Origin of the sequence: Pedobacter sp. Leaf170, assembly GCF_920984665.1 — a bacterium.
In the GTDB taxonomy this organism is placed as follows: domain Bacteria; phylum Bacteroidota; class Bacteroidia; order Sphingobacteriales; family Sphingobacteriaceae; genus Pedobacter.
In genome coordinates this window covers 325,871-1,125,702 of record NZ_CAKLBP010000001.1, presented here as the reverse complement: position 1 = coordinate 1,125,702, position 799,832 = coordinate 325,871, and the positions used below count along the sequence as shown (strand labels likewise).

Here is a 799,832-nt window from a genome sequence, read left to right as displayed (position 1 = left end):
TCCTGACGTAATTTATTTAATAGGCTTTCTCCTCGTCTAGATAACCTAAGGTCGTTAAAAAGTTTACTGTAATCTGTTCCAAACATGAAACAAAAATAAAAATAAAGATGTGGGTACACGGTAGGATTGTAGCGGCATCCTTTTTGGCTGCTACAGGCTAAACTTACGAAGTCTAGCACATAATCCAAATTATTAAACTTTGTGAGTTTGCTTAAAAGAACCCAAAAAGATATAGCGTAAAGCCCGGGCAACATTAATCTTTTTTGCTGCAATTGCTTTCCAAAACCTTTTGAAAAAGAAAACCCCTTGATAAATCAAGAGGTTTCTATTATGTTAATGCTTCGACAAGCTCAGCATGACAACCATAAATTTACAATCCTAGGTCTGCGTTTGCACAAACCAGAATATTAATCTTCTGCCAAAAACGGATAACGGTAATCGGTTGGCGATTCGAAAACTTCTTTAATGGTGCGTGGAGAAACCCAACGCAATAAATTAATCATCGAACCTGCTTTATCATTAGTACCAGAACCTCTGGCGCCGCCAAATGGTTGTTGGCCAACAACAGCACCGGTACATTTATCGTTGATGTAAAAGTTTCCGGCCGAGTTGCGTAATGCATGGCTTGTTTTATCAATCGCGTAACGATCTTGCGCAATTAACGCACCCGTTAAGGCGTAAGGAGATGTTGTGTCAATTACTTCCAAAATAGAATCGAAATCTGCATCAGCATAGATGTAAACTGTTAAAACCGGACCAAATAACTCTTCGCACATGGTTGTGTATTTTGGGTCTTTAACCACCAAAACGGTTGGCTCCACAAAATAACCTTTGCTCTTATCATAGTTACCGCCCGCAATAATTTCTACATCTTTATCTTTTTTAGCCTGGTCTATGTATTTCGCTAATTTATCGAAAGAACGTTCATCGATAACAGCATTTATGAAGTTGGTAAAATCTTCTGTTCCGCCCATTTTAAATGTTGCTAAATCGCGTAACATTTGTTTTTTAATTTCAGGCCAAAGGCTTTCTGCGATGTAAACACGACTAGCAGCAGAGCATTTCTGACCTTGATACTCGAAAGCACCACGAACAATTGCTGTATTGGCAATATCAACCTGTGCAGAAGGATGAACCAGGATAAAATCTTTACCGCCGGTTTCGCCCACTATACGCGGGTATGATTTGTATTTATGAATGTTTGTACCAATAGTTTTCCAGATTTCCTGAAACACTTTTGTAGAACCGGTAAAGTGGATACCTGCAAAATCAGGGTGGTTGAAAATCACTTCTCCGGTTTCTGGTCCATCAGCGTAAACTAAATTGATAACGCCATCCGGTAAACCCGCTTCGCGGAAAATTTCCATTAAAAGGTTTGCGGCATAAACCTGCGTATCTGCTGCCTTCCAAACCACAACATTACCCATCATTGCTGCCGATGCAGGTAAATTTGCTGCGATAGCTGTAAAGTTAAATGGTGTTAAAGCAAATACAAAACCTTCTAGCGGGCGTTGCTCTACTCTGTTCCAGTTTCCACGAGGAGAAACAGGAGGTTGTTGCTTGTAAATATCGCTCATGTAACTTACGTTAAAACGTAAGAAATCTATCAGTTCGCAAGCTGCATCAATTTCTGCCTGGTATGCATTTTTGCTTTGCCCTAACATGGTTGCTGCATTTAATTTATAACGATATTTGCCCGCAATTAAATCAGCTGCCTTTAAAAATATAGCTGCTCTGTGCTCCCAAGATAGGTTTTCCCAATCTGCTTTTGCCGCTAATGCAGCATCAATTGCCTGGGCAACATGGGTTTTATCGCCAATACTATATTGTGCTAAAATATGTTGATGATCGTGTGGTGGAACAACCTTACCTTTTTTAGTGGTATGTACTTGCTTACCACCAATGTACATCGGGATATCTTGTTGATGAGACCTCGCTTCAGCAAGTGCTTCTTTTAAAAGAACACGTTCTTTACTGCCTGGGCCATAATTTAATATAGGTTCGTTTACCGGAGTAGGTACGTTAAAAAATCCTTTAAGCATATTTTATTTTTTATGATTTGTCCAAAGATAAGGCTTTTTAAAGAAGGCTATTCTATTATTCTGTAAAGAAAATAGGAGTGGGCACCAGATGCAATATGACCTAATATTTTAGGCTAATTTTTTAATATACAAGCGCCAGATAACGCCCGTGATGACTTACGCAAGCCGCGCTGGTATTTTTATAATCAGCTAATAAATTTGGGGCTTTATAAATAGCTGTTTTAACATTAACGCAGTGGTTTTTTAAGCAACTAGCAACGGTATGAACATAATCATCATTAATATCACTTTCAGTGTAGTAGGTTTCTGCGTCAATGCAAACTGCTCCTTTTTTTAAATCTTCCTGCCGGATACTACACTCTAAACTTGTTGGCGCAAAGTTCCGTACACCTGTAATGCGGTTATGAATTTTGTAAGCGGCTTCTTTCATACTCCACAGCAGCCAAACCAACCGATCAGGATTTTCAGAAGAACGTATGTAAAATTGTTCTTGTTTAGTGAAAATTTTATTTAAAAAGCCACTTCTTTGCCAATTGCTTTGGGTTTTGGCAAGCTTTAAATCTACAATATCATTTCCCAGCATTGCTATTCATTTTCTCCTCAATAATAGCAATTGTTGCCTCTACAGTCAGCATTTTTGCCATTGATTCGTTGTCTATTTCAATACTAAATTTTTCTTCCACATCAAGTACCACATCAACCAAATTGGCAGAATTTATTTTTAAATCTTTGATAAAATCTGTGCTTTCATTTATGCTTTCTAGTGCAGCAACATCTTCCGTGTAGGGCTTTACAATAAGCTTTATTGCCTCAATAATTTCGTTTCTATTCATGGTTGTATTTTTTAAAAATAACACAAACGTTAACATCTCCAAAGCCAAAACTAGCTTTCGCAATAATGTTAACCGGTTTATTTATCAACTTTGTTGGAATGCGATCTTCAGCAATAGTAGCTGTTATTGCTGGATTTAAATCTTCGCAATTAATATTCGGGAATATAAAACCTTGCGCTAATTCGAGTATTGAGGCAACACTTTCAATACTTCCAGCTGCGCTGATGCAATGACCAATCATCCCTTTTAAAGAATTTATGTATGGAAAATCATCGGCGGTTGCACCTAAAGCTGCTTTCCAGTTTTCAATTTCTAGCGCATCTTTGGCGGTTGCGGTTAAGTGTCCATTAATTAAATCAATATCCTGCGGTTTGATGTTAGCATTTTTGATGGCGTTTATAATGCACCTTTGTACCGCCTGTGGATTTGGTGCGGTCATGGTGCCTAAACCTCTTTGGCCGCCAGAATTTAAGTCTCCACCTAAAACCTCGGCATAAATTTTAGCCTTTCTGGCTAAGGCATATTCGAGCGTTTCTAAAACCATCGCACCTGCGCCACTACCCGGAACAAAACCACTCGCAGTTAAACTCATTGGTCGGCTTCCTTTTTCGGGCTCATGGTTATGTTTGTAAGTGCACACTTTCATTGCGTCAAAACCACCCCAAATATATGGTCCACTATCGCTGGTGCTTCCGGCCAACATTCTTTTGGCTTTGCCTGCTTTTATCCTTTCGTAAGCAAGTAAAATACTTTCAGCACCGGTTGCACAGGCAGATGAATTGGTACTGACTTGATTGCCTAAACCGAGTTTTCCGCTAATAAAAGCGCTCACACCGCTTGCCATCGTTTGTATTACTACAGAACTTCCAAGCTTGCGTATTTCCAAATCATCAATTTTATTTATGGCCCATCTAAATTTATCAATCCCTGAAGTGCCTGTACCGAAAATAGTTCCGCTATCCCAATCGGGTTCATCAGATTCGTTAATGGTTAAACCAGCATCTTTCCAGGCATCTAAACCGGCCACAACGCCATAAACAATTCCTGTGCTATTTAAATTTCTAAGCTCAAGAGGAGAAAAATATTCTGCAATTCGTTCATCGCTTAAAAACGGTTTGCCAGCTATCTGGCAAGAAAAACCTAAAGCTTCTAAATCGCTTTGAAAAGTTATGCCCGAGATTCCATTTTTAATTGCATGCGTAAAAGCAGGTAGTGTTGTGCCGTTTGGTGCACAAACTCCCAAACCAGTAATTACTACGCGAATATTATCCATTATGTTTAGAAATTAGCATGCCAGATATTGTTCCTTTACAAACCAAATCTCCATTAGCATTTTCCATTTTTACTTTACAGCTTAGCTTGTTAAATCTAAAGTATATCTTTTCACTGCTTACCCAAACCTGTTCTCCGGGGTACACAGGTTTTAAAAAATCTATAACATTTGATGTCATAACAAAACCCATATCGTTTTTAGTTAAAGCATCTTTCAAAAGAAAAATCCCTAAACAAACCAGTCCAATTTGCGCCATGGTTTCAGTTAAAATTACCGCTGGTGTAACAGGATTATCTTTAAAATGGCTTTCAAAAAATGTTAAATCTTTACCAAATGTAAATGTTCCTTTGGCGCCATTTTGGTCTACTTGTAGCAGTTCATCAACAAATAAAAATGATTTCCCGTAAGGTAGTTTTTCTATAATTTGGCTGTTTGTCATGCTACCATTCCAATAATATTCTTTGTGCTGAAAATCCTGGTCCGAAGCTTAACATTAAACCTTTTTCTCCCTTTAGAGGTTTTTTATCCATATAGCTTTCCAAAACGTAAAGTACGGTGGCGCTACTCATATTTCCATACTGTCTGAGTATTTCTTTAGTTTCGTTTATGTTTTTGCCCAGTTTGCCAAATAATTCTTCTACAACCTGTATTATCTTTTTTCCTCCTGGATGAAATATCAGATGTCTAATATCAGCTATTGCTAAATTATTTTTTGCTAAAAAAGGATGTATAATTTGAGGAAAATGTGCTTCGATGGTATTTGGAACTTCAACATCTAAAACCATCTGCAAACCGGTATTTGTTAACTTAAAACCCATCATATCTTCAGCATCATAAAAGTGATACATTTCTTCTGCTAACATTTCCGGACCATCATCTTCATCGTTTGAACTTAGTAAAACACAGGCTGCTCCATCGCCAAAAATTGCAGCACTTACAATGTTTGCCATCGAAAAATCGTTGAGCTGAAAAGTTGCAGTTGGAGATTCGACTGCAATAACAGCTGCTCTTTTACCCGGATTTGCCTTCAAAAAATTTTTGGCATAAATCATTCCCGAAACTCCCGCGGCACAACCCATTTCTGTAACCGGCAAACGGACAATATCATTACGGAGTTTAAGTTTATTGATTAGATAGGCATCCAAAGATGGAATCATTATCCCGGTACAGCTTACCGTAATAATGTAATCCAAATCTTCGGGTTTCCAATTCGCTTTTGCTAAAGCGGTTTCTAAACATTGCGCACCTAATCTAATGCCTTCACGTATGTAAATGTCGTTGCGCTTTTCAAAACTCAGGTCGCTAAAAACCTCCTCGGGCGACATGAACGAGTAACGTTTATCTACTGCGGCGCCTTCAAAAATCTTTTTTACTTTTCTAATAAATCTTTCATCCTGGTCTTTAAGCCAAACATCTAGAAAGGGAATAATATCTTCAGTTGCCCTCCAAAATTGGGGTAATGCCTTACCAACGGCTTTTACAATTACACTCATGCTGTTTTAATTATCCATTGGTATCTAAAAGCCCATTTCCATTTAATCGAGCTGGTTTTTATATTTAATTTTTTCGCATACGCGATGAAATCTTCTCTTTTAAAGCCACGCAAAATTGAAATTAATCCATCGGTTTTCGACATGTGATTTAGGCGGAATACAAAACAAAGCACTTTAAAAAGTTGATAAGCTATTGCACTGCGTTCCAAATCGTTTATTACAATGCCAATGCTTGCAGTTTGCTTAAAATAGTTTAAAAGCTTTATTATTTCATCGTTTTTAAAATGATGAAGCGTTAAAGTGCAGAGGTAAATATCGCAAGCTTGCATTTTTACTGAATCATCAAAAATATCTAAACATTGATAACTAATATTTGCATAATCCTTTGATAAATTTCTGGCGTGTTCAATCGTAAATTGATTAGCATCAATGCCTACTAATTCAAAATTTAAATTGTTTTTTTTAGCATAATTTGATAATGTTCTAAGCATATCTCCATTGCCGCAACCTATATCAGTAATACGAATTATGTTATTGGTTGGATTATTTTCAAGCAATTTTTTAACCCCATCAACAGTAACCTTGTTGCCACCCAAAAGCTGATTGATACTTGCAATTTTATCTAATGCATCTTGTAAAATTGCCCCTTCCATTTCAAAATCGTCCATCATCTCGGGGGCTTCGCTACGAAACCTGGTATCTACTATCATATTTCTGATGCAATTATCGGTTTACCATGTGTGTATTTTATGGTTTTATTTAATATCGCCGGGAAAAGATTTACAGTTTTCATAGCTATGTTTTCCATCATATTATTTTTTAAAACTGAGGCTAAAATTTTTCCAAATTTTAATCTTTGGGCAAATAGAGCCTTCCATTGTTGCGTATATTGCTTTTCGAGTGCTTGCCTATCAGGAATGATTCCATTATGAAATTTATATAATAGCTCCGCAACAATTTTAGCGCTGTGAATGGCCATAGCCATACCATTTCCACAAAGTGGATGAATTAATCCGGCAGTATCGCCAATCATTAAAATATGGTTAAGTACCGGCTCTTTTTTTTCAAAAGAAATCTGACTGATGGTTAAAGGTGCTTCAAAAATCATCTCTGCTTCACTAAAAATACGCTCTAGATTTTTATTTTGATGCAACACATTTTTTTGAAAGGTATAAATATTTTTATGTTTTTTGAAGCTTTCATAATCTGCTAAATAGCAAATGTTTAAAATATCATTTTCTACTTTTGAAACGCCACAATAGCCACCTTTAAAATTGTTTAAGCTTACAATATGGTTTGCGAAATTTGATTTGTAATGTGCCTTTACTGCAAGGTACGGAGATTTTTTTCCAATAAATTTACGATCGAGTTTAGAATCTAATAGTGCCCTTTTACCATAAGCGCCAATTACATGTTGTGCCTTATAAACTGAACCATCAACAGTATCTACAACAAATTGATTATTAGTATAGGCTACATTTTGCACATTTCCATGAAAAATATTTATTCCCCGGGTTGTAGCAACCTGATAGAGGTAATTATCAATTGCATATCTGCTTAAGCCAATGCCTCCAAGTGGTAAATTAGTTTTAATGCTGTTGCCATCAACAGATGTAAATTGTAGTTGGTTGATTTGATTTGGCTTCAGAACTGATAAATCTAAGCCAAGCCAATTGTAATACGGTAGAATTTCGTTCGAAATATATTCTCCGCAAACTTTATGATGAGGATAGTTTTGCTTCTCGATAAGTGTAACCTCTAAGCCTAATTTTTTAAGATGCAAAGCCGCCGTTAAACCAGCTAAACCACCACCAATAATCAAGATTTCTGTTTCAATAGGCATTCATCAAGATAACACTTTAAACTCACCTTTGTTTAAAGCGTTACCTTATTAATGGATAAATTTTTAGAAAGGCAAAAATTGCCCTTTAGAATATTGTTAGTCCCGTTTTTCATGTATGCCTGCGGTAGGCAGGTGTTCCTTATATTGCAGATGCTTTATGCCTCAAGAATTAAACAAAGAGACGGCCCTTTTTTTATTCATAATTCTACATAAAATACTTAATGTTAGGTATTTATAATTGCTATTCTTTTCTTATATTGCATTACCAAACAAATTCTTAACGCTTTTTTATACCCAAATATTTCGCTCCATAAACTTATTTCTAGTTTGGCCGATAGGTGCTATTGGAATTTTTAACTCCGATGGCTGTGCAGACGATTAATCACTAAATTAATCTTCCATATCTATGCCTTATTTTGACTTTCACATTCATCCGACTTTAAAGTCGATGTTCACTACCGGCGCTGCTAAAACAAGCCCCTGGCAAAATATTGATACTAAAAAAATCAATTGGTTTATTCGAATGTGTAGCGATTTTAGCAGAATTTTGGGTTCCCAATCTAACTTTCAACAACTGCTTGATTCGAGATGTAACCTAGTTTGCATTGCTTTATTTGTGCCCGAGCGTGGCTTTATCGACAATAAGCTGCTTAAGAAACAAGCTGAAAAATCGCCATTGCGAGAATATCTTAATCCTTTAAGACTTGACGACATGATTTCGGGCAGATTAAAGCCATTTCCAGATTTAGTAGAGGAAGATTTAAAGCTTATATTAAGTCCGAAGGTAACAGATGATGGCAAAACTGTGGTGGCTTTATCTTATGAGGTAATTTATGATGAAGAAGATAAAGAGCGGATTTATGCAGTTTTTACCATTGAAGGATGCCATACGCTATCTTCAACACTCGACCCAAAGAAGATTAATAGGGTTGAAGTTTTAACAAATCTGGAAAGTTTACGAAAATCTTATCCCATTTTATCTATCAATATAACCCATCTCGAGCAATATCCCTTCTGCAACCATGCTTATGGGATACTTTTTGTAGAGTCGCTAAGTTTTATCCCCAGGGAGAAAGAAATATCTGCAGATGGCATAGAAATTATACGATTTTGCTATGAACGTAATATTTTGGTTGACCTTAAACACATGAGCCTGGGCGCCAGAACCAAATTTATTTATGATATACGTGAAAGAGCAGATTTTGCACCAATTAAGCAGCCTTTGGTTTGTACCCATGCAGGATTTACCGGGCTTTCTGTAGGTGAAATACCAAATTATATGCAAATCGATTCGCCATCGGTAAAAGGGTATTCTAAAATTACCTGGGGAAAACCTACTAAATATCAAACTTACGAATCGGTAGCCTTTAACCCGAGTAGCATTAACCTTTATGACGAGGAAATTATCGCGATTTTGGAATCTGACGGCATGATAGGACTTTCTCTGGATAAAAGAATTTTGGGTTATGGAGAAAGCAGCATCAAAGCCGAAGAACAGCAGGATTTACTTACGGAATCGGAATATATATCTAATAAAGAATTAGAATATTTCATTACTGGAGATGCCGTAGGCGAACATTTAACACCATTTTATTGTATAACACATGAAGTGGTAAACCGTGCTGTACAATCTTTAGTTGATGTTCCATTTTACCACCTTCATCACTTTATGGCACATGTTTTACACCTGATGAAAATTTCAGCTGAATATGGATTTCCGGTAAAAAATGCGCTTCAAAAGGTTTGTATCGGTTCGGATTTTGATGGCTTAATTAATCCTTTAACTTTTTGCGATTCGGTGCTCGAACTCCCGCAATTTGAAAAAGATTTTATAAAATATTTTCCCCGCTTTTTGGAGCAAAATAATTTAAGCAATCTAATGCCATCAGGTATTAGCATACAGCAACTCGCTCGCCAGTTATTCTTTAGCAATGGTCGAGATTTCGTTTTAAAACGATTACCGTTGATTCTGCCAACAACATAACAACCCCCTCAAAATTTTTATCTATAAATGCATGCTCATGAAAAAGGTATCTTTAGAAACAGTAATGCTATTATCCATAGCTTTCTTGTGTTCGCAAAATTCATTCGCTCAAATTCCACAGCAGAAACCGCAAATTACTACGTCTTCAGATAGCAGCTCGGTAGAAGATGACATCCGCAGGGCTGAAATAAGTAGTATTCCGTATAATAATCTGCAACAGATATTTGGGTATCACGACCCGATATTATATCTTTCTCCAGCACCGATGTTTAACAGTTTATCTACCCGCAAAATTGCTTTACAAGATGGTGAAGGCATGAATGGATATTGGCTGGAGGGTAACATTTCTCACAGAGTAACCATGTATCGTGGTAAATATTACAGTCGCCCGTTTTGGTCTCGTGCCAGAATTACCTTTGATGCCGCTTTTATGCTTCGCATGACGAAAGATAGCTCTAGTCCCTTATTGCCAACGAGTAATGATGTGGGTTTAGGATTAGATTATTTGTTAAGCGATGTAAACAAAATAGAATCGCCAAAGGCCACAACCGTTTACTTAAAGGCGCAAATACATCATTATTCAAACGGGCAGGCATTACCTTTTTTTAAATCAACAGCTCCAAATCGCAATAACTATAAAAATGGAGATTTTAGTACCAACTACATCAGGCTGATGGTTTATGGCATGAAGCAGACTAGTGATAATCATATTTATTCGGCTGGGCTTGGCTTGCAACGTGAAGTTGACCTCGGCGGACCATTAACTTTGAGCGATGAACTTGCATCTGCTTATGGCTTAAATAGGGTTTTGCTTAACCTTCAGTGGACAAGAAGATCGAGATTTGTTTTAACACAACTATCAGATACAGATAAAAAGAAATTCTCTAAAAACCCTACAGGAAAAACCGTGAGAAATGCAAGAACCCAATGGATATGGCGAAGTGAACTCGCATACATTATTGATAACGATTTATCTCTTTATCCACTATCTAGTAAATACAGGTTAGGTGTACACAACTACTTAACCTGGATGCCCTGGGTAACCAGTGATTTTGGTTTTGTGTTTCACAATTATTTTTGCAGGGATTACCTGAACATTCGTTATGATGACCCAATTCAAACTTATCAATTAGGTTTTGTTATGAATTTTAATAAAATGCGTTGAGCGAATAATTACATTAAAAGGCAAAATATTGTTATTTATTTAAAGTTTTCCAGATAAGTTCATAGATATCTGTAGGTTGTAAAGTTTCGCTAATTTTCGTGCCGGTAATTACCACCGGTTTAAAATCTGCAGAAACACCTATACGTCCGTGCGAGCCTTTTACCAAAGTTGCATCTAGCGGAATAACATCCATAACATACCTAAATCCTGCTTTTTTCCGCAGGAGTTTATAACCTGCTCTAAGTTTTGACGACATAAACATTTCAACCGGATCGTAACCTGGTTTTTTATGAATGTCTACGCATCTGGCGTAATCTGGCGCTTTTTGGTCATCAAGCCAAAAATAGTAGCTAAACCAACTGCCGGCTTTTGCAGTAACTACAAAATCTCCTGAGCGCTCATGGTTAATTTTATATTCAGCCTGCTGTGTTTTATCGAGTACCAAATCGACACCCGGAACGTTATTCAGCAAGGTTCTTACTTTTTCTGAAATGCTTTTATCCGTTAGGTAAATGTGTGCAATCTGATGATCTGCCACTGCAAAAGCTTTAGAAGCGCCCGCATCTAAAAGTTCAAGACCTCTTTCCTCACGGATTTGAATCAAACCTTCCTTGCGTAACATTCTGTTTAAATGGATTGGATTATTAACACCTTCAATACCATATTCAGAAAGTATGATTACTTCAGCTTCGCGGCTTTCATAAAATTTAACCAGTTCCTCTGCTAAAGCATCAATTTCATTTAATTCTTTACTTATCTTGGTTAAGTCTGGTCCGAATTTTTGTAAGCAATAATCTAAGTGTGGCAAATAAATTAAACTTAGCGTTGGGTTATGCAGGCGTTCGGTTTCCATCGAAGCATCAGCTATCCAACGGCTTGATTTTATATTTGCGCCTGGCCCCCAGAATTGAAATAAAGGGAATTGACCTAGTTTTTCTTGCAAATGGTCGCGTAGTGCTGCCGGTTGCGAATAGCAGTCTGGTAATTTTCGTCCATCAGCCAGGTAATTTGGCCTTGGTGTTACCGAAAAATCGGCAGTAGAATACATATTATACCACCAAAACATATTTGCACAGGTAAATTTTGGATCTGCTTTTTTAGCCCGATCCCAGATTTTTTCACCGTCAACTAATTTGTTAGATTGTTTCCAGAATTTAACTTCACTATCTGTGTCATCATACCAACCATTACCAACAATACCGGTTTGTGCCGGATATTGCCCCGTTAAGTAGCTTGATTGTACACTGGTGGTTACCGCAGGCAATAAAGGCTCTATATTACTTAAGTTTTTCTGCTCAATGTATGCTTTAAGAAAAGGCGTATGCTCGCCAATAACGGATGTTGATAAACCTACTATATTGATAACTACAGTTTTATTCATGAGGATGGTTTAAAATGTTTTTTACCCAATTTAATTCCCGAATGATAGATTCATTCAATGGTGCTTTAAGGTTCTCCGGCAAAACTTCCCAGGTGTAGGTTTCTACTTCAAGATGATTAGTGAAATGGTGTTTTTTGAATATGTTTAGCACCTCAATTATATCGTTTTGCGTAGATTGAATAAAGCCCATATCTGCTATAAAAATAGGCACATGAAAATGAGCACGCCATTCTTCGGCAAGGCAATTTTCATCATCATTTAGTGCTAAACTTAAATCCGGATAACGTTGTAAGCTGCCATCTGCTTTTTTAGCAATAACCTGATGCAGATAAGTTGGCTCATCAAACCTTGAAAGTTCAGCTTTAATTAAAGATCTGCTTTCATCAGTTGCCGGAAGTTTGGCCTTTAACGCTGCACTAATCTGAATTTTTCCAATTTGTATGCCTTTTTCTTTCAGCGTTTTGATAATTTCTTTATGAGGTTCATAACCAATGGCAAAATGACAAACATCATAACACAAAGTGATGTGTGTTTTTAAATCCTCAACCGATAAATTTTTATCTGCCGAAGGCAAAAGTACGTTTTCATACCATTGGATAAATTCTTCTCCTGATTCTAAAAAGCCATCTGGTTCCGGTTCAATATCCAGATGTAATATTTTTCCGGTTTGTTCTTTAATTGCTTTAAGGTTATGCGCAACTTCGATTATATTTTTAGTAGCGATATTAGTTGCTTCAATAGATTTTTCAGCTTCGTTAAACCAGGGTTTATAACTTAATGGAGAGGTTGAAATGCCGCCATCAATTCCATTAGGCAACAATTTGGCAAGTATTTTAAATAAACGGATGGTATAATTTAAGCGCTCTGGCCTTGTCCAATCGGGCGCATGAACCTGATCCTTTACCCGCGTATTATGAAAGCCGCCATAAGGGAAGCCATTCATCGTAAACACATAACCGCCTGCTTCATCCAGCCATGCTTTAAAAATGCTTAAATTATCATTTTCCAGAAGTTCTATGCTGGCCAGGTTTGATAAACGTAAACCAATTCCCATCGGTTCTGATGGTGAAAGTTGTTCTTTTAGTTTTGGAAAACTATCTTTTAAAACGGCAAAATGTGCCGCCCAATTTTCACCTACGTATATATTGGTACAAAAGGTTAGCTGTGCTGAATTTATCTTCATACCTAATTAATGGGTTCAAGATTTGATAGTTTATTTAGTTGTAATGCAGCCTGTTGTAAAAGTTTTGCATCCATTTCATGTACTTCTATACCAACGCCAAGCTTACTCAAAAGCGTTATGGTTAGTTCGCCACCTAAATGCTCACGAAATTCTTCCAGGCCTTTTAACAGCAAACTTTCATCACCATTAACTTGTAACAGGGGATGGGTAAGTTCGAAACCTAATGCAGTTAGCAAATTAAGTACACGATGTGTATCAGCTGTGCTGAGCATACCTGCTAAATTAGAATAAACGGTATCAAGCGCTATACCCATCGCTACTGCTTCGCCATGTCTAATTTCAAAGTTTGTTAAGTATTCTAATTTATGTGCGCTCCAATGTCCAAAATCTAAGGGACGGGCAGAACCGCGTTCAAAAGGATCGCCGCTTTTGATGTGATCCATGTGTAAAGCCGCACACTTCCAGATTTGATAATTCATCACCTCAAGGTTTCGGTCGGCCAGTTGTTTTGCATTGTTTTCCAGCCATTCAAAAAATGTCAAGTCTTTAATTAATGCTACTTTTACGGCTTCAGCAATCCCTGAACGCCAATCTCTATCGGATAATGTGCTTAGAAATTTTTCATCATTAAAAACGGCAACAGGTGGAGAAAACGTGCCAAGGAAGTTCTTTTTATTGAAGTAATTTATGCCGTTTTTTACGCCTATACCCGAATCATTCTGCGAAAGTACAGTTGTTGGAATTCGGATATGCTTAATGCCTCTATGTGCAACAGTTGCGGCATAACCAACCATATCTAGCAATGCCCCTCCACCAATTGCTGCGATGTAAGAATGCCGATCGATCCGGTAGCTGTTAACTGCATCTAAAACTGCATCAAAATGCTTGGTTTCGTTTTTTATAATTTCTCCTCCCGGGACGATTAGTATATTTTCTACTAGCTCAACCTGGTTATGCTTTTTAAAATAAGCTTTAATTTGCTGGCAAAGTTCAGGGTGTGCAGATGCTACACCACTATCCATCACAAAAAATATTTTTTTGGCTGCGCCTGAGGTATTCATTTCCTCCAGAAAATCGGCTATCAGCAAATTTTCTATAGAAAACAGGGAAGAGGTAAAAAAAACGTTAAAACGATATTCTACGGTAAAGGATTGTTTTAAATGCTCCATCTCAGGGAAATATTCTTATAAAATAAATTAGGTAACGGCAAAAAGTTTAGCCAGATACATAGATAAAGGCAATAAGGCTGCAATCACGATTGCAAGCAATAATGCATTGAAGGTTGCTGCCCATGCGGCGTCCATTAAAATCAAAGAGATAACGCCAGCTTTAACAGCGCCGCCAATATTTTTTCCAACGGGATTTTTTATTGCCTTGATTAAGGGATTAAAAATCATCACGGCAAACGGAATCAAAAATAGTAAAGCCCACAGTAATTGTCCGTTTGCGAAAGCAATATAAGTAATCGCCAAAATAACTAATGCATATAATACGGCTGCAATTTGCAGGTTTGTACGTTTTCCACCATGAACTTCGCCACGGCTGGTCATGGTTATGGAGAAAATATAAATTACCGGAATTATAGCCAGCCAGTAGTATTGAGGCAATGCTGCCGGAACAATGCTAATACCAAGCAATAAATTTAATCCTCTGCAGGTGCCCATATTTAAGGGGCCAAAGAAAGGATGATGCTTGCCGATTTTATTGTAAAGCAAGGCAAAAGCACTAATTGCTAAAGCAAAATAGCCAGAAATAGTATTGGTAAAAAATGCAAGCGTAACTCCGATTAGTAAGAGTACTGCACCTAAAATGCTGGCATTGGTAATGCTAACAATTCCGCTCGGAATGGCACGTTCTGGTCGCTCAATTTTATCAAGCTTTGCATCAAAAACGTCGTTGAAAACAATACCGCCTCCGTATAGGCAGGCAGTAGCCAGACAAAGGCTTAAGACTGGTATCCATAGCGTAGTGCCGTCATTAACTAATATTCCGGAAATGGCAATTCCCGCAAGGATATCTGCAACAGAGGTTACAATATTTGCAGGGCGCATCATACGCAGGTAAGCAACTAATTTCATCTGTTTAGCTGATTATGATAGAAGATTTATCAGTTCTTGGTTGCTGCCCGCCCCGCAAAATGGTATTGCCCTCAAACTTTCCAGATTGATCTATCGAAACTGAACCCGCAAAATCTGCTTCATCAATTTGTCCGCTTTGGGCGAAAGCATTTATCGCATTGCGATAAGTTACCAGTTCAATATCTTCATTGCTGATGCCTTTTAATTTCATTAAAGCTGCCGTTTTAGGCACAGCCAGTGGGTCGCTGATGCCCCAATCGGCAGCAGAGTTGACCATAATTTTGCTTGAACCGTACTGTTTAACGATGTCGACCATTCGCTCATTGCCCATTTTGGTAAAAGGATAAATTGTAAAAGCTGCATAAAAACCTCTCTCGAGCACTTCTTTTACAGTTTCCTCGTTATTGTGATCGATAATTATCTGCTCAGGGCTAAGGCCATGCTCCAAAGCGATATCCATACTACGCTGTGTACCTTTTTTCTTATCGCGGTGTGGTGTATGTACCTGAACGGGTAAGCCTGATTCTTTTGCGAGTTCTAACTGTAAACGGTAGTATTTTTCTTCCGCAGCAGTTTGATCATCAAAACCAATTTCCCCAATGCCAACAACACCTTCTTTGTAGATAAAAAGGGGTAAAATTTCCATCACCTGTTCGGCAAGGCGTTCGTTATTTGCCTCCCGAGAATTTAGTCCAATGGTACAATAATGTTTTATACCGAATTGAGAGGAGCGAAAGCGTTCCCAACCAACTAAACTGCTATAATAATCGCGAAAACTATCAATGCCTGTTCTTGGCTGGCCGAGCCAGAAAGCCGGCTCAACAAGGGCTACCACACCGGCATCAGCCATTGCCTGATAATCATCCGTTGTGCGGGATGTCATGTGTACGTGTGGGTCGAAAAATTTCATTCCCTTAACCACGCTAATATCGAAAGCTTCCGGTTCTCCCATCGTGGCCTTATCTCTTGCTATTGAACTGCTGCAACACATATCTTATGCTTTAATAATTTTAAAAATCAATTTATTTAGAAGATTCGGAAAAAGCTAAATCTTCCATATACCGCTTTGCCGGCTTATAATCTGATGATTTTATCGCTTCTGTTATTGCCATTTTATCAGCAGTATCCTGCTTTTGTAGCCCGATTTTCATCGCTTCAAAAATTTTTTCATCCAGAAATGGCGCAGTTAGTTGCCAAAGTGCAGGATTAACTTTGCGTCCGGCGGCGTAACGTTCTCGTGCATAATCACTAAGGGTTAGCGCTAAAGATGCATTTGCTCTTTCAGCAAGACCAATGATATTGTTTATGTTTTTCTCTGTGAAAAATGCTTTCAAAACCAATTGGTTCCAGGCAGCTTCAGATAAATATTTTGATGGGTAAGGATTATTTTCCATTATCGCCTCCAAAACAACACCGATATTGCTTCTAATTCCCTCGGTACATTGATTAATCCAGCTTTCAGGTTCTGATAAAAAAGGTATTGCCAAATAGAGTGCAACTGCTTCATTAACCTCTGCAGATAAAAATAAATTTTCTATTACCGCTTTAGCCTTGCCTGCTGGCTGATAACTTTGGCTGTGCAATAACCAAACCCGGGCCAGGCGGTCAACGGTCCATTCTTTTATCGTTGTTAACTCCAATTTTTCGAGGGTTTTCAGCTGGTTTGAAGAAATTTTGATTATAAGTTTGCCAGTCTTTCTGGGAAGCAAGACGAAAGATTGTCCCAATTTAGTTAGCTCAGAAGCTTTACCGGCATGTTGTAGCCAGGCAAAGCTTGCTTCATTCAGGTTATCCTGTAAAATATCAAAAAACAGGTTGCTTATTTCTTTATAATTATCCGTAGCCATTACAAATTCTTAACTAAAAGTGCCGGAAGAAACCAGGTAGTTTATTAACAAGGCACCTGCAATTATAAGCAATCCAAAAAATTCTCTTGTTTGCTCTATGTAAGGTTTATCGGCTTGCATGCTTTCTACCAAACTTGGTTTATTGTATTTGCCAATCCAATCTCTTACTCCATCTTTCGCAAAGAAAATTTTAACCGCGTAAATTAAGTAAAAGGTAATTAAGGCCAGATACACGTTTGGATAGAAATAGCCTGCTGCGGCTAAACCACAACATATAGCTGCAGCCATATAAATCGGTACCCAAAGCCATGAATCTTTATCATTAAGATTAACATAGGCAAACCCGGTAAAGGCTATAGCAAAAATAATATTGATGATGAGTAATAACATTGTTCTATTTGGTGCTTAATCGTTTTAGCTGGCTAAAATAAGTATTATATTAGTAAATAAACTTAAGGTAGGCGTGTAAATGTATGTCACAAGTTAGTGGTTAATAGCCTAAGATAAGGGGAATGGATTTTTGAATCAAATATGATGTGAATTTATTTTATTCAGGCTTAAGTATTAAAAAATTTTACAATGCAAAGCATTGCTATGTTGATAAACTCAAATTGTTTATATCTTATCTAAGAAAAGCAAAACAAATACTAGGGCAAAGGGTTGTCATTGAAATTATAACCTCTATGAATAAAGAATTACAACCAACCGCTGATTTAAAAAAGTTTATTGAAAAATTTGAACCATCTAAATTTAAAATGCTTTCCCGCGGGATAGAAATTAGGGGCATCAAAGATTTAAACAGAAATATAAATTTTGCCAAAGAATTAATTGAGAAGCTAAAACTTAAATTATCGGTTTCACATAGTGCTGAAATGGCTATTTACGGAAGTTTCGAAGTAGTTTACAGCTAAGGCAGATTTAAAAATAAAAGCCTGTAAAATTAAAATTTACAGGCTTTTTTAATTTAGTAGATATTTAGCGCAAATCTATTTCCATTATTCTACTTTAGAATTCCAGATAAAACCTCATCTCTTCCATCAATCTTTTCATGATAAATGAGATTCAGAATTCTGGTGAGTAAAGGGTAAACGTGAATGTTTTCAAATGATTGAATTTGTTTGTTTTCTTTAAATGAGGGTCCCCATGCTATAAAGGTTGCTTGCATATCTCTGACCAATATTGGATCAAAACCATGATGCCCGATGCCTGGTCTCCGATTGGAAAATACACGTGGCCAGTCTGGAAGTAAAAGTATATCTCCAATCCTGTTCATGTAATCATCCGTGCTTCTGTAATGAAGATAATCTGGCATTTCGTCTCTCAAATATACTTTATAGCCATCGTTTTTAATCTTTAATTTATTATATAGAATGCTAACGTCAGCTTTGTTTTTCGCATGCACAACCATCATGGTTCCCGACGATGCGATAGTATATTTCGCAGTATCAATCTCATTCGGCGTTTTAATTGGGTTTTCTCGGTCCACCTCAGTCATTCCGTGGTCTGAAACAAAAATATAATTTACAGGAAGACCCAGAGGCTTAATTGCTTCTGTAAGTTTATAGATAGCTGTGTCAACTTTTTTTAACGCTTCAATCGTTTCTGGCGCCTCAGGGCCATAAATATGGCCAGTGTGATCGGGTTCAGAAATGTAGAAAGTAATTAAGTGTGGCCGTTTAGCTTCTGGTAAACTTAACCAGTTTTTGATGATATCTATCCGGTTATTAACTGTAATATTCTCAGTGTAATCAAAATAATAAGTTGGACGGATTCCTTTAATCTCTGCTTCAGAACCAACCCAAAACATATTTGCAGTTAGCATTTTTTGTTGCTCTGCCAATACCCATATTGGCGTTCCGCCATACCATTTACCTTGACGCACTTTTGAAAATGCTCCCATAGAATATCTCTCTCCACTTTTTTCTTCCAAAAAGGAATTGTTTACCAAGCCATGATGGGATGGATACATCCCTGTTACAATACTATAATGGTTTGGAAAGGTCACGGATGGATATCCCGGAATCAATGATTTTGCTACCACACCACTTTTTCCAAAACTTAACAGATTTTTAGTTTGATATTTTGACGCATAGTCATACCGAAAACCATCTGCAGAAATAAGAATAACATAAGGCTTCTTTTGTTGCTTTAAAGCGTTTGCTCTATCTTTATTAATATGTTCTCTTCGCTCATTCTGTGCCCGAACCTGGCCAAGCAGCAGCGTTAAAATATTTAATATTAATGCAGTGCTGTAAGTCAGTTTGTTCATAATTATTGCAATTTCTTTTAACTTTTGTGTCTGTGGTATATACCTAGCTGACACAAATATCACGTTAAGAATTAATGTCTTATTAAAATTTTGTAAACAAAATTATTTAAAAGTATCATTATATGACTCTTCTGCTAAAACAATCAATAAAAACTTGTAGTAATTTCCCGATTTTAAAAAGGGTAAATTTACGGCATGATTGATTATGGTAAGTTGATAAATTTGTTAAAGCCTTACAAATCAAGTCATGACGAATCAAACTAAACTTGCAACATTACAATATCTGGTAATGAAAATTGAAATGATAAAAGTTTATGAGCCAGACAGTTTTAATGATATTTTAAGTATGTTAAGTAGTGTTCCACAACTACAATCTCCGGGTATTAAATTATTATTAAGAAAAACACCAACAGAGAAAAACTGGCTTTGCCTAAAATATAATATGTTAGAGGCTATGGTTGCTAAAGTAGGCGATTTTCTAAATAATTAACTGCCCTTCACATTCTCTTTTCTAAAATTTTGGAGTTAACTTCAGTGTTTATGTTCACTTTGCTAACACCATAACCATGGCTAATTCAGGTAATATTTTTAATACCGTTGTAAGTATAAATGGCCGTACTTGGTTGCTATCAAAAAATATTGATGAATGTCAATCAAATAATTTAAAAAGGGTGAAATTACTGTATTACTAGTTAGTAAAAACTTTAAATTTGTGGTATGGAAAATCTAAGTAGAAAATCAGCACTCAGTTCTTTTCTGTTAAAAGTTAAACAGCTAAGGGGTTATGGCGATATGAATTCTTACAGTTTGGCTACAGAATTTAAAAGTATCGCTAATGTTTCAGATTCAATGATTAATCATATTATAGAAGATATGTCATCTCCGCAAACCTGGAATAATGGCAAGTCATTTTTTATTGAGACGGTAATAGAAAACATGTCGGAAAATTAATTCAAACTACTATTATATAGAGCCTTCAGTTAAAAATTGAAGGCTTTTTTTATACAGTATAATTTAACCACAAAAAACCTTATCTTCAATTAAACTTAATGATAATGAAGAAATTAATAACATGTCTATTTTTTACGGCCATTTTTTTTGTGGCTGATGCACAAAAGTTTGTGCCAGAAATAAAAACCGGAACGGTAATTAACGCCACTGCTGTAGTGGGTGGACAAGAGTTTCCCTTAGCTTTAAAAATTCTTAGTGCGTCAGCACCTTACAGTATAGGTTGGGGTGTTGATGGTTATGGCGAAGGTTCTTTCGAAATGAGTGAGAAAGCCTTTAACAGCGCTACAGAATTCTTGCAGGTAACGCAGCCAGCTTTAGGAAGTACTAAATTAAGTGATAATCAAACCTTTTCTGTAATTTCTAAAGATGCTTTTAAAATGCTGATGGATAAAAAAGCCTTTACCTACGGCGATAATAATTTTAAAATTAAAACACCTGAAACAGCCGCTATAAAGGTAAATGGAAAAGATGTTGATGTTATCCACGTTGTAAATGAGAAAGGTTCGCAGGAGTTATGGATTTTAAATAACCCGGCATTCCCTTTAATTATACAAAGTACTGGCCAGGCTACGGATATCATAATAACAGAAATTAAGTAACGATTTTGAAACCTTAAAAAATATAAAGCCCGAAAGGGCTTTTTTAATTTCAAAGCACTATTTTTACGCCAATTATGGAAAACGACAAAAAAGAAATATTCGATAACGTAGCACAACGTTTAAAAATTGAAGGTTTTAATGTAGTAAACCGCGATGAAACTCGACCATGGGGAGGTTTTTTTGTTATTGATGAAGCACAAGCACAACAATTTGCTGATACTTATTTTGATGGTTTAGATGTTGAAAGCTTAAAAATTGGCGGTAAGCTAAGTCCGAAGATTTTAATTGTTGCACCCAATACCCGTTTATCTTGGCAATATCACCACCGCAGAGCTGAGATTTGGCAAGTAGTTACAGGAACTGTTGGTATTAAAACCAGTCAGACTGATGAAGAAGGCGAAGTTAAAAGTTACGGACCAAAAGATCAGATTAAATTACAACAAGGCGAACGCCATCGTTTAATTGGTTTAGATGATTGGGGCGTTGTTGCAGAAATTTGGCAGCATACTGATGCTTCAAATCCATCTGACGAAAGTGATATTGTAAGGGTTCAAGACGATTTCGGTAGATAATTTTTTTGCCCTGCTCTGAAATTTGAGCAGGATTTTTTTTATTTTAGAACACAAGATTAAACGTTGTAGAAACTAAATTCACTAAAATTTCGTTTGTATAGCATACACACAATAAATGATTATTCTAATATTTTTTCTTTGCCATTGGTTTTTATCTCTCTTTAGCCAAACATTTTTCCTTCATCGTTATTCATCGCATAAAATGTTTAAGATGGAGCCTTTCTGGGAAAAGTTTTTCTACTTGATTTTGTTAATTTCTCAGGGTTCATCTTTCTTAAATCCCAGAGCTTACGCAATTTTGCACCGTATGCATCATGCCTATAGCGATACGCAGAAAGATCCTCATTCACCACACTTTTTTAAAGATGTTTTCGGGATGATGATTGCAACTAAGAATATGTATATGAATTATTTGCATTTCAAAATACAGCCAGAACCTGCATTTCAAGGCAATTATCCTGAATGGCCTTTAATTGATAGAATTGGTGATTCGTGGTTTTGGAGAATTGGTTGCGTTTTATTTTACATTGGTTTTTACGTTATGTTTGCAAATTACTGGTGGATGTTTCTTTTACTACCTATCCATTTTTTAATGGGACCATTACATGGTGCAATTGTAAACTGGTGCGGACATAAATACGGCTATTCTAATCATGATAACGAAGATCATAGTAAAAATTCTTTACCATGGGATTTCCTTTTAATGGGCGAATTGTTTCAAAATAATCACCATAAAAAACCTAATAGTCCGAATTTTGCGACTAAATGGTGGGAGTTTGACCCAACTTACCCGGTTATGAAGGTTTTGCACTGGATGAAAATTATTAAGATTAGAAAGGTTTAGTTAGAATTATTTGTAGAATTTAGTTTCTGCAATTTGCATTCCCCTCTTTTAGTGGGGTGCCCGGAGGGCGGGGGGGGTTGCTTGTCTTGGCCAGACAGGCTTTTTTCTTTTGACAACAAAAGAAACAAAATTGCCGGCTGAAAATTTTTGTTTTGAAGTTTCTACTTCGGCTTTGACATTGCATCCCCAAAAATTTGTTAGGCCGGTTAAAAGTAGAACGGAGAAATATTGCTTTGGCTTAGTGAGGTAGAAATTCAAATTGCGAATAAAATGCTCATTGTTAGGTGTATACTCATAAATAATAATGATAGCTAATCGGATTTTGAATTGAACTTCATACATGATTTTAACTTTCCTTGCACAGTTTTTTGTAAATTAAACCCGACAGAAGCGAGCACGAGTATAACGAAGTAAAGCGGATGGCGGGACTTTCGTAACCGATAAAAACCGAACCTTGCTTTTCAACTCATTATAAATCGTTCCACTATGATAAACTTTCTTAAAATTATTTTTTCGGCACTTTTCCTTTTTATGTGCTACAAAGTTATTGCAACTTCTCTTGAAAGCAATTTGTTTGATGAATGGAATTTTCTGGGCAGCATACCGTGGATGCGAGCTACACTTTGGGACTTTTATGCCAATATTTTCATCATCACTTTGTGGATGTTTTATAAAGAAAAAAGCATTATTCTTAAAATCTCTGTCGTAATTTTATTCGTATGTTTAGGTAGTATTGGCACTTTAGGCTATATTTTAGTTAAATTATTTCAACTAAAAGATGGCGAAGGTGTAAATGAATTGCTTAGTAAGGCTTAGGGTTTGAGCTTAGTGGTATTGGGTATCTTGCTAGGGGTTTCAGTTATGCGAATTGGCTTTTTGCCTTAAACCTTTTACCTTAAACCTTATGCCTTTTCAAGTACGAGATCTACTTTTTATTGCGCTAATTTCATTAATTGCCTGTTGTACCATTATGTTTTTGGTTTGGCTTTGGGCAAAAAAAATAAAAAATGCGGGTGTGGTTGATGTTTTTTGGGCGCTCAATTTTCCCGTTATCACTATTATCACTTTCTTTTTATCTGAAGGATTTGAAACCAGAAAAATTTTAATTTGCGGCATGTTTCTTTTGGCCGAATTACGCCTGGGTTTACATTTATGGCAGCGCGTAATTGGTCATATTAGTGAAGAAGAAGGCCGATATCAACAGTTAAGAAAAGAATGGGGCGATAAAGCCGAAAGGAATTTCTTTGTGTTTTTTCAGTTTCAGGCCATTTCAAATGTGCTTTTAGCTATTCCGTTTTTTATAATTACAGCCAATCCTTCAAAACAGATTGCCGTTTGGGAATTTATTGGCCTAGGTATTTGGATTATCGCTTTTTTTGGAGAAATGATTGCAGATAAACAGCTTGCCGCATTTAAAAAAGATCCTAATAATAAAGGAAAAGTTTGCGATACCGGTTTGTGGAATTACAGCAGGCATCCAAATTATTTTTTTGAATGGCTAACCTGGATAGCGTATTTCGTTTTTGCAATCGCATCGCCATGGGGCTTTCTTGCAATAATAAGTCCGGCAATTATTTTTTATTTATTGATGTATGTTACCGGGGTTCCAAATAATGAAGAACAAAATTTGAGGAGCAAGCCTGCTGCCTATAAAAAATACCAACAAACAACAAGCGCCTTTTTTCCGTGGGGGAAAAGAAAGGATTAGGCCGCTGGCTAAATGGAAGATGGGCAATACCGCTCTTAAATCCTGTATCCAATTTACATCGTATATTAACATTTTCCACTATACATTAACCATCTTACATTTTCCATAACCATGTGGTACGATAAACTTTTAGAAAACGATAAACTTCCTGATACGGCTTTGCGTATGGGCATTAGAAAACTTTGCAAGCAACGTTTGGATGACGAAACTTTGGGTGATGAGGAGTTGCAGCAAGAAAAATTTATGGACCTGGTTGATGAATTAAAGCAATCGCCAATTGCCGTAAATACTAGCGAAGCTAACGAGCAACATTATGAATTGCCAACAGAATTTTTCCAATATTGCCTGGGTAAAAATCTTAAATACAGCAGCGGTTACTGGAAACCGGGTGTAAAAGATATTGATACATCTGAAGATGATATGTTGGCCTTAACCTGTAAACGGGCAGATTTACAAAACGGACAAAATGTGTTGGAATTGGGCTGTGGTTGGGGTTCGCTTTCTTTGTACATGGCGGCAAAATTTCCGAACAGTACATTTACAGTAGTATCAAATTCGGCTACGCAAAAAATTTTTATTGATAAAACGGCAGAAGAAAGAGGCATTCAAAACCTGACGGTTTTAACAGCCGATATGAATACGTTTACCATCGCCGATAAATTTGATAGAATAGTTTCTGTTGAGATGTTTGAGCACATGCGTAACTATAAATTTTTGATGAATAAGGTTGCAGGTTTCTTAAAAGCTGATGGAAAGTTATTTGTACATATTTTTACCCATAAAACTTTAGCCTACAAATTTGAAGTAATTGATGAAACCGACTGGATGAGTAAATATTTCTTTACCGGCGGAATTATGCCTTCAAACCATCTGTTTTTTTATTTTAACGATGATTTAAAAATTGATAAACACTGGGTTGTAAACGGTACTAACTATGGCAAAACATCTGAGGCCTGGTTAAGCAATATGGATAAACATAAAAAAGAAATTATGCCAATTTTCGAACAGACTTACGGTAAAGAGCAGTCTGTAAAATGGTGGGTTTACTGGCGTTTATTTTACATGAGTTGTGCCGAATTGTTTAATTATAATAAAGGCAACGAATGGATGGTTTGTCATTATTTATTTAGCCCCACCCAGCATCCCCGGATTGAAGGAGCATAAGCGCAAAAATTAATTTTTAAATAGCGAATCAAAATTTATATGGAATATACAAACTCCTCTCCTCTGGAGAAGTCTGGAGGTGCTAAGCTTGCCATAATTGGCTCCGGAATAGCAGGAATGGGTTGCGCTCATAAATTGCAACATAAATATGATATTACCATTTTTGAAGAAGCAGATTATATTGGTGGTCATACAAATACGATTACACTTGAAGAAGATGGAAAACCAATTTATTTGGATACCGGCTTTATGGTTTTTAATTATGAAACCTACCCAAATTTGACTGAAATGTTTGCGGAAATTAATGCGCCAGTTATTAAAACCGACATGTCTTTCAGTGTACAGTTTTTACCAGAAAAGTTAGAATATAGCGGTTCAAGTTTAAATCATTTATTCGCACAGCGGAAAAACATCTTTAATATTTCATATTTAAAAATGTTGATGCAGATTAATCGCTTTAACAAACAAAGTATAGAGATTTTAGATAAACCAGAATATCAGGATTATTCGATTGGCAAATTTTTTAAAGAATTTGGTTATAGTGATGATATGCTTTGGCAGTATCTTATCCCGATGAGTGCTGCGGTTTGGAGTGCACCTATGGAGCAGATTTTAGATTTTCCGGCGGTAACTTTGATTCGTTTCTTTAAAAATCATGGATTTTTAGGTTTAGATACTCAGCATCAATGGTATACGTTGCAAAATGGTAGTCAGGCCTACCGGGAGAAATTGATTGCTCCATTTCGCGACAGAATTAAAATCAGCAATAAAATTGTTGCTGTTAGGCGATTAGAAAACGGTATAGTGGAGGTAGAAAATTCAAGAAGTGAAAAATTTGAATTTGATAAAGTAATTATGGCTTGCCATGCCGACCAGACCTTTGAAATTGTAAAAGATAAAACTCCGTTAGAAGCTGAATTGCTTTCGAAATTTAAGTACCAGCTAAATAAGGCCGTTGTGCATACCGATGAGCAGCAAATGCCTGAAGCAAAATTAGCCTGGAGCAGTTGGAATTATCGTGTAGAAAAGCATGGTGATAAATTGTTGCCAAGTACAATTTATTGGATGAATAATTTACAAGGTGTTTCTAAAAAAATGAATTACTTTGTATCTATAAATCCATCTGCATCTTTAAATCCCGCAAAAATTGTAAAACAAATTGATTATCACCACCCTTTATTTGATGTACCTGCAATGCAAGCGCAAGCTGAGTTGCATAAACTTAACGAAAGCGGTCCGATTTACTATTGCGGCAGTTATTTCAAATATGGTTTTCATGAAGATGCTTATAAAAGTGCGGTTGATTTGACTAAGGAACTTTAGATGTCATAAATCGTCATTGCGAGGTACGAAGCAATCTTTTTATCTGATTAATATCAACTGTGAGATTGCTTCAATCGATGAAAAATCGATTTCGCAATGACGGAAAAAACATCATTATAGATGTGAAAAATATGTAACTGATAAAATGCTGCGAATAATACATACATATCAATTAGCTATGCTTGTTGGTATATACAGGTTAAAGATTCTTCGCTGCACTCAGAATGACAAACCACCTGGACAATGCCGGGTGCACTTGGCCAACGGTTAAATAAATTTTGTAAATTGTAATTAGAAATGTCTTTTAAATCATCTATATACACCGCAAAGGTTATGCACCATCGCTTTGCGCCAAAAAAGCACTCGTTTTGGTACAACGTATATATGTTCTATCTTGATTTAGATGAAATCGATACTTTATCAAAAAAGCTTAGGTGGTTTAGCAGAAATAAATTCAATTTATTTTCTTTTAAAGATGCCGAACACCTACAACTTCCTAAAGATAATCCTGATAAAACTAAAAGTAACCGGGAACATGTAGAGGATTACTTAATGGAAAATGGAATAGACGGGAAAAATTTAAAAATCAGGTTGCTAACAAACCTTAATGTTTTAGGCTATAATTTTAATCCGGTTTCTTTTTATTTTTGTTTCGATGAAGCAGAAAATCCAGTATGCTGTGTAGCTGAGATTAGTAATACCTATCGGGAAATGAAACTTTTTTTCTTTGGTAAAGAGGATTTGCAAGGTGATGTCTTTAAAAAAATTGCAACTAAATATTTTTATGTCTCGCCATTTATTGATCATGATGATACCTTTGATTTCAGTTTAAAAGTACCCAATGATAAGTTGGAAATTAAAATAGACGATATTGATAAAAACGGCAATCGTTTTTTTATAAGTACATTAATGGGCAAAAAGCAAGCATTATCTAATCGTAATTTGCTGAAAAGTTTTTTATCTATACCATTAATCCCTTTGCAAATAATGGGAATGATACACTGGCAGGCGTTTAAACTTTGGTTAAAAAAAATACCTTTTCATCCTAAAGCCGAAAACCCTGAGCTGCAACGTAACGTATATAAACCCTATAAGCCATAAAACAAACCTCTCTTTAATTATGAACACCTTTGCCGCAACCAAAACATCAAATGGATTTTTTGATAAAATAGTGCTTAATGCGCTATCAAAAATGACTTTGGGTAAGCTTGAACTTACTTTACCAAATGGCGAGGTTTTAGTTTATGGTGATGGCGTAAATAATATCGAAGCTAATATTCAGGTCAACCATCCCGATTTTTTTAAATCGATTGCACTTTATGGCGATATAGGTTTTGGCGAGGGTTACACGCTGGGCTTATGGGATACATCGAACATTACAAACGTAATTAAGTGGGTGCTTTTAAACATCGAAAATGCTCCATCGGTTACCGGAAGTAAAGTTAAATCATTAGCCTTAAATCTTTTTAGGGTTGTTAACAAGCTTACACATTTACGCAGAGCGAATACTTTAGCAGGTTCTCAAAAAAATATCTCAGCGCATTACGATTTGAATAATGATTTCTTTGCTACTTTTTTGGATAAAACCATGACTTACTCCAGCGGCTATTTTATGCCCGAAGATTTAAGTTTAGAAGCATCTCAATATGCAAAATATGATAGATTGGCCAAACAATTAAAGGTTAAAGCATCAGATCATGTTTTAGAAATTGGTAGCGGTTGGGGCGGCAATGCAATTTTTCTTGCAAAAAATTATGGTTGTAAAGTAACTTCTGTAACCATTTCCAAAGAGCAGCAAAAATTCGCTGTAGAAAGAGTTAAAGCCGAAGGTTTAGAGGAAAAAGTTTCAATCATTATTCAGGATTACAGGAACATTGAAGGAACATATGATAAAATTGTTTCTATAGAAATGTTAGAAGCAGTTGGACATCAATATTTAGAAACCTACTTCGAAAAATGTCAATCGCTGTTAAAACCCGATGGGATTTTCGCATTTCAGGTAATTACTTCTCCTGATAGTCGTTATAAGCAATTGCGTAATGGAGTCGATTGGATTCAAAAGCATATTTTCCCGGGTTCGTTGTTACCTTCAGTAGCTGCCATAAACAACGCAATTAATAACACCGGCGATTTAACCATGGTTGATTTGAAAGACATGGGCTTAGATTATGCTAAAACACTTCACCTTTGGTTTATAGAATTTAATAAAAGTGCAGATAAAGTTAGGGCGTTGGGTTTTGATGATACCTTTATTCGTAAGTGGAACTATTATTTAAATTATTGTGAAGCTGCTTTCGCCATGCGAAATATAAATGTAATGCAATTGGTTTACTCAAGACCAAACAATACCTCAAGGTAAGATGCGATAATGTAAAACGGAAGATGCTAGATGGATGAGGTCTTTGATCATCAGAAAAAATATAAAATGGATAATGAACAATTAGTTCGCTGTCCATTTTTTGCTTTTACGCTTTTATATAATCCATAAAACATTTTACATTATTCATTTTTTTTACCGAGAAAAACCCCACCTTTGCCGACTAATTTTTATTAGTCGCGTTAAAAGTATTTTAATGTATTGTAACAAAACGCAATTTGCGCAGACTAATTACCAAATACTATTATTATACATGAAACGAATTCTACTATTAACCTTCATCCTCGGTTTATTTTTTAATGCGAATGCCCAGTTTGGCATGGGTGGTCCGGCAAAACCATCAGTAACCGGCCGGGTATCTGTTACAGTTATCGATTCGCTAACTAAAAAGCCAATCGATTACGCTACTATCTCTTTAATATCTATAAAAACTTCAAAATCTGTTAATGGTGGTGTTACTGATGAAAAGGGGAAACTAACAATTCAAGGCATTGCACCAGATGCATATAAATTAATGATAGGCTTTATGGGCTACAAAACTAAATCTGTTTTGGTAACCACAACGCCATCAAAACCCGATGCTAATCTTGGTAATGTTGTCATTTCTTCAACGGAAAATAACTTAGCCGATGTGCAGGTTGTTGGCACCAAAGCGGTTATCGAAAATAAAATTGATAGAATGGTTTATAACGCAGAAGCGGATGGAACTAATGCCGGTGGCGATGCAACTGATGTAATGCGAAAAGTACCAATGCTTTCTGTTGATATGAATGGAAACGTTCAACTACGTGGTGGTGCAGTGCGTGTTTTAATTAACGGAAAACCATCAGGTACAATGGCAAGCAGCGTTGCTGATGCATTAAAAATGATTCCCGCTGAACAAATTAAAACTGTTGAGGTAATTACCAGTCCGTCAGCAAAATACGATGCAGAAGGTTCTGGTGGTATAATCAACATCATCACAAAAAAATCAAATGCTCAAGGTGTAAGTGGTTCGGTAAATGCATCTGTGGGTACTCGTCAAAATAACGGCTCATTTAATTTAACTGCTAAAACCGGTCGTTTAAGTGTTAATACAAACTTGGGTACTAACTTAGCCTATGCTCAAAAATCAAGAGTAGTTATTTTAAATCAAACCACATTAAACAACGGAAGCTTAAATAGTGTGTCTCAGGATGGTTTTTCTAAATGGAGTCGCCAGGGTTATAATGGTAGTTTTGGTTTAGATTACGATTTTAATGCTTACAATAATTTAAGTACTACTGTTAAAATGAATAGCTTTTCTAACGGTGGTCCAGGAGAATCGAACTACATCATTAATGGTTTGCCAGCTACAAATGTTAGCGATATGGACATGAGCTTCAGAAACTTAGATTGGAATGTTGATTATAGAAAAACCAGCAAAAAGGAAGGTGAGGAATTTTCGGTTTCAGCGCAGTTATCAAAAGGCAGAACGCCTACAAGTTTCAGTAATATTTTAACTTCTGCAACTTTCCCTAACGGATTTCAAACCGTCAGTAACAACACAGGAAAAAACAATGAATATACTTTCCAAACCGATTACACTTATCCGATAAGCAAAGCTACTATTTTAGAAATTGGCGCTAAAGCCATCTTACGTGATATTAAAAGTCAGTTTGATAACGCAGCACAAGATTTCGAATACAATCAGGATGTTGCATCATTATATGGTGTAATTAGTTTCGACCTTACAAAAAAATTAAAATTTAAAGGTGGTTTAAGAGGTGAATACACTCAAATCGATTTCAATACACAGAATAGTGGATTACAGAAAAACGATTACCTGAATTTATTTCCAAGTGCCATTATATCACAAACCTTAAAAGGCAGCACGACATTAAAATTAAGCTATAACCGTCGTTTACAAAGGCCAGGTCAGTCTTACTTAAACCCTTTCCGTAATGAAAGTGATCAGTTTAATATTATGCAGGGTAATCCTCAGTTAAACCCCGAGTTGAGCGATAATTTTGAATTGGGTTACAGCACTTACATTAAAGGCTCGATTATCAATGCATCAATTTTCTATCGTCGTACAGGTGGTGTAATCGAGAGTTCAATTTCACCAATCTCTGAAAACGGTGTAAATAAAACTTATACATCATACATTAACGTAGGTACTGCGCAAACTTACGGCGCTAACGTTTTTGCATCATACAATCCTAAACCAAAATGGACTTTAATGTCGAACGTTGGTTTAAATACATACGAAGTGAGCAACGCACTTACCAATGTGAGCACGGGTACTTTCTTAAATTATAACATATTTGCAAGGTCTGCTTATGGTTTTGGTAAAGGCTACAACTTCGAGTTATTCGGTGTGGTTAACTCGCCAAGAAGAACTTATCAAGGTAAAACTGCTTCAATGGTGTTTTATGGGGCTTCAATGAAAAAGGAAATCCTTAAGAAAAAAGGAAGCATTGGTATTAATACCTTAAATCCATTTACCCGCGATTTGCATATAGAAACGGTTAATAATTCAGTTACCGCAACTGGTACCGTTTTCCAAAGTCAAAATATATACTATCCGCTACGTTCTTTTGGTGTTAATTTTAGTTATTCTTTTGGTAAGCTTAAATTTACCGAAAAGAAAAAAATTAAAAATGATGATACCAAACAAGACCAGCAACAAGGTGGAATGGGTGGTGTGCAACAATAATTTAAACCCAAATTAATAATATCACAAGCCTTTCTAATTTTAGAAGGGCTTTTTTGGAAAATATAAAATCAAGTGTCGCCAAGTGTATTAATTACACCACCATAAAAATTACAAAGCAGCTGATTTTTTTGGATTAAGTTGTTTTTGCGTTGTTTTGTTGCTTTATGTGCATGCTGTTGCTGGTTTGGACTAAATTATTGAGTAAAACTTGCGAGAATTTGCAGTATTTATTAGATTTAATTGTGTGATTGTGTTTCTAAAAAACATATATTGCATGTAACTAAACAAAAATTAAACTAAACAACAGAGATATGAGAAAAATCTTTACCTCACTATTTTTTCTGTGTGTACTTTTTGCAGGCCTTTCTACAACGGCTCAGGTAAAAACCATTACCGGAAAAGTAACCTCATCAGAAGATGGTCAACCCTTACCCGGTGCGAGCGTAAAAGTTAAAGGAACTTCAACAGGAACTTCAACAGCAGGAAATGGAAGTTTTACTTTACAAGTGCCACAAACAAACGCAGTTCTTGTTATTAATGCGATTGGTTATACCACTCGCGAAATTAGCGTTGGAAATCGAACTTCAGTTGATGTTTCTTTAGTTGCTGATGCGCAAGAGCTACAAGAAGTTACTGTATCAACAGGTTTGGGTATTACCCGACAAGCAAAATCTTTAGGTTATGCGGCGCAAACCGTAAGATCAGAAGAATTAAACTTTAACCGTCAGCCTAATTTAATTAATGCTTTACAAGGTAAAGTTGCGGGTACAACCATTTCCAGTATGGGTGGTGGTCCTGGTCAGGGTGCAAATATTAGAATCAGGGGTGTAAATTCAATCGATCCAAATACACCAAGTGATCCGCTTTACGTAATTGATGGAGTTCAAATTGATAATACAACATCTACTTTAGGTGCAAATCCCGGAGGTACAGCTTATGGTGCCAGAGGTGTAAGTAATCGTGCTTCAGATATTAATCCAGATGATATCGAAACCATTAATATCTTAAAAGGTGGTGCTGCTACGGCTCTATATGGTTTAAGAGGGGCAAATGGTGTGGTTGTAATCACAACTAAAAAAGGAAAAGCGGGCGGTATAAGCATCAATCTAAACAGTAGCTATGGTTTTGATGAAGTGTTAAAGAAACCAGCGGTTCAAAAAGAATATACTCAAGGTGTTTTAGGTGTTTATGCAAATCCTCCAAGTGGTATTGGACCGGCATGGGGACCAACAATAGCTGAGGCAAAACTGATAGATCCAACACATCCTGATCAACTATATGATAACTATGATAGAGCATTTGGAACTGGTCAGCAAGTTAAAAACTCGGTATCAGTTGCAGGTGGTAGCGAAGCCGTTCGGTTTTTCTCTTCTGTTTCTCAGTTATATCAAAAAGGTATGATGCCAAACACCGATTATAAAAATCTATCTGGAAGATTAAATACAGATTTTACCATCAGCCCAAAATTTAAAGCTGCGGTAAATATGAACTTCAGCAACGCTGGCGGTTATACTTACAGTGCTGATAGGTTTGGTGAAGGTTTGGCTTATTGGTCGCCACGTTATGATGTTGCAGATTACATTAATGAAAATGGTACTCAAAAATACATAGGTACAAATAACCCAATCTGGGGTACAGCAACCAATCAGCTCAAAGGTGATGTAAACCGTTTTATTGCTGGTGCTTCATTAAGCTACGAGCCTGTAAAATGGTTAAACTTATCATATCGTTTTGGTTTAGATACCTATAATGATAACAGAGTTAGAACTGCACCGGGCCCGATGGGTATTGCTGGCGAGCAGGTTTATGATAACGACCAAGGTTTTTACGGTGAATACAATGCAAAATCCAGAACTTTGAACGGAACATTTATCGCAACGTTAACATCAAAATTAACTAGCGATATTACGGGTACCTTAAGGTTAGGACAGGAGATGTACGATTCTAAAATCAAGAACATCGGTACGTTGGGCAGTCAATTAAGTATTTATAATTTTTATAATCTTGCAAATGCAAAAATAATTAGCGTTTCTCAAGGCTTTGAACAAAAAAGATTGATAGGCTACTTTGGTGAGGCAACTTTCGATTATAAAAATTATTTGTTCTTAACCGTAACCGGAAGAAATGATATCACTTCAACCTTGTCAAAAGAGAATAGGTCATTTTTCTATCCTTCGGCGAGTTTAAGTTATGTATTTTCAGATCATTTTAAATTACCAGCTTCAATCAGTCAGGCAAAATTAAGATTGTCTTACGCGAAGTTAGGTAAAGATGCGCCAATTTATGCGGGTACATCATCAGGTTTTGCAACTTACACTGGTTTGCCAACAGGCTCAACAGGATTAACATTAGCATCCAATTTAGGAAACCCAAATCTTCGTCCGGAGTTTACCAATACTTATGAAGGTGGTTTAGAAATGTCGTTTTTTAAAGGTCGCTTAGGTTTTGATTTCAGTTACTATTATTCATTAAGTAAAGATCAAATCGTAAGAGCTCAAATCACATCAGCAACTGGTTACGTTACAACATCAATTAATGCAGGCAACATTCGTAATCGTGGTGTTGAGCTAGTAATAAACGGTAAGCCTGTTGATGGTCAGAACTTTAAGTGGGGTGTTAATTTAAACGTATCTGCAAACCGCAATAAAATTTTGTATTTACCTACTGAAATCATTTATGGTTCAGCAAGAGGATACGGAAATGCAGGTGTAACCATGAAACTTGTACAAGGCGAATCATTTGGTAATATCTACGGCTCTTATTTCAATAGATATTCTGGTGGCCAACCTCAGGATGGAAACTTCTTAGATAAAAATTTACCGCTCCTTATCGGTGCAGATGGTTTCCCAATCATTTCTGGGGGTACACAAAGAATACTTGGAAACTCTCAGCCAGACTATGTAATTGGTATGGGTAATAATTTCACTTATAAAAGATTTAGCTTAAATGTTTTGTTTGATGCTCGATTAGGGTTTGAAAAATACAACTGGCTTGAAGATTTTTATTCTGCTTTTGGTTTACCTGATTATACTGCCGACAGAAGAACAACAAGAATTTTTGAAGGTGTTTTAGCGAATGGACAACCAAATACTAAACCTGTTTATATGGGTCAGCGTTTTGGTCCTGATGGTGTAGATTATGGCGAGGGTTATTACCGCAGATTCTATAGAAACGTATCCGAACCATTCGTAACCGATGCATCTTGGGTTCGTCTTCGTTCTGCAAGTTTAACTTATGCATTGCCTACAAGCTGGTTGCCTAAAAAAGCAATCCGTAATGCATCCGTTTCGGTAACGGGTAATAACCTTTGGTTATGGACTAAATACTACGGTGTAGATCCAGAATCAAGTTCTTATGATGCAGGAAGTAATAATGATGGTTCTGCCGGATTCACTTATCCAACTGCCCGTACAGTTATGTTTTCACTAAACGTTGGTTTTTAATTTGATAACGATGAAAAAGATTTTAAAATATACGATGTTATCAACCTTGGTGGTTAGCGTTGCCTTTCAAGGTTGCAAAGACAGCTATTTTGATGATGTTACTAAAAACCCAAATCAGGTAACAACGCCAACATTGGCTTCTTTACTTGCAACATCAACAAGTAAGGCTGGTGTTAATAATTACAATGTAGCCAGTGCCATTGCGCCATACGTTCAATATACAGCCAACCCGGCTGCTGTTGGTGCAGGCGATACTTATCAGGCAATAGATTTCAGCGGAACCTGGGATGCGCTTTATTTCGCAATGGCTGATGCAACAGAAATGAAAAAAATGGCTATTGCTCAAGGCTCTAGCGAGTATAAAGGCGTAGCCAATGTGCTTATTGCATATAACCTGATAATGGTAAATGACATGTGGGGAGCTGCACCATTTTCTCAAGCTTTCGACATTACAAACTTTACCCCGAAATATGATACCGCCCAAGAGGTTTACAATCAAACCATGGCCTTAATTGATGAAGCAATTGTAGAATTGGCTAAAACCAATGCAACTGTTAAACTATCTGCAGCCAGCGATTTAATTTACGGTACTACAGGTGTAAATGAAAGAGCGAATTGGTTAAAATTTGCATACGCACTAAAAGCAAGGTTGTTAAATAAAGTTAGTAAAACAGCTACCTACAATCCAACTGCTGTATTGGCTGCAGTAAGTAATTCATTTACTTCAAATGCTGAAGATGCTCAAATGTCAACATTCAGCATTAGAAATTTCTGGGCAAGTGTTGCCATTAGTAATGCATCACAATCTCTTGGAGGATGGCTTTCAGAACAATTAGTTGATCATTTAAATGGAACAACTTATGGTTTGTTCGATCCAAGAATTGCAAAAATAACCGACCGAACAATTAATAATGTTTACATTGGAACTGTAAATGGTGCGGGAAACAGATTGCCAGGCGCAAACACACTAAAAGATGAGTGTTACATTTCAGTTAACTCACCATGGACCAGCCCAACTTCTCCAATCTTTATTGCCACTTACGCAGAGCTGAAATTTATTGAAGCTGAAGCTGCATTTACAACCGATAAAACCAAATCTTACAATGCGTATCTTGCTGCTATTGGTGCAAACATGGATAAATTTCAAGTGGCTTTAAGCGATAAAACTACGTATTTGGCCGATCCAAGAGTTGCAGTAGGTGTTGCAGCCTTTACTAAAGATTTAATCTTTAAGGAAAAATATGTTGCAACATACTTAAACCCTGAAGCCTGGAATGATGCCAGACGATTTGACTATAAATACAAGGATTTTACGCTTCCTGTAAACGTAACCTTGCCAGATTTTATACGCAGAAATGATTATCCTCAGGGAGAAAAAAGTAAAAACGGTGCGAACGTTCCAACTGAAGTTCCAAGAACAACAAAACTATGGTGGGATCAGTAACATTTTTATAAAAAATTACCTTCTAGGCCCTTTCCGTTTATCGGTTAGGGCTTTTTTATTTAATTTATTAGAAATTTTAGATAATGAAAAAAGTAATACTGTTTTCGGTAATAATTATATTTTCAATTCAGCTTTATGGACAAAAGTATAGCCTGCAATCTGTCTTAAGTTACCCGTTTCCAAGTCAGTTGGTTGCGGCGCCATCGGGTTCTAAAATAGCTTGGGCAGCTAATGAACAGGGTAAAAGAAATATTTACGTTGCAGAAGCACCAGATTACAAAGCAGTAAAAATTACTGATTATAAAGAAGATGACGGGCAAGAGTTAAGCAGCTTATCGATATCAGCTGATGGTAAGTGGGTTGTTTTTGTTCGCGGTGGCGACCATGGCGGTAGAGATGGCGGACCAGTGAATGCGCTAAGTATGCCTTTAATGCCTAAAGTTGAGGTTTACTCAGTTCCATTTACCGGAGGTAAAATAAATCTAATTGGCGAAGGCGATAATCCTGTAATTTCTCCCACAGAAAACAGAGTCGTATTCTCAAAATCTGGTCAGTTACTAATGGGTTCGCTGGATACGGCTATTCCTGCGAAAGCGATTATAAATATGAAAGGCATTCAGTCGGGCTATAAATGGTCGCCAGATGGTAAGATGCTAGCATTTGTTTCAAACCGGGTTGACCATTCCTTTATCGGTATATATACAAATACACAAACTCCAATTAAGTGGATTTTGCCTTCATTTTCGAAAGATGCTGCGCCAGTTTGGTCGCCAGATGGTACAAAACTAGCTTTCGTTCGCACACCTGGAAGTGGCGGTGCAACAGATTCTATCTTAACTAGAAAACACCAACCATGGGCAATTTGGGTAGCTGACGTAAATAATGGTAAAGGAAAGCAAATCTGGAAGGCACCAGAAACAATAAGAGGTTCTTATCCGTCAATTGATGGTGGCACAAATTTATTATGGGCTGATGGAAAAATTGTTTCCGCTTCTTATGAAGACGGCTGGCCACATCTATATTCAATGAATACTGATGGATCTGGCAGAATTCTTTTAACCCCGGGAAATTTTGTTGTCGAAAATGTGGAGTTAAGCAATGATATAAAAACCTTGATTTTTGCAACAAACACGGGCAAAAATGCCGATGATTTGGATCGCAGGCATATTTATAAAGTTTCGGTAGATAAAGCCGATATGGCCGCGTTAAGTTCTGGTTTGGGTATAGAATCTTATCCTGTAATTTCTGGTGATGATAAGGCTGTTTTCTGTTTAAGCTCCACCGCTCAAAGACCGCTATTGCCTGCTGTTTTAAACAATAAACAAATCGATTTAATAGGAGAAGAGTTAATTCCAAAAGATTTCCCGATTAAGGATATGGTTATTCCAAAGCATGTAAGTTTTAAAGCCGCAGATGGAAATACAGTTTACGGACAATTATTTTCGCCAAAAGATAACGCTAAAAAACATCCGGCGATTGTTTATGTACATGGTGGCCCGCAAAGACAAATGTTTTTAGGTTGGAACCCAATGGATTATTATTCTATTGATTATGCTTTAAACCAGTATTTGGCCGAATTAGGTTTTACTGTTCTTTCTGTAAATTATCGCTTGGGCTTAGGCTATGGTTACGATTTTCATAAACCTTTAAATGCTGGCGCACAAGGCGCTTCAGAATATCAGGATGTAAAAGCCGCCGGAGTGTGGTTAGCCACACAGCCAAATATTGATAAATCTAAAATTGGAATTTATGGCGGCTCTTATGGAGGTTATTTGGTTGCCTTAGCTTTAGGTAAAGATTCGAACCTTTTTGCTGCGGGTGTAGATATTCATGGCGTTAATAACCGCTTTAGCAGCAATAATGGTGATAATAGAGAACCAGCTCCGGATGCCGCATTAGCCGCAAAAATTGCTGCCGAATCTTCGCCAATTACTTACCTAAATACATGGACTTCGCCTACATTAATTATTCATGCTGATGATGATAGAAATGTTGCTTTTAGCCAAAGTGTTGATTTAGCTAAAAGGTTTGAGGATAAAAAATTTGAATTTGAATTTTTGTCTATTCCGGATGATACGCACCACTGGATGAAATTCTCTAACGGAGTTAAAGTTAGCGAAGCTACAGCAGAATTTTTAAAACGAAAACTGATGAATAAATAACGTTATGTCTTCTTTATGTATTTTAGAATCATCAAACTTAGCGGGTTTAGTTGATACCCGCTAATGTTATTCTGCAACATCACTACCGATTGATCGTAAAAAACCGGAACAACCGGCGAATAATCCATTACCATCTGATCCATTTTTCTATATAACTGAAAGCGTTTTTCGTTGTTTGTTTCGTAATAACTTTGCTCAAAAAGCTTGTCGAATTCTTTATTATAGAAGGCCGTATAATTCGGTCCGAAGGGAACCTTGTTTTTAGAATAAAACATCGACAGATAGTTTTCGCCGTCCGCATAATCTGCAATCCAGCTTCCGCGGAAAAAGTTAACATGGTTTTTAGAAATCAAATCTCTTAAACTTGTACTTGGGCTAACATCAATCTTCGTTCTAATACCGATAGCAGAAAGCTCACTTTGAATAAATTCTATTAAATCTTTATAAGTTGTTGTAGTGTTCAAGGTAATTTCGCCCATGCCTTTCCCTTCGGGATAACCAGCTTCTGCCAATAATTTCGCTGCTAATTTTGGGTCGTAATGATATCCATGAACTGCTGAACTATCAAAACCAGGCATCCCTTTGGGTATAAAACCAGATGTTGCAGCTATGCCAATACCATTTCTTAAATACTTGATGAGTTTATCTCTGTCGATGGAATAATTTATCGCCTGGCGGATTTTTTTGAGCTTTAATGGCGAATTTTTAACTATCGCCAAATTGGAATCAACCAGAATGCCTACATATTCAGTGCATAAATAAGGGCTTTTAGTTAATTGAAATTTACCCTTATATTTCGAAGTCATATTTCCACTTTTAGTCAAAATATCATCGCGGTAACTTCCATCAACGCTATAATAAAAATCTAAATCCTTTTTCAAAAAGCTCATAAATCCACTTTGTTTATCGCTGATGAATGAGGCTTTAAGTGCATCTATATAAGGTAATGGTTTTCCTTTTGTATCTTTTTCCCAGTAATGTTCGTTTTTCAAAAGCACCAAAATTTCGCCTTCCTTCCAATATTTAAATTTAAAAGGGCCGGTTCCAACCGGGTGACTTCTAAAATCTTTACCATAATGTTCTACAACCTCTTTTGGTACAACAGAACAATATTGTGAGGTAAGTAAACTCATAAAAGGTGGGAATGGTCGCACCAGTTTAATCTGGAAAGTAGTATCATTTACCGCAATGAAATTGGTTTGATCTTTTACTTTATCGCTAAAAATCCAGCCACCAGATGAGGCAACTTTGGGGTCAATTAAACGGTAAAAACTGTAGGCAAAATCTGCAGCAATAACTTTTCTGCCTTTTCCGTTTTTAAAAGCCTGGTCGTCATGAAAGTATACATCATCACGCAGGTTAAAAGTATAAGTTAAGGCATCATCAGAAATTTTCCAGCTTTTTGCAATACACGGAATGGTTTGTAATGTCGAATCGATTTGTACCAAACCATTAAAAACCTGATTGGTCATCCATATTGCATTTTGATTTCGGGCAAATGCAGGATCTAAAGATGTTAAGCCTTGATCCAAATTGATATTAAATACTTTTTTATTGTTTTCATCTAACTTTTTCTGACAAGAAAACAGCGTAACGGCGCAAAAAAAATAAAATATATACTTAAATGAGTCCTGCATGAATTAAGGATTGTTATTTTTGCACAAATTAATAAATTTAATGCAGATGTCTTTTTTAAACGATTTATTTATTGGTCTGGATGAGACCCAAAAAGAGGATTTACAAGAACGTTTAGAGATTGTAGCGCACAAAATTAAGTTTATGGATAAAATTCCTGTTGCTTGTTTGGATGCGGGCAACAATTCAAATTACTTATTGTCCGAAGAAATTTCGCAAGCTGGGGGAATGTTCGAAACAGATGTTTTTAGTGCTGCATTTATTATTTATTACCAACCCGGCAAAACACTTACCGATTTAATGCGTGAAGTTCCTTCAGCTTTAAATTCAGATTGGCAAGCGGTTAAAAATAACAGAATTATATTGTTAAATGATGATGTAAACAGATTAAGAACTGCAGAAAATGCAGTTTCTTTGATAGAAGATTTAGCAGAAATGATTCATCCGGGTTCATTTATTTTTGGCCACGAGGGCGATAAATGGATTAGGTTTGGAGCGTAAATTAGATGGAAGATGTGTGATGGAAGATAGATGATGTGTGATGGAATAATTAACAATAAAATTGTAAAATTCAATTAACCATGAGAAAATTTGCTTTTATCAGCTTACTTGTATTGTTTTCTTTCCTAACAAAGGCGCAAACTGTACCAACCTTAACTGCAGATGTAGCTGAAAAGCTTTCCATAATGCCTTTAAAATGTATTGGTCAAGAGTTTCCAAATAAAACTTCGCATGTTGCCAATACTGCACTTGATGGCAGATTATTACCAAGCGAATTGCACCCGGCTTTTTATGGTTGTTTAGATTGGCACAGTTCTGTTCATGGCCATTGGATGTTGGTGAGGCTTTTGAAAACAGTTTCTGGTTTAAAGAACAAAGCTGAAATTACAGCGCTTTTAAACAATACTTTCACGCCCGAAAAAATGAAGGCTGAAGCAGAATATTTTACAAAATATCAGGTAGCAAACACTTACGAGCGTACGTATGGTTGGGCATGGTTATTAAAATTAGATCAGGAATTATATACCTGGGATAATCCGGATGCAAAAAAATGGTATGCAGCACTACAGCCTTTAACCAAACAAATTTTAACGCTTTGGAAAGCTTATTTACCAAAGCAAACTTACCCAAATAGAACAGGTGTGCATCCAAATACTGCATTTGGTTTGGTGTTCGCTTTAGATTGGGCTAAGACATTTAAAGATGTTTCTTTTGAGGCGCAAATTAAATTAAAAGCTAAATCTTTCTATTTAGATAATGTTGCAACGCCAGCTTACCTGGAGCCCGATGGCTCAGATTTCTTTTCGCCAAGCTTAGAAATTGCCGATTTAATGCGTAGGGTTTTGCCAAAAGCAACTTTTGTTAATTGGCTTAATAAATTTTATGAGGAGCGCAGTTTAAAACGCATAAGCGATTTGCCTGTGATTAGCGATATTAACGATTATCAAGGTGTGCATTTGGTTGGGCTTTCTTTTACCCGAGCCTGGTGTATGAAAGGAATTGCCAGAGAATTGCCGAAAGGACATAAATTAAAACTTCGTTTTGAAAAAACTGCTGAAAAATTTCTTGCAAATGCTTTACCATTGGTTTTTGCGGGTAATTATGGCGGCGACCATTGGTTAGCATCTTTTGCGGTTTATGCCTTGGAATAGCCGACAATACTTGAGTCGTGTCTTCCTGAGCTTGTCGAAGGATTTGTTGGATATTATTAAAAAAAATCTGTTTTTAGATGGTGTTCGTTTAGCCGAGATTTTTTTTGAAAAGCAAGCTTCGGTGTGTATCGGTTTCGCAAGTCCCGTTATACGCTTTATCCCGAGAAATACGGGATGCTCGCTTCTACCGGGTTTATTTAACCTAAAACTGTGTTTCAAAAGCCAGATTCGACAGATTAGTATGGTATAAATCTAGTCCCTCGGTTTGTGTCTCCACAAAACGAAACATTAATAGGGTAAAAATAATTGTCTGTGGAGACACAGGCAATGGCAGAATGAATAATAAATTTGCAATAATTCCTCGGTTTGTGTCTACACCGACCGAAACCGTTGAGTTTTTCAGTTTTATGCAAAGAATTAAGTACTTAAACCCGGTTGCAGCGGTACCCTGCAGCGAGGAAGCATGACGAAGCGAGGCGTACAAGCGCAAAACGGGACTAACAATAAAATGAAATGCAGGTTTTGCTTTTCAAATTAATGATTGAATTTTGATTGATAGAAGGTTTGAATAAAGGTTAAAATTTGATGAACTTTTCTATTTGCTCATCAATAAAACTAAGTGTGTCTTCTTTTATCAATTTGCCTTCCAAATCGAGCTCGTTTTTAATGTTTGGGATATGTAAACGCAAGGGTAAAACATTAAGATGTACGTAATGGCAAACACCTGTAAAATGCTCAACACCACGAATGTTGCCATATTTTCCTGAAGAAATACCGACCAAGGCAGCTTTTTTATCGTAAAAACTATCAGGGAAATTACTGGCATCAATTAATACCTTCAGTACGCCAGGATAACTACCATTGTACTCAGGCATTACGAATATGAATTTCTCTGTATTGTAAATCAAATCTTGAATCTCTTGAAACGCTTTAGATCTTTTACCGTACATGTCGGTATTTAAAACATCGGCAGGCAAATGCTCCAAACTAAAAACTGTAGCCTGCAAGCCTTTTTTTAAAAGTTCAGACTGGTAATATTTGGCAACTTTTAGCGTATTGCTATTAGGTCTGTTGGTTGCCGCTATTATTGTTATCATGAAGTAAATTGTTAATAAGATGTTTAAAACGCAAATACTGTAATTGCTAAAATTGCCATATAGTTTGTATCTTAGCTGATTGACAAAAAGGGCTTAAACAAAGCAAAAATAGAACATTTTGCCGATTATAAGGCATTAAATAAAGAGCCCTAACGTAAGCGTAAAGTAAATTTCGGACATATAGATGAGCAAAATAATTGCATTAGCAAATCAGAAGGGTGGTGTTGGTAAAACAACTTCATCAATTAACCTGGCGGCAAGTTTAGCCGTATTAGAATATAAAACCTTGTTGGTTGATGCTGATCCTCAGGCAAATTCAACTTCAGGTATCGGCTTTGATCCCCGAAATATAAAAGACAGTATTTATGAGTGTATTATAAATGATATCGACCCTGCACAGGCAATTCAGAAAACAGATACGCCAAATTTAGATTTATTACCGGCACACATTGATTTAGTTGGTGCAGAAATTGAAATGATTAACCTTAACAACCGCGAGTACAAAATGAAAGCGGTTTTGGAGAAAATTAAAGATCAGTATGATTTTATTATTATTGATTGTTCACCATCGTTAGGTTTAATTACCATAAACGCTTTAACCGCTGCAGATTCTGTTATTATTCCGGTTCAATGCGAATATTTCGCATTAGAAGGTTTAGGCAAATTATTGAACACCATAAAAATTGTGCAAAACCGTTTAAATCCTGAATTGGAGATTGAAGGTATTTTGCTAACCATGTATGACGTTCGTTTGCGTTTATCAAACCAGGTGGTTGAAGAAGTAAGAACGCATTTTAACGAATTGGTTTTTGAAACCATTATTCAGCGTAATACTCGCTTAAGTGAAGCGCCTAGTTATGGTGTTTCGGTTATTATGCATGATGCAAATTGCAAAGGCGCAATAAATTACCTTAACCTTGCCCGCGAAATTGTAAAGAAAAACGGCTTGTTAAAGGAAGAGGAAAATATAGGAACGGAAAATTATAAATAATAGATGACATCTTTTCAGCGAAAAACAGGATTAGGCAGAGGATTAAGTGCGCTTTTAGATGATAGCGAATCGGCACATCCGCCTAAGCAGCAGGTAAATGCGGTTAGTGAAACGGAGCAGATTGGCAATATAAGCCATGTAAGTTTAAATGAGGTTGAAACCAACCCTTACCAGCCACGTACCGAATTTGACCAGGTTGCATTAAACGAACTTGCTGATTCGATTAAGGTGCAGGGATTAATACAGCCAATTACGGTTAGAAAAATCGGTGCAAATAAATACCAGCTAATTTCTGGTGAGCGAAGATTTAGAGCGTCTAAATTAGCAGGTTTAACGCAGGTTCCGGCTTATATTCGTAGCGCTAACGACCAACAAATGTTGGAAATGGCGCTTATCGAAAACATTCAAAGAGAGAATTTAAATTCTATAGAGGTTGCTTTAAGTTTCCAGAGAATGATTGATGAAGTGGGTTTAAAGCAAGAGCAACTAGGCGAACGTGTTGGGAAAAACCGTACAACGGTTACCAATTATTTACGTTTACTAAAATTACCGCCTGCAATACAAGCTTCCATTCGCGACCAACGCATTACAATGGGCCATGCAAGAGCATTAATTAATGTTGATGGCGTTGATAAACAATTGTTCATCCATCAGGAGATTTTAGACAAAGGTTTGTCGGTTCGTAAAGTTGAGGAGTTGGTTCGCAACCTTCAGCACGCACCGCTAAAAACTGCTGGAAAATCTAAAGAAAAAGGTAATTCTTTTCAATATCAAAAATTACAAGATGATTTAGCTTCAAAATTTGCTACTCGTGTAAAATTAAAGGTTACACAGAATGGAAAAGGGGCCATCGAGATTCCTTTTGTAAGTGATGAAGACCTTAACAGAATTTTAGAATTATTAGATTGGTAATGTTAAATAACAGGATTGTAATAACGTTATCTCTGGTATGTGTTTTCTTTTCAAATCTAGCTTCGGCTCAGGTACAGGATACTTTATTAAAACCAATTGACACTGTAAAGGCTACACCCATTAAAGCTGTACCCATGGATACCGTCCGCAAAAAAGCAGATACGGTTAAGTATGTAAATCCTGGAAAAGTTGCCGGGAGAAAAGCTGTTTTTAAATCGATGTTGATTCCCGGATGGGGACAGTTATATAACAACCAGCTTTTGAAAGATAAGTTAAATGCAAAAGGTGAAAAAACAGGTCATTTTTGGCAAAAAACTTACACTTTGGGTAAGGTTGGGTTGATATACGGTGGTTTTGGTGCATTAACTTTATCATATATTGAAAGTCGTAAAAATTATAAAATTTTCTTAACTGAGGCACAAAACAGAGCATTTAATAATGCTCAAACCGATCCGGCACTAAAGAGGGACCTTAATACGGAGTTATCAAGATATGATGATACCAACGTTTTAAATGCCCAGGCAATCTATAAAAGAAACGGACAAATTGTTATCTTTTCTTATTTTGCACTTTATGGTGCTCAAATTATTGATGCTTACGTTGCGGCCAGACTAAATTTTTTCGATGTAGATGATAAGCTTTCATTTAATGTGAGTCCAACTTTGATAAATAATCCAAATGCCATGTATGGTTTTAATAATGCGCCTGCTTTAAAACTTTCTATAAAATTTTAATATATAAATCACCTAAACTTATAAATAACCGATGAAAATTGCGCTTTTAGGATATGGCAAAATGGGACAAATTATCGAGAAATTTGCGCTTGAACGTGGTCATGAAATTGTTCTAAAAATTTCTATCGATAATCAGGAAGATTTAACCCGTCAAAACTTAAAATCGGCAGATGTTGCCATTGATTTTAGTACACCAGATTCTGTTCTGAAAAACATTGATGTTTGTTTTGATGCCAATGTTCCTGTTGTGGTAGGTACTACAGGTTGGTACGGTAAATTACAGGAAGTTAAAAATGAATGTAATAGCAGTAACAATACTTTACTTTATGGGTCTAATTTCAGCATTGGCGTTAACTTATTCTTCAAATTAAACCAAACTTTGGCTAAGTTGATGAATAATTATCCTGCCTACGAAGTTCAGGTTGAAGAAATTCATCATACTCAAAAGCTTGATGCACCAAGCGGAACAGCGATAACTTTAGCAGAAGGTATTGTAGATAACTTGGAGCGTAAATCTGAATGGTTGAACGAAGTAGTTGGAACAAATGTGGAGGTTTTTCCGAAAGGAGAACAGTTGCTAATTGAATCGCATAGAATTGAAAATATACCGGGTACGCATACGGTAATTTACAGCAGTGAGGTTGATGATATAGAAATTAAGCACACGGCACACAGTAGAGCAGGTTTTGCATTAGGTGCAGTGGTTGCGGCAGAATGGTTAAAGGACAAGAAAGGTTTTTTCAGCATTACTGATATTTTCGAGTAGGCTGATTTTAATAAACAGATAACGGTTAACTGATTTTAATTTTAAATCGTTAACAACTAAACAAGATATATGAATTACAAATTCTGGCAAAAAAAACAGGATGCCACCAAAAAGAAAAAAACTAAAACCCGCGAATGGGTTGATGCCATTGTTTTTGCCGTTGTTGCAGCAACAATAATCAGGGTTTTCTTTATTGAGGCTTATACCATTCCGTCTGGTTCCATGGAGCGCTCATTATTAATAGGCGATTTTCTTTTTGTAAGTAAAGTAAACTATGGCGCTCGTATCCCGATGACACCGGTTGCCTTTCCTTTTGCACATCATACCATGCCAATTACTGGTACAAAAGCCTACTGGGATGGCGTTCAGTGGAAATATCATCGCTTACCTGGTTTATCAGATATAAAAAGAAATGATGTTGTGGTATTTAACTTCCCGGAAGGTGATACGGTTGCTTTAGAAAACCAGGTGCCAAGTTATTACGATTTGGTTAGGCAAAGTGGACGCGAAGCGATTCATAGCCAATATACAATTGTTAGTCGCCCGGTAGATAAACGCGAAAATTTTATTAAACGCTGTATCGGTATTGCGGGTGATGTTATCAGCATGAAAAATGGTATTGCAAACATTAACGGTAAAGATGAGCCTTTAATAAACACCGGAATGATGCCTTACAAAATCGAATTTAAAACCATGGAATTTAATTATGGTGTGTTTGATGATTTAAAAGTAAAGCTCGGCGATATGCAACTGATTGGTGATAATACCTATGTTGGAGATTTATCGCCAGAATTAGCCGAAAAAATTAGAGCCTTTGATTTTGTAAAATCTGTTAATATGTTTGCCGCTACTGCATCTGATGTAGAGCCAGGAGGCACTTTCCCTCACGACCCAAAACGTGTTTGGAACAGAGATAACTTTGGTCCGATAAAAATTCCTGCTAAGGGTTGGACGGTTAATATAGACAGTAACACAATGCCTTTATATTACCGAGCAATTAGAACTTATGAAGGCAATAAAGTGGAGGAAAAAGCCGGAGTATGGTACATTAATGATAAACCTGCTACAAGCTATACTTTTAAAATGAATTATTACTGGATGATGGGCGATAACCGCCATAATTCTGCCGATTCTCGTTATTGGGGATTTGTGCCAGAAGACCATGTTGTTGGTAAAGCATTGTTTATTTGGATGAGTTGGGATAGTGAAGGCAGTTTCTTAAATAAAATCCGTTGGAATAGATTATTACGAGGTATTAAGTAAAATTAAACACACATATCCAAACAAAAAAAGGCTTAAAGAGATTTAAGCCTTTTTTTGTTTGGTAACTAACTTTTAAAAAAAATTAATAAGTTTTTAAATGTTTTAAATTTATTTATTAAGTTTGTTATAACTAAACCAAACTAATGTCTGTTATAATTGAGAAGAATCAGCGCTTACGTGCAGATATCATAAAATATCTTTATTATAAAAATGCATTGTCATTAACCGATTTGAGTAAGCTTACAAGTAAAAGTTTGCCATTGGTTACCTCTATTGTTAATGGTTTAATAAATGAAAATTTTATTATAGAACAAGGTTTAGCGCCTTCTACAGGTGGCCGCCGAGCTTCCATTTATCTGCTAAATCCCAATAATCAAAAATTTACAGTTGCTGTTGCTATGGATCAATTAGTTACCAGATTGGTGATTTATGATTTATCACGAAAAATGGTGATACCTATGCAATATCTTGATTTCAACATGTCTGATGAAAGCAGTGATGTTGATGTGCTTGTCAATTTTATTAATAAAAGTATTCAAAGCTCAAATATCAACAGAAAAGATATTATTGGAGTGGGCATAGGTATGCCGGGCTTCGTAAATGCAGAGCTTGGTGTGAATTCATCTTATTTGCCAATTAAGGGCGGTACAACAATTCGTGATTATTTAAGAAAGAAGATAAAGCTTCAGGTGGAAATAGATAACGACTCGAGTTTAATCGCGCTGGCTGAACTAAACTTTGGTGAAGCGGTAGGCCTGAAAAACGTAATGGTTGTTAATATTGGTTGGGGAACAGGTTTAGGAATGATTTTGAACGGGCAGCTTTATCGTGGAAGTAGCGGCTATGCAGGCGAATTTAGTCATATACCATTATCAGATAGTAAAAATTTATGCTCGTGTGGTAAAAAAGGCTGCCTGGAGGTCGATACATCTCTACTCGTTATGGCAGAAAAGGCCGAAAAAGCGTTAGCTGAAGGTACAGTTTCGAGCATGCGTGAGTTGTTTAAAGATAAAAGTAAACATCCACGGGAGCATTTTCTGGACGCAGTTAATGCGCAAGATCCTTTAGCAATTTCTATTCTCTCCAAAGCAGGTTTTCAATTGGGTAAAGGGTTGGCTACGCTCATCCATATCTTAAATCCAGAGTGCATAGTGCTAAGCGGTAGAGGTGCGAAAGCAGGAAAAATGTTAGTTCCGCCTATACAACAAGCTATAAATGAGTTCTGCATACCTCGTATTTCAGAACAAACAAAAATAAAAATATCGACACTAACAGATGAGGCAGAGCTTTTTGCTGCTGCAAGCTTAATAATAGAGAATTCTCAATTCGATTAACTTAAAACCAAGGCGTATGGATAAATCAAAAAACAACTAACCTTAAATTCCTAATTAAATAAACAAACTTAAACTAAACAATATGAACAGAATATACTACAAGTGCTTGAGTATATTGTTATTTACCATGCTGGCGATAACAACTTTTGCACAAAATAAAATTACCGGTACGGTAAAAGATGCATCTGGGCCTTTTCCCGGAGCAAGCGTTTCCGTTAAAGGAACAATGAGAGCAACACAAACCGATGCAAACGGAAATTTTACCATTGCAGCACAGCCAAACGAAACGTTAATTTTTACAGCTGTTGGTTACAAAAGAACAGAAGTTGCAATTAATAGTCAAACTACGCTAAGCGTAACCCTTACCGAAGATGCAAATTCACTTAATGATGTGGTTGTTACAGCCTTAGGAGTAAAGAGGGATGCAAAAGCCTTGGGTTACGCAGTTAGCACTATATCCTCAAAAGAGTTAACACAGGCAGGTGCAACAAACTTTGCAGGCGCAATGTATGGTAAAGCTCCGGGTGTGAGAATTTCATCAGCACCGGGTGGCGCAACAAGTGGTGTAAACATTAACATTCGCGGCGTAAATTCAATTACTAATAAAACCCAGCCACTAATTGTATTGGATGGTGTGCCTATTCGCGATGGTGAGTATGCAAACAGCGATTATTGGGGCGATCAGCGTATGCGTGGTAACGGATTACTGGATATCAACAATGAAGATATTGAAAGTATTTCCATTCTAAAAGGCGCCTCTGCAGCTGCACTTTACGGTTCAGAAGCAGTAAATGGTGTGGTTTTAATCACTACAAAGAGTGGTAAAGGTGCAAAAGGATTTAATGTAGATTTTAATGCAAATTATACCAATGATAAGGTGGCTTATTTGCCAAGATATCAGAACGTACGCGGGCCAGGTATCGATCCATTTTACTCAAACGCCGGACAAGCAGCTGATGGTTTTGTTTATCAGGATTTAGATGGTAACGGAACCAAAGAAACCAGAGGCGTTGGTGCATTTTCTATCAACTTTGGGCCAATCTTCGATGGTAAACCTACATTAGCATGGGATGGACAAATGAGGCCATACGATGCACAGATTGACAATTACGCTAAGTTTTTTCAAACAGCAAATAACTCAAATGTAAATGTTGCAATATCTAACACAACTGATAATTCTAATATACGTTTATCCCTAACCCGTCAGGATAATCAGGCGGTAAGTTATGGCACTAAAAACGAAAAAAATATAGTAAACCTAAACACTTCATTTAAATTAGGTAAGCGGTTTACAACTGATTTAATTGTAAACTATATTAATCAGTACACTCATAATCGTCCATTTCTGGTTGACCGTATGATTAACAATTTTACAGGTATGATCGGTAGATTCGATAATCCGGAGTGGTACAACGCAAGGTATAAAACCAGTAGAGGTTATAAGTTTGTAACCGGAACAAACCAAAGTTTAACTCCGGCAGAAAATATTATTTACCCAGGATTTAAAGCCGATGTTGCAGACTATATCTGGAATGTTAGAGAAAATAATGAAAACGAATTCAGCGACCGTGTTATCGGAAGTTTGACCAATACCTGGAGTATTACAGACGACTTAAAGTTAAGGGCTCGTGTATCATCTGATATTACTTCTCAAAAAACGGAAACATCAAAACCAAACGAAGTTCCAATCGCATTTAATCCTAATTCAGGCTTTTTTGGTTTGATGAACTACAATAGCAAAATTCTTTATGGTGATGCCTTGTTAACCTATACAAAAAAAATCACTAAAGATGTTGGCATTACCGCAATGGGAGGTTATACAGCTACCCGCGAAACTTACAACTCAGTTCAGCGTGAAACAAATGGTGGTTTAAGTGTAGAAAACTGGTTTGATTTAAGTGCTTCTAATAATATGGCTACGTTTAACAATGGTTTAAACTATCGCAGAACATTAGTTAAAGATGCCTTTTTAGGTACCTTGAATGCCAGTTTTAGAGATTACTTATTTGTTGAAGGAACTGTTCGTAGAGATAGAACATCTACCATGAATCCTAACGACAATAGTTTTGTTTATCCATCAGTTAACTCAGGTTTTGTTTTCTCAGAAGCGTTTAAAATGCCAGAAGCAATTAGTTATGGTAAAATAAGAGCATCCTGGGGTATTGTAGGTAACTATCCATCTATTTATTTAGCTAATGTTGCATATTCACAAAACACATTAGGTACTCAAGGCGGTTCTAGTTCAGTGCTTTACACAACTATTCCAACATCATATGGTAATGAACTTATAAAACCAGAGCGTAAAAAAGAGCTTGAGTTTGGTTTGGAAATGCGCTTTTTGAAAGACCGTTTACGTTTAGATGTATCGTACTATAATGCTCAAATCAACGATCAGATTTTACCTCTAACCATTCCTTCATCTTCAGGAGCAACATCAATTCTGGCAAACGTAGGTACCTTAAGAAATAAAGGTATTGAGGTTGCTTTAAGCGGAACGCCGGTTAGAACGGCTTCATTCAGCTGGAATTCTACAATTAATTTCTCGAACAATAAAAACGTTGTAGAGAAATTGGCAAATGGCGCTACAGAACTAATTCATGCAGATTATGATGGTAATGCAGCTCAATTAAAATCTATTGTTGGACAACCAATGGGCGATATTTATGTGCACCCAATTGCTAAAGACGCAAGAGGAAACGATATTGTTAACAGCGATGGTTTATACAAGCTTGATGCAAATAACATGGTTAAAGCCGGTAACTCTATGCCAAAAATGATTGGTGGTTTTATCAATAGCTTTGCATACAAAAACTTCTCTATGGATGTTGTAATGGATTTTCGCTATGGTGGTCACGTAATGCCTACTGGTATTAATTGGATGATTAGCAGGGGTTTATTGGAAGAAAGCTTAAACTTTATGGATGAGGCCAGCGGTGGTTTAAGATATTACAGAAATGCGGCAGGCATTGGTGTACAAACTACCGGTGCCCAGGGTCCGAATGGTGAAAAAGTTTTTACTGATGGTATGTTGATGGGTGGCGTTTTAGAAAACGGACAGCCAAATACAAACGTAATTTCTCAATCTTATTACTATTGGAATACTTACAACTGGGGTGGTCCTCAGTACAGTTCAGCTCGTTACGAATTGTATGTAATTAAAAACAATTACGTTAAAATGCGTGAAATTACATTAGGATATAAAATTCCGGTTAGTTTGGCTAAAAAAATAGGTGCTAAAAACTTACAAATCTCTGCATTTGGAAGAAACCTGTTTTACTTATACAGAACTATTAAGGACTTAGATCCGGAGCAATTGACATCAGGTTCAAGATGGACACAAACCATTACAAACGCAGGTTCTAATCCGGCAACTAGAACTTTTGGTTTTATGCTTAGAGCGGGCTTTTAATAAGTGCTAATTGTAAAGAAGATTAAAATGAAAAAGATATTATCAAATATAGCGATAACACTATGCTCTGCGTTGGTTATCACCTCATGTAAAAAATCAGAATTTAATGATGCTTACAGAGATCCCTCAAAAGTAACTACATCATCAGTAGCGAAACAATTTGCGGGCTTAATTTATACTAATAGGGAATATGTTGTACCAAGTTACTGGAATTATTTTGTGGTGCAGCGTACATCGGTTAACCAATATACACAAGCTGTAGGTTGGGCTAATGCTATTGGTCAGTATGTTCCACCATCGGGTGGTGTTAACGATAGATGGTCTAATTATTACAATTTTTTGGCTCAATACAGAGAGTTACAGAAAATTTATAATGCATCTAGCGCTACAGAACAAGCCGATAATCGCATTTTCATGATTACTGCGGCAATTTACTTTTATGATCATACTCAAAAAGTGGTTGATTTGCACGGAGATATTCCATGGATGGATGCCGGCAAACTTAGTTCTAATGGTGGCGATTACAGCGCTTCGTATGCAAAATATCAAGGTGCAGAAAGCATTTACACAACCATGTTAGATGATTTAAAGAAATTTTCTGATGATTTATCTACCATTACCGTTCCTGCTGCATCTTTAACTGCATTCAAAACTCAAGATCTAATTAACAAAGGTAACATCGTGATGTGGCAAAAATACTGTAACTCACTCCGCCTTCGTATATTATCACGTGTTTCAGCGGTAGGCAGCCTTTCTGCCAGATCTAATACTGAAATTGCTGGCATTTTAGCAAACCCGGCTAAGTATCCATTATCATTGGTAAATGATGACAATATACTTTTAAAAGTTACTGATGTAGGTAGTGATATCAATGCTAAAGGTTTTCAGACTGGTTTAGAAGACTGGAACGGAAACATCGCAGGTAAAAGAATGATCGATCACATGAAAACCAATGCTGATCCGCGTTTAAGAGCATTATTTGAACCGGGTGCAAATGCAGCAGGGGTATATAATGGCTTAGATCAGTCTTTAGATGCTACAACTCAAACCACCTTAATAAACGGAGGTATGATTTCAATTTATAATCGCTCAACGGTTAGTCGCAACCAGTTTTTTCCAGGTGTATTAATTACTGCTGCCGAGGTTAATTTTCTTTTGTCTGAATATTATCTAAAGGCAAATAATGATGCAATGGCAAAATCAACATACGAAGCCGGAATAAAACAATCTGTAAATTTTTATTATTGGGTTAGAACCGTAAGTAACGATAATACAGCCGGTGCTTTAACTGCTACAAACGATACTGAAATAGGTCAATATATTGCAAAACCTGCTATTGCATGGGCAGGAACAAATGCAGCAAAATTAGCTTTGTTAGCAAACCAAAAATGGTTACACTATAATGTTATCGAACCAATTGAAGGATGGGCAGAGTTAAGAAGATTGGATTTGCCAGCTTTAACTTATCAGGTAGATAATTCTAGTCAGCAGAAACAACCACCTTTTAGATGGGTGTATCCTGCACAGGAAATCTCGTTTAATGCTGCAAATTATGCTGCGGTTGCTTCAAAAGATAATTTAACCACCAAATTGTTTTGGGACGTTAATTAGTTGGATTAGTTGTTTTGTAGGGCAGGAAAATTCCTGCCCTTTTTTATTTTCTTTGTATGATGAAATCTCTTATATTTTCAATCTTATTCTTTTGTTCAGCAATTACTTTTGCTCAGCAAAACGACATTATGCCTCAATCTACCCATTACGAATGGCCTAAAGACCCATTGGTTAAAGAGAAATTAAATAACTGGCAGGATAAAAAGTTTGGTATGATTGTGCATTGGGGCTTGTACGCCGTTCCAGGTATAATCGAATCGTGGTCAATTTGCTCTGAAGATTGGATAGAAAGAGACTCTACAATTTCTTACGAGAATTATAAAAAATGGTATTGGGATTTTAGCAACAAATTTAACCCAACAAATTTTAACCCCGAGCAATGGGCTGCAGCAGGCAAAAATGCAGGAATGAAGTATCTTGTTTTTACCACCAAACATCATGATGGTTTTGCCATGTTTGATACGAAACAAAGCGATTTCAGCATTGCAAGAGGCCCATTTGCAAATAATCCAAAGGCTGATGTAGCAAAATATGTTTTCGATGCTTTTAGAAAAGAAGGTTTTATGATTGGTGCATACTTTTCTAAACCTGATTGGCATTCTCAATATTACTGGTGGCAAAAATATGCTACAGCCGATAGAAATAACAATTACGACATTCGGAAATATCCATGGAGATGGAATAAGTTTAAAGACTTTACCTACAATCAAATTGGGGAGCTGATGAACAATTATGGTAGTGTTGATATTTTATGGTTAGATGGAGGCTGGGTGCGTCCGTTAGAAACAGTTAACGAAGAAGTGCTTTCCTGGGGTGCAAACATCCCAAAATGGAGCCAGGATATCGATATGCCGAAAATTGCAACTATGGCCAGAAAGGCACAACCGGGTTTATTAATGGTAGACAGAACGGTGCACGGTCCTTATGAAAATTATCAAACACCAGAACAAAGAATTCCCGATAAACAATTGGATTATCCATGGGAAAGCTGCATGACTTTAGGTGGCGCATGGGGATTTGTACCAAATGATAATTACAAACCTGCAGCCGAAGTGGTGCATAAACTTGTAGAAATTGTAGCCAAAGGCGGAAGTTTGCTTTTAGGAATTGGTCCGAAACCTGATGGGACTTTGCCGGAAGATGTGCTGAAAAAATTAGCAGATATTGGAAAATGGACATCGGTAAACGGCAAAGCCATATACAATACCAGAACAGCTAAAAACTATCATAGTGATAAAACATGGTTTACGCAGAGTAAAGATGCTAAAACGCGTTATGCAATTTATTGTTTGTTAGCTGATGATAAACAAACTGAAATCTCGTGGAATGGGAATACGCCAAAAAAGGGGACAACAGTTAAACTAATTTCCACCGGGCAAAAAGTTACCTGGAAAAGCGTTGGGGATAAAACAACGATAAAATTGCCTGGTAATGTTAAGAACCAGCCGGCTTTAGCTTTTGAATTTGAAGCAGTTGATTAATCAGTCAGCGCTTCAATTTCTAATTTTGCTGCGAGTTCATTCAAATCGTTTACTACAACATCAATTAGCGGTATTCCGCTAATTTTTCTTTCTTGTTCAAACTCATGTTCCGGTTCTCCGGGTATAATTACTTTTTTAGATTCATCAACTGTCTTCGCACTTTTAAATCTCTCTATCCAATTGTCTAAATGATTCTTAAAATCTGCGGCAGGGCGGAAACCATCCACACGCATGGCGCCTAAAAAGTGACCTAAACCTTCGCCTACCGGATTTGCAGAAGGCTCTAAAAAAGCGACAAATGGCGGAACCCATGGGCCATAATTTGCGCCAGAAAGCACTGCTGATAAAATATCTACAGTTGCGCTTAAACCATAGCCTTTATGGCTTCCATGGTCTTTATCGCTTCCCAAAGGCAATAATGAACCACCATTTTTTAGCTCGTTCGGATTGATGGAGTTTTTACCATTTTTATCCTGAACCCATCCATCAGGTATATCTTTATTTCCCCTTTGAGCAATTTCTAATTTTCCATTTGCTGCGGCAGATGTAGCCATATCAACAATTAATGGTGGGTATTTTCCTGCCGGGAAAGCATAACACATCGGGTTTGTACCCAACAAGCGTTCATTTGCATAAGTTGGTGCTACCAGCGGACTAGCATTAGTCATGCTGATGCCAATCATATCTTTTTCTACAGCCATTAAAGCGTGGTAACCTGCAATACCAAAATGATTAGAGTTTTTAACCGAAACCCATCCACTACCATATTTTTCAGCTTTCTCCATCGCAACTTTCATGGCAAAAGGCGCAACAACTAAGCCTAATCCAGCATCTCCATCTACCGTTGCCGTTGTTGGCGTTTCGTGTACAATTTTAATATCTGGTGTTGCGTTAATTCTATTTTTCTCCCAAAGGCGAACATAACCACTTAATCTGGCTACGCCATGCGAATCAATTCCACGTAAATCTGAGCGGATTAAAACATCGGTAGCCAGCGTTGCATGCTCATCAGAACAACCGATTTTTTTAAATACGTTATGGGTAAAAGTCCTGAGCTTAGCTTCTGTAAAGGTTATGAAGTTCATTTAATACGATTTGTCGTCATTGCGAGGTACGAAGCAATCTCTAATTGGTGCAGATTGCTTCGTACCTTGCAATGACGGAGTTTTATTTAAGGCAACAATAAAGTGAAATCTCCGCCCAGCGGTTCGAAATTTTCTATGCAGGTAGACAGAAAATCTTCGCCATAATTAACGTACATGGGGGCAATATTCATTGTTCTTTCCTGCATGGTTCCGTTAGGGAAAAGCCTTTTCTTTACGTTTTCAATTTGAATTAAGGCTGTTTCATGCTTTCGCTTTTCGGCTCTGAATAGCTTTTTCTCCAGATTGGCTAATAAATGGTTTGTTTTCTGTTTGGCTGTATCTGTGGAAACTGAAAGCGTTTTGTCAATTTTATAAGCATTCAATTTAATCTGGTCGAAAATGCTGTTTATGGCTCTGGTTTCATCGGCAAGAATAAGTTGCGCCGTAGAATTCTTCCTAACCCAAATGTTTTTTAATTCTTCAACAGGTAAGAAGATATCTTCCAGCTTAAAACCCAGATTATATAAATTTTCGGCACTACGTTTATCAATCAATAAGGCCGAATTGCGAAGTAATAACACTGGGAAATCAACCTTGTAATAATCAAAATTAGTTTTTAATTGCATCCAGTAAGCAACTTCTGCACCTCCACCAATATAGGCGATGTTTGGCAATATCACTTCCTGGTACATTGGGCGCATTACAACATTCGGACTAAACCTTTCAGGATGCACGTCGATTTCCTCCTTTAATTCATCTTCAGTAAAACTGATGTCGGTATGGTTAACCAGATATCTACCATTTTCGAAAACCAAACGCTCACGTAAATCATTCTTTAAATAAAAGAAATTTATATCGCGTCCATTAACCTGCGTTTTATAACCAAGCTCTTCTAAGTTTTTTGAACTGTTATCGATATTTCTAGAACTATTGTGTTTAATAATATCGGCCTTGATGATGGATTTAAAAAGCGTTTTAAGTTTCTTATCATCGGCATTTACAATTACTAATCCATATTTTTCGAACAGATTATTAACTAAATATCGGGTTGCATCAGCCAGGTTATCGTGTTCCAAATAAGCTTTTTCTACCAGTTTGGCAATGTGCCTGCCATTTTCAGAAATACCTAAATATCCTTTATAGGCGGTAACTGCTGCGGTAACGGTTTTTGTACTCAATCTACCCGTTGCTCCGTTGGTTGTTTGTATCCAGCTAATGTTTTTCTCATCAACATTTACATGATTGATTTCATCAAAATCATGGTCTTCCGTTGCCATCCAGTAAACCGGAACAAAATTCTTATCGGGATGCGCAATTTTAAGTTCGATGGCAAGATTTATTGCTGTTACAATTTTATAGATAAAATACAGCGGGCCAGTAAATAGGTTTAATTGATGGCCTGTAGTTACCGTAAAAGTATTTTCTAAACCTAAAAGCTCAATGTTTTTGCTAACAGATTTATTGGGGTTAAGATGCTCATATTGAGTTTTTAGAACGTCAACTAAAATACTTCTGTCGCCTAAAAATTTTCTATTGCTAATGGCTTGGCTCAATCCATCCATATCCGGGCGATAACTGTAAAAAGCCTTGAGCGCTTCTTCGTTATTAATATAATCTAAAACCAGTTTTGAAAACGAACCGGTTTCCTGATAGGAAATATATTTTGCCTGCATAATTAGCGAAAGTAATGCAAATAAAGCACATTCATAAAGCTGAATAACTATTTTACAATTTTTAAATATTACTGGTTGTTCTCAATAGCACCAATCTTTTCTCTATATAATTTTATTGGTCCATCCAAAAGTACAGCAATAACGGTTAAATCTTTATCCAGCTTTTCTTTGGGTATATCAATATAAATTATGCCGGGAATTTTACTCCAATATAATTTGTTATAGATGTTATGATTAAGCATTGTACCTTCACCAACAACCCTAATTCTGCTGATATTATTATCTAAACCCTTTATAGAAATTGGTCCGGTGGGTTTGCCTTCTACAAAAAGATAAAGCGTTTGTTTATCTTCAGATAGTACTGTTTTACCTTGATAATGTCCTTCAGGAATACCAGCAGTGGTATTGTATAAAGCCTCTGCATTTTTAACTACCCAATTATTTACCGCGTTTTTTGAATTACTTATACCAGATTTAAAGCCTAAACCATCTGCTGAGAGGTTAGTGTTTTTAAAAATATTTATGCCATCGTTTAAGTTTTTGGCTAATGTCAGGTAATTCAGGTTTGTAAAATCCATTGCATGGCCAACTTCAAATAAGTTTTGCAATGAAATGGGTGCTTGTTTTTTATCAGATAATTTAACTTCATCATTAAACGTAACTTTTAGTACCGTTAAATCATTATCAAAATCACTTTCATCTATATCTAAAATATAATCTGTATCATTAAATTTTGTGTATTTAACCGGTTTGTTAAGGCCAACTAATTCCACTTTATTCACCTTTGATTCTATCCCAGATAATAAAATTCCATGCTCGGTTTTGAAGTCTACATAGATATAAAGTTGTTTTTTATCTTTTGATAAAGCTGTTTTGGCATTTATATGGCCTTCTGGTATTCCTGCCTGTGTAGCGTAAATTGCTTCTTTGTGTTTGCTTGTCCATCTACCTAAATCCTTTAATATTTTAACTTGATTTGCAGGAATTGTTCCGTCGGGCTTAGGTGCGATATCCAGTAACAAATTTCCACCCATGCTAATACAATCAATCAAATTTCTGATAATCATATTGGATGATTTGTAATGTGTGTCGAAAGGTTGATAGCCCCATGAATCGTTCATGGTGTAGCAAAGTTCCCAGTATCTGGCATTGGGTTTTACTACCGGAACACCTTGTTCTGGTGTTTCATAATCTCCATAAGCACCAAGTCGCGAGTTGAAAATTACGTTTGGATTATCTTTGCTGAGGATATTTTTTATTTTTGGTACCTGCCATTCTTCGGCACTGTGTTCCCAATCGCCATCAAACCAATATAAATCTGGGCGATAATTATTTAATTCTTTAAGCTGAGTTTGCTGGTAATTTATAAACTGATTCCATTTTGAAATGTCCTTTTTAGAATCGTACCTTTTACGGTCGCGGGTAAAAACATCATAGTAAGGATGGCTCCAATCGGGCAAAGAATAATATAAGCCGGTTTTTAAACCCGATTTTTTTAGCGCTGCTACAAATGGGCTCAGCAAATCCTTTTTTGCCCTACTGCTGTTAGCTGTGGTTATGGCTTTTTCTGCATTACTGTTCCATAATGAAATGCCATCGTGGTGTTTAGTGGTAATAACTGCATATTTTGCGCCGCTTTCTTTTATCAGATTTACCCATTCCTGCGGATTATATTTTTCGGCAGTAAATCCGTTAAGCTGCTTCATGTAATTATCATGATTGATATAATTATTATAAAAAGCCCAGGATTCTGAAATACCATTTACAGAATAAATTCCCCAGTGAATAAAAATTCCGAGTTTAGCATCTGCAAACCATTGCATTTTTTCCTTATTATCCGGGTTGTTTTGTGCTTTGGTTTGTAGGTTTAGCAGAAAAGCAAAGGTTATTAGCAGGCACTTAAAAATTCTCATATTATTTTTTGATGTGGCTTAAATATAGTGCTTTGATTCTAAAAAATTAAGGGTGATAATTTTTTATGATGGTTAATGATTTGGCAAGAAAAACGATTAATAGTAGTAATGACTTGAGTATTTAAACGGGATAGGAGTGATATCCTTTTTGGCTTTTAATAAAATTTAAGAAGTTTCCTGAGCACTGTCGTAAACAGGTTTTGTAAGTTTAAGTTTTGTGCCAAAAAGATTTAACGGATAGCCCGACTTTCGTGTATTTTAGCAGGATTTTGCTTTTCAAAATGGAAATTAACAGGCATTACTTTTTAATAATAAATGCTTCGCTATGGAGCAAAAAAAAGCCGCCCCGAAATTTCGGGACGGCTTATAGAATATTTGGTTTAGTGATTTACCATTTTTTGCGACGTTCGCCGCTTCCACCTTCACGATTTCCGCCTTCTCTGCGTCCACTTCCACCTTCTCTGCTTCCACCTTTTTCATCACGGCTACGGCCAGAGAAATCTCTGAAACCGCCACCACCTTCACGATTTCCACCTTCACGTCTGCCGCTACCGCCAGAACTTCTTCTGTCGCCACTGCCACTTCCACCACGGTAACCACCGCCACCGCCGCTTCTGCGTTCACCGCCGCCAAATCCACCGCTACGTCTTTCACCGCCACCGCGTCTTTCGCCTGCACCTTCACCACGTCCACCATCTCCGCTTTTTTCAATGCGAACCTGGCGACCATTAAATTCAACAGCTTTAAAGCCTTCAAAAACTTTATCAGCAACTGCATCTTCAACTTCAAAGAAAGAGAAAACACCTTTTAAATCGATTTTACCAACGCTTTTGCCACCAATCTTACCGTTGTTACAGATAAATGATAACATATCGCCACGGGTAAATTCATCTACCGAGCCTAGATTGATGAATAAACGAGTGTAACCTTCGCTACCACGTCCGCGTCTTTCTCCACGCTCACCTCTTTCGCCACGTTCATCGCCAACAGCTGCATTTAAATCAGGTGCTTTAGAATAGTAGTCTAAGAAACGGTTAAATTCTAATGAAGCAAAACGTTTGATTACATCCTCTTTAGATAAATCTTTAAATTCATCCATAATACGAGGAATGTATTGGTCAATTTGCTCTACATTAACTTCTACGTTATGTACTTTGTGTACTAAAGAGAATAGTTGTTTTTCGCAAACATCAAATCCGGTTGGTAACTCAGCTTTAGTAAATTGTTTACCAATAATACGCTCTAGTTGACGGATTTTACCTGTTTCTTTAGAGTTAATGATACAGATTGAAATACCAGTTTTACCTGCACGACCAGTACGGCCAGAACGGTGGGTATAACTTTCAATTTCATCAGGTAAAGAGTAGTTAATTACGTGAGTTACGCCACTTACATCAATACCACGAGCAGCAACATCAGTAGCAATTAACAATTGCATGTTACGCTCACGGAAACGTTGCATAACTTTATCACGTTGTTGTTGCGATAAATCGCCGTGTAAAGCATCAGCATTGTAACCATCTTTAATTAAATGCTCAGCAATATCCTGAGTATCTAATTTTGTTTTACAGAAAACAACACCGAAAATATCAGGGTTAAAATCTACAATACGTTTTAAGGCAGCATATTTATCACGTGCACGAACAATATAATATTCGTGTTCGATGTTTACGTTACCTGTATTTTTTGTGCCCATGGTTAATTCTACAGGGTTATCCATATAGTTTTTAGCTATACGGCGAACTTCTGCAGGCATTGTAGCCGAAAATAACCAGGTTTTTTTGTCATCAGGTGTAGTTGATAAAATGTCGTTAATGTCATCCTGGAAACCCATGTTTAACATTTCGTCAGCTTCATCAAGCACAACATATTTAACGCTCGAGAAATCAATTGCCTTACGGCCAATGATATCTAACATACGGCCGGGCGTGGCCACTACAATTTGAACGCCTTGGCGTATCTCGCGTAGTTGTTGCATAATGTTCGCGCCACCGTAAACGGCAACAACGTGGGCATTAGCAACGTTTTTAGAAAAGTTTTTAAGGTCGTTAGCGATTTGTAAACATAACTCACGCGTTGGGCATAAAATTAATGCCTGCGGTTTTGTTACTTTAAAATCGATTAGTTCTAACAGCGGCAAACCAAATGCGGCTGTTTTTCCTGTTCCTGTTTGGGCCAAACCAACAAAATCATTAGTGCCTTCTAACAGTACAGGAATACTTTGCTCCTGAATAGGCGTTGGAGTTTCAAATCCAAGGTCCTTTACGGCATTAACGACGTCATCACTTATCCCCAATAATTGAAATGGGTTTGTCATTCGTCTTTTTATTTATAATTAAGCCGCAAAGGTACGCTTAATAATCCGTATTTTATTGATAGTTAAGGAAATAGTTTTTTAAGCTAAATCTTTGAAAATAAGGAAGAAAGAAATGGTGTAAAATGGGATATGGAAAATGGATGATGGGAATGGAGTATTTTCTCAGCGTAATGTTTGTAAATGTCTGTTAAAATTAGAAAATCAAAACCTGCATTTATCGGTTAATGCAGCCCCGCTTTACACTACAATCTTTTTCAAACCTGTAAGGTTTTAAAAACCTTATAGGTTTGAGAAAAAGTATTTCCGCTACAATCGGGTTTAAAGGGCAAAAACAGCATAAATATTAACGCAACCTTTCGGCAGAGCGTATTAAACTTTCATCTTTATTAATACCGAAAATAGCTAATACAAGGAATAAAATTGCAACCGCAGGCATGTAAGCGCCAATGCCAAAACTTGCACCCTCTATACCGCCAGGAAGTTGTTTTATATAAATACCGCACCAAAAAGCAAAACCTATAATTGCGGCAATTGTAAAAATAATAACTCTTTTTTGTAAGCTTCTTTTTCTAAAATTAAAAATATTTATAAAGCAAATCACAATTAAAGCAATGTTCGTTGTTAACATTGGAATATTAGTCTTCACAAGCAAACCATCTCCACTAAACGATTGCTGCATACCTTTTATATAAATGGCTGTTTCATTACCTTCAACAGTCTTGGTTGCAATTGGTAAAAACAGCATCAAAATAAGCGTCAGCGTTGCTAAAAAAAGCCAGATAGATTGTATTCTTTGTATCATGTTAATTTAATAAATTGTACAAATATATATTTAATTCCATTTTACAAGCTTATCTAATAAAAGGAAAAAGTATTTTTGCATCGCTTTGAGTAAAAAAAGGTATTTCATACAAATCGCTTATGATGGCAGCTTATACCATGGCTGGCAAATTCAACCAAATGCAGTAACTGTACAAGAGCTATTGGATAAAGCTATGTCTATATTTTTTAGGCAACCAATAGAAACTTTAGGTTGCGGCAGAACCGATTCTGGCGTACACGCTACTGATTTTTACGCTCATTTCGATGTGGAAAATATTAGTGAGGAAAAAGTTTTAGCAGCAGTTGGAGGCATAAATGCAATGCTTCCTTATCAAATTGCTGCAAAAAGAATTATAACTGTGACTGATGATGCCCATGCCAGGTTTGATGCCACCGCCCGGGCTTATAAATATTACATTCATTTCGAGAAAGATCCTTTTAAATTTAACCGTTCGTGGCTGGTAAAGGATGGGCTCGATGTGGATTTAATGAATCAGGCGGCAAAAGAATTACTAAATTATACAGATTTCTCTTGTTTCAGTAAATCAAACACTCAAACCTTTACTAATAATTGTAAAATTGTAAAGGCTCAGTTTGAAGAAGAAAACGGTAGCCTGGTTTTTACCATAGAAGCCGATCGTTTTCTGCGGAACATGGTTAGGGCCATAGTTGGAACATTGGTAAGAATTGGTAAAAAAGAAATCAATTTGGAGGATTTTAAAAACATTATTGATAGTAAAAACAGAAGTAATGCAGGTCAATCGGTTCCGGCTTGCGGTTTGTATTTGGTAAAAGTGGAGTACCATTATTTAAAATAAATGGCGGAAGCTTTAAGGTATAAGGCACCGCCGTCGAATTAGCTGATGGCTTAAAGCAGGATTTAGTATAGACCTGGAAAAATAAGATCTGAAACTACTTTGATAAGAAACATATTATTATTTATATTTTAAGATGATGTAAGGCCTTAAACTCTAAGCCTTGCACCCAAAACCCCATAAATGGCAGTAACAGGCGACGTATATAACACAGGATTGCTTAAACGTATTTTTAAATATGTGAGGCCTTATCGTGCTGTTTTTGTTTGGTCGGTTATTTTAACCATTTTGCTTGCGGCTATTTCTCCCGTTCGTCCTTTTCTTATCAAATTTACACTCGATAATTATATTTTAGCAGGCAATTACGGTGGTTTGGTAAACATGACGATGCTCATGATTTTTATGCTGATGCTGCAATCTTTAATTCAGTATAGCCACACCTTACTCACCAATACTTTGGGTCAATCGGTTATACGCGATTTACGAATTAACGTTTTTAACCACATTACGCAGTTACGCTTAAAATATTTCGATAAAACGCCTATTGGTCAACTAATAACCCGAACTGTTTCAGATTTAGAAACCATTGCAGATATATTTTCAGAGGGTTTAATTTCGATGATTGGCGATTCCTTACAAATTGTTGTAATTGTTGCCGTAATGCTCTTTACCGATTGGGAACTCAGTCTTGTGGTGCTTTTGCCAATTCCCTTACTTATAATTGCCACAAGGAAGTTTCAAAAAGCAATAAAGGTTGCCTTTCAGGAAATCAGGAATGAGGTATCGAACCTGAATACCTTTTTGCAAGAACATATTACTGGCGTTTCTATTGTTCAATATTTTGCCCGTGAGCGCCAGGAGTATAAAAAATTCTATGCCATCAATAAACGCTATCGCGATGCAAATATTCGCTCAAACTGGTATTATTCAATCTTTTTTCCGGTTGTAGAGTTAATTTCGGCCATGTCTTTAGGTCTATTGATTTGGTACGGCTCAAAAAGTATTTTAGCTAAACCTTTGGATGTAACGCCCGGCACCATCACGCAGTTTATCATGTATTTGGGTATGGTTTTTACGCCAATTCGCCAACTGGCGGATAAATTTAATACCCTACAAATGGGTATGGTTGGTGCAGAGCGTGTTTTTAAAGTTTTAGATACCGATGAAAAAACACCAAATACAGGGAAACTGACACCCTCAAAACTCGATGGAAATATCGAATTTAAAAACGTTTGGTTTGCGTATAACGATGATAATTATGTTTTAAAAGATTTAACTTTTGATGTTAAAGCAGGCGAAACTGTTGCACTTGTGGGTGCCACTGGCGCAGGAAAATCATCAACCATAAACATTTTAAACCGTTTCTACGAAGTAAAAAAGGGCAAAATTACAGTGGATGGTATTGATATCCACGACTTAGAATTGAATTATTTAAGAAGTAATATTGCCACTGTTTTACAGGATGTATTTCTTTTTTCTGATACGATTTTAAATAATATTACTTTAAATAATGCCGGAATCAAGCTGGAAGATGTTGTAAATGCAGCTAAAAAAGTTGGTGCGCATGATTTTATCGAACGTTTACCGGGCGGATATCAATACAATGTAATGGAAAGAGGTTCTACGCTTTCTGCCGGACAGGCGCAATTGATTTCATTTATCCGGGCATTGGTTCATAATCCGGCAATTTTAGTTTTAGATGAAGCAACTTCATCCGTTGATACGGAAACCGAATTGCTCATTCAAAAAGCAATTGATAATTTAATGGAAGGCAGAACATCAATCGTTATTGCTCACCGTTTATCAACCATTCAAAAAGCAAATCAAATTATTGTTTTAGATAAAGGTGAAATTAAAGAAAAGGGTACGCATCAGCAATTATTAAGGCTAAATGGCTATTACAAAAAGCTATACGATTTGCAATTCTCATCAGAAGGTATTGCTAAAGGTACTTAAAATGACTATGTTTGGTTTCCTAATAGTCTGAATTTTTGGAATCCTGCAGAAAAAGTGAGAACGATTTACACCTCTTTGATTTATTAAAACAAGGAAACGAACAGGCTTTTAGCAAAATCTACAAACTTTACTGGGCCGAACTCTACAATGCTGCCTACAAGCGCTTGCCAGAAAAAGAAAAATGTCAGGATGTAATTCAGAACGTGTTTGCTGATTTGTGGAACAGAAAAGCAGAACTCGATTTACAAAAACCTTTAGCTTACTTACATACGGCGGTAAGGTTTCAAGTGTTAAAACACATTCAAAGAGGCAGTAAAAACAGTTTTTTATATCAAGCATTTGAAGAGAAATTAATCTCTCCACTACGGGCAGATGGCGAATTATTAGAGAAGGAAGCCAAAGATTTAATAGAACTGTTTATTAAAGCCCTACCAAAAAAGAGAAGGAAAATCTTCATTCTTCATTATTTTGAGGGTTTATCGACAGCAAAAATCTCTGTTGATTTAAATATTTCTCAAAAAACTGTTCAAAATCAGTTAACCACCGCAACACATGCTTTAAAATTTCGGCTAACGCATATTTTTCTCGTCATTGCCGTAGCTTATTCTATCTTTTTTAAATAATTTTTAAAATTTAATATTTTTTTGGGAGATTTTCTATCTGCTGGTACATAGATATAAAAACCAGATAAAATGAATTCATTTCCTAACCGAAAAGATTTAGATAAAATATTAAAACGCTATTTATCTGGCGAAGCCAATGCCGAAGAAATTAAGTTTGTTGAAGAATATTATAAGTTTCTTGGTAAATCAGGCGATAATTTAAATCCGGCCAAAGAAATTGAAGATTTTGAGGACTCAAATTATCAAGCAATTCAAAATAAAATAGCTTCAACTCAACAATCAAAGATAAAACCGCTTTATAAATATATTTCTGTTGCGGCTGTAATGGCTTTCGCATTCGGTGGGTTTTATTATGCTCAAAACGATAAAAGTTCAAATACAAAGGATTTAACTCAACATCAGAGTAAGACTTTTGATATTTTGCCCGGTGAAAATAAGGCTACTTTAACACTTGCTGATGGCTCTAAAATCATCTTGGATGAAAACACAGCTACAAATATTAGCGACCGCGATGGTATTAAAATTTCGAGAGAGCAAGATGGGCAGTTAGTATATACAATTGTGAATAAAGCTGTGATTAACGCTGGTAAAAATATTGCCTATAATACTATCGAAACGCCCAAAGGCGGTCAATATCAGGTTATATTACCCGATGGGAGCAAAGTTTGGCTAAATGCTGCATCATCTTTAAAATACCCCGAAGCATTTGTAGGAAAACAGCGTTTGGTAGAACTTAAAGGCGAGGCCTATTTCGAAGTCGCTAAAAATAAGCAAATGCCATTTCGTGTTCAAAGTCAAAATCAAAACGTAGAAGTATTAGGTACGCACTTTAACATCAATAGCTATTTAGACGATAAAACAGTTAAAACCACTTTACTGGAAGGAAGCATTAAGGTTAGCAATTTAAAAAGCTCTAAAATTTTAAAGCCGGGTGAACAATCGGTTAATGGTCTTGCTCAAAATGCTTTAATAAAAGTGGTAAATGATGTAGATACTGATGATGAAATTGCCTGGAAAAATGGTTTGTTTCAATTTAATGATTCTGAACTAAAAACCATTCTGAATCAATTAGAAAGATGGTACGACATCAAGATAGACTATGACAATGTTCCTGCTAAAAGATTTAATGGAATGGTGCCCCGAAAATCTAAGCTATCTGAAGTATTGAAAATGCTCGAAAAAACAGGAAACATAAAATTTGAGCTTTTGGAAGGGCCAAAACTCAAAGTTTTATCAGAAAAATAAACTAACCAGATAGATGGCAAAAAGCCAATATGTAACTAATCAATTTAACCTTTAAACCAAACTGAATGTATGAATTTTTACACTCGAAGTAGTAAATCCGCTGTGGATAAGCCAAAGGATTTTACTCCAAATTATTTTAACCATCAATTTCTTAGGGCTATGAAATTATTTATTTTCATAATGACGGTTTTATGCTTACAGGTAAGTGCAAATGCATTTTCTCAACGCATAAATATTAGTCAGAAAAATACGCCGTTGGTAAAAATTTTAAAAGAAATTAAACGCCAAACCGGTTATTTCTTTTTGTACGATACCGATCTAATTCAGCAGAAATCGAAACCTGTAACCATCGATTTAAAAAACGCTGAACTTAAAGATGTTTTAACTCAAGCATTAAAAGCTCAACCATTTGGATGGGAAATTAAAGAAAACACCATCTTAATTTTTCCGAAAGTTAATATTAATGAACAAGCTAAAGCTATTGATGTTACAGGAAAAGTGGTGGATGAAAGCGGAAACCCAATGCCGGGTGCTTCTGTTCGGGTTAAGGGGCAATCGGCAATTTATGTAACGGATAGTAACGGTAACTTCACCATCAGAAATGTTGATGAAAATGCGGTTTTGGTGGTTTCTTACATCGGCTATGCCGATAGAGAACTTGTAGCCAAAGCGCAAATGGGTTCTTTAAAGTTAACGCCTTCGGCGGGAACATTAAGCGATGTTGTGGTAACTGGCTACACCAACTATACTAAGTCACAATCTGCAGCAGCGAGTTCATTAGTAACTGCAGAAAAAATTAATACTGTGCCAGGCTTAACTGTAGACCAGATTCTGCAAGGTCGCGTACCGGGTATGAGTGTAATTTCATCATCAGGGCAACCAGGCCAAAGTGCAGCAGTTGTAATTCGTGGTATTGGAAGTGTAAATGGTTCTTCGGCACCTTTGTATGTTTTAGATGGCGTGCCAATAGAAGCAGGCTATTTTCAAACCATTAATCCTGAAGATATAGAATCGGCCACGGTTTTAAAAGATGCTTCAGCAAAAGCTTTATATGGCTCAAGAGGTTCGAATGGTGTTATCGTTTTAACAACTAAAAAAGGTAAAGCCGGTAAACTTGCTGTTAATTATACATCGCAATATGGTTTCTCTAATTTGAGTAGACCAAACTTTACCATGATGAATACTGAACAACGCTTGCAGTTTGAAGAAGAAATTGGCGCAAGTTTTGGTCGTAACATTGGTCCGGGCTGGACATATTCTCCTAAAAACCCAACTTATGCTGCAGGTACTGCAACAACAAGAGCCAGAGCAGATTATATTATTGATAGTTTGAAGAGTATTAACACCGATTGGAGAGATATTTTCTTCCAAAGAGGTAAATTTCAGGAGCAACAAGTGAGCATTAGCGGTGGTAATGAAAACTTACGTTTCTACAATTCATTAAACTATTACAGTCAGGAAGGTGTGGCTAAGCGTACTGGTTTAGATCGTTACTCATTAAGAAGTAATTTAGATTTTAAAGATGATAAATTCAGCGGTAGCGTAAACTTATCATTGGGTTATTCTCAATCTAGCTTTACCGAAGGTGAGGGTGGAACAGGCGCCGGAACAGCAATGGCATCTGTTTATTATGCTTTACCTTATGAAAACCCTTATGCTTTTGATGGAACTTTGGTGCATCCGGGAAACAGGTCTCAATATTTTATTTTAGATCAACGGGAAGGCAGTCAGGCTTTAGAGCGTTTGTTAAATTCTTCTGATAAAACAGATCAGTTAAAATCTATTATTAGTACTGCTTTTGCGTACCAGATTTTACCTGAATTAAAAATTAGTACCAGAGCTGGTATCGATTATCGCCAATCTACAGATCAGCAGTTTATCAATCCGGATTCTTATTACGGTTCTAGAAGTGTGGCAAATACTTTAGGCGGAAAAGGGCGTTTAACAGATGCAAGTCGCAGAAACTTTAATATCATTTCAACTACCGGATTAACCTTTGCTAAAAAGTTTAACGGCGTTCATGATTTAGAAGCTTCAGCATTTTACGAATACGTTTACAACAATTATAACTCTTTTGGCTTTAGTGCTTATGGTATTGATGGTCGTTTGCCAGAAACACCAGCAGGCGCTACCAACAGCGCAGTTTTCTTACCATCAACAACAGGTGGGAAAACAAAAAGTGCTTTAGCATCATTTATGGGCGTTGCCAGATATACGTACAACGATAAGTATACAGCAACGGCAAGTTACCGTTACGATGGTTCAACAAGAGTAGCACCAGAAAATAAATGGCATGGTTTCTACTCGTTCGGTGCTAACTGGAATGCCAAGTCTGAAGAGTTTTTAAAGAATAATGATTTTGTTAATGATTTGCGGGTTAGAGCAAGTTATGGTATTACTGCAAGTCCTTTTGGTGGCGATTTTACTTACTTGCCAACTTACACAGTCGGAACTTCTTATGGTGGTGTGGCAGCAATCAGACCATCGGCTGCGGGTAACGCAGATTACGATTGGGAATACGTTAAAGAATCTAACGCAGGTTTTGATTTAGCGATATTGAAAAACCGTTTGCGTATTTCTGCAGACTATTACTATCGTTTAACCACCAATATGTTTATCGATCAACCACCTTCGGCAACATCTGGTTTCTCTTTATTAAGCTTAAGTTCTGGAAAAATGAGAAACAGAGGTATCGAATTTGAGGTTAATGGAGATATTATCAAAACCGGAAATTTCTTATGGTCTGTAGGTGTTAACGCTGGTTATAATAAGAACAAAATTCTTCATGTTACTGATGTTACAGATTCTTATCCGGATGGAGATTCTCGTATTTTAAAAGTTGGTTTGCCTTACGGAACATATTTCGCACCAGATTGGGCAGGTGTTAATCCTCAAACCGGAGAAGCACAATATTATAATTTGGATGGAAGCATTACCACAACTTACAATGTAAATACTCAAAGCACAACAAATTCTGGTGGTTTATACCCAACCTTTACTGGCGGTTTTAATACCTCATTAAGCTACAAAGGAATTACGGCTTCAGCTTTATTCTCTTTTGTTTCTAATGTTATGCGTTGGAATAATGAAGATTTTTATAATGAAAATCAGCGTTATGCAACCAGTAACCAGAGCGTAAGAATGTTAGAAAACAGATGGCAGGTTCCGGGCGATTCTGGTAATGATGCAATTCTTCAAAGATTCGATATCCCTAGAAACTTTACTTCTAAAGATATTCAGGATGCATCTTTCTTAAGGTTAAGAAATGTTAATATCGGCTATTCTATTCCTAAATCAATTTTAGAAAAAACTAAAATTATTAAAGGCGTAAAAATCTTTGTCCAGGGTCAGAATTTATTTACATGGACAAAATGGAGAGGCTTAGATCCTGAAAACAATGCTGTGTATGGTCGTTTTCAATACCCGAATACTAGAACTTATACGGCTGGTTTAAATGTTAACTTTTAATAATTATAGCAATGATTAATAAAATATATAAAAAATACGTACTTATATTTTCGTTGTTAGTATTGGCATCATCATGTACAAAACTTGATTTAGCGCCAACGGATACAATATCGCCTGATAAGGCTTTTAGAAATATAAGTGATATAAACTTAGGTTTGTTGGGTGCTTACGCATTAGTAGATTATACGCCAATAAGTTTGGTTTCAACAGTTTCTGATGAAGCAACATTCCCAACAGAAAATACGGTTGGAAATAGCGATGCCTTCAGATGGCTTTATACTGCCGGAAGTGGTTCGGTAACCTCGCTTTATGCAAGTTATTACACCGCGATTGATAGAGTTAACAGAACAATTGCAGGTTTAGATGCCTTAACATTAAGTGGGGCAGATGCAACTACAGGTGCAAGATACCGCGGTGAACTTTTAGCCTTACGTGCATATTTTCATTTTGAATTGTTGAGAAACTATGCATCTGCTTATCAAACCGGAGCATTAGGCGTTCCATACATGAAAACATCAACAATTTCTTATCCTGCAAGAGATAATTTTGAAGTGGTTGTAGCAAATGCAAAAGCTGATTTAATCTCAGCCAAAGGCTTAATTCCGACAACTTTTACAGATAGAACCCGAATTACAAAAACTGCGGTTTCTGCTATTCAAGCCAGATTGGCATTGTATGAGAAAAATTGGAGCGACGCTATTTCTTACGCTAATGAAGTGATTGCGGTGAATCCTTTAGCAACAAAAGCACAGTTTCCGGGTATATGGACAGATGCTAATGAAAACGAAGTTATCTGGAAAGCAAAACGTGTTGGAACAACTGATTCTAGAGTTGGCGATTTTTACTTCCGCCAAACTGGTGGCATTGTTTTATATGCGCCTGCTTTTAAGTTGATTAATACTTTTGATAAGGTTAACGATTTGCGTTATACTTCGTACATCAGATTTGATGCAACAAGAACTGGAACAAGATCTCAATATCTGGTAAATAAATATATTGGTGGTACCTCAACAGCTCCAGGTTTAACCGATATTAAATTATTTCGCACGGGCGAGATGTATTTAATTAAAGCTGAAGCAGAAGCGGAATCAACTGGAGATGCAGCTGGCGATTTAAACGCATTGCGTAATGCTCGTGTCAATAATTATGTTAGCGCAACCTTTGCTGATAAAGCAACGCTTATCAATGCCATCATTGAAGAAAGATTTAAAGAACTTGCTTTTGAAGGTCATCGTTTTTACGATCTAAAAAGGAGAAATTTACCGGTAGTTAGATTGGCGGCTGACGCTGTAAACGCATCTGGAGCGGTAACACTACCCGTTACTCAGGCTCAATACTCGCTTCCTTTACCTGCTTTGGAAATTTCGGTAAATAAAAATACCGTTCAAAATCCGGGCTATTAATTATTTGGTGACTTTACAAGAGATGCCTTTGTCATGTTGAGCTTGTCGAAACGATAATACATATTTCTATTAACCTTCGACAAGCTCAGTCTGGCAAAATGAATTTTGATAGAGCCTCATTAATATTTTAAATATGAAACAAATATTCTTTATCCTGCTGATGGCTTATTGCGTTTCGGTTATGGCTTGCAGTAAAACTTCGGTTTCGCCTGCAACACCAACAACTGGAGGCGGAGGGACAACAACGCCAGTCGCGAAACGCAGACCTGCATCAATTGGTTTGGTTGGCGATAGTAGTAACGTAGTTAAAGCAACCAATGGCGGTATGGTTTTAATGGGTGGCGGAACGGATGTTGATGCCGCTTTTAAATGGATGATTGATAGAAGCGGAGGAGGAGATGTTGTGATTTTGCGTGCTTCAGGAACTGATGCCTATAACCCCTACATTAACGGTTTGGGTACGGTAAATTCTGTAGAAACCTTATTAATCAATACAAAAGAATTAGCAAATAATGATACAGTAGCTTACATAATCCGAAATGCTGAGATGGTTTTTATTGCCGGTGGCGACCAATCTGATTACATGAGGTATTGGAAAGGAACGAAAACCGAACAAGCTTTAAATTATCTTTTGAATGATAAAAAAGCTCCGGTTGGCGGTACCAGCGCTGGTTGCGCAATTTTAGGTGGCTTTTACTATAGTGGTGAAACCGGCGGTTTAACCTCGGTACAGGCTTTGGCAAATCCATACGATTCAAACGTAACCTTATACAATAACGATTTTTTAAAAGCACCTTATTTACAAAATGTAATTACCGACCAACATTATTTAACCAGAGATAGAGAAGGGCGCTCGGTTATTTTTTTAGGTAGGATAAAAAAGGATTGGAATATAGCCGCAAAAGCTATTGCTGCAGATGAAAGAACGGCCGTTTGTATTGATAAGGATGGAAAGGCGCAGGTTTTTGGAGACTATTCTGCAAGCCGACCTTACAGTTATGCATATTTTATAAGTTCTGATGAAGGCAAACAACCCGAACAACTGGAGGCAAATAAGAAAGTTATCTGGAGTAATAACGAAAAAGCCATCTCAGTTTATGAAATTCCTGCATCGGTAAATGGTGGTGGTAATTTTAATGTTGCTAACTTTAAGGCAAGTGAAGCCACGGGTGGCAAATGGTATTGGTGGTGGATAGATAATGGAGTTTTAAACAAAAAAGTTCAATAAAATAAGGATGAAAACATTAAAATTATTTTTGGTTTTTGCGTTTGCAATTTTTGCAGCAAACGTTTCTGCGCAGCAGAAAAAATATGTTATGGTTATTCACGGTGGTGCAGGTACAATATTGAAAAAGAATATGACACCGGAAAAAGAAGCTGAATATGTAAAGGTTTTAACCGAAGCTTTAAAAGCGGGTTATGCAAAAATTAAGGATGGAAAAACGAGTTTGGATGCAGTAGAAGCGACTATTCATGTTTTAGAAAACGACCCACATTTTAATGCCGGTAAAGGCGCTGTTTTTACTCACGATGGCAGAAACGAAATGGATGCCGCCATAATGGAGGGGGAAACTTTAATGGCGGGTGCAGTTGCGGGTGTTACAACCGTTAAAAATCCAATATCTGCAGCAAGAGCTGTGATGGAAAAATCAGAACATGTGATGATGGTTGGTGCAGGCGCCGATTTATTTGCAAAAGATGCTGGTTTGGAAATTGTAGACCCAAAATATTTCTGGACTAAAGAGCGTTGGGATGGTTTACAACAAGCCATTAAAGAAGATTCTACAAAAGCAGTTTTAGATCACGGCAGCAAAAAATCTGAACTTTTAGGCAGCAAAAACCACGATTATAAGTTTGGTACTGTTGGCTGCGTAGCTTTGGATAAAGCTGGTAATTTAGCTGCCGGAACATCTACAGGCGGTATGACGAATAAAAAATACGGTCGCGTTGGTGATGCACCTATTATTGGTTCGGGAACATATTGTAATAACGAAACTGCAGGTATTTCTTGTACGGGTTGGGGCGAGTTTTACATTCGTAATGTGGTGGCCAAAACCATTTCCGATTTAATGGAATATAAAGGTTTGTCGGTAGATGCTGCATCTAAAATTGCCATCGAAAAAGTTGGCAAAATGGGTGGCGATGGCGGTTTAATCGCTTTAGATAAAAAAGGAAATATGTCTATGCCGTTTAATACAGAAGGTATGTACCGAGGTGCAATTACCGCTGACGGTAAAATTGAAGTAAGCATTTATAAATAATGAAACCATCATGATTTTCAGGTCACACAGTGGAATGAAAATCTGATAGCTTTATCATCATTAAAACAATTACATACAGATGAAAAGAATCTTTTTATCGCTGATTTTTATAGCCAGTGCATTTATTTCAAATGCCCAAAATAAAGGTAGCCTGTTTATTATCGGTGGTGGAAATCGCTCAGATGCTTTGATGCAGAAAATGCTTCAAACGGCAAAGCTAAGTCCAACAGATTACATCATTGTATTGCCAATGTCGAGCGAAGCGCCAGATACCGGCTTTGATTTCTTTGCTAAGCAAATAATAAAGTTGGATAATCGGGTTATCAGAAACTTCAATTTTGCAAAGCATGATGTAAATGATAAAGCCTGGACGGATTCTTTAGCAAATGCAAAGCTGATTTACATACTAGGCGGCGACCAAAGTCGTTTCATGAATGTGGTTTTAAATACGCCTGTTTATGATGCAATCCACAAAGCCTATAAAGATGGCTCAACAATAGCCGGAACGAGTGCCGGAGCTGCCGTAATGAGCAAATATATGATTACCGGTAAACAGCTTTTAGATACTGTTTACAAAGAAACCTTTAATAAACTTTGGGATAAAAACATTGAATTTTCTAAAGGATTGGGCTTATTAGAAAATACAATTATTGATCAGCATTTTTTAAAACGTAACCGATATAACCGTTTAATTTCTGCTTTGGCAGCTAACCCAAGCATGGTTGGTATCGGTATTGATGAAAGTACAGCAATTATTGTAAATGGTAATAAAGCTATGGTTGCAGGCGAAAGCCAGGTGATTAGGATTGCTAATCCGCAAAATTTAAAATATACCGATAGTGGATTGCTCAAATTTTCAAAAGCCGAATTTGGCATTTTTACCGATGGCGATGTAATAGACATTAAACCGTAAATATTTTAGTTTTACTTTTCTAGGCTGTGCCTCGCAATGACGACCATTTCATGAAGGCTATTGGAAAGGGTCTCTCCTGCACAAACCTTTGTAACTAAACCCCTGCCTGCGGTAGGCAGGCGACATGAATGAGTAAAGTATTTGGCGAGGCCGAAAGTGCCATGAAATTAGTTCATTCATTTCCAAATATTTCGATTTCCAGTTTATATCTAGTTATTTGAATGAGTTGGTTCTCATTAAAAATTCCAACATCGGAAAAAAATAACCTATATTTCAGTCTTCAAAACATATAGATGAAATCAATCCTTTCCAATTTAACCTTTCAGGTAATTGTAGCTATTATTATTGGAATATTTGTAGGCACCTACTTTCCTGAATTTGCTTCAACTGCAAAACTGATAAGTCAGGGTTTTATTAACCTGATTAGCATGCTCATCGCACCTATCATTTTCTTTACCATTGTGTTGGGCATTGCACACATGGGCGATATGAAAAAGGTGGGAAGGGTAGGTGGAAAAGCACTATTGTATTTCGAAATTGTAAGTACAGTAGCCATAGCAGTTGGTTTATTGGTGGCAAATGTTTTAAAACCTGGTGTTGGCGTTGCGGCTAAAGTTAGCGATGCAGGTAAAATCTCTGATTATGCCGATAAAGCCAAGGATATGAATTGGGCAGAATTTTTCCTTCATATTATTCCGCACAACGTTATAGCTGCTTTTGCCGAAGGAAATATTCTACAAATTTTATTATTCGCCATTCTTTTTGGCTATGGTTTAAATAAATTAGGTGGCGAAGGAACCTCAGTTTTAAATGCTTTTGATAAAATATCGAAAGTGCTGTTTAAAATTATGAAAGTGATTATGCGCCTTGCTCCAATCGGTGCATTTGGTGGGATGGCATTCAGCATTGGTACTCACGGCTTGCAAAGTGTTGTGGGTATGGCAAAATTAATGGGTTCGGTATATTTAACCTGCTTTCTATTTATTTTTGTGATTTTGAATGGCATCTGCAGATACTATAACTTCAGCCTTTGGCAATATCTTAAATTCATTCGTCAGGAAATTTTAATTGTTTTAGGTACTTCATCTTCAGAATCGGCTTTGCCTAGTATGATGCAGAAAATGGAAGCCATTGGCTGCGATAAATCGGTTGTTGGTTTAGTTATCCCGACAGGTTATTCTTTTAATTTAGATGGAACAGCAATTTATTTGGCAATGGCCGTAATATTTCTTTGCCAGGTTTTTCATGTCGATTTAACCCTCGGACAGCAAATTACTGTTTTAGGTGTGTTGATGGTAACTTCTAAAGGTGCTGCGGGTGTTACAGGAAGTGGTTTTATTGTATTGGTTTCTACCTTAACGGCGCTTAAAATTATGCCAATTGAACATATTTCTATCTTAATTGGTGTAGATAGATTTATGAGTGAAGCCAGGGCAATAACCAACGTGATTGGCAATGGTGTTGCAACAATTGTAATCGCTAAAAGCGAAAACCAGTTTGATGAAGCGAAATATCTAAAGGCAATTCAGCCGGCAATGATTGAGAAAAACGAAGAAAGTTAGGTTTGACGAGTCGCCGGTTTCCTGTTTTCGGATGCCTTTATGGATTTTTAGTTAGTTGCGCTTAAAACTTTAGTGGATTATCTATAAAATTTGCTTGGTTGGCACCACGACTGGTAACGGAACAACTGACAACCGATAAGCCAATTAATTATCCTACCTTTGTGGCAGAAACAGGCAACACAGCATGTTTAGTTAACCCAAATTACATTGGCAGAACAAGAACAAAATAACCGCAAAGAAAAAAGCGAGTTACACCCACGCAACAAACACCGTTCGCGATACAATTTCAAACAACTTACAGCTTCTTCAAAAGAATTGAAACGTTTCGTTTTTAAGAACGAGCATAACGATGATTCTATCGATTTTGCAGACCAAAGCGCAGTTAAAGCACTGAACAGGGCTTTGCTTAAACAATATTATAATATCTCACAATGGGATATTCCTAAAGATTTTCTTTGTCCGCCGATTCCGGGTAGAGCAGATTATATTCACTACGTAGCCGATTTATTAGGCTCAAGTAATAAAGGTAAAAACCCGAAAGGCTCAAACGTAAATGTATTGGATATTGGTGTTGGCGCAAATTGCATCTATCCGATAATTGGTCACCAGGAATACGGCTGGAGCTTTGTAGGTTCTGAAATAGATCCATTATCTGTAGAATCGGCGAAGCGCATAATTGAAGCAAATAAACCATTGCAAGGTAAAATCGAAATTCGCCAACAAGGTTCAAAAATGGGTATTTTTAGAGGTATTGTTGGCCGAACTGAACGTTTTGATGCCATTGTTTGCAACCCACCATTTCACTCGTCGCTTAAAGAAGCCGAGCAAGGTACGCGTCAAAAATGGCGTAATTTGGGTGGTAACGAAAAAGAAGTAAAACACGTTTTAAACTTTGGTGGAAACAAGGCAGAGCTTTGGTGCCCGGGCGGCGAACGTGCTTTTGTAGAGCAAATGATTATTCAAAGCGAGCAAATTAAAAACCAGGTTTTGTGGTTTACCTCACTGGTTTCAAAAAGTGCTAACTTAAAAAGCATTTACAGCACATTAATAAAAGCTAATGCATTTGAAGTTCGTACTGTGCAAATGAGTCAGGGGCAAAAAATAAGCCGTTTTGTAGCCTGGACTTATAAAGATGATGCTGCACAAGCGGAGTGGGCAAAGGGATGGAAAAGTGAAAGTGCTAAGCCAGAAGTTAAAAGCGCTTAGTTTTAAAATAATTAGAAAAGCAAAGCCGGATGAACTGTTTAAGTTTGTCCGGCTTTTTGTTTGTATCTTTTTGCAGCGCAGTACCATTCCTACATTCGTCATTGCGAGGAGGAACGACGTGGCAATCTTTTAAGCTAATGCTTCAAAAAGGATATCACTTCAATCCGGTTTATTTAACACGGGTTGGTGCTACTATTTAAGGTTTTTAAAACCCACTGTTAAAATTTATGTAATAAATTAATTACTACTTTTTTTCGTAAACTATCATAATTACCAAATCATTATCAGCATTTGGAGCAATACCATGCGAACTTCCTGGCCTGGTTAAAATTGCATCTCCTGGCTTTACGTTAAAGGTTTTGCCGTTCATTTTCATTATTCCATAGCCGCTCAATACATAATAAATTTCATCTTCCTTTTGTAAATGATAACCAATAGAAGAGCCGGGTTTTAATACTCTTTTTCTGAAAGCAGTTTTAAGGTTTCTAGCATCGGCAAAGAAGTTATAGCCGATGGTTTCTCCGCCGCCTTTATGTGTGCCAGGTTCCTTTTTTGCTACCTCAATATCGTTTTGCAAAATATATTTGCTGGTATCCGTTTGCGCCTTAGTACCAAAAGCAGTTATTGATAAAAGAAATAATATTAGTAATGTTTTGTCTTTCATACCCTAAATTTTTAAATGCTCATGTTAATCACTAGGTTTTACCGATGCTAAATTTAAGCTTTTGGCTGTATGTATTCTTTGAAAATTTAAGTATTAAAGCCTGGTTTTCGGCTTCAACCGAAACAAACATTCAAAAAACCTTCTGCAATTGCTTTCCAAAGCAAAAATATATATCTTTCAAAATAAAATTTTAATATTTATCTATCTGATAATCAGCTATTAAAAATTGATTTTAACATTCATTTAACTTTTTTTCATCTCCTATGCAACCAATGTTTGTAATCTGCCATCTTCTATATACAAACACACAATGAAATTGACGCGAAGCTATACGATAAACGATTTGATGGAAGGCTGCAAAGCAGGCGACCGGAAGATGCAGGAGCTGCTTTACAAGCAAACTGCATCGAAAATGATGGCTGTTTGTATGCGCTATGCTAAAGATAGAATGGAGGCTGAAGATGTTTTGCAAATGGGCTACATCAAGGTTTTTCAGAAAATTAAAGAGTATAGAGGCGATGGTTCTTTTGAAGGATGGATTAGAAGGGTAATGGTTAATACTGCAATTGAGAGTTACCGAAAAAATTTACGCAGCTTAAATGTTGTTGAAATTGATGAGGCTTACGAGCAGCCATCAACAGGATTTGATTTTGGAACTTTAGGTATGCAGGATTTGATGAAGGTGATACAGAAATTGGCTGATGGTTACAGAATGGTTTTCAATATGTATGTGATTGAAGGCTATTCTCACAAAGAAATTGGAGAAACCTTAGGTATCTCAGAAGGCGCTAGTAAATCTCAATTATCGAGAGCACGAGCAATATTAAAAGAAGAAATTATAAAAATGGAGGGCTTTGGTTATGCAACCTATACAGGATAAAGATTTTGATAAGTTATTTAAAAATGCTTTCGAAGATGCTGAAATTGAGCCATCAAGAGATTTGTGGAGCAGCATAGAAAGCGAAATCGAACCAAAAAGGAAAAGGATTATTCCAATTTATTGGTTATCGGCAGCGGCAGTTTTACTAGTGGCAACTGTAGGATTTTTGATTTACAAACAACAAGATGTTAAACCAAAACAATACGCTAATAACGTTAAACCTAAGCTTGAAAATCCTGCGGTAGCAGAACAGCCAACTAAAGATTCGTCGGTTTTAGTAATTAGCCCGGTTGAAAAAGTAACACAAGTTTTGCCTGTAAGTGCTAAACCAGTTACGAGTTTGGCTAAAGTTAAAACTAAAGTAACTTTAAAACCTATAGAAACATATAAAGTGGTTACGGCTCCAGAAATGCAAAAACAGGAACAGGTTATTGTTAGAGTAGAAACTCCGCAGAAGGATATCAAAACCAAAATAGAAGAGGCAATTTTACAACCTAAAGAAGAAACGATTATTGCAGCCAATCCAAGTGCAATTAAAATGGATAATGTTGATAATGAGAACAGTCAGGCTGAAACTAAAGGCATTAGAAATGTTGGCGATGTTGTAAACTTAATTGTAAACAAAGTTGATAAAAGGAAAGATAAATTTATCCAGTTCCGTACAGATGATGATGATTCTTCACTTTCATCAATAAACATTGGTCCTTTTAAAATTGGAAAAAAAAGAAAATAGACAAGGATTTAACAAGATTTAAGGTTTGAGTTGTAAAGCATTAACTCATTCAAAAATCAATCATTCAAAATTTAGAAAATAAACACACACAAAATATGAAACGTTTAATTTTAACAGCACTTTTGGTAAGCGGACTTGCCGGTGCTATTGCTCCAAGTGTTTTTGCACAACAAGATACTGTCGCTAAAGACTCAGTTACCAGAAAGAAGGCAAAATATACCATCAGAATTGGCGGCGGTCCGATAGTAACAAAAGGAACCGACTCTACGGATAACGCAAAGAAAGGTCGCTTTGTTGGTGGCGTTACCTTTACCAGAGTAGATTTAGGTTTCTCGAGATTAATTGATAACGGAAGTTTTAATCTATCACCAAACAACGAGTTTTTAGATTATAAAGGCGGAAAAACAAGTACATTCTCATTCGATATCCTACAATTCGGTTATCGCTTTAACTCAAACTTTAAAGTTTATGTTGCCGGTGGTTTCGATTGGACTTTAATCAGATTGAGAAGAGATATAACAATCGCTAAAAACTCAAATGAGTTTGTGTACACGGAGCAACCTGTTCATTTCTCTAAAAACAGATTTTCGAGCAGCTACGTTCACATTCCTTTAAACTTTGAATTTCGTACAAGTGAAAATAATAAAGGCAAAAGGTTTTATTTAGTGCTTGGACCAGAAGTGAGCTTCTTACTGAATGGAAAGATTAAACAAATAAGCGATGAGCGAGGCAAAGAAAAACAATATGATAACTACCACTTCCAATCTGTTCGTTACGGTGGTACTGTTAGGTTTGGCTACGGTGGTTTAGGTTTGTTTACCAAATATTATTTCAACGATATGTTTACAACTGCACAACAGGCCGGTTTAAAAAACATGAGCTTTGGCGTAACCTTCGGTTTAAACTAAAATATTACAACACACAAATTGTAAATCCTGTTTCGGTTAGACGGAACAGGATTTTTTTTATCTCTATTATTTAGCCTAATCCTTTTACCTTAAAACCCTCAAGCTTTATTATCTTTACCATGTGAGCGATAAGATAATCAGTGTAAAAAATCTAACGAAACAATACCAGATAGAACAAGCTGGAGGTATTAAAAACATTAGTTTCGATATAAATAGAGGCGACGTAGTAGCCATCATCGGCGAAAGCGGTAGCGGTAAATCAACCTTGTTAAAATCTATTTATGGTTTGCTAAAAACCGATGAAGGCGATATTTTCTTTGAAGATAAACGTGTTTTAGGCCCTGATGAGCAACTGATACCTGGGCACAAGCAGATGAAAATGGTTACCCAGGATTTTTCATTGAATATATATGCAAAGGTTTATGATAACATCGCTTCTCAACTTTCTAATTCGGATTTAAAAACCAAGGCTGAAAAAACTTTGGCGATTATGGAGCATCTGCGAATTCTGCCGCTACAAAACAAAAAAATTATTGAATTAAGTGGTGGGGAGCAACAACGTGTGGCGATTGCTAAAGCAATGGTTGCTGATACTAAGGTTTTGTTATTAGATGAACCTTTTAGTCAGGTGGATGCCCTGCTCAAAAACCAACTTAGAGCCGATATTAAACGTGTTGCCGCTGAAACTGGTGTTACGGTGATTTTGGTTTCTCACGACCCAGCCGATGGATTATTTTTGGCCGACCAGCTTTTGATTTTAAGAAATGGCGAACTTTTGCAAACGGGTAAACCAGTAGAAATTTATCAAAAGCCGAAGCATATTTACACCGCACAAATTTTAGGCAATGCGGTAGTTTTATCTCGTGGTGATGCGGAGAAAATTGGTTTAAAAACTTTTGCTGCTCATGTGGTTTTTTATCCCGAATGGGCAGAAATAAATAACGGCTGGAGTAGTAGGCGTTTTGAAGTAAAAGATGTTTACTACAAGGGTTTTTATGATGAACTTTTACTGGAAAGAAACGGTGTAACCGTTCGGGCTCTACAATTGAATAGGGGCGAACACAAAAAAAACGACCACGTTCAATTGAACATTAGTCGTTTTTTAGAGTTTTACTAAGAAATTATAAATCGTTTCCGACCAATACTATTTTAATTCTAACTGTTGAGGTTGGCTTTCTTGTTTGAAGTTGAAAGTCAGCGCTTTGAACATCAATTGCAACACCACCTTTATAAACTTCGTAGCTAAAAGCATCAATATTATAAACAAAAGGTAGGGCAATGTAACTTGCTCCACTGTTATAAGAAATGTAAACTAAAGTTCCTTCGTTATCGATGTGATATTGGTCAATTTCAGGAACAGGAATTTCGGCTGTATAAGTTTTGCTGTCGCTACTAAGCGTCCAGGCATTTGTAGAAACATCTCTAACAACCGTTAAAATTGCATTTGGGCTTTGTACGATTGTTTCTTTTTTGCAGGATGCCAAACCTAGTGTGACAATGCAAAGCATTAGGATAGTAAGTTTTTTCATGTCGATATTGTTTAATTTGTGTGTGTGCTTTGTGTAATACAAAACAACTGCCAAAAAATCAGTAAAACACAATGTGGATTAATAATTGTTTGGTTGATGTAACACAACATTGAAAATTGAATTTATTTAAGTTGAAATGAGAGTAGTTTTTAGAGTTTTACCCTGGCTGATTTTATTGATTGCAGGATACTTTTTTATCTCAAAAAAGTTTAGCATTAACACCTCTGTTGAAAGTAAACATCAGCTTTTAGTAGAAAAAATTGAGGCTATTGGTAAACTGGAGTTGGTTCGTTACCAAATTAGTGATGTGCTGGAGCATAAAAACAAAACTGATTTTTTACCTGAAGCGAGTGTTTTGCTAATTGTAAAAGCAGAGGCTGTTGGTTGCATCGATTTAACAAAAGTTTCCAGAGATAATATTGAAATTGATGGAGATACTGCTGTAGTAAATTTACCACAGCCAGAAATTTGTTATGTAAAAATTGACCACAAAAACTCCAAAGTTTACGATACTAAAATGGCTTTCTTCCGCGAAGCGGGATTGGTTGATGAGGCTTATAAGGCTGCCGAAAAACATGTAGCTACCGAAGTGAAAAAATCAGATATTTTATCGCAAACTAAAAATAATGCTGCAAATGTTTTAAAGCCCTTAATTGAAGGTTTGGGTTATAAAAACGTGAGGCTGACTTTTGATTAGGAAATTTTATTTTAACATTTTCATAAATCTCAGTTTCAAAGCAAATGGTTTAGTTGTATTTGGTGGTGATAAATATTATAAAAAATCTTCGCGGTGCGGGTTAAAAATATCAATCAACAAACCATCTTCAAGGCAAACCACTCCGTGAAAAATCATGGTTGGGGCAAAAAATAGATCGCCTTCATTTAGTGTTTTCTTATTATCGCCCATAGTTACTTCAAAACTCCCTTTAGCCACGTAACTTAATTGTAAATGCGGATGGTTATGTAACGTTCCAACTGCATCTTTTTCAAAAGCAACTTTTACCAGCATTAAATTGTCATCAAAAGGCATTACTTTGCGCTTTACGCCAGCGCCTAAATCATCCCAATCCAAATCGCTATCGGTTATTAAGGTTTGGTTTTTTAGATCTTTAAAATTCATTTTTTTTACGAGATTTTGTCACGCTAAGTATATTAAACCCTGTTCTTCGGTATTTTCAGGACGACAAATTTAAAAATTGTCATTTCTTTTTCTGCAAAAAAACTTTCCGTTCTTTGCGGTTAATTAATCGAAACCTTATACCAAATACTCAAACAAAGTTTGGTCCTGGTTCAACTCAATAATTTCGAATTTAAAATCTTTCATACGCTGCAGCAAACTCGCATAATCGTCTTTATTGGTTAACTCAATTCCAACCAATGCCGGTCCGTTTTCTTTATTGGTTTTTTTAATAAACTCAAAACGGGTAATATCATCATGCGGGCCTAAAACCTCGTTTACAAATAATTTTAATGCACCTGGTCTTTGCGGAAAGCGAACAATGAAATAATGCTTTAAACCTTCAAAAAGTAACGACTTCTCTTTGATTTCTTGCATGCGTTCAATGTCGTTATTACCACCACTGATTACACAAACAATATTTTTACCTACAATTTGGTCTTTAACCTGTTCTAAGGCGGCTACAGATAATGCACCTGCTGGCTCTACAACAATTGCATCTTCATTATACAGCTTTAAAATAGTTGTGCAAATTTGCCCTTCAGGAATCAAATAGGTAGAACTTAAAAGCTCCTGACAATATTGATAAGTTATCCAGCCCATTCTTTTTACAGCGGCGCCGTCAACAAAACGTTCAATATTTTCAACCGTAACCGGACCACCGTTTTTTAAAGCTTCACTTAATGATGGCGCACCCATCGGTTCTACGCCAAATATTTTAACATCAGGTTTTACGGTTTGCAGATATGCACTCACGCCAGATGCTAAACCGCCACCACCAACTGGTACAATTATGGCATCCAAAGAAGGCAAATCCTGATAAATTTCCATCGCTACTGTTGCCTGCCCCTCAATCACTTTTTCATCATCAAAAGGAGGAATAAATGTCGAAGATTTTTCTTCGCAGTAAATCAAAGCTTCCTTTAAACAATCATCAAAAGTATCGCCAACTAAAATAATTTCAATATTGGCGCCGCCAAACATATTTACCTGCTTAATTTTTTGCTTTGGCGTTATCTCAGGCATAAAAATTACACCTTTGATATTCAACTTTTTGCAAGAATAAGCTACGCCCTGCGCATGGTTACCCGCACTTGCGCATACAATACCGTTTTTTAACGATTCTGGATTTAAAGCACTTATTTTATTGTATGCACCACGTAATTTGTAAGACCTTACAATTTGTAAATCTTCTCTTTTAAGGTAAATATTAGCATTATACTTAAGCGATAATCCTTCATTATACTCTAATGGTGTGCGTTTAACAACACCTTCTAAAGTTTTAAATGCACCGCCGAAATCAAAAGTATTGTTTATTGTATCATTCATTTTTTCAGTATCAAATACTAATATTTACTCAATTATTTTTTTGAAAAGCAGGTTTCTGTTCTTTTCGGTTAATTCTGCCCCGCCATTCCTACCCATCCGGCAGGCGGGCGTTGCAATCCTTTTTTAACTTCTGTTATTTCCTCCGTTTCGTCATTGCCTGCCTGCAGTAGGCAGGCGAAGAGGAACGACGTGGTAATCTTTTTCGCTAACCATCAAAATGTATTTCCACTGCTGTCGGGTTTATAAAAACTTGGTTTGTGCTGGTTAGTAAAAAAAACACCCCGCCTTTCAGGCAACCCTCTAAAAGAGGGGAATTCCCCTCAAAACGTTCAACTTAGCTGCAAATCTACATTCTGTCAGTCTGAGCTTGTCGAAGACCATTTGTAAAAAATTGTTGTCCTTCGACAAGCTCAGGATGACATTATGCCCTCTGTCCGTCATTGCGAGGCACAGCCTGCCCCGACAATTCGGGGAAGCAATCTTATTACTTTAGTTTCTTGCTTTAAGATACCTCGCAATGACGAAGCGGCTTTTCTTTTCGCTTTAACTTTTAGTCTTTAATCTTTAGTTTTTCAGCTCTAATCTTTCAGCTTTAAACTTTCTGCTATCAACCTTCCGCTTCCCTACAAAAACTTATTAATCGCATCTAAATATGCATTGGCAGATGCTTTCACAATATCCGTGCTGAAACCAAATCCTACAAAAGATTTGCCTTCATAATCTACTTTCATATTTACTTTGCTCACGTCATCACTTCCACCGTGCATCGCCTGTATGGTAAACTCTTTAAGTGTGATGTTTTTATCTATAATGCTCACAATAGCATTAATGGTTGCATCAACCGGGCCATTACCTTCTGCTTTTGCTTCTTTCTCTACACCTTCATATTGCAACTTAATATTGGCTGTTGGATTTGCCTGGTCGCCGCAAACTACTTGCAGTAAGTTTAATTTATAACCATTTTTGTATGATTCCGTTTCTCCATTACTCATCAAGAAAAGTAAATCATCATCTGTAATGTCTTTTTTCTCATCAGCCAATACTAAAAAACGCTCGTAAACATCATCAATATTGATTTTTTCTATATCATAATCCAAACGCTCTAAATGGTGTTTCAAAGCGTGGCGACCGCTACGAGCCGTCAAAATAATATCAGCGCTGTTTAAACCAACATCTTCAGGATTAATGATTTCGTAATTTTCCCTGTGTTTTAAAAATCCATCCTGATGAATTCCCGAGCTGTGTGCAAAAGCATTTTTACCAACAATTGCCTTGTTTGGCTGTACCGGCATGTGCATCATACGGCTAACCATTCCGCTAATTTCTGTGAAATGTTTGCTATTGATGCCGGTATGCAAGCCCAAACTATGCGTTTTTAAAATCATCGCAACTTCTTCCAAAGCCGTATTCCCAGCTCTCTCCCCGATACCGTTTATGGTACATTCAATTTGGCGGGCGCCATTAACTACACCGGCAATACTGTTTGCTGTTGCCAAACCTAAATCATTATGGCAATGAACCGATATAATTGCATTATCAATATTTTTAACGTTTTCCTTTAAATAAAGAATTTTAGAACCGTATTGGTCTGGCATGCAATAACCGTTTGTATCGGGAATGTTTACTACGGTTGCACCCGCTGCAATAACCGCTTCAATCATTTGGGCTAAAAATTCATTATCAGCTCTGCCGGCATCTTCTGCGTAAAACTCAACATCTTCCACAAACTTTTTAGCATATTTAACCGCTTCAACCGCTCTTTCTAAAATCTTTTCGCGGGTACTGTTAAATTTGTATTTAATGTGCATATCCGATGAGCCAATGCCGGTATGGATACGTGGATGCTTAGCATATTGTAATGATTCTGCAGCTACATCGATATCGCCTTTAATCGCTCTGGTTAATGCGCAAATGGTAGGGTTTTTAATCGCTTTTGATAACTCCACAACACTTTGAAAATCGCCAGGACTCGAAATCGGGAATCCGGCTTCAATCACATCAACACCTAATAATTCTAGTGCTTTGGCAATTTCAATTTTCTGATTGGTATCTAATTGGCAGCCTGGAACTTGTTCGCCATCTCGTAATGTAGTGTCGAAAATATATACTTTATTTGGGTCGTGTATCATTAGTTTTGTGTTGTAGTTAATTTTTGTGATAAGAATTTTAATACCAATTTGCCCATTTCGGCAGTGCCTAAAACTTTAAATCGGTTAGTGGTTTGGTCGGCAATGTCGTGTGTTCTAAAACCTTCTTTTAAAACGGCATCAACAGTATCAACCAGCAATTTTGCTTCTTCTTTCAATCCGAAGCCGATTTCGAGCATTAACGCCGCAGATAGGATAGAGGCTAGCGGATTCGCTAAATCTTTTCCGGTAATATCGTGAGCCGAACCATGTATTGGCTCAAAGAATCCGGTGCTTTCGCCAACAGAAGCTGATGCCAGCATTCCCATCGAGCCTGCAATTTGCGAAGCTTCATCGGTTAAAATATCTCCAAATAAATTCGCCGTTAAAACCACATCAAATTTCTTAGGATTTTTAATTAATTGCATCGCCGCGTTATCAATAAACATGTGCTCGGTTTCTACATCAGGGTATTGTTTTGCAATTTCCTGAACGGTTTCTCGCCATAGGCGAGAGCTTTCTAAAACGTTCGCTTTATCTACAGAACACAACCTTTTGCTACGTTGCTGGGCAGCTTGATAAGCCTTATGTGCAATGCGTTCAACTTCGTAGCGGTGGTAAATCATTAAATCTGAAGCAGTATTTCTATCTTCTGAACGAGTTTTTTCTCCGAAGTAAACATCGCCTGTTAATTCGCGAAAGAATAAAATATCTGTTCCTCTTAATATTTCGGGTTTAATGCTTGATGCCTGAAGAAGTTCATCAAATAGTAATATCGGGCGGAGGTTGGCGAACAAACCAAGTTCTTTGCGGATTTTTAATAAACCTTGCTCTGGCCTAACTTTTAAACTTGGGTCGTTGTCGTATTTGGCATGGCCGATGGCACCAAAAAGAATGGCATCACTTTTCCTCGCCTTTTCTAAAGTTTCATCAGGTAATGGTTCGCCAGTTACTTCAATTGCCACGTGACCCATCAAAGCTTCATCAAACTCAAATTCATGACCAAAAATTTCGGCAATTTTTTCGAGTGCTGCTTTTCCCCATGTAGTTACTTCGGGTCCGATACCATCTCCAGGTATTACTAAAATGTTCTTCTTCATTGTATTATATTTTGCCGTCATTGCGAGGTACGAAGCAATTTCATTTAGAAGGTACTGTGCAAAAATTGCTTGGTACCTCGCTATGACGAGTTTGGGTGTTTAAATTTTCGACGACTTTAACCTCGCCATTTTCTAATAATATTCTCTTCTCTAAGCAGGCGGGCAAAGCCGATTCAAAATGACCAACATATATCAAAGTCATGCCGTTGCTACACAATTCATCAACCATTTGGTTAAATTGTTTTGTTTGTTGTTGGTCTAATCCCTGGCATGGCTCATCCAAAATCAACAATTCTGGGTTTTTAATAATTGTTCTGGCTAATAAAACCAAACGCTGCTTTCCTAGTGGGAGTGATGTTAATAATTCTTTTTTGCTGGCTGATAAATTAAAATATTCAACCAGCTCATCAACCTGTAAACTTTTTGAATAAGGCAGTTGCTGGAATAATCCAACAGTATCATAAAAGCCGGATGCGATGCTTTGCCAAACGGTAGCTGAGGCATCAAAATACCAGTGAAATTCTGGTGAAATTAAACCGATGTGTTCTTTGATATCCCAAATACTTTCTCCACTTCCACGTCTGTTGCCAAATAGATAAAGCTCGTTGGCGTAAGATTGCGGATGGTCGCCATTTACTAAACTCAACAAAGTTGATTTGCCTGAGCCATTATGCCCTTGTAATAACCATTTTTCGCCTGCTTTTATTTCCCAATTGATGCTTTTTAATACATGCTTATCACCATAACTGATATTCACATCAACCATTTTAACTATATCTTTTGATGAATAAGCCGGCGATTCTTTAAGAAAATCTGGTATGTCTTTTAAATTTTTCTCAATAGAAAAGGCAGCAAGTTCTTTTGATTTTGAAACAGAAACTTGGCCGTCTTTTATTTCTGCGAAGCGATTAATTGATTCAGGTAACTCATCATCATTGCAAATTAAAATCAACTGAACACCTGCTTCTGTAACTTTATCTAATAGAATATTCAGATTTTTACGAGATGCAGCATCAAGGCCAGTGTATGGCTGATCGATGATTAACAATTGCGGTTGTAACCACAATGCTTTAACCAATTGAAGTTTTTTGTGTTCTCCGCTTGATAATTCTATTAACTGAGCGCTTGCGAATGTTGTAAAGTTAAATGCTTCTAAAATTGGTTCTACTTTATCAAAATGTAGTCCTTTTTCTTTGCCAAAACTTACTAACTCTGCATGAACAGTTAAGGTATCTTTGGCTTGCTGGCTGGTATAACGCTGTTGATAATAGAAATTAGCAACACCTTCTAAGTTTTTAAATTGGTACCAGCTTTCTACAAATAAAACTTCGGCAGGCAAATCAGTTTCTGTATTAAAATTGATTTTTACAGTGCCAGCAGCACTTTGTAAACCAGCGATAATTTTGCCTAAAGATGTTTTTCCGCTACCACTTTCGCCAAATAAAACGTAGTGTTCGCCAGTATGGATGGTCCAATTCAAATCCATTAACACCGATTTCTGCTGGTGTTTTAGGTTTAGGTTTTGAATACTGACGAAACTTTCTTTCACTGTTTTATTATTTTTACCATCTTAGAAATCTAAGCTGGGTATTGATGTTTTTTGAACTATGGTTTTTCAGCGGTCGTCATTGCGAGGCACGAAGCAATCTTAAGAAGCAGATTGCTTCGTGCCTCGCAATGACGATTGTGTTAGCTTAGCTTTTAATCTTTAGCTTCTAGCCCTTTTCAAATTCTTCAATCAAATCTTTCTGTGCTAAAATGAAATCGATATCATCATAGCCATTAATCAGGCAGGATTTCTTGTATGCATTTATTTCGAAGTTCTCAGCCCCACCTAAATCCTCCCCAGAAGGGAGGACTTTACCCTCGATTGCTACTGTTTGATTTTCTAAATCAACAGTTAAAGTAATTTCTGGGTTATTCTCCACAGCTGTGAAAATTTGTTTTAAAAAATCTTCACTCACTTGTATCGGCAACAAACCGTTGTTTAGGGCATTACCTTTAAAAATATCGGCAAAAAAACTACTAATCACAACATCAAAACCTGCATCTTGTATTGCCCATGCCGCATGCTCACGGCTACTACCGCAACCAAAATTTTTACCTGCGACTAAAATTTGTCCGCTGTAGGTTGGATTATTCATCACAAATTCTGGTTTTGGTGTATTATCACTATTATATCGCCAATCGCGAAATAAATTTTCGCCAAAGCCTTCACGCGTAGTTGCTTTTAAAAACCTTGCCGGAATTATCTGGTCGGTATCTATGTTCTCTATATTTAAAGGCACTACGGCCGATGTTAATTTTGTGAATTTTTTCATTTTATTAGTATCAAGTAGCGAGTATCAAGTATCAAGACCCGACTTTCGCATTTTTTATATCGCCTTTAGCTTTTTTTTTTCAGCTTTTTATTGCTTTAACTCTCAATCTTCTGTAATCCGCCATCCATTCTCCCTTCATGAAATAATTAGGTTTTAAGATTTCAACAGCCAAATTTTTAATGTCTTCAGCTTCTTTTTCTGTAAAGTTTTTTAATGCGTGCTGTGCAAATTGGTTAATCCATACGTACATCCCTTCCTCACCAATAAGCTTTGTTGGTCGGTCGAATAACCAGACCTGCTCCACTTCAAAACCTTTCGATTCTAACAAGTTACTGTATTCACTAACTGATGGAAAAAACCAAAAGTTAGTGAGCACTTTATCTGCAATGCCTAATTTTTCTGAAGCAGCTTTTATGGCATCTGTTATGCTTTTTACGTTTCCTTTTCCACCAAACTCTGCCACCAATCTGCCGCCAGTTTTCAAGCTTTTAAATAAGCCTTCAACTAAAGCATTTTGGTTTTCTATCCAATGGAAAGTAGCATTGCTAAAAATTGCATCGAACTTTTCCTGGTAAGGAAGTTTAGTTCCATCAACCACTTCAAAGTTTAAATTTGGATAGGAAGCTTTCGCTTTTAAAACCATCTCTTCCGAAGCATCGCTGCCTAAAACTACTGCACCACTCTCTGCAATTTGTGCAGCCAGCTGACCAGTTCCGCAACCAACATCTAAAATGTATTCTTCGGGCTGAGGCGCTAACCACTGCAAAACATCCGCACCGAAATCAGATACGAAGTGATGTTGCTTATCGTATAATGTTGCATCCCAAATTATTTCTGGCATATTCTCCCCCTAAGCCCCTGAAGGGGGAATAAAAAAGTGAATATTAAATTGATTTTTTCCATTTATGCTTATCAAAAGCCTCCATTTTGGGGTTATTCCATGGTTGGTGTCCTCACCAACCATTTATTTATCAATTGCTTTAAGATTGCTTTCCCGAAAAATCGGGACAGGCTGTTCCTCGCAATGATGAGTTTTTTAGGTATTTTGCTAAACCTTAAACCTTCTGCCTTTTAACCTTCTACCTTTTCCAACAATTCTCTCACATCTGTAATCACACCTGTAACAGCAGCTGCGGCGGCAGTTAACGGGCTGGCCAATAGTGTTCTGGCATTTTGCCCTTGTCTACCTTCAAAATTCCTGTTCGATGTAGAAACACAATATTTTCCTGCCGGGATTTTATCCTCATTCATGCCTAAACAAGCGCTGCAACCAGGTTCACGTAATTGGAAACCAGCGGCTTCGAAAATCTTATCTAAACCTTCATTTTTAGCTTGTTGCTCCACTTGTTTCGAACCCGGAACAATCCAAACCGTAACATTATCCGCTTTGCGTTTATCTTTAACAAAATCTGCAACCTCACGTAAATCTTCAATTCGAGAATTTGTACAGCTTCCAATAAAAACATAATCAACCGGTTTTCCAATTAACGATGCATCATCATCAAAACCCATGTAATCCAACGCTTTTTGGTAAGAAAGTTGTTCCTTCTCAGGCTGGGCGGTGGTTGCCGGAATATTTTCCTGAATGCCCATCCCCATTCCAGGGTTGGTTCCGTAGGTTATCATTGGTGCAATATCTGCAGCATCGAAAGTTAAAACACTATCGAATTTTGCATCAGCATCACTGTATAGCGTTTTCCAATAAACTAAAGCTTTATCCCAATCTTGGCCTGCCGGAGCAAATTTTCTACCTTTAATATAATCGAAAGTAATCTGGTCAGGCGCAATTAAGCCGCCTCTCGCACCCATTTCAATACTCATATTGCATATCGTCATTCGGGCTTCCATGCTTAAACTTTCGATTGCCGAGCCTGCATACTCAATAAAATATCCTGTACCACCAGCGGCAGAAATTTGCGCAATGATGTAAAGAATAATGTCTTTTGCGCAAACACCTTTTCCAAGTTCACCATTAACCTCAATCTTCATGGTTTTAGGCTTCGATTGCAATAAGCATTGCGTTGCAAAAACCTGCTCTACCTGCGATGTGCCAATACCGAAAGCGATTGCTCCGAAAGCACCATGGGTAGAAGTATGGCTATCGCCGCAAACCATCGTTTTTCCCGGTAGGGTAATACCCAATTCCGGACCGATTACGTGTACAATGCCCTGAAACGGGTGACCTAAGCCATAAAGTTCAATTCCAAATTCTGCACAATTTTTGGTGAGCATATCTACCTGGTAACGGGAGAGCTCTTCCTTAATCGGTAATAATTGGTTTAAAGTTGGTACGTTATGGTCGGCAGTTGCCACCGTTTGCTGCGGACGAAAAACCGGCAAACCACGTTTGCGCAAACCATCAAATGCCTGCGGCGAAGTTACCTCGTGTATTAAGTGTGTATCTATGTATAAAATATCAGGAAATCCTTCTTCGCTTTTTACAACGTGTGCATCCCAAATTTTTTCTACTAATGTTTTTGACATTTTAGCCCCTCCCAACCCTCCCAGGAGGGGAGGGCTTTGCATAGTTTATAAGTATTGTTTACCTCATTAGGGCAAACGTTTTAATATTAATTTTTTTTCTCTCAATTCTTATCTATGAATGAGATGTTTCGCTCCATGTCTCCTCCCCTCTGGGGAGGTAGGGTGGGGCTCTTTATGCAGTCTTAATCGCCTTCATGGCAGTCATCGCTTTGCGTAAAGTAGCACCAATTTGTTCTACTTCGTGCGAGCGGATGGCTTCGTTAACATCAATTAGTTTTCTGTTATCTACTGCGCCATCTTTGCCTTCGTTAAAGTTTTTACCTACTAAATCTGTATCCACTTTTTTCATGAAATCAGCTAATAATGGTTTACAAGCCTGATCAAATAAATAACAACCATATTCTGCTGTATCAGAAATTACTCGGTTCATTTCGAATAATTTTTTACGGGCAATGGTGTTCGCAATTAGTGGTGTTTCATGTAACGATTCGTAATAAGCACTTTCTGGTTTGATACCAGCTTGTACCATTGTTTCGAAAGCTAACTCTACACCAGCACGAACGAAAGCAACCATCAATAAATAGTTATCGAAATATTCTTGTTCGCCAATTTTAACATCGCCAGCCGGAGTTTTTTCAAAAGCAGTTTCGCCGGTTTCAGCTCTCCATTTCAATAAATTTTTATCGCCATTGGCCCAATCTTCCATCATGGTACGGCTAAATTCGCCACTCATAATATCATCCTGGTGTTTTTGGAACAACGGACGCATAATATCTTTTAACTCTTCAGAAATCTCGAAAGCCTTGATTTTTGCAACATTGCTCAAGCGGTCCATCATTGCCGTAATACCACCTTGCTTTAAAGCTTCGGTAATTACTTCAACGCCATATTGAACCAATTTAGAGGCATAACCTGCATCAATTCCTTTCTCCACCATTTTATCGAAAGATAGGATAGAGCCAGTTTGCAACAAACCACAAAGAATAGTTTGTTCGCCCATTAAATCAGATTTAACCTCAGCAACAAAAGATGATTTTAAAACACCAGCTCTGTGTCCGCCAGTGCCAACACAATAAGCTTTAGCTTGTGCTAAGCCTTTAGCTTGAGGGTCGTTTTCTGGGTGAACCGCAATTAAGGTTGGTACACCAAAACCACGAACATATTCTGCTCTAACTTCGCTTCCAGGACATTTAGGCGCAACCATAATTACGGTTAAATCTTTACGGATTTGCATACCTTCTTCAACAATATTAAAACCGTGAGAATACAATAAAGTAGCGCCATCTTTCATTAAAGGCATAATTGCATTCACAACCGCAGTATGTTGTTTATCAGGCGTAAGGTTAATTACCACATCAGCAGTAGGAATTAATTCTTCGTAAGTACCAACTTTGAAATTGTTTTCTGTTGCATTTTTCCACGAATCTCTTTTACCTTCAATTGCCTCTTTGCGCAACGTGTAGCTTACATCTAAACCACTATCCCTTAAATTTAAACCCTGATTTAAACCTTGAGCTCCACAGCCTACAATCACTAGTTTTTTGCCTTTTAGTGCGCTAACGCCATCTAAAAATTCGTTGCTATCCATGAAATCGCAAACACCAAGTTGGTTTAATTTTTCTCTAAGAGGTAATGTGTTAAAATAATTTGACATCGTTTTTATTGGTTAATTTCTATTTATTTATCGGTTCAATTATCAAGATTAAAGTTCATCTATCTTGATGGTTAATATTTTCTTTTATTTGAAAATCAGGTTTCTGTGCTTTTTGGTTACTTCAGCCCCGCTTTTCCTGCCCGTCCGGCAGGCGGGCGTTTCAATCTTTTTAACTTCTATCATTCCGTCTATTTGCGTCATTGCCTGCCTGCGGTAGGCAGGCGAGGTGGAATGACGTGGCAATCTTTTTAGTAAAGCCATTAAAAAAGTATTTCCTCTTCAATCGGGTTTAAAAAAACTTCTGTTCGGTGTTTCAAACCATCATCCGTTTTCCGCCTCACATCTTCCATTTTTAAACTAATTTTTTCAATGCTAAGGCATATCCAAAATGCAGGTTGTCATGTCCTATGGTTGTAATTAAAATTTCTTCAATACTATGTAGTTGCGCACCGAAAGTTGCAGTTGAATAGGGGATGGTGTTTGCAAACAGACCCTTCGCATAATCTTCCTTTATTTTTTCGACACTTTCTATTGCAATTGCCTTTAATTCGGCAACTTCTTCTTCGGTAACAGTATAGGTTGGTTTAGTATCCTTCCTGTAAAACTCGTTGTATTTCACTGAACTGGTATCGGCTAAAACTCCAGTGCGCACATAACAAAGCGTTTGCGTGCTAACCACAATATGCCCGAAATTCCAGATGATGTTATTATTAAATCCATCAGGAATTTTATTCAGTTGCTCAATGCTTAAGCCATCAATTAGTTTAATAAATGCCTTTCTCGAGTTGATTATAAATTCAAATACTTCGTTCATTGTTTTAATGTTTTAGGTTGTAAGTTATACGTTTTACGACCTTTACGTATAACTTACCACTTATCACGTATTACTGATTACATGGTAAATATCTTCTCGCCTTTATCTAAGAATTCATTTTCTACCAATTCTTCTCCAGGTTCAAAAGCTTCAAATTCTTTTAATTTTTCATGGAAACCAGCGCTGTCTTTAATAATCGCAACTCTGGCAGAACGTACAAATTCAATCAACTCATAAGGTTCTAAAGCTTTTACTAATGCATCGGTTTCTTCTCTGTGCCCGGTAACTGCAAAAACAGTATAATCTTTACGAATAACAACCGCACTTGCACCGTATTGTCTAAGCAAACGCTCAACGGTTACTTTTTCGGCAATTTCATCAGTAGAAACTTTATACAAAGCCAATTCCTGCCAAATTATTTCATCATTGGTGTTGAAATATACTTTTAAAACTTCAACCTGTTTCTCAATCTGGCGGGCAAGTTTACGCACCACATCATAGCTTTCCGTAATCACAATATTGAAACGATGTATGCCATCAATTTCAGATGGAGAAGTATTTAAACTTTCGATATTGATTTTTCTTTTCGAAAAGATAATAGCTATTCTGTTTAATAAACCAATACGATTTTCAGCATAAACCGTGATGGTATATTCCTGCTTACCTTCGTAATCGGCTTTTGCTATTTTATGTTCTAATGTATTTTCAGTAGTCATGATAATTTTTTTTGTTTTGCCCTCATTTCGACCTTGTGGAGAAATCTTTGTCAAATCCCGCTCTCCCGAAAGTTAGAGACTGTGCTCCAGTCTAGATGACGAATGGGTCAGGTTTTAATTATTAGCCCTTAATTACTTTAATCTAATTTCGCTTACGCTCATACCCTGCGGAACCATTGGAAATACGTTATTTTCTCTTCCAACCATTACTTCTAATAAGTAAGAACCTTCATGGTTAATCATCGTTTCTAAAGCAGTTCTTAGGTTAGTGCGTTCTTCAACCTTATCGGCTTCAATGTAATACGCTTTAGCCAAAGCCACAAAATCCGGACTAGTAATGTTTACCGAAGAGTAACGCTTATCGTTAAACAATTCCTGCCACTGGCGAACCATTCCTAAAAAGCGGTTATTTAAAATCAGGATTTTAACGGCCGCACCAAATTGCATAATCGTACCTAACTCTTGTGGCGTCATTTGAAAACCACCATCGCCAATAATAGCAATAACCGTTTTATTTGGCGCACCATACTTAGCACCTATTGCTGCCGGTAAACCGAAACCCATTGTGCCTAAACCACCGGAGGTAATGTTACTACGGGTGTTGTTAAATTTTGCATAACGGCAGGCTACCATTTGGTGCTGACCAACATCAGTAACAATTACGGCATCGCCACCGCATATTTCGTTGATGTTGCGCAATACTTCGCCCATTGTCATTTCATCGCCTTGCGGATAAAGCTCTGGCGTGATAACCTGGTCTATTTCTTTCTGATTATATTCTCTGAATTTTGCAACCCAGTCATTGTGTTGTTTCTCATCAACTAAATTGGTTAAAAGCGGTAAAGTTTCTTTGCAATCGCCCCAAACACCAACATCTGCTTTTACATTTTTGTCAATTTCGGCCGGATCTATATCAAAATGAATAACTTTTGCCTGTTTCGCATATTTATCCAAGCGACCTGTCACGCGGTCATCAAAACGCATTCCAATGGCAATTAAAACATCACATTCATTGGTTAAAACATTGGGTCCGTAATTTCCATGCATTCCTAACATACCAACATTTAATGGGTGCGAAGTTGGAATGGCACCTTCGCCCATAATTGTCCAGGCTGCAGGAATGCCGCTTTTTTCTATAAAGGCTTTAAATTCTTGTTCTGCAGTGCCTAAAACAACACCTTGTCCAAACAATATAAATGGTTTCTTCGCCTCGTTTATTAATTTAGCTGCTTGCTCGATATATTCTGCTCTAACTTTTGGTTTCGGGCGATAAGAACGGATATGATTGCACTTAACATATTCAGGAAATTCCTCAATTTGTATTTGAGCATTTTTAGTTATATCGATTAAAACTGGTCCTGGTCTACCGCTTTTTGCGATGTAAAAGGCCTTCGCTAAAACTTCCGGAATTTCTTTTGCATCGGTAACCTGATAATTCCACTTAGTAACCGGAGTAGTAATGTTAATTACATCCGTTTCCTGAAATGCATCAGTCCCTAATAAATGTGCAAAAACCTGACCTGTGATACAAACTAAAGGTGTGCTATCGATTTGAGCATCAGCTAATCCTGTTACCAGGTTGGTTGCACCAGGGCCACTTGTAGCGAAACAAACACCTACTTTACCGCTTGCTCTGGCAAAACCCTGAGCGGCATGGATACCACCTTGCTCGTGGCGTACCAAGATATGTTGCAATTTATCAGTGTAATCATAAAGTGCATCGTAAATTGGCATAATTGCCCCACCAGGATAACCAAAAATGGTTGTTACGCCTTCTTCAATTAATCCATTTAACAAAACCTGAGAGCCCGTTCCTTTAAAAGTGCGCTTTGTTTCAGCCTTTGCTTCGGTTTGTAATGTATCTTGTGCAGTTTCCATAATTACGTTTTTGCTGTTCTATTATTCTTTTATTTTAAATCCGATTCGCTCCCTATCTTTCCATTTCAACTGTGCAATTTTTTCATCTAAAAGATTATCCATTGCATCATAAAGCTCATTTAGTTGAACATCGTGTTCTCCAAGTCGCTCTTTAATTTCTAAGAGCTGCTCGTTTAAGTTATTTTGTTTGAGTATGATTTTTCTTACATCAACAAAAGCTCTCATTATGGCAATATTCATGTTAATTGCCTTTTCGCTTCTTAAAATTCCGCTTAACATTGCTACGCCTTGCTCTGTGAAAGCATAGGGCATTTTTCTAATCCCTCCATAACTTGATATCACAATTTGTGATATCAAGTTCGGATTCTATGTCATCACAGTTTGTGATGACATACCTTGATTGCTGTTCTCTAATTTCAAATTTTCAAACTCCAGCTTAGTAAGTTGAAACATAAAATCATCTGGAAAACGTTGAATATTACGCTTCACGGCTTGATTTAAAACCCTTGTTTCAACTTCATAAAGTACTACCAAATCGAAATCCAACATTACTCTTACACCCCGAATTTCATAAATTCTATTTTGAATACTTTTGATTATTTGCATAGTAATTCATTTTATTATTTAGTCGGGATGACTAATGGTCAAGGTTTACATCCGCAAACCTGAACTTATTTTAATATTCGTCAGTTACGCAACCACTTGCGGCATCTGAAACGGTTTTAGCATATTTATAAAGCACGCCTTTAGTTACTTTTAACTCTGGCTGCACATATTTCTTTCTTCGCTCTGCGATGACATCATCGCTTACCTGCAATTCTATGATGTTATTAACAGCATCAATTAGGATTGGATCTTCATCTTCTACCAAACCGATTAAACCACCTTTGTATGATTCGGGAGTGATGTGCCCAACCACAAAACCGTGGGTTCCGCCAGAGAAACGACCATCGGTAATTAAAGCCACCGATTTACCCAAACCAGCACCAATAATTGCTGAAGTTGGTTTTAACATTTCCGGCATGCCCGGTGCACCAACAGGGCCAGAGTTTTTAATTACAATTACATCACCTGGCTTTACGCGACCGCTAGAAATACCCGCAATTAAATCATGCTCGCCATCAAAAACTCTAGCCGGACCTTCAAATTTTTCGCCTTCTTTACCGCTTATTTTTGCTACAGAACCTTTCTCGGCTAAATTTCCATAAAGAATTTGCAAGTGACCAGTTGCTTTAATCGGCTCACTCAGTTTTTGAATGATTTTCTGGTCGTAATCCATAATAGATTTTACATCGGCCAAATTTTCTGCAACAGTTTTTCCGGTTACGGTTAAGCAGTCGCCATGTAATAAACCTTCGTTTAACAAAAACTTTAATACTGCAGGGATACCTCCATATTGATGCAAATCTTGCATTAAGTATTTTCCGCTTGGTTTAAAATCGGCTAACACAGGCGTTACATCACTCATGCGTTGAAAATCATCTTGAGTAATTTCTACACCAATAGCTTTACCCATGGCGATAAAATGTAATACTGCATTGGTACTTCCACCTAATATAATGATTGACCGAATTGCATTCTCAAACGCTTTTCTCGTCATGATATCAGATGGTTTAATATCTTTTTCTAATAGAATTTTGATGTATTTGCCGGCATCCAAACATTCTTGTTTTTTCTCCGGACTAACCGCAGGATTTGAAGAGGAATAGGGTAAACTCATTCCTAATGCCTCAATAGCAGAAGCCATGGTATTTGCTGTATACATGCCGCCACAAGCGCCAGCACCCGGACAAGTGTGTTTTATGATGCCCTGATAATCTTCATCAGATAAATTACCACAGATTTTTTGTCCCAATGCTTCAAAAGCCGAAACGATATTTAATTCTTTCCCTTTGTAATGACCTGGTGCAATTGTACCACCATAAACCATAATTGACGGACGATCTAAACGAGCCATTGCCATAATAGCACCTGGCATATTTTTATCGCAGCCTGGTATAGAAATAATTCCATCATAGTATTGACCACCACAAATCGTTTCGATACTATCAGCGATTACGTCGCGGCTAACCAATGAATAACGCATACCATCAGTACCGTTACTCATACCATCACTAACGCCAATTGTATTAAAAATCAAACCCACTAAATCATTTTTCCAAACGCCTGCTTTAACATCTTTTGCAAGATCGTTAAGGTGCATGTTGCAGGTGTTGCCATCATAACCCATGCTTGCAATACCAACTTGAGCTTTTGCCATATCTGCATCCGTTAAGCCGATTCCGTAAAGCATCGCCTGCGCCGCCGGTTGTGTTGGGTCTTGTGTAAATGTTTTACTGTATTTGTTTAATTCGCTCATTGATTAGTTTATTAGTTCAGTTGTTCATTAGTTTTAGAGGTTGGTACTTGAAAATTTTTTCTCAAATCTCAATCTCAAAACTCATATCTATATAATCACTTCGTAGTTCACTTTTTCTAGCACAAGGTTTTTATAAGCCCGTTGTATGGTATAACCGATAGATTCTCTCCATAATGAACGGAAAACGATATCATCAATTGAAGCAATACCAGCAATCTCTGTAGCTGTTCCACATAAGAAAGCGCTATCTGCATTTCTCAAATCTTCAACAGTCAATTTCTGCTCGATGCACTCGATATCTAGAACTGTACAAAGTTCTTTAACCGTTGCTCTGGTAATTCCAGGTAAAATATTTCCTAAAGATGGCGTGTAAAGTTTACCATCTTTTTCTATAAAGATGTTTGCACCTGATGCTTCGGCTACAAAGCCGTTCATATCCAAAAGCAAAGCTTCATCATAACCTTTAATATTGGCTGCGGTTGTAGCTAAAATTGAGTTTACATAGTTTCCGCTCAATTTAGCTTCCATTGGTGTAGATTTCGGATTTGGTCTTTCGTAATCTGAAATGGTTAATTTTAATAACTTATTGCCAGAATAAGCATCCCAATCCCATGCACAGATTAAAATTGAAACACCGGTTGGACCATTCAATTTCATGTTGGGGTGGCAAAAAACTAATGGACGGATGTATGCATCCTTTAGCTTATTTAGCGTAAGCAACTTATAAGTTTCTTTTATTAATTCCTGTTTATCCCAAGGGAAAGGAATATTTGCCAATTGGCAAGAACGCTCTAGGCGGTCGAAATGGGCAGCTGCTTTAAAGATGCGATTGCCGTTGTGTGTTTTGTATGCTCTAATACCCTCAAAAGCAGCGTAACCATAATGCAATGATTGGCCGTAAAGATCAGTGCTGCTATTTACAGCCTTTTCAAATTTTCCATCAAGGTATATAATCGTATTAGAATTATAGTATTTCATAATACTGTGTTTTATTATTTAAAAAAAAGCGCCCTGTTTTTGTCAGGACGCTTTAAGTATATTTTGTTTATATCTATTAAAAGCAGCCCATCTTCTTTCCTGGTAAAATATTTAGGAGTAGTAGATTGAGCATAATGACAGGTAAGAACACAACATTACCAGCTGCAATTGCAGTAGCCTGATTCGAAATTGTGTTACTTTGATAGATCATTATTTCCTGATTGTTTATAAATACCAATTTAGTTTTTGGTTCATTAATATCCAAAGGAAATTAAAAAAAAGTGAAATTAGAATTATATTCCTTTTTTAAGTCAAATTAACGAATATTGTTTCGTTTGCCGGAGCTTTTGGTGATTATATGCTGATGACCGCATACCAAATATCAAAACGGTATACGGTATGTTTGTTATGCTTGCATTGTAAATTCACCATTTTTCTTCTTAAAACTTCTGTATTTAATCAAAAAGTGAAAATTTTTGTAGTTTTTTTATAGAACTAATCTTTACAGAAATGTCCATAAAAACAAAATGCCAATGAATTTTGCATTGGCATTAGTATATTAATTTATGTGATACTATTCTTCTTCCTTCGAAAGAACTCTTGATGCTACTTTTCCAACTGTAAGTCCTTGAACGATAATAGAAAATACAACAACAAAATAGGTAGCCGCAATTAATGTAGGTTTATATGGTCCCTCATCCATTGATAAGGCTAAAGCAATAGAAACTCCTCCGCGTAAACCACCCCAAACCAAAACTTTAATTGTTCCGTTACTAAATTTATTTTTAAATGGAATGAGTAAAACCGGAATATATATGGATAAAAATCTCGAGAATAAAACAATAACGATACTTGCAGTTCCGATTATCCAATATGATGTGATGTTTTGAATAATCAATAATTCGAAACCGATAAAAAGAAACAAAACTGCATTGAGGATTTCGTCAATAAGCTCCCAGAATTTATTCAGGTAATCTTTTGTAGTGGCAGACATTGCTGTTCGCTTACCATAATTTCCAATCACAATACCAGCTGCAACCATGGTTAAGGGTCCTGATATGTGCATGGAATGTGCAATCAGGTATCCGCCCATTACTACCGAAAGTGTTATTAAAACTGAAACTTTATAATCGTCGATTTTCCGCATAGCGTTAGATGCACCTAAGCCTAAAAGCGCACCGAGGATAAATCCTCCGAAAGCTTCTTTAATCAATAACCAGGATATACTAAAAAATGAAATTTCTACTTCACTGGTTTGTGTAAGTTGAAGAATAACTGCAAATACCACAACGGCAACACCATCGTTAAAAAGTGATTCTCCGGCTACTTTTGTTTCTAATGATTTTTTAACTTTTGCCTCTTTTAAAACGCCCATCACGGCAATTGGGTCGGTAGGGGATATCAAAGAGCCAAAAAGTAAGCAGAAAATGAATGGAATATGAATGCCTAATATCGGCCCGAGAAAAAATAATATTCCTCCTACAGCAAATGTAGAAATGACAACACTAACCGTTGAGAAGATGATAACAGGTCCCCGTTGTTCTTTTAAATCTTTTAAATTAATATGGATGGCACCGGCAAACAGCAAAAAGTTTAGCATGGCGCCCATTAATACTTCGGTAAAATCTACATCAGTAAGTAATGTAGAAAAATGATTAAAGGCTTTTGGAAATAGACTTCCGGTGATAACCAATATAACTGAGGCGAGCATCGCGATAATCATGATGCCAATGGTTGAGGGTAATTTTAGATAACGTAAATTGAGATAAGCAAAGAATGACGCGATAACAATGAGTACTGAGAATGAGTAATATAATTCCATTTAAAAATTTATTGTAAAAAAAATATAATTTGGGTATTCTGGTAATATACTCAATTCAAATTTTTGACTGGAATATATACTCGGGCTTATTGTAAATTTTTACCCAAAAAGGAGTTTAAAATGAAACTTGTAATATTAACACAAAAAAGCCTTTCTGAAATTAATCAAAAAGGCTTTTTTAAGTTCCAAAGATAAATTTAGAACTATATAATAAATTGATTAAGCAATACCTTCTGCTAAGACAACAATTTTATTATTTAAGGCTTCAACAACTCCACCTTTAATAAAAAAACGTTGCTCGTCATTTTGGTTTGCTTTTATAATAACTTCTCCATCCTCTAAAGTAGAAATGATAGCAGCATGGTCTTTTAAAATCTGAAAAGAACCTGACGTTCCGGGAACGGTAACAGCTGTTACTTCGCCTTCGAAAACTTTTTTATCCGGAGTTAATATTTCTAAATTCATTTTTAAAGTTTTACGTTTTACGTTTTAAGTTTTAAGTCAGCCGACTTGCACTTAAACGTATAACTTATTACGTACAACGTATTAGTTCGCTTCTGCTAATAATTTTTTACCTTTTTCAATAGCATCTTCAATGCTACCAACTAAGTTAAATGCAGCTTCAGGATATTCATCAACTTCACCATCCATAATCATGTTGAAACCTTTGATGGTATCTTTAATATCTACCAACACACCTTTTAAGCCTGTAAATTGCTCAGCTACGTGGAATGGTTGTGATAAGAAACGTTGAACACGACGAGCTCTTGATACTACTAATTTATCTTCTTCAGATAATTCGTCCATACCTAAAATCGCGATGATATCTTGTAATTCTTTATAACGTTGTAAAGTTTCTTTAACGCGTTGTGCTGTGTTGTAATGCTCATCGCCTAAAACCGCAGGCGAAAGGATACGTGAAGTAGAATCTAATGGATCTACCGCTGGATAAATACCTAACTCAGCAATTTTACGAGAAAGTACTGTAGTTGCATCTAAGTGGGCGAAAGTTGTAGCCGGAGCCGGGTCAGTTAAATCATCTGCAGGTACATATACAGCTTGTACAGAAGTAATTGAACCGCGTTTTGTTGAAGTAATACGCTCCTGCATTAACCCCATTTCAGTTGCCAATGTTGGTTGGTAACCTACTGCAGATGGCATACGACCTAATAAAGCCGATACCTCAGAACCTGCCTGAGTAAAACGGAAGATGTTATCAACGAAGAAAAGGATATCTTTTCCAGCGCCTTCACCATCACCATCACGGAAATATTCTGCAACTGTTAATCCTGATAATGCTACACGAGCACGTGCACCAGGAGGCTCGTTCATTTGACCGAAAACCAATGTTGCTTTAGATTCTTTTAATTTTTCAGTATCAACTGACTTCAAATCCCATCCACCTTTTTCCATTGAGTGCAAGAAATCATCGCCGTAGTTGATTACGCCTGATTCGATAAACTCACGAAGTAAATCGTTACCTTCACGAGTACGCTCACCAACACCTGCGAATACTGATAAACCTGCATAAGCTTTAGCGATGTTGTTAACCAACTCCATAATTAATACCGTTTTACCTACACCAGCACCACCAAACAAACCAATTTTACCACCTTTTGCATAAGGCTCTAATAAATCGATTACTTTAATCCCTGTAAAAAGTACTTCAGTTTCTGTTGATAAATCTTCGAACTTAGGAGGAGTAGCGTGAATCGGGCGACCGTCAGCTTTATCTACTGCAGTGATTCCGTCAATTGCGTCACCTACTACATTAAATAAACGACCTTTAATTTGGTCGCCAACTGGCATTTTAATCGCTGAACCAGTATCAACTACTTTCATTCCACGAACTAAACCATCAGTAGAGTCCATAGAGATTGCACGTACACGGTCTTCACCTAAGTGCTGTTGAACTTCTAAAACAATTTTTTGTCCATTTTCTTTTGTTATCTCTAACGCATCGAAAATTTTAGGTAGATGGGCATCATCAGCAAAGCTAACGTCAACCACTGGGCCGATAATTTGTGCTATTTTTCCTAAGTTAGGCATATCTGTTGTGAGTAAATTTATTATAGTCAACGAATTAAAGCTGTTTGTAAGGGCTCCAATTCGGTTGGCAAAGTTAAGTTATTATTAGCGAATTTTAAATATATATTACAAATTTTTCTTAGACGATTTTAATAGGTAATTTAGGGGCATATAACCACATAATGAAAACCGTTTTAACTACAGGGAGTAATGGCCTTTTGGGGCAAAAAATAACCGAAAAAGTATTAGCCGAGGGTCGGGTAAGATTGGTTGCCACGTCAAAGGGCACAAATCGCTATCCTATTAGCGAAGGCTACGAATATGCCGAAATGGATATTCTGGATGCTGAGCAGGTTGGGGAAGTTATTCTAAAATATAAGCCTGACGCTATTATTCACACGGCCGCTATGACAAACGTTGATACCAGCGAAGCCAATAAAGAACTTTGCCATCTGCTAAATGTTGATGCAACTCAGCATCTGGTATCGCTTTGCGAAGAATTAAATGTTTATTTTATACACTTAAGTACTGATTTCATTTTTGATGGTGCTGATGGACCTTACAAAGAAGAAGATGTGCCGAATCCATTAAGCTATTACGGCGAAACAAAACTTCTGTCCGAACGTGCTGTTAAAGCATCAAAAGCAAATTGGGCAATTTTACGCACCATTTTAGTTTATGGCATCACCAATGATATGAGCCGCAGTAATATAGTGCTTTGGGCGAAAGGTGCTTTAGAAAAAGGTCAGCCTATTAATGTAGTAAACGACCAATGGCGTATGCCCACACTTGCTGAAGATTTAGCCGAAGCTTGCTTATTAGCAGTAGAGAAAAATGCGCAGGGTGTTTATCATGTTTCGGGTAAAGATTACATGAGTATTGCAGATTTAGTGAAAAAAGTTGCCGATTATTGGTCATTAAATAAATCAATTCTTTCAGAAATTAGCTCAGAAAGTTTAAATCAATCTGCAAAGCGCCCGGTTAAAACGGGTTTTGTGTTAGATAAAACAATAAAAGATTTAGATTATAAACCGCATAGCTTTGAAGAAGGGTTGAAGATTGTGGATGAGCAGATGAAAAGTAGAAAGTAGAAAGTAGAAAGTAGAAAGTGAAAAGTATCAAGTAGCTAGTATTAAGTATAAAGACTAGACGGATATTGAAAATGGACAAATAGGCTAATTCTTTCCTTTTGAAACTTTGCTATGAAATTAACCAATTAACCAATAACAACAATAATAATATGGCACTACAAATTGGCGATAACGCCCCGGATTTTAAATTATACAGTTCAGATTTAACTGAAGTTTCTTTAGAAGCATTTAAAGGCAAAAAGGTGATTATTCACTTTTTCCCGATGGCTTTTACCGGAACTTGTACAGAACAACTTTGTACAATGAGAGATAATTTTAGCTTTTACGAAGGCATCAATGCAGAAGTTTTAGGTATTTCTGTAGATTCTCCTTTCTCTTTGGCGAAGTTTAAAGAAGTTCAAAACTATCAGTTTCCGCTATTATCTGATTTTAATAAAGAAGTATCTGAAGCTTATGGTTCGCTTTATCCAGAATTTGTATTCGGATTAAAGGGTGTATCGAAAAGAGCAGCTTTTGTTATAGATGAAGAAGGAAAAATTATATATGCTGAAGTTTTAGAAGATGCAAAGGATTTGCCTGATTTTAAAGCAATTGATGATGCTGTAAAAGCTTAAAGAAAGCGAGAGCGAAGATTTTTGAATATTTTTTTCAAATAATATTTTGAATTTAATTATCAAATCTTACCTTTGCAGTCCGTTAACAAACGGAAATGCATTTGTAGCTCAATTGGATAGAGCATCTCACTACGGATGAGAAGGTTTGGGGTTCGAATCCCTACAAGTGCACAATGGAAAGGGGTAATTTCAACAAAGAAATTGCCCTTTTTTTTGTTTATATATCTATTATTCAGATTCTTACGGTTTCCTCAAATTTTTTGATTTTTAAAGTCTAAAATTTTAGTTTTTTTGGATCTTTTGAAATATTCTTTTGTTTAAACAGCTGATATATAGTTTTTTATTTTTTTTGTGGGATTGAAATTCTCAAAAGGGTTCGAATTACCGGAAGGGTTGGGTTAAAGGGAGTCGAACTAGCAACTTCAACAATGGTAGAGCAAGTAAAAATTTAATCAAAATAGCTAAAATTACTAATATAGATGGAGACAATGGAGAAGTTGAATTTAGCCTAATTTTGATATATTCCTGTGGAATAATACAGACATATTCAGGCAATATAATTCATTGATTAAGCTTTTTATAAGGTTTTTTTTATTTCAGTTCGGGGCGGAAATATAAATATGCATTCAACTAAGCTCAGATCCCCCGCCATCATGCATAGGAGATCTGGCTTTTATTTACATTTATTTAACGGCTAATAAGGTTACCTTTTCGATTACCGGCGGCGCAGCGAGCAGCTCATCTGCATGGGCCATCAAAGCCTTGGGGATTTCTCCGCCCAGATGTGCGTCGCGACCAGCTTCATCGGCAAAAGTATCGAATATTCCGAAATCAGACGGTCCGATCTGCAGTGCATACCAACGGATGGTTCCGGGCTCGGCTTCGGCCAATGGCAAGGCACTTTTGATAAAGTCGGCAACTTGTTGCTCTTTACCGGGTTTGGCCACCAGGCGGGCCAGCAATGCTAATTTTTCCATTTTGTTTATATTTAAGTGGGATTATTGGCGGCAAAAATTACCACCGTCATCAATGCTGCATGAATGGTGCCACGTTTTAATTTTAACTTCCAAATAATCAGACGATTAAGAATACAAACGATAAAGTGCCATAGGGGGACTGAAAGGGTTTAAATTTTTAATCTAAAGAAAATTTCATTTAAAACAACAGGCTATGGTGCGGATGGGATGATCCCAAAAGCGGCCACATGTTCAGCTCCAAACTAGACATTCCAGCAGAAAGCTTATCATGAATTTGATCTGCAGGAGTGCTTTTAATTTATAAGAAACAAAAATTTATGTTTTTGATGTGTGTACTTACAGATTTTTTAATCTTTTTTCTTCTTCCATGTCCGTTTTTATTTAAGCGTAAAGTCTTTGGGAAGAGGTTCCTGTGAAAACAGCTCACTTAGCCGAGTAATTTTCTTCAAATCTTCTATGAATTTTTTTGAGTTCAGTTCAAAAGGGGAGCACTAAAAGAGTTAAACTAAAAGGTTTAGCTCTTTTTTTTTGGATAATTTTTATTAGGAACCACTATGCTAATCCAATCGTAACGTTTATTATCTTCTAGAAAGTAAATTCTTTTTAATCCTACTCAATGTTTCAGGAGCGATTCCTAAATAAGAAGCTATTAGATTTTGTGGTATGCGTTCTATAATCTGTGGATTAGAAGCTGATAATTCGAGATAGCGTTCTTCGGCGCTTTGCGTAATGTTGCTCATTAACCTACGTTCTTTCGTTACCAAGCTATTCTGGTAAAGGATTCGAAAATAGCGATCCATAATAGGTACGGTTAAAGTTAAGGCTTCATAGTCCCTTTTTGAAAGCGTTAGTAGTTCAGAATGCTCAATGGCATCAATATTAAAAACAGAGGGTTCGCCATTCAAGAAACTATTAAAATCTGATAACCACCAGCCTTCCCATCCAAATATGTTCATGTGCTCAATACCTTTTTCATCAATATTATATGTTCTGAGCAAGCCTTTAGCAACAAAAACCATGTTCTTGCAAATTTCGCCCTCCTGCAATAAATATTGTTTTCTTCGTAATTTTCTGGCTGAAAAAAAACCTTCAATTAGTTGTTTATCATTGTCGGTAAGCGCAACTTTTTCTTCAATATGATTGAAAAGTACTTGAATCATCTGAAATAATTTTATATCAAAGATAGAGTTTTTAATGTGCTTGCTTTGATTTGCATCAAGTGTATTTGTTGATCCATATCAAGTCTGTTTCGTATTGCTAAAGGTAATTTTGTGTATTATAAAATTTAGGATTTATTTAAATATCATATGAGTAAAATAGCATTAGTAGTAGGCGCAAGTGGAATAGCAGGGAGTAACCTTGCCGAACAGTTGATAGCCGATGGTTGGAAAACTTATGGCTTAGCTCGAAGGCCGAATCTGGAAATTGAGCATTTGAATCCGATAGCAGCTGATCTTTTGAATATTGATAGTTTGAAATTAGGTTTAGCTGATATAAAACCCTCGCATGTTTACATCACTACCTGGATGCGCAATGATACTGAAGCAGAAAATATTAGGGTTAACAGCATGATGGTACGTAATCTTCTTAATGTTTTGTCTGTACAGAAATCAGTTGAACATGTAGCTCTGGTAACAGGTTTAAAACATTATTTGGGTCCGTTTGAGGCATACGCGAAAGAAGGTTTTTTACCAGAAACACCATTAAGAGAAGAACACCCAAGACTGAATATTGAAAATTTTTATTATGCTCAGGAAGATGAAGTTTACGCAGCAGCTGAGCGTGATGGCTTTACGTGGAGTATTCACAGGCCACATACGGTTATTGGAAAAGCGGTTGGTAATGCCATGAATTTAGGAACTACTTTAGCCGTTTATGCTACAATTTGCAAAGAAACAGGAAGGAAATTTAAATGGCCCGGCTCAGCAGCGCAATGGAATGGCCTATCTGATGTAACGGATGCGAAAGTATTAGCGAAACAACTAATTTGGGCATCAACCACTAAAGAAGCAAAAAATGAAGCTTTCAATGTGGTTAATGGTGATGTTTTTAGGTGGAGTAGATTATGGTTTCGCATTGCTGATTACTTTAAAATTGATGCAATAGGTTTTGAAGGTAATATTGAGCCGTTAGAAATAGCGATGAAAAATGATGCAGATATCTGGAAGAATATTTCGCAAAAGTTTGGTTTGAAAGAGGACGATATAAATCGTTTAGCTTCTGCATGGCATACGGATTTAGATCTTGGAAGGCCAATCGAAGTTATGACTGATATGTCGAAAAGCAGGGAAAAGGGTTTTCTCGTATATCATAATACCGAAAAGGCTTTTTATAACTTATTTGATACCTTAAAGAAAGACAAATTAATACCTTAATAAAGTTTCTAGCTTTAATGTTAAGCTAATTTATTACCAAGCCTTCAACTGAATAAATATAGAAACAGTTTTTTAGCTTGATTAATCAGCTCAATATTTAATGTTTTAAGAAATATTGACCAGAAGCAGCTGAATTTTAAGAAAATAATTTAGATAGTTTTTAAACTAGTATCAATTTCAAATTAATTATTGAATAATAAAAGTCATCTAAATTAATAATTATATATTTGCAGCCTTGAAAGGCAACACTTTGTGAGCTTTTTCAATTTTAGTGGAGCCAAAGGATTCGGCTCTTAATTTTAAAGACAACCTAAACCACGTTAATGCTTAATTTAGTTCTCTTTGGCCCTCCGGGGGCGGGTAAAGGCACCCAATCAGCAAAATTGATTGAAAAATATCAATTAGTACATGTTTCAACAGGCGACCTTTTTAGAGCGCACGTTAAAGGAGAGACAGAATTAGGAAAAAGAGTTAGCCAGTTATTAGCAGATGGAGAGTTGGTGCCAGATGCGATTACAATTGCAATGCTTGAAGAAGAAGTTGATAAAAACCCAGATGCAAAAGGATTTGTGTTTGATGGTTTTCCTCGTACCGTTCCTCAGGCAATTGAGCTCGATTTATTTTTAGAGCGTAAAGGCAGCAAAATTGCTGGTGTTATTGCTTTAGATGTAGATCAGGATGAATTAACCAAGCGCATTGCCGAACGCCATAAAATCAGTGGTCGTCCGGATGATGATGCAGAAAAGTTGAAAAAACGTATTTCTGAATACTTCGATAAAACCATCCACGTGTTACCATATTACCAGGAACAAGGAAAGTTAGAAAAAGTAAACGGAATAGGCGAGATAGATACAGTTTATAATAACCTTTGTTCGGTTATCGATAAATTTTAATAACACATTTTTTTAATACGAACATCCGCAGAAAAACAGGAGTTGTTTTTGCGGATGTTTGTTTTTTAACGATTTTTGTAAATCCAGAATCGTAAAAGTAAAACACAATATTTTATCGGCAATTTTGTAAATCCAAAACTGTCAATCCAAAATCGTAAATCTAAAATCGTCAATCAATATGTCACAGGGTTCAAATTTCGTAGATTATGTAAAAATTTGTTGCCGTTCTGGTAAAGGCGGAGCAGGTTCAGCGCATTTACATCGTGATATTTTAACATCAATGGGCGGACCTGATGGTGGTGATGGTGGTCGTGGTGGCCATATCATTGTTAAAGGAAGTATCCACATCTGGACATTATTGCACCTTAAATACCGTAAGCACATTATTGCTCAAGATGGTGGCGCTGGTGGCAGTTCTCACAAATTTGGTAAACAAGGGCAAGATGAGATTTTAGAAGTTCCGCTTGGAACAATTGCAAAAGATGCAGAAACCGGTGAAGTGCTTTTTGAGATTACCAAAGATGGCGAAACTAAAATTTTAACAGCTGGTGGTCGCGGTGGATTAGGTAATGCACATTTTAAAACATCTACACAGCAAACACCACGTTTTGCACAACCTGGTGAATCTGGTAAAGAAGTTTGGAACATTTTAGAATTGAAAGTTTTAGCTGATGTTGGTTTGGTTGGCTTTCCAAATGCCGGTAAATCTACCTTGCTTTCTGTCGTATCTGCTGCTAAACCAGAAATTGCCGACTATCCTTTTACCACAATTGTACCTAATTTGGGTATTGTAAGCTATCGTGGTGGCAAATCTTTCGTAATGGCCGATATTCCCGGGATTATTGAAGGGGCATCAAAAGGCAAAGGTTTAGGCTACCGTTTCCTTCGTCATATTGAGCGTAATTCTGTTTTACTTTTTATGGTTCCGGCAGATACAAGTCGTACCATTAAAGAGGAATACGAAATCCTTAAAAGAGAATTAGAATCTTACAATCCTGAATTAATGCAGAAGCCACACGTTTTAGCTATTACTAAATCAGATATGTTAGACGAGGAGTTAATGGCAGAAATGAAGCAGGATTTACCTAATATTCCGTCGATATTTATTTCATCAGTTGCACAAAAAAATCTTTTAGAATTAAAAGATTTGCTTTGGAAAGCGATTGAAGGATAACTTTTCAATTTTGATAATATAAATCTGAATTTGTTGGGAATCTTTTACGAGTTTTTTAAACCCATATTTCCAACATTCTCCATTAGCTTCTAATTTTATCTACTACCAGACCAACCCATTCCTTTAGTAGTATATTCCAGTTGTCGAATGCAGTGGAATTTGGTAGGAAATAGTCAGCAGGCTCATAGTCAGTTTCTCCTCTAAAATCCGTAGGGTAATAGTCTATTTGTTTTGTCGAATTTTTATTAAAAATGAGCTTAGCTCTTGGTATGTGCCATGCACTTGTGATAACCAAAACTGATGCTCCGGGCTTCAGTACCTCGATTTTGTTTAAACTAAATTTTGCATTTTCAACCGTATTTCTGCTCAAATTTTCAACTATAATAGCTGAATCCGGGATACCTATAAGTTTCAAATATTCAGTGGCTAAATCTGCTTCCTTAACTTTTGTATCAATCAAATTTGCATTTCCACTACTTAAAAGTATTTTGCCAATGCGGCCTTTTTTATATAGGGAAATGGCTTGGAGTAATCTATCACTCGCGCCTCCAAATTTAATTTCGTTGTTGCGTTTGTTAAGCCCGGAGAAGCCTCCAAGAACGACACCAACATCATAGTTTTTGTTTCCTTTAGGATAACTTGGCTCATATAGATTGAGGATTTCGCTAACGATAAAAATATTCGCAAAGAATAGTAAAATGCATATTGCAGAAACAAAAAACTGTTTCTTTCTCCTTTCACTATTTGCAATAAATGCAAGAAGCAAAAAAGCACAAAACCAGAAAAATGGTCTTAGAAGAAATAAAAGGATTTTGGAAAGAATAAAAAACATAATTGGCAAAATAATCTCATAAAACTAAGATTATTTTACCAATTCTATGTTATCCTTGCCCTTCTTGAACCTGGTGATTTTGATGAGCCTGATCTAAAATATCTTGAACATCAGATTTACGTTTTTTCTCCACTTTGTGTTTAAAATGTGGCACTTCATGCTCTACAATTTCTTCCTCAATCGCTTCAACGCCAAATACTTTTTCCTTTAACAAGTCGTATTTATCTTGAAAGCTGTAACGAAGATTTTTGGCGCCACCGGCAATTTTTCCTCGTGTACCTGCGCCACTGTCGGGTGCAAATAAAACACTAATTATTGCACCAGCGGCTAAACCAGCTACCACCGCAATTGCAATTTGAGCATTATTGTTAGATTTATGCTCTAAATATTTTCCAATTAATTTTCTGTATTTCATCTTTTTAATTTTTTTTATAATTACTTGAGATTCATAATAATGCCTGCTAATTGAACAATGAATGTGTTATAAAGTTTCAGGTTTTTAAAATAGTGAACAATAAAATTTTAGAGCGCTATACCTTTTTAAGAAACAAAATTTGCTCCCGCTTTTTCCTGCCTGTTCGGCAGGCAGGCGTTTCAATCTTTTTGCTAACTGTTGTCTGCATGGCCATTTATCAAGGTTGCTGCGAACAAAAAGTATTTCCGCTTCAATCGGGGCTAAAGAGCAAAAACAGTATTTCATTTTAACGGTTTGCAAGGCGCTTAACCATTTTTCTTAAACCTGATTTTAATGGAAAGCCCGAAAACGAGGAACGAGTGCGGACTTGGAATGGTAAGCAGGACTGAATTAGCCATATTAACAGAACCGTTCATTTTCAAAAAAAACAATTTGATTTTAACTAAGTTTATAATTCTTTAAATCGAATTTATAATGGTAAAAGCAACAATAAACAAAGAACATTACGCTTGCTCGGTAAATAACGGTTCGCACGAAATAATAGTAGATGAACCGGTAGAGTTAGGTGGAACACATAAGGGCATTGCGCCAAAAGGCCTGTTAATGGCCTCATTGGCATCATGTGTAGCCATAACTTTGCGCATGTATGTAGACAGAAAGGGCTGGGAGGTTGATAAAATTGAGGTTGAGGTGAACATGGGTATCGAGAATGCACAAAATATTTTCTTGGAAGAAATAACCTGCACCGGCAATTTGACAAATGAGCAAAAACAAAGACTGGAAGACATTGCCGCGAAATGCCCCGTAAGTAAAATATTAACAGCTGGTAACGAAGTACGTTCGAAAGTGCTTTAAATCAGTAAATTTAAATTTCTGGTTTTGCTAGGCGTTATTTTGAAGCCGATTTTTCCTCGGCTGAAGCAATCTCCTTTCAATATACTTTCTACAGAAATTGCTTCGTGCCTGGCAATAACGATATGCAACATTAAGTAAATTTTAGAAATTATTTAAAACTACGTGAAGCAATCGTAAAATTTACCAGTCGAGTTTAAGCACTTTCTTAATATCTTTGTCTCACTTCGGTTTTTTCTGAAGTATAATTATTTATGGCTACTGAAATTAAATGCCCAAGCTGTGCCCATGTTTTTCCGATGGAAGAAGCAATGGCCGAAGATTACAAGAAAGAACTGCGAGAGAAAATGGTTTCGTTTACGAAACAACGCGATAAGGAATTTCAGGAAAAAGTTGCATTATTAGAAAATGAGAAACTTCAGCAGCAGAAAATTTATGATGCCAAGTTGCTTGAAGAAAAAAATAAGTTAAAAAGCGATTTAGAAGAAAATTTGCGTAAAAGCATTGCATCTGATTTCGAAATGAAATTGCAAATGCTTGAAGGCAACGCAAAGGAGAATGAAGAAAAACTGAAACTTGCCCGCGAAAAGGAACTTGAATTTTTGCGACGTGAGCAAAGTTTAAAAGTGAAAGAAGAGGAGATGGAGCTTGCTTTTCAGCGTAAAATACAAGAGCAGCGTAACGAATTGGCAGAACAAATTCGCAAACAGGAAGCCGAAAAAAATAGTATTAAAGAAACTGAGCATCAGTTGCGAGTAAAGGAACTCGAAAAACAACTTGATGACCAGAAAAAGCTTGCCGAAGAAATGAAGCGCAAAGCTGAACAAGGTAGCATGCAGTTACAAGGCGAAGTGCAGGAATTAATTTTAGAGGAATTGCTACGCAGCAATTTTCCTTTCGATTTAATTGATGAAGTTGGTAAGGGCGTTCGTGGTGCCGATTGCGTACAGGTAGTGCGTAACCAATTCGGCCAGGAATGCGGCAAAATCATTTATGAAAGCAAGCGTACAAAAGATTTTGGTGGCGACTGGATTGAAAAACTGAAAAAAGACATGCGTAGCATGGGCGTTGATGTTGCGGTAATTGTAAGTCAGTGTTACCCAAAAGGTATGGATTGCTTTGGCCAGCGAGATGGCGTTTGGATATGCTCTTTTGAGGAAGTTAACGCAGTGGCATACGTTTTACGTGATGGAATTTTGCGTTTATCGAGCGCTATGAAATCGCAGGAAAACCGTGGCGAAAAAATGCACATGCTTTACGATTATTTGATGGGTGCAGAATTTTCTGAGCAGTGGAAAGCGATAAGAGAGGGTTTCATGAGCATGAAATTGTCTATCCAACGCGAACGTGATGCCATGGAACGTTTATGGAAAGCCCGTGAAAAACAACTCGAAAAAGTATTATTAAATGCTACACATATTCGTGGCTCAATTGAAGGCATTGCAGGTAGTGATAGCATTCAGTTAAGTTTAACTGATGATGAAGATGAAACCTTATTGTTGGAATAAGGACGAGTAACATTGATAAAAGAATTCGTCATTGCGAGGCACGAAGCAATCTTCTGGATAATTAATGAAAAGAGATTGCTTCGTGCCTCACGAAGACGACCTACACAAAACAGAATTACAAATAAAATTATAACAAAGTGAATAAAAACCTCAACAAATCCCTACAACTCTCTAAATTTTTGGTATTGATCTGCTTTTTCCTGTTTTCCGGGAACGTTTCCGGTCAGGAATTAAAATCGCCAGACGCCAATTTGGTGGTCAACTTTTCTTTAGCCGATGGTGGTGTGCCTACCTATAGTTTAAAGTATAAGGGCAAAGAAGTTATTAAAACCAGTAAGCTAGGTTTGGGGCTAAAAGAAGGTAAATCTTTACAAAATGGATTTACTATTTCTGATACCAAAATCACAACCTTTAACGAAACCTGGAAACCCGTTTGGGGCGAAGTGAAAGAGATTGTAAATCATTATAACGAGTTGGCAGTAACCTTAACACAAAAGGAAACCAATCGTTTTATTGTTGTTCGTTTGCGTTTATTTAATGATGGTTTGGGTTTCAGATATGAATTTCCTGAGCAAAAAAACTTAGATTATTTTGTTATTAAAGAAGAAAAAACGCAATTCGCTTTAGCCGGCGACCATAAAGCTTTTTGGTTACCGGGCGATTATGATACTCAGGAATACAGCACTGTTACTTCAAACTTATCAGAAGTGCGTGGTAAAATGAAAGCTGCGGTTACACCAAATGCATCGCAAACTACTTTTTCACCAACTGGTTTACAAACGCCTTTAATGATGAAGAGTAAAGATGGTTTGTACATCAATATTCACGAGGCTGCATTAATCAATTATTCTTTAATGTCGTTAAATCTTGATGATAAAAACATGGTTTTAGAATCGTGGTTAACACCAGATGCGGTAGGAGATAAGGGTTACATGCAGGCGCCATGCTTATCGCCCTGGAGAACGATTATTGTAAGCGATAAAGCCGGCGATATTTTAACGTCTAAGTTGACGTATAACTTAAATGAACCAACTAAATTTAAAGATGTATCGTGGATAAAACCTACAAAATATGTTGGCGTTTGGTGGGAAATGATTACAGGCAAAAGTACCTGGGCTTATAACGATTTAACCAGCGTTCAATTGGGTGTAACGGATTATTCTAAAACCAAACCTAACGGAAAACATGCTGCAAATACTGCTCATGTAAAAGAATATATAGATTTCGCAGCTGAGCATGGTTTGGATGGTGTTTTAGTTGAGGGATGGAATGAAGGTTGGGAAGATTGGTTCGGTAAAACGAAAGATTATGTTTTCGATTTCGTTACGCCATATCCTGATTTTGATGTTCAGGAACTTCATCGCTATGCAGCTAGTAAAAATGTTAAAATGATAATGCACCATGAAACATCTTCATCGGTACGTAATTATGAACGCCATTTAGATACGGCTTACAAATTTATGAAAGCCAATGGATACGATGCAGTTAAGAGTGGGTATGTTGGCAATATGATTCCTCGTGGCGAACACCATTATGGTCAGTGGTTAAACAACCATTATTTATACGCCATTCAAAAAGCTGCTGAATATAAAATTATGGTTAACGCACATGAGGCCGTTCGCCCTACGGGTTTGGCTCGTACTTATCCAAACTTAATTGGGAATGAATCTGCCCGTGGTACAGAATACGAAGCTTTTGGTGGTAACAATGCAGACCATACCACTATTCTACCTTTTACTCGCCTAATCGGCGGACCAATGGATTACACACCAGGTATCTTTGAAACCAAGGTTAGTGCTTACAATCCAGAAAATAATTCATTTGTACATACTACCATTGCCCGTCAGTTGGCTTTGTACGTAACCATGTACAGTCCGTTGCAAATGGCAGCAGATTTACCAGAAACTTACAATAAATATTTAGATGCTTTTCAATTTATTAAAGACGTTGCGGTAGATTGGGATGATACTAAAGTTTTGGAGGCTGAACCAGGTGACTACATCACATTTGCACGTAAAGCAAAAGGCAAAAATGATTGGTTTGTTGGAAGAACAAATGATGAAATTGCCCGCACATCGAAGATAGATTTCAGCTTTTTAGATGCCGGAAAAAAATACACGGCAACAATTTATGCAGATGCAAAGGACGCGCACTATGAAACAAATCCAAAAGCCTATACCATTCGCAAAATGGAAGTTACCAATAAAACAAAATTAACTTTGAATTGCGCACCTGGCGGAGGTTATGCAATTAGCATTATGGCTAAATAAAATTTTTTACCGCAAAGAAGGCAACGTTTTTTGAAAAGACTTTTTAAGGAGTCGTTCCATTTTGGAACGACTTTTTTGTGTGAAATGCTCCCATAGATTTAAATGCTCCCGCAGATTTGAATAATTTACGCAGATATAATTTTCTCTGCGTTTTATCATACACTTGCCGTCATTGCGAGGCACGAAACAATCCCAAAACATTAATTAAAGGAGATTGCTTCGTGCCTCGCAATGACGTGCATGGTTATTGGGTAGTGGTAGTATATCAGTAGTTTTTTATCTAAAAATCCAACTTCTCTTTCTTTGCGTTTTCACTTTGCGTACTTTGCGGTTACTAAAAACAAACTCAACCGAAATGGCCAGAACAAAAAACCACATCGAATTACAATTTTTAAGTGAGCCATCTGACGTAAATTATGGTGGTAAAGTACATGGCGGCATGATGATGAAATGGATTGATCAGGCTGCTTTTGCTTGTGCCTTGCAATGGAGCGATTCATATTGTGTTACGGTTTATGTTGGTGGCATCAGGTTTTTTCATCCTGTACATATTGGGCATTTGGTAAAAATGGAAGCCAGAATTATTTATACAGGCAAAACCAGTATGCACATTGCTGTCGATGCCTATTCGAAACCTGTCGGAAAATCAGATTTCGTAAAAAATACACATTGCATTATTGTTTTTGTAGCAGTTAATGATGAAGGGCAGCCAAAGCAAATCCCACCCTTTAGCCCAAAAACAGAAAAAGAAATCGCTATGCATGGCTATGCAGTCAAGTTAATGGAGCTACGAAAAAGCATTGATAAAGAAATGGAACCTTATATAGCATAGAAGTAAATAACGGAATAAAAATAAGGCTGTAGAGCACGTAGGAACTCTAAAATTTTTAACGATTTAAATTAGGTAGTTTCATCATTCCCGCGAAAGGTGGGAATCTTAAAGCGGAAGAAATTAAATATAATACGCATTAGGATGCCCAGTCAATCTGAGCATGACGACCCATTGAACATTATTCGTTATTAACCCATTAAAATCAATTTTAATACAGCCTCTTTCCTATTATTTGAACTTTCCTTTTTGATTCAGCAAGGAGAAATACCTGTCTAAATTTACACCTAACGATTTCTCAAATGAAGCCTTAAAATCGGCTGGTGTAGGATGTTTATTCTTCCACTCGCTAAAATAAGCTTGAAAGGCTTTATCGAATTTTTCTTGTCCGATTTCAGCCTCTAAAATGTAAAGCCAAAGTGCTGTTTTAGCATAAGAAATTAAACCATATTCTTCAGAAGTTTTAAAATCTGCAGCCGGTGTTTCAATAGCCGATTCCATCGGAACGTTTGCCAGTGCACCATAAATGCTGGCCTGAAACTTATCTGCTGGCAACTCTTTAACATTTGCAGGAATTACATCGCCAAAAATAGAATTTGAACGATACTTTTCCGCCTCATATCTAAACTGATAAAACGTATTAAAACCTTCATCTTGCCAGGTGTGCATTCTTTCGTTGCTGCCAAGCATACTCATAAACCAATTGTGGCCAACTTCATGCGTAATTACACCATCTAAAGTCTCTTTTTTAGCATCCGGACTTGTTATTAAAGTAATGGTTGGATATTCCATTCCGCCACTGGCATTGTTTTTTGGTCCTTCAATGGCTTGAACCGTAGGGTATTCGTACTCACCAACCCATTTACTATATTTTTTGGTTGCATCTTTTATGTAATCGATACTATTTACCCATAGTGTATTTTTCTTATTGTGGTAAAAACTAAAAGCATCTACAACTTTTCCCGATGCCAATTGAACTGTATCATATTGCACAACCAAATCTTTATCTGCAAACCAGGCAAAATCAGGAACATTTTTTATAGAATAGGTTAACTTTTTAGTTTCAGATTTTCCATCATTTTTATAAAGTTCGGGTTTGTTGCCTCTGTTAGCTGTGTTTTTTGCGCCGATAGTTTTATAAGCCTTTAGTTCATCAGCGTTTTCTAAAACACCCGTTGCGCCTACAACATAACTTGAAGATAAAGTGATATTTACTTTGTAATCGGCATATTCGCTGTAAAATTCGCCCATATCCAAATAAGGAAATTCATGCCAGCCATCTTTATCAAAAACGGCAGGTTTTGGGTACCATTGCGTAATTATAAATTGGGTATCTGCAAAGCCCGAGCGGGAAAAATAATTAGGCAGTTTTACATTAAAATCTGTCGAAATCGTAACAGAATCACCAGGTTTTAATGGTTCAGGAAGCAAAACTTTAATCACATCTATATACTGCGGGTTTGGGTGTGCTTCGGTTTTAGCCGTTTTACCGCCAACTTTAAAATTTAGCCCGTCAATACTTCCATAAGTAACATTTTTGAGTTTTTCTTTACGAGATGTATCCGTTTTTATTTGCTGAAAAAGTGCTGTAGATTCATTCTTGTACGCATTTGGCCAAATATGAAACCATATAAAATCCAAATTTGAAGGCGAATTATTTTTGTAAACAATGGTTTCAAAACCCTTTAAAGATTTCTCTTTATCGTTCAATGAAACATCAATGTTATAGGTTAAGTGCTGTTGGAAATAGTTCTGCTGAGCAAAAATTGAAAAAGTTAAAAAGGATACTATAATGGTTAGAAAGCTTTTACGCATAAGTTTTGTGTGAAATATTTAATCGGCTAATAAAGCAAATGAATTTTAAAAAGAACGAAATTATTTACAATAAATTTTTACAATTTTTCAGCTCTTTAAATTTTTGTTAGAAAATGAAATTTTCAATTCTTTGGCGGTTTGTAGTCCCGTTATTCGCTATATTTTTTTGTTAACGTTTGTGATAAATTATTAATTAGTGCTACAAAAAGGGTGCCGCTACTACCGTTTGCCTGTAGCAGGCATGGGATTATAAACGAATGGCGGTGCATTAAACGCTATCCATTTGCACAATATTGAGTTATTAGCCCCGATTGACGCGTAAAACGCCCGTTTTTTCGGGCTTTGAAGCAAAAGCGGGACTGGTGCAACCCAAAGATTACAAGACTTTGCGCTCCAAAAAATAAATCCTCAAGTATTTCGGTTTGTAATTTTTCAATACCTGCGCATTAAAATAAAAAGCATTTTAGCATCTTTGAAACAACACAAAGCAAATTCTATGTTTAAAGTTATAATTGCCGTACTCGGGTTGGGTTTCTTTTCCGCTATATGTTCGGCTCAACAAGTTCGCCCGGCTAAATCTGCTGAAATTTACAGGGATTTAAAAACGCTTAAACGAATGCCTAAAGTGCTTTATTTAGCAGCGCACCCAGATGATGAAAATACAGGCTTACTTTCCTGGCTAATTAATGAGCAAAATGTAGAAACAGGTTATTTATCGTTAACCAGAGGTGATGGTGGGCAAAATTTGCTTGGTACAGAACAGGGTGCAGCCTTGGGCCTAATTAGAACGCATGAACTTTTAGAGGCCAGAAGGCTTGATGGTGCGCAACAATTTTTTACCAGAGCTATTGATTTTGGTTTCTCAAAAAATACGGATGATACCTTTAAGCAATGGGATGCCGACAGCATTACAGCAGATGTAGTTTGGGTAATCAGAAAATTTCGTCCGGATGTGATTATTTGCCGTTTCCCTCCAACGGCGGCGGCAGGGCATGGGCAACATGCTGCATCGGCGGTTGTAGCCGAAAAGGCATTTAAACTGGCGGGAGATAAAAATGCATTCCCTGGTCAGTTAAAATATGTAAACGTTTGGCAGCCGAAAAGATTATTGTGGAATACATTTAGGTTTGGTGGTGTAAACACAACATCTGAAAACCAATTGAAAGCTGATGTTGGGCAATATGATGCGCAGTTGGGTATGGGCTACGGCGAACTTGCAGGTTTAAGCAGAAGTTTGCATAAAAGCCAGGGCGCCGGTACACAATCTGTTGCTGGTGTTAGAACTGAATATTTTAGCCATGTTTTAGGTGAACCAGCAAAAGCTACATTGTTTGATAAAATCCCTTTGAACTGGTCTGAAAAAGGGGTTGATGATGTAGATGATTTGATTGATGTGCTTTTACTTTCTTTTGATTACAATCATCCTGATAAAAGTTTACACGGCTTGTTAATGCTGCGTAAAAGGATTGTAGAACTGCAAGATGCAGATTTAAGAAAAGATAAACTTAAGGCAATTGATAAGATTATTTTAAGTTGTACGGGTTTTATGGGCGAGGTAGTGACCAACCAACCTGAGGCTATTGCCGGAAATAGTTACAATTTTAAATTAAATGTGATTTCAAGGTCAGCCAGTCCGGTTATTTTGGAGCAGGTAAACTGGATAAATCAAACCGATAATTTAAACCGAAGAATCTCTGGCGATTCGTTAGTCACCATCGAACGTAAAATACAAATACCTGCAGATGCAAAAATAACTGAACCCTATTGGTTAGAAAAGGCGGCAAAAAATGCAGCAACCTTTAGCGTTGCAAATGATACTTTAATTGGTTTAGCAGAAAATGAAGCAGCGCTTAATGTAAGTGTTGTATTAAAAATAGGCACTGATAAATTTGCGGTAAAGCTGCCGCTATCTTTTAAAAAGTTAGACCCGGTTAAAGGAGATGTTGTAGAGCAATTGCGGATTGTTTCGGCTTTAGATTTAGCCTTTACCGAACCGGTCTATTTTGCAAAGGATAAAGAAGGCTTAGCGATTACCTTAAAATTAAAAGCCAATAAAAATATTAATTACGGGAAGGTTAGTTTCAAAATTGGAAACACCATCGTAAAAACTTTTACAGGTGTAAACCTGGCAGAAAACACGGTTACCATTAAAGATTTTTTAATTCCTGCAGAAGATTTGGCAAAGATTAAAACTAGTCAGAATAAGCTCGAAGCTGTTTTTTCTTCAGAAACAAATGAATTTGCCAAAGGTCAGGTGCTTATTCAATATCCGCATTTGCCATCTTTGCAATACTTTGTACCGGCTACAACCTGGCTGTTGAAAGATGATGTTAAGGTATTGGCTAAAAAAGTAGGCTACATACAAGGCGCTGGCGATTTGATACCTGAATTTTTACGCCAGGCTGGTTTACAAGTTGATGTTTTAAACGAAGCAGATATTTTAAATGCTGTAAAATTGGCCAGTTATGATGCTGTTGTTACTGGCGTTAGGGTTATCAACACAGAAAAAAGGATTAAAAACTGGCAAGTTGCACTAAAAAGCTACATTGAAAATGGGGGTACAATTGTAATGCAATACAACACCACGCAAGATATGGCTTTGCAAAATTTTGGCGTTTATCCTTTCAATATCAGCGGCAAACGTGTTACTGAAGAAAACGCTGCGGTTAAGTTTCTAAATCCAAAACACAAGCTTTTAAATTACCCTAACAAAATTACGGCTGATGATTTTAATGGTTGGGTACAGGAGCGTGGCGCTTATTTTCCCGACCAATGGGATGTAAAATATGAACCGCTTTTTGAAATGAATGATACCGGCGAAGAACCTTTAAAAGGCTCTACACTTTATGCACAATTTGGCAAAGGAAACTTCATTTACACACCTTTAGCATTCTTTAGGCAGTTGCCGGCAGGGAATGTTGGGGCCGCAAGGTTGTTCTTTAACTTTATATCAGCAGGGAAGTAAAGGTTTTATTATTTTAATTCTTTTCTTTAAATTTGAGAATATGAATAGCATGAGAATCGATATATTAAATCCTAAAGCAACTAAGCTTTTGAAAGATTTGGCAGATCTAAATCTTATCGCTATTCAAAAAACCTCGAATAATGGTTTTGCTAGCGTACTAAAAAAAATTAGGTCTAAATCCAGTTCTATCCCAAACATTGATGAAATAAATAATGAGGTAGAAATGGTGAGAGCTAAACGTTATGCAAAGTCAGAAAAGTAGAATCATAATTGATACTAATCTTTGGATTAGCTTTTTAATTTCAAAAGACTTTTCTAAGCTCGATGAAATCATCTTTTCAGAAAAAGCAACTATACTTTTCAGTGAAGAATTATTGAGTGAATTTTTAGAAGTAATTCGCCGACCGAAACTTCGCAGATATTTTCAACAAGATGATTTAGAAAATTTGCTAGAAACATTGGATGAATATGCAGAATACGTAAATGTTAGTTCTGATGTACATTTTTGTAGAGATGAAAAGGATAATTTCTTGCTTTCTTTAGCTGTTGATGGCAATGCAGATTTTTTATTAACCGGTGATGCAGATTTACTTGTTTTAGATAAGATTGGAAAAACCAAAATCACCACAATTTCGGCATTCATGAATGATGATTTTAGTATAATTCTTAATAAACCCTAATTGAGGATGAAAAATAATTTTAAAAGTTGGAGAACCTGGTATATTCTCTTGGCGCTAGCCCTGGTGTTTCAGCTAGTATTTTATTATTTGTTTACAAAATTTTGGGCATGAGTAATATAGATTGGATTGTACTCATCATTACCTTGCTGGCTGTTGTGGTTTACGGCATTTTTATCGGCCGTGGGCAAAAAAGCAACGAATCATACCTAAAGGCCGATAACAAAATGCCCTGGTATATTGTGTTGCTTGGCATTATGGCTACACAAGCGAGTGCGATAACTTTTTTATCAGCGCCGGGTCAAGCTTATACCGATGGTATGCGTTTCGTACAGTATTATTTTGGTTTGCCATTGGCGATGATTGTAATCTGCATCACCTTTATTCCAATTTTTCAGCGATTAAATGTATACACGGCTTACGAATATTTAGAAAATCGATTTGATAAGAAAACGAGGGTGTTAACCTCTTTATTATTTCTTTTTTCGAGAGGTTTATCTACCGGAATCAGCATTTATGCACCAAGTATAATTTTATCAAGCGTTTTAAACTGGAATATTTATTTAACCAATATTTTAACCGGCGGAATACTTTTAATTTATACTTATGTTGGTGGCGCAAAAGCCATTGCGCATACTCAAAAGCTACAATTCTTAATTATTTTGGGAACAATGACCTTCGCAGGGTATTTGTTGGTGCAAAACATGCCAAACGGTATTGGTTTTAGTGATGCATTATACCTTGCAGGTAAATCCGGAAAGCTTAATGTAATTACTACTGATTTTGATTGGAAAGACAAATACAACATTTGGAGTGGCTTAATCGGTGGTTTTTTTCTGGCACTTTCCTATTTCGGTACAGACCAAAGTCAGGTAGGCCGATACATAACTGCAAAAGATAATACAAATGCTAAAATGGGTTTGCTTTTAAATGGCTTAGTCAAAATCCCCATGCAATTCGCAATTCTGTTAATTGGTGCTTTACTTTTTGCATTTTTCTCTTTAAAACCAGCGCCAATTTATTTTAATGAGCGTTCTTATCAGTTTTTGAAAGATAAACAACCTCAGCAGGCTCTGGCTTTTGAAAAGGAACATCAATTATTACAAGCTAAATTTAATGCTCAATCTGCAGCAATTTTAGCTCAAAAGGATAAAGAAGCTCCCGAACTAAGCAATACAATTGCAGGTTTTAAGGCTACGCAAAACCAAGTAAAGGATTTACACAGCAGGGTAGAAACCGCTATTAACAGTTCAAATTTCAATGCTGAAAAAACGGACACGAATTATATCTTTCTCTATTTTGTAAGGAATACACTTCCCGTTGGGATGGTTGGATTACTTTTTGCCGTAATCTTTCTGGCGAGCTGGGGCTCCATTTCTGCTGCATTAAATTCTCTTGCGGCTTGTTCTTTAAAAGATGTACACTTAATTTTTAGTAAAAGGCAAATTGATGATGCAACAGAACTAAAATATAGCCGGTTACATACGCTTGGTTGGGGTATTTTCTCAATCGCTGTCGCCATGTTTGCTACGCAAATGGGTTCGTTAATCGAAGCCGTGAATGTTTTAGGCTCACTGTTTTATGGTCCGATTTTGGGAATTTTTCTGGTCGCTTTCTATTTTAAAAAGATTGATGGTAAACTGGTTTTTATTTCAGCCATATTATCAGAAATCGCTGTTATTGCCGTTTATGAATTCGATGTCGTTTCCTTTTTATGGTTAAATGTAATTGGAGCGGCGGCGGTAATTGCATTTTCGACTTTAGGATTATTATTTTATCGACCTAAAGCATTAAATTCGTAAAATACAAAACAACAAAAACAGATAATTATATTACTATGAAAACCACAATTAAATCTATTGCGCTGCTTTTTGCAGCAATTACCATCTCGGCGAGTGCTATGGCTCAGGATGCTAAAAAACCAGCAAGTCCGGCGGCAACAGCTACGGGAAAAATTAAAGATGCAACTATTACGATTGCTTACAGTAGCCCATCAGTAAAAGGTCGTAAAATTTGGGGCGGCTTAGAGAAATACGACGTTGTTTGGCGTGCAGGAGCAAATGATGCAACTACTTTCGAAACCGATAAAAACATCACCGTACAAGGTAAAGCTTTACCAGCAGGAAAGTACAGTTTCTTTTTAATTCCAAGAGAAAGTGGTACATGGACAGCAATTTTTAATAAAGAACCAAAGCAATGGGGTGCTTACAAATACGAAGAAGCTAAAGATGCTTTACGTGTTGATGTTAAAGTTAAAGCATTAAAAGCTACACAAGAAACATTGGTTTACAAAGTTAATAAAGGTGGTTTTACTATGGAGTGGGATAAAATATCTGTGCCGGTATCCATTAAATAAATTTAGTATTTAAAATATTTAGGCCATTCTGTTTATTCAGAATGGCTTTTTTTTTGGTTTTTTAATCGCTTAAAGAGGATAAAATATAATAGAGGATTAACCTTAAAATCTATAATTTAGCTGGCACAAATCCTCCAAAAAATTATTGATAACACATGAGAAGAATTTTAACCTCCATTTGCTTTCTAATCTACTTAAACGTTTTAGCTCAAAGCAAATCAGCTAGTTTTTCAGTTTCTACCAATCGCCCGGTAGATTTAGTTAACGTGTTTTTAGGTTCTTCTGGCGATCATGGTCAAATGTCGCCGGCTGCCTCATACCCATTTAGCATGCTCAGTATTTGTCCGCAAACCTATCCCAAAACCCATCCCGGTTATGAATATTTAGCCAAAAAATTTGAAGGTTTCACTCACAATCGTTTTGAAGGTGTGGGTTGCCAGGGATCGGGTGGGAATATTTTTATCAAACCATTTTTGGGTACAGAGCCCATGAAATCAGTTTTGTTAAAATCGGCAGAAAAAGCTTCACCAGGCTATTATGCAGTAGAATTTGAAAATAAAATACAAGCAGAATTCACGGTTTTAGGAAATGCCGGCAAACATGCTTATCAATTTCCAACGGGAGAAAAAGGATTTTACCTTGATTTGGCTTATGCTTTTAACGGCGCTTTTGTTTCTGAAGAGCATGACGTTAAAGCTAATGTGGTTAGCGGAACACTAGTTTCAAAAACCACTTGTAACGTTGGTAAATATCGATTGTATTACTATTTGGAGCTTAATGAAAATGCAAAATGGCAAGAACAAGGCAACCATAAATTAATTGCCATGTTAAATAATGCTTCTACAACTGCAGGAATTAACATTGCCTTTTCTTCTGTAAGTGTAGAAGCTGCAAAGCAATCCATTAATAAAGGCTCTTTTGAGATGATGAAAACACAGAGCAGTAAGGATTGGAATACTAATTTGAGTAAGATAGCAGTTGAGGGAAACCTCGAAAATGCAAAGCTTTTTTACTCTTTGTTGTATCGTACCATGCAATCGCCTTATGTAATTTCTGAAACTGATGGACAATATCGAAACACCAAAGGCGAATTAAAGAAAGACACAGCAACCAGGTATAATGGTTGGGCCATTTGGGACAATTACCGTACGCAATTGCCTTTACTTTCTATAATCACACCAGAACGTTATCAGGGAATTGTAACCTCAATTGCCGATTTATATAATTCGGGAAAGAAGGATTATGCAGGCCAAACAGAGCCTTCAAATACTGTTAGGACCGAACACGCTATCGTGGTTTTACTGGATGCTTATCGCAAGGGTTACAAAGTTGATTTTAAAAGCATTAGCGATTCTTTGATTAAAGAAGTAGATGGTTTAGATTATAAATCTCCTGATAAAGCATTAGAATCAAGTTACGACAATTGGGCGCTTTCTGAAATTTTTAAAATCCAGAATAATAAAGAAAAAGCGCAGCATTATCTAAATAAAGCATTAGAGTATAAAACGTACTGGAATAAGGATTTTAAAGATTTAACAAAAAACGATGTGGATAGAATGCAGGCCAGAGGCTTGTATCAAGGTACAATCTGGCAATACCGATGGTTTGTACCATACGATTTTAAGGGTTTGATTGAACTGGATGGCGGTGAAGAAAATTACTTAAAAAACTTAGATCAATTCTTTGAACGCGATTTGTACAACCATGCCAATGAACCTGATTTGCAAGCACCATTAATGTATAACGTGACTAAAGCGGGTTATAAATCGCAGGATTGGATGCACCAGCTAGCCGCTGATACGGTAATTCAAAATTATTTTAACGATAACAGCAGAGGCATTGGTTCATTTATTGGTAAAATCTATCAGAATAAACCACAAGCTTACGTACGTACAATGGATGACGACGCTGGCGCAATGTCTGCCTGGTACGTGTTTACAGCAAGTGGTTTTTCGCCGCCTTGTGTGGGCTGGCCAGTCTATTATTTAAATGTTCCGCTGTTTAAATCTGTAACTTATAAAGTAAAGGCTAATAAAACTTTCAAAGTAGAGGTAGAGCATTTTAGCCTTAAAAATAAATACATCAAAGAGGTTTATCTCAACGGAAAAAAAATTACTAAGAATTACATCACACAAGATGAAATAAATGGTGGTGGCATTTTAAAAATCGTGGCTTCGGCTACACCAGTTATTACTTCGCAAACCGAAAATTGGATTTCAAGTCTGGAGAAATAATTTTGATTTGTTGATTTATAGTCAGTTTGCTTTTTATTTGTTTGAACACAAAACAAAAAGGATTTAAGGGGTGTTCTTCCTGTAAAACATATTACATCCCATGGCCCCTTTAAATATAGACGAGATTAAGAACGACACATTAACACGTACAAGTGTAGTAGAACAAAACAATCAAAATCAACAAGAAATGCATCCAGAGGCATATAAGGTAAAAGGACCGTCTCCAGAAAAAATGAAAACGGTTTCAGAGTCATTACGTACTTATGCTCACGGAATATACGGATTACTTTAATCGTTAAACGATTTGAAGCTTGAAAGCAATCTGAAAAAACCAGGTTGCTTTTTTGTTTAATTTAGAATTTTAGTTTTGAAACAAAGCGCAGGCATATTAGCTTTCAGGATGATTGGAAAAACGTTAGAATTTTTTCTGGTACATCCTGGCGGACCATTCTTCTCTAAAAAAGATTTAGGCGTGTGGACCATACCCAAGGGCGAATTGCAGGAAGATGAAGAAATGCTCAGTGCTGCAATACGCGAATTTGAAGAAGAAACATCCATCAAATTGAAAGGTCATTTTACACCATTAAAACAGATAACGCAAAAAGGTGGGAAGAAGGTTTCTTGTTGGGCAATTCAATCTGATTTTGATTCTTCAAACATTATAAGTAATACTTTTGAAATGGAATGGCCTCCGCGAAGCGGAAAAAAGCAACAGATACCCGAAATAGATAAAGGAGAATGGTTTAGCTACGCGGAGGCAAAATTAAAAATTAATGAAAGGCAAATTCCATTTCTTGATGAAGTTATGGAACAATTTAGTTAAGCATTAAGCCAGTTCGAAAGTGGAAACTTCTTTCTCTACACCATTAATAATAATGGAAATTTGATGTTTGCCTGGATAAAATTTCCTGGTGGTAATTAATACAAATTTTTGTTTCCTGTTTACCATTAAACTTGTTCCAGGCAAATATTCGCGTTCAGAAATTTTAAAAACTTTTTTGCTGAGTTGCCCATTTTGTTTCATATAATAAACGCCGTATTCCAATCTTATTTTTTGTGGAGTTTTGTTTGCATTAGCGATGTTAAAAGTAAATTCCAAATTACCACCAATATTTACCACCGGCGTTAGCACTTTAAAATCTGAAAGATTTATGCCCTTATCGCTCAAACCATAATGTTTTAAAATTTCGGTATGTCCTTGTTTTAACAATGTACGGCAACCATGTTTTATAATGGCATCAGTTTCTTTACTCAAACCAGTCCATCTTTTGGCAACTTCTAAAACAACATCAGGATTATCTTTTGCAATGTCGTTCAGGTTATTTGCAACACTTCGGCGAACGTATTCTGAAGCATCAGCTTTAAGATTTTCGAGGATGGGCAATACTTTTGAAACATCTTTTTTTAAGAACGGAATACCCATCGCCCAGGGTAAACGCGGTCTGCTGCCTTCGCTTGCCAATCGCCTAACCTTATGGTTATCGTGTTCAGACCATCTTAGCATTTCATCAAGCATCGCATCCCCATATTTCAAAATAAACGGACGAACGGCAAATTCGCAACTTGTAAATTGGGTGGTAAATTCCAGAGCTTTCACTGCATTTTCAAAATCTTCCAAACCATAGCTTTCAATGTAATCAGGCAAAAACATATAAGTTAATGAATCTTCTCCAATGCCTTCCATTCTCAACTGTTTAATGATGGCTTCTAAAAATAATCTGCTTTCGGCAAATCTTTCCGGCATAAAATGATGCAAAACCTTTGTTGTATGCTTCATCCGTTCCTTTAATTCTTTCGATTCAAAATCCGGACTATAGATTGCTTTTATAAACTTATTTTTATCAAAACCAGGCAATGTTTTGCTTAAAACATTTGATAACTTTTCGTAGAAATTAGGAGAATATAAATCTTTTAAAAGGTAGCTCATTGTTAAATAAATATGCCACAAAGTAACTTATAATTTTACTCAGGTTTAAAAAAGCTTTTGCACAATCAATGGAGTTTTTGTTGATATTTGTGAGATGGAAAAATTAAATATCGGATGGATTGGTTTAGGCAATATGGGTAAACCAATGTCGGCACAATTGATTAAGGCAGGTTATAAACTTACGGTGTTTAATCGTAATAAAGATAAAGCACAAAGCCTTTTAGATTTGGGTGTGGAAGTGTCTGCAAGTCCAGCTGATTTATTAAAACTAAACGATATTGTTTTTTTAATGGTTTCTGATGATGAAGCAATTAAACAAATTTTTACAGGAGCCGAGGGCTTATTGGAGCAGGATTTAAGCAATAAAATTATTGTAAATATGAGTACGGTTTCGCCTGGCATAAGCAAGGAAATGGCTTTGCTTTGTAAAGCAAAAAATGGCACTTATCTGGATGCGCCAGTATCTGGAAGTGTGAAGCAAGCTGAAACCGGTACTTTGGTTATTATGGTTGGCGGCGATGAAGCAGCATTTAATGAGGTAAAACCAATATTTGATAAACTAGGAAAACTAGCAATGTTGGTTGGGGAAACAAGCGCTGGGAATAATGCAAAACTTGCCATTAACGGTTTATTAGCACTACATGCTCAAGGTTTGGCGGAAGCAGTTTTGTTCGCTCAATCTAAAAATATAGATACTCAAAGCTTACTTACATTGATAGAAAATAGTGCAATAGGGAATATCTTTAGTAAAATAAAAGGTGAAGCAATTTTAAACGATAATTATAATGCCGCTTTTGCTTTAAAGCACATTGTTAAAGATTTAAATCTGGCTAAAAATGAAGGTTTAAATACACCTTTAGCAAAAACAGCTTTAAATACATTTGAAAAAGCAGCTCCGGAATATGAAAATGAGGATATTATCGCTGTTTTTAAAGCAATGAAATCATAACTTAAGTGCCTCAGAAATAATTAAATAAGTATTGAAAACTTTATAAAAATAATTAGCTTTATTCTGCATCCCGATATTACATAAAAATCGTTCGGGAAATGACCAGGCTAATTAAACAAATTAACAATACTACACGCATCGAATTTGATAAGGGAACTTTTGATGATTGGTGCGTGTACCTTTCTAAACCAATTGAACGTAGGTACGCACCTCTGGATACGGAGTATTTTGAGCGATTGCAGGTTTTGGGTAGGAAATACACAACTCAAAAAATCTACAGCGATTTTATAAAGTTTTACACGCTCACGGATAAAAATATTAGTCAGGTAATTTTAAGGTTAATTGATGCGATTGCAAAAGAATACCCAGCCGATGAGCTGGAAATAAATATTTGGTTTACCGTAATTTATGCAGGCATGATTGCTGAAGAAAACAAAGCCAACGCCATTCTAAAGAAGCGTGTTAAACGTTTGGGTATGCACCAGGTTTTAATTCAGAATCATACACCAGCTTATGCAGCAAACTTTTCGAAAGGCAAAAAATGGAGAGATTTGGACGTGATAATGGAAGCGCATGGATTTTAACTGCGATTAATAATTCACAATTAAAATTTCATTTATTGCACCACGTTTCGCGGCATTCGAATTAATCATTCTTTTGGCTTGTACCCTAACAATTGTATTTGATGGTCTGTCATAAAGCTGATCAAAAAAAACATCATCCAGATTAATGTTTTTAGGATCAGAGTTGCTCAACAACCAATATTTATTATCTGTAGTGAGCTTTTCTGTAAACTCTGCCAGTCTTATTTGTTCCGCATCATCAAAGCCGCCGTTAGCGTAGGCATTAAAAGAAGCTGTTTTACTGATGGGTTTATAGGGCGGGTCGAAATAGTAAAAGGCATTTTTGCCGGCAAAACTCAGCGTGTTTTCGTAATCGCCATTCAAAATGGTAACCTCCTGCAACAAACCGCTTATGGTCAAAATGTTTGCGCCATCACTTATTTTTGGCTTGGCATATCTACCGAAAGGCACGTTAAACTCATTCTTTTTATTAACTCTGTACAAGCCATTAAAACAAGTTCTATTTAGGAAAATAAATAAGGCGGCATGCTCAATATCTGTTGTGGCTCTCGAATTAAAAATTGCTCTTTTATCTAGGTAAAATGCTTTTTTTTCTGATTCATTAAAAAACGAATAGTATTGAGTTTGTATGTTTTCGAGTTGCTTAATAAGCTTTGCCGCTGTGTGCTTTATCACTTTGTAAACATTAATCAAATCGGTATTAACATCGTTAATGATGGCGTGTTTGATTTTAAATTTCTGAATAAACCAAAAAAATACTGCACCGCTGCCAATAAATGGCTCAACGTAGGTTAAATCCTGTAAAGTTTTTATATTTTCGGGTAACAGGCTTTCAATAGCAGGAATTAATTGCGTTTTTCCTCCTGCCCATTTTAAAAATGGTTTGGCTGTTATAGATTTAATTTCGTTTGGCAAAGCTGTAAATGCTGCTTAATTATCTCGCAAGTTATAAAAATAGATTGATCCGGGCTTTCCATAATAGAAGCTTTTTTACCACAATTAAATCTTTAAACCCTGTTCTAATGAAAACAAAGTTGATTCGTTTCTTAAACCTGATTTTATTTTGCCTGCTCACTGCGAAAATGGCATCGGCTCAAAATCCAAAATTTGAAGCCGAATTCAAAGATATTATGGATAAATATAAAGCTGTTGGTGTTTCCATCGCAATAGTGAAACATAATGAAATTGCTTTCAGTAAATCTTATGGGTTAAAAAATATTGAAAGAAACGAATTATTGAATGAGCAGAGCATATTTCGCATTGCATCCATTTCAAAATCATTTTCTGCAACCTCCATTATGCAATTGGTTGAGGCTGGCAAGGTAAAATTATCTGATGATTTTGGTGATTTGATGGGTATTAAAATTAGAAATCCTAAGTACCCGGATAAAGTAATTACGCTTAAAATGGTCATGTCGCATACATCAGGTATTAATGATAGTCAGGGATATTTGAGTTTAAATGTTATTAATCCGGATAAAAACCCTGATTGGGCTAAATGTTATAGCAATAACGAACCTGGAAGCACTTATGATTATTGCAATCTAAATTATAATATGATTGGTACGTTGATTGAAAAAATTTCAGGCGAACGTTTCGACCAATATGTTAAAAAGCATATTTCAAACCCACTGAAATTATATGGCGGTTACTGCGTAGATTCACTGGATAATACTCGCTTTGCAAGCTTGTACGAATACAATGCAGCAACAAATGTATTTACAGAAGCTACACAAGCTTATGCGCCGCGAAGAACCGAAATCAGCCAGTATGTTATGGGTTATTCAACGCCTATTTTTTCGCCAACTGGCGGAATGAAAATATCGGCCCTTGATTTAGCGAAATACATGAAAATGCACATGAATTTTGGAAAATCGGATGGGGTTACCATTATCTCCAGAAAGAGTTCAAAATTAATGCAAACCAAAGTTTCCGAACCAGAAGAATACGGATTAGCCCTAAGAAAAACCAGCACGCTGATTCCAGGTATAGAACTTACCGGTCATACAGGCTCTGCTTATGGCTTATACAGCACCATGTTTTTTTCGAAAAAGAATGATTTCGGTATTGTGATTATTACCAATGGCTGCAACCCACTTTACACCGATGGAATACCAGATTTTAGTAGGGAAGCAATAAACTGTGTATATAGTAATTTGGTTAAATAGCGCTCAACGACATATTGAAAGGTTTTATTCACCAACCTTAGTCGCTAAACCCGATGTAAGCGAACACGAATCCCCATACTTCATCGGGAGAAGTAAAGTGCCTGCCAGCTGTAGGCGGGTTTGGCGGGAATGATGGTCGCTATTAGAACGGCGCTTACATTTCCAAAAACTAAACGTAATACTTAAAAAGAGATTCTGAAGCAAGTTCAGAATAACGAAAGCAACTCTAACCTAATTAAAAAGGTAACCACTGTAGGCCAAACCTTTGGCAACGCTTTTAAAGTTATCGCCAGAGTTTAAATTAATATGCGGGAAACGAGTTTTAAATAAATTTTGTACCGCCGGAACGAGTGATGTTCCGCCCGTTAAAAACAAACTATTTATTTCGGTTGGATTAATGTTGTTTTTGCTTAAGAACTCGTCGAGGTATGTATTAATCCGGTTCAAATCTTTATCAATAATTGCATTATAATCTGATGAAGTAATCCAATCATCAATAGAAATCCCTAAGTTTTTATAGTTGAAATTGCTTTTGTCTTGCGAGGAAAGTTCAATCTTGGTACGTTCAATAGCTTGAAATACAGAATAGCCTAGATTGTTATCAACCAAGGTAATCAGATTTTTAAATTCCGGGTTATTGCCAGAATAGTAGTAATAATTTTCAATGTCTTTTTTTATTCTTAAACCATTAAAAAAGTTCATTTTATCCCAGGTACAAATATTGGCAAACAGCGATTTTGGAACCAGCAATTTTTTCCCCGGACTGGCCTCATACTGTGTATTCTTACCGAAGTGTGGTGTTCCTTGTTCCCACATAAATGCCGAATCAAAACTATCACCGCCGATATAAATACCGCCCGTAGCCATCATGTCGTTTTTTCTATCCTGGCTACCAACTTTTGCCGGGTCTAAAACCAGGTAAGTAAAATCTGTTGTTCCACCACCAATATCGGCTACCAAAACATTTTCTTTGTGTTGAATGGTTTTCTCATAGGCAAATGCAGCGCCAATCGGTTCAAACTGAAAACGAAGTTCTTCAAAACCAGCCTTTTCAGCAGCTTTATTTAGCCGGCTTTGGGCAAGCGTATCTTTTTGGGTGTTATCATCATCAAAAAATACAGGTCTGCCGATAACTGCCTTTTTACAATCTGTTGCTGTAATTTTATCGGCTCTGGATTTTAATTCAGTGAGGATAATAGCAACCAGGTCAGAAGCATTGTAACGCTTATTCTGAATTAGGGTTTCTGTAAAACTGCTTCTTGATAAAATCTGCTTTATGGATTTGATGAAACGACCCTTCATACCGTCCTCTAGATAGGTTTCTATGGCTTTTTCGCCTACAACATATTTTTGTTCTCCTGCCAATGCATGATTTTCCGGGAAGTAAATGAGCGAAGGAATTATTATGGTATCAATAATTTCTGCCTTTTGTTCATCGTAAATAGATAAAGCGGAATTCGTTGTTCCAAAGTCGATTCCATACAGGTATTTGCTCATTGTGTAGAAGGTTTGTTTTACAGATTTTTCGGCGGGGGTTGCGAAAGTATGAAAAATTGAGCGATTCTCAAACCTAATTTTGTTTTGTAGAAGCTTGTAAATAAAAACAGCCGCCCGGCATTGGACAGCTGTAAAAAATCCTTAAAAGAAAATTAAATAAACTTTATTGCTTATCAATTTTATATAATCTTCCGCCATCTGTTATGGCATAAAGCGCTTCATCTGTGCCTTGGGCAATATCCCTAAAACGCTGACCTTCGCTGCTCAATAACCTTTCTTCACTAATTACCCGATTATTTTCAATTACAAGTCTGGCAATGTGTGTACCACTTAAAGAGCCTATAAAAAGATTGTTTTGCCATTCAGGTACGCGGTTTCCTTTGTAAAAAGTCATTCCACTGGGCGAAATTACCGGGTCCCAATAATATGCAGGTTGTTGTAATCCATCTTGTTGTTGTATTGCAGAGCCAATTGCTGCTCCACTATATTCAATACCATAAGTAATGGTTGGCCAGCCATAATTGCTGCCTGGTACAATCCGGTTTAATTCGTCGCCTCCTCGTGGCCCATGTTCACTTTGCCACAAATCGCCGCTTGTAGGGTGTATAGCCAAGCCTTGCGGATTTCTATGACCAATACTATATAGTTCTGGTAATGCACCCGAGCCTGAAAATGTTGGGTTTCCTGCTGCAGCAGCGCCACTGGTAGTAATTCTAACAATTTTACCTAAGGCAGCCGAAACAGATTGCGCAAGCGGTCGGGTTGCCAAATCAGAACGTTCACCGGTGCTAACTAATAAATTTCCGTTTCTATCAAACAAAATGCGGCCGCCATAATGCAATGTTCCATTATAAGCCGGGTTTGCACGATAGATGATGGTAGCATTTTCTATGGTTTTTTCGTTATCGGCAAGCCGGCCTTTGGCTACCGCTGTTTGATTTCCGCCGGTTGAACTAAGCGAAAATACCCAATAAACCATTCTGTTGGTGCTAAACTGTGGGTCGATGCATAAGCCCAATAAACCGCCTTGCCCAGAAGCATTAACAGCCGGAAGCCCGGTGATGGCTGCACTGATTGTGCCGGTGGTAGTTGCAATGCGCATCGTTCCACCTTTTTCTGTAATCAATAATCTTCCATCAGGCAAAGCCGTAATACCCCATGGAGAAGATAGGGTAGTGGCTATTGCTGTACCCTTTATTGCTGTGGTGGTGGCAACTTTACCAACCCTTGTTTGTCCGCTAAATGCTGGTTTGTAGTTTGTGTTGGGTGCACTGGTTTCTACACCAGGTCCGGGAGCTGGCTCTGGCCCGGTTTCCTCAACGCCGCCATCGCTTACTTTAGAGCAAGAGCTAAAAATGAGCATAGCGCCTGCAACCAATGAGCTGTATAGTTTAAATTTCATCATGTTTTTCAAATTTAGGTTTAACATAAATGATGTTAATTATCTAACACACAGATTACTAAAAGGTTCTAAGTTTGAAATTATCTCGGTTTAATTAACTTTCATTCCTTAAAATCTGGAGTGGTGGCTTATTTAATATGCTTCTGCTGCTTAAATACCCTGTTATAACTACTAACGCAATTACGCTGATAAATAATATAACCGTAGGCAAAAACGGAGGAATGAAGTTCGCATCGAAGCTAAATTTAGCTAAGCCCCAACTTGCTGCTAAGGATAGCATTAATCCTGCTGATGCAGCCAATAAGCCCAGAAAAAAGTATTCAATTACATTTATGGCTAATATTTGTTTCCTGCTTGCTCCCATTGTTCTAAGTAAAATACTTTCTTTTATACGTTGGTTTTTGCTGGTTAGCACAGCTGATACAAGAACTATCCAGCCGGTAATCATACTAAAACCCGCCATAAATTGGATAACAAAACCAATTTTACTTAGTATCTCATCTAATAATTTTAGCACCAAACCTAAATCGATAACAGAAATATTCGGAAACTTGCGCACAACATTTCCCTGAAAGCGGGCAGAAGTTTCGCTATTTGGAACCCTCGTCATTAAAACATGAAACTGTGGCGCCTGTTCTAAAACGCCACCCGGAAAAACAACTCTGAAATTGGTCTGCAACCTTGTCCAGTTTACTTCCCTTAAGCTCCCAACAACGGTTGGTAATAGCATGCCCTGTACGTTGAACGTGATTTTATCGTTCACCTTTACTTTAATGCTTCGGGCAAAATTCTGATCTAAAGAAATATAAATTACATCATTTGCATTATTTACTTTTGGTATCCATTTCCCCTCAATAATTTTTTCCGCTGCGGTTAAAGTATCTTGATAAGTTGCACGGAGCTCATTTTTAAATGCTCTTGTATTTGTACTATCATCACCAGCTTTTTTTCCGTTTATTTCTTCTATGCGCATGGTAATCACCGGAACCTGATTCATCAATGGTAGTTTGAACGACTTTGTCAAATCTGTAACCGCTTGCTTTTGCGATGTCTGAATATCAAATAAAACCATATTAGGCTGGTTTGTTCCTGATGATAGTGTTACCCGATTGATTAATATTCCCTGAACAAAATAGAGCGTACAGATAAATGCCGTTGAAAGCCCAATCGAGACCGTTAGCATTAAGGTTTGATTGTTCGGGCGATATAAATTAGCAAAACCTTGTCGCCATAAATAACTTAAGGAGGTTGGTATTAGTTTCTTGACCAAAAACATTAACAGGCTGGAAAGTGCCATCAAGAGTAAAAAGGCAATCATGATCCCAACGGTGAAAACCAAAGTTTGTAACCAACTTCCCATCTGTAAATAAGTAAAGCCTGCAACAAAGGCAACCATTAACAGGTAAACAAAGCCTTTTAGATAATCTCTTTTTTTATTGGTATTTGATTCAAATGTTGCCCTAATTGCATTTAAAGGAGAAATCCGTCTTACAGAAAGTAGCGATGGTAAAGCAAAAAGAACAGATATAGCCAGGCCAAGTAATAATCCCTGGCCAATTGCCGACCATGAAATTTGCATACTGAGCTCAACCGGTAGAAAATCTTTTAAAACAATGGGTAACAGAAATTGAATTGCTGTGCCTAAAACGGCACCTATCAATGCTGCAATTATACCTATAAAGGAAACCTGAATCAGATAAATATAAAATGCATCCCAAGCCCTTAAACCCATGCAGCGTAGCGTTGCAATGGCAGAAAGTTTCTCCTGAATGTAAACATGAATAGCGCTTCCAACCCCTACACAACCAAGTAATAAGGCTATAAAGCCGGTTAAGGCTAAAAATCGGTTTAAATCTCTGAAAGAGCGCCCGGTTTGTTCTTTCCGCTCGGCAACGGTATCAATATCCAAACCTTCTTTTTCTGCTTTTGCCTGCAGACTTTTAACTACTTCATTTAGTTTATCATCGCTGTTAAACTTATAATAAAATTTATAATTAATCCGGCTTCCGGTTTTTACAAGCCCGGTTTTATCCAAATATTTTAATGGTATGTAAACAATTGGGGCTACGCTGGCTGCAATGCCCGTTTGTCCGGGTGCTTTATCAAGCGTGCCTGCAATTTTAAATTTTAAATCGCCAACAATTATCGAGTCTCCGGTTTTTGCGTTAAACTGAAGCATCAATGTTTTATCAACTAAGGCTTCCTGATCATTAAAAAAACTCTTGGCAGCACTAATTGGCGTAGTTTCAATGGTGCCATAAAACGGGTAATTGCCTTGCAAGGCTTTCATTTGTACCAAACGGCTACCACCGTCTTTGATAAAATATACCATCGAGGCGAATGTACTTTCGGTTGCCCGGTCATCGCCCATATTTTTAAGCCTGGCTTCCGTTTGCTTATTAATCGCCTTGCGGCTTTCGATAATTAAATCGGCACCGGTAAGTTCTTTAGCCTGCCTGTCTAAATCGCTTTGTAAATTATCCTTAAAAGAATAAACGGCAACAAGTGCCGCAATGCCCAAAACTATCGAGGAAATAAAAAGAAGTAAACGCGAACGGTTTTTGCGGCTATCCCGCCAGGCCATTTTAAAAATCCATGAAATGGGCACAAGGTTTTTTGATGGATTATGCATAAGTCGGATTTTCGTCGGCAATGATTAATCCACCTTTCATTTTTACAACCCTGCTGGTTCTCGATGCCAGATCTAAATCATGTGTTACAATAACCAGGGTTGTGCCTGCATCAGTATTTAAATCGAAAAGCAGTTTAATAATTTTCTCACTCGTTTCTGCATCAAGATTTCCGGTTGGCTCATCGGCAAATAAAATTGCTGGTTTATTCGAAAATGCCCTTGCCAGCGAAACCCTTTGCTGCTCGCCACCAGATAATTGAATTGGATAATGATGTGCCCGCTCTGCAAGCCCAACTTTGTCCAGTAATTCCATCGCCTGTGGCTTAATATTTTTTAAACCTCTTAATTCTAAAGGAACCATAACATTTTCTAAAGCGGTTAAAGTTGGCAGTAACTGAAAATTTTGAAAAATAAAGCCAACGTGCTGGTTACGCACTGCTGCACGCTCATCTTCAGAGAGCTTATCTAACAAAACGCCGGCAAGCTCAACATTACCAGATGATGCCCTATCTAAACCAGCACAAAGCCCAAGTAAGGTAGTTTTTCCACTTCCGGATGGACCCGTTATTGCAACCGTTGAGCCGGTTTTTATGCTAAGGTTAATGTTATGTAAAACGGTAAGTTCATGGCCTGCACTCTGATAAATTTTGCTTACATTTCGGATGTTCAGGATATTTTCCAATGGCTGAATATTTAAGTATGAGGACCAACACGAAACTAACATTAGTTACGTATATCCTGTTAAAGATATTGATTTTTGATAATTAGAGCTTGAAAATATAGATATGTTACGAAAACGCATAATGACTTTAATTGTTTTTGCAGGACTTTTTGCCGCTTGCTCAAACAACAGTAAATCAGATAAAATAGTAGATAATGATTCGGCTAAAAATGGCAAAGCCGAAGTAACGACACCAATTAAAACAATATTGTTTTTTGGAACAAGTTTAACAGCTGGTTATGGATTGGAGCCTACAGAGGCGTATCCTGCAGTTATTCAGCAAAAAATAGATGCCGAAAAATTACCTTACAAAGTAATTAATGGCGGTTTAAGTGGAGAAACATCTGCCGCAGGCAAAGCCCGTATAGATTGGTTATTAAAGCAAAAAATTGATGTTTTTGTATTGGAGCTAGGGTCTAATGATGGTTTGCGAGGCTTACCAGTTTTAGAAACAGCTAAAAATTTACAAAGCATTATTGATAAGGTAAAGGCTAAATATCCGGATGTAAAAATTGTGATTGCAGGCATGCAAATGCCGCCAAGTATGGGTGCAAAATATACATCCGACTTTAAAAACATATTTCCACAGCTTGCTGAAAAGAATAATGCGGCTTTAATTCCGTTTCTTTTGGATAAGGTTGGTGGTGTGGCAAAGCTTAATCAGGCCGATGGAATTCACCCAACAGCAGAAGGCGATAAGATTTTAGCAGATAATGTTTGGGTTGTTTTGAAACCTCTTTTATAAAAATTATCAATACCTTAATATCACTGGATTAACACTATTTTCTTTTTTTTACTGAAATATTTTTGAATAATAACAATATGTTATAATTTGGCTTGCGCTCGGAAATATAAAAAACTTGCATGAATCCCCCTTTTGAACACATCCGCCCGATACCAGAGAATGAAATTTCTAGGCTTTCTGAACTCACTGATTTCGATCCTGATTATACCAATTTAAAACAAGAGTTTGAACATTTAACTGCTTTGGCAGCTAAAATTGCAGAAACTGATATCTCATTAGTTAATTTAATAGATTCATTTACGCAATGGTCGGTTTCAAACTATGGGCTAGATATTGATCAGATGCCCAGAGAAGAATCTATTTGTCAATATACTATTTTGGAGAAAGATCATTTTGAGGTCAGGGATTTATCTTTGGATGACAGGATGAAGGATTTTTTCTATGTCAGAAATCCATTAAACTTAAGGTATTATTTCGGTATACCGCTAACAACCCCCAACGGGCATAATATTGGTGCCTTATGCGTTTTAGATAAAAAGACTAAAAAGCTATCGCCAGAAAAAATTGAACTACTCAAATTAATTGCAAACGAAGTTGTAGAGAAGCTTATCAATTTAAAAATATTACACAGTGTAAAATCAGAATTAGATGATTACAGGGTTGATCATTTAAAAACCGCTCATGATATCAGAGGTCCTTTATCAGGTATAACCGGCATTATTGATATTATCCGAAAAAAGGTTAATAAATCTAATCCTGAAGATGTGTTGGATTATATTGAGATGATTGATAAGACTACGAAGGCTGTATTATCTTTATCAGAAGAAATATTAAATCGGGAGAAATCTCCCAAAGAGGATAGCTTCGATTTGATATCATTTAAAGATAAGCTAGAAAAACTATATCTGCCACAGGCTAAAGCCAAAAATATCTTTTTTAAGGTAACTACTGGTAATGCCAACACCAGGGTGTTATTTACAAAAAACAAAATGCTGCATATTGCCGGCAACTTAATATCAAATGCGATTAAGTTTAGTTCTGATTATGGAACAGTAACCGTAAAACTCGAACTAGAAGTTAAGGAAGATGCTAAAACGCTAATCATTAATGTTTCTGATAATGGAAATGGATTGAGCGAACAATCAGTTGAAAAAATACTATCAGGCGAGATGGGTACCACAAAAGGCACTATGGGTGAGCGTGGTTACGGTTTGGGATTACCAATGGTTGTAGATAATATTAGAAGTTTAAAAGGTGATATAAAAATAGAATCGCAAATGGGTTGGGGAACAAATTTTGAAGTAACGATTCCGATGGTCTAAAAACCTTAAATAAAATTATTTATTATCAGAACACCAATTAAGCCGAGTACAGAAACGATAGTTTCCATTGCCGTCCAGGTTTTAAAGGTTTGTTTTAAGTTAAGATTGAAGTATTCTTTAAACATCCAGAATCCGGTATCGTTTACATGAGAAAACATTAAACTGCCTGCGCCAACAGCCAATACCATTAATTCTGGTGAAGCGCCAATGCCAATAAATGGCAGTACAATACCTGATGCAGTTAGGGCAGCAACGGTAGCAGAGCCTAACGTTACCCTTAATGAAGCCGTTATCAGCCATGCTAAAAATAAAGGCGATAAATTCAAGCCCATGGTAAACAGTTTAACTGTTTCGCCTACGCCACTATCTACAAGTATTTGTTTAAAAGCTCCGCCAGCGGCGATGATTAAAATAATCATGGCAATGCTCTTTACACCTTCAACACATGATTCCATTGCTTTCGCTATAGGATTATCTTGAATGAGTACCGTAATTAAAACTGCAATAAGCAATGCTGCAGTTGGGTCGGCTAAAAATATAAATACTGGTTTTGCTAAATATGGACTTTTAATGGCTGTGCCAACCGTGCCCGCTATAATTAAAAAAACAGGTAGCAAGGCGGTGAAAAAGCTTTTGGCGGTTGATGGTAAATGCTCATCTTCGGCAATTTTAAATTGCATAGTATCGTGGCCAAAAGGTTTTTTAATTATCAACCGGGGAAAATAAACACCGGCGATTATTGCAATCGGAATGCTTAACACCAGGCCATAAATTAAGGTTTTACCAACATCAGCATGAAAAATTGCTGCCAAAGATACCGGGCCCGGATGCGGGGGTAAAAAACCATGTGTAACAGATAATGCTGCAGCCATTGGTATTCCGATGTATAGCTTTGGTAATCCTGTTGCACTTGCAATGGCAAAAACTAAAGGAATAAGTACAACAAAACCAGCGTTGTAAAACAAAGGAATGCCGACAAGCAAACCAGTAATTAATACCGCCCACTGAATATTTTTTTGTCCGAAGGCCCTAATTAAAATGAAAACAATCTTTTTGGCAGCACCACTATCTTCAATTAATTTACCCATCATGGCGCCTAATGCCAATACCATTACCATGCTGCCGAGCGTACTGCCTATACCATTGCTCACCGCTGCCATCACTTTTGCTGCAGGCATCCCTAAAAACAACCCCGTAACAATAGCAACTAAAAGAAGCGCAATCATCGGATTTAACTTTTTAATTATCAGTACGAGAAGTAGCAATATGCCAAGTAATACGATGAGTAGAGACATAATTTGGTTTAAGAGTGGTTAAGTTCTTGCATACATTCTTTTAAATTAAGGTATGCTTTTTTATAGATGTTAAAGATTTTTTTATAGTAAATATGGTTCGATGGGTTTGGTAAAATTATTTCTAAAGTATCATTGGTTGTTGATGGATAGGATTCGCTTAAGCCGATAGATTTTGCCGCAAGATAAGCAGCCCCAATTGCCGAAGCGTCTTCTTCGCTAATGAGTAAAATTTGCTTACCGGTAATGTCTGCCAGAATTTGCATCCACGTTTTTGAATGTACAAAACCGCCACTGGCATGAATTTTTTGAATGTTTGCGCCATGGGCTTCCATTTCAACTAAAACATCAAACAAGGAAAAACAGATGCCCTCAATTACCGCTCTTGCAATATGTTTTTGTTCGTGTTGATTGGTTAAACCCAAAAAAGTTCCAGAAGCATGGCTATTCCAGATTGGCGCTCTTTCTCCGGTTAGGTAGGGTAAAAAAATCAATCCATTACTGCCCATGGCAGTCGTCTCTATTTCATTAAATAAATTGGCGTAATCCTCATCATTTAGGTCAGTTTTTCCAAACACATTTTTCAGAAGCCACTGCAAAGCTAAACCACCATTATTTATCGGACCGCCACAGATAAAGGTTTCGCTATCCAAAATATAATTGAAGGTCATGGCGTTTGTATTCACTATTGGTCGCCGGCTTGCAACACGCAAAGCTCCGGAAGTACCAATAGTGAGCGCTGCCGCACCTTCTAAAATTGCCTTACTGCCCAAGTTTGCTAAACATCCATCACTTGCGCCAATTGTAATGTTAGCTTTTTCTATTACATTTTGATGTTTAGATAAAATGCTTGTTTCGTTATAGGATGTGGGGACAGGCCTGGAGAGTTTTGAGCCGGTAATATTGCATAGGGCTAGTGCCTGCTCATCCCATTTTAAAGCATTAATATTAAATAAACCGGTGGCTGAAGCGATGGAATAATCTATAACATACTCGCCATACAATTTAAACCAGATGTATTCTTTTATCGAAATAAATTTTTCGGTTTTAGCAAATAATTCAGGTTCATTCTCTTTAAACCAGATGATTTTGCAAAGCGGAGACATTGTATGAATCGGCGTTCCGGTTGATACATAAAGCGGCAAACCCTCATCACCGGTTAATAATCTATCCGCAATCTCAGCGCTGCGGTTATCCGCCCAGGTGAGCATTGGTGCTAAAGGTAAGCTGGTTTTATCAACCAAAATTAAACTGTGCATAGCCGAACTTAAACCAATTGCTATTGGCTCTGCTTTAAGTTGTGACTTTAAATCACTTATACAATTTAAAAATGCATTCCAGATTAGCTCAGGGTTCTGCTCACTATAACCCGGTTTTGGAGATTGAGTAGGGTAGTGGTGCTGGCTTGCACAAATCGGTTGATAAGCTAAATCAAGTGCTACTGCTTTAGTGCTTCCGGTGCCAATATCGATGCCTAAAAGATATCTCATCTATAAATTTGGACTTAATTGCGTACAGTGTTTTTCTGAGTCGATTGCCTGATGCAAAGGCTGGCATCAATATTAAAGGTTTCGCGTTCCGTATCGTTTGTATCCGCTTTCAATCTTTTCAATAATTGCTTTACAACTTTTTCTCCCAATTCTTGTATAGGCTGCTGAATGGCCGTTATCGATGGCTTGATAAACTCCAGCAATTCAAAATCGTCAAAAGACACAATGGCTAAACCTGATAAAAGCTTTTCTTTACCAAAGCGAGATAACTTCAAGCCATCCATGGTTAAATAGTTCGATGCAAATATCACTGCATCGAGCTCCTTATGTGCCTCTAAAAATTTCTGTATTGCTAATGTTGCCTGTTCTGAATTCTGGTAGTTAATCTCTAATACCTGAGGTTTTTTGCCATTTTTCTGCAAAGCTTCGGTGTAACCGTTTAAACGTTCAAGCATTTGTTTCTGTACTGTCTTAATGGTAACAAAAGCTATATTTTCATAGCCATTTTCGATAAGATGAGTAGTGGCATCAAAGGTAGCGCCATGATTATTGGTGAGGATATAGTCTGACTTAATATTGGGTAGATATCTGTCAAACAAAACAACGGGCGTACCGCTATTCACCAATGCACCTATCTCTTCCTCTAATCCTTCGGCAGTGGCAATTATATATCCGTCAACTGAGCGTTCTTTAAACATGCTCAATATTTCTTTTATCCTCTTTTTATCACTCCCCGTACTGCTAAAAATAATTTTATAACCCTGAGCAGAGGCGGCCTGGTCAATTACCCCGGCAATGTTTGAAAAGAAGGGCTTGGATATATCATCAACAAGAAAACCTATTATTTTTGATTTTCCGGTGCGCAGGCTGCGGGCAATAGAGTTTGGCTGATAACCAAGCTCAGCAACTACGCTTAACACTTTTGCAGTAATATTTGCGCTGATGTGCTTTTCTTCTGCCTTACCATTAAGAACAAATGAAACAGTGGTTGTAGAGGTGCCAACACGGTTTGCTATATCTTTAATCGATATTTTTTCGTTCATAGGTGATTATTCTTAATAATTAAATAGAGGCCCAAAAATAATTTGGCGTTAAGCAAATATAAAATTAAAAATAACCTGGCCGCACGAAATCGTATTAAAAAAGAGAAAACTTCACTTCAATTATTTTTTAGCTTCGCCACTCTTTTTTAAGCTTTCATCATGTTGTCTGTCAACCGAGAAAATACCGTTTCCTTCAATTAAAAAACAGATTAGTGCGATGAGTACAATTAGCGACAACCAAAACTCATTATACGGCTTAAATATGCCATGCGATAAATTGATAAAAAAAGTTGCGCCAACAAGTATTGGGATGTTGAGCAGGCAAAATGTACGCGTGTATGTGCCAAGAGTAATGGCTAAACCACCAACAATATGCATTAATATGATTAAATGGGCAAAAATGCTGATTGACACTGCGGCACCCAAATGTGCTCCACGCATGAGCGAATTAAATGCATCAAGATTAATCCAAAAGGCAATTCCTTTCCAAATTAAAATCAGACCTAAAATAACACGGAAAACATCAATCCATGCAGGATGGTGGCTATCGCCCCAATTCTGAATTTTTTTTATTGCGCTCATAAGGAAAATATTTGATTACCTTAATTTACGAAGAAAAACTTAACATGCATCTATTACAGCAATTAAATTTAACTAGCCGTAGGCATCAATAATAATTTTGACCTGATTCTGCTTAATGTTTCTAATCGCATGCCTAAATAACTTGCCAAATACCGCAGTGGTATTTGATTGGTGTTAGGCTGCATACTTTCAAATTTGAGAAACCTTCCCATAGCAGAAGGAATCCTGGCTAAAATTGCCCTTTCAGCTGCCGCATAATGTTGTATCTCTAAAAGTTTTCTTCTTATTATATTGGTTTCTTCAAGGTGCGATAAAAAATCAACATTTTGATATGGGATAGAGATTAGCTCACTATCTTCTAATGCCTGTAGATACTCATAAGAGGGTCTTAATCCTTGATTTGGTTTTCTTATGGCTGATATCATTTCATTACCTGAAACAAACCATGTACTTATATCTTTCTGTCCATCTTTAACAAAACCCCTAACCAAACCTTTAATTAAAAAGTACATCGAATTATTGTCCTCAAGAGGGGAGAGGATAAACTTGTTTTTCTTCACTTTCAAAAAAGTGCAAGTTTTGATATGATAATTTATAAAACTTTCAGACAAAGGGTAGAACTGTTCAAAATAATTAAACAATGGTTGTATCAATAAAGGATATGTAGAATCTTTTATCATATTGCTTGGTAAATAATTTAGAGTTGGATGCCGGTTGTGGAAAAGATTAAATTTAATTTCCTTACTCAAAAATATCAGCAAATACCTCAAAGCAATTAAAAGTATTGGATTGAAAGCCCTAACCGTTGAATGGTTAGATGAATTTCTACTGCATTAGGGTTTATTGATGCGTTATTTATTGAAATAACTGCTTGGTAGTAAGCCTTTTTCTTTTTTGAAAGCATTATAGAAAGTGGCCGGACTTTTAAAGCCAGATTCTTGCGCTATCGCTTCGATGGTCATCCTCGAGCCTTTTACAGGATACTGTTTTAAGAAATATTCAACGCGGTAAGCGTTAATCCAGTCCCTAAAATTCTTTCCTATTTTTGTATTCAAAACATAAGAACAATGATGAACGGGAATGTTAATTTTAGTTGCTAAATCAATAATCTGAAGATCTGGTTTCAAATACATTTGCTCCTCTTCCATCATTTGTATCATAAGTTGAGAATAAGAGGAAAGCTTTGCTGTAGAGAGGTAACTCCGTTTCTTAACCACCGCTGCGGGCTGATCTGGTTCAATTTCTTCCTTTAGAACTTCTATTTCCGGTACCTCATCTGCCTTCACGAGATAAGATTTTCCATCCCACGTAGTGGCAACCAAAAGATAGCCGTAAAAAAGCTTTGGTTTGTGCAGTGCATAAGATAATGCTAGTAATAGAGCAACGCAGTTGAAGATAACAAAGTAGGTGTGATTAAGTGGAATATTTAGCGCAAGATAAATAATAGGAGAAATACCAATAATTTGAAACATTGTTGCCACACCGAGTATAAACAGCACCCAGTCTTTACCTGGATTTACCCTCGCATCAGATTTAATGATACCAGATTTATAAATTGCTTTCCAGCATAAAGCCAAATAGGTTAATGCCAATATAGTTCTGCCAAAGCTGTGGAAGTATCCAGGAAATAGCCCATTTCTGGCTTTGAGTGTTAGATATCCATTCTGTGCTAATTGATCAGAAATAAGCGGCCATTCTAATGGTGGCACACCCGGCCAGGGAATTACGTGTATGACAGCCAGCAGTGCAGGTAGGAAATGAAGCCATTGAACTTTAGATATTCGCTTTCTATCTGTTAAAAAGCCAGAAATATACAAGTAAAAACAAGCAGGAACGGTAAAGTATAGTGGTGTTAAACTTTGAAAAAGTATTGGCAAAAACCTTTCGTCACCAGCGGTAATGGTTATAGAATTTAAAATTTGACCAAATCTGGCAAAGAAAACAATAGACAGCAGAATGTTATTCGTTCGATTTCCTTTTTTAGAAAAAAAAAGATGCACCGAAAAAAGCAGAAGAAAAAAACAAGTTATACTGACTAAAAAATTGAGCGAATACATAATAGTTCCTACCAATATAGCGCATTACTGTGAATTTAACCTCTATTAATTATAATGTTTTGATAAAATCTAAATCAGCGATCTGAGCAAATAAATGGATGCGCCTTCTATTTCATAAATGAGCAAAAGCATTACCGGTTGCGCATCTCAAAAATAAAATCAATTCACCAAAAAGATCAAAAACAGTAAAGGCACCAAATGAATGGTGCCTTTACCAAACAATACATCAATTCTTAATCCAGCAGCTCAATCAGTGCCCTTGCCGTAAGTCCGGCCGAAAGCGGGTTTTGTCCCGTTACCAGCAGCCCACCCACTTCTACATGAGAGAGAAAAGGCACCAGTGCCGTTTTCACATCCGCGCCAAGTTTTCCCAACGTCTCCTCCAGTAGATAGAGCACATTGCCCGCTCTGCCCACCAGCTTTTCTTCCATATCACTAAAGGCGGCAACCCGTTTACCCGTAAAAATCCTGAACGCTTGCCTTCCGCACTGATTAGGGGCGCATGCCCGTGCCATACCATTCCAACTGGTTTGCCAGCATCCAGAAAATCAAATATCAATATCCCGCTGTCATTATCCCTGGCCAGATCCCAAATAGGTCCATGACCGCCCGGATAAAATACGACATCATATTCCGATGCAGAAAGCTGGTTCAGTGGCACCGTATGTGAAAAAGCATGTTTGGCTACCTCATCATCCAAATAGCGGAGGTTTGACCCAGTGATCCAGCCAAATCAACTCATTTTATATACGTTTTGGCTGAAGATATTTTTTTATCCATAGCCAAAACACTATATTTGAACCATGTTTTGGCTGCGGATAAAATTGTTTTAATCTTTTGGAAGAAGAAATATGGAATTGCTCATCGGAAGAATAGCGGAAAAGAAAATATTGTCAGAGGCGCTTGCTTCGTCCTCATCAGAGCTCTTAGCAGTGTTTGGCAGGAGAAGAGTTGGAAAAACTTTCTTGATCCGATCGGTCTTCCAGAAACAGCTCATTTTTGAACTGTCGGGAGTTCACGACGCGAAAGCTAGCGAGCAATTACTCAATTTCAGCAAGGCTATCGAAGATGCATTAGGCTCAGGATTAACTCCTGCAGCTCCTAGGAACTGGACGGAAGCTTTCTGGCAACTCAAGGAATTTGCAGCCCCTATATTAAAAAAAAGAAAAGCTGTAATTTTCTTTGATGAGTTCCCTTGGCTAAGTTCGCATAAATCTGGCTTTCTTTCTGCATTTGAATATTTTTGGAACCAATGGGCCTCTCAACAGCCAAACCTGATTGTTACTATTTGTGGATCTGCTGCTACTTGGATGATCAAAAAAGTTGTCAATAGCAAAGGAGGCCTGCACAATCGCTTAACGCGTAAAATCCGCCTGTTACCTTTCACATTGCACGAAACAGAACAGTACCTAAAAAGTAATAATATCCATATTGACCGTTACCAGGTGCTAACCATTTTTATGGCAATGGGCGGTGTCCCCCATTACCTGAAAGAACTGAAAAAAGGGGAAAGTGCTACACAGGTCATTGACAGGCTTTGCTTCACCAAGGATGGTCTCTTATCAACAGAATTCGCAAACCTATACCGTTCTCTTTTCGAAAACGCAGACAGGCACATTTCCGTAGTCAAAGCACTCGCCGACAAACCATCGGGATTAACAAGAAACGAAATCATTGCGGAATGCAACCTACAGAGTGGAGGAACCACCAGTCTTTTACTTGAGGAACTTGTGGAGTCTGGCTTCATTACTCCGCACCTGCCTTTCCAGAAGAATGCCAATCAGAGCATTTACAAGCTTAGCGATGAATACAGCCTTTTCTATCTTAAATTTATCGAACATTCCCGCGCCACCGGTGCAGGCACATGGCTAAAAAAATCATCGACGTCTTCCTGGAGGAGTTGGAGTGGTTATGCCTTTGAAGGGATCTGCATGAAGCATACGGACAATATTAAGAAAGCGCTGGGCATTTCTGGGGTGTTCACGGAAACATCAGCTTGGCGGCATTCTCCTAAAGATGGAAATGGTGCACAGATCGATCTTTTGCTGGACAGACAGGATAACGTGATAAGCATATGTGAAATGAAGTTCTCAAATGCTGAGTTTGCCATAGATAAAACCTATGCGACTGAGTTAAAGAACAAACTTGATATATTTCGTCGGGAGAGTAAAACTAAAAAAGCACTTTTCCTAGCCATGGTTACAACCTATGGCACCAAAGACAATATGTATTCTATTGGTCTGGTACAGAACGAAGTTACCATGGATGATTTGTTTGTGTCTTAGTACAAGGTAATTAAAAAGGGATTCAAAATGCTGTTTTTATTAGGTTGTTTTGTCCACTAAAAAAACAAAATTTTAGGTAAACACCTTGCATTTACCCTAATTCTATTACAGGAATTGCAAATATTTACCCTAATTCTGTTACAGGAATTTCAACATCTACCCTAATTCTATGTCAAATTATTAATCTATATAAGCTAATTTCGTGACGATATGTAGTGATTAATTTTTGCGGAGCCAAACATCATTAGGGCCTTTACACTAATTACAATCTTACTTATTTGATTTATGATGATATTGGTTCTTCAGATTTTATCGACGCACCTTTTCCTAGAGAATTGTAAGGCAAAATCTCGCTGTTGAAATAACTTATTTTCTGTTCTGATTTTTTTCTCCACCATTTAAACTTAGAAGACTTAACTGGCTGACGACTTTCTGCCCACATATTTCACGAATAAATTGGCCCATGTCCTATAAACCTTTTCTCTCTCCTTCACTATAAGCATTAGATTTTCTACCCCATATTTTAAAGCTGCTATTTGATATATCCTTTCTAATATCTCTTCAAGCTTAGCAGGATTATCCATGTTCAGCCTATTATCACGGTCACTATCAATTTTGGTAATAAGCCTTTTCATAAATGCTTCTGACGAATGTAGGACTAACTGCTTGGTGTAAAGGACGATACTGTCATAATCTGCAGTTTCATCCAGATATGCTAACAGCCCTTTAAAATCCCCCTCCAAATTTCTTAACGCTAAAGAAAAATCTGCAGCATTTTTTTGAAAACCTGCAAGCTGTCTTGCATTTGCCAAAACCTGATTTCTCCACTGTTTAAATTGGGCCTCAGGTTGAATATTGGCAAGAACAAAGGTATAGTTGTCAAAGTTAGGCTTGTACAGCAATTCCCTTGAAAGAACTCCGGCAAGTTTCTTATTATCTTTTGTTTGGGTATAAATCTGTTTCAATCTCACAATATAATCCAAATCATATTTTGAAGTGGTATTTTCGCCCATTTGCTGAGTACAGTAGGTCTCTGCAGTATTCAACTCTCCAAGCTCGATTAGCGCATCTATCAGCTTAATATTATACACAATAGCATGCCTGATGGGCCGGAATGTATCCTTATATTCTAGGAAATTTTTATTGACTACAACCATATGCAGCAACAACTGCAATAATTCTTTTGAATCCTCGGCTCTTTCATCCTTCCTGGACTGATATATTTTCTCTATAATCCCCGCTATCTTGAAACGCCTCTGGACTGAGGATGTATTAAATATATGCACAAACATATTCGTGTACTCGCGGCGAATCCCACCATACCCATCCAGAAAAAATTTGTTTGAAAAATAGGTCATGCACTTATTCCAGGCCTCATCATCTCTAATATTTGCTACAACTTCTTCTACCTGAATTAAGACTTGTTTGAAATAGGTCTCCAACCTTTTACTATTGGTTAGTATTCGATATTTGTATTCAACAATAGTGTCAATTACAGTATGAATCTGTATAAAATAATTTTCATTAGCAGGCTCAGCAAAGTATCGAACTAAAATTGGCTTATGCAGTTCGGTCCACAGATCGATAATCTTTTTAACTTCAACAACTTCGGCTTTTCGTCTTTTACCTATCACAGCCTTTACAGTATCATAAGTTAAAGCAATAATTTCTGCTGGTGTATAATTCTCAGATTTACTAGAGAATTCGTTCATAAAAGCAATACTCAGATCCTTGTTTTTTTTCAACGTCTTTAATACCCATTCTTTGATTTTTACGGGATCAGCTTGCTCTATGGCTTGGTTTACAGGGTCAATCTTTTTGCTGACAGTGAGCTTAGCGGCTGGCTTCATCCCTTTGGAAATAAAAGCTAAAAGTGCAATCTTATGCTGGCAGAATGAGAGATTACTTTTGCATTCACAAGTAGAGTTGATCACGGCACCTTTTTCTAACTGTAAGCTCACGTCATAACTTTTATCAAGTTCATCAACGTAGGCCTCGAAATTTCCAGCCTTAACCTCATCACACTCTCTTACTCTACATCGCTGTGATTTTTTGATAAGCTCACTATCCAATTTGGTTTTAAAATTCCTGCTGGTAATTTCGTCTTTCATTTTTCAAATAAAGATGTACTCAAAAATAGCTTTTTTAGCTGATAATCCCGGGGTTTCTCCAAACGGACAGACGGAAAGACTGGATGTTAGGGATAAAAAAGGTGTAAGAGAAACTATATAGTTTAAAGTAAATCATAAAGTATTGATCGATCTTTTCATCTTGGTTATATTCAAATTTTAGGATGAGGTAAACCAAAAGTATTCACATCTTCTTGAAACCAACCCCAAAAGCAAAAAAGCCACCCAATGGGTGGCTTCAACCAATTTGGTCTATATTTTTTATTTTGCTAAAACCATTGCATTTTGCTGCGCTTCCATGATCGCTTCAGAAGCATATGATTCTGATTTAAGACTGGCAAAGTCGGCTAATTTTACGTTTTTCAAGTTGCTCGCGATCATTGTACTTTGACTGGCAGTACCATTTAATTTTAATACCGCCTCATCCTTAACGATAGTATATAAAGTGCCTGCATTAGCTTTAATCCTCGCTGTAGCACTCTGGTTCAAGAATAACTGTAGGTATTTTACATCGAAATAATTGCTGGTGACCACAACTGATTGACCATAAGCTTCAATCCTTTCTAAATCTTTTACCGTGATATTAAGTATGACCTGACTGGTTGCTTCTGAATTGATAAATAAGGTTTTTCCGTCGGTTGATACAGAAGTTTTTGCGACGTCATAGTTGCGCTCACCTTCTATCTTTTGTTTGTCACCTTGGGTTAAGACGATTTTCACATTCCCGCTTACCCAGATTCTGTTAAATTTTGATAATGAAGCAGTTTTTGTTTCTGCTTTAACTGGCTCAGCGGCAAAAGTTGCCATTGCTAATGAAGTTAATACTAAGCTTGTTAATGCTGCTGCGAATATTGTTTTTGCTAAAGTTTTCATATCTTTTATATTTTAGGTTTTTGCTATTGTTTGTTATTGAGACGCAGCTGTCCATCAAACGTTTCAGGCAAAAAACTTATATTATACCAGCATGAGTAACTGCTAGACCAACGCCTGTAATTTCTAGACGAACTGTTACAGTTCTCTAAGCTGATTCGAGTAAATCCGGTATTTAAGTCTTTACTCATGTTTTCATCGGTTTCCCAAAGAATGTAGTAATGTTCATTTTATTAGTCTGATAAGGTATAGTAAAGAGCGTTCTAAAAAAAAAATAAGCGGATTGCTTTCAAAGTCAAGGATTATTTGTAAAAATTACCAAGCTTGCATTTGGGCAGGTATTGTTATTGATGATATCAGAACTTTTACTGGCATCAGTTCATTTTCACGTAGAGCCCTACCAACTTGAATTTAAAAATATAGTTATGGCGCATTATAAAAATTAATATCCCGCCATAAGTGGATTAAAAAACATAGTTATGGCGCACTTTCAAATCTTATACTGCGCCATAAGTTATATATAATGCTTTTCGTTGTCATACAAACAAAGAGAAGATGGAAACAATAATCGGGCGGTCAACAGAAAAAAAGTTATTGCTGGAGATAGCAAAATCCGGGGATGAAGAGCTGGTGGCAATCTACGGAAGGAGGCATGTAGGTAAAACATTCCTTTTCAGAAATGGAATTTAGAATTGATTCTCAAAAATTTTACCAATTTTTCAAGAGCCGATCAGGATTTCAACCCAATATGTTTACGTAAGAAGGAGTGGGAATTTATAAAGGAAGATTTCATAAAATCTGTAAGTCAAATTAAGAAGTCGATAGACAGAAACTTTCGACGGCTGATCGCTAGTTAAAATACAATCTAATCTACTAGCATATTATGAGTTTAACGAAAGTTGGTGATTACGGTGAACGAAGTGGAAATTATCCGATACCTTCGTTTTTTGAGACTGTTAAAATAATTAATATTATCTTAAAGTTTTATTGGATAAACCATACTTGATTGACCTATTAACCAACTATTGCCAACTTTAGCGATCATTTGAACTTGAACTAAAATTAATGGTGATGGGAATACTTTTGAACGTGCTGATGAGAAAATTAGTTGGCGGATGGTTGTGAAGGATACCGAGTTTAATATCAAAGGTAGGTATATTAGTTTATTTAGAAACTTGTGGTAACCATTAACTGCCAGATATTTCTATTAATAATGCCTGCTTGTTCCTTTTGTCTCCAATACATATAACCAAATTCGGTATCTATCTTTTTGTTCCAACGGTATCCTAATGAAACAAATAGCCTATTTTGGTCAAAAAAGCTTTCGTTTACGTTTTCTTTATTTTGCAAATTCATAAAAAATTCATCTTGTAAACCTGTGTAAATACCTCTACTGAAATCCTCAATCGCAAATATTGGTATTTGAGCACTTAAAAAAATTCTTCCTCTTAAAGAAAAATTAGTTTCACCGTCTTCTTGCATAAAACGCTGTTCTAACCGGAGCCTTAAATTTCCTTCTATTTTACCAAATGAATGTTGGTTCAGGTATTGTTCAAATATTCTTTGCTCCCCTGAACTGATTTTAATATTTTGCTCATATTCCCAACTTCCTAGATAAGCATAGCCAAGTGCAATAGAATTTTGCTTGTTTAGGTTATAACTCAACGCACCACGCAATAAAATTCCTGATAAAAAACTCAATTTATCTGCAGAACGCAACTGAAAGTCTGCCCGTATATCTAGCTTTTCACTTAATGATTGCTTATGGCTGATAAAAACCCATCCAGCATTCTCGGATTGAGCGAACAGTTGAGTTGTACAACATAAAATTAAAACTATATTCGCTAATCGCTTCACATCTGGTGTTTCAAAATTTTGCTTTGCTGTAGCTTATAAGCTTAGCGCTGCACTTATTAAAGATTCGTGTTTACCCTGAATATTTTTTTTTCCAATATTCAACCCTGTAAGGAGCAATCAGTATTAATGGCCCCTCAACACCACAATTCCATAGTAGAATTTTTTGTATTTAATATGTTGGTATTTATTGTTCAACATAATCCATCGTGTTAAGTTTTAACAAAAACACCAGCCACAAAAAACAGGTATTTGACCCAATTCATTAGTATATTTTGCAAGGCCTAGAAGGACTAATACTGACATACAAGTCAAATATTTACAAATTTATCTTTTTGAAGATATCTGTAAAAGTGTTTTGTTTGTGTGAGCGCGTTAAGGTGATGGAATTTTTTAGCATGAACAACAAATCAAACATTTAAACGGCAACTTTTTTTGCCACTGCAAACAAACCTTAGTGGGAGATAGTTATCCTTATTTGTTGATACAGTAACCTTCCCGTCAAAAAATGTTTTTTGACTGTGATTCACATTATTGTGAATGAATTAAAGCTTGAAACATGCAACAAAATCTATTATTTGCAGCATGGTAACAAACGGTCTATACCGAAGCCAAGGGAATCATAAAGTCGCCAGCCTTTGTAATCGCATCTTTTCCTTCAGGAAGAATAGCATGCCATAACGGAAAATTATGTATCATTTTTGGCCAAACTTCAAGTCGGATATGAACGCCAGCCATTGCAGCTTTATGTGTGAATGTTAGTGCTTCACTTAACATTTCTTCTGCCTCGCCAACGATTATGTATATAGGGGCCATTTGTAAAAGCACAACGTAAGCTCCTTAAGCGCTCATAGTAGCAATTGGCATTCAAAGCATAGGACCTCGTTCTCCCGGGAGTGGATCTCCCGACCTATGCCTTGAAATGGGCGTGCAGTATGCGTCGGAATATTCATTTGATTTCATGACTACAATGTTTATATTTTATGCAACCAAATGCTGTCTTAAAAAAAAATTGAACATAGATATTCAGGAAACAGTCGAGGTTCTGTCCTAATACATCATAAAATGTAAATCTAAATTAGAGCAAAGGTAACGGGTATGCCAAAATTTGAAAAATTGATTTTTATAATATTGTAGAAGGTTTAATAAATACACTCAACTAATTTAACTATTGTTTTAGTTAGCAAGGGGGTTTTTTGAAAAATAATTGTGTAGCTTAGTCATAAGCCAAATCGCGATATTATGAAATATGCCTTGCAATACCCAATCAAGCCTAAAAGCTTCAAAATTTTCTTAAAGGCAATAGGGCCTACCAATCTGCTCATCACAGCGTTTTGCCTATGGGTCATAAGCACTTCCGCCCAACAAAACGTTAACGACCGAATCACTCAGGTCGAAAACAACCTCACCGGCCAGACGCTCATCAGCGGTGAAAAACCAATGAACCTCTTAGAGCGAATGGAACATTACAACATTCGAGCCCTGAGCATCGCCGTCATCAGTGACTATAAAGTTGATTTTGCTAAAGCCTATGGAATGGCCGATGCCGCTACACAGACCAAAGCCACAACTAATACACTTTTTCAGGCGGCTTCTATCAGCAAATCTTTCAATGCCCTGGCCATTTTAAAACTCTTCCACGATGAAAAACTGGACCTTTATTCAGACATCAATACCTACCTGAAAAACTGGAAATTCCCATATGATTCCCTGTCCAAAGGCAAAAAAATTAATACCGCTAACCTGCTTAGTCATACCGCGGGCCTGAGTGTCCACGGGTTCGGCGGTTACGAGACCAGCGCCGCTTTACCCACCACCATCCAGATACTCAATGGTACAAAGCCTGCAAATTCTGAACCAGTACGGTCGCAGTTTGCGCCAGGATCGAAGATGCAGTATTCTGGTGGAGGCACTACCATTTCCCAGCAGCTCTTAACCGACCTTACTGGTAAAACTTACCAGGATTATCTGAACAATACTATTCTTAAAGCCCTGGGCATGAACGAAAGTACTTTTGCCCAACCGCCACTAGACAGAAAAAAACAAAACCTGGCCACCGGATACCTTGCAGATGGATCAGCGATTAAAGGAGACTTCCACATTTACCCCGAACAGGCAGCAGCTGGCCTTTGGACCAATCCAATTGATTTGTCTAAATACATTATCGAAACCCAGCTATCCTACCACGGCAAATCCAATAAAGTATTAAACCAATCAGACACCAAAATCCGTCTGACACCATATACGAACAGTAATGGATCTGCCCTTGGCGTTTTCATTGAATCGCCAGACAGTACCAAATATTTTGGTCACGGGGGCTCCAATTATGGATTTCAATCCGCATATTACGGTAGCCTGGAAGGGGGCAACGGCCTTGTCATCATGGTCAATTCAGATAACGGCGCGATCATACCTGAACTCATCAACAGCATTGCCAAAGTTTATGGCTTCAAAGGACTTTACCAAACTAAAACCGTAAACGTGACTGAGGTTCCTGAAGCACTACTGGAAAGTTATACCGGCCGATATCAGCTTATGCCCAATTTTATACTGACCATCAGCCGGGATGGCAAACGCCTTTTCGCCCAGGCCACCGGACAGCCGAAAATCGAAGCCCTTGCCCAAAGCCAGACCAAATTCTTTTCGAAGGAAATCAATGGAACCATAGAATTCGTTGCAGCTGAAGATGGAAAAATAATAGAGCTAATACTGACTCAGGGAAGGGTCGTTCATGCAAAAAAGCTTTAATAACCTATATAGAAGCTCGCATTTAATACTTCGAATTCAATGTTCGTATTTGGAGAAATTCCAGGAGACCCAATATTACCTTTGTTACTTTATCCGACCGCTTTCATTTTCGAGCGCAGAGGTTCTCGTTCTAGGTCCCTTTGAGTTTCCGGTAGAAAATTTATAATTAAAGCTTAACCTGAGTTGCCGGGATTCAAAATACCCATAATTCCAGATCCTGAACCCGCCAATACTTTGGAAAGAGTTTGACTGATTACCCTTAAAAATATCACTGTACACAATTCTTAAACTTGCGGTTTTATTCAGGAAGCTCCGCTGAAGTCCTAAGTCTATCTGGCTGTTGGGCTCAAAAAACTGATTGGCACCAACTAAACGTTTCGAATTGTAAACGCTGGAAATTTCCCCGACAAAACCTTCTGGTAATTTGAAGGTCTGCTGAAGACCGAGCCTGGCAGCAGTCTGGTTTAGGTCAAGTTTTCTTTCATTTCCAAAGTCAATTTTATTGTTAAGCCTGAAAAGGGTTGCGTTAAAGGTAAGTTCCCACCAAGCGAGAGGTTTTAAAGATTGTGTTAAGGTTAAAGCTAAATGCTTTTGATGGCCAAGATTCCGGGGAACCATCACAATCTTTGAAACGCCTATCGTATCGGTCACTTCAACGCTGAAGTCATCGGTATAGCTGTAACTCATGCCGATAATGGTGGAGCTGTCATAAACATATTGAATTAACCCGCGATGGCTAATCTGAGGTTTTAAGAATGGGTTTCCCTGCCAGAAAGAAAGCTCATCCAATAGGTATATGAATGGATTCAGATTTTGGTAAGCCGGTCGATCAATCCTTTTCGAATAGCTAAGCGAAAGGCTGTGCAAAGGTGAAGCTTTGAAATTAGCTGATAAAAAAGGGAAAAGGTTAGTATAGTTTCTATCAATGCGTTGCTGATTGCCCGAGACTTTTGAGATTTCCTCCAGTTGACCAATGGAAGCTGAATATTCTACCCTTAATCCACCTTGAAGTTGCCACTTGCTAATTTGTTTTTTATAATTGAAATAAGCGCTACTGATTCGTTCCTGAAACGAGAATTTATTTGATCGTGATGGGTCCAGGATTTCACTCGTTTGCTGAACTTCCAGAAACCGTGAATCGTTTGAAGAAGATACCATCGAGTATTTTAGCCCTGTTTCCAGTTTTCCTTTCCATAAGTTAGTCGTGTAATCGAGTTTGACAGCGGCTAAATTAATGTCGATTCCATTTAACGAGCGGTAAAGATTGTCGCTGGTTACCGTATTGTCAATCAGCGTATATCTGTTGGATTGGAGGTTTCCTGCACGCTTGGTAAAAGTTCCGTAGTCTGCATCTATATTGAGCGTTCTGCCCAGGGTATCTTCATATTTGTAATTCGCATTGATATTGAAGCGCTGGGTACCTTGCGCATAATAGTCGTTCACGGCGGTCAAGACCTGTTCTACTGTACTGGTGGATTCGGGTCCGATTTCTGTTCTGGTATCAGTAATGCCTCCGCCAAAAAGGAAGTTGCCATTCAATAGAACACCTATTGTATTTTTTTTATTAATCAGAAAATCAGCACCAACTCTCGATCCGATTTTATTTCTCTTATCCACATCGTCAGTTGAGCTATTAAAAAACCTGCCTTCCTGAACCCGGTCGCCACCATAGAGATAGGAATAATAGCCTATAAAATGGCTATAGGCGCCGTAGAGGTTAAGCCTGTTTTTTCGGTAATTAAACGATATATCCTGATTATTTCTCAGGTACACACCATAATTCAGTCCTGAGGTCAGGCTCACATTTAATCCGTCAACAGCAGACTTCAAAGTTTTTACGTTGATAATGCCAGCTGAACCTGCCGCATCATATTTTGCGCCCGGACTATTTATGATTTCTATCGACCTGATGTTAGATGAGGACATGGTCTTAAGTAACTCCGCCACTTCTGTATTTGACAGGTAGGTCATCTTCCCGTCTATCAGGACAGAGGCGCCAGCCTTGCCATTTAAGGAAATTGAATTATCACTCGCTACACTTACGCCAGGGGCGCGGGCCAATAATTCAAGGGCGTTACTGCCCTGAGCATTGATGCTTTTTGAAACATTGAAAACAATGTTACCTTCATTCATTTCAATTACTCTTTGATTCCCTTTAATTTGTACCGACTGCAACGTTTTGGATTCAGGGTTAAGCTTGATGTTACCAAAATCCAGAACTCCGGATGGCTGGGGTGGAAGAAATTCTAAAATCTTAGCCTGATAACCAAGAGACGTCAACTTAATTGTAGCATTATGAAGTTGTTTAAGGTCATGTCTGAATTTGAAATATCCTTGCTCATCTGTAATGTTTCCATTGATCAGCACGCCACGTTCGACAACTGAAATCGTTGCAAATGGAACACCATTGCCCTCCCCGTCTACAATTCTTCCTGATATCAATAGCTGATTATCTTTAGGTTTTTCTAAGGCTGAGATCCTGTTTCGAATCACAATCAGTGATGGAGAAAGGGTTTGGGAAAATAAATTCTTAGACGCTAAAATGCTATCGAGCACCTGAGTCACCGGTAGGTTACGCGCATTCACGGATATCATCATTGTGTCAGAAACCACCTCATCGCTGTACACTACCGAATAGCCGCTTTGAAGTTGTATTGCTTTAAATAATTCTATAATTGGTTTACGTTCCAACTTGAGCGTAATTTTAGTCTGTTGCGCGCTTGCTGATAAGTCAGAAAGGATAATTAGTATCAAAGTGATTACTATTCTAGCATATCTATTATTTCTCATATAAAATACCTCAAAACATAGTCAATTGCCAAATTCATGGATTTCTTATTCATTCCTGCTCCTTAATAAATACCATCCTTTTATTGATGGTAAAGATTAACGGATAGGATAATTTTAAAGAGGTAAGGGCCTGATCGAGGGTTTCGTTGATAAAAATGCCACTGAAGCGTTTTTCTTTTAACACGTCGCTTTGGATATTTATTTTTACATCGTACTTTTTTTCCAGTTTTGCGGCCAATTCCCTGAGTTTTTCTTTTCTGAAAACAAGCGTGTCTGCTATCCATCCTGTCTCTTTCAAAAGCGCGGACGGATTTATTGAACGGAGCTGAAGTTTATTTATTTCATTTTGCTGAGCTGAGCCATAAACGATTTTCTGATTAGGGTGTAGCAGTAGAGCATTTTGCTTTTGCTGCCTATCACTTACCTGGATTAAGCCCCTCACCAAAGCCACTTCGATATTTTTTTTATCGCCGGTGGCCCTGACATTAAAGGCGGTTCCCTTTACTTCAACATCAATATCACCCACATGTATGAAAAGTGGGACTTTGGCGTTTCTTGCCACATCGAAATATGCTTCTCCAGACAAAGTGATTTCTCTATTTGTCTTTCCAAATGCCTTATTGTAAACTAGGCTTGAATGTTTATTCAGCCAGATTCTGGTGCCATCATCCATCATTTTAAAAGTTTTTTCCTCGTTAGTGCTTAACCGAACCAGTTCCGATGAGGGTTGCTGGTTACCCAGTTTGTATGCTAAAAAACTAATGAAAGAAAGCACAATCAAAACTGCTGCTGCCCCTATCCAAATAGGCGTACGGCGTTGGCTTTTTGAAGGTAAAAAGTTGTATTTATCCTCAAAGTTTTCATTTTCAATACTATATATGCGCGTCCATACTTGATTGAGTTGATGACTGCTACTTACCTCATCAAGGGGATGCTTCTGATTATAATAAATGGTCAGTAGCTTAGCCAATCGTTTATATTCCTCGTTTTCACTATTGGCTTTATCTAGTAAAACCCTGTCTGCGGTTTCAATTTCGCCTGAAAGTTTTTTTGAAAATAAAAAAATGAATTTATCTCTTTTCATCATTCATGTATTTAAAGTAAAGACACGTCCTATACCCATACTACTTACTCATACTATAAAAAAAGTAAAGACATGAATACAGAATTACTTTTGTCCCGTTTTTTTTTGCTTGAGGATGGTATCCTAAATACCCGCTAAGGGTATCAGCTAGGGATTTTACCGCTTTGTAGAGCTGGTTTTCTACTGTGCGTACGGAGATATCCATAATTTCTGCGACTACTTTGCTTTTTAGCCCTTCCTCCTTAATCAACTTGAAGATTATCTTCCGCTGCTGGGGGAGTGCTGCCACAGCATTATTTAGCAATAAAAATAGTTCCCGGTCAGAAGGATTTGATACTGCTTGGTATAAAGCAATTTCTTCAGCTGTGGATGAGCTGAAAATCAATTTTCTCCTTTTTTCGGACCTGACAACATTTAAACTGGCGTTCTTTATCAAAATGAAGAGATATACTTCGGGATTGGAAACTTTAGAGAGATTACCACGCTTCAACCATAATTTCACAAACATTTCAGAAGTAATCTCTTCAGCATCCTCCTGACTAGTCACATAGTGTCTGGCCAGCGAAATTAGTTTCTGATGGTAAAGCAGGAATAATTCATCGAAGGCAGCTTTATCCCCCTGTTGAACGGCTTTAAATAATGATAAAATCTTTCCTTCGTTCTCTGACATTTACCGGCAATCTATTGTAGTTACTGTGCTTTTTAAATATAGAGGACACTTATACTTCAAGATATACTTATTCCGTTGAAAAATAAATTATCCCTTCATTATTTGATAAAATTTTGGAGTTGCTACATTTGACTATAGGGATTTAGTCGTCAGATTTGGAAAGAAACTTTTAATTATATGAGCAAACGGGTGTTTGACGAATCCTTTAAAAAGATGGCAGTAGAGCTTTCTTAAACTAAGGGATCTGTAAAAGGGGTAGCTGATGAGCTAGGTATCGACTATGCTCTTTTGAGTAAATGGAGACAACAGGAATCAGAGTGCGGGCAAGGAGTAGCAGAATTAACCGATGATCAAAAGCTGATTAAAAAACTACAGAAAGAGCTAAAAGATGCTCAACTGGAGCGTGACATCTTAAAAAAGGCGGTCGGCATCTTTTCCAAGGGAGACCGGAGATATTCGGATTTATAAGGGAGCACCGAATAATATTTCCAGTTGAAATGATGTGTAGGGTATGTCGGGTAAGCTAGCAGTGGTTTCTATTATTGGTTAAATCAAAGAGATCGGTGAGATACATAGCGATAGCAAAAAAGTTTGCGGGATTCCAAGGATTGCGGCCAAGCTCGCTGAAAAGGGTATCCAAGCATCCAGGCCGCGGGTAGCCAGGATAATGAGGAAAGCTGGTATCCACAGTGTTATACCCAAAGAAATGGGTAAAAACAACAGACTCAAATCATGTGCATCCTGTGGCAACAAATGTTCTCAACAGAGGTTTTTCGGCTACAGGGCTAGGAGAAAAATGGGTCTCGGACCTTACTTACATACTCACAGGTGCTGGATGGGTTTACCTGACAACGGTTATCGACCTTGCGGATAGAAAGGTAATTGGGTGGTCACTAATCAAAAACACAACTATTAGCGGATTCTAGACGGCAAAAGCAAACAGGAGAATCGGAGATACACTAATATTCCACTCTGATCAGGGCGTTCAGTATGCTTATTCAGAGTCTAAGAAACAGTTGTTGGGGTTATCACTAATCCAGAGTATGAGCAAAAAAGGAAATTGGTAGGATAACGCAGTTGCAGAGAGTTTCTTTAAAACAATGAAAACTGAAATGGTATATCAAACAACTTTTAGAACTAAGCTGGATAGACCAGAATTGATTGACCCCGTTCCACCAGAAATAAATTTTATGTAAAGTTTTGCTTATCTGTATTTTACAGAATTGACGAAAGGGGGTCAAATGAATTGGTTTATGGACAAGATAAGAGAACATTACCAAGAATTGTTGATTTACACGGATTCGAACGCTGCCAAGATTTTTGGAGAAATACTGAATTTACCTTATACTGAAATTAAGGTATGTTTTGATGATTTAGATTACTTAACTGATAAGTATTGAGCATTGCCTAAATTACTTACATACGGACTGCAGGAAAAACCTTTTATTCATATTGACGGGGATGTATTTATTTGGGAAAAGTTTAGTGGGGCTTAGGAGAATTCCGATCTGATTGTGCAAAATAAAGAATTAGGAACCGCTTACTATTCAGATATGTGTGCTTCCGAGTTTAGGCATCTTACTCATCTGCCAACTTGTGTGAAGAACATACAAAATCTTAATTCTATTCCTTCAGTCAATGCGGGTATCTTCGGAGGCAATTACCTGATGTTTTTAAAAGAATATGTGGACCTCGCAGCAACGTTCGCATTAAAGAATATATCAAGTGAAAATAAAACAACTGCAAGTTTCAATGTCATCTTTGAGCAAATATTATTTTCCTCATTATGTGACCAGCGGGGTTTAGATGTGTCTTGTTATTTTGAAAAGAGCTATAATGATAATGGCTATCAGACTAAAGAGTTTGCTGACTTTTACCTTTGCAAGGATAAGCTAGAATACCTGCGTCTTATCGGATTAAAGAAAAAGGAACCGAAAGTTTGTGATGAAATGGCTCTATTGAAGAAATGGTATATAACATATCATTTGCCTTAACATCTCTTTTATTACCTATTGTTTTAGGATAGCTTATCATACCATTCTTAGAGGCAACAACTGCAATCATTTTTTTGTTATAATTCTGAGTAAACAAAATGGTATCGCCGGTTTTTACCTGTCGGCCATTATATAAACTGTAAACCACTTGTTGATTTCGTCCGGAATATATGGTATCAACAGCGACAGATGATCTCAATTTTAGCCAATAAAAGCAAATCCTTTTCCTAGCTCCAGCAAGAATTTTGTAATATGAGAAATCAATTGTCGTTCTATATCTCTTTCTTGATATGGCTTAGTTAAGGTAAGAAAGTCGAATACATATGGATCTTTTAACGTTTGCTGAGCAAGTTCAGATAAAGGATCAGGAAGTGTATTCTTAAAGTTAGTGATAGCCTTTCCTTGCCTATTTAATTATTTAATTTTATCTAAAGAGCGAGCACATCTCTGCTCCAGCCATTTTCAATTGTTTCTTGTATATAAAAATATGCCTCGTTTACATCATTTGCTTTGCTAAATATTAATATATTGTGACCCCATGGAATTTGCATTACTGTGTGTTGTGTTATTTTATTATTCAGATCACTAGATATTTGTAATTGTCCAACAGCTTGTTGGACAATTGAAGACTCATACAATTTAAAGAATTGCTTTGCATAAGCAAGATTTGTTCTGGATAGTCCTTTCATGTTAGGAAATTCATGTTTTAAATCGTTTGAGACTTGTTCAAGAATCTTATCTCCCCAGTTGTCTATAACGCAAATCACTGGGCCACTCATTTCACTGCATAGCGGGCCACCCATTTCATTCGTCACTGGGCCAAAAAAAAGGCTTTATTTCGCTGGTCATTGGGCCAATCTTCGTATTCCTTTGTTATATTATTCATAATATAATGAAATCAATGTAATGGATCTTTATCGTATACTACGATTCCGATTCTTTTAATATGATCTAACAAATCTGGATTTTTGATGGTATTATAATTAGATAAATCAATAATATATGGCAAATTTAATTCGGAAAGTTGATTTTCGATTTTTTGCAAATCCATCAAGTTAGAAATCCCAAGTATTACTAAATCAATATCTGAATACTTTTTATAATTGCCTCTCTGCGTATCTGCACATAATCGTTCATTTTGGCTTGACAAATAATGCCAGACTCCACAGGATTTCCATATAAGGAAAAATCCGTCCACATAGTTGCACCGTGGAACCTTATGCCCTCAAACTCAACCATATTATTTTCAAGGACATTTACATTTGAGTTTTTGGATGCTTCAAGTATTTTGTTGAGTGTCTTCGGGTATGATCCCTTGTAATATTCGTGATTACCCAATAAATATATTACCGGTTTATCAGGGATGTTTCGCTTTACCCATTCTATTCCTTTTGTCCCCAGGTTTGTATCTCCAGCCAAGATAATGAGATCTGCATTGCTAAAATCCAAATCTGAGATTCCAAATTCTTGATGTAGGTCGCTAATTATCTTTATTTTCATTTCTTTAATTGATAAAACTATGCAAATGGGGGTATTTCTATATTTATCATAACATTTAGCTTCCGATTTGATTTATAAATCTGACTTTAATTTTTAGTTCTATGTACCAGGATATAACACAAGTCTTAAAGCTTCATAAGCTTTTGCATGCTTATCAACGGGCATTTTAGCCAAATTGATCAACTTCCATTTGACCGACGGGAGATTTGCAATCAGATCCGGATCTTCCAGCTCTAATAATGAGAAATCAGGGGTCATATTTTTTATAGATAATAGGAAGTTTCGTTCTTTTTTTGTCATGCTGGAATTAATATCATTTATTAATCGTTCTCTAATGTCAATTAATTCCTCTAATGAAATATCTACGTCTGACATTTGAACGAACTCACTTTCATAGATTTCAGAAATGTCCTTCCTATTCGGGTTGAGGAGCTCAGACATCGGCCGAAAATGGCTTACTAAAAAAAGCAGGAAAGTTTTACGCAGATTGTCTGTAAGGCCCTCGTTTTGATATAATAGCAGGACATCAAATAGATCTCTAGGATGTTGGCGATCCAAAGCGGCACAAAGTTTACCAGCATATAAATCTGGATGAGAGGCGACCATAATTTCGGCATAACCAAATTCCTTTTCAACCAGTTCATGAACCTCCATCCGTTGAGGAGCAAAGACTGTACCTCTGATTACCGGAGAAAGCTCTATTTTTACCTTAACATCATCAAGGCTGACAATGAGTCGCAAAGAATTTTGCTGTTGATGCGTGGTATTCTATACCAGTACTCCTGATATCGTTGCTTTGATATTCGTAGTAATTCGATCAAGAGCTACCAATATGTTTTTCCAAGCTGTTTCCCGATCATCCATGGGAAGGTAAAGGAGATCAATGTCAACCGATAGTCGGGGAAATGGTCTGTAGAAAAGATTAATCGCTGTACCACCTTTCAATGCAAAACAATCTTCCTTATCAATGATCGGCAACAAGCGGATTAACAACCTTACCTGTTCGATGTACTCTTCTTTCTTACTCATAGCTTGCTGGTACCGTAATTTGATATTTTTTATTTAGATGCCCACCTTTGGCCACCACACGATTTCCGGATCCGAAACTTAATCCTGCCTTGTTCAACTTGGCTAACCAAGGATGGTTTTGTTTTTCAGCGAAATAGAAAAATAAACGCCTGACTTTAACATTATTGAATATTTCTAACAATTGCTGTAAAGCACGCGGAGATAGCGTTGTCAAACCTTGCATCAATTCATCAGCATGTTCAAAGGATATTTTCGCAGGAACATCGTTTAGTACCTCCAAGATGGCTCGTTCAGGCGTAGACAGCCTTAACCCTTCTTTACTGTCCTTCCAGCTTAATGTCTTGGTAAAATTGTACAGTTGCCCCTGTAATGTCTGGGTAACCGGCTGCCCTAATAAATCAGTTAGGCTGTGTTTTATAAAATTGGCACTATCTGTTGCTCTGTTTAGCCAGCCGGGCAGAGCTTCTTTTCCATATAAATGCACTGTTCTTTTTTTTGATAAAGCAAGGTAGTGAGATAACTTTTGAAGTTCTAGAGCTGTTATTCCACCAATAGTTAGGTCTGTTTTCTGAGCTCTTTGTAAAAAGTACACGACATCTCCCCAATCTACTATTGATCCTTCGCGCTTATATATACCATTCTTAACTGTTGTTAGCTGGTTACTTTTAAGTAGATTGTCGATTGCATGATTAGACAACTCGTGATCCAGCAACCATTTCCTGCTAACCAGTACCCCTTCCGGCACCAAGCGGAATACATTTTTACGTCTTTTGGAATCTATTGGCATATTTACAATCTTAAAGGTTTTCGGCGATGAACGCCGATAACTCAAATATATATAAACAATTTGATTTATCAAAGCGCTATTTTTCGGCGATGAACGCCGAAAAATACGAAACATGTAAATAAACTGGTCAGCCAGAGAGACATTCGTCTTTACAACATTTACTTCAAAAACAGAGATCATACCTAAGAAGCATTTTGGTGGTGTATCGTCATGCTATAACTTGTCATTAAGGGATTGGATCCTGATCTTATTACAGATTATTGTAATCGGATCATAATCGGACCGTATCGGTTCATATAGGATCAGAATTTAATCACTTGTCCTTCAACAAGCGAAATCTCAATACCCTATTTTCAAATTGCCTTAATCTGATTGCTACTTCAATCAAATACAAAAGAAATGATTGAAATAGCAAACAATTAGATTAACAAGATGTCTATAACGCAAGTCACTGGGCCACTCATTTCGCTGCATAGCGGGCCACCCATTTCATTCATCACTGGGCCAAAAAAAAGGCTTTATTTCGCTGGTCATTGGGCCAGCCTTCCGTTATTAGCTTTCTATAAAACGGAGGTAATTGGGCCAAAATTATTTATTCCGGACTTCTAAAACGGAGGTCAATGGGCAACTTTCCATGATTTATTATAGTCTTGTATCTGAGATAAAAAAGCAGATACATGGCAGGACAACGGATTGATATCATGGAACTTCGCACTTTGATTGCATTAAAGCTAAAGAAATTCAGCAACCGGAAGGTAGCTCTCCTTTTGAAAATTAACCGTAAGACTGTTGATGGGTACATCAAACGGTTTACCGAACTTGGGATCACCTATGAGGAGCTTTACGAACTTTGTGAATCTGATTTAAATGATCTTTTCACTGAAGAGAGCCAGACTGGATAAACCAGAGCACATTGATCCCGTCTTAACGGAAATAAATTTGCTGTAAAGTTTTGCTTTTCTGTATTTTGGACAATTGGCAGAAAGGGGTCAAATTAATTGGTTTATGCAGTTCAGCTTTGATGGCTACTGTCGGATCCTCCTCCTTGTACTCAAGTAGTAACAGCCTGCCCCCTGGTTTAAGTGCCTTCCTTAAAGCAGCCAGATAGGCTACAGGGTGCGCTAACTCGTGGTAAACATCCACCATAAAAGCCAAGTCAATCGAGTTAGGTGGTAAGTTGGGAGATATTTCTGTACCCTTGATTACTTCAACATTCGCTAATTTATCCTCAAGAGCTTTTTTCTTAAGATAGGCAATGGCGTCATTTTGAATCTCCACCGCATAAACTTTGCCCTTTGGGTTGCGCTGGGCAACTCGGAAAGTATAGAATCCTGAGCCCGCACCGATATCGGCCACTACACTATTAATTTTTATCGGCAGGGAAGCTATGGCCAGAATGGTGTTTTCTTCCTGCGTTCGGCTATTGCGTTCCAGCCAATCTACACCTTCGAAGCTCATTACGTGGGCAATTTCTCTACCCAGATAAACCTTGCCAGTACCATTGGTAGATGGGTTTTTAAAAGTGTAGGATGCTTCATCCTGGGCAAATGCAGTATGGAATGAGATGAAAAAGCAAAAGAGAAGTATAAGCTGAGATATTTTCATAACGATGTGGCTTATACTAGAAACGAAAAGCAGCCATCAAAAGTTTCGGTGGTTGTTGTTTTAATCCATGGGAAGACTAATTTTTAAAAGCCTTATAAGAAGAAGATTACTATCCTTTTCAAAGAATGTTCAACTCATCATCCTCATTCTATAAGGGGTTGGGCTGAGAAATGCTGAGAGATATCTTTAAATAAATTATCGGAGTAAGCATAGAATTTCTGTCGCCACACGATACGATACTGCGGAACTCCACATTGGCTTTTGGAAAATTAATAGTCTTTGGAATGAATTTACGTTAACTAGATCAGTTTTTAGCGTATTAACAGAATTGGTAAATTTATATAGGGCAATTATTTCTTTGGATCTTACCAAGTGCTTCAACAAAATCACCTGCCCCCGTCTTAGGGCTCATGATTTTTTTGACACAGTGGATAATATGGTTTCTTAAGTTCAACCTAGGCGCAATTGTTTTTTATGCCAGCTTCATCTGCAGAACCACCAAATCGCCTTTCCGGCTCCCTATTTCACAAAGTAGATTTAATAAAGTTAGGATAGCAGCTGATAACAAACTCTCCTCAGCTTAACCCAGCCAATTATTTTTTGATAAAATACTATCGATGATATTCAAAATCTCTACCAACATTTTAATCACTCTTTGGAAATTGCAACCTCAAATAAATCTTAATGATATGGCCTTGTGTATCTGGTACTCCCTTATTCCCTCACCCGGAAAGCTAACGCATGCTTTTAAAATACAAACATTGGATAAAATAGTATTAACATTTCATTCTTTTCAAGGCTACTTTTGAAATATAAAATGCAGCAGCGAATCTTAAATTCGTGATGCACTAACCAAACATTATATGAGAAATACTCCAGTTTTGATTCAGGACCATTACAACTTCCAATTTCCAGTTTCAACCCTTATTACGTTAACCAAACAAGCGCTAAACGACTAAGATGAAGCTGCACCTACTCGATATTCTAATCTTGGTCTTTTATTTAGTGATGATGGTCTTCATTGGTTGGTATTACCGCAATAAAGCCCGTTTAAATAAAGAAAGCTACCTGATGGGCGGCAAAAAATTGCCTTGGTATATGCTCGGTTTAAGTGATGCTTCAGACATGTTCGATATCAGCGGAACCATGTGGATGGTTTCGCTTTGCTTTGTTTATGGACTCAAGAGCATCTGGATTCCGTGGCTATGGCCTGTTTTCAATCAGGTTTTCAACATGATGTTTCTTGCAAAATGGTTAAGACGATCAAATGCTGATACTGGTGCGGAATGGTTAGCCACACGTTTTGGCTTAAAGGGCCGCGGTGTTAAGGCATCCCATAACGTCACAGTTGTTTTCGCTCTAATCGGTTGTCTGGGATTTTTAGCATACGGCTTCATTGGTCTTGGTAAATTTGTCGAAATTTTCATACCGTGGAACATCGTGGAGCCCTATATACCCTTTAATGTCAGCGCACAATATGTCCCCCACTTTTATGGTATTTTGTTCACCTTATTTGCAACTTTTTATTCCATACTCGGGGGAATGCATAGTATTGTATTGGGAGATGTGATCAAATACATCATCATGACCATAGGCTGTATTGCCATTGGTTATATAGCCTTTACTCACCTGCAAAGCCAGTCCATTCAGACCCCGAAGGGTTGGGCGAATCCTTTTTTTGGATGGAAACTTGAGCTGGATTGGTCAAATATTGTGGCTGATGCCAATAAAAAGATTGCCGATGACGGTTACGGTTTATTTGGATTATTTTTTATGATGATGCTATTTAAAGGTGTCTTTGCAAGTTTGGCCGGGCCCGCACCAAATTATGATATGCAAAAAGTACTTTCAACCAGCTCTCCCAAAGACGCCTCGAAAATGACAGGTTTTGTTTCTATAATACTTCTTCCTGTCCGATACACTATGGTTATTGGGCTTACAGTGCTAGCACTTTTATATTACAAACAACTGGATTTAAGTTCACCAACAGGAACTGATTTTGAGCGCATACTGCCAGCAGCCATAAATTCATTTTTGCCAGTAGGCGTGTTGGGTATTGTACTTACCGGTCTTATGGGTGCCTTTATGGGGACTTTCTCAGGAACTTTAAATGCCGCTCAAGCTTATATCGTAAACGACATTTACCTAAAATACGTAAAGCCTGAAGCTTCTACTAAGCAAATCATGACGATGAATTATTTAACTGGACTAGTGGTGGTTGTGGTTGGTGTTTTTTTGGGTTTTTTTGCCAAAGACGTCAACAGCATTTTGCAATGGATAGTATCAGGGCTATATGGCGGCTATATCGCAGCGAACGTGTTAAAATGGTATTGGTGGAGATTTAATGCAAACGGCTTTTTCTGGGGGATGCTTTCAGGTATCGCTGGTGCCTTGATCTTTTCGCACTTCTTTAGTGGTATTGAATTTCTTTATTATTTTCCAGTTCTATTTATCATCTCCATCGTCGGCGCTCTGGCGGGCACCTATAGCGCTCCTCCAACGGATGAGCAGGTTCTAAAAAGCTTCTACCGCAATGTTAGGCCTTGGGGGTTTTGGAAACCGGTTCATGAATTGGTTTTAATGGAAAGCCCTGATTTTAAAGGTAACAAGCGCTTCAAGCTTGACATGTTCAATGTAGGTTTAGGCATAGTAGCTCAGCTCTGCCTGACTGTCCTTCCGATGTATTTTATCCTTTGGATGAAAACGCCATTAATCATCACCATTGTTCTTATTGTCATAATTGCGGCGATATTAAAACGCACCTGGTGGAATAAATTAGAAAATTAGATTTTTAGACTTTAACATAAAATGAATTTTAACAGCAGACTGGAAAAAATAGTAGCGCAATATGAATCGCTCATCCGTCAAAAAAACGAAGCAATAGACTACACTAATGGTATTTTTCAGCGTTACCTAAATCCAGTGCTTACCGCTAGCCACGCGCCTTATAAATGGAAGTATGATTTGGATGAGAGCAGTAACCCGCTTTTATTGGAACGGATCGGCATCAACGCGGTATTCAACTCGGCGGCCATCAAATTTGAAGGTAAATACGTGCTGATGGCAAGAGTGGAAGGCAGCGATAGGAAATCTTTTTTTGCTATCGCCGAAAGTGATAACGGAATCGATAACTTCAGATTTTGGGATAAACCAGCTATCATTCCACACCTCGAAGGGGAAACGAATCTATATGATATGCGCCTTGTTCAACACGAAGATGGATGGATTTACGGTGTGTTTTGTACCGAAAGCCGCGATGCGTCGGCGCCTGAATCGGATCAGTCTTCTGCTGTTGCGCAATGTGGGATCGTTCGTACCAAGGACCTCATTCATTGGGATAGATTAGCGGATTTCAAAACCCACTCCGCCCAGCAGCGAAATGTAGTTTTGCATCCGGAATTTGTGGATGGTAAATATGCATTCTATACCCGTCCACAGGACAGTTTCATTGAGGCAGGTAAAGGCGGAGGTATTGCATTTGGGCTTGCAGATGATATTGAGCATGCAACGGTAGATGTGGAAACTGTCATCGATAAGAGAATATATCATACAATTTACGAGGCTAAAAATGGTCTTGGTCCAGCTCCGATAAAAACCGAAAAGGGCTGGTTGCAGATGGCGCATGGAGTGCGTAATACTGCCGCCGGTCTTCGTTATGTTTTGTATTTATTTTTAAGCGATGCAAATGATCTTACCAAAGTCACTCACAAGCCTGCAGGTTATTTTCTCGCACCCGAGGGCGAGGAGCGGGTGGGTGATGTGTCAAATGTTGTTTTTTGCAACGGCTGGATAGCAGATGATGACGGAAAGGTTTTTATTTATTACGCATCTTCAGATACAAGAATGCATGTGGCGACCTCCAGCATTGATAGCTTATTGGATTATACCATGAATAGTCCACAGGATGGATTTACCAGCGCCGCCTCAGTACAACAGATTTGTAAAATGGTTGAAAAAAATGAACAATTGGAATTAATTGAAAAACGTTAGTAATAGCTTTAATTTATAAGAAGTTCGTTATTAAAACATTAAGATAGGTTAAAATACTATCAGCTTAAAGTTAACTTGCAAAGGCTGTTAGCGAATTAGCCGAAATGAATTTTATAATTGGTTTAGCGGTTGGAGGGCCCTTAATAAAATGGGTCCTCTTTTTTTCTTTTTTTGCAAATTACCATTCAAATAATAGGTAGGATAAAAGATGTTATCAGTCTAATATTGTGTCTATGGGGCTGAGACTTTTTATCAGCTAAAAAAATCATTTGCCAAATTCCGCAATAAAATACCTCACCATCAGTGCTGCTAAAATCCATTCAAGCCACTAAAGAGATAATGCTAGAAAGCGCTTGACTTCGAATATTATCTATACAAATTATACCACATTTTGTTAAAATACCATTAATTAACAGGCAATATCTTAACTAATATTGCTTATACAATTTGCACCCTGCAAATCAACTAACCAAAATAATCTTTATGAAAAGTTTTTTACACACAACAGCGGTGTGCCTAACCTTTTTACTAGCCTTTACTTACCAACTCTTTGCCCAGCAAAGAAACATAAAAGGCGTAGTTAACGACGATAGTGGCCAACCCTTGCCTGGCGTTTCGGTGATGATAAAAGGTACCCAGCAAGGCACCTCAACTAACGGGGAAGGGCAATATTCCCTAAATGTATCTTCATCTTCTGCTATCCTGATTTTTAGGGCAGTGGGTTACGCAACACGTGAACTAGAAGCCAGCAGTTCAACAATCAATGTATCACTAAAATCAACTACCGGCGATTTGGATGAAGTTGTGGTAAAAGGATTTGGAGCCCAGCAGAAAAAAATTACCGTAACGGGTTCGGTCTCTACCATTGGCGGAAAAGAACTGGTATCTACCTCTGTATCCAATATATCCAATATGCTTATCGGTAATGCTCCAGGCGTGTCAGGTTTGCAACAAAGTGGAGAGCCCGGTCGCAATAATGCAGCCATTAATATCCGTGGAGTATCCACTTATGCTGGGTCAACAGATCCGCTTATCGTTATCGACGGAGTGCCAGAACCGCCTGAGCAGACCTACTCGAGGTTAAACTCAATGGATGCCAATGAAATTGAAAGTATTAATATTCTCAAAGATGCATCTTCCACTGCAGTTTATGGCGTAAGGGGTGCAAACGGTGTTATTATCGTGACCACAAAAAGAGGTAAACTTGGTAAGCCTGTTTTAAGCGCATCAACAAATTTCGGATTCACCACAGCAGCCAACTTGCCGAAGAATGTAAGCTCCTATGATTTCGCTTTAATGCGCAATGAGGCGATTCGCACCGAGCAGAGCACTTATGGTGTGTCTGCTTACAATGATTACCTTTTCGATAGCAACGATCTATGGAAGTTTGCCAACAACCGCGACTATACCCCTGCTGAAGTGGCTAATTATCCAGGGCTCACCAGTGCCCAGAGGGATGCGCTGAACGCCAGTCCTGCGCTATATTATTCTAGCCGCGATCTCTTTAAAGATCAGTTTGGTGGTAAGGGTCCACAGCAACAGTTTAACTTAAACATTGCTGGCGGTACTGAAAAAGTAAAGTATTATACCTCACTAGGCTATTTTTCGCAAGGCTCCATCCTTCAGAATACAGATTACTATGGCGCAAATACGAAATCAACCTATGACCGCTACAACTTTTTATCCAACTTTGACATCAACGCTGTAAAAAACCTGGCCATCTCGGTTAACTTATCCGGACAGTTCGGCACCATCGTTGGACCTGGTATCGATGGGGGAACCTCGCTCACTGACCGCTACAAAATCATTATGCAATACCTTTATGATACCAACGCCATGATGGCGCCGGGTATTATAGACAATAAACTCATCAACAGTATTGCAGGTAACCCAGGCACGGCATCGAATCCACTGGGACGTAAAATTGGAAGTTTACTGGGTAACCAGAATTCCATTAGAAACTTACTTGCCAGCGGAACAGAAACCACATACGATTCAAGATTAACCGGACGCATCGGGGCCAAATACACGATGGACTATTTAACTAAGGGTCTATCCCTTAGGGCTAATGTGAATTATGAAAACAATTACTCAAAAGCAACCACTTACCGGGTAACTCTTCCGGAGTTTTCTGTTCGCCGCAATCCAATTGATCCAAATATACTTGATTTTTTTGGTGGGGAGCGTACCTCTTCAGGTACGTTTAATCCTAATCCCAATCATAATAGCGTGAACCGTACTTTTTACGTGGATGCAGGTATTGACTATGCGCGTAGCTTTGGTAACCATAGCGTTACCGCCCTTGTGCTTGCAAATGCACAAAAATATTATCTGCCTATAGATAACTTTAACACCCCGTCAGGAAATATGGGACTTGTGGGCAATGTGGCCTATAACTACAAAGAGCGTTACCTGGCAGAAATCAGCGTTGGATATAACGGCACCGAACAGTTCGCTGAAGATAAAAGGTTTGGCCTTTTTCCTGCATATTCATTGGGATGGGTCGCTTCAAACGAATCCTTCTTTCCTAAAAACGACTGGATAACCTTCTTAAAATTCCGGGGCTCATATGGACTTAGCGGGTACGATAAAATTGGTGGCGACCGCTATGTATATCTTCCCAGTACTTTTGTGATCAATCAGCCAGGGTATTATTTTGGCAACGGTGACGGATCAACCCCAAATACGCTAACCACTGGAACAAATGAGAGTAAACTTGGTAACCCGTCGGTAACCTGGGAAGAAGAAACCAAAAGAAACTTAGGTCTGGAGGCGAAATTTTTTAAAAATAAACTCTCGTTAATCATTGAAGGGTTTAAAAATGACAGGACCAATATTTTCACCCAGCCTGGTACCATCCCGGCAAGTTATGGGGTCGCAGTAGCGAATGTACCAAGAGCAAACCTGGGCATCATGAACAACAAAGGTTATGAAGTAAGCTTAGGCTGGTCAGAAACCAGGGGACAGGTTGGTTATAACATCAACGCTTACCTGAGTTATGCAAAAAATAAAATCGTTTACAATGCCGAGGCCCTCAACCCATACCCTTGGATGAATACCTCCGGTTATAGTTTTGGTCAGTACAAAGGCTTTGTCTCGGATGGTTTTTACAATACCCAGGCAGAGCTTAACAACCGCCCTGTGCTGACTTATAATGGCAATCAGGCTGCCCTTGGAGATATCCGCTATAAAGACATTAATGGTGATGGTCTAATAGATGCATCAGATAGGGTGCCTATAGGATACACCAACCGGGCATTGTATGATTTTAGCTTGAAGACCGGCATCAATTATAAGGGCTTTGATTTAAACGTACTTTTCATTGGCAAAAGCAAAGGTTCATTTAATATCAATAACGGAATGAATCACCCATTTGTGAAAAATGCAGGAAACGCATTCCAATGGCAGTTTGACGGTAGATGGACCCCTGAGAAGGTTGCCAATGGGGAGAAGATAACTTTTCCAAGAGCTACCATCGCAGGTTCAGCCAGTGAGGCAAATAATTACCAGAATTCTGATTTCTGGTTAGTCTCTACAGCTTTCAAGAAGTTAAAAAATATAGAACTCGGTTATACTTTCAATACTTACGGATTCATGAAAAAAGCGCGCATCAGTTCCCTTAGGATTTACGCAAATGGCAATAACCTTTTCACTTGGGACAATGATTTTGATGAGATTGACCCTGAGCAAACCGATAGCGGAACTTCTTACCTTTTCCCGCTAACCAGGGCTTTCGTTTTCGGCGCCAATATTCGTTTTTAAACCTGATTATCAAAAAATATGAAAAAGATAATTTACTTCATCTCCGCAATAATAGGCGCGACTGGCCTTTATTCTTGCCAGAAAGAATTTTTAGAAAAACCTGAAACTACAGGGAACACAACTATAGAGACGGTTTTCGCCTCCTCTGTTGAGGCTACCAAGGCGCTCGCCAATGCCTACAGGACTTCTCTTTGTCAGGGTCTTTTTGATAATGGTGGCACCAATATCGGAAACGGCACACTATCTGGCATTTCTGGCGAAGCGATGCCTGGAGAAAGCTGGGCAGATATTTATGCTGCTTATAGTTTAGCAGGACTTACCTCAGAGCGCAGTACCGATAACTTTGCGAATAACTTTGTAGCCATCAGGCGTAACTATATTATTTCTGAAAACATTGATAAAGTGCCTGATATGGATGGCGCCACAAAAGCTTACGTAAAAGCTGAAATGGCTGGCTTAACCGCCTACCGTTATATGGGCATGTTCATCCGTTATGGCGGTGTGCCGATTGTGAATAAAACCTTTATCTCTTCAGATGATTTAGCTGTTCCTAGAGCTACCCTGCAGGCAACCCTTGATAACATTATTCAGCTAAGCGATGCCGCTTACGCCGGGCTTCCAGATAGCTGGCCGGATAAGTCCGTAGGCAGGTTGACTAAAGGCGCCGCACTGGCGATAAAAGCCAGAGCATTGCAATATGCTGCAAGACCCTTATTTAATTCGGCAACACCTTATTTAAGTTTAGGTGCAAACAACAATATGATATGTTTTGGTAACGTAAGCCAGCAAAGGTGGACGGATGCAGTAACCGCCAACGAAGCGGTCATTGCCTGGGGAAAAAGCCATGCTACCGACATCATCAATAGCGGAGGCGGTGCAAATACCCCTAATCCTAACGCACTTGATGACTACGGGACTGCAACCTCAACGCCCAATAATAAAGAAGTATTACTGGCCTATAAAGTGGATAATAATGCCAATAACGTTAAAATGTTCAAATTCTATATTCCTGTCCGAGGATCTTCAGGAAGAGGGGGCAATGACATTAACAACGAAAGATATCTAACTGATAATGCAGGGATGATCACAAATTTTCTTCGCATTTATTATAAAGCAGATGGTACTGATCAGGACTGGCCAAAGGTAGGAGACGCGGCAAGACCATATACCGACTACAATACGCGCATGCAGCAGATGGAGCCAAGATTTAAGGCAGACAATTATGCGCATGGGATTGATGCCTGGAATAACCCTGGAAACTCAGTCTGGTCATATGATAACATCAATTCAGGTGTGAATATCTCAGGATCCGGAAAAGGCGATGCACAGAGCACCAAATTTTATTACAAGGCCGGCACCCGTTCCTGGTTTGAGTGGCCACTGTTCCGTATGTCTGAATTCTACCTGAATTTAGCTGAAGCCTATAACGAACTGGGCAATACGGCCAAAGCGCTTCAAAACTTAAATATTGTGCACAACAGAGCAGGCCTTCCAAGTATTACCGAAACCGAGCAGTCTAGGCTTCGCCTTTTAATACAGCGGGAATGGAGTATAGAGTTTTACAAAGAAAACCGCAGGTATTTTGATGTTAAACATTGGAAACGTTCTGATATCGCCAGTGGGGTAATCGGCGGGCAGTATGAGGAATTCAGGTTTACTTTCGCGCCTGGCAAAAGCAATCCTGCCATAACCTCTGATATATTATCCTATACCAATAACAATACTTTGAGTCCGTATTGGAACGCAAAGATGTATTTAGAACCCATTCCACTTTCGGAGATTAATAAACGCATACTGGTGCAAAACCCAGGTTATTAAATGCTGAAAACAAACTAAGTAATTACAGGAAATATGACTAACCAATATATAAAAAGCACTGTTCTTTCCGCCTGTCTTCTGCTGGGCCTAGCGATGAATGTTGCCGCACAAAATAAGAGCCTAAGTGATAGCGCGGCAAGGGATACCGCGCGCATAGAGCCGGGGAGACTGCTTAATATCAAAAAAATTAACTCAACCGCTGCCGTCTCCTCTGTGGGCGGTGAGGATTTGTATAAAACGCCGACCATGAATTTAACCAATACTTTATACGGCAGGTTGAATGGCTTGAGTGTCAACCTTGGCTCAGGTGAGCCAGGTTATGATAACGCGGCGCTTGGGATCAGAGGCGTAGGATCGCTATCCTCGAGCTCTGCTGGTGGCTATAATACCTACAAAGTATTTGTCGACGGCTTTGAAACCAATCTCAATTACCTCGCTTACCTCTCCGCTGCAGAAATTGAAAGCATCTCGATTTTAAAAGATGCAGCAGCGCTTGCCACCTTCGGGATGCGCGGGGCTAATGGGGTGATTTATGTAACCACAAAAAGAGGAAAAATTGGTAAGCCGACCATTTCTTTTCAGGTAAGGACCGGCATTCAGAAAGCTATCAATATCAATAAACCCATTGATGCTTTCGGTTATGCTAGCCTGTATAATCAGGCCATCAGTAACGACAGGGGCAGGGTCTGGTCCCCTCTTTATTCGCCTGCCCAGTTACAAGGCTACAGAAACGGCACTGGAACCAATGTTGATTGGTTTGCTGAGGTGTTAAAAAACCATGCGCCATATACTGATGGTGACCTGAGTTTTACCGGGGGGGATGATAATGCCAGGTACAATATTGTGCTGGATTACGCCAACCAACAAGCTTTATATAATGTCAAGCAAACAGATGCGACTTCAAATTCGACAGTCAAACGTTATAACCTGAGATCAAACCTGGACTTTAAAATGTTTGACATATTTGAAGCTAAGGTAGATCTTGGCGCTAGAATTGAAGACCGTAAAGCGCCAAACTACAGCGGAGCCAACCTGTGGCAAAACCTCTCGCGTTACCCATCCAATATTTATCCAGTAAGGGATGGGGCTACCGGAAATTACTCTGGTACTTCGCTTTTTCCCGATAACCCCGTAGCATCTATCAATTCGCTGGGCTGGTTTTCTTCCCACAGACGCATCCTTCAGGGAAATTTTACACTCAAAGAGCGTCTGGATGAGCTCACACCAGGCTTATATTTAAGCCAGGCCTATTCCTTCAATAGCTATTCGCAGAGTAATTACTCTAAAACGGCAGATTATCCCCGCTTCTTTAATGGTCAGCCCGGTGGCCCGACAAATGTACTCACTCCGCTCCGGGCAACGGGCATGATTCCGGGAGGACAGGAAGACTGGAAACAGCTCATGGGTACAATCGGTTATGAGAGAAGTTTTGGAAAACACCAGATTTTATCTGCACTAAATTACCATCAGTCTGATTTTAAAACCGATGGCGGCGTCGATGCTTATATCTACCGTTACCAAAATATCAGTGGACGGGCTAACTATAGCTACGATAACCGTTATGTTGCTGAACTTGGTTTTTCTTACTTCGGCGCTGATGGTTATGCGCCTGGTAACCGGTGGGGATTTTATCCCGCGATTTCTGCCAGCTGGATAGTTTCCAACGAGGCATTCTTAAAAGATAGCAAATCCATCACGCTGTTGAAATTACGCGCATCTGCCGGAAAGACCGGAAGCATGGATTCAGAAACTCAGAATAGCGGACGCTTTCTCTATCAGCAATACTATAATAACAGTGGAACTTTTTACACCGGAAACTCCAGCATCACGGGTAACTCAGGCCTGAATCAGAATATTTTAGCCAATCCCGATATTTTTGCTGAACAAAGCCTGAAATACAACTTTGGGGCAGAAGTGAATTTGTTTAAAAAACTAAGCCTGTCGGCGGATGTATTTTTAGATAAGCGTAGTGGTATCCTTACCCGGGACAATACCATTACCGGAATTTATGGCACTATAAATAGCTTTGCCAATCTTGGAAAAGTAACCAATAAAGGCTTTGAACTTTCTGCCAACTTCTCAGATAAAAAAGGAGATTTTGGTTATGGCATCTGGGGACAGGTGGCTTACAATAAAAACAAAATCGACTATTTTGCTGAAATTCCCCAGCCATATGAATACAACCAGCAAACCGGGCGATCAATAGCCCAGAATTATGGCCTTGTTTCAAAGGGGTTTTATCAACTCGAAGATTTTAATGCTAATGGTTCTTTAAAAGGTGGCGCGCTGCCTGCCTTTGGGCTTGTTCAGCCCGGAGACTTAAAATACCAGGATTTAAATGGAGATAATATTATTGATGAAAAGGACATTACCTCAGTGGGCAAATCCCTATTTCCGGAAATGACCTATTCTTTTGGTGCAAACTTTAGCTATAAAGGTTTTGACTTAAGTGCACTATTTCAGGGTATTGGCAGTTCATCAGTGAACATTTTAAGTGCTGCCCCTAATCAGATTCAAGCCTTCGTTGGCAATGGAAATGTATTTCCGGTTGCACAAAATGCATGGGCTTATTACCCGGACCAGGGCATTGATACCAGGGCTAGCGCGAATTATCCACGCTTAACTACGGCCGCGAACAACAACAATTACCGCGCGAGTGACTTTTGGGTGAAAAGCAGGGATTTCCTTCGCCTGCGTAACGTAGAATTAGGTTATACTTTTAGTCCTGCTTTTGTTAAAAAGCTTTCGCTTGCTAACCTTCGCTTCTATGTAAATGCTGTCAATCCATTAACCTGGAGCAAGCTGGAAAAAGACTACGGATTAGACCCGGAAACGCTAGGCGCTTATCCAGGCATTAAATCATTCAATACCGGACTGTCGGTTACTTTTTAATTCTAAAAATAAAATGATGAAAATCAGAGCACCATATTTGACCCTCTTTTTCGCTGGCCTGCTGCTAATCAGTGCCTGTAAAAAAGATTTTTTGGATACCAGGATGGATACACTTCCAACACCTGAAACCATTCAGACCACTAGAAGCTCACTGACCGGCTTTGCGAATGCATTTTATGCACCGATTAGTTTTGCTGTAGGATTTACGACTTTAGACAATAGCTTTTTTGACGCTGCCAGCGATGATGCCCAGCAAACCCTAACCTTTGCCCAAGGGGTAATTCCTTTTAATCAGGCGACCTTGAGTGAGGCTAACCCTTCGACAGAGGTAAATAAGTATTATGCCTGCTATGAAGGCATCCGCGCGGCGAATTTCTTTTTGGATTATTCTAAAAACTGGAAAGCGATGATCAGCCAGAATCGCGATACCCTGACGGACGTGACGAACTACAACCGCGATAAACTCTTCATCAGTGCTTACCGTGGTGAGGCGCATGTTGCAAGGGCCTATTATTATTCTGAACTTATTAAACGCTATGGCGGGGTACCTATTGTTACCAAAACGCTGCAGCAGGCTGGTGGAGACTTAGCAGTGGCAAAATCCAGCTATGATCAGGTGGTGGATTATATTGTCTCGGAAATCGACACCTATAAAGACTCTTTAGTTGTGAGCTGGAAAACTAACGGTTTTTCAGACCAGGATGGACGTTTCTCTAAAGGTTCAGCGCTGGCGATAAAAGCACGTGTACTTTTATACGCGGCAAGTCCTTTACATAACCCATCAAATGATCCCGCCAAATGGGCAAGGGCAGCGGCTGCCGCCAGGGAAATTATCACTACCCCTGCATTTGGTTACGCGCTTCATACCGGAGGTTACGGGAATTATTTTCAGGGAAATAATTCACTCAGCAGCGCCGAAACCATTCTTGCTATTCGCAGGCCTGCATCCAATGATTTAGAGCGAGCCAATTATCCCATTACAACTACTGGTGGCGCGAGTGGGGTGACCCCATCGCATAACCTTGTGGCCGAGTATGAACTCAAAGGCAGCGCCGATGCTGCCAACATTTACGCGAACCGCGACCCAAGACTTTCAGAAACGGTGGTATTAAACGGCAGCAGTTGGAACGGTCGTACGATAGACCAGTCCGCGGGCGCTAGCGATGATATGGCTAAAACCAATACTTCTCGCACAGGCTATTATTTAAAAAAATTCCTGGCGCCAAATCTGGATTTAGTGAACAATGCCACCGCCCAACATCAGTGGGTAGCCATTCGTTACGCTGAGGTGTTGCTTAATTACGCCGAGGCGATGAATGAGGCTTACGGCCCGGATGGCACAGCACCTGATGCGCCAGCAGCGATGACCTCCAGAACAGCACTCAATATGGTGCGTTCAAGGGTAGGCGTGGCGATGCCAGCAGTTTCGACAGGCGGAAAAGATGCTTTCCGCGCAGCGATCAAACATGAACGCAGAATTGAGCTGGCCTTTGAAGATCACCGCTACTGGGATTTGCTTCGATGGAACGATGCCGCCACATTATTAAATCAGCCTATCAAGGGGGTTAAGGTAAGTAAAAATGCAAATGGCAGCTTCAATTATACCATTGTTGATGTTGCTACACGGACCTTCAGGGCTCCGGCGATGTATTACTTGCCATTTCCACGAGCGGAAGTTGTGCGCTCAAACGGATCAATTACCCAAAACCCAGGCTATTAATTTTAAAAGCAATGAAAAAAATATTTTATAATTCCGCCATTGTGCTTGCGCTGTGCGCCGTGGCGCTTTTGATATCCTGCGAAAAAAACGATCAGGACTTAGATTATGGTGATGCTAAAATTTATATGCCCCAGGGTTTAAGTTCAAACCTTAATTACCTGGTGCCAAAGGGACTGGATTCTGCTTCTCGGAACTATACTTTGGATACAAAGACTAACCAGCTCAAGGTGATTCTCGGTGTGGCTAGAAGTGGAAAGACCACTGATGAGGGCTACTCGGTAAATATCAGCACCAGGGCAGATACCATCAACACTTTGATAGCATCAAACATGCTAACTAATACAGTACTCCTCCCGGACGGACTCTACAGGCTTCCTGGAAGTATTTCCGTGCCTGAGGGGCAGAGCGCAGGCACATTTTTGCTGAGTATTGATGCCGCGCAGCTTAAATCGGGCTATACTGGAAAAAAAGTAGCGCTTGCGGTGGCAATTTCCTCGCCAAGTAAATTTTCCTTAAGTGCAGTGAATAATAAGGTTATCGTAGTTATCGACGTAAATGCGTTGAAACTTTGATAAAAGAATCGCTTACATCCCTAAAAATTTGAGTAAAAGCAAAAGAAATATAATGATAATCACCATTGCGCTTTTTAGCGCGATGGTTTTTTATATCCTTGGTAAATCAAACCTTAAAACACCGAAACAAAACTTAAATTTTTATGCAGCAGATGATCAGCGTGGGGAGTTATTGGCTAAAAGATACTGCAGCTCCTGTCACCAATTTCCCGAACCTGCCCTGCTGCCGAAAAACAGCTGGCGAGCTGCGGTACTTCCCGCAATGGGCATGTTTTTAGGAGTGGAAACCCCAAGCGTTTCGCTAAAGGCAGAGGGAGGGAATCTCATTCCCTCCAGTGCGCTATTATCCATAAAGGAGTGGCAGGCTATCAAAACCTATTATATTGATTCCGCCCCGGAAAGATTAGCTGAAGAGGAAAGAGAAGAAATTACGTTTGGCCTTCCGTCTTTTGAAGTACTATTGCCAAAGCAAGATATTTTCTATAGTAATCTTGCTTTAGCAACTTACGTGAAAATTAGTCCGGAATCCAACCATTGTCTGCTTATTCAAAACGGCATATCAAACCAGTTGTACCAAGTCAATGCCCGGCTAGATACTCTGAAATCTTCAAAGCTGCCAGGGACCTTAGTGGATATGGATTTATCTGCCAGGCCTAATCTTGCCACTTTCATTGGGGAAAATTATATGGCTAGCCAAAGCAGTGGCGGGCGCGTTTACGAGCTCAGTCCTGCTGCATTTCATCAGCTTTCAGGCAGAACACCGATATTCTCTTCACTTTCCAGGCCAGTAAAAAGTCTCAAAATGGACTTAAATGGCGACGGGTTAAAAGATATTTTAATAGGTGAGTTTGGAAGACTCACTGGCCAGCTGTTATGGGCGCAAGCGAGTAAGAATGGTACTTATAAAAAGCACATCTTGAGGCCGATGCCTGGGATAATAGATTTTATTATAACCGATGAGAATAGTGATGGTAAAGCGGACATTTACGCTTTATTCGCGCAAGGGGATGAAGGGATTTTTCTTTTTAGAAATCTTGGGAATGGTAAATTCGATACTGAAAAAGTATTGAGCTTCCCCCCGGTTTATGGATCAAGCAGTTTTGAACTTGTTGATTTTAACCAGGACGGCTTTAAAGACCTTTTGTATACCTGCGGGGATAACGCAGACCTCTCTCCGGTACTAAAACCCTACCATGGCATTTATATTTTTTTCGGTGATGAAAAAGGGAAGTTTAGAAAATCATTTTTTTATCCAATGAACGGCTGCTATAAAGCTATTGCCCACGATTTCGATTTAGACGGGGACCTGGATATAGCTTCTATCAGCGCATTTCCTGCCGCATCGAGCCCTTGGGAAGCGTTCATCTATCTCCAAAATCAAGGCAATCTATCCTTTAAGGGCTTTACTTTAGCTAAGAACGTCCCTTTTCAAAAAGGACTAACGATGGATAGTGGAGATTTTAACGGGGATGGGAAAATCGACCTTTTACTTGGAAACAAATATTACAGCTCGGATAAAGGTGGCGAAAGTCAGCCCTTATTTGTGCTGCTACAAAATACTTCGTCGGTAAATAAAAAGACCAAATGAAAACCAACCAGAATTTTTTAAAATCAGCCAGTTCATCTGCAAACCTCAGCGCGGTGGAGACTTATGCACCTGCGCTGGGGAATGCTTTCAAATGGTATATAAAGCGCATTTAAATTGAAGACCGGCGCATTACAATCCAGGAAGATAAGGCCAGGATTTTACTGAAGGACATTTTTTACGTTAAACAACCTTAAATACAGATATGAAACCATCATGATTTTCCAACCACAAAAACCAATGAATAAAATCATGATAGCTTCATAACCATTGAAAATAATTTTATACGGATGAAAAATATATTTACTTTACTCCTTTGCATTAGCCTGAGTTTATTAGCCAGCGCCCAGAAAAGAGTGTTGATCTTTTCAAAAACAGCGCGTTACCACCATGAATCAATTGATGCAGGTATCAAAGCGATAAAAAAACTTGGCCTGTTAAACCATTTTTCTGTAGATCAAACTACAGATTCCTGCGCACTAAACGAGAAAAATCTAAAGCAATACGCTGCAATAATCTTTTTAAGCCCTTCTGGAAATATTATCGACAGCGCAGGGAAAGCAGCAATCCAGAAATTTATTCGTTCGGGCAAAGGATTCGTCGGTATTCACGCGGCTTCCACGATAGAGAAAAACTGGAGTTGGTATGGAAAGCTTGTTGGCGGGGTATTCACCGGTCACCCCGAGCCTCAAACTGCAACCCTTCACCTAGAGGATAGCAACCATCCCGCTACTAAATTTTTTCCGCCATCCTTCTCCAGAAGAGATGAGTGGTATAACTTTCGGGACTTACAAACGGGGCTGCACGTATTGCTCAGCGTAGATGAAAAAAGCTACAATGGAGGCGAAAATGGCCCCCATCATCCTATCGCCTGGTACCATGACTTTGAAGGGGGAAGGAGTTTTTATACTGCGCTTGGCCATTTCCCCGAACACTATGAAGATCCTTTATTTTTAAAACACCTGCTCGCTGGTATACAGTATGCCTTGCAGCATTAATCCAGCCAATACGATAAAACTTCAATGATGAACAATTCACTACAAATAAAATATTATACGCTTCTAATAAGCCTGCTGCTTTTTTTTGTTGCGGCCTTTCAGGCGCCAAAGTCAAAACCAGCCTTGCTTATTTTTTCTAAAACTGCTGGCTGGCACCACAGCTCGATTCCTTCAGCAATTGCTGCAATAAAAAAGATAGCAGAACAAAAAGGATATAGCGTAGATACCACAACGAACGCAGCTTATTTTAATGAGCAAAAGCTCTCTGCTTACAACGCTGTAATTTTTAACTCAACAACTGGCAATGTGCTTAACTCAGAACAGCAAACGGCATTCGAACGCTACATTCAGGCCGGCGGAGGCTATGTAGGCATCCACTCCGCGGCTGATACCGAATACGATTGGAGCTGGTATGGACAACTCATCGGCGCTTACTTTGACTCCCATCCGCATAATCCAAATGTGCGTGAAGCTTCAATCCAGGTCAGCGATAAAAGCCATCCGGCAAGCAGCAATTTGCCGGAAAGCTGGACAAGAAGCGATGAATGGTATAATTACAGGTCTTTCTATCCCGGCATCAAGGTCTTGGCGAGCCTGGATGAGGATAGTTACGATGGAGGAACAAATGGCACCGGACACCCCATCATCTGGTATCATGAATATGATGGCGGACGCGCTTTTTACACTGGCCTGGGGCATACCGAAGAAAGTTATTCAGAACCTTTATTTTTAGCTCAGCTTGCCGGCGGCATTGAGTATGCGCTTGGCAATGGAGTTAAGTTAGACTATGCTAAAGCCTATGCCAAACCAATCCCGGAGCAAAACCGCTTTACCAAGACTATCCTTTCCACCAACCTAAATTCCCCGATGGAGCTAGCTGTGAGCGAAGATGGCCGGATATTCTACACTGAACTTTTCGGTAACCTGTATGTCTATAATACCAAAACCCAAAAAAACACTCTGGTTGAAAAGTTAGCGACCACCAATATCGGGGGCACCGGGCTCATTGGCATAACGCTCGATCCTGAGTTTGACAAAAACCACTTTATCTATCTTTATTACGCGCCAGAGGGCCAAAGCCAGGAACCACTTTATTTTAACTTATCCAGGTTTAGCTTATCAAAAATGAGTGTCTTGGACTTATCTAGTGAAAAAATACTACTGCGTGTTCCGGTTGAAAAAAACAGCGGCTCCCACCATGGCGGCTCGCTCGCCTTCGATAAGGAGGGAAATTTATACCTTTCAACGGGTGATAGCAGCAGCCCTTTTTCTTCTGAAGGTTACGCTCCGCTGGATGAGCGCCCGGGTGAAGTTAATTTTAGCGGCGATGCTCAACGCAGCGCCGGTAATACCAATGATTTCAAGGGAAAAATTCTTCGCATACATCCCCAGGCTGATGGAAGCTACAGCATTCCACAAGGTAATTTATTCAAGCCAGGGACACCAAAAACAAAGCCTGAAATTTACGTCATGGGAACCAGGAACCCCTACCGAATTGCGCTGAATCCAAAATCCTCGACCCTTTATTGGGGGGACATTGGCCCGGATGCGGGGCAGGAAAGTGAGCGGGGTCCAATGGGCTTTGATGAGGTGAACCAGGCTAAGTCCGCGGGCAACTACGGATGGCCCTATTTTGCTGGCGATAATCAGGCCTATGCGCATTGGGACTTTGCAAAAAAGACCGCCGGAGGCAAATTTGATCCTGAAAGACCAGTGAACCATTCGCCAAACAATACCGGGTTAAGCCAGCTGCCGCCGGCCAGGGGTGCGATGATCTGGTATCCATACCTTGCTTCCAAGGAATTTCCTGAACTTGGGCTTGGAGGCAGATGCATCATAGGCGGAACTTTCTATAGCTATAAGCAAACTGGCGCTGTAAACCGCTTTCCGGAGTATTATGATGGCAAATTTTTTATTGCCGACTGGATGCGGAACTGGGTTTTCGCCTTGAGTTTTGATGAAAAAGAAAACTATGTGCGAAATGAGCCTTTCATGGCGGCCAATGGAAATTTCAAAAGGCCCATTGATATGGCTTTTTCCAGCGATGGTATACTCTACATGCTCGAATATGGCTCTGTATATGGAGCGGCCAATGCGGATGCTTCCCTAGTGAAAATTGAATATAACACCGGAAACCGCTCGCCTGTTGCCAAAGCAGAAATTATAAATGAAAAAGAACACCAGCGGTTGGACAAAACAGTATTTTTAACTTCCGAGCGAAAAAATTTCCCTTCTCATCGGAGCATTGCGGGTAAGGCGCCACTACTGGTAAACTTTCGTGGGCAAAAAAGCTATGATTTAGATGACGATGAGCAGCTCAGCTACCAGTGGCAATTTGAGGGCAAGGTTGTAGCGTCCAATAAAATTAATCCATCATATTCATTTAAAAACCCGGGAACTTATAAGGCGATTTTAACGGTGCGTGATAAAAGCGGCGCCAGCGCAAAAGACACTTTAATCATAAAAGTCGGTAATACCCCGCCAGTGGTCTCTTTTTCTAGCGCTGAGAATAAATCATTTTTCTGGACTGATAAACCCTTTACTTATGCCATCCAGGCCAGTGATAAGGAAGATCTAAAAATTGCACCAAATCGGTTGAAGGCTTTTTATACTTACCTTTCGGCTGGTCAAAAAAATCAATCACTGCAGGCCAGTTATTCAGGTAAAGCGCTAATGGCCGCCAGCGATTGTAAATCCTGCCATCTGGCGAATGCTAAGGCCATAGGACCAAGTTATTTTGATATCGCCGCCCGCTACAGCTCTCAAAACGGCTCGATAGAAAAACTTGCGGAAAAAATCATCAAAGGGGGTGGTGGAAGCTGGGGGCAAACAAGCGTGATGAGCGCCCATCCGCAACTTTCCACCAGCGATGCAAAAGAAATCGTAACCTATATCTTCTCTATGCCGCAGGAGAAAACCGCCCAGCGCATCGCGCTTGCCAAAACCGGCACACTGAAGTTAAATTCAATTAAAGATGAGCCTGAAGGTGGCTACCTGTTTCAAGTCAGCTATACCGATGGCGGAGCAAAGCCCATTGGGCCGCTTTCCAGTACCGAAGAATTTTTCTTAAGAAGCCCGGTTATCAACCCCGCGCTGGCGGACGCTCATGTGGGTTTTGAGCGCTTCCGCAATAGTTTATCTGAAGGAGATAATAAGGCTTATATTTTATTAAAACAAACGGACCTAAATGGAATTAAAAATTTCACATTTAACTATGCCTCCAGCATGGATGGAGAAATCGAGGTTAGGCGGGATTCGCGTGCAGGACCCTTAATCTCAAAAATTAGCTACAATTCAACCGGCTCCTTTGATAAATATGCTGATATCGTAAGTCCAGTCAACGCTCTCATCAAAGGCAGGCATGACTTGTATTTTATCATGCGGCGCAGACAAAGTCCGTATAAAGGCATTATAAAGCTTGGCAGGATAACTTTTGGAAGATAATCCTCTTTGTTGTATCATTTATGTGAAGAAAATTTGAGTACAGGATTTTGTTAAAATACTATTAACGCTTAGTACATCCACTCTTGTAGATTTGAATCTAACACTAACGCTAACCAAATCCAATTTCCGGGGAATTCCCGAATGAAACCTATGAAAAAAAATATCTCTTTTTGTTTTGCCTTTGTTATTTTGATGAGTTTTTCTGTGCAGGCGCAAAATCGTATTATAAAAACAACCCAGATTAATCCGGTTGTGAAAACTTATGAAAAAGCAGAATGGACTATCGAATTGCAGGCAGATTTCGATAATCCATATTTTCAGGAAGATTTAGCCCTTGACATGCAGCTTACTTCTCCTACTGGTAAAAAAATTAACCTGCCATGTTACTATGAATCTGGGCCATCCGGAAAGCGCTCGCTGTGGAAGGCGCGCTTCAGTGCACAGGAAAATGGAAGCTATAAGTACAGGTTCGCCCTGCGCAAAAACGGCAAAGAGGTTTCTTTAAGCAAACCCTCTTCATTTAAAGTGTCAGCATCTAAGCTTAAAGGCATTTTGCATAAGGGCAATGACTGGACCTTCAGGTTCGATAATGGAGCTGCTTTCAGGGGCATCGGAGAAAATATCTGCTGGGAATCAAGAGATGACGATGATTCAAAATATTTTAAAGCCCTTCATGAAAATACTAAATATAACTATGAGTACATGCTACCTTCGCTGGCTAAACATGGTGGGAATTATTTTCGAACCTGGATTTGTTCATGGAATTTGCCCCTGGACTGGAAAAGTGGAATAAATAACAGGCGATACAGCAATTCCCTGGCATACTTTAATCCAAGCGCGATAGAAAAAATGGACCGAATGGTTAATTTATCTGATTCACTGGGCCTGTACATTATGCTCACTTTAGGTCCAGGATCTCATGATGCTAAAAACGGACGTTATGGGGTTTCTTCAGCGGGTTTTTTTATAGATAAGAAGGCTAAAGAGGAATACCGCAACCGCCTGAGGTTCATTATTGCGCGCTGGGGTTACAGCAGCGCGATAGGAGCATGGGAGTTTTTTAACGAAATAGACAATGTTCAGTTCAGGGATAAAAACAATCCAATCCCAGCTGAACATATCGTGAAATGGCACCAGGAAATGGCGGACTACGTCAAAAAAATAGACCCCTATAAACACCTGGTGACCACCAGCATTTCTCACCGGGATTTAAAAGGTCTAAATTCTATTGATGCCATAGATTTTAACCAAAAACACATCTACAAAAATAACCGTGCCCTGCCTACCACCATTGTAAGCTATACCAAAATCTATGGTAAACCATATGTGATTGGCGAATATGGCTATGAATATGACTGGTCTAAAAACTTCGATGATTTCGCTGAGGGCATGGATTCAGATTTTAAACGTGGATTGTGGTATGGCCTTTTCTCGCCGACCCCCGTCTTGCCGCTTTCCTGGTGGTGGGAGTATTTTGATAACCGTGGCACCGATAAATATATTGCTAGTGTCCGCCGCATCCAGGACGAAATGATGCAGTCTGGCAAAGGCAGTTTTGATAGCCTGAGGGTGAAGCGCACCAATACCGCTATTGAAGTGTTTAGCGTAAAATGCGGCGCTGATATTTTTATTTACCTGTATAACCCGAAAGCTGAAATCCAGAAAACTGATATTAGCTTGCCTGTTACCTTGTCAAATTATAAGCTTACTAAATATAACTGCGAAACCCAGCGTTTTGATGCAGATCTGAAAATTTCTGCTATTGGTGATAACCTGGACATCAATAACTTAGAGCTTGCCCCTAATACAGATTTTGTTTGCATTTTAAAGAAACCTTAAAGATGAAAAATAGCCGATACGCTTTAATTTTAATAATGCTTTTTAGCTTTAGCCATTCCGCTTTCGCGCAAAATCTTGCTCGGCAGAAAGGGAAGAAGGACGTAAAAACGACTAAAGGCCCCACCCGGTTTAAATCACTGAATTACCTTTACTCGGTATCGGGAAAATATACCATTTCTGGTATACATAACCGGGAACCAAATGCAGAACCAAAAAAATGGACGCAGGAGGTATTCAACACGACCGGCAAATATCCCGGGCTTTGGAGCGCGGATTTTCTATTTCAGTCTGAAAATATTCAAAATAGACAAACGATGATAAATGAAGCTGCGGAGCAGTGGAGGAAAGGAAGTCTTATAAATATCATGTGGCACGCATGTAATCCTGCGCTGGAGCAGCCATGCGGCTGGGATAAGCAAGGGGTGCTGAGTAAATTAACTGATCAGCAGTGGAAGGAGCTTTTGACCGATGGAACTTTGATAAATACCAGGTGGAAGTCAATGATGGATGAGATCGCTTTATATCTAAGCCAACTCAAAGAAAAAAATGTGGAAGTGTTGTTCAGACCTTTGCATGAAATGAATCAGGGCGTTTTCTGGTGGGGCGGCAGGCCTGGTGCGGAGGGTACCAGAAAACTCTACCAGCTGACTCACGACTACTTAAGCAAAACCAAAAAGCTAGATAACCTGATTTGGGTATGGGACATACAGGATTTTAAAACCCTGGAAAAAGATGCGGTAGATTATAATCCTGGTGAAGATTACTGGGACGTTGCTGCGCTGGATATTTATGATGACAAAACAGGATTCAGCCAGCAAAAGTATGATATCATGGTAAAAGCTGGTGGCAAAAAGCCCATCGCCATTGGTGAATGTCAGGTGTTTCCTACTGCCCAGGTGATGGCAAAACAGCCAAAATGGACCTTTTTTATGGGGTGGTCAGAATTAGTATTCTCGCACAATACCCCTGCTCAATTAAACGCTTTAATGAAAGCTGAAAACATCATCTCTTTGGATGAGATGCATGGCTGGTAAAATATACATATGATGAAAAAAATTCTCTTTCTTCTTTTAAGCCTGGTTCCCTGCACAATCTTGGCGCAAAAACCTGCTAATACTTACAGCGTTCAGGGATGGTGGGGTCCGGCCTCTCCACCATATTCTCCGGTAGTGGAAAATGATAAAAGCATTGTTTTCAGGTTTAAAGCCAAATCTGCCAAATCGGTTAAACTGCTTTTTGGTGAATGGGACATTAAGCCCGTAGAGATGCAAAAAGACACTGCAGGAAATTGGGAAATTAAGATTGCCCCGCAAAAGCCGGGAATTTATTCCTATGTGTTTTCTGTAGATGGAATTCAGACCCTTGATCCTAAAAACCCGGTTGTAAAATCCGGTACTGAGCTTTACGGGAGTATCGTGGAAGTGCCTGGTGATAAGGCAAGGTTTGATGAGATTCAAAACGTCCCGCACGGAATTTTGCAATCCATTAAATATCAGTCTTCGGCTTTGGGTAAACCTAGAGGGATGTGCATTTTTCTGCCTGCAGAATACCAGACTAGTCCAAAGCAAATTTTTCCTGTTTTATACCTGCGTCACGGTGGGGGAGACAATGAAACCAGCTGGAGCCAGAGCGCGGGGAAAGCGGATGTAATTTTAGAAAACCTTATCGCTGAAAATAAAGCAAAACCGATGCTTATTGTGATGACCAATGGACTCACAGACGGCAGCTGGGCAGGAGGGAGCAGCAAAGAAGGGGTTGAGCAGTTGGAACAGGAACTTTTAAAGGATGTTATTCCATATGTAGAAAAAAATTACCGTGTCCGGGCGGATAAAAAATCCAGAGCCATCGCAGGGCTTTCCATGGGCGGCGGGCAGGCTTACTTAATTGGGCTAAAAAACCCAGATAAATTCAGCTACATTGGCGAATTTAGTGCCGGGTTGTTGAGTGATGCAAAATTTGATATCAATGAACGGGTCCCTCGAGCTTTTGCTAATCCAGCTAAACTGAACAAAGAAATTAGCCTGCTTTACCTCGCCTGCGGCAAAGAGGATCCTAGATACCAGGGACACCTGGCGTTAGATTATGAACTAAAAACGAAGGGAATCGTCCATGAATTTCACGATAGCTCAGGCGGACATGAGTGGAGATTCTGGCGCGAGCAGCTCCATAGTTTCATGCAGAAAATCTTTTAACTTTAAATAAATACGCGCTTGCCAACATAGTTTTCACGGAACTCTTTTGGCGTGCAGCCTTTTTTACTTTTAAAGGTCCGGTTAAAGTTGGCCATATTATTAAAGCCGCAAATAAAGGCAATTTCAGCAACAGACTGGGTCGTGTCAATAAGCATTCTGCTGACATGTCCCAGCCTGATTTCGTTCAGCGAATCAATAAAGTTATAACCGGTGCGTTTTTTAATAAACCTGCTGAAGGATGCTTCTGGCATGTTGGCTATCTTGGCTACTTCAGACAAGGTGATAAGCCTGTTGAAGTTATTATTCATATACTCAAATACCTTTTCAATCCTTCTGCTATTATAGTTATAATCTTCCTTAGTAAAACTGGAATCCGAAAGCAGTTTGGTATCCCGGGATATCGAGAGATCATGCAATATCGATAGTAGCTCTAATATCGAGTCAAAGCCACTTTTCTTACTCAAAGCCAAAAGACGCGGGGAAATGCGTTCAATGGTTTCCTTGGAAAAAAGAACACCACGCTTACTTTGCTCAAACATATTACGAATGAAAGAGAGCTGATTGCGCTTTAAAAACTTCTCATCCAATAAGTCCTTATGAAACTGAATGGTGACCTCTCTGATGTCCTCACTTACACAATTATGAGTAAACCAACCGTGCGATAAATTAGAGCCTACCAGCACCAGTTCCTGCTGCTCTATTTCAGCTATATGATCACCCACAATCCGTTTAGCTCCGGCCGCATTGAGTACTAAGTTAAGCTCCATATCCTCATGGTTATGCAGCGGGAAATCAAATTCTTGTTTGGTTCTTGAAAAAATGGTAAAACAGTCGTTTGGCGTCAAAGGGGTGATTTCCCTAATTACATTTTTAGACATCTTATATTTGGTTATATAGGGCAATATAGTTAAAAAAACACTATATGTTTAGGTCTCACGACTATGTGATTACTTTGGTGAAAATTTTGAAAAAAGCTAAAATAAGGGTTATAAGGGCGTATAGCTAAACCTTTTTAGGAAAGCTATACCAATTGACTTAATTATTAAGGTAAAATAATATCAAAAAATGCTCGAATAGTATAGGTGCGGTAGCCATAATGCATTAGTATCAGCTTATGTTAAAAAAATATTAGTTTTATCAGTTCAGTCCAGTTAGTTTTAGCCAAATTAAATTTACAGATTATGCCAGCTACATCCCTTCCAAGCGTTTCAGAAATTGAGTTCGAATTACAAGCCATACTCCATTACTGGAAACAGCGCAGCATAGATAATGAGTATGGTGGTTTTGTTGGGCAGATTGATGAATCAGAGCAGGTTATCTCTAGCGCTGATAAAGGTTCAGTTTTAAATGCAAGGATTCTCTGGAGTTTTTCTGCCGCCTATTTAAGGACCGGCTCAAAGGAGGATTTAGCGGTAGCTGAGCGGAGCTACCTATACATAAAAAACCATTTCATTGATTACAGTTTTGGCGGGGTATACTGGACAGTTGATCTTAAGGGCGACGCGAAAGATAAAAAAAAACAAATCTATGCCATTGCATTTACCATTTACGGCCTTGCGGCGTATTTTAAGGCCAGCTGCGATGAAAACGCTTTAACTCTCGCTAAATCCTTATATGCTGATATCGAAAAATATAGTTATGATAAAAATGAGCTGGGCTATTTTGAAGCGTTTGCCCGGGACTGGACGCAGTTAGATGATTTACGCCTGAGTGATAAGGATGCGAATGAAAAAAAAACAATGAACACCCATTTGCATATTCTAGAGGCTTATAATTTGCTATATACCTTATGGCCTGACGAAGGTCTTAAACATCAGATCATTAAGCTTTTGGAAGTTTTTCGCAGGCATATCTTAAAACCTGACGGCCATTTAGGGCTATTTTTCAATGAATACTGGGAGCCTAAATCCAGCGCTATTTCTTACGGGCACGATATTGAAGCTTCCTGGTTATTGCTCGAAGCAGCTGAAGCGATAAAAGAGGTTGAACTCATTACTGAATTTAAGAAGTTAGCCCTTGAAATTAGTACAGCAGCGATAGAGGGCATTGATAAAGATGCGATGGTATATGAATTCAATCCAGAAAACGATCACCTGATTGCAGAAAAACACTGGTGGGTACAGGCCGAAGCCCTGGTCGGGTTATATAACGCTTTCCAGATTTCTAAAGATGAAAGATTTCTTCAGCACTTCAATAAAATCTGGAACTATACCACTACCCAAATCATTGATAAAACCAACGGCGAATGGTTTTGGGGCAGAAAAGAAGATGGCAGTTTGATGGCTGGAGAAGACAAAGCCGGATTATGGAAATGCCCATACCATAATAGCAGGGCCTGTTTAGAGCTGCTCAATAGATTTCAAACGATAGCTTAAATTTGGCGGGAACGGGTGAGAGAAAAATAATAATTGCATCAGGCTACTAGTTAAATTCACAATTGCTGGAGAAAAGTTTAGTTAGGCCCTTGAGGCTGAGTGTGAAGCTAAAAGGTAATTAACCATGTAAATCAGTCTAAGCAGCCTTAAGTGAGAACCATTTATCAAGGCTTATCCTGGAAATCCCGGAACCGGAAAGCCTGCAAAAGGAATAACCGTTTTGATGATTAGTATAGGGGATTGAGATTTGTTAGTCAAATTGGAGGCCATCAATTCAAAACATTATAAATTGTTAAAATCCTATTAAAAAAAGGATAACCTGGGGCTTAAATTTGTGTAAACCAAGTATACCTTTATGACCAGATACCCCCATTCTATTTATGCGTTCAAGCTCGCGCTCGTTTTAATTATGCTGTTCAATACTTTTCCTTTTCGGCTTTTGGCACAACTCAAGGCGGAAGGCTGGGAGACCAGCAATGATAAAACGATGCTTCTATCAAAAATGAACAGTCTTGAGGCAGGAAATGGGCGAGCAGAAATCATTAACATCAACGCAGCAAAAAAATATCAATCTGTTGATGGGTTTGGTTTTGCGCTGACAGGTGGCAGTGCGCAGCACCTCATTCGCATGTCCGCTCCGCAAAGAAAGAAGCTTTTAAGTGAACTTTTTGGGAATGGACCAGACCAAGTGGGGATAAGTTATCTTCGGGTGAGCATCGGGGCATCTGATCTGAATGAATATGTCTTTTCTTACGATGACTTAAAAGCAGGGGAAACTGATGCGGAGTTAAAGCGTTTTTCCTTATCCCAGGATGAAAAAGATGTGGTGCCAATTTTAAAGGAAATTTTAGCGATATCCCCAAAAATAAAAATTATGGGTTCTCCATGGTCCGCCCCGGTGTGGATGAAGTCAAACCAGAATGTTCAGGGTGGAAGATTAATGGATAAATATTATAGCACTTATGCCAATTACTTTGTGAAATACATCCAGGCGATGAAAAGCCATGGAATTGCTATTGACGCGGTGACCATTCAGAATGAACCATTCAATGATGGCAATACCCCCAGTATGCAGTTTTTGGCCAAAGAAGCGCTTCGTTTTATCCGCGATCATCTAGGGCCCGCCTTTAAACGAGCAGGTATAAAGACTAAAATTGTTCTTTATGACCACAATTGTGATGCCCCTGAATATCCCATTTCAATATTGGCAGACCGAGAAGCAGCAAGCTACATTGATGGTTCAGGGTTTCATTTATATGCCGGTCAGACTTCTGCGATGGGCAAAGTACATGATGCCTTCCCCAATAAAAACATATATTTCACTGAAATGATGGCTGTAAGCAAGGATGGAGGTTTCAATACCGCTTATCCTGTGGGAAGGATACTCATCGGTGCTTTACGGAACTGGAGTAAAAATGTGATTCTCTGGAACCTTGCTGCGGATCCTAAATATAACCCGCATACAGACAATGGCGGCTGCTCAATATGTCAGGGAGCGGTAACCATAGATGGAGATAAAGTCGAGCGGAATCTGGCCTATTACGTCATTGCGCACGCATCCAAATTTATTCCTTTTGGATCATCGAGAATTGAAAGCACTCTAACCACAAAGGTTAGCAATGTAGCCTTTTTAACCCCGGAGGGAAAACGGGTGCTTATCGTCTCTAACAATTCAGATGAACCACAAACGATCAAAGTCGTTGAGGGAGGTCAGTCTTTTTCTTACACTATAAATAAAAGCTCTTCAACGACCCATATCTGGTGATTATGATTAAAATGAAAAAATATACGACGCTGCTGCTTATCTTATTTTCAGTGAGCCACGGTTTCTCTCAGAGCAAAATTGCAAAAGTTGATGAAACTTTGGTCACCCTTAAAGAAGGGAAAATTAAAGGCGCTATTTTGTCCAGCAATGTGGTAGCTTTCAAAGGTATTGCTTACGCTGAAGCCCCCATAGGTGAGCTCAGATGGCGTTCACCAGTTCCAAAAAAGAAGTGGGACGGAATAAAAAACGCGGTGGCTTTTGGTTTCAGGTCTCCTCAACGCAATGCTTATGATGACATGATTTTTAGAAGCGCCGAAGAAAGTGAAGATTGCCTGTATCTTAATCTCTGGAAACCTCAGGTAAAAGATGGTAACTCCTTGCCCGTAGTGGTGTATTTTCATGGAGGCGGGTTTTCCAGCGGGGATGGATCAGAGCCGAGGTATGATGGAGAAAGCATGGCCAGTAGAGGCGTCATTTTTATTACTATAAATTATAGGTTAAGTGTCTTTGGATTCTTAGCGCATGCCAGCCTGTCCAAAGAAAGTAAATGGGGAAGTTCTGGTAACTATGGATTGCAGGATCAGAATGAAGCGCTACGCTGGGTGAAGCGCAATATTTCAGCTTTTGGAGGAAATCCAGATCAGATCACCATTGCTGGAGAATCTGCGGGTTCTATGTCGGTTTCTGCCCAGATGTGTTCTCCGCTTTCAAAAGGACTTTTTCATGGGGCAATAGGGCAAAGCGGGTCAGTGTTAGGGTTCGAGCCGCCTGTGAGCTTAGCAAATGCGGAGAAGATAGGGGAGGAATTCGCCAAAGCTTGCGGAGCAAGTAGCATTGATGAGTTGCGAAAAATTTCCACTAAAGAGCTTTTAAAGCGCTCAAAAGATTACTGGTTTCCCCTAACAATAGACGGTTACTTTTTCATAGAACAACCACTTATTACCTACAGCTACGGTCGTCAGATGGATGTACCACTCCTGGCTGGATGGAACTCGGCAGAGCGAAGCATGAATACTATTCTTTCTAATCAGAAACCTACAGTTGAAAATTATAAGGTTGGAGTGGAAAAGCTCTTTACTTCCAAAAGCAGAGAAATATTGGCACTTTATCCGGCAACTGCAGATGAACAGGTCGCACAGTTGGCGACTGACCTTGCTAGCGATCGCTTTATTTCCTATTCTACATGGAAATGGATTGATGTGCATAGCAAAACGAACGGATATCCTGTTTATCGGTATCTCTTCTCTAGAAAACGTCCAGCTTTTATCGGACAGGGATCCCACAATGCAGACGTCATGGGCGCGGTTCATGCTTCGGATATTGAGTACGCCCTTGGAAATCTCAACCTAAATAAGAGTTATAAATGGGAGAGTGAAGATTTTGAAACTTCAAAAGCCTTTCAGTCCTACCTGGTAAACTTTATAAAAAGTGGTAATCCAAATGGAGATGGTCTTCCAAGGTGGTTCGGCCTTCAAAGCAGTATTCCAAAAGTTATGATTATTGATAATGATAGCAAATCTATACCTGAAAAGAACGGTAAAAGGTATATGCAACTTGATGGAATACTGAACCCTTAGTTTAACTGTTTCGTCATGCCTTTAATTTGTTTGTCATGGAGTGCTAATCCAATCTTGGACAAACCAATTAATTTGAACCCGTTGAATCACACGCTATTCGCTGTATTTCGTTTCGTGGTAAATTTAGTAATTATTGCTGTGATATTTTTAGTATTTATTGTTGTGTTTATTTTAGTATTCGTTATTGTTTTGCGTTTCGTGTTTTTCGTTATGTTCGTTTTTATGTTTGTTGCAGTGCTTGTTTTACGATCTGTATTCGTATTATCCTTTGTCAAATTGGATAAGCCAGAGCACATTGACCCCGTCTTACCGGAAATAAATTTGCTGTAAAGTTTTGCTTTTCTGTATTTTGGATAATTGGCAGAAAGGGGTCAAATTATTTGAATTATGCAATCAAGCAGCTTTCATCTAAATAAACTTGCGGATTACAAAGGTATTTCACAGATAATACACGAACAGTTTTTAAAAAAATAAAGCCCTTGATTTATCATCAAGGGCAGTCTTTAAAGCAACCGAAACTAATACTAAAACTAATTTAGCTTAGCACAGCGGGAACACTTAGGTTTACCACCAGTTCCTTGACGGAGGTTCTCTTTTTCAATGTTGTTACCCTCTGTACACCTGTTGTCATCGTGGTAAACATTTTGTTTGATAGAGTGAAATGCAGCTACTTTTGCCATAATAATTTTGTTTAATAAATGAAATGTAAAAAAACCCATTTGTCACTACAATTCATTACGGATATCCGTAAATGGATTTTTTTTAAAATTTTTAACTACAATAGTTTTATGACAGCAATTATTCTTTAATTGGAGAGGCACATTCCTAAGACCATATTCGTCCAATTCAAAACGCTAATCGACAAAAATCTATCTATAGATAATTAATTGTGCATTAATGAACGAATTGAACACATAGAGAGGCTTAATAGCTTTAGGTTTGAAGTATTCACCAATCCACAAAATATTCAATAAGTATATTAGAATTTAAAGAGGTTTGAAAAAATTAACATGATTAAAATAGTTAGCATGTCCTTAGCTTGTTTTTAGTTATTGCTCCATCATTTATAAAGAAAATATATTTTTTCTCTATCCAATATCAAAAGAAAGAGGCCCGCTGCAAGTACTTACCCTTTTTATAATGCAGCACCAATCTATTCCTACCCACACCGATAACAGTTATTGGAAAGTTTAGAATAAATTTTTAATCTAAAAGTGCTTCGAATAACAAACTGTCTACAAGCATTGCGCGAGAAGAGCAAATGGCACGTCCAAAGGAAGGGACACGCCGAAGCTTATTTATTCGAGAGCAAATTCTTTATAATCGTATCCATATAGGTAGGCAAGTCTGTGCCCTTGATCTGATAATCTGTGATACCCATCTCTCTAAGCCAGTCCCCCCAATACTTGTTAAGTACATCCTCCTCAAAGGGCTTGCCTTTCTGCGGGTTTATGCCAATCACCAAAACTTTCAGGCCTTGAAGGCCGGACGTTGCAGGTAAGAACCCGAACTTTCCTTTATTCATTCTATCTGAGTAATCAGGCACATTCAGCTTGGCTTCTTGTATCAATTGTGGACTCAAAAAAGAAGTTTGATTTCCAACCTTCAACTTGTTTTCCCTATGATAAAGGTAACCGTCGGTCAATATGACAAGTATATTATTATGAGCAGGCAAAATGCATTGGTCTTTTACTTTGTTCTTAAAAAAGCTCCAGATGTCAGCCCCGATGTACTTATTTTCCTTCAGTGCTACCTGATATATCTTTTGAGAGGATGAAATATATTCAGGTGTGATGCTTGCGATTTTATCAGTCGTAACGGTGGATTTGTCGAAGAGAAATTTCATCTTTCTTGCTAATTCGTTTATTTCTTTCGATTTAGGCTCAGGTTCGAAAAAAAGTTGCATGCTTTCATGCATGCTGCTAATTTTCGTTCGGTTTACATGCTCCTGAAAAGCCTTCGCTAGACTTTTTATATAACCTAAGTCTCTTTGATAAATTTCCATCGTCTGGTTTGGGTATTTTTTTGGATCTATCCTATCTGAAAGGTCCAGGAAAATACTCAGGTTAAGGTTTTTGTTTAGGTTTTTATGGCTTACCGGGTTTTCTTGTTTTGCCTGTTTTGTTTCTGGATTACAGCAGGTATGACCAATCAAAATCATCAAAATGGCGGTCGCCAGATTTAGGCCTTTATAGTTTTTCATATCAGGAAACTTTAGAATAAATTAAATGTTGGTGCTGGGGCTTGAACAGCTCATGTTCTTTAAGGTGCTCGTCGGCTATCGCAGCACACTCTCCAAGCATTTCATTCTTCTTCGATTCTGGAAGAGCCAATTCACCATTAATGGCTTGAAACCATCCCTCTATATATTGGTTATGATAATGCAGGTACTGTTTGACATTGAGTATAAAACCGTCAACCTTATTTTGGAGCTCTTCAATTTTGCCTTTGATGGTGCTCATTAGTTGTTTTGTATCTTCGATGTCAAGCAAGATTTGGCTTCGAACCTCACTTAAGCGTTGGAGTTCCTGCTGCTTGTTGCGTATGAAAGCTTTTATCTTGTCAATATTCTCGTATTCCTTCATCACAAAGTCAAAGACCAATCCCCATATAATGTATACCACAAAACCTGCAAAAATAATCATCCAGAACTCTGCCTCTACAATGGCTACCTGTAAATTATACGCTGGGCTCGAGGGTGTTTTGTTAAAATCATATATTTTTTTTTCAATCTGGTAGGCTAGTAGTCCATCAAACAAAAATGTAATGAGGAACAATCCGATGAGCCTGAAAACATTTTTTATACCTTTTCCTTTTTGCATCATATGTATGATGTAACCAAGTCCGAGAAAAACCGTAGGAATTGTGACTACCAGCGTACCTTCCAGCCAGCTGTCCCTAAAGGCAATATTGAGTGATTGAGCGTCAAAAATTGCTGTACTTAAACTGTCGTCTGCGAATACTTTAAAAAGGGCGGAGTAAGTAGCAGAGATATAGAACACAAACAGATAGATAGAAATGGGGATAAGCAGTAAAAGACCAATGTAGAACAGAGCATGAGGTTGCTTGGTATCGGTCACCCCGTGTTTTTCCGGGTTGCTTCGGACCGTTTCGATATCTTGTTTAAGCATTTCAATTTTTTTGTCCTGTTGGGTCAACTTGTCCTGGTGGATGGAAAGTGCAGTCTCAGCATTTCTAAGTTCACCCTCCTGGCGAGTCTTGTCCTCCACATATGGCTGTTTGAGTTTGTGTTGCTCCTCTTTGAGCCTGCGGCATTGTTCCTCAAAACTGCTGTAGACATTCTGTAAACAGGCTTTTAGGGTCAATGCTTTTCCTGCAGCCTTTAATGATGCACCATAGCCACTTTGATAATAGCTCATGCGCACTTGTACCTCCTGGTTATCATTTTCGCTCTCCAGTTCGCGAGATGGCAATTGTTTTTTTAAAGAAAATAACTTATTGATGGCTTCCATAGCTAATCGTTTATTTTAGTTAATACTTGGGTCAGGGACATTTCTTGTTTGGCGCATTCCAGCAGGAAAGCACATATCGCATCTACATTTGCGTCTTCAAACTGGAAGCGGCGACAGAACTTCTGTAAAGTACTGTATTCATCGTCCGTTATTTCCTTATCCGCCCAAGTCATTACAGCAAGGTCGTATAAGTATTCGATGCGGTCTCCTTTGGAAGTTGGGATTGACATCCTGGCCAGTGGGTCGGTTAAAATCCGTTCTAATTGGTCTGTTTCAATACCTCTATGTTCTGCGAACAAATAGAGCTGCTTCATTTCAGGTGAGTCAAAATTTTCATCAGCACAGGCCATTTGGTAGAGCCGGAGAAAGCGACTCTGAAGGTTTGCGGTAATTTGGTTTTCCATTTTCGTTTGTAGGGTTTATTTTTCAGTTGCGGCTTGGTGGCAGCTATTATTTTATAACCCAAAACTAAATGTCAAAAAGTAGGAAATTGTACGGAAAACCGTAATTGATGTGGGACGCTAGAAGATAAAATGGCAAGAAAAGGGTGGGACTTAAATAATGCCCATATCCTTGCAAAAAGCTATCAATTGTTCATTTTTTTTGAAATTCAATACAGTTTTTATATGGTTGAGACGTTTTTCCATGGAACTTTTTCCAGTCGGGGAAATACCTAACTCAACAAGTATAGCCGGTATGTCCTGTAGTTTCTCGCCTTTGGCCAGCAGAGACAATACGGTGATATCATAATTATTAAACTCATGACTATGTGTTGGACTAATCTTTTCCCTTATGCCTGCCGGCATATAAGTCTGTCCTTTTGCAACTGCCATAACCGCTTTTTCAAGCTCAACTGCATCCATTCGTCCTTTCTGGACATACCCATTAACTTTTAACTCTTTAAAATAGGACTGGATTTTTGCGGGATGCCCTTCGGCAGAAAAAACAATTACTTTTAGTTCCGGCTGAAGCGCTCTGGCAGCTAGGATTAAATCTACCCCACTTTTGAGCGCTTGAGTTCTATGATCTTCGACAAATGAGATGTCGGAAACAAGCAATTCATAAGGATGACCTGATAAAAGCTCGTTGCGGAGGCGAGTAAGGGCATCATCACAATAATATACATAATGGCATACAGGTATGCTAAGTTCTTCAATTGTTTTGGCAACAGCTTTACTGCTGGTCTGGTGGTCTTCTGCCACAAGTACTTTTTCGAGCATAAATTTTTAAGTTAACGGTATTTGAATCTGGGCCTCTAGGCCGCTGCTACTATGGTTGCCAAATGTAAACACTCCCTTTAATGCCGTAATACGGCTTTCCGTATTCAGCAATCCTTTGCCTGCATTATTATCTTTTGACAAGCCTTTTCCGTTGTCGCGATACCGTATTTCGAGTTGATTTTGCAGTATTTCAAATCGTAACACAACCTGGGCGGCTTTACTGTGTTTATCCATGTTGACTAATAATTCCTGAATTATCAACAGCACCTCTTCCTTGATTTGTGCATTCAGACAACTATTGAGTTTTTCTTCCAACCCCACTGTGAGTATTTTGGTCTCAGGATTAGAAAAGGAGCGGATTAGCTCATTTAGCCGTTCGATGAAATCCATTGGACTAGCAGATACGGAGTGGGATATCCGCCTAGACTGGTTATATAGGATTTCAATCTGGCTGATCAGCCCCTGTTTATCAATGGTGGGGCTATATTCTACTTCAGACATCATGCGATATAGGCCATTAGCGACCACATCATGGATTTCCTTGGATGTTTTAAGTTTATTTTCTTTGATTTGTTCCTGGGCCTGATGGGCTATTCTTTTTTTACGCTGCCGGTATACGGCAACAGAAGTCAGCAGCGTTAGTATTATAGCGAAAACCGCAATGCTAAGCCAAATGTTCCTTCTGGCAATCTGAAGTTTTTTTTGCTCGTTTTCTTTTTCCAGCCTGAGTTTTTCGGATTTGTGCTTTTCAGTTTGATATCTAATTAGCGCAAACTGATTTTTTGAGGCATTTCTTATCCCAGTAAGACTGTCATCTAACTGACGATAACGCTTAAAGTAAAAAAGTCTCTTTAAAGGTTCAAGTTCAGCGAGTTTAGCCAAGGCTTCCAGTTCATTGTCAGGATTATTTAGTGCCAGGGCCAGACGGTACATCAATTTGCTATAAAACAATGCTGAATCTGGTTTGACACGCAAATAGTAATCCGATAAATGTGAGTAACTCGAATTCTGGCCCCAAAGGTCTTGCGTCTGTCGGCGAATTTTCAGCGCCTCCAAATACATGGGCACAGGAATGAAATGCGAATTTGATAGAAACTGCGTTTTGGCCTGATTAGTCAAAGTCCGGGCTTTATTTGCATCCGATGGTCGGGCTGACAAAACTTGGTTGTAAAGTCTAATGGCCATAGGATACTTTACTGATTCGCGGTAGGCATTGGCTAGATTGTTTTTAGTGATGTGCATGTAGCTACTATCGGTGATGAGCGGGATGGCCTGAGTATAAAAGTCAATGGCATCGGCATATTTTTTCAAATCATAGGAGGCAATGCCCAGGTTGTTGAAATTGGAAACCAGATAAGGATGATCTCTTTTTTGGTTAATCTGTAGATATTTTAAAGCCTCGAAGCTATATTCTTGGCCATCAAAACTATCACCCGATTCGGTCGCGATAATTCCCATAGATCCCAGAGCAATAGCTAAATTAAAACTGTCTTTATCTTTCGCTGAAAGTTCCCGAGCCTGGTTAAAAACTAAAAACGCTTCATCAGTTTTTCCATTATCCCATAGAGTATTGCCTTTAGCAATCAATGCATTTTTGACGGGTGCGTTAGCTACATCATCTTTGCGTTTATTTTCCTTAAAACAGGAGGAAAAAAAAATGCAGATTAATACTAGTAACTGATGGGTGAGTGGGCGTTTCAAAATATTTGTTTTTGTCTAAAGTAGCAAAAACAATTTCTATTAAAAAGTTTCAGACCCTATTACATAAAGCGAAAGCCCAGGCAGGTACTCTCACCTACCCGGGCTTGCTTTATTTATGGTTTTGGAGGTCTTATCTGGCCATTGTCGCCATTATGTCCTCCGCCATCGCCATCTTCGCCGCCATCTCCTGGATCACCAGGATTACCTGGGTCTTCATCTGGGTTACTGCTATTAACTTGTACTGTAGAATTTCCGTTTCCGCAAGTTTGTTGCGCAGGGGATGCCAAGCCCAATAGTATGGCAATAAAAATTGGTAAAAACATTTTAGTAATTTTTAATTGTTGCTCAATGACAGGGCGTACCGATCTATTCGATAGCTTGCTGTGTTTTTAAGCGGCGCCGCTTGTTGGGAAGGTTTTTGAGCTGCGGGGGGTAGAAAAGGAATTGCTTCCCGTCAAAACTTTTTCAACCCTTTGCAGCTCTGATGATATCACCAGCTGGTTTGTAAATGATATCGCTGGTGATTTCGAATACAAAGTTGTGGGTTGACAAGTGGCTGATGATAAGGTGGTTCCGGTTTTTCTGATCTTTCCGTTACGATTCCGGAAATCCGTAATTTATTCCGTATTTTCCGGAATAAATTCGCTCAAATTCCGAATAGATGTTTTCAACTTATAAGCAAGCGGTACTAAATAATTACGACCAGCGGAAGACTGCTGGCACACTACCATTAAGGCTGCAATCCCCAACTCCTGCCAGCGTAAAGGAACATTTGATGCAATACCTCGAGCAGCACTTTGATGCAAGAAAGGACAGAATAATACTAGAGGCTTTTTTTGGCAACCAGAATGATGCGGAAGGTTTTGCCAAAAGGTTGAGCAGAATGGAGATTAATAAGTTTAAGTCTGTTATCAAATTCTTAAAGGGTAAAACCACAAATCCAGAAGATAAACAGGTACACCTTGCTGCCCTGCTGACTAATTTTGAGCGGCCATATGAATTTGGGAAGGATTATAGTGAGCACTTAAGTGCACAGCTGACCACCGAGGAGAAGGAGGGAACAAATGAAACCTCGAATGTGGGGCAAGTCAGTCCGAAAAGCGAAACTGATGTTGATATAGAGGATAGAGAAGCGGAGGGTAAAAAAGGCTCGTTGGAGGGTCAATATTTTAATGAAAATATAGGTGCAGATGACAGTGAAGATGCCATTGATGATGGACCGGAAATTGAAAAATCTACGGAAAGAACCGCATCTAACGAATCTGATCCCGAGACAACAGCTTCAACCACGCAGGAACCGATCAAAGGAGAAGAGGAGGAAAGGAATTCATGGTGGAAAGATGAGTGGGTAAAAAAAAGTGTAGCTTGCTTATTATTGGTGATACCAATTTCAGCGGGATTTCTTTTAAAAAATCAGATTGGCGGGAATTTAAATGGCGAACAGTGCATGTATTGGAAAGAAGACCGTTATGTGGCAGTGAGCTGTGATGCAAAACTGAAAGAAGATGTTGAAAAAGTAGCCTTAGATACCATCTTATTAAATCATTTTAGGATGATTACCAAAGCAGACACGATTACCGAGCGTTCGATTGGAAAAATTTGGTATTTAAAGCATGAGAAAAAGTTTGAATATTTCACGATTAGAGGAAATCATCCTATCCTTCGCCGTAAGTTAAGTAGGTTAAGTGATTTGATTTACAGAAATGAAATTGAATCCAGGCGTTTAGAAAATGCCAAGGAGTTTTGACGAACTGAGCTCGTGCTGAAAAAAGCCCAATGATTTTTTTATAATAGCTCAAATCTGTAGAGAAAGATATTTAAGAAAAAAGTCAGTGATTATAAGCTCGAAAAGTTTAAGAGAGTGGTAAAAAGGCCTACGCAACTACACTTTAAGGTTGTTAGAAAACTATTATAGCAACGTGAACTTCCCCTGAATTATCGTTTTGAGGTGGATTAGTGAAAAGCGCAATAGCTGCAAAGAATGGATTTAGTTAGCAAAGGTATGAGGATATACTTAAAAGAGGATTTTTAGTGTCGTGTGTGAGAGTTACACTAATTCTCATAAGTAGACAGCTATTCCGAGACTAATAGCTAAGGGGCAAATCAATACCGCTGCAGTGCCAATTGAGACTGTATGTTAAATAAATTCACTCATTACCAGTCCATATCAAATGTAAAACTCAGTGTAGGTTGATTCGTATGACTTTAATTAATTTTTCAGCTTAAAGAGTTTTACGTAGGACATCCTAATCCTGCGAATTTCATTTGGATTATTAATTGACATCACATCGTAGATAGCACAATATTTTGAAGCTTTTTCAAGCACACGTTGTTTTTGAAGTTGAATGGTTTTTTGCTTCAGGATATTATCAAAAAGAAACCCCAGCAATAGATATTTTAAAAGATATAAAATCTTTATTTTCCTATTTGATTTAGAAGGTGATTTCACTTACGGAAACCCGTAATCATCTTTTTTTGATTTCCCATACCTTGGCTGATATTAATTAAAATAAGAAAGTATGATAAAGTCTCTTACAAAATCGCTTAGGTTTACTTCGCTAGTACTATTGGCCATCGTGATCAACGGTTCTTGCAAGAAAGCAGAACAAGGTATCATCAAAGAAGCAGAACAAACCCCTGTCCTTTATTCATATGAAGTTACTTGTGATTATTGCAATATTTCCTATACCGATGCATCTAATCAGATGAAAACGATAAACAATAATGTTGGTAAATGGAGTTACAAAATCCAGAAACAAGTTTCCTTTGATTTGAAGTTAAGCGTAGCATCCACCACTTCAACTTATCAGACCATTCAGGCTTACATCCTAAAGGATGAAGATCCGGTTTACGGAAATCTCGGCTATAACCGTGCGGAGATTTCATACAATATGATATCTGGAAATGGTACCTCAAGTTTTGGTAGCTATGTTTCAACAACCCCCAGCGGCGGGAATGGATCTGGTGGAGGAACAACTGCACCTATTTCCTCTGTTTGTGGGGCAAAAAACAAAACCGGAGGATACTGCAAGCGATTAGTTGTAGGGGGCGGTCGATGCTGGCAACACAAATAAAATGCTTCTGGGATATTTAAAACGTTTTCTTCTTAAAAAAAATTAAAATAATAATTATGAAAATATTTATTTCAATAGGATTAATGTGCTGTTATTTCTTTGCCAATGGCCAAAAAGTATCCTCCCTTAATTTAATCAATGAAAGCAAATTAGGAAGGTGTACCGGCTCAGCCTATTGTTCGGCGTGTAAAAACTGCTCCCGCTGCGCCCACTGTGGGAGCGGCGGTACTTGTGGGGTTTGTTCCTCAAATGTGCAATCTCCAAATACTGTCCAGTCTAGAGCGAGTAAAACCTCATCTATTTATAAACCTCGCGTAACTAGTCTAGTTGATAAGAAATCCTATCAAGTAGGAAAAAGTAACGTTGCTAGCGATTTAGTACAACCTTTATCTGTAGTTAGGGTTAAAGAAATCAATCTCTACTCAGGACCAGGGTTATCCTATCCAGTAATCGAAAAGTTAAAGCTTAATCAAAAAGTGAAAAGGCTCGCCAAAATAGGAAAATGGGTGAAAGTAAAAGTTTCGTCCTCCGGGACATTGGGTTACTGCAAGCTTGAAGGGATAAAGTGATTACAGAACCGGGTTAGCAATTTAGAGTAATAGTAAGATGTATTTTATATGCTTCAGCTTTATTTTTTTCTAGAAGCCCAACAGATTGACAACGAGTATTAGCGGCCTGATAACCAAACCGAATATCTCCACCAGTTGCTAGATATTATATAGCTTGTTAAGTTATAAAAAATTGGCTTCAGTCGAGAAATTGTAGCAAACTTGGTCCAGTTACTATTGTTTGCCGATTGGATATAATGCATTGTTGGCAATTTTATATATTTGGCGATTCTAAATGAATATCTTTATTTTTCACCAAATCATTCTAGTTGTGAATGAATATGCTGCCTTCACATCCAAAACGGCCAGTTCATTTACTTTCTGCGTGCTTTAATTATACGATAGCGAGTTATAAGTTTTATTGGTTTCTTTCACTTTTAGATGCAGTAGAAGCTGGAGAAAACCGTATTGCCAAGCGGAGGCTTTTGCTGGAATGGTTGCTAATGGATGGTATACTTATCATTATTTTAATTTGAATTTCGGTCGGCAGGATAAGCTAGGTGTAGCGATTGATTTTATTAAAGATCGAGAAGGAATAGATGTGGATGAGAAGAGAGGAATCATCATTCAGCATTTGCTTACAGAGATAACTAAAGAAACCCACCAGATACTAATGCATTTTGATCAAGAGGTGCCGCACCGTTTTTTAAGTCCATGGTTTCCTGGAATGGGAGATAATTGGAAACAGGTTTACTTAGCTTCTCAGAATTTTGAGCGAGATGTACCATACGCTTTGTTTCGTGATGAGATAGAAATTAATCCAGATTGGTTCGAGTATCCGTTCGAAAACATTGGCATTCTACGCGGGTTTTGTTATTGGAAATTATCGCTTTACCTACAAAAATTAAAACCTAATGTCTCAGATATTGCTGGAAAATTGATACATCCACCATTTCGAAATGCTTTAACTAGGCAACGTAAGTTATTCTGGGATGTGGTATTCAGCGAGGTTGGGCAAATTGACTGTATCTACACAGGGCGACCTTTGGCACTTGAAGATTATGCGGTGGAGCATTTTTTGCCATATGCTTTTGTATGCCATGATCAGATATAGAATCTGCTACCGGCGGATAAGCGGTTTAATATTACTAAATCAGATCGATTGCCGCCTTTCGACAAGTATTTTAATAAGTTCTTTAATATACAACACTTAGCACTAACTACTATTAGCAGAGTTCAGCCTCAAAATAATTTTTTGCTCGAATATCTTTGTTTGATGCCTGAGTATCGAATTGGGCAGGTTTATGATGTGGAATTGCTTAGGCAACGCTTTTGAGATACAGCCCTTCCAATGATCACCATTGCAGCCAATAACGGTTTTGAGTTTATGGTGTAATCTAGCTTAACTCCAATCTTCAAAGAAAGAAAATGTTGAAGATTGCCACCGACGAAACCAGAACAAGTTTTATAAATACCTTTATAACTATCAAATACTTACAAAAAAAACAATTCCGACTCACTACTATACGAAGTAGCAAACAATTTTAATAAAGCAATCAAGAACTTATAGCGGATATTTTTTGTTATCCTGATTCTAGTTTTGTAAGAAACGGTTTTCCATATTTTATTCAAATAAAGATTAAATTAATCTCAATAAATATAGGGTTTCTTTAAATTCAATTGAAAGCCTAATCTTCATTCAACAATAAACAATCATTCTTAGTGAAGTCCATAAGTCCGACTATAAAAAATTGGGAGGAGTAGCTATAAAGGTTAAACAAAGTGAAAAATAAAAGCTTAATTAATTGCTTGCTTTATTTTTTCTATCTCAATTTTAGTTAAAATGCCTTGATTTAGAATGTGAAGGTGATTTTTGATGTAATCGGTAGAGATGTTCAATATTTCGCTTGGCACATTATACATCACCTCAACATCTTTCAATTTGATACAGTCATTATCAGCGAAAGACTGGAAAAATCTCTTTTTGCTATTGCCATTTACAATAAGCATATCAAGAACAATCGTCCCTTGAAAATTAGTTTTGGTAATGATCTGACGGTTGAGATCACTAATCAACTCAGAAAGCATAACTGTACTGTTGGCAATAACATGTAGAAAGCTATTGTCAAAGTTTACGATATCGTAAGTTTTAATCTTTCTCATTTATTTTTTGCTGATGACACTATAGGTATTCTCAATTAGGGAAAATGTCTCATTGATTACTGAGTCCGCAAATTCAATGTCATCAATTGTCCTGGTGCCAATTATCGTGCCATCAATATGAAACAATATATGCCTATTAGTTGAATAGTAAGCATAACACTGTTCAATTGCATCCACCACATGCTGGTTTTTTATAACAGCAACATGCTCCGGTTTGACTTTTCTACTTTCGATATATGGCGCGAGCGTCGGGCCTGTTATTTCAATCCCATTCACCAAAAACAGCTTTTTGATATAGCCCTCCAGACCTTTTAATGCTGGGAATACTATTGCAGAATATTCTAACATTTTTAAATCGGCATTTTTTAAAACTATCGCTGCACTTATGATAGCCTTTAATGGATCGCCCAAAAAATCGAAGGCATTGGGTATGATTTTTTTTAATGCCAACAGCACATCATCCGCCTTCATTCCAATATCTAAAGACTGCAACTTTGCACTGACTGTGTCCTGATAAGGCAACAGATTGGTCAATCCCTCAAATACAATTTCTTTTAAAATGTTGCTGCTCCCTTGAACTGAAAATGAACCAGAGTTAAACCTGTTTATGAATACACTCCCCCCGTCACTCCAGTTTACCCTGAACTGTTTTCCTACTGAAATAGCTTTAGCTTGATCAATAGTTATCCGCTCATCCCCATCAAGATACTCCAATAATGCCTCAAATTCATCATCTTCCATCTTACTGATAAATAAGGCCTTTGCATTAATCTCAGAAACCGTACACTGCTCAATGATTCGATGGGCAATTTTCAAGGAAAGATCAGTATTTTTCCCAACTTGTGCATAGATGGTAGCTGTGCCGTTCTTATTAGGGTAAACACTCAAAAGGGCTTCCTTCTCCTCAGGAACATTGATCGTATATTTAATCATCTTCGGGGTTTCAGTTACCGTGCATTTTGTATTTTCCGAAAATGAGTTGATACTGTCAACAATCCGATCTTTGTATAGTGATAATTCCTTGAAAACCATAAGAGCATAAAAAATGGAAACAAAGATAGATAAAATTCCATAACTCTAATTTTTTGCGCATAATAAAAACACTCGCCTATTCTATTTTATAAAAAAGACTGGTCTGTAGCGTTATAGATCATGTCATTAATTTAAGGTTTTTTAATTCTTAGCTGCTTACAGGTCAAACAAAACATACTGACCTATGGACTAAAGGGAATTTCAAGGATGATGGCTATCAGAAAACCAATAGAAGAACAACAACTATTTGTATTGGGATCATCCAAATGCATCAAAATATCCAGCAAAGACGGGGGAAATGTTAAATTCATTGACCCGTTTATGGCTTTGAGACACAGCCCAGCAACGGATTATTGTATGAGAATCACCGTAAGCACAGCATTTCCGGTTTCCCGTACACCTATAATGATTTGGACCACGATCTTCGTTTATTGGTTCAGAGATGAATAGCACTTATCGAACCCTTGAATATTAGTATTTTATGAAATAGTTTTTTTATATTTCCATTCTAAATTGCTCTCCAATGAATTGTTTTGAAAAGGGGTATGAGCACCTCAATCTATTTGCTCAGCCCGACGGTAAGCAGGGCCTGTATAAAAATCAGATTGGCGCAATAGGCGCTGCCATGGCACACTTCAGTGTAAGAACAGAACCGGCACTGATTACTATGCCCACCGGAACAGGAAAAACAGCGGTAATGATTGTACTGGCCTATGCATTACAGGCAAAAAAAATACTGGTTATCACGCCCAGCCAGCTAGTCCGTGAGCAGATTGCCGAAAATTTCCGAACCCCCAAAGTTTTGGTGGAAAAGAAAATTATCCAGGGTGGCCGTAAACTTCCGGGGGTATTTGAGTTGACCAGGATCATTGATGATACCGCAGAATGGAAAGGTATACTAAAAACAAACGATGTTGTTGTGGCTATTCCCGGAACCTTGAATAAGATTACCGATATCTCCTCGAGAGTAGGAGCCAATGCGTTCGATCTGATATTCGTTGATGAGGCGCACCACAGTAGGGCCAGCTCGTGGATAAACATTCTCGAAGCATTTTCTTCGGCTAAGCAAATATTACTTACTGCCACTCCGTTCAGACGTGACAAAAAAGATCTAAAGGCTAGACTGATCTATAATTATCCTTTAAAAAAAGCATTTGAGGACGGGCTTTTCAGTAAGATCAACTTTGTTCCTGCCACCGCACCACCATCGGCCACCTTAGAAGAAAAAAATATCGCCATTGCCTTAAAAGCCCAGAAAGTTTATTCATCCAGACTGCATCCGGAACATCGCATCATTATCCGTACCGACCGCAAAAAAGATGCGGATGATCTCGAACAGATCTACCTTAACCATACGCAACTCAAACTGGCAGTGGTTCATAGCAAATTGGGGAGTTCAACAATTAAATCCAGGATTGGCCAACTCGTTTCGGGAGAAATCGACGGGGTGATATGTGTTGATATGATGGGCGAGGGCTATGACTTCCCTGCGCTGAAAATTGCAGCGGTGCACATACCACATAAATCCCTAGCTATTACCCTGCAGTTTGTGGGTAGGATTTCACGGACCAATACCGCGGAAGGCAGCATTGCAACAGTCATTGCCGGAGAGCACGAATTCAAAATTGATTCCCATCAATTATATAAGGAAGACACCAAAGACTGGTCGGTGATACTTCCGGATCTGCATAAACTGAAAATCCAGAAGACCGAAGATGAACAGGAATTCTTTGATTCCTTTTCCGATGTTTCAGAAGAGCCAGTAGCCTTGAGTATCAGCTATGAAGAACCATTGACGCTTGAGGATGATAATTTTAAACCCTTTTTTCATGCAAAGCTTTACCGGATTATTCCTGCGCCCGTGCCAGATCGAAACGAGCAAGGTGAAGAACTTCCCCCAATAGACATCAGGCGTAGTATTGATTTTTCCGGGACAGATGTATTTAAAAATCCGATTATCCGGCACCATCATGTCAGCAGTTCCCATGATGTAGCTGTCCATGTTATAGCCGAACCACGCACTCCCTCGTGGTATAATAAGGAAGATTCACTCAAGGATGTCACTCACGACTTTTTTGTAACTTATTTTGACCAGGACAATTCCCTTTTATTCATTGGTGCAACAAGCAAGGAGACCGAACTTTACGAACACATCGTATCCCAGTATTTGAGAAATGGTGTTTTACATGACATGGTCCCGCTGCCTTACCTCAAGCGCGTGATGGCCGGGTGGCAGGAACCCCGCTTTTATAATGTGGGTTTGCGGAGCCGAAAGAACAAGGGCAACAGTGAGTCCTACAAGCAGTTATTGGGATCACAGGCTCAGCTTTCAGTCTTGCCCAGTGATAAATTCAGTTATACCAGAGGACACTCATTTGGTGGTGCTTACGATACCGTTCTGAATAAAAATGTGATGCTTGGGGTGAGCACCAGTTCGAAAGTGTGGACGCTTGGAGACAATAAAATCAAGTATTTTGTAGAGTGGTGCAAGGGAATCGCCAGAAAGGTGGGGGATCCGGAAATGGACAAACTCGATTCGCCACTTTCGGATCTTGATACAGGAAGGATCATCGATCAATTCCCCGATATTGAGGTATTCTTTGCCGATTGGGACCATACACAGTATAACCGCAATACATCGGTCGTGTTTCTTGATCAGGATGATGAGGTGACTGAAGAGGCCTTACTCTGTTCTTGTGATATCATTGTCTCTAGTAAGACTACCTCCAAGGTAATACTGGAAATCTCAAAAAATAACGTTGCAGCACGTCTTGAATACACGCTATCACCAAAGGCGACATTCAACTACACCGAGGATACCGTTTGCCGCATCGTTGTCAACAAGGGGGTAGCCCTTGGAAGCGAGGAAGGATTTTTATCCATCGTCAATGAAAATCCCATTAATTTGTTTTTCGAAGATCTCTCAAAGCTAGTTGGAAGAGTATACTTCCCTTTTAGTGCTGAAAATAATAAGACAATTAAAGATGAGCAGATCGTGGCGATCAGTTGGCCAACGGATGTTGATGTAAGCAAGGAATATCACACCGCCCAGGAAAAAATTGCCTATAAGCGCAGTTCCAATCCGAAGCGTTCCATACATGATTATATCATTGATCTTGCAAAGAATGAATTTGATGTGGTTTTTTATGATCATGGTTCATTGGAAATTGCAGATGTAATTGGGCTGAGAAAAGACAAAGTCCAGTTCTGGCACTGTAAAAAACAATCGGGAGATCAGCCAAACTGCAGTATTGAGGACATGTATGAGGTTTGCGGACAGGCCATCAAATCGGTCAACTGGGCAAATCGAAAACTCCTGCTCAAACAGATGATCGAACGCGCTGACAGGAACAACTCCGGCAGTAAACTTAGAAAAGGGACTCTTTCTGATGCAAAGATGATATTGGAAGGTTTTGATAACCCGGTTATTCCTGTTGAGATCACCATCGTACAGCCTGGACTGAAAACGGCAGGGCTAACAACAACGCAGCAAGCTGCATTTGAGCGGATAAAAGTATTGTTGTCCGGTGCGGAAACCTTTTTAAAGGATGTGAGCAATTGTGAGTTATCGATTATGTCCTCTTAAACAATCCATATGAACATTCATGAATCTGATTTTAATCTGGGTTTTTCATCGGCGATCGTAGCCTTTTACTTGATATCCGAAAGGCTCAACCGATTTTAAAACAAATTTTTATCTTTAGGAAAGATAAGCTAATACAGAAAACAGAAACGCTCTCGCCATGTTAGAAATCAGAAAGGGAACAGCAGCCAAAAATTATGAAAATACTTTTTTTAGGGAATTTGCAGCAAACCTGAAAAAGATGTTTGACAAATATTCGCTTGATGGTTTATTGATCGCCAACGCGGAATGCGAAGTGGAAAACCGACTGCAGATCGACGCCTTACTGATCACACCCAGGGCCGTCTGTATCATTGACTTCAAAAATTTTAGCGGAAAGATCATCCTGCCCAAAAATGCAAAACCAGAATTTGACTTTGGGATATGGAAAAATGAAAACGCAGAAGCAATAAAAGGTGGCAGTTCAATCAATCCTTTTATCCAGCTGAAAATACAAAAAGAAAGGTTCATCAAAGTTATTGGCAGACACATTGCCAAAAAATTGCCACAGGGCAATATGTTCAATGCCTTTCATACCGTTAGAGCGGTCTGTTTTCAAAAGCCTATTGAACTTATCGGCAAGATTCCCGCTAGCGAAGAGCTGAATTTCTTCATCCTCGATCAGCAGAGTTATCTAGAGACAATCATGGATATCATCGACATTTCTGACAAAGAAGTTTTGCTGACAAAAGAATCCTTCGACCTTTTCAAAGAGGTTTTCAGGGCCGACCCCTTTGATACTGCCGAACAGTACGAGCCTGGTCATGATTTCACATCCTATCACTGTGATCTGGATTTTGACAGCCTTTATCCTGACCAGAAATCTGCTCTTGCTGAAATCGAGAACTTTATCTCATCCGAAGAGGATAGGGTTTTTATCCTGCAGGGGACCTCGCTGAGCGGGAAGACGCATTTGATTCCCTTCATTCAGGAGGTCGCCTTTAACCGGCAGATCAGTGAAGTAAAGCTGTTTGCCTCATCCAGTAGAGTCGCCAATAATCTATTAAAGAATACAAAAATGGAATTCGCTGGCATGTATTCCTACATTTATGGAGGAAACCTTTCACTGCTCCATGAAGAAGAGCCGGAGCGCGAAGATACCCTGAACCTCGAAATTGTACCGCTTCGAAAATCGGATAACATGGATGAGGCGATCTTTATTGTTGATGAGTCCCATCTGGTTTCGGACAATTACCACCAGTCTGTTGACCTGAGGTTTGGTTCAGGGAAGTTGCTGAAAGATTTTTTAGAATTTTCGGAACTCGAAAATACCAGAAGAAAACTGATCTTCATCGGGGACAGTTTTCAGTTATCCCTGGGTAAAAAAGAAGAATCCTCCCTAAATCCCGAATATTTCAAAGACGAATACGGACTGAAAACTATGGCTTTTCAGTTAATAGATAAGGGCGAGCGATCCCTGATCGTTTCACAGGCACTCAAAGCTGTCGATGGCATCCGTCTTCAATGTTTCAATAACCTTGATTTCAGTCTCAGTGAGAATATCCAGACCTTAAGCAAAGAAGAATTCAAACCTCAAATCGCAGCGTCATTGAATGCTAATGCCCATATTCTATGTTTTACCAATTCAGATGCCCAAAAGGTCAACTTCTGGATCAAAAATACTATTCTAAAAAACGGGAACGAGCCTACAGCAGGGGATCTTGTCATTTTTGGCAACAACATCCGTGTAGAAGACCCTGATCAGCCTTTTGCAGAACCCAAGAAAGTCTATAACGGCCAGTTCGGAACCATTGTAGAAGTATTTGGACTGATCGAAAAACACGAAAGGCTGCTTGTTCCATTGCATTTTCGCAAGATGCAAATCCGGCTCAAAGGGGCAGGGCACTTGCTTTCTTTCCTGAGTTTTGAGAATTTTAGACTGAGCGACAAAGGTGAGCTTTCCAAAGAAGAGATTATCTCCTTGCAGATCCTGCTCAATCAGCTTGCCGAGAAAGAAATACGCAATTTTGTAACCGGAAAATACCAGGCTGACGAAGAACTGAAAAAATTGCTGATAAAATATGAGCCGGAAAACCGGAAAGGCATAAGCAAACTGCTCAAGGCACTTCAGATGCAACTACGCAACATCCCCTCATCGGAGTATTACCAGATCAAGAATGCTGCGCAGCTCCGGTTCGGGTGGGCTTTGACGGTCCATAAATCCATGTCCTATAAGTGGGACCAGATCTTTTTTAATGTAGAAACCGGTGGCGGCAAGACCAATGAGAATTATTTTAAATGGATTTACACCGGTCTGATCAGGGCTCGGAACAAAGTGAATCTGATCAATTATGAGCCTATCAATCCTTTCTGTAAATTTACGGTCCATCAATCCGTTCCAAAAATAGATCATGGGAAACAGCTCTACTTTCTCTCAGATAGGGCCGTTGAATGTTCCAATAAAAATATTGCTGAAAAATACAGTTTTCCCGACACCAAACACAGGTCCGCTTTGTTGCAACTGTTCCAGTTTATGGAAAATAAGATCAGCCAAAACGGTCTGACCATACATTCAGTCAGCCATATCAGCTACCAGGAACTTTACGAACTAAACGGCAGCCCCGGTGAGCGCGCAACTGTTTCCATATATTATAACAACAAGGGACAGTTTAAAATGCCGATGCTTATGAAATCGGCACCTAAGGAATTTGGCGAAGAACTCATTGTGCTGTTGAAATCCGAAAATAAGATTGCTGATTTTAGTTTTGTTAAAAGTGACTGGCGAAAACTGGCCTACGAACAATTAAACCGGGCGTTGAATGAAAAAACCGTCAGCTTTGGTTATATAATTCAAGTGCCCTACAAGGACACCATCCAGTTCCATAAGAAAAATGAAGTCCTTGTCATTGATTTTTATTACGACGGAGATGGCTTTTTTACCTCTTTAATTGCAACATCGGCAACTTCAATGGAATTCTGGGCCGAAGTTCAGGAAATATTAACTGGAATGAAAGGAAAATCATGTTAACGATATTAGACTTCAGCAAGCAACTTGCCGGCCTTAAAAGAGAGAAGCAGTATGCTCAGGCACTTACCTGTTTCCGCGAAAACAAGGCAAACTTTACCAAAGAGCATATCTCTGGAAACGAATACATCATTTCCGATATGATTTCCTGCTTAAGGTATGCAAACAGGCTGGATGCCGGCTTCCAGTTTCTGAGTATTTATGAAATTGAAATCAGCGAAGCTCAGAAAGAACGCGTTTTAAATGCCTATGGATGGTTGCTTTGGGCAAAATATAAAGCCGAAAATGCAACTCATGCGGATCCAGTAGCGGAAGATGATTTTTTTGATGACGAAGAAGAAGGAACGGAGAATGAACATATTGATTTCAATAAAAGCGAACTACTGGAAAAAGTTGAAACGTTGATATCTATCCTGAATGCTTTCCCGGGCGAATTTATGGCAACGCTTTCATCCAATCTTTTTTCCGTTGTGCTGAAATCTGAAAAGAAAAAGCCGGCACCCAACTGGAAACTGGTGAATGAATTCTGCAATAAGGTAGACAGGGAAAAACTGGCCAAAACATGTTCGGTGATCCAGATTGAGCGCAAGGGACAACTGAAGGATATGGAACTAGCTTCGGATTTTGAGAACTGGTACGCATACAAGACCAAGGCGCTGACCAAGCTGAGAGAATGGCAGGAATGTTTTGACCTTTCTAAAGAAGCACTTGAAAGGATAGAAAATTTCCATTATTCAAACGATGTGTGGTTTTCAAGACGTGTTGCTCTGTCCAAAAGAAATCTCGGCGATACCAAAGATACCATCAGGGAACTTCAGACCATACTCATAAAAAAACGGGAATGGTTCATCCAGAAAGAACTGGCAGAACTGTATTTGGAAGAAGGAAATATCGATCAGGCTTTCAAACAGGCGATCGATGCGATGAACAATTTCGGTCCGTTGGAATTCAAAGTCGACCTGCTATACCTGCTGGGCAAGATCCACCAGCTGCAAAACAAACCGGAACTGTCATTCAAACATTTTTCGCTTTCTAAACTTATCCGTGAAGTAGAAGAATGGAAAATACCAAACAAACTGTCAGTCGAATTGCAGTTGCTTTCCTTTCCGGAAATTCTGATCACCGGAATCAGCGGATTAAAAAGAAATCTTCAGGACTATTGGAGCAGTTTTAAGCTACCTGCCCAAAAATACAGAACGCCTGAAGTTACATCAAAGTCCACCGGGAGCCATCAAGGTGAAATCATCCGAATATTACACGACAATGAACGCGGGAAAGACGGGTTTATTAAATCCGGTGGACGGGAGTATTATTTTTCGGTTAGCGCGAACTATCATTCTTTTTTAAAGATTGAAGTAGCTACGAAGGTTGGGTTTGAAATCATCGCTTCAAAAAACAGTAGCAAAAAAGAGCAGGCGAGGATAAAAAAAATATTACAGTAAATATTGTAGGTTTTAATAAAGCTACTAGGATTTTTGTAATTGAGATGTTTGTCGTATTATTTGATTCAATACATGTCGAATAGGTCAAGATCCTCGTAGCCAAATATAAACTTGACAATATTCACAGTCAGTTCGTTATAAAAACTTATGAAATTTGAAAACTGGTCGACTTTTGGCTGTAAGTTCTCATAACCATCCTGATCCCTGATGAGCGAGAAGTGTCTTTGAAAAACATCTTTTGCCTTGGATAAGATCTCATTTTTCGTGTCAGTTGATACAATTGTACCATGATGACCAACCAAGTTTCTTAAAATGGATACCAGATCGAAAAAGGTTTCATACGTTGGGGTTAAATCTATTCGGACCTTTTCTGCCAGAAACCAAGTGATTTCTGGAGACATTGCTTTCAGAAAAGAAAGAAGATATCGATTGTTCTTCGTGTCGAATTCAACTCCAAGGTTCGTCAATGATTTTTCGATAGCTCTAGTGAGCTTATAGGTATTTATTCTACTACCTGTAGGACTTTTAAGCTCTGGAAAAAACCTGATCTGAATAGCTTGAAAAACAAATATTTCCATAGCATTATAAATTTTCAATAGCGAAAGTATCTGGTAAGATGCAATAAAAGCTATACTGCTTTCTTGGAGTTCATGGGTATAAAAGTGATCTGATTCAATATACATTCTGGAATACCCATCACCCTGGTTGGATGATATGTTATAGGCATGGAATACCGAACTGAAAATTTGATCCGGCTGGTATTCCTGTTGCTGATAACGTTCGACAGAGAGCTGCAGGAAAGAACGATAAAAAGTAGTATTATTTAGTGTACTGGTGACGGTGTTTTTATAAATCAGGAAAGCTTTTCGCAGATCAGCAGTTTGAGTTGTATTCATCGGCGGGTTTATTGAAGCAGGCTGACCCCCTCTATTGTTAAATAACATTAAGTTTGAAAGAAGCAACTAAAACAAATATTGATAATAATTACTAAATTAGAAAGAATGCCGCTCAAATTTAATTTTTGCGGATGAAAACGTATCTTGGCAACATCGGACAAAGGTGATGATGAGATCACTGGAATCGAGTTTTGTTAGTAAACCCCTTAACAATTTAATATGATTCCCAATTTAGCCAATTACGACAATCTGCTTGCAAAACTTGAGTATGACTTGCAGCGATATTTAGAAAATAACCATACCTACTCAATGCTCGATTGCCTGATGGGGATAAATGCGATCCCAGAATGGATTTTGCACACAGATACAGCTCCAGCGCAGTTAAAAACAATAGCAGCCCAAAAGATAGAAGTGATGAAAGGAGTCGGTTTTATTTTCGATCCTGCGAACTTGGACGCTGACTTGGATACTCAATTGGGATTTGTAAGATTGACCTGCAACCACTCAAAGCACAAAACCGATAGCCCACATATTCCAAGAATCAAGACTATTGGTGCAGCTACATTTCCCATGGTTTTTCCTGCAACATTCACACCTATGATGTTTATCGGAGATAAACAGGTGAACGCTGCCAAAATAATCAAAGCTGCCCTCGACTTCTGGAAAGTACAGTTTGAGCGATTTCCAATCATTTAAACATTTTTAGTAAGCTAATAGATGTGTTTCTGATATAGAGCCGTTCTGTACTGCGCTTTTACTGCTGTCCAGAGAAATTTCCTTCTCTGACTTGTCCATTTTCTTCTATCTGCAGGCTTAAGTAATTTATAGATTGGAATATGAAGCACTTTAATGGCATATTTTTCTATTCTCAAACAACTCTTCTGTATCTTTTTGCCTTAAAGTTCAGATAATTTTCATCATTTTAGGTGATTATCAAGATTTGAATTGGAGTTTATTTCAAATTTTATTATCCTCGTCTTTACTAAATTTAACGTTTAATCTTTACCATTCTGAAATGGAACTTGTTGAAAATAAAAAGTGCTATTGCCTTCCGCCCGAAATTGTGGAACTCTTTTCAAAGGAAATTAATGCCGATGAATTTGAAACTTATATCAACAAGCAGAAAGATATTTATCTTGGGAATCTTCACAAGGAATGTTTTACCAAGCCGAAACTTAAATGTGGGTGTGAAAAATGCATGGTTGGAGCTTTACCGTTTTTGAAAACAGTCGAAGCACAAATTAGTAATCTGAAGCTTACTTTTTACTCCTTTTTGTTAGTAGAGGAGCTTGAGGAGGTCATTAACAGATTTTTTGATTACTTTTTGGATACCGCAACATTCTTTTCTTTCCACAGATTGGGTATATGCCACTATAGCCATTTTGTCCGTGACGCGCTGGTTCTGAGGGCAATCAAAATCAATACTATATTGAGAACCAAGGATATCGAGGTACAAAATGATATCGTTAGGGAAGCCTTAACCATCGACCCTATTGGTACTCAGATCAGCCTGATAGAATTAAACCTCGGCATTGATACTATTGAGCGCAAGAAACAAATGAATGGGTTTGAAACATACGAATATTCCAGTGAGTATACCGATAACTTTAAAGATTTGGAGCGTTACGCAATTAAAATCGGGCCTTTACTCAACGAAGTAAATAAAACAACCCGAAGTCAGGAGCTTTCCAAGGAAAATTTTGCATGCTTTTTGGAAGATCCTGAAGGTAATGTTTTTAATCGCCTCAAATCCCTTTATCAAAATTCAAGGCCTCGGGAGATCTGTTTGATGTTGTTTGCGCTTCACGAACTAAAGTTAATTAATCAACATCCCCATCAGATAAATAAAACACGCGTTTATACCGCACTGCAGTCAGCCTTTAGTAATATAGGCACTAGGCAGGCATTCAACTCTTCTTTAAATAAAATTGACAAAAATCACGACAAATCTGCTATTCGGAAGCATATGGAAAAGATAAACGGATAATTTGCTATTTTCCTGCTGCAAAAAACGCAAACATTAATACTGGCACTTTTGAGTATAAATTAATAGAATATGACTCAAATTTTATTTTCCGTATCCGAATTACATCGGTAATCTTATTCTCTGCGGAGCATCTGATACCTGTGTCAAGCAAGATGGCTACCCCAAAAACAATAATTTTTTAAATAACGCCGCTCATTTATGTCACTAAAACGACTTCCCGGATTAGAGGTGGCCAGCTGTTCTGTTAAAGAACTGCTCCAGGCTACAGCGATTCCAATAAGAGATACCCGTATATACGGACAGCTCCAAATTCCAGAATACCAGCGTCCATATGTGTGGGGCAAAAAACAAATGCTCCGCTTGTTAAAGGATTTGAAGGAGCATGCCCAATTGGTAAAGCCAAATATGCCCGATTACTACTTAGGCAGTTTAATCCTGCATCAAAAAGGCGATAAACTCAATATTATCGATGGTCAACAACGAATAACTAGCTTGCTGATCCTGCAACAATTTGCCGACAATCCCGTCTCTGATGGAATTGCATATGAATCACCTGTGAGTATATTGAATATCCAACAGAATATCTCCATGCTCCGTAAGCTTATTGATGCTGCTCAGATTTCCGTCAAGGGCTTTGATCTTGAAAAAATAAACGTCACTCTAGTCGTCACCACCAGTGAAGATTTGGCTTATACTTTTTTTGAGACACAGAATACCGGTGGAAAGCGCCTTTCAGGTGCGGATATCATCAAGTCTCACCACCTCAGGTCCATCCGTCCAGCCACATTAATGAACAGCAGCGCCACCAGGTGGGAATCTCATGATATTGGTTTAGTTTCCCATATGATCTCGATGCTTGCTAAAGCACGTTTTTGGAATTTTCTAGAAAGGAGAGAGTTTCCTTCGTATCGGGATGCTGTGCAGATAAAAGAAAAAGTTGTAGAGGAGTTTACTGAAAACACCCTGCATAACGAAACCGATAAATCATTCCTCACCGTCGAAATCACCAAAAATTTGCACGGAGAACAAATGAGGTACTTAAGCAACTTGGCAGCTGTACGCCAGCCCCTTTATGATGGGCGGAACTTTATGAATTATCTCCAGGGCTATCTAAAACTCTATCAGGAGTTGTTTAGCGGAATGGAAAACCATCGCATCGACGCCAGGTTCACCCATTTTAGCAAAATCATTATCAATGGAGAGAATGGAACGGCATTTCTCCAAGACCTTTTCAGGCTAGTCATCGTCGTTTTTGTCAGCCGGTTTGGTTATCAAGACCTTTTCCCTTTTTCACTGTGGTGCTTCCGATACATTTACGCCATGCGCGTATCCAATGAACGGACCGTTCGTGAAGATGGTGTTTACCGATTTGCCCGTGAAAGCAAAATTTTAGACCGTATCTTGCATGCTTTCAGCGCAGATGAGCTCATTGAATTCCTCGAAAATCAAACTTACCAATTCAACGAGGCAAACTGCGGTCCCAACAACGTGAAAGGCAGGTACATTCTAATGCTAGGCCAATATTTTGACCAATTCGACAAACATACCATTAAGACAACAGATTTTGACAGCACTCTTATCAAAGCAATAAAATGGCAGACCAAAATAAATTCCTGAGCCAACTGATCAGCATTCGTTCACTTAGCGAGCGCAGTTTTTTGATCCCAACCTACCAACGTCCCTATGTCTGGGGGGTCGAACAGATCGAGAAACTACTCTCAGATGCACAGGAAGCATTTTTAAAGGATCCGGGTACACCCTATTTTATCGGAACGGTACTTACCGAAAAACGTGCACAAACCTATGAGCTCATTGACGGGCAACAGCGTTTTACAACTCTGTGGATGGTTGCAGCGGTCTTTCACGGAATGGATATACAAAGCGACATTAGGGCGTTTTTAAAATTAGGGAAGGCACTAAGAATCGATTTCGAGATTAGAAAAGAGGTACGCGACTATTTTGAGTTACTGGCCGAATTTCCAGTGGAAGCTGCTATCAAGTACTCCTCGGCTGACCTTAAATCGCGCCCCTATCTCGAACATATTACAGCTGGACTGTCAACCATCCGCTCGAGAATTGAAGAGCTCCAGGGTATCGGACTAAATCTACCCGCCTTTGGAAATTTTCTATTGGATCAACTCATCATGGTTGAAAACATAGCCCCAGACCAGGTAGACTTGAACAAGCTCTTTGCTACTATAAACAGTTCTGGTATCCAGCTCGAACAGAGCGACATCTTGAAAAGCAAACTCCTCTCCAAACTCTCACAAAAAGTACTCTACAGTAAGATTTGGGAGGCTTGTGAGAATATGGGAGATTATTTTGAACGCAACGTCCGAAAAATTTTCATCCATTCCAATTGGGCAGGTATTCATAAGTCGCAGTTCGCAACTTTTGACCCTCAACGCTTTCTACTTTCCAGTGAGGATGACATTCAGCAAACTGTCGAGAAAACGACCATTAGTGCTATATTTTACGGACAGTACACGGTGGAAATATCGGTGGCCAGCGCGGAAGAAAAGCAGCACACTTTGGGTTTTTGTCGGTCAGTAATATCCTTCAGTCAGCTGCTAATCCATACTTACCGGATCCACTTATTCAGGCAAAACCGGCGTGACTTTGCACCGGTTTTTCACCCCTCAAAACTGATTGAGATTTTTGAAGCGCTTTGTGCAGCCCCGCAGGAAGAGATCAAGCAATTTTTTGCCCTGCTCTGGGAAATCAGGTTCATTTTAGATAAGTACGTGATCAAGTGGACCGCTGATCTGGATACAAAAGACGAATATTTGGAACTCAGCCGGGTAAGCAAAAATGAAAAAAACAGTTTCACCCGGAACATCATGGATAAGTCTGCCCAGCAAATGTTACAGTCCGTTCTTTATTTTACAGGAGATTACTTGCGTCAGTACTGGCTGACCCCTTTGCTGCACCATCTAGCCAAATTGCCGCAAGATCGGACCGGTCCCTCGAGTTTTGAGGTACTGACCATCCTGGAAAAAATTGATAACCAAATTTCCTTAACCAACCTTACCGGAAAGGAGGTTAGTTTTCTGCTCCTGTCTTCTTTAGACGGGGAATTAAAATTTGACTCGTCTTACTTAAAAAGACCTATGGGAACTGGATTTTATCGCTACTGGTTCCAAAAAACAGAGTACGTGTTATGGAAAGTTTTTAAAGATAGAAATGATGAACGTTTCAAAAAGTTCCGCATCAGCTCGAAAAATTCCATCGAGCATGCTTTTCCCCAGCGCCCCGAGGATCGCCTTCCAATGGACAAGCAGTATCTTGATAGCTTCGGTAACTTGGTGCTACTAAGCGTAAGGCAGAATTCTGAATACGGCAGAAAACAGGTCAATGTAAAAAGGGCCGAATTTGAGGGAAAACGGCAATTCGATTCCCTAAAGTCTTATGAAATCTTCGCCAGTTATCCGGCCGGTGAGCAGTGGAACGAACAGAGGATAATTGACCACCGGGATAAAATGATTGCTTTACTCGATTTGCACTATTTGGGAGATCAGCACCCAATGCATGCGGAGATAGCTGTTCTGGAAGCGATTGAGGATGATGAATTTGAAAATCGATGAACATTAGGCTACCCTAAAATTTTTGGAAAAACCCATTGCCGAAGCAATTCGGTGATGGGTCGAGACCTCGAGGAAGAGTTTTTCTTTAAAAAAAGCATAATCGACTTCCATTAAGGCTTCAGTTTGTAGGAGCTGGTGATAATCTTCCAACAACTCTGGGTTATTCTGTGAACGCTGGTAGTCAAAAGCGCTAAACTGGATATTGCTGTAAGGTTCAAAATAATCCTTCAGTTCTGGCAGGGCATTGCCTTTCGCAGAATTTATTTTGGAAGTGGTCGGGATAATATTCCAGATCCGATCGTGGGCGATATATGACCAAGGAATAAAATGATCCAAGCTTATTCTAGACTCCTGCAGCAAATCACCGCAGTAAATACATTTGATTAACCGACCTTTTAAGAAAGATGACCAGAAGACCTTAGCGTTTGCTAGTTTTCTGATTCCCGGAGCAGAGAGCTTTTCGCTCAGGCCAATCACATTTGAATTGTTTCGCTGTAAGAATCGGAGCAAGTGCCATTGCGTGAAACCTATAAGCATATACTGGTGGCGTTGTAAATATTCCGCCCAGGCCTCATCGACCACAATATGCTTCTTGTCAAATTGATAAGGTGCAAAGCCCGGTCGTTCAGCAGCTAGTTTCTTGATCCGGGCATTAACGTGACCGTCGCCCAAGCCCATTAACTGTGCTGAAAAAAATGGCCGTATAAATCGGTAGGGGACCCAACGGGTGAGCTCGAGTAGCCCCTTCAATAAAACTTGTTTTGTTTTTTCATCCGAATGGCTTATGATCTGGTGGTAAATGCTTGGCGCATTGACCCGCTTGTCGATTATTACATTTGCTGATATCATTTTTGCATGGATCACAAAACCATCCCGCTTCCCGAAGGAAAGCTTGAAATAATCCAATGGATACCAGGCAAGCGAAATCATTCGAAGCGCGAGATCAGCATGCGCAATTCGTCTATGGCCCAGATTGAGCTCTTCCAGAATTGCCATTAACCAATAAAATTTATAGGAGTTAGTCGTTTCTGAAAAACAAGCTGCGAGCAGCTCTACTGCAAGACGTTCATCATTTGGAAGATTGGGCTGCATGATTCTTGAAATTTTCGTATCCCTGCCGAAGGTATAAAAACAAAAAGATAAAGCGGTAAGTCTCCTATTTTTAATTCGAATGTAAATATTTTACTTACATTTTTTGCTAACTTCCTTAGCTACAGAATCGCCTGTGAACAATTGTTCAATTGTGGATAAAAACCGTTTCACGCATCCATTTTAGTTTGATACCTTTATTTTAGTATCATTCTGCAGAACCCAAATTTTGAATGTAAAAATTAAGGTTGCAGCATACTTTTTCAGCTAAGCCTATGGCACTAGATATAAAATTTTTACAAAGCGAGGTTTTCGACCAGTATATGGCCGATGATGACAACCGGCCCTGGATAATTGGGTTCAGTGGGGGGAAAGATTCAACCATGCTCCTGCAGCTAGTTTGGTCGACAGTCGCCAAGATTGAACCCATGCTCCGCACCCGTCAAATCCACGTAGTTTGTAATGACACTTTGGTAGAGAATCCAAAGATTGCCAAGTTTATTCACGTTACCCTTGAAAAAATTCAGACAGAGGCGGTACGTCAAGGTATTCCCTTAACGGTTCATGAAACAACCCCCAGACTTGAAGAAAGCTTTTGGGTCAATCTCATCGGTAAAGGATATCCAGCACCAAATAATACCTTCCGTTGGTGTACCGAAAGACTTAAGATTAACCCTACCACAGAATTCATCAAGAATAAAATATCCCAGATCGGGGAAGTGATCATTTTGCTCGGTACTCGGAGCGCTGAAAGCGTAAACCGTGCCAAGAGCATTAAGAAATATGAAGTCAAGGGAGAGCGTCTTCGTAAACACGTATTGCCCAACGCTTATGTGTTTGCGTTGATAAAGGACGTGGAAACTGATGAGGTGTGGCACTACCTGTTACAGAACGACCCTGGTTGGGGAGGAACCAACCGCGATTTGGTAACGCTTTACCGCAATGCTAGTGGGGGAGACTGTCCTTTAGTGATCGATACCACTACACCTTCCTGTGGTAATAGTCGGTTTGGCTGCTGGGTTTGTACGGTCGTGAAGAAAGATAAGTCCATGGCTGCGCTTATCGATAATGGCGAGGAATGGATGGAGCCTTTGGCCGACTTCAGGGACATGTTGCAAGAAAACCGCAACAAAAGGGAACTTAGAGACACCAAACGACGCGGCAGCTACATCGAAGATGAAAACACCTGGGGCCCTTATATCGAGGAAGAAAGAGCTAACATGCTCCGCATTCTCCTAGAGGCCCAGAAGGAAGTTCAGCGCAGCGAACCGGAACTCGTCCTAATCAACGCCCAGGAACTGGTAGGCATTCAGGTCACCTGGCACCGTGATTCTCTTTTCCGTTTCAGCGTTGCCGATATCTACAACTCCGTTTACGGAACCGCGTTGGAAGCAAAGGATTTCGATGTGCAGGATCTTTTTGAAAAAGAGATCTTGAGAGAAATCTTCCATGACGAAGAAGATTTTGAACTCATCAATGAGATGTTGGAAGTTCAGCGCTCCAAATATATCTTAGTCAGCAAATACGGACTTCAGAATGATCTGGAGAACCACATTGACCGTTACGTAAAAATGAGGAAATAAGGATGTTCATCAATCAATTAGAGCTGACCAACTTTAGGGTCTATAAAGGGAGCAATACCCTGAATTTTTCGCTCGATCAGGACGCCAACATCACCATTGTGGCCGGTAATAACGGTTTTGGGAAAACCTCTTTCCTAACTTCGCTAGTTTGGGGGCTTTACGGCAAACTGATGGTAGATGTCGACGATCGTTACCGCCAGGATATTTCCGAATCAGGAGGCTATAAACGCTACTGCGAAAAACTCATGAACAGGTTGAGCTATGCAGAGGCGATTGAAAAAAAGAAGGAGCTCGAAACCGGTCTGGAGGGATTAAATATGATCCAGCGCGAGCAATTGCAGCAACAGATAGACGAGGTCACTTCTTTTAGTGTAGCGTTGCGTTTCAGTAACCTCATGATCCCTTCGGTTCAGTGCCGGGATCTAGAAATCAAGCGGACCTATAATATACTCAATCATAAGGAAAAGATTGAGATTTTAATCGACGGAAGGCCCAATGAACTGACCAAAACAGCTGGTCCTGAAATCTTCATCAACGACTTTATTTTACCCAAGGAAATCGCCAAGTTCTTTTTCTTCGATGCCGAAAAAATTGTATCGCTTGCCGAAATCAATACCGCAGAAGAAAAGCGTTATCTATCTCAGGCCTATGCCGAAGTATTGGGTATCAAAAAATACACCGATCTCAAGGCCAGTTTGGAACAGATGCGTTTCCGTATCCGTGAAAAGTCAGCGGTTAAAAGCGACCGTGCAACCCTGGATAAACTCAGCAAAAAACTGGAGCAAAACCAGCGTCTGTTAAGCTTGAAAAACGATCGTCTTGAAGAAATTGCAGAATCGCTGCATATTAAAAAAGTAGGATCTGATCGTTATCAGGAGCAGTTGATCAGGGAAGGGAGTGCGATTACCTTAGATGAGCTCAAAAGACTTCGTGAGGAAAAAAATATCCTCTCTACAGACCTGGTCAAAATACGTAGTCGTTTCAATGACCTTTTAGAACTTGCGCCCTTTGCCATGCTTGCCTCCAAAATGATGGAGGTCAAAGCGCAGCTGGAGCTGGAAAATTCTAATAGCGCATCTGCCATTGCACTCCTGGAGAGCCGCTATGAGCTGGTTGCTGCGGCTATAAAATCCGGCAAAGGTCTGAAGCAACTGGACCAGGAATTGACCGAACAGCTACTAGCTTTGGTCAAAATTAATTTGCTGCCAAAGGAAGAAACCAAGGTAGACATGCTTTTAAATTTTGCCCCAGATCAGCAACAGCGCTTTTTTACCGTTCTCGAGCAGCTCCGCAATTCATACAGCAAGACCTTTAGGACGCTGATGAATGATCAAAAAAGGCTGCAATCTGTGTTCTATACCGTAAACCGCAAACTCAGCGATGCAGAGTCCAAAGGGAAAGATCCTGTAATTGCCGATCTGCGCAAATCCAAAGAACGCATAGACGAGGAAATCAAGGCCTTGGAAACTGAACGCGAAAACTTACAGGCTGCCAAGTCCCAGATGGATAATGAATCTCAGAGCATTTCCAGACAGATTTCTGAATTGAGTAAAAAAGTCGAAGTTGAAGACGTGGACCGCGAAAAAGACGTGACTGCGGAAAGACTAATTAAAAAACTCGACGAGTTTATCTTGCGTCTAAAAGTCAAAAAGAAAAGCTCACTGGAAAAAAATATCTTTACCGAACTGAACAGCCTGATGCACAAAGCAGACTTTGTTACCAGAGTAAACGTAGTAATTGAAGGCGATTTGATCGATATTGAACTTTTTGATAATCAAGGTCGTTTTATTGATAAGGAATTGTTATCCAAAGGTGAACAACAGCTTTATGCCACCGCACTATTGAAAGCATTAGTGGATGAGTCCAATATTAGCTTTCCTGTATTCATTGATTCCCCGTTACAAAAGTTCGACAAGGCGCACTCCAGAAATATTATCCGTGAGTTTTATCCCAACCTTTCTGCCCAGGTGGTACTTTTTCCATTACTAGAAAAAGAACTCAATCTGGAAGAATATCAGTGGATGATTGATAAAGTGGGACAGGCCTATCTCATCAAGCAGAACAATAAATACAACTCTGGTTTTCATATGGTGTCTCCTGAAAACTTATTTGATGCTTATAAATCACAAGAAGAACATGTTTAGCAACATCAAAACCTCAAAGGCAAATAAAGAAGTGGTAACCTTGCTCACCAATAAGTTAGCTTTAGGTAGTGAAAACATTATTGCCCGTATTGCGCTTGCCTACTCGGTTGCAGAAGGTGCAAAGCTGGATATAAAAAATATCGCGGATGCCGGTGGAAAGGAGTATAGTGAAAAAGTGCTGTTTGGTGACTACACCGACTTTTATATCGCACTTATCAGCCTCCACTATGGTATCTATGCCTCGGACCGAGATATTTCGCGATACATCAAACTCCACCTCGACCATGGGCTGGAGCTATTGGCGAATGAATTCAAAAATAATCACAATACAACCGGGTTTGAGTTCATTGCCAACAGAATCGATCAAGGTCTTGTACCAATCGGTCTATAAAAAGGTCATTCTTACCTAATTTAAAGGAGCGCACTAAAGGTGAGCTCCTTTTTTTATGGCCGGAATTTGCTCAACTTTCTGAAAAAGCCGTTTTAAACAGGTACTATAAGCAGTCCAATTTTACAACATTTGTTGATGTCCGAAAATAAAAAGGGAAGCTTAACTATTACTGATCAGAAGTTGCTGGTCAAGATTGGGGCAAGGTTTAAAAAACTCCGCCTTGAAAAAGGCTATTCCAATTACGAGCATTTTGCCAATGACAGCGGGATTTCCCGGACCCAGTATGGCAAATATGAAGTAGGGGAAAACCTTAAAATTCTCACCTTGAGTAAAATACTTCAGCATCTGGAGATAAGCCTAAAGGATTTTTTCGCTGAAGGATTTGAGGACTAAACTAAACAACACGCTCCAATGTTAAAGATACACCCCCTAATACAACAACTCAGCAAACTTCGGGAGTCTTCCAAGGAAGCAGTAGCCGACGCCAATGTTTCTCTTGATGATGAATTAAAGAATTTTCTGCACATAAAACGATCGGTGGAGACCGAACTTCAGACACTCATTACCCATGGATATGAGCAGCAGAGTTCGGTGTTGATCATGGTATGTGGCAATGTAGGCGATGGAAAATCCCACCTGCTTGCAAAGATGAGGGAGTCCAAGAAACTCAGTTCGGCTCTAGCTGCATTTAAGATCTATAATGATGCGACCGAAAGTTTCAGCCCCAATGAGACCAGCAACGATAGTTTAAGAAGGATCTTAGCACCATTTACAGATAAAAACCTTGAATATGCCCAGGAGAAAGTTATTCTGGCCATCAATCTGGGGACACTTAATAATTTTTTAGAAGCATGGGGCGAAGAATTCTCCTACCTTAAAAACTACGTGGCGCGTCATGGTATCGTTGACCCTGAATTAGTGGGGACCCTCAGCGGTCAGCCTCAGGAAAGACATTTCAAGCATGTAAACTTCACCAATCGCCACTTTTTTAATTTGGGCGCCTCGGGGGCGCTTACAGATCCTGTCGCGCAGCTCCTGGCCAAGATCGTACAGCAGGATGATTCAAATCCGATTTTCAGGGGATACCTAGCGGCGACAGCAGAAAACTGGGCACCATTTGATCCGGTGCTTCATAATTATCAGCTTCTCTTTCAGCCCATTTATCGTGAAGTTATCGCACAGTTGATCGTGATCTGTATCGTCAAAGAAAAGCAGATCATCTCCTTCAGGCAACTGCTCAACTTCATCTATGATATTATCGTTCCCTATCAGTTGAGCCAGATCGATCCCAAGAAGTACGAATACGAAATTGCAAAAAAGGACGTCGAGCAGCGAATTTCCTTTTCCCTGCCATATTATATATTTGAGAATCCCAGGCTTTCCAGGATTTTTCACAACCTGAGTTTGCAGGATCCGGCAATTAGGCGTTACGAAAAAATGGACGACCGAATCGTATTGATGTTTACCGAGGTCGATTCACTCAAATGGCTTCAGGAAAACTATACCGATATTTTTCCTAAGATGAGCGGTTTTGAGGCCGATAAGAAAGTAGACGATACAATTATTTCCAAAGCCTACCTGCGTTATGAGTTTTTTGCCAATGCTCAGGAACTTCGCTATAAGGATGATTATTTCCAGGAATACCTTACCTACCTATACGCCTACAGCAATAATGACAAAGATGGTTTGCGCGGAATCATAGAACTCATCAAATCAGCTACCTATTCCTGGAACGGAGGCACGAAGGCCAAGAAAAAAATCATTGTGCCCAGTGAGGTTAAAAACTCAGCCTATCGCGTATTCAAGCACCTTGACCTGAGGGGGATCTTGCCGGAGGATGGTGAGAAGATTGCCCGTGCGGAAATTCATGAATTCAGGCAAGACCTGTTGCTAAAATTCAGCACCAAGGACAACCCGCCTGAAAAGCCTTTCGAGATTGCCATTGATTATTCCCTGTTCGTTGTGCTAAAAAACGTCGCGCTAGGTTACCGCCCAAACAAGGTTGACCGCTACACCTACATTGGATTTGATCGCTTCGTTGAACAGGTAACACTACATGCTATCGAGGAAATGCCGCTTTTTGTCGACCAGATCAATTTTGGCAAGCCGCTTGACTATGTGTTTGAATTCAATGATGAATATAACGAATTTACCTTTACCAAAACCAATAAGTCATGAGCCGGGACATAGAAAAAGCGTTCAAGGGTTATGTAACTAAAAAAGGCGAGGAATACTCCCTCAAGCACAATCCGGCTACTTTTTATAGGTTATTTCCCTATACGACCAAACTCGAAAACAGTAGCCTGGAAAAGGTGGACTTTACAACCTTTGACGGTATTATCGGCCATTGCTATCGGGCGATGACCAAGGTGGCGCTTCCTGAAGATCTCCCTGAAGAGAGCTACAGCGTGAGCCTGAAAAATCGGGTAACCGAGCAGGTGCTAAAAAAAGTCAAAATGGAAAGTGATCTCAAGGACCGCTTCATGACCATGATCGATTCCATGTTTTTCAATGGCGAGGAACTGGCCAAGTTCAGCCCTGTGGCACAAGCCTATCTTTTTTGGAAAAAGCGTATACCTGGATTGATCAATATTGCAGATTTTATATATGAAATTTTCATTAGCCCTAAAGTGGTCGCAGAATGGTCTTCGGTAAAGGGGTTCAACGAAAATATTTTTCATACCTTGATCAATAACGCCCTTCCTGGACTAACTCCAATTAAGTTCAAGAAGGAACAGGCGCAAAACCAAAAGGAACATTACCGCAGGCAGATACCCGGAATTATTGCCCTTTTTGAACAGGACTTTCATTACCTGTATACCTACGATAAACAGGGCTTTTTGAAAGAAAGCGACAAGCTCTTCAAATTATACTATTTTCTCTACGTTAGCCAGCTCGGCCTTTTACTGAATAACTTTTTTGAGGACCATGGGGACATCAAGCCGCTTTACTTCACCCTGGAGACAGAAACGGTGTCCGAAAACAGAAAAACCGTGAAGCAGGGATGGCGGTTTGTTGAACCAAAGATTGCCAACCTGATGTCCCATTCGGTCGCATTGGATATCCTGAACCGCATGGAACTTGGAGGCGAACAGGGCTACAACTACACCGAACTGATGGAACTCATCGAAGGCTTTGAAGAAGATGAAAAAGAAGTCGTGCTCGCTGATATGGATAGGTTGATCGCTTTTTACCAGAATGCAGTAGGACCGGAGACAAAGAGCTGGGCGGATTTTCTTCCAGAAAAGGAGCGCATCGCAAAATCCGCAAGATATGGTCATTTTGAAAAGAAAATCCGTGAATTCTTTCAGACAATCGAATTTCAGTTCGAGCATTCGACCAGAAAGTCCAAACGAAAGTCCTTCGCGAGCTGGTTTGTCTTTTTCTGCAAACAGAACTTTTTAAAGAACCGGGGCCGGAATGGATATGTGTTCAATCTCACTCAGGAAATGCTCATTTTTATGACCCGTATTTGTATTGGAAACCGGCCAAAGATCCGGCTGAATGAGCTCATGCAGGCCTTCCAGAACCGAGGGATATACTTTGATGATTCGACCAAAAAGGCAATGATCGATATCTATGAGAAAATTAACGTAATTGAGAAAAAAAGTGATAGCGGAGATGCCCAATACATTAGACAAATTTTATAATTATACGGCTGAGGCCATCGTTGAATTCTTTTCCAATATCCAGCCATTGGTAGCCGGTGAGCGTTATTATGTTCACCTGGAAGATGAAGCTGAACTCTCTGCGATGGTCAACCAGCTTTTGCTGCTTAAGGAAGATCAGAGCGAAGAATTTGAGTTTGTGGCCAGCGAGGAAGCGCAGCCCTACTTTGCTAAACTGATCAATTTTCCACAAGCTAAGCTCTTGATCGCCACGACCATTGCAGCCACGCCAAATTTTCTGACATTGATCAGAAACTTGGTTGCTGGCCAACAGGATGACTTTAAGGGGACTGCACTGGTTATGTTCATGACCGGCCAGCTCGATAGTCTGACCGAAGGCTGCAGTGACCTTACCAAGTCAGATATGCCATTGGCTTTTAAACGGTTTTCGGACACCTATCCAGATCGGGTAAGCGCAGCCTTCGCTGGGATGACTGATAAAAAGATTATTCTACTTGATGCCTACCAGTCCAAGTTGAAGGAATTCCGTTCGGACGAGCTCAATATTTTCGATTTTAGTAACATCATCGCAATTCTACAGTCCGGAAATTTTTCACTCATGGATTGGCAATTGCTTGGGTTGTTTCCTCATGCGCACTTATCCTCCGTTCATGACGAGGATTCCATTCGGGCCAAAGTTTTTAAAAACAAACAGTATTTCGAGAGTATTGAATTCGCCGTTAATTACGGCAACATCGATACCGATCTAAAGAAAATTCTTAAGCCTGAAGGTATCAGGAGAATAGAAGAACACATACAGGATGACAGCTGGAAGCTTATCGATTATGAAGATCTTAAAAAATTCTTTATAGAGGAAACCAAGGGAACTCCGGTCGACTTTATCGGACTGGATAAAAATAATCATGAAGAACATATACAGCCTTGGGGCATCGTCGACGAAAGAAACAAAAGACTTCATCATCTTTTACTATTCAATACCACACAGGAATATCCGTATGTTCAGGATCTCATCTTCGGCGCTTCGCTGAAAGGAGAATTGAGCGTGCCTGTAGATGCTGCAGACCGAATATCGGTACAAAAAGTTGGCAAAGTAATCAGACTTACCGTCAGGAAACCATTCTACAATGAACATTTTCTCACCTTTACCTATACAGATCATTTAGTTAAATCTGCTAAATTCCGTTTTAGGGTATGGTCGGTGGATGGGAATGACCAATTTTTAAGCCAGTATTTTACCAGGTATGCCATCGGAACCAACGGAAGACTCGAATTGAGTGAAGACAATGGCGTGCTACAAATAGGGGGGACTGATGAAAATATTGAAACAGAAGTGCTGGAAGCAAATGCTGCATGTGAGGTTGTCGACGGTGAAAATAGACGCTTATCATTTGCTGGCTCGGAGGATGATACCATTGATTTTAAGCTGTTATATCGCCACCAGGAATTTAGCTGTACCATCAAGCAGGTTATTGTTAGCCTAGACCCGATCAAGGGATGGAAAGTATGGCAAGATAAGCGTACAGGCGAGAAAAGCTTTCGGTACAGTTATAATGTAGCAACAGATGTACTTAAGATCATTAGCCCCGAACAAGAGGAACGGAGCCCTTCTACAGAGTATAAGAAATCTTTAAAGCTTGAGCTCCAGATAATGAGCAAAATTGCACACTGTTGGCAGCAGTCGGAAACAGACTTGCTCATACCAATGCAGTTGGAGCTGGATGAACAGCTGCTTTTGGCGTATCAGGCATATTATGAGTATATTAACAGTAATGGGGGGCTGCCCAGTCTGGTTTATTTGGATGAAAAAGGCAGAGATCTCGGCCGCGCTTACGTAGACCTTTTTACCCAGCAGGTTAATAGCATAGGAGTGGGGAACATGCTTTCCGAGCTTTCAAAGTCAGAACTCATCAAGCTCGGTGCGGTGTACGAGTATTCCAGCTCCCAAGTAATTAAGTTCAGTCCGCTGCATCCGGTAATGGTTGCCTATCAGCTAGAGGTATATCAATCGGTTGGAACCGATAGCCTTTACGATGCGATGTTAAAAAAGCTCACTCCTTTGAACCTAGTACCTTATCTCTATTGGACCAATCCAGGTGAAACTGAGCGAATGCTTTATGCCAGTAAGGAAAATATGCATTCTCCGGAATGGCAGTTTTACAGTAGTGACCTTCAGTTCAAGCAGTTTTCCGGCCGGGAATTCATCCGCGATCTGGTAAGTGAGAAAATAGGAGAGTTTGTTAAGAACTTTTCATTTCTATTCAATTTCGATAAGCGTGCCCCGTTGCGTATCAATGTCTATAATATGGGAGAGTGCCTACATGTGCTACAGGGTATTTTCGATTTTTATAAAGAATCTATCTTGGGCGGTGAATCGATCTTTGATCTGCGCCCGATCACCCTGTTCCTCCATGGCTCAGAAAAGTTCGTCACCACGTTTGAGCGGATGTCGCATCTGATCCAAAAAGAAGATATCATGGGCTCTTTCGAGCTGTCGACCAATAGCCAGCGAATTGATATCGAAGAGCTGATCAACGAATTTCGAAAAAAAGTGAAATACTTCGCACTCAAAGATGGCGAGGAGCCACAGTATGGTCATCTTACTTTTTATCAATTTGATAAAACGGGAACTGAACTGACCGACCGGGAACATGCGAAGATACCAACAGGTTTGTCACTGAACGGGCTCATTAACGACTTACCCTCGTTCTACCATGATCACACCTTTGTAACGGGTTTCGGTACCCGCTCGGCGGATACCGAGAGCAGGCTAGCCGAAACGGTTCTTTCCTATAACGCGCTAGCCCGGGTAGCTTTTTCAAAATCACTTTTTAAGGCACAGGAAGTGGTATGTACCACATTGGATACTGCTATTAAGGCCAATCTGCATAAACTATATGATCATTCCCAGTGGGTGGTTTTCGTGGATCCGCAGTTTGACCTGACGTTTTTCAAGGATGATAGCGATCTAATCATGGTGCACTATAGCGATCAATATAGTAATGCTAGTGGCTTTGATGCTATAACTGTCAGCAATAAGGCAAATCAGTATTCCAGTCTAATCGGCAACATTCTCGATAAGCAGGAGGTCAACTATGGTAAGGAAGAAATCCGTGGCATCATAGACCTCTTCAATGGAATCAATGGCCAATGGTTAATTAAGATGATCGGAAAAAAGGATGACACCACTCGCAAGGAAAAACTGAGCATCCCGGCAGCCTTAAAAGTATCACTAGCCTATTTCGACCATCCGGAAATTACCTGGATCCCGATTTCGCTGGAGGAAATATTGCGTATTTCCGGCGGAGCTGGACTAAGCCAGAAAGAAGGCTTGTTTTCGGCAAAGAACTTGGGAGCTAAAAATGAGCATTCCGATGATTTGTTATTAATTGGACTTTACCAGGTCCAGGGTAGACTCAAAATGGAGTTTTTTCCAATTGAAGTAAAAATAGGAGTGAATACCGGTGATACCCTAAACAAAGCGCATCAACAGGCCAGTAAGACCAGAAAGCTAATTTACGACCGTTTAAGTGTCACCGATAAATTTGAGGCAAAATTCTACCGGCTGTTCTTTGCCAAACTCGCCTTAATCAATGCCGGCAAAATGGCCCTTTACAATATCTGGAATGAGAAGGACTGGGGACTGGTTACCGACACGTTCCGCCATCAGCTCATGAACGATGAATTCGATATTAGTGATTCGTTAAAGGAGTATATTGGTGAATATGGCGTAATTGCCTTCACAAAGGCACTCGATGACATTTCCTACAAGAGGGAACAGGACGGAACCGTGATCAAGTTATATGAGAAGGACGCTTACCATAATCTGGTGAGGGGTGTTTCCGCTATAAAATATACTGCGCTAGAAGAGCCCAACCCAATGAATGCCTCAGACTTCTTGATCAATCAGCTCAATCACTGGCCTCCAGGTAGGGAGGATGAAGATGTTGCTGTAAAGCAGCCATTAGGGAACCAAGAAGTCGACCCCGTTCTTCCTGTGGAGACATTACCGGTCGTTTCTGTACCCGTAACATCGGTGGAACAACCAGCAATCAAAATCCAACTGGGATCACGCCTCGCAGATGGCTATCCTCTAGTTTGGTATCCTAATGATACTTCGAGAACAATGCACACCAATACTGGTATCATCGGTACAATGGGAACAGGTAAGACACAGTTCAACAAATCGCTAGTTACTCAGTTAAGCCGTGCCGGCGTAGACAACGTTGGTGCGAAGAAAATAGGTATATTAATTTTTGACTACAAGGGCGATTACCTGGACAAAGAATTTATTGAAGCCAGCGGGGCAAAGGTCTATCAATTGCACAACCTACCTTACAACCCTCTTGCGATCGACGTGGATGAAAATTCTATGCCCTTACTGCCATTGCACGTTGCATCTACGCTGCAGGAGACCATTTCCAATGCGTTCAATTTGGGAAACAAGCAAAAGGCATTTTTAAAGGAAACCATCATGGCGGCATATGCCGAGAAAGGGATCTATAAGAATTTGCCGGAAAGCTGGACCAATACGCCTCCGACCATCTCGGACGTGTGTGAACTGTATCTCAACGATGATAAGGCCGCAATTGACAGCTTACATGCCGCGTTGAAGCAGTTGCATGATTTTGAGATCTTCCAGCCAGATGGTAGCAAAACCAAATCACTTTATGATCTGATCGACGGGGTGACAGTCATTAAGCTTACTCCATATGGCGCCGATATACAGAACCTGGTGGTTGCCATCACGCTAGATGCTTTTTATTCTCAGATGCAAAAGCATGGGCACAGCAAAATTGACGGCAATTACAGGCAACTTTCCAAAATGATCCTGGTCGATGAGGCCGATAACTTTTTGAGCAAAAACTTTTTGTCTCTGCGCAAGATATTGAAAGAAGGTAGGGAATTTGGTGTGGGCACAATTCTCTCCACACAGTTTTTAAACCACTTCTCTACCAGCGAGAATGAATACGATCAATATATCCTGACCTGGATCATCCATAGGGTGGCCGATGTAAAGATAAAGGATATCGACTCTCTATTCTCTGTGGAGGAAAAGGATAAAAAGGAAAAGCTTATACAGACTATCAAAAATCTTCAAAAACACCAAAGCCTAGTGACTTTAGGTGGATCGCTTCCGCTAGTTATTGAAGATTTGGCTTTCTGGAAGCTTCTAGAAGAGCAAAAAGATTCTATAAATTAAGTAAAAATAAATGGTTAGCATATGTTTGAAATGAGTTTATCAGAGACACCTGAATTCTTAGCCTATCTTTGGGTCAAGAAACGGTACGAGCTTTTAACCAGTATCCTGATTCTTTTCGTTTTGCCAACTTTTCCTTATATCATATTATCAGTTGAAATGCTTAACAGGCCATTTAAAGACCAACTGAATTATTTCGGTGATGGTAGCATGATTTCACTTTGCATAGGAATAATTTGCACCTATTTCGGGAAAACGCATGATTTTAAAACAGTAGATGAAAAAAATAAACATAAATTATATAATGTTATTGCGGTGCTCATCTATTTTGCACTGATATATCTTTTTATGGAGTGTCAGAAGACGAGCCCCAGGACACAACTTTTTATCTGGGTCATTGCCGGTGTCTCGTTAGTGGTTCTACTGTTTACTTCCATATTTTCGTTAATGCTGAGTTTCGATGATTATCCTGACTTTCAAAAATATAAGGAGCAGTCTAGATTAAAAGACACAGAGCAAAAGATTGTAGGTGAGTCAAATAGTAAATCAAAGATTAAGGTATGAGAATAGAGATAATTAACGGAGAAAAATTTGGATTTGTAGTCGGTTCACTCGTTAGCCAGCCAATTGGCGACTTTTTTGTCTGCAGTATGGGATGGTCTGTGCTCCAAGAAATTGCCATTAGCAATCCCCGTATGCTAATCGCAAAAGATGAAAATGGAGTGGAAGAATATCGTGGCATACAAAGGCAAGTGACCGATCAGCGGAAGAAGGATATAATGGACTACATAAAAAGTCCGTACGCAACTTTCCCGAGTTCTATTATTATTAATTTTCCGTCAGAGTTTTTAGATCTCATACCCTTAAGTATTGATGTTATGGGATTAACCAAGTTAGAGAACTACCATAACGAGCCTTTAGCGCAACTTGTGCAGCCAATTAATGTAGAGGCCTACATTTTATCCTTTCCAATTCGAAACGGAATAGCACAAATTATTGATGGTCAACATAGGTTGGCCGCTTTCGAAAATTTTGGCAGTGTAATGGTATTTGATTTGCCGGTAACTATATTTATGAATCAAACTTTGGAGAGACAAGCTGAAGTTTTTGCAGTGATAAACGGAAAACAAACAAGAGTAAGTCCAAGTTTGGTTTATGATCTTTTTGGAATCACAGAAAAACCTACGCCATATAAAGTAGCCAATGATTTAGTGAAAATGTTAAACGAAAGCGTAGTAAGCCCCTTGAAAGAAAACATAAAAATTTTGGGTAAAGCTAATGATTTTTACAAAGGGGTAATAACTCAAAGTACAGTCGCCCAGAATATCATCGCATTGATTTGTGGTGCAATCAATCAGGCAGAAAAAGACAAACAGGATGTACTAAAAGAACAAAAACTAGACAGCATACCCACTTTAACCAAGAAAAAAGCACCTCTGAGGATATTTTTCCTGAACAAGGAATATGAGCTTCTTTTCAAAATAATTGTCAGTTTTTTTACCGCAGTTGCAAAAACTTTTCCTGAGGAATGGAATGATGAAAATAGCGTTCTCAAAAAAACAGTGGGTATGAATGCCTTATTTAAATATCTAGCATATTTAAGTCAAATCGGAATAGAACAGGGTGATCTTACTCAATCTTTCTTCGAAGATCAAATTTCGGTTAAATCCCATATTAATTTAAAAGACATACAATTGAGTAGTAAAGGAATTAATCAGATTTATAACCAACTGGTTGCTGAGTAATATTATAGTATAAGGTAGCTAAAATATCGTTTTTAAATTAAGAGAGGTGCTCAATAAAAAAATAAAATGACACTTTGATTCGATCTAACATAAGCAAAGCCTACCCAAGTAAAATTGAGCAGGCTATAGTCTTGTTTATTCCATAAAAAACTTTCCAACCAGGGCTAGCTCGCCTTACAGCTGTTTTCCTTCTCTGATCATCCCAAATACATAAAAGGAATTGGTCGTAGAAATGTGGATTTCTTTCTGATTTTTTTGCTTAAAAGTAACCTTAGCCGAAAAGTCATTATCCTTTTCAGAATCTTGTGCATTATTAGCGACGCTAACTGTTATCGGTACTTTTAAGGATGCACTCAATCCAGCACTGACGCCACTTTTGTATAGAGCGTCAGCCTGGAAACCACTTACCTTGACTACTTTAGTCACAATCCTTAGCTTTTTATTGAAGACAAGATCAGCGTAATATTTGATATCTGGGTTATTTGAGTTCTTGGTTAAATATCGAATAAAATCAGATTCCCTAATGTAATCAATCTGCCATTTTCCACTGGTCACTGTCAAAGAGTCATAGCTGTTGATTTTCGCTCCCAGACTGTCTGGCATACCCTGGGCAATGATTCCCGAGAGCACTGCATCAAGAGAAAAGTCTACAGTCTTAATTTTAGTTAGATCACAATTGTTTACGCTCTCACCTTCTACGGCAAATTCTGAAAAATCGCTTTTTGGAATCAGATATTTAAGTTCGGTCTTAACGTTAAAGCTGTTGTTAACGATTCGCTTATCGATAATAGTTCCAAGATACATATTACTAGATGGACCTAGGTATAGCAAGTCGTTATTGATAAGTTTCTTATTTAAATTATCCGATTCGTAACATCCTTTCAACATCGCCATCCAAGTGTTTTTTTGAGAATTGGCAGCACCTGATATAGCGAACGGACCTCCAGTGGAAACGTTATTCAGATCATAGAGTTTGTCTTTGACCACGTTGAGCGAATCGCTGTTCACATCAACAAATTCATACTTAATTTCCTGTTTGCAGCTAATTAGTGAGCTTAGTGCGAGTGAACAAATTAAAACTAGATTTTTTTTCATATTATTTAAATTTGGTTATATATGTTTTTTCCGGTCAAATTGAATAATGGCGGCTTGTTTTAATATGTTTTTCCCTCGATAGTCAACTTCAAGTAGACGGAATTTATAGTCGATATTTTTATATGTAAAGGCAAAGGCTTTCCCTTCAGAAAGTAGGATGTCATCTTTTATGATTTCAGCGGTGTATCGATTGGAAATTCTAAATGTTGCCCGGCCCTGTTTTCCACTTACATAGTTGCAATCAATCCTAAATTGGTCTTTCATTGTTTGGTAACCGGATTTTATCCAAAATGAAATCTTGTCATTTACGAACTGGCTGTTAAGTAGTTCGTTTTCTAATGCACTCGGTTTTTCATAAGATTCGTCCATTACAGATCCTGCCCTAGCACCAACCAAAGGATCGAGATACTCCGAGCCATGAGAACAAATGAAGGCATCGAAAACTATCCGGGGGTCTTCGATGAGAGCATAGTCCATCCATAAAAAACCATTATCTCCTTTTTCTGAACCTTGCCAATCCATCACCTTGAAAGCATTCCGCTCGTCGTTATAGCCTACAACGAGCATGGCATGCATCCTGTTAGATACTGGATTGCCTTTTTTCGTCCATTTCCCACTATTAAAATCCATTGCTGCATCATACTCACTATTTAGAAAAACACTAATACAAATGGGATGAAATGGCGTATCAATCAGTATGGCCTTAAAATTATCCTTTGTACAAAAAGGCCGCTGGAATATTTGGATTTTATTTTTTCCGGCTTCTGAGAGCATCTTGTATGTTGGCATATCAGAGCAATTGTTGCGAACTGTATTCTTAGACATTAAAGGAATTCCACGATCACGCACAGTGAGAAAAGCATCAATATAACTGATGCCGAATTTACAATTGCTCTTGAATGGGTCGGCATATTTACTTTTGGAGATATTGAAAACGAAAAATGGGTTGAATTGTACTAGTGGTTCCTGCTTTTTGAGAAAAAAATTATCGATATTTCTCTGTATCGTTATCGCAAAACTGACAGAAAAGGCTGTGCAGGAGAACTGATCACCTTGAGTAATGGTATTCCAATCCTTGGCGAGATACTTCTCAGTTAAGTCAAATTTACGAGTATTCGCTAAAATAACCTGCCGATTAGTCTGAGGATTTCCTGGGGCAAGATACATAGTTATCCTGGAATCACAATCTCGTACTAATCCGCCTTGATTCAGCGAGGCCAGGGTATCCAACGTGTTTTGTATTGTGTCGGTCTGGTTTTGCGCAAATGCGGCCTGGTTCAACATTGAACCAATTACTACAGATATTCCTATTAACAATGCTTTATGGAAAAGTTTTTGGAGCATAGTTTTTGATAATTTAGATGAGATGTTTATGTAAAAATAATTGTTTATATACTGAATTTCAAATACTTAAATGTAGGTATTTTTGCAAAATCGAAATTAGGTTGAAACAAGATTGGATTAATTCACTTCTCAGATTCAATTAACTATTATTCTATCGCTCAAAAATCCCAATAGTCCGTTTAAGAAATAATAAAAAAATTAAATTTAGAATTCGCAAACCACAAACGTTATGCATAATATAATCAAACTATGAGCGACATAAATAAAAGCACGAAGGAAGACATCGCACATGCGGTTGTTAAAGCTGGACTTGGCAGGATCCCTATACTTGGTTCTGCTGCAACAGAACTTTTCGGTTTAGTTGTACCCCCCCTTGACAAGAGACGACAAGAATGGATGAATGACGTTGCTGAGAAACTAAAGTTATTAGAACAAAATAATCAAGTCGACTTCAAAAGTCTATCTCAAAATGAACAATTCGTTGACACAATAACGCAAGCCACAAGCATTGCAAGAAGGACAAGCGAGCAGGAGAAAATAATCGCTCTAAAAAATGCGGTTACAAATACAGCTCTCGAAGAAGCTCCAGACAAAACAAAAAGTCAAATTTTTTTTAAATATGGTTGACTCGTTTACTTTTTGGCATCTTGCAGGATACGATCAAACTATAGAAAGGTTTTAAACCAATATTTATTTACGCCTATTTTTATTACTAATCCAGCTTTTTCAAAAATCTGGCCAACTGTGCTAATGTAGCAAGGAGTACCTTTAGGACCAGCTAAACCTGGATAGATGGCATGAAAAATGTAACTTGTGTATTCATTATTATTCTTAAGACTAGCATTAAACAAGTTTTCTATCATAGAGATTGGTACATCAATAAATTTATTTTTGCCAATTTGTACATTATAACTTTCCATCCCCATAAATCGTCTAGAGTTGCTGGTAGAAGGGGGAACTAAGACAATCTTTCTCCCATATTTTGATGTCGGTGCAAGAAAGTCATTCTGCTTAACTTCGGACAAGATCAGTTCTTTCGCGAGGCGCCATGTTATATTCATTTCTAATAAAGTTTCGTTTATAGCAATAAGATTAAAAAGAAAACACCAGGGAAGAGCGTTAATTAAATAACAATTTACGTTTTTTTAGTATATACTTGAACATTGTGTCGAAATTTGTATTTGTTTAATATAGCCTAGGTTCAATTTTTCTATTCGATTCCATGATTAAAGTGGTCTTACTTAATTTATTCAGGATTTATAGCATAACGCTGTTGAATTTTAATGAGTAGTTTTTTCTTGTGAAAATCACGATGTGAATCAAAAAATACTTTATTGCTGGCATTGTAGATATTGCACGCTTTGCCTTTTAAGCCTTCTGTGTATAGGTTTAGTTCTATTGAATTGTGGTCTTCTTTTAGTATTTCAATATTACCCATTTGGTCTACGGTTAAATAACCTTTTTCATAAAGCATATCGCAGCCAAGGTAGCATGCGGCCATTACAATAAAACGATTAATTCGTTCGGTTTCTGTAGCAAGTGCTCTTCGCTTGATATGAGCCACTGCTAGTAGATTTGTTGGGAATTTTCGACCACAGATGGCACAGCTCATTTCAGTTTTATTATGAAACAGAAGTTGTTTTAGAAGTAAATGTTCTCGTCTGCTTTTGGTTTGGGTATATAAATCTTTTTGGCTTTCTAGCTCGGCGAGTTGCGTTAAAAGGTTTTCTTCAGATTTATTATTATGACTATTTGGATTGGTTTGCCTTAAGATTATTGGTGGTTTTATTTCTTGCCTCATGTATTTAATTAGATAGGCAATTTGGGCAGAGATAACACCACTACGTTGGAAATAATCATGTACATCATTTTCTGAATTGAACTTTTCCCAAAATTTTGGGGAATACGCATTAACATGAATATTTTTTAGCTTATTGATGAATGATAAATGCTTCTCCTTCTTTAGTAAACCAACGAAGCTCTCCTTGAAAATAAAAATGTTCTTAGTCTTATCTCCTAGAATGTTAATCAAGCTTTTTTTATCAGGTTTGTGCCGGTGGTAACTTAACCGCTCCATAAGGGTAATGATATCCAGTGGATATTCCTCGCGCTCGAGTAAACGTTGACAAACCCGCCAGTAGTCCCCTGAAATGATATCTAATTTTTCATCATCTAGCCATTCGCTCAAGATATAAGTGCTGGTTTTGCCGTAAGCAGAAAAGAGGGGATTTCCATTAATTGTGCTGCGGATGGATGAGCGCCTAAATGTTTCGCCCTCCCTTTTTTCGAGCGCTTCAATGATTTGGTCGATTTTATAGCCTTGTCTTTCTGGACCAAAGTCATGAAAAATATGCATAATTTTTTCCAATAAAGTAAGTCTTTTAGTTTTTGGCAGTAGTAACCCCTTATCATTGTAATAATTGTCCCCAATTTCCTTGGTTATCAGTTTTTCTAATATTGATGTTGCAGAGGTTTCTTTAGGTATTCCTGGTATTTCTTCGAAATACCATATATCTTCAACCTTTCTAGAGGGATATGGCCTGAGCTTGATTCTATAGAGATTTACAATGGATACGTAATCTGTTTCACGATTACTAACTAAATATGCCGATTTCCATGATGGATTATCATCGTCACAAACATAGTTGTAGTCGGTGTTAAATAGACTGAAAATTCTAGTAATAAATTTTTTAGTGAAATCTGTTTGATTTTCTTTATTAATGCTAATGGCAACATCTTCGTTCACCTCAATAATAGAAGAGTTTAATGGAAGTGTCACTTCTTCTATGAAATCAATATCTCGAAGAAAATTAAACTTTTTATTGAAGTCACATTTAAATTTAATTTTATTGGTTCTGATGTGCTCTCTAGTATAATTTAATCTGATAGCTATGGTTTCTAAGTCAGTTTTAGAAGAAGACGCATAATAGTCAAAATGATATTTACACAATTCAGAAAGGATATTATGATATTCACCACTATCGATGTAACGGTAGGTTATCATAATATCTATTAACTTGAAAAGTCTAATCTTTCCATTTTGTTGTCCAGCCCAAATGTTATTTAAGTGCTTATCAGTTATTTTAAAACGGCCAAGTTTGATCTGAAGCGATGAGAATGTTTGCATTTGGGATTGTTAATTATAAAATCATTAAAAATTTTACTAGTTCTATTAGTTAACCAATGCTTATAGACGAGCGAGTTTAACTTATGCTGTCCATTGGGACTAAAGCTTCCGCAATCGGTACATCTGCTAGGGCCAAATTGAAGCTAAGTAACTTTTTTTTTTCAACCCATTGAATTTCATCATGGTCTATTAACACAAAATCAGCTTGAATGAACTTACAGCCGTAGGCTATAAGTTCAATTTGAACATTCTCGTATTGATGAATAATGGTTTTAAAATGTTTGTCAATTTCAACCTGCATTGCAAGCTCCTCTTTTAGTTCTCTAATGAGGGCGTCGCTTTCTGATTCATTAGGTTCAACTTTTCCGCCTGGGAATTCCCAATAACCACCAAGAGATTTCTCAGCTTTTCTTCTGCAGAGAAGTATTTTGTCTTCCTTAAAAATAATGCCGCAAACAACTCTAACTGTATCCATGTGCAAGGCGATGATAGACTAGATTTAATATATCTAGTTTATGCTTTTCCTTCAAAATTAACTTTCCAGCGATATCTCCTAATAGATTAAATTCATCTGAAATAGAGAATAGTCCTTTGTCAAACATTACATGATGGTTAGGGCACAAACATATTAGGTTGTTTGAGTTATCATCCCCGTTATGTGGTTTGCCTAGAGGTTTGATGTGCGCGCCTTCGGCATAGCGGCCAACTTTGGTAATGATCGTTTCATTGCATATCTGACATTGGTAATTGTAGAGCAGCTTGACCTCTCTTGCTATTTTGGTGTCACGAACTATTCTTAAAACGACGCTTTCAATTCTTTTTTTCTCTTTAGTCGAGTAGTCAAGCTCTATTTCTTCAGTAGTTTTCCTACCGGGATTAATACCTGTGTATTCGAGCTTGTATCTGCAGATTTTAAAGCCGCTTTTACCGATCTCCTGCCACGCGCCTATTACACTGTAAAGTCCTGCGTACTTATAGCCTTGTTTTGGAGAAAATGGGCTTCTGTGTTTTGCTCCCCTAATTACTCTTACGGGTAACCCTTCATCCATGCTTTTTAATAATCCAGCGTTGCCTCGGTTATTCCAATCTTGGTCTTTAGTTTGCCTTTTACTGTCGCCATCGTTGCCACCAGCTCCTGTATAAATGATTGTATCGCCAAGATCCACGTCATCATAGCTCCCTGAAAGTACAATGGCGGCAACACCTGTTTTTCCTGTTCCATCTATTCCTCCTGCCCAGTTTCTATGGAAACTGTCCTTCATCATTATTCTTCTATCTTCAAATTGATAGCCTTCTGGGATACCTTTTATTTCTCCAAATATTATCGGCTTAGTCATGAAAAGTTAGCGCTTAATTTAGTTGTTCTTTTTAAAATATGAGCCTGGTTAGCGAAGATGCCTTCTAAGTGGATTTGGTAAATAGAAATAGCTTATTGTAACATCAATTCAATAATAGGGGGGGAGTTTGTTTTTCTATACATATTTCATAAAACGCTCAACAAACTCCCTACTTCTTTAACCATTTCGGTTATTTGCTTTTCTTAACGTCTTCGCCTTTACTACTTACTCCAATCACTTGGATTTAATAAGCTTCTGATATCTATTATCAGGAATTCTGCAATTTTATTAAGGTCTTCTATTGATGGTTGTTGCTTGTTTTGGCACCATCGTGAAATCGTTTCTTCTCTCTTATCAAGGTGTTCGGCCAATGATTTATTAGAAACTTTCTTCTCCGCAAGTATCACTTTTATCCTATTCAGATCAGCCATTTAATTATTTATTGATTTTAATAGTCAATATTTTGATTTTAATAATCAATTGATTATATTTGTTGTCAGTTATTTATAGCGACAAACAGAGTTAGGTAAACCTGGCTTTAACGATGTCTCTCATGAAACGAAACCGTCAAATTTCCTCCATGAGCCGATCGTGAGTTCGCCTATTCTATTGGATATTTATATCTTTGATATATTGTTCAATAGGGCGAATTTCATGTAAGCCTTTTGGAGGGCTCAGATTCTTATCTGAGTGGGTTCTTGACGGTACCAGTTTCAAAAGCAGTGAAGTTCGCCCTATTGGTTTTCCAATCCGGTTCCGTCTTTCGCCTTGGGTCTACATCGTTTTACATAAAAATTAACCGTTTATGAAAACGAAAAAATTAAGCGCCATCAAAATGATTCACCTCCAGGAAGTGATTCGTAATTATTCCCTACAACTACTATTAAGGAACGTTATCTGTTCTCCATCGTAATACGTGCCAGAATTCCAAGTAAAAAGATAGCCCAAAAGAGCAGAGGTCGATGTGTAGAGAGCACACAAAGTCCCAGCGGCTTAATTTAGCTTGGTGCCAGCCCTTTATTGCTGTTTAGGCAAAGGTGCATTGCAATGGTTTTTCGCAATCCCAAGGTAAGTATCTTTTTCCTAATAACAAATACGGTTTACCGTAACTGCATATTTTTTATGCGGGAGGGCTGGTTATTGCCTTATACTTTCAATAATTAATTACCCTTAATTCCAATCCGTATGTGCCTGATAAAGTTTTATCTATTCGACAGGCTTTACGCATTGAAGCCAAGAAATCCAGAGTGATAATATATGTAGAATATGATAAGCTAACCAAAGATTTTGTGGGTTATGATGTTTCGAAAGTTCAGGCGCCAGATCGGATAAATGGTATGCTGCTTAGCGAAGAAGACAAGTCGGCTTTCAAACGGGGAAATTTGCTCGAACTTGCTGACGGAACTAAAATCCAGCACAGGGCAAGTGAACCTAAAGGGATAATTTCTGACCGAAAGGCATTAGTGCTATCGGTTTTGATCGATGGCGGCATTAGTTACCTACTGCTCCGAGGCATCAGATCACTGAGTGAAAATGTAGATCAGAAAGACCACCTAACGCCAGCCTTTAATTCAGCACTTGCAGAGATGGAAGGGGTGAAAGTGTCAAGGCAACGCGAATTTGGAATGCCTGAATTACCGGTAGAATCTACTATGAGAAAAGTTGGAAGATAAGCTTAGTTAACAATAAATTAAAAGTCATGGATGAAAATAATTATGAATATTTGAAAAAATCATTGGATTACCTTGGTTTTGGTACCCATTTAAACCAGGTATTGCATGAGGCAATCAGAAAGCAGGATATTTCCTTCTCTATCGGTTTTAACCAGCGTTACATTCCCTCGGAATTCAAATCAGATCCCAATAGAGGGGTTGATCAGATGCATTTTGAACTTCGTTTCAACAGATCAAAAACAGGGGATGCATATTTTCTGAATGCCATGGAAGCAAAACTAACAAGATACAATGCTACCGAGCCAATTCAAAAGCGCTTTGAACTGGATAGTAGAAACCGTATTTCTGCCCTTCAAGCCTATAAGCTTCTTTGCGGACAGAGTTTTCGCAAGGATATTTTCGTCCTAGATCTCAACGATTTGCAGGAGAATAAGAATAAAAGAGTAGCCGTATGGCATAAACTCGATTTAAAGGTTACCAATAAAGATGGTGAACATCCAATGAAATTATTTTTTCCAGAATATGGATTTGATTTGGAAAAAACCTTTAATAGATACCCTTTCGCAGATTTGCAGGATTCAGATAAACGGGAAGCAGCCATCAAGGCACTGCTTTTCGGGAATTTAATCTCACTGAAAATGGTATTGGATGGCAAAACGGTGCCCGTATATCTGTCGGCTGACCCGGAGTTTAAGATTTTGAATCTTTATGATGAGCATATGCAACCAGTGAAAAGCGAAAAAATTTTTCCAGAGATTGCTATCCCTCAAAACTCCCCGCTGAGTTTTTCTGCACCTGTTGATAAAAATCAGCCAGAACTGGAATCCGAAGTAAAAATAAAAAGATGAATCAGCTTACAGCCTTGACCGATGCCGTAGTTGGAGGACAAGCGCTAGCAATTAGACCTATGTTCCCAATCAATAAATGCCTGCTGAAAAATCATAATAGAAAAGTCCTACAAGTCTCTTTCGCTAGCGAGACACACATTTTGATATGGAAAATAAAAATTAATTGTTTTCTATAAATCCATAAGTCATTCATTATTAATAATTTAAATAAACCCCTTCTAACTCCAATAGCGATGACTTATAGCCTGCAACCATTATAGTAAATTTCGTTCAATTTTAGTGTGGACTTTTTTTCGAAAGGTCAGCTTCCATCTAAAATAATATATCATGATAAGGCCGTCGCTTATTGGAAGAATCTACGTTTGGGTTGACTTTGTTACGGCATTAAATTAAATATGGGTTGATTTTATTACAGTTGGTATGGCGTTTACACGGGCAATTACGAAGGATTTAATGAAATAGAAGCAAAATAGCTTCAGGAAACCTTTAATAGTCAGGGGTGCAAGACAGGTTGGAAAAACTACATTAATAAAAGATTTTCACAACACTTTAGGTATGCCATACTACTTAATCTCGAGAAACCCGAACATCACCGTTATTTCGAACAATTCGATAATGTTCACCTAATAGTTGAGGCTTTATTTCTAGCATTCCAAATTCCATCAAAAGAACAAGGAAATACGCTATTATTTATTGATGAATGTTTTGCAGTAAAAAAAGTCAGTTGTGTACAACAGATTTATAAAAGTTAGTCTTAACGTTGCCTCAAGTTCAGCCCTGGTTTCTATGGTAATGAATGTATTTTGACTCAAATCTTAAAAATAAATTTATCTTGTAATGATAATATCCCCCAATACCAGCATATCCATTTTTGTTCTTAAAAAACAATCTAAAGCTTCCTGTGGAGAATTCACGATTGGTTCATTTTCATTAAATGAGGTATTTAACAAAATTGGAGTTCCGGTTTGCTCATAAAAACGACTGATAAGTTTATGGTATTTTGGATTGTGCTCCGCTGTAACAGACTGCAATCTGCCGGTGCCATCAAGGTGCGTAACCGCCGGAATCTCGGGTTGTTTCTCTGGTTTTATCTTAAAAACCTTTTCCATAAAAGGCACATCATCACTTGCCTCGAAGTAATCGGATACGAATTCTTTTAAGATAGAAGGTGCAAATGGTCTGAAAGATTCCCGGCGTTTTATTTTACTATTTAGAATTTCCTTAGCCGATTTATTTCTCGGGTCGGCCAAAATGGAACGGTTACCCAATGCCCTCGGACCAAATTCTGCTCGGCCTTGAAACCATCCAACTACGCCATCTTTTGTTAAACAATCGCAAACTGATGCAAAAAATTCATCTTCTGAGGGTTTAAGATATTCGATGTTTCGTTGCTTTAACAGGTTTTCTATGTAGGCGTTTGAATAATGGCTACCCAAATAGCCATGTGCCATAGGTTCTGTTCGCTCAAAACCTAAAGTTTGGTTGTAAACCCATAAGGCAGCACCAATTGCTGTACCTGCATCATGCCCTGCAGGAGGAATATAAACATGTTTAAATTTAGTGAAAAATCTAATTTTACCATTTGCCACTGAGTTTTGAGCAACACCGCCGGCAATACAAATGGAATCTAATCCGGTAAATTTCTGTAAGTGATTTAATATATGGAACAAAACATTTTCTGCAACTTTTTGAACGCTTGCCGCGATATCTTTATGTTTTTGGTTAAGCGGTTCATCATACTTTCTTGCTTCACCAAGCAATTTGCATAGCTTTTCTGAAAAAACAGATTCCATAGCCGGAACGCCGTTCTCCCACACCATTTTTACACCTTTTTTAGTGTGTTTAAAATAACTTAAATCAAGTTCGAACAAGCCTTTAGGTTTTAAACGAACCAGCTGTTGAAGCTCCGCCTCGTATTTAGTTTCACCGTAAGGCGCCAATCCCATAATTTTATATTCATCACCGTAATGTGGGAAGCCGAGGTATTGGGTTAAAGCTGTGTAAAATAATCCCAAAGAATGTGGATAGCTAACGGTGTCGATTACCTCGATTTTGTTTTCTTTTCCAATGGCAGTCATTGTACTTGTAAAATCCCCAAAACCATCAATACTTAAAATAGCAGATTCGCTATATGGCGATGCAAAAAATGCACTCGCTAAATGTGAACGATGGTGCTCTACGTTGTGTATTTGCGCTTTTAATTCATTTGGTTTAAGCTCAAAATGATTAATGAATTCTTCCTGGATACTTTTAGCCTTTTGCAGATTACGCATCCTGTCGACTATATTTTTTAGGCTTAACCGGTTTTTAACTGCGGTTAAAACTTTTTTGCTAAAGTTTGCTTTTGGGTCTCTGGAAATGGCAATATGATCAACCATTCTGATATCAATTCCGGCTTCTGCTAAACAAAATTTTATAGCAAGCACAGGGAAACCTGCCCAATGTTTTATACGGGTAAAACGTTCTTCTTCTGATGCGGCAATGATAAGCCCATCTTTGTAAATGCAGGCCGAAGAATCGCCGTGATATGCATTAATGCCTAAAATGTACATTTTTAACTAAGCCTGATTAACTAAAAGTACCATTGGCTTTTTTATCAATAGTCGGTTCCTGCAGCTTCTTAATTCTTGTATTTTTCCTTATCCAAAAGAAAAGAATAACAAAAATGATGATGTAAACAATTACGTTAAAAATCTCGTGATGGTATTCGAAATAATTCCGCTGGCTTTGGAAATAACCAAAAAGCAAACCTAAGCCGGCAATACGTAGAATGTTTAAAATATAAATGGTAATAATGCCAATAATAAGCATCTTAAAAGTTTCTTTCCAGCTCGCCGGGAAGGATAGTACGAAAGCGGCCAGAAAACTCATAACGCCTAAACCTAAACAAGAATAATTTATTCGCAACAGCGGACCATTAACCACCATTACATCCATATCATTATGAATTGCATAAAAACCAAACAGCTTAATTATCCAAACGGCGGGAATGATTAGCGCATTTTTTAAACCTTGTATATAATCAAAATTATCGGCTATGGTAGCGTTGTAAAATCTACCTCCAGGGCTCATTACACTGTTCATGAACAAGTTGCCCTGGCTAAATAATATGTATAAAATAAATAGGGATATGATGAATTTAATGGCTTTTTTATCGGCCTGTTTTTTTGCTGCTTTGATTTCTGCTTCGTTCATATCGTGATAACGCTTCTTATATTTAGGACTTAGTTGCTTGATTCATCTGATTTTTTAATGCCATTATTTTCTTGTCAACTTTTGCTCTAAACCAAAATCCTTGCAAATAATGAAAGCGTATACCACTTAAACCATCTAAAATGCCAAGCTTAAAGAATATACGGTAGCAAAAGTATAAATACGGACGGAAACCTAAAGGCAATCTCCACCAAATATTTTTAAACCATGCTCTTTTTTCATCCGGACTTCCGAATAGCGATGGTATAATTAATTGATTTCTAGTTTTTTGTCTGCGGTCTATTTCTTCAATGGCAATCAAATCGCTGTATCGCTCATGTTTTTTATACCAAAAATTAATATCGTACTCTTTCAAATTATCTTCCAGTAAATAGCCGTTTTTCCAAATTATGGTTTTGCCTGAAACGATAAATCGATGATCCATATTTTCATTCAAATCAGAATATCCATTCCCTGTTCTGAACATTTTTAAAAGGTAAAAGGGATAATAACCCCCAAATCTTATCCATTTACCCTGAAAATAATTTTTTCTGTTGAAGTAGATTCCATTAATGCCTTCGTAATTTTCATTTCGAAAATCCTTAAGCTGCTGAAATAATGCTTCGCATACAATTTGGTCTGCATCTAGCCCGATAATCCAGGGCGTTGTTATTTCAAAGTTTTTGAGCGCAAAATCCCACTGTTGTGGATGATTAATAAATGCATTGGTTTTAACCTCAGCCTTGTAATCATTAGCAATTTGAACCGTATTATCTGTGCTTCCGCTATCCAGAATATAAATTTGAGCACCTAACGCTATAATGGAATTCAACAGCCTCGGCAAATGAATCTCTTCATTAAAAGTTAAAATGATAAAACTAAAATTTCTATTCATTTATGTATATTTTAGTTTTCACTTTCTATTCTGCTATTTCGGGCTTGTCGAGGTATCGCTAACTTTCTCATGCAGAGCGTCGAAGAATTTATAATTAAGTTTTCGCCTTTCAGAATTGTCATCTTGAGCTTGTCGAAAGAACTTTAATTTAGTTGTTACCTTCCGAATTTGTCATTCTGAACGTAGTTGAAGAACACTTTCATAAAATTCCAAATACTTTCCAACCAAAAGCTGATCATAAAATTCTTTCCTGATTATTTCTGGTGCAATAACGCGAATATTTTCTCTTTTTGAATGATGCTGATAAGATTCACTTATCTTAACCGCGATATCTTCCGGATTTAAGTTGCAAATCCATCCAAGTTTATTGGCTTTTACGTAATCTGCCAACCCAACCTTTTCACTCAGCAAAACGGAGGTGCCAACGCTCAAACTTTCGATGACTACATTGGCAAAATTTTCATTGTAGGAGGGAAGCACCAGTAAATCATGATGAGCCATTATAGAAAACTTCTCATCATTGCTCACCTGACCAATCCATTCAATACGTTCAGCCAATTTTAAGCTTTTCGCTTTTTGCTTTAAACATTTAACATAATCCTCATCACCAGTACCGGCAATTGTAAGGTGATAACCAAATTCAGTTGTCGCCAGTGCTTCAAATAAAAGTTCTAAACCTTTTTTTTCTTCTATTCGGGATAAGAACAACAGTTTGAATATAGAGGTATTAACCTTCTGCTCCACTACAATTTTTTCGCTTTCCTCTGCTACCTGTTCTTCCAAACTTAATACCTGATACTTATTACCTGACACTCTATCCTTACCTTTTACTACTATCTCTTGCACATCCACCAGATTGGCGATAACCATAATGCTCTTTGGCTGAACAATTTGAAGCACATCGCTTTTCTCCTGATCGCTGGTTGCATGAACATGGCAATATTTTAGTAATTTTAAACCGATTAATCTATGTAATAATTTCTTTGAAATCGAACTTTTGTTGTTTAGCGTATAACGAGTAAGCATCCCTCTGGGTGATAATACCACAGGGATTTTATACCATTTAGCAATTAAACAACTTAATACAGAAACTAAATTCCACCAGGCATGAATATGTATAATTAAGTTGTCATGCTGAGCTTGTCGAAGCACTTTTCTCAATCCCCACAACAAGCCAGGCGAGAAATGACTATGATCCTTTGTCCATCTTTTAAAATATGTAACCAAGACACCATCTGCCATTATCGGCGTTTCAATGTCAACATCTAACTCAGTTTTTCCATTTGCTATAGTAGTGTAAACTTCAAGCTCAACTTTTTGCCTCAAGCTTTCTACGTCTTGCGCTCCACTCTCTGCCTCTAACTTTCTTCTTTCGGCACTCTGCGCTCCGCCCTCTACTTTTAACTTTGAGCTTTCCACTTTCCACTTTAAGCTTTCCACTTTCAACTCCAAGCTTTCCACTTCTTGCGTTTTGCAGTTCACCAATGCCTCACACAATTTCGCTACCGACACAATCGGTCCGCCATAGATGTAGGCAGGTTTGTAAGAAGGCGTTATATGAAAGATTTTCAATTTATATTCTTACTAAAATACCTCTGGCTTTTAAGATAGCCTGCAGAATGATTAAGGTTATAAAACTCCAGAAAATAGCACTTATTAAAAATTCAAAACTATTTCCACGCCATAAAATTTGAAAGAGTCCGGCGAACATAACTGCTGTTCCCATGAAATAGCCTCCAAACCAGATTTCTGAAATTTGAGAAATTTTTTGAGCAATAAATCCGTACAGAAATAAGCCAATTATAATACCGATTTTACCGTAAGATAGGTAGCAATCTACAATATATGCAGGTTTTGCAGATACAAGCGATATACGATCGACAACCCCGGCGTTGTAAACCCGAGTCATAACCAACTGTTCTACATCAGGCTTTGCCAGCCAAAAAAACCTTGGTATAATCATTTTCAAAGCATTTTTTGCCAGCTCTGTTTTATAATAAGGCATGAAATAGGGCGTCGAATTTGTGTACCGGATAAACATGTCAATTTCAGAAAGCCGCCCAACTAAGAAAGCCCAGTTATCATCTTGAAGCTCATCAATTAAATTATCATTATTAATAATGTTATCAATGCTTTTGTTTCTTGCGGTTGCAACATCAGTACCTTCTGCAACCATTTGTCTGAAGTTTCCGATAAATGTTGGTAAAACAAAAAATAATGCAATTAGTATTGCTCCAAATAGCGGAATAATTTTACGGCCATAAACGGGTAAAAGGAACACGCCCAATAATAAAGTGGTTATGATTACAGGCTCTTTAAAACCCGAAGATAGCGCTGCAAACATATTCATTGCAAATAATATTGCGGAGGCCCACAAGTTAACACGTTTACGTTCGCGTATTGCAAATGCCAATGCAATGGTGCCGGCTACAAAACTTAAACTGCTCAATTGAACGCTGAACTGGTTTAGTCCTCCAACTTTTCCTGTTAAATATCCTAGAGGCAAACAAAAAAATGAAATACCTAAAAGCAGGTTACTCATAGAATTTGTGTAAATCCGATAATGCTGTTTTAAGGGATAACGCATTGCAACCAAAATGCCATTTACTAATGCTGCGTGTCCTAAAACGTACAAGCGCTGGCAGTTAGCGATAGATTCGTAAATATTAAACGGTAGTAGATTTTTATTGCCAACATAGGTAATATATTCATAGCCCAGCGTATTTAAATAATAGAATATGGATGTGCAACTCATATAACCGGCAAAAACAATCTGCATAAAAAAAACCGGTCTGAGCAATTGTTCTATTATAGGTAAATCTGAAGGTAATTTTTTAATCACCTCTTTGTAGCAGATAATAAAGATGAAGAAAGAGCCTAGCCATGCAATTAAGTATGAAATGTGGGCATTCTTGCTAAATGCATAAGCAACAATAAAGGGGATGTACAGGGTTAAATAATGTAATAGCTTATTAGATTGCATGAAGTGCGCTTAGTATTTGATTGATTTGCTGTTCGAAATTCCAATCTTTAATTTTTGCCTTGCTTTGCAGGCCCATTTGTTTAAGTTGAGTTTTGTTGCTTACCAAGGCCGATAATTTAGATATAAAATCTGAATGATTTGCAGATTGAAAAATATCACCTGTCTTTTTCGGTTCAATTAAATCTGTAGCGCAACCCACCTTATCTGATACCAAAATAGCTCTCCCGGCAGCCATAGCTTCATTTACGGCCAAACCCCAGGTTTCATTAGGCCCTTGCGAGGGTAAGCAAAATAAATCACAAGCCTGATAAACCACTGGCATATAACTCTGATTCTGAAAATCCATAAAATGAACAGTTGTATAATGGTCATCCTGAGCGTATCGATGGGCCTTCTCCGCTTTCAACTTTTCTTCCAATTCCCCATTACCTACAAACAACAAATGAGCATTATTAATCCTTAAATTTAAAAAAGCCTGCAGTAACAATTTTGGATTTTTCTTTCTTTCAAATTTTCCGGCAAATAGAATTAATATATCGTCGTCATTTAGGGCTAAGCTTTTTCTCAAAAGATTGACCTCCTCTTTTCTATCTATAGAGAATCTCGCATTGTCTATAGCATGGGGCGCAAATACTAGTTGCTCTTCCTTTAGTCCAAATTCTTTAAAATAGGCTTTATTTGCTTTACCTACGTAAAATAGCTTGTCGACATGGCTGTAAACCCATGTTAATAAAACTTTTCTAGCTAAATTTTTCCATAAAGGTTTTGCGTCCAATAAATGACTATCACCCCTAAACCATACAGGAACTTTTCCTTTAAAATATTGCAAAACTTTTAGATGGCTATGATAAGCCCAGCCATAAACTAATAGTGCGTCTGCATTAAAGGTATTTATATTTTGTATAATTTGAGGATTCTTAATTCCATTGTAGTGATGGGTTCCTAGCTGTTTAGCCGTATTCTCCAAAAACTCATACTGGTATCCATCAAGTAAATCTATATCCCATTTTATGGTTCGATTAAATCCACTATCGAACAAGCCATTTTCAGTCTCTGAACCAAGCGTATAAAAAACTTTTAGATTACATTGTTTTGCCAAAAGTTTAAACGCTGGTGCATAATATTGAATGGGGTGGGTTGTGATAATGGCTAGATTTTTCAAAATTAGTACTTATTTGGAATAGCCAAAACTTCTAAACTAGATAAAGCTTCATCGATATTTAAATCAGACCTTATTCCATAACCATCTATTTTGTATAAGCCATAATTAAGACCTATTAAAAAATGTAAGATGCTTTTTGAATTGGTATTTAACTTCGATTGGTATAAATCATCATATTCAAAAATGATGATGGGCATCATGCTTTTAATGGATTCCATCAATCCTTTCAGAACCTCTAACTCATAGCCTTCCACGTCAATTTTTATAAAATCTACTTTGGTAATTCCATTCGTTTTTAAAAAATCATCACCCTTAACACATTCAATAACAGTGTTTTTTATTCCTGATTCTAAAAGATTAAATGCTCCCGGGTTAGTTTTATTCTCATCGATATGAATGTTTAAAGATGAGTTGATATCTCCTAAAGCTTTGTTTACGGTGATAATTTGAGAAAAGTCGTTTAGCTTCAAATTTTCTTGAAGTGCATGGTGATTAATAGGGATTGGTTCAAAGGCGAATACTTTCCCCTGTTTGCCCACCAACTCTGCAAAGTACATTGTATGAAAACCAATGTTAGCACCAACATCTAAAACGATGTCGCCTTGCTTAATTAAATTATTAAATTGAGTTTTTAAGTAAGGTTCATAGTCGCCCATGTAATAAATGCAAGCATCTATGTAGTTTTTTGTGTTTACAATTATATTAAAATTACCAATGATTGGTTTAGTTGTTCTCGATACTACCCTTAAAAATTTGTTTGCATACAACCATGAAAATATTCGGAACTGACCTTTGAATAGTTTTCTTCGAAGGATGAATAAAATTATTTTGTTAAGCAAAACTTAGGGAATTATATTGTTTCATTGAAAAGACTAAAGCTTTTACCACTTTTTAATCTACCGTAAACAAAATCAATGTCTCTAATGTAAATTGTGTTAAATGTGCCAAATGTTTCAAGTTTATTTAATATCCTGCTGAATGGATTATAGCTGTAAGGTGAAAAAGAGTTACTAATCAATTTCTTATGTATAAATTCCTCTTTATAGCCATATCTTTCTCCGCTTCCATTTAGTTCAATGACGATAGCCTTTAGATTAGAATTTTTAAGCACATCAATTGCACCGTTTAGTACCTCTGTTTCGTAACCCTCAACATCAATTTTAATAAAAATGGGATTTAAGCTTGCATAATCATCAAGTTTAATAACCTCAACAGAAATTTTGTCTAAGTCTTTTGCAGAAGCTACATGATTTGTAGTGTCTTCATTAGCAACAAAATCCAGTTTGCCAGTTTCATTACCAACTCCTTTATTAATAAGTTTTACTAAATTATACAGTTTGTTTAGGATGATATTTTGCTTTAATATTTCGAAAGTTTGAGGAACTGGTTCAAAAGCAACAGTTCGTGATTTGCAAACACCTGATGCTAACAATGTGTAAGAGCCTACGTTTGCACCCACATCAAAAAATGTATCCTCAGGGCGTAGGAAATGTAGTAGAAAGCCCATCTCATTAAATTCATGTAATCCGGTGTAAATATTTCCGGTTATACCTGTCAAACCTTTCTTAGCAAAAAAGTAAGTATCATCCAAAAAATTAATTGGCTGCAAATCTTTTTTCATTCTACTTTTAAATTGCCAGGAAAAAAATCTAATATAGGCTCTTAAAAGATGTTTATTTGCTAGCGGATGCTCATGAATAAATATGAATGTGCGTTTTAGTGCCCCTAACATATAACTGAATTAAAAAACTCGACTTGTTCTTTTGCCATAATCTCAGGTGTAAACCGTATTTCGTTTATACAGGATATCCTGTTGTTCATTATCGTATCGATAAAATTATTTAATTCAGCATTTATATGTTGCTGGCTGTCTTTTAAATATGCTTTACATACAGTCGAATATTGTGTTAAAATAAGATTCCCTGGACTCATAGAATTCAATAAGGAAAAGATAGGTTTGTTAGCTAAAATATAAGTGTAAATTTTCGAGGGTATATAATTAACCTCGTCAGATCCAACAATTAATAATCCATCGCTTAATCTTAAATGTCTTAAAGTATTAAAATAACTTAGTCTATTAGTAACTTCAATAACTGATTTATCTACTCCTAATTTTTTAGCGATGGGTAATACAGAGTTTACTCCAGTACCCTTTGGTGCGTAACTTGTCCCTAGAAAGTAAAAAACAACATTTTCTTTCCATTCGGTTGGTAAAGCTTTAAATGCAGTAAGCATTTTGGTAATACTCTCAACCATAATATTTCCAACAACTCCGGCATATAATATTTTTATTTTTTTTTCATCAGTAAAATAAACTTTATCATTTACTTCGTCTGCTATTTGAAAGTCTTTGAGCTCCGCACTAAAAGGTATTACTTTTGATTTGACTTCACTTAATGAAGTATATCTAACTTTAATTTCATCGATGTAACCTTGTGAGACAGCGATTATACCAGATACCTCTCTCATGGCCATTGGTTCCAGAAATTTATTTAATCGGTAAGAAAACCAATATTTTTTTGGTCTTTCGGTTTTAGGTTTATTTTGATAATATTCAGTATGCCAAGGGTCTTGCAAGTCAATAATGTAAGGAATTTTAAATTTTTTTTTCCAATAAGAACCTAAAATACAAACCAGATATTGAGTAGTTGAAAAGTAGATTAGATCATAATGGTTTTGTTTTAAGAGCAGATCAACCTTCAACTTAAAATACCACATTGAGCGAATTGCAATACTCCCAATGCCAAATTTAGTTGTAACATTTTTTGGAAATGCCTTAACTTTATGTATTTTAATGTTCGATGGGATAGTAATCCTAAAAAGATTTTCTTTATTTAAATCTGTATATTGCTCATCAACGCAAACAATTTCTGCCTTCCATCCTAATCTTTCAAAATATGGTAAACTCATTCTTACGCGTTGCATATCAGCAGCATTGTCAGGAGGGAAATATGGAGAAATGATTAATACACGTTTCAAATTTAATTTTTATCTAGGCCTTACATTTTGGACATAAATTCCAAATATCTCGTTTCAATTTCTTCGATTAAAAGCTTTCTATAATCCAACCACTGATATTTTTTTGCTTTTTGAATAACTAATTCGCTCATTTTTGGTAAAATAGATTTATTTTCTAGAATCCAAAGCATTTTTTGGGCGAGTGCATCCTCATTACCCGCATCTATTATAAACCCATCTTTATCATCTTCAATTAAATCATATCCAGCAGAATTATTAGTCGTCAAAACAGGTACTCCTTTAGCCATGGCTTCTGTAATAACCATCCCAAAACCATCTCCTAAGGTTGGAAAAACAAGTAGGTCAGATTCACCATAAATCCCATTAAGCTGGTCCTTATTCACAAATCCTCTATATTCAATATTTGGAGGTAAATTAGATACGTATTCTCTTGGCAAAGAAACAGTGCCAGCTAAAATTAGCTTAGCATTAGTAAGATCAGAAAAATATTTTCTCCACACATTTATCAAGATATGAGTGCCTTTTGTCAAACTAATTGACCCGATGCAGGTAAATGTGAACCTAGCTGGTAGGATATTTTTTTTACTTTGCTGATTCGTCTCAGGATAGGCTAGCGGAATTTTAAATATTTTGCTTCTGTTAATTCCGGCATCAATTAACGTTTTCATCGTGAATGTGGAATTACAAATAATTAGGTCAGCCAATTCATATTCTTTATTTTTTCTTTCGTTTCTTTTTTTTATGCTTTTAAATGAAATTTTCTCAATATACTTAGAGCGCAGAGAAGGATATAGTTTCAACTGATTTTCAACTATATTTTTGTAATGGGAGTGATGTTGACTTACTTGCTCTAAAATTTTAAAACAGCCAAAATCTTTAGCTCTATTAAAAGTAAAAAGAGCAGCGTGTTCATAACAGTGAACAATTTTTACTTCTTTGTCAAGCTTATTTGATACCCACTTATCGAAGCTCAATTCCGTCCATTCCCAAATCGTATCAGCAGCTGTTAGGCTTAGGAACTTTACAGCCAGTAACCTAAGAATTTCTTTGTAAGGATATAGCCTTATTTTTTTTTGCGGGATTTCTGAAAAATACCTGTTTTTTAATTTCACTCTTATAAATGAAAATATTTTTAGAAAAGATTTAACAGTTTTATTTTCGGGATGAACAACCAAAGTGGTGAACATATACTTTAAAATCCCAGCTTCCTCATAGGCTTTTAAAGTTTCTGTACTAAATTTGCCAACACTTGGTGAAGAATGATTTACGACGTTTTTTACAATATTTATATCCGAAGCTTTATTCAATCTCAATTTGTTTTATTACTTCAATTAACTTTTCCTTCTCAATTGTCCAATTGAAAATTTCCTTTGCAGCATTTTTAGAAGCACGCTTAGCATATTCTAATTTTTCTTTATTTTCTGCCCATTTTTTTAGTTCGCCTAAATCTGAGTTATCGGCTAACATAATACAAGCATCTTTAGCCTTGTCAGTTACCCAATTTTGTCCTTTGGTTGGTGTTGCAATTATGGCCAGACCTGCACTAAAATATTGAAATATTTTATTGGTAATGCACATATCACGATTAATGGGGATTTTGTTTTCTAGGGCTAAACCGATGTCAAAACCTCGCAACCATAAATTTAATTTTTTAGGAGAGCATTGGTCATGAAATAGTATTTTATTTTTCCAGCTTACTGAAACCTCATCAAGTAATTGTGCCCGAATAAATTCATCACTTGTCCCTCTTAAATGCAGTTCAAATAAATCAGAGTTTAATAGTGCCAGTTTAGCGATAAATTCCTTTAAACCTCTATTTAAGCCAATCGTTTGAGAAAACCATACAATTTTAATAGGCGAAGTGTCTTTTGCTACCTTCGGTTGATTTAAATCTTCATACTCAAAAAAATTATTTATTGTGATAATCTTTTTAAATTCAAAGTGCTTAAAATAAGCATCGCTTATGAATTTACTTGCAGTGCTTATGTATTCAGCATCTTCTAAATACTTATTTTCAATAGCTTCAGCAAGATTATTTTGTATTCCATCACAAGTTTCCCTTCTATGATAATCCTCTGCATCGAATGCAAACTTAGTTCCATTATTTTTAGCAGCCCATGCTACTATAGGTAAAGCTTGCAAAGTGTGACCAATGTATAAATCTGCATTATGCTCTTTAATTATTTTTTTAAATTCAGTAAAGAATAGGTTTTCACTTAGTTCTCTGTTAAAATTGTTCTTTAACCAGAGTTTACGCCACAACCTTTTATAATTCAAATATCTCGATGAAATATCCTTGCTACCAAAGTTTATTGGATGGAATTTGACCTTATCAAGCTTTAGAATAATCTCTTCATCATAGGCTTCGAACTGAGCAATATGCTGTAAGAAAATCACGCTAACAATAAAACCAGCATCGCTAAGTGCTTCCGCCTCTTTAACTAATCTGGGATTTGATGCTAGGTGACTATTACTAATTAATGTTATTTTTTTTATAGACATTTTAATCTACACGTTTAGAATACAATCAACTTATTAGTATATAAATATTCTAATTTGGTTATGAATCTATTGTTATTAAGTTTTTAATTCAGATTTGTAGATAAGGAATTACATATAATCAATATTTATAGAATTTCCTGTAATTGGTTATGTTTTATCGTCTGTTTTAAGATTATAGACTGAGTCATTTAATAATTCATTAGAGCATTGTTCATAAATTTTTACATATTCCTGGGCACAGCCTGTTAAACTTAAATTTTCAGAAATAAATTCTTGAGGTGCAAATTTTTTATTCCTCAACTTTTCGATAAAGATTTCAAGAATTTCCGCAAATTCTTCTACCGACTTAAATTTTAAACCACATCTGTCGTCCCAATAAGGAACTGAAGAAACAGGTTGAAATTTTACTCTTTCAGGAAAATATGCCGGATCAATCCAAAACCCACCTTTATCCCAAGCCAATACAGGTGTGTTCGTTGCTAATATTTGTTGATATGCCAAGCCTTGAGTTTCATGCTCTCCCAAGAAAATTACTGCTTTGCAATAACTTAATTTTTTTAATAAATCTTCATGCTTATAATTTCCATAATTTATAGTTTCGAAACGGAATTTTTTTTCTTTTAACCTATCTAATATTGGATCTAATACAGATTGGTCTTTCTCCGCTCTATCCCATAATATTTTGTTATAAATTAAGAAATCAATATTTGGCTTTTTGCTTTTAATATTTGGATTCCATTTATCCATATCTATACCAACAGGCCAGGAGATAACCTTATCGCCGTAATAAGGCTCAAACATTGTTTTCATCCAGTTACCAGGTACTAATACTCTTTTAACATTTGGATACTCTTCAAATAAATTAGGGCAATCTACGGGATGAGAAAAAACACCTGCACCGAATAGAATGGGATTTTTGAATTTTCTTTCAAATATTAATTGTGATTTTCCTATAACGCCTACCAATTCATTGGGGTGCATTTTAGCGTACTTAAAGTCATTAAATCTGTAAGGAATTTTAAGTTTATCTAAACCTTTCATCAATTCCAAGGCAACCATCATTACACCGCCTGGTCTAAATTTCCCCCTAATAATTCTTCTAATTATCTGCCTTGGATAACGGTCGTATTTAATCCATCTATCAGGGTTTGGTTCTTGGTAAAACAAATTAATGACTTTGCTCATATTTAAAATTTCTTCAATTAATTATTCTTAACTAGATACTTTAATGTCTTTTTTAAATTATGAGCACTAATTTTGAAGATTTTTTTAATTGGCCCGAAAAAATATGCAAATCCTAAGCATTTATAGAAACCACAATCGGTAATATAGAATTTCTTAGGAAGATTTTCCCACTTTGGATAGCTAAAGTAAACCTTTCTTTTATTCATTACATAATGGAAATAGCCTAAAGTTTGTCCTTGATAATAAAGTTGATTATTTTCAAAAATGATATATGACCGGCTATCAAGATTCTCACAAATATGTGTTTTAAAGGATGCTTTTATTCGTAGCTCGTCATTTTCTTTTGTAATTAAATACGTGAAAGAAGAATTTGGTAATTGTATCTTTTGTAAGCCATTCCAAATCGCTGAATTATGCCTCGTTTCATCAATTCCCTCATATTGGTCACTTATAATTAGCTCATTAAAATCCACTAATTTTTTGAATAAATGATTGTTATATAAAGTATTTTTTATTAAACAAAAAGAACCTGATAAAATTTCTGCTCTTAATGAAATGAAATCGTAATTGTTTTGTAATTCATTACATATTTTATTTTCTAAATCTCCGTAGATTAAGTCAATATCTCCATAAGCCCAATAATCATATTCAACTATATATTCCTGAAATAGTAATCCATAGGTGGGCTTAAAATCACATAACTTATAAGAGTTTGGCAATTCATAGTCCAGAATGTTTAATTTTTCACATATTAAATTTGAAATTTGCTTTAAGCTACTTTCTACAAATTTAACATTAGGCGGATATTTTTTTGGAATTTCATTATCTGTTAGAAACAGGATATTTAACCACTTATTGTAATAGCAGCTTTGAATGTATAAATTTAAATATTCTGGCCAGGGACCAAAATACGGTATAATCAATAAAATCTTCTTACTACTCACTTTGATTTGGTGAAGTAATGTTTTTTAATATTAATAAGAGCTCATTTGAATTATTATATAGTTCTATACTATATCCTCTGTCTTTCCAAACTTCCATGTCACCTAAATTATTAGCAATTACAGGCAAATTATAGTTAAAAGCTTCGTAGAGTACATATGGTCCGGTTTCATACCATATCGAAGGGATACAGAGATAATCGACCTTACTGTAAAAATCTTGAATTTCATGCTGATCTAGATTATAAGACCAGAAAACATTTGATTGTGGTTGTGATATATCTTGCATTTTAATAATGTAAGGATCATCCACATTTTCTACTATAGCTGCGATGTGTAGCTCTAAGTTAGGTTCATTTAAATTAATAAAAGTTTCTAATAAAATGTGTACTCCTTTTTCATAACAAATCCTACCTGCATAAGCTATTTTAGCTTTTCTTAATTTTTTTATTCCTGATGTTATAAGTGCACTTGTATTTTCCGTAATTTCAGATTGCTGTATCATGAACAATTTAGATTCATCAATACCATTTGCTATAAAAATCCTCTTCTGCCAATAAGTAAATATAAATATCTTATCGCACAAATTATTTAGGCTTTCAACGTTTTTTTGTTTCTGTTTAACGATTGTTGAGATAGATTTTGGATAACTTAGACCTTGAACAAAACTAGTTATTATTCGAGCAAAAGGTGGTGTAAAACCTTTTTTGCTTACGTAGCATGCCATGCATCTATTGTTAGAAATTTCTCCATCGCAAGGTTCCTTTCCATACAACATTAAATCTCCATGAATACAAGTAACTGAAGGTACATGGGCTGTAAAATAAATAATTCGATTAAGAGAGATAGCAACTGCAATATGATGTATACTAAATGCTGTGGTGAGAGAATGAAAGTGAATAAGTTCATACTCTCCTTCTATCAATGTTTTATAAAAGTTATTTAAATTATTTGACGGTTTTAAACCAGATATTACATCTTTATCTGTATCAATTTCATTGGATATTACCTGAACATTTATGCCTTCGTAATTATAGCTCCTTATGTCTTTTGGGGCAATTGTTATTATATCAACTTCATTATTGTCGATAACTAATTTTTTGCTAAGTTCCAAAACATATTTTTCTGTTCCACCTTTACTGTGTGGGTAAAAATATTCTGTTACCAAAGCAATTTTCATGAATTAATCGCTCTTTTAATTCCAGCCACTTTTTCTGCGCTTTTGTAGCCAATAATCTTTGATAGTATGCGCAACATTCCTTTTTCAGGCGGTAAATAATCCGGTTCAATTTGAAGCAGAAATTCAATGGCTTCTTTTGCTAAACCTTTATCCAAAACACTCAGCCGGTTAATGCAATGCCTTAAAGATTTTATAATTGCCCTTTTTTTATCAATACTAATATCAACTTTCCATACTGCATAAACAGCTTTAGTGTTTTCATACAAATCCCGTACAAAACTCAAATCGTTTTTTTTTGATAATGAATTTGCCTGACCGGTTCTATATTGAGCCATATTTCCATTTGTATAAACAAATTTTCCTGTTGCAATTGCTGCATCTAAAAAATATCTTGCATCTTGTATCACAGGTAAATTTTCGTTCCATTTTAACTGTTCGCAAATGCTTTTGGAATACAATATTGCAGCAGGAGGGCACCAGAAATAAGTAAAAAGTGCGATTTCTAAGTCTCCTTCAATTTCGCGTTTGATGGTTTCAGAGATAATTGTTTCATTATTTTCAGCTCTGAATTTTTGCCAATCACCGTAAGCTACATCAGCATTATGTGTAATTAAAGCTTCTAATTGCAGCTCAATTTTTTTTGGTTTTAGTAGATCATCAGCATCTAAATATTGAATATAATCTCCTTTTGCATGTTTAAAACCGAAGCTGCGGGCATGGCTAACACCTTTATTTTCTGTAGATAGTATTTTTACAGGATTAGAATATTTTTCTAGAATACTTAAAGTGTTGTCTGTAGAACCATCGTTAACAACTATAACTTCTAAATTCTTGTAGGTTTGAGCATAAACAGAATTTAAAGTCTCAACAATTGTTTGCTCAGCATTATACGCGGGAATAATTACGGAAACTAATTTCGCTGAGCTAGCCAATCTTGAGTTATTTTTAATGCTTCTTCAGTGGGTATTACAGGCTCCCAACCTAAAATTTCTTTAGCCTTTTTAGAAGAGAATTCACTTTTCGTATTGCCAAAAAGTTCATTTAACCAGATAGGAGGGTTGAAAGGTTTCTTAGTATCTTTTCTCAGATTTTCAATTCCGTTATCATGCCATTCAATTTCACGTTCACCGTCCAACTTGTTTCTAAATTTAGGGATGCTTTTGAAAATCACTTTTTTCAAACTTCCTAAAATGGGATGTTGATTTATTAAAGAAACAAATTCATAATTAGCCACTAAATAGCGGGCAATCTTTTTAAGGTTTGTTTTCTCTTTAAAAGTTTGTGAAAGTAAACTTTTTGTATCCAGATTTTCTATCTGTTCAGCCTTATCTAATAATAACGGACGAAGAAAATTTCTCCAGGTTATTGTATCATCATTAATAATAAAATTTAAACCATGTGCACTTTTTACGCTCAAAGATTTTTCGATGGCATCCAACAAATTATCAATGTAAACAATGTTTGCTTTTCCAATGCCGTTATCAATCCAGCAAAAACGATTTGAATTGGCAAGTGTTAATGGTAGCGTAGTGTATGTTTTGCCATTTGGCCCATAAACACATGTTGGATTTAAAACAATAATTCTGGTCTTTTTTTGAGTTCTGGCAAATTGCAAACACCAATCTTGCATTATTTTTTTTGATTTACCGTAATCTCCACCGGCAGGTTTTCCATTAGAATTTTCATCTACAAAACCATCAGGAAAACCATAAACATTCATTGTACTCAGTACAACAACGGCCTCCGCACCTTGTTCGCATGCGGCTTTTACTACGTTTTTTGTAGCTTCAACATTAATATTGTAAGCGTTTTTACCATCTGTGGCGTAAGCTAAATGGACAATAAATTTCTTCCCTTTAACAATGTTGAGTACCGTTCCATAATTTAAAAGATTAACTTTTGGTAAATCAATATTGAATCGGGCGATTGCTGCGCAGTTTTTGTACCCTCTAACGGGTACAGTTATGTTTTGGATGCCTTTACTCCATAAACGTTCAGTTAATGCGGTTCCAATAAATCCGGTACCTCCGGTAATTAAATAACTATCTTCAATTGTATTTACTGAAGCCGTTTTTCTATTTTTATATGCCCATTCAATAAGCATAATCCCCGCTTTGGCATCTGCAACTTTTACAAGAGATTTATCATTGGTTGCAAACTTTATCAGCTGCTCAACAAAACAGGCTTCAAATATATATTGTAATGATGAATCACTAAACGCATTATTTACACTTATTACATGCACAATGTCATCAGCTGAAGAAAAAAAACAACTTTTGAAATTATCTTTCTCCATCCAAAGTTTTCCGTTTGCACCGATAATTTCAAAAGTATTTTTAAGCTTTTCAGTTCTCGAAAGTTTTAGAGAAATCTCTATCTCCGCTTCATTTTTTAAAATATAATCAACGTTTGCTTCAACTCCGCCTTCACAATCATCATCGTATTTAACGGGTTGGAGCACTCCAAAAAGGTGATAGATTAAATCCAGATAATGTACGCCCATATCGGCTAATACGCCACCGTTTTTTGGATCGAAAACCGCATAACTATCGGCAACCCAGGCATAAGAATTACCATCTTCAATATTAACTTGTTTTATTCTACCCAAAAGATTTAAGCTCTCATTAAGGGCAAGATATGATGGCATATACCGACGGACCATGCCAGTGTAGACATTTCCGTTTGTTTCAGCCTCAAGCTCAATTATTTTGTCGCATGCTGCGGTAGTCAGTACGAGTGGCTTCTCACATAAAACTGAAATGTTTTTAGCAACACATAATGCTATCGCTGTTTCATGAAGATGATTTGGCAAAGTGATAATTGCGTAATCATAATTCACTTTTGTCTCTGCTAAAAATGCTTCAAAACCAAATTGTATAACATTTAATTTTTTTTCCTCAAGTATTTTGAAAGTTTCAGGGTTTGGCTCAATAATGGTTATCGAATTAAGCAAGCCAAGATGTTCAAATGCTTTAAGATAGTACGCTTGCACTACTGCACCACCACCTATAATCAGCCACTTCTTATCCTTCATTTGACTAATCTTTTGAAATTCATGCATCTTTTTTCTATTAAGTTCCAGCTTAAATATGCTAAACCAAAGGCTATTGGCAAAGTAATCAAAAATAATATTATAGGTTTGAACTCATGGCTAAAGCTTATTAAAATCGTTTGAATAACCACGAAGTGGTAGATATACAATCCGTACGAAACATCGCCAAACCGCTCAAGCGATTTTATTGGTAGGTGTGTAGTTAGCCAAAGTAAAATATAGAGTAAAAAGAACGGATGTAGTGGATAATGCGGATTATACTTCAAATCCAGTAGCCACAATGCAGTGCACATAGCAAATAATATTTTCGAATCTGGAATGTGTTTTTTGAAAAGAAATCCAATTGAACCGACTAAAAAGTAATAAGGTAAAATAGCCACATTTGCATTGGTGTAAAACTTTAAAAAGAATGTGCATTTACATTCGTCTATCCAATAGCAGGCAATATAAGATAGTGTAAAAATTATTAATACCCATTTCCTTTTACTTAGTATTCCAAATATACCACCAATAGCTAATAGAATATAAAAAAGAAACTCCCAGGATAAAGTCCATAATGAACCATTCAACGATTTTTCTCTTAATTGAGCTGTGAGATTTGCAATATCTGGTTGATTGATAATCAGCAACGCGTTTCTAAAAATATATCCAAGCATTTGGCTTAAAATATTTTGACTTAAACTTTGTCCTTTCAGAATGATAATTAATGGCGTTATAATGAAAGCTGTAACCAGTAAACAAACTAAGAAAGCAGGGAAAATTCTAAGTATCCTGCGCCACACATAATTTGTGATGCTCGTACTATTTAACCAGCTCGAAGTAATTAAGAATCCACTCAAAATAAAAAATCCATTCACACCCAAAGCACCAAAACTAATTGAGCCAATTCGGCTGAGTGGGTCTACACTACCTACAAGCACATAACTGTGCTGTACGATTACGAAGACGGCTAAAATTAAACGGATAAAACCAATAGCATTATCTTTGGAATTGTAGCTTTCTTCGAATGATTTAGGAAGCATATAAAGCAATATGTGCCTTCGCCCAATTATTTATATTCATATCGTTGCCAACTCTCGAAAATAATGGCTCGTAATTAAATTTCTGCCATTTTTGCTCTAAAATATAATCTGCTAATTCATCTTTCGTGTAAGCAATAACATCATTAACTAAGAGCTCATTTACGCCTTTGGCCGAACGGGCCAACACAGGTACGCCGCAAGCCAAACTTTCTGCTACGCATAAACCAAACGTTTCAATTTCGCTTAAAGAAATACTACAATCACTCAGTTGGTAATAGGCTGCCATAATTTCCTTATCTGAAGTTGCTGGCAAATGCATTTCTGTTAACCAACTATTTAATTTATTAAATCTTACAACATCCCCGGTGAGTTTTGTAAGATAGATTTTGCGCTCTGAATTGTAGCATTCTGCTAATCTGGTTTTTATTGCTTCGAACCAGCTTGCCCCTTTTTTTTCGTCTTCCCATCGCCCTTGCGGAAATAGAATTACATCTCCATCTACAGGGATATTATATTCTTTTCGGATATTTTCTTTACCAATAAGTGCTTTACTAAAGTTAGAATTTACGGCGTGAGGTATGGTTGAAATTCTTCCATCAAGAGTGTTAATATAGGCTTCATTTTCGCTTTTTATCCATTTAGATGGAGATACAAAATGAATTTTATGTTGTTTGATGAAGTTTCTTTTTTGCTGATGAAGGTATGGAGTGTTATCCCAATTTAGTTTTGGATATTCTTGTAATTTCGGGCAATGATGGCAATTGCTAATGTACCTATCACAATCAATCGGGTGGATGCATTTTGCAGTTAAAGGCCATAAATCGTGCAGGGTCCAGAAAACTTTATTGCCTTTTGCCAATTTACTTATTAAATCGAAAGAGATTTGCGCAACATGTGTTACATGGATATGAACTATGCCCGAATAATTGTCGAGTATATTGGGCGAAACGAATTTATCTATAGGATTTATCCATCCTGGTTTAGCAAATAGGTTCTCAAGCTTTAACAACCCTTGTTGAATTCTGCCAACTATACCGCCAAATCTTCTATAACCATTACCTTCCAGAAAACCCTCCAATTCAGCGCTTGATAAAACAGCGCTATTAATTCCTTTTTGCTGTAAAGCGCCATGTAAATTCAATGCCGCAATAGTACCTCCGCTATTGTCTTTGTTGGAAATGATGTGCAGTACTTGCATCAAATTGTTTGTATGTAACGATACGCTTTATACCTTCCAATAAATTCTGCATATATCAATCTTGATATTAAAAAATTGAAGTGGAGTAAGTTATTAACATAATGATAAAAGAACTCGAATACCCTTGGCTTTTTAGTTGTAGACTTGTATTTGTAATCTAAAAGCGCAAATGAAAAACTTATACCCATATAAAGCCTTATTATATATTTTTTTGTTATTCTATTTGCTGTTATGTAGTGTTGCAACTTTAAGTTTGAAAACTGCCCAACATGCAAGTTGTTGCTAAGAGCAAACCAAACTAAATCTGTGTCTCCTCCCGATGATAGAGCTTCACCAATTCTATCTACTAATTTAAACCTATAATCACTAAAATAAGCGTTAATGAACTCTTTTCTTACATACATACCGGCCCCACAAACAAAACTTTCAACTTCCATAGAATTTGATATCATTACATTTTTTTTTCTTTCTTCGATATTAAAAATTGCACATAAATATTGATATTTATAGAACCATTTTTGAGGTTGTTTTTCAAAGACAGGATTAGATATTCCGCAACCAAAAATTTCTAGATGCGGATATTCATTTAGGTTTTTTAAGAAATTAATGATATAATCGCGTTCAAGCCAGTTATCATCATCACAAAATAATAACCAGTCGTAATTTGCGACTTGACACCCTCGTTTCCTGGCATTATACAATCCTGGTCTTGATTCATGAACGATATGATAATCTATATTTTTTGAATATCGATTAAGTTCAAGTTCAGCCACTTTGGATGTTGCATCTGTGGAACAATTATCAACGATGATTATTTCTATCTGAGATTCGATATTTTCAATTTTGGAAATATGCTCGATAGTTTTAGGCAAACGCTCTGCGCTATTGTAGCAACAAATGATTATAGAAATATCTGGCAAGATAATTAAACTTTAAAAGGATTCGGTATTCTTGATAGTTTACGTTTAAATTCTTTGAAGCCTATTAAAAAAGGCAATGATGGATGAATTTTGGTGGCAGACAGGTATATAAAGAAATGATCCTTAATATTGAATCTTCCAGCTGTGTATACAGTTATAATTTTATCGGCTATTGCCTTTATGTGTTTTGATCCAAGATTTATTTTATAGTATTTTTTTATAAAAGCTATAACATTAATTGTTTCGAAACTGGTTTCTATGCTATTTATACTTTTTGCAGATACTGAGCTTTCTATCCTTCTAAAATAATTTTGACTTGAATAAACTAAATCTATCGAATAGTTTTCTAAAATTAATGCCCAAAATAACCAGTCACCACATGCTTTATATTTTATTATATTTTTATCTATAGTTTCCTTATTTTGTATATAAGCTGCTTTCCTGAACAATGCAGCACTTGCATTATATATGAAATTTCCGTCAAGCATATAATTTATAATAAAATTTGAAGATTCCATATCGGCAACACTAGATAATTTGTGCTTTGGATTGGCAATTTTCTCATTATTGTCATCTATCCAAATAGATTCAGCAAACACACAGCCAATTTTATCCGATGCATTAAGCTTCCTTACTGTGTACTTTAAGAAATTTTTACACGCAAAGTCATCACTTTCTGCTATCCAAATGTAGTCGCCTTTGCAAAGGGAAAGCCCTTTAATCCACTGCTTAAATGTGTTACCACTATTTTTTTCATTATATAATAAAAAGGATATTTTTTTATGAGTTGTATACTTTTCCAAGATTGCTACACTAAAATCTGTAGAGCAGTCATCTAAAATTATAATTTCAAAATCTTGAAAAGTTTGATTTAAGACAGATTCAATCCTCGTTTTAAGATATTTTTCATGATTATAATTTGGTATAATTACAGAAACTAAAGGGCTACTCATTAATATCTTCTAAGTTTAAGCCCTCTAACTACGACAGTAACATAATATTTAAATAATCTTCTGAATTCAATTAATCTTTGTATTAATGATTTATTCTGTGCAAAATCGACGATTTTATCCAACTGTTTCATAATAAATTCTTCATTAACAAATTCATTTACTTCATCATTCTTGAAGATCGGTTCCTTAAGCATAGAAAGATAAGCTGCATCGTTATTATCAAGATATTCTATATAATCTATTACTTCAGTAAAACTTTTATAGTTATGGCAATTAATGAATCTTTTTGGGTTGAAATCTCTTGTTACTAAATCAGAACCCCAATAAATTGGAATACAGTTAGAAATGAAGGGTTCGTAAATTTTTTCGGTGACGTAGCCAGGATGCGATGAGTTTTCAAAAGCAATAACAAATTTGAAATCTTTAATGAAATTTATTTTATCAATTAATTCAAAGCCTGTATTATTGTATAGTTTGCCAGCAGAATCTACATGCCTTCTTTTAGAAAGTTCTTGATAAAATTCGTTTCTTGATTGACCATCTGGATTAGAAACGATAAAGCAACAGAATTTTTTTTTTTGATTTAATATTTCTTCAAAATTCAATTCTCTTTTAACTAATGTATCAGAATCTTTATAGAGCGCATAAAGTGGTAACCGATAATTTCTTTCAGTTATTGGATAATCAAAGCTGAAAGCAAAATCACAATCTTTAAAATCAGGACGTAAATTTTCTCCAGTGAAAAGTATTTTAGTGCAATTATATTTTTGATGATTTGTGCTATATACAGAATAGAATAATATTTCTGGTTTATCACTTAATTCGATCTCGTATTTGAGAGCTAATCTTTTATAAAAGAAGGATTTTTCCGGTATAAAGTCTGGCCAAAAATCAGTGAATTTAATCCTAATATGGGTTTTTCTTTCTGAACTCATTTTTACTAAAAAGCCAATTTTTTATCTTTCTAAATGGATTAATAATGAAATTACCCAATCTGTAATCCAAAGAAAATTGATACATATTTTTATATATTTGACTGAGTTGTATTTGACTTATTGGGTCAATAAAGTGAGATTTGTAAATGTCAATGTTCTTTGAGAAAATTTGCCAGTTAACATTTCTATGAAGTTCAGATTTAATAGTGTTTCTGGAGTTCTCACGAATTCTGTAGAAGAAATATTCTTTCTCTAATTTAATAACTTTTGATTCTTCGTCTAAAAATCGAATCCAAAATTCCCAATCTTCTAATCCATTGTGCATATCATTATCATAACCGCTTGTATTATAAAAGTCAGTTTTTTTAAACATTGCACTACAGAAAATCATATTACCTAGCAACAAATCTTTGTAATTATATTTATTCAGATTTAAACTTTCATTCTCTAAGCCAAATTTTTTGCCATTGCAGTAAACTAATTTTAGGTTTGGATTATTTTCAAATGTGATAATAGCTTCCTCTAAATAGTTTTCGTGAATAACATCATCTGCATCAAGTGGCAAAATATAAGAGCCAGTAGATTTTTTTATCCCATTATTTCTTGCAACCGATACACCTTGATTAGATTGAGTATAATAAATAAATCTATCATCTTTATTACTCCACTCTAAAGCAATGTGCTCACTCCGGTCTATAGAGCCATCATTTACAATAATGCATTCCCAGTGTTTATAGCTTTGATTTAATACTGATGTTAAAGTTTCTGCTAAAAATTCCTCATGGTTGAAACAAGGGACTATTATTGATATTTTTTTGTCAAAATAGTTCACTCGAAATTTATTCTATATATTAAATAAAAAACTGGGTATATCATAAATTACATCTAATAGATTAGTAGCTCTTTTATTTTTTAATGCTGCTATCAAATATATTTTAATGCCTCTTAATTTATCTAATAAAGAAATTGATTTTCGTGCCCTGACCAGACGGTTCCAATTTCTATATTGGTGAAATAATTTATCATCGATATAAGAACTAAATCCATAAGGATTGTAAGTTGCAACAATTTCTGATACGTATTTAGATTTGATTCTCCTATTTTTCATCCATCTTATATTGTGTTGCCAATCTGCTGCTGCTACATATACTTCCTTAAACTTCCCAATTTTTTTAAAAACCTCGTTCTTGTAGAATATAGATTGATGACAAATATTTTTTGAAAGTAAAATATCAATATTATATAGTTCACCCACAATTTGTGATTGGACGCAAACATTACCATAAAGTATATCAATGATTTCAGAATCGAACTTCAATATTTCCTCAAGAACTTTTTCACAATACAATTCATCATCACTTCCAAGGAAATATAACCACTTTCCTTTTGCTATTTCAATACCTTTATTCATTGCATCATAAATTCCTCTGTCAGGTTCTGATATAATTTTAATTCGCTCATCATTATAACTTCTTGCAATATCTAAAGTGTCGTCATTTGATATACCATCGATTATTAAGATCTCAAAATCGGTAATAGATTGATTAATAATGCTATCGATACAGGATTTTAATTTTTTTGATGAATTGTAAGTGGGTATTATGATAGATAAAAGCAATTTTGGGAGCGTTTTAATTTTGATTATTTAACTTACAGGTAAGCCTCATTGCACTTTCTATCGCTTTGTCCATATTGTAATATTCCCATTCTGCGAATCGGCCAACTAAATGAATATTATTTTTTAATAACACTTCTTTCATATTTTCAACTTCATTGTAAGTTGTTGAATCGTGAATGATATAAGAACTCTCTTCATAATTATAGTCCAAGGGTTTTAGATCTCCGGGTAAAGATTTTATGTCTTTACACATCTGCTCGTAGCTCACCTTCCCAGAAAATTCTACAACACAAGTTAACCTGTCACTACCGCGATTATTCGTTTCACTAAAATTACCGGTATAAATTATCCGGTGTGCCTTTGTAAAATCTTCTGGTATATAAAGCCAAGATATATCAGTTCGGTTAGTTTCACAGAATAGATTAGATGTTCCATTTGCCTGAAGCTTCTTAATGTATTGGACATTAATACCGTTAGTTTCTAATAGGCTAAAAATTTTATTCGGTAATTTTCTAATATCTCCACAAAAGACAATACAATCAAAACTTTCTTCCTCAATAATTACATTGTCTTTATTAAATTTTACATCATCTATATTTTTATTGTAACGAATGTTAAGCTCAGATTTTAATCTGTCAACGATAAATTGAGAACCGTCTATTTTAGGATAGTAGAAAGTGGTATGTACCATACTTTGATCTGACTCTCTTAAAATGTTTTTTGTTAAAATATCTGCAATTTTAGGCATTGGAAGTTTTCCATCAAGCCATTTCATTGGCACGTTTTTTAAGTCCACATTCCATAATTTAGTATTATATGGAAAGAAGTGAGCATCACATAGGGTTTTTCCAAAAGATCCTAAAAGAAAGTCCTTGAAATTATCGAATTCAAAAGGTGAACGGAAAGGAAGTTTATCAATTTCTAATAATTCTAAAATAATTTTAGAGGTAACATCTTTATTTAGAGAATATACATGATTTTCTATTGGATAGCCAATAATGTCGCCTTGGTAAAGAATCTTCGCATTTCTAGTTGCTTTAACGAATTCTTTTTCTTTATCAAAGAACGACCAAAACCAATTATGTACTGATTCATTTTTAGAATTAAAAATATGACCACCAACTTTATGAAAAAGGCAATCATTCACTCGTTTGCATTTTATTAATCCTCCGGCTTCGTCAGCTTTCTCAAAAATTACTACTTCATTATTTGTATTTAGCATCTTCGCAATGCTTAAACCCGAAATTCCTGCTCCTATAACAGCTATCTTCATCCTATAATATCAAATTGTCCAGAAATATTCTTCACAAAGTTGTATGCATTCATTGCGTTTTATATTACCTTTCGAAAACCAATCAATATAGCTTCTAAGTTCCTCAGATGGTAATTGGGCAATATCTTTAATATATAATACCTCCTGTGCCTCCCAAAGTATTAAATTAATTGTTATCATTCCAAAAAATGATTCTTCCCAAGTAGAATAATCCAGCGATTGTTTAATATTTGTAATTTTAGTATTCATTGAAGACGTCCCAGGTGATGTATGTGTCATGGCTTCAATAATATCTAATGTTTGTTTTTTATATATTTCTTTAGCTTTTTTATGATTTTTATGAACTTTATTTTTTAGCGACCACTCTCTTATTATTAAAATTGTAAAACGATCCATAAGCATACCTATTGAATTCAACCCCTGCCAGTTATTTGAATTACCTGGAGTGCCTATTTTTTTTTCTGTTCTGAAATTATGAATTTTTAATATTTCGTCTTCTTGAATTTTATCTATTGCAGGTTTTAAAATGTTAAGAGCATAATTAATAGGCAACGGCTCAAGAGCAATTGGTAAAGAGTTCAGTAAATTAAATGAATAGTTATATAATTTTAAGAAGTAGTTTTTTTTATTCATATAAAATTTAAAATTTCTTCGTGAACTGATTCTGTTTGATTTTCATAAAGTTCTATCTCTAATAATTTATCATCATCCAAACACAAACCCATTAATGATAAGCTCGTACTATCAATCAATTTACCTGACCTCCATTGTACATGTGGATAAATAATGACTTTTTTTGTTTCACATGTTGAAATTAAATCACAAAATCCACTACGCAAAGAAACAATTCCATGAAAATTATTGCAAATGCTGATGGCATCTTCTATTGGAAAATCAATACTTTCATAGCTCTCTAAATTTTCCGTTCGAAGAAAGATAGGAATGTAACCAGTTCTCTTAATGAGTTCTGCTAACCTAATCCAAAATTTCATGTCTAATGTTGATACAGAATTAGCTTGTGGGCATAGTAAAACTTTGTTCTTGTGAGTAGCTATATTTAATACTTTAATAGGAAGTAATCTGTTGTCGGGTTTTGTATTTAGATCAATATTTAATAAGATTTTATAGATATCTAATAAAGTTATTTTCTTATATCCAATCAGCTGACTGATTTGATCGTTGAGGTCTATCGGGTGTAAAATGATTGGTACACCCTTAATCTGCCTACCAAATTCTTTAATCAAACCATAAGGTAGCTTGTTGTCATAATAACTTAAGTTTTTCTTGAAAAAGAAATTTGGTATGTTGACTTGATTTTTTTTTTCGAAAATCAGAATAAAATCACCGTTGATTTGAGCAAATTTTTTTAATAGTGTACAAACTAAATAGGCATCACCTAAACCATATTTCAATATGAAATACCATTTGTCTTTGTCATATTTTTTTAGGTACTTTCTCCATGTCAAATACCTATTAAGTTTTTTTATTGCTCTAAAAATTAATTGATTACTCATGCTATTCTTTTGTGATGCTCCAGTTAAGTGGATAATAAATTAAACCAGGGCGAAGATCTTTTAATTCCTCAATGCTTCCTAAAACTTCAAAATCAATGACTGCCTGAAAGTATTCAATAGTTGATAAATCAGTATCGTTTGTGCCAACATTTACATAATATTGGCCTGGTCTTAAATTTTCTGGTACTGGTATCTTTAAATGGTAAATGCCTTTGGTGTAGTGTTGTGATGCTACATCATAATCATGTGAGCAAAAAATTGATATGTCCTCCTTTGTTAAAATTTCAAATCCAATAGTTTTAAACATTATATTATCTTTTATATCAAGTTTTATATTCAGATAATTATTTTTCTTTGTGAAAAGCTTATTTGCAATAATAGAATTATTTGTAATCCATACTTGCTTTATTAAAGCAATGTCATTAGTTGATTGTTGAGATATCCAAATAGATGAATCTTTAATATTGTGTTTAAGATATTTTTGAATCACTGCTGACGTATTAGTATAATCACTTATATAACCATTTGTTAAAAGAATGGATTTTGTGCATAGCTCCTTCACACTCCCCATATTATGGCTCACAAAAAGCACCGTTCTCCCTTCACCCTTACTCACCTCGCCCATTTTACCTAGACATTTTTTCTGAAACTCTGCATCACCAACCGCCAAAACCTCATCAACGATTAAAATTTCACTTTCCAAGTGTGCAGCAACAGCGAAAGCCAGGCGTACATACATGCCAGAGCTGTAACGTTTCACCGGTGTATCTAAATAACGTTCAATCCCTGCAAAATCTACAATTTCTTCTAGTTTGCGTTGGATTTCTTTTTTGCGCATGCCAAGAATAGCGCCATTAAGGAAAATATTCTCCCGGCCTGATAGTTCTGGATGAAAACCTGTACCAACCTCCAGTAAACTCGCAATTCTACCTCTACCCGAAATTTTCCCAGAAGTTGGGGCAGTAACTTTACTTAATATTTTTAACAGTGTACTTTTGCCAGCACCATTTCTGCCAATAATCCCAACAGCATCGCCCTGCTCAATTTCAAAATTGATATCCTTTAAACTCCAAACAATATCACTATCACCTTTGGTGCTGCGGTCATTAGCTTCTCCAATCCGTAAAAAAGGATCTTCTTTTCCTCGTACTTTGGCATACCATCGCTCCAAATCACGGCTAATAGTACCTGTACCAATTTGGCCGAGTTGATAAGCTTTTGAGAGGTTTTCGACTCTTATGGAAATTTTTTTAGACAAACTTGCAGACTTAGTGATTTGAGAACTTATTTTTTAATTTTAGAAATGGTCTTTCGAAAAAGTAGTAGGATAGAAAACCAAATCCAAACACTAGAATTAAATTAAAAGGAAAATAAAAGTACTGCTCTAATATTGGATAATTTCCTTTAGGTATAATGAATAGTTGTTGCCAGATGTAGATACTATAAGAAATAACACCAATTTTTTTTAGGAATTTGCTATTTAATATGGCAAAAATGAAATGTGATTTTCTGATAATCGAAAACAAAATCAAGTAGGCTATACAAAAATCAGTAAAAATATCGCCAAATGGGACTGAATAAATTCCATAAATACCTCTTGCAGATATATAATAATTCACATATATCCATATAATACAAACTATGAAGATGCCATATTTGAAATTTTTTTGTTTGATAAGTTTATTTGAGATGCGAGAATTAAAGCATGATAGACTTATTAAAACACCAGTAAATATTGAGCTTGCCGGAACAAAAAATGGGGCTAAAATATAATTCGAAATCTCTTGATTTAAATGTTGGACAACCTTAATAAAAGGTATGATTAGGATTATTATTAAACAAATCTTGAAACTGTTGCGCAAAAATTTAAAAACAAAAGGCCAGATTAGGTAAAATTGTTCTTCTACAGCTAAACTCCACGTATGCCCAGTAAGCCAAGTCGCAGAAAAAAAGCTAAAGTTATTAATGTAGAGCAATGGTCCTAGAAAATTTGATTGTATTAAATTAAGTTTAAGAATTTGATTAATAACAAAAACTGAAATAAGATAGAGGTATAAAACAGGCACTATTCTTAATGCTCTGCGAATAAAGAATTTTTTTAGATTTAAATGGCCAAACTTTATTTTTTCTTTAATTAATAGCGTAGTAATTAAGAAACCACTTAAAACAAAAAATATTTTTACACCTAAAATCCCAATAGCTGTAAATTTTAATATCGTATGAATTAGTGTTCCTTTCTCCAAAGTAAGCATAAAATGTGCTTGAATAACCATTATTATGGCCACAGCTCTCCAACCGTCTAATGAAGGTATGTACTTTACGTCCAAAAAATCTGGAGTTATAAATGGAGAATTTAGTTGCTTTGTTATTGCTTTAAACTTACTCATCAATTAATAGACTTTTGAAAGATTTTCTACTTTGATAGCTATTGACATTCTTTAAATAAAGTTGAGGTTAAGACTGAGGCCTAGTTTAAGACTTTAAGCTTTTAATTAGTTTATTAAGTTCAAAATGGATTTTTTCATTCATTGCTATTAATTCAATTGCTTTTTCAACATCAAAGTAGCCAACGTTTCGCCCATAAATAAGTTGATTTTTGATTCTAGAAGCGAACCTTTTGACATTATGCAAAATCGCTTTTTATCTAGATTAGTTTCTCTTCCAAAACCTTCTGCTAAATTATCAGAGATAGAAACGGATGATCTTCTAATTTGTGATGTCAGCGCATAATCCTCTTGCTTTGGTAAATCAATAGTTAAATTGAATACTGAAACTGCTTATTCCATTGCTAATTTCCATACTGGCATTTCTGTGAAATTATAATACATGGTCTAGTATTCAATTTCACATTCAGTAGATCGAGATATAATAAGCAATATAAACAAAATGGAAATTATTTTTTAAGCGCCATAAAACCCTCAACCTTAGTCTCAACCTCGTCCTCACCTAAACCGTATCCACAAAAGTCCGCTCCACTTTATTAAAAATCACTATCCCAAACACAAGCAGTCCCATAGTAACCCCAATAGCATAGCCCAGGCTTCCCCAGCTGAAACTGCCTTCACCCAAAAAGCCATAGCGGAAGGTTTCCAGAATTGGCGTCATAGGGTTATATTCAATTATCCAGGCATACTCAGGATATTTAGTTAAAGCTGTTGATAATGGGTAGATTACGGTTGTTGTATACATGAGCAATTGTACGCCGAAGCCCACCAAAAAAGCTAAATCACGATACTTTGTGGTCATAGCCGAGATAATCATGCCTGCGCCTAAGCCAAGTAAAGCCATTAAAACAACGATTAATGGAAAAAGTAAAATGGTTGAAGTAATATGGAAGGATGCTCCGTTCAAATAATAATAGCTCATCATTAGCAGAAACAATATCATTTGCACACCAAAACGAACCAGATTACTTACTACAATACTTAAAGGCATAATTAGCCTCGGGAAATAAACTTTTCCAAAAATGCCGGCATTATCTCTGAATACGGTAGATGTTTTTGTTAAACAATCAGAAAAGTAGTTCCAGGCAGTTATGCCTGCCATATAAAAAAGTGGTTTTGGTAAACCATCGGTCGAAATTCCTGCAAGGTTTCCAAATATAAAGGTGAAAATAATGGTGGTAAATAAAGGCTGTATGAAAAACCACAGCGGCCCTAATATGGTTTGCTTGTAAAAGGAAACAAAATCCCTTCTTACCAAGAGAGCTAATAAATCTCGATAAGCCCAAACCTCATTTAACTTTAAATCAAATAAGGAAGCTTTTGATTCAATAGTCCAATTATGTTCCTCTTTATGTTGCATTAATTCATTATTCGTTGCGTATTTCCCGTTTCTAGCCGAATGTAATTAATTTTCTATCTCCTATTATCTGTTGCGGTTTATTGGTTGCCAGGTTTTGTTAACCAAATAGCTCCGGCTCTTCAAGTCTAACCTTACAGTCTATTTTTTGTATTCAATAGCTCCATCTCTTCAAGGAGAGGGCGGGGGGGGTGAGGTTATTTGTAGTTTCAACTTCTGTCTCCATCCAGCTAAGCCTTATCACCTCTCCTACGTTCCGCTTTTAAACCCGAACTGTCTAGGTTTTGATAGCTCCCTCTAATTATTCGATTCATATCTAGCCTCACAATCTATTTTTTGGTTTTAATAGCTCCCTCTCTTCAAGAAGAGGGCGGGGGGTTAGGTTTTTGTAGTATCACCTTCTTTCTCCAACCGGCTAAGCCCTATCACCTCAACTAGATTCCCGCTTTTAAAACGGCATGGTCTAGATTGCAATAGCTCCGGCTCTTCAAGGAGAGGGCGGAGGATGAGGTTTTATGTTCAAGCTTACTTCGCAGGTCTTTTGTTATCAAAAGAAATAAGCCTATCCAGGCAAGACAATGAACCTATTTTTTGAACTATTAACCAATTCAACAATTAACCAGTCTATCACTTATCCGTATCTTATATCCTTCAAAACCAAAAGCCTTTAAACACTTCTCTTGTAAATCTATTTTGTTGTAAATCAAATCTATTTCGTCCAGTATTGCCGCTTTTAGTGCAGGTTTATCAGTTGGATTTACCGACTGACCCAAAGAACCATTTAATATTGCGTCCTTACTGCCATCTTGATTTCCGGTAACAGAACGTCTTCCGCAAGCTGCGGCTTCAATGAAGCTTATCCCAAAACCTTCGGCCTTACTTGGCATTACAAAAACATCGGCCAATAAATAATGATCTATCAGTTCCTCATCATTAATAAATCCAATTAATTTAACCCTATTCTGGAGCTTATGCTGTATAATTAATGCATTAACCCTTTGTTCTTCTCTAGCATCAGCTTTGCCACCCAAAATGTAATAGAAGTTTTCAGGGAGTTCGGCTAAAACTTCAATAACTTTATCGTAACCCTTGTATTGCTCAGACGATGATAATCTGTTTAACGAAAACAATACTTTAGAATCTACTTCAAGATTATATCGCTTAAGCAAAGATTGTGGTTTATCAAGTGAGATCGGTGTTGCAAAGAAAGGATCCAAGCAATTATGTATAACCTTAATGTTTTTTGTTGATGCCTGATGGATTTCTTTCAGCTTCTCGGCAGTGTAGTTACTTACTGCGATCACTTCAACTTGCTTTTGGATGAAACTAGTTTTCCATTTGCTCAGCTTACCCCAGATTTCAATACCATGCGCAAATAAAACAATTCTTTTCCCAGGACTAATTTTTTTTATCAGCCAGCCAAAAGGCAAGAGGTTAATATGACTCAGAACGATAACATCAGCATTTTTTCCATTCATTATCACTTCAAAAGCAAATCTTAACTTACTCGCACGAAACCCTTTGAATTTGTTGAAATCAATATATCTATCGTCAGGCTGAGCATCATAAATACTTAATACCTGATAATTTTCAATGCTACCCTCAGCAAATAAATCCTTCAAAACTTTGGCAAAACTCCTGCAAACTTTTTCAATACCCCCGGTTAAACCGAAAATATATAATGTAAGAAAGAGGACTTTTTTATGAGTTGTCAAACGGTAATTTTAATTTATATGCGCCTTCACTTCAACGAGAGTCCGGGGTATGTCATTAACTTAAGGGGATTTTTATCTGCGTTTGTCATCCTGAGCTTGTCGAAGGACAAATATTTTTTGTTTTAGATTTTAAGAAAGCCCTTCGACAGCCTCAGACTGACAATGGCTTTTCTCATGTTAATAACATTAGAGGGCGGCGGGTGAGGTGTAACACACTTAGTCAACTACCTGATATAAAGCCATCATCTTACTCCAATGCAGTTTCCCTTTCTTAAAATCCTCAAAAAAAGCATTAACTTTTTTATTTCCTAGACCGGAAAATTTGCTCAAAAACTGTTCATTCGTTGACAGCCAATTTTCGAAAGGAAATGTGAAACCCATTTTATGGCGATTCCATATCTTTTCGGGTAATACATTTCTAAAAGCATCAACCAATAATCCCTTTGGTTTATTCGTTTCGTAAACTAAATCACTTTTAATCTCTTTCACAATTTGAACCAAATCCTTGTCTAAAAAGGGAACACGCACTTCAACACCGTGTTGCATGCTCATAGCATCTGTATCCTTTAAAAGTTGGTTTTGCATATAGAGGTTATACTCCAGCCAACTTGCTTTTTGTTTAGCGGTTAAGCTCGATTTCATAATTCCAATATTGGCAGTTTTCAATACCACATCAACCTCATCAACTGATAAATTCAATATGGATGCAATTTCCTGGGGATTAAAAAAGCCTCGTAAAAAGAGATACTTACCGCAGGTATTTTTATAGCTTAAATAGTACGCTCTTTTTAAGATTTGACTATTGAATCTTAAACCTTGTTTAAGGATGAATCGAGGTAGTTTGCTTAGTTTTTCAACTAAATCCATTCTTTTAAACGAAGGATAACCACCAAATAATTCATCAGCACCGATGCCAGACAGCACAGCCTTTAATCCATTTTGCTTAGCAAAATAAGAGATAAACCACGAGTTAATGCCATCTGTTGTAGGTTGGTCAAAGGCAGCCATTGCATGTGAGAAATACTTTTCAAAACACGTCTTGTTTATATTATACTCCTTATGATTGCTATTAATTAGTTTACTAATTAAATCCTGAAAAGCTTTTTCAGAATATTCAGTTTCATCAAAATTGATAGAAAGGGTATGTAAATTTGATGGATTTTTAATCATCTGACCTGCAAGAATACTGATGATACTGCTGTCGATTCCGCCGCTTAAAAAAGTGCCTATTGCTGCGTCAGCATAAAGGTGCTGTTTCACTGAATGTTGCAAACCTTTTTTTACCTTTTCCAGAGCTTCAGTATAATTAATAATCCTATTTTCTTCTGCCACATGTGAATAACTACGGATTTCAAAACTATTTGTTGCATGCCACCAAGCCATATAATTAGCTTTTGGTAGCATTTGTATTTCAGTATAAGTAGTGTATGGCTCGGGAATATGCCCAAAAGCCAGGAAATAGATTTTCCAGTCTTTGTTATTAGTGTATTTATAATCCGTTTGTTTAATGGCTTTAACCTCAGAAGCAAAAACTAGATTTTGGTTTATGGTGCTGTAATATAAGGGTTTAATTCCTGAAGAATCTCGAACCAAATAGGTTACGTTTTGAATGGTATCGAAAATTGAAAAGGCAAACATGCCTTTAAGCTTATCAAAACTTTTAATTCCCCATTCTGCATAAGCTGCAAGGATAACTTCTGTATCACTGTTGCTGTTGAATTCATAACTGAGGTTTAACAATTCGGCTTTTAGTTCCCGATAATTATAAATCTCACCATTAAAACTTAATACCAATCGATTTTCGTTATAAAACATAGGTTGATGCCCGGCTGCACTAAGGTCGATCAACGCTAGCCGTCTATGGCCGAAAGCAATTCCATGCTGCGCTTCAATGTAAAAACCTTCATCATCAGGTCCGCCGTGAGCCATCGCATCGCACATTGCTTTTACATTTGCAACTAATTGAGCTTCTGTTTTAGTTTTATCTATAATCCCGGCAATACGGCACATATCGATTGGTTTTCAGTTCCGGCTCTTCAAGGAGAGGCCGGGGGTGAGGTTTCTCAACTAATTTAAGGAGAGGGCGGGGAATGAGTTAAAATCACTAGTTCAATCACGTTGGTAGACACAGCTTCGCCCTTTCAGTCACATTTTGTTTTTAAAAATGTGCCGATTATTATAGCTCCGGCTCTTCAAGGAGAGGGAGGGGACTGAGGTCTTTACAACCGCTCTACAAAAGCCATTGATGTGTTTATTTCAATCGCTACACCCATATTTTCTAAACGTAAAATTAGGCGTTGTTTATTGTGTATGGAAACAGTTTCTGCAAGCATACCTTTAAATGGTCCTGCTTTCATGCTCACCTTTTCACCTGGTTTAATATTGTACTCCAAAACTTCTAATTCAGCATCAGTAGCCAATAATAATTTCAAATCCTCTATTTGTTTATCCGGCATGGAAGCAATCTTTCCTGAAAAATAAAGAAACCGGGAAACACCATTAGTCATTAAAACCTCTGCATGCTCTTTGGCAGAAATATACACAAAGAGGTACGATTTTATCAAGGGTTCTTCAACAATTTTTTTACGATCGCTCCATTGTTTAATTGTCTTTTTTAGAGGAAGATAACAGGTAATGCTTTTTTTTTGGAGCTCATCATAAGCTTTTTTTTCAGCCCGCGAACGCGTATAAACAGGATACCAGTTGTAATTATTATCCATCTAATTCACAATTTTCAATTTAGTACCCGCTCTTCAAGGAGAGGTCGGGGGGTGAGGTTATTTAGCACCTCGATATTTTTATCTTTTTGTTATCAAAAGATATCCGTTCTGCTTCGGCGAGCGCATATACTTTTATCTTATTTAGTAATTTTTAAAATCTATTCATAATAGCGCCCGCTCTTCATGGAGAGGGCGGGACTGAAGTAAACATAAACTACAAACAATATTACAATTCAAAACTTTCCCCTAAACCCTAAACCCTAAACCCTAAACCCTAAACCCTAAACCCTAAACCCTTACTTCTTCTTCCAAAACATCCACCATTTTCTATTTTCATCATCATAATAACCAGAACCCGAATAACCAGAGTAATCAGAATAGTAATATGTACTGTTTCCGCCTCCCCTTGAGTAATCTGTGGTATAATAATTTGAATACAGCGCATCATCGCCAAAGGCATTTAATACGATAGCAAGATTGCTTAAACCATACTCCCTTGATAACCGCTCCGGAATATTTGCTGCCCTCTGTTGCGAAACGCCCGAACGGATAACAAATAAATTAACATCAGAAGAACGAATAAGCGGGATGGCATCTGATACCAGACCTACTGGTGCCGTATCTACCAATACGTAATCGTATTTCGCTTGCAAATCCTTTAACAATTCTTTCATAGCTTCTGTATGCAATAACTCAGAAGGATTTGGCGGCACCGGTCCGGATGGAATGAAATCAATATGATGCATGTCATCATGTATCATTACATCTTGCAAAGTGGCCTGACCAGATAATAAAGAGCTTAATCCTTTTTTATTATCACTCCCAAATGCCTTATGCAACTTCGATTTACGTAAATCGGCAGCAATTAAAACTACACGTTTTTCAATTAAAGCAAGCGTACTGGCCAGGTTTACAGTTACAAATGATTTTCCTTCCCCGGAAATTTCTGAAGTAATACAAATAACTTTGCTTTGCTTATGGCTGGCCAAAAAGCTTAGGTTTGTCCTAACGGAACGAACCGATTCTGCAAATACAGATTTAGGTTTGGATAAAGATAGTGCCTGGCGACTATCCTGGTCAATAAAATCTGGAAACTTTCTAATCACCCCGATTATAGGCGTATGTGTTAAGCTTTCAACAGTTTCTTTATCGTATATGTAAGGATTTAAAAATCTTACCAAAAGAATCAACCCGAATCCTGCAGCCAAACCAAGGGTTAAAGCCGTACTGTAAGCTTTATTAGCGTTTGGAGAGATTGCATAATATGATGGATAGGCAGGGTTAACAATAGATGCCCCCGAAACCACTGCCGCAGCATTCATTTCCGCATCAAGTTTCTTCTCTGATAAGAATGTTCTAACCTTATTGTTGACTTCAAAATTGGTTTGAAGCTTCACGAAATTTTGCTCTTTAACCGGAATTGTGCTCATGCTTTGCGTTACACCCGCAATCTGGTTATCAAAATACCTAATGGTTTGTTCGTTCTTTTTAAGCATGGCATCAACGCTGCTTCTGATGCTTGCTTTTACGTTCGCAATTTGCTGATCTATATTTTTAACGGGTTGCGAGTCGCTGTTAAATTGACTAAGCTTTGCTTCACGATTGGCCAAAAGGGAGTTAAGTTGAGTAACCAGTAAACTCAATCCCGAATTTAGTTCTCCATCTAAATCTAAACCAATCTCAATTTTAGATTTGTTGCTGTTTAGCTGTTCTTGAAGTTGCCTGATTCCAAATTGCTTTAGTTTTAGCTCAGTTTTTTGCTTCTCAAAATCCGAAAGTTTTCCAACGGTCATTGAGGTAGATGAGCTCATATCTACCAATTTATTCTGTGTTTTGAAATTGGCTAGGTTGCTGCCCGATTTCCCGGCCTCATTATCAATAAACCCTAATTGACTATCAATAAAATCTACAGTTTGTTTTGCAGAACGCCTTCTTTGGATGATGTCATACTTCACATATTCCTTCATGATGGCATTAAGAATATCAGCCGCAAATACAGCATTAGCATCTGTTTGGCTCAAACTCATCACATTTGTAAAACGAGCCGCTTCACCAATATACAGACCACCCATAGCCCTTCCGATAAAATCCTCTTTACTGTTGAACTTGAACTGGTAAGTGCTTTTTCCAGGGATTTTATCCTTAATACGGAAAATCATATTGCCAATATTGATGTTCTGACCGTATTTATAAACCGTTTTCAGCTTATCGTTATCTGCTAAATATAAATTAAAGTGCTCATCATCTGCCGCAGTGACCTCGTAAAGGGCACGGTCAAAATTAACACTGTCTTGCTTAATAATTTCAATAACAAATGGCACATTTGGGTAGAGTTCGGTAGTTCTAACCCTTCCTTTTAGGTAATAGCTGATTTTATAATCCAGCGTTTTTACAGCATTAGATATTACTTCATTACTGCGAATGGTAAAACTCTCTGCCTGTATTTTATCTGTATAATTATAATTTGAAGCTTGTACACCACCATCTCTGCCTAATGACGAGGGACTGCTGTCTTCCAATTTTAAAGAAGCTCCGGTTTGATAAATGGGCGGTGTATACCAAAGGTAAACCCAGGCAATGCTTAAAGCAATACCAACAGTTGCGGCAATCCAATACCAGCGACTTAAAAAAACCCGAAAGATTTTATAAAAATCTATGCTTTGGCTAACACCTTTATTTTCTTGAATCGTTTCAGTCAATGTTTTTTATTTATATACTCAATTTATTATCAGTTTTCTGTTGCAAGATGGCTGCAGCTCTCTAAGGAGAGGGCGGGGCCGAGGTTTATCTCGCAACTTATTCTGCACCATATATTTATACCCAACAAAGCCTTACCACTACATCTACGTTTCGCTTTTCAACCGGCATGGTCTAGATTTCGGTTTGCAGAAATTAGCCAACCTAATAACTTTAAAAGAAATCTAGCGAGCCGGCAATTTTGTTTCTTTTGTTGTCAAAAGAAAAAAGCCCGTCCGGCTAGGACACCCAAGCCAACATAACACCCAAACTTATTTCGTTACGGTAAATATCAAAATCGCTAAATTCACCACAACCAGCAGCGGCTGTAAAATATTATTAAAACTCTGCAATTTCTCCGTAGTAGCCGCATTTTTTGTCGGCTGTAAAACGATAATATCATGATTCTGCAAAATCAGCTTCTTACTTGCCAAACTATTAATGTCATTTAAGTTTACATAAATAAGTTCCGGATTGCTGCGGTCGCCACGAATAATTTTTAACGTTTTTGGATCTGCGGTTTTAGTGATACCTCCGGCTTCACCAATAATATCGATTAGGGTAGTATTTTCCTTCTCTAAAAGGAAGTTCCCTTGTCTGCCAAACTCACCTAAAAGCGTTACTTTTAAATTAACTACACTTAATTCGATAATAGGATTGCGTAACAATTGTTTAGCGTATAAATCCTGAATTTTAGTCGCGGCCTCCCTTCTGCTCAGCCCTACAACTGCAACTTTGCCTATTGCAGGTAAATTAACCTGACCATCTAAATCTACCGGATAAGAAAGTACAGAATTTATACTGCCTGATGCTGCGCCAGCACTGCTGCCGATTGCCGAGCTAGCCAATCCTGTTGAACCTGTTGCGCCAAACTCCGGGTTTTGAACATTTCTTACAGCCAACTGGTCGTTGATTTTTATTTTGTAAAAAGCATCGCTGATACCCTGATCGTTTACAACATAAACCTGTTTAATGGTGTCTGTTACGATATCACTTGGTGCATTAAAAAGACTACGCTCCCTTCTTGCAGAACAGGCACTTAATATGCTAAATAATAGTAGTGGAATTAAAAATATAAATACGTTTCTTCTATTCAAAATGGCCATGCGTGCTTTTAAGTGTGTTTGTTTGGTATTACAAAAATAATTTAAAAAATGACTTATGAAGAAAAAATATGATGTACCCAAACATCAATTGACAATTATCATGAATATTCCAAATTGTTAAAGCATGACTTTTACGAAACGAATAATACAGAACGTTTGATTTTTAGTAGGATTAATATTACTTGTTTTTAAATTGATGTCTTGTTTTTTATTTCGCATTGTGTTCAGTTGCCTAATGTTGTTGACAAATATCAACTCGAAATGCTTTTCTTGACAATAATCAAGAGAATCTACTAAGCCAATTCTTTAAGAAAATGGGGATAAAGTAATTTTGTAAACCTATTTATGTGAAGCATATCCGCCCGGAAGAATTAGATATTTTTATGGGAAAACCTCTATTTAAAGCGCTTCAGGTAACATCGTACATTTGTACAAGACTTAGCAAAGTTCAGTTCAATTCTATTTTTCTAATCAATTATCGTCGAATTTGATATGATTAGGAAATACCGACCAGATTTATATTTTTGTACGCCCTCTATTGTTTATAGCATATCCCATAAAATTTTTAAGATTTTTATGCGGAGTTTCAGATTTTTTACGTCATTATTATCATTCATAATTTTAACTGTGTCATATTCCTCTGGTCAAGGATGTGCTGTTAATTACGGGACCACCAGTGAAATTATCTATTATGGAGCTTTGTCAGGAACAAGAAATTTTGGTGCTCCAGTAGCTTATAATAATTCGCCAAGTACAGCTTATCCAAGTGCCTGCCCAAAATATAGTTACGATGATGCAACGACCAATGGTCAAACTTGTAGAGTAAATGGAACGCTAATAGGAAACTATTATATACCTGCAAGTAGAATCATTTTTGTTCCCTGCCCACTCGACGACTATATTCCTTTTCTAATTCTACCGATTGGTATATTAGGCTTTCCATATTTTAGAAAAAAAAATTTTAACGTGGTGTAGGAATAGCTTTCTAATCGAATGCAATCGTCATAATCAGCTTAACTGGGTATCCTAAAACATCCTACAGAACCATAACCTTTACGCCCGTATATATCAATTGCCCTATTGATGATAATTTGGCTTGGCTAATTCTTCCGGTTGGTTTATTTGGTTTTGCATACTTAAGAAGGAATTAATAAAATTTATTATTTCTATTGATTTCTTCGAAAAAGTAGGTGAATTTAGATTAAAAATTCCTGCAAGTTGTGGCGTTTCAATAATTGGTTATGAATATTGTTCAAAAACCATAAAAGTTGTATGATGATGTAGTATAATTAGTGTGATTGATATACAGTTGTATATTTTTGTATATGGAAACTGTCCCGTTCCGTAATCAAGCATGAAAGTATTATTTGCTTTAATATGTATTTTTCTCTTTAATTCTGATATTGTTCATGCTGCGACTGGTTGTGTGTCGCAGAATTCTGGTTATTTATATTTCAATCTCAGATCTACTCAGCAAAAACCAGGGGTTCCAAATTATACTTGGCGTAACAATGCTGATCGTAACTTAACACCTAGTTCAAGTTATTGCCTAACAAATAGGAGAGCAAATAATACTTGTTTTATCGTAAATGACACTGGTAGCTCTACAGGGTCCTTTGATGGTTATTTAGTTGATTACGGCCCGTTGCCTTGCCCCATTGATGACTACATTCCTTTCCTGATTCTACCAATTGGTCTCATTGGCTTTTGTTACATGCAAAATAGAAGCTTTTATTGTAAAAATCCAGCGTAAAAACTTTTTATTTGAAATTAACGTATATAATACTGTAGTGTCTTATTTTGAGATATTTACATCCTCTGGTTAATCTTTGCTGATTTGATAAGCTTGTCAACTTGATAAGCTATGAAAACTTTAGTCAACATCACTGTAGTCACAAAGCATTCTTTCACGATAATTAACCCTTTCTCAAATTTAAAAAAGATAAACCTTACTATAATCTTTGTATTTTTAAGTCTTATCTGCCAGGCTCAAGGTTATTTTGTTCCAACGAATAATCAATTGGGGTGCAGAGATAAAAACCTGAATGGATACTTTAACGTCAATAATCAGCGTATATATCTACAAACCTACGCTGGTACAATTTTCAATGCTAGTTCTGGTGTAAGTTATTCGGATTGGAATTTGGATGAACCTCGACCATTAAATCGCTGCTTTTCTTTCGTAGTTACTTCTGTAAATGGTTGTACAATTAGAAAAATAGTTGCTGGTGTTACAACGAATGCTTCAGGAGATTATGGATATTTTACAAATACGATTAAGTGTCCATTGGATAATTATATTCCATTCCTAATTATACCAGTCGGCATATTATGCTTTATCTATATATGGCGCAAGAAATTAACGTAAGCCATTTATTATTAAATGCTATTTAATAAACATAAAGAATGAACAAAACGAACGATCTGTTTAATGAATAGTACCTTTAGTTTTGTAGCGAATTAACTCGCTACAGATGAAAGGCTTATGCTTATTTTTTTCATTGATTATCTCGTCATTATTTGATAAAAGTTATGCTGCTGAAGGATGCCTAATCGGCACAAGTCTCTACACCCTCGAGGCAACTCCTGCCGCAAACGTTAATATCGCTTCAGATTTAATTGTTTATCGTTCTCCAGCTACAGATGGATCTTGCATTATAGGTTCTAGTAGCGGTGCTAAGGCTTGCTTTGCGTGTGTTAGCGGCGGGCGTGTTATGCTGGTCGTTGGTGCTACACCTCTATTATATGTTGTGACATGTGAAGGTGGTTTGCTGGGATACCCGGCAACTAGAGGCACTTATTACTCAAGTTATATCATCCAATGCAACCTAGATGATTATTCTTGGGCATTCGTTATAGCTTCTGGTGTGTTTGGTTTTGTATTCGTCCGCAAAACGAAGACGCAAGTGTAATAAACCTTCATCCCAGGAGCATAACTCAAGCAGGAATAAAAGAAAAAAATAATATGAAACTATGATTATGTAATATCTGCCTCTTTTTATATAAGCATCCTTAGTAAGTGGAATTAAATAATAAAATATATTCCATTTTCACAGAACTTATTTATGTTACTATAAGATTAATTTTAGTTTGTTAGAAAGTTATACATGATCATAACACTCTTATCAATCCCAAAACTTATTTTTGCCACATATGATTTAAATGGTTCGGATCTCAGATCTAGCGACAATTCATAATCCCAGTGGTATTATATTCCCTGTATTTGAGGCTTAGAAACCTAAGCACAATGGATTGCCCCAAGTCATACTAAAGGCTCTTATGACATTTTTAAAGTAACTATATGCCCCGTCACTTTAATAATCTTGACAGGTTTAAATTTATACTACTACATTAAATATACGTTCATGTACCTATAACAGATTCTAGCTTTTATTTTTAGCTATCAATGAAAGCACGTTAAATGAATATGTACTAGTATTTTTTATCTTTACAATAGATATACCCTGCATCAGACACATTAAAAGATATATAATAATTTATGAAGGTATCTGTAATAACGGTAGTTTATAATGGTGAAGAGTTTCTTGATGAGTGCATTAAATCTGTAATTAGCCAAGATTACGGGGATTTAGAGTATATTATTATCGATGGGGCCTCCACAGATAATACTTTGAATATTATTCGTAAATACGAAAATCATATCTGTAAATTTATTTCAGAACCTGATGAAGGTTTATATCATGCCATAAATAAAGGATTAGAATTAGTTACTGGGAGAGTCATAGGCTTATTAAATGCAGATGATATGTTCGCACGCAGTTCCATAATTACTGAAGTTTCAACAGCTTTTAAAAATGATGAAACTTTGCAAGCAATTTACGGTAACTTAAACTACATCCAACCAACAAATAATAAAATAATTAGAAAATGGACATCCAGGCAAGCGGATAGAAAAGATTTATCTAACGGATGGATGCCTGCACATCCAACGTTATATGTTAAAAAAAGCATTTTTAAAAAGTACGGAAATTTTGCTTTGGACTTAGGAACAGCTGCCGATTATGATTTCATGCTCAGGCTGTTGTACGTACATAATATAAAAGCTAAATATCTGCCAATGCTTATGGTGAATATGCGTTTGGGTGGAGTAAGCAATGGAACTCTGAAAGGAATTTTAATGGCTGCAAAAAGTGATTATAAGGCGCTTAAAAGAAATAAATTGCCTTTCCCGTTTTTAGTCTTATTAAAAAAGAAATTTGCAAAAATTGGCCAGTTTCTCTAGACTCGCTTTTCTTTTGTTACAGTTAAAATAATAAGGTAAATTTGTTTCATGACAAATATGGTTTCCAATAAACAAGCCCTTTTTTCTACGCTATTAATCAACCGTAAAATGATAAAATCTTTTGGTGTGTCAAAACTTGGTGTTTTTGGATCTTTCGTTACCGGAAATCTGAAAACGACTAGTGATGTAGATTTTCTTGTCGAATTTCTTCCAGAAGAAAAAAGTTACGATAATTACATGAATCTTTCTTACTATCTTGAGGGACTGCTAGGCAGAAGGGTGGAGCTGGTGACGCCCCAATCATTGAGCAAGCATATTGGGCCTTATATTTTAAATCAAACCGAATATGTTACTATCTAATATTGAATTGCTAAATCACATCATAGATGAAATACTATTTATTGAAGAAGCAACCAAAAATAAAGATAAGAGCGAGGTTATCGATGATCCTATATTGTCCCGTGCAATTATAAGAAGCCTGGAAGTTATCGGTGAAGCATGTAAGAAGGTTGATCCTGATTTTAAGGTTATTCATCCGAATATTGAATGGAGAAAAATGTCAGACACCAGGAATCGGCTAATCCATGATTACTTTGGAGTGGATTATGATATTGTGTGGGATATTCTAACCCGAAAATTGCCAGAGTTAAATTTTGCTATTAGGGAGATTATATTAACATATAAAATTCCCTAGTAAGTTAAGTCGTGTTGCTTAAAAAAAGTGAACAAACTTGAACAGACTATTCATTTGGATGTCGTGAAAGTTTATAGATATTAAACACATTAGTTAGTATTATTTATCGCTCTAAAAAATTGCTATTCTTATATTTGAAAAAAATGATGAAGCCGATTTGTTAAAAGAAACACTACAATCCAGTCCCGAACTATTCTGCATCTTTATTGCTATTTTAGCGGCATGCATGGTCAGCTTTAGTATTCCCTCTGTGATATATTCTTCAATAAAGTATAATTTGTTTGATACTAATGATATGCATCGCAAAAGCCACAGTCGGAATATATCCAGACTAGGCGGGCTAGCCATTTTTGCAAGTTTTACCATCAGCGTTTTGCTTTTTTCTACACTCGTTAAATTTGAAGAAGCTAATTTTCTTATCACCGCCTGTATTGTACTTGCTGGTCTTGGTTTAAAGGACGATGTATATGGCACTAGTACGAGTACCAAGTTCGTGCTGCAATTAGTGGTTGCCGTTATACTCGTTTTTTTTGGGGGATTTAAGCTGAGTAGTTTATATGGCGTATTAGGTATCGGAGATATGAATATGCTGTGGGGTAGTATGTTTTCAGTAATGCTTATCATTTTTTTAAATAATGCATTTAACCTAATCGACGGTGTAGATGGACTGGCGGGCTCAATAGGCATAATCGCAAATTTATTTTTCGGTGTTTTCTTTGCCTTAATGAATCAGATTCCCTATGCTTTTATTGCCTTTGCGCTTACAGGCGCCATTGCAGGCTTTATTCGGTACAACTGGTATCCTGCGGAAATTTTTATGGGTGATACCGGGGCATTAATCATTGGGCTGGTAACAGCGGCGTTGTCGATAAAATTTATTGAGCTCAGTAAGTTTACTGGAAACTCAGTGCCTTTTGTCTTTTCAGCTCCGGCTATTGCTGTTTCCATACTGATTGTACCAATATATGATTCACTAAGAATTTTTACGGTGAGAACAATTAAAGGAAAATCCCCTTTTACCGGAGACAGAAATCATATTCATCATCGGCTCGAAAGATTAGGGTATAAACCTCCACAAATTATTCTACTAACGGCAGGACTGAATATTGCGGTAATCACGATGGCACTTCTAATGCAACATTTGGGGAACTTCTTTTTGATTTTTTTTATCATCGGTCTGTGTGTGGTTTTTGATTTTGTCCTATTTTATCGCCTTCGCCGAAAAGATGATAAGGCAATATTCAAGTTGTAACTATGCTGTTTTCACTTGTTTGTTGCCGTTCGGTAATTATAGCTTTCTGTAAAACGAAATCAATATTCACATAAACCCATCGAGCTCCGGACCACTGTATAAAATATCTGGGGGCGGGGTCTTTATCATCATAATATCATCAACAATCTCGAAATAAACGTTAGTTTTGCTCTCTAATTACAGTAAATGAGAATTGCAATAAACGGCTTTGGCAGAATTGGGAGAACCTTTTTACGTTTGGCATTGGCCGAGGGTTTTGATGTGGTCGCGATTAATGACTTATCGGAGCCTAAAACTATGGCGCACCTGTTTAAATACGATACCATTCATGGGGTATTTAAAGGCAGTGTTGATTCCAAAGTAGATGCCATCGTTATCAACGGGATTTCTATTCCGTTTTTTTCTATGAAACACGCTATTCAGCTTCCCTGGTCGGCTTTAAAAGTGGATATTGTAGTAGATTGTACTGGCAAAAACCTAACGAAAGAAGATGCTGAAGGACACATTCAGTCTGGCGCAAAGCAGGTAATTATCTCTGCTCCGGCGGCTGATGATATCCCTATGGTTGTTTTAGGCGTAAATGATGAAGATATAGATTTAACAAGTCCGATTTTATCAAATGCCAGTTGTACCACCAACAACATCGCCCCGATGATAAAAATATTAAATGATAACTGGGGGGTGGAAGAAGGTTACATTACTACGGTTCACTCGATGACGGGCGATCAGAATTTGCACGACAGCAACCATAAAGATTTGCGCAGAGCCAGGGCAGCCTCATCATCAATTATTCCAACCACAACAGGTGCCGCAAAGGCCATTACGCATATTTTTCCAGAACTGGATGGTCGGTTGGGTGGCGCCGGAATCCGCGTTCCGGTATTAAATGGTTCCTTAACAGATTTTACATGCATCCTTAAACAAAAAACAACGGTTAAAGAAATTAACGCCGCATTTAAAAAAGCTGCCGATAATGAACTGGCTAATCTATTAGAATATACAGAAGATCCAATTGTTTCTATCGATGTTATCGATAACCCACATTCTTGCGTTTTCGATGCACAGCTTACTTCTATTGTAGGCGATTTAGTCAAAGTGGTGGGTTGGTACGATAATGAATTTGGCTACAGCAATAGAATTGTTGATTTAATTAAGAAGATTCAAGCAGTTACAGCATAAACAGTAAAAAAACAATCACCTGATAGGAATAAACAATTTACAATCTAAAAACCAATCAACTAAAAAACCAGCAATTACCTTAATTTACGGGAACGATTGCATAAATTTGAAACATCCCCGAAATAAATTAAATCTATGGTAAAATTCATATCGGCAACAGAAGTTCTTCCGCTAAGAAGCATGATGCTTAGAAATGGAAAATCATTTGAGCACTGCATTTTTGAAGGCGATGATGCTTATGATACCTTTCATTTGGGTTATGAGGTTGATGGCGAAATAAAATCGGTAGCAACATTTATGCGGAACGATTTTTTTGAAAATGAGGGAGAAGGTTATCAGTTGCGTGGTATGGCTACGCATAGCGATTACGGAGGCAAAGGCTACGGAAAGGCTTTGGTTGATTTTGCTATAGAATATTTAAAAGAATACAACACCGATTATTTATGGTGCAATGCCCGTTCCACTGCCGCTCCATTTTATAAAAAAATCGGTTTCACAACCGAATCCCCAGAATTTGACATTCCCGGAATCGGTTTCCACTACGAAATGAAATTAAAACTTAAATCAAAATAATAATCATGAGAACAATAGACCAGTTTAACTTTAAAGATAGAAAAGCCTTAATAAGGGTAGATTTTAATGTCCCTTTGGATGATAACTTTAAAATTACTGACGATAAAAGAATGCGTGCTGCACTTCCAACCATCCAAAAAATATTGAAAGATGGTGGCTCGGTTATTTTAATGTCGCATTTAGGTCGCCCTAAAGATGGTCCGACAGATAAATATTCTTTAAAACACATTCTATCTGATTTATCTTCTATGTTAGATTTGGAGGTTAAATTTGCAGATGACTGTATTGGCGATACTGCGGTAAATGAAGCTAAAAATCTGGCAGCAGGTGAAGTTTTATTGTTAGAGAATTTGCGCTTTTATAAAGAGGAAGAAAAAGGCGACAAAGCTTTCGCGAAAAAACTTGCGGCTTTAGGTGATGTATATGTAAACGATGCTTTTGGTACAGCTCACCGTGCGCATGCTTCAACGGCAATTGTTGCAGAATTTTTTCCTGATGCAAAATACTTTGGTTATCTGATGGCTTCTGAAGTAGAGAATGCAGAGAAGGTACTAAATCATCCCGAGAGACCTTTTACTGCAATTATGGGTGGCGCAAAAGTGTCGGATAAAATTCTTTTAATTGAAAAGTTATTAGATAAAGTCGATAACCTGATTATTGGCGGTGGTATGGCTTACACATTTGCAAAAGCGCAGGGCGGAGAAATCGGCACTTCACTTTTAGAAGCTGATAAACAAGAACTTTCTTTAGAGTTAATAGAAAAAGCAAAAGCTAAAGGTGTAAACTTAATTCTTCCCCTTGATACTGTAATTGCTGATAAATTTGCCAATGATGCTGATAAGAAAAATGTAGATTCTGGTCAGATACCGGCAGATTGGATGGGCCTTGATATCGGTCCTAAATCAGCTGAATTATTTCAGGAAGTAATTAAAAATTCTAAAACCTTATTGTGGAATGGCCCGATGGGCGTGTTCGAAATGGAGAGTTTTGAAGTAGGCACCAAAGCTGTTGCTGATGCTGTTGTAGCTGCAACGAAAGATAATGGTGCATTCTCATTAATTGGTGGCGGCGATTCTGCTGCAGCAATTGCTAAATTTGGTATGGAAGATGAAGTAAGTTATGTATCTACCGGTGGTGGAGCTTTATTAGAATATATGGAAGGAAAAGAATTACCGGGCGTTAAAGCAATCAACGATTAATCAGATCCTGCAAATAATTAGAAAAGGCCCGAAATAAATTCCGGGCCTTTTTCACAGGCATTAAATGCCATACTATAGTTGAAAGATTAATAGTATTTATGAAGCATTTTCAAACTCCTCGAACATAGCCTCGAGCGAAGTTTTATCTAAGAATACAGCACCGCTCGAAATCTTATGACCAGGAGAAAATATGGTTAACGATCGCTTGTCGCAGTCAACATATTTGCGAAGTTCCAGAAACTTCTCTGATGTAATTTTAAAAACCATTAAGGTTTTTTTCTCTGAATTTGACATAGCTGCCTGTTAGTTTAGTTTCCCGCATTAACCAAGCTCGTACACTCGGTTAATGGTCTCACAAAAATCTTATTTAATATTTATAAATCGTTTAAACAGGGAAGTGGTTTTTGTATTGATATTGAAAATCATTACAAAATTATCCGTTTTTAAGTCCTGAAAGATAAGTAGAGGGACTTTTATCCATCACTTTCTTAAAAGCGACGAAGAAGGTGTTTCTTGATGAAAAGCCTGCTTCCAAAGCAATGGCTTCTAAAGTATATTGTTTCCAGTCACCCGAATCAAGGCGTTCCTTTACATATTTAATTCGCAGATGGTTAATATAAGTATTGAAGTTTGACTGGTAGTGGTTGTTAAATAAATCTGAGAGTTTATGATTTGCTACATCCATTTGAGAAGCAAGTTCACTCATCGTTAGGCCAACTTGTTTAAAGGCTTGCCGCTTTATAACATGGTATTCCACCTGCTCAATCAGCTTCTCATCAACCGGTTTCGCCTTTCGTTTTTCTGAAGCGACATTATCTGTCGAAACCTGGATTGAGGGAAAATTGTTATCTTCCTTTTCAAACTTAACCGCGAAACCAAATATCATTTCCGGGTTTAAAAAGAAAGACAGGCTCAGTAAAAGTAAAGTTAAGGCTAGTGTTAAAATCAGCGGACTTCTATGTAACATGAAGTAGGCACTGTTTGCATTGTGTACAATTGCAATATTTAAAGCGAGCATCCCCAGAAATATCAAGGCCAACAGGCTTGAAAAAAGATAGGCCCATTTAATGGTTTTAGTTCTTTTTTGTTTGGCTGTGGTATAAGTGAGTCTTAACTGAAGGAAAGAATAAATGAGTGCTGAAAGCGGAAAAGTAAACCAATGACAGGGCTCTACAATATATTTGCTATTTGAAAATGCGTAATGAACATCTTTTGCCACCCGGTTTACAACAAGCTGCTGTTGCGATAAATCAAGAAAATTATAAGGCATTACCGAAACCAGCGCTGGTATAACAATTAAGAAATGTAAGAGGTGTTTCTTATTAAATTTTCTATAGCTGGGATTTAGTTCTCCTCTTAGGTACAAGTAAAAACATGGGCCAATAGCATAATATAGTGGCAAGCCCTTGTTAAATAAGATTGGATAATGTTGAATATTGCCCGAACCCGTTAAAAGAAATATCATGGCGTACCATGCAGTGCCGCCAATTGCAACAGCTAATAAAGCATTTTGATACTTCTTATCTCGTCCGTATATCCATAAAAGGATTACAACAAGGGATAATATAAAAATTGCACCAATAACGGTTAAAAAAAAGGGATGCAAGAGGCTACATTTAGTTAAGGGATTCCAAAATTAATAATCTAATATATTTTGATGGTTAATATTCCTAATTGCTCTTATTTTTTAAGGCATTGCAACTTTTTAACGCCCAGTAAATAAGTACCGGTTGAAAAAACAGGCGGGCGAATCTTTTGATATCTGTATCCAACCCAAAAGCACTGCGTTTATTGGTGTATTGTGCAATATTACCAGGAAATACTGCTACAAACATTAGCGCTGCCATTACTCCAACATGCTTTTCATATTTTTTTGGTGTTACAATCAAAGCAGCACCCAAGGCAATCTCTCCGATGCCAGATAATACAACGGTATCATCCTTTTTTAGCGGTACCCAATCCGGTACCTGTGCCTGGAAATCCTTTCTGGCAAAAGTTAAATGACCAATACCAGCAAAAATCAATCCTGCACCTAATAAAATCTTTGCGGTCTGTTTCAAATTCATCTTCATTTTAATATAATTATCTGATAATAACATTTATACACAAAATATGTTCGCACAGCTGAAATCTCAAATGTTATGATGTTTATAACATTTCGGCAAAAACGACTGTCATGAAGGTATATTTGTTGCCTTATTAATGGTGGATATTTAGTCGTTGATGATGAAAATAATTTTTAACTGACGAAAAAATCAGGGTCAGCTAACTGGCTTTTTATCAGTCGATAAGCCATTTAATCAATGCTGAAAGGGGTTTTTTAATCCCTGTATTTTAGTCTTCGGTGGGAGAAAAGTGATGTGGAAAACTTTTTTGTGGTAAAAAGTGGTAAAAAGTGGTAGAACTCTTTACTTTTACACTACATAAAAAGTGTAAACACCGCTATGACTCAACTTTTAGGTGAATTTGATTGTAAACTTGACGCAAAGGGACGCCTTATGGTACCTGCTGCGCTTAAGAAACAATTGCCTGAAAATGAGAAAGATGTATTTATTATTAACCGCGGTTTTGAGAAAAATCTTGTTATTTATCCTAAATCTGTTTGGGATAAAGTGCTTGTTGAAATAGGCAAATTGAATGCTTATGACACAGAGGTTAGGATGTTTATCCGTTCGTTTACTCGTGGTGCAACCGAAATTAATCTTGATGCTGCGGGTCGTGTTTTAATTCCAAAATCGCTTGCAGAATATGCTGGCTTAAGTAGTGATGTTGTTTTAGCTGGTCAGCTGGATAAAATCGAAGTTTGGGATAAAAAATCATACGAAGATATTTTTGATGACGTACCAGAGAATTTTGCTGCATTAGCACAAAAGGTTATGGGTGGAAAGAAAGGAGGCCTTGATGGAGAATAATTACCACATCCCTGTTATGCTTCAGCCCTGTATTGATGGTTTAAATATTAAGCCCGATGGCGTTTATGTTGATGTTACCTTCGGTGGTGGCGGTCATTCTAAAGAAATTTTGAAACATCTTGGTAAAAATGGAAGATTAATTGCTTTCGATCAGGATGCAGATGCGCAGGCAAATATTCCTGCAGATGATCGTTTCATCTTTATCGATCAGAATTTTGGTTTCCTTAAAAATAATTTGCGCTTAAACGGCTTTAAACAGGTTGATGGCATTTTAGCAGATTTAGGCGTTTCTTCTCACCAGTTTGATATTCCTGAACGGGGCTTTTCTATTCGCTTTAACGCAGATTTGGACATGAGGATGGATAAAAACGGACGTTTAACCGCGGCTGAGGTTTTAAATACTTACTCAGAAGATAAGCTTCATAAGATTTTTGGAATATATGGAGAAGTTAAAAATGCTAAATCACTAGCCAGAGCTATTGTAACGACACGTTTAGATTCTCCATTTACAGATATCGATAGTTTTAAATCTGCAATCGCTACATACATCCCGAAAGGAAAAGAGAACAAATATTTAGCGCAGGTATTTCAGGCTTTGAGGATTGAAGTTAATGCTGAAATCCAGGTGTTGGAAAACTTTTTACAGCAAGCGGCTGAGGTTTTAAAGCCAGGTGGTCATTTGGTGGTGATGTCTTATCATTCATTAGAAGATAGGCCTGTAAAAAATTTTATGGCCAAAGGTAAATTTCAGGGCGAGGTTGAAAAAGATTTTTTTGGTAACCAGCAAAAACCATTCAATGTAATTACACGCAAGGCGATAGTTGCTACAGAAGAAGAGATTGCTCAAAATAACCGGGCTCGGAGTGCAAAGTTAAGAATAGCTGAAAAGATATGAACAGGTTTAGAGAAGATGAAGAGGAGTTAGGGCCTGAACCTGAATTAAAGGTAAAGACACAAAAGGTAAAAACTGAGCGGGTAAAAACTGAAGAAGAGAAAAAATTTGCAGAAACCTTTTTAGGTAAGTTCTTTATAGAAGGTGTAATATCAAAAGAAGCGGCTACAGATGCATTGCCGTTTTTATGCTTTCTGGCTTTTTTAGGGATGATTTATATCGCTAACAGCCATTTTGCAGTAAATAATGTTCGCCGTATTGATAAGCTGAATAAAGAAGTAAAAGAATTAAGGTGGGAATATAAATCGATGAAAGCCGAGTTGATGTTTAAAAGCAAACTAACCGAAGTGGCTAAAAAAGTTGATACACTAGGCATAAAAGAATTAATAGAACCTCCAAAAAAAATAATTGTTAAAAGCGATGAATATTAGAGCAAACATATTGCTTCGTGTATATCTGGCATTTGGCTTAATTGTGCTTTTTGCTTTGGCGGTAGTTTTACGCCTTGGCCAGGTACAATTTGTACAGGGGCATAAATGGAGAGCTATGGCTGATAGTCTTTCCACAAAATATTTACCTGTAGAGGCCACTCGAGGTAACATATATTCAAACGATGGCAGTTTACTGGCAACCTCGGTTCCGGAATATGAATTGCACATGGATATGTTTGCCGGTGGTATCGCAGATGATAAAATTTTTAACGAAAAAGTTGATTCGCTGGCCATTAAGCTTGCAGGTATTTTTCAGGATAAATCTGCAAAAGATTATTCGCGAATGCTTCGTAAAGGTCGTGCGGACAGTGCCCGTTACTTATTAATTCGCCGTAAGGTAAGTTATTCGGATTTAAAAACAGTAAGAACTTTTCCTTTGTACAACGTAGGTAAGTTCAGCGGTGGGTTAATCGCTGTGCAGCAAAACAAACGCATTTTGCCTTTTCAGGCATTGGCTGCCCGTACCATTGGATATAAAAATGCCAATGTTAAAAACGGTGTAGGTTTAGAAGGTGCTTATACAAACTACATCAATGGCGAAACCGGTAAAAGGCTAATGCAGCGTATTGCTGGTGGTGTGTATGTTCCGGTAAATGATGAAGAAGAAGTAGCTCCGAAAGATGGTGCCGATATTATTTCTACTATCGATGTTAATATGCAGGATTTAGTTCAAAATGCATTAGAGAAACAATTGATAGCAACTAAAGCAGACCATGGAACGGCTATTTTAATGGAGGTTGAAACAGGAGAAATTAGAGCTGTAGCTAATTTCTCAAAAGTTGAAGAGGGTATTTATAAGGAAAAATTTAACTATGCTATTGCGGGTAATCAAGATCCAGGCTCAACATTTAAGTTAGCCTCGTATATGGCTTTACTTGAAGATAAATTGGTAGATACCAACACAATGATAGGGACAGGTTATTACCAGATTCCTGGAAAATTAATTACAGATTCACACCCAGTAGTCACTTCAGTAACAGTTAAAAGAGCTTTCGAGGAATCTTCAAATGCAGCGATTGCTAAATTGATTAACATGCATTATGGAGCTGATCCAATAAAATTTACAGACCACCTCTATGACTGGCATTTGAATGAAAAAATGGGTCTTCAAATTCCTGGAGAAGCAATGCCAGTTGTTAAAAATCCAAAAACAAATAAAAGCTGGGGAAAAATGACTTTGCCACAAATGGCTTATGGTTACGAAATGCAGTTAACGCCTTTGAAAATGCTTTCTTTTTATAATGCGGTTGCAAATAACGGTAAATATATTGCCCCAATCTTTGTGAAAGAAATCAGAAGACTAGGTAATCCGATTGAGCAGTTTAAAGCCCGTGTTATTAATGAAAAAATTTGCTCGGATGAAACCCTTAGCAAAATGAGAAAAATGCTTGAAGGTGTGGTAACTGAAGGTAGTGGAAAGCAGATTGTTTACAACCCACTTTATAAAATCGCAGGTAAAACAGGTACTGCCCAGGTTGCTGACGCCAATAAAGGTTATAAGGCCAACAGACAATATCAGGCATCTTTTGTAGGATATTTCCCTGCTGATAAACCAAAATATTCGATGATTGTGGTGATTAACGACCCGAAAGGTGCTTATTATGGTGCTTTGGTTTCTGGACCGGTATTCAGAGAAATAGCTGATAGAATTTACGCCAGCGACATGCAAATGTATAACGATGTGCCAACGAGGTTGGTAGGTAATACAGGCAATCCGCCAACAAAAGCCGGACAAAGTAAAGCAACTCAAAAAGTTTACAAAGCATTTGGTTTTAAACCACTTTTTGCTTCTAAATCTGAATATTACAATACAATAGATACCAGTGCAGGAACAATTTTCCAGGAAAACAGCGAGCGTAAAGGTGTTATGCCGAATGTATCAGGAATGGGATTAAAGGATGCGCTTTATCTTTTAGGTAACGCAGGTTTAAAGACCAGGGTTTCAGGTTCTGGAAAAGTTATCAGGCAATCCGTACAGGCAGGTGTGAAGGTTAGCAAAGGATTATTGGTAGATATACAATTAGATTAAAATATAAGACTGATTGGGATTTCAGGACTTTGAGTCCACAGATTTCAATCATTCAAAAATAAAATATATGCAATTACAGGATTTATTATATGGTGTAACGATTAAAGAATTGGTTGGCAAAACCGATAGGGAAATTGCTGCACTTAATTTTGATTCGCGTAAAGTTGCTAAAGATGATGTGTTTTTTGCAATCGTTGGCACGGCGGCAGATGGTCATCAGTATATTAGTCAAACGGTATCTCAGGGTGCAGCAGTTATCATCTGCGAAAACCTGCCGGAAATTGAAGATTACAGTGTTACCTATGTTAAAGTAGATAATACTTCAGTTGCTTTGGGCATTATGGCGGGCAATTTTTACGGTAATCCGTCAAAAGAACTTAAGCTAGTAGGCATTACCGGTACCAACGGTAAAACAACAATTGCTACAATATTATATAAGCTGTTTAAAGATTTAGGTTACAAAACCGGCTTAATTTCTACGGTTGAAAATTTCGTGAATAATACAGTTGTTCCATCTACACATACTACTCCAAACCCGGTCGCATTAAATCATTTGTTAAAAGATATGGTAGATGCGGGCTGCGATTATTGTTTTATGGAAGTAAGCTCCCATGCAGTTTCGCAGCACAGAATTGAGGGTTTAACCTTTTCGGGGGGAGTGTTTTCTAACCTTACGCATGACCATTTAGATTTTCACAAAACTTTCGATGCTTATTTAAAGGCAAAGAAAACATTTTTCGACATGCTGCCTAAATCTGCTTTTGCATTAACCAATATTGATGATAAAAACGGTATGGTGATGTTACAAAATACCAAAGCTCATAAAAAAACCTATGCGCTTAAACAACTTGCCGATTTTAAAGCTAAAATAGTTGAAAACGGTTTCGCTGGTTTGCATTTGGATATTGATAATGAAGATGTTTATTTCAAATTAATCGGTTCGTTCAACGCCTATAATTTACTGGCGGTTTATGGTACAGCAATTTTATTAGAGCAAGATAAATTAAAGGTTTTAACACTTTTAAGCCGTTTAACCGGGGCTGAAGGTCGTTTTGATTATATCGTTTCTGATGATAAAATAATCGGAATTGTTGATTATGCACATACTCCGGATGCTGTACAAAATGTCTTGAATACCATTGCTGACATTAGAAAGGGAAATGAACAGGTGATTACTGTTATAGGTTGCGGTGGCGACAGAGATAAAACCAAGCGACCAATAATGGCTCAGGTTGCCTGTGATTGGAGCGATAAAGTTATCCTTACTTCCGATAATCCACGTACTGAAAATCCGCAAAGCATAATTGATGATATGGAAGTTGGTGTTTCGCCAAGTAACAAACGTAAAACCTTATCCATTTTGGATAGAAAGGAAGCTATAAAAACGGCTTGCCATTTAGCACAAAGCGGAGATATTATTTTGATTGCCGGAAAAGGACACGAAAAATACCAGGAAATAAATGGTGTAAGAAACCACTTTGATGATAAGGAAATATTACTTGAACAATTTAACCTTCGCCGCTAATGTTATATTTATTATTCGAATACCTGCATAAGCATTACGATATTCCTGGATTAAGGTTGTTTCAGTACATTACTTTCCGTGCCTCTGTTTCCATTATTTTATCGCTGATTATCACAACTGTTTACGGTCGTAGATTAATTGATTACCTGCACACTAAACAAGTTGGCGAAACGGTAAGAAATTTAGGGCTTGAAGGCCAAATGCAAAAACAAGGTACGCCTACTATGGGTGGAATCATTATTCTGCTTGGTATTTTAATTCCAACATTGTTATTTGCAAACATCGCAAACGTGTATGTTATCCTAATGATTATTACCACCATCTGGATGGGAGCAATTGGTTTTCTGGATGATTACATCAAGGTTTTTAAAAAAAATAAAGAAGGTTTAGCCGGAAGATTTAAAGTTGTTGGTCAGGTGGGTTTGGGTATAATTGTAGGTTGTACCATGTATTTTCACCCGAATATTGTGGTTCGCCAAACGGTTAAAGATGATGTAAAAAACACCTCTTCTGTGCCAATGGTGTTGCGCCAAAAAGGAGAAACCTTTTACTATACGCAGGATGTTAAATCAACTAAAACCAATATTCCCTTTTATAAAAATAATGAGTTTGATTATGCCAAAGTACTTAAGTTTTTAGGAACGGGATATGAAAAATATGCATTTCTGGTATTCTTAGCTTTTACTGTGTTTATCATTACTGCGGTATCAAACGGAGCAAATATTACAGATGGTATTGATGGGCTTGCCACTGGTACATCGGCCGTTATTGGTACAACCCTGGGTATTTTAGCCTACGTTTCCGGAAATACCGGTTTTGCTGATTATCTGAACATTATGTACATCCCGAATTCGGGCGAGCTGATGATTTTTGCCGGTGCATTTGTAGGTGCTTGTGTTGGCTTTCTTTGGTATAACTCTTATCCGGCTCAGGTTTTTATGGGCGATACCGGCAGTTTAGCCATCGGTGGAATTATCGCTTCTTTCGCGATTATGATTCGTAAAGAACTTTTGATTCCAATCCTTTGTGGTGTGTTTTTGATAGAACTGGTTTCAGTAATTATGCAGGTATCTTATTTCAAATACACAAAAAAGAAATTTGGCGAAGGCCGGAGGATTTTCCTGATGTCGCCTTTGCATCACCATTACCAGAAAAAGGGCTATCACGAAGCAAAAATTGTTACCCGCTTCTGGATTATAGGCATTATGCTCGCCATCATGACGATTGTAACCTTGAAGTTGAGATAGGGATTAAGTGGAAAGTGAAGAGTTGAAAGTTTAAAGTAGAAAGTACAAAGTAATAAGTCGAAAGTAAAAAGTCTATCTAAGGTGTCTTAGGTGGTTTAATAAAAGAATTAAAAATGAGCACTAATCAAAATACAACCAATACTACTCCCTCAGCAATGGCAGGGCTGGGTCGTGTTGTAATTTTGGGTGCAGGCGAAAGCGGAGTTGGTGCAGCTAAACTTGCCCAACAGCAAGGTTTCGATGTTTTTGTTTCAGATTTTGGTGTTATTGCTGATAAATACCAAGCCGAGCTTCAAAAGATAGCTGTTCCATTTGAATCGGAGCAGCACACAGAAGAACTTATTTTAAATGCAAATCAGGTGATTAAAAGCCCCGGCATTCCACCTTCGGCGCCAATTATTAAAAAATTGGTTGCATCAGGCATTCCGGTTATTTCTGAGATTGAATTTGCAAAGCGATATACTAAAGCTAAAACCGTTTGCATTACCGGTTCAAACGGTAAGTCGACGACCAGTTTACTTACTTATCACATCTTAAAAAATGCAGGTTTAAATGTTGGCTTAGCAGGTAACATCGGACAAAGTTTTGCAGCACAAGTTGCAACAGAAAATTTTGATTGGTATGTGTTGGAGATTTCAAGCTTTATGCTGGATGATATGTTTGATTTCAAAGCTGATATAGCTGTATTGCTGAACATCACACCCGACCATTTAGATAGATACGATTACAAGCTTGAAAATTATGCTGCCTCCAAAATGCGCATCATTCAAAATCAATCCACTGCAGATACATTTATTTACTGCGCTGATGATGAGGAAACATTAAAGGCATTACAGAGCGTACAACCACTCGCTAAAACCTACACTTTTTCTATTATTAATGAGGTAGAAAACGGTGCTGATTTAGTAAATAATACAATACACATACACATTGAACCAAATAACGAACTAGCCATGTCTATTACAGAATTAGCCTTACAAGGCAAGCATAACATTTACAACTCTATGGCTTCGGGCATTGTAGCTAAAGTTTTAGAGTTAAGAAATGATTCTATTCGTGAGAGTATGGGCAATTTCAAAAATATTGAACACCGCCTTGAGCATGTGGCCAAAATCTCTGGAATTGATTTCATCAACGATAGTAAAGCAACTAATGTTAATTCTACATGGTATGCTTTAGAAAGCATGACAACTGATGTGGTTTTGATAATGGGTGGCGTAGATAAAGGCAATGATTACAGCATGCTTAAAGATTTGGTTAAAAGCAAAGTGAAAGCGATTGTATGTTTAGGTAAAGATAATAAACGTATTCACGATGCTTTTGAAGATGATGTGGAAGTTATTGTAAACACTTTTTCAGCTGAGGAAGCCGCACAAATTGCTTTCCACCTTGCAAAACGTGGCGATGCTGTTTTATTATCACCGGCATGTGCAAGCTTCGATTTGTTCAAAAATTATGAAGACCGCGGCAATCAGTTTAAAGCGGCAGTAAAAGAATTATAGAAGGAGGTTAACGGTATGTTGCAAGCTCTACTAAATAAAACAAAAGGCGATAGATGGATTTGGTTAATCATCATCCTGCTTTCGCTAATATCTGTAATGGCTGTTTACAGCGCTACAGGTACATTGGCCTACAAAAAAGGTGAAGCAGTAGAAAAGCTTTTATTAACAAAACACTTAATTTTTGTTTTGCTGGGTATTGGAATGATTTACATTTCTCACTTATTAGATTATAGGTATTACGCCGGCATATCCAAAATTTTGATGATTGTAACCATACCATTATTGTTATACACTTTAATATTTGGTACAAATTTAAATGATGCATCGCGTTGGGTTAAAATTCCGGTTATTGGCTTAACCTTTCAAACCTCCGATTTAGCTAAACTGGCTTTGATAACCTTTTTAGCCCGAATGCTCACCAAAAAGCAGGAAAATATCAAGGATTTAAAAGAGTCTTTTATTCCGATTATGGCTTCGGTTTGTTCGGTTTTTGTTTTAATTGCCCTGGCAAATATGTCAACCGCTTTAATGCTTTTTGGCGTAAGTATTTTGCTTTTAATTATTGGCAGAATTAGCATCAAGCAAATCTCTATTGTTTGTGCAGGTGGTTTGGTCTTATTATTACTTGTTGGTTTTTTAGGTCCGAGGAGTGAAACTTATAAATCGCGTATTAAAACATTTTTGCATCCGGAATTGGTGCATTCTGATAAAAGTTTTCAAGCCGACCAGGCAAAAATTGCTTTGGCAACCGGCGGTGTTTTTGGTAAAGGACCAGGTAACAGCACACAGCGTAATTTCCTTCCACACCCTTACTCTGATTTTATTTTTGCCATTATTATTGAAGAATGGGGAACGTTAGGGGGAATTGTGATTATGATGCTTTACCTGGTGCTTTTATATCGATGTATAAAAATTGTAACCAAGGCGCCCAAAGCATTCGGCGCTTTACTTGCCGCAGGCTTAAGCTTTAGTTTAACCATTCAGGCCTTTGCAAACATGGCGGTAGCAGTTGGTTTAGGTCCGGTAACAGGTGTTCCATTACCATTAGTAAGTATGGGTGGTACATCGATGATATTTACAAGTGTGGCCTTTGGAATTATATTAAGCGTTAGCCGCGATGTTGAAGAGAACGTTTTAGGTAAAGCAACACCCGATAAAGAAAAAATAAGCAATAAGGTTATTGTTGGAGAAATCCCAGCGATGGGTTAAAGGAAAGTCGTCAATGCGAGGAAGCATAACGACCCAATTTGTAGAAATATTAATAAAAAGATAAATAGAAAGAGATTGCTTCGTGCTTTGCAATGACGGAACAGTAATCTTAAAATAATTAAATATAACAAATGAATAATTCCCCAAAAATTATCATATCAGGAGGTGGCACAGGCGGGCACATTTTTCCCGCCGTTGCCATTGCCAATGCGCTAAAACGCATTGTGCCTGCTTGTGAAATTTTATTTGTGGGTGCAAACGGTCGGATGGAAATGGAAAAAGTTCCTGCTGCCGGATATAAAATTGTAGGCTTAAACATTAGTGGTATTCAACGTGGCTCTATTATGAAAAACCTGGCTTTGCCCTTTAAGGTTTTGGGTAGTGTAAGCAAAGCGATGCAATTGATTAATGATTTTAAGCCCGATGCTGTAGTAGGCGTGGGTGGTTATGCATCCGGACCTTTGTTGTATGCGGCATCGTTAAAAGGGATTCCTTATTTAATACAGGAGCAAAATTCTTACGCAGGTGTAACCAACAAATGGTTAGGTAAAAAGGCTTCAAAAATATGTGTTGCATTTGATGACATGGATGCTTTCTTTCCGGCAGACAGGATTTTGAAAACCGGAAATCCGGTAAGGGGAGAAGTGGTGGATATTAAAGGAAAGCATTATTCAGGTGCTGAGCTTTTAAAACTCGATCCGCAGAAAAAAACCATATTAATAACCGGCGGAAGTTTAGGTGCCGGAACTTTAAATAAGGCGATTGAAAAGCATTTACCGGAAATCCTAGCACAAGATGTTCAGGTAATCTGGCAAACGGGTAAGTTTTATTATAAAGGCATTATCGAACGCCTGGGTTTAAACTATCATCCAAATGTGAGGATTTTAGAGTTTTTAAACAGAATGGATTTAGCTTACGCTGCTGCAGATTTAATTATCAGCAGGGCTGGCGCAGGAACCATAGCCGAGCTTTGTATGATTAAGAAACCGGTGATTTTGGTGCCATCGCCAAATGTTGCAGAAGATCATCAAACAAAAAATGCTTTAGCGCTCGTAAAAAATAATGCTGCAATGCTTATAAACGACCGTTCTGCTGAAGATACTTTAGTTACAGAAGCTTTAAAGCTATTAAATGATAAAGAAAATAGCGAAATACTGGCGAACAATATAGGGAAGATGGCGCTGCCAATGGCAGATGAAATTATTGCTAAAGAAGTATTAAAACTGATAAAAGAAACAAGGAATTAAGAATCACATTTATAACATCTAATTGTTGTAAGTGGTTATTCAAAAAACATAAATCAAAGCATGGAATTAAGTAAAATAAATAGGGTTTATTTCGTAGGTATCGGTGGCATCGGTATGAGTGCGCTTGCCCGTTATTTTGCTAAACGAGGTTTAACTGTTTGTGGTTATGATAAAACCAGAACCAAGCTAACCGAAACTTTGGAACTTGAAGGTATTTCAATTTCCTATTTAGATGAAATTTCCACTTTACCCTCTTCATTTTTAAATAAGAACGATGATAGTTTGGTGGTTTACACACCTGCAATTCCTAAACATTCAGAAATATTAAATCATTTCATTGATAAGGGTTTCAGCTTAAAAAAACGTTCTGAAGTTTTAGGCATTATCAGCAAGGGTATGTTTTGTATTGCTGTTGCCGGTACGCATGGTAAAACAACTACCTCATCAATAGTAGCGCATTTATTAAAAGATACTGGCTATGATTGTACTGCTTTTTTAGGTGGCATTACCAGTAACTATAACAGCAACGTATTATTTGGAAACAATAATGTTGTGGTTGTAGAGGCCGATGAATATGACAGGTCTTTCCTAACCTTGCATCCTGATGTAGCGGTAATCACTTCTATGGATGCCGACCATTTAGATATTTATGGGGATAAAAGCCAATTGGAAGAATCTTTCCATTTGTTTGCTGGTCAGTTAAAACCAAATGGCATTTTGTTCGCTCACGAAGGTTTACCATTAGATAATTCTATTAGTTATGCAGTAAGTAATTCTGCAACAGCAAGAGCAGAAAATTTAAGGGTTGAAGGACACAAGTTCGTATTTGACTATGCAGATGGGCATCATACAATAAAGGATTTAAGCCTGATGTTGCCTGGTAAACACAATGTGGCCAATACAACTGTGGCCATCGCAATTGCTTTAAAACTTGGTATTGATGCTGAAAAGATTAAAGCAGCCGTGGCAAATTTTAAAGGTGTGAAACGTCGTTTCGAGTATATTGTAAACAACAATAATCAGATTTATATTGATGATTATGCGCATCATCCTGAAGAATTAAAAGCCTGCTTCGATGCGGTTAGGCAATTATATCCTGAAAAGAAATTGACAGTAATTTTTCAGCCTCACTTATTTACCAGAACAAGAGATTTTGCTGATGAATTTGCAAAGGTTTTATCTACCGCAGATGAATTACTGCTTTTAGACATTTATCCTGCAAGGGAATTACCGATTGATGGCATAGATGCATCTTTTTTATTAAGCAAAATCAGCTTAGAAAATAAAAAGATAATTGAAAAAGATGCGGTAGTTAACTATATAAAAAATACAAAGCCCGAGCTGATTTTAACTGTTGGCGCAGGCGATATTGATACTTTAATTGAGCCAATAAAAAACACTTTAACCAATGTTTAATCGGACAAACTGGAGCACAATTTTTACTGGGTTTGCCTGGCTTGTAGGCTTGGTAGGCGTGGTGGTGCTTTTAAGTTTTATTAATGTTAAAAAGCAAACGGTTAAATGTACAAATGTTAAAATATTAATTCCGGGCGCTGATAATTTTATTGAGAGAGAAGAAGTAGACCAGATTTTACGTGAAGATCAGGGTGTTCTAGTCGGCAGAAATTTAGAGCAGATTAACATTCATCAGATAGAAAAGAAACTTCAGGCTAACCCATACATAGGCTTTGCAAAGGTTTTTGTAGATATGGATGGAGTGCTGAATATCGAGATTAAGCAGCGTCAGCCGGTTTTAAGAATTTTAAATAATAGCGGCCAGGATTTTTATATTGACAATGATGGACTGAAAATGCCGATTTCGCCAAACTTTACAGCCAATGTACTTGTTGCTACAGGCAATATCCAGGAAGTATTTGGTACAAGGGTTGATACTTTGAGAACCCAGATGGCTAGAGATTTATATAAAACGGCCCAGTACATAAAAAGAGATACCCTTTGGGATAACCAAATCGAACAAATTACAGTGGATTTAAAAAATGATATCGAACTTATACCAAGGGTGGGTAACCAACGTATCATTTTAGGTAATGCCGATTCGCTAGATATCAAGATGAAAAATCTTTTGATTTTTTATAAAAAAGCGATGCCTCAGGTTGGCTGGGAAACCTACCGTACCATCAATATAAAATATACGAACCAAATTATCTGCGAAAAACGTGATTCGTCGTTAATCGCAAAGCAGGATAGAAAACTAACCGCAGTTGATAGTTTAAGCATTAGTAGAAAAGTTGCAGATTCTTTAGTAAGAGCCGCAATCGGCAAATCGATGGCTGATGATGCGGACGAGCGTACAGATGAACAGAAACAAACCACTGCAGCCTCAAAGCCAATTGCAACAAAACCCGAGCCTGCTAAAACTGTAATTAAAAAAGAGCCTGAAAAGGAAAAACCAAAAGTGATTGCAAAACCTGAGGTTAAAAAAGCAGAGCCTAAGAAAGAAGAAGTTAAAAAGACTACAACTGTAAAGCCTGTGGTAACTACGAAACCAAAAACTGATGCAAATCAGAAAACGAATAAAGAGAAAAAAAACAAATAGATCCCTTAGAAAAACATTATATAAAACTCAACAAAATTAACGAATATGGACAAGGCAAAACATACTAGTCAGTCTCCAATTGTAGTAGGCCTGGATATCGGCACTACAAAAATTTGTGTTATTGTAGGCCGCAGAACACAGCATGGTAAAATTGAAGTATTAGGAATCGGCAAAGCCGAATCGGCAGGTGTAACGAGGGGTGTGGTTTCTAATATTCAGAAAACCGTGCAAGGTATTATGCAGGCAGTTGAAATCGCCAGCGGGCAATCGAATGTAGAAATTCAGGTTGTTAACGTTGGTATTGCGGGGCAGCACATTAAAAGTTTGCAGCACCGTGGTATTTTAACCAGAAGGGAATTAAATAACGAAATCGGTAAAAAAGATATCGATAAGTTAATTGATGATATGTTTAAACTGGTTATGCCTCCGGGCGAAGAAATTATTCATGTTTTGCCACAAGAATTTACTATTGATAATGAGCCGGGAATTAAAGATCCTATCGGGATGGCTGGAGTGCGCCTTGAAGCTAACTTCCACATCATTTCTGGTCAGGTAACGGCGGTAAAAAACATTATTAAATGTGTTAATAATGCAGGTTTGCAAACTCAGGATTTAATTCTTGAGCCTTTAGCTTCTTCAGAATCGGTGTTGAGCGATGAAGAAAAAGAAGCGGGTATTGCACTTGTTGATATTGGTGGTGGTACAACAGATATCGCAATTTTTCACGAAGGTATCATCCGTCATACAGCAGTTATTCCTTTCGGTGGAAACAGCGTTACCGAAGATATCAGAGAGGGTTGTTCCGTTATGCGTAACCAGGCCGAATTGTTAAAAACACGTTTCGGTTCTGCTTTGGCCGAAGAGAATAAGGAAAATGAAATTATTTGTGTTCCCGGATTAAGAGGTAGAGAGCCTAAAGAAATTTCTGTAAAAAACTTGGCTTATGTTATCCAGGCTAGAATGGAAGAAATTATTGAGCATGTTTATTACGAAATCAAATCTTCAGGATACGAGAAAAAATTGATTGGTGGTATTGTAATAACCGGTGGTGGTGCTTTACTTAAACATTTATCTCAGGCGGTTGAGTATGTAACAGGTTTAGATTGCCGTATTGGTTACCCAAATGAGCATTTATCTAAATATGAGGATATGCCAAAAACCATTTATGACGATTTAAAAAGCCCGATGTATGCAACCAGTGTGGGTTTATTAATCAAGGGTATTCAAAGAGCCGAAGAGCAGGAAATAGAAATTAGAAAAGGTACGGTTATCGTTGATAAATCGAAACCAATTAAAGAAAAAGCCAAAAGCGGACCAGGTTTGTTCGATAAACTGCTAGGTAAAGCTAGAATTTTCATCCAGGATGATATGGATGTAAGTGATGAAGATTACTTGAAAGGTTAATTTTTTTCAACATGCAAAGAGTTTTCCACATTATGCACACTTGTGGAAAACGTCTGTTGAAAAAGTGTTAATATTACATGGAGTAATGAACAGAATTTAAAAAATTTTAAACAACTGATTCATAAGAATATGCAGTTCGAAATGTTAAAAGATAAGTCATCAATCATCAAAGTAATTGGTGTTGGAGGCGGTGGCGGCAACGCAGTAAACCATATGTACCTGTCAGGAATAACGGGTGTAGACTTTATTATTTGTAATACCGATGCTCAGGCTTTGGAGTCTAGTCCTATACCTAATAAGGTTCAATTGGGTGCTAGCTTAACCGAAGGGATGGGTGCAGGATCAATTCCTGAAGTTGGTAAAAACTCAGCGATTGAGAATATCGATGATATTAAAGCTATGCTTGGTAGTACAACTAAAATGCTATTTATTACTGCCGGAATGGGTGGTGGTACTGGTACAGGAGCAAGCCCAATCATTGCGAAAGCTGCAAAAGAACTTGATATATTAACAGTTGCAATTATTACCACACCTTTCTCTTTTGAAGGAAAACGCAGAAGATTGCAAGCTGATGAAGGTTTGGAAGAGCTAAAAAAATATGTCGATTCTTACCTGGTCATTTCTAACGATAGATTACGCGAGATTTTTGGAAACCTTACTTTAGGTTCAGCTTTCGGTCAGGCTGATGATATTTTAACAACTGCTGCGAAAGGCATTGCTGAAATTATCACTGTTCCGGGATATATCAACGTGGATTTTAAAGATGTGCGTACCGTAATGAAAGAAAGCGGTGTAGCCATCATGGGTAGCCATGCATCTGCAGGTGAGGACAGAGCTTTACAAGCTGTAGAAGGTGCTTTAGCATCTCCACTTTTAAAGGATAATGAAATTGAAGGTGCCCGTTATATTTTATTGAACATCAGCTCTGGTGCTCGTGAAGTTACCATGGATGAGGTATCTATCATTACCGATTACATACAGGAAAAAGCAGGTTTATCTGCAGATTTAATCTGGGGTAATTGTACAGATGAAACTTTAGAAGATAAATTATCGGTTACCATTATTGCAACAGGTTTCCAAACTTCTGATGAGCGTGTACATGAAGAGAAAAACAAAAAGAAAATCTCTTTATTAACACCTGAAGAAGCGCCTTTGGTTCGTCCTGTTGAGCCTGTTAATTCATTTATTCAGCCTAAAGCTGCGCCAGTAGCCGAGCCTGTAATGAAATTGAAAGAAGAGGCACCACAAGTTGATTTATTTGGCGGCATGTTTAACAAGGCAGAAGCACCAAAATATCAGGAACCAGAAAATGAAATTGTTCGCCATACATTAATTGAGGAAGAGCCACAAGCAGAAGCGCCTACAGAACAAGGTTTTGAGTTTGAAATAAAACTTGCAGAAACAGAATACGTTTTTGAAACCCCTGTTGTAGAGGCACCGAGAATGCCAGAGCCGGAACCTGAATTACCGGTAGTTGGTTTAGATGATAATAAAAATGATGAATCAGTAGAAGAGCAGTTGAAAAAATCAAAAGAGCGCATTATGCGCTTAAAAGATTTGAGTATGAAACTGCGTACAACTAATGGATTGCAAGAACTGGAAAACGAGCCAGCTTACAAACGCAAGCAAATGCAGTTACAGCAGGTTCAACATTCTTCTGAGTCTCAGGTTAGTCGCTTTACATTAAGTAACGACCAGGATGGGGGAACGGAGATTAGACCTAATAACTCGTTTCTTCATGATAATGTTGATTAATTTAATCAAAGCATAAATTTAAGGCTCCGATGTATCGGGGCCTTTTTGGCGTAAGGTTAAAATGTTAAATTTTTATAATTGACATCTTAGCGATGAATTGAGTTGATTTTAAGCCGAATAAACCGTAAATTCGCAAAATTTTAATACAAATAATAACACATAATACATTGGATATATTTGAGAAAATAGCAAAGCACATGGGCCCGCTTGGTCAACACCAAAAATGGTCTCATGGGTATTTTTCTTTCCCTAAATTGGAAGGAGAAATTGCACCACACATGCAGTTTAAAGGTAAAGAGCATTTGGTTTGGAGTTTAAACAACTACTTAGGTTTAGCTAATCATCCAGAGGTAAGAAAGGCAGATGAAGAAGCAGCAGCACAATTTGGGATGGCTTATCCGATGGGTGCTCGTATGATGAGTGGTAACTCGAAATATCATGAGCAATTGGAGCAAGAACTTGCTGCCTTTGTGGGTAAACCCGATGCCTTTTTGTTAAACTATGGTTATCAGGGAATGGTTTCTATCATCGATACTTTGGTTGATAGAAATGATGTTATTGTTTATGATGCAGAATCTCACGCTTGTATTATCGATGGTTTACGTTTGCACATGGGTAAAAGATTTGTGTATAAACACAATGATATCGATAGTGCAAAAAAGCAATTAGAACGTGCAACTAAATTAACAAAAGAATCAGGCGGTGGTATTTTATTAATTACCGAAGGTGTTTTTGGAATGAGTGGTGCACAAGGTAAATTAAAAGAGCTTGTCGAATTGAAAAAGGATTTCGATTTCAGAATCCTTGTAGATGATGCGCATGGCTTTGGTACAATGGGTAAAACCGGTGCCGGAACACACGAAGCTCAGGATTGTATTGAAGGAATTGATGTTTACTTCGGTACTTTTGCTAAATCAATGGCTGGTATTGGTGCTTTTGTGGCATCAACAGAAGAAATTACCAATTTCTTGAGGTACAACATGCGTTCTCAAACATTTGCTAAAGCTTTACCAATGCCAATGGTAATTGGCTTATTAAAACGCCTGGAATTGTTAAAAAGCAAGCCTGAATTAAAAGATAAGCTTTGGGAAATTGCAATGACTTTGCAAAAAGGTCTTCGTGAGCGTGGTTTCGATTTAGGGGTTACTGATTCTGTTGTAACGCCTGTGTTTTTAAAGGGTGAGCTGAGCGATGCTACAGCAATTACTTTTGATTTACGTCAGAATTACAGCATTTTCTGTTCAATTGTAGTTTATCCGGTTATCCCGAAAGGAATGATTGAATTGCGATTAATTCCTACTGCAGTGCATACACTTGAAGATGTACAACGTACATTAGATGCTTTTAGCGAAGTTGGTGAGAAATTAGAAAATGGCTATTACAAAGAAAATCAATTTGCCATAGTATAGCATTTTATAGATAAAATACATGCCCTTTAATTCAGTTTAAAGGGCATTTTTTGCTTTAAATTTTTTATAATAATCTGAAAATTAACTAATTGGATTATTTTTTTGTGATTTAATTGTTTATAAACACGATAAATGTGGATAAAAAGCAGTTTAAAGTGGTTTTTTTATCATGTTAAAAGTTTTTTTATTTAATTAAACACATTAAATTAGATACACGAATTAAATTAAAACTAAAAACCTAAAATTACAGGAGCATTTAAACATGAAAAAATTTGAAGAAGTAAAAAGTTTAGTTGCAGCTTTGGAAGCTGACGCAGACAAATTCTATAACAAAGGTAACAGTGCAGCTGGAACGCGTGTACGTAAAGGCATGCAAGATTTGAAAAACTTAGCGCAGGCTATTCGTTTAGAAGTACAGGATACTAAAAACAAAGCTTAGGCGATTAAAATATTATACATTGAAGGCCTCTTGAACATCAGGAGGCCTTTTCTTTTGTAATGGAATTTTTAATCAGTAAGTCTATCAGGTTTATAAATCTGGTTATTGCCATGTATTTTATTAATTGTTGTGGTGATTTACTTATCTCTACATTATTGAATATATAAATCATTAACTTTATTTAAAGTCACTAATCCAATCATGAAAAAAATAATTCTACTATTGCTGCTGTTAAGCACACAATTGGTTTATGCTCAAGAGAATTTAAATTTTGGCCGGCAGAAAGAGGTCATTTCTCCTCAAGCGAATGCTGATGGAACATTTACGTTTCGTCTTAAGGCACCAAATGCTAAAAAGGTTGAAATACATGGTGATTTTTTGGCTTCAAAACCAAATGGACCTTCAGTTGAACAGTTAAAATTAGGGACAGACAGCGTTTGGTCATACACTTCAGCAGTTTTACCTTCAGAGCTTTACAGTTATAGTTTTATTGTTGATGGATTGAAAATACGCGACCCAAATAATGTTTATCTCATACGGGATGTTTCTTCTGTTGTAAACGTGTTTTTAGTGGGAAATGGTAAAGCAGATTTATACATGGTTAAAGATGTGCCGCATGGAACAGTAGCAAAACGTTGGTATGAATCTGCCGGTCTAAAAACCAACCGCCGACTTACCGTTTATACGCCACCAGGCTACGAGGCATCTAAAACAAATTATCCTGTTTTATACCTGTTACATGGTGTTGGTGGTGATGAAGAGGCCTGGATGCAACTTGGTAGAGCATCGCAGATATTGGATAACCTAATCGCCGGGGGCAAAGCGAAGCCAATGATTGTTGTAATGACTAATGGACACACTAGTAATACGGCTGCCCCAGGTGAATCTTCAAAAGGATTATACAAACCGATTATGATGACACCTGATGTATTTAATGGCGATATGGAATCTTACTTTAAGGAAATTATTGATTTCACTGAGAAAAACTATCGAACCGGAAAAAATCAGAATGACAGGGCAATTGCAGGATTATCAATGGGTGGATTTCACTCGCTTTATATCTCAGCAAACTACGCTAAAACTTTTGGTTATGTAGGTTTATTTTCTCCGGCAATATTACCTCCTGCCAGTGCAAATAGCCCAATATATAAAGATTTGGATTTGAAACTTGAAGCACAAAAGAAAAATGGCTATAAGTTATATTGGATTGCCATCGGTAAAACCGATTTTTTATATAAGAATGTGAGCGACTTTAAAAAGAAGCTTGATGGCATGAGCTTTAAATATGATTATAAAGAAAGCGAAGGCGGACATACCTGGTCTAACTGGAGAGATTACTTATCCGAATTTACGCCAATGTTGTTTAAGTAATCTTATTAAATGAAAAAGGCTTCCAAACTCAATCTGGAAGCCTTTTCTATATAATTAAAATTTGATTATGCGGGTTGATTTATCTTCTCAAGTTCTGCAATGATTTGCTGTTCTAAACTTGCCGAAGCCTTTACCAATGGCAATCTTACTGTATCTCCACAAACATTTAAATGTTTTAAAGCCGCTTTAATTCCTGCCGGATTTCCTTCTGCAAAAGCCAAACGCGTAAATTCAACCAAACTTAAATGTGAAGGGTTAGCCGTTCGGAAATCGCCTTGTAAACATAAATTAACCATATCGGTAAAAGGTTTTGGAATCGCATTTGCAATTACCGAAATAACACCACTTGCACCTAAAGCAATCATAGGTAAAGTGATAGGGTCGTCACCAGAAATCAATAAGAAATCTTCCGGCTTGTCTCGCATTATCTGGTTAAACTGATCGAAACTTCCTGATGCTTCTTTGGTTGCAATGATGTTTTTAAAATCGTGCGCCAGTCTGCAAGTCGTTTCCGGACTCATGTTGCTCATGGTACGCCCGGGAACGTTGTAAAGAATTAAATCCAGGGGAGATATTTCAGCTAAATATTTATAATGCTGATAGATTCCTTCTTGTGTTGGCTTATTGTAGTAGGGGCTAACAGATAAAATTGCAGAATAACCTGTTGTATCAAAGGCTTTAAAGTCTTCAGCAACTGAAAGCGTATTGTTGCCACCAATTCCGGCAACTAAAGGCAGCCTGTTGTTGTTAATTTCAGCGGTAAAAGCCCACACCTTCTTCTTCTCTTCCTTAGTCATTGTGGCAGTTTCGCCGGTTGTGCCTAAAGAAACGAGGTAATCTACCCCGCCGTCCACCAAATGATTAATCAGGTTTTCTAAACCTTTATAATCAACTTGTCCATCTGTGTTAAAAGGTGTAACTAAGGCTACACCAGTACCCTGAAATTTGTTCATTATTGATATATTGTTTTTGTTTAACATAGGCAATTTTTTACCTATGTGTTCCTTTTGATTATAAATCCCCGTTTAGGATGTGTCTCATAATAATTAATATTTTACCTTAAGCACTTATTTTGCTAACATTCCAAGCAACTCTTCATCGCTTATAATTGGAACTTTTAATTTTGTAGCCTTTTCTAGTTTTGATGGCCCCATGTTATCTCCGGCAACTAAATAATCGAGTTTGCCGGAAATACCACTTAAAATTTTGCCGCCATTTGCTTCGATTAAATCCTTCAGCTCATCGCGACTATATTTTTCAAAAACGCCCGAAATTACGAATGTTTTTCCAATAAGTGTATCGCTGTCGAGCGTAATTACCTTTTCTTCAATTTCGAAGGCCAATCCGGCTATTTTTAATAATTCTATCTGCTTCAAATGCTCCGTATTTCCAAAATACTCAACAATGCTTTCCGCAATACGCTGGCCGATTTCATCTATCGCAGTTAATTCTTCAACAGTTGCGTTAGCTAGCTTGTCGATATTTTTAACGCCTGCAGCAAGTTTCTTTGCAACTGTTTCGCCAACATACCGAATACCTAAACCAAAAAGCACTTTTTCAAAAGGCATAAGTTTAGATTTTTCAATACCACTTAGCATGTTTTCAATTGAGCGTTCTCCAAATCTATCAAGCGATTTTAGTTGTACAGCCTTTTCATGCAAAGTATATAAATCGCTGATGTGATTTACCAATCCATTTTTGTAGAAAGTTTCAATAGTTTCATCACCCAAACCATCAATATTCATCGCTTTGCGAGAAATAAAATGTTGTATTTTACCTACAATTTGTGGCGGACAACCTTCATCGTTTGGACAATAGTGTACTGCTTCGCCCTCTTTTCTAATAAGTTCGGTTCCGCATTCCGGGCAGTTTTTGAGATAATGAATTTTTTCAGCGCCACTTTTGCGTTTATCAACATTTACCATTATTATTTTAGGGATAATTTCCCCTCCCTTTTCAACAAAAACTGTATCGCCTTCGTGCAAATCTAACCGTTCAATTTCATTGGCATTATGCAAAGTTGCTCTTTTAACGGTTGTGCCGGCAAGTAAAACAGGCTTTAAATTTGCAACCGGCGTAACTGCACCGGTACGCCCAACCTGGTAAGTTACTTTCTCGAGTATAGTTTCTACCTCTGCAGCCTTATACTTATAAGATATTGCCCAACGTGGAGATTTGGCCGTAAAACCTAATTCCTGCTGTTGAGCATAACTGTTTACTTTAATTACAATACCATCAATATCGTAGCTTAACTTAAAACGTTCGTTTTCCCAATGGTGAATAAATGCTAAAACATCATCAATATTTTTAACAAGCCTGTTGTGCTCGCACACATGAAAGCCCCAATCTTTTACCGCATTTAAACTTTCCCAATGATTTTTAAATTCATTTTTATCCGTGTAAAGGAAGTAAATAAAACCATCCAAAGGACGTTTGGCTACCTCCTTGCTATCTTGCATTTTTATCGTGCCTGATGCAAAATTTCTTGGATTAGCATAAGGAATTTCCCCAAGTTCTTCGCGGGCAGCATTCAGCCTTAAAAAAGCTGCCTTATGCATAAATATTTCACCCCTTATTTCGAAATGTTCGGGTGCAGCTTTTGTTTTAATTTGATGCGGTATGGTATGTATCGTTTTTACATTATTGGTTACCTCATCGCCTTTAGTTCCATCACCTCTGGTTACAGCCCTTAAAAGCTTGCCATTTTCATAGGTAAGGCTAATGGATAATCCATCAAACTTAAGTTCGCAAACGTATTCAAAATTATCACCAATAGCTTTTCTAATGCGCTCGTCAAAATCACGTAAATCTTGCTCATTATAAGTGTTCCCTAGCGAGAGCATTGGATATTTATGCTGAACTGTCAGAAAATTTTTCGTGATGTCGCCACCAACTCGCTGCGTTGGGGAATTTGGATCAGCGAAATCTGGGTTTGCCAGTTCTAATTCTGCAAGATGTTTGAGTTTTTTGTCAAATTCAAAATCGCCAATAGTCGGCATTGCCAAAACATAATAATTGTAATTATGCTGGTTTAATTCGGATACTAATGCATCCATTTCTTCTTTTACTGCAAATAGCGACATAACACAAAGATAAAAAAAGCAGGGATGTTTAGATTGCTTAATGATAAGTTAGGCGAGTTTTGATTCTATTTCTTCAAAAATATCCATAAAATCCTTTTCCAGTTTTTCTTTAAATAAACTCAGTTGAAGCGTAAGCTGATTGAGCTGATGTTCGTTTAAGGTTTCAGGCCATAACCGCATACAAATTCTGTTTAGGGCATAGCTGATGTTATCGAGCTTTTGATAGCTTAATAAATATTTACTACTGATAAACTGCTCCAGAAATTTAAAGAAAATATCAGGATTTTTCAAGCCGCAATGATCAAGAAAATCACTTAAATATTCCTTTTTAACAGCAATTAATTTATCATAAAAATGGTGCACCTGAATTAGATTATGCTCAATCAAAAGATGATCTAAAAGTAATTCTAAGCCGATGTGTGCTAAAAATGATGGTCTAATAACAGCGTTTTCTAAAATAGGAATTAGGAGTTGTTTTAATTCTGCTGTTTTTGCAAAGAAAAATGGAGAAGAATGAAAGTGTAAATCTACTGCCAAATGGCGTTTCCACCCTGCTAATAAATTTTCTTCATCGGGGTTTCCGATAAATAAAAACTCATTTTTTTGAGGATATAAATTTGCATCCTTTGCTGCATTTTTAATTAAATCTGGCAAAACAGTTCCCATTACAATATTTGCATCAGTTGTGTTTCTGTCGAAATAAAAATGTGAAAGGAAGTTCATTTCGTAAATATAGCTTTTAAAATTACCTGTTTTGAAATTGCAATTTTTATTAACAGCAAGATAACAATTCATTTATAAAAAGATTTTAGCTTTTCATTTGGTTTCTGCTTTAGCATCAAAAAACTATCTTTGCGCAATTAATTTTATACCATGACAAATTTTGTAGAAGAGTTACGTTGGAGAGGCATGTTGCACGATATTATGCCTAATACTGAAGAAAAGTTAAATGAGGGCATGACTTCTGGTTATATTGGTTTCGACCCAACTGCTGATTCTTTGCATGTTGGTCACCTAACCCAAATTATGACATTGATTCATTTTCAAAATGCAGGTCATAAACCTTTTGCTTTGGTTGGTGGTGCTACAGGCATGGTTGGCGATCCTTCCGGAAAATCTGATGAGCGTAATTTGCAAACACCTGAAATGGTAGAGCACAATTTAGCGGGTATGAAACGCCAGCTTTCTAAATTTTTAAAATTTGAAGATGCAGGTAATGGTGCTGTAATGGTTAATAACGCAGATTGGTTTAAAAACATGAATTTTTTAGACTTTATCCGCGATGTTGGCAAGCACATTACTGTTAATTATATGATGGCGAAAGATAGCGTGAAAAAACGTTTAGAAGGCGATACGGGCATGTCGTTTACGGAGTTTTGCTACCAATTGGTGCAGGGATTTGATTTTTACTATTTATGGAAAAACCATAATTGTATTGTTCAAATGGGCGGTTCAGACCAATGGGGTAATATTGTTACCGGAACAGAATTAATTAGAAGAAAAGATAGCGGAACCGCTTATGCAATTACTACACAGCTGATTAAAAAAGCTGATGGTACCAAATTTGGTAAAACAGAAAGTGGCGCTATCTGGCTTGATGCTGAGAAAACTTCGCCATATAAATTTTACCAGTTCTGGTTAAACGCATCAGATGATGACGTGAAAAAATGGATTAGAATTTTTACCTTAAAAAATAAAGAAGAGATTGAAGCGCTTGAAAAAGAGCATGATGCAGCACCGCATTTAAGGGTTTTACAGAAAGCATTGGCAGAAGATATTACAGTGAAAACACACTCTGCAGAAGCACTTGAAACGGCTATCAAAACTTCAGAATTTTTGTTTGGAAATGGCTCTTTAGAATTTTTGAAAAGCTTATCCGAAAATCAGGTTTTAGAAATGTTTGAAGGTATTCCTCAGTTTAAACTATCTAAACCTGAATTAGAAGCAGGAATTGATGCTGCAACGTTGTTAGCAGAAAAAACAGCTGTTTTTCCTTCTAAAGGTGAAGCAAAAAAATTAATACAAGGTGGAGGCGTTTCTGTAAATAAAGAAAAACTGACTGATGCGAATCAAGTATTGAACGCAGAAAATCTGATAAATAATAAGTTTATAGTTGTTCAGAAAGGTAAGAAAAACTATTTCCTTTTGATTGCAGAATAGATATATTCTTCTATAATCTTAAGTCCCAATCCAAATCGATTGGGATTTTTTTTTGATATTTTTTTGTTTCAGACAAAATGTGTATTATTGTGTATAATTGTCTGATATGAAAAGGAAATCGGAAGATGTTTCTAAAGCCGAAGAGCCAGCTATAGCGTATGGTAATCAAAACTACACGCCAATGGTCGCCATGATGGGAAGCCAATACGCAAACCCATCTGATTTTGATTTGCTACAGCTTGCAAGAAAAGGCATATCTAAAAAGTCGTTATTGGCTTTAGCAAAGCAGATTTCTTTAACCATAGAAGAAATCGCGGCCATATTGCACATCTCAGAGCGTACCTTGCAAAGGTATACCCCCACAACTTTAGTTAAAACAGAGTATGCCGATAGAGCAATTGAACTTGCCTTATTATATGAACGTGGCATTGAAGTTTTGGGTAGCGAAAAAGCATTTAACAACTGGGTAAAGGCTCCAAATGTTGCTTTAGGAGGCGAAACCCCCTTCGATTTACTAGATACCCGGATTGGTTTTACGATGGTTTTAAACATCCTTGGCAGGATAGAATACGGTGTTTTTAGCTAATGATTCTTTACCGGATTTCCAATTGCACTTACGCGAATGATTACACTGGAACAGGCGCTAAATTATTTGGTGGACGCTGGAATTCGGTGGGTGTTCCCTTGCATTACATGGCTTCAAATAGAGCTTTGGCTGCGCTTGAAATTCTTGCTAATAAAAATGCACTGATAAATTCCAGAAATTTATGTCTAACTGTTTTTGAACTTCCTGATGGTTTAATTAAAAACGTTGAGTTTACAGATTTACCTAAAAACTGGAAAAGTTACCCTGCGATACCACAGCTCGCTAAAATAGGAGATGCATTTGCAAAGCAAAAGGAATTTTTACTGCTGAGGGTGCCTTCCGTTTTAATTGAAGATGAATATAATTTTCTAATGAATGTAAATCACCCAGATGCTAATAAAATTAAAATTTTAGAGGTTAAACCCTTTCAGTTTGATGAGCGACTGGCCTAAACTATTGTACCAGTAGGTTGCAACCCCGAATATCAGCATTATCAAATCGCCCTAAAACTTCAAAACTGCCATCAGGATTAATTCTACCTAAATCTTGCGTAGCAATAAACGAACAGGAATTTACATTTGCCAAATCAATAACGTTTATGCCTCCGGTTTTGCCATTTTTAACCAAGCTTAGTGGGTCGTTCGTATCTCTGATTAAAATTTCCATCCACGATGGGCAGTTAAAAATACCATCGCCCAAAGAGTAAGCCTGGGACAGCAATTCTGTCATACCGAATTCGCTATGAATTGCTTTTACACCAAAGCCTCTTGTAAGCTGGTCATGCAATTCCTCACGAACCATTTCTTTGCGTTTCCCTTTCATTCCACCGGTTTCCATAATCACGAGATTTGGAAAACTAAGCTCAAATTGTTCAATAAAATCGAGCAAAGCATAAGTTACCCCAATTAAAATGGTTTTTTGATTTTTTAATTGTAGTGCTTTAAGAGTAGAAAAAAGCTCATCATGATTATATAAAAAATAGCCGCTTTGTGGATGTTTGCTTTTTTCAATCAAATCATTAACCATGTAAATTAATGATGAACCGGAACGTTGTTGATAGGATGGAAGCAACGCAAGAAAGCAGTAATCCTCTATGTTGCCATAAAATTGGGTAAAAGCCTGAAGATAGCTTTGCTCATATAAACTCACATCAGTTACGTGATGGCTGCTTTGGCTCATGCCTGTTGTTCCAGAACTGCTAAAAGTTATTTCAACGCGATTTTTAGAACTTAATACGGAGTGTGTTTTAAAAAAACTAATGGGCAAAAAAGGAATATCTTCTATGCGTTTAACCTCATCGGTATTTACCCGCAAGTTTTGAACATAATCCCGATAAACCAGGCAATTTTCAGATTGAAATCTGAAAATGTTTAATGCAAGTGCATCAAATTGATGCTTATCTTGAATAGAAAATATTTTATCGGCAGAGAAATTCACAGGCGCAAAAGTACAAAGCCTTATGCTATTTTTTCGTCAGTTTTTTTGATTAGCATCGCTTTGCGAAATTGATAACCACAATAACCACTTATGCCGGCAACCAAACCGCTAACTAATCCGGTAATTAGTAATAATAACCACCAGATTTTAACGCCTATCATAACTGCAACGCGGCTTGCCAAAAGGTTGTCGTTAGGCAGGCTTTTAAAAAGTGAATAACCAATCCACAATAAAAATATGGCTAAGAAAGATTGCCAGAAGGAAATTTTACCGGTTTTGCCGATAAAACCACAGGTTGCAAATGAAATGACAATGATGACCCACCAAGGCGCAACCATTTGAAGTAAGAAACAGATAATTAAGATAACCAGAAAAACCATTTTTTATTATTTAGATATTTTTAACCGAGAAATTACCTTGCCAGATTTATCATCAGCACTTTGCATGTAGAATAAATCGTAAAGCTCACCATTCGCCCATTTATCAACCATGTTGTCGTAAAATTTGCTTCCTGGATTACCAGATTGTCCGCCAGGATAAACACCATGACCTTTTGGTGTTTTGCCGAGTTCAATCACCATTCTCCACGATGGTCCGTTTGCTTCGCTCATGGCATTTATGGTGCTTTTTGCTCCACCAATTAATAAAACCTTCGAACCAAAACCTGGAATCTTTGCCAAATGCGGAACATTAGTTTGTTTTAAGTTTGCCCAATTCCAATCCTTATTAATGGGGCCAAATCTACGTTCTAAACTGTCACAGCTGTATTTAAAGGCTTCATTTACCAAATCAGCTAAAGTTTCTTTTTGCGGCGTTTTAATATTATCGTACCATTTAGCCTCAGGTTGTTTTAAAATCATCTCGATGGTTCTGTCTCTTGATGGATATCGCATGGGTATGCCATCAACCTGAAATTCATCATTCCAAATATCAAAAGATAAGCGTTTGGTCCAAATTTCAAAAACACTTGCTGCAATTTCATCAGCATTGTAGCGTTTATTCCATTTGTTAACGTAACTAAGCGCTTCTTTTTGGGTTGCATTTAGTTGTTCATTATTTATCATTGGTAACAGAGCCGGCAAAATATTTTGAGCCATGATGCTGTAATTGTCGGTTTGCATTAATCTGATGCTGTCGAGATTTGCCTTATTCATCACCGTTAACCTATCATTAATTCTCTTACCACGCTCGTAAGGTGCAAATTCCCAGTTTATATAATACGGATAACTCTGATCGGTTGAGGATTGATTTGCAGAACTTACAAAACCACGGGCAGGATTTTTGACCGTTGGATTTTGAGCTGCCGGAATCCAGCCTTGCCAATCATAAGATGGATCAGTTCCATCCAAAATAAATTTGCCTTGATTTTTCCACTTTAAAGGGAACTTACCATTTGGCGTAATGGCGATATCATTGTCTACACTTGCAAAAACAAAATTTTGAGCCGGAGCGGTGTAATAGGTTAAAGCTTTACGATAATCATCATAATTACTTCCTCTGTTAAGGTAATAAAAAGTCATAAGTTCATTCGATTCATCATGTGCAATCCACCTTAGGGCATCGCCAACCGGAACATTATTGGCCCTTGCATACTTGGGTTTTTGAAAATACACAACGGGTCCGTGATGGGTATAATAAACCGTATCTACTTCATCTTTGCTACCGCGGATTTTTATAGTTTCCAGTCTTGTTTTTGTCGCTTTCCACTGATTATTATACCAATATTCTTTGTGCGAATCATCTTTAAATTTAATTTGATAAAAATCCAGAACATCTGCAGCAACGTTGGTAACGCCCCATGCAATTTTCTGGTTGAAACCAATGATTACCCCTGGAGCGCCCGGAAGCGAAACGCCATAAGTATTTACGCCGGGAGCATGCAGCTGAATTTGATACCAGATAGAGGGTAGGGTTAAGTCTAAATGTGGGTCGTTTGCTAAAATTGGGAAACCAGATGCTGTTTTATTGCCCGAAAGTGCCCAGTTATTACTTCCAATGCCTTCTATTTTTTCAGTTGTTTTAACATCACCAGTTATTGCTTTTAAAAATGATTCGGGCGTTTTTGGAATAGTCAATGGCTTAAAATCCCATTTTGTACCTACCGGGATAATCGGGTCTTCGCGAAATGGATAATCAGGAAAAAGGTCTTTGGTAACATCGGTGCCAAATTTTTTAAGAATGTTGGTCATATAAAATTCATCAGAACCCATAGCCAAAACGGCCGACATTTGTTTTAAAAGCAAAGCGCACTTAACCGGCGACCAATTTTCAGGTTTAAAATCGAGTATTTTATATTCTATAGGGTAATTTGCATGAGAAAGTGTTTTGATATAAGCATTAATTCCATCGGTATAAGCTAGAATCATTTCTTTCGCTTTTGGGTCGGCCATCATTCCTTTTAAAGAATTTTCTGCACCGTAAACCATACCCATTCTTCGTTGATAGCGGTCAACCTCAATTGCCTTTTCGCCAACCACCTCACTTATTCTGCCGGCAGCAAAACGGGTTTGAAAATCCATTTGCCATAGGCGATGCATCGCGGTAACATAACCTTGAGCTAGGTAAAGATCGTGGTCGTTTTTGGCAAAGATGTGTGGTATCATTCTATCATCAAAAACGATTTCAATTTCATCAATAGCGCCTTTTATTTTCGCTTTGTGATTAAACATAAAATGGTTGTTCTCTGCATTTTGCCAAAACCCCATAAAAGGATTTAGGAATTTTAAAACGGGAGGTGTGTTTCCAATTTTTGTGTTGAACAGAAAAGCCAGAGCAATAGGGATAATGATACAAAAAAGCGCTTTTAGTTTATTCATAGTGGTTAGCTAACTACAGACTTATATGTTTGATAGAGCGATAATACTGCAAAATACAACAATCTATATGTGAAACAAAATTATAAATTTTAATAAAAATTATTATGCTAACATAATTTGTTTAATTCAAAAAAAGCATTTAAGTTTATATTAACTAAAGAACAACTAACCAAATAGTAATCATTTTATGAGCAAATTCTCTACGCAAATCTTGTATGTGTTTATGCTTGTATGTGCAACTCATTTTGCAGTACATGCCCAAAACGTTACCGTTAGCGGAACCGTTAAAGACAAACAATCGAAAGAACCATTAGTTGGTGTAACCGTAATCGTTAAAGGACAAACTGGTGGAGCCGCCACCGGCAATGATGGCAGTTTTAGTTTTACAACTGCTGCAAAGGCTCCTTTTACTTTGGTAGCAAGTTATATTGGTTATGGAACCATAGAACAACAAGTTACCGGCAGTACAAGCGGTATTAATATCCTTTTAGATGCAGGTACGGTTTTAGGTGGCGATGTAGTCATATCAGCCTCCAGAACACCGGAACGTATTTTGGAATCTCCTGTATCTATCGAAAGAATGAGTGCAGCATCGATTCGCGAAATTGCAGCGCCTTCCTTTTATGATGCTTTGAATAATATGAAAGGTGTTGAAAGCAGTATGCAGAGTTTAACCTTTAAATCTATAAACACAAGGGGGTTTAACTCAAACGGTAACACCCGTTTCAACCAATACATTGATGGTATGGACAACCAGGCGCCTGGATTAAATTTCTCTGTAGGTAATATTGTGGGTATAACTGAATTAGATGTTGATAATGTTGAGCTTTTACCTGGTGCATCCTCAGCTTTATACGGTGCCGGTGGTATTAATGGAACATTATTAATGACTTCTAAAGATCCATTTAAATATCAGGGAGCAAGTTTTCAGTATAAAACGGGCGTAAACCATGTAAATGATAATAACAGTAGCGTGCAACCTTTTAACCAGTTAGATGTACGTTTAGCAAAATCGTGGAATAATAAGTTTGGTGTAAAAGCTGCATTCTCATTCTTACAAGCTAAAGATTGGTTTGGAAATAATTATTCAAATTTCGATAGAAATTCAAGAACTGCTAAAGCCGGAGATAGAAATAGCGATACGAACTATGACGGTATAAACGTTTATGGTGACGAAGTAAGTCAGAATATGCGTAATGTTGCATTAAGTGTGCAAAATGCTACTATTTCTGGTATTAATGCGGGTTCGGGAGGACTTATTCCGAACATTAAAAATTTAATTGATGGTACCTTTGGTGCTGCTATTCCAAATGCGGCACAACAAGCAGGGTTTATTGCTAATTTGCCAGCTGGATTACGTCCGGCGGTTCAAAATTACTTCCCATTTTATGTTGGCTTAAAGGCAAACCTAATTCCTGATCAAAATGTATCAAGAACAGGTTACAATGAAGAAAACCTGGTTGATTATGATACTAAATCATTAAAAGTATCCGGAGCGATGTATTACAACATCACCAATACCGTTCAGGCGGTTGCACAAGCAAATTGGGGTACTGGTACTTCTGTTTACACAGGTTCAGATCGTTATTCGCTACGTAATTTTAATATTGGTCAGTACAAATTAGAAATTAAAGGTCAGGATTTTTACGTTAAAGGTTATACTACCCAGGAGCGTTCAGGTGATTCTTATATTTCATCTATTTTGGGTAGCTACATCAATGAGCTTTCAAAACCATCTACTACATGGTTTCCGCAGTATATAGGTAATTATGTAGGCGCCAGAGCAGCAGGCCAAACAGATGCTGCGGCACATGCTTTAGCAAGGGGTGTTGCAAATCAAGGCCGTTTCGAGCCTGGTTCACCACAATTTGCCACTGCAATGAATAGCATCATGAATACTACTATCAGCGCAACCACTATAAATTCGACTAATCCATCACAAAGCGTTTACGGTGCTAAATTTGATGATAAAACAAACCTTTACCATTATGAAGGTATGTACAATTTTACAAATGCATTTAATAACGTAGTTGAATTTCAGGTTGGTGCATCCTATCGTTTATATGATTTAAACTCCGCAGGAACAATTTTTAATGATTTAAATCAATCTATCGATATTAACGAATACGGTGCTTTTGCGCAGATTGGTAAAAAACTTTTCAATGATAAAGTAAAGTTTACATTTGCAGGCAGATACGATAAAAGCATGAACTTTGAAGGTCGTTTTACGCCACGGATTACCGGGGTTTTCACAGTAGCAAAAAACAACAACATCAGAGCTTCTTATCAAACAGGTTATCGTAACCCAACCACTCAAAACCAATATATAGATTTATCAGTTGGCGGTGGCTCACAAAGGTTAATTGGTGGTTTGCCAGAAATTATGTTCGGTAAATACAACCTTAATGGCAACAAAGCTTTTACCGATGTAAGTTACAGAGCCTTTATTGCATCTGCTGCAACAGGTACGCCTAACCCTGCTTTATTACAGCAATATACTTTTGATGATAAAGGTGTTCGTCCGGAAAGTGTTCAATCTTATGAATTAGGTTATAAAGGATTAATTACTCCAAACCTTTTAATTGATGCTTACGGTTATTACAATACTTACAAAGATTTCATTACAGCGGTAGATGTTTACCAAAATGTAGGAACTTTGGCTAGTCCAACATTTGTAAAATACGGCGTTCCGGTAAATGCACAAGGTGAAGTAAATTCTTATGGTGGTGCATTAGGTTTAGATTATTTAATGAACAAATGGACAGTAAGCGGTAACGTTTCATACAATCAAATCGGCGACCTTCCTGTAAATTATATCAATGATTTCAACACGCCAAAAGTTCGTTTCAATTTAGGTTTGGGCAATAAAGAAATTATTAAAAACTTTGGGTTTAATATTTCTTATCGCTGGCAAGATAAATTCTACTGGAATTCATCCTTCGCATCAGGAGATGTACCTGCTTACAGCACAGCTGATGCCCAGGTTAGTTTAAGAATACCTTCAGTAAATTCTGTTATTAAACTTGGAGGCTCAAATATTATGAATAAATATTACATCACTTCTTATGGCAATCCGGCAGCAGGAGCAATTTATTATTTAGCATTTTCGTTTAACCCGTAGTTTACAGATTACCCAAAATAAAATGAACAGCCTGCATAGTTTTAAACTTTGCAGGCTTTTTTATGCACAATTAAGTTTCCTTTTGTAAAATATTTGTATAATAGTGCTTTCTTAAACGCATCCCGGTTTAAGAACTTTTAATAAATTTTTTTTGAATTGTTAAGGATGGAAGAAACAAACGACAAGCAAAACGACGTTAAGGATTTAATCGAAAAAGAGCAGGAAATTCAACATTTAAATAATCCTGTTGATATTTCAGTAAAGCCAATAGTTAAGCAATATTTAGGAGAAGTAAAACGGGTAAAAAAGGAAGGTAACCGTTTTTATTTTTCTGATGGAGATGCCAAAGTAGAAATTAGAGTAGTAAGCGACGAGATGATCCGGGTTCGCCTGGCACCACACGGCGTTTTCTTAGATGATTTTTCATACGCCGTTCCGGAAGTTGACCAAAAAGTTTCTGTTTTTAAAATGCAGGAACATGATGATCATTATACGGTTTCTACAAGCGTTGTAACCTGTAAAATAGAGAAAAAGAATTTTCATATTTCTTTCTCGGATAATATTACTGGCATTACAATGGTAGATGAGCACAACTCAATGCATTGGGAAGAAAACGTAGATTTTGGTGGCTACTACATTTATGCAACTAAAAAATGTCAGCCCGAAGAGAACTTCTTTGGTTTAGGCGATAAATCAGGTAATTTCAATTTAAGAGGTAGAAGATTTGAAAATTGGAATACCGATGCCTATTCTTTCGGCTGGAATCAAGATCCATTATACAGAACTATACCTTTTTATATCGGCGTGCATAATCAGGCTGCTTATGGTATTTTCTTCGATAATACCTTCAAATCTTACTTTGATTTTGGTGGCGAAGATGTTTCGAAAACCAGTTTTTGGTCAGATGGCGGCGAATTACAATATTATTATATCCATGGTCCGCACATGATGGATGTGGTTAAGCGTTATGCAACTTTAACCGGTACACACGCTATGCCTCCAAAATGGACTTTGGGTTATCAGCAATGCCGTTGGAGTTATTATCCTGAAAGCAAGGTAAAAGAAATTGCTAAACAATTCAGGGAACGTAAAATTCCTTGTGATGCAATTTACCTGGATATCGATTACATGGATGGATATCGTTGCTTTACCTGGAATAAAAAGTATTTTCCTGACCCAAGGAGAATGATAAAAGAACTTTCTGATGATGGTTTTAAAACTGTTGTGATGATTGACCCGGGGATTAAAGTTGATGATGATTACTGGGTTTTTAAAGAAGGTAAAGACAATAAATATTTCTGCCGTAGAAGTGATGATTATTTTATGGAGGGTCATGTTTGGCCTGGCCGTTGTCAATTCCCTGATTTCACCAATCCAAAAGTTAGAAAATGGTGGGGCAAATTATACGAAGAACTTGTAGATATGGGTGTGGCCGGATTTTGGAACGATATGAACGAGCCTGCTGTATTTGGTTCGGGAACCTTCCCGAATGATGTTCGCCATAACTATGATGGTTACCGTGGTTCTCACCGTAAAGCGCATAACGTTTATGGTATGCAAATGGTACGTTCTACTTACGAGGGTTTGAAGAAACTTATGCGTAACAAACGTCCGTTTACAATAACAAGAGCTGGTTATTCTGGTATGCAACGTTATGCAAGTGTTTGGACGGGTGATAATATTGCAACCTGGGAACACCTAAAAATGGGTAACATCCAATGTCAGCGGTTATCAGTTTCTGGTGTGCCTTTTTGCGGTACAGATATAGGCGGCTTTAGCGGTGAACCTGATGGCGAATTATTTACCAGATGGATTCAGCTCGGAACATTCTCTCCATTTATGCGTGCACACTCTGCTGGTGATACCGCTGAACGTGAACCATGGAGCTTCGGAGAATTTTTTGAAGACATCAATCGTAAATTTATCGAATTAAGATATCGTTTACTTCCTTATTTATATTCGGTTTTCTGGGAGCATCATCGTTATGGTTTCCCAATTCTGCGACCGCTTGTTATGCTGGAGCAGGAAAAAATTAGCAATCACTTCCGTCAGGATGAGTTTTGTTATGGTGATAAGTTATTAATTTGCCCGGTTTTAGAGCAAGGTGCTATTGCAAGGCAGGTTTACCTTCCAAAAGGTAAGTGGTTTAATTTCTGGACTAATGAAATTCTTAATGGAGAAAGCGAGCATCACGTTGAAGCAAAAATAGATAGTATGCCAATGTTTGTACGTGCAGGTTCTGTTATACCAGAATATCCTGTAATGCAATATGTCGACGAAAAATCTATTACTGAGGTTGTTTTAAATATCTACAACAGCGATTACGAAGTAAACTCATATATGTATGAAGATCACGGAGATACTTTTGCTTTTGAGCAGGACATCTACCTGGAGAAAAAGTTTACCGTTAAAGGTGATAATCATTATTTAAAAGTTAACCAAAGAATTGTAGGTTTATATACACCAAATTACGAATTCTATGCATGCAATGTAGTTGGTGTAAATTTCCAGGTAAAAAAGATTATTGTAGATAATAAAGAGGTAAGTGATTTTTACACAGATGATAAAAACATCCTTCACTTTAAATGCCTTAAAACCTTTTCAGAAATACAGATTTTAAGTTTGTAACCTATACTAATTAAGCCCCGAAACTTTAAACCAGCTTCGGGGTTATAGTTATCTAACAGAACCACCTCTAAATGTCAGCAGCAAAAAAAGAAACCGTAAAAAAAACAGCATTGCCTAAAGTAGATACTAATCGAAGTGTTTGGGCTCATAGTTTATTTACTGATTATGATATTGATTTGTTTTTGGTCGGTAAGCATTTCCGTTTATACGAAAAAATGGGTGCCCATATTACAACAGTTGATAAAACTGCGGGTACATATTTCTCTGTTTGGGCACCAAATGCAATTAAAGTTGGCGTTGTTGGCGATTTTAATGGATGGGATAGAGGCGCTCATCTTTTAAATAAGCGCTGGGATAAATCAGGCATTTGGGAAGGTTTTATTCCAAATATTGGTAAGGGTGAAGTTTACAAGTATTTTGTAAAAGGTTTTGATGAATCAGAACATTTAAAAGGTGACCCTTATGCAACCAAATGGGAGCATCCGCCTCAAACGGCAAGTGTAATTTGGGATACAGAATACAGCTGGAAAGATAAAGCATGGTTAAAAAAGAGACCAAAATTAAATGCTTTAGATCAACCAATTTCTGTATATGAATTGCATTTAGGTTCCTGGCAAAGAGATCCTAATGATCCTGAAAGGGTTTTAAATGCTCGGGAAGTTGCATCAACATTAATTCCTTATATACTCGAAATGGGTTTTACACATGTAGAACTTATGCCAGTAATGGAGTTTCCGTTTTTTCCGAGTTGGGGCTATCAAATTACTGGCTATTTTGGGGCAAGCTCCAGATATGGCAGTCCGCAGGATTTAATGTTCTTGATTGAAGAATTGCACAAAGCAAATATTGCTGTGATTTTAGATTGGGTACCATCGCATTTTCCGGGCGACAGACATGGTTTATATGAGTTTGATGGAACACATTTATATGAGCATGCCGATATGCGTAAAGGGTTTCATCCAGATTGGAAATCATATATATTTAACTACGATAGAAACGAGGTTCGCTCTTTTTTAATCAGCAATGCGATGTTTTGGTTAGATAAATACCATGCAGATGGCTTAAGGGTAGATGCGGTTGCCTCAATGCTTTATTTTAATTTTTCAAGAGAAGATGGAGATGCTGCAACTAATGAATATGGCGGAAGTGAAAATTTAGGTGCCATTCAGTTTCTACAGGATTTGAATGTGGCTGTGTACGGAAATTTTGAAGGTATACAAACAATAGCTGAAGAAAGTAGCACTTACCCGGGGGTAACACATCCTGTACATTCAGGCGGTTTAGGCTTTGGTATGAAATGGATGATGGGATGGATGAACGATACGCTTAAATATTTTAAAATAGATACCCTGGGCAGAAAACATCATCATCATCAACTTAGTTTTAGCATGACCTATGCTTTTACTGAGAATTTTATGTTGCCTTTTTCGCATGATGAAGTGGTTCATGGTAAATCTCCAATGTTATATAAAATGCCTGGAGACGATTGGCAGAAATTCGCGAATTTAAGGGCACTTTACGGATATATGTTTGCGCATCCGGGGGCTAAACTTCTATTTATGGGTAATGAATTTGGAGATACCAGTGAGTGGAATTTTACCCAATCCTTAAATTGGCATTTGCTTGAACATGCGCCACATAAAGGTTTGCAGGAAACGGTAAAGGCATTAAATTTCTTGTATAGAAGTGAGCCTGCTTTACATCATTTTAATTTTAGTTACGAGGGCTTTGAATGGCTTGATGCTGATAATGCAAGTGAATCTGTTTTTGTTTTTATGCGCAAAGGTCCAAAAGCTAAAGACACACTAATTATTGCCTTAAATTTTACACCTGTGGTAAGAGAGCATTATAAAATAGGTGTTCCATTTAAAACGAAATGGAAAGAAATTTTTAATTCAGACGATATTATTTATTATGGCTCGGGGATAAATAATAGCGGAGCTATAATTCCAGAATTAAGCGGATATAATAATCAGGAGTATTCTATAAACATTACTTTGCCACCGCTGGCCATAACTATTTTTAAGAGTATTTAATATCAGGACTAGACATAATTTAAACAGAAAAAGCTTTCCGTTGCCGGAAAGCTTTTCTTTTTTTCGGGGTGGAAGCACCCGAAAGGCACAAATGTAGATCTTTTTTTTTAAAATTTCTTTCATTGTAAGGTTATGGTATGTAACAATCTAATTTTCAGGCCTATTAATTTTATATTCCATTGGGTTGTTTGTTTTACCACTTTGTATTAAACAATAATATCAATCACTTTGTTAATGTTCTAATTACCCCTAATTAAACAAATGCAAATCTCTAACCTTTCTTCAGAACTTAGTGAGCCACTATTAAAAGTTAGTCGCTTGGAAGATGATTTGTGTTTGATTAAATTAAAATCAGGCGATAAGGAAAGTTTCAAAATGCTCTACAAGCTTTATGCACCTGCGTTATATGGTTCCATTGTTAGAAGCATACCAGATGAAATTAAAAGTCTTGAAATCCTCGAAAATACGTTTACTTACGCATGGAATAATATTTCATCATTTGATGAATCTAAAAACAAAATCTTTATTTGGCTTTTAAAAGCCGGAAAATCTATTACTAATAAAAGTTTATAGTTTGCCGTTACTTCGGTTGTTGATCATTGGCTCAGGGCAGTGCTCATATCATTAAGAATATTGGTATCCGGCGAGATTAATGCCACTTAAAACACACGCCATTCACTACGTTTCTGTCATAGTTTTAATTTTGGAGAAGCGGTTGCCTCATGAATGCTTTCTCTATCTAGGATTTGCTTCGTACTATCTTGAATAAGTACACATGCATGCCGATGTTGATATCCTTGAAATACCTGTTTTTGAGGGTGTTAAATTTTTAATCGCCTCATAAGATCTTCCTATGCTACGGGTGAGTAAAAGCAGGTAAAGAAACGCTTCGGAATAATAAGGACTCGTAGTTAAATAGTAAATGATATTATGATGACAGGAGAAGAACTTGAGCTATTAAGCGATAGACAAACTACAAACGGCTATCAATGGCAGATAATAATCACAAGGGCTATTCGCTCAGGCGAAAAAATTGTCTGGAACGGATGCTAAAGCTGAGAATGCAACAAAGCAAATACAAAACACATGTCTACAATCGCTGCACAACATTCACGGTATGTAACTAAGTAGATAAAAATTTATATCTCATTAACTATAATATTCGCTATGCTTTAATACTGGTATGGCATTCAATTCATTAACTTTACTTATTAGTAATTTCAGTCGGTCACGCTTAGTGTCAAAATCTTCATTTTCTAAATCAACAATTACAGCCGTTCCTGCCATACAAACCATTAACATACCTTTGCCTCCACCTACCTCAGAATAGTCGATATCTGTTCCAACTATTGCATTACCACCATGCAACGCACAGACAAGGCGTAATTTCTTTTTGCATATCTCTTCACCTGAAGAAACCTTATTTGACATAGTCAATGATTGCCCGCCTGTGAAATCTGCCCAAGAGCCTGATAATTCTGATAGAAAACCAGTGCCTGAGATTGATTGAGCACTAATCAACCCAAGAATCTTGAAATTCCACTTTGTTGGATTCTGAATTGTGATAATGGGTATTGCTGATATTAGGCTTTCAATTTCGGCCATCAAAACTGCCTTTGCGGTATCAATAGCGAGTTTCTTTTCAGCTAAAATGTTCAAGCCACACTCATTGCAGTATGCTTCAGCCTTGGGATTGTGCAATGAATTGATAATTGCGATAGTTTGATCACTTAGAATGTATCTAGAAGTCATAAGACCATCCATTTTTTTTTGGCAATTCGGGCAATGTTTGTATGACATGAGTAGTTAGATAAAGTTATGCGGTAGATTTCTTTTTTAACAATAATAGTAATTTTAGGACTTCTATTAACCTCTGATCATTAAAATTAATGAGTGATGCAATCTTTATCTTAAGTATCATTAGTGCTTTATCAAACTAAAAGTCTTCTTGCAACAGCACAAAAAAAATCAGTAGATTGATATTAGTACAGAATCGTCCAAGGGAAAATTTACGACCTAGCGAAGCTGATAAACACTAGCACAGAAATTAAAAGATTGTCAACTATTTGATATTGAAGTTTGCGGTTATATTACAGTTGCCAATAATAGCTATTTTAGTTTTGCTGATGAATACGTGATGTAAGCTAAGAGGGTATCAGGGATTGAGGACGAACTAACGAAAGATAAAAGTGTTTAGATAAACGGTAATTGCATATTTTAATATATAAATAATGCAAGTAAAAATTAACAGAATCATAAACATACCAGTTTGGCATCTTAGTTAACCTATTGATTTTCAGTGCGTAATATGGCGTAAAATAAGAAAAGAGATACTCCATCCAGACGTATCTCTTTTTTCTAACCAAATATAAACCTGTTATGAGCCAGGCTTTGTCTTAAATTTTCCAGTGAACAAATGTTAACGTAGAAAATGATTTATCTTTTTTATCAATGTAAAATCAATCTCTGATTATTACTCTACAAATATAGTAAAAAATTTCTTAGTGTAAAAAATACACTAAGAAATTTTTAAGTATTTTTTTTGTCATATTTTTATTTCAATAATTATTTAGCTTAAATTTCACGATAAATAATAATAATCTTTAAATTTAGTAAGGAAATTGGTTAATAATTGTTAAATAATGTGAAATCATGTTATTTTATTTCTAATTGTTTCGATTTTACATTCTTTATGCAGTATTAAGAATTTGTTATTCTTTTATGTAACCGATAAATTAAATTTTCTTCACTATTTTTTAAATAGGTTGCAATAAATATACCATAATCTCTTTTTTAAATTTTAATTTTATTAGTAAATAAAAAAAGGTTAACATTTTTCAATGTTAACCTTTAAATAAAAATATATTATTTAATAATTATAATTACAAGCTTGCATAGTATTCTACAAATTTAGCTAACGCTGAAGAATAACCCCATTCATTATCGTACCATGAAACAACTTTTACAAAGTTATCGTTTAATGAGATACCTGCTTTTGCATCAAAGATAGATGCGTGGTCATCACCAATAAAATCAGATGAAACAACTTCATCTTCAGTATAAGCTAAAACACCTTTTAATTCGCCTTCAGAAGCTGCCTTCATAGCTGCCTTAATTTGCTCATAAGTAGCTGGTTTTTCTAAACGAGCAGTTAAATCTACTACAGAAACATCAGCAACAGGAACGCGGAAAGACATACCTGTAAGTTTACCTTTTAATTCTGGTAATACCATACCAACTGCTTTAGCTGCACCGGTAGATGATGGAATGATGTTAGAGAAACCACCACGGCCACCTCTCCAATCTTTAGCTGATGGTCCATCAACAGTTTTTTGAGTTGCTGTTACCGCATGGATTGTACTCATTAAGCCTTCAACAATACCGAAGTTATCATTTAAAACTTTAGCAATAGGTGCTAAACAGTTTGTGGTACATGATGCATTAGAAACGATAGTTTGGTCAGCAGTTAATTTATCGTGATTAACACCCATTACATAAGTAGGGATGTCGCTATCTTTTGCCGGAGCAGAGAAAACTACTTTTTTTGCACCTGCTGCGATGTGTTTTTCAGCATCAGCACGAGTTAAAAATAAACCTGTAGATTCGATAACAACTTCTACACCTACAGCATCCCATTTTAAATCAGCAGGATTTTTTTCTGCAGTAACGCGGATGGTTTTGCCATTAACAACTAGGTTACCATCTACAACTTCAATTGTTCCATCGAATTTACCGTGGGTAGTATCATATTTTAACATATAAGCCATGTAATCCGGCTCAATTAAGTCGTTAATAGCTACAATATCTAATCCTCTTTTTAATGCAGCTCTAAAAACGAGTCTGCCGATACGGCCAAAGCCGTTTATTCCAATTTTGCTCATTGTTTTGTTAATTAGTGTAATGTTTTAATAAATTTAGTATTGGTTCTTTTATAATGGTTTTGATAGTTAAATCGTATTTATCGGCTGTGTGTCTTAACCTATCTTCAAATTCTGCTGCAACCGTTCCAACAAAATGTAAATCTTCTTTAGGATATTTTTCCTTTATTGGTAAGATGTATGTTTGGAAATGTTTTTCAAAACCTTCATCAACCATTTTTATTATATGTCCGTGTTTGTTATTCTGTACAAAAAAATCGAGAAACGAACTTAAAAATATATTTGCCTGTGGCTTATTGTAAATCCTTTCAAGTATCTGACTTTTATCTAAATTATAAGTTCTGATAAACTTAGTTTCAAGTTCTTTAGGTAATTTGTTGTTCAGGAAACTTCTTAAAAGCATTTTACCTAAATAATTTGCAGAACCTTCATCGCCTAAAACATAACCAAGGCCAAAATTATTAACATGGGGATTTTTTCCATCAAAGTAAGCGGTGTTAGCGCCACTACCTAACATACTAACAATACCCGATTTATTATAGCAAACTGCCTTCGCAGCGCCAAATAAATCATTTTCTACCACAACCTTACTATATCTAAAGAAAGATGACAAAGTTTCTGCAAGTTCATCTTTTCTATCCATAGATGATGCACCTGCAGCAAAGAAATATATCTTTTTAATATTTTCAGCATTATTAACAAGTACAATCTTTTTGTTTAAAATTTGGAGGATTGTTTTCTTGTCAACAAAACATGGATTTATACCTGTAGTATTGCAGTGCGCCACAACTTCTCCATTTTGAGTTAATTTCCAAAATGCTGTTCTCGAACCACTATAAACAACTGCTATCATTTTTATTATATGGATAAAACTTCCGTCATTTCCATTAAATCGTTTTCAAGTTTATATGAATGAGCGCTAAGCGCCTCATCAATGCTTGTTAATTTTATTGAATTACCATTTAAGCCAACCATTTTTGCGCTTTCTCCGGCAATTAGTGCATTAACCGCTGCGTAGCCCAATCTACTACCCAAAATACGGTCGAAACTATTTGGGCTTCCACCTCTTTGAAGGTGACCTAAAATCGTAACCTTGGTATCATAGTGGTCAAATGTTTCTTTAACACGCTTTGCAATATCATAAGCGCCACCTTGTTTGTGTCCTTCGGCTACAATAACAATACTCGATGATTTTTTAGTTGCGGCTCCCAATGCTAATTTCTGAATAAGGTCTTCAACGCTGGTTTCTACTTCCGGTAATAAAACGGCTTCGGCACCACTTGCTATAGAGCTTCTTAAAGCAATACAACCAGAATCCCTACCCATTACTTCGATAAAGAACAATCTATCGTGGGCATCGGCAGTATCTCTGATTTTATCAATTGCTTCTACAACTGTGTTTATTGCGGTATCGTAACCTAAAGTAAAATCAGAGCCACTTAAATCATTATCAATTGTGCCCGGAATGCCAATTACTTTAACGCCAAATTTTTCGCCGAAACGTTTAGCGCCGGTAAAGGTTCCATCGCCACCAATAACAACTAAAGCGTCGATATCGTTAGCTTTTAAATTATCGAATGCAATCTGCTGACCTTCGTCTGTCTTAAACTCTAAACATCTTGCTGTTTTAAGAATGGTTCCGCCTAAATGTAAAATATTACTTACAGAGCGTGCATCCATTGGTTTAATGTTGTTATTTATTAAACCTTGATAGCCTTGCATAACACCAAACATGTTAATGCCATGGTAAATTCCTGTACGTACAACCGCTCTAATTGCAGCATTCATACCTGGAGCATCACCTCCAGATGTAAGTACGGCTATGTTTTTAATATTTGGTTTCATCTTCGTGTTACGAATATAGTGTGTATTTTCTACACTAAGTAATTTATTTTATTTTTTTTACTTAATATTGAAAGTCATACCTTTAACGCTTAAATTAACTAAATTTTACCTTGGAACAAATTTTACCTCATTTAGATTCCGTTTTTTCCATCGACTGTGTGCTGTTTGGATTCGATGGAAAGGAATTAAAAATCTTACTCATCGAAAGGAATGAAGAACCTTTTAAAGATTGGTGGGCGCTGCCAGGAAATATTGTTGGTCCTGATGAAAGTTTAGATCAATCTGCTTCTCGAATTTTATACGAATTAACAGGTTTGCGTGGCATATACATGGAACAATACTATGCTTTCGGCGATCCTGGTAGACACCCGCAGGGAAGGGTTATCACCTTAGCTTATTATGCGCTGATACGTTTAGGAGGTGATAAAGATTTACGCCCGGTAAGTAATTACGCAAAACAGGCTAATTGGTTGCCAATTACGGCCTTACCAAAATTGGCTTTCGACCATCAGAAGATATACGATAAGGGCTTAGAGAAAATAAAACGAAGAATTAAGCACCAGCCAATTGCTTTTGAATTGCTTCCAGAGAAATTCACACTCACTCAATTACAGCATGTTTATGAGCTAGTGCTTGGCAAAAAACTGGATAAGAGAAATTTTAGAAAGAAGATTGTAAGTTTCGGTGTATTGAAAGAACTTGATGAAAAACAAAAAGGCGTTTCTTACAGAGCTGCTACATTATACCGATTTGATAAACGTAAATACGCTAAACTTTTCGGTAAGGAAATATCTTTTTAAGTGGAAAGTGGAAAGTGGAAAGTGAAAAGTAGAAAGTAAAAAGTTGGAAGTCGAAAGTGTTGATCTAATAGATTATTAGCAAAAAAGGTTCAGTTTGAAATTTCAAACTGAACCTTTTTTATTTTGGTAGAACTTAAACTTTGTACTCTAAATCTTAAACTCTATACTTTGTACTCTATACTTTGTACTCTAAACTTTATACTCTAAACTTTGTACTCTAAGCTTTGTACTCTAAACTTTGTACTTTCCCCTTTAAACTCTAAACTAAGCCTTTGGAGCAAGTTCTAAATGATAGTGAACTAAATCATCTATCGGAGAACGGATAATTTTACCAACGCCCATTTCGTAGCGGTCGGCAACAATGCTCAAAATATCTCGGAAACTATACCCTACAGAGCCTACACAGTTTAATTTATGGTCTTTGTAGTTAGGGTAATGAATTACTAAAGCCTCGAAAAATGCCGTGAAAGCATAGTCGATGGTCTTATAAGTATAGTCTTCATAACTATCTTTAAAATCGTATAAAAATTTACTAAAACTTGCACAAAAACGGTTTGGCAATGGCTTGTTGTAAATATTATCAAAAATATCTTCGTTTGTTAAAGCATAATTATCATAAAAAGCTTCTCTCAAACCTTTTGGCATGTAGCCTTTCATGTAATCGCTTAAAATTCTTTTACCAATGTAAGAACCGCTTCCTTCATCGCCTAAGAAATAACCTAAAGAATCGATGTTTAAGGTGATGTCATTTCCATCGTAAAGGCAAGAATTTGTTCCTGTGCCTAAAATTGCAGCAAAACCCGGCTCGTTTCCAAGTAAAGCCCTGCAAGACGCAAGTAAATCGTGGCCAACAAATATTTCTGCATTTGTAAAAACTTGTTGCATAGCATCGGCAACAATTTTTTTGTTAGCCGGTGTAGAGCAACCAGCTCCATAGTAATATACCGCGGTTAATTTTTCTCTTTCTAAGTGGTCCGGAAGAGATTCTCTTAATGATTTTACAATATATTCTCCTTTTGAAAAATATGGATTGTAACCTTCGGTATTAAAGTAAATTTTTCTGCCGGCCTCGTTAATCAAGCACCAATTTGTTTTGGTTGATCCACCGTCTGCAATTACTATCATTTTATTTATTTTTGGTTTTAGCACGATAAAAGTATAAAAAGTCTTATATTTTGTATCTTTTTTTTTAATAATTTTTTAACAATTTATTGTTGTTTAAATTTAAGTGTGTAAAAAATACACTATAGATGCCGTTTAATTGCATTAAAACCTTAAAATTATACCCGAAAAGGCATTGGTCTTTTTTAAGTTGAAATAAATATTTTACAAATTTTTAGCATAATGACTAATAAAATTATCGATTTCAGGAGTGATACCGTTACAAAACCAACAGCCGGAATGTTAGAAGCCATGATGCAGGCAAAAGTTGGCGATGATGTTTTTGGTGAAGATGAAACTGTACACCATTTGGAAACAAAACTTGCTGCAATGTTTAACATGGAAGCTGGTTTGTTTTGCCCATCCGGAACAATGACCAATCAAATTGCCATTAAATGTTTTACTCAGCCCATGGATGAGGTAATTTGCGACCAAACAGCACACGTATATCGTTATGAAATTGGTGGTATTGCATTTCATTCGGCTGCATCTGTAAGGTTATTGAATGGAACACGAGGTATTTTAACGCCCGAGCTGATTGAGCCAGAAATTAATGAAGATAATATTCACTATCCAAACTCATCCTTATTGGTGCTCGAAAATACAGTAAATAAAGGTGGTGGAAGCTGTTACAACCTTAATCAGATAGCACCAATTCATCACTTATGTAATATTAAGGGTTTAAAACTGCATTTAGATGGCGCCAGAATATTTAATGCGCTAACCGCTACCGGCGATAAAGCGCATGATTATGGCAAATATTTTGACGGCATATCGGTTTGTTTATCAAAGGGTTTGGGTGCTCCTGTTGGTTCAGTTTTGTTAGCGAGTAAAGAAACCACTAAAAAAGCCCGAAAAATTAGAAAAGCTTTTGGCGGTGGCATGAGGCAGGCTGGGTTTTTAGCCGCAGCAGGCATATATGCTTTAGATAATCATGTTGAACGATTAAAAGACGACCATAAACATGCCAAAGATTTAGCCGCTGCATTAGCCAGAACACCATACGTAAAATCGATAATGCCGGTTGAAACCAATATTGTAATTTTTGAAGTTGAAAACGGAACGGCAGTTAAAGTTGTAGAGCAATTTAAAAATAAGGGTTTGCTGTGTGCTACAACCAGCAAAAGTACCATCAGGTTTGTAACGCATTTGGATATTAGCCCCGAAATGGTTGATAGAGCAATCGAAATTATATTACATTTGTTTTAAAGCAAATTGTATTTTAAGCTTATTTATTACTAACCAAATGCCAGATAAACAATTAAATTTTCGTCAGATTTCTAAATTACTTGTTGCAAACCGTGGAGAGATTGCACTCCGGATTATGCGGTCGGCAAGAGAAATGGGTATTAAAACGGTTGCTGTTTTTTCGGAAGTTGATAGAAATGCCCTGCATGTTCGTTATGCTGATGAAGCCATTTGCATTGGTCCGGCGCCCTCTAATCAAAGTTATCTTTTAGGTGAAAACATCATCAATGCCTGTAAGAAAACAGGTGCTGAGGCTATTCATCCAGGTTACGGCTTTCTCTCGGAAAATGCAGGTTTTGCGCAGATGGTTGCCGATGCGGGTTTAATTTTAGTTGGTCCATCGCCACAGGCAATGGAAACAATGGGCAATAAACTATCAGCAAAAGCCGCAGCTTTAAAGTACAATATCCCGATGGTTCCCGGAACGGAAGAGGCTATAAAAAATGTAAATGAAGCTAAAGAACGAGCTGTTGAAGTCGGGTTTCCGATTTTGATAAAAGCGGCTGCAGGTGGCGGTGGAAAGGGAATGCGGATTGTAGAAAAGGTAGAGGATTTTGAAGAGCAGATGAAACTTGCGGTGAGCGAGGCGACTTCTGCTTTTGGCGACGGTTCGGTTTTTATCGAGCGTTACGTTACTTCACCAAGGCATATCGAAATTCAGGTTTTGGGCGATAATTATGGCAATATTGTTCATTTGTTTGAACGCGAATGTTCGGTTCAGCGTCGCCATCAAAAAGTTGTTGAAGAAGCACCATCATCGGTGTTAACACCAGAAATTAGAGCGCTTATGGGCAAGTGTGCAGTGGATGTTGCCCGTTCTGTAAATTACACCGGAGCAGGTACTGTTGAATTTATTCTAGATGAGAATCTCGATTTTTTCTTCCTGGAAATGAACACCCGCTTACAAGTTGAACATCCGGTTACGGAATTAATTACAGGAATAGATTTAGTTAAAGAGCAAATAAAAGTTGCCCGGGGCGAAGCTTTATCTTTTGCCCAGGAAGATTTAAAAATTAACGGACACGCCGTAGAATTAAGGGTTTATGCCGAAGACCCGAACAATAATTTCCTGCCGGATATTGGTACACTGGAAACTTATAAAATTCCTAAAGGAAACGGTGTAAGGGTTGATGATGGCTTTGAACAGGGTATGGAAATCCCGATTTATTACGACCCAATGATTGCAAAACTCATCACCTTTGGTAAAGATAGGGAAGAGGCAATTAACAGAATGGTTAGGGCAATTGAAGAATATGAGATTACCGGGATAGAAACCACGCTTGGTTTTGGTAAATTTGTAATGCAGCACGAAGCGTTTAAATCAGGGAAATTCGACACTCACTTTGTTGGCAAATATTTTAATGCCGATAGCTTAAAAAGTCAGGATGAAACCGAAGCATTAATTGCGGCTTTAATTGCAACAAAACTTTTCAATCAGAAAGATGGAAAATTAACAAATTCATCAGCAGTTAAAAAATCATCAGATTGGAGAAAAAACAGATTAAAATATTAATCCTTTACCATGTTTACCGGAATTATAGAAACCCTTGGCGAAATAAAAGCCATTAAAAAAGCGCATACAAATATCCATTTTACCATTGCATCGGCAATTAGCCACGAATTAAAAATAGACCAAAGTGTGGCCCACAATGGTGTTTGCCTTACAGTTGTGGCATTAAGCAATGATACGCATACCGTAACGGCGATTGATGAAACCTTGAGTAAAACCAGTTTAGGTAGTTTAAAAGTTGGCAGTAAAGTAAATTTGGAGCGTTGCATGCAAATGAATGGCAGGTTGGATGGCCATATTGTTCAGGGGCATGTAGATCAAACTGCAACTTGCATAAAAAGAGAAACGTTGGATGGAAGCTGGGAATACAGATTTAAGTACGATGCAGCGAATGGCAATGTTACTGTAGAAAAAGGTTCTGTTTGTGTTAATGGCATCAGCCTAACTGTTGTAAATTCGCAAAGCGATGAATTTTCTGTTTTTATTATTCCTTATACATTTGAGCACACCAATTTACACGAAGTTGAGGTTGGCGATACCGTAAATTTAGAATTTGATATTATTGGTAAATATGTTGCCCGCTTGATAGGTAATAAATAATTGTATGTACAGTAAGGAAGAGGCTGCACGTTTACGTCAGCAATTTTGGATAAGTTTTGGCCAGTACATGAAACCTGTTCCATCTGCCAGTGGCTCTACAGTACATTGGATAAATTATAAAACTGGCGTAAAAAATATTTTTTTTAAAATGGATGCCGATAATAAGAAAGCAAGTATTTCAATCCAACTTACCCATTCAGATATTGGAATAAGGCATTTAATCTTTAATCAGTTTGAAGAATTTAAAGGAATGTTTACCAGTACCATGAATGAAGAGTGGGAATGGATACAAGATTATACAGATGAATACGGTAAAACCATAAGCCAAATTATAATTACCCTTAAAGGCATTAGCGTTTTTAACCAAAGCCAATGGCCAGATTTAATATCATTCTTTAAACCAAGAATAGTAGCACTTGATGAATTTTGGGATAATGTTAAGCCGGTTTTTGAAGATTTAAACTAACTACTTTTTTAAAATTTCCATCCTTTTATTTATAAAATCGAAAACAGATTTATTGCCTTCGGTATTTGGCAATACCTTTAAAACTTGTACATAGGTATTTATCGCATTTGTTTTCTGGTTTAACTTCATATCATAAATCTGCGCTAAAATATAAAGCATACTACCTTCATTGTCAAAAAATGCACCTTTTCTATATGCTGCAGCAGCGCTTTCAAACTTTTCGCTTTGCTCATAGCTTTCACCTAATTTGGTATAGTACAATAATGTTTTCTTCGAAATTCCTGCATTAATGGCTTTGGTAAAGTATACAGCAGCGTTGTTGTAATCTTTTAATCCTCTGTAGCAAAGCGCCATATTGTAATAAAGTCCTTCATTACTATCTTCATCAGCTAGTTTACTCACTTTTTTAAAGCAATCCAGCCCTTTCTGAAATTCTTTTTTCATGTAATAAACTTTACCCAAATTATTCATTACGAACGATGAGCTGTCGCCTAGTGCAAGCAATTTTTGTCCGGTGGCCAAGGCCTCATCAAGCTGCGATTGCGACAGCGCAATAGGTAATTTTATTTTAAGCAATTGTATATTAGTCGAATCTACTTTGAGTGCAGGTTCTAATATGGTCTTTGCCATAGAAAATAGATTTGATTTCATGTAAAGCTCGGCCAAATCAAAAACTACATCTGCATCTGTTGGGTTTAGTTTATTGGCCTTTCTCAGGTAATTAATCTTTCTCACACTCAAAGGTTCAGTTTGCAGGTTTGCAAGTTGTTTATATGCCGAAAAGCTATTACTATCAATTTTAATAATTTGCTCATATAGTGTGTTTGCCTTATTATTATTTCCTCTTTTGGCTGCGATACTTGCCAGATTAAATAATATTGATAAATTTTCTGGCTGTAACTGATTTGCTTTGGCGTAAAATTTCTCTGCATCAGCTGTTTTACCGGCCATCATGTAGCAATAACCAATTTGACTAAGCGCTTTTAAATCTTTAGTATCATCACCGTAAATTTTACTCAGATAATCTGCTGCTTCACTATATTTTTGCAACTGGTATAACTCAAAAAGCTTTTCCTTATCAAAGGTTTGATTTTGCGCAGAAACTGATATTGATAAAGCGAATAGTAGAAGGATAATTAACTTTTTCATATGGCTGGAATTTTAAACTAAAGTATTAGTTGTTTTTTATAATTCCAAACTTTTATCCTTAAAAAAAACAAAAAACGCACAAGTTGGTTTATTATCTACTAATTAATCATTTAAAACAAAAACTTATGAATACTTTAGAAAAATTTGAATTAATGGAAAAGATAGTGCGTGAGTTAGAGGATGTGCAGAACTCACAACAGGCGCTTATTCAAAAAATTGCTAAAATTGAGGTTGATAATATCGAATTAAGTGATAGCAGACTGGAAAAAGATTTACCAGATATTCATCAGAATTTAGCAGATAACTTAGATACCATTTCAGGTATTTTGGATTACTTTGCAGATAAAACACAGAATTTTGGAAATAAAAATAATGTTGAAGCTTTAAAAGAGCAACAAGCGATTAATGATGCTATCAACTAATTTATAACTTAATTATCCCTATTGTTATGAAGACCATTTATTTAACTCTGGCCTGCGCATTAGCAGGATTTTTTGCCAATGCGCAAGTTTTACCATCATTTCAACTTGGTGTAAAGGCGGGCGCAAATTTTTCAAAATTTGATCCTGAAAACACCTTTAGTAGTACTAACAGAACCGGCTTTTATGGTGGTTTGTGGGCGAGGGTTGGAGCGGGTGGTCTTCATTTTCAACCAGAAATATATATTTCTGGCAAAAAAACAAATTTGGTAAGTGATGCTACGGGAGAAGTTAACGAAGTTCGTTTTACCAGCTTAGATGTTCCTTTACTAATTGGAACAAAATTTGGCGCTGCGGGCGTGGGTGTAAGAATAAATACAGGACCTGCTTTTTCTTTAATCCTTGATGAAAATCAAAGCTTTGGGCAGGCAGCAGGAAATGTTTTTAAAGCAAACTTTAAAGACCAGGCAATTGCATGGCAATTTGGTGCGGGTTTAGACATTAAAAAACTTAGTTTCGATGCTCGCTACGAACTTGGTTTATCTAAAATAAATAAGGCAGGTTACCCGGATACCAAACTTAACTTATTTACAATCGGTGTTGGATATCGAATTTTGTAATTATTTTACATAAACTTAAAACCAATTTAACATCGTGTGGTTTTAGTAATAACCTAACCTTGTAAATATATCACCATGAATTTAAAGGAACTATTACTAAAAGGCCAAAGTTTCATTTCGCTTTTGAATGAATTTAGGATTGATGTTAATGATTTGATTATTAAAGATGAAAATAACATCTTCAAAAGTCAGGTAAACAGAAACACTGAAATTGTTAAAGAGTCGGTTTGGATGGAAGGCAGAAGCAAAGATGGAATGGTAAATCTATTCGGAACATTACATTATAACTTACTTAATAAGCTTGCCGTGTTTGAAATGGAAGGATATGAAAAAATTCCTGCGGTGGGATAAATAATTTAAAAAAAGTAAAAAAGGACAGAATTAAACTTCTGTCCTTTTTTTGTGCTCAATCATTTGGTTTTCTACCTCGGTTAGTTCGTAAGCAAATGCACCATTTTTAGGAATAATTGGTGTTTCCCTGCCAACACTTAAGGCTTTTATAAACGATGCTCCGAAATAGAATATTAGCGATGAGTAAAATACAAACAGCATAATTACAATTATAGAGCCTGCAGAACCATAAATATTGCTGATATTACTTAGCGGAAGCAAAATGCGTAAAATATATTTTCCTGCTGTAAACAGGCATCCGGTTAATAATCCACCAGAAATTGCGGCTCGCCAGGTTGGGCGACCATTAGTTAAAAATCTAAACAGAATTGTAAACCATGCGGTAACAATAATTACAAATACAATTTGGTTAATTATAGATGTTGCAATCAGTTCAAATGATGGAGAATTGGTTTTTAGGTAGGAACCTATAACCGCCTGAATACTGTCGGCCAGTAAGCCTATAAAAAATAAAATACCGGCCAAGAGTATAATGGTTACCGATATAGCCCTGGATTTTAAGGTATTAACAATGCCTTTTTTACTGCTCATGCCAATACTCCAGATTTGTTCTAAAGAATTTTTTATTACGTTAAATAGGGTAGTAGCCACAAAAAAGAAAAATACAAAACTTAATAAAGTGATATACCATTCCTGGTCTATGCCGCGGATGTTTCTTAATGTAAGTCTGATTTGCTTAATACTATTCTCATCTAAAATATTAGCCAGACGGTCAAAAATGTTTGCAACAAGTGTTCTTCTATCGGTAAACATACCGAAAAGCCTAATTAAAATAATTAATATGGGTGGTAATGCAAAATTAGTAAAAAATGCGGTTGCGCCAGCTAAGCGCAAAGGATCGTTTTCCTGAAATACGTTAAATGCCTTTCTCAAAGTAGAGAAAAAGAACTTTAAATCTTCTTTAATTTTTGCTATCGGCATTTAAGAGGCTTGGAACAGAAAGCCCGAAAATACTAAAAATTTCTATCGGGCTTTTTGAAATATGAATATTAATTTACTTTGGTAAAAACCAACAGCGTTTTTTCATCTTTTAGTAGTTCAAGCTTATTATCAACGATTTTTATATTATTGGTTTCGTTTAAGGCATTTAAATAAGCCCTTTCTGATGAATCAGTGTCCTGGCAGAACATTTTTGTACTAAAGAGATTCTTTAAAGAAACCTTATCTTCATTGATTTCTGCCTTGCCACCATAACTATTACAAAAAGATTTTCCGCTCACATTTAGGCTATCTCCAAATATTAAAGACGCTGTACCACTTGCAGGCAATGTAATTCCGGTTATGCTCGTCAATTCCCAGTTTGTATTTTTTAAGGTATCAGGATTAACTTTTTCTAAACATGAACTAAAAAAGCATAAAGCAATCCCGAGGATAAGTAGGTTTTTCATAATTGATAATTTTTAAAACTTTCACAAAAACCAAACCAAAGCAAATATTACATAAACTTTGGTCAGCTTTAAATTAGGATTAATTGTGGGCAGTTGTTTTTTATTAATCAATATTATCTGTTAAATAACCTTTTTCAAATTCTACCAAATCAAGTTTAAGAAATGATTTTAAATGTTGAGATTTTAAATTTTTATTGAAAGTTTCTTCGTTCTTAAAACATTCCCATAAAACTATCACACTTGGGTTTGTTTTAGTCTGTTAATCTCGAACAAAATATTTCCACTTTCTAAAATGGTTAAATCCTTTAATTTTTTTAGTTCTGAAATTGTAAACTCTATTCTTGTTGTATCTTTTATTTTTAAATTCTGGTAGAGTAGAAGTAAGGCTCAGATTTTTTTGATTCAATTAAATCCCAGAGATTACCATATAAATCTGCAAAAACTGCCACTTTACCATATTCTTCAATACTTGGTTCCCTTATAATTATGACACCATTATTAACCAACTTTTGATAATCTATTTCAAAGTTATCAGTGCTCAAAAATAGAAATACCCTACCACCAGTTTGATTGCCAATTCTGCTTTTTTGTTCTTCGGTTATGCCTTTTGCTAACAATATTGAACTTCCACTGTCACCTTTTGGTTTAATTAGAACCCAACGTTTTGTATCAGATAGACGCGTATCTTCAATTAAATCAAAATCTAATTTTTGAGTATAAAATTCAATTGCTTCATCATAATCATTTACCACAATGGCAACGTGTTGCAAATTTTGTTTCATTTATTTTTTGATGTAAAATGCAAAAATATGATATATCTGTTTTCAAAAAGTTTTTTAATCATGACAATCAAATTTTTTGTCATTAAATAAATACCTAAAAATGAATGTTTAATCGTTACATAAACCTTAAATAATTGCTTACAAACCATGTTATCTTTTATTTATGTATTTTTTAATTAGAGCACTTTTTTACGTAATACTTTAACCATCACTATTGATTTGGGAAATAAAGATTATAAATTAGTAAAAAAAAGACATCTGTTTTATGAAAGTAACTTACTTATTCGTACTAATCTCAATTTGCTTTTTCTCTTGTAGTGAATCGAAGCTGGAAAAAACAATAGTTGCAAATAATTTTACCGGAGAAGAGAATTTCAATACTACTCCTAAAAGCAAAAAAGATATTTTAACTTTTAAAAAGGTTGATTCATCTAATGTAAATGCAATTACCTACAATGTTAAATACAAAGACACTGTAATTTCAGTTAAAAACGACCCAAAACCAGTTGCAAGTATTTTTTTACAACCCAGATTTTTAAATACTCAGAAAACTGCGGCAATTGTTCAGGTTGCGGATAGTTCAGGTTTAGTTTCTCCCTTTTACATAATCTCGCTACATAACGGGCAACCAGAAGTTACCAAACTCGATCGCCCATCAAATGGCGCAATGGATAGTAAAATAACGAAGGGTTTGGAAGAGTTAACGCTGAGTATTTTTTTACTTAATAACGATTACGTAGTAACGATAATAAATGGTAGAGTTTATCAGCTGAAAAGACAAAATGATGCGGAGCGCATACAAGGTCGTTTCATTTTATATTCGCCTGATAAAACCACATTTGTATTTGCCACAAAAACTTCTCTTTATCAAACGAATTATAAAACTGGCGAATCTGTAGATCTAAAGGCTTCAAGCGATTTGCTTGCTCCAGAGAATATGGCGAATTTCAATAATAATTTCACCTGGTATAAAAACGCAAAAGGAACATCATTTTTAAAAGTGAGCGATCCAGACAGAGTTGTGGAGCTGAGTGAATTTAAATAAAAGAATATTAAGAGAATATAATTGGGTCGAGTTTATATACTTGACCTTTTTATTGCTCAACTGTTTGAAGCCAATTTTCTATTGCTTTTTGAAGTTTTGTAGCCTTAGATAAAACATCATCTAAATCTTTAAAATTTATTATCCTTCTACCATCTTTATAATTCCCTTCTAATAAATCCAAACTTTCAGTTATCCTATCGCCCGTTGGCAAAACAAGCATAATTCGTTGTTTATTTAGGTTTAATACTGCAATATCTCTTTTGTATTCTTTCGCATCGAAGTCTTTAATTTTACCGGTATAGTAAAAACTTGGGCTATTCCACTTAATATGTTCTGCAATTTCTTTATCTGTAGATAAAATCAACTTTCTAATGGCCTGAATAATTTCTGCCACGTTTGGTTCAAGTTTATCTATATATGCAGAAACTTGCTCGGTTGGTGATGGTTTAATGCTTTGCTCCATGAATTCCTAAATACTATGCTAATGTATTCTTAAAATTTAATTCTTATTGCTGATAAGCAAAAAAGTTATTATCCAGGCAAGAAATGCGGTGTGGCAAAACCTATTCCTTTTTTACAATTAAAATGTCAAGTTCTCCAATAGCAAGGTAACCAAACTCATAACAGAAAATATAAGTGTTTCCATTATGTGTAAGGTGTATTGAAGTATGGTAATTAAAATTAAATCCCGCACTTATTAACTTGTTTCGGGTTATTTTAGCTTTTCCATCCGGATTAAATTTCGATAGGATTGAGCGATTTCTTTTCAAAATCAAATTTACTGCTTTAACAATCGCGTTATCTTCAGCTTTTAGGTGGTTATTATAGTTATTGCGACATAAGTCGTCACAAAATTTTTTATCGGCACGACCCTTAACCGGGTTACCGCAATCGAGGCATAAACGGTCCATAATTTTTCTAAAGTTAATTATGGGATGACGGCATAAAATTAATAAAATATATAAGGTACAAAAAATAAATCCTTTTAAATCAGTGTCATAGCCGATTTTAAACGTTTATAAACGACTATAAATGTTTAATACCCGAGTAAGCCTTTCGGTTATATGCAACTTTGTTCTGTCGGTAGTGAATTGCACTATTGGTCTTTAATTATCAAGAAACTAAATATTTATATTATGGATGCGATTACAAACAAAGTAGAATTAAGTGGATTTGCAGGTGCAGATGCAGAAATTAAAAATTTATCTGGTACACTAAAATTAGCAAAGGTACAACTGGCTGTTAATGATTCTTACAAAACTTCTGGTGGACAGGAGGTTAAGAAAACACAATGGTTTACGCTAACTTTTTGGGGCGCCAAAGCAGAATTAGCTGCAGAAAAGGTAAAAAAGGGTACACATTTAAGTATTGAAGGACGTTTGCTCAATAATTTTTACGAAGCAAAAGATGGAAGCAAGCGTTACTCAATAGAAATTGTTGTAAATGAAATTTATCTTAAAGAAAACGAAACTACAAACCAAACAAACTAAATAAATCGTCTATCCTATCAGCTCTACATCCCATGAAAAATGTAAACAAATTTTTCTGATGTGTAATGCCTTATTTGTTAAAACAAGTAAGGCATTATAGTTTAATGGCTGTACCAACGTAGTAGTTTCTTGATGCTGCCGGATTAAAGTATCGGTTATTAGCCGCATTTAAGTCATTACCTAAGCTATACTTTTCATTTAGTAGATTATTAACCCCTGTAAAAATGTTCAGTTTTGTTTTGCCAATTTTAAGCGCACTAACACCAGCTTTGGCTTCTATTAAATTATAACGCTTTGAGAAAACGCTGTTCGCATCATTTAGCGGTATAGATGATGTGTAGTTATGTTGCGCAAACAAATAAAAACCACTTTTAAACTGAAAACTTAAACTGCTTACTAATACGTTTGCAGGTACGCCGGTTAACTTATTGCCCGAAAAATTATTTGTCGCGTTACTAAAATCATCAAAATAATAATGGCTGTAGGTATAGTTATTTCTAATTTCTAAAGCATTTAAAAGTCCGGTGTTTTCTTTTATTACCCAAAATGACGTTTCTATCTCAATTCCTTTTTGATTGGTTCCACCTGCATTTACAAAATATTCAGTGTCGTTAGAATTTAACCTTCTAACAATAGCATCTTTTAATTTAAACTGATAAACATTAGCGTTTGCATAAAATCTATTGTCCAGCGATTTGTAACGCAAGCCAACTTCGTAATTCCATCCATTTTCTGCCTGTAAATCATTATTAATGTTATTGTCTGATGAACGTACTTCGGCAATTGTTGGTGGGGCGTAACCCTTACTAACAGAACTTCTTACAGAAAAATTTTGATTAATTAAGTACGAAATTGCCAGTTTGGGCATCAACTGTTCTGCAAATTTCCTTTCTCTTTGTGCTGTCGAAACCGGGAAAAAGCTTTGATATTTATATTTATAAAAATTTAAACTCGTGGCTAATTCAATCAACAATTTTCGATTGATATCGAATGTAGTTCTAAAAAAGCCAAAATCCTGAAAGGCTTTTAAATCATCAAAAGCTTGGGCTGTGCCTGTTATGCCTGCATTATTATTAAAATTTCTGACTTGCGATTTTGTAGATGAACTTTCCAAACCTAATTGGCTATTCCATGTTAAATTGCTGAACGATTTTTTATACTCCAGAAAAGTCCTTAAACCAAGGGTATTTTCATACCTCTTTTCAAAATTTGTAATAAATGGATTTTTAAAATCAGTATAGGAAGTAAATATGGAAACCACGTGTTTGAAATTTTCATTTAATTGATAAACATTTGATAATCCGCCAAAAATGGTTTTATTATATATTGCAGCTTGTTGTGTAATCGCTCCTGGCAGGGTTGGGGTTGCTGGCCTGGCTTGCTGCGGATTTAATTCCATTTGTGCCTGCGTTAAGCCTCCCGGCGTTTTATATGCTAAATCACTATAAAAAATAAATGCTTTTAAAACACCCGATTTATTGTAATTCCATTGATGATTGGTTTGGAAATATTTACGTTTCATAGTGCTGTTTTCGCGATAACCATTGCTTTCCTGATAACCTTGCACAAAGTTTAAACTGTAATTTTTAAATTGATGGGAAATGTTTGACGTTTGATGAAATAAACCAAATGAGCCCGCAGTAATGGATGCCTCAATTTTATTCGTAATTTCTGGATTATTGATTAAGATTGCGCCCCCGGTATTTGCACCAAAAATACTCGCTTCCGGCCCTTTGTAAACTTCGAGATTTTGTATCGCACTGGCATCAATTAAATTTAAATAAGTATTGCCTCCTGCATCAGTTAAAGGAAAATCATCAATATAAATTTTAATATTTCGGATACCAAAAGGAGAACGTAGTAAACTTCCGCGAAGCGATAAACGGTAACTACCTGGCGAACGCTCTTCCATTCTTACCCCGGCAATTGTGTTAATAGCGCTTACCATTGAAGCTGATGGTTGGTAACGAAGCAGATTGCTATCTAAAAGGCTAACTGCCGAAACTGAACGAATGATTTGTTCACTATTATAATATCCTTTTACAACAACCTCATCTAATTTTTTAACGGTATCAGGTTTTGAAATTTGGGCAATGGCAGAATAAGATATGAATAGAAAAGCTATTGAGAAAAGTGATTTCAAAGGGCTGGGTTTAAGATTTAATTAAAATAAAAAGCAGACTAAAATTACAATTTTAATCTGCTTTGAAAATTATTGATTTCGATTTTTACTTAGCTGCAACTCTCCAAACCACTCCACTTACATCATCAGCAACCAGTAGTGCTCCATCAGGCGTAAGCGTTACACCAACCGGTCTTCCATAAACTTCAGCTTTTTCTTCATTAGCGATAAAGCCGGTTAAAAAATCTTCAGGCTTGCCTGTTGGTTTGCCATTTTTAAAAGGAACAAATGCAACTTTATAACCCGAAATTTTCGAACGATTCCATGAACCGTGCTGACCGATAAATGCTCCTCGTTGGTATTTCTGAGGAAATTTAGTTGCCTTATAAAAAGCTAAACCTAATGATGCTGTGTGTGAGCCAACAGCAACATCTGGTACAATTGTTTTCTCCACTAATTCAGGTTTTTGGCCTTTTAAACGTGGGTCTTCGTTTTGACCAAAGTAGGCATAAGGCCAACCATAAAAACCTCCCTCTTTAACGCTTGTAATATAATCTGGCACTAAATCATCACCCAAACCATCTCTTTCGTTTACTGCAGTCCACAACATATTTGTGCCAGGAGCCCAATCTACACCAACCGGATTTCTTAATCCGCTTGCATAAATTTTTTCCCCGGTACCATCCGGATTTATTTCCAAAATGTTTGCTCTTCTAACCTCATGCTCCATTCCATTTTCGCCAACATTACTACCAGAACCAACGGTTACATATATTTTGCTTTTATCGGCATTAGTTATCAAATTTCTGGTCCAATGGTTATTGTAACCTCCGGCAGGTAAACTTAAAATCTTTTTACCCTGACCTGAAATTTTTGTATCGCCAGTTTTATATGGGTATTGCCATAAACCATCTGTATTGGCAACGTAAAAACTGTTGCCGATAATTGCCATCCCGTAAGGTTGATTTAAACCCGCTAAAAAAGTAGTTGTTGTTTCAGGCTTTCCATCCTTATTTTCATCGCGATAAAGAATAATTGTATTTGCACTTTTACCCGGAACTTCTGATTTTGATTTGCCGGTTACAGCGCCTGCAATTTTTTCTGCAGTGCTTCTTTCAGAATTTGTTAAAACCACAAGAACATCACCATTTGGGGTAATAATCATATTTCTTGGGCTCTTAATCCCCGAAGCGAACTTTGTAACCACAAAACCGTCGGGCGCTATCGGGGTTTTGCCTTCAGGCCAGCCAATAACTTTGCTAAATTTATTTTTGGATGCAGTAGTATCCGGTGCCGGAAGATTTAAATCTGCGACAGCGGTTTTAGCTGTTGTGTCGCTTTCCAAACTATCGCTTTGCGAATTTGATTTAGAACCAGATTGGCAACTTGCAAATATTGCCGAGGAAAGAAGCGTTGTGTATAAAAGTTGTTTTTTCATAGTTTTCTTAATGATGAAGAATCGTTTACCACTAAAAGAACACATAAGTTGAGGAGTTGTTTGTGCAGCGTTAATTAAACAAAAACGAACTCATTTTATTATAAAATTGATTCTTTTATTGAAGTAAACATTAACGATTTGAAATTAAATAACCGAGGATAATTAACAATACAATGTTCCTTAATTCATCTGTTTATTTTATCTTTAGGCGATTTTAAAATTCTGGATTTTATAAAAAATCCGATTTCTTGTTAATTAATTAGTAAAAATCAAATTAAAACATGTCAAATACATCAAAAATTATCTATACCAAAACCGATGAGGCGCCAATGTTGGCAACCTATTCACTTTTACCTATTGTACAAGCTTTTACCGCATCAGCAGGTATTGATGTAGAAACCAGAGATATTTCTTTAGCAGGAAGAATTTTGGCAAACTTTCCTGAGTATTTAAAAGACGACCAAAAAATTGGCGATGCTTTAACAGAGCTTGGCGGATTGGCAACAACTCCAGAAGCGAACATCATCAAGTTACCAAATATTTCTGCATCTATTCCACAATTGGTAGGTGCAATTACTGAGTTACAATCGCAAGGTTTTGCTATTCCAAATTACCCGGATAACGCACAAAGCGAAGAAGAAAAAGCTATTAAAGCTAAATATGCAAAGGTTTTAGGTTCTGCTGTAAACCCGGTTTTACGTGAGGGTAATTCTGATAGAAGAGCACCAAAAGCGGTTAAGAACTACGCAAAAGCTAATCCACATTCGATGGGTAAATGGTCTGCAGATTCTAAAACAAAAGTTGCCAGCATGACTGAAGGCGATTTTTATGGTTCAGAAAAATCAACTACAATTGAAAGTGCATCTCAATTTAAAATTGAATTTGTTGCTGCAGATGGAACGGTAACTGAATTGAAAGGTTTAACGCTCTTAAAAGCAGGTGAAGTAATTGATAGTTCTGCTTTAAGTTTATCGGCATTAAAAACTTTTGTAGCTAAAGAAATTGAAGAAGCAAAAGCAGCAGGTGTTTTATTATCTGCGCACTTAAAAGCAACGATGATGAAGGTTTCTGACCCGATTATATTTGGTGCAATTGTAGAAGTTTACTTTGCTGATGTTTTTGCAAAATATGCAGATTTGTTTAAAGAACTAAACATTGATACCCGCAATGGTTTAGGAGATGTTTATTCGAAAATTGCTGGCAATGGTAAACAAGCTGAAGTTGAGGCTGCATTGGCAGATGCAATAGCAAACGGGCCAGCTTTAGCAATGGTAAATTCTGATAAAGGAATTACCAATTTACATGTTCCAAGTGATGTAATTGTTGATGCTTCGATGCCGGCAATGATTCGTACTTCGGGCCAGATGTGGAATAAAGAAGGAAAGCCTCAAGATACAATTGCTCTAATTCCTGACCGATCTTACGCTGGTGTTTACACCGCAACTATAGATGATTGTAAAGCGAATGGCGCTTTTGATGTAACTACAATTGGCTCAGTTCCAAACGTAGGTTTAATGGCGCAAAAAGCTGAAGAATATGGTTCGCATGATAAAACTTTTCAAGCGACAGGAACCGGTGTAATCCGCGTTACTGATGCTGATGGTAAAGTCTTCTTCGATCAGAAAGTTGAGCAAGGTGATATTTTCCGCATGTGCCAAACAAAAGATGCTCCAATTCAGGATTGGGTTAAACTGGCTGTAAACAGATCTCGTTTATCTGAAACACCTGCGGTTTTCTGGTTAGATGAAAATAGAGCTCACGATAGAGAAATCATTGCTAAAGTGAAAAAATATTTAGCAGATCATGATACAACAGGATTGGATATTCGTATTCTGGCGCCTATCGAAGCAACTAAATTCACTTTAGAACGTATTCGTAAAGGTGAAGATACAATTTCGGTTACGGGTAACGTATTGCGTGATTATTTAACAGATTTATTCCCGATTTTAGAGCTGGGTACTTCTGCTAAAATGTTATCAATCGTTCCTTTAATGAACGGTGGTGGTTTATTCGAAACCGGTGCTGGTGGTTCTGCACCTAAACATATTGAGCAGTTTATTGAAGAAGGTTACTTACGTTGGGATTCTTTAGGCGAGTTCTTAGCGCTTCAGGCTTCTTTAGAGCATTTATCGCAAACGCAAAACAATGCGAAAGCCCAAGTTTTAGCTGATGCTTTAGATGAAGCAAATGCTAAATTTTTAGCTACAGATAAATCTCCTGGTCGTAAATTAGGCACCATTGATAACCGTGGTTCTCACTTTTATTTGGCTTTATATTGGGCTGAAGCATTAGCGGCGCAAACTAAAGATGCTGATTTGCAAGCTAAATTTGCGCCTTTAGCAAAAGCTTTAGCAGAAAACGAAGCGAAAATTAATGAGGAGTTAATTGGTGCACAAGGTAAAGCTCAGGAAATTGGTGGTTACTATAACCCTGATGATGAGTTGGCAGGTAAGGCAATGCGCCCAAGTGCAACTTTAAATAATGCTTTAGCAAGTTTGTAGGTAAAGCTAACTTATATAACAGGCTGTATCACTGATTTGATGTCATCCTGAGCTTGTCGAAGGGCTTAATATTGTAAACATTTCGACAGGCTCAACGTGACAACGTTTAACATGATACAGCCTTTTTATTTTGCTAAAAACTGTAAGTAATCACATTAAAGATTAGCTTCACTGTGCATTTTTGGGTTTCTCCGGTGTTGCCAAAATCACTATTAATGCTCTTCCGTCCGCCTGGAGCACAGTCCTGAATTTTCAGGAGATAGAGCTTTTCCAATAGCCACATATTTATTTAAGGTTGCATTTAAAGGTTTCTTCGCTGCAGTCGAAATGACGACTACTAAATCTGCGACAATCCATTGTATCTGCAGGAGGAAATCACCACTTGTAACGGTGAGTGTGTCAAAGCGCTTAGGTTTCTGAAATTTAAAATATCTTTGCATTGTTTGAATATCTAAAAACGCATATAATTTCTTATTATCACATATTATATTCCTAAATAAATTCAAAAACCATCCACCAACCCAGTTGTTATAATTAAAATTAAATAGGAGATACCATCATGGCAGATAACGAAAATAAAGGTTCACAGGATAAAATCCACAGCACCACTACAAACAGCGAAATCAACAAAGAAAATCTATCTTACGATAAACATAAACAAAGCTATGAGCTTGATGTAAAAGGTGAAGATAAAGATTATGATCACCCAATGGGTTATGAAACGGTTGCTGCGGGAGCGGTTGATGATGATTCTACTTATGATGAAGCAAATCCATACGTTGGTGATGAATATGCCAGAAATAAAGACATTGCAGATGATAATTTAGAAGAATTAGGTATGCATGTAGATAATGGCGAAAGTGTAAAACTTAGTCCGGAGGATGAGATTTTGGCCCGCACTCCTGAAGATGATAGGGATGATTTAGATGAAGAAGGCTATCCGATTAATGATGCTACAGAACAATAAGATTCAGTTGTTTTAACTGATAGCAGTGTAAAAAAAAAGCAGAATTAATTTCTTTTTAATTCTGCTTTTTTATGGATTTACATCTAAATTAAATCGCCTTCTTAATTCTTCAAGCTTCGGGTTTTTGTTGAGCAAATAATCATATTTCTCCCGGTTTCCATAAAGCCTGTTCTCAAGCTTCCGTTCCATTTGTTTGAATGAGATGTCTACAGCAAAATTTTGTAATTCTTTTCGTAGATAATTCATCAGTTCTACCGATTCCTGAACTACAAATTGTTCTTGTGTTTTACTCTCAACCGTTATTTCAATTAAAACAGGACTAAGTAGCGTAGGCGCAAAATTATTTAAAATGGTAAATAAATTAATTTTATCGCTGGCCTTTAAAATTTGGATGTAAGCATTCCATACTTCCAGAAGCCTTTCAAAAGTAAAAGGTTCACGAGCTTCTCCGGTAACTGTTTTAGATTTCCCATCGTCTTCTCCACTTGCAACACGTTCTAAATCATTTAAAGATGGAATGAGTGTGCTCGCAGCATTTGCTTTCGGAATTTTTATACTGATTGATGTTGCCGAAGGGGTTGGACTAGCTTTTGTTACTTCTTTAGGCCTATCTACTGCAATTGGAGAAACAGATTCCTGACTAATTGGTTTCGGAATTTCACTTTCCGCTTTTAGCTTTAAGTTTTCTGCTTCATTGGAATTTTCAACTTTCAGCTTTTCACTCTCAACCGAACTTAAATCAGTTTTTTTTTTATCCTGATCTACGTCAGTTGCTGTATTATTATTGCTTAATGGCTGTTGAGCGAGTTGAACTACCGACCGTATGTGGCACATTTTTATCAGTGCAAGCTCTACTTGCAGCCTTTGATTTTTAGAATTTTTATAATTTAAATCGCAGGCATTGGCTAAGTTCAATGCGGTGAGTAAAAATGATAATTCAGTTTGTTTACACTGCTCCAGGTATTTCTGTCGGATGTTTTCGCTTACCTCTAATAATTTAATTGTGGCGGTATCTTTTCCAACCAATAAATTACGGAAATGGGTTGCAAGGCCATTAATGAAATTGTTTCCATCAAAGCCATTGTTTAATATTTCATCAAATAAAAGTAGCGTTTGGCTAACCTGTGCAGCCGTTAAATAGGATGTTAGTTTAAAAAAGTAATCGTAATCTAAAATATTCAGGTTGTCAATTACTGACTTATATGTAATGTTCTTATTTGCATAACTGGCAATTTGGTCAAACATCGAAAGCGCATCACGTAAACCGCCATCTGCTTTTTGAGCAATGATGTGTAAACCATCTGTTTCATAAGCAATATTTTCCCTTTGGGCAATTTTAGCAAGATGCTCAGAAATATCATCAACCTGGATGCGGTTAAAATCAAAAATCTGGCAACGCGATAAAATAGTTGGTAATATTTTGTGCTTTTCTGTAGTGGCTAAAATAAATATCGCATAAGATGGTGGTTCTTCTAAAGTTTTCAAAAATGCGTTAAATGCACTTTGAGATAACATGTGAACCTCATCAATAATATAAATTTTATACTTTCCGGCTTGTGGCGGTATCCTTACCTGCTCAATTAAACTTCGGATATCATCAACAGAGTTGTTTGAAGCTGCATCTAATTCATGAACGTTAAAGGAATGCCCGTTTTGAAAAGACTGGCAATTATCGCATTGGCCGCAAGCTTCCATTTCGGCTGTAGGGTTTGTACAGTTTATGGTTTTAGCTAAAATACGTGCACAAGTTGTTTTACCAACACCACGCGGACCGCAGAATAAAAATGCCTGCGCTAATTGATTGTTCTTAATGGCGTTTTTTAAAGTTCCTGTAATATGCAATTGTCCAACTACGGTTTCGAACGTAGCCGGGCGATATTTACGGGCAGAAACTATAAAATTTTCCATCGGCACGAAAATAGGAATTTTTGTTGAGTTGGAATGTTGTAAAGTTGGAATGTTGAAAAGAATAATATCAGATGAGGAAACAGCAATTATCAATAACCAAAATACAACTTTCAATAAAACAATTAACCAATAAAACAATTTTCCCTAAACCCTAAACCCTAAACCCTAAACCCTAAACCCTAAACCTACTTAATCACCGATTTTAGCTCTTGCCGATATTGCGAGGCACTTTTCCCTGTAAATTCTTTAAAAAGCTTATTAAAATGGCTGAAGTTGTTAAATCCGCTTTCAAAACAAATATTTGCAATGCTTGTTGGTTTTTCTGCTAAAAGCTTAGATGCATGTACAATTCGGTACTCATTTACAAAACGCGTAAATGTTTTCTTGGTAATCTTTTTAAAATAGCGACAAAAGGAAGGGACCGTCATGCTACACATGTCAGCAATGTATTCTAAACTAATTTCTTCCAAAAAATGATCCTTAACATAATTAAAAATCATGTTTATCCGGTCGTTGTCTTGCACCTGCATCTCCAGCGAAAAATTTTGTGCATTTAAAAGTTTATAATCAGATGCCTGCTCAAGTTCTCTCAAAATACCGAGTAAGGCCAATAGTTTTTCAAGCGGCCATGCATTATGCATTTTTTCTAAAGCCGGTCCAACAAGTTTCATTGTATCCTTTCCAAAAGCTACACCATATTTAGCCTTTTCAAATAAATTAGCAATTCCTCTGGTTTCCTTTAGCTTTAAAAACTCAGCGCCTAAAAAATCGGGTTTCATTTGTACAACAACCTCCGTTTTATTTCCGGTTTGGGTATCTGTAAATCCGCAATGCGGTAAATTACTCCCTATTAAAATCAAATCGCCATCTGTGTAATAAGAAACGTGACTACCAATTTGCCGCTTGCCCGAGCCGCCATTAACATAAACCATTTCAATTTCTGGATGGTAATGCCATAAATGCGCCTTGTTGTTCTCATTTTCTACATATTTAGAATAGTAAAATGAGCTGCCAAAAGATGGCTCTACAACTTCAAAACTTGGCTTAATTTTTTTCATCATTTATAACAAAAATACTAAAATAATTATGGTTGATTGTTTAATTTGTATATGAATTTATAATTCAAGGGTAAAATAGCATAGATATTTGAAAATATACAATCAACTATGCATGCTTAACAGTAGTAATTTAGTGGTGTTAAATAATTGTTCATCTAAAAGAATTCACATACATGAAAAACTTAATAAAAATCAGCCTTGTTGTAGCGGCAATATTTGCTGCTCCGGGAGTTAAAGCAAATGATGAAGTTGTTAGTTTAAAAGTTAAAGCAGAAAACAATAAATCTATCCGTTTTTATATAGACGAAGCAAAGGATATAGAGCTTGCTATAAACGATGCTGTTGATAATAGATTAATCTATCAGGAAAGTATCCATGCATCTGGTGCATCTACCAAAACTTACGATTTAAATGAATTACCAGATGGTGAGTATACATTAAACGTAACAACAGGTTCTCAATTGGCTCAATACCAAATCAATATTGTAAACAACAAAGCAGAAGTTTCTGAACCAAAAATTACAGAGGTTTTTAAACCGATTTTGGAAAAAGACAGTGCAATGGTTACGCTTAGTTTAGATAATGCTGATAAAAGCCCAATCGAAGTTGAAATTGTTAATGAATTTAACGAACAACTTTATAAAGAAACTTTTACAAACAGAGCTAAATTGACTAAGAAATTTAACGTGGGCAGCACGCCATCGAAAGAATTAACCTTTATTGTAACTACTAACAAACAACAATTTACCAAAACAATCGAATCTCGCTAATTAAATTTATAACAATTGTTATAAAGGGGTTATCTTTTTAGGTGACCCTTTTTTTGGTAAAAACAGAAGGAATATTTTTTTGAAGCGCAGGTTTCTGTGCGTTTAAGTAACTGCCGTTCCGCTTTCGTTACCTGCCTACCGCAGACAGGCAATCTTTTAAAAGCTCCTGTCATTCTGCCTACCGAAGTGTTGGTACAGGCTGTGTCTCAGCATGGCAGCAGATTTAAGGTTGCTACATCTTTTAAAAGTATTTTCACTGCAATCGGGGCTCATTTGCAAAGTTGGTTCATTTTGTTTAAAAATTGCAACAATCCAAAACCCGATTTAGTCAAAAGAACTGATGCTTTTGATTTTCAGATAATTGCTTAGTTTTTCTAACATTAAATTTACCTGAATTTTTAGCTAAACGTTTGAAAATTAAAATTATATTGTTACTTTTGCAACCCCGTAATATACCTCGGGCTTAAAAAATTAAAAATTTTATAACAATGAATCAGTACGAAACTGTTATCGTTCTAACCCCGTTGTTATCAGAAGAAGTTGCGAAAGAGGCTATGGCTAAATTCAAAGCTATTCTTACTGATGGCGGTGCCGAAATTATCCACGAAGATAATTGGGGTTTAAGAAAATTAGCGTATCCGATCGCTAAAAAATCAAACGGATTTTTCAACTTAACTGAGTATAATGCTCCAGGTGATTTGATTGCTAAATTAGAGTTACAATTAAAACGTGATGAGCGTGTGCTTCGTTTCTTAACCATCAGGTTAGATAAACATGCAGTTGCTTATAACGCTAAAAAACGCAGCGGTGCGTTCAACAAAAAAACTAAGGAGGTTGCAGCGTAATGGCAAGAGAACAAATTCAATACGTTACTGCCCCTAAAGTAGAGGATAACCGTAAAAAATATTGCCGTTTCAGGAAAAACGGTATTAAATACATTGATTACAAAGACGCAAACTTTTTGTTAAAATTTATTAACGATCAAGGTAAATTATTACCACGCCGTTTAACTGGTACTTCGTTAAAATTTCAACGCAAAGTGGCACAAGCTGTTAAGCGTGCACGCCACATCGGTTTGTTACCTTTCGTTGCTGACCAATTAAAATAGGAGGATTTGATATGGAAATTATTTTAAAACAAGATATTAAATCATTAGGCGAGAAAGACGATATCGTTACAGTAAAGCCAGGTTATGGCCGTAACTATTTAATTCCGCAAGGATTTGCATCTTTAGCTACCGTTTCTTCAAAGAAAGTATTAGCTGAGAACTTAAAGCAAGCTGCTTTTAAACAAGATAAAATTAAGAAAGATGCTGAAGGTATTGCTGAACGTTTAACTGATGTTAAACTTTCTATCGGTGCTAAAGCTGGCGAAAGCGGTAAAATATTTGGTGCTGTTAACACTATCCAAATTGCAGAAGCATTAAAAGCTCAAGGCTTTGATGTTGACCGTCGTCGTATCACTTTCGAAACTGAACCAAAATTTGTTGGCGAATACGTTGCTAACTTAAACTTACACAAAGAAGTGAAAGTTCAGGTTCCTTTCGAAGTTATCGCCGAATAAGCATTTCTTTAAAACATAAAAAAAGTCCTTTCATTAATTTGAAAGGACTTTTTTTATAATGGAAGATGTGAAATGTAAGGTGGGTGATACAGAAATTGGAGACTTTTCCATCTTCCCTTTCACATCATCCATTTTCCATCCATCTATCCTTTAGGCGTAGTCGGCCTGATTTCAATTTTACTCGGTAGTGTTCTGGCTGGCATAGCAAGTAAATCAACCACTAATTTACCCATATCTTCAGGTTGAATTTTCCATGCATCATCCTGCTCATTCGGGCTATGCTCATTAAAATGACTAGCTACAGAACCCGGCATAATCGTACTTACTTTAACACCGTATTTTCTTAAATCGAGCATTACAGATTGCGTAAAACCTGTTAAGCCAAATTTACTGGCATTGTATGCCGAACCGCCAGCAAAGAAATTAGTTCCGGCCAGGCTGGAAATGGTAAATATGTAACCCTGGTTTTTCTTTATCTCCTCAACGGTAGCTTTAATGCTGTAAAATACGCCGGTTAAATTAGTATCAATAATCTCATTCCATTCTGCAATACCAATTTCATCAATCGGTGCAAAATGTCCAACACCTGCATTAGCAATTAACACATCTAATCTTCCCCACTTTTCAACTATTAAATTTACGGCTTCTTGCTGCGAAGCAAAATCTTTAACATCTGCTTCTATAGCTAATATATCTCCAAATTCTACCAATTTCGATGCAGCTTCATTTGCACCATCTATTGTTCTACTTGTAATGGCAACTTTATAACCACTTTTTAAAAGCGATTCTGCAATTCCATAACCTATGCCTTTGCTTCCGCCTGTTATTAAAACTATTTTCTGACTCATAATATCCTTTTCTGAATTAACCATTGAAATACAAATATGTTTAAGCTTTATTAGTTTTGATAATCGAAATGTCAATAACGATTGGATAGAAATTACATCTCGAACAAGTTTTTGCTAACTTTGCAGCATGACGAAAAAACGAAAATCGAAATCAAGAACTACAACTAAAAGACCTTGGTTAAAGAAATCAATTGATATAGCAACAAAGGTTTTTATTTATTTTCTTTTAGTTTCGGTTATCTGGGTTCTTGCACTTCGTTTTATTAATACGCCAATAACTTTGTTGATGGTGTTGCGCAACATTGAACGTAAAGCTGATGGGAAAGCCTTTAAGTTGGAGAAAAAATGGGTCAGGTTTGAAGATATTTCTGATAACATGAAAAGGGCCGCCGTTTCTGCCGAAGATCAACTTTTTTTGAAACACATTGGCTTCGATTTTAAATCAATAGAAAAGGCTTTCGCGAGTAATGCAAAAGGGAAAAAAGTGAAAGGCGGTAGTACAATTTCACAGCAAACAGCTAAAAATGTGTTTTTATGGCCTGGTCGCTCTTGGATAAGAAAAGGTTTTGAAGCTTATTTTACTTTATTGATAGAGATTTTTTGGAGTAAAGAAAGAATTTTAGAAGTATACTTAAATGTGATTGAGATGGGTGATGGTATTTACGGAGCCGAGGCAGCTGCACAAGAATATTATAACAAATCCTGCCAAAAACTCAGTAGAAATCAGGCAGCATTAATTGCATCATGTTTCCCAAATCCACGTCGTTGGACACCCAAAAATGCTACGCCTTACATCAGGCACCGCCAATATCTAATATTAAGAAATATGAAGCGCCTTGGACCATTAGATTTTTGAGTTAAAATGAACACTTCAAATTAGAAGTTATAGGCAATGTTAATCCCATCTTTTACATGCCCGCAAAAAATTCGTTTTGAAGATAATTCTATTCACATCTAATCAAAAAAACTCAACCCTAATTAAAGCTACTTACGTTTTAGGCGTATGTTTAATTGAGAATCTACAATACGCACCATTTTATCGTTATATACATATAGTCTTATTCTATAATTTTCCGGATCATCTGGTACAGTTATATTTCCATTAGTGCCGGTACCAGCGTCTTTAACTTCTATAGGATTTTTAAATTGGTCGTACTTAATAATTTCCCATCTAAATTTTAAAATACTTTTCTCATCAGATAATTTCCATTGACCATTTTCAAAAATTAATGCATTAAATGTAACCTGGCTTTTCGGCCACATAGTGGTTGCAGGTAGCAATATTTTAGTGAGTGGTATTTCAATTTTCTGATTACCATTAGTTAATTGATTTGCCAATTGATAGGCCTCAACTTTAAATTTATCTGTATTATCCTTTAAACCATTAAAAGATATAAAGTTTGTCGTTTTTTCTTCTTGCCATCTGGAGATGAAAAAACCAGTTGCGATATTTTTATCTGCTAAGTAAGATTCTAGTGTAATGCTGCTTAAAAATGATTCTACTTCAGGAAGTTTTTCTTCCATTTTTTGTCTTTCCTCCTCAACTACTCCTATACAATCTATATCAGTTATTGCTTGTGCAAATTTGTTGTAATCCTCTTCAAGATGTTCATCAACATAAATATCTGCACTTAATGGCCTGCTATCAATGGTTTTTATTCTTTTAATTAACGTGTTTAACCAAACAAAATATGCTTGTTGTTCTGTATATAAATCGGGTTTAAAATTTTTAAAACGTAAAGATTTCATTGGATTATTAGCAATATTCCACATGATTATATTTGAATTATCTTTATGCTCTTTGATACTTTTGAAAATCTCATCTGCTAAATTTTGCATTTCCAGGCTATCCCCTATAAAACTTACATTTTCAGGAACCCAATAACCCATAACAACTTTCAAATTTTTATCGTCGGCGGCTTTTAAAATGGTTTTGTCGTAAATGGTAAGTCCATAAAACTTAATTGTATTAAAGCCAATTTTTTTGATTTCAGTTAAATCTTCAATTATATCACGCTTTTTTAATACGATTCCATTACTAAACCAGTTTTGATTTTTTTTATAGTTAATGCCTCTAATTTGATTTAAAAATTTAAGGTTCTTGTTGTTTTTGGTTGTAATTCTATTTTGATGTGGTTTATCTACATTATAATTAAACAAAATCCAGTTACTACGTTTATTTTCCAGCTTTGTAAGCTCAGTAAAACTATTAAAATTTTCTATTTGCCAATTCAGTTTATCGCCTGTCCAGCCATTAGGTAAATTCATATCTACTGAACTATCGAATAAAATATAGGCCTTAATTTCCGGGAATTTATTTTTTAACGTTTGTGTAGTCTGATTAAACCAATCGCTTTGCTTAGCTTTATGTAGAGAACCCATTTCTGCAAGCATCACAGGTAAACCTGTTCTAAATATTTTGTTTTGATGAAATGGTAGATAAAGTTGCTCCATAGAATAACTACTTTTATCAGAAGTGCCATAGTTCAGATTAGTTACACCTATCCAATCTACTACATTGTTGCCAGGAAAATATTCATCTATGGCTTCAGCTTTCCACGGATTCCAAACCCAAATTACATTATTAACATTTTCTTTAGCAAAAAATTGATGTATGTACGCCCAAGCTTGTTTAAACTCAGCAGGCGTGTTTGATCCTGTTGCGCTCCATGGATATAGTGGGTTGTCTGTTTCATGCGCAAAGCGAATAAATATTGGTTTGTTGATATTTTTTATTTGTGCTGCGAAGTCAGCTAAATAAGTATCAAATTTATGCTCTAAAATGCGTTTAAAAATCTTCTGCTCAATTATTTCAGCTTTTAAATTAGATGAATTATTAAATAAACTTTGCCAGGGTTCCCAGGTTATCATCGGAATCGATTTTTTTTGATAGATCGAATCGATAAGTTGCCTAGGGACTTTGCATTTTTCAGCATCGCCCCATGAAAGATAAAGGGATACGATGCCAAAATTGAGTTTTGATTTATTCTCTTGTTCGTTAATTTTCTTTACAGAGGATAATCCATTTGTATTATCTGGTAGGAATATTCCAGGTATTAAAATATTTTTATTATAGTTTGGGATGGTCACTTTTTCTGATATGAAGTTATTTTTGAAAGACCAAAATCCGATACAAGCTGCAATCAAAGTTGCTATTAACAATGCCGAACGCCTAATTTGCTTGTATAAAAATCTTCTAGTCAGCCAAAACCTTTTCTTAAATTCAGACAGGCCAGACATTATGGTATTTAAAACTGGCTTACTTTCTTTTATCTTTCTAAAACCAGCCTGCCTGCTCGCCAATATTGAAAAGCTAAGAATAAGGCAGTTTACGAGACCAAATCCACTCATTATTAAGTTGTATGGGTTCCAATCTGAATTTAAACCATAAATAATTGCCGCTATCGTTAAAACGATAATAGAAATATTTGGAATGTTTATGCTCCAACTGGTCTCCTCCTTACCATCTTTAGGTGTAGGGTTATATGGAACCTTTTTTCTTAAAATGGTATAATATAATCCAATCAGAAAAATCCACCAGGTTCCAATCATTAATAGGCCGCCTACAACATGGAAACCTCTTTCTTCTTCTTCCATAACCCAACGTTGCACAAAAAGCCTGATGAGAAAGGATAATAGGGCCAGAGGTCCTGCATAGAGCATAAAATAGAGGAAATCGATATTTATCGGACTGGTATTAAATATTAACGACAGAATTGGAATCAAGAAATTCATCAGAAATACTAATCCGGATAAATAGTATAATGGAATTACTGCATAATGAATTTTTTGTTGCCAAGTAAAATTTTTAAAAAGTTTTGGATAGGAGGTTACCAAAAGTTCGAAAACACCTCTTGACCATTTTAACTGTTGCGAATAATAGGCAGACATTGTTGAAGGCACCAAACCTCTGGCTAATACTTGCGGCACATATAACGATTTCCAGCCTTTAGCATGCAAATGCATCGCGGTATTCATATCTTCGGCTAAGCCAGCAGCATGACCGCCAATTGATTCCAGAGCCGTTCTCCTAAATGTGCAGTTAGCCCCAATTGCAAGTACAGTTCCATACTTATTCATGGTCATCATAATCGGACCATAAAACTGAAAGGTTTGTTGTGCTGCACCTTTTGCAACAAGACTTTCGCCATAATTTTTATATGCCTGCACAATTTGTACGTAGCCCACTTTCTCATCACTAAAATGACCAACTATAGGATCAAGAAAATCAGGTTGTGGAACGTGGTCTGGATCTAAAACCACACATAATTCTCCGTTAGATTGACGTAAAGCGTTATTAATATTTCCAGCTTTAGCATTAATTTTTTCTATTCTGGTTACATGATGACCACCTAATTGCCTGCATAAGTCTTTCAAGTAGGGGGCATCAGATTCATCACATAAATAAGATTGATGTGGGTAGGTGATATTTACTATAGCCTGAAGTGTTTCCTCAATCATTTTATAAGGCTCGCCTTTACAAAATGTTGTAAAAACATCCACAGTATATACTTTACTTAACGTTTTATCAGTTGGTACGGTTATATAAAAGTAATGAATCCATTCGTGTATAAGCCTTGAGCAAGTATACACGATGGTTATGTTATGGTTAGCATGTAATATAATACCGGATATTCTGCTGTGCCTTTAAAAACCTCGTTTAAAAAGAGCAACATCACGAAAACCCCAGCTATGATAATAATGCGTAAACGGAACAGTTCCCATTTTGAGGGTGCAATTATAGTTTCGGGTTTATTTTTCATTACCAACTACGTAAAATGGAATATTTGCGGTTGCTATATTTCCTTGTTTATCAAAAACAGTTGCAAACAATCTGTAAGGTCCTTCAATGCCCGGTGCGTTAAACCTGACACTAAATCCAGATTGCCGTATTATTAAACCGCCAATTTTTGATGGTCTCACAACATTATCTACGTTGTTTTTCTTAAACCAATCTTCTGGATATATTTCCCACTTAATTTCTAAATTACTTGTATCTCCGGGAACATTAATACGGGCGTTTTGTGCTTCTTGTGGCTTTAGCAAAATATTGCTTATCGCTTTTTTATCTGATAAATTTATATCGGTAATTTTCGGTCCGGTGTAAGCTAGTTTTTTCCCTTTCCATAATTCTTCTACGGCATAAGCAGCTTCAGTTTTATTTCCGAATTCATCAAATAAGCTAAACCAGGTATGGGTAATCTCTTGCTTCTGACCCCAATAGAAAATGAACGAACCCAAAAATCGTGGGTCGTTAGTTGGCATATACTTTTGATACCTATCAATGTAAGCCTTCGCTTTTGAGGTACTTGTAGGCTCAATTTTGGCTTTCCAGGCAGTTTCAACATGGCCATCCCATGGTCCATCAATACTCCACTCTGTTATCAAATAAGGTCCATCCCAAAACCAACTGAAATTTTTTAAGTCATCCTTTAGTTCAGATATTCTACTAAAGATATTAAAGGAAATGATATCAATATTCGTTCTTAATTTGATATTAACAATATCATTTTTTTGGAAGTTAACCATCGTAGTCGTTACCGGATGGTCGGGATCATCCTTGTGTATCATATCAACAATACGATTAAATGATTTATAGAAATGGTAATAGTTAGGTTTGTTTGGAAATACCAGCTCGTTACCAACACACCACATCAAAACAGCAGGGTTGGTTTTAAGGCGATTTACCAATGCTTCAATTTTTTTAAAATCAGCCTCAACCTTGGCTTCGTTATTATAATAATCCAAATATTTACTTGGCGGAATAGGTAAACCTACTATAACTGAAATGCCATGCTTGTTTGCTTCATTTAGAATTTTGTCCACATGCGTTGTGTCCCATATTCTAATGGAGTTGCCACCTGATTTTTTTAGTTCTTCTAAATTTGTGTAACCGGAGGCACCTTTAATATTAAAAACTTTTCCGTTTTTTAATAAGTTAAACTTTCCATTAATTTCCTGGATAGAAATTTTGGAATTCGCTATTTTCTTATCAGTACAAGAGTAGACTGAAAATAAGAGTAATATTGAGAGAATTTGGGATAGATTTTTTGAGAGCATAATGATTAGATCAAATATACTATTTTCTATAAAACTCTATGGCACTCCCAAAAGGTGTGTTACAATTGTTACTTAATATGTAAGATTAATCGTGCTCTTTATTCCATCTGATTTTTATTCCACCTTTCTCATCGTCTATAGCTTTTAGGTGAAGTACTATTCCTTTCATTCTGGCTTCGCGTTTCTCTTTATTGGTTAAGTTTTCGTCGCCTTTTGGATTTCTTAAGGGAATATCCATCTCTACATTTGTTCCGGTGTTTAGCGCATATATGCCTTTTACATTAAAGTTTAATGCACTGGAATTAATTTGCATTGGCTTAATTTCTACTTTATCACCTTTCACAATCAATGTTCCATCTAAATTATTAATTCTTACATCAGATAAATTACGGTTAGCAAAAGCAAATTTGCCCACTTTAACCATTGGTTCGAAATTAACTAAAGCTGCATTTTTTAGATTGAAAGCCACTTTTCCGTTTATAGAACGGGGAAGAATTTTTCCAGCGTGAGAGATTCTGCCAGAAATATTTACTAAGGATGATAGATAGCCTTGCAGGTTTTTGTTCGTTATTGTGTTTTGGCCAAAGTTATCAAATGAATAGAAAAAATCCTTTACGCTAACGTGGCTGATTTTTGAGTTGATTTTAAAAACATTTGAGCCTGTTTCCTGAATAATGTTTCCATCTAAAGTTAGTAAACCACCAGCATGCGCTACACTAATTTTATTGAAGTAAATGCCCGAACCTCTAAGTGAAACATCCGCATTTAAATTTTTGGCAGTAAATTTATCATAGATAGCTTTATCAACTTTAAGTTGAATATTCATTTTAGATAGCTCTAAAACATTACTTAATTCTTTAGAAGCCGTTTTCATGCCGCCTGTAGATTTACTTTTCTTCTTTACAGTTCTTGGTCCTAAAAAAGGTAAAAACTCATTTAAATATAATTGTGGGCTATACATGCTCAGGTTAACCACAATTTTCTCAGGGTCGGTATAATATAAATTTGCAAAATTAGCAATATTGCAATTAACGTTTAATTCACTTTTACCAAGTTGAAAATGGCCATTATTTATTATTAAATTATTTTGATTGAAATTGATGTTAAGCGCACTTTTTATTAAATGGAGTTTGCGTGGGATGTAAAGAATATCAGCATTAGCGATTTTTATGGCGCCAGAAACAACTGGCTTTGTAAACCGAAAATTATCAATATCTGCTTTGCAATACAGTTTTACATCGGCTGTTCCGTTTTTAAACTCAAAATCGTTAGTTCCTATAGAATTATTTAGGTTAGTTAATGGAAATTGCGATGTTACCAATCCGGTAGCAATAGGTCTGGCTAAATTGTTAACAGTAAAACTGTCTATTTTTAAAGGTGCATTAAAATATTTAGCGGTTAAGTTATGGAACTTGATAGAAGAATTCTCGTCACCTATTATACCGCCAAGGGTATCTTGATTGGTAAATGAACCATCAAAATTTGCCGCCGTTAATTGCCCGGCGGGTATACTAACTACATTATCCCGAACTTTAATTCCCACTTTTATTAACGGATCGCCATATTTCCCAGAACCATCATCAATTATGTTTCCTCTAATGTCAATTGGTTTTTCAATTCCAAATTTTAAAAGTTTTGATGAAATATTTGGCGAAAGCAGCATAGCAACATCTTTAAATAAGATTTGGTCAACTGCAATGCTAATGTTAAAGCCAGCTTTAGCTAAATCTATCCTTGCACCAATTTTAAAAGGATGCTCCCCAATTTTCAATATTTCAGGCTCTAATATAACTGCATCGTCTTTGCGACTATAATGTGCAGAAAGTGTCCCATCTAAAACTTTATCTTTCAAGAAACTGCCTTTTCGCGTATTAAAAGCAAAGCTATTTACCATTGTTCGTAAACGTATTTTACCAGTCCAGCCACTATCAGGATATTTTAATCTGCCCTGAACCTGGTCGATATTGAAATTGAACAGCTTAAATCTTTTCTTGTTCTCAATTACTAAGTTTACTTTGTTTAAGTCTATTTTTCGCACCGCAAAATCTGGTGTTTTAGAATCAGTTTTTTCTGTTTTTGTAGCTTTACTTTTAAAAATACTTGTATTACTATATCCGTTAGTATCGGTATAAATGTAAATGGAAGCATTATTGATGGCAATTTGATTAATGTTTACGTCGCCTACAATTAAAGATAGCACGTTTAAAGAAACATCAATATCCTGTGCTTTTAATAAATCGTGTTTGTGCTGATTGTATAAACTATCTCGTAATAAAACACCATTTAAAGAAACTGATACGCCGGGAAAACTCTTAAGTAATGTGGGTTCCATACCGGTTGCGGTAATTTCTCCATTTAAGTTTTTATTTAGTTTCCCTAAAATGGAACTTAAGATTTCTTTCTTATTTCTGCTGATGTAAAATGCACTGGCCAACCAGGTTAAAATGATTAAAATAAATATTGCTGAAACTATTTTTAGGGAGATTTTTAACCAGCGTGCCATAGATATTGTTTGATTTAACCAATATAATGATTTAACCAATCAAATTGTTTTGGCATTTAACATAAAATTAACCTCTTATTTTATTGAGGATTAGTTTTTTACGAAATATCTGTGAAGTTGAATAGAATTATTTTTAAAGTAGGTGAGCAAAAACCTGGGCATGCCAGCTGTTTTTAAAGGGAATTTCCCATTTAGTTTCTAGTTCTTGCAAGGATTGAACCATGTTATTAAAAACAATTGTTTCTGGTGTTACATTTTTAATGTTTACCAAAGTTTCAAAATCTTCTTTGCCTTGAACGTGCACCACATCATCAAGCTTGTAAGCTATATTGAAACGATTGAACAAATCAATCCCATGGGTTTGCTCAATATCTTTAATGATTCTTACAGAGCTGTCTATTGAGCAACCTGTAATACCTGCCTGGGCTTCATCAACAATTAAAATAATAAAATAACCGTAGCGAATTTCGGCTTTTGCCATTAATTCGTTGCCGTGAGCTTTCCACTGACTGGTAAAGGCCTCAAGTTTTTGAAGAATTTCTCTTTCTTCAATCGATGTTAATTTACGGTTGCTCTGGTATATCCAAACTCTTGATTGTGGAGAAAAAATCATATTACAAATTTATCAATTTAATTAACTTGCTTTCATCAAAACGCTACCCCTATGAAAAAGTTTACATTCTGCTTGCGATTATTGTGTATTCCTATTCTATGTATGTTTTTATATGCTTTTTCATCAGTAGATTCGGTTGATGAATACGTAAATTATTTGCAAAAGAGCTTTACAGAACACTATGATTTTGCGCAGGAAAGTAGCACGATAAAGAAGTACGAGCTAAATGTTACTAACAACGGTTTTTGCAGATATAAGCGTTACTTTAACAGTGGAAAGGTAGAATACTTTGCATTTAAACTTGCCAAATTTAAAGATTTGGATTATTTGGGAACATCAACAGCCGGTAAATTATATTTGCGAACAAAAAGCGATGATGTAATTGTTCAGACTTATAATGATAGGGCAGGAGATGTTGATTCGATGGCAGCGAGTATAGTAATTCCATTAAAAAATATTGAAGCCGAGGATTTAAATCAAATAAGAGAAAGCCTGACCCGAATCGGGCCCAACAAAACTATTCAATTAAAGGAAAGTAAATTATAAGCCGTTTGCTCTTGCAGTAATTTCAGCGATATCCAATACTTTTACCTCTTGTTCTTTATCTTTTAACTTGATTCCATCGCTTAACATGGTCATGCAGAATGGGCAACCTGCAGCTATCACTTGTGGGTTGGTTTCCAAAGCTTCATCAATACGCTCTACATTAATGTCTTTGTTGCCTTTTTCTGGTTCTTTAAACATTTGTGCACCACCTGCTCCGCAGCATAAACCGTTACTTTTACAACGTTTCATTTCTACTAGCTGTGCATCTAAAACTTCAAGCGCTTTTCTGGGCGCTTCGTAAATTCCGTTTCCTCTGCCAAGATAGCAAGGATCATGATAAGTAATTTTTTTGCCTTTGAAACTTTCGCCGCCTTCAGCTTTTAATTTACCTTCATTAATTAAATCCTGAATAAGTTGTGTGTGGTGAATAACATCATAAGTTCCACCCAAACCCGGATATTCATTTTTAATGGTATTGAAACAATGCGGGCAACCCGTTACAATTTTTTTGATATTGTAGGCATTCAAAACCTCAATATTTGTCATGGCCTGCATCTGGAATAAAAACTCATTGCCAGCTCTTTTTGCAGGGTCGCCTGTACAGCTTTCTTCGGTACCTAAAACTGCATATTTTATACCAACATGATGAAGGATCTTGCAAATATCACGTGTGATTTTTTGTGCCCGTTCATCATAACTCCCGGCACAACCCACCCAAAATAATATTTCTGGTTCTTCTCCTGCAGCCATTAACTCGGCCATTGTTGGTACTTTAAATTCCATTTTTTGTCTGTTCTATTTAGTATCAAGTATTAGGTATCAAGTATCAAGACGTGATGAAAATAACGTATTAAGCGTTTTCTTTAATCTTTAACTTTGGTTTCAACCTCAACCATTATTTTCTTCTGCCCAATTAAAACGGTCAGCAGGAGAATATTTCCAGGGTGCCTGATTGTTTTCAATATTGCCCATCATTGTATTAATGCTACCTGGTGCCTGAGATTCTTCCATCACTGCAAAACGCCTTAATTCAGTAATAATTTGTAGCGGATCGATGTTTACCGGGCAAGCCTGAACACATGCGTTACAACTTGTGCATGCCCAGATTTCTTCTCTGGTAATATAATCATCCAATAAAGATTTTCCATCCTGATGCTCTGCTCCGTGTTTATCAATATTCTTCCCGATTTCAGTAATTCTGTCGCGGGTATCCATCATAATTTTGCGTGGCGACAATAACTTGCCTGTTATATTAGCCGGACAAACTGAGGTACAGCGGCCACATTCTGTACAAGTATAGGCATTCATCAGGTTTACCCAATTTAAATCGGTAGCATCTTTAGCGCCGAACTTACCAGCTTCGGTTTCTGCCGGAACAAATGAAGGGTCGAGCATGGCTTTAACTTCATTGGTAACAGAAGCCATGTTTGTAAATTCTCCTTTTGGATTTAGATTTGAATAATACGTATTTGGGAATGCGAATAGTATGTGAAAGTGTTTTGAATATGGTAAGTAATTTAAAAAGGCCAAAATGCCGATGATGTGAAACCACCAGGTACTTCTTTCAATCATTACAAGAGATTGAGTGGAATTTGGCAGTAAATTTACCAAAAACTGACTGATAGGAAATGAGCCTGCAGATACATAATGGTCGTAACCTAACAACTGCAATTTTGCATCTGCTGCATTCATCAACAGAAAAGCCGTCATTAACAAAACCTCTGTGATTAGAATGTAATTGGCATCAGATTTTGGCCAACTAGTCATTTCAACACCTTTAAAGCGTTTCAGGTTTAAAACATTTCTTCTGATAAAAAAGATGATACAAGCTAACCAAACGGTAAAGGCAAGTATTTCGAAAGAACCGATTAAGAAATTATATAAACCGCCCAAACCATGAAAAATTCTGTGTGTGCCGAATAAGCCATCAATCATTATTTCTAATACTTCTATATTGATGATAACAAAACCAATATAAACGAAGAAGTGTAGAAATGCAGGTATAGGTTTTACAACCATTTTAGACTGACCAAAAGCTACGCGTAACATGGTCATCAATCTTTTTTGTGGCTGATCATTTCGATCAACAGCTTTACCCAAACGAATGTTGCGGATAATTTTGCGCATATTAACCGTAAAAAGGGCTATTGCAGCAACAGTAAGTGCAAGAAATAAGATTTGGCTCACCATGTAGTTAGGATTGTTGCGCTAAATTAGGATATTTAATTTAAATTAATTGTTATGCATGCATAAAAAAACTTCAGTTTGTATTTATTCTAAATTATTAAAAGCGAAATATATTTTAAGCTTAAAAAAATTAATTTATTGATAATCAGCTAGCGAGCTTGTTTTTGAAAAAAAAATTTTGCTTTTGGAAAAAGAACACTACATTTGCAATCCCAAACGGGAGGTGCCATAGCTCAGTCGGTAGAGCAAAGGACTGAAAATCCTTGTGTCCCTGGTTCGAATCCAGGTGGCACCACTTCAAAAGCCTTTTAGAAATAAAAGGCTTTTTTATTTTGAATTAAAGAATGTTATTTTTTGCAAAAGCATTCTTGGATTTGAAAAAAAGAATATTACATTTGCAATCCCAAACGGGAGGTGCCATAGCTCAGTCGGTAGAGCAAAGGACTGAAAATCCTTGTGTCCCTGGTTCGAATCCAGGTGGCACCACTTCCTAAAAAGCCTTTCAGCAATGAAAGGCTTTTTGTTTTAAAACAAATTTATCAACCATTATTTTTGGCTCATCTAAGCTTCCGCTAATTCAGCAACTTTATCTAAGGCTTTTGGCCAGGTTTCGTTAAAATAAGGTTTCCATTCATCTTCTACGCCCATGTCTATTTTTAAAAGTGTTCCACCATCAGTGGCTTCTAAAGTGTAATTTTCTAAGGTGCCACTCCAATTATTGTCGTAATCTTCCTTACCTTCTTTAATTTCGCCAAGATGTTCTATAGATAAATATTCATTGCGGATATTTTCCTTAATTCTCGCAATCATGCCATTGCCTGTTCCATCTCCAAAAATAGCCTTGCTGCCTTTTTGCCAATCAGTATCAACTGTTGAGTTTTCGGCAAAAGGAGTGGTCCATAAACTGTAAGTTTTTTCTCCAAATAAGATGTTCCAAACCTTTTCCGGACTTGCTTTAATCTGTTTTACGAATTGTAATTTTTCCATAGTTTCTCCAATTTTATTATTCCCAGTTAAATATCTATATAAATATAATAAACATTAAAGTTGTAAAGCTTAAAAATATGAGTTGAAATTGTAATGCAAAATTTACTTCTAATTGTAAAACAAACGTTTGATTAGTATTAAAAACAAATATTTTTTGTATATTTAATTATCCATTAGTTACAGAAATAAGTATATCGATTATTTCAGGCATTTCATCTACTTTGTTATTTTAACAAGCTACTTTTAAATAAATTCACATCATTAAATTAATATAGCGCTCTTTATAATCGTTCAATTCGAACCTGTTTATTTAGATAAGGATTGAATAGATTATAACTTTTAAAATACTTTGTTTGAGCAATCAGTTTTTTTATAAAGCAATTAATGTTTATAAAGGCTTATTAAAATAAGTCGGTTCTAAAAATAGAAGAATTTAACATCCCATCCTGTATTATTACAGAAAAGGCCTTTCAGCAATGAGAGGCTTTTTTGGTGTTTTTGAAATAAACTTTACAAAACATATGCATACTTAAAAAGTATAATATTGCGTATATTTAATAAATCGCTCATTTAGGTAAACTATTGTTCCTATTTATTCGTATTTATATTAAATCCCTTTGGAAATCAATTTTTTATGAAAAATTTCTGTATCAAACCACTAGTATCAACAGTGTTGTTTGGCCTTATTTTGGTTTCTGCTTGTAAAAAAAACAGCACTTCGCCAGATGTTGTACCGCCCACACCCGTAAATCCGGTAGGTACCCGGGATGAACTTACTAAAGATTCAATTTTTCTATACGCTAAAGAACTTTATTATTGGAATACTTCGTTGCCAACTTACGAAGTATTTAAACCAAGAAGTTTTAGTAGTAATGAAACTGAACTGTTCGCTATAACGCAGTATTCTAAAAATCCGGATACAGGTTTGCCTTATGAATATGTTGCGAATAGCACCTCTCCCAAATATTCATTTTTTGATTATGGTGCAACAGGAAAAACCGCTGCACTTAAGGCAGATTTAAATGGTACAGAAAATGATTTTGGTTTTTCTGTTTTGTACAACACCATTCCAGATTTACGCATTAAATATGTTTATCCAAATTCGCCAGCCAGTGCACAGGGATTAACAAGAGGATGCAGAATAACCGCAATAAATGGTCGAACAAATATCTCTTACAGCTCAGGTAATGTGGCTTTTTTAAATGATGCATTATTTGGAACTGCTGCTTCGATTAATTTAACCTTTACAGATTTAGCTGGCGTTAGTAAAAGCGTTACAGTTTCAAAATCTACCTATACTTTAAATCCAATTCTGTTTACAAACGTTTATACCGTTGGGACAAAAAAAGTAGGTTATGTAGTATTTAACAGTTATACAAACAATGTTACAGCTGCAATAAACTCAACATTTGCAAATTTTGCAACACAAGGCGTAACAGAAGTAATTGTAGATTTGCGCTACAATGGTGGCGGTTATGTGAGCACTGCAACTCAAATTATAGATATACTGGCTCCATCTGGCCAGAATGGAAATGTAATGTATACTTCTTATTATAATTCATACCTGCAAGGGTTAAATAACTTAACTAAGGAGCAGAAGAAAGCAACGGTTATATCGCATCAACCACTCCTCGATGCGCAAGGTAAAATACAAAGTTTTACAGGAGGCGTAAATGGTAAATATGCAACCTATGCCGATTTAGATTATTCATCAACTTCTGCAGATAACATTGAGCGTTTTGCAAAATCAGGTTCATTAAATTTGAACAGAGTATATTTTATTGTTACCGAAGCAACTGCATCCGCAAGCGAATTAACCATTAATTGCTTGAAACCGGTTATGGATGTAAAATTAATAGGTACACAAACTTATGGTAAGCCTGTTGGTTTTTTCCCTATTAAAATTGATAAGGTTGAAATGTATATTCCAGAATTTGAAACAAAGAACCAATTAGGTGTTGGAGGTTATTATTCGGGTTTGGCGGTAGATAAAGAAGCTTACGAAGACTTAACGAAAGATTGGGGCGATGCAAGTGAAAGTTTACTTAACCTTGCGCTAACTTACGCAAGAACCGGGAGTTTTGTAACCACGGCAGCTAAATCAGCTACACTAGGGGCAAATTCTACAACAAGTTTACAAAGGTTATCATCAGCTGAAATTAAATTGGTTTCTGAACAATTAGACCAGAGCGGCTTTAAAGGAATGGTTAAAGAACCGTCTAAAAAGTTTTAAGCATACAAAAGCCTCCATAATTATTTAAATTTTGGAGGCTTTGCATCTACACGTGACTTTATTTTACAATAATATTTTATTGCTAATGTCTTTATTAATGGCAATGTAGCCAGGATATTTAACTGGTGTGTTGCCAATCATAAATGTCGGCTTAATTTTTATCGTCAATAAACCAAGCTTATCATCGTTTTTAGCGCCTTTTTGCGCTGCTTTAATAATGTCGCTTAAAACATTTCCGCTTGATATTAATCCATAAATATTGCTTCCCATTTGTACAGGAACCATAACGGTTTGACCTTGCGGAATGCTAACCGGCTGGTTTACTATTCCTTCTGCTAAATCGGTGTTGTTAACCAATATTTTATATTCAAACTGATTTATTGCAGCTAAGTTTGTAGATGGATTAGTAATTTCAAGATTAAGGTTTGCTCTGAGTGGAATATCTTTTCTCAATAAACCTAAAGCAACGCCAGGCAGGCTTGCAATATTAAAATCTTGTTGGTTAAGGAGCTTGCTTAAATCAGTACCGGCTAAAGTAATTGAATTTACATTCTTTATTTTGTAGGTACAGGCTTCTAAAGCTTTAATTTGCTGAGCCTGTTTATTAATGCCGCAACCAAAAATCGTAATGGTTAGAAGGCAAAAAAATAGTGTTTTTTTCATGTGTGTCATAATACCAAGTAAGTAAGATTATTTTAGCGATATAACAATTATCTCGCCAAATACTTTATGGAGCAACGGTTTCTATCTTATCGCCTTCATCATCATCAACATCTTTATTATCTGCCGATTCAACTTCTTGTTTAGCGCTTTCTGGCTCGCTATTCTTGTTTGCAGCATCGTTTTCATCCTCTTTATTTACATTTTCATCATCAGCACCTGTTTTTGGCGTTTCTAAAGTGATTTTGTGTTTCACTTCAGTCGTTTTACTTTCTTCTGTTGATGTTGAAGGAATAATAGTTTCTACTAAAGACTGAGGATCCTGTTCAGCTTTTGGATTTTGGTTTTTATCTTGATTTTCCATAATACCTTTTTATATCAAAAGGTTTTTACGTGTCTTTTGTTTTGATATTTTACAATCTATTTAAAAGAATAGTATTTTGAAAAGTGTATAAACTAGGCGTTTTTAAGGAAAATTGTTTCAATAGTTATGGCTAAGTCGCCGCATTTATCGGCTGTTTTTTCAAATAGAGCCAAAACCTCCGATTGCCTGATTAACGTGATTGCATCAAATTCACTTTCGAACAATATAGAAATTGATTGTTCATAAAGCCTGTCTGCTTTATTTTCTAATTGTTTAATATCGGTACAGATATCGATAATTATCTGTTTGTTCTTAAAATCCTTAATTTCATTAATGGAAACTGAAAGAATAGTGCACATTTTACAAATGATTTCTGCAAATTTTACAATTGGCTCTTTGAAGTCGATTAATTGATAAAGCTCAATTTTCGTCAGGATGGAAAGGATTTCATCGGCTATATCATCGATACTTGTAGCCAATGCATGTACGTCTTGTCTATCAAACGGAACAATAAAATTGTTATTCAGCTCATCGTAGATGGTGTTAGTTGCCTTATCGCCAACCGCTTCCATGTTTTTTATTTCTTTAGAGAGCCTGTCTTTAACCGATTGGTCTTTAGAGCGCAGATATAAAACCAATGCTTCTGAAATATTAATCAAATTTTTTGCACCTGTTTCAAATAGCGGCTGGAATGTTCTGTCTTTGGGTATAAATAAACTAAAAATCTGATTCATAAATAAAATAAAATATAAGTAAATGTACCTTTGTATTGTTAACAGAATGTTGTCAAAGCGTTATATCCCAAAATTTGTTGTAGAATGTCAATAACCATCAGAAAAATAGAGCGAAAAGATAATCCGATTATTGCAGAAGTAATTAGAGTTATTTTTAGAGAATTTAAGATTGATAAACCTGGCACAGTATATACCGACCCGACAACAGATTCACTTTATGAGTTATTTGAGAAAGAAGGTTCAGTTTATTGGCTCGCCGAAGAAGATGGTGTAATTTTAGGTGGATGTGGCATTTACCCAACCGATGGTTTACCTGATGGTTGCGTAGAACTGGTAAAATTTTATGTCTCTGCAGCATCAAGAGGTAAAGGTATTGGAAAAATGCTGATGGAAAAAAGTATTGAATCAGCTCAGCACTTCGGCTACAATGAAGTTTACCTTGAATCTTTCCCCGAATTAAATACAGCAATTGGTATGTACGAGAAAGCTGGATTTAAAAATTTGGCTAGTCCTTTAGGCAATTCTGGGCACTTTGCCTGCAATGTATGGATGTTGCTGGTTCTATAGTTTATCGTTGTAAACAACCTGTTGGGATAATTTTTGAGCCGTTTTGCATAACAAAATATATCAGGCGAATTACTTTATCTAGTTTTACCATATGAGAAAAATCAGAACCATTGTTATACACTTTATATGCTGGATAGCTGTGTTGGCTTATTTTTATGGTGAAGCACTAATCAAAGGTGTTACGTTAAGGCAATCTGCATTTGACATATCAATGAATTTTATACAAATTGTTGAATTTTATATTTGCTATTTGTGGCTTTATCCCAGCTTTTTAAAGCGTGAGAAGATATTTCAGTTAATTGCCGGAATCCTTTTTACAGTTGCCATATTCATTTCCATGAGATATCTAATTGAGCAAATATTATATTTCGAATGGTTCGGTATGAAAAATTATTCGGATGATACACCTGTCTCAAAATATATATCCGATAATATTTATTACAGCATTGCATTTCTTGTTGTTCCGGCTGCGGTTTATGCGATACAGCAAAATTTTAGAACTGAAATTGCAAACAGAAAGCTGAAAGATGAGGTGGTAAAATCAGAATTAGCTTTTTTAAAATCGCAAATTAATCCACATTTTTTATACAATACCTTAAATTACGTATACTCGCTGGCGATTCCCGTTTCAGATAAATTAGCTAATGCGGTACTTAGGTTATCAGATTTAATGCGCTATACTTTAAATGATAGTCCGGATGGCAAAGTTAGTTTAAGCAAAGAAGTTGATTACCTGGAAAGCTACATTGAACTCTTCCGCATGCGATTTGAACCTAATTTTTATGTAGATTTTAAAGCGGAAGGAATAGAGGAACAAAAAATTGCAGCTTTAATGTTGATTCCCTTTTTAGAAAATGCATTTAAGCATGGTGTGTTAAATGATGAAAAACATCCAATAAGAGTGCGTTTAAAAGTTTATCAAAAAAGGTTAAGTTTTGAAGTGAGTAATAAAATCAGCCATGCGCAAAAAGATCATACCAGCGGCATTGGGTTAGTAAATATTCATCGTAGGTTAGATTTAATTTACCCTGATAAACATGATTTGCTAATTGCGAACAATGGAAATACTTATAAAGCAACATTAATTATAAACCTTTAACTATGATCCGCTGCCTTGCTGTTGATGATGAATCTTATGCATCAGATATAATTGCTACGTTTATTTCTAAAACACCTTTTTTAGAGCTTGTTGGCACCACAACCAATGCTTTTGAGGCTTTAAACATGGTTCAAAATGGTTTGGTCGATCTGGTGTTTCTGGACATTCAAATGCCAGAATTAACAGGAATACAGTTCATGAAAATTTGTGGCGATAAATGCAAGGTAATTCTAACCACTGCTTATCCAGAATATGCGCTTGATGGTTTTGAGTTTGATGTGGTTGATTATTTGCTTAAACCGATTTCTTATGAGCGGTTTTACAAGGCATCGTTAAAAGCACAGCAAATTATTTCGCCTACGCAGGTAGAAATTTTAAATGCACCAACTGCTGCCAGCGATTTTATATTTATTAAAGGCGATACCAAAAATAAGTTTATCAAAGTAAACTATAACGAAATTCTTTACATAGAAGGATTAAAGAATTATGTATCGGTTTACACCGCCAACCAAAGAATCGTGACCTATCAATCACTTAGAGAATTAGAAACCCAATTGCCACAACCGCCATTTTACCGTGTTCATAAATCTTACATTATTTCACTCGAAAAAATAAAAATGGTTGATGGTAATGCACTTTACATTAACGACCAATCTATCCCGATAGGAGATACTTACCGCGAAGGATTTTTTAAAATTATACGCGAAGGGAAGTGATGTGAGAAAGATTTTTTAAGTTTGCAGCCTACAATTAAACCAAACAATTACCATGCAGGAAACGAATTCATTAAATCAGGTTGCAGAATTTCATACTACCTTTAAACATCCTATTTTAGAAACACCGGTTATCCCTTCCAAACAACGTGCTAATTTGAGGATATCGCTTTTAGCGGAAGAATTAAAGGAGTTGCAGGAAGCTGTAGATAATGATGATTTAGTTGAAGTTGCTGATGCACTTTGCGATTTACAGTATGTTTTGGCAGGTGCAATCCACGAGTTTGGCTTAGGTAATAGGTTTAAAGCACTTTTTGATGAAGTACATCGCTCTAACATGAGTAAGGCTTGTAAAACGGTAGAAGAAGCCGAACAGACCATTCAGTTTTATTTGGATAAAGATAATACAGAATCTTACTATAAAGAAGTTGATGGATTGTTTTTGGTTTTCAGAAAAGCAGACGATAAAACCTTAAAATCTATAAATTATTCTCCAGCGGATTTAAAAAGCTTATTGGTTTAAAAATCCTTTATCAGTGCTAGCTTAATCTACTGTTTAAGATATTTAACCAGAATTGATTTTTACTCTTTAAAGGCTAAAATCAATTCTGGTTTTTTTATTTGCATCTATCTTTAAATAGAATAGGCAAAAAATTCATAATAAACTTCTTTCCAAGGTTAATGCTTTAATAAAGCGCTAAAAAATCTTACTTTTATTTTCTTAATATTTAACCATTAAATGCAGCAAAATAATATCGGAAGTGAGGAAAGGGAAGCGAGTTTTTGTGATTATGTTTTATCAGATTTCAACCTCAAAAACCTCAGTCAAACCCTTATTTTAAAGCATTTAAACCAGCAAATATTTACCGATGCCAAGGGTTTTTACAACATAAAGCCGGAACAAATAGAGTTGAATTTTGCAGCCTTTAGCTTGCCAACCGCTAATGATTTTCTAATTGTGTTGGTTCAGCAAAATGAATATTCTGTTAAACTTACCTGCAGGTGCGAAACACCAAAAACTAAACTTTGCAGCCATCAGGCACAGGTTTTATATAATATTTTAAAGTTTGATGATTTGCGCATTTTCTTTGATGATGTTTTGCGTAAACAAAAATTAGTTAAAATTGCTGAAGATTACGGCCTGGAAAACGAAGCGAATCTGGATGAATTTTTCGATTTAAAAATTGAAAATGAAAGCCTGCAGATAAAACCCAAAAATAAAGCTTTACAAGGCTTTAGTGCAGAAATGCAGCAAAACTTACAATCGGTTTTACTTCCTTCAGATAAGAATAATTTTGCTTCAAAAAATTTAAAGCCTGTTAGTGGCAATCTCATCCTTGTTTTTAGTCCGCACCGCTACTATGGCAACCTAACCTTAAATTTATTTGAAACCGAAATCACAAAAAGCGGAAAAGTTAAAAATCCGTTTAAGGCGGTAAATCCTGCTGATTTAATTTTTAAAACGGAGCAAAGCGAAGCACTCAAATATTTCGGTGGACTGAGCAGATTTCATCAAAACTATGCTACTGAGCAAATCGATATTGAGCTGGAAGCCCTGGCCGCTGTTGCTAAAAATCCATTAAATATTCCGGTTTATTTACATGATGATAAACTTTCTGCAAACCTTCAGGCTTCATCAATAGTGCCTTTCCATCTTCATTTACTCGAAATGGATTTGCGGCTCCAGGTTAATCAAAAAGACGATTTTTTCGAAATTACCGGGCGTTTGTTTATTAACGGAAACGATTATCAGTTAGATGCTTTAGCCATTAAATACCAATATTTTGTGCAGCTTAATAACCATCTATACTTAATTCATAAAGCACATTATGTTAGGGTAATTAATTTTTTTATTAAACAAAGTAATCGCCTGGTTATTCATAAAAATAAATACGAAGAATTTCAGCGAAATATCCTCATCCCCTTAGAAGGAAATATACACGTAGATTATTCATACCTAAAACCTGCAACGCCAAAACAAATTGAAGAAAAAGGATTCGATTTGGAAAACGAAAAGCTTGTTTATCTTTCAGAATCTGAAGATTATATATTGATTACTCCCGTAATGAAGTACGGCAATATGGAGATTCCGGTTCTATCGAAGAAAAAAATTCAGGCGCAGGATAAATTTGGTAACGTTTTTACCTTGCATCGGGATGAAGAGGCAGAACTTCAGTTTACGGCAGATATTATAAGGCAACATCCATATTTTTACGATCAGGAAACCAACGATTCTTATTATTTACACAGAAAACGTTTTTTAGAAGAGCTTTGGTTTTTAGATGCTTTTGATACCTGGCGAAAAAAGGATATTCATATTTTAGGTTTCAACCAACTCAAAAACAATAAACTTAATGAGCATAAACCAGATATAAATATTGAGGTTTTAAGCGGAACAGATTGGTTTGAAACCAAAGTTAAAGTTAAATTCGGAAAGCAAAACGTTGCACTTAAATACCTCCATAAATCAATACGTAACAAAAGCAAATTTGTTACGCTGGATGATGGTACAACGGGTATTTTGCCACAGGAATGGATTGAAAAATTTACCAGTTATTTTAATGCTGCCGAAATTACCGACGATGCTTTGCTGACCCCAAAAATAAAATTTGCTTCGATAAATGATTTATACGAAGAAGCATTGCTGGATGGAAATGTAATAAACGAAATAAAACTATTAAAAGAAAAGTTTAACGGGCCAGAGCATATTCAACCTGTAGAAATTCCCAAACAGCTTAATGCCAAACTACGTCCTTACCAGCATGAAGGTTTAAACTGGTTAAATTTTCTTGATGATTTTAATTTCGGTTCCATATTGGCAGATGATATGGGCTTGGGTAAAACCATACAAATTATCGCTTTCATTTTATCACAACGAGAAAAAGTACAAGAAAATGTAAATCTTGTTATTGTACCTGCGTCTTTAATTTTTAACTGGAAAGCCGAGATTGAAAAGTTTGCGCCATCTATCAAAGTAAAAACCATTTATGGCAATGAACGTACCAGGGTAACAACCGATTTTGATGATTTTGAAGTTGTTTTAACATCATACGGAACATTACTTTCTGATATTCGTTTCCTTAAAGATTTTCGCTTTAATTATATCTTTCTGGATGAATCTCAAAATATTAAAAACCCTGAATCGCAGCGCTACAAAACCGTTAGAATGTTGCAATCCAGAAATAAGGTTGCCATTACGGGCACACCGATAGAGAATAATACTTTCGATTTATACGGACAGTTATCCTTTGCTTGTCCGGGTTTATTTGGTAGCAAACAACAGTTTGCCGATTTATATTCTACACCGATAGACCAGTTTAAGGATAGTAAAAGGGCTAAAGAACTTCAAAATAAAATTAAACCATTTATTTTAAGGCGAACCAAAGAGCAGGTTGCCAAAGAACTTCCAGACAAAACGGAAATAGTACTTTATTGCGAAATGGGTGCAGAGCAAAGAGAGGTTTACGAGGCAAACAAAAAAGAAATTCAGGATTATATTTTAGGCAAAGCCGAAGATGAATTGCCAAAAAGTTCTATGCATGTGCTAAAAAGTATTACCCGTTTAAGGCAGATTTGCAACTCGGCAGCTTTACTTGCTGATGGTAAATCTTACGTCCAGGCTTCTTCGAAAATTGATGTACTGGTTGAGCAAATTGAGGGCAAAGCTCAAAACCATAAAATATTAATCTTTTCTCAATTTGTAGGTATGCTGGATTTAATCAAGCGTAGATTGATTGAGAAGGGTGTTAAATTTCAATATTTAACCGGGCAAACAAAAAATAGGGAAGAAGTGGTGAGGGATTTCCAGTCGAATAGTTCAATTCCGGTATTTCTAATCAGTTTAAAGGCCGGCGGTACTGGTTTAAATTTAACTGAGGCAGATTATGTATATTTAGTAGACCCATGGTGGAATCCGGCAGTAGAAAACCAGGCTATTGATAGGGCTTACCGCATCGGGCAACATAAAAATGTAATGGCTGTACGTTTAATTTGTCCAGATACTATTGAAGAAAAGATTATGAAACTGCAGGCAGTTAAAAAGGATTTGGTTAAAAATTTAATTCAAAGCGATGGTAGTTTTTTCAAAGGTTTAACGAAAAAAGACTTGCTCGGTTTGTTGAGTTAATACTTTTCCCTTTCAAATTTTATTTTGTTTTGTTAGGAATTATAGGCTTATGCCTGAATGCAGTTTGAGTTTGCAAGACAACAGTAAACCATATTTAATAAGCCGCTACAATTTGTTAAAAAACAGGAGTTGGATTGGTAGTCTTTTCGGTTTAATTAAATTCCAACCTTGAAATCATATTTCAAAAATCTTGGAACATTTACACTTTCGATAATTTTCCAATCGGTTTTTTCTTCCAGAAATCCTGGTATTTGTAAACCTGTATCTGTAGCTGCCTTAGTGTAAAATGTTTTTCTTGATGGGTGCTGCGGTGCACAAGCATTGTAAATTCTGCCGAAAGCTTGCTTTTGTATAATTGCCAAAGCAATACCAACTGCATCATCTTGATGAATTAAATTTACTGGTGCTAAACCATTTGGCACTGCAGTTTTACCTGCAAAAAATCTACCTGGGTTGCGCTCCGGGCCAAATAATCCCGCAAAACGAATTATGGTGAAATTGGATGGATAAACATGTCGAATAATCTGCTCGCCTTGTAAAACTACTTTCCCTGAATCTGTATCTGGATGTGTATCATCATTTTCGTTTAGGGTTTTGTTTTCATCGCCATAAACGCTGGTAGAACTAACCAAAATTACATTTTTAACTTTATGCTTCGCTGATTCGAGAATAAGTTTAATTTTATTCGGGTAATCATTTAATTCCAAAGAATTTCGTTTCGGTGGAATACAGATGAATAAGGCATCAGCTTCAAAAAAATCTTCGGCTGCCTCTATATGTTCTGCTGTAAAATTTACCAGATAAGGCTTAATCTTTTCAGCAGATAATAACTCCAACTTTTCTTTCGTAGTGGTAGAGCCCTTTACAGCAAAACCTAATTCAACCAGCTTTTTTGCAAATGCAAAACCAAACCAGCCACAACCTAAAATAGAAATATTTTTAAACGGTGTAGATTGCATAAGGGTACTTAGCTTTTATCTGTATAGTAACAAGCTCTACAGCGTGGTTCGTAGCTCTCTTTTTCGCCGAGTAAAACAGTCGATTCATCTTCAACAGTTCTATAACTATAAAGTGCAGGATTTCCACAGCACACACAAACCGCATTTACTTTAGTTACATGTTCTGCTATGGCCATCAATGCAGGCATTGGACCGAAAGGTTTACCTGTAAAATCCATATCTAAACCGGCAACAATAACCCTTATTCCTCTCATTGCAAGTTTATTACAAACAGCAGGCAGTTCATCATCAAAAAACTGTGCTTCATCAATACCAACCACTTGCGTATTTGTTCCAAGCAGCAAAATTGCCGAGGCATTATCTACAGGTGTTGAATTGATTGAATTTAAATCATGAGATACGACTGCAGAATCGTGGTAGCGTGTATCCGTTCGTGGTTTAAAAATTTCTACGTTTAATTTTGCAATCTGCGCTCTTTTTAACCTTCTTAACAATTCTTCCGTTTTTCCTGAAAACATCGAACCGCAAACAACTTCAATACTGCCCGAAAATTCGCCCCTTCTTCTAAAATTTTGTTCGCTAAATAACATGGTTTAATATATGCGCTTAGATTTATTTAAATGAGTTTCAAAGTTATTAAAATATCTGAATCGATAAGAAGCCAGTTGCCAATTAATCAGAAAATTGCTTTTGTAATATGGTTGCAATAATCGTTCAAAAAATAAATTTCTGAAAATCTAAGGACTAATCATTTGCGTAAATCGCCAACAAAATGCCTAACGTTAATCGATTTATATTACATTTTAAGCCCATTTATGGAGAATAGCGATAAACTACAGACTTTAGATAACTTATTGTTGAAGGTAAAACAACTTAGGGGATATGGTGACATGAACTCGTTTAAATTTGTAAATGACCTTAAAGATTTTGAGCATGTTTTACCAGAACTACCAATACAGTACGAACATATTATTGAAGATTTAGCATCACCTCAAACCTGGAATAACGGGAAGAAAACATTAGAAAAAAATGTTGAACATGCTATTTCTGCAACACATGAAAATAATTCTTATAAATAAATATAAAACAAATTCGAAATCTGGTTGTGTTTCTTTCTAATGCTTGATTTTTAAATATAACGCTTCGTTATCATTAATTAAGTGTTATTTTTGAACGTTTAGTTACAAACATAAATCAGTTAAAAAATCGTTTATAGTTTATGATGAATCAACAAGATATATTCAGAAAGATAGGAAGCATTTTAGCAGAACTTAATGAACAGTACGAATTTTTAGGCCAAAATCCTGAAAAGCTAAATGAACTTGAGGTTGAACTTTTCTTAGCTAATGCCGATTTTTTGGCCGACCATGTTCGAATTATAAAAAAGCTAAACCACACTGAGCCTTCTCCTACTTTTATTGAAACAGATTCGTCACTTCTTTTAAATGAGCAAAATACGATAATTCTGCCTGACGTAAAAAGCTATAAAGAAGCTGAGGAATGTTTTGACCCTGCTGAGTTACCTGAAGTTATTACTGCTGAGGAAGAAGAAGAACGTGTAGATATTCAACCTGAGCAGGAAATTATTGATGAGGAGAAAATTCATGAAGAAAAGGCTGATGAAATTTTAAGTCAGAATTTCTTTAAGCCTGATAATGAAGAGAATACTTTTGAGTTTGTTTTGAATAATCATAGTTCTGATGATAAATTTGATTATGAACAAAAATCGACAGATGAGATTTTCGACAGACCATTAAGCAGAGCTGAAGAAGAGATTTTAGCGCAAAAGAAACGTATTCATGAAAAAGATGAGCAACAAGTTGATGAGCCTACTGGTGGAGATGAGGATGAGGTTGGTCCTGAACCTTTCTTAATGCCACATGATGAACCTGTTGAAACACCTCCAGAAATTGAAACTGTAGCAGAAGAACCGCATGTAGAAAAACCAATTGAAGCATTTAAGCCAGTAGAATTGTTTGACGATTCAATCATTTCTCCGGCAGTTGAAGAAAAGCCTGCATTCTTTCCGCAAGCGGTTCCGGTAAAACCTAAACCAGTTGAGGAAGTAAAAACACCTACATTGAATGATCTTTTGGCAAAAACAAATCAGCAAGCAGAACCAGCAAAGGCACCAGTTTTGGATTTGAAACAGGCTATAAACTTAAACGAAAAGCTTTTATTTATTAAGGATTTATTTGGAGGCTACAACCTTGCTTATTCTGAAGCTATTGATATCGTAAATAAAATGCCAAATTTTGAATCAGCTGATAGTTTTTTACAGAATAACTATGCCGGCAAAAATAATTGGGCTGCAAAGCAAGCAACGGTAGATCAGTTTTATGAATTGTTAAACAGAAGGTTTAGTTAGGTTCAGTTGTCTGTTTTGGACCCGTTTAGGAGTAGAGCATTAACTATAAAAAATGCAGTAAAAATAATTATAATCCAACATTATCCTGGGTAGAGCATCACAAAAGGCAACTTATAACAGTTAATTTATAAGTAGAAAACTCATAACAGATTAAATAAATCCCATTCTGTTCGAATCCAGCTTAAGAAAAATAAAAAGTAAGATTGTAAAACTCCACAGAGAAGAACCTCCATAGCTTATAAAAGGTAATGGAATGCCAATTACGGGGATTATTCCAATCGTCATACCAATATTAATAAATACGTGGAAAAATAGAATGCAAGCAACACTATATCCGTAAACCCTGGAGAAAGTAGAGCGCTGTCGCTCGGCAAGATTTATTAACCTCAATAATAAAAAAATAAACAAGCCAATAATAACAAAACAGCCAACAAATCCCCATTCTTCACCAACTGTAGAGAAGATAAAATCTGTACTTTGAGCGGGCACATAGCCATATTTTGTTTGCGTACCTTGCAAAAAGCCCCTTCCGGTTGCTTGTCCGGAGCCAATAGCAATTTGCGATTGAATTACATTATACCCGGCACCTTTATTATCTGTTTTTAATCCGAGCATTAGCTCAATACGAGTACGCTGATGCGGTGCCAAAATATTATTGAAGGCAACTTTTACCAAAAACAGGTAGGCTATTGCAATCACGGTAACCATAACTGTAGTTATAATTATGGTTTGTTTTCGCTTATTAGCATAAATAAATAATCCGGCAACGGCGATTATAATTCCAATTAATATTGCACTTGGAACCAAAAAGTCGGCCACGAAAAGTACAATCATTCCTAAAAATATTAATAGAAAATAACCAGACAAACCTTCGCGATACAGTGGAAACATAAAGGCTAAAAATACAAGTGCCGAACCGGTATCTGGCTGAAGCATAATTAAGGCCAGAGGTGCTAAAACAATTATTGCAGCAAAAAATATCGATTTAAAATCTCTGAATTTTGGATTAAATGAGCTTACATATCTCGCTAAAAATAGTGCTGTTCCAAACTTTGCAAATTCTGAAGGTTGTAACCTGAAAGAGCCTAATGGTATCCAGGCTTGGTTTCCTCCTACATTTCTTCCTACAAACAAAACAACAACTAGCAATAATAATGTGCCTCCATATACAAATGGAGAAAAAACATTAAACAATCTGCCATCAAAAAGTAGAATAGATAAACCTAATATTAAACCGGTTATGATGTAAATCAGTTGCTTACCATAACTGCTTCCAAAATCAAAGGCAGAAGAATTTTCTGGATGCGGTATAGATGCATAAATATTTACAAAGCCGATTGCGCACAAGCAGATGTAGATTAACACCGATATCCAATCTACATTAAAAAAGAAGCGATTGCCCTGCTGTTGCATTATTTATTGGTATTTATTTTTGTTTTTTTATTTAATTGTACCGAAATCACTTCTTTTGATGAAGCTGATTTTATGCGAATACTATCTTGAATCCTTTTGGCAGAATCGGCCTTTTTAATAGAAAGACTATCGGCTTTGGTTAATTTAGGTTTCTTTGATTTATCAATTATCAATGGTAGTAAATTCTGGCTTTTCATCCATTCTACCTGATTAGCCCTTGCACCGGAAACCTGTCTGGTGATATATTTTTCTACCATATAACTCGCTATTGGAGCAGCGTATGTACTGCCATAACCAGCATTTTCTACAATTACAGCAATGGCAATTTTAGGATTATCACGAGGCGCAAAACCAATAAATACAGAGTGATTTTTTCCTCTTGAGTTTTGCACTGTTCCGGTTTTACCACACATTAAAATATTTGGTATGCGAGAAAGTACTGCCGTACCCCACGAAGTATTTACTGCATCCTGCATTCCATCTATAACCGGTTCAAAATGTTTTGCATCTACGCCAACGTAGTTTTTCTCAACATATTCTTTTTTAATTCTATCGCCTATGGCTTTAATTAAGTGCGGCTTTATGTAATATCCACGATTAGCAATTACAGCCATTGCATTGGCAATTTGAAGTGGGGTAGCTGTAATTTCTCCCTGGCCAATAGCCTGAGAAATCACGTTAGTGTAGCCCCATCTTTTGCCATAAAGTTTATCGTAATGGTCGCTGTTGTAGAAATATCCCTTCTTTTCAAAAGGTAAATCTATATCCAATTTAACACCAAAACCGAATTTAGACACTTTATCCCGCCATTCCTGATAAGTTTGACGCTGATTTTTCATCCCATTTTTAGTTATCAGTTTTTGAAAAACATAACAGAAATAGGTATTACAAGATCTGGCAATACCTCGCCTTAAACTTATTGAACCATCAAAGTGCTCACATTTAATTTTTCTATTTCCTGCCTGATAATAATGTGGACAAAAGAATGTAGTATTTGGGTCGATAACACCTTCCTGCAAACCAATTAAAGCATCAATGGGTTTAAAAGCAGAACCCGGAGGATAATAACCTTGAATTGGTCGCACAAGCGATGGTCGATATGGATTACCAATTAAATCCATATAATGATTTCCTTGATCTTTACCAACTAATAAGTTTGGGTCGTAACCCGGGCTACTTACCATCGATATAATTTCACCGGATGATGGCTCAATGGCAACGATAGCACCCACTTTATTTTGCATTAACTCTTCGCCAAGCTTTTGCACCTGAATGTCGATTCCTGAAATTAAACGTTCTCCAGCTATGGCATTAATATCATATTTACCATCAGCATAACTGCCTTGAGGTGTATTATGAACGTCATAAATCGTATTTACAACACCTCTTTCTCCTCTCAAAACCTCTTCGTAAGAACGTTCTAAGCCACTTTTTCCAATGTAATCTCCAGAGCGGTAATAGTTTTCTGATTTTTCAATATCTAATTGACTAACCTCTTTTACATAACCAAATAATTGTCCGCCTACGCTATCAGGATAGTGGCGAATGGTTCTGTCTTGCGTAGAAAAGCCCGGAAAGCGGTACATAATTTCTTGCAAACGAGCATAACTTTGAACAGAGATTTGCTTTACAAAAGGCGTAGCCTGGTATGGCGATTTCGCCCTCGCTTTGCGCATAAATTTGCGGGCATCTGCAAGCGAAATTTCTAATGCATTAGCAAGTGCAAGTGTATCAAAAGCTTTAACTTCATTAGGTATAACCATTAAATCGTAAACAGGCTCGTTTTGTACGATAACTTTACCAGTTCTATCCAGAATTGCACCACGAGCCGGGTATTTAAACTTTTTCTTTAATACATTACTTTCTGCCGAAACGAATGCTTTATCACTAACAATTTGTATATAAAAAAGCTTTGCCAGAAGAATTAGGGCAACTACAATAAATAAGCCTTGAATAATATACTTCCTGTTAAATAATTGCTCCATTAGCGAGATGTTCTTTTATAGAAAATAAACTCTACAAGTAAAATAATGAGTAGCGTAAATATACAACTTAAGCCGCATCTCATTAATGTGTAGTTAATTTCAGTTAGCTTAAATGTTTCTAAAAAGAATAAAACCAAATGGTGCGATACTACACAAAGAAAGGCATATAACGCAAACCATTGAAAGCCCATATAGCTTAGTGATGGTTCCGGATCGTCAATAGCGTCGCGGTTTAAACTGATTGAAATAAAAGATATTCTAACAAAAGCCATTACCGTACAAGCTGTTGCATGTACGCCCATGGTGTCATAAAAAGCATCGAGTGTTAAACCTGTGGCAAAAGCTAAGGCATACAACAATATGTTCGGGATGCCAAATGGCAGCAAAAGAATAAACAAAACGTAAATAAAAGGCGTAGATAAATCATAAAAGCCCATGTTTTTAAGCAGAAATATCTGCACAAATAAAAGGATGAACCACCTGATTAGGTTTACTATAATTAATCTGCTGTTCATTTCGGAGTAACAGGGTTTTCTAAAATTTCTTGTTCTTTTGCCAATTTGTTTTTAATAACGTAAACATACTGTAATGTACCAAAATCGTTAAATAAGCTCAGTTCGCCCGATAAAAAATTATCATTAGTTGCCACACCGGTTTTACTTAATCTACCAACAGGAACACCAGCCGGAAATTTTCCAAAACCCGATGTAACTATTGTATCACCAACGTTCATCTTAATATGGTTTGGCACTTCTTTAATAAATGCTTTCCTGATGTCGAAGTTATTATCGCCCCAAACCAAAGAGCCCAATGCATTACTTTTTTTAATGGTTACACTAATTTTAGTGTCTTTATGCAATAAGGATTGAATGGTTGCTAAATGCAATGAAACATCTCTGATAAATCCGACTACACCTTTTTGGGGAGAAATAACTGCCATTCCAGTTTCAATACCATCTACTGAACCTTTATTAATAGTCATTACGTTATTTCTAAGTGTGATGGAGTTTTTAACAACCTTTGCTGCAAGGTAAGTGTATTGCTGGTTGGTAAGCGTATCGTTAACCTTCACATCTTTTGCAGAATCGATAGTTGTTAGAGCCAATAATTGCGATTTTAATTTTGCGTTTTCAGCGGCAAGACTATCATTTACCATTCCAAGGTTTAGGTATCTTTTAAGCACATTTAATTGCTCATAAGCATTTCCAACAACTTCGTTAGATGAATTTAAGGTTACACTGCGTGGATAAGCATTATTTTTAATGGTAAGGTAAATCCCTATAACAAAAAAAATAATGAACAGGAAGAATGCGTTATATCTGCTTATGAAAGTCCAAAGGTTACGCATTTATGTTATAAGTTAAAGGTAATACGTTGTAAGTTGATAACGTAGAACGCAAAACTTACAACGTAAAACCTGATTACTGCATTAAGAATTTATAACCACCAATATTTTTAAGGGCAATACCAGTACCACGTACTACAGCACGAAGTGGATCTTCTGCAACGTGAACAGGTAATTTAGTTTTTGCGGCAACGCGTTTATCTAAGCCTCTTAATAATGCACCACCACCGGTTAAATATATGCCGGTTTGGTAAATATCTGCCGATAATTCCGGAGGAGTAATTTCTAAAGCTTTTAAAATTGCTTCTTCAATCTTCGAAATCGATTTATCTAAACAGTGCGCAATTTCAGTATAAGAAACCGTAATTTGCTTAGGTACGCCCGTCATTAAATCTCGACCTTGAACCGCGAAATCAGAAGGCGCATCTTGCAATTCAGGTAGCGCTGCACCAACTTCAATTTTAATTTTCTCAGCGGTACGGTCACCAATCATAATATTATGCTGACGACGGATGTAGTTTACAATATCGGAGTCGAAGTTATCTCCCGCAACGCGGATAGATTGATCGCAAACAATACCAGATAAAGCGATAACTGCAATTTCAGTTGTCCCACCACCGATATCAATAATCATATTACCCATCGGTTCTTCTACATCAATACCAATACCAACTGCAGCAGCCATCGGCTCATGTATTAAGTAAACTTCTTTAGCACCGGCAATTTCTGCAGAGTCACGTACGGCACGTTTCTCAACTTCGGTTATACCCGATGGAATACATATTACCATTCGTAATGATGGAAACATCCAGCCTTTACCACCGTTCAACATTCTAATCATACCTTTAATCATTGCTTCAGCAGCGTTGAAATCGGCAATAACACCATCTTTTAATGGGCGAACGGTTTTAATATTATCGTGGGTTTTACCCTCCATTTGCATCGCCTGACGGCCAATTGCAATTACTTTATTTGTAGTACGATCAAAAGCTACAATAGATGGCTCATCTACCACAACTTTGTCGTTATGTATAATCAGGGTATTCGCAGTGCCTAAATCAATGGCAACTTCTTGCGTAAACCAGTTAAATAATCCCATGTAAAAGGTGTCTTTATTTTAATTTTGTTTAAATCTATACTATTCCTAATGTAAAAATAGGATTTTTATTGTTTTATGTTTTATTTTCATTCTTCATTTAATTGATTTTGTTGCAATTAAAATATTTATTGAAAATCAAAAGCGGTAATTCTTAGGTTAAACCAGTCCCGCTTTTTGTTCCAATCTTTTTGTGTTAGTCAGGCTGAACTTATGGAAGACCTGCAAATCAAAAAATATTTCCACTGCAATCGGGTCTATTTTACTCGGGTTTGCCGTTGCAAAAATTCCTACGCTTCTATAAAAACTATTGTGCCTCCGTAATGAGGAGCATGTAACCCTTAGGCCTTTAAGTTTTAACCCTTTATTAAACTTCTAACTATTGTCCTTCGACAAACTCAGGATGACAGTCATTTTAAGCTAAACTTTCAGCTTTTAACTTTATTCTTTCCGATTAGTGTTTAAAGTGTCTAACGCCTGTGGTTACCATTGCAATACCTTTTTCATTTGCTTTCGCAACAGAATCTGCATCTTTAATAGAGCCACCAGGTTGTAAAACTGCAGTAATACCTGCTTCAGCAGCAATTTCAACACAATCAGGGAAAGGGAAAAATGCATCCGATGCCATCGAAGCGCCTTTAATGCTAAAGCCAAATGAAGCTGCTTTTTCTATCGCTTGTCTTAAAGCATCAACACGACTGGTTTGACCAACGCCACTTGCAATTAAAACGTCATCCTTAACCAGAACAATAGTGTTAGATTTTGTGTGTTTTACAATTTTATTTGCGAAAAATAAATCTTTCAATTCTTGTTCAGTAGGTGCTTTATCCGTAACGGTTGTCATTTGCTCCGGACCTTCGATAATTAAATCTTTATCCTGCTCAATTACACCATTTAATAAAGTTTTGAATTGTTTTTTGCTAAGTTCAACCTCATTACGTTGTAAAATAACGCGGTTTTTCTTTTTACTGAATAACTCAATTGCTTCTGGTTGATATGATGGTGCAATTAAAACTTCGAAAAATAAATTATTAATTTCTTCAGCGGTTGCCAAATCAACCTCGCGGTTGGTAATTAACACACCACCGAAAGCAGAAACCGGGTCGCAGGCCAGTGCATCAAGCCATGCTTGTTTTACAGTAGAGCGAGAGGCAATACCACATGCGTTTGTATGTTTTAAAATTGCAAAAGTTGGTTCCTCAAATTCATCAATCAGCGCAACCGCCGCATCAACATCTACCAAGTTATTGTATGAAAGTTCTTTTCCGTTCAACTTTGTAAACATGGCATCTAAATCGCCATAAAAAACACCACCTTGATGAGGGTTTTCGCCATAACGTAAAGTTTTCGCCTCAGTTACGCTTTGTTTAAAAACATCAAGTGGTTCTTCCTGATTGAAATAGTTAAAAATTGCGGTATCGTAATGAGAAGAAGTGTGGAAAGCTGTTTTAGCAAAGGCTTTACGCTGAGCTAAAGTTGTTTCGCCATCCTGGGCTTCTAATTGAGCCTGCAAAGTCGGGTAATCGTTTTTAGATGCAATAATTACTACATCGTTAAAGTTTTTAGCCGCTGCTCGTATTAGAGAAATTCCACCTATGTCAATTTTTTCAATGATTTCTTCTGCTGTTCCACCAGCTTTAACCGTTTCTTCAAATGGGTATAAATCAACTATTACCAAATCAATTTCCGGAATTTCATATTCGGCAATTTGTTGTTTATCGCCTTCTAAACCTCTACGATTTAAAATGCCGCCAAATACTTTTGGATGCAAGGTTTTAACTCTACCACCTAAAATAGAAGGGTAACCCGTTAAATCTTCAACCGCTGTAACCGGTAGGTTTAAATCTTTAATGAATTGCTCAGTGCCACCTGTAGAAAATAATTGAACACCTTGCTTAGCAAGCAACTCAACTAATGGCGCTAAACCATCCTTATAATATACTGAAATTAAAGCGTTTTTGATTTTAATGGGTTGACTCATTTTACTATAAATTTTGAGCCGCAAAGGTAGTAAAACAGAATGTTTTTTTATACGATTAAGGAGTAAAAAATACATTATCTTATTATGGATAGTTGTAGCTTAATTTTTATCCCTTATCACAATTTAATACTGATTTAAAATATTGTAGATGTTTTGTTAGCCGATTTATTGCCTGCATAATTGTAATCTGCGATAGCTTATTATAAATGCAAGTCATCGCTAAGAAAATTAAAATAGATAAGTATACAAACTAAATTAACTTACTTTTTAATCTTTTTTACAATGCTCTCTACAATTCTTGGGTAATGTAAATGCTCAAGCTGTTGACCCTTAAACTTTATCATTTCCAGGTTATCAGCTTTATCAATTTTATAACGGGCCTGGTAAATGTATTCACCTTCATCGTAATTTTCATTAACATAATGAATGGTAATTCCGCCTTCTGTTTCGCCTGCGGCGATAACTGCATTATGAACGTTATCGCCATACATGCCTTTGCCGCCAAATTTTGGTAAAATAGACGGGTGAATGTTTACAATTCTGCCTGTATAAGCGGCAATTAAATTTTTAGGGATTAGCCAAAGAAAGCCAGCTAAAACAATAAGGTCTATGTCGAGATTTTTTAATAAATCGATTACTTCATCTGTTTTATAAAATTCATGTTTATCAAATACATGGCTGGGGATTTCAAAATTATCCGCCCGCTGCAAAACATAAGCATCTGCATTATTCGTTAAAACTAATGAAATTTCCGTATCGGTGCTTCTTTTAAAATGCTCCATTAGTTTTTGGGCGTTAGAGCCCGAACCTGAAGCAAATATGGCTATTCGTTTTTTCACTCAAAAGTCGTTTTGTCCAAAAATAGCATTTTTAGGCAGGTTTAATAGAAAACAATTCAATAATGTGATTTACAGTATATAGAATTAAAAATTATGAGTATTTTTGTGCCAATAATAAGGGGATAAAAAAATAAAATAAAAAAGTTTAAAGTGTTTTGTAATTTAAAAACATAAATCCTATATTTGCAACCCGAATTATAGGAAACGATTAAAGAAAAAAATAAAGGCTAATTACAATGGCAAATCATAAATCTTCATTAAAAAGAATTAGAGCAAACGCTACAAAACGTTTACGTAACAGATATCAGGCAAAAACTACACGTACTTTTATTAAGAGATTACGTGCATCTGAAGATAAAAAATCTGCATCAGATTTGTTGCCTAAAGTAATTTCTATGTTAGATCGTTTAGCGAAGAAAAACGTTATTCACAAAAACAAAGCAGCTAACAATAAATCAAAATTAACGAAATTCGTTAACGGTTTAAAATAAGCTAATTTTTTACGATATTAGTAAAAGGCATCCCAACCGCAAGTTGGGATGCCTTTTTTTTGGGTAAAAAATTATGGAAAACTACGAGCAGAAATTAGGAATTAAACTTTGGGCCGAGGAAGACAGGCCAAGAGAAAAATTATTACTTAATGGGCGAAGGCATTTAACCGATGCAGAACTTATCGCAATACTAATTGGTTCGGGTAATAAAAACGAAAGTGCGGTAGATTTGAGTAAACGAATTCTTAATTCTTTTAATAATAATCTCACTAAGTTAGGGCAGGCCTCCATTGCCGAACTTTCTAAATTTAAAGGGATAGGAGAGGCGAAGGCAATTTCGATTGTTGCCGCACTCGAATTAGGTTTGCGCAGAAGAGAAACTGCCATCGAAGATATTGTGAAAGTTTCTACCTCAAGTGATGTTTACAAATATCTCTACCAAACTTTTGCACATTTAAACCATGAAGAGTTTTGGATTTTGTTGCTCAATCGGGCAAATAAAATTACTGGCAAACAATTAATTAGTAAAGGTGGGCAAGCTGGTACTGTTGCCGACCCGAAAATTATCTTCAAAGTTGCACTAGAGCAAAATGCAGCCTATATTGTTATGGCGCATAATCATCCATCAGGGAATTTAAAACCAAGCGATAGCGACAATAAACTTACCCTAAATATGGTTGCTTCGGGTAATTTGCTCAGTATTCCTATTGTTGACCATCTAATTTTTACAGATAATGGCTATTACAGCTATCGCGATGAAGGCATTATTTAAGATAAAACAATTGTTACTTAACATAAAATGAACAACAGGCAGTTAACAATTTTGTAATTTGGCAGCATGAAAAACTTAATAGCCATTGCAATCTGTGCATTGTTATCTGTACCAGTTTTTGCTCAAAAAAGCACCACACCAATAAATATTATCACCTATAATATAAGGTATAATAATCCAGGCGATGGAGTAAATGCTTGGCCAAATCGAAAAGATAATGTTAAAGCTTTGGTAAAGTTTTATGATGCAGATATTTTATGTGTGCAAGAAGCATTGGCCGACCAGTTCGATGATTTAATAGCAAATTCTAATTTTGACTTTGTTGGCGTTGGCAGAGATGATGGTAAGCGTAAAGGCGAATTTTCTGCCGTATTTTTTGATAAAACAAGGTTCACAAAAAAAGATGGTGGTACTTTTTGGTTATCAGAAACCCCCAATGTTCCATCAAAAGGTTGGGATGCGGTTTTGCCAAGGGTTTGTAGCTGGGTAAAGTTGTATGATAAGCTAAATAAGAAAGAATTTATTGTTTTTAATACGCATTACGATCATGTTGGTGTAAAAGCCCGCATAGAATCTGCAAAATTAATTAAGCAGAAAATACAGGAAATTGCCCCAAAATTGCCTGTTGTTTACACTGGCGATTTAAATGTTACGCCTGAAACTGAAGCAATTTCAACCATAAAATCTTTTCTGCAAGATGCTAAAGAAATTACTGTCGAAGTACCTTATGGTCCGAATGGAACTTTTAATGCTTTTGATTTTAATAGCGATTTAAAAAACAGGATCGATTATATTTTCGTTAATAAAGGTTTTAAAGTTCAAAAATTTGCAGTGTTGAGTGATAGTAAAGACAAAAGATACCCATCAGATCATTTACCTGTTTTTGTTCGCCTTTTCTTTTAGGATGGTTAATGGAGTTGTTTGCGCTGATAGACGCAGAGATTAGTTGTGGTCGTCATTTTTTCGACCGTAGCAGAGAACCACGAAGTGCTCAGCGAAGCTGAAATCTTTTAATAATGGTTATGTGGTTCAAAGATCTCTCCGTTTCGCTACGCTTCAGTCGAGATGACGCAGGAATAGCCGTAGTCATTTCGTCTACATCGTCATTTCGACCGTAGCAGAGAAATCTTTTCCGTTAAATATGATTTTTATTTATTTATCACCTTTATTTCAGCTGTTGATAAACAAGATAAAGTATTCAGTTAGCTTGAAAGTTTTTTGAAGGAGTATATCGCATCTCAGATAAATTTATCCTTACTTTCAATATAAAATTTTTTAAAAAAATAGTATGGAACGAGGAGGATGCGTATACATAATGACTAATTACCAAAGAACAACATTGTATATAGGAGTAACTTCTGACTTACAAATAAGAATGAAACAGCATCGCGATAAGTATGATCCAACATCCTTTAGCGCTAAATATAATTTAAGTATTTGTGTTTATTATGAGATGTATCCATCTATTGAAGAAGCTATTGCAAGAGAAAAACAATTGAAAAAGTGGAGTAGGTTAAAGAAAGAGCATTTAATAGCAATCAAAAACAATGAATGGACAGATTTATGCCAGGATATACTTATGTGGTAAACCGAACTGTGAGTTCGATTTTTATGGTTCAAAGATCTCTCCGTTTCGCTGCGCTTCAGTCGAGATGACGGAGGAATTTGTTAGAGATAGGCCTGCTTCAATTATAATGAACAATTAAGTCATATTTATTACACCGAGATTTCTCGATAAGCTTTCTGCTTTAACCATTAAATAATATCTTTGCGTTTTATAAAATATGATTATCAATCAGGATTAATCTTGAGACTTGATACTCGCTACTTGATACTAAAAGATGAAAATATCATACAACTGGTTAAAGCAATTCATTCAAATAGATAAAACCCCGCAAGAACTTTCGCTAATCCTTACAAACGTAGGTTTGGAAGTTGAAAGTGTAGATAAAGTGCAACCAGTTATTGGCGGTTTAGAGGGTTTGGTTATTGGTGAGGTTTTAACTTGTATACAGCATCCAAATGCCGATCGTTTACGTGTTACCACTGTTAATGTTGGCGGCAAAGAAAATCTTCAGATTGTTTGTGGAGCTCCAAACGTTGGCGCCGGGCAAAAAGTTGTTGTAGCTACCGTTGGTACAACGGTTTATCCCTTAGAAGGCGAGCCTTTTAAAATCAAAGAATCTAAAATCAGGGGAGAGGTATCGCAAGGTATGATTTGCGCTGAAGATGAAATTGGTTTAGGTAAATCTCACGATGGAATTATGATTCTTCCGGCAGAAACCCAAATTGGGATTTTAGCGAAAGAGCATTTTCAAATGGAAGATGATTTCGTGTTCGAGATCGGTTTAACCCCAAACCGTGCTGATGCAGCTTCGCACTTAGGTGTAGCCAGAGATTTGGCTGCTTATTTCAGAAGTGAATTTGAAATGCCTGATTTATCTGCTTTCAAAACAGAGAACGAAAATCTGGTTATCCCGGTTGAGGTTGAAGATTTAGACGCTTGTCCGCGTTATAGCAGTGTAACCATTTCTGGTGTTACGGTTGCAGATTCTCCTGAGTGGTTGAAAGATAAATTAAAGGTTATTGGTTTAAGGCCGATAAATAATGTTGTAGACATAACAAATTACGTATTGCATGGACTCGGACAGCCATTACATGCCTTTGATGCTGATAAAATTGTTGGCGGAAAGGTAATTGTTAAAAAAGTTGCAGAAGGCACATCTTTTTTAACACTTGATGATGTTGAGCGCAAATTAAGTTCAGAAGATTTGATGATTTGCAATGCAGATGCACCTATGTGTATTGCAGGCGTATTTGGTGGAAAAACTTCTGGAGTTGATTCAGAAACAAAAAATATATTTTTAGAAAGTGCATACTTTAACGCTGTCTCCGTTCGTAAAACAGCTAAAAGGCATGGCTTAAAAACGGATGCATCTTTCCGTTTTGAAAGAGGAACAGATCCTGAAATGACGGTTACCGCATTAAAATATGCTGCGCTTTTAATTAAGGAGCTTGCTGGCGGTACAATTTCTTCATCAGTTTCTGATATTTATCCAAAACACATAAAACCATTTGAGTTTGAAGTGAGTTGCACAAGCATTAATAAATTAATTGGTGCAAACATTCCGGCTGCAGAAATTAAGCATATTATTACGGCTTTGGGTATTTCGGCAACCAATACATCTGATGATAAATTAGCGCTAAGAGTGCCATCATTTAAAGTTGATGTTACCCGTGAGTGCGACATTACTGAAGAAGTTTTAAGAATTTACGGTTACAACAACGTTGAAATTCCTTCTAAAATTAATGCTTCGCTTTCTTATACATCAAAACCTGATAAAGAAAATACACAAAACGTAATTGCAGATATGCTTAGCGCAAATGGCTATTCAGAAATTTGGTGTAATTCTTTAACTAAATCTGCATATTCTAAAAATACAGATGAAGCCGTTTTTATTTTAAATCCTTTAAGTAGTGATTTAAATGTAATGCGCCAAAGTTTACTGATGCCGGCATTGGAGAGTGTTGCTTATAACCAGAACCGTAAAAATGCTGATGTTAAATTCTACGAATATGGTAAAACCTACCATTTAATTAATGAGCAGTATGTAGAGCGTCCGAGGTTATTGTTACTGATTTCTGGTGCAACAGAAAATGAGCAATGGAATCAAAAGGCTAAAACTTCAAGCTTTTATAATTTAAAAGCAGCAGTTGATGCAGTAATTTCGCGTTTGGGTATCACGGCTTATCAATCGGATGTATTAGAGGATGAAGATTTCGCCTATGGTATTAAATATTTTAGAGGCGATAAAACTTTAGTACGTTTTGGTGCGGTTACAAAAGCAGATAGAAAAATTGCTGATGTTAATGCAGAGGTTTTTTATGCTGATTTTGACTGGGCTGTTCTACTGGATATTGTTCGCAAAAATAAAATTGTAAATAAAGAGGTTTCAAAATATCCGCAGGTAAGAAGAGATTTATCTTTATTAATTGATAAAAATATAACCTTTGATACTTTAAAGGCAATTGCTTACAAAACCGACAAAAAGCTAATAAAAGATGTTGGTGTTTTTGATGTTTATGAGGGCGATAAATTACCGGAGGGAAAAAAATCTTATGCATTAAATTTCATTTTGCAAGATGAGGAACAAACCCTTACAGATAAGCAGATTGAGCAAACTATGCATAAATTAATTACAAATATAACAGCTCAAGCAGGCGCAGAAATTAGGAAATAAAATATTATTTTGTATTTTTAAAAAATAAATTCATGACTTCTGTTGCAGAACAATTAAGTAAAGTAATACAAAAAACAACCCGGGTAATCGAGTTGTGCAATGCCTTACAAGAAGAAAATGATTTATTAAAGCTTGAGAATCAATCGTTAAAAGTTGCGCTTGATACTTCAAAAGTAAAACATGTAGACCTTGAAGAAAAATTAAGGGTTACAAAACTTGCCAAGAGTATTGAAGGAGCAAGCGAAAAGTCGCTTGATATTAAACAAAAAATTAACGATTTTGTGCGGGAGATAGACAAAAGTATTGCATTGCTTAAAAAATAAGTAAAGCAAAAAATCGAAACTAAGCTAAAAAATGGGAGAAATCTCTATTAAAATAACCATTTCCGACCGTATTTATCCTCTAAAGGTTAATATGGAAGAGGAAGAGATTGTGAGACGGGCAGCAAAAATGATTAATGAGCGCATAAAAGACTATCAGGAAAATTATGCGGTTAGAGATAAGCAGGATTTACTTTCCATGGCTGTGTTGCATTACGCAACCGCTGTGCTAAGAACGGAGAATAAAGTGCAAAACCAGGATACTGCTGTTGCTGATAAAGTTGAAGAATTGGATGTTTTATTAAACGATTTCTTTTCAAAATAAGGTACGTTCTTTTTAAGTATTCGTTATTTTGGTTTTAACCAGAATTTGATTTATCAGATGCTGAAATAAATTTAACCTGATGAAAACTTTTTACAATTAGCACAAAAATATAGCCGTAGCTATTTTTTGAGTTTCAAATTTTATAAAACTTAACACTTCAATATCTATAGGGTTAAGAGGGCGGATTTCATTTGCTTTTAGTATCTGAAAATGGCTTAAACCCTAATTATGCTTAGTTGAGGTTTGAAAAAGATGAGACTTTAAAAATTAGCTGCGGTTTTTTTTTACAAACAAAACAAAATGGAAATATTAGGATACGTGTTTGCCTTAATTGCCGGTGTAGCCATCGGTGTTGTGGTTGGTAGATTCCTGTTACGCAACTTGCTAAAACAACAAGAAGTTGCTGCACAGAGTAAAGTGAAGAAAATTTTAAAAGACGCAGAGAATAACGCTGAAATTTTAAAAAAGAATAAGCTTTTAGAAGCAAAAGAAAAATTTTTACAGCTAAAGGCTGAGCATGAGCAGGAAGTTAATGCTAAAAACAATGCTATTAATCAACGTGAAAATACGATTAAACAAAAAGAACAATCGGTAAATCAGCGTTTAGAAAATTACAACAAGAAAGAACAAGAGTTAGATAAGCAAAAGGTTCATTTAGAAAAACAAACTGAAATTGCAGTTAAAAAGCAAGAAGAAGTTGAGGTTCTAAAAAATCAGCATTTAAAACAATTGGAAACTATTGCCGGGCTATCTGCCGAAGAGGCGAAGGAGCAATTGGTAGAAAACCTGAAACAAGAAGCCCGTACACAGGCTATGATGCAGGTTAAAGATATTGTTGATGAAGCAAAATTAACGGCTAGCAAAGAGGCTAAAAAAGTGGTTATTCAAACCATTCAACGTACAGCTACCGAAGCCGCAATCGAAAATTCTGTATCTATTTTCCATATCGAAAGTGATGAAATTAAAGGTAGGGTAATTGGTAGAGAAGGAAGAAATATCCGTGCTTTGGAAGCCGCAACAGGTATTGAGATTATTGTTGATGATACACCAGAAGCCATCATTTTATCGGGTTTCGACCCTGTTAGAAGAGAGATTGCTCGTTTGGCTTTACACCGTTTAGTAACCGATGGCCGTATACATCCGGCTCGTATTGAGGAGATTGTTGCCAAAACTAAAAAACAGATTGAAGACGAGATTGTAGAAATCGGCGAGCGTACAGTTATAGATTTAGGTATTCACGGCTTACACCCGGAGCTTATCCGTATGGTTGGACGTATGCGTTACCGTTCATCTTATGGTCAAAACCTTTTACACCACTCTCGTGAAGTTGCTAATTTCTGCGCAACCATGGCAGCCGAATTAGGCTTGAATGCTAAAATGGCAAAACGTGCTGGTTTATTGCATGATATAGGTAAAGTGCCAGATGATAACCCTGAATTGCCACACGCGATTTTAGGTATGCAATTGGCAGAAAAATATAAAGAGCATCCGGAAATTTGTAATGCAATTGGTGCTCACCACGATGAAATTGAAATGACATCGATGATTTCTCCAATTATTCAGGCTTGTGATGCAATTTCTGGCGCTCGCCCTGGGGCACGTAGAGAAGTTGTAGAAAGTTACATCAAACGTTTAAAAGATTTAGAAGAATTAGCCCTATCTTATCCTGGCGTTGAAAAAACTTTTGCAATTCAGGCAGGTAGAGAGTTACGCGTTATTGTAGAAAGCGAAAGAATTACTGATGCTCAGGCAGAATTGCTTGCAGCAGATATTTCAACTCGTATTCAAACAGAAATGACGTATCCGGGACAGATTAAAGTAACGGTTATTAGAGAAACCCGTTCTGTAGCCTTTGCTAAATAGAGGATTACACAGATTGAAAGATTCCACAGATTTATGTGGTTATATAGATTTTAAAGCGATGAGTTTTCATCGCTTTTTTTGTTTGCCAAGAAAACACGGAATACACAGCATTTTATGGCTAAGTTTATTTCATGCCTGCTGATTGCAATGATTTAAGCAGATTCATGTTGTATAAGCCCTGATATTAATTGCCTTTTAAATATTTTATTTATTTTTACATGATGAGCAAGCAAACCAAAACTATTGTACAAAAACGTCCTGTAGATGTTTATTTCGATAAATATCAGGAAAGTCATAACAACCATACAAATGAGGTTATACATTGGATTTGTGTGCCATTGATTATTTTTAGTTTATTAGGTTTAGTCTGGTCAATTCCATTTCCGCAAATTTCTTTTTTAGGTAAGTACAATATGTATTTGAATTGGGCTTCTTTTTTAATTGCCTTTTCAGTGTATTATTATTATCGTCTGTCGCCTGTGCTTTCTTATTTCATGCTTTTAATTATTGCTGCTATGAGTTATGGTATTGTAGCGTTAGAGCAGTGGGAAAAAGCTGGTGGTTTGGCATTATGGTTAGTTTGCTTAATAATTTTCGTTATCGCGTGGATTGGTCAATTTATCGGGCATAAAATCGAAGGAAAAAAGCCATCGTTTTTAGATGATGTTAAATTCTTGTTAATTGGTCCGATATGGTTATTGCACTTTATTTGTAAGAAAATAGGTTTGAGATATTAATCTTTTACCAATTAACACTGAGTTAACATTTAGCTAAAAAAAGCTTAATTAACACCTAACATGTAGCTAACATTGTGGTAATAGCTTTGCCTAAAATTAAACGTAGGCAAATTGAACTCAATTACAATTTTTAGAAAATCGGCATTAACGATGTTGATTTTATTCTTCGGCATAATTTCTTATGCGCAAACCGGAAAAATTTCAGGTACAGTATCAGATAAAAAAACGGGTGAAACCATTATCGGTGCAACGGTTAGAATTAAAGGTACAAACAAAGGTGTTTCTACAGATGTGGATGGAAAATATATTCTTCCAATGGCTGATGGGAAGCATACTTTAGAATTTTCTTTTATCGGATATCAATCCAAAGAAATTTCTGATGTTGAGGTTAAGAGTGGAGCGACTACTTCATTAAATGTAGTGCTTAGTGAATCTGGCGGACAAAATTTAGGTGAAGTTGTAGTAAAAGCTAGTTTCAGACAAGAATCTGTTAACTCTTTATATGCTAAACAAAAAAACAGTGCCGTAATTTCTGATGGTGTTTCCAGTGATCAGATTAAAAAATCACCTGATAGAAATACATCAGACGTTTTAAAGAGAGTGAGTGGTGCAACTGTTCAGGATAACAAATTTGTTGTCATCAGAGGATTAAGTGATCGCTACAATAACGCCACACTAGATGGTTCATCACTTCCAAGTACAGAGCCAAACCGTAAAGCATTCTCTTTTGATATTGTGCCATCTAATTTGGTTGATAATTTAGTGATTAGCAAAACTGCTACTCCAGATTTACCTGCCGATTTTACAGGTGGAGCAATACAAATTAATACTAAAGATATTCCAGACAGAAACTTTATTAGTTTCGGTGTAGGTACAGGTTATAATACAGAATCTACATTTAAAGATTTTAAAAGTGGCAAAAGAAATGCAACTGATTATTTAGGATTTGATAATGGCGATAAAGCTTTACCTGCCAACTTTCCTTCGCGTACAAGAATTAGCAGCGGTTTAACATCTGCTCAGCAAATCTCAGCAATGAAATCGCTATCTCAGGATTGGAAAATTTATACCAATACGGCTTTACCAACTCAGAATTATCAATTTACTTTAGGCAGAGTTAAAGAGTTTAAAGAAACAACCAATAAATTTGGTGCTCTATTCTCTCTTACATACAGAAATTCGCAAACTATAAATAATGATGTAATTCGTGATTATGTAAATTATGATTACCATGATGATATTTACAGATTCTCTACAAGTTTAGGAGCCATTGCAAACTTTGCATACACGTATGGAAAGAGTAAAATCACTTTCAAAAATATTTATAACCGAGCCTATGATGATGCATATTTAACAAGAGATGGCTTTAATAGCGATAGAGGTAGAGATATTAAATTTTTCGCTTTTGATTTAATGCAGAAGCAATTATTTAAATCTACGGTTGAAGGTAATCATGCTTTAGGAGAAAATAACTCGAAAATTAACTGGTCATTAAGTTATGCTAATATCTTGAATGATCAACCAGACCAAAAGAAAATTTCTTACCAGAGAAATCCATCTGATGCCGGTACTGCAAATTATGTTTATACTGCCAGCACAGGAACTTTAAGTAAAGAAAACTCGAGGTTATTTTCTAAACTGAGTGAAGACAATTTTAGCGGTGGCTTAAATTATACGCTTCCATTAAAAATGTTCGGTCAGTTGGCAACCTTTAAAACGGGTTTAAGTTCAATATATCGCGATAGAACTTTTGATGCAAGGTTTGTAGGTTTAAGAGCGAATACTGGTGCGCCAAACGCAGATTTAATAAGCCAGCGCCCATTAAGTACATTATATGGTGCTGATGCAATAAACGGTGGCGCATATTCATTAGATGATATTTCGGCAGATGCTGATAGCTATAAAGCACATTCGATAACTAATGCCGGTTATTTAATGCTTGATAATAAATTTGGCGAAAAATCGAGATTAGTTTGGGGTGTAAGGGTAGAGCAATTTAATGTTGTTTTAGATGCTAAAGTTCCAACTCCGCAAACATCAGTAAACGATAATTATGTTGATGTTTTACCATCGGTTAATTATACTTACAGCTTAACTCCTAAAGTTAACTTAAGAGCATCGTACTATCGTACGTTAGCAAGACCAGAATTTAGAGAATTATCTTCTGCCGCTATTTATGATTACGAATTACTTGCATTACAACAAGGTAATCCAAACTTAAAGGAAGCTAAAATTGATAATGCAGATTTACGTTTCGAGTTCTTCCCAGAGGCTGGCCAAATCATTTCTGTATCTGGTTTCTACAAAAAATTTCATAATGCAATAGAATCTTACAATCAGGATGCCGGTTCGACCAGAATTATTACTTACATCAATTCTGATAATGTAGATGTTTACGGGGTTGAGTTTGAGTTCCGCAAAAATTTAGATTTTATCGCTAAAACTGATTTTCTAAAGAAAACAACTTTTTACACAAACTTATCTTTAATAAAATCTAAAGTTGTAACCGCAAATACAGGCATCAATCTAAAACAAACAAACAGACCAATGGTTGGACAGGCGCCATACATTGTTAATGCGGGTTTACAACATAATTTCTTAGGCGATAAATTAAGTTTTAACGCATTATACAATAGAGTTGGACGTAGATTAGTAGTTGCCGGTGGTGTGTTATTCCCTGAAATTTGGGAAGTTCCAAGAGATGTTATTGATTTGCAATTAGCCTTAAAAGTAATTAAAAACAAAGGTGAAATAAAATTCAATGCTGGTGATATTCTTGGTAACCGCATTACTCAATACTATGATATTGATGTAAACAAAAAGTACAACAGAACATCTGATGAAACGATAGCGAGTTACAAACCAGGTAGCAATTATTCGTTATCATTCTCATACACATTTTAAGGTTAACATTAATTTAAAGCTGGATTAATGATCTGTTAAACAAGGCTTAATATTCAAATTACATTCAAATACTAATTTTGGAAAAAGTAAAATTAATTAAAATGAAAAAACAATTATTACTATGCGCATTAAGCGTATTGGTTTTCTTAGCAGGTTGCTCTAAAAGTGGTGATGATGGCGAGATTAACCCACCAACTGATGCAGGTACAGTTGAAATTTCAGGTGATGTTACTGCATCTACAACTTGGACAGCAAATAAGATTTATCTATTAAAAGGTAATGTTTTTGTAACAAATAATGCTACTTTAACTATCGAGCCAGGAACAATTATAAAAGGTGATAAAGCGACAAAAGGTGCGCTTGTAATTACCAGAGGTTCTAAAATCAATGCTACAGGTACAGTAGAAAAGCCAATTGTATTTACTTCGAGTGTGGCTGCAGGTGCCCGCAAAGAAGGTGATTGGGGTGGTTTAATTATCTTAGGTAAAGCACAAAATAATGTTGGTACTTCGGTAGCTATTGAAGGTATCTCTGATGCTACAGATAAAGGTAAGCATGGTGGTACTGATAACGCAGATAACTCTGGAGTTTTAAAATACATCCGTATTGAATATGCAGGTATTGCTTTAAGTCCGGATAACGAAATTAATGGCTTAACTTTTGGTTCGGTTGGTTCTGGTACTGTTGTAGATTATGTTGAAGTTTATCGTTCAGGTGATGATGCTTTCGAATGGTTTGGAGGTTCTGTTAATTGTTCTCACTTAATTGCTATCGATTCTTGGGATGATGATTTTGATACAGATAATGGTTTCTCAGGTAAAGTTCAGTTTGGTTTAGCACAACGTTTATCAGTTACAGCAGACGTATCAGGTTCAAATGGATTTGAATCAGATAACAACGCAGCTGGCGACAATGCTTCTCCGCAAACTTCAGCAGTATTTTCAAATATGACAATTTTAGGCCCTGTGGGTTCTGGTAGTTCAAGTATCAATGCTAACTTCCAACATGGAGCTCAAATCCGTCGTAATTCTGCAATCAGTATTTTCAACTCTGTAATAGTTGGTTACACTGAAGGTGTTTTCTTTGATGATGCTTTACCAGCAGGTGGAACTTTAAATGCATCAGGAAACCTAGTTGCCGGAAGATCTGTTTTTGCTAATAACTTGATTTATAATTCAAACAGCAAAAGCAATCAAATCAAAGCTTCTAACGCTACGGCTTTGGGTGTTGTTACACCATTATTAACCGCAACAAATACTTTTGATGCAGCAGCGTTGGCCGCAAGTATTTTTACAGACCCTTACAAATATTCGGCAGATTTAGTTGCAGCAGCAAGAGTTGGAGTGCCAAACTTTACGGTAGTTGCTAATTCGGCAGCAGCCGCAGGTGCGGCATTTACAAACTCTAAATTAACAGCAGGTTTTACAAGCGTTGCTTACAAAGGTGCTTTCGGTGCTGAGAACTGGGCAGCAGGATGGGCTCATTTCGACCCACAAAATTTACCATACACTACACCAGGTGCAGTAAAATAGTTAAATCAGTAGTAAAATATAAAAGGGTTTCAGAACTAAAATTCTGAAACCCTTTTTTTATGATGCAGTTTCTTTGGTTTCTTCAACCTTTGGTTTACGCTTTGTTTTGTTTACGCTTGGCTTAGCATCATTAACGATAGATAGAGGCTCATCTTCCTTAATAAAAGGTTCTATTGCATCTTTTTTTGTGCTAATGCTTACTTTCTTTGATAATTTCTTCGCCAGCTTTTCAATTGATTTTTCTGCCTTCTTCTCTTTTCCATAAGCCTTTGCAATTTCGCTAAATGCAGAAGTCAATTTAGATGCTATCTCTTTTCTTAGTGTCTTGCTTGTACCTTGGGTTTTCTTTGAAGTTTTTTTCTTTTTCATCTAACAATAATGGATTTTCCCAAAGATATGTTATGTGAATATGAAATCAATATTATGATTATGTTAACCAATTGATTGTGAGTTAACACCAAATTATTTTTTTTGTATAAACAGCTGGTATATAGATTAATTGTCGTCTATCCCCTTGTAGCAATCGCAAAGTGTTGATGGCAAAGGTTGGCTTAAAATTTAGCACCTTCGGCGATGTCGCCACCTAAATCAAGTGTGTTTTGAAATGCCTCTAAATAACCTAAAAGGTGTCTTTCGGCATTTGCATAAGAATTGAAAGTTGATGTCGGGTCATTCGCATCTGCATCACTCTTATTTTTGAAATATAAATTTACCTGAAATGTAAATAGATTTTCATCATGCACGGGAGAAAGAATTCTGGCCTTAACCTGATGATTATGAATTTCTACAAAAAATTCTTTTAAAACCGAATAGATGATTGCAGCCATGTGTAGAGGATAATTTTCAAAATTTTAATTAGAACTTAAATGTAAACAAAAACTTAACTCAATTTTAAATTTACAGATAAGATAACCTTCCCTTAATTTTGAATTAACTTAAAATTAACATTAACGCTTAATTGGTTCGTAAGCGTAAACAATTTCATACTTTTTATCTTTCAGGCTGTTTGATATTTGACCGATTTTTAAGTTTTGAATTTGCGGAGTGGGCTCGCAGTAAGAATATTTTTTGCCTTTATAAGTAATTGAATTTCCGATAGGTTGGTCAAATTGTACAGCAATTGTTAAATGTTTTGGATATAAAACGGCCAGCATGGGTAAGTTATAAATCTCTTTCACCAAAAAGAAAAAAAGCGCAGCCCTATCATCACAATCGCTTATTGTATTGGATAATGTTTGTTCTGGTGAATAACGTTTTTCTTTACCAAATTTCTGAGCATCATCTTCGTATAAAAACGCATATCGGGTAAATTGCATCAAATAATCAATACCCTTTTTTTGGTTCATGTTTTTCAAATTATTTTTTAAAACCGGAATCAAAGAGCTATAGGTTTCTCTGCTTAAAGGAATATTAAAATAAGTTTCAAAATCAACTATCGGATAATTTTTAAAAATGGATTCCACATCATCATTTACCTTCAGTTTAAAATGATTGATTTTTTGTTTGTAACTAAACTGTATATCTTTTTCTTTGTAATTATCAGGTTTGAAATCAGGCATCCTGGTAACTTTGTAAGAAAATGCATGTGTAGCTTCCGGAACTGAGATTTCTACCTGTTTATAGGCTCCTGCTTGCTTAAAAAGTTTACCATAATCGTGGTAATTTAAGCACATATATTTTTTGCTGTCAATTTCGAAGAATGGAATGTCGCTTATGTCTTCATCATTTTTAACATAAAAAATAATCTGTCCATCGCCCACGGCAATTTTCGCATCGTAACCACATTTTGTTAATAAAAACCACTTATACAAGGTGTATTGACTGTAATTTTCCGCTTTCGGACTAATCTCTTCAGCCGTTTTTCTGATCAGTTGATAAAAAATCCAATCGTTTAAATTATGCTTTTTCTTATAATCAGATAACAAGGAGATTAAAGTTTTGTAATTGTACGTATTGGCTTTATTGTAAAAATCTTTAACCGATTGGGCAGTTGCCAGCGATGGTGTTTTAATAATGGAATTAGAATCTATATTGAAATTGAAAGTGCCATCAAAAAACTCAAAAGCATAAGATTGAGCTTGTGCACTATTAAGCGACGAAAATAGGCTTAACAAGACTAAAGAAATAAACGAAAACTTGTTTATACCGTTTTTCAATTTCAAATATTTGGTAACATTAAATTTAATATTAATTAACGTAAAATCAACAATTATTTAATGTTAACAAGTAGGTACAAACTTAACTTCAAGTTAATTTTGAATGATAGCAGCCCTGTGATAATTTTAATATTCTACCGGATAAATTATTCTTAAGAAAGTAAATTTATCAATGCAATTTGCTCTAAAAAAGTGTTTTTATAACGATTTATTGATTTTAACTTAACATTAATACTTCACCTTTGCCGATGTAAATATTTGGTTAGTATTTATAAAAGTTTAGGTTAGTTGATAATAAAAAACCCGGATGGATGTCCGGGTTTTTTTATTAAAGATTTTTACCAAGTTTTTCAAGAATCTCTGCCGGGATGTTGTGGGTATCAACTACCAAAAATCCATCTAAGCAATCAGAAAACTTAGGGTCGATGTTAAACGAAATAATTTTGGCATTTAGGTTCATGTATTGTCTTAACAGCACCGGAACCTTAATGTGAGAGTTTTCAATGTCTCCAATAATACTATCTAAATCTTTAAAAGAATCACTGCTATCTACAAGTGTATCGGTAGAAATTGGCAATAAATCAGCTTTAAATTTATTCCTTGGCTTAACATATTTGGCCATTTCATAATCGAAATGATTTTTTGTGATGTAATCTACAATTAAAGCCTTGCTAAATTTAGAAAAGCTATTGCTAATACTCACCGGACCAAACATATATCTGTATTGAGGATTATCAATCAGATATTTTAAAATCCCTTTCCAAAGTAAGAAAAGTGGCAATGGTTTACCCTGGTATTCTTTTCTAATCCACGAACGGCCTAGTTCTATCCCTTGCCTTAAGATTGGATAAAACTGATCCTTCATTTTAAAAAGCTCTGATAAATAAAAACCACGGCGGCCCATGCTTTCTAAAATCTCATCACCTTTACCAATTCTGTAAGCGCCAACTATATTTTCTAAATCTCTATCCCAAATAAATAAATGGTTATAGTAAATATCGTAATTATCTAAATCTATTTTTTTGTTTGTGCCTTCGCCAACTTCACGGAAAGTGATTTCCCTTAAACGTCCTATTTCTCTTAGCACATTCGGAATTTTAAGAGTGGGTACAATATACACCTCGTAGTTTTTCTCAGTCCAAACTTTAAAATCTTCAAGCGTTGCTACCTCATCTTTAATCAAAACTCTTGATGTTTCCTCAATAACATCAGCAGCTTTCTTTTTGATTTTGAATAAATTTAAAGGATTAAAGAGCTTTTTTTCAGTATCTAAACCCACACCTAAGGCATAAGTACGGGCACGCAAAAAGTCCATTAATTTATTGCTTTTGTTCATGTTCGAAATTTCATCTAAACCAATAGCCTTTCCAATCCTAACTCGGATGGTTCTGCCATGTTTATTTAAAAATTCGGATGGTAATTTAGCGGTACGTAGCGTAGGATGTATGAAACTTAAAATATTAAAGAATACACCGTTATTGCCGTGAAAATAAATTGGTACAACCGGCACCTTTGCTTTGGCAATAAGTTTTCCAACCACCGGATGCCACATTCTATCCGTAACTTGCTGGGCATCTAATTTAAATGTCGATACTTCTCCCGCAGGGAAAATACCTATTGGCGTTCCATTTCTTAATAAATCGAAAGTTGTTTTTAAGCCGCTGATGCTTGATGAATGTTGTACATTTTCGAAAGGATTCACCGCAACAAAAAATTCATCCAGGTTTGGGATTTTCTTTAAAATAAAGTTTACCATAACCTTCGCATCCGGGCGAACGGTACATAAAAGTTTTACCAATGCTAAACCCTCAACACCGCCATACGGATGGTTTGCAATAGCTATAAATGGTCCGGTTTTAGGGATGCTGTTTAATTCATCCTCATCAAAATCAATCGAAACACCAATTGTTTCTAATATTTTATCTACAAACTCTAAACCTTTAAAATGCTGATTTTGAGAGAACACATCGTTAATGTCGTTCAGCTTCATAATTTCCATCAGCAAGCCGGCTAGTCCCGGTACACCCAATTTATCAATCTTCGTTGCCTTTGCAAATTCTGAGGTAGTTATAATCTTCATAAAAAAATAATGGGCTTGTTGATTTGCGAAACGCCAAGTGCTTTGCAATCCCAAAAATAAGATTTATATTTATAATACACATGTCATATCGCACAATGAGAATTTGGCTAAACAAACATTTCGGTTTCAGCAAAAGCGAATTCAATGGATTGCTGCTTTTAATCATTATTATCATCCTTCTTAAAACCTTTCCTCTTTTCTATAATATTTTGTTCCGGTAGAAAAAGACAATGAAAACATGCTTGCCTCCATACAGAAGATTGAGATAAGCGATCAAAAACGCTTTAGTTATACTAAAGAATATATTGAAAATGCATCTGAAAAGATTACACATAGGTTATTCAAGTTCGACCCAAATAAAATTGATGCTGAAGATTGGCAAACCTTAGGTTTATCAGCAAAACAGGCTCAATCTATAGTAAACTATAGAAACAAAGGCGGTAAATTTTTTAAGGCCGAAGATTTACAACGCATGTATACGATTTCGCCTGAGATGTATAAAAAGCTTTTACCTTATGTTGAAATTGAAAAGATTGACTTTCCAAAAAAGGATTTTCAGTATGAAAAAAAGGAATTTGTTAAAAAGGCATTGGTTGTTGTAGATATTAATCGGGCAGACTCAGCAGCATTAGATCAGATAAAAGGTATAGGGCCAGCTTTTGCATTACGGATTTTAAAGTATCGGGAGCGTTTAGGTGGTTTTTACAAAAAAGAGCAATTAATGGAGGTGTATGGTTTAGACTCGGCTAAATACGCAGAAGTGAAAGACCAGATTTCGGTTAATGCGAATGCAATAAGAACTATAAATATTAATGCGGCTGATTTTAATGCATTAAAAAGCGCTCCTTACTTATCATATAAACAAATTAACGCCATCATCCAATATCGTAAGCAGCATGGTAATTATTCAAATATCGATGATTTAAGAAAAATCCAAATTCTTACACCGCAAGTAATCGATAAGATCGCTCCATATTTAGTTTTTTAGCTGATAATAGATTTTTATCAATAATTGATTCATTTCAAAAATCTTATGAAAAAAAATCAAAATTTTAAAACTGTCTTTATTAAGGTTTAAAATTAGCGTATGTAATAATTGAACCAAATACCAATTCATTCTACATCTACGCAAATATTTGATGGTAAATAACTCAAAAATAATTGTTTATCATTGCCGCATCTAACTAAAAAATATATATTCATGAGCGTAAGCTATAATTTTTCAGAAACTGAAACGCAGATAAATGTTAAGACGATGGTTCGGGATTTTGCCGAAAAACACATCCGTCCGAATATTATGCAATGGGATGAGGAACAAACTTTTCCGGTAGAATTGTTTAAACAATTAGGGGAAATGGGATTAATGGGTGTTTTAGTGCCAGAAGAGTATGGAGGCTCAGGTTTTGGTTATCAGGAATATGTTGATGTTATTGTTGAGGTTTCGAGGGTATGCGGTTCAATCGGTTTATCGCTTGCGGCACACAATTCACTTTGTACCGGGCATATACTAGCTTTTGGTAATGAAGAACAAAAACAGAAATGGTTGCCAAAATTAGCAACTGCACAATGGATTGGTGCATGGGGTTTAACAGAGGCGAATACCGGTTCGGATGCATTAAGGATGATGACTACAGCCGTTGAAGATGGTGATGATTACATTATTAATGGGTCGAAGAATTGGATAACTCACGGTAAAAGTGGTGATATTGCAGTAGTAATGGTGCGTACTGGAGATCAGGGAAGTTCGAAAGGAATTTCTGCATTAGTTGTAGAGCGTGGAACACCTGGATTTGCTGCAGGCAAAAAGGAAAATAAGTTGGGGATGCGTGCTTCTGAAACAACTGAAATGATTTTTGACAATTGCCGTGTACCAAAAGCGAATTTGCTGGGGAATGTTGGTGAGGGTTTTAAGCAAGCAATGAAAGTTTTGGATGGCGGTAGGATATCAATTGCTGCATTAGGATTAGGAATTGCTAAAGGAGCTTTTGATGCTGCGGTTAATTACTCAAAACAGCGTCAGCAATTTGGGCAACCGATTTCCAGTTTTCAGGCTATAAGCTTCAAACTGGCCGATATGGCTACCGAAATCGAGGCCTCTGAATTGTTAATTCGCCAGGCGGCTGATTTAAAAAACAGGCATTTGCCAATGACAAAGGAATCGGCAATGGCTAAATATTTTTCATCTGAAGTTGCAGTAAAAGTTGCAACAGAAGCTGTGCAGATTTTTGGAGGCTATGGTTATACAAAAGATTTTCCGGTAGAGAAGTTTTATCGCGATAGCAAACTGTGTACAATAGGCGAGGGGACTTCAGAAATTCAAAAAATAGTGATTGCAAGAGAAATATTAAGCTAAATTTAAAAGCTAGGCGAGCTGGCCTGTAAAGTAAAAAAAAACAAACCAAATATATTATGAGTAAATCCGGATGGTGAATAACCACCGGATTTTTTTATGTCTAATTATAAAAGTCTATGGGTTGTGCAAAAGAGTTAAACTGGTAAAAAAGTTAATTTTACTAAAACACTATCAATTGATAGTAGTTTCAGTTAACCAACCAACTATTGTGGCAATTCTTTAACTGAGATAATGCTATCCACTACATAAACTGAAAATCCCCTCCATGGTAAAGTGTTTTTATATTCTTTGTAATGAAGTTCGTAGAATTTTCCGCTATTTGCCATCATCTTTTCCGCAATAGCTTTATTACCAATAGAAAATTCAAATTCGTTATTTTGAAGCGTTCCGGTTTGTCGGGATTTAATACCGCTTTGAATGAGTTTTCCTTCATAAGTTTTAAACAGATATCCCTTTCTAACAACGTAATTAAGCTCTCCCGCTTTTACGCCTTCTCCAAACACAAAAAAATATCTATAATAACCAATTGCAGCTAAAATTAATATCACTACGATAGAAATTATGCTAATTACCTTCTTTCCTGATGTCATTTTTTACAGTTTATAAGCATAAATGTAATAAAAACTCTTATTTAGGTAAATAATTTTAATGATTTTTAATATTAATAATTTTTTTAGTTCATAATCATGTCTAAATATCTTATAAATTACACTTTTTTGGTATTTTTTAATTGATATTTAGGTTTAAAAACTTATTTTATCTTATAAATTCATTATTTAGTTAATAATCATCAAAAAAACTTATTATTTATTTCTTATTTATCATAATTTTTTGTTTTTTTAGGGAATCAAAACCTAAAACAAACTGATTTTTAACCAAATATCACTTTTTGCATGGAAATATTATGTATTTTCAAGTAATATTGTGGTATTTTTTTATTTATTGTGTTTTTTAATCGTTTCAGAAGGGCGTAATGTGGAGTTTTTTAAGCTTTTTTAGCTTATTGATCGATTATATTAGGGTTGATATTGTAAAAAATGAATACAATTTTCTCTACATAATTAATCAATAACCTAAAATTACAAGTATGAAAGAAAAACTACTCGTTTTATTCCTTCTCGCCTTCATTAGCTTATCGGCTTTGGCGCAACAAAAGAAGATTACCGGTAAGGTAACTTCAATTTCAGACGGACTTCCCCTTCCAGGTGTTTCAGTTAGTGTTCCGGGTGTAAGGATAGCCGCCCAAACCGGGGCAGATGGTGTGTACTCTATTTCGGTACCAAATAACACTACTTCACTAATTTTTCGCTTTGTTGGTTACGAACCTAAAACCATAAGCATTAAATCTGGTGTAGTAAATGCAGCATTAACTGAAGATAATACAACTTTAAATGACGTGGTTGTTACCGGTTATGGCACAATGAAAAAAAGAGATCTTGTTGGCTCCGTAACTTCTATAAGAGGCGACCAGATTGCGAACAAGCCAATTCAAAGTTTCGATCAGGCTTTAGGTGGTAAAGCAGCCGGTGTTCAGGTTTCAATTCCAAATGGTGTGTTAAACAATCCTCCGGTGTTGCGTATTCGCGGTACAAACTCTATTTCATTGAGTTCTTATCCTTTAATAGTAATTGATGGTGTAGCAACATTTACCGGTGATGCAAGTGGTACAAATGCTGCGGGAAATGCGCTTGCCAGCATCAATCCAAATGACATTGAATCAATGGATATTTTGAAAGATGCATCGGCAACAGCTATTTATGGTAGTCGTGCGGCTAATGGGGTTGTTGTTATCACCACTAAAAAAGGTAAAACAGGTAAAGCAATTGTAACTTATGATGGTTGGGTTGGTGTTGCCAACGTACAGCGTTTGCCAGATATGATGGACGCTTTCCAGTATACTGATATAAAAAATGAAGGTTTAAGAAATGCCGGTACGTATAATGCTGCAACGCTGGCCTACGCTTTAACAAATGGTCCCGATGGGCAGCCCATTAATACCAATTGGTATGATTATGCTTATCGCCAAGGCACATCTTACAGTAACTCCTTAAGTGTTTCTGGTGGTTCAGAATCTACTAATTATTATATGTCTCTAAACTACACTAATCAGCAAGGTATTATTGTAAAGAATGATTACAAGCGATTAGGGGCTATTTTTAATATCGATCATAAAATAAGTAAATCATTAAGTATTGGTGCGAAACTTCAATATTCAAATGAAGATAACTTGGCTGTTATCAGTTCAGGTTCATTGTCTGGACAGGCCTTCTCAACAGCTGGTTTAGGTCGTGTGGCGTTGGTAAATGCACCAAACGTATCTCCATACTTAAATTCTGGTGGTTACAACCTAACGGGAAACAACCTGGGTTTGATGAATAATAAGGTTTCGCAAGTGGGTTTCTACAACCCGGTTGTGCAAATTGATTTAGATCGTTCATATAACTACTTAAACAGAATTCAATCAAATGCTTATGCTCAATACAAGCCAGTTTCCTGGATAAACTTAAGAAGTGTTTTTGGTATCGATTATCTTTATTCAACCAACGATTCTTTCGCAAATCCTTTTAATGGTGATGGCTATAATGCTAACCCTGCGAATGCGGGTTCGGCCACTTTGAGCTATAGTCAGAATAAGCGTTGGGTATGGACTACAACAGCGCAAGCGGATAGAACGTTTAATGAAGTGCACTCTTTCTCTTTGTTATTAGGAACGGAGCAACAGAAAACTGTAGGTCGTGCTTTTGGTGCAACCAGAACTGGTTTATCTGATCAGGCTTTTAATGATTATACCGCTGGTTATGCTCAGTTTTCAAACTCTGGTAGCTACGGCGAAAACTATCTGGTTTCTTTCTTTGCACGTTTAAGCTATGATTTTAAAAAGAAATATATCTTAAATGCAACCATTCGTCAGGATGAGTATTCTGCTTTTGGTCCGGATAAAAAAGCCGGAACCTTTTACAGTGTTGGTGCAGGTTACGAAATTGCACAGGAAGATTTCTGGAAAAATGGTGGAATTGGCAAAATATTCAGCAGTTTCCGTTTGCGAGGTAGTTATGGTGAGGTGGGTAACTTTAATGGCTTAGATAATTATGCGCCAAATTCTTACTATAGCGCTGGTTTGTTTGGCGGTGCACCAACTTTAAACTTCAGTCAGGCAGGTAACTTAATGATAGGTTGGGAAACCAGTAAAAAGCTTGATGTGGGTATCAATTTTGGTATCCTTAATGATAAAATTACTTTCGAAACAGCTTATTATCACAACGATATTGATGGATTGATTTATAACGTACCTCAAGCGCCATCAGCAGGTTTGCCTAATTCGCCGCAAACAAACATCGGCTCAATGTATAATAAAGGTTTTGAGTTTACAGTAAATGCACAAGCTGTAAATACCAAAGATTTCAGCTGGTCACCATCATTCAACATCACTTATAATAAAAACTTAATCACATCACTAACGCCAACAATAGATCAGTTTACATCGGCAACCTCATCTTTAGAAACTGCAAGTATTTCTAAAGTAGGGACATCTTTGGGGATGATTTATGTCGCCAGAACAGCAGGTGTAGATCCGGCAACTGGACGTAGAATTTTTGTTGCAGCCAATGGCAGAAAAATGTTATATGATCACAGCTCTCCTGTAGCAAGCAGGTGGAGATATGAAGATGGTTCGATTGCACCAGGTATCACTTCTCAAGATCAAACCATCTATGGCAATTCTCAGCCGAAATTTTTTGGTGGTTTTACAAACAGTTTCAGGTATAAGAATATCGATTTAGGTTTAACACTTACTTATCAGGCTGGTTTTTATATCTACAACGGTACTCAGGCGTCCATCATGGATCAACGTTTCTGGAACAACTCTGTAGACATTTTAAACAGATGGACAACACCGGGTCAAATAACATCAGTACCTAGGGTTGTAGCAGGCGATAATATGTCTAATGGTTCAGCAGTTCCGCTGGATATCAATGTCTATAAAGGAGATTTTATTAAGCTTAGAGATATTTCACTAGGTTACACGCTTCCAAATAGTTTGCTTGCTAAATTAAAAATAACAAGCGCCAGGCTTTATGTTAGCGGGCAAAATTTACTAATTCTAACTAAATATAATGGTACCGATCCGGAGGTTTCATCAAATGGTGGTGCTAACGCATCTCAAGGTATCGAGCGAAATTCGGTGGCGAACGGTCGAGTATTTACAGCGGGATTAAACTTTAAATTTTAAGAATATTAACATGAAAAAATCAATTATATATACACTTGCATTGGCTGCTGTTATGGCAACCTCTTGCAGAAAGGAGGGGGCTTTAAATCCGGTATCGTTAAATGCTGTTGATTTTACTTCTTCTTTTAGCACTCCAGATCGTATTAAAGCTCAGGTTTTGGGCATATATTCTGGATTAAAAGCTGGTGATTTTTATGGCGGTCGTTACATCGTTTATAACGAGGTAAGGGCAGATAATTACATCAACCTTACAACAAACGCTGTTACCGCCTACCAGGTTTGGAATTTTACAACTTCTAACAATGCCCAAGAAGTTACCGGCTTATGGGGCGCTGCATATTCTGTAATTAACCGTTGTAATTTATTTTTAGATGGAATGGCTGCTGGCGGTTCTGCAACCGTAGGTGCAACGCTTGCGGCAAACTATATAGCCGAAGCTAAAATGGTTAGAGCAATTGCCTATTATAGCTTATTGCAATTATATGCCCGCCCGTATTGGGATGGCAATGGAAGTAAGCCTGGTGTTCCGCTTCGCTTAAAAGGGAACTCCGGAGCAGGCGATTTCGATTTGGCAAGAAGTACCGTAGCACAAGTTTATACGCAGATTATTACAGATTTAAATGAAGCCGAAAGCGGGTTACCATTAACTTATACCACAGCTTATGATAATACTGTTCGCGGACATAGAAATACAGCAATTGCATTTAAAACCCGAGTGTACTTAAGCATGCAGCGTTATGCTGATGTAATTACCGAGGCAAACAAAATTGTAAGTGCTACCGCACCTTTTACTGCAACCACCGGAGTAGCTAATGCCTTGCAGGCAAATGTGGCAAACGTGTATAAAACGCCTTATACTACAACAGAATCAATATTATCATCGCCAATGGTAGTTGGCGCCGATATCGTAGGTGGCCAAACCGCTCTAGGTTCTTATTTCTTTTCTGTTAGAGAATATAAATTAAATGATGCTGGAATTGTAGCTGATGCAGGTTGGAAATCGATAGATGCGAGAAGGGCATTGGTAACCTCTGCAACTGTAGCAAACGTGCCAAGTCAATTAATGAGTAAATTTACAAGCTCACCATATAGCGATTATGTACCTGTTATCCGCTATGCGGAAGTACTGTTAAGCTTGGGCGAAGCTTTAGCACGCAGTACAAATAGTGTTGATGCGAGAGCAATAAGTTTATTAAATGCTGTTAGACAAAGGTCTGATGCAACAACAACTTTTACAGCAGCAAATTTTGCTACGCCGCAAGCTTTGTACGATGCTTTTTTAAAAGAGCGTAACATCGAATTTCTGGGCGAAGGCTTAAGAAGCCCCGATTTATTAAGGTTAGGGTTGGATTTGCCAGGTAAAGGAACTGTTTCATCGGTGCCATCAAGCGATAGAAGGTACATATTCCCTATTTCACAAACCGAATTATTGTACAACAGATTAATGACAGATAATTAAAAGGTTTTTAATCAAATTATTAAAGCAGTTTAAGGCAAAAATCTTAAACTGCTTTTTTGTTTTTAGTGCTCACTAAAAAAGTTTTCAATTTTCAGATAAAATCCTTATGTTTGCAATCCCAAATGAGAGGAGGTATTTCAGCGTTATGATCATTATCAACATTAAAGACGGCGAATCATTAGATAAAGCCCTAAAACGTTTCAAGAAGAAATTCGAAAAAACTGGAGTTTTAAGAGAACTACGTAGCCGTCAGGCATACGAGAAAAAATCTGTAGCTCGTCGTACTGAAATTAAACATGCTGTTTATATTCAAAACATGAATCAAGATACAACTATCTAGTTGTTAAACGATAAATTATAAATTATGCCTTCAGAATATTTTCTGAAGGCATTTTTTTTTGTAAAAAAATCCTTAATAATTTCTTAATATTAAAACAATTAGTAACTTCAATCATTCCACAAAAAATGATCTCTTATATGTTGCTGAATAGTTTTCTAACATATCTACAACACGAAAAACGTTATTCGCAACATACCGTAACTTCTTATAAAACAGATTTGTTAGGCTTTGAAAAGTATATTAAAGCCACCTACGAGATTCTGCTTACAGAGGCTAAAGCCACACACATTCGTAGTTACATGGTTTTTTTAATAGAAGATAATTCTTCAGAAAGCACCATCAACAGAAAAATATCTACGTTACGCAGTTTTTATAAATTTTTGCTTCGCGAAGAAAAGATTTCAAATAATCCGATGCAGATTATAAAAGCACCAAAAATTCCAAAGCGTTTACCCGCATTTATCGAAACCGAAAAAATTAATCATCTCCTGGATACCGATGGTGTATTTAATGATAGTTTTGGTTCAACAAGAGATCATTTGGTTATCGAAATGCTTTTCGGTGCCGGCATACGTTTATCAGAACTTATACAACTCAAAGAAACGGATATAGATTTTTTCGGCGGAACTATAAAGGTATTGGGAAAAAGAAATAAAGAGCGAATTATACCAATAAATAAACAGCTTATAAATCAGTTAAATAGCTATTTGCAGTTAAAAAAGTTGCAAAAATTTAATAACAATTTGTTTAACTTAATCGTTACCAATACAGGTAGTAAAGCTTATCCTAAGTTAATATACCGTATTGTTAGTTCTTATTTAAAACTGGTATCAACAAGCGATAAAAGGAGCCCGCATGTGCTAAGGCATAGTTATGCAACAAGTTTACTAAATGCCGGTGCAGATTTAAATGCGATTAAAGAGCTTTTGGGTCATGCAAGTTTGGCTGCCACACAGGTTTACACACACAATTCAATCGAAAGATTAAAAACAATTTATAAACAAGCCCATCCAAAGGCGTAAAAAAAGGAGGAAAAATGAAAATCGGAGTTCAATCAATCCATTTCAATGCAGACAGTAAGTTGTTAGATTTTATACAGAAGAAGGCAAATAAGCTCGATCAGTTTTTTGATCAGATAATTAGTGGTGAAGTGTATTTAAAATTAGAGAATGTAGAAGATGAGGCCAATAAAATAAGTGAGATAAAACTGATTGTGCCAGGTGGAACATTGTTTGCTAAAGAACAATGTAAATCATTTGAAGAAGCTACAGATTTAGCAATTGAATCGTTAAGAAAGCAAATAACTAAACATAAAGAGAAAACCAGGAAAAAAAATAGTGAGCTTAAAAATGTTTTAATCGAAGGCGAAATATCTGATTATTAAGCATCTATTTTTGTTAAAAATACAATATGGAATAGCGGGTGTTTAAACCCGCTATTTTTTTTTAAAATTAATTTTGAACTGAAATATAAGTGTGTATATTTGCATTCCATTTCGGAGAGGGGTTGCCCGAAAAGAAATGATTAGTTCTTTAAAAAGTTAAAATTTAAAAAAATACGCTAGGTATATGAAAAATGAAGATTTTTCGTATCATTGCACAAAATTAAAAGCCTCCTTAGCTCAGCTGGTAGAGCAACTGACTTGTAATCAGTAGGTCATTGGTTCGATTCCGATAGGAGGCTCTTTTTTATTTTAGATTGAAGATTTTAGATTCACGATTGAAAAATTGTATGTCGTAAATCCAAAATCGTAAATAAAAGATGGGGAGATTCCAGAGCGGCCAAATGGGACAGACTGTAACTCTGTTATCGCAAGATTTCGAAGGTTCGAATCCTTCTCTCCCCACAATAGATTTTAGATTTAAAGATTTTAGATTAACGATACAAATCGTAACTCGTAAATCATCCATCCGAAATCGAAAGCGGAAGTAGCTCAGTTGGTAGAGCGATAGCCTTCCAAGCTATAGGTCGCGAGTTCGAACCTCGTCTTCCGCTCCTAGCAGTTCATTGGAAAATTGGTTCAATGGTTCACTAGTAGCCTAATGAACAAATGGACGAATGAACTATGAGCTAAAGGTAATAAGCCGAAGTAGCTCAGCGGTAGAGCACTTCCTTGGTAAGGAAGAGGTCGTGGGTTCAAGTCCCATCTTTGGCTCTAAAATAAATTAGCTTTGTTAAATCTGTTAAATAAACAGAAGAGACAAGGTTTTTTGTGTTGCATTGCAAAAACAATAAATAAAATTAATAAAAAGTTAACCTACTAATTAGTTATAAATAAAATGGCAAAAGAAAAATTTGACCGCAGTAAACCGCACTTAAACATCGGTACAATCGGTCACGTCGATCACGGTAAAACAACTTTAACAGCAGCTATTACAAAATGTTTAGCTGATGCAGGTTTATCTGAGGCACGTTCATTCGAATCTATTGACTCTGCTCCAGAGGAAAAAGAAAGAGGTATTACAATCAATACTGCTCACGTTGAGTATTCAACAGCTAACCGTCACTACGCACACGTTGACTGTCCAGGTCACGCGGATTACGTAAAGAACATGGTAACTGGTGCTGCTCAAATGGACGGTGCAATTATCGTTGTTGCTGCTACTGATGGTCCAATGCCACAAACTCGCGAGCACATCTTATTAGCTCGTCAGGTAGGTGTTCCTTCATTAGTTGTATTCATGAACAAAGTGGATATGGTTGATGATCCGGAATTATTAGAATTAGTTGAAATGGAAGTTCGTGAATTATTATCATTCTATGAATTCCCAGGTGATGATATTCCAGTAATCCAAGGTTCTGCTTTAGGCGGATTAAACGGTGATGCTAAATGGGTTGGTAAAATCATGGAATTAATGGAAGCTGTAGATAACTACATTCCAATCCCTCCACGTTTAACTGAACTTCCTTTCTTAATGCCTGTTGAAGATGTATTCTCAATCACTGGTCGTGGTACTGTTGCTACTGGTCGTATTGAGCGTGGTGTAATCAACTCAGGTGATCCAGTTGAAATCTTAGGTATGGGTGCTGAGAACTTAAAATCTACAGTAACTGGTGTTGAGATGTTCCGTAAAATTTTAGATTACGGTGAAGCTGGTGATAACGTAGGTTTATTATTGCGTGGTATTGAGAAAACTGATATCCGTCGTGGTATGGTAATCTGTAAACCAGGTTCAGTAACTCCTCACACAGATTTCAAAGCTGAGATCTATGTATTATCAAAAGCAGAAGGTGGTCGTCACACTCCATTCTTCAACAAATATCGTCCTCAATTCTATTTCCGTACTACAGACGTAACTGGTGAAATTTCATTAGCTGAAGGTACTGAAATGGTTATGCCAGGTGATAACGTTACAATCACAGTTAAATTAATTAACGCGATTGCAATGGAAAAAGGTCTACGTTTCGCTATCCGTGAAGGTGGTAGAACAGTAGGTGCTGGTCAGGTAACTGAAATCTTAGCTTAATTTAAGCTACAATAATATAAAAAGAGCTAGTTTCGGCTAGCTCTTTTTTATACACACGGGAATAGTTCAACGGTAGAATAGAGGTCTCCAAAACCTTTGATCAGGGTTCGAATCCTTGTTCCCGTGCCAAAATATAATGATTGAATTAGTGACTGTTTTAATGATTGGATGTTTTTAAAACTCAATCACTCACTAACTCAATCATTTAATCATTAAAAAGAAATATGGCTAAAGTAGTTCAATTTGTAAAGGAATCGTACGATGAAATGACCCAAAAGGTAACTTGGCCTACTTGGGGAGAACTTCAAAACTCTGCAGTTCTTGTTTTGGTAGCCTCTTTAATTATTGCATTAATAATTTTTGCAATGGATAAAGGTTCTGTTTTTGTGTTAGATACTTTTTACAAATCACTTTCTAATTAATATACTATAATGAGCGAATTAAAGTGGTATGTTGTAAGAGCAGTAAGCGGTAAAGAGAAAAAGGTAAAACAGTATATTGATGCTGAGATTAGCCGTTTAGGTTTCTCTCATTTGGTTCCACAGGTATTAATACCAATGGAAAAATATTACCAAATGAAAGATGGTAAAAAAATTGCTAAAGAGCGTAATTTTTATCCTGGTTATGTTTTAATAGAAGCAACTTTAGATGGAGAGCTAGAGCACATCATCAAAGGAATTAACAGTGTTATTGGTTTCTTAGGCGATAAAGCAGGCAATCCAATTCCAATGCGCCAGGCAGAAGTTAATCGTATTTTAGGTGTGGTTGATGAAATGAGTGAGCAAGGCGAAACCATGAATGTTCCTTATTACGTTGGCGAAAACATCAAAGTTATGGATGGACCGTTTAATGGTTTCTCTGGAGTTATTGAAGAAGTTAACGAAGAGAAGAAAAAATTAAAAGTTATGGTTAAGATTTTTGGTCGTAAAACACCACTCGAACTTAACTATATGCAAGTAGAAAAAGAGTAATCGAATTACAATTTTAGATTTACGAATTACGATTTTAAAATATTTAAAAGCTTTCCTCAAAAGGGAAAGCTTTTTTTATTTGAATTACTTTCTTTTAATACATACATTCTTGTATTATTAATTTGTAATTTTTATATTCGTTTAACTCATCTCTCAAATAATTAATTAATTTCTAAATCTAAATTAACAAAATGAGGAAAAATTATTCATTATTGAAGTAGTATGTTCTTGCTTTAACCCTATTATTTACAATGACAACTATTATTTATTCTTGTAAAAGAGAATTGATTAAACCTGATGATTCAGAGTTGATTCGTAATGCGGAATTATGGTTCAATGCTCAATCTCGAACATTTTATACTCCAAATTGGGATAGGGCAGTTGTAACACATCTAGATAATAAGAATTTCATAATTTTACCGTCTAACATTTCTGTTTCAGAAGCTAGCACGTCTGTCAAGTCTTTTTTGATTATTGATATTTCTAATGAAAAAACTAAAGGCAATGTTGTAGAACTTATTAATTATGAAAACATTAATAAGATGAATCATAATGATGTTATAACTAATTATCTTGTTCATAAGAATAACTCTATTTATCCTATTGATCTAAAGGTTAATCTGCTCTCTTTTGATATCTATCATAGGTATGAAGAAGGTTCCGCATTTGTTGGTTGAAAATTTAAATGGAATCTGAGTTTGGATGTTCCGCTAGTTCAAAGGGAACGATCTTTATTGATGAATAGTCCTCAAAATTTAATGTTTGATAGGAATAGAACAACAAAGGAAAAGGTTTGTTATGATCATTTTTTAGTATATCGAGACGCTATTGGTGCTCTTGTTGATTATTTTTATTTATATTCTAGTTGCGATGATGGTGGTATTGGTAGTAACAGTAGTAGTAGTTCAAATAATTCTCAAAGCAATGATAACAGTGTTCCAGATTCTGAACCTTCAGAGTCCGATTATATGTATACTTGTCCAGACAATTTTGAATTTTCTAGTGTTACATCAAATGGATTATGGCAAGAGGGGGAATTAACAAATATTTATTGTAATCTAGGGATTTATGACTATATGTCTGGTACGATATCAAATTCAAAAAGTGTAAATATTAATTCTTTATCATTTGGTTTACCTTATAATGCTGTTAATGGAGGAATAGTATATACAAAGAACCAAGCGAAGGCAATATCGGCAGATGCGCTAAATATGGCAGAAGAAGATATGAGAAAAAAATATAAGGAAATCCATACCTAACTAGTGGACAATTAGCAGATTATTGGGTGGCTAGAGCAAATATTCATATGAAGAAATTGACATCTAATAGAGGAAGAGTTGGAAGAACAGGTTCAATTAATCCTTATCAGACACCGCCTAGCAAAGCGTATAATCCATGCTAGGTTCATATATATTATTTATTATGATAGGTTTAACAAATTATCTAAATTATGCTAAAGAGCATAATATTGTTCTTCATCGCTATGAAGGTATAATTATTTGGAACACAAGTTTTGGTCCATTGCCACAAGAGGTATTATTTTTACCGGTGGAATGGGATGGAAGTAGCAATTTTGAGAATTTTGTTGAACAAGAGTTTTCCAAGGAGGACGCTGCAATATATCAAGTATATTTTCAGGGTATGAGATGGATAATGCCAAGTCTTGCTGATAGTTTGAATAATGCAAGATATATAAATGTAGGCGTTGGGACTAATTATAACTTAAGTAGAGCATCTTATGTGGCAATAACTTTTGTAACAGATGCAAATAATGATGAATTCACTTTAACCGAAAGGATTAGAACATTACCAGTAATGGTTACTGATAAAAGATTAACGGTTAAGCTACATGATGATTCGCCGAGATTCGGAACTGCGAAATTATTTGAAACTATAAATTGGTAAATATATTTTTTCTAATATATTGTAGGACTGCAAGATTATTCATATCTTTGCAGTCCTTTAAGTTTTATAGGAGCTATGAGGAATTAAATGTTACATGCTTCCAATATTTAACATTGAGTTTTAAATAAACAAAAAACACAAAATGGCAAAAGAAGTCAGTGCAATGATCAAATTACAGATCAAAGGCGGAGCGGCAAATCCATCGCCACCAGTAGGACCTGCATTAGGTGCTAAAGGTGTTAACATTATGGAATTTTGCAAACAGTACAACGCTCGTACCCAAGATAAAGCAGGTAAAGTATTGCCAGTTGTAATTACTGTTTATGCTGATAAGTCATTCGATTTCATCATCAAAACCCCTCCGGTAGCTATCCAGTTAAAAGATGCTACTAAATTACAGAGTGGTTCTGCTGAGCCTAACCGTAAAAAAGTTGGGTCGGTGACCTGGGACCAAATTAAAGTTATTGCTGAGGATAAAATGCCTGATTTAAATGCATTTACAATCGAATCTGCAATGAGTATGGTTGCTGGAACAGCACGCAGTATGGGAATCACCGTTTCTGGTGACGCACCCTGGAACAATTAATTAAAAAAAGTTTACAACAGTGGCGAAATTAACTAAAAATCAAAAAAAGGCACATGCTAAAATAGAAGCTGGCAAAGCTTATACTTTGAAGGATGCTGCTGCTTTGGTAAAAGAAATCACTACAACTAAATTTGATGCATCAGTAGATATTGATGTTTCATTAGGTGTAGATCCGCGTAAAGCCAATCAAATGGTGCGTGGTATTGCTACTTTACCGCACGGAACAGGTAAAACTGTACGTGTTTTAGCTTTAGTAACTCCTGATAAGGAAGAAGAAGCAAAAGCAGCTGGCGCAGACTTCGTAGGTTTAGACGAGTATGTTGCTAAAATTGAAGGTGGTTGGACCGATGTAGACATTATTATCACTACACCAGCTTGTATGGCTAAGGTAGGTAAGTTAGGCCGTGTTTTAGGGCCGCGTAACTTAATGCCAAACCCAAAATCAGGTACAGTAACTAACGAAGTTGGTAAAGCTGTAACTGAGGTTAAAGCAGGTAAGATTGATTTTAAAGTAGACAAAACGGGTATCATACACGCCTCAATAGGAAAAGTATCATTCCCAGCAGATAAAATTTATGAAAACGCAATGGAGATTATCTCTGTTATTTCTAAATTAAAACCATCTGCTGCAAAAGGAACTTATTTTAAAAGCATTCACGTGTCTTCTACAATGAGTCCTGGGATTGCAATTGAAACTAAATCAGTAGCGGGGATTTAATCATGAACAGAGAAGAAAAAAACGAAGTAGTTTTAGAACTACAAGGACAAATGCAAGAGTTTGGCAATTTCTATATTGCTGATACTTCTAGCCTTTCTGTTGAGCAGATCAATAATATCCGCCGCAAATGTTTTGAAGGTGATATCGTTATGAAGGTTGCTAAAAACTCTTTAATTCGCAAAGCGATTGAAGGTTTAGATGGCGATGCTTCTGAGATATACGAAGCCCTTAAAGGTTCATCATCATTATTATTCTCAAAAACAGCAAACGCTCCGGCTAAGTTGATTAAAACTTTGAGAAAAACTTCTGATAAACCAGTACTTAAAGCGGCATATATAGATTCATCAGTATACGTTGGCGATGACCAATTGAATAACTTAGTAAGCTTAAAATCAAGAGAAGAGCTTATTGGCGACATCATTGGATTATTACAATCACCAGCTAAAAATGTTGTATCTGCGCTTAAATCAAGTGGAGGCAAAATTGCAGGAATTGTTAAAACTCTTCAAGAAAGAGAAGGTTAACGAACACCTTAAGTTCGCAAATTAAATAAAATTATTTTACGTAAATTTTTAAAATCTTAATAAAATGGCAGATTTAAAATCGTTTGCTGAGCAATTAGTAAACTTAACAGTTAAAGAAGTTAACGAATTAGCTCAAATCTTAAAAGACGAGTATGGTATTGAGCCTGCAGCTGCTGCTGTAGTTGCTGGTCCTGCTGCTGGTGGTGATGCACCTGCTGCTGCTGCAGAAAAAACATCTTTTGATGTTATCTTAAAAGAAGCTGGTGGTCAGAAATTAGCAGTTGTAAAACTTGTTAAAGACTTAACTGGTTTAGGTTTGAAAGAAGCTAAAGACTTAGTTGATGGTGCACCAAAAGAATTAAAAGCTGGTGTTGCTAAAGACGAAGCAGAAGCTCTTAAAAAACAATTAGAAGAGGCTGGAGCAGTAGTTGAAATTAAGTAATCACTTAATTTAGCTAAGCTAAAAATGTATCAGACACCGACTGAAAATGTCGGTGTCTTTACCTGTTTATAATCATCTCATTTTGCTTGGTTGATGAGAATGCTTGAACCAAAACCAAACAAATAGTTTATTCTTAAACTAAAATCTTTTAGTCCATTGGCAAAGACAGTCGAACAAAGAGTAAATTTTGCAACTAGTAAGCACATTATAGACTATCCGGATTTTCTGGATGTGCAATTGCAATCATTCAGAGAATTTTTCCAGATAGATACAACGTCAGACGATCGCTCGAGCGAAGGTTTGTTTAAGGTATTTGCTGAAAACTTTCCAATCACAGATTCAAGAAATATCTTCGTATTAGAGTTTCTTGATTATTTTGTTGATCCGCCGCGTTATGATATTCATGAGTGTATCGAGCGTGGTTTAACCTACAATGTTCCATTAAAAGCAAAGCTAAAGCTTTCTTGTAACGATGTTGAACATGAAGATTTTGAAACCATTATTCAGGATGTGTATTTAGGTACAATCCCGTATATGACACCAAAAGGTACATTTGTTATTAATGGTGCAGAACGTGTTATCGTTTCGCAATTGCACCGTTCTCCTGGTGTGTTCTTCGGCCAAAGCCGTCACACTAACGGAACCAAATTGTATTCTGCTCGTGTTATTCCTTTCAAAGGTTCATGGATCGAGTTTGCTACAGACGTTAATAACGTAATGTATGCTTATATCGATCGTAAGAAAAAATTCCCGGTTACCACTTTATTACGTGCAATTGGTTACGATTCTGATAAAGACATTCTTGAATTATTTGATCTTGCTGACGAAGTAAAAGTTAGTAAATCAGGTTTAAAGAAATACATCGGCCGTAAACTTGCAGCAAGAGTTTTAAAGAAATGGGTTGAAGATTTTGTAGATGAAGATACAGGTGAGGTAGTTTCTATCGACCGTAATGAAGTGATTCTTGAAAGAGAAACCGTTTTAGAAGACGAACACATTGATATGGTTATCGAAGCTGGTGTTAAAACTATCATTCTTTCTAAAGAAGATGGTGCCAGCCAGGCCGATTACACCATTATTTATAATACATTACAAAAAGATACATCAAACTCAGAAAAAGAGGCTGTTGAAAACATCTATCGTGCTTTGCGTAACGCAGAACCACCTGATGAGGAAACTGCTCGTGGTATCATTGATCGTTTATTCTTCTCAGATAAACGTTACGATTTAGGAGATGTTGGTCGTTACCGCATCAACCGTAAATTGAAAATGGATACTCCGGATGATGTAAAAGTTTTAACAAAAGCTGATATTATTGCAATTGTTAAATACTTAATTAAATTAATTAACTCTAAAGAAGAGGTAGATGATATTGACCACTTATCAAACCGTCGTGTACGTACGGTAGGTGAGCAATTGTACGCACAATTTGGTGTTGGTTTAGCCCGTATGGCTAGAACAATCCGTGAGCGTATGAACATTCGCGATAACGAGGTGTTTACACCAACTGATTTGATTAACGCCCGTACGTTATCATCAGTAATTAACTCTTTCTTTGGTACAAATCAGTTATCTCAGTTTATGGATCAAACCAATCCATTAGCAGAGATTACACACAAACGCCGTTTATCAGCATTAGGCCCAGGTGGTTTATCACGTGAGCGTGCTGGTTTCGAGGTACGTGACGTTCACTACACTCACTACGGTCGTTTATGTACAATTGAAACACCAGAGGGACCAAACATTGGTTTAATTTCATCACTTTGTGTGCATGCAAAAATCAATAATTTAGGTTTCATTGAAACACCATACAAACGTGTTGAAGATGGTAAAGTTGTAGTAGATTCAGACGTTATCTATTTATCAGCAGAAGATGAGGATGGTAAAACTATCGCTCAGGCTAATGCAGAATATGATGATAAAGGTAATTTCATAACGCCACGCGTTAAAGCACGTTATGAGGGTGACTTCCCGATTATTGAGCCTGAGAAATTAGACTTAATGGATGTTGCACCTAACCAGATTACTTCGATCGCTGCTTCGTTAATTCCGTTCTTAGAACATGATGATGCGAACAGGGCTTTGATGGGTTCAAACATGCAACGTCAGGCCGTGCCTTTGTTACGTCCTGAAGCGCCAATTGTTGGTACTGGTTTAGAAGGTCGCGTTGCTCGCGATTCAAGAACACTTATTAATGCTGAAGGTAATGGTGTTGTAGAATATGTAGACGCTAACGAAATCACTATTAAATACGAACGTAACGAAGATGATCGTTTAGTTTCTTTTGAAGGCGATAGCAAAACTTACCGTTTAACTAAGTTCAAAAAAACCAACCAGAATACTTGTATCAACTTAAAACCTATTGTAAAAAAAGGTCAGAAAGTTACTAAAGGACAAGTGCTTTGCGAAGGTTATGCAACTCAGGATGGTGAATTAGCATTAGGTAGAAACCTAAAAGTGGCATTTATGCCTTGGCAAGGTTTCAACTTTGAGGATGCTATTGTTATTAACGAACGTATTGTACGTGATGACATTTTCACATCTTTACATATTGAAGAATTTGAGTTAGAAGTACGTGATACAAAACGTGGTGAAGAGGAGTTAACTCCAGATATTCCGAACGTTTCTGAAGAAGCTACTAAAGATTTAGATGAAAATGGTATTATCCGTATTGGTGCTGATGTAAAAGAAGGTGATATTTTAATTGGTAAGATTACGCCAAAAGGTGAATCTGATCCTTCACCTGAAGAGAAATTACTACGTGCAATTTTTGGTGATAAAGCTGGAGATGTTAAAGATGCGTCTTTAAAAACTCCTCCTTCAATCCAAGGTGTAGTAATTGATACTAAATTATTCAGCCGTGCTAAGAAAACTACAAAAGCTGAAGAAAAATCGGCAATTGAGAAATTAGACAAAGGATATAACAATATTACTGAGAAATTAAAAGCCGAATTAGTCGATAAATTATTCACAATTGTAAATGGTAAAACATCGCAAGGTGTATTTAACATCTACAAAGAATTATTAGTTGCTAAAGGTGCTAAGTTTACTCAGAAAATTTTAGCAGAACTTGATTACAATCACATCAATCCAAACAAATGGACTACTGATGATGATAAAAACGAGTTAATTAAAATGTTGCTTCACAACTACGGTATCCGTGTTAACGAAGAACTTGGTGCTTACAAACGCGATAAATTTGCGATTAGTGTAGGTGATGAGCTTCCATCGGGAATTGTACAAATGGCAAAAGTTTATGTTGCTAAAAAACGTAAATTAAAAGTAGGTGATAAAATGGCTGGTCGCCACGGTAACAAAGGTATTGTTGCACGTATTGTACGTGATGAAGATATGCCTTTCTTAGCTGATGGTACTCCGGTTGATATTGTGTTGAACCCACTGGGTGTACCTTCACGTATGAACCTTGGTCAAATTTATGAAACTATTTTGGCATGGGCCGGTCAAGAATTGGGCGTGAAATTCGCTACTCCGATTTTTGATGGAGCTACCCATCATGAAGTAGAAGAATGGATTGCTAAAGCTGGCGTTCCTGCATCAGGAAAAACTTACTTATACAATGGTTTAACAGGTGAGCGTTTCGATCAGACTACAACTGTAGGTATTATCTACATGTTGAAATTAGGTCACATGGTTGATGATAAGATGCACGCCCGTTCAATCGGACCATACTCATTAATTACACAACAACCATTGGGTGGTAAAGCTCAATTCGGTGGTCAGCGTTTTGGTGAGATGGAGGTTTGGGCATTAGAGGCATTTGGTGCTGCTAATATTCTTCAGGAAATATTAACCGTTAAATCGGATGATGTTATCGGAAGAGCTAAAACTTACGAAGCCATTGTTAAAGGTGAAAACCTACCAACTCCAGGTGTTCCAGAATCGTTTAACGTATTGGTACATGAGTTACGCGGTTTAGGTTTAGATATTACGTTAGACTAAAAGTTATAGGTAATACGTGGTAAGTTATATGTTGACTTATCACGTAAAACTTAAAACTTAAAACTTAAGAAAGAGATATGTCTTACAAAAAGGATAATAAATTAAAAAGCAATTTCACATCAATCACGATTAGCTTATCGTCTCCGGAAATTATTTTGGAACGTTCTAGCGGTGAGGTGTTGAAACCGGAAACCATTAACTATCGTACTTACAAACCTGAACGTGATGGTTTGTTTTGCGAGCGTATTTTTGGTCCGGTAAAAGATTACGAATGCCATTGCGGTAAATATAAACGTATTCGTTACAAAGGAATCGTTTGTGATCGTTGTGGTGTTGAGGTAACTGAAAAGAAAGTACGTAGAGAGCGTATGGGGCACATCGCTTTGGTGGTTCCTGTTGCGCACATCTGGTATTTCCGTTCTTTACCTAACAAAATCGGTTATTTATTAGGTTTACCTACTAAAAAATTAGATTTAATTATCTATTACGAGCGTTACGTAGTTATTCAATCGGGCTTAATGGCCGAAGAAGGTATCAATTATATGGACTTCTTAACCGAAGAAGAATATTTAGATATCTTAGATAAATTACCTAAAGAAAACCAATATCTTGATGATAAAGATCCTAATAAATTCATCGCCAAAATGGGTGCTGAAGCATTAGAAGATTTATTAAAACGTATTGATTTAGATACTTTATCTTATGATTTACGTCACCAGGCTGCTAACGAAACTTCTCAACAACGTAAAAATGAGGCTTTAAAACGTCTTCAGGTTGTTGAAGCTTTCCGTGGTGCTAATACACGTATTGAGAATCGCCCGGAGTGGATGATTGTTAAAATCGTTCCGGTTATTCCACCAGAATTACGTCCTTTAGTTCCATTAGAAGGTGGTCGTTTCGCTACTTCAGATTTAAATGATTTATACCGTCGTGTAATTATCCGTAACAACCGTTTAAAACGTTTAATTGAGATAAAAGCACCAGAGGTAATTTTACGTAACGAAAAACGTATGTTACAGGAAGCTGTAGATTCGTTATTTGATAACTCACGTAAAGTTAATGCGGTAAAAACTGAAGGTAACCGTGCCCTAAAATCTCTTTCAGATATTCTGAAAGGTAAACAAGGTCGTTTCCGTCAGAATTTATTAGGTAAACGTGTGGATTATTCTGCTCGTTCTGTAATTGTTGTAGGGCCTAGCCTTAAATTACACGAGTGTGGATTGCCTAAAGATATGGCTGCTGAGCTTTACAAACCATTCATTATTCGTAAGATGATTGAAAGAGGTGTTGTAAAAACAGTAAAATCAGCAAAGAAAATTGTTGATAGAAAAGATCCATTAGTTTGGGATATCTTAGAAAATGTATTGAAAGGACACCCGGTATTATTAAACCGTGCACCTACGTTACACCGTTTAGGTATTCAGGCTTTCCAACCTAAATTGGTTGAAGGTAAAGCAATCCAATTACACCCATTAGTTTGTACTGCATTCAACGCCGATTTTGACGGTGACCAGATGGCTGTTCACTTACCACTAGGTAACGCAGCAATTTTGGAAGCCCAGGTATTAATGTTGGCAGCACATAACATCTTAAACCCTGCAAATGGTACACCAATTACAGTACCTTCTCAGGATATGGTTTTGGGTCTTTATTATATTACTAAAGGCCGTAGAACTGATGAAACTAGAGTTGTAAAAGGACAGGATTCGAATTTTTACTCTCCGGAAGAGGTTATCATTGCTTATAACGAGAAAGAATTAGATTTACATGCATTCATTAAAGTAAGAGTTAATGTTAAGCAAAATGATGGTTCTATCGTTAATAAATTAACGGAAACTACTGTTGGTAGAGTTTTATTTAATCAGTTGGTACCTGCAGAAGTTGGATATATCAATGAGTTATTAACTAAAAAATCGTTAAGAGATATTATCGGTGAGGTAGTTAAAATGACTGGTATGGCTCGTTCTTCTCAGTTCCTTGATGATATTAAAGAATTAGGTTTCAGAATGGCTTTCCAGGGAGGTTTATCGTTCAACTTACAAGACGTAAACATTCCGGTAGAGAAACATACATTATTAGAGCAGGCCGCTAACGAAGTTGAAGAAGTAAGAAACAACTATAACATGGGTTTCATTACAAACAACGAACGTTACAACCAGATTATCGATATCTGGACTCGTATCAACAACAGGTTAACTACTTTCGTTATGAACCAGTTATCTAGCGATAACCAAGGTTTTAACTCAGTTTACATGATGCTTGATTCGGGTGCACGTGGATCTAAAGAGCAGATTCGTCAGCTTTGCGGAATGCGTGGTTTGATGGCGAAACCTCAAAAATCTGGTTCAGGTGGCGATATTATTGAAAACCCAATCTTATCAAACTTTAAAGAAGGTTTATCGGTATTAGAGTATTTTATCTCTACTCACGGTGCTCGTAAAGGTTTGGCAGATACGGCGTTAAAAACAGCTGATGCTGGTTATTTAACTCGTCGTTTACATGATGTTGCTCAGGATATGATTGTTAATGATGTTGATTGTGGTACTTTAAGAGGCATGTACACAACTGCATTAAAAGATAATGAAGATATCGTTGAACCATTATATGAAAGAATTTTAGGTCGTACTTCATTACATGATGTTTATAATCCTTTGGATAACACATTGTTAGTAGGTGCGGGTGAAGATATTAACGAAGATGTAGCTAAAGCTATCGAAGAATCTCCGTTAGAAGGTATCGAAATTCGTTCGGTATTAACTTGCGAAGCTAAACGTGGTGTTTGTGCATTATGTTACGGACGTAACTTAGCTTCTGGTAAACGCGTTCAAAGAGGTGAGGCTGTTGGGGTAATTGCTGCACAGTCAATCGGTGAGCCGGGTACGCAGTTAACACTTCGTACTTTCCACGTGGGTGGTACTGCATCAAACATTGCTGCAGAATCAAACATCGTTGCTAAGTTTGATGGTGTAATCGAATTCGAAAACATCCGTACAGTTGATACGCAAACAGAAGACGGTAAAGTACAGGTTGTTTTAGGTCGTTCTGGTGAGTTTAGAATTGTTGAGCCAGGAAGCGGTAGAGTTATTGTAACCAATAACATTCCTTACGGTGCATTCCTATTTGTTAAAGAAGGCGATAAAGTTGCTAAAGGCGATAAAATTTGTTCATGGGATCCGTACAACGCGGTTATCATCTCTGAATTTGGTGGTAAAGCGCAATTCGATGCAATTATCGAAGGTGTTACTTTCCGTGAAGAATCAGACGAACAAACTGGTCACCGTGAAAAAGTAATTATCGATACACGTGATAAAACTAAAAACCCTTCAGTTCAAATCGTTGATAAGAAAGGTGAATTTATTAAAGGATATAACATTCCGGTTGGTGCTCACGTTTCAGTTGATGAAGGTGAAGCTATCCAAACTGGTCAGATTATCGCTAAAATTCCACGTGCAACTGGTAAAACCCGAGATATTACGGGTGGTTTACCTCGTGTAACTGAATTATTCGAGGCTCGTAACCCATCTAATCCGGCAGTTGTTACTGAAATTGATGGTGTTGTAACTTTAGGCGGTGTTAAACGTGGTAATCGTGAGATTACAATCGAATCTAAAGATGGTGAAGTTAAAAAATACCTTGTTCCATTGTCTAAGCACATCCTTGTACAGGATAATGACTTTGTGAAAGCTGGTATGCCTTTATCAGATGGTTCAATTTCTCCTGCAGATATCTTATCGATTAAAGGCCCGGCAGCGGTTCAAGAATACTTAGTAAATGGTATTCAAGAGGTTTACCGTTTGCAAGGTGTAAAAATTAACGATAAGCACTTCGAGGTAATTGTTCACCAGATGATGCAGAAAGTTCACATCGAAGATCCGGGTGATACAATTTTCTTGGAAAATAACGCTGTTGACCGTTGGGATTTTGCAGAAGAAAACGATGCAATGTACGATAAGAGAGTTGTTGAAGATGCAGGTGATTCGGCTGACTTCAAACCAGGTCAGATTGTATCATTACGTAGATTAAGAGATGAAAATTCTCAGTTGAAACGTAAAGATATGAAACAGATTACGGTTAGAGATGCCAGACCAGCAACTGCAAGTTCTATCTTACAAGGTATTACTCGTGCGTCATTAGGTACTAAATCGTTCATTTCTGCGGCTTCGTTCCAGGAAACTACGAAAGTATTAAATGAAGCGGCTATTGCAGGTAAACGCGATAACATGTTAGGCTTAAAAGAAAACGTAATCGTTGGTCACTTAATTCCTTCAGGAACTGGTGTTCGTGGTTATGAGCGTATCATTGTTGGTTCTCAAGAAGAGTACGATAAATTATTAGCTTCGAAACAAGAAGAGGTAGAAGCTTAAAATATCATTTTATTTTAGAAAGGGTTGTTTCGAATAGGAACAACCCTTTTTTGTTAAGCAATAATTTTATAGCTTGTAATTAAACCTTACCTTTAATGCATTATTTACCGAATATTATTATAAAGTTATGGACGAGCAACAAAACGAAAACCAGCTGAATATAGAATTATCAGAAGAAATTGCCGAAGGAATTTTTTCTAATCTAGCAATCATTACTCACTCAAATACCGAATTCGTTTTAGATTTTATTCGCGTTATGCCAGGAATCCCGAAGGCAAAAGTAAAATCAAGAATTATATTAACTCCAGAACACGCTAAGCGTTTATTAACTGCATTGGATGATAATATCCAAAAATTTGAGGCAGCGAACGGGCGTATCAAAACACAAGAAGAACCACCATTCCCGATGGGTTTTGGCGGGCCAACTGCGCAAGCATAATTTTCTCAGTTTATTATTAAACAAATTATTTGTTGCTATGTTAGCATAGTACGCACTTGTGCTATAACCATATATTTTATGAAAAAATTTTTATTGAGCGTGTTACTTTCCGTTCCTTTTTGGGTATTGGGGCAAGGTTTTCAAGTTAATTTACAAGGACAGAAGCAAATTGGCATGGCTGGAGCAGGTTCTGCTTTAGCTTTAGATGAAGCTTCAATCTTTTTTAATCCGGGTGCCGTAAGTTTTTTAGAAAAAAACTCAATTTCGGCAGGTGTTAATCCTCTGCTATTTAAATCTGTTTTCCAACAAAATGGTTCGAATATATCTGAAAATGTAAAAAATAAAATTGCTCCACCTTTTGAAGCCTATGCAGTATGGGGCCCTAAATCTAACAAATGGAAATTAGGTTTAGGCGTTTATACACCTTTTGGTGGACTGGTAGATTGGGGTAATGATTGGTCTGGTAAATATGCGCTAACCTCTTTAAATCTGAAGGCAATATATATACAGCCAACTTTAAGTGTTAAAATTACAGACAGGATAGGTATAGGTGCCGGTTTTGTTTATAACCATGGCGAAGTGAACCTACAACGTGCTTTACCTGTAAATTTTCCTGATGGAAGATCTGGTCATGCAACATTGGAAGGAACTGGTAAAGGTTTTGGTTGGAATGCAGGTATTTACATCAACACCTTAAGTAATATCACATTTGCTGTGGTTCACCGCTCAAAAGTTATAACGAAATTGGATGATGGCGATGCAATGTTCGATGTGCCGGCATCATTAGAACCTTCTTTCCCTGATGGAAATAAATTTACAGCAGAATTGCCATTACCTTCTACAACAACTTTAGGTGTTGGTATTCCATTATCAAAAAGTACAACTTTAGCTTTTGATGCAAGTTGGGTGCAGTGGAGAGTTTATGAGGAGTTAGCATTTGATTATGCTGTAAATACACCTGCTTTGGCAGATACAAAATCTGCCCGTAATTACCGTGATGGTTCTTCCTTTAAGCTTGGTGTAAATCATAAAGCTAGCGAAAAGTTAGCGTTACGTGCTGGTGTTGGTTATGCACTTACTCCCGTTCAGGATGGTTTTGTAACACCAGAGGCACCAGATGCTAACCGCTACATTTTGAGTGCAGGCGCTGGCTATTCTTTTACTTCAAAGTTTGAAGTCAATGCATCATTCTTTTTTGAAGATGTTCAATCGCGTAAGCAAAAAAATATAGAAACAGGTTTGGATGGTACCTTTAAAACATTGGTTTATGCACCAGGCATTTCATTAACATACAAATGGTAGGAGAAATTTATATGAAAAGATATATAATAAATAGTTTGGCGATTGCAGCAATGTTTTTCGCTGCTGCGTGTAAGCCTGAAATTGAATCTACCGCTGCTACTACCGCAGGACAAGCCAATTTTAGCAAATATATTTCTATAGGAAACTCTCTTACAGCAGGTTTTGCAGATGGTGGACTATATTTAGAAGGACAAAAGGTGGCCTACCCAAATCTAATTGCTGCAAAAATGGCTACTGTAGGAGGCGGAAGTTTTACTTCTCCTTTTTTTACTGATGCACAGGCCAATGGTTCAGGATATTTATCTTTAACAGCTTTGGTGAACGGAACACCCACACTTACGCCTGTAACCACAAATCTGGCACTAAGAGATGCTACGGGTAAGTTAACAAAATTTAGTGGCGAGGTTCAAAATTTAGGTGTACCTGGTATGCGATTAGATTTAGCTTTTGCTGCACCATTTGGCGCTGCAAATCCCTATCTTGAGCGCTTGTTAACTGATGCACAAGTAGGAACGGTTAGTTATTTTCAATTTATACAAGGAAGAAATCATACATTTTTTTCCCTTTGGTTAGGAAATAATGATGCTTTAGGTTATGCAACAAATGGCGGTGTAACTACAGATGCTACCAATGTGCTAACAGATAAATCAACCTTTGCGCTTCTATACTCTAATCTGATTAATTTATTAACTACAAACGGACAAAAGGGTGTAGTTGCCACTATACCCGATGTAACTTCAATTCCTTATTTTAATACTGTTACCGTAGCTGCGTTATTAAATGCAGCAAAGGCAATAAATCCTGCTGCTGGCGCAGTTTATATTCAAACAGGTGCTGGAACAGTTAGAGCCGCAACTGCTGAAGATTTAATTCGTTTACCTTTTCAATCTTCAGGTTTATTTGGTGTACCTAATGCTGCCGGATTGCCTTATGGATTACACCCTTTAAATCCGATAGCAAATAATTGGGTTTTAGATAAAGATGAAGTTGCCAGAGTTAAGGATTATGTTTTGAGCTACAACAGTACAATTAAATCGTTAGCAGAAAGCAAAAGTTTAGCCATTGCTGATACTTATAGTTATTTAAATCAGGTTAAAACTGGTATTGTGATTCAGGGTGTAAGTATTAATTCATCTTTTATTACGGGTGGCGCTTTTTCTTTGGATGGTGTGCATTTAACGCCGAGAGGAAATGCGGTTATTGCAAATGTGTTTATAGATGCGATAAACAATAAATACGGTTCAAATATTCCAGTGGTTGATGTATCACAATACAGAGGCGTTAAATTTCCTAATTAAGGAGAATTAATGACTTTTTCCGTCAGTGCGTGGCAGGAAGCAATCTTTCGATAAAGTCATATTTATCGCCTAAGATTGCTTCGTTCCTGGCAATGAAGGTCTTATTTTACTGAAAATCAATAATTAAACGGTAGGCCCGATTTTTTCGAGAGCTTTTTATACGCCAATATTTTGAGCAATTAAGCTGATAACAGCTTCTTTTTCATTGGGTTCGAACCAATTTATTTCTGCATCTCTCCTGAACCAGGTTAGCTGTCTTTTCGCAAAGCGACGGGTATTTTGTTTTATGGCAGCAATGGCTTCATCTATTGAGATTTTTCCATCTATAAAATCAAATATTTCGCTGTAACCAACTGTGTTTAAGGCATTCAAATTTTTATATTCAATAAGAGACTTTACTTCATCCATGAGTCCAGATTCCATCATTTTATCAACCCTTTCATTAATTCGGTTATACAAAAGGGCTCTATCTGTGTTTAAACCAATTTTAATGATGTTAAAAGGTCTTTCTTTTTTAGTTGCGGATAACATTGAAGAAAGCTTTTCTCCGGTAGAAAGAAAAACTTCTAAACCTCTTATCATTCTTTGAGGATTATTTTGATCAACTTTGTCGAAATATTCGGGGTCGTATGCTTTTAATTGATTTTGGATAGATTCCAATCCTTCGGTTTCAAATTGATGGTTAAGTTTAGCACGTATGGCTAAATCTATTTCAGGCATTTCATCCAAACCATTGATAAGGGCATTTATATATAAGCCTGAGCCACCAACCATAATAGCAATATCATGATCTTGAAAAATACCATCAATTACTTTTAATGCACTTTGTTCAAAATCTCCGGTACTAAAAAATTCATTTACCGAATGAGAATTTATAAAATGATGCTTTGCAGCGCTCAGTTCATTTCCATCAGGCTTTGCCGTACCAATTTCCATCTCTCTAAAAAATTGTCTGGAATCGGCAGATACAATTTCTGTTTTGAAATGTTGGGCAACATGTATAGCTAAAGCTGTTTTTCCAATTGCTGTTGGTCCAACAATAACAACTAATGTTTTGGATTTTTTGCTTGTAGCCATTTTGTTTGCATAAAAAAAACTGTCGGATGTATGTCCGACAGTTTAATAATATCATTTTATTTAATTAGTAATCTTCTTTTTGTGTATCGTCTTCAAAATTATCATCGTCTGAGAATTCATCACCAAATTCGTCATCTTCCTTTTCATCATCTTCGTCGCGTTCCTCTTCATTAATGCCCATTTCTCCCATAGCTTCTAATTCATCAGTATCTTCAGGAACAAAATTTAATTCATTAAGGAAATCAAATTCACCAGCCGATACAGCTGCAGAGCCGGCATCTACAATCTGCCCGCTTTTCTGTTCCAGAATTTTAGGGGCTTCGCCAGTGCTTTTAGCCAGAAAAGGATATTCAATATGCGGATCGGCATCCAAAATGATTTTTATCAATTCTACGTGAAAATCAAAAGGGCGATCAAAATTATAGGTGTAATAAAATTTTTGATGAGGATCTTCAATAAAGCCACTAAGCTTAGAATTCTCCATTAAAACAACACGATCTTTTTTTCTATCATTAGGTAAATAAGCAATTTCATCACCTTTTAACCAATTATCGGTACTTACATAAAATGATGATGGTTTTTCTGCATTATAACCAGTTGATTTATGTATTGCTTTGTGCAAATCTTCAAATGTCTGATTAGATTTGATATCGATTTCACGTACCACATCATCAAAATCTTCGAAGGTAATTTTAAATTTATAAATAGCCATTATTGTCTTTTGGAGCCGTAAAAATAAAGTTAATTTGTTTCATCACAAAACAACAAACGCAACAAAAAGGTTGTTTGTTTTATCAATTCGGCAATTAAATTATTTATTAACGGGTTTCAAACCCATTTGTTTGGCTAAGCTCAGCATAAAATTAAAAGCCTGATTATAATCATTAGCGATTTCTCCTTCCAAAATGGCTTCTCTAATGGCACTTTTTATAATTCCGACTTCCTTGCCAGCTTCCAAAGCAAAAGTTTGCATAATATCATTTCCGGTAACGGGTGGTTGCCAATTTCTAATTTGATCTCGCTCTTCAACATCTTTAAGCTTCTGTTTAACCAACTCAAAGTTGTTTCTATATTTTGCTTTTTTGTATTCGTTTTTAGTGGTTACATCGGCGTTGCAAAGCAACATTAAGCTTTCAATTTCTTCGCCGGCGTCAAATAGTAATCTTCTAACCGCCGAATCTGTTACCGTATCTTGCGCTAAAACTATCGGACGAAGGTGTAATTGTACTAGTTTTTGAACGAATTTCATTTTTTCGTTAAGGGGTAACTTCAAATCGTTGAAAATTTTTGGAACCATTCTAGCGCCTTTGTCTTCGTGCCCATGGAAAGTCCAGCCGTGGCCTTCTTCAAATCTTTTAGTTGCCGGTTTTGCTATATCATGCAAAATTGCTGCCCAGCGCAACCACAAATCGTCGGTGGTTTTACAAATATTATCTAAAACCTCCAAGGTGTGATAAAAATTATCCTTGTGACCTTTCCCTTTGATGACTTCTACTCCGTAAAGCTGAGCCATTTGAGGGAAAATTATATGTAGTAGTCCAGTATCAAACAAAAGTTTAAAACCCACCGATGGTTTCGCCGATAAAATAATTTTATTCATTTCATCCGTTATACGTTCTTTAGAAACGATGCTGATTCTGCTTTTTTGAGCTTTTATGGCTTCTATTGCTCGCTCATCAATGGTAAAATTTAATTGAGAAGCAAAGCGAATGGCCCGCATCATTCTTAATGGATCATCCGAAAATGTGATTTCAGGATCAAGAGGCGTTCTGATTATTTTATTTTCAATATCCTCAATGCCTCCAAACGGATCTAATAATTCACCAAAATTTTCTGCATTTAAGTTTATTGCCAATGCATTTATTGTAAAATCGCGGCGAAGCTGGTCATCTTTTAACGTACCATCTTCTACAATTGGTTTTCTAGAATCAGATCGGTAAGATTCCCTTCTGGCACCAACAAACTCAATTTCTAAATCGTTATATTTTATATTGGCTGTACCAAAACTCTTAAACACGGCTACTTTAGTATTTAATTTTTTACCTACAGCTTCTGCGTATTCTATTCCGCTGCCCACCACCACCACATCAATATCTTTTGAAGAACGATATAAGAACAAATCGCGTACAAAACCACCAATTACGTAAGCTTCGGTTTGGTTTTTATCTGCAATTGTAGATAGTGTTTTAAATATGGGGTTTTGTAAATGTTGTTGCATAATAATGGAGTTGTTAGCACAAGCTTGTTTAAGATGATGAATTCACTACGAAAAAACACCTTTTCTATTTTGTTAACAACCTGATTAAATTTTTTACAAATTAATAAAATTACTTGCGAATAAATTCGAACTGACCACCCGCCGATAGTTTCATTATGGTTGAAGGCTTTTTTATGCTGCGATTTTCTTGCTCAAAATCTACTACATAATCTACAGCATCCACAATTTTACTATCAATATCATCGAAGTATTTTGGTGAAGGATTTCCGCTTAAATTTGCTGAGGTTGATACAATGGGTTTTCTAAATCTTTGAATTAATGGCGTACAAAAATCATGTTTGGCAACCCTGATTCCAACACTTCCATCAGCATTTATTACATTTTGAGCCAAGTTTTTTGCCCCAGAAAAAACAATAGTTAAGGGGTTTTCGGCATACTCAATTAAATCGTAAGCTACATCTGCAACTTCGGTTACATAGCTTTGAATTTTGTTCTCTGTGTCTAAAAGAATAATAAGGCTTTTTTCAGCTGGTCTGTTTTTGATGGCCAAGAGCTTATCTACTGCTTCAGCATTTGTAGCATCGCAACCAAGTCCCCAAATTGTATCTGTTGGATAAAGGATAACACCACCTGCCTTTAAAACTTCTAAAGCTTTGTTAATTTCATCTTTAAGCATGTGCAAAGATAAGATGTTAAATTCGCCCAACCGAACAATATTTAACATTTAAACCAAAACAATGGCTTTTTCTATTGGTTGTTAGAATAACAATAATAGTGTAAAAATTAGGCTGTTATGTAATCTAATTAACCGAATTATTCGTATTTTTAGTTAGGTTATAAAAAATAGAAACACACAAATAAAATGTATATGAGAACTTTAACCAAATTATTTATGCTATTCGCGATTGTAATAGCATTTAGCAGCTGCTCGTCGCTTCGTACAGCATCTGATTACGACAAAACCGCTAATTTCGGTAATTACAAAACTTACAATTTTTATGAAAAAGGCTTAAACAGATTACAAATGAATAATTTGGATAAGCGTAGAATGTTGGCAGCTATTGATGCTGATTTAACAGCTAAAGGCTTCAGTAAATCTGCCAAACCAGATTTATTGGTAAATTTAGTTGTGGTAGCCAGAGAACGTACCCAGATTTACAACTACGGCCCAGGTTTTTATGGACCAGGTTGGGGTTGGGGCTGGGGATGGGGCGGCTGGGGAGGCGGCGGCATGACCAACGTTAACCAATACATGGAAGGCACCGTAATTATCGATTTCTTAGATCCAAAATCAAAAACTTTAGTATGGCATGGTCGCGGTAGTGGCTTTAATCTTGATAATTTAAATAAGAGAGAAGAACGTTTAAATACAGGTATTAAAGAAATTTTGGCTCAGTATCCGCCAGCTGTAGCTTCGAAGTAATTATTTTAAAATACTCTGGTAGCAATCCATCAAGTGCTTAGTAACAAAAGGGCTGTTGAATTTTTGAACAAATTCCAGCCCTTTTGCTTTCATTTTTTTCTTTAAACCCGGCTCGTTTATAACTTGATTTAAGTGCTGGCTAAGTTGTTTTGAATCGTTAGGATTAACATACAAACTATCAGGGCCACCGGCTTCTTCCAGGCATGAACCAGTTGCTGCAATAACAGGCACTCCAGAATACAAAGCCTCAATTATTGGTATACCAAAGCCTTCATAAAATGATGGGTATACAAAAACTTCGGCCATTTGATAAATTCCTGGTAAATCTGCAAATGGAATGTTCCTGAGGAAAATTACCCTTTCTTCTAAACCCAGTTTTATAATTTCATTGTTAACCGTTTCGAAATATGGTGTTGGCTTACCAATAACTACTAAATTATAATCTTTATCAACATCTTTTAATGCTTGAACAATTAATTTCAGATTCTTCCGAGGCTCAATAGTTCCAACATTTAAAATGTATTTTTCAGGAAGATGATAGGTGTTTTTTATTCTTGATAAGGATTCTGCAGGAATCAGGCTTTTAAAAATATCATCACAGCTTTGATAAATCACCTCAATTTTATCAGGATTAATCCCGTAAAGTTCAACAATATCATCTTTAGTTTTTTCGCTAATGGCAATTACCTTATCGGCATTTTTGCAGGCTGATTTGCTTTTCCATTCGTAAAGCTTTCTATCGATAAACTTATAATACTCTGGGTAACGAAGAAAGATTAAATCGTGGATGGTAACAATTGATTTAATTGGGGTTTTAGATATCCCTAAAGGTATTTCATGACTTAAACCATGAAAAAGCTGAATTTTATCCTTCTTTAAATCTTTTAAAATATTAAAACTTCGCCATAAAAATTTTCCACTTTGTGGAAGCTTTAGGCGAATGTTTTTTAATGTAAAGAAGGATTGAATTTGTTTAGCCACCTTAACTTTTGGAGCATAAACATAATATTCATTTTCTGGAAATTGAATGGCTAAATTCTCAATCAACGAACGGCTATAGTTTCCTAAGCCGGTTAAGTTATTTGCAGCACGCTTGCCATCAAAACCTATTTTAAGCTTAAAGCTTAAAGCCGAAAGACCAAAGCTTGATTGCTCAAGTTCCGGACTTTCGGCTTTTTGTATTTTATTTTCGCTTTCAGCTTTCAACTTTTTGCTTTCGGCTTATACAGCTACATTATTTTCTCTTAATGCATCATTAAGCGAAGTTTTCTTATCTGTACTTTCTTTACGTTTACCAATAATTAAAGCGCAAGGAACCTGAAAATCTCCTGCTGGGAATTTTTTGGTGTAACTACCCGGAATAACTACCGAACGAGCTGGTACAATTCCTTTATATTCGACAGGTGTAGAACCTGTTACATCGATAATTTTAGTTGATGCTGTTAAAACAACATTAGCACCAAGAACCGCTTCTCTTTCAACTTTTACGCCTTCTACAACAATTGCTCTCGAACCTAAAAATGCATCATCTTCGATAATTACCGGAGCAGCTTGTACGGGTTCTAACACGCCGCCAATACCAACGCCACCACTTAAATGTACACGTTTACCTATTTGAGCACAAGATCCTACAGTTGCCCAGGTATCAACCATTGTACCTTCATCTACATAAGCACCAATGTTTACGTACGATGGCATCATGATTACGCCTTTAGCTAAAAACGAGCCATAGCGAGCACTTGCCATAGGCACAACACGTACACCAGTAGATTTATAGTCGGTTTTTAAATCCATTTTATCATGATAAACAAAAGGACCACTTTTAATCTCTTTCATCTCACGGATTGGGAAATATAAAATAACGGCTTTCTTTACCCATTCGTTAATGCCCCAAGAGTTTAAAACTGGTTCAGCAACGCGGATTTCTCCTTTATCAAGACCCATAATTACGGCTTCAATAGCTTCACAATAATTACTGTATTTTAAAAGGGTTCTATCTTCCCAAGCGGCTTCAATTAATTTCTTTAAATCTGAATACATGATGTTTTTAAATTTTATGCAAAATAACTTAAAAAAATTGGTTTTTAATTTTGTTTTTTAGTTTTTTGGATGCTTGGTTTTTTGGCTTTGGGTTGCTTAACTTTGGTTTTTTACATTTGTAAGCTTAGGTTCTAAACCAACCAATTAGAAACCAAGGCAACAAACACACTCACATGGCAGAAGCAGAAAAACTTAGAATTGATAAATATTTGTGGGCAATCAGGCTTTTTAAAACCAGAAGCCTGGCAACAGATGCTTGTAAAGCCGGCCGGGTTAAACTTAAGGGCCAAAATATTAAAGCATCAGCAATTGTTAAAATTGGCGATGTTTATCAGGTATCAAAAGGAATAGAAAAAAAAGTTATTGAAGTTGTAGATTTTAGTTACAACCGAACCGATTCGCCAACGGCATTAACCAAATACAAAGATTTAACACCTGTTGAAGAAACACATGCATTTAAATCTGCGTTTCATTCGCCAAGTTTAAAAAGAGATAGAGGAACCGGGCGACCAACCAAGAAAGATCGCAGGGAAACAGACGATTTGATAGGAGGCTTGTTTAATGAAGAAGATTAATTATTCATTAGTTTCCAGTCGTAAATCCTTAACCTGCTTTTCAGCAATTACTACCGATTGCATACTGAAATACCTCATTCTATAACTCATCATTGCAGTTTTGCCTAATCTATCTATAAGTTTATAATTGGCAACGGCACCTACAGCTGCACCTACAAAAGGAAGCATTTGCGCAAGTTTTGCTAAATCTATATAATCGCGATATTGCTGTTGAAAGGTTAACCAGTCAAACTCATCAATGTTGGTTGGAAGTTTATGAGCCAGGTTATCCCAATTCTGCATTTTTGCAAAAACATTCTGGCTCTCTTTTTTACTGGAAAATGCCAGCTGAAAAATGTGTAGTATAAATAATCTTTCTCTATAATCTTTAACATCGTAACCATAGGTTGCCGCAATATCAAACAGCATTTTCATTTTAATACCTAAAAGGATTGGGAAGTCGGCAAGGCTCATTAAAAAACCACCCGCTCCGGTAATACCACCTTCTGCTGCACCTGTTTTTTTATAATTATCTATTTTCTGCTTTATCAGCGCTTCGCGATGCATGAAAGTTAAATCCTCCACAGGCTTAGTAGTTGTAAATGTTGAGCCAAAAAGTACAGCCTTTACCATTTGCTTTATTGCAACCGTAATTGCACTGTGTACTTTATCTGGTATGTAGCTATTTATTTTCTTTTGAACATTATCCGTTACCTTGTTAAACAGAGATGGTTTTTGCAAGGTTTTAAACTTCCAAAATTCAAGTTCATTTGTAATTTTTTGCTCGTAGGTCATGTAAATACTTTTGCAATAATTATACCTTAAATTTTAATAAAATAATTTGTGATTTAAATTTATAAACTATATATTTAGTTATTCTATTCCTAAACCTAACCTTTTAAATATGAAACCATTAAAATTATTTCTCCTCTTGTGTTTTATAGCAAAATTAGCAGGAGCTCAATCGGTAAAATTTTCAACTGAAAATCCGGTGGCAGGCACAACAGTAAAATTTACTTACGACCCCAAGGGTACAAACCTGCAAAATCTGGCTGATGTTAAATGTACCTCATTAAGTTTCTTCTCTACTACAAATCCTAAAAGCGCAAAAGTGGATTTGGTAAAGGAAGGAGATATTTACAAGGGGGAAATTGTAACTGCAGACAGTATTACATTAGCTGCTTTAGCATTTTCTGTAGATGAACAGAAAGATGAGTCGCCAAATGGCTATATGTTAAAATTTACCAAAGATGGAAAAATACGTGCAGAGGCTTACCTAAATGAAGCTTTCTTGTTTGGTTTGGCCGGTAAATTTTATCTGGGCCTAACTTTAGATTATGCAAAAAGTGCGGCAAGCTACAAACAAGCCTTCGCCATCAAACCTGCTTTGGAAAAGAAATACCTGGTAAACTATTTATCTAACGCATATAAAGCAAATAAAGAAACTGGTGCGCCATTGATTGAAGAAAATATTAAAACACTTTCTAAAATTAATGATCCGAAAGAGGAAGATTTGGTTACGAATTTGAACTTATATAATATTTTAAAGAAAAAAGCGCAAGCCGATTCGGTTAAGACAATTGTTTTAAAGAAATTTTCGACAGGAAATTATGCTTACGGACAAGCAATGAATGCTTTGTACGCAGAAAAAGACCCTCCAACTTTAGAACAGAAAGCAAACGATCTGATTACTAAATTCAAATTAGACAAGGCTAATAAAGCCGATGCAGCTAAATTAAATTCTGTTTATGCACTTGTGGCCGAAGCATTTGCAAGTGTTAAAAATGATGCAAAATTTGAATTATATGCAAACAAAGTTGATGCAAAAACCACTCGAGCCGGCTTGTACAATCAGCTAGCCTGGCCATTGGCAGAGAAAAATGAGAATGTAGCCTTCGCTACAAAGATTTCTAAACAATCTCTTGAGCTTATTGAATTGGCGAAGAATGATGAAAAGCCGGCTTACTATCAAACAAAAGAAGATTACATTAAAGCATTAGACCAAAGCTGGGGTATGTACGCAGACACGTATGCTTTACTGCTTTATCATGATGGCAAATTTAAGGAAGCCTTGGCAACACAAGAAAAAGCGGTGTCATATTATAAAGTAATACCTCCAGATGTTAACACACGCTACATAACGTATTTAATTAAAAACGGTAAGAATGAAAAAGCATTTACGGAGGCCGAAAAATTAATCAGAGAAGGAAAAGGCTCTGATTCGCTTAAGAAAGACTTTAAAATGCTTTACGCAAACCTTAAAAAGGCCGGTTCATACGAAACATTTATGGCTGATTTGGAAAAAGAAGCCAATGCAAAAGCAAAAGCAGAGTGGACTAAAAAAATGATTAATATTCCGGCTCCAACCTTTTCATTGGCAAACTTAAAAGGCGAAAAAGTTAGCCTTAGTGATTTAAAAGGTAAAATTGTAATACTTGATTATTGGGCTACATGGTGTGGTCCGTGTGTAGCATCTTTTCCAGGTATGCAAAAAGCGATGGCTAAATATGCAAACAACCCTAATGTGGTGTTTTTATATGTAAATACATGGCAAACAGAAGAAAATAGAGAAAAAGTTGTAACCGATTTTATCGCTGAAAAAAAGTTAAACTTTAATGTTCTGTACGATACCAAAAATGTGAAAGATCCTTCCAAATTTGATATTGTAAGTGCCTACAAGGTAGAAGGAATACCAACCAAATTTATTATCGATGGTGATGGAAATATTCGCTTCAAAGCGGTTGGTTTTTCAGGTTCTGATGATGGAGTGGTAAAAGAAATTGACTCAATGATTGGCTTATTAACGAGCAAAGAAGCAAGTAAATAGGTTAATTTTTCATTATAATATATGTCACGTTGAGCTTGTCGAAATGCCTTAAGTTTATTTCTTAAGCCATTCGACAAGCTCGGGATGACAGTTTTGCCATTACGCCTCTTTAATATTCCAATCTCAATGGAGATTTCTCCCAAAGCCTGAAAGCTTCCAGGGCTTCATCACGCATTAACTGTACAATAGGGAGGCTTCTGTCGTCCATAGCTTTATCAAGTTCCTCGTAAATAAATTTATCGCTAAAGCCAATGTTTTCTGCATCAAATTTAGTGTTTGCATAATAAATTGTATCAATTTTGGCCCAATAAATTGCACCCAAACACATTGGGCATGGTTCGCAGCTGGTATAAATAACACAACCGCTTAAATCAAAAGTGTTTAATTTGGTGCAGGCTAATCTAATTGCCGAAACCTCTGCATGTGCGGTTGGGTCGTTAGTGGAAGTAACCTTATTGCCCGAACCAGCTATAATTTCGCCATCTTTAACTACAACTGCACCAAAAGGGCCACCAATATTTTCTTTTACATTTTTTACTGAAAGGCTAATTGCCAAACGCATAAATTCAGCATGTTTTTCGATGTTTTCCATATTAAATTTTAAGCAAAAAAAATGCCCCGATTACTCAGGGCATTCAGTTTAAATATTGTTTAATTATTTTTTAGAATAATCAGCATTTAAGCCTTTAATTACTTCTGCAGTTACATCTAAGCTTTCATCGGCAAATAATATAGCGCTGTTGCCTTTTGAGTAAGTTAAAACCATTTTATAGCCTTTTTCTTTAGCGTAAGTTTTTAAATAAGCAGCCACTTTATCGTAAAGCTTTTCGTTCTCTGCAGCTTGCTCGTTTTGCAAAGCACCACCAGCATTTTGTTGGTAGGTTTGTAACTCTTGCTGTTTACGTGCTAAACGTTCTTCAGTAGATTTTCTTTGGTCGGCAGATAAAGTTTGTGCCGATTGTTGGTATTGCGTAACCTCTCTTTGGAAAGCTTGACCTTTAGCTTGCATATCTGCTTGAGCGCTTTTGCTTTTGCCTTCAAATTTTACTTTAAGGTCTTTAAAGTAATCGTATTTTGTTAATAAAGAATCAGAGTTAACATATACAATTTTCTCGCTTGGAGATACCGCAGCAGTTGTGCTATCTGTTTTTTTAGTTTCAGTTGTTTTAGCGTCTTTGTTTTGACATGCCGAAAAAGCAGTAATTAATGCTGCTGTAGCAAATAAACCAAAGGTTTTAAAGGTTCTTCTTTCCATTATTGTTTAATAAATTTTAGCAAACTTATATAAATTAGTTTTTATATGCAATTTAAGAGTTACGCACTCGCAAATAAAACGTTATGTAGTTTAAATTATTTGAAAAGCTGTAACAGTTTTTCATTTTAAAGCCTCATCCCGCTAACCATTACAATCTTTTTTTTCCGCTTCTGACCTGTCTTTTTTATCGTCGTTGCGAAGTAGGAAAAACGTTGCAATCTTTTTTGTTAAGGCAAACAAAAAGTATTTTCGCTGATATCGCCTGTCAGCCTGCAGGCTGGGGTTTAGTTGGCTAATGCAGTTTTAAAATTGGCGGTTGCAGGGTGCAGAACTAACAAAAGAACCACAGTTTTTGTAGATTAAACCCGATTGAAATGGAAAGCCCCCGATTTTCTCGGGGCTTGTAATAAAAAGCGGGGCGTGCGTTAATCTGATTTACAGGTTTTGCTTTTCAAAAACATTATTTAAACCTTGCAGAAGGCGTTTTTCTAACAGTTCAAAACTTATCCACATATTAGTTAAAGTGCCGAAATTTCCGTATTTTTGAGGATTATAGTTTTAAATAAAATATGAGCGAAGAACAAGATTTAAAGTCAAATTATTCGGCAGATAATATACAGGTTTTAGAAGGTTTGGAAGCGGTGCGTAAGCGCCCTTCGATGTATATAGGTGATACTGGGGTAAAAGGTTTGCACCATTTGGTTTACGAGGTTGTAGATAACTCTATTGATGAGGCTTTGGCCGGTCATGCAGATACAATTGATGTAAGGATTTTAGTAGGAAACTCAATCAGAGTAGAAGATAACGGTCGTGGTATTCCAACCGGTATAAACACAAAAGAGAATAAATCGGCACTGGAAATTGTAATGACGGTTTTACACGCCGGCGGTAAATTTGATAAAGATACTTATAAGGTTTCTGGTGGTTTGCATGGTGTGGGTGTAAGTTGCGTTAACGCACTTTCTACTGATTTAAAAGCTGAGGTACACCGCGAGGGTAAAATTTGGATGCAGGAATACAAAATTGGTGTTCCGCAATACGATGTTAAAGAAGTTGGTACTACCGATAAACGTGGTACGATTGTAACTTTTAGTCCGGATGCTACAATTTTTACGCAAACAACTGAATACAAATATGATACTTTAGCAAGCCGTTTACGCGAACTGGCTTTCCTTAATAAAGGCATTAAATTAACCTTAACGGATGAGCGTGAAACTTTAGAAGACGGTTCGTTTTTATCAGAAGTTTTCCAATCAGAAGGTGGTTTAAAAGAATTTGTAAGCTTTTTAGATGGTACAAGAGCATCTTTCTTACCAGAACCAATTTACATTGACGGTATAAAAAATGGTGTTCCGGTAGAGTTGGCTTTTCAATACAACGATAGTTATTCGGAAAATGTTCACTCTTATGTAAACAACATTAATACACACGAAGGCGGAACGCACATTGCTGGTTTTCGTAGAGGCTTAACGCGTACCTTAAAAGGTTACGCAGATAAATCGGGTTTGTTAAAAAACCTGAAAATGGAAATTACTGGTGATGACTTTAGAGAAGGCTTAACCGCTGTTGTTTCTGTTAAAGTACAGGAGCCACAATTTGAAGGGCAAACCAAAACCAAACTAGGTAATAGTGAGGTAATGGGTGCAGTAGATATTGCTGTTGGCGAAGCGTTAGGTGCTTATTTGGAAGAAAATCCGAAGGAAGCAAAAATGATTATCAATAAGGTGATTTTGGCTGCTACGGCTCGTGCTGCGGCTCGTAAGGCTCGCGAGATGGTTCAGCGTAAGAGTGTAATGGGCGGTTCTGGTTTACCAGGTAAACTTGCCGATTGCTCTGACAGTGATCCTGAAAAATGTGAAATTTATTTAGTAGAGGGAGATTCGGCAGGTGGAACTGCAAAGCAAGGTCGCGATAGAAACATTCAAGCAATTTTGCCTTTAAAAGGTAAAATTTTGAACGTAGAGAAAGCTATGGAGCATAAAATTTACGAAAACGACGAGATTAAAAATATGTTTACCGCCATTGGTGTCAGTATAGGTACTCCTGAAGATGATAAGGCTTTGAACATGACGAAACTTCGTTATCACAAAATCGTAATCATGACGGATGCCGATATTGATGGTTCGCACATTACAACTTTAATTTTAACTTTCTTCTATCGTTACATGAGGGCTTTGATTGAGGCTGGTTATGTTTACATTGCATCTCCACCACTTTATCAGGTTAAAAAAGGTAAAGAATTTGAATATTGCTGGAATGATGTGCAACGCGATGCTGCTGTACAACGCTTAAAAGGCGCAGGTAAAGAAGATAGCGTACACATACAACGTTATAAAGGTTTAGGTGAAATGAACGCAGAACAGCTTTGGGATACAACTTTGAATCCGGCTACGCGTACTTTATTACAGGCTACAATTGAAAGTGCTGCAGAATGCGATCATACTTTTTCTATGCTAATGGGCGATGAAGTTGCACCACGTAGAGAATTTATTGAGCGTAATGCAAAATATGCTAAAATTGATGCTTAATCCTTAAATTCCTTAAAGGGAATTTCAAAAGCACATAAAATAAAAAACCTCTTCGAGTTATACTTGAAGAGGTTTTTACATTTACATTGATAATTGTAGAGTCAACTATCAAACTTTGCTTTGCCATTTCTCCATCCGGATTAAAGGCGCTGGCTAACTAACCATCCCAAATTATGAGATGTAACTAAAAACTATCTTTTTACAAAATATAGTACGAGCCCATAGGTGCAAGTTCGGTTTGAGGTTTATCCTCATATAATTTGTTATCATCCAGCATCTGTAATAAATCCCTTTCAATAGTTCTGCAAATGGTTGTTGTGGGTGTATCTGTTGGCTTATTCTCAAATGGATCTTGCAAATGCACAGCCATTTTTTCAACCAATAAGAAAAATGCAGCAATGGCAACAACTAGCGGAACTTCCATGTATCCAAAATATTCTATCAAACCAAATGGCAACAAAACGATGAATAAATGGATAGACATGCTTATATATTTGCTATAAGTTACCGGAAACACTGTGTTTTTAATCCTTTCAGAGCCGCCCATGTGGTTACATAAGGCAGTAATGGTTTTATCAATTTCAATTTGCTGATATTTATTAATCCATCCTTCTTGCAAGGCTTTTTTCAAATCCATTGCATGTAATTCTAAAATGGTAACCGTAACATTTTTACGCGTTTTTAAAAAAGCCATTTCTTCCGGAGATAAATATTGCTCTAGTCCTTTGCGTGGATTAAAACCCCTTAAAGACTGACTTAAAGCATAACACCATGCAATTTGTCGCTTAATAAATTTTTGTTTAAAATGCTCAATGTCGTCCTGCCCGTATGGATTTTCTACAAAAGATAATATCTGACGGGAGATTGATCGTGAATCGTTAACAATTGCACCCCAAAGTATTCTGGCTTCCCACCATCTATCGTAAGCCTGGTTAGATCTGAATGCTAATAAAAGTGAAATAACGGTACCTAAAAGTGCGGGAACTGCTACCGGAATGGAGATGCGTGTAATGTGAAAATTTTGGTAGAGTACAACAATACCTACGGAGTAGGTGATTACAAAAAGTAATTCTGTTTTAATCTTTCCAAATATATAGGTGAGCGGAATATTATTGCGTAACAGCATGGTAATTTGATTTAAATTGATAAGTGGTTAGGCGGTTGCCTCTAAAAGCTCTTTTTCCGGGATTTTAGTGTCAATTAAGTTTTCCGGAACACGAATGTTGTTAATGTTTAATTCCAGAACAGCACATCCAGAACGTTCTGTTAAAAATTTTGGATTGATACTGTACTTATTAATCGGACAAAAATTGTATGCTTTTGGATAGGCGATGAAATCAACGTCAAAAGCTTCGATAAAATTTTTAAAGGCGGCAACTGTACTTCCATAAAAATATTCTACACCAGTTGTAGCAATCTGATTTGGAAACTTTTCTCGGTATTGATTTAGAGTTTGATAAAATTCGTCGCTCACATTTTCGTAATCACGGCTGCGGCGACTTAACATTAACATATCAGTAATAGAATCTGACAGTTTAAATGCATGTAAAAAGATTATGTTTAATTTTTCATGCGGTTGGTCTTGAACAAGCGCATCGATAATTTTAGTGCTTTCTAAATTGAAATCTGTTGGTACTAATACTGTTTTCATGGCTGTGCTTTTTAAATTGATAAATATTACATTACAATTTTAAGCCATAGAGATTACAGCGAAATAAGAGCAGGATTAAAACGAGATTAGAATTTGAAAAAATTATTCTTTGCAGGAATAAATCTGCCTAAATTTATCCCTTTTAGGAATGTATTGGTATCATTACCTTAATTTCAGTACCAACACCAACCTGAGATTTGATGCCAATGCTGCCTCGATGCAGGCGGATGATATTTAATGAGAGCGGTAAGCCAACGCCATAACCTTTAAATTCATTGGTGTTTGATGCCCTGTAAAAAGGCTCGAAAATATGCTGAATATCAGATTGTGGAATACCAATACCTTTATCTGTAATCGCCACATAAACAGTATTTTGATTGGCCTCTATTAAAACGGTGACTATATTATTATTTGAATATTTGCAGGCATTACTTACAATGTTTGATATGGCCAATTTTACCAGGTTTTTGATGGCTCTGATTACCAATTGATTTTCATCTTCAGGTAGTTTACTCAAATCCACTTCAATTTTATTTTCCGGATGAACCAAGCTAACGGCTTCTATAACTTCCCAAACAATTTCATCCACTCTAACTAATTCCCAGGGTTGGTTTTTACCATTAAAGCCAGATTGTGCCAAGCCTAGTAAACTGGTTAGAATGTGCTCTAATCTATCGGCTTCATCTTTAATTTTTGTTAAGGCTATGTGTTGCTTTTCTGCATCCTGTTTGGTGTTTATGGCAAGCTCAAGTTCACCACTAATTACCGTTAATGGTGTACGTAACTCATGCGAAGCATTGCTTATAAAGTTGTTTTGTGTTTCGAAGGCTGTTTCTAAACGATTTAACATATTGTTAAAAGTTTCAGCAAGCTGAGTCATTTCATCTTTGCCTTTCTTAACATCAAGGCGCATGTGTAAATTCTCAGCCTTCATGTGCTTTACGCTTTTAATAATTTTCCGTAAGGGGCGAAGCATGTAATCAGAAAATTTCCACCCAACAATAAAGGATAAAAATACCGATAGGAAAAAACCAATGATTAGGATTTTTTGCAGGTCTTTCAGCTCTCTAAAACCTACCGGATCATTCGCTGATACAATTACTATATAACTTCCGGAGGTATTTTTAAAAAATTTACCTGCATAAAAATGATTATCGGTTCTATACCTTGCAGTTAAACCAGCATTAATTCTTTTATAAAAACTTGAGGGAAGTTCTCTGTCTAGTTTTTTTTCGGTTTTCCCGGCTTCAATAATATATTCTCTTTCTGATGGAAGGCGCTCTAAATATTGGTTACGCATTTTAGCGTATGCGCTATTGTTAACATCTTTGTAAAGTTTTATTTGAGCCGCAATGTTAACCCTTGCCTCTAAACGTTTATAAAAATCTTCGAAAGCAAATTCATTAGAAAAATACCAAACAAAACCACTTAACAGGGAAATAATTACTGCAGATAGTATTACGAAAAGTAAGGTGATTTTTTTGGCGATAGACATTATTGTTCTCTTAAAACATAACCCAAACCAACAGCAGTACGGATTAATTTGGGTTCGTAATTTTTATCGATTTTTTTACGTAAATAATTAACATATACATCAACAACGTTGGTGCCGAGGTTAAAATCAATATCCCAAACACTCTCTAAAATATCAATCCGAGATAATATTTTCGATTTATTTTTAGCCATAAACTCCAATAACCTGTATTCAGTAGCAGTTAAAATAATATCTTCATTGTTTCGCTGAACGGTTTTGGCGCTTACGTTTATCTTCAAATCAGCAATATGAATAATTTGATCGCTAGCAGGAGCGCCGCTATATCTTCTTAATAAGGTTCTTATCCGGGCAAAAAGCTCGGCAAACTTAAATGGTTTAATCAGGTAATCGTCGGCGCCGTTATCTAATCCATTTACCACATTTTCTGTAGTACCTAATGCCGTGAGCATAATTACGGGTGTATTAGGTTTTTGCTCTTTTATAATTTTGCATAATTCTAATCCATTAATGCCGGGTAGCATAATATCAAGTATAATTAAACTAAAATCATTATTTAAAGCCATTTGCTTGCCTATTAAACCATCAGGAGCAATACTCACTTCAAAACCTTCTTCAGTTAAACCTCTCGAAATTACTGAAACCACATTTGGCTCATCTTCAACAATTAACAAATTCATATTTCAGTAATTAATTTAAAGGATAGGGAATTAACAAATCTTTATTGATTAGATTATCGTAAAATAAACATTAAAGTTTATCAACAAAAAAAATAACATAAAAAAAGCCTTTCGCTTAACGAAAGGCTAAATTATAAAAAAATGAATTTAGATGCCCTTTTCTGATTTTTCTTTTAAGGATGCTAAACCACTTTCAAAATCTTTTCCTATCATTTTATCCATACCACCCATAACCAAACACATCCATTTGCTTATAAAATTATTTTCGCCACTCATGGTCCAGGTTACTTTGCTGCCACCATTATCAGGTACAATATCAAATTTTGTATCTGCATGGCTTTCAAATGGTTCTTTAAAAAACAAATCTATATCTACTTGTTTATTTGGCTCTGCTTTTAAAATTTTCATTTCACCAGAACCCGTTTCTTTGCCCACCCATGCGTAAACATGTCCGGGTTCGCATGGCGTTCCTTCAAAGGTTGTTTTGGCTGTAGGTTCCATTTTTGCCCATGGGTTCCAGGTGTAGAATTGATTAAAATCAGCAATGTTTTTGTACACTACGCTATCTGAAGCATTTATAGTTGTACTTCTGCTTACTGAATAAGTTTTGGGTAAAAAGAAACTCCCTACCACCAGAATTATTGCCAATACAACAATAATTCCCAATAATACTTTTAAAAATTTCATATTCTATTAGTTTGGTTACCTAAATTTAAAATATTCAACCTAACGACACAAATGTTTTAAACGATATTAATTTTGGGTTTAGGATTGTTGAGCTTAAAATGCATTAAATCAGCAATCGATTGAGCTTTTTGCTTAATGGTTTCTGCATTTGTTCCTTTAAATAAATCATCAACAGTGTTATAAAATAAGCCTTTCCATTCTTCAAATTCAGCTTGATGTAAGTTAACTTTCTTCTGCAAATCGAAATGTGTAAGCATTGGGTTGCCTTTATAAATTGCTTTTCCAAATAGAATACTTTCCCAAAAATCGTACATTTTAGGCAGGTGATGCAACCAATCTACTTTTGCAACATCCGTAAAAATTGGTCCGATTTTATTGTTTTGCTCCACTTTTTTATAGAAAGTATCAACCAAAAGTATAATGTCTTTTCTATCTCTAATATCACTTTTCATGCTGATGCAAATATGGAGTTATACGGACTTTTAAAATATCGTAAGAATCAGTTTGAAGATTATTTTTGAAGAATAAGATGCAAATTCTCATAATCAATGATGGCTTTATGCTTCATTAGAATATCGCCACCAATGATACAGCCAATTGGCGGGTGCCCAAATTGTTGGTAGGTATCGCTTACCGATTGCAAATCAAATGCTACAGTTTCATAGTAAGGAATTTTCAACCTACCGATTTTTAACTCAGGAATAGTAGCTTGTATGGTTGTTGTAGTGGTAAAAAGTGTTGCTGCATTAATTTCTTCAGATACTGTGATGGTTTCAGCAAGATGCTTTTCAATTAATGATTTATCAAAAACACTTCTCGAAGCGCCGGTATCCAGAACGGCAAAATGCTTTTCCTTAAAAACAACAACTTCCACCAAAAGGTGGAAGCCATCATCTTGTAAGTTTATAAGTTTAAGTGGAATAGAAATTGTTTTCATAATAATTTAATCATTGAGGCTTAAAACAGAAGACGTTAAACTTCTAGCTGCGTTGCTTCAATTTTCTAAATATTAAACCAATTTCATATCAGCTAATACGCTATTCATGTTTCTAACGGCATCGGCACTTTTGTTAAATGCAGTTTGCTCATCATCAGTTAATTTAAAATCGATAATTTTTACCCAACCATTTCTGCCAATAATAACTGGTACGCCCAAGCAAATATCGTTTTGGCCATATTCACCTTCTAAAGAAACGCAGCAAGTGAAAAGTTTTTTCTCATCACGTAAAATAGCTTCAACTAAAGCGGCGCCGGCTGCACCGGGTGCATACCATGCAGATGTTCCAATTAAGCCAGTAAGTGTAGCGCCACCAACCATTGTATCAGCAGCCACTTTATCAAGCGTAGCTTTATCCAATAAATTGCTTACAGGTAAACTCTGGTAAGTAGCTAAGCGAGTTAACGGAATCATAGTTGTATCTCCGTGTCCGCCAATAACAAAACCTTGTAAATCATTTGGGTTACAATCTAAAGCCTGAGATAAATAGAATTTGAAACGAGAACTATCTAAAGTGCCGCCCATACCGATAATGCGGTTTTTTGGTAAACCTAAAGATTTCAATGCCAAATAGGTCATTGTATCCATTGGATTACTAATTACAATGATAATCGCCTCTGGCGAAAATTTTAATATATTTTCTGCTACACCTTTTACAATGCCGGCATTAATTCCAATAAGTTCTTCACGGGTCATGCCTGGTTTGCGTGGTAATCCCGATGTAATAACTACCACATCCGAACCAGCTGTTTTGCTGTAATCATTTGTTACACCCGAAATTTTTGTATCGAAGCCTAAAAGGGTAGCCGTTTGCATCATATCTATGGCTTTACCTTCGGCGAAACCTTCTTTAATATCTAATAATACAAGCTCGTTAGCCAGTTCTTTGCGTGCAATGTTATCTGCACAAGTTGCGCCTACAGCGCCTGCTCCTACAACCGTTACTTTCATATATCTATATTTTTTATGGTTTGCTGTTAATTACCTATCGAAGGTATAAATAAATATAAGGTTTAAAAATGCTTTTCAAAACTTTATGACCACTAGTCTGTTAAAACTTTAAACACATTATGAGATTAAATACCTTCAAAGTTTTTCTTCTTTTAGCCATCTCCATTCCAGCATTGTTCGCTTTTTCGATTCTAGAAAATCAACATAAAGAAGATTTAAAAAATCAGCCAATAGCTAAAATAGATTTTAATAAATTTCAGGGAAAATGGTATTCATTAACCAGCATACCAACTTTTTTAGATAAAAAATGGCGTAAAACAATAGAAAACTATACGCTAAAAGATAATCGTTTTGATGTTTCTACCACTTACTATAAACAGGGTGAAGCTGAAGAGCAATCTATAAAATCTAAATTATTTTTTTATTCGGATGAACCGGATGGAAAGATGAAGGCGCAATTTTTTTGGCCTGTAAAGGTTGGTTATTGGGTAATCGAGCTGCCCCAAGATTACAGTTATGTAGTAGTAGGTCACCCAGATAAAAAGTATCTTTTTATTATGTCTCGCAAACCAAATCTTGATAAAAACCTAATGCAGCAAATTGTAGAAAGATGTAAAAATAAAGGTTATGATGTGAGCAAATTGGTTAGTCAGGAGCATGAATAATTTAATTAATACGCAAATAAATATGGAAAACAAACCAATCTCTAATATCGATTTGAATGCCTTTGCCGGAAAATGGTATTCATTATATTCTATCCCAACTTTAATGGATAAGAATTGGAAACAAACAACAGAAACTTATACATTAAAAGATGATGATCATTTCGATGTTTTAACAACTTATCATAAAGAAGGTAATCCGGAAGAAAAATCCATCACTTCAAAATTATTTTTTTATGATGAGAAAGCTGACGGCGATATGAAAGCTCAATTTTTGTGGCCTTTCAAAATTGGTTATTGGATTATAGAATTGGCAGATGATTACAGTTATGTTGTGGTAGGTCATCCCGACGAAAAATATCTTTTTATTATGGCAAGAGCACCTAAAATGGAAGCTGATTTATTAACTGATATAATTGAAAGATGCCGTGTAAAAGGATATGATGTAAGTAAATTGACAAGTCAGGAACATTTTTAGTCAAATCGTATTGCATTTGTCATTTTAACAAAGAAACAATTTTCTGGCATTAATATAGAGCCAGCATTAACATAAATAAAAATAAATAATGAAAGTATTAATGATTTTAACATCCCACAGCGAATTGGGAAATACAGGTGAAAAAACAGGTTTTTGGATTGAAGAATTTGCGGCTCCATATTATGTTTTATCAGATGCAGGAGTAGAAATTACCCTTGCATCGCCAAAAGGTGGTCAGCCGCCTATCGATCCAAAAAGCGATGCTCCGGATGCGCAAACCGAAGCAACAAAAAGATTTAAAGCTGATGAAGAATTAAAAGATAAGCTTAGCAAAACACATAAACTGGCTGAAATAAATGAAGCCGATTACAATGCTGTTTTTTACCCGGGCGGACATGGACCACTTTGGGATTTGGCAAACGACGAGAAATCAATTTCTTTAATTGAATCTTTTTACAATGCTGAAAAACCTGTTGCTTTTGTATGCCATGCACCTGGAGTTTTAATAAAAGTTAAGGATAAGGATGGCAATCCTTTAGTAAAAGATAAACAAGTTACCGGTTTCTCAAATACTGAAGAAGAAGCTGTTAAGTTGACAGATGTTGTGCCGTTTTTGCTGGAAGATGAATTGCAAAAGCTTGGTGGGCATTATAGTAAAGGTGCAGATTGGAGTTCTTATGTTAAAAAAGATGGTTTGTTAATTACCGGACAAAACCCAGGTTCATCAGAAGAAGCTGCAAATGTGCTTTTAGAAACTTTGAAAGGATAATATCCTATTTTTTCGTGAAATCAAAGCCGAAATAGAATTTTATTTCGGCTTTTTTTGTGCATAATAATTTGAGTTTTTTGTTGATAAAATTTGACAAATCAGCCTATCAAAATCCTTATTTTTGAAGAACCGTTATTATTCTGAACGGCTAATTCTTTAACCAGCGTATGTACTTAATTTTTGATACTGAAACCACGGGTTTGCCGCGTAACTACAATGCACCAATTACCGATACCGATAACTGGCCGCGTTGTGTTCAAATTGCATGGCAATTGCATGATGAGATGGGGCGATTGGTTGAGCATCAGGATTATCTGGTTAAACCGGAAGGATTTAATATTCCTTATGATGCTGAAAGAATTCATGGTATTTCGACCGATTTAGCCGTTGAACAAGGCATTTCTTTTGATGAAATGCTCGCTAAATTCAACGAAGTACTGAACAAAGCAAAGTTCATTGTTGGCCAAAACGTTGGCTTTGATGTGAATATAATGGGTTGCGAATTTCATCGCTTTGGTGTTGCAAATCGAATGGCAGAAATGCCGGTTTTAGATACCTGTACAGAAGTTACTGCTCAACTTTTGCAATTGCCTGGCGGTAGAGGTGGTAAATTTAAATTGCCAACTTTAACCGAATTGCATAGCTATTTATTTGGCGAACCATTTAACGAAGCACACAATGCAACGGCCGATGTAGAAGCGACAACACGTTGTTTTCTGGAGCTGGTAAAACGCGAAGTGTTTAAGAAAGAAGAACTTTTAGTTGATGCCGAATATTTCCCGCAATTTAGAGCGGTAAATCCTGCAACAATTAAAGGAATTGGCTTAAAACACATCAATTTAAAGGCCGCGTCTGATGAAATTCGTAAACGCATTCAAAAAGCTGAAGGTGGTGGGATTTCTAAACAAGAATTAGAAGGTAATAAGCAGGAACTTGCTGCGGCAACCTTTGTGCACTTACACAATCATACACAGTTTTCAGTTTTACAAAGTACCATCAGTATACCCGATTTGGTTAAAGCTGCGGCTGCAAATAAAATGCCTGCCGTTGCCATGACCGATCATGCCAATATGATGGGCGCTTTTCACTTTGTGAACAATGTTTTAAACCATAATAAAGCTGCAGAAGCTAAAAATGCTGCAGCTGTAGAAGCTGGTGAAAGACCCACTGAAATGGTTATGACACCAATTGTTGGTGTCGAATTTTTTGTGTGCGATAATCATTTGGACAGAACTGCAAAAGATAATGGTTACCAAATGGTGCTTTTGGCAAAGAACAAAAATGGTTATCACAACCTGGCCAAAATGTCATCTATTGCCTATACGAAAGGTTTTTACTACGTTCCACGTATCGATAGAAACGTAATTGAGCAATACAAAGACGATATCATCGTACTTTCCGGAAATCTATCAGGAGAAATTTCGAGTAAGATTTTAAACATGGGCGAAACCCAAGCCGAGGAAGCATTGATTTGGTGGAAAGAGAAATTTGGCGATGATTTTTACATTGAGGTAATGCGCCACAATCAGGAAGATGAAAATCGTGTAAATGAATCACTGATATCAATGGCCAGAAAACATAATGTTAAGCTGGTAGCTACTAACAATACTTATTACATCAACAAAAAAGATGCGAATGCGCATGATATTTTGCTTTGTGTAAAAGATGGTGAGAAGCAGGCAACGCCAATTGGTCGTGGTCGTGGTTACCGTTATGGCTTGCCAAATCAAGAATATTATTTCAAATCTGCCGATGAAATGAAATCGCTTTTTGCCGATTTGCCAGAGGCGATTTTAAACATACAGGAAATTGTAGATAAGATTGAAACCTACAAACTTGCCCGAGAAGTTTTACTTCCAAAATTTGATATTCCGGAAGAGTTTTTAGTAGCTGAAGATGAAGCTGATGGTGGTAAACGTGGAGAGAATAAGTATTTAAGGCACTTAACTTACGAAGGTGCAAAAAAACGTTATGGTGTTTTAACGCCTGCTGTTACCGAGCGTTTGGATTTTGAATTGGCAACGATAGAGAAAACCGGTTACCCGGGTTATTTTTTAATTGTTCAGGATTTTATTGCAGAGGCCAGAAGGAGGGATGTTTCAGTAGGGCCGGGTCGTGGTTCTGCAGCAGGTTCGGTAGTGGCTTATTGCCTTTGGATTACCAACATCGACCCAATTAAATATGACCTCCTTTTTGAGCGTTTCTTAAATCCCGATCGTGTTTCCATGCCCGATATCGATATCGATTTTGATGATGAAGGTCGTGGGCGTGTAATGGAATACGTAATTAATAAATACGGTTCCAGCCAGGTCGCTCAAATTATTACCTATGGTACAATGGCTGCGAAGTCATCCATAAGAGATACGGCAAGGGTTTTAGATTTACCACTTTTTGAAGCAGATAAAATTGCAAAGCTGATACCGAATATGAAGCTTGCAAAAATCTTCAATCTTGATGAAAAAGCGCTAAAAGATGCATTACGTCCGGATGAATACGAACGTGTTGTTGAACTTAAAAACATGGGCGGGCTTAAAGATTTAAGCGCCGAAACCATTCAACAAGCGCAAGTTTTAGAAGGTTCGTTAAGAAATACTGGTATTCATGCCTGCGGCGTAATTATTACTCCAAGCGATATCACCAATTTTGTTCCGGTAGCAACCGCAAAAGATTCTGATTTATATGTAACCCAGTTTGATAACTCCGTTGTAGAAAGCGCTGGTTTATTAAAAATGGACTTTTTGGGTTTAAAAACCCTTACATTAATTAAAGACACGGTTAAACTTGTTAAGAAAAGACATAATATAGATTTAGATCCGGATAACTTCCCGATAGATGATGTAGCCACTTACGAACTTTTCCAGCGTGGAGAAACCATTGGTATTTTCCAGTACGAGAGTCCGGGTATGCAGAAATACATGAAGGAGTTAAAGCCAACGGTTTTTGATGATCTAATTGCCATGAATGCTCTGTACAGACCAGGACCGATGGAATATATTCCAAGTTTTGTTAGGCGGAAAAACGGCGAAGAAGATATAAAATATGATTTAGATGCCTGTGAGGAATACTTAAAGGAAACCTATGGTATTACCGTTTACCAGGAGCAGGTAATGCTTTTATCGCAAAAATTAGCAGGTTTTACCAAAGGTGAGGCAGACGTTTTGCGTAAAGCAATGGGTAAAAAGCAAAAGGATGTTTTGGATAAGATGAAGCCTAAGTTTGTGAAGCAAGCTTCAGAAAAAGGACATGCCGCAGATACATTAGAAAAAATCTGGAAGGATTGGGAAGCCTTTGCATCTTATGCCTTCAATAAATCTCACTCTACTTGTTACGCCTGGATTGCTTATCAAACTGCGTTTTTAAAGGCACATTATCCGGCAGAATATATGGCAGCTGTACTTTCCAATAACATGAGCGATATTAAACAAGTAGCTTTCTTTATGGAAGAATGTCGGCAAATGGGCGTAACTGTACTGGGTCCTGATGTTAACGAATCTGACTTAAAATTCTCTGTTAATACAAACGGAGAGGTTCGTTTTGGCATGTCGGCGGTTAAAGGCGTAGGTGAAAAAGCGGTAGAAAGTATTATCGAAGAAAGATTAGAAAAAGGACCTTACAACAGCATTTACGATTTCGCGAAACGCTCTAACACAAGAATTGTAAATAAAAAAGCTTACGAAAGTTTTGTGTACAGCGGTGCCTTTGACGCTTTCGGGCATCATAGAGCGCAATATTTTTACATCGGGCCAAATGATAAAATGAATGGTATCGAGAAAATAATCAAATACGCTAACGATTTTCAGAATAATGAAAACACATCTCAAGGTTCGTTATTTGGTGGCTCAAAGGCAGATATGATTTTAGAACCATCTTTACCGGTATCGCCAGAGTGGGCTTTAATGGATAGGTTGAAATACGAAAAAGATGCTATCGGTATATTTCTTTCGGGCCATCCTTTGGATAATTATAAGTTAGAACTCGATAAATTCTGTACGCATGGCGTTCGCCAGTTAAGCATTATTAACAAAGTACGCATGGGCGATACGAATGAAGATGTTTTAGCTGAATTTGAAAAATTAAAAAACCGCGAACTTTGTGTAGGTGGTTTGGTTGTAACAGCCTCGCAACGTATAACTAAAACCGGCAAGCCGTTTGGTACTTTCGTTTTCGAAGATTATGATGATGCCAGCGAAATGGCACTTTTTGGAGAAGATTTCCTGAAGTTTAAATCTTTCTTAACCGAAGGTTATTTCCTTCAAATTAGAGGCAGAGTAGGCGAACGTTTTGGAAAGGCCGGCGATTGGGAATTTAAAGTTACTTCAATAAACTTAATGTCTGAGCTACGAGATAAACTAGCAAAAACAATTACCATTCAGGTTCCGATAGAAAAGGTTAATGACGAATTGATGCGCCAGATTGAAGAAATATTAGCAGACAATAAGGCAAATTCCGAACAGCAAAACTGTCAGCTAAATTTTGCAATTTACGATAGAGAAAAGGAGTTTATGTTAGATTTGCCTTCTAAAAATATAAAGATAAACCCTAACAACAAGTTCTTAGAACAAATAACCGGATTGAATGTTGTAAATTATAAGTTAAACTAAGATAAACATCGTCATTACAAGGCACGATGCAATCTCAACTATAACGGTTGCTTCGTGCCTTACAATGAAGAAAGTGTGAGTCAAACCACGCAAATGTCAAATTGGCATTACACTATTGGTGGCATTAGAATTGAATATATATATTTAAACATAAAAAAATAGATTATGGCATTAGAAATCACAGATGCAAACTTCGAGGAGCTTGTATTAAAATCAGATAAACCAGTATTAGTAGATTTTTGGGCAGAATGGTGTGGCCCTTGTCGCATGGTGGGTCCGGTAGTAGAAGAAATCGCTAAAGAATATGATGGCAAAGCTATCGTTGGTAAAGTTAACGTAGATAACAACCCTCAAATTTCTATGCAATTCGGTATCCGTAACATTCCTGCATTATTATATTTTAAAGATGGTCAGGTTGTTGATAAACAAGTTGGTGCGGTTCCAAAATCAGTATTAGCTGAAAAACTAAATAAGCAATTAGCTTAATTCAATAAAGCTTGCTTTATTAAAATATATAACCCGAATTCGTTACAGAGTTCGGGTTTTTTATTACAGATATTTTTTGTTCTTTTATCTAACAAAATCATAACTAATGAAACTATCCAACTGTAAAACATCAACATTTATAATTTCTTGCTGCCTTATTAATTTAGGCATTTCAGCAATTGCTTCGGCACAAACTCCTGTAGAAACTCAAAAGCCAACGGCAGATTTTAAACCCGCTTTTGATGGTCAAACCAGAATTGCAGGTGTTAAAACGAAAACCGAACTCAATATTTCTATCCTTAACGATAAACTTGATCGTCCTTGGGCAATTTCAGAGCTTCCAAAAGGTGGTTTTTTAATCACTCAAAAAGCCGGTAACATGGTAATTTTAACAGCCGATGGAAAATTAAGTAAAACGATAGAAGGCTTGCCGAAGGTAGATGATTCTGGCCAGGGCGGTTTGTTGGATGTAACTTTAGATCCAGATTTTGCTAAAAACAGAATGATTTATTGGGCTTATTCCGAGCCGCAAGATAAGGGCGTTTTACTAGCCATTGCAAAAGGCAAATTAGCGGCTAGCGAAACTTCAATCGAAAATCAAACCATTATTTATCGTGCTACGCCAGCTTACGGAGGTAAACTTCAATATGGTTCAAGAATTGTGTTTGATAAAAACGGCAACTTGTTTGTGAGTACAGGAGAGCGTTCAGGCGGCGATATCAGAATTCAGGCACAGTATTTAAACTCATCATTAGGAAAAATTCTGCATTTAACTAAAGATGGTAAACCTGTTCCAAATGGTCCTTTTGCTGGTAAAGCAGATGCCCGACCAGAAATTTATGCTTTAGGTTTACGTAACCCTGATGGTTTGGCTATTAACCCTCTAACAGGCGATTTATGGGAAGCTGAATTTGGACCAAGAGGTGGTGATGAAGTAAATTTAATTAAACCTGGTAAAAATTATGGCTGGCCAATTATCACTTACGGAACAGAATATAGCGGTAAAAAAGTAGGGGATGGCATTCAGCAAAAAGAAGGAATGGAACAGCCGGTTTATTATTGGAACCCAAGTATTTCACCTGGTTGCATTGCATTTTATAACGGTAGCGCTATAGCCGAGTGGAAGGGAAATCTTTTTGTAGGTGCTTTAAGCGGTTCTCATATTATCAGATTGGTAATTAAAGATAATAAAATTGTTGGCGAAGAGCGCTTGCTTGAAGGCAAAGGCGAACGTTTCAGAGATATGGTTGAAGGTAAAGATGGCGCCATGTACAGCGTTACCGACAATGGAAAACTTTATAAAATAGCGAAGAAATAAAAAAATCATTATAAGACTTCACGGTCATCCTGAGCTTGTTGAAGGACTTTTACAAGTGGCATTTCGACTACTTGTCCCGAAACTTCGGGAAGTTCAACGTGACAACCACAGCCGAATGAAAGGTCTTATGATAAATCTTCTTTTGAATTAAATTTATTTTTTTTTTGGAAATGAATGTTCAGCAATTCTTCGCAATTTCAGTCCCACTGTTCGTTATAGCTCCGATGAAAAATCGGAGGCTGCCACTGCCATTGGGTTTATGAACTGTGGATATTAGCGCAGATTAGCCAAAATCAATATCTGAAGTTCTTATAGTATTTGTCACTCTGAGCTTGTCGAAGAATTTATTAAAAACATTTCGACAGGCTCAATGTGACAGTTATGATGTGATTTACGAAAAATAAAATGCTTCGCCCTTAAATAACTTGTCCCGATGCTTTGAGGAACTCTGGTTGACGATATTTTTTGTTTTTTCCTTATTTAGTAATATTGGGCAAGGGGCGGTTAGTAATCCAAATTTTAATTAACTTTCTTCAATAGATGAATATTGATTTGCTTTCAAAACGGAGGTTAAATATCTTTTCGCCCAGATTACAAATGGCAAAAATAAAATGCTTGCGATATAAAGATATGGAGGCACAAAAACCTCATAACCACCAAAAAGATAGCCAACCTGCAGTATGGTTAAAATGGCGATAAATAAATAAGATGCAATCAACATTTTTTTCAACCCCTTTAACAATAATCGAACATCTTCAATATTACTAATCCCGGTAGGAAAATTTGAATGACCAATATAAGCAATGCAGATCATTGCAAAAATATCAGAAAAAAGTCCTTTTAAGTTTTGATTTGGTTTTAGATAATTAAAAATATTCATTATAAAATTAGTAAGGCATGATAATACAATTGCACCAATAATAATATAAATGAAGCCAATGATGTTTTTTTCGCGTTTGCTCATTAATTGTTTGTTTGGTTTTATCACTAATATATAAAATGGAAAGAAGATCAAAAAATATTTTTACATCCTGCTAATTTTAAAACGGTTTGCCAACAATAACAAACTCAATGTTATTGTTTAGCTTTACTCTATGCAGGAACTTAATTATGAAAACGAGTCGGGCTATGGAAACCTCGAATTATTAGCAAAACAGGTTGTTGAAGGTTTTATTACAGGTTTACATAAAAGTCCTTTTCATGGGTTTTCTGTAGAATTTGCCGAGCACAGGCAATATAACAATGGCGATAATGTTAAAAATATTGATTGGAAATTATACGCCAAAACCGATAAGCTCTACAGTAAAAGGTTTGAAGAAGAAACCAATCTTCGTTGTCAGTTTGTTATCGATGTTTCTTCGTCGATGTATTTCCCCGAACCAAAAAACAATAAATTAACTTTTGCAATTCAAGCGGCGGCATCATTAATGTACTTGTTAAAAAAACAAAGAGATGCTTTTGGTTTGAGTCTTTTCGCCGATGAAATTTTATTAAATACACCAGCAAAATCTACAACTGTTCATCAAAAATATTTATTTTCCAAGCTTGATGAGTTATTGCAAAAACCCAAAGTTAATGCACAAACAAATTTGAGTGAAGCCTTGCATCAGGTGGCAGAGTTAATACATAAACGCTCATTGGTAGTAATTTTCAGCGATTTATTTAATACGCAAACCAACACTCAAAAAACCGATGAATTTTTTGATGCCTTGCAACATTTAAAATTTAACAAACACGAAATTGTTGTTTTCAACGTAGTTGATAAATCAAAAGAAGTTAATTTTGAATTCGAAAATCGACCTTATCAGTTTATAGATATGGAAACCGGCGATACAATTAAAGTTCATACCAACCAGGTTAAAGAAAATTATACAAATGCAGTAGCTGCTTACAGGCAAAATATTGCATTAAAGTGTGCACAATATAAAATTGATTTAATTGATGCTGATATTAGTGAAGGATTTTATCCAATATTACAGGCCTATTTAATTAAACGACAGAAGCTCGGTTAGTAAAAAAACCTCCCGTATTTTGCAATACAGGAGGTATCAGATAAGGGTAACCGGAAAACTAAAAAACTAATTATGATTTTTTAGAATTTAACAAAATAGAAATCGCTTCGTGTTTTGTTATTTCAAAGGTGCACTTCAATTATGAAGTTTTAGTGAAGAATTCCTTTAAACGAAAGATAACATGCACTTTCATCATTAATTACAAATTTCCTCTTAATTCTTGTTCTCTTTCTAAAGATTCGAACAACGCCTTAAAATTACCTGCGCCAAAGCTTTGAGCGCCTTTGCGTTGAATAATTTCAAAAAACAAAGTTGGTCGGTCTTCAACCGGTTTGGTGAATATCTGCAATAAATAACCTTCTTCATCGCAATCAACCAAAATGCCTAAATCTTCAAGAATTTTAATTTCTTCGTCGATTTTGCCAACTCTTTGCGGCATCATATCGTAGTAAGCTTCTGGTGGAGCGCTTAAAAATTCTACACCACGAGATTTTAATTCTTTTACGGTACTAACAATATCTTTTGTAGCAACGGCAATGTGTTGTACGCCTTCGCCTTCGTAATATTCAAGGTATTCTTCAATTTGCGATTTCTTTTTGCCTTCTGCAGGCTCATTAATCGGGAATTTTGAAAAGCCATTACCATTGCTCATAACCTTGCTCATTAAAGCAGAATATTCGGTATTGATTTGTTTATCATCAAAAGATAAAATATTAACGAAACCCATCACATCTTCATACCACTGCACCGCTTCATTCATTCTATTCCAACCCACATTTCCAACACAATGGTCAATGTATAAAAGTCCGGCATCAGCTGGTTTATAATCACTTTCCCAAACGCGATAACCCGGCATAAAAGTTCCTTTGTAATTTTTTCTTTCGATAAACATGTGCACCGTTTCGCCATAAGTGTATATGCCACTCATTTTAACTTCACCATTCTCATCGGTTAAAGTTTGCGGCTCTAAATATGATTTAGCTCCACGTTTAGTCGTTTCTTCAAACGCACTGTAAGCATCATCAACCCAAAGTGCTAAAACTTTAACACCATCGCCATGTTTTTTTACATGTTCAGAAATTGGATGCTCTGATTTTAAAGCCGTAGTTAATATTAACCTGATTTTGCCCTGCTGCAAAACATACGATGCACGGTCGCGAACACCAGTTTCTGGTCCGGCGTAGGCCAGACTTTGGAAACCAAAAGCGGTTTTATAATAATGAGCCGCCTGTTTAGCATTACCCACATAAAATTCTATATAATCTGTTCCATTAATTGGCAGAAAATCTTGTGCTTTAGATATTTTTTCTGCGAATGTTAGTGTTTCCATTTTTGTTGTATTGTGTTCGGATTCCAAATTAAGTATCCGAAGATTTTTTATTTAAGACCGAAGTCAATTAATTTTATTCAATAATTCTTTTAAGCGATAAGTTTTCGAACTTCCGGCTCAAGACTTATCTTATTCTATATTTTCCTGCCAGCTTTTATGATAATTTTCATCCTCAATATCTATAGCTTCCTGAGTTAACATTAAAGGTTTAAAAGGGTCAATCATTACAGCAAGTTCATCCGTTTTTTCTTTTCCTATCGATTTTTCAACCGTTCCGGGATGTGGCCCATGCGGAATGCCGCCGGGATGTAAAGTGATTTGTCCTTTTACCACACTTTTTCTGCTCATAAAATCGCCATCAACATAATAAAGCACTTCATCGCTATCTACATTACTATGGTTATATGGCGCCGGAATAGAATCTGGATGGTAATCATATTTACGTGGAACGAAAGAACAAACAACGAAGTTGTGTCCTTCAAATGTTTGATGAACCGGTGGCGGTTGGTGCAAGCGACCGGTTATAGGCTCAAAATCGTGTATAGAAAATGCGTATGGGTAGTGGTAACCATCCCAGCCCACATAATCGAATGGATGCGTGCCGTATGTATATGGATAAATCAGGCCTTGCTTTTTAATGAGCACTTTAAAATCGCCAAATTCATCATGCGTTTGCAAATTTTCTGGTAATCTTAAATCTCGCTCGCAATACGGGGCATGTTCCATTAACTGTCCGTATTGGTTTAAATAACGTTTTGGTGGCCTCAGCGGACTAAAACTTTCTACAATAAACAAACGATTATCTTCCGTGTCAAATTCCATTTGGTAAATCGTACCACGAGGAATAATTAAATAATCGCCATAAACAAATTTAATTTCGCCAAAACCGGTTTTTAGTTTCCCCGAACCTTCATGCACAAAAATCATTTCATCAGCCTGGCTATTTTTATAGAAGTAATCTGTCATAGATTTTCTTGGCGCCGCCAAAACGATATGTAAATCGCTGTTCACCAAAACAGCCTTACGGCTTTTTAAAAAATCATCTTCGGGCTTAATTTTAAAACCTATTAAACTGGTGTGTTTAAGGTGCTTTTCGCGAGCTATTTTTGGCTCAACATCGTAAGGCTCGCCCAAATGTTTTACAATAGTAGGCGGGTGACAATGGTAAACTAAAGAGTAAAGGCTAGAAAAACCTTCGGTTGATACCAACTCTTCGGCGTACAAATTTCCATCAGGTTTACGGAAAACCGTGTGCCGCTTTGCAGGAATTTGCCCCAATTTATGATAAACAGGCATATTGATTTATGTTAGGTTAGAAAAAAATCTTAATAATCGACTATTAAAACGGCAAGGCGTTTTAATCAAAAAGGTAGTTGCGGAAAATTACAGAGAATACTGAGCCATGATTAATTTAGATAGCATCTTATAGCGACGTGCAGCAATCGCGTCGTTCACTAAGTTAATATGTAATGCTTTTAAAATCATGGTTTTGATTCTGCTAAATTACAGATTTTATTTCGAAGATAAAATTTCTTTACATTTAGTTCTTTCTATCAATTGCTGAGCTTTTTTTGTTCTTGAAATCTCCATTTTAATTTTATGAATAGTATCCAAAGAAAATTAAAGGGTTTACAATTCATAAACCCGGTTTCGAAAGAATGGATTGAGATTAAATAATTTCTTCATCATTTTAATTACTGCCCTAAATCATTAGCTTTACCACGTATTTTAACCAAATCGTATATGAAATTTGTATCCTACAAAACCGAAGACCAGGAGCATCTTGGCATTTTCAATAACGGACATATTTATAATCTTAATAGTTGCGATAAGCTTATCCCGGATAATATGAAGGAATTTCTGGAAGGTGGCGAAGTGTTAATGGAACGAGCTAAAAAGGTAGATGCTGACATAAAAAATGGCACCATACAAGCTAAAGAAGAGATATTTTACGAAATTTTGGCCCCCGTTCCGCACCCTACAAGTTGCAGAGATGGTTATGCTTTTAGGCAACACGTTGCTGCGGCCCGTAGAAACCGCAAGGTAGATATGATTCCGCAGTTTGATGAGTATCCGATTTTTTATTTTACAAATCATAATGCCATTCAGGGAACTGGTGATATCGAATGTATGCCCGACCATTTCGATAAGCTGGATTTTGAATTAGAATTAGCAATCGTGATTGGTAAAAAAGGTAGAAATATAAAGGCTTCAGAAGCTGATGAATACATTGCAGGTTACATGGTAATGAATGATATGAGCGCCAGAACTTTGCAGATGGAAGAAATGCTGCTGAATTTAGGTCCGGCGAAAGGCAAAGATTTTTCTACCGTAATTGGCCCTTGGTTAGTTACACCAGATGAATTGGAGCAATACAAAGTTGCACCAAAGGATGGGCATATTGGTAACGCCTATAATTTAAAAATGACTTGCCGCGTAAATGGAATCGAAGTTTCTAAAGGCAACGCCGCTGACATGGATTGGACATTTGCCGAAATTATTGAACGTTGTGCCTACGGTGTAGATATACTTCCAGGCGATGTAATTGGTTCTGGTACGGTGGGTACGGGCTGTTTTCTTGAGCTTAATGGCACAGGTTTACTCAACAACCCTAATTACACAACCCAATGGTTGCAGCCAGGCGATATTGTAGAAATGGAAATCACCGGTTTAGGAGCGCTAACAAATACAATTACAAAGGCAAACACAGATTTTTCGATATTAGCTTTAAAGAAATAAGATAATTTGAAAAGCAGGTTTCGGTTTTCATATTATGACCAATTAAGGCGATCGTCATTGCGAGTTCCGATTTTTCATCGGAACGTGGCAATCTCATTTGAGTAACTAAATTGATAAATGAGATTGCTTCAATCGATGAAAAATCGCTTTCGCAATGACGGCAAATTAAAGTTGGTGGATTTTTATTAGCATTTGTTGTTTATGCTTAGTGACCAATTAAGTCGATCGTCATTGCGAGTTCCGATTTTTCATCGGAACGTGGCAATCTTATTTGAGTAACTAAATTCGTTAATGAGATTGCTTCAATCGATGAAAAACCGCTTTCGCAATGACGGTAAATTAAAGTTATTGGATTTTATTAGCATTTGTTGTTTATGCTTATTGACCCATTAAGTCGATCGTCATTGCGAGTTCCGATTTTTCATCGGAACGTGGCAATCTCATTTGAGTTGATGAATTCATTAACGAGATTGCTTCAATCGATGAAAAATCGCTTTCGCAATGACGGCTTTGATTGCCAATTATTGTTTATAATACTAATTTCCTGAATGTAATTTTTTAAAACCTTTCAACCGTGCTAACCCTCAAAACCGAAGATTTATCTGCTGTACAGCTTCAAGATTATTTGCAATATGCCATTGCGCCACGGCCAATTTGCTTTGCATCTACAATTGATAGCGATGGAAATATTAATTTAAGTCCATTTAGCTTTTTTAATATGTTTAGCACCAAGCCGCCGATTTGTATTTTTTCGCCGGCGAGACGTGTAAGAGATAATACAACCAAACATACGCTCGAAAACGTATTGCAAGTGAAAGAATGTGTTATTAATATTGTTAATTACGATATGGTGCAGCAAATGAGTTTGGCAAGCACCGAATATGCAAAAGGTGTTAATGAATTTGAAAAGGCAGGATTTACCATGCAACCATCCGATTTGGTAAAGCCACCAAGAGTTGCGGAGGCACCTGTTCAATTTGAATGTGTAATTAATCAGGTTATCCCACTGGGAGAAAATCATGGAGCGGGAAATTTGATTCTGGCTGAAGTTAAACTCATCCATATTAATGAGGATATTTTAGATGCTGCAGGCAAAATTGATCAGCAAAAGATTGATTTGGTTGCCCGTTTGGGTGGCGATTGGTATTGTAGGGTAACTGCCGAAAATTTGTTTAAAGTAGCCAAACCTTTAGCAAAATTGGGTATTGGTATAGATAGTTTACCACAATCGGTTCGGTTATCAAAAGTATTAACCGGCAATGATTTAGGTATGCTTGGAAATGTTGAACATTTGCCAACAGATGAGGAAATCGATTTGGTTAGTCAATTACCCGAGGTTAAAGAAGTTTTAGATGCGACTATTGGCGATGCTTACACACGCGAACGCGAATTGCATGATTTAGCAAAATTGCAGTTGCAGAAAGGTAATGTAGAGCTCGCTCTGAAAATTGTTTTACTCTAAAAATTATCAATATGAAAACTCTTGTAGCAGTAGACCAATACATTGCCAATTCGGTTGAATTTGCTATTCCAATATTAGAGCATCTTAGAGATTTGGTGCATAGGGCAGATGCCAGGATAGAAGAGCGAATGAAATGGAGCATGCCATTTTTTGAATATAAAGGAACGGTTTGCCACATGGCTGCATTTAAAAACCATTGCGTTTTTGGCTTTTGGAAAGGTTCACTAATTGAAGATGAATTAGGGATTTTTAAAGAGCGTAGCGAAGCAATGGGCTTGCTGGGTAAAATAAAATCATTTGATGACTTACCAGAGGATGATATATTAATAGCTTATATACAACAAGCCACACAGTTAAATGAAGATGGGATAAAATTACCATCAAAAATTAAAGCTAATCCTAAAGAACTTACTGTACCACAGTATTTTATCGATGCTTTGCAAGAAGATTCGAAGGCATTAGCCGTATTTCAAAACTTTAGTAATTCTAATAAAAAAGATTACGTTTTGTGGTTTGAGGAAGCTAAAACCGAAGCAACCAGGCAGCGTAGACTGGAAACTGCAATAGAATGGATTGCAGATGGAAAAACCAGAATGTGGAAGTATATTAAGAAATAGTTGTTATAAAATACTAACCACTTTCATAAATCTGGTGCGGTAATGTCCATCCAAATCAGTAATGGTTACGCCTTTTGATTTACCGGAAGATGAATGAATAAATTTTATGCCATCATTATCGATAGAATAAATAATTCCAACATGGCCAATTCTACGTACTCGCGAATTACTTCCTGTAAATAAAATTACATCTCCAACTTTTGCACTGGCAAGGGTGGTTGCTTTACCCGTTGAACTAAATTCTCTTGATGAACGTGGTACTTTGAACCCAAAATTGCTAAATACGTAGCTCACAAATCCAGAGCAATCAAAACCAACTTTTGGGTTGCTGGTAGCGTAGCGATAAGGAATACCTAACATGCTTTTAGCAAAATCAATAAGGCTTGTTGAGTTTGTAGATTTAGGCTCCTTTTGAGCTTCCTCGATACTTTTTGGAAGGTTTTCGCTCAACTTTTTAACCAATTCCTGATATTGGGCAGGCAGTTGAGTTTGGGCATTTACTGCAGTTGCAGACAAAATGAAAAACGAAATTACAGCTAATATTTTCTTCATATGTTGTTACCAAAGATAGAAAAATATTTTTAAGCAGGTTAAAATGTTGAAAACCAGTTAAAACAAAAGAAGCCCAAATAAGTTTGGGCTTCAGTTATATTTAATTTTTTACAGGGTAATTATATGCTCGGAAACATGGTTTGTGCCCTTTCTCCGATAAATGGTATTGGTTTTTTTTCGCCGTTAAAGGCGCCAATTAAGCCTATAATCCAAAATACAAAAAAAACAACCTGAATAATTCTTAATAAATAATAAATGGCCGTACCTCCTGTTGAAAATAAAGCCAGGCCAATAAAAATACCTAAACCCCAACTTATAACCGTAGTTACAAGATGAAATAATAGCGTTTGCCTCAATTGATAGCGAGCCAGGTCGGTCTTATTATCTTTATACATGGCAAAATAGGCAATTAACCAGCCAATAAACCAGAAATAGCTTACAATAGAAGCGCTTTTACCATTGTCTGCTGATGCCGGATTTGTTTGAAAAGGATTATTTGTTTCCATATTTTAAATTATTGATTATCAATACTCTAATTAACAAATAATTTTTAAGATTTCAAGTTTTAAGGCGTTGTTACTGCAACTGGAATAATTTTTCCATTGAAAAATTTATGTCCGGTTCTGGCAAAATCTGCTACATATTTACCCATTTCAAAAGCCATTACAGGACTTTGGTATCCAGGAAAAGCGGCTTCTAACATTTCTGTTTGTGCAGAACCTAAAGCCAGGCAGTTTACTTTTATTCCAGTTTCTGCAAGCTCGAAAGCAAGGCATTCTGTAAGCGTGTGTAATGCTGCTTTACTAGCCGAATAAGCCGCTAAGCCTGGAAATTTAATGCTCCCTTGAAAACCGCCCATACTGCCAATGTTAACGATGTGTGTACCAGCTTGCATTAATGGAATAGTATTTTGTATCATTCTAAAATGCGATATCACATTACTTTGAAGCATCTCACCTAAATCTTGCTCAGTGGTTTCTAAAAATGGTTTATTAATTAATGTTCCAGCATTGTTAATTAGAATATCTATCGTACCTAAACGTTCTTTCAAAAAAGGAATTAAGGCCGCGTAATCATCAGTAGCAATATCAAATTCTACGGGTAGTAATGTACAATCCGGATTAATGCTTTTTGCAATTTCTAAAAGTTTACGCAATTTATCTGCCGTACGGGCAATGGCAACAATTTTATTATTGTTTTGTAAACTGAGCTCTAATGCAGTTTCAAAACCAATGCCGCTGCTTGCACCTGTTATAATGATGTTCATTTTAATTCTTTAGTTAAAGTGCAAAGTTAATTAATCGCCTATAAGCTGCGAAACCGGATTTTTAATAACATGCAATCCATCCAAAATTAATTTGGTGTGTTCTGGCTCTTTTCCGGCTTTAATTTCAAGATATACCAGTATTTCTTTTTCTAATTGATGAAAGATTTTTTTATGAAAGACCAGTTCCAGAAGTTCTAAAGCACAAAGCCAATCCTGGCGATACTGCGTTTTAAGCTGACCGAAAATATTGCTTAATTTTTCAAACCCCATATTTGTTTCCCGTACTGCTCTAACCTGCTTATATAATTCGTGTAATTTAATGGTTTTATCATCGTAAACAACTTTGTGGGTTTTTTCTATACTAATTGGCGCAATTATTTCAAAAGCCTCTTTATCTGCCGCTCCATTAAATACCGAAACAATTTTAGCTCCAACTGCCATATCATAATTGCCCCATTCTGGTTTAAATAATATGTTGCCGTTGCTTTCGGAAACTGTACAATTTGTAAATGTTATGAGTATAACTTTATCATCAGTTTTTAAAATTTTCTGCGTTAGGGCATCTATCGAAATACCGCTCTCAAAAACTAATAAAACTTGTTTATTTAACTCAATACCAGCAGCTTTAAGTTCATTATCGTTGTAATCTTCAAGCGGTTTTAAACTGTTTTTTAACCTTCCAACCGGCGATGAAAAACCATCGGCGTGATAATCTTTTCCATGGTTTTTTAACTGTTTGCCATTTAAAGCCAAAGCACTTGGGCCCGTTGTTTTAATAAAAGTTAATTCGTCATTAGCATCTACACCAACATCGGTAAAAACCCCACTAATTTGAAGGCCCGAACTGTACACTGCAGTTGCAATATTTTTACAGGCAATGGCTTTCATAATGCTTTCAGTGCCGCCACGCCTAAATGCCATCGTATCGGCAAAGCTTTCTAAAACATCAATCAGATTTTGAAAAGTTGGCGTTACAAAAAGTTGCGGCTGCGTTTTTGTAATGTCGTATTGGTAATTTATTGTATCAATAGTGTACCATAACTTTTTTACCTCTTTTTGCATGCATGATGCGCTTTCACCTATAGAAGAAAGTAAACCCGCACCATAAATCTTTGGGTTTTCAAGTGTTCCAATTAATCCGTATTCTACCGTCCACCAATGCAAACGACCAAGTAAAGCCATTTCTGAAGGCTCACCCATATTTTCGCTTATAAATTTCAATTCTCTTTCGGCCTTCGCAATTTGAGCGTCGTCAGCATCTGAAGCTTCTTTTAAAATAGAAAGTTTCCTGATGGCTTCATAAAGCTCAAAATCATTTGCCGAGAACATTGCTTTTGCGCCAATTGAACCAAAATAACTCAAATAATTATTGTAATCTGTATCGGCAATGATTGGCGCATGGCCGGCGCTTTCGTGAATAATATCGGGTGCAGGCGTGTATTCAATGTGATTAATTTGACGAATATCTGCCGCGATAACCAAAACTCGGTAAGCCTGGTATTCCATAAAAGCTGCAGGTGGAATAAAACCATCAACCGTTACAGCACCCCAACCAATTTTACCTAAATTATCATTCATGGTTTGTAAATCGGGGATGTATTCTATGCTTAAGCCAGCTCTTTGCAAGCCTTTTATGTATGGATAATAGGCTACATTTTTTAAATAACTATAATTTTGGCGCATTACATAACGCCAAACCGCTTGGTCAATCGGTGTGTATTTTTCGTAATTCTGGGCAACAATAAATTGCTTTAAATGATTTGGCAATTTTGCTACTTGCGCATTATTAAAATCGTTAAAATGGCTCATAGGTATTATGAAAATAAGTTGGTTAGTGGCTAAGTTATGATGTTGATTTTACCTTAGCAAGAATTAAGCCTACAAATTAACTCCTTATGATATTAAATAATAATTTCCCTTTTGATTTGAAAATTAAGGCCCAACATTCTTGGGTACTTCAGTCGGGCTGTTTGCTAAATCTTTTTCGCCGCAACGCATAATAACCACATATATTAAAGAAACTGCTTAAGAAAATTTGTGGGTTTTAACAAAAACGAAAAAGGATATCGCGTCCATCCCGTTTAAAAACAAAGTTTGTGCAATAACCAATCTAAATTTACGAAGTCTATTTTTTTAATCGCTCAGAAAACATTGTATGTTTTGCTAAAAACAGGTAAAGCACTTGCAAAATGAAACGGAAATAGTTGAATTATCTACGCCATTTAAACCCGACCGAAGTGAGAAAGCCCGCAAGGTGAGGAACGAACTGCGGACTTGAAACGGGGGCGGGACTGCTGTTTACCAAAAGCTAAAAAATTGCTTTACAAATGTTTTTTATCTTTCTTTTTAACACCAATTTTTTTAACGCTAAAAGTGAAATAATGTTGGTATAAATAACTAAATGCGGCAATTAAAACTGAAACTACAACTTTTGAAACGGTTGGATAAACGCCTAAATACTCGATAAAAAACTTCTGCATAACGTAGGTTAGCAATATGTTTATAAAGTTTAAGTTTAAAAAGCGTAGCAACTGAATATGTGCTTTTACTTCGCTATGCGTAAAAATTACGTACCTGTTAAGTAAAAAACTGTATGGAATTACAACCATAAAATCGGCTATTAATGCTGCGGTTTCTCTTCTAACGGTGAAAAACAGAATATTTACATCTTCTGCTAAAAAAAGATAGTGAAAAGCCAACCAATACACCGCGATGCCCAAAAGCCATGTACTGCCACCGGTTGCCAAATACCTAAAATTATGCTGAGAAATAAAGCCTTTAAATGGAGGATAGAAAAAATCGATAAAAGCCAGGATGAATTTTCGCATTAGATTAACTTAAGTTGCAAAGGTAATTTTTTTAAATATTTATTGTGGATTGGCACAAAAAAAGTCTTGGGTTTTAAACCAAGACTCTTAAATATATAAAGATTAATTGTTTGTTTTTAATTAGGGACTTTTTGAGTGTAAAAATTTTAGATTTAGTTATTTTGAAAGGGTGTTTGGCTCTGCAACAAAATCGATTACTGCGCACCAACTGTAAGATGGGTGAGGTTGAATGCTTATTCCGACTGTATTTAATTTATATTTTCGATCTAACAAGTTAAATCTGTGCCCTAGTGATGGCACGCCACAATCTAATAGTAAATGGCAAACAATATCTAAACTATTCGAATAGCCGAAATCTATATTTTCACTCATTGCCTTTTTGGGGAAATATTTTGATACGCGTTTAGAAAAAGAATCGCCATTGCTGCTTTCATGCGTATCAATATTATTCCGATTCAAATCTATTGCATGGCTTCTGCTCACTGCACTTAACTGTTCATTTGGGTAAAACATTGGCAGGTTTTTAATGCCTTTTACATGTTTTAATAATGATAGGTAATAAGCATTATTTCGCGAAATTTTAAGTTCATTATAATTGCGGTATTTTTTAACTTTCTCGTTGTAGTTGTTAATGTAATCTTCTAGAAAGGTGTAATAAAATTTCTCTCCATCAATGCGTATAAGGTTCATGTATAGCAGTGTATTTTTTTCTTCGCTGGTTAAATAGTCTGCATATACACCCGTATTTGCTTTTTTAAATTCAGCATCTGTCCAGCGTTGCGCTATTGCAGCATTAGCGTATAGAAATAAAAATATGCCGGAGATAAAAAAAAGGCGAAACATGTTTGGTTTTACAATGATAACATGATAACGCCTTGAAGTTGTATTTATTTTTTGCTGTTAATAAAAGTGTTAAATTTTTTAACAAAAAGCCCTCAACACTATTGAGGGCTTTTATTTAATGTCTACAAAAACATACCGCCTGATGCTTCAATACGTTGTGCATTAATCCATTTGGCTTCTTTTGTGCACAAAAAGGCAATAACACCACCAATATCATCTGGTAAGCCAACTCTGCCCAAAGCAGTTTGAGAGGCAATCATTTTATTTAATTGCTCGTTATCTCTAACAGCACCACCACCAAAATCGGTTTCGATTGCACCCGGTGCTACAATATTTACATTGATACCTCTAGAACCTAATTCTTTAGCCTGATACTTGGTGAGTGTCTCCATTGCACCTTTCATAGATGCGTAAGCCGCATAACCCGGTAAAGCAAAACGAGCCAAGCCGGTAGAAACATTTATAATGCCGCCACCATCATTTAATATGGCCAATACTTTTTGTGTTAAAAAGAATACTCCTTTAAATTGAATGTTTAACAAAGTATCAAATTGTTCTTCTGTGGTTTCTTCGAAAGATGCGTGAACACCAATCCCTGCATTGTTTACCAAATAATCAATTTTTTCAGCATTAAAATTCGACTTCAGAATGGCCTTAACATCGTTAACAAATCCATCAAAGCTTTTTACATCGCCAACATTTAATTGTAATGCTGCTGCATTTACGCCAATTGCTTTAAGCGCTTCTACGGTTTCATCTGCATCATCTTTTTTCGATTGATAAGTTATTAAAACATCCAACCCTTTTTTAGCCAAATGAATAGCTGCGTTTTTACCTAAGCCTCTGCTTCCGCCGGTTACTAGTACAATCTTATTTTGTATTTCCATTTTTCTTTTAATTTGATAAACAAAATTAAATGGAAAGGTGCTGCAAAAATGGTGATACGTTAAGGAAAAATGGTGAGTACTTAAGTTTTATATGGTGATAATTTCCTTTTTTTCTGCCAGCGATTGAAAATATGCTTCGCGGTATTGTTTAGGCGTTTGCCCTGAAAAGTGTTTAAAAAACTTAGTAAAATTTGATGGGTCGTAAGTCAAAATCCTTGCGATTTCAGAAATTGGAGTACTAACATTTTGTAACATCGATTTAGAAATTTCCATTAATCGTTCTTCAAAGAAATAGCATGGCGAATGGCCGGTTGCTGACTTAATGGTGTTGCTGAAATGAGTTGGGTGAACATGCAATATTTCGGCAAAATCCCTAACCTCGAACATTTCGGTGGCTTTGCCAGAAACGATATCGGCTAGGTGTTTATCTAATTCTATAAAATAATCGGCTGCAATTTCGTGTTGGCGGGCAAAGAATTTTTGAGGGATTTTCATTTTCAATCAGTTTTCTGATTTCAAATATAGTTGTGATGATGGCTTGAAATACATAATCTTCAGTTTTTTACATCTAAATAACCGATTGAAATAATGGTCAAGAAGCTTAAATAAAAAAAAAGTCGCAGGCTAAAAAAACCTGCGACTTTAATATTATAATTCAAACTTAGATGTCTATGGTGGTAAAATCTAGGCTAACAAATTCTTCCAGCTAACTTGTTTATTTACAATGTTAGCTAAATCGGCAATGGCAACACGTTCTTGCTCCATGCTATCGCGGTGGCGAATTGTAACTGTGTTATCTTCTAAACTCTGGTGGTCAACTGTAATACAAAACGGGGTTCCAATTGCATCCTGACGGCGATAACGTTTACCTATTGCATCTTTTTCTTCATAAATACAATTAAAATCAAATTTCAAAGTATCCATAATTTCGCGTGCTTTTTCTGGTAAACCATCCTTTTTAGTTAATGGGAAAACAGCAACTTTATATGGTGCCAAAGCAGGATGTAAGCGTAGTAAAGTACGGCTGTCTTGTTTATCTTCTGTGCTTAAATCTTGCTCTTCAAAAGCATTAATCATGGTTAACAAGAACATACGATCTAAACCTATTGATGTTTCGATAACGTAAGGAACGTAATTTCCATAAGGTTTACCTGCTTCATTTAAATCGTTATCAAAATACTGCATTTTTTTGCCAGAAAATTCCTGGTGTTGTGTTAAATCGAAATCTGTACGGCTATGAATACCTTCAACTTCTTTAAACCCGAACGGGAATTCAAATTCGATATCTGTTGCAGCATTTGCATAATGCGCTAATTTAACATGGTCGTGGTAACGATATTTTTCAGGCGAAGTTCCTAAAGCTTTATGCCACTTTAGGCGGGCTTCTTTCCAGTATTCAAACCATTTTTTATCTTCACCAGGGCGAACAAAAAATTGCATTTCCATTTGCTCAAACTCACGCATACGCATAATGAACTGGCGGGCAATTACCTCATTACGGAAAGCTTTACCAATTTGTGCAATGCCGAAAGGAATTTTCATCCTTCCAGATTTTTGAACGTTTAAAAAGTTTACAAAAATACCTTGCGCCGTTTCGGGACGAAGGTAAACTTCATCACTACCTTCGGCCATTGCACCAAATTGCGTGCTAAACATCAGGTTAAACTGGCGAACATCAGTCCAGTTTGAGGTTTTTGAAATCGGACAAATTACTTTGTAATCAACAATTAAATCTTTTAGCTGTGCTAAATTTTCAGATTTAAGGGCCAGGTTCATTTCAACCTCAAGCGCCAATCCTTTTTTCACAAATCTCCAGCTTGCCTCATTAACAAATGGATATTTGCCGTTATCTAAAATCGAATTTTTTTCCTTAAAGCCCGGAATCCATGCCGCTTGTCCTTCGTCGCTTAAACCCAAAATTTCTTGTTGAAATTCTTCGAATTTAGCCTTATTATCTGTGCTAAAATTGGCTAATTCAGAATATAACTCATCAATTTTATTTTCCAATAATTGGTCGGCACGGTAACGTTTTTTCGAATCCTTATTATCAATCATCGGGTCGTTAAAACCATCAACGTGTCCGCTTGCTTTCCAAACTTTCGGATGCATAAAAATTGCAGAATCAATTCCTACAATGTTTTCATGCATTTGCACCATGGCTTTCCACCAATAAGTTTTAATATTGTTTTTCAACTCAGCACCCAATTGGCCGTAATCGTAAACGGCACTTAAGCCATCATATATTTCGCTGCTTTGGAACACAAAACCGTATTCTTTAGCGTGTGATATTACATTTTTAAATTGTTCGTCGTTATTCTTTTGAGCCATAATGGAGGCAAAGATAATAAATAAGGTAAAAGGTAAGAGGTAAAAGGTAAAAGGTTTTTAACAAGCGTTTTGACGTTATAAAATTACCTAAACAAATTATCCTAGATGTTTAACGATCGGGTTTAAATTGCAAAGGCTGTTCAATTATTAAAGTTTCATCAGCATTGCTAACAAAAAAAACGATGCTGCTGCTTGCAACATCGTTCTAATTTTAAAAAAAAATGGTTTGGCTAAATGTTAACGTCCCTTTCTTCCTCAACACTTAAAACGCCTTTAATTTTCTTTACATCTGTTATTTTCTGGCTTGTTGGCACAATAATAATCACACCTATGGCTTCAAGTGTTTCAACACTTTTCACACCAAGTTTTCTGAGCTCGGCAGTTACCGTGTCTAAACTACCACCCTTAACAGATATTAACCATTTTGATTTCATCTTATTATTCTTTCAATTGGACCAATTGGGTCGATAGGGAATCTTGGGTTGACCAAAATTGGCACTTTCTCAAGCGGAAATCTATCAATCGGAATCCTGTCAATTGGAAATTTAATTAACCTGGTTTTTGTAGGTGCCTGCACTAAACCTGCACCAACGTCTCTAGCTGGCGAAGATAATACTTTTGCAGTTGAGGTTAATTTGCGCCATAAGTTAATACCGCGTAAACCTGTTGCCTGTGCCCAAAGTGCTGCAATGCCCGCAACATGTGGTGTAGCCATACTGGTACCATTCCAGGTTGCATATTTGGTTGGCAATTTGGTAGATGAATACACACTCACACCAGGAGCAGCAATATCAACAGCGCCATAAGTAGGGTATAAGCCACCGTTAGAGAAATTTGCAACATTCATATTAACATCTACAGCACCAACCGCCATTATGGACGGACAATTTGCAGGATGCATCACTTGTCTAACCGTACCTGGTCTTGCAGAATCGTTACCGGCAGCAGCAATAATCAAAGTTCCTTGGGCTAAAGCTCTGGCTGCAGCGGTTTCAAACACAGCTGAATAACCTGAGCCATTTAAAAAGCCTCTTAACGACATGCTTACAACTTCGCAACGGTTCGCAATTGCCCAGTTAATGCCCGCAAGGATGCCGCCATCGCCGCCAGAACCACCATTACTTAATACTTTGCCGATGTAAATGCTTGCAGCATAAGCAATTCCATATCTTTCAGAAGCTGATGGAGAACTCAAAGGACCGCAAGCAGTACCGGTACAATGTGTTCCGTGTCCGTGTCCGTCTTGCGTGGTTTCTCCTGAAATAAAACTTTGGTGTACCACAGGTCGGCCAGCAAAATCGGGATGATTAAAATCAAAACCCGTATCTAAAATGGCAACTTTTATTCCTGCTCCGTTATATGGGTTGTACCTTAAGAAATTTGTTGGAACTACGTTGGTTGCTTTTAATCCCCAGGTTGCACCAACAGATTCAACATCTGATTCTTGTTCGGCATAGCTCGATTCGTCCATCTCCTGGCCAACCAAAACATTTGCAATCTGATTGATGGCATCTCTGTAACCTTCAACGTAGTTTTGAGTACTTTCATCAAGCATGCCGATGGCATAAACAACCGTTTCTTTTTCCACAATCATTTGGCTGTCGCCAAAACTGCTAATGTTGTTTTCAATTTTTGGTTTTTCATTTACAATGGCAATTCCAAGTTTATCTAAGATAATTCCATCGGTTTTGGCAAGGTCTTTATCTGTAAAAAATTCGTTTTCAAATTCAAGTGAGCTTTTAAGGTTCAGTCCGCTAATTGAGTTGATTTGGTTGATAGAATCTGATGTATTCGATCCTTCAGGTAATAGTACAAGATATCGGCCAGTGTACTCTACCTTTTCTTCTTTTTTTAAAGTTTTTGACATGATTTTTAGTTTTATTGAATGGTTACCTACTCTGTTTAGGATTTTCGGTTTATTCCTTTAAAATCGTCGACGTTTAACACTACCAAAATTGTTATAGTTTGAATAGAAAACTGGCAGGTAAATCACTAAAAATCAGTGGGAAAAGTAACAAATCGATTATTGGTGAAAACAACTAAAAAAAATATGGGGAAAACCCCATGTTTTATGGTTTAAAGATTTACCACATTTGAGAATAAAAGTTAACTTTAATAAAAACCAAAAAACTATGGAATCGAACCCAACATTCAGTTACATTATTGCTTTTGTTTTAGGAGCAATTGCATTTTATTTAATTCAAAAATTTTTTAGAGGCTCAGTTAAGGATACACCAACAGGAAAACCCAACACTATGCCCCAAAAAGCTATTCAACTGATGGTTGATAACTACCGTAATATTCAGCTGGAATTGATTAATAAAACGCTCGGTATAAATGATGCACACTCTGTTTGGTTTGATTTAAAAACCTTGAAAAAATTTATTCAGGATATCGAAAATGAAAGTAAAAGGGTAAAACAAGACATTAGCGATGATAGCCTGGGCTTACGTTTTTATTACGCAGCTTACCCAAAAGCAGATAATTGGGATATTTTTGGAAAGAATAATAACATACCAAAAGAATCTGCCGAAAAACATACATTGATAATGATACCAACATTAAAAATGAAAAGTGTTGATGGGTATTTAGACTTTGACTTTAATCCGCTGGATGAAAGAACATACTCGCCCGATAGAGCAACGCAAGGCCAAAGCATGCGTATGATGAAAATTAGTGATGACGGCGAAACGCAAGCGATGCAGGTAATGGCCCAAAACCACGGACAAACAATTCCACCGGCTGTTACCGTTGTAGAAAATTATTAGTAAAAATGGAATTAAGTAATTTCCAGAAATTTTTGAGCGATAGCTTTCTTTGGGTAGAAGGCTTAGCTGCAATTATCGCTTTGCTTAATTATGCAACATTAAAAAATCAATATTGGCGATTTTTTATCTATTATTTAGTAATCATCTTTTTAAGTGAAATTATTGGCAAATGGGGTGGTTTATATTTCAGCTTCTCAAAGGCAAAATATTATAACTACCTCATTATTCCCTTTCAATTTATATTTTTTTATTGGCTATATGCCATCAAATGTTTTAATAGCAAAGTGCTATTTTATTTATGCTCTACAATTTACTTTTCTTCGTTTTTAGTAAGCGAATTGTTTTTTAGAGAGAGCAAAATCTATTTCTCCTTCAACTACACTTTAGGTTGCTTATTGCTAATGTTTTTAGTGCTTAAAGAATATTATAATCAGGTTAATTCTATAAACATCCTCAATTTTCATAAAAATAAAATGTTTTACATAAACTTAGGTGTAACACTTTTTTACATCGGTACTTTGCCGTTTTTTACATTTTATTCTTTGCTAAAAGATTATTCAACCATTTGGGATATTTATTACAATTACTTCTTAATTTCAGGTGTAGTTATGTATTTATTATTTTCAATTTCATTTATATGGGGAAAACAGAGCTATTAATTACGGTTATTTTATTTAACCTGTTTTTTGTGAGTTTTACTGTTGCCATTATGGTTTACATCAGGAAATATAAATCGAGAAAAAAGGAGTACTTAAATGAAATAAAAATCAATAATGAAATACATCAAAAAGAACTTTTATCAACTCAATTAGAAATACAGCAAGATACCATGCAACAAATCGGTAGAGAACTGCATGATAACATTGGGCAAAAATTAACTTTGGTAAGCTTGTATGCGCAGCAACTCGTTTACGAAAAAAAAGTGCCACAGGCGAGTGATAAAATTGAACAGATATATCAAATTGTAAATTCCTCTTTACAGGATTTACGAAGCCTATCGAAAAATTTAACAAATGATAATGTTAGTAGAAATGAAATTGTAACTTTAATACAAGATGAAGTAAATCATTTAAATGCATTGAAAAAGTGTGAGGTTTTGTTCAATTACAATTGTGATTATTTTGATTTAGACTTTGTTCGTAAAAATGTTTTACTAAGGATTACGCAAGAATTTCTTCAAAATAGTTTAAAGCATGCTAATTGTGATGAGATTAAAATTGATTTACAATCTGATAATGAAGCCTTTTTAAGGTTAAAAATTCAGGATAATGGTGTTGGATTTGATTACGAAAAAAATAATGCAGAAGGAATAGGACTTAAAAACATGAAGAAAAGAGCCGAAATTATTGGTGGCAAATTCAGCTTTAAAAGTAAACCTAATCATGGTACGGCACTTACTGTGATTTTAAATAACTAATCATGAAAAAAACCATTGTTATTGTAGATGATCATGTACTTATAGCCAAGGCATTGCAGGGCATCATCAATAATTTTGAAGATTTTGAAGTTATCTATGTTTGCGAAAACGGTAAAGATTTAATAGATAGGTTTATTAATGGAAGTAAAATTCCGGATATTTTACTTCTTGATATTAGCATGCCCGTAATGGATGGTTTTGAAACTGTAACCTGGGTGAAATTAAATCATCCTGAAATATTAGTAATGGCTTTGAGCATGCAAGGTGAAGAAAAAAGTGTTATTAAAATGGTTACCAACGGTGCAACCGGTTATTTATTAAAAAATGCGCATCCGGCAGAATTAGAAAATGCACTAACAAAATTGGCAGCAAATGGATTTTTCTATCCAGAATGGGCATCAAAAATTATATTTTTTAGTTTAAATAAAGCCAAAGAAGCCGAAATTAAAATATCCGATAGGGAAAAAGAATTTTTAAAATACACGGTTACTGAACTTAATTACAAGGAAATAGCGGATAAAATGTTTTGTAGCCCACGGACTGTAGAAAGCTACCGCGACAATCTTTGCGAAAAGTTAGAGCTAAAAACACGAGTTGGTTTGGCCGTTTTTGCCATTAAAAATGGATATGCGTAGCGGAAGGTTAATTATTTGAATTGTTGAATCGGTTAATTAGTTAAATTGTAGAATTGATTAATTGTTTCAATTGCTGAATTAATTAGTCGTTTAAATTGTAGAATTTGTAGACTGTTGAATTGTTCATGCTCGATGTATCAGTTTAACGATTAACCAATAAACACATTCAACCAAAAATCCTCCATTTTACCTTTACCATCTTCCATTTTTTTCTACTTTTGAATCATGAAATTTCACTTATTATTTTTCTTCTCTGTTTTATTGGCTTTTTTATCCTGCAAACAAGAAGAAAAAGTTCATCATTACATTAAATTTGATACCACAAACCAACTTTACCGGTTCTTAAAATGGTCGCCTGATAATCGTTATCCATTAATCAGTGCGCATCGCGGTGGTCCGATGCCTGGCTATCCAGAAAATTGCATAGAAACTTTTGAAAATGCCACCACCTACAATCCAATGGTTATCGAATTCGATATCGCTTATAGTAAAGATTCTGTTTTGGTAATTATGCATGATGATAAACTGGACAGAACATCAACAGGAAAAGGACTGATTGGAGATTATACTTACGATGAACTTAAAGCTTTTAATTTAAAGGATGATGAAGGAAACGAAACTAAATTTAAGATACCGACTTTAGATAGCGTGTTAAGCTGGAGTAAAGGAAAGGTGCTACTAACGATAGATTTAAAGCGAGGTGTTTCTTACGCTAAAGTAATTGAAAAGGTTAAGCAGTACAAAGTAGAGAGCAACTCAATCATTATTACATACAATGCAAATCAGGCTCATGAAGTTCATAAACTGGCTCCGGATTTAATGATTTCGGCATCAGTGCAGAAAAAATCTGAATTAAAAAGACTTAATGATTTAGGTATACCAAATAATAGAATTGTAGCATTTGTAGGTGTTAGCGCTCCTGAAAAGGAACTATACAATTACCTGCATAATAAGGGTATTACTACAATTTTAGGTACAATGGGTAACATTGATAAAAGCTCTATTGCAAATCCTGCGAAGAATATTTATTATCATCTGGTAAGTAATGGGGCCGATATTTTATCATCAGATAATATTGTGCAAGCTGCAGAACAACTTGATAAGTTTCGATACAATAAAAAGATAAGTTCGGCAAATATTAACTAACAATATCGTCATTGCTTTGTGCATTGCAATGGCAACCGATTTATAAAGAAACACAATGAGTATTTCAGTAAAAAGACTTTCTAAACATTACGGCAATCAAAAAGCAGTAGATTCTATAAGCTTTGAAGCAAAGCCTGGCCGTATTCTGGGCTTTTTGGGTCCGAATGGTGCGGGTAAATCTACTACAATGCGTATGCTAACCGGCTACCTCGAAGCTACATCTGGCGAAGCAAAAATTTCTGATAAAAATATCATTCTCGAAGCTGTTGATGCAAAAAAGCATATTGGCTATTTACCTGAAAATACCCCGCTTTATACCGAAATGTACGTAAAGGAATTTTTGAGTTTTGTTGCGCAAACCTACAAGCTTGCAGATATTTCTAAGCGTGTAGCAGATGTGATTGAAATGGTTGGTTTAACGCCTGAACAGCACAAAAAAATTGGAATGCTATCTAAAGGTTACAGACAAAGGGTTGGTTTGGCTCAGGCGATTATTCACAATCCGGAAGTTTTAATTTTGGATGAACCTACATCAGGTTTAGATCCAAATCAACTGGTTGATATAAGAGCCTTGATTAAAACGTTGGGTAAAGATAAAACCGTCATTATTTCTACACACATCATGCAGGAGGTTGAAGCTATTTGCGATGATATCATCATCATTAATAAAGGCAAAATTGTAGCCAATGATACGTTGGAAGGTTTGAAAATGGCAAATAATCAAAATTCATTAGAGGATATTTTTAGAAAACTTACGGCTTAATTCATGTTTAAATTTCGGTTACTACTATTTGCCATACTATCATTTTATGCTACAATATTAAAAGCTCAAAATACAACTAATTTAAGCATTGGTGCAGAAATCGGGCTTCCATCCGGAAATTTCTCAGGTATTTCGGCAATAGGAACAGGTGGCTCCATAAAATTTGATTTACCGATTTCAAATCAACTTGCTATAAGTTTAAACGGCGGTTTTATGAATTTTTTTGGCAGAAGAAACCAAGTTCTGATGGTTAAAGATTTAACTTACATCCCATTAAAAGCTGGTTTAAAATATTACCTAAGCGAAGGTTTTTACGCAGAAGCGCAATTAGGCGCAGGAATCCCAATAAATGAAACACAAAAAACACTAGCGATTTGGTCGCCAGGAATTGGAAATATATTTAAACTGAGAAATAAGGGATTGTTGGATGTTGGTTTAAGATACGAAGGCTGGACGGGAAAAAATGATAATATTCAACTATTAAATTCTTCAAATACAAAAGGTTTTGCAGGCTTAAGAATAGCTTATGCTTTGGAGCTTTAGATATTTCCTTTATACACAGATGCTTTATATCATTTTAAAAATAATGTATTTCAAAGTCTTTTAACCACTTAGTTTAACAGTAAGACATCTATAAATTACTTTATTATTTTGTTAACTTCGGCATTTAAATTTAGTTATGTACGCAGTTTTTAAACGCGAATTAAATAGTTTTTTAAGTTCGATGGTTGCTTTCATAACCATAGGCGTTTTTTTATTGGTTTCTGGACTTTTGCTGTGGTTTTTTCCTGATACATCAATTCTCGATTACGGCTACGCAGAAATGGGTGGCTTCTTTAGTTTAGTTCCATATCTTTTTATGTTTTTAATTCCGGCGATAACCATGCGCTCATTTGCCGAAGAAAAAAAGGAAGGTACCTACGAATTGTTAATTACCAAGCCAATTACGCTTTGGCAAATCATCTTTGCTAAATATTTATCATGTTTAGTTTTGGTTTTATTTGCTTTAATACCTACAACAATTTATTATTTTTCAATATCAAAACTTGGTTTACCTGAAGGAAATATAGATTCAGGGGCAGTTATAGGCTCCTACATTGGGCTCTTTTTATTAGGCACCGCATTCACTTCGGTTGGAATTTTTGCTTCATCGCTCACCAAAAACCAGATTATTGCCTTTGCTGTTTCAGCGGCACTTTGTGCTTTTGCTTTCTTGGGCTTTGATTACACAAGTCAACTTTTTGCCTTAAAAAGTTTCGAAACTACTATATCATCTTTAGGGATTAATGAACATTACCAATCGATAAGTAGAGGCGTTTTAGATACCAGAGATTTAATATACTTTATTAGTTTTTCATCAATATTTCTATTATTTACAATGTTGGCTGCGGGAGGAAAGAAATAATGAAAAACAATAAAAACTGGTTAAATATAATTGTCGTTTTCTTAATTCTTATTTTACTAAATCTTACTGGAAGATATTTTTTTCATCGCTTTGATTTTACAGCTGATAAGCGTTTTACCTTAACCGATAAAACTAAAAATGCATTAGCAAAAAGTCAAAAACCTATAACTATAACAGTTTTTTTAAATGGAGAATTGCCTGCAGCTTTTAAGCGTTTTCAAACATCTGTAAAAGATTTGCTTAACGATTATAAGGCATATTCTAACGCAGATCTAAAAGTTGTTTTTGTCGATCCTTTAGCCGGATTAAGCGTTGCAGATCAGGATACGGTTATCAATAATTTATACATGCACGGTATTGAAGCCACAAATTTAAGTGTTAAAACAGAAAGTGGCTTAACGCAAAAGTTGGTTTACCCTATGGCAATGATTGAGAGCGATGGGAAAGAATTACCGGTTAAACTTTTTCAAAATCTTGATGCCAGCGGAAATTATGAAGACAATATTAACCGTTCGATAGAAAACCTGGAATATGTATTTACTTCGGGCATTAAAAAAGTAGTTAATGGCAATAATCCCCGAATAGGCTTCACAGAAGCCAATGGAGAACCAAGCGATTTAGAACTTTATGATGCAATCCATACACTTTCTAATAGTTATGAAGTTGGAAGAGTAAATTTAAACACCATCGATAAAGCAGGGTTGGATAAGTTGAAAATGATGGTTATCATAAAACCTCAGCAAGCATTTACCGAAACTGAAAAGTACAAAATAAATTATTTTGTAATGAATGGGGGCAGGGTGCTTTGGAGCATCGATCAGGTATCTGCCGAATTGGATAGTTTGCAGGGGAAAGGCTCGCAAATGGTTTTTAATAAAAATCTTAATCTTGATGACATGCTTTTTATGTATGGGGCAAGAATCAATTATAATATCATAGCGGATAAAAATTCTGCTGAAATTCCGGTTTCGACAGGTGTTGTGGGTGGCCAGCCGCAAATACAACTTGTGCCTTGGCTTTATTATCCAATTTTGTTACCAGATACCGCCGCCAGTTTAGTTAAAAACTTAGATGGTATTAAAGCCGAGTTTCCGAGCACCGTTGATACGATTGGCGCTAAAGGTGTAAAGAAAACCTATATATTAACCACATCATCATTTAATAAGGTTTTTAACGTACCAAAGTTGTTTTCTTTGCAAATGGTTGCCGAACAACCAGATCCTAAGTCGTTTCAAAATCCGCTGCAAAGTGCAGGCGTTTTGTTAGAAGGCGAATTTCCTTCAGTATTTGCCGGCAGACCTTTGCCAGCTCAAATAGCAAGTACATTTACTAATGCAAATGTGGGCAAAAGCGCTAAAATGATTGTAATAGGGGATGGTGATATTTTTAAAAATCAGGTTGTAGCTAAAGATAATTCTCCATTACCATTAGGTTTTGACAGATACACTCAACGTACTTATGGTAACAAAGCTTTGCTCTTAAATATTGCCGATTATTTTACTGATGATGATAACCTAATAGAGCTAAGAAACAAGGAAGTTAAAATTCGGTTATTGGATAAAGCCAAAATCAAGCTCGAAAAAACTAAATGGCAGATTATTAATGTTGTTTTTCCATTATTAGTGTTAATATTCTTTGCAATTTTTCAACATTATTACCGCAAGTACAAGTACGCTAAATAATTTTTATATTTTTGAAGAAGACTAAAAGATATCATGAGATTTATAGTATCCACATCAACTTTATTAAAACACCTGCAAACTGTTAATGGTGCATCTAGCAGCAGCACAGTTTTACCTATATTAGAAAATTTTCTTTTTGAAATTAAAGATGGCAATTTAACAATCTCTGCTACCGATTTGCAAACCAGCATGACTACTGCTCTGGCTGTAGAATCGAAAGAAGAAGGAAAAGTTGCTGTTCCATCTAAAATTTTATTAGATACGCTTAAAACTTTACCAGATCAGCCAATTGCTTTTAACATTGATGATACAACATTTGCTATAGAAATTAGCGCAGGCGATGGAAAATATAAACTTAGCGGTGAGAACGGCGATGATTTCCCTAAAATCCCTGTAGTTGAAAATGCATCATCTGTTAATTTACCTGCCTCTGTTTTAACTGAAGCAATAACAAAAACAATTTTTGCGGTTAGTAACGATGAATTAAGACCGGCAATGACAGGTGTGTTTTGCCAGTTATCACCTCAGCACATTACATTTGTAGCAACTGATGCGCATAAGCTTGTACGTTATCGTCGTATGGATAGTAAAGCTGATAAAGCGACATCATTTATTCTACCTAAAAAAGCCCTTACATTATTAAAAGCTGCATTACCAACCAATGATATTAATGTATCAGTTGACTATAATGCAACAAGTGCTTTCTTTAAATTTGAGAATATAAATTTAGTGTGTCGTTTAATAGACGAGCGCTATCCTGATTATGAGGCAGTTATCCCTCAAAATAATCCTAATAAATTGGTTATTGATAGAAGTTTGTTTTTAAATACGCTTCGTCGTGTGGTAATCTTTGCTAATAAAACTACGCACCAGGTTAGGTTAAAAATAAACGGAAGCGAATTAAATATTTCATCAGAAGATTTAGATTTTGCTAACGAAGCACACGAACGTTTAAGTTGCCAATATGATGGTGAAGACCTGGAAATTGGTTTTAATGCTCGTTTCTTAATAGAAATGCTAAATAATTTAAGTGGAGATGAAGTTACTTTAGAACTATCTACACCGAATAGGGCAGGATTATTAATTCCTCAAACAAATGATGAAAACGAAGATGTATTGATGCTTGTAATGCCAGTAATGTTAAACAACAGTTACTAATTACTAACATTTTAGTTACACATATTTATAATGGCTTGGTTTTTGAACCAAGCCATTTTTGTTTAAACCAAATAACCATCTCATGAAAAGCTCTAATCCTTCATCTTTCAAAACACATATTTTTTTGTTGATATGTTGTTCGATATTTTTCATGTATTGTAAAAAACACGATCCAAACGTTGTAGCGAAAGGTGAGGCAAAAATTAAAGTAATTAATGCTGTACAAGGTGAGGTTAAACAAAATGTTTTTGTTGACAATTCAAAAATGACTATTGCCCCACTGGCATTTGGCGAAACCAGTGAATATGTTAAAATCCTCTCTGGTAACAGAAGCGTTAATTTTATGGGTTCTAATAGTTTTAATACAGATACAAACTTGAATTTTACACCTGCTCTTACATACAGCACATTTTTAATTGCAGATAGAGATGGAAAAAAAGAGATTATCAACTTTGAGGATAATCTGAGCATATCAGACATGTCGATGGCGAAAATCAGAGTGGTTAATTTAACGCCATTTTTTAATACAGGTGTTAATGTTAGCATCCAAACTGGTTCACCTTTTATAAATGCTTTAATGTTTAAAGAGGCTTCTAATTACTATACCATAGAGAATGGTGCAGCGCTAAGGTACAACGTTGTGGGCTCTGGGAATATTAAAACTATTGCGGCCACAGATTTATTGCCAGGAAAAATTTATACGATTTGGCTCAGTGGTTTAACTACTGCAACCTTAGAGGCACATTTAATAGTCGATAACTAAGAAATCAAGGCTTTCAAATATTTGAAATACAAAGCCTATCTTTGTAATAATCTTTACAACCACCAATGAAAATTAAATTATCTTCAAATATTAAGTTTGTTTTAGTCTTAGTTATTGCTTCATTTTCAATTGCTTGTGTAAAGAATGATAATAATGATTACGATACCAGAGTTAGGTTTTTAAATGCGATTGACCAGGGTGCACAAGATTTTTATCTTAATGGATTGAAAGTTGCACCAGCTGTTGTTTATGGCTCAAGCAGTAGTTATATAACTGCGGCGGGCGATAAAGAATATAATGTTTATTCAAGAGGCGCTGGTACTTCTAGTATAAGCGATTCTATTAAATATTTATTTAGTGTTGGTAAGAATTATACGGTTTACTATACTAAAAAGTCAGCAACCGATTCTGTATTAACTGTTTTGGAAGATGATCTAGCCCGTGATGCATCTAGTGTTCGATTGTTTTTTATTAATCTGGGTTATAATTTAAGTTCCAACGTTAATATTAGAAATGAATCGTCAAGTGTTGTCAAAATATTAGGTCCTGGAGAAAATTCAGGTTATATAAAGCTCCCTGTTAATGCTGATGCCAATATTTATTTAAATCTTTTGGCTTCGCCTAACGTTACAGATACAATTCTGAATACAAATTTCGTCAAAGGAAATACCTATACAATCATGATTGATGGTGTAAATAAAGGTACCACTGCAGGTAAATTACAAAAACGGGTAATTGTCAGTAGTAATTAAATTTCTACTAATAAATTTAGATTAGTCTTTAAATCAAATTGATATTCCTACTTTTGCCCAAACTTATATACAATTGGAATTACTACAACAACTCTTAGATTTCATTCTTCACATTGATGTTCATTTGGCTCAAATCGTGAATGATTATCAAACCTGGACATACTTAATTTTATTCCTTATAATTTTTGCAGAGACTGGATTAGTTGTAATGCCTTTTTTACCTGGCGATTCTTTGCTATTTGCAATGGGTGCTTTAATTGCTGGAGAGCATGAAACCGGTTTAAATATTTGGCTAATGCTGTTAATTTTAATCGTTGCAGCAATTTTAGGCAATACCGTAAATTTTAAACTGGGCAGTGTATTAGGTGCTGGTGTGTTTAAAGAAGATAATAAGATTCTAAAGCTTAAATATTACGAACAATCTCACGAGTTTTTTGAAAAACACGGAGGAAAGGCTATTATCTTTAGTCGTTTTTTACCGATTTTTAGAACTATTGCACCATTTGTAGCTGGTATTGCTAAAATGCCTTTCGGTCGTTTTACTTATTTTAATATTATTGGCGGCGTTTCATGGATTGTAGCTTTATTATTAGGCGGTTATGTTTTGGGCCAAATTCCAATTATAAAAAATAATTTTGAACTGGTTATTGTTTTCATTGCTGTAGTAACGTTTGTGCCAGCAATATGGGCGGCTGTAAAAAGTAAATTACAACCTAAAAAAATAGAAAAAATAATAGAAGGTGACGATTCAAAATAGAATCTGTTAATCTTTAAATAAACAAAAGGCGAGAAATTATTTCTTGCCTTTTGTTTTTTATCAAATTTCCCTTCCTATAGGTATTCCCTTTAAGTATTTCTTTTCCGTATCCGTATCAGATTTCTTTTCTTCGGGTTTTGGTTCTATTTTGAGTAGATTTTTTAATTCTGGCTGGCCGGCATCAACCCATGCTGAAAACCAAAATGAACCAATTTTTAATATGGCAGCACGCATTTGCTTCTCTACCATATTCTCCATTTTATTGTGATAAGCTTTTGAATAAGCTATTGAATATTGTTTTAAAACGGTGTTGTTCCTTTCAGAGAAACTGTATTTTTTATCTGATGGAAAATTTGCACCAAGCTGAGCCTCAAATTTTAGAACTGTATCAACCAAAGTATTGGTATGTTTAACAATCTTCCAGGCCTCTTTTAAAGGATTTTCTATGTACGTTGCCTTACCAACAATAAAATTATAGTCTGCAGAAAATAGTTCTGGTAATCTGCTCTCCCAAAAAGCATGAATGCCAACCTGATTAGTTAACTGACCATTATGATTAGCTGTTGTGTGCAATGGAACATGTGCATCTCCAATATAATGACCCAAATCTGCTGAGTATTTCAATATTTTAATCGAATCTCGATTTTCAAAAGCCTTAATTAAACTATAATAAGTACGCTGAATTTGCCAGGGAACTATTCCATCCTGATTAAGTTTCTTTAAACCATACTTAGCAACAGCATCATTCCATTTTTCAGGGATGCTATCTATGCTTTTTTCGTAGTTTTCAACATCAAGATAGTGTCTGGGAGCTTCTAGTGTATCGGCATATCTCCGTTTATCAGGGTCTACAGCATGCTCGGTAATGTATTTTATATTTTTCTTGTAGAAAGAAAGCATCCCGGAAGGTAAAGTAAATACAGCAAGATTATTTATTCTTTGATGTGCGAAGAAACCCCAGGAAGTACAGAAAATAAATGGGATGATTAACGCAATTAGAATCGTTAATCTTTTCATTTTTATATTTAAATTTTCAATTATTTAAAAGAAACTCTCCATAATTAATGTGATATAAAATCAAAGCCTATATAATTTTCGGTTAAGATTTTATTCTCTTTGCATTATTATAAATGTTGTAATAATAAATATAAGAATGAATTTTTAAAAGGTTAAAAGATTATGTAATTGATGTAAAAGTTTTTAGATGATAATTATTAGCAAAAAATTTTAATAGATTCGCCAAAAATAAAATCATGGAGTTGTCTTGCCCAGTATCAGCAGAAAGAGTTAATGAAAACGTAGTTAGAATAATTGCTTTTATGGTTGCTTTAATTGCCATTGCTTGTGTTATATCTTCCAACTACTGGGCAATATTGTTTTTACTTATTGATTTTTCTTTTAGAGCATTTACCGATGGAAAGTTTAGTTTGCTCAAAATGGTTGCAGTTAAAGTTGTTAAAACATTCAACATAACTTCAAAAATGAAAGATTTGGCTCCAAAAAAATTCGCGGCAACTTTGGGCTTTATTTTTTGCCTTTTAATTACCGCGACTTTTATATTAAATTTTACTATCGCAACGCTGATATTAACATCTACAATGATAATTTTTGCTTTATTAGAAAGCCTTTTTGCCGTTTGCGTTGGCTGCTATGTTTATTCTTTTTTACAAATACTTAAAAAAGAGAAAGCATAATTATTTCTTTAATGCTTCCCTAACTTTTGGAGCAATCTTTGTCCCAAAAATCTCAATTGATTTCATCATGGCTGCGTGTGATGGACCTCCAACATCCATGTGTGCTGAGAAACGTGTTAAGCCAAAGGTTTCTTCCATCGATAAAATTTTATCTACTGATTCATTTGCATCACCAATAATTAAGGCGCCGCTTTCACTTATTCCACCATCAAATTGGTTTCTTTGATAAGGTGCCCAACCACGACTTTTGCCAATTCTATTCATTTGTGCTGAATATAATGGATAATAATAATCGGCAATTTCCTTACTGTTTTCTCCAAACAAAGAATGCATGTGAACACCAACTTCAAACTTATTCATATCATGGCCATAAGCCTGATATACTTTTTTATAATAATCAAAAAGTGGCTTAAACTGTATAGGCTGACCTCCAATTATAGCAAACATTACAGGTAAACCTAATCTGCCGGCACGCTCTACTGATTCTGGTGTACCACCCACGGCAACCCAAATTTTTAAATTATTGTTTACTGCACGAGGCAAAACCTCTTGATTAACCAATTCTGGTCTGAAATTTCCTTTCCAGGTAATTTTTGCTTCCTTATTTATTTTTAAAAGAAGTTCTAACTTCTCCTCATAAAGTTCATCATAATCTTGAAGGTTATAACCAAACAACGGGAATGACTCGATAAAGCTTCCGCGACCGGCCATAAGTTCAGCTCTTCCATTTGAAAGTAAATCGACCGTTGCAAAATTCTGGTATAGTTTTACTGGGTCTGATGAGCTTAAAACTGAAACTGCACTGCTTAATTTTATATTTTTGGTAACTGTAGATGCTGCGGCTAAAATAATCTCAGGACTAGAAACAGCATATTCATGCCGATGATGCTCGCCAATGCCATAAAAATCTAAGCCCACTTCATCCATGAGCTTAATTTCTTCTATAATTTCCTGTAATCTTTGTTGTGCTGGTTGAATTTCTCCCTTTGCATTCACTTGCAAATCGCCAAACATGCCAATACCTAATTCCATAATCGCTGTAATTTATACAACAAAGTTAATAGGTTAGGAGTAGAGAATTTTTGATGTATGGTAAGAAAAAGGAGGTTTTATGGTTGGATTGGCTTTTTTGACACTCACGTCATTGCGAGGCACGAAGCAATCCTAAAGCCCTAGTTAACAAAACCCGTAGTTGTAAGATTGCTTCGTGCCTCGCAGTGACGGTTAAATGCGTATCAGATCATATCATTGGGCTTCAGACTTCTGACTCTATTCTATCTTCTTTCCCTTCATTGCTGTAGAAATCGCTGCATCCATTACGCGTTCTGCAAACGGACGAGTAAACTCATTAAGTTCATCGGCTTTTTTCAAAATTGTATCTTTTTCTTGCGAAGCCAAAGCTGTTTTCAAAGCCTCGATATAAACTTTAGTTTCTGTAATTTCTTGCTCAATTAAGTGTTCTGCATGTTTTTCAATGAAACGTTCGGCGGTGTAAAGTAGTTGTTCTCCCTCACTGCGAGCTTCAATCAGCATTCTTTGTTCCACGTCACTTTTTGCATGTTCAATACTGTCTAACAGCATTTTCTCTACGGTATCATCGCTCAAACCGTAACTTGGCGTAATTTCAATTTCCTGCTTCACACCCGAGCGTAATTCTATAGCCTGAACAGTCAAAATGCCATCAGCGTTGAGCAAAAAGTTAATATCAACTTTTGGCAAACCTGCAGGCATAGCCGGAATTCCTTTTAAATCGAATTCGGCAAGCTTACGGTTTTCTTTTACCAAATCGCGTTCACCTTGGTAAACAGAAATTTTCATGTTTACCTGACCATCAATTGAAGTAGTGTATTGGCGACCAGCCTTTGTTGGAACCTTACTGTTTCGAGCGATAATTACATCCATTAATCCGCCCATGGTTTCAATACCAAGTGAAAGTGGCGTTACATCTAATAGTAAAATATCAGAACGGTTTCCAGCCAAAACATCAGCCTGGATGGCTGCACCTAAAGCTACAACTTCATCAGGGTTGATATTATCTTGTGGTTTTTTACCGAAGAAATTTTCTACTTGTTGTTTTACAAATGGTGTACGGGTAGAACCGCCAACTAAAATTACTTCATCAATATCAGTTGCAGATAGTTCTGAATCTTTTAGCGCATTTTTGCAAGCAGTTATAGTTTCCTCAACCTTACTTGCAATAAGCTGTTCAAATGTTTGCTTATCTAAAGTACACCAAATTTCGCCAACCTTTTCGTTATATAAATTTTGAGATGATAATGCTTTTTTTGCCGCCTCTGCTTGTAAACGTAAAGTTTGCATCAGTACCGCATCATTAGCTAAAGTTTTAATATCAAGGTTGTTATTCTCTATCCAGTGATTTAGAATGGCTCTGTCAAAATCATCACCACCAAGATAAGTGTTTCCATTTGTTGCCAGAACTTCAAAAATTCCATTCTGAATTTGAAGGATAGAAACATCGAAAGTTCCGCCACCTAAATCGTAAACTGCGATTGTTTTTTGCTGCAATGGATCTAAACCAATTCCGTAGGCTAAACTTGCCGCCGTTGGCTCGTTCACGATACGCATCACATCCAAGCCTGCAAGTTTACCTGCATCACGCGTAGCCTGGCGTTGGCTGTCGTTAAAATATGCCGGAACTGTGATAACTGCTCTGTTTACCGGGGTTTTCAGTGCATGTTCGGCTCTGGCCTTTAGCTCCTTTAAAATTTCTGCTGATAATTCAATAGGTGTATAGAAACGATTTCCAGCCTGAATTTTTACCAATGAATCTGTATCATCATCAATAATTTTGTAAGAAAAAATAGCTGCATGTTCGGCTACATCTTTATAAGAGCGACCTAACAATCGTTTTACAGAGAAAATGGTATTAGCTGGGTCGGTTGTTAAAAACTCTTTCGCCTCATTACCTACAACGGTTTCATTTTGGTTATTGAAATACACAACAGATGGCACCAAAATTCCTTTACCGGCATCGTTAATAACCTGCGGATTTTTATCAGGATTAATAAACGCAACCAAACTGTTAGTGGTGCCTAAATCGATTCCGACTATAATTTCTTCCCTTTGAAACGAACCTGTAGCAAGGTTAATTGATATTTTTGCCATGGGGCGAATTTAAGCAATTGTTGTTTCAAAATTGTTGTAATGTTGTAAAGTTGAAAGGTTTTAATTTGTATTAAATTAGAAGTTTTAAGGAAATTTTGGGTTGAGTTACAACCGCATTCCTCTTAAAAAATCTTCAATCGGCATACGTTTTTTGCCTTCATATTGAATATCCTGAAGTTTGATAAAACCATCTTTAGTAGCAAATTTCAGAAAAGTTTTACCATCCGTTAAAAAGCCTCCGGCTGCAATTGCAGGTTCTTTTTCTTCGATATCCACTTTAAAAATTTTTAATGTTTTATCATTTAATAAAGTAAAAGCAGTAGGATAGGGGCTTAAACCACGAATAAAATTAAAAACTTCTAATGATGGTTTATTCCAGTCAACTTTACAATCTTCTTTAAAAATTTTAGGAGCATGTTTTAATACATCACTTTGTGGTTGTGGCTGTTCTTGGTAGTTTCCTTCAGCAATTGCAGTTACCGTTTTAACCAATAGGCTTGCACCTACGTTCATCAGTTTATCATGTAAATCTCCGGCAGTATCGGTACTTTCAATAGCAACATTTGCACTTTGAATAATGTCTCCGGTATCAATCTCGTGGGTTAAGAAAAAAGTAGTAACACCGCTTTCTTTTTCTCCGTTTATTATGGCATGGTTAATTGGTGCAGCACCGCGATACTGTGGCAGTAAAGAACCATGAAGATTAATTGTTCCTTTAGGCGGCATTGCCCAAACAACTTCGGGCAACATCCTAAAAGCAACAACAACTTGTAAATCTGCATTAAAAGATTTAAGCTGTGCTAAAAACTCAGGATTTTTTAGTTTTTCGGGCTGTAGAACAGGAATATTTTTTTCTACAGCATATTTTTTTACAGCACTTTCGCTTAATTTTTGTCCGCGGCCAGCAGGTTTATCGGCGGCTGTAACAACGGCAACCACATCAAAATTTGCCCTTACTAAAGCATCTAAAGAAGCAACTGCAAAATCGGGCGTGCCCATAAAAACTATTTTCATCTGGAATATGTTGTGTAGTAAATTAACGTGAAATGCTCCCGTTAGGTTTTACAAAATAACTAAAAATTAACCCTATTTTATAGTTTAAAATGATACAAGGTAAAGACGTTGTAAAGGCAAGCGGACTAATTTATGTTACCGATTCGATGCCTGGTATTTACAGAAAAGGGAAACCTGGTAAATTTCATTATGAAGATAAGAACGGCGCAAAAATTACCGACGAAAAGCATTTAGAAAGAATAAAAACTTTGGTAATTCCACCGGCATGGCAAAGTGTATGGATTTGCAATAAAGCCAATGGTTATTTGCAGGTAACAGGTACAGATGCCGCAGGAAGGAAGCAATATAAATACCATACAAAATGGACTTCACGCCGCTCGGAAGATAAATATTTTAGATTATATGAATTTGGCAAAGCCTTACCAGAAGCCAGAAAGAAACTGGCCAGAGATTTAAAACGCAAAGATTTAGACGAGCGAAAGGTGTTGGCTATTTCTGTTGATGTTTTACAAAAAACATTAATCCGTATTGGTAACGAAAACTATAAGCAGCTTTATGGTTCTTTCGGCTTAACCACTTTAAGAGATAAGCATGTTAAAATAAATGGCAGTAAAATTAGCATGGATTTTATTGGTAAAAAGGGTGTTAAACAAAACGTAGAGCTAAACGACCGCTCTTTGGCCAAGTTGGTTAAAAAGTGTCGCGATATTCCTGGGCAAGATTTGTTTCAATTTTATACTAACGGAAAGGAACATAAAAGTATCGATTCGGGTAAGATAAACAGTTATATCAGAGAAATAACCGGTAGTGATTTTACTGCAAAAGATTTTAGAACCTGGGGTGGAACCTTAGAAGCATTAAGACAATTTTCTAAGTGTAAACAAGATGGAGATATAAAAATCAACACAAAAAAAACCATTGTAAACGTGTTGGATTGTGTGGCAAAAAAACTTGGTAATACTAGGGCAGTGTGTAAAAGTTCTTACGTTTATCCTTTGCTTATTAGTGCTTACGAGGAGGAAAAACTAGAAAAGTTTTTGAAGAAAATGGATAATAACAATGGTATAGGTAAATTAGGTTTAGAACACGATGAAAAAGTGTTGTTGTCTTTCCTAAAATCTACGAATAGCAACTAAATTTTTGGAGTAGTCTTTTAAATGAGCATGTTTAGAGTTCATATGCTATCGTCATGCTCAGCTTGACTGGGCATATTAAAGCGTAAATAAACATTTATTTTTCAATTGTTTTTTCGCTTTAAGATTCCCGTTTTCACGGGAATGACGGTTTTATTTATATTGTAAAGCAACGAAGAGTAATTAAAGCTAAAAAGCTTTCACTGTTTTCAGTGAAAGCTTTTTTTATTCTTTAGGTGCTTCTTTTATCGGATGAACAGGTTGTTCTTCGTTTTCTCTCTTTTTTGCTGGTTCCTTAGTCTTTACCGGTTTCTGCGGGCTACTATCATTCGCCTTTCTAACCGTTTTATTGTCTACAGGTTCCCTGCCCTTTGGTACTTCTTGCTCATAATTACTTCCAGGTTTATCACTTTTTTCTTTCTTGCCGCTCATGGTTTAATGATTGAATAAATGAATTTTATGAATTGAATAAAAATCAATCTTTAATTAAAGAACAAAGTTTTATCCACTATTGTTTGATAAATTCACTCATTCAAAATTCAATCATTAATTATACAATAAGTATTTTTTGCGCATGGTTTTATAACTGCTTAATCCTGGTTCCCAGGTTGCTCTGATTTCTGCCTCGCTTTTGCCATCAATAATTTGTTGTCTGAAATCTCCAACTCCAATTAACTTTTCTACTGGCATGGTTTGGTTGCTCAATTTAGAATTAAAGAAATCTTCTTTTTTAGGCGATGCTTTGTATAATTCTATAACCCAACCTAAATTAATTTGTCCTTTTTTTCTTAAGATAGAAGTATCGTAGTTTCTCAAATCAATGCCGAAACATTCTTCATCTTTAAAAATTGGCGTTTCTGCCATTCCTTTTATCCCGGTAGGTGTATAAGAAAATTTATAAATGCCTTTTAAATATGGTGCACCAATTACAGTAAAAGGAAACTGTGTACCGCGGCCATGGTTAAGGTAAATGCCTTCGAATAAGCAAGTTGAAGGGTAAAGCAAAATAGATTGCTGCGTATTTAAATTTGGTGATGGTTTAACGGGCAAAGTATATTCCATATTATGATTATAATTGGCATTTTTAATCACGGTGATTTTGCATTTCAATTTATTTTTTAACCAACCTTCTCCGTTTAACATCTGCGCATACTCGCCAATGGTTAAGCCATGTGCAATTGGAATGGGTTGAATCCCAATGCCCGATTTAAATTTTGGGTCTAAAATCGGACCATCAATTAAATATCCGTTCGGGTTCGGTCTATCTAAAATTAATAGTGGTTTGTTGTTCTCTGCGCAGGCTTCCATTACGTGTTGCAAGGTGTTTATGTACGTGTAAAAACGAACACCTACATCCTGGATATCGAAAACCATGATGTCTATATCAGCCAAATCCTCTTTAGTCGGCTTACTGTGTTTTCCATAAAGTGAAACCGCTTTTATACCGGTTTTTTCATCAACATCATCACTAACTTTTACACCAGCACTAGCATTGCCTCTAAAACCATGCTCCGGACCAAATATTTTCTGGATTTTTATTCCTCTCTTTAACAAACTATCTACAGAGGTTTGCTTACCAATTATTGATGTTGGGTTAACTACCATACCAACTCGTTTGCCTTTTAACAATGGCAAATATTTTTCGGTTTGTTCTGCTCCGGTTTTTATAGCGTTTGCAGGTACACTTGTTTCAGTTGCAGTTACAGGCTCATTTTTTTCAGTTTTTTCTGGTTTAGGTGTTTGCCCGCATGCAGAAAGGGCAATTATACTTATTAAAGCAAAGCTGATATATTTTTTCATTTTAATAGGTTTTTGTTGTGTTATTATGTCAAAACAAACAATTTAGCAATTTTTTAATTATAGATAGTTAGATACTCATTTCAAACTGGTAATTTATCTTCAAAAATGCCATTTTTAAATAGTAATTAAGCATTTTTGTAGCATCAAATTTATCAAAATTGAATTTCGAATATTTCATAGCCGGTCGCATTTCTTTAAAATCAGAACGTACTTTTTCTAAGCTCATCGTACGTATTGCCATTGCAGGTGTAATGCTGAGTTTGGCCGTTATGATACTTTCTATCGCAATAATTAAAGGTTTTAAAACAGAAATTCAAGATAAGGTTAGAGGTTTTTTGGGCGATGTGCAAATTACCCGTTACGATTTAAACAATTCATTCGAGCATTCGCCTTTCACCCTTGATGCAGAAACTCAGAAAATGCTCAAGAACAATAAAAATATCGAGTATTTTTATCCATTTGCAACCAAACCGGCAATTTTATCTGCTAATGAAGAAATTGAAGGCATTAATTTTAAAGGCGTAGATAAAAATTACAATTGGACCTATATAAAACAACACATAATAAGTGGTAGAGTGATTGATTTTGCCGATTCTACGGCGGCCATGCAAGAATTATTGGTGTCGAATTACACTGCTAAACGCTTAAAGCTAAAAACTGGCGACGATTTTATCATGTATTTTGTTCAAAATCAGCTTCGCCCACGAAAATTTAAAATTGTTGGTGTTTACGATATTGGAGTAGAAGACATTGATAAGGGCTTTGTACTCGGTAATTTAAACATTGTAAAACGCTTAAATAATTGGAAAGCTAACGAAATTGGCGGTGTAGAAATCAGAACTAAAGATTTTTCAAAGTTAAAGCCCGTTGCAGATGAAATTTTTGAGCAACTCCCTCAAAATTTACGTTCATTTTCTATCAAAGAAAACTTTCCAAATATTTTTACCTGGCTCGGTTTGCTTGATGTAAATACGAATGTATTGCTGATTTTAATGCTAATTGTAGGCGTAATAAACATGATAACCGCTTTGCTTATCATGATTTTAGAGCGCACAAATATGATTGGAATGCTAAAATCATTCGGCGCAAGCAACTGGAGCATTATGAAAATATTTTTATACAATGCCGCTTACCTTATCGGAATTGGCTTGCTTTTAGGCAATATTTTAGGTTTGGGCTTAGGGTTTTTTCAGCAGGCTACGCATATTTTCAAGTTAGATCAGGCCAATTATTTCCTCGCTTATGCGCCAATAGAATTTCATTTTATTGATGTTTTAGCACTGAACGTAATCACCGTTGTGGTTTGTTTAACCGTATTAATTATCCCTTCGTTGCTAATCAGTAAAGTTTCGCCACTAAAAGCCATCAGGTTTAAATAGATTTTTGTAAGGCAGGGTGTGGTTCGTTTCGGTTACGATGATCCTGCTTTTCGCTATATCTTTTTGGGCTTCAAAATGGTAGTGTAATCAAGGTTTCTGCAACCAAAAAGGATACCGCTGCAATCAGGCTTAGAAGGCAAAAACACTGCAAAAACTCGAAAACCCAGGCCTAAACAGAAATCCACTTTGTGCCTTCTAAGGCCGAAAGAAATTCGGTACGTGGTGCTAAATTTAAATAAGGGTAAGTTACTTTAGATAGATATAAACCCGTTGGGTGAGCAGGTTCTAAAAGTTTTGGCATTTCTAGCGTTGCTAAATGATGCTCAAATTCAGAAACTGTTAATTCCCCTTTGCCAATTTTCAAAATTTTACCCATTAAAATCCGAATCATTTTGCCCAGAAATCTGTTGCTGGCAATGTGAAAGCGGATTCTGTCGCCACGCTCATTAACAAAAATGTCTGCATCCATTACATTGCAAATGGTGTGTTCGTATTTATCTGGGTGTGTACAAAACGGCCTGTAGTCTTTGTATTTTGGTAAAAGTTTTGCAGCGGCTTTCATTTGCACTAAATCTAACTTGGGCAATAAATAAAAGGAACTTTGCTGACTAAGAAAAGGATCTTTATAGGTATGAAGGAAATAATCATATTTTCTTTGAACAGCATCAAAACGGGCGTGAGGCAGCCCTTCCATCTGTATAATATCGAAAACCGCAATGTTGTAGGGCAGTATTTTGTTCATCCTAAACAATAAATCAAAATCAAAACCGATTGCAATATCTGCATGGAAAAAAAACTGGCTCGCATGTACGTGTGCATCCGTTCTTCCACAACCAATAATTGGTATGGTAACTTTAAAAATCTGTTCAAGCGAATGTTCTAAAACTTCCTGAACGCTTTTAACTTTTGGTTGTTTTTGCCAGCCGCTAAAATACTGACCGTTGTATGCAATGTGAAAAAAATACCTCATTATTCATTGCAATTTTACGGAAATTTTAGCTCCAAAATTATTAAATCCTACTTTTGTGTTTCAAAACTAATTTATATCGAATGAATTGTTATTGTGCAAGCGGACTTGAATATGCAAATTGTTGTCAGCCTTATCATTTAAATAAATCTAACGCACCAACAGCCGAAGCTTTAATGCGTTCGAGGTATTCGGCATTTGTTTTGGCCAATGGAAACTACCTTTTTGAAACCACTCATCCTAGCAAACGCAAAGGAAATTCAGCAGATTCTTATACAAAAAGTGCTAAAAATACGAAGTGGTTAAAATTGGAAATTGTTGCAGCCGAGTTTGATAAGGTTGAGTTTAAAGCGTTTTATTTGAACCATAATTTCCAAACCGAAGTTCTGCACGAAAAATCAAACTTTAAATTGGAAGATGGTAAATGGTATTATGTAGATGGCGTTTTTTATTAGGCTGTCGTAATCGCGAGACAAGAAGCAATCTTTTTGACTTGCCTGAATTTTGTCAGAGATTGCTTCGTGCCTCGCAATGACGGCTTCTTCTATTTTTAGGTATTAGGTAGAAGGAAAGTTTATTAGGCTGTCGTGATTACGAGGCACGAAGCAATCTTATTGACTTGCATTAATTTTGTCAGAGATTGCTTCGTGCCTCGCAATGACGGATTCTTCTTTGCTTGATTTTATAAATCAATATCCAAAGTAATTTCTATGGAGCCTGAATCGGTTTTGTAAACATCCAATGAAACTAAATCCAAAGCATCAATCTCTATATTTTGAGCTTTAGCAAAAGTTATAAATTTTTCTCTTATTGCAATCAAAAGTTGTGTTCTGGTAAATCCAATTGGCGATATTAAGGAAAAAGTTTCGGGGTTTTCAAATGGATAATCAATGGAAATGCTAACCTCTTTTTCTGCAATCACAAGCTCATCAGCATCAACTAAATTCAAAATCTCTTCATTCGCCCGGGCAATATTTATCCAGGGTATAATGCCATCATCTGTAACGGTTTTAGTTGCCCTAACATTAAAAGTGATGATATTTATTAAGTTATTTGCTTGTTGGCTATCTTCGTTTTCAGTAATCATACTACAGTTTTTTCGCTTCGTTCCAATAAATATCCATTTCTGCAAGCGTCATGTCGGCCAAGGCTTTACCGTTTTCTTTTGCTTTGTTTTCTAAATATTGAAAACGTTTGATAAACTTTCTATTGGTTTTTTCTAAGGCGTTTTCTGGATTAATGTTTATGAAACGGGCATAGTTGATTAACGAGAAAAGTACATCGCCAAATTCAGATTCAGCTTTTTCTACATCAATAGCCGTATTGTCGGCAACATTAAACTCATTTTTGAATTCTTGTAATTCTTCTTCTACCTTTTCCCAAACCTGGCTTTTATCTTCCCAATCAAAACCCACACCGCGGGCTTTTTCCTGAATGCGGGCAGCTTTTACCAAAGCCGGTAGCGAAGCCGGAACGCCCGCTAAAACAGATTTATTTCCTTCTTTTAGCTTAATTTGTTCCCAGTTTCGCTTAACGTCTTCTTCGTTCTCAACTTCAACATCGCCGTATATGTGAGGATGGCGATTTACTAATTTATCGCAAACACCATTCAGTACATCAACTATGTTAAAATCATTCGTTTCTGAAGCAATTCTTGAATAGAAAACCAGATGCATCATCACATCGCCAAGTTCCTTCTTAATTTCGTCTAAATTACCATCCAAAATGGCATCACTTAACTCGTAAGTTTCTTCGATTGTTAAATGGCGCAAGGTTTCCATGGTTTGTTTTTTATCCCACGGACATTGCGTTCTCAAAGTATCTAAAACGGTAAGTAAACGATCAAAAGCATCAGCAGGGTTATGTGCAGCGGCAGGAATTGGATTGTTGGGCATGGTATTTATTTTATGCTGCTAAATTACCAATACCATTTGATTAAGAAAAATTGAATGCTTTGAAATAAACTATATGGAAGGTAGAAATTAGCAAGGCTTTTGGTAAGCACATTACACATCATCAATTCCTTTTAGCAAAAGCCTTTATTGTAAAAAGATTTGAATTAATCCTTTTCCTGAAGTTGAATTTTCTTTGTTAATCGGTATACCCGCTTCTTCTTTTCAGGTTTGTGTTCTTCGCCCATTAACAAGCCCCACGGTTTCAAAGTATCAACTCTATCAAATATTATTTTTAGTATTGCTAAGTAAGGAATGCATAAAAACATGCCCGAAATGCCCCAAACCATTTCGCCAACAATTATACCTAAAAAGGCTATCAGAGCATTAATTTTAACTTTTGAACCTACAACCAATGGCATCAATATGTTTCCATCTATAGCGTGCACCCCAACAAAGGCAATTAAAACTAGCAAAACTTTACCTGCACCAGCGGTAGCAAAGGTAATTAAACAGCTTATCAGCAATGCAAAGAAAATACCCAGATAAGGAACCACGTTGAAAATGCCGGCAACCAAACCTAAAAGGACAGCGTATTTGACGCCTAATAAACTTAACACCGCCATCATTAAAACAGTAACAATCAGCATTTGTAAAAATAAGCCAATGATATATTTTTTGATTATGTATTGAATTTGCGATACAATTTCACCTACTTTTTCTTTGTGTTCCTCTTTAAAAACGGAAGTTAGAAAAGTGAAAAGTATGCGCCTGTAGTTTAAAATAAAGAAAGTAAATAATAATGTAAAACCTAAGAATAATAGGGTAGAAGACAATGTTGCTAATGTTGTTGCAACGATGGTAGCACTTGTAGCAAGCGCCTTTTCGGTACTATCGTTTAAATAAGCTAACTGTTTTTGAGTATTTACATTAAAGGTTTTCGAAATCCATTGCTGTAATTCGTTAAATGAAACACCGGCCTTTTGTTTTAAAAGCGGCCAATCCTGCCATAAATCGCTTAGCTGATTTCCGAAAAAATAAACTATACCACCAATGATAACCACCATCACAATTACAGATAGAATGGTAGAAAAACTCCTTTTTAATTTTAGTTTATGCTCTAAAGTATTCGCCAAAGGCAATAATAAAATCGCCATCAAGAAAGAAAAAAGTAAGGGAGCAAGTAGCGAATGCCCTAAAATAGCAATGTACGTTAAACTGATTAAACAGAACAGCACGAGTGCTAATTTGGGTAGAAAAGAGAGTTTATCTTTCATCGTAATATTAAAATCCAGAATAATACAAAAAATCCCGATAAATGTTTTGTTCATCGGGATTTTAAATATATAATTAATCTTTTAATATATGCTCGCTTTATCTAATAGAGAAATGTCATCAGCTGATAATTTCAAATTGGCTGCCTCTGTAAAGGATTTTAGTTGAGTTAAATCCGTTACACTTGCAATTGGTGCGGTAACTGATGGGCGATTAATTAACCAGGCTAAAGCTACCGATGCTTGTTCAACATGATGTTGACCTGCTACTTTATCAAGTGCGTCTAAAATTCTGTAACCACGCTCGTTTAAGAACTTCTTTATGCCACCGCCACGCTGGCTTTTATTTAAATCATCTTCGCTGCGGTATTTTCCGGTTAAAAATCCGCTAGCTAAAGAATAATAGGTTACAACTCCTAAACCTGCATCTAAACAAATTTTTTCGTGTTCCTGCTCAAATTCGGCTCTGTCGAATAAATTATAACCAGGCTGATAAACTTCGTAGCGAGGAAGGTTATTATTGGCAGAATAAACCAAAGATTCTTGCAGCCTTTCTGCAGAAAAATTTGATGCGCCAATCCATCGGATTTTTCCCGCCTTGATTAATGTTTCATAAGCGCTCAAGGTTTCATCAACCGGCGTTTGTTCATCATCAAAGTGAGAGAAATATAAATCTATATAATCAGTTTGCAGGCGAGAAAGAGAATGCTCAACCTGGTTAATGATGTAATCTTTTTTTAACGATTTGCCATTACCCATATCTGAGCCAACTTTAGTGGCAATAATTACATCGTGCCTTTTATTTTGTTTTTTTAGCCAGTTTCCAATAATTGTTTCCGATTCTCCACCTTTATTTCCTGGCTTCCAACGAGAATAAACATCGGCAGTATCGATAAAATTGAAGCCGCTTTCTATAAATTGATTTAAAATCTCAAAAGATTTTTGTTCATCAACTGTCCAGCCAAAAACGTTTCCTCCAAATACAATGGGTGCAATATTTAAATCTGTTTTTCCTAAAATTCGTTTCTCCATGATGTGAAATGTTATAAAAGGTCAACAATTTAAAAATGGAGTGGTTTTCCCTGGTAGTCGTAATTTTGTCAGATTTAATATTGTTTTGAAAAGCAATTGACCAATTCCTATTAAAGTTAGTCCCGTGTTTCGCTATATCTTTTAACTGCATTTCGCTGCGCTCAATTTTGTTAAAAGTATGCCGCTTTACCCGGGTTTAGTTACTAAAGATTTTGCAACTATTAAAGTTTTCCTGCAATACGTCCATCATCCATCTTAAACCAAAACATTCTACATTTTCAATGCTCTAAGCATTTCCCTTTTGCCGGGTGCCCCAGGTAATTTCTCAATGGTGAAATTACAGGCTTTAACAGCACGCTTAAGTTTTCCGGTAATTGCATAAGTAACAAAAGTACCTCCAGGTTTTAAAAGGTTGCAGGTTTGCGCTATAATTTCGTCACTCCACATTTCGGGTTGATGTTGCACAGAAAAAGCATCATAATAAACTAAATCGAAAGTTTGCTCAGTTTTAAATTCTGCTAATGTGGTATGCGGAATTTGAAGCTGGCAAAGCGGAGATAGGGCCTTAATTCCTTTCAAGCTATCTTCATAGTTTGTTATAAAACTATTCCAGGTATCAGCAGAAACATAAGCGGAATAACCGGTTTGGTTAAGCACTTCGATTGTTAAGGGAAAGGCCTCTAAACTGGTATAATTTAACTTTATGTTGTTTTGTATGCAATATTCTAAGCTTAAAATAAAATTAAGTCCGGTTCCAAAACCCACTTCAAAAATCGAAATTTCTGATTTTCCTGATGACGCAAACTTTAAACCAGCATCAATAAAAACATGTTTGCTTTCTTGCAATGCGCCATGCTTGCTGTGGTAATGCTCTTCAATGGTTTCGTTGTATAAGGTATTTGAACCATCAGCAGTTTGGGTAATAATATTCATTAGCAGGATTAAAGGATTAGAAGATTTTCAGGATTAAAATGATTATCGGATTTAAAGATTCTTGAGTAGAATTGTTAATTTCGTATCTAACGCAAACATAGTGAAATTTGCATTTGTTTTCCCTAAACCCTAAACCCTAAACCCTAAACCCTAAACCCTAAACCCTAAACCCTAAACCCTAAACCCTAAACCTAAATGGACATAGAATCATTCAGAGAATATTGTTTAAATCTGCCCGGTACAACCGAAGGCATGAAATGGGATCATTTATGCTTTATGATTGAGGAGAAAATTTATGTTATTGCAGATATTGATCAGGGCAGTCGCTTCTCTATAAAATGCAATCCGGATGAATTTGATGCATTAACAGCCAGAGATGGCATTGCCCAAGCTTATCATTTAGCCAAACGCCAATGGATTCAAATAGAAAATATGGATGTATTGAACGACAAAGAACTTAAAGCTAGAGTTGCTGAATCACGAGCATTGGTACTTGCAAAGCTGCCTAAAAAAATACAAGCCAAATACGCATAAGAATATGCGAAAGCACTAGTTTTATAATCTGAATTAGACAACAAAATCATCATTGCAAGGCACGAAGCAATCTATTTGTGATGTGTCTTATCAAAAAAGATTGCTTCGTGCCTCGCAATAACGGCTTTAATCAAAACCTTATTGCTTTGATGTATCTCTCTTGATGCCTTTATCAGCATTAAGCTCCTTCGATTTCATAATGTTGAAACGGTACATTTCTTCTATTCCAACCAATTTTCTCGAGCTTTTTTCGATATCCGTTCCGGCTTCCCATAAATAAGGTCTGAAACTGTAGGTTTTTGTATCTTCTAAGTTGCCAATAAACTGATCCCATGTACTCCAGCGTAATCCCTTATAAAATTTAGAAAGATCGCTATCGAAGCAAAAAATTAAAAACTCGCCATAACCAGCACCTAATGGCTGCCAGGTTAAAGTATTTGGCTCCAGGTAATACATGTTTTTTACATCTTTACCTAAACCCCCATAATTTATCGCGAAAAAACCACCTATGGCATCATCTGCTACTAAAAGATAAGGAATATCATCGCCATATTCTTTAATCGTTTTGCCTTTGTTCCACTCTGCAATATTTCTTGTTATACGGTCGCTACCCGAACCTAAAATTCTAATCCATCCATTATCAATCAAAATACCACCCGTATTGTAAATAACAGAGCCAAGCGTAGCATAGGTAGTCATCTGGGCGTTGTATAAAACTTTATTGGCCTTTGCCGTATCAACAGGTAAAACGGTTACTTTATTTTTAGCAGAATCTATCCATTTTTGAACCAAAGGCCAGGCCGGATCTGTTTTGTTAATCAATTTATCAAGGCTAATCAGTTTGTTTTGAGCAGAAGCTGATGTGCAAACTATTAATAATGCTAATACTAATTTTAAGATATTTTTCATGTAGGCGAATCGTATTTTCAAAGATAGAATGATAATTAAGAAAACGAGTGCTTGTTGTGTAGAATAAAAAAAACGCCCCGATTACTCGAGACGTTCTTAGGTTTGATATTCCTCTCAGGGATGAATATCGTTCAAATATTATTTAAATATAGAAGTTTTCAATTTATGATTACCACATTCTAATTCTATCCTCTGGTTTTTTGTATAATTTATCGCCAGGTTTAACATCAAAAGCAGTGTACCATGCATCCATATTTACCGGTGCACCAATTGTACGGTACGGGCCAGGTGAATGTGGGTCGGTTTTAATTAACTGTGCTGCGCTTTCTGGTAAAATATTACCTCTCCACACTTGTGCCCATGCTAAAAAGAAACGTTGGTCTGGCGTAAAACCATCAATCTTTTCATTACTCTGGCCTTGTTTAGTCATTTTGAAGGCTGTGTATGCTGCATTTAAACCGCCTAAATCGCCAATGTTTTCACCCATTGTTAATTTTCCAATTACATGAACGGTATCTAAAACCGTGTAAGCATCAAATTGCTCACCCAATGCTTTTGTTTTTTCTTCAAACTTTTTACGGTCTTCTGCGGTCCACCAGTTTTTTAAATTACCTTTTGCATCATATTGGCTTCCGCTATCATCAAAACCATGACTCATTTCGTGACCGATAACAGCACCGATACCACCATAATTCAAAGCATCATCTGCATTTGGATCAAAAAATGGAAATTGTAAAATTCCCGCAGGGAAAGTAATAGAATTCATTGTTGGGCTGTATGAAGCATTTACAGTAGGCGGCGTCATACCGAAACGAGTACGATCTACCGGTTTACCTAATCTGCCTACATTCTCATTATATCCCCAAACACTTGCGTTACGCAAATTTTGGAAATATGTTGCTTTGTTAATATTTAAGCCTGTGTAGGTTTCCCATTTAGTGGTGTAACCAACTTTAGGTTCAAAAGCAGCAAGTTTTTCTAATGCTTTAGTTTTGGTTTCAGCACTCATCCACTCTAAGCCTTTAATTCTGATTTCGAATGCTTTGCGTAAATTAACAATCATGGCATCCATGCGGGCTTTAGCTTCCGGTTTGAAATATTTTGCAACATAAAGCTGACCTAATAATTCGCCAATTGTGCCATCTGTTAAAGACGACATGCGTTGCCAGCGTGGTGTTTGTACTTTTTGTCCGGTTTGTGCTTGCGTAAAGGCAAAACTTGCTTTAACAAATGGAGAACTTAAACTTCCGGCAGAACTTTTCAAAACGTTCCATTCCAAATAGGTTTTCCAATCTGCAACTGAAATCGATTTCAACATAGCATCCACACTCGCCATAAATTTCGGCGATGACACTAAAACAGTATCCTGCCCTTTGATGTTAAATTTTGGTAAATATGTTGCCCAGTTAATACCCGGAGTTTGTTTGCCTAAATCTGTTACAGTAAGTTTATTGTAAGTTGCATAAGGGTCACGCATTTCTAAACGGCTCATTTGCGCTTCTGCAAACTGCTTTTCGATTTTAAAAACCGTTGCTGCCTTTTGTTTAGCTACTTCAGGGCTGCTACCTGTTAAACTAAATAAGGTAGTCATGTAAGTATCATAAGCATCGCGAATTTTTACACTACGCGTATCATCTTTCAAATAATAATCACGGTCTGGCAAAGTTGTACCACCTTGGCCAATGTTAACCATGTATTTATTTACGTTTTTACGATCCTGGCCAACACCAATGCTAAACATAGAACCACCAATTCCATTTACACGCATGTAAGCAGCCTGGTCTAAAACACCCTGAATATCTTTAATCTGCTTTATTTTTTCTAAATCGGCCTTAATTGGAGTATAACCTAATTTTTCGATGGTTACTGTATCCATTGCAGCGGCAAAGAAATCGCCTACACGGCGTTTTACTGAGCCGGCAGGAGCAGATTTATCAGCCGCTGCTTCTTCTACCAGCGATTTTACGGCATTGATGTTAAAGTCTCGAAGTTCGTTAAAAGAGCCCCAACGAGTTTCTTTGGCCGGTACAGGATTGTTTTTTATCCAGGTACCGCTTGCGTATTGATAAAAATCATCGCCCGGTTTAACCGATAAATCCATGTTTGCAGGATCGATGTATTTTTTTGGAGCTTGTGCATTTGCAGAAAAGCCAGCCGCAACTATGCCAAGTGCAGCAAAATATCTTTTCAAATTTTGGTATTTCATTCGCTTAAATAAGTTAGTTATTTGTGCGAAATTTATGAAATACAAATTAATACTGAAGCAATATATTAGAAATATTACTTGTAAAACCAGTAGTAAATTTTTGTTAAACCAAGCCGTCTTAAGAATTCACTTGGCGAGAAATGGAACTTTAGAGATTTCATCTTTTTTAATTCTTAATACACTATTAACATTTTTTAACATTATTTATTGTGTGCTACCCAATTTTTTTATTATCAAGAATGATTAAAGATAATTTCATTTTCCATAAAATTAGTCTTTTTAGTTATACGATATATGAAAATGATTGTTGGGTTTTTCATTTGTTCTGCAGTCCCGCCATTCGCTTCAATCTTTGGCTTTTAAAACTTACGAAGTTAGATGAGCATTTTTTGATAGGAAACTTCGTAAGTTTTGCCAAAGTATTTCCGCTTCTGTCAGGTTTATTTTACTTTTGATAGTACTACGATTAGCGCCACCTAAACCCGACAAAGTGGAAAACCCGGAAGCCAATTTTTCTTTGGCTGAGGATTTGTAACGGTGGCGGGATGAAAGAAACCGAAATGCACCTAAAATTGCTTTTCAAAAAAATAATCTAAATGAGTCATTCCCACGATAAAGAAGAAAGTTGCTGCAGCAGCAAAGCGCATGAACATACTCATGAGCACACACATAGCCAAGAAGATAGCGATGAACATGACCATGACCACGGTGACGACCCTTCATCATTTAAAACCTATTTACCGGCAATAGTAACTTTGGCTATGCTGCTTATTGGTATTGCTTTCGATAACGTTTTTAAAATTGAAGCTTTCAATAAAATTCGTCCTTATTGGTACATTTTAGCTTATTTGCCGGTTGGCGTACCCGTATTAAAAGAAGTTTGGGAAACTTTCAAAGCCAAAGAGTTTTTTACAGAATTTTCTTTAATGTCTATCGCTACAATCGGGGCTTTTGCAATTGGCGAATACCCTGAAGGTGTTACTGTAATGCTTTTTTACACCATTGGCGAGCTTTTTCAATTAGCTGCGGTTAATCGTGCTAAAAGAAATATCTCAGCTTTGCTAGATGTAAGGGCTGATGTTGCACACGTTTTGCGAAATGGTAAATACGAAGATGTTGAGCCTGAAAAAGTTGAAATTGGCGACATTATACAAATAAAAGCTGGAGAAAAAACGCCTTTGGATGGTGAACTGTTATCTGAAAAAAGCAGTTTTAATACCGCTGCTTTAACCGGAGAAAGTAAACCCAAAACCATCAATAAAGGCGACAATGTATTAGCAGGAATGCTAAACATAGATGCTGTAATCGAAATTAAAGTTACAAAGGCATTTGCAGATAGTGCTTTATCCAGGATTTTAGAAATGGTTCAAAATGCTACAACACGCAAAGCAAAAACCGAATTATTTATCAGAAAATTTGCCAAAATTTATACACCAATCGTATTCTTTTTAGCTTTAGCATTGGTAACCATACCCATATTAGTTTTGGGTAACGAATATCATTTCCAAACCTGGTTGTATCGCTCATTAGTATTTTTGGTAATTTCTTGTCCTTGCGCATTGGTTATTTCCATCCCTTTGGGTTATTTCGGCGGAATTGGAGCAGCATCATCTAACGGAATACTTTTTAAAGGCTCTAACTTTTTGGATCTCATTACCAAGCTTAATACCGTTGTAATGGATAAAACGGGTACGCTTACAAAAGGTGTTTTTAAAGTTCAAAAGATTGAAACCAATATCGATGAACAGGAATTTTTAAAATATCTGGTATCAGTAGAAGCAAAATCTACCCATCCGATAGCGAAAGCAATTGTAGCGTACGCTGGAAATATAGATTTTCATCAGGCAGAAAATATAAAAGAAGTTGCTGGTATGGGTTTGCAAGGAACGGTGAACGGCAATGAAGTATTGGCTGGAAATACTAAACTGCTCGATAAATTTAATATTTCTTACGATGTAGCCATCAGAAACATTGAGGAAAGTATTGTAGTTGTGGCGGTTGATGGAGAATATGCTGGTTATGCTTTAATTGCCGATGAAATTAAAGAAGATTCGGCTGATGCCGTTAAAAATCTTCACGCAAATGGCATTAAGCAAGTGGTTATGCTTAGTGGTGATAAAACATCAATTGTTAAAAAAGTTGCCGGTGTTTTAGGCATTGATTCATTTTATGGCGATTTATTGCCTGAAGATAAGGTGCGCAAACTTGAGGAAATTAAGCAGGATAAATTAAAGGTAGTTGCATTTGTAGGTGATGGTATAAATGATACACCTGTTTTGGCGATTAGCGACATTGGTATCGCTATGGGTGCAATGGGTAGCGATGCCGCAATTGAAACTGCTGATGTTGTGATTCAGACCGACCAGCCTTCGAAAATTGTAACTGCAATTAAAATAGGTAAAGCGACAAAAAGTGTTGTAATTCAAAATATCGTTTTGGCATTTGCGGTTAAGGCTTTGGTTTTAATTTTAGGAGCAGGTGGTTTAGCAACCATGTGGGAAGCGGTTTTTGCGGATGTTGGTGTGGCTTTATTGGCAATTCTAAATGCGGTGAGGATTCAAAAAATGAAATTTTAATTTCATAGTCAGGTCTGTTTAGCAATTAAAAAGGCATTCTGATACTTTACCATTTACCTCACACCTTCAAACCCTCAACCTTAATGACTATCTTTGCAGGCTATGGCGAAATCGTTCGAAGAATTTAAGTTAAACAGGCAAATTTTAAATGCAGTTGCCGATGCAGGTTATACCGTTGCCACTCCGATACAGGAAAAAGCAATCGCCCCGGTTTTATCCGGACAAGATATTTTTGGTATCGCTGAAACCGGAACAGGAAAAACGGCCGCCTTTGTGCTGCCAATTTTAATGCAGTTAAAATATGCACAAGGTGAAAATCCGAGGGCTTTAATTTTATCGCCAACCAGAGAATTAGCCATGCAAATTGCAGAGCAGGTAAAACTATTCTCTACTTATACTGATTTGCGTTCATTGGTAATCTTCGGCGGCATTGGTCCTAAAACTCAAAAAGAACAGATTGCAAAAGGTGTAGATATTTTAATTGCCACACCCGGAAGATTTTTAGATTTATATTTAGCCGGCGATATCAATACACAAAGTCTTAAATTTTTAGTGCTTGATGAGGCTGATAAAATGATGGATATGGGTTTTATTGGATCTATTCACAGAATTTTAGAAATTGTTCCGCGTAAACGCCAAAATTTATTGTTTTCAGCTACCATGAGCGAGTTGGTGCAAAAAATTGCTGGCGATTTTTTAAATAATCCATTGGTAATAGAAACTTCAACGCAAGCTACGCCAGCTGCAAATGTTACTCAAACGCTTTATTACGTACCAAATTTCAAGACAAAAATTAACCTTTTACAACATTTACTAAAAAACGATGAAGCTTTTACTCGCCTAATCATTTTTTGTAAAACGAAATCTGTAGCCGATAATATTTTTAGTTTTATTGAGCGTAGGTATGGTGCGGAAAACGTTCGGGTAATACATGCCAACAAAGGCCAAAACACCAGGATTAATTCCATCAATAGCTTTAAAGAAGGTAATATTCGTGTGCTTGTTGCTACAGATGTTGCGAGTAGGGGAATTGATGTGAGCGATGTTAGCCATGTGATTAACTTTGATGTGCCAATTATCATCGAGGATTACGTTCACCGGATTGGACGTACCGGAAGGGCTTTTGCCAAAGGCGATGCCATTACTTTTGCCACCGATGCCGAGAAATATTATATCCGTAAAATTGAAAAATTAATTCGCCAATATATTCCGGTAACCGAAATTCCGGAAGGCGTATATATAGATGAAACGCCTTACGAAGAGCGTCAGCACATAGCCCGTGAAATTGACATGCAAAAACGTAAGGATGACCCTGATTTTAAAGGTGCTTTCCATGAGAAGAAGAACGCAAAAGTAATAGAACAACGAGCCAGAGATAAGGCAAAGGCAAAAGCCGGAAAAGAAATTAAAAGTTTTAAGAAAGGTAAACGTTTCGATAAGAAAAAGTAAGTGATGAAACTTAGAATTACGCCTTTAAACATTATTAGTGCAATTAGTTTTGGCTTGGTGCTTATAAATATTTTAGGTTCTAAAAATAATGCACCGAGGCAAATTGATATGAGTGGATTTTATTTACTCATTCTGGGCTGCCTTATTTTGGTCACTTTTATTACTGATTTGGTTTTTCGTTTTACGCTAAAAGATTTAAAAAAAATCTGGATTGTAGAATCCATCTTTATCGTAATTACCGTAATCTTGATGGTAATATTACAAAAGGTGATGTAAGCGAATGATTAAGTCTTTAGATAAAACCGCATCTTTGCAATCGTAAAAATAAACCGATAAAACCGGTTTATCCTCTTATCGGTTTAATCAATTTAAGAAAATGAAAACAGCAGAAATAAAATTAACAGTTGAGTTAGATGAAGGTAACAACCCGGATAACATTCTTTGGGAAAGTACAGATTCTGGAAATGCAGATAAGGTGCCAGCCAAGGCGATGTTTTTATCAGTTTGGGACCATAACTACAAAAATACTTTAAAAATAGACCTGTGGACTAAAGATATGCCGGTTGATGAGATGAAACGTTTCTTCTATGAAACTTTGCAAACTATGGGCGATAGCTTTTTAAAGGCTACAAATGAAACATTAATTGTTGAAGATTTACGCGATTACTGTGCTCATTTCGCTGAGAAAATGGGTATTGTAGAAGGGCAGTAGGTAAGGATTTTCGATTTGAGTATTGAGTATTGAGATTTGAGTATTGAGATTTGAGGTTTGAGAATTGAGAATTGAGGTTTACGAAAATACCAATCAGGTTAGTCAATTTTTACTTATCCCAGCCAATCAAAAAACTAAAACTAAAATAACTAATATGTTAATTTTAAATAAATTCAGGGCGTATTTGGGCATTTTATTATGTGTAATAGCAAGCTTTTGCCCTATGTTAAAAGTGCCGATAAAAGGGAATTGGAACTTATATCAATCTGATGCTCGTTTATTTATTATCACTTACGCTATCCTTGCGGTTGCAATACTTATCCTTTTTATCAGAAAAGCTGGTGCATTTAGGTTCATAAGTTTTGTTATGGCAATTTGGTATGTTTTAGCTGTTGTTGCAGTTTATTTTACAGCAAACAACTACACCAAATACGGTTTTGCCAATAAATTAATTGGCAAAGTAGTTCATTTCCAATGGGGATGGATTGTTTTTTTAGTTGGCGTTATATTTTTGCTTTTCAGTACTAAACGCGGTGAAAAATTAACAGAACAAACGCCTAAACCTTAAATTGCGAAGTAAGTTTACTTACATCATATCCTTTAGCCTTACAGCGGGCAACTATATCATCATGAGTTTTTTTCGGCATTGTTTGATTACGGCTCATGATGAATAGAAATTTATGTTCCGGATGGCCTACTACAACATACGAATAATCATCAGCAAGCTCAATAATCCAATAATCTATCTTTATTGGCCATATAAATTGAGCTTGTAATTCACCATTATTTCCTTCTTCTGATGGAAACATTTTTGAGCTTCTTGAATAAACCTTTTCATCGTTAGGTTTTTTGTATGTGGTTAAAACATTATAAAATCCATCATTATTTAGTGTGTATTTGGTTGTGGTTTCCCTGCTTCCTTTGTCAAAAATTGTCGGTATAGAATATAAGGAATACCAGGTTCCTGCATATTTTTTTAAATCTAACTTATTAACCGGTAAGTTTTTATCAGCAGAAATAAAGCTAAAAAGAACTATAAGTGTGGTGCAAATCGTTTTCATAACATCAGGAGGTTTGATGTTACCTACGCAATTTTTTAATATATAGTTTCTTTAAAATTTGCTTTTCTGTTTCCAGATAAAGCCATCGAGCACATAATGTGTGGCTTGCGGTAGTGCCAATAGCGGTATAAGTAATGCTAAAAGTTCATTGCTATAAACTCTTGGCAGGCCTGTAAATGGCTTAAATACTGATTGATGTTCTTTCCAGATTAAACCATCCCATAGTCCTTCTTCCAAATAGGCAAATAAAATTAATATTGCTAAAAAGTAGACAATTCCATATTTGCCAAAACATAAATTTAATAATCTGCTTCTAGATAAAGTGTAGTCTATTTTCTTCTTTTCAAAGAACCAAATCAAGGCCATGTAAGGTATGCCATGAGAAATTACATTTAAGGTTGTAAAAGCCATATCGCCATTAAAATAAACGATACCAAAGTACCAGGAGAGAAATGTACCAGCAACCAAAAGGTTTTTTGGGATATTTATCCATTTCAATTTTATGATTAGATAGATTTCTTTAAGGCAGTAAATGGCAATAATTATAAGGTAAGTAGCATTTGCGTATTTAATAATAACATTGTTTTCAAAAGAAAAGAAATCTCCTTCAACAAACCAATTAAAATTTCGGGCAGGCGTAAAATGCCAGTAAATTAATGGATAAAGGGTTGCAGTATATATCGCAATTTTATCAATCGTTTTTATTACCGATGGAAGTTTTTCTTCTCTGCTATACAACCTCATAAAACCATATTGCTGCCTCACAAAATGATAAACGGCTAAATAGGCCAATATTCGCCAAAACCAGAGGGCATCAAAATGATAGATCATAACACCGGTTACGTAACATGTAATCGGGATAATTATGAGTAATGAACTTTGTTTGTTAAAGGTGTTTGGGTTGAAGTAGGTGCGGTACAGCGTACTATAAACATGCGCTACATCAATAAAAACAATTAATATAACCCAATAAGCTACAGGAATGCCAGAAGCATTTTGAAATTGCGATGGAAATAATAAAACCAACAGCAACGATAAAAAAGCAGGCGACAAGATGAAAATAATATCTGTTGCTTTACTATTTAACCAAGGTTGATTTCGATTATCCATTATTGTTTAAGATTTGTTTTGCAGCATTTATACCTTGATGGAAAGCTTCTTCGAATATCGAAATTCCACTTAAATCACTATGTGCAAAGAAAATTTTATTTTCAATTGGTTTTCTTGCTTTTTCTAAGTTATCACTCCAGATAAAGTTTTGAGTTGGTGCAATCATTCCATGCCCCCAAATCCAGATATCAATATTTTCAATTGCTAGGCTTAGGTTCGGATGCATCATTTCTAACTCCGGAATAATAATATCAAGCCATTGGCTGTAATCTCTGGAATATGCCGCTAATCTGGCTATGGAAGGTTCAAAATCGCATAAAGGCAAGTAGTAAGTCAGGATTTTTTTATCTTCAGAAATTTTTAAATGTTGTTGTGCCGAGTTTACATAACCTACTGATGGTGTATTAAAGGCAACATTATCCCAACATAATGTTATACCTTTTGAATCAGGTAGCTGGTTTATAGTAATATTTGCCACCAACCATGGAGCATAGCTGAAGTTTTTGTAATTTATTTCACGGTCAAAATTTTTAAGCAAATGATTATTTACAAATTGAGGTGAACATAAGATAACCTTTTCTGCTAATATGGATTCTGTAGAATTTTTTGATAAATTAAAAATAGTGGCGCTCAAACTTCCATCTGCCATTTTTTTAATTTCGTAGCACATGTTCGATGTTTTAATGTGTTCTTTTAGGCCAGTCGCCAGTTGCTTCATAATCCAGCCATTACCTTCAGGCCAAGTCAAGATTGCATTTTGCTCTGCGTTCGCAGCTCCACCTCTTCGTGATGCAAAATAGTGTAATCCTGCCCATGCAGATATCTTATCCATTTTTTGACCGTAATCATCTTTACAGGCATAATTTAAATACCAAAGCAAATATTTAGAGTCATAACCATTTGTGTGTAAATAACTTTCAAAAGATATTTTATCTAATTTTCTGTATTCCAAATCATTAGACGATGAATGTACCGGAATGTTAAATACAAACTTTCCATCGTTCCCTTTGGTGTTTTTAAGTTTTTCTACATCATTTAAAAATCTTCTAATTTGTTTTTTATCGGCTTGTGGTACACCGAAATCCGGAATCAAACCTTCTTGCCATTCACCGTTAATCAACAATCGTTCTTCCGGATCGAAGGTTAGGTAATAATCGTTGTAATATGGCAAATCGTTCTCGAAATGCGTTATCACATTAATTTCTTTTAAAAAATCTATTAATAATTCATCATCGTTATTAGCAATAGTAATATAGTGCGCACCTAAAGGGTAAGAAGATACTTTATTGCTACTATAATGGGAGTTTCCACCAATATGATTTTCAAGCTCAATAATTTCAAAATCTAATTCTCCACTATTTTTCAGCCATCTTCCTGCTGATAGGCCTGATATTCCGCTTCCAATAATTAAGATTTTTACCTTTCTGGTTTTACTTGCCAGTGGAATTTTAATTTTATCGCGTAAAGCATGACCAGCTTTTGCATTCGGACCAAATAAATTACCCTTAATATTGTAATTGTTTGATTTTAATTTTTTGTAGCAGCTATTTAAAAATATGCCGCCTGTAATTAAGCCAATTCTTAATAAAAATGAACGACGTTTTAAGTAGGCTGTAAAATCATCTTTATAAAACGTTTGCCCACTCATCTTCGAAGTATTTAACTAAAATTTGGTTGTTTAATTTATTCACATCAGTTTCAACTTTGCTCATATCTTTTGGAAAGAAAAGCATCAGGTCTAAACTTTCTTTCGAAATAAATTTTAAACCAGGTAAATACTGCTGTGGTTTTTTATAAACATTCTCTGGCTCGGTTGCCATAATATAGCCCCACTCGCCAAAAGAGGGTACATAATTATGGTATGGGATAGTTTTAAATCCAACACTCTCTAAAGTTTTATTTACGGTCCAGAATGATTTTGGAGCAACATAAGGTGATGTAGACTGAACAACAATTAGTCCTTTTGGTGCTAAAATGCTTTTAACCAAGGTGTAAAAAACATTGGTGTACAATTTACCAACGGCATAATTAGATGGATCGGGAAAATCTATTACGATGAAATCAAATTTCTTCCGCTGTGCTTTAATCCAGCTAAATGCATCGGCATTAATTACTTTTACTTTAGGTGATAGAAGAGAATTTTTATTTAAACCTAAAAGGATTTTATTGGATTGAAAGAGCGTAGTCATGCCTTTATCCAAATCTACTAAGGTAACAGAATCAACATTAGGATATTTTAAAATTTCTCTAACAGCCAAACCATCGCCGCCACCCATTACTAAAACGTGCCTGGCAAATGGCAAAGCTTGTAAACCCGGATGAACTAAGGCTTCATGATAGCGATATTCATCATCAGAACTGAATTGTAGATTTCCATTTAAAAATAACCTTAATACTTTGTTTTTTTTGGTTAGGATAATTCTTTGATAAGGAGTACTTTTCGAATAAATTATCGTATCACTATAGGTTTGGCTCTCAGAAAAACTAGTGATGCGTTCTGCATAAACAAAACCGGCAAGTAACACAATTATGCTGATTAGTGATGCAGATTGTAAATATTTTGAAGCTTTAATTTCTTTTTTAAAGCTGACGCATACAATTAAAGCCACCAATACATTTAATATTCCAAACAGATAAGCTGTTTTTACTAAGCCCAAATGGGGTATTAATAAAAGAGGGAAAATTAGAGAGGCCAAAAGCGCTCCGATATAATCGAAGGTAAATACTTTCGAAACTAAATCTTTAAACTCATACCTATCTTTAAGAATACGCATGAGCAAAGGAATTTCTAAGCCTACTAAAATACCTGTTAAGCTCACAAAACCATACAGCACAATCCTAAAAGAAGCAATGCTTTCAAATACGAGAAATAGAATTGTGGCGCTAAAGCCTCCAACTAAACCAACTAATATTTCTATTTGGATAAACCACGATAAAATGTTTTTATCAAAATATTTAGAAATCCAGGAACCAATGCCCATCGAGAAAAGGTAAACGCCAATTATGGTAGAAAATTGGGTTACCGAATCGCCTAGTAAATAACTTGCTAAAGTTCCGGCAATTAGCTCATAAATAAGTCCGCAGGTAGCTACAACAAATACCGATATTAATAAAAGCGCTGGAAGTTTTTTGTTCATGTTTAACTATGTATAGCAGAGCTGATTATAATCGCGATAGCGATAATAAAAGCAGAAGCTACGATAGCTAAAGCTATATTTTGCTTCACTAAAATTTCTTTCCAAAGGTTTTCTGGCGTTATTTTTTCAATAACCCAAAATGCGATGAAAAGTACAGCAATACCTACAACAGAATATACAATCGAGGCAACAATGTATTTGATGTTAATTAATTCATTTATAGTCATAACTTTTTATTTATGGTAAAATCTATTTGCAGTTCCAACATGTGTTCTATTGCCATTAAATTCGGTGTTCTTTTCTACCTTATCTTCGTAGAAAGCAATGCCATTTAAGCCGCAATATGTGTAAATGCCAACAAAAATTAGCAATACAATCAGGTAATATTTTATCGGTTTTATATCCATTTAATCGCTAACAAAAGGTGAATAATCACTATTTTCCCATCGTTTCTTTTCAAAATTGCGCATTAGGTAATAACAAACTATTGGATAGATACATATAGCAAGCATGGTTAATAATGTATTTCGCCACATGCTTGAATTTGCCACCGCTCTTATGTAAATGCTGTTACTGGAATGATCTCCTGTAGATGGATAAATATTTAAATGATACTTTCCACTCGGGATATTTGAAACCATTATCTTTTCTTCTCTGGAACCTTCTGACCAGCTTTCACCATCCTCGTATCCATGGTAATATTCTATTCCCTTGCTAACCTCCCAGGTTCTGTTGTCACTTTCATTTACCAAAACAATTGTAGTTTCAAACCAGTTGTTATCTAGGTTTGCACTAATTTTAAATTCTATATTGGATGAGCCGTCATTAATTACAAATGATGGTGTGATAAATGATTTATAGGAATTTTCATCGCCTTTATCATTTTTTGATATTGCAAAATCACTATTAATTAGTTCCTTTTCAGATTTGAAAATATCGAGCACAAAATGTAAACCTAAAACTAACAATATTGCGATTATTGATATGTTTAGCGACGATATCCATCTATCGTAAGACAAAGATGGCTGATGAGCGCCAATTCCAATTTGAATTGGTAAAACAGTTCTTTCAAGGTTAAATGTTTCTGCAATAAAGTTTGCGTCTAAATACTCTCCAATGTAGTAATTTGGGTTTCTGCTATCATTATTAATTATTTCTTTAACAACCATCAGCGGCGGGGCTATAAATTCTGATGTTGCTACCTTTTCATTAATAATATCCCAATCAACCTCGCCCAACATCGCATTAATAATGGGTGTGTATTTATTAAATAATTTATAATCTACATCGTGGTAGCCAACGGTATCTCCGTAAGACATTGGTGCTTTAAAATCTGGAATAAATTTTTCGCCGCCAATCAAGCTCCAATGGCCGTTAAATTCTGCAATTGTAATGTAGCCTTTATCTAAACTTGTGAGCATATATTCCCGCCACTCGTAGTTTGTGCCCGCTTCTTGTTTTTCCAGGTAGGCAATTACCTTGAAATTCGTATCGCGAATGGTTGCAGTTGAGCCAATTTTTAAAAGAGGCGTAAGTTTGGGCTTCTTTAGTTGATCTTTTTTTATAGTTTCTTTATCTGCATTTAATTGCAAATAAGAAAAGCAAAAAGAGCAGACTACGTAGTTGCTTTTTGAAATATCATACAGCGTTATATTCTGCTTACAAGCCTGACAAACAGTTGCTTCTGATAATTTAAAAAATGGTTGCGTTAAGTTTTCCATTAACGAACAATTTCGGTTTTCTGAATTTCTTTACCTTCAAAAAAATTCAACACAGATTGATAAATAGATTTTACTTTTTCAGTATTATCTTTTTTGTAATTGGATAAGAAGATATCGAATGTTGCTAAATTAAACTCCGGCCAGGTATGTATAGAAAGGTGAGATTCTGTTAAGCAAATTACAGCTGTAAAACCACCGCCTGGAAAATCATGGTAAACTTCTCCAACTTTTTCCAAACCATTTTCTATGATCAACTGGTTGAAAAGAGTTTTGCACTCATCAAAAAAGGATAGTTTGTTAACTTCATCAGAAGAAAATTCTGATAAAATGTGTAGTCCTGGTTTATATGTCATTGAGCGTTTGGTATCACTCAAAATTATAAATTATTTTAAATTGTAAAAATTTTTAATCGTATTCTGCAGTATGTTATTTAATCTTTAATAAAATAATCATCGGCATCATTTCCCAAAGGGATGTAAATTCTTTCCCACACATCACCTTCAATTACTTCCCAGGTATGCCCGGCGCCTTTAGTGTCATTAGCAATTAAAACTACGCCAGGTTCGAGGATAAAAGTATCTCCGTTAGTTACCGTAAATTTCAGTTTTCCTTTTATGGTGATTACGAATTGTCGTCTTGGTGCGGGGTGAGGGATGTTTTCTAAGCTAGATACATCCGTTTTAGCAAAAAAATAATTTGCATTAATGTTTTGCTGTGCAGGAATTTTTCCAGTTTCAAAACTGCAGTCATCATTATTTATATTAATTAATCGAATGGCTTTTAAAAAAGTTGGAGTTTCGGCAAAATCTGTGGTCATCATTATTATTTAAAATTTAAGTTCTGTTTGTCCTCTTTGAGCAACCTCTCTTTCGTGTTGCAGTAACCATTGTTTTCGCCACAGACCGCCAGCATAACCAACTAATTTTCCATTGCTACCAATAACTCTGTGACAAGGAACCACAACGGCAATATCATTTTTACCATTTGCAGCCGCAATTGCTCTTATGGCTAATGGATGGTGTGCCGAAAATTTAGCATACGTTGTAGTTTCTCCGAATGGGATAGCTAATAAATTTTGCCAAACTTCTTGTTGAAAATCTGTGCCTTTCTGTTTCACAGGGAAGACGAAATCCTTTAAATCGCCATTAAAATAAGCTTGCAATTGTGAAGCAGCCTGTTTTGTAAGGTCGTTTTCTTGCAAGCCATCAATATCTTTTTCTGCAAATGTTACTGCAGTAACAAAATCATCTTCAACTAAGATGGTTATTTTGCCAATTGGCGATTCGATAGTTGATGCGTAGTTCATAAAAATATTTTTTGCCACGGAAACACGGAATTCACGGAACAAAAAGAACTAAATTTTTCATGGTCTGTGTTTCGATTGCTAATCTTTTTCGATTAACTTTTAAATATTGGTTTCTTAATTTTATCGCGGAAATACGGAGCTCATTGAATTGGTGGAAATAAATTTCAGTGTATTGTGTGTTTCCGTGGCAAATATACTGCGCTTAATCTTTAAACAATATTACAACAAACCTACAATTTCTACTGGCAATATTTCGCAATAAAAGTATCTTTGCGGTTATGCAACTGGCCAAAGAGGTTAAATATTTAATCCACAAGGAAGTACTTTTAGAGTGGCGTTCCAAATATACCATCAATGGAGTATTGCTATATGTAGTTTCTACAATTTTTACCTGTTATTTATCTTTTATTAGTTTGGGCGATAAACTGGCCTGGAATGCTTTGTTCTGGATAATTATACTTTTTGCATCAATTAACGGGGTTTCAAAAAGTTTTTTGCAAGAAACTAAAGGTCAGCAATTGTACAGCTACGTTTTAGCTAGTCCGGCTGCAGTTTTAATATCAAAAACCGTATACAACATTTTACTCATGTTGGTTTTAACTACCATTGCATTGGGTTTTTATACAATGGTTTTTGATTCTTTTACACCTCCAGATTTACTTTTGTACTATGTAGCTGCAATAATGGGAAGCATAAGTTTTTCAACGGTTTTTACTATGGTTTCGGCTATTGCGAGTAAAGCCGGAAATGGTGGAATGTTAATGGCAATTTTAAGCTTTCCAATTATTATCCCGGTACTTATTCTTTTAATAAAATTAGCCAAAAATGCTGTAGATGGGTTGCCCTGGGAAAATAGCTATGATGAAATTGGCATGTTGCTTTTGGTAAATGTACTTACAGTTGCTACTTCATTATTGTTATTTCCATACCTTTGGCGGGATTAAAAATGGACGGTATAAATGGATGATGGAAAGGAAAAAAAATACTTAATTCATTCATTCAAAATTAAATATATATGAATAAAACTTGGTGGAAAATTTTAGGTTCGGTTTTAGTAATTTACACTGCAATAGCAGGTTTGTTGTTGGGCGTACCTCGATTACCTATTTTAAATGAATCTATCAGAAATTTGTATTTCCACGTACCTATGTGGTTTGCCATGATTGTTTTATTCTCTATTTCGGTTTTTTACAGCATCAAATCACTAAGCTCAAAAAGCGAAATTGATGATTTAAAAGCCGTTGAAAGTGTAAACGCAGGCATTATCTTCGGCCTTTTAGGTTTAGTAACGGGTGCCATTTGGGCTAAATATACCTGGGGCCAATTCTGGAGTTTCGACCCTAAGCAGAATTTTGCAGCCATATCTGTTTTACTATATTTCGCTTATTTAATACTTCGCAATGCGATAGATGAAGAACAAAAAAGAGCCAAAATTTCGGCCATTTATAACATATTCGCGTTCCCGATGATGGTTGTTTTACTTTTCGTTTTGCCTCGATTAAAAGATTCTTTGCATCCAGGGAATGGCGGTAATCCGGGCTTTAATAGTTATGATTTAGATAGTAGAATGCGTATGGTTTTTTATCCGGCATGTTTAGGTTGGATATTAATTGGTTACTGGGTTTATACTATTCGTTTCAGGTTGCGGTTAATAGAAAATAAGCAACAACACAATTAGAAGCTGGAAAAAATCAACCTGCAAAACTTTTCAACATTAAACTTTTCAATACGAAATAAAATCACAATGAAAAAGATATTATTCTCCCTTATATTAATGTTAGCAACCATACAATTATTTGCTCAAAATAACGATATCGAAATGGCCGACACTTTGCGTAGCAATGGTAAAATCTATGTTGTTGTGGCTTGTATCGTAATAATTTTGCTTGGTTTATTAGCTTATCTATTTTCAATCGATAAAAGATTAAAAAAAATAGAAAAAGAAAACTAACCTAAAAACTAAGTTTAAAGGTTTTAAACCTATTTTTTGAACCAAAATTGATTGGTGTTTGCTATACACTAAGTATTTTTTCATTTGGATATATGCTGTTTTTTTAGGCAATTTTGCAGCATACTTAATTCATAAAAAATAAATAATGGCTAATCTAGCAGACGAGAACAAGTTTTTTGCAGATGTTTGTAAGAACTTTGACAGTGCGGCTCAATTCACCAATCATCCGGAAGGTTTATTGAACCAGATTAAAGCGTGTAATAGTGTGTATCGTTTCCAATTCCCAATTCGTAGAGGAAACGGTTTTGAAGTTATCGATGCATGGCGTGTAGAACACTCGCATCACATGAGCCCAACTAAAGGTGGTATTCGTTACAGCGAAATGGTTAACGAAGATGAAGTTATGGCGCTTGCAGCCTTAATGACATACAAATGTGCCATCGTTAACGTTCCATTCGGAGGTGCCAAAGGTGGTATCAAAATCAACACAAAACAATATAGCGTAGCCGAGTTAGAAACCATTACCCGTCGTTACACTACAGAGTTAATCAAAAAGAATTTTATTGGTCCTGGCATCGACGTTCCTGCTCCTGATTATGGTTCGGGCGAACGTGAAATGAGCTGGATTGCAGATACATACATGACTATGAATCCGGGTCAGCTGGATGCTTTAGGTTGTGTTACAGGTAAACCTATTGCTTTACACGGTATCCGCGGACGAAAAGAAGCGACCGGTCGTGGTGTTGCTTATGCAGTGCGTGAGTGTGTGGATGTAGCAGAAGATATGGCTAAAATTGGCTTTAAAGCTGGTTTAGGTGATAAAAGAGTAATTGTTCAGGGTTTAGGTAACGTAGGTTATCATTCTGCTAAATTCCTTGCTGAATTTGGCGCAACCATTGTTGGCCTTTGCGAATACGAAGGTGCTATTTACAATGCTAACGGCTTAAATGTTGATGAAGTTTTTGCACACCGTAAAAACACAGGTTCAATTTTAGGTTTTCCAGGTGCTACAGATTTCAAAAATTCGATGGAAGGATTAGAGCAAGATTGCGATATCATTGTTCCGGCGGCTTTAGAAAACCAATTTACAGAACATAACATCCGTAACATTAAAGCAAAAATTATTGCTGAAGGTGCTAACGGACCGACTACACCAGAAGCTGAAGCTATTTTCACTGAAATGGGCGGTATCATTATTCCGGATATGTATTGTAATGCCGGTGGTGTTACGGTTTCATATTTCGAATGGTTAAAAAACCTTTCTCACGTAGCTTTCGGGCGTATGGAAAACCGTTATGCAGCCAACTCAAATGCTAATTTAATTGCTACTTTAGAAAACCTGACTGGTAAAACCATTCTTCCGGAACACCGTTTAATGATTGTAAAAGGTGCGTCAGAAATGGAGTTGGTAAATTCAGGTTTAGAAGATACCATGATTCATTCGTATCATGAAATTCGCGAGACTTTGCAAGTAAAACCTGGTACAGGAACTTTAAGAACTGCTGCTTTTGTTAATTCAATTGATAAAATTGCAGTTTCATATATGAACTTAGGCGTTTGGCCATAGTCAAATAGCCGTCATTGCGAACCTCGATTTTTCTTCGAGATGTGGCAATCTTTAAAAAAAATCCTTGCAGATGTATAATTTGCAAGGATTTTTTTATTTAGAAAAGGTAGAGTTCAGTTCGATGTAGGTTGGGGTTAGTCTCGCTTTCCTGCCCGTCCGGCAGGCGGGCGTTTCAATCTTTTTTAAACAACTTCTGTCATTCTGAGGAACGAAGAATCTGTTTTATCGGTTGCAGATGCTTCGTACCTCAGCAAGACAATGATATCTGCGTCATTACAATTTAAAAAGTATTTCCACATCAATCGGGTTTAAAACAACGGTCAGTTTAGCGAGTCATACATGAACGTTCGTCATTGCGAGGCACAGCCTGCCCCGACAATTCGGGGAAGCAATCTCCTTTGATTGTTGCTCTTCGAGATGTTCTGAAAGGCATCACGAAGTTTTAATAAGTGAGGATTTAAAATCCTTATTCATTTTATATTCCTGCTGCATTATACTAACATCCAGAATAGCGGATTTTGTCATCACAAGAAACGAAGAGTCCCTGTTTATTATAGGCAGATTTTTCATCGGTTGCAGATGCTTTGCCGAAGTGTCGGGATGGGTTGTGCTTCAGCATGAAATTAGTTATCAATATTTTAGGTTCGTTGCACTTAAACCGAAGCACTACAAACTTTACCTTTTAAACCTGACAGCAGCGGCAGCCCCGAATTTTTTATGAGGGCTATAGCGAATGGCGGGACTGGCGTTTCCGAAAAGCGTTCGGCCCTTCATTTTCAAAAAGAAGTTAAAGTAATGACTTGAAAAAGCCACTATAACTAAGTAATAATCCCTAATTCTTCTAAATCCAACCTCCATTCTTCCTTTCTAATTACTTCATCGTCGTAGTTTTTATTCTTCTTTAAATGATGGAGTTCATCCCTTTGTACCTTGATTAATGCGAGTACAATTTCGTGGTAAGCTTTTAAATCCCGCCTATCGATATCGCCTTTTCTAAAAGCATGAATGGTGCCTTTTTTCTCGTTTAAAGAGTGTTGCAATTCTGCTTTTAAATTTACCATTAACTCGTTATGGGTGCATTGGTCTCGGTAATCAGCATTCAATTTATCTAAAGAAAGGTCGATTAATTTAAGTTTAATTTGATTGGTTTGTTCTTGCTCAGAGAGCTTACTTTTAGGTTCAGGAATATTTAATAATTTAATAACGAATGGAAGTGTTAAGCCCTGAACAACCAGCGTAATAAAAATTACAACAAAGGTTATGAAGAGTATTAAATTTCTAAGCGGAAATGGGATTTGTTCAGAAATCATAACCGGAATAGAAAGCGCTGCGGCTAATGAAACCACGCCACGCATGCCGGCATAAATGATTACCACGAATGAATGCCAGGTCAGGTCTTTATAACGAACCCGGGTTTTTTTATTTAAAAGTTGGGTAATGCCTGCTGTAGATATTAACCATAACATGCGCACCACCAAAGCTAAAACGCTAATGCCTGCTCCATAACCTATGGCTTTTAAAATTGGGTAATCTGGACCTAAACCGTTTACAATATCGGGCAAGGCTAAACCAATTAATATAAAAACTACGCCATTAAGCATAAATACCAAAGCAGACCAAACGGAGACTGTTTTGATGCGGGATTGAGATGTTAAAATTACATGTGATTGGCTTGAAAGCAGTAAGCCACCAGAAACAACAGCCATTACACCCGATGCCTCAAAATGCTCTGCTACGATGTACATGAAATAAGGTGTAAGGAGCGTTAAAACGGTATCTATGTTATCTGTAGTGGGTAAAAAGCGATGTACTGCATAAAATATGCCGCCAATTGCCAAGCCGATAATAATGCCTAAACCAGCTACAGAAACAAAGCTGGCGGCTGCATCTTGTAATACAAATGTGCCACTTATAACTGTTGCCAAAGCAAATTTAAATACAATTAAACTGGATGCATCGTTTACCAAACTTTCGCCTTCTAACAATGCCGTAACGGTTTTGGGGATTTTTAAACCTTTTAAAACTGCTGCTGCGGCAACTGCATCGGGCGGAGAAACGATTCCGCCCAGTAAAAAACCTAACGCTAATGTAAAACCAGGTATAAAAGCTACTGAAGCGTAAGCCACGGCAACGGAGGTTATGAAAACCAATCCAACGGCCATTAAAAAGATGGCGCCTTTGTATTCCCAAAAATCTTTCCAAGAGGTAAACCAGGCAGCCTCGTAAAGTAGCGGTGGTAAAAATAGCAGGAAAACCATATTTGGGTCGATTGTTAAATGTGGCATACCCGGAATAAATCCGATTGCCAAACCAGCTAAAACCAAAAATATGGGGTAAGAAATTTTTATTTTCTGGCCAACCATAACCAATAAGGTTACCGCAAGAAGTAAAACAAGAATCAGGATTAAATTATCGTGAAGCATTTATGAGATTTTTGAAGTTAATTTACAAATTTTAAGATATTTTGAGGCTGTTTGTTTAAAAACCATTAGCCAGCTGAAATAAGGCGTTAATATTTTCATTTATTAAAGATAATTGAGCCTCTATTACAATTTTACCATACTCGGTTTTTTTTCCTTCGGCATTTAATTTTTTAAAATCTTTAAGATATCGGCTAAACATTGGTTGGTTTATTTGCTTGTTAACTTGCTCGAAATCGACATTCATGGCAAAAAAATTATTCGCTTTTTCAAATGTATTGGTGGTAGATATTTTTTTATTTGTACTTAAAACCAATTGTTTAGTATTGCCTCCAACATATATTTTGTACAATGGGAATATGGTTTTGTTTAGTGTTAAACTATCTGGATTAATATAATTTTGGCGGTTTAGGTAGTTTTTTAATCCTGGCGCATCAGCATTTATATTTATAACCAGATTTGGAATTTCCTTTGCTTGAAGCGTTATTTTTTCAACCTTCTCAAAATTATCGTTATAATCGTAAGTAATTACCGAATCGGTTTGTTGGGTTGTATTTAGCCATTCTAAATCAATATAACCCTTAAAGTATTTTGCCAAGCTATCGCTCTCCAAAATTGTATTTTTAAAATTGTAGCGTCTGTTTGGAGCCGGTAAAAAATTAGCATTTAGCCAAAAACTTACTGCAGCGTTTTTATTTGCGCTGCGATGATTTGAATTTTCCTTAAATATTAGTCCTTTAGGTTGATTGAAAATTCCGGTGAAAACAACATTTCCACTATTAAAATTTAATTCTGTAACGTTATTTTCATTTTGATAGCAAATGTGTTTATGATTGTCAATTATGCTCTTGAACTTGGTTTTCTTGATAGTTTCAAAATTCTTTTCTTTTAGAATATCGTTTAATATCAAATCATAATTGGCTATTTCATTTGTTATAACCAGGGCGGCTGCTTGTTCATTATACAAAATAACAACGTTGCCAATTTTAGATTTAGCCAAACCTAATCCGTTTGTTGCTTTGGTAATTTTGAAATGAAGAACGTTTTTTAAAAAACTTTCAAACTCTTTGTAATCTTTAACAGAAAACCTTGAAAAGAAAGCGGATGAAGATTGGTTTTGAATGGTATAAAAATAAATGCTGGCCTTAATTTTTAGTCCGTGGTTTAAGCTATTAAAATTTATTTTTTGATCGGTTTTTGGGCCGGATTTTAAATAAAAGCCTGGGTTAGAAATCATATTTAAAGCAAGGCTTTTATAAATTTCATCTACATTAACTTTTATCAGCGAAGTCGAATTTTTAGGTATAGCAACCTGATTGGCCTGGTATTGCCTGTACTTAAAAGCACCAACAAAAAAAATAAGCAGCGATAATATTATCGCTGCCATTATTTTTAAAAATTTCTTCATAATGTATTTTGCTACAGATAAACACCTTTTAACTACGAGTAATTACGTGTTTTATCTATGCTTATAATTTCTATTTAGCTGCATTCTCTATTAAAGAAAACAAATATTTTAAAGCATTTTCATGTCCGTTTGGTATTTCAGCACTAATATCAGCCGAAACCAGATTTCCTTTAATTGGGTTAGATTTCATATACACATTCCCCATCTTCCCCAAAGTTTCGTTAAATTTTTTAGCGGTTTCTTCGCCTCCAAATTCTTCTGACGGCACTTTACCAACCAAATTTTTAGCGTTAAATAAAAAACTGAAGTTATTTTTAGCCAATAAATTTTTGTGCATTTTGCTAGGTGAAGCATTAAAGCTGTTATTGCTAATGCTTTGCATTTCAATTAAAGAATTGCCAAAAAACACAATCCCATCTTTAATCATAAAATAAATATCTACCGGACTTTTTTTCTCTTCGATTTTATAGATGTTTTCTTTAACACTTACATAACTTTTGTTAATGCCATATTTAATCAACTTGTTCATCAATCTATTATCTTCTGAAGAAAACATGAATAAGAAATCTGGCAGTGTTTCTTTCTTGGTTTTGGTTACCTCTTTACGGTTATAATCATCATCATACTCGTATGATGTGTAAGTCACATCTTTGCTGTTTAATCCGTTGATAACAAATAAAGCATCTCCTTTTATTACCTCACTAACCGCTTCTTCATCTAACAAAATAGAAAATAAATCAATTCCTAATTCAATTTCTTCATCTAAACTTTTGCCTAAAAAAGAACCATAGGTTTGTTTTATAAGCTTCGGAAATTCTTCTAAATAGGCTTTGGTATCGATAGAATAACCCATAAAACCAATTGCTTTTTCGCTGTCTACATATTTCAGGAATTTTTTGTTCAGTTTCCTGTTCATTATTTTTTTGTAGGCATCAGCTTGTTCTTTGGCCAATTCTAAACCTGTAGAAATGCGAAAACTTTTACCATCCATAAACAGTTTTGCATTTAAACTGCCATAACCTTTCATTATTCCGGCTTTGCCGTATGTGCCAAATTCTGGTGCGATAGAATTATAAACATCTTGTAAACTCGAAACCCAAAGTTCGGCAATTGCTTTATTATCCAAACTTGAAGTATAAGATTTATTGTTTTCGATAGATTCGTAATTTCCAGCAAATACCTTATCTGCCTGTTCGGTCATCCAAACGAAAGCCAGCCGCTTCATTTTTGCATCTTGTTCAGCTCTTTCTTTTTGATATTCATCGTATTGCTCATCATAATTTTTTGTTACTGTAGTATCATCGCCCATGGTATCCGTCATAATAACAGCTTCCTCTTCCTCTACAATTTTTGGCTGAACTTTTTTGGCTTTGGCTGTTGCCTTCCTCTTTGCAGAACCTTTTTTGGCTTTAGCTTTTGATATTGCCCCCTTTTTTGTAACTGCCTTTTTCTGAACTTTAGCTTTAATAACCGGCGGTGCTTCTACATCTTCCACCATAACAGGTTCATCAATTGTGGTGATGTAGGTAGAATCTACAGCAACTACTGCACTATCGTTGGCATAATCGTACTTGCTTTGAAACCTTACATCTTTAATTCCGTATTTCGCCGATTTAACAGAATCAGCAAAAAAAGAACTTTTAATGCTTCCGGTTACGAAATACATCATATTATTATTCCATTTAATTATGCTGGTGCTGTCTGGCAAAATCATCGTTCTGATGTCGCCATTCGTATTTATTTTATTTTCCTTGTTATTAATTAAACTTTCAAACTTGTTAGCATCCTTAAGCGGGATAAGAAAACAATTGTATGTAATACTATCATTTAACTGATTGAAGTAATACATGTTTTTATCGAGATTGATGCCGAAATCTTCAATGCTTGTAAAGTTTTTATCGAGCGATTTAGAAGTTTCTGCAAGTAGTTTTTTGCCCACAAAAGATTCGTTAAAATCTTTAACAAACATCAACTTGAAAACATTATTACCCTTAATAGTAGCTACTGTAAAGGCATTTGCAGGTATTTTCTTAACCAAATCTTGAGCGTAAGTAAGTTTGGCGCTTATTAAAATTACCAGAGCGATGAGCAGTTTTTTCATTTTATTTAGATAATTGTATTTGATTGGAGACGTTAATTTTTCCATTTATTAAATCGGTAATGCGGCTTTTAAGCATTACGGCTTTTTTAGTTTTAGATAGATTTGATAAAGGATTACTGGCACTTGCTATGGGAGTTTCAAAACGATAAATACTGGTGTAGTTAGCGCCATTAAATACCGCTTTATCTTGGTTTTTTAGTTTGTTAAACTCAGTTTTGGCAGTGCTAACAGACTGGTATTTCCTTGAAAATGTTTTAGCGGCTTTATTATAACTGTAAGATGATGTGTTGGTTGCCTTAATTTTTTGCCTGGCCAGAATGTTTTTTGTAATGTTGTTGATGTTTGAAACATCTTTAAAGGTAAAACTGATGGTGGCGATATAGTTATTAAAATCAGCTGTGCTTTTTACATTTGTAATGCCTTCAGCTTTTTTAAGATAGGCAACCGCTTCAGCTAATTCTTGCTGAATTTTTTGCTTGCTGGGTACTTTGTAGCCCTGCACACTATCTAAAAGCATAACCGATGCAATTTTAGTTTTGCTTTGGCTCAAATTTATTGTTAATAAAACATCGCCGGTGCCATCATTTCGCATAGAAATCTCTTCAACAACTTCAAAGCACGAGCTTAATATAGGTACTATAACAAGAAATAGTAAAAGTTTATAGAACTGTTTAAGGTTCATCATAATAAGAAATTAGGTTTTGCCTGGGATGTAAATCGGGGAACGATTTTAGTTGGCCAAACTTAAAGATTTATAAGCAGTTTTTTAGGCAAATCAGAAATTATTAAGCCTTTTCTTTAGAATAGTTATAAATAGACTAGGCAAATGATTTTTAATCATACAAATCATCAGCTAATTGTCAATATAAAGACAAGAAAAATGTAAAAGAATATTCGCTAAGGCTATTTTTCTATCTTTGTTGCCAGCTTTTGAAACAACATATAAAATGAAAAAAAGTGCAATAATTGGATTGATTACCATTGCAATTTCTGTGGGAATCTTATTTAGCTTAAATGCAAATACTGATACTTATTCAAATTTTAACGAAGCATCAACTTCTGGTAAAGAGGAGCATGTAATGGGCTATTGGGAAAAATCTAAAGGTACTTATTATGATGCCATGAAAGACCCAAACCACTTCGGTTTTCACATGAAAGATGAAAAAGGAGAGGTGCGTGAAATTGTTTACAATGGAACGAAGCCACAGGATTTTGAAAAATCTGAAAAATTAGTGCTTATCGGTAAAATGAATAAGGACAAATTTTATGCGTCGAAAATATTAATGAAATGCCCGTCTAAATACAACGATAATTTGGTTGAAATCAACAAAGATGGCAAGGTGGATACGGTAGGAAAATACGGCGAGAAAAAATATAATTAATTTAATGGATATTCAATTTGTAGGCGAAAACCTGTTACCGGGTAAAATCGGACAGTTTTTTATTGTATTGGCGTTTAGTGCATCGTTACTTTCAACAATTGCATACTTTTATGCTAGTCGCGATAAAAATTTAGAAGATAAATCCTGGAGAAATCTCGGGCGAATTGGATTTTTAGTTAACTGGGCCAGTATTATTGGCATAGGTTCGGTATTGTTCTACCTAATTTTAGGTCATTACTACGAGTACAACTACGTTTACGATCATTCATCAAAACAACTTCCTGTTTATTATATCATTTCTGCTTTTTGGGAAGGACAAGAAGGAAGCTTTTGGCTTTGGGCATTTTGGCAATCGTTTTTAGGTGCTTTATTAATCTGGAAAGCCAAAGATTGGGAAAGCCCGGTAATGGCAGTTGTTGCATTTTCTCAAGTATTTTTAACATCGATGTTATTAGGTGTTGAAATTTTTGGCGAAAGAATCGGAAGTTCTCCATTTATCCTGTTAAGAGATGCAGTAGACTTAAAATCGCAGGCTCCTGTGGTTTTTGCTAATCCGGAAAATTTTAAAAACTACCTTAAATTTATAACCGATGGTAAAGGTTTAAATCCATTACTGCAAAATTATTGGATGGTTATTCACCCGCCAACATTATTCTTAGGTTTTGCAAGTATGGTAGTTCCATTTGCTTACGCAATTGCTGCTTTATGGCAAAAAAGATATAAAGAGTGGATTAAGCCTGCAATGCCATGGACGCTTTTCGCGGTTATGATTTTAGGAACGGGAATTATTATGGGTTCTTTCTGGGCTTACGAGGCACTAAACTTTGGTGGTTTCTGGGCCTGGGATCCGGTTGAAAATGCATCATTAATCCCATGGTTAACCTTAATTGGTGCGGTACACGTAATGATTGCCTTTAAAAATACTGGCCATGCTTATTTTACGGCAATTGTATTGGTATTTTTAAGTTTCTTGTTGGTGCTTTACGCATCATTCTTAACCAGAAGTGGCATATTAGGCGATACATCTGTACACTCATTTACAGATTTGGGCATGTTCGGCCATCTCGTATTATATAATGTTGTATTTGCTGTTATCGCAGCTGTTTTAATCGTAAAACGATGGAAAGAACTTCCAATAACAACTAAAGATGAAGAAACTTATTCTCGCGAATTTTGGATGTTTATTGGCGCTTTAGTAGTAACAGTTGCCTGTATTCAGGTTATATTTTCTACTTCAGTACCGGTGTTTAATAAAGCTTTTGGCACTAATTTTTCTCCTCCAATTGATGCAATAAAATATTACAATCAATGGCAGGCACCCTTTGCGGTCTTGATTACCTTAATTTCAGGTTTTTCTCAATACTTGAAATACAAAAGAACCGACCCGCGTAAATTTTACAGTAGCTTAGTTTCGGCAATTTTATTCTCGTTAGTTATAACCGCTGCAGTTGTGTACATAACTGATATCTACACCAACACCATGTACATTCTGATTACTTTCAGCTGTATGTTTGCTATTTTATCTAATGCCAGTATTTTATATCAGGCTTTTGGTGGAAAGGCAAAATTGGCAGGTTCTGCAGTAGCGCATATTGGTTTTGCATTGTTAATTCTTGGTGCTTTAATTTCAGCGGCAACCAATAAGCCTTTATCCATTAACAGTAATAATTTTATTCCGGTTAAGGATTTTGAAAAAACTGAGAAGCCTGGTGAAAATATTATGCTTTACAAAAATGAGCCTAAGCAGATGGGCAAGTACACTGTAACTTATGTTAGCGATACAGTGCAGGCGCCAAATACCACGTACACTTTAAATTTTAAAGTAATGGATAAGGAAGGCAAGGTTAAGGAAGACTTTGATTTACATCCACATGTACAGGATAATGAAAAGATGGGTTTAATCGCATCTCCTGATACAAAACATTACTTAACTTATGATGTGTATACGCACATTACCAGTGCAGCCATTAGGAAAGAATCTCACGATGATCATGAAGGTCATTCGGATGATGAAAACTATAAAGCACCTCGTATTATAAAGGTTTCAGAGGGAGACACTGTTCACACTTCGAGTGGAATTATTACCGTTAAAGGCTTAAATAATAAACCTGTAGCTAAAGATTTAGCTTTAGCAAAAGGTGATTTTGCAGTCGGTTTGCCTTTAGAAATTAATTCAAGCGGAAAAATTTATAATACGGAGCCAATTTTTTTAATTAAAGGAAACAATACATTTGATTTTGGCCGGAAGATTGACGAATTGGATTTAAAATTCCGTTTTACCCGTGTATTGCCTGATGAGAAGAAAGTTGAACTTCAGATTTTTGAAAAACCTCAGCAAGCAAAGGATTGGGTGGTGTTTAAGGCGATTGAATTTCCTTTTATAAACCTTTATTGGGCAGGTACTATTGTAATGGTTATAGGTTTCTTACTATCTATTTTCAGAAGAAGAAAAGAAGCTAAAATTGCATAAGTATGGATATCGTATTATTAGGTTCTGGAAATGTTGCCACACATTTAGCCAAGGCATTGGTAGCCAAAGGCGAAAATATTGTTCAGGTTTACAGTCAGAATTTAAATAATGCTCAACAGCTTGCTAATGAGGTAGATGCAGAAGCGATTTCGAACTACGCAGATTTAGTAAGCACAGCTGATTTATATATTATCTCGGTAAAAGATGATGCAATTGATGAAGTTGCAGCTAAACTTTCGGGTATTAATGGCATGGTGGCACATACATCGGGCACTACAGATATTAATGTTTTGTCGAGGCATGGCCTAAAAAGCGGCGTTTTTTATCCTTTACAAACTTTTTCTAAGGGTAAATCTATTTCTTTTGAAAATATTCCACTCTGTATTGAGGCAGATTCAAAAGATAATTTATTTCAATTAGAACATTTAGCAAATAAGCTAACAAATAGCGTTTATTTATTAGATGGAGCGAAGCGTAAGGTTTTACATTTAACTGCGGTTTTTGCCTGCAATTTTCCAAATCATTTATATGCCCTGGCTGCCCAGATTTTAAATATTAACAATCTTGAGTTTGATATTATAAGACCACTAATTGCTGAAACAGCAGATAAAGTGATGACGAATATGCCAGTTGATGTTCAAACCGGACCGGCTATTCGTAATGATCAAAACACTATAAACGAGCATTTAAACATGTTAAGTAGCCTGCCGGCATTGCAGGATATTTATCAAACTTTAAGCAACAGCATTAAAATAACACATAAATAGCACAATTGCGGCTTTTGCTTATTACTTTTGCAACACAATTATGAGCATTTTTAAACTAAAAATAAATTTTGAAGAAGCAGATCACGAATCGGTAGAATTACCAATTGCAGCCGGTGAATCTGTTTTAGATGTTTGCCTTGATAATGGTATTGATTTACAACACAACTGTGGCGGTGTTTGTGGTTGCAGCACATGCCATGTTTATGTAACCAAGGGTATGGATAACATCGAAGAAATTTCTGATAAGGAAGAAGATTTTATCGATAGAGCTGTTCGTCCGCGAATTACTTCTCGCCTGGGTTGTCAATGCATTATAATTAATGGTGATATCGAGGTTACCATTCCAGATCAATCTGGTTTTATGGGCCATTAGTCAGTCTGGAGTATTTAGTCCGAAGTGTATAGAAGTAAGCATGTTCACACCTGTCGGCTAACAATTAAAACATTTAACTTTACAATCTAACATAACATGAATAACGATAAATTTGCATTACCATTTTACTGGAACGATTATGAAGATATTGCAATGTCTTTGTATGAAAAATTTGGTGACGAATTTGGAGAAACAAAAATTTACCGCATTCGCTTTACCGAGTTATTAGAATGGGTTTTATCATTACCAAACTTTAAAGGTACCCGCGAAGAAAGTAATGAAGGTCATTTAGAGCAAATACAATCTGCCTGGGTTTACGAGTGGAGAGATAACCAAGATTAGTTTTGTTTTGGGCTTCGTGTTGCCTATTATAAGTTTAGGAAATCTAAATACGAAGCTTAGCTTCTCAACTTTTACCTCGTAACTTTTCAACCTACAGCAAGATGTTTCTTCAAAAGCTAAAAGAAATTACCACATTCATTTTTGATGTTGATGGTGTTTTAACTGATGGTTCTGTTCAGGTAACAGATAACGGACAATCGCTTAGAACTTTTAACATTAAGGATGGTTATGCGATGCAGTTAGCTGTAAAAAAGGGTTATAATGTTTGTATAATTTCTGGCGGAGACGGTATTGCAATGGCTAAACGTTTCTTTAATCTCGGTATTAAAGATGTTTTCTTAGCTGCCGGCGATAAAGTAGAAATTTTTAATAATTACCTGAAGGAAAATCATATTAACGCCTTAGAAGTTTTATACATGGGCGATGATATTCCGGATTTGAAGGTTATGAAATTGGTAGGTTTACCAACTTGCCCTGCAGATGCTGTAGAAGAAATAAAAGCCATTTCAACATTTATATCGCCATATAATGGTGGCAAAACTGCGGTACGCGACATTATCGAAAAAGTAATGAAAGTACAAGGCAAATGGTATGATGAAAATCCGCTGGCCGTAGATTCTGGGAAATAGCCCATTTTCAAAATTAATCAATCCTCAAGCTAAGCTGAATTCACTAGCATTGTTTTTTAATGTTTTGAAACCCAATTTTTACTTGTTCAAAATTTGTGTTTTAAGCAAATAAATATACTGGACTTTTAATCGTAATAACTAAGTTACAACATCGGGTTAAACCTTTACTAATTGCAGAACTCCAATAAGTCTAAATTCAACTAAAAACAAATAAGATGAAAAAATTAATGATGATTTGTGCTTTGTTATTTTCAGTAATAACTTATGCAAATGCTCAGCAAGGTGGCGGACGTATGGGTGGTACACCTGAAGAGCGTGCTAAAAGAAGTACGGATATGTTAGCTGAAAAATTAAAACTTAGCGACGAGCAAAAAACTAAAGTTTTGGCAATTTACACCGCTCAAGGTGCAGAAATGGCAAAAGCTAGAGAAGCAGCAGCTGGCGACATGTCGGGTATGAGAGAGAAAATGACGAAAATGAATGAAGAAACCAACACCAAAATTGATGGTGTTTTAACAGCAGAACAAAAACCTGCTTTTAAAGCTTGGTTAGATGAACGCAAAAAAGCAATGGAAGCCCGTATGCAAGGTGGCGGACAATAATTCTTAGTAAAAAATTTGAATAAGAAAGCGGCTTTAGGTCGCTTTTCTTATTTTTGCCTCATTCAAATTAGATATTTATAATGCTTCAGGATTTATCAATTGTACTCGCCTCAAAATCGCCACGCCGGCAAGAACTTTTAAAGCTTATGGGCTTAAATTTTAAAGTAGAGTTAAAAGATGTAGATGAAAGCTATCCTGAAAATTTAAAACCTGAAGAAATTGCTGTTTACATCTCCGAACAAAAAGCTAAAGCCTTTAAGTTTGAGCATGAAATTGTGATAACTGCTGATACAATTGTGGCTTTAAATGGCGAGATTTTGGGTAAACCAAAAAACAGAGAACATGCACAGGAAATGCTTGCTAAATTATCAGGAAACAAACACGAGGTTTACACAGGTGTTACCATCGTAAAAGGCGATAAAATTTCATCATTTTATGATAAAACCGAAGTTGAATGTAGATTGGTAAGTAGTGAAGAAATAGATTTTTACATTGATAATTTTAAACCTTACGATAAGGCTGGTAGTTATGGCGTGCAAGATTGGTGGGGTTTGGCAGTTGTAAAACGCATGAATGGCTCATACACTAATGTGATGGGCTTGCCTACTGAAAAATTGTACGCAGCATTACTAAAATTTACTTTATAGATTTAATCATTGAAGCAAGAACACCCATTTTCAAATCATAAGTAGATAATTTTAGCTGATTAATTTTTGTTCGGCCTAATACGTAATTCGTTAACAGGGCCGCAATTACAATCATATCTACCCTTAAAGGAATAAGGCCCGGCAATTCTGTTCTTTGCTGATGAGTACTGTTTAGTAGCCTCAAAGTGGTTTCTATGTAGTCATCATAATTAAAATCGTACGTTTTAATGTTTTCGATTGATATATTTTGGTTATTTTTTATGATGATAAGCTCTGCAAATGTTTCAAATGCACCCGCAGAACCAATTAAAATTTGTGGCTGATGCTTTTCGCAAATCTCAAATAAATCTTGCAATTGGGTTTGTATGAGGAAGAGGATAGCATTTTTATCCTCATCAGAAATTGGGTCTGATTTAAAAAATTGCTGAAGCAAGCGAGCTGCACCAATGTTGTAACTCTTTTTCCAAATTAATGATTGTGTATCGCAGAGAATAAATTCTACGCTTCCGCCGCCAATATCCATTATTAACGATAGATCTTTTATCGCTCCGCTAAGTTTAACGGACTTGTAAATCAGTTCAGCTTCTTCTTCGCCTGTTATGGTTTCAATTTCTATTAAAGCTTCATTTTTTGCAGCGTTTACAAAATCTTGGCTATTTTTTGCACTTCTTACAGCAGAGGTTGCAGTTGCTCTTAATCTATCAACATTAAATCCATCTATCGTTTTGCGAAATCCCTTTAAAGCATTAATGCCTCTATCAAATGCAAGGGGAATAATTAAATTTTCATTTATTTTTCCTTCTCCAAGTTTTACAGCAACATTGGTTTTATAAATTAACTCAAATTTTTCATTTACAAATTCTGCAATTATTAAATGAAATGTATTTGTACCTATATCTATTACCGCAAAACGCATGTTTTATAATTTTTTATATATATTTCTCGGAGTAGCTTTAAATAGCCATGCAAACAAACGCCATCCACTGCTTACGTAAATTACGCTTTTTTTCTGTTCAATACCTTTTATAATTTGTCTGGCTGCTTTTGCTACGGGTGTTACCCAAAATAATTTGTCGCCCTTTGCCATTGCGGTATCAACATAGCCAGGCCTCACATCCAATATATTTATGGGTAACTTCATTTGATAAGCCTTGCGGTAAAGCGCTTCCATGTAGTTTATCTGGTAAGATTTGGATGCATTATAGGCTGGTGCAATGTTATTGCCCCTTAAACCTGCTATTGATGTAATTGCTGCAATTTGTCCGTGTTGCTGATTAGAAATATAATAAAAGGCCCAATTGATAACATTTGTAAACGACATTACATTAGTACGAATGGTATTTTGCTCTATAACATTGTTTAGTTCTTCATTTACATCGCCGATACCTGCACTGTAAATAAATATATCCAAGCCACCCAATCTTTCAACCAACTCATTTAAGTTATCAATAAGATTTTCATCGTCGTTAACATCAAAACACGATGTGCAGATTTTTTCAGGATTACTACGTTCTATCTCATTTAACAATAACTGCCTTTTGCCCGTAATTCCAACCTGATAATTTAATGCTGCCATTTGCCTGGCTAATTGTTCTCCAATACCAGATGTAGCACCAATAATGATAACTTTCTTCACAAAAAAATAGTTTTTAGCTGCCGTAAAGTTAAAATGAAATTAGAGTATTCTTTGTATGTTTAAATCGATATAGCTTGAGTATATCTCTACATTAATTTTTGTACCAAAACCATTTAAAAACTTCTTTCAAGCTAGGTTTTTTGCCATACATTAAAATACCAACGCGGTAAATTCTTGCAGCAAACCAAACCGTTCCTATAAATCCAACTATTAAAATACCCATTGATAAACCTAATTCCCAGGCAGGTACGCCATAGGGTAGGCGTACAGCCATCGCAATAGGAGAGGTAAAGGGAATCATCGATAACCAAAAAGCTATATTTCCGTATGGGTCGTTAGTTACTACACTTAAAGATAATGCGTAGCCAAGCAGTAGCGGCATCATTACCGGCATCATAAACTGTTGTGTTTCTGTTTCACTATCTACAGCCGAACCAATTGCGGCATAAAGCGCACTATAAAAAAGGTATCCACCTAAAAAGTAAAAAATGAAGATGCTTATTATTTTACCAAGCTCTAAATTTTGAATACTTTGTTGGATATTTCCAATCGGGCCATCACTTAGTGCAGCTTTTTGTATTTGTTGTGCAGATGGATTGACCGGTCCAACCTGGCTATTGGCCACTATTTTTTTAGCATCTTCTTTATTTACAAAAATACCTACGGCCACGGCCGAAATAGAAAATGTTAATATTATCCAAAGTAAAAATTGAGTTAAGCCAACCATGGCTATTCCAATAATTTTACCCAGCATTAGCTGAAATGGTTTAACTGAAGAAATCATAACCTCAATAATTCGGCTGGTTTTTTCTTCGATAACGCCACGCATAACCTGTACGCCGTAGAGCATAATAAACATGAACATCAGTACGCCTGCTACAAATGCGATTATTGTACTGGCGCCTGCACTGCTGCTTTCCTCTTCACCTTTATCACTAATTTTTTTTGTGTTGATATTGATATTGCTCTTCAGATTATCTAAATCTTTCTGCGATATTCCGGAACGTTTTAATTTATAATCCCGAATTAAATCTTCAATTGAGTCTGATATTCGACCATCAAGTGTTAAACCTGCCTGTTTTTTTCCAACAAGTTCTATGCCTTTGGGTGCATTTATATCAAAATCGGGCAGGAGTAAAATATAATCATAGCCACTTTTGTTCAAGTTTGCCTTTAACTTATCAAAAGGTTGATTTACATATTCGTACGTTACGTTTTTATTGGAGGCGAGTTGTTCTGTTAAGGTTTTATTTTGATTGATAACAGCGATTTTATCAGTTTTATCATTAATACCTTTGATAGAAAAATAAATAATCAGGCCATAAAAGCCCGCAATGATTAAGGGTGTTAAAAAAGTCATTATAATAAATGATTTCTTTTTAACCCTCGATAGATATTCCCGTTGTATAATGAGTAAAGTTTTGTTCATCATTTAGTTTTTACACGTTCAATAAAAATATCATTCATGCTGGGCACAACTTCCTCTAAGTGGGTTATATCTACCTTCGGAAGCATAAACCTTAAAACATCATTAGCAGTGTAATTGCTCTTTAATTTAAATTTCAATCTGGAAACGTTTTTAAATTCGCTTCTTTCTTCAATTTCGAATATTTCATTATTATCAAAATTCTCATTGCCAACAAATTCAATGGTGTAAGTATTGTTTCTGTACGATGCTTTTATTTCGTCTACACTACCATCTAGTATTTTTTTCGATTTATGTATCAGGGCAATATTATCGCATAATTCTTCCACGCTTTCCATTCGGTGTGGAGAAAATATAAAGGTTGTTCCTTTTGCGTTTAATTCTAATATCTCGTTCTTTATTAAATCAGCATTAACAGGGTCGAAACCCGAAAATGGTTCGTCCAGAATAATAAGTTCCGGGTTATGCAAAATGGTTGCTACAAACTGAACTTTCTGTTGCATACCTTTGCTTAAATCTTCAACCTTCTTATTCCACCAGCTACCCATATCTAATTTTTCGAACCAAAATTTAATGCGTTTGGTTGCTTCAGCAGTTGATAAACCTTTTAGTTTGGATAAATAGAGCACTTGTTCGCCAATCTCCATTTTTTTGTACAAGCCGCGTTCTTCGGGCAGGTAACCAATTTGATTAATGTGGTTAGAATTTAGTTTTTTGCCATTAAAAATTACTTCGCCACTATCGGGCGCTGTAATTTGAGTTATAATTCTAATTAACGATGTTTTGCCAGCTCCATTTGGCCCAAGTAAACCAAAGATTTTTCCTTGCTCAACATTCAGACTTACATCATCTAGCGCTATGTGGTTGGAATATTTTTTAACAATATTTTTTACGTCAAGCATTACGGTTAATGTTTTTGATTATTAGTCGGTAAAATTGATTAAACGTTACAAATTTCTTAACACTTAACGCCATTGTTACCATTAAATATCTGAAAACTTTAGGCGAAAAACCATGATGTTATAATTAGAAATTTTTTGATTTTTTATTTTCGTGTAATAAAGTAAATAGTTTTTCGTTATAAATTACTAAAATTCAGTGTTTTATAGATGAAGATCCTCATTCTTTTCATTTAATTAAGCAGTCTGCTTTTTATATGATTTGATATATTTTATTTTCGATGCTTTCGCAAAGCGATTAAAAATTTTTATCATTATAATTCTAACCAAATAGTATGTTACATCAGTTAAATAATCTAAATGATGCTAGTAAAGAAAAAATTAGCCGTAGCAACGTAGTTAAATTTAGAACTAGCTCAGGCTCTTTGGTTACGCATTTAATTTCTGATAGAACAGATTTACTCAAGAAATTTTTCCAGCGGAAAGATGATAAACCTTATGAAGCAAAAGTAGTTTCCATGAAATATACTAAATTTCATAAATCAGATCAGGATTTAATCGAAAGGTTTGGCACTATTGCTTTTGATAAGCAGATAAATATTGCTAAAGTCATTGGCGATAATGCCTGGAGTTTAGATATGGTTAATGAGAAAATTAATTTTGGTAACGAGATTGAATTTTCATTTAAAATTTTGGGTTCATATTCTCGTACAACTAATACCTGGTTGTGGGCCTGGGCAAATACTGCAGTAGGGCATGATGAAAAATCTTTACTTCATGCAAATGAATTAAAAGCCTATGGTGAAGAAAATGACATAGAATTTTTAAAACTTGATAGTTTTGAAGCCATAAATATTGATATGCATTTAATTGGGTTAACAGCTTCGGGCCTTTTTAAAACTACTGGTTACTATATAGCCGATTATGGTGCCGGAGCAATGGTTTTTACCATTCAAAACGATGAAATTAATAAATTTGATGATGACGAACTTGGTAGAATATTAACTGTATTTAATCAATTTATAGCTGATTTTGAGATTGACCAAATTCGTGCTTTTAAATTTTATTTAAAAGAAAAAGGCTACGACGTTGTTGAAGAAAAAAATAAGATAATAGGTACAAAACTTGAAAAAGTTGTTTCGGCTGAATTTGATAACAAAAATTCACGAATAGAAATTAAAGCTTAAATCGCAGATATTTGACCATAAAAAAAGCCGATACTTATTAAAAGTATCGGCTTTGCTATTATATTTATTTTATTCAAAATATTCTTTCATTCTATCGAAGAAACTTTTTTCATTTTTACCAGGTTGTGGTTTAAAGTTAGCAGAATCTCTTAGCTTTTCTAACATGCTGCGTTCTTCGCTGCTTAATGCCTTAGGTGTCCAAACATTTATATGGATAATCTCATCACCTCTGTGATAGGAATTTACTTCTGGTAAACCCTTGCCTTTAAGGCGTAATAATTTTCCACTTTGTGTGCCTGGTTCAATTTTAATCTTCGCTTTACCATCAATGGTTGGCACTTCTATGCTCATACCTAGTGCGGCATCAACAAAGCTTAAATGCAAATCATAAACAATATTATTGCCTTCGCGTTTTAAGGTTTCGTGTTGTGTTTCTTCGATTAAAATAATTAAATCGCCTGGTACGCCACCATTGGGAGCTGCATTACCTTTACCACTCATGCTTAATTGCATGCCTTCGCTTACACCAGCAGGAATGTTTATGGTAATGGTTTCTTCACCACGTACAACACCATCACCATGGCAAACATTACATTTTGCAGTAATTTGTTGTCCGCTGCCATTACAAGTAGGGCAGGTAGATGCAGTTTGCATCTGACCTAAAATGGTATTGGTTACTCTACGAACTTGTCCGCTACCGCCACAAGTTCCGCAAGTATTTACTGATGATTTATCTTTGGCGCCGGTACCATCGCAGGTTTTACAAGAAATTAACTTGTTAACCTTAATTTTTTTCTCAGCTCCGTGTGCAATTTCTTCTAAAGTAAGCTTTACTTTAATACGAAGATTTGAGCCTTTTGCAACTCTACGGCCGCCACGTTGCTGGCCACCACCTCCGCCGCCTCCAAAAAAGCTTTCGAAAGGGTTATGACCTCCAAATATATCGCCAAACTGGCTGAATATGTCGTCCATATTCATGTTGCCACCGCCGTAACCACCCGAAGCGCTACTGCCTACGCCAGCATGTCCGAATTGATCGTAACGCTGCTTTTTCTCAGCACTGCTTAATACTTCATAAGCTTCAGCAGCCTCTTTAAACATATCTTCGGCAGCTTTATCTCCGGGATTTTTATCCGGATGATATTTAATTGCCATTTTACGATAAGCTTTTTTTATCTCATCTGCTGATGCGCTTTTGGTTACGCCAAGTACATCATAATAGTCTCTTTTACTCATTTTCTTTTTTAATGATTGAATGCTTAAATGAATGGATGATGGAATGTTTATAATATTCTTTCATCCAAAATTCTATCATTCAAAATTAATTACGCTCCAACTACAACTTTTGCAAAACGGATAACCGAATCGTTCAAAGTATATCCCTTTTCTACCTCGTCAATCACTTTTCCTTTTAATTCTTCTGTTGGTGCAGGAATATTCGTAATCGCTTCGTGGAAATCAGTGTTAAAATCATTATTGATGCTTTCTACATCTTTAAGACCTTTTTGCGCTAAAGTATTTTTTAACTTACTGCTAACCAATAATATACCTTCTTTAACAGGTGCAACCTCGGTTGCAGTTTCCATGGCCTTTAAAGCACGGTCAAAGTCATCAAGAACGGGTAATAGCGAAACAATTACATCTTTACCAGCTGTTTGCAATAACTCTACACGTTCTTTTTGGGTACGGCGTTTATAGTTATCAAACTCTGCATACAAGCGCAAGTATTTATCATTAAGTTGTTGAACTTCAGCCTGAAGTTTTTCTTCAATACTTTGTTCTTCAACCTTTTCTGTTTTTTCTTGTGCATCAGCATTCTCTACATTTTCTGGTGTAGCGTTTTCTGATGTATTTTCAGTATTCATTATATTTTCTTCTGTATCGTTATTTTTCTTCTTATTAAACATAATTTGAGGCTGAATTTTTTGGGTAAGTACACAACTATTTTGCCATTAACACAAATCAGCCAAGCTGACAGATTTATTTGCATTTATCTGACCAGATTGGCTGATTGACTGACAAGGGATTGCCGAGTTTGATTAAAGATTTTAGATATATAGAATCTTAAATCTAAATCATATTTTTTCTAAAAATTGGACTTAAATCTTAAATCTAAAATTAATTTAAGCTATTTGAGCATCTTCATGCACAACTCCATTTTCGCATTTGATAATTCTCGATGGAAAAGTTCTGATGATGTGATAATCGTGGGTTGCCATTAAAACTGCTGTACCATTTTGGCTAATTTGCTTCAAAAGGGTCACAATTTCTTCAGATGTTTCCGGGTCTAAGTTTCCGGTTGGTTCATCGGCTAAAATAATTTCGGGGTCGTTAAGTAAAGCACGGGCAATAACAATTCTTTGCTGTTCTCCACCCGAAATTTCGTGAGGCATTTTTTTAATTTTAGAACGTAATCCAACTTTATCCAGAACATCTTTTATGCGTTCGTTAATTAAGTTTTGGTCTTTCCAACCGGTTGCTCTAAGTACAAATTCAAGGTTTTTTTCTATTGTTCTATCTGTTAATAGCTGAAAATCCTGAAAAACTACACCTAATTTTCGGCGCAAAAACGGAACTTGATTTTCGGTTAAATTTTTAAGGTCGAAGCCGGCAATGTTGCCATTTCCATTACCAATATGTAAATCGCCATATAATATTTTAAGTAAACTGCTCTTTCCAGAACCTGTTTGCCCAATTAAGAAAACGAATTCATCTTTTTCTATATGTAAATTTACGTTTGATAATACTAAGTGTTTCTGTTGAAAAACATCAACATTATTTAAATGAATTACTGCGTTGCCTGCCATTTTATATTTCTAATTTAGCCATCTGCCCAAAAGGTAAATCTTTTACCATTTCCATAATGTAGTCCAATTTATCGCCTAAGCCTAACTTATCGAGCGATTTATCAGGTCTATCAACCCTAAAATAAGCAAGCAAAGTAAACTTATCATCTCTAAGCTGTACGTAATCAGGTATTTTGGCGATGCCTTTAACTTTTAGGATATACATTGTGTTCAAAAATAGCATTTCAAAACGATAAGCGAAAGTATGCGACTGGTTTTTATCTAACAATGAACACCCAACCGGAGAATATTGGGAAATCTTCGTTGAGGTAAATGGTGTAATAATATGCTGCGGTGGGCAAATCTTTCCCTTGCGATTTACCATTCCAAGGACTGTATGGTCCGTTGTTTTGGTACACCAGATTTCCATATCTGTTTGTGATTTTTATTCTCGCATCTGGAAAGGTATCAAGTGCAGGAATCGTCCAGAAATCGTTAATACCATCCCCATTGGGTGAAAAAGTATTTGGAATATTTATTTGAGGCTGGACTTTAACAGACATCTCATCAGAACTTGAGAGGCATCCTAAAGTAGATTCTGCAAAAAGCGTGTAAGTAATATCTGATGGTGGTGTTGCAATTGGATTTAGCTTTGTTGCATCATCCAAATAAGTTGCCGGCAACCAATAATATTTAACGCTGTCTCCACTAACTTTTCCATTTAAAACTACACCTTTACCCGTTATCGTAAAAAGGTCGTTCCCAGCATCGGCAACCGCATTTTTTAAAACATTAACAGTTAAAGTTGTGGTTGCAGAGCAAGTTCCGTTTGATACAGTAATGGTATATGTGGTTGTTTCTTTTAAGGTTGCGATAGGATTTGAAATATTGATGTCAGACAATCCGGTGGTTGGGAACCACTTGTAAGTTGTGCCTCCATTTACTAATAATTGTATGGGTTGGCCTTCGCATGTTGAAACTGATTTGTCATTAATAGGAACAACTGGCGGCTCTAGGGTAACTTCTGTTGAGGAGGATGCCGTGCAGCCATCTTTTGTGGCTGTTACCGTGTAGATGCCAGCCATGTTTGCTTGAACGTTGCTTAAAACCGGACTTTTTTCGTTGGAAGTAAATCCGTTTGGCCCCGTCCATGAAAAAGATTCGCCGTTTGTAGCAGATAGTTGAACTGTACCCCCAGCACATACTTTGCCGCTATTAACCGCAATAGTAATAAGTTTGGGGTTTACGGTTATTGTAAACGGTTGTGATGCTGTTCTGCAGTTTACCGAGCCAATATTTTCCTGTTCTGCAATTAATAAGCGGTACTTATATACGCCTACTGCAGCATTGGTTAAACTGACATTTAATTCGCTGTTTGTTTCATTAGCAATATCCTGCCAATTTACACCATCATATTTTTGCCAAACAAATGCAGGATTGTTGTAATTTTCTATAATGTTTGCACCTAATTTATACGTTGTAATGCTTCCTTCGCAAACAGATATATCGCTTTTTCCGTTGTTTATAATTGTATTTATAACAGGGCCGCAGGCTCTAAAAGTAATATCATCAAGCGCAATATCATTACCACCGCCGCCCGGGCCATTATTTGTTATTTTTAAAACTAAATCAGTTTGATTTTCCGTTTTGAAAGTGGTTGCATATTGAATCCAGGTGGGCGTTGCGCTTTCCGGTATATCCTTAGTTTCGTATTTATGTAAAATATTACCACTTGTAGTTTCAATGGTAAAAGTGATATTTGGTTTATTTTCAACGTAATTTAAAACATTGATAATCCATGCCGAAAACTCGTAAGTTGTATTTGGACAAAGATTTGGAATTACAGCCTGATAGAAAATGCCCGGATTATTGGATGCATTGACTATCATCATATATCCATTAGGGTCGTTAGGTGTATGGTTTGGTATTTGATGCCACCCTCTTGTACTATTGTACATGCCATTTGTACTTTTTGCAATGGTATACTGCCCATCATTGGGGGTACCTGCAAGATAATTGTAATTTGTATTGGCGGTGCTTAAAGGAGGGGCAAATTGAGTTGAACCAGAACCAAAATTTATATTTATTACAGGGTCGCCCAATGCTCCTTTACAAACCTCTTGAGCAAATATGTTGGAATATATTAGTGTTAAAAATAAAAAAATAAATGATTTAAGGCGTTTTGACATTAATCCGGCGAATGTATCGCAATATCTTAATTAAATTTGAATGGCTATTCTATGCAAAGTAAAGTTTATATAGCATTAAGAAACTCAATTGTATTCACATTATCAGCATAATCCCAAAGCTTTGGGTGCTGGCTTTCTCCAAAATTGAAATGTTTTAAATGTAAACTCGCTTTAGTAACTATACATTGAATGTTTTCTTCCTGTTTGGTCAATTTCGATTCAACTTCTTCTAAACTATTATATTCTTCGTAAAACAAAACAGCCAAAGGCGATGAAAGGTTTTCATCTTTTTTAAGAAGTAAGAAACCGTTGTCAAAATGCTTGGCTGCATTTACCAAATAAATGGATTTATTGTAATCGTAATTGTTCTGGTATTTAAAGTGATTAATTACCGGTAAAAAGTGTTCTATACCTTGGTAAAGTTTTGCGATGTCATATCCTGAAGGGAAATATATTTTAGAAACATTTCTGCAGCCTAAACCAAAATAATCAAAAATGTCGAAACCTAAATTAGCGATATCTTCTTCGGTTTCTTCGCCGGTTAAAATTGCAACACTATTTCGGTTTTTTCTAATTATGTTTGGCACCTTGCTAAAATAATAATCGAAATAACGCGATGAATTATTACTTCCAGTTGCAATTACGGCATCAAAATCCTTAAGCCTTTCTACATATTCAATTTTAACTCTAAGCTCGGGTTCAATCTCAACTAATAAATTTAATACTGCTCTAATTAATTTATCATCAGCAGATGATAATTTGATTAATGCAATGTTGCCTGTTGCTAAAACGGCCAATACATCATGCAATCCAACTAAAGGAATATTTCCTGCTAAAATTAATCCTACTTTTTTAGGCTTTGATGTAAATTTTGCGGTGGTAAACCAATCTTCAACATCGCTTTTATGCAACATTTTTGAAAAGGATAAGATAGACTTATTAATGTTATCCGCAGTAAACCACGGATTGCTTGCTTCAGCAGTATGCATGGCGCTTTCTAAATATTTTGCCGGTTCACCAAGCTTTTCACCCAATTTTATTAATGCGATTTTTACCTTTTCTTGAGTTAATGCTGACATATTTAGAATTATTATTAATGGATTATGTGCTATATTTGCAGCTGCAAAGTTAAACTAAGCAAAAGAATTAGACGAAGACATGGCAATTAAAATAACTGATGAGTGCATAAATTGTGGGGCTTGCGAACCAGAATGCCCAAACAATGCAATTTACGATGCCGGTACTGCATGGCGTTTTTCTGACGGTACAAATTTAGATGGTATAATAGATTTCGGTAATCAACAGATTGATGCTGGAGCAGCGCAAGATGCTGTTTCGGATGAAGTTTATTATATTGTTTCTGATAAATGTACGGAGTGTAAAGGTTTTCATGACGAACCACAATGTGCGGCGGTTTGCCCGGTAGATTGTTGTGTAGATGATGAAGATATCCGTGAAACTGAAGACGAATTGTTAGCTAAAAAAGCCTGGTTACATCAGGAAAACTAATTATAACGGTTGGCAGTTAGTTGTTAACAGTTTTGGTTTCAGAAATCATAAAAAATATATTGGTAAAAGGTTCTAATGAAAGTTAGAACCTTTTTTTTATTAATTTTAATAGTTAGAACAATATAATAGAATGGCGATTTTTCATTAACCAATGAACCAATGAACCAATGAACCAATGAACCAATTAATCTATATCGCTTTTATTTGGAATAATTAAAACCGGACAGGCCGATTTTCTGGCAACGTGTTCTGCAACGCTACCCATTAAAAAATGATACAAACCTGTTCTGCCGTAGGTTCCGATAACAATTAAGTCAGAACCCCATTCATCAGATTGCTGGATAATTCCATGCGCTGCAGTATCCACAATACTCAAATATTCAGTAGTAATTCCGTTGCTATATTTTGATTCTATCTCCTTCAACAAAACATGACTATTTTCTTCGCTGTTATCGTATGTTTCCATAAAAACCGGCGCTAATGTTAAATCGGGGTTTACATTAGCAGGAATCGGTTCAATAATGTTTACCAATGCTACAGCTGCACCAAACTTTTCTGCAATGTCGTAACCTGCTTTCGCAGCTTTTTCAGAACAAGTGCTGTTATCAACAGCTATCAATATTTTTTTAAAATTCATGTTGAGCAGATTTAAATTCTATCATTATAAAAATAACAATTTTGATAGCAAAATGTTAGTGGCTCAATGTAATTTGTTAATTTTACTGCTTCTAATAAGAAAATTATTAAATGGAAAATCAATACGGTATTTGCAGAATTGCAGTGGCTCCATTAAGAGCTGAACCATCTGATAAAGCGGAAATTGTTTCGCAGTTGTTATTTGGTGAGCATGTAGAAATTCTCCAGAAAGAAGAACGTTGGTGGCTTGTACAAAACGGCTACGATGGTTATCAGGGTTATATAGATTTTAGGCAATTGGCAGCTATAACTCAAGAGCAATTTACTAAAATGTATGATAATCAGTTTATTGCGCCATTAAGCTTTAATAACGTTTTAACAGCTGCCGATGGCACTTTATACCACCTAAGCCCGGCAAGTAATTTGCCATTTTTAGCTGATGAATATTGTTTTGCAGGCACCGAAAAGTTTAAGATGAACTTTGAACCTTACGATAGCTCTAAATCGGATTTTAAAAATGATATTGAATCGACTGCAAAGTTTTTCCAAAATGTTCCTTATTTATGGGGAGGTAGGCATTTATTTGGTTTAGATTGCTCGGGTTTTGTGCAAACTGTTTTTAAAATGTTGAATATTAAGCTCAACCGAGATGCCTCGCAACAAGCAGAACAAGGCGAATTGGTGGGTTTTTTATCTGAAGTTAAACCTGGTGATGTAGCTTTCTTTGATAATGCCGAGGGTAAAATAACACACGTTGGTATAATGCTGAGTCCGAATGAAATTATCCATTCATCTGCAAAAGTAAAAATTGATCCTATTGATAACGAAGGGATTTTTAATCGTGAATTAGGCGTTTACAGCCATAAATTAAGAATTATAAAAAGGTTTGTGGAGTAACTCAACCCCCCATTTCCCAAATTATAACTTGTCTGTCATCACCTGTAGAAATTAAATATTTTCCATCGTTACTCCATAAAATTTTATTAATGGAATGGGTATGGCCAATTCCGAGTTTTTCTAAACTCAAAATTTTGTAAAGCTTAAAGTTTTCTGCATCCCAAATTTTTATGCTCTTATCCTGACTGCTTGTAGCAAAATAGGGAAGGCTTGGGTGGAAAACAACATCATAAACGGTAAACATATGCGCCGGAATGGTTTGCATCAATTCGTAATCAGGCAAACTCCAGATTTTTAGTTGTGCATCCCTACTTCCAGAAATCAAATATTTTCCTTCTGGATGATAAGCTAAAGAGGTTACAGGTAAGGTGTGACTTTCTAGATTTTGCTTTATGCTATAATCCGAAAGATTGTAGATTTTTATTAAATGGTCTTTACAACCAAAAGCAATTTCGCTTTCATCGGGAGTAATGGCAATCGACCGTATGGTATCATAAGCAGCCTGAAAGCGGTAAATTTCAATAAAATCATCAAGCGACCACACTGCTACGGTCCCATCTTCGCCGGTGGTTATTAATTCGTTTTTACTTTTTACAGTTTGAATATTGAAAATAGGTTTGGTATGAGCATTGATTCTTGCAATTACTTTTTCTGTTTTAAAATCGTAAACACTAAATGCACCACTTCTTTCTCCAACAAAAAGTTGGTTATTGTAATAATGTAGATAATAAACAGAACTCTGCACAGGCAATTTAACCCTTAAAAAGGCCATGGTTTCTAACGACCATTCTACAACGCCTTTATCATTCCCGGCACTGAAAAATGTTTTATCATCATCTGCATTTGCTAAAGCATAAACTGGATTTTGATGACCGGTAAGGGTTTTTAAGTGGTTAAGCATCAGTTTCTGAATAAAATTTTAGCAAACAAAAGGACTACTTGTTTAATTGTGCAAACCTATTGGCTCTAAATGCAAGTACAAACTGAAGAATTATCAAAAGGTCAAAAATTAGTCTGGCTATGCCAAAATATATAATGTTGTTTGATACGCTTGTTTGTAAAAATATTTGAAAGGTAAGCAAAGCTGATGCTAAAGAGAAAAACACACTTAAAAAGCCCAGAACCAGATGCCATTTTTCAAATTTCAGGTTGTTTCTGATGAAATGAAATAAAGTTACCCAATTGAAGAAAATTGAGGGTACGATAAGGGCTAAATCTAGATAGTTCTCGCCGTTTTTTAAGATTGCAATGAAGATTATCCCTAAAAAAAGATTAAGGTAACTTAGGTATTTAAGCATTTGGTTTACAGTTCTTTAATGTTCAACTTTTGGTTGTTGAGCGTTATCATCAACCTGAATGTATTTCAGTTTTTTTTTTAAGATGCTGATTCAGTATATATGGAACAGCATGACGTAGAATCAATCAATGTTTTATTTATGTCTCTTCTCTAAATTTTTTGCAATATCCTGAATAGATAAGCCTTTTTCTTTTAAAAGAAATAACAAATGGAATACTAAATCAGATGCTTCACCAATTAATTCTTCTTCGCTTTCAGCCAATGCGGCAATTACAGTTTCAACGCCTTCCTCACCAACTTTTTGAGCAATTTTATTTAAGCCTTTACTCCTCATTTTGTTAATGTAAGAGCCTTCAACCGGATTTTCGTATCTATCGGCTATAATATTCTCCAACTCGAAAATAAAATTCTGGTTAAATTCTGTGTGGAAGCAACTGCGGTTTCCTGTATGGCAAGTTGGTCCAACCGCATCAGCCTTAATTAAGATGGTGTCGTTATCACAATCAACAAAAAGTTCTTTTACATAAAGAAAATTATTGCTGGTTTCTCCTTTTGTCCAAAGGCGATTTTTTGTGCGTGAGAAAAAAGTTACTTTGCCTTCCAACTGGGTTTTCTCTAATGCTTCAGCATTCATGTAGCCAAGCATTAAAACTTCCAAAGTTTTATAATCTTGAATGACCACGGGCACTAAACCATCACCATTTTTGTTAAAATCTATATTCATTGTTTTTATCAAGTTTCGTCATTGCGAATAAAATTAAATTCTTTAAGGCAGCTTGTTTTGCCAATTCGTCACCCTAAATTCAATTCAGGGTCTCTATCTTTTTAAGATGCTGAAATAAATTCAGCATGACGACCGACTTATAGAGTCGATTAAGATTGCTTCGTGCCTCGCAATGACGAGTGTTTTATTAAATTTTATATCCTAACCGGAATATTATTTCTTTTTAGTGCTGCCTTTAAATCAGGAATTAGAATTTCGCCATAATGAAATACTGATGCCGCAAGCGCTGCATCAACATTTGCCTTTTGAAAAACCTCTGTAAAATGTTCCGTGCTCCCTGCGCCACCCGATGCGATGATAGGGATGTTTATCATTTTATTGATTTTACCAAGTAAACTACAATCAAAACCAGCTTTTGTGCCATCATGGTCCATTGAAGTTAGCAGGATTTCTCCTGCACCTAAATCTTCAGCCTGCTTAATCCAGTTTTCGGTTTCTAAATCTGTTATTAATCTTCCGCCGTTTAAATGAACCATATTTTTTCCATTTACGTGTTTCGTATCAACAGCTAAAACTACAAACTGTACGCCAAATGCTTTAGCTAAATCTTCTATTAGTTGAGGATTACGAACAGCTGCCGAATTGATACTGATTTTATCTGCACCAGCATTTAACAAAGCTTCTGCATCAGCGATTTCAGTTATTCCGCCACCTATGGTAAAAGGAATATTCAACTGGCGGGCAACTGATTTTACCATATCAATCATCGTTTTTCTACGTTCATGAGTGGCAGTAATATCCAGAAAAACCAATTCATCAGCACCTTGTTGCGCATATTGCGCTGCTAATTCTACCGGGTCGCCTGCATCACGTAAATCAACAAAATTTACACCTTTAACGGTTCTGCCGTCTTTAACGTCGAGGCAGGGGATTATTCTTTTACTCAGCATTGTTTTGCTATGTTTCCGTCATTGCGAGGCACGAAGCAATCTGTTTTGCTAGAGAGATTGCTTCGTGCCTCGCAATGACGAGTATTTAATGTTTTCGTTTTAATAGACCAGAAATAATCGAGGCACAGCCACAAAGAAAGCAAGGCAAAAAAAGCCACATACAAAATTCACCAATTGTACCTAAAATCTTATAATATTTGCCCACATAGAAGAAAGAATTAATTATTATTAACATCATGATAAATGATGCTGCTAATAAAATTATTCCCCATTTAAGCATATTGTTTATCACATTTTATATCGAACTCAACATCTTTAAATTCCAATCCTTAACTTGTTCAATCGTAATTCTATCTTCATAAATGGCTTTTCCAACTACAACACTTCTTATTGGATATTTTGCTAATTCATAAATGTCTTCCATAGAGCTAACACCACCTGATGCAATTAATTTAATCATCGGCGAATGTTCTAACAGTTTTTTATATAATTCAACGGCTGCACCGCCCAATTTACCATCTTTGCTAATATCGGTACACAAGAAACGGAAGAAACCAAGCGCCAGGCATTTATCAACATAATCCATCAATTTAATTGGCGAACTTTCCATCCAACCTGAGTATTTAATCACTTCGTCTAAAACATCAATGGCAATAACAATGCGGTTTGCGTAGTTATCTTTTTTAGCAAAAGCATCACTTAACTGTTGTAAAAAATCGGGGTTGGTAATGGCTTGCGTGCCAACAATTACACGATGAATTCCTGCATCAAGTAAATTTGTAACTTGTTCAATTGTACGGATTCCACCTCCGTACTGCACTTTCATTTCAGTTTTCTTAATAATTTCGAAAAGTGATTTTTGATTGCTAAAATCGCCTTTGGCACCATTTAAATCGATAATATGAATAAAATCAGTTCCGTTTGAACGATATTTCTCTATCATTTCGGCAATTGAAACATCGTATTCTGTTTTCTGGTTATAATCGCCTTCACGCAGGCGAACAACTTTTCCATCCAAAATATCAATAGCAGGAATTATATACATTTTTTTTAAGTTAAAAATTGAAATGAAATTTATCTAAATATGAGCTATTACTCAATTTAAGTTTGAAAAATTTTTTAAAATCTGTTCGCCAGCATTGCCCGATTTTTCAGGATGAAACTGAACACCATAAAAGTTATCTTTTTGTACCGCTGCCGAAAACTTTAGTCCGTAGTTGGCAGAGGCGATATCAAAAGTAGGGTTATATTCAATAAAGTACGAATGAACAAAGTAAAATTGCGCATTAGGTTCAACACCTTCAAATAGTGAATTGTTTTTATGCTCAACCGCGTTCCAACCCATGTGGGGGATTTTGATATTCAGCGACTTATCGAATTTTTTGGTTTTAACCGGAACAATGTTTAAGAGATTTGCATCACCTTCTTCAGAATGTTCAGTAATTAATTGCATACCTACACAAATGCCCAGAACCGGTTTATTTAAGGCTTTTATGGCATTTATTAATCCGGTGTGTTTCAATTTTTCCATTGCAGCAGCTGCATGGCCAACACCAGGAATGATGATGTGACTGTATTTTTCTAAATCCGTTTCGGAGTTTATCATGCCATATTGTACATTCAAACGCTCTAATGCTGCGGTTAAAGAAAAAATATTGCCAGCGCCATAATTTACTATTCCAATCATTTAGTATTAAGTATTTAGTATTAAGTATCAAGACGAAATGTCTAGCAAACCTAAAATTATCTCTTTATAAGCATTTGAAAACGAATGTTAGTTTTTCAAAGGTTCTGTAGTCCCGCTATTCGTTTCTCCCGATGAAAAATCGGGATTCACTACTATCGGGTTTATTTAACAAAGGTTTTTTGCAATAAGTTCTCCACCACGTATTACGAAGCTGGGTTTGTGCGAGCTGAAGCAATCTAAACATGTATCTTAGATTGCTTCGTCGTGCCCCCTCGCAATGACGATTTTGCTAAACCTTTCCCTTTTACCCTTACAAAAGTCCCTTTGTACTTGGCAAAACCATTTTTTCCGCATCGCGTTTAATTGCCATTTTTATCGCTTTTGCAAAGGCTTTAAATATAGCTTCTATTTTATGATGTTCGTTATCTCCTTCGGCTTTAATGTTCAAATTGCATTTAGCAGCATCGCTGAAAGATTTAAAGAAATGATAAAACATCTCGGTAGGCATATCTCCAACTTTTTCCCGCCTAAATTCCGCATCCCAAACAATCCAGTTTCTGCCACCAAAGTCTATGGCAACCTGCGCTAAACAATCATCCATAGGTAAACAAAAACCATAACGTTCTATGCCCAATTTGTTACCCAAACCTTTTGCAAAGGCTTCTCCGAGCGCAATTCCTGTATCTTCGATGGTATGGTGTTCGTCTATATGTAAATCGCCTTTGGCAATAACTTCTAAATCAACACTTCCATGTCTGGCAATTTGATCTAACATGTGGTCGAAAAAGTTTAAGCCTGTTTCAATTTTTGCTTTTCCGGTTCCATCTAAATCTAAATTAATGGTAATATCAGTTTCGTTAGTTTTACGAATGTGATTAATTTTTCTGCTTCCGGCTTTAAGCAGATTGTATATATCTTCCCATTTTTTGGTTTCTAGTACGATAATATCCAATAAAGTTTCATGCTTATCTAATGCCTCAGTAGAACCTAAAGCATCATTCTGACGTAGAAAAATTGCTTTAGCACCTAAATTTTTGGCTAACACAACATCATTTAATCTATCTCCAATTACGTAAGAATTTTTTAAATCATAATCTTCGCCAAAATATTTTGTTAACAAAGCTGTTCCGGGCTTACGTGTAGGCGCATTATCTTTAGCAAAAGTTCTGTCAATAACCACCTCACTAAAATTTACATCTTCGCCAGCAAAAGTATCTAACATAAAATTATGAATAGGCCAGAAATTTTCTTCAGAATTTGATGGCGTTCCCAAACCGTCCTGATTTGTAACCATTACCAGTTCATAATCCATTTCGTTTGCAATTTTCGAAAGGTAGTAAAGCGAGCGGGGATAAAATTTCAACTTTGCGAAACTATCTACCTGCTCATCATCTGGTTCAATATTTAAAGTTCCGTCGCGGTCTATAAATAATACTTTCTTCATCTTTTAAAAATTTTTCAGAATGTTTAATAGTCTATCATTTTCTGCTTTAGTGCCCACGGTTATTCTTAAACAACCTTCACACAAAATTACTTTGGAGCGGTCGCGTACAATAATTCCTTCATCAACTAAATTATTATAAATTTTAATGGCATCTGTAACTTCCACTAAAATAAAATTAGCATCCGAGGGATATATTTTTGTAACAATATTTAGGTTATTTAATTCGGTAGAAAGCCGCTCTCTTTCTGCAACCGATTCTTTAATCCAATCGTTTACCTGGGCGATGTTTTTTAGCGCTTCAAAAGCTAAATCCTGAGTAGCCTGATTGATATTATATGGTGGCTTAATTTTGTTCAAAACATCGATAATTTTTGTTGATGAAAATGCTATTCCTAAACGTAAGGCTGCAAGTCCCCAAGCCTTCGAAAATGTTTGCAAAACGACCAGATTTCCGTACTCTGTTAACTCCTGAATAAAGGTTTTTTGGCGGGCATAATTTATGTATGCTTCATCAACTACAACAATGCCTTTAAAGTTGGTTAAAATCGTTTCAATATCTTCGCGATTTATCGAATTTCCTGTAGGATTATTTGGCGAACAAATGAAGATAATTTTTGTGTTGTGGTCAATCGTTTCTGCAATTTTTTCCAGGTCTAATTGGAAGTTTGGCAATAGGTTTACTTTACGAATTTCAACATCATTAATATTTGCAGAAACTTCGTACATCCCGTAAGTTGGCGGCAATATGACCACGTTATCTTTGCCGGGATTACAAAAGGCACGATACAATAAATCGATTGCTTCATCGCTGCCATTACCTAAAAAAGTATTTTCTATTGGTACACCTTTAATTTTACTTATAGCATCCTTTAAATCCAACTGCAATGGGTCGGGGTACCGATTATAGTTTGCAGGTAGGGGAGAACCGTAGCTGTTTTCGTTTGCATCTAAAAATATAGATGCCTGACCTTTAAACTCATCTCTAGCGGTAGAATAGGGCTTTAGGTTTTTTATATTTGCTCTTACTAAGTCGTTAATGTCCATTTTTTTTAATGAAAGTCCGATTTCGGCAGTCCGAAAGTCGGATGATATTATATAATGATGTGATATATGTATTACATGCTTTTTATCCTCGGTTTTCAGCTTTGAGGCTTCTTCTTATTGTAATAGCATTTTTATGCGCTTCAAGTCCTTCAGCGGCGGCAAGCGTTTCAACTGTTCCACCAATATTTTTTAATCCATTGGCTGATAGGTGCTGAAAGGTGATTTTCTTAAGAAAAGCATCAGTTGAAACACCAGAATAAGCTTTAGCAAAGCCACTTGTAGGTAAAGTGTGATTAGTTCCTGAAGCGTAATCGCCTGCACTTTCTGGAGTAAGATTGCCTAGAAAAACCGAACCGGCATTGATTATTAGCGGAATAAGCTGCTCAAATTTTTCTGTTGCCAGAATAAGATGTTCGGGTGCATAATCATTTGAAAAATCCATTGCAGCATTCAAATCATCAGCAAAAATTACGTATGAATTTTCAATTGCTTTAGCTGCGATATCCATTCTAGGTAGTTTAGCTATCTGAATATCAATTTCTTTTAAGGTTTCATCTAATATTTTGTTAGAAGTAACGACTAAAACAGACTGACTATCAATTCCATGTTCTGCTTGTGCAAGTAAATCTGCAGCTACAAATGACGGATTGGCAGTTTCATCTGCAATTACTAAAACCTCCGATGGTCCGGCAGGCATATCAATTGCCACCTTATTTTGAACCATTGTTTTTGCAGTAGTTACATATCTGTTTCCTGGGCCAAAAATTTTATAAACCTGCGGAACGGTTTCGGTTCCGAATGCCATAGCTGCAACTGCTTGCGCACCACCAATAAGGTATATTCTTTCTATGCCTAAAAGTACGGCACAGTAGGCCAAATAGCAATTGGTTTTGCCGTCACTTTGTGGCGGAGAACAAACAATAATTTCTTTACATCCGGCAATTATTGCCGGGGTGGCTAGCATTAAAAATGTGCTTGGTAAAACCGCTGTCCCACCTGGAATGTATAGTCCAACTTTCTCAATAGCACGAGATTCCCGCCAGCAAATCACACCAGGCATGGTTTCTACTTTTGCTTCATTTTTTATTTGAGATTGATGAAAAGTTTTAATGTTAGAATAGGCGGTTTCAATGGCCGCTTTTGCATCTGCAGGAATTGTATCGGCGATAGCTTTTAATTCATGAGCATCCAAATAAAGTTTTTCAAGTTCAACTTTATCAAACGTTTTGGCAAAATTAATTAATGCTTTATCTCCATTATTTTTTACCGTTTTTATGATGTCTGAAACACGTTCTTCAACCAATTTATCATCTTCAATTTGTCTGGAACATAGTTCTTCAATTTTTGATTTAGATAAATCTTTATAATTATAGACTTTCAATGTGTTATGTTTTTAAATTAACTATTAGTTAATAACAATTTAAGCGTTTTTAACGTATTTTAAGTGATAATTTTTTCAATTGGCATCACTAAAATACCTTCTGCACCGGCAGCTTTTAGGCTGTTAATTTTTTCCCAAAAATCTTCCTCTGCAATAACAGAATGTACGGCTACCCAATTAGGTTCAAAGAGTGGAACAATGGTAGGGCTTTTAACACCCGGTAACAAATCGACAACTTTTTGAAGGTTATCTTTTGATACATTTAGTACCACATATTTGTTTGATTTGGCACTTAAAACAGAACGAATTCTTTGCAGTAGTTCTGCAACTTCTGGGTTGCCTGTTATCGATTTATTTCCAATTAAAACTGCTTCAGATTGCATTACATCTGCAAAGGGTTTTAGTCCGTTGCTTTTTAAAGTTCCGCCTGTAGAAACGATATCAAAAATGGCATCACTCAAGCCTAAACCCGGACCAATTTCTACCGAACCGGAAATGGTTCTGATGTCTGATTTTATTCCCTTTTCTGTCAAAAATTTTTCGAGAATTACAGGATAAGAAGTAGCAATCGCTTTGCCATTTAAATCGTCTAATTTTTGAATCTCGCTGCCGGTTTGTACGGCGATTTTAAGTGTACATTTACCAAAGCCAAGGCGCTGCAAATATTCTACATTTGCCTTGGTTTCTGTAATTACATTTTCGCCAACAATTCCTAAATCGGCAATGCCATCTTGTACATATTCTGGAATGTCATCATCACGAAGAAATAGGATTTCTAAGGGGAAATTTTGAACAGTTGATATTAAGGAACTCTTGTAGTTTTCAAAAGAAAGGCCACAATTTTTTAATATTTCTACAGATTTTTCGTTTAACCTACCCGATTTTTGGATAGCAATTTTTAGTGTTTTCAAAGTATTGAATATAGAGTGTGCAAGAAATTATTCTACGGAAAAAAGTTTTGAAGTACAAAACAAACATATCATATCGCCTATCGGCGATGATGTAAATGTAAGTGATGGTTCAAAGTTAATTTCATAAATATATTTCTGCCAATATCAATGCTTTAGCTGATTAGCGATGGCAAATATAGTGTTTGAAATGGTAAATCAAAAAATAATGGCACTTAATTTGCCATTATGTGTTTAAAATTACCATAACCTTATTTTTGCATTAAACTGTATTGTGTTGAAGAATTTCCGCTTTCTAATTATTCCTATTATTTTTTCAATATCAGCTTGCGGGTGGTTTAAGCAAACGCCTGAAATAGGAAAAGTTTTATCTGAACACTTTCAAAATAAGATGTACAAAGATTTTGACACCATTGCTTACGATAGTGTTTTCGTAAAAACGATGGATGATTTATCTTCAACATTTATTAATCCAAAAACCATTAAAGCTTTTTATGCATCAAATGATAATGAGCCTAGAATGGTAACTAAATTCTACATCAATGGGGAACTTGATACACTAATCAATTACCTTCAAAATAGCAATGTTCACGGTTTTAATCCAAAAATCTTTAAAATTGATGAAATAAAAAGTCTTTTGAACGAACTTAGTGCAAATAAATTTAAAACTGTAGAAGAGAGTTATCCGGTTATAGCAAAAATAGAATTACTTGCTTCGAATGCATACCTCAATTACAATAATTACTTGAAATTTGGTGTGGTAAACCCACGGAATATTTTTTCAAGGTATTACATTAAAGTTAAGCGTCCGGATAGTTTAAACATGGTTCAGCTATTGGGTACAGAAAGTTTATTAGATTCATTAAGAAGCATTCAGCCAAAATCTGAACAGTACAAAGGTTTACAGAATGCTTATCTAAATTCTAAAAGCGAGGCTGAAAAACGAATTTTACTGCTAAATATGGAACGTTTTCGTTGGCAAATGCCCGAAACCGGTACCAATTATGTACAGGTAAATATTCCTGATTTTAAGTTAACATGGTTTGATAACCAAGATACCGTTATCACCATGAAAGTTTGTGTAGGCGGCAAACGTGAAAGCGGTTATGAAGATAAATTAAAAGCCTTTGCCAAATCTGGTAACTTGGATGATAAGCCTAAAAACCACGAAACACCGCTTTTATTCAGTAAGATTAACTCAATTCAGGCGAATCCGGTTTGGAATATTCCGGTAAGTATAGCGCAAAGCGAAATTTATTGGATGGCCAGAAAAGACCCATATTACCTATCAAATAGCAACATTAACGTTTATTATAAAGATAAATTAATTGCCGAACCTGATACAATTAACTGGGATAGATACTCAAGAGATAAACTGCCTTTTAAATTTAAACAGGGCTCTGGTGGTGGAAATGCGTTGGGTAAATTCAAATTTATTTTTGATAATAGCTCGAGCATTTATTTGCACGATACCAATAATAAAAACGGGTTTAATTTAAGCAACAGAGCCATTAGCCATGGTTGCGTAAGAATTGAAAAGCCTTTAGAGTTTGCAGAAAAGCTTGTTGGTGATGATTACACATACGATAAGCTTAGAGCAGAAGTAGATTTGCCTCCGGTTGATAGTACCCACAATAAATGGTACAAAAAACGCCTGGCAGCAAAAGCAGATACTACCAAGGCCTTTAAACTGAAACCGGCGTGGTTTGGCCCTAAAAAACCAGTTCCTTTGCTGATTACATATTATACAGCATGGCCACAAAATGGTAAAATTCAATACAGGCCAGATGTTTACGAAATGGATGAAAAGCTTTGGTTGGCCATGAAGAAAACAAGATAATTTATCTTTTAGTTATAAAATGTTTCCCTGCGCTTTATAACTTATTAAATATACATCCCAAACAAACTGACATTTTTATTCTAGCGGATTTATATTTTGAAAATCTTTATTGCCATTTTTTTTCCAGCAGCCTTACTATGCTTTTTTGTTGCTTTTAATTTTAAACCTTCCACCGGTGACTTATTGGCCGAAAGTTTGGGGAAAGATATTTATACAAATTTCGATTCCGTAAAATTCGATTCTGTTTTTGTGAATGAATTAAGTGCTTTATGCAAAGCGGATAATAATCTTCGTGATTTAATAAAGTATTTTAATGGCAATAGTAATCCGAATTTTACCATTCGCTTTTTCGGTGCTAAAGGTTTAGACACTTTAATTAGTCATTTAGAGCATAGTTATAGCCACGGCTTTAATCCTCAAACTTTCCATGTAAAAGAAATTAAAGATTTATCTATAAGTTTAAAAGAAAGCAATTTTACCAATATAGAGGAGAGTTATTCAAAACTTGCAAGGTTAGAAATTCTGTCATCAGCCGCCTATGTTAAATATGCCAGCTATTTAAAGTTTGGTGTTGTTAATCCAAAGAAAATATATTCTAGATATCATATTGATGTTAAGCAGGCTGATAGTTTATTTATACCTCAAATGTTGGCATCCTTAAATATTCTTGATAGTTTAACTGTTCTGCCAAATAAATCGATGCAGTATTTAGCATTACAGAAGGCTTATTTATCATCAAAAAATGATTCTATAAAAAAGATTCTGGCTGTTAATATGGAACGTTTAAGGTGGGTTTTGCCGATTAAAACTAACAAATATATCCAGGTAAATATTCCCGATTATCGCCTGGTTTACTTTAGTGGCGAAGATACCATTACTACAATGAAGGTTTGCGTCGGCGAAAAAAGGGAGTTAGATTATGATAAAAAATTGAAAATTTTTGAAAAAACCGGCGATTTAGATGATAAACCAAATAATAGAGAAACGCCACAATTAGCAAGTGCCATAAAATTTTTGTACTCAAACCCTGAATGGAATATACCGGAAAGTATTGCGCAAACTGAAAATATATACCATGGCAAGGCGAAATCCAAGCTATTTGCGCCCGACATAATATTTTGGTTTATCATAAATATAAATTGATAGAAAATCCATCTAGCATCAGGTGGTATAAATACGATAGAAAAAAACTGCCATTTTTATTTGTTCAACAATCTGGTCCGGATAATTCGCTTGGGAAATTAAAATTTATGTTTCCGAACAAAAGTAGCATCTATCTTCACGATACAAACGTTAAAAGTGCTTTCAAATTAAGCAATAGAGCCATAAGTCATGGTTGTATTCGTTTGGAAAAACCTTTGCAACTGGCCTGGCATATTATGGCCAACGATACCAGGTTTGATAGTGTAAGAACTGAACTCGGTTTAAAGCCAATAAAAACAACATTACCAATCAAAGCTATTGTATCAAAAACTAAGGCGGATGAGAAACCTCCTTTAAAGCCCGTTAAATTTTTATTAGATAACGAAATACCCTTGCTAATTACCTATCACACCGCCTGGGCAAAAAATGGTAAAATAGAATATCGTAAAGATGTTTACAACATGGACGATAAACTTTGGATGGCTATGAAAAAGTTTAGATAGAAGCCGTAGATTTGCCGGATGCAAGAAAATCCTAATTTTAATTACCAGGCCGATATTGTTAATACTGCCATCCGTTTTATAAATGCGTGGTTTAAACAATCAAAATCAATCACTGCCGAATTAAGTGATTTTTTTATCCTCCCGGGAAATAAAATAATCGGTAAAGATGTAATTATTAGCAGACTTAAAGGGATTTTTGGACAAGCTGATGAATACGTTGGCGGCAGATATGATATTATTGATGTGCATTTTGAATTGATGGGTGAGGAAAAGGGTATGGGCTTTGTTGAAGGCGTTGCAGGTTACCGCTCTGTATTGGCAAAACAATCAAAAATTGTAAGCGGTCCATTTAAATTATATTTTGCCCTAAGCAGCAACGAGTGGAAAGTTGTTAATATTGAGTTTCCTGGCTTTTCTTATTAAGCATATTTTTAGAACTATTTTATTAGTTTCAGAAAATTCTTTGTATATTACAATAAAACCTGTAATCATTATGAAGTTTAATGCTCTCCTGTATTTACTCATTTGTCTAATCTTGCTATCGTGTTCAAACGAGCAAGAAAAGCCCAAATTTGCTGCATCAGAAATATTGTTAAGTTCTGATGCATTTTGGAATTATTACTATAATGAAATTAACCTTTCTGATGATTTTATTGCTTTCGATACAAATAATAAGCCCGTAAGCAGGAAAGATTTTTTTGCAAAGCTGGAAGAAGGTTATTTTTTACCTATTGCTCTAGAAACAAAAGATTCGCTAAAACATTATAAGCTTTATGAGTTAACTACCGCTATAGATTCAGAACTAAGGGGCTTTATTATGAATACATTTAAAACAGATGTCAAATTTTTCAACATGGAGGGTAGCTCGATTCCTGAATTTAATTTTACAGACCTAACTTCAAAGGTTTATAATCTAAAAACAGTAAAGGATCAACTTGTATTGCTAAAGTTTTGGTTTATAGGTTGTGGAGCCTGTATAGAAGAAATGCCTGCGTTAAATAAACTGGTTTCAAAGTATTCCAAACGACAAAATGTAAAATTTTTGAGCTTGGCAACTGATTCAGATAAAATTCTTCGTAAGTTTTTACAAAAGACTAAATTTAATTATGCAACAGCATCTGTTGAAACAGATTATGTGACAGAGAAAATAGGCGTAAATTCTTTTCCTACGCACATGATTGTTAAAAATGGTAAAATTTTAAGGGTTATTTCAACAGAAAAGCAGCTTGAAGAAGTTTTAATGAGGTACCAAAAGCCATAATAATTGCAATTCATATTATATACTTGTTGCAATATATTAGACTAGAAACATTTGAATGGGAATGTATAGACAAATAGATGAAAACTTTAAAATTGGAGCTTTTAATTTTTTTAAGAAATAAACCAGACTTCGGATGAAATTAAAAATTTACAATTAAAGCTGTGGCTTTCCAACAAACTAAAGGAAAGATTGCTACAGATGTCGATTGATAAAGAATTACTCGATGATTTTTGAAATAATGTTAAACCTGTATCTAAAGAGTATCATCAATAAAAAATAAAGATTCTAAATCCTCTGCATAATTTTTCTATCTTTGGTTTTTAATGAATTTCCTGTATCCGGGCTTTCTTTTCGCACTATTATCGGTCGCAATTCCGATTATCATTCATTTATTCAATTTTCGCAAGTTTAAGAAAGTCTATTTCTCTAATGTTCAGCTTTTAAAAGAATTAGAGCAACAAAATTCATCCAGAGAAAAATTAAAAAATTTACTCATTCTGCTATCGCGAATACTCGCAATTATATTTTTAGTGTTGGCTTTTGCACAGCCATATATTCCTTTAAACAAACAAAAAACTACCATTTTAAATAATTCTGTAAGTATCTATATCGATAATTCTTACAGTATGGATGCTGTAAATAAAGATGGCAGCCTACTCGATGAAGCGAAAAGAAACGCCAGAGAATTAGTTAAAAATTTTGGCTTAAATGATAGATTTCAGCTACTAACCAACGATTTTGAGGGTAAATACCAAAGGCTGTTAAGTAAAGAAGAATTTTTGAAAGCGCTTGATGATGTTAAAATTTCATCAGCCAATAAAACATTACAACAAATTTTAGGCAGACAAAGCAACATACTAACTGGTTCTGCCAATAAATACAGTTTTATAATATCCGATTTTCAAAAGAATGTTTTTAATCAAAAAAAGTTAGATGCAAAACAGGATATTCAATACGCTTTCTTAAAGTTGAATGCAACAACCTTACCTAATATTGCAATAGATAGTGTTTGGACATTGTCGCCCAATCATCAGCCAGGTGCTAGTGAGAGATTGGTTGTGCAGCTGAAAAACTACTCTGAAGAAGATGCGAAGAACATCCCGCTTAAATTAAGCATCAACAACCGTCAAAAAGCTGTAAATGCTGTAAGTATTTTGGCTGGTAAAACCGTAAAAGATACACTCAGTTTTTCGGGTTTAACCGCAGGTTGGCAAAAAGGAATGATTACCATAAAAGATTTTCCAATAACTTTTGATGACAGTCTTCTTTTTAGCTTTAATGTTGATGAAAATTTTCAGGTATTAAACATTAATGGTAGCGCAAGCCAAGATTATATCAAGCCGTTATTTTCGGCAGATAAATACTATAAACTCACAAATAATGTCGAAACTAACATTAACTACAATAATTTTTCAAACTATGGCTTAATTGTTTTAAATGGATTAAGAAATCCTTCAACCGGCTTAGCTCAGCAATTAAAAACTTATGTAAATGCTGGCGGCATTTTGGCTGTTTTTCCAGATTTGGATGTTGATGTAAAAACGTTTAACACATTTTTAAGTGGGCTATCGCTTCCTTCCGTTTCAACATTAAACACCACGGCGACTAAAGTAGATAAAATTGATTTAAAGAATCCTGTATTTAAAAGTGTTTTTGAAGAAGTGCCAAAAAATCTGGATTTACCTGTAGTTAACCGTTATTTCTCATTTATTGAAAGTAACAAAACCAATAAAGAAGATATTTTACAACTGCCGGGAAGTAAATTATTTTTTGCAAAGTATGGTTTAGGTCAGGGGCAAATATATCTGTCGGCCACAAGTTTAAATCAAACCGACGGTAATTTTGCCCGACATCCAATTTTCGTGCCTTTGATGTATCGTTTAAGTTTAGGTGCAGGTAGTTACGATGCCTTATATTCAACAATCGGTTCTGAAAATGTGCTAAACAGCAAAAACATAACAATCGGAAAAAACCAATCTTTAAAACTCACCTCAAATCAGTTCGAATCTATTCCTGATGTGCATTTTGCAGAAGGCAGAACATTAATTTACACAGCCGATCAGATTAAAAATCCGGGGTTTTATAACCTAAAACTTAATGATTCTTTATTGGCTGTTTATAGTTTTAATAGTAATCGATCTGAATCGGATATGCACTATTTAAGTAAAACGGAATTGAATAGCTTAATTGGAAAAAGTAACTTAAAAATATACGACACAGAAAAAGACGCTGTAAAATTAATTTCTGGTCAGAACCAAATAGGGCAAACTTTATGGAAACTTTGTCTAATTTTGTCGCTGATTTTTATTGCAGCAGAAATTCTGCTCATCCGATTTTTTAACAACCCTAAAAAAACAATATGAATCTCCTTGTAAAGCAGGTAACCATTGCCGATCCTCAAAGTAAATTTAACAACCAACAGTGTGATTTAAGGATTACTGATGGTAAAATTCAGCAAATCGGTAAATTATCTGCCGAGAAAAATGAAGAGGTTTTTGAGGCAAATGGGGCTTTTTTAACACCAGGTTTTTTCGATTTAAATTGTGCAGCAGGCGACCCTGGTTTTGAAACAAAAGAAGATATCCAAACTTTAACTGCAGCTGCAAAAGCTGGCGGTTTTACAGGTTTAGCGTTATTACCTCAAACTAGCCCGGTTGTTCAATCAAAATCTCAGGTAGAATATATTGTAAACAAATCAAAAGGAAATCTGGTTGATGTTTTGCCAATCGGAGCGATTAGTCAGAATCGAGAAGCAAAAGAAATTGCCGAATTATTTGATATGCAACAAGCCGGGGCTATCGCCTTTTCTGATGGCGACCGTGCCATTCAGGATGATGGCTTTATGAGTCGTGCTTTGCAATATGCTAAAGGATTAAATGCGCTTTTAATGGTTTATCCGGAGAACAAATCAATCGCCGGCAAATCTCAGATTAACGAAAGCAAAAACAGCGTTTTACTTGGTATGAAAGGTTTACCACCATTGGCCGAAGAAATGCACATCGCAAGAGATATATTTTTAGCAACGTATAACGATACTAAAATTCACATTAGCAATATCTCTACGGCTGGCTCGGTTGCATTAATCCGCAGAGCGAAAAAAGATGGAGTAAAAATTACCTGCGACGTTACAGCGCATCACCTTGTGTTTACAGAAGACTTATTAATAGATTTTGATAGCAATTACAAAGTAAAACCACCCTTACGAAGCAAAGCTGATGTTAAGGCTTTAATAAGCGGATTAAAAGATGGTACAATTGACGCCATCGTTTCGCAACATCGTCCTGAGGAAATTGAATTTAAAAATGTTGAATTTGAAATAGCTCATTATGGTATTACCGGTTTACAAACTGTTTTACCCTTGTTACTAAAAGCTGGTTTAGATGCGGTTTTGATTGCAGAAAAATTAACCATTAACCCACGCAAATTGCTAAATTTAAATATTCCTGTAATTGCAGAAGGTGCAGAGGCGAACTTTACTATTTTCGATGCAAATGAGAAGTGGTTGTATAATCCAGGTTCTAACCAGTCAAAATCGGCTAATAGTCCGCTAATTGGAACAGAACTAACCGGAAAAGTTAAATTAGTTTACAATAACAACCAATATTATACAAGCTAAAAGGCTATAAATTAAAGATTAAAGCTGAAGGTTAAATAATCAGCTTTAACCAAGTCTTGAAATTAAATACTTGATACTATAAACATGGATAACAGAGTAAAAAAAGCACTAAGTGCATCAATAAATAAATATGCCGAAGTTTCGGCAGTTAACACCGGAAACTTTGAAACTGAGTTAATTGCAGCTTTTGAGTTAGATGTTAATTTTTTAGATAAAGCAACAGCTTTTGATGCAGTTTTCGATTCAAACCCTGACTTTGAAGACTTGAGAGAAGTTTTCTTCGATTTATTAATGGTGAATTTTTTCAGCAGCGATGTACAAAAACTCGAAGAGGATTATTTGGAAAGTGAAGAATGGGCAAATATTGAGGAAGAAACTATTGATAGGGGAACAGAACTTTTAAATCTATTATTGTATATTAAAGAATGTAAGGATGAAGATTTGGAACCGGAACTTGGCGATTTCTTGAAAGAATTTTTATTAGTGGAGGATGATGAGTTTCAAGATGAATTTGAGATTTATGAAGAACTGATTAGCAACCAGCAACTTGCCGAAAGCAGTGTTGAAGATATTTGTAAAGCTTCAGGGAAGTTAAACATCAGCGAAGAAATGAAAGATTTGTTTGTTCCTTTTATGGTTTTTTTCCTTGATACTGAGGGTAGTGCAACAACAGTTCAAGAAATAAGTAAATTTAGTAGTAACAAATCGTTCGATTCAGCTACTTATATATTAATAACTACCATTAATAACTAAACTAAACTAAACATGGACAAAAGCACTTTAATTTCAAAACTATCCTTAAAATATGGATTAACATTAGCAGCAGTTTCTGTTGTTATTTCTTTAACATTCCATTTTATCAATCCCGTAATGCTTTACACTAATTTTTTAGCTCCCATTGGCGTTTTAGTGGTTTTTATTGCATTATTGGTTATTGTTGGTCTAAACATTAGAAAAGAAATTGGCGGCTATTGGACATTTGGAGAAGCTTTTAAATCGTATCTAATAATAGCATTAATCTTGGCTATCACTGCGGTATTGTTTAATGTGATATTAATGACTTTTATTGACCCTGATTTGCCTGCCACAGCAGCAGCAGCTATAGAAGAATCTCAACGTAAGATGATGGAGGGTTTTGGTATGTCTGGCGAACAGATTGATGATGCTTTGGCAAAAGCTGGTAATATGCAGGAAAAACTTCAGCCTACTTTTAAAAATTCATTAACTAGTTTTGGAGTTTCAATAGCCATGTATGGCGTCCTTTCATTAATTCTTGCCGCAATACTTAAGAAAAAGGAATCAGTTACTTTTAATAACTTTCAAGATCCTACTGCTTAATTTTATAAAATCATAAAATTTTCTAACGTGCAAGTTTTATCATTTAATTTGATGAAATTTGCACGTTATTCAATAATACGTCATTGCGAACGAAGCGTTGAAATGAGTAGAGTGTGCGGCAATCTTTATCAAATAGATTGCTTCGTCGTGCCTCCTCGCAATGACGAAAACATTAATAAATGGATATATCAATTGTAGTACCTTTATATAACGAAGACGAATCTTTACCCGAGTTAACGGCCTGGATTGCTAAAGTGATGAACGAGAATGGTTTCAGCTATGAAATTATTTTAGTTGATGATGGTAGCACCGATAAATCATGGGAAGTTATAGAGTCGTTGAAGCTACAAAACGATTCCATTAAAGGCATTAAATTCAGAAGAAATTACGGTAAATCTGCAGCTTTAAACGTAGGCTTTGAAGCAACGCATGGCGATGTAATTATCACAATGGATGCTGATTTGCAAGACAGTCCTGATGAAATACCAGAATTATACCGCAGAATAAAAGAAGAAAAACTGGATTTAATCTCCGGCTGGAAAAAGAAACGTTACGACCCAATAACTAAAACCATCCCAACAAAATTGTTTAATGCTGCAACCAGAAAAATGAGCGGTATTGAATTAAACGATTTTAATTGCGGCTTAAAAGCTTACAGAAGCGATGTTGTCAAAACCATTGAAGTTTATGGCGAAATGCATCGCTATATTCCTGTAATTGCAAAATGGGCAGGATTTACTAAAATTGAAGAGCAGGTTGTAGAGCATCGTGCCCGTAAATATGGTACAACAAAATTCGGTTTCAGCAGATTTATTAACGGCTTTTTAGATTTACTATCTATATTTTTTGTTGGTAAATTCGGCAAGCGCCCAATGCACTTTTTCGGTTCTTTAGGTGTTTTAAGCTTTGTTATCGGAACTTTTATGGCACTTTGGATGATTGGTGTAAAGCTTTATCATATCGCAGCGCACATTCCTTACAAAAGAGAAATTACCGATCAGCCTTTATTTTACATTGCTTTAGTGGCCATTGTTGTCGGCTCGCAAATGTTTTTAACAGGTTTTGTAGCTGAATTGGTTACCCGAAATGCGCCAGAAAGAAATCAATATTTAATAGAAAAGAGGGTTTAAGATAAATGGTTTAAGGCGTACAGATATTCGCCAAAACCCTACACCCTTTACCTTCTACCTTTTACCTTTTAAAAGATGTTTTTCTCCATTATTATTCCGCTTTATAATCGTCCGCAAGAAATTAACGAACTATTATACACGTTAACCAAGCAAACTTACTTACAATTTGAAGTTTTGGTTATTGAAGATGGTTCAAAAGATGATGCAAAAGCAATTGTAGAGAGTTACACCAATAAGCTCGATATACGCTATTTCTATAAGGAGAACGAAGGGCAAGGTTTCACCAGAAATTTTGGTTTTGAAAGGGCAAAAGGCGATTACTTTATCATTTTCGATTCGGATTGTTTAATACCTTCTGATTATTTGGAGATAGTTAAAAATTACCTTTACGAACACGACCTGGATGCCTTTGGCGGTCCTGATGCAGCCCACGAAAGTTTTACACCAGTTCAAAAGGCCATTAGTTACGCCATGACATCTCCTTTCACAACTGGAGGGATAAGAGGTAATAAAAAGCATGTCGGTCAGTTTCATCCACGTAGTTTTAACATGGGTGTTTCAAGAGAAGTTTGGGAAAAAGTTGGTGGTTTTATACTAACACGACTTGGAGAAGATATTGAATATAGCATCCGAATTGATGAAAATGGATTTAAAATCGGCTTAATTCCTGCGGCAAAAGTATATCATAAACGCAGAACAAGTTTTAGTCAATTTTACAAGCAGCTACACTTTTTCGGAAGGGCAAGAATCAATATTTATAAACATTTCCCTAATGAGCTTAAACTTGTACACTTTTTTCCGGCAGTGTTTACGGTAGGCTTCATTTTCAGCGTGTTTTGTAACTTTATCTACCTGCCTTTGGCCTATGTTTGTAACTTCTTCATTCTGATTTACTTTATGTTGATATTTTTTCATTCATGGTCTGTAAATAAATCTATAAAAGTTGCATTTTTGAGCATCATTTCTTCTTTTATCCAACTAACAGCCTATGGCTTAGGATTTATCCAGGATTTGTTTAGGAGAGTAGTGTTTAACGGGAAGTAGAAAGTGGAAAGTGGAGAGTAGAAAGTGGAAAGTAGAAGGTGGAAAGTGGAGAGTAGAAGGTGGAAAGTGTAAAGTAGAAAGTATTAGGTTTGGAAATGAACATTTAAAAAACGAAACAACAAACCAACTAAAAAACTAAAATGATAAATTATTTAAAAGAAAGCACCTTTGCCGTTAACGATGTAATCCAAAAGGCTTGGAACATCACCAGGAAGCATTATTTTTCTATTGCAACCTTATGCTTTCTGATGTTTATTACCGCCAGCGCATCAAGTTTAATGGCATTTTTTATCAAAGATGTAAGCAAAATATTAAGCTTTTTAATGGTTTGCATTTTCATCATGCTTTATTTTACTATCAACTTATCATTATTCAAATATATTTTCCATTTAATGGATGATGAATTGAATGATGTGAAAATTGTAGATACCATACCAACAAGGCAACAGATTATCAGATTTTTAGTTGCGACACTTTATTTTGTAGGTTGTATTTTAGGCGTTTATTTGGTTGTGATTTTAGTCGCCTTTCCATTTATCTATACCGGTATTAATATAGAAATCGTTAAAAATGTGGCAATTTCGGTTGGTATCGTTGCAATCTTTATTACCTGGTTAAGGATTTCTTTCTTTCCGTTTTTTATTATAGACAAGAATGCAAAGCCTTTCGAATCTATTAAGCTGAGCCTGGCCACTACGAAAGGTAATTTCACTAAAATATTATTGCTTTTAGTTATTTTGGGTGGAGGGTATTTAATTTATCTGTTATTGAACTATTTACAGTGGCCAATTGTTGCGTTTATTGTAAATATATTAAGTTCATTTATTATTGTTCCGCTTTCCAGCGTTGCACTAACGGTTGCATATCGTAAAATCTCCAGCGAATATAAGGGCGATGAACATCCCGATATTTTGCACAATATTGTTTAAGAGCAACAAAGTCATTCTATCATTTAATCATCCAATAGGTCAATCATTAAAATATGGGATTAAAAGCAGCATTAAGTAAGCCCTTTGCAGCCTTCGTAGTTTGGCAGGTAAACAAATGGAAAAATAATGCCGTTGAAGCTCAAAAAAATACACTCTCGAAATTAGTAGCTCAAGCTGAAAAAACAGATTTTGGAAAAGATCATCAGTTTTCTTCTATTAAAAATTATACAGATTTTAAACAATGCGTTCCGATAAGAGATTACGAAGCATTAAAACCTTATATTGATAGGGTTGTAGCGGGTGATGAAAATGTATTATGGCCGGGTAAACCGCTCTATTTTGCTAAAACATCTGGTACAACATCTGGTGTGAAGTACATTCCGCTGTCTAAAGAATCTATGCCAGAGCATATTAAAGCTGCTAGAAATGCTATTTTAACCTACATTAATGAAACTGGCAAAGCCGATTTTGTTAATGGAAAAATGATTTTTTTACAGGGAAGCCCGGTTTTAACTTTGAAAAATGGCGTAAATGTTGGTCGTTTATCAGGAATTGTGGCGCACCACGTGCCAGGCTATCTTCAAAAAAACAGATTACCATCATACGAAACGAATTGTATCGAAGATTGGGAGCAAAAGGTAGAAGCCATTGTAAATGAAACCATTCAGGAGAACATGACCTTGATTTCCGGTATTCCGCCATGGGTGCAGATGTATTTTGATAAGTTAAGTGAAAAAGCCAGTGGCCAAAAAATTAAAGATATTTTTAAAAATTTTAGCTTGTTTATTTACGGTGGTGTTAACTTTGAGCCTTATCGTGCTAAAATAGAGCAAAGTATCGGCAAAAAAATAGATTCTATTGAAACCTATCCGGCTTCCGAAGGATTTATAGCTTATCAGGATTCGCAACAAGATAAAGGTTTGTTGCTTTTAGCAGATGCCGGCATATTTTACGAATTTATTCCTGCTCATGAATACCACAACGAGAATCCAACGCGATTATCGCTAGGTGAAATTGAATTATATACCAATTATGCTTTAATTTTGAATACAAATGCAGGCTTATGGGGATATAGTATTGGTGATACGGTAAAGTTTGTATCTAAAAATCCTTATAAAATTGTTGTAACCGGGCGCATTAAACATTTTATTTCTGCCTTTGGCGAACATGTAATTGGCGAAGAAGTTGAACATGCGCTTTTAAGTGTAGCAAATGAGCAACAGGTAGAGATTACAGAATTTACGGTTGCGCCACAGGTTAACCCGAATGAGGGTGAATTGCCTTACCACGAGTGGTTTGTAGAATTTTCTAATCCGCCGAAAGATTTGGCAGCATTTAGTAAGAAAGTAGATGAAACTTTGCAGAAGAAAAATATTTACTATTTTGACCTAATTGAGGGAAAGATTTTGCAACCATTAATCATTCGGTCGTTGCAAAAAGATGCTTTTGTTAATTATATGAAAAGTGAAGGGAAATTGGGTGGACAGAATAAAGTGCCGAGGTTGAGCAATGATAGGAAGTTGGCGGATGACTTGACGAGGTATGTTATCTAAGATTCACGTTATTGCAAGGAATGAAGCAATCTCTTATTCGTCTTGGTCAGACAGGCTTTTTTCTTTTGGCACCAAAAAGACCTGCGAAGCAAGCTTGAAAACCGATGAAAAAATATATAGCAGTGAAAAAACAAAAGTGTCGGCTTTAAATTTTTCTATTAAAGAAAGTGCTTAGGATTTGCCTGTGCATACCGAAAAATTTGTTAGACCGATTAACGTTTAACGGAGAAACATAGCTTAGGCTTAGCCAATTGTAAACGCGATAGCAAATATAAAGTGCCAAAAAAAGGCAAAAAAGAATTTAAAATTTGAAAAACATAATCATATTAGGCTCTACAGGGAGTATCGGTACGCAGGCGCTTGAGGTTGTTCGAGATAATCCGGATATTTTTAGAGTAACTGTACTATCTGCGCTTAAAAATTCAGCATTGCTTATTCAGCAGGCTAAGGAGTTTAAGCCAGAAGTTGTTGTGATTTGCGATGAAACTAAATATCTGGAGGTTAAAAACGAATTATCATCATTCGATATTAAAGTTTTAGCCGGAGAGGCAGCTTTAACTGAAGCTGCGGTTTATCCGAAAGGTGAAATCGTATTAACTGCATTGATGGGCTCGGTGGGTTTAAAACCAACAATCGCAGCCATTGAAGCGGGCAAAAATATCGCTTTAGCCAATAAAGAGACATTGGTTGTGGCTGGAGAACTGGTAACGCAATTAGCCGCTAAGCATAACGTTAAAATCCTTCCTGTTGATTCTGAGCATTCTGCAATATTTCAATGTTTAGTAGGCGAGGAGCAAAATGAAATTGAAAAGATTTATCTGACGGCTTCTGGCGGACCTTTTTTAGGGAAGGATAAGGATTTTCTTTCATCTGTTAAAAAAGAGCAGGCTTTAAAACACCCCAACTGGGTAATGGGGGCTAAAATTACCATCGACTCGGCAAGTTTGATGAATAAAGGCCTGGAAGTAATTGAGGCGAAATGGCTATTTAATTTAAATATAGACCAGATTGATGTCATCGTTCATCCTCAATCTATTATTCATTCTATTGTGCAGTTTACGGATGGCTCTATGAAAGCACAAATGGGCGTGCCGGATATGAAATTGCCAATTCAGTACGCTATAAATTATCCTGATAGGCTAAAAAACAATTTTAAACGTTTTAATTTTTTGGATTACCCAAATTTTAGCTTTCAGCAAGCTGATATAAAAACCTTCAAAAATTTAGGTTTAGCATTTGCTTCATTAAAAAAGGGTGGAAATATGCCTTGTATTTTAAATGCAGCTAATGAAATAGTTGTAGAGGCATTTTTGAATGATAAAATAGGTTTCCTTGAAATGAGTGATGTGATAGAGCGGTGTATGAGTGATATCAATTTCATTGAAAAACCACAATTGAACGATTATTTAGAAACTGACAAACATAGCCGTATCTTAGCGGCCGAATTAGTAACAAAAAGTATATTCTAACATCTAACATAAAAACTTTATAATAGCATATGAATGGATTGATAATGGCGGGACAGCTGTTGCTTGGATTGTCTATATTGGTAATACTACACGAATTAGGACATTTTTTGGCGGCAAGGGCGTTTGGAATCAAAGTAGAAAAATTTTATCTGTTTTTTGATGCCTGGGGATTTAAACTCTTCAGCTTTAAAAAAGGAGATGTTGAATATGGTGTGGGATGGTTGCCTTTGGGCGGTTATGTAAAAATTGCCGGAATGATTGATGAAAGCATGGACACTGAGCAAATGGCTCAGCCAGCTCAACCCTGGGAATTTCGCTCGAAACCAGCTTGGCAACGTTTAATTGTAATGTTAGGCGGTATTATTGTGAACGTTATTGTAGGTATCATCATCTTTTGGATGCTAACTTTCAAGTATGGTGAAACCTTTACCCCAAATAGTGCGGTTGTAAATGGTATTCAGGTTGGTAAAGTCGCATCTGATATCGGTTTAAAAAACGGTGATAAAATTCTTGCTATAAATGGCAATAAAGTTATCCGCTTTGAAGAGCTTAAAAGTTCTAAAGTTTTGATGGGTAACACACTTTTAACGGTTATCCGCGGCGATAAAACCCTTGAAATAAAAGTACCTGATGATTTTCTGAATAAAGTTGCAGATGGTAAAAGCTTATTTGCAGAGCCGCGTTTAAAAAGTATTGCAGATAGTTTGCTGCCTGGTTATGGCGCCGTAAAAGCCGGGATGAAAGTAGGTGATAAAATTACCGCAGTAGATGGAATTCCGGTTACCTATCAGGATGAAATTAAGCCGATTACACTAAAAAAGAAGGGTAAAACTGTCGCTGTTGATATTGATAGGGCAGGAAAACCGCTGAAACTTAATGTAGCAGTAGATACGGCTGGTGCCATTGGTTTTTACGGAAACTTTAATGAAATTAAACGCAAAACCATTAATTATACCTTTATGGCTGCACTTCCTATTGGTGCAAATATGGCCTGGAGTACTTTTATGGACAATGCTAAAGGCATCGGCAAGATGATTACCGGTAAAGTTAGTGCCCGTAATATTAGCAGTCCGATTGGTATTGCAAAAGTTTACGGTAGTACTTTCGATTGGGTTAAATTCTGGACTTTAACCGGATTAATCTCAATGGCGCTTGCATTTATGAATTTGTTGCCTATTCCGGGTTTAGATGGTGGTCACGTAGTGTTTCTTTTAATCGAAATGATACAACGCAAGCCAGTTAGCGAGAAAGTGCTTGAAAAGGCACAGATTGCAGGCTTTGTAATTTTGATTAGCTTAATGGTATTTGCTTTCGGTAATGATATTTTAAAAATATTCGGTAAGTAAAACACATATATTTTAAAGATGAGGCTAAGATTGAGGATTAACCTCAGCCTTAGCCTCACTTTTGTTTATCAGCAATCTATCTTCCATGAATTATTTCGATTTTTACGAACTGCCCGTTTCTTTTAAACCAGATTTGAACCTTGTAAAATCTAAGTTTTACGCACTTAGCAAAAAGTTTCATCCAGATTTTTATGCAAACCAATCTGAAGAAAAGCAACAAGAGGTTCTGGATTTATCTACATTAAATAATAAAGCCTATCAAACGCTTAACAACCGAAATAAAACACTCAAATACGTTCTGGAATTGAAGAATGTTGTTCAACCTGAAGAAGCTTATCAATTACCTCAGTCATTTTTAATGGATATGATGGACGTTAATGAAGCATTGATGGATTTAGAATTTGAGCCGGATGCCGAAAAATTGCGGCAAGTAAATGCAGATGTTATCTCAATAGAAAGAAAATTAGATGAAGAGCTGGAAAAACTTATCAGTCAATTTGATGAATCGCCTGCTGAATCTGACAGTTTGTTGAATGAAATAAAAGACATTTTCTATCGTCAAAAGTATATCGCCAGAATCAGAGAAAAATTACCGAAGATTTAGCAAGGTTATTCAGTTTCCATCAAATTTCAATAACACCGTATTGTAAAATCATGATTTAGTTTTTGACGATGCTCAGCTTTGGCTTATTTTAGAACTAAACAATCAGATACATGAGTTCTCTTTCCATCTTTAGAAAAGTTGCTGTTTTAGAAGGTATTTCTTATCTCCTTCTATTATTTGTAGCCATGCCATTAAAATATTTTGCAAACTTGCCCTTGTATGTAAAATACACAGGATGGGCCCATGGTTTATTATTTGTACTTTACTGTGCAACGTTAGTTTTAGCCTGGCAAGAACAAAAATGGAAATTTGGTAAAGCGGCATTGATTTTTCTAGCATCATTACTTCCATTTGCTCCATTTATTGTTGATAAAAAGCTTAAAGACGAGCACCCTGAAAACGCAAATGGCATATAATAAGTGTTTTACAGACTATTTTAAAATAATTTTGTGATTTAGCCAGGGGTTATATACATTTGCAACCCCGTCCAACACATGCCCAGCTGGCGGAATTGGTAGACGCGCTGGTCTCAAACACCTGTGGGAAACCGTGCCGGTTCGACTCCGGCGCTGGGTACATTTTTTTAATAGGGATCCCCAACAGGATCCCTATTTATTTTATAATCATATTGCTTTTTGGAACCCCCTGATTATTTCTTGATTTTGAAAGGGAAGAATTAGTAGAGGTCACACCAAACTTATCATAATTTTTATCGTTCTGGTGAAATAAGAAAACTTTCATTACAATCAATTACATAAATTTTTATTCTTAGTTACTTACCTTTAAGCATGTTTGAAGTTTTTGAAAATTATTTACGTGGATGGGTAGAAATATCTGATAAAGAATTGAACATTATCCGGGCAGCGAGTACAGAGAAAAATTTACGCAAATGGCAATCGATTTTGCATGATGGAGAGGTATGGAAGATAAACTGTTTTATTGCCTCAGGCTGTTTCCGGCTTTATAGATTTGGCAAAGATGGAACCGACCATACGTTACGATTTGGGGTAGAAAACTGGTGGATAAGTGACCAGGAAAGCTATAATAATGGAACACCTTCGCTAAACAACATTGAAGCCTTAGCGGCCAGTTCAGTAATTATCTGGACGAAAGAAAACTGGAACGAATTATTGGCCTCCATACCGTCGCTAAGGCTTTTTTATGAGAAACTTTTGGCTCGTAGTTATGAAACAAGCCAGCATCGCATTTACGCTCTTATCAGTGGTTCAGCGGAAGAAAAATACCTTGAATTTCAAAAAACCTATCCAAGTGTATTTAACAAAGTTCCTTTGCACATGGTAGCTTCTTATTTAGGCATCTCAAGAGAAACGCTAAGCCGTATTAGAAAAGAGTTTACCAAAAAGAAATAAAAGTGGGTGATCATGATGTATGATTCACCCACTTTTACTTATGCTATTGGATGAAGATTATTAACTTGACTAACGCTTTCCAGTAAAGAGGCAACGTTTAGAATGGTAGATTCTGCCAACCAACTTCCAACAAGTTGTACAGCTATTGGTAATCCTTCTTTACTGGTGCCAAAACGCATAGCAATTCCAGGTAAACCGGCGATGTTTAGCGGCACGGTAGCACCTTGAAGATAGGTGGCGTCAACCTGTTGTCCATCAATAACAAACTCGCTTACGCCATGCTCGTGTGCTGGAATAGGCAACACGTGGGTAAGCAACACATCATATTTTTGAAAGTATTCTGCAAAGCCATCTCTAATCCGTTCAGCAGCCTGTTCAGCTTCAATATAGTCTTTCATTGAGGTGTCGGGTAGAGAAAGCATAGTTTTTGCCATTTTATAAAGTTCATCTTCGCTACGACCTGCAGTAGCTATCCTAAATGCTTCTTTCATTTCCATTACATGTAGTTTATTGAAAACATCAAGTGCAAAATCTCGTTCGAGCGCAGGAATGTTTACTTGCTCAACGGAAAGACCAAGGTTTTTTAAAGCATCAGCTGCTGCTTTCACCGTATTCACTACCTCAGGGTCAACCGGGCCAAAACCTGGTCCAACCATCCATCCTATACGAAGTTTGCGAGCGGCTGAGTCACTCGTGTCAGCATCACATCGAACTGTACTGCTAGCAAAAGCATCATGTCCATCAGGTCCTGAAAGTATAGAAAAAGCAAGTTTCAAATCGCGTATACTGCGAGCCATAGGTCCAACATGCCAGAAACGTCGTGGTTCTCTTGGCCAAATACCTGTCATAGGTACACTGCCATGCGAAGCTTTAAGTGAGACAATACCTGTTTGAGCTGCAGGTCCACGCACGGAAATGGCGAGGTCAGTACCTAAACCCAAAGGCGACATGCCCGCTGCGATTGCAGCTGATTCACCACCACTTGAGCCACCAGGCGTACGGCTTAAATCCCAGGGGTTGTTCGACCTGCCACTAAGTAAGTTGTCGCTTTCTATCCAATAAGAAAATTCTGGCAGATTGGTTTTAGCAAGCAATATTCCGCCAGCGCTTTTCATTCGGGCAACGCTGGTTGCATCTTGTTCTGGTGTGCGTCCTTTAAAAATTGGCGAACCGCGTTGGGTTAGTACATTTGCGGTATCTATTGAATCTTTTACCGTGAAAGGCACACCATGTAAAGGGCCAATTTTATCTCCTCTCATAATGGCTGCTTCTGCATCTTTAGCAACCTGTAAAGCATTTCCCGCAACAGTAACAATTGCATTGATGTCTGGATTTAAAGCCTCAATACGTTCTAGGTGTGCTTTAACAACTTCTACCGGAGATAGCTCACGGCTGCGGATTAATTCTGCCAACGAGCTTGCATCCTGATAATAAATAGGATCTGTTTTACTAATTTGTGTTTTCATATTAATAACGTTTCTTATGGTTCAAAAAAAGTGGCACCTACATAGCGAAGTGCCTTGAACAAAGGTGGGCAGAAGAAGCCACGAGAAACGAAGTCAAATAACACAAATTGGAAGTGATATTTGTCACGCTTTTTAACCGAAACATTGGTTTAAGGGTCTCAAATCAGCTTTTATATGTGATAAACTGTGTTGTCACCTTCCAAATATTTTATTTTTAGGTATGGAACTTTAAGATTAATGCATAATTTAATGCAAAGCCTGATTACCTTTTTAATTAACGGTGCTTATGCACTCATTCTACAAGTGAATTGGTTTTTTGTGTTCTAATACTTATCTATTGATGATTTGGATTACGGAAATTTGGTAACTGATTCTAAACACATGTAATTTACATTAGCTTTATTCCATCATCACGCATTTTTATCAGTAATTGCTGAAAGAATACGCTTTTAAAATCGGCTTCAACATAAATGCTGCTTATCCAGGCCAATACTTTAATTTCCATCACATCGGCTGCAACGCTATTGAGCAAAACCTCCGGAGGCAATTTTTTTATTGCTGAATCATTTTCGGATACAATATCGCCAATAATTTTCTCCAACTGTTTTAAATCCGCCTCAGCAGAAACCTTGAAAAGGAGTTCGGTTTTGATATAATCATTGCTGAGTGTCCAATTTACCAATCTGCCAGAAAGCAAATCTCCATTTGGAATAATCACTTCTGAGCCTTGCGGCGTAAGTAGTTTACTAGAACGAATGCCAATATCCCTAACCTTACCTTTTTTATCGGCTAGCTCAACATAATCGCCAATGCGGAAAGGCTTTTCAAAAATCAAGATGATGCCTGAAACAAAATTGTTCACAATATTCTGCATACCCAAACCTATACCAACACCAAATGCCCCAAGCACAACCGTTAGTTTATCCATGGGTAAACCTGAAGCTGTAACGGCCAATAGCACACCGATGATGATTATGACCAGGCGAACCAGCGCAACTTTTGAGCTTTTATGTCCGCTGGATTCATCGAAAGTTATTTTTTCTTCTCCAAATAACATTGGAACAGATTTTTGAAGTTTGGCTGCGCCATAAACAATAGCCACAAAAAACACAATATTCCCCAGTGTAAAATGGATACTACCAAATGCTCTGGGTTGGGCTAATACTGTAGCAACCCAATCCCAAAGTCCTCCAAAAACACTCAGGTTGATAAATAAAACCATCAACCAGATAATCAGACATAAAAAGGCCAGCAACTTTTTGACTTTGGCTTTTGATTTTATTGGGTTGATGCGTGAAAAGAAACCTTTATTGCAAGCGCTGATTTTCATTTGCAATTCAAAAGCATCAAGCATTGTTTGCATAAAAACGGCTAATCCTATCAATTGAATAAGTCCGATGACACCTGTAACACCAAGTATTTTGGCCATATCTACCCGACCAAAAAGATTGGCAAAAACCGAAAAAATATTTAACAGCACCAATGTCCACAAAGCAAAACGAACGTGACGTTTAGAAAATTCGCGAAAAGTGGTTTTTTTCATCATTCGCAAACCAATCCAAATAAAAAAAGTATTAATGCAAACCATAACCAGCCTTAATGGCCAGGCTTCATCAACTGCTCCGTTGCCTAATATCAGCAGGATATACAAAGCAATAATTATCAGCCAGAAACGCAGTTGCCTTGGTTCCAGTATTTTCCATAAGTGTAGGGTAATGGTAAGCAGCAAAAGCAAAGAAATCAGCTCCATGTATAGTGAGGGAGATGCTGGCTCAAATAATGGCGTGATGCTAAAAAGCACAATAAAAGTAGCCAATATTGGATAGGGGCGAAGGTATTCGAAATGCAGTTCGCCAATTTTACGCTTAACCGAAACACGCTTTGAACTCCGGAAATTACGATGTACCCATATAAAAAAGGCTGTTGCGATAAGGATTGCAAGAAAACGGTTATCCCATGTACTGTTAATAAAATATTTAAGAATTTGCTGTTGACCTTGATAGGCGGCTATTATTAAATTACCGGTTGGAGCCACACTTGGGTTAAAAAACGGGGCTTCCCAAAGGTATGGCTCTTGCTTGCTCCAGGCTAATTTTCCAGATTGTGTTAACCGATCATCTGCCTGTGTGCGTAAATCATTAACTAAAATACCTAGCTCAGAACTACTGGCTAGTAATCTGTTTACCGAATCGAGATTTAATCCCGTTAGTTTGCCAGATTCCTGTAAGCGCCTGCGTATATCGTTAATTTGCGAGGCATATAAGATCTTTTCGTCTTGTGCTGATACTCCGGTTTTTAATAAAGAATCTTCACTTAGTCGAAGCACTTGGTCAGTCATTTTTTGCAGCTCGTTGCTACTTTTTGCCAATATGCTATTAATTGCTTTCAGCTTTAAATCAGCATCTTTTAAAATTAATTCATAGCTCATCAGGCTTTTCGCATCGGGTTGTTCGCCCTTGGCTGCAAACGCTGCTTTCAATGGTGAAATATCGCTTTTTATGGCTTCAATTCGTTTTTGAAAACTTTGTAAATCGTAACCTCTTTTGTTGGCTGCATTAATTTCTGTTATAGCAGCTTGTGCAGCTTGTATGCGGAAAAGCAGCGTATCGGGCATTGCTTTAACAGAATCAGTTTCAGCTAAGCCATTTTTATCATTCTGCCAGGCGAAACTATTTAAAGATATAAACGAACATATTAGCGCAAACAACAATTTTAACATGAACTTTTTTCCCATACCTAATTTTACTTTTTCTTAGCGGACTTTTGCCCATGAACAGCTTGCAAAGATTGCTGCCCTTGTTCTACTTCTATTTCTTTTATGGATACTGCGTGCGAATCCGGATGTATTTCTGCACCATACACTAGTGCGTATGCTTTAGTAAACTCTGCACCAAAATAAAGTATGATAGAAGAGTAATATGTCCAAACCAAAAGTACAACTAAAGAGCCGGTTGCACCAAATGCGCCACCCACATCTGTTTTAGAAATGTAAACAGAAATACCAACTTTACCGAGCATAAATAGCATGGCAGTAACTATCGCTCCCCACATAACGTCACGCCAGCGAATATTTGCATCAGGCAATACTTTGAAAATAACTGCAAAAATTGAAGAGATAACCACAAAATTTAGTGCCATATTTAAAATGTAAAATACAACTACAGAAATCTGAGAAAATTGTGCCTGTAATCTCGAACTAAATCCATCCAGCAAAGCTGAAATACCTAAGGAAACCAGTAATAAAAATCCTAAACTAATGATAACGGAAAAGGAAAGGAAACGATTTTGTAGTAGTTTTAACCAGCCGCGTTTAGGTTTTGGTTTAATGCCCCAAATAGAATTGATGGAATCCTGAATGTCGGCAAAAACGGATGTTGCCCCAAGCAGAAGCGTAATTACACCAATAGTAAAAGCAATAGTTCCATTTCCACTTATGGCAGCATTTTTTATTAAATCTTGTACCTGCTTAGCCGCTGCGACACCTAAAAACCCCTTTAATTGCAAATATACCTGACCTTCAGCTGCTTCGCGACTTAGAAATATACTCATTAAGGCAATAACTACAACCATTAAAGGTGCCATCGAAAATACGGTGTAATAAGCAAGTGAACCACTAAGTTTAGTCACTTTATGATCTGAAAATCCGCCGAAGGCAGCCTTCAAAACACCTAAAATACCTTTAAAATTTAGTTTCTGATGTACGGATTTTTCAGTTTTTTCTTCCTTTTCTTCCTGCTCAAAATCTCCAATCCAACTATCAGATTGCGTTTGTTCAATTTTTAAAGGTTGCGTTAAAGCGTTGAGATTTTTATGTTTTTTAATCGTTTTTTCTGGCTTCGTTAACTTCGCCATGGCAAGCTTTGAAGCTTTTTTCAATAGAAAACGTTTTATAAATCCAGTTTTTTTGAATGCTGTTTTACCTAGTAATTCAGATACAATTTCAGGAACAAATTTACCTCCTATATCTGAAGTCGAATCGAGCTTACTTTCAACCGGGCTTTTAGAAATAGCATCGCTTAAACCACCCGGTATGTAATTTATTAGGTTTTTAGCCTGGATAATAATTTCCAAATTGCTGGCTTCAATGCTGCGGTTTAGTACATCTATTTCAACCTCCAGCTTGTCAATATCCATAATACGGCGGTTAATTTGCTGAACGCTCATAATGTTTTCTTAAATATTTACGGATGGTGAAATTGATGAGTTGCGGTTCAATAAATCGGCTTTTAAAAATGCCAACCAAAAGCGCAATTAAAATGTAAAAACCAGTTAAACTACCAAAACCAATAACATAATTCGATGTAAGTTCTGATATTAAAAATCCAAAAGTTAAGGAAGCGAAGAAAAATGCAAGCAATGCAAAAACAAATAATAGTGAGTTAGTGATCAAATCTGCACCAAGCCTGGATGCTTTGGATATAGTCTGAAGTTTGAGCTTTTCGATTCTTAAATCGAGGTTTTTTTTAAAACTTTCAAGCAAAATGGAAACTTGAGTAGGGTTTGTATTCATAAAATTTTGATTTCGCGGGGATAATTAAGCATCTAAAAATAAATGAGCGTTACACTCATCTGTAGTTAAGCAACCTCAATAAATTTATATTGTTTTCTTTTTTTTGATGTCTTGTTGAGGCAAACATACCTTCAAGAAAATTCGATACATCCAAATAAATTTTAGAAATGGATGTTCTAAGTTCACATTGTGGATATTTAATAACTAAATTTTAGGAACCGCGTTTGTTTTGATTTCCTCAGCTTTAGAAGGCTTAAAGTTAAAAGTTGAAGTTTGAAAGTAAAAAGTTGAAAGTTAAAAGTGTGAAGACATTAAAAAGTCAAATATTTACGACCTAATAGCCTTACACGTTAATCCTTTCGCCTTTTACCTTATATTTACAGCATGAGTAATTACGATATTGTATCACAAGTTATAAAAGAACGTCGCAGTATTTTTCAGGCTAGTTATATTAAAAAAGAAATCACTGTTGAGGTTATTAATCAGATTTTGGAAACTGCAAATTATGCACCTACACACAAATTAACGCAGCCATGGCGATTTACAGTTATCAGAAAGGCTGGTTTGGCAAAGCTGGGAGCAGAGCTTGGAAGATTATATAAAGATTTAGTTTCTCCTCAAAATTTTCTACAGAAGAAATATGATAGTTTTGCCGAAAAAACTAGTCAGGCAGATTGTGTAATTGCAATAAATATGGCTGTTAGTGGTAAAATACCTGAATGGGAAGAACTTGCTGCAGTTTCTTGTGCAGTACAGAACATGGCTTTAACCGCCGAAAGTTTAAAAGTTGGGGCTTACTGGAGTTCGCCACCGTTAATTCATGATTTAGGCGATTTCTTAGGATTGAAAGAAAATGAAAAGTGTATTGGTTTATTCTATATGGGTTATCATAATGAAAAACCCTGGGCGCCTAATCGTACATCCATTGAAGAAAAGGTAAATTGGATTGAAGAGTGATTTTATTCTCTGTCATTGTGAGCAAAGCAGCTTAATTATGAAATATTAGGTTAGTTTAAAAAGCATTAAGATTGCTTCCTCGAATTGTCGGGGCAAGCTGTGCCTCGCATTGACGACTTGTCTATTTCCTTATCCATTTTCCATCTTAAATTTTCCATCAAAACCATGTCTGCATTAAAATCTCAATTGTATCAACTCTGCTTAACTTTTATTCAAAATAGAATAGAAAATATTGAATATTCTATGCAGCAAGCTCGGCAGGCATCAAACGATGATACTAAAAGTAGTGCCGGAGATAAATATGAAACCACCCGCGAAATGATGCAGCAGGAAATGGATAGAAACAGTAAACTACTTTACGAAGCCGGACAACAAAAAATAGCTTTGCAACAAATTGAAAATGTAGATGCTGCTAAAGAAGTAAAGAATGGCAGCTTGGTGATGACAACTGCAGGTAATTTCTACATCAGCATTAGTGCAGGAGAATTAAAAGCCAACGAACAGACCTTTTTTGCCGTATCTCAGGCCGCACCAATTGGAAAACTATTTATTGGCAAAAAAGTAGGTGAGGAACTAAACTTCAACGGGAAAAAGTATTTGATTAAGGATATTTTTTAAGATTTGCGCAACACTCCGTTCAGTTGTCATGTTGAGCCTGTCGAAACACAAGTAGCTGAATGTTTTCTTTTACCTGGATATTGAAACACCGCATTCTACAAATGGTATTTGAAGACACAAACCATGGAATTCGATTTGCGCAACACTCCGTTCAGTTGTCATGTTGAGCCTGTCGAAACACAAGTAGCTGAATGTTTTCTTTTACCTGAATATTGAAACACAGCATTCTACAAATGGTTTGTGAAGACACAAACCATGGAATTCGATTTGCACAACACTCCGTTCAGTTGTCATGTTGAGCCTGTCGAAACACAAATACCTCAATATACAAATTGTTTGTAAAAACACAAACCATGGAATTCGATTTGCCCAACACTCCGTTCGATTGTCATGTTGAGCCTGTCGAAACACAAATACCTCAATATACAAATGGTTTGTGAAGACAAGACCATGGAATTGAATTTGTATTAAGATGCTGAAACAAGTTCATCAAAACGAAATTGAGCTTAGATGCATAAGGTGGTTCAGATTTAGGAACGAGCCCGGCATCAGTATTGTAATTAAAAATTACTGAATTTTCATCCGCTCGGTAAATGACGGAGTTAAATAACCTTTTAAATCCGAATAAGGAATGAAAACTACAATTTGTCCTTGTGCGTAACTTGCAACTTCGTATGGATTATACATAAATGCCAATCCATTAGCGTTAAAGTAGAAGTTTTTATTAGGCTTTATAAAATTATCAAATAATACGCTGTTCAATTGTTCACCAGTTTTAATGTTATAGTTTTTACGCAGATTTTTCTCGACTATTTTTTGCAGGGTATTCGAATCAATCTTGACAATATCACTCAAAACCATTTGCTTTTTATTCTTTACATCAAAGCAAAACATCGTGCTACCATAGTTTCCATGTGCACCGCCTGTATATGCATCTGCTAAAAAATCAATCACTACAAAATGATTATCGTTGTAAGCAATAGATTGCTGGCTGTTGTTTGTATAATTCATCCACTGCAGAAAACCTCTATCTTTGCTGCTTTGTTGCTGGTCTTTTATTTGTGCTTTATAATCATCAAAATAGGCACTCGTTATTTTTTTAAATCCGATTGCTCTATCAGTTTGTGCCATTTCGTTTCCAAAAATTTTCTTTAACTGACTATCTAACCACGTGCTTTCAACATCATTATTTACAGGTTTTAGATATTCAAAACTGATTTTTGCATAAGGAGATTTTTCATCATTTACCATTGCCTTTATCGAATCCTGATAAATGTTGGCAGTAAACTGATAACTACCTTCCGGATATTTTTCGATTAAAGTAACCGGGAAACTTTTATTGCCCTTGTCATTTTTCCAGGTTCCATTAAAGCCATTCCCAGTCCATTTTAAACTTAAGGTAGTTTGCTGAGCATCCTTATCAAAGTAGTAATCGTAAAATCCATTTTCAAATAAAATCACACTATCCTTACCAATAAGTGTATCGGTAGAAAGATTTAACCACGAACTTTTATAAGAATATACACCGCTGTAATCATCATCCACTTTTTGTAAATGCATTACAACCGGTTTTCCATCAATTGTACCTTCTAATCTTTTATAAAATGTTGCACTTAGTTCTTTATTAGTAACCTCAATTGAATCTTTCGCTTCGCTTTTTTCATCACTTTTAGTGTTGTTACAAGCAGAAATGAGCAAAAGACCAAAAAGGCTTAGGTAAATTATGTTTTTCATATAAAAAGAATAGTGGATGATGTTTTTCTGTTAAAGCTACAGTTATGATTTAGCTTTTGTTTTATTAAAACTTTTATTGATGCTGTAATATAAATTTTTAGCGGTGTATCTTCCCGGGTCAATTATTCTTCTGATAGTGTACAAGGGATAATTTTCATCTCTCGCTGTAGATAAAATAAAAGCGGCTTTAAAGCCATGCTCTTTTAATTTTGGTAAGTTGGCAGCTTTGTAAACTCCATACGGATATGCAAAATACTCTACCTTTTTACCTGTAATTTGTGCTAATTTTTTAGTTGGCTCATCAATTTGGGCTTTCCAATCTTCATCTTTAAACTGGGCGAAATTTTTATGGTCGTAAGTATGACTTGCTATTGTATTTCCTTCATCAGATAATTGCTTAATTTGTTCTTTCGTCATGTAATTAATGCGCCCTTTTCTGCCAATAGAAACCGTCATAATAAAATAAACACCTTTAAAACCATGTTTTTTTAAGGTGGAGTTACCAACTGTAAATTGATCTTCGTCAGTATCATCAAATGTTATCATGATTGGCTTCTCAGGAAGTTTTTTTCCATAAACGAGATAATCGTAAAGCTGATCTGGTAAAACAGAATGATAGCCGCTATCTGCTAACATTTTTATATGTTCTCTAAATTTATCAGGTGCAATAATATCATCATGCGCTCTTTTGCTATCGCTGGCGATATTATTTCTAATTTGATGATAGCATAAAACGGGAACCTCTCTTCTGGCTAAAATAGTTTTGGCGTCAGCAGGTTCTTGCTTTGCTGTATCTGTTTTATTGCTGCTTACGGCTGCTGCATTTTGGTTTGTACCTTTACTTTTAGAATCTGCATTGCATGATGCCAAAACTATCAAAGAAGCAAAGATGAATAATTGAAAACTTTTATTTAAGTACATGGTGAGCAAGTATTTTTTGTACATCATATACATTTACAGATTTATTAAATTGCTTTTTTATGCTGGGCAGCGTTTCGCTCGATACCCATATTTTCAATTCAGCATCTAAATCAAAAGTTCCGGCAGTTTCTATGCTAAACCGGCTTATGGCTTTATAAATTATGCTTTTATACTCGGTCTTATTCCCTGTAATACCCTGTTTATCAATTAAAATTAAGCGCTTATTGGTGAAAATAAAAGTATCTCTAATCAATTTGAAGCCAAGTTCAATTTGTTCACCATCAATTAACAAGCCACTATAATCTTTTATTAATTGTTCTTGATTAACGGCGCCTGCGTTAACAAGCAATGCTGAAAATAAACCCATACCTAAAAACTATTTTTAATGCTGTTGCTAAGTGTTTTCGGACTCCAGTAACCACTAGCAATAATTCTGCGGATGGTAAATAATGGGTCTTTTTCGTCACGCTTAGTAGAAAGTTGATAAGCCATTCTAAAGCCGCGTTTCTTTAATTCAGGAATTCCTTCTGCATTCCATAAACCAAACGGATAGGCAAACTCTGTCATTTTTTTACCAGTTATTTCTTCTAATCTTTTTGTTGGCTTATCCAATTGTTCTTCCCAATCTTTACCAGCATATTTTTTAAAGTTTTTATGGTCGTAGGTATGCGAGCCGATAACATTACCTTCATCAGAAAGCTGTTTTATCTGATCGCTACTCATGTAATCTACAAATTTTCCTTTTTTACCGATAGAGACGGTCATAATGAAATAAACGGCTTTATAGCCAAGTTTTTTAAGAGTTGGATTTACGATGGTAAACTGATCTAAATCTGTATCATCAAAAGTTAGCATAATTGGCTTGCTTGGTAAGGCAGCACCAGTGTTTAAATAGGCATAAAGCTGATCGGGCAAAATGGTGTGGTAGCCACTATCGGCTAACATTTTCATCTGGTCTTTAAAATTTTGTATTTCCACAATATAGTCTTTACCAACTTTCCCATCAGTAGCTTTCCAGTTTCTTACCTGATGATAGCAAAGAATTGGCACTTGTTTTCTTGCTAAAATGGTTTTTGCATCTGCAACTTTAATTTTTGAAACATCAACCGTCGAGGCTGGAGCATTATCGGTTTGAGCAGTTAAATTTGTAGAATCAGCTTTTTTATCAGCTTCTGTTTGAGATTTTGATTGGCAGCTACTCATTATAATTGCACTGGCAGTTATAATGGTTAGTATTTTGAATTTCATGTTTTAGATTTTTATCACAAAACTAAAAAAACTGCAAACTATTTAACATCAAAACCTACAGTGTTGATAAATATTTGATACAAGAGGAGCGTAACTATCGCATTTATTACACATCAATTTTAAGTTTTCTATTATTAATAAATATTTTTGGCCACTAAAAATCAACTAATTAATGAATAAACTTTACAAACTAGTTTTTTTTGCGCAAATAATTTCCTTTTCGGTAGCTGCGCAAACAAAAACGTTTACTATTTCTGAAAATGTTGCCCCACAACCAAAGGCAAATTATCAGTTAGCATCGCGATTTTCGCCAAATAAACTAAAAAAAATGGTTTATTCTACATCAGTAGATCCGCATTGGCTTAAACTAAGTAATCGTTTTTGGTACACGTTCGAAAATCCGAAAGGAAAATTCTGGTATTTGGTAGATCCGGCACCAAAAACTAAAAAACAAATTTTTGATAATGCAAAGCTGGCTGCAGATATAACTTTGATTGTTCGCGACCCTTTTGATGCCGAGCACTTGCCTTTAGATGAGTTTAAGTTTTCTCCGGATGAAAAAAGCATCACATTCGAGGTTAAAAGTACCATCGAAGAATTGAAGCAGGATAGAAAAGACAAAAAAGCTGCTGATTCGATGCAGAAGAAAATATTCTCTTTCAGATATGATTTAGCGACAGCTAAATTAACTGAAATACCGAATTATACTAAGCCAAAACCCAAACCCAAATGGGGTTCGGTAGCACCAGATTCATCAGCAATTATCTTCTCTCGCAATTATAATTTGTATTGGATGGATAAAGAGAATTACAAAAAGGCAGTTAAAAATGAAGACGACAGCACTATTGTAGAGCATCAGCTAACTAAAGATGGTGTAAAATTTTATTCTTATGGTAGTGATGGCGATGGGGAAAATAACGTAGAGAACGAAAAAAATAATAAAAAGCGTCGTGGTGCTTATGTGCTTTGGTCGCCAAATTCTAAATATTTTGTTTTAGATAGAACCGATTCGCGTAAGGTTAAAGATTTATGGGTAATTAACAGTGTAACACCTGGTCGCCCAACTTTAGAAACCTATAAATATCAAATGCCGGGCGAAGCTGAAGCACCAAAGGATGAAACCTTATTATTTGATTTTGGGGCGAAAACTTCAAAAAAGCTAAATCTTTCGGCTTTTAAAGATCAAACCATTGGTGTTTGGGGCAAACCAAGTTTAGTTAAAGATCGCGATAATGAGTTCCGTCCATCGGTTTGGTTAGGTAACGATAGCAGGTTGTACTTCTCTCGCACAAGTCGCGATTTAAAGCGTATTGATATCGGTACGGTAGAAATTGCAACAGGAAAAGTTACCCCTTTAATTGATGAACGTTTTAACACTTATGTTGAAGTTAACCGTCCGGGTTTAGTAAACGATGGAAAAGAACTGATACATTGGAGTGAGCGTGATGGCTGGGCACATTTTTACCTTTTTGACGAAAGCGGAAAGCTCAAAAATCAAATTACAAAGGGCTCTTTTCATTGCGAAAGCATCGTAAACATTGATGAGAAAAATCGTGTTTTATATTTCACGGCAAATGGAAGAGAGGCTAAAGAAGATCCATACTATTTACACCTATACAGTATCAATTTTGATGGTTCAAATCTTAAATTGCTAAACCCGGGTGATTTTGATCATGCATCGAGCATGAATGACAACAATACATTCTTTGTTGATAACTACTCGAGGGTTAATACTGCGCCAAAATCCAGCGTTTACGATAAAAACGGTAGAAAAGTAATGGATTTGGAAACCACCGATTTATCTTTATTAATGGCTGCCGGTTACAAATTTCCTGAACCATTTAAAGTAAAAGCCGATGATGGAATAACCGATTTATATGGTGTAATGTACAAGCCATTTGATTTCGACCCAACGAAAAAATATCCAATTATCGAGTATGTATATCCAGGTCCGCAAACGGAGGCAGTTAACAAAGCCTTTAGTAAAAGTATGGATCGTACCGAGCGTTTGGCTCAATTTGGATACATTGTAATTACCGTTGGTAACCGTGGTGGCAATCCATCTCGTTCTAAATGGTATCATACTTATGGTTATGGAAACCTTCGCGATTATGGGTTGGCTGATAAGAAAACTGCAATTGAGCAGTTGGCTTCAAAATATTCTTATATAGATGAAACAAAAGTAGGCATCACCGGGCACTCGGGTGGTGGTTTTATGTCCACCGCGGCCATGTTGGTTTATCCGGAGTTTTTTAAAGTTGCGGTTTCAAACGCAGGGAATCACGATAACAGCATTTACAATCGCTGGTGGAGTGAAAAGCATCACGGCGTAAAAGAAATTGTTTCTTTAAAGGGTGATACTTCTTTTAAATATAGCATTGATAAAAACCCCGATTTGGCTAAAAACCTTAAAGGCCATTTATTGCTGATGCATGGCGATGTTGATAATAATGTTCATCCGGCTAATAGTATTCGTGTTGCAAATGCTTTAATGAAGGCTGGAAAGCGTTTTGATTTCTTAATTATTCCTGGTCAGCGACATGGCTTTGGTGATATGACGGAATATGCTTTCTGGAAATTGGCAGATCATTTTAATAAATACCTTATCGGAGATTTTTCAAATCCTGAAGATGTTGATTTAACAGAAATGGATAGAGATATTGAGAAGACAGGGAAGTAATTGACGAGTTTTCAATAATGAAGAAGAGGCTGTCTCAAAAAAAAATTTGTTTTTATCAGGCTAATTATCTTTCGAATAGCCGTCATTCCCAATTTAATTAGGAATCCTAAAGCGATATGTAAAGCGCTTTAGGATTCCCGCCTTTTGGTCTGTGTGCTCAGAGACCATTTATATAATGTTTCGGTCTGTGGAGACACAGACCAAGGTTCGGGAATCAAAATATTAAATTACAAATGTTTGGGTTTGAGATTCTGGCTTGCTCGTTCAGCAATTTCTTTGATTCTTTTTTGTCTTGTTTCAGATTGTTTAGCCATAACTATCCACTGTAAAATTGCTTTCCGTGTAGATTTACTTAAGCTCAAATAAAACGCTTTTGAGTTTGGATATTTTGCGAAAGCTTCCTCCAAATCATTTGGGATAATTAATTGTTCAACTTCATCTAAAATTGTCCACGAACCGTTTTGTTTTGCTTTCTGAATACTTGCAAAACCGGCTTCGGTCATTAATTTTTTTTCAATTAACTGAACTATTTTATCCTTATTTATTTTAGACCATGTACCATTGGGCTTCCTCTTACTAAAAAACTGAATAAACTTTTCTTCGTCAATCGTTTTTCTGATGCTATCTATCCAGCCAAAACACAAAGCTTCTTCCCAGGAAATTGTGGGTTTGCCCGAACTTTTTTTATAACAAATTAACCAAACAGATTGAGAAGAAATGTGATTCTTAACTAACCATTTTCGCCAGGCGGCTTTACTTGTTGGGTAAAAAGTTTCAATATTGCTGTCAGCCATTCTATTGTGTCAATTTTATAATATCATCAACTTCCAAAATATTTTTAGAATATCCTTTTGATACCACATTAATCATGGCTTTGCCAACTTCAGCAAGTTTTAGCGTTTTTGCTGAGATAAAAGGCGAAACTAATGGACCCAAAATTTTGTAAATTGTCTTTACATTTTTTTGTCCTTTTGTACCTTTCATAATCGCAGGGCGAAAATTATATTGATTTTTAAAAGGCAGCTTAAGCAGGGCATTTTCAGTTCTACCTTTTACTCTTGCCCACATTACTTTTCCTTTTTCGGTACTATCTGTCCCACTTCCAGATACGTAAATAAAAGTCATATCAGGTTTTACTGCAGAAAGCGTTTCGGCAAAAGGCACTACAAAATCGTAAGTCTTTTTGGTAAAACTTTCTTCATTTTCGCCTACGGAACTAACGCCCGCACAGAAAAAACAAGCATCATAATCTTTCAGAATATCTGAATAGTTTTTGATTTCAGCAAAATCCTTAACAATCAATTCTCTTAGCTTCGGATGTGCTGAGCTGTATTTTTTTCTACCAATCACCAATATTTCGGCAACCGCTATATTTTCTAAACATTCTAATAAAACTCCTTCGCCAACCATTCCGGTTACGCCAGTTATCATTACTTTCATTATTTTAAATTACTGAACTTTATAAATCATTTAACGAGTCGATGCCTTGTTCTTTCAACTTTTGCAAATGTTCCTTCATGGTTTCTACTTGCTCAATAGGATGTCCTTGCCAACTGCTCACTTCCCCAACTACTTTAAAAGGATGTTCTGAACGATAAGATTTGGTAGGATTACCTGGAAATTTCTTGTCCGTTAAATCAGGATCATCTTCAATTGGTCCGGTTGGTTCTACAAGGTAAATTCTTTCGTTTCCATCTCCAATCGATAATTCTGCTCCCCAAATGGCTGCATCCAAAGTGGCCGATAGAAAAATATATTTGGCATTTATTCTTTTGCCGAAGTTAGAGTTAAAGCCAGGTGTTATAAATTCACCTATTGTTAAATCGGCTTTTGTGCCATGAAAATAAGTTTGGATAAAAGGCGTGGGGCAGTTTTGATTTTTATTTATCTCCATATTATTTTCATTCATTTAAATTTTTTACTTTATGCTTTATAATTCTTCCATGCTTCCCTCGAAATTGTAATATTATCTAGTATAAGCGTACTCGTGTCTTTTAATCCATTCATCTTCAGGATTAAATTTCACATACTTTTGTTTTTTGTAAACCTTATTGCCAACAGTATATATGTGCTTTATGGTAGCAGGTTTATTTTCATTTCCATCTGTTCCCATTTTTTCAGTAATGATTTCAGTGTTGCCTGTTAACATTCTCTTGTGTGATATTACCAGCTCATCATTCAGTAGTTTCCCGTCTTTAGAGATCATGATTGTGTCTACTGAATTTGCATTCATTTCATTAGGATAAATGTTAGCGAAACTAAATTTGTTGGTTTTCCCAATCCTTTTAACCACAATGTTTGCCGGCATAGTATAAGGTTTTCCAGTTGAATAATCTAAGTAAGTTAAAGAGCCATTCCAATCTCCTGAAAGACTTTCAAAATCTTTCAGTAGATTATTGTAGGTCTTTTGGGCATTCACAACTGATGTTAAGCAAATTGCTAGGGCAACTATATAGAACTTAATCTTTTTCATTTGTTATAATACATCTTTCTGACATTAGACATTTATTAGCATGCCTAGTACTACTATCTCTTACTTAATTTTGGAGTTAAATTGTTTATTTTGGTAATATGTTAAGATCATCAATGCAATTCCGCCAATTAGTGTTAGAAAAAATATCGTTCGCTCTCTTTTTATAAAATCTTTAGGATTTAATACTAATTTATTGTTTTTTTCTATTTGAAAAATCTCCAGGTTTAGATTATTTGTGGATTTTGAACGATTGTAAAAGATTTTAATCTTATCACCAATGTAAAGGCTAGTGTTTAAGGATGTGTAGTTCTGTTCTGGATTGTATACTGCAAGTGTTTCATTAAGTCCAGTAAGTTTTAGGTAAAAGGCTTTTTTAGTTAATGATGACCTATAACGCCCACTAGTTGATGTTAGATAGGACGTAATGCCTTTCTTTTCAATTATTCCATCGTATTTATCGGCTTTATTTATATCTCGCCAACCGTTTTGATACTTCAAAAAGGCGAAAAATAATAGAATGCCGGCTAAAAAAACTCCTCCAGCAAAATTTAAAATTCGCTTAATGGGTTTTGAAATTCTAAACATTTTTAATTTATTAGAGAGATTACTCTGCATTAATCGTTTTTTTGTGAATTATATTTTTTTGCTGTTTAATACTTCAATTGGCTCAATTTCCATCCCCGAACGCAGCAAATTTTGTTGTTGGGTTTTGGTATAATACGAGTAATACAATTAATCTTATTTAACATTTCTAATAAGTTGCCTGATTGATGTTAAATGCCCAAATAAAACAATTGGGACTATGAATGTGGGTAACCAACTAAAAGGAAAATTTAGAATTGCAATATTTGGCTGGTCGAAAGCAAATTTTTGAATAGGTGAGGGTGCTGATAAAAGTGCATTTACAACAATATTTAATAGGAGGCCAAGGCAAATAAAATTCCATAATAAAATTATTCGCCTATTCAGTTTTACTTTTGCAAAGCCGAAATATGCAACTATTGGTGTAGTAATACCAGCAATAATATCAAAATTTCTGCCTTCAAAAGTCATTAATTCTGGAATTGCTTTATTGATAAAAAGCCAATACAAAACTATTTCAACTGGTATTCTCACAATGTTTAGGTATGTGATGTTTTTGAGTGGCAAACTGTCAATAAATTGTTTTCCTTTTGTTGTTACAAATAATAAAATGATAGTTAAAATTGTGGGCAGAATCCCTATCAACATAATTTTTGGTGGAAATGTGTTTGTATCAGCATTATAAATATTTATTAAAGTTAAAAACGCCTGAAGTGCCAACCAAATTGATAAGCCGATAAAAATTGGCATTGCTTTTTTTCGTGTCAATTCAGAATTTGATTTTCTTATTGTCCACCTAAAAAGCAGTAACGTAGCGATTGTAGTTAGCCCGAATACTACAAAGATGTATATAGGTAAATTATCTATCATATCAATTCATTTGATTTTTACAACTGTATTTTTAGAATCAGCTTATACATTGTAGTTTTGTTTTGAACTGATTGAAAATCTCTGCCATCTATTGCATTTTATAATAAAGCTTTCGAAACATCAGTATTCAGTTTCTTTTGCACAGCTTTGTATAAATCCTGAAAACCTTTCCTAATATAACCAAACTTTAGTTAAATAGCCCTGATAGTAATGAAAAGCCCGCATCCCGATTTTTCTTCGGGAGAGGACTTTTAATGAATAGCAGGACTAACCATCGACAAAGGCATCTGAACATGCGCTTCAAAACAAATTTGCAAGATAGAATGCCCAAAATTTTATAAATTACCTTCAAATTATTTTTTATGAAGAAAACCTTGATTTACCTTTCGGCTTTGGCTATTGGTTTTTCGGCTTGTAAACAAAGTTCTGAAACCAGTGCAGATGCTCCAGATTCTTTAGCAATAAAAGCCATTAACGATACGACTTTAACACAATATTTATCGGTTATTGCGGCAGATAGCCTGGAAGGTAGAAAGCCTTTTACCATGGGCGAAACGAAAACCATTAATTATTTAAAACGTGAATTTGAAAAATTGGGATTGAAACCCGGTAATGGCGATAGTTATTTTCAGGAAGTGCCAATGGTAGAAATAAAGTCTGTTCCGGAAGATAAAATGGTTTTCCAGGCGGAAGGAAAAACACTAACCGTAAATTACTTAACCGAGTTCGTGGCAGGTTCTCGTAGAGTACAAGAAGAAGTTAGTATAAAAAATTCGCCTTTGGTATTTGCGGGCTACGGAATTGTAGCGCCAGAATACGGATGGAATGATTATAAAAACCTTGATGTAAAAGGGAAAACCGTTGTAGTATTGATAAATGACCCTGGCTTTGCAGATTCGACTTTGTTTAAAGGCAAAAACATGACTTATTACGGCCGCTGGACGTATAAATTTGAGGAAGCATCCAGACAAGGTGCAGCAGGCATTTTAATTATACATGATACAGAGCCGGCAGCTTACCCGTGGACAGTAATTAGAAGTGGCTGGTCGAAATCGAAGCTTCAGCTACAATCGCCAGATAATGGTATGAACAGAACTGTTGTTGAGGGCTGGATTGGTTTGGATATAGCTAGGAAATTATTTGCTTTAGGCGGACAGTCGTTCGAAACTTTAGCGGGCATGGCCCGAAAAAAAGATTTCAAAGCCGTTGATTTAAAGTCTACAACCTCGCTAACTGTCAAAAATAAGATTAAAAAATCTGTAACCTACAATGTTATTGCGACAATTCCGGGCAATAAGCGTAAAGATGAAGCCATTATCTATTCGGCACATTGGGATCATTTGGGTGTGGGCGAAAAGGTTCAGGGCGATTCTATTTATAATGGCGCTGTAGATAATGCTACCGGTGTGGCATCTTTATTTGAAATCGCGACAGCATTTAAAAAACTACCTAAAACTCAGGAAAGAAGTATTGTTTTCATTTCTTACACAGCAGAGGAACAAGGTTTATTAGGTTCTGAATATTATGCAAAACACCCAACGTTTCCGCTTAATAAGACAATTGCAAATATAAATATGGATATGATGGGGCTTGCCGGCAAAACCAAAGATATTGTGGTTTACGGTTTTGGTCAATCTGAACTGGAAGATTATGCAGCAGTATCGGCAAAGAAACAAAATCGGGTAATTGTACCAGATCCGGTTCCTTCATCGGGATTATATTATCGTTCCGATCACTTTAATCTGGCGAAAGTTGGTGTGCCATCTCTATTTACAGGTTCTGGTGTAGATAATATTAAAAATGGAAGGGAATGGGGTTTGAAGCAAGTTGCCGATTTTACAAAAAACCGTTACCATTCGCCGCAAGATAATTTTGATGCAAATACCTGGGATTTATCAGGTATTGTGGAAGATATTAGATTGGTGTTTGATTTAGGTTATAAGCTGAGCAATGAAAGCCATTATCCGAAATGGAAGGAAGGCTCTGAATTTAAAGCAATAAGGGAAAAGAAATAGTTTCTCGCTTTTTTCAAGCCACAGATCGTCAGATTTCCCTGGCCTCTGCTCAGGATGAACAGATCTATAAGAGGTAGCTTGATTTCCGTGTATTCTGTGTTTCCGTGGCAACTAATTTTAGCCACAGATTTACAGAGCTCCTTCGACTCCGGTAACGATGACAAGGTGCTAATATTTTTTCATGATTATTAGTTTGGACAAAGCCAGAAATAGTAGCACAATTAAATCTTTTAATCTGTGGCTTAACTTTGAAATAAAAAAAACCACAGATTCGAAGATGTTTATATCACCTGAAAACCTGTGGTTTCTTTGTTGAATTTATTTTTAAATACTAAAAGTGGAACATTACACCTAATTTAGGCGCAAATGTATCAGCTTCTAAACCAAAAGAGTTTGTAGTTACTTTAGCACCGCTCGCTTCATTTTTAGCCTGGAAATTTTGGTAACCTAAACCATTAACTGAAACTTCGATACCGATTCTTTTAGTTGGGAAAAACGCAAAACCTGGTGCAACGTTTACACCGATTGATGTGGTTGAGGCAACTTTAGCACCCGTATCGCCATTTGCAGCTACAACTTTGTTTGAACCGAAAGCCATTGGCACAGATAATTGTCCGAAAAATTTAAACTGATCTGATAAACCAACATAATAGCGACCGAAAGGAGCAACTACAAACGCTTCATTTTGCGATAAGCGGCTAACTTCTTTATTTGATTGATAACCTACACCTGTACCGATTGCGAAATTGTTATCTACAAAATAACCAATACTTGGTATAATATTAAAACTAACGTCTGATTTTGCAGCACCTTCTACTTTAGTTGAGTTGAAACCAACACTACCGCCTAAAATTACTTTACCTTTTTCTGTTTGTGCATTAGCACTGTACACTAAACCTGCAACTGCTACTAATGATAATAATAGTTTTTTCATCTTTTTTGTTATTTATTTGTTTAAAAAATAGCCATATTTTTACTTTTTTAATTTCTGACTATATTTGGCTAAAAGTCAACACTTGTGCCAAAATTGTTGCTTAAAGTCATTAAAAAATCAGGTTATAGCTAACATGCTTATTAGTAAACAGATATAAATTTGATATAAAATCAATATTATTTTAGCATGACCGAAAATTAATCAATTGATTAATTTTCGGTCATGACAGCTATTGACAATCTGACTTTTTTTGTATAAATGTCAGATTGTTACAGGTCTATTGTGGCAGGTTTTTTTGGGATAGCTAATTACACTTTAGAGGCTGAAATTAAATTTTCAACTTTTCTTTTGATAAGACTTAACGTTTTCTCATCCGTAAGGTTTCCGTTTTCATCAAATTTATTTTGAGCTTGGGCAATCAAAACCTCTGGCTGTAAAACCGGGTTCATGTTTAAAAAAGTAAAAACCGGTAAGAAAGCAGTTTGCATTCTAACTGTTCCCCACATGCCTTGCGTTGCTCCAATTAAGGCTACAGGTTTATGCATCAAAGGAGCATCTTTTCCTCGGCTGGCCCAATCTATAGCATTTTTTAATCCTCCGGGAATAGAGAAGTTATACTCTGGCGAGGAAATTATAAAAGCATCAGCAGTGGCAAGTGCATCTCTAAACTTATTAACCGATTCTGGTCGCTCGGCAACTTCAGGAATATCAATATCTCCGTTATAAACCGGAACATCATTAAAACCTACAATTTCAAAATCAATATCTTCAGGAATAAAACTGCCAGCTTCTTTTAATAGCTTTGCATTGTATGAATCTTTCCTAAGGCTACCACATAAGCCAACAATTTTTCTTTTCTTTTCCATATTTCTTAAACTAAATAAAGCAATTAAAAGTTTATTGCAATCTAACAACTAAAAAGCGTAATTGCCTATATTTGCAATAACCGCTCATTTTATGATAGATTCATCCCCCACAAAAACAAGTATAGAAAAAACAGTTTTCCCAATTCTTTTTGCCTTAAGCTTTTCGCATCTACTAAATGATACTATACAATCTTTAATTCCAGCAATTTATCCTGTAATAAAAACGAACTATCACTTAAGTTTTTCGCAGATTGGATTAATTACGTTAACGTTTCAATTAGCAGCATCGCTATTACAGCCTTTTGTTGGTTTATATACCGACAAAAAGCCGCAACCATATTCATTGGCTACTGGTATGGGTTTCACCCTAATTGGTTTAGTTACCTTATCTCAGTCTACGCATTTTTACACGATGCTGATTTCGGTTTCGTTTATCGGTATCGGTTCCTCTATTTTCCATCCCGAAGCTTCCCGAATGGCACAAGCCGCATCTGGCGGAAAAAGAGGTTTAGCGCAGTCTGTTTTCCAATTGGGTGGCAATGCCGGTAGCTCGCTTGGGCCTTTGTTGGCCGCCTGGATAATTGTACCGCACGGACAAATGAGCATTATCTGGTTCTCGGCAATTGCTTTTTTAGCGATTGTAATTTTAACCTACGTTGGTAATTGGTACAAAGGTTTTGTTTTATCACGAAGTAAAAAATCCACCATCCAAACGGTTGTAAATCAGTTTTCGAGGAAAAAAATTATTTTTTCTGTGAGTATTTTGTTGTTTTTAATCTTCTCGAAATACTTTTACATGGCCAGTTTAACTAACTATTTTACTTTCTATTTGATAGATAAGTTTGATGTATCGGTTAAAACCTCGCAACTTTATTTGTTCATATTTTTATTTTCTGTGGCAGCAGGTTCTTTGTTGGGCGGGCCAATAGGGGATAAAATAGGAAGGAAATACGTAATATGGGCATCAATATTAGGTACGGCGCCATTTACGCTTTTATTGCCTCATGCAAATTTATTTTGGGTTGGTGTTTTAATTGTTCCTATCGGGATGATTTTAGCCTCAGCTTTCTCTGCAATTTTAGTTTATGCTCAAGAATTAATTCCCGGAAAGGTAGGTTTGGTTGCAGGCTTATTTTTCGGTTTCGCCTTTGGGATGGGTGGTATAGGTTCGGCCTTATTGGGTAAATTGGCCGATAGAACAAGCATCGAATACGTTTTTAATATTTGTGCATTTTTGCCGTTAATTGGTTTATTAACAGGCTTTCTTCCAAATATAGAAACGAAGAAATAATAAATAGGGATGATTTTTAATGGTTATTTACCTAAATCGAAAGCTACACCGGCGTTTACCGTAAATTGGTTGTTCAATCTTTCGTAACCAATGGCATCGGCATTATATTTTGCAATTGGAAATTGAGCTTCGGCAAAAAGGCCAAAACCTTTAGAAAAAAATACTCTACCGCCAACATGACCGCCAAAGTTTTTTAAACCAAGGTTTAAACCAGGATAAACATCTACATTTGCTGGTAAGCCAATTACACTACCTAAATTTGCATTAAATCTTGCTTTCAAATCAAATCTATCGCCAAAACCAGGTTTATCAATACCAACAAACTTTTTAACACCTAAAATATAACCAGCTTGTGCCCCGATAGAAAAACTTGGCCCTAAACCATAATCTAAAGAGGTAACAATTCCGGTTCCCCATTTTTGGAAGCTCGCACCAATCTGATATCTTAAATCGTCTTTACCTGTGTATGCATCAATCTGTGCATTTACTTGCGTATAACCCAGTACCAATAAAAATAAACTTGTAATAATCTTTTTCATTTTTTTCATGATAAATATTTAAGCCGCAAAGCTAACAATTTCTTACAACTTATGGTTGTAACTGGTTTTGATTAAAAGATTCTGTTAAAGAAGCGAATTAAATATTTTTTCACATGAGATGACGAGACATATATCATCAAAAAAAAGAGGCTGTTAATTAACAGCCTCTTTACAATTATAATTTATTTTTAATTATGCCTTCTGATTCAAGAATACAAAATTGTGGTCAAACATATCGAGTTTGATTTTGCTATCCTTATCAACTTTTCCAGCTAATATTTCTTTAGAAAGTTCGTTCAAAATTCGCTTCTGTATTACTCGTTTAAGCGGTCTTGCACCAAACTGAGGGTCGTAACCTAATTGTGCTAACCAATCTAAAGCATCTGCCGAGGCATCCATTTCTATGCCCATTTCGGCTAAAGTTTGCTGAACATGTTTAAATTGCAGTGAAACAATATTTCTAATTTCGCTTCGATTTAATGGGGTAAACATTATCAGTTCATCAATTCTATTTAAAAACTCCGGCCGAATCGTTTGTTTCAAAACCTCAAACAATTCATTTTTAGTTTTTGCTATAACTTCATCGCGGTTTTCATCATCCAGGTTTTTAAAGTTATCCTGAATCAAGTGTGCTCCGATGTTTGAAGTCATGATGATGATGGTATTTTTGAAATTTACCGTTCTGCCCTTGTTATCCGTTAAACGGCCATCATCCAAAACCTGTAGTAAAATGTTAAATACATCCGGATGCGCTTTTTCAATCTCATCCAATAAAACAACAGAATAAGGTTTACGTCTAACAGCTTCCGTTAATTGCCCACCTTCATCGTAACCCACATAGCCCGGAGGCGCACCAATTAACCTCGAAACAGCGTGGCGCTCCTGATACTCACTCATATCAATGCGGGTTAGCGCATTTTCATCATTAAATAAAAACTCTGCCAATGCTTTTGCCAATTCTGTTTTACCAACACCTGTTGTACCCAAAAAAATAAAAGAGCCAATTGGTTTGCGTTTATCTTGTAAACCTGCACGAGAGCGTCGTATCGCGTCAGAAATCGCTTCAATTGCTTCATCTTGTCCGGCAACACGTTGGTGCAATTCAGCCTCAAGATTCAGTAATTTTTCGCGTTCACTGGCAATTAGTTTTGTAACCGGAATACCTGTCCAGCGGCCAACTACGCCAGCAATATCATCAGCTGTAACTTCTTCTTTAAGCATTCGGCTATCGCTCTGCTGGCTTTCTAAATCTGCTTTAAGCTTTTCAAAGGTATCTTGTGCCTCCTTAATTTTACCATAGCGAATTTCTGCTACTTTTCCATAATCTCCGGCACGTTCGGCTTGTTCGGCTTCCAGTTTATATTGCTCAATAAGCTCAACCTGATTGTTAATATTATCAACCAGATTTTTTTCACCTTGCCACTTTGCTTTTAATTCATCCCGCTCTGCGGATAAATTTGCAATATCTTCTGTAAGTTCTTTAACCTTTTTATCATCTTTTTCACGCTTAATGGCTTCACGCTCAATTTCCATACGCATAATTTCGCGGTCCAGAGCATCAACGTTTTCAGGTACGCTATCCATTTCCAGGCGAAGTTTCGAAGCCGCCTCATCCATCAAATCAATAGCTTTATCTGGTAAAAAGCGGTCGGCAATATACCGCTGACTCATTTCTACAGCAGCAATAATGGCCTCATCTTTAATCCTCACTTTGTGGTGGGTTTCGTAACGTTCTTTTAAGCCACGCAAAATCGAAATTGCATCCTGCGTATCCGGCTCTTCAACCATCACTTTCTGAAAACGACGTTCAAGCGCTTTATCTTTTTCCAGATATTTTTGATATTCATCTAAAGTAGTTGCCCCAATAGCACGTAATTCGCCACGAGCTAAAGCCGGTTTAAGTATATTTGCGGCATCCATTGCGCCTTCTCCGCCACCGGCGCCAACCAAAGTATGTATCTCATCAATAAATAAAATGATGTCACCATCGCTCTGCGTAACCTCTTTAACTACCGCTTTTAAACGCTCCTCAAATTCACCTTTGTATTTAGCGCCGGCAATTAAAGCACCCATATCTAACGAGTAAACGGTTTTGCTTTTCAGGTTTTCGGGCACATCGCCTTTAATAATTCTAAAAGCAATACCTTCGGCAATTGCCGTTTTACCAACGCCGGGTTCACCAATTAAAATAGGGTTATTTTTCGTTCTGCGAGATAAAATCTGGATTACTCTGCGTATTTCCTCATCGCGACCAATAACCGGATCTAACTTTCCGCTTTCTGCATATTCGTTTAAATTACGGGCATATTTCCCTAAAGCCTGGTAAGTAGCCTCCGCATTTTGGTCGGTTACGCGATTGTCGCCACGCAACTCTGTAATTGCTTTTTTTAAGTCTTTTTCGTTTACACCTTGCTCTTTTAGCAATTTAGCTGTGCTATCATTAACGGCTAATATGCCAAGTAAAAGATGTTCTACAGAAACAAATTCATCTTTAAATTCTTTTAAAAATGATTGCGCTTTTTGTAAAACATTATTTGTATTTGATGACAGGTAAACGTTGCTTCCACTCACTTTTGGAAACCTCGAAATTTCTGCATCTAAGTTTTGATTTAAAACACTAAGATTTACGTTTAATTTCTTTAAAACATAAGAAACCACGTTTTCATCAACAGTAAGCAAACCTTTTAAAAGGTGTGCCGTTTCAATAGCCTGTTGCTGGTTGCCCTGGGCTATTTCAGAAGCCTGTTGAATTGCTTCCTGGGCTTTTATTGTATAATTGTTGAAGTTCATATAACCGTTTTAATCAAAACAAATGCCACAGCAACTTTGCTTATTAAATCGGAAATTTTGTCGGTACAAATTATATGTTACTGTCTAAATTGCTGATTATGTGTAATTTAGCATGAAAATTTGTCTTGTTTTTGTTTGGAAAAGTAAGTTCAACACTACTTTGTTTAAGCAGTCCCAATTTCCGCTATATTTTTTGTTGCCCATCAGTTAAGCCCACGTTCACAACAAAAAGATGCCGCTTCAATTGGGTTTAGGTGGCCTGGCTTCTACATCTATTAAAGAAAAAACCATAACGCATAAAAAAAGCATCTGCGCTTTATTTGCAGATGCTTTTTTAGGTTGTTTGTTGTCTGCTCGGTTAACCAGTTAAAACAATTAACCAATTATTCAATTCAAACAATATTCTATCTTAAAATTTCTTTTAGTTTTTCTGTCTGGTGGTCGGCTAATTTCTGCAACGGACCAGAAGCTAACATTTTCATCATCATATTTAAATCAGCAGAAATAATATGTTTAGCAGTTGTTGTTCCATTACCGTTATCACTAACTGTCCACTTTAACTCCAAATCAAAAGGTGCTTTTTCTGAAGGAATTGCGGTAAGCTCTTGGTTTTCAATACGGCTCGAAATTTTGATGGCTAATTTTGCCATGTTTTGAATTGTAAAACGAGCATCATCTTCAGTAGATTCCCAATTGTAAATGTTTTCGGGCATTAACTGTTGGTGGTTATTCATGTTTGAGAGAAAAGCATAAACCTCATTTACAGGCTTGTTAACTTCTACAGCGCTTTCGATAATTGTCATTTAATAAATATTTAGGTTAGGGATTTTTATACTATGACTATGAATTTACAATTTTGTTTTGACCCCATTCAGATGGATTTAAACGCCATTTGCCTAATAATTCCATATCGCTTTTTGCAATAATGCTATGCTCTGCAGCATACTCAATTAGTGCACCATAATTCGATAATGTTAAGTAACGACATTTAGCTGCTTTAAAATTTTCATCAGCTTGCTCAAAACCATAAGTAAAAATTGCAGCCAAGCCAGCAACAGATAAACCAGCGTTTCTTAATGCTTCAACAGCCTGTAAACTGCTTTTTCCTGTCGAAATTAAATCTTCGATAACAACTACACGCTGTCCTTCTACAACTTCGCCTTCAATTAAGCTTCCGGTGCCGTGTTCTTTAGCTTTTGCACGTACGTAAATAAATGGTAAACCTAATTCCTGAGCCACTAAAACACCTTGTGGAATTCCGGCTGTAGCAACACCCGCAATAACATCAACTGCTCCAAATTCTTCTTGTATAGCTTGTGCTAACTTCTGGCGAATATAAGTTCTTACCTGTGGGTGAGAGAGGGTAATTCTGTTATCGCAATAAATTGGCGATTTCCAACCCGATGCCCAAGTAAAAGGATTATTAGGTTGTAATTTAATTGCCTTTATTTGTAATAAAAATTCCGCTACCTTTAATTCAATATCACTTTTATTATACATGGCCCAAAATTACAGAATTTATATTAACGATAACACTTTGTTTATATCAGATGTTTTACCTGAACAAAAGGAAAAGATTCAACAGCTTGAAATTCAGGATTTTGATTTAGAAATATTTTACAAAAAATTAAAAAATGGGTCTAAAAAAAGCTACATTTTCTTAACTAAAAACCCTAAAGAAACTTTTAAAAAGCTTAAAAAGAACTGTGAGATAATTAAAGCTGCTGGTGGCTTGGTAGAAAGCGCCAATGGAAACTACCTTTTTATTTTTAGAAATAAGAAGTGGGATTTGCCAAAAGGTAAATTAGAAGATGGCGAAAATATGAAAGAAACTGCCGTTAGGGAAGTTGAGGAAGAGTGTGGTGTAAAAATTTTAAAACGTGAAGAAAAACTATGCAGAACGTACCACGTATATCCAAGTGGCTCCAAAATGGTAATTAAAAAAACCAATTGGTATAAAATGAGGGTAAAAGGCGAACCTAAATTAATACCTCAAAAAGAAGAGGGGATTGATGATGCAGTTTGGCTCGACAAAAAACACCTTTCACCAATTGTAAAAAATACTTTTCCATCAATTATGGATGTTTTACGTGCCGGTGGGATTTTATAAGATAGGTTGTGCCCATGATTGAAATTTTGGGTTAAGCGACATATTGTGAAGTTTTAAATTTTATGCCAGTTTTATAACCCACGATTTCAATCGTGGGTTAAGCGACAGATTGTGAAGTTTTAAATTTTATGTCAGTTTTTTTGACCTACCATTTCAATCGTTTGGCCATGAATAATCTGTTTGTGATAAAACAGTCTTAATCCTCGTAATCTAACTCATCAACCACCTTTTTAAGTCTTTTTAAATATCTACCATAGTAGCGCCACGCCCAAAGTTCGGTAATAACACCAATAATTAAAATGGAAACAAAGCAATTTATAAGCAAGTATATGGGTGAAATATTAGTCATGATTTTTGAATAAATGGATGTTTTTTCCATAACCAGATAGACAGCGAAAAAGGATACGCTTATAAAAGTGATTATGTAGGTTAAAGCTTTGTAGAGTTCAATATTCATTTTCATTTCATAATAAAACCACAAAATATTTTTTCGGCTGTCCATGCTCATGTCATAAGCGTTTTTATAGAACTTAAAAAACTTAACAAAATAGTAAGCCGTAAAACCACAAATAATGGTGTAAAATACGAAGTATATCATTTTCATTTCATCAGATAAACCAAATAGATACGGGAATAGCGCTAAAATAATTATTGCAGCAATTTGGTAATTAAATTCGTGTTTCATTTTTCTTCTAATGATATCGATTGGTGTACGGGCTTGTTTTATTTTAAGCATGTTTCCCGAAATGTTTATTTCCTGACCACTATCGGCACTCCATTCTTTTTTTAAATCGTCAAAATTCATAACCATTTTTCTTTATAATGAATTGTAATTTTTCTTTTGTCCTATTAAGTTTCACTCTAGCATTTACTTCGCTAATGCCTAAGTTCTCAGCAATTTCTTTGTGCGATTGATTTTCCAAAAACAAAAAAATCAGTGCTTTTTCTACAGAATTTAATTCATTAACCGCTTTGTATAAGTAGGCTAACTTTTCCTCCTTTAATTCGCTTTCATCGGTGTCTATTATATCAATATTTTCATCCAAAGGCGATTTATCCACTTTTCGATTATCCTTTTTAAAGTATATTAAAGCCGTGTTTAAGGCAACACGATACATCCAGGTAGAGAATTTACTTTTGCCTTTAAAGGATGGGTAAGCTTTCCATAGTTGCATTATTATTTCCTGAAATAAGTCACGCTGCTCTTCCAAATCTTTCATATACATCTTTGAAATTTTATGTATAATCGCCTTGTGCTGATTTATCAGAGCTAAAAATGTGCTTTCAGTTTCCTTCATCTAAGTCGTTTATTTGGCTTAAAGAATTGAACTAATCTTACTCAGAAAGAAATTTGCTTCGGTAAAAATATTTGAGATTAGAGTATTCATAGATTTATGTAAAATATACTCTATAAGTAATCGATTTCCGAAAACGTTACATTTACGCAGAAAAAAATATCTACTATAAAAAACCTAGAGCTTCTTTAGGTACAAATGGGCTTACATCGCCATGGTTTCTTAGAATATCTCTTACAATTGTAGAACTAATTGCAGAATATTCAGGTTTGCTTAATAATAATATGGTTTCTACTTCAGGCATCATCGTTTGATTGATTTGAGCTATAGCTCTTTCGTATTCAAAATCTGATGCGGAGCGAATACCGCGAACCATGTAAGTAGCGTTTATTTTGCGACAAAAATCAACAGTTAAACCTTCGTAGGTTCTAATTTCTATGTTTTTGTAGCCGGTAAAAACGGTTTCCAGAATTTTTAAGCGTTGCTCGGCAGTAAGAAAATTTTGCTTTGAGCTATTTAAACCAATACCAATTACAATTTTATCAAAAAGAGGTGTAGCACGTTGTAAAATATTTACATGAGCAATGGTAATTGGATCAAATGAACCTGGAAACAGCGCTATTTTCATAATTCAAATATATATTTTTAGGTGGAAAGCAGAAAGGTTAAAGCGCAAAGCTTGCCTACTAATTAAATGACGGCCCTTAGGTGTAAACCTTAAACCTTAGTTTTATTGCGAAAAACTCTGCTAACTTTTCAGTTAAATAAATTCGAAAAAACTAAAAGAAGAGTTTCCGTACTTACGCGTTTCTTTGTAACCTGGCTGGCTGTTTAATTTCATGTTACTTTGGTGTTCCACCACAAGCAATCCACCTGGTTTAAGCAGTTTTTGGTCTTCTACCATTACCGGAATTTGTGGAATGTTTGGCATGTTGTAAGGTGGGTCGGCAAAAATTAAATCATAACTGCCAGTCATTTGTTTCAGAAGCTTGAATACATCCCCTTTACGCACCTCAATTTGCTTAAAATCATATTTTGTTGCGGTTGTTTTAACCCAATTCACGCAGCCGTAATCCATATCAATGGCTAAAATTCTTTCTGCCTCACGTGAAGCAAATTCGAAAGTTAAGTTTCCTGTTCCACAAAAAAGGTCTAAAACGCTGCAGGTTTCAAAATCAAATCTATTGTTTAAGATGTTAAACAGCGCTTCCTTTGCCATATCGGTTGTTGGCCTAACCGGCAAATTAGCAGGCGGCTGCAAGCGGATTCCCTTTAACATTCCACCAATTATTCGCATAAATCTAAAGCAAGAAGACCGCTGAAATAATGCTGCGGCATATCAGCAAGCAATTCGTTATTTTGCTTTGCTGCTGGTAAAAAGAAGTATAAATTATTGAAATATTTGAGCAGACAATTATAGTGTTCATCATCCTCATTGATAATACCTTGAAGGTAAACCGGAACATTGTCATCTAAATTTAATTGCTCAATTATTAATAGCAGAAAATAATTAAACTCATCTGCAGTTTCTGATTGATAATGGTTTTGGAAGACCACTTTTTTATCCTTTACGTACAGAACGTTAAAAGAAAGCGCAGTAAAATCAATTAATAAAGATTCATCAGCCAAATGCTTAAACAAAGCAATTAAAGGTTCTGATTGCGGAAAAATTAAAGATTTTTCTGGCAAGCTTTGCTTGACCTTTTCATCCAGGCAAAAAATTGTATTAAAGCCTAATGCGTTCTGAGTTGAATACACTTTATCCTCAGAACCCAGGTATTTAGCATAAACGGCCAGATTTTCACCATCAAACCATTCATCGGGAATAAAAATAAAATGTGAAGTATGGATTGCAGCCTTTACAGCAGCATAATTTAGGCTCAGATTGGTATCATTTGCAAATGCAGCCTTAAGCTCCTCTTCAATTGATTTACAGCCTTGTTTATCAAATATCGCATTTATCGCACCGGAATTTTTATCAACCAAGGCATAAGAAAAACTGTCGTTGGTTATTTTTAATAATAAGTGACAGTTTGCAGATGCTTCAGCTTTAAAATTAGGATTGACCAATAAAAGACTGTTTTTACTCATTGAAACAAAAATAGAGTTTTTTAGAGATTAACCGCAAAGAGCGCAAAGTTTTTTCGCAAAGGAAATGAAGTTGGGTGTGTAAGTTATAAAATATGCCACTGCAATGCGGATTAACACTGAAGTTTAAGTTATATTCGTTGATTTCTGTGTTAATGTGGCAACTTTTTTTTTGCAAGGCTTATTTAGATTTTTGCCACGGAAACACGGATTAACACGGAAGTTGAAGTTATATTCGTTGATTTCTGTGTTAATGTGGCAACTTTTTTTTTGCAAGGCTTATTCAGATTTTTGCCACGGAAACACGGATTGACACGGAAATTGATATTTTATATTCCGTAATTTCTGTGTTTCCGTGGCAACTCTTTTTTTCAAGGCCTATTCAGATTTTTACCACGTAACACACGGATTAACATGAAAGTTGATGTTTTATATTCGTTGATTTCTGTGTTTCTGTAGCAAATTTTTTATAGAAGCATTGTTAATGTTATATTTAAAATCTGTGTATACCTGCAGTTAAAAATTAACAAAATCTTTTTACCAAATTCAAACTTTTGGGTGGATGAAAATTTAAAAAATTCAGCTTAAATTCGAAACATGAGCTACCAACCTACCTATAAAGCGGCAAATACAATTGCAGGCACAATTGAGCAACATTTTATTCGCTTACATAAAAATGCAATTGAACAGGGTGAGGAAGATTTAGCATCGCAACCAGATAAATTTACCATTGAAGCTTTAATTGATGTCGCTTTCTGGAGTAGTTTAAGGAAGGAAGAAGGGCATTCTCCTAGAATTTCTATTGCATTTTTGCCTCCAGAGCAAACCTCTAATCCATTGCTTTTTGCCAAAAAGCTAACTTTAAATGCAAATACTTTAACCAAAATTGCTCCGGGTATAGAACGTTCGGGAATACATTTAGGCGTTTGGATGGAAGATGGTGAGCTCTACATTTGGGGAACCACACTAAACATTCCGAACTTTTGCTTTGTGGTTGATGTTTCTGAGCCTGGATTGATTGTGATAAAACACAGAAGAATTTACGGTATTGGCAAATTTACCAATGTTGCAGTTTTAAAAGGTGAACAAATTAGAATTGTTGATGATACGAGCTGTATGAACAGAGATTGTCCGCCGATTTTAAAAGCGTTGCTGGATTTGACAGTTTTAGCCAGCTGGAACGACCCGACAAACATCTTAATTCAGTTTGCCGTTTCAATGCGTTCTCATGGAAGGGGTGGCGCATTGTTAATTGTGCCAAAAGGCGATAAAAAGTGGGCGGAATCAATTATACATCCCATTCAATATTTAATACAAACACCTTTTTCGGGTTTAGCAAACCTTGCCAAGCAAGGTGGAAATCAGACTGAAATATTTTCTCAGGGTGCCTTAAGGCGAGAGGTGGAGCACTTAGCCGGTTTAACGGCCGTTGATGGTGCTACTATAATTGATGAAGATTTTGATTTAATTGCTTTTGGCGCTAAAATAGGTAGGGCGAAAGGTAAACCCACGGTAGAGCAAATTGCATTTTCGGAGCCTATTATTGGTGGTGAGGATAAAATTCTTTTTCCCGGACAATTGGGTGGTACAAGGCATTTTTCGGTAGCGCAGTTTATTAACGACCAACCTCAATCTATTGGTTTAGTAGCTTCGCAGGATGGGCATTTTACTATATTTAGCTGGAGCGAAAAACAAAGTATTGTAATGGCACATCGTATTGAAACGCTGTTGTTGTAATTGAAAGTCGTTATTGCGAGGTACGAAGCAATCTTAGTGCATAATTTATTATATAGTTTTGTGTTAGCTTATACATTTTGCAGGAGCTAACCTTAAAAAGAGATTCTATCTTTGCAATCTAAACCGTATTGTAGCGGCATCCCCCGATTTTACATCGGGGATTTAGCGGAAAGACGGGCTATCGGAACCGATTAGCAATGCAATTGCTTTTCATAAAATTTTTCTAAAAACTATTACAAAATTTGCCAGTTAAACAATTAAACAAAATCGATGTACATAGATAAAAGTCAACTTATTGCCGAAGCTTACCAACACCCACCAACTAAAGAACAACTACTTTTTTGCGAGCGGATGTCGGTGTTTTTGCAAGAAGATGATGAGTATAAGTGTTTTGTGTTGAAGGGTTATGCCGGTACGGGTAAAACTACATCGGTTGCCGCTTTGGTTAAGGTTTTGGCAAAATTTAACCTGCGTAGCGAACTTTTGGCGCCAACTGGCCGTGCGGCGAAAGTGATGAGCCAATATTCGTACAGAAAGGCTTTAACCATTCACAAAAGAATATACCGAAAACGTTCTGCGGCATCGCCCGAGATGCAGTTTCAGCTTGCTCCAAATCTATCAGAAAATACCATTTTTATTATTGATGAGGCTTCGATGATAGCTGACGAATTTAATGAAACCGGCTCTTCTATTTTAAGGGATTTGCTGGAATTTGTTTATAATTCTAAGAACTGTTTTTTGCTTTTTGTTGGCGATACAGCGCAGCTACCGCCAGTGGGCAGCTTGGATAGCCCGGCTTTAAACGAACAATATTTAAAAGATAAATTTGCCCTAACCATAAGTTCTGTCGAATTAAGAGAAGTAGTTAGGCAAGGTAAAAAATCGGGCATTTTGGCTAATGCAACCATGCTTCGGAATCAAATTAGTAAGAATCCTGAAAATCCGCTGCCAAAATTTTTAACTAAGAACTATAAGGATATTTACAATATGGCTGGTGCCAGGTTGGTTGAGGGTTTGGAGTATGCCTACCGGAAGTTTGGTATGGAAAATACCCTGGTGGTATGCAGATCGAATAAATCGGCAAATGTTTACAACCAGCAAATACGTTCGAGATTGCTTTACCGCGAAGAGGAACTTACCGGGGGCGACCAAATAATGGTGGTGCGTAATAATTATTTTTGGCTTCCGGATAATGATGAAACTGCTTTTATTGCCAATGGCGATATGGCTAAAGTAATACGCGTTAGGGGCGAAGAGGAGCGGTATGGTTTCCGCTTTGCTGATGCGACACTTGAGTTTATGGATTTCCCTGCTGCAGGACAGGTTAGTTGTAAAGTGATGTTGGATACACTAAATATAGAAACTGCCAATTTACCCTATGAGCAAAATAAAAAGCTTTTTGATGGTTTAAATGAAGATTACGAGCACATTGCAAATAAGAGGCAACGCATGCTTGCGATAAAGCAAGACCCGTTTTATAATGCTTTGCAGATTAAATTTGCTTATGCGGTTACCTGCCACAAAGCGCAAGGCGGACAATGGGAAGCTGTTTTTGCCGACCAAGGTTATTTAACCGATGAAATGATTGATTTGGATTTTCTTCGATGGCTTTACACGGCCGTTACCAGGGCAAAACAAGAGTTATACTTAGTTAACTTTTCGCCATTGCTTTTCGCTAAAACTGCACAAGAGGATTATTTTTAGTTTAGGTAGCCACAGATTAATTTGAATTTTCTTTTTACCACTTAAGGTTATCTAAGCTTATATTTCTTTGTATGATGAAATTATAAAGCCACAGATTAACAGATTTTTTTGCTTTATTTTTAAAACTTATATTTTTTTAGGTGCCTTAGGTAATGAAATTATATAGCCACAGATTAACAGATTTTTTGGCTTTTATTTTAAAACTTATATTTTTTTAGGTGCCTTAGGTAGTGAAATTGTGAAGCCACAGATTAACAGATTTTTTAGCTTTTATTGTAAAACTTATATTTTTTTTGGTGCCTTAGGTGATGAAATTATAAAGCCACAGATTAACAGATTTTTTGGCTTTTATTTTAAAACTTATATTTTCTTAGGTGCCTTAGGTGATGAAATTGTAAAGCCACAGATTAACAGATTTTTTGCTTTTATTTTAAAACTTATATTTTCTTAGGTGCCTTAGTTAGTGAAATTATAAAGCCACAGATTAACAGATTTTTTAGCTTTTATTTTAAAACTTATATTTTCTTAGGTGCCTTAGGTAGTGAAATTGTAAAACCACAGATTAACAGATTTTTTTGCTTTTATTTTAAAACTTATATTTTTTTAGGTGCCTTAGGTGATGAAATTATAAAGCCACAGATTAACAGATTTTTTGCTTTTATTTTAAAACTTATATTTTCTTAGATGCCTTAGGTAGTGAAATTATATAGCCACAGATTAACAGATTTTTAGCTTTTATTTTAAAACTTATATTTTTTTAGGTGCCTTAGGTAGTGAAATTATAAAGCCACAGATTAACAGATTTTTTGCTTTTATTTTAAAACTTAAAACTTAGATTTTCTTTGGTGATTTACGTGGTGAAAAGTTAATTAAAAAACTCTTACCTTAATATTTTAACCAAATAGTGTTATGAAATTTGCATTTTCACTCAAGAATAAGATAAAAATAGCTTTTTTGTTATTCTGTATTATGTGTTGCACTTTGCTTATCCGGTTTTTAGAAGATAAGAGTGTAAAAAAAATAAACGAATCTTTCATCTCAATGTATAAAGACAGGTTGGTTCCGGCTACAGATTTATATTTTATAGCAGAACAGCTTCATCAAAAAAATGCATTGTTACAGAATATTTTGAATAATGATAGTCAACTAAATTCTGGTTTAACGCAAATACGACAGCTCAATTCTAACATCGATTCTGTTATTAATAAATATGAATTAACGGTATTGGTAAAGCAAGAGAAAAGTTTCTTAACCGAGCTAAAAAAAGCTTTAATGGTTCAAAATAATGTTGAAAGTAAAATTTGCCTTGCTCAGCCAGCAGAAGGATTAGCGCTTTATACTGCCACTGGAAGAAACAGTTTTAATCAATCTTTAAATAAACTATCATCGCTAATTAAAATCCAGACTGAAGTTGGTGATGAGCTTATAAATGATTCAAAAATATTTGTTTCTGGTACAAAAGTTTATTCAACGTTTCAGGTTATCCTTGCAATAGCCATCGGTGCGCTGATTGTGGGGATTGTTTCAGCATCAAACGCTGTAAAAGTTCAGCAGGAAAAGTATAATTTGAACTAGCTTTTTCGGTTAAAATTAGCCACAGATTTAAAGATAATAATCTGTAAATCTGTGGCTAAAAAAATATATTAATCAGCGTCTTCATCGGTAATTAACCGAATAGAATCATCAGAAAGTACAATTAAACGTTCTTTATAAAGTGAACCGATGGTTTTTTTGAAAGCGCTTTTGCTTATTTGAAAACGATGATAAATTTCTTCGGGCGTGCTTTTGTCGCCTAACTCAATTACACCACCACTCTTTTTTAATTCTCGTAAAACCAACTCTTTCGAGTCGAGAATATGGCCGTAACCACTTGGTTGTAAGGTTAAATCAATTTTACCCTCAACACGTATTTTTTTAATCCAGCCTTTACGTTGTTCGCCTACTTGTAAATTATCAAAAACCTCATTATGATAAAGTAAACCGATGTAAGTATTGTTAATAATTGCGTTAAAACCTAAATCAGTTTCTTCAGTAATTAATAAACTTACTTCATCGCCCTCTTCAAAATCAAAATCTTCCTCTTCTACATAATCGTAAAGTTTAGATGATGCCAACAGTCTGTCGTTATTCTCATCCAGATAAACATATACAACGTATTTGTAGCCTTTTTGCATTGGTCTTTTTTGCTCTCGCTGCGGCACGTAAACATCTTTATCAATACCTAAATCCATAAAGACACCATCTTCACCATCAGAAACAACTTTTAAGAAAGCAAAATCGCCGACTTCAGCATAAGCTTTTTGAGTTGTTCCGGTTAAACGTCCATCTTTCTGTATGTAAACAAAAACGTTTAAGTTATCGCCAATTTCTGCCTTTTGCGGAACATATTGGTAGGGAAGGAGCACCAATTTATCGCCATCTGTTAGGTTTAAACCGGCTTCTGTTTTACTTAAAATTCTTAGTTCGTTGTATTTACCTATTTCAATCATTTCATTTTGGGTTACACCATTTTCTTCAATGGATTATGCGCAAAGTTAACAATGTTTTATTTGTAATTGCCTCAAAAATGATTTGGAAAGGTAAGTCAAAACCCATCGGATAATTCAGTCGGGCTGTTCCTACCCGTCCGGCAGGCGGGCAATAAATCCCCGATGCTATTTTTGTGCCGATTGTTCGGTAAAAAATCGGGAGATACCGCTGCCATCCCCTTTAATTACAAAGTATTTGCAAAAGAAGGTCACAGTAAAAAATATAAGCCGCAGATTATCAGATTTTGTTTAAAAAAGAACAAAAAATAAATGGCAAAGATAATCTGACCATATTAGCAGTAAATTCATTTAAAACTAAAGTTTTAGCTGCCATGTTTAGTATTACCAAAAATCTGTAAATGGTTAGTTAGTAAAATCAAATGCTAAAAAAAAATTAAACATCAACCTATTAAGATAATTGATTTAAATTTGAGCAATATTCAACTATATGGACAAACCCAAAAAAGCTAAAAAACCGAGTGTTTTTAGTCTTCTGGCAGATTATAAAGGTTTAATTTTTTTGCTCATTTTTTTTGCTTTACTAAGCAATGGCATCAATTTATTAATACCAAAAATTATTGCAAATGGAATAGATTCTTATTCAAATAAAACCTTTAATGTAGAAACCATTTTAACGCATTTTTCGATTGCAATTGTGCTGGTTTTTATTTTTACTTATTTACAAAGCATTGTACAAACCTATGCATCAGAGCGTGTTGCCCGAGATTTAAGAACAAAACTTTCGGCTCAGATTTCAAGGCAAAATCACGCTTACGTTTTAGAGGCAAATCCCGCCAGGTTATTAACCAACTTAACGGCTGATGCTGATTCTATAAAAATGTTTGTATCGCAGGCAATCGTCTCTATTGCTTCATCAATATTTTTAATTGTTGGTGCAAGCATTTTACTTTTAATGATTAATTGGAAACTTGCTTTATGTGTTATTGTGATAGTACCGATAATTGGTGGTGCATTTTTCTTTGTTTTAAGTAAGGTTAAAGTTTTATTTACCAAAAGTCGGGAGGTTATAGATTGGCTAAACAAAGTAATTAGCGAAAGTATTTTAGGCTCTGCGCTTATTCGTGTTATTAATTCACAGCAGTTAGAGTACAATAAGTTTTTAGATGCCAATACCAAAGCCCGCGATTTAGGCTTATCGATATTGAGGTTATTTGCAGGATTAATTCCAATTATTGTTTTTACAGCTAATTTATCAGGCTTAAGCATTTTGGTATTGGGTGGTCATTTTGTGATAACGGATTCGATGACTTTAGGTGAATTTGCTGCATTTAGCAGTTATTTAACCATGATAATTTTCCCGATTTTAGTTATTGGTTTCATGAGTAATGTGATTGCTCAGGCTACAGCTTCTTATCAAAGAATTGAAAGTGTTTTAAATGCTCCATTAATTAAACATCCGGGTTTAATTGCGCAAAATTTAATTGGCGAAGTTGAAGCAAAAAATATTTCGCTAAACTTTGGACAAAAACCGGTTTTAAAAAACGTTTCATTTAAAGTTGGACCAGGTTCTAAAGTAGCCATAATTGGTCCCACAGCTGCAGGTAAATCTCAACTGCTACACATTTTAACTGGCTTAATTGCGCCAAGCAACGGCGATGCATTTTATGATGGTAAAATCATTAACGATTACAATCAGGAAAATTTTTACAAGCAGGTTGGTTTCGTATTTCAGGATAGCATTATTTTTAACATGAGCATTCGGGAAAATATTGCTTTTAGCGATACCGTAACCGATGAATCTTTAGCAAAAGCAATTCAAACGGCCGAATTAAAAGATTTTGTTGATGCTTTACCAGAAAAATTAAACACCATCGTTTCTGAACGCGGTAGCAGTTTATCTGGCGGACAAAAACAAAGAATTATGCTCGCAAGGGCATTAGCCATCAATCCAAAAATTTTATTACTTGATGATTTTACTGCAAGGGTTGATACAAATACCGAAACCCGTATTTTAAACAACATTCAGCAAAATTATCCATCATTAACTTTAATTTCTGTAACCCAGAAAATTGCCTCTGTTACGCATTACGATAAAGTTATTTTGATTATGCAAGGCGAAATTATTGCCGAAGGCACCCACCAGGATTTGTTAAAAACCAGCCCTGAGTACGTACAGATTTTTAATTCACAACAGAGCACCAGCAATTATGAAATACAATCTTAATCAGCTTAGCAAAAAGCAGGAGAAGCAATCTACCATTAAGGCTTTAAAAAGATTGCTGAACTTAATCTCTGCTGAAAAGAGAAATCTTTGGCTGGCCATTGTTATCATTATGCTTAATTCTGGTTTGCTTTTGCTCGGTCCGTTATTAATCGGTCATACCATTGATACCTACATCAGAACCAAACAGTTTCATGGTGTTTTAATATTTGGCGGGATACTTTTAGCGATTTATTTGGTGGCCATGATAACAGGTTACCTGCAAACTAAATTGATGGGAAGTGTTGGGCAAAGAATGCTTTATACTTTACGCAATGCTATTTTTAATAAACTCCAAACATTGCCTGTCTCCTTTTTCAACCAAAATAAAGCTGGTGATTTAATCTCAAGAGTAAATAACGATACGGATAAACTGAATCAGTTTTTCTCTCAATCGCTTGTACAATTCATCGGCAGTTTAGTAACCATGGTTGGCGCCGGAATATTTCTGCTATCCATTCATCTCGAATTAGGTATTGCTGCATTATTGCCTGCTGTTTTAATTGTTGCATTTACAATGATTTTTTCTCCATGGGTAAAAAAGAAGAATGCCGTAAACCTTAAAAGTGTTGGGGAGTTAAGTGCCGAAATACAGGAAAGTTTAAATAATTTTAAGGTGATTATAGCTTTTAATCGTCGCGATTATTTTAGAAGGAAGTTTGATGACGCCAACAAAGAAAATTACAAAACTGCGATTGGTGCAGGCTTAGCGAATAATATTTTTGTTCCGGTTTATGGGTTGTTTGCAAGTGCAGCTCAACTTATCGTTTTACTTTTTGGGATATACTTAATTTCCAAAGGGAATTTTACGCTTGGTTTACTCGTAAGTTATATTGCTTATACTACAAGTTTTTACAATCCACTTCGCCAGCTTGCGGCTTTGTGGACTAGCTTTCAGGTTGCTATGGCAAGTTGGGATAGAATTTCGCAAATATTGTTGTTAGAAAGTGATTTAAAACAGATTGAAAGCGATGCCATTACATCATCAGATGCGTTATTAGAATTTAGAAATGTTCATTTTTCTTACGATGGCACTAAGGAAATTTTGCATAATGTGAATTTGCGTTTTGATAAAGGTAAAACCTATGCATTAATCGGCCCAACCGGTGGCGGCAAAACCACAACCGCATCTTTGATTTCTCGTTTGTATGATGCAACAAAAGGAACTATTTTGTTGGATGGAAGAGATATCAGGTCATTCTCGGATGTGGAGCGGACTCAAAAAATAGGTTTTATCCTTCAGGAACCATTTTTGTTTAGCGGAACTGTTAAGGATAATATTTTATACGGGAATAGTAAACTTCAGAATTTAAGTGATGAAGCATTAAAACAAATCATTCAGGATGCAAATTTGAACGAGATACTGGCAGTTTTTGATGAAGGTTTAAATACTTCAATTTCTTCAGCATCAGATGGTATAAGCTTAGGTCAGAAACAGTTAATAGCCTTTATGAGGGCTGTTTTACGGAATCCTGAGTTGCTTATTTTGGATGAGGCAACGGCAAACATCGATACTATAACCGAACAGCTTTTGGGTAATATTCTAAATAAATTATCGAAAGAAACCACGTTAGTGATTATTGCGCACCGACTTAATACTATAGAAAATGCTGATGAGATTTACTTTGTAAATGAGGGCGAAGTACAAAAAGCCGGTACCTTAACAGATGCTTTAGATATGCTTTTGGAAGGTAAAAGAACAAGTTAAATTATATGTTAAGTAAATTTTACGGTAGTCGGTTGTCAATTTAAAGGCAGCTCAACAAAAAAAGTTGTTCCACTTCCTTCGTTATTTTCAAACCAAATTTTGCCATTATGTGCCTCTATTATTTGTTTTGAGATGAATAAGCCTAAACCATAAGATTGCTCGCCACTTGTGCCTTCACGTTTTATATCGTTGGTGCCGCCAAAAATTTTCTCTCTAATATCTTCTGGTATGCCAATGCCTTTATCCGTTACAGATATGAGTATGGTTTCATTTAATTGCTTTAAAGTTAGGCTAATTACACTATTGGGCTTACTAAATTTTATTGCATTTGTAATCAGATTGCTCACCACTCGCCAAATCTGTTCGCGGTTTATTCTAATAACAACAGGACTACTTCTTAACGTGATGTTTTGTTTTTTTTCTTCCGCTTTAAACTTTATTAAACTGATACAATATTTTAACAATGCATCCAATTCTACCAATTCTTTCTCAATTTCTTTTTTGCCATTATTTTTATTTAATAGTTCGTTTATAAATTTTACAGAGCTGGTTGCCGAAGCTTTAATTAAACCGATATTGTATTTGTCGTTTTCGGCAAGTTCATCGTCATCTTCCATTAACCCAGCCAAACTCACAATAGCACCTATCGGGCTGCGTAAATCATGGGCAATAACTTTCATCACTTTTTTATTTTCGCCATCGCTTTTTTCTAAAGCCATTAATGTTTCCTGCAGATTAAGATTTTGTTGCGTAATCTGATTATTCAACATTGATAATTGCTTATTAATGCTTTTACTTTTCGACCAATTTCGCCACAGTTGGTAAACAATAAAGAAAAGCAGTATGGTGAAGATTGCCGCTATGATTAGGTACAATTGCCTTAATTGGCTCTCCTTTTTTAATAAGCTTAACTCATAGTCTTTTTGCAGATTGTAAAATTCCCGACCAACGTCAAATTTACTAAGGTTTCTTTTCTGTTCAACTATTTTATTATTTAAGGTTGAATATAGCTTTTGTAAGGTCGATGCACTTTTATAATCTCTAATTTGATTAAAATAATTAATCTCTAATTTGGTTAACGCGGCATTGTTTTCTAAATCGGGTGTTGATTTTAATAAACCTTTGGCTTGGCCAAGGTAGTTGTTGTATTGAGTATAATTTCCTAAAGCTAAATTTAATCTGGCGAGCTTAATTGCCGTACTTTGGGCGCTTCTAGTACCCTGTTTATGTAAGCTGTTGAAATAAAAACTTTTCTCAAAGTTAAATGCAGCCTGGTCATAATTTCCGCTATCTAAATATACTTCTCCAATAGATTGATAGATTACGCCTTTAGCTGATGCAACAAAGTTTTTAAGATTTGGAAATTGTTGCTCATTCCGCTCTACAAATGCTAGCGAATTTTTAAAGCAATACATGGCACTATCAGTCATTTCAACCTTTAAATAACTCGCACCAGCATTATTTAAAGCACCTTGAATTTCGCCGAATTTTTTTTCATCAAGGTCGCAATCTAAATTATTGCGGTAAACCTGCATAAAATAGGCTGCGGCAACGTGATAATTTTCCTGAAGGAAATTTAAATTTGCCAATCGGCTGTTAATGCGCCCGTTTGAACAGGTATTTCCTTTATCATTCGTTAATAATTTGCCTGAATGATAAAACTGATAGGCTTCTCTATATTTTTTTTGCTCTAATAAAATATCTCCTTTTGAGAAATAGGCAATGCTTAATTCGTTTCGATATTTATCTGATGCATTATTTTCGATGATTAGATTCTGCATGCTATCCGCATACAGCATAGATTTCTGAAGTATTTCATTGTCCTTTTCGTCTCTACCTTTCCAATAATATCGTCTGTATTTAAAGTAATAAGTTTTCCAGATATCGCCAATACCGGGTTTTGGTATCTTATTAAATGCAGAATCAAGATAAAAAACTGCTTGTGATAAACTATCTCTCTCCACCAAAACGTTTGCAGAGTCAATTAATTTATCTACAGTTTTTGCATTATCAGAGTTAGAATTGGATGTGTAATTACATGACAATATCATTGACCATATAGACAGAGAAAACCCAATAAATCCGAAAAATTTTCTCATTAACTCTGGGATGATTGTAGTGAGATGATAAAAAAAATGTTAGTATGATTAACGAAAGTAGGCGCTAATAACCTTATTTCCAAATAGTATTGGTGTTAACCTTTAAAAACTTGGAGAATTATGAAGCATTACATTATTGAAAATGTAAGTATTTATACATATTGAAGTTGTAAGGGCATATTTTGTTCTGAGAAAAAATAATCAACCGCCAATTTATAACGATTGATTATTTTTTTTAACCCAATCTTCTGCCTGTGTTAATTACGTTAACACCATTAAAGCGAGTTGTAGGGCTGCCATGAGAAACGGCACTTGCTTGTCCGGGTTGTCCTTTTCCATCAGAAAAAGTTCCACCTAAACGGTAATCATTTTTATCGCAACGTTGCACACAAGAATTCCAGAATTCCTGAGTATTTGCCTGATAAGCGGCATCTTTTAGCATGCCAACAATTTTACCTTCTTTAATCTCGTAAGCTAACTGGGCACTGAACTGAAAGTTATAACGTTGCTGGTCAATAGAATAAGAGTTTCTACCGAACATATAAATGCCTTTCTCCACATTCTTGACCATATCTGCCGCACTTAATGCCGCATTTCCAGGTGCTAATGAAACATTTGGCATTCTTTGAAACTGAATGCTATCCCAACTATCTGCATAGCAACAACCTTGCGATTCTTTAAGTCCAAGGATATGGGCCTGGTCTCGAATGGTTTGATAGTTTACCAAAATTCCATCCTTAATAATATCCCAATTACCACATTTTACGCCTTCATCATCGTAACCAACAGCACCTAATGAGCCAGTTTCAGTTTTATCCGCCAGGATATTTACCTCTTTACTACCAAAGTTGAATTTTTTCGATTCCCATTTATCAAGCGTAAGGAAACTCGTGCCAGCGTAGTTTGCTTCATAACCTAAAACGCGATCCAATTCAGTCGGGTGTCCAACGGATTCGTGTATGGTTAAAAATAAGTGAGAAGGGTCTAAAACCAAATCGTATTTTCCGGGGGCAACTGGTTTTGCTTTAAGCTTTTCATCAACATGCACTGCAGCTTCGCGAACATCTTCCAAAATATCGTAACGTTTTTTGTACATCGTTACCGGGCCGCCTTTAATTTTCTCTTCATCTTTTGGTTTGAGATATTCAAATCCCATTCCCATTGGTGCGCTTAAAGCATTTCGGGTTTCAAATTTTCCGCTTGCCGCATCTGTTTTTGTTAGGGTAAAGGTTGGCCAAATGCGATGAATATCCTGGTCGATGTAAGAGCCATCTGTAGAAGCAAAATACTTTTGCTCATTTATCATAAAAAGATTTGAGTTGATGAATTTTGCACCACCTTTTAAAGCTTCGTTGTTAACGTTTAAAAGTAAATCTACCTTGTCTTTTATAGGCACTTCAAAAGCGTTAATTTCGATTGGCGTTTTCCAGCTTACCTCTCCAAATCCTCGCTGAGCCGCCAACTGCACGGGTTCTTCCATTAACTTTGAATTGCCTTTTGCAATTGCCACTGCAGCCTCGGCCGCTTTGGCAATGCTTGTATTATCTAAATTATTTGTGGCAGCAAAGCCCCAGCTTCCATTTGCGATAACCCGAACACCCAAACCATAAGATTCTGAATTTGAAATGTTTTCTACCCTGGTTTCGCGAGTTGCAACAACCTGGTTTAAATATCTGCCAATGCGAACATCGGCATAAGTTGCGCCTTTGCTTTTGGCAGCATTTAACGCAACATCGGCCATTTTCTTTTTCAAGGCAACATCAACGGGTGTTAAGGCTTCCTCCACAGAAATGATTTTACCAAAGGCAGATAAATTGGGTAGTATGGTTGTGCCGACACCTACACCAGTCATGTATAAAAAATCTCTTCTTCTCAATTGTAATGTTTTTTATGGGTTTTGATATCTGATTATAATCTCGTCATTGCTAGGTACAGAGCAATTCTGATTCGTTCGCTATAGACGTCATCTCGACTGAGCGCAGCAGTATGGAGAGATAATTGATACTTTTCTTACTATCGTCATTGCGAGGCACGAAGCAATCTCTTCTTACACAAATCAGATTGCTTCGGCTCGCTCAAATCATGACTCTCAATGACGACCAATTTAATATTGGTTTTGGTTGGAAACTGATTTCCTTCGCAACAACGAATTAAATAATATGATTAAACCGCATCAGATAAAGATGTAAAAGTAAAATCACGGATTTTCATCGGTGGGATTAAACCACTTCCAGTTCTTACTGGTTTGCCTAATGCTTCAACATTGTTAAGCATAATTACCGGGCTTTCATTAAATCTGAAGTTCTTAATCGGGAATTTAATCTCGCCATTTTCAATGTAAAAAGTACCATCACGGGTTAAACCGGTTAATAATAACGTTTGTGGGTCTACAGAACGTATATACCAGAATCGGGTTACTAAAATACCTTTCTCAGTGCTTTTAATTAAATCTTCGAGAGATTGTGTACCACCTTCCATAACAATGCTACGACTGAAAGGTAAAGGTTGTACATTTTTTTGAGCAGCCCAATATCTTGAATAAGAAAGGTTTTTAACAACACCTTTTTCTACCCATTGTGTTCTTTTTAACGGTATACCATCGCCACTCCAGGTTGAAGATGGCAACTCAGGATTTAATGGATCTGAATAAATATTTACATTTTCTGAGAAAAGTTGTTCGCCTAAACGCGTACCACCACCTTTTTTGCTCATAAAACTTCTGCCTTCATCCGCACTGCGGGCATCAAAACCTCTAAACATATTACCAAGCATATCGCTTGCAGCAAGGGGTTCTAAAATAACAGTATATTTTCCCGGTTCAATGGCTTTAGCACCAGCAGAACCATTGGCTTTACTTGCAGCAATTTTGCTTAATGCAAGTGTATCCATTTTAGCGAGGTCGTTAAACTCCTGCTCAACATAACCCGAACCCGTTCCTTGTTTATTTCTAACTGTAACGGAGAAGGAAACGCTTGTACCTTTGTTATATGCAAACAAACCTTTAGAGTTCATTATTGCAGTGAAGCTGGTAGAGTTTTCTAAGAAACCTGCAGCATCTAAGCCAGCGGCTTTTGAAACGCTTAAGCTTTTGCCCACCATTTCTGCTCTTGTATCTGGCGTAATTGCAGCCGTATTGGCATTGTAGGTTTTAGATTCTGCAAATGTTTGCGGACCTAAAAGTGGCATAAACTCAGGGTTTTCTGGCGCAAGCATTGCTAATTCTTCAGCTCGCTTAACTACTTTTTGTAAGGATGCATCATCAAATTCATTTATAGATGCTGAGCCTGTTTTCTTTCCAAAAGTTGAGCTTACGCCTAAACTCATGGTACTGATTTGTCCGGCGGTTGAAACTGCATTACGGGCATAACGAATGTTTCCGCCATCATTGCCCCTTAAGCTTACCTCGCAAAATTCGGCTTTAGAGAAACCGATTACTTTTTTTAATATCGCCTGGACTTCTTCTTTACTTAATATGGCCATAATTATATTTTTCTTGCTGTATTGATAACATTAACTCCATTAAATCTTGTGGTTGAGCTTCCGTGAGAAACTGCACTACTCTGGCTCGGTTGTCCTTTTCCATCGTTAAATGAACCACCTAAACGATAATCACTTTCATCGCAAATTGCGTTACAAGAGTTCCAAAACTCTTGAGTATTTGCCTGGTAAGCAACATCGTTTAACATGCCAACAATTTTTCCTTCTTTAATTTCGTAGAAAATTTGTCCGCCAAACTGGAAGTTATACCGTTGCTGGTCTATAGAGAAACTGCCATCGCCAATGATGTAAATGCCTTTTTCAACATTTTTAATCATGTCATCAACCGAAAGTTTTTCTTTACCTGGCTGAAGCGAAACATTTGGCATACGCTGAAACTGAACATCATCCCAACCTTGAGAGTAGCAACAACCATTTGATTCAGTTAAACCAATGATATGAGCCTGATCTCGAATAGCCTGGTAACTTACCAGCGTACCGTCTTTAATCAAATCCCATTTCTTGCATTTTACACCTTCATCATCATAACCCACGGCACCTAAAGAGCCAACCTGTGTTTTATCAGCCACAATATTTACCTTATCGCTACCAAATTTGAATTTTTTAGATTCCCATTTATCAAGCGTTAAGAAACTCGTGCCAGCGTAGTTTGCTTCATAACCTAAAACTCTATCTAATTCAGTTGGGTGCCCTACAGATTCGTGGATGGTTAACCAAAGGTGAGAAGGGTCTAAAACCAAATCGTATTTGCCTGGTTCTACAGATTTTGCTTTGATTTTCTCAGAAGCAACACGAGCCGCTTCTTTAACATCTTCAAGCATATCGTAACGACCTTTGTAACGGGTTACAACGCCACTAACTTTATCTTCAGGGCGAGCATGCATATACTCATAGCCTTTACCCATTGGCGAACTTAAAGAGTTTCGGGTTTTGAATTGTCCGGAAGCTCTATCAATTCTAGTCACATTAAAGTTCGGGTAAATTCGGTGTACATCCTGGTCTATGTAAGAACCATCGGTTGATGCAAAATACTTTTGCTCATTTACAGCAAAAATTACAGAGTTTACAAAATTTGCACCATTTTGCATGGCCACATCGTTAACGTTTAAAAGTAGATCTACTTTTTCTTTAACGGGCACTTCAAAGGCATTAATTTCTATTGGCGTTTTCCAGCTCACCTCGCCATAACCTTTTTGAGGTGCAAGTTGTACAGGTTCGCCTTGAATTTTTGCATTGGCTTTAGCTACGGCAACCGCTTGTTCGGCGGCTTTAGCAATTGCATCTTTAGTTACATTGTTTGTTGCAGCAAAACCCCAGCATCCATTTGCCAGTACGCGAATACCAACGCCGAAAGATTCGGTGTTGGCTACACCTTGTACACGCTTTTCGCGGGTGGCGACAAACTGGTTTAAGTAACGGCCAATGCGAATATCAGCATAAGTTGCGCCTTTGGATTTGGCGGCATTAAGGGCCACATCGGCTAATTCTTTTTTAATCTTTACATCAACACCATCAAGCGCCTGGAGCGGATCGATTGGTGTTCCAAATGCGGAAAGATCGGGAAGCAATAGTGCACCCATACCCATTCCGGATAAATAGAGGAAATCTTTTCTTTTCAATTGGTTCAGTTTAGTTGATTACGATACCAATATAGCCATTAATGCACTTTTTTGACTATTTTATGTATAACATTTTAGTTTCAATCGCTAATTTTTTCTTAAAACCCTCGATTCGAACCATAAAAACCCGGTTGACAGGATGAATGTTATAAAAATCCACCATTTGGATACTTCATTAACCGTTATTTGTTCAGAAATTTTCGCCTTAGATAATTGTTTGAGGTTGTTCTGAACAAATCTTTCATTTTGTTTGATTAAGGAGTAATTTCTTAAAGTTTGCCAGTTTTGTTTAGCATAAATATAAACAGATGCTGTAGTTTGATTAATATTTAATGTATTCCAACCTTGTGTTTTCGGCCAATTAGTAACATCCCATTGAAAAGGTAATTCCATATTTTGGCGTGGTGCAAGTACTAAGCCATTCATCTTTATTGTTGGTACTTTATTATTTTGGGCTAAATCAATAACAAAATTTGTACGATGATTAACTACAGGAATTTTAGGCAAAACCTTAAAAGCTAAATTCTTAGCCTTTTTACGAGCAGTTTTAGATAACAAAGCCGACCAATAGGCCGAATAATCTGCTTCATTTCCGGCAAGCATCCAGTTGTAGGTAGAAGACAATGTACTGGCCGTCAATTTTCCTAAACCATTTAATTTGCTTGTCACCAATATCTTTGCATTATTATCAATTACTATGGTTTGGTTATTTTCCGAAGCTTTCAGGAAAAGCCTTTGGTCGTATGGTAATTTGTTAAACTTTTTTGCATCATCTTTAATTATGGGTATCAAGCCTTTATCTTTTTGCAAAGGCACTTCAAACCTCGAAAATTTATCACTAATAAAACCTGAAGATTTTGGATTTGCAATTCTGATAATTACACCCAAACCATTATTCATAGCTGTTTGCATAGTTGATTTTTCAGCGCCTGAAAGCGAACTGATTTCATCTTCATCAATAATTAAAACATCAAATTGCTTTAAAGCTGCTTGGTTTATGCTATTAAGGTTTACGTTACTTAAGTTTAAAAAATCTGTTGTGTATTTATCCTTGCTAATCTTGCTCCTGTAAGCAAGCGGGTATTGATTATCAAATAGCCATTTTTTGAGAAATTTATATTCAAAATCCGGGAATGAGGAAAGGATTAAAACCTTCATTGCTGCCTGCTCATTTACGATAAATGGAACAGGCTCATTGGAAATGGTATCTTTTCCGTTTAAAGCAATTAACTTAAAAACGGCTTTTCCAATTTGTTTCGGCTGCGTTTTGAAAGAAAAATTAACCGTTTCATTTGGTTTAATGTTAACCGAATCGATAGACTTTCCTAAGCCATTAAGTAAAAGTTTAATTGTATTGCTTTCTGTGTTTTTGTAAATTCCCTGAAGCAAAAACTGCGCTGTTGTTTTGATTTCGTTAGGCCAGTTTGCATCAATTATTCCAGTAATATTATTTGAAGGGTGAAAATTTAGCTGGAAATCCTTTAGCTTTTCTAATTCATTTAAACTTAAGCCGTAGCCATAAATATTTATCTTATTTACCTCTGGATGTTCTTTGAGAAAATAAAATAAATCTGGTATTTGAATGGTTTTGCCGTGTTTTAGCTCGGTAGCTTCGGTATTTTTTAAACTGTATTTAGCTGATTTAATTTTTAAGGCTGAATCAGGTTCTGTGCCTTCAGTTATTAAGTTTATCTCATTTAAATTTTGCTTCGCTGAAGTTTTGTATTGTAGCGGAATAAGAAGAAATAGGAGCGAGGCTACAGAAAATATGCTGGCTAAAATCCGCCATATTAATCTTGCCTTATCATTTCTGCTAAATTCTTTAAATAGTAAAAAAACAAGCAATATTGAGCAAATTATAATGGCTATTAGCTTAAAATCCATGTTATCGGCCCGATTTATTTAGGTTATTAAAATAGCTTTGATACAATGTTGATGCAGGCAAAGTGGTTTTGTATTGCGGTTTTGCAGGTTCGGCTTTTATCATTTTTTGGATGGCTGATTGGGCAACATCAATATCTCTTACTACAACCTTTTTAGCCGCAGATAATCTTCTTAAACTGGTTAAGGCATTTAAAAAAGAGGCCGGATTCTCTGCTGCGGCTACAATCATATACTTTTCTGTTTCCGTTAGTTTGAATCTTTCATCCTCACTCAATTTTTCACCATTTCTTTTACTTTCTAAAATGGAGAGTGCATTTTTTAAATGTTTAATTCGCAATTCTTTTTGCTCAAAATTCATTTTTTGAACAGGTTGAAGGATTTTATCCAATTCGCCACTCAATCTTTTTTCTGGTTTTAATGAGGCTGTTTTAACGGTTGTTTTGGCAACATAAGCTCTGGATTTTTGTTGCAAATCTTTCAATAATCTTAAAGCTTTGTATTCGTAAGGCAAGGCTTCCTGAGGTTTATAAGTCCGCAAGCGCAATTCTGAATTCCACATTTCGGTTAAAACGGCTTTTAGTTGTGCCTTCATTTCAGGTTCGAAAAATGTTGCATCTTCTGCAATATCATGTTTATGTGCATATTTGTCCATTATGGCCGTTACATCGCCAAATTTTTCTTCTTCGCCTTTGTGTTCCACATGCTCATCGTGGTCGTCATGGTCGCCACCAATTTCGGTTTCATTTTCTTCCCCTAAAAATTGCCCGTATCGTAAACGCAATAGTTTTTGGTCGATACCTAAATTATTTGCTCTGGTTTTAAACGCTTCAGCAGGAATAGAAGATTGTTCTTTAAGTAGCTTTTCGGTGTCAATAATAATCTGCCGCTGACTTCTAAAATATTCTGGCACAAGGTTAACGCCATTCGTCATTCCAGAAAGGCTCATTAATTCTGTGGTATCCACAATAGAAACAAAATAAACATCCGATCGGCTAGATTGACCATGATTATCCATTGCTTTGATGAAAAAATAAAGTTCATCACCGGGTTTCATACCCAAAGATTTTAAATCAAAAAGTTTAGTTAGCGAAACATTTTTCCGGTTACCAAAATTTGTATCGAACGAAAGTCTTTTCTCCGTAAAACTTACACCTTCACCCTTGCCACTTGCCATTGTTGCCGAAATAAATGCGTCCTTTATGCCATAATCATCATTTAAATTTGCCTTTAAAGTGAATTTTTGCGGTTGGCCAATGTCAATTGTTGTGTGTTGTTTTGGTTGGGTAATTTTTATTGAAACCGGTAAATCGGCTATTAATTCTATCTGATATAGGTCTGATTTTTTTCCATCCACAACTACCTGGTAAAAACCTGCTTTATTGATTGTTTTAGAAAATTCCCAATCCCTCTTTGCATTGTTTTTAGGTTTAAGATTGATGATTTCTTTATCATTAAAAATAAAACTCAATTTTTTTGCCGCAACATTGGTTTCAATTTGCCAGTTTACTTTTGCGCCATCTTCTAATTTAATCGAAAAAATTTTCTGTTTTCTCGAAGCTTTTTGCGTGTAAGCAGGAGGCAAGATGGTTAAGTTAAAATCGGCAATTTCTGGTAAAATGTTCTCTTTAATAGCTGGTATTAGGTTTTGCGCTTCAGTAGGCTGGTTTTTGTTATGTTTTATTGCCGGGATTTTGCTAATACCATAGCTGATAAATAATGCGATGAATAGGATTAAGCCTGAAATATAAATTTTGCCCTGGATTTCTTTTGGGTTTTCCAGGCACGGTATTATTGCTTCAATCTTATCTCTTTGGAATTTTTGAAGCATTGGTAATTCTTTAGCATCTAATAGCAGTAATTCTGCGCTTTCTTCAACTTCTGGATACTTATAATTTACAAATCTAGCGATGTCATCATCGCTTTTCTTCCAAACGGGATTTAGTAATAAAATCACAGTTCCTATCAAAAGAAATATTAAGGCTGCCGACCAGATTGAAAAATTCAAAATATTTACAGCAATGGCACTTAGTACCAATGTAATCGCCAGGGAAATTGCAATAATGTGGAGCAGGCGGTACATTATCCACTTTGTTCTGAGGTTATGAAGCCAATTTAATCCTTCAGTTTTTTGCATAATCTGTTTTATTTCTGAATGATAAAATTCTCTCTACAATAAAAATCAATAAAGCTGCAATCCAAAAATATTTCAAAACGGATTCGTTTATGTTAAGTGAAGATTCGCTTGCTTTAAAATTATTATTTTTTGTATTTAATTGATTTGCTTGCAGAGTTCTTTGGTCGTTGGCATTAGCTTCAAAACCAAAATTTTCGGGTTTTTCATTTTGCAGAACGATTGGCATTAAAGCTTTTACATAGGCTTCATTCCAAACCAAATCATTCCATTGCGGATTAAATCGACTGTAAAAATGTAATACCTTAAGATTTTTATGTTCTTCTTTTGACAAAATCGGATTGCCAAAACCATCTGTCCATAAGTTTTCAAATTGATTTTTAGAGTCGATATATTTTGACAGTGGAATTTGTTTTCCTTCAATATTGATAAAAGAATGATGATTTACAGCTTTGCTTGCAGCATATTTGAATAGTACTCCGTCCTTTATTATTGATGATTTGAAATCACTTGAAACAGATTTTTCTGAGAGCCAAAAGCCAATCTGATTTGCTTTTTCGCCTGTATTTATGATAATTTTCCGCTTAGTAAATTGGGCAATTGCATTTAATGCTGCAACTAAATATTTGCTGTCGTTAATGCTTTTATCCTCATAAATGGCAACATATATAGGTGCTAAATTTTGATTATTTACAGCTTCGTATATGGTTTGTTTTGGGGTTGAAGTAGCTCTAAGTTTTTTGCCTGCAAAATCTGTTATCCATGTTTTAACTGAATCTCCATCATTCAAAACATTCCAGTTAATGTTAAATTTTGTTTCTGGTAAATTATCACCGAAGTTATTTTGCTTTGTATTTTGATAGATATAGATATTTGTACCTGAAGGTAAAATCGTGGTTAACAGGTTAAAAAGGCTTGTAAAGTTTAAGCTTTCTACATTAGCTTTTTCGGTATTAGCCGTATCTTTTACGGATAAAGGTATAAAGCCAAAATTAAAATCGTGAATCTCATATCTGATTTTTAATAAAGAATCTATAGTTTTTCTATTGGATTGATATACAGATTTAAAATTTGCTTTATCTATCAAAATCCAACCGCCTTTTTCTTTTGTATTAACTTTCCTGGTGATGTAAGGTTGCGCAATGCAAAAGCTAATTAATATGATAAGCAAGCATCGAAGTAAAAATAATAGCCAATCTGTTATTTTAAAGCTTTTTGAACTTGCCCGAGAGCTTTCTCCAAGGAGAGAAATGCTGCCGATTTTTAATGTTTTACCTTGTTTAATATTCCACAAATGAATAATAAGCGGGATAATTAAACCTGCAAGCGCCAATAAACCGATGGGATAAAATAACTGCACTTAAATTTTTAGTTTACTTCTTTGTTTTAAAAAATCTCTCAAAGCTTCATCTAAGGGTTCTTCAGTAGATAACGTTCTGTAAGAAATTCTTCTATCAAGCATTTTAATTCTGATGTCTTCGAGGTGTGCATTAAGTTTAGTTCTATATTCCTGCCTGGCTTTTGCCTGATCAATTTGTATGGTTTGCCCGGTTTCTAAATCTTCAAAAGTTGTATAACCTTTAAAATCTAAGTCAATTTCATTTTTTGCTAAAAGATGGAAAACCACAATTTCGTGCCTAAGTGTATTCAGCGTTTCTAAAAGGTTTAAAATTTCACCATCAGCCTGATAGAAATCGGTTACAAAAATTAACAATTCACGCTTTTGTGTGCCGGCAAAAAGTTCCTTGTAATGAATCGGCTTGGTGAAATTCCCTGCCGGATTTATGCTTTCGAGCTGATAAAATAATCTTGCCAAATGTTGATAATCCTGCTTTGGCGTCATCGAATAAATTCCCGAGTCTTTAAAAACATACAAGCCAATTGCATCGCCTTGCAGATTTGACAGATAGGCCAAGGAAGCGCCAAGATATCGGGCATATTCAATTTTAGTGAAGTCGCCGTCACTATGGTTCATCGAAGCGCTGGCATCAATCAATATTCTCACAGAAATATTAGTTTCAACTTCCGATTCGCGAATGTAATATCTATCCGAACGGGCAAACATTTTCCAATCCAACGAGCGTAAATCATCACCCGGTTGGTAACTTCTATATTGGCTAAACTCTAGTCCGGCACCTTTCACAGTACTTTTATTAATGCCGCTCATAAAACCATCAATCGTCATTTTTGCCGACAAATTCAGGTCCTTAATTGCCATTAATACTTTCGGATTTAAAAGTCTGCTCATTAAATATTTGCTTTCGGCTTAGAGATTGCTTTTAATAATTCGTCTGTTACCTTATCTGATGAAACATTTTCGGCTTCTGCTTTAAAATTCATTAAAATTCTGTGGCGTAAAACCGGGTAAGCCATGGTTTGCAAATCTTCGGTTATTACCGCATAGCGACCATAAAATAAGGCTCTGGCCTTTGCCGTTAAAATTAATGCTTGCCCGGCACGTGGCCCGGCACCCCAACGTACCCATTCTTTAACAAAAGGAACTGTAGTTGTATCTGGTCTGGTGGCACGAATAATATCACTCACATACGTTATTAAATCATCGCTGATACTTACTTCTCGGGTAATTGCCTGCAATTCTTTAATTTCTTCAGCACCAATAATAGGGTTAATGGTTACTTTTTTAGCACCCGTAGTGCTGCTTAAAATTTTTGCTTCTTCTGTTGCGGTTGGGTAACCTATTTTAATGTAAAGTAAAAATCTATCCAATTGCGCCTCCGGAAGCGGGTATGTTCCCGCTTGTTCGATAGGGTTTTGCGTTGCAAGTATAAAAAATGGTCTATCTAAAGGATAAGTTTGTCCGCCGTAAGTAACTTCAAATTCTTGCATTGCTTCTAAAAGCGCCGATTGGGTTTTTGGTGGTGTTCTGTTTACTTCATCTGCTAAAACAATATTGGCAAATAATGGTCCCTTGTTAAACTTAAAAAAACGTTTCCCTGTAACATGGTCTTCCTCTAAAATTTCAGTTCCAACAATATCTGTGGGCATTAAATCGGGTGTAAACTGTATTCTTCTAAAGGATAAATCGAGTGCTTGGGACATGGTTTTAACCATTAAAGTTTTAGCCAAGCCTGGTACGCCTTCTAAAAGGCAGTGTCCGCCGGCCATTAATGCAATAAGCATTTCTTCGATAATTACATCCTGACCAACAATTATTTTTTGTATTTCGCTTTTTAATTGAGAGATTTTGCCAATCAATAATTTTAAGTTAGTTTCTGAACGGTCCAAAACGATTTTTTTTAGTCTGCGTGAATAATGAGCGTCAATATAGCGCATTATGGCACATAATTTTAATCCTTACCAAAAGAATATCAAAAAATTTACAAGATTATCTGCCCAAAAACCTGAATTAAAGAAAATTGAAGCTAATTTAGGGCGATGCAAAGATCTAAATTTACATTTGCGAGGTTGAAATATAATTCCGGAGATTGGGACACTGACCAGCGTATGCCATCAAATATATTAAATTCATTATTAGAGTATACTACAATTCCGTTAGAAGAGGAAGAAAAAATTGTTGAACTGGGCAGTATGGATTTATTTAAATATCCATTTTGCTATATGAGCGGGCATAAATTGGTTCAGTTTAACCAGCAAGAAGCGGCAAATTTTAAAGCATACGTTAAAAACGGTGGTTTTATTTTTGTTGATGATTGCAACCATGATATTGATGGTTTATTTGCTCGTTCTTTTGAAACACAGATGACTAATTTATTTGGCGCTTCAGCATTGAAGAAAATTCCAAATAACCATCCAATTTATAATTCGTTTTTTAAGTTTGAGAAAGGCCCACCAACAACATCTTTCGAGCTTAATGGTTGGGGAGATGATTTGGTACATGATTATTTAAAAGCTATTACCATTAATAACCGGATTGGCGTTTTATACAGTAATAAAGATTATGGTTGTGAATGGGATTATGATTTTAGAAATAAACGTTTTTTAGCCGAAGATAATACTAAATTTGGTGTCAACATTATTTTATACGCCATGGGCGTAAATAGTTAATTCAATTTAAATCAAATATATTGTGAAAACATTCCTAACCAAATCACTTCTTTCATTAGTTGTTTTAATCGCATTAACAGCAAATAGTTTTGCGGCCAAACCATCTTATTATTACCAGATTAAAATTTATCATTTAAAAACTAAAGCGCAGGAAACTGTTATTGATGCATACTTGAAAGATGCCTATATACCGGCGATGCATGCAGCAGGGGTAAAGCATATAGGTGTATTTAAAACAATTGCGATTGATACTGCTGAGCAGCTTGTTTATGTCTTTATCCCACTTAAAAAACTTACAGGTTTAGATAAGGTTGACGAACTTATTGCAAAAGATAAGCAATACCTTGAAGCTGGAAAAACTTACTTAAATGCATCATATAATGATGCTCCTTACACAAGGGTAGAATCGATAATTCTTAAAGCATTTTCGGCTATGCCTGAATATGCATTACCTAAACTAAATACGGCTAAAAGCGAACGCGTTTACGAACTAAGAAGTTACGAAGCTGCAACAGAAAACCTTTCGCTAAATAAGATTGGAATGTTTAACGATGCCGAGGTTGATATTTTTACAAAGCTTAATTTTAATGCCGTTTTTTACGGACAAGTAATATCGGGCAGCAAAATGCCTAATTTAATGTATTTAACTACATTTAATAATAAAGCTGATAGAGATAAACATTGGGCAGATTTTGGTCTGGAGTATAAAAAGATTAGCGGTTTGCCGCAATACCAGCATAATGTATCAAAAAATGTAACACTGTTTTTATACCCTACAGATTATTCTGATTTTTAAGGTTTTTAAAAAGTAGCTATAGATACATATTTAAAAAACAATATTTATTGTATCTTTGTTGTCCTGTTTTGCTTCTCAAGTAAAAAACTAAAATTTGGGGCCGTTCTTGGATTTGACAGGGTGGCGAAGGTTATGTTAGCATGCAGTGCGTTGTACGGAGAGCACTTTAAAGAGAACGTTCAAAACAATAGTTGGCGAAAATAACTACGCCTTAGCTGCCTAATTTAGAATTAGCATAGCTTTTGTTCCTCTAACTGCTGCATTGTTAGGTTAGAATCCGGAGCATCGATATAACAGTGCTGGCCTTAAGAAGGTATGGCTTAAGGTGAGATAAAGTATCTAAGGATTTAAACAAGGTCGGTTTTCAGCCCGTTTATTTCTCGAAAATTAATTGAAAAATAAGCATGTAGAAGGTATAGGTTATCTCACAACTGGACAAGGGTTCGACTCCCTTCGGCTCCACATTTAAAAGCCTGATTATCAGCCGCATTTATGATGCGGCTGACCATTCAGCTGACGACAATAACAATCAAAGCAATTCTGTGAAAACTAAGTGGGAAGGTCCTTTTCTTTATGAACCAGCTGGTGGTGACATGACCAAAGATTGGTTTGTGTGGATTAAATACCAGCATCCGGTCACAGGCAAGTATATCCGATTCAGGTATAATACTGGTTTTAACAAATTGAAGACAAAGCAAGAACGAAGAGACTATGGAAAGGATTTTGTTCAAGCTATAACCGATTTGTTAAAGGATGGTTTCACTCCTTTTGCAGAATATAATGTCATGCAAAACCTGCTTGATAAACAGAAAACTGTTTCTCTCTGCATTGATAAATTTCTTTCTGAATTGAACGTTAGACCAAACACCTATCACAAATATTCCCTTGAACTTAATTTATTCAAAAACTATCTAAAGGAACATGGTTACGGTGATGTTTTACTTCGGGATATTAGAAAAGGTGTCGTTGTCGAGTTCTTAACTCACTATAAAGAAAAGCGAAATTGGAAAGGTAAAACCTACAATCATTACTTAACAGATATCACGACTTTTTTCAATTATTTCTACAATAACTACGATGATTATCTTGAAAAAGTTCCGACGTTAAAACTTAAACGTGCGCCAATCGAAAAGCCTGGTAACTCAGCATTCAATGATTACCAGTTTAAAAAGCTAAAGGAATTGATGCTGGCGAATGATGATAAGCTACTGTTCACATTCTGCAGCTTTATATACTATGCCGCTTTGCGTAATGTTTCAGAAGCTAACTTTATTAAAGTAGGGGATTTTAACTTCAAGCAAAAGACATTAAAAATTGAGAGCGGCACTGCCAAGAATAGAAAAACTGAATATATTCCTTTGTACCCTGATTTTTTAGAACTACTCTATGAACTTAAAATACCAGAAATGCCGCCCGAATGGTTCGTGTTTGCGAGAAATAGGATGGGTGCTTTTTTAGGCGGAGAAAAAAGAGTAGGACTTGATTATTTCTCAAGATTATTTAAGCCATACAAAAAGATTCTGAAGCTTTCCGAACGTGACGGAATATATTGCTATAAACACACAAGAGCGGTGCACCTTGGCGAGGATGGTGAAGAGCTTTATAAAATCATGAAATTATTCAGGCATAGTAATCTAAACATGACAATGATTTACATGCGTGACCTAGGAATAAATGTGGATAAAACAGAATTTAATAAAGGCCGGCAGTTTTAAATTTTAATGCCGTCTCTTCTCATTTCTTCCAATATTGGCTTTACGTTTGGTAGATTCTTGATATCGTCAAATGTTACCGCATCTTTCTTTTTCTTTGATTGTTTTCTGAAATAATCCTTATCGGTGTAATAAGGATGGTCAAGTGGCAAAGGCTCTAACTGTTCTAGAGATGGTGGTGGTTGTGAAAAGCTTAATCCATTTTCTTTTGCATTATCCAAAGCAGTTACATCAAATTTTGATGGATTTATAATAGTAACGCATTGAATTGATTCATTAACATAGACAATCACCTGCAATCTTTGTAGTGGTGCATCTATCTCAGGCAAACCATCTAACATGGTATACAGCAACCCTTTGCTACGTTCGCTATAGCCCGGACTATCAGGTAGATAAAGATGTAAGTTTCCACCACCGTATATACAGTTAACCTGAGGAAAAGCTTTGTTAATGTTATCTGCTAAAGTCACGCCGTATAGATTGGCACCACCTCTAATTTGGCCTTGTGAGTTTTCCATATCTAACTAAATAAATCACTTTGTGTGTTGTCACTCACTTCACGCAATACATTTTTGTCGTTTGGAGCGCTCTTCAATTCCCTGACTACGCGATAAGCAGCGAGGTCATCGTCAGAACAGGCAAATTGCATAATATCATCAATCAATCCAATAGGACTATCAGGATTTATCCAGTCATCGATAAGGGTTTTGCTTAGCATCAAAGGCATTCGTTTAGCGGAGTTGTGGATATCCGCCATAAAAATATTAGCAGGCTCAGTAACAATCGTAAATGTTTTATACCATTCATTTGAAACTGTCTCTTTATAATAACTATACAAACCAGCAAGGTAAAAGTAAGGTTGCTCTTTTGGATGAATCAGATATGGAAGCGTATCGATTTTCTTTCCTTTCTCATTAAAAATGTGCTTATACTCAAAGAAAGAATTTACCGGGATGATGCAGCGCTGTTTTTTGATAGCATTTTTAAAAGAAGTGGTCGTTCTGATATCCTCACTTCTGGCGTTAAGCGTTCTCTTAGCTAATGCAAGCATATCAGTTAGGGGTTTATTCCAAGTCGGCATTAGTCCCCATTGATAGAGGTCAATGATGTCTTCCCCATTATCGTTGAGTAGAACCAATAAAGATGGATGGTCAAACCCTGATGCTTTATACAGATTGACTTCAACCGTAGGATCTACTGCCTTTGCAGGGAAGTGGCTCTGCAAATCATAAGCTTTAGTAACTTGTGTAGCTGTATAGCACATTTATCTAAGTTAAGAATTTTGCTCAATATATGCACCCATCCCAGCAACTACCTCATCAAGTGTTTGCCGGCCAGATACCTGTTTCCAAACTCCATCTATTTTTTCTATAGAACCAATCAGAGTAGTTTTAGAATAAAAGTAATAAGGCTGACCAATATTGTGCTGTACAATAGTATAAGGGTAATCTGGATGGTTAATGTATTTATAGAATAATTGAAGCATTAGTTGATATCAAAAGTATAAGTATATTCATCATTTTCTTTTCTCACAATAACAGTTAGCTTTTTCTCAAATTCTACATCATCATAAATAAGGTCTTCCACTACATTCCCAAATTCTTCAATGTCCGTATCTTCGTGCGCTGTAAGCTCTAAAGTATCATTTTCAATAAATCTAAAGCTAACTAGGTTATCACCATACCTTTCAAGAAGTTTTTCAGGTAATTCACTAATTTTCCTATCAGCATCCAAATGTGAAGCTATTGAGTATAAATGTTGCTGAAGTTCTGCATCATCGGTTACAAAACCAGATTCAGTACTTTTATCAATTTTCATAGAACCCTTAAAATCGTCATCTATAGAAACATAGAAAAGTTCATCTTTTTCTTCTATCCTAATTTTAGATGGTCTTCTAATATCATTGATGTACATCTCAAATTCTGTAGTATTCATAATTCAAAAACCTTTATTTATCCAATTTAGTTTGAAATCTTGAGATTAATAAATCTCTATCGGAACTGGTGAAATCACTAGGCATATTCAACCATCGCCAAACTTCACCATTCAAATTCAATGCACCATTATAGTAATCATCAATCAGAATATGAAACAAGTTGCCTGCGCCAGATACATTTTTAATCCTAACTATTCTCATTTCATCACCAAAAGCTGCGCAAAAAACTATTTCCACATTCTTCATTTAACCTCTAAAAGGATCGTAAATATTGCTAAATAAATTAGTAATTACAAATAATAAATAATGATTAAGTTTGTTCGAAAAAATATCTATATGCCAGATATACCACTGCTAACCACCCAAGAGTTTTCCGAGCTTGATGAGGTAAAGCAGCTCAAAGAAATTTACAGTGTCTATGGAATGATTGTATTTCTATTCATTCCCATTGATGAGAAATTAGTTTTTCTAATTAAAGTTCACCACGATTATAAAATGGGTGCATTACCAGGCAAATTTAATGAAATAAGATTAGCAAATATTCGCTGGAATATTAAGCTCAAAAAACACTATGACGAGAAAGCCACATTGGGCCTGATAGTTAATGATTTTTGCAGCTTATACGATGTTGCGGAGTTTAAAAGTAAGTTTGTTGAAATGGTGGAGAAGCGTAATGCAATGGTTCACAATTATATGAAGGGTTACCGAGCATTTGAGGACTCACAAGCGAGAGAAGCAGCGTACCGCTACCTATTAAGTTTGATTGATTATATGCAAGATTTTATTGAAAGTATAAAAAACAGGAAATTTAGAAGTACTAAATTTCCTGAATTAGAGGTTGAATTAAAATATTAAAATCTTATTATATCGTAATTCATATTGACAGACGGTCGCCACCGTGTGCTTTCGGGATAGTATGTGTAGTTACCCTGTATTGAAAACCTTCCTAAATCAATTCGGGCAGCTGGGCCAAATCCAATAGAGCCAGTTTGCGGGTTATAGTTTGATGCTGCCTGAATTCTGAGACCAAAGTCTGGCTGTTTTTGCTCAATAATTAGTGATTTTAATCCGTTAATTTTTGTACGGGGGTCATTGCTAGTTATGTCTATATAACTCTTCTTTGCACCTAAAAACCATTTTCGCTTCCTGTATTGAGAAACTGTCACTTCGTTATTATAAGCAAAGCTAAATATACCGGCTTTGGTTGTGTCTTCATTAGGGGTGTAGGAAAGTTGGACAAACTTGTCATCGTATCTTGCAATCCTTTTTTGCAATGCATTTTTTTCAAATCTTGCCTGCATTAAACTATCACGAGTCATGGACGCTATTCTAGTTACCTGAACGAGTTGGGTTCTTGCAATTTTCAATAGCATGGCCGAGGTGTCAACTATGCCTAGTGGAATGTTTGGGTTTCTCACATCTGCCCTAGAAACCACACTGTTTGTGATATCGTATTCGGTATGGGTATTTCCTTGTGAATCGACATATTCTCGAACCTTTTGCGGACTTTCTTTCTCAATGATATCTTTTACATTTAAGTTAACCGGAGTAGGTTTTAACAATAACCAGCCGATTACACAAACTAATGCCACTATTATCAAATAAGGAATGTATTTTTTCATCGTTTTAATTGTTTAAGCAACTCTTTAGCTGGCCCATCCAGAACAGACCTGTTTGTGCTGTCTTGTGTTCTGAAATATCGAGCACTTTCATCTTTACAGTTATATAGTTGTTGTGTTAAGGTTTTAGTTTCCTCTTCTTTTTTAGTTATGTAAAGCCTCAGATAATTAATGCGTTCATCATGAGATTTATCCTTTTCTCTATACGATTGAATGATTATGCCAAACAAAACACTTACAGCAGTAAGCAGCATAATTACAGCCTTCTGCCAAGGAAAGTTTGCCCAATCTTTGGGCTTCTCTTTTTGTATGCTCATTCTCTTTAATCATTTGTGGTATAATGCCAAAATTGCACCATAAGTTTCTATTGTTAAGTCAATAGCCTATAGAGTATTATGTTAATCGATTGGTAGCTATAACTTTCTATGATTCGCTAACTTTTGCCGGAGTTCCGTCAAGATTCTTGTAATACTTTTTCTTAACACCTAGAGGCTTAACAGTAAAAGGGGCACGTCTTACATCTGTAATTTCAGATTTTGGAATCCATGTCGGACAAACCGAGTTAGACTGATTACCACCGTAGCATCTAAAATACTTATCATTCTCTCCAATGATATAGGTTACATGAGCGCCACCAACTCTGTTTTTAATAGCTGTATCACCAACACAAGCATCTTTTATGGCGATTTCAACACCCCAATTTCTCCACCAAGCAGCAGAGAGTAACATGGGAGCGGGGAGTTTTAGCCAATTTGCTCTAAAAGCACAAATAGCTTTAAATAATCCACACCATGGAACTTCATCATTTGGGTACCAGCCAATAACACCTAAGATGGTCGCCCATCTCATGATGTCTACAGTGTTTTCTTTTCCCTTCGTTTCAAGTAGGCCATTATGTCTAATGGCCTCTTGAAGTTCTTTGGGAAGATTTGGTTCGGTATTTAGCCAAGCGTCAATACCTGTAAACAGTTTCCCCATGGGTTAATCTTGAGTTGTTTCAAACGAATTATTAATATTTGCTACACTTTCTACGATGCTGGCCGCAACATCTAAATCAAATTCGGCTGCACCACCGAAACTGATGTTCTTGTTATTCTCAGAAAAATCGCAATTGATAAATCCACTCTTACCGTCATTTCCGGTAATCTTCACGCCTGTAGGTTTAGCCCCATTTTGAGATTCCCACTCGTACTTTAAATCCCATTTGCCAACTTTTGCTGAACCGTACGATTTTGTTGTTGTTGCTGTAATTTCCATTTTGATATATTTTATGATATTTAATTTTGACCGCCTTCAACATTGACGACGATTCCGTTTTTATAAGTTGTTTTAACCCAAGTTGCGCCAGGTGGAATAGATGGCGTTTGATGGATACGAACTTGATTTGAGCTACCGCCGGCCACTTGAAACACATAGCCAGTCCATCCGCTTAATTCGGTGTTTCCATCTTTAACCTTTACGGTATCAAGAACTGTATTTCCTGTTATGTTTAAACCGGTATTAGCTTTTACAACTCCCTCTGGCGACACCTCGAATTCAGTGGCTCCAGAAACCTGATTTATTTTTTTGTAGAAACCGTTGGTTATAAAACCTTTTCTTCCAATACTTGATGCTCCATCCGAGGTTGCAAAGTCGCCCACTCTAAAGCCAGGGCCATAAGTAATGGTAATCGTTGGAGGTAGCGGAAAATCATTTGCTTGTATTGTGATGCTTTCAACTGCAGAGTCGTCATCACCTTCAAGTAAGACATTTCCACCTGAGTAAAGTCTAAAATTGTTAAGTGCTGCACTTACTTCGAAAAACTTATCAGTGCCCGGTGTGCGAATGCTTTTACCAACGATATCCAAACCTTGAATGTAGCTCGCGGTAATGAAATTCGTTTTAATATAATCTGCGTCGATTAGGTTAGTTCTAATCATGCCACCTTCAATTATTGTCGAACCTAATTTTGAATATTCCACAACATCCTGATAGGCCATGCCCTTCAATGCGGATGTTAAATTGTTGTATGCAGTGATTGCGTTATTCGCAGCTGTTTGGGCGGCTTGTATGGTTGTTGACACATCATAAACAGATGGTGTCCATCCTGTGGCCTTTTGTCCTTCTTCAACTTTTATGTTGGTTATATAAAATTGTTGGCTTGCACCTGAACCATAAACAATAAAAGGCGAATAACCACTAAATGAATTTGAATTAGTTGTATAACTTACCCTTTGCCATGCAGTTGAGTTTGATACAGAAATTTGATTATAAATTTCAGAGTAACCAATTAACAAGTTTAAATTATCATAATACGACCCTTTAATATCAAATGAAATTGTGTACCAGGTATTTGTTTTAACATGTACAATACTGCCAGTGTATATACCATTTCCGTAAGCAGTTGATCCAATAAAAACAGCACTTCGACCATCAACGTTAGCCGCAATTACGTTACCGCCATTTATACCCCAATTTGTTAAACCTAAAGCAAAATTGCTGTTGTTTAAATTATTGACAGCACCGATTGATAAATCATTTAAAAGCTGTTGCGAAGCCAAAACGGCAGCCGACTGTGCCGCATTTGCTTTTGCTGTCGCATCACTCGAAGCGGCTGAAGTTGCAGATAAAACCGCGGCATTTGCTTTGGTTGTTGAAACACTATCTGCGTAAGTTTGAGCAGCGGAAATTGCCGCAATTGTTTTAGTATCGGTATAACCATTTGCATTTGTAACAGCTGTTAAAAATTTAGCTTGGCTATCTGCTTTTGCATCTGCTAAATTTGTAGCGGCTTGATTTATTCTTGCTAATTCTTCGGCGCTTATTTTTCCATCCGCATAACTTTTAGCTACTTCCCGTTCAAATGCACTTTGTGAAGTAGCATAATTTTGAGCAGCTGCTTGAGCTGCATTTGCATAACCTAAAGCTAAATTAGTAGCATTTGTTTGTGCTGTGTTTGCTAAAGCTTGTGCGTTATTTGACACATCATAAACAGAAGGTGTCCACCCTGTGGCTTTTTGGCCTTCTTCAACTTTTATGTTGGTTATATAAAATTGTTGGCTGTAGCCAGTTCCGTATACAATGAAAGCATCACTTCCACTAACGTTATTTGAGTTCGTAGTATAAGAAACTCTTTGCCATACAGCAGAATTTGGAACGGTTATTTGACTATATATACCACTATAACCAACTAGCAAGTCTAAAATATCATAATATGAGCCCTTGATGTCAAATGAAATTGTGTACCAGGTATTTGCTTTTGATTTAATAATACTGTTTGTATATATTCCATGGCTATAAGCAGTTGATCCAATAAAAACAGCACTTCGACCATCAACTGTTACCGGGGTCGCCACCCCGCCGTTTAAAACCCATCCTGTTAAACCTAAAGCAAAATTGCTGTTGTTTAAATTATTGACAGCACCGATTTGTAGGTTATTAACTAAAGTTGTTGCATTACTTAAAGCATCTGTGCCAGCATTATTAGCCGCAGATTGAGCAAAGCTTTGCGTTGCCAATCCACCGGATATAATTAACGCATTGGTTTCAATTAAAGATGTCTTAATATATCCACCTTGAATTATGGTACTACCCAGTTGAGCCAACTCTACTGCCGATTGGTAAGCCAAGCCACCTAATGCATTCTGAATATTGGTTAAGTTATTTTGAACGATTGCAGCATTGCTGATTGCGGTGTTTGCTGTGGATTGAGCGTTATCAGCCAATTGCTTTGCTTTGATGGCAATAGCACCTAATAAACTAACTTTCTCATTGTAGTAGTTGGTAAAATACTGCCTGAAAGTAGTTCCATTGATAACGTCATCCGAACCCATTGCAGAAAGCAAGGGGTTTAGATAATTGATTAAAGCAGAATAATTATTGTCGTAATTAGTTGCACTAACTGAATATTGCCCAGCCTGAGCAACGATGATTGGCCGCTCTCCAATAATGATGTTATATTCTTTTAATACATCTGGTTTTTCAGAAGCAGCAAGAATATTATCGTTCGCTATATTGGCGATTACCTGATTGGCAAGATTTGCAGAATTCTGTGCGTTATTCGCAGCGGTCAAAGCTGAGCCTGCATTTGAAATTGCAGTATTGGCAACGCCTTGAGCTGTTGCCGCATTATTTAAAGCGGAACTGGCATTGTTTGAAATATTATTTATTGCCGATAATGAGTTGCCAACAAAAGTCACATCACCTTTAATGGTTCCTGTCTCAAGGTTTATTTCAAGCGCATTATTTCTTCCGGTAATTGTACCGGTTTTAATTCTGTTTCCTGTGATATCTGTTATACCGTAAGTAAATTCAGAATCTCTAAAGCCATTGTTCACCGGATAAATTCTGCCTGCAAGGAAGTGGTAAAATCCTGCAACATCTTCAGGTTTGATTTTGTCGGTAGTAACAACCCAGCTCCCAACCTGAGAAGTTTTGCTACACTTAACATAGATGTAATAAAGACTTAAAGGATTCAGACCGCTCTGGCTTAATGGAGTGATTGTCCAGGTGTCACCATTTGTGCCGATATTTGAAATTTCCAAGTGGATAAGCTGACCGCCTGATATATTTACCGCATTAGCATCACCACCAATATTATCAGTTAATCGAACGGCACTAAGCACAAAGTTTTGAGACTTTACGCCGAAAATTCCAATTGCGGCTGTAAGAACTCCTACATTAAATTTATCCGTATCGAAATTACCATCAGTATCAAAAACACTCGATTCTAATTGGCGCAAGGCTTGAGCCGCTCTTTTGTATTGAATGATTCCACGAGCTGTAATTTCTGCAATCTGTTTTGTGTTGTTTAAAACAGTAGCGAAAATTTTCGACACCTTATCATAAACAATTTCATTTCCGATAATACCAGTAACATCGAATTCATCTACTAAAGGATAACTGATTTCTGTAAAACGTACGATTTCATTTATTTCAAATTCGCTATCTATTAATGTTACCCTATCACCAATATTAAGTTGAATGTTATTATCCCGAAGATGTTTTGCATCCGGTTTAACAGAGTAGATTATTCTTTGGCCTTTGTTCTGGTTTAAAAATGCAGTTGTTTCGGCTTTTAATTTGTTTTCCCAAGTTGCTACATAAGATGCGGGCATTCTCACATCGATGAAAGTGAACTTATCACCAGATTCAGGTTTACTCGTTGCACTCGGATAATAATAGCCGGTGGTATCGGTAAAAGGAATTAACGTAACGGTTTTGGTAGAGAAATTAAAATCGCTTATTTCAAAATCTATGCCTGTTACAGGACCAGTAAGAAAGCTGACTTTAGGTTTGACACCTTCTTGCAATTGATTCAGTAGGTTAAAGTCGATTTCGGTGTCCTGAATTGTTGCTGATGTTATTTTTCCGTTTTCGCTAATGAAATTAACAGCTCCTACGACTCCCTGAAATCGAGGATATAATTCAAGGTTTTCATACTTACCTTCTCGAACTCTTTCAGATCCGGCAGTAACACCAGGCGTTTCAACATAGCGTTCTTCGAACACAAGATTTGTTTCTTCGCCATTTCTATACTTAGAATCGATATTTCTTGTGCCTCCAATACCATAAACCCTGTTAATTTTCTCTTTGCTGGTATCTGAATTGATTTCAATCTGATGAAGGCCTTTGCTTCGGCCTTGTTCAAAAGTTAAACCAGTATCGCTTCCAACTGTAGCAACAAGATTTATCGTGGTACCATTAGCACTCCATTCTAACTTGAATGCTTCAGCAATCATATCAAGTGCTGGCCTGATGAAAGTCCAGTCGTAATTTAAAAGTAAAGGCTCAGTGTTATCGACTTGTCCAGCAATCCAATCAGTGTCATCAATATTCGCGCTTGCTAACAATAAAGCCAGATGCTCAGCAGCTGTACCGAAATATGGAAAAACATGAGCGCCCTCATCTTGTACATAAGTATCAAGCAGGTCGTAAAATCTTGCAAGAAAATTGATGTTATAAGTTTTAGCAAGGTTCTCGCTGTTTTTCCCAACCTGTGGTTTTACTCTGATTTTATAAGGAGCGTTCTTCCAAATAATATAATCCTCTTCCTCAAGTTTGAGTACAGTCAAAGTAGTTACCGGACACGTAATGAGTTCTGTGCCTGGTAACTTTGCATTGAATACCGTGTTTTCATCGATATCAATATTGGCAATTATATTGCCTGCCCTGAAAATTGCTAAAGAGTTAATCATAAATTATAGTGAAGCTCCGATACCGGTAAATTTTGAATTGAATGCAGCGTCAACCACATCGTTAAGGGATGATTTATAAATGTTGCCAGATTCCTTAATGACCACATCGCTCATGTTATTAATCATGTTTCCGATTGGCCTTCCTGAGTAATTCAATTCGAAGCCTAAGTTGTTATAAAATTCAAGTGAACCGCCATAATTGTATAAATCAAGGATTTGACCCTCCCAATCTTTGGAAGTGTTCATTCTGCCAACTGTGTTGTTATATACTTTTGCATTGGCGAATGTTGTTTTGCCAGAAATTATGTATCTGTCAAATCCCTGTAGCTCGAATGCTCCGTACTTACTTGTATTGAAACATATATTGTTATAAATCTCACTGGTGTAAGGGGTAGAGCCTCGAGAGTAGAGCCACATTCTTATTGCATTACCCTGGTAGTTAGTGAGTTTATTATTATGAAACTTTCCACTTCCTTGAGCGAAGAAAACACCATTGTGATTGGTATTTTGAGTGTTTACATTATCAACGATATTATGATGGAAATTGAAGTTTTCGACATTTTCAAATACCACCGCAGAACCAAGCCAAGGCGAGTTTTTGAATGTGTTATACGCAACCTCCGGATTCTTGAATAAACCTTTGTCTGCATTTAAATTTTTATCCAGCTTTCCTTCCATCTGGATGTTGCCGAAATTATCAAAAACGTTATTGATTATTTTAAGACCTATGTTTGCAGTTTCAACTTTACCATTATAGTCTACCTCTTTTGCTCGATTGCAATAGAAAGCATAATCACCACAGTTGATGAAGGTTGAATTGTAAACATGAAAATTATTCAGGGCAAAATCGAAGCGTAAAACTCTCGAGTTGTTGTTTGACATTTTGATTCCATATATTTCAACGAAATCGCCAGAACCCAATTCAATTCCGGATTTTTCAAGATTTACTCCATTAGCATCAATGATGATATTTTTAAGCTTATTGCCGGTAATGTAAATACTACTATAGTTACCGGGCTTTAGTTTAATTTTTTGATTAGAGTAACCGGACAAGTCCAAAGTTTTTCCACTGATTAATGCAACTTCTGTGTAATTTCCGGATGGCAATACAAATGTTGGTTTCGTTCCAGACGATGGTACCGGTGTCGGATTAGTTGGCGTATTTTGTACCGGTGGAACTTGTGCTTTTTCAAGATACTTCTTCAAAGCTAATGTGACAGCTGATACAGAATTGCTTCCTTCAATATCTAACACAACACCGTTTGAGAATGTCACTTTTGTAAGTTTTTTCTCTTCTTTTTTATAGGTATATTTTACGCCATCTATGGCAGTCGTTGTTTGCGCCATAGAGCCAATAGCAATTAATAAGGCTAGAAGTGTGAGTTTGATTTTCATGATGTTTTTTTAAAAATGTTTACCAGTTTTGATGAATTATTAAATGAATAGCTATTTGCGTTTGTAGTGACCGATTGAATGTTTGCGGTCGTATTGAGCAGGAAAGACAAATCCTTCCACATGTTCTTAGCTGACAATGTGCTTAAGTCAACTTCGAGGGTTAATGTATTACCAACCAGACTTTGAGTAATTGGCAAAGCTTTAACTTCTTTGTATTCGAACACCTCACGGGTAGTAGTAACCCAAAGCTGGTCGTTTGATGATGATTGTACAAAATCGAAAAATGATTGAAAAGCAGGTTGATTATCAATAGTGTGTGAACCAATCCTGTAAAATTTATCGTTGGCCGCAACAAGATTGGTTATACTACCTTTAATGAAGTTTAAATCGTTAGCCCATTGGTCTGTAAAATCCCTTCGTAGTGCTGCAAAGGGTCCTACTATACCGTTGTTACCTGGTGGAGAATATTGCCATTCAGCGGTAAATCCGTCTGACTGACTTTGAGAAGTTGAATATAAATAACCTTGGTCAAATGCTGCTTGGGCATGCCCTGCATAGTTTGTCGGCACAATTTTGCTGCGAGTTTGAAAGCCATTAAATTTTCTTCGTATAAAATCCTGCATTGCGATTGTGCTTTGCAAAGGAGTCATGTCTGCCCCAAAACCAACCGGGTCATGATAATATCCATGATCGGATAAATCGCCATCAGCAGCTATCACACCTCTTAATCTATCACCAACTTCATTACTAAAGTCATACTCCTCTCCGGTCATTTCCTGAGCGCCATTCACAGAAGCAGCCATTGTATACGGTTTGTTATTGCCGCAACCATCGGTGTAGAACTTATTCGCAAGCACACTGAGGGCAAATGGAATAGACGAACTGTGGTCATCCATTTCAAAACTGAACCAATTCTTTTTGTTGTATTTTAAAGGAGGTATTGATACAACTAAATCGCTTGGGGCACTACTAAAAGTAATGGTCGCAATGAGCTTGTCAAACACTGCCGTTCCGGTAATATATTTTTTAGCTGTTAACATTATGGTTTTGCTGTATCAGATTCTTGAAGTACAATTAATGCTAGTGTCGCACCGTAGTCACCGCTCACCCTGTTAATGGCGGCTTCAATGCTCGTCACACTTGTAAGATTATTGAAAACTATAAACTCAGGATCATTCAGTCCATTAGCAGCAGCACCAAACGAGGCAGCCGAACTTGTGGAAGTTCTGTTTTTTGTAGTTCCGTTAATGGTTACACCTCGCACAACGGCATTATCCATAGGCATCAAGAAGTATAATTGATAATACTTACCCGCTGTAAGCCCTAAGAAATTTATTTTGGCTGATGTTCCACCATTTATTGACCAACCTGTATTTACTGCAGCATTTTCATATACTCCTGTATTGCCAGCTGAATCTTGTGCTGTTGATATCTGAGAATTACCACCTGAAAACGCACCGCTATTTGTTAATGTGATACCAGTTAAGATGCCAGTTATATCTTTTAAATTAGGAGAAGTGAAACCGTTTATCGTTCCTAATTGAGTATTTGTTGCGTTTAGAACATTAGCGTTTGGCGGATTAGTAACACTTCCATCAGCATATTCGCTACACAGGTTTATAAAGATTGTTTTAGGTGTAAAAGCTCCACCTCCGCTTGCTACTGTAAAAGCAGGACTGCTAACAACTGAACTTTCATTTCTGCCAGTTGCAGATTTAATTTTAAATTTCCAGTAACCAGCTGCACGTGCTACATTTCCAACTGAAATAGGTGAATACGGAATGTAAGCGGCATCATTAACACTCATCACAATTTCAGTTGTACCTAAAGCATGGGATGCGGTAAGTGTATCAGTTGAATCATTAGCTGTTAAAGTGGGGGGTGCGGGAGTAGTATTTCCACCACCAGAACCCCAACCTTTAGAGCTTGCATAGGAATCAAGCCATGCAGTATCAATTTGAATACTGCTCTCACTATTGGTATCTGTATACTCTTTTACACCTGGACCAAGAACGACAGCACGTAAATTATTTTTTGCAATGACTTTTTCTGTTCCGATTGTTTCTAGTTTAGCAACATTAGTAGATAGTCTAGCATCAGCTAATGTTCCAGAGGTCAAAGCACCAGCATCAGTGGTAGGACTACCACCGCCAGAGATTGTAATGTTCCCTCCACCTAAGATACTTTGGCCATTAATGGTTTTTATTGTTGTGCCACTCGCCAAGGCAGGCTGAAAACCTGCGGTTATATCAGATAGTAGCACCCAGAACATCTTACCGTCATTAAGGCGAGCAGCCATAATCTTTTCTGTGCCCACAACTGGTGTAAGCCTGATATAATCGGTCGGAAATTGTTTATCTCCCATTAGATGAATAATTTTAAAGTATTACCCTCACTGTCAAGTATTCGATATGATTCGTTATCCAATAAATCGATTAGGTCTACGGTTGATGAATTGATTATTTCAGTTATCTTGATGTCAATGAAGCATAGTTTGGAAGCGCCCATTGTCCTGATGCCAGAAACCGTGAAACCGTCTTTTACAAAAAAACTTCTTAAGAAATCATTGTTATAGTTCAGTGTTCTTAAGCCTGGTTTAGCTAATAATGCCATTAAGCTTTGCACTTTGTCTTTCAAGCCGGAAAAGGTAGGGTCAAGGATTGCCAGCTTAAGCGTTAAAACTGGAGGATCTTTTTTAGCGATAACAAACGACTCTTTTGCGTATGAGGTTATGCTTTCGTTTCTAGGAGCTGGTCGATTGAACCTGTCGCCCGAAAGTTCTAAGCTAAATGCACCCATATCCTTAAAGGAAATACCATCTATTCCATACTTAGCATTCGTCACTGGTAAAGTTGCGCCCGATATGTTTACTAACGGCTCACGCATTGGAATAGTGATTTTCAATAGGCGACTAGACAACCTCTCACCGACAATGGCATTGTCAACATAAACTGAGTAAGTGCCCCAATTTGATGTTAAAGGAACTAATCCAGTGAATCCATCAATATAATTATACAGCTGCTTTGCCTTCGTGCTGCAATCCTCAATATCAGATCCCTGAATATATCCAGTGAGATTAATTGATCGGCCACTAAAGAAAATTTCATTAGCATTAACATAAGGTTCTATTGAATCTTCTTCTGCCCATGAATGAAATGTTTTTCCAAGCCTTGCCGGCATATCCAAAAAACCAGATAAAGCGATATCGCTATTTGCCTGCTTTCCTCCATGAAAACCGAAGTTTGATAAATCAGCTAAAGAAAGGCTATACATCGTCAATATGATTATTGTTAATTTCATTAAATTTTTACACCGTTATTTATTAGGTTTTGGTAGCCGCTACCTCCACTTGTGTTCTTTTCAATCTTTAAAAGAATTGCATTCAGATTGTCTGTGTTGTTAGCGGTTCTTAAGGTGTTATCCCTTATCTCCAATGAAAGATTGAAGGTGTTTACAGAAATGTTGTACATATCCATTAAATACTTGCTAATGCTCATCAAATGCGCAACAGAATCGTTTGATAATTTCACGAGTGTTTTTGTTAAGTCGTATTGACCCCTCCAAATTCCCATCGCTTTATTGGCTGAATCTTCTGTTAATCCAGCAGAAGCAATTATTCCGGTAATAGCCTTGCTAGGTCCATCCGATAGATTTGAACCCGTTACTTTTTTAAGAGCTTCAAACTTTGCTTTCGCATCATCTGTAAGTGATGTAAATAATGTTTGCAAGCTTTTGATTTCACTATCAGTCAACTCATCACCACTTTGCGCTTTAGTTGAAAATTCATCATAAAACTTACTCATCATCTCCGCAAGAACTTTGTTCTTAAAGATTGATAAGGCAGCATCATCCATTGTGCTTTTAAAGAATTCAGCAAGGTCGGTAACTCCCGTTTTACCAGCTTTAAACATATCAAGCAAAGAATCAGTAAGACTATCAGCGGTTGTACCCGTGAAAATCTCTTGAGTTTCCTTTGCTAAATCAGCCATTGCGGCTGTGGCATCATAACCTTTTTGCTCAAGTTCCTTTAATCGTTCAACTAAAGCCTTGGCATCACCTTCAAGTTTGCCCTGGGCTAAAAGAGAGCTTAACTGCTCAAAGCTCATACCTCTCAAGCTACTGTAGGTTTTATCAACTGAAGCTTTTCGGAACCAGGTTCCATGAGTGTACGTTTCAGCAGAAATATAAGACTGGCCTTGCAGCTTTGCCATAATCTCTGCACTCTCTTTCGCATACTCAGCATTTTGAGCACGCCTTAAGGCTAATTCGTCACGAATACCCTGTAGAGCTATTTTATTATTACGGATAGTTTGTAGCTCACGCTGCTTTAACATATCCTGATACTCACGTTCACCAGATATCGCACTAGCGTAGAAGTCAGCAACTTCTTTCCGGGCAGCTGCATTCATCTCCTTAACTTTTTTACCAATAGAGAAAAGGCCGGCAACTGCACTTATTGTTTTGGTTATACCGCCAATAATATCACCACTAGCGAAACTTGAAAAAGCTCCAGCAGCATCAGAACCAACCTGAGCAAGTTTAGCAACAGTATCTAGAGCATAGCCGGCTTTTGTGTCAACTCCGCCTAAAGCACTTGATAATTCGCTGAATCCACCGGATAACTGACCCAAATCTTTTGATACTTTGTCTGCAACTTTGCTAGATGTGTCGTACTGAGATTTTAACCCTTGAGTAAATGATGAATTTGCTTTACCAGTCGAAGGATTTATTATTTTGTCAATTTTTGCCTGAATCTCAGTAAGCTCACGTAATGTTCTTTTAGTTTCATCAGGTGAAATTATTATTCCACCATTTTTTGAAGGTTCTAATGAATCTTTTAGCAAATGAAGCCTTAGCTTCAATGCATCAAGGTTCGATTGATTAACGCCAATCTTTAGCGTGAACTCAACCTTATCTAATTGACCTTGGATTCTTGATTTTAAGTCGTCAGATAGGGTGTCGTCTTTTAATAATTCTTTTAAAGCTTTAGCCTGCTCTTTAACTTGAGCTTGGGTAATATCCAAAGTCTGCTCAGCTAATCTTTTGTAGATATCTGTTTTTGCTATGGCTTCGTCACTCGCTGCACTAATGGCATCATCACGTTTCTTCAACAAAACTTGCTTTTGCTCATCTGTGATTTTTCCTTCTAGTTTTTTAGCTTTATCACGATACTCTGCATTTATACGCTCAATATTTTGATTATAGGTCAAGGCCGATTCGTATGCAGCAGCATAGCGGCTGGCTTCGATTTCTTGAAGAGATTTGATTTGTTTCTCTTCATTATCCAAACGTTCCTTCTCTCCACCTGTCAAACCTAAAGGACCAACAGATTTAATGGCTAGTTTACTGTAGCTCGCTTTCAAACCATTAAGTAAATCATCATATGATCTCAACTCAGTGCCATAGCGCTTTTCAGCGGCAACTTTACCAAATGTGGTTTTGTAGTTCTCAAAATCCTCGTATAGATTTTTCTGCTTTTCGAATTCAATACTTTGCTTTTCAGTGTCTTGCTTATATTTGATTGAATAATCCTCTTTTAGTTCGGCATTATTAATCATCTGGGCAGTTTCGTTACCTAACTGTGGACGACCTGATTTTTTAGCTTCTCGATTATATTTAGCAAGCTCATCCCTCAAAGATTTGTATTTAGCCTGGTTAGCTTCAATTTCTTGCTGGTTTTGTGTTTTTGCAGATGAATTTGCTTTATTATAAGCTTCACTTATTTTATCTAAAATTTCAATGCGCTTTTCACTCCATTGAAACATTTCATCATTTGCTTTTTTGGCGGCTTTTTCATTAGTGCTGAAACTTAAAAGCTCTTTTTGTGCATCAAGTATACGTTTCTTTAATGGTGCTGCTTTTGAAGAAAAGTCTTTTTCTCCTTTATCTAAAGCTTCAAGCTTTTCGGTGTTATCTTTAACAATAGCCTCATAATAAGCTTTGTTCTTCGATGTTTTTTGAACCTCTGCAACTGGATTATCTGCTTTTTGTTTAAGCTTACGTAGCTCGTTAATTTCTTCCTGTTTTTCAACAGCTTGTTGTTGTATTGTTAAAAATTCTATTGTGCCTTTAGCATATAGTTTCTTTTGAGATTGAATAATTTGTAAATCTTTTTCAGCTGCCGCAATCTGTTCCTTAGAACCAGTTTGAACAGACTTACCAATAAGCTTATTTGTTTCAATCTGCTGTTTTAACAAGAGGTTACGAGCATCATTTTCTTGCTTAAGGATATCACGTTGAATTGCAGGTGATTTATCGGTAATGTCTTTTCTAGTTAGCCCTTGTGATAGATATGCGTTTGTGATTCGCTCTCTTTCTTCAATTGCCTTACGTAATGCATTCTCCTGTTCAATACTTGATTTTATAGCACCTTCATTCGCTTCTGCGGCAAATTTCTGTCTCAATGAAACTATATATGCATCGACACTGGTTTTAAGCTTACCGTATGAAATTGTTTTTTCATCGATTCCGCGAACGATAGAAGGATCGATTGATTTTATTTTATTATAGATATTAACCCGTTCAGTTTCTGAAAGGTTAGTATTTCTTAGCATTTCAATGTAAACCCTAAGTTTGCTCTCAGCTGTCTCAACAGCGTCACCCTGCCTTGCCATAGCTTCGGTTGTCAATTCCGATGCAGTTTTAAGTTTTAGAGCATTTTCACTTGTTAGGTAAAGGTATGTACCTAATGCAGCGAGCGCAGCTGCTACCGCAACGTAAGGATTTGCAAGCATTGTTGCATTTAGTAACTTTTGAGCTTTAGTAAGCGTAGTAGTCCAATAGTATTGCAGAATTTCAGCAGCTGTGAATCCTGTTGTTGCATAAGTTGCAATAGAGGTTGTTGCAGCTGTCACAAGCAATGCGGCACGATATGCACCATAACCAGCTACAACGGAAGCAAGAATATCAATAACCTCTTGATAATTTTCAATTAGAGTAATTGCGCCGCCAATAGCACTAGCAAAAACACCTTCATTTTGTTTACCAAGGTCATTCAACATAACCGCCCAAGCATCTTCCAAATTACTCAACTGGCCAGTTAACGTTTTCGATTGTTCTTGCATTAAATTGAAGAACTGACCACCTGCACCGGTTAATTTATTGAATGCTGCCTCGACTTGTGGGAAGCCGACTTTACCAGCTGAAACATACTCTCTTACCTGTTCAACGTTAATCTTCATCGTATCAGCAAGAGCTTGATAAATTGGAATACCTCTACCAGCAAACTGATTAATATCCATTTGAGTAACTCGGCCAGAAGCCTTAAGTGTACCATATAGATAAACAACATCATTTAGTTGTGAGCCAACACCAGAAGCGATGTTTCCAAGCATTTCAAGATTCTTAGTGATATCCTGAGCTGCGAAACCGTAAGCTAATAATTGTTTTGACCCTGAAGCAACATCTTGAAGGCCGAAAGGTGTAACGGCAGCAAGCTTCACGCTCTCAGCCATTAACTTATCAGCCTTTTCTTTACTTCCAAGCATGGTGCGGTAAGCAACTTCAATTTGCTGAAACTCGCCACGTACCTGAACCATTGAAACAACAAAGTCTTTTGCTGCTTGTATAGAGAAATATCCGGCTGCCGCTGCTGCTGCTTTTTTAGCGAAGTCTTCTAAGTCAGCACCTTGCTTTTTTTGATTATCTGTTAATGAATTAAGGCCATTACGAATAGACTGAATATCCTGGTTGAACTGAGAAAGATCAATTCCAGCATTCCATTGTAAATCTCCACCTGCAACATTAACCGACATATTATGATTCTAATAATTCTCTTAATTCACGTTCTTCATTCTCAGGACTTACAATTGAAGTCTCATCTGATTTTTTGCTTTCGTAGCTAGGAATACTTGCCATATCCAGACTGTAGTTCAACCAGCTGGTTTGCCACAACAGTTCACTTCGGCTCGCTTTAAAGTACTTTCGGTATGCGCCAGTCATACGCCAAGGGCTATTATCTCCCTTGCTTTTAGGCTCATCTTTTGCAAATCCAGTGTGGTTGCATTCTATGCAGCCTCTTCCGGTGCACTTACCACATTTAGGCCTTTCATTAAGATGATAGATTTCATAAAACCCTTAGCGCCAACCTGAGTAAAAATGATATCCAATATTTCTGATATCATCTCGTAGTCCATTTGGTAGGTTATGAATTTTTTTAATTCTTCTGAAGGCTCATTTTCATCATTTTGAATAGCACAAGCAATGATGTAGATTATCTTACTCAAATGCTCGGCACTACCAGAAAACAACGCTTCTCTAACATCTTTATTTGTGATATCATCTGGTATCAATAATACTTTTGATGATATTCTAAACATGTTCCCGACATTAATCGGGCGGATAGCTAAAACAACCTTATTACTCATGCACCGAATAAGAATAAAAAATCGCTTAAACCAACTTTTGTAGTGAGGATAAACGGTATAATATTGTGTGCGCTGCGTAATTATGTCGCCAGTTTTCGAAAGAGTTTCTTCTACAGTTTCTTGATTGGTCATTGTTGATTTTTAAAAGCTCCCTACAGAATAGGGAGCTGTAAGATTTATGCCGGCCAGTCAATGCCCCAAGCAGGAGTATTGGCTTTATCTGGCTCCATTAATAAACCAGTATAGTCAATCTGACCAAGTTTGGTTTTATCAAAGCTCACCGCTAAACCAGAAGAAATATCCATTTTAACAAATTTGAACTTGATACCAGTTTGACTTTCTGCAATTACTGATTGTTCTAAAGTGGCTTTTACACCGCCGATAGGAGCTGACCAGGATTCTGCACCTGCGTACAGTGCACTAACAGGAACTGTAAATCCTGAACCCGTGCCGCCTAGTAAAGCAGCTGGTGCGCTCAATGTATCAGCTGCAGTGTAATCAACACCTTTCCCTAGAATTGTGATTGCAGTAACAACGCCACCAGAAACTGTGATGTCAGCAGAAGCGCCAAAGCCTGTACCGCCCGAAAGTGGTACGTTTTTGTAAACTCCATTTGCATATCCCGTACCACCAACGATAGTGCCCAATGTCTGAACTCCGTTAGGACCAGAAATTGTGCCCCCGAAGAGTTTCTTCATTGTTTTAGCACTGATGTTGTACGTACTAGCGTTTAGTGTAAAATCCGGGTCTTCACCATCGATAAAGAAGATTGAGTTTTTCTTTTCTTCGGTTTTTACTCCCGTTTTTGTTGGTTTATCAACTGTTAAAGTTGCTGAACCTAATACTGTCTCACCGAATACCTCGGTAAGTGTTTGACCCATACCACCATCGGAATGAACGTCGCCCATGATTATGCTTTTTAAAGCGTATACCTTTTTGGCCATTTTTATTTAATTATTGTGGTGAATAAAATTCTATTCTGAAATTGACGTAATGTTGCTCGTTTTCATCCGGTATGATCACATCTTGTTGCACTTTGAAGCAATATGAACCGTTGTTTAAATAAATCTCTCTTCCTTCGCCTAATGCCTTATTTAAAAGATTTGATATCTCATCTAGCCTAGTGTAATCGGGTTGAGAATTATCACTCAAAGCACCTGGTAAAGTCAATGTTTGATTTTTACAGTAAGCGTTAACATTCAAAATACCATTTTGAACAGATTCTCTTCCCATTGTGATAGCGTTGATAACAACATCCTCTTTTGAAGAGTTCAAAGGCCGCTGCATCTTGTAAAGATGGCCGTTGACCTTTTTTTCATCACTTAGAACTTCACTGTTCTTCAGATATTCAAATAATATGTTAATTGCTCCAGCTGTAGTCACGCTCATCGCTTTGCCAATTTTTTAGCTAAACCTTCAATAGCATCTTTTAAATCTTCTTCCGCTATTTTGCTTGAACCAGTTATAACATCAAGGCCACGACTTTCAACAGCTGCTGCGTAGTTCATACCAGCAACAACGATTAATACGTAACCGGTGTTAAATTTTGATTTTAACTCTCTTATAAGTGCTTTTGCCTCTTGAACGCCTTTTGTTCCAGTTCCGCTAACTTCATAGTTGTCTTGAACGGTTTTACCATTGTTTAAAATGATATAGCCGATAGATGAACGTAGGTTACCAGTTATATTCCCGAAGCCACCTTGCTTTTTGGTTTTAAGTCTGGCATTAGTTACAAACGTTTCCCCGATATACTGGAAACGACTTACAACAGCCAGCTCAATTCTTTTAAGCAAGTCAGCACCAACGTTTTTTATGTCGGCTTTCGAAAATTTGGCTTTTACACCCATAGTCGAGCATTCAATTGACCTCTGCTAAATTTCTTTACAGAAGACTTGATAAGCAATCCGTCAGAATTATGAACTTCGACAATCTGACCAAAATTAAAAACGGGGCAATCCTTTGTCATGTAAACGGTATAGCTGTATTCCAGCTGGGTACCATCGTTACTGGCAACTAATCTGCCTTTGTCGTTCATTTCGGCTCTGCACTTTATGAATGGTTGTTCTACACCAGGCGAAGCAGCACTCCATGTTCCTGATTCTTGGTCATAAACCGATTCAGCAGATGAAGAACTATACTTTAAATCGTTTGGATATTGAACTACCATAATTAGTGTAGATAAGTTGCATCATTAATTGAGCTACCCATCGTGTCTACCATTTTCCATTTAGACAATAGCAAAGAACGGATTCGCAATAAATTATCCTTATCACTGTTAGAGATGCTGTAACCACCTTCAGAAATGCTTCCGGATGTGCAAACAGTTAAAAGAAGCCCTATCATGCAAACGTCAACATCCTTTTCGTTTTGTTGGGTATAAATAGTATCGCCATTTAAACCAGCGTCAATTAACGCCTTCTCAATCCTGTTATCAGGAAGCGGATAGTCAACAGTGCTTTTAAGAGCTGCTTTTATTGTCATTTCAATTACGCTTTTTCAACGTGTCCGTTAGCAACTAATGCCGCCAAACGTTCAGTATCGAAATCAGAAACATCAGCGCCAACTTTGTGAATTTTATCGAAGTTGCTGATATCTCGGAATTCCTTAATAACGGTGAACACATTGGCCTCTGGCTTTTCAGGTGCAGGGGTTATGATAGCGTTATAAATTTCCTCGACACCTTCTGCATCGTATCCATTCTCGTCAGCCGCAATCGCTGTTTTAACTTCATCGGAAGTCTTGCCTTCAGCGTGCAATCCGCTATATTTTGCAACAGCGGATTTAACTTTTGTATGATGTAATTTTGCCATGATCGATTAAGCTTGAACAACCAAAGTATCTAATAAATAGATTTGGTCAACATTGTGAATAACTGGAACAACACGAGCTTGTGAGCTTGTAAACTCTGCTACAGATGGTTTGTTTAATACGTATTTTGAAACCAAAATAAAGTCATCAACCAAACTATAAGTAACATTTTTAGCAGGGTGATTAGTCTCTGCTAAAGTTGCCCAGATTAACGAACCAACTTCCAAAGAAGTCAAGAAAACTACTTTACCAGCAGACCAAGGTTTTACATTTGTTTTTACTCCGTTTTTCTCGAAGTTAACAGAACGCTCAACAATGATAATGTCCGCACCAGTTTCATCTTTGAAAGCTGAACTGAATTGAGCTGCGGTCGGGATAGTTTGTGTTGTACCAAAGTTTCCAATCGAAGTAGCGTGTAAAGCTTTACCCTCTACAGAGTTTCGCATTTGATTAAATGATGCTCTGTTCATCATAACGTAGTTGATTACGTTCCCTTTATCAGAAGCTGCCGAAATTACTCTTTGCGCATCTGAAACCGGTGTTGGCGAACCAGTCCAAACAACTGAAGCTCCAAACTTATTTGATGATAGATAACCATAATCTAAACGAACGCCTGTGCCAACGTTGTTGCTGTCAACTAACACTACACCAGTTGACAAACCTTGCAAGAATGTCGCCTCGTTTTGCTCATAAATACCGGTAATGCAACGTGGAGTATCTGCGAATAATTTCGCGATAATCTGCGCATCAGTTGCTTGTTTAGCAACTAAGGTATCTAATGCTGTTAATTGATTTTCATTCAGCTTCAATTCCATACCCATTTTAGGTATATCACCGTTTGCTGAACTTAATGCTGGTCTGGTTTTTAATGGCAAGCTTGAATCCATTGCCACGATATCAGCAGCAACAGTTACGTTGTCTGATAACAAGCTATTCCATTTACCGTCAACACTTTCTTCTTTACGAAGCATGGTGCGGTGTAAATATGATGCTTGACGGTCCTCACCGTTTAACGTTTCTACAACCCGAACAGTAATGCCAGGGAAAAACTTTTGAACCCATTTTATAAATAATGATTCTTCCATGATTAATCTGCTCTAAAGTCGATTAATGGCAATGCAGTCTTTACAGCAGATAAAATCGCTGTCATAGAGAATGGCGTTGCCAAATGATTTACGGTTCCTCTTACTAGAATTCCAGCAAAAGGCTTAGCTTTTAAAATTGAGGCAATTAATATACCTGCGTAGGTGTGACCCACTGGCAAAGTATCATAAACCGTATCGTTAGTTGCTAACGGCATTGGTTTGTAATTACCTGTAGACGTTTCTTTGATGATGACATGACCGGCTTTGATTGTGTCTGGGCCGAAATTTGTTACATCCAAAGTTGAACCTCCACGAATCGACTGAAAGTTGTCGACAATGACAATCGAATCATTAGCATTAATGACCGATGTGCCGGTGTTGTTAAGGTTTGCGTACATTTTTATACTTTTAGATTTGACATTACTGTATCAAGCTCCTCTTTCGTAGCCTGCTTTTTTGCATCTGCCGCTGTAATTACTCCTTGTCTAACTTTACCGTCAGATAGATTTTCAATCACCTCAGCTTGCTTCAAATCACCGAACGTTTTTTCTTTACGTTCTAAATAGCTATTAAAATGGTCATCATCTTTAAAAGTTATTTCTTCTAAATCGGCTAATAAGTCTGCTTTGAAAGCATCGTTAGCATCTTTAAATTTTTCTGATGCGATTGCTTTACGGTCAGATACCACTTTAGTTCCTTCAAATGCAGCAAGTTTATCGGTCAGTAATTTTTGACCATCTAAAATTGCTTTTATGTAAGGAGGAACATCATCTGGCAATTCTTCTGCCTTAGCTTTTCTCTCAGCTTCCGCTTTTTCAGCATCAATCTCAGCTTGAGTCTTTTCGCCATCTTTTTTAGTAGATAGCGTTCTAAGTTTATCATCCGTTTTTGCGATTTCCGCTAAAGGATTATATTTATCAAACGTTTTGATTGCGCCGTCAATGTCGGTTTCTTCAACAACTTCTTCATCCAATACGGTTGCGATTGTCTCGATACGTGTATTCGATAATCGTAGGCCTTTTGCTTTATTTTCAGCTTTAAGTGCTACAATGATTTCTTTTTTAAATGCCATGAATTTTCAGCTTGGTTTTGAGTGATAGCCTCGTTAGTATGCCTACTGTTGAGTGTATGCCTCGGATTAGGTCATAAAATTACCAATACACTAATTGCGATTAATTTTAAAAAGGTGCTAACAGATTGATTAACACAATTTGGGTTTATTTAAGATTATTATCTGTCATCCAATCGGGTTTTCTTTTTAGCCTGTTCAGCATTTTTCGATTGTCTTTTATATAATTTTTAATCGCTGGGTTGATTTCTGTAACCGGTTCAGAGAATTTAAAACTTTTATTTGTTCCATTTAAGATAGCATCTTCGTATTTATCATATTCAGCTTTTGATGGAAGCTTGGGTACACAGAAACAGATGCAGTTAACATGCCACTTGCGCCATATAAAACTTTTAGGATATTCACCCTTTAATAAATCGCATATATCGTACTTAGGGTGATTGTCGGCTAGCCTTACCTGAAAACCCGTAACAAATGGCAATGATTGGTACTTAATTATATCAGATTCCCTATATGCATCATTAACAACATTTCTTGTTAATCTAAAAGCATTTTTAAAACTCGACCGATATACACCCTGACCTGTATGATACTCTTTTGCAGCTTTTGATAAAACAAGCTTTGCATTGCCTTCTTTGTCAATAATTTTTACACGCCTGAACAGCTTATCCGGTTCCTGTAGATATTGCTTCTGGTCACGAGCCATAGCAGCTGCAGGCTTACCCTCGGAAACACCAGCATAAAGATTTTGCTCTATTTCTGAACGAAACTGATTTGTATATCTCCATACTCTATCCGAGAGTCCTAGACCTTTTGTTTTTCGGGTTAAGAAAGATTCTAGAGCCTTTTCTTGTGGGTCAAATATGATATTTGTTACAGCAGCTGACACATTGGATGCAGTGTATGTTTCCAGTATAATAGAACCATTTTTATTAACAGATTCATCCCATTCATACTTTACCCATTAACAAGCATAAGATTAAGCTCTTCACGAAAATTTATAAGAACCTCATCAATATGGTTTGAAAGAATAGGGTAGTCCGAAATTTTGAAATCACCATTTTTAAGTTTTAAACCAAAGGCTTTTTTGTAAATCTTATCAATTGTGTTTCGATAATGCTTAGAAACTTTTTTTTGAAGTTTACGAATGTTAGCCAGGTGCTTTGCTTCGTATTTTTCGTTTAAGTCCATACCAGAATAAAAAAAGGTTAAAAGTTGGAATTGAAAAAGCAAGATTGTTGTATAAAAAAGCAGGGGTGAACCACAACCCCTGCTAAATCAACCTAAACCTTCAACTAAACTATGAAAAGTAGATGCGGAGGCAAGACTCGAACTTGCGACCTCTGGGATATGAGCCCAACGAGCTACCAACTGCTACCACTCCGCAACACAAATGTACATTTTATTTCTTATGTACCAAATACGATTATTAAATCTCAGTCTCATCAATATTATCGACCTTGAGTCTATTCATTTCCTCTGTAGGGTCAGTCACAAGCGGGTTTTTAGATACAGCAGATTCAACACTCATGATAGCTTTTCCTCCAACAGCAGTTGATAATAAAGTAATGGTATCTAAATAGTCATCTGGCAACGGATTACCGAATACTATCGAGGTTTCAAGGGCATCAATATTCTTTGTAAACTTTCCACTTATATCACTTGCCTTCATTACATTTTTAATGTACGCTTTCAAGATGCTGATTTCTCTATCAATCATCTCTTCAAAATACCCTTGCTTAGACATTGCCTTAAGAATCGAACCATAGAAAGCCATTTCAATAGCTTTACCAGAAGTTAAGCCTAAAGAAGACATTTTATCCTGTGTCAAATCGGGAGTATCAGTTAAATAATGAATAAGCTCTTTTAAATCTTCTTTCTCATTAGCCACCATATCAACTGACATCTGCGGAAATAGATATTCTGCTTTTGCGCCTTGACCTTTTAGATGAACCACTTTGCCAACCGCTTGTTTATCTGGCAACGTAGGCAAAGCGTCAGCTGTAAGCACTAAAACTGGATCTGCTGAATAATCGTTCGTATCAGCACGTTTAGAAGTTAGCCACTCTCTACGTTCAATTAGCTCTTGAACATCCGCCCATTCTGGGGCATCCTGATTATAGATTACAACCGGGATTTTTTTAAGTGCATTTGGCTTAGTTTCTACATCCCAAGCTGTGGTTCCTTCCCGTTTGCAGGCATGATTGCTTTCAGCAGTATAAATATCAAAATGGCTAACAGTTATATTGCTTTTTTTGGTTTCATAACCTCTGGCAAACGCTTTTAAAGTTCCATACTCATCAAAATAACTATAAAGCTCATCACCTTTTGATGCAGAAAGCAGCAAGCATTTTATTTTAGTTGTGGTTTTATCTTCATCGGTAAATGGAACGAAAAGTTTAACGCACTCAGTCTCAGAAAACATTATCTCAGCACACTTCTGGTCTTTCGCTTTCATTCTCATTTCTTCACGAAGGTCAATCAATGTTTTATATACATCATCCGTAGTTTCATCACTGTCTTGAACAATTTTGATAGGCTTGCCAACCAAGAATGCAACTGCAGCTTGAACAATCTTCTTCTGGTAGGTGATTGGCAGCTTCCATTGTTTAATTGTTTCACGGGTAGCGGTTTCACCCTCGCCTTTGATTATTACCTTATCTACACGCTTCATAATAGCGTGTTTAGACTTATCATACTGCTCACGGGCAGCTGTGATACGTTTGCCATTCTCGCTGAAAAGTCCTTTTGCTTTATCAATTTCTTTTGAGGTGATTAGATCCTCGAGAGTAGTTTCTTTTTCTTCCATTTTATTTATCTATAAAAATCCTAAGCTTTCTTTGCTTGCATTGGTAAAATCATCACCCAAAAGAAAGCGAAGCGCATATCTCGTAGGGTCAATAGTATGGTTATAATCATCAATAGGTATTCCAGCTTTCTTATCATTCCATACGTAATTCTTAAGTTCCTTTTTAACGTTTGTGCTGCGTGGTGTTACAATCAGCTTAAAGCCTAACATAGCTGTAATTCCACCAGAAACGCTACCTGGTCCTTTATCACATTCGATGATGTTTAGGCCTTTTAAATTTAAGTCGCTTATTAAACGTGCTTCCGCTGAGTCGGCAACGATTAAGTCTGTGTAATTATCAATGTGTGCTTTGTTCAGTTCATATAAATCATCGGTACTGTTTGACTTACCAACTCCATAAAAACATTCGTCTATATACAGCAGCTTTCTCTTTTTATCAATGGCTACTTTTACAAGCGTATCTGGGTCAATTTTGAAACCATAATCTTGACCATAAACATAAGACAATGATTTATCAAACTCGCCTTCTTCCCAATTTTCAAATATTGCACCATCGCGAACATCCGCCCATCGGCCAATGATTTTATATTCATATTTAGTCGGTTGCTGTAATTTGATTAACGCTACCTCATCAAGAAATTGCTGGCTTAAGTTATCAATGTTGTCTAAATATGTTGTGTGAATATGGCAAACGCTTGGATGTGTGCTGATTTGTACTGGTATACCATCAAAATAAACTATTTTATGAGTGTTCTCAATGTACTTTTTATAGATAAAATGCTCTGCATCTGTCGGATTCAAAACTAGAATAACCCTGTTCTGCATGTTTTTCTGACGAATAGAGAGCATAAGCGTATCGTAATCAACTTCACTTTGCCATTCTTCCATTTCATCGCCAACAAAGGTTGTCAAACCTTGGATAGACTTAAGCTTTGCAGTTTGGTTGCCGGAACTGGTTTTAATACCTCTGAATTTAATTACAGAACCAGATTCTTTATTGACAATTTCATCTTTGGTAACTTTAAAACTATCCAGCTCATCTTCCAACTCAATCTTTTCAATGAACTCTGGTATTACAGACAAGTTTGCACTGGTCATGGTGTACCTACTGTAAAGCATAATGTGATTAGCCTCGTAGGAAAGCCTTTTAACAAACGTGGAAACGTTAAAAGATTTGGCCGAACCTCTACCACCTGTAACAAGTATTATAAACTTCTCAGTTTCGTAAAGAGGGTCGTAAACTTCCTGAGTGTCAATCACAATTTGTTACTTTTTATTATCTTTCTTCTTTTCAGCTCGTTTTTTTCGACTCTCTTCAAGCCATTTTTTAATTGGAACATCAGCTTTCTCACTTATTTCAACCTCGACTTTGCTGTCTGATAAACCTCGGTGTTTGCCTCGAGTCTTCTCAAACCAGATTATCATACTTTCTGAGGGGCGTTCAATCCAGCCGATAAAGTTGCCTTCAGGATCTTTCTTCATTAGGCCTCTAATTAATATCATTTGCTGACTCTCGGTAAAATCTAGCAGACTTTCCCTAACGTCATCGTAGGCTTGCTTATATTTAGGGCCTTTCATCCACGCATATACTGTTTTACGCTCTACATCGAATGCCTTTGCTATACTGGAAATGTTACCGGCTTTAGCTTCACAAACTTTCTTGAAAGAATCGACTGTGGGTTTCTTGGCCATTATAATTTATCTGCGAAAATTTCACCTTTAATAAACTTTTCAGAAGGATTAAAGCCAAAACGCTCAAGAAATTCGGCTTTGTTCTCAAAGCTATCGAATGACAAAGTGAAGAAAGGGTCACCCTGAAATTTATTGATAGTGTTTTCTTTTTGCTGAGCTTTCATGTCCTTAATCATCTGCTTGCGCTCTTCATAAGGACGTTCCATTTCTTTGATATCTTCTTTAACCTCGTCATTGCCGCCAAAATCGAAAGCTGGTGACTCAGCTGCAATCATGTTTAAGTCAAACTCGTCTAATCCTGCGAGGTCGTAATCGATACCATCGAGCATATTGCCTAAAAGAACATTATCAAGTTCTGTTCTTGATTTTGTTTGAAAAATGTTCTGTTCCTTTTCAGTTTTGAGGTCAAGTTCAACCATTTCGACTTTCAAATCGTAGTCGGTTTTTGTGGTACCGTCATAATGGTGAATACTGTCTAATGTTTGGACACGCTTATGCCCATCAATCAAATTTCCCGTTGCCTTATTCCAGATTACACCACCAAGAAAGCCAACACTTTTTATGTTACGCTTAATTTGTGCCTTTTGCGCATCCGTATGATTCTTTGGGTTGTAAACGGCAAAATTAACCTGTGAACGTTTTATGGTTACGGTTTCAGATTGCTTGTATAAAGGTTTTTTATCTGCCATTATTGGTTTAGGTATTCGAAGACAATTATCTCGGCTTCGGGAAATTTTTTAATAATTTTCTGGTAATCCTCTGGGTAGTTTTTGTAGCACCACAAGACAAAATCTTTATTCTCAACAGCTGTACCCTGGCTTTGTGCAGTGCCGTAGGCGATAGGTTTAATCAGGTTTTTAGCTTGAATGTATTTAAGCACATCTTTATTCTTCCATTCAGATAGGGGATAAGCCTTTTTAGTTGGTGAATTGATAATGTTATCTTCATACGTTCGAAGCATCAACCTTCTATTCATACTGTCAGATTGTTTGAAGCCCATAATGGTCCACTCACATCCGCTATAAATTCTTGCACGCTCGTTTATGTCTGAAAGAGAAAGCAACTTCTGCTTAACATCTTTCTTAATACCCATGTGGCCAGTTTTGATATAGCTGCTTAGTGCATAATGCGGAAACTCAATAAACTTTACACCCGGGTATCTAACCTTTGCCCACTCAATATATTTTTTGATGTGAATCAAATCTTTAACGATGTACATGTACACGCAAGTGATTTGCTTGAAATGTGGGTAGCATAAATCAAGTAAACAAATTGAATCTTTACCAGCTGCAGAATGAAATAAAATCAGATTATCGCTTTGCGATGCAATCTTACGAATTGAATTGATAGTTTTTTGAAGCATAACAAAATAAGGGAGAACGCTAAGCGAACCCCCTTTTTTAAATGATTAACGCCTGCGGAAAAAATTCCTAACGGCACCGGCTGCTCTCTGAATAAAATTTCTTCGAGGTGCTGGTGCAGAGGCTGCTCTTTGACCTTCTGCCATGATTTAGAATATTAAGTAAAAAATTAAACAATTAATTTTGCTTTAAAACTTTGCCTAGCTCGATAGTAAAACACTCATCACCCTTCTTAAAACCTTCGGGTATTACGTTTTCAAACGTATCGATAAAGATGCCCTTAACTTCAATGATTGCCCATTTGCGATCTTTTGCATAACCAACAGCCAGGCGAATGCTTTTGATTGGCTTCATGCCGGTAAACTCTTCACCTTTAAACATGCAAAACCTACTGATATAGTATTCAGATAAGCTTCGATATTCTTCAGTTTTTTTACCTGCGATTATCTCATCAAAGAATTGCTTTTCAATTATGAGCGTTAAAGGTTCTTGCATAATTAATGTAAAAATATAAATTTTATTACCAATATACCAAATACTAATATTTTAAGCCAAAATTAATTTGGCTTTTGCATTAACCGTTTATCTTTCGGTAACACAAGACCAGGTTTGTTTTTTTCACAAGGTTTAGGTTTTTGCTTTTCACACGCAGTAACGCCGATTAATAAAATTAAGGCGATTGATAAGAATTGTTTCATGTTTTTTGATTTAAAGTTTAACAATATATTCTGCCAGATTGAAATTGACGGTAATTTCACCACTGGGGGCTTAATTCGTTTTTTATAGGTTCTTTTAGCTTTGATTGGTTTGATTGTGATAGGGGCAATGGGCTTTGCTGGCGAAAAGTAAAAGAAACGCTCTTTTGCAGGCATTAAAGAATCAAATTTTCTTTTAATGTCAAATGCATCTTTGAATGAACATTTAAACGTGTCGATTTCGATACATTTAGTTTCTTGAGTAAACTCATAATTAAGTTTATGCAGCTTCTTTTCATTTGCAAGCTGCTCTGATTTAAAGAAGCTCATGTACATGTTCAATTCGATTTGCTCAACATAGTGTTTGCAAATAGCCTGGTAAATGGCGGTGTTAAGTTGATTTTGCATTTTAAAATTTCTTTTCAATTAGTTCGAGTCTATCTGATAAAATCTTATCATTTGGGTTGTTTGTAGCGTCTAAGGCTTGCATTGCAATAACTAAAGCACGCCTGATGTCTTCGATTTCTTTTGCACTTAAATACATAATTCTGCGAATGATGGTAAATGCCTCGCTTGGTTCTAAGCGAGGCTGTAATAATTTAGAATTTTTTAAACCATGAAATTATTTTACCGAAAATGTTCGGCTTTATAGTTACTTCAATTTGTTTTGCTGGTTTGTCCGTTTTAACATCGACTATTTTCTTAGCTACAACTTGAGCTGGTTTAATATCTTTCAAATTTTCATAACTGAAAGTGTAGATATCTTCAAACATGCCACAATCTTTTTCTTTGTTAATGCAAGCAATAATTTTAATATCGTCACTTTCAAAGCTCATTTTGTTGATAATGCGGTAAGCATAATCTGAAACACTAGACTTATCGTTTTCGTAAACTTTTGACCAATAACCTTCATACTCAACATTGAATTTTTCACAAATCAATTTTGCCGCTTCTTCAATAACCGGTGTTCTACGTGATGTAGAAATGTATTTTACAGTAGGCTGAACTTTGATGTTACCATCTTTATCAACCTCATAACTATCCGCGTTATATTCATAAATATCTTCATAGCTATTAAAGCTACCACCCTGAAACCTTTTTATTAAGGCGTTAACTTCGTTTTCTGTAGGGCCAAATGACCATTTTACAGAAACGCTATCGCCGCCACTAAAAATATCACTCTTAACTGAGAACTTGATACCTTTAAAGTTGCTTGTTAATAATTTTTTAACTGTTTTGCTAACGATAGATGCTTCGGTTGGTTGTCTTTTTGCTTTCATGATTATAATTGCTAATTGTATAGAACAAATATATAACGATTGTAATATACAATTGTCATGCAATAGTCATATATAACAAAAGTATTATATCGTTTTATTTTTTCTTTATTTTTGCTTTTATGAATTCAGAAGATTTGAAAGTAATACTAAATAACCCTTTGATAAACACATCTGCTTTTGCAGCAAAGATGTTTCCAACCAACACGCCGGCCAGCGCAAAGACCAGGCTTCACAATAAACTTAAAGAAAATGTTGCTGGAAGTGGAAAGCAAAGATTGACTGATGAGGATATTGCTGCTGCGAACAAAATACTTAAGGAATTAGTGAGTGAAATTAATGTTAAAACCAATGAAAGTTAAAATAAAAAATGTCTGGATCTTTCAGCTTCTCGGTTTTGCAGCTGCCGTATTTATCATTACGTTATTATTAATTGTTCTATTCAGCCTACCTTCTTTCCGAACCGAATTCAATTTAAATAGTGACTCCATTGTCAAAATCGCAACGATAATAGCAGGCATATCTAGCCCGGTTGTTGGTATAATTTCGGGTTATTTAATTTACATAACTTTAAATAGACAGACTGAATCCAATAACGATCAACGAGAAAAGAATGATACCGACATAATATTTCTTATGTTTAATCAAATGGAGGTTGAGTACAACAATTTTCGATTAACAATTAATCCATTTGGTCAAACACCTGAAAAGAATTATTACGGCTATGAAGCTCTAACGAGATATGCTAATATGTATCGCAAAACTAACTTAGTTGAGCTTTACGAACAGTTTGCGAAGGATACCAAATCTGATAGTATTATATATTTGACAGCTTCTTACGATTTAATTTTTATAAAAATTAAAGAATCATCAATTCCAGATAAGAACAAAGCTTTCTTGTTTAAGAAAATGTATTTCTTTTTCTTGCTAAAATTGGAACCTCCATTGAGTGCGATATACAACATGGCGAAAGCCAGTTTGGAAAGCAAAGGCCTAGAAAAAAACTGGATTACTATTTTTTATGAAAAATATCATGACATTGATTTGCCTGGTAATAATATGTCGGCGTAGCATTATTATCTAATTGTTTCTTAAGTCTACACTTAACATTGTGTTGTCAAATATTTTTTTTTGTGTGAAAAAAAATACATTTTAGCAGACTAAAAAATCTAAAATGGCAGCCGACTCTCAAAAACCAACTACTAAGCCAAAATGTGGCATTGTTATGCCTATATCTGGCATGGACGAATTATCATCTGAACACTGGAAGGAAGTTAAAGGACTTATAGTTGAGTGTGCTGAAGAATGCGGGTATGTTAGCGACCTTGTAAGTGCTGCCGATTTCAGCGGAGTTATCCAGAAAAGAATAGTACAAAATCTTTATCAAAATGACCTGGTGATTTGCGATGTGAGCATGCAAAATGCGAACGTGATGTTTGAGTTGGGATTAAGACTTGCTTTTGATAAGGCAACAATTGTGATAGTAGATGACGAAACAAAGATTTCTTTTGATACTTCACCAATTGAGCACATTATCTATCCAAGAGATTTGAGGCATGGCAAAATTCTATTGTTTAAGGAAAAGCTTAAGGCTCTTATCATCGGTACTGCTGCTAAGTCTAAAGAACCAGGTTACTCGACGTTTTTAAAAGATTTTGGAACCTTTGAAGTAAAAGGTTTAGAAACTCAAAACGTTCAATTTTCAGATTATGTTCAGACGTCGCTAGAGAAATTGACTTCTCAAGTGTCAACACTTATAACACAATCATCAGATAAGGCAAAGGAGCTTGAAAATGATAATACTTTAGAAAGAGTTAAAACTGTTGTAAATAGCGCTATTGCCGCCTACTTGAAAGATAACTTAAGTATTAATTCAATATCAGATACAGAAGCCATTGATGCTGACATCCGTAGAAAGCTGAATGTGAGAGGCATCAATCCTGCTAGAGTTCCATATAGAGATATTATGATGAATAGTATACAGTTTTTTAAAGATTTAGGTTGAAGTAATTAACCCTCATTTCAAGTATTTTCTATACAATTCAATGCCGATATATCCAATCCAGATTGTTAAGGATATCCAGCCAATAAAAAATGTTATGCTTTCTGGTTTGCTTTTTATCCAAATAAAAAACAGTAAACTAAAAACTATTAGTGACTTAAACATTTATTGTCCGTGGTGAGTTAATACTTCATCAATAGCGTTTTGGATATCTGCAACAATCACCGGTGAATTAACGCCGTCAATTGATACCTGAATACCAGGTAAGCTAGTTGTAACACCGGTGCGAACATCACCTTTAAGATAAGCTTCGCTAGTCTTTTCCCTATCGATTGGGTATTTAGGTTTAATTTTCTTTGCCATGATTGAAAAAGTTAAATTCTTTATTGATTAAATCGTAAAGCCTGTAAACTTCTATCTTGAAGTCTTTATAAATTTTGATTAATGTAACCGCATCATTTGCGGAAACTGTAATGCTGCGGATATGTGAGCCTGTTAAATCGCTGACCATCTTGCTTAAGCCAATTGTTTCTTTTCTGGTAATGTTGCAAAGCCTTTCAGGATTGTAGAAAAGCAATACAAGCGCCATTAAAAGCTTTCGGTTCTGGCTGGTTTTGCGTTTATAACTCGGGTTAGAAAAGTCTTCGGCATTAATTTGCTTTTCCCTATTAAAAACCTGAATTATTGAAGCAAGCTTTGTTAAATCTGTTAAACGATGTTCTGGCAATGCTATTGAAATATCGCTGGTAATCTTATCAATTACCTCTGGATAACTCTTTCGCAAAACTTGAACAATTGCTTTGTCGCTTAACTGCATAGTGTAAAATTAAATAAAATATTACCAATAATCCAAATACGATTATTTTAATGCAATTTTTTATGCTCGATTGCAGATTTAATAAGATTAATCGTTTCAGATGTTTGCATTTGCTCAGGGCTTCTGCTGATTACAGTCCAACCAAGTGAGGCTGCCAGCGCTGATTTATCCATATCACGTTGAATGCCTTTACCTGAACTGTGACCACTATTGCCTTTAGCCCAAATACCGCCGTTTTGTTCAATAGCAATCTTAAATTTAGGAATTGTATAATCGAATCGGTACTGGCGTTCAGTTGAAAAAAAGAACTCTGGCCAAACATCAACCTTCAAATCAGTTTCAAGCAGCATGATAAACATATCACGTTGCTTAGCCTTGTTCCTGATGTTTCTTTCATCATTCACATCACCTGTTTTTATAAGATTCTTTCCTCTTGACTTTTTTTGCGGTACCGGCAGGTTTAAGGTTGGAACTTGAGATGGTGGGTACAAAACATTGTTATATTCCACATAGCCTTTTTGCAAACATTCTTTGTAAATGGCTTTAGCAATTTGAGGTTTCATCGGTCAGTGGTTCTGGCTTTTAATGTTAAATTAATATTAAGGAGTTCAAAACTTTTCAACAATTAGACTTTACTAACATTGTTAATTTATTGATATTAAGTGTTTTAGGTTTTTAGCTTAGGTCCGATAAACTGTACTAATCATGGATGATAACTAAAACGCAAAAAAGTATTGTTTAAGCTTCGTATATTTGTTTCAACAGGAAGCTAATAAAAAAAGCACCTGCAAGTGCTTTAGTTTTCTTTGCCAAGAAAGATGTGCCTAAATGTAAGCTTTGCAAGGCTTCCAGTTCAGCTAACAGAAACATTAAACCCGCAAGTTTAATGGTAAACCCTGAAGTTCCAGCTTCGGGGCTTTTTTTTGTCTATACAAATATAGTTAGCTAGCCGGCAAAAAATAAAATAAATTATATATCAGAAATCAACATTTTAAATAACTGATAATCAATATTATAATTTGAAAAATGCAAACATTTTAATCAATAATGTTAATAAGCGTTGCTTCTCGTATTTACTGTTTGTATGTTTTTCTGCTTATTTTCCTTCTCTTCTTGCTTGTTCTATAGCTTCTGCATTTGGTTCTCATCATCTGTTTACAGCTGCTTTTGTTCTTTCTTCTGTTGATGTTTCTCTACAGTACTTTCTTCTTTCTGAACTTACCATCTCCATTACCTGCCAACTCTGAAACTCTGGCTGATGATGCTTTCTTGGTTTTGGTAAACTCAGTATACATTTCATTGAATCTTCCTTCTCGCTCTGCATCTATCCATTCAGCTGCTTCAAATTTCTTTATCACATGCTTGCCGTAGATTGTCATGAAAAACACTATTAACGGTTCTTCTGTACTGGCATCGGTAAAATCAACGTCACTATAAAACTTTGAAAGGTTAGCTTTAATTTTATTTCTAAGCGATGTGTATTCTTCAACAGAAACATAGATATCATCGCCGCTAATCCTCCTTATCCTGAATTTTTTATCATCTGTTTCCATAGTCAACAATTTACAAAAATTATTCCATTTTATTCATAAAACATGTACCTTGAAAGCATTGATATAAAAGACATAGAAACCAATCTTGGATCGTTCGACCCAACTAGTAGAGAAATGCTGGCAGCAATTCTAAATTTATCTATAACCAACAGTGCCACACTGGAAGCTATACTTAATCTGCAGATTGATATTCTTTCCTCTCGAGGTGGTAGAGACGAGCTTTCTGAAAAGGTGGTTCAAGGCATTCACAAAAGAGTTATTGCCATACAAGCGAATATTGTAAGCGGCTTTGGTAGCGATGATGCTAGCGAAGACGATTCATAACATCATTAATCTGCTTTTCTACGTTTTCAGATAGTTGGTTATTCCTTTTGAATTGCCATAGCATATTCAAAGCCTCTATATTACGCCAGAAATATTTCTTCATCAGCTGCGGTGTGAAGTTATTAACCTGTTTGTGTAGAAATTGTGCTTTTTTAACAATTTGGTATTTAGGCCTCATCATGTCGGTGTTTTGAACATAAATCAAACCGGCATAGTCTGGCACCTCTTCAACTGGAATAACACCTTCAGGACATGCAAAGTAGAATTTATTTGGTAGTTTGTCAGCTGGTTTAACAAATGTTATGTAAGAACTTTTCTCAACTCTTTCTCGTTTTCCTGTTAACTCGTTAAGTACAAAATCGTGCTCGACAAAGTGAAATTTACACAAAGCTTCTTTTCTAAAGTTGGCAAACATTTTATGTTTTTCAGGTTTGTGTGTAAAGTCTTTTTTAAAATCAGCTCTAGTTAACTTTACTTCGACTTCAAGACTATAGCCCGACTTGCTGATGGCGAAGAAATCTGACTCCCAATCAAACAAGTAGCTATTGAAAAGCTTGTGCTCATAGTTCATGAACAAATCTTTAACAGAGTGATGAATTTCACGTGTTGTCATAAATTTTACTATTTTTAATTGTCGGATTGATTAACGGGTAAGAAATTGCTGAATAATTATTCCACTACTGTAGGGTGGCATCCTAACTTTAGTCTTTGTAACGAACGATAGCTACATGCAACGACAACGTGAAAAATTTGGATAAGGCTGGCTCCCCTTCCAAAAGGGAGCTACCTTTTTTCTATAATGTTAAACATTAGGTGAATTACCATCATTCCAACAGACCAGATAAAGACGACTATTTTGAATGATTTATTTTGCCAGAGCCTCAGCCACGCAAGTCGTAGCTCTTTCATTTTCATGTACAGAGTATTTTTCATCAGAATTGGTCTTGAGAATTAAAATCTTGGCTCCATTGTTTCTGTTCATCAGTGGGGCTTGGTTCGAACGGGCTTATAATCATTTCAGCAGTTCCAATAACTTGATAAGGCTTTTCATAATTCCACAAACTCAATGCACCTTTCACGTTTAAAATTGGTTGTTCATATATAACAGCGTTTGCCAGTACCCAATTCCAAATGTAGGGTTGACCTTTACGAAGAATATGTATGCCGGTATCAGGGCAAACATCATACGCCATTTGCTCTGCCCAAATACTTTCATTGTTTAATACACAGTCAACGATATCAACTTCGCCGATGATGGCACCGTTCTGCCAAATACCATTATTGAACGTCAGTTGCTTATCCAAAGGAATATTGTTGTATTGCTTATAGTTTAAAATGGTTTCAAGGTCGTTGCCAACTGGTTTTGATGCTGCATGTATAAATATTCTGCCTCTGTATTTTGTTCTCCAGCTGCGGTTTTCGATATCTTTTATGCCATGAGCAATCAAAGATGCCCATGGTTGTTTGATGGTTAAGGCTTTCATTAACTTCTCATTAATTTTTTATCCTTAATTGTTTTCGGGTCAATTTGCTTTTTGCATGGTTTGACTTCTTTTTTTTCACAAGCGCTCAATGATAATACTAGAGCGAGGATAATTAGTTTGTGCCATTGAAAGGCGATAGGTTTTCTTTTCATGTTTGCTTTTTTTGGGTTATATCGCCTAATTAGCCGATATAGTGAATTATCGGACGATTAGCCGATATTGGTTTTCGGTTTAGTTATTGTGACCTGGACATCCGGTTTTAGGATTGAATCCAAAACAGCCAATCGAACCAACATAGACTTCGCCGCAGTCAAAGCGATCCTGAAGGTGTTGTTTAATCTTTCCTTGAAAGGTTGGAAACATATCGATTAAGTCAAGCTCATCCAAAGCCAGCAGGGTTTCAATTTTCGTGTCAATATGATGCCTTTGCCCATTTAAGCTATTTACCGGTTGTTCATCAAGCGGATTAGTAACGTAGATTGACATTGGCTGAAACAAATTTGCTGGGGTAGCTTCGCCATTGCCATCAACAATGACACGGCCACTCTCATCGGTTTCTGCCATCAAACATTGTTGGTAATAAATTTTACCAGTTTTGTTAATCTCTGCTATTTCCTCAGCAGAAAGTTTAAAGCAGCATGTTACGGGCACAAGCCTGTCTTTTCGGTTTACGTGAATGTAAAGTGTCTCGTATTCATCTTGCGTTTCAGCCAAAGGAAGGCTAAACTGTACTGTTTTTAATGACTTCATAATTAAAATAATTTTGATTGATTATTACGTGAAGGAACAGTTCCCTCATCAAGCATAGCATCAACTTCTTTCTCAAGCTTTTTTGCTTCATTGATTGCAGAAGTTGCTTTTGTTCTAAAAAACTCTTTTTGAGCGTTTCTCATCTTATCGACCGTCTCAATAAATTTTGGTATGTCTGTTACCGTTTTCATATTATTTTGTGGTTAGGGTTAACTAATTTGTTTCTTAGGTGATTAGTGTATAAAATGTTTACTTTTTCTAAGCTCGTCTGTCTTTAGAATTCTTATCGAAAGTGAGCACATTCATCATTTCACGAAGCCTAGAGCGTATTCTTGAACCGTAGGCTTCCTCAATTTCAGAGCCGCTCAGGTTTGTGGTGATGTGAAAGTTTCCTATCAATTCGTTATCATAAATCTTAAAAATTACATCTTGCATCACATTTACTTCATTTCCGAAGTTCTTTTTTGAATCTTCTGTGCCTAAATCATCAAAGCAACGTCCAAGCGATGTAAGTCCAAAGTTTTGCTCAGGGTAACACGCCGGCATGTTTGAAAATTCTAACAAAGCATTTGAGCCGTCTTTTGAATATTTATCAGCAATGGTTCTGCATGATATTACGCCGAATGGTTTCGATGTGTTGAATGCGAACATTTTCATTAGCGAAGTTTTGCCACATCCAACCGGACCAAAAAGCATTATTCCTTTTTCAAGTGAGTGACCGTCTTTTTCAAAAGCGATATCATCAGAAAAGTATTGGCAAAGGAGATTGAAAATATCACGGTTGCTTTCATCGAGAATAAAAGGTTTGATTTTTCTATCACGGTATTCTTTCAGTAAATGTTCGTCAGCTACATCAGCGATATTGTATTTACTGCATAAAACAGACCTTAATTCCTGACAAGACAGTTTTCTGTAAACTTTTGGTTCTCTCAATTTTTTCAAATACTGTTGCTTGTATATCTCATCAGCTTTATTTTTTTTAAAGTGGTGAATGCCAAAAGCTATTGCAGATTGTTCTTCTTCTTCGGTTAGAATTATGTGGTCATAATTGGCCGAAATCTTTTGGAGCTGCGGTGCCATTATTTGATTTAAGGCTTGAGGTGTTCGTTTTTGATTTTCCATTGTTGGTTTGTTTTTCGATTGATGTTAGTACCCAGTTAGCGGCCGCACTTTTCCAGATTGACATTTTGTTTTTTCCGACCATCCAATTTTTTGAAGAGTAAAAGTTCATGAATTTTTCAGCCTGGTGATTTGCTTCAGATTCTGACCAAAACGTATCGTTTATTTTTTCAATAAAGTAATCGTAAACCTGAGTATGTGTAGGGGGAGAAAATCTTTTCGACCCACCATTATCCTTCTTTATTACATTCTCATTAACAGTAACAGTTACATTCTCATTAACAGTATCATTAACAGTAACAGCGACTGATGCGACCATATCCGATGATGTGCGACCGTCTGCGACACTTTCTATCGGTATGCGATTATTTTTATCGGTATGCGATGCTCTGCGACTTTCAGCGATTTTTAAAGCTTCATCAACACTAATTTCGCCTTTTGTGTATCTCTCGTATATGTCTACATTCCAGCGTTTTAAGTTTCCGATTTGGCCGCCTTGGCTTTTGTTCTCTTTAACTTCTTCCCATTTATGCAAGTCACGTTTCAGCTGTAATTTTATCGGTTCGAAGAGTAATTTAATTAATCTGTTGGGAGCTTCTGGATTTTGATCGTTAACGTATCTCAGTAAATGTTTGACCAATAAGCCGGCTTCGACATCTTCTAATTCCTCAAAAGTTGAAATAAGGTCTGCGTACAGAACAAAAGATTTTTTGTTTTCTGCCATGGCTATAGTTGAATTAAAAAAGGTAATACTGTTCCCGTAATCAAAAGATTGACAGCCTTATTCTGGTGCTGAAAGCACGAAGAACGATTACGGGAACAGTATTGAAATTTCTTTAAGGTGTCAATCTTAAAACAAATGTATAAAATATAACTAATATACCAAATACGATTAATTAGATTTAAAAAAAAGTTCCTCATCATAGTAATCTGTTAATTGTCTGGGTGAGTTTTTCGAACTGCTTGTCAGTGAATAATAACTCATTGTAAACTCTTTTACTATTAAGAATAGTTGAATGGTCACGGTTAATCATTTCTCCCATTTTCTTTAGTGTAACATTAACATTCCATTGAAAACAGGTTCCAACAAAAAGATGCCTGGCTAATGAAATACTTTTCAATCTATTGTCAGATTTAATTCTTTGAATAGGTACGTTGGTGACTTCTGAAACAACTTTTAATACTCGATTTTCATCAACCGTGAATGGTTCATCGGTAGAAATACAATTAATGATTGGGATATTCATTAATTGTGCCCATTCAACTTCTTGTGCCATACCTTTGCTAATTTTTCGGCCGTAAAGCCTAAGCTCTTTTACAAATCCAGATGTAAAGTAATGAAAGTTGTTTTTAAAGCCACGAGCCCTTTCTTCGGGTTTGTTATCATCCAAAGCCATGCAATCTACTAAATATGGTGCAAAAGGAATAATATCAGGCTCGGTTCTGTTTAACTCGCCTACAATCTTAATTACTTTTTCAATGTTAAATTTTACGTTGCCACCGATTGGGTGAGCGATATAAACTACTTTCATAATTACAATTCTAAATTTAATTGATTTCTCGACATTGCTTTACAACCTACACACATGGGCATAAATTCATCTAACATTCTTGTTTCTTCTTTTATTTCGTCCATCCTTTTTTTACTTGGAGTTTGGTTGATATCAAAGCCATGTTTTTGAATTCCATGTGTGATTGCAGGGACAGTAGCAATATTTGGTTTTCTAAATAAATCTGATTGCATCCCGTTCATTATACAGCCTCCAATACTTCAGGGTACATATCAAACAGGGTTGGTACATTTTTTTTGTACTCAATCTCGTTGCAATACGACTTACCAATTTGAAAATAAGATGGATTAAGCTCAACTCCGTAACCTTTACGGTTCAGAACGAGTGAGCGATACGGCACGGTAAATACACCGGCAAAGTAATCTGAAACAGTTTCGCCTTCGTTCGAATAACGGATGATTAATCTATCAACGATATCGAAAGGAAGAGGGCAGATGTGCTGGTCTTTACCTGCTTGGCCTAAAAGGGTGTTCATGCCCCTCATTCTTGTAACATCCGTCCACACATCATCGTTCCATGATTGAGGGTCTACTGCTGCAAAATCTGAGGGTAATTTCCCTGCATTTTCCATAGCCTCAGCAATAGCAACATGACGGTCAAAGTCGTATACTTCGTTTCTGCTTTCGCCTTTCATCAGCTGCATAGCATATTTTAAATCGTGCCTGCTGATTTCTTCTGGAGATAATAATCGATTACCGGATGCGCGCCAGAATCCGTTAGCATCTATTTGCCATCTTGCTCGGGTGTATTCGTCCTTGCTTTTTGCCACAGGTACATCCGCAAAAGAATTGCTGGTGTCTGTTGGCAGTTTGCGGAATAGCAAAATGTATTCGCTTGAACCTACACCCATGCCAGTACCATCAACAGCATTTTTTGACCAGCCTAAACGGTAAGTTTGATTGTTTTCACTTACAACATCGGTAATGATGCAAATTCTTCCCATAAACTCAAAGCCATGTTTTTCGTATGCATCGGCCACTTTATCAGAAAACCGGTAAGTGGTGTACATTCCTTTGCCTGAGAAATTACCAGGTATAATTCTGTCTTTAACATGAACCGCGGATACTCGACCAGGTTTAAGTACTCTTAGTTTATGCGGCAGCAAGAAATCCATTTGAGCAAAAAAACTCTCGTTATCCTTGTTATGCCCAAAGTCGTTGTAATTTGCTGAATATTCGTATTGAGTGCTGAACGGTACCGATGTGATTTGTAAATCATCTGAGTTATCAGGACGGTTCTCAATCTCTAAAACGTTGTCATTATTGATAGCAGTGAAGTTCGGTTGAATTACCTCTTGCCTTATAACACCTTTTGAGCGTTTCAATTCTTCAATTGAATCTTTTGCAGATAAACCGTATTTCTCGATAATGGCTCTGAAAGTTTCAAGCAAATCATCATGTTGCTTCCATTTTCTTAAAAGGTCGGTTTTAATATGCTCTTCCTGTTCTGTATAAGCAATGTGAATTTCAACTCCATGCTTTTGACCGAATCTGTGAATACGGTGAATCGCTTGAATAAAATCGTTAAATTTATGGTCAATTCCTAAAAAGAACGCTTTATGACAATGTTTTTGGAAGTTACACCCTGAGCCTGCAATTGATGTTTTGGTTGCAAGAATTTTATATTCACCGTTAGCGAAGCCCATAAGAAGCTTTTCTTTAGGCTCGTCATCCTGATTACCGTATACAGTCGTACAATCAAAAGCTCTTTCGATTGCAACACGTTCACGCTCCAATCCGTGCCAGATTAACCAATTTGATTCTGTATCGATAACCTCAAGCGCTTTCTGTATTCGTTCATTGATGCTTTCACGCTTTACAGCTGACTCTGGCGCCAATCCTTTTGGACGGTCCGCAATCATTTTTAATTGGCCGCGATCATCGATGGGCGTATCTTTTTGCTCAACTTTAACACAATGCCAGTGAACTTTTAATTCAGGCAAATCGTAACCTTCATCAGAATAACCGAGGTAAGAAGGTTTTGGAAGAAATAATGCCCAACTATGAACCCATAACCAAAACTCCTGTTCCATATTCGGAAGTATTGTTAATTGGTCGGCTTTTTTAGAGTCACGTTTAAAGAATCTTGTTTTAGCCTGGCTAACATCCATTATACCTAAGAACGCTGCGTAGTTCAAAAGTTCAATGTAATCGTTAGGTGAAGGTGTAGCTGTAGCAACAAACTTATGTTTAACGTTTTTGAACTTCTGCAGGAATTGAATATAAGTTTTTGAAGCTACAGAGCGCAGGGCAGAGGCTTCATCCAATGTTACCATTTTATAAATATCAAGCATGAAGTCACCATCACGCACACGCTCATAATTTGTGATGTGAATGTTTGCAGCACTTTCAATTTGTTCTTGCTTGCTTCTCACGTATTCCATCGATAAACCACGTTCTTGAAGCTTTAAAAGCACTTCCGCATCATGTTTGAATTCTTGCTTCACACCTAGTGGGCAGATGATAAGAACCTTGCCGCATGGGTATGCTTTTAAAGCCTGAAGACAAAGTTCAAGCTGAATTAAACTTTTGCCCATGCCAAAACTGGCGAAGATAGCACGGTTTCCGCCATCAGCAGCCCACTTTACTGTGTCTGCCTGATGACCGAATAACACCTGACTGATAACATCAGTATCAAACCCTGATTTGGGCGTTTCGCTTATTTTGCTATCGATGAAATCTTGATATGTTTGTTTAATAAATTCCATATATCTTATACGCCGATTACGACTATTTTTGAGTAAATAAATTAATTACGCCATCGATGATCGACTCTTCAGTCTGATCCTCTGCACCGGTTACGGTATTGGCTATTTCACGCTTGCTATTGATTAGCTTATAATTCCATTCGTCAATAGTGTCTTTACCTAGAAAGTAAGTACACATCACATTTGAATGCTGACCCATACGATAAAGTCTGTCTTCCGCTTGGTCCATTATAGCTGCATGCCAACCGAATTCAATAAAGCAAATTTGAGTGGCCACGTTTTGAAGTCCATTGATGCCTACACCGCCAGCTTTCAAGTTTAAGACTATGACATCGATGTTCGGGTCGTTTTGAAACCTATCAACCGCCTGCTGCTTTTGTTGGTCGTTCTCAGAGCCAGTAACACGAACGGAGCGGGAAAATTTTTCTTGTACAGCTGATATAACTTCACGCAACGAAGCGAAAACTACAATCTTTTGCCCACTCTCAATGATATCACCTATAAACTCAAAAGCATCTTTCAGTTTACCTCTGGCAGAAATGTTCTTCAATATTCCAATCCGAACCATCACTTCACCCTTCATTGATTTGTCAACACTTTCTTGCGACTGCTTTTTGATGTTGAGCATGTAGCTTTCTAAATCAGCCTGAGCATGGCGATACTCTTTACGTGAATGTTCATTTAAATCACAAAGAATAACCTGTCGCATTTTGTCCGGAAGATACTTTTTGATATCAGGGTCAGTTTTGTTTCTTCGGTAAAAGCAGATTAGGTTTAGCTTGTAGTTTAGTTCTTTTAAATTACTTGCTTCTTTTGGCCCACTACAGTACCGCTCATTAAATGCCTTCCAGCCACCGAAATCACTCATTCTATCAAGAATACCAAGCTGGGAAATCAAATCTTTTGGCTTGTTTACAACTGGCGTTCCTGTGAGCATCAAAATTGTTTCTTTACCGGTACAGATGCCTTTGGTAAACTTCGTATTCTTCGTTTTTAACGATTTTACTTTGTGGCTTTCATCGATGATAACTGCTTTAAAAAAGTTAACATACTTTTCTTTAAAGTGAATGTTATTGATGCGCAGCTGCTTTCCTTTTTCTGGAACATCTATTCTGTCAACAAAGTACTTCTTTAAACTTTCATAATTCACGACAAAAAACTGTGATACTCCTACACGGAAAAACTCCATGAAAGTATTTTTGATGCTGTCTTTTAAAATGATGCCTTTAAAGTTTGTTGCCATTTTGATTTCTGTCAACCAGTTTTCTTTTACAGCTGAAGGGCAAATGATTAAGCAAGGAAAAACAACGGTACCTGTTTGCGCTAAACCTGCAATGGTTGCGATGGCTTGAAAGGTTTTGCCCAATCCCATATCATCTGCAATGATTAGCCTTTTTCTATCCATTGAGTAAGCCACACCTGTTTTCTGATAAGGCCGCATTTCACGCTTTAAAGCAATATCAATGGTAAGCTCAGGCATTGGAGGAATGGCAAAATTTTCAACCGGTTCAGGTTCGTATTTGAAACCAAAATCTAAGCCGTGTCTTTTAGCAAAACGTTCGACCTCTTCACGGTGTTTAACCGGAACAAGCCAAACCTTTTCATCATAAACCCACTTTCTATCAGGCAATTCTTTAACAGCTAATGTAATAGCTGGTCGGTAAGCAAATTCGATCCTGAAGTTGTTACCGACATGTTGTACAGTTCCAATACTAGCCATTACAGAAATTATTTATACGTTCGATTGATTCTTTATCACCAAAGGAATTAGCAACCTCTAACGCTGTTTCTTTCATTTTTTCGAAAAGAGAATGTTGCTTGTCTACTAACCAGACACCGTCAGGCCACATGTTCAATAAAATAAAATCTTTGAAAAATTGGCTAGATGGAAATAATGGGTTTTCATCTTTTAAATCACGTTCAGTTACTAATCTCATTACAGTTCAATTACTTCGAAAGCTTTGTAAGCCGCCATTTCAGCATCTTGCTTTACTTTCAGGTTTAATTTATTTCGGTTGATTATGTTTTGAGCCTGCTCAACGGAATGTTCAAGATTCTTAGCTCTAACCTCAATTCGTTTCGGATTGATATCCTTAATAGCTCCGTAATCGAATAAGGCTTTAAATTTTTTAATTGGTTCTTTTTTATTACTCATGTACTGTTTACGATTAATTTGAGGCAAGTATCAGATTCGAACTGATGAACAATAGTTTTGCAGACTATGCGCTTACCGCTTGCGTAACTTGCCGAGCCTATCGTTTTACCGATAGGAATAAATTTTAAAATGTTGAATTATCGTCTTCGTGATCCTCTTCTTGGAATCCGATTTTCATCTGAGCATCTGGCATGTATTTGCCGTTGTAGTAAAGTTCAGCCTCTTTCATCGCATGTTTGGCGACGTGTAAAAGCTCATCACCAAATTCATAAAAGTCTTCGTCAAAACCTTCAAAGTGAACGAGGCCGGTACTTAAGGAAAGCACTTGTTTGCCACGAATTATTTTGGCGCCGGTGATGATAATTCCATAACCACTTGAGATATCAAAACCAGTAACCTTAACCTTGGCTAAAGGGCTATCTTTCTCTTCAAAGTTATCAAGCTCTTGAGGACTTAAAACTCTGCCATGTATATCGAACGATTCTTTCTGTTCGCATAGAATGATTAAATGCGAACGAAGCAATTCTAATGCTAGATTAAAATCATGGTGAGGCAGGAATGCCATTGGTTCTTTAGCCAGATTGGTAAAGGTTCTTAATTCTTCGACACCTTCGGCATTGGCAAACATTCTGGTAACCGCCTTTTCAATCTCAAGGTTTAATCCAACTTTTCCTACGCCAACTTTTAAAATGCGGATTTGCGTGCCTGCTTTCAGCTCATACGACTCTGCAGCTGCGGCCTTCTTTTCTTCCAACTCTTCTTTGGAAATTGTTTTTGTTTGTGCCATATAGATTAATATAAATTGTTTTCAGTCAATATTTCCTCACAGATTCTCATTGTATCTTCGGCAAAATCTTTTTTAAGCATCCATTGAACAAATGATAAATCCTCTGTTGCTTTTTTGCCTTTATGTGGGCCAAAATTGAAAATGATATCACCGGCATCATCAGTGGAAAACTTACCGGATAGGTCAAGAACCGGCTTATCATAATTAGAGAATAAAGCAAGCTCGTCAACCGTTACCGGTAATGTATCATATTTTTCAATTTGGGCTAGTAGAACATCAACAGTTGCGTTCACATCCGCTTCTGCACCATGAGCACCTTCAAGATTTTTGCCGCAATAATATTGAACAGCAGCTTCCAGTGTTCGCGGTTCTTGAATTTTAAAAATTACACCGGCATCTACCATTTTAAACTTGGTATAATCCCAATATAAATCAGCTCGCCTGAACTCAGTAAATAACAATGGTACGTCATAACGATTTGAAGCAAAGCCAGCAATGTCACAACCATCAAGATATTTTAAAAGTCCTTTTGCTGTGTATGAGAATGGGTGTTCAGTGGCTACAGCCTCATTTGTAATCCCATGAATATCGATTGCCGACTGAGGTATCTCAATACCAGGATTATATCTTCTGGTTTTATTTTCACGAGAACCATCAGGGAATAACTTGGTTACCGAAAGTTCAACTATTCTATCATTTTCAGGGTTAACGCCAGTGCCTTCAATATCAATAAAAGCAAGTGGCCGTGTAAGTTGCAGTCTCATTTAAAACATTTTTTCGCTTTCTGACGGATGCATTTTAATCATTTCACCTTCTAATTTCTCAGAAGGAAATACTTTAACAATTCGGCCGCTTATAAATTTGCCGATGCTCTCGCAGTTAATTATTTCAATAACAGTGCTGCTGTCAAGTTCTGAGTATATATATGATGAGCCGTTTTTGAATTGAACAAATAGTTGATTCGTTTCACTGTTTAATCCGAAGAATGCAACATTGCTTGAAGTTTTTTGGCTGATTTTAAAGCCGTTTATTTTAGCATTAACATTGTAAGTAATGCCGTCAATTTTAATCGTTTTCATGGTTTTTAGATTAGATGGTTACACCAATTCGGTTGAGTTGTTTGATAAGTTTTTTACGCCTTTCTTGCTTCTCATAAAGAAGTATAGCAAGTACGTTCAAGGAAAGGTTATCGTTAAGCTTTGTTTCAAGGTTAGTACTGTTTGCTGAGGCAACCTTGGGAGCGAAGCTGCTCATAGAAGGCCAGCTGCTTGTCGCACTTCTAATTATTTCGTCGAATGGATTGAAGCTGATTCTGCCGCTAGACAAACTTCCAAAATCAGACTTTAAAGAACCGTCTTCATCTAAAATTGATTCTTTGTCTTTAGATTCCTTTAAAGTATTATCGATAACCGAGATAGACAAATTCACAGTTGCATTCCCATTTGCGATGATATGTGCAACTTTATCAAGTTCAATGATTTCAGCATCCAATGTTTTGATATCATTGTATATTTTTTGCGATTTTTCTAATTGAGTAATGTTCATTATGCAGTTAGTTTAAGTCCATCAAAAAGCATCCACCATTTAAAAGCAAGCTCTTGATATTCAGCTTTACCTTTTTGGTATAGATCATCACCTCTGTTGATGGGGATTTTAAATATTTTACAGTTCTTTTTGCTGATACCAATCAGCATATCTTTATCAGTGCCGCCAATATCCATATACCAGGCTCGGCTTCTGAAATACCCAAAGTGTTCGCATGCTTGCTCAAACTGCTTTTGAGTTTCAGCAAAAGTGCTTTTGATATCGCCGCCCATTTTCCAATCGGGAACAAACAAATCCCATTTGCAGCGAACATCAAGCTTAAATTCAAAGCCCATGTAATTGATTGGCCAATCTTGTTGAATTGATATCGCCTGAAAATCTGCAGCATCGTTTATCGTTTTACAAAAAGGGTCTTTCATATAAGCACGTTTCATTTTAAGCGCTAAATCAAAATCCTCTTGAGTATAGGAGTAATCTTGATACTGAACCGTTAGGTTGAATAAATCAACTTTATCTGGTTCAGTAATTAAATTATCCAATAGCGTTCCGAAAGCATAAGCTTTTCTTTTATCGCCAAACTCTGCGTGAGGGTAAAGCAAATCTTGCAAGCTACTTAAATCAGAATTTGATACTTCTGGTCTGCCGAAATATGGATCTTGTGCCATGCTAATGAAAATCTAAAGTTTCATTAAGTGAATGAGCCAGTAAACATCCGTCTCTGAATTGTACCGAGCGACTATACAGTTCGCTTTCTGTGTCCATTTTGGGAATGTAAGCATCTAAACTTTCGGCTAGCTTCTTACAGTCTTCGGGCGAAATTTCGCCGTCACAATCTGAATGGTTAAAAAGTATTTCTAACCCACCGTCGTTTAAGGTTGAAACTGGTTTAGTGGCGTCTAAACCATAGCCTTCAAATTCACTAATATCTGAGCCATTAACAAGCTCAAGTAATTGCATTCTAAATCGCATGAAAGAACTATAAGCCCCGTGAAATGCGTTATGTGATGTATCTAATCCCATGTTATTATCCTTTAGATGCTATTGCTTTATAAGTTTCTTCATATTGAAGGTGCTCACTGATAATTTTCTCATCATTTTTATGAGCAAACTTTTCTGCAAAAGCTTTTATTTGGGTGAAATCTTTTTTCAAGAACTTTTCAACTGTTAACCCTCGTCCTTCTTTTTCAAAATAGAACATAAACAAGTCAGCAATACCACTTGTATCGAGAACGTTGATGGTATAACCTTCACGAGATTTGCCGGTACTTTCTTTGACTTGAGCTAAGGCAGCTGCAGAATCGAACAAATTGCCAGCAGTTTCTTTTTTCTTCTGGTCTTCAATCGCCTTCGCATCGTCAAGGGCTTTTTGCTTTGCAGCCTCTTGCTCATCTTTAACTTTTTGCAGCCTGCGCTCTTCGGCTTGCTCTTCTAAACGTTTTCTTTCGGCTTCGCTAGATTTTGCAATTGCCTTAAGTTCATTTATACGTGAAGGTATCAGGTCAAGCGTTTCGTTTTTATGAGCTTCCATAATCTCTCTGAAATTGGCTGCACAATCATCGTAAAGCTTGGCTCTGCACTCAACTATTAATTCACCAACTTGTTCATCGTTTAAGTATTTAGCAAAAACAGTTGGCACTATTTTATCGAAAGCCTCCAGCGGATAGTTGATTTTAACATCATTGATTTTGCCTTTGATTTCAGCGGCATTATCAATGGTCAATTTATCGTACGTGTCGGTAACGAACTTTTTAAAGGTGAATAGCTTAGTGTTATAAATCTGCTTAATTTGCGTTGCAATTTCAGCAGCCAGACTTATTTTTTCATTAGCAATGTTTTGCTTTTTGATGATGGCGTCTTGTTCAGCCTTTGCTTTTTTAGCTTTTTCGCCAGCCCATTCATTCCGTTTAGCTTGAATTTTTGAATATACGCTGTTTGGTTTTTTAGGGTCGATTTTACCTTCAAGTTCGGTGAAGAAGCTTTTCATTTTGTCAATCACCTGGGTGATGGGTACCCTTCTCTTATTTAAAATGCCGGCTGCATCTTTTGCTTTTACTTGCCATTGGTTCGCGGCAGAATCAAGCTCATCATTCATGCCTTCTGCTTCAATAGTATCAAGCAATTGTTGGCCGCCTTTTTCAGCTGCTAAGGCTAGATTTTCATTTTTACTGAGCACGGCAGATGCTCCCTGCATAATTTCAGCTATCTCGTCGACATCGATTTTCGCTAATTCTGTTGTTGTTGACATGGTTCTTTTATTTTAAAGTTGAAATGTTAATGGTTAAGGCAGCCGGTCACGTAGACTAAAAAACCGTTTTATCCGGCCGCCTGTGGTTTATAATTGTGTTAATTAAAATTCAGGTTCATCATCGTCATCACCTGCAATCACAAGTGTTTTTTCAGGCTCTTCTTGAGATTGAGCTTTCAGTTCGTTCGTGAAATCATCATTCACTACTTCATGTTCAATATCTTGCGTGTTACCTGTTGCAGAGTGTCGCTCTGGGTCGATACCGTAATCGATAGCTTCCGGTTGGGGAACCTCTTCTGATTCTACAGCAGAGAATTGACCAACATTAACTTTTGGGTATGTGCTGAATGCGTGCTTGATTGTTTTAGCCGATAAAAATCCTGTATCAATCTGCCCATTATTAGAAGTGTAAAGAGCATTTGCTTTATCATTATTATTATCACCTTTATTTTGTCTGTTAGAATAACCCTTCAATCGGTCAATATCTTCGATTGTCATTACCGAGAAATCAACTGAGCCATCAGGTCTAACCAGGCGAATGAATGATGCAACGATAGTTTTAGATTTTCTTGGGATAATAGCTTTATGAACTACCGACTTTCCATGAACATCAGTTGTAACTTCGAAGAAATCACCTTCGTAAACTATTACAGGATTATCAGCATGCTTAATCTGACCAGCACGCAATCTCATCTTTAATTCACCATAAGGCGATATAGCTAACTGTGCGCGTTTTTCCCAAACTGCAGGTTGACCTTTTGGAGCAACATTAAAGTTTTTGCTGGTGATGTAGCAATCTGGTTTCGGGCCCTGTTCTAAACTGAGCCTATTAACATTAACATCTAAGAAAGCTCCATACAATGAAAGAGGGCTACAATCTTTTAATGTTGTGCTTTCTGAAAGCATCTTTTTATAATTAAATACCTGAACATGGTATTCTTGCTCACCTCTATCAGAACCGGTGAAGCTATTGTGTAATGCGATGAATTTGTCTTTAACAAAATCTAATTCTACTAATTCAATTGGTTTAGCTGCTTTCAATACAGCCATAACATTTGTTACTTGATTTGACATAATATTTTAGTTGATTTTTAATAAGTTAATGCGCCGATTATTACGGCAATGAAAAGGATGGCATAAACGATTCGGTCAAAGTACACCCATTGTTTGTGAGTAATCATATACCAGAAAAAAAATACATGATTACAGCTAAGCCAGTTAAAAGAGCAATTGCAAAAGCTTTCAGCGAATCGATTAGCATGATTTTTATAATCTTTAAATCAATGCTGAATTGAGGCTCTTTAAATTTGTTTTTGCCGGTTGGGTTTTGATAATACTTTTTCATCACGTTACCCTCCATAAAAGTTAGTTTGAAGAAAAGTGGATTTTGCTTGATTGAAGGTCTCTTTATCTTCTTTAAAAACAGGGTCGCTTACTCTCACCTCATTAAACCAATCTGCACCGCTTGTGATGATTAATGTAGCATCGGGGTAGTTTAACATGGTTTCATTCTTCCAATTGTTAAATGATTCTGCATGTTCACACTTACGAAGGCTATCAGTCGGGTTTTGAGCATGAAAAGCCTCTTTGTTAAGAAAGTTTGCAACATCCTCATAGGTTGCCTCACTTAATTTGATTGTTTTTTCTAATTTTGACATGGTTCTTTTATTTACTGTTGACAGGTAAGTTTAAGATGGGCAGGTGTGTTGACAGCATCTGCCTTCTTTTTTGCTCTTATCTTATCATTGTGGGCAATTATAAAAGCGCGTTTGATCATCTCAACATTAAGCTGTGAACGTTCGTACTTTTCATATTTAACCGACTTTGACATTTATTTTTTAGCTGATAATTGCTCTGTTAATTGTTGACATTTAATAGCCTCTTCCAAGAAGAGTTTTTCCAGAATCTTAATTCTGGCTTTCAATAATTTAAGTTCTTGCTTCTGGCTCATCTTTATTATCCTCCAATCTTGTTATTAGTAGTAAGTGTTGACCCTCTTCTGAAATCTCTTCTGTTGAATACCTGCGTTTGAAATAATCAAGTTCTTTTTTGAACTTGCTAATCATTGGCGCAATAGTTACACGCTTTTCGTAGGGCACTTTAACCTTTTCGCCTGGCTCAAGGTCGAGAATTGATTCTCGGTAAGTTTTTTGCTTTTCGATAATTAAGACGCTCATTTCACGAACCCCTTCTTTGTTGCGAAAATTGCAAGCTCAACCTTGTTGTTTAGCTCTGTTTTTTTCATGATGTTTTGAATATGTCCGCTAACAGTGTCTGTGCTTACGAAAAGCTCATCAGCGATTATTTTATACGATTTATCGATTCGTTTAAGAATTTCAATTTCAGATTTAGTCAAGTGCCCGTTGGCTACTTTGATAGTGCAGCACAATTTTCCTTCGTAATTACAAGTACCTCTTAAACCACAATCGAAGTATTCAGCATACGATAGCTCACCTTCAACTGAAATATCTGGTTCAGTGTCTAAACCACCGTATCTGCAATAGATGTATTGCCTCATATAATCTTCTTGAGATAAGTTTTCCCATTTAGCAAGTGATTTCAATGCTTCTGGGTTGCTTAACATATCATCAGAAATCTTATCAAAAATCCATTGAGGAAATTCTTCGTAAGTGAAAGTCTTGCCATCGTGAACGCATTTAATTTCATTCTGGTGAACAAAAAACTCAACACCCTTATCTACAAGGCCGGCAATGAGCTTACTATGATTACGGCTATTTAACATTTGGTTCTTTTTTGGGGTATAGCAATTAATAGTTTATATTTATCTTTGTTGTGTTGTACAATACAAATGTATAGAAGATTATTCTATACTTTATATTATTTATCTAAATAATTTAGCTTATTAATCTAAATGCCTGAAAATCAAATAGAAAAAATTTCTACAAAGAAAGATAGACTCCTAGAATACATATCTAATAAAGACTTGACGATTAGGCAATTTGAGATTATTGCAGGTTTGAGCAATGGTTCTATAGGCAAGATAAAAGGTAACATATCGCCAAGCATGATAGAAAAAATTTCTAATGCTTTTAAAGATGTAGATTGGACATATATTGAGGCTGGGGTTGGTAAATCGCCTGTGATTGAGGCAATACCAAGGTTTGGTATGCCTGACCCTGAAATTTTTAAAGATAATGATGATAAGTTTGCTTATTCTGAAGAAGGTGGGGTTTCTGCGATGAGGGTTAAAATAGTGCCGGCAAAAGCGCAACTTGGTTATTTACGTGGCTTTGCTGACCCTGAGTATTTTGACACGTTTGAATATGAAATAATACCAGTCGAAAAAGAGGCGAGAGGTGCTTACCTGGGTTTTGAAACCGTTGGGTATAGTATGGTGAATCTTATGAGTGAACAATGGGCTGAGAAAAGTATTTTTCCTAAAAGAGTAGCTATTGGCCGTGAGGTTTCAAGCCATCTTTGGAAATCGAAGTTGCATATACATTCAAATGATGCATTTATCATCGTTCACAAAACTGACGGTATACTAATAAAAGAAATAATCGCTCATGATGTTGAGCACGGAATTATAACAATTCATTCATGGAATCCAGATAAGCAACAATATCCGGATGAAGATTTATACCTTGATGATATTGCACAAATCTTTAATGTACTTACCGTAATTGATAAAAGGAGATAGAATCTCGATATTAAAACCCTAAAACACTATGAAAAAAACTATTCTAATTTTAATGCTTTCTGTAGTTTGCACCTCGGCTTTTTCACAGTCATTCAAATTAACGCCTAATGGATTTGTAAACGCCGCTGACACTACAAAGAATTACGTTGTCATTGATGTGCCGAACAAAAAACAAACAGATTTATACAAATCTTCATTGTTATATTTTTCGAAATTATACGTTTCTCCAAAAGAAGTGATGACGTTGATTGAGAACCAAAGCATAATACTTAATGGTGTTGAAAAGCAGGCTGTTAAAATGAAGGTGCTATACTTAAATCCATCTTGGGATATTAATCATACATCTAATTATGAATTTAAAGATGACAAGGTAAAAGTCAATTTTAATATCAATAAAATTAGCACCTATACCGGCGACATTTTTAGAGAGAAAACTATGCGTGATTTCTTCAATAAAAGAGGTGAAGTTAAGGATGAGAAAGCAATAAAATCAATTGAGGAATATTTTAATCAAGGATTGAAAAAGTATGCAGAATCTTTAACCTCCCAAAAATCTGATTGGTAATTATGAAAAGAACTATAAAAATAATTACAAAAAATCGTACAGAAGCTGAACCAGAAGAGGTGAAGAATGATTTTGAAAAGACTGGTGTAAGCTCGTTTAAGCTTAACCTAAATATAACACTTACTCAAAAAGATTTGGAAACAGACCTTATTAAAAGAACCGATGGAAAATTTATCAAAGCGAGCCACTTCGAAGAAAGTAATAACTAAAGCCAACCCGAGCGTGGAGGCAGAACGTTTTAGAACTTTTAGAAAAGCCAACAATTTAAGCCAGGTAGAAATGGCTGAATTCTTAAAATGCAGCCAGCCACAAATCAATAAATATGAAAGTGGCGCTAACCTTATTCCAATAGAGGTGCCTAAGCTACTTCACAATAAATTGCAGCTCAACTATGAGTGGTTTTACCACGGAAAGGGTAGTATGAAAACTGTAGTTAAAAAACCTACGCTTAATGATACTATTGAACTTTCATCAGAAGTGAAGAGATTAACTGAAGAGGTCGCAAGCCTAAAAAGCATGGTTAAAGACCTTGTTAAAAAGGTTTACGATAAAGCAACTAATTAATTAAGCTGACCAGATAGCTGACCAGCACATAAAAAACACCCTGTTTTGAGTATTAAAAACCCCGTTAAACACACCAAAAAGGCGGTAGATATTGGTTCGACTCCCTTCGGCTCCACAAATCTTTAAAAGAATCCGCGAAATTTCAATAATCTCGCGGATTTTCTTTTTTCCCATACAAAATCCCATACAAGATTTAAATTTGAGATTATATGAATTAATATTTGTGAGAATTATCAATTTTTGTTTGATTAGCTTGAAGCTTATTTTCTATTTTAAACTTAATTTGGTTAAGAAATGCTTGTTTTTTGTTTTCGAAAAATAGTTTCACATCATCATTATTTTCCTTTAACAAATTAAGTAAATTTTCCTTTTGTGATTTAATGGCTGGCCCATTGGCGTCAAAATCCGAACCCTGAAAATGATATTCTAAAGTAAAAGAATTAGCCTCCAAAACTCCTCTTAATGACCTAGGATTGTATTTTTCTGTTAATAATAAAGAATTTCTATCGCCATTAAACCCAACTTTATACTTTATCTCTGTTACTGTAGATGTAGAACTACTCATTGAAAAAGTAAACCTCTCTGGGAACAACGACCTAGCATTATTAATTTGTAATTCCTCTGTTTTGTCATTTTTAGTTTCCGCTCCTAATATAAGTTCTGGAAATTTATATAAATCATTAAATATTTTTAATTGTAGAGCTTGTACAGCTTCAGTACTCATTGCGTTATGAGTAATTCCGTTTACAGCAAAATCAATTTTCTCAACCAATTCATTATAATATTGGTCTACTTTTTTTGTAAAAATGTCAAAAGTTCTTAAGTGCATAATTTTTAGATTATTTATTAACGAAGATTATAAAAAACAATTAATTATTGAATTTTAGTTTTAGACATTATTTTCTTTAAGGATTTTTAGAATTTCTCTACGATTAAGGGTTCAATACGTAAAACTAAGGCAATGTAAAGAACCACCAAATTGAGCTAAACTATCGCAATTAATACCTTTAACATCAAAACCCAAACTTTGGTATATTTCTTTGTTAGATTGGTTGTAATACTCCGTTTCTCTTTTTGTTGACAAAGTGTATTCTGGAAGTATTATAGTATTGTTAATGCGCAAGTTATTTATGTAGTTGCCCTTTGCAGTATAAAAACAGCCCTTACGCTTAAAAATATTGCAATTACACGCTACTGCTTCATCAATTGGCCTATCATTAATTCTTGTAATAGCCAACCCCCTACCAATGGAATAATTGCTTAGATACTCTAAATATTCATTATCTTTTTTTAAAAATGCCATATTTGGATAATTACTAATAGCAATATTGTTTTCGTTAATAAAGGACATATATCCATCAGTATGACCGACAACATCAGTTATAGATTTATTAATGATTAGTGGCTGAATATCTAGCTTATCTTTAATGATATTTTCAATATATTCTTTAGTAAATGATGGATTGTCTTCTATAATTTTACTGGTAATGAAACCATATCGAGTATTGTTTACCAAGTTGCCACCATCCCAAATTAACGGCAAATCGACAATTGGCTTATTTATAAAGTGCTTAATTATTTTCCTAGAAAGCTTATTTATTCTCTCAAAGTAATTCCATCTGTTTTTGTAATCACAGTACTTTGGAAAATAAATAGGCTTTATAAACTTATTATCGTTTATAAAGCCTAAGCAATCACGCATCCATATATCATCCCATTTCTCAATTAATAATGGTTGAAATATCTTGTTAGGATGCATATTATTCAACTGATATAATGCTGCTTCATCAGTTGTTACAATTTGGATATTAATATCTAATGGTAAGTTATTTATAAGTTCATCAATTACAAATGAACATTTACTAAACTCATTTTTAAAATTTAGAGGATAAGCTAAAATGATATTTTTAACTTCTGAGAAATCACAATTCATATTTATTTACAGTTTTTAATAACCTGCAAACGTAAAAAGAGAATTTTCGAAGAAAAAATCTTTCTTTTCTTCTACATAAGAATAGATTATAATATACCATTAAAAGCACTCTCCTCTAGTACCAAGGGTAAAAATTTTCATCCAAGTATCTATACCATAATCAACATCAACTACTTTTTTTGATTTTAAAACTATTATACATCCAGATGATTTTGTTTTAGTTAATACTAAAATACATTCAAAATCATCGTCTATCCACTTACCGAAATATGTCGTTCTATAAACTTCTCCAAAAAACTCATCATTTTCAACTTTACTTTCTTTTTTAGCAAACTTTGCTGTCCATTCTTCTCCGTTCAACCATTTCAAAGTAAATGTTTTCATTTTTCCATCTAAGATTATCCGTCCCTGTTCTCTAGTCTCACCCATGTTTTTGAAATATGCTTTATAATTATTTGCTGAAACCAAGACTGGTTGCTGATATTGAGATAAATGGTAACTGAAAAATTGAAGTTGCTTTTTTGTTTGTTCCAAAGCTGGTTTATTGGAGCTTGCTTTATAAAGAGCGTCTTTATTTATTTTTGGAATGTTTTTACTCTGCTCTTGAGAAAATACAACATTAGTATTTAGGAAAATACTAGCAATTAATAGAATGATTTTTTTCATAAGTCAATTTAAATTTAATCTAAAATAACGCATATATGCGTCTATTCAAAACGAAAGTATCCAGCAATTTGGATGCGTGATAAAAATTAAAAACTACGAAGTTATAAAGGCCTTTGGCAAAAGGGTAAGAGATTTAAGAACTTCTCAAAATTTATCTCAAGAAGAACTTGCCAATTTAGCCGATGTACCTCTCTCCCAAATTGGTAGAATTGAAAGAGGAGAGGTTAATCCTACTCTAAGTACAATCTTTACTTTATGTTTAGCATTAAATGTAGACTCAAAAAAAATAATTGAGTTTTAATTTTTGGCTTTATTAATTTGCGCCTGTATATTTTTTTGAACTGATTTTAATAATTTTTTATCTGCAATATCTTCGACATCTTTTTGCTTTAAGTGTGTGTAAAACTCCTCTAATTTCCCTAATTCAACATTGTTGATTTTTAAAGAAAGCTCCAAAGATTGATTAACTAGATTTTGGTCTAATGTATTCATTTTTAATATTGGAAGCAGCTTTCCTTGATTCCCCTTTTCAATTAAAAACGATAAAAACTCTGTATCATTTTTTTTCTCTACCAAGTTTTCTTGTTTCTGAAGCTGTTCAATAACTAACATCATTAAATCTTGTGGTAGCGCAATTAAGGCAGATAACTCTAATTGTGATAAAACCTCTTTAAGTAGCCTAGAAGACCTTTTGTTTTTCATATAGGTCTTGAAAACAACACCAATATTATTTTCTAAGTGATATTGGTTATAAATTCTTAGTAGAAATTCTTTCACTTCAATATCAGAATATACATTTTCTTTATCACTTTCTTTTAAGAGACAATTTTCTGTTATAAAAAGTCTATTCTCATTAAATTCTTGAAAAAGCAAAACAATAGGTTTCAATGGAAAGAAAGAAAAATTGGAATTTTCAATTATAAAATCCTTAAATGCTACCTCTAACAACTCCTCGTCTTTGGAATAAATACCCAACAATAACTTAGCAATTGAATTGACACCTAATGAAATTCTATATGCTTCAAAAAGAAACTTAATTATTTTTCGCCGATCGTCAGCAGACGACTCACTAAAAAAATCAATTGTTAAATTATTATATGGGTAAGCCGTACTTTTTTCAACTCGATCACTTAGTAGTTTTTCACATAGACTACCAAGCTTTGTTCGATATTCATCAGATAATTCTATATTATCAGAAACAGTTAATATTTTGTTTAAAATGTTAATTGTTTTAAGCTTATTCTCAGTTATTTGATTTGATACTGGCTCAAAATCTTCCGTGGTCTTATCAATAATTGATTCCCACACTAAAGATTGATTCTCCAAATTATCTGCTAAATATTGAAAATCTTCAATATTTTGATCGTTACTATAAATTGTTTCCTCTGAAATCAATTGTTCTGATATAAATTGCTTATCGATAATAATTGGTAAAACATCTTGTCTTAGGTCTAAATCATTTAAATAGATAGTTCCTTGTGATTTATAATAACCAACAAATAATTCTTTAACATTGCTGGCATGTTTTAAATCAATATTATCAATATAGTTCTTAAATAAGGATTGACCAGATGCATCCAAAGTACCGTCTTCAGCTTTACCGTCTTTAAGCATAGTAACAATAATACTGTCTAAATATTCGTTATTAATTTTTATTAGAACATTATTAAATGATACTAAATTTAAAAATGAAGGAAGCTTTTTTAGAACTAATGGTAAGCTAAGTCCTTTTTGAGTTAATTCAGTTTGAAAGCTATTTAAAATTGAAATGTCAACTGCTTCTAAATTAGATAACAAATACATAATCCTATTGATATAATTAGGTACATCTGTTTCTATAAATCCTCTTTTTATTGCATCTCGTAATTTAAATATAAAAGTATCTAATACTGTTTCCTGAGTAATTGACAATTCATTCAGTTCTAATAAGAAGCTATCTAAGTTTTCATCATCAACAAATTTTAGTAAAACATCTGGTAAAGAATCATAATTATCACTATTAATTATAATTTTTTCTAATGTTTGATAATTCAAATCCATAGTGATAACGAACGTTTCTCTTAAAAAGCTAGCTAAATCAGATTTTAAATCTTCTTTGCTCATTCCCTGCTCGCTTGAGAAAAAAACATTTGGTTTCGAACATACAAGGTTATAATATTCAGGCCATTCTTCCCTAAGAATTAAAAATTTACAAATCGATTTTTGATTTTCTAATGCAAATTCTTGCCCATGCTTTGCACCTAAAAGTGATAATTCTAATTGTAAATTATTAAAAAACTGTAAAATTCTACGAGGGTTTGAAGCATACTCTTTGGCAATAATATTAAGTGTATCAGGCTTAAATCCTATTTCATTGTTATCATTTAGTTTTTTAGCATAATCGTAAATTTCACTGTTTTTGAATGGCTTAATACGAATTGTAGCATTAAAATATTTCCTTAAAAATTCTTCACTTTCTTTTGGATTACTACCATCATTTTTAAAAATATGTTTTTTTAATGCGACCTCATCCACTGGTATTAAGAATATTATATTAAATCCATTTTCTATAAAATTCTTCGTGTTAGTCAATAAATCATAAGCTATATTTTTATGACATCTATCTATGTTATCAATAACAATTACAATTCTATCGAATTGATTACTACTAGTTCCTTTGATGAAGTTATCTGCCTTCTCAAGCAATGTTTTTTTTCTAAATGAATTAGTTAACATCTCTTTAAAACATTCCTCAAATTGCTCTGGAGCAAACAATTGAGGCTTCTGGACATTGACTTTATATTCATTGAATGCCTTAGAAGAAACTGTAGCAATAAATCCGAGTATCGAGACAAGAATAGTCAAAGTCAGACCCGCTGTACTGCTCAGAGAAAGATTAGTTGCAACTATAATAGCGACAAGTAGTGCCACCACAATAATCATCAAGAAAGGAATATTAAATTTCTTTTTAATCTCAACTTCTTCATTTTTATTAATGTAAAAAGAAGCCATTGAATCGTTCATTTCTAAACCAAGCTCTTGCTGAACTTTACGCAAAAACATTCTTCTAAAAGAATCATTAGCATATTTCCAGGCATCATAAACTATAAATTTTGTTTTAATATCCTGCAGATTTTCTAAATTAGTTTTAACAGTATTTATTATTGAAGATTTACCAGAACCCCACTCTCCAAATAATCCTATTGTTAGTGGAATATCTTTAGGTGCTGAAGAAATTAAGTTCTCTAGCGATTCAGCATATTGTTTTGTATTTAAAAAATCTTCACTATTAAGGTTAGCTTCTTTATCTATGAGTATTTTAGTCATTTTGAGAACTAATTAATTTAAATATTAAATTATTATAAGAACGTAATTTACCAAAATCTTTTAGCGTGAATCTAGGGAATTTTCCACAATACAGAAGTAACGTAGAAGCGCTTGTATCAACTTTGTGAAATTATCGATAATCTTACCGAAAGAAAAGAGTTCCTCGATTATACAGCACATAAAAAAGTGTGGTGCAAAATAAAAGGCCCAAGACAGGCCTTTTATTTATAAATTATTATTTTTTTTTAATTGCTATTTTATTTCGGACTTTTCTTCATTATTAAAATATTCATCACACTTTTTAAAATATGAGTAAGCTATATTATTCATAATAGTATATAATTCTTTTAACTTATTTAAATCTTCTTCATTTGTTTTATTTAATTTTTTAATTACAATTTTTTCTATTTCTTCAAATGGATAACGTTCTTGTGCTTCATAATCTCTATTTATAAGATTATAAATCTTTAAACTTAATTGCTCACCAAATATCAATACTTCATGAGCAATGTCTTCTAATATATCATTATATATTTCTTCTTTATTTTGTTTAACTGTATTCATCTTCTGTTTATTTTAATTTCGTTTCATAATTCCTTACGAGCTATGAAACCGGTATCGTTGTTAACTGATTAATTTTATTTTTAATACTGTTTTCAATTTGTAAATGGATATTCTCTGGCGCAATATTCCAATTATTATACACACGTTGGTTTTCAATGCGTACTCTATTATAAATCGATTTTGGCATCGCCCTAATCAAATCTTCTTTAAAGTGTTTGTTACAATGAGCATGAATTTTATTTAAATCTTCGATTGGAATTCCAACGTTTTCAATAAGAGGCAGCTTTCTAATATTAGAATAAACCTCTAACAGATAATCACCAAATTTCTTCCATGTTTCATATTGGCATAGTGTCTTCATAGTTAATTTATCTTCACCTAAAACTGCTCGAATCTTTCGCAGTTGACCAAATACAACTTCATACCTCAATACATTTTTAAAGTTTATTTTTGCTTGCTTTGACTTATCGTAAAACTTTAATTGATAATCACTCAAATAGGATTTCCGCATTATGGGCTTGCCTTTGTCGCCCCTAGGTTCACAAGTAACAAAACTATTTGATGTATTATAAACTTGGTAAGATAAATACCTGTCAATAATATCAAATGGCTTAAAGCCTATAATATCAACGTTAACACCAACCTCTAAATTGGTAGATAATTCAAAATCTTCAATTGGTCGATTGAAGTAAAGCTTTGAAAGTACCTCTGCTACCGCAATCATATCTGTTAAATGAAAATCATTATAATTTTCAGCCAACTGCATGTGGCTTATAGAAGCATTATAAAATTTATGCACAGAGTTTTTTATCAACAATAGCCTACTATCTGGATAATAATAAATTCGCAGATTATAAAAGTCAACATATACTTTATTGCTATTAATTGGGCATTCAGCATTAATTAATGTTATAAATTTTTCGAACTCTGAGTTAGAAAAATTAACAATTCTAAAAACAGTGTAGTCAATCATTTCTTGTTAACCACTTTGCATGCCTTTAATAGGGCATTTTTATCAAATAGTATTTTTTTTCCAATCCTAGAATAAGGCAATTTACCCGACGCTACATATTTGGATAAAGTAGGTAAACTAATGTCCAACAAAGCGCAAGCTTGTTTTCTGGTTAATAGTTCTTCTGAATTTTTAACATCTAAAACTAACGGCGTTTGATTAACCGTTTCTGCTATTGCATTTTTTAATTGTTCTTTAAAAACTTCAATTAATTCCTCTAGAGGTATGTTAATTGTAAACATTGTAAATAAATTAAATTCAGCTTTTCCATCTCCAATCTCCATAAATCAAATTTGGATGAGCTTTCTTAAAAAATACAACTTAGCACCTTGCTAAGAGGTTACAATTTGGATTTACAATTTTGCTATCATCTAATGATGCAGGGCCAATTACTAATTTGGTGGTGATAGTAATTTGATGGAAAAAATCTCCGCTACCTAAATAGGATTTAAGGTAAACTTGAGATAAAGAAATCCAGAGAACCTGGATAACTTTTGGGCAATTACTAAGAATTCTAAAAATTTTACAAATAATTTTTAACTTATTTGCTGTATTTGTCCAAATGCTTTGTTCATTTGAACTGCTTTAAATCCATTATCTATTTTGTTGTATCGTGCAAAAGAGCTAAGACTTTTGTGGTTACTTATCGACCTAATCATTTCGCTGTCAACACCTTGATTAAACATTATACTTATACCTGATTTTCTTCCAAAGTGACAAGTTAATACCTCATATAGTTTAAAAGTTTCTTCCAACTTTTGACTACCCCTATATTTAACTTTCGTTACCAATCGATTTAATCCTGCTAATTCACCAATTTTTTTTAAGTATTCATTCATTTTTTGGTTACTAATAAAAGGCATAATGTAAGGTCCACTAATATCTTTATATCTATCTAATAATAATTCCACCTGAGGGATAATCGGTATACTTAGCGCAGACTTAGTTTTCTGTGAAATTATATTAATGTTACCATCTGCAACATCTGATTTCCTTATTGCCGATGCATCTGAATACCTTAAGGTTGTGTATGACATTAGAAGAAAACAATCCCTAACCTGCGCCAAACAGATATTGTTTGTTTTTAAGTTCTGAATCTTCATTAGTTCGTCTCCAGTCAACGCCAAAATTTCTGGTTCTGTAAATTTATACCTAAATGTTTTAAATGCGTAATTACTAGTATATCCAAGTCTTACGCAGTGGTTTAAAAACCATTTAAGCACTTTAACATTTCTTGCTACTGTGCCATTAGTATGTTTTAAGTCAACTAAGCAGTATTCTACATATTTATTAAAGAACATTGTATCTACAACTTCAAAATCAAGATTGATTTTCTTCTTTTTTGCAAATTCTATTAGATGTTTTTTATTCGTTGATAACTTCTTTACGGTACCAATTGAAGCTTTAAGCTTATAGCCTTCAATAAATTCTTCATAATGTTGAACTAATGTTTTTTTGTCTTTGACATCATTACCATTTAAAGCATTTCTTAGAGAATTTACATTAGGTTGCTTACCTGCTAAAATCATATCTCTATATATTTTATTTACTTGGTCACATTTGGAAGCGACTATTGCATTAATTTCTACACTCCCAATGTAATTTGGTTTAACTCTATGATTTTTTTCATCCCATTTATTCCGATCGATATTCTGCCCACTCTGTATCCACATTCGTTTTCCATCAAATGAAAAATCTATCAGTATAGGAATATTAGTTTGCTTTAATTTCCCTGTGTTTATATCTTTTCTTGATTCCAATTTAGGTGTTGCCTTAGCCATTGTTTTATTTGTTAAATTATATAAAATATTATATTATTATTATTTAATATATTAATAATCAATTACTTACAAAGTAACATTTAAATTTTCATATATTAAAACATTTGTTAATTACGAGATAAAATTGAGTGCATACAAATTCACATACAAAAAAGTCTTTTCTCATTTTTACTATACTTCACTAAACTTTAAAAATTGATTTAAGGCGGTATGAAAGCTACCACAGATATACACAGTTTCTTTACTGTATTTACTCTAATTTTATAAAACGAAAAGGAACCTTCGGCTCCACAAAAACAATAGAAACCGCTTAATTAATTTTAAGCGGTTTTCTTTTTTAAAAGTTTTATATCTAACTAAAATTACTTTTAGCTTGTATGGCTAATTCATTGTAACATCCATGCAGGAAATGGAATTTATTAAGGTGATTCATTATATTTGATTTAACCAAATATTTAAGCAAAACATGCAATTGTTTATTGCTTTAAATCATTTCATTATATACCAAAATGATGTTACGCTCCACAAGCTTTAAAATAATTCGGTGTTTAAGGTTTGGCATTAATCTTCTAATTTTTTTGGTCACTTTTACTTTTTCTGCTCCGGCTTTTGGAAAGGAGAATATTGATAGCCTTAAAAAAGTATTAACGAATGTACTAAAAGATAAGGCGTTTTTTGATGCTAAAAAAAGGGCGTCTATTGGTAGGCTTCAGCAAAAACTTAAAGCCAATTTTAACAATGTAGATTTGCGTTATCAGGCTTATCTGGCTTTGTTTAACGCTTACAAGTCTTATATACACGATTCGGCATACGTATATTCTCGTAAAGCAAGTGATTGTGCTCATTTATTAAAAGACCCCGCAAAAATTAATTATTCCAAAGTTAATGTGGGGTTTGTACTGATATCTTCTGGTATGTTTAAAGAAGGTTTGGATACATTGCAAGGTGTAAATCCGAAATTATTAAATGAAAGCCACCAGTTTGAGTATTATTTTCTAATGGCCAGGAGTAATTTCGATTTAACTGATTACAATAAAATCCATGATTTTAGTGAGCATTACAAGGAAAGAGGTATAAAATATTGTGATACAATAATGAATAAGTATCCAATAGCTTCTTATGAATATCTTTCGGGTAAGGGTTTGAAACTACTCCGAAGTAAACAATTTAAGGCTGCAATTGAGCCTTACGAGCGGTTGCTGAAAATGAAATCAACTTATCAGGATAGCGCAATTAATTACAGCTGTTTGAGTTATCTGTATTTTAGCGTTAATAAGCCTGATTTAGGGGTTAGCTATCTGATAAAATCTTCAATACTGGATAATACTCATTCTATAAAAGAATCATTAGCTTTAGTTAATCTTGCTAAATACTTATATAGCCAAGGAAGTGTTAAAGAAGCTTTCACTTATATTCATAGTGCTATAGAGGATAATAATTTTTATGGAGCGAAACAGCGCAAGGTTGAAATCAGTAATATACTACCTATAATAGAAAGGGATAAAATCAATGATATTGAAAAACAAAAACGTTCGCTTCTAATATATGCTTCGATTATTACCGGCTTAATTATTCTGACAATCTATTTTGCAACCACAACTTTTAGACAATTAAAGAAAATTAGGATTGCCGATACATTAATATTGGAAAAAAATCATGATTTAAATCTTGCTAATGCTGAGCTGCTCAATATTAACAATTCTCTTGATGTGGCCAATCGCTCATTAACACGTACCAATCGTAAACTTGACGAAGTAAATCTGATTAAGGAGGAATACATTGGGCAATTTTTTAACATCAATGCAGATTCTATCGAGAAACTCGAAAAGCTTAAACGAAGCCTGGAAAAAATTGTACATCATAAGCAATATGATGAATTGCAGGTAATTATTAACAGACTAAATACCAATATCGAAAGGGAACATTTTTTTCAGCGTTTCGATGAAGTTTTCTTAAATCTTTTTCCAGATTTTATACAAGAGTTTAATGCGTTATTTGCAGATGAGGATAGAACTCTACCAACTGCCGGGCAGCTTTTAAATAAGGAACTCAGGATTTTTGCTTTAATTAGATTAGGCATTGATGAGAATGAAACCATTGCCAAGATTTTGAACTATTCTGTAAATACTATTTATACTTACAAAACGAAAGTCAAAAACAGATCTTTAATAGCAAATGATGTTTTTAAAGAAAAGATTATGAATATCCGAACTGTAAAAAACGAATTCCCGTTCGACTATTAGTATAAAAGAAAAATATCAAATATGACCAATCCAAATAAATTTTAATATTTGGGTTTTTATATTCTATTAATTCGGCACATAACATTTGATTTTTAAGTCTTTAATCGCTCTTGTTGTGAGTGTTAAAATGTGTTTAAAAAGGTGTATTATCTTCTCGTTTTCTTATAGATGATCTATATATTATTTCTATAATTTATTATTCAAGTATCTGATTATTAATATATTATATGTTTTGTGTTTCATATATTTTTAATATTTGGATTTTCTGCTCTTGCGTTTATTTTTAAACTCTTCTTACTTTGATTCGTAATCGCTGGAAGCCTTTTCAGCTGCAACTAACCAAATTACTAATCAAAATTATGATGAGAAAAAACTACTTTTTTTATTCTTTCAGGTATGGACTAACCATACTTTTCCTAATCATTTCCAGCATTGCCTTTTCTCAGCAATCTGCTTTTAATGGAAAGATTGTAGATGAAAATAATGAGCCTTTAGCAGGAGCCACAATCCAGATTAAAGGAACAAATCAACGAACAACAACAAACTCGAACGGAGAGTTTCAGCTTGCTTTAAATCAAAATGCGCTCACCATTATTGTAAATTATATGGGCTATGACCCTGCTGAGCGTACCTTAACAGGAGGCAAGGCAGTTGTTATTCAACTCAAACCAGATGCTAAATCACTTTCTGATGTTGTTGTAGTTGGATATGGAACTACCAAGAAATCGGATGTTACGGGTGCGGTGGCCAGTATCGGTAGTAAGGATTTTAATCAGGGTGCTATTACCAGTCCATTGCAACAGATAGCAGGTAAGGCTGCCGGTGTGGTAATTACCCAAACAGGGAGCGAACCGGGCAGTGCTCCAAATATTAAAATCAGAGGTATTACTTCAATTCAAGGCAATAACAATCCGCTTGTGGTTATAGATGGTGTTCAGGGCGATGTAAGTTTCCTTAATCAAATTCCGCCAACGGAAATTCAAAGTATTGAAGTGCTAAAAGATGCTTCTGCAACGGCTATTTATGGTTCACGCGGAGCATCAGGCGTGCTGATTGTAACCATGAAAAAAAGCAGAAGTGGTACATCTATTGAGTATAATGCAAATTCTTCAGTAGATGTTGTAACCAGACAACTCGAAATGCTTTCGGCTGCAGAATGGTCGCAACAGGCTGCTGCCCGAAGTATACCGGCATCTTCTAATTTTGGTGCTGATACCGATTGGTTTGGCTTGCTTACCAGAAATGGTACAACACAAAACCATACGCTTACTTTAGGTGGTAGTAGTGATAATTTTTCTTACCGTGCATCTTTAGGTATGGTACTGCAAAATGGTATAGTTATAAATTCTGATAATCAACGCTTTATTGGTCGAATTGAAGCTACTCAAAAGGCATTGGAAAATAAATTATCCATTACGATGACTTTAAACGGAACTAATACTCAAAATAATGGAAGTCCGGGTTCTATTGGCCGTGCAGCTTTTACTTCAAATCTCATTTCTAACGCATACATATCAAGGCCAACAGATCCGGTTTATCGCCCAGATGGCAGTTATTTTACTGATCCAAATCTTTTTCAGCCTTTGAATGTATTGGCTGCTGCGAATAGCATCATTAGTGAAACTGAATCTAACCGTTTATTAGGTTCGATGCGTATTAACTATAAAATTATCAGTGGCTTATCAGCAGAGGTATTTGGCAGCTGGCAGAAAACTAATGGTACATCAGGAAATTATACACCAGCAATATCAACTGTGGCTGCAGCTATAGATCAGAAGGGATATGCAAGCGTTAATAACAATAATTCTGATTATAAACTGATGGATTTTCAGTTGAATTACAGCAAAGATTTCGGAGATCATCATTTTGATGCAGCTGCGGTTTACGAATGGCAGGCCCAAATGGATTCTGGAAGCGGTAGCGCAGCTCGTGGATTTGTAAATGACTTGGCCACCTATAATAACCTTGGTTTAGGAGATTTTTCTAAAGTGCAAGCTGGAGATTATTCTTCATATCGTAATCAACGCAGAACTGTTTCGGTTTTAGGTCGTGTAAATTACTCATACAAAGACCGATATTTATTAACTGCAAACTTTAGGAGAGATGGTGCCACAGTTTTTGGTGCAAATCATAAATGGGGTAATTTTCCGTCGGCATCGGTAGCCTGGAAAATTGACCAGGAACCGTTTATGAAAAATCAGAATGTGTTTTCTTCGCTTAAATTAAGGGCCGGTTTTGGTATTACAGGAAATCAGCAGCCTTTAAATGTTCTACAATCTCTGCAAATTGTACAAGGATCTGGAACTGTATTTTTTGCAGGGAATGTGCAAACCAATTTCAGGGTTACGCAAAATGCAAATGCTGATTTGGAATGGGAGCAGAAGAAATCTACAAATATAGGTTTAGATTTTGCCCTATTTAAAGGCCGCCTGAATGGTAGCTTCGATATTTATAAAAATGTTACAAATAAGTTGCTGTATGGCTATACAGTGCCACAACCTCCCTTCCCAACAGGCTCCATTCAGGCCAATGTTGGTAGCATCCAAGGTAGAGGTGTGGAAATGGCTTTAAATTACGATCTCATCAGCAATGCTTCTACAAGATTAACACTTGGTGGAAATGTAACTTTAATGGATTCAAAAGTTTTAAATTTAAGCGGCTCACTTAATGGCGTACCATTAATTACCAATAATGTTCCGTATGGTGGGCAAAATGCTTATCTGGTTGTTGGTCAGGCCATCGGTTCAATTTACATACTTCAGCATGGAGGTGTAACAACAAATGGAACACAAATTATTGTAGACCAGGATAGAAACGGGCGTATAGATGCGGGTGCTACAAGTCCTGATAGAATCTTCGCCGGACAAACACAGCCAAAATATACTTTTGCCTTTACGCCGAGCTTTAGCTATAAAAATTTCGATGCAGCAATATTAGTTCGTGGTTCTGGTGGTAACAAGTTGTTTAATGCTTTACGCTCAAACCTGAGCTTTTTAGAAAATTTAGGAAAATCTAACTTACTTAAAAGTGCTATCGATGATAATATTTTCACATCTGCATATCCTTTAGCGTCTGATTACTGGTTGGAGGATGGAAAATTTATCCGTTTGGAAAACGTAAATCTTGGCTATAGAATTCCTACAGCTAAATCAAAACACATTAGTTCGGTACGCTTTTCGCTAACCGGCCAAAATTTATTGCTGATAACAAAATATTCGGGTATTGACCCAGAGGAAACCGGCGGAGACAATGGTATTTACCCAAGGGTTAGAAATATTGCTGTTGGTTTAAATATTATCTTAAAATAAAAAGTGATGAAAAAATTAATAATTACCACGATAATTGCGGCAGGATTAATGGCAAATAGCTGCACAAAAGTTGACGAGAATGTTTACGATAAATACACAGCAGACCAATTTTTTGCAGATCCGAAAGGACCAGATATAGCTTTAGCTAGTGTTTATGCCCGTATGCCACAGTTTGGTGGTGGAGACAATGGATATTATGACACTAATAATATGTGTACCGATGAACAGGTAGTGCCGCATAGAGTAAGCGGAGATTGGGGGCCAGAAAATGCGTGGTTATATACCCGAGCCTGGACACCGGCCTTAGGCCAGATTAATACCACCTGGAACGCTTGTTACAATTCAATTTACCTTGCAAATTTGGCTGTTGAGCAATTAGAAAAAGCCAGCGCACCTGCAGCTAAACTTGCAGAGGTGAAGATTTTACGTGCATGGTTTTATTATCTGTTAATAGATGATTTTGGAGATGTACCATTTTACACTGATAATAATATTACAACTGCACAGCTAAAAACACAAACCAGAACTCAAATTTTTAATTGGATTGTTAGCGAAATTACTGCCAATGCAGATATTCTGCCAGAAACAAAGGGTGGTGCTTTTTATGGCCGCTTTAATAAATGGGCGGCATATACATTCTTAGCCAAAATGTATCTTAATGCTGGTGTTTATACTGGTACTCCAAAATGGGCAGAATGTTTGGCAGCATGCACAAAAGTAGCATCTGGAGGTTATACCTTGCATCCGGGAACTGCAAATGCTTCAAGTCCATTGGGTAATCGTTATTTTGAACTTTTTGGCGATACCTGTCCTGATGATGAAACTATTTTGGCAATTTGGTTAAAGCGTAATGTAATTGGAAATAATGTATTGGCGCTTAGAAGTGTAAACGGACCAAATGGTGTTGCAATGTTTGGTTTTGCCGGCTGGAATGGAACAATAGTGCCAGAAGAAACATACAATAAGTACGCTGCAAACGATATCAGAATTAAACAGTTTTTAATTGGTCCTCAGCCAGGCGGTGTTACCTATACGCCAAAGGTAACTTCATTAATAAATCCCGGAGCTGGTATAACAGAAGGGGTTAGGGGTGTAAAATTTTATCCTGTAGCACCAAATGATGGTAGCGGAAGTTCAAACGATTTTCCTATTTATCGCTATGCTGATGTATTGCTTATGATGGCCGAATGTAATGTACGCTTGGGTAATGCGGCTTCTGGCAAACCATTTATCGATCAGGTTAGGGTAAGGGCGGGATTGAGTGCACTTAGTGCAAATCCAACTCTCGAAAACATTTATGATGAGCGTGGGTTTGAATTGAATTGGGAAGGACATCGCAGGCAAGATATGATTCGCTTTGATACGTTTACTTTAGGGCATGGATTGGTTCCTGCTGTTGATGCACATTGGAAAATTTTCCCTATACCTACGGCGGCAATGAACGCAAATCCTAATTTAAAACAAAACCCTGGTTATTAATAGTATTTCTGGGGATACTTTTGATATCCCCAGATTAACATAACAATAAATAAATGATGAGAAACAAAATTTCGATACGTCTTTTTGCAGCAATTTGCTGTTTAATTTTACCACTTGTAAGCTTAGGTCAAGAGAAAGCATATCCACCACAATATGGAAAACCTTTTAAGGGCGTACCCGATAGGCGGGATGTAATTCTTTACCAGGTAAATACTCGTGCCTTTAGTAAAACCGGAGATTTTGCTGGTGTTACGGCTCGCCTGGACGCGATAAAAAATTTAGGTGTTAATGTAATCTACCTGATGCCAATTTATCCGGTAGGTAAGCTTAAAGGTGCAAACTCCCCATACGCTACAATGGATTATGATTCTGTAGGTAAAGAATTTGGCTCTCTACAAGATTTAAGAAAATTGGTAGATGGTGCGCATAAGAGAAATATTGCTGTGATGTTAGATATTGTAGCCAATCATACTTCATGGGATCATCCATGGATAGAAAAACCCGGTTATTATGTGCGTGATAGCGTTGGTCAAATTAAATATCCGGAAACGTGGCGAGATGTAGCCCAGCTTGATTTTAAAAATCAGGAACTAAGATTATCATTAATTCATTCGATGAAATCGTGGGTGTATAAAGCGAATATCGATGGTTTTCGCTGTGATTATGCTGATGGTCCGCCGCTGGATTTTTGGAAGCAAGTAAACGATAGTTTAAAAACGATTAAAACGCATAAACTTTTAATGCTTGCAGAAGGAAGCAGCCCTAAATACCTTGGTGTAGGTTTCGATTACTTTTTTGGTTTCAACTATTTTGGCAACCTTAAAAGCATCTTCAATAAAAATAAGTCTGTAAAATCTATCGATGCGCTAAACGAAAGAGATTATAAAGGTGCTGCTGAAGGACAAGCTGTGGTTCGCTACCTTACTAATCACGATGTAAATGGCTCTGACGGTACTCCATTAGATTTATTTGGTGGCAAAAAAGGTTCTATGGCCGCCTTTGTAGTAACCGCTTACATGAAAGGTATCCCAATGATATACAATGGTCAGGAAATTGGCACACCATTCCGCCTTACTTTCCCTTTTACAAGTAAATCAATTGATTGGTCGTTAGAAGAAACTAATAAAGAAGTGCTTGCTGATTACAAAAGAGTTGTAAACTTTTGGAATAAAAATAAAACGGTGCGTAGGGGAGAAATGACTTCCTACAGCAGCGATGATGTGTGCGTATTTACCAAGGTTCTAGACGGTGAAAAGGTGTTGGTTTTATCAAATTTGAGAAATAAGTCGGTAGATTATAATCTGCCAACATCGCTAACTGGCAATTGGATTGATGTTTTTGGTAATAAAAAGACTGTTTTGCCTGCACAAGTTAAACTTGAGCCATATCAATATATGGTTTTAAAAATTAAACATTAATTCATAAAATAAAAAAAATGAAATGTGTAAGAAAATAATTTATTTAAGCCTACTGGCTTTGCTTTGCAATTGGAATAGCGTATTTGCAAAAATTACCATAAACAGGGTAGAACCGGCAAACTGGTGGGTGGGTATGAAAAAAACGGAGTTTCAGATTCTGGTTTATGGGCCGGGAATTGGCAATGCAAAAGTTACGCTTAATTACCAGGGTGTAAGTTTAAAAGAAGCGGTAAAGGTAGAAAATCCAAATTACGTATTTCTGTATGTAAATGTTTCTAAAAGCGCAAAGGCGGGTAATGTATCAATCGACTTCTCTAATGGTGCAGATAAGTTTACCTATAATTATCCTTTAAAAAACCGTACAGATAAAAGTGGTGCATTGGGTTTCAATGCCGCTGATGTTTTGTATTTAATAACGCCTGATCGTTTTGCAAACGGCAATGCAAAAAACGATAATCTGGATAGCGTTTTAATCAACAGGAAAAGCCCGAATGCTCGTCATGGTGGAGATTACGAAGGGGTAAGGCAAAAGCTGGATTATATGAAAGACCTGGGTATTACCACAGTTTGGCTAAATCCGATACAGGAAAATAGAATGAGAGGTGGCTCTTATCACGGCTATGCGATTACAGATTTTTATCAATCAGACCCAAGGTTTGGTAGCAATGAAGAATTTAAAGCACTAACTCAGGAAACACATAATAAAGGTATGAAGATGGTGATGGATATGGTGCTAAATCATTGTGGAAGTTCGCACTGGTGGATGCGAGATTTGCCATCTAAAGATTGGATAAATAATGATGGTGTTTTTCTACAAACTAACCATGCAACAGTTTCTGTGATGGATGTTCATGCGTCGCCTACCGAACGTAATACATTTTTAAATGGCTGGTTTACTCGAGGCATGCCAGATTTGAACCAGCGAAACCCCCATCTTGCAACTTACTTAATTCAAAATAGTATTTGGTGGATAGAATATGCCCGCATTGATGGTATCAGACAGGATACGTACTCCTATATGGATTTTGATTTTCTGGCCAGATGGAATAAAGAAGTTTATGATGAGTATCCTAATTTTAATATTGTTGGCGAAACCTGGTATAACAAAAAAACATCTCCAGCCTGGTGGCAAGCTGGTTCTACCTTCGATAAAAAAGATTCGCACCTGAAAACGCCAATGGATTTCTCTTTAACATTTACCATGCAAAAGGCGTTTGATGGCGAAACCGATAATGGTTATTTAAACGAAATTTTCGAAGATGTAGCACAGGATTTTGTTTATGCTGACCCTTATCAAATATTAACCTTTTTGGATAATCATGACTTAGGAAGATTTAGTAGAAAAGAAGATAAAGATTTAAAACGTTTTAAGCAGGGATTGGCTTTTTTGCTCACCACACGCGGCATTCCGCAAATTTATTATGGTACAGAAGTGTTAATGATTGGTACCAAAGAAGATGGAGACGGACGCCTAAGAGTTGATTTTCCTGGCGGATGGCAAGAGGATAAAAAGGATGAATTTACAAAAGCAGGCCGGAGTGAAATTCAAAATGAAGCCTGGGATTATTTGCAAAATCTTTTACAGTGGCGCAAAACCAGTAAGGCGATAACAGGTGGAAAATTGATTCATTATGCACCAAAAAATGGTGTATATGTTTACGGTCGGAAGGCTGATAACCAAAGTGTAATGGTTGTGCTTAACAGTTCTTTAAAAGACCAATCAATCTCTATGGAGCGATTTACAGATATTACTTCTGGTTATTCTTCAGGAAAAGATATCATCTCAGGAAAAAATATGCAAATTTCTAAAGAAATTTCTATACCAGCTAAGGGGCAATATATTTTCGAACTAAATAAATAAAATTAAGAGAAAAATTGAAGTCGCCTTAATTTGGTTAAGTGCAAAAGCAACATCGGATGGTGTTGCTTTGTTAATATCAGGCTGTTTCAAATCTACAAATAGATTTTTTTTCCAGTTTATTTTAAAATTAATTTAACATTTCTTCATCTGATTAAATACGCATTTTGCAAGTTCAAAAAACTTTGTCTCATTAAAAAGGTTATATCATCAATTTATAGAGACAAGAATGAAACAGATAAAGTCAGAATTTATTCCACCTCAAAAAAAAGGTAGCAGCATGCATGTTCAGTCTGGTGTAGCAGCAGAAACTGAAGCCCATGCAAAGCTTATTTACCAGCGAAGCGTTGAAAGATTATTGAACGTTAATGCATGGGGAACATACAGTAGTCCTTCAAAATTTCAGTTATTTGATGAAAATAGGAACAAAACAGATAGATTAGTAGAAGAGGGGGATTTTATAAGAATTGATATACCAGGGCTTGGCACTGAGGCCGGCATGGGTTATGATTGGGTTAGGGTTGAAGCTATTGGCCGTGCTGAGGACGAGAATTATGAATGGACTGCTATTCGCGTCAGACCATCATCAATGCCCTGTTCAAAATCAGAAGTTATTGCACATTTTCTGGATAAAGATGCTACCTCTACATTTAAAGTTAGCAGGGAAGGATATTTAGTTTTTGCAGAAGAGTTTGCAAGAAATGAAACGACAAACACTAACGGAGTTGGATTACTTGATATGGCAAGAAATTTTTTAGTTGGCGCTGCAGCAAAACTAGGTGTTTCTTATCCTCAGTGGAAAAGCCTTACTGATGGTTTACTGCAGAATTAAATAAAAAAGTCAATTCTAAATTCTTATTTAACCAATAAATCCCGGGCTAGCCGGGATTTTATTTTTATGTTTTAAATTCTGCAATTACCTTAGTTGTTTTTCAGTTTTAAAGAATCTTTAGCACGTTTTTTAAAGAAACCACGTAATAAAAAGTTGCTTTGAAGCGCTTCTAAATCTTCATCAAGTTTCTTACTGCTTTTTTCTAAGTTAACCATAATCGATTTAACTTGTTTAGCTGTTTGCTCATCATTTAACAATAGGCCGGCTGCGTTATCGTTGCTTTTAAGTTTTGCAGATGCACTTTGGAGGTTATCTGCCATAGCACTAGCAGATTGTGTTGTTTTGTTTAAGTTTGCAACAGCAGATTCAAACCTCTTAAACACTGCTGTATCGGTTAACATCTGATGCATCAAACCATCCTTAGTATTAATAGTTTTACTAAATTCGCGTAATTCTACGGCAGCTTTTGATGTCATTTGAGAGGTCTGACTTAAATTGGCAACCATCATTTTAAAGTTCTTAGCCATTTCTTCGTCACTTAGCAATGCACCGGCAGCGCCTTTACCATCAACCAGATTTTTGGCGAGTATTTTAAAATCTCCAGTTACATCTACAAGATTTTTATTGTTTACCTGAAGGGTTTTCATAATATCATCTGTAGAAAGTGAAGTATTTACCTTAAGCATATCTCCATCTTCTACAAAGGGAAATTTAGGGGTGCCACCAGTAAGCACCACAATTTTATTACCGATTAATCCATCCGCACCGATACTTGCACCGGCATCCTTATGAATATATTTATGAACATCTTCTTCAATACTAAGCTGTACTTTAACTTGTGAAGATCCGTAAAAATCAATTTTTTTAATTGTACCGATTTTAACACCTGAAAACCAGACATTGTTGCCTTTTTTTAAGCCTTGAATATCGTTAAAAACCACATTAAGGTTAATGCTTTTTACAAAAGTTTTCTTTTGGCTGCCCAAAGTGAAAATGGCCACCACAAATATCAGAATACCAATTCCAATGAATAGGCCGACTGTAATTTTCTTTTTATTATCGTTCATTTGTTAGCGTATAAAGTTATAATCGAAAAAAGGCTGCGCTTGTGCGTCGCCTGCATTAAATATGTCATCAAAAGTGCCTTGGCGGTCAAATCTGCGCTCTACCAGCATAGCAACCCGGTTGCCCACCTCTTTTGCACAGGTTAAATCATGTGTAATGATGATCGCACTCGTATGGTATCGTGCCTGCACATCATTAATCAATTTATTTATTTCTTTAGATGTAATTGGATCAAGTCCTGCCGTAGGTTCGTCGTAAAGCATAATTTCAGGCTTAAGCATTAGTGTTCTGGCAATACCAATCCGTTTCCGCTGCCCTCCAGAAAGTTCTGAAGGCATTTGATTAATTGCCTGCAACAATCCAACAGCCTCCAGCATTTCTTCAACCAATGCATCAACTTCCTTTCGGCCCATATCTCTTCGGTTCCTCACTAATGGAAACTCAAGATTATCACGAACCGTCATACTATCATATAGTGCACTGTTTTGAAAGGAGAAACCAACCCGAAGCCGTAGTTCCAATAAATCTGCATAGCTGATGGTTTCTATACTTTGTCCAAGCACATTTACGTGGCCGCTATCTGGTGATAGTAAACCAACAATAATTTTAATTAATACCGATTTACCTGTTCCGCTTTTACCTAAAACAACCAGATTTTCTCCTTTATGTAAATCCAGCGAAGCAGATTCTAGTACGCGGTAATCTCCAAAGGCTTTATTCAAGTTCCGGATTTCGATTACCTTTTCAGTCGATAAATCAGTTTTTGGTTTCGATTCCATCTCCTTTAAGAATTAAATAAACTAAAAATCTGCACACAAATAACCTCTTCAATAAAAATTAGGAACATTGCTGTTACCACCGCTGAGTTTGCAGCCTTACCAACGCCTTCAGTACCTTTAGATGAGTTATATCCTTGATAACAACCAACAATTGCAATTGTAAAACCAAATAATATGGCTTTAATAGTGGAGGCAATAATATCGAGAAAAGTTATACTTTCTAATGCGCTTTGAAAAAAAGTTGTAGCACTTGTACCTTCATTTACAGATACATTAAGCAATGCACCAAGCATGCCCACCATTGCAGTATAAAAAGTAAGTATTGGCATTGTAATCGTAGCCGCCAGCACTCGGGTTGCAACCAGGAATTTGAAGGGATTTGTTGCACTTACTTCCATTGCATCAATCTGCTCGCTTACTTTCATCGAACCTAATTCGGCTCCAATACTCGAGCCTACTTTACCAGCCGCAATTAAACCGGTAAGTAAAGGCGCTAAGGTACGAAGTAAGGCAATACCCACTAAAGATGGTAGCCATGAAGTGGCACCAAATTCTGATAAGGATGGTCGTGATTGTTTAGTGAAAACCAAACCTGTAATAAAACCTGTGGTAGAAATTAGCAAAGCAGATCGGTAACCAATTTCATAACATTGCTTCATTAGCTCTTTAAATTCATAAGGCGGCAGAAAAGCCTCTTTAAAAAAACGACCAATAAAGTTAAATACATTATAAAGGGCGATGAATGCACGCCCGAATCTGCTTGGGGTTTGATTTTGATTACTTTCTTGATTCATTACTCCCATATGCCGGATGAATTATTTTTTTTATTTTGCTCTGCAAGCACCCGCTCTCTTTCTTCTTTATATTCTTTGATAATTAAGGTATCAGCCGGAGACAAACTTTCATTTAAACTTTCAAAATGCACCATCAGGCTCGCATTTTGCTTTTCAAAATCAGCATCCGTAATTTTACCTTTTTGCAATTGTTGATGCAAAGCAAAAGATTGATCTAAAACCGACTTTGCAGAATCTACAATTGATTTATTGCTTAGTACAGTCTTTTCTTCAACATGATTTCCGCCGGTGCCCTTTTCAGGATTTGTATTTTGGCAGGCTGCAATCATCACAAGAGGAAGAAGCATCAATTTCAGTTTCATGCTAACTATACAAATGTGTTGGTTTTTTGTTTTGTTATCACACTGAAAACTAGGATATAAAATTTGCCCTTACCTAAAAATCGTAAGTATTACCAACTGTAGAATATCAATGTTAAAAATTTAGTATTAATGAAAAAAGCTACCTTTTGTGCGAGGTAACTTTTAGTTTATTGATAATCATACTTTTTTTGAAGGGTTTGTATTAAGCTTCGCCAGATTTATAGGCAACCTTAGCATAACTCTGTAAATATTCTTTTAGCATTTTGCGGGCTAGATGAATTCTGGTTTTAACAGTTCCAATAGGCATATTTAATTCTTCAGCTATTTCAAAGTATTTATAGCCTTCAAAATGGCGGATAAATGGAATTGCATAAGCTTCTGGAATTTGATTTAGCGCTTTTCTAACATCTTTTAACACCAGTGAACCTTCAGCTAAATTTTTGCTCGCACTGTAACTTAATTCACTATAGCTTATCTCATCACGCTGATTAATTAATGCATACGTTTTAAGTTTTCTTCTGTAATTATTGATAAAAGTGTTTCTCATAATTGTATAAAGCCACGCTTTTAAATTGGTTTGATGATCAAACTGAGCCTGATATGTATAAGCCTTTACCAAAGTGTCTTGTAAAAGGTCTTGTGCATCTTCATTGTTATTTGTGAAACGCATTGCAAAACTTAATAATTCTGGTGCAACGCTGGCTGTTTTTAAACTGAATTCAGAATTTGTCATATAGCTTTTTTTAGAGATGATTTTTAAATTACAAATCCAATACCAAAATTTTTGATTTTCAATATTCTGGCAGACATAATTCTGTTTCAGCACTATTTATCCAAATGTCATTTGTTTATTGAACTAATTTGCTCATTAAAGCAAGTGTAAATCACCATAAATTATATTTTTTTGCCTTTTATAATAATTGGCAATAACAACAATATGATTTATTTAAAAACTTATGACTACAAAAACCGACAATTAATGGATACTGGCATAAAAAAGCATCAATTTCAATAGTATGTGCCAAAATGCATTTTACAATGAAAAATTAAAACCATACACCGCTTAATTCGTTAGGTTGGTATGGAAAAACTATTACTTGCCATCGACTATTTTAGATTAAAAGAAAGAGCCCTTTTACAAAGACATCATATTGATTATACGATGGCAGAACACTTAAAAGATTTAAAAGAAGATAAAAGTACCGGATTTGTTGAGCACATTGAAAGGTATAAAAATGAAATTAAAGCTGCAGAAACTGAATTTGAGGAGTTAGTTCAGTCTTTACAACCCTTATATACACCATTGTACGAACATTTAAACAGCCGCGGTGCTTCAAAATCGTCGCCTTGCGTAATCGGTACAACTTCAATAAGCCTTGAAATGTACATTGATGAGCAGAAGAACATCCATTACAATAAGATTTAAAGTATAGCTTGATTGCAAAAATTAATAAATGACGAGCAATAGGTGCATTCAATGCTAATCTATTCAAAATATTCTACAGAAAGCTAACGGCTGTTTTTGAAATAATTTTTATCCTTATACCAAGGGTGCGTTAAAGGCATAGGTGTTTTCCAATCTTGAGAATAGTCGTGTCTAAATTTTCTTGCTTTAGAATTGTCCTCATCCATTTCCATTGCATCGAGCTCAGAAGGATTTAATATGCTCACCAATTGAATGGCATCGTGGAGATAAACAATAACCTGAAGACGCTCAAGCGGGCAATTTATTTGTGGCTGAGTTTTCAAAAATTTATCAAGCCAGGGTTTTAGAACGGTCGATTTATCCCAGGAATCTGGTAAATAGAGATATAGATTGCCATTACCATAGCGGGCAGAAATGTTGGCGTATGATTTATTTATATTGTCTGCCAGTGTAGCTCCGTATGGATTTGCACCACATCTTAGCTGCTCCCTTAGTTCAATACTCATTTTCATATACTATAAACACATTAGGTTTAATTCAGTTTTAAAAAATCAATGTTGTAAATAGGTTCTTAACTAAGATAATATTTACTTCCATTATTTCCATCGTACAGATACCGAAAATCTTCATTAACACTTATTTAATAATAGGCAAAACCTTCCAAAAAATACAGGGTTGTAATAGTAGTACCTAATCACACATCCCATGAAAAAACAAGTCACACCAAACAACGACAGCCAAACAGAAAAGCAGCCCATTCAAAATAACTCCCCACTCTTTAAATTGTTTAAAGATGGTTTATCTGATTTGTATTGGGCAGAGAATCATTTAACAAAGGCATTGCCAAAAATGATATCTGCAGCAAGTTCTGCATCGCTACAAAAAGCTTTATCAGCTCATTTAGCTGAAACAAAAAATCAGGTTTCCAGGCTAGAAGAAATTTTTAACCTGTTAGATGAAAAGGCATTGGCAAAAAAGTGTGATGCGATGGAAGGCTTAAGTAAGGAGGCAGAAGGCATTGTTGAGCAAACGCCATCTGATTCTGCAGTACGCGATTTGGGAATTATCTTGGCTTGTGGAAAAGTTGAGCATTATGAGATAGCAAGTTATACCGGTTTAAAAAACCTAGCTGATAAACTATCGCTAGAATCTGTTTCAGAATTACTACAGCAAACGCTGGATGAAGAGCAAGCCGCAGAGCAGAAACTTAATGCACTCGGATTTGAAGATATTATTAACCAGGCTTTATCAGAAGCATAAAAACCTTAAAAAATGGCTAAGCAAAGCAAAAATAACGATAAACAGGCAAATTTAAATCATGCCGAAAATGATAAAACCAGGCAGCTGGAAAATTTTATTAATGATAGCAGCGGACAGCAAATGAGCAGCAATACTGGCGTCAAAATTAACGATGACCAGAACTCTTTGAAAGCGGGAGACAGAGGCGCAACACTTCTTGAAGATTTTATACTTCGTGAAAAGATTACTCATTTTGATCATGAGCGAATCCCTGAACGTGTGGTACATGCCCGTGGTTCAGGTGCTCATGGTGTTTTTAAGGTTTATGAAGATTTATCAGCACTAACCTGTGCAGATTTTTTGTGTAAACCTGCACAGGAAACGCCTGTATTTGTTCGTTTTTCTACAGTAGCTGGCTCTCGCGGCTCTACAGACATGGCAAGAGATGTTAGGGGATTTGCCGTAAAATTTTATACTCAGCAAGGAAATTTTGATTTGGTAGGCAACAATATGCCCGTTTTTTTTATTCAGGATGCTATTAAATTCCCTGATTTAATTCATGCGGTAAAGCCAGAACCAGATAATGAGATGCCTCAGGCAGCTTCTGCCCATGATACCTTTTGGGACTTTATTTCACAATTGCCAGAGTCGGCACACATGGTTATGTGGGCGATGAGTGATAGGGCTTTACCCAGAAGTTACCGCATGATGGAAGGCTTCGGTGTTCATACATTCCGTTTGGTTAATGCAGAAGGCAAATCGAGCTTTGTTAAATTCCATTGGAAACCACTTTTAGGCGTACACGCAGTAGCCTGGGATGAAGCACAGGTAATTTCCGGTAAGGATCCTGATTTTCATCGTAGGGATTTATGGGACGCCATTGAGGCAGGCGCCTTTCCAGAATGGGAGCTAGGCATCCAGGTGGTTGCAGAAGAAGATGAGCATAAGTTTGAATTCGATTTACTCGACCCAACTAAACTCATTCCTGAAGAACTTGTGCCGGTTCAACGCATCGGAAAAATGACTTTAAACCGTAATCCGGATAATTTCTTTGCAGAAACTGAGCAATCTGCATTTCACATCGGGCATGTTGTGCCAGGTATTGATTTTACCAACGACCCACTTTTGCAAGGCAGGTTATTTTCTTATACAGATACTCAGCTTATCCGTTTAGGTGGTCCAAATTTTCAGGAAATTCCGATTAACAGACCAATAAATCCGGTTCATAACAACCAGCGTGACGGTTATATGCGTCAAACCATTAACCGTGGTAAAACCGCTTATGGTCCGAATGGATTAGCTGGAAATAACCCTGCACAAGTTAAAGCGGCCGATGGTGGCTTTGTAAGTTACAATGAACGCATTGATGGAAGAAAAATCCGTTCCAGAAGCAGAAGTTTCTTTGATCACTTTTCTCAGGCCAGATTATTTTTTCATTCACAAAGTCCGGCAGAGCAAAATCACATTATCGATGCCTTAAGTTTCGAGCTTGGAAAGGTAAAATCAATTATGGTACGCGAAAGAATGTTAGCGCTGCTGAATCAAATCGATGATGCCCTTGCTTCGGCTATTGCCTATGCTTTAGGATTACATATTCCTGAAATTGCATTAGAAGATTTGAATAACAGCATTCCTGCCGATGGTAGCAAAGCTGATTATGCTTCAGAAAATCCTGAAGGTAGTTTAGCAAAATCTGAAGCTCTGAGTATGGTTAATACCGTTAAGGATACCATAGAAACCAGAAAAATAGCCATATTGGCTGCAGACGGTGTAAATGGTAAAACGCTAAGTTCGGTAAAGGATGCATTAGTTGCAGATGGAGCAGTTGTACATATTATTGCACCAAGACTTGGTGAAATAACTTCTGTTGAAGACCAGAAAATTCAACCAGATGAAAGCTTTTTAACTGCGGCATCTGTTTTATATGATGCTGTTTATGTTCCTGGTGGTACAAATTCGGTTGCTAGTTTAGAAGCAGAAGCAAATGCGGTGCAATTTTTAAATCAAGCTTTTAAACATTGCAAAGCCATTGCTACGGATGGTGATGCGTTGCAATTGCTGGAGGCAACCGCTTTCCATAAAAAGCTGCCAGCCAATTTTAAAGAAGAAACTGTATTGAGCGAAGGGATTTTAGTTAGTGATGATGCTTCAGCTTTAATTCAGACTTTTAAAAAAATGATAGCCTTGCACAGGTTTTGGAATAGAGAAAATCCACGGAAAGTACCTGCATAGCTTTTAAAACAAAAAAGGCGAACCTGATGGTTTGCCTTTTTTAGCTTTGATGTAATAAATTAACTGTTAAGCAGTTTGACCACCAAGTAGTAATTGCGCTTCCTGATTACCTTGAAGAAAAGCGTGTTCCAAAGCAGTAAGTCCGCGGCTATCTGGTAGTTTTGTATCTGCACCGCGGTTAACAAGAAGTTGCAACATGTCGTTTCTGCCAAACATTACTGCAAACATTACCGCTGTTCCGCCATTGCCATGCTGTAAATTTAAATTTGCTCCGGCATCAATAAGCAATTCTGCAATTTCAAGATTTCCTTTAAAAGCGCAGCCCATTAAGGCGGTATTACCTCCTAAATCTGTTGCATCTACATTTGCTCCGGCCGCAAGAAGCGTTTTAACCGCTTCAGTCTGTCCGTTGTAAGCCGCAATAATTAAAGGTGTATAACCTTTTTCATCTTTATATTCTAAGTTTACACCTCTGCTAATCAGTTCTGCCAGTACCGCGATTTCGCCTTTTCTTGCAGCTGGTATCAGTATTAATTCTAAGTTTTCCATATATTTTTTTTGCCAAAGGCTGATTTTTTTCTTTAATGATGTTTAGAAGCATCAGCTGAACATATTTTTGTAAGCATGCCTTTAAAAATGAAATAGTGGAAAGGAAGCATTGCCATCCAATACATCCGCCCACTAATGCCCAAAGGCCTAAAGGTAGCAGTTTGATGCACCACATTTTTTTCATCAATACAAAATTCCAGCCATGCTTCACCAGGCAGTTTCATCTCCGCATAAAGTAATAATCGTTTCTCACTTTGTGATGAAAAAATTACCCGCCAGAAATCCAATGCTTCTCCGGCTGATGTTTGCGATGCATTTTTTCGGCCACGCCTTAAACCTACGCCACCGAATAATCGGTCAAGAAAACCTCTAAATCCCCACAACCAATCTGCATAATACCAACCATTTTTGCCGCCTATAGAAAAAATGCGGTTTAAAGCCAGGTCTACATCTTTTGCCGGCATTTTTTGCTTGTCTTGAAAAACACCGAATTTTGGAACTTCTATATGTGCCGATAGGCCTTTGTTAAAAATCCGGCTATTACCCGAATCACTCCAGCTAGATAACACTAAGTTTTGCTCTATTTTTTCAAAGGCCATCGAAATTGCATCGCGATAAGGGATTAAGGTAATGCCTAAATCTTTATGTAAATGGTTCTTTTTGGGCACAACATCTATTTTCATGCTCTCAACTAAGTTTTTTGCCAAAGCATAAGACGTTGCAGTTACAAAATAAAGCCAGTAGGATGAAAGCTTAGGTGTAAAAACAGGCACTACAATAATTTTACGTTTTAACTTTCTTACACTTGCAAAAGCCATCAACATGTCCTTATAGGTTAACAAGTCTGGCCCATAAATATCATAATGATTTCCGAAGTAATCTTTCTTATCTAAAACACCCGTTAAAAATTCTATTACGTTACGGATGGCAATTGGCTGACACATGGTTTTAAGCCATTTTGGTGCAACCATAACCGGAAGTTTTTCTACTAAGTCTCTGATAATTTCAAACGAAGCACTTCCCGAACCAATGATGATTCCGGCTCTTAACACCGTTACCGGAACTTTACCATTGGACAGTTTTTCTTCAACAGCCTTTCTGCTTTCAAGGTGTTTGCTAAGCTTTTCTTCGTTAATAATACCCGAAAGATAAATTAATTGTCTGGCCGAAGTTTCATTCAGATAATTAATAAAATTTTCCGCAGAATCCAATTCGCTCTTACTAAAATCGCCTTCGGTACTCATTGAATGAACAAGATAATAAGCCGTGTCTATATCTTTAGGGAGCAATTTTAAGGTTTCCGGGTTAAGCAAATCAGCTTGAAGAACTTCAACCTGCCCGGCTTTAAAAGCTGAGATATCTAACCTTGCTTTGTCTCTAACCAGGCAAATAAGTTCATGACCCATATCCAATAAAGCAGGCATCAGTCTTCTTCCGATGTAACCGGTAGCCCCTGTGAGCAGAATTTTCATATTTAATTTAACACATGAATTGGGATATTGTTGCGAATCCTTGATATATCTAAGGATAAAAAATTTATTAGCTATTTTTTGGCTAATAGCCTATTAACCTTTGAGTATTTTACCACGCTGCTTATAACATAAATCTAACAAAAAACATGTATGGATGACATTACCCTAAAACGGATTTTCATACTTATTTTGTGAACAAAACAACGTTTGTTCAAACAATTCTGTTAAACATTTTACTAAAAAAATTATCTTCGCTTGTCCCAAATAAATAGCATCCCACAAATAAAAACTTTAAAATTATGCATGCTGGAAAAAAGTACACCCTTTTAGAATTTATTTTATGGACACGCAGAGATATACTCAGACTGAGTATTTTAGCCATTATTCCAACGGTATTATACCATTTCTGCGGTTTTACTTTCTTGTCAATTTCCTGGGTTCCGGTAGCGTTGTTAGGTACGGCAGTTTCTTTTATTATCGGTTTTAAAAATAATGCAAGTTATGCCCGATTGTGGGAAGCACGCCAAATTTACGGCGGAATTATTAATGCAAGCAGGTCGTTCGGGGTTATGGTTCGCGATTTTTTATCCTCAAAAGACAAGAAGCAAGATGTACAGATAATTTTTTACCGTCACTTTGCATGGTTAACTGCTTTGCGTTTTCAACTTAGAGAGCCGCGTGTTTGGGAAAATATAGATGATCCACGAAATGTAGAATATGCAAAAAACTATCATATTGCAGAGAAAACGGATAAACTTGAAGAAGTGCTGAAGAAATATTTATCTGCTGAAGAATTAGATTATGTTTTAACCAAGAAAAATAAAGCAACTCAATTAATGGCTTTACAATCAAGCCATATTAATAAATTGGCGGTCGAGCATAATTTTACCGATTTACAGCTTCAATCTGTACAGGCAGCCATTACAAATTTTTATGATAATCAGGGTAAGGCAGAAAGGATAAAGAATTTTCCTTATCCGCGTCATTTTTCTTCAATTGCCAATATTATGCTTAACCTTTTTGTATTTCTTGTTCCTTATGGTTTGCTTAACGATTTTAATAAATTAGGCATCGGGACTTTATTAGAAGGCTACTCCATCTGGCTAAACATTCCATTTGCAATATTATTAACATGGGTTTTCAATTCGTTAGATGTTGTTGGTGAAAGTTCTACAAATCCATTTGAGGGCAGTGCCAACGATGTTCCGATTACAAATATTTCGCGAACTATAGAAATTGATATGCGGGATATGCTCGATGAATCTGATTTACCACCGGCTATAACGCCGGAAAATAATATCTTGATGTAAATATTTAATTGTGGAATTTTAACAAACATTTCATCCTGTAGTTATCTTTATATTAAGATTGTTCATCATTAAACCAATAAAAAATGAAAAAAAACATCCTTTACTTAGCTTTCGCTGCAATTCCCTTTGTGTTTGCATGTAATCAATCAGAAAAAAAAGCTGATACCGCAAAGGCAGATTCTGTTATTAGTGAAACTTGTTATGCAGCCTATTATGAAAAAGATAGCGCTTCGATGATTGTAAAAAAGATGGCATCGGGTAAAATTACAGGTGCGCTTTTAGTTAAATATGCCGAAAAACCACAAAATAACGGAACCTTGGAAGGCAAATTTAGTGGCGATACACTTTTGGTTGACTATCGATTTATGACTGGAACAGATTCTACCAGAAAATATACCAACCCTTTAGCATTTTTAAAGAAAGATAATAAATTAGTAATGGGAGTGGGGCAGATTGAAACAACTTTAGGTCGCTCTTATTTTGTAAAAGGAAAACCTATTAACTACGAAGCGGGTAAATTTACTTTTCAGGAAGCTCCTTGTAAGTAAATTCATAATTTTAGCTAAATAAACCGTCACTAAGTTGCCGCAATAAATTCCGCATGACGGAGAGGTCAAGGCTATCTGAAAATTAGTCCATGGTCTGTGTCCTCACAGACCATCTTCATTTTAAAACAAAATTATTTTAAAATAAATTACTACAATTTCTATAGACTTTATATATTTGTACAATTAATAAAAATTATTACGAGCTAAAATTTTCTGTCATGATTTTAAGTAAAGTAGAAAAAGCGAACATTGAACCAAGAATTACTTTAATAGGTGCTGGTCCTGGCGACCCGGATTTATTCAGTTTAAAAGGTGTTAAAGCATTAAAAACAGCTGATGTTGTTTTGTATGATGCAAATGTGAACGAAGCTTTACTATGTTATGCGCCAGAGGGTATACCGAAGGTTTACGTTGGTAAACGTAGCGATGATGAAGATTTTTCGCAAGATGCCGTTAACAAGCTGATTATCGATTATGCTTTAAATTATGGTCATGTGGTTCGTTTAAAAAGTGGTGACCCATTTTTCTTTGCAAAGGGATACGAAGAAATTGATGTTGCAGAATCATATAGCATTCCAACGGAGATTATTCCAGGCATTTCGAGTGCAACCGGTGCGCCAAGTTTGCAGAAAATTCCGATGATTTATAAAGATTTAAGCGAAAGCTTTTGGGCAGTTACCGGAACAAATTCAAAAGGAGAAATTTCTGAAGATTTGTATATCGCGGCCAAAACTAAGGCAACCATTGTTGTGCTAAACGGGATTGAAAAAGTGAAAGAAATTGCCGCTATTTTTCAGGCTGAAAGTAAAAATTTATTGCCTGTTGCAGTGATTCAAAATGGTTCAACTCCGCAAGAAAAAATTGCTGTTGGCATTGTAGATACGATTGCTGAAGTGGTAGAAGATAAGAGAATAGCGGCACCAGCTTTACTGGTTTTTGGCGATGTTGTTTCCCTGCATCCGCAATTTCAACCCATCAGAGATTTCTATGAAATCATTGCAGAAGAATATTAAAATAGATTAAATCACATATTTGTTTTGTTGTTAAAACCGCAAGTTACGCTTGCGGTTTTTTAGTTTTTAGGCTCTTCTGTAAACCTAAAATTCTTTTTCATGGAGCTTAGATGATGAGCATTAACATCGCTTTTAAGCCTTTCAAAATCAAAATCACTGTTTGTGCCTGCATCCAACATATTCAAATAAACTCTTGGCTTCAATCCTTCAAAAAATTCGATAAAATTAGAGCTCCAGATAAGTTGGCAATTAACTTTAACATGAGGAATTATTGAGGTAATACCATCTTTAAATTTTATATATCTGATAAACATGGATTCTAAATTCCCCTGAGGAAAAATTATTAAAACATTTCCAGGTTCATTTAAAATATCAATAGCATAATCTAAACTTTCTTTAGCCCTTATACTTTTTGGTGCGATAGAAAAACAGCCAATGTATTTTAACCATTTGTTCATTTCCATTTGTTTCTCCAAAACCATTATTTTCATACCTTTTAACCTTTGCTTTTTATCAATTGCATTAACAACGATGAAACAAGCCAATAATCCATCCCAAAAACTAAAATGGTTACACATTAAAAGGTAAGAGTGGTTTGCTTTTATATCGATTTCATTAAGAATAATTTTCTTAAACTTTTTTTTGATAAACCATGAAAGCACTTTTCCTCCAAAGCGTAGCAATGAATCTGGGAGTGGTTTATCTTTAATCATAATAAAAATTTACATAATTCATCAACAAAAGGCTTATTGAGCATTTCATGATTTTCGTTTAAAATAATTAATTGTGCATTTGGTAAATCTTTACAAAAAGCTTCTGCAATTGAAGGTGGATACATTTTATCTTTGCTGCCTGATATAAAAAATGCCCTTATCGGTTCTTCTTTTAAAATCTTACGAAGATGGTTTTTATCTGTATCCAGAAACCTTAAATAGGTAAAAGTAGCATATAAACTTAACCTTAGTTCTGAGGTATTTATTTCTTTGAGTAAAATATTGTAGCCAATATCATCAACAAAATTAAAACGTTTACTAAATTTTAAAAGATTTATCAAAGCTTTTTCAGAAAGAACAAGTTTCTCCAAAACTTTGTTTCCGACTTTATTTTTAGATAAAAACTCTATCATTTTGCCGGGTTGAAGTGCCGCAGGAGCAATTAGGATAAAATTTTTAATTCTTTTAAAAAGTATCTCAGTTAGTGCTACGGCATAATGTGTACCCATCGAATAACCAATTACAGAAAATTTATCAATTTGCTGTTCAACACAAAAATCAGATATAAAATTGGCGAGTTCGGTTTTGGTTATCCCTTTTTTTATAATGGCTAAATTTTCATCTTTTAGCTTAGTTTCCTTATGAAAAAATAAGTCGAAGCCATAAAAAGTATAAGTGCTTCCCATACTTTCTTCGAGCATTTTAAACTGTTTACCGTGCATGCCATAACCATGAAAGCATAACATAACTTTTTTACCGCTACCAAATTTATAATAGTTTAGGTGCGCCAATTTATGGTCGAACTGGTGTTGCGTTATCATTCTTTTATATTGATGATTGCAACCGCCCAAACGTAATCCCCATCGTGGCTAATACTTAAGCTGATGTTAGGTTGCTTGAGCCATTTTAATAAATGAACAGTTGGTTTGCCTGCAATTTTATTTCTTATTATTTCGATGCTATTAAAAGGCAATGGATTTGAATTCTCCTGTTTAAGTGCTTTATACACGGCTTCTTTAGCAGCCCAGGTTGATGCATATCTGAGCAAAGCATTATCAAATTGAGTGCAATAATTTATTTCTTTTTCGGTGTAAACTTTTTTTTTGAATAATTCTGAAAACGTTTTTTCAAAATCTGGTAAATAGACAATATCGTTGCCAACATAAAATTGTTGGTTGGTTTCAATATCAATATCGCCAATTTTATTCTTCATCTACAGAAACGCCCATTATATTAAAACCCCCATCCACATAGTGGATATTTCCGGTTACTTTTTTTGATAAATCTGAGAAATAATAAAGCGCCGCATCGCCAACATCATTAGCGGTAATATTGCCAAGTGGCGCAGTAATTTTACCCATTTTGCGCAATTTTCTAACACCGTTTATGCCTCCGGCAGAGGTTGTCATCACCAAGCCGGCAGAAATTGCATTTACCCTGATTTGCTTATCTCTTAAAACATTTGCCAGGTAAATCATAATGTTTTCAAGCGCAGCTTTATTTATACCCATGCCTGCATAACCCGGAAATACGCGTTGCGATGCATTGTAGGTGAGCGTAAGAACGGATGCATTTTTAGCCAGGTACGGCTCGGCCACTCGACAAATTCTTAGCAAGCTGTAAGCACTAATGTTAAAGGCATCCATTAATTCATCAAATGGAATATCTAAATAACTTGGTGCAGGTTCTGTACTGTTTGGTAAACTGTAACACATAACCTGCTGACTGCCATAAGCTACACCGTGTAATATGTAATGGATTTCTCCAAATTTATCAGCTATGCTTTTGGTAAATTCAGACAGTTGCTTTTCCTCCCGAACATCAACAAACATGGATAAGGAATTATCCATTCCGGCTTGCTGCATCAGGTATAGCACTTCGTCTTTTGTATCATCAACATAACTTAATGCAACCTTACAACCCGATTGGTGCAGCTTTAAAGCAATGCTCCAGGCGATAGAACTTTCGTTACGAACGCCATATACCAGGGCAACTTTATTTTGATTATTAAGCATTTAATTATCTTTTGAAATCATGATGGAACTATTTGTTCCACCAAACCCATAGTTAAGGCAGGTAACCGTATTTATTTCTTTTTTAAAACTTTGCTGCGGAATCAAATCTTTGAAAGATGCAAGTGGCGTATTTGGTCCGGCCCAGTTTTCGTTCAATTGAAAACTTTCTGGATTTTGATTTAACTCATCTGAATTTAGGCAAGGCAATACGGTTTGATTTTCTAACATCAAAACTGAAGCTATAAATTCTACCGCTCCGGCTGCGCCAAGCATGTGCCCAAATTGTGATTTTGGCGCCGAAACATGGTAGCCGCTATCTCCCAGAGCATCAACAACGCTTAAAAGTTCAATCGCATCTCCGGCAGGCGTAGAGGTTCCATGTACTTTTACAACATCAGGTTTTTTACTTGTATTTTTTAGCAAACCTTTCCACAAACGCTGCTGCCCTGCAAATGAAGGTGCAAACATATCGCCATCGCCATCAGAATTGTTAAAGTATTCATCAATCACGGCTAAAATTTTAGCACCACGTGCTTTAGCTAAATCGTAATCTTCTAAAGCCACTACGCCACCACCAAAAGCACAAACAAAACCATTTCGGTTTACATCAAAAGGTCGGGAGCTTTTATCAGGACTAAAACCTTTGCTTAAAACCTGCATCGAATCAAAGCCTAAAAATGTTTCAATTGATGTGCCTTCAACACCGCCTGCAATAACTCTATCTTGCAAGCCAAATTTTATAAGGCGATATGCATAACCGATATTGCCCAAGCCTGTTGCACAAGCCGAACCAATTGATTCGCAAACGCCTTTATTTTTTATTAAACATGAAACATTTGCCGCATCGCGATAAACCATTGCTCTATCAACATTGTGCGAACCCGCTAACCGCGATTTCTTTTTAAGCTCAAAAAAGTTATGCCATGCAGCACGAAGAATTTCATGGCCACCACCGCCCGAACCGATAACTACACCGGTTTCTTCCGATTGCGTTTCTGCATCTGTCCAGCCAGCCATCTTTATTGCATCAAGCGAACTTAACATTGCCCAAATACTTCCAACATCGGCCGTAGCCAGGTTATTTGCAGATATCCTGTTAAGTGTATCAATGTAAGTTTCTGGATAGTTTTCCATGATAGAAGATGGAACGACTTCCAGGCTCATTTCTGCTTCGGTTACAAAACCAGCCACAGTAGAACGAATATTTTTGCCATGAGCAGTGGCTTTATCCCACTCTCTGATTAAACTTTTATTGGCAAAAAGTTTATCTCTAAAATCATTTAAATCGGTACAGGTTGGAAAAACTCCAGCCATACCCACTACCGCAACTTTTTTGATAGCGTTTTGCATTATGCTTTTTCTTGAGTAGCAATAATCAGGTTTACAATATCTTTAACTTTAGAGCCTAAATCATCAATATCATCATCTTCAAATTCGATATCAAATTTCTGCTCTACCTTTGCAGCAATATTTATCATTTCGGTTGATGGCGTATTTAAATCAGCAATAAAGTCAGTTTCTTCTGTCAGATTTTTTAATTTTTCGGGGTCGATTGTTCTAACCGTCTTCAATATTTCAACTAGATCAGCAATTATTTCTTGTCTATTCATTTTTAATTTCTTGATTAATTTTTTCTCTTTTTATCGCCCTGCCCGTTACATCATATAACTCAGCAACAAGTTTAAAGTCGTTGCTAAGTTCGTATTTTAATAATTTATCTTCGTTAAATTCAGCAAAATATTCATCTAAATTTAGGTTTTTTGTAACGACTTTATAAATCCTGCCATCGCATACCATTTGCCTAAATTTATTAAACTTAATTATCCCTAAGCTTACAAATGTTTCGCCTTCTTCTATATAATGATGAAAGTTAACATTACCAATGCTGATAAACACCGGTAAGAACTTGTTTTTTACATCTTCGAAACTGCCGTTCTGCTTTTTGTATTCTAAAAAACCTGCGCAAGAAACAATTGAAGCCTGTGCAAAAGCCTCAATTTGATCTACGCCTCTAAACAATCCAAAATGGTCTTTAACATCATGTGCATTAGGCGTATAACTTGCAATAATGCCAATTTTCGGTTCGTGCCAATGGTATTTATGTAATAATTGTTTTGTTGGTCCGTGGAGGAGCACTTGCTGTGGCGATACACCAATTAAATTGTCCATTATAAAATTCCGCCGTTAATTTGAATATTTGAACCATTGATATAGGAAGCTTCATCAGATATTAAAAACGAAACGGCATTGGCAATTTCATCGGCTTTGCCAAAACGACCAGCGGGAACCATTTTCAAGTAATTTGCCTTTTCACCTTCGGGAATCTTGTCCGTCATATCAGATTCTATAAAACCTGGAGATACGGTAACAACTCTAATATTATGATCTTGATTTAAGATGCCTATTTCTTTAGCTATAGATTTTGAAAAGGCAATTAAACCGGCCTTAGTTGCTGCGTAAACAGATTGGAAAGCATTTCCGCTTTCGCCTACGCAGGAGCTGATGTTTATAATAACACCTTTTTTATTCAATCCGAAAATTTTCATGGCCGTTTTGCAAATTAATATTGGCGTTTTTAAATTAATTTGCAACATCTTATCAATTTCATCTTCAGGCTGAAAAATTAACGATTTATCGAAAGTAATGCCGGCATTATTAACCACGGCATACAAATCTTTTCCATGTAATTTCTTTAGGCTTTTGCAAAAGTTATTTACCTCTTCATGATTTGAAAAATCGGCACAAAGTAAACTAGTATTTGGTAAGGTTTCACTAAAACTTTGCTCACTGGTTGCATGTAAGATTAATTCATATTTGTTTGCTAATTTCTTAGCGATTTCGAAGCCAATACCTCTACTTGCACCTGTAATTAAAACCTTGCGTTTTTCCATAAACTATACCTTTTCCGCCCGAAAATATGAAAAATTGGCGAATCCTTTAATGATGCGAATATTTGCGTCTGAAAAAATGATAAATTTTAAGATTAAATAGGTTTCTTTATTTCTAAATAAGAAAACAATTACTAACTTAACACAGTTATCTACACCAAATATTTAATGGAAATTATACATATAAGTGCCGAGTGTTACCCGGCTGCTAAAGTTGGAGGTTTAGCAGATGTTGTTGGGGCTTTACCGAAATACCAGAATAAAGTGGGGCATATTGCCAAAGTGGTTGTGCCTGCTTACGATACAAAATTTATCCGCGAAAGTGAGTTTGAAGTTACCTATGACGCCTGGTCAAATTACGGCAACCACCATTTTCAATACAGAATTTTAAAAGAAAAAACCAATAAGCTTGGCTTCGATTTATACATCGTTCATATACAGGGTTTAACAGATAGGCCAAGTGTTTATGGCTATGATGATGACACCGAACGTTTTGTAGCTTTTCAAATCGCAACCTTAGATTGGATTTCACAATGGGAGCATCGTCCGGATGTTATCCATTGCCACGATCATCACACCGGTCTGGTTCCTTTTATGGTGGCCAATTGTTTGAAATATCAAAATATATCAAAAGTTCCAACTATTTTAACCATCCATAATGCACAATATCAAGGCCAGTTTGGCTGGAATAAATTGTATTACATACCAGCTTTTGATTTGTGGAAAGGCGGCTTATTAGGATGGGACGATGCCATAAATCCTTTAGCTTCAGCCATCAAATGCGCATGGAGAGTAACCACAGTTTCACCAAGTTACCTTGAAGAAATGATGGATAACGCCCGTGGATTGGAAAGTTTACTCAGACAGGAACGCTGGAAATCTGTAGGCATTTTAAATGGAATTGACAGCGAGGTTTGGGATCCTCAAACCGACCCGATGTTGAGCAAAAGTTACAGCTTAAAAACCGTTGAGGCTGGAAAAACTGCAAACAAAAAGGCACTTTGTGATGTTTTTCAGTTAGATTCTTCTAAACCTCTTTTTACTTTTATAGGTAGATTGGTGGATGAGAAAGGCGCTGACTTACTACCAGATATATTCTACACTGCTTTACAACAACATGGCGATAACATCAACATATTGGTTTTAGGTTCGGGCGATAACTGGGTTGAAGGCAGATTAAATCAACTAAAAGATATTTTTGGAGGAAAATACAACGCATATATTGGCTACAACGAGCAGGTTTCGCACGAAATTTATGCCGGTGCAGATTTCCTTTTAATGCCATCGAGGGTTGAACCATGCGGTTTAAATCAACTTTATGCATTGAGATATGGAACAGTACCAATTGTGCGGCGGGTTGGCGGCTTAAAAGATACAGTTATAGATGTTGGAGACGGTGGTTTTGGCTTATGTCATGATCAAACCAGCATTTGGGATGTAAACCACGCCATCAATCGTGCTGTAGATTTATACAATGATAAAAAAGCATTTAAAGCTGTAAGAAAAACAATGATGAAAATTGACCATTCCTGGGATAGGGCAGCAACGAATTACATAGATTTATACCAATTACTAAAATAAGCTTAAACATGACTGACAAAGTTTTAGGCGTTATCCTTGGCGGTGGCCAGGGCTCTAGACTATCGCCACTCACACAAACACGTTCAAAGCCTGCGGTTCCGATTGCGGGTAAGTATCGGTTGGTAGACATCCCAATTTCTAATTGCCTTAATTCTGGCATCCACCGTATGTTTGTGCTGACCCAGTTTAATTCGGCATCCCTAAATAAACACATTAAAAACACTTATCACTTTAGTCATTTCAGTACGGCTTTTGTTGATATTTTGGCGGCAGAACAAACCGTGCAAAACGCAGGCTGGTTCCAGGGAACGGCTGATGCCGTGCGCCAATGTATGCATCACATCGTTTCTCATGAATTTGATTACATCTTAATCCTTTCTGGCGACCAATTGTACCAGATGGATTTTAAAGATATGATCGAAAAACACATCGAAGCCAATGCAGAAATTACCATTGCAACTATTCCGGTTACGGCAAAAGATGCAACCGATTTTGGTATTTTAAAAGCTGATGAAGAGAACATGATTACTTCATTTATCGAAAAGCCTAAAACGGGTTTAGAGGAATGGGTGTCAGACACAGGTGCAGAAATGCAAGGCGAAGGACGAAACTTCTTAGCGTCGATGGGTATCTATGTTTTCAATCGCGATTATTTAATTAACATTTTAAATGAAAACGAAGAGGAAAAAGATTTTGGTAAAGAAATTTTACCAAGAGCGATTGAACAAAGCAGAGTGTTAAGTTATCAATACGAGGGCTACTGGACTGATATTGGTAATATTTCATCATTCTTTGAAGCAAACCTTGGCTTAACAGACGAGATTCCGAAGTTTAATATGTTTGATAGTAATCATACCATATTTACTCGTGCAAGGATGTTACCGCCATCAAAAATATCGGGTACAACTCTAGAGAAAGCTATTATTGCCGAAGGTTGTATTGTACAGGCGAGTAGGGTAGAACATGCTGTTTTAGGTATTCGTGCACGTATTGGTAAGCATACGGTTGTAACAAATGCTTACATTATGGGTAGCGACCGTTACCAAACATTAGAGGAAATTCAATCCGAAAATAGTAAAGGTAATGCCCTAATTGGTATTGGTGATAGATGTTATATCAATAATGCAATTATCGATAAGAATTGTAGAATTGGCAATGATGTTAAAATCAATGGCGGTCCGCATTTAGTTGATGGTGACTATGAGCTATACGCCGTTAAAGATGGAATTGTTGTAATTAAAAAAGGTGCTGTTTTACCAAGTGGAACAGTAATTTAAGATAATCATTATCACTAACTAAGCCAGTTTCGAATATTTCGGAGCTGGCTTTTTTTTAGCCTCTCTCTATCAAAGTTATGCGTAACATATTCTGCTGTGCTGTTCCGCTACTTTTAAGAGGGATTTTAAGTTCAGTAATTTGAAACCTAGTTGGTGGCATAAACTTTTTTCCCTCTATTCGAGTATAGGGACTACATTCTTTAGCCAAATTGATTCCTTTGCCAATTGTAATCCTGCATTCCCTGCCTACCGCAGGCAGATGTTCCATCGGTTACGGATGCTTTTCCGAAGTGTCGGGTCAGGCTGTGCCTCCGCATGACAGGATATTCATGGTTTCGGCAAATAAAAAATATTTCCACTTCAATCAGGCTTGATTAACAATGTTTTTACCCGCCAAATCGGTCAAATCCTAATCAACAGGCAAGCTTTTTTATATTCCTGCCAACATTTTCCCCAAAAGCTTGTTAGTTATAAAACTCTAAAAAACTTATGGCCGAAAAACACCTATATCAAACAGGAATAATAGGAAACTGCGCTTTTATGGCGCATGTTAATAAAAATACAGACATATCATGGCTTTGCTGGCCTCGTTTTGATAGTCCTTTTGTTTTCGGAAGCTTACTGGATAAGAAAAAAGGAGGTGAATTTTCTATTTTACCTCAAGGCGAGTATTCATCCAATCAATATTACATCGAGAATACCAATGTTTTAAGAACCGAAATTACAGCTGAAGACGGTACCTATCGAATTACCGATTTTGCGCCCCGTTTCGGTTTGCACGAAAGGTATTTTAAGCCATTGATGCTTATCAGAAAAATTGAGCCTTTGGAAGGAAATCCAAGGATAACGATAAAATGCGATCCGGTTAGCGACTATGGGAAGGAAAAGTTGCATCCTGTAAGAGGAAGTAACCATATTGATTATAAAGGCTGCGAAGAAAATGTAAGATTAAGTACAAATGTATCTTTAAGTTATATTATTGATGAAAAGGCATTTGTGTTGAATGATGCTAAATATCTGATTCTTACCTATGGACAGGATTTAGAAGCACCAATTGTAAGCACGGCAGAAACTTTTCTACGCAACACAATTGCTTATTGGCGATTATGGATTAAACATTCATCTATTGCTGGCTTTTACCAACCATTTGTAATTCGTTCTGCCTTGGTTTTAAAAATACATCAATACGAAGATACCGGAGCTTTTATTGCTGCAAGTACAACCAGTTTGCCAGAATCACCTGGAAGTACCAGAAACTGGGATTACCGCTATTGTTGGTTGCGAGATTCTCACTATGTGTTAACTTCATTAAACCATATTGGCCATTTCGAAGAAATGGAGAAATATTTCAGTTATCTGTCTGATATTTCTCATGCAGAAGATACCCGTTATCAACCTTTGTATGGCATCGCAGGCGAAAGAGATATTACCGAACATGTATTAGATCACCTGGAAGGTTATGAAGGCGAACAACCGATAAGGATTGGAAATCAGGCTTACGAACATATACAAAATGATATTTATGGTCAGGTTTTAATTTCGATGCTGCCGCTTTACACAGACCATCGCTTTGTGTTTTCTGAAAGAAGTGATTCTGTAAAGTGGATAGAAAGTGTGCTATCTAAAATCGAAAGAACGATTGATGAAAAGGATGCCGGAATTTGGGAGTTCAGGAATATGGCAAATGTACATTGTTATAGTAATTTATTTCAATGGGCAGGTGCTCATGCCGCCTTAAAAATGGCAAAAACTATTGGAAACGTAGATTTTGAAGATAGAGCACAGGTTTTAATTGATAAAGCTGCGGCGCACATAGAAGCTTGTTACGATCCGGAAAGAAAGGCTTACACAAATGCCGTTGGCAGTACTCATTTGGATGCCAGTACATTGCAATTGATTATGATGGGCTATTTGGATCCGGCATCTGATAAGGCAAAAGATCACCTGATTGCTTTAGAAAATGAACTGAAAACCGAAGATGGCTTGTTTTATCGTTACATACACGCCGATGATTTTGGAAAACCAAAAACTACATTTTTGATTTGTGCTTTTTGGTATGTAGAAGCACTGGCTTGCGTGGGTAGAATTGATGAAGCCATTACAGAATTTGAAAACATCATCAAATATTGTAACCATTTATTGCTTTTTAGCGAAGATGTGGATGCTAAAACGGGTAGCCAATGGGGTAATTTTCCACAAGCTTACAGTCATGTTGGATTGATGAATGCAGCTTATCGCATTGCGATTAAATTAGATAGGCCAATATTTTTGTAGTATTTGAGGTTATTATTTTGCTATAATGACCAACAATAGTTAAAATAAAAAGTCCGTTCTTTTGATTTACAAAGAGAACGGACTTTTTTATGTTAAGCCTGCAGCTAATATTTTTAACCACAGACATTAAGCTTTAAATTAAAATTCTGCATTTTTAGGAAAACGAGGGAATGCAATTACATCACGGATGTTAGTCATACCTGTAACAAATAATACTAAACGCTCAAAGCCTAAGCCGAAGCCCGCATGCGGAGCAGAGCCAAAACGGCGGGTATCCAAATACCACCAAAGTTCTTCCTGCGGGATATTTAAATCATCCATACGTTTTGTTAAACGGTCTAAACGCTCTTCGCGTTGCGAACCGCCAATCATTTCGCCAATTCCAGGGAATAAAATATCCATAGCGGCAACAGTTTGTCTGCCTTCAGCATCAGGTTCATTCTGGCGCATGTAGAAAGATTTAATTTCTGCAGGATAATCCGTTAAAATAACCGGCTTTTTAAAATGTTTTTCTACCAAATAGCGTTCATGTTCACTTTGTAAATCGGCGCCCCACTCATCAATTAAATATTTAAATTGCTTTTTCTGGTTTGGTTTAGATGATTTTAAAATCTTAATCGCTTCAGTATAAGTTAAACGCTCAAAATCATTAGCCAGGCAAAAATCCAACTTCTCTAATAAAGTAAATTCGCTACGCTCATTTTGAGGTTTCTGCTTATCTTCTTCAGCCAAACGATTATTTAAAAACTCCAGTTCTTCTTTGCAGTTATCTAAAGCATATTTTATTACATACTTCATCATATCTTCTGCAAGCTGCATGTTGTCTTCTAAATCAGCGAATGCAACTTCGGGCTCAATCATCCAAAACTCAGCCAGGTGGCGTGTTGTGTTTGAGTTTTCAGCTCTGAATGTTGGTCCGAAAGTATAAATCTGTCCGAAAGCCATTGCCGCTAATTCACCTTCCAGCTGACCAGAAACTGTTAAATTGGTTGCTCTTCCAAAGAAATCCTGAGAAAAGTCTACTTTGCCATCTTCCGTTCGAGGTGTATTATCAAAATCGAGAGAAGTAACCTTAAACATTTCACCAGCGCCTTCTGCATCACTAGCTGTAATTACAGGCGTGTGCATGTAAACAAAACCACGTTCGTTATAAAACTGGTGAATGGCGAAAGCCAAAGCATGGCGAACCTTAAAAACAGCGTTGAAAGTATTGGTGCGGAAACGCAAGTGTGCAATTTCACGTAAAAATTCTAAACTATGTTTTTTAGGTTGCAAGGGGAATTTCTCCGGGTCGCTATCGCCCAAAATCTCAACAGAAGTTGCTTTTATTTCAACGGTTTGCCCTTTTCCTAAAGATTCTACCAAACTACCGGTTGCAGAAATAGCTGCACCAGTTGTAATTCTTTTTAACAACTCTTCAGGCAAATTATTAAAATCTAAAACTACCTGGATATTGCTCATGCAACTTCCGTCATTCAAGGCGATAAACTGATTATTACGGAAGGTTCTAACCCATCCCATAACCGTTACTTCTGTGTTAAATGCAGTCGATTTTAATAAATCTCTAATTTGCTGTCTCTTAATCATATTGTTATTTGTAAAAGGCGCAAATTTATGAAAAAAAATGAGGTTAAATTATTGGAATGGGTTTATTGTTTAAATATTAAGTTTATATCCTCTGCATCGGAGATAAATAATTAAATTATCTACTGTTGTTGTTGCTGCTGTTGCTGAATAGCTTCCATGTATTGCTGATAACTATTCTGCTTTCTTACATTCGTTACCGTTGCAGATGGTTTGCTGTAATTTACTTCTGTAGGTTTAAAATAGGTTTCGTTATCATTCAAATCTTCATCATTATAACCAACCGAAACATTTACTTCCATAATGTGTTCAAAACCACCTTTGTAAACACCTTTTACCGGAGAACAATCTGCAAAATTCCTTCCAACGGCAAGGCGGACGTGGTTTTCATTTGCAATACAGTTATTTGTTGGGTCTAAACCAAGCCATCCGTATTCTGGTAAATAAGCTTCTGCCCAGGCATGGGTTGCCCCTTCACCACGCATACCATCGCGGTTTGGACAAATATAGCCACTAACGTACCTCGATGGAATTCCGGTTAAACGCAGCATTGCCGTTAATACATGTGCAAAATCCTGGCAAACGCCAGCTTCTAATTTAAGTATTTCATCAATGGTAGTATCAACAGCAGTTACACCTTTAATATATTCGAAATTATTAAACACGTGTGCACTATACTTTATTGCTGTTTGGTATGGCGTGTCTTCATCTTGTTTTATGCTCAAAGCAGTTTCTTTAAGCTGTGCAATGCCCTCAAAAACTTCCTGGCGGAGATAATCAATATAAGGAACTTCGTATTTCAGCGCATCCAGGCGATTCCATTGCTCGTTACCAAACATATCATCCTGAGGTAGCGGTTTAGGCGAAGTTTCTACACATACCTTCGAAAAAATTTTGAGTTGGGTATGCGGTTCGTTCTGCGTAAATGTGCCTACCTCATTGCCATAATAATCGATAAATATTTCAATCTCCGGGCTGCCGGAAATATTTAAATCATGTTTAACAACTTTTTGATAATCATCTTTAATAGGGAAGAGGATAACCTGATTGGCACTATCCCGAACAGGTGTTTCGTATTTATAATTGGTAATGTGTTTAATTTTAAAAATTGGCATATTTGATTTTGATAATGATTTGAAACTTAACCTTTGGGATGATTAAAACATTATGAATTTGCGAAATAATATTCATTTAGCATATTTCCAATACCGAAAAGTTCTGATCGCATTTCTGTTAAATAATTGTGTAAACTTTCTTCTTCCATACTGCTTACCGAACTATAGGTAATCATACTTTTAAGTCTTCCAATTTTAAATGATAAACTATTGTAGTGTTCGATGTTGCTTTCGCTTTTTAATCTGTTAAAATACCTTTCGATATTATTCATAGAATAAAGGGCCGAACGAGGGAAATCGTTATTTAGCATCACCAATTCTATAATATTTTTAGCATCAAAACCCTGTCTGTAAGTCTTAAGGTACAATTCATACCCTCCTAAGGATAGTAACAGGTGTTTCCAGTACGCTATATCTGTTAACAAATCAGGATTAGTACTTACAGAGCTAAATTTTACATCCAAAATATCAACCGATTGTATGCTGCGTTCGAGGTGTTTGCCAATTTTCATAAAACTACGGCTCTCACCCCGTTCCATTGCACTATCTGCAGTGCCATGGTAAAGCATAACTTGCTTAATAAGCAAATCTAAAGCTGTTATGGGGTCGTCTTTTTGAACATACCAAAGCAGTTTTTCATCCTTTACGGTATGATAATATTCATTTAAGCATTGCCATAAATCTTTCGGAATATGTTCCTGAACGCTTCTGGCATTTTCTCTGGCAAGGGTAATAATATTTAATATCGAATTCGGATTTTCGCGATTTAGCAACAAATATTCAATAACCGCCCTGCTATCGTGTTGTATATTTAGCAATTCATTCTCATCATCAGCAGAAAAAATTCTGATGATTGGTTTCCAGGTAAATTCCTGAATGGTATCCTGAGATGAAGCATAATTTATTTTTAACATGCGCAACATACCGTCGCTACGTTCTACATATCTGCTTAACCAATATAAGCTCGATGCAACTCTACTTAACATATTTGTATTTTAAGAAGTTAAAACCCAGGTATCTTTACTGCCTCCGCCTTGCGAACTATTAACAACCAAAGAGCCTTCTTTTAAGGCAACTCTTGTTAATCCACCCGGAACAATTGATATTCCATCCGGTCCGTTAAGTGCAAATGGTCTTAAATCTATTCTTCGTGGTGCAAGTTTTCCGTTGATAAAACAAGGAGCAGATGAAAGGCTTATGGTTGGCTGAGCGATGAAATTGCGAGGGTCTTTTAGTATTTCCAATTTATATTCTTCGGTTTCCTGTTCGCTTGCCGCGTGGCCCATTAGCATTCCATAACCACCACTTCCATTCGTTTTTTTTATCACCATGGTATTGATATTTTCGAAAACAAATTTTAACTCATCAGGATTACTCAATTGATAGGTTGGAACATTCTTTAATATAGGTTCTTCATTCAGGTAATATTTAATCATATCCGGCACATAGGTATAAACCGCCTTATCATCGGCAACGCCATTACCAACGGCATTAACAATGGCAACATTACCTTTTCTGTAAGCACCCATTAAGCCAGCAACGCCCAACACACTATTTGGGTTAAACACAAGCGGGTCAATGTAATCATCGTCTACCCGGCGGTAAATTACATCAACTTGCTGCAAGCCTATGGTGGTTTTCATGTAAACCTTTTGATTTTTTACAACCAAATCCCGCCCTTCTACCAACTCTACACCCATTAACCGGGCTAAGGTTGTATGCTCATAATAGGCAGAATTGTACATACCCGGACTTAATAATACGATAGTTGGGTTCGATACCGCCCGGGGTGAAAGGGCCATCAAATTTTTGTACAAGATTGCCGGATACTCTGTTACACTCCTTACACCGCATTGCGGAATTAAATCTGGGAAAAGCCTTTTAGTAATTTCCCGGTTTTCGAGCATGTAACTAACGCCAGAAGGTGTTCGCAGGTTATCTTCTAAAACATAAAATGTTCCGTCGTGGTCGCGGATTAAGTCGATGCCGGCAATGTGAATGTAAATGTCGTGTAGTACATTAACATTGTACATTTCTCTTAAAAAGTGAGGGCAGGAGTAGATTACATTTATTGGAACAATTTTATCCTTTAAAATAAATTGATTGCTATAAACATCCTTAAGAAAAAGATTTAAAGCTTTTAAACGCTGTTTAATACCTTTTTCAATAAAAAGCCATTCACTCGAAGTAATAATGCGAGGGATAATATCAAAAGGGAAAATCTTTTCGATGCCTTCGCCACTATCATAAACCGTAAAAGTAATACCCTGACTCATGAAAAGCTTCTTTGCCAGTTCTTCCTTCTTGTTTAGATTTTCTAAAGATTCTTTTGAGAAGTTTTTAATGAAATTTGAATAGTGATTTCTGTAATTTTCACTATCAAGAAACATCTCGTCGTATGTTTTTGGATGATTTAAGTAATTTTGTATAAAATTTTCTATCATTTAACTTAAATTTTCTATTAAAGTATGATTTTGAAAATAAAAAAAGAATATTTTTAATATAAATTTAAATTTTATAGGAATTATATCCCTATTAGTATATTTTTTTACCTCATTTTTAGGCTTTAATGTAATTAATTAAAAATATTTTGATATAAATTGAATATTTATTTGTGAATATGTAAAATATGTGTACTTTTGTAATGCTCGTTAATTATTATTATATATTTGGTTTAAGAAAAGCGCTGGTAACGGCGCTTTTTTTATAAAATTAAGCTTATTCATAATCAACATAAACCAAACAAACTAAACCAAGTGAAGCTTCCTGTTTAAAATCGGGAAGCTTTCTTTTTTTGTTGTAAATTTTGTTCAAAAAAAAAGCTACCATGTGGTAGCTTTCTGTATTTGTTTTGTTGATTGTTTTGCTTAATCTTCAGAATAGGTAATTTTATTAACGTGCTTGTCAATTTCCCATCTTCCGGTACCTTCTTCTCCAATAACTTCAAATAATTCCAAAGCACGACGGGCTTTGTATTCCTCTTCACGTTGCTCTTTCAAGAACCAGTTTAAAAATTCCATCGTTACGAAATCCTGTTCTTTATGGCATTTGGCAGCAATGTTTTTAAAACTTTGGGTAATTGCAATTTCTGCTTCCAAAGCATCTTCAAAAACTTCTCTAAATCCCAAAAACTCCGTTTTAATTCCTGTAACCTCCGGAGATACTGCATTACCACCCATGTCTAACACATATTTAAACAATTTTAGCTGGTGCATTCTTTCTTCTTCAGATTGCTTTGTAAAATAATCTGCTGAGAAATCATAGCCATTTTGATTGCACCATGATGCCATTGATAAATATAGTGATGAAGAGTGAGCTTCTTTTTTTATCTGCTGATTTAAAAGTGTTTCAATATCCTGAGATAGTAAACATTTAATACGCATTAAATCTTTCATAATTCTTTTGCTTTAGTAAGAATACAAATGTACCACGTATTTGTTTAAAAATAGAAACTATCTGTTATATGAACTTAGTCTAAATTGCTGATAAGTAGGTATTTGTAATTAGTTTAAATAGCAATTGAAAAATGGACTGAGATGGAGGATGTTAGATGTAAGAGGGATAATGGAAGATGTAGGATGGAAGATGTGTTGCAACTTCGAATGTATATTCTTTTTGTATTAGGAAGATACGAGTTATCATGACTTAAGATTATAACACGGATTATACCGAATGCACAATCTTACTAACTAAAAAACCAATCTATAAAGGCAATCGCTAATTAAGTGATTTAGTTTAAACATGGTGAAAGTTCCTTGCAACAAATCTTTTAATGCAATAATTTCCAGTGCGTTTAGTAGGTAAATATGATCGCAACCATTGTAGGTAACCAATTCAAAATCTGCCTTTTTGGTATTTAGCAGAAGCGATTCAATATCGATATCTTCTACAACTTTCTTTAGTTTTTGAAGTGAAAGGCAATTGTAACGGGCAAACTTGCCGCCAAAATCAATATAAAAGCAATTTAATTTATCAGATTGATAAACGGAACCATAATTATTTGAGAATACGTTAACCAGTTCGTTAATATCGATACAAGCTTTTTCCATCGATACAAAAATTGTTATTATTTAGATTAAATACAAATAAAACTGCAAAAATCTTTTTGAGCTATTTATAGATGAACCTGATAAATCATGTGGTGGTATTTGCCGCCCACAAATTCTTTTTGATTATTGATAGTGAAACCTCTATCAAGATAAAACTTCAGCGCCCTATCATTATCAAATTCTACAATTAAACCAACCGTTTTATGTTTAAGTTCTTTTGCCCAGGCTATACCGGCATTAATCAGTTTCTTGCCAATTCCTTTGCCTTGAGCTTCAGGATTTACACCCAGGCTATCTAGATAAAATTCGCCAGCTTCTGTTTCGGGCTCTGGATTAAAATCTAATAAACCGTTATGAAACTTTAAATAATCAAGAAAATTCTTCCGGAGCGCTAAAAGTTTTGCGCCGTCATAAGCATTAAGCGAACCCAAAATCAAACCATTTTCTTCAAAAACTAAAGTATTTTGATAGCTGTATTGATTATCGGGTAGCCGAAAAAAATGCTCGAAAAAAGCCTGCGTTTTAACAGCATCTGTATCGTTGCTAAATTTGATTGCTAAATCGCCCATCGCCAAGATAATTAACGGTGCAACAGAAGCTGCGTCTTCGGGTGTTGCAAAACGAATCATCAATTAAATTTCGCTTAATTTGAAAGTTTCCGCAACGCGGATGCCTTTTTCAGTTCTTTGTAATGTACAACATTCATTAATCGGGTCGTGCTCCAAAAATAAAATGTAACTATTATTTACCGCTTCTTCCAGAAATGCCTGCTTTTCAGTTAAAGTTTTTAAAGGGAACATATCATAAGCCATAACATAAGGTAGGGGCAAATGCCCTACAGATGGCAATAAATCAGCCATATAAACAATCGTTCTACTTTTATAGCTTATTTTTGGCAACATCATCGCGTCAGTATGCCCATATGCAAAGCTGATGTTTATATTCCTTTGAAATTCAATATTCTCTCGTTCTTCAACAAATTTTAGCTGACCACTTTCGTAAATAGGCAGAATGTTTTCTTTTAAAAACGATGCTTTTTCCCGCTGATTGGGCTCAACCGCCCATTGCCAGTGTTTTTCGTTACTCCAATAATTTGCGTTCTTAAAAGCTGGCAATAATTTATCTCCGTCACGTACAATGGCACCACCTACGTGGTCGAAGTGTAAATGAGTTAAAAATACATCTGTAATATCGGCAGCATTAAAACCCAGCGCAGCTAAAGATTGCTCCATCGAATCATTGCCATGCAAATAATAATGGCTAAAGAATTTCTCATCCTGTTTATTGCCAATGCCGGTATCAACCAAAGTTAATTTATTATCGTTTTCAATTAAAAGGCAGCGCATTGCCCAGGTGCATAGGTTATTTGCATCGGCCGGATTTGTTTTTTGCCAAATCGCTTTAGGTACTACGCCAAACATTGCGCCACCATCTAATTTAAACAAACCGGTATCTATAGTATGTAATGTCATCGCTCTAATAAAATATGAACGCTAAATTTAGGATGTTTTAAGCGATGGGCAAAATGATTTTGCTTAAGCTGATTTATCTGGGGTTACCATTTTCAAGCCTACAATAGATAGAATCAGTAATCCGATGAAGAAGATTCGCCAAAAGTTAGCATCTTCTTTAAAGTAAAGTATCCCTACCAAAACAGTTCCAACTGCTCCAATTCCAGACCATATTGCGTAAGCTGTACCGAGCGGAATCTGCTAAATAGCTTTTGTAAGGAAAACAAAGCTGATGATAACGCAAACTACAAATCCTGTAGCCCATTTCCAATTGGTAAATCCTTCTGATAATTTTAACGATGTGGTAAATCCAACCTCGAAAAGGCCTGCAATAATAAGTAATATCCAATGCATAATTTTCTATTTGTTTTTTATTAAATAATAATTAGTTCAATTTTTGAACAGATAAAAGAGCTAAATGTTTTAATGGCTTAGCTTCACAATGCTTGGGTTGTTTTAATTTTTTGGAAATGAGCGTTCAGTTTAAATGGCAGATTACAGCCCCGCCAATCACTTTATTCCGCTGCGCTTCATGCTCGTTTATGTCGGGTTTACTTACAAAGGTCTGTGCTTAAAAGCCGTACTCGTCATCTCGACTGAAGCGCAGCGAAATGGAGTGATGTTTGAACAATTCCTCTCATATTTAAAATTTAATTGCACTGAGCACTTAGTGGTTCTCTTTGCAATCGAAATGTTGTATTGTCGATAATTTTTAAGTTTTGCCATTCACAAACCATTTGCAAAATAGCCCCTAGCGGGACCGAAATAACCGAATGGCTTCTGCATTTGCGCTTCAAATTATTGTTAAACTTTAATATCGAATGTTTTTCGTCATTGCAAGGCACAGCTTATCATAATACTTCGAGGAAGCAATCTTTTAGTATTTTTTGGTTAGTCGCCGAATGGCCTTTTCTTTCGTCTTGATACAAAATAAACAAAAAATCAAGGCTTCCCGAATGCTCGGGACAGGTGGAACTGCTGTCTGGTAAATTCTTTAAAGCTTTGATTTCAGTAACACAATTACTCGATTAAGAATAGGGCATAACGTGTTACTTTGGTTTTTTGGTATTTGCAATTTTCTGCATAAGCTTTAACGTTTTATCCATCCATCATTTCCTATGCCGGATTGCAGGGTGGATATAGCGAGTTTTCTGCGCAAATTATTAAGAAATTGTTAGGGATTGCAGATGCGCCACGCTATCCCCCTTTGGAGAAGCCTGTCCTGACTATTCGGGAGGCATGGGGAGGATTTATACTTTGAGGGGGGTAAACTCTCAGAATTGGATTGTTCTTAAACAAAAAAGGAAGTTCAAAAAGAACTTCCTTTCTAATATCAATGAAATTTAATGCTATAAATGAATTACTTCTCCGTAAGCATCAGCAGCGGCTTCCATTATGGCTTCGCTCATGGTAGGGTGCGGGTGAACAGATTTAATCATTTCATGTCCGGTAGTTTCTAATTTACGGGCAACTACAATTTCCGCAATCATTTCGGTAACATTAGCGCCAATCATGTGTGCGCCTAATAATTCGCCGTATTTAGCATCAAAAATTAATTTTATAAAACCATCTTTTGCACCAGCTGCACTTGCTTTACCCGATGCTGAGAAAGGAAATTTACCAATTTTTAATTCGTAACCGGCTGCTTTAGCTGCTTTTTCAGTATAACCAACTGATGCTATTTCTGGTGTGCAATAGGTACATCCAGGAATATTATTGTAGTCTAAAGGTTCAACATGCTGACCAGCAATTTTCTCTACACAGATAATACCTTCTGCAGAGGCAACGTGAGCTAAGGCTTGTCCGCCAACAACATCGCCAATGGCATAATAACCTTTTACAGATGTGTTATAAAATCCGTCGGTTACAATTTTACCTTTTTCAGTTTTGATGCCGGTTTCTTCTAAACCAATATTCTCAATATTAGCAACAATACCAGCCGCAGAAAGAACGATATCTGCTTCGATGGTTTGCATGCCGCTAGCGGTTTTAACAGAAACTTTGCAGCCTGCGCCATTTGTATCAACAGATTCTACAGAAGCTGAAGTCATTACATCGATACCAACTTTTTTCAAGCTACGTAATAATTGTTTCGATACATCTTCATCTTCAACCGGAACTACATTTTCCATAAACTCAACAATAGTTACCTTAGTACCCATTGTTGCATAGAAATAAGCAAACTCTACGCCTATGGCTCCAGAACCTACAACCACCATGCTTTTTGGCAATTCAGGTAAAACCATTGCCTGGCGGTAGCCGATAATTTTTTTACCGTCTTGTTTTAAGTTTGGTAACTCTCTTGAACGAGCACCGGTAGCGATAATAATATTTTTTGCAGTTAATTCTTTTTGAGAACCATCAGCGCCTTTAACTTCTAATTTGTTGCCTGGCTTAACTTTACCGGTACCCATAACAACGTCAATTTTGTTCTTTTTCATTAAGAATTGAACACCTTTGCTCATGCCATCGGCAACACCACGGCTACGTTTTACAACAGCAGCAAAATCTGCAGTCGCTCCGGCGGTAGTAATACCATAATCTGCAGCATGGTTAATGTATTCGAAAACCTGGGCGCTTTTTAATAATGCTTTAGTAGGGATACAGCCCCAATTTAAACAAATACCACCTAAAGATTCACGCTCTACAATTGCAACTTTCATTCCTAATTGTGAAGCTCTGATTGCAGCTACATAACCACCTGGGCCGCTGCCTAAAACAATAACGTCGTAATTCATCTGTTTCTTCTTATTTTTTATATCTGTCAGATGGAGCTTACCATAATTAAAAAAAAAATATCCTTTAATTATGGATGGTTCTTATCTATTCAAAAAGATTTGCTTTTAATCTATTTTAAATTTGGTAATCTTCTGATGAAGAAGTCTTTGCCTGATGCAAATTAATCCCGTACAATCTCAATAATTATACACTACCATTAAAGGCTATAATCGCCTTATCATTTGCCAAAACTAAAAAAATGTTTCTTAATAAACGACAATTGAAAAATTCGTTACAATAAGTTTATAATGGGTGTAAAAACACACATATAAAGCACTTGGATTCATTATTAAAATCATAAATAAGCAAGTTATTGATAAAGTGAAGGTTAAATGTGAAATACCAATGTTAAATGTTGAAAAGTTTTGACACAATTAATAATAATTTAACATTGGATGTTAAAATGTGTTAAAAATTAATAATTACATTTGCGGCACAAAATCTTCCCGATTTATTATTCAACAAAAAACAATTAAAAAAACAAAGTATGAAGAAATCTTTACTTTTAAGATTAGTACTCGTTGTTGTGGCTTTTGTAGGGATTACTTTAGGTGCTAATGCACAGGTAACCACATCGTCAATGACAGGAACAATTAAGGATAATCAGGGCGCTCTGCCTGGTGCTAGTGTAAAAGCTACGCATACTCCTACAGGAACGGTTTACAGCGTATCAACAAACAACGACGGTCGTTTTACGATTGGTGGTATGCGTGTTGGCGGACCGTACACAATTGAAATTAGTTTTGTTGGTTATAACCCTGCAAAACAAACAGAGGTTTATTTGAAATTAGGCGAGCCTTATGTAGTAAATACTACTTTGGTAGATAACAGCTCTACTTTATCTGAGGTTAAAATTGTTGGAACAGGTTCAAATACAATTTTAAATTCTAATAAAAACGGAACTTCAACTGTTATTAACAAAGCGCAAATTCAGAGCTTACCAACCATCACACGTAGTGTTAACGATTTAACGCGTTTAACGCCACAAGCTAATGGTACTTCAATTGGTGGTGGTAACTATCGTTCGAACAACTTTACTGTAGATGGTGCTAACTTTAATAACCAGTTTGGTATTGGTGGTAATATCCCTGCGGGTGGTTCTCCAATCTCAATCGATGCATTAGAGCAAATCTCTATAAACGTAACGCCTTATGATGCTCGTCAGACTGGTTTTACAGGTGGTTCGGTAAGTGCGGTTACTCGTTCTGGTACGAATACTTTCTCTGGTAATGCTTTCTATACAATGCGTGGTGAAGAACAACAAGGAAAGAGAATTGGCGAAACTTACCGTATCCCGGCTTTACAAAAATTCGATGAGAAAAATTTTGGTTTCAGTTTAGGTGGTCCGATAATTAAAGATAAATTATTCTTCTTTGTTAACTATGAGAAAAAACTAACTATCGCTCCAGGTACACAAAGAATTGCGGCAACCCCTGCAAATCCTTACTCAACAGCAAATCCAAATGTTGTTCAGGCATCAGAAACATTCTTGAATCAGGTTAGTTCATATTTATTAAATACTTACAACTATGCTACTGGTCCTTATCAAGGATATCAAAACAGAAGCGATAACGAAAAAATGTTTGCTCGTTTAGATTGGAACATTAATAAAAATCACCGTTTTAGTGTTCGATATAATCAGGTAGAAAGTAAATCACCTTCATCAGCAAGTACTTCAACTGGCGGTTCGCCAATTGGCTCGATAACTGGTTTTGCTTATGCTAATGTTAGATCTGGAACGGCTAGAACTGCCGGTTTACCATTCTTCAACTCAAATTATTATCAAGCAGCTAATTTATATTCTGGTGTTGCTGAGTTAAACTCAAACTTTGGTAGTAAAGTAACAAATGTTTTAAGAGCTACTTATTCTCATCAGAACGATCCTCGTACAACTGACGGAAATCCTTTTCCATTGGTTGATATTTTAGATGGTATTCCTGTAGGAAATAATTTTGGTAGTGTTCTAACCACTTTTGGATATGAGCCCTTTTCTTATGGTAACCTAAGAGATGTGAAAGGTTATACTTATAGTGATGATTTAAGTTTAGCTTTGGGTAAACACAATTTAACATTAGGTGTTCAGGCTGAGTTTAGTACAACTAAAAATGGTTTCCAACGCTTTGGTACAGGTTTCTATACTTTCAGAACGTGGAATGATTTTATTACTAATCAAAGACCACTTCAATATACTGTTACATATCCTCTAACAGCTGACGGTTCTCAAGCTTATCCAAGTTTTAAATTCAATCAATACTCTGCTTATTTACAAGATGAGTTTAACGTAAGTGATCGTTTAAAATTAACTGCTGGTTTACGTGTTGAACAAGCTACTTATCCAGATATAACTGAAGTTAGAACTCATCCATTGGTGGCTGGTTTGAATTTTGGTGGACAAAAAGTTGACACAGGTGTTTTACCTGAAAACAAAATTTCTTTCTCTCCTCGTTTCGGTTTTAACTGGGATGTAATGGGCGATCGTTCATTCCAAGTACGTGGTGGTTCTGGTATCTTTACTGGTCGTATCCCATTCGTATGGATTGTTTCTCAATCAGGTGATGCTGGTTTAATCCAATACACTCAAAGTTATACAGGAAATGCAGTGCCGTTTTTTAATCCATCAATTGCTCCACAATTATCTTCTGCAGCTCCAGCTGCTGGAACTTCAATTCCTTCTGCAGGTATTAGTGTAATGGCACCAAACCTTAGATTCCCTCAAACGTGGAAATCTAGTTTAGCTTTTGATGTTAAATTACCAGGTGGTATCGTTGGTACTTTAGAAGGTATTTATGGTCGTGATTTAAATGTTGCGGTTGCTAAAAACTTAAACCTAGTGAATCCGACTATTCAAATTTCAGGTTATCCAGACGGTAGATTGTTTTATCCTGTAAGTAATTCTGATAAATACATTAACCCAATTAATGCAGCTGGTTTACCAGTAGCTAACGGAACCCCAAGTGGTGGTACTAACGGTACAGTAACAGGATTTAACGCCATCCAAATGGAGAATGTTAAAGGCGGTTATAATTGGATGGCTACTGCTCAATTAACAAAACAATTCAGCAACGGTATTTCAGCAATGATTGCTTATACACGTTCTGACCAACGCAATTATGGTGACCAAAGTGGTGACCAATTAGCTGGTTTATGGAACGCTCCGCAAACTCAAAACAACGCTAACGTTCCAACTTTAAGTTATTCAAGTAACTTGAACCCGGATAGAATTGTTGCAAATATTTCTTACAAGAAATCATACTTCGGTAACTTAGCTACTTCATTCAATTTATTCTACGAAGGAGCACAACAAGGTAGATTTTCTTATGCTTATAATGGAGATTTTAATCGTGATGGCGTATCAGGAAACGATTTAATGTATATTCCAAATCCAGGAGAGCTAACTGCTGCATCATTTGTGGCTATTCCAGCGAATACAGCAAATTACGCTAGAGCATATAGCGCCCAAGAGCAAGCTGATATCTTTGAAGCTTATATTGCTCAGGATAAATATTTGAGTAAAAATAGAGGTAAAGTTGCTGAGCGTAACGGTGGTGTATCTCCATGGAGAAACCAGTTCGATTTCAGGTTAACTCAGGAAGTTTTCAAAGACTTTGGTAAAACTAAAAATTCATTCCAATTTACTGTTGATATCTTCAATGTTGGAAATTTATTAAACCGTAATTGGGGTAATGTAAACTTCGTTAATAATGCTCAGGTTTTGGTTCCTCAAAATGTTAGTGCAATCAACGCAACTACAAGACCAACCTTTAGAGTTGCTAACGCTTCAGGTGATATCGTAAGAGAAACGTTTGGTACTTCTCAAACCATTTCTTCTACTTACTACATGCAGTTTGGTGTACGTTATAACTTTAACTAATACATAAAATTAGTATTAATTAAAAAGTCCCGATGCAAATCGGGACTTTTTCGTTTATAAAAGGTTTCAAGTCCTAATGGATGCAATAAATATAGTTTAGTACTATTACAGTACTCTATCTATGCTTTATCCATGCTTGATCTACGCTTTATCTATTAAGTAAGTGTTTATCTGTTAGTTTAGCGATGCTAAATGTTAGCAAGGCGAGTCCAAAATAATAAATGGATTAGGATTTAAGATTAAATTTTTTGCAGATTCCAGATATCTTTCAGAACATATTTAAGAGCTAGTAATATTTTATTATGTAAGTCATTCGATTCCACCCAGGATGACCGATAGAAATCAGAAAATTTTATTGCTATGTTCAAAGATTTAGCTTCGCTGAGCACATTCGTGGTTCTCGGCTCCGCTCGAAATGACGGAAGAGGAATTAATTATAAACAAATATTCCTTTTTCGCTGTTGATGGTTACCTGCTTTTTATCGCTGTTTTGAACACGACCGATAATTTGTGCATCAATGTTAAAGCTTTTTGAGATTGCAATAATATCATCTGCAATTTCCTGAGGAACGTAAAGCTCCATTCTATGACCCATATTAAATACCTTGTACATTTCTTTCCAATCTGTACCCGATTCTTCCTGAATCAATTTAAACAATGGCGGAACAGGAAATAAATTATCCTTAATCACGTGTACATCATCATTAACAAAATGAAGCACTTTAGTTTGTGCGCCACCACTGCAATGTACAATGCCATTAATTTTATTTCTGTGATGTTCTAAAATCTTTTTGATAACAGGTGCATAAGTACGGGTAGGAGATAAGACCAATTTACCAGCAGTAATTTTTCCAAAACCTTCAACTTCAATTTCATCCGTTAACTTTTGGTTTCCAGAAAAAACTAAATCAAATGGAACAGCAGGATCAAAACTTTCAGGATAGTTGTTAGCGATTGATTTATCGAAAACATCATGACGGGCAGAGGTTAATCCATTTGAGCCCATTCCACCGTTATATTCGGTTTCGTAAGTTGCTTGTCCGTACGATGCTAAACCTACTACAACATCGCCAGGTTTAATATTATCATTACTGATGATATCTTCACGCTTTAAGCGACATGTTACCGTAGAGTCAACAATTATAGTTCTCACTAAGTCGCCAACATCTGCTGTTTCGCCACCGGTAGAATAAATAGAAATGCCTTGGTCGCGTAAGTCGGCTAAAATTTCTTCTGTACCATTAATGATTTCAGCAAGTACTTCACCAGGAATAAGGTTTTTATTACGGCCAATTGTTGAGGATAAAAGGATATTGTCGGTCGCACCAACACAGATTAAGTCGTCGATATTCATGATGATGGCATCTTGTGCAATGCCTTTCCATACCGATAAGTCATTGGTTTCTTTCCAGTAAACATAAGCTAGTGAAGATTTCGTGCCAGCACCATCAGCATGCATGATGTTACAGTATTCATCATCACCGCCTAAAATATCCGGAATGATTTTACAAAATGCTTTCGGGAAGATTCCTTTGTCAATATTTTTGATGGCATTATGCACATCCTCTTTTGAGGCAGAAACACCCCTTTGATTGTACCTATTATCACTCATGTTGCTACAAAGATAGCTTTTTAAGCTGAAAGACTAAAGCTGAAAGGTCAAAGGATTTTGGAAATGGAAGATGTTTGATGGAAGATGGGAAATAAAGAATAGGTAATTGGAAATATGGAAATAAAGAATAGGAAATGGATGATGGAAAATAGGTTATAGGGATTGGTAATGGGGGAATTAGCAGTCTGATGATTTTATATTCTAATAATCATAAGATGTTATTTCTTTTTTACTATATAAGAAATTAAGAGCATGTAAGCTTTTATGTTTGGCGCTAAACACAATTGAATCTTAAAATCGTTAATCCTGAAAATCATGATCCAAAAAAAAAGGCGTAAAGTTTTACCTTACGCCTTAATCTTTGAGCTTTCAGCTTTGTGCTTGCGGCTTATTTCATGAATAATAATTCTCTGAATTTTGGTAATGGCCAAACGCTGTCATCAACAATTTGCTCCAATTTATCTGCATGGTAACGAATAGTATCGAAGTAAGATTTAACTTTCTCGTCGTAAGCAATTGCTTTTTCGCGAGTATCTTCAATCTTATTGGTCACTTTACGTTCTTCTAACATGGCATCGATATTGGTTTTAACGATATCTAAATGCTCAGATAGTTTCTTAACAATATCCAAAGATGATTTACTATTTACACCAAGTTCTTTTAATCCTTTAACGTTTTCAATTAAAGAATTTTGGTAGGCGATAGCAGCAGGAATAATTGCAGTATTTGCAACTTCACCCATTACACGAGCCTCAATTTGAAGTTTCTTGTAGAAGTTTTCTAACATGATTTCATGGCGGGCATGAATTTCACGTTTGCTGTAAATTCCTGTAGCTTCAAATAAAGTAGCAGATTTTTCTGTTAAATAAGCATCTAAAGCTTTAGGCGTAGTTTTGATGTTTGATAAACCGCGTGTTGCAGCTTCATCTTCCCACTCCTGGCTATAACCGTTTCCTTCAAAACGAATTGATTTAGATTCTTTAATGTATTTTTTGATAACCGTTAATAAAGCGATGTCTTTTTTATCACCTTTCTTAATTAATTTATCAACCTCAGATTTGAATTTAACTAACTGTTCTGCCATTATAGCGTTTAAGATAGTCATTGGTGCTGATGAGTTAGCTGACGAACCCACTGCTCTTAACTCAAATTTGTTACCTGTAAAAGCGAAAGGAGATGTCCGGTTACGGTCGGTATTATCTAATAAAATTTGTGGAATTTTAGGGATACCTAACCAAAGTGCGTTATCTTCTTTAATTTTTTTGCTGATACGTGAGTGCTCAATTTCATCTAAAACATCATTTAATTGAGAACCTAAGAAGATTGAAATAATTGCAGGTGGCGCTTCGTTAGCACCTAAACGGTGATCGTTGCTTACCGATGCAATACTTGCACGTAATAAATCTGCATGCTCGCTAACTGCTTTAATTGTATTTACAAAGAAAGCCAGGAACATTAAGTTGTTTTTAGGCGTTTTGCCCGGTGCTAATAAGTTTTTACCAGTATCAGTAATTAAACTCCAGTTATTGTGTTTACCAGAACCATTAATGCCTGCGTATGGTTTTTCGTGTAATAGAACACGGAAATGGTGACGACGAGCAACTTTTTCCATCAAATCCATCAATAATTGATTGTGATCGATTGCTAAATTGATTTCTTCGTAAATAGGTGCACACTCAAACTGAGAAGGTGCAACCTCATTATGGCGGGTTTTTAAAGGAATACCTAATTTTAAGGCTTCATTTTCGAAATCTACCATGTAAGTGAATACACGCTCAGGAATTGAACCAAAATAGTGATCTTCTAATTGCTGACCTTTAGCGGACATGTGTCCGAATAAAGCACGACCAGTTAATAATAAATCCGGACGGGCGTTAAATAAAGATTCATCAACCAGGAAATATTCTTGTTCGATACCTAATGACGCATTTACTTTAGTAATGCTTTTATCGAAATATTGGCAAACATCAACAGCAGCTTTATCTAATGCAGCTAATGCTTTTAATAAAGGTGCTTTATAATCTAATGCTTCGCCTGTGTAAGAAACAAATACGGTAGGGATGCAAAGTGTTTTACCAGCTTTGCTTTCCATGATAAAAGCCGGAGATGATGGATCCCAAGCTGTGTAACCACGAGCCTCGAAAGTATTACGGATACCTCCGTTAGGGAAACTAGATGCATCTGGCTCTTGTTGAACTAATGCGCTACCAGCAAATTTCTCGATAGCACCTTCGCCACTTGGCTCAAAAAATGAATCGTGTTTTTCTGCAGTAGTACCTGTTAAAGGCTGGAACCAGTGTGTGTAGTGAGTTGCTCCTGCGCTCATTGCCCAAGCTTTCATAGCTGTTGCAATGTGGTTTGCATCCTCAGTATTGATTAATTCACCTTGGTTGATAGATGAAATTAATTTTTCGTACACGTCTTTAGATAAGAAATCTCTCATTTTTTTCTTATCAAATACATTAGCGCCAAAAAAGTCAGAAATTTTTGTAGATGGTGATTTAACTTCTGGTGAAATTCTGTTTTGAGCCTCTTTTAATGCGATGGTTCTTAAGCTTTTCATTAATTCGTTATGTTTTTTGTCAAAAATAGTATATTTTATTAATTTTTATGAAACAATTGTAAGAAATATCTCAATTTTATCGAAAATGAAATATGAAAATGATTTTGTTCTTTAAAATTTCATTTTTAGCAAATAATATAGATTTTTTAAAGTTTTATGGAATTGATGATTTAATTACATCATGGTATAAAACTCAAAAACTATGTTTAACTCATCATTTAACATTTACAAAACCGAGTGGCTCGATCTTGTATTTTCTGGAAGAAACAAAAACTATGGCGCTTACGCATTAAGGGCACAATCTTCATCAATTTTAACTAAATCTTTATTTGTTGCCGGTGGTGTGTTTATACTATTAAGTGTTGCGCCTTTAATTTATAGCAGATTAAATCCTGCTGAAGTTGTTGACACAGGCGTTCAGGTGAGCATACCTGATGATAAGATTTTTAAAATTGAAGAGCCTAAACCTGAGAAAAAGGAGGAAATTAAGAAAGAAGAACCTGTAAAAGTGAAAAGCATTAATATGCCCTCGAAAATTGAAGTGGTAAATGATGCGATTGCAAAACCTGCGCCTACAATTGATGATACTAAAGATGCAGTTATAAGTAACATTACTCAGAATGGTGAAATAAATCCAAACATTGTTTTGCCAGCTAAAGTTGATGAAGGTAATGGCAATGGTAGCAAAGTTGGTGAAGGCGATAAGCCTAGCGGTAATGAAATTACAGATGTTTCTGGTGTAGATGAATATCCGGAATTTGAAGGTGGAATGAAAGCCTGGGCGAAATACATACAACGTAATTTAAGGTATCCTTACCAAGCGCAAGAAGCCGGAACACAAGGTAAAGTTTTTATAAGTTTTGTTGTAGAAAAAGATGGTTCGATTACAAATGTTAATCTGGTTAGAGGTATTGGTTTCGGTTGCGATGAGGAAGCTTTAAAAGTAATCAAGAAATCACCAGCATGGAAAGCGGGTAAAAATAAAGGCAATCCCGTTCGTGTTCGCTTCAACTTGCCTATAACTTTTACCTTAAATAATTAAAATGCTACCTATTAAAAATTTATTGATTGTTTTACTAGGCCTGATTTTTACCTTTCAACTAAAAGCTGCTGATGTTCTTGCCTCAGATACCAGCCAATCGTACAGCATTGAACTAGCTCAAAAAGACATCAGCAGAGGAAACATAAAGTTTTTAATTTGGAGTGGCATAGCTTCAAAACATTATGAAGGTGATAAGCCCTTCGAGAAAAAGTATAATGTTAACTATTATCAGTTTGGATGTGTTTTGCCCTTAAATATTAGTTTAGCCGCTTATAATAAAGTTGTGGCCAATTATCTGGACGCTAAATATGGCAAAGCCTGGCGAAAAGACGTTAGAAAAGATGTGATTTTGGAAGATGGAAGGATGTAAGATGGAAAATGTGGAATGGAAGGTGTTGGATGGATGATGTAGGATGGGTGAGGTGAAATGGATGATGTTGAACAGAGCATAAATCTGAACGGCTTGGTTTGAAGTTTTTAGGATTTGTAAAATCCTGTTTTATTATGTGTTCGACATGCCTTTCGGAACATGTCGAACAGCTTTAAAAAATGTAGAATGGAAGATGTTGGATGGAAAATGTGGAATGGAAGATGTTGGATTGATGAAATTGGAGATAGCATAAAACAACACGGCTTGAGCATTTGCTCAAGCCGTGTTGTTAAAAGTATTATATGTGTTTTGGTAAAATGGATGAGGGAAAGAATTCCATTATCCATCTCACATCATCCATCATTTTACTTGTTTTCAATCCATTTTCTGGCGTTTACAAAAGCCTCCATCCATGGAGAAACTTCTTCTTTTCTGCCTGCCGGATAATTTGCCCAGTGCCACTGAAATAGTGAGCGTTCAATGTGTGGCATCATTACCAAATGGCGGCCAGTTTCATCGCACATCATTGCTGTATTGTAATCAGAGCCATTCGGGCTAGCCGGATATTGCTCATACGCATATTTAGATACAATCTGATATTTATCTTCTGCATAAGGCAGGCTGAATTTTCCTTCGCCATGCGATACCCAAACGCCCAAAGTTGCACCTTCTAAAGTAGAAAGCATTACCGATTTGTTTTTAGCTATTGTTAAAGAGGTAAAAATACTTTCGTGCTTATGACTTTCATTATGCAGCATTTTTGGTTTTTCTGCATGGTCTTTATTTATCAAGCCAAGCTCAATAAATAACTGGCAACCGTTGCAAATCCCTACAGAAAGTGTATCAGCTCTGCTGAAGAATTTTTCTAATGCGATTCTGGCTTTGTCATTGTACATAAATGCTCCAGCCCAACCTTTCGCCGAACCTAAAACATCAGAGTTTGAGAAACCGCCAACTGCACCAATAAATTGAATGTCTTCTAAAGTTTCACGTCCGCTAATTAAATCCGTCATGTGTACATCCTTAACATCAAATCCTGCAAGGTACATTGCATTTGCTAATTCACGCTCAGAGTTACTTCCTTTTTCACGGATAATAGCCGCTTTTGGTCGTGGTTTGTTATTGTCAATTAAAGGTTTTTTACCATCAAACTGTGCAGGGAAGTTGTATTTTAAAGGCTGATTTTTATAATTATCAAAACGTTCTTTAGCCTTAACATCGCCGCTTTGCTTTATATCTAATAAGTAAGAAGTTTTGAACCAGGTATCACGTAATTCAGAAATATTAAATTTGTAATCTACATCTGCGTGATTTATGGTCAACGTATTTCCATTTATCGGATTTCCAATATTGTAGAATTCTACACCATTTGCCTTCAAAATTTCTTCAGCGGAAGCATCTGCCTGAAAAACGATACCAATATTTTCAGCAAATAAAACTTTAATTAAGTCGGCCTCTTTCAGGGCAGATAAATCAATTTTTGCAGCCAGGTCAATATCCGCAAAACACATCTCCAGTAAGGTGGTAATTAAACCACCGCTACCTATATCATGGCCGGCTTGAATTTTTCCTTCTTTAATTAGTTGCTGTATTGTATTAAAAGTTGTTTTGAAAGCCTCAGCGTTTTTAATATCCGGTGTTTCTGTTCCAACCTTGTTTAAAATCTGTGCGAAAGAAGAACCGCCTAATTTGTAGCCATCATTAGAAAGGTTGATATAATAAATTGAGCCACCATCTTTTTTCAGAACGGGTTCAACAACATTAGTAATATCATCGCAATTTCCGCCAGCAGAAATAATAACCGTACCCGGAGCAATTACATCACCATCTTTATATTTTTGCTTCATCGAAAGCGAATCTTTTCCTGTAGGGATATTGATGCCTAGGTCTATAGCAAAATCCGAGCAAGCCTTAACCGCATTGTACAAACGAGCATCTTCACCTTCATTTTTACAAGCCCACATCCAGTTTGCAGAAAGTGAAACACTTTTTAAACCATCTTTAAGTGGAGCCCATACAATGTTGGAAAGCGATTCTGCGATTGCATTTCTACTTCCTGCTGCCGGGTCAATTAATGCTGAAATTGGTGCATGTCCTACTGATGTTGCAATACCTTCTTTTCCAAGAAAATCTAAAGCCATTACACCGCAGTTGTTTAGGGGCAATTGCAGCGGACCAGCATTCTGCTGTTTAGCCACACGACCACCAACACATCTATCAACTTTGTTGGTTAACCAATCTTTACATGCCACGGCTTCTAACTGAAGTACCTGATTAAGATAATCATTCAGTTTATCTGCCTGGTAGCTTAGTTCTTCATATTTTCTATCGATAGTTTTATCTTCCATTACCACCTTTGGTGAGCTGCCAAACATGTCTTTCAGTTCAAAATCCATAGGTTTTGCACCTGTAGTTTCCGATTTGAATGTAAAACGATGATTACCTGTTACTTTACCAACTGTATACATTGGAGCACGTTCTCTATCCGCAATCTTCTGGAGGGTTTCGATATTTTCGTTACTAATGACCAATCCCATGCGTTCCTGAGATTCGTTACCAATAATTTCTTTGGCGGAAAGGGTAGGGTCGCCAACCGGAAGTTTATCCAGGTTGATTAATCCACCTGTTTCTTCAACCAATTCAGATAAACAATTTAAATGTCCGCCAGCACCATGATCATGTATAGATATGATCGTGTTGTGCTCACTTTCTACCATGCCTCGAACTGCATTTGCAGCTCTTTTTTGCATTTCGGGGTTTGAGCGTTGGATAGCATTTAATTCAATGCCCGTTCCAAATGCGCCTGTATCTGCAGATGATACCGCAGCACCGCCCATCCCGATTCTATAATTTTCTCCACCTAAAACAACAATATTATCGCCTTCTTGCGGTTTTTGTTTTTTAGCCTGACTTGCCTTACCATATCCAACACCGCCGGCAAGCATAATCACCTTATCAAAACCTAACTTTCTGCTTGTCATGCTGAGCTTGTCGAAGTGCTCATGTTCGAAAGTTAAAACAGAACCCGTAATAAGTGGCTGACCGAATTTATTTCCAAAATCAGTTGCACCATTAGAGGCTTTAATTAAAATATCCATTGGCTTTTGATAAAGCCATGCTCTTTCTTCAACACCTTTTTCCCAATCGCGATTTTCTTCTAAACGGGAAAGTGCTGTCATGTAAACTGCAGTTCCTGCCAAAGGTAATGAACCTTGTCCGCCAGCTAACCTGTCTCTAATTTCACCACCAGAACCTGTAGCGGCACCATTAAAAGGCTCTACAGTTGTTGGGAAATTATGCGTTTCTGCTTTTATAGAAATTACCGATTCGAAATTGCTCGTTTCATAATAATCGGGCACATCGGCACGTTTTGGTGCAAATTGCTGTACAAGCGGACCTTTAATAAAAGCTACGTTATCTTTATATGCCGAAACAATATCGTTCGGATTTTCTTCTGATGTTTTACGGATAAGTTTGAATAATGATGTTGGTTTTTCTTCACCATCGATAACAAAGGTTCCGTTAAATATTTTGTGGCGGCAATGCTCCGAATTTACCTGAGAAAAGCCAAAAACTTCAGAATCTGTTAAGGGTCTTTCTAACCTTGTTGCAAGCTCAGTTAGGTAATTAACTTCATCATCGCTTAAAGATAAACCTTCATGTTTATTAAATGCGGCAATGTCAGTAATCTCTAAAATTGGCTCAGGTTTAATATTGATGGTGTAAACCTCTTGATTAAGTCCATCATACTTTTGTGAAAGCATTGGGTCGAAAGCCGTAAAATCTTCTTCAACCTTTTTAAATTCTTCTATTCTTATTATCCCATGGATGTCCATATTTTGGGTAATTTCAACCGCATTAGTACTCCATGGGGTTATCATTGCAGCCCTTGGGCCAACAAAAAAACCGCTTAGCGCAGTTTCATTTTGTAGCTTGGCGTTGCCAAATAACCATTCAAGTTTAGTAATATCAGTTGAAGATATGGGATGGTCTGTCTGTAAAACAAAAACCGTATCGGATTGATTTAAGAAGAAATGAATCATGCTTTTTTTTTGAAGATGCAAATTTAGCTTTTTTAAGTGAAAAAGGTTAAGGTTTTCGGTTTATTCGTAATGCTTTTTAGCTGTTGAAAATTGAGAGGTTGAAATGTTAGAAAGTTAGTGGATATTTGAGGCATCTAATCGTAATCCGAAAATCTAAAATCGTAATTTAAAACATGTTTAATCGTATTCATCATATCGCCATTATCTGTTCTGATTATCAAAAATCGAAAGATTTTTACGTTAATAAATTAGGTTTAAAAGTTATTAGTGAGTTTTACCGGGCTGAACGAAAATCTTATAAGTTAGATTTGGCTGTAAATGAACTTTATCAGATTGAATTATTTTCTTTTGAAAATCCACCCGAAAGACCATCCCGACCAGAAGCTTTAGGTTTGCGTCATTTAGCTTTTGAAGTGGATGATGTTGAGCTTGAGGCAGGGCGTTTAAATCGGCTGAATATTGCAACAGAGCCCATTAGTATTGACGAACTTACAAATAAGAGGTTTACTTTTTTTACCGATCCGGATGGCTTACCTTTAGAAATTTACGAAAAGTAATAATACAAAATAGCCAACAATTTTGTTGTTGGCTATTTAGATACCGATCGAGTATTAATTACTTTAACAATTCAAAGCCCGGTCGAAACGCGATTCATTCAAATTGCTAATACAAACTTATGTTATGATTATTAATTTGTAAAACAAACGTTTGATTTATTTATTAACAGCTTTCTGAAATGAAAGATTAAATAAGTTTATTTATTTATAATTAATTGACTTTTAGTGTTTTGTATATTTTTACAATGTTGATAATCGAAGATTTGTGTTGTTGTTTTAAGTTTAAATATTTTGGATAAAGAAAATAAGCAGATTTTTAAGTTTAAAAAATTTGATGTTGATCAAACCAATTGCGCTATGAAAATTAATACTGATGGCGTGTTGATTGCGGCAATGGTTAAGCATAATGAGCCGAAATATGTGTTAGATATTGGTACCGGTACTGGTGTAATAGCTATGATGCTGGCACAGCGTTTTCCTAATGCACAAGTCCATGCAGTTGAAATTGATAAAGATGCCTCCGAAACGGCTAATAAAAATTTTAGAAATTCTAGTTTTAATAGCCGGCTTTTTTGTCATCATACAACAATAGAAACATTCCAATCCCCTCAAAAATTCGATTTGATTGTTTCCAATCCGCCTTTCTTTATTAACGATTTAAAAAATGAGGAGCAGCGTAAAGGCTTAGCCCGACATGCAAGTGTTGATTTTTTCGAGATGCTGGTGCAAAAGTCTGCTCATCTTCTAAATAAAAACGGAAAAGTCTGTTTTATTTTACCGGTAAAGCAGGCAAAACTTGTTGAAGAAATTGCAAGGAAATATCACTTGAAAGTTAGCGAGCAGGTTAATCTTCATTCTGATAGCACTAAGAAAACTTTTAGAGTAATAATCAGTTTAACATTTGGAATTGAGGAACTAAACATTAAAGCGTTTTACATCTACAAAAGTTATAAAGAACATACTGATGAGTATAAGGAATTATTGAAGGATTTCTTTCTTGCCTTCTGATTTTGTTTATTCGAAAAATGACTTATTATAAAAACTATCAATATAATTAATGAAAAAAATTGGGCTAATTTCTGATACGCATGGCTATTTGGATGATGCGGTTTATAAACATTTTGATGCTGTAGATGAAATCTGGCATGCAGGCGATTTCGGTCCGAATGTTGCCGAGCCCCTTGCTGCATTTAAACCCCTTAAAGGTGTGTTTGGAAATATTGATGATGCGCTAATCAGATCGGCCTTTCCTGAGCAAAACAGGTTCAGCTGCGAAGGAATAAACGTCTTAATGACGCATATAGGCGGATATCCAGGTAAATATTCATCATATATAAAAGAAGAAATATACACTAACCCGCCTAAATTATTCATTGCCGGGCACTCCCATATTTTGAAGGTAATATATGATGAAAAGTTAAAATGTTTGCATATAAACCCCGGAGCAGCTGGTAAACATGGCTGGCATAAAGTAAGAACTTTGATTCGTTTTAGTGTAACTGAAGAAAATATTCATACCTTAGAGGTTATAGAGTTATCAGGTAGATAATGTAGAAAGTACACTAAGTATGGTTTGTGGCGTTAAAACACTCGGTCAATTTATCATTGAAAAACAATCAGATTTTCCTTATGCCAAGGGAGAATTATCAAGGCTTTTGAGGGATATCGGTATCGCTTCCAAAATTGTAAACCGCGAAGTAAATAAAGCAGGTTTAGTTGATATATTGGGAGATATGGGTACAACAAATATCCAGGGTGAAGAACAGAAAAAATTAGATGTTTATGCAAACGAGCAATTTATAGCTGCTTTAACTAGTGGTGGAGAATGTTGTATTGTAGCTACAGAAGAAGAGGATGAAATTATTCATATAGAATCTCCGGTTTCTCAGAATGCAAAATACATTGTTTGTATCGATCCGCTTGATGGTTCATCAAATACTGATGTAAATGTGGCCGTAGGAACCATATTTTCTATCTACCGCAGGAAAACGATTGATGGTAGAGCAGTTTTAGAAGATGTTTTGCAGAAAGGAACTCAACAAGTGGCAGCAGGTTATGTTATTTACGGCTCATCAACTATGTTAGTTTATACAACCGGGAAAGGTGTTAATGGCTTTACTTTAGATCCGTCAATCGGCGAATTTTGTTTATCGCACCCAAATATGCGTATCCCTGAATGCGGATATATGTATTCTGTTAACGAAGGGAATTACGGCCATTTTCCTGATGGTGTAAAAAAATACATTAAGTATTGCCAGGTAGAAGATGAAAGCACCAAAAGGCCATATACATCGAGGTATATTGGCTCTATGGTTGGAGATATTCACAGAAATTTAATAAAAGGTGGTATTTACATTTACCCAACTACCTCACGCTCTCCAAATGGTAAGCTTAGGTTGCTTTACGAATGTAACCCAATGGCCTTAATAATTGAACAGGCAGGAGGGAAGGCTACCACAGGTTTTGAAAGGATTCTTGATATTGAACCAACGGAATTGCATCAAAGGGTTCCGATATTTATAGGCTCTAAAAAAATGGTTGAAAAAGCCGAAGAAATGATGTTAATGTATACTGAAAAATCACCTGCAGAAAATAAAGTTGCTGATGCAAAGCTTAACGACTTGGGTGTAGTTGGTGGTATTGACTAATTTAAAGTAGCGTAGGTTTATTTTTTTCCGCTTCAAAAAAAGTATCAATTGCCAAATTTTGCTTATCATGTGATGCAGCTACAGCTAGCCGGTCGCAACGCTCATTTTCTGGATGGTCGTTGTGGCCCTTTATCCAAACAAACTTTACCTTGTGCAGTTTATAAAGTTCTAAAAATCGAAGCCAAAGGTCTTTATTTTTTTTATCCTTGAAATTTTTGGTTACCCAGCCAAATACCCACTTTTTTTCAACTGCATCTACCACATATTTAGAATCTGAATAAACAGTTACTTGCTGATTAAGACTTTTCAGTGCTTCAAGACCTTTAATTACCGCCAGTAATTCCATACGGTTATTGGTGGTCATCCTGAAACCACCGCTTAGTTCTTTATAATGTTGTCCTGCTCTTAAAATGGTTCCATAACCACCCGGACCAGGGTTTCCGCTTGCCGCACCGTCTGTATAAATTTCAATCATAAACAGTATAAAGGTAGGTTTTTAGCTTTTAAAAGTATTATTTAACAATATTTTAAAATTAAATTAATTGAGTAATAGGTGTTTAATTAAAGCAATTAAATCTTTGGAAAAAAATATTTGCAAGGAATATTATAATTTGTACTTTTGTGACACTAAAAACACGGTGGTTGTAGCTCAGTTGGTTAGAGTATTGGTTTGTGGTGCCGAGGGTCGTGGGTTCGAGCCCCATCAGCCACCCCGAAATTTTTAAAGCAGTTCTTTTTTAGAACTGCTTTTTTTGTATCAACTATTTTGGTTGTTCTTGCATGCTGGCAATAGCTTCTTCTATAAAACCTTGTTTATCTCTTTTTACCGCTTCCACCATTTTTTTTCGTTCTGCCGGTAGCGTGAAATATTTATCCGCCCATAAATTTATTTCAACCATAAGGGGGAATAAATCAATTCCTTTTTGGCTCAGTTTATATAAAACTTTAGCCTTACTATCAGGATGCTCCTGCTTTAAAATCACCTCATTATCTTCCAGCATTTGTAATCTTGATGCTAAAATATTAGTTGCTATTTTTTCCTCTGATTTTAGAAAATCGCCATAAGTACACGCTTTTAGGAGCATCAAATCCCTAACAATTAATAAAGACCACTTATCTCCCCATATATCTAAAGAGCTGCTTATTGGGCATTCAGAACGCTTTTTTAAATTTTTCATAAAATAAATTAAAAAATTACTTGCAAAATGAAAGTTGTTTTTATATTTGCACTTGCAAAACGCAAGCAAATTTACGAAATTAAATTATACATACAATGAAAACATCAGGAAATACCATATTTATAAGTGGCGGAAGTGCAGGGATAGGATTGGCAATTGCTAAAAAATTAAGTGCTGCGGGTAATCAAGTTATTATAAATGGCAGGAGTAAAGAACGACTTCAAAGCGCTTTAAAAGAATTAGAAAATGGTGTTGCCATTCAGGGAGATTTAGCTTTACCATCAGATAGAATTCGCATTGCGGAAGAATTAAAAACGAATCATCCTTCATTAAATGTTATCATAAATAATGCAGGGGCAGCTTTTATGAATGATTTGAGCGATAAGAATAACAAGGCTGCTGATAAGGCTTATCATGAAATGAATACAAATTATATTAGTGTAATCGATTTTACAGCGCTCACTTTACCTTTACTTTTGCAACAGGAAGAAGCGGCTGTTGTTAACGTTTCTTCAATAGCCGTATTCAGGTCGAATAAGTATTTGCCAACTTACTCTGCCAGCAAAGCTGCCTTGCATAGTTATACGCAAGGGTTAAGAGATACTTTCGCTGCTAACGAAAAGCTTAATGTATATGAAGTTTATCCACCATTGGTTAATACAGATTTCTCGGCAGAAATTGGCGGTGCAAATGGAATTCCTCCATCAGAAGTAGCCGATGAGCTATTTATAGCCTTCGCAAATAACCAATTTGAAGTTCCGGTTGGTAATACCAAAAAAATACACGAGTTAGTAGTTCCGGTTACCGAAAATGTGCCTCATTAATTTTTAAAAAATGAATTTAAAAGGAAAAACAATTCTTATTACCGGTGGAGGTTCAGGTATAGGATTAGAAGCTGCAAAACAATTTTTAAAGCTCGGAAATAAGGTAATTATCACTGGAAGAAATTTGGATAAATTAGCTGCTGCAAAGAATTTGTATCCAGAGTTAACGATTATCCAAAGTGATGCCTCAAATGAGCAAGATGCAAATCAGCTTTACAAAAAAGTAGAGGCTTTAGGCGGTATCGATATTTTGTATCATAATGCCGGGATTATGATTCCATCGACTAACCTGGGCAACCCCAATGAAAAACATTTAGAGGGTGCTATGCATGAAATGGATGTTAATTACTATGGTGTTATCAGGCTGAATAATCTATTTTTAGATATGTTAAAATCAAGACCAGAAGCGGCCATCATTCACACCACTTCCATTTTAAGTATAATTCCATCCGCAGTTGAAGCAACGTATTCTGCATCAAAAGTGGCATTGGCATTCTACACCATCTCACTTCGCAAACATTTACAGGTTCTAAATAGCAGCGTTAAAGTTTTTGAACTTTTGCCGCCCTTGGTAGATACTGATATGGTTGCAGATAGAGACGATAAAAAAATCAGTCCGCAGGAATTGATAAATGGCTTGCTCGAAGGAATTAAAAAAGATGTGCTAACCATCCGTGTTGGCGATAGTAAAGCAGTTTACCTAATCAATAAAATGTTGCCAAAATTTGCTTATGGATTGATAAACAAAAAGAAAGCAGATAAACTATTGCTTCTGTAATTCATATAAAAAAGTCGGAGCGAATTTATCTTAATTTGTTTTCCTGAACCCAGTTTAACTCTATTAAAAAAAAATAATGAAAGCATATACCCTTAACCGATATAGTAAAACTGAGCCTTTAAATTTTGGCGAGGTTGCCAAACCTACAGTAAAGCCAAATGAGGTTTTAATAGAAATCCACTCAGCCGGTATCAATCAGCTGGATGCCAAAATAAAAACCGGCGAATTTAAAATGATGCTGAAGTATAAAATGCCAC

General features: G+C 36.3%; 721 protein-coding genes, 12 tRNA genes, 1 other RNA gene and 6 pseudogenes (1 of these 740 cut by a window edge). 338 read left to right on the top strand and 402 right to left on the bottom strand.

Annotation, left to right across the window (positions count from 1 at the left end):
• Nucleotides 1–407: 407 nt before the first annotated feature.
• The 8 genes from pruA to LUA90_RS05020 all read right to left on the bottom strand — a co-directional run bounded on the left by pruA (nt 408) and on the right by LUA90_RS05020 (nt 7,484).
• Complete coding sequence (pruA, locus tag LUA90_RS05055) at nt 408–2,042, bottom strand: L-glutamate gamma-semialdehyde dehydrogenase (RefSeq protein ID WP_231464049.1); 1,635 nt, start codon at nt 2,040–2,042, stop codon at nt 408–410.
• A gap of 121 nt (nt 2,043–2,163) precedes the next feature.
• Entirely contained in the window at nt 2,164–2,625 is a 462-nt protein-coding gene (locus tag LUA90_RS05050) for a 4'-phosphopantetheinyl transferase superfamily protein (protein ID WP_231464047.1), read from the bottom strand.
• Complete coding sequence (locus LUA90_RS05045; RefSeq protein ID WP_231464045.1) at nt 2,612–2,875, bottom strand: acyl carrier protein; 264 nt, start codon at nt 2,873–2,875, stop codon at nt 2,612–2,614. Before LUA90_RS05045 ends, LUA90_RS05050 begins: the two co-directional genes overlap by 14 nt.
• A complete protein-coding gene (locus tag LUA90_RS05040) occupies nt 2,868–4,148 on the bottom strand; it encodes a beta-ketoacyl synthase (RefSeq protein WP_231490514.1) in 1,281 nt (426 codons plus the stop codon). Before LUA90_RS05040 ends, LUA90_RS05045 begins: the two co-directional genes overlap by 8 nt.
• Nucleotides 4,141–4,587 carry a 3-hydroxyacyl-ACP dehydratase FabZ family protein gene (locus LUA90_RS05035; RefSeq protein WP_231490513.1) on the bottom strand — a complete coding sequence of 149 codons (447 nt, stop codon included), beginning with the start codon at nt 4,585–4,587 and terminating at the stop codon, nt 4,141–4,143. Before LUA90_RS05035 ends, LUA90_RS05040 begins: the two co-directional genes overlap by 8 nt.
• Nucleotide 4,588: 1 nt before the next feature.
• Nucleotides 4,589–5,641, bottom strand: a complete 1,053-nt coding sequence (locus LUA90_RS05030; RefSeq protein ID WP_231490512.1) for a type III polyketide synthase — start codon at nt 5,639–5,641, stop codon at nt 4,589–4,591.
• Entirely contained in the window at nt 5,638–6,351 is a 714-nt protein-coding gene (locus LUA90_RS05025) for a methyltransferase domain-containing protein (protein ID WP_231490511.1), read from the bottom strand. Before LUA90_RS05025 ends, LUA90_RS05030 begins: the two co-directional genes overlap by 4 nt.
• Nucleotides 6,348–7,484, bottom strand: coding sequence for an NAD(P)/FAD-dependent oxidoreductase (locus tag LUA90_RS05020; RefSeq protein WP_231490510.1), 1,137 nt, complete (start codon nt 7,482–7,484; stop codon nt 6,348–6,350). The genes LUA90_RS05025 and LUA90_RS05020 overlap by 4 nt, the downstream gene beginning before the upstream one ends.
• Before the next feature lie 406 nt (nt 7,485–7,890).
• Between LUA90_RS05020 and LUA90_RS05015 the strand changes: the two genes are divergently transcribed.
• Nucleotides 7,891–9,468: a membrane dipeptidase gene (locus LUA90_RS05015; protein WP_231490509.1), complete on the top strand. Its 1,578-nt coding sequence runs from the start codon at nt 7,891–7,893 to the stop codon at nt 9,466–9,468.
• A gap of 37 nt (nt 9,469–9,505) precedes the next feature.
• Nucleotides 9,506–10,633 carry a hypothetical protein gene (locus LUA90_RS05010; protein ID WP_231490508.1) on the top strand — a complete coding sequence of 376 codons (1,128 nt, stop codon included), beginning with the start codon at nt 9,506–9,508 and terminating at the stop codon, nt 10,631–10,633.
• Nucleotides 10,634–10,664: 31 nt separating this feature from the next.
• On the opposite strand, the gene LUA90_RS05005 is transcribed toward LUA90_RS05010, so the two are convergent.
• The 7 genes from LUA90_RS05005 to LUA90_RS04975 are packed head-to-tail and all read right to left on the bottom strand — an operon-like array spanning nt 10,665 to nt 17,512.
• Complete coding sequence (locus tag LUA90_RS05005; RefSeq protein ID WP_231464030.1) at nt 10,665–12,014, bottom strand: alkaline phosphatase family protein; 1,350 nt, start codon at nt 12,012–12,014, stop codon at nt 10,665–10,667.
• On the bottom strand, nt 12,007–13,197 hold the full coding sequence (gene eboE / locus LUA90_RS05000) for a metabolite traffic protein EboE (RefSeq protein WP_231490507.1): 1,191 nt from the start codon (nt 13,195–13,197) through the stop codon (nt 12,007–12,009). Before eboE ends, LUA90_RS05005 begins: the two co-directional genes overlap by 8 nt.
• Nucleotides 13,198–13,199: 2 nt before the next feature.
• Nucleotides 13,200–14,366 (bottom strand): 3-dehydroquinate synthase, encoded by a 1,167-nt coding sequence (locus LUA90_RS04995; protein ID WP_231490506.1) that lies wholly within the window; start codon nt 14,364–14,366, stop codon nt 13,200–13,202.
• A 27-nt stretch (nt 14,367–14,393) separates the two neighbouring features.
• On the bottom strand, nt 14,394–15,275 hold the full coding sequence (eboC, locus tag LUA90_RS04990) for a UbiA-like protein EboC (RefSeq protein ID WP_231464024.1): 882 nt from the start codon (nt 15,273–15,275) through the stop codon (nt 14,394–14,396).
• A gap of 4 nt (nt 15,276–15,279) precedes the next feature.
• On the bottom strand, nt 15,280–16,266 hold the full coding sequence (locus LUA90_RS04985; RefSeq protein WP_231490505.1) for a TatD family hydrolase: 987 nt from the start codon (nt 16,264–16,266) through the stop codon (nt 15,280–15,282).
• 31 nt (nt 16,267–16,297) lie between these two features.
• Nucleotides 16,298–17,122 carry an EboA domain-containing protein gene (locus LUA90_RS04980; RefSeq protein ID WP_231490504.1) on the bottom strand — a complete coding sequence of 275 codons (825 nt, stop codon included), beginning with the start codon at nt 17,120–17,122 and terminating at the stop codon, nt 16,298–16,300.
• A 9-nt stretch (nt 17,123–17,131) separates the two neighbouring features.
• Nucleotides 17,132–17,512, bottom strand: a complete 381-nt coding sequence (locus LUA90_RS04975; protein ID WP_231464018.1) for a transmembrane 220 family protein — start codon at nt 17,510–17,512, stop codon at nt 17,132–17,134.
• 293 nt (nt 17,513–17,805) lie between these two features.
• On the opposite strand from LUA90_RS04975, the gene LUA90_RS04970 reads away from it, so the two are divergent.
• The gene (locus LUA90_RS04970; protein WP_231490503.1) at nt 17,806–18,033 is read left to right on the top strand and encodes a hypothetical protein; all 228 of its coding nucleotides are present in this window, start codon (nt 17,806–17,808) and stop codon (nt 18,031–18,033) included.
• 89 nt (nt 18,034–18,122) lie between these two features.
• Here the strand turns inward: LUA90_RS04970 and LUA90_RS04965 are convergent, their stop codons facing one another.
• A complete protein-coding gene (locus LUA90_RS04965) occupies nt 18,123–19,391 on the bottom strand; it encodes an ectonucleotide pyrophosphatase/phosphodiesterase (protein WP_231490502.1) in 1,269 nt (422 codons plus the stop codon).
• A 247-nt stretch (nt 19,392–19,638) separates the two neighbouring features.
• On the opposite strand from LUA90_RS04965, the gene LUA90_RS04960 reads away from it, so the two are divergent.
• From LUA90_RS04960 to LUA90_RS04940, 5 genes are all read left to right on the top strand, one after another.
• Nucleotides 19,639–19,881 carry a hypothetical protein gene (locus tag LUA90_RS04960; RefSeq protein ID WP_231464013.1) on the top strand — a complete coding sequence of 81 codons (243 nt, stop codon included), beginning with the start codon at nt 19,639–19,641 and terminating at the stop codon, nt 19,879–19,881.
• A 227-nt stretch (nt 19,882–20,108) separates the two neighbouring features.
• Nucleotides 20,109–20,342, top strand: a complete 234-nt coding sequence (locus tag LUA90_RS04955) for a hypothetical protein (protein ID WP_231464011.1) — start codon at nt 20,109–20,111, stop codon at nt 20,340–20,342.
• A gap of 104 nt (nt 20,343–20,446) precedes the next feature.
• Nucleotides 20,447–21,001: a hypothetical protein gene (locus tag LUA90_RS04950; protein ID WP_231490501.1), complete on the top strand. Its 555-nt coding sequence runs from the start codon at nt 20,447–20,449 to the stop codon at nt 20,999–21,001.
• A gap of 74 nt (nt 21,002–21,075) precedes the next feature.
• Nucleotides 21,076–21,573 carry a phosphoheptose isomerase gene (locus LUA90_RS04945; RefSeq protein ID WP_231490500.1) on the top strand — a complete coding sequence of 166 codons (498 nt, stop codon included), beginning with the start codon at nt 21,076–21,078 and terminating at the stop codon, nt 21,571–21,573.
• A gap of 115 nt (nt 21,574–21,688) precedes the next feature.
• The gene (locus LUA90_RS04940; RefSeq protein WP_231490499.1) at nt 21,689–22,417 is read left to right on the top strand and encodes an acyl-CoA desaturase; all 729 of its coding nucleotides are present in this window, start codon (nt 21,689–21,691) and stop codon (nt 22,415–22,417) included.
• A 48-nt stretch (nt 22,418–22,465) separates the two neighbouring features.
• Here LUA90_RS04940 and LUA90_RS04935 read toward each other — a convergent pair whose 3' ends face one another.
• Nucleotides 22,466–22,759: a hypothetical protein gene (locus LUA90_RS04935; RefSeq protein ID WP_231490498.1), complete on the bottom strand. Its 294-nt coding sequence runs from the start codon at nt 22,757–22,759 to the stop codon at nt 22,466–22,468.
• 144 nt (nt 22,760–22,903) lie between these two features.
• On the opposite strand from LUA90_RS04935, the gene LUA90_RS04930 reads away from it, so the two are divergent.
• From LUA90_RS04930 to LUA90_RS04885, 10 genes are all read left to right on the top strand, one after another.
• Nucleotides 22,904–23,233: a DUF1475 family protein gene (locus tag LUA90_RS04930; protein WP_231490497.1), complete on the top strand. Its 330-nt coding sequence runs from the start codon at nt 22,904–22,906 to the stop codon at nt 23,231–23,233.
• A gap of 88 nt (nt 23,234–23,321) precedes the next feature.
• Nucleotides 23,322–24,125: a DUF1295 domain-containing protein gene (locus LUA90_RS04925; RefSeq protein WP_231463999.1), complete on the top strand. Its 804-nt coding sequence runs from the start codon at nt 23,322–23,324 to the stop codon at nt 24,123–24,125.
• 111 nt (nt 24,126–24,236) lie between these two features.
• Nucleotides 24,237–25,289: a cyclopropane-fatty-acyl-phospholipid synthase family protein gene (locus LUA90_RS04920; protein ID WP_231490496.1), complete on the top strand. Its 1,053-nt coding sequence runs from the start codon at nt 24,237–24,239 to the stop codon at nt 25,287–25,289.
• 39 nt (nt 25,290–25,328) lie between these two features.
• Nucleotides 25,329–26,612 carry an NAD(P)/FAD-dependent oxidoreductase gene (locus tag LUA90_RS04915; protein ID WP_231490495.1) on the top strand — a complete coding sequence of 428 codons (1,284 nt, stop codon included), beginning with the start codon at nt 25,329–25,331 and terminating at the stop codon, nt 26,610–26,612.
• 297 nt (nt 26,613–26,909) lie between these two features.
• On the top strand, nt 26,910–27,713 hold the full coding sequence (locus LUA90_RS04910; protein WP_231490494.1) for a DUF1365 domain-containing protein: 804 nt from the start codon (nt 26,910–26,912) through the stop codon (nt 27,711–27,713).
• 19 nt (nt 27,714–27,732) lie between these two features.
• Nucleotides 27,733–28,971 (top strand): cyclopropane-fatty-acyl-phospholipid synthase family protein, encoded by a 1,239-nt coding sequence (locus tag LUA90_RS04905; protein ID WP_231490493.1) that lies wholly within the window; start codon nt 27,733–27,735, stop codon nt 28,969–28,971.
• A 271-nt stretch (nt 28,972–29,242) separates the two neighbouring features.
• Nucleotides 29,243–31,666: a TonB-dependent receptor domain-containing protein gene (locus LUA90_RS04900; RefSeq protein ID WP_231490492.1), complete on the top strand. Its 2,424-nt coding sequence runs from the start codon at nt 29,243–29,245 to the stop codon at nt 31,664–31,666.
• Nucleotides 31,667–31,977: 311 nt separating this feature from the next.
• Nucleotides 31,978–35,109 carry a SusC/RagA family TonB-linked outer membrane protein gene (locus LUA90_RS04895; protein ID WP_231490491.1) on the top strand — a complete coding sequence of 1,044 codons (3,132 nt, stop codon included), beginning with the start codon at nt 31,978–31,980 and terminating at the stop codon, nt 35,107–35,109.
• Nucleotides 35,110–35,119: 10 nt separating this feature from the next.
• Nucleotides 35,120–36,553, top strand: a complete 1,434-nt coding sequence (locus tag LUA90_RS04890) for a SusD/RagB family nutrient-binding outer membrane lipoprotein (RefSeq protein ID WP_231490490.1) — start codon at nt 35,120–35,122, stop codon at nt 36,551–36,553.
• Nucleotides 36,554–36,636: 83 nt separating this feature from the next.
• Entirely contained in the window at nt 36,637–38,715 is a 2,079-nt protein-coding gene (locus LUA90_RS04885; protein ID WP_231490489.1) for a prolyl oligopeptidase family serine peptidase, read from the top strand.
• A 2-nt stretch (nt 38,716–38,717) separates the two neighbouring features.
• Here LUA90_RS04885 and LUA90_RS04880 read toward each other — a convergent pair whose 3' ends face one another.
• The gene (locus tag LUA90_RS04880; RefSeq protein WP_231490488.1) at nt 38,718–40,352 is read right to left on the bottom strand and encodes an ABC transporter substrate-binding protein; all 1,635 of its coding nucleotides are present in this window, start codon (nt 40,350–40,352) and stop codon (nt 38,718–38,720) included.
• A 46-nt stretch (nt 40,353–40,398) separates the two neighbouring features.
• On the opposite strand from LUA90_RS04880, the gene LUA90_RS04875 reads away from it, so the two are divergent.
• Together LUA90_RS04875 and LUA90_RS04870 are read left to right on the top strand one after the other, a co-directional pair.
• The gene (locus LUA90_RS04875; protein ID WP_231463981.1) at nt 40,399–40,851 is read left to right on the top strand and encodes a hypothetical protein; all 453 of its coding nucleotides are present in this window, start codon (nt 40,399–40,401) and stop codon (nt 40,849–40,851) included.
• Nucleotides 40,852–40,931: 80 nt separating this feature from the next.
• Complete coding sequence (locus LUA90_RS04870) at nt 40,932–42,002, top strand: DUF2891 domain-containing protein (RefSeq protein WP_231463979.1); 1,071 nt, start codon at nt 40,932–40,934, stop codon at nt 42,000–42,002.
• A gap of 575 nt (nt 42,003–42,577) precedes the next feature.
• Here LUA90_RS04870 and LUA90_RS04865 read toward each other — a convergent pair.
• Nucleotides 42,578–43,099, bottom strand: coding sequence for an NADPH-dependent FMN reductase (locus LUA90_RS04865; protein ID WP_231490487.1), 522 nt, complete (start codon nt 43,097–43,099; stop codon nt 42,578–42,580).
• A 184-nt stretch (nt 43,100–43,283) separates the two neighbouring features.
• Between LUA90_RS04865 and LUA90_RS04860 the strand changes: the two genes are divergently transcribed.
• The 9 genes from LUA90_RS04860 to LUA90_RS04820 all read left to right on the top strand — a co-directional run bounded on the left by LUA90_RS04860 (nt 43,284) and on the right by LUA90_RS04820 (nt 55,600).
• Complete coding sequence (locus LUA90_RS04860; RefSeq protein WP_231463974.1) at nt 43,284–44,090, top strand: ParA family protein; 807 nt, start codon at nt 43,284–43,286, stop codon at nt 44,088–44,090.
• Between the two features lie 3 nt (nt 44,091–44,093).
• A complete protein-coding gene (locus tag LUA90_RS04855; RefSeq protein ID WP_231463972.1) occupies nt 44,094–45,002 on the top strand; it encodes a ParB/RepB/Spo0J family partition protein in 909 nt (302 codons plus the stop codon).
• Nucleotides 45,002–45,736, top strand: coding sequence for a DUF5683 domain-containing protein (locus LUA90_RS04850; RefSeq protein ID WP_231463970.1), 735 nt, complete (start codon nt 45,002–45,004; stop codon nt 45,734–45,736). The genes LUA90_RS04855 and LUA90_RS04850 overlap by 1 nt, the downstream gene beginning before the upstream one ends.
• A 31-nt stretch (nt 45,737–45,767) precedes the next feature.
• Nucleotides 45,768–46,502, top strand: a complete 735-nt coding sequence (dapB, locus tag LUA90_RS04845) for a 4-hydroxy-tetrahydrodipicolinate reductase (RefSeq protein ID WP_231463968.1) — start codon at nt 45,768–45,770, stop codon at nt 46,500–46,502.
• Nucleotides 46,503–46,571: 69 nt separating this feature from the next.
• Complete coding sequence (gene lepB / locus LUA90_RS04840) at nt 46,572–47,765, top strand: signal peptidase I (RefSeq protein ID WP_231490486.1); 1,194 nt, start codon at nt 46,572–46,574, stop codon at nt 47,763–47,765.
• 143 nt (nt 47,766–47,908) lie between these two features.
• Nucleotides 47,909–49,099 (top strand): ROK family protein, encoded by a 1,191-nt coding sequence (locus tag LUA90_RS04835; protein ID WP_231490485.1) that lies wholly within the window; start codon nt 47,909–47,911, stop codon nt 49,097–49,099.
• Between the two features lie 82 nt (nt 49,100–49,181).
• The gene (locus tag LUA90_RS04830; protein ID WP_231463962.1) at nt 49,182–52,508 is read left to right on the top strand and encodes a SusC/RagA family TonB-linked outer membrane protein; all 3,327 of its coding nucleotides are present in this window, start codon (nt 49,182–49,184) and stop codon (nt 52,506–52,508) included.
• Nucleotides 52,509–52,535: 27 nt separating this feature from the next.
• A complete protein-coding gene (locus LUA90_RS04825) occupies nt 52,536–54,119 on the top strand; it encodes a SusD/RagB family nutrient-binding outer membrane lipoprotein (protein WP_231490484.1) in 1,584 nt (527 codons plus the stop codon).
• A gap of 56 nt (nt 54,120–54,175) precedes the next feature.
• Complete coding sequence (locus LUA90_RS04820) at nt 54,176–55,600, top strand: alpha-L-fucosidase (RefSeq protein WP_231490483.1); 1,425 nt, start codon at nt 54,176–54,178, stop codon at nt 55,598–55,600.
• Here LUA90_RS04820 and LUA90_RS04815 read toward each other — a convergent pair.
• The 5 genes from LUA90_RS04815 to LUA90_RS04795 all read right to left on the bottom strand — a co-directional run bounded on the left by LUA90_RS04815 (nt 55,597) and on the right by LUA90_RS04795 (nt 63,390).
• Nucleotides 55,597–56,685, bottom strand: coding sequence for an Ldh family oxidoreductase (locus LUA90_RS04815; protein WP_231463956.1), 1,089 nt, complete (start codon nt 56,683–56,685; stop codon nt 55,597–55,599). The two genes, LUA90_RS04820 and LUA90_RS04815, sit on opposite strands and share 4 nt — an antisense overlap.
• An 86-nt stretch (nt 56,686–56,771) precedes the next feature.
• Entirely contained in the window at nt 56,772–58,358 is a 1,587-nt protein-coding gene (gene bshC, locus LUA90_RS04810) for a bacillithiol biosynthesis cysteine-adding enzyme BshC (protein WP_231490482.1), read from the bottom strand.
• Nucleotides 58,359–58,426: 68 nt separating this feature from the next.
• Nucleotides 58,427–60,271 carry an alpha-L-fucosidase gene (locus LUA90_RS04805; protein ID WP_231490481.1) on the bottom strand — a complete coding sequence of 615 codons (1,845 nt, stop codon included), beginning with the start codon at nt 60,269–60,271 and terminating at the stop codon, nt 58,427–58,429.
• 388 nt (nt 60,272–60,659) lie between these two features.
• Nucleotides 60,660–62,588 (bottom strand): DEAD/DEAH box helicase, encoded by a 1,929-nt coding sequence (locus tag LUA90_RS04800; RefSeq protein ID WP_231463950.1) that lies wholly within the window; start codon nt 62,586–62,588, stop codon nt 60,660–60,662.
• A gap of 343 nt (nt 62,589–62,931) precedes the next feature.
• On the bottom strand, nt 62,932–63,390 hold the full coding sequence (locus LUA90_RS04795; RefSeq protein WP_231490480.1) for a DUF4293 domain-containing protein: 459 nt from the start codon (nt 63,388–63,390) through the stop codon (nt 62,932–62,934).
• A gap of 85 nt (nt 63,391–63,475) precedes the next feature.
• Here LUA90_RS04795 and truA point away from each other — a divergent pair, with 85 nt between their 5' ends.
• The 11 genes from truA to rlmF all read left to right on the top strand — a co-directional run bounded on the left by truA (nt 63,476) and on the right by rlmF (nt 78,862).
• On the top strand, nt 63,476–64,228 hold the full coding sequence (truA, locus tag LUA90_RS04790; RefSeq protein ID WP_231463946.1) for a tRNA pseudouridine(38-40) synthase TruA: 753 nt from the start codon (nt 63,476–63,478) through the stop codon (nt 64,226–64,228).
• A gap of 180 nt (nt 64,229–64,408) precedes the next feature.
• Entirely contained in the window at nt 64,409–66,181 is a 1,773-nt protein-coding gene (locus LUA90_RS04785; protein WP_231463945.1) for an ABC transporter ATP-binding protein, read from the top strand.
• 35 nt (nt 66,182–66,216) lie between these two features.
• Entirely contained in the window at nt 66,217–66,804 is a 588-nt protein-coding gene (locus LUA90_RS04780) for an RNA polymerase sigma factor (RefSeq protein ID WP_231490479.1), read from the top strand.
• 69 nt (nt 66,805–66,873) lie between these two features.
• Complete coding sequence (locus LUA90_RS04775; RefSeq protein WP_231490478.1) at nt 66,874–68,049, top strand: FecR family protein; 1,176 nt, start codon at nt 66,874–66,876, stop codon at nt 68,047–68,049.
• A gap of 159 nt (nt 68,050–68,208) precedes the next feature.
• The gene (locus LUA90_RS04770) at nt 68,209–71,517 is read left to right on the top strand and encodes a SusC/RagA family TonB-linked outer membrane protein (RefSeq protein ID WP_231490477.1); all 3,309 of its coding nucleotides are present in this window, start codon (nt 68,209–68,211) and stop codon (nt 71,515–71,517) included.
• A gap of 11 nt (nt 71,518–71,528) precedes the next feature.
• Nucleotides 71,529–72,920: a RagB/SusD family nutrient uptake outer membrane protein gene (locus LUA90_RS04765; protein WP_231490476.1), complete on the top strand. Its 1,392-nt coding sequence runs from the start codon at nt 71,529–71,531 to the stop codon at nt 72,918–72,920.
• 133 nt (nt 72,921–73,053) lie between these two features.
• Complete coding sequence (locus tag LUA90_RS04760) at nt 73,054–74,148, top strand: cyanophycinase (protein ID WP_231490475.1); 1,095 nt, start codon at nt 73,054–73,056, stop codon at nt 74,146–74,148.
• 7 nt (nt 74,149–74,155) lie between these two features.
• Nucleotides 74,156–75,181, top strand: a complete 1,026-nt coding sequence (locus tag LUA90_RS04755) for an isoaspartyl peptidase/L-asparaginase family protein (protein ID WP_231490474.1) — start codon at nt 74,156–74,158, stop codon at nt 75,179–75,181.
• 79 nt (nt 75,182–75,260) lie between these two features.
• Nucleotides 75,261–76,094: a cyanophycinase gene (locus LUA90_RS04750; protein WP_231490473.1), complete on the top strand. Its 834-nt coding sequence runs from the start codon at nt 75,261–75,263 to the stop codon at nt 76,092–76,094.
• A gap of 293 nt (nt 76,095–76,387) precedes the next feature.
• Entirely contained in the window at nt 76,388–77,656 is a 1,269-nt protein-coding gene (gene dctA, locus LUA90_RS04745; protein WP_231463929.1) for a C4-dicarboxylate transporter DctA, read from the top strand.
• A gap of 207 nt (nt 77,657–77,863) precedes the next feature.
• Nucleotides 77,864–78,862: a 23S rRNA (adenine(1618)-N(6))-methyltransferase RlmF gene (rlmF, locus tag LUA90_RS04740; protein WP_231490472.1), complete on the top strand. Its 999-nt coding sequence runs from the start codon at nt 77,864–77,866 to the stop codon at nt 78,860–78,862.
• Nucleotides 78,863–79,106: 244 nt separating this feature from the next.
• On the opposite strand, the gene LUA90_RS04735 is transcribed toward rlmF, so the two are convergent.
• The gene (locus LUA90_RS04735; RefSeq protein WP_231490470.1) at nt 79,107–79,526 is read right to left on the bottom strand and encodes a cupin domain-containing protein; all 420 of its coding nucleotides are present in this window, start codon (nt 79,524–79,526) and stop codon (nt 79,107–79,109) included.
• Between the two features lie 310 nt (nt 79,527–79,836).
• On the opposite strand from LUA90_RS04735, the gene LUA90_RS04730 reads away from it, so the two are divergent.
• The 4 genes from LUA90_RS04730 (at nt 79,837) to LUA90_RS04715 (ending at nt 83,164) form a co-directional block, all read left to right on the top strand.
• Nucleotides 79,837–80,406: an RNA polymerase sigma factor gene (locus LUA90_RS04730; protein WP_231463922.1), complete on the top strand. Its 570-nt coding sequence runs from the start codon at nt 79,837–79,839 to the stop codon at nt 80,404–80,406.
• A complete protein-coding gene (locus LUA90_RS04725) occupies nt 80,387–81,139 on the top strand; it encodes a hypothetical protein (protein ID WP_231490469.1) in 753 nt (250 codons plus the stop codon). Before LUA90_RS04730 ends, LUA90_RS04725 begins: the two co-directional genes overlap by 20 nt.
• Nucleotides 81,140–81,234: 95 nt before the next feature.
• Nucleotides 81,235–82,047: an outer membrane beta-barrel protein gene (locus tag LUA90_RS04720; protein ID WP_231463918.1), complete on the top strand. Its 813-nt coding sequence runs from the start codon at nt 81,235–81,237 to the stop codon at nt 82,045–82,047.
• A 121-nt stretch (nt 82,048–82,168) separates the two neighbouring features.
• Nucleotides 82,169–83,164 carry an ABC transporter ATP-binding protein gene (locus tag LUA90_RS04715; protein ID WP_231463916.1) on the top strand — a complete coding sequence of 332 codons (996 nt, stop codon included), beginning with the start codon at nt 82,169–82,171 and terminating at the stop codon, nt 83,162–83,164.
• A 4-nt stretch (nt 83,165–83,168) separates the two neighbouring features.
• Here LUA90_RS04715 and LUA90_RS04710 read toward each other — a convergent pair whose 3' ends face one another.
• The gene (locus LUA90_RS04710) at nt 83,169–83,576 is read right to left on the bottom strand and encodes a hypothetical protein (protein WP_231463914.1); all 408 of its coding nucleotides are present in this window, start codon (nt 83,574–83,576) and stop codon (nt 83,169–83,171) included.
• 136 nt (nt 83,577–83,712) lie between these two features.
• On the opposite strand from LUA90_RS04710, the gene LUA90_RS04705 reads away from it, so the two are divergent.
• On the top strand, nt 83,713–84,273 hold the full coding sequence (locus LUA90_RS04705) for a DUF4230 domain-containing protein (protein ID WP_231463912.1): 561 nt from the start codon (nt 83,713–83,715) through the stop codon (nt 84,271–84,273).
• 75 nt (nt 84,274–84,348) lie between these two features.
• On the opposite strand, the gene LUA90_RS04700 is transcribed toward LUA90_RS04705, so the two are convergent.
• The 20 genes and pseudogenes from LUA90_RS04700 to atpD all read right to left on the bottom strand — a co-directional run bounded on the left by LUA90_RS04700 (nt 84,349) and on the right by atpD (nt 106,383).
• Entirely contained in the window at nt 84,349–84,696 is a 348-nt protein-coding gene (locus LUA90_RS04700) for a cupin domain-containing protein (RefSeq protein ID WP_231463910.1), read from the bottom strand.
• A gap of 135 nt (nt 84,697–84,831) precedes the next feature.
• Nucleotides 84,832–86,082: a threonine ammonia-lyase IlvA gene (ilvA, locus tag LUA90_RS04695; RefSeq protein WP_231463908.1), complete on the bottom strand. Its 1,251-nt coding sequence runs from the start codon at nt 86,080–86,082 to the stop codon at nt 84,832–84,834.
• 623 nt (nt 86,083–86,705) lie between these two features.
• Nucleotides 86,706–88,211 carry a 2-isopropylmalate synthase gene (locus tag LUA90_RS04690; RefSeq protein WP_231463906.1) on the bottom strand — a complete coding sequence of 502 codons (1,506 nt, stop codon included), beginning with the start codon at nt 88,209–88,211 and terminating at the stop codon, nt 86,706–86,708.
• Nucleotides 88,211–89,308: a 3-isopropylmalate dehydrogenase gene (gene leuB / locus LUA90_RS04685; protein ID WP_231463904.1), complete on the bottom strand. Its 1,098-nt coding sequence runs from the start codon at nt 89,306–89,308 to the stop codon at nt 88,211–88,213. Before leuB ends, LUA90_RS04690 begins: the two co-directional genes overlap by 1 nt.
• Nucleotides 89,309–89,348: 40 nt before the next feature.
• Nucleotides 89,349–90,857: an ATP-binding cassette domain-containing protein gene (locus LUA90_RS04680; protein WP_231490467.1), complete on the bottom strand. Its 1,509-nt coding sequence runs from the start codon at nt 90,855–90,857 to the stop codon at nt 89,349–89,351.
• 166 nt (nt 90,858–91,023) lie between these two features.
• The gene (gene leuD, locus LUA90_RS04675) at nt 91,024–91,629 is read right to left on the bottom strand and encodes a 3-isopropylmalate dehydratase small subunit (RefSeq protein ID WP_231490465.1); all 606 of its coding nucleotides are present in this window, start codon (nt 91,627–91,629) and stop codon (nt 91,024–91,026) included.
• Between the two features lie 79 nt (nt 91,630–91,708).
• Entirely contained in the window at nt 91,709–92,470 is a 762-nt protein-coding gene (locus LUA90_RS04670) for a class I SAM-dependent methyltransferase (protein WP_231490463.1), read from the bottom strand.
• 230 nt (nt 92,471–92,700) lie between these two features.
• Entirely contained in the window at nt 92,701–94,113 is a 1,413-nt protein-coding gene (gene leuC / locus LUA90_RS04665; RefSeq protein WP_231490461.1) for a 3-isopropylmalate dehydratase large subunit, read from the bottom strand.
• 172 nt (nt 94,114–94,285) lie between these two features.
• Nucleotides 94,286–95,767 (bottom strand): ketol-acid reductoisomerase, encoded by a 1,482-nt coding sequence (gene ilvC / locus LUA90_RS04660; protein ID WP_231463895.1) that lies wholly within the window; start codon nt 95,765–95,767, stop codon nt 94,286–94,288.
• A gap of 84 nt (nt 95,768–95,851) precedes the next feature.
• A complete protein-coding gene (locus LUA90_RS04655; protein ID WP_231490459.1) occupies nt 95,852–96,010 on the bottom strand; it encodes a hypothetical protein in 159 nt (52 codons plus the stop codon).
• A 109-nt stretch (nt 96,011–96,119) separates the two neighbouring features.
• Nucleotides 96,120–96,581, bottom strand: a complete 462-nt coding sequence (locus tag LUA90_RS04650) for a DinB family protein (RefSeq protein ID WP_231490457.1) — start codon at nt 96,579–96,581, stop codon at nt 96,120–96,122.
• Nucleotides 96,582–96,658: 77 nt separating this feature from the next.
• The gene (gene ilvN, locus LUA90_RS04645) at nt 96,659–97,297 is read right to left on the bottom strand and encodes an acetolactate synthase small subunit (protein WP_231490455.1); all 639 of its coding nucleotides are present in this window, start codon (nt 97,295–97,297) and stop codon (nt 96,659–96,661) included.
• Nucleotides 97,298–97,429: 132 nt separating this feature from the next.
• Entirely contained in the window at nt 97,430–99,175 is a 1,746-nt protein-coding gene (gene ilvB, locus LUA90_RS04640; protein WP_231490453.1) for a biosynthetic-type acetolactate synthase large subunit, read from the bottom strand.
• A gap of 21 nt (nt 99,176–99,196) precedes the next feature.
• Nucleotides 99,197–99,487: an ORF6N domain-containing protein gene (locus tag LUA90_RS04635; protein ID WP_231463885.1), complete on the bottom strand. Its 291-nt coding sequence runs from the start codon at nt 99,485–99,487 to the stop codon at nt 99,197–99,199.
• Nucleotides 99,488–99,499: 12 nt separating this feature from the next.
• Nucleotides 99,500–99,724, bottom strand: a pseudogene (locus tag LUA90_RS04630) (ORF6N domain-containing protein); the annotation flags it as partial.
• A gap of 127 nt (nt 99,725–99,851) precedes the next feature.
• Nucleotides 99,852–101,534, bottom strand: coding sequence for a dihydroxy-acid dehydratase (gene ilvD / locus LUA90_RS04625; protein WP_231490449.1), 1,683 nt, complete (start codon nt 101,532–101,534; stop codon nt 99,852–99,854).
• 87 nt (nt 101,535–101,621) lie between these two features.
• Entirely contained in the window at nt 101,622–102,512 is an 891-nt protein-coding gene (gene ilvE, locus LUA90_RS04620; RefSeq protein WP_231463879.1) for a branched-chain-amino-acid transaminase, read from the bottom strand.
• Nucleotides 102,513–103,086: 574 nt separating this feature from the next.
• Entirely contained in the window at nt 103,087–104,334 is a 1,248-nt protein-coding gene (locus tag LUA90_RS04615) for a sodium:proton antiporter (RefSeq protein WP_231490447.1), read from the bottom strand.
• A 219-nt stretch (nt 104,335–104,553) separates the two neighbouring features.
• Nucleotides 104,554–104,799: an ATP synthase F1 subunit epsilon gene (gene atpC / locus LUA90_RS04610; RefSeq protein ID WP_231463876.1), complete on the bottom strand. Its 246-nt coding sequence runs from the start codon at nt 104,797–104,799 to the stop codon at nt 104,554–104,556.
• A gap of 81 nt (nt 104,800–104,880) precedes the next feature.
• Nucleotides 104,881–106,383, bottom strand: coding sequence for a F0F1 ATP synthase subunit beta (gene atpD / locus LUA90_RS04605; RefSeq protein WP_231464180.1), 1,503 nt, complete (start codon nt 106,381–106,383; stop codon nt 104,881–104,883).
• Nucleotides 106,384–106,544: 161 nt separating this feature from the next.
• On the opposite strand from atpD, the gene LUA90_RS04600 reads away from it, so the two are divergent.
• The 3 genes from LUA90_RS04600 (at nt 106,545) to LUA90_RS04590 (ending at nt 108,238) form a co-directional block, all read left to right on the top strand.
• Nucleotides 106,545–107,453 (top strand): NAD(P)-dependent oxidoreductase, encoded by a 909-nt coding sequence (locus LUA90_RS04600; protein ID WP_231490445.1) that lies wholly within the window; start codon nt 106,545–106,547, stop codon nt 107,451–107,453.
• Nucleotides 107,454–107,602: 149 nt separating this feature from the next.
• Nucleotides 107,603–108,067, top strand: coding sequence for a redoxin domain-containing protein (locus LUA90_RS04595; protein WP_231463872.1), 465 nt, complete (start codon nt 107,603–107,605; stop codon nt 108,065–108,067).
• A 97-nt stretch (nt 108,068–108,164) separates the two neighbouring features.
• A tRNA-Arg gene (locus tag LUA90_RS04590) sits at nt 108,165–108,238 on the top strand.
• Nucleotides 108,239–108,750: 512 nt separating this feature from the next.
• Here LUA90_RS04590 and LUA90_RS04585 read toward each other — a convergent pair.
• Together LUA90_RS04585 and LUA90_RS04580 are read right to left on the bottom strand one after the other, a co-directional pair.
• Nucleotides 108,751–109,044: a putative quinol monooxygenase gene (locus LUA90_RS04585; RefSeq protein ID WP_231490443.1), complete on the bottom strand. Its 294-nt coding sequence runs from the start codon at nt 109,042–109,044 to the stop codon at nt 108,751–108,753.
• Between the two features lie 578 nt (nt 109,045–109,622).
• Entirely contained in the window at nt 109,623–110,204 is a 582-nt protein-coding gene (locus tag LUA90_RS04580) for a Crp/Fnr family transcriptional regulator (RefSeq protein ID WP_231465652.1), read from the bottom strand.
• Nucleotides 110,205–110,351: 147 nt separating this feature from the next.
• Here LUA90_RS04580 and LUA90_RS04575 point away from each other — a divergent pair, with 147 nt between their 5' ends.
• The 3 genes from LUA90_RS04575 to obgE all read left to right on the top strand — a co-directional run bounded on the left by LUA90_RS04575 (nt 110,352) and on the right by obgE (nt 113,486).
• A complete protein-coding gene (locus tag LUA90_RS04575) occupies nt 110,352–111,419 on the top strand; it encodes an SDR family oxidoreductase (protein WP_231465654.1) in 1,068 nt (355 codons plus the stop codon).
• A 323-nt stretch (nt 111,420–111,742) separates the two neighbouring features.
• Nucleotides 111,743–112,312 carry an adenylate kinase gene (locus LUA90_RS04570; RefSeq protein ID WP_231465656.1) on the top strand — a complete coding sequence of 190 codons (570 nt, stop codon included), beginning with the start codon at nt 111,743–111,745 and terminating at the stop codon, nt 112,310–112,312.
• Between the two features lie 178 nt (nt 112,313–112,490).
• Nucleotides 112,491–113,486 (top strand): GTPase ObgE, encoded by a 996-nt coding sequence (gene obgE / locus LUA90_RS04565; protein WP_231465658.1) that lies wholly within the window; start codon nt 112,491–112,493, stop codon nt 113,484–113,486.
• Nucleotides 113,487–113,568: 82 nt separating this feature from the next.
• On the opposite strand, the gene LUA90_RS04560 is transcribed toward obgE, so the two are convergent.
• Together LUA90_RS04560 and LUA90_RS04555 are read right to left on the bottom strand one after the other, a co-directional pair.
• Entirely contained in the window at nt 113,569–114,318 is a 750-nt protein-coding gene (locus tag LUA90_RS04560) for a YdcF family protein (protein WP_231490441.1), read from the bottom strand.
• A 49-nt stretch (nt 114,319–114,367) separates the two neighbouring features.
• On the bottom strand, nt 114,368–114,733 hold the full coding sequence (locus LUA90_RS04555; RefSeq protein WP_231490439.1) for a YtxH domain-containing protein: 366 nt from the start codon (nt 114,731–114,733) through the stop codon (nt 114,368–114,370).
• A gap of 474 nt (nt 114,734–115,207) precedes the next feature.
• On the opposite strand from LUA90_RS04555, the gene LUA90_RS04550 reads away from it, so the two are divergent.
• The 4 genes from LUA90_RS04550 (at nt 115,208) to LUA90_RS04535 (ending at nt 120,195) form a co-directional block, all read left to right on the top strand.
• Nucleotides 115,208–115,588, top strand: a complete 381-nt coding sequence (locus LUA90_RS04550) for an OsmC family protein (protein WP_231490437.1) — start codon at nt 115,208–115,210, stop codon at nt 115,586–115,588.
• A gap of 251 nt (nt 115,589–115,839) precedes the next feature.
• Nucleotides 115,840–117,093 (top strand): DUF2130 domain-containing protein, encoded by a 1,254-nt coding sequence (locus LUA90_RS04545; RefSeq protein WP_231490435.1) that lies wholly within the window; start codon nt 115,840–115,842, stop codon nt 117,091–117,093.
• Nucleotides 117,094–117,230: 137 nt separating this feature from the next.
• A complete protein-coding gene (locus LUA90_RS04540) occupies nt 117,231–119,363 on the top strand; it encodes a glycoside hydrolase family 97 protein (RefSeq protein ID WP_231490433.1) in 2,133 nt (710 codons plus the stop codon).
• Nucleotides 119,364–119,718: 355 nt separating this feature from the next.
• Nucleotides 119,719–120,195 (top strand): acyl-CoA thioesterase, encoded by a 477-nt coding sequence (locus tag LUA90_RS04535; protein WP_231490432.1) that lies wholly within the window; start codon nt 119,719–119,721, stop codon nt 120,193–120,195.
• Nucleotides 120,196–120,423: 228 nt separating this feature from the next.
• Here the strand turns inward: LUA90_RS04535 and LUA90_RS04530 are convergent, their stop codons facing one another.
• On the bottom strand, nt 120,424–122,007 hold the full coding sequence (locus LUA90_RS04530) for a M1 family metallopeptidase (RefSeq protein WP_231490430.1): 1,584 nt from the start codon (nt 122,005–122,007) through the stop codon (nt 120,424–120,426).
• A 496-nt stretch (nt 122,008–122,503) separates the two neighbouring features.
• On the opposite strand from LUA90_RS04530, the gene LUA90_RS04525 reads away from it, so the two are divergent.
• From LUA90_RS04525 to LUA90_RS04495, 7 genes are all read left to right on the top strand, one after another.
• Nucleotides 122,504–124,972: a PIG-L family deacetylase gene (locus LUA90_RS04525; RefSeq protein WP_231490428.1), complete on the top strand. Its 2,469-nt coding sequence runs from the start codon at nt 122,504–122,506 to the stop codon at nt 124,970–124,972.
• 49 nt (nt 124,973–125,021) lie between these two features.
• A complete protein-coding gene (locus tag LUA90_RS04520; RefSeq protein ID WP_231490426.1) occupies nt 125,022–125,234 on the top strand; it encodes a hypothetical protein in 213 nt (70 codons plus the stop codon).
• Entirely contained in the window at nt 125,215–125,652 is a 438-nt protein-coding gene (locus LUA90_RS04515) for a putative toxin-antitoxin system toxin component, PIN family (RefSeq protein WP_231490425.1), read from the top strand. The genes LUA90_RS04520 and LUA90_RS04515 overlap by 20 nt, the downstream gene beginning before the upstream one ends.
• Nucleotides 125,653–125,759: 107 nt before the next feature.
• Nucleotides 125,760–127,451 carry a sodium:solute symporter gene (locus tag LUA90_RS04510; RefSeq protein ID WP_231490423.1) on the top strand — a complete coding sequence of 564 codons (1,692 nt, stop codon included), beginning with the start codon at nt 125,760–125,762 and terminating at the stop codon, nt 127,449–127,451.
• Between the two features lie 35 nt (nt 127,452–127,486).
• Entirely contained in the window at nt 127,487–128,005 is a 519-nt protein-coding gene (locus tag LUA90_RS04505) for a DUF2911 domain-containing protein (RefSeq protein WP_231490421.1), read from the top strand.
• Nucleotides 128,006–128,160: 155 nt separating this feature from the next.
• Nucleotides 128,161–130,239 carry a glycoside hydrolase domain-containing protein gene (locus LUA90_RS04500; protein WP_231490419.1) on the top strand — a complete coding sequence of 693 codons (2,079 nt, stop codon included), beginning with the start codon at nt 128,161–128,163 and terminating at the stop codon, nt 130,237–130,239.
• A gap of 367 nt (nt 130,240–130,606) precedes the next feature.
• Complete coding sequence (locus LUA90_RS04495) at nt 130,607–131,062, top strand: NUDIX domain-containing protein (RefSeq protein WP_231490418.1); 456 nt, start codon at nt 130,607–130,609, stop codon at nt 131,060–131,062.
• Between the two features lie 3 nt (nt 131,063–131,065).
• Here the strand turns inward: LUA90_RS04495 and LUA90_RS04490 are convergent, their stop codons facing one another.
• Nucleotides 131,066–132,166 (bottom strand): DNA alkylation repair protein, encoded by a 1,101-nt coding sequence (locus LUA90_RS04490; protein WP_231490416.1) that lies wholly within the window; start codon nt 132,164–132,166, stop codon nt 131,066–131,068.
• 94 nt (nt 132,167–132,260) lie between these two features.
• On the opposite strand from LUA90_RS04490, the gene LUA90_RS04485 reads away from it, so the two are divergent.
• Together LUA90_RS04485 and LUA90_RS04480 are read left to right on the top strand one after the other, a co-directional pair.
• Nucleotides 132,261–133,115, top strand: coding sequence for an NAD(P)-dependent oxidoreductase (locus tag LUA90_RS04485; protein WP_231490414.1), 855 nt, complete (start codon nt 132,261–132,263; stop codon nt 133,113–133,115).
• Between the two features lie 98 nt (nt 133,116–133,213).
• Nucleotides 133,214–133,699 (top strand): hypothetical protein, encoded by a 486-nt coding sequence (locus tag LUA90_RS04480; RefSeq protein WP_231465688.1) that lies wholly within the window; start codon nt 133,214–133,216, stop codon nt 133,697–133,699.
• Nucleotides 133,700–133,705: 6 nt separating this feature from the next.
• Here LUA90_RS04480 and LUA90_RS04475 read toward each other — a convergent pair whose 3' ends face one another.
• Nucleotides 133,706–134,614, bottom strand: a complete 909-nt coding sequence (locus tag LUA90_RS04475; protein WP_231490412.1) for a DNA adenine methylase — start codon at nt 134,612–134,614, stop codon at nt 133,706–133,708.
• Nucleotides 134,615–134,721: 107 nt separating this feature from the next.
• Between LUA90_RS04475 and LUA90_RS04470 the strand changes: the two genes are divergently transcribed.
• Nucleotides 134,722–135,867 (top strand): serine hydrolase, encoded by a 1,146-nt coding sequence (locus LUA90_RS04470; RefSeq protein ID WP_231465692.1) that lies wholly within the window; start codon nt 134,722–134,724, stop codon nt 135,865–135,867.
• A 231-nt stretch (nt 135,868–136,098) separates the two neighbouring features.
• Here the strand turns inward: LUA90_RS04470 and LUA90_RS04465 are convergent, their stop codons facing one another.
• The 4 genes from LUA90_RS04465 to LUA90_RS04450 all read right to left on the bottom strand — a co-directional run bounded on the left by LUA90_RS04465 (nt 136,099) and on the right by LUA90_RS04450 (nt 142,122).
• Nucleotides 136,099–137,364: an Hsp70 family protein gene (locus LUA90_RS04465; protein ID WP_231465694.1), complete on the bottom strand. Its 1,266-nt coding sequence runs from the start codon at nt 137,362–137,364 to the stop codon at nt 136,099–136,101.
• Nucleotides 137,365–137,527: 163 nt separating this feature from the next.
• Nucleotides 137,528–138,769, bottom strand: a complete 1,242-nt coding sequence (locus tag LUA90_RS04460) for a PQQ-dependent sugar dehydrogenase (RefSeq protein WP_231465696.1) — start codon at nt 138,767–138,769, stop codon at nt 137,528–137,530.
• A 91-nt stretch (nt 138,770–138,860) separates the two neighbouring features.
• Nucleotides 138,861–141,398, bottom strand: a complete 2,538-nt coding sequence (locus LUA90_RS04455) for an ABC transporter permease (RefSeq protein ID WP_231465698.1) — start codon at nt 141,396–141,398, stop codon at nt 138,861–138,863.
• The gene (locus LUA90_RS04450) at nt 141,391–142,122 is read right to left on the bottom strand and encodes an ABC transporter ATP-binding protein (RefSeq protein WP_370635298.1); all 732 of its coding nucleotides are present in this window, start codon (nt 142,120–142,122) and stop codon (nt 141,391–141,393) included. The genes LUA90_RS04455 and LUA90_RS04450 overlap by 8 nt, the downstream gene beginning before the upstream one ends.
• A gap of 61 nt (nt 142,123–142,183) precedes the next feature.
• Between LUA90_RS04450 and LUA90_RS04445 the strand changes: the two genes are divergently transcribed.
• A complete protein-coding gene (locus tag LUA90_RS04445; RefSeq protein WP_231490411.1) occupies nt 142,184–142,864 on the top strand; it encodes an arylesterase in 681 nt (226 codons plus the stop codon).
• A 119-nt stretch (nt 142,865–142,983) separates the two neighbouring features.
• A complete protein-coding gene (locus tag LUA90_RS04440; RefSeq protein ID WP_231490409.1) occupies nt 142,984–144,186 on the top strand; it encodes a GAF domain-containing sensor histidine kinase in 1,203 nt (400 codons plus the stop codon).
• A 5-nt stretch (nt 144,187–144,191) separates the two neighbouring features.
• Here LUA90_RS04440 and LUA90_RS04435 read toward each other — a convergent pair whose 3' ends face one another.
• The 7 genes from LUA90_RS04435 to LUA90_RS04405 all read right to left on the bottom strand — a co-directional run bounded on the left by LUA90_RS04435 (nt 144,192) and on the right by LUA90_RS04405 (nt 151,081).
• Complete coding sequence (locus tag LUA90_RS04435) at nt 144,192–145,481, bottom strand: gluconate:H+ symporter (protein ID WP_231490407.1); 1,290 nt, start codon at nt 145,479–145,481, stop codon at nt 144,192–144,194.
• Between the two features lie 8 nt (nt 145,482–145,489).
• Nucleotides 145,490–146,968 carry a gluconokinase gene (locus LUA90_RS04430; RefSeq protein WP_231465708.1) on the bottom strand — a complete coding sequence of 493 codons (1,479 nt, stop codon included), beginning with the start codon at nt 146,966–146,968 and terminating at the stop codon, nt 145,490–145,492.
• Nucleotides 146,969–146,982: 14 nt separating this feature from the next.
• Entirely contained in the window at nt 146,983–148,011 is a 1,029-nt protein-coding gene (locus LUA90_RS04425; RefSeq protein ID WP_231465710.1) for a LacI family DNA-binding transcriptional regulator, read from the bottom strand.
• A 120-nt stretch (nt 148,012–148,131) separates the two neighbouring features.
• The gene (locus LUA90_RS04420) at nt 148,132–148,593 is read right to left on the bottom strand and encodes a DoxX family protein (RefSeq protein WP_231465712.1); all 462 of its coding nucleotides are present in this window, start codon (nt 148,591–148,593) and stop codon (nt 148,132–148,134) included.
• A gap of 68 nt (nt 148,594–148,661) precedes the next feature.
• A complete protein-coding gene (locus LUA90_RS04415; protein WP_231490405.1) occupies nt 148,662–149,159 on the bottom strand; it encodes a Crp/Fnr family transcriptional regulator in 498 nt (165 codons plus the stop codon).
• A gap of 285 nt (nt 149,160–149,444) precedes the next feature.
• Complete coding sequence (locus tag LUA90_RS04410; RefSeq protein WP_231490403.1) at nt 149,445–150,593, bottom strand: helix-turn-helix domain-containing protein; 1,149 nt, start codon at nt 150,591–150,593, stop codon at nt 149,445–149,447.
• Nucleotides 150,594–150,883: 290 nt separating this feature from the next.
• Nucleotides 150,884–151,081: a hypothetical protein gene (locus LUA90_RS04405; RefSeq protein ID WP_231465718.1), complete on the bottom strand. Its 198-nt coding sequence runs from the start codon at nt 151,079–151,081 to the stop codon at nt 150,884–150,886.
• 420 nt (nt 151,082–151,501) lie between these two features.
• Here LUA90_RS04405 and LUA90_RS04400 point away from each other — a divergent pair, with 420 nt between their 5' ends.
• Entirely contained in the window at nt 151,502–152,935 is a 1,434-nt protein-coding gene (locus LUA90_RS04400; RefSeq protein ID WP_231465720.1) for an ATP-binding protein, read from the top strand.
• 413 nt (nt 152,936–153,348) lie between these two features.
• On the opposite strand, the gene LUA90_RS04395 is transcribed toward LUA90_RS04400, so the two are convergent.
• Both LUA90_RS04395 and LUA90_RS04390 read right to left on the bottom strand, forming a co-directional pair.
• Nucleotides 153,349–155,046, bottom strand: a complete 1,698-nt coding sequence (locus tag LUA90_RS04395) for a hypothetical protein (protein WP_231490401.1) — start codon at nt 155,044–155,046, stop codon at nt 153,349–153,351.
• 279 nt (nt 155,047–155,325) lie between these two features.
• Nucleotides 155,326–155,937, bottom strand: coding sequence for a GIN domain-containing protein (locus tag LUA90_RS04390; protein ID WP_231465738.1), 612 nt, complete (start codon nt 155,935–155,937; stop codon nt 155,326–155,328).
• Between the two features lie 552 nt (nt 155,938–156,489).
• Here LUA90_RS04390 and LUA90_RS19470 point away from each other — a divergent pair.
• Complete coding sequence (locus LUA90_RS19470) at nt 156,490–156,624, top strand: hypothetical protein (RefSeq protein WP_255713513.1); 135 nt, start codon at nt 156,490–156,492, stop codon at nt 156,622–156,624.
• A gap of 477 nt (nt 156,625–157,101) precedes the next feature.
• Here LUA90_RS19470 and LUA90_RS04385 read toward each other — a convergent pair whose 3' ends face one another.
• Together LUA90_RS04385 and LUA90_RS04380 are read right to left on the bottom strand one after the other, a co-directional pair.
• On the bottom strand, nt 157,102–157,791 hold the full coding sequence (locus tag LUA90_RS04385) for a DUF2490 domain-containing protein (RefSeq protein WP_231465741.1): 690 nt from the start codon (nt 157,789–157,791) through the stop codon (nt 157,102–157,104).
• Nucleotides 157,792–158,388: 597 nt separating this feature from the next.
• Nucleotides 158,389–158,604: an alpha/beta hydrolase gene (locus LUA90_RS04380; RefSeq protein ID WP_231465742.1), complete on the bottom strand. Its 216-nt coding sequence runs from the start codon at nt 158,602–158,604 to the stop codon at nt 158,389–158,391.
• Between the two features lie 426 nt (nt 158,605–159,030).
• On the opposite strand from LUA90_RS04380, the gene LUA90_RS04375 reads away from it, so the two are divergent.
• The gene (locus LUA90_RS04375) at nt 159,031–160,536 is read left to right on the top strand and encodes a serine hydrolase (protein ID WP_231460651.1); all 1,506 of its coding nucleotides are present in this window, start codon (nt 159,031–159,033) and stop codon (nt 160,534–160,536) included.
• Between the two features lie 84 nt (nt 160,537–160,620).
• Here the strand turns inward: LUA90_RS04375 and LUA90_RS04370 are convergent, their stop codons facing one another.
• The 3 genes from LUA90_RS04370 to LUA90_RS04360 all read right to left on the bottom strand — a co-directional run bounded on the left by LUA90_RS04370 (nt 160,621) and on the right by LUA90_RS04360 (nt 165,080).
• Nucleotides 160,621–163,227, bottom strand: coding sequence for an outer membrane beta-barrel protein (locus tag LUA90_RS04370; protein WP_231490399.1), 2,607 nt, complete (start codon nt 163,225–163,227; stop codon nt 160,621–160,623).
• A 148-nt stretch (nt 163,228–163,375) separates the two neighbouring features.
• Nucleotides 163,376–164,413: a FecR family protein gene (locus tag LUA90_RS04365; RefSeq protein ID WP_231490398.1), complete on the bottom strand. Its 1,038-nt coding sequence runs from the start codon at nt 164,411–164,413 to the stop codon at nt 163,376–163,378.
• 37 nt (nt 164,414–164,450) lie between these two features.
• On the bottom strand, nt 164,451–165,080 hold the full coding sequence (locus LUA90_RS04360) for an RNA polymerase sigma-70 factor (protein WP_231460654.1): 630 nt from the start codon (nt 165,078–165,080) through the stop codon (nt 164,451–164,453).
• 252 nt (nt 165,081–165,332) lie between these two features.
• Here LUA90_RS04360 and LUA90_RS19575 point away from each other — a divergent pair.
• From LUA90_RS19575 to LUA90_RS19560, 4 genes and pseudogenes are all read left to right on the top strand, one after another.
• Nucleotides 165,333–165,548: pseudogene (locus LUA90_RS19575) on the top strand (IS3 family transposase); the annotation flags it as partial.
• A gap of 82 nt (nt 165,549–165,630) precedes the next feature.
• Nucleotides 165,631–165,954: an IS3 family transposase gene (locus tag LUA90_RS19570; protein WP_370635303.1), complete on the top strand. Its 324-nt coding sequence runs from the start codon at nt 165,631–165,633 to the stop codon at nt 165,952–165,954.
• Between the two features lie 208 nt (nt 165,955–166,162).
• Nucleotides 166,163–166,276: pseudogene (locus LUA90_RS19565) on the top strand (IS3 family transposase); the annotation flags it as partial.
• A gap of 45 nt (nt 166,277–166,321) precedes the next feature.
• A pseudogene (locus LUA90_RS19560) lies at nt 166,322–167,074 on the top strand (DUF6734 family protein).
• A 201-nt stretch (nt 167,075–167,275) separates the two neighbouring features.
• On the opposite strand, the gene LUA90_RS19555 reads toward LUA90_RS19560, so the two are convergent.
• From LUA90_RS19555 to LUA90_RS04330, 6 genes and pseudogenes are all read right to left on the bottom strand, one after another.
• Nucleotides 167,276–167,467 (bottom strand): PDDEXK nuclease domain-containing protein, encoded by a 192-nt coding sequence (locus LUA90_RS19555; protein WP_370634370.1) that lies wholly within the window; start codon nt 167,465–167,467, stop codon nt 167,276–167,278.
• A 35-nt stretch (nt 167,468–167,502) separates the two neighbouring features.
• On the bottom strand, nt 167,503–167,877 hold the full coding sequence (locus LUA90_RS04345) for a DUF1016 N-terminal domain-containing protein (RefSeq protein WP_231490397.1): 375 nt from the start codon (nt 167,875–167,877) through the stop codon (nt 167,503–167,505).
• 95 nt (nt 167,878–167,972) lie between these two features.
• The gene (locus tag LUA90_RS19550; protein WP_370635296.1) at nt 167,973–168,128 is read right to left on the bottom strand and encodes a hypothetical protein; all 156 of its coding nucleotides are present in this window, start codon (nt 168,126–168,128) and stop codon (nt 167,973–167,975) included.
• A gap of 20 nt (nt 168,129–168,148) precedes the next feature.
• On the bottom strand, nt 168,149–168,574 hold the full coding sequence (locus LUA90_RS04340; RefSeq protein ID WP_231490396.1) for a metallophosphoesterase: 426 nt from the start codon (nt 168,572–168,574) through the stop codon (nt 168,149–168,151).
• Nucleotides 168,575–168,673: 99 nt separating this feature from the next.
• Nucleotides 168,674–169,603 (bottom strand): annotated as a pseudogene (locus LUA90_RS04335) (nucleotidyl transferase AbiEii/AbiGii toxin family protein).
• Complete coding sequence (locus LUA90_RS04330; RefSeq protein WP_231460658.1) at nt 169,596–170,570, bottom strand: type IV toxin-antitoxin system AbiEi family antitoxin; 975 nt, start codon at nt 170,568–170,570, stop codon at nt 169,596–169,598. Before LUA90_RS04330 ends, LUA90_RS04335 begins: the two are co-directional and overlap by 8 nt.
• A 497-nt stretch (nt 170,571–171,067) precedes the next feature.
• On the opposite strand from LUA90_RS04330, the gene LUA90_RS04325 reads away from it, so the two are divergent.
• A complete protein-coding gene (locus tag LUA90_RS04325) occupies nt 171,068–171,292 on the top strand; it encodes a hypothetical protein (RefSeq protein ID WP_231490395.1) in 225 nt (74 codons plus the stop codon).
• Nucleotides 171,293–171,314: 22 nt separating this feature from the next.
• Here the strand turns inward: LUA90_RS04325 and LUA90_RS04320 are convergent, their stop codons facing one another.
• Entirely contained in the window at nt 171,315–171,995 is a 681-nt protein-coding gene (locus LUA90_RS04320; RefSeq protein WP_231490394.1) for a class I SAM-dependent methyltransferase, read from the bottom strand.
• Between the two features lie 960 nt (nt 171,996–172,955).
• Between LUA90_RS04320 and LUA90_RS04315 the strand changes: the two genes are divergently transcribed.
• From LUA90_RS04315 to LUA90_RS04255, 13 genes are all read left to right on the top strand, one after another.
• Nucleotides 172,956–174,782 carry a sodium:solute symporter family protein gene (locus LUA90_RS04315; RefSeq protein ID WP_231490392.1) on the top strand — a complete coding sequence of 609 codons (1,827 nt, stop codon included), beginning with the start codon at nt 172,956–172,958 and terminating at the stop codon, nt 174,780–174,782.
• Nucleotides 174,783–174,803: 21 nt separating this feature from the next.
• Nucleotides 174,804–175,985 (top strand): glycosidase, encoded by a 1,182-nt coding sequence (locus LUA90_RS04310; RefSeq protein ID WP_231460662.1) that lies wholly within the window; start codon nt 174,804–174,806, stop codon nt 175,983–175,985.
• Nucleotides 175,986–176,468: 483 nt separating this feature from the next.
• Complete coding sequence (locus LUA90_RS04305; RefSeq protein ID WP_231460663.1) at nt 176,469–179,747, top strand: TonB-dependent receptor; 3,279 nt, start codon at nt 176,469–176,471, stop codon at nt 179,745–179,747.
• 18 nt (nt 179,748–179,765) lie between these two features.
• A complete protein-coding gene (locus LUA90_RS04300) occupies nt 179,766–181,565 on the top strand; it encodes a RagB/SusD family nutrient uptake outer membrane protein (protein ID WP_231490390.1) in 1,800 nt (599 codons plus the stop codon).
• A gap of 33 nt (nt 181,566–181,598) precedes the next feature.
• Nucleotides 181,599–184,457: a SusC/RagA family TonB-linked outer membrane protein gene (locus tag LUA90_RS04295; protein WP_231490388.1), complete on the top strand. Its 2,859-nt coding sequence runs from the start codon at nt 181,599–181,601 to the stop codon at nt 184,455–184,457.
• 13 nt (nt 184,458–184,470) lie between these two features.
• Nucleotides 184,471–186,177 (top strand): RagB/SusD family nutrient uptake outer membrane protein, encoded by a 1,707-nt coding sequence (locus tag LUA90_RS04290; RefSeq protein WP_231490386.1) that lies wholly within the window; start codon nt 184,471–184,473, stop codon nt 186,175–186,177.
• An 11-nt stretch (nt 186,178–186,188) separates the two neighbouring features.
• Nucleotides 186,189–186,749: a hypothetical protein gene (locus tag LUA90_RS04285; RefSeq protein ID WP_231490384.1), complete on the top strand. Its 561-nt coding sequence runs from the start codon at nt 186,189–186,191 to the stop codon at nt 186,747–186,749.
• Between the two features lie 52 nt (nt 186,750–186,801).
• On the top strand, nt 186,802–188,337 hold the full coding sequence (locus LUA90_RS04280) for a VCBS repeat-containing protein (RefSeq protein ID WP_231490382.1): 1,536 nt from the start codon (nt 186,802–186,804) through the stop codon (nt 188,335–188,337).
• A gap of 287 nt (nt 188,338–188,624) precedes the next feature.
• Nucleotides 188,625–189,332, top strand: coding sequence for a ThuA domain-containing protein (locus LUA90_RS04275; protein WP_231490381.1), 708 nt, complete (start codon nt 188,625–188,627; stop codon nt 189,330–189,332).
• A 24-nt stretch (nt 189,333–189,356) separates the two neighbouring features.
• Nucleotides 189,357–192,776: a ThuA domain-containing protein gene (locus LUA90_RS04270; RefSeq protein WP_231490379.1), complete on the top strand. Its 3,420-nt coding sequence runs from the start codon at nt 189,357–189,359 to the stop codon at nt 192,774–192,776.
• 150 nt (nt 192,777–192,926) lie between these two features.
• Nucleotides 192,927–194,615, top strand: a complete 1,689-nt coding sequence (locus LUA90_RS04265) for a DUF5060 domain-containing protein (protein WP_231490377.1) — start codon at nt 192,927–192,929, stop codon at nt 194,613–194,615.
• 2 nt (nt 194,616–194,617) lie between these two features.
• On the top strand, nt 194,618–195,649 hold the full coding sequence (locus tag LUA90_RS04260) for a glycoside hydrolase family 26 protein (RefSeq protein WP_231490376.1): 1,032 nt from the start codon (nt 194,618–194,620) through the stop codon (nt 195,647–195,649).
• A 9-nt stretch (nt 195,650–195,658) separates the two neighbouring features.
• Nucleotides 195,659–196,807 (top strand): esterase, encoded by a 1,149-nt coding sequence (locus tag LUA90_RS04255; protein WP_231490374.1) that lies wholly within the window; start codon nt 195,659–195,661, stop codon nt 196,805–196,807.
• A gap of 2 nt (nt 196,808–196,809) precedes the next feature.
• Here the strand turns inward: LUA90_RS04255 and LUA90_RS04250 are convergent, their stop codons facing one another.
• Complete coding sequence (locus LUA90_RS04250; RefSeq protein WP_231461665.1) at nt 196,810–197,685, bottom strand: AraC family transcriptional regulator; 876 nt, start codon at nt 197,683–197,685, stop codon at nt 196,810–196,812.
• A 303-nt stretch (nt 197,686–197,988) separates the two neighbouring features.
• On the opposite strand from LUA90_RS04250, the gene LUA90_RS04245 reads away from it, so the two are divergent.
• The 3 genes from LUA90_RS04245 (at nt 197,989) to LUA90_RS04235 (ending at nt 202,524) form a co-directional block, all read left to right on the top strand.
• Nucleotides 197,989–199,182 (top strand): AGE family epimerase/isomerase, encoded by a 1,194-nt coding sequence (locus tag LUA90_RS04245; protein WP_231490372.1) that lies wholly within the window; start codon nt 197,989–197,991, stop codon nt 199,180–199,182.
• Between the two features lie 355 nt (nt 199,183–199,537).
• On the top strand, nt 199,538–200,947 hold the full coding sequence (locus LUA90_RS04240; protein ID WP_231490370.1) for a glycoside hydrolase family 30 beta sandwich domain-containing protein: 1,410 nt from the start codon (nt 199,538–199,540) through the stop codon (nt 200,945–200,947).
• Between the two features lie 11 nt (nt 200,948–200,958).
• Nucleotides 200,959–202,524: a carboxylesterase/lipase family protein gene (locus tag LUA90_RS04235; protein WP_231490368.1), complete on the top strand. Its 1,566-nt coding sequence runs from the start codon at nt 200,959–200,961 to the stop codon at nt 202,522–202,524.
• A 1,294-nt stretch (nt 202,525–203,818) separates the two neighbouring features.
• Here LUA90_RS04235 and LUA90_RS04230 read toward each other — a convergent pair.
• The 6 genes from LUA90_RS04230 to LUA90_RS04205 form a co-directional block, all read right to left on the bottom strand.
• The gene (locus tag LUA90_RS04230; RefSeq protein WP_231490367.1) at nt 203,819–204,727 is read right to left on the bottom strand and encodes a hypothetical protein; all 909 of its coding nucleotides are present in this window, start codon (nt 204,725–204,727) and stop codon (nt 203,819–203,821) included.
• A 1-nt stretch (nt 204,728) separates the two neighbouring features.
• Nucleotides 204,729–205,997: a hypothetical protein gene (locus tag LUA90_RS04225; protein WP_231490365.1), complete on the bottom strand. Its 1,269-nt coding sequence runs from the start codon at nt 205,995–205,997 to the stop codon at nt 204,729–204,731.
• Nucleotides 205,998–205,999: 2 nt separating this feature from the next.
• Nucleotides 206,000–206,401, bottom strand: coding sequence for a hypothetical protein (locus LUA90_RS04220; RefSeq protein ID WP_231490363.1), 402 nt, complete (start codon nt 206,399–206,401; stop codon nt 206,000–206,002).
• Nucleotides 206,402–206,551: 150 nt separating this feature from the next.
• Nucleotides 206,552–207,217, bottom strand: a complete 666-nt coding sequence (locus tag LUA90_RS04215; RefSeq protein ID WP_231490362.1) for a response regulator — start codon at nt 207,215–207,217, stop codon at nt 206,552–206,554.
• 6 nt (nt 207,218–207,223) lie between these two features.
• Nucleotides 207,224–208,918, bottom strand: coding sequence for a tetratricopeptide repeat-containing sensor histidine kinase (locus tag LUA90_RS04210; protein WP_231490360.1), 1,695 nt, complete (start codon nt 208,916–208,918; stop codon nt 207,224–207,226).
• A gap of 113 nt (nt 208,919–209,031) precedes the next feature.
• Entirely contained in the window at nt 209,032–209,241 is a 210-nt protein-coding gene (locus LUA90_RS04205; protein ID WP_231490358.1) for a hypothetical protein, read from the bottom strand.
• Nucleotides 209,242–209,579: 338 nt separating this feature from the next.
• Between LUA90_RS04205 and LUA90_RS04200 the strand changes: the two genes are divergently transcribed.
• The 4 genes from LUA90_RS04200 (at nt 209,580) to LUA90_RS04185 (ending at nt 213,654) form a co-directional block, all read left to right on the top strand.
• A complete protein-coding gene (locus LUA90_RS04200) occupies nt 209,580–210,665 on the top strand; it encodes a hypothetical protein (RefSeq protein ID WP_231490357.1) in 1,086 nt (361 codons plus the stop codon).
• Between the two features lie 772 nt (nt 210,666–211,437).
• Nucleotides 211,438–211,992 carry a hypothetical protein gene (locus LUA90_RS04195; RefSeq protein WP_231490354.1) on the top strand — a complete coding sequence of 185 codons (555 nt, stop codon included), beginning with the start codon at nt 211,438–211,440 and terminating at the stop codon, nt 211,990–211,992.
• Between the two features lie 56 nt (nt 211,993–212,048).
• Nucleotides 212,049–212,561 carry an SH3 domain-containing protein gene (locus tag LUA90_RS04190; protein ID WP_231490353.1) on the top strand — a complete coding sequence of 171 codons (513 nt, stop codon included), beginning with the start codon at nt 212,049–212,051 and terminating at the stop codon, nt 212,559–212,561.
• A 511-nt stretch (nt 212,562–213,072) separates the two neighbouring features.
• A complete protein-coding gene (locus LUA90_RS04185; RefSeq protein ID WP_231490351.1) occupies nt 213,073–213,654 on the top strand; it encodes a hypothetical protein in 582 nt (193 codons plus the stop codon).
• Nucleotides 213,655–214,337: 683 nt separating this feature from the next.
• On the opposite strand, the gene LUA90_RS04180 is transcribed toward LUA90_RS04185, so the two are convergent.
• Complete coding sequence (locus LUA90_RS04180) at nt 214,338–214,703, bottom strand: type II toxin-antitoxin system RnlB family antitoxin (RefSeq protein WP_231490349.1); 366 nt, start codon at nt 214,701–214,703, stop codon at nt 214,338–214,340.
• Complete coding sequence (locus LUA90_RS04175) at nt 214,704–215,735, bottom strand: RNase LS family HEPN domain-containing protein (protein WP_231490347.1); 1,032 nt, start codon at nt 215,733–215,735, stop codon at nt 214,704–214,706.
• Between the two features lie 523 nt (nt 215,736–216,258).
• Here LUA90_RS04175 and LUA90_RS04170 point away from each other — a divergent pair.
• The 3 genes from LUA90_RS04170 (at nt 216,259) to LUA90_RS04160 (ending at nt 223,764) form a co-directional block, all read left to right on the top strand.
• On the top strand, nt 216,259–219,321 hold the full coding sequence (locus LUA90_RS04170; protein ID WP_231490345.1) for a DEAD/DEAH box helicase: 3,063 nt from the start codon (nt 216,259–216,261) through the stop codon (nt 219,319–219,321).
• A gap of 157 nt (nt 219,322–219,478) precedes the next feature.
• On the top strand, nt 219,479–222,325 hold the full coding sequence (locus LUA90_RS04165) for an NERD domain-containing protein/DEAD/DEAH box helicase (RefSeq protein WP_231490343.1): 2,847 nt from the start codon (nt 219,479–219,481) through the stop codon (nt 222,323–222,325).
• Entirely contained in the window at nt 222,319–223,764 is a 1,446-nt protein-coding gene (locus LUA90_RS04160; protein ID WP_231490341.1) for a hypothetical protein, read from the top strand. The genes LUA90_RS04165 and LUA90_RS04160 overlap by 7 nt, the downstream gene beginning before the upstream one ends.
• Nucleotides 223,765–223,829: 65 nt before the next feature.
• On the opposite strand, the gene LUA90_RS04155 is transcribed toward LUA90_RS04160, so the two are convergent.
• Nucleotides 223,830–224,660 carry a hypothetical protein gene (locus tag LUA90_RS04155; RefSeq protein ID WP_231490339.1) on the bottom strand — a complete coding sequence of 277 codons (831 nt, stop codon included), beginning with the start codon at nt 224,658–224,660 and terminating at the stop codon, nt 223,830–223,832.
• A gap of 219 nt (nt 224,661–224,879) precedes the next feature.
• On the opposite strand from LUA90_RS04155, the gene LUA90_RS04150 reads away from it, so the two are divergent.
• A complete protein-coding gene (locus LUA90_RS04150; protein ID WP_231490338.1) occupies nt 224,880–225,356 on the top strand; it encodes a hypothetical protein in 477 nt (158 codons plus the stop codon).
• 14 nt (nt 225,357–225,370) lie between these two features.
• Here the strand turns inward: LUA90_RS04150 and LUA90_RS04145 are convergent, their stop codons facing one another.
• Nucleotides 225,371–225,532: a hypothetical protein gene (locus tag LUA90_RS04145; RefSeq protein WP_231490336.1), complete on the bottom strand. Its 162-nt coding sequence runs from the start codon at nt 225,530–225,532 to the stop codon at nt 225,371–225,373.
• A gap of 143 nt (nt 225,533–225,675) precedes the next feature.
• On the opposite strand from LUA90_RS04145, the gene LUA90_RS04140 reads away from it, so the two are divergent.
• The 3 genes from LUA90_RS04140 (at nt 225,676) to LUA90_RS04130 (ending at nt 230,231) form a co-directional block, all read left to right on the top strand.
• Nucleotides 225,676–226,647, top strand: a complete 972-nt coding sequence (locus tag LUA90_RS04140; protein ID WP_231490335.1) for a hypothetical protein — start codon at nt 225,676–225,678, stop codon at nt 226,645–226,647.
• A gap of 198 nt (nt 226,648–226,845) precedes the next feature.
• Complete coding sequence (locus LUA90_RS04135; RefSeq protein ID WP_231490334.1) at nt 226,846–228,264, top strand: DUF262 domain-containing protein; 1,419 nt, start codon at nt 226,846–226,848, stop codon at nt 228,262–228,264.
• On the top strand, nt 228,240–230,231 hold the full coding sequence (locus LUA90_RS04130; protein WP_231490333.1) for a DUF262 domain-containing protein: 1,992 nt from the start codon (nt 228,240–228,242) through the stop codon (nt 230,229–230,231). The genes LUA90_RS04135 and LUA90_RS04130 overlap by 25 nt, the downstream gene beginning before the upstream one ends.
• A 3-nt stretch (nt 230,232–230,234) precedes the next feature.
• Here LUA90_RS04130 and LUA90_RS04125 read toward each other — a convergent pair whose 3' ends face one another.
• The gene (locus LUA90_RS04125) at nt 230,235–231,323 is read right to left on the bottom strand and encodes an HNH endonuclease domain-containing protein (protein ID WP_231490331.1); all 1,089 of its coding nucleotides are present in this window, start codon (nt 231,321–231,323) and stop codon (nt 230,235–230,237) included.
• A 272-nt stretch (nt 231,324–231,595) separates the two neighbouring features.
• Between LUA90_RS04125 and dndC the strand changes: the two genes are divergently transcribed.
• The 9 genes from dndC (at nt 231,596) to LUA90_RS04080 (ending at nt 246,009) form a co-directional block, all read left to right on the top strand.
• Complete coding sequence (gene dndC / locus LUA90_RS04120) at nt 231,596–232,903, top strand: DNA phosphorothioation system sulfurtransferase DndC (RefSeq protein ID WP_231490329.1); 1,308 nt, start codon at nt 231,596–231,598, stop codon at nt 232,901–232,903.
• A gap of 2 nt (nt 232,904–232,905) precedes the next feature.
• Nucleotides 232,906–235,047, top strand: a complete 2,142-nt coding sequence (locus LUA90_RS04115; RefSeq protein WP_231490327.1) for an AAA family ATPase — start codon at nt 232,906–232,908, stop codon at nt 235,045–235,047.
• The gene (locus LUA90_RS04110) at nt 235,040–235,438 is read left to right on the top strand and encodes a DndE family protein (protein ID WP_231490325.1); all 399 of its coding nucleotides are present in this window, start codon (nt 235,040–235,042) and stop codon (nt 235,436–235,438) included. Before LUA90_RS04115 ends, LUA90_RS04110 begins: the two co-directional genes overlap by 8 nt.
• Before the next feature lie 135 nt (nt 235,439–235,573).
• Complete coding sequence (locus LUA90_RS04105; protein ID WP_231490323.1) at nt 235,574–235,831, top strand: helix-turn-helix domain-containing protein; 258 nt, start codon at nt 235,574–235,576, stop codon at nt 235,829–235,831.
• A gap of 18 nt (nt 235,832–235,849) precedes the next feature.
• Nucleotides 235,850–237,616, top strand: a complete 1,767-nt coding sequence (gene dptF / locus LUA90_RS04100; RefSeq protein ID WP_231490321.1) for a DNA phosphorothioation-dependent restriction protein DptF — start codon at nt 235,850–235,852, stop codon at nt 237,614–237,616.
• Nucleotides 237,613–239,088 (top strand): DNA phosphorothioation-dependent restriction protein DptG, encoded by a 1,476-nt coding sequence (dptG, locus tag LUA90_RS04095; RefSeq protein ID WP_231490319.1) that lies wholly within the window; start codon nt 237,613–237,615, stop codon nt 239,086–239,088. The genes dptF and dptG overlap by 4 nt, the downstream gene beginning before the upstream one ends.
• Nucleotides 239,036–244,267, top strand: a complete 5,232-nt coding sequence (locus LUA90_RS04090; protein WP_231490318.1) for a helicase HerA domain-containing protein — start codon at nt 239,036–239,038, stop codon at nt 244,265–244,267. The genes dptG and LUA90_RS04090 overlap by 53 nt, the downstream gene beginning before the upstream one ends.
• 30 nt (nt 244,268–244,297) lie before the next feature.
• Nucleotides 244,298–244,828, top strand: a complete 531-nt coding sequence (locus LUA90_RS04085; protein WP_231490316.1) for a hypothetical protein — start codon at nt 244,298–244,300, stop codon at nt 244,826–244,828.
• Entirely contained in the window at nt 244,825–246,009 is a 1,185-nt protein-coding gene (locus LUA90_RS04080) for a DGQHR domain-containing protein (RefSeq protein WP_231490314.1), read from the top strand. Before LUA90_RS04085 ends, LUA90_RS04080 begins: the two co-directional genes overlap by 4 nt.
• Nucleotides 246,010–246,183: 174 nt before the next feature.
• On the opposite strand, the gene LUA90_RS04075 is transcribed toward LUA90_RS04080, so the two are convergent.
• Both LUA90_RS04075 and LUA90_RS04070 read right to left on the bottom strand, forming a co-directional pair.
• Entirely contained in the window at nt 246,184–247,104 is a 921-nt protein-coding gene (locus tag LUA90_RS04075) for a hypothetical protein (protein ID WP_231490312.1), read from the bottom strand.
• A 15-nt stretch (nt 247,105–247,119) separates the two neighbouring features.
• On the bottom strand, nt 247,120–248,448 hold the full coding sequence (locus tag LUA90_RS04070) for a hypothetical protein (RefSeq protein ID WP_231490311.1): 1,329 nt from the start codon (nt 248,446–248,448) through the stop codon (nt 247,120–247,122).
• Between the two features lie 249 nt (nt 248,449–248,697).
• Between LUA90_RS04070 and LUA90_RS04065 the strand changes: the two genes are divergently transcribed.
• Nucleotides 248,698–249,075, top strand: a complete 378-nt coding sequence (locus tag LUA90_RS04065) for a hypothetical protein (RefSeq protein ID WP_231490309.1) — start codon at nt 248,698–248,700, stop codon at nt 249,073–249,075.
• A gap of 38 nt (nt 249,076–249,113) precedes the next feature.
• On the opposite strand, the gene LUA90_RS04060 is transcribed toward LUA90_RS04065, so the two are convergent.
• From LUA90_RS04060 to LUA90_RS04040, 5 genes are all read right to left on the bottom strand, one after another.
• Complete coding sequence (locus LUA90_RS04060; protein WP_231490307.1) at nt 249,114–249,509, bottom strand: hypothetical protein; 396 nt, start codon at nt 249,507–249,509, stop codon at nt 249,114–249,116.
• Between the two features lie 185 nt (nt 249,510–249,694).
• A complete protein-coding gene (locus tag LUA90_RS04055; RefSeq protein WP_231490305.1) occupies nt 249,695–251,575 on the bottom strand; it encodes a hypothetical protein in 1,881 nt (626 codons plus the stop codon).
• Between the two features lie 76 nt (nt 251,576–251,651).
• On the bottom strand, nt 251,652–252,050 hold the full coding sequence (locus LUA90_RS04050) for a (deoxy)nucleoside triphosphate pyrophosphohydrolase (protein ID WP_231490304.1): 399 nt from the start codon (nt 252,048–252,050) through the stop codon (nt 251,652–251,654).
• Nucleotides 252,037–252,912 (bottom strand): YDG/SRA domain-containing protein, encoded by an 876-nt coding sequence (locus tag LUA90_RS04045; protein WP_231490302.1) that lies wholly within the window; start codon nt 252,910–252,912, stop codon nt 252,037–252,039. Before LUA90_RS04045 ends, LUA90_RS04050 begins: the two co-directional genes overlap by 14 nt.
• Nucleotides 252,913–253,133: 221 nt before the next feature.
• Nucleotides 253,134–253,343, bottom strand: coding sequence for a helix-turn-helix transcriptional regulator (locus LUA90_RS04040; protein ID WP_231490300.1), 210 nt, complete (start codon nt 253,341–253,343; stop codon nt 253,134–253,136).
• A 756-nt stretch (nt 253,344–254,099) separates the two neighbouring features.
• Between LUA90_RS04040 and LUA90_RS04035 the strand changes: the two genes are divergently transcribed.
• The 3 genes from LUA90_RS04035 (at nt 254,100) to LUA90_RS19545 (ending at nt 256,060) form a co-directional block, all read left to right on the top strand.
• Nucleotides 254,100–254,585 (top strand): DUF3945 domain-containing protein, encoded by a 486-nt coding sequence (locus LUA90_RS04035; RefSeq protein ID WP_231490298.1) that lies wholly within the window; start codon nt 254,100–254,102, stop codon nt 254,583–254,585.
• A gap of 26 nt (nt 254,586–254,611) precedes the next feature.
• A complete protein-coding gene (locus LUA90_RS04030) occupies nt 254,612–255,433 on the top strand; it encodes a hypothetical protein (RefSeq protein WP_231490296.1) in 822 nt (273 codons plus the stop codon).
• Between the two features lie 489 nt (nt 255,434–255,922).
• On the top strand, nt 255,923–256,060 hold the full coding sequence (locus LUA90_RS19545) for a hypothetical protein (RefSeq protein ID WP_370635302.1): 138 nt from the start codon (nt 255,923–255,925) through the stop codon (nt 256,058–256,060).
• Nucleotides 256,061–256,260: 200 nt separating this feature from the next.
• Here the strand turns inward: LUA90_RS19545 and LUA90_RS04025 are convergent, their stop codons facing one another.
• The 35 genes from LUA90_RS04025 to LUA90_RS03855 form a co-directional block, all read right to left on the bottom strand.
• On the bottom strand, nt 256,261–257,985 hold the full coding sequence (locus LUA90_RS04025) for a carbamoyltransferase C-terminal domain-containing protein (RefSeq protein WP_231490295.1): 1,725 nt from the start codon (nt 257,983–257,985) through the stop codon (nt 256,261–256,263).
• A 16-nt stretch (nt 257,986–258,001) separates the two neighbouring features.
• On the bottom strand, nt 258,002–258,628 hold the full coding sequence (gene xrtY, locus LUA90_RS04020; RefSeq protein ID WP_231490294.1) for an exosortase Y: 627 nt from the start codon (nt 258,626–258,628) through the stop codon (nt 258,002–258,004).
• Between the two features lie 22 nt (nt 258,629–258,650).
• On the bottom strand, nt 258,651–259,520 hold the full coding sequence (locus LUA90_RS04015) for a glycosyltransferase family 2 protein (protein ID WP_231490292.1): 870 nt from the start codon (nt 259,518–259,520) through the stop codon (nt 258,651–258,653).
• A 171-nt stretch (nt 259,521–259,691) separates the two neighbouring features.
• Nucleotides 259,692–261,092, bottom strand: coding sequence for an XrtY-associated glycosyltransferase XYAG1 (locus LUA90_RS04010; RefSeq protein ID WP_231490290.1), 1,401 nt, complete (start codon nt 261,090–261,092; stop codon nt 259,692–259,694).
• Nucleotide 261,093: 1 nt separating this feature from the next.
• The gene (locus tag LUA90_RS04005) at nt 261,094–262,503 is read right to left on the bottom strand and encodes an exosortase Y-associated Wzy-like protein (RefSeq protein ID WP_231490289.1); all 1,410 of its coding nucleotides are present in this window, start codon (nt 262,501–262,503) and stop codon (nt 261,094–261,096) included.
• Nucleotides 262,493–263,665 carry a glycosyltransferase family 4 protein gene (locus LUA90_RS04000; protein WP_231490287.1) on the bottom strand — a complete coding sequence of 391 codons (1,173 nt, stop codon included), beginning with the start codon at nt 263,663–263,665 and terminating at the stop codon, nt 262,493–262,495. Before LUA90_RS04000 ends, LUA90_RS04005 begins: the two co-directional genes overlap by 11 nt.
• Before the next feature lie 2 nt (nt 263,666–263,667).
• Nucleotides 263,668–264,432, bottom strand: coding sequence for an FkbM family methyltransferase (locus LUA90_RS03995; RefSeq protein ID WP_231490285.1), 765 nt, complete (start codon nt 264,430–264,432; stop codon nt 263,668–263,670).
• Between the two features lie 83 nt (nt 264,433–264,515).
• Complete coding sequence (locus LUA90_RS03990) at nt 264,516–265,286, bottom strand: FkbM family methyltransferase (protein WP_231490283.1); 771 nt, start codon at nt 265,284–265,286, stop codon at nt 264,516–264,518.
• A gap of 104 nt (nt 265,287–265,390) precedes the next feature.
• Entirely contained in the window at nt 265,391–266,644 is a 1,254-nt protein-coding gene (locus tag LUA90_RS03985; protein ID WP_231490281.1) for a hypothetical protein, read from the bottom strand.
• 20 nt (nt 266,645–266,664) lie between these two features.
• Nucleotides 266,665–267,951 carry a glycosyltransferase family 4 protein gene (locus LUA90_RS03980; RefSeq protein ID WP_231490280.1) on the bottom strand — a complete coding sequence of 429 codons (1,287 nt, stop codon included), beginning with the start codon at nt 267,949–267,951 and terminating at the stop codon, nt 266,665–266,667.
• Entirely contained in the window at nt 267,944–269,146 is a 1,203-nt protein-coding gene (locus tag LUA90_RS03975) for a hypothetical protein (protein ID WP_231490277.1), read from the bottom strand. Before LUA90_RS03975 ends, LUA90_RS03980 begins: the two co-directional genes overlap by 8 nt.
• Before the next feature lie 147 nt (nt 269,147–269,293).
• Nucleotides 269,294–270,187, bottom strand: a complete 894-nt coding sequence (locus tag LUA90_RS03970; protein WP_231490276.1) for a glycosyltransferase — start codon at nt 270,185–270,187, stop codon at nt 269,294–269,296.
• 161 nt (nt 270,188–270,348) lie between these two features.
• Nucleotides 270,349–271,275 carry a DUF6625 family protein gene (locus tag LUA90_RS03965; protein WP_231490274.1) on the bottom strand — a complete coding sequence of 309 codons (927 nt, stop codon included), beginning with the start codon at nt 271,273–271,275 and terminating at the stop codon, nt 270,349–270,351.
• Nucleotides 271,268–272,452 (bottom strand): glycosyltransferase, encoded by a 1,185-nt coding sequence (locus LUA90_RS03960; RefSeq protein ID WP_231490272.1) that lies wholly within the window; start codon nt 272,450–272,452, stop codon nt 271,268–271,270. Before LUA90_RS03960 ends, LUA90_RS03965 begins: the two co-directional genes overlap by 8 nt.
• Nucleotides 272,449–273,384 carry a glycosyltransferase gene (locus LUA90_RS03955; protein WP_231490270.1) on the bottom strand — a complete coding sequence of 312 codons (936 nt, stop codon included), beginning with the start codon at nt 273,382–273,384 and terminating at the stop codon, nt 272,449–272,451. The genes LUA90_RS03960 and LUA90_RS03955 overlap by 4 nt, the downstream gene beginning before the upstream one ends.
• Nucleotides 273,363–275,486 (bottom strand): NAD-dependent epimerase/dehydratase family protein, encoded by a 2,124-nt coding sequence (locus LUA90_RS03950; protein WP_231490268.1) that lies wholly within the window; start codon nt 275,484–275,486, stop codon nt 273,363–273,365. Before LUA90_RS03950 ends, LUA90_RS03955 begins: the two co-directional genes overlap by 22 nt.
• Entirely contained in the window at nt 275,483–276,526 is a 1,044-nt protein-coding gene (locus LUA90_RS03945) for an acyltransferase (protein ID WP_231490267.1), read from the bottom strand. The genes LUA90_RS03950 and LUA90_RS03945 overlap by 4 nt, the downstream gene beginning before the upstream one ends.
• On the bottom strand, nt 276,516–277,724 hold the full coding sequence (locus LUA90_RS03940) for a glycosyltransferase (RefSeq protein ID WP_231490265.1): 1,209 nt from the start codon (nt 277,722–277,724) through the stop codon (nt 276,516–276,518). Before LUA90_RS03940 ends, LUA90_RS03945 begins: the two co-directional genes overlap by 11 nt.
• Nucleotides 277,724–278,644 carry a glycosyltransferase gene (locus tag LUA90_RS03935; protein WP_231490264.1) on the bottom strand — a complete coding sequence of 307 codons (921 nt, stop codon included), beginning with the start codon at nt 278,642–278,644 and terminating at the stop codon, nt 277,724–277,726. The genes LUA90_RS03940 and LUA90_RS03935 overlap by 1 nt, the downstream gene beginning before the upstream one ends.
• A 5-nt stretch (nt 278,645–278,649) precedes the next feature.
• Nucleotides 278,650–279,597 carry a glycosyltransferase family 2 protein gene (locus LUA90_RS03930; protein ID WP_231490263.1) on the bottom strand — a complete coding sequence of 316 codons (948 nt, stop codon included), beginning with the start codon at nt 279,595–279,597 and terminating at the stop codon, nt 278,650–278,652.
• Nucleotides 279,597–280,532: a glycosyltransferase family 10 domain-containing protein gene (locus LUA90_RS03925; RefSeq protein WP_231490262.1), complete on the bottom strand. Its 936-nt coding sequence runs from the start codon at nt 280,530–280,532 to the stop codon at nt 279,597–279,599. The genes LUA90_RS03930 and LUA90_RS03925 overlap by 1 nt, the downstream gene beginning before the upstream one ends.
• On the bottom strand, nt 280,504–281,364 hold the full coding sequence (locus LUA90_RS03920) for a glycosyltransferase family A protein (protein ID WP_231490260.1): 861 nt from the start codon (nt 281,362–281,364) through the stop codon (nt 280,504–280,506). The genes LUA90_RS03925 and LUA90_RS03920 overlap by 29 nt, the downstream gene beginning before the upstream one ends.
• 12 nt (nt 281,365–281,376) lie before the next feature.
• The gene (locus LUA90_RS03915; RefSeq protein WP_231490258.1) at nt 281,377–282,150 is read right to left on the bottom strand and encodes a glycosyltransferase family 2 protein; all 774 of its coding nucleotides are present in this window, start codon (nt 282,148–282,150) and stop codon (nt 281,377–281,379) included.
• A 13-nt stretch (nt 282,151–282,163) separates the two neighbouring features.
• Nucleotides 282,164–283,423, bottom strand: coding sequence for an NAD(P)-binding protein (locus LUA90_RS03910; RefSeq protein WP_231490256.1), 1,260 nt, complete (start codon nt 283,421–283,423; stop codon nt 282,164–282,166).
• Nucleotides 283,424–283,432: 9 nt separating this feature from the next.
• Complete coding sequence (locus LUA90_RS03905; protein WP_231490255.1) at nt 283,433–284,056, bottom strand: hypothetical protein; 624 nt, start codon at nt 284,054–284,056, stop codon at nt 283,433–283,435.
• Nucleotides 284,053–284,937, bottom strand: a complete 885-nt coding sequence (locus LUA90_RS03900; protein ID WP_231490254.1) for a hypothetical protein — start codon at nt 284,935–284,937, stop codon at nt 284,053–284,055. Before LUA90_RS03900 ends, LUA90_RS03905 begins: the two co-directional genes overlap by 4 nt.
• A 1-nt stretch (nt 284,938) precedes the next feature.
• Nucleotides 284,939–286,195 carry an ABC transporter ATP-binding protein gene (locus tag LUA90_RS03895; protein WP_231490252.1) on the bottom strand — a complete coding sequence of 419 codons (1,257 nt, stop codon included), beginning with the start codon at nt 286,193–286,195 and terminating at the stop codon, nt 284,939–284,941.
• A 10-nt stretch (nt 286,196–286,205) separates the two neighbouring features.
• Complete coding sequence (locus tag LUA90_RS03890) at nt 286,206–287,324, bottom strand: acyltransferase (RefSeq protein WP_231490250.1); 1,119 nt, start codon at nt 287,322–287,324, stop codon at nt 286,206–286,208.
• Between the two features lie 147 nt (nt 287,325–287,471).
• Nucleotides 287,472–287,660, bottom strand: a complete 189-nt coding sequence (locus LUA90_RS03885; protein WP_304622670.1) for a four helix bundle protein — start codon at nt 287,658–287,660, stop codon at nt 287,472–287,474.
• Nucleotides 287,661–287,883: 223 nt separating this feature from the next.
• Nucleotides 287,884–288,741 carry an ABC transporter permease gene (locus LUA90_RS03880; protein WP_231490248.1) on the bottom strand — a complete coding sequence of 286 codons (858 nt, stop codon included), beginning with the start codon at nt 288,739–288,741 and terminating at the stop codon, nt 287,884–287,886.
• A gap of 605 nt (nt 288,742–289,346) precedes the next feature.
• Nucleotides 289,347–290,453 carry a glycosyltransferase family 4 protein gene (locus tag LUA90_RS03875; RefSeq protein ID WP_231490247.1) on the bottom strand — a complete coding sequence of 369 codons (1,107 nt, stop codon included), beginning with the start codon at nt 290,451–290,453 and terminating at the stop codon, nt 289,347–289,349.
• Between the two features lie 216 nt (nt 290,454–290,669).
• Nucleotides 290,670–292,463, bottom strand: a complete 1,794-nt coding sequence (asnB, locus tag LUA90_RS03870) for an asparagine synthase (glutamine-hydrolyzing) (protein WP_231490245.1) — start codon at nt 292,461–292,463, stop codon at nt 290,670–290,672.
• Nucleotides 292,464–292,672: 209 nt separating this feature from the next.
• Nucleotides 292,673–293,173 (bottom strand): UpxY family transcription antiterminator, encoded by a 501-nt coding sequence (locus LUA90_RS03865; RefSeq protein ID WP_231490243.1) that lies wholly within the window; start codon nt 293,171–293,173, stop codon nt 292,673–292,675.
• 296 nt (nt 293,174–293,469) lie between these two features.
• Nucleotides 293,470–295,872, bottom strand: a complete 2,403-nt coding sequence (locus tag LUA90_RS03860; RefSeq protein ID WP_231490241.1) for a polysaccharide biosynthesis tyrosine autokinase — start codon at nt 295,870–295,872, stop codon at nt 293,470–293,472.
• Between the two features lie 309 nt (nt 295,873–296,181).
• The gene (locus LUA90_RS03855; RefSeq protein WP_231490239.1) at nt 296,182–297,015 is read right to left on the bottom strand and encodes a polysaccharide biosynthesis/export family protein; all 834 of its coding nucleotides are present in this window, start codon (nt 297,013–297,015) and stop codon (nt 296,182–296,184) included.
• Between the two features lie 699 nt (nt 297,016–297,714).
• Here LUA90_RS03855 and LUA90_RS03850 point away from each other — a divergent pair.
• The 11 genes from LUA90_RS03850 to pgk all read left to right on the top strand — a co-directional run bounded on the left by LUA90_RS03850 (nt 297,715) and on the right by pgk (nt 306,155).
• Nucleotides 297,715–297,990, top strand: a complete 276-nt coding sequence (locus LUA90_RS03850) for a hypothetical protein (protein WP_231490237.1) — start codon at nt 297,715–297,717, stop codon at nt 297,988–297,990.
• 379 nt (nt 297,991–298,369) lie between these two features.
• Nucleotides 298,370–298,768: a hypothetical protein gene (locus tag LUA90_RS03845; RefSeq protein ID WP_231490236.1), complete on the top strand. Its 399-nt coding sequence runs from the start codon at nt 298,370–298,372 to the stop codon at nt 298,766–298,768.
• Nucleotides 298,769–298,879: 111 nt separating this feature from the next.
• Entirely contained in the window at nt 298,880–299,383 is a 504-nt protein-coding gene (locus LUA90_RS03840; protein WP_231490234.1) for a hypothetical protein, read from the top strand.
• A 106-nt stretch (nt 299,384–299,489) separates the two neighbouring features.
• Nucleotides 299,490–299,927, top strand: coding sequence for a hypothetical protein (locus LUA90_RS03835; RefSeq protein WP_231490232.1), 438 nt, complete (start codon nt 299,490–299,492; stop codon nt 299,925–299,927).
• 587 nt (nt 299,928–300,514) lie between these two features.
• Nucleotides 300,515–301,258 carry a glycosyltransferase family 2 protein gene (locus tag LUA90_RS03830; protein WP_231490230.1) on the top strand — a complete coding sequence of 248 codons (744 nt, stop codon included), beginning with the start codon at nt 300,515–300,517 and terminating at the stop codon, nt 301,256–301,258.
• Between the two features lie 48 nt (nt 301,259–301,306).
• Nucleotides 301,307–301,618: a nucleotidyltransferase family protein gene (locus LUA90_RS03825; RefSeq protein WP_231490228.1), complete on the top strand. Its 312-nt coding sequence runs from the start codon at nt 301,307–301,309 to the stop codon at nt 301,616–301,618.
• Nucleotides 301,605–301,952, top strand: a complete 348-nt coding sequence (locus tag LUA90_RS03820; protein WP_231490226.1) for a DUF86 domain-containing protein — start codon at nt 301,605–301,607, stop codon at nt 301,950–301,952. The genes LUA90_RS03825 and LUA90_RS03820 overlap by 14 nt, the downstream gene beginning before the upstream one ends.
• A 277-nt stretch (nt 301,953–302,229) precedes the next feature.
• Nucleotides 302,230–303,204, top strand: coding sequence for an MraY family glycosyltransferase (locus tag LUA90_RS03815; protein ID WP_231490224.1), 975 nt, complete (start codon nt 302,230–302,232; stop codon nt 303,202–303,204).
• 186 nt (nt 303,205–303,390) lie between these two features.
• On the top strand, nt 303,391–304,383 hold the full coding sequence (gene gap / locus LUA90_RS03810) for a type I glyceraldehyde-3-phosphate dehydrogenase (protein WP_231490222.1): 993 nt from the start codon (nt 303,391–303,393) through the stop codon (nt 304,381–304,383).
• Nucleotides 304,384–304,518: 135 nt separating this feature from the next.
• Nucleotides 304,519–304,956, top strand: coding sequence for a GNAT family N-acetyltransferase (locus tag LUA90_RS03805; RefSeq protein WP_231490221.1), 438 nt, complete (start codon nt 304,519–304,521; stop codon nt 304,954–304,956).
• 5 nt (nt 304,957–304,961) lie between these two features.
• Nucleotides 304,962–306,155: a phosphoglycerate kinase gene (gene pgk / locus LUA90_RS03800; protein WP_231490220.1), complete on the top strand. Its 1,194-nt coding sequence runs from the start codon at nt 304,962–304,964 to the stop codon at nt 306,153–306,155.
• 96 nt (nt 306,156–306,251) lie between these two features.
• On the opposite strand, the gene LUA90_RS03795 is transcribed toward pgk, so the two are convergent.
• The 3 genes from LUA90_RS03795 to LUA90_RS03785 form a co-directional block, all read right to left on the bottom strand.
• A complete protein-coding gene (locus LUA90_RS03795) occupies nt 306,252–306,449 on the bottom strand; it encodes a hypothetical protein (RefSeq protein ID WP_231461919.1) in 198 nt (65 codons plus the stop codon).
• A gap of 139 nt (nt 306,450–306,588) precedes the next feature.
• Entirely contained in the window at nt 306,589–307,761 is a 1,173-nt protein-coding gene (locus LUA90_RS03790) for an AraC family transcriptional regulator (RefSeq protein ID WP_231490218.1), read from the bottom strand.
• 64 nt (nt 307,762–307,825) lie between these two features.
• A complete protein-coding gene (locus tag LUA90_RS03785) occupies nt 307,826–308,221 on the bottom strand; it encodes a hypothetical protein (RefSeq protein WP_231461922.1) in 396 nt (131 codons plus the stop codon).
• A gap of 378 nt (nt 308,222–308,599) precedes the next feature.
• Here LUA90_RS03785 and mraZ point away from each other — a divergent pair, with 378 nt between their 5' ends.
• From mraZ to LUA90_RS03705, 16 genes are all read left to right on the top strand, one after another.
• Entirely contained in the window at nt 308,600–309,067 is a 468-nt protein-coding gene (gene mraZ, locus LUA90_RS03780) for a division/cell wall cluster transcriptional repressor MraZ (protein ID WP_231461924.1), read from the top strand.
• Complete coding sequence (rsmH, locus tag LUA90_RS03775) at nt 309,057–309,962, top strand: 16S rRNA (cytosine(1402)-N(4))-methyltransferase RsmH (RefSeq protein ID WP_231461931.1); 906 nt, start codon at nt 309,057–309,059, stop codon at nt 309,960–309,962. The genes mraZ and rsmH overlap by 11 nt, the downstream gene beginning before the upstream one ends.
• The gene (locus LUA90_RS03770; RefSeq protein ID WP_231490216.1) at nt 309,959–310,390 is read left to right on the top strand and encodes an FtsL-like putative cell division protein; all 432 of its coding nucleotides are present in this window, start codon (nt 309,959–309,961) and stop codon (nt 310,388–310,390) included. The genes rsmH and LUA90_RS03770 overlap by 4 nt, the downstream gene beginning before the upstream one ends.
• Nucleotides 310,380–312,479, top strand: coding sequence for a penicillin-binding protein (locus LUA90_RS03765; protein ID WP_231490214.1), 2,100 nt, complete (start codon nt 310,380–310,382; stop codon nt 312,477–312,479). Before LUA90_RS03770 ends, LUA90_RS03765 begins: the two co-directional genes overlap by 11 nt.
• A 67-nt stretch (nt 312,480–312,546) precedes the next feature.
• On the top strand, nt 312,547–314,004 hold the full coding sequence (locus LUA90_RS03760) for a UDP-N-acetylmuramoyl-L-alanyl-D-glutamate--2,6-diaminopimelate ligase (RefSeq protein WP_231490212.1): 1,458 nt from the start codon (nt 312,547–312,549) through the stop codon (nt 314,002–314,004).
• A complete protein-coding gene (gene mraY / locus LUA90_RS03755; RefSeq protein WP_231490210.1) occupies nt 314,004–315,251 on the top strand; it encodes a phospho-N-acetylmuramoyl-pentapeptide-transferase in 1,248 nt (415 codons plus the stop codon). Before LUA90_RS03760 ends, mraY begins: the two co-directional genes overlap by 1 nt.
• A 113-nt stretch (nt 315,252–315,364) precedes the next feature.
• The gene (murD, locus tag LUA90_RS03750; protein WP_231490208.1) at nt 315,365–316,753 is read left to right on the top strand and encodes a UDP-N-acetylmuramoyl-L-alanine--D-glutamate ligase; all 1,389 of its coding nucleotides are present in this window, start codon (nt 315,365–315,367) and stop codon (nt 316,751–316,753) included.
• 15 nt (nt 316,754–316,768) lie between these two features.
• Entirely contained in the window at nt 316,769–317,962 is a 1,194-nt protein-coding gene (locus LUA90_RS03745) for an FtsW/RodA/SpoVE family cell cycle protein (RefSeq protein ID WP_231461966.1), read from the top strand.
• 131 nt (nt 317,963–318,093) lie between these two features.
• Nucleotides 318,094–319,209 carry an undecaprenyldiphospho-muramoylpentapeptide beta-N-acetylglucosaminyltransferase gene (gene murG, locus LUA90_RS03740; protein ID WP_231461968.1) on the top strand — a complete coding sequence of 372 codons (1,116 nt, stop codon included), beginning with the start codon at nt 318,094–318,096 and terminating at the stop codon, nt 319,207–319,209.
• Nucleotides 319,210–319,269: 60 nt separating this feature from the next.
• Nucleotides 319,270–320,625, top strand: coding sequence for a UDP-N-acetylmuramate--L-alanine ligase (gene murC / locus LUA90_RS03735; protein WP_231490206.1), 1,356 nt, complete (start codon nt 319,270–319,272; stop codon nt 320,623–320,625).
• Entirely contained in the window at nt 320,618–321,766 is a 1,149-nt protein-coding gene (locus LUA90_RS03730; RefSeq protein WP_231490204.1) for a cell division protein FtsQ/DivIB, read from the top strand. Before murC ends, LUA90_RS03730 begins: the two co-directional genes overlap by 8 nt.
• 45 nt (nt 321,767–321,811) lie before the next feature.
• The gene (ftsA, locus tag LUA90_RS03725; RefSeq protein WP_231461973.1) at nt 321,812–323,170 is read left to right on the top strand and encodes a cell division protein FtsA; all 1,359 of its coding nucleotides are present in this window, start codon (nt 321,812–321,814) and stop codon (nt 323,168–323,170) included.
• Nucleotides 323,171–323,299: 129 nt separating this feature from the next.
• Nucleotides 323,300–324,925, top strand: a complete 1,626-nt coding sequence (gene ftsZ, locus LUA90_RS03720; protein ID WP_231490203.1) for a cell division protein FtsZ — start codon at nt 323,300–323,302, stop codon at nt 324,923–324,925.
• Nucleotides 324,926–325,092: 167 nt separating this feature from the next.
• Entirely contained in the window at nt 325,093–326,334 is a 1,242-nt protein-coding gene (locus tag LUA90_RS03715) for an aminotransferase class I/II-fold pyridoxal phosphate-dependent enzyme (protein ID WP_231461994.1), read from the top strand.
• A 262-nt stretch (nt 326,335–326,596) separates the two neighbouring features.
• Entirely contained in the window at nt 326,597–326,773 is a 177-nt protein-coding gene (locus LUA90_RS03710) for a hypothetical protein (protein ID WP_010602932.1), read from the top strand.
• A gap of 201 nt (nt 326,774–326,974) precedes the next feature.
• Nucleotides 326,975–328,144, top strand: a complete 1,170-nt coding sequence (locus tag LUA90_RS03705) for an esterase (protein ID WP_231461997.1) — start codon at nt 326,975–326,977, stop codon at nt 328,142–328,144.
• Nucleotides 328,145–328,209: 65 nt separating this feature from the next.
• Here LUA90_RS03705 and dapA read toward each other — a convergent pair whose 3' ends face one another.
• The 3 genes from dapA to LUA90_RS03690 all read right to left on the bottom strand — a co-directional run bounded on the left by dapA (nt 328,210) and on the right by LUA90_RS03690 (nt 331,950).
• Nucleotides 328,210–329,097, bottom strand: a complete 888-nt coding sequence (gene dapA, locus LUA90_RS03700) for a 4-hydroxy-tetrahydrodipicolinate synthase (protein WP_231462009.1) — start codon at nt 329,095–329,097, stop codon at nt 328,210–328,212.
• A gap of 114 nt (nt 329,098–329,211) precedes the next feature.
• The gene (ligA, locus tag LUA90_RS03695) at nt 329,212–331,227 is read right to left on the bottom strand and encodes an NAD-dependent DNA ligase LigA (protein ID WP_231490201.1); all 2,016 of its coding nucleotides are present in this window, start codon (nt 331,225–331,227) and stop codon (nt 329,212–329,214) included.
• 48 nt (nt 331,228–331,275) lie between these two features.
• The gene (locus tag LUA90_RS03690; protein ID WP_231462020.1) at nt 331,276–331,950 is read right to left on the bottom strand and encodes an ACP phosphodiesterase; all 675 of its coding nucleotides are present in this window, start codon (nt 331,948–331,950) and stop codon (nt 331,276–331,278) included.
• 150 nt (nt 331,951–332,100) lie between these two features.
• Between LUA90_RS03690 and tyrS the strand changes: the two genes are divergently transcribed.
• The 3 genes from tyrS to LUA90_RS03675 all read left to right on the top strand — a co-directional run bounded on the left by tyrS (nt 332,101) and on the right by LUA90_RS03675 (nt 334,425).
• Nucleotides 332,101–333,387 (top strand): tyrosine--tRNA ligase, encoded by a 1,287-nt coding sequence (gene tyrS, locus LUA90_RS03685; protein WP_231462023.1) that lies wholly within the window; start codon nt 332,101–332,103, stop codon nt 333,385–333,387.
• Nucleotides 333,388–333,493: 106 nt separating this feature from the next.
• The gene (locus LUA90_RS03680) at nt 333,494–333,973 is read left to right on the top strand and encodes an antitoxin Xre/MbcA/ParS toxin-binding domain-containing protein (protein ID WP_231462024.1); all 480 of its coding nucleotides are present in this window, start codon (nt 333,494–333,496) and stop codon (nt 333,971–333,973) included.
• Nucleotides 333,973–334,425 carry an RES family NAD+ phosphorylase gene (locus LUA90_RS03675; protein WP_231462031.1) on the top strand — a complete coding sequence of 151 codons (453 nt, stop codon included), beginning with the start codon at nt 333,973–333,975 and terminating at the stop codon, nt 334,423–334,425. The genes LUA90_RS03680 and LUA90_RS03675 overlap by 1 nt, the downstream gene beginning before the upstream one ends.
• A gap of 1 nt (nt 334,426) precedes the next feature.
• Here the strand turns inward: LUA90_RS03675 and LUA90_RS03670 are convergent, their stop codons facing one another.
• The 3 genes from LUA90_RS03670 to LUA90_RS03660 are packed head-to-tail and all read right to left on the bottom strand — an operon-like array spanning nt 334,427 to nt 338,226.
• Nucleotides 334,427–335,410 (bottom strand): acyl transferase, encoded by a 984-nt coding sequence (locus tag LUA90_RS03670; protein WP_231462033.1) that lies wholly within the window; start codon nt 335,408–335,410, stop codon nt 334,427–334,429.
• Nucleotides 335,411–335,430: 20 nt separating this feature from the next.
• A complete protein-coding gene (locus tag LUA90_RS03665) occupies nt 335,431–335,790 on the bottom strand; it encodes a hypothetical protein (protein ID WP_231490199.1) in 360 nt (119 codons plus the stop codon).
• Nucleotides 335,791–335,796: 6 nt separating this feature from the next.
• Nucleotides 335,797–338,226, bottom strand: coding sequence for a penicillin acylase family protein (locus LUA90_RS03660; RefSeq protein ID WP_231490197.1), 2,430 nt, complete (start codon nt 338,224–338,226; stop codon nt 335,797–335,799).
• 187 nt (nt 338,227–338,413) lie between these two features.
• Between LUA90_RS03660 and LUA90_RS03655 the strand changes: the two genes are divergently transcribed.
• The 4 genes from LUA90_RS03655 to LUA90_RS03640 all read left to right on the top strand — a co-directional run bounded on the left by LUA90_RS03655 (nt 338,414) and on the right by LUA90_RS03640 (nt 346,584).
• Entirely contained in the window at nt 338,414–341,347 is a 2,934-nt protein-coding gene (locus tag LUA90_RS03655; RefSeq protein ID WP_231462051.1) for a TonB-dependent receptor, read from the top strand.
• A 165-nt stretch (nt 341,348–341,512) separates the two neighbouring features.
• The gene (locus tag LUA90_RS03650) at nt 341,513–343,975 is read left to right on the top strand and encodes a glycoside hydrolase family 31 protein (RefSeq protein WP_231462053.1); all 2,463 of its coding nucleotides are present in this window, start codon (nt 341,513–341,515) and stop codon (nt 343,973–343,975) included.
• Between the two features lie 71 nt (nt 343,976–344,046).
• Nucleotides 344,047–346,011: a 1,4-alpha-glucan branching protein GlgB gene (gene glgB, locus LUA90_RS03645; protein WP_231490195.1), complete on the top strand. Its 1,965-nt coding sequence runs from the start codon at nt 344,047–344,049 to the stop codon at nt 346,009–346,011.
• A 261-nt stretch (nt 346,012–346,272) separates the two neighbouring features.
• Nucleotides 346,273–346,584 (top strand): hypothetical protein, encoded by a 312-nt coding sequence (locus LUA90_RS03640; protein ID WP_231462120.1) that lies wholly within the window; start codon nt 346,273–346,275, stop codon nt 346,582–346,584.
• Between the two features lie 576 nt (nt 346,585–347,160).
• Here LUA90_RS03640 and LUA90_RS19540 read toward each other — a convergent pair.
• From LUA90_RS19540 to pfkA, 4 genes are all read right to left on the bottom strand, one after another.
• Nucleotides 347,161–347,811, bottom strand: a complete 651-nt coding sequence (locus LUA90_RS19540) for a heavy metal-binding domain-containing protein (RefSeq protein WP_370634362.1) — start codon at nt 347,809–347,811, stop codon at nt 347,161–347,163.
• 1,082 nt (nt 347,812–348,893) lie between these two features.
• A complete protein-coding gene (gene gap, locus LUA90_RS03630) occupies nt 348,894–349,892 on the bottom strand; it encodes a type I glyceraldehyde-3-phosphate dehydrogenase (RefSeq protein WP_231462130.1) in 999 nt (332 codons plus the stop codon).
• A 7-nt stretch (nt 349,893–349,899) separates the two neighbouring features.
• Nucleotides 349,900–350,742, bottom strand: a complete 843-nt coding sequence (locus LUA90_RS03625; protein WP_231462133.1) for a hypothetical protein — start codon at nt 350,740–350,742, stop codon at nt 349,900–349,902.
• A 5-nt stretch (nt 350,743–350,747) separates the two neighbouring features.
• Nucleotides 350,748–351,734, bottom strand: coding sequence for a 6-phosphofructokinase (gene pfkA / locus LUA90_RS03620; protein WP_231462145.1), 987 nt, complete (start codon nt 351,732–351,734; stop codon nt 350,748–350,750).
• A 110-nt stretch (nt 351,735–351,844) separates the two neighbouring features.
• Here pfkA and LUA90_RS03615 point away from each other — a divergent pair, with 110 nt between their 5' ends.
• Nucleotides 351,845–352,534 (top strand): NUDIX domain-containing protein, encoded by a 690-nt coding sequence (locus LUA90_RS03615; RefSeq protein WP_231462152.1) that lies wholly within the window; start codon nt 351,845–351,847, stop codon nt 352,532–352,534.
• A 264-nt stretch (nt 352,535–352,798) separates the two neighbouring features.
• On the opposite strand, the gene LUA90_RS03610 is transcribed toward LUA90_RS03615, so the two are convergent.
• Nucleotides 352,799–353,659, bottom strand: coding sequence for a BadF/BadG/BcrA/BcrD ATPase family protein (locus LUA90_RS03610; protein WP_231462159.1), 861 nt, complete (start codon nt 353,657–353,659; stop codon nt 352,799–352,801).
• Between the two features lie 219 nt (nt 353,660–353,878).
• On the opposite strand from LUA90_RS03610, the gene LUA90_RS03605 reads away from it, so the two are divergent.
• The 4 genes from LUA90_RS03605 to LUA90_RS03590 are packed head-to-tail and all read left to right on the top strand — an operon-like array spanning nt 353,879 to nt 357,519.
• Entirely contained in the window at nt 353,879–354,904 is a 1,026-nt protein-coding gene (locus LUA90_RS03605) for a low specificity L-threonine aldolase (protein WP_231490193.1), read from the top strand.
• Nucleotides 354,905–354,941: 37 nt separating this feature from the next.
• Nucleotides 354,942–356,456, top strand: coding sequence for an acetyl-CoA carboxylase biotin carboxylase subunit (gene accC, locus LUA90_RS03600; RefSeq protein WP_231490192.1), 1,515 nt, complete (start codon nt 354,942–354,944; stop codon nt 356,454–356,456).
• 9 nt (nt 356,457–356,465) lie between these two features.
• Nucleotides 356,466–357,053, top strand: a complete 588-nt coding sequence (locus LUA90_RS03595; RefSeq protein WP_231490191.1) for a riboflavin synthase — start codon at nt 356,466–356,468, stop codon at nt 357,051–357,053.
• Nucleotides 357,054–357,057: 4 nt separating this feature from the next.
• Nucleotides 357,058–357,519: a DUF4268 domain-containing protein gene (locus LUA90_RS03590; RefSeq protein ID WP_231490190.1), complete on the top strand. Its 462-nt coding sequence runs from the start codon at nt 357,058–357,060 to the stop codon at nt 357,517–357,519.
• Here LUA90_RS03590 and LUA90_RS03585 read toward each other — a convergent pair whose 3' ends face one another.
• A complete protein-coding gene (locus LUA90_RS03585; RefSeq protein ID WP_231490188.1) occupies nt 357,520–358,668 on the bottom strand; it encodes a lipopolysaccharide assembly protein LapB in 1,149 nt (382 codons plus the stop codon).
• A gap of 125 nt (nt 358,669–358,793) precedes the next feature.
• Between LUA90_RS03585 and LUA90_RS03580 the strand changes: the two genes are divergently transcribed.
• The 3 genes from LUA90_RS03580 to LUA90_RS03570 all read left to right on the top strand — a co-directional run bounded on the left by LUA90_RS03580 (nt 358,794) and on the right by LUA90_RS03570 (nt 360,058).
• Nucleotides 358,794–359,090: a hypothetical protein gene (locus LUA90_RS03580; RefSeq protein ID WP_231462175.1), complete on the top strand. Its 297-nt coding sequence runs from the start codon at nt 358,794–358,796 to the stop codon at nt 359,088–359,090.
• Between the two features lie 26 nt (nt 359,091–359,116).
• The gene (locus tag LUA90_RS03575; protein WP_231490186.1) at nt 359,117–359,707 is read left to right on the top strand and encodes a porin family protein; all 591 of its coding nucleotides are present in this window, start codon (nt 359,117–359,119) and stop codon (nt 359,705–359,707) included.
• A 75-nt stretch (nt 359,708–359,782) separates the two neighbouring features.
• Entirely contained in the window at nt 359,783–360,058 is a 276-nt protein-coding gene (locus tag LUA90_RS03570; RefSeq protein ID WP_231490185.1) for a hypothetical protein, read from the top strand.
• Between the two features lie 30 nt (nt 360,059–360,088).
• Here LUA90_RS03570 and LUA90_RS03565 read toward each other — a convergent pair whose 3' ends face one another.
• The 3 genes from LUA90_RS03565 to LUA90_RS03555 all read right to left on the bottom strand — a co-directional run bounded on the left by LUA90_RS03565 (nt 360,089) and on the right by LUA90_RS03555 (nt 362,288).
• The gene (locus LUA90_RS03565) at nt 360,089–361,039 is read right to left on the bottom strand and encodes a YihY/virulence factor BrkB family protein (protein ID WP_231462203.1); all 951 of its coding nucleotides are present in this window, start codon (nt 361,037–361,039) and stop codon (nt 360,089–360,091) included.
• 68 nt (nt 361,040–361,107) lie between these two features.
• A complete protein-coding gene (locus LUA90_RS03560) occupies nt 361,108–361,506 on the bottom strand; it encodes an META domain-containing protein (RefSeq protein WP_231490183.1) in 399 nt (132 codons plus the stop codon).
• Between the two features lie 359 nt (nt 361,507–361,865).
• Nucleotides 361,866–362,288 (bottom strand): VOC family protein, encoded by a 423-nt coding sequence (locus LUA90_RS03555; protein WP_231490181.1) that lies wholly within the window; start codon nt 362,286–362,288, stop codon nt 361,866–361,868.
• Between the two features lie 265 nt (nt 362,289–362,553).
• Between LUA90_RS03555 and LUA90_RS03550 the strand changes: the two genes are divergently transcribed.
• A complete protein-coding gene (locus tag LUA90_RS03550) occupies nt 362,554–363,333 on the top strand; it encodes a hypothetical protein (RefSeq protein WP_231462218.1) in 780 nt (259 codons plus the stop codon).
• Between the two features lie 49 nt (nt 363,334–363,382).
• Here the strand turns inward: LUA90_RS03550 and LUA90_RS03545 are convergent, their stop codons facing one another.
• Nucleotides 363,383–363,796: a DUF1801 domain-containing protein gene (locus tag LUA90_RS03545; RefSeq protein WP_231462224.1), complete on the bottom strand. Its 414-nt coding sequence runs from the start codon at nt 363,794–363,796 to the stop codon at nt 363,383–363,385.
• Between the two features lie 100 nt (nt 363,797–363,896).
• The gene (locus LUA90_RS03540; RefSeq protein WP_231462230.1) at nt 363,897–364,244 is read right to left on the bottom strand and encodes a hypothetical protein; all 348 of its coding nucleotides are present in this window, start codon (nt 364,242–364,244) and stop codon (nt 363,897–363,899) included.
• Nucleotides 364,245–364,469: 225 nt separating this feature from the next.
• Here LUA90_RS03540 and LUA90_RS03535 point away from each other — a divergent pair, with 225 nt between their 5' ends.
• On the top strand, nt 364,470–364,823 hold the full coding sequence (locus tag LUA90_RS03535; RefSeq protein WP_231462233.1) for a single-stranded DNA-binding protein: 354 nt from the start codon (nt 364,470–364,472) through the stop codon (nt 364,821–364,823).
• Nucleotides 364,824–364,917: 94 nt separating this feature from the next.
• Here LUA90_RS03535 and LUA90_RS03530 read toward each other — a convergent pair whose 3' ends face one another.
• Complete coding sequence (locus tag LUA90_RS03530; protein WP_231462239.1) at nt 364,918–366,966, bottom strand: TonB-dependent receptor; 2,049 nt, start codon at nt 366,964–366,966, stop codon at nt 364,918–364,920.
• A gap of 85 nt (nt 366,967–367,051) precedes the next feature.
• Nucleotides 367,052–368,383 carry a sorbosone dehydrogenase family protein gene (locus tag LUA90_RS03525; protein WP_231462241.1) on the bottom strand — a complete coding sequence of 444 codons (1,332 nt, stop codon included), beginning with the start codon at nt 368,381–368,383 and terminating at the stop codon, nt 367,052–367,054.
• Nucleotides 368,384–368,664: 281 nt separating this feature from the next.
• On the opposite strand from LUA90_RS03525, the gene LUA90_RS03520 reads away from it, so the two are divergent.
• On the top strand, nt 368,665–370,884 hold the full coding sequence (locus LUA90_RS03520) for an NADP-dependent isocitrate dehydrogenase (RefSeq protein WP_231462248.1): 2,220 nt from the start codon (nt 368,665–368,667) through the stop codon (nt 370,882–370,884).
• A gap of 212 nt (nt 370,885–371,096) precedes the next feature.
• Here the strand turns inward: LUA90_RS03520 and LUA90_RS03515 are convergent, their stop codons facing one another.
• The gene (locus LUA90_RS03515) at nt 371,097–371,324 is read right to left on the bottom strand and encodes a hypothetical protein (RefSeq protein WP_231462251.1); all 228 of its coding nucleotides are present in this window, start codon (nt 371,322–371,324) and stop codon (nt 371,097–371,099) included.
• 119 nt (nt 371,325–371,443) lie between these two features.
• Between LUA90_RS03515 and LUA90_RS03510 the strand changes: the two genes are divergently transcribed.
• A complete protein-coding gene (locus LUA90_RS03510; protein ID WP_231462258.1) occupies nt 371,444–371,851 on the top strand; it encodes a hypothetical protein in 408 nt (135 codons plus the stop codon).
• Between the two features lie 69 nt (nt 371,852–371,920).
• Here LUA90_RS03510 and LUA90_RS03505 read toward each other — a convergent pair whose 3' ends face one another.
• Nucleotides 371,921–373,759 (bottom strand): DNA polymerase III subunit gamma/tau, encoded by a 1,839-nt coding sequence (locus LUA90_RS03505; RefSeq protein WP_231490179.1) that lies wholly within the window; start codon nt 373,757–373,759, stop codon nt 371,921–371,923.
• A gap of 185 nt (nt 373,760–373,944) precedes the next feature.
• Nucleotides 373,945–374,820 (bottom strand): AraC family transcriptional regulator, encoded by an 876-nt coding sequence (locus LUA90_RS03500; protein WP_231490177.1) that lies wholly within the window; start codon nt 374,818–374,820, stop codon nt 373,945–373,947.
• Nucleotides 374,821–374,990: 170 nt separating this feature from the next.
• Between LUA90_RS03500 and LUA90_RS03495 the strand changes: the two genes are divergently transcribed.
• The 4 genes from LUA90_RS03495 to rplI all read left to right on the top strand — a co-directional run bounded on the left by LUA90_RS03495 (nt 374,991) and on the right by rplI (nt 377,150).
• Entirely contained in the window at nt 374,991–375,587 is a 597-nt protein-coding gene (locus tag LUA90_RS03495; protein WP_231490175.1) for a hypothetical protein, read from the top strand.
• 488 nt (nt 375,588–376,075) lie between these two features.
• Entirely contained in the window at nt 376,076–376,432 is a 357-nt protein-coding gene (gene rpsF / locus LUA90_RS03490; protein WP_231462283.1) for a 30S ribosomal protein S6, read from the top strand.
• Nucleotides 376,432–376,695 (top strand): 30S ribosomal protein S18, encoded by a 264-nt coding sequence (rpsR, locus tag LUA90_RS03485; RefSeq protein ID WP_056093004.1) that lies wholly within the window; start codon nt 376,432–376,434, stop codon nt 376,693–376,695. Before rpsF ends, rpsR begins: the two co-directional genes overlap by 1 nt.
• Nucleotides 376,696–376,706: 11 nt before the next feature.
• Entirely contained in the window at nt 376,707–377,150 is a 444-nt protein-coding gene (rplI, locus tag LUA90_RS03480) for a 50S ribosomal protein L9 (RefSeq protein ID WP_231462285.1), read from the top strand.
• 143 nt (nt 377,151–377,293) lie between these two features.
• Here rplI and LUA90_RS03475 read toward each other — a convergent pair whose 3' ends face one another.
• The gene (locus tag LUA90_RS03475; protein ID WP_231490173.1) at nt 377,294–377,998 is read right to left on the bottom strand and encodes an SDR family oxidoreductase; all 705 of its coding nucleotides are present in this window, start codon (nt 377,996–377,998) and stop codon (nt 377,294–377,296) included.
• Nucleotides 377,999–378,125: 127 nt separating this feature from the next.
• Here LUA90_RS03475 and mtgA point away from each other — a divergent pair, with 127 nt between their 5' ends.
• Entirely contained in the window at nt 378,126–378,854 is a 729-nt protein-coding gene (mtgA, locus tag LUA90_RS03470) for a monofunctional biosynthetic peptidoglycan transglycosylase (RefSeq protein ID WP_231490172.1), read from the top strand.
• Nucleotides 378,855–378,982: 128 nt separating this feature from the next.
• Here the strand turns inward: mtgA and LUA90_RS03465 are convergent, their stop codons facing one another.
• From LUA90_RS03465 to LUA90_RS03445, 5 genes are all read right to left on the bottom strand, one after another.
• Nucleotides 378,983–382,591 carry a glycosyltransferase family 2 protein gene (locus tag LUA90_RS03465; protein ID WP_231490170.1) on the bottom strand — a complete coding sequence of 1,203 codons (3,609 nt, stop codon included), beginning with the start codon at nt 382,589–382,591 and terminating at the stop codon, nt 378,983–378,985.
• Between the two features lie 5 nt (nt 382,592–382,596).
• Complete coding sequence (locus LUA90_RS03460; RefSeq protein ID WP_231490168.1) at nt 382,597–382,761, bottom strand: hypothetical protein; 165 nt, start codon at nt 382,759–382,761, stop codon at nt 382,597–382,599.
• On the bottom strand, nt 382,751–384,058 hold the full coding sequence (locus LUA90_RS03455) for a glycoside hydrolase family 2 TIM barrel-domain containing protein (RefSeq protein WP_231462304.1): 1,308 nt from the start codon (nt 384,056–384,058) through the stop codon (nt 382,751–382,753). Before LUA90_RS03455 ends, LUA90_RS03460 begins: the two co-directional genes overlap by 11 nt.
• A gap of 85 nt (nt 384,059–384,143) precedes the next feature.
• On the bottom strand, nt 384,144–386,561 hold the full coding sequence (locus LUA90_RS03450; protein WP_231462306.1) for an AsmA-like C-terminal region-containing protein: 2,418 nt from the start codon (nt 386,559–386,561) through the stop codon (nt 384,144–384,146).
• A gap of 133 nt (nt 386,562–386,694) precedes the next feature.
• A complete protein-coding gene (locus tag LUA90_RS03445; RefSeq protein WP_231462315.1) occupies nt 386,695–387,174 on the bottom strand; it encodes an ABC transporter ATPase in 480 nt (159 codons plus the stop codon).
• 51 nt (nt 387,175–387,225) lie between these two features.
• On the opposite strand from LUA90_RS03445, the gene LUA90_RS03440 reads away from it, so the two are divergent.
• Nucleotides 387,226–387,720 carry a hypothetical protein gene (locus LUA90_RS03440; RefSeq protein ID WP_231462322.1) on the top strand — a complete coding sequence of 165 codons (495 nt, stop codon included), beginning with the start codon at nt 387,226–387,228 and terminating at the stop codon, nt 387,718–387,720.
• On the opposite strand, the gene LUA90_RS03435 is transcribed toward LUA90_RS03440, so the two are convergent.
• The gene (locus LUA90_RS03435) at nt 387,715–388,503 is read right to left on the bottom strand and encodes a (Fe-S)-binding protein (protein ID WP_231462324.1); all 789 of its coding nucleotides are present in this window, start codon (nt 388,501–388,503) and stop codon (nt 387,715–387,717) included. The two genes, LUA90_RS03440 and LUA90_RS03435, sit on opposite strands and share 6 nt — an antisense overlap.
• 105 nt (nt 388,504–388,608) lie before the next feature.
• On the bottom strand, nt 388,609–389,910 hold the full coding sequence (locus tag LUA90_RS03430; RefSeq protein ID WP_231462326.1) for a 4Fe-4S dicluster domain-containing protein: 1,302 nt from the start codon (nt 389,908–389,910) through the stop codon (nt 388,609–388,611).
• A gap of 219 nt (nt 389,911–390,129) precedes the next feature.
• On the opposite strand from LUA90_RS03430, the gene LUA90_RS03425 reads away from it, so the two are divergent.
• Together LUA90_RS03425 and LUA90_RS03420 are read left to right on the top strand one after the other, a co-directional pair.
• Nucleotides 390,130–390,202: transfer RNA gene (locus tag LUA90_RS03425), tRNA-Phe, on the top strand.
• Between the two features lie 118 nt (nt 390,203–390,320).
• Nucleotides 390,321–390,393: transfer RNA gene (locus tag LUA90_RS03420), tRNA-Phe, on the top strand.
• 75 nt (nt 390,394–390,468) lie between these two features.
• Here LUA90_RS03420 and LUA90_RS03415 read toward each other — a convergent pair.
• Nucleotides 390,469–390,894, bottom strand: a complete 426-nt coding sequence (locus tag LUA90_RS03415; protein ID WP_231462328.1) for an SRPBCC domain-containing protein — start codon at nt 390,892–390,894, stop codon at nt 390,469–390,471.
• A 634-nt stretch (nt 390,895–391,528) separates the two neighbouring features.
• On the opposite strand from LUA90_RS03415, the gene LUA90_RS03410 reads away from it, so the two are divergent.
• Nucleotides 391,529–393,127, top strand: a complete 1,599-nt coding sequence (locus LUA90_RS03410; protein WP_231462330.1) for a S41 family peptidase — start codon at nt 391,529–391,531, stop codon at nt 393,125–393,127.
• A 63-nt stretch (nt 393,128–393,190) separates the two neighbouring features.
• On the opposite strand, the gene LUA90_RS03405 is transcribed toward LUA90_RS03410, so the two are convergent.
• From LUA90_RS03405 to LUA90_RS03395, 3 genes are all read right to left on the bottom strand, one after another.
• Nucleotides 393,191–393,790 (bottom strand): hypothetical protein, encoded by a 600-nt coding sequence (locus LUA90_RS03405; protein ID WP_231490166.1) that lies wholly within the window; start codon nt 393,788–393,790, stop codon nt 393,191–393,193.
• 64 nt (nt 393,791–393,854) lie between these two features.
• Nucleotides 393,855–394,151: a hypothetical protein gene (locus LUA90_RS03400; protein ID WP_231462372.1), complete on the bottom strand. Its 297-nt coding sequence runs from the start codon at nt 394,149–394,151 to the stop codon at nt 393,855–393,857.
• 92 nt (nt 394,152–394,243) lie between these two features.
• Entirely contained in the window at nt 394,244–394,885 is a 642-nt protein-coding gene (locus LUA90_RS03395; RefSeq protein ID WP_231490164.1) for a DUF47 domain-containing protein, read from the bottom strand.
• 84 nt (nt 394,886–394,969) lie between these two features.
• Here LUA90_RS03395 and LUA90_RS03390 point away from each other — a divergent pair, with 84 nt between their 5' ends.
• The 5 genes from LUA90_RS03390 to LUA90_RS03370 all read left to right on the top strand — a co-directional run bounded on the left by LUA90_RS03390 (nt 394,970) and on the right by LUA90_RS03370 (nt 401,390).
• Nucleotides 394,970–395,452, top strand: coding sequence for a GNAT family N-acetyltransferase (locus LUA90_RS03390; protein WP_231462385.1), 483 nt, complete (start codon nt 394,970–394,972; stop codon nt 395,450–395,452).
• A 91-nt stretch (nt 395,453–395,543) separates the two neighbouring features.
• Nucleotides 395,544–396,551 (top strand): sensor histidine kinase, encoded by a 1,008-nt coding sequence (locus tag LUA90_RS03385; RefSeq protein WP_231462387.1) that lies wholly within the window; start codon nt 395,544–395,546, stop codon nt 396,549–396,551.
• A 2-nt stretch (nt 396,552–396,553) separates the two neighbouring features.
• Nucleotides 396,554–397,267, top strand: coding sequence for a LytTR family DNA-binding domain-containing protein (locus LUA90_RS03380; protein ID WP_231462389.1), 714 nt, complete (start codon nt 396,554–396,556; stop codon nt 397,265–397,267).
• 52 nt (nt 397,268–397,319) lie between these two features.
• On the top strand, nt 397,320–397,787 hold the full coding sequence (locus tag LUA90_RS03375; protein WP_231462397.1) for a nucleoside triphosphate pyrophosphohydrolase family protein: 468 nt from the start codon (nt 397,320–397,322) through the stop codon (nt 397,785–397,787).
• 216 nt (nt 397,788–398,003) lie between these two features.
• The gene (locus LUA90_RS03370) at nt 398,004–401,390 is read left to right on the top strand and encodes a DEAD/DEAH box helicase (RefSeq protein ID WP_231462409.1); all 3,387 of its coding nucleotides are present in this window, start codon (nt 398,004–398,006) and stop codon (nt 401,388–401,390) included.
• A 155-nt stretch (nt 401,391–401,545) separates the two neighbouring features.
• Here LUA90_RS03370 and LUA90_RS03365 read toward each other — a convergent pair whose 3' ends face one another.
• Both LUA90_RS03365 and LUA90_RS03360 read right to left on the bottom strand, forming a co-directional pair.
• The gene (locus LUA90_RS03365) at nt 401,546–402,349 is read right to left on the bottom strand and encodes an NAD(P)-binding domain-containing protein (protein ID WP_231490162.1); all 804 of its coding nucleotides are present in this window, start codon (nt 402,347–402,349) and stop codon (nt 401,546–401,548) included.
• Between the two features lie 8 nt (nt 402,350–402,357).
• Nucleotides 402,358–402,939, bottom strand: a complete 582-nt coding sequence (locus LUA90_RS03360) for a thymidine kinase (protein WP_231462413.1) — start codon at nt 402,937–402,939, stop codon at nt 402,358–402,360.
• 225 nt (nt 402,940–403,164) lie between these two features.
• Between LUA90_RS03360 and LUA90_RS03355 the strand changes: the two genes are divergently transcribed.
• The gene (locus tag LUA90_RS03355) at nt 403,165–403,428 is read left to right on the top strand and encodes a hypothetical protein (RefSeq protein WP_231490160.1); all 264 of its coding nucleotides are present in this window, start codon (nt 403,165–403,167) and stop codon (nt 403,426–403,428) included.
• A 140-nt stretch (nt 403,429–403,568) separates the two neighbouring features.
• Nucleotides 403,569–404,717, top strand: coding sequence for a hypothetical protein (locus LUA90_RS03350; protein WP_231490159.1), 1,149 nt, complete (start codon nt 403,569–403,571; stop codon nt 404,715–404,717).
• Between the two features lie 150 nt (nt 404,718–404,867).
• Here LUA90_RS03350 and rodA read toward each other — a convergent pair whose 3' ends face one another.
• The 7 genes from rodA to purN all read right to left on the bottom strand — a co-directional run bounded on the left by rodA (nt 404,868) and on the right by purN (nt 413,376).
• Nucleotides 404,868–406,130 carry a rod shape-determining protein RodA gene (gene rodA, locus LUA90_RS03345; RefSeq protein ID WP_231462419.1) on the bottom strand — a complete coding sequence of 421 codons (1,263 nt, stop codon included), beginning with the start codon at nt 406,128–406,130 and terminating at the stop codon, nt 404,868–404,870.
• The gene (mrdA, locus tag LUA90_RS03340) at nt 406,130–408,115 is read right to left on the bottom strand and encodes a penicillin-binding protein 2 (protein ID WP_231490157.1); all 1,986 of its coding nucleotides are present in this window, start codon (nt 408,113–408,115) and stop codon (nt 406,130–406,132) included. Before mrdA ends, rodA begins: the two co-directional genes overlap by 1 nt.
• On the bottom strand, nt 408,115–408,630 hold the full coding sequence (locus LUA90_RS03335) for a rod shape-determining protein MreD (protein ID WP_231462428.1): 516 nt from the start codon (nt 408,628–408,630) through the stop codon (nt 408,115–408,117). The genes mrdA and LUA90_RS03335 overlap by 1 nt, the downstream gene beginning before the upstream one ends.
• On the bottom strand, nt 408,627–409,463 hold the full coding sequence (mreC, locus tag LUA90_RS03330; protein WP_231462430.1) for a rod shape-determining protein MreC: 837 nt from the start codon (nt 409,461–409,463) through the stop codon (nt 408,627–408,629). The genes LUA90_RS03335 and mreC overlap by 4 nt, the downstream gene beginning before the upstream one ends.
• A 73-nt stretch (nt 409,464–409,536) precedes the next feature.
• Nucleotides 409,537–410,559, bottom strand: a complete 1,023-nt coding sequence (locus tag LUA90_RS03325; RefSeq protein ID WP_039478263.1) for a rod shape-determining protein — start codon at nt 410,557–410,559, stop codon at nt 409,537–409,539.
• A 451-nt stretch (nt 410,560–411,010) separates the two neighbouring features.
• Nucleotides 411,011–412,537, bottom strand: a complete 1,527-nt coding sequence (gene purH, locus LUA90_RS03320) for a bifunctional phosphoribosylaminoimidazolecarboxamide formyltransferase/IMP cyclohydrolase (protein ID WP_231462444.1) — start codon at nt 412,535–412,537, stop codon at nt 411,011–411,013.
• Between the two features lie 260 nt (nt 412,538–412,797).
• A complete protein-coding gene (purN, locus tag LUA90_RS03315; RefSeq protein ID WP_231462455.1) occupies nt 412,798–413,376 on the bottom strand; it encodes a phosphoribosylglycinamide formyltransferase in 579 nt (192 codons plus the stop codon).
• Between the two features lie 236 nt (nt 413,377–413,612).
• On the opposite strand from purN, the gene rpsT reads away from it, so the two are divergent.
• The 11 genes from rpsT to LUA90_RS03260 all read left to right on the top strand — a co-directional run bounded on the left by rpsT (nt 413,613) and on the right by LUA90_RS03260 (nt 426,561).
• Complete coding sequence (rpsT, locus tag LUA90_RS03310) at nt 413,613–413,867, top strand: 30S ribosomal protein S20 (protein WP_231462463.1); 255 nt, start codon at nt 413,613–413,615, stop codon at nt 413,865–413,867.
• Between the two features lie 73 nt (nt 413,868–413,940).
• Complete coding sequence (gene radC, locus LUA90_RS03305) at nt 413,941–414,639, top strand: DNA repair protein RadC (protein WP_231462465.1); 699 nt, start codon at nt 413,941–413,943, stop codon at nt 414,637–414,639.
• A gap of 66 nt (nt 414,640–414,705) precedes the next feature.
• Nucleotides 414,706–415,542 (top strand): endonuclease/exonuclease/phosphatase family protein, encoded by an 837-nt coding sequence (locus LUA90_RS03300; RefSeq protein ID WP_231462470.1) that lies wholly within the window; start codon nt 414,706–414,708, stop codon nt 415,540–415,542.
• A gap of 385 nt (nt 415,543–415,927) precedes the next feature.
• Nucleotides 415,928–416,227: a GIY-YIG nuclease family protein gene (locus LUA90_RS03295; RefSeq protein ID WP_255713457.1), complete on the top strand. Its 300-nt coding sequence runs from the start codon at nt 415,928–415,930 to the stop codon at nt 416,225–416,227.
• 253 nt (nt 416,228–416,480) lie between these two features.
• Nucleotides 416,481–418,880 (top strand): phenylalanine--tRNA ligase subunit beta, encoded by a 2,400-nt coding sequence (pheT, locus tag LUA90_RS03290; protein ID WP_231462479.1) that lies wholly within the window; start codon nt 416,481–416,483, stop codon nt 418,878–418,880.
• Between the two features lie 32 nt (nt 418,881–418,912).
• The gene (locus LUA90_RS03285; RefSeq protein WP_231462481.1) at nt 418,913–419,203 is read left to right on the top strand and encodes a hypothetical protein; all 291 of its coding nucleotides are present in this window, start codon (nt 418,913–418,915) and stop codon (nt 419,201–419,203) included.
• Between the two features lie 31 nt (nt 419,204–419,234).
• Complete coding sequence (locus LUA90_RS03280) at nt 419,235–419,525, top strand: cell division protein ZapA (RefSeq protein ID WP_231462488.1); 291 nt, start codon at nt 419,235–419,237, stop codon at nt 419,523–419,525.
• 300 nt (nt 419,526–419,825) lie between these two features.
• Nucleotides 419,826–421,388 (top strand): ribonuclease Y, encoded by a 1,563-nt coding sequence (rny, locus tag LUA90_RS03275; RefSeq protein WP_231462495.1) that lies wholly within the window; start codon nt 419,826–419,828, stop codon nt 421,386–421,388.
• 221 nt (nt 421,389–421,609) lie between these two features.
• Nucleotides 421,610–422,125: a DUF962 domain-containing protein gene (locus LUA90_RS03270; RefSeq protein ID WP_231463118.1), complete on the top strand. Its 516-nt coding sequence runs from the start codon at nt 421,610–421,612 to the stop codon at nt 422,123–422,125.
• Between the two features lie 111 nt (nt 422,126–422,236).
• On the top strand, nt 422,237–425,029 hold the full coding sequence (locus tag LUA90_RS03265; protein WP_231462503.1) for a TonB-dependent receptor: 2,793 nt from the start codon (nt 422,237–422,239) through the stop codon (nt 425,027–425,029).
• A gap of 101 nt (nt 425,030–425,130) precedes the next feature.
• The gene (locus tag LUA90_RS03260) at nt 425,131–426,561 is read left to right on the top strand and encodes a hypothetical protein (protein WP_231490156.1); all 1,431 of its coding nucleotides are present in this window, start codon (nt 425,131–425,133) and stop codon (nt 426,559–426,561) included.
• 57 nt (nt 426,562–426,618) lie between these two features.
• Here LUA90_RS03260 and LUA90_RS03255 read toward each other — a convergent pair whose 3' ends face one another.
• The 4 genes from LUA90_RS03255 to LUA90_RS03240 all read right to left on the bottom strand — a co-directional run bounded on the left by LUA90_RS03255 (nt 426,619) and on the right by LUA90_RS03240 (nt 430,797).
• Entirely contained in the window at nt 426,619–426,930 is a 312-nt protein-coding gene (locus LUA90_RS03255) for a hypothetical protein (RefSeq protein WP_231490154.1), read from the bottom strand.
• A 182-nt stretch (nt 426,931–427,112) separates the two neighbouring features.
• Nucleotides 427,113–427,388 carry a hypothetical protein gene (locus LUA90_RS03250; protein ID WP_231462513.1) on the bottom strand — a complete coding sequence of 92 codons (276 nt, stop codon included), beginning with the start codon at nt 427,386–427,388 and terminating at the stop codon, nt 427,113–427,115.
• Between the two features lie 120 nt (nt 427,389–427,508).
• Nucleotides 427,509–428,717, bottom strand: a complete 1,209-nt coding sequence (locus tag LUA90_RS03245) for a hypothetical protein (protein ID WP_231490152.1) — start codon at nt 428,715–428,717, stop codon at nt 427,509–427,511.
• 328 nt (nt 428,718–429,045) lie between these two features.
• Nucleotides 429,046–430,797, bottom strand: a complete 1,752-nt coding sequence (locus LUA90_RS03240; RefSeq protein WP_231462522.1) for a lysophospholipid acyltransferase family protein — start codon at nt 430,795–430,797, stop codon at nt 429,046–429,048.
• A 238-nt stretch (nt 430,798–431,035) separates the two neighbouring features.
• Between LUA90_RS03240 and LUA90_RS03235 the strand changes: the two genes are divergently transcribed.
• Both LUA90_RS03235 and LUA90_RS03230 read left to right on the top strand, forming a co-directional pair.
• Nucleotides 431,036–431,785, top strand: coding sequence for a ComEA family DNA-binding protein (locus LUA90_RS03235; RefSeq protein ID WP_231462530.1), 750 nt, complete (start codon nt 431,036–431,038; stop codon nt 431,783–431,785).
• A 213-nt stretch (nt 431,786–431,998) separates the two neighbouring features.
• Entirely contained in the window at nt 431,999–433,150 is a 1,152-nt protein-coding gene (locus LUA90_RS03230) for an acyl-CoA dehydrogenase family protein (protein WP_231462539.1), read from the top strand.
• 203 nt (nt 433,151–433,353) lie between these two features.
• On the opposite strand, the gene LUA90_RS03225 is transcribed toward LUA90_RS03230, so the two are convergent.
• Nucleotides 433,354–433,740, bottom strand: coding sequence for a hypothetical protein (locus LUA90_RS03225; RefSeq protein ID WP_231462541.1), 387 nt, complete (start codon nt 433,738–433,740; stop codon nt 433,354–433,356).
• Nucleotides 433,741–434,237: 497 nt separating this feature from the next.
• Here LUA90_RS03225 and LUA90_RS03220 point away from each other — a divergent pair, with 497 nt between their 5' ends.
• From LUA90_RS03220 to LUA90_RS03100, 25 genes are all read left to right on the top strand, one after another.
• Complete coding sequence (locus LUA90_RS03220) at nt 434,238–437,378, top strand: TonB-dependent receptor (protein WP_231490150.1); 3,141 nt, start codon at nt 434,238–434,240, stop codon at nt 437,376–437,378.
• A 10-nt stretch (nt 437,379–437,388) separates the two neighbouring features.
• Nucleotides 437,389–438,837 (top strand): RagB/SusD family nutrient uptake outer membrane protein, encoded by a 1,449-nt coding sequence (locus tag LUA90_RS03215; RefSeq protein WP_231490148.1) that lies wholly within the window; start codon nt 437,389–437,391, stop codon nt 438,835–438,837.
• Nucleotides 438,838–438,982: 145 nt separating this feature from the next.
• Nucleotides 438,983–439,177, top strand: a complete 195-nt coding sequence (gene rpsU, locus LUA90_RS03210; protein ID WP_231462547.1) for a 30S ribosomal protein S21 — start codon at nt 438,983–438,985, stop codon at nt 439,175–439,177.
• Nucleotides 439,178–439,314: 137 nt separating this feature from the next.
• Entirely contained in the window at nt 439,315–440,199 is an 885-nt protein-coding gene (locus tag LUA90_RS03205) for a tyrosine-type recombinase/integrase (RefSeq protein WP_231490146.1), read from the top strand.
• Nucleotides 440,200–440,213: 14 nt separating this feature from the next.
• Nucleotides 440,214–440,561, top strand: coding sequence for a ribosome hibernation-promoting factor, HPF/YfiA family (gene hpf / locus LUA90_RS03200; RefSeq protein WP_231462551.1), 348 nt, complete (start codon nt 440,214–440,216; stop codon nt 440,559–440,561).
• Between the two features lie 226 nt (nt 440,562–440,787).
• A tRNA-Thr gene (locus tag LUA90_RS03195) sits at nt 440,788–440,860 on the top strand.
• Nucleotides 440,861–440,940: 80 nt separating this feature from the next.
• Nucleotides 440,941–441,023, top strand: a tRNA-Tyr gene (locus LUA90_RS03190).
• A 76-nt stretch (nt 441,024–441,099) separates the two neighbouring features.
• Nucleotides 441,100–441,172 (top strand) — tRNA-Gly (locus LUA90_RS03185).
• 88 nt (nt 441,173–441,260) lie between these two features.
• A tRNA-Thr gene (locus LUA90_RS03180) sits at nt 441,261–441,332 on the top strand.
• Nucleotides 441,333–441,456: 124 nt separating this feature from the next.
• Nucleotides 441,457–442,644, top strand: a complete 1,188-nt coding sequence (gene tuf, locus LUA90_RS03175; RefSeq protein WP_231462553.1) for an elongation factor Tu — start codon at nt 441,457–441,459, stop codon at nt 442,642–442,644.
• A 55-nt stretch (nt 442,645–442,699) separates the two neighbouring features.
• Nucleotides 442,700–442,773 (top strand) — tRNA-Trp (locus LUA90_RS03170).
• 95 nt (nt 442,774–442,868) lie between these two features.
• Nucleotides 442,869–443,066 (top strand): preprotein translocase subunit SecE, encoded by a 198-nt coding sequence (secE, locus tag LUA90_RS03165; protein ID WP_231462560.1) that lies wholly within the window; start codon nt 442,869–442,871, stop codon nt 443,064–443,066.
• 9 nt (nt 443,067–443,075) lie between these two features.
• Entirely contained in the window at nt 443,076–443,615 is a 540-nt protein-coding gene (gene nusG, locus LUA90_RS03160) for a transcription termination/antitermination protein NusG (protein ID WP_231462584.1), read from the top strand.
• Between the two features lie 251 nt (nt 443,616–443,866).
• Nucleotides 443,867–444,292, top strand: a complete 426-nt coding sequence (locus LUA90_RS03155) for a hypothetical protein (RefSeq protein WP_231490145.1) — start codon at nt 443,867–443,869, stop codon at nt 444,290–444,292.
• Between the two features lie 60 nt (nt 444,293–444,352).
• Entirely contained in the window at nt 444,353–444,874 is a 522-nt protein-coding gene (locus LUA90_RS03150) for a hypothetical protein (RefSeq protein WP_231490143.1), read from the top strand.
• A gap of 163 nt (nt 444,875–445,037) precedes the next feature.
• Nucleotides 445,038–445,520 (top strand): hypothetical protein, encoded by a 483-nt coding sequence (locus LUA90_RS03145; RefSeq protein WP_231490141.1) that lies wholly within the window; start codon nt 445,038–445,040, stop codon nt 445,518–445,520.
• A gap of 142 nt (nt 445,521–445,662) precedes the next feature.
• The gene (gene rplK, locus LUA90_RS03140; protein WP_010601094.1) at nt 445,663–446,106 is read left to right on the top strand and encodes a 50S ribosomal protein L11; all 444 of its coding nucleotides are present in this window, start codon (nt 445,663–445,665) and stop codon (nt 446,104–446,106) included.
• Nucleotides 446,107–446,125: 19 nt separating this feature from the next.
• Nucleotides 446,126–446,824 (top strand): 50S ribosomal protein L1, encoded by a 699-nt coding sequence (gene rplA, locus LUA90_RS03135; protein ID WP_121951270.1) that lies wholly within the window; start codon nt 446,126–446,128, stop codon nt 446,822–446,824.
• A 2-nt stretch (nt 446,825–446,826) separates the two neighbouring features.
• Complete coding sequence (gene rplJ, locus LUA90_RS03130) at nt 446,827–447,348, top strand: 50S ribosomal protein L10 (RefSeq protein ID WP_231462586.1); 522 nt, start codon at nt 446,827–446,829, stop codon at nt 447,346–447,348.
• Nucleotides 447,349–447,412: 64 nt separating this feature from the next.
• A complete protein-coding gene (gene rplL, locus LUA90_RS03125; RefSeq protein ID WP_231462588.1) occupies nt 447,413–447,790 on the top strand; it encodes a 50S ribosomal protein L7/L12 in 378 nt (125 codons plus the stop codon).
• A 156-nt stretch (nt 447,791–447,946) separates the two neighbouring features.
• Nucleotides 447,947–451,750, top strand: a complete 3,804-nt coding sequence (gene rpoB, locus LUA90_RS03120; protein ID WP_231490140.1) for a DNA-directed RNA polymerase subunit beta — start codon at nt 447,947–447,949, stop codon at nt 451,748–451,750.
• 77 nt (nt 451,751–451,827) lie between these two features.
• On the top strand, nt 451,828–456,114 hold the full coding sequence (rpoC, locus tag LUA90_RS03115; RefSeq protein WP_231462598.1) for a DNA-directed RNA polymerase subunit beta': 4,287 nt from the start codon (nt 451,828–451,830) through the stop codon (nt 456,112–456,114).
• A 127-nt stretch (nt 456,115–456,241) separates the two neighbouring features.
• The gene (locus LUA90_RS03110; RefSeq protein WP_231462600.1) at nt 456,242–456,553 is read left to right on the top strand and encodes a DUF3467 domain-containing protein; all 312 of its coding nucleotides are present in this window, start codon (nt 456,242–456,244) and stop codon (nt 456,551–456,553) included.
• Between the two features lie 78 nt (nt 456,554–456,631).
• Nucleotides 456,632–457,855 carry an OmpP1/FadL family transporter gene (locus tag LUA90_RS03105; protein ID WP_231490138.1) on the top strand — a complete coding sequence of 408 codons (1,224 nt, stop codon included), beginning with the start codon at nt 456,632–456,634 and terminating at the stop codon, nt 457,853–457,855.
• 11 nt (nt 457,856–457,866) lie between these two features.
• The gene (locus LUA90_RS03100) at nt 457,867–459,153 is read left to right on the top strand and encodes a G-D-S-L family lipolytic protein (RefSeq protein ID WP_231490136.1); all 1,287 of its coding nucleotides are present in this window, start codon (nt 457,867–457,869) and stop codon (nt 459,151–459,153) included.
• Between the two features lie 156 nt (nt 459,154–459,309).
• Here the strand turns inward: LUA90_RS03100 and miaA are convergent, their stop codons facing one another.
• The 4 genes from miaA to LUA90_RS03080 all read right to left on the bottom strand — a co-directional run bounded on the left by miaA (nt 459,310) and on the right by LUA90_RS03080 (nt 463,124).
• The gene (gene miaA / locus LUA90_RS03095) at nt 459,310–460,230 is read right to left on the bottom strand and encodes a tRNA (adenosine(37)-N6)-dimethylallyltransferase MiaA (RefSeq protein WP_231490134.1); all 921 of its coding nucleotides are present in this window, start codon (nt 460,228–460,230) and stop codon (nt 459,310–459,312) included.
• 64 nt (nt 460,231–460,294) lie between these two features.
• A complete protein-coding gene (locus tag LUA90_RS03090; protein ID WP_231490133.1) occupies nt 460,295–460,942 on the bottom strand; it encodes a plasmid pRiA4b ORF-3 family protein in 648 nt (215 codons plus the stop codon).
• A gap of 99 nt (nt 460,943–461,041) precedes the next feature.
• Nucleotides 461,042–462,448, bottom strand: a complete 1,407-nt coding sequence (locus LUA90_RS03085; protein WP_231490131.1) for a CCA tRNA nucleotidyltransferase — start codon at nt 462,446–462,448, stop codon at nt 461,042–461,044.
• A gap of 109 nt (nt 462,449–462,557) precedes the next feature.
• Nucleotides 462,558–463,124, bottom strand: coding sequence for an L-threonylcarbamoyladenylate synthase (locus LUA90_RS03080; RefSeq protein ID WP_231490518.1), 567 nt, complete (start codon nt 463,122–463,124; stop codon nt 462,558–462,560).
• A 192-nt stretch (nt 463,125–463,316) separates the two neighbouring features.
• Here LUA90_RS03080 and LUA90_RS03075 point away from each other — a divergent pair, with 192 nt between their 5' ends.
• Nucleotides 463,317–463,871 (top strand): DUF4136 domain-containing protein, encoded by a 555-nt coding sequence (locus LUA90_RS03075; protein WP_231462635.1) that lies wholly within the window; start codon nt 463,317–463,319, stop codon nt 463,869–463,871.
• Here LUA90_RS03075 and LUA90_RS03070 read toward each other — a convergent pair whose 3' ends face one another.
• Together LUA90_RS03070 and LUA90_RS03065 are read right to left on the bottom strand one after the other, a co-directional pair.
• Nucleotides 463,872–465,077: a glycosyltransferase family 1 protein gene (locus LUA90_RS03070; RefSeq protein WP_231490129.1), complete on the bottom strand. Its 1,206-nt coding sequence runs from the start codon at nt 465,075–465,077 to the stop codon at nt 463,872–463,874. It abuts the gene before it with no gap.
• 15 nt (nt 465,078–465,092) lie between these two features.
• Entirely contained in the window at nt 465,093–465,911 is an 819-nt protein-coding gene (locus LUA90_RS03065) for a 2,3,4,5-tetrahydropyridine-2,6-dicarboxylate N-succinyltransferase (RefSeq protein ID WP_231490128.1), read from the bottom strand.
• A gap of 173 nt (nt 465,912–466,084) precedes the next feature.
• Between LUA90_RS03065 and LUA90_RS03060 the strand changes: the two genes are divergently transcribed.
• Entirely contained in the window at nt 466,085–466,486 is a 402-nt protein-coding gene (locus LUA90_RS03060; RefSeq protein WP_231462643.1) for an RNA-binding S4 domain-containing protein, read from the top strand.
• Here the strand turns inward: LUA90_RS03060 and LUA90_RS03055 are convergent, their stop codons facing one another.
• Nucleotides 466,487–467,260: an EcsC family protein gene (locus tag LUA90_RS03055; protein ID WP_231490126.1), complete on the bottom strand. Its 774-nt coding sequence runs from the start codon at nt 467,258–467,260 to the stop codon at nt 466,487–466,489.
• A gap of 109 nt (nt 467,261–467,369) precedes the next feature.
• Here LUA90_RS03055 and LUA90_RS03050 point away from each other — a divergent pair, with 109 nt between their 5' ends.
• Entirely contained in the window at nt 467,370–469,292 is a 1,923-nt protein-coding gene (locus LUA90_RS03050; protein WP_231490124.1) for a TlpA disulfide reductase family protein, read from the top strand.
• Between the two features lie 109 nt (nt 469,293–469,401).
• Here the strand turns inward: LUA90_RS03050 and LUA90_RS03045 are convergent, their stop codons facing one another.
• Both LUA90_RS03045 and LUA90_RS03040 read right to left on the bottom strand, forming a co-directional pair.
• Nucleotides 469,402–469,884: a nucleoside deaminase gene (locus LUA90_RS03045; protein ID WP_231490122.1), complete on the bottom strand. Its 483-nt coding sequence runs from the start codon at nt 469,882–469,884 to the stop codon at nt 469,402–469,404.
• Nucleotides 469,885–469,947: 63 nt separating this feature from the next.
• Nucleotides 469,948–470,547 carry an OmpH family outer membrane protein gene (locus LUA90_RS03040; RefSeq protein WP_231462651.1) on the bottom strand — a complete coding sequence of 200 codons (600 nt, stop codon included), beginning with the start codon at nt 470,545–470,547 and terminating at the stop codon, nt 469,948–469,950.
• Nucleotides 470,548–471,116: 569 nt separating this feature from the next.
• Here LUA90_RS03040 and gyrB point away from each other — a divergent pair.
• Nucleotides 471,117–473,075: a DNA topoisomerase (ATP-hydrolyzing) subunit B gene (gene gyrB / locus LUA90_RS03035; protein WP_231490120.1), complete on the top strand. Its 1,959-nt coding sequence runs from the start codon at nt 471,117–471,119 to the stop codon at nt 473,073–473,075.
• A 199-nt stretch (nt 473,076–473,274) separates the two neighbouring features.
• On the opposite strand, the gene LUA90_RS03030 is transcribed toward gyrB, so the two are convergent.
• From LUA90_RS03030 to mdh, 8 genes are all read right to left on the bottom strand, one after another.
• The gene (locus tag LUA90_RS03030) at nt 473,275–474,201 is read right to left on the bottom strand and encodes a bestrophin family protein (protein ID WP_231462690.1); all 927 of its coding nucleotides are present in this window, start codon (nt 474,199–474,201) and stop codon (nt 473,275–473,277) included.
• A gap of 27 nt (nt 474,202–474,228) precedes the next feature.
• Entirely contained in the window at nt 474,229–474,726 is a 498-nt protein-coding gene (locus LUA90_RS03025) for a hypothetical protein (protein WP_231490119.1), read from the bottom strand.
• Between the two features lie 142 nt (nt 474,727–474,868).
• Entirely contained in the window at nt 474,869–476,221 is a 1,353-nt protein-coding gene (locus LUA90_RS03020; RefSeq protein ID WP_231490117.1) for a HAMP domain-containing sensor histidine kinase, read from the bottom strand.
• Nucleotides 476,221–476,898, bottom strand: coding sequence for a response regulator transcription factor (locus LUA90_RS03015; protein ID WP_231462697.1), 678 nt, complete (start codon nt 476,896–476,898; stop codon nt 476,221–476,223). The genes LUA90_RS03020 and LUA90_RS03015 overlap by 1 nt, the downstream gene beginning before the upstream one ends.
• A 147-nt stretch (nt 476,899–477,045) precedes the next feature.
• Complete coding sequence (locus LUA90_RS03010; protein ID WP_231490115.1) at nt 477,046–477,585, bottom strand: SRPBCC family protein; 540 nt, start codon at nt 477,583–477,585, stop codon at nt 477,046–477,048.
• A 56-nt stretch (nt 477,586–477,641) separates the two neighbouring features.
• Complete coding sequence (locus LUA90_RS03005) at nt 477,642–478,037, bottom strand: group III truncated hemoglobin (protein WP_231490113.1); 396 nt, start codon at nt 478,035–478,037, stop codon at nt 477,642–477,644.
• Between the two features lie 59 nt (nt 478,038–478,096).
• Nucleotides 478,097–478,522 carry an aspartyl protease family protein gene (locus LUA90_RS03000; protein ID WP_231490112.1) on the bottom strand — a complete coding sequence of 142 codons (426 nt, stop codon included), beginning with the start codon at nt 478,520–478,522 and terminating at the stop codon, nt 478,097–478,099.
• Nucleotides 478,523–478,594: 72 nt separating this feature from the next.
• The gene (gene mdh / locus LUA90_RS02995; protein WP_231490110.1) at nt 478,595–479,533 is read right to left on the bottom strand and encodes a malate dehydrogenase; all 939 of its coding nucleotides are present in this window, start codon (nt 479,531–479,533) and stop codon (nt 478,595–478,597) included.
• A 119-nt stretch (nt 479,534–479,652) separates the two neighbouring features.
• Between mdh and LUA90_RS02990 the strand changes: the two genes are divergently transcribed.
• The 6 genes from LUA90_RS02990 to LUA90_RS02965 all read left to right on the top strand — a co-directional run bounded on the left by LUA90_RS02990 (nt 479,653) and on the right by LUA90_RS02965 (nt 487,847).
• Nucleotides 479,653–480,198, top strand: a complete 546-nt coding sequence (locus tag LUA90_RS02990; protein WP_231490108.1) for a lipocalin family protein — start codon at nt 479,653–479,655, stop codon at nt 480,196–480,198.
• 22 nt (nt 480,199–480,220) lie between these two features.
• Entirely contained in the window at nt 480,221–480,673 is a 453-nt protein-coding gene (locus LUA90_RS02985; protein ID WP_231490106.1) for a lipocalin family protein, read from the top strand.
• An 88-nt stretch (nt 480,674–480,761) separates the two neighbouring features.
• Nucleotides 480,762–481,442, top strand: a complete 681-nt coding sequence (locus LUA90_RS02980; protein WP_231462744.1) for a type 1 glutamine amidotransferase domain-containing protein — start codon at nt 480,762–480,764, stop codon at nt 481,440–481,442.
• 167 nt (nt 481,443–481,609) lie between these two features.
• Nucleotides 481,610–486,043, top strand: coding sequence for a DNA polymerase III subunit alpha (gene dnaE / locus LUA90_RS02975; protein ID WP_231490104.1), 4,434 nt, complete (start codon nt 481,610–481,612; stop codon nt 486,041–486,043).
• 165 nt (nt 486,044–486,208) lie between these two features.
• Nucleotides 486,209–486,529 carry a thioredoxin gene (trxA, locus tag LUA90_RS02970; RefSeq protein WP_109923776.1) on the top strand — a complete coding sequence of 107 codons (321 nt, stop codon included), beginning with the start codon at nt 486,209–486,211 and terminating at the stop codon, nt 486,527–486,529.
• A gap of 106 nt (nt 486,530–486,635) precedes the next feature.
• Entirely contained in the window at nt 486,636–487,847 is a 1,212-nt protein-coding gene (locus tag LUA90_RS02965) for a PQQ-dependent sugar dehydrogenase (protein ID WP_231490103.1), read from the top strand.
• Nucleotides 487,848–488,370: 523 nt separating this feature from the next.
• Here the strand turns inward: LUA90_RS02965 and LUA90_RS02960 are convergent.
• Nucleotides 488,371–488,811: a hypothetical protein gene (locus LUA90_RS02960; protein WP_231490102.1), complete on the bottom strand. Its 441-nt coding sequence runs from the start codon at nt 488,809–488,811 to the stop codon at nt 488,371–488,373.
• A gap of 130 nt (nt 488,812–488,941) precedes the next feature.
• On the opposite strand from LUA90_RS02960, the gene LUA90_RS02955 reads away from it, so the two are divergent.
• Nucleotides 488,942–489,859, top strand: a complete 918-nt coding sequence (locus LUA90_RS02955) for a DUF58 domain-containing protein (protein WP_231490100.1) — start codon at nt 488,942–488,944, stop codon at nt 489,857–489,859.
• A 199-nt stretch (nt 489,860–490,058) separates the two neighbouring features.
• On the opposite strand, the gene hppD is transcribed toward LUA90_RS02955, so the two are convergent.
• Complete coding sequence (gene hppD / locus LUA90_RS02950) at nt 490,059–491,189, bottom strand: 4-hydroxyphenylpyruvate dioxygenase (RefSeq protein ID WP_231490098.1); 1,131 nt, start codon at nt 491,187–491,189, stop codon at nt 490,059–490,061.
• Nucleotides 491,190–491,318: 129 nt separating this feature from the next.
• Nucleotides 491,319–492,485: a homogentisate 1,2-dioxygenase gene (locus LUA90_RS02945; RefSeq protein WP_231490097.1), complete on the bottom strand. Its 1,167-nt coding sequence runs from the start codon at nt 492,483–492,485 to the stop codon at nt 491,319–491,321.
• A 447-nt stretch (nt 492,486–492,932) separates the two neighbouring features.
• Between LUA90_RS02945 and LUA90_RS02940 the strand changes: the two genes are divergently transcribed.
• The 3 genes from LUA90_RS02940 (at nt 492,933) to LUA90_RS02930 (ending at nt 496,007) form a co-directional block, all read left to right on the top strand.
• Nucleotides 492,933–493,928, top strand: a complete 996-nt coding sequence (locus tag LUA90_RS02940) for a fumarylacetoacetate hydrolase family protein (protein WP_231490095.1) — start codon at nt 492,933–492,935, stop codon at nt 493,926–493,928.
• A gap of 574 nt (nt 493,929–494,502) precedes the next feature.
• A complete protein-coding gene (locus LUA90_RS02935) occupies nt 494,503–495,390 on the top strand; it encodes a flavin reductase family protein (protein ID WP_231490093.1) in 888 nt (295 codons plus the stop codon).
• Nucleotides 495,391–495,401: 11 nt separating this feature from the next.
• Nucleotides 495,402–496,007 carry a YdeI family protein gene (locus tag LUA90_RS02930; RefSeq protein ID WP_231490091.1) on the top strand — a complete coding sequence of 202 codons (606 nt, stop codon included), beginning with the start codon at nt 495,402–495,404 and terminating at the stop codon, nt 496,005–496,007.
• Between the two features lie 3 nt (nt 496,008–496,010).
• Here LUA90_RS02930 and LUA90_RS02925 read toward each other — a convergent pair whose 3' ends face one another.
• From LUA90_RS02925 to LUA90_RS02875, 11 genes are all read right to left on the bottom strand, one after another.
• The gene (locus LUA90_RS02925) at nt 496,011–496,559 is read right to left on the bottom strand and encodes a C40 family peptidase (RefSeq protein ID WP_231462788.1); all 549 of its coding nucleotides are present in this window, start codon (nt 496,557–496,559) and stop codon (nt 496,011–496,013) included.
• 119 nt (nt 496,560–496,678) lie between these two features.
• Nucleotides 496,679–497,065 carry a DUF4870 domain-containing protein gene (locus LUA90_RS02920; RefSeq protein WP_231490090.1) on the bottom strand — a complete coding sequence of 129 codons (387 nt, stop codon included), beginning with the start codon at nt 497,063–497,065 and terminating at the stop codon, nt 496,679–496,681.
• A 59-nt stretch (nt 497,066–497,124) separates the two neighbouring features.
• A complete protein-coding gene (locus tag LUA90_RS02915) occupies nt 497,125–497,826 on the bottom strand; it encodes an SDR family oxidoreductase (protein ID WP_231490088.1) in 702 nt (233 codons plus the stop codon).
• 30 nt (nt 497,827–497,856) lie between these two features.
• Nucleotides 497,857–499,635 (bottom strand): aromatic amino acid hydroxylase, encoded by a 1,779-nt coding sequence (locus tag LUA90_RS02910; protein ID WP_231490086.1) that lies wholly within the window; start codon nt 499,633–499,635, stop codon nt 497,857–497,859.
• Nucleotides 499,636–500,147: 512 nt separating this feature from the next.
• Nucleotides 500,148–500,654 carry a GtrA family protein gene (locus LUA90_RS02905; RefSeq protein ID WP_231490085.1) on the bottom strand — a complete coding sequence of 169 codons (507 nt, stop codon included), beginning with the start codon at nt 500,652–500,654 and terminating at the stop codon, nt 500,148–500,150.
• 156 nt (nt 500,655–500,810) lie between these two features.
• The gene (locus LUA90_RS02900; protein WP_231490084.1) at nt 500,811–501,497 is read right to left on the bottom strand and encodes a CAP domain-containing protein; all 687 of its coding nucleotides are present in this window, start codon (nt 501,495–501,497) and stop codon (nt 500,811–500,813) included.
• Nucleotides 501,498–501,619: 122 nt separating this feature from the next.
• A complete protein-coding gene (locus LUA90_RS02895) occupies nt 501,620–502,384 on the bottom strand; it encodes an SDR family NAD(P)-dependent oxidoreductase (protein WP_231490082.1) in 765 nt (254 codons plus the stop codon).
• A gap of 87 nt (nt 502,385–502,471) precedes the next feature.
• A complete protein-coding gene (locus tag LUA90_RS02890) occupies nt 502,472–502,879 on the bottom strand; it encodes an AraC family transcriptional regulator (RefSeq protein ID WP_231462835.1) in 408 nt (135 codons plus the stop codon).
• A 189-nt stretch (nt 502,880–503,068) separates the two neighbouring features.
• On the bottom strand, nt 503,069–504,712 hold the full coding sequence (locus tag LUA90_RS02885) for a glycine--tRNA ligase (protein WP_231490080.1): 1,644 nt from the start codon (nt 504,710–504,712) through the stop codon (nt 503,069–503,071).
• A 230-nt stretch (nt 504,713–504,942) separates the two neighbouring features.
• Complete coding sequence (locus LUA90_RS02880; protein WP_231490079.1) at nt 504,943–505,146, bottom strand: hypothetical protein; 204 nt, start codon at nt 505,144–505,146, stop codon at nt 504,943–504,945.
• On the bottom strand, nt 505,143–506,579 hold the full coding sequence (locus tag LUA90_RS02875) for a S8 family serine peptidase (protein WP_231490077.1): 1,437 nt from the start codon (nt 506,577–506,579) through the stop codon (nt 505,143–505,145). Before LUA90_RS02875 ends, LUA90_RS02880 begins: the two co-directional genes overlap by 4 nt.
• 265 nt (nt 506,580–506,844) lie before the next feature.
• Here LUA90_RS02875 and LUA90_RS02870 point away from each other — a divergent pair, with 265 nt between their 5' ends.
• The 10 genes from LUA90_RS02870 to dnaN all read left to right on the top strand — a co-directional run bounded on the left by LUA90_RS02870 (nt 506,845) and on the right by dnaN (nt 515,686).
• The gene (locus tag LUA90_RS02870; protein WP_231462867.1) at nt 506,845–507,480 is read left to right on the top strand and encodes a hypothetical protein; all 636 of its coding nucleotides are present in this window, start codon (nt 506,845–506,847) and stop codon (nt 507,478–507,480) included.
• 5 nt (nt 507,481–507,485) lie between these two features.
• Nucleotides 507,486–508,139, top strand: coding sequence for a hypothetical protein (locus tag LUA90_RS02865; protein WP_231490075.1), 654 nt, complete (start codon nt 507,486–507,488; stop codon nt 508,137–508,139).
• Complete coding sequence (locus tag LUA90_RS02860; protein WP_231490073.1) at nt 508,118–508,897, top strand: sensor histidine kinase; 780 nt, start codon at nt 508,118–508,120, stop codon at nt 508,895–508,897. Before LUA90_RS02865 ends, LUA90_RS02860 begins: the two co-directional genes overlap by 22 nt.
• Nucleotides 508,898–508,899: 2 nt before the next feature.
• On the top strand, nt 508,900–509,532 hold the full coding sequence (locus LUA90_RS02855) for a response regulator transcription factor (protein WP_231490072.1): 633 nt from the start codon (nt 508,900–508,902) through the stop codon (nt 509,530–509,532).
• 225 nt (nt 509,533–509,757) lie between these two features.
• A complete protein-coding gene (locus LUA90_RS02850) occupies nt 509,758–510,678 on the top strand; it encodes a glycerophosphodiester phosphodiesterase family protein (RefSeq protein WP_231490070.1) in 921 nt (306 codons plus the stop codon).
• 55 nt (nt 510,679–510,733) lie between these two features.
• The gene (locus LUA90_RS02845) at nt 510,734–511,441 is read left to right on the top strand and encodes an ATP-binding cassette domain-containing protein (RefSeq protein WP_231490067.1); all 708 of its coding nucleotides are present in this window, start codon (nt 510,734–510,736) and stop codon (nt 511,439–511,441) included.
• Between the two features lie 3 nt (nt 511,442–511,444).
• The gene (locus tag LUA90_RS02840; RefSeq protein WP_231490065.1) at nt 511,445–511,984 is read left to right on the top strand and encodes a hypothetical protein; all 540 of its coding nucleotides are present in this window, start codon (nt 511,445–511,447) and stop codon (nt 511,982–511,984) included.
• A gap of 136 nt (nt 511,985–512,120) precedes the next feature.
• Nucleotides 512,121–512,846 carry a gliding motility-associated ABC transporter permease subunit GldF gene (gene gldF / locus LUA90_RS02835; protein WP_231490063.1) on the top strand — a complete coding sequence of 242 codons (726 nt, stop codon included), beginning with the start codon at nt 512,121–512,123 and terminating at the stop codon, nt 512,844–512,846.
• On the top strand, nt 512,846–514,528 hold the full coding sequence (gldG, locus tag LUA90_RS02830) for a gliding motility-associated ABC transporter substrate-binding protein GldG (RefSeq protein ID WP_231490061.1): 1,683 nt from the start codon (nt 512,846–512,848) through the stop codon (nt 514,526–514,528). The genes gldF and gldG overlap by 1 nt, the downstream gene beginning before the upstream one ends.
• Nucleotides 514,529–514,561: 33 nt before the next feature.
• Nucleotides 514,562–515,686: a DNA polymerase III subunit beta gene (dnaN, locus tag LUA90_RS02825; protein ID WP_231462981.1), complete on the top strand. Its 1,125-nt coding sequence runs from the start codon at nt 514,562–514,564 to the stop codon at nt 515,684–515,686.
• A 15-nt stretch (nt 515,687–515,701) separates the two neighbouring features.
• Here dnaN and LUA90_RS02820 read toward each other — a convergent pair whose 3' ends face one another.
• Nucleotides 515,702–515,839 carry a hypothetical protein gene (locus LUA90_RS02820; protein WP_231490060.1) on the bottom strand — a complete coding sequence of 46 codons (138 nt, stop codon included), beginning with the start codon at nt 515,837–515,839 and terminating at the stop codon, nt 515,702–515,704.
• On the opposite strand from LUA90_RS02820, the gene LUA90_RS02815 reads away from it, so the two are divergent.
• From LUA90_RS02815 to LUA90_RS02805, 3 genes are all read left to right on the top strand, one after another.
• Nucleotides 515,838–516,449, top strand: coding sequence for a DUF4397 domain-containing protein (locus LUA90_RS02815; RefSeq protein WP_231463010.1), 612 nt, complete (start codon nt 515,838–515,840; stop codon nt 516,447–516,449). The genes LUA90_RS02820 and LUA90_RS02815 overlap by 2 nt on opposite strands.
• Before the next feature lie 65 nt (nt 516,450–516,514).
• A complete protein-coding gene (locus LUA90_RS02810) occupies nt 516,515–517,201 on the top strand; it encodes a DUF4397 domain-containing protein (RefSeq protein ID WP_231490059.1) in 687 nt (228 codons plus the stop codon).
• Between the two features lie 73 nt (nt 517,202–517,274).
• Nucleotides 517,275–517,958, top strand: a complete 684-nt coding sequence (locus LUA90_RS02805) for a DedA family protein (protein WP_231463029.1) — start codon at nt 517,275–517,277, stop codon at nt 517,956–517,958.
• A 60-nt stretch (nt 517,959–518,018) separates the two neighbouring features.
• Here the strand turns inward: LUA90_RS02805 and LUA90_RS02800 are convergent, their stop codons facing one another.
• Nucleotides 518,019–518,975 (bottom strand): zinc dependent phospholipase C family protein, encoded by a 957-nt coding sequence (locus tag LUA90_RS02800; protein ID WP_231490057.1) that lies wholly within the window; start codon nt 518,973–518,975, stop codon nt 518,019–518,021.
• A 236-nt stretch (nt 518,976–519,211) separates the two neighbouring features.
• On the opposite strand from LUA90_RS02800, the gene LUA90_RS02795 reads away from it, so the two are divergent.
• A complete protein-coding gene (locus LUA90_RS02795; RefSeq protein ID WP_231490055.1) occupies nt 519,212–519,652 on the top strand; it encodes a DUF4395 domain-containing protein in 441 nt (146 codons plus the stop codon).
• Here the strand turns inward: LUA90_RS02795 and LUA90_RS02790 are convergent, their stop codons facing one another.
• The 3 genes from LUA90_RS02790 to fmt all read right to left on the bottom strand — a co-directional run bounded on the left by LUA90_RS02790 (nt 519,653) and on the right by fmt (nt 523,792).
• Entirely contained in the window at nt 519,653–520,684 is a 1,032-nt protein-coding gene (locus LUA90_RS02790; RefSeq protein ID WP_231490053.1) for an Atu2307/SP_0267 family LLM class monooxygenase, read from the bottom strand. It lies immediately after the preceding gene.
• A 237-nt stretch (nt 520,685–520,921) separates the two neighbouring features.
• Nucleotides 520,922–522,778 (bottom strand): molecular chaperone DnaK, encoded by a 1,857-nt coding sequence (gene dnaK / locus LUA90_RS02785; RefSeq protein WP_231490052.1) that lies wholly within the window; start codon nt 522,776–522,778, stop codon nt 520,922–520,924.
• Between the two features lie 105 nt (nt 522,779–522,883).
• Nucleotides 522,884–523,792 (bottom strand): methionyl-tRNA formyltransferase, encoded by a 909-nt coding sequence (gene fmt, locus LUA90_RS02780; RefSeq protein ID WP_231490050.1) that lies wholly within the window; start codon nt 523,790–523,792, stop codon nt 522,884–522,886.
• Between the two features lie 89 nt (nt 523,793–523,881).
• On the opposite strand from fmt, the gene LUA90_RS02775 reads away from it, so the two are divergent.
• Nucleotides 523,882–524,928: a DNA topoisomerase IB gene (locus tag LUA90_RS02775; protein WP_231490048.1), complete on the top strand. Its 1,047-nt coding sequence runs from the start codon at nt 523,882–523,884 to the stop codon at nt 524,926–524,928.
• Nucleotides 524,929–525,150: 222 nt separating this feature from the next.
• On the opposite strand, the gene LUA90_RS02770 is transcribed toward LUA90_RS02775, so the two are convergent.
• Both LUA90_RS02770 and LUA90_RS02765 read right to left on the bottom strand, forming a co-directional pair.
• Nucleotides 525,151–525,357: a hypothetical protein gene (locus LUA90_RS02770; protein WP_231490046.1), complete on the bottom strand. Its 207-nt coding sequence runs from the start codon at nt 525,355–525,357 to the stop codon at nt 525,151–525,153.
• Between the two features lie 114 nt (nt 525,358–525,471).
• Nucleotides 525,472–526,725 (bottom strand): exo-beta-N-acetylmuramidase NamZ domain-containing protein, encoded by a 1,254-nt coding sequence (locus LUA90_RS02765; protein WP_231490044.1) that lies wholly within the window; start codon nt 526,723–526,725, stop codon nt 525,472–525,474.
• Nucleotides 526,726–526,883: 158 nt separating this feature from the next.
• On the opposite strand from LUA90_RS02765, the gene LUA90_RS02760 reads away from it, so the two are divergent.
• The gene (locus LUA90_RS02760) at nt 526,884–528,104 is read left to right on the top strand and encodes an FtsX-like permease family protein (RefSeq protein WP_231490042.1); all 1,221 of its coding nucleotides are present in this window, start codon (nt 526,884–526,886) and stop codon (nt 528,102–528,104) included.
• 169 nt (nt 528,105–528,273) lie between these two features.
• Here the strand turns inward: LUA90_RS02760 and LUA90_RS02755 are convergent, their stop codons facing one another.
• The gene (locus LUA90_RS02755; RefSeq protein WP_231490041.1) at nt 528,274–529,074 is read right to left on the bottom strand and encodes a tRNA pseudouridine(38-40) synthase TruA; all 801 of its coding nucleotides are present in this window, start codon (nt 529,072–529,074) and stop codon (nt 528,274–528,276) included.
• A gap of 80 nt (nt 529,075–529,154) precedes the next feature.
• On the opposite strand from LUA90_RS02755, the gene LUA90_RS02750 reads away from it, so the two are divergent.
• Nucleotides 529,155–529,526, top strand: a complete 372-nt coding sequence (locus LUA90_RS02750; RefSeq protein WP_231490039.1) for a YchJ family protein — start codon at nt 529,155–529,157, stop codon at nt 529,524–529,526.
• Nucleotides 529,527–529,753: 227 nt separating this feature from the next.
• On the opposite strand, the gene LUA90_RS02745 is transcribed toward LUA90_RS02750, so the two are convergent.
• The 5 genes from LUA90_RS02745 to mnmD form a co-directional block, all read right to left on the bottom strand.
• Nucleotides 529,754–530,158, bottom strand: coding sequence for a hypothetical protein (locus LUA90_RS02745; RefSeq protein WP_231490037.1), 405 nt, complete (start codon nt 530,156–530,158; stop codon nt 529,754–529,756).
• A gap of 1 nt (nt 530,159) precedes the next feature.
• Nucleotides 530,160–530,966 (bottom strand): nucleoside triphosphate pyrophosphohydrolase, encoded by an 807-nt coding sequence (gene mazG / locus LUA90_RS02740; RefSeq protein WP_231490036.1) that lies wholly within the window; start codon nt 530,964–530,966, stop codon nt 530,160–530,162.
• Nucleotides 530,967–531,130: 164 nt separating this feature from the next.
• On the bottom strand, nt 531,131–532,294 hold the full coding sequence (locus LUA90_RS02735) for an AI-2E family transporter (RefSeq protein ID WP_231463105.1): 1,164 nt from the start codon (nt 532,292–532,294) through the stop codon (nt 531,131–531,133).
• 27 nt (nt 532,295–532,321) lie between these two features.
• A complete protein-coding gene (locus tag LUA90_RS02730; protein WP_231490035.1) occupies nt 532,322–533,269 on the bottom strand; it encodes an aldo/keto reductase in 948 nt (315 codons plus the stop codon).
• Between the two features lie 270 nt (nt 533,270–533,539).
• Complete coding sequence (gene mnmD / locus LUA90_RS02725) at nt 533,540–534,202, bottom strand: tRNA (5-methylaminomethyl-2-thiouridine)(34)-methyltransferase MnmD (RefSeq protein WP_231490033.1); 663 nt, start codon at nt 534,200–534,202, stop codon at nt 533,540–533,542.
• Between the two features lie 195 nt (nt 534,203–534,397).
• Here mnmD and LUA90_RS02720 point away from each other — a divergent pair, with 195 nt between their 5' ends.
• On the top strand, nt 534,398–534,736 hold the full coding sequence (locus tag LUA90_RS02720) for an MmcQ/YjbR family DNA-binding protein (protein ID WP_231490031.1): 339 nt from the start codon (nt 534,398–534,400) through the stop codon (nt 534,734–534,736).
• Between the two features lie 138 nt (nt 534,737–534,874).
• Here LUA90_RS02720 and LUA90_RS02715 read toward each other — a convergent pair whose 3' ends face one another.
• A complete protein-coding gene (locus LUA90_RS02715; protein WP_231490029.1) occupies nt 534,875–535,645 on the bottom strand; it encodes a DUF2625 family protein in 771 nt (256 codons plus the stop codon).
• A gap of 169 nt (nt 535,646–535,814) precedes the next feature.
• The gene (locus LUA90_RS02710) at nt 535,815–537,851 is read right to left on the bottom strand and encodes a M13 family metallopeptidase (protein WP_231490027.1); all 2,037 of its coding nucleotides are present in this window, start codon (nt 537,849–537,851) and stop codon (nt 535,815–535,817) included.
• A 596-nt stretch (nt 537,852–538,447) separates the two neighbouring features.
• Here LUA90_RS02710 and LUA90_RS02705 point away from each other — a divergent pair.
• From LUA90_RS02705 to LUA90_RS02685, 5 genes are all read left to right on the top strand, one after another.
• On the top strand, nt 538,448–540,427 hold the full coding sequence (locus tag LUA90_RS02705; RefSeq protein ID WP_370635289.1) for a heavy metal translocating P-type ATPase: 1,980 nt from the start codon (nt 538,448–538,450) through the stop codon (nt 540,425–540,427).
• A 102-nt stretch (nt 540,428–540,529) separates the two neighbouring features.
• Complete coding sequence (locus LUA90_RS02700) at nt 540,530–541,876, top strand: DEAD/DEAH box helicase (RefSeq protein ID WP_231465487.1); 1,347 nt, start codon at nt 540,530–540,532, stop codon at nt 541,874–541,876.
• A gap of 3 nt (nt 541,877–541,879) precedes the next feature.
• Nucleotides 541,880–542,152, top strand: coding sequence for a hypothetical protein (locus LUA90_RS02695; protein ID WP_231490025.1), 273 nt, complete (start codon nt 541,880–541,882; stop codon nt 542,150–542,152).
• 100 nt (nt 542,153–542,252) lie between these two features.
• Nucleotides 542,253–542,588, top strand: a complete 336-nt coding sequence (gene gldC, locus LUA90_RS02690) for a gliding motility protein GldC (protein ID WP_056871223.1) — start codon at nt 542,253–542,255, stop codon at nt 542,586–542,588.
• A 154-nt stretch (nt 542,589–542,742) separates the two neighbouring features.
• Nucleotides 542,743–543,156 (top strand): hypothetical protein, encoded by a 414-nt coding sequence (locus tag LUA90_RS02685; protein ID WP_231490023.1) that lies wholly within the window; start codon nt 542,743–542,745, stop codon nt 543,154–543,156.
• Here the strand turns inward: LUA90_RS02685 and LUA90_RS02680 are convergent.
• From LUA90_RS02680 to LUA90_RS02635, 10 genes are all read right to left on the bottom strand, one after another.
• A complete protein-coding gene (locus LUA90_RS02680; protein WP_231490021.1) occupies nt 543,146–543,649 on the bottom strand; it encodes a lipocalin family protein in 504 nt (167 codons plus the stop codon). The two genes, LUA90_RS02685 and LUA90_RS02680, sit on opposite strands and share 11 nt — an antisense overlap.
• Before the next feature lie 51 nt (nt 543,650–543,700).
• Complete coding sequence (locus tag LUA90_RS02675; protein ID WP_231490020.1) at nt 543,701–544,759, bottom strand: hypothetical protein; 1,059 nt, start codon at nt 544,757–544,759, stop codon at nt 543,701–543,703.
• A complete protein-coding gene (locus LUA90_RS02670; protein WP_231490019.1) occupies nt 544,752–546,407 on the bottom strand; it encodes an FAD/NAD(P)-binding protein in 1,656 nt (551 codons plus the stop codon). Before LUA90_RS02670 ends, LUA90_RS02675 begins: the two co-directional genes overlap by 8 nt.
• Nucleotides 546,385–547,896, bottom strand: a complete 1,512-nt coding sequence (locus LUA90_RS02665; protein WP_231465499.1) for a polyamine aminopropyltransferase — start codon at nt 547,894–547,896, stop codon at nt 546,385–546,387. The genes LUA90_RS02670 and LUA90_RS02665 overlap by 23 nt, the downstream gene beginning before the upstream one ends.
• A gap of 2 nt (nt 547,897–547,898) precedes the next feature.
• A complete protein-coding gene (locus LUA90_RS02660; protein WP_231465501.1) occupies nt 547,899–548,123 on the bottom strand; it encodes a DUF350 domain-containing protein in 225 nt (74 codons plus the stop codon).
• Nucleotides 548,124–548,129: 6 nt separating this feature from the next.
• Nucleotides 548,130–548,303, bottom strand: coding sequence for a hypothetical protein (locus LUA90_RS02655; RefSeq protein ID WP_231465503.1), 174 nt, complete (start codon nt 548,301–548,303; stop codon nt 548,130–548,132).
• Nucleotides 548,304–549,617 (bottom strand): DUF4178 domain-containing protein, encoded by a 1,314-nt coding sequence (locus LUA90_RS02650; RefSeq protein ID WP_231490017.1) that lies wholly within the window; start codon nt 549,615–549,617, stop codon nt 548,304–548,306. It lies immediately after the preceding gene.
• On the bottom strand, nt 549,617–549,970 hold the full coding sequence (locus LUA90_RS02645) for an S-adenosylmethionine decarboxylase family protein (RefSeq protein WP_231490015.1): 354 nt from the start codon (nt 549,968–549,970) through the stop codon (nt 549,617–549,619). The genes LUA90_RS02650 and LUA90_RS02645 overlap by 1 nt, the downstream gene beginning before the upstream one ends.
• Before the next feature lie 77 nt (nt 549,971–550,047).
• Nucleotides 550,048–550,437, bottom strand: a complete 390-nt coding sequence (locus tag LUA90_RS02640; RefSeq protein ID WP_231490014.1) for a hypothetical protein — start codon at nt 550,435–550,437, stop codon at nt 550,048–550,050.
• A gap of 6 nt (nt 550,438–550,443) precedes the next feature.
• Nucleotides 550,444–550,923 carry a methylated-DNA--[protein]-cysteine S-methyltransferase gene (locus LUA90_RS02635; RefSeq protein WP_231490012.1) on the bottom strand — a complete coding sequence of 160 codons (480 nt, stop codon included), beginning with the start codon at nt 550,921–550,923 and terminating at the stop codon, nt 550,444–550,446.
• A gap of 278 nt (nt 550,924–551,201) precedes the next feature.
• Here LUA90_RS02635 and LUA90_RS02630 point away from each other — a divergent pair, with 278 nt between their 5' ends.
• The 4 genes from LUA90_RS02630 (at nt 551,202) to LUA90_RS02615 (ending at nt 554,441) form a co-directional block, all read left to right on the top strand.
• Nucleotides 551,202–551,867, top strand: coding sequence for a heme exporter protein CcmB (locus tag LUA90_RS02630; RefSeq protein WP_231465513.1), 666 nt, complete (start codon nt 551,202–551,204; stop codon nt 551,865–551,867).
• A gap of 71 nt (nt 551,868–551,938) precedes the next feature.
• Nucleotides 551,939–552,601 (top strand): cytochrome c biogenesis protein CcsA, encoded by a 663-nt coding sequence (gene ccsA / locus LUA90_RS02625; RefSeq protein ID WP_231490010.1) that lies wholly within the window; start codon nt 551,939–551,941, stop codon nt 552,599–552,601.
• Nucleotides 552,602–552,667: 66 nt separating this feature from the next.
• Entirely contained in the window at nt 552,668–552,874 is a 207-nt protein-coding gene (locus LUA90_RS02620; RefSeq protein ID WP_231490008.1) for a CcmD family protein, read from the top strand.
• Between the two features lie 145 nt (nt 552,875–553,019).
• Complete coding sequence (locus LUA90_RS02615; protein ID WP_231465519.1) at nt 553,020–554,441, top strand: Glu/Leu/Phe/Val dehydrogenase; 1,422 nt, start codon at nt 553,020–553,022, stop codon at nt 554,439–554,441.
• Nucleotides 554,442–555,259: 818 nt separating this feature from the next.
• Here the strand turns inward: LUA90_RS02615 and LUA90_RS02610 are convergent.
• The 4 genes from LUA90_RS02610 to LUA90_RS02595 all read right to left on the bottom strand — a co-directional run bounded on the left by LUA90_RS02610 (nt 555,260) and on the right by LUA90_RS02595 (nt 561,055).
• The gene (locus tag LUA90_RS02610; RefSeq protein ID WP_231490007.1) at nt 555,260–556,864 is read right to left on the bottom strand and encodes a Na+/H+ antiporter; all 1,605 of its coding nucleotides are present in this window, start codon (nt 556,862–556,864) and stop codon (nt 555,260–555,262) included.
• Between the two features lie 55 nt (nt 556,865–556,919).
• Nucleotides 556,920–558,248: a hypothetical protein gene (locus LUA90_RS02605; RefSeq protein WP_231490005.1), complete on the bottom strand. Its 1,329-nt coding sequence runs from the start codon at nt 558,246–558,248 to the stop codon at nt 556,920–556,922.
• A gap of 91 nt (nt 558,249–558,339) precedes the next feature.
• A complete protein-coding gene (locus LUA90_RS02600; protein ID WP_231490003.1) occupies nt 558,340–560,370 on the bottom strand; it encodes a hypothetical protein in 2,031 nt (676 codons plus the stop codon).
• A gap of 1 nt (nt 560,371) precedes the next feature.
• Nucleotides 560,372–561,055 (bottom strand): hypothetical protein, encoded by a 684-nt coding sequence (locus LUA90_RS02595; RefSeq protein WP_231490001.1) that lies wholly within the window; start codon nt 561,053–561,055, stop codon nt 560,372–560,374.
• Nucleotides 561,056–561,317: 262 nt separating this feature from the next.
• Here LUA90_RS02595 and LUA90_RS02590 point away from each other — a divergent pair, with 262 nt between their 5' ends.
• The 8 genes from LUA90_RS02590 to LUA90_RS02555 all read left to right on the top strand — a co-directional run bounded on the left by LUA90_RS02590 (nt 561,318) and on the right by LUA90_RS02555 (nt 567,582).
• Entirely contained in the window at nt 561,318–561,752 is a 435-nt protein-coding gene (locus tag LUA90_RS02590; RefSeq protein WP_231465530.1) for a cytochrome c maturation protein CcmE, read from the top strand.
• Between the two features lie 4 nt (nt 561,753–561,756).
• Nucleotides 561,757–564,222, top strand: coding sequence for a heme lyase CcmF/NrfE family subunit (locus LUA90_RS02585; RefSeq protein WP_231465531.1), 2,466 nt, complete (start codon nt 561,757–561,759; stop codon nt 564,220–564,222).
• 2 nt (nt 564,223–564,224) lie between these two features.
• Nucleotides 564,225–564,989: a Rossmann-like and DUF2520 domain-containing protein gene (locus LUA90_RS02580; RefSeq protein WP_231489999.1), complete on the top strand. Its 765-nt coding sequence runs from the start codon at nt 564,225–564,227 to the stop codon at nt 564,987–564,989.
• 40 nt (nt 564,990–565,029) lie between these two features.
• Nucleotides 565,030–565,362 carry a 2Fe-2S iron-sulfur cluster-binding protein gene (locus LUA90_RS02575; protein WP_231465535.1) on the top strand — a complete coding sequence of 111 codons (333 nt, stop codon included), beginning with the start codon at nt 565,030–565,032 and terminating at the stop codon, nt 565,360–565,362.
• A 96-nt stretch (nt 565,363–565,458) separates the two neighbouring features.
• A complete protein-coding gene (iscX, locus tag LUA90_RS02570) occupies nt 565,459–565,704 on the top strand; it encodes a Fe-S cluster assembly protein IscX (protein WP_231465537.1) in 246 nt (81 codons plus the stop codon).
• A 101-nt stretch (nt 565,705–565,805) separates the two neighbouring features.
• Entirely contained in the window at nt 565,806–566,333 is a 528-nt protein-coding gene (locus LUA90_RS02565) for an HAD family hydrolase (protein ID WP_231489997.1), read from the top strand.
• Nucleotides 566,334–566,548: 215 nt separating this feature from the next.
• Nucleotides 566,549–566,935: a hypothetical protein gene (locus tag LUA90_RS02560; protein WP_231465541.1), complete on the top strand. Its 387-nt coding sequence runs from the start codon at nt 566,549–566,551 to the stop codon at nt 566,933–566,935.
• A gap of 80 nt (nt 566,936–567,015) precedes the next feature.
• A complete protein-coding gene (locus LUA90_RS02555) occupies nt 567,016–567,582 on the top strand; it encodes a nucleoside triphosphate pyrophosphatase (RefSeq protein ID WP_231489996.1) in 567 nt (188 codons plus the stop codon).
• Here the strand turns inward: LUA90_RS02555 and LUA90_RS02550 are convergent.
• From LUA90_RS02550 to LUA90_RS02535, 4 genes are all read right to left on the bottom strand, one after another.
• Entirely contained in the window at nt 567,572–568,498 is a 927-nt protein-coding gene (locus LUA90_RS02550; RefSeq protein WP_231489994.1) for an exopolyphosphatase, read from the bottom strand. The genes LUA90_RS02555 and LUA90_RS02550 overlap by 11 nt on opposite strands.
• Before the next feature lie 3 nt (nt 568,499–568,501).
• Nucleotides 568,502–569,218, bottom strand: a complete 717-nt coding sequence (locus LUA90_RS02545) for an SDR family NAD(P)-dependent oxidoreductase (RefSeq protein ID WP_231489993.1) — start codon at nt 569,216–569,218, stop codon at nt 568,502–568,504.
• A 91-nt stretch (nt 569,219–569,309) separates the two neighbouring features.
• Nucleotides 569,310–570,647: an ABC transporter permease gene (locus LUA90_RS02540; protein ID WP_370634397.1), complete on the bottom strand. Its 1,338-nt coding sequence runs from the start codon at nt 570,645–570,647 to the stop codon at nt 569,310–569,312.
• A complete protein-coding gene (locus LUA90_RS02535) occupies nt 570,647–571,546 on the bottom strand; it encodes an ABC transporter ATP-binding protein (protein WP_231489992.1) in 900 nt (299 codons plus the stop codon). Before LUA90_RS02535 ends, LUA90_RS02540 begins: the two co-directional genes overlap by 1 nt.
• A 332-nt stretch (nt 571,547–571,878) precedes the next feature.
• Between LUA90_RS02535 and LUA90_RS02530 the strand changes: the two genes are divergently transcribed.
• A complete protein-coding gene (locus LUA90_RS02530) occupies nt 571,879–572,730 on the top strand; it encodes a DUF6882 domain-containing protein (RefSeq protein ID WP_231489990.1) in 852 nt (283 codons plus the stop codon).
• A gap of 69 nt (nt 572,731–572,799) precedes the next feature.
• Here LUA90_RS02530 and dnaJ read toward each other — a convergent pair whose 3' ends face one another.
• The 6 genes from dnaJ to LUA90_RS02500 form a co-directional block, all read right to left on the bottom strand.
• On the bottom strand, nt 572,800–573,966 hold the full coding sequence (gene dnaJ, locus LUA90_RS02525; RefSeq protein WP_231465554.1) for a molecular chaperone DnaJ: 1,167 nt from the start codon (nt 573,964–573,966) through the stop codon (nt 572,800–572,802).
• An 89-nt stretch (nt 573,967–574,055) separates the two neighbouring features.
• Nucleotides 574,056–574,637 (bottom strand): nucleotide exchange factor GrpE, encoded by a 582-nt coding sequence (locus LUA90_RS02520; RefSeq protein ID WP_231465556.1) that lies wholly within the window; start codon nt 574,635–574,637, stop codon nt 574,056–574,058.
• 216 nt (nt 574,638–574,853) lie between these two features.
• On the bottom strand, nt 574,854–575,537 hold the full coding sequence (locus LUA90_RS02515; protein ID WP_231465558.1) for a cell division ATP-binding protein FtsE: 684 nt from the start codon (nt 575,535–575,537) through the stop codon (nt 574,854–574,856).
• Nucleotide 575,538: 1 nt separating this feature from the next.
• Nucleotides 575,539–575,742, bottom strand: coding sequence for a fructose-6-phosphate aldolase (locus tag LUA90_RS02510; protein ID WP_231465560.1), 204 nt, complete (start codon nt 575,740–575,742; stop codon nt 575,539–575,541).
• Nucleotides 575,743–575,794: 52 nt separating this feature from the next.
• Nucleotides 575,795–577,705 carry a gliding motility-associated C-terminal domain-containing protein gene (locus tag LUA90_RS02505; protein ID WP_231489989.1) on the bottom strand — a complete coding sequence of 637 codons (1,911 nt, stop codon included), beginning with the start codon at nt 577,703–577,705 and terminating at the stop codon, nt 575,795–575,797.
• 65 nt (nt 577,706–577,770) lie between these two features.
• Nucleotides 577,771–578,784 carry an acyl-CoA reductase gene (locus LUA90_RS02500; protein ID WP_231465564.1) on the bottom strand — a complete coding sequence of 338 codons (1,014 nt, stop codon included), beginning with the start codon at nt 578,782–578,784 and terminating at the stop codon, nt 577,771–577,773.
• Nucleotides 578,785–578,863: 79 nt separating this feature from the next.
• Here LUA90_RS02500 and LUA90_RS02495 point away from each other — a divergent pair, with 79 nt between their 5' ends.
• The gene (locus LUA90_RS02495; RefSeq protein ID WP_231465566.1) at nt 578,864–579,214 is read left to right on the top strand and encodes a 4Fe-4S dicluster domain-containing protein; all 351 of its coding nucleotides are present in this window, start codon (nt 578,864–578,866) and stop codon (nt 579,212–579,214) included.
• A 184-nt stretch (nt 579,215–579,398) separates the two neighbouring features.
• On the opposite strand, the gene LUA90_RS02490 is transcribed toward LUA90_RS02495, so the two are convergent.
• On the bottom strand, nt 579,399–579,851 hold the full coding sequence (locus tag LUA90_RS02490) for a universal stress protein (protein WP_231465567.1): 453 nt from the start codon (nt 579,849–579,851) through the stop codon (nt 579,399–579,401).
• A gap of 110 nt (nt 579,852–579,961) precedes the next feature.
• On the opposite strand from LUA90_RS02490, the gene LUA90_RS02485 reads away from it, so the two are divergent.
• Nucleotides 579,962–580,747 carry a C40 family peptidase gene (locus LUA90_RS02485; protein ID WP_231465569.1) on the top strand — a complete coding sequence of 262 codons (786 nt, stop codon included), beginning with the start codon at nt 579,962–579,964 and terminating at the stop codon, nt 580,745–580,747.
• 1 nt (nt 580,748) lies between these two features.
• Here LUA90_RS02485 and LUA90_RS02480 read toward each other — a convergent pair whose 3' ends face one another.
• From LUA90_RS02480 to hisG, 9 genes are all read right to left on the bottom strand, one after another.
• Complete coding sequence (locus LUA90_RS02480; protein ID WP_231489987.1) at nt 580,749–581,648, bottom strand: WD40 repeat domain-containing protein; 900 nt, start codon at nt 581,646–581,648, stop codon at nt 580,749–580,751.
• A 529-nt stretch (nt 581,649–582,177) separates the two neighbouring features.
• Entirely contained in the window at nt 582,178–582,768 is a 591-nt protein-coding gene (gene hisIE, locus LUA90_RS02475; protein WP_231489985.1) for a bifunctional phosphoribosyl-AMP cyclohydrolase/phosphoribosyl-ATP diphosphatase HisIE, read from the bottom strand.
• A 194-nt stretch (nt 582,769–582,962) separates the two neighbouring features.
• Nucleotides 582,963–583,718, bottom strand: a complete 756-nt coding sequence (gene hisF / locus LUA90_RS02470) for an imidazole glycerol phosphate synthase subunit HisF (protein WP_231489983.1) — start codon at nt 583,716–583,718, stop codon at nt 582,963–582,965.
• Nucleotides 583,719–584,013: 295 nt separating this feature from the next.
• Nucleotides 584,014–584,763 carry a 1-(5-phosphoribosyl)-5-[(5-phosphoribosylamino)methylideneamino]imidazole-4-carboxamide isomerase gene (hisA, locus tag LUA90_RS02465; RefSeq protein WP_231465577.1) on the bottom strand — a complete coding sequence of 250 codons (750 nt, stop codon included), beginning with the start codon at nt 584,761–584,763 and terminating at the stop codon, nt 584,014–584,016.
• 51 nt (nt 584,764–584,814) lie between these two features.
• On the bottom strand, nt 584,815–585,405 hold the full coding sequence (hisH, locus tag LUA90_RS02460) for an imidazole glycerol phosphate synthase subunit HisH (protein ID WP_231489981.1): 591 nt from the start codon (nt 585,403–585,405) through the stop codon (nt 584,815–584,817).
• Nucleotides 585,406–585,715: 310 nt separating this feature from the next.
• Nucleotides 585,716–586,849: a bifunctional histidinol-phosphatase/imidazoleglycerol-phosphate dehydratase HisB gene (gene hisB / locus LUA90_RS02455; RefSeq protein ID WP_231465581.1), complete on the bottom strand. Its 1,134-nt coding sequence runs from the start codon at nt 586,847–586,849 to the stop codon at nt 585,716–585,718.
• 3 nt (nt 586,850–586,852) lie between these two features.
• Nucleotides 586,853–587,893, bottom strand: coding sequence for a histidinol-phosphate transaminase (gene hisC, locus LUA90_RS02450; protein ID WP_231465583.1), 1,041 nt, complete (start codon nt 587,891–587,893; stop codon nt 586,853–586,855).
• An 82-nt stretch (nt 587,894–587,975) separates the two neighbouring features.
• Complete coding sequence (gene hisD, locus LUA90_RS02445) at nt 587,976–589,274, bottom strand: histidinol dehydrogenase (RefSeq protein ID WP_231489979.1); 1,299 nt, start codon at nt 589,272–589,274, stop codon at nt 587,976–587,978.
• Nucleotides 589,275–589,333: 59 nt separating this feature from the next.
• A complete protein-coding gene (gene hisG / locus LUA90_RS02440; protein ID WP_231489978.1) occupies nt 589,334–590,185 on the bottom strand; it encodes an ATP phosphoribosyltransferase in 852 nt (283 codons plus the stop codon).
• A 388-nt stretch (nt 590,186–590,573) separates the two neighbouring features.
• Here hisG and LUA90_RS02435 point away from each other — a divergent pair, with 388 nt between their 5' ends.
• The 19 genes from LUA90_RS02435 (at nt 590,574) to LUA90_RS02345 (ending at nt 609,328) form a co-directional block, all read left to right on the top strand.
• On the top strand, nt 590,574–592,022 hold the full coding sequence (locus LUA90_RS02435) for a L,D-transpeptidase family protein (protein WP_231489977.1): 1,449 nt from the start codon (nt 590,574–590,576) through the stop codon (nt 592,020–592,022).
• Nucleotides 592,023–592,118: 96 nt separating this feature from the next.
• The gene (locus LUA90_RS02430; protein WP_231489976.1) at nt 592,119–593,165 is read left to right on the top strand and encodes a L,D-transpeptidase family protein; all 1,047 of its coding nucleotides are present in this window, start codon (nt 592,119–592,121) and stop codon (nt 593,163–593,165) included.
• Nucleotides 593,162–593,668, top strand: a complete 507-nt coding sequence (locus tag LUA90_RS02425; RefSeq protein ID WP_231489975.1) for a L,D-transpeptidase family protein — start codon at nt 593,162–593,164, stop codon at nt 593,666–593,668. The genes LUA90_RS02430 and LUA90_RS02425 overlap by 4 nt, the downstream gene beginning before the upstream one ends.
• 18 nt (nt 593,669–593,686) lie before the next feature.
• Nucleotides 593,687–594,091, top strand: coding sequence for a hypothetical protein (locus LUA90_RS02420; protein ID WP_231465595.1), 405 nt, complete (start codon nt 593,687–593,689; stop codon nt 594,089–594,091).
• A gap of 166 nt (nt 594,092–594,257) precedes the next feature.
• Nucleotides 594,258–594,929: a TlpA disulfide reductase family protein gene (locus LUA90_RS02415; RefSeq protein ID WP_231489974.1), complete on the top strand. Its 672-nt coding sequence runs from the start codon at nt 594,258–594,260 to the stop codon at nt 594,927–594,929.
• Between the two features lie 323 nt (nt 594,930–595,252).
• Nucleotides 595,253–597,292: a BatA domain-containing protein gene (locus tag LUA90_RS02410; protein ID WP_231489973.1), complete on the top strand. Its 2,040-nt coding sequence runs from the start codon at nt 595,253–595,255 to the stop codon at nt 597,290–597,292.
• Nucleotides 597,289–598,545: a dihydroorotase gene (locus tag LUA90_RS02405; protein ID WP_231489972.1), complete on the top strand. Its 1,257-nt coding sequence runs from the start codon at nt 597,289–597,291 to the stop codon at nt 598,543–598,545. Before LUA90_RS02410 ends, LUA90_RS02405 begins: the two co-directional genes overlap by 4 nt.
• 84 nt (nt 598,546–598,629) lie before the next feature.
• On the top strand, nt 598,630–599,298 hold the full coding sequence (locus LUA90_RS02400; protein WP_231465603.1) for a hypothetical protein: 669 nt from the start codon (nt 598,630–598,632) through the stop codon (nt 599,296–599,298).
• 12 nt (nt 599,299–599,310) lie between these two features.
• Nucleotides 599,311–599,883 (top strand): DUF4199 domain-containing protein, encoded by a 573-nt coding sequence (locus LUA90_RS02395; protein WP_231489971.1) that lies wholly within the window; start codon nt 599,311–599,313, stop codon nt 599,881–599,883.
• A 179-nt stretch (nt 599,884–600,062) separates the two neighbouring features.
• Nucleotides 600,063–601,013, top strand: coding sequence for a glycosyltransferase family 2 protein (locus LUA90_RS02390; RefSeq protein ID WP_231489970.1), 951 nt, complete (start codon nt 600,063–600,065; stop codon nt 601,011–601,013).
• Between the two features lie 75 nt (nt 601,014–601,088).
• Complete coding sequence (locus LUA90_RS02385) at nt 601,089–602,057, top strand: glycosyltransferase (RefSeq protein WP_231489969.1); 969 nt, start codon at nt 601,089–601,091, stop codon at nt 602,055–602,057.
• 140 nt (nt 602,058–602,197) lie between these two features.
• Complete coding sequence (locus LUA90_RS02380) at nt 602,198–602,986, top strand: hypothetical protein (protein ID WP_231465611.1); 789 nt, start codon at nt 602,198–602,200, stop codon at nt 602,984–602,986.
• Nucleotides 602,987–603,039: 53 nt separating this feature from the next.
• Nucleotides 603,040–604,539 carry a GH3 auxin-responsive promoter family protein gene (locus LUA90_RS02375; protein ID WP_231489968.1) on the top strand — a complete coding sequence of 500 codons (1,500 nt, stop codon included), beginning with the start codon at nt 603,040–603,042 and terminating at the stop codon, nt 604,537–604,539.
• Nucleotides 604,540–604,847: 308 nt separating this feature from the next.
• Entirely contained in the window at nt 604,848–606,008 is a 1,161-nt protein-coding gene (locus LUA90_RS02370; RefSeq protein ID WP_231489967.1) for a 1-deoxy-D-xylulose-5-phosphate reductoisomerase, read from the top strand.
• 29 nt (nt 606,009–606,037) lie between these two features.
• Nucleotides 606,038–607,354 carry an RIP metalloprotease RseP gene (rseP, locus tag LUA90_RS02365; protein ID WP_231489966.1) on the top strand — a complete coding sequence of 439 codons (1,317 nt, stop codon included), beginning with the start codon at nt 606,038–606,040 and terminating at the stop codon, nt 607,352–607,354.
• Nucleotides 607,355–607,439: 85 nt separating this feature from the next.
• Complete coding sequence (locus LUA90_RS02360) at nt 607,440–607,958, top strand: iron-sulfur cluster co-chaperone HscB C-terminal domain-containing protein (protein ID WP_231489965.1); 519 nt, start codon at nt 607,440–607,442, stop codon at nt 607,956–607,958.
• A gap of 110 nt (nt 607,959–608,068) precedes the next feature.
• The gene (locus LUA90_RS02355) at nt 608,069–608,374 is read left to right on the top strand and encodes a DUF3817 domain-containing protein (protein WP_231489964.1); all 306 of its coding nucleotides are present in this window, start codon (nt 608,069–608,071) and stop codon (nt 608,372–608,374) included.
• A gap of 80 nt (nt 608,375–608,454) precedes the next feature.
• Nucleotides 608,455–608,534: transfer RNA gene (locus LUA90_RS02350), tRNA-Leu, on the top strand.
• 212 nt (nt 608,535–608,746) lie between these two features.
• Nucleotides 608,747–609,328, top strand: coding sequence for a Crp/Fnr family transcriptional regulator (locus LUA90_RS02345; protein WP_231489963.1), 582 nt, complete (start codon nt 608,747–608,749; stop codon nt 609,326–609,328).
• A gap of 38 nt (nt 609,329–609,366) precedes the next feature.
• Here the strand turns inward: LUA90_RS02345 and LUA90_RS02340 are convergent, their stop codons facing one another.
• The 4 genes from LUA90_RS02340 to LUA90_RS02325 all read right to left on the bottom strand — a co-directional run bounded on the left by LUA90_RS02340 (nt 609,367) and on the right by LUA90_RS02325 (nt 615,304).
• The gene (locus LUA90_RS02340) at nt 609,367–610,794 is read right to left on the bottom strand and encodes an amidase (protein ID WP_231489962.1); all 1,428 of its coding nucleotides are present in this window, start codon (nt 610,792–610,794) and stop codon (nt 609,367–609,369) included.
• 388 nt (nt 610,795–611,182) lie between these two features.
• The gene (locus LUA90_RS02335) at nt 611,183–613,528 is read right to left on the bottom strand and encodes a mechanosensitive ion channel family protein (RefSeq protein ID WP_231489961.1); all 2,346 of its coding nucleotides are present in this window, start codon (nt 613,526–613,528) and stop codon (nt 611,183–611,185) included.
• 8 nt (nt 613,529–613,536) lie between these two features.
• Nucleotides 613,537–614,958 carry a YihY/virulence factor BrkB family protein gene (locus LUA90_RS02330; RefSeq protein ID WP_231489960.1) on the bottom strand — a complete coding sequence of 474 codons (1,422 nt, stop codon included), beginning with the start codon at nt 614,956–614,958 and terminating at the stop codon, nt 613,537–613,539.
• Entirely contained in the window at nt 614,939–615,304 is a 366-nt protein-coding gene (locus tag LUA90_RS02325) for a hypothetical protein (RefSeq protein WP_231489959.1), read from the bottom strand. Before LUA90_RS02325 ends, LUA90_RS02330 begins: the two co-directional genes overlap by 20 nt.
• A gap of 384 nt (nt 615,305–615,688) precedes the next feature.
• Here LUA90_RS02325 and LUA90_RS02320 point away from each other — a divergent pair, with 384 nt between their 5' ends.
• Nucleotides 615,689–616,261, top strand: coding sequence for a nitroreductase (locus tag LUA90_RS02320; protein ID WP_231489958.1), 573 nt, complete (start codon nt 615,689–615,691; stop codon nt 616,259–616,261).
• Nucleotides 616,262–616,426: 165 nt separating this feature from the next.
• Complete coding sequence (locus LUA90_RS02315) at nt 616,427–616,879, top strand: 3-oxoacyl-ACP synthase (protein ID WP_231459969.1); 453 nt, start codon at nt 616,427–616,429, stop codon at nt 616,877–616,879.
• 567 nt (nt 616,880–617,446) lie between these two features.
• Here LUA90_RS02315 and LUA90_RS02310 read toward each other — a convergent pair.
• Genes LUA90_RS02310 through LUA90_RS02295 form a run of 4 tightly spaced genes read right to left on the bottom strand, consistent with a single transcriptional unit; the run spans nt 617,447 to nt 620,782 of the window.
• The gene (locus LUA90_RS02310) at nt 617,447–618,613 is read right to left on the bottom strand and encodes a DUF3298 and DUF4163 domain-containing protein (protein WP_231489957.1); all 1,167 of its coding nucleotides are present in this window, start codon (nt 618,611–618,613) and stop codon (nt 617,447–617,449) included.
• A 42-nt stretch (nt 618,614–618,655) separates the two neighbouring features.
• Nucleotides 618,656–619,534: a polysaccharide deacetylase family protein gene (locus tag LUA90_RS02305; protein WP_231489956.1), complete on the bottom strand. Its 879-nt coding sequence runs from the start codon at nt 619,532–619,534 to the stop codon at nt 618,656–618,658.
• On the bottom strand, nt 619,521–619,901 hold the full coding sequence (locus tag LUA90_RS02300; protein WP_231489955.1) for a PH domain-containing protein: 381 nt from the start codon (nt 619,899–619,901) through the stop codon (nt 619,521–619,523). The genes LUA90_RS02305 and LUA90_RS02300 overlap by 14 nt, the downstream gene beginning before the upstream one ends.
• A gap of 2 nt (nt 619,902–619,903) precedes the next feature.
• The gene (locus LUA90_RS02295; protein WP_231489954.1) at nt 619,904–620,782 is read right to left on the bottom strand and encodes a polysaccharide deacetylase family protein; all 879 of its coding nucleotides are present in this window, start codon (nt 620,780–620,782) and stop codon (nt 619,904–619,906) included.
• A gap of 172 nt (nt 620,783–620,954) precedes the next feature.
• Between LUA90_RS02295 and LUA90_RS02290 the strand changes: the two genes are divergently transcribed.
• Nucleotides 620,955–623,462: a DPP IV N-terminal domain-containing protein gene (locus LUA90_RS02290; protein WP_231489953.1), complete on the top strand. Its 2,508-nt coding sequence runs from the start codon at nt 620,955–620,957 to the stop codon at nt 623,460–623,462.
• A 227-nt stretch (nt 623,463–623,689) separates the two neighbouring features.
• Here LUA90_RS02290 and LUA90_RS02285 read toward each other — a convergent pair whose 3' ends face one another.
• The 6 genes from LUA90_RS02285 to LUA90_RS02260 form a co-directional block, all read right to left on the bottom strand.
• The gene (locus LUA90_RS02285; RefSeq protein ID WP_231489952.1) at nt 623,690–624,256 is read right to left on the bottom strand and encodes a YdeI family protein; all 567 of its coding nucleotides are present in this window, start codon (nt 624,254–624,256) and stop codon (nt 623,690–623,692) included.
• A 1-nt stretch (nt 624,257) separates the two neighbouring features.
• Nucleotides 624,258–624,902: an NAD-dependent epimerase/dehydratase family protein gene (locus LUA90_RS02280; protein WP_231489951.1), complete on the bottom strand. Its 645-nt coding sequence runs from the start codon at nt 624,900–624,902 to the stop codon at nt 624,258–624,260.
• Between the two features lie 19 nt (nt 624,903–624,921).
• Nucleotides 624,922–625,356, bottom strand: a complete 435-nt coding sequence (gene arr / locus LUA90_RS02275) for an NAD(+)--rifampin ADP-ribosyltransferase (protein ID WP_304622669.1) — start codon at nt 625,354–625,356, stop codon at nt 624,922–624,924.
• A gap of 72 nt (nt 625,357–625,428) precedes the next feature.
• Nucleotides 625,429–625,935, bottom strand: coding sequence for a hypothetical protein (locus LUA90_RS02270; RefSeq protein WP_231489949.1), 507 nt, complete (start codon nt 625,933–625,935; stop codon nt 625,429–625,431).
• Nucleotides 625,936–625,995: 60 nt separating this feature from the next.
• Nucleotides 625,996–626,520, bottom strand: a complete 525-nt coding sequence (locus LUA90_RS02265; RefSeq protein WP_231489948.1) for a hypothetical protein — start codon at nt 626,518–626,520, stop codon at nt 625,996–625,998.
• A gap of 153 nt (nt 626,521–626,673) precedes the next feature.
• A complete protein-coding gene (locus LUA90_RS02260; protein ID WP_231489947.1) occupies nt 626,674–627,387 on the bottom strand; it encodes a hypothetical protein in 714 nt (237 codons plus the stop codon).
• Nucleotides 627,388–627,749: 362 nt separating this feature from the next.
• On the opposite strand from LUA90_RS02260, the gene LUA90_RS02255 reads away from it, so the two are divergent.
• The gene (locus tag LUA90_RS02255) at nt 627,750–629,402 is read left to right on the top strand and encodes a M28 family metallopeptidase (RefSeq protein ID WP_231489946.1); all 1,653 of its coding nucleotides are present in this window, start codon (nt 627,750–627,752) and stop codon (nt 629,400–629,402) included.
• Between the two features lie 331 nt (nt 629,403–629,733).
• On the opposite strand, the gene LUA90_RS02250 is transcribed toward LUA90_RS02255, so the two are convergent.
• Nucleotides 629,734–630,336, bottom strand: coding sequence for an outer membrane beta-barrel protein (locus LUA90_RS02250; protein WP_231489945.1), 603 nt, complete (start codon nt 630,334–630,336; stop codon nt 629,734–629,736).
• A gap of 308 nt (nt 630,337–630,644) precedes the next feature.
• A complete protein-coding gene (locus tag LUA90_RS02245; RefSeq protein WP_231489944.1) occupies nt 630,645–631,202 on the bottom strand; it encodes an NADPH-dependent FMN reductase in 558 nt (185 codons plus the stop codon).
• Between the two features lie 91 nt (nt 631,203–631,293).
• On the opposite strand from LUA90_RS02245, the gene LUA90_RS02240 reads away from it, so the two are divergent.
• Nucleotides 631,294–632,493: an MFS transporter gene (locus tag LUA90_RS02240; protein WP_231489943.1), complete on the top strand. Its 1,200-nt coding sequence runs from the start codon at nt 631,294–631,296 to the stop codon at nt 632,491–632,493.
• 23 nt (nt 632,494–632,516) lie between these two features.
• Here the strand turns inward: LUA90_RS02240 and LUA90_RS02235 are convergent, their stop codons facing one another.
• Together LUA90_RS02235 and clpB are read right to left on the bottom strand one after the other, a co-directional pair.
• On the bottom strand, nt 632,517–633,032 hold the full coding sequence (locus LUA90_RS02235; protein ID WP_231489942.1) for a DUF6646 family protein: 516 nt from the start codon (nt 633,030–633,032) through the stop codon (nt 632,517–632,519).
• Nucleotides 633,033–633,224: 192 nt separating this feature from the next.
• Nucleotides 633,225–635,822, bottom strand: a complete 2,598-nt coding sequence (gene clpB / locus LUA90_RS02230) for an ATP-dependent chaperone ClpB (protein WP_231489941.1) — start codon at nt 635,820–635,822, stop codon at nt 633,225–633,227.
• 232 nt (nt 635,823–636,054) lie between these two features.
• On the opposite strand from clpB, the gene LUA90_RS02225 reads away from it, so the two are divergent.
• On the top strand, nt 636,055–636,192 hold the full coding sequence (locus LUA90_RS02225) for a hypothetical protein (RefSeq protein WP_231489940.1): 138 nt from the start codon (nt 636,055–636,057) through the stop codon (nt 636,190–636,192).
• A gap of 34 nt (nt 636,193–636,226) precedes the next feature.
• On the opposite strand, the gene LUA90_RS02220 is transcribed toward LUA90_RS02225, so the two are convergent.
• Both LUA90_RS02220 and pyrE read right to left on the bottom strand, forming a co-directional pair.
• On the bottom strand, nt 636,227–636,625 hold the full coding sequence (locus LUA90_RS02220) for an SRPBCC family protein (RefSeq protein WP_231489939.1): 399 nt from the start codon (nt 636,623–636,625) through the stop codon (nt 636,227–636,229).
• A gap of 37 nt (nt 636,626–636,662) precedes the next feature.
• Nucleotides 636,663–637,322 (bottom strand): orotate phosphoribosyltransferase, encoded by a 660-nt coding sequence (gene pyrE, locus LUA90_RS02215; protein ID WP_231489938.1) that lies wholly within the window; start codon nt 637,320–637,322, stop codon nt 636,663–636,665.
• Here pyrE and LUA90_RS02210 point away from each other — a divergent pair.
• The gene (locus LUA90_RS02210; RefSeq protein WP_231459988.1) at nt 637,321–637,932 is read left to right on the top strand and encodes an NUDIX hydrolase; all 612 of its coding nucleotides are present in this window, start codon (nt 637,321–637,323) and stop codon (nt 637,930–637,932) included. The genes pyrE and LUA90_RS02210 overlap by 2 nt on opposite strands.
• Nucleotides 637,933–638,128: 196 nt before the next feature.
• Here LUA90_RS02210 and LUA90_RS02205 read toward each other — a convergent pair whose 3' ends face one another.
• From LUA90_RS02205 to LUA90_RS02185, 5 genes are all read right to left on the bottom strand, one after another.
• Entirely contained in the window at nt 638,129–638,737 is a 609-nt protein-coding gene (locus LUA90_RS02205; protein ID WP_231459989.1) for a hypothetical protein, read from the bottom strand.
• Nucleotides 638,727–639,230 carry an RNA polymerase sigma factor gene (locus tag LUA90_RS02200; RefSeq protein WP_231459990.1) on the bottom strand — a complete coding sequence of 168 codons (504 nt, stop codon included), beginning with the start codon at nt 639,228–639,230 and terminating at the stop codon, nt 638,727–638,729. Before LUA90_RS02200 ends, LUA90_RS02205 begins: the two co-directional genes overlap by 11 nt.
• 163 nt (nt 639,231–639,393) lie before the next feature.
• Nucleotides 639,394–639,855: a pantetheine-phosphate adenylyltransferase gene (gene coaD, locus LUA90_RS02195; protein ID WP_231459991.1), complete on the bottom strand. Its 462-nt coding sequence runs from the start codon at nt 639,853–639,855 to the stop codon at nt 639,394–639,396.
• 132 nt (nt 639,856–639,987) lie between these two features.
• A complete protein-coding gene (locus LUA90_RS02190) occupies nt 639,988–640,524 on the bottom strand; it encodes an RsmD family RNA methyltransferase (RefSeq protein ID WP_231459992.1) in 537 nt (178 codons plus the stop codon).
• Nucleotides 640,515–641,318, bottom strand: coding sequence for a DUF3822 family protein (locus LUA90_RS02185; RefSeq protein ID WP_231459993.1), 804 nt, complete (start codon nt 641,316–641,318; stop codon nt 640,515–640,517). The genes LUA90_RS02190 and LUA90_RS02185 overlap by 10 nt, the downstream gene beginning before the upstream one ends.
• 594 nt (nt 641,319–641,912) lie before the next feature.
• Between LUA90_RS02185 and LUA90_RS02180 the strand changes: the two genes are divergently transcribed.
• The 3 genes from LUA90_RS02180 (at nt 641,913) to LUA90_RS02170 (ending at nt 646,331) form a co-directional block, all read left to right on the top strand.
• Complete coding sequence (locus tag LUA90_RS02180) at nt 641,913–643,052, top strand: putative sensor domain DACNV-containing protein (protein ID WP_231459994.1); 1,140 nt, start codon at nt 641,913–641,915, stop codon at nt 643,050–643,052.
• Nucleotides 643,053–643,322: 270 nt separating this feature from the next.
• Nucleotides 643,323–644,756, top strand: coding sequence for an ATP-dependent RecD-like DNA helicase (locus LUA90_RS02175; RefSeq protein ID WP_231459995.1), 1,434 nt, complete (start codon nt 643,323–643,325; stop codon nt 644,754–644,756).
• A gap of 909 nt (nt 644,757–645,665) precedes the next feature.
• On the top strand, nt 645,666–646,331 hold the full coding sequence (locus tag LUA90_RS02170; RefSeq protein ID WP_231489937.1) for an MCP four helix bundle domain-containing protein: 666 nt from the start codon (nt 645,666–645,668) through the stop codon (nt 646,329–646,331).
• 68 nt (nt 646,332–646,399) lie between these two features.
• Here the strand turns inward: LUA90_RS02170 and LUA90_RS02165 are convergent, their stop codons facing one another.
• Complete coding sequence (locus tag LUA90_RS02165) at nt 646,400–647,245, bottom strand: S1 RNA-binding domain-containing protein (RefSeq protein ID WP_231459996.1); 846 nt, start codon at nt 647,243–647,245, stop codon at nt 646,400–646,402.
• Between the two features lie 487 nt (nt 647,246–647,732).
• Here LUA90_RS02165 and LUA90_RS02160 point away from each other — a divergent pair, with 487 nt between their 5' ends.
• On the top strand, nt 647,733–649,469 hold the full coding sequence (locus tag LUA90_RS02160; RefSeq protein WP_231489936.1) for an ABC transporter ATP-binding protein: 1,737 nt from the start codon (nt 647,733–647,735) through the stop codon (nt 649,467–649,469).
• Nucleotides 649,453–651,213 carry an ABC transporter ATP-binding protein gene (locus LUA90_RS02155; protein WP_231459998.1) on the top strand — a complete coding sequence of 587 codons (1,761 nt, stop codon included), beginning with the start codon at nt 649,453–649,455 and terminating at the stop codon, nt 651,211–651,213. The genes LUA90_RS02160 and LUA90_RS02155 overlap by 17 nt, the downstream gene beginning before the upstream one ends.
• Before the next feature lie 35 nt (nt 651,214–651,248).
• Here the strand turns inward: LUA90_RS02155 and LUA90_RS02150 are convergent, their stop codons facing one another.
• The 9 genes from LUA90_RS02150 to LUA90_RS02110 form a co-directional block, all read right to left on the bottom strand.
• On the bottom strand, nt 651,249–653,312 hold the full coding sequence (locus tag LUA90_RS02150) for a HAMP domain-containing sensor histidine kinase (RefSeq protein ID WP_231489935.1): 2,064 nt from the start codon (nt 653,310–653,312) through the stop codon (nt 651,249–651,251).
• A gap of 235 nt (nt 653,313–653,547) precedes the next feature.
• Nucleotides 653,548–655,188 carry a TldD/PmbA family protein gene (locus tag LUA90_RS02145; RefSeq protein WP_231460000.1) on the bottom strand — a complete coding sequence of 547 codons (1,641 nt, stop codon included), beginning with the start codon at nt 655,186–655,188 and terminating at the stop codon, nt 653,548–653,550.
• 287 nt (nt 655,189–655,475) lie between these two features.
• A complete protein-coding gene (locus LUA90_RS02140; protein ID WP_231489934.1) occupies nt 655,476–656,792 on the bottom strand; it encodes a TldD/PmbA family protein in 1,317 nt (438 codons plus the stop codon).
• A gap of 2 nt (nt 656,793–656,794) precedes the next feature.
• The gene (locus LUA90_RS02135) at nt 656,795–658,429 is read right to left on the bottom strand and encodes a TldD/PmbA family protein (RefSeq protein WP_231460002.1); all 1,635 of its coding nucleotides are present in this window, start codon (nt 658,427–658,429) and stop codon (nt 656,795–656,797) included.
• An 87-nt stretch (nt 658,430–658,516) separates the two neighbouring features.
• Nucleotides 658,517–660,313 carry a hypothetical protein gene (locus LUA90_RS02130; RefSeq protein ID WP_231460003.1) on the bottom strand — a complete coding sequence of 599 codons (1,797 nt, stop codon included), beginning with the start codon at nt 660,311–660,313 and terminating at the stop codon, nt 658,517–658,519.
• A gap of 1 nt (nt 660,314) precedes the next feature.
• Nucleotides 660,315–662,447 (bottom strand): hypothetical protein, encoded by a 2,133-nt coding sequence (locus LUA90_RS02125; protein WP_231460004.1) that lies wholly within the window; start codon nt 662,445–662,447, stop codon nt 660,315–660,317.
• The gene (locus LUA90_RS02120) at nt 662,434–663,804 is read right to left on the bottom strand and encodes a BatA domain-containing protein (protein ID WP_231460005.1); all 1,371 of its coding nucleotides are present in this window, start codon (nt 663,802–663,804) and stop codon (nt 662,434–662,436) included. Before LUA90_RS02120 ends, LUA90_RS02125 begins: the two co-directional genes overlap by 14 nt.
• Entirely contained in the window at nt 663,805–664,692 is an 888-nt protein-coding gene (locus LUA90_RS02115) for a DUF58 domain-containing protein (RefSeq protein WP_231489933.1), read from the bottom strand. It abuts the gene before it with no gap.
• The gene (locus LUA90_RS02110) at nt 664,692–665,690 is read right to left on the bottom strand and encodes a MoxR family ATPase (RefSeq protein ID WP_231460007.1); all 999 of its coding nucleotides are present in this window, start codon (nt 665,688–665,690) and stop codon (nt 664,692–664,694) included. Before LUA90_RS02110 ends, LUA90_RS02115 begins: the two co-directional genes overlap by 1 nt.
• A 150-nt stretch (nt 665,691–665,840) precedes the next feature.
• Between LUA90_RS02110 and LUA90_RS02105 the strand changes: the two genes are divergently transcribed.
• The 4 genes from LUA90_RS02105 to LUA90_RS02090 all read left to right on the top strand — a co-directional run bounded on the left by LUA90_RS02105 (nt 665,841) and on the right by LUA90_RS02090 (nt 668,981).
• A complete protein-coding gene (locus LUA90_RS02105) occupies nt 665,841–666,470 on the top strand; it encodes a DUF4159 domain-containing protein (RefSeq protein WP_231460008.1) in 630 nt (209 codons plus the stop codon).
• A 22-nt stretch (nt 666,471–666,492) separates the two neighbouring features.
• Nucleotides 666,493–667,266, top strand: coding sequence for an NIPSNAP family protein (locus LUA90_RS02100; protein ID WP_231460009.1), 774 nt, complete (start codon nt 666,493–666,495; stop codon nt 667,264–667,266).
• Nucleotides 667,267–667,362: 96 nt separating this feature from the next.
• Nucleotides 667,363–667,731: a transfer-messenger RNA gene (gene ssrA / locus LUA90_RS02095) on the top strand.
• Between the two features lie 77 nt (nt 667,732–667,808).
• A complete protein-coding gene (locus LUA90_RS02090; RefSeq protein WP_231489932.1) occupies nt 667,809–668,981 on the top strand; it encodes a site-specific integrase in 1,173 nt (390 codons plus the stop codon).
• Here the strand turns inward: LUA90_RS02090 and LUA90_RS02085 are convergent.
• From LUA90_RS02085 to LUA90_RS02065, 5 genes are read right to left on the bottom strand one after another with little or no spacing between them, the layout of a single operon-like run.
• Complete coding sequence (locus tag LUA90_RS02085) at nt 668,978–669,496, bottom strand: hypothetical protein (RefSeq protein ID WP_231489931.1); 519 nt, start codon at nt 669,494–669,496, stop codon at nt 668,978–668,980. The genes LUA90_RS02090 and LUA90_RS02085 overlap by 4 nt on opposite strands.
• A gap of 2 nt (nt 669,497–669,498) precedes the next feature.
• Entirely contained in the window at nt 669,499–670,242 is a 744-nt protein-coding gene (locus LUA90_RS02080) for an SOS response-associated peptidase (RefSeq protein ID WP_231489930.1), read from the bottom strand.
• Between the two features lie 9 nt (nt 670,243–670,251).
• The gene (locus LUA90_RS02075; RefSeq protein ID WP_231489929.1) at nt 670,252–670,464 is read right to left on the bottom strand and encodes a hypothetical protein; all 213 of its coding nucleotides are present in this window, start codon (nt 670,462–670,464) and stop codon (nt 670,252–670,254) included.
• Nucleotides 670,464–670,913 (bottom strand): hypothetical protein, encoded by a 450-nt coding sequence (locus tag LUA90_RS02070; RefSeq protein ID WP_231489928.1) that lies wholly within the window; start codon nt 670,911–670,913, stop codon nt 670,464–670,466. Before LUA90_RS02070 ends, LUA90_RS02075 begins: the two co-directional genes overlap by 1 nt.
• Before the next feature lie 13 nt (nt 670,914–670,926).
• A complete protein-coding gene (locus LUA90_RS02065) occupies nt 670,927–671,160 on the bottom strand; it encodes a hypothetical protein (protein ID WP_231489927.1) in 234 nt (77 codons plus the stop codon).
• A 90-nt stretch (nt 671,161–671,250) separates the two neighbouring features.
• On the opposite strand from LUA90_RS02065, the gene LUA90_RS02060 reads away from it, so the two are divergent.
• Nucleotides 671,251–671,769: a hypothetical protein gene (locus LUA90_RS02060; RefSeq protein WP_231489926.1), complete on the top strand. Its 519-nt coding sequence runs from the start codon at nt 671,251–671,253 to the stop codon at nt 671,767–671,769.
• Here the strand turns inward: LUA90_RS02060 and LUA90_RS02055 are convergent.
• The 31 genes from LUA90_RS02055 to LUA90_RS01905 form a co-directional block, all read right to left on the bottom strand.
• Nucleotides 671,766–672,536 (bottom strand): hypothetical protein, encoded by a 771-nt coding sequence (locus LUA90_RS02055; protein ID WP_231489925.1) that lies wholly within the window; start codon nt 672,534–672,536, stop codon nt 671,766–671,768. The genes LUA90_RS02060 and LUA90_RS02055 overlap by 4 nt on opposite strands.
• Nucleotides 672,533–672,850 (bottom strand): hypothetical protein, encoded by a 318-nt coding sequence (locus tag LUA90_RS02050; protein WP_231489924.1) that lies wholly within the window; start codon nt 672,848–672,850, stop codon nt 672,533–672,535. Before LUA90_RS02050 ends, LUA90_RS02055 begins: the two co-directional genes overlap by 4 nt.
• Nucleotides 672,851–672,956: 106 nt before the next feature.
• A complete protein-coding gene (locus tag LUA90_RS02045; RefSeq protein WP_231489923.1) occupies nt 672,957–673,511 on the bottom strand; it encodes a hypothetical protein in 555 nt (184 codons plus the stop codon).
• A gap of 3 nt (nt 673,512–673,514) precedes the next feature.
• A complete protein-coding gene (locus LUA90_RS02040; protein ID WP_231489922.1) occupies nt 673,515–673,790 on the bottom strand; it encodes a hypothetical protein in 276 nt (91 codons plus the stop codon).
• Nucleotides 673,791–673,810: 20 nt separating this feature from the next.
• Nucleotides 673,811–678,709 (bottom strand): hypothetical protein, encoded by a 4,899-nt coding sequence (locus LUA90_RS02035; protein ID WP_231489921.1) that lies wholly within the window; start codon nt 678,707–678,709, stop codon nt 673,811–673,813.
• Between the two features lie 3 nt (nt 678,710–678,712).
• Complete coding sequence (locus LUA90_RS02030; RefSeq protein ID WP_231489920.1) at nt 678,713–680,104, bottom strand: hypothetical protein; 1,392 nt, start codon at nt 680,102–680,104, stop codon at nt 678,713–678,715.
• A complete protein-coding gene (locus LUA90_RS02025) occupies nt 680,101–681,144 on the bottom strand; it encodes a hypothetical protein (RefSeq protein WP_231489919.1) in 1,044 nt (347 codons plus the stop codon). Before LUA90_RS02025 ends, LUA90_RS02030 begins: the two co-directional genes overlap by 4 nt.
• Nucleotides 681,144–682,469: a hypothetical protein gene (locus LUA90_RS02020; protein ID WP_231489918.1), complete on the bottom strand. Its 1,326-nt coding sequence runs from the start codon at nt 682,467–682,469 to the stop codon at nt 681,144–681,146. The genes LUA90_RS02025 and LUA90_RS02020 overlap by 1 nt, the downstream gene beginning before the upstream one ends.
• The gene (locus LUA90_RS02015; RefSeq protein ID WP_231489917.1) at nt 682,469–683,404 is read right to left on the bottom strand and encodes a hypothetical protein; all 936 of its coding nucleotides are present in this window, start codon (nt 683,402–683,404) and stop codon (nt 682,469–682,471) included. Before LUA90_RS02015 ends, LUA90_RS02020 begins: the two co-directional genes overlap by 1 nt.
• Entirely contained in the window at nt 683,404–687,858 is a 4,455-nt protein-coding gene (locus LUA90_RS02010; protein ID WP_231489916.1) for a tape measure protein, read from the bottom strand. Before LUA90_RS02010 ends, LUA90_RS02015 begins: the two co-directional genes overlap by 1 nt.
• Nucleotides 687,859–688,110: 252 nt before the next feature.
• On the bottom strand, nt 688,111–688,602 hold the full coding sequence (locus LUA90_RS02005; RefSeq protein WP_231489915.1) for a hypothetical protein: 492 nt from the start codon (nt 688,600–688,602) through the stop codon (nt 688,111–688,113).
• A gap of 44 nt (nt 688,603–688,646) precedes the next feature.
• Nucleotides 688,647–689,414 (bottom strand): hypothetical protein, encoded by a 768-nt coding sequence (locus LUA90_RS02000; RefSeq protein WP_231489914.1) that lies wholly within the window; start codon nt 689,412–689,414, stop codon nt 688,647–688,649.
• Between the two features lie 10 nt (nt 689,415–689,424).
• Nucleotides 689,425–689,859, bottom strand: a complete 435-nt coding sequence (locus LUA90_RS01995; protein ID WP_231489913.1) for a hypothetical protein — start codon at nt 689,857–689,859, stop codon at nt 689,425–689,427.
• Nucleotides 689,856–690,317 (bottom strand): hypothetical protein, encoded by a 462-nt coding sequence (locus LUA90_RS01990; protein ID WP_231489912.1) that lies wholly within the window; start codon nt 690,315–690,317, stop codon nt 689,856–689,858. The genes LUA90_RS01995 and LUA90_RS01990 overlap by 4 nt, the downstream gene beginning before the upstream one ends.
• Nucleotides 690,308–690,637: a hypothetical protein gene (locus LUA90_RS01985; RefSeq protein WP_231489911.1), complete on the bottom strand. Its 330-nt coding sequence runs from the start codon at nt 690,635–690,637 to the stop codon at nt 690,308–690,310. Before LUA90_RS01985 ends, LUA90_RS01990 begins: the two co-directional genes overlap by 10 nt.
• Nucleotides 690,638–690,639: 2 nt before the next feature.
• Nucleotides 690,640–690,951: a DUF6706 family protein gene (locus tag LUA90_RS01980; RefSeq protein WP_231489910.1), complete on the bottom strand. Its 312-nt coding sequence runs from the start codon at nt 690,949–690,951 to the stop codon at nt 690,640–690,642.
• 5 nt (nt 690,952–690,956) lie between these two features.
• A complete protein-coding gene (locus LUA90_RS01975) occupies nt 690,957–691,280 on the bottom strand; it encodes a hypothetical protein (protein ID WP_231489909.1) in 324 nt (107 codons plus the stop codon).
• Between the two features lie 6 nt (nt 691,281–691,286).
• Nucleotides 691,287–692,363: a hypothetical protein gene (locus LUA90_RS01970; RefSeq protein WP_231489908.1), complete on the bottom strand. Its 1,077-nt coding sequence runs from the start codon at nt 692,361–692,363 to the stop codon at nt 691,287–691,289.
• A 2-nt stretch (nt 692,364–692,365) separates the two neighbouring features.
• Nucleotides 692,366–692,761, bottom strand: a complete 396-nt coding sequence (locus LUA90_RS01965; protein WP_231489907.1) for a hypothetical protein — start codon at nt 692,759–692,761, stop codon at nt 692,366–692,368.
• Between the two features lie 2 nt (nt 692,762–692,763).
• Nucleotides 692,764–693,435: a hypothetical protein gene (locus tag LUA90_RS01960; RefSeq protein ID WP_231489906.1), complete on the bottom strand. Its 672-nt coding sequence runs from the start codon at nt 693,433–693,435 to the stop codon at nt 692,764–692,766.
• 145 nt (nt 693,436–693,580) lie between these two features.
• Nucleotides 693,581–694,321, bottom strand: coding sequence for a hypothetical protein (locus LUA90_RS01955; RefSeq protein ID WP_231489905.1), 741 nt, complete (start codon nt 694,319–694,321; stop codon nt 693,581–693,583).
• Nucleotides 694,322–694,389: 68 nt separating this feature from the next.
• The gene (locus LUA90_RS01950) at nt 694,390–694,623 is read right to left on the bottom strand and encodes a hypothetical protein (protein WP_231489904.1); all 234 of its coding nucleotides are present in this window, start codon (nt 694,621–694,623) and stop codon (nt 694,390–694,392) included.
• 122 nt (nt 694,624–694,745) lie between these two features.
• Nucleotides 694,746–694,819: transfer RNA gene (locus tag LUA90_RS01945), tRNA-Met, on the bottom strand.
• 42 nt (nt 694,820–694,861) lie between these two features.
• A complete protein-coding gene (locus LUA90_RS01940) occupies nt 694,862–696,241 on the bottom strand; it encodes a phage portal protein (protein ID WP_231489903.1) in 1,380 nt (459 codons plus the stop codon).
• A 9-nt stretch (nt 696,242–696,250) separates the two neighbouring features.
• Complete coding sequence (locus LUA90_RS01935) at nt 696,251–697,501, bottom strand: PBSX family phage terminase large subunit (RefSeq protein ID WP_231489902.1); 1,251 nt, start codon at nt 697,499–697,501, stop codon at nt 696,251–696,253.
• A gap of 6 nt (nt 697,502–697,507) precedes the next feature.
• A complete protein-coding gene (locus tag LUA90_RS01930) occupies nt 697,508–697,933 on the bottom strand; it encodes a hypothetical protein (protein ID WP_231489901.1) in 426 nt (141 codons plus the stop codon).
• Nucleotides 697,933–698,622 (bottom strand): hypothetical protein, encoded by a 690-nt coding sequence (locus LUA90_RS01925; protein ID WP_231489900.1) that lies wholly within the window; start codon nt 698,620–698,622, stop codon nt 697,933–697,935. Before LUA90_RS01925 ends, LUA90_RS01930 begins: the two co-directional genes overlap by 1 nt.
• The gene (locus tag LUA90_RS01920; RefSeq protein ID WP_231489899.1) at nt 698,622–699,296 is read right to left on the bottom strand and encodes a phosphoadenosine phosphosulfate reductase family protein; all 675 of its coding nucleotides are present in this window, start codon (nt 699,294–699,296) and stop codon (nt 698,622–698,624) included. The genes LUA90_RS01925 and LUA90_RS01920 overlap by 1 nt, the downstream gene beginning before the upstream one ends.
• Nucleotides 699,297–699,471: 175 nt before the next feature.
• Entirely contained in the window at nt 699,472–699,789 is a 318-nt protein-coding gene (locus LUA90_RS01915) for a hypothetical protein (RefSeq protein ID WP_231489898.1), read from the bottom strand.
• 62 nt (nt 699,790–699,851) lie between these two features.
• On the bottom strand, nt 699,852–700,415 hold the full coding sequence (locus LUA90_RS01910; protein WP_231489897.1) for a hypothetical protein: 564 nt from the start codon (nt 700,413–700,415) through the stop codon (nt 699,852–699,854).
• A gap of 173 nt (nt 700,416–700,588) precedes the next feature.
• Nucleotides 700,589–701,269, bottom strand: coding sequence for an LPD29 domain-containing protein (locus LUA90_RS01905; RefSeq protein WP_231489896.1), 681 nt, complete (start codon nt 701,267–701,269; stop codon nt 700,589–700,591).
• 119 nt (nt 701,270–701,388) lie between these two features.
• On the opposite strand from LUA90_RS01905, the gene LUA90_RS01900 reads away from it, so the two are divergent.
• The 3 genes from LUA90_RS01900 (at nt 701,389) to LUA90_RS01890 (ending at nt 703,271) form a co-directional block, all read left to right on the top strand.
• Nucleotides 701,389–701,628, top strand: coding sequence for a hypothetical protein (locus LUA90_RS01900; protein WP_231489895.1), 240 nt, complete (start codon nt 701,389–701,391; stop codon nt 701,626–701,628).
• The gene (locus tag LUA90_RS01895; RefSeq protein ID WP_231489894.1) at nt 701,618–702,337 is read left to right on the top strand and encodes a hypothetical protein; all 720 of its coding nucleotides are present in this window, start codon (nt 701,618–701,620) and stop codon (nt 702,335–702,337) included. The genes LUA90_RS01900 and LUA90_RS01895 overlap by 11 nt, the downstream gene beginning before the upstream one ends.
• A gap of 103 nt (nt 702,338–702,440) precedes the next feature.
• The gene (locus tag LUA90_RS01890) at nt 702,441–703,271 is read left to right on the top strand and encodes a hypothetical protein (protein WP_231489893.1); all 831 of its coding nucleotides are present in this window, start codon (nt 702,441–702,443) and stop codon (nt 703,269–703,271) included.
• Nucleotides 703,272–703,433: 162 nt separating this feature from the next.
• Here LUA90_RS01890 and LUA90_RS01885 read toward each other — a convergent pair whose 3' ends face one another.
• The 4 genes from LUA90_RS01885 to LUA90_RS01870 form a co-directional block, all read right to left on the bottom strand.
• Nucleotides 703,434–703,631: a hypothetical protein gene (locus LUA90_RS01885; protein ID WP_231489892.1), complete on the bottom strand. Its 198-nt coding sequence runs from the start codon at nt 703,629–703,631 to the stop codon at nt 703,434–703,436.
• On the bottom strand, nt 703,615–704,085 hold the full coding sequence (locus tag LUA90_RS01880; RefSeq protein WP_231489891.1) for a hypothetical protein: 471 nt from the start codon (nt 704,083–704,085) through the stop codon (nt 703,615–703,617). Before LUA90_RS01880 ends, LUA90_RS01885 begins: the two co-directional genes overlap by 17 nt.
• A gap of 47 nt (nt 704,086–704,132) precedes the next feature.
• On the bottom strand, nt 704,133–704,648 hold the full coding sequence (locus LUA90_RS01875) for a hypothetical protein (protein WP_231489890.1): 516 nt from the start codon (nt 704,646–704,648) through the stop codon (nt 704,133–704,135).
• Between the two features lie 630 nt (nt 704,649–705,278).
• Entirely contained in the window at nt 705,279–705,638 is a 360-nt protein-coding gene (locus LUA90_RS01870) for a hypothetical protein (protein WP_231489889.1), read from the bottom strand.
• A 42-nt stretch (nt 705,639–705,680) separates the two neighbouring features.
• Between LUA90_RS01870 and LUA90_RS01865 the strand changes: the two genes are divergently transcribed.
• Entirely contained in the window at nt 705,681–705,962 is a 282-nt protein-coding gene (locus tag LUA90_RS01865) for a hypothetical protein (protein WP_231489888.1), read from the top strand.
• Here the strand turns inward: LUA90_RS01865 and LUA90_RS01860 are convergent.
• From LUA90_RS01860 to LUA90_RS01740, 25 genes are all read right to left on the bottom strand, one after another.
• Nucleotides 705,943–706,575 (bottom strand): hypothetical protein, encoded by a 633-nt coding sequence (locus tag LUA90_RS01860; protein ID WP_231489887.1) that lies wholly within the window; start codon nt 706,573–706,575, stop codon nt 705,943–705,945. The genes LUA90_RS01865 and LUA90_RS01860 overlap by 20 nt on opposite strands.
• Before the next feature lie 319 nt (nt 706,576–706,894).
• Nucleotides 706,895–707,446, bottom strand: coding sequence for an ASCH domain-containing protein (locus tag LUA90_RS01855; RefSeq protein ID WP_231489886.1), 552 nt, complete (start codon nt 707,444–707,446; stop codon nt 706,895–706,897).
• Nucleotides 707,446–707,598 carry a hypothetical protein gene (locus LUA90_RS01850; RefSeq protein WP_231489885.1) on the bottom strand — a complete coding sequence of 51 codons (153 nt, stop codon included), beginning with the start codon at nt 707,596–707,598 and terminating at the stop codon, nt 707,446–707,448. The genes LUA90_RS01855 and LUA90_RS01850 overlap by 1 nt, the downstream gene beginning before the upstream one ends.
• A gap of 79 nt (nt 707,599–707,677) precedes the next feature.
• Nucleotides 707,678–708,196: a hypothetical protein gene (locus tag LUA90_RS01845; protein WP_231489884.1), complete on the bottom strand. Its 519-nt coding sequence runs from the start codon at nt 708,194–708,196 to the stop codon at nt 707,678–707,680.
• A 2-nt stretch (nt 708,197–708,198) separates the two neighbouring features.
• On the bottom strand, nt 708,199–708,387 hold the full coding sequence (locus LUA90_RS01840; protein ID WP_231489883.1) for a hypothetical protein: 189 nt from the start codon (nt 708,385–708,387) through the stop codon (nt 708,199–708,201).
• Between the two features lie 67 nt (nt 708,388–708,454).
• Entirely contained in the window at nt 708,455–709,318 is an 864-nt protein-coding gene (locus LUA90_RS01835; RefSeq protein WP_231489882.1) for an AAA family ATPase, read from the bottom strand.
• The gene (locus tag LUA90_RS01830; RefSeq protein ID WP_231489881.1) at nt 709,239–710,039 is read right to left on the bottom strand and encodes a DUF6291 domain-containing protein; all 801 of its coding nucleotides are present in this window, start codon (nt 710,037–710,039) and stop codon (nt 709,239–709,241) included. Before LUA90_RS01830 ends, LUA90_RS01835 begins: the two co-directional genes overlap by 80 nt.
• A gap of 196 nt (nt 710,040–710,235) precedes the next feature.
• The gene (locus LUA90_RS01825; protein ID WP_231489880.1) at nt 710,236–710,847 is read right to left on the bottom strand and encodes a helix-turn-helix domain-containing protein; all 612 of its coding nucleotides are present in this window, start codon (nt 710,845–710,847) and stop codon (nt 710,236–710,238) included.
• A gap of 2 nt (nt 710,848–710,849) precedes the next feature.
• Nucleotides 710,850–711,059: a hypothetical protein gene (locus LUA90_RS01820; protein ID WP_231489879.1), complete on the bottom strand. Its 210-nt coding sequence runs from the start codon at nt 711,057–711,059 to the stop codon at nt 710,850–710,852.
• A gap of 8 nt (nt 711,060–711,067) precedes the next feature.
• A complete protein-coding gene (locus LUA90_RS01815) occupies nt 711,068–713,593 on the bottom strand; it encodes a DNA methyltransferase (RefSeq protein ID WP_231489878.1) in 2,526 nt (841 codons plus the stop codon).
• Nucleotides 713,594–713,615: 22 nt separating this feature from the next.
• Entirely contained in the window at nt 713,616–715,313 is a 1,698-nt protein-coding gene (locus LUA90_RS01810; RefSeq protein WP_231489877.1) for a DEAD/DEAH box helicase, read from the bottom strand.
• A complete protein-coding gene (locus LUA90_RS01805; RefSeq protein ID WP_231489876.1) occupies nt 715,306–715,530 on the bottom strand; it encodes a hypothetical protein in 225 nt (74 codons plus the stop codon). The genes LUA90_RS01810 and LUA90_RS01805 overlap by 8 nt, the downstream gene beginning before the upstream one ends.
• Nucleotides 715,530–715,748: a hypothetical protein gene (locus LUA90_RS01800; protein WP_231489875.1), complete on the bottom strand. Its 219-nt coding sequence runs from the start codon at nt 715,746–715,748 to the stop codon at nt 715,530–715,532. Before LUA90_RS01800 ends, LUA90_RS01805 begins: the two co-directional genes overlap by 1 nt.
• 21 nt (nt 715,749–715,769) lie before the next feature.
• Nucleotides 715,770–715,841: transfer RNA gene (locus tag LUA90_RS01795), tRNA-Cys, on the bottom strand.
• Between the two features lie 31 nt (nt 715,842–715,872).
• The gene (locus LUA90_RS01790; RefSeq protein ID WP_231489874.1) at nt 715,873–716,535 is read right to left on the bottom strand and encodes a hypothetical protein; all 663 of its coding nucleotides are present in this window, start codon (nt 716,533–716,535) and stop codon (nt 715,873–715,875) included.
• 5 nt (nt 716,536–716,540) lie between these two features.
• Nucleotides 716,541–717,299 carry a 3'-5' exonuclease gene (locus tag LUA90_RS01785; RefSeq protein WP_231489873.1) on the bottom strand — a complete coding sequence of 253 codons (759 nt, stop codon included), beginning with the start codon at nt 717,297–717,299 and terminating at the stop codon, nt 716,541–716,543.
• Entirely contained in the window at nt 717,300–717,614 is a 315-nt protein-coding gene (locus LUA90_RS01780; protein WP_231489872.1) for a KTSC domain-containing protein, read from the bottom strand.
• 10 nt (nt 717,615–717,624) lie between these two features.
• On the bottom strand, nt 717,625–718,080 hold the full coding sequence (locus LUA90_RS01775) for a hypothetical protein (RefSeq protein WP_231489871.1): 456 nt from the start codon (nt 718,078–718,080) through the stop codon (nt 717,625–717,627).
• Nucleotides 718,080–718,745, bottom strand: coding sequence for a hypothetical protein (locus tag LUA90_RS01770; protein ID WP_231489870.1), 666 nt, complete (start codon nt 718,743–718,745; stop codon nt 718,080–718,082). Before LUA90_RS01770 ends, LUA90_RS01775 begins: the two co-directional genes overlap by 1 nt.
• Nucleotide 718,746: 1 nt before the next feature.
• Nucleotides 718,747–719,100 (bottom strand): hypothetical protein, encoded by a 354-nt coding sequence (locus LUA90_RS01765; protein WP_231489869.1) that lies wholly within the window; start codon nt 719,098–719,100, stop codon nt 718,747–718,749.
• 4 nt (nt 719,101–719,104) lie between these two features.
• A complete protein-coding gene (locus LUA90_RS01760) occupies nt 719,105–720,325 on the bottom strand; it encodes a hypothetical protein (RefSeq protein ID WP_231489868.1) in 1,221 nt (406 codons plus the stop codon).
• A gap of 102 nt (nt 720,326–720,427) precedes the next feature.
• The gene (locus LUA90_RS01755) at nt 720,428–721,399 is read right to left on the bottom strand and encodes a recombinase RecT (RefSeq protein WP_231489867.1); all 972 of its coding nucleotides are present in this window, start codon (nt 721,397–721,399) and stop codon (nt 720,428–720,430) included.
• A gap of 275 nt (nt 721,400–721,674) precedes the next feature.
• Nucleotides 721,675–721,983 (bottom strand): hypothetical protein, encoded by a 309-nt coding sequence (locus LUA90_RS01750; RefSeq protein ID WP_231489866.1) that lies wholly within the window; start codon nt 721,981–721,983, stop codon nt 721,675–721,677.
• Between the two features lie 270 nt (nt 721,984–722,253).
• Entirely contained in the window at nt 722,254–722,502 is a 249-nt protein-coding gene (locus LUA90_RS01745) for a hypothetical protein (RefSeq protein ID WP_231489865.1), read from the bottom strand.
• Nucleotides 722,499–723,068, bottom strand: coding sequence for a response regulator transcription factor (locus tag LUA90_RS01740; protein WP_231489864.1), 570 nt, complete (start codon nt 723,066–723,068; stop codon nt 722,499–722,501). The genes LUA90_RS01745 and LUA90_RS01740 overlap by 4 nt, the downstream gene beginning before the upstream one ends.
• A gap of 129 nt (nt 723,069–723,197) precedes the next feature.
• Between LUA90_RS01740 and LUA90_RS01735 the strand changes: the two genes are divergently transcribed.
• The 4 genes from LUA90_RS01735 to LUA90_RS01720 are packed head-to-tail and all read left to right on the top strand — an operon-like array spanning nt 723,198 to nt 725,115.
• The gene (locus tag LUA90_RS01735) at nt 723,198–723,986 is read left to right on the top strand and encodes a helix-turn-helix domain-containing protein (protein WP_231489863.1); all 789 of its coding nucleotides are present in this window, start codon (nt 723,198–723,200) and stop codon (nt 723,984–723,986) included.
• 28 nt (nt 723,987–724,014) lie between these two features.
• The gene (locus LUA90_RS01730; RefSeq protein ID WP_231489862.1) at nt 724,015–724,551 is read left to right on the top strand and encodes a DUF4468 domain-containing protein; all 537 of its coding nucleotides are present in this window, start codon (nt 724,015–724,017) and stop codon (nt 724,549–724,551) included.
• Nucleotides 724,552–724,553: 2 nt separating this feature from the next.
• Nucleotides 724,554–724,760 carry a hypothetical protein gene (locus LUA90_RS01725; RefSeq protein WP_231489861.1) on the top strand — a complete coding sequence of 69 codons (207 nt, stop codon included), beginning with the start codon at nt 724,554–724,556 and terminating at the stop codon, nt 724,758–724,760.
• Nucleotides 724,714–725,115, top strand: coding sequence for a helix-turn-helix transcriptional regulator (locus LUA90_RS01720; RefSeq protein WP_231489860.1), 402 nt, complete (start codon nt 724,714–724,716; stop codon nt 725,113–725,115). The genes LUA90_RS01725 and LUA90_RS01720 overlap by 47 nt, the downstream gene beginning before the upstream one ends.
• Before the next feature lie 214 nt (nt 725,116–725,329).
• On the opposite strand, the gene LUA90_RS01715 is transcribed toward LUA90_RS01720, so the two are convergent.
• The 3 genes from LUA90_RS01715 to LUA90_RS01705 form a co-directional block, all read right to left on the bottom strand.
• On the bottom strand, nt 725,330–725,944 hold the full coding sequence (locus tag LUA90_RS01715) for a hypothetical protein (RefSeq protein WP_231489859.1): 615 nt from the start codon (nt 725,942–725,944) through the stop codon (nt 725,330–725,332).
• Between the two features lie 111 nt (nt 725,945–726,055).
• Nucleotides 726,056–727,048, bottom strand: a complete 993-nt coding sequence (locus tag LUA90_RS01710) for an agmatine deiminase family protein (protein ID WP_231489858.1) — start codon at nt 727,046–727,048, stop codon at nt 726,056–726,058.
• 99 nt (nt 727,049–727,147) lie between these two features.
• Nucleotides 727,148–727,714, bottom strand: a complete 567-nt coding sequence (locus LUA90_RS01705) for a hypothetical protein (RefSeq protein WP_231489857.1) — start codon at nt 727,712–727,714, stop codon at nt 727,148–727,150.
• Between the two features lie 76 nt (nt 727,715–727,790).
• On the opposite strand from LUA90_RS01705, the gene LUA90_RS01700 reads away from it, so the two are divergent.
• Nucleotides 727,791–728,015: a helix-turn-helix domain-containing protein gene (locus LUA90_RS01700; RefSeq protein ID WP_231489856.1), complete on the top strand. Its 225-nt coding sequence runs from the start codon at nt 727,791–727,793 to the stop codon at nt 728,013–728,015.
• On the opposite strand, the gene LUA90_RS01695 is transcribed toward LUA90_RS01700, so the two are convergent.
• The 5 genes from LUA90_RS01695 to LUA90_RS01675 form a co-directional block, all read right to left on the bottom strand.
• Nucleotides 728,012–731,020 carry a P-loop NTPase fold protein gene (locus LUA90_RS01695; RefSeq protein WP_231489855.1) on the bottom strand — a complete coding sequence of 1,003 codons (3,009 nt, stop codon included), beginning with the start codon at nt 731,018–731,020 and terminating at the stop codon, nt 728,012–728,014. The genes LUA90_RS01700 and LUA90_RS01695 overlap by 4 nt on opposite strands.
• 252 nt (nt 731,021–731,272) lie before the next feature.
• On the bottom strand, nt 731,273–731,584 hold the full coding sequence (locus LUA90_RS01690; RefSeq protein WP_231489854.1) for a hypothetical protein: 312 nt from the start codon (nt 731,582–731,584) through the stop codon (nt 731,273–731,275).
• A gap of 40 nt (nt 731,585–731,624) precedes the next feature.
• Nucleotides 731,625–732,557 (bottom strand): hypothetical protein, encoded by a 933-nt coding sequence (locus LUA90_RS01685; RefSeq protein ID WP_231489853.1) that lies wholly within the window; start codon nt 732,555–732,557, stop codon nt 731,625–731,627.
• A complete protein-coding gene (locus LUA90_RS01680) occupies nt 732,554–732,880 on the bottom strand; it encodes a helix-turn-helix domain-containing protein (protein ID WP_231489852.1) in 327 nt (108 codons plus the stop codon). The genes LUA90_RS01685 and LUA90_RS01680 overlap by 4 nt, the downstream gene beginning before the upstream one ends.
• 252 nt (nt 732,881–733,132) lie before the next feature.
• A complete protein-coding gene (locus tag LUA90_RS01675; RefSeq protein ID WP_231489851.1) occupies nt 733,133–734,377 on the bottom strand; it encodes a site-specific integrase in 1,245 nt (414 codons plus the stop codon).
• Nucleotides 734,378–734,955: 578 nt separating this feature from the next.
• Here LUA90_RS01675 and LUA90_RS01670 point away from each other — a divergent pair.
• The 6 genes from LUA90_RS01670 (at nt 734,956) to LUA90_RS01645 (ending at nt 745,515) form a co-directional block, all read left to right on the top strand.
• Nucleotides 734,956–736,620 carry a DUF6377 domain-containing protein gene (locus LUA90_RS01670; protein ID WP_231460010.1) on the top strand — a complete coding sequence of 555 codons (1,665 nt, stop codon included), beginning with the start codon at nt 734,956–734,958 and terminating at the stop codon, nt 736,618–736,620.
• Nucleotides 736,621–736,979: 359 nt separating this feature from the next.
• The gene (locus tag LUA90_RS01665; RefSeq protein ID WP_231460011.1) at nt 736,980–739,928 is read left to right on the top strand and encodes a TonB-dependent receptor; all 2,949 of its coding nucleotides are present in this window, start codon (nt 736,980–736,982) and stop codon (nt 739,926–739,928) included.
• A 6-nt stretch (nt 739,929–739,934) separates the two neighbouring features.
• Nucleotides 739,935–741,407 (top strand): RagB/SusD family nutrient uptake outer membrane protein, encoded by a 1,473-nt coding sequence (locus tag LUA90_RS01660; protein ID WP_231460012.1) that lies wholly within the window; start codon nt 739,935–739,937, stop codon nt 741,405–741,407.
• 53 nt (nt 741,408–741,460) lie between these two features.
• Complete coding sequence (locus LUA90_RS01655; protein WP_231460013.1) at nt 741,461–742,825, top strand: alpha-amylase family glycosyl hydrolase; 1,365 nt, start codon at nt 741,461–741,463, stop codon at nt 742,823–742,825.
• Between the two features lie 22 nt (nt 742,826–742,847).
• Nucleotides 742,848–744,686, top strand: coding sequence for a glycoside hydrolase family 13 protein (locus LUA90_RS01650; protein ID WP_231489850.1), 1,839 nt, complete (start codon nt 742,848–742,850; stop codon nt 744,684–744,686).
• Between the two features lie 226 nt (nt 744,687–744,912).
• Nucleotides 744,913–745,515 (top strand): hypothetical protein, encoded by a 603-nt coding sequence (locus LUA90_RS01645; RefSeq protein ID WP_231460015.1) that lies wholly within the window; start codon nt 744,913–744,915, stop codon nt 745,513–745,515.
• Between the two features lie 89 nt (nt 745,516–745,604).
• Here the strand turns inward: LUA90_RS01645 and LUA90_RS01640 are convergent, their stop codons facing one another.
• The 5 genes from LUA90_RS01640 to LUA90_RS01620 form a co-directional block, all read right to left on the bottom strand.
• Nucleotides 745,605–746,582, bottom strand: coding sequence for an MlaD family protein (locus LUA90_RS01640; protein WP_231460016.1), 978 nt, complete (start codon nt 746,580–746,582; stop codon nt 745,605–745,607).
• Between the two features lie 3 nt (nt 746,583–746,585).
• Entirely contained in the window at nt 746,586–747,359 is a 774-nt protein-coding gene (locus LUA90_RS01635) for an ABC transporter ATP-binding protein (RefSeq protein WP_231460017.1), read from the bottom strand.
• Nucleotides 747,360–747,364: 5 nt separating this feature from the next.
• Nucleotides 747,365–748,153 (bottom strand): ABC transporter permease, encoded by a 789-nt coding sequence (locus LUA90_RS01630; RefSeq protein WP_231460018.1) that lies wholly within the window; start codon nt 748,151–748,153, stop codon nt 747,365–747,367.
• Nucleotides 748,153–748,515: a hypothetical protein gene (locus tag LUA90_RS01625; RefSeq protein ID WP_231460019.1), complete on the bottom strand. Its 363-nt coding sequence runs from the start codon at nt 748,513–748,515 to the stop codon at nt 748,153–748,155. Before LUA90_RS01625 ends, LUA90_RS01630 begins: the two co-directional genes overlap by 1 nt.
• A 202-nt stretch (nt 748,516–748,717) precedes the next feature.
• Complete coding sequence (locus LUA90_RS01620; RefSeq protein ID WP_231460020.1) at nt 748,718–749,248, bottom strand: sigma-70 family RNA polymerase sigma factor; 531 nt, start codon at nt 749,246–749,248, stop codon at nt 748,718–748,720.
• Between the two features lie 348 nt (nt 749,249–749,596).
• Here LUA90_RS01620 and LUA90_RS01615 point away from each other — a divergent pair, with 348 nt between their 5' ends.
• Complete coding sequence (locus LUA90_RS01615) at nt 749,597–749,941, top strand: hypothetical protein (protein ID WP_231460021.1); 345 nt, start codon at nt 749,597–749,599, stop codon at nt 749,939–749,941.
• An 83-nt stretch (nt 749,942–750,024) separates the two neighbouring features.
• Here LUA90_RS01615 and LUA90_RS01610 read toward each other — a convergent pair whose 3' ends face one another.
• The gene (locus tag LUA90_RS01610; protein WP_231460022.1) at nt 750,025–750,447 is read right to left on the bottom strand and encodes a hypothetical protein; all 423 of its coding nucleotides are present in this window, start codon (nt 750,445–750,447) and stop codon (nt 750,025–750,027) included.
• A gap of 199 nt (nt 750,448–750,646) precedes the next feature.
• Between LUA90_RS01610 and LUA90_RS01605 the strand changes: the two genes are divergently transcribed.
• Together LUA90_RS01605 and LUA90_RS01600 are read left to right on the top strand one after the other, a co-directional pair.
• The gene (locus tag LUA90_RS01605; RefSeq protein WP_231460023.1) at nt 750,647–751,201 is read left to right on the top strand and encodes a ferritin-like domain-containing protein; all 555 of its coding nucleotides are present in this window, start codon (nt 750,647–750,649) and stop codon (nt 751,199–751,201) included.
• Nucleotides 751,202–751,213: 12 nt separating this feature from the next.
• Complete coding sequence (locus LUA90_RS01600; protein ID WP_231489849.1) at nt 751,214–753,412, top strand: catalase; 2,199 nt, start codon at nt 751,214–751,216, stop codon at nt 753,410–753,412.
• Between the two features lie 66 nt (nt 753,413–753,478).
• Here LUA90_RS01600 and LUA90_RS01595 read toward each other — a convergent pair whose 3' ends face one another.
• Both LUA90_RS01595 and LUA90_RS01590 read right to left on the bottom strand, forming a co-directional pair.
• The gene (locus tag LUA90_RS01595) at nt 753,479–753,961 is read right to left on the bottom strand and encodes an ankyrin repeat domain-containing protein (RefSeq protein WP_231489848.1); all 483 of its coding nucleotides are present in this window, start codon (nt 753,959–753,961) and stop codon (nt 753,479–753,481) included.
• A gap of 32 nt (nt 753,962–753,993) precedes the next feature.
• The gene (locus LUA90_RS01590; RefSeq protein ID WP_231460026.1) at nt 753,994–755,433 is read right to left on the bottom strand and encodes an SDR family oxidoreductase; all 1,440 of its coding nucleotides are present in this window, start codon (nt 755,431–755,433) and stop codon (nt 753,994–753,996) included.
• A 299-nt stretch (nt 755,434–755,732) separates the two neighbouring features.
• Between LUA90_RS01590 and LUA90_RS01585 the strand changes: the two genes are divergently transcribed.
• The 3 genes from LUA90_RS01585 to cobA all read left to right on the top strand — a co-directional run bounded on the left by LUA90_RS01585 (nt 755,733) and on the right by cobA (nt 758,304).
• Entirely contained in the window at nt 755,733–756,743 is a 1,011-nt protein-coding gene (locus LUA90_RS01585) for a bestrophin family protein (protein ID WP_231460027.1), read from the top strand.
• A gap of 83 nt (nt 756,744–756,826) precedes the next feature.
• On the top strand, nt 756,827–757,291 hold the full coding sequence (locus LUA90_RS01580) for a hypothetical protein (protein ID WP_231460028.1): 465 nt from the start codon (nt 756,827–756,829) through the stop codon (nt 757,289–757,291).
• 218 nt (nt 757,292–757,509) lie between these two features.
• Complete coding sequence (gene cobA, locus LUA90_RS01575) at nt 757,510–758,304, top strand: uroporphyrinogen-III C-methyltransferase (RefSeq protein ID WP_231460029.1); 795 nt, start codon at nt 757,510–757,512, stop codon at nt 758,302–758,304.
• A gap of 59 nt (nt 758,305–758,363) precedes the next feature.
• Here the strand turns inward: cobA and LUA90_RS01570 are convergent, their stop codons facing one another.
• Genes LUA90_RS01570 through LUA90_RS01535 form a run of 8 tightly spaced genes read right to left on the bottom strand, consistent with a single transcriptional unit; the run spans nt 758,364 to nt 763,923 of the window.
• Nucleotides 758,364–759,017 carry a 1-acyl-sn-glycerol-3-phosphate acyltransferase gene (locus tag LUA90_RS01570; RefSeq protein WP_231489847.1) on the bottom strand — a complete coding sequence of 218 codons (654 nt, stop codon included), beginning with the start codon at nt 759,015–759,017 and terminating at the stop codon, nt 758,364–758,366.
• A complete protein-coding gene (locus tag LUA90_RS01565; protein ID WP_231489846.1) occupies nt 759,014–759,838 on the bottom strand; it encodes an alpha/beta fold hydrolase in 825 nt (274 codons plus the stop codon). Before LUA90_RS01565 ends, LUA90_RS01570 begins: the two co-directional genes overlap by 4 nt.
• A complete protein-coding gene (locus LUA90_RS01560; protein WP_231460032.1) occupies nt 759,835–760,230 on the bottom strand; it encodes a holo-ACP synthase in 396 nt (131 codons plus the stop codon). Before LUA90_RS01560 ends, LUA90_RS01565 begins: the two co-directional genes overlap by 4 nt.
• Nucleotides 760,220–761,032, bottom strand: a complete 813-nt coding sequence (locus LUA90_RS01555) for an enoyl-ACP reductase (protein ID WP_231460033.1) — start codon at nt 761,030–761,032, stop codon at nt 760,220–760,222. Before LUA90_RS01555 ends, LUA90_RS01560 begins: the two co-directional genes overlap by 11 nt.
• Nucleotides 761,033–762,382 (bottom strand): beta-ketoacyl synthase, encoded by a 1,350-nt coding sequence (locus LUA90_RS01550; RefSeq protein ID WP_231460034.1) that lies wholly within the window; start codon nt 762,380–762,382, stop codon nt 761,033–761,035.
• Entirely contained in the window at nt 762,382–762,642 is a 261-nt protein-coding gene (locus LUA90_RS01545; protein WP_231460035.1) for an acyl carrier protein, read from the bottom strand. The genes LUA90_RS01550 and LUA90_RS01545 overlap by 1 nt, the downstream gene beginning before the upstream one ends.
• Complete coding sequence (locus LUA90_RS01540; protein ID WP_231460036.1) at nt 762,635–763,201, bottom strand: hypothetical protein; 567 nt, start codon at nt 763,199–763,201, stop codon at nt 762,635–762,637. Before LUA90_RS01540 ends, LUA90_RS01545 begins: the two co-directional genes overlap by 8 nt.
• Nucleotides 763,201–763,923, bottom strand: a complete 723-nt coding sequence (locus LUA90_RS01535) for an SDR family oxidoreductase (protein ID WP_231460037.1) — start codon at nt 763,921–763,923, stop codon at nt 763,201–763,203. Before LUA90_RS01535 ends, LUA90_RS01540 begins: the two co-directional genes overlap by 1 nt.
• A gap of 165 nt (nt 763,924–764,088) precedes the next feature.
• Between LUA90_RS01535 and LUA90_RS01530 the strand changes: the two genes are divergently transcribed.
• The 3 genes from LUA90_RS01530 (at nt 764,089) to LUA90_RS01520 (ending at nt 769,052) form a co-directional block, all read left to right on the top strand.
• The gene (locus tag LUA90_RS01530) at nt 764,089–765,501 is read left to right on the top strand and encodes a glycogen synthase (RefSeq protein WP_231460038.1); all 1,413 of its coding nucleotides are present in this window, start codon (nt 764,089–764,091) and stop codon (nt 765,499–765,501) included.
• 8 nt (nt 765,502–765,509) lie between these two features.
• Nucleotides 765,510–766,778, top strand: coding sequence for a glucose-1-phosphate adenylyltransferase (locus LUA90_RS01525; RefSeq protein WP_231460039.1), 1,269 nt, complete (start codon nt 765,510–765,512; stop codon nt 766,776–766,778).
• A 489-nt stretch (nt 766,779–767,267) separates the two neighbouring features.
• On the top strand, nt 767,268–769,052 hold the full coding sequence (locus tag LUA90_RS01520; protein WP_231460040.1) for a glycoside hydrolase family 15 protein: 1,785 nt from the start codon (nt 767,268–767,270) through the stop codon (nt 769,050–769,052).
• A 138-nt stretch (nt 769,053–769,190) separates the two neighbouring features.
• Here the strand turns inward: LUA90_RS01520 and asnS are convergent, their stop codons facing one another.
• From asnS to lpdA, 10 genes and pseudogenes are all read right to left on the bottom strand, one after another.
• On the bottom strand, nt 769,191–770,639 hold the full coding sequence (gene asnS, locus LUA90_RS01515) for an asparagine--tRNA ligase (protein WP_231460041.1): 1,449 nt from the start codon (nt 770,637–770,639) through the stop codon (nt 769,191–769,193).
• A gap of 119 nt (nt 770,640–770,758) precedes the next feature.
• Entirely contained in the window at nt 770,759–771,751 is a 993-nt protein-coding gene (locus tag LUA90_RS01510) for a transglutaminase family protein (protein WP_231460042.1), read from the bottom strand.
• 50 nt (nt 771,752–771,801) lie between these two features.
• Nucleotides 771,802–772,737 carry an alpha-E domain-containing protein gene (locus tag LUA90_RS01505; protein WP_231460043.1) on the bottom strand — a complete coding sequence of 312 codons (936 nt, stop codon included), beginning with the start codon at nt 772,735–772,737 and terminating at the stop codon, nt 771,802–771,804.
• Between the two features lie 9 nt (nt 772,738–772,746).
• The gene (locus tag LUA90_RS01500; RefSeq protein WP_231460044.1) at nt 772,747–774,195 is read right to left on the bottom strand and encodes a circularly permuted type 2 ATP-grasp protein; all 1,449 of its coding nucleotides are present in this window, start codon (nt 774,193–774,195) and stop codon (nt 772,747–772,749) included.
• Nucleotides 774,196–774,618: 423 nt separating this feature from the next.
• Nucleotides 774,619–775,146 carry a ferritin gene (locus LUA90_RS01495; RefSeq protein ID WP_231460045.1) on the bottom strand — a complete coding sequence of 176 codons (528 nt, stop codon included), beginning with the start codon at nt 775,144–775,146 and terminating at the stop codon, nt 774,619–774,621.
• 294 nt (nt 775,147–775,440) lie between these two features.
• Entirely contained in the window at nt 775,441–775,800 is a 360-nt protein-coding gene (locus LUA90_RS01490; RefSeq protein WP_231489845.1) for a hypothetical protein, read from the bottom strand.
• Nucleotides 775,801–775,865: 65 nt separating this feature from the next.
• The gene (locus LUA90_RS01485; protein ID WP_231460047.1) at nt 775,866–776,429 is read right to left on the bottom strand and encodes a GNAT family N-acetyltransferase; all 564 of its coding nucleotides are present in this window, start codon (nt 776,427–776,429) and stop codon (nt 775,866–775,868) included.
• Nucleotides 776,430–776,432: 3 nt separating this feature from the next.
• Nucleotides 776,433–777,272, bottom strand: a complete 840-nt coding sequence (locus tag LUA90_RS01480) for an MBL fold metallo-hydrolase (protein WP_231460048.1) — start codon at nt 777,270–777,272, stop codon at nt 776,433–776,435.
• Nucleotides 777,273–777,335: 63 nt separating this feature from the next.
• Nucleotides 777,336–777,665, bottom strand: a pseudogene (locus tag LUA90_RS01475) (multidrug efflux SMR transporter).
• 995 nt (nt 777,666–778,660) lie between these two features.
• Complete coding sequence (gene lpdA, locus LUA90_RS01470) at nt 778,661–780,049, bottom strand: dihydrolipoyl dehydrogenase (protein WP_231460049.1); 1,389 nt, start codon at nt 780,047–780,049, stop codon at nt 778,661–778,663.
• 527 nt (nt 780,050–780,576) lie between these two features.
• On the opposite strand from lpdA, the gene LUA90_RS01465 reads away from it, so the two are divergent.
• Entirely contained in the window at nt 780,577–783,960 is a 3,384-nt protein-coding gene (locus LUA90_RS01465; protein WP_231489844.1) for a TonB-dependent receptor domain-containing protein, read from the top strand.
• 430 nt (nt 783,961–784,390) lie between these two features.
• Here the strand turns inward: LUA90_RS01465 and LUA90_RS01460 are convergent, their stop codons facing one another.
• On the bottom strand, nt 784,391–785,572 hold the full coding sequence (locus LUA90_RS01460; RefSeq protein ID WP_231460051.1) for an AIR synthase-related protein: 1,182 nt from the start codon (nt 785,570–785,572) through the stop codon (nt 784,391–784,393).
• 388 nt (nt 785,573–785,960) lie between these two features.
• Nucleotides 785,961–788,135, bottom strand: a complete 2,175-nt coding sequence (locus LUA90_RS01455) for a glutamine synthetase III (RefSeq protein ID WP_231460052.1) — start codon at nt 788,133–788,135, stop codon at nt 785,961–785,963.
• Nucleotides 788,136–788,337: 202 nt separating this feature from the next.
• On the opposite strand from LUA90_RS01455, the gene LUA90_RS01450 reads away from it, so the two are divergent.
• Together LUA90_RS01450 and LUA90_RS01445 are read left to right on the top strand one after the other, a co-directional pair.
• Nucleotides 788,338–789,177 (top strand): energy transducer TonB, encoded by an 840-nt coding sequence (locus LUA90_RS01450; RefSeq protein ID WP_231460053.1) that lies wholly within the window; start codon nt 788,338–788,340, stop codon nt 789,175–789,177.
• A 1-nt stretch (nt 789,178) separates the two neighbouring features.
• Entirely contained in the window at nt 789,179–789,547 is a 369-nt protein-coding gene (locus tag LUA90_RS01445) for a hypothetical protein (RefSeq protein WP_231460054.1), read from the top strand.
• Nucleotides 789,548–789,912: 365 nt separating this feature from the next.
• Here the strand turns inward: LUA90_RS01445 and purL are convergent, their stop codons facing one another.
• A complete protein-coding gene (gene purL / locus LUA90_RS01440; protein ID WP_231460055.1) occupies nt 789,913–793,590 on the bottom strand; it encodes a phosphoribosylformylglycinamidine synthase in 3,678 nt (1,225 codons plus the stop codon).
• A gap of 173 nt (nt 793,591–793,763) precedes the next feature.
• Between purL and LUA90_RS01435 the strand changes: the two genes are divergently transcribed.
• From LUA90_RS01435 to fbp, 4 genes are all read left to right on the top strand, one after another.
• Nucleotides 793,764–794,147, top strand: a complete 384-nt coding sequence (locus tag LUA90_RS01435) for a VOC family protein (protein WP_231489843.1) — start codon at nt 793,764–793,766, stop codon at nt 794,145–794,147.
• Between the two features lie 291 nt (nt 794,148–794,438).
• Entirely contained in the window at nt 794,439–795,155 is a 717-nt protein-coding gene (locus tag LUA90_RS01430) for a tRNA1(Val) (adenine(37)-N6)-methyltransferase (protein WP_255713396.1), read from the top strand.
• A gap of 49 nt (nt 795,156–795,204) precedes the next feature.
• Complete coding sequence (locus LUA90_RS01425) at nt 795,205–795,696, top strand: metallophosphoesterase (RefSeq protein ID WP_231460058.1); 492 nt, start codon at nt 795,205–795,207, stop codon at nt 795,694–795,696.
• A 19-nt stretch (nt 795,697–795,715) separates the two neighbouring features.
• Nucleotides 795,716–796,795 carry a class 1 fructose-bisphosphatase gene (gene fbp / locus LUA90_RS01420; RefSeq protein ID WP_231460059.1) on the top strand — a complete coding sequence of 360 codons (1,080 nt, stop codon included), beginning with the start codon at nt 795,716–795,718 and terminating at the stop codon, nt 796,793–796,795.
• 1 nt (nt 796,796) lies between these two features.
• Here the strand turns inward: fbp and rnhA are convergent, their stop codons facing one another.
• Nucleotides 796,797–797,270, bottom strand: coding sequence for a ribonuclease HI (gene rnhA / locus LUA90_RS01415; protein ID WP_231460060.1), 474 nt, complete (start codon nt 797,268–797,270; stop codon nt 796,797–796,799).
• A 163-nt stretch (nt 797,271–797,433) separates the two neighbouring features.
• Between rnhA and LUA90_RS01410 the strand changes: the two genes are divergently transcribed.
• Nucleotides 797,434–797,507 (top strand) — tRNA-His (locus LUA90_RS01410).
• A 49-nt stretch (nt 797,508–797,556) separates the two neighbouring features.
• On the opposite strand, the gene LUA90_RS01405 is transcribed toward LUA90_RS01410, so the two are convergent.
• Complete coding sequence (locus tag LUA90_RS01405; RefSeq protein WP_231489842.1) at nt 797,557–797,973, bottom strand: helix-turn-helix domain-containing protein; 417 nt, start codon at nt 797,971–797,973, stop codon at nt 797,557–797,559.
• A 95-nt stretch (nt 797,974–798,068) separates the two neighbouring features.
• On the opposite strand from LUA90_RS01405, the gene LUA90_RS01400 reads away from it, so the two are divergent.
• From LUA90_RS01400 to LUA90_RS01390, 3 genes are all read left to right on the top strand, one after another.
• Nucleotides 798,069–798,797: an SDR family oxidoreductase gene (locus LUA90_RS01400; protein WP_231460062.1), complete on the top strand. Its 729-nt coding sequence runs from the start codon at nt 798,069–798,071 to the stop codon at nt 798,795–798,797.
• A 10-nt stretch (nt 798,798–798,807) separates the two neighbouring features.
• On the top strand, nt 798,808–799,575 hold the full coding sequence (locus LUA90_RS01395; protein ID WP_231489841.1) for an SDR family oxidoreductase: 768 nt from the start codon (nt 798,808–798,810) through the stop codon (nt 799,573–799,575).
• A gap of 76 nt (nt 799,576–799,651) precedes the next feature.
• Nucleotides 799,652–799,832, top strand: the 5' portion of a protein-coding gene (locus LUA90_RS01390; RefSeq protein WP_231460064.1) for an NADP-dependent oxidoreductase. Its footprint extends 821 nt past the window's final position; the window shows 181 of its 1,002 coding nt (coding positions 1–181); the start codon lies at nt 799,652–799,654; the stop codon falls past the right edge of the window.

Coding starts and splice junctions, on each gene's coding strand:
- pruA (WP_231464049.1), bottom strand. CDS start 2,042: ATGCTTAAAGGATTTTTTAACGTACCTACTCCGGTAAACGAACCTATA.
- LUA90_RS05050 (WP_231464047.1), bottom strand. CDS start 2,625: ATGCTGGGAAATGATATTGTAGATTTAAAGCTTGCCAAAACCCAAAGC.
- LUA90_RS05045 (WP_231464045.1), bottom strand. CDS start 2,875: ATGAATAGAAACGAAATTATTGAGGCAATAAAGCTTATTGTAAAGCCC.
- LUA90_RS05040 (WP_231490514.1), bottom strand. CDS start 4,148: ATGGATAATATTCGCGTAGTAATTACTGGTTTGGGAGTTTGTGCACCA.
- LUA90_RS05035 (WP_231490513.1), bottom strand. CDS start 4,587: ATGACAAACAGCCAAATTATAGAAAAACTACCTTACGGGAAATCATTT.
- LUA90_RS05030 (WP_231490512.1), bottom strand. CDS start 5,641: ATGAGTGTAATTGTAAAAGCCGTTGGTAAGGCATTACCCCAATTTTGG.
- LUA90_RS05025 (WP_231490511.1), bottom strand. CDS start 6,351: ATGATAGTAGATACCAGGTTTCGTAGCGAAGCCCCCGAGATGATGGAC.
- LUA90_RS05020 (WP_231490510.1), bottom strand. CDS start 7,484: ATGCCTATTGAAACAGAAATCTTGATTATTGGTGGTGGTTTAGCTGGT.
- LUA90_RS05015 (WP_231490509.1), top strand. CDS start 7,891: ATGCCTTATTTTGACTTTCACATTCATCCGACTTTAAAGTCGATGTTC.
- LUA90_RS05010 (WP_231490508.1), top strand. CDS start 9,506: ATGAAAAAGGTATCTTTAGAAACAGTAATGCTATTATCCATAGCTTTC.
- LUA90_RS05005 (WP_231464030.1), bottom strand. CDS start 12,014: ATGAATAAAACTGTAGTTATCAATATAGTAGGTTTATCAACATCCGTT.
- eboE (WP_231490507.1), bottom strand. CDS start 13,197: ATGAAGATAAATTCAGCACAGCTAACCTTTTGTACCAATATATACGTA.
- LUA90_RS04995 (WP_231490506.1), bottom strand. CDS start 14,366: ATGGAGCATTTAAAACAATCCTTTACCGTAGAATATCGTTTTAACGTT.
- eboC (WP_231464024.1), bottom strand. CDS start 15,275: ATGAAATTAGTTGCTTACCTGCGTATGATGCGCCCTGCAAATATTGTA.
- LUA90_RS04985 (WP_231490505.1), bottom strand. CDS start 16,266: ATGTGTTGCAGCAGTTCAATAGCAAGAGATAAGGCCACGATGGGAGAA.
- LUA90_RS04980 (WP_231490504.1), bottom strand. CDS start 17,122: ATGGCTACGGATAATTATAAAGAAATAAGCAACCTGTTTTTTGATATT.
- LUA90_RS04975 (WP_231464018.1), bottom strand. CDS start 17,512: ATGTTATTACTCATCATCAATATTATTTTTGCTATAGCCTTTACCGGG.
- LUA90_RS04970 (WP_231490503.1), top strand. CDS start 17,806: ATGAATAAAGAATTACAACCAACCGCTGATTTAAAAAAGTTTATTGAA.
- LUA90_RS04965 (WP_231490502.1), bottom strand. CDS start 19,391: ATGAACAAACTGACTTACAGCACTGCATTAATATTAAATATTTTAACG.
- LUA90_RS04960 (WP_231464013.1), top strand. CDS start 19,639: ATGACGAATCAAACTAAACTTGCAACATTACAATATCTGGTAATGAAA.
- LUA90_RS04955 (WP_231464011.1), top strand. CDS start 20,109: ATGGAAAATCTAAGTAGAAAATCAGCACTCAGTTCTTTTCTGTTAAAA.
- LUA90_RS04950 (WP_231490501.1), top strand. CDS start 20,447: ATGAAGAAATTAATAACATGTCTATTTTTTACGGCCATTTTTTTTGTG.
- LUA90_RS04945 (WP_231490500.1), top strand. CDS start 21,076: ATGGAAAACGACAAAAAAGAAATATTCGATAACGTAGCACAACGTTTA.
- LUA90_RS04940 (WP_231490499.1), top strand. CDS start 21,689: ATGATTATTCTAATATTTTTTCTTTGCCATTGGTTTTTATCTCTCTTT.
- LUA90_RS04935 (WP_231490498.1), bottom strand. CDS start 22,759: ATGTATGAAGTTCAATTCAAAATCCGATTAGCTATCATTATTATTTAT.
- LUA90_RS04930 (WP_231490497.1), top strand. CDS start 22,904: ATGATAAACTTTCTTAAAATTATTTTTTCGGCACTTTTCCTTTTTATG.
- LUA90_RS04925 (WP_231463999.1), top strand. CDS start 23,322: ATGCCTTTTCAAGTACGAGATCTACTTTTTATTGCGCTAATTTCATTA.
- LUA90_RS04920 (WP_231490496.1), top strand. CDS start 24,237: ATGTGGTACGATAAACTTTTAGAAAACGATAAACTTCCTGATACGGCT.
- LUA90_RS04915 (WP_231490495.1), top strand. CDS start 25,329: ATGGAATATACAAACTCCTCTCCTCTGGAGAAGTCTGGAGGTGCTAAG.
- LUA90_RS04910 (WP_231490494.1), top strand. CDS start 26,910: ATGTCTTTTAAATCATCTATATACACCGCAAAGGTTATGCACCATCGC.
- LUA90_RS04905 (WP_231490493.1), top strand. CDS start 27,733: ATGAACACCTTTGCCGCAACCAAAACATCAAATGGATTTTTTGATAAA.
- LUA90_RS04900 (WP_231490492.1), top strand. CDS start 29,243: ATGAAACGAATTCTACTATTAACCTTCATCCTCGGTTTATTTTTTAAT.
- LUA90_RS04895 (WP_231490491.1), top strand. CDS start 31,978: ATGAGAAAAATCTTTACCTCACTATTTTTTCTGTGTGTACTTTTTGCA.
- LUA90_RS04890 (WP_231490490.1), top strand. CDS start 35,120: ATGAAAAAGATTTTAAAATATACGATGTTATCAACCTTGGTGGTTAGC.
- LUA90_RS04885 (WP_231490489.1), top strand. CDS start 36,637: ATGAAAAAAGTAATACTGTTTTCGGTAATAATTATATTTTCAATTCAG.
- LUA90_RS04880 (WP_231490488.1), bottom strand. CDS start 40,352: ATGCAGGACTCATTTAAGTATATATTTTATTTTTTTTGCGCCGTTACG.
- LUA90_RS04875 (WP_231463981.1), top strand. CDS start 40,399: ATGTCTTTTTTAAACGATTTATTTATTGGTCTGGATGAGACCCAAAAA.
- LUA90_RS04870 (WP_231463979.1), top strand. CDS start 40,932: ATGAGAAAATTTGCTTTTATCAGCTTACTTGTATTGTTTTCTTTCCTA.
- LUA90_RS04865 (WP_231490487.1), bottom strand. CDS start 43,099: ATGATAACAATAATAGCGGCAACCAACAGACCTAATAGCAATACGCTA.
- LUA90_RS04860 (WP_231463974.1), top strand. CDS start 43,284: ATGAGCAAAATAATTGCATTAGCAAATCAGAAGGGTGGTGTTGGTAAA.
- LUA90_RS04855 (WP_231463972.1), top strand. CDS start 44,094: ATGACATCTTTTCAGCGAAAAACAGGATTAGGCAGAGGATTAAGTGCG.
- LUA90_RS04850 (WP_231463970.1), top strand. CDS start 45,002: ATGTTAAATAACAGGATTGTAATAACGTTATCTCTGGTATGTGTTTTC.
- dapB (WP_231463968.1), top strand. CDS start 45,768: ATGAAAATTGCGCTTTTAGGATATGGCAAAATGGGACAAATTATCGAG.
- lepB (WP_231490486.1), top strand. CDS start 46,572: ATGAATTACAAATTCTGGCAAAAAAAACAGGATGCCACCAAAAAGAAA.
- LUA90_RS04835 (WP_231490485.1), top strand. CDS start 47,909: ATGTCTGTTATAATTGAGAAGAATCAGCGCTTACGTGCAGATATCATA.
- LUA90_RS04830 (WP_231463962.1), top strand. CDS start 49,182: ATGAACAGAATATACTACAAGTGCTTGAGTATATTGTTATTTACCATG.
- LUA90_RS04825 (WP_231490484.1), top strand. CDS start 52,536: ATGAAAAAGATATTATCAAATATAGCGATAACACTATGCTCTGCGTTG.
- LUA90_RS04820 (WP_231490483.1), top strand. CDS start 54,176: ATGATGAAATCTCTTATATTTTCAATCTTATTCTTTTGTTCAGCAATT.
- LUA90_RS04815 (WP_231463956.1), bottom strand. CDS start 56,685: ATGAACTTCATAACCTTTACAGAAGCTAAGCTCAGGACTTTTACCCAT.
- bshC (WP_231490482.1), bottom strand. CDS start 58,358: ATGCAGGCAAAATATATTTCCTATCAGGAAACCGGTTCGTTTTCAAAA.
- LUA90_RS04805 (WP_231490481.1), bottom strand. CDS start 60,271: ATGAGAATTTTTAAGTGCCTGCTAATAACCTTTGCTTTTCTGCTAAAC.
- LUA90_RS04800 (WP_231463950.1), bottom strand. CDS start 62,588: ATGACAAACCCATTTCAATTATTGGGGATAAGTGATGACGTCGTTAAT.
- LUA90_RS04795 (WP_231490480.1), bottom strand. CDS start 63,390: ATGATACAAAGAATACAATCTATCTGGCTTTTTTTAGCAACGCTGACG.
- LUA90_RS04785 (WP_231463945.1), top strand. CDS start 64,409: ATGGCAGTAACAGGCGACGTATATAACACAGGATTGCTTAAACGTATT.
- LUA90_RS04775 (WP_231490478.1), top strand. CDS start 66,874: ATGAATTCATTTCCTAACCGAAAAGATTTAGATAAAATATTAAAACGC.
- LUA90_RS04770 (WP_231490477.1), top strand. CDS start 68,209: ATGAAATTATTTATTTTCATAATGACGGTTTTATGCTTACAGGTAAGT.
- LUA90_RS04765 (WP_231490476.1), top strand. CDS start 71,529: ATGATTAATAAAATATATAAAAAATACGTACTTATATTTTCGTTGTTA.
- LUA90_RS04760 (WP_231490475.1), top strand. CDS start 73,054: ATGAAACAAATATTCTTTATCCTGCTGATGGCTTATTGCGTTTCGGTT.
- LUA90_RS04755 (WP_231490474.1), top strand. CDS start 74,156: ATGAAAACATTAAAATTATTTTTGGTTTTTGCGTTTGCAATTTTTGCA.
- LUA90_RS04750 (WP_231490473.1), top strand. CDS start 75,261: ATGAAAAGAATCTTTTTATCGCTGATTTTTATAGCCAGTGCATTTATT.
- dctA (WP_231463929.1), top strand. CDS start 76,388: ATGAAATCAATCCTTTCCAATTTAACCTTTCAGGTAATTGTAGCTATT.
- LUA90_RS04735 (WP_231490470.1), bottom strand. CDS start 79,526: ATGAAAGACAAAACATTACTAATATTATTTCTTTTATCAATAACTGCT.
- LUA90_RS04730 (WP_231463922.1), top strand. CDS start 79,837: ATGAAATTGACGCGAAGCTATACGATAAACGATTTGATGGAAGGCTGC.
- LUA90_RS04725 (WP_231490469.1), top strand. CDS start 80,387: ATGCAACCTATACAGGATAAAGATTTTGATAAGTTATTTAAAAATGCT.
- LUA90_RS04720 (WP_231463918.1), top strand. CDS start 81,235: ATGAAACGTTTAATTTTAACAGCACTTTTGGTAAGCGGACTTGCCGGT.
- LUA90_RS04710 (WP_231463914.1), bottom strand. CDS start 83,576: ATGAAAAAACTTACTATCCTAATGCTTTGCATTGTCACACTAGGTTTG.
- LUA90_RS04705 (WP_231463912.1), top strand. CDS start 83,713: ATGAGAGTAGTTTTTAGAGTTTTACCCTGGCTGATTTTATTGATTGCA.
- LUA90_RS04700 (WP_231463910.1), bottom strand. CDS start 84,696: ATGAATTTTAAAGATCTAAAAAACCAAACCTTAATAACCGATAGCGAT.
- ilvA (WP_231463908.1), bottom strand. CDS start 86,082: ATGAATGATACAATAAACAATACTTTTGATTTCGGCGGTGCATTTAAA.
- LUA90_RS04690 (WP_231463906.1), bottom strand. CDS start 88,211: ATGATACACGACCCAAATAAAGTATATATTTTCGACACTACATTACGA.
- leuB (WP_231463904.1), bottom strand. CDS start 89,308: ATGAAGAAGAACATTTTAGTAATACCTGGAGATGGTATCGGACCCGAA.
- leuD (WP_231490465.1), bottom strand. CDS start 91,629: ATGAAAAAATTCACAAAATTAACATCGGCCGTAGTGCCTTTAAATATA.
- LUA90_RS04670 (WP_231490463.1), bottom strand. CDS start 92,470: ATGCCAGAAATAATTTGGGATGCAACATTATACGATAAGCAACATCAC.
- leuC (WP_231490461.1), bottom strand. CDS start 94,113: ATGTCAAAAACATTAGTAGAAAAAATTTGGGATGCACACGTTGTAAAA.
- ilvC (WP_231463895.1), bottom strand. CDS start 95,767: ATGTCAAATTATTTTAACACATTACCTCTTAGAGAAAAATTAAACCAA.
- LUA90_RS04650 (WP_231490457.1), bottom strand. CDS start 96,581: ATGAACGAAGTATTTGAATTTATAATCAACTCGAGAAAGGCATTTATT.
- ilvN (WP_231490455.1), bottom strand. CDS start 97,297: ATGACTACTGAAAATACATTAGAACATAAAATAGCAAAAGCCGATTAC.
- ilvB (WP_231490453.1), bottom strand. CDS start 99,175: ATGGAAACTGCACAAGATACATTACAAACCGAAGCAAAGGCTGAAACA.
- LUA90_RS04635 (WP_231463885.1), bottom strand. CDS start 99,487: ATGCCCTATGCTTTCACAGAGCAAGGCGTAGCAATGTTAAGCGGAATT.
- ilvD (WP_231490449.1), bottom strand. CDS start 101,534: ATGAGCGAATTAAACAAATACAGTAAAACATTTACACAAGACCCAACA.
- ilvE (WP_231463879.1), bottom strand. CDS start 102,512: ATGAAATACTATAATTCTAATACGATTATATACCTTGATGGAAAATTT.
- LUA90_RS04615 (WP_231490447.1), bottom strand. CDS start 104,334: ATGGAATTATATTACTCATTCTCAGTACTCATTGTTATCGCGTCATTC.
- atpC (WP_231463876.1), bottom strand. CDS start 104,799: ATGAATTTAGAAATATTAACTCCGGATAAAAAAGTTTTCGAAGGCGAA.
- atpD (WP_231464180.1), bottom strand. CDS start 106,383: ATGCCTAACTTAGGAAAAATAGCACAAATTATCGGCCCAGTGGTTGAC.
- LUA90_RS04600 (WP_231490445.1), top strand. CDS start 106,545: ATGAAAACCGTTTTAACTACAGGGAGTAATGGCCTTTTGGGGCAAAAA.
- LUA90_RS04595 (WP_231463872.1), top strand. CDS start 107,603: ATGGCACTACAAATTGGCGATAACGCCCCGGATTTTAAATTATACAGT.
- LUA90_RS04585 (WP_231490443.1), bottom strand. CDS start 109,044: ATGGAAAAATTAGCATTGCTGGCCCGCCTGGTGGCCAAACCCGGTAAA.
- LUA90_RS04580 (WP_231465652.1), bottom strand. CDS start 110,204: ATGATTCAAGTACTTTTCAATCATATTGAAGAAAAAGTTGCGCTTACC.
- LUA90_RS04575 (WP_231465654.1), top strand. CDS start 110,352: ATGAGTAAAATAGCATTAGTAGTAGGCGCAAGTGGAATAGCAGGGAGT.
- LUA90_RS04570 (WP_231465656.1), top strand. CDS start 111,743: ATGCTTAATTTAGTTCTCTTTGGCCCTCCGGGGGCGGGTAAAGGCACC.
- obgE (WP_231465658.1), top strand. CDS start 112,491: ATGTCACAGGGTTCAAATTTCGTAGATTATGTAAAAATTTGTTGCCGT.
- LUA90_RS04560 (WP_231490441.1), bottom strand. CDS start 114,318: ATGTTTTTTATTCTTTCCAAAATCCTTTTATTTCTTCTAAGACCATTT.
- LUA90_RS04555 (WP_231490439.1), bottom strand. CDS start 114,733: ATGAAATACAGAAAATTAATTGGAAAATATTTAGAGCATAAATCTAAC.
- LUA90_RS04550 (WP_231490437.1), top strand. CDS start 115,208: ATGGTAAAAGCAACAATAAACAAAGAACATTACGCTTGCTCGGTAAAT.
- LUA90_RS04545 (WP_231490435.1), top strand. CDS start 115,840: ATGGCTACTGAAATTAAATGCCCAAGCTGTGCCCATGTTTTTCCGATG.
- LUA90_RS04535 (WP_231490432.1), top strand. CDS start 119,719: ATGGCCAGAACAAAAAACCACATCGAATTACAATTTTTAAGTGAGCCA.
- LUA90_RS04530 (WP_231490430.1), bottom strand. CDS start 122,007: ATGCGTAAAAGCTTTCTAACCATTATAGTATCCTTTTTAACTTTTTCA.
- LUA90_RS04525 (WP_231490428.1), top strand. CDS start 122,504: ATGTTTAAAGTTATAATTGCCGTACTCGGGTTGGGTTTCTTTTCCGCT.
- LUA90_RS04520 (WP_231490426.1), top strand. CDS start 125,022: ATGAGAATCGATATATTAAATCCTAAAGCAACTAAGCTTTTGAAAGAT.
- LUA90_RS04515 (WP_231490425.1), top strand. CDS start 125,215: ATGCAAAGTCAGAAAAGTAGAATCATAATTGATACTAATCTTTGGATT.
- LUA90_RS04510 (WP_231490423.1), top strand. CDS start 125,760: ATGAGTAATATAGATTGGATTGTACTCATCATTACCTTGCTGGCTGTT.
- LUA90_RS04505 (WP_231490421.1), top strand. CDS start 127,487: ATGAAAACCACAATTAAATCTATTGCGCTGCTTTTTGCAGCAATTACC.
- LUA90_RS04500 (WP_231490419.1), top strand. CDS start 128,161: ATGAGAAGAATTTTAACCTCCATTTGCTTTCTAATCTACTTAAACGTT.
- LUA90_RS04490 (WP_231490416.1), bottom strand. CDS start 132,166: ATGAGCTACCTTTTAAAAGATTTATATTCTCCTAATTTCTACGAAAAG.
- LUA90_RS04485 (WP_231490414.1), top strand. CDS start 132,261: ATGGAAAAATTAAATATCGGATGGATTGGTTTAGGCAATATGGGTAAA.
- LUA90_RS04480 (WP_231465688.1), top strand. CDS start 133,214: ATGACCAGGCTAATTAAACAAATTAACAATACTACACGCATCGAATTT.
- LUA90_RS04470 (WP_231465692.1), top strand. CDS start 134,722: ATGAAAACAAAGTTGATTCGTTTCTTAAACCTGATTTTATTTTGCCTG.
- LUA90_RS04465 (WP_231465694.1), bottom strand. CDS start 137,364: ATGAGCAAATACCTGTATGGAATCGACTTTGGAACAACGAATTCCGCT.
- LUA90_RS04460 (WP_231465696.1), bottom strand. CDS start 138,769: ATGATGAAATTTAAACTATACAGCTCATTGGTTGCAGGCGCTATGCTC.
- LUA90_RS04455 (WP_231465698.1), bottom strand. CDS start 141,398: ATGCATAATCCATCAAAAAACCTTGTGCCCATTTCATGGATTTTTAAA.
- LUA90_RS04450 (WP_370635298.1), bottom strand. CDS start 142,122: ATGTTAGTTTCGTGTTGGTCCTCATACTTAAATATTCAGCCATTGGAA.
- LUA90_RS04445 (WP_231490411.1), top strand. CDS start 142,184: ATGTTACGAAAACGCATAATGACTTTAATTGTTTTTGCAGGACTTTTT.
- LUA90_RS04440 (WP_231490409.1), top strand. CDS start 142,984: ATGAATCCCCCTTTTGAACACATCCGCCCGATACCAGAGAATGAAATT.
- LUA90_RS04435 (WP_231490407.1), bottom strand. CDS start 145,481: ATGTCTCTACTCATCGTATTACTTGGCATATTGCTACTTCTCGTACTG.
- LUA90_RS04430 (WP_231465708.1), bottom strand. CDS start 146,968: ATGAGATATCTTTTAGGCATCGATATTGGCACCGGAAGCACTAAAGCA.
- LUA90_RS04425 (WP_231465710.1), bottom strand. CDS start 148,011: ATGAACGAAAAAATATCGATTAAAGATATAGCAAACCGTGTTGGCACC.
- LUA90_RS04420 (WP_231465712.1), bottom strand. CDS start 148,593: ATGAGCGCAATAAAAAAAATTCAGAATTGGGGCGATAGCCACCATCCT.
- LUA90_RS04405 (WP_231465718.1), bottom strand. CDS start 151,081: ATGGAAGAAAAGCTGGTGGGCAGAGCGGGCAATGTGCTCTATCTACTG.
- LUA90_RS04400 (WP_231465720.1), top strand. CDS start 151,502: ATGGAATTGCTCATCGGAAGAATAGCGGAAAAGAAAATATTGTCAGAG.
- LUA90_RS04395 (WP_231490401.1), bottom strand. CDS start 155,046: ATGAAAGACGAAATTACCAGCAGGAATTTTAAAACCAAATTGGATAGT.
- LUA90_RS04390 (WP_231465738.1), bottom strand. CDS start 155,937: ATGAAAACTTTAGCAAAAACAATATTCGCAGCAGCATTAACAAGCTTA.
- LUA90_RS19470 (WP_255713513.1), top strand. CDS start 156,490: ATGGAAACAATAATCGGGCGGTCAACAGAAAAAAAGTTATTGCTGGAG.
- LUA90_RS04380 (WP_231465742.1), bottom strand. CDS start 158,604: ATGGCCCCTATATACATAATCGTTGGCGAGGCAGAAGAAATGTTAAGT.
- LUA90_RS04375 (WP_231460651.1), top strand. CDS start 159,031: ATGAAATATGCCTTGCAATACCCAATCAAGCCTAAAAGCTTCAAAATT.
- LUA90_RS04365 (WP_231490398.1), bottom strand. CDS start 164,413: ATGATGAAAAGAGATAAATTCATTTTTTTATTTTCAAAAAAACTTTCA.
- LUA90_RS04360 (WP_231460654.1), bottom strand. CDS start 165,080: ATGTCAGAGAACGAAGGAAAGATTTTATCATTATTTAAAGCCGTTCAA.
- LUA90_RS04345 (WP_231490397.1), bottom strand. CDS start 167,877: ATGGGTGGCCCGCTATGCAGTGAAATGAGTGGCCCAGTGATTTGCGTT.
- LUA90_RS04340 (WP_231490396.1), bottom strand. CDS start 168,574: ATGAAAATAAAGATAATTAGCGACCTACATCAAGAATTTGGAATCTCA.
- LUA90_RS04330 (WP_231460658.1), bottom strand. CDS start 170,570: ATGATCTCTGTTTTTGAAGTAAATGTTGTAAAGACGAATGTCTCTCTG.
- LUA90_RS04325 (WP_231490395.1), top strand. CDS start 171,068: ATGGCAGGACAACGGATTGATATCATGGAACTTCGCACTTTGATTGCA.
- LUA90_RS04320 (WP_231490394.1), bottom strand. CDS start 171,995: ATGAAAATATCTCAGCTTATACTTCTCTTTTGCTTTTTCATCTCATTC.
- LUA90_RS04315 (WP_231490392.1), top strand. CDS start 172,956: ATGAAGCTGCACCTACTCGATATTCTAATCTTGGTCTTTTATTTAGTG.
- LUA90_RS04310 (WP_231460662.1), top strand. CDS start 174,804: ATGAATTTTAACAGCAGACTGGAAAAAATAGTAGCGCAATATGAATCG.
- LUA90_RS04305 (WP_231460663.1), top strand. CDS start 176,469: ATGAAAAGTTTTTTACACACAACAGCGGTGTGCCTAACCTTTTTACTA.
- LUA90_RS04300 (WP_231490390.1), top strand. CDS start 179,766: ATGAAAAAGATAATTTACTTCATCTCCGCAATAATAGGCGCGACTGGC.
- LUA90_RS04295 (WP_231490388.1), top strand. CDS start 181,599: ATGACTAACCAATATATAAAAAGCACTGTTCTTTCCGCCTGTCTTCTG.
- LUA90_RS04290 (WP_231490386.1), top strand. CDS start 184,471: ATGATGAAAATCAGAGCACCATATTTGACCCTCTTTTTCGCTGGCCTG.
- LUA90_RS04285 (WP_231490384.1), top strand. CDS start 186,189: ATGAAAAAAATATTTTATAATTCCGCCATTGTGCTTGCGCTGTGCGCC.
- LUA90_RS04280 (WP_231490382.1), top strand. CDS start 186,802: ATGATAATCACCATTGCGCTTTTTAGCGCGATGGTTTTTTATATCCTT.
- LUA90_RS04275 (WP_231490381.1), top strand. CDS start 188,625: ATGAAAAATATATTTACTTTACTCCTTTGCATTAGCCTGAGTTTATTA.
- LUA90_RS04270 (WP_231490379.1), top strand. CDS start 189,357: ATGATGAACAATTCACTACAAATAAAATATTATACGCTTCTAATAAGC.
- LUA90_RS04265 (WP_231490377.1), top strand. CDS start 192,927: ATGAAAAAAAATATCTCTTTTTGTTTTGCCTTTGTTATTTTGATGAGT.
- LUA90_RS04260 (WP_231490376.1), top strand. CDS start 194,618: ATGAAAAATAGCCGATACGCTTTAATTTTAATAATGCTTTTTAGCTTT.
- LUA90_RS04255 (WP_231490374.1), top strand. CDS start 195,659: ATGATGAAAAAAATTCTCTTTCTTCTTTTAAGCCTGGTTCCCTGCACA.
- LUA90_RS04250 (WP_231461665.1), bottom strand. CDS start 197,685: ATGTCTAAAAATGTAATTAGGGAAATCACCCCTTTGACGCCAAACGAC.
- LUA90_RS04245 (WP_231490372.1), top strand. CDS start 197,989: ATGCCAGCTACATCCCTTCCAAGCGTTTCAGAAATTGAGTTCGAATTA.
- LUA90_RS04240 (WP_231490370.1), top strand. CDS start 199,538: ATGACCAGATACCCCCATTCTATTTATGCGTTCAAGCTCGCGCTCGTT.
- LUA90_RS04235 (WP_231490368.1), top strand. CDS start 200,959: ATGAAAAAATATACGACGCTGCTGCTTATCTTATTTTCAGTGAGCCAC.
- LUA90_RS04230 (WP_231490367.1), bottom strand. CDS start 204,727: ATGAAAAACTATAAAGGCCTAAATCTGGCGACCGCCATTTTGATGATT.
- LUA90_RS04225 (WP_231490365.1), bottom strand. CDS start 205,997: ATGGAAGCCATCAATAAGTTATTTTCTTTAAAAAAACAATTGCCATCT.
- LUA90_RS04220 (WP_231490363.1), bottom strand. CDS start 206,401: ATGGAAAACCAAATTACCGCAAACCTTCAGAGTCGCTTTCTCCGGCTC.
- LUA90_RS04215 (WP_231490362.1), bottom strand. CDS start 207,217: ATGCTCGAAAAAGTACTTGTGGCAGAAGACCACCAGACCAGCAGTAAA.
- LUA90_RS04205 (WP_231490358.1), bottom strand. CDS start 209,241: ATGTTTTTACCAATTTTTATTGCCATACTATTGGGCTTGGCATCCCCT.
- LUA90_RS04200 (WP_231490357.1), top strand. CDS start 209,580: ATGTTTTCAACTTATAAGCAAGCGGTACTAAATAATTACGACCAGCGG.
- LUA90_RS04195 (WP_231490354.1), top strand. CDS start 211,438: ATGATAAAGTCTCTTACAAAATCGCTTAGGTTTACTTCGCTAGTACTA.
- LUA90_RS04190 (WP_231490353.1), top strand. CDS start 212,049: ATGAAAATATTTATTTCAATAGGATTAATGTGCTGTTATTTCTTTGCC.
- LUA90_RS04180 (WP_231490349.1), bottom strand. CDS start 214,703: ATGAGAAAGATTAAAACTTACGATATCGTAAACTTTGACAATAGCTTT.
- LUA90_RS04175 (WP_231490347.1), bottom strand. CDS start 215,735: ATGGTTTTCAAGGAATTATCACTATACAAAGATCGGATTGTTGACAGT.
- LUA90_RS04170 (WP_231490345.1), top strand. CDS start 216,259: ATGAATTGTTTTGAAAAGGGGTATGAGCACCTCAATCTATTTGCTCAG.
- LUA90_RS04165 (WP_231490343.1), top strand. CDS start 219,479: ATGTTAGAAATCAGAAAGGGAACAGCAGCCAAAAATTATGAAAATACT.
- LUA90_RS04160 (WP_231490341.1), top strand. CDS start 222,319: ATGTTAACGATATTAGACTTCAGCAAGCAACTTGCCGGCCTTAAAAGA.
- LUA90_RS04155 (WP_231490339.1), bottom strand. CDS start 224,660: ATGAATACAACTCAAACTGCTGATCTGCGAAAAGCTTTCCTGATTTAT.
- LUA90_RS04150 (WP_231490338.1), top strand. CDS start 224,880: ATGATTCCCAATTTAGCCAATTACGACAATCTGCTTGCAAAACTTGAG.
- LUA90_RS04140 (WP_231490335.1), top strand. CDS start 225,676: ATGGAACTTGTTGAAAATAAAAAGTGCTATTGCCTTCCGCCCGAAATT.
- LUA90_RS04135 (WP_231490334.1), top strand. CDS start 226,846: ATGTCACTAAAACGACTTCCCGGATTAGAGGTGGCCAGCTGTTCTGTT.
- LUA90_RS04130 (WP_231490333.1), top strand. CDS start 228,240: ATGGCAGACCAAAATAAATTCCTGAGCCAACTGATCAGCATTCGTTCA.
- LUA90_RS04125 (WP_231490331.1), bottom strand. CDS start 231,323: ATGCAGCCCAATCTTCCAAATGATGAACGTCTTGCAGTAGAGCTGCTC.
- dndC (WP_231490329.1), top strand. CDS start 231,596: ATGGCACTAGATATAAAATTTTTACAAAGCGAGGTTTTCGACCAGTAT.
- LUA90_RS04115 (WP_231490327.1), top strand. CDS start 232,906: ATGTTCATCAATCAATTAGAGCTGACCAACTTTAGGGTCTATAAAGGG.
- LUA90_RS04110 (WP_231490325.1), top strand. CDS start 235,040: ATGTTTAGCAACATCAAAACCTCAAAGGCAAATAAAGAAGTGGTAACC.
- LUA90_RS04105 (WP_231490323.1), top strand. CDS start 235,574: ATGTCCGAAAATAAAAAGGGAAGCTTAACTATTACTGATCAGAAGTTG.
- dptF (WP_231490321.1), top strand. CDS start 235,850: ATGTTAAAGATACACCCCCTAATACAACAACTCAGCAAACTTCGGGAG.
- dptG (WP_231490319.1), top strand. CDS start 237,613: ATGAGCCGGGACATAGAAAAAGCGTTCAAGGGTTATGTAACTAAAAAA.
- LUA90_RS04085 (WP_231490316.1), top strand. CDS start 244,298: ATGAGTTTATCAGAGACACCTGAATTCTTAGCCTATCTTTGGGTCAAG.
- LUA90_RS04080 (WP_231490314.1), top strand. CDS start 244,825: ATGAGAATAGAGATAATTAACGGAGAAAAATTTGGATTTGTAGTCGGT.
- LUA90_RS04075 (WP_231490312.1), bottom strand. CDS start 247,104: ATGAAAAAAAATCTAGTTTTAATTTGTTCACTCGCACTAAGCTCACTA.
- LUA90_RS04070 (WP_231490311.1), bottom strand. CDS start 248,448: ATGCTCCAAAAACTTTTCCATAAAGCATTGTTAATAGGAATATCTGTA.
- LUA90_RS04065 (WP_231490309.1), top strand. CDS start 248,698: ATGAGCGACATAAATAAAAGCACGAAGGAAGACATCGCACATGCGGTT.
- LUA90_RS04060 (WP_231490307.1), bottom strand. CDS start 249,509: ATGAATATAACATGGCGCCTCGCGAAAGAACTGATCTTGTCCGAAGTT.
- LUA90_RS04055 (WP_231490305.1), bottom strand. CDS start 251,575: ATGCAAACATTCTCATCGCTTCAGATCAAACTTGGCCGTTTTAAAATA.
- LUA90_RS04050 (WP_231490304.1), bottom strand. CDS start 252,050: ATGGATACAGTTAGAGTTGTTTGCGGCATTATTTTTAAGGAAGACAAA.
- LUA90_RS04045 (WP_231490302.1), bottom strand. CDS start 252,912: ATGACTAAGCCGATAATATTTGGAGAAATAAAAGGTATCCCAGAAGGC.
- LUA90_RS04040 (WP_231490300.1), bottom strand. CDS start 253,343: ATGGCTGATCTGAATAGGATAAAAGTGATACTTGCGGAGAAGAAAGTT.
- LUA90_RS04030 (WP_231490296.1), top strand. CDS start 254,612: ATGGATGAAAATAATTATGAATATTTGAAAAAATCATTGGATTACCTT.
- LUA90_RS04025 (WP_231490295.1), bottom strand. CDS start 257,985: ATGTACATTTTAGGCATTAATGCATATCACGGCGATTCTTCGGCCTGC.
- xrtY (WP_231490294.1), bottom strand. CDS start 258,628: ATGAACGAAGCAGAAATCAAAGCAGCAAAAAAACAGGCCGATAAAAAA.
- LUA90_RS04015 (WP_231490292.1), bottom strand. CDS start 259,520: ATGAATAGAAATTTTAGTTTTATCATTTTAACTTTTAATGAAGAGATT.
- LUA90_RS04005 (WP_231490289.1), bottom strand. CDS start 262,503: ATGCAATCTAATAAGCTATTACATTATTTAACCCTGTACATCCCCTTT.
- LUA90_RS03990 (WP_231490283.1), bottom strand. CDS start 265,286: ATGAAAAAAGATTTGCAGCCAATTAATTTTTTGGATGATACTTACTTT.
- LUA90_RS03975 (WP_231490277.1), bottom strand. CDS start 269,146: ATGTCTATAAAAAAAATAACATTAATTAGTAATAGTCACCTAGCATCA.
- LUA90_RS03970 (WP_231490276.1), bottom strand. CDS start 270,187: ATGAAAGGTTTAGATAAACTTAAAATTCCTTACAGATTTAATGACTTT.
- LUA90_RS03960 (WP_231490272.1), bottom strand. CDS start 272,452: ATGAAAATTGCTTTGGTAACAGAATATTTTTACCCACACAGTAAAGGT.
- LUA90_RS03950 (WP_231490268.1), bottom strand. CDS start 275,486: ATGAAGGATAAGAAGTGGCTGATTATAGGTGGTGGTGCAGTAGTGCAA.
- LUA90_RS03945 (WP_231490267.1), bottom strand. CDS start 276,526: ATGCTTCCTAAATCATTCGAAGAAAGCTACAATTCCAAAGATAATGCT.
- LUA90_RS03940 (WP_231490265.1), bottom strand. CDS start 277,724: ATGCAAGTACTGCACATCATTTCCAACAAAGACAATAGCGGAGGTACT.
- LUA90_RS03930 (WP_231490263.1), bottom strand. CDS start 279,597: ATGAGTAGCCCTTTAGTTTCTGTAATTATACCAAATTATAATCATGAA.
- LUA90_RS03925 (WP_231490262.1), bottom strand. CDS start 280,532: ATGAGTTCAGAAAGAAAAACCCATATTAGGATTAAATTCACTGATTTT.
- LUA90_RS03910 (WP_231490256.1), bottom strand. CDS start 283,423: ATGAAGATAGCTGTTATAGGAGCAGGAATTTCGGGTTTAAGCATTGCG.
- LUA90_RS03905 (WP_231490255.1), bottom strand. CDS start 284,056: ATGAATAAAAAAAACTACTTCTTAAAATTATATAACTATTCATTTAAT.
- LUA90_RS03900 (WP_231490254.1), bottom strand. CDS start 284,937: ATGAGTAATCAATTAATTTTTAGAGCAATAAAAAAACTTAATAGGTAT.
- LUA90_RS03890 (WP_231490250.1), bottom strand. CDS start 287,324: ATGAGTAAGTTTAAAGCAATAACAAAGCAACTAAATTCTCCATTTATA.
- LUA90_RS03880 (WP_231490248.1), bottom strand. CDS start 288,741: ATGCAACATAAAGAGGAACATAATTGGACTATTGAATCAAAAGCTTCC.
- asnB (WP_231490245.1), bottom strand. CDS start 292,463: ATGTGCCGTATTGCCGGGATTATAGATAAAACTAAAACAGAAGCTCAA.
- LUA90_RS03865 (WP_231490243.1), bottom strand. CDS start 293,173: ATGGATAATAATTACAACTGGTATCCTGTTTATACGCGTTCGCGGGCT.
- LUA90_RS03855 (WP_231490239.1), bottom strand. CDS start 297,015: ATGGCCATTTTGAATAGAAGAAACGTATTTATATTTTTAATTCCACTA.
- LUA90_RS03845 (WP_231490236.1), top strand. CDS start 298,370: ATGAAAGTATTATTTGCTTTAATATGTATTTTTCTCTTTAATTCTGAT.
- LUA90_RS03840 (WP_231490234.1), top strand. CDS start 298,880: ATGAAAACTTTAGTCAACATCACTGTAGTCACAAAGCATTCTTTCACG.
- LUA90_RS03835 (WP_231490232.1), top strand. CDS start 299,490: ATGAAAGGCTTATGCTTATTTTTTTCATTGATTATCTCGTCATTATTT.
- LUA90_RS03830 (WP_231490230.1), top strand. CDS start 300,515: ATGAAGGTATCTGTAATAACGGTAGTTTATAATGGTGAAGAGTTTCTT.
- LUA90_RS03825 (WP_231490228.1), top strand. CDS start 301,307: ATGACAAATATGGTTTCCAATAAACAAGCCCTTTTTTCTACGCTATTA.
- LUA90_RS03820 (WP_231490226.1), top strand. CDS start 301,605: ATGTTACTATCTAATATTGAATTGCTAAATCACATCATAGATGAAATA.
- gap (WP_231490222.1), top strand. CDS start 303,391: ATGAGAATTGCAATAAACGGCTTTGGCAGAATTGGGAGAACCTTTTTA.
- LUA90_RS03805 (WP_231490221.1), top strand. CDS start 304,519: ATGGTAAAATTCATATCGGCAACAGAAGTTCTTCCGCTAAGAAGCATG.
- pgk (WP_231490220.1), top strand. CDS start 304,962: ATGAGAACAATAGACCAGTTTAACTTTAAAGATAGAAAAGCCTTAATA.
- LUA90_RS03795 (WP_231461919.1), bottom strand. CDS start 306,449: ATGTCAAATTCAGAGAAAAAAACCTTAATGGTTTTTAAAATTACATCA.
- LUA90_RS03785 (WP_231461922.1), bottom strand. CDS start 308,221: ATGAATTTGAAACAGACCGCAAAGATTTTATTAGGTGCAGGATTGATT.
- mraZ (WP_231461924.1), top strand. CDS start 308,600: ATGACTCAACTTTTAGGTGAATTTGATTGTAAACTTGACGCAAAGGGA.
- rsmH (WP_231461931.1), top strand. CDS start 309,057: ATGGAGAATAATTACCACATCCCTGTTATGCTTCAGCCCTGTATTGAT.
- LUA90_RS03770 (WP_231490216.1), top strand. CDS start 309,959: ATGAACAGGTTTAGAGAAGATGAAGAGGAGTTAGGGCCTGAACCTGAA.
- LUA90_RS03765 (WP_231490214.1), top strand. CDS start 310,380: ATGAATATTAGAGCAAACATATTGCTTCGTGTATATCTGGCATTTGGC.
- LUA90_RS03760 (WP_231490212.1), top strand. CDS start 312,547: ATGCAATTACAGGATTTATTATATGGTGTAACGATTAAAGAATTGGTT.
- mraY (WP_231490210.1), top strand. CDS start 314,004: ATGTTATATTTATTATTCGAATACCTGCATAAGCATTACGATATTCCT.
- murD (WP_231490208.1), top strand. CDS start 315,365: ATGAGCACTAATCAAAATACAACCAATACTACTCCCTCAGCAATGGCA.
- LUA90_RS03745 (WP_231461966.1), top strand. CDS start 316,769: ATGTTGCAAGCTCTACTAAATAAAACAAAAGGCGATAGATGGATTTGG.
- murG (WP_231461968.1), top strand. CDS start 318,094: ATGAATAATTCCCCAAAAATTATCATATCAGGAGGTGGCACAGGCGGG.
- murC (WP_231490206.1), top strand. CDS start 319,270: ATGGAATTAAGTAAAATAAATAGGGTTTATTTCGTAGGTATCGGTGGC.
- LUA90_RS03730 (WP_231490204.1), top strand. CDS start 320,618: ATGTTTAATCGGACAAACTGGAGCACAATTTTTACTGGGTTTGCCTGG.
- ftsA (WP_231461973.1), top strand. CDS start 321,812: ATGGACAAGGCAAAACATACTAGTCAGTCTCCAATTGTAGTAGGCCTG.
- ftsZ (WP_231490203.1), top strand. CDS start 323,300: ATGCAGTTCGAAATGTTAAAAGATAAGTCATCAATCATCAAAGTAATT.
- LUA90_RS03710 (WP_010602932.1), top strand. CDS start 326,597: ATGAAAAAATTTGAAGAAGTAAAAAGTTTAGTTGCAGCTTTGGAAGCT.
- LUA90_RS03705 (WP_231461997.1), top strand. CDS start 326,975: ATGAAAAAAATAATTCTACTATTGCTGCTGTTAAGCACACAATTGGTT.
- dapA (WP_231462009.1), bottom strand. CDS start 329,097: ATGAACAAATTTCAGGGTACTGGTGTAGCCTTAGTTACACCTTTTAAC.
- ligA (WP_231490201.1), bottom strand. CDS start 331,227: ATGTCGCTATTTGCAGTAAAAGAAGAAATGGATGCATTAGTATCCGAA.
- LUA90_RS03690 (WP_231462020.1), bottom strand. CDS start 331,950: ATGAACTTCCTTTCACATTTTTATTTCGACAGAAACACAACTGATGCA.
- tyrS (WP_231462023.1), top strand. CDS start 332,101: ATGACAAATTTTGTAGAAGAGTTACGTTGGAGAGGCATGTTGCACGAT.
- LUA90_RS03680 (WP_231462024.1), top strand. CDS start 333,494: ATGAAAAGGAAATCGGAAGATGTTTCTAAAGCCGAAGAGCCAGCTATA.
- LUA90_RS03675 (WP_231462031.1), top strand. CDS start 333,973: ATGATTCTTTACCGGATTTCCAATTGCACTTACGCGAATGATTACACT.
- LUA90_RS03665 (WP_231490199.1), bottom strand. CDS start 335,790: ATGGTTTTTCTGGTTATCTTAATTATCTGTTTCTTACTTCAAATGGTT.
- LUA90_RS03660 (WP_231490197.1), bottom strand. CDS start 338,226: ATGAATAAACTAAAAGCGCTTTTTTGTATCATTATCCCTATTGCTCTG.
- LUA90_RS03655 (WP_231462051.1), top strand. CDS start 338,414: ATGAGCAAATTCTCTACGCAAATCTTGTATGTGTTTATGCTTGTATGT.
- LUA90_RS03650 (WP_231462053.1), top strand. CDS start 341,513: ATGGAAGAAACAAACGACAAGCAAAACGACGTTAAGGATTTAATCGAA.
- glgB (WP_231490195.1), top strand. CDS start 344,047: ATGTCAGCAGCAAAAAAAGAAACCGTAAAAAAAACAGCATTGCCTAAA.
- LUA90_RS03640 (WP_231462120.1), top strand. CDS start 346,273: ATGCAAATCTCTAACCTTTCTTCAGAACTTAGTGAGCCACTATTAAAA.
- LUA90_RS19540 (WP_370634362.1), bottom strand. CDS start 347,811: ATGTCATACAAACATTGCCCGAATTGCCAAAAAAAAATGGATGGTCTT.
- gap (WP_231462130.1), bottom strand. CDS start 349,892: ATGAGCAAAATTGGAATAAACGGCTTTGGCCGTATCGGCAGACTCGTT.
- LUA90_RS03625 (WP_231462133.1), bottom strand. CDS start 350,742: ATGATAGCAGTTGTTTATAGTGGTTCGAGAACAGCATTTTGGAAATTA.
- pfkA (WP_231462145.1), bottom strand. CDS start 351,734: ATGAAACCAAATATTAAAAACATAGCCGTACTTACATCTGGAGGTGAT.
- LUA90_RS03610 (WP_231462159.1), bottom strand. CDS start 353,659: ATGATAGTAATTGCAGACGGTGGATCAACCAAAACAAATTGGTGCTTG.
- LUA90_RS03605 (WP_231490193.1), top strand. CDS start 353,879: ATGACTAATAAAATTATCGATTTCAGGAGTGATACCGTTACAAAACCA.
- accC (WP_231490192.1), top strand. CDS start 354,942: ATGCCAGATAAACAATTAAATTTTCGTCAGATTTCTAAATTACTTGTT.
- LUA90_RS03595 (WP_231490191.1), top strand. CDS start 356,466: ATGTTTACCGGAATTATAGAAACCCTTGGCGAAATAAAAGCCATTAAA.
- LUA90_RS03590 (WP_231490190.1), top strand. CDS start 357,058: ATGTACAGTAAGGAAGAGGCTGCACGTTTACGTCAGCAATTTTGGATA.
- LUA90_RS03585 (WP_231490188.1), bottom strand. CDS start 358,668: ATGAAAAAGTTAATTATCCTTCTACTATTCGCTTTATCAATATCAGTT.
- LUA90_RS03580 (WP_231462175.1), top strand. CDS start 358,794: ATGAATACTTTAGAAAAATTTGAATTAATGGAAAAGATAGTGCGTGAG.
- LUA90_RS03575 (WP_231490186.1), top strand. CDS start 359,117: ATGAAGACCATTTATTTAACTCTGGCCTGCGCATTAGCAGGATTTTTT.
- LUA90_RS03570 (WP_231490185.1), top strand. CDS start 359,783: ATGAATTTAAAGGAACTATTACTAAAAGGCCAAAGTTTCATTTCGCTT.
- LUA90_RS03565 (WP_231462203.1), bottom strand. CDS start 361,039: ATGCCGATAGCAAAAATTAAAGAAGATTTAAAGTTCTTTTTCTCTACT.
- LUA90_RS03560 (WP_231490183.1), bottom strand. CDS start 361,506: ATGAAAAACCTACTTATCCTCGGGATTGCTTTATGCTTTTTTAGTTCA.
- LUA90_RS03555 (WP_231490181.1), bottom strand. CDS start 362,288: ATGAAACAAAATTTGCAACACGTTGCCATTGTGGTAAATGATTATGAT.
- LUA90_RS03550 (WP_231462218.1), top strand. CDS start 362,554: ATGAAAGTAACTTACTTATTCGTACTAATCTCAATTTGCTTTTTCTCT.
- LUA90_RS03545 (WP_231462224.1), bottom strand. CDS start 363,796: ATGGAGCAAAGCATTAAACCATCACCAACCGAGCAAGTTTCTGCATAT.
- LUA90_RS03540 (WP_231462230.1), bottom strand. CDS start 364,244: ATGGACCGTTTATGCCTCGATTGCGGTAACCCGGTTAAGGGTCGTGCC.
- LUA90_RS03535 (WP_231462233.1), top strand. CDS start 364,470: ATGGATGCGATTACAAACAAAGTAGAATTAAGTGGATTTGCAGGTGCA.
- LUA90_RS03525 (WP_231462241.1), bottom strand. CDS start 368,383: ATGAAAAAACAACTTTTATACACAACGCTTCTTTCCTCGGCAATATTT.
- LUA90_RS03520 (WP_231462248.1), top strand. CDS start 368,665: ATGTCAAATACATCAAAAATTATCTATACCAAAACCGATGAGGCGCCA.
- LUA90_RS03515 (WP_231462251.1), bottom strand. CDS start 371,324: ATGCAAAGATATTTTAAATTTCAGAAACCTAAGCGCTTTGACACACTC.
- LUA90_RS03510 (WP_231462258.1), top strand. CDS start 371,444: ATGGCAGATAACGAAAATAAAGGTTCACAGGATAAAATCCACAGCACC.
- LUA90_RS03505 (WP_231490179.1), bottom strand. CDS start 373,759: ATGGAAAATTTTATAGTTTCTGCCCGTAAATATCGCCCGGCTACGTTC.
- LUA90_RS03500 (WP_231490177.1), bottom strand. CDS start 374,820: ATGATGAAAAAAATTAAGCCAAGTTTTGAAGTTGTAGAGCCATCTTTT.
- LUA90_RS03495 (WP_231490175.1), top strand. CDS start 374,991: ATGAAAAACTTAATAAAAATCAGCCTTGTTGTAGCGGCAATATTTGCT.
- rpsF (WP_231462283.1), top strand. CDS start 376,076: ATGAATCAGTACGAAACTGTTATCGTTCTAACCCCGTTGTTATCAGAA.
- rpsR (WP_056093004.1), top strand. CDS start 376,432: ATGGCAAGAGAACAAATTCAATACGTTACTGCCCCTAAAGTAGAGGAT.
- rplI (WP_231462285.1), top strand. CDS start 376,707: ATGGAAATTATTTTAAAACAAGATATTAAATCATTAGGCGAGAAAGAC.
- LUA90_RS03475 (WP_231490173.1), bottom strand. CDS start 377,998: ATGAGTCAGAAAATAGTTTTAATAACAGGCGGAAGCAAAGGCATAGGT.
- mtgA (WP_231490172.1), top strand. CDS start 378,126: ATGACGAAAAAACGAAAATCGAAATCAAGAACTACAACTAAAAGACCT.
- LUA90_RS03460 (WP_231490168.1), bottom strand. CDS start 382,761: ATGAAAAATAAACCCGAAACTATAATTGCACCCTCAAAATGGGAACTG.
- LUA90_RS03455 (WP_231462304.1), bottom strand. CDS start 384,058: ATGCTCTCAAAAAATCTATCCCAAATTCTCTCAATATTACTCTTATTT.
- LUA90_RS03450 (WP_231462306.1), bottom strand. CDS start 386,561: ATGGCACGCTGGTTAAAAATCTCCCTAAAAATAGTTTCAGCAATATTT.
- LUA90_RS03445 (WP_231462315.1), bottom strand. CDS start 387,174: ATGATTTTTTCTCCACAATCAAGAGTTTGGATATACCAGAGCAACCGT.
- LUA90_RS03440 (WP_231462322.1), top strand. CDS start 387,226: ATGAAAAAGTTTACATTCTGCTTGCGATTATTGTGTATTCCTATTCTA.
- LUA90_RS03435 (WP_231462324.1), bottom strand. CDS start 388,503: ATGGAATTTAAAGTACCAACAATGGCCGAGTTAATGGCTGCAGGAGAA.
- LUA90_RS03430 (WP_231462326.1), bottom strand. CDS start 389,910: ATGGTGAGCCAAATCTTATTTCTTGCACTTACTGTTGCTGCAATAGCC.
- LUA90_RS03415 (WP_231462328.1), bottom strand. CDS start 390,894: ATGGAAAAATTACAATTCGTAAAACAGATTAAAGCAAGTCCGGAAAAG.
- LUA90_RS03410 (WP_231462330.1), top strand. CDS start 391,529: ATGAAAAATTTCTGTATCAAACCACTAGTATCAACAGTGTTGTTTGGC.
- LUA90_RS03405 (WP_231490166.1), bottom strand. CDS start 393,790: ATGAAAAAAACACTATTTTTTTGCCTTCTAACCATTACGATTTTTGGT.
- LUA90_RS03400 (WP_231462372.1), bottom strand. CDS start 394,151: ATGGAAAATCAAGATAAAAACCAAAATCCAAAAGCTGAACAGGATCCT.
- LUA90_RS03395 (WP_231490164.1), bottom strand. CDS start 394,885: ATGAATCAGATTTTTAGTTTATTTATACCCAAAGACAGAACATTCCAG.
- LUA90_RS03390 (WP_231462385.1), top strand. CDS start 394,970: ATGTCAATAACCATCAGAAAAATAGAGCGAAAAGATAATCCGATTATT.
- LUA90_RS03385 (WP_231462387.1), top strand. CDS start 395,544: ATGAGAAAAATCAGAACCATTGTTATACACTTTATATGCTGGATAGCT.
- LUA90_RS03380 (WP_231462389.1), top strand. CDS start 396,554: ATGATCCGCTGCCTTGCTGTTGATGATGAATCTTATGCATCAGATATA.
- LUA90_RS03375 (WP_231462397.1), top strand. CDS start 397,320: ATGCAGGAAACGAATTCATTAAATCAGGTTGCAGAATTTCATACTACC.
- LUA90_RS03370 (WP_231462409.1), top strand. CDS start 398,004: ATGCAGCAAAATAATATCGGAAGTGAGGAAAGGGAAGCGAGTTTTTGT.
- LUA90_RS03365 (WP_231490162.1), bottom strand. CDS start 402,349: ATGCAATCTACACCGTTTAAAAATATTTCTATTTTAGGTTGTGGCTGG.
- LUA90_RS03360 (WP_231462413.1), bottom strand. CDS start 402,939: ATGTTATTTAGCGAACAAAATTTTAGAAGAAGGGGCGAATTTTCGGGC.
- LUA90_RS03355 (WP_231490160.1), top strand. CDS start 403,165: ATGGAGAATAGCGATAAACTACAGACTTTAGATAACTTATTGTTGAAG.
- LUA90_RS03350 (WP_231490159.1), top strand. CDS start 403,569: ATGATGAATCAACAAGATATATTCAGAAAGATAGGAAGCATTTTAGCA.
- rodA (WP_231462419.1), bottom strand. CDS start 406,130: ATGCAACAGCAGGGCAATCGCTTCTTTTTTAATGTAGATTGGATATCG.
- mrdA (WP_231490157.1), bottom strand. CDS start 408,115: ATGGAGCAATTATTTAACAGGAAGTATATTATTCAAGGCTTATTTATT.
- LUA90_RS03335 (WP_231462428.1), bottom strand. CDS start 408,630: ATGAACAGCAGATTAATTATAGTAAACCTAATCAGGTGGTTCATCCTT.
- mreC (WP_231462430.1), bottom strand. CDS start 409,463: ATGCGTAACCTTTGGACTTTCATAAGCAGATATAACGCATTCTTCCTG.
- LUA90_RS03325 (WP_039478263.1), bottom strand. CDS start 410,559: ATGGGATTATTTAACTGGTTTACGCAAGAAGTTGCCATTGATTTAGGC.
- purH (WP_231462444.1), bottom strand. CDS start 412,537: ATGAGTCAACCCATTAAAATCAAAAACGCTTTAATTTCAGTATATTAT.
- rpsT (WP_231462463.1), top strand. CDS start 413,613: ATGGCAAATCATAAATCTTCATTAAAAAGAATTAGAGCAAACGCTACA.
- radC (WP_231462465.1), top strand. CDS start 413,941: ATGGAAAACTACGAGCAGAAATTAGGAATTAAACTTTGGGCCGAGGAA.
- LUA90_RS03300 (WP_231462470.1), top strand. CDS start 414,706: ATGAAAAACTTAATAGCCATTGCAATCTGTGCATTGTTATCTGTACCA.
- LUA90_RS03295 (WP_255713457.1), top strand. CDS start 415,928: ATGGAACGAGGAGGATGCGTATACATAATGACTAATTACCAAAGAACA.
- pheT (WP_231462479.1), top strand. CDS start 416,481: ATGAAAATATCATACAACTGGTTAAAGCAATTCATTCAAATAGATAAA.
- LUA90_RS03285 (WP_231462481.1), top strand. CDS start 418,913: ATGACTTCTGTTGCAGAACAATTAAGTAAAGTAATACAAAAAACAACC.
- LUA90_RS03280 (WP_231462488.1), top strand. CDS start 419,235: ATGGGAGAAATCTCTATTAAAATAACCATTTCCGACCGTATTTATCCT.
- rny (WP_231462495.1), top strand. CDS start 419,826: ATGGAAATATTAGGATACGTGTTTGCCTTAATTGCCGGTGTAGCCATC.
- LUA90_RS03270 (WP_231463118.1), top strand. CDS start 421,610: ATGAGCAAGCAAACCAAAACTATTGTACAAAAACGTCCTGTAGATGTT.
- LUA90_RS03260 (WP_231490156.1), top strand. CDS start 425,131: ATGAAAAAACAATTATTACTATGCGCATTAAGCGTATTGGTTTTCTTA.
- LUA90_RS03255 (WP_231490154.1), bottom strand. CDS start 426,930: ATGAAAAAGAAAAAAACTTCAAAGAAAACCCAAGGTACAAGCAAGACA.
- LUA90_RS03250 (WP_231462513.1), bottom strand. CDS start 427,388: ATGGCTGCAATCATCTATTCGGTTTTAAAAGAATTTTTTGTAGAAATT.
- LUA90_RS03240 (WP_231462522.1), bottom strand. CDS start 430,797: ATGAAGATTATAACTACCTCAGAATTTGCAAAGGCAACGAAGATTGAT.
- LUA90_RS03235 (WP_231462530.1), top strand. CDS start 431,036: ATGCTTGCCTCCATACAGAAGATTGAGATAAGCGATCAAAAACGCTTT.
- LUA90_RS03230 (WP_231462539.1), top strand. CDS start 431,999: ATGAGCGTAAGCTATAATTTTTCAGAAACTGAAACGCAGATAAATGTT.
- LUA90_RS03225 (WP_231462541.1), bottom strand. CDS start 433,740: ATGACATCAGGAAAGAAGGTAATTAGCATAATTTCTATCGTAGTGATA.
- LUA90_RS03220 (WP_231490150.1), top strand. CDS start 434,238: ATGAAAGAAAAACTACTCGTTTTATTCCTTCTCGCCTTCATTAGCTTA.
- LUA90_RS03215 (WP_231490148.1), top strand. CDS start 437,389: ATGAAAAAATCAATTATATATACACTTGCATTGGCTGCTGTTATGGCA.
- rpsU (WP_231462547.1), top strand. CDS start 438,983: ATGATCATTATCAACATTAAAGACGGCGAATCATTAGATAAAGCCCTA.
- LUA90_RS03205 (WP_231490146.1), top strand. CDS start 439,315: ATGTTGCTGAATAGTTTTCTAACATATCTACAACACGAAAAACGTTAT.
- hpf (WP_231462551.1), top strand. CDS start 440,214: ATGAAAATCGGAGTTCAATCAATCCATTTCAATGCAGACAGTAAGTTG.
- tuf (WP_231462553.1), top strand. CDS start 441,457: ATGGCAAAAGAAAAATTTGACCGCAGTAAACCGCACTTAAACATCGGT.
- secE (WP_231462560.1), top strand. CDS start 442,869: ATGGCTAAAGTAGTTCAATTTGTAAAGGAATCGTACGATGAAATGACC.
- nusG (WP_231462584.1), top strand. CDS start 443,076: ATGAGCGAATTAAAGTGGTATGTTGTAAGAGCAGTAAGCGGTAAAGAG.
- LUA90_RS03155 (WP_231490145.1), top strand. CDS start 443,867: ATGACAACTATTATTTATTCTTGTAAAAGAGAATTGATTAAACCTGAT.
- LUA90_RS03150 (WP_231490143.1), top strand. CDS start 444,353: ATGAATAGTCCTCAAAATTTAATGTTTGATAGGAATAGAACAACAAAG.
- LUA90_RS03145 (WP_231490141.1), top strand. CDS start 445,038: ATGATAGGTTTAACAAATTATCTAAATTATGCTAAAGAGCATAATATT.
- rplK (WP_010601094.1), top strand. CDS start 445,663: ATGGCAAAAGAAGTCAGTGCAATGATCAAATTACAGATCAAAGGCGGA.
- rplJ (WP_231462586.1), top strand. CDS start 446,827: ATGAACAGAGAAGAAAAAAACGAAGTAGTTTTAGAACTACAAGGACAA.
- rplL (WP_231462588.1), top strand. CDS start 447,413: ATGGCAGATTTAAAATCGTTTGCTGAGCAATTAGTAAACTTAACAGTT.
- rpoC (WP_231462598.1), top strand. CDS start 451,828: ATGTCTTACAAAAAGGATAATAAATTAAAAAGCAATTTCACATCAATC.
- LUA90_RS03110 (WP_231462600.1), top strand. CDS start 456,242: ATGGACGAGCAACAAAACGAAAACCAGCTGAATATAGAATTATCAGAA.
- LUA90_RS03105 (WP_231490138.1), top strand. CDS start 456,632: ATGAAAAAATTTTTATTGAGCGTGTTACTTTCCGTTCCTTTTTGGGTA.
- LUA90_RS03100 (WP_231490136.1), top strand. CDS start 457,867: ATGAAAAGATATATAATAAATAGTTTGGCGATTGCAGCAATGTTTTTC.
- miaA (WP_231490134.1), bottom strand. CDS start 460,230: ATGGCTACAAGCAAAAAATCCAAAACATTAGTTGTTATTGTTGGACCA.
- LUA90_RS03090 (WP_231490133.1), bottom strand. CDS start 460,942: ATGGCTATTTATAAATTTAAAATTACCTTCGAAGATTTTGATGATGTG.
- LUA90_RS03085 (WP_231490131.1), bottom strand. CDS start 462,448: ATGCAACAACATTTACAAAACCCCATATTTAAAACACTATCTACAATT.
- LUA90_RS03080 (WP_231490518.1), bottom strand. CDS start 463,124: ATGCTTAAAGATGAAATTAACAAAGCTTTAGAAGTTTTAAAGGCAGGT.
- LUA90_RS03075 (WP_231462635.1), top strand. CDS start 463,317: ATGAGAACTTTAACCAAATTATTTATGCTATTCGCGATTGTAATAGCA.
- LUA90_RS03065 (WP_231490128.1), bottom strand. CDS start 465,911: ATGTATTCAGATTTAAAGAAATTAATTGAAGCCGCTTGGGAAGATAGA.
- LUA90_RS03060 (WP_231462643.1), top strand. CDS start 466,085: ATGGCAGAAGCAGAAAAACTTAGAATTGATAAATATTTGTGGGCAATC.
- LUA90_RS03055 (WP_231490126.1), bottom strand. CDS start 467,260: ATGACCTACGAGCAAAAAATTACAAATGAACTTGAATTTTGGAAGTTT.
- LUA90_RS03050 (WP_231490124.1), top strand. CDS start 467,370: ATGAAACCATTAAAATTATTTCTCCTCTTGTGTTTTATAGCAAAATTA.
- LUA90_RS03045 (WP_231490122.1), bottom strand. CDS start 469,884: ATGGAAAACATCGAAAAACATGCTGAATTTATGCGTTTGGCAATTAGC.
- LUA90_RS03040 (WP_231462651.1), bottom strand. CDS start 470,547: ATGGAAAGAAGAACCTTTAAAACCTTTGGTTTATTTGCTACAGCAGCA.
- gyrB (WP_231490120.1), top strand. CDS start 471,117: ATGAGCGAAGAACAAGATTTAAAGTCAAATTATTCGGCAGATAATATA.
- LUA90_RS03030 (WP_231462690.1), bottom strand. CDS start 474,201: ATGCTGTTACGCAATAATATTCCGCTCACCTATATATTTGGAAAGATT.
- LUA90_RS03025 (WP_231490119.1), bottom strand. CDS start 474,726: ATGAAAACAGTATTAGTACCAACAGATTTCAATTTAGAAAGCACTAAA.
- LUA90_RS03020 (WP_231490117.1), bottom strand. CDS start 476,221: ATGTCTATCGCCAAAAAAATCACCTTACTTTTCGTAATACTATCTGCA.
- LUA90_RS03015 (WP_231462697.1), bottom strand. CDS start 476,898: ATGAATTTGTTAATTGTTGAAGATGAGCCAAATGTGGTTTCAGTAATT.
- LUA90_RS03010 (WP_231490115.1), bottom strand. CDS start 477,585: ATGAAATTTTTAAAAGTATTATTGGGAATTATTGTTGTATTGGCAATA.
- LUA90_RS03005 (WP_231490113.1), bottom strand. CDS start 478,037: ATGAAAAGTGATATTAGAGATAGAAAAGACATTATACTTTTGGTTGAT.
- LUA90_RS03000 (WP_231490112.1), bottom strand. CDS start 478,522: ATGAAAACAATTTCTATTCCACTTAAACTTATAAACTTACAAGATGAT.
- mdh (WP_231490110.1), bottom strand. CDS start 479,533: ATGAAAGTAACGGTTGTAGGAGCAGGCGCTGTAGGCGCAACTTGTGCA.
- LUA90_RS02990 (WP_231490108.1), top strand. CDS start 479,653: ATGAGATTAAATACCTTCAAAGTTTTTCTTCTTTTAGCCATCTCCATT.
- LUA90_RS02985 (WP_231490106.1), top strand. CDS start 480,221: ATGGAAAACAAACCAATCTCTAATATCGATTTGAATGCCTTTGCCGGA.
- LUA90_RS02980 (WP_231462744.1), top strand. CDS start 480,762: ATGAAAGTATTAATGATTTTAACATCCCACAGCGAATTGGGAAATACA.
- dnaE (WP_231490104.1), top strand. CDS start 481,610: ATGTACTTAATTTTTGATACTGAAACCACGGGTTTGCCGCGTAACTAC.
- trxA (WP_109923776.1), top strand. CDS start 486,209: ATGGCATTAGAAATCACAGATGCAAACTTCGAGGAGCTTGTATTAAAA.
- LUA90_RS02965 (WP_231490103.1), top strand. CDS start 486,636: ATGAAACTATCCAACTGTAAAACATCAACATTTATAATTTCTTGCTGC.
- LUA90_RS02960 (WP_231490102.1), bottom strand. CDS start 488,811: ATGAGCAAACGCGAAAAAAACATCATTGGCTTCATTTATATTATTATT.
- LUA90_RS02955 (WP_231490100.1), top strand. CDS start 488,942: ATGCAGGAACTTAATTATGAAAACGAGTCGGGCTATGGAAACCTCGAA.
- hppD (WP_231490098.1), bottom strand. CDS start 491,189: ATGGAAACACTAACATTCGCAGAAAAAATATCTAAAGCACAAGATTTT.
- LUA90_RS02945 (WP_231490097.1), bottom strand. CDS start 492,485: ATGCCTGTTTATCATAAATTGGGGCAAATTCCTGCAAAGCGGCACACG.
- LUA90_RS02940 (WP_231490095.1), top strand. CDS start 492,933: ATGAAATTTGTATCCTACAAAACCGAAGACCAGGAGCATCTTGGCATT.
- LUA90_RS02930 (WP_231490091.1), top strand. CDS start 495,402: ATGAAAACTCTTGTAGCAGTAGACCAATACATTGCCAATTCGGTTGAA.
- LUA90_RS02925 (WP_231462788.1), bottom strand. CDS start 496,559: ATGAAGAAAATATTAGCTGTAATTTCGTTTTTCATTTTGTCTGCAACT.
- LUA90_RS02920 (WP_231490090.1), bottom strand. CDS start 497,065: ATGGAAACAAATAATCCTTTTCAAACAAATCCGGCATCAGCAGACAAT.
- LUA90_RS02915 (WP_231490088.1), bottom strand. CDS start 497,826: ATGAACATCATTATAACAGGTGCAAGCAGCGGCATTGGTTTTGAAACT.
- LUA90_RS02910 (WP_231490086.1), bottom strand. CDS start 499,635: ATGAGCCATTTTAACGATTTTAATAATGCGCAAGTAGCAAAATTGCCA.
- LUA90_RS02905 (WP_231490085.1), bottom strand. CDS start 500,654: ATGCGAAAATTCATCCTGGCTTTTATCGATTTTTTCTATCCTCCATTT.
- LUA90_RS02900 (WP_231490084.1), bottom strand. CDS start 501,497: ATGTTTCGCCTTTTTTTTATCTCCGGCATATTTTTATTTCTATACGCT.
- LUA90_RS02895 (WP_231490082.1), bottom strand. CDS start 502,384: ATGGAAATACAAAATAAGATTGTACTAGTAACCGGCGGAAGCAGAGGC.
- LUA90_RS02890 (WP_231462835.1), bottom strand. CDS start 502,879: ATGAAAATCCCTCAAAAATTCTTTGCCCGCCAACACGAAATTGCAGCC.
- LUA90_RS02885 (WP_231490080.1), bottom strand. CDS start 504,712: ATGGCTCAAAAGAATAACGACGAACAATTTAAAAATGTAATATCACAC.
- LUA90_RS02880 (WP_231490079.1), bottom strand. CDS start 505,146: ATGAAATCAAAATGGTTAATATCTGTTAAGGGTGGTAGTTTAGACACG.
- LUA90_RS02875 (WP_231490077.1), bottom strand. CDS start 506,579: ATGTCAAAAACTTTAAAAAAAGAAGAAAAGGTAGAGTACACTGGCCGA.
- LUA90_RS02870 (WP_231462867.1), top strand. CDS start 506,845: ATGGAATCGAACCCAACATTCAGTTACATTATTGCTTTTGTTTTAGGA.
- LUA90_RS02865 (WP_231490075.1), top strand. CDS start 507,486: ATGGAATTAAGTAATTTCCAGAAATTTTTGAGCGATAGCTTTCTTTGG.
- LUA90_RS02860 (WP_231490073.1), top strand. CDS start 508,118: ATGGGGAAAACAGAGCTATTAATTACGGTTATTTTATTTAACCTGTTT.
- LUA90_RS02855 (WP_231490072.1), top strand. CDS start 508,900: ATGAAAAAAACCATTGTTATTGTAGATGATCATGTACTTATAGCCAAG.
- LUA90_RS02850 (WP_231490070.1), top strand. CDS start 509,758: ATGAAATTTCACTTATTATTTTTCTTCTCTGTTTTATTGGCTTTTTTA.
- LUA90_RS02845 (WP_231490067.1), top strand. CDS start 510,734: ATGAGTATTTCAGTAAAAAGACTTTCTAAACATTACGGCAATCAAAAA.
- LUA90_RS02840 (WP_231490065.1), top strand. CDS start 511,445: ATGTTTAAATTTCGGTTACTACTATTTGCCATACTATCATTTTATGCT.
- gldF (WP_231490063.1), top strand. CDS start 512,121: ATGTACGCAGTTTTTAAACGCGAATTAAATAGTTTTTTAAGTTCGATG.
- gldG (WP_231490061.1), top strand. CDS start 512,846: ATGAAAAACAATAAAAACTGGTTAAATATAATTGTCGTTTTCTTAATT.
- dnaN (WP_231462981.1), top strand. CDS start 514,562: ATGAGATTTATAGTATCCACATCAACTTTATTAAAACACCTGCAAACT.
- LUA90_RS02815 (WP_231463010.1), top strand. CDS start 515,838: ATGTATTGTAAAAAACACGATCCAAACGTTGTAGCGAAAGGTGAGGCA.
- LUA90_RS02820 (WP_231490060.1), bottom strand. CDS start 515,839: ATGAAAAATATCGAACAACATATCAACAAAAAAATATGTGTTTTGAAA.
- LUA90_RS02810 (WP_231490059.1), top strand. CDS start 516,515: ATGAAAATTAAATTATCTTCAAATATTAAGTTTGTTTTAGTCTTAGTT.
- LUA90_RS02800 (WP_231490057.1), bottom strand. CDS start 518,975: ATGAAAAGATTAACGATTCTAATTGCGTTAATCATCCCATTTATTTTC.
- LUA90_RS02795 (WP_231490055.1), top strand. CDS start 519,212: ATGGAGTTGTCTTGCCCAGTATCAGCAGAAAGAGTTAATGAAAACGTA.
- LUA90_RS02790 (WP_231490053.1), bottom strand. CDS start 520,684: ATGGAATTAGGTATTGGCATGTTTGGCGATTTGCAAGTGAATGCAAAG.
- dnaK (WP_231490052.1), bottom strand. CDS start 522,778: ATGGCAAAAATATCAATTAACCTTGCTACAGGTTCGTTTCAAAGGGAA.
- fmt (WP_231490050.1), bottom strand. CDS start 523,792: ATGAAAATAGTTTTTATGGGCACGCCCGATTTTGCAGTTGCTTCTTTA.
- LUA90_RS02775 (WP_231490048.1), top strand. CDS start 523,882: ATGATACAAGGTAAAGACGTTGTAAAGGCAAGCGGACTAATTTATGTT.
- LUA90_RS02770 (WP_231490046.1), bottom strand. CDS start 525,357: ATGAGCGGCAAGAAAGAAAAAAGTGATAAACCTGGAAGTAATTATGAG.
- LUA90_RS02765 (WP_231490044.1), bottom strand. CDS start 526,725: ATGAAAAAATATATCAGCTTTGCTTTAATAAGTATAATTGCCCTTTCT.
- LUA90_RS02755 (WP_231490041.1), bottom strand. CDS start 529,074: ATGAGGTATTTTTTTCACATTGCATACAACGGTCAGTATTTTAGCGGC.
- LUA90_RS02750 (WP_231490039.1), top strand. CDS start 529,155: ATGAATTGTTATTGTGCAAGCGGACTTGAATATGCAAATTGTTGTCAG.
- LUA90_RS02745 (WP_231490037.1), bottom strand. CDS start 530,158: ATGATTACTGAAAACGAAGATAGCCAACAAGCAAATAACTTAATAAAT.
- mazG (WP_231490036.1), bottom strand. CDS start 530,966: ATGCCCAACAATCCAATTCCTGCCGCTGCACATAACCCTGCTGATGCT.
- LUA90_RS02735 (WP_231463105.1), bottom strand. CDS start 532,294: ATGAACAAAACATTTATCGGGATTTTTTGTATTATTCTGGATTTTAAT.
- LUA90_RS02730 (WP_231490035.1), bottom strand. CDS start 533,269: ATGGAGAAACGAATTTTAGGAAAAACAGATTTAAATATTGCACCCATT.
- mnmD (WP_231490033.1), bottom strand. CDS start 534,202: ATGAATATTATTACCCAAACTGCTGATGGTTCAAATACCTTATACAAC.
- LUA90_RS02720 (WP_231490031.1), top strand. CDS start 534,398: ATGGACATAGAATCATTCAGAGAATATTGTTTAAATCTGCCCGGTACA.
- LUA90_RS02715 (WP_231490029.1), bottom strand. CDS start 535,645: ATGAAAAATATCTTAAAATTAGTATTAGCATTATTAATAGTTTGCACA.
- LUA90_RS02710 (WP_231490027.1), bottom strand. CDS start 537,851: ATGAAATACCAAAATTTGAAAAGATATTTTGCTGCACTTGGCATAGTT.
- LUA90_RS02705 (WP_370635289.1), top strand. CDS start 538,448: ATGAGTCATTCCCACGATAAAGAAGAAAGTTGCTGCAGCAGCAAAGCG.
- LUA90_RS02700 (WP_231465487.1), top strand. CDS start 540,530: ATGGCGAAATCGTTCGAAGAATTTAAGTTAAACAGGCAAATTTTAAAT.
- LUA90_RS02695 (WP_231490025.1), top strand. CDS start 541,880: ATGAAACTTAGAATTACGCCTTTAAACATTATTAGTGCAATTAGTTTT.
- gldC (WP_056871223.1), top strand. CDS start 542,253: ATGAAAACAGCAGAAATAAAATTAACAGTTGAGTTAGATGAAGGTAAC.
- LUA90_RS02685 (WP_231490023.1), top strand. CDS start 542,743: ATGTTAATTTTAAATAAATTCAGGGCGTATTTGGGCATTTTATTATGT.
- LUA90_RS02680 (WP_231490021.1), bottom strand. CDS start 543,649: ATGAAAACGATTTGCACCACACTTATAGTTCTTTTTAGCTTTATTTCT.
- LUA90_RS02675 (WP_231490020.1), bottom strand. CDS start 544,759: ATGGATAATCGAAATCAACCTTGGTTAAATAGTAAAGCAACAGATATT.
- LUA90_RS02670 (WP_231490019.1), bottom strand. CDS start 546,407: ATGAGTGGGCAAACGTTTTATAAAGATGATTTTACAGCCTACTTAAAA.
- LUA90_RS02665 (WP_231465499.1), bottom strand. CDS start 547,896: ATGAACAAAAAACTTCCAGCGCTTTTATTAATATCGGTATTTGTTGTA.
- LUA90_RS02660 (WP_231465501.1), bottom strand. CDS start 548,123: ATGACTATAAATGAATTAATTAACATCAAATACATTGTTGCCTCGATT.
- LUA90_RS02655 (WP_231465503.1), bottom strand. CDS start 548,303: ATGGATATAAAACCGATAAAATATTACCTGATTGTATTGCTAATTTTT.
- LUA90_RS02650 (WP_231490017.1), bottom strand. CDS start 549,617: ATGGAAAACTTAACGCAACCATTTTTTAAATTATCAGAAGCAACTGTT.
- LUA90_RS02645 (WP_231490015.1), bottom strand. CDS start 549,970: ATGACATATAAACCAGGACTACACATTTTATCAGAATTTTCTTCTGAT.
- LUA90_RS02640 (WP_231490014.1), bottom strand. CDS start 550,437: ATGATGACCACAGATTTTGCCGAAACTCCAACTTTTTTAAAAGCCATT.
- LUA90_RS02635 (WP_231490012.1), bottom strand. CDS start 550,923: ATGAACTACGCATCAACTATCGAATCGCCAATTGGCAAAATAACCATC.
- LUA90_RS02630 (WP_231465513.1), top strand. CDS start 551,202: ATGCAACTGGCCAAAGAGGTTAAATATTTAATCCACAAGGAAGTACTT.
- ccsA (WP_231490010.1), top strand. CDS start 551,939: ATGAATAAAACTTGGTGGAAAATTTTAGGTTCGGTTTTAGTAATTTAC.
- LUA90_RS02620 (WP_231490008.1), top strand. CDS start 552,668: ATGAAAAAGATATTATTCTCCCTTATATTAATGTTAGCAACCATACAA.
- LUA90_RS02615 (WP_231465519.1), top strand. CDS start 553,020: ATGGCTAATCTAGCAGACGAGAACAAGTTTTTTGCAGATGTTTGTAAG.
- LUA90_RS02610 (WP_231490007.1), bottom strand. CDS start 556,864: ATGCTTCACGATAATTTAATCCTGATTCTTGTTTTACTTCTTGCGGTA.
- LUA90_RS02605 (WP_231490005.1), bottom strand. CDS start 558,248: ATGGCAGCGATAATATTATCGCTGCTTATTTTTTTTGTTGGTGCTTTT.
- LUA90_RS02600 (WP_231490003.1), bottom strand. CDS start 560,370: ATGAAAAAACTGCTCATCGCTCTGGTAATTTTAATAAGCGCCAAACTT.
- LUA90_RS02595 (WP_231490001.1), bottom strand. CDS start 561,055: ATGATGAACCTTAAACAGTTCTATAAACTTTTACTATTTCTTGTTATA.
- LUA90_RS02590 (WP_231465530.1), top strand. CDS start 561,318: ATGAAAAAAAGTGCAATAATTGGATTGATTACCATTGCAATTTCTGTG.
- LUA90_RS02585 (WP_231465531.1), top strand. CDS start 561,757: ATGGATATTCAATTTGTAGGCGAAAACCTGTTACCGGGTAAAATCGGA.
- LUA90_RS02580 (WP_231489999.1), top strand. CDS start 564,225: ATGGATATCGTATTATTAGGTTCTGGAAATGTTGCCACACATTTAGCC.
- LUA90_RS02575 (WP_231465535.1), top strand. CDS start 565,030: ATGAGCATTTTTAAACTAAAAATAAATTTTGAAGAAGCAGATCACGAA.
- iscX (WP_231465537.1), top strand. CDS start 565,459: ATGAATAACGATAAATTTGCATTACCATTTTACTGGAACGATTATGAA.
- LUA90_RS02565 (WP_231489997.1), top strand. CDS start 565,806: ATGTTTCTTCAAAAGCTAAAAGAAATTACCACATTCATTTTTGATGTT.
- LUA90_RS02560 (WP_231465541.1), top strand. CDS start 566,549: ATGAAAAAATTAATGATGATTTGTGCTTTGTTATTTTCAGTAATAACT.
- LUA90_RS02555 (WP_231489996.1), top strand. CDS start 567,016: ATGCTTCAGGATTTATCAATTGTACTCGCCTCAAAATCGCCACGCCGG.
- LUA90_RS02550 (WP_231489994.1), bottom strand. CDS start 568,498: ATGCGTTTTGCGGTAATAGATATAGGTACAAATACATTTCATTTAATA.
- LUA90_RS02540 (WP_370634397.1), bottom strand. CDS start 570,647: ATGAACAAAACTTTACTCATTATACAACGGGAATATCTATCGAGGGTT.
- LUA90_RS02535 (WP_231489992.1), bottom strand. CDS start 571,546: ATGCTTGACGTAAAAAATATTGTTAAAAAATATTCCAACCACATAGCG.
- LUA90_RS02530 (WP_231489990.1), top strand. CDS start 571,879: ATGTTACATCAGTTAAATAATCTAAATGATGCTAGTAAAGAAAAAATT.
- dnaJ (WP_231465554.1), bottom strand. CDS start 573,966: ATGAGTAAAAGAGACTATTATGATGTACTTGGCGTAACCAAAAGCGCA.
- LUA90_RS02520 (WP_231465556.1), bottom strand. CDS start 574,637: ATGTTTAATAAGAAGAAAAATAACGATACAGAAGAAAATATAATGAAT.
- LUA90_RS02515 (WP_231465558.1), bottom strand. CDS start 575,537: ATGGCAGGCAACGCAGTAATTCATTTAAATAATGTTGATGTTTTTCAA.
- LUA90_RS02510 (WP_231465560.1), bottom strand. CDS start 575,742: ATGTATATCCTAAAAGTTAAAGGCATCGCCAAAATACCTGATTACGTA.
- LUA90_RS02505 (WP_231489989.1), bottom strand. CDS start 577,705: ATGTCAAAACGCCTTAAATCATTTATTTTTTTATTTTTAACACTAATA.
- LUA90_RS02500 (WP_231465564.1), bottom strand. CDS start 578,784: ATGTCAGCATTAACTCAAGAAAAGGTAAAAATCGCATTAATAAAATTG.
- LUA90_RS02495 (WP_231465566.1), top strand. CDS start 578,864: ATGGCAATTAAAATAACTGATGAGTGCATAAATTGTGGGGCTTGCGAA.
- LUA90_RS02490 (WP_231465567.1), bottom strand. CDS start 579,851: ATGAATTTTAAAAAAATATTGATAGCTGTTGATAACAGCACTTGTTCT.
- LUA90_RS02485 (WP_231465569.1), top strand. CDS start 579,962: ATGGAAAATCAATACGGTATTTGCAGAATTGCAGTGGCTCCATTAAGA.
- LUA90_RS02480 (WP_231489987.1), bottom strand. CDS start 581,648: ATGCTTAACCACTTAAAAACCCTTACCGGTCATCAAAATCCAGTTTAT.
- hisIE (WP_231489985.1), bottom strand. CDS start 582,768: ATGAATATAGATTTTAACAAAAATGGTGATGGTTTAGTGCCCGTGGTC.
- hisF (WP_231489983.1), bottom strand. CDS start 583,718: ATGCTGAGTAAAAGAATAATCCCCTGCCTCGACGTTAAAGACGGCAGA.
- hisA (WP_231465577.1), bottom strand. CDS start 584,763: ATGTATATAATTCCTGCTATTGATATTTTGGATGGAAAAGTTGTTCGC.
- hisH (WP_231489981.1), bottom strand. CDS start 585,405: ATGATTGGAATAGTAAATTATGGCGCTGGCAATATTTTTTCTTTAACC.
- hisB (WP_231465581.1), bottom strand. CDS start 586,849: ATGAAGAAAGTATTATTTATAGACCGCGACGGAACTTTAAATATTGAA.
- hisC (WP_231465583.1), bottom strand. CDS start 587,893: ATGGACATTAACGACTTAGTAAGAGCAAATATAAAAAACCTAAAGCCC.
- LUA90_RS02435 (WP_231489977.1), top strand. CDS start 590,574: ATGTACAAAGATTTTGACACCATTGCTTACGATAGTGTTTTCGTAAAA.
- LUA90_RS02420 (WP_231465595.1), top strand. CDS start 593,687: ATGCAAGAAAATCCTAATTTTAATTACCAGGCCGATATTGTTAATACT.
- LUA90_RS02410 (WP_231489973.1), top strand. CDS start 595,253: ATGAATTTCCTGTATCCGGGCTTTCTTTTCGCACTATTATCGGTCGCA.
- LUA90_RS02405 (WP_231489972.1), top strand. CDS start 597,289: ATGAATCTCCTTGTAAAGCAGGTAACCATTGCCGATCCTCAAAGTAAA.
- LUA90_RS02400 (WP_231465603.1), top strand. CDS start 598,630: ATGGATAACAGAGTAAAAAAAGCACTAAGTGCATCAATAAATAAATAT.
- LUA90_RS02395 (WP_231489971.1), top strand. CDS start 599,311: ATGGACAAAAGCACTTTAATTTCAAAACTATCCTTAAAATATGGATTA.
- LUA90_RS02390 (WP_231489970.1), top strand. CDS start 600,063: ATGGATATATCAATTGTAGTACCTTTATATAACGAAGACGAATCTTTA.
- LUA90_RS02385 (WP_231489969.1), top strand. CDS start 601,089: ATGTTTTTCTCCATTATTATTCCGCTTTATAATCGTCCGCAAGAAATT.
- LUA90_RS02380 (WP_231465611.1), top strand. CDS start 602,198: ATGATAAATTATTTAAAAGAAAGCACCTTTGCCGTTAACGATGTAATC.
- LUA90_RS02375 (WP_231489968.1), top strand. CDS start 603,040: ATGGGATTAAAAGCAGCATTAAGTAAGCCCTTTGCAGCCTTCGTAGTT.
- rseP (WP_231489966.1), top strand. CDS start 606,038: ATGAATGGATTGATAATGGCGGGACAGCTGTTGCTTGGATTGTCTATA.
- LUA90_RS02360 (WP_231489965.1), top strand. CDS start 607,440: ATGAATTATTTCGATTTTTACGAACTGCCCGTTTCTTTTAAACCAGAT.
- LUA90_RS02355 (WP_231489964.1), top strand. CDS start 608,069: ATGAGTTCTCTTTCCATCTTTAGAAAAGTTGCTGTTTTAGAAGGTATT.
- LUA90_RS02345 (WP_231489963.1), top strand. CDS start 608,747: ATGTTTGAAGTTTTTGAAAATTATTTACGTGGATGGGTAGAAATATCT.
- LUA90_RS02340 (WP_231489962.1), bottom strand. CDS start 610,794: ATGAAAACACAAATTAGTAAAACAGATCCTATTTATTATCAGGATGCA.
- LUA90_RS02335 (WP_231489961.1), bottom strand. CDS start 613,528: ATGGGAAAAAAGTTCATGTTAAAATTGTTGTTTGCGCTAATATGTTCG.
- LUA90_RS02330 (WP_231489960.1), bottom strand. CDS start 614,958: ATGAGCGTTCAGCAAATTAACCGCCGTATTATGGATATTGACAAGCTG.
- LUA90_RS02325 (WP_231489959.1), bottom strand. CDS start 615,304: ATGAATACAAACCCTACTCAAGTTTCCATTTTGCTTGAAAGTTTTAAA.
- LUA90_RS02320 (WP_231489958.1), top strand. CDS start 615,689: ATGAGTAATTACGATATTGTATCACAAGTTATAAAAGAACGTCGCAGT.
- LUA90_RS02315 (WP_231459969.1), top strand. CDS start 616,427: ATGTCTGCATTAAAATCTCAATTGTATCAACTCTGCTTAACTTTTATT.
- LUA90_RS02310 (WP_231489957.1), bottom strand. CDS start 618,613: ATGAAAAACATAATTTACCTAAGCCTTTTTGGTCTTTTGCTCATTTCT.
- LUA90_RS02305 (WP_231489956.1), bottom strand. CDS start 619,534: ATGTACTTAAATAAAAGTTTTCAATTATTCATCTTTGCTTCTTTGATA.
- LUA90_RS02300 (WP_231489955.1), bottom strand. CDS start 619,901: ATGGGTTTATTTTCAGCATTGCTTGTTAACGCAGGCGCCGTTAATCAA.
- LUA90_RS02295 (WP_231489954.1), bottom strand. CDS start 620,782: ATGAAATTCAAAATACTAACCATTATAACTGCCAGTGCAATTATAATG.
- LUA90_RS02290 (WP_231489953.1), top strand. CDS start 620,955: ATGAATAAACTTTACAAACTAGTTTTTTTTGCGCAAATAATTTCCTTT.
- LUA90_RS02285 (WP_231489952.1), bottom strand. CDS start 624,256: ATGGCTGACAGCAATATTGAAACTTTTTACCCAACAAGTAAAGCCGCC.
- LUA90_RS02280 (WP_231489951.1), bottom strand. CDS start 624,902: ATGAAAGTAATGATAACTGGCGTAACCGGAATGGTTGGCGAAGGAGTT.
- arr (WP_304622669.1), bottom strand. CDS start 625,356: ATGGAGATAAATAAAAATCAAAACTGCCCCACGCCTTTTATCCAAACT.
- LUA90_RS02270 (WP_231489949.1), bottom strand. CDS start 625,935: ATGAAAAAGATTAAGTTCTATATAGTTGCCCTAGCAATTTGCTTAACA.
- LUA90_RS02265 (WP_231489948.1), bottom strand. CDS start 626,520: ATGTTTAGAATTTCAAAACCCATTAAGCGAATTTTAAATTTTGCTGGA.
- LUA90_RS02260 (WP_231489947.1), bottom strand. CDS start 627,387: ATGATAGATAATTTACCTATATACATCTTTGTAGTATTCGGGCTAACT.
- LUA90_RS02255 (WP_231489946.1), top strand. CDS start 627,750: ATGAAGAAAACCTTGATTTACCTTTCGGCTTTGGCTATTGGTTTTTCG.
- LUA90_RS02250 (WP_231489945.1), bottom strand. CDS start 630,336: ATGAAAAAACTATTATTATCATTAGTAGCAGTTGCAGGTTTAGTGTAC.
- LUA90_RS02245 (WP_231489944.1), bottom strand. CDS start 631,202: ATGGAAAAGAAAAGAAAAATTGTTGGCTTATGTGGTAGCCTTAGGAAA.
- LUA90_RS02240 (WP_231489943.1), top strand. CDS start 631,294: ATGATAGATTCATCCCCCACAAAAACAAGTATAGAAAAAACAGTTTTC.
- LUA90_RS02235 (WP_231489942.1), bottom strand. CDS start 633,032: ATGAAAAAGATTATTACAAGTTTATTTTTATTGGTACTGGGTTATACG.
- clpB (WP_231489941.1), bottom strand. CDS start 635,822: ATGAACTTCAACAATTATACAATAAAAGCCCAGGAAGCAATTCAACAG.
- LUA90_RS02225 (WP_231489940.1), top strand. CDS start 636,055: ATGCCGCTTCAATTGGGTTTAGGTGGCCTGGCTTCTACATCTATTAAA.
- LUA90_RS02220 (WP_231489939.1), bottom strand. CDS start 636,625: ATGACAATTATCGAAAGCGCTGTAGAAGTTAACAAGCCTGTAAATGAG.
- LUA90_RS02210 (WP_231459988.1), top strand. CDS start 637,321: ATGGCCCAAAATTACAGAATTTATATTAACGATAACACTTTGTTTATA.
- pyrE (WP_231489938.1), bottom strand. CDS start 637,322: ATGTATAATAAAAGTGATATTGAATTAAAGGTAGCGGAATTTTTATTA.
- LUA90_RS02205 (WP_231459989.1), bottom strand. CDS start 638,737: ATGAATTTTGACGATTTAAAAAAAGAATGGAGTGCCGATAGTGGTCAG.
- LUA90_RS02200 (WP_231459990.1), bottom strand. CDS start 639,230: ATGAAGGAAACTGAAAGCACATTTTTAGCTCTGATAAATCAGCACAAG.
- coaD (WP_231459991.1), bottom strand. CDS start 639,855: ATGAAAATAGCGCTGTTTCCAGGTTCATTTGATCCAATTACCATTGCT.
- LUA90_RS02190 (WP_231459992.1), bottom strand. CDS start 640,524: ATGCGAATAATTGGTGGAATGTTAAAGGGAATCCGCTTGCAGCCGCCT.
- LUA90_RS02185 (WP_231459993.1), bottom strand. CDS start 641,318: ATGAGTAAAAACAGTCTTTTATTGGTCAATCCTAATTTTAAAGCTGAA.
- LUA90_RS02180 (WP_231459994.1), top strand. CDS start 641,913: ATGAGCTACCAACCTACCTATAAAGCGGCAAATACAATTGCAGGCACA.
- LUA90_RS02175 (WP_231459995.1), top strand. CDS start 643,323: ATGTACATAGATAAAAGTCAACTTATTGCCGAAGCTTACCAACACCCA.
- LUA90_RS02170 (WP_231489937.1), top strand. CDS start 645,666: ATGAAATTTGCATTTTCACTCAAGAATAAGATAAAAATAGCTTTTTTG.
- LUA90_RS02165 (WP_231459996.1), bottom strand. CDS start 647,245: ATGATTGAAATAGGTAAATACAACGAACTAAGAATTTTAAGTAAAACA.
- LUA90_RS02160 (WP_231489936.1), top strand. CDS start 647,733: ATGGACAAACCCAAAAAAGCTAAAAAACCGAGTGTTTTTAGTCTTCTG.
- LUA90_RS02155 (WP_231459998.1), top strand. CDS start 649,453: ATGAAATACAATCTTAATCAGCTTAGCAAAAAGCAGGAGAAGCAATCT.
- LUA90_RS02150 (WP_231489935.1), bottom strand. CDS start 653,312: ATGAGAAAATTTTTCGGATTTATTGGGTTTTCTCTGTCTATATGGTCA.
- LUA90_RS02140 (WP_231489934.1), bottom strand. CDS start 656,792: ATGGCCATATTAAGTAAAGAAGAAGTCCAGGCGATATTAAAAAAAGTA.
- LUA90_RS02130 (WP_231460003.1), bottom strand. CDS start 660,313: ATGGATTTTAAGCTAATAGCCATTATAATTTGCTCAATATTGCTTGTT.
- LUA90_RS02125 (WP_231460004.1), bottom strand. CDS start 662,447: ATGCAAAAAACTGAAGGATTAAATTGGCTTCATAACCTCAGAACAAAG.
- LUA90_RS02115 (WP_231489933.1), bottom strand. CDS start 664,692: ATGAGCAGACTTTTAAATCCGAAAGTATTAATGGCAATTAAGGACCTG.
- LUA90_RS02105 (WP_231460008.1), top strand. CDS start 665,841: ATGCAAAGATCTAAATTTACATTTGCGAGGTTGAAATATAATTCCGGA.
- LUA90_RS02085 (WP_231489931.1), bottom strand. CDS start 669,496: ATGGAAAACTCACAAGGCCAAATTAGAGGTGGTGCCAATCTATACGGC.
- LUA90_RS02080 (WP_231489930.1), bottom strand. CDS start 670,242: ATGTGCTATACAGCTACACAAGTTACTAAAGCTTATGATTTGCAGAGC.
- LUA90_RS02075 (WP_231489929.1), bottom strand. CDS start 670,464: ATGCTTCAATTATTCTATAAATACATTAACCATCCAGATTACCCTTAT.
- LUA90_RS02070 (WP_231489928.1), bottom strand. CDS start 670,913: ATGAATACTACAGAATTTGAGATGTACATCAATGATATTAGAAGACCA.
- LUA90_RS02065 (WP_231489927.1), bottom strand. CDS start 671,160: ATGAAGAATGTGGAAATAGTTTTTTGCGCAGCTTTTGGTGATGAAATG.
- LUA90_RS02060 (WP_231489926.1), top strand. CDS start 671,251: ATGCCAGATATACCACTGCTAACCACCCAAGAGTTTTCCGAGCTTGAT.
- LUA90_RS02055 (WP_231489925.1), bottom strand. CDS start 672,536: ATGAAAAAATACATTCCTTATTTGATAATAGTGGCATTAGTTTGTGTA.
- LUA90_RS02050 (WP_231489924.1), bottom strand. CDS start 672,850: ATGAGCATACAAAAAGAGAAGCCCAAAGATTGGGCAAACTTTCCTTGG.
- LUA90_RS02045 (WP_231489923.1), bottom strand. CDS start 673,511: ATGGGGAAACTGTTTACAGGTATTGACGCTTGGCTAAATACCGAACCA.
- LUA90_RS02040 (WP_231489922.1), bottom strand. CDS start 673,790: ATGGAAATTACAGCAACAACAACAAAATCGTACGGTTCAGCAAAAGTT.
- LUA90_RS02035 (WP_231489921.1), bottom strand. CDS start 678,709: ATGATTAACTCTTTAGCAATTTTCAGGGCAGGCAATATAATTGCCAAT.
- LUA90_RS02030 (WP_231489920.1), bottom strand. CDS start 680,104: ATGAAAATCAAACTCACACTTCTAGCCTTATTAATTGCTATTGGCTCT.
- LUA90_RS02025 (WP_231489919.1), bottom strand. CDS start 681,144: ATGTTAACAGCTAAAAAATATATTACCGGAACGGCAGTGTTTGACAAG.
- LUA90_RS02020 (WP_231489918.1), bottom strand. CDS start 682,469: ATGGGAGATAAACAATTTCCGACCGATTATATCAGGCTTACACCAGTT.
- LUA90_RS02015 (WP_231489917.1), bottom strand. CDS start 683,404: ATGAAATTAACAATAATCATATTGACGATGTATAGCCTTTCTTTAGCT.
- LUA90_RS02010 (WP_231489916.1), bottom strand. CDS start 687,858: ATGTCGGTTAATGTTGCAGGTGGAGATTTACAATGGAATGCTGGAATT.
- LUA90_RS02005 (WP_231489915.1), bottom strand. CDS start 688,602: ATGACCAATCAAGAAACTGTAGAAGAAACTCTTTCGAAAACTGGCGAC.
- LUA90_RS02000 (WP_231489914.1), bottom strand. CDS start 689,414: ATGGCCAAAAAGGTATACGCTTTAAAAAGCATAATCATGGGCGACGTT.
- LUA90_RS01995 (WP_231489913.1), bottom strand. CDS start 689,859: ATGAGCGTGACTACAGCTGGAGCAATTAACATATTATTTGAATATCTG.
- LUA90_RS01990 (WP_231489912.1), bottom strand. CDS start 690,317: ATGGGTGTAAAAGCCAAATTTTCGAAAGCCGACATAAAAAACGTTGGT.
- LUA90_RS01985 (WP_231489911.1), bottom strand. CDS start 690,637: ATGGTAGTTCAATATCCAAACGATTTAAAGTATAGTTCTTCATCTGCT.
- LUA90_RS01980 (WP_231489910.1), bottom strand. CDS start 690,951: ATGACAATAAAAGCAGCTCTTAAAAGCACTGTTGACTATCCGCTTCCT.
- LUA90_RS01975 (WP_231489909.1), bottom strand. CDS start 691,280: ATGGCAAAATTACATCATACAAAAGTTAAATCCGCTGTTGCAAAATAT.
- LUA90_RS01970 (WP_231489908.1), bottom strand. CDS start 692,363: ATGGAAGAATCATTATTTATAAAATGGGTTCAAAAGTTTTTCCCTGGC.
- LUA90_RS01965 (WP_231489907.1), bottom strand. CDS start 692,761: ATGTACGCAAACCTTAACAACACCGGCACATCGGTCATTAATGCTAAT.
- LUA90_RS01960 (WP_231489906.1), bottom strand. CDS start 693,435: ATGGCATTTAAAAAAGAAATCATTGTAGCACTTAAAGCTGAAAATAAA.
- LUA90_RS01950 (WP_231489904.1), bottom strand. CDS start 694,623: ATGGACTTAAACGAAAAATACGAAGCAAAGCACCTGGCTAACATTCGT.
- LUA90_RS01940 (WP_231489903.1), bottom strand. CDS start 696,241: ATGGAAGAAAAAGAAACTACTCTCGAGGATCTAATCACCTCAAAAGAA.
- LUA90_RS01930 (WP_231489901.1), bottom strand. CDS start 697,933: ATGGCCAAGAAACCCACAGTCGATTCTTTCAAGAAAGTTTGTGAAGCT.
- LUA90_RS01925 (WP_231489900.1), bottom strand. CDS start 698,622: ATGGCAGATAAAAAACCTTTATACAAGCAATCTGAAACCGTAACCATA.
- LUA90_RS01920 (WP_231489899.1), bottom strand. CDS start 699,296: ATGCTTCAAAAAACTATCAATTCAATTCGTAAGATTGCATCGCAAAGC.
- LUA90_RS01915 (WP_231489898.1), bottom strand. CDS start 699,789: ATGCAAGAACCTTTAACGCTCATAATTGAAAAGCAATTCTTTGATGAG.
- LUA90_RS01905 (WP_231489896.1), bottom strand. CDS start 701,269: ATGAAAGCAAAAAGACAACCAACCGAAGCATCTATCGTTAGCAAAACA.
- LUA90_RS01900 (WP_231489895.1), top strand. CDS start 701,389: ATGAATTCAGAAGATTTGAAAGTAATACTAAATAACCCTTTGATAAAC.
- LUA90_RS01895 (WP_231489894.1), top strand. CDS start 701,618: ATGAAAGTTAAAATAAAAAATGTCTGGATCTTTCAGCTTCTCGGTTTT.
- LUA90_RS01890 (WP_231489893.1), top strand. CDS start 702,441: ATGGCAGCCGACTCTCAAAAACCAACTACTAAGCCAAAATGTGGCATT.
- LUA90_RS01885 (WP_231489892.1), bottom strand. CDS start 703,631: ATGGCAAAGAAAATTAAACCTAAATACCCAATCGATAGGGAAAAGACT.
- LUA90_RS01880 (WP_231489891.1), bottom strand. CDS start 704,085: ATGCAGTTAAGCGACAAAGCAATTGTTCAAGTTTTGCGAAAGAGTTAT.
- LUA90_RS01875 (WP_231489890.1), bottom strand. CDS start 704,648: ATGAAACCTCAAATTGCTAAAGCCATTTACAAAGAATGTTTGCAAAAA.
- LUA90_RS01870 (WP_231489889.1), bottom strand. CDS start 705,638: ATGGAAACAGATGATAAAAAATTCAGGATAAGGAGGATTAGCGGCGAT.
- LUA90_RS01865 (WP_231489888.1), top strand. CDS start 705,681: ATGTACCTTGAAAGCATTGATATAAAAGACATAGAAACCAATCTTGGA.
- LUA90_RS01860 (WP_231489887.1), bottom strand. CDS start 706,575: ATGACAACACGTGAAATTCATCACTCTGTTAAAGATTTGTTCATGAAC.
- LUA90_RS01855 (WP_231489886.1), bottom strand. CDS start 707,446: ATGAAAGCCTTAACCATCAAACAACCATGGGCATCTTTGATTGCTCAT.
- LUA90_RS01850 (WP_231489885.1), bottom strand. CDS start 707,598: ATGAAAAGAAAACCTATCGCCTTTCAATGGCACAAACTAATTATCCTC.
- LUA90_RS01845 (WP_231489884.1), bottom strand. CDS start 708,196: ATGAAGTCATTAAAAACAGTACAGTTTAGCCTTCCTTTGGCTGAAACG.
- LUA90_RS01840 (WP_231489883.1), bottom strand. CDS start 708,387: ATGAAAACGGTAACAGACATACCAAAATTTATTGAGACGGTCGATAAG.
- LUA90_RS01835 (WP_231489882.1), bottom strand. CDS start 709,318: ATGGAAAATCAAAAACGAACACCTCAAGCCTTAAATCAAATAATGGCA.
- LUA90_RS01830 (WP_231489881.1), bottom strand. CDS start 710,039: ATGGCAGAAAACAAAAAATCTTTTGTTCTGTACGCAGACCTTATTTCA.
- LUA90_RS01825 (WP_231489880.1), bottom strand. CDS start 710,847: ATGAAAGTAGTTTATATCGCTCACCCAATCGGTGGCAACGTAAAATTT.
- LUA90_RS01820 (WP_231489879.1), bottom strand. CDS start 711,059: ATGCAATCAGATTTATTTAGAAAACCAAATATTGCTACTGTCCCTGCA.
- LUA90_RS01815 (WP_231489878.1), bottom strand. CDS start 713,593: ATGGAATTTATTAAACAAACATATCAAGATTTCATCGATAGCAAAATA.
- LUA90_RS01810 (WP_231489877.1), bottom strand. CDS start 715,313: ATGGCTAGTATTGGAACTGTACAACATGTCGGTAACAACTTCAGGATC.
- LUA90_RS01805 (WP_231489876.1), bottom strand. CDS start 715,530: ATGAGATTAGTAACTGAACGTGATTTAAAAGATGAAAACCCATTATTT.
- LUA90_RS01800 (WP_231489875.1), bottom strand. CDS start 715,748: ATGAGTAATAAAAAAGAACCAATTAAAAAATTTAAAGCCTTATTCGAT.
- LUA90_RS01790 (WP_231489874.1), bottom strand. CDS start 716,535: ATGGCACAAACAAAAACAATTTCCAAAGAAGAGTTGGAAGAAAAGAAG.
- LUA90_RS01785 (WP_231489873.1), bottom strand. CDS start 717,299: ATGAGACTGCAACTTACACGGCCACTTGCTTTTATTGATATTGAAGGC.
- LUA90_RS01780 (WP_231489872.1), bottom strand. CDS start 717,614: ATGAAAACGATTAAAATTGACGGCATTACTTACAATGTTAATGCTAAA.
- LUA90_RS01775 (WP_231489871.1), bottom strand. CDS start 718,080: ATGAACATTACTCAATTAGAAAAATCGCAAAAAATATACAATGATATC.
- LUA90_RS01770 (WP_231489870.1), bottom strand. CDS start 718,745: ATGGCACAAGATCCATATTTCGGCAGACCAGAAGTATCAAATTCTGAT.
- LUA90_RS01765 (WP_231489869.1), bottom strand. CDS start 719,100: ATGGGATTAGATACATCACATAACGCATTTCACGGGGCTTATAGTTCT.
- LUA90_RS01760 (WP_231489868.1), bottom strand. CDS start 720,325: ATGTCAACAACAACAGAATTAGCGAAAATCGATGTCGACGAGATAGCT.
- LUA90_RS01755 (WP_231489867.1), bottom strand. CDS start 721,399: ATGTCAAATCAAGTAACAAATGTTATGGCTGTATTGAAAGCAGCTAAA.
- LUA90_RS01750 (WP_231489866.1), bottom strand. CDS start 721,983: ATGTCAAAATTAGAAAAAACAATCAAATTAAGTGAGGCAACCTATGAG.
- LUA90_RS01745 (WP_231489865.1), bottom strand. CDS start 722,502: ATGAGCGTCTTAATTATCGAAAAGCAAAAAACTTACCGAGAATCAATT.
- LUA90_RS01740 (WP_231489864.1), bottom strand. CDS start 723,068: ATGTTAAATAGCCGTAATCATAGTAAGCTCATTGCCGGCCTTGTAGAT.
- LUA90_RS01735 (WP_231489863.1), top strand. CDS start 723,198: ATGCCTGAAAATCAAATAGAAAAAATTTCTACAAAGAAAGATAGACTC.
- LUA90_RS01730 (WP_231489862.1), top strand. CDS start 724,015: ATGAAAAAAACTATTCTAATTTTAATGCTTTCTGTAGTTTGCACCTCG.
- LUA90_RS01725 (WP_231489861.1), top strand. CDS start 724,554: ATGAAAAGAACTATAAAAATAATTACAAAAAATCGTACAGAAGCTGAA.
- LUA90_RS01720 (WP_231489860.1), top strand. CDS start 724,714: ATGGAAAATTTATCAAAGCGAGCCACTTCGAAGAAAGTAATAACTAAA.
- LUA90_RS01715 (WP_231489859.1), bottom strand. CDS start 725,944: ATGCACTTAAGAACTTTTGACATTTTTACAAAAAAAGTAGACCAATAT.
- LUA90_RS01710 (WP_231489858.1), bottom strand. CDS start 727,048: ATGAATTGTGATTTCTCAGAAGTTAAAAATATCATTTTAGCTTATCCT.
- LUA90_RS01705 (WP_231489857.1), bottom strand. CDS start 727,714: ATGAAAAAAATCATTCTATTAATTGCTAGTATTTTCCTAAATACTAAT.
- LUA90_RS01695 (WP_231489855.1), bottom strand. CDS start 731,020: ATGACTAAAATACTCATAGATAAAGAAGCTAACCTTAATAGTGAAGAT.
- LUA90_RS01690 (WP_231489854.1), bottom strand. CDS start 731,584: ATGAATACAGTTAAACAAAATAAAGAAGAAATATATAATGATATATTA.
- LUA90_RS01685 (WP_231489853.1), bottom strand. CDS start 732,557: ATGATTGACTACACTGTTTTTAGAATTGTTAATTTTTCTAACTCAGAG.
- LUA90_RS01680 (WP_231489852.1), bottom strand. CDS start 732,880: ATGGAGATTGGAGATGGAAAAGCTGAATTTAATTTATTTACAATGTTT.
- LUA90_RS01675 (WP_231489851.1), bottom strand. CDS start 734,377: ATGGCTAAGGCAACACCTAAATTGGAATCAAGAAAAGATATAAACACA.
- LUA90_RS01665 (WP_231460011.1), top strand. CDS start 736,980: ATGATGAGAAAAAACTACTTTTTTTATTCTTTCAGGTATGGACTAACC.
- LUA90_RS01660 (WP_231460012.1), top strand. CDS start 739,935: ATGAAAAAATTAATAATTACCACGATAATTGCGGCAGGATTAATGGCA.
- LUA90_RS01655 (WP_231460013.1), top strand. CDS start 741,461: ATGATGAGAAACAAAATTTCGATACGTCTTTTTGCAGCAATTTGCTGT.
- LUA90_RS01650 (WP_231489850.1), top strand. CDS start 742,848: ATGTGTAAGAAAATAATTTATTTAAGCCTACTGGCTTTGCTTTGCAAT.
- LUA90_RS01645 (WP_231460015.1), top strand. CDS start 744,913: ATGAAACAGATAAAGTCAGAATTTATTCCACCTCAAAAAAAAGGTAGC.
- LUA90_RS01640 (WP_231460016.1), bottom strand. CDS start 746,582: ATGAACGATAATAAAAAGAAAATTACAGTCGGCCTATTCATTGGAATT.
- LUA90_RS01635 (WP_231460017.1), bottom strand. CDS start 747,359: ATGGAATCGAAACCAAAAACTGATTTATCGACTGAAAAGGTAATCGAA.
- LUA90_RS01630 (WP_231460018.1), bottom strand. CDS start 748,153: ATGAATCAAGAAAGTAATCAAAATCAAACCCCAAGCAGATTCGGGCGT.
- LUA90_RS01625 (WP_231460019.1), bottom strand. CDS start 748,515: ATGAAACTGAAATTGATGCTTCTTCCTCTTGTGATGATTGCAGCCTGC.
- LUA90_RS01620 (WP_231460020.1), bottom strand. CDS start 749,248: ATGACAAATTCTGAATTCAGTTTAAAAACAGCCAGCGTTGCACCAGAA.
- LUA90_RS01615 (WP_231460021.1), top strand. CDS start 749,597: ATGGAAAAACTATTACTTGCCATCGACTATTTTAGATTAAAAGAAAGA.
- LUA90_RS01610 (WP_231460022.1), bottom strand. CDS start 750,447: ATGAGTATTGAACTAAGGGAGCAGCTAAGATGTGGTGCAAATCCATAC.
- LUA90_RS01605 (WP_231460023.1), top strand. CDS start 750,647: ATGAAAAAACAAGTCACACCAAACAACGACAGCCAAACAGAAAAGCAG.
- LUA90_RS01600 (WP_231489849.1), top strand. CDS start 751,214: ATGGCTAAGCAAAGCAAAAATAACGATAAACAGGCAAATTTAAATCAT.
- LUA90_RS01595 (WP_231489848.1), bottom strand. CDS start 753,961: ATGGAAAACTTAGAATTAATACTGATACCAGCTGCAAGAAAAGGCGAA.
- LUA90_RS01590 (WP_231460026.1), bottom strand. CDS start 755,433: ATGAAAATTCTGCTCACAGGGGCTACCGGTTACATCGGAAGAAGACTG.
- LUA90_RS01585 (WP_231460027.1), top strand. CDS start 755,733: ATGCATGCTGGAAAAAAGTACACCCTTTTAGAATTTATTTTATGGACA.
- LUA90_RS01580 (WP_231460028.1), top strand. CDS start 756,827: ATGAAAAAAAACATCCTTTACTTAGCTTTCGCTGCAATTCCCTTTGTG.
- cobA (WP_231460029.1), top strand. CDS start 757,510: ATGATTTTAAGTAAAGTAGAAAAAGCGAACATTGAACCAAGAATTACT.
- LUA90_RS01570 (WP_231489847.1), bottom strand. CDS start 759,017: ATGATTAAAGATAAACCACTCCCAGATTCATTGCTACGCTTTGGAGGA.
- LUA90_RS01565 (WP_231489846.1), bottom strand. CDS start 759,838: ATGATAACGCAACACCAGTTCGACCATAAATTGGCGCACCTAAACTAT.
- LUA90_RS01560 (WP_231460032.1), bottom strand. CDS start 760,230: ATGAAGAATAAAATTGGCGATATTGATATTGAAACCAACCAACAATTT.
- LUA90_RS01555 (WP_231460033.1), bottom strand. CDS start 761,032: ATGCTTAATAATCAAAATAAAGTTGCCCTGGTATATGGCGTTCGTAAC.
- LUA90_RS01550 (WP_231460034.1), bottom strand. CDS start 762,382: ATGCAAAACGCTATCAAAAAAGTTGCGGTAGTGGGTATGGCTGGAGTT.
- LUA90_RS01545 (WP_231460035.1), bottom strand. CDS start 762,642: ATGAATAGACAAGAAATAATTGCTGATCTAGTTGAAATATTGAAGACG.
- LUA90_RS01540 (WP_231460036.1), bottom strand. CDS start 763,201: ATGGACAATTTAATTGGTGTATCGCCACAGCAAGTGCTCCTCCACGGA.
- LUA90_RS01535 (WP_231460037.1), bottom strand. CDS start 763,923: ATGGAAAAACGCAAGGTTTTAATTACAGGTGCAAGTAGAGGTATTGGC.
- LUA90_RS01530 (WP_231460038.1), top strand. CDS start 764,089: ATGGAAATTATACATATAAGTGCCGAGTGTTACCCGGCTGCTAAAGTT.
- LUA90_RS01525 (WP_231460039.1), top strand. CDS start 765,510: ATGACTGACAAAGTTTTAGGCGTTATCCTTGGCGGTGGCCAGGGCTCT.
- LUA90_RS01520 (WP_231460040.1), top strand. CDS start 767,268: ATGGCCGAAAAACACCTATATCAAACAGGAATAATAGGAAACTGCGCT.
- asnS (WP_231460041.1), bottom strand. CDS start 770,639: ATGATTAAGAGACAGCAAATTAGAGATTTATTAAAATCGACTGCATTT.
- LUA90_RS01510 (WP_231460042.1), bottom strand. CDS start 771,751: ATGCCAATTTTTAAAATTAAACACATTACCAATTATAAATACGAAACA.
- LUA90_RS01505 (WP_231460043.1), bottom strand. CDS start 772,737: ATGTTAAGTAGAGTTGCATCGAGCTTATATTGGTTAAGCAGATATGTA.
- LUA90_RS01500 (WP_231460044.1), bottom strand. CDS start 774,195: ATGATAGAAAATTTTATACAAAATTACTTAAATCATCCAAAAACATAC.
- LUA90_RS01495 (WP_231460045.1), bottom strand. CDS start 775,146: ATGAAAGATTTAATGCGTATTAAATGTTTACTATCTCAGGATATTGAA.
- LUA90_RS01490 (WP_231489845.1), bottom strand. CDS start 775,800: ATGGAAAAAGCTTGTATCGATATTAACGAACTGGTTAACGTATTCTCA.
- LUA90_RS01485 (WP_231460047.1), bottom strand. CDS start 776,429: ATGATTCGTTTTGCAACACCCGAAGACGCAGCTTCTGTTGCACCGTTA.
- LUA90_RS01480 (WP_231460048.1), bottom strand. CDS start 777,272: ATGACATTACATACTATAGATACCGGTTTGTTTAAATTAGATGGTGGC.
- lpdA (WP_231460049.1), bottom strand. CDS start 780,049: ATGAATTACGACGTTATTGTTTTAGGCAGCGGCCCAGGTGGTTATGTA.
- LUA90_RS01465 (WP_231489844.1), top strand. CDS start 780,577: ATGAAGAAATCTTTACTTTTAAGATTAGTACTCGTTGTTGTGGCTTTT.
- LUA90_RS01460 (WP_231460051.1), bottom strand. CDS start 785,572: ATGAGTGATAATAGGTACAATCAAAGGGGTGTTTCTGCCTCAAAAGAG.
- LUA90_RS01455 (WP_231460052.1), bottom strand. CDS start 788,135: ATGAAAAGCTTAAGAACCATCGCATTAAAAGAGGCTCAAAACAGAATT.
- LUA90_RS01450 (WP_231460053.1), top strand. CDS start 788,338: ATGTTTAACTCATCATTTAACATTTACAAAACCGAGTGGCTCGATCTT.
- LUA90_RS01445 (WP_231460054.1), top strand. CDS start 789,179: ATGCTACCTATTAAAAATTTATTGATTGTTTTACTAGGCCTGATTTTT.
- purL (WP_231460055.1), bottom strand. CDS start 793,590: ATGATTCATTTCTTCTTAAATCAATCCGATACGGTTTTTGTTTTACAG.
- LUA90_RS01435 (WP_231489843.1), top strand. CDS start 793,764: ATGTTTAATCGTATTCATCATATCGCCATTATCTGTTCTGATTATCAA.
- LUA90_RS01425 (WP_231460058.1), top strand. CDS start 795,205: ATGAAAAAAATTGGGCTAATTTCTGATACGCATGGCTATTTGGATGAT.
- fbp (WP_231460059.1), top strand. CDS start 795,716: ATGGTTTGTGGCGTTAAAACACTCGGTCAATTTATCATTGAAAAACAA.
- rnhA (WP_231460060.1), bottom strand. CDS start 797,270: ATGATTGAAATTTATACAGACGGTGCGGCAAGCGGAAACCCTGGTCCG.
- LUA90_RS01405 (WP_231489842.1), bottom strand. CDS start 797,973: ATGAAAAATTTAAAAAAGCGTTCTGAATGCCCAATAAGCAGCTCTTTA.
- LUA90_RS01400 (WP_231460062.1), top strand. CDS start 798,069: ATGAAAACATCAGGAAATACCATATTTATAAGTGGCGGAAGTGCAGGG.
- LUA90_RS01395 (WP_231489841.1), top strand. CDS start 798,808: ATGAATTTAAAAGGAAAAACAATTCTTATTACCGGTGGAGGTTCAGGT.